This is a genomic window from Pantoea anthophila, from assembly GCF_026104315.1.
Classification (GTDB): Bacteria; Pseudomonadota; Gammaproteobacteria; order Enterobacterales; family Enterobacteriaceae; genus Pantoea; species Pantoea anthophila.
The window spans coordinates 2,807,852-3,730,597 of the sequence record NZ_CP110473.1; the positions used below are offsets into that span (position 1 = coordinate 2,807,852).

Here is a 922,746-nt window from a genome sequence, read left to right on the forward strand (position 1 = left end):
TCTCAACCATCGCCAGATCGCGCTCCAGGAACAGTGTCGCCAGACCCATAAAGATCTTGGTGAACTGGCCGACCAGCTTACCGGTCAGACCGAGTTTGAATGCCAGCTCGCGGCCCTGGTACGGCTGCGGACCGGTCAGCGGATCCAGCGCCATTTTGTGGATCAGATGCGGAGTCTCTTCCGCTACTTTTTCGATTTCCACGCCGCCTTCGGTTGAGGCCATGAAAATCACACGACGGGTAGCACGATCCACCACCGCACCCAGGTAGAGTTCCTGGTCGATGTCGGTCGCAGCTTCAACCAGAATCTGGTTAACCGGCTGGCCGTTCGCATCTGTCTGATAGGTCACCAGGCGTTTGCCCAGCCAGTTTTCAGCAAAAGCACGGATATCTTCTTTGCTGTTAACCACTTTCACACCGCCCGCTTTACCGCGGCCACCGGCATGAACCTGACATTTAACTACCCACGGGCCTGCGCCAATTTTAGAGGCTGCTTCTTCCGCTTCACGTGGTGTAGTACAGGCGTAACCCGTTGGTGCCGGCATGCCATACCGTGCAAACAGCTGTTTCGCCTGGTATTCGTGTAAGTTCATGATGTTCTATCCATTCAGGTCTGAAAAGAGTAATGAGGTTGGGCGCACGCGAAGGTGCGCCCGGTGAAAATCAGACATCCAGCAGCAGACGTGCTGGATCTTCCAGCATCTCTTTCACTGCAACCAGATAACCCACAGATTCACGGCCATCGATCAGGCGATGGTCGTAGGAGAGCGCCAGATACATCATTGGCAGCACCACAACCTGACCATTGACCGCCATCGGGCGATCTTTGATAGCGTGCATGCCCAGAATGGCGCTCTGCGGTGGGTTGATGATCGGCGTAGACATGAGTGAACCAAAGACGCCGCCGTTGGTGATGGTAAAGTTACCGCCGGTCAGATCCTCAACCGTCAGCTTACCGTCACGGCCTTTCACGGCCAGCTCTTTAATTTTCTTCTCGATGTCCGCCATGCTCAGCGCATCGACGTCACGCAGCACTGGCGTCACCAGACCGCGCGGCGTGGAGACCGCAATGCTGACGTCGAAGTAGTTGTGGTAAACCACATCTTCGCCATCGATAGAGGCGTTCACTTCCGGATAGCGTTTCAGCGCTTCAACCACCGCTTTCAGGTAGAAGGACATGAAGCCCAGACGCACACCGTGACGCTTCTCAAAAGCTTCACCATACTGCTTGCGCAGATCCATGATGGGCTTCATGTTGATTTCGTTGAAGGTGGTCAGCATCGCGGTGCTGTTTTTCGCTTCCAGCAGACGCTCAGCAACACGCTTACGCAGACGGGTCATCGGCACGCGTTTTTCGCTGCGATTTGCGATCGGCTGCGGCGCGGCTGCGGCTTCAGCGGCCGGTGCGGCAGCTTTAGTATCCTGCGGCTTGCTGGCAAGATGTTTTTCAACATCTTCACGGGTCAGACGTCCGCCCACACCGCTGCCTTTGATCTGCGAGGCATCCAGGTTGTGCTCAGCAATCAGACGGCGGATAGCCGGGCTGAGCGCATCGTTGCTCTCTTCTTCCAGCGACGCGGTCTGACGCTGAGCCGGAGTCGACTCTTTGCTTTCAGACTTCGCGCTGGTCTCTTTACCGGCGCTGTTGCCCTCTTTCAGGCGGCCCAGGATCTGGCGTGAAGTGACGGTGGCGCCCTCTTCTTCCAGCACGGCTTCCAGGATACCGTCAGCCGCCGCAGGCACTTCCAGCACCACTTTGTCGGTTTCGATTTCAACCAGCACTTCATCGCGAGTGACGGCATCGCCTGGTTTTTTGTGCCAGGTTGCCACTGAGGCATCGGCAACCGATTCAGGCAGGTCGGGAACGAGAATATCTACGCTACTCATTATCTTTCCTTTTAATTAATTAACGTTCAGCGCGTCATTAACCAGGTCTTGCTGCTGTTGTTGGTGTACGGACATGTAACCCACGGCCGGTGAGGCGGATGCCGGGCGGCCTGCATAACGTAAGGTCGCGCCAAACGGCACAACTTCACGGAAGTGATGCTGGCTGCAATACCAGGCGCCCTGATTCAGCGGCTCTTCCTGACACCAGACAAAATCCTGCACGTGAGAATACGCTTTTAATGCTTCCTGTACCGCCTGATGCGGGAAAGGATAGAGCTGCTCGATGCGCACGATGGCCACATCGGTCTGCTCGTTTTTACGACGCTGCTCCAGCAGGTCGTAATAGACTTTACCGGAACAGAGCACGACGCGTTTCACGCCCTGCGGATCGAGATCGTCAATTTCACCAATCGCCGGCTGGAAACTGCCGTTTGCCAGTTCATCCAGCGTTGAGATCGCCAGCGGATGACGCAGCAGTGATTTCGGTGACATCACAATCAGCGGACGACGCATACCGCGCAGCGCCTGACGACGCAGCATGTGGTAAACCTGCGCCGGGGTTGAAGGCACGCAGACCTGCATGTTCTGCTCAGCGCAGAGTTGCAGATAACGCTCCAGACGCGCAGAGGAGTGCTCTGGCCCCTGACCTTCATAGCCGTGCGGCAGCAGCATCACCAGACCACACATGCGGCCCCATTTCTGCTCACCGGAGCTGATGAACTGATCGATAACCACCTGTGCGCCGTTGGCGAAGTCACCAAACTGCGCTTCCCAGATGGTTAGGATGCGCGGTTCAGCCGTTGCGTAGCCATATTCAAAGGCCAGCACCGCCTCTTCGGACAGCACGGAGTCCCAGACTTTAAACTGGCCCTGACCACTGTGCACATGGTGCAGCGGGGTGTAGGTAGAGCCATTCGCCTGGTTATGAATAACAGCGTGACGGTGGAAGAAGGTGCCGCGACCGGTATCTTCGCCCGACAGGCGCACCGGAATGCCTTCATCGACCAGTGTGGCGTAGGCCAGGTTCTCTGCCCCGCCCCAGTCGAAGGCTTTTTCACCTTCGGCCATCAGGCGACGATCGTTGTAGATCTTGGCGACACGCGACTGAACTTCCACCTCTTCAGGCACCTGGCTGATACGCAGCGCCAGCTCCTTCAGTCGTTTCAGCTCAACCTGCGCCGGATAAGGCTCATCCCACTCATGGTTCAGGTAAGGCGACCAGGTAAAGGAGTGCAGGCTCATCGGACGCCATTCCGGCACCACACACTCGCCCGCATCCAGCGCGTCACGGTAAAGATTGACCATCTCGGTCGCATCTTCCTGCGTGGCAACGGCTTCACCTTCTAGACGGTCAGCGTAGATTTTGCGTGGCGTCGGGTGTTTTTTGATTTTCTGGTACATCAGCGGCTGGGTCGCACTTGGCTCATCCGCCTCGTTGTGACCATGACGGCGATAGCAGACCAGATCGATAAACACATCACGCTTAAAGGTGTTGCGGTAGTCGAGTGCCAGACGGGTAACAAAGGCCACCGCTTCCGGGTCGTCAGCGTTGACGTGGAAGATCGGCGCCAGCACCATTTTGCCGATGTCGGTGCAGTATGGCGTAGAGCGCGCATCTTTCGGGTTAGAGGTGGTAAAGCCCACCTGGTTGTTGATCACGATACGAACCGTGCCACCCACTTCATAACCGCGCGCCTGAGACATGTTCAGGGTTTCCTGAACCACGCCCTGACCAATGACGGCCGCATCACCGTGAATGGTGATCGGTAAGACTTTATTGCTGGCTGGCTCATCAAGGCGATCGAGACGGGCACGAACCGAGCCCATCACCACCGGGCTGACGATCTCCAGATGCGACGGGTTAAACGCCAGCGCCAGATGCACCAGGCCGCCTTCCGTTTCCACGTCAGAGGAGAAGCCCATGTGGTACTTCACGTCACCGGTGCCCAGATGCTCTTTGTGCTTACCGGCGAACTCGTCGAACAGATCCTGCGGCTTTTTACCCAGCACGTTGATCAGCACGTTGAGACGGCCGCGGTGCGCCATACCCAGCACCACTTCACGGGTTCCGCTCTTACCGGCATGACGGATCATTTCGCGCAGCATCGGAATCAGCGCGTCGCCACCTTCCAGCGAGAAGCGTTTCGCACCCGGGAATTTCGCTCCCAGATATTTCTCCAGCCCTTCTGCGGCGGTCAGCTCTTTCAGGAAACCTTTTTTCTCTTCGTTACTGAAGGCTGCACGGCCCGCCACGGACTCAAGACGCTGCTGGATCCAGCGTTTCTCATCGGTGTTGTTGATGTGCATATATTCCGCACCAATCGAGCCGCAGTAAGTCTGGGTCAGCGCCTCGAAGAGATCGGCCAGCTTCATGGTCTCTTTGCCGATGGCAAAAGAGCCGACGTTAAAGCTTTCCTGAAAATCGGCCTCGGTCAGATCGTGAAAAGCGGGATCAAGATCGGCCACCCGGTCCTGTTTCCACAGGCCAAGCGGATCGAGGTTGGCGTGCTGATGACCGCGAAAACGGAACGCGTTAATCAGCTGCAACACTTTCACTTGCTTGGAGTTGGTTTCCGGATCGGAGAGAGATGAGGTGTAACGAGATGCGTCTTTCGCCAGGCGACGGAAGTACTCACGTGTGGTGGAGTGAAACTGCTCAGGTTTCATTCCGGTGCCCGGTAACTGCTGGAACATCGAGCGCCACACTGCATCGACAGAGTCAGGATCGGTCAGGAAATCCTCATAGAGCTGCTCTATGTAAGACTGATTCGCGCCGGCCAGCCAGGAAGAGTCCAGCCAGGGTTTCATCGCGCTGTTCTGCATTGTGATCCCTTAAGCATTGCTATGCTTTTTTGAGGTTTCATTTGTTGCCGCTTTCGCGGTTTGCCGTAGTGAGTTCAGCGATACGAGCACTCTGCGCAGCGCGCGTGGCCCGTAAGGGAACCTTTGTAAACGTGGTCATCACCGCGCTTACAGAGGCTTCCGTAAAACACCGGGAACCTGAGGTTCCCGGCAAGTACACATCATGCACCGCGCTGCAGCAGCATCGACTTGATATGGCCGATGGCGCGCGTCGGGTTGAGCCCTTTCGGGCATACGCTCACACAGTTCATAATGCTGTGACAGCGGAATACGCTGAAAGCATCATTCAGATTGTCGAGGCGCGACTCGGTTTCAGTGTCGCGGCTGTCAATCAGGAAGCGGTATGCGGCCAGCAGACCGGCTGGACCAATAAACTTCTCCGGATTCCACCAGAATGACGGGCAGGAGGTTGAGCAGCAGGCACAGAGAATACATTCGTACAGGCCATCCAGATGTTCACGCTCATCCGGTGACTGCAGATGTTCACGTGCAGGCGGATTTTCCCCATTATTCAACAGGAAAGGCTTAATTTTCTCATATTGTGCATAAAACTGGCTCATGTCTACTACCAGGTCACGCACGACCGGTAAGCCCGGCAGCGGACGGATAACAATTTTCTGTTTTCCGTTGCCCAGTGCCGATACCGGCGTGATGCAGGCCAGACCGTTTTTACCGTTCATGTTGAGGCCGTCAGAGCCGCAGACACCTTCACGGCAGGAGCGACGGAAGGCCAGGGTCGGATCTTTCTCTTTCAGGCGGATCAGCGCATCCAGCAGCATCATGTCACGACCATCTTCCGATTCCAGCGTGTAATCCTGCATACGCGGTTTGTCGTCGACGTCTGGATTGTAGCGATAAATTGAAAACTCGAGTCTCATCGTCGTCTCCGGAATTAGTAGGTGCGCACTTTCGGCGGGAAGGCCGCGCGCAGTTTCGGCTGCATGTTCACCTCACGGCGCGTCATGCTTTCGGTTTCCGGGACATAAAGACTGTGGCACAGCCAGTTTTCATCATCACGATCCGGGAAGTCGAAGCGACTGTGCGCACCGCGGCTCTCGGTGCGGTAGTTAGCCGCGACCGCCGTGGCAAAGGCCGTCTCCATCAGGTTATCCAGCTCCAGGCACTCAATACGCTGGGTGTTGAAATCGGGTGAGCGGTCATCCAGACGCGCTGACTTCAGGCGCTGGCGAATCTCTTTCAGCTCTTCCAGACCCTGTGCCATCGCATCACCTTCACGGAAGACCGAGAAGTTGTTCTGCATGCAGCGTTGCAGCGCTTTGCGAATCTCAACCGGGTCTTCACCGGTGGTGTTGTTTTCCCAGCGGTTGAAACGCTCCATCGCCACGGCGATTTCATCTTCGGTCGCATCCCGCAGGTCGCCCTGCTCCTGGATGCTCTCCAGCAGATGCAGACCCGCCGCGCGGCCAAAGACCACCAGGTCCAGCAGGGAGTTACCACCCAGACGGTTGGCTCCGTGCACCGAAACACAGGCGATTTCGCCGACGGCGAACAGGCCAGGAATCACCACATCTTCGCCCTGCTCGTTCACGCGCAGCGCCTGACCGGTTACTTTGGTCGGAATGCCGCCCATCATGTAGTGGCAGGTCGGGATAACCGGGATAGGCTCTTTGATCGGATCGGCGTGAGCAAAGGTGCGCGACAGCTCCAGGATACCCGGCAGACGCGATTCCAGCACCTCTTTACCCAGATGATCGAGTTTCAGTTTGATGTGCGGGCCCCACGGACCGTCACAGCCGCGACCTTCACGGATTTCAATCATCATCGAACGCGCAACCACGTCGCGGCCCGCCAGGTCTTTGGCGTTTGGCGCATAACGCTCCATGAAGCGCTCGCCATGTTTGTTCAGCAGGTAGCCCCCTTCACCACGGCAGCCTTCCGTGACCAGCACACCCGCACCCGCGATGCCGGTTGGGTGGAACTGCCACATCTCCATATCCTGCACCGGCACGCCTGCGCGCAGCGCCATACCGACACCGTCACCGGTGTTGATGTGGGCGTTGGTGGTGGACTGATAGATACGGCCTGCACCGCCGGTCGCCAGAATGGTCGCCTTCGCTTTGAAGTAGACGGTTTCGCCGGTTTCGATGCAGATAGCGGTACAACCCACTACCGCGCCATCGGCGTTTTTCACCAGATCCAGCGCGTACCACTCCGAGAAGATGGTGGTTTTGTTTTTCAGGTTCTGCTGATAGAGCGTATGCAGCAGGGCGTGACCGGTACGGTCAGCGGCCGCCGCCGTACGTGCCGCCTGCTCGCCGCCGAAGTTTTTCGACTGACCACCAAACGGACGCTGATAAACACGGCCATCTTCCAGACGGGAGAATGGCAGGCCCATATGCTCCAGCTCCAGAATCGCTTCCGGGCCGGTTTTGCACATATATTCAATCGCGTCCTGGTCACCGATATAGTCGGAACCTTTGACGGTGTCGTACATATGCCATTCCCAGTTATCTTCGTGGGTATTACCCAGCGCAACGGTGATACCGCCCTGCGCAGATACCGTGTGGGAACGGGTCGGGAAAACTTTGGATAACAGGGCACAGCTCTGGCCGCCCTGGGAGATTTGCAGTGCGGCGCGCATTCCTGCGCCACCTGCGCCGATCACCACGGCATCAAACTCTCTGATTGGCAAACTCATTTACACACCCCACACCACAACAAAGCCATAAATCGCATACCACAACAGCGCCACGACAATCACAAACTGCAGCAACAAACGGGTTGGCAGCGATTTAACGTAGTCTGTTAACACCTGCCACATCCCGATCCAGCCGTGGATCAGAATGGAGAAGAGCGTCAGCAGCGTGAACACTTTGGTGAAGGCGGAGGCGAAGAAGCCACGCCACAGGTCATACGTCAGCGTGTCTGTCATCACCACGAAACCGAGGATGTAGACGATGTAGAGCGTAATGAGAATTGCAGTTGCGCGCAGCAGCAGCCAGTCCTGAATGCCGTTGCGACCCAATGCGGATGCATTGCTTACCATACGAGGACTCCCGCCAGAATTGCCAGCACGACAGTGATCACAAAAGTTATATGTGCTGAGCGCTTACCGACCTGCAGCGTTTCAGCCAGATAACCAAAATCCATCAACATATGACGAATCCCGCTCACCGCGTGATAGGCCAGCGCCGTTAAGATGCCCCACATGATAAACTTCGCGAAGAAGCCATCCATAATGGACGCAGCGTGCTGGAAACCTTCAGAAGAGGAGAGAGAGAGACCGAGTAGCCACAGCAGGATGCCAATGGCAACCAGGGTGATTACGCCGGAGACGCGGTGAAGAATGGATGATATTGCAGTAACGGGAAACCGGATCGTCGAGAGATCCAAGTTGACAGGTCTTTGTTTTTTCACGGTTTTGCCCACACAGCTCTTTTTTATTTTGCTTCCTCCGGACCTGAGGCGGAGTCTAATCACAACGCGTGGCAGACTTTAACCGTCACCAAACAAGCAACATCCAGTGTTAATTGACGCGGTAGTAAACGCTGGGTGGCTCCTGGTGTCAGGGTGTTCCGGAGACCTGCCTGGAGTATAGGAGGATCACATTCTGATTACAATTCCCCTACAAACTCTTTGGTATATTTTAGGTAGAACAGTGATCATACTCACGATTTTCACAATTGATACAATTTTAATTATCTGATTTGACAATAGTTCAACAATTCAGTTACAAACTAAGCCTGTAAATTCCTATGATGCACAAAAGTTATGGGGATACACTTTCCCCTAAGCGCAAGTTATGTAACATTGCGATAATGAGCATTAAAAAGCATCAGGTTATTGGTTACCAAGAAGTTATGTCCTGACCGGATCTTTAACAACCGCGATATGCAGCATGTCCATGGCTCACAGGTTCCCGCTGGGAACGCGCCGCTCACTCTGTACCCTGCACCGGCCTGATCGCCGCAGAGTGATACTGTGTTGTTTTGCCAACCGCAACATGAACGCGTTTCAGGTGTCTAAAGATCCTTACCTACATAAGGCGCTATGGAGACGAAAATGACAGATAAAAAAGTAACGCTAACCCTGCAAGATGGAACATCTATTGAACTGGACGTGCTGAAAGGCTCGCTGGGCCAGGATGTGGTTGATGTCCGCTCTCTGGGTGCAAGTGGCCTGTTCACCTTCGATCCCGGTTTCACTTCTACAGCGTCCTGCGAATCGCAAATCACCTTCATTGATGGTGACGAAGGTATCCTGCTGCACCGTGGTTTCCCTATTTCTGAGCTGGCGACCCACTCTAACTATCTGGAAGTGTGCTACATCCTGCTGAATGGCGAAGCGCCGGATCAGAAGCAGTTTGATGAGTTCCGCACCACCGTTACCCGTCATACGATGATTCATGAGCAGATTACCCGTCTGTTCCACGGCTTCCGTCGTGACTCGCATCCGATGGCGGTGATGTGCGGTGTGACCGGTGCACTGGCGGCTTTTTACCACGATTCGCTGGATGTAAACATTGAGCGCCACCGCGAAATCGCGGCATTCCGTCTGCTCTCCAAGATGCCGACCATGGCAGCGATGTGTTACAAATATTCCATCGGCCAGCCATTTGTTTATCCGCGCAACGACCTCTCCTATGCCGGTAACTTCCTGCACATGATGTTCGCTACGCCATGCGAAGAGTACAAAGTTAACCCGGTGCTGGAACGCGCCATGGACCGTATTCTGATTCTGCATGCTGACCATGAGCAGAACGCCTCTACCTCAACAGTACGTACCGCCGGTTCAAGTGGTGCGAACCCGTTTGCCTGTATCGCCGCCGGGATCGCCTCCCTGTGGGGACCGGCGCACGGCGGTGCAAACGAAGCGACACTGCGTATGCTGGAAGAGATCAGCAGCGTTGAGCACATTCCTGAGTTCGTTAAACGTGCCAAGGATAAGAATGACTCCTTCCGCTTGATGGGCTTTGGTCATCGCGTTTACAAAAACTACGATCCACGCGCGACCGTGATGCGTGATACCTGCCATGAAGTCCTGAATGAGCTGGGTATGAAAGATGACCTGCTGGAAGTGGCGATGGAGCTGGAACACATCGCGCTGAACGACCCGTACTTCATCGAGCGTAAGCTCTATCCTAACGTCGACTTCTACTCCGGTATTATTCTGAAAGCGATGGGGATTCCTTCCTCCATGTTTACGGTGATCTTCGCGATGGCCCGTACCGTTGGCTGGATTGCACACTGGAAAGAGATGCACGATGAAGGCATGAAGATTGCCCGTCCGCGTCAGCTGTACACCGGTTACACTGAGCGTGAATTCAGCTCTAAGCTGGAGAAGTAAGTTCGTGATGGCGGGGAGCGATCCCCGCCCCGGCCAGTTGAGAAGCCTGCATAGAGGTGAATCTGGCCGCCACGAATAAGTTCAATGCGCAGGTAACACGGTCAGAAGAGGAAAGCGTCCCGCGCCAGGGATGGCGCGGGCCGAGCATGTCAGGGATGACGGCTTTTGCGTCTTTCCGATCTGACCGTGTTTCCTGAGCAGGCTCGGTCTTATAGCAGCCTGTTTCTGCCCTCGCCCGCTTTTCACTTAATCCTCTCTCTACCTCTGACAGCCCGGACACCAGTAAAAAGGCCGCGATGAGAGCGTGCCCTTCTCTATGGTTGTGCCACAGCGCCGGCACGTCTTGCCCTGGCGGTGAAACACCTCAAACTGAAAGGCCGCTTCCTCATGATATTTCTTCATGGTTCCGCGCATCCGGTAGGCGTGACGCGGTACCGACAGCAGTGCTTCGCTGAATGCAGTCAGCTGATCGTCGCTCAGCTCCTGAGCCTTATGGTGAGGCAGCAGCTGTGCCAGCCAGAGGATTTCAGCGCGCAGGTAGTTGCCCAGCCCGGCCAGAAACGCCTGATCCAGCAGCAGCCCGCTGAACTGGCGTCGCCGGAAGCGGGGTGAGAGCAACCGTTCCCTGACCTCATCCACCGTCACACCGCTACTCAGCACATCCGGTCCGATACGATTCAGGAACGGGTGGGCCGCCAGCGTATCTGCGTTGAGCAGTTCAATGTCGGAGGCGCTGTAGAGCAGAATCGCTTTGCCCGCCGTCGCCAGCCGCACCCGCAGCTGACGTGTGGTGTTAAGTTCGGTGTCGGGTTTGACGATGCGCCAGACGCCGTAGAGCTGGTTGTGACTGTAGAGCGTCAGGCCATTGCTGAAGTGCGTCAGCAACGCCTTTCCGCGCGTCTCAATCGCCTGCACCTGCTCGCCAATCAGGGCCGGTTCGTAGGTTTTCAGCTGAGGAAATGCAAACCACGCCTCTGTCAGCGGCTGCCCCACAATCGCGAATTCAAGTTTATCCGCCACACGGCGGATTTCCGGTCCTTCAGGCATCCTTCATCCTCTTAATGGGTGGCTCCGCCCACCTGTTTTATGTCGTCACCGGTTTCCAGCGTCACCTGCACCGAAATTTCCAGCGCCCTGATAATCGTTGCGACCGCCATGCTCGGCACACCGGGATGCTGCGCCGCCTGCTCGGGCAGATAAGGGATATGGATAAAACCACCCCGCGCCGGGCGCTCCTGCTGCGCCAGCCAGTGCAGCAGGCCATACATCACCCGGTTGCAGGTAAAGGTGCCGGCGGTTTGTGAAACCGACGCGGGAATGCCCGCTTCGCGCACGGCCGCAACAATCGCTTTGATCGGCAGGCGGGAAAAGTAGGCTGCCGGGCCGCCCGCGACCACGGGCTCATCCACCGGCTGATGACCGGCGTTGTCCGGGATACGGGCGTCATCCACATTAATGCCGATGCGTTCAACACTGATATCGCTGCGGCCCCCCGCCTGCCCCACGGACAGAATGAGATCCGGTTTAACCTCATCCAGTGCCTGATAGAGCACCGTCAGCACATCGCGGAAGACGACAGGTAACTGGCGGATAACGATGGTGGCGTCACCGATCTGTTTGCCCTCCAGTGCGCGGACCGCTTCCCATGACGGGTTAATCGTTTCACCGCCAAAGGGTTCAAAGGCGGTCATCAGAACAGTTTTCATGCGGCCTCACAAAAACATCAGGAAATAGAGCAGGAAAATGTTAACAATTAACAGTAGCACACCGGTTGGAATCTGAGCCCTGATCACCGCGTTACGGTCCGGCAGTTCCAGCAGCGCGGCCGGGACGATATTGAAGTTGGCCGCCATCGGCGTCATCAGGGTGCCGCAGTAGCCGGAGAACATGCCAATCGCGGCCATCACCGCCGGATTACCACCGTGCTGCAGCACTAAGATCGGGATGCCGACGCCTGCGGTAATAATCGGAAACGCGGCAAAAGCGTTACCCATGATCATGGTCAACAGCGCCATCCCGACGGCATAAACGGTGACCGCGACAAAGCGGTTGTCTACCGCCAGCCAGGTCTCAGTCAGATGCGAAATCGCACCGCCCACGCCCGCACTGGTAAAGAGCAGTCCCAGGGTGGCGAGAATTTGCGGCAGAATAAAGGCCCAGCCAACCGAATCCAGCAGACGGCGGGTCTCCTGCATCGACTGCACCGGTGTTTCATGGGTCAGTTTTAACGCCACCAGCCAGCCGATCAGACAGCCCACCATCATGGAGAAGAGCGTCACCAGCGTGGCGTGGTTGCCGGGTCCGAAAACCGCATCCTGCAGACCGGGAATATGGTTAAACGCCAGCACACCGATCACAGTCACGACCGGGATCGCCAGCGCGGGCAGAAACAGTTTATTGCCCAGACGCCCTGCGCTGGCCTGCTTCTCTTCATCACTGCGCTGATGATAACGACCCAGCCGGACACCCCCGAAACCGGCGATCAATGCCATCACGACCACAATGACACCGATGGTGATGTGCAGCATTCGGGTGCCCGCGGCATCCGAGCCCATCAGGCTGCTCATCATCTGCGTCGTCCAGTCCCCCACCAGAAATACCAGGCCATACAACGCCCAGAAGAGTCCGGTGGTAAAACGGCGCGGATTTGCGCTGTCGCGCCAGGAGAGAATCGCGACCACCAGCAGAATAACGCCCGCCAGCCACATCAGATATTGTTGCTGGAACATTATTCACCTCTCCGGGCTTTCAGCGCCTGGTTGTTCAGCTGCTGCAGTTCCCGCGCCAGCTGACGATCCAGACGCATCAGACGCGCCGAGTGGATCAGAAAGGCGGCAAGCGCGGTCGGAATGCCCCATAACGCAATGTGCAGTGGTTCGGTCTGAATCCCGGCCGACTCCTGCATAAAGTTATGCATAAAGATAATCGCGCCAAATGCCACGAAGATATCCTCACCAAAGAAGAGGCCGACATTATCGGTGGCCGCAGACATGGCGCGCAGCCGGTAGCGCAGTTCAGGTGTGATCTCACCATAGCGGTTTTCCGTTGCCCCTTCTGCCATCGGGGCCAGCAACGGACGTACCATCTGCGGATGGCCACCCAGGCTGGTTAATCCCAGCGCGGCGGTGATTTCACGGACAAACAGATAGACGATCAGCAGACGTCCGGCGGTGGCCGTTTTTATCTGTGCGATCCACGCCTGTGCCCGCTCCTTCAGCCCGTGACGCTCCAGCAGGCCAATGACCGCCAGCGGCAGCAGCAGAATCAGCGGCAGATTACGGGTGTTCAGAAAACCCGCGCCGAGCTTTTCCAGAATGTCCGCCAGCGGCATCATCGCCGCCAGACCGGTGACGAATCCGGCGACGATCACGACCAGCACCGGATTGAAACGTAACACGAAGCCGATAACGATGGCGGCAATGCCCAGTAACGGCCAGAGATTGACTGCACTTTCCATGGTTTTTCCTCAGAGTTGAAAAACCCGGCATAAGCCGGGCTAAATGTTATTCAGGCGCTGGTAACCGCAATCTGCTGAGCGGCGAAGGCATCACGCAACCGCCGGGCAAACTGCAGCGCGTGTGCGCCGTCGCCATGTAAGCAGACGGTCTGCGCATTCACCGCGACCCATTCACCACTGATACTTCTGACTTTGCCCTGCCGGACCATCGTCAGCGTCTGATCAATGGCCTGCTGTTCATCCTCAATCAGTGCGCCCGGTTCGCTGCGCGGCACCAGTGCCCCGCTGCTCAGGTAACCCCGGTCAGCAAAAACCTCTTCCCGGGTGCGTAAGCCGTAGTGCGCCGCGGCGCGGATCGATTCGCTGCCAGCCAGCCCAGTCACGATCAGCTGGCTGTCAACCGCCCTGATGGCGCGGGCGATGGTGTCAGCCAGCACCGGATCGGCTGCGGCCTGGTTGTAGAGCATGCCGTGCGGTTTGACGTGGACCAGCCGCGCCCCTTCACTTTCCGCCAGGCTTTTCAGCGCGCCAATCTGGTAGATCATCTGGGCGTAAAGCGTCTCCGGCGGCAGCTGCATGGCGCGTCGGCCAAAGTTTTCCCGGTCGGGAAACGAGGGATGCGCGCCGATGGCCACGCCCGATGCCTGCGCCCAGCGCACCGACTGCAGCATGGTCTGCGCGTCACCCGCATGGAAGCCACAGGCGATGTTGGCAGAAGTGACCAGTTGCAGCAGTGCCTCATCGCTGGCGCAGCCCTCACCGAGATCGGCATTTAAATCAATCTTCATTAAGCCCCCACATCATCTGATCCAGTGCGCGTTGCTGATGCTGGCGCGCCAGCATCGCCTCCGGCAGGGTGCAGTGAATAAAGTGAACAGGTTCACCCAGACGGATTTGCGCCAGGTGATAGAGATCGGCTTCGATAACCGAGGCGATGCGTGGATAGCCACCGGTAGTCTGGGCATCCGCCATCAGCACGATGGGCTGTCCGCTGGGTGGCACCTGAATCACGCCAGGCATGACGCCGTGTGACAGCAGTTCACGCGGATTTTCACGACTGAGTTGCCGCCCCTCCAGCCGGTAGCCCATCCGGTTACTTTGCGGGCTGAGTTTCCAGGCGGTGCGCCAGAAGGCCTGCTGCGCGTCGCGGCTGAATTCGTGGTACTCCGGACCGGGCAGCGCACGAATCCGGTTGCCCCACAGCAGTTGCCGCACCCCGGCTTTGCGGTCGAACGTCCGGGTCGGTTTGCCCAGCGGCAGGCGATCGCCATCCTGCAAGATTCGCCCTTCGAAGCCGCCAAAACCCGCTTTGAGATCGGTGCTGAGCGAGCCGAGCATCTCCGGCAGATCAAAGCCGCCCTGCACCGCCAGATAGCTGCGCATGCCGCGCTTCGGCATTGCCAGCGAGAGTACCTGCCCTTTTTTTACTGCGGTGCGCCAGCCTGTCCAGACCGGCTGACCATCCAGCTCCGCCTGACAGCCCGCCCCCGTCAGCGCAAACCAGCCATTGCGGGTAAACTCCGCTTTAAACTGGCCCAGCACGATCTCCAGCACCGCGCTGTGGGGCGCATTGCCCACCAGCACGTTGGCAGTAAACATAGCGGGATAGTCGAGCACGCCGCCGGGGCTGATGCCATACTGCCGCCAGCCAGCGCGACCGGCATCCTGAATGGTGGTGGCCAGTCCGGCTCGCAGAATGTTTAACATACGCCCTCCTGTTGCGGCACAAAGCGCACGCGGTCGCCGGGACGCAGCAACACAGGCGGTTGCTGGCGCGGATCGAACAGCGCGGTGGAGGTATGTCCGATCAGCTGCCAGCCACCGGGCGAGGCCAGCGGATAGATGCCAGTCTGGCTGCCACCGATGCCGACCGATCCGGCGGGCACCGCGACTCTGGGTTCAGCACGGCGAGGCGTGTGCAGACGGGAATCGAGTCCGCCGAGATAGGGGAAACCGGGCTGGAAGCCGATAAAAAACACCACATATTCGCTGCTGCTGTGCAGCTCAACTACCTGACGGGGCGTCAGTCCGGCATGTTCCGCCACTACGGTCAGATCGGGGCCAGAGGAGCCGCCATAGATCACCGGGATCGACACCTCCCGCGACGCGGGAAATTCCGCCTCACTCTCCTCCCACCAGCGCTGAAGACGCTCTATCGCATCCAGCGCATTCTGCTGGGGATCGCGCAGGATCAGGGTGATGTTGTTCATGCCAGGGATCACTTCCTGCACGCTCTCATGATCGCGCAGCCGCTGATTGAGTCCCCAGATGCGTTGCTGGCTCTCCAGTGAAACCGGCGGTTCCAGCTCCAGCACGACAGCGCGTTCCCCTGATAAATAACACCGTGCTCGTTGCAACCGCTACCTCCCGCTCAGTTGAGATCGCGCCTGACCGTGCCGCCAAAAGCAGCGGTTCGGCCAGTGCCTTATCTACATAAAGCAAACAGTTATGCGAAAGTGACAGGAAGATGTCAATCAATAAGCTCCGCTGCAGGCGCGCAGCAGCGTGGGTTCTCATCGAAGAATAAGGGCCTGCGCAGGCGTGCAGCAGCAGGAATAGCGTCAGGAAATAAGGCCCTGCGCAGGTGCGCAGGACCGGGAAGGGCATCAGGCAGGGTTAGGAATATCGATGAAGGTTACGTCCAGATTGTGGTGCTGCGCCAGCCACTCGCCCAGCGCTTTTGCGCCGCCCCGCTCGGTAGCATGGTGCCCTGCGGCAAAGAAGTGCAGCCCCTGCTCACGCGCACTGTGGATGGTCTGTTCAGAAACTTCACCGGTAAGGTAAGCATCGACGCCTGCGGCCGCAGCCTGGTCGATAAAGCCCTGCCCGCCTCCGCTGCACCAGGCAACACGGCGAATCAGGGCCGGCGCGTTGTCACCGCAATGCAGCGGCTGGCGTCCCAGCCGCTCCCCGATTCGGCTGGCCAGCTGTTCGCCGGAGAGCGGCTCTGCCAGTTCGCCATGGAAAACGAGCGGCATCACTTCACCCCGGATCTCAATATCCAGCAGTTTTGCCAGCTGCGCGTTGTTGCCCAGTTCCGGGTGCGCATCAAGCGGCAGGTGCCAGCCGTAGAGATTGATATCATTCGCCAGCAGGGTCCGCAGACGGCGGCGCTTCATCCCTTTAATCGCGGCCGGTTCGCTTTTCCAGAAATAACCGTGATGGACGATTATCGCATCGGCCTCGCGGGCGACTGCCTCATCCAGCAATGCCTGACAGGCAGTGACACCGGTGATAACCCGCTTAACCTCACTGCGTCCCTCAACCTGTAAACCGTTGGGGGCATAATCGCTGAAGGTATGGCTGTTGAGATGCTGATTAATCAGCGCCTCCAGTTCGTAATGATTCATTCAGGCTCCTGCGAGGCCTCAGGCGGCGCTTTTGGCGCGCTCAAAGGCGTCTAATGTCTTTTTACGTGCGGCCTTATGATCCACGATTGGCGCCGGATAATCGAGTTTCTTATGATGCTTCTCCGCCCAGCGGTGCGGCTGGTGAATATCGCTGTCGGGGACATCGGCCAGTTCCGGCAGATAGTGGCGGATAAAATCGCCCTGCGGATCGAAGCGCTCGCCCTGGGTCGTCGGGTTAAAGATGCGGAAATAGGGTGCGGCGTCCGTCCCGGTTGACGCGGCCCACTGCCAGCCGCCATTGTTCGCCGCCAGATCGCCATCAATCAACTGCTGCATAAAATAGCGCTCCCCTTCGCGCCAGTCGATCAGCAGATCTTTCACCAGAAAGCTGGCGGTGATCATGCGTAACCGGTTATGCATCCAGCCCATCTCCTTCATCTGCCGCATCGCAGCGTCAACGATCGGAAAGCCCGTTTTTCCCGCTTTCCAGGCGTCGAAATGGGCCTCATTGCGCTGCCATTCCACCCGGTGCGTCCAGTCAACAAAGGGCTTATGGCGGCACAGGGAGGGATAGGCGACCAGCAGATGCCGGTAAAATTCACGCCAGATGAGTTCATTCAGCCAGGTAAATGCGCGGCTGTTGTCCAGCGCATCGGGATGTTCATGCAGGACACGATGCAGACACTGGCGGGGCGACAGCACGCCTGTTGCCAGATAAACCGACAGACGGCTGGTCGCATCCAGCGCAGGCAGATCGCGTTTATCGGGATAGTCCAGCACCGGCTGTTTAGCGAAGTGGCGCAGACGCTTCAGCGCCGCGGTTTCGCCTGGCGGAAAAAGATCCCGGTCAAACTCGCCTTTGGGGTAGTCAAATGCAGGAATCGCCTGGGTCTTCAGCGGTGCGCCTTCACGCGCTTTTGGCGCAGGGACGCACTCCGGCAACCCCTGCTGAAGACGTCGGACAAAGGCTTTGCTGAAGGGCGTGAACACCTTATACATGGAGCGGTCGCCGCTCTGTACGCTACCGGGTGCCAGCAGCAGGCTGTCATCAAATCCCTGACAGATAACCCCCGCTTTGTCGAGACGCTTTTCAGCTTCTGCATCACGCTGACGCTCATTGACCTCATACTGATAGTTATAGAAAAGCTGGTCGACCTTCTGCTTTTCACAAAACGCTGCCAGAGCATCAATGCTGTCGCTGAAGGCGTTACACGCCTGATAGTGCAGTCTGATGCCCCGCTCTGCCAGCGCATCCTGCACTTCCAGCAGGCTGGCGTGGATAAAGGCAGCCTGTTTAGGTGACATCTCATGCTGTTGCCACTGTTCCGGCGTCGCCAGGAAGAGCGCAATGACGTTCGCCTTGCTGTCGCGACAGGCGGCGTGCAGCGCCAGATTATCGTTGATGCGTAAATCGTTACGCAGCCAGACCAGATGGGTGGTCATACGCCTCCTGAATTACTGTCCGTAGCGTAAGCACAAGGCTTCGGGATAGGGGTCAAAATAACGTTGCTGAGCCAGCCACGGATGCGGGAACTCCGCCATGTAGTGCTTGAGGATGGTGATCGGCACCAGCAGCGGCTGCGTCCCCTGGCGATAGCGATCAATCAGCGTGGCCAGCTCCTGACGCTGTGGCGAGCTGAGCTGACGGCGGAAATAGCCCTGCACGTGCATCAGGACATTGGTGTGATTGCGGCGTGACGCGGGACGAGACATCAGCGCCATCATTCGGTTGCGGTATTCAAACGCAAAGGCGTCCAGCGAATCCCACTGGCTCATGGAAGCGACAAAAGGTCCCAGCTCGCGATATTTCTCCTGCGAGTGCGCCAGCATCATCAGCTTGTAACGGCTGTGGAAGGCGATCAGCCCGTGGCGGGTCAGTCCCTGTTGCCACATCTGATTAAACTCATGCAGCGCGCAGATGCGGCCGATAAAGTTTTCACGCAGCGCCGGATCGTGCAGGCGACCATCTTCTTCCAGCGGCAGCCAGGGCATTTCGCGCTGCAGAAATTCAGCGAAGATGCCGGTGCCGACTTTGCGGTTGTTGTTGGTGTCAGGTTCATAGACCCGTACACGCTCCATGCCACAGCTGGGGGATTTGGCGCACAGGATGTAGCCCGAAAGATGATGCAGCGATTTTACCCGCTCTGCTGACCAGTCACGCATCTGGCGGGTGACTTCTTCCCCGCCATCTTTGCTGAAGCAGAGGTGCAAGTCATCATCATCGCCCTGCTTCACCAGCCGTAATGCCGGACGCGGTGTAGGCAAACCGATTGCCATTTCAGGACAGATCGGCTCAAAACGGACAAAGGGCGTAAGATCCTGGGTCGCAAAAGTAAGACGCTTATGGCCACCATCAAACCTGACGCTATCGCCGAGCAGGCATGCACTGATTCCAACGGGGATTTTATTGCTCATACTTGTACAACCTCTGAAATCTTGTAGAGGTTTAAGTGTAGCGTAAAATGGTCAGGAAGACAGCGTTAAAGCAACAGGTTGCTCTCATTATTGTAGAAAAAAAGTAAAAAAAAGCCCGGTCTGCTGACCGGGCCTGTTTGCTGACAGGAGGCTTTACCAGAAGACGCCGCCTGCCGCTTCTGACTGGGCCAGCCAGACCGGTTTGGCGCTGGTTTTACACCAGATGCGGTGCAGATAGCTGTAGAAACGGGCGCGATCCTGGCGAAAAAGCATGACAGGAAGCGCCATAACGCCGAGAAGAACTACCAGCGTGCGGCGTGCAACAATTTTGTAGCGTGGATAAGCCTGATACATGGTTTTTCCTCCCGGCGAGCGAAACGGTGCGAATGTGATCTGTGTCTGACTTTACGCCAGATTGTGTAATTTTACTACTCGTCTGACCACTTAATTACCGCTATTTTTGCTGTTTAAGAATCAGCCTGTAATTAAGTTATACAAAGGTTATCGCAAGGTTATTGAAGAGTTGAAAGTGGCCGAACGATGAAGCCGCCGGACGGCAGCCAGAAATATTGATAAAGTAGCGCTTCGGCACCCCGTTAAGGCAGGTATTGCGTGACCACGGTTTTGATCGTTGAAGATGAAAAAGAGATCCGTCGCTTTGTCCGGCTCGCACTGGAGAGTGAAGCCCTTAAAGTTTTTGATGCAGATACGCTGCAGCGCGGACTGATTGAGGCGGCGACCCGTAAACCCGATCTGGTTATCTTGGATCTGGGCCTGCCGGATGGGGATGGCACCGATTTTATCCGCGATCTGCGCCAGTGGAGCGCCATGCCGGTGATTGTGTTATCCGCGCGCAGTGATGAGCAGGATAAGATCGCGGCACTGGATGCCGGTGCGGATGACTATCTGACCAAACCCTTTGGCATCGGCGAACTGATGGCGCGCGTGCGGGTTGCGCTGCGCCGTCATAGCAGCCAGCAGCCCGACGCCCGGGTTCATTTTGCCGATGTCAGTGTCGATTTTGCCGCACGACGGGTGCAGCGCGGCGACACTGAAGTTCACCTCACTCCTATTGAATTTCGCCTGCTGAGTATTCTGCTGAACAATGCCGGGAAGGTGCTGACACAGCGGCAACTGCTGAGCCAGGTCTGGGGACCGAATGCGGTGGAGCACAGCCACTATCTGCGTATCTATATGGGACATCTGCGTCAGAAGCTGGAAGCCAACCCGACACAGCCTGCCCATCTGCTGACAGAAACCGGCATCGGCTACCGTTTTATGCCATGAAAAAAGGCGCCAGAGGCGCCTGCAGAAAGCAGACAAAGCCCAGGTCGGATCAATCTGACCGCAATACTCAGGCTCAAGGCGCAGGGAACACGGACAGAAGAGGAAAGCGTCCCGCGCCAGGGATGGCGCGGGCCGAGCCTGTCATGGATGACGGCTTTTGCGTCTTTCCGATCTGTCCGTGTTCCCTGAGCTGCACGGCCTCACAGCAATGAGAACCGCGCCTTGTCACTTACTCTGAGGCACCCACGGCGCCTTTTCATTGCCCGACGGATCAGGCGTTTTTCAGCACTTCGCTGACAATCTCTACTGCTTCTTTCTCGATCTGCGCGCGGTGTTCTGCGCCCAGGAAGCTTTCACAGTAAATCTTGTAGGCGTCTTCAGTGCCTGACGGACGGGCCGCAAACCAGCCGTTCTCCGTCATCACTTTCAGACCGCCAATGGATGCGCCATTGCCCGGTGCTGCCGTCAGGCGAGCGGTGATCGGGTCACCTGCCAGCGTATCCGCGCTGACCATCTCAGGAGAGAGCTTCGACAGCGCCGCTTTCTGCGCGGAAGTCGCTGATGCCTGCAGACGGTTGTAGCTCGGCGCACCAAAGCGTGCAGCCAGCTCATCGTAATGCTGCTGAGGGTTTTTACCGGTCACGGCAGTAATCTCAGCCGCCAGCAGACACATGATGATGCCATCTTTGTCCGTTGACCACGGCGTACCATCGAAACGCAGGAATGAGGCACCCGCGCTCTCTTCGCCACCGAAGCCGAAGCTGCCGTCATACAGACCATCAACAAACCACTTGAAGCCGACCGGCACTTCCACCAGCTTGCGACCAATGTCATTAACCACACGGTCAATCATGGCGCTGGAAACCAGCGTTTTGCCGACGGCAACGTCCTGGCCCCACTGCGGACGATGCTGGAACAGGTAGTTAATCGCCACAGCCAGATAGTGGTTGGGATTCATCAGACCCGCCGGGGTCACAATGCCGTGACGGTCATAATCGGGATCGTTACCGAATGCCAGATCAAACTTGTCGCGGTAAGCCAGCAGGCCTGCCATGGCGCTTTCAGACGAGCAGTCCATGCGCACCACGCCATCTTTATCCAGATGCATAAAGCGGAAAGTCTGATCGACCGCGTCATTGACTAGCGTCAGATCCAGCTTGTAGTGTTCCGCAATGCGCTGCCAGTAGGCGATACCTGAACCACCAAGCGGATCAACGCCCAGCTTCAGGCCCGCTTTCTGGATAGCCGGGAAATCGATAATTTCGGCCAGGCCTTCAACGTAAGGCTGAATCAAATCTTTCTCGACCACATGACCGCTGGCCAGTGCCTGCTCCAGTGGCAGACGCTTAACCTCTTTCAGGCCATCTTTGATCAGCTGATTAGCGCGATCTTCCACCACTTTGGTGACGTTGGTATCAGCCGGTCCGCCATTCGGTGGGTTGTACTTGATGCCGCCATCTTCCGGTGGGTTATGGGACGGCGTAATCACGATGCCGTCAGCCAGCGGGCCACCCGATTTGTTGTGCTCAAGGATCGCATTTGAGATGGCAGGGGTCGGCGTATAGCCATTGTCCTGCTGCACAATCACGTCAACGCCATTCGCTGCCAGCACTTCCAGCACCGACAGGATTGCCGGCTCAGAGAGCGCGTGCGTATCTTTGCCGACGTAGCAAGGCCCGGTGATGCCGTTCTTTTTACGCTCTTCCGCAATCGCCTGTGCAATCGCCAGAATGTGCATCTCGTTGAAGCTTTGACGCCCTGCACTGCCGCGATGGCCAGAGGTGCCAAATTTCACCGCATGTTCCGGGTTCGCCACATCGGGCTGCAGGACATAATATTGTGACGTTAATTGTGCAACGTTAATCAAATCGCTCTGCTGGGCGGGTTGCCCGGCACGTGGGTGATTGGCCATCGGCGCTGCTCCCTGACGCTTAAGTTTTAGATGGTGCCGCAAACTTTTTCGGTGAGTTCCGCAGGGAACTGCATCGACAGCATGATGTGTTCGATCATGCTGCATTTACGGCCGGTATTGGTGTTGGTGATCACCCAGTACGGCGTGCCGGGCACATGCTTCGGCTTAGTATGGGTGCCATTCTGCAACAGCGTATGCTCATCACCTGCAAAGTAGACGCGGGTGCGGCCCTGCAGCGATGCAGTGGCCTCAGCAAAGGCTGCGGTATCAAGACGATAGAGCGTTGACAAAACGAGCATAAAGCGATTGACCGCCCGCTTCTGCTCCGCATATTCATCGGAGAGCAGCAGCTCACGCATCGCGCGCACACGGTCCTGCGGGCGCGAACCCACAGGCGCAGACGGCGCCTCTTTCGCTGCATCTTTTGAGGCAGGCTGAGCCGGCGAAGCGGGTGCCGTCTGACCGGCCGTAAACTTCAGCATACGACGCAGAATGTCAGATGCGCTTTCACCAATGTGCTGCGTGTGGCTGGCAATATAACGGTAGAGCTCTTCGTCAACTTCGATCGTTTTCATCTTATTCCGTACGGTTCTTTCTCATGACAGAACCACCTCTTTCCTGAAAAGCCCTGAGTATAGTCAGACAATTCAACGGATGTGCGGGTTCTAACATGAGGATTATAAAGTTAAATTCAGGCGGGTTGTTAGCAATCAAACGGTTTACGGGCAAAAGTCAGAATATGTCCTAATGCCGCCGGAACCGGCGCGCCTGAAAAGGTGAAACCATGATAACCTAAGCTCAGGTCTCAAACTTAAGAACTTTGCTATGATTTTGAACGCCCGTCTGCAAACTGAACAATCCCCTGCTGATTCTCTGCCCATCCTGCTTATTCACGGTCTGTTTGGCAGTCTGGATAACCTCGGCGTGCTGGCCCGTGGCCTGAAAGATGCCGGGCCGCTGCTGCAGGTGGATGTCCGTAACCATGGACTCTCGCCGCGATCGGAGGAGATGAACTACGCTGTAATGGCGCAGGATATGGTCGATACGCTGGATGCGCACGGCATCGATCGCGTCGCGGTCATCGGTCATTCGATGGGCGGTAAAATCGCCATGACCATGAGCGCGCTGGTGCCGGATCGCATTGAGCGGCTGGTGATGATCGATATCGCGCCGGTCGATTATCAGACCCGGCGTCACGACCTGATCTTTGCCGGTATTCGCGCCGTCTCAGAGGCGGGCGTGACGCTGCGCAGCGAGGCGGCCCGCATTATGCGGCCGGTGATTGAAGAAGAAGGGGTCATTCAGTTCCTGCTGAAGTCATTTCATGACGGGCAATGGCGCTTTAACGTGCCGGTGCTGTGGGATAACTACCCTACCCTTTCTGGCTGGCAGCCTGTTCCCGCCTGGCCTCATCCGGCTCTCTTTATCCGCGGCGGCGACTCCAGTTACCTGGATAACCGCTATCGCGATGCGTTACTTCAGCAGTTCCCGGCGGCGCAGGCCCACGTGATCGGCGGTGCGGGCCACTGGGTCCATGCTGAGAAGCCCGATGCCGTTTTGCGCAGTGTGCGGCGCTTTTTTGCGCTTTAAAAGCAAATAGATGGCAGTAAAGGTTTAGGATTGGCGTCCGGAGTAAGCGTGCAGTATGATGGCGCGCTAAAATTTTGCCGCAGGTCGATTTTTCTGCGGCAACGGCCAATAATTTATAATCTGCGCGGTGAGCGTCTGGCGCCCGCACCCATTCAGTTTTACTAAGCCATGGCAAAAGAACACACTGACCGCACGACGCTCGATCTGTTTGCTGATGAGCGCCGCCCGGGTCGCCCCAAAACCAGTCCGCTTTCGCGTGATGAACAGCTGCGCATTAATAAGCGCAATCAACTGAAACGTGACAAAGGGCGCGGACTGCGTCGTGTCGAACTGAAAATGAACAGTGAGGCCGTCGATGCACTCAATTCGCTGGCCGCGCAGCGTAATCTCAGCCGCAGCGAACTGATTGAACAGATGCTGCTGGCGCAGCTCAAACTGGATTGATGCGGGCAAATCGCACGCAGGAGCAAATGTCGAGGCTTTAACCGTTCCGCGGGTTTGTCTCGTCTGCTATTATTCGCAGAAATGTGCTGCGGCACACATCTCATTATCAGGATTTAAGAGGTTATTTTACTCATGGCACTCGTAGGCATCTTCTTTGGCAGCGATACCGGCAACACCGAAAACATTGCAAAAATGATCCAGAAACAGCTGGGTAAAGATGTTGCAGAAGTGCATGACATCGCGAAAAGTACAAAAGAAGACCTGGAAGCGTTTGATATCCTGCTGCTGGGCATCCCGACCTGGTACTACGGTGAAGCGCAGTGCGACTGGGATGACTTCTTCCCGACGCTGGAAGAGATCGATTTCAACGGCAAGCTGGTTGCCCTGTTTGGCTGTGGCGACCAGGAAGATTACGCTGAATATTTCTGTGATGCGATGGGCACAATCCGCGACATTATCGAGCCGCACGGCGCCGTTATCGTGGGTCACTGGCCAACAGAAGGCTACCATTTCGAAGCCTCAAAAGGTCTGGCTGATGAGACGCACTTCCTGGGCCTGGCCATTGACGAAGATCGTCAGCCTGAGCTGACCAGCCAGCGCGTCGATCAGTGGGTTAAGCAGATTTTTGATGAACTGCAGCTGAAAGAGATCATCGAAGCCTGATGCGCCCCGCCTCAATGTGAGCGCCAGCTCACATTGAGGCAATGGAATTTCCTATAGAAATAATAGCCACATTTTTTTAACTTTCTTCGTTTAATCTGTAGAATACCCGCATCGATCTTCCGCGTATTAGCTCAGGCGGTATGACGCAGTGATGTGCTGAAAAACCTCTGCCAGAATCCTCCCCGGCCCGGTGAAGCTTCCCCCATCGCCCATGATGATTCACGGCCCTCAGGTTTTCATTTCATCCCCTGAGCTCTATAATGAGACGCAAATGCGAATGAGCACAGATCGACATTCAAGGCGACAAGCCACAAAAGTGAATATTAGTAACAGGACAAAATCCGCATGACTGACAACAACACCGCATTAAAGAAGGCTGGCCTGAAAGTGACACTGCCCAGACTGAAAATTCTGGAAGTGCTTCAGGAACCTGAGTGCCATCACGTCAGCGCGGAAGATTTGTATAAACGCCTGATCGACATCGGCGAAGAGATTGGCCTGGCCACCGTTTACCGCGTGCTGAACCAGTTCGACGACGCCGGTATTGTGACCCGTCACAACTTTGAAGGCGGCAAATCCGTTTTCGAACTGACGCAGCAGCATCACCACGATCACCTGATCTGCCTGGACTGTGGCAAGGTTATCGAGTTCAGCGATGAATCCATCGAAACGCGTCAGCGTGAAATCGCGACCCGCCATGGCATCAAGCTGACCAACCACAGCCTCTATCTGTACGGACACTGTACGCTGGGCGACTGCCGTGAAGATGAGACCCTGCACGACCAGTAATCTGGCGGGCGGAAATAAAAAAACCGGTTACGTGACCGGTTTTTTTTCGTCTGTGCTCTGCTGAACCCTCAGGCCACCAGCGTCTCCTGCAGATAACGCCAGCGTGGATTCGAGCTGCTGCAATCCAGAATCGCCAGCGAAATACGGCTCTGGTTATTACCATTCAGCATCTGCATCTCACGATACTGCACGGTGATCTCATTTTCGTGATGAGAAAGGATGACGTGCTCACAGGTCGCAATTCGCATCCCTTCCCGCTGCCCCTGCAGCTGTCGGAACAGCTCTTCGACCGCGTTAAGATCGTACTCTTTACCTTTTGGCGTCACCATGCGGAAATCAGGATGGAAAAAGGACATCATCAGCTCAAAGCTGTCATCCGATCCGGCAGGCTGATTAAAAATACGTTCAATGAGCTGATGTAAAACGACGACACTGTGTTTGGCTTCCTGAGCGAGGACTGGCATTTTTTTTCCTTATATAACCCGCTTTGCTACCCCTTAGAGCGCATAGCCTACCTGAAAGCGGACAATTCACATCCTGAAATTGATTAATTTTTTTAAACTCAGATTTCTCTCACAAGGCAGTCCGGGCAGGATTTGCGTTAAGCCAGAATAAACGTCGGCAATTCTCAACACAGGGGCAATAAAAAAGGGCGATTAATCGCCCTTTTGTCATTTTATGAGGTCAGCCCTAAACGATTATTCGCCCGTTTTAGCCCAGGTATCGCGAAGCCCTACGGTGCGGTTAAACACCAGCTGCGTCGGTTTAGAGTAAACGCTGTCGGCGCAGAAATAGCCCTCACGCTCAAACTGGAACGGGGTGACCGCTTCCACATCGCGCAGGCTCGGTTCGACAAAGCCATTTTTGATGCTCAGTGAATCAGGGTTGATCACCGCCAGGAAATCTTCAGCCGCCGCCGGATTCGGTACGCTGAACAGCCGGTCATAGAGGCGGAACTCGGCAGGCTGCGCATGATCCACAGACACCCAGTGAATCACCCCCTTCACCTTGCGGCCATCGGCCGGATCTTTGCTCAGGGTATCCACATCGCTGGTGCAGTAGATGCAGGTAATGTTGCCCGCTTCATCTTTGGCTACCCGCTCTGCACGGATCACATAGGCGTTGCGCAGACGGACTTCTTTGCCCAGAACCAGACGCTTATATTGTTTGTTCGCCTCTTCGCGGAAATCTGCACGGTCAATCCAGATCTCACGGCTGAACGGCACTTCACGCGTGCCCATCTCCGGTTTACCCGGATGGTTAGGCATGGTGATGACCTCGTTGTGACCGGCGGGCAGGTTTTCGATCACCACTTTCAGGGGATCGAGTACTGCCATCGCGCGTGGCGCATTTTCGTTCAGATCATCACGGATGCAGGATTCCAGTGACGCCATCTCGACGATGTTATCCTGCTTGGTCACGCCAATACGACGGCAGAACTCACGGATAGAAGCCGCGGTGTAACCACGACGGCGCAGACCTGAAACGGTCAGCATACGTGGATCATCCCACCCTTCTACGTGCTTCTCGGTCACCAGCTGAGTGAGTTTGCGTTTTGACATCACCGCATACTCCAGATTCAGGCGCGAGAACTCATACTGGCGCGGATGAACCGGAATCGTGATGTTGTCCAGCACCCAGTCATAAAGACGGCGGTTGTCCTGGAACTCCAGCGTACAGAGCGAGTGCGTAATGCCTTCCAGCGCATCGGAAATGCAGTGGGTAAAGTCATACATCGGGTAGATGCACCACTTGTTGCCGGTCTGGTGATGTTCCGCAAACTTGATGCGGTAAAGCACCGGATCGCGCATAACGATGAAGTTCGAAGCCATATCGATTTTGGCGCGCAGACAGGCCGTGCCTTCCGCAAAGCCACCGTTTCGCATTTTTTCAAACAGCGCCAGGTTCTCTTCCACGCTGCGATCGCGATACGGGCTGTTTTTGCCCGGCTCTTTCAGGGTGCCACGATATTCGCGAATCTGATCCGGGCTCAGCTCATCAACGTAAGCCAGCCCTTTGGTAATCAGCTCAACGGCATAGTTGTAGAGCTGATCGAAATAGTCTGATGAGTAGCAGACTTCACCGCTCCACTCAAAACCCAGCCACTGGACGTCACGCTTGATGGATTCAACGAATTCCATATCCTCTTTAACAGGATTGGTATCGTCGAAACGCAGGTTGCATTGCCCCTGATAATCCTGGGCGATGCCAAAATTCAGACAGATCGATTTCGCATGACCAATGTGCAGATAGCCATTGGGCTCCGGCGGAAAACGGGTATGCACGCTGCTGTGCTTACCGCTCGCCAAATCTTCGTCAATGATCTGACGAATAAAGTTAGTTGGGCGGGCTTCAGCCTCACTCATCTCAAAAATCCTCAATACGAATAACGGGTGATTTGTACCACGAAGTAACGGAGTATGATCCACAAAGCGTCTGAGGGAAACAACCGTTTGTTAAGCCTTTAAAACAAAAAAGGCAGGAATCGCTTCCTGCCTGTGGGGTTCTGTTGCGGGGATTAGCCTTTCACTTCATACAGCGGAGTTTCACCTGCGACGACCGGACCGTGGGCCAGGCGTGTCAGACCCGCGAAATCTTCGCTATTGCTGACCACCACCGGACTCACCATCGAGCGGGCATTCGCGTTCAGGAATTCAAGATCCATCTCCAGCACCGGCTGACCGGCTACCACGCTGGCTCCCTCTTCCGCCAGTCGGGTAAAGCCTTTTCCGTCCAGCGCCACGGTATCGAGTCCCATGTGAACCACGATCTCGACACCGTTGTCGGTTTCCAGACAGAACGCATGATTGGTATTGAAGATTTTCACCAGCGTTCCGGCAATGGGTGCCACAACCCATTTGTCGCTGGGTTTGATGGCCAGCCCGTCGCCTACCGCTTTGCTGGCAAAGGCTTCATCCGGAACCGCATCCAGTGCCACGACCTCTCCCGTTACCGGTGCCAGCAGCGTCGCAATAACGCGCTTCTCGCTGTTCAGCACGGCCTGCGGTTTAACCTCCGGCTCTGCCGCTGGCGTCGTACCGGATGCAGCAGCCGCGACCGGGCCTTTAGCCAGCACTTTTTTCATGGCGGAGGCGATGCCTTCGGCCTGGGTGCCGACAATGATCTGCACGCTCTGTTTATTCAGACGGATAACGCCGGACGCGCCCAGACGCTTCGCCACGCTCTCGTTGACCTGAGCCGAATCGTTCACGTTCAGACGCAGACGGGTGATGCAGGCGTCAATGCTGGTCAGGTTAGCGGAGCCACCGACTGCACCGATGTAGCGACGTGCCAGGGATTCCGTGGCGCTTTCACCGTTATCACTGTTGTCCACGTTGACGTCATACCCATCGCTTTCATCACCGGCCACCGCCAGCTCGCGGCCAGGGGTCAACAGATTGAATTTTTTGATGGTGAAGCGGAAGACCACGTAATAGATAACGAAGAACACCAGCCCCTGCGGGATCAGCATGTACCAGTGGGTCGCCAGCGGGTTACGGGTGGAGAGGAACATATCCACCAGCCCGGCGCTGAAACCAAATCCGGCGATCCAGTGCATGCTTGCGGCGATGAAGACAGAAATACCGGTCAGTACGGCGTGGATCAGATAGAGCACCGGTGCCACGAACATGAAGGAGAACTCCAGCGGTTCGGTGATACCGGTAAAGAAGGCGGCAAACGCAGCGGCCAGCATGATACTGCCCACTTTGACGCGATTCTCAGGACGCGCGCAGTGATAGATAGCCAGCGCAGCACCAGGCAGACCAAACATCATGATCGGGAAGAAGCCCGCCTGATAGCGACCGGTAATGCCCACGGTGGCCGACCCATCCGCCAGTGATTGTGCACCGCCGAGGAATTTAGGAATGTCATTAATCCCGGCCACATCAAACCAGAACACGGAGTTCAGAGCGTGATGCAGACCGACCGGAATCAGCAGACGGTTAAAGAAGGCGTAAATACCGGCTCCGACCGAGCCAAGCTTCTGGATATGCTCGCCAAAGCCTACCAGACCATTGAACACCACCGGCCAGATATACATCAGGATAAAGGCGACGAAGATCATCAGGAACGAAACGAGAATCGGCACCAGCCGGCGTCCGCTGAAGAAAGAGAGCGCCTTAGGCAGTTCGACGTGGCTGAAGCGGTTATAGACTTCTGCCGAGAGAATACCGACCAGAATGCCGACAAACTGGTTTTCGATTTTGCCAAAGGCAGCAGGCACCTGAGCCAAAGGAATTTTCTGAATCATTGAGACAGCGGCTGGTGAGCAGAGCGTGGTGACCACCAGGAAGCCAACAAAGCCGGTGAGGGCCGCCGCGCCATCTTTGTCTTTCGACATGCCGTAGGCGATACCGATCGCAAACAGGACTGACATGTGCTCAATAATCGCCGCACCGGACTTGATCAGCAACGCCGCCAGCGCGTTATCTGCACCCCAGCTGACGGGATCGAGGTAGTACCCTACCCCCATAAGTATCGCTGCCGCTGGCAGGGTGGCAACCGGCACCATCAGTGCCCGCCCTACCTTCTGTAAATAACTTAACATGGACCTTCCCCCTATGAGCCTGACTTGTCGCTTTGCGCCGCTTAATGTTGTTATGTCAGCTGCAAAGTTCGTGAATACACTGCATGTCACGCAGCGAAGTGTAATGACAAATTAATTCGCCTCGCAAATTAAAACCCCGACATATGTGACTTTTATCACTAAAAAACATCGGGTCACACTGCAACATCTGGCTATGAATGCAAACTTATTTTATGATCCGAAATATTGAATTGCGCTCCGGCCGTGGCGAGAATAAAAAAATCTGTTCAGGCTGATGATTTACGCAACGGTTCAGCGATCCCCTTTCCATTTCAAATGAGGTGAAACATGAGACTGATTCCTTTAGCGACGCCAACCCAGGTCGGCAAATGGGCCGCCCGACATATCGTTAACCGCATTAACGCGTTTAACCCGACGGCGGAAAAACCTTTCGTTTTGGGTCTGCCTACCGGCGGCACGCCACTGGAGGCATACAAACACCTGATTGATATGCACAAAGCGGGCCAGGTCAGTTTTAAGCATGTTGTGACGTTCAATATGGATGAATATGTGGGCCTGCCAAAAGAGCATCCGGAGAGCTATCACAGCTTCATGTATCGTAATTTCTTCGATCACGTTGATATTCAACCGGAAAATATCAATCTGCTGAATGGTAATGCACCCGATATTGACGCAGAATGTCGTCAGTACGAAGAGAAAATTCGCGCGCTGGGTAAAATTCACCTGTTTATGGGGGGTGTCGGTAACGACGGCCATATCGCCTTTAACGAACCGGCTTCGTCGCTGGCTTCGCGAACCCGCATTAAAACCCTGACCCATGATACCCGCGTGGCGAACTCTCGCTTCTTCAACGGCGACGTTGACCAGGTGCCTAAATACGCGCTGACGGTCGGCGTCGGCACGCTGCTGGATGCAGAGGAAGTGATGATTCTGGTTACCGGCCATGTTAAAGCGCAGGCCCTGCAGGCGGCGGTTGAAGGCAACGTCAACCATATGTGGACCATCAGCTGCCTGCAGCTGCACGCAAAATCGGTGGTGGTGTGTGATGAGCCGGCCACCATGGAACTGAAAGTGAAAACCGTGAAATATTTCCGCGAAATGGAAGCGGAAAATATGAAAGGCGTGTAACAGAACATTGTCATGCCCTGCTGTTACGCTGCGTGACAGCAGGCCAGGACGGGAGAAGAGAGATGTACGCATTAGTCAACGGTCGCATCTACAGCGGTCATGAGATTCTGGATAACTACGCGGTCGTGGTTGACGGGACGCAGATTGCGCACGTCTGCCCGCGTGAAGCGGTTGCGGCGGATGTTGAATTGCGGGATGTGGCGGGTGCCATCATTGCGCCAGGCTTTATCGATCTCCAGCTTAACGGCTGTGGTGGCGTGCAGTTTAATGACGACATTGATGCGCTCAGCGTTGAAACGCTGGAGATCATGCAGCGCGCCAATGAGAAATCGGGCTGCACCAGCTTTTTACCGACGCTGATCACCAGCAGCGATGCCCTGATGAAGCGGGCCATCGAAACCATGCGCGCCTATCTGCAAAAACATCAGCATCAGGCGCTGGGTCTGCATCTGGAAGGCCCGTGGCTCAGCAAGGCGAAGAAAGGCACCCACGATCCGGCGCTGATTCGCCTGCCGGATGCGGCGATGGTGCAGTATCTGTGTGACAACGCCGATGTCATCACCAAAGTGACGCTGGCGCCGGAGAATGCCGGTCGCGAGGTGATTCGACAGCTGACTGACGCCGGAATCATTGTGTCTGCCGGTCACTCCAGTGCAACCTATGAAGAGGCGAAAGCGGGCTTCTCGGCTGGCGTGAGTTTTGCGACACACCTCTACAACGCGATGCCCGCCTTTGCCGGTCGTGAACCGGGGCTTATCGGTGCGCTGTTTGATTCGCCTGATGTATACTGCGGCATTATTGCGGATGGTTTACATGTACATTACGCTAACGTGCGCAATGCTAAACGCATAAAAGGCGACAAGCTGGTGCTGGTAACGGATGCCACCGCACCGGCGGGCGCGGCAATCAGTGAGTTTATTTTTGCTGGCAAAACAATCTATTATCGTGACGGGCTCTGTGTTGACGAAAACGGCACACTCAGTGGTTCAGCCCTGACGATGATTGAAGCGGTACAGAACAGCGTCGAGCATGTGGGTATCGCACTGGACGAAGCATTGCGCATGGCATCACTCTACCCGGCACGGGCGATGGGCGTGGAAAAACAGTTAGGCTCGATCGAAGCAGGAAAAATCGCGAACCTGACTGTGTTTACGCGCGACTTTAAAATCATTAAGACGTTTGTCAACGGAGACGACGTCCTGAGCGAGTAAGCACTGAATGACCACTGGCGGCCAGTCACAAATAGGAAATGTCGATCTAGTTAAGCAACTTAATAGCGCAGCGGTTTACCGGCTGATTGATCAACAGGGGCCGATATCGCGCATTCAGATTGCCGAACTTAGTCAGCTCGCCCCCGCCAGCGTCACGAAAATTACCCGCCAGTTGATTGAGCGCGGCCTGATCAAAGAGGTAGACCAGCAGGCGTCTACCGGTGGTCGCCGCGCTATCTCGATTATCACTGAAACCCGCCACTTCCAGACTATCGGCGTCCGGCTCGGCCGTCACGATGCCACCCTTACGCTGTTTGACCTCAGCGGCAAATCGCTGGCGCAGGAGGATTATGCGCTGCCGGAACGCACCCAGGAGACGCTGGAGCATGCGCTGTTTAATGCCATCAGCGGCTTCATCGAGCAGCACCAGCGTAAAATCCGCGAGCTGATCGCCATTTCCGTGATCCTGCCCGGCCTGGTCGACCCGATTAACGGCGTGATTCGCTATATGCCGCACATCGCTGTCAGCCACTGGCCGCTGGTCGCCAGCCTGAAGAAACGCTTTAACGTCACCAGTTTTGTGGGTCACGATATCCGCAGTCTGGCGCTGGCCGAGCACTACTTCGGTGCAAGCCGCGACTGTGCTGACTCAATTCTGGTGCGGTTACACCGGGGGACCGGTGCAGGCATTATCGCCAACGGCCATATTTTTCTCGGCAGTAACGGTAACGTCGGCGAGATCGGCCACATTCAGGTCGATCCGTTAGGCGAACGCTGCCACTGCGGTAATTTTGGCTGCCTGGAAACCATTGCTGCCAATGGCGCCATTGAAAACCGTGTGCGTCACCTGCTGAATCAGGGCTACCCCAGTGTGCTGACGCTGGAGGCGTGCCAGATGCCTCACATCTGCAAAGCGGCGAATCAGGGTGATGCCCTGGCCTGTGAAGTGATCGAGCACGTGGGGCGCTATCTCGGCAAAGCGATTGCCATCGCCATCAACCTGTTTAATCCACAAAAAGTGGTGCTGGCGGGAGAGATTACCGAAGCAGAAAAAGTGCTGCTGCCCGCGATTGAGGGCTGCATCAATACCCAGGCATTAGAGGCCTTCCGTAAGCATCTGCCGGTTGTTCGTTCGACACTGGATCATCGTTCTGCGATTGGTGCCTTTGCGCTGGCTAAACGTGCCATGCTTAACGGCATTCTGCTGCAACACCTTCTGGAAGATTAAGCTCACCCGCTGCTGTGGCGGGCCACACCGGATCTGACTATGACCATAAAAAGCGTAATTTGTGATATCGATGGCGTGCTGATGCACGACAACACGGCCGTTCCCGGCGCACAGGAATTTCTGCAGCGCATTCTGGCCAAAGAGATGCCGCTGGTGGTGCTGACCAACTACCCTTCGCAGACTGAGCAGGATCTGGCTAATCGTTTTGCCTCAGCAGGCGTTGAGGTGCCCGATTCCGTCTTCTACACCTCGGCAATGGCCACCGCGGACTTCCTGCGCCGTCAGGAGGGCAAAAAGGCGTATGTGATTGGTGAGGGGGCGCTGATTCATGAACTCTACAAAGCAGGCTTTACCATTACCGATGTGAATCCCGACTTTGTGATTGTCGGAGAGACCCGCTCCTTTAACTGGGACATGATGCATAAAGCGGCCTTCTTTGTTGCCAACGGCGCTCGCTTTATTGCCACCAATCCCGATACCCATGCGCGTGGGTTTATTCCCGCCTGTGGCGCACTCTGTGCGGGGATTGAGAAGATATCCGGCCGCAGCCCCTTTGTTGTGGGCAAACCAAGCCCTTACATCATGCGTGCCGCGCTGAACAAAATGCAGGCTCACTCCGAAGAGACGGTCATCGTCGGCGATAACCTGCGCACCGATATTCTGGCCGGTTTCCAGGCGGGTCTGGAGACGGTGCTGGTGCTCTCTGGCGTTTCCACCCTGAGCGATATTGACGCGATGCCGTTCCGCCCGGACTGGATCTATCCCTCTGTTGCCGATATTGACCTGTTCTGATTCAGTTTGCTTATGACGCATCCGGCTGAATTGTGATGCGTCTCCCCTTTTTCTCCGCTTTTAGCCCTTGTTTGCCGCCTGATTTTTGCTCAAAAAATGCATTTCATTGCGGATCCAACAACAAATAAGCCATTAAATTATCGTTTATTCAATTTTATCGTCATGTGATCAATATTTTTATCAGTAAATCACGATTCCTCTTGCATTGACGGCACCAAATAGCGCATTTTCTTATCTATCACGCAGCGTCAGGCTGCCGGACAAACCTAAAAGATAACATCGCCGTAAGGTGAGCTCAGGAGTCAGTTATGTGTTCAATTTTTGGTGTGCTGGATCTGAAAAGCGATCCTGTTGAGCTGCGCAAAAAGGCGCTGGAATGTTCACGCTTAATGCGTCATCGCGGCCCGGACTGGTCAGGCGTCTACGCTGATGACCATGCCATCCTGGCGCATGAACGTCTCTCAATTGTTGACGTTAACAACGGCGCACAGCCGCTGTACAACGCCGACCACACCCATGTCCTGGCAGTCAACGGCGAAATTTATAACCATCAGGCGCTGCGCGCGGAACTCAGCGATCGCTATGCGTTTCAGACCGGTTCTGACTGTGAAGTGATTCTGGCGCTCTATCAGGAGAAAGGGGTCGACTTCCTTGATGACCTGGAAGGCATGTTCGCCTTTATCCTCTACGACAGCGTCAAAAACACGTATCTGATTGGCCGTGACCATATCGGTATTATCCCGCTCTATATGGGTAACGATGAGCATGGCAACCTCTATGTCGCGTCAGAAATGAAAGCGCTGGTACCGGTCTGCCGTTCGATTAAAGAGTTTCCGCCGGGAAGCTACCTCTCCAGCACCGATGGCGAAATCCGTCGTTACTGGCAGCGTGACTGGATGGAATATAAAAACGTTGAGCACAACACCACCGATGCGGCCGGCCTGAAGCATGCGCTGGAAGAGTCTGTGAAAAGTCACCTGATGTCAGATGTGCCTTACGGTGTGCTGCTGTCGGGCGGTCTGGACTCCTCCATCATTTCCGCCGTGACCAAACGTTTTGCGGCAAAGCGTGTTGAAGACCAGGATAAAAGTGATGCGTGGTGGCCACAGCTTCACTCCTTTGCTGTCGGGCTGGAAGGCTCACCCGATCTGAAAGCGGCGAAAGCCGTGGCGGAACATCTGGGCACCGTGCACCATGAGATTCATTTCACCGTGCAGGAAGGTCTGGATGCGATTCGCGATGTGATTTATCACATTGAAACCTATGACGTCACCACCATCCGTGCCTCCACGCCGATGTACTTAATGTCGCGTAAAATCAAGGCAATGGGCATCAAGATGGTGCTGTCAGGCGAAGGCGCAGATGAAGTGTTCGGCGGCTACCTTTACTTCCATAAAGCCCCCAACGCTAAAGAGTTCCACGAAGAAAACGTGCGTAAACTGCAGGCCCTGCATATGTTCGACTGTGCCCGCGCCAACAAAGCGATGTCCGCCTGGGGCGTTGAGGCCCGCGTGCCGTTCCTGGATAAAAAATTCCTGGATGTGGCGATGCGTATCAACCCGGAAGATAAAATGTGTGGCAGCAACGGCAAAATGGAGAAGCACATTCTGCGTGAATGTTTCTCCTCCTACCTGCCGGAAAGCGTGGCGTGGCGTCAGAAAGAGCAGTTCTCAGATGGCGTCGGTTACAGCTGGATTGACTCGCTGAAAGAGGTGGCTGCGAAGCAAATCAGCGACCAGCAGCTGGCAACCGCTCACTTCCGCTTCCCGCACAACACGCCGGGGTCGAAGGAAGCCTATCTCTACCGTGAGATCTTTGAAGAGCTGTTCCCGCTGGCCAGCGCCGCGGAGTGTGTGCCAGGCGGTCCATCAGTAGCCTGTTCGTCAGCCAAAGCGATCGAGTGGGACGAGGCGTTTAAAAACATGAACGATCCATCAGGTCGTGCCGTTGGTGTGCATCAGTCAGCCTATCAATAAGCCGACTGAGCACGGTCAGAATGGGCCCGCTGCGGCCCATTTTTTTGACGATTAGCGTTGTATTCACTGAAAAATTGCCGAATAAACCGCCATGCTGGTTATAAGCCACGCAAACAGCCATAACCAGGCAAAAATCGGTAAAAAAATTGTTGACGCTGTCAGGTCAACTCCGCATAATGCGCCCCGCAACGCCGATGAAGGTAACGCGAAAAAAAGATGGCTACGTAGCTCAGCTGGTTAGAGCACAGCACTCATAATGCTGGGGTCACAGGTTCGATTCCCGTCGTAGCCACCATCTTTTTTTGCGGGAGTGGCGAAATTGGTAGACGCACCAGATTTAGGTTCTGGCGCCGCAAGGTGTGCGAGTTCAAGTCTCGCCTCCCGCACCATTTCATTATTCGGCAGCGTGGATGGGATATCGCCAAGCGGTAAGGCACCGGTTTTTGATACCGGCATTCCCTGGTTCGAATCCAGGTATCCCAGCCAATTTTGATGATTCTCGATGCTGAGAACGGACGAATGGGATATCGCCAAGCGGTAAGGCACCGGTTTTTGATACCGGCATTCCCTGGTTCGAATCCAGGTATCCCAGCCATCATTAAAATGCAGTACAATTTGGCTACGTAGCTCAGCTGGTTAGAGCACAGCACTCATAATGCTGGGGTCACAGGTTCGATTCCCGTCGTAGCCACCATATAATTGGGGTGTCGCCAAGCGGTAAGGCACTGGTTTCTGATACCAGCATTCCGGGGTTCGAATCCCTGCACCCCAGCCATACAAAGACAATTTGAAAAACACCATTATTGGGGTGTCGCCAAGCGGTAAGGCACTGGTTTCTGATACCAGCATTCCGGGGTTCGAATCCCTGCACCCCAGCCAAATTGCACAACAGGCCCGCTTTTGCGGGCTTTGTTGTTTTTGTCCTCTGCCTTTCTGACGGCTGACCCACCCTGCGGTGAGCCAGACCGCCTCTCTGTTACAATCCCAGCGCGTAGCGCAGCACCTGCCGCTTCAGTACCCCGGAATGTTCGGCGGCGATCAAACCGAGATTTCGTGCAAACCGCAGCGGAGCCAGCTGATTGCTGAAGGCGAAGTAGAAGAGATCCATCCCCCCCTGCATCAGCATGTTGTCGCGGCGGCGCTTGCGGTGATAACGCTGCAGCACCCGCTCAGAGGCCCACTCTTCCGCCGCATCGCGCGCGCTGACCAGCACATCAATCAACGCATCAATATCGCGATAGCCCAGATTAACGCCCTGCCCGGCCAGCGGATTGATGGTGTGCGCCGCATCGCCAACCAGCGCCAGCCCCGGCAGCACATACTGCGACGCGTGACGGCGCACCAGCGGGAAACTGCCCGCCGCGTGGGCTTTAAAACGTCCCAGCCGCGCCGGGAAGTGACTGGCAATCTCTTTTTCCAGCTGAGCCATCGGCATCGCCTGAAGCTGACGGACTCTTGCCGGTGCGTCATACCAGACCAGCGAGGCCCGGTTGTCATACAGCGGCAAAAAGGCGCGTGGCCCCTGAGGAGTGAAGTGCTGCCAGGTGGCATCGCCTGCCGGATGTTCACAGGTCACGCTGATCAGTAAACAGGACTGCGCATAGCTCCAGCCATGAATCCCGATGCCGGCCATCTGCCGCACCTGCGAATTGGCCCCATCGGCGCCGATCACCAGCCGGGTATGCAGGGTCACGCCATCGCTCAGGTCGACGCGCCAGCCGCCGTTTTCCGGCTGCAGATTTTCCAGCGTGGCCGGGCAGTAGCAGGTCACATCCCGCGACTGCATCTCTTCCCACAACGCGCGCTGAAGAACGCTGTTCTCGACCATGAAGCCCAGCTCCGGCAATCCCAGCGAGGCGGCATCGAAACTCACCTGCGCCGTCTGCCACTCCCAGGTTTCCAGCCTGCGATAAGGGGCGCTTCGCATCGCTTCTACCCGCGGCCAGACGCTGAGCTGCTTCAGTAACGCCACCGAGGAGGAACCGATCGCTGAAATGCGCAGATCGGGATCGCTGTCGGCATCAAAGGGGGCGGGTTCGGCGCGTTCAATGACCGCCACGCGGAAACGCTGCTGCGTCAGTCCGCAGGCCAGCGCAGCACCCACCATGCCTCCCCCGACAATCACCACATCAAACTGATTATCCTGCATTGCTTCTATCCTTCTCTTATTGCCGTCCGCCTGCGCAACACGGGTCTGAATACAGCAAAGTGTACCGGAAAACCGGATAGCTGACAGAAAAGCCCGCAGGCTGGTCACAACCGCATCAAAGCATTACAATACGCGCCCCGCACTTCACTGCACTGAATCAATGGCTAGCGCGATGACAAAAAAACTGCATATCAAAACCTGGGGATGTCAGATGAATGAGTATGATTCATCGAAGATGTCTGATCTGCTGAACAGTACGCACGGCTATACGCTGACCGAGGTCGCTGAAGAAGCGGATGTTCTGCTGCTTAACACCTGCTCTATCCGCGAAAAAGCGCAGGAGAAGGTTTTCCACCAGCTGGGGCGCTGGAGAAAGCTGAAAGAGCGTAACCCGGATGTGATCATTGGCGTGGGCGGCTGTGTGGCGTCACAGGAAGGTGATCATATTCGTCAGCGAGCGCCCTGTGTGGACATCGTATTTGGCCCGCAGACCCTGCACCGCCTGCCGGAGATGATCAACACCGTGCGCGGTAGTAAAAGCCCGGTGGTAGACATCAGCTTCCCGGAAATCGAAAAGTTTGACCGCCTGCCGGAACCCCGCGCAGAAGGTCCGACAGCCTTTGTCTCCATCATGGAAGGCTGCAACAAATATTGCACGTTCTGCGTGGTGCCTTACACCCGTGGTGAGGAAGTGAGCCGTCCGTGTGACGACATTCTGCTGGAGATTGCTCAGCTGGCGGCGCAGGGCGTGCGCGAAGTGAACCTGCTGGGTCAGAACGTCAATGCCTGGCGCGGTGCTTCCTTTGATGGCGACACCTGTACCTTCGCTGAGCTGCTGCGCCTGGTCGCCGCCATCGACGGTATTGACCGCATCCGCTTCACCACCAGCCACCCGATTGAGTTCACGGATGACATCATCGATGTCTACCGTGATACGCCGGAGCTGGTGAGCTTCCTCCATCTGCCGGTGCAGAGCGGCGCAGACCGCATTCTCACGCTGATGAAACGTGCCCACACGGCACTGGAATATAAAGCGATTATCCGCAAGCTGCGCGCGGCGCGTCCCGATATTGAGATCAGCTCTGACTTCATCATCGGTTTTCCGGGTGAAACCCAGCAGGATTTCGAGCAGACCATGAAGCTCATCGCCGACGTGAATTTCGATGTCAGCTTCAGCTTTGTCTACTCAGCCCGTCCCGGCACGCCCGCCGCTGACCTGCCGGATGATGTCAGCGAGGAGGAGAAGAAGCAGCGTCTGTGGATCCTGCAGGATCGCATCAACCAGCAGGCGCAGGCGATCAGTCGCCGCATGCTGGGCACCGTGCAGCGTATTCTGGTTGAAGGCATCTCCCGCAAGAACGTCATGGAAGTCTCTGGCCGCACCGAAAATAACCGCGTGGTCAACTTTGAAGGCTCACCTGAGATGATCGGCCGGTTTGTGGATGTTGAAATTGTCGATGTCTACACCAACTCCCTGCGCGGCAGGCTGGTGCGCACCGAAGATGAGATGGGCCTGCGCATGGCACAGAGCCCGGCGTCTGTGATTGCCCGCACCCGCAAAGAGAACGACATCGGCGTGGGTCTCTTCCAGCCGTGATACCGGCTTTATTGTGCGGCAGCGCGCTTCGCGCTGCCGCCAGTTTCACATTGCGACACTTGCTTTCTGAAGCTGTTGCCCAAATATCTCTCCTTAAGCTTGCGCCCAGGCGTTACGGCATAAATAATTTCGTTATGGTGCATCCGGTTAAGCTCAACGGTGCGTCAGACACACCCCATAACTGGCCCTGAGTGACCCAAAGGATTCGTTTGAATATCGAAACTCGTGAAATCGCCCTTGAACCGGCTGATAACCGTCGTCTGATGAGCCTGTGCGGGCCGTTCGATGACAATGTGAAACAGCTCGAGCGCCGACTGGGTATTGAGATCAATCGTCGCGACAACGTCTTTAAGCTGGTTGGACGCCCTCTGTGCGTCAATGCCGCCGCCGATATCCTGAAAACGCTCTATGTGGATACGGCACCCGTGCGCGGCGACATTCCGGATATCGAGCCGGACCAGATTCATCTCGCCATCAAAGAGAGCCGGGTGCTGGAGCAAACCGCCGACAGCGTGCCGGAGTACGGTAAAGCGGTCAACATCAAGACCAAACGTGGCGTTATCAAGCCGCGCACGCCGAACCAGGCGCAGTACATCGCAAATGTCCTCGACCACGATATCACCTTTGGTATCGGCCCGGCCGGTACCGGTAAAACCTATCTGGCCGTGGCCGCCGCGGTGGACGCGCTGGAGCGTCAGGAGATCCGTCGCATCATGCTGACCCGCCCGGCGGTAGAAGCGGGTGAAAAACTGGGCTTCCTGCCCGGCGATCTGAGCCAGAAAGTCGACCCCTATCTGCGTCCGCTCTACGATGCGCTGTTTGAAATGCTCGGTTTCGAGCGGGTTGAAAAGCTGATGGAGCGCAACGTCATTGAAGTGGCCCCGCTGGCCTACATGCGTGGTCGTACCCTGAACGATGCGTTTATCATTCTTGATGAGAGCCAGAACACCACCATCGAACAGATGAAGATGTTCCTGACGCGTATCGGCTTTAACTCCAAAGCGGTCATTACCGGCGACGTGACCCAGATTGACCTGCCGCGCCACGTTAAGTCCGGCCTGCGTCACGCCATTGAGGTGCTCTCTGATGTGGAGGAGATTAGCTTCAACTTCTTCCACAGCGAGGATGTGGTTCGCCATCCTGTCGTGGCCCGCATTGTCACCGCCTATGAAGCCTGGGAAGCGGCCGATCAGACCCGGCGTGACCAGCAGGCTGAAGAGCGCAAACGTGAAGCACTGGCGGCGCAGAGCGCAACCCAGGAGAGCAAATGAGCGAGGTGATTCTCGACCTGCAGGTCGCCTGTGAAAACAGCGCAGGGTTGCCGGATGAAAGCCAGTTTCATCGCTGGCTCTCGGCGGCGGTTGCCCCTTTTCAGCCCGACAGCGAAGTCACCGTCCGTCTGGTTGATGAAGCCGAAAGTCATGAGCTTAATCTGACTTATCGCGGTAAAGACAAGCCGACTAACGTGCTCTCCTTCCCGTTTGAAGCCCCGCCGGGTATTGAGCTGCCGCTGCTGGGCGATCTCATCATCTGCCGTCAGGTGGTTGAGCAGGAAGCGGCTGAACAGGGTAAAAGCGTGGAGGCGCACTGGGCCCACATGGTCGTGCACGGGACGCTGCATCTGCTGGGATATGACCATATTGATGACGACGAAGCCGATGAAATGGAAGGGCTGGAGACCGAGATAATGCTTGCTCTTGGGTATCCTGATCCGTACATTTCGGAGAAAGAAGACGCCTGAATCCCGCATTCAGGCTATCCGGCTGTCAGTGCATGTGGCTGACAGCCCCCATTCCTCACCAGAGAGATCTTTAAAAACCGCCATGAGCGACGACCATTCTCAAAACAGCGATGCACCCAGTAGTAAAAAGGGATTTTTCTCCCTGTTAATCAACCAGCTTTTTCACGGCGAACCCAAAAACCGTGATGAGCTACTGGAGCTGATCCGCGACTCGAACAACAAAGAGCTGATTGACCAGGACACCCGCGACATGCTCGAAGGGGTACTGGATATTGCGGAGCAGCGCGTGCGTGACATCATGATCCCGCGCTCGCAGATGATCACCCTGAAACGGAATCAGAGCCTTGAAGAGTGTCTGGATGTCATCATCGACTCCGCGCACTCCCGTTTCCCGGTGATCAGCGAAGATAAAGATCATGTGGAAGGTATCCTGATGGCGAAAGATTTACTGCCGTTTATGAGCAGCGAATCCGAACCTTTCAGCATTGAAAAAGTGCTGCGTCCTGCGGTGGTGGTGCCGGAAAGTAAGCGTGTGGATCGGATGCTGAAAGAGTTTCGCTCCCAGCGTTACCACATGGCGATCGTGATTGATGAGTTTGGCGGCGTCTCCGGCCTGGTGACCATTGAAGATATCCTGGAACTGATCGTCGGTGAGATTGAAGATGAGTATGACGACGAAGAAGATCGTGATATCCGTCAGCTCAACCGCCACACCTTCACGGTGCGCGCGCTGACCGCCATTGAAGATTTCAATGAAGTGTTTGGCACACAGTTCAGTGATGATGAAGTCGACACCATCGGGGGCCTGGTGATGCAGGGCTTCGGCCATCTGCCTGCACGTGGTGAAAGCATCGAGATTGAAGGTTACCAGTTCAAGGTGGCGATGGCGGACAGCCGACGCATCATCCAGGTTCATGTGACTATTCCGGAAAACGCGCCACAACCTCAACTGGAAGACGAATAAGTCTATGGCTTTCGCCTCACTTTACCCGCGTCAGCGGGTTCGCCTGCTGCTGGCTTTAATAACGGGTGCGTCTGGCACCCTCGCCTTCTCCCCCTACGATTTCTGGCCCGCCGCACTGCTGTCACTGTGCGGTTTACAGCTGCTGACCCTTAACCGTTCCACTCCGCAGGCCAGTGCCATCGGCTTTGTCTGGGGGCTGGGCCTGTTTGGCAGCGGCGTCAACTGGGTTTACGTCAGCATCGCCACCTTTGGCGGTATGCCCGGCCCGGTGAACGTGTTTATTGTGGCGCTGCTCGCCGCCTATCTGGCGCTCTATCCAGCCCTGTTTGCCGGTGTGCTGAACCGCCTGTGGCCCCGCACTTCACTGTGGCGGCTGGCGCTGGCCGCCCCGGCGCTGTGGCAGATCACCGAGTTTCTGCGCGGCTGGGTGCTGACCGGCTTTCCGTGGCTGCAGTTTGGTTACAGCCAGATCGACGGACCGCTGAAGGGTCTGGCACCGCTGGCGGGCGTTGAAACCCTGACCTTCCTGCTCATGGTTATCGCCGGGCTGCTGGCTTATGCCCTGCAGCAGCGCAATGTCAGAAGTCTGATCGCCGCGCTGCTGCTGCTGGCGCTGCCGTGGCCGTTGCGCTACCTCCAGTGGGTTGAGCCGATGCCCGAACGCACCGTCGAGGTGGCGCTGGTTCAGGGCAACATTCCGCAATCCATGAAGTGGGACCCGCAGCAGCTGCTCAACACGCTGCGCATTTACACCGGCCTCAGTCAGCCGCTGATGGGCAAAGCGCCGATCATTATCTGGCCGGAGTCAGCGATAACCGATCTGGAAAGCAACCAGCAGCCCTTCCTGCATTCGCTGGATGATGAGCTGCGTCAGCGCGGCAGTTCGCTGGTCACCGGTATTGTTGACTCCCGGCTGGAGCAGAACCGCTATCACGACTACAACACGGTCATCGTGCTGGGCGGCAAAGCGCCGTACAACTACTTCAGTGGCAACCGCTACCAGAAAAATCATCTGGTGCCGTTTGGTGAATTTGTGCCGCTGGCCGATCTGCTGCGTCCGCTGGCTCCGTTCTTCGATTTACCGATGTCCGCGTTCAGCCGGGGCAACTATCTCCAGCCGCAGCTCAGCGTGGCGGGATATCACCTTACCACGGCGATCTGTTATGAGATCGTGCTGGGTGAACAGGTGCGGGCCAACTTCCATCCCGATACGAACTTCCTGCTGACCGTTTCTAATGATGCCTGGTTTGGTCACTCGATCGGCCCATGGCAGCATTTCCAGATGGCGCGGATGCGGGCGCTGGAACTGGGTCGTCCGCTGTTACGCAGCACTAACAATGGCGTCACGGCCGTGGTGGATGCGAAAGGCGATGTGGCGTCAATTCTGCCGCAGTTCACCCGCGATGTCCTGACCAGCAAAGTCACCCCGACCCAGGGGGAAACGCCCTACGCGAAAGCGGGCGTCTGGCCGGTGTGGTCTCTGACGCTGCTGGCTGCGGTAATTGCCCTGCTGCGTCGCCGTCGATAACCGCCCTCTCTGACACACCCGACCCGCGCCGTCCATGGCGCGGGTCGCTTTCCGCTTCAGCCCCTGTTTCCTGCGCTTTCATCTGACGCTTTACTGCCAGATTCCTCCGGCTTTGGGCGTGTCAGCATTCTGAGGCTTCGTTTTTTATTTTTTTATTCCCGATATAACTCACTCTCCTGACCGCATACTCTGCTGCCTTTCTCGCTCTGAACCGCTTTCTGGCACGATGATTGCTAAATATTTCAGTGTTTTTCACAAACAGGCTGATTGCAGGCGCTGACAGCGAGCCGGTTGCACCAAAACCATCCGCACCGCTGCACCGTTACCGCGCAGCGCGGGATATTTGCCTTTTTTTGGTGCGTATCACCTCGCAAAACAGAAACTTTTTTGTTTCATTGCGTTAACAATCCGCTATGTTAGTGACTCTTCTGCGCCCGTTTTCAGCGCAGAAAGAGCCCGGACGCAGCAAAAAACAGACACAACATCATAATCAGCGCAGGTTATAGCCTGTGCCTTTTTCATACGAAGGAGTTGGAACATGCAACTACGCAAAGTGGCATTATCTCTTCTGCTGATCAGCGCAGCGGCGGGAGCGGCCCAGGCGGAAGATCTCAGCGGCACCCTGAAAAAGATCAATGACAATGGCGTTATTGTGGTCGGGCATCGCGAATCATCAGTTCCCTTTTCTTATTATGACAACCAGCAAAAAGTGGTGGGCTATTCACAGGCCTATTCCAACGCCATCGTGGACGCCATCAAAGCAAAACTGAATAAGCCGGATCTGCAGGTCAAGATGATCCCTATCACCTCTCAGAACCGTATTCCGCTGTTGCAGAACGGCACCTACGATTATGAGTGTGGCTCGACCACCAATAACCTTGAGCGCCAGAAACAGGCAGCCTTCTCTGACACCATTTTTGTCATCGGCACCCGTCTGCTGGTGAAGAAAGGTGGCCCAATCAAAGATTTTGCTGACCTGAAAGGCAAAACCGTCGTTGTGACCTCCGGCACCACCTCTGAAGTGCTGCTGCATAAACTCAATGACGAGCAGAAAATGGATATGCGCATCATCAGCGCAAAAGATCACGGCGACTCTTTCCGCACTCTGGAAACCGGTCGTGCCGTGGCCTTTATGATGGATGACGCACTGCTGGCTGGCGAACGCGCGAAAGCGAAAAAACCGGACAACTGGGAAATCTTAGGCACGCCGCAGTCCAAAGAGGCCTATGGCTGCATGCTGCGTAAAGATGATCCACAGTTCAAAGCCCTGGTGGATGAAACCATCGCTAAAGCCCAGACCTCCGGTCAGGCTGAAAAATGGTTCGACACCTGGTTTAAACAGCCGATTCCGCCTAAGAACCTGAACATGAACTTTGAACTGTCTGAAGACATGAAAGCACTGTTCAAGACGCCGAACGATAAAGCACTGAATTAACAACAAAATACCCAATGGATTTCAGGTTGCATTACGGTGGCCAGAGAGTGAATCCCGATGCGCTTACGCAGGTAAGTGATTCGCGTGAATCAACGAAGCCAGCAACATTGCAGCCTGAAAGACGGCGGGTATAACAAGGGCGGCCCGGCTGCCCTCTCGATTGCTGAAACCGCGGCATGGACAGACAGACTGACACGGGTCGTTCCCCTGCGTCAGAAGATAAAACGCCGTTCATCAATCTTCAGGGTAGCTTCGCTACCCTTTTTTTCCGGAGCTCGTTATGGGTATCGATTGGAACTGGGGCATCTTTCTCGAACAGGCCCCGTTCGGTAACACGACCTACCTTGGCTGGCTGTGGTCCGGTTTTCAGGTGACGATTGCCGTCTCCTGCTGTGCCTGGATTATTGCCTTCTTCGTGGGTTCATTTTTCGGCATTCTGCGCACCGTGCCTAATCGCCTGCTGGCCACCATTGGCACCTGCTATGTCGAACTGTTTCGTAACATCCCGCTGATCGTCCAGTTCTTCTTCTGGTATCTGGTCGCACCTGAACTGGTGGGCGAGAAGCTCGGCATGTGGTTTAAGTCGGAGCTGGATCCCAACATTCAGTTTTTCCTCTCCTCCATGATCTGTCTTGGCCTCTTTACCGCGGCCCGCGTCTGCGAGCAGGTCCGTGCTGCCATTCAGTCACTGCCGACCGGGCAGAAGAATGCGGGTCTGGCGATGGGATTAACCCTGCCGCAGACCTACCGCTATGTGCTCCTGCCGAATGCGTATCGCGTGATTGTCCCGCCGATGACGTCGGAAATGCTGAACCTGGTCAAGAACTCGGCTATCGCCTCCACCATTGGCCTGGTCGATATGGCCGCGCAGGCGGGCAAACTGCTCGACTATTCGGCCCACGCCTATGAGTCCTTTACCGCCATTACGCTCGCCTACGTCGCGATTAACCTGGTGATTATGTTGTTGATGAGTCTGGTCGAGCGCAAAGTCCGGCTGCCAGGCAATGCGGGAGGCAAGTAATGTACGAGTTTGACTGGAGTTCCATTGCTCCCAGCCTGCCCTATCTGCTCAACGGCCTGGTGATTACGTTTAAAATCACCCTGACCGCCGTGGTCTTCGGCATTCTGTGGGGCACCCTGCTGGCGGTAATGCGTTTGTCGAGCTTTAAGCCGATCAGCTGGTTCGCCAAAATTTATGTCAACCTGTTCCGCTCCGTGCCGCTGGTGATGGTGCTGCTCTGGTTCTATCTGGTGGTACCGAGTTTTCTGCAACAGGTGCTGGGCCTGTCGCCTAAAACCGATATCCGGCTGATTTCAGCCATGGTCGCTTTCTCGCTGTTTGAAGCGGCTTACTACTCTGAAATTATTCGCGCCGGCATCATCAGTATCTCACGCGGCCAGGGTAACGCCGCGCTGGCACTCGGCATGACGCCGTGGCAGTCGATGAGACTGATCATCCTGCCGCAGGCGTTTCGCGCCATGGTTCCGCTGTTACTGACTCAGGGTATCGTGCTGTTCCAGGATACCTCACTGGTCTATGTCTTAAGCCTGGCTGACTTCTTCCGCACCGCGTCCACCATTGGTGAGCGCGACGGGACCCAGGTGGAGATGGTTCTGTTTGCCGGTCTGGTCTACTTCGTGATCAGCCTGAGTGCATCGCTGTTGGTCAGCTATCTGAAAAGAAAAAGGACGGTTTAAATGATTAGCCTGAAAAATGTTTCTAAGTGGTATGGTCACTTTCAGGTGCTGACCGACTGCTCAACCGAGGTCAAAACCGGTGAAGTGGTGGTGGTGTGCGGGCCGTCCGGCTCCGGTAAATCGACGCTGATCAAAACGGTTAACGGACTTGAGCCGATCCAGCAGGGTGTGATTGCGGTGAATGGCACCGAGGTGAACAACAAAAAAACCAACCTGGCGCAGCTTCGCAGTCAGGTTGGCATGGTGTTTCAGCACTTCGAACTCTTCCCTCACCTGAGCATTATCAACAATCTGGTGCTGGCGCAGGTGAAAGTGCTGAAGCGCGACAAAGCGGCCGCGCGGGAGAAGGGGCTGAAACTGCTGAAGCGAGTGGGTCTGGCCGCGCATGCTGAGAAGTTTCCCGGTCAGCTTTCCGGGGGCCAGCAGCAGCGCGTGGCGATTGCGCGGGCACTCTGCATGGACCCCATCGCGATGCTGTTTGATGAGCCGACCTCCGCACTGGACCCGGAAATGATCAATGAGGTGCTGGATGTCATGGTCGAACTGGCCCAGGAGGGGATGACAATGATGGTGGTGACCCATGAGATGGGCTTCGCCCGCAAGGTAGCCAATCGCGTCATCTTTATGGATGAAGGGAAAATTATCGAAGACACCAATAAAGATGACTTCTTTAATAATCCGCAGTCTGACCGCGCCAAAGATTTCCTCGCCAAAATCCTGCACTAATCCCGGCCATTATGCGGGTCACCACCGGTGGCCCGCCTCACGCATGCGATGACGCTATCAGGGTTCAAAAGGCTGACGCTGAAACTGATCGTGGCCGCACTCCGGACAACGTGACAGCGTTTCAGGCGTGTAGATTGCCCGGGTAAACTGGCACTTTTCACACACCAGATTCCCCAGCCCTACCACTTCCCCGCTCTGATACACCCCATGATGATGCAGATCCTGGAAGACCTCGCGCCACTCCAGCTGACTCTTATCGGTAATATCTGCCAGCTCTTTCCAGACGCTCTCACGGATGATGCGCATAAAGAGCGAGTCCGCGACCGGTTCTTCGACGTCGCTATAGCTGCGCGCAAACTCTTCCAGATCGCGTCGGACCGCGCGCAGTACCTGATCAATCTCCTCTTCCGTCATATCGTTGCGCGCCAGCAGCTGGCTTCGCCGTCCGTCAATCAGCGCATCCGGGTTACGATCGCCCTGACGCAGACGGTCGGTCAGTACGGCTAACGACTCGCGATATTCCTGAGCCACTTTATTCATTTTGTTCTCCTTTTATGCAGACCCTCGCTGAATTAAGTTTAGTCGCAATGTTGCTTTTGCCGTGTCGTCTGTACAGGGAATTACAAAAGGGTGAAGGTTCTGACGCTTTCAGCAGAAATCGCGCCAGCAAAAGTGGGAAGTGTTGTTGATATGCGGCCTTATGGGTATGCTATGCGGATCTTAAAGCCAGAAAAATGTTATTCACAAAGGACCACAGGCAGCCATGCAAGAGCAATACCGCCCGGAAGAGATTGAATCCCGTGTGCAGCAACACTGGGATGAAAACGAAACGTTTAAAGTGACTGAGCAGGAAGGTAAAGAGAAATATTACTGCCTTTCAATGTTGCCCTATCCTTCTGGGCGCCTGCACATGGGCCACGTTCGTAACTACACCATCGGCGACGTAATCGCGCGTTATCAGCGTATGCTCGGCAAAAACGTACTCCAGCCGATTGGCTGGGATGCTTTCGGCCTGCCTGCAGAAGGCGCGGCGGTGAAGAACAACACCGCGCCGGCCCCGTGGACCTACGACAACATCGCCTACATGAAGAACCAGCTTAAACTGCTGGGCTTTGGCTATGACTGGAGCCGTGAACTGGCGACCTGCCAGCCTGAGTACTACCGCTGGGAACAGTGGTTCTTCACCAAACTCTATGAAAAAGGCCTGGTCTACAAAAAAACCTCGGCGGTGAACTGGTGCCCGAACGATCAGACCGTACTGGCTAACGAGCAGGTGATTGACGGCTGCTGCTGGCGCTGCGACACCAAAGTTGAGCGCAAAGAGATCCCGCAGTGGTTCATTAAAATCACCGATTATGCGGAAGAGCTGCTGAACGACCTGGATACGCTGGACGAGTGGCCTGAGCAGGTCAAAACCATGCAGCGTAACTGGATTGGTCGCTCAGAAGGCGTTGAAATCACCTTCGACGTGGCTGACAGCGAAGAGAAAGTCACTGTCTACACCACCCGCCCGGATACCTTTATCGGCGCCACCTATGTGGCCGTGGCTGCAGGCCATCCGCTAGCGACCCAGGCGTCGGTGAACAATCCGGCGCTGGCCGACTTTATCGCTGAATGCCGCAACACCAAAGTGGCTGAAGCCGATATGGCGACCATGGAGAAGAAAGGCATGGCGACCGGCCTCTCGGTTGTCCACCCGCTGACCGGCGAACACCTGCCTGTCTGGGTCGCTAACTTCGTTCTGATGGAATATGGCACGGGTGCCGTGATGGCGGTTCCGGCGCACGACCAGCGCGACTGGGAGTTTGCTACCAAATATGACCTGCCCATTAAGCCGGTTGTCCTTAACCTGGATGGCAGCATTCCTGACGTCAGCGCGGCGGCGATGACCGACAAAGGCGCCCTGTTCAACTCTGGCGAATTTAACAGCCTGGATCATGCGGCCGGTTTTAACGCCATCGCAGATACCCTGGCGGCCAAAGGCGTGGGCGTGCGTAAAGTGAACTACCGTCTGCGCGACTGGGGCGTTTCCCGTCAGCGCTACTGGGGTGCGCCTATCCCGATGGTCACGCTGGAAGATGGCACCGTAATGCCTGCACCAGAAGATCAGCTGCCGGTGATCCTGCCGGAAGATGTGGTGATGGATGGCATTACCAGCCCGATCAAAGCGGATCCGGAGTGGGCAAAAACTACAGTAAATGGCCAGCCTGCGCTGCGCGAAACCGATACCTTTGACACCTTCATGGAGTCCTCCTGGTACTACGCACGTTACACCTGTGCCGACTACAAAGAGGGTATGCTGGACCCGGCTGCTGCGAACTACTGGCTGCCGGTCGATCAGTATGTCGGCGGTATCGAGCACGCCATCATGCACCTGATGTATTTCCGCTTCTTCCACAAGCTGCTGCGTGATGCGGGCCTAGTGAACTCCAGCGAGCCGGCCAAACGCCTGCTGTGCCAGGGTATGGTGCTGGCTGATGCCTTCTACTACCTCGGCGACAACGGCGAACGCAACTGGGTTTCACCGGTTGACGTTGAGGTTGAGCGAGACGAGAAAGGCCGCATCGTGAAGGCCGTGGATAAGCAGGGTCGCGAGGTTATCTACGCGGGCATGAGCAAAATGTCGAAGTCGAAAAACAACGGCATCGACCCACAGCTGATGGTTGAGCGTTACGGCGCGGATACCGTGCGTCTGTTTATGATGTTTGCCTCACCGGCGGATATGACGCTGGAGTGGCAGGAGTCAGGCGTTGAAGGCGCAAACCGCTTCCTGAAGCGTGTCTGGAAACTGGTCTACGAGCACACCCAGCTGGGTGCGACCGTGGCACTGGATGTGGAGAGCCTGAACGATGAGCAGAAATCGCTGCGTCGCGACCTGCACAAAACCATCGCCAAAGTAGCCGATGATATCGGCCGTCGTCAGACCTTCAACACCGCTATCGCTGCGATTATGGAGCTGATGAATAAACTGGCCCGCGCGCCGCAGGAAAGCGAGCAGGATCGCGCCCTGATGCAGGAAGCGCTGCTGGCGGTCGTTCGTCTGCTCTATCCGTTTACCCCGCACGCCAGCTACGTTCTGTGGCAGACGCTGGGTGGCGAAGGCTCCATTGATGAAGCGATCTGGCCGGTTGCGGATGAAGCCGCTATGGTTGAAGATTCACTGCTGGTTGTGGTGCAGGTCAACGGCAAAGTGCGTGGCAAGATCACCGTCGCCGCCGATGCAACACAGGAACAGGTTCAGGCACGCGCTGCCCAGGAGCATCTGGTGGCGAAATACCTGGACGGTGTGACTATTCGTAAAGTCATTTATGTACCGGGCAAACTGCTTAACCTGGTCGTAGGTTAAGTTCAGGAGGAACTGTGCGACATCCGATTATCAGGCTGTTTGTCATGCTGGCGGTGGTCATTACCGCTGGCTGTGGTTTTCATCCGCGTGGCACCACACAGGTGCCCAGCGAACTGAAAACCCTGATTGTTTCAACCGGCGATCCTTATGGACCCCTTGCGCGTACTGTGCGTCAGCAGCTGCGTATCAACGATGTCACTATTGTTGAAGACACTAAACAGAACCGCACCGATATTCCGACGCTGCGTCTGGGTCCTGAGGTGTCGGGGCGTAACACCGCCTCGGTCTTTATCAGCGGCACCTCTGCTGAGTATCAGCTGGTCATGACGCTAACGGCGCAGGTCCTGTTGCCGGGCAAAGGCATCTATCCTATCAGCACCACGGTCTATCGTTCATTCTTCGATAACCCGAACGCGGCGCTGGCAAAAGATGCCGAGCAGGATCTGATTACGCAGGAGATGCGTCAGCGTGCGGCCGAACAGCTGATACGTAAGCTGCTGACCGTGCATGCCGCACAGATCAACAACAAAGAGACCTTACCGGCGTCCGTGATTCCGGTACCGGGCCAGGTTTCAAAGGAAGCGCCCACTTCCTCTGCCACCAGTCTGCAATGATCAGGATTTATCCTGAGCAACTCAGCGCGCAGCTCCGTGAGGGGCTGCGCGCCTGTTATTTATTAACCGGAAACGAACCGCTGCTGTTGCAGGAGAGTGCCGACGCCATTCGCGCCGCCGCAACCGCGCAGGGATTCCAGGAACATTTCAGTTTTACGCTGGATGCGCAGACCGACTGGGAAAGCCTGTTTGTCAGCTGCCAGTCACTGAGTCTGTTTGCCCAGCGTCAGACCCTCACGCTGCAATTCCCCGACAATGGCCCTAACGCCGCAATGGCCGAGCAGCTGGTTAAGCTGTCGCAGTTGCTGCACGCCGATATCCTGCTGGTCTGCCGGATGGCAAAGCTGACCCGTGCGCAGGAAAACAGCGCCTGGTTTAAAGCGCTGTCCGCCTCTGCGGTCATGGTGCCCTGCCAGACGCCAGAGCAGGCGCAACTGCCCCGCTGGGTGGTAAATCGGGCCAGAGCGCTGAAGCTGTCGGTGGATGACGCCGCCGTGCAGCTGCTCTGTTACTGCTACGAAGGCAATCTGCTGGCGCTTGCTCAGGCGCTGGAGCGGCTCTCACTGCAGTGGCCTGACGGCAAACTGACACTGCCGCGGGTGGAAGAGGCAGTCAGCGATGCAGCGCACTTCACCCCTTTCCACTGGGTGGATGCGTTACTGGCAGGCAAAAGCCGCCGCGCCCTGCATATCCTCCATCAGCTGGAGAAAGAGGAGAGCGAGGTGGTGATTCTGCTGCGTACGCTGCAGCGCGATATGCTGACACTGCTGCATCTGCAACGTCATCAGGCACAGCAGCCGTTGCGCACGCTGATGGATCAGCAGCGGATCTGGCAGAATCGCCGCGCGCTGTTCACCGAAGCGCTGCAGCGACTCGACGCTGCCCGTCTGCAACGCGCGATCCATCTGCTGAGTCAGATTGAGGTGACGCTGAAGCAGGATTATGGACAGCCGGTGTGGCCTCAGTTGCAGACGCTGACGCTGCTGCTCAGCAGCCGGGCTTTTCCGACGAGTTTTGCGCATGTCTGAGTTGCAGGCGCTGTTTGGCGGCACGTTCGATCCGATTCATTTCGGCCATCTGCGCCCGGTCGAAGCGCTGGCGCAGCAGACCGGTCTGCAGCGCGTGACGCTGCTGCCCAATAATGTCCCTCCCCATCGTCCGCAGCCGGAAGCCAGTGCGGCCCAGCGGGTCGACATGCTGCGCTGTGCCATCGCCGGTTTGCCGCTGTTTGATATTGATACCCGTGAGCTGGCGCGCGATACGCCCTCCTGGACCGTGACGACCCTGGAGGCCTGGCGCGCCGAACGCGGTGCCGCCCAGCCGCTGGGATTTATCATTGGTCAGGACTCCTTACTGAGCTTAGCCAGCTGGCATCGCTGGCAGGATCTGCTGTCACTCTGTCATCTGCTGGTGTGCCAGCGGCCGGGCTATGCCACGCGCTTTGAGGCGCCAGAGATGCAGCAGTGGCTCAATGAACACCTCGCCGGCGATATCCGGCAGCTGCACCAGCAGCCTGCGGGCCATATCTGGCTGGCAGACACGCCGCTGTATAACATTTCGGCAACCGAAATCCGCCGCCGCCGCCATCAGAACCTGCCCTGCGACGACCTGTTGCCCCCGGCGGTGATCGACTATATCGACCGCGAAGGCTTATATCGCGACTGATCCGGGCATGCTATACTGCGCCGCTTAATTTTCTGGCTGCACTTTCCGGGCTCGCAGCCGGCCCGATACCATCAGATTCAGAGGGGAACCTTTTGCAAGGTAAAGCACTCCAAGAGTTCGTTATTGATAAGATTGATGATCTCAAAGGTCAGGACATCGTGACCATCGACGTTCAGGGCAAATCCAGCATTACCGATTTCATGATCATCTGCACCGGCACCTCTACGCGTCATGTGACCTCGATCGCAGAGCACGTTGAGCAGGAGTCCCGTTTAGCTGGCCTGATGCCTTTAGGCATTGAAGGTAAAAGCGCGGCGGACTGGATCGTGGTTGATCTCGGTGATGTCATCGTGCACGTGATGCAGGAAGAGAGTCGCCAGCTGTATGAGCTGGAAAAACTCTGGGGCTAATCGGTGAAACTGCAACTTGTTGCCGTCGGCACGAAAATGCCCGACTGGGTGCAGACCGGTTTCATGGAGTATCTGCGCCGCTTCCCGAAGGATATGCCACTTGAGCTGACCGAAGTCACCGCGGGGAAACGCGGCAAAAATGCTGATATCAAACGCATTCTTGAAAAAGAGGGTGAAGCGATGTTAGCGGCGGTCGGCAAAGGAAATCGCATCGTTACGCTGGATATTCCCGGTCATCCGTGGGAAACCCCGCAGCTGGCGCAGCAGCTTGAACGCTGGAAACTGGATGGCCGCGATGTCAGCCTGCTGATTGGCGGGCCTGAAGGCCTGGCCCCCGCCTGCAAAGCGGCGGCAGAGCAGAGCTGGTCCCTGTCAGCATTGACGTTGCCCCATCCGCTGGTGCGCGTGCTGGTTGCGGAAAGTCTGTATCGAGCCTGGAGCATTACGGCAAATCATCCTTATCATCGTGAATGACCGATCAGCCCACAGCAGACATGACAAGTAGCGGATGAAATTACAAAGCAACGCCTTTCGCGATTACAGCGCCGAACAGAAACTCTTTGTCCGTCGGGCGTTTTTCGCCTTCGTCGGTATTTTGCTGCTCTCTTCAATCCTGGTGGTGAACCTTTACCATCTGCAGATCCTTCGCTTTGATGATTACAGTACCCGCTCCAACCAGAACCGCATAAAACTGGTGCCTGTCGCGCCCAGCCGCGGCATTATCTACGATCGTACCGGCACGCCGCTGGCGCTGAACCGCACCATCTATCAGGCTGAACTGGTGCCGGAAAAAGTCGATAACCTGCAACAGACGCTGGAGAATCTGCGCCCGATCCTGGAGCTGACGGATGAAGATCTGGAAAACTTCCAGAAAGAGCGTAAACGCTCGCGTCGTTTTACCTCCATTCCGGTGAAAACCGCACTGAATGAGGTGCAGGTCGCCCGCTTTGCGGTCAATCAGTACCGCTTCCCCGGCGTGGAAGTGAAAGGCTATCAGCGCCGCTACTACCCATACGGTTCCACGCTGACGCATGTGGTCGGCTACGTCTCCAAAATCAACGATCGTGATGTGGCCCGCCTCGATAAAGAGGGGATCTGGCCAAATTACGCCGCGACCCACGATATCGGTAAGCTGGGCATCGAAGCCTATTATGAAGATCTCCTGCACGGCAAAACCGGCTTTGAGGAGGTTGAGGTCAACAACCGTGGCCGGGTCATTCGTCAGCTGCATGAGGAGTCGCCTCAGGCGGGCCGTGATATCTATCTGACGATCGATCTCAAACTGCAGCAATATATTGAAACCCTGCTGGCGGGCAGTCGCGCCGCGGTGGTCGTCAGCGATCCGCGCACCGGCGAAATCCTCGCCATGGTTTCCACCCCCAGCTACGACGCCAACTTATTTGTCGACGGGATTTCCAGTAAGGATTACCGCGGCCTGCTGGAAGATGAAAACCGCCCGCTCTATAACCGCGCGATCCAGGCTGCCTACCCTCCCGCCTCTACGGTCAAACCCTATGTCGCCGTCTCCGCCATGAGTGCCGGGGTGATTAACCGCAACACCAGTGTTTTCGATCCTGGCTGGTGGCAGCTTCCCGGTTCCGAAAAGCGTTTCCGTGACTGGAAGAAATGGGGCCATGGTCGTCTCAACGTCACCAAAGCGCTGGAAGAGTCTGCCGATACCTTCTTCTATCAGGTCGCCTATGACATGGGTATTGACCGCCTCTCTGAATGGATGAACAAGTTTGGCTACGGCAGCCGGACCGGTATCGACCTGCCGCAGGAGAGCGCCGGCAATATGCCGACCCGTGACTGGAAGATGAGACGCTTCAAAAAGCCGTGGTATCAGGGTGACACCATTCCGGTGGGCATCGGCCAGGGCTACTGGACGGCCACGCCGCTGCAGATGAACAAAGCGATGATGATTCTGATTAACGATGGCATCATCCGTGTGCCGCATATCCTGCGCGCTACCCGTGAAGGCCGGACGCTGGTGCCCTATCGCCAGCCGCCTGCCGCGCCAATTGGCGATATCCATTCCGGCTACTGGGAAATCGCCAAAGATGGCATGTATGGCGTGGCAAACCGCCCTAACGGCACCGCGCACAAGAGCTTTGCGGATGCGCCCTACAAAATCGCCGCCAAGTCCGGTACGGCACAGGTCTTTGGCCTGAAAGAAAATGAAACCTATAACGCCCACAGAATTGCTGAACGATTACGCGACCATAAGTTAATGACCGCGTTTGCTCCCTATGACAAACCTCGGGTTGCCGTGACCATTATTCTGGAAAACGGTGGCGCCGGTCCGGCTGTCGGCACCGTCATGCGCCAGATTCTGGATCACATCATGTTAGGTGATAACAATACAGTCCTGCCGGACGCCGCCCCGGTGCCGCCCGGTTATGAAGGTGAATAAACATGTCGATGCAAGATAGTCCGCAGAAACGATCAATCTGGATGCGCATCCACATCGATCCGCTGTTTATGCTGATCATCCTCGGCCTGCTGACCTACAGCGCCGTGGTGATCTGGAGTGCCAGTGGTCAGGACCCGGGCATGATGGAGCGTAAACTGGGTCAGATCGCGATGGGTCTGGTGATCATGATTGTGCTGGCGCAGGTTCCACCGCGTGTCTATGAAGGCTGGGCACCTTACCTCTATATTGTCTGCGTGATCCTGCTGGTGGCGGTAGATGCCTTCGGTCAGATCAGTAAAGGCGCACAGCGCTGGCTCGATCTCGGCTTTGTCCGTTTTCAGCCCTCGGAGATTGCCAAGATCGCGGTGCCGCTGATGGTCGCACGCTTTATTAACCGTGACGTCTGCCCGCCGACGCTGAAAAATACCGGTATTGCGCTGGTGCTGATCTTCGTGCCTACCCTGCTGGTGGCCGCGCAGCCCGACCTCGGTACCTCCATCCTGATTGCCGCCTCGGGTTTGTTTGTGCTGTTCCTGTCAGGGATGAGCTGGAAACTGATTGGCGTGGCGGTGCTGCTGGTGGCCGCCTTTATCCCGATCCTGTGGTTTTTCCTGATGCACGACTATCAGCGCGATCGCGTCATGATGCTACTCGACCCGGAAACGGATCCGCTGGGTGCCGGCTATCACATCATTCAGTCGAAAATCGCCATTGGCTCGGGGGGACTGCGCGGCAAAGGCTGGCTGCAGGGCACCCAGTCTCAGCTGGAGTTTTTGCCGGAACGTCACACCGACTTTATCTTTGCGGTTCTGGCCGAAGAGTTAGGGCTGGTGGGCGTGCTGCTGCTGCTGACCCTTTATCTGCTGCTGATCATGCGCGGACTGGTGGTGGCCGCGCGGGCGCAGACCACCTTTGGCCGGGTCATGGCGGGCGGTTTAATGCTGATTTTATTCGTTTATGTTTTCGTTAACATTGGCATGGTTAGTGGTATCTTACCGGTAGTTGGCGTACCGCTGCCGCTGGTCAGTTATGGCGGCTCCGCGCTAATCGTGCTTATGGCGGGATTTGGCATTGTGATGTCGATCCACACTCACCGAAAAATGTTATCTAAAAGTGTCTAAGAGGCTGCAGATGCGTAAGGAATGGCTTGGCGTTGCACTGGCATCACTGGTTCTGGCGGCCTGTACCACGCCGGAACCCCAAAATACGGCGCCGCCGCAACCGGCATACAATGGACCGGTGGTAGAGATTCCGGGCGTTGAGCCACGTTATGAGCCGGTTAATCCGGGCACCAGCCAGGATTACAGCGTCAACGGCAAAAATTATCGCATCGTTAAAGATCCCTCCAACTTCAGTGAAGTCGGTCTGGCCACCTGGTACGGTGAAGAAGCGCAGGGCAACCGCACCGCCATCGGTGAAACCTACGATCCCGATGCGCTGACAGCGGCCCACCCTACCCTGCCGCTGCCGAGCTATGTGCGCGTCACCAATATCGCCAACGGTCGTCAGATTGTGGTGCGGGTGAACGATCGCGGTCCTTATACGCCGGGTCGTATTATCGATCTCTCACGCGCCGCCGGTGACCGCCTGAATATCTCGAACAATTCGCGGGTGCGGGTCGACTTTATCAAGGTCGCGCCTGACGGCTCACTCTCCGGCCCTGGCACCATCGGCACCGTCGTGGCGAAACAGAGTTACGCCCTGCCCGCCCGTCCGGACCTGAGTGGTGGCGCAGTCATGAATGGCGGCAGCGCAGCGGCTGCTCAGCCGCCAGCGCAGAATGTGGACGCTATCAGTAACAGCACGCTGCAGAGCAGTGACAGCATGGGTGCACCGGTGCAGAGCAGCGGCTTTCTTGGCGCGCCCCAGCCTTTAGCGAGCGGCGTGCTGGAAGGCAGTGAACCGCCCGCTGCCGCCAGCGCCGCACCGGCAGCGGTTGCTGCTCCCGCCGCCGCCAGCGCCGCGCCTGCGGCCAGCCGGGGAACCGCAGCGGGCTATGTCGTGCAGGTCGGCGCGCTGAACGATCCGGCGCGTGCACAGCAGATGATGAAAAGCCTGAGCCAGCGTTATGGTGTGCCCGGGAAAGTGGAAGACGCAGGCAACAATGTTTATCGCGTGCAGCTTGGCGGGTACGCTACCCGCGCCGAAGCCGCCGCGCTGCAACAGCGCCTGAGCAGTGAAGGCCAGACCGCTTCATTTATTACTAATACGCGTCGCTGATCCGTTTGTCAGACCGCTGCACGTTACGTCTGCTAACAACCCAATCATTTCACCCCATGCCAGCGCCCCTGGCATTGGGTATGATAAGTGACTTTTTTAAACCTCAAACTCACGGATGTTGTAGTCCTACACATGAACACGCTGAAATCCTCTCGTTTGCTGAAACGCCTGACAGTGGGATCACTGATCGCTTTCTCCCTCAGCCATGCTGCTATCGCTGATGACGTCAATCTCAAGACCATGATTCCGGGCGTACCGGACATTGATGCCGAAGCGTATGTCCTTATCGACTACAACTCGGGCAAAGTGCTGGCGGAGAAAAATGCCGATGCACGCCGCGATCCTGCCAGTCTGACCAAGATGATGACCAGCTACGTCATCGGTCAGGCCGTGAAAGCCGGTAAAATTCATCAGGACGATATGGTCACCATCGGTCAGGATGCCTGGGCCACCGGTAACCCGGTGTTTAAAGGCTCCTCGCTGATGTTCCTGAAGCCAGGCGACCGCGTACCGGTTTCTCAGCTGACCCGTGGGATTGTGCTGCAGTCCGGTAACGACGCCTGTGTAGCGATGGCTGACTATGTTGCCGGCAGCCAGGACGCGTTCGTTAATCTGATGAACAACTACGTCAAAGCACTTGGCCTGCAGAATACCCACTTCGGCACGGTGCATGGTCTGGACGCTGAAGGTCAGTACAGCTCCGCGCGCGACATGGCGCTGATCGGTCAGGCGCTGATCCGCGATGTGCCGGAAGAGTACGCCATCTATAAAGAGAAAGAGTTCACCTTCAACAATATCCGTCAGATGAACCGTAACGGTCTGCTGTGGGATACCAACCTGAATGTGGATGGGATCAAAACCGGTCACACCAATTCGGCAGGTTTTAACCTGGTGGCATCAGCGACAGAAGGCCAGATGCGCCTGATTTCTGCCGTGATGGGCGGGCACACCTTTAAAGGCCGTGAAACGGAGAGCAAGAAACTGCTGACCTGGGGCTTCCGTTTCTTTGAAACCGTCGCGCCGCTGAAAGCAGGTAAAGAGTTCGCCTCTGAGCCGGTCTGGTTCGGCGATAATGACCGCGTGCAGCTGGGTGTGGAAAAAGATGCCTACCTGACCATTCCACGTGGCCGTATGAAAGATCTGAAGGCAAGCTATGTGCTGAACAACACAGAACTGCATGCCCCGCTGAAGAAAAACCAGGTCGTCGGCAGCATCAACTTCCAGCTGGATGGCAAAACCATCGAACAGCGTCCGCTGGTGGTACTGAATGAAATTTCCGAAGGCGGTTTCTTTGGCCGTATCGTTGATTACATCAAGCTGATGTTCCATCACTGGTTCGGTTAAGCGTGACGGGTGATTGAAAAATCACCCTTCCGCCCCCATTACACGATATTATGATGCTCCCGCTCAGGCGGGAGCCTGTTTTTTATGCACCGGAGTCAATATGAAAACCAAACTGAATGAGCTGCTCGAATTTCCTACCCCGTTTACCTACAAAGTAATGGGTCTGGCGCAACCGGAGCTGGTTGATCAAGTGGTTGAAGTGGTGCAACGTCATGCGCCCGGCGACTACAGTCCTGAAGTTAAGCCGAGCAGCAAAGGCAACTATCACTCGGTTAACATCACCATCAACGCAACCCACATCGAACAGGTCGAGCGCCTGTACGAAGAGCTGGGCAAGATCGAAATTGTCCGGATGGTGCTGTAATTTACGGGTCGGCAAGGCGCCTGTGCCTGACGGTTTGCCGACATTATCCAGCGATTCTTCTTTAGCGGATTCTCGTTTTGTCAGTTGAAACCCTTCTCGTCCGTCAGTCCGGTCTGCGCGACTGGCAATCTGTCTCCGATGCCATGCACCACTACACCGACCAGCGCGATGAACAGAGTCGCGACGAAATCTGGCTGGTTGAACATCCGCCGGTCTTTACCCAGGGCCAGGCAGGAAAAGCGGAACATCTGCTGATGCCGGGAGAGATTCCGGTGGTGCAGAGCGACCGCGGTGGCCAGGTGACCTATCACGGTCCGGGACAGCAGGTGATGTATGTCCTGATCGATGTCAAACGCCGTAAGCTTGGCGTCCGCCAGCTGGTTACGATTCTGGAAGAGACGGTGATTGCCACCCTGGCGGAATCTGGCGTCAGCGCCCGCGCGCGTGCCGATGCCCCTGGCGTCTACGTGGGTGATGAAAAGATCTGCTCACTGGGATTACGCATCCGCAAAGGCTGCTCGTTTCACGGTCTTGCGCTGAATGTGGCGATGGATCTCTCCCCCTTTCTGCGGATTAACCCCTGCGGCTACGCCGGCATGAGCATGACCCAGTTAAGTCATTTCCGGCCGGGCGTTACGACAGAACAGGTTCGTTCGCCGCTGGTCAGCGCGTTTGCGCGGCTGGCCGGTTACGACCATGTTGAGTGGACCACGGATGATCTGCCGGTTCAGCCTTAGCGCTGAATGCGAATTTACAAATATGTAACTTTTCCGCGCTGACGGTGGCTGCTTCCCGGGCGCTGAGATGATATAATTTTTGCACTTTTTTCAAATAAAGTTGAAAGCACCCTTCCCGGTTTGAATGGGAACGCTTTCAAATCGCAATCCGACCGGAACCTGCTGATTTATGAGTAAACCAATTCAGATGGAACGCGGCGTCAAATATCGTGACGCAGACAAAATGGCGCTGATCCCGGTGAAAACCGTGGCTGTTGAACGGCAGGAGATGTTGCGTAAGCCGGAATGGATGAAAATCAAGCTGCCAGCTGACTCCAGTCGTATTCAGGGCATCAAAGCGGCGATGCGTAAAAATGGACTGCACTCGGTCTGTGAAGAGGCCTCCTGCCCTAACCTCGCCGAATGCTTTAACCACGGCACCGCCACCTTTATGATCCTGGGCGCAATCTGTACCCGCCGCTGTCCGTTCTGCGATGTGGCCCATGGGCGTCCCAACGCGCCTGATGCCGGTGAGCCCGCGAAGCTGGCGCAGACCATCGCCGACATGGGACTGCGTTACGTCGTGATCACCTCGGTTGACCGTGACGATTTGCGTGACGGTGGCGCTCAGCATTTTGCCGACTGCATCAGCGCGATTCGCGAAAAAAATCCGACGATCAAAATTGAGACGCTGGTGCCGGACTTCCGCGGCCGTATGGATCGCGCGCTGGAGATCCTCACCGCGACGCCACCGGATGTGTTCAACCACAACCTGGAAAACGTACCGCGCGTCTATCGTCAGGTTCGTCCAGGCGCTAACTACGAGTGGTCGCTGAAGCTGCTGGAGCGTTTCAAAGAAGCGCACCCGGATGTCCCGACCAAATCAGGTCTGATGGTGGGTCTGGGCGAAACGAATGCCGAAATCATTGAAGTGATGCGCGATCTGCGTCGCCACGGCGTCACCATGCTGACGCTGGGTCAGTATCTGCAGCCGAGCCGTCATCATCTGCCGGTTCAGCGTTACGTCAGCCCGGCCGAATTTGATGAGATGAAAGAAGAAGCGATGGCAATGGGCTTCACGCATGCGGCATGTGGTCCGTTTGTCCGCTCTTCCTATCATGCCGATATGCAGGCGAAAGGGATGGAAGTGAAGTAATTCCCGCTTTGCTGCTGCGTAAAAACAAAAAACCAGACTGCTGACAGTCTGGTTTTTTTATGTGTGCCTGAAATAAAAAGTAACAGTTATTTGCTGCAAATAACCGATTAATCTTTATGAACGACGCGTTCTGCAGGCACGTCTTCAGCCGTATTTCGGGTTGCACTGGTATCTTCATCTTTCATGGCTTTCTTGAAGCCCTTGATTGCGGAGCCCAGATCGCCACCCAGCGAGCGCAACTTGTTGGTACCAAAAAGCAGTACGATAAGCGCACCGATAATCAGCAGCTTGGCAATACTGATACCTTCCATATTTAACCTTTCAACTTTATCGAATAACGGTGACTGTTATTTACGCGCAGATTGCCTGTCACCACAAGCAGAATCTGTAACAGAGTAAGATCTGACACCTCTCCCGTCAGCGTATCCGCCTCAGGCTCTGTTTGTTTCACTCTCCGTCGAGTTCAGGCCGGGCAAAACGCCGGTTCTCCAGCACCGGCAGAACCTGACGGGCATAGGCAAGACGTTCGGGATCGAGGTCGGCAAACAGCAGTGCGGGTGCTTCCGCCGCGTTTGCTACCGCGACCCCCAACGGGTCCACCACCAGACTATTGCCGATATTGCGCGGACCACATTCGCCCGCCGCCACCATATAGCAGGTGTTTTCCAGCGCACGGGCGCGGGTCAGCAGTTCCCAGTGCATCTCTTTCAGCGGGCCTTTCACCCAGGCGGCAGGCAGCACCAGGACATCGGCACCGTCCAGCGCCAGCCGCCGCGCCATCTCCGGAAACCGCACGTCATAGCAGGTCATTAAGCCCATCTTCATACCGGCCACCTCAATCAGCGGAGGAATGACCTGGCCGGGATTGACCCGCTGCGACTCCTGCATCGTGAAAGCATCATAGAGATGCAGTTTTTCATAGACGGCGATGATCTCACCCTGTCGGAAGGCAACCAGCACGTTAAGCGCTTTCTGCGCGCCGTCGGGAACATGCAGACAGAGGATCGTCGTCAGGGCTCGCTCTTTGCTGGCTGCCAGCAGCTGGCTCAGGAAAGGGCCATCCAGCGGCTGCGCCGCTTTCAGCACGATATCGGGATCGGTAATGTCCCGCGCCAGCACGCCTTCCGGCAGGACCAGCAGATCGGCTCCCCCTTCCGCCGCCCGCTGCATCAGATCCAGACAGACAGCGGCGTTTTCCTGCCATTCACGACCAACAGCAAACTGCCCCAGAGCCACTCTCATCATTGTTCTTCTCCTGCTGTCGCCGTCAACAGCCTTCCGGTAACCCTGTCAGAGGGATTCGCACAGGCTGTCCCTGTTCACTGCCCTCATTGATCAACGCCGCGTCTGCGGTCGGGCTGAGGGAGCATCCTAACCTGAACGCACCGGAAAAGTCTGCCGGAGAGAGCCTGTCAGCTCAGGCGGGCTCCTGAAGGACGTGCGCAGGGCAACCGTTTCTGCTGCCTGTCTGCCACGGAGAGAGCAGAAAGCACTGACCACCGGACGGTCTCCTGCGGGAGGCTCACCCGCCGGCTGAAAATTAACTCGCCAGGGATTTGATATGATAACGGGGTGATTCGGCAAAGCCTTCACGGCCGTAGAAGAGATTCGCTTTCAGGCGCGACTGGTGGCAATGCACCTCCATGCGATCGCAGCCACGACGCGCCGCCAGCGCCTCAGCATGCTGAAGCAGCTGCTGCCCCATCCCTTTGCTGCGCTCGCCTTCGGCAATGCAGAAGTAGCTGATGCGGGCAAAGTCACCGGCCAGCGCCAGCTGTGGAATGAAATGGAGGGAAAGGAACCCCAGCACCTGGTTATCCTGTTCCGCTACTAAGAGTGCTTCACTGGGATCGCTGCATAACTGCGCCAGGCGCTGCTCAATAAAACCTTCGGTGCCGCCGTAGCCTAATTCGCTGAGCAACGCACTCAGCGCAAAACTGTCTTTTAACTCTGCCTGCCGTATATTCATCCTGCCTCCTCACCCACCGGGATCTGTCACTCTGTTATAACGCGTTGCCCGCAAAAAAGCGGCACTTCAGCTTGTTATAAATATGTTACGAGGATTTATTGTGAAGCGTCGCGCAGTTTGTGCGGCAGACGAGCCAGCAGCGCAGGATAGACAGGAGAAGGTGACGCGCAGATGACAGGCATAAAAAAACCCGCCATCAGGCGGGTTTTTAGAATTCTGACTGTTAACTTACAGGCTGATAACGTTAGCAGCAGATGGGCCTTTAGCACCGTCGGTGATTTCAAACTCAACGCGCTGACCTTCAGCCAGAGTTTTGAAGCCGTTGCTCTGGATTGCAGAGAAGTGTACGAATACATCTTTGCTGCCATCTTCAGGAGTAATGAAACCGAATCCTTTAGATTCATTAAACCACTTAACGTTACCTTTGATCTTAGACATCTATATTACCTTTACATGAAAAATGGACACTAAACTGTGTCGGCATCTAGTACAGCAATTGCGGAGGGATTTGTCCAGCACGATTTGATGAAAAAGTGATAAATATCGACTTTCTGTGCATCCATCACACTTTCCTGCTTTCCGACTTGCGAAATCGGTTTCAGCAGCTAGCGAACGCCTTTCCTCTTCTTCGCGCTAACACGCTGGAAAGTCATGCCTTTTTTGAATTTCAACTTAACAGGCGCTGTGGCTGAAAAAGAAAAATCTTATTGAGACCCGTTCCTGTTCTCTTTGACGAAATGGCGCGTAAAAACGCCCTTTTTTTTCTCTGCCGGGTCAGCCAGGCGTCTGACGCTGGTGCAATTTTCAGGCGGCTGAAAGCTATAACAGGATAAAAAATCACTTATTGCAAAAAAATTGCGATTAGTTCACCGCCAGTTCGCCTTTCTTTCCGACAAAATTGAGCCTGCCGTGCCGTTTATCCGCGCCAGGACAGGCCATCTGCGGGCGTTTTAGCCAATAGATGACAATCTTTGATCATGATCAATGAAGTGGTTTTTACAGGCCGGATTCGCATTTGGCAGCAAACATTCATGCTCATAAGACACTACTTTTCTCATCGCAGTCCGGAATAATATTGCATAGCAATAGATTAAGTCTGCTTAACCGGTCAGGGAACGCGATCAGCACAGTGTCAGTCCAAAGGAGGTCATACGCAGGATGGTGATGAAAATACGCTGTAGTCAGTGTGGAAGCGCCCGGTTCGTTTTTGCTGATTACAAAGAGGGCCAGCGCACCTTTCATGGTGCCTGTTGCGCATGCTGTCGAAAACAGCTGGGCTCGCGGGATCTACTGCCGAATACGCCAATGGACCCGATTACACAGTGTCTGTTGGCCAGCCAGAAAACGTTTCGGGCACCTGATTAGGTGCCCGCTGTCGCAGAATCTTTAACAGAAATCAGAAAATCAGTTTGAACACCCCTGTCAGGGTCAGTAAGCCCACGATAAAAATGATCGCGATAATCCACAGAATAATTTTCATTTCCTTTTCCCTCGCTGGTTAAACAGGTTTCCTGTAAGCAGTATAGTCAGAAAACCAGGCTCTGCCGCTTCACTAAGTCGTTAACCGGTTCCAGGTTCATCAACTTTTGCTTTTATTTGCATTCTGAGAGTGCGATCGCAACCCCATCTTTTACCCGCCCTCTTTCTTCGTTTTACAGACGACTCCTGGCTAAAATTCAGGCGGCAAGGCAGATCTCAATCTCAATAGTGAGGAGATTGACATGAGTTGTGAGGAGATCGTATGAGCACGATTAATACCAGTATGGGCCGCTACAGCCTTAAGGCTAAAAACAGCGGTAACCACATCAAAGGTTCTTTCGCCATCAACGATGAGGGCGGCACTCAGCTCACGATGCAGGAGTTTGAAGAGCACTACCTTGATGATGTGGTGAATAATGTCATCTATCCCGTCACTGGCGGCAACCGCGAAATTGCGCGTGCGCTTCGGGAACAGATGGTGAAAGCCGGTTTTGAAGCGCCTCATTAAGCGGGCAGCGTTAACTGTTATCACCCATGGGCCGCATAGCGCGGCCCTCTTTATGAGCACCATCCTCTTCAGAGAGCCAGCAGAGGGCCGCTGGCAGGCGGTGCCAGCGGCAGGGGATCAGATTACCCAGGAGAGCAGCAGACAGCCCACCAGGCCGCACACGGAGATAATGGTTTCCAGCGCCGACCAGGAGCGAATGGTCTCACCTATCGTCAGGTTGAAATACTCCTTGAACAGCCAGAAGCCAGGGTCGTTAACGTGAGAGAAGATGACGCTGCCGGACCCTACGGCGATTACCATCAGTTCCGGGCTGGCACCACTGGTGACAATCAGCGGGGCCACAATGCCACCTGCGGTAATCGCCGCCACCGTTGCCGAACCCAGCGCGATACGCAGCACCGCCGCAATAGACCAGGCCATAAAGATGGGTGACAGCTGAGTCGAGTGCATCATGCTGGCGATATATTTATCCACCCCGCTGTCGACCAGTACCTGCTTAAAGGCCCCGCCGCCACCGATGATCAGTAACATCATAGCGATGATTTTGATCGAGTCGGTCAGAGTATCCATTACCTGTTCCATTGAGCGGCCGCGGTTGAGGCCAAACGTGAAGATGGCAATCAGTACGGCAATCAGGGTGGCCATGACCGGGTCGCCAAAGAACTCGGCATACGGCAGCAGCACATGCCCTTTTGGCAACAGCATCTCTGCCACCGCACGCAGGGCCATCAGCACCACCGGCACCAGGGCCGTCCAGACGCTGACCCCAAAGCTGGGCATTTCTGCTTCGGTGAACGTTTTCGGGTTATAGAGTCCCTGCGGAATCGGTTTGTCGATGCCCTTCAGGAAGCGGGCGTAAACCGGACCCGCCAGAATCACCGTAGGAATACCCAGCAGGGTGCCAAACAGCAGCGTTTTGCCCATGTCAGCATTGAACAGCGTGGCGATGGCGGTCGGGCCGGGATGCGGTGGCAGAAAGCCATGCGTAACGGACAGTGCAGCCGCCATCGGCACGCCGACATAGAGCAGCGGCACGCGCGCCGACGCCGCCACGCTGAACACCAGCGGCAGCATCAGTACAAAGCCAACTTCATAGAACAGCGCAAATCCGACGATAAAACCGGTCAGCACCAGCGCCCACTGAATGTGCTTTGTGCCAAATTTTTCGATCAGCGTGGTCGCGATACGCTGCGCACCGCCGCAGTCGGCCAGCAGTTTACCCAGCATGGCACCAAAGCCCATGATCAGCGCGAGGCTGCCGAGCGTGCCGCCGACACCCGCTTTGATAGACGTAATCACTTTATTAACCGGCATGCCCTGCATCACGCCGACAGCCAGCGCCACCAGGATCAGCGCGATAAATCCATTAAGCTTAAAGCGAATCATCAGCAGCAGCAGTAACGCGACGCCGATCGCCACATAGAGTAATGGCATAGGTTTTCTCCACCTTGCGCACTGAATGGAATCCAGTGTCGGTTGTTATCATGGTCCCCTGAGGGCTGCAAAACAGTGCGCCTGTAAGAATTTTATACATCCGGACAAACGCTGTTACCGATAACATGTTAAGGGTAACATCCGCAGTAAAGCACCACCCCGCCGGGGTGAATTTCTGTTTTGCGAAGATGATCAACTTTTTACCGGGACGTTATCAGAAAGTTTGCCAGTGCCGGCGGCGCGCTTTTCGTTACACTCAGATTTTAGTGAAATGTAAAAAGGATGCGCTGGTGAGTGTGAACCTGAGTGAGCTTTACAGTAATCAACGAACCCTCTTTGGCCGCGGCAGCCTCGATAAACTGGTGCCGCTGCTGGCCGCCCGATCGCAGCCTACCCTGCTGTTTTGCGGGCAATCCTTTCTGCAGGGCACGGCGTATGAGCGGATTAAAGCTGACCTGAACGCGCAGATTATCGGCTATGAAATTGTCAGCCATGAAGCCTCTCCTGCTGAGATTGATGGCTGGGTGGCACGCTGGCGGGGTCATGTGGATCGGGTGGTGGCCATCGGCGGGGGCAGCGTGCTGGATGCGGCTAAAGCGTTCAGCGCGATGATGCAACATCCGTTGCCGACAGCCCGCTATCTGGAAAAGGTGGGCGACAGCACGGTTCAGCCAGTCACGTTACCGCTGATTGCCATTCCGACGACGGCCGGGACCGGCAGTGAAGTGACGCAGAATGCGGTGGTGACCGACCAACGCGATATTCAGATCAAAGCCTCACTGCGCCACCCGGTTTTTGTCCCGGAAGTGGCTATTCTCGATCCCGATCTGCTGAAGGGGGCACCTGACCACGTGCTGGCGACCTGCGGGATCGATGCCTTTACCCACCTGTTTGAAGCCTACCTCTCCGCGAAAGGTAATCTTTTCACTCAACAACTGGCCGTGACCGGCCTGCGTCAGTTTATCCAGGCCTGGCCGGCGCTGAACAGTGAAGAGAGTGCGGGCGATGCGGCAAGAGAGTCGATGATGATGGCATCGTGGCTGGGGGGAGTTGCGCTGAGCAGCGCCGGTCTGGGGGTCATCCACGGTATTGCAGGCGAACTTGGCGCAATAAAACCGTTTCACCACGGCGAAGTGTGCGGGCGGCTATTGTTCCCCTTCCTGGAGCTGCTGGCCGACAGCGATCATCCGCTGCAGCAGACACTGATGTCAGCGTTACATGGGCAGCTTTTCAGTGAAGCCACCGACTCACCCGCGCAGTTCCTCAAAACGTGGCTGCAGCAGCAGGCGATTGTGCCGTTCTGGCAGGAGGGGCCCACGCTGACGGGCGAAGAGGTGAAGTGGATTCTGGCGCGCGCCAACAGCAAAAATTCGCTGGTGAATTACAGCCGCGAACAGATGGAGACGATGATCGCCCAGGCCTGGCGCATCACGGCGTGAAGAGAGGCGGGCCAGATGACCCGCCCCTGCCCTTCCGAAAACAGCATCTGCCCGTTACGCGGGCAGGTTTCCGAATGGCCCCTCACCGGCCAGCATCTGCTCAATCACCTGCAGCACGCCCTCTTCGTTATTAGCAGGGGCAGCATAGCGTGCTGCCTGCTTCACCCGCTGTGGCGCGTTGGCCATGGCAAAACTGAAACCAGACTGCTTAAGCATCTCCAGATCGTTGCCGCCATCACCAAACGCCAGCACCTGGTCGTGTGTGATGCCCCAGCGCGTGGCGAGCAGATCCAGGCCATGCGCTTTATGATTGCCCGGCACAATCAGGTCAACGGAGCCGTGTCCGCTTGAGGTTGCGGCCACACGACCATGATGCAGCCGCTCGATATCCGCCATCAGCGGCTCGATAGCGTCGTCAGAGAGATTCAGTGCGAACTTGAACAACCGATCATGCTGCACCTCATCCAGATGCTGAATCGGCTTCAGGCGATGACAGTAGTGACGCATCTTTTTCAGCCAGCTCTCTTCCATGCCGTCAAAGTAGTACGCACTTTCGCGTCCACACAGCAGATAACGCAGGCCGGGATAGTTGCCGTTTTGCAGGGTGTTGATGACCGCTTCGACATCGCGGCGATCAAAGGCGCCGCAGAACAGCTCCTCATCACGGTCGATAATCCATGCGCCGTTTTCCGCCACAAAGGCGATATCGCTGGCGACCTCCGGAAAGAAGGATTTGAGCTGGTAGTACTGATTACCGCTGGCCACGACAAATTTGATGTCGCGGGCGGTGAGTTGCTGGTAGCAGGCGAGAAACCGGGATCGATTGTACTGCTTGTTGTCGTCCAGAAAAGTGCCATCCATATCAACCGCAACCATCTTAACCGTCGTCATCATGACTCCTTACACAGGGAGAATGTCAGTGTGGAGTCTCAGGATAGACGCTGGCGGCGCAAAACGGAAAGAAAGCGGGATGGCCGCCGCCATCCCGTGGGATCAATTCAGTGCGTTGTTCAGCAGCAGTGAGGTGATAATGCCGGTTGCCGCCGCAATCAGCACATAGTTGCCGTTGATGTCTGCCCAGTGTTCCCCCTGCGGAGGTTCAGGCAGTCCGCGCGCATCCCAGTCGTCAACGCGGTAACGGTCGTCACAATAGGCTCGCGGGATCGCATGGCCACGGCGAAACTCATGTCCCTGCCAGGCGAATGCGTCGCGCGGCTCATATCGCCCTCTGTCGTGACGGAAGCGTTCGTCATCATGACGCGCATGTTCAATCTCATGGCGTTCCCGCTCCTCATGACGATGGCGGTCGTCGCGGTCACGATCCGGATGCGGGCCGGGCCCCCACGCATCCGGGCCAGGGCCATCATTCTGATGCGGCACCGGCGGGCGATGCGGATCGCCGCGATCGTCTGCCAGCGTGGTCTGAGAAAAGAGCGTGCTGCATGTCAAAAGTGAAGCGATAAGCGTTAATGTTGTTTTTTTCATGGTACTGCCTCCGAAAATAACGGCTGTCAGGCACCGTTGATCGGCATCATGGCAATAATCCTGTATGGCAACATCTGTATAATTCTTAAAAACCGCCAATTTACAGACCATTACGCGTAATTATCACTTTCTTAACACTAGAGACCGCCCTGCCCGCTGGCTGATCGGCGCATCAGACAAAACGCCGATCGCCGCTGCCAGCGAAAACGTGTGTCAGGGTACGGAACCGCACCCTGACAGGGGACGGTTATGGCGTACTGAGGATAACGGGCGCGTCAGGTAATCCCGTAAAGTGCGTCACGATGTGGTGGTAATCCGCCGTGGGGTCGAGGTCACGGAACTGTTGCGGATAGAGATCTTTCGCCAGAATTTCCATCCCGATAATGTTGTAGGGATGATTGTAGAAGTGATGGTAAACGCCATAGACGCGCTGCTCTCTGACCGGGGCGATCTGTGCCAGCCCCGTGCGGCTCAGTAAGCGCTTAAAGGTCGCGGTCATCTCGGTCTGATTCGCGCCATAACCAAACGGCAGCACATTGCTGTTCGGCCGCTTTGAGCCGGTCATGATGTAGACATCCGGCTTCATGGCGATGATCTTCTCCAGTGAAACAAAGCCGGAACTACCGGGCAGCAGTGCAGAGCCAATATTTTTGCCGCCGACCGCCTCCACCAGCGCGCCCCAGCCGTTGTGTCCGTGGGTAAAGCAGCAGTTGTCGCTGTTACCGGCAATCGGCTCGACAAAAACCGTCGGCTTGTGCGGAACCTGGGCGATCTTCTCCTGAAGCGCCTGCCAGCGCTGCTGATAAAAATCGGCGTAGTCTTTTGCTTCAGCTTCACGGTTCAGCACCGTGCCGAGTACGCTCACGCTCTTCAGGGTGTTCTCTTTCGGATGCAGCTCATCATCGAGGAACAGTACCGGGATGTGCAGATTTTTCAGGGTGGCCAGCACGCCTGATTGTGTCAGCGCGGGTTTAGCACGCAGCTGCGCAATCATCAGATCGGGCTGCTTCGCCAGCACGCTCTCCAGGTTGACCTGGCCCTGATCGTTAAAGCCCATATCCACAATTGAGGTCGCCTGAGGCCAGCGCTGCTTCAGCAGATCCCAGGTCTGGGTGTCCTGCTTTTTCGGCAGATTGTTCCAGGCTACAACCCGCTGAAACGGATTCTGTCGATCCAGCAGTGCCAGCGTCATGACGTCGCGGCCATCCTGCAGAATCACATGCTGAGGCTCTTTCTGCAGCGTAATTTTCTGTCCATCCATATCGGTCACGGTGACCGGATAAGTGGTGGCCGCGCAGGCGGTCGACAGCAAAAGTGTGGTGGCAGCAGCCATCCCGATCTTCATGTTCATCCTGTCCTTTAAAGGAATAATAATTATTCGCGTTAACTCTACCATGTCACTCTGTAACAACTGTAACCATTGCTAACCAGATACTTCAGTCAGGCAGAAGACAGGGGATGAGCCGGATTCGGAAGTGCGGGAGGCATGTATGACAGGGAGAACGGCAGGCGCCTCCCGGAGGAGGCACCTGCCGTGGGCAGGATTACTTCACCAGCGAATAGAAAATAGCGGAGATGGCAATCACTCCGATCAGCACCACAAACAGGTTGCTGATTTTTCCGCTGTACTGACGCATCGCCGGGACTTTCTGAATGGCGTACATCGGCATCAGGAACAGGATAATGGCAATGACCGGCCCGCCCAGCGTCTCAATCATGCCGAGAATATTCGGGTCCAGCGTTGCCACCAGCCAGGTTGTCAGCAGCATAAAGAGTGACGTCAGGCGATTCAGTCTGGCTGGCGCGATCGCTTTACCGCGACTGCGCAGCGCTTTATTGACCATGCCGTTGAACCCTTCGCGCGCGCCAAGGTAGTGACCCAGGAACGATTTGGTGATCGCCACCACCGCGATCAGCGGGCCCAGCCAGGCAATCATCGGCACCTGAAAGTGGTTCGCCAGATAGGAGAGAATCGTGATGTTCTGCGCCTTGGCCGCATGCAGATCCTCAGGCGACAGGCTCAGCACGCAGCTGAAGACAAAGAACATCACTGTCACCACCATCATCAGGTGTGAGCAGGCCAGAATGCGCGAGCACTTTTTCTCAGCGGCGTCGCCATACTCTTCGCGCTTCGCCAGCGCAAAGGAGGAGATAATGGGAGAGTGGTTAAAGGAGAAGACCATCACCGGGATCGCCAGCCACAGCGTCATCCACAGGCTGCTGCCTGCGGGCTGAACGGTCAGCGTGGAGAGCGCCGCGCCGTGCCAGTGCGGGATCAGATAGCAGGCCATCAGCATCAGCACCGCGACAAAGGGGTAGACCAGCACGCTCATCGCTTTGACAATCATCTTCTCGCCAAAGCGCACAATGGTCATCAGCCCGACAATCAGCAGCAGCGACAGCAGCGCACGCGGCGGCGGCACCAGCCCCAGCTGATTCACCATCAGGCTCTCGACCGTATTGGTAATCGCAACGCTGTACATCAGCAGAATCGGGTAGATGGCGAAGAAATAGAGCAGCGTAATCAGCTTGCCCGCCCCGACGCCGAAATGCTCCTCAACAACCTCGGTGATATCACCGGCCGGGTTTTTGCCGGAGAGGACAAAGCGGGTCAGCGCGCGGTGCGCATAAAAGGTCAGTGGAAACGCCAGTATTGCCATAATGATCAGCGGGATGAGGCCGCCGACGCCCGCATTAATCGGCAGGAACAGGACGCCCGCGCCAATCGCAGTGCCGTATAAACCCAGCATCCACATGGTGTCGGTTTTACGCCATCCCGTATCGACGTCACTTTCAAGCGCGCCCAGCGTGCCAGTTTGCGTGGTTTTCATCAGATATTCCGTGTTAAAAGCGCCAGTACCCTGGACCGCTGAAAGAGGTGTCGTCCCCTGCTTTCCGGCCCGGTCGCAGCGGAACCTGCGCGCGTGATGCTGCCAACGCACATGCACAGGTAATCGTTTGCGTGCGCCACTTTTTACACTACCTGACGATAAAAGTTCAAGCCGCACCGATAAACGCGCACAGATTGCTGAAATAACCGTCAGGTTGTGCAGAGTGACTGCGGGGCAGATCATGCCATCTTTAAGGCCGCTTTACCGCACTAAAAAAGGTGATCCCTGTAACGGTTAAGCGTAACGGACTACGCTTTAACTCTGACGGGTCGCGAAGGTGGCGACGCAAACACGGGAGAAGAGAATGAAAATTGCCTGTCTGGGCTGGGGATCGTTAATCTGGAAAACCGGCGCGCTGCCGGTCGCCAGTGAGTGGCATCATGATGGTCCCGCCGTACCGGTGGAATTTGTGCGCATCAGTGATGGCGGTGAGCTCTCCACGGCGATCTGCCTGAATGCCAGTCCGGTGCCGGTGTGCTGGGCCTGGCTGAATACCGCTTCACTGGAGCGGGCCTGCCAGGCGCTGCGGCTTCGTGAGGCCATTCCGGACAACCGCGTCGATGGCGTCGGGATGATCACGGTGACAGATAACGCCACAGGCCCGCTGGCGGCGTGGGCGCAGGCCAGAGGGATTGAAGGTCTCATCTGGACTGATTTGCCCGCCCGCATGGCCGGTGTCGAAGGCCAGATACCGACGCTGAGTCAGGCGCGGCACTATCTGCAGCAGCTGAGCGGTGAAACGCGGGAACACGCTTTCCGCTACATTGAACAGGTGCCGGTGCAAATCGACACGGCCTATCGTCGCGCCTTTGCCGATCTGATGCGGTGGCAGCCCGATGCGCCCCTCGTCACGGTTGCTGACACCCGGACACCCCCTCCCTGCCAGCCCGGCTGAGACGGGGCTTTCTCCTGCACCGCTCTGCTTACTCTTCTGAGGGTGACTACACTTCACGCAGGTTGAGGCTCAGATATCGCAACACTTCCCCGCGAGTGGTCACGGCTCACGGTCTGACCGCCCTTCCCTTATCAGCAGGAGATGAACAGATGAAAGCATTAACCTACCACGGCCCGCATAAAGTCAGCGTGGATAACGTCCCCGATCCCGGCCTGGAGGCCGCAGATGACATCATTCTGCGTGTGACCGCCACGGCCATTTGTGGTTCAGACCTCCACCTCTATCGCGGCAAAATTCCCGGCACCGGCCACGGTGATATCTTTGGCCATGAGTTTATGGGCGAAGTGGTTGAGACAGGCAGTGCGGTCACGGCCGTCGCCAAAGGCGATCGGGTGGTCATCCCGTTCGTTATCGCCTGTGGCGACTGCTTTTTCTGTCTGCTTAATCAGTATGCCGCCTGCGAGAACACCAACAGCGGCCGGGGTGCCATCCTGAACCGCAAAAATATTACTCCGCCTGCCGCGCTGTTTGGCTTCAGCAAACTTTACGGTGGTGTGCCCGGCGGACAGGCTGAGTATGTCCGGGTGCCTAAAGCCAATACCGGCCCGTTCAAAGTGCCGCCGGTGCTGTCGGATGAGAAAGTGCTGTTCCTCTCCGATATCCTGCCGACCGCCTGGCAGGCGGTGAAAAATGCCGAGGTCAGACCCGGATCCAGCCTGGCTATTTTCGGTGCCGGGCCGGTGGGGCTGCTCAGCGCCGCCTGCGCCCGCCAGCAGGGGGCCGAACAGATCTACATGATCGACCACAACAGCTACCGCTTAAACTTTGCCCGTGAACGCTATGGCGTTATCCCGATTAACTTCGATGAAATTGATGACCCGGCAGGCTGGATCATCGAACAGAGCGCCGGCAATCGCGGGGTGGATGCGGTGATTGACGCCGTGGGCTTTGAGGCGAAAGGCAGCCTGACGGAAACCGTACTCAGCAACCTCAAACTGGAGGGCAGCAGCGGTAAAGCGTTGCGCCAGTGTATTGCGGCAGTGCGGCGTGGCGGTATCGTCAGCGTGCCGGGCGTTTATGCCGGTTTTATTCACGGCTTCCTGTTTGGTGACGCCTTCGACAAAGGGCTGACCTTTAAGATGGGGCAGACCCACGTTCACGCCTACCTGCCTGACCTGCTTAAGCTGATTGAGCAGGGCCACCTGACACCGGAAGAGATTGTGACCCATCATCTGCCACTGGAGGATGCGGCCCGCGGCTACGATATTTTCAACAAACGGGAAGAGGAGTGCCGCAAGGTGATTCTGGTGCCTGGCCTGTCACCCACGCAGGCCACCCTGTAACCTGCGGGTCTGACGCATTAAATTCAGCTCTCTGGTGCCCCGGCAGCGTGCTCTGCCGGGGCGTTATCTTAAAACGGCCTGCGTTGCAGAGTGCTCCGCCCCTCCCGTCCCTCCAGCAGATGTTCATCCGGCGCATCCGCCGTATCCACCTGGCTCCCCTGTTCCAGCAGTCGCGCACTGCGTGAATGGGGGTGACTTTCGCTAATCACCTGTTGTGAAAACGCGCCAAACGATAACAGTAAAAAAAGTAACCCACTGGCCAGCCTCACTTTCATACGCACACCTCTTTGATAACGGTGACGCTATGCTGCCCGAAGCGTTTTCATTTTCTGTCAGTAACAGGCAAAGTTATGTGGCAACCGGGAACAAGCTGCAACGCGTTTAGCTGCGGTTCAGGCTAGCCCGTCAGAACGGCGGATCTTCCCCCTCGTAGACCGTCCGTTTTCCTTCAGGAGGATGCTATTGAACATCAATCAGTTTAATCAGCCGGTCGGCGAGGCTCTGCCCGAGTGGCAGCCGGTTGCCAGACCACCCCGCGCACCACTGTCAGGTCAGCATTGCCTGCTTCTGCCGCTGAGTCTCGATCATGCGGAACCGCTGTTTCACGCGTTCATACAGGCAAAGGATGATCGCGACTGGACATGGCTGAGTGCAGAACGACCCACGTCACTATCACAGATGCAGCGCTGGATTGCGGATAAAGTAGCGGACGCGGCGCTGATACCCTTTTCAGTCTGTACGCTGGAGCAGCAGCCCTATGGTGTTGTCTGCTTCGCCAGCATTCAGCAGGAACATGGCACCATTGAAATTGGTCACGTGACATGGTCGCCGTTGATGCAGCGCACTGTTATCGGCAGCGAAGCGATTTTTCTGCTGCTGCAGCAGGCTTTTTCACTCGGCTATCGTCGGGTAGCGTGGCGCTGTGATTCAACGAACGTCGCGTCACGGCGGGCAGCAGAACGACTCGGGTTCCGCTTTGAGGGCCGCTTTCGCCAGGTCATGACACGTAAACAGCGCAACCGCGATACCGACTGGCTGTCGATTATCGATCGTGAATGGCCGGCCGTTCAGTGTGCCCTGAGTTCGTGGCTGAGTGCGGAAAATTTCACGGCCCAGGGTCTGCAAAAGCGACCGCTCAGTGCCTGCTTCGCCGACGTTAACCCGGGCGATGGGAAGGCTGAAAGCTGAGCTGACGCGAGCCATCAGTGCAACCGGCGCACGGTCAGCGCCACAGACCAGCGCTGGCGCTGGCAGCGCGGACAGACCGCCTGCTGCTCTGCCTCAATGGTCCGGGTCTGGCCGCAATGGGTGCAGGCATAAAGCCCGCTCGTCGGGACCGTGCTGTAATCCTGCCGGTGCGCGGGAGGCAGCACGCTTAACCCGGCGCGCATCGCATCGTCGTCATAGAAATAGAGGCTGAGCTGGCCATCGACCTCCACCAGCGCCAGGCGGATCTGCCCCAGATGTTCCACGCCGCTCTGCCGCAGTTCCATATAGAACTCATCTTCGGAAATATTCAGCCGATCCAGACTTTCCAGCACATACAGCCCGTCTTTAATCAGGGTAATCACATCCCCCTGAATCAGCCGTGAAAAGCGCGGACTGAGCGCCGTCAGCCAGGTGGTCAGACGGTAGAGCGACAGCAGAACCACAAACACCATAATGACCGGCAGCACCGGCACATCATCATAAAACGTCACGTCACCCGAGGCGGAACCCAGCGTCAGGATCACCACCAGTTCAAACAGAGACAGCTGACGCACGCCGCGCCGCCCGGAGACTTTGAGAAAGGTAAATACCACCAGATAAGCGATCAGGACACGCGCCACCACCTCAAACAAAAAGGTGGCGGGCTGATCGTTGAGCAAAAAACGGTGCCAGTCGAATGAGAACATAGTCTGCTAAACATCCTGTTTTAAAGGGGGCGTCTCTTCGCCGCCGCCGATTGATTGGCCCGCAGATCCAGGCCAGCGATACGTCAAGCTTGTCGCCTGTTCGCAAAAAGGCAAGCGAAGCTGTAAGCCTGAAGCGGGCGAGTCTGACCGTTCTGCAGGCTGCGGAAAAGGTTAACAAAGCTGAAAAAGGGACAGCCTCGCCTCACGCTGCGCTTATTTTGCTGGCGACTGAAACGGAAGCAGAAATTTCCTGTTTCTGGCTGGCTGCTTTTTGCCGCTGCGTTTTTTCTTTTTACTTCAATAATTTGCCAAGAAAATTACCCAGCCTATACTTTCCAGTAAGGCTTCCACCTCATCACTTAACATTCAGAGAAGCCACTCTTTTTCCTGCCGATAGCGCTGTCTGTGAAACCTGCTATCTCACTCGTCCATTTTGCAACAGGTGCTGATGCCTGCCATTCAGCGTCTGTGGCTTATGGCAGGGATCGCCCGTTCGTTGAGAGTGGCCCGACCGGCCAGTCTGCTTTGCATACCCATAACGCCCTGACCCGTTTCACGACGGCGCGTCAGCGGGAAGCGTGTTGCTTTTTTTCGGGAGATGCCATGACGCCTTTTTCCAGTTTCTGGCAGGCGGGTTATGAAGGGGCCGATCATATCAATCCTGCCGGTCTTGCGCTGTCGATGAACGATCTGAATCAGCATCAGAGCCGTGCAGCGGCGGATTATGCCGCCCTGGCCCCCTTTTCCCTTCGCACGGTGCGCGAAAGCGTGGGCTGGCGGCTGTGTGAACGCGATGGACGCTATGACTTCTCGACCGTCGCAGCGCGGATGGTGGCCGCACGTGAGCAGGGTATTCAGCTCAGCTGGACACTCTGTCACTACGGCTGGCCCGCTGACGTCACGCTGTTCAGTGATGACTTTGTCAGCCGGTTTGCCGCCTTCTGCGGCGCTCTGGCCCGCTTTCTCGCCCCCTGGTATTCGTCTGCGCCGGTCTATTCACCGATGAATGAGATCTCTTTCCTCAGCTGGGGCATCTCCGTCGGGGTTTTCCCCTGTGAGGCGATCCCTGAACCCGATCGGGCGGATGCCGCCAAGCGTCAGCTGGTGCGGGCTACGCTGGCGGCCTGTGATGCGATCTGGCAGGCGGATCCGCGCGCCCGCCTGTTGCACTGCGATCCGCTGATCCATATCGTGCCCGATCCCGCCGATCCCGATAGCGACGGGCTGGCACGCGCCCTGTGTGACACCCAGTACCAGGCGTGGGACATGCTGAGCGGCAGACGTCATCCGGAGCTGGGCGGCGCGCCCCGCTATCTCGATCTGGTGGGCGTCAACTATTACCACGACAACCAATGGGAGCAGGGTTCGAACCAGCGACTCTGGTGGCATCTGGGCGACAGCCGCCGCCTGCCGCTGCATCAGATGCTGCAGCAGGTCTGGCAGCGTTATCAGCGGCCGCTGCTGCTGGCAGAAACCAGCCATGTCGGCAGCGGACGCGGCGCCTGGATCGGCGAGATCGCCGCCCAGGTGGCGCAGGCGCAGCTGGCAGGCGTGGAGATGCTCGGCATCTGCCTCTATCCGATTCTCGATCGTCCCCTCTGGGAGGAGACCACCTTCTGGACCCGCAGCGGGTTATGGGATTTGGACCTGTCAGGGCCCGATCCTTACGCCCGCCAGTTACAGCAGCCTTATGCCGACGCCCTGCGCCAGGCGCAACGCTTTTTGCAGCACATCGTCCCTTCCTCATCCCTCTGTCAGGAGTCTGTCATGAACAAACCCGCTCTTATCGTTTTCAGTCATTTACGCTGGGGCTTTGTTTTCCAGCGCCCGCAGCAGCTTCTGACCCGTCTGGCACAGCACTATCGCGTGCTGTTCGTCGAGGAGCCGGTCTGGCAGGCGGGACCACCTGGCCTGCATCAGAGTTCGCCCGCAGCAAATATCACCGTGATCCAGCCGCATACCCACCACGACGCACCCGGTTTTCACGACAGCCAGATTGCCCCACTGCTGCTGCTGCTCGCCCCGCTGCTGGAGGAGGATGAGGAGCCGCTGATCTGGTTCTATACCCCCATGGCCCTGCCGCTGCTCACCCCTTTCAAACCCCGGCTGGTGATCTACGACTGCATGGATGAGCTCTCCGCCTTCCACAACGCCCCGTGCCAGCTGCAACAGCGCGAATCGGCGCTGATGACCCGCGCCGATCTGGTGTTCACCGGCGGCTCCAGCCTCTATGAAGCAAAGCGCGATAAACATCATCAGGTTTACTGCTTCCCCAGCAGCGTGGATGCCGTCCACTTTGAGCAGGCACGCGATCGCAGTAACCATCATCCGCTTCAGGATGCGATCCCGGCAAAGCGGCTTGGCTATTACGGCGTACTGGATGAGCGTATCGATCTGCCGCTGATTGCCGCGCTGGCGGACAGCCATCCGGAGTGGCAGATCATCATGGTCGGGCCGGTGGTGAAAATCGATCCCGCCAGCCTGCCGCAGCGCGACAACATTCACTGGCTCGGCCAGCAGCCCTATCAGGCGCTGCCGCAGTTCCTGGCGGGCTGGGATGTCTGCCTGATGCCTTTTGCCATTAACGCCTCGACGCGTTTCATCTCGCCCACCAAAGTGCTGGAATATATGGCGGCACAGCTGCCAATTGTCAGTACCGCCATCGTGGACGTGGCGCGACATTACGCTGAAGAAGTGGCGGTGACAGAGACCCCTGCCGCCTTTATTGCCGCCTGTGAAGAGGCGATGACCCTCAGTGCGGCTGAGCGACTGACGCTGGCGGGCCGCATGCAGGTAAGAGTGGACGCGACCTCCTGGGATCGCACGGCAGAACAGATACAGGCCCTGATCCAGCAGGCTCTGACGCATCCGCAGCCTGCCGGTGAACCGGTCACGCCAGCCAGTGCCCAGGCGAACGTGACGCCGTTAACCCCGGCGATGCTGGAAAGCGAAGCGGTGCCCTGCCTGATTGTCGGTGCCGGGCCAACCGGACTGAGCGCCGGTTATCACTATGGTGAAGGCGCGGTGCTGCTGGAGAAAAATGCCACGCCGGGCGGCTGGTGCCGCTCCATCGACGATCGGGGTTTTACCTTCGACTATGCCGGTCACATTATGTTTTCGCAGGACCCCTATGTCCTGCAGCTCTACGAGATGCTGCTCGGCGACAATCTGCACTGGCAGGCGCGTGAGGCCTGGGTCTGGAATGACGGCATCTATACCCGCTATCCCTTCCAGTCGGCACTGCACGGTCTGCCGGTTGAGGTCGTAAAAGAGTGCGTGCTGGGCGCCATTGAGGCGCGCTATGGCGAAACGGCCGCGCCCGCGGTGCCGCTGGATCGGGCGCGGGCGCGACGGGACTGCTGTGCCGATGGCGCGATAGCGGATGAGGGCAGCCTGGCCGGTGAAGTGGAAGGCGAAGAGGATTTTCAGCACTTTATCCTGCGCACCTGGGGGAAAGGGATCGCACGCCACTTTGCCCTGCCCTATAACCAGAAACTGTGGAAAGTGCCGCTGACTGAGATGGAGACCTCGTGGCTGGGCGGACGCGTACCGCTGCCCGACCTGGCGCAGATTATCGATGGCGCACTGCAGCCGCTGGCAAAACCGGTGGGGCCTAACGCCCGCTTCGGCTATCCGCTGCGCGGTGGCTTCCAGGCGCTGATGTCCGGCTTTCTGCCGCACCTGAAGTGCAAACTGGAAACGGATGCCACCCTGAGCCGGATTTATCCGCAGGCGCATGTCGCGCTGCTGGCGGATGGACGCCACTACCGCTATGAGCAGTTGATCAGCACCATGCCGCTGCCGGAACTGATTAAACTGATGGGCGATGAGGCGCCGGAGAATGTGCAGCGGGCGGCACAGCAGCTGCAGTTTGTCTCGGTGCGCTGCGTGAACCTGGGCATTGGCCGGGCTGACCTGACCGAAAAACACTGGATTTACTATCCGGGCGACACGCTGTTTCACCGCATCTTTGTGCAGGGCAATGCCAGCCCGCACTGCAATCCCCCCGGCGGGTTCGGCTTAACCTGTGAAATCACCTACAACGCCGCCCATCCGCTGCCGCTGGCGGGCGATGCGCTGATTGAACGCTGCCGTCAGGATTGCATCCGGGTCGGGATGATCAGCGAGAGCGATCCGCTGCTCTGCGCCTCAGAGGTCGATATGCCCTACGCCTACGTCATCTACGACCATGCGCGCAGTGCGAACGTGGCGCTGATCCGGCAGTGGCTGCTGACGCAGGATATCCATCTGTCAGGCCGCTACAGTGAGTGGGAATATTACAATTCCGACCACGCTTTCCTCGCCGGTAAGCGCGCCGCCGAAAATGTCCGGCTGCAGCATGTCAGCGAGCGGACACGCGGCTGACCCGACGCAGCCAGCTACGCAAGAGGCTGGCTGCACTTCGCGGCTTTCAGCGACTGCAACTGGCTGACGCGCCGCGCCACCTTCTGGCTGGCATTGTATTTTGCAATGCCATTACCCAGACCAAAATCGCCGACGAAGCCCAGCACGGTCAGGGCGTCAAACCGACCGGTCTGCTCAATATCGCTCTGTACGCCGTGCGCTTTCACCAGCTCCTGATCCAGCGCGCCACAACTGAGCATCGCCGTCTCTTCCGGCGTCACCGCCGTGGCCTGCGGATAGTGCTTGGTGGCACAGCCTGTCAGCGACAGCGCCAGCAGCGCCGCCAGAATTATCCTGTTATGCATTTTTCATCGCCCGATGTTCACCTCATTAACCGGGTTATCGGCAGATTCCGCCGCGATCATGAGTGACTGACCTACCAATAATGGTTGAAACCGCTACGCTAAGGTAGGATCCCGCGCGTGATGGTCAGTTGCCGTGCGTGACTGTCCGGGCGCGACGCCGTGAACGCACACTAGCAGTTCCTCGCTTCTGCCCTGAATTTCAACGCGTTAGCCTGCATGAAGCTGCCACCGGCAGCGTTTAAAGAGTAAAGCCTGATCGATATTCAGTGATGAGCGGTCAGTGCAAGCGAAGCCAGACACGGAAAATTCGTGCTTCGGGTTTATCAGAGTATGTCCCAGATGAGGTTTTTCCATGCGTTTTAAAGGATTGAACATCGGATTTTTCATTTTGATTCTGGCGATCGCCACGTTCGCCTTTTTTGAGGTGCTTTCGCCCTATTTCTCGCCGATTTTATGGGCGGCAATTCTGGCGGTCATTTTCCATCCGCTGAAAAGTTATCTGCGGGGCCGGCTGGGGGAACGCAATGGCCTGGCCGCACTGCTCACCCTGCTCTGCATCTGTCTGATTGTGTTTACGCCGCTGGCCATTATCGCCTCATCGCTGGTGGTCGAAACCAATGCGGTCTATCACAAGCTGCAGACCAACTCGGCGCAGTTCCCGGCGGTTTTCGCCGACCTGCTGCAGCATCTGCCGCGCTGGGCAAAACACTATCTGGCTGAAAATAATCTCGATACCGCCGGAGAGATTCAGCAGAAGCTCTCCTCGTTTGCCCTCAAGGGCGGCCAGTACCTGGCAGGCAGCGCATTCATCATCGGCAGGGGCACCTTCAGCTTTACCGTCGGTTTTGGCGTGATGCTCTATCTGCTGTTCTTCCTGCTGAAAGATGGCTCCTATCTGGTGCATCTGATCCTGGAAGCGCTGCCGCTTTCGACCTACGTCAAGCATCACCTGCTGGTGAAGTTTGCCGCGGTGGCGCGTGCGACGGTCAAAGGCACGGTTGTGGTCGGCATCGTGCAGGGTATTCTCGGCGGGCTGGCCTTCTGGTTCACCGGCATTGACGGCAGCCTGCTGTGGGGGGCGCTGATGGCGTTCCTCTCTCTGATCCCGGCCGTCGGCTCCGCCATTATCTGGGTGCCTGCAGCGGTCTTCTTCTTCGCCACCGGTGCCGTGTGGAAAGGCCTCTTCCTGGTCGGTTTCTTCGTGGTGATTGTGGGGCTGGTGGATAACATCCTGCGTCCGCTGCTGGTCGGTAAAGACACCAAAATGCCTGACTACCTGATCCTGATCGCCACGCTGGGCGGGATGGAGATTTATGGCATCAACGGTTTTGTCATCGGTCCGGTGATTGCGGCGCTGTTCATCGCCTGCTGGAACCTGCTCTCCGGTCGCGATAATCGCGAGAACATCGAAGTCATCGATGAAGAGGTGATCGAAGAGGGCAAGAAACAGTCTGAGACCGCCGCCGAGGCCGCGGCAGAAGCCGCCGCCGTTGCGGCCGAAGCAGCGGCTGACGCAGAGATGAAAGTCTCAGCCTTAGCGGCGGCAGAGAAAGAAAAAGCCGCCGCCAGCAAAGCCTGATTTTCTCTGGAAATAAAAAAACCCACCTTTCGGTGGGTTTTCAGAGGCTACAAAATTTAAGACCCGGTTAATATGGCAGCAATGAAAATGCGCAACGCGTCGGGAACAGGGTCAGAAGAGGAAAGCGTCCCGCGCCAGGGATGGTGCGGGCCGAGCGGCCATGGATGGCATAAGCGACTTTCCGATCTGCCCCTGCTCCCGGGGCAGGCTCAATATCAAAGCAATCTGCCCTGGCATTGCAGCCATAAAAAAACCCACCTTTCGGTGGGTTCTTTTTTATCTGAAATGGCAGCGAATCAGTTGGTCGCTTTGTTTTTCAGATCTTCAGCGCCCTGCTTGGTTTTATCCCAGCCTTTCTCGGCACCTTCTTTCGTTTTGTGCCAGCCCTTCTGGGTGCCTTCGCTGATTTTGCTGCCGGTGGTATGGCTCTTGCCTTCCGCCGCGTGCTCAGATTTCAGCTTCAGCTCTTCGCCCTGATTCTGCGCATGATGCAGTTTTTCTTTAGCGGTATCCGCGCCTTTGTGCGCTTCCGCAACGGTGTTATCGGTAGTGGTAGCAGCAAATACCGGCGAGGCCAGCAAAATAGCAGACAGTGCAATAATTGATTTCTTCATAATTCCCTCTGTATTCATTGTTGCCGTGTAGGTTTTAATCCTGGCATAGCGATTCCAGGAAAGATTTAAGAATAAACCAGGAATGAAAAAGGGCCAGTTTTCACCAGAAAATCCCCTCCGGGGCAGCCTGATCGTCCGCTACCAGAGCGCGAGCTGCGGATCGTCATCCGGCTTCGTCGTCTTTCTGTCCACCCGCGCTGGCGGTGCGGGACGCTGCATCTGATCGCTGATCCACTGCAATAGCACTGACACCACATAGGCCTGCTGCTCTGCGCTCAGGGGCTGCTGCTGAGCAATATTGTGCCATTTGCTCAGACAGCCGCGACAGCAGGTCGCGGTGGCATGCTGGGCGATAAACACCGGATGACCGCGCATCGGCGTCTGTTTGCCATCACGCGCGGGCCGGGCAGGCGCCAGCCGCTGTGCAACAAACTCTGCGGCATGCTCACGCAACACCGGCTCGCCTTTGCTCAGCGCATAATCATACTCCGCGCGCCCCAGTCGAAAGCGCTGGCGGAATGGCGAGCGCGCCAGGCGGGCAAAGAGATCGTCAGAAACCGTCATACTGCCCGCCCGTCACTCATATTTCCGGCCCGCCAGGTAGCGCACGCCCTGCGGCCCGAACGCCTCACGATGCAGCTCATTCGGCTGCAGGTGAAACGTCTCTCCAGGATGGTAAGTGGTCTCGCCCTGTTCTGTACTGATGGTGATATCACCACTGAGGATCAGGGCCAGTGCTTCGAAGGGATGGACATGATTGTCGAGCTCGGTGGCGGGCGCACGTTCCACCAGCAGTGGCTCGTCAAACCCTTCTCCGGCTAATCGTTTTCTGAATTCATCTTCTGTCATTGTCACTCCTCGATATGGAACCGACCCTGGTAGTGTAGACGATTTTTATCGCCATTTATGGCACGCCGGTGGTTACGTAAAGTAGCGCAAGCAGGGTTGTTCACCGCGCATACCGATGCTGTACTTTCCGCCTCATGCCAGCCATTTTGACATCAGGATGACGGAAAAATATGTCTCACCCTCTGAAAACCGCCCTGCTGCTGATCAATCCGCGTTCGCGTAAAGGCCGCGCGGCGGCCAGCCGGGCCAGGACGCTGCTGACTCAGGCGGGTATCAACCTGCTGCAACCGGCTGAGGAGGAGAGCCGCAGCTACTGCGAACTCATCGCGGCTTATGCCCATCGAATTGATGCGGTGATCGTTGGCGGGGGCGACGGCACGCTTAACGCCGCCGCGCCGGGCGTGATGCAGACCGGCCTGCCGCTGGGGATCCTGCCGCTGGGCACCGCCAACGACTTTGCCCGGACGCTCGGCATCCCCGCCACGCTGGAGCAGGCGGTGCAGATTATCACTGACGGGCAGCTGCGCGCAGTCGATCTGGGGGAGGTGAATCAGCATCTGTTCCTCAACGTCTCCAGCATCGGCTTTTCCGCCGAGCTGGCGCGCAATCTCACCGCAGAATCGAAAAAACGCTGGGGAGTCGGCGGTTATGCTCTGGCGGCGCTGCGGCTGCTGCGTCAGAGCCGTCCGTTCAGCGCCACCCTGATCCATGAGGAGCAGCGCACGCCCATCCGGACCGTTCAGGTTTCCGTGGGCAACGGCCGTTTTTATGGCGGAGGGATGACGGTCGAAGCGCGCGCCGCACCCGACGACGGGCTGCTGGACGTTTACAGCCTGGAGGTCCGGCACAGCTGGCAGCTGATTGCGCTGCTGCCCTTTCTGCGACGGGGTACGCAGGGTCGCTGGCGCAACGTGCGCACCTTCAGCACGACGGCGCTCACCATCGAAACGCGCCGCCCCCACTACATCAATGCAGACGGCGAGATTATCGGACAGACGCCCGCCCATTTCCGCCTGATCGCAGGGGCCATACAGGTTTATGCCCCTGCCGGTCCGACAGCGCAATAGCGGATGTCACATCGCGGGGTTAATGCTGAGTGCCGTTCTTTTCGGCGTCGTTGATCTGCGTGGTGAGGGTGCTGACCAGCTCTTTCGCCATCTCGAGGGTCAGGCCGAAAAACAGCGACTCCTGCGCCGATCGCGCGCGCGGGACCTGAGGATCGAGATAGCTGAACTGCAGCACCAGCGCGGCGTGCCCGCTTAACGGGCCGATGTGCCAGCCGGTGACCGGATAGAACGTAAAACGGTTAAAATCATTCACTATATACCTGACTTGTTAAGCATAACGCTGATTGAGTGTCAGGCCAGCTCAGAAAATAAAACACGGTTCGGTTACTCAGCCTGGCGCAGATCGGCTGAATAGCAAGCGAAGCGAGATTCACCCTGCCCGCCAGGCGTGGCATCCGCAGCCCGGCGAACCCTGCCGTCAGAGGCGGTCAGCTGTCCGCGCGGGGGATAACCGAAATATGTCCGTTGACCTCCAGCACGGCATATTTAATCTGATCAAACCGTTCCAGTCCCGGTCCGGAACGCGCCGCCTCCAGCACATCGTCAGGATCAATCCCGGTCATCTTCATGCGTTCGGTCAGCAGGTTGCCGTTTTCCACCAGAATCACCGGACCGCCATCGATTGCCTGCTCCACCACCGGAAAGCGGCTTTTCAGTTTTCCCAGTACGATGTCGATCGTCACCAGCGTGATAATCGTCAGCGCCGCGCCCGTCACCGAAAAATCATCGCCCAGCAGCGCCTGCTGCGTGGCTTCGCTGATAATCAGCAGCAGAATCAGATCGAAAGAGGTCATCTGCAACAGCGTGCGTCTGCCCGCAATTTTGAACACCACCATCAGAACCAGGTAGATCGCTGCAGCGCGTAAAACCGTTTCCATAAAGTGCCTCTGTCAGGGATAGATCCATTGGGTAAATCGGGCCGGTGCGTGATCATCGCCCTGAATCGTGACGTGAATCAGGCCCGCATCGCGTGGCTGCAGGCCGAGCCAGATTGCGTGATCCGCCCCGGTGTCACCGGTGGAAAAGGTCAGCCGCAGATCGCTGCCGATCGTCACGGCTTCCAGCGGCTGCGGCTGCAGCGTCTGGATCTGCAGATTATTCAGCGCGCCGCCGCCAATCGTAATCGTGAAGCGATCGCCGGCGGGTGCGTTGTAGCCAATCCGCATATCCATATTGCTTTCGGTCCGGCCGAACCGTTCATATTCAACCTGAAGTGTGCCGTCTGGCGACCGGCTATGACCCTCGCTCAGCACCCCTTTAGAAAAGAGGCCGCACGCCCCCAGAATCACCAGCAGAATTAACAGATACTCCCCTGCCCGCTGAATCAGCCATTCACGCCGTACCCAGCGAAGATCTTCTTTTATCGGGTAGTCCCGACTCACAATGCGATCTTTCTTCACTCTCATTCCCTCTGGTAAGCGTACCCGCTTCTGCAGCACGCTGCCTGAAGCATAGCGGACGGGCATTATTTCGCGCGTCGCTCAACCCAGAACGACCAGCTGTGGTAGAGCAGCGTGAGCGGCATCGCAATCACCGCTCCCACCAGCACAAAACCCTGCGTGACCGGCGAAACGGCGCTGTCGCTGAGCGTAAACTGATAGGGCACAAGCCACGGATAGAGGCCACACAATACGCCGCTAAAGAGTGCGCTAATCAGCATAAGCGTCAGAATGAGTTGCAGTAGCGGCCTGGCGCGCCACAAGGCCACCGGCAGGGCGATCCAGAGCAATACAATCGCGCCTGCTGCGATCCTGCCCGGCGGTCGCTGCCAGCTCTGCCGCCAGAGATCGGCATTGAGATAGAGGTCGGCCAGAAAAATAACCAGCGCCAGCAGCCACCACAGCCAGCTCAGTGCCGCCGCCAGCGGCTGTACCCGCTCACCAATGCGCCAGCCAATCCAGCAGCAGGCCATCAGCGAATTGATCGCCATCAGGCCCGCGCCGCTGAGCAGCGGCACCAGGCTCAGTCCATCCGGCAGGCCGGTCTGCGGCTGAGCGCTGATGATCATGCCGGCGCACCAGCCCTGAATAAAGGTCGCCAGCGCGGAGCTGCCCGCCATGAGGCGATCCAGCCAGCGACGCAGGCGGGGAGAACTCTGAGCGCGATACTCCAGTGCCATCGCCCGCACCAGCAGCGCCAGCAGCATGGCAAACAGTGGAACACTCAGCTGACTGAACAGCAGCGCATAGACCGGCGGAAACAGCGCCAGCAGCCCACCCGCCGCCAGCACCAGCCAGGTTTCATTCGCATCCCACACCGGCAGAATGCTGTGCGTCATCAGTTCACGCTGTTCATCATCGTGAAACCAGCAGAAAAGCATCCCCACGCCCAGATCCGTGCCATCCAGCAGCAGGTAGAGCAGCAGAGAGAGACAGATAATCAGCGCAGAGAGTTCGGCCATGTCACTCTCCTAATGGGGCGTTTTCAGCGCAATCACCACCGGTTCTCCCGATGGCATCTCACCTTTAACCCGGCGCAGCAGATAGCGTAAGCCGAGGGCGAAGGTCAGCGCATAGATCAGCAGCACCGCCACGAAGATGCCCAGCGTGCTGCTGAGTGACAGCGGCGAGACGCTTTGTGCGGTGCGTAACAGGCCATAGACTGTCCACGGCTGACGCCCGACTTCGGTCACGACCCAGCCTGACAGCAGGGCAATAAAGCCCGCCGGTGAGAGCCATGTCAGCCAGCGCAGAAAACGCCCCGACGTGGTCAGCCCTCCCCGCCAGCGCTGCAGATTCGCCGCCAGCGTGGTCGCCAGGATAATCACCCCCAGCCCCACCATCAGGCGAAAAGCGAAAAAGACCGGGAGCACCGGGGGGATGGCATCCGCGGGAAATTCGCTCAGGCTTTTAATGTGGCCGGAGAGGTTGTGGCGCAGATAGAGCGATCCGAGTGCGGGCAGAGTGACCTCCAGAACGTTGCGCTGCGCCTGCTGGTCCGGCAGCGCAAACAGCCGCAGAGGCTCCCCCTCCCCGGGGGCTGGCTGGTGCCAGCTGCCTTCCATCGCAGCCAGTTTAGCGGGCTGGTAGTCGCGGGTGTTTTCACCGTGCAGATCGCCGAGAACGATCTGCAGTGGCACCGCAAACAGCAGCAACGTCAGCGCGCTGTTGAGCATCAGCCGTGAAGCCGCCTCCCCACTGAAATAGCGGAGTCGCCACGCCGCCACACCCGCGATCATCACCGCCACGGCAATCAGGGACCCGACCACCATATGGCTGAAGCGCCACAGAAAGGAGGGTGCCTGCAAAAGCGACCGCCAGCTGTCCGCCAGAAAAACCCCGTTCGGATCGCGCGTAAAGCCGACCGGCGTCTGCATCCATGAGTTAGCAGCCAGAATCCAGAAGGCACTGAGCAGCGCGCCGAACGCCACCAGACAGGTCACGGCAAAATGCACGCCGGGCCGGATTTTATTGAAGCCGAACAGCATCACTCCGGTCAGGGCCGATTCGAGAAAAAACGCGACCAGCACCTCATAGAACATTAACGGCCCAATCACGCCGCCGGCCTGCTGTGAAAAGCGCGCCCAGTGCGTGCCGAACTGAAACTCCATGACGACGCCGGAGGCGGCACCTATCGCCACCGTCAGGGAAAAGAGCGTCAGCCAGAAGTGCAGCGCATCCCGTGCAGCCTGCTGCTTTCCCCACAGCCAGCGCGCCTCAAACCACACCAGAAAGGGGGCCAGTCCCAGCGTCAGCGCCGCCAGCGTAATATGCATGCCCATGGTCAGCGCAAACTGCGTCCGGGCAATTGCCAGCACCCAGTCGCTGTCATTCATGGCAGTATCGTCCCGAAGCCTCAGATCCGCCGGAGTGCGTGACGGATGAGGAGAGACACGCCGCCGCAAGCCGTTCTTTCATCTGAATCTCTCCTGATCTTATTGCCTCTCATCAGCGTCAGGCTTATTTCGCCAGACGGTAAGTCGCCTCTCGTTTTGTCAGTTTATCGTAGTGAAGAAATAAAAGTTCAGCCAGCATCGACCGGGAAAGAATAAAAGCACGTGCAGAACCACATTAATTGCCATCCGGTGAACAGCGATAAAAAAGATATTATCGCCCTATCGGATGCGCTGCGCTTAAATAACGAAAATAAGCATTAAGCGAGGCGGAGAATTAATTCGTCCGCCTCTGGATTGCCCTACAGCCAGCCGGAGCGACGCAGCCTGGCCCACAATCCGCCGCAGGCCAGCAACGTCAGCCCGACAGCCAGCGGATAGCCATAATGCGACTTCAGCTCCGGCATATGTTCGAAGTTCATGCCATACATGCTGAACACCACGGTCGGGATCACCAGGATGGCACCCCACCCCGCCAGCTTTTTCACCACCTCATTCTGCTGCACCGTCACCAGCGCCAGATTGACCTGCATGGCACTGGTGAGCATCTCGCGCATATCTTCCGCATCGGTCACCACATGGCGGGCGTGATCCTGCACGTCCCGGATATAGGCGCGCAGCGGGCGCGGGATCAGATCCTCATGCAGGTGAATAAGCTGGTTGCAGATCTCCTCCAGCGGCAGTGCCGCATTGCGCAGCTTCAGCAGCTGCCGCCGCACGGTATAGACCGCCTGTACCGATCGGCGGTCAAATTCGCTGGTGAAGAGATCGTTCTCCATCTGCCCGACGCGTTCGTTCAGCGAGGTGGAGAGTTCGGCATAACGGTCGACAATAAAATCGAGCAGGCAGTAGAGCGGATAACCCGGCCCCAGTTTCAGTAGCGCCGGATTTTCAGCCGCCCGTTCGCGCACCGGACTGTAGCTCTCCGAGGCACCGTGACGGATGCTGATCAGAAAATTTTTTCCGACAAAGAAATGGGTTTCGCCCAGTTCACAGCTGTCATCTTTCGCACGCACCGTTTTCACCACGATAAACAGCGACTCGCCATAATGTTCGATCTTGGGCCGCTGGTGCGCATTCAGCGCATCTTCAACGGCCAGTTCGTGGAGTCCGAACTCTTCCTTGATCTTTGCCATAAACGCCGCGTCTGGCTGCCACAGGCCGAGCCAGATAAACGCCTCCGGCTCTTTAATCACGTCGCTGATATCCTCAACGTCTATCTCTTCGCCCGCGCTTCCCGGACGATATACCCTGCTGCTTACGATCATCTTCTGTGTTCCCGTTGTGACAATAGAAGCAGCTTAGCCAATCCCGCGCCCGTAACCGGATAAAAACCGTAAGGATTTGCTGCAACAGCGTGTCGTCAGCGGGTTACCACTTCAGGCCTAATCCGGTGGAGAAGATCCCTTCGTTCAGGGTATCGGGAATGCCGCTGACCAGATTACGATGGTAGCCAACATGCAGGGTCGACCAGGAGGTCAGGCTGTAGCGCAGGCCAACTTCCGCATCCAGCATGAATACGCCGTCGTCATCCAGCGAATGACCGACATCACCGTTGCTGTAGAGCGTGACCGATTTGCCCAGCAGATAGCGCTGATAGTTCCAGCGCAGCGAGCCGCCAAAGTGGCGCTCCTCCCGGTCATCGCTGTAACCATACTCAAAGGCGCCACCCAGCAGGGAGAGTGAGAAGCTACTGAGTTCGGTGTCCCACAGCTGATAGCCGGGACCGGTGCCAATCAGTGCCTGGCGTGACAGATTCTCCACCCAGTCGCGCTTATAGGTGGCGCGGGCCTGCCAGAAGAACTGCTCCCGGAACAGATAGTCAACGGCGTAGCGCAGGCTGTAGTTGTCAGTGTTGACACTCGCGTTTTCCTGCTCGCGATTGTAGGTTGCGCCAATATCATGCCGCCATTTTCCCTGGTTCAGCTTGGTGTTGAGCGCAAAACTGTAGTCGTCCGTTTTGGTAGAGGCCTTTTTGACCTTCATACCGGCGTCGATGTTGCCGGTCCAGGCGAGCTGATCGCTGCGGACTTTGGCTTTCATAAACTCATCGATGCGCCTGACGGAGACCTGCTGCTCCTGCTCGTCGCGTTCCACCCAGACGTAGCCGGGGTCAGAGGAGGAGAGCCGCACCTGATAATGTTCACCGGTTTTTTTGTTTTCAACATTCACCGGATTGTCGCTGGCGAGGGTGCTGACCGCATTCCAGTCCAGCGTGACCGTGCCGGCGTAATGCGTCTCTATCGCCAGCTTGCCATCGCTCAGGTAACGGATGGTGCCGGTGAGCCGGTCGCCATTATTCAGCCAGACGGTATCCGCGGCGGCCTGCTGAGCCCATCCGGCGCAGCAGCTGATAACCAGCAGTGTGGTAAACGAGGTGGCACAGCGCATAGCTTTCCCTGAAAAGGCGTCGTCCTGCATGGACGACGCGTCACCGCAAATTCTGACCTGACAATTAAGCCGATTCCGCGACGATATGCAATGTGCCGCCCCGGTTATGACAGGTCGTGCAGCTCTTTACTGAGAGGAGGCCCCAGCCTGAAGTCGGAAAAACGGATCGCCAGCCCCTGTCGCTCCGGCGAGCAGCCCATCACGCCGACAAAACGCCGCGCCTGACCGGGCCAGGGACAGAGCCGCAACAGTGGCCAGGTCAGGCCGTCGGTGGAGTACTGGATTCGCAATGCCGCCTTTTCCAGCGTGGCGCGCATCCAGAACTGACGCGCATCACCGGGGAAAACACCGGTAGACCAGTCAGAAAACTCGCGCGTGACCACGCTGCCGATGGCAGGCTGGTCATCGTTAAACTCAATGCCTGCTTTAACCCAGTGCGTTTCACTGTCCTGAATAAACAGACCGGCCTGGTCATAAAGCTGGCTGAAGTCCGCCCTCACCTGCACCTGAACGGTAAAGTCGTGTTCCACCCAGAAGCCAAACGCATGGCCGCTGTGCCGTTCGAAGCCGTACCAGGTGCGCTGCCAGAAATCGCTGTTTAACGCGGTTTCAAACTGCAATGTTTCACCATCCAGACTGTGTACCGGCGGCTGATTAATCCAGACGCCGCCTTCGGCCGTTATTGAACTGACTGCTCTCATGGTCACTCCTTTCAGTAAGGTAAAACGCCTGCAGGCTGGCCTGCAGCGAGGTCATCGGTCTGATCATCATCGCCATCAGGGCCAGTCAGCTTAACTATTTCATTTTGTTAATCGCCTGGCTAAAACGGCATTTAACAGCCAGGCTTGTTTTGTCTGACGGCAACTGAACTCATTAAATATAAGGATTAAGCCACCATGGTAGATAAATCAGAAATTTTAGATCACGCTCAGGTTGTTGATGTTAACGGTGAACATGTCGGTATCGTCGACCATTTCGAAGGTGACGACAAAATTAAGCTGGCGAAAAGCGATCCGGAAGCGGGCGGCAAACACCACATTATTCCTTTCAGCTGGGTGAAAGAGGTTGACGATAATAAAGTCATCCTTTCTAAAGCCAAAGCTGACGTTGAAAGCGAGTGGCAGTCTGCATAATATCGTCGCCGTGGCACTCGCCACGGCGTATTTATTTCACGTACCTGTTTCTGCACCCTGCCCCGCCCGTTCTCTCTATCCCTTTAAATTTGTTACTGCATAAACTTTTCGCCAGTAATAAAACCTTTGTCCTTTACGAAGACAGGCTGATATTTTCCATTCGCGTTGTTGCGTAGCAGCCGAATAGCCCTTCGATGAGTGGATAGCGCCCGGCATCGGGCAGTTCAAAATGCCACCATTCAGTTGCAATGCCGGTAAAGCCGCCTCCCAGCATAATGGCATTGAGCACCAGCCGGTTACGCTGCGCCTGCACGGCTACCGCAGGATGATAAGGATGGGAGTGCTCGCTCATCTCATCAAAGCCGGTGCCCATATCCATTATCTCGCCACGCTCGTCGATCAGCGTCACATCCACCGCCGTGCCCCGGCTGTGATTAGAGCCGAGTGCCAGGGGAACAACATAGTCCGGATTCGGGCACGCCTGCCAGAGGATCGCCTGCGCTTCAGGAGGACGGTATGCGTCGAGAATGAGCAGCGTATAGCCCGCGACCTCTGCAATATCGATACTTTTCGCCAGCGCTTTCGCCGCATCTACGTGCAGCAGACAGCGCGCGTCGCGGTAGATTGGCTGCCCGGTGAGGTTGTCGGCGGTGGCATATTTGAGATCGATGGCCAACCGGGGAAAGGCGTCAGCGATGTCTGTCAGATGGTTATTTTCCATGGTGGTGAGTTCCCTGTTTAGAGGTTATAGGGCGACTCCTGCAGAGGCATGGTTACAAGCGTTCATCATGGCACTGCGGGACGAAGAAAAAGGTTGGATGCGTTAATCTATCAAACGGTATTCCATAATTATCTTCATTTCAGCATTTGAACTAGCGTATTTACAGCTTTAGTAGACGAAATCAGCGAGCGTAAATCCTCCTCTAAAAATGATTCACTTTATTCTATGAAATTACCTTTGACAGTTTAACTTCTATTAGCATGGTAAAAATATTGCAACCAGTACTGTATGTAAACACATGCTAATTATTAATTGGGATTGAATAAAATAACTGGAAGGATGTTGTAAAGCAATTGATGCCTTAAAAAATTCATGGATCCTGGCCAGGAGGATCTGGCAGGATTTCAGTACTCACCTCTAAGTGAGCATGAACTTTGATGCGGAATACGACTGCATGTGCATAATGAGCTTTTATAGAGTTAAAAAAAAACGTATAGTTACCAGCAAATGAAAAATCATGAGAACGATTAATGAACGAAATCAAGCCGTTAACTTCAATCAGAGGACTATTCGCGCTGTATGTAGCTATATATCATATATTCCCAAGAACGAACTCGTTTCTTGAAAATGGATATTTATCTGTTGATTTGTTTTTTGTACTGAGTGGATTCATAATGAGCTATGTCTATAGCACTAAATTTTCATGCACTCTAAAAACTAAAGATTACCTTTCATACCTTAGAGGCAGGATTGCCAGAACCTATCCTCTATATGCATTTTTGATAATTTTGATTTCATTCATCTACATCTTGAATGGAATTGAATTACCCAACACCAGTGATTACGTTATTCTTTTCTCATTCCTTCAATCAATATTTTATGTGAATAACAACCTAATCCCACACGCCTGGTCAATAGCGGTCGAATTCATTGCTTACATGCTATTTCCATTTGCCATCCTTCTAATTTATAAAGTACGAAATGTTATTTTCATTGCTTCGGCAATTACTTTAGGATTTACTGGCCTCTACCTCGCTTCATTCAAAGGTTACTGGGGCCCGTTAGATATTGTTAGTGGTAAATTTGCTATTATACGCTGCCTTAGCGATTATGCGTTAGGATTAGTGAGCTTTTTGATATATGTAAAAGCAAAGAGTTTGCTTAGCAAAAATAAGTTAGAGATTGCTCTGATCTCATCATTAGCATTAGCACTTCTACTACTCAGCTTTAGAGGTTACGATGTTATTATTGTAGCTTGTTTCGCAACTCTAATCCCGCTCTTGGCAGCGTCTCAAGGTATAACTTATAGATTCATGTCTTTATCTCCAATGGTTTACCTTGGGGAAATATCTTACTCAATTTATCTCATACACTATCCCCTCTGCCGAAAACTTTCTTTTATTCCTGCATGGATACAAAGTAAAACAGTATTATTTGACATAAATCATGTTGTATTAATATTAACAATTATTTTTTCAGTTCTCACCTATCATTTTATAGAAATTCCATGCAGGAATTTTATACGAGGCCAGCTCATAAAAAGCAGTACCAATGTTGCCTGAGCCAAAAAAACATGCAACAAAACCAGTATTGGAATGCTTATGAAATTAAAAAAGCAGAAGAAAAACCTCATCTTCTGCTTGATTTGAGAGATCAACCAGAGCGAATCCGCCTGGCGTTTCTATGCGGATCATTTGGCCTAATGCCTAATAAAGTGCAAATAGTATGTTAAGCTCGAATTGACTCTTAACGTAATCCTTTGCCAGTGACTAACATCCTATGAGACGGTCCAGCGTTATCGCCTGTATTAATACAGGTTTTATTTCGTAATCTCTCACCATCAGCAACTTTTCTCTGATAAATGCTGTATGGATAAATAGAAATAATGCTCGGTGGATTCGATCAGGATAAAAAGCTCACACTTTTGTAAAGCCACTGTTTGTACCAAATTTTTAGACTGGTGGCTTCGGTTGGCACCACTACGGCAAGCATCAGGAAGATGGGGGTCGATTCAAACACTGCGTGGCGCGCAGCACTGAAACGGGCTGGCATAGAAGATTTCCGATTCCATGACCTTCGGCATACGTGGGCAAGCTGGTTAATTCAGGCCGGAGTTCCGTTATCTGCACTTCAGGAAATGGGAGGCTGGGAAGGCATCGAAATGGTACAGCGATACGCTCACCTTGCACCTAACCACTTAACGGAGCATGCACAGCAAATTGATGCGATTTTTGGCAGTCGTGTCCCACATCTGTCCCATGTGGAAAATCTGGCAGTCGGAGGAAAGGGATAAATCATTGAATTTATTTGGTACGCCCTACAGGATTCGAACCTGTGACCTACGGCTTAGAAGGCCGGTGCTCTATCCAGCTGAGCTAAGGGCGCATGGAGATGGCACGGATTATACGTCGGGAAGCGGGTACGTCAACGTTTTTGCCGCTTCCCGGCAGCGAAGTGCTGCTGTAATGACCAATTGGCGTCAGTGACGCTTGCGCCATTCGCTGAGAGACACGAGTTTACTGCTGCCGGTGAATTCTCCTTCCAGCTCAATCCCTTGTGATGTGAAATGCGCATTGTATTGCTCACGAAGTGCGTGCAGCTCCCGGCTATCTGGCTCCAGCTGTCGCAGAAAGCCCAGCGCGAGCAGCAGCTGCTGGCGGCTGATAAGCGGTGGAAAACCGGCATGCCTGAGAATCGCATGCCAGCGCTGGCTGTTCTCCTCGCTGCCGTCAACAATCAACACCTGCCAGATCAGCAGTACCGCTGCACCATTATGCAGATGCGTTTCATTGTCGCTGCTGAGGTAGTCGGTAAACTCTTTCGCCGCCTCTTTGCCCATCATAGCGATCATCGATTCCACCTGTACCGGAGGCAGACGCAGCCGTTTGCTGAGCCGCTGGGCGGCGTGGCGTGAGCCAGCGGTGAGCAGATGAAATCCAGCGACAAATACCACCGCCAGCGTAGCAAGCATTATCCAAATCATGACTTCGTCCCCGGGTTGTCCTGCCGATATCATACGCATGCAGGCTGGCTCTCGTCGCGACGAAAAAGCGGGAAGGCACATACACGGCTGAAACTGTGACTGACAGCAGCCCGCGCTTCTGACAAAATAGCCCCCTTCCCCGATTCAACACAACACAGTGGATTTCCTCTCTGATGGCAGCAAAAATTATTGACGGTAAAACGATTGCGCAGCAGGTGCGCGTTGAGGTTGCGGAAAAAGTGAAGCAGCGCCTGGCGGCCGGAAAACGCGCCCCGGGCCTGGCTGTCGTGCTGGTGGGTGAAAACCCAGCCTCGCAAATCTATGTGGCCAGCAAACGCCGTGCCTGTGAAGAGGTCGGATTCCACTCGCGCTCTTACGATCTGCCCGCCACCACCCGCGAAGATGAGCTGCTGGCGCTGATCGACACGCTCAATCAGGATGATGACATCGATGGCATCCTGGTTCAGCTGCCGCTGCCAGCGGGCATCGATAACGTGAAGGTACTGGAGCGCATCACGCCTGATAAAGATGTCGATGGATTCCACCCTTACAACGTGGGTCGCCTGTGTCAGCGCGCGCCCACGCTGCGTCCCTGCACGCCGCGCGGTATCATCACGCTGCTGGAGCGCTACAACATCGACACCTACGGCCTGAATGCCGTGGTGGTCGGCGCGTCCAACATCGTCGGTCGCCCGATGAGCATGGAACTGCTGCTGGCGGGTTGCACCACAACCGTCACCCACCGTTTTACTAAAGATCTGCGTCACCACATTGAACACGCCGATCTGCTGGTGGTCGCGGTGGGCAAACCCAACTTTATTCCGGGTGACTGGATTAAACCCGGCGCGATTGTCATCGACGTGGGGATCAACCGTCTTGAGAGCGGCAAAGTGGTGGGCGACGTTGATTTTGAGAGCGCATCAGCACGCGCCTCCTACATCACGCCAGTGCCGGGCGGTGTGGGACCGATGACCGTCGCAACACTGATTCAAAACACGCTGCAGGCGTGTGAAGAGTTTCACGATAAAGAGGTAGATTAAATGGCAACGTTTTCACTGGGAAAATTCCCGCATGTCGATCTGTGTGACCTGCTGAAACTGGAAGGCTGGGTTCAGAGCGGCGCACAGGCGAAAGTCGTGATTGCCGACGGTGAAGTCAGGGTCGATGGGGCGGTGGAAACCCGTAAGCGCTGCAAAATCGTGGCCGGTCAGACCGTTGAATTCGCGGGTTACCGCATTACTGTGGTCGCGTAATCTTCAGGCGTCCCTGCGGGGACGCTGTTACAGCAACGCCTCTCCCCTGATCCTCGTCTCCCCTTCCCGCTGTTCCCATGCAATATGATTCACTGCCGTATGCGGCGCAATCAGCCTCAGGTTACGGACTGAACGGAAGCCACGGATCTCAATCTGCTCAATCGTCATAATAAAAAAGGGCGATTGCTCGCCCTCTCCGGTTTATTTTCGACGCCAGCTAGAACCCTGAGGCCCATCCTCGACAATCACGCCCAGCGCGTTCAGTTTGTCGCGAGCGATATCCGCTTCCGCCCAGGCTTTGGCCGCGCGCGCATCGGCTCGGGCTTTCACCCAATGCTCAATCTCAGCAACCTCTTCATCATTCACCTGCGCGCCGCTCTGCAGGAACAGCTCCGGATCCTGCTGCAGGATGCCCAGCACTTTGGCCAGCTCACGCAGCTTCGACGCCAGCCCATGCGCTGAGGCGCCCTCTTCGCTTTTCAGGCGGTTCACCTCACGTGCCATATCAAACAGCACCGAGTAGGCTTCCGGGGTATTGAAGTCATCATCCATTGCGCTGCGGAACCGCGCTTCAAACGCTTCACCGCCGCTGGCTGGCACGCTGCTGTCGGTATGGCGCAGCGCCGTATAGAGACGCTCCAGCGCCGCACGCGCCTGATTGAGGTTATCTTCGCCGTAGTTGAGCTGGCTGCGATAGTGACCGGACATCAGGAAGTAACGCACCGTCTCCGCGTCATAGTGCTTCAGCACATCACGTACGGTGAAGAAGTTGCCGAGTGACTTAGACATCTTCTCACGGTCAACCATCACCATGCCGGAGTGCATCCAGTAGTTAACGTACGGACCGTCATGGGCACAGCCCGACTGGGCGATTTCATTTTCATGGTGCGGGAACATCAAATCGGAGCCGCCGCCGTGAATATCGAAATGGCTGCCCAGCTGTTTGCAGTTCATGGCCGAGCACTCGATGTGCCAGCCAGGACGACCGTTGCCCCACGGTGATGACCAGGCCGGTTCATCCGCTTTAGACATCTTCCACAGCACGAAATCCATCGGGTTACGCTTCACGTCAGCGACTTCAACCCGTGCGCCTGCCTGCAGCTGTTCCAGATCCTGGCGCGACAGCGCGCCGTAGTCAGGATCGCTCAGCACATCAAACATCACGTCGCCGTTATCCGCCACATAGGCGTGACCACGGGCGATCAGCGTCTCCACCAGCGCAATGATTTCCGGGATGTGGCGGGTCGCACGCGGCTCCTGATCCGGCGGCAGAATCCCCAGCGCGGCGAAGTCATTGTGCATCTCGCCAATCATGCGGTTGGTCAGGGTTTCGATGCTCTCGCCGTTTTCATTGGCGCGTTTGATGATTTTGTCATCAATATCCGTAATGTTGCGCACATAATTGAGCTGATAACCCAGATAGCGCAGATAGCGCGCCACCACGTCAAACGCCACGAACGTCCGCCCATGACCAATGTGACAGAGGTCATACACCGTGATGCCGCAAACATACATGCCGATTTTCCCGGCATGAATGGGTTTGAATTCCTCTTTCTGTCGACTCAGGGTGTTATAAATCTTAAGCATTGAACGGTTCCGTTTTCGCGTGTGGTTGACACTTTTAAGTATCCAGACATTGTGCCGTATTTTTATCGCTCGCGCGACGCAAAGCAAGCCAACTGCGCCGTGCTGCTGACGCGTCATTGGAAATTATGATATAAGAACGGTCGACAAAAAGGGGGACGCCATCCGACAGAGCGACCCCGGCTACTGATCACAACCTTTACAGGACGACAAAAATGGTAACTTTCCAGACGAACCATGGCGATATCGTAATCAAAACCTTCGATGATAAAGCGCCAGCAACCGTACAGAACTTCCTGGATTACTGCCGTGAAGGTTTTTACGACAACACCATTTTTCACCGCGTAATCAACGGCTTTATGATTCAGGGCGGCGGCTTTGAGCCGGGCATGAAACAGAAAGCGACCAAAGACGAAATCAAAAACGAAGCGAACAACGGCCTGAAAAACACCAAAGGCACGCTGGCTATGGCTCGCACCTCTGCGCCGCACTCCGCGACGGCACAGTTTTTCATCAACGTGGCTGACAACGACTTCCTGAACTTCCGTGACGAAAGCGTTCAGGGCTGGGGCTACTGCGTATTCGCTGAAGTGGTTGAAGGCATGGATGTAGTCGAGAAGATCAAAGCGGTCTCTACCGGTCGCAGCGGCATGCATCAGGATGTACCGAAAGATGACGTCGTTATCCAGAAAGTGACCGTCAGCGAGTAATGTCGCGCACGCTGTTTATCGCAGATCTCCATCTGTGTCAGGAAGAACCGGCGATTACCGCCGGTTTTCTGCATTTTTTACAGCGCGAAGCGCCCTACTGCGACGCGCTCTATATTCTCGGCGATCTGTTTGAGGCCTGGATTGGCGACGACGATCCCAATCCTCTGCATCAGCAGGTGGCCAGCGCCCTGCGCGCCCTGCCGGTTCCGGTTTACTTTATTCACGGCAATCGCGACTTCCTGGTGGGCCGACGCTTCGCGCGCGCCAGCGGGATGACGCTGCTGCCCGAAGAACAGGTGCTGACGCTGTATGGCTATCGCCTGCTGATCATGCACGGCGATACGCTCTGTACCGATGACGCCGGTTATCTGCGCTTTCGCGCCAAAGTGCACAATCCGTGGATTCAGCGGCTGTTTCTGGCCCTGCCGTTGTGGGTCCGCAAACGCATTGCTGCCCGGATGCGCGCCGACAGTAAACAGGCTAATCAGCACAAATCACAGAGCATCATGGATGTGAATCAGGATGCGGTGGTCGCGACGATGCAGCGCCATCAGGTGCCGCTGCTGATCCACGGGCACACCCATCGTCCGGCGATCCATACGCTGCCCCTGCAGAGTGAGACGGCGCAACGCGCGGTACTCGGCGCCTGGCACAGCCGCGGCTCCATGATCCAGCTTGACGCTGCTGGCATTCAGCTTATCGATTTCGACTTTTAACCGGCGGGTAAATCCCCGACATCAGCCCGACGCAACCGTTTTCCTTGCGCCCTTCTCATGCTATTCTCTGTGCCCTTCAAAACCTGTCCGCCCGGCCAGGTCTGTTTGTTCATTCACAGGAGTTGACCGCATGTCATCCAACGCCCCGGCCCGCATCGCCATTGTCATGGGTTCCAGAAGTGACTGGGCCACCATGCAGTTCGCCGCTGAGATCCTTACCAGCCTGGACGTCCCATTTCATGTCGAAGTGGTCTCTGCGCACCGCACCCCGGATAAACTGTTCAGCTTCGCCGAATCGGCAGCCGAAAACGGTTTTCAGGTGATCATTGCCGGCGCAGGTGGCGCGGCACATCTGCCGGGTATGCTGGCGGCCAAAACCCTGGTGCCGGTACTGGGTGTACCGGTGCAGAGCGCGGCACTGAGCGGCGTGGATAGCCTCTACTCGATTGTTCAGATGCCGCGCGGTATTCCGGTCGGTACGCTGGCAATTGGCAAAGCGGGCGCAGCCAATGCCGCCCTGCTGGCGGCGCAGATTCTGGCCCTGCATGACGGCGCGCTGGGGTCACGTCTCGATCACTGGCGGCAGAGCCAGACCGATGAGGTGCTGAACCATCCCGATCCGCGGGTGGATGCATGAAGCCGGTCTGCGTTCTGGGCAACGGCCAGTTAGGCCGTATGCTGCGTCAGGCCGGTGAACCGCTGGGCATTGCGGTCTATCCGGTGGGTCTGGACGCCGATCCTGCCGCGCTTCCTATCGCCGACAGCGTGATCACCGCCGAAATCGAGCGCTGGCCGGAAACGGCGCTGACGCGGGAACTGGCCCGTCATCCGGCCTTTGTGAATCGCGATATTTTTCCACGTCTGGCCGACCGCCTGACGCAGAAACAGCTGCTGGATGAGCTGGGGCTCGCCACCGCGCCGTGGCAGTTGCTGGCGGATAAAAGCGAATGGCCGGAGGTGTTTAACTCGCTGGGCGAACTGGCCATTGTAAAACGCCGCACCGGGGGTTACGACGGGCGCGGTCAGTGGCGCCTGCGCGCCGGTGAGACGCACACCCTGCCGGAGGAGTGCTACGGTGATTGCATCGTTGAGCAGGGCATTAACTTTTCCGGTGAAGTCTCCCTGGTAGGCGCACGCGGCCACGATGGCAACGTTGTGTTCTATCCGCTGACGCATAACCTGCATCAGGACGGCATACTGCGCACCAGCGTAGCGCTGCCGCAGGCAGATCAGGCGCAGCAACAGCAGGCCGAGGCGATGCTGAGTGCGATCATGCAGGCGCTGAATTACGTGGGCGTGATGGCGATGGAGTGTTTTGTTACGCCTGCCGGACTGCTGATCAACGAGCTGGCCCCGCGTGTGCACAACAGCGGCCACTGGACGCAGAACGGCGCGTCAGTCAGCCAGTTTGAGCTGCATCTGCGTGCCATTCTTGGTCTGCCCCTGCCGCAGCCGGTGGTGTTTGCCCCGTCGGTGATGGTCAATCTGATCGGCACTGCGGTGAACCTCAGCTGGCTGCAGCAGCCGCTGGTGCATCTGCACTGGTATGACAAAGAGGTACGTCCGGGCCGTAAGGTGGGTCATCTCAATCTGACCGACAGCGATGCAGAACGGCTTAAGGCCGCGCTGGATGCGCTGGTACCGCAGTTACCGGAAGAGTACGCCAGCGGCATCGCCTGGGCCGTTGAAAAACTGTAGTTCCCCGTTACCCGCTTGCGGATGCGGTCCGGATGAAGCTTAAAGGCGGCCTGGTGCCGCCTTTAAGCCATTATCCCTTACGCCGCATCAAACTTCCTGAACAGCGCCTTTCCTTTCAGTAACCGGATCCCCAGCCAGCCGCCACACAGCGATAACAGCTGGGCACCGCACAACGGCAACGCCAGCCACAGTGTCCAGTCCGGCTGCCACGGGAAGTCGAAAATCTTACGCTGCAATCCCCACAGCGCCGCCTCCGCGCCTATGGCCGCCGCCACACCTGAAACCACCCCCAGCAGTGCAAACTCACACCACAGCGTGATGCGCAGCAGTCGCCTGCCGGCACCCAGCGTGCGATAGACCACCAGCTCCTGACGCCGCTGGCGCATACCGACCTGAATCTGCGCCAGCAGCAGCAGGATGCCGCAGGCGGTGACCAGCACCACCATAATCTCCAGCGCCTGACTGACCTGCGTCAGCACCTGACCGACCTGCCGCATGATGCCGCCGATATCCAGCAGGCTCAGCGTCGGAAAGGCCCGGTTAAGCGCGGCCAGCAGAGCGGGATCGGACGCCATGCGGAAGCTGGTGAGCCAGGTCTGAGGCTGGCTGTCGAGCGCCCCTGGTGGAAAGATAAAGAAGAAGTTTGGCTTCAGGCTCTCCCAGTCCACTTTGCGCAGACTGCTGATGCGGGCGCTGAAGGTCTGCGTATCGCCTTCAAATGTCAGGGTATCACCCAGCTTCAGGCCCAGCCTGTCCGCCAGTTCCACTTCCATCGATACTTCACCCGCGCCAGGCGGCCAGCTGCCGGCCACCAGCGGATTGTGATCCGGGCGCTCCGCCAGGGCCGTCAGGTTAAGTTCACGGTTGAGAGCGTTATCCCGTTCGGGGTCGGCAGGTTTGCCATTGAGCCCGGTGAGCCGCACCCGTGCAATCGGATAAAAGGTTTCGGGCCTGATCTGGTGCGACTGCAGGAAATCGCGCACCTGCGGCACCTGATCGGCCGTCATATTCAGCAGGAAGAAGTTCGGGCTGTCCGCCGGTAGCTGCTGCTGCCAGCGATCCAGCAGATCACCGCGCATCACCAGCAGCAGCGCCAGCAGCATAAACGAGAACGAAAAAGCCGCGAGCTGGCTCAGCGTCATGCCGGGCTGGCGCAACAACCGGTTGATAGCCAGCCGTAACGCCAGATTGCGTACCACCAGCCGGCGCAGCAGCAGCAGGGTTCCCCAGCCGAGCAGGGCCAGCAGTGCCGCCAGCACCACCACGCCTGCCAGCAGCGCCCAGAGCATTTTACTGCCGCCGACCAGCAGAGCGAGCAGCGCAACGACCACGCCGCTCATCAGCGGAATATAGATTTTCAGCGGCCAGAGGCTGGCGACCGCATCACGCCGCAGAACGCGGAGTGGCTGCGTCGCCAGCAGCAGCCGGTAGGGGCGCAGGCCGACCAGCAGCGAAATCACAAACAGCGATCCCACAGCCCAGATCCACGGCCAGAGGCTGGCGGCGGGTAAGCTGGCGGGCAGGACCGGTTTCAGCATCGCCATCAGCATCGCTTCCACGCCCTGCCCCACCAGGCCACCGGCTATCGCCGCCAGCAGCAGCACTGCCAGCCACTGACCGATAATCAGGCGCTGTAATGCGCCCTGCGCAGCGCCCAGGGTTTTCAGCACCGCCACCAGATCGTAGCGGCTGCGACAGTAGTGACTCATGGCGACCGCCACGGCGGCTATCGCCAGCATAAGCGTCAGCAGCGCCGAGAGCAGCAGAAACTGCTGCGCCCGCTGCATGGATCGCCCCAGCGCATCTTCGGAATTGTCGACGCTGATCCAGCGCTGGTCCGTTTTCAGCTGCGGTTCAATCCAGCGGTCATAGCGGGCCAGCGCTTCAGGATTACCCAGAAACTTATAGCGCCAGGTCAGGCGACTGCCGGGCTGAATTGCACCGGTTTTTGCGGCATCCGCCAGATTAATCAGCAGACGCGGCGCCATTTCAAAGGGGTTGAAGCCACCATCCGGCTCCTGGATCAGCTCCCCGGTTATCCGCAGCCGGGTGTCCCCCACGTCCAGCATATCGCCCACTTTCAGATTCAGCAGCGCCATCAGACGCGGCGCGGCCAGGGCGGTGCCCGCCTGCGGTTTCAGCCCTGGCGGGGCTGTCTGCAGCGTGCCAGCCATCGGATAGCGATCGTCTACCGCTTTCACGGCGGCGAGCTGAGGCGACTCACCGGCAAAGGTCATCGTCATAAAGGTCAGCTGACGGCTGACCGTCAGACCGCTCTGCTGCGCTTTCTCCAGCCAGGCTTCCGGTGCCGCATCTGTGCTGCGCAGCGTGCGGTCACCCGCCATAAAATCACGGCTCTGCTGATTCAGCCCTTTTTCCATCCGATCGCTGATCGATCCCAGTGCCAGCACGCAGGCTACCGCCAGCGTCAGGGCCAGCCAGACAATCAGCAGCGAGGGCGACCGCCACTCGCGCCAGAACCAGCGCCAGATCATTGCTCCTCCCACAATTTACCGTCACGCAGCCGGAGACGACGGTCGCAGCGCGCCGCCAGTTGCTCATCATGTGTCACCAGAATCAGGGTGGTGGCAAAGTCACGGTTAAGGGAAAAGAGCAGATCGGCGATGCGATCGCCGGTTTTGCGGTCGAGATTGCCGGTCGGCTCATCGGCAAACAGCAGACCCGGCCGCCCACTGAAGGCGCGTGCCAGCGCGACCCGTTGCTGTTCGCCGCCGGAAAGCTGAGCCGGCAGATGATGCAGACGTTCCCCCAGCCCCAGCAGCGTCAGAAGTTCACGTGCCTGTTCACGGCTCTGACGGTCACTGTCGCCACGCAGCAGCGAGGGCAGCTGCACGTTCTCCAGCGCGTTGAGGGTTGGCACCAGCATAAACGACTGAAAAACAAAGCCGACCTGCAGGGCGCGCAGGGCCGCTCGCTGCTCTTCGTTCATCTGGTGCAGCGGCTGCCCCAGCAGATGGACTTCGCCGCTGCTGCCATCATCCAGCCCGGCCAGAATGCCCAGCAGCGTTGACTTACCGGAACCTGACTCGCCTATCAGCGCAATGGTCTCGGCTGGTTTGACAACCAGCTCAACTCCGGTAAGGATGGTTAACTGATGCTCTCCCTGACCGACGGACTTAGTAAGATGATGAACTTCAACAATGTTTTCCGCTGGCATTATCCCTTCCTGTTATTGGTTCTTCTGCTGGTGTCGCGGTTTGCGGCTGCCGATACCCTGATGGTGCTGGGCGACAGCCTGAGTGCGGGCTATCGTATGTCCGCCACGGCCGCCTGGCCCAGCCTGCTTAACAAGCAGTGGCAGCAGCAGCCTGAAGTCATCAACGCCAGTATCAGCGGTGATACCTCCGCTCAGGGGCTGGCACGTCTGCCCGCGCTATTAAAACAGCATCAGCCGCAATGGGTGTTAATCGAATTGGGCGGTAACGATGGCCTGCGTGGTTTCCCGCCCGCGACCATTACGCAGACGCTGAGTAAAGTGATCGAAGATGTCAAAGCCGCCAATGCGAAACCGCTGCTGATGCAGATTCGCCTGCCGGCCAACTATGGTCGCCGCTACACCGAGGCGTTCAGCGGCATCTATCCGGGATTAGCGCAGCAACACAATATTCCGCTGGTGCCCTTCTTCATGGAGCAGGTCTATCTGAAACCTGAATGGATGCAGCAGGACGGCATCCACCCCAATCCCGATGCCCAGCCTTTTATCGCCCGGTTCATGGCGAAAGAGCTGGCCCCTTTAGTTAAGCAGCCGTAGCGCGACCGGATAGGCGAAAAGGGTAAAGAAATGCAAAAAACCATCCTGATTACAGGTTGTTCCAGTGGCATCGGCCTTGTCGCCGCACAGGATCTGCTGGCGCGCGGCTATCGGGTGATCGCCGCCTGTCGCAAAGCAGATGATGTCGCGCGCATGAGTTCGCTGGGCTTTACCGGACTTCAGCTGGATCTTGACGATCCGCAGAGCGTGGATCAGGCCGCAGACACGGTCATTGCACTCTGCGACAACCGTCTGTACGCGCTGTTTAACAACGCTGGCTTTGGCCTCTATGGCCCGCTTCGGACGCTGACCCGCCAGCAGCTGGAACAGCAGTTTTCCAGCAACTTTTTCGGTGTCCATCAGCTGACGCTGCGGCTGTTACCCGCGCTGCAGGCCAGCGGCGACGGACGCATTGTTAACACCAGTTCGGTGCTGGGACTGATCTCGACCCCCGGCCGCGGGGCGTATGCCGCCAGTAAATATGCACTGGAAGCCTGGAGCGATGCGCTGCGGCTGGAAGTACGCAGCAGCGGCATCCGGGTCAGCCTGATTGAGCCCGGCCCGATCCAGACCCGCTTTACCGACAACGTGACGCAGGGCGAACAGCACAATCCGGTGCGCAATCCCGGCATCGCGGCCCGCTTTACCCTGCCACCGGAAGCCATTCTGCCGAAACTTCGTCATGCACTCGAGAGTCAGCATCCTCGTTTACGCTATCCGGTGACCCTGGTCGCACACGTGATGAGCCTGCTGAAACGGTTGCTGCCTGGCTGGATGCTGGATCGCATTTTGCGCAGCCATTAATCAGCCGCAGGCATTAGCGCTTGAAGCCGGGCCCGTTGGCCCCATATTCTTAGAACACTTTTTGCAAAGAGACTTCTCCATGTCACCACATGCTTCGATCATCGACATCAACGAATCTAACCTGCAGCAGACCCTTGAGCAGTCGATGCAGCTGCCGGTGCTGTTCTACTTCTGGTCTGAGCGCAGCCAGCACTGTCAGGAACTGACGCCGCTGCTGGAGCGGCTGGCGCAGGAGTATGCGGGTCAGTTTATTCTCGCCCGACTCGATTGCGACAGAGAGCAGCGCGTGGCGGCGCAGTTTGGTCTGCGCTCTATCCCGACCGTCTACCTGTTCCAGGATGGTCAGCCGGTCGACGGCTTCCAGGGTCCGCAGCCGGAAGAGGCGATCCGCGCCCTGCTGGAAAAAGTCCTGCCGCGCGAAGAAGAGCTGAAAGCCCAGCAGGCGATGGCGCTGATGCAGGAAGGGAAATCGCTGGAAGCGCTGCCGCTGCTGAAAGAGGCGTGGCAGTTAAGCAAACAGTCCAGCGAAATCGGCTTCCTGCTGGCGGACGTACTGATTACGCTGAACCGCAGCGATGAAGCGGAAGCGGTGCTGAAAGTGGTGCCGTTGCAGGATCAGGATACCCGTTATCAGAGCCTGATGGCGCAGATCGATCTGCTGAAACAGGCGGCGGACACGCCGGAGATCCAGCAGCTGCAATCCCAGCTGGAAGCGGAGCCGGCTAACGCCGGGCTGGCTGCTAAACTTGCGTTACAGCTGCATCAGGTGGGCCGGAATGAAGAGGCGCTGGAACTGCTGTTCAGCTTCCTGAAATCCGATCTGAATGCAGCGGATGGCCAGGCGCGTAAAATGCTGCAGGAGATTCTGGCTGCGCTGGGCACCGGCGATGCACTTGCCGCGCGCTACCGTCGTCAGCTCTACTCCCTGCTTTACTGACCGGCAGACCCCGGGCCGAAGCGACTCGGCCCGTTATTCTGACAATGAGGAGGTTGTATGATAACAGTAATTCCTGCCCTGATTGTGCTGGCACTGGTGGCTGTCTGGGCGACAGTCAAGGTCGTGCCACAAGGTTTTCAATGGACGGTTGAACGTTTTGGCCGTTATACCCGCACCCTGCAACCCGGACTGAGCCTGGTGGTGCCGTTCATGGATCGTGTCGGTCGCAGGATCAACATGATGGAACAGGTGCTGGATATCCCCTCCCAGGAGATCATCTCCAAAGACAATGCTAACGTCACCATCGATGCGGTCTGCTTTATTCAGGTCGTTGATCCGGCGCGCGCCGCCTATGAGGTCAGCAATCTTGAGCAGGCAATTCTGAATCTCACCATGACTAACATGCGCACCGTGCTGGGCAGCATGGAGCTGGATGAAATGCTCTCTCAGCGCGACAGCATTAACACCCGCCTGCTGCACATTGTGGATGAAGCGACCAATCCGTGGGGCGTCAAGATTACCCGTATAGAGATCCGCGATGTCCGTCCACCGCAGGAGCTGGTTGGCGCGATGAATGCGCAGATGAAAGCGGAGCGCACCAAACGCGCTGATATCCTGACCGCTGAAGGGGTGCGTCAGGCGGCTATCCTGCGGGCTGAAGGGGATAAGCAGTCGCAAATCCTCAAGGCCGAAGGGGAACGGACCTCGGCCTTCCTGCAGGCTGAAGCGCGTGAACGTCAGGCAGAAGCGGAAGCCAACGCCACGAAAATGGTCTCTGAAGCGATCGCCGCGGGCGACATTCAGGCGATCAACTATTTCGTCGCGCAGAAATATACCGATGCACTGCAGAAAATCGGCGAAGGGAATAACAGCAAAGTGGTGATGATGCCGCTGGATGCCAGCAGCCTGCTCGGTTCGATTGCGGGCATCGGCGAACTGCTGAAAGAAACCCGCACTGAGTCGAAACGCTGATGCTGGTCGATATCATTGCGCACCCGCACTGGTTCTGGCTGACGCTGGGAGGATTACTGCTGGCGGCGGAGATGCTGGGCACCAGCGGTTATCTGCTCTGGATCGGGCTGGCGGCGGTGCTGGTCGGTGTCTTTGAATGGTTTGTTCCGCTCAGCTGGACGGCACAGGGGGCAACGTTTGCTGTGCTGACGCTGGTCTGCGTCTTCTTATGGTATCGCTGGATGCGGCACCGCGAAGCGCATCAGGCTCCGAATGCGCTGAATCAGCGGGGGCGTCAGATGATCGGATCGACGCTGACGCTGGATACCGCCTTGCAGAATCGTACCGGACACGTGCGCATCGGAGACAGCAGCTGGCGGGTGGAGGCCGATCGGGATCTGCCGGCGGGCACCCCGGTGATCGTGGTCGGCATTGAAGGCATTACGCTGCGTATTCAGCCACGCTGAGCGCAGCACCCGGCCAGATTGTTGATAATCGGGCATTCGGCGCTCTCGTCGCCCGGACAGGCATCTGCCAGTGCCAGCAGACGAGCTCGCATCGCGTGCAGCTCTTCAATGTGCGCGGCTATTTCTTCGGCTTTCTGCAGGGTTCGGGCTTTAACATCGGCACTGTGGCGCGAGGGATTATTAAACAGCGCCACCAGCTCACGGCACTCATCCAGCGTGAAACCCACCTGCCGCGCCTGACGTAACAGGTTCAGCTCATCAAGGTGGTGTCTGCTGTAGCTGCGGTAACCATTTTCACTGCGCACTGGCGGCGTGACCACCCCCTTCTCTTCATAAAAACGGATCGCCTTGCTGGTCAGCCCGGTCTTTTTCGCCACATCGCTGATGTTCATTTTCGTCCCCTTGACCTTCCCCTTGATGGAAGGTTTATGCTTAAGCATGAATCGAAACTGGCTTAACGGTCAAATATGTTCACCTGAGGAGCTGATTATGTCACATACCCTTTCCCTGGCCCTGGACGGCTTGTCCTGTGGACACTGCGTCAAACGCGTGAAAGAGGCACTGGAACAGCGCGACGACGTCGACCACGCAGAGGTCACGCTGCAGGAAGCCCAGGTTTCCGGTCATGCGGAGGCCGCTGCGCTGATCGCCACCGTGGAGCAGGCAGGCTATCACGCGACGCTGAAACCGGCGGACACCTTCCCAAAGTCTGAACCGTTGACAGCATCGGAGCCGCCGCCGGAGGCGCTGACAACGGATAATGCCTCGCATCCGGCAGAAAAAACCGCTCCCACTCATGTGCTGCTGATCGACGGGATGAGCTGCGCCAGCTGTGTCAGCCGGGTAGAAAAAGCACTGCAGCAGGTTGCCGGCGTCACTCAGGCGCGGGTCAATCTCGGTGAACGCAGCGCGCTGGTGCTGGGTGATGCTGATCCGCAGTCGCTGGTGGCCGCTGTCGATGCCGCAGGCTATGGCGCGCAGGTGGTTGATGATGAACAGGAGCGGCGCGAAAAGCAGCAGCAGAGCGCCCGCAGCGCGATGCGCCGCTTTAGCTGGCAGGCGGCTGTCGCGCTGGCCTTTGGCGTGCCCCTGATGATCTGGGGCATGGTGGGCGACAACATGATGCTCACCGACAGCAACCACACTCTCTGGCTGACGCTGGGCTGCCTGACCCTGCTGATCATGGTGCTTACCGGCAGCCATTTTTACCGCAGTGCCTGGCGCAGTCTGTGCAACGGCAGTGCCACCATGGATACGCTGGTGGCACTCGGCACCAGTGCGGCCTGGATCTACTCTTTCAGTGTGGTGCTCTGGCCGGGCTTCTTCCCGCCGCAGGCCCGCCATCTCTATTTTGAAGCCAGCGTCATGATTCTGGGCCTGATCAACCTGGGCCATGCCCTGGAGCAGCGCGCACGTCAGCGCTCGTCAGAAGCGCTGGAACGCCTGCTCGATCTGACCCCGGCTCAGGCGCGCCAGGTCGGCGAACAGGGTGACCAGCTGATACCGGTCAGCGCGGTGCAGCCCGGCATGCGTCTGCGTCTGGTCACTGGCGACCGGGTGCCGGTCGATGGCGACATTGCCAGCGGTGAAGGCTGGTTTGATGAGGCGATGCTGACCGGCGAAGCGGTGCCACAAAGTAAAAGCCCGGGTGCGGCGATTTTTGCCGGTACCCTGGTGCAGGATGGATCGGTGGAATTCGTCGCGAAAGCCACCGGCGAGCAGACGACCCTGTCGCGCATTATCCGGCTGGTGCGGCAGGCACAGAGCAGCAAACCCGACGTGGGCCGGCTGGCCGATCGCATCTCTGCCATCTTTGTGCCGGTGGTGGTGGTGATTGCGCTTCTCAGCGCTGCCGTGTGGTATCTGTTCGGGCCACAGCCGCAGATTGCCTACACGCTGGTGATTGCGACGACGGTGCTGATCATCGCCTGCCCCTGCGCACTGGGATTGGCGACGCCGATGTCGATCATTGCCGGTGTGGGTCGCGCCGCCGAGCTGGGCGTGCTGGTTCGTGACGCCGATGCGCTGCAACGCGCCAGCCAGATCGACACCCTGGTATTTGATAAAACCGGCACCCTGACCGCGGGTACGCCGCAGGTCAGCGATGTTCAGGCCTGGGGCACAGCCAGCCGGGAATCGGTGATCGCAGCGGCCGCCGCGCTGGAGTTTACCTCCGGGCATCCGCTGGCCAAAGCGATTGTGGCTGAAGCGAAACTGACACAGCCTCCTGCCGTTGCGCAATTTCGTACAATACGCGGCAAAGGTGTCAGCGGCATACTGGATGGCAGAACGCTGCTGCTGGGTAATGCGGCACTGATGCAGGAGAACGGCGTCGATTGCCGGATAGCGGAAGCAGAGATTGTGCGCCTGACGCAGCAGGGCGCTACCCCTGTGTTGCTGGCTGAACAGGGTGAGCTGGTCGGATTAATCGCGCTGCGAGACAGGCTGCGACCGGAAAGCCGGGCCGCCCTCCAGCGCCTGCATCAGCAGGGTTATCGTCTGATGATGCTGACCGGGGACCACGAAACGACCGCGCGCGCCATTGCTGCCGAAGCGGGCATTGACGAGGTCATTGCAGGCGTTCTGCCGGAAGGCAAAGCGGCAGCGATTACCCAGTTACAGCAGCAGGGGCATCGCGTGGCGATGGTCGGAGACGGTATCAATGACGCGCCCGCGCTGGTGCAGGCCGACGTGGGTATTGCCATGGGGGGCGGCAGTGATGTGGCTGTCGAAACCGCAGGGATTATCCTGATGCGCGCTGACCTTAACAGCGTGGCGGATGCGCTAGCCCTCTCATCGGCGACACTGCGCAATATCCGGCAGAACCTCTTCGGAGCCTTTGTTTATAACAGCATTGGTATTCCGGTGGCGGCAGGCGTGCTCTATCCGCTGACCGGCACGCTGCTCAGTCCGATTGTGGCCGGTGCGGCGATGGCGCTCTCCTCGATTACGGTGGTCAGCAATGCCAATCGCCTGCTGCGTTACCGGCCACCGCGCCCGTGATCGTCGTTCCGGCGCTGTTTTTCCCTCGCTGAAGTCGCTAGCATGGGGTTTTACATCGCAAAGGACCGGGAATGACAGGCAACCTCTGGCGCTCACTGCGCGGCTTTATCGGCCAGCTTTTCCCCGCCAGTTACCGCTGGCCGGCAATGGATGTCCGGCTTGGCGACCGTCAGCTGCATCTGGTTGGCAGCATCCACATGGGGACCCGCGACATGCAGCCGCTGCCCGCCCGCCTGTTGCGTCAGCTGCAGCAGGCTGATGCGCTGATCGTGGAAGCGGATATTACCCAGGGCGGCTCACCCTTTGATCACGCTGGCGATCGTCCTGCCCTCGCCTCCCGGCTCGATGACCAGGCGATGCAGAGGCTCAGCGCACTCTGTCAGGAGATGAGCCTGACACTGAGCCAGTTTAATCATCTGCCTGCGTGGCAGGTGGCGCTGATGTTACAGGCACAGCAGGCGCAGAGGCTGGGATTACGGCCAGATTACGGCATTGATTATCAGCTGTTGCAGGCCGCGAAAGGTCTGAACAAACCGGTGATTGAGCTGGAAGGCGCCGATGCGCAGATCGCCCTGCTGACCGCGCTGCCCGATGACGGTATGGCCCTGTTACAGGATACGCTGCTGCACTGGCACACCAATGCCCGGCTGCTGCAGATGATGGTGAGCTGGTGGCTCGATACGCCACCCCGTCAGCCAGATATTACCCTGCCCTCCACGTTCAGCCAGATGCTGAACGATACCCTGATCGGTCAGCGTAATGCGCAGTGGTGTAAAAGCCTGCAGAGTCTGGCGGCGGGCAACTATGTGGTGGCGGTGGGGGCGCTGCACCTCTATGGCGAAGATAACCTGCCTGAGATGCTGAAGAGGCCCTGAAAAAAAAGAGAGCCGATAAGATTATCGGCTCGTCAAAGAGGAATTTGTTTATGATTTTGGTTATCGCTCAGCAACCGAATTGCTGGCGCGCGGCCAATTTTCACTCAAAGAACAAAATTCCGCCACCTTTTTCCATCATTAAGCGTAATAAGATTTTTCTGAGTAAGGAACCCGTATGACGCCCGCCGTAAAATTGCTGGAAAAACAGAAGGTCAGTTTTACCCTGCATCCCTATGAGCATGACAGCAACGAAACCCATTTTGGTGACGAAGCGGTGCGCAAACTCAATCTGGATGCGCGCCAGGTCTATAAAACGCTGCTGGTCGCCCTTAACGGCGAGGCGAAGCAGCTGGCGGTGGCGATTACGCCGGTTTCGACGCAGCTGGATCTGAAGAAGGTGGCAAAGGCGCTGGGCGCAAAAAAAGCGGATATGGCCGACCCGCAGCTGGCACAGCGGGTCACCGGCTATCTGGTAGGGGGGATCAGCCCGCTGGGACAGAAAAAACGGCTGCCTACCGTCATCGATCACTCCGCCAGCGCGTTCAGCGCCATGTTTATCTCCGGCGGCAAACGGGGGCTGGATATCGAACTGGCACCCGGCGATCTTTCACGACTGCTGGATGCGCCGTTTGCGGATATTGCCCGCCACGATTAAACCCGTGGCTGAGCGCAGAGCTGGTCGATCATCCAGCGCCCCGCCGGACCGGGTGGCGTGCGGCGTGACCAGACCACCTCAACAGCGATATGCTGCGGCCAGCCCGGCAGCGACAGCTCTTTCAACACACCATGCCCGAATTGTTTCACCAGCCAGCGCGGCAGAATCGTCCAGCCAAATCCCTGTTCCGCCATCTCCAGCAGTAACAGATAGGTGGGCGCAGACCAGATACGCCCCATCGGTTTCGGCTGGTGCGCTTCAACCCAGGTGTTAAGTCGCAGATGCCGAACCGGCTCCAGCTGGCTTTCGCTGAGGATCTCCGCCTGTGCCAGCGGGTGATCGCGATGTAAAAAGATGGCCATCTGTGCTTCAACCTGCAGTCGCGCCACCGCGATATCCACCGGCAGATTGGGTTGCGCCCGCACGACGCCCAGATGAACCCGCCCGGCCTGCAGCAGGTCCAGCACATCCTCATCTTCCGCAATCATGCACTCCAGTTCCAGCTCCGGGTAGCGGGCATCAAGCTGTTTCAGCAGCTGTTCATGATGATCGGTTTGCCAGAAATCGGACATGGCAAAACTGAGCCGGGGCTCAACCCCCTGCGACAGGCGTATCGCCAGCGCATCCAGCCGTTCACTGGCGGCCAGAATCTGCTGAACCTGAGGCAGCACGCGGTGCCCCTGTTCCGTCAGGATGGGCTGACGACCGGCACGGTCAAACAGCGCAAAGCCGAGATCGTCTTCTAAACTGGCCACCGCTGCACTGATGGTGGACTGGCTTTTGCCCAGCGCGCGCGCAGCCGCAGAAAAGGAGCCGCTCGCCACCGTCTGCATAAAAGCCTCAAGGGATTCCGGGGAGTATCGCATTCGTTCCATCGCTTTTTCCGATAGGTGTTCATTTTATCTTAGCATTCTGCGATGGGAAAATGCGCCGCATGATTGAAGGAGAAAGCACAATGCGTACCCGCTCACTTAAAGAACGTATTCTTCATGCCGTCTGTTTTGAGACGCTGGCGATTCTGACCGTTTCGCCGCTGGCGGCCTGGGTGATGAATAAGCCGCTGTTTCAGATGGGATCGCTGGCGATTATGCTTTCAACCGCGGCGATGCTGTGGAACATGATCTACAACGCCGGGTTTGATCGGATCTATGCGCCGGGCGAGAAACGCGGGCCTGTCGTGCGTGCCGTTCATGCGCTGGGATTTGAAGGTGGCTTTATCCTGATCGGTCTGCCGATTGCCGCCCTGATGCTGGATATTACCTTGTGGCAGGCGTTTCTGGTGGAAGTGGCCTTTTTCCTCTTCTTCCTGCCGTTTACCCTCGCTTATAACTGGGGCTGGGACCAGCTGCGCGCCCGCTGGATCAGGCGTCGCCACTGCCGGGCATGAGAAAATCGGGAGGCGCAGACGCCTCCCGGTGCGTTCAATGCGTGCGGGCTGTTTCGTTCCCCCACGGCCAGATCCACGCCAGAATCATTTTCGGGTAGTTACGCTTACGCGCTTTTTCGGCCGCCTCATCCCGCGCCCGGATCTGCTCATCGGTCAGATGCACGATCTGGCCTTTGGGCTGATAGTCACTGGCTTTAAGCGGCGAATGGGCGTGAATCCACTCACGCAGTACCTGCGCATCCACCGCTCCGCTGTTGCGATAGCCCGCGTGGTTATCCAGACGCGGATAACCGTCGCCACCTGCCGCATTAAAGCTGTTGGTCGCCATACGATAGTGCTGCGTCTCCTGCAGCGGCTTGCCGTTGATCATGACGTCGCTGACCTGCTTTCCATCCGCGGTCAGGCTGATCCCGGCAAACTGGGCGTAGCCCCCCGTGTCCGGCTGAATATTGGCAACCACATCCAGATATTTTTTAATCTCCGCGCCGGTCAGGCTGACAGAGACCACCTGATTGCCAAACGGCTGAACCTGCAGCAGATCGCGCCAGCTGAGTTTGCCCGATTTCAGCGAGGTGCGAATGCCACCGCCGCTCATCACGGCAAAATCCGCCTGCGTGTGCGCCATCTGGGCGCGCAGAATCAGCTGGCCGAGGTTGGTCTGCTCAAAGCGAACCTGCTCTTTTTCACCGCTGAAGTCGCCGTCGGCGCTGCCGACATTGACGGTTAACTTCGCCTCCGCCCGCTTCTGGAACGGCATCAGCAGTTTCATCATCGCACTGTTTTTAGGGATCTCCTCCTGCCAGGTGAGCCAGGTTTCGCTGCCATCGGCATTTTTCACCCGGTGTTTAAGATTCACCGGCACCAGCTGATACGCCTCCAGCGTCACCTGACCGTTGCGGAAGGTAAAATCGCCGCGTCCGACATATCTGCCCCACTTGTCGGCCTGCATAATCCAGATGCCATTTTGCTTATCAGGCTGACATGGCTGGCCAGGCTGATAATTTTTCACGCTGACGTTCTCTTTTTCCATACAGACGGCGTCATGCGAATGACCGCCGACAATCAGATTGATTGTCCCGGCGGGCAGGCTGCGCGCCAGGGTGACATCGTCAATGCCGTTGCTGCCATGGTTGCCATCGTCATAGTGACCAAGATGGGTCAGCGCGATAATCACATCCGGCTTCTCTGTGGCGCGCAGTTCGGCCACCGCCTTCACGGCTTCAGCAATCGGATCGCGGAAGTCGGTATCTTTCAGTCCTTCAGGGTTAGCCAGCTTCGCCGTGTCAGGCGTAATCAGCCCGACAACCGCGATTTTCAGTCCGAGACGGTTAAAGACCGCCCAGGGTTTAAACATCCGCTGACCGGTGCTTTTCTGATAGACGTTGGCAGCCAGCAGCGGGAAGCGCGCCCACTTCTCCTGCTTGCGCAGCACCGCAATCGGCTTATCAAACTCATGATTGCCCAACGCCATGGCGTCATAACCAATCAGGTTCATCGCCCGAAAATCAGGTTCTGCATCCAGTTCGTCAGACTCCGGTACCCCGGTGTTCACATCCCCGGCGGAGAGGATCAGTGCGCCGCCGCCTCTGGCCTGCACGTCATAGCGCATCGTGTCCATCAGCGTTTTCTGTGCCGCCAGACCATATTCGCCCTGGTCATTGAACCAGAAATGGCCATGCTCATCGTTTGTGTGCAGCACGCTGAAGCGATAGCTGCGGTCGGCCTGGGCGGCCTGTGAAAACAGCGGAAACAGCGCCACCAGCAGCGCGACGCCCGCCCCTGTCCATTTTGAAAACACCACTGACATTCTCCTTAATTTTCCCCTGGCCCGAATTCCCGGCCGCATTGCCCCACTGTGTCGCACATTCTTCCGGCGAACTCAAGGCCAATGCGCATAACGCCAGCTGCACCGGTTCGCGCAATGCCGCCAGCAGAACCGGGGGCGGGCACCGTATCGCAGGCTCCCTGTCTGCCAGCGTCACCTTAACCGGCCGTTCGCTCTATTGTTAACTGATTGTTTACTCCTGCAAAAAGAGGGGCTGGCAGGTTTTAGCCGCTATGAGAGGCCATTTACCAGCTATTTGCGTCAGACTGCCGGTATTTCCTCACGATAATTTTTATTTATCCTGCTCTGGCTGAACCGCAAACTCAGCCAGTATTGCTGATAATGAACAGAAATGGCCTTCCGATTGTGTAATTGGCTTTTTTTCCGGTTTTTTTACGCTATTCCCGCAAATTGCTCAGCGGAAGGTGTGATTTTACATTAAACTCGTTTGTTACAAGCGGATACATTTGCATACAAGGAGACAGGCATGCATCACACCACCCCGTTGATCACTACCATTGTCGGAGCGCTGGTTCTGGCATTTCTCCTTGGGATGCTGGCGAATCGCCTGCGTATCTCCCCGCTGGTCGGTTACCTGATGGCCGGCGTGCTGGCCGGCCCCTTTACCCCCGGTTTCGTTGCCGATACCAACCTGGCCCCTGAACTGGCTGAACTCGGCGTTATCCTGCTGATGTTCGGTGTCGGCCTGCACTTCTCAATGAAAGATCTCATGTCGGTAAAGTCGATCGCCATTCCCGGTGCCATCGCGCAGATCGCCGTCGCGACCTTACTGGGAATGGGATTGTCCTGGACGCTGGGCTGGTCATGGATGACCGGCCTGGTCTTTGGCCTCTGCCTCTCTACCGCCAGTACCGTGGTGTTGCTGCGCGCGTTAGAGGAGCGACAGCTGATCGATAGCCAGCGCGGGCAGATTGCGATTGGCTGGCTGATTGTTGAAGATCTGGTAATGGTGCTGACGCTGGTGCTGCTGCCTGCGATTGCCGGCATGATGGAACAGGGCAACGCCAGCGCCGGCCTGCTGGCCTGGGATCTGCTGTGGACCATCGGCAAAGTGGCGGCCTTTATGGTGCTGATGATGGTCGTGGGACGCCGGGCTGTGCCCTGGATCCTCGCCCGCAGCGCGGCGACCGGTTCACGTGAACTCTTTACCCTGGCCGTGTTAGCCCTGGCGCTGGGTATCGCGTTTGGCGCGGTTGAATTTTTCGATGTCTCGTTTGCGCTGGGTGCGTTTTTCGCCGGTATGGTGCTCAACGAGTCCGAACTGAGCCACCGCGCGGCACGCGATACACTGCCGCTGCGCGATGCCTTTGCGGTGCTGTTCTTCGTCTCGGTGGGGATGCTGTTTGACCCTTCCATTCTGGTAACGCAGCCGCTGGCCGTGCTGGGTGCGCTGGTGATTATTGTGGTCGGCAAGTCAGTCGCCGCCTGGCTGCTGGTGTCACTGCTCGGCCATTCGCGTCGCACGGCGCTGACCATTTCGGTCAGTCTGGCGCAGATCGGTGAGTTCGCCTTTATCCTGGCGGGTCTGGGTATCTCACTCGGCCTGCTCAGCGATGAGGGGCGCAACCTGGTGCTGGCCGCCGCTATTCTGTCGATTATGCTCAACCCGATTCTGTTTACCCTGCTGGAGCGTTTTCTGGCGAAAACCGAAACCATGGAAGAGCAGACGCTGGAAGAGGCCATCGAAGAAGAGAAGCAGATTCCGGTCGATTTCTGCAATCACGCGGTGATTGTTGGTTATGGCCGGGTGGGCAGCCTGATTGGTCAGAAGCTGCTGGAGGCGAATGTGCCACTGGTGGTGGTTGAAAACTCCCGTCCGCGGGTCGAAGCGCTGCGCGAGCAGGGTATCAAAGCGGTGCTGGGCAACGCGGCCCGCGCTGAAACCATGGAACTGGCGCGCTTGGACTGCGCCCGCTGGCTGTTACTCACGATCCCGAATGGCTATGAGGCGGGTGAAGTGGTCACCGCCGCGCGTGAAAAACACCAGAACATTGAGATTATCGCCCGCGCCCACTACGACGATGAAGTGGAATACATCATGGAACGCGGTGCATCGCGCGTCGTGATGGGTGAGCGTGAGATCGCCAGCAGCATGTTGCAGATCCTGCAGGATGAGATGACGCAGGGCGAGGATTTACAGCCCTGTGATGTAGTGCGCTGATTGCTGCTCATAAAGGCCCTGCTGTTCAGAAGGGCCTTTTTTATATCCTGTCGCGACCCGCTTTACCGATCCCAGTAGGACTCTTCGAGGCTGTCCTCGCGTTCCGGCAGTCCGCGGGTTAAACGCGGCGAATGCTGGTTCAGCACCTGATAGCTGACACGGTTGGCGTACTTACACACCTGCGCCAGCGACGAGTAGGTCAGATAAGGACGCGCATGTTTACTGGAGTTGGGCACATTCAGACTGTGATAGGTGTTGGCGGTAATATCATGCAGTAACGCCGCCAGCGCCCCATCCCCCGCGCCGTTGGTGTTCATGATCTTCTCCGGGCCGCCCATATAAGGCGCGATATGCGAGAAGACACGCAGCGGCTGCTGGCAATCCTGCTGGCGCATTACCCGGCTGAACTCATACTGATTGAACTCCGCAATCGCGCCAGGCAGCAGCGGATGGTTGGTTTTGCGTTTGAACTCTTCCTCGGTGTACCCCGCCATATAGAGCCCGATTGGGCCAGCGGTACAGAGCACCAGATCCACCCACTCCAGCGCCATATCCGCGGCGAGCAGCGGATCGGACTCCCCGGTCAGTGCCAGCGCTTCCTCTTCATTCATCGCCACGATGCTGACATGGTCACGCAGGAAGTCACGCCAGAACTGAGGGTTGTCGCCAATCACATGTTTGGTGCCCAGCGTCAGCACCACCGGCACATGATGGCGTTTGGCATACTCAATCGCGCGCAGCGTCGCCTGCGGCATCGGCTCACCCTCGGCACAGCGCACCAGATAGGAGGTGAGAACCAGCGCCGAGGCCCCGGCAATTACGTCTTCCGGCACACTATCCGGATGAAGCTGATTCATCTGACCGGGGCTGATAGCAAAGGTGCGCTCGCCATGCTCGCCAATCAGCGTGAAGCAGCGACCGATCGCGCCATCCACCCCCTGAAGGAAGTTGAGATCTACCCGGCTTGAGGTGTTGCAGAGGTAGCGATAGGCGTAGCCGCCAATCTGGATGTTGTTACACATCACGCCCAGCAGGACCGAGCGATCATCGGCCAGCACCGAGAAGTTATGCAGCGTGTTACCGATGGTGCCACCGGCAAACTGATGGGTGATGAGCCCGTCACGCATCAGCTCGCTGTACAGCGCTTCCGCGACAGCATTGTCGATGACCAGTGAGTGCCCGGCACTCAGGCCGTATCGTGACAGAAAAGCGTCATCGACTTTTGCTTCGATATCCACCAGCGTCTGGTCGATACCCACCACCCAGCTGCCCGCATCAACGTCGGTCTGAGTCGGCTGTAACAGGGGATCGCGTGCGCTGACGGGAAAGTAGTGTTTAGATTTGCGTTTGCCGGGAAATTTCATCGGGAGTGCCGTCTGGAAAAACAGGCGGAGAATGATATCACACTCTCCGCCTCTGCTTTAACGACGTGCGTTGACCAGTTGCACCATCATGTCGATGTGCGCGTCATCGGCGTTCAGTGCGGGAATGTACTCAAACTTTTCGCCGCCGGCGTGCATGAAGATTTCGCAGTTTTCACCACTGATCTCCTCCAGCGTCTCCAGACAGTCTGACGAGAAGCCCGGGCTCATCACCTGAACATGTTTAATCCCCTTCGCAGGCAGGCTTTCCATCGTTTTGTCGGTGTAGGGCATCAGCCAGGGCTCACGGCCAAAACGCGACTGGAAGGTCATCATGTACTGATCCTCACGCAGACCGAGCGCTTTCACCAGGGCCGCTGTGGTATCCGCGCAGCGCTGCGGATAGTCATCACCTTCGTTGGCAAAGCGCTGCGGAATGCCGTGGAAGGATAACACCAGCAGATCGGGCTGGCCGTGCCGCGCAAAGGATTGCTCGACAGAGGCTTTCAGCGCGGCGATATAGGCCGGATGCTCGGCGTAGTCGCGGATAAACTGCACCTCAGGCAATGAGCGATACGCTCTGAAGACGCTGGTCAGGCCATCCCACACCGCCGCCACGGTGGAGCAGGAGAATTGCGGATAGAGCGGCAGCACAATCAGGCGGGTCACGCCCTGCGCCATCAGCTTATCCACGGCGCTTTTCAGGCTGGGATTGCCGTAGCTCATACCCAGTTCAACCGGCATATCGACGCGGGCCGCCAGGGCGTCGCGCTGACGCTGGCTATAGACCAGCAACGGCGATCCCCCTTCCATCCAGACCGAAGCGTAGAGCTTCGATACGCGTGGTGAGCGAAACGGCAGAATGACGGCATTGAGAACCGGCCACCAGAGCCAGCGCGGCGCATCGACCACGCGAGGATCGCTTAAAAACTGTTTCAGATAACGTTTAACAGCAGGTGTGGTAGGGGCGTCTGGCGTACCTAAATTAACCAGTAACACGCCGGGCTTATCTTGCCTCATTGGATTTCCTTGATAACAACGGGGATGCGTGAAAACAGGGAAATTGTAGCGGAATTAGTGGGAGGTAAAAGCAATTACTGCAAAAGGGGCCGGTAATCCCGGCCCCGGTGAGCTTAGCCCAGAATCTTAGCCAGCTCAGCACTCACTTCGGACACCTTACGGGTGCCGTCGATTTTGTGATAGGCGGTGTTGCCCGCTTCCGCTTCTTTGCTGTAGTAAGCAATCAGCGGCGCGGTCATCTCATGGTATTCCACCAGACGCTTACGCACGGTCTCTTCCTGATCGTCTTTGCGCGTGGTGAGCTCTTCACCGGTCACATCATCTTTGCCTTCCACTTTCGGTGGATTGAAGGTGACGTGATAGACGCGGCCTGACGGCGCATGCACGCGACGACCCACGATACGTTCGACGATCAGTTCGTCCGGTACAGCGAACTCCAGCACGTGATCAACAGTGATCCCGGCCTCTTTCATTGCATCCGCCTGAGGAATGGTGCGCGGGAAACCGTCCAGCAGGAAACCGTTTTTGCAATCTTCCTGGGTGATACGCTCTTTAACCAGCGCAATCACCAGCTCATCGGTCACCAGTTTGCCAGCATCCATGATGGCTTTCGCCTGGTTGCCCAACTCGCTGCCTGCTTTCACTGCTGCACGCAACATGTCGCCAGTGGAGATTTGCGGAATGCCGTACTTCTCCATGATGAATTGGGCCTGAGTCCCCTTACCTGCGCCCGGAGCTCCGAGCAGAATAATACGCATTGCGTAAATCCCCTTGCGAATCGCATTGATCTATCTTGAAGGCGAAGAACATACCATTATGACCCGCTCATCACAAGGAAGGGCGCGGATCGCTCAGGGCTACTTTACTGGCTTTATGGCGCGAAACCAGACCCGGCTGGTCTGCCTGACGCTTTTTCAGATTTCATGCCGGTGCCGAGCAAATACTGCAGCCGGCGGCTCAGATAATGGGTCATATTCACGCTTTTTTTACCGCTGCCGCGCACGTTGGCATTCAGCTGCAGCCGCGCCTGCTGCGGCCACTTCACCACGTCATCGGCGTCCGACAGCCTGGCGAACAGCGGTGCCGGGAGCGTAAAGCTGGCAAAGGGCAGACCGGGCTGATGGCTGGAGTTGAGCGACAGCGGCCCTGAAAGTGAAAGCGCATCGACGGTGGCGGCATTGTAAGGCCGCCACTGCGGATCGTTGAGGCGATGCAGCGCCTCGTCGATGGCGGGCAGCGTCAGCCCCTGTTCAAACAGACGCAGTTCACTGCGTACCAGGGTGCTGAAGTCGTGCGTTCTTAGCGCCACCAGCACCAGATCGCTGCAGATCTCCGCATGCCGATCCAGTCGGGTCACAAACAGACGGGCTTCGTCGATCAGTTTGTGATGCAGCACGCTGGCGAAACTCTCGCTCGCTTCCGTCACGCCGTGGCGCTGGCACTCCCGCAGCGGGCGCACCCGGCCATCCGGTAAGTCGACGTGCGGCACCAGCGTGATGTTACCGGCTATCAGGGGGATCGCGGGCAGAACGCTGAGTTCGGTAACCGGATAGTGTGAGGCGTAGCGGGTCTGATTGCGCGTCTGCTCCTGGCGCAGAAACAGCTGAGAGAGCAGCACCTGAGCCACATGCAGTGAGGGGGTAAAGAAGAGGTCAAACTGCTCAAGTTTATAATAACGTGACAGCGCCAGGCGCAACCGATGACGCGCCTCTTCAGACGTTTCAGAGGATAAAGGGCCGTTTGCCATGGCAGTCTCACTTGAATAATAGTGTGGCGTGAACGCAGGTGAAGCCAGGCGGAATAGCTGTGGAAAATCACAGATAAAAGGATGAGTCAACCCGCCAGAATTTGTCCTGTAGAGTAGGCCAATGCGGCTGGACTTTAAAATGATATAAATTGACAATCCCTGTTAGATTTTTGCACAGGGGATAAGGATGAACGGACTGCCGCCACTGAGAGCGCTGCACTATTTCCACCAGGCAGCCTTGCACAGCAGCTTCAGCGTGGCGGCTGAACATCTGCACGTCACGCACAGTGCCATCAGCCATCAGATTCGCCAGCTGGAGAGCTGGATGGGCAAACCGCTGTTTGTCCGCACTAATGGCCGCGTAAAGCTGACGGCACATGGCGACCGTCTGCTGCTGAGCTGTCAGCAGGCATTCAGTGAATTACGCAGCAGCTGTGAAAATATCCGCACCGGTCTGCTTCAGCAGATTCGCATCTCCTGTGCCCCCAGTTTTTTATCGCAATGGCTGATCCCCCGCATCTCCAGCTTCTATCAGCGCTATCCGGAGATTGAGGTTCACTTTCAGCCGCTGGCTCAGGTTCCTCAACTGCGCAGCGAGCATGTGGATGTGCTGATCCTCAGCCATAGCGAGTCACCTGAACCCGATATTGACGCGATGCTGGTGAGCGAGGATGAGATCGGACCGCTCTGCGCCCCGCATTTCGCTTCACAGCTGCGGGTGGGCGAAGATTTATCAGCAATGCCGTTGCTGCATGCGGATACCCGTCTCCACGCCTGGTCAGAGTGGGCCTCAAAGGCAGGGGTCAGCGGCCGTTTCAGCAGCGGTAAGCACTTTGAGACGCTGACGCTGGCTATTCAGGCGGCACGCAGTGGTCTGGGCGTGCTGATGGCGCCGCGTCTGCTGGTTCGGCGGGAGCTGGAGGAGGGATCGCTGATCGCCCCACTCGGCTTTGTCCCGACCGATCGGGCAACATGGATGATGACGAAGCAGAGTCGCCGTGACGACAGCGAGATCACCCTGTTTCGGGACTGGCTGCGGGATGCCGCACAGCCATAAAAAAAGCCGGTGATGATCACCGGCTTGATGTTGTTGACTCTGCTCTGAACTGCCCTGCTCTGGCCTGCTGTCAGATCGAGCCCGCACAGGGAACACGGTCAGGCAGACGACACCAGAGCTAAAGCGATGGGAGCATACGCCAGAAGCAAAGCATAGCGGGCCATGGATGGCCCGCGCTGAGCCCGCCAGGGATGGCGGCGTTTGCGTCTTTGCGGAGGGCGTATGCTCCCTGAGCCAGCGCTGCACAATCCGCGTCAGGCCATTAAAATCGCCGCCCCGTTAACGTTTAAGCCGTCAGCAGCTGATTCATGCGACGGATAAACTGGTTTGGATCGTCAAGGGTGCCGCGCTCAGCCAGCAGTGCCTGATCCAGCAGCAGCTCAACCCACTCACCGAAGCGTGCTTCATCCTGAGTATCGGCAACACGTTTCACCAGCGGGTGATCCGGGTTGATTTCGAACAGGTACTTCACTTCCGGCACCTCTTGTCCGGCCGCGGCAAACAGCTTCGCCATCTGCGTGGTCATCTCGTTGGCGTCGGTCGTGACAATGGCGGGTGTGTCGGTCAGACGGTGAGTCAGACGTACTTCTTTCACGCGTTCACCCAGCAGATTTTTCACCCGCTCAACAAACGGCTCCAGCGCTTTTTCCGCCTCTTTCTGCTCTTCGGTCTCTTCATCGGCCAGCTTGCTCAGCGACTCGTCCGCTTTGCTCACTGACTGGAAGGTTTTCCCGTCAAACTCGGTGAGGTAGCTCATCATCCATTCGTCGATGCGATCGGAGAGCAGCAGCACCTCAATGCCTTTTTTGCGGAACAGCTCCAGATGCGGGCTGCTCTTGGCAGCGGCATAGCTGTCAGCAGTGATGTAGTAAATCTTCTCCTGACCTTCCACCATGCGGCTGACGTAATCTTCCAGCGAAACGGTCTGTGCCGCGCCGTCGCTCTGGGTGGTCGCGAAACGCAGCAGCTTAGCAATCGCTTCCTGATTCGCGTGATCTTCTGCCGGGCCCTCTTTCAGCACCAGACCGAACTCTTTCCAGAAGGTCTGATACTTCTCACTGTCATCTTTCGCCAGTTTTTCCAGCATCTGCAGGGTACGTTTGGTCAGCGCACCGCGCAGGCTCTGCGTGACGCGGCTGTCCTGCAGGATCTCACGGGAGACGTTCAGCGGCAGATCGCTGGAGTCAATCAGGCCACGCACAAAGCGCAGGTAGTTCGGCATAAACTGCTCAGCGTCATCCATGATAAAGACGCGCTGTACATAGAGTTTCAGGCCATGCTTCTGATCGCGGTTCCACATATCGAACGGCGCACGCGCCGGAATGTAGAGCAGGCTGGTATATTCCTGCTTACCTTCCACCCGGTTGTGACTCCACGCGACCGGATCGCTGAAGTCGTGGGCGATGTGCTTGTAGAACTCGTTGTACTCTTCATCGCTGATATCAGATTTGTTGCGGGTCCACAGCGCCTGAGCTTTGTTGATCTTCTCCCAGTGCGTCGTGTCGCTCTCTTCATCTTTGCTTTCGATCTCAACCGGCAGCGCGATGTGATCGGAGTACTTGCTGATGATGTTGCGAACGCGCCAGACATCCAGGAACTCATCTTCGCCTTCACGCAGATGCAGGGTGATCTCGGTCCCGCGGTCGGCTTTCTCAATCTCCGCCAGGGTATATTCACCCTCGCCTGCTGACTCCCAGAAGACCCCTTCATCGGCTGAGGCGCCCGCGGCACGGGTGCGCACAGTCACTTTATCCGCCACGATAAAGGCGGAATAGAAGCCCACACCAAACTGACCGATCAGCTGGCTGTCTTTCGCCTGGTCAGAACCCAGGGATTCGAGGAAAGATTTGGTGCCTGATTTGGCGATAGTCCCGAGGTTCTCAATCACCTCATCACGACGCATACCGATACCGTTGTCGCTCAGCGTCAGGGTACGGTTGTCCTTATCAACAGAGAGACGAACGTGCAGCTCGCCATCACCTTCATACAGGCTGGAATCTGACAGGGCGCGGAAGCGCAGTTTGTCTGCCGCATCCGAGGCGTTGGAGATCAGCTCACGCAGGAAAATCTCTTTGTTTGAATAGAGAGAATGGATCATCAGGTGCAGAAGTTGTTTTACTTCCGACTGAAAGCCACGGGTCTCTTGTCCTTTCATGGTCATTGCTACCTCAACAAAACAGGTTGAACAAACGTTGAGGTTGATGTGGGGATGACGGGGGGATTTTCAAGCCGGTGTCTGTCACAACACCGGCAAGTGATTAAAATTTAAACTTCTGGCGACCCGCCAGTGAATGGGAGAGCGTGGTGCCATCGACCATCTCCAGCTCACCGCCCACCGGCACGCCGTGCGCGATTCGGCTGGCGCTGACGCCATACTGGCCACAGAGCTCCGCGATATAGTTCGCGGTCGCCTCACCTTCCACCGTCGGGTTGGTGGCGAGGATCACTTCCTGCAGGGTTTCACTCTCCAGACGCTGCTCCAGACGATCCAGACCGATGTCGGCCGGACCGATCCCGTCGAGCGGCGAGAGATGGCCCATCAGGACAAAGTAGCGACCGCCAAACTGGCCGGTCTGCTCAATGGCGTGGATATCCGCCGGGCTTTCCACCACGCAAATCTGACCGTTCTGCTGACGCCGTGGGTTGGCGCAGATCGTGCAGATTTCCTGCTCGGTGAAGGTGCGGCAATCGGCACAGTGACCAATTTCCGACATCGCCCGGGTCAGCGCCTGTGCCAGCCGCATGCCCCCGCTGCGATCGCGCTGCAGCAGCTGAAACGCCATGCGCTGAGCCGACTTCGGCCCCACGCCGGGCAGACAGCGCAGCGACTCCATCAATGATTCAAGCAGTGGGCTGGTTTGCATCAGAATGGCATCTTAAAGCCTGGCGGCAGCTGCATGCCTGAAGAGACAGAAGCCATCTTCTCTTTCTGGGTTTCGTCAATGCGACGTGCGGCATCGTTGAACGCTGCGGCAACCAGATCTTCCAGCATGTCTTTATCATCTTCCAGCAGGCTGGGATCGATTTCCACGCGACGGCAGTTGTGCGCGCCGTTAATGGTGACTTTTACCAGGCCAGCACCGGACTCACCGGTCACTTCAAGCGCGGCGATCTCTTCCTGAACTTTGGCCATTTTGTCCTGCATCTGCTGGGCCTGTTTCATCAGGTTGCCCAATCCGCCTTTACCACCAAACATAGTTTTCTCTCTCAGCTAAGGCTACAACGCTATCGTGACGATAGCAGCAGCGTGTTCAAACAGGTCGGATACTCTCCTCATCCAGATCGGCATCGAAAAATCGCTGTAGCGTCTGGATGTGGGTATCACAGGTGATCGACTGACGCGCCTGCGCCAGTTTCTCTTCGTAAATGGCCTGACGCCACTCCAGTGGCGTCAACACCGATGAATTATCGTCTTCAACTACCGAGAGTTCAACTCTCTGCCCGGCGTGCTGACTCAGCGCCTCGCTTAACACCTGCTGCGCCGACGCTGAATTAAGATGCCGCTGGCTGCTGCGCAGATGCAGGCAGACGCCGCTTTCGGTCACCTCTTTCCACGCGTTTAAGGCCAGCTGCTGAACCAGCTTCGGCAGCGGCAGGAGAGCGATTTCTGCGGCCCAGGGATCGCGCTGCTGCGCCTCTTCCGCCAGACGCGCCGCCAGCTCAGGGGTTTTCTCATGCTCCAGCGCAGAACGCAAGGCCTTTGGCGTCGCCACCGGCTCCGCCACTTCCTCCGTCTGATTTACCGCCTTCCAGCGGTACGCTTCCTCTTTTAACGGCGCGGCAGGCTCGCGATCGCGGATCCGCTGCTGACTGCGCTCGGTAACGGAAGCCAGCCGCTCCAGCGCGGAGTTGGCCGGCCGCGCACCTGGCGCCGCCGGCTCACTCTTTTTTGGTTTGTTCGCTCCCTGACGCAGCAACTGAGTGCGCGCCTGCAGGAGCTGGCTGGTGGAACTCGACAGCGCGCTGTCCGGTGCGACATCGGGCGGTGGCGAACGCGGTGGCTCCGCGTCGGGTGCCGCCATCTGTGGCTGCGCGGCAACCGGCTGCGGCGTTGCTGCTGGCTGCGGCTGTGGCTGCGGCTGTGCCGTCTGCGGCGGTGTCGCAGCGGCCGGTGACGGCGTGGCCGGTTGTCGGGCGGCTGGTGCCGCTGATGTCGATCCCGCAGCCGATCTTTGTGCCGGGGCCACTGGCGACATCTGCTCGGTTAATGCGGGACGCGCAATGGGTTCCGCCACGGCGGCTTTCGGATGAAACGCCAGTGCACGCAGCAGCGTCATCTCCACCCCCATGCGGCGGTCGGGCGCAATCGGCAGATCCTTGCGCCCCATCAGCAGGGTCTGATAGTAGAGCTGCAGATCGGCGGGCGGCACCACCCGGGCCAGTTCCCGCAAACGAAGCGCGCTGCTCTCGTCATCATCGTTGAGTGAGGCGGGCAGCAGTTGCACCATCGCAATCTGATGCAGCAGGCGCAGCATTTCTACCAGCAGCGCCTCCCACTCGACGCCGCGAGACGCCGCCTGACTCAGCAGGTTCATCACCTGCTGACCGTCACCCTCGACCAGCGCCTCCAGCAGCCCCAGCGGCTGCTCATCATCCAGCGTGCCAAGCATGACGCTGACCGTGCTGCTGGTCACCGCCCCCTGCCCCATGGCAATGGCCTGGTCAGTGAGGCTCAGCGCATCGCGCATACTGCCATCGGCAGCCCGTGCCAGGAGTTGCAGCGCACGGGTTTCACTCTCAATCTGTTCCTGCTTCAGGACATGCTCAAGCTGCTGACGGATTTGATCGACATCCAGCGCCTTGAGGTGAAACTGCAGACAGCGCGAAAGGATGGTCACCGGCAGTTTCTGCGGATCGGTCGTGGCCAGTAAAAACTTAACGTGTGAAGGCGGCTCTTCCAGCGTCTTTAACAGCGCATTGAAGCTGTGACGTGACAGCATGTGCACTTCATCGATCAGATAGACTTTGAAGCGGCCACGCGCCGGGGCGTACTGCACGTTGTCGAGCAGATCGCGGGTGTCTTCAACTTTGGTGCGTGATGCGGCGTCAATCTCGATCAGATCGACAAAGCGGCCCTGCTCGATTTCCCGGCAGTTGTCACACTGACCACAGGGTGTCGCGGTGATACCGGTTTCGCAGTTAAGGCCTTTGGCCAGCAGACGCGCAATGGTGGTTTTCCCGACGCCGCGGGTGCCGGAGAAGAGATAAGCATGATGGATGCGTCCCAGAGACAATCCATTCGCCAGCGCGGTCAGAACATGTTCCTGACCGACAACATCAGCAAAAGCCTGGGGACGCCATTTTCGCGCAAGTACCTGATAGCTCATGTGGATTCGACGAAGTTGGATGGAAAGATGAGCGCAGACGCTCTGCAACCCCTGTATAAGATTGCAGTAGTCTATCAGCTACGCTTTTGCCTGGCACTCGTTATCTTGACGCCAGGGGCGTGACGGCCTCGCGCGGGAGCAAGGCCGGAAGAGTGGCTTAGTGGCCGGGGAATTTAACCAGGCTGTAGCTCTCAACGCCCAGGGCAGTCAGACGCGATTCACCGGTCAGGTCGAACAGATTGATGATGAACGCCGCGTCTTTCACTTCACCGCCTGCACGACGAATCAGTTTCACTGTCGCTTCGATCGTGCCGCCGGTCGCCAGCAGGTCATCGACCACCAGCACCACGTCGCCAGGCTGAATGGCATCTTTATGCAGTTCCAGCTGATCGGTGCCGTACTCCAGCTCATAGGCTTCGCTGTAGGTTTCACGAGGCAGTTTGCCCGGCTTTCGCACCGGCACAAAACCGACGCCCAGGCCCAGCGCCACCGGTGCGCCAAACAGGAAACCGCGCGCTTCCGTGCCGACCACTTTGGTGATGCCTTTATTACGGTAACGCTCAACCAGCAGCGCAATCGACGCGGCATAGGCTTTGGGTTCTTCCAGCAGGCTGGTGACATCGCGGAACAGGATGCCTGGCTTAGGATAATCGGGGATGCTTTTGATGCTGTTTTTAATGAATTCAAGCTGCTGCGCAGTGTCGGTCATGATGATACGCCTGGTAAAAAATTCTGTTTCGCGCAGCTTCAAAAGCGCTAATACCTGGTAAAAGGCTCAGCGGAAGTTAATTCACAAAGGGAAGCCACGCACGAAGACGCCCAAATCTAAGCAAATGACCGGCTAATTGCAACTTTATCCGGGTGGCGGCGGTGCGTCCGCTGTTTCTGCCACCACCGGAATCCGCCACATAAACAGCAGCAGTGCGGCCAGCATGATCAGCAGCATGACGCGAACCCAGACCTGGTGCACCAGAAACAGGGAGAGGCTAAAGGTCGCCACGATCAGACAGATGGCACGCACTTTGGCACCCGGCGGCATGGCGCGATGCTGCTGCCAGTGGCGCAGATAGCGGCCAAAAGGCGATTTCCACAGCAGCCAGTGATGAAAGCGCGGCGATGAGCGGGCGAAACACCAGGCTGCCAGCAGCATGAATGGCGTGGTAGGTAATAAAGGTAATACAATGCCCAGCGTTCCCAGCACAATGGCCAGCCAGCCGAGGGTTAATAACAGAATGCGTTGCATAAATGCCGCCCAGCTCTTTCTTCATCTGCTTACGTTAGCACAGTTGAGCGTGCCGCGATGAGCGCGATCGCCATTCAGCAGCGGCTGCAGCAGCTTATTCTCACCCTGCGTGAGACCCTGGCACATCACCCTGACGGCGTCTGCCGTCTGCCACGTTTTGACAGCCAGCTGTTCCACACCAAAGGCACCCGGCTGGCGGATTATCTGCAGGAAGTGGAGCTGAATTTCGCCCGGCTGTGCGACAGCCGCCAGGATCTGGTTCGCAGTCGCTGGCTGGCGGAACGTCTGGTCGATCAGATTGCGGCTCTGCAACGTGAGGTGAGTACCCAGCAGTTGCGTCTGCGACGTGAACAGCCGGTGCAGGGACCCACCCCGACAAAATATCAGGAGTACCGTGAATTTGAACGGCGTCTGCTGGCGATGATCGATCAGCGTGAGCAGCGTCTGGCCCTGGCGGAAACCCTGATGATTCAGCAGCAGCTGAAGCAGGAGCTGGAAACGTTAGAGGGTCGGCTGGCTCGCTGCCGTCAGGCGATTCGCTCGGTGGAGTGGGCAGCCTCACTGCGCGGCAGCGAATAAAGCGCGGCGCGACAAAAGCGCTTCTATACTGGGTGTGATTCTGCGCGGAGAAGAACAATGGGCTTATTCACCTGGCTGTTATGCGGGCTGCTGCTGGGGTTGCTGAAACGTCTGCTGCTGCCGGGACGCCCTGGCGGGCTGGTGGCCACCCTGACACTGTCGATGATCGGCGCCCTGATTGGCGGCTATATTGCGACGTACTTTGAACTGGGTTCGCTGGCCACGGTGCACATCGGCGCGCTGGGGATGGCCATTGCAGGTGCGCTGCTGATGTTGCTGGTCGTGGCCCGATTACGTATATAGGAGAAGCGATGTCACTGGAAAATGCTCCTGACGACGTCAAACTGGCCGTCGATCTGATTCAGCTGCTGGAAGAGCATCAACTGCCGGTGGAGACGGTGCTCTCAGCGCTGGCCATGGTGCAGCGCGACTTCGAGAACAAACGCGATCGTCAGCCCGATTAATGGCGGGCGGTCAGCGTCGGGCTGAGGCACAGCATATCGATAAAGGCATTCACCAGCGTCGGTGCGTCGGCGGCTAAATCAAAGCTTTCTGGCGCGAACAGCCAGCTTTCCATCATGCCGTTGACATACCCACGCAGAATAATGGCGGCCTGCCGCGTGCTGAGCGTGCCCGGAAGCTGTTCCGCTTCAATACACTGACGCAGGACATCTTCGATTTTGTCGTAGCACTCCAGCAACAGGCTCTGCTGCATACTCTTCATCGCCGACATTTCGCCAACAAATTCGCATTTGTGGAAAATGATCTCCATCAAGGCGCGGCGCTGAGGATCCTTTGCTGTCGCTTCAAAGATATAGACCAGCATTGCACGCAACACAGAGAGTGGATCACCAGGGTATTTTGTCTGATACTCAAGTTCCACATCATCCAGACCGGCATCACAACGAAGCCATATTTCATGTAAGAGATCGGCTTTATTTTTGAAGTGCCAGTAGATTGCCCCGCGCGTCACACTGGCAGCGGTTGCAATATCGGCCAGAGACGTGGCTGAGACGCCCTGCTGCGAAAACAGAACAAGGGCGGCATCAAGAATTTGATGCCGCGTTTCAAGTGCTTGCGCTTTGGTTTTTCGTGCCATAGGGGGCTTTTTTTACAAACGGGTAAGTTTACATACATTTGTGAATGTATGTACCATAGCACGACCTGCGACTTGACACAGCAATGGGTTTTTCAGTTTGTGATCCATTGACCAATTGATATCGGACACTAGAGGTTTATTTATGAATAAAATCAGAGGATTATCGCCTCTGGCGGCCGTCCTGATGCTATCAGGCAGCTTTTTGTTAACAGGATGTGACAACAATAAATCCGAACAAGCCGCCCAGCAACCGCCAGAAGTGGGTGTCGTGACCCTGAAAACTGAACCCCTGAAAATTTCGACTGAACTTCCAGGCCGTACCTCAGCCTATCGCGTGGCTGAAGTACGTCCGCAGGTTTCCGGTATCATTCTCAAGCGTAACTTTATTGAAGGCAGTGATATCAAAGCCGGTCAGTCTCTCTATCAGATCGACCCGGCCACCTATCAGGCTGCTTATGACAGCGCGAAAGGCGATTTAACCCAGGCGCAGGCCAACGCCCGCATCGCTCAGCTGACCGTTAAGCGTTACAAGCCACTGCTCGGCACGAAATATATCAGTCAGCAGGATTACGACACGGCGGTTGCCACGGCTGCGCAGAATGACGCAGCGGTCCAGGTGGCAAAAGCTAACGTGGAAACGGCTCGCATTAATCTGGCCTACACCAAAGTCACCTCCCCTATCAGCGGCCGCATCGGCAAATCGTCAGTCACCGAGGGTGCGCTGGTTCAAAGCGCCCAGACCACCGCGCTGGCGACCGTGCAACAGCTTGACCCGATGTATGTCGATGTGACCCAGTCGAGCGAAGATTTCATGCGCTTACGTTCAGAGCTGGAGTCAGGTCAGCTGAAGCAGACCGATGGCAAAGCCAGCGTGACCCTGCTGATGCAGAACGGCAACACTTTTGCGCAGAAGGGAACACTGGAGTTCTCTGACGTCACCGTCGATGAGACCACCGGCTCCATCACCCTGCGTGCCATTGTCCCGAACCCGGACCATACCCTGTTACCGGGCATGTTTGTGCGCGCGCGTCTGGAGGAAGGGACCAATCCGAATGCGTTGCTGGTTCCACAGCAGGCGGTCACCCGCACGCCAACAGGCCAGGCGACGGTCATGGTGGTCGGCGCAGACAACAAAGTTGAATCGCGTCAGGTCACAACCTCACAGGCGATTGGCGACAAATGGTTAGTCACCGACGGCGTTAAAGCGGGTGAACGTGTGATCAGCACAGGTCTGCAGCGAGCCAAGCCGGGCGCACAGGTTACCCCACAAGAAGTCTCAGACGATGCGAAAGCGGCACCCGATTCTAAGCCGCAGTCTGACAAGTCATCGTCATAACAGGAGCCGTTGATTCATGGCTAAGTTCTTTATCGATCGCCCCATCTTTGCGTGGGTGCTCGCCATCATCATCATGCTGGCCGGTGCGCTGTCGATTCTCAAACTCCCGATCGAGCAATATCCCAATGTTGCGCCGCCGGCGATTGAGATTCAGGCCTCTTACCCTGGTGCGGATGCGAAAACGCTGCAGGACACGGTGACCCAGGTCATTGAGCAGAATATGAACGGTATCGATGGACTGATGTATATGTCCTCGAGCAGTGACTCATCCGGTACCCTGACCCTGACCATCTCCTTTGAGTCAGGCACGGATGCAGACATCGCGCAGGTTCAGGTGCAGAACAAACTGCAGCTGGCGATGCCACTGCTGCCGCAGGAAGTTCAGCAACAGGGGATTCAGGTTAAAAAATCCTCCAGCAGCTTCCTGATGGTCGCCGGCTTCATCAGCGACGATGACAATATGACTCAGAATGATATTTCTGATTATATTTCCTCGACCATTAAAGATCCGCTGAGCCGTACCAAAGGTGTCGGTGATACCCAGGTGTTTGGTGCGCAGTATGCGATGCGTATCTGGATGGACCCGCACAAGCTCAATAACTACAACCTGACGCCGGTTGACGTGATCAGCGCGCTGAACACGCAGAACGCCCAGGTTGCCGCCGGTCAGTTAGGCGGGACACCCCCGGTGCCGGGACAGCAGCTTAACGCCTCTATCATTGCGCAGACCCGCCTGACCTCGACCGATGAGTTCGGCAAAATCCTGCTGAAAGTGAATGAGGATGGTTCACAGGTTCGCCTGCGTGACGTGGCAAAAATCGAGCTCGGTGCAGAAAACTACGAGATCATTGCCCGTTATAACGGCCGGCCCGCGTCCGGTATCGGTATCAAACTGGCAACCGGCGCCAACGCCCTGGATACCGCGAATGCGGTGAAAGCGGAACTGGCGAAGATGCAGTCCACCTTCCCGGCCGGAATGAAAGTGGTTTATCCGTATGACACCACCCCATTCGTTAAGATCTCTATTTTCGAAGTGGTGAAAACGCTGGCTGAAGCCATCGTGCTGGTGTTCCTGGTCATGTACCTGTTCCTGCAGAACTTCCGCGCGACGCTGATTCCGACTATCGCCGTGCCGGTGGTGTTGCTCGGCACCTTCGCCATCATCAGCATTTTTGGCTACTCGATAAACACCCTGACGCTGTTCGGGATGGTGCTGGCTATCGGCCTGCTGGTGGATGACGCCATCGTGGTGGTGGAGAACGTTGAGCGCGTGATGCAGGAAGAGGGCTTGCCGCCAAAAGAGGCGACCAGGCGTTCTATGGAGCAGATTCAGGGTGCGCTGGTCGGTATCGCGCTGGTGCTGGCCGCGGTATTTATCCCGATGGCGTTCTTTGGTGGTTCGACCGGTGTGATTTACCGTCAGTTCTCGATCACCATTGTGTCAGCCATGGCGCTGTCGGTGCTGGTTGCCCTGATTCTGACCCCGGCACTCTGCGCCACCATACTGAAGCCGGTGAAAAAAGACGGTCACGGTAAAACGACCGGCTTCTTCGGCTGGTTTAACCGGATGTTCGACAAAAGTACCAATCACTACGTCGACAGCGTTGGCCACATCATTCGCAGCACCGGCCGTTATATGGTGATCTACCTGGTCATCGTGGTCGGCATGGCGTATCTGTTCATGCGTCTGCCCTCTTCATTCTTACCGGAAGAGGACCAGGGGTTACTGCTGGCTCAGGCGCAGCTGCCTGCGGGCGCTACGCAGGAACGCACCCAGAAAGTGCTGGATCAGGTCACCGACTACTTCCTGACGCAGGAGAAAGACACGGTTAAATCGGTGTTTACCGTTAACGGCTTCGGCTTTGCCGGTCGCGGACAGAACACCGGTATTGCTTTCGTCAGCCTCAAGCCGTGGGATGAGCGAACCAGCAGCGACATGAAGGTACCGGCGATTGCCGGGCGTGCGATGAAGGCGCTGGGTGCCATCAAAGATGCGATGGTCATCCCCTTCAACCTGCCAGCCATTATCGAACTGGGTAACGCCACCGGCTTCGACTTTGAGCTGATTGACCAGGCCAACCTGGGCCACGAAAAACTGACCGAAGCGCGTAATCAGCTGTTCGGCATGATTGCCCAGCATCCTGACACCCTGGTGGGTGTGCGTCCTAACGGTCTCGAAGATACGCCGCAGTACAAGCTGATCATCGATCAGGAGAAAGCACAGGCGCTGGGCGTATCGTTAAGCGATATCAACACCACGCTCGCGGCCTCCTGGGGTGGCTCCTACGTCAATGACTTCATCGACCGTGGTCGCGTGAAGAAAGTTTACGTCATGGGTAAAGCGGACTCCCGTATGCTGCCGGACGATATCGGCAAATGGTACGTGCGCAACAGCAACGGAACGATGGTGCCTTTCTCCGCCTTCTCGACGGCGAAGTGGCAGTATGGTTCACCGCGTCTTGAGCGTTACAACGGTCTGCCTGCGATGGAAATCCTGGGTCAGGCTGCGCCAGGTAAGAGCTCCGGTGCCGCCATGGATCTGATGGAGCAGCTGGCGGAGAAACTGCCTGCGGGTATCGGCTATGACTGGACGGGCATGTCTTACCAGGAACGTCTGTCGGGCAACCAGGCGCCTGCGCTCTATGCCATCTCGCTGATTGTGGTCTTCCTGTGTCTCGCCGCCCTGTATGAGAGCTGGTCGATTCCGTTCGCGGTTATGCTGGTGGTTCCGCTGGGGGTTATCGGTGCGCTGATCTTCACCACCCTGCGTGGCCTGAGTAACGACGTCTACTTTGTGGTGGGGTTACTGACAACCATTGGCCTCTCGGCGAAGAACGCCATCCTTATCGTCGAATTTGCTAAAGATTTGATGGATAAAGAGGGCAAAGGCCTGGTGGAATCGTCGCTGGAAGCCTGTCGTATGCGTCTGCGTCCGATCCTGATGACGTCACTGGCGTTTATTCTCGGGGTACTGCCGCTGGCGATCAGTACCGGTGCCGGTTCCGGTTCGCAGAACGCTGTAGGTACCGGCGTTATCGGCGGCATGGTTACCGCGACCGCGCTGGCTATCTTCTTTGTTCCGGTGTTCTTCGTGGTGGTTCGCCGCCGCTTCAGTAAGCACAAAGAGGAACCGCGCAGCGCTGAGCCGGTTGAGCACAACCAGACTCACTAAGCAGTAACACCTCTGAGGCCGCGCAAGCGGCCTTTTTTTTACCCTTCAGTTTCGCCCTCCTCTCCCCCTCGCCTTTCTGCCATCAGCTGACGTTGCATTCCGTTCCGCGGCGGCGCATAATATTGTTATATTATAACATTACATAGGTGTGCATTATGAAAGCAAATATCCATCCTCACTATCGCCCGGTGGTCTTCCATGACACCTCAGCTGACGTTTACTACAAGATCGGCTCGACCATTAAAACCGACCGCACCGTAGAGTTTGAAGGTGAAACGCTGCCCTACGTCACGCTGGATGTGTCGTCGGCTTCACACGTTTTCTACACCGGTAAACAGAAAGATTTCGCTAAAGAGGGCAGCACCGCGCGCTTTAACCAGCGCTTCGGACGCTTCCTGGGTCGTAAATAGAGGAGAGGGTCATGCAGGTATTAAGCTCGCTGCGTTCCGCAAAAAATCGCCATCGGGATTGCAGGGTGGTCCGTCGCAAGGGACGTATTTACGTCATCTGCAAAACGAATCCGCGCTTTAAAGCCGTACAGGGAAGAAAGAAGAAACGCTAGTGTGTGTCGTGATGACTGGCCGGGCTTGCCCGGCCTTTTTTATGCTTACTGCATGCTCTTCAGCATGGCGTTCACGTTGTGCTTAAAGGCAGCCTGATAGGTCGGTGCCGGACCAGAAGCCGGGGACAACGCTTCCGGATAGAGCTCACCGCCCGGCTCCGCTCCCGTAGCGCTGGCGATCTGTTTAACCAGACGCGGATCGGTCTGGTTCTCAATGAAATAGCGGGTGATGTGCTGCTGTTTCAGCTGAGTGATCAGATCACCGACGTTACTGGCACTCGCTTCCGCTTCGGTAGAGAACCCGACGGGCGCCAGGAACGTCACGCCATAGCGCTGGCCAAAGTAGCCAAAGGCATCATGGCTGGTCAGCACCTTCCGCTTCTCCACAGGAATTTTATCAAACGCCGTCTTTGCCCAGCTATCCAGCGCCTGTAACTGCTGAATGTAATTCTGTCCGCGCTGACGGATCGCCGCAGCATCCTCGGGGTCGGCTTTGACCAGCGCATTCATCACGTTGGTCGCATAGATCACGCCGTTCTGCATGCTGTTCCAGGCGTGCGGATCGGTGATGGTTTTGCCCTCCTCTTCCATGCTGCGTGTGGTGACACCCGCAGAGGCGACTACCGGCTGACCGTGATAACCGGAAGCGCTGACCAGGCGGTCCATCCACCCTTCCAGTCCCAGCCCGCTGACAAAGACCAGATCCGCTTTTGCCAGCGCCTGGCTGTCCTGCGGCGTCGGTTCAAACGTATGGGGATCGCCATTCGGCCCTACCAGACTTTTCACCTTCACATGATCACCTCCCACCTGGCTGACGATGTCTGCCAGCACGGTAAAGCTGGCGACAACGTCTACGGTTTTTGCCATCGCCAGCGGCGTGGCGAACAGCGCAGCGAGCGCCAGACTAACCGGTAATTTTTTCATAGATACCCCTTAAGATTAATGGCGGCGTAAAATTCCGCCGCACGGTCCTGTCAGAATCGAGAGAAAGAAGAGCATGGCGGCGCTCAGCACCACGGCGGGGCCGGCCGGCAGCGAGAAGTGCCAGGAGAGCATCAGGCCCGCCAGCGCAGAGAGGGTTGCCATGAAGATGGCGATGGCCAGCATCGCCGCAAGATGACGGCTCCAGAAACGGGCGCTGGCAGCGGGTAACATCATTAAACCCACCGACATCAGCGTGCCCAGCACCTGAAAGCCCGCGACCAGGTTCAGCACCACCAGCATTAAAAACAGGCCATGCACCAGCGGCGCGCTCCATTTCCCCTGCGCCCGCAGAAAGTCACCGTCAAAGGCATCGATGACCAGGGGGCGATAGATCACCGCCAGCATGATCAGCGTAAAGGCCGCGATGCCACCGACCAGCAACAGCGCCGCGTTGTCGACCGCCAGCAGCGAGCCAAACAGAACGTGCAGCAGATCCACGCTTGAGCCGCGCAGTGAAACCAGCGTGACGCCCAGCGCCAGTGATCCAAGGTAGAATCCGGCAAAACTGGCATCCTCTTTCAATGGCGTGTAGCGACTGACTGCGCCAGAGAGCAGCGCGACCGCCAGCCCGGCAATCAGGCCGCCGATACCCATGGCCACCAGGGAGAGGCCGGAGATCAGATAGCCAATGGCCGCACCCGGCAGCACCGCATGGGATAAGGCGTCACCAATCAGGCTCATACGACGCAGCGAGAGGAACACACCGAGTGGCGTGGCACTGACGGCGAGCGCCAGGCAGGCCACCAGCGCTCGCCGCATAAAGCCAAATTCGATAAAAGGCTGAATCAGGGTCACGAGGCTCGACTCCGTGCCAGGACATCGGACCGGAAGGTATCGCTGAGATGATGTTCATCCATCGACAGAACGTTACTGAAGTAACGCGCCACCAGCGGGCGGTCATGCAGCACCACCAGCAGAGTGGTACCTGCCTGCTGCTGCTGCTCCAGAATCGACATCAGCAGGGTAACCGTCTGGCTGTCTATGCCGTTAAAGGGTTCATCCAGCAGCCAGAGCGCGCTGCGCTGTAGCATCAGCCGGGCAAACAGGACGCGCTGAAGCTGCCCGCCCGAGAGGGTGGCCGGTTGCGCATCCGCATAATCGCTCATCTGAACCGCCTCCAGCGCCTGCCCGATTTCCCGCCGCAGTGACCGGTTAATGCCGCCAAACCAGCCGCAGCGTGGCCAGCAACCCATGGAAACCAGTTCGAAGACCGTCAGCGGAAAGCGGGTCTCAAGTTCGGTGCGCTGTGGCAGCCAGCCGATATCCCGGCGCGCCACCTGCAGTTCGCAGCGTCCGCTTACCGGCGGCAGTAAGCCCGCAATGGTTTTCAGCAGGGTCGATTTCCCGCTGCCGTTTGCACCGACCAGCGCAGTCATGGAGCCTGCTGCGAGCTGACCCGTGATCGCCGGGGTGACCCCCTCTCCCTGGTAGCCTGCACGCAGTGCGTTAAATCGGATCATGCGCTGATCCCCCAATATATCGCGACAGCCAGCAGCGCGATGATCAGCAGGGCGACGCTCAGCCGTCCGCCCAGCGACATAAGTAATCCACTCTGACGCATCAGCTCACCAATATGTTATAACATAACAATAAGAATACCGGATGCAGCCTGCGGTTCAAGAGCGGAATGTGTTTCAAAAGGTATCGGGAGTCCGTCGGCCCAGGGAGCGTTAAAGCCACACCCGCCGCACCGCTTTACTGGCAAAACTCAGAAAATGGCAGTTTTGTGCTTTACTGGCTTGCAAACCTGTTGCGTAAAACCAATGATAGGTTTATTAACGGTTAGGAGTAGACAAGATATGCTGTCACGGATTGAATGTGATATTGCGATGGGTGAAACAGACTGCGCAAAAATAGCTGAAGTTGTTCAGCGGAATATTCTCAAAATATCAGATTTGCTGACAGGGGATTTACGCTGGTACGCTCAGAATGCGCAGTTAGTACCAGACAGTTTAAAAATAGTTTCCGTTGAATACCTGGATCTGAATAGTTTTAAATTACTTTACGATTTTCAGTGGAATTTATTTAGTCCCTGTCAGGATCTGAATGAAACGGTGACCCAAACGGAGCGGGTAAACTTTTACATTAAGCCCGGTGCGCTTGAGTTTGATGTGATAGACAACCAGCAACCCTCTCCGGGTGATGAATTGTAATATTTAGTAATTGAGATGAGCAGAACTAATGGTTTTACACTATCTTTAACGTATCCCATTTAATAACCACCTGAAAGATCGCTTCCTGGCCGCTTTATCCGAACTCGCCGCCCTGCGGCAACTGTGCAAGCTATGGAGGGGAAAAAGATGGACGAATACTCACCAAAACGGCATGATATTGCCCAGCTGAAATACCTGTGTGAGAGCCTGTTTGACGACAGCATGGCAACATTGACTGACAGCCACCATGGCTGGGTAAATGATCCCACTTCTGAAAGCAATCTGCACCTGAACGATCTGATTGAACATATCGCTTCGTTCACCATGAATTACAAAATTAAACACGTTGAAGATGAAGCGCTGATTTCGCAAATCGATGAATATCTTGATGATACTTTTATGTTATTCAGTAACTACGGTATCAATAATCCTGATCTTCAGCGGTGGCAACGTTCAGCAAAACGCTTATTTAATCTGTTCACTGAAGAGTGCGCTTTTCTCCAGCAACCGAGCCATTCATTATAGTACAGACGTGAGAACGCTTTATTTATGAACAAAACACTGACAAAAACTGATTATTTGATGCGACTGCGTCGCTGTCGCTCCCTGGATACCCTGGAGCGGGTGATCGAAAAGAATAAGTATGAATTACCGGAAGATGAATTAGCGGTATTCTATTCGGCAGCTGACCATCGTCTGGCCGAGCTGACGATGAATAAGCTCTACGATAAAGTACCGGGTTCGGTCTGGAAGTTTGTCCGCTAATCTGCTCACCTGCATCTGACGGCATTGTCCCCACATTAAGTACCGGATATTCCTGCCTGCCGGCAAAGGATCGGCCCAGGCGGGTTTTGCCTGTCTGTCAGACTGGGGAAGAAGTTCAGGGGGGGAAAGTGGTGGGGGCCCTGCCAGCTACATCCCGGCACACGCATCACCTGCTACGGCTGCTTCCTTCCGGATCTGACCGAGTTCACAAGCTAGCATTGCGGGAGAACCAACAGGGCCCCCATTGACAAGCCCTCTTTACGAGAGCGGGGGCATTATCTGGGAAGGGGCTGGCAATTGCAAGCGTCGTCGGGACAACCGTTGTTTTCTTGAACAACCGCCGCGTTGATGCTTTCACCATGGCCTCTACATGATAAAGTTAACCCTCTTTTTCCTGACGAAATAAGCACATGAATCAGCCTGACACTTTCCAGCAACGCATCTGGCAAATTGTTGCCGCGATTCCATCCGGGTGCGTCACGACCTATGGCGATGTGGCACGACTGGCCGGTTCGCCGCGTGCGGCACGTCAGGTCGGCGGTGTGCTGAGCCGGTTACCCGAGGGAACCACCCTCCCCTGGCATCGTGTCGTCAATCGTCACGGCATGATTTCGCTTCAGGGCGACCAGCTGATACGACAGCGGGATGCACTGGAAGCAGAAGGGATTGTGGTGAGTGATGCCGGTGAGCTTAATCTTGAAACGTATCGCTGGCGATTCGATGGCTGAAAAACGGGGCGGCTCTGCCGCCCCGTTTGTACATTACAGACGGGTTGGTGCAGGCACCGCCGCAGAAGGCGTGACCTGAGTCGGTGATGTCGAAGGCACGGTGGTCGCTGCGCCTGGCTGGGTTGGCATCGCCATTGAAGGCACCGGTACCAGCAGCAGTTCAGCTTTGGTGCCGCCCTGATTGATGACCGGTTTTACGCTGTCAGTGACAAAGGCCAGCTTGCCGTCGATCGCGATGGCGGCGCTTAACAGAATGCGTGCATTTGGCTGGATGTCAGCCGGGTTAAACGGCAGCACAAACTGGAACGGCGCCTGTTTGCCTTCCGTCCGCACCACGCGTTGTGACAGCACTTTTGAAGGGGCGTCGGCAACAGACGCATCCGACAGCGTCACGGTTAATACCGCATCCGGCGGCAGCGCGATGCGCTGGCGAATAAAGACTGAACCGCTGACGTTAGGCTGCGCAATCGCCGCCGTCTGTCCGGCTACCGCAGAACCCAACGTTGGTGTTGGCACAGGTTTACTCTTGTCGGCACAGCCCGCAACAGCAACCGCCATAACTACCCCACTGAACACATGCCACAGTTTCATTGATGTCGTCTCCATTTGATCAAAATGATTGTCGGCAGCGAATCCTGCTTACAGCGTTTCACTCGCCGTATGTCCTTAATGTTGGCACAAAAATGAAATTTTGCCTGGCACAGGCAAAGCGGAAAGTCTGATTGACGTCAACTGGTCCGATCTTTCACACTGAGCAGGTCACTATATTGAGGAACGCGCCATGAGTCAGGCACTGCAAAATCTGCTGAATTTATTAAATCTGGAAAAACTGGAAGAAGGTTTATATCGCGGCCAGAGTGAAGATCTTGGCCTGCGCCAGGTGTTTGGCGGTCAGGTGGTGGGTCAGGCGCTCTATGCCGCAAAGCAAACCGTCGCGACCGATCGGACGATTCACTCCTTTCACAGCTACTTTCTGCGGCCCGGCGACAGCCAGAAAGCGATTATCTACGACGTCGAAACCCTGCGTGACGGCAAAAGTTTCAGCGCCCGTCGGGTCAGTGCAATACAGAATGGTCAGCCCATTTTTTATATGACTGCCTCATTCCAGTCACCGGAAAGTGGCTTTGAGCATCAGAATACGATGCCACAGGTGGCAGGACCGGAAAATCTGGTCACGGAACAGGCGATGGCGCAGAAGATGGCGCACATGCTGCCGGAAAAACTGCGGGAGATATTTATCGCGGAACGTCCGCTGGAGATCCGCCCGGTGCAGATTCACAATCCGCTGCGCGGGCATGTGGACAAGCCTGAGCGCCAGGTCTGGATCCGGGCCAACGGTCCGCTGCCTGACGATCTGCGCATCCATCAGTATCTGCTCGGCTATGCGTCGGATCTCAATTTCCTGCCGGTTGCGCTGCAGCCGCACGGCAAAGGATTTTTAGAGGCGGATATGCAGGTCGCCACGATCGATCACTCAATGTGGTTCCATCGTCCGTTCGACTTCAGCGAGTGGCTGCTCTACAGCGTGGTAAGTACTTCAGCGTCAGGTGCCAGGGGATTCGTACGGGGTGAGTTTTACAATCAGCAGGGGGTGCTGGTCGCCTCTACGGTGCAGGAAGGGGTGATGCGCCAGCGAAGCGAATAAAAAAAGGGGCGATAGCTCGCCCTTTTTCACTGCTTATACTCTCACGCATTACTGGTTGTAAGCGTTCTCGCCGTGGCTGTTAACATCCAGACCTTCGCGTTCGTGCTCTTCCGGTACGCGCAGACCGACAATCAGATCGGCCAGTTTAAAGCCGATGAAGGCCACCACGCCAGACCAGACGATTGTGACGCCGACGCTGAAGAGCTGAACCCAGACCTGATGGCCCATGGTCACACCCTGCGCATAACCGACGCCGCCCAGTGAAGAGGAGGCAAACACGCCCGTCAGGATACAGCCAACAATGCCGCAGACGCCGTGCACGCCGAACACATCGCAGGGGTCGTCCACACGCAGCCATTTCTTCAGAGAGGTCACACCCCACAGACCCGCCAGTCCGCCAACCAGACCGATAATCAGTGCACCGCCGACGCCAACATAACCACAGGCTGGGGTAATCGCGACCAGTCCGGCGATAAAGCCTGAACAGGCGCCCAGCAGAGAAGGCTTACCGCGCACCGCCCATTCGCCAAAGGTCCATGAGAGTACGGCACCCGCCGTTGCCACAACGGTGTTCAGGAACGCCAGTGCAGCAATTTCGTTTGCTGCTGAGGCAGAACCGGCGTTGAAGCCGAACCAGCCTACATAGAGGATCGCGGTGCCGGTGAAGACCATCGGCAGATTATGAGGTTTGAAAGCTTCTTTACCAAAGCCGGCACGTTTGCCAACCAGATACGCGCCCACCAGACCCGCTACCGCGGCGTTGATATGCACGACGGTACCGCCGGCGAAGTCCAGCGCGCCATCCTGCGCCAGGAAACCGCCTGCCCATACCATATGCGCGATAGGCAGGTAAGCCAGCGTCAGCCAGACACCGACGAAGATCAGTACGGCTGAGAAACGGATGCGTTCTGCAATGGCACCCACAATCAGGCCCACGGTGATGCAGGCAAATGAGGCCTGGAATGCAACGTGGATATACTGATAGAAGCTGCCCATTACCGCGGTCAGCTGGATATTCTTCAGCATGGCCCAGCCAAATCCGCCAAAGAAGGCGTTACCTTCGCTGAACGCCAGTGAATAGCCGTAGACCATCCACAGGACGCACACCAGCGAGAAAGTGACGGCCACCTGCGTCAGCATCGACAGCACGTTCTTACCGCGAATCAGACCGCCGTAAAACAGCGCAATCCCTGGAATTGACATAAACAGCACCAGCGCGGTGCAAATCATCATAAATGCGTTGTCAGCCTTGTCCGCAACGGCAGGCGCAGCCATCGCGAGCGATGGTAACAGTGCCAGGCTGGTCAGGCCCAGCTTAGTCAGAACTTTATTCATTTTTATTCCATCCCATCACAATACTGAGTCGTAATTACAGAGCGGCTTCGTCGGTCTCGCCGGTACGAATACGAATGACGCGCTGCAGTTCAGCCACGAAAATTTTACCGTCGCCAATTTTTCCGGTGTAAGCCGCTTTACTGATAACATCCACAACTTCGTCCAGCTGATCGTCGGCAATAGCGATATCAATTTTGACTTTCGGCAGGAAGTTCACGCTGTACTCTGCGCCCCGATAGAGCTCGGCGTGCCCCTTCTGGCGGCCAAACCCTTTCACTTCGGAGACGGTCAGTCCCTGAATGCCGATAGAGGACAAAGCTTCACGCACATCCTCCAGCTTGAATGGCTTAATTACGACGGTAACCAGCTTCATTGGATCCCCTCCAGCGAGTAAATAGGTAACGTTTACGGACACACAGGGAGATAAGCAAAGGCTGTGCCAGTTAGTAAAAGCGGTGATAATCAGTGGGTCAGGCGGGATGGAGCAAGGTGAGGCTCTGCAGTGGCTCTGAAAAGGGGGAAAAGGAGAAAGCCGGTCAGCGCATCGGGATGCACTCCTTTGGTGCTTCAGGCGTCAAAGGAGTGCATTTATACAGATTAGTCCGATAAAGCTGCGCAAAAAAGGTGCAGGTCAGGCTTCCGCGGTGGCAGGCACGCCCGACGCGAGATCATCCCCGGCCTGCTGAAGCTGATACATCTGCCAGTAGCGGCCCTGCATCGCCAGCAGTTGCTGGTGCGTGCCCTGCTCGACCACCCGGCCGCGATGGAGGACCAGGATTTTGTCGGCGTCGATAATGGTGGAGAGACGGTGAGCAATTACCACCAGCGTGCTGTGCTGACGCAGCCTGGCCAGCGTCTGCTGAATCGCCTGTTCCGTGCCGGAGTCAATATTAGCCGTGGCTTCATCCAGAATCAGTATCTGCGGCAGATCGACCAGCACCCGCGCCAGCGCCAGCAGCTGCTTCTGCCCGACAGACAGGTTATTCCCCTGCTCACCCAGCCGGGTGTGAATCCCCTCCGGCAGAGCCTGCGCCAGGGGCGCCAGCCGGACCTGTTCCAGCACCGTCCAGACCGCCTCTTCGCTGATATCACGGCCCAGCCGGACATTGGCCAGCAGCGTATCCGCCAGCACCACCGGGTCCTGCTGCACCATGGCGATCCCGTGTCGCAGCACGCTATGGCTCAGATGCCCAATCGGCCGGTCATCAATGCGGATTTCACCGCGCGTCACCGGGTAGTAGCCCATTAGCAGGTTTGCCAGCGTGCTTTTGCCGCTGCCGGTATGTCCGACCAGCGCCACAAATTCGCGTGGCGCCACCTCAAGATTAATGTCACTGAGTACATCGCGGTTTTCACGGTAGGCGAAGCTCAGATTGTTCAGCGAAATGCGGCCGGAAGCCAGCGGCTGCTGACTGTCGCCATACTGCTGCTGCGCGGCATCCATGAGTTCGAAGATGCGCTCACCGGAGACCACCGCCTGCTGCAACATCGACTGCTGTGTGGTCAGCTCAATCAGCGGCTCATTCAGGCGTCCCAGATAGGTGATGAAGGCATAAAGCACACCGACTTCAAAAACGCCGGGCACGGAGAAGCTGAACAGGACCAGCAGGCCGCACAGCACCATTGCGGAAAAGAGGCTCAGCAACGGGCGCAGCAGAAAGCCGTCGAGACGCAGTGTTTCCATCCGCGCCAGGTAGTGAGAGCGACTGGCCTCGCCCATCCGCTCGCCGAAGCGGGCCTGCTGACGAAACTGCTGGATCACGCTCATGCCGCTGATTACTTCGTTAAAGCCGTTGTTAATGTCGGCCAGATAACCGCGAACCCGGCGGGCAATCGGCGTGCTGAAGCGCTGATAGATCACCATCACCATCAGCACCAGCGGGAAGATCATCATCGCCACCAGCGCCATGCGCCAGTCAAGGCTGAACATCGCCACCATCATGGCCCCGACCAGCGCGGCACTGCGCAGCACGGTTGAGACCACCGTGACGTAGAGATCGCGGATCACTTCGGTGTCGTTGGTCACGCGTGAAATAATCTGACCGACCGGCTGGGTATCGAAGGCGCTCAGCGGCTGACAGAGCGCGGCATTCATCACATCGCTGCGTAACCGCTGCACCACGCCGATCGCCGCCCGGTTGAATAACAGCGCCTGCCAGTAGTGGAGCGCGGCGGCCAGTAGCTGAAGCAGAATGAAACTGACCAGCAGGCCGGCGACCAGCCCCCAGGGCATCTGATGTTTCGCCACCAGATTGTCGATAAAGTAGCTGACCAGCACCGGTCCGGTCACCTCAGCAGCGGCCGCGATCCAGAGCAGGCCGACGGCCAGCGACAGGGATTTACGCCAGGGCTTACCGTAGCTCAGCAGGCGCTTCAGGGTAGGCCACAAGCGGGCAGACTTAGCCATGCGGCACTCCTTTCTCATTTTCATCATCATCCAGTGCGGCTTCCAGCTGCTGATAACGGAACATATCCCGATACCAGCCGGGCGTTCCGCTCAGCGTATCGTGGTCGCCGCGCTGGGCGACGCTGCCCTGCTGCATCACCAGAATTTCACTGGCTTCCGTCAGCGCCGATAAGCGGTGCGCGCTGATAATCAGCGTGCGTCCCTCTCCCCAGATGCGCAGGTTATGCAGAATTTCATGTTCGGTTCGGCCATCCACCGCAGAAAGCGCGTCATCCAGAATCAGGATTTCGGCATTCAGCAGCAGAGCCCGGGCAATGGAAAGGCGCTGCTTCTGTCCCCCGGAGAGCATCACACCCCGCTCCCCGACTTCCGTTTCATAACCCTGTGGCAGACGCAGGATATCGTCATGCACGCAGGCGAGCCTGGCGGCCTGTTCGATCTCCTGCCGGGTCGCGCCCGGTTTCCCCAGCGCAATGTTACTGGCCACGCTGTCAGAGAAGAGGAACGGCGTCTGGCTGACCACCGCCAGGCGGCTGCGCCAGCTGTCGAGCCGCAGCTGCGGCAGCGGGATCTGGTGGTAGCGGATATCCCCCTGCTGAATGTCAAAGTGGCGCTGAATCAGGCTGAGCAGCGTGCTTTTGCCGCTGCCGGTCGGGCCGCACAGTCCCAGCATCTGACCGGGTTTCAGCTGAAAGCAGACATCGCTTAACACCGGCGCCGTGCTGGCCGGATAGTGAAAGGCTCGAATCGCCACCTGAAGCGTTCCGGGGTCAGGCGGCAGCGTTTTGTCACCATCTTCCACCGCCGGTGCTTCCGCCAGCAGCGCGCCGATGCGGCTCCACGCGGCGCTGCCGCGTTCGACAATATTAAACATCCAGGCCAGCGCCAGCATGGGCCAGATCATCAGGCCGAGATACATCACGAAGCTGGTGAGCTGACCCAGCGTCATCTGATCATGCCACACCAGCCAGCTGCCGCCGCCAATCGCCAGCAGGTTTGAAAAGCCGATGGCGATATAGATAGTGGGATCGAAACGGGCATCAACCCGCGCTACGCGCAGGTTTTTCTCACCGGTGTCGCGGGCGATAGCGGAAAACTGCTGTGACTGATGCTGCTCAAGCCCAAAGGCTTTGATCATGCGGATGCTGGTCAGGCTCTCCTGCGTCTGATCGTTAAGGCTGGAAAAGGCTGCCTGAGCCAGCTTAAAGCGATCGTGCAGTTGATTACCGTAACGATGGATGACGATCGCCATCACCGGCATCGGCACCAGCGAGAGCAGCGTCAGCTGCCAGCTGATCTGGGTACTCATCACCAGCAGCACGCCACAGCCCATAACCAGCGAGTCCACCAGCGTCAGCACCCCTTCCCCGGCAGCAAACACCACCCGATCCACGTCGTTGGTGGCGCGCGCAATCAGGTCACCCGTGCGATGGCGCAGATAAAATGCCGGTTGCTGACGACTTAGCTGACGATAAAAATCTTCACGCAGCTCGACCGCCAGCTGGTAGGAGGCGCCAAACAGCAGCACGCGCCAGACATAGCGCAGCAGATAGACCACGACCGCCGTTGCCAGCATGACCCCAATCCACATCATGATGCGACCGGTACTCATGGTGTCGCCTGTCACGCCGTCAACAATGATCCCCACCACATGCGGCGGCAGCAACTGCAGAACAGCAATAACAATCAGCAGGATGACCGCGCCCAGATAGCGTCGCCACTCCCGCAAAAAATACCAACTTAACTGACTGAATAATCGCACAGCGCTGTTCTCAATCTCAGGCCCCCAGAGGGGCAACGGGTAAAGCCGTGGTGTATTTAATCTCTTCCATGGCGAAGCTGGAGGTCACATCGATCAGGCCGGGCACGCCGTTGACTAATCGCTTATAGAAAGCATCATAGCTTTTCATATCGGCCACCTGAATGCGCAGCAGGTAGTCATACTCGCCTGCCATGCGGTAAAAGGCCATCACCTCCGGCATGCTATTGACCACCGAGACAAAGGCCTGATACCAGTCACGGCTGTGCTGCTGGGTTTTAACAAACATAAACGCCGTCAGTGACAGGCCTATTTTGTCACCGTCCAGTAACGCCACCCGCGCGCGAATAATGCCATCATCTTCCAGTTTTTTCAGTCGCTTCCAGCAGGGGGTGGTCGTGAGATTGACGGCATCTGCCAGCGCCTGCAGCGACAGCGTGCAGTCCTGCTGCAGCAGCGCAAGCAGCTTAAGGTCAGTTTTGTCTAACATTCGCGTCTCCGGGAGAATCATTTTCTCCATTAACGCGATTTTAGCGGTAATTTTGCAATCTCTTTTTCCTGCACGTGCCATAAAATAGCCGGACTGTTTATAACCGGATGACTGAGATGCAGACCTGCTGGATTCGCCACGCTATCAACGAAATTAACGCCGATTTTCAGCGATCGGCCGAGACGCATCTGATCCGTTTCGATCTGGCGGATTTTCCCGGCATCTGGTTCTACCTGAAAGATGAGAGTACCCATCCTAGCGGCAGCCTGAAGCATCGCCTGGCGCGCTCCCTGTTTCTTTATGGCCTCTCTAACGGCTGGATTAAACAGGATACGCCGATTATTGAAGCCTCGTCAGGCAGCACGGCTGTTTCTGAGGCCTACTTCGCACGGCTGCTGGGACTGCCCTTTATTGCGGTGATGCCAGCCAGTACAGCAAAACGGAAAATTGAGCAGATCGCCTTTTATGGCGGGCGGTGTCATTTTGTCGAGGATCCCTGCCAGCTCTACGCGGAATCTGAGCGGCTGGCGCGTGAACTGAACGGCCACTTTATGGATCAGTTTACCTATGCTGAGCGTGCAACCGACTGGCGCGGCAATAACAACATCGCGGAGAGCATTTTCCGTCAGATGCAGCATGAACCCTATCCGATCCCTCATACGGTGATTATGAGTGCGGGCACCGGCGGCACCTCCGCCACACTGGGGCGCTATATCCGCTATCAGGGACTCGAAACGAAACTGCTGGTGGTCGATCCCCAGCACTCGGTGTTTTTCGATTACTGGCAGCAGCGTGATGCCACCCTGACCAGCACCCGTGGCAGCCTGATCGAGGGGATTGGCCGTCCGCGGGTCGAGCCATCATTTATGCCCGATGTGATCGACGAAATGATCAAAGTGCCGGACGGCGCAACGCTGGCCGCGATGCTGAAACTGGAAAAGATTCTGGGACGCAAGCCGGGTGCCTCTACCGGCACCAACTTCTGGGGCATGATGCAGGTGGCGAAACGCTTACGGGCGGCAAATCAGTCGGGCGCGCTGGTCACGCTGTTATGTGACAGTGGTGAACGCTATCCTGACAGCTACTATCAGCCGGAATGGGTGGCAAAACATATCGGTGACATCACGCCGTGGCAGCGCGAGCTGGCGTAAAAAACCGGACTTCCTGTCCGGTTCACGGCAATCCTCAGCATTCGGGGGAATACGCGAGGTGGGGTGTCGCCAGCCAGTGATTTAAATAATGGGACACCGCCTGTGTCCCGCAATGCCCTAACACCGGCAGATGCGGAAGCGCCCTCTTTAACTGCGCCATCGCATTGCCCATGATGAAACCCTGCCCGGCCTGAGCCAGCATCTCGCGATCGTTCATCGCATCCCCGAACGCCATACACTCCGCCATGGTCAGGGAGAGGTGGTCACACAGCAGCGCCAGCGCGCTGCCCTTGTTGCAGTTTGCGGGCAACACTTCCAGACAATCCTCCGCAGAGAAACAGATGTTGACCTGATCGCCCAGCACGGCATCCAGCTGCGTTTTAAGCTGACACAGGTGCTGATGCCGATCGATGAAGCAGATTTTTGTTACCTGATGCGCGGGCAGCGTTTTAAGGTCGCACAGCTGATAGCCAAATCCGCTCATCTGATGCGCCACCAGCAGTTCAGGCTGCGGCCGGTCGGTAAACCAGCCCTGGTCGTTAAAGATGTGCATCGTGGCAGTCGTCTCCCAGTGACGATGGATCACCTCTTCGGCGACAGCAGAAGGCAGATCGCATCCAAACAGCCGCGTACCCTGCCGGTCATGTATGCGGGTGCCATTCCCCGTGATAAGCCAGGCGGGCAGAATCATTTTTTCCCGCAGAATCTGCATCTCCAGCAGATGGCGGCCCGTCGCCAGCGCGAGATGAAGACCCCGTGAATGTAACGCCTGAAGACTATCCAGTGTCTGCTGTCCCAGCTGGTGATCCGGCAACAGCAATGTGCCATCCATATCGAACGCGGCTAAACGCATCATGACTCTCCTCCTGCTGAAAAGATGAGTCCCACTATTGCCTGTTAATTACGGAACTAATAGTGAATACTTTTAAAAAATTGTTCCGGGTTTATGATGCGCGAACTTCACCGTATTCATCAGTTTCAGCGCCTGTGGCAGCAGAGTCAGGGGGCGCCTCAGCAGACCTGCGTGGCGGAGATGGCCCGTCACTGCATCTGCAGCGAGCGTCATCTCCGTACGCTGCTGTCACACTGGCAGCAGTCGGGCTGGCTCAGCTGGCGGGGTGAAGCGGGCCGGGGTAAGCAGGGCCAGGTCACTTTTCTGCGCACGCCTGAAGCGTTACGTCAGCAGCTGCTGCAACGGCAACTCGATAGCGGCGCGGCGGCAGACGCCTTGCAGCTGCTGGATCTGCCGCCGGAGCGGCTGATGACTCTGCTGCGCCCGATGATGGGGGGACAGTGGCAGAACGATACGCCGGTGCTGCGCATCCCCTACTATCGCCCGATGGAGAGCACAGCGCCGCATCAGATTACCGGTCGGGCTGAACAGCATCTGGTGCGCCAGATCTACTCCGGCCTGACCCGCTTTGAGCAGGATGCGCCGGTTGGCGATCTGGCTCATCACTGGCAGCACGATGAAACGGGATGTCACTGGCTATTCTGGTTACGGCCTCAGCTGAGGTGGCACAACGACGAGCCGGTTCAGGCGGAGCAACTGGTATCGCAGTTTCGTCAGCTGTTGCAGGAACCGCGCGTCGCACTGCTGCTGGCCGACGTGGAGAGCGTGGAAGCGCCGCATCCGCTGGCCCTGCGTTTTGTGCTGCGGCAACCTGATTTCTGGCTACCGCACCGGCTGGCACATCTGCTGTGCCTGCTGCCCCATCCCGATCATCCCGCCATCGGCAGCGGTCCGTGGAAACTGCGTCACTTCAGCCCTGAACTGGTCAGGATGGAGAGTCATGCGCAGTGGCATCTGCAGCGTCCGCTGTTGCAGGCGGTGGAGTACTGGATTACGCCACGGCTGTTCGACCCCCGCCTGGGCAGCAGCTGTCGTCATCCGGTGCAGATCGCCATCGGCGATGCCGCCGAGCTTAAGACGCTGCAACCGGTCAGCAACAGCATCAGTCTCGGTTTCTGCTATCTGCTCTGCCGCCCGCGTGACGGATTTACTGCCGAACAGGCGCGCAGCGTTTTCCATCTGATCCAGCAAAGCGGCATCGTCAGCCGGCTGCCTCTTGATGAAGGCTTAATTACGCCCAGCAACGAGCTGCTGCCTGGCTGGCCGGTGCTGCCGATCGAGGCGGTGCCTGGCCCCCTGCCCGCCACGCTGACACTCCACTATCAGCTGCCGGTTGAGCTGCATCAGATGGCGCAGGCGTTATGTGAATTACTGAGGCAGCATGGCTGTCACCTCCAGGTGTTTTTTCATCCGGTCAAAAGCTGGCAAACCATTCATCAGCTTGATGAGGCCGACCTGGTGATGGGCGATCGACTGATAGGCGATGCCCCGGTGTTTACACTGGCGACCTGGCTGGCACTGGATCCGCTGTGGCGGCCTCTGTTAGCGACCCCGCAGGGCAAAGCGGTACAGAGACAGCTGCTGGCTATCCAGCAGATTGCTGACGGTCAGGCCCGCTCCCGCGCGCTGCATCAGCTTTATCATCAGCTGATGGCGGACGGCATTCTGCTGCCGCTGTTCAACTATCGCTACCAAATCTACGCGCCGCCCGGCGTCGAAGGGATTGAACTCAATACGCTGGGCTGGTTCGATTTCAGCCGCGCATGGATTCCGCCGCCGATTGATCCGCCGTGCAGCTGTTCAGCGGCGGAATGAGGCATTACCATAAGCGCAAAATTACTTATCAGGGAAATGCCATGAAACGCGCTGTTGTTGTTTTCAGCGGTGGACAAGATTCCACAACCTGCCTGGTTCAGGCTTTAGCACTTTATGATGAGGTGCACTGCGTCACCTTCGATTACGGACAACGCCATCGGGAAGAGATTGAGGTGGCCCGGGAACTGGCTATCAGGCTGGGTGCGCGCGCACATAAAGTGCTGGATGTCACCATGCTGAACGAACTCGCCGTCAGCAGCCTGACGCGCGATAGCATTCCGGTACCCGCCTACAATCCTGACTCCACCGGATTACCGAGTACTTTTGTCCCGGGTCGCAATATTCTCTTTCTGACGCTGGCCTCGGTTTATGCCTATCAGGTAGAGGCCGAAGCGGTGATCACGGGCGTCTGCGAAACCGATTTTTCCGGCTATCCCGATTGCCGCGATGAGTTTGTTAAAGCCATGAACCAGGCGGTCACGCTTGGCATGGCGCGCTCTCTCCGCTTCGAGACGCCGCTGATGTGGCTTAATAAGGCGGAAACCTGGGCGCTGGCGGACTACTGGCAGCAACTGCCGCTGATTCGCGAAGAGACGCTGACCTGCTATAACGGCGTGAAAGGTGACGGCTGCGGTGAGTGTGCAGCCTGTCATTTACGGGCCAACGGCTTGCAGGGTTATCTCAGCGATCGTGCGGGCGTGATGGCCGCAATGAAAGCAAAGAGCGGCCTTAACTGAGGCCGACAGTGATGGCGGCAGCGATCGGGTTTGCCGCCTTTTTTCTCTCATGCCATCAGACGCATCAGTCGCTCCCGCAACGCCCCTTCCAGGGTGACCGCCTTCTGGGTGCGCAAATCGATGCAGACAAAGGTCAGCGCAGCATCGGCAACCACTGTTTCCTGGCCTGCCAGTAGCACCCGCTGTGCGATGACGCCACTCCTGCCATTTAACTGCGTAATCTCACTGTCGATGGTGAGTACGTCGCCCAGTACGGCCGGGCGACGGTAGTTGATGTTAATATTGACCACCACAAACGCCAGTTTCTGCTCCTGCAGCCAGTGGAATGCTTCAGCCTCTTCCAGCCATTGCCAGCGCGCCTCCTCAAGAAATTCAAGATAACGCGCATTGTTAACGTGCTGATAGACATCCAGATGGTAGCCGCGCACTTTTATCGTGGTCTGCATGGTCATGCTCTCCTGCTTTGGGTGAACTGGTTGGACCTGTTCACTTTAGCAGAGCCGCCGGTTCAGCGCGGGTTATGCATCACAGATGCGTACTGCCTCACAATTTCAGCCGGTCTGCATTACGTTCTATCAGCGCATTCCCGATCCCCGGCACTTCGCTGAGTTGCTGGATCGCGCTGAACGGTCCGTACTGTTCGCGATAGCTGACAATGGCCTGGGCCTTTTTCAGCCCCACGCCGTTCATCACGGCAGAGAGCTGTTCCGCCGTCGCATTGTTGATGCTGACCTGACCCGGCTGAGCAACGTCGCTGATCGCTTTTTCCGGCGCAGGCAATGCGTTCTGGCTGATGGACGTGCTGGCAGGATCGGGGGCCGCAGCGACGCTGCTGTGGCAGAACGCGCCGCCCAGCGCGAGTGAGAGATAGAGGGCAACGACTTCATGTTTAGCCATGCTGTGTTTCTCCTTGTGTGTAAACAGCAGCGACAGCGTGTCACGACGGTGCACAAGGCACAAAAGCGGGATTTCAGAAATGGAAAAGGCCGCGAATGCGGCCTTGGGTTATTACAGTGATTTCGCGGTTTCTGCGAGACTTACTGCATTTGTGCGGCTGCGCCGTACTTGATTTTTGCCTCTTTGCGCAGATTTTGCAGTAACGCTTCAAAGGTCAGCTGGGCATTGTTCTGCGTGACACCTTTGACCATTTCATCAATCTGCGCCTGTGGCATGGTGCCGGTTTTCACCTTATCCACTGCCACCAGCACCACGTTGCCCTGCATATCTTCGCTCACGCCCCATGATGGTTTGTTATCCGCAGGCTGAGGCAGATTAAAGGCAGCCTGTGCCACCGGATCCTGCACGTTGCGATCGACCGTTTTACTGGCGCTCAGCGTCAGGCCTGCTGCGGTCAGCGCATCCTGCTTACCGGCTTTAAGCGCATCCAGCAGTTTGTCCGCCTGGGCTTTCGCCTGCTGCGTCGCTTTATCATGCTTCAGCGTGTCAGTGATCTGCGCCTTAACCTGATCCAGCGGTTTTACCGCTTCCGGTTTGTGATCGCTGATACGCAGCACAAAGGCGCGGTCGCCATCCACTGTGATGATATCGGAGTTATTACCCGGCGCACCGTTCTGTCCCACCAGGCCACCGTTGAAGATAGCCTGCTTCACCGGATCAAAGTTGAGCGCGTCTGGCAGTGAATCCTGACTGAACCAGCCGGTCTCCTGCGCCTTCAGACCGGAAGCCTGCTCGGCACCCGCCAGTGACTCATTATCGTTGCTCGCCGCTTCGCTGACTTTCTGCTGCAGTTTGTAGAAGGCATCAACGCCCTTCTCCTGCTTCACTTTCGCGGCAATCGCGCTGTGAACGTCAGCCAGCGGCTTAACCTGCTCTGCCTGGATATCGTCAAGACGCACGACCAGGAAGCCCACTGACGATTTGATCACGCCCGACATCTGGCCTTTCTCTGTCAGGCCCGCATTTTTCAGCTCATCCGGTGTGGTAGACGGTTCCAGCCAGCCCATGTCGCCGCCCTTACGCGCGGAGATAGGGTCAATGGATTTGGCTTTTGCCACGTCCGCGAAAGAGGCGCCCGCTTTCAGCTGAGCCAGAACGGCATTAGCATCCGCTTCCGTTTTGGTCTGGATTACGCTGTAGCGGGTACGCTGTGGCTGCGTGTAGTCCGCTTTATGCTGATCGTACCAGGCCTGGATATCCGCCTCGCTGGCATCCTGCTGCATGCTGGCGGCATCCATCAGGATGTAGCTGACGCGGAACTGCTCTGGTGCCATAAAGCTGCTTTTATGCTGCTGATAATACTGGCTGATTTCGTCATCGGTGACGGTCTGTTTCGCCGCCAGCGCGTTCACATCCAGCGTCGCCTGACGGATATCACGCTGCTGTGACACCAGGTCCACCAGCCGGCTCGCTTCGCCTTTCAGCGTGAAGTCGGTATTGGCAACGGCATTGATCAGCTGTTGATTGGAGAGCTGTTTACGCAGCGCTTCAGCATACTGGTCAGCACTGAAACCCATGCTGCCGATCAGATTGAGGTATTTCGCATTATCGAATTTACCGTTGGTCTGGAAAGCCTGCTGGTTGAAGATAGCCTGTTTGACCTGATCGTCGCTGATGCTGAGATGGAGATCTTTGATATAGCTGTCAAGCAGCGCCCGGTCGATTAACTGAGACAGCGCCTGCTGACGCATCTGCTGCATGTAACCGTCGTTGCTGGCCAGCTGCGAGAACTGATCCCCCAGCATCTGCTGCTGACGGCTGCGTTCGCTGTTGAACGCCTGCTCCAGCTGCGCGCGGCTAATCTCCTGACCGTTTACTTTGGCCGCATAGTCGTTATTGCCGCCAATCAGATAGTTGCCAACGCCCGTCAGCACAAAGGAGAGGATAATCAGCCCCAAAATAATCTTGAGCACGACATGGTTCGACGCCGCGCGTAAATTGTCCATCATGGTATGGCAACACTCCGCTGTAGTGTGAATGTAAAGCCCGGTCGCCCTTCGCCTCTGGCTGGCGACTCACGCAACTGCTGGCTTAGCTGGCAGTCTCAATCCGGTCCAGGTCCATCTAACGGCCCGATTTTCACCGATTAAAACAAAAAAGGCACATCTCATTGATGTGCCCGTATGTTACATGAGAACGCGTTCATCGTCCTCTCATCCACTGAAGAAAATGCGTCAATGAATCTGTTCGTTATTCTTAATTGACTGCGTCTTTCAAGGCTTTACCGGCACGGAAACCTGGCACTTTACCGGCCGGGATCGTGATCTCTTTACCGGTTTGCGGGTTGCGGCCAGTACGCGCAGCACGGTCACGTACAGAGAAAGTACCGAAACCGACCAGAGCCACTTCATCACCGTCTTTCAGCGCATCGGAAACAGAGCCCATAAATGCATCTAAAACACGTCCCGCTGCCGCTTTAGAAATGTCAGCATCAGCAGCAATTTTGTCGATCAATTGTGACTTATTCACTCTCTTCATCCCCTCTTTTATTATTTCACATCGTACCCCGGCTTCCCGCCGGGTACGAACGCGCAGCAAGTTATATCAAGCCTGTGGAGCCGAAACAACGGAATTTCTCTGAGAACGTCATGCCGGCAGCCACCTAAATTAGCGGCACAAAAAAAAGCTGGCAAGCGTCAATTGCCTTGCCAGCTTCGCTTTTTAACGGTTTATGCCGCTAATCACTATTTTGCTGTTGCGACCTGCATACCGTATGGCGCATTTTCCAGTGCCAGATTCAGCACCTCTTCAATGCGTTTCACCGGATGAATCGCCAGATCGGCAATCACGTTCTGAGGAATATCTTCCAGATCACGCTTGTTGTCGTCCGGGATCAGTACGGTTTTGATGCCACCACGGTGTGCGGCCAGCAGTTTCTCTTTCAGGCCGCCAATCGGCAACACCTGACCACGCAGGGTGATCTCACCGGTCATCGCCACATCGGCGCGCACCGGGTTACCGGTCAGACAGGAGACCAGCGCGGTGCACATCGCGATACCGGCACTTGGGCCATCTTTTGGCGTCGCGCCTTCCGGAACGTGAACGTGAATATCACGTTTTTCGTAGAAGTCACCATTGATGCCCAGCTTCTCGGCACGGGCACGCACCACGGTCAGCGCAGCCTGAATCGACTCCTGCATCACTTCACCCAGCGACCCCGTATAAGTCAGCTTGCCTTTACCCGGCACACAGGCGGTTTCGATGGTCAGCAGATCGCCGCCCACTTCGGTCCACGCCAGTCCGGTCACCTGACCGACACGGTTTTCGCTGTCAGCACGGCCATAGTCGAAGCGCTGAACGCCCAGGAAATCCTTGAGGTTCTCGCCATCGATGGTGATGTGCTTTTTCGTCTTGTCCATCAGCAGTGACTTCACCGCTTTACGGCACAATTTCGACAGCTCACGCTCAAGGCTACGCACCCCGGCTTCGCGAGTGTAGTAGCGAATGATGCCGATGATGGCGCTGTCTTCAACCGTAATCTCCCTGGCTTTCAGGGCGTTACGCTCAATCTGCTTCGGCAGCAGATGCTGCTTAGCGATGTTCAGTTTTTCATCTTCGGTGTAACCCGACAGACGAATGACTTCCATACGGTCAAGCAATGGAGCCGGAATGTTCATGGAGTTTGACGTGGCCACGAACATCACATCGGAGAGGTCATAGTCGACTTCCAGGTAGTGATCGTTGAACGCAATGTTCTGTTCCGGATCGAGGACTTCCAGCAGCGCCGACGCCGGATCGCCACGCATGTCCGAGGACATCTTGTCGATTTCATCCAGCAGGAACAGCGGGTTTTTCACCCCGACTTTTGCCATTTTCTGAATGAGTTTACCCGGCATTGAGCCGATGTAAGTCCGACGGTGACCACGGATTTCCGCTTCGTCACGCACGCCACCCAGTGCCATACGCACATATTTACGTCCGGTCGCTTTGGCGATCGACTGACCGAGGGACGTTTTACCTACCCCTGGCGGTCCGACCAGGCAGAGAATCGGCCCTTTGATTTTGCTGACGCGACTCTGAACCGCAAGATACTCGAGAATACGATCCTTCACGCGCTCCAGGCCGTAGTGATCGGTATCCAGTGTCTCCTGCGCTTTACGCAGATCTTTTTTCACTTTGCTGCGCGCGTTCCACGGAACCTGCACCATCCAGTCGATGTAGCCACGCACCACGGTCGCTTCCGCCGACATCGGAGACATCATTTTCAGCTTCTGCAGCTCAGCTTCGGCTTTCTCACGCGCCTCTTCCGGCATTTTTGCCGCGTCAATTTTGCGTTTTAACGCTTCATATTCGTCCGGCGCGTCATCCATCTCGCCCAGCTCTTTCTGAATCGCCTTCATCTGCTCATTCAGATAGTACTCGCGCTGGCTCTTCTCCATCTGCTTTTTAACACGGTTGCGAATACGCTTCTCAACCTGCAGCAGATCGATTTCAGATTCCATCATCGCCATCAGATATTCCAGACGTTCGTTAACGTCGGACATCTCCAGCACAGACTGTTTGTCTGCCAGTTTCAGTGGCATATGTGCAGCAACGGTGTCGGCAAGGCGCGCCGCATCGTCAATATTGTTCAGTGAGGTCAGGACCTCAGGTGGGATCTTTTTATTCAGTTTGATGTAGCCTTCAAACTGGTTGATCGCCGTGCGCACCAGCACTTCCTGCTCGCGCTCTTCAATTTCCGGCGAAACCAGGTATTCAGCTTGTGCCACAAAATGGTCACCGTTATCGGCCAGCGTCGTGATATGGGCGCGCTGTAAACCTTCGACCAGAACTTTGACGGTTCCATCCGGCAGTTTCAGCATTTGCAACACTGATGCCACGGTCCCTACTGAAAAGAGATCGTTAATGCCAGGTTCATCCGTTGAAGCCTCTTTCTGTGCGACCAGCATGATTTTTTTATCATGATCCATTGCGGCTTCAAGGCACCGAATTGATTTTTCCCGGCCAACAAACAACGGAATTACCATGTGCGGATAAACCACCACGTCGCGCAGCGGCAACACGGGGATTTCAATGCGTTCAGAACGCTCAGGATTCATAGAGCTCTCTCTTTGTTTAATGTCCGCCAGGTGATGGGAACCGCATCAGGCAGGTATGCAGTTAAACCCACAGGTATCTGAGTATATGGGGATGATTGTCTGACATTCAACGTCACAGAGGCGAGAAAAGCAAAAGGGGAAACATTTTCCCCTTTTTTAAGATAACAATGTGGACGATCTGTTTAATTATTCGCCAGATGCCTGCGCTTCGTGCTTACCGTAAATCAGCATCGGTTCAGACTGACCGTCAATAACTGACTCATCAATCACTACTTTTTCGACGTCATCCATAGAAGGCAGGTCATACATCGTTTCCAGTAACGCACCTTCAACAATTGAACGCAGACCGCGTGCACCGGTTTTACGTGACATAGCTTTTTTCGCAATAGCGGTTAACGCCTCGTCACGGAACTCCAGCTCAACGCCTTCCAGGTTGAACAGCGCCTGGTACTGTTTGGTCAGGGCGTTCTTCGGCTCACGCAGAATCTGAATCAGGGCTTCTTCACTCAGCTCGCTCAGCGTCGCTACAACAGGCAGGCGGCCGATGAACTCAGGGATCAGACCAAATTTGATCAAATCTTCAGGTTCACACTGTGAAAGCAGTTCGCCTTCGCTGGCTTTCTGCGATTTCCCTTTCACGGTTGCGCCGAAGCCGATACCGGATCCGGTTTCAACACGCTGCGAAATCACTTTGTCCAGACCGGCGAATGCGCCGCCACAGATAAAGAGAATTTTAGAGGTATCAACCTGCAAAAATTCCTGCTGAGGATGCTTACGTCCGCCCTGCGGTGGAACCGCGGCTACAGTACCTTCAATCAGCTTCAGCAGCGCCTGCTGAACACCTTCGCCTGACACGTCACGGGTAATCGACGGGTTGTCAGACTTACGTGAAATTTTATCGATTTCATCGATGTAGACGATGCCGCGCTGCGCTTTCTGCACGTCATAGTCACACTTCTGCAGCAGCTTCTGGATGATGTTTTCGACATCTTCACCCACGTAACCCGCTTCAGTCAGCGTGGTGGCGTCAGCCATGGTGAACGGCACATCCAGCAGGCGCGCCAGCGTCTCAGCCAGCAGCGTTTTACCACTACCGGTCGGACCAATCAGCAGAATGTTACTTTTGCCCAGCTCAATACCGTTGCTGGTATCGCCATTGCGCAGACGTTTGTAGTGGTTGTAAACCGCAACCGCCAGCACTTTCTTCGCTCTCTCCTGACCGATGACATAATCATCAAGGTGATGGCGAATTTCATGTGGGGTTGGCAACGCACTGCGTTCACGATGCGGGGCAACTTCTTTGATCTCTTCGCGAATGATGTCGTTGCACAGGTCAACACACTCATCGCAGATATACACTGACGGCCCGGCAATCAGCTTTCGCACTTCATGCTGGCTTTTGCCGCAAAAAGAGCAGTACAGCAACTTTCCTGAACCGTCTTTGCGCTTATCTGTCATCAGTTAACCTCTTCTTGTTCTCAGGCCGTACCTGCGTACGGCGCAGGCCGTGCAGTGACGGCCGAAATTCATTCAACCCGTAATAGTACCGTTGTCCTGTTAACTATAGACCAGGGACAAGGGTAAGTCGGGTCTTATTGGCGATGCGTCAGAATTGAATCGACTAAGCCATACTCTACCGCTTCACTGGCAGAGAGGAAACGGTCACGCTCGGTGTCGCGCTCAATTTCTTCCAGCGATTTACCGGTGTGCTCAGCCATCAGCTCATTCATACGCTGTTTCACCTTCAGGATCTCGCGCGCATGGATTTCAATGTCTGACGCCTGGCCCTGATAGCCGCCCAGCGGCTGGTGGATCATGACGCGTGAGTTTGGCAGGCAGAAACGTTTACCTTTGGTCCCCGCGGTCAGCAGGAAAGCCCCCATGGAACAGGCCTGGCCCATACAGATGGTGCTGACGTCCGGCTTGATGAACTTCATGGTGTCGTAAATCGACATGCCAGCCGTGATCACGCCGCCCGGTGAGTTAATGTAGAGATAGATATCTTTTTCCGGGTTTTCCGCTTCCAGAAACAGCATCTGCGCGACGATCAGATTCGCCATATGGTCTTCGACCTGGCCGGTCAGGAAGATCACACGCTCTTTCAGCAGACGGGAGTAAATGTCGTAAGAACGCTCACCACGCGAAGTCTGTTCAACAACCATTGGCACCAGCGCATTGTGCGGTGCAGTATATTCACGATCGCCACTGTATGACATTACCGTCTCCTGGATAAATTTCATTGGCAACATTCTGTACCGATTCTACGAAAGACGCGCGGGAAACTCCACGCCACGTCTCTTTCCGACACCTTCAGGACGGTTAATCAGCCAGCCTCACTCTTCTTCCTGCATACTCCCTATATCTGGGGATAGTGCACGCCTGTTTCAAGCATAACAATCTTTTCCCTGTTCGCTAACCCGGAAAAAGCGATGCGTGAATAATTTGCTGGTTAATTAAGCAAATAGAGGGGAAGAATCGCGTGCTGCGCGTCAAAACAAAAAAGCCCGCGACTTTTCAGTCACGGGCTTAGCACATACCGTTAAAGGTCTGATCAGGCCTGAGCGGTCTGGTTCATCAGATCCTGGAAGTTGGTCTCTTTCTCGGTCACTTTCGCTTTCGCCAGGACCGCTTCAACCGCCTGCTCTTCCAGCGCAACGTTGCGCATGTTGTTCATCAGCTCGTTATTCTTACTGTAGAACTCGATCACTTCCTGCGGATCTTCATACGCAGAAGCCATCTCTTCGATCATGGTGTTAACGCGTGCTTCATCCGCTTTCAGCTCATGGGTACGAATCACTTCGCCCAGCAGCAGGCCGACAACAACACGGCGTTTCGCCTGCTCTTCGAACAGTTCGCGAGGCAGTTCCAGCGCCTGCTGCTCGTTGCCACCAAAACGCTGTGCAGCCTGACGACGCAGAACGTCGATTTCGCTATCAACCAGCGCAGCAGGAACGTCGATTTCGTTAGCCGCAACCAGACCGTCGATCGCCTGAGATTTGATGCGGTTACGGATAGCGCCTTTCAGCTCACGATCCATGTTCTTGCGGACTTCAGTGCGCAGACCGGCAACAGAACCATCTTCAACGCCGAAACGTTTGATGAACTCTTCAGTCAGTTCTGGCAGCTCGCGCGTTTCAACTTTCTTCAGCACGATCTCGAACTTCGCGTCTTTCCCTTTCAGGGTTTCTGCGTGGTAGTCGTCCGGGAATTTCACGTCAATGGTGAACGTCTCGCCCGCTTTGTGACCTACGATGCCTTCTTCAAAGCCTGGGATCATGCGGCCCTGGCCCATGGCCAGAACGAAATCAGAGGCTTTGCCGCCTTCGAACTCTTCGCCGTCAACGGAACCGTTGAAGTCGAGGGTCGCGCGATCTTCTGCACCGACCGCTGCGTCGCTTTCAATCCAGTTAGCCTGCTGCTTGCGCAGGGTATCCAGCATGGTGTCAACGTCAGCATCGGTAACTTCAACCAGAGGTTTTTCGACTTCGATGTTTTCCAGGCCTTTCAGCTCAACTTCCGGATACACTTCGAACTCAACCGCGTAGGTGAAATCCTGACCTTCTTTGTACTCGCCTGGCACGTAGTTAGGTGCGCCAGCCGGGTTGATTTTTTCTTTGATGATGGCGTCAACGAAGTTGCGCGTCATCAGCTCGCCCAGCACGTCCTGGCGGACAGAAGCGCCGTAACGCTGTGCGACGATGTTCATCGGCACTTTGCCTTTACGGAAACCATCGATGCGAACTTTCCTGGCAACGTCAACCAGTTCTTTTTTTACTGCGCTTTCGATGCTGTCAGCAGCGACAGTAATCGTAATGCGACGGCCCAGGCCCTGAGTGGTTTCTACAGAAACTTGCATCTTGTTACCTCAAAAAATCACGTGCTCGGTCAACTTCAGACACCACACATCGTGAAATGCGCCGTATCCAACAACCGGGACGGCTTCCGTGAAGAGAACCTGATCCCTGTTACCAGAAGCGTCCCGAAGACATTCCGGAAAAATAGACGCAGCATTATAGCGGCATCGCTGGAATGAGTCGAGGATGGTAACTCACCACTTTTCAGCAGCTTTGCTGCTTTTTTGAGCCAGGGATCGCGTTTTTCGCTAAATAAACGAAAAAACGGCCCGCAGGCCGTTTCAGAGAAGGGAGATCAGGCGAGGGTTCCGGCCCCACGACAGTTCGGCGAAGCCAGCACGGTATCCTGCAATCCTTCCCACTCTTTCAGTGTGTAGGTGTGCAGGGCTAAGGCATGGACGCTGCCGGCGAGTTCTGCCGCCAGTTCGCCATAAATCAGACGGTGACGCGCCAGAAAGCGCTGGCCTGCAAAGCAGTCGCTGACAATGACCACTTTGAAGTGACTTTCGGAACCGGCAGGCACATTATGCCGGTAACTTTCGTCATGCACTTCCAGATGAGCTGGCTGAAATGCCACACGCAGCTTTTCTTCTATTTGTTCGCGGATCATGGCTATTACTCCTCAATGGCGAGCGCGGTGCCCCATCTCATTCAATCTTAGTCGCTTTTACTGCGCTTACCCGTCAGCCGACACGAAATATTCGCTCAGGCGTCGGCCAGCTTCCGGCGCGCATCATAACGCAGCTGAAACGAACAGCAAACAGACCCGCCAGTGACCCCGCGCAAAACATCTTCAGAGACAATTTCCCCTGGCGCAGGGCTTTTTTCACTGCCGGGCAATGCTATGATGAACGCCATTTTTGCAAACCAACCCCCTGACACCAACGAGAAAAAGTATGTTGAAAAAACTGTTATTCCCCCTGTTGGCTGCGTTCATTTTAGCCGGCTGTGCAACCAGCAATAATACCCTCACCATTCAGCCTAAGATTGAGCTGCCACAGCGCGATCCAGGCCTGATGGCGGTCACCGTCAGCATCAACGGAGCCGATCAGCGTCAGGATCAGGCGCTGGCAAAAGTGAACCGTGACGGTCAGCTGGTGACCCTGACACCATCGCGCGACCTGCGTTTCCTGCTGCAGGAAGTGCTGGAGAAACAGATGACGGCACGTGGCTACATGGTGGGACCGAATGGCGCGGTCGATCTGCAGATCGTAGTGAACAACCTCTATGCTGACGTTACCCAGGGCAACGTGCGCTACAGCATCACCACCAAAGCGGATATCTCTATCATCGCTACCGCCAAAAACGGCAGCAAACAGGTTAAAAATTACCGCCAGACTTACAGCGTAGAAGGCGCGTTCAGCGCAACGAACCAGAAGATTACTAACGCGGTCAACGCCACCATGAGCGATGTCATCGCAGACATGGCACAGGACACCAGCGTCAACGACTTCATCAAACAGAACGCGCGTTAATTTCGCCTCTCCTCTGCCCGGCATGATGCCGGGCATCGTGTTTGTTACCGGCAGGATCCGCATGAACCATTATCTTCGCCTCTTCAGCCAGAAAAATGCCGCCGTACTGCTGCTGCTCGGTTTCGCCTCCGGCCTGCCGCTGGCCCTGACATCCGGCACGTTGCAGGCGTGGATGACAGTGGACAATGTCGATCTGAAAACCATCGGTTTCTTTTCGCTGGTCGGCCAGGCCTATGTCTTTAAGTTTCTCTGGTCGCCAATGATGGACCGCTACACGCCGCCGTTTCTGGGCCGGCGTCGCGGCTGGTTGCTGCTCAGCCAGCTGGCGCTGGTCGGGGGCATTGTGGCGATGGGTTTTCTGCAACCCAGCCGGGATCTGACCCTGATGGCGGCTCTGGCGGTGCTGATTGCCTTCTGCTCCGCCTCACAGGACATTGTCTTTGACGCCTGGAAAACCGATATTCTGCCGCCTGAAGAGCGCGGCAGCGGCGCGGCGATTACCGTGCTGGGTTACCGGCTGGCGATGCTGATTTCAGGCGGGCTGGCGCTGTGGCTGGCTGACCGTTATCTCGGCTGGCAGGCGACCTACTGGCTGATGGCGCTGATGATGGTGCCAGGCATTATCGCCACGCTGATGGCGAGCGAGCCGGACACCCATATTTCCACGCCCCACTCTCTGCGTCAGGCTGTTGTCGACCCGCTGAAAGATTTCTTTCAGCGCAATAACGCCTGGCTGCTGATTACCCTGATTATTCTCTACAAGCTGGGCGATGCTTTTGCCGCCTCACTGACCACCACCTTTCTGATTCGCGGCGTCGGCTTTAATGCTGGCGATGTCGGTCTGGTTAACAAGACGCTGGGCCTGCTGGCGACCATCATTGGTGCGCTCTATGGGGGTGTCGTCATGCAGCGCCTGAGTCTGTTCCGGGCCCTGATGATTTTCGGCCTGCTGCAGGCTGTCTCAAACTTCGGTTACTGGCTGCTGGCGGTGACGGATAAACAGCTGTGGAGCATGGCCAGCGCGGTCTTTGTGGAAAACCTCTGTGGCGGCATGGGCACCGCCGCCTTTGTGGCGCTGTTGATGACCCTCTGCAACAAATCGTTCTCCGCGACCCAGTTTGCCCTGCTGTCAGCGCTTTCTGCGGTGGGCCGGGTTTACGTCGGTCCGGCTGCGGGCTGGCTGGTAGAACTCTGGGGCTGGCCAGCCTTTTATGCCTTCACCGTCGTGGCGGGCGTGCCGGGTCTGTTGCTGCTGGCATTTTGCCGTCAGACGCTAAATCAGGTCGAGCAGAGTGGCAAATTCCTGACACGAAGCTACTATCCTCTTGGCTATCGCTGGACGAATCGTCTGTTTGCAGCAGGCTGTGGCGTGCTGGGACTCTGGCTGGTGGCGCTGGCGCTGGATGCGCTGGGGCTCACTGTGCTGGCTGCCCTGCTGTCACCCCTGTTTGGTACTGGCATGGTGCTCGCGTTGCTGGCCGTATTGTCGGGTCTGCTGCTCGACTACCGGGCACTGAAACGAGCGCCTGCCCTGCCCGCGTCAGATGCTTAAGTGAAATCGATGGGTTAACGGCTGCGGCTTATTTTTTTGTCAACGGACCAGGCCGCCGTCATTTATCATCGCCTGTTATTTTTTGAAAATAAGAATATGGCCTGAGGAGGGGGAGCGGAAATACTAAAAACCGGTGAGCAATTACTTTAGTTAAATTTCATCACATAAATGATGCAGACTTGTTAAATATTTGGGCGTTAAAAGTAAGGGTTATTCCTTTCCCTGATTTTTTTTCGGTTACTTCCATTGGTTTTTGTTATATTGGTGCCAACTGCTTGTCTGCGTTAACTATTTGTCACCTGACGCAACATCTGTGACACCCTTAGCAAAAGGTGTCAACACGCATCTGACACATCCTTAAGCTGGTTTACACTGCATAAACCTTCCCGTAAAATGCGCGCACACTTAAACGACAATAGAGCCCTTTGTCATTGAGGTCGTTAAATGAGACTCAGTAAATACAATAAAAGTTTGGGGATTTTGTCATTAATTGCAGGCACTTTATTAATGAGTGGCTGCGATAGTGCATTGTTAAATCCCAAAGGACAGATTGCACTGGAGCAACGTTCGCTGATACTGACTGCCTTTGGCCTGATGTTGATCGTCGTTATCCCCGCAGTCCTGATGGCCGTGGTGTTTGCCTGGAAATATCGGGCATCCAACACGAATGCGAAGTACAGCCCTAACTGGTCACACTCTAACAAAGTGGAAGCCGTGGTCTGGACCATTCCGATCCTGATCATTCTCTTCCTCAGCGTGCTGACCTGGAAATCGACCCATGCACTGGAGCCCAGCAAACCGCTGCAATCTGATGTAAAACCGGTTGAGATCGATGTGGTTGCACTGGACTGGAAATGGCTGTTTATTTACCCGGAACAGGGTATTGCAACCGTGAACCAGATTGCCTTCCCGGCAAACACGCCAGTGAACTTCAAAATCACGTCTAACTCCGTCATGAACTCTTTCTTCATTCCAACGCTCGGCAGCCAGATTTATGCGATGGCCGGTATGCAGACCAAGCTGCATCTGATTGCGAATGAGCCAGGGACTTTCGACGGTATCTCTGCGAACTTCAGTGGTCGCGGTTTCTCTGGCATGAAGTTCAAAGCCATTGCAACCAAAGACGATGCGGAATTCCAGCAGTGGGTAGCAAAAGTTAAAGCAGCACCTAACACGCTGACCACCATGGAAGATTTCGAGAAAGTTGCTGTACCAAGCGAAAACCACCCGGTGGAATATTTCTCTTCAGCGAATCCTGAACTGTTCAAGCAAGTTATCGCTAAGTTCATGACCAGCCACGGGAAGATGGACATGCCTGAACATGAAGGTATGGACATGAGTCACGCCGCTTCCGCGGGAGCCGAGGAATAATACGATGTTCGGAAAATTAACACTGGATGCAGTGCCGTACCATGAGCCGATTATCATGGTCACGGTCGCCGGTATCATTTTAGGTGGTCTGGCACTGATTGCTGCCATCACCTATTTTGGTAAATGGCAATATCTGTGGTCTGAATGGCTAACGTCTGTCGACCATAAAAAACTGGGTATCATGTACGTCATCATGGCATTCGTTATGCTGCTGCGTGGTTTTGCTGATGCGATCATGATGCGTACCCAACAGGTAATGGCTTCGGCCGGTGAAGCGGGCATTCTTCCACCGCATCACTACGACCAGATCTTTACGGCGCACGGCGTCATTATGATCTTCTTCGTGGCGATGCCTTTCGTGGTTGGCCTGATGAACATCGCCGTTCCGCTGCAGATTGGTGCACGTGACGTTGCGTTCCCGTTCCTGAACAACCTGAGCTTCTGGTTTACCGCGGTCGGTGTGATCCTGGTTAACCTGTCGCTGGGTGTGGGCGAGTTCGCGCAGACCGGCTGGCTGGCTTATCCGCCACTGTCCGGCGCGGAGTACAGTCCCGGCGTCGGGGTCGACTACTGGATCTGGAGTCTTCAGCTCTCCGGTATCGGTACGACCTTAACCGGTATTAACTTCTTCGTGACCATCCTGAAGATGCGTGCACCGGGCATGAGCCTGTTCAAAATGCCTGTCTTTACCTGGACTGCGCTGTGCACCAACGTCCTGATCATCGCTGCGTTCCCGGTTCTGACCGTGACCCTGGCGCTGTTGACCCTTGATCGTTATCTCGGCTTCCATTTCTTCACCAATGAAATGGGCGGGAACATGATGATGTACGTCAACCTGATCTGGGTCTGGGGTCATCCGGAAGTGTATATTCTGGTTCTGCCGGTCTTTGGTGTGTTCGCAGAAATTACCGCGACCTTCTCCAAAAAACGTCTGTTTGGCTACACCTCACTGGTGTGGGCGACCATCGCGATTACCGTGCTGTCGTTCATCGTCTGGCTCCACCACTTCTTCACCATGGGTGCGGGTGCGAACGTTAACGCCTTCTTCGGTATCATGACGATGATCATCGCGATTCCGACCGGGGTTAAAATCTTTAACTGGCTGTTCACCATGTACCAGGGTCGCATCCAGATGCACTCTGCGATGCTGTGGACCGTTGGCTTCCTAGTAACCTTCTCTGTAGGGGGTATGACCGGCGTACTGCTGGCCGTTCCGGGTGCTGACTTCATTCTGCACAACAGCCTGTTCCTGATTGCACACTTCCATAACGTTATCATCGGTGGTGTTGTCTTCGGTTGTATGGCGGGCGTGACCTACTGGTTCCCGAAAGCCTTTGGCTTTACCCTGAACGAAACCTGGGGCAAACGCGCCTTCTGGTTCTGGATCATCGGCTTCTTCGTTGCCTTTATGCCGCTGTACGCGCTGGGCTTCATGGGTATGACCCGTCGTCTGAGCCAGGATATCGATCCACAGTTCCACCCTCTGCTGGTGGTCGCTGCGGTCGGTGCAGGTCTGATTGCAATGGGTATCCTGTGTCAGCTGACCATGTTCTACGTTTCGGTCCGTGACCGTGACCAGAACCGTGATCTGACCGGTGACCCGTGGGGCGGTCGTACGCTGGAGTGGGCAACCTCTTCACCACCACCGTTCTATAACTTTGCTGTGATCCCGCATGTGCATGAGCGTGACGCTTTCTGGGAAATGAAAGAGAAAGGCGAAGCGTACAAGCAGCCGGAGTCGTATGAAGAGATTCATATGCCGAAAAACAGCGGTGCTGCACTGGTTATCTGTGCGTTCGCGACGGTAATGGGCTTCGCGCTGATCTGGCATATCTGGTGGCTGGCAGGTCTTTCATTCCTCGGCATGATCGTTACCTGGATCGTGAAGAGCTTCGACGAAGACGTGGATTACTACGTTCCGGTTGCTGAAGTTCAGAAGATTGAAAACCAGCACTTTGACGAAATCAGCAAAGCAGGTCTGAAATAATGTCAACTGAAACTCTGATTAAACATCACCACGACGCCCATGCGGAGCATGGGCATCACGATGCAGGAGCCAATAAAGTCTTTGGCTTCTGGATCTACCTGATGAGTGACTGCATTATCTTCGCAACCCTGTTTGCGACCTATGCCGTCATGGTCAACAACACTGCCGGTGGCCCGGCAGGTAAAGATATCTTTGAGCTGCCGTTTGTTCTGGTAGAAACCGCCCTGCTGCTGCTGAGCTCCATCACGTACGGCATGGCTGTTATCTCCATGAACAAGGAGCAAAAAGGTGCCGTTATCGGCTGGCTGGCGCTGACCTTCCTGTTTGGTCTGGGCTTCATCGGCATGGAAATCTATGAATTCCATCACCTGATTGCGGAAGGCTTTGGTCCGGATCGCAGTGGCTTCCTGTCTGGCTTCTTTACGCTGGTCGGTACCCACGGTCTGCACGTGACCTCGGGTCTGATCTGGATGCTGGTGCTGATGTTCCAGATTTCTAAACGTGGCCTGAACGCGACTAACCGCACCCGTATCATGTGTCTGAGCCTGTTCTGGCACTTCCTGGACGTGGTCTGGATTTGCGTCTTCACCGTTGTTTACCTGATGGGAGCCATGTAATGAGTCATTCTGTTAACGAACATGGCGCTTCACACGGTAGCGTGAAGTCCTACATGATCGGCTTCATCCTCTCTATCATCCTGACGGCGATCCCGTTCTGGATGGTCATGGATGGCAGTGCATCTCACGGTACTATCCTCGGTGTTGTTCTGGTCTGTGCGGTTATCCAGGTGCTGGTTCACCTGGTTTACTTCCTGCACTTAGACAGCAAATCTGAGGGTGGCTGGAACATGGTAGCCATTGTTTTCTCGGCCATCATCATCCTGATTGTCGTAGTAGGCTCACTGTGGATCATGTGGAACCTCAACTACAACATGATGCCTCACTAAAGAGTCACGCGTAATGTTTAAGCAATACCTGCAAGTTACAAAACCAGGAATTATTTTCGGGAATTTAATTTCTGTGATCGGCGGATTCCTGCTGGCCTCTAAAGGCAACACGGATTACGCCCTGTTTCTCATCACCCTGGTGGGCGTGTCACTGGTGGTTGCATCGGGTTGTGTTTTCAACAACGTGATCGACCGCGACATCGACATCAAGATGGAGAGAACCAGGAATCGGGTGCTGGTAAAAGGCCTTATCTCCGCGAAAGTAAGCCTGGTTTATGCCACTGTGCTGGGTATTGCTGGCTTTGCGTTGCTCTACTTCGGTGCAAATCCGCTGGCCATGTGGCTGGCGGTGATGGGCTTCGTGGTTTACGTGGGCATCTACAGCCTCTACATGAAGCGTCATTCCGTTTACGGTACGCTGATTGGCAGTCTGTCGGGTGCTGCACCGCCGGTTATCGGCTACTGTGCGGTATCCAATGAGTTTGATGCCGGTGCCTTAATCCTGCTGGCGATCTTCAGCCTGTGGCAGATGCCGCATTCGTACGCGATTGCCATCTTCCGCTTCAAAGATTACCAGGCGGCGAACATCCCGGTACTGCCGGTGGTGAAAGGGATCTCCGTAGCAAAAAATCATATTACGCTCTATATCCTGGCGTTTATGATTGCCACGCTGATGCTGACGCTGGGTGGCTATGCCGGCTACAAATATCTGGTGGTGGCCGCTGCGGTCAGCGTCTGGTGGCTGGGCATGGCGTTATCCGGTTATAAAACCGCTGACGATCGTGTCTGGGCGCGTAAACTGTTTGTCTTCTCAATCGTGACGATTACCGCGCTGAGCGTGATGATGTCGGTAGATTCGATGGCTCCGGCCTCGAAGGACCTGCTGACTTACGTCTGGTAACGGACACCGTAAGAGCATGAAAAGGGCGCGATTTTCGCGCCCTTTCTTTTTGTTACGACTGCTTAAAAACTATTGTTTTACCCGCCCTGCCCCGCCCCCTAGAATAAATGCAGCACATTAACAGAGGTTGGAATGAACGATAATAAAATGACTCCGGTGGAGCTGCGTGCCACATGGGGCCTCGGTACGGTCTTTTCCCTGCGCATGCTGGGAATGTTTATGGTCCTGCCGGTACTGACCACTTATGGCATGGCATTACAGGGCGCGAGTGAAACGCTGATCGGCCTGGCGATTGGTATCTATGGCCTGGCCCAGGCGATTTTTCAGATTCCTTTTGGTCTGCTTTCCGATCGCATCGGGCGAAAGCCGTTGATCGTGGGCGGACTGCTGCTGTTTGTTCTGGGTAGCGTTATTGCTGCCTGCACGGACTCTATCTGGGGCATTATTCTGGGCCGTGCATTGCAGGGCTCCGGCGCAATTGCCGCTGCCGTGATGGCGCTGCTCTCCGATTTGACGCGAGAACAGAACCGCACCAAAGCGATGGCCTTTATCGGCATCAGTTTTGGTGTCACCTTTGCGATTGCGATGGTCGTCGGTCCGGTCGTTACGCACGCGTTAGGGCTGCAGGCGCTGTTCTGGATGATTGCGATCCTGGCCTCGCTGGGTATCGTCATCACGCTGCTGGTGGTGCCATCCACCCCGCATCATGTGCTGAACCGTGAATCAGGCATGGTCAAAGGCAGCTTTCGTAAGGTGCTGGCAAATCCACGTCTGGTGAAGCTGAATATCGGTATTTTCTGTCTGCATATCCTGCTGATGTCGAGCTTTGTCGCCTTGCCGGGGCAGTTTGAGCAGGCGGGTTTCCCGGCTCCGGAACACTGGAAAGTCTATCTCTCGACCATGCTGATTGCCTTTGCGGGCGTGGTGCCGTTCATCATTTATGCCGAAGTGAAGCGTCGCATGAAGCGCGTCTTTGTGGGCTGCGTCGGGATGATCGTTATTGCCGAGATCGTGCTGTGGGGTGCGGAAGGCCATTTCTGGACGCTGGTCGTTGGGGTTCAGCTCTTCTTCTTCGCTTTCAATCTGATGGAAGCCATTCTCCCTTCGCTGATCAGTAAAGAGTCGCCTGCCGGTTACAAAGGAACGGCGATGGGCATTTACTCCACCAGCCAGTTCCTTGGCGTGGCCGTTGGCGGCAGCATGGGCGGCTGGGTGTTTGGTCATTTCGATGCACAGACCGTGTTTATGGTCGGCGCAATGGTGGCTGCGGCCTGGCTGTTTGTCAGTATGACGATGCAGGAACCTCCTTATGTGAGCAGCCTGCGCATTGTGCTGAGTGACGCGGCACTGGCTTTGCCGAATCTGGAGCAGCGCCTGAAAGCGCAGAAAGGGGTGAACTCCGTGTTTATCGTGCCGGAAGAGAAAAGTGCCTACATCAAAATCGACAGTAAAGTGACCAGCCGCCCTGAGCTGGAAGCGTTGCTGGGGAGTTGCTGATAAAAGGCCGGTTTGCCATGGTAGTGTTGAGATCGAGTTGGCTCAGGGAACAGGGTCAGATCGGAAAGTCGCAAAAGCCGCACCCTTCTTACAGATGACTCATAAATTCAAAGACTTAGGGAACCAGAACGTAATCATCCAGACGATATCCGGTTCGACAACAAAAAACCCGGCCTGAGCCGGGTTTTTCATAACTGCCTTCAGGCCAAAAAACAGCCTGCCCCGCTTAATCGCGGAAGTTTTTAAACTGGAATGGCTGCCCCAGATTGCTGCCGCGCACAATCGCCATTGCGCTCTGCAGATCATCGCGCGCTTTGCCGGTCACTCGTAACGCTTCCCCCTGAATCTGGGTCTGTACTTTCAGCTTACTGTCTTTGATCAGCTTCACCAGCTTCTTCGCTACGTCGCTCTCAATGCCCTTTTTCAGTTTGGCATCGACCGCCCAGCTTTTACCGCTGTGCTCAATCTCTTCCGGCACCTCTAAAGCACCGCCTTCAATCCCGCGCTTCAGTAACTTCTCACGCAAAATATCGACCAGCTGTTTAACCTGGAAATCAGACTCGCTGGTGATTTTAATGGTTTCATTCTTTTCGTTGAGCTCAAACTCGGCGCTCACGTTGCGGAAATCGAAGCGGGTAGACACCTCACGGTTGGCATTCTCCACCGCATTGCGAATTTCCTGCAGATCGACTTCTGAAACGATATCGAAAGATGGCATCTCTTCTTCTCCTGACGCTAAAGTGACATGCATAATACGCGTCTTACGGTGCTAAATAAAATCAGGCTGTGCACGACGCTATACTCATGGTGTGACAGTAAATAATAAATGGATAGCCCGCCAGCGGGAGGCAGTATGAAAATTACCGTGTTAGGGTGCGGTGCTCTGGGTCAGGTCTGGCTGACAGCGCTCGCCCGTCAGGGACACGAGGTGCAGGGATGGTTGCGGGTGCCGCAGCCCTATTGCTCGGCCAATGTCGTCGACCCGGAAGGCAACATAGCCAACCGCACCTTCATCGCTAACGATCCGCTGTTTCTGGCGGAAAGCCAGCTGCTGCTGGTTACGCTAAAAGCGCCACAGGTGTCGCCCGCCGTGAAAAATCTGGAAAGCGTTCTGCCGGAAAACTGCCCGGTGCTGCTGCTGCATAACGGCATGGGCACGCTGGAGGAGCTTAAAGGGTTAACTCAGCCGCTACTGCGCGGCGTCACGACGCACGCCGCGATGCGTGATGGCACCGTCATCAAACACATCGCCAGCGGCATCACCCACATCGGCCCCGGTAACCGTAAAAGCGCTGCTTACAGCGATCTGGCCGACATCCTGCACCATGCCCTGCCCGATGTCGCCTGGCATGACAACATCCGTGCGGCCTGCTGGCGCAAGCTGGCGGTGAACTGCGTGATCAACCCGCTCAGCGTGGAGTATGAGTGCCAGAACGGCGCGCTGCGTGCGTATCCGGAACAGATTGCGCAGTTATGCGAAGAGATCAGCTGGGTCATGGAGCGCGAAGGCCAGAACGTAGCCAGCGAAAGCCTGCAGGATATTATCTTCGACGTGATTGAAAGCACGGCGGCGAACACCTCTTCCATGCTGCAGGATATCCGCGCCCAGCGGCTCACCGAAATCGACTACATCAGCGGCTTTTTACTGCGCCGCGCCCGGACGCACGGCCTGGTGCTGTCGGAGAACACCCGTCTGTATGACATTGTAAAACGCAAGGAGTCCCATTATGACCGCGAACGCATCGGTGCTGGTTTGCCTGGCACATGGCAGTGAAGAGACCGAAGCCGTCACCACCATCGACCTGCTGGTTCGTGCCGGGCTGAACGTCGTCACCGCCAGCGTCGAAAGCGATGGCAGCCGGGAGATCGTCTGCTCACGCGGTGTCCGCCTGCTGGCTGACGCCCCGCTGGTCGAGGTCGCCGACAACGATTTCGCCGCCATTGTCCTGCCTGGTGGCCTGAAAGGCGCGGAGACCTTCCGTGACAGCCCGCTGCTGGTCGAAACGGTGCGTCAGTTTCATCTCAGCGATAAAATCGTTGCGGCGATTTGCGCGGCGGCAGGTACGGTGCTGGTTCCCCACGATCTGTTCCCTGTCGGAAACATGACCGGCTTTCCTGGCTTAAAAGAGACCATTCCGGCGGAGAAATGGATGGAGCGCCGCGTCGTCTGGGACCCGCGGGTAAAACTGCTCACCAGCCAGGCACCCGGCACGGCCATGGATTTTGCACTGAAGCTGATCGATCTACTGGTGGGAAAAGAAATGGCGCGCGACGTTGCCGCACAGCTGGTGCTGGCACCCGGCATTTATGACTATCAGGCGTGATCAGGCTCATCAGTCAGACCCCGACAGGGTCTGACTGACCGTAAGCCAGCACTACGGGCGGTAGACTTTCACGTTCTTAAAGCCCTGCTCATGCAGATAGAGGGCCTGCAGACGGCTCATCACGCCGCGATCGCAGTAAAGCAGCCAGGTGCGGTTCTGATCGAGATCGCCAAACTGCGTGCTGAGTTTGTAAAACGGTAGTGATTTCACCTCCGTGGCCTTCAGCTCAAGCGGATTCTCTTCCTGCTCGTCGATGGCGCGGATATCCAGCACCACGTCGTTTTCACTCAGCAGCGCGACGGTTTCAACTTCCACCACCTCCTCTTCTGTCTGCTCAGCGATGGTGCGGATATCGACATTGGTCGCCTCTTCCACCACGCGATCCAGAATCGTGAAGTCGAAATTCTGCTCTTCTGCCTCGATCTTCGCTTTCACCGCCTTCACTGTCGGGCTTTTGGAAATCACCCCACAATATTCCGGCATGGTACTGGCAAAATCTTCGGTGCCGATCTCCCGGGCGACTTTGATGATGTGCTCTTTGTCGTGAGAGATCAGCGGACGCAGAATCAGCGTATCGGAGGCGTTATCAATCAGACGCAGGTTGGTCAGCGTCTGGCTCGATACCTGCCCGACCGCTTCACCGGTGACCAGCGCCTGTACGCCGTAACGCTCAGCCACGCGGGAAGCGGCACGCACCATCATGCGCTTCAGCACCACGCCCATCTGACCGTCATCCACTTTTTCCAGGATCTCACCGACGACCGGCTCAAAATTGATCGCCACAAAACGCACCCGGTGCGAACGGCCAAAGCGGTTCCAGAGATAGTGCGCGACCTGACGGACGCCAATCTCATGGGCGGCGCCGCCAAGATTAAAGAAGCAGTAGTGTACGCGGCTGCCGCGGCGCAGCAGCATGTAGCTGGAGACGCCGGAGTCAAAGCCACCGGAAATCAGCGACAGCACATCTTCCTGTGTGCCGATTGGGAAACCGCCCAGCCCCTCATAGCGTGCGGTCACCAGCGTCAGCTGATTCTCGTCCACTTCGAGATTAACCGTTACCTCCGGGTTTTTAAGCTGCACACGGGCGCTTTCGATGTGCTGGTTCAGCCCGCCGCCCACATAGCGCTCCACATCCTGCGAACTGAAGCTATGCTTACCACGACGTTTAACCCGAACGCAGAAGCTCTTTCCTTCGAGGCTGTCGCGATACTGCGCTAAGGTCTGTTCGAAGATGTGATGAATATCGGTGTACTCGCGATCTTCAACCGCTAAAACGTGATGAATCCCCGGAATGCGCGTCAGCTCATCGGGAATAATGTCCCGCAGCGCGTCGTTTTTTGAGCGCACTTCAATGTGATCCCAGTAACGCACAACGGCGATGTCGTCGCTGACGGTTTTCAGGACGTTACGGATATTGCTGGCAAGAATCTTGATAAAGCGCAAACGCACCGACTGACTCTTGATGGTGATTTCAGGAAATAACTTGATGATAAACTTCATGGCGACACAGCTTCGTTGGGCAAATAAGTGCTAAAAGAGGCAGCACTTAGCTGGTAAAATCACAAAATTGCGGGCTGCAAGGCGCAACCGCATCCGAGGCGCGGGAGTATATCACCTTTGTCAGGTGACTGCTTCTTCATCAGCTGCCGCATTGATTATTTTGCTAATCATAGGGTCTCAGCTACCATGACCGATTGCGAGATAATGTCCCAACCGTGAGTCGACACGAAATATGCCGAAAAAAGCCGAACAGCCAGCCAGCTTCGAAACGTCATTGCAGCAGCTGGAGCAGATTGTCAGCCGTCTGGAAAGTGGTGAACTGCCGCTGGAAGAAGCCCTGAACGAGTTTGAGCGCGGCGTGCAGCTGGCGCGGACAGGCCAGCAGACGCTGCAGCAGGCTGAACAGCGTGTCCGTATTCTGCTGAACGATGATAAAAACGCCGACCTCACTGCTTTCACGCCGGAAAATGACTAATGGATTTTGTCCGATTACTCGACGCGTATCAGCAGCAGGTCAACGCCGCGCTGACGCGTTTTATAGCGCCACTTCCTTTTCAGAGTTCTCCTCTGGTTAATGCCATGCATTATGGGGCATTATTGGGTGGTAAACGCCTGCGCCCTTTTCTGGTCTACGCGACCGGTGAGATGCTCCGCGCCGACCCGGCGAGTCTGGATGCGCCCGCCGCCGCGGTTGAATGCATTCATGCGTACTCTCTGATTCATGACGATCTCCCTGCGATGGATGACGATGCACTGCGTCGCGGGCAGCCGACCTGTCACATTAAATATGGCGAAGATACGGCGATACTGGCAGGCGATGCCCTGCAGACGCTGGCCTTCTCAATTCTGACTGACGCAGCCATGCCGGGTGTCAGCGCGGAGTACCGGCTGCGGATGATCTCTGAACTGGCAAACGCCAGTGGCGTGGCCGGCATGTGTGGCGGTCAGGCGCTTGATCTGGCGGCAGAGGGTAAATCGGTGGATCTCAATCAGCTGGAGCAGATCCATCGCCACAAAACGGGCGCGCTGATCCGCTCAGCCGTCCGCTTAGGTGCTTTTACCGCAGGCGATGCGGGCCGTGAAGCCCTGCCGCTGCTCGACCGCTATGCTGAGGCTATCGGTCTCGCGTTTCAGGTGCAGGACGATATCCTGGACGTGGTGGGTGACACCGCCGTTATCGGAAAACGTCAGGGTGCCGATCAGCAACTGGGCAAAAGCACCTATCCTTCACTGTTAGGCTTAGAAAATGCCCGTGCCAAAGCGCGGGATTTGTATCAGGAAGCCCTTGATGCTCTGGAATTGCTCGCTGCGCACTCCTATAACACCACAGCACTGCAGGCGCTGGCGAGCTTCATAATTGAACGCGACAAATAACTTCCATAATGAGTCTCTGATGAGTTTTGATATTGCTAAATACCCGACACTGGCGCTGGCAAACACGGTTCAGGAGCTGCGTGCCCTGCCGAAAGAGAAGCTGCCTGCACTGTGTGATGAACTGCGTCAGTATCTGTTAGACAGCGTGAGCCGCTCCAGCGGCCATTTTGCATCGGGTCTGGGCGTCGTCGAACTGACTGTCGCGCTGCATTATGTCTACAACACCCCTTTTGATCATCTGGTGTGGGATGTCGGTCATCAGGCTTATCCGCATAAAATTCTGACCGGTCGCCGCGATCGCATCGGCACCATCCGTCAGAAAAACGGCGTGCATCCGTTCCCGTGGCGCGGCGAAAGTGAATATGACGTGCTGAGCGTCGGTCACTCGTCGACCTCCATCAGTGCCGGTCTGGGCATGGCCGCGGCGGCAGAACGCGAAGGTCAGGGTCGTCGCACCGCCTGTATTATCGGCGATGGGGCTATCACCGCAGGCATGGCGTTTGAAGCGATGAACCATGCCGGTGATATCAAACCGGACATGCTGGTGATCCTCAATGACAATGAGATGTCGATCTCCGAAAACGTCGGCGCGCTGAATAACCGTCTGGCGCAGATCCTGTCAGGTAAAACCTACGCGCGACTGCGTGAAGGCAGTAAGCGCGTACTGACTAACCTGCCCCCGATTAAAGAGCTGGTTAAGCGTACGGAAGAGCACCTCAAAGGCATGGTGGTGCCGGGAACGCTGTTTGAAGAGTTAGGCTTCAACTACATCGGTCCGGTTGATGGCCACGATGTCCTGACGCTGGTCAATACGCTGAGTAACATGCGCAACCTGAAAGGGCCGCAGTTCCTGCATATCATGACGAAGAAAGGTAAAGGCTACGCCCCGGCAGAGGAAGATCCGATTGCCTGGCACGCCGTCCCTAAATTCGATCCGGCCATCGGCGAACTGCCGAAAAGTGCCGAAGGTCTGCCGAGCTACTCTAAAATCTTCGGCAACTGGCTGTGCGAAATGGCCGCCGACGATCCGAAGCTGATGGCAATTACCCCGGCGATGCGTGAAGGCTCCGGCATGGTGGCCTTCTCTCGTGAGTTCCCGCAGCAATATTTTGATGTGGCGATCGCCGAGCAGCACGCGGTGACCTTCGCCGCCGGTATGGCGATTGGCGGTTATAAGCCGATTGTGGCCATCTATTCCACCTTCCTGCAGCGCGCCTACGATCAGCTGATCCATGACGTCGCTATCCAGAAACTGCCGGTCCTGTTTGCTATCGATCGCGGTGGTATTGTTGGCGCGGACGGTCAGACTCACCAGGGCGCATTTGATCTCGCCTATCTGCGCTGTGTGCCGGAGATGGTGATCATGACCCCCAGCGACGAAAATGAGTGCCGTCAGATGCTCTACACCGGCTATCACTATCAGGACGGGCCGAGCGCCGTGCGTTATCCGCGCGGCACCGGCGTTGGCACCCCACTGGCACCGCTACAGAGCCTGCCGCTGGGCAAAGCCGTGGTGAAACGTCAGGGTGAAGAACTGGCGATTCTGAACTTCGGTACGCTGCTGCCGGAAGCGGCCGCTGCGGCGGAAGCGCTGAATGCGACCCTGGTCGATATGCGCTTTGTGAAGCCGCTGGATGAGGCGCTGATTGCCGAACTGGCCGCCACCCACACGTCACTGATTACGCTGGAAGAAGGCGCAATCAAGGGCGGTGCAGGCAGCGGCGTCAATGAGTTCGTCATGGCGAAACGCCTGGCTGTGCCGGTTCTCAATATCGGCCTGCCCGATGAATTTATCCCGCAGGGCACACAGGAAGAAGTGCGCCATGACTACCTGCTGGACGCCGAAGGTATCCAGCAGCAGATCACCCGCTGGCTGGCGCAGTAACCTCTCCTCTCTGCGCTCCCTCCGGGGAGCGCAACGCCCTGCTATGCTGAAACCTTTGCACTTTCGCAGGAGCCTCCACCATGAAACTGATTCAACTGGGAACCACCGACCTTCAGGTTTCGCGCCTCTGTCTGGGCTGCATGACCTATGGCGAGCCGACGCGCGGCAACCACGCCTGGACGCTGCCTGAAGCGAGCAGCCGTCCGCTGATCCAGCAGGCGCTGAACGCAGGGATCAACTTCTTCGACACGGCCAACAGCTATTCGGACGGCAGCAGTGAAGAGATCCTGGGACGGGCGCTGAAAGATTTTGCGCGCCGTGAAGAGATTGTGGTCGCCACCAAAGTCTATTTCCCCCTGAGCAACCTCTCACAGGGTCTGTCGCGCAAAAATATCCTGCAATCCATTGATGACAGCCTGCAGCGCCTCGGCATGGAGTATGTCGATCTGCTGCAGATTCACCGCTGGGATTACGAGACGCCGCTGGAAGAGACGCTGGAAGCGCTGCATGATGTCGTACAGTCGGGCAAAGCGCGCTACATCGGGGCTTCATCCATGCACGCCAGCCAGTTTGCACAGGCGTTACAGATGCAGTCGCAACAGGGCTGGCATCGCTTTGTCAGCATGCAGGATCAGTACAACCTGATTCAGCGTGAAGAGGAGCGTGAAATGCATCCGCTCTGTCAGAAAGAGCAGATCGCCGTGCTGCCCTGGAGCCCGCTGGCGCGCGGTAAGCTGACCCGCCCCTGGGGTGAAAACACCGCTCGCTCCACCTCTGATCAGGTCATGGCGAAGCTCTATGCCACCACCGAAGAGAATGATGCCGCCATTGCGCAGCGTCTGGCACAGGTGGCGGAGAGCAAAGGCGTGACGCGGGCACAGGTCGCCCTGGCCTGGCTGCTGAGCAAACCTGCCGTCACGGCGCCAATCATCGGCGCGTCGCGTGCTGAGCAGTTTGCGGATCTGGTGAAGGCGGTGGATGTCACACTGAGTGACGACGAGATTACCCTGCTGGAAGAGGTCTATCAGCCGCATCAGGCGGTGGGATTCGAATAATGCTGTCAGATGACGCCCGGCAAGGGCGTCATCTTATCGCGGGTGAGCGGATCAGCCCGCCAGCCAGACCCCGATGCCATACAGCATGGCAGCCGAAATGACCCCGGCAATGATGTCATCGACCATAATGCCCATGCCACCGTGCACGTTGCGATCAAACCAGCGAATCGGCCAGGGTTTCCACATATCCAGAATACGGAACAGCACAAATCCCCCGAGCACCCACTGCCAGCTGTTGACCGGAATCGCCATCAGCGTAATCCACATGCCGATAAACTCATCCCAGACAATACTGCCATGATCGTGAACGCCCATATCTTTGGCGGTGCGATGACAGAGGTAAACGCCGACGCAGATGCCGACCAGCACGACCAGCGAATAGAGGTCCTGCGGCAGAAACGTCATCAGCCACCAGAACGGGATCGCCGCCAGCGATCCCATGGTGCCAGGCACCACCGGGCTTAACCCGCTGCCAAAACCGGTCGCCAGCAGATGCCAGGGATTGCTCATCCGCAGGCGGCCTTTGGCCACATCGTTATTTCGTATCAAAGTGATCAAATCCTTTATGGCGGAAGGTGGCGGGCTTGCCATTATCCAGCAGCGTTAAGCCTTCCGACTCCGGTGCTATCTGACCGATGCAGGTGTAGGGCACGCCCAGATGACCCAGCGCCACATCCAGCGCGCCGCGATTCACCTCCGGCACGGTGAAGCAGAGCTCATAATCCTCTCCCCCACTCAGCGCCCAACGCAGAACCTGCTCAGGGTCGAAATGGTCACGCAGCGCGCCAGAAAGCGGCAGAGCATCAAGATTAAGCCGTGCGCCACAGCCGCTGGCTTTCAGCACGTGACCGAGATCGGAAATCAGGCCGTCAGAGAGGTCTACCGCAGAGGAGGCCAGCGCACGCAGGGCCTGTCCCTGCAGAATGCGCGGCATGGGGCGCAGATGGCGTTTGATCAGCGCCTCATGCACCGCCGGATCGCTGATGCGGCAGTGATGCTGCAGAAGCGCCAGCCCCGCCGCGCTGTCACCCAGCGTGCCGGTCACGTAGATCCAGTCACCCGGCTTCGCGCCGGAGCGTTTCAGGGCCCGGCCCTGCGGCACCAGACCGTGAATCGCCAGCGTCAGGCTCAGCGGGCCGCGCGTGGTGTCACCGCCCACCAGCTGCATATCATAATACTCCAGCAGCTCAAACAGGCTCTCACTGAACGCCGACAGCCAGCTCTCATCGACCTGCGGCAGCGTCAGGGCCAGCGTCAGCCACGCGGGATCGGCGCCCATAGCGGCGAGGTCGCTGAGATTAACAGCCAGGGCTTTGTAGCCAAGATCGGCGGGATGGATATCCCGTAAGAAGTGCACACCGGCAACCAGGGTATCGGTGCTGATCGCCAGCGTCTGTTTTTCCGGCACGCTCAGTAACGCACAATCGTCACCGATGCCGAGTTCGACATCACGGCGGCTGCGTGTTCTGCGGTTGAAGTAGCGTGCGATGAGTTCAAATTCACCACAAGACATAATTACGTTCCGCTTAACCCTCTATGAAAAAAGGCCGGCAAGCCGGCCTTTTTGTTTATTTGCGATGGGGTCGAATCTGTGGACCGGCTTTATCCAGCACGCCGTTAACAAATTTATGACTGTCTTCAGCGCCGAAGACTTTCGCCAGCTCAATCCCTTCGTTGATGGCCACTTTATAGGGCACATCATCACGTTTGCTCAGCTCATACAGTGAGATGCGCAGGATCGCTTTTTCTACCTGGCCCAGCTCTTCAAGCTGACGCGACAGGTAGGGCTTCATCAGTCCATCCAGATACGCACTGTTGGTCGCCACACCGGACAGCAGTTCGCGGAAATAGGTAATGTCGACGTCTTTGACGTCCTGTTCCGCCAGAAACTGGTATTCCACATCGGCAATGTCGTTATTCGACAACTGCCAGGAGTAAAGCGCCTGAACAGCGCACTCACGGGCGCGACGACGAGCAGCAGGTTTCACAAAATTCCCCTTACAAAAATCAGGCTTTAATGGCTTTCAATACGTTGATCATTTCGAGCGCGGTCAGTGCGGCTTCCGCACCTTTGTTACCGGCTTTGGTACCGGCACGTTCAATGGCCTGCTCGATGCTTTCGGTTGTCAGTACGCCAAACGCGACAGGAATGTCGCTGTTAATGGCGACGCTGGCGATACCGGAGCTGGCTTCACCCGCCACATATTCGAAGTGGGCAGTGCCACCACGAATCACGGTGCCGAGGGCGATAATCGCATCATATTTGCCGGCGTTAGCCAGCGCGCGAGCTGCCAGAGGCAGTTCGTAGGCGCCGGGAACCCAGACTACGGTGATATTGTCATCTTTGACCTGGCCGATACGTTTCAGGGCATCAATTGCACCCTCCAGCAGGCTGTCATTAATGAAGTTGTTAAAACGCGCGATAACGATGGCAACACTGGCCTCAGGCGTTGCAACAGCAGCTTCGATAACTTTCATACTTATCCTTTCAGGGGTTTATTTAGCCCCGCGCAGGGGGGCGGATTCTATCATACTCTTCGGCGGCGTGCTCTCGCTTTTCCGCCCGTGTTATTGCGGCGTCAGGGTCAGGCGTAAATCGTCTCCGACCTGACGGACATCGCTGAAACGAAAGGCAGGCGCATCAGCCAGCTGACTGAGTCCGGGCAAGTGACACAGGCCGCGGCCTTCATCACCTAACAGCTTAGGTGCCACGTAGACGATCAGCTCATCAGCCAGTCCCGCCTGCAGCAGCGCACCCGCCAGCGTTGCGCCCGCTTCAACCCAGACGCTGTTGATCTGGCGCTGGCCCAGCAGCATCATCATCGCCACCAGATCCAGCTGATGCTCGCGCTGCGGAACGGCAATTTGCGTTACGCCTGCGGGCCAGCTCTGCTGATCCGGCTGATGGCGCATCAGCCAGGTTTCTCCCGGCTGCGTAATCAGGCGATGCCCGGACGTAACGCGATTCTGGCTGTCGATAATCACCCGCACCGGCTGACGCAGCTGCTGCTCATCCAGCAGCGCCTGGGTGTCCGCACTGAGTTCGGACCAGCGCACCGTCAGGGAGGGATCGTCCGCCAGCACGGTTGCGCTGCTGCTCAGGATAGCCGCACTTTGCGCCCGCAGACGCTGCACATCACGACGCGCAGCCGCAGAGGTAATCCACTGACTTTCGCCGCTGGCCATGGCGGTCCGGCCATCCAGCGACGCGCCCAGTTTAAGCTGAATCCAGGGAAACCCGGTGCGCATCCGCTTGAGGAAGCCGCGATTGAGTGCCTCCGCTTCCGGCATCATCAGACCGTGGCTGACCTCAATGCCCGCCTGCTGCAGGCGGTGCAGCCCGCGACCGGCGACCTGTGGATTCGGGTCCTGCATCGCGGCCACGACCCGCTTCACGCCGGCGGCGATCAGGGCATCACAGCAGGGAGGCGTACGGCCATGATGACTGCACGGCTCCAGCGTCACATAGGCGGTAGCACCGCGCGCTTTTTCGCCTGCCATACGCAGCGCGTGGACTTCCGCATGGGGTTCTCCGGCGCGCTGGTGCCACCCCTCCCCCACGACCTCACCATCGCGTACGATAACGCAGCCGACGTTGGGGTTGGGCATGGTGGTAAAACGGCCGCGTCGCGCCAGCTCCAGCGCGCGCGCCATATAGCGTTCATCCATACTTTAATCCTGTAAACGGGCGATCTCTTCGCCAAAATCCCGGATATCTTCAAAGCTGCGGTAAACCGAGGCGAAGCGGATGTAGGCCACCTTATCGAGTTTTTTCAGCTCATCCATCACCAGGTTGCCAATCAGCTTACTGGGGATCTCCCGTTCACCCGTGGCACGCAGCTGGGTTTTGATATGGTTCACGGCGCTTTCCACCGCGTCAGCGCTGACCGGACGCTTTTCCAGCGCCTTCATCATCCCGCTGGCCATTTTGTCTTCATTGAAGGGTTCGCGCACGTCATTGCTTTTCACCACGCGAGGCATCACCAGTTCTGCCACCTCAAAGGTGGTAAAGCGCTCATGGCACATCAGACACTGGCGGCGGCGGCGCACCGAAGAGCCTTCACTAACCAGACGAGAATCAATCACTTTGGTGTCCACAGCGGAGCAGAATGGGCAATGCATGACGTTTCCTGACGCGAGAGTGATGGGTCAGACAGTGTAGCGCGAACTGCGAATCAACAAAATCTCTTCGTGCCTTTCAGAGGATTCACCTCTCAGGATAAACGATGCTAAATTTCGTCTGCAGCAAAAGGGACTACGCTTTAAGGGCTGCAATTGAAATTTTCCACTAACACACTGGAGGTTGTATGGGTCTGTTTAACTTTGTGAAAGAAGCGGGTGAAAAATTGTGGGATGCCGTGCATGGCGGTGATGACCAGAATAAAAAGCTGCAGGAGCACATCAACAAACTCGGATTACCCGACAGCGACAAGGTTGATGTCAAAGTGAATGGCGATACCGTCACGGTGACCGGCGATGGCCTCTCTCAAGAGTTGAAAGAGAAGATTCTGATCGCAGCGGGCAACGTCGCGGGCATTACCAAAGTGGAAGACAAGGTTACCGTCACCGACAGCGCAGCGGAGTCCGAACTCTACACGGTGAAAAAAGGCGATACGCTGAGCGCCATCTCGAAACAGGTCTATGGCAACGCCAATGAGTACAATAAGATTTTCGAAGCGAATAAACCGATGCTGTCGCACCCTGATAAGATCTACCCTGGTCAGGTGTTACGCATTCCGAAATAACGGACAAGGATAACTTATGAACAGGATGGTTTGGGTTCCGGTGGCGCTCTCTCTGGTGACGCTGAGCGGGTGCAGCAGCACCGCCAGCACACCGCAGGTCAGAGAGCTGCATCAGGAAGTGAATCAGCTTAATCAGCAGATGCAGCACCTGACCTCGCAAGCCAGTGCGCTGGAGATTCAGGGACAGCTGAACAGCCAGTCGCAGCAGGGAGCATGGCTGCTGCCACAGGCCAATACGCCCGTGGCGTTGCAGACCCGGCTCGGTACGCTGCGGCTGACGCTGTCGCCCGTCACGGCTGAAGCGAGCGGCTCGCGGGCAACCCTCACGGTGCGTTCGATGGATGAACAGCCGTTGCCTGCGCTGAACGCCACGGTGATCTGGGGTGAGCTCGATCCCGCCAGCGGCAAGCCGCTCGGCAATGACACGCTGAGTCAGACCATCACCGTGCCTGCCTCCCTGCTGCCGCAGCATTCGGTCACCGTTCCGCTGCGCCTCAGCGGTCTGACACCGGAGCAGATCGGCTACGTCCGCGTGCATAACGTGACCGGTAACGTGCCGACCCAGACCCCACCTGCTGCACCGGCATTACCCTGACGGCCGGCGCAAAAAAACGGGCAGCCCCAGGGCTGCCCGTTTTCATTTCTGTCATGCGATTACGGCAGGATAGAAGGCTGATCTGCGCCCTCTTTCTCAACCTTCTGCACCAGCATATGTTCACGCTTCATGCCCAGCTTCAGCGCCAGCGCCGAAGAGACATAAATGGATGAAATCGTACCGATCGTCACACCAATCAGCATGGTCAGTGAGAAGCCTTTCAGCAGCGCACCACCAAAGATGAAGAGGATGAGGATCATCGCCAGTGTGGTCAGCGAGGTAATCAGCGTACGGCTTAAGGTCTGGGTCAGGGACACGTTGGTAATATCGTAAGCGCTGCCGCGACGGATCTTGCGGAAGTTTTCACGAATACGGTCAGAGACCACGATTTTATCGTTAAGCGAGTAGCCAATCACTGACATCAGTGAGGCAACAATCGTCAGGTCGATTTCAATACGGAACAGCGCCAGCAGACCGCAGGTGATGATGACGTCATGCGCCAGCGCCAGCACGGTGCCCAGTGCCAGACGCCACTCAAAGCGGAAACCGATATAGATCAGAATCGCAATCAGTGCAGACAACAGCGCCATCGCCCCCGCCTGCGCCAGGTCGCTGCCCACGCTCGGGCCTACGAACTCAATGCGCTTAACGGTCGCGTTCTGCTGGGTGGTCTGGTTAATCACCGACACCACTTTATTGCCTATTTCGGTGCCTGCCGGACCGGTAACCGGTGCCATACGCACCATGACGTCACGGCTGCTGCCAAAGTTCTGCACCAGCGGCTCGTCAAAGCCCGCTTTCACCAGATCGCTGCGCAGCGTGTCGAGGTCGGCAGGTTTTTCCAGCGCAATCTCAATCACGGTACCGCCGGTGAAATCGAGGCCCCAGTTAAAACCGCGCACGCCCACGATCGCAATCGCAGCGACGATCAGCAGTCCCGAAATGATGAAGGCCAGCGTATCCCAGCGCATAAAGTCGACGACTTTACGCCCGTGGTTCAACTGCTCAATGTTATATTCCTGTGCCACAACGCACTCCTCAGATAGACAGCTTGTTGATGCGTTTGCCACCGTAAACCAGGTTAACAATGGCACGGGTACCGATAATCGCGGTGAACATTGAGGTCGCGATACCGATAGCGGTGGTAATCGCAAAGCCTTTGATCGAACCGGTGCCGACCGCGTAAAGAATGATCACTTTGATCAGGGTGGTCACGTTCGCATCAACAATACTGGAGAAGGCGCCTTTGTAGCCCTCATGGATTGCCTGCTGAACCGAGCGCCCGTTGCGCAGCTCTTCTTTAATACGTTCGTTAATCAGTACGTTGGCATCAACTGCCACCGCCAGGGTTAACACGATACCGGCAATACCCGGCATGGTCAGGGTCGCGCCCGGCAGCAGGGACATGATGCCGACAATCAGCACCAGGTTTACCAGCAGCGCACTGGTCGCAATCAGACCAAACTTCTTGTAGAACACCACCATGAACAGGATCGACGCGAGCAGACCCCAGAGGCAGGCTTCCAGACCCTGAGTAATGTTTTGCTGACCCATGGTCGGTCCGATAGTGCGCTCTTCCACAATCTGGATTGGCGCAATCAACGCACCGGCACGCAGCAGCAGCGACAGCTGACGCGCTTCGTTCGGATTGTTGATACCGGTAATGCGGAAGCTGTTCCCCAGGCGAGACTGGATATTGGCGACGTTAATCACCTCTTCCTGCTTCACCAGAATGGAACGGCCATTGGCATCTTTCTTACCGCTGTCTTTGTACTCCACAAACAGGGTCGCCATCGGTTTACCGATGTTGTCCTTGGTGAAGTTCGACATGATGTTTCCGCCTGCGCCATCCAGTGAAATATTCACCTGAGGCTGGTTGTACTCATCCATGCTGGAGGTCGAGTCGGTGATGTGGTCACCGGTCAGAATCACCCGCTTGTAGAGTACGACCGGCTGGCCGTCACGCATCTTTTTGACTTCGGAGTCACCCGGCACACGCCCACTGGCGGCTGCGCTCGGATCTACGGTGGTGTTCACCAGACGGAATTCCAGGGTTGCGGTCGCACCCAGAATCTCTTTGGCGCGCGCCGTGTCCTGAATCCCTGGCAGTTCCACCACGATGCGATCGGAACCCTGACGCTGAACCAGCGGTTCCGCCACGCCCAGCTGGTTCACACGGTTACGCAGAATCGTGATGTTCTGCTGAACCGCATATTCACGCGCTTCGCTGAGACGGGCATCGCTCATGGTGGCACGCAGCGCATCGCTGCCGCTGCTGTTAATCACCAGATCCTGATGACGGGAAGAGAGCCAGGAAATCGCCGCATCGCGGCTGGCGGCGTCACGGAAACGAATTTCCACGCCGTAGTTCGCGATTTTATTGACGTTGGTATAGGGGATATTTTTGGCGCGCAGGTCGCTACGCAGCGTATCAGCATTCTGCTCCTGCAGTTTGCTGAGTGCGGTGTCCATGTCCACTTCCATCAGGAAGTGCACGCCGCCACGCAGGTCGAGACCGAGTTTCATCGGTTCTGCTGACAGCATGGTCAGCCAGCGGGGCGTGGCAGGCGCGAGGTTCAGCGCCACGACGTAGTCTTCACCCAGTGCTTTCATGATCGCTTCACGGGCGCGTAACTGCACATCCGTATTGGCGAAGCGCGCGGTAATCGCACCATTTTCCAGCGCAACAGATTTGCTCTGGATATTGTCCTGTTTTAATGCGGACTGAATCTGATCCAGCGTCTGCTCACTGGCGGCGCTTCCGCGCGCACCAGTGATTTGAACGGCCGGATCCTCACCATAGAGGTTGGGAAGCGCATAGAGCAGGCCGACGATAATCACGACGACCAGCATCACATACTTCCACAAAGGATAACGGTTTAACACGGCAGTTCCCTTAGGGAAGAAAGAATTACAGCGCCTTAATGGTGCCTTTAGGCAGCACGGCGGCAACGAAATCACGTTTAATGACCACTTCGTTGGTGTCATTCAGCGCGATAGCGACGTAGCCCGTGTCAGAGACTTTTGTGACGCGACCGACCAGGCCACCGCTGGTCAACACTTCATCGCCCTTTGAGATGGAATCCATCAGCTTCTTGTGCTCTTTCGCACGTTTCTGCTGCGGACGCAGGATCATGAAATAGAAAATCAGACCAAACACCACCAGCATGATCACCAGAGAATACGGACTTCCCTGAGACGGTGCGCCTGCTGCGGCCACGGCGTCAGAAATGAATAAGCTCATTAAATTTCCCTCATTGATGAATTGTCAGACGTTAAAGGCGGAACTTCTTTACCCGTCCGTTGGTAAAACTCAGTTACAAAGCGCTCTAATCTACCCTCTTCGATAGCCTGGCGTAAACCAGCCATCAGACGCTGGTAGTAGCGCAAATTGTGGATAGTATTCAGACGCGCGCCCAGTATTTCGTTACAACGGTCGAGATGATACAAGTAGGCCCGGCTATAATTGCGACAGGTGTAACAGTCACACTCCGCATCCAGTGGCGCCGTGTCATCTTTGTAGCGGGCGTTGCGGATCTTCACCACGCCCTCGGTCACAAACAGATGACCATTGCGCGCATTACGGGTTGGCATCACGCAGTCGAACATATCGACGCCGCGACGGACGCCCTCAACCAGATCTTCAGGTTTGCCAACGCCCATCAGATAACGGGGTTTATCCTGCGGAAGCTGCGGACAGACGTGCTCGAGAATACGGTGCATGTCCTGCTTAGGTTCACCCACCGCCAGGCCGCCCACAGCGTACCCATCAAAGCCAATCTCTACCAGACCTTTAACCGAGACATCTCGTAAATCTTCGTAAACCGAGCCCTGGATAATACCAAACAGCGCATTTTTGTTGCCGAGGCTGTCAAAACGGTCACGGCTGCGTCGCGCCCAGCGCAGCGACATCTCCATTGAGCGTTTGGCATAGTCCCAGTCCGCCGGATAAGGCGTACACTCATCGAAAATCATCACGATGTCGGAACCGAGGTCATACTGAATCTCCATCGATTTTTCCGGATCGAGGAAGATCGGATCGCCGTTGATCGGGTTACGGAAATGCACGCCCGCTTCGGTGATTTTACGGATGTCCCCCAGGCTGAAGACCTGGAAGCCACCGGAATCGGTCAGAATCGGCCCTTTCCACTGCATAAAGTCATGCAGATCGCCGTGCAGTTTCATGATCTCCTGACCCGGACGCAGCCAGAGATGGAAGGTATTCCCCAGAATGATCTGCGCGCCGGTATCCTGTACCTCTTCCGGCGTCATGCCTTTGACGGTGCCGTAGGTGCCAACGGGCATAAACGCCGGGGTTTCCACCACGCCGCGATCAAAAATCAGACGGCCACGGCGTGCGCGCCCGTCTGTGGTATCAAGTTCAAATTTCACAAAGCCTCCATCGGAGAAACAGTCCGATGCAGATAGCCTTCTGTCACGCAGAGCGCGATTCCGGCTATCGGTTGATAAATCAGTCGCCCACTTTTTCCAGCGGCGCCTGCGGATTTTTACTGATAAACATCGCGTCGCCATAACTGAAGAAACGATATTGCTCAGCCACGGCTGCGCGGTACGCGGCCATGGTGTGCTGATACCCGGCGAAGGCCGAGACCAGCATAATCAGGGTCGATTCAGGCAGATGGAAGTTGGTGATGAGCGCGTCGATCACCTGATACTCATAGCCCGGATAGATAAAAATCTGGGTGTCGTCGAAGAATGGCGCGATCAGGCCATCCTGGCTCGCTTTGGCTGCGCTCTCCAGCGACCGGACGGAGGTAGTGCCCACCGCAACCACCTTATTGCCGCGCGCCTTGCAGGCCAGCACCGCATCAACCACCTCCTGCGGTACTTCGGCATATTCCGCGTGCATGTGATGCTCTTCGATGGTTTCGACACGCACCGGCTGGAAGGTTCCCGCCCCGACATGCAGCGTCACAAACGCCATCTCAATGCCTTTCTCTTTCAGCGCCTGCAACAGCGGCTCATCAAAATGCAGACCGGCTGTGGGTGCCGCGACGGCCCCCGGGCGGGCGCTGTAGACGGTCTGATAAAGCTCGCGGTCAGCCTCTTCGTCCGGCCGATCGATATAGGGCGGCAGAGGCATATGGCCTACGCTGTTCAGGATATCGAGTACCGCGCGCTCATCATCAAATTCAATCTCAAACAGCGCATCGTGGCGGGCCACCATGGTCGCTTGCACGCTCTCATCTTCGCCCAGCAGCAGCGCTGCACCCGGCTTCGGCGCTTTTGAGGCGCGCACATGTGCCAGCACACGCTTGTCGTCGAGCATCCGCTCGACCAGCATCTCGATTTTGCCGCCGCTGGCTTTGCGGCCAAAGACGCGCGCCGGGATCACACGGGTATTGTTGAACACCAGCAGATCGCCTGGATTCAGCTTATCCAGCACGTCGGTAAAGACCCCGTGCGTCAGTGCGCCGCTGGGACCGTCGAGCGACAGCAGACGGCAGCCGCTGCGCTGCGCCTGGGGATAGTGAGCAATCAGGGATTCGGGCAATTCAAAAGCAAAATCGGCGACACGCATTGAAGTGTTCTTTCTCAGGCAAAAACAGGCGGCACAGTTTAGCGGAAAATCGACCAATTCTGAACAGCTGGCTGCGCAAAGGCAGTTCAGCCTATAATGCGGCATGAACTTTCTTGCTCATCTCCATCTGGCTCAGCTGGCCGACAGCTCCCTGCTCGGCAATCTAATGGCTGACTTTGTGCGGGGTAACCCGCACCAGCACTGGTCTGCGCCTGTCGCAGACGGCATTCTCATGCACCGGCGTCTTGACGTCATGACCGACACGCTGCCGGAAGTGCGCAGCGCCCGTCAGCTGTTCCGTGCTGAAACCTATCGCGTGGCCCCGATTACGCTGGACGTCATCTGGGACCATTTTCTGGCCCGTCACTGGCAGCAGTTCATGCCCGGCCAGACGCTGGCGCAGTTTTCTGCCGCCGCCGAGCGAGAAATCGTGCCGCACCTCGCGGAGACGCCGGTCGATTTTCAGGAACTTAACGCGGTGATGTGGCGCGAGCGCTGGTTTGAGCATTATGCCCAGCCCGCGCGGCTGGAGCGGGTCCTGCACGGCATGGCCAGCCGCCGTCCGCGTCTGGCGGCACTGCGCGACTCCTACCAGGATTTCACTGAACACTACGATCAGCTGGAAGCGCTGTTTTTTGTTTTTTATCCGCGTTTAATGGCGCTGGCGACCAGCCGCACCCTGTAAAACCCGATCCTCTGCTGCCGCGCCGGGCAGGCGCAGGCGCCTGCCCGCTGAAAAAGCCCGTCGTCCGCCCCTGCGCCATCTTGCCATTGCCCGCTAACTGCGGCTTAATGAAGCCTTTCTTAACAATAGTTACGTTAACAGCACAGCCAGACCGCCTGTTCAGGTGCGCCTTCCGTTCGTTATGGCACAAAATCATAAGAGGAAAAGATGTCATCCGCTTCGCAATCTGAAATTGACGCGCGTTACCGTTACGCCTGCGACATCGCCCGTGCGGCGGGCAGCCGGGCCCTGTCATGGTATCAGCAGCGTCAGACACTGGTGGTGGAACACAAAAGGGATTTACAGGATGTGGTGAGCGAGGCTGACCGCAACGTGGAAGCGCTGCTTAAAACATTAATCGCTGAACGTTTTCCTGACGATGCCGTCTATGGCGAAGAGAGCGGTGGCGAGGTTCAGGGCGCCCCCTTTGTCTGGGTCATCGATCCCATCGACGGCACCGCCTGCTTCGTCAACGGCCTGCCTAACTGGTGCGTGTCGCTGGCGGTGGTCTGCGAGGGCGAACCGGTGATCGGCGTGATCTGCGACCCTAATCATCAGGAGCTGTTTCATGCCCGCAAAAACCACGGGGCGTGGCTAAACGAAAGCCGCCTGCAGGTCCATGCGGCAAAGCGGCTTAACGAGGGACTGCTGGGTATCAGCAACTCCAGCCGCACCGGCGGCGAAAGCGTCTCGCGCCTCATCACCGGCCTGATTGAGCAGGGTGGCATGTTTATTCGGGTGGGATCCGGCGCGCTGACCAGCGCCTGGGCTGCTGCTGGACGCCTGATAGGCTATTACGAAGCGCACATGCATCCCTGGGATAGTCTGCCGGGTATTGTCCTGATGCACGAAGCGGGCGGTGTCACCAACGACTACCTGCGTAACGATGGGCTGAAAAATGGTAATCCGGTTCTGCTGGCCAATGCGGCCCTCTATCCACAGATTAAAGCGCTGACGGGTAATCCCGCTCTGGATGAGTAGATGATCCGGTTACGGCTGCGTCGGTGCGTGCTTATTCTCGCCGCTCTCTGTCTGCTGAGCACGACGTCACAGGCGGCTGAGTATCAGCTGGAGAAGGTGGTCGAGCTGAGCCGCCACGGCGTGCGGCCACCGACGCCGGGAAACCGCAAAGAGATTGAGGCGGCCAGTGAGCAATCCTGGACGGTGTGGACCACCGCCGATGGGGAGCTGACCGGACATGGCTACAGCGCGGTCGTGAATAAGGGGCGCTGGCAGGGCGATCACTATCGCCAGCTCGGCCTGCTGGCGGCGGGCTGCCCCGATGCGGCGCAGGTCTACGTGCGGGCCAGTCCGTTGCAGCGCACCCGCGCCACCGCGGCGGCACTGACTGACGGCGCCTTTCCCGGCTGCGGCGTGCCGGTGCATCACGTCGCGGGCGAGGTCGATCCCCTGTTTCAGAGCGACAAACTGCCGCTCACCCACATCGATCCCGCCCGGGCGCTGGCGGCTAAGCAGCAGAAGGCAGGCGATCTGGAACAGCGGCAAAAGCAGCTGCAACCGGCAATTCAGCAGCTCAGAGCGGCGGTCTGCCCGCCTGCGTCCCGCTGCACGTTCTTCGATCGCCCCTGGCAGTTCAGACAGACCCGCAACGGCGGCAGTTACGTTGAGGGGCTGAGCGCGATGGCCAGCATGGTGGAGACGCTGCGCCTGGGCTACAGCGAAAATCTGCCGTTCAATCAACTCGCCTGGGGACACATCACCTCGGCGGCGCAGATCACCTCGCTGCTGCCACTGCTGACCGCAAACTACGACCTCAGTAACGATATCCTCTATCTGGCCCAGCGGCGTGGCTCGATCCTCCTCAGCACAATGCTGCAGGCGATTGGTTCCGACACGTCGCCGACCCGCTGGTTAATTCTGGTGGCGCACGACACCAATATTGCCATGGTGCGCACGCTGATGGGCTTTGACTGGGCGTTGCCAGGCTATTCACGCGGGAATATTCCGCCGGGCGGCAGTCTGGTGCTGGAGCGCTGGCGCGACACGCGAAGCGGGGAACGTTTTTTGCAGATCTACTTTCAGGCGCAAAGCCTGGATGATCTCCGCCGGCTGCAGCCGGTTGATGAAAATCACCCGTTATTACATCAGGCGTGGCATCAGCCTGGCTGCAGGGATACCAGTGTGGGCCTGCTCTGCCCTTATCAATCCACGCTGACACAACTGCAGAAAAACATCGACAACAGCGCCACGCTGCCGGTTTCCGTTATATTGCCCTGAGTCTGTGGCTAATCATATTCAGGCCGCAACAAAAACGCGGTCTGAATAATGTTAATCCCTGTTAATTAGCGCTATTCCGCCCTTTTCTTAATTAAATCCGGCTGGCTTTCAGCGCCCCGCGTTTTGTTTTACGATAGCCCCGTCAATCATCCCTTTATACATTTTTTCCTGTAATATTTAGATTCTTTCGGCGACTGGTTTCGCCGTTTTTTATTGCCTTTTACCCTCCCCTTCTCTGGCCATTCAGGCCTGTCTGACGCCGTCTGCCGGGAAATACTTTTATTCTGCGCTGACTGCGCATCCTTTGAGAAATTAAGGCGGGAGGAAAAGAGAATGAAGGCGGGAGATTGCCGGTTCTGCTCCCCCGTGAATCGGGAGAGCAGAACGGAAGATTAGCGCGGCTTGCGCACCAGCTTATAGCCCAGCAGCAACAGCACAATCCACACCATACCCACGTAGAGTGAAATGCGGGTATCGGGGAAATAACCAATCAGGCCGATAATAAAGCAGAGGAAGGCGACGCCGACGCCAGCGGTCCAGCTGCCGCCCGGCAAGGCGAACAGCAGCTTACCGGCCGCCTCTTTGCCAATTTTGCGGCGGAACGCGATCTGCGACAGCAGAATCATAATCCAGACCCACACCGTAGCAAAGGTCGCCAGCGAGGCGATCACCAGGAAGACTTTCTCTGGCATCAGGTAGTTGAGATAGACCGCGATCAGCATGGCGAACATCATCACCACGACCGTCACCCACGGAATGCCGCGTGCGGAAACCTTCATGAAAACCTTCGGCGCATGTCCCTGCTGCGCCATGCCGTGCAGCATACGGCCCACGCCAAAGACATCGCTGTTAATCGCCGAAAGTGACGCGGTCAGCACCACGAAGTTGAGAATCGAGGCGGCCGCGGCGATCCCCAGATGCTGGAAGGTCAGCACAAACGGGCTGCCCGACGTTCCCACCTGGTTCCACGGGTAGATCGACATAATCACAAACAGCGTGCCGACATAAAAGACCAGAATGCGCCATGGCACCGAGTTGATCGCGCGCGGAATCGACTTCTCCGGCTCTTTCGCTTCCCCGGCGGTGATGCCGATGATTTCGATGCCACCGTAGGCGAACATCACCATCTGCAGCGACAGCAGCATGCCGACCACGCCGTGAGCGAAGAAGCCGCCGTTGGTCCATAGGTTGTGAATACCGGTTGGCTGCCCGCCGTTGCCAATCCCCCAGATAATCATGCCGAAACCGGCCAGAATCATCACGATAATGGTGGCGACCTTGAAGAAGGAGAACCAGAACTCCACCTCGCCAAACACCCTGACGCTCATCAGGTTAACCGCCCCGATGATCAGCACCACGCTCAGCACCCAGATCCAGTGCGGCACCTCCGGAAACCAGACGCCCATATAGATGCCAAACGCCGTCACATCGGCAATCGCCACAATCAGGATTTCAAAACAGTAGGTCCAGCCGGTGATGTATCCGGCCATCGGCCCCAGATAGTCCTGGGCGTAACGGGAGAAGGAGCTGGCCTGAGGATTATTGACCGACATCTCACCCAGCGCGCGCATGATGATGTAAGCCACTGCCCCGCCGATGATATAGGCGAGCAGCACGCTCGGCCCGGCCATTTTAATCGCGTCAGCGGAACCGTAAAAGAGCCCGGTGCCAATCGCCGATCCCAGCGCCATAAAGCGGATGTGGCGCGTGCTCAGTCCGCGTTTGAGCTTATTGGTTTCTTGCATAACAACCTGTACCTGTGAAATGAAAAAACCACGGGCAAGCCCGTGGTTAAAGAAAAAACCGTGCTGACTGTTACGAGTGAGCCGTCACCTGTTCAGGCCCTTTCACCCGGTCAACCACAGCGGCAATCAACAGCATCACCAGCGACGGCGGCAGCCAGGCGAGACCCTGGTCGGCCAGCGGCAGATGCTGGCTGAAAGCCGGCAGCAAATCTTTAAACCCGGTCGTTTTAATCGCATCGACAATACCAAACAGCAGGCTTACCAGCATTGCAGGCGCGATAATCCGGCTACTCTTGTTCCACCAGTTGAGGGTGAAACTCAGCACCACCAGCACGATACAGGGCGGATAGATCGCCGTCAGTACCGGGATGGAGATCTGAATCAGGTGGCTCAGGCCGAGATTCGACACCACCATAGAGAACAGACCCAGAATAAACACCAGCGTTTTATACGATAACGGCAGGTATTGCGCAAAAAATTCCGCACAGGCACAGGTCAGGCCCACCGCGGTCACCATGCAGGCGACGAAGATCAGAGCGGCCAGGAAGAAGCTGCCCATGTTGCCAAAGGTGTGCTGAACATAGGCGTGCAGAATCGCTGCGCCGTTAGCGTTTTGATCCACCAGCGCGCCGCTGCCCGCCCCCAGTTTAAACAGGCAGAGGTAGACCAGCGTCAGGCCCAGACCGGCAATCAGTCCTGCCAGTACGGTATAGCGGGTCAGCAGTGCAGCATTATCCACGCCACGCGAACGGGCGGCGTTAACAATCACGATGCCAAACACCAGCGCGCCCAGGGTATCCATGGTCAGGTAACCGTTGACGAAACCGCTGGAGAAGGCCGCACGCTGATAATCAGCCGTAGCCGTGATCGTCCCGCCTGCCGGCCACAACAGCGCGGCGACGCCCAGTATGGTCAGCGCAACGATTTTCAGGGGTGCCAGGAAGTGCCCTACCGTGTCGAGCAGCTTGCCGGGATAGAGCGACACGCCAATCACCAGCACAAAGTAGATCAGGCTGTAAATAAACAGCGGCAGCGCGCCTTCACCGGTCAGGGGGGCGATGCCCATCTCAAACGAGACCGTCGCCGTTCGCGGGGTGGCAAACAGCGGCCCGACCGCCAGATAGCAGACGGTGGCCAGCACGATGCCCGCCACCTTGCCGATCGGGCTGCTGAGCGCATCCACGCCACCGCCGACACGGGCCAGCGCGATCACGGTCATCACGGGCAGACCGACAGCGGTAAGCAGAAATCCGATAGCGGCAGTCCAGACGTGTTCGCCAGACTGAATACCCACCATAGGAGGGAAAATGATGTTGCCCGCGCCAACAAACAGGGCGAATGTCATAAAGCCCAGCGCGAGAATGTCCTTCGAAGTTAAACGATGTGTCATACGGCCTGTCACTGATGTTGCGGTGGAAGTTGGGTTTGTGTTGTCCCCCTCGCTGCATATAAGCCGCGACCTGACTGAGTGTCTCAGCGCATTATGCTCGTCGCAGGGAAAAGTGCAGGTGATTTGAGCTGCTTTTATTCTGTTCACAGAGGGATGGATCGACAACGGCGCTAAGTAAAACGTTTATAGCGGAGAAAGGCAATACGGGATCGGAAAACCAGAAGCTTATCCCGCCATTTTTTCAAATGACAGAGGATAGCGTTGATTTTTGGCACAGGCACACAAGATGATGTGCCTAAAAAACAGACAGACGGTGGGAAATATCCGCATAAACGCACCGGCAGATACACAAAAGGCGCGTTTTACGCGCCTGTCTGCACAACGTTACAGCCTTACCAGACCTGTTTCGCGATATCGACAACCAGTCGAATCTTCTGCCACTGCTCGGCTTCGCTGAGGCTGTTGCCCTCTTCGGTCGACGCAAAGCCGCACTGCGGACTGAGGCAGATCTGCTCCAGACTCACAAACTGCGCCGCCTCTTCCAGCCGGGATTTTACCTGCGCCGGATCTTCCAGCTCTCCCACTTTCGTGGTGATCAGCCCCAGCACCACCTGCTGATGACCGGGCTTGATGAAGCGCAGGGGCTCGAAGCCGCCGGAACGGGCATTGTCATACTCCAGGAAGAAAGCATCTACGTTGACGCTGCCGAACAGGATCTCAGCGACCGGTCCGTAACCGCCCTCTGAGATCCAGGTTGAGCGGAAATTACCGCGACAGACATGCAGACCCACGGTCAGATCGGCCGGTTTATCCTCCAGCGCTTTGTTCAGCACCCGGGCATAGGTCTGCGCCAGCTGCGCCGGATCGTCACCACGCGCCCGGATATCCCGCTTCTGATCTTCCGAGCAGAGGTAAGCCCAGACGGTGTCATCCAGCTGCAGATAGCGACAGCCCGCCGCGTAAAACGCCTGAATCGCCTGTTTGTAGGTCTGCGCCAGATCGTCGAAATAGTCCGCCAGATCGGGATAGACCTCCGCGTCGATCACTTTGCGACCGCCACGGAAGTGCAGCACGCTGGGGCTGGGAATGGTCATCTTCGGCACCGCATCACCGGCAATGCTCTGCAGGAAGCGGAAATGGTCCAGCATCGGATGATCGGCCGGAAAGCCGAGCTTGCTCACCACTTTCACACCGTGCGCTTTGGTCTGCACGCCATTGAACTGAATGCCCTGCTCCGCTTCATAGCTCTCGACGCCGTCCAGGCCGTAGAAGAAATCGAAGTGCCACCAGCCGCGACGAAACTCGCCGTCAGTCACGACTTTCAGGCCGTTCTCACGCTGCTTAGCCACCACATCACGGATGGCCTCATCTTCCACCTGACGCAGCGCTGCCGCATCAATCTCGCCGGCCGCAAACTGTTCGCGCGCCTGCTTAATCGCGGCGGGACGGAGGAAGCTGCCGACAGTATCGGCACGGAACGGGGCGGTTTCTCTTTGCATGATCACTCCTGTCTCTCCTGCCAATCATTGCGGCAGGAAATAATTACATTCTGATATAAATAGCCGTCTGGACGGCTATATGTCTGAATGCAGAGTGACATGAGTGGCTTCAGTCTGCAACTGAAGAAAATTCAGCGATGATGAAAAAAATTCAACTTAGAGGATTACTGCAGGGCTGAACGCGCCTGCGCCATCTGCGCGTCTGAGAGCGGCAGGTAGCCCGCCTCACTGACCCGACGCTGTCCCTGCGCGGAAAGCACCTGCTGCAGAAACGCGGCCACCAGCGGCGGCAGCGGTTTACCGGGCGCTTTATTGACATAGAGATAGAGCGGACGCGCCCAGGGATAGCGGCCACTGCGGATAGCCTCCGCATCCGGGGCAATCGCCTGCCCCTGATCGTTCATCACCGCCAGCATTTTGACGCCGCTGAGATGAAAGCCAAAACTGGCGTAGCCAATGCTGCGCGGGTTCCCGGCTACCGCCTGCACCACCGCAGCCGAGCCGGGAAACTCCGCTACGTCGCGGCGAAAATCGCCCTTGCAGAGCGCCTGCTGCTTGAAGAAACCCCAGGTGCCGGAGGCGGAATTGCGGCCATAGCGCTGAATCGGCCGTTTACGCCACTCAGCGCCCGTTAAGCCAAGATCGCCCCAGAACTGCGGCACGCTGTGTGCACCGCACAGGCGGGTCACAGAAAAGAGGGCATCAAGCTGCGAGGGCGCAATCTGTTGCAGCGGATTGCGCTGGTTGACCACGACGACCAGCGCATCCATGGCCACCGGCACCGCCAGCGGCGGGTAGCCGTAGCGCGCTTCAAACGCCTGGCGTTCATCCGCCTGCATCGGGCGGCTCATCGGGCCGAGTTGCGCCGCCCCCGCCGCCAGCGCGGTCGGGGCCGTAGAGGAGCCGGAGGCCTGCACCTGCACGTTAACGCCCGGAGCCTGACGGCTGAAATCCTCGCTCCAGAGGGTCATCAGATAGCCCAGCGTATCAGATCCGACACTGCTGAGATTGCCGGCGAGCGTGCCGGGCTGAGCCAGCGCCAGACCCGGCAGCAGCGTAATGAGGAAGAGAAGAAGCAGGCGCATGGCAGAGTTCCGGCAGCGGTTAATGAACGGCATTCTCCTGCATCACGCTGCTGACAATCAACCTTGCCGGCAGCGTAAAGGTAAAGCAGGTCTCCTTATGCGGCACGCTGGTGATATCGAGCCGCGCGTTGTGGTGGCTCAGGGCATGTTTCACAATCGCCAGCCCCAGTCCGCTGCCACCGGTGGCGCGTGAGCGCGCCTTGTCAACCCGGTAGAAGCGCTCGGTCAGCCGCGGGATGTGTTCCGGCGCGATCCCCGGCCCGTTGTCACAGACCCGGAAAATCGCGCCCTGTTTGCCGCGCAGCCAGCTGATATCGATCCGCGTGCCCTCTGGCGTGTGGTTCACCGCGTTGTAAACCAGATTGGAGATGGCGCTGCGCAGCTGTTCATCGTTGCCGAACACTTTCAGATGGGGATCGGTGTGGAAATGGATGTCGTGGCGGCCGCCGCTCAGCGTCGCGGCTTCATGCTGCAGCAGTTTCAGCATCACCGGCACATCGACCTTCTCTTTCAGGTCGATCGCCGGGGCCGCTTCGATGCGCGACAGCGTCAGCAGTTGCTTAACCAGGCTGTCCATGCGGCGCGTCTGCTCCGACATGGTGTGCAGCGCTTTGCTGCGCGAAGGTTCGCTCATCACTGAGTCGTTCATCATCTCCAGATAGCCCTGCAGCACCGTGAGCGGGGTGCGCAGCTCATGACTGACATTGGCAAAGAAGTTGCGGCGCGCCCCTTCCAGCTGATGCATCTGCGTCACATCGCGCGCCACCAGCAGCCACTGCCCTTCACTGTAGGGCATGACGCGAAATTCCATGTGCAGTTTATTGTTCAGCACCAGCGTCAGGGGTTTATCAAAATCGCGCTGGCGAAGATAGCGGGAGAATTCGGGGTAACGCAGCAGGTTGAGAATGTTCTGGCCATTGTCTTCCGGCCAGCGCAGGCCAAGGTGCTGCTGCGCCAGTCCGTTGCACCAGAAAATGGTGCCCTCTTCGGTGGTGAGGATCACCGCATCCGGCAGCGATTCGGCACCGCTGCGGAAACGCTTGATCAGATTGCCCAGTTCGCGCCGCCGCCGCCGGTTGCGCAGCTGCATCTGGTAAAGCCCATAGAAGAGCGGCTCCCAGCTGGCACGCCCGGCAGGGGGCGTCATGGTGCGGTCGAGCCACAGCCAGTGTGACAGCCGCATCAGATTATGAAAATGCCACAGCAGCACCAGCAGCACGCTCAGCAGCAGCCACCAGGCCAGCCCGCCAAACAGCAGGCCAGGCAGCAGCGCGGGCAGACAGGCCAGCAGCAGTTCTGTCAGTAATCTCTTCCAGGAGAGGCGTTCCAGCACGGTAAAGGCTCCGTTCAGTAGCGGGCAGAGAAACGATACCCTGTTCCGCGAACGGTTTGTACCATGCGATCGTGGCCGGAGATCTCCAGCGCTTTACGTAAACGGCGGATGTGGACATCAACGGTGCGATCTTCCACATACACATTGGTGCCCCAGACGTGGTTCAGCAGCTGTTCGCGGCTGTAAACGCGCTCCGGGTGCGTCATAAAGAAGTGCAGCAGCTTATATTCGGTCGGGCCCATCTCCAGTGGCGTGGTTTCGGACATCACGCGATGCGACGAGGGGTCCAGACTCAGCCCCTGCATCTCGATCACCTCTTCCACCGCCATTGGTGAAATACGGCGCATCACCGCTTTAATGCGCGCCATCAGCTCTTTAGGGGAAAAAGGCTTGGTAATGTAGTCATCCGCGCCCACTTCCAGCCCGCGCACCCGATCTTCCTCCTCGCCACGGGCGGTCAGCATCATGACCGGAATGTCGCGCGTCATCGCCTCACGCTTCAGGTGTTTGATAAACTGAATACCGCTGCCGCCCGGTAACATCCAGTCCAGCAGAATCAGATCGGGCCAGGGTTCGATCAGCCTGGCCACGGCGCTGTCATAATCTTCCGCCTCGATTGGCTGATAGTCGTTCTGCTCCAGAACAAAACACAACATTTCACGGATGGGGGCTTCATCCTCCACAACCAAAATGCGCTTAGCCATTATTTCTCCTGCTGATTATGACGGCTGTCACTGAGATTCGCGGCGCCATTATGCGTCAGATTTGTGACACTTTTATGAAAAACATAACCTGCCTGTAACCACATAGGTAATCAATTATGACAGTGCAGCGACTCTTTTTTGCTTTGGCCGCAGAGCCAGTATAATCGCCGGGCGAATCACAACGGCAGGGACTCATCATGCGCATTATTCACACTGCGGACTGGCATCTGGGGCAGTTCTTCTACAACAAAAGCCGGGCGGCCGAACATCAGGCGTTTCTCGACTGGCTGTTGATCCAGATTGAACAGCATCAGGTGGATGCGCTGATAATTGCGGGCGATCTGTTTGATACCGGCACGCCGCCCAGCTACGCGCGCGAAATGTTCAACCGTTTTGTGGTGGCGCTGCAGCCCAGCGGCTGTCAGCTGATTGTGCTGGCGGGCAACCACGACTCCGTGGCGACGCTGAATGAGTCGCGCGAGCTGCTCGCCTGTCTCAATACCCGGGTGATCGCCACCCCGCAGGACGATGATGTGCTGCTGCTCAACACCCGTCAGGGTGAACCAGGGGCGCTGCTCTGTGCGATTCCCTACCTGCGGCCGCGCGACATCCTGCGCAGCCGGGCGGGTCAGTCGGGACGTGACAAACAGACCTCGCTGCTGGAGGCGATCGCTCACCACTATCAGCAGCGTTTCGCCGCAGCACAGGCACTGGGCCATGCGCTGCCGGTGATCGCCACCGGTCACCTCACCACCGTCGGCGTCAGCCAGAGCGATTCGGTGCGTGACATCTATATCGGCACGCTGGACGCCTTCCCGGCCAGTGCCTTTCCCGCCGCCGACTATATTGCGCTGGGCCATATTCATCGCGCGCAGCGCGTCGCCGGCAGCGAGCATATCCGCTACAGCGGCTCACCGATCCCACTGAGTTTTGATGAGCTGAGCAGTGAAAAAAGCGTCTTCCTGCTGGAGCTGACGGCCAGCGGCCTGCAGGCGGTCACCCCGCTGGTGGTGCCGCAGACTCAGCCGATGCAGGCGCTGAAAGGATCGCTGGCGCAGATCGCTGAACAGTTAAACGCCTTCAGCGGGCAGCAGCCGGAGAAACTGATCTGGCTCGATATCGAAGTGACGACCCAGGAGTACCTCAGCGATCTGCAACGGCAGGTGGAAACGCTGACCGCCACGCTGCCCGTCGAGGTGCTGCTGTTGCGCCGCAGCCGTGAACAGCGGCAGCAGAGCCTGGCGCGGCTTGATAATGAAACCCTGAGCGAGCTGAAGGTGGAAGAGGTCTTCGCCCGCCGGCTGGCGCTGGATGAGGGCTTAGAGGCGGAGCAGATCGATCAGATGACCACCCTGTTTCGTCAGACGCTGGCCGCCATGGAAGAGACCCAATGAAGATCCTTACGCTACGTTTTAAAAATCTGAATGCCCTGCGCGGTGAATGGTTTATCGATTTCCGCGCCGAACCTTTTGCCAGCAACGGCCTGTTCGCCATTACCGGTGCCACCGGTGCCGGGAAAACCACCCTGCTGGATGCCATCTGCCTGGCGCTCTACCACCAGACGCCGCGCCTGGGCGCGATCTCCCAGAGCCAGAACCCGCTGATGACCCGCGACTGCGCGGAATGTCTGGCTGAGGTGGAGTTTGAGATTAAGGGTGAAGCCTGGCGCGCCTTCTGGAGTCAGAACCGCGCGCGCGGTGCCGCCGACGGCAAGCTGCAGGCCCCGCGCGTTGAGCTGGCACGCTGCGCCGACAACACCATCGTGGCCGATAAGGTGGGTGACAAGCTGAAGCTGACGGAAACCCTCTCCGGGCTCGATTTTGAACGCTTTACCCGCTCGATGATGCTCTCTCAGGGCCAGTTCGCCGCGTTTCTCAATGCCAGAGCCAGTGAACGCGCCGAACTTCTCGAAGAGCTGACCGGCACCGAAATCTACGGCCTGATCTCAGCCGCCATTTATGAGCGCCACAAAGAGGCGAAAACCCAGCTGGACCTGCTGCGCAGCCAGGCGGGCGCGATGACCCTGCTGGAGAGCGAGGCGCGCGAGGCGCTGCAACAGCAGCTGACCGGGCTGACCCAGGCGGAAGAGCAGCTCAGCAGCCACTATCAGCAGGCGCAGCAGCAACAGCAGTGGCAGCAACAGGCGCAGCAGCTGCAGCGGGAGAGTGAGCAGGCCGAGGCGGCGGTGCAGCAGGCCAGCGCGGCCTTACAGGCCGCTGAGCCAGATCGCCAGCGGCTGGCACGCAGTGAACCGGCTGAAAAACTGCGGGGCGCGCTGCAGCAGCGCGACGCCCTGCGTACCGAGCAGCAGCAGGTCTCGCATCGCTGTCAGCAGCTGACGGATCAGCAGCAGCAGGCGCAGAGCCAGCATCAGCAGCATCAGCAGCGCTATGCGGCCACCCAGCTTGCCCGCCAGCAGGCACAGCAGGAACAGCAGCAGCAGGAGACCCTGCTGACGGAACAGGTGTTGCCGCTGGATCAGCGCATCAGCGCCCTGCAGCAGCACAATGAGGAGCAGCAGCAGGAAAACGCCCGTCAGCAACAGCATCTTGATCAGACTCAGGCTACCCTGGCGGAGCAGACCCGTCAGGTGACCCGCCTGAAGCAGGCGATGGCTGAACAGCATCAGTTACGTGCGGAGTTGACCGATCTGGCGCACTGGGGGGCTTCGCTGCCGCTGTGGCAGGAGAATTTTGCCCTGCTGGCACAGCGTGAGGCGACGCTGGCGGGACTGACGCAACAGCGCAATCAGCAGCAGCAGCAGATCGCCACCCAGCAGGCGGAACAGCAGCAGCAGGCCCGACAGGCACTGCCGCGCCAGCAGGCGGAGCAACAGGCCCGCCAGGCGCTGTCGCAGGCGGAGCAAGCACTAACTTCGCTTCAGGAGCAGCATCCGCCTGCCGCACTGCGTCAGGCGTTAAGCCAGTTGCAGAGCAGCCGTCCGGCGCGTCAGCAACTGCTGCTGCTCTCAACGCAGTGGCAGCCGCTGCACCAGCAGCTGGACCAGCGCCAGCAAAGGCTACACGCGCTGGAAAAAGCGCATCAGCAGAGTGAAGCGGAATTGCAGACGCTGCGTGAGACGTGGAAACGCGAAAAACAGCAGCTGGACGATGTGGAAAAAATCTGCGCGCTGGAGCAGCAGATTGTCGATCTCAGCGACTACCGCGCCCGGCTCACCGCCGATCAGCCCTGCCCGCTGTGCGGCTCCTGCACCCATCCCGCCGTCGGAGCCTACAGCACACTGGAAGTCAGTGCTAACCAGCAGCGCCGGGCTGCGCTGCAACAAAAAACCGAGGCACTGCGCGAAGCGGGCACGGCAAAAAACGAACAGCTGAAGCAGTCTGCGGTACAGCAGCAGACGCTGCGCGAGGAAATCGCCGGGATGCAGCAACAGCTTGAGCAGCTTGAGCAGCAATGGCAGATTCTGAGCGGTGAGCTGGCACTTACTTTCCCGCTTGCCGATCGCGAGGCCTTAGCCACGTGGCAGCAGCAGCAAAGCGACCGTGAAAGTCAGCTTGAGCAGCAGCGACAGGCTCAGGAAGCCGCAAGCCAGGCCCTTCAGGCTGCGAAAGATCACCATCTTCAGCAGCTACAGGCCTGGCAGCAGCAGCAGCAGGCCGAACAGCTGGCGCAGCAGTCGCTGACCAGCCTGCTACAGGCGCTGGATGTGCTGCAACAGCGTCAGCAGCAGGAACAGCAGGCCTGGGAGCAGTTGCAGAGCCGTCTGGAGCAGCAGTTCAGCGCACACCATCTTGCCCTGCCCGCTGCCGCCGATCGCGCTGCGTGGCTGGCGGAGCAACAGCGGCGCTGGCAGCGCTGGCAGGAGAGTGAGCAGTTGCTTGCTAACCTGCAGCCACAGCTGTTGAAAGGGGAAACCCAGCTCACTGCCCTGCAGCAGCAGGCTGAACAGGAACAGCAGCAGCTCACGACTCGTCAGCAGCAGCAGCAGCAGAGCCAGGCGCAGCTCAGCGAAATGCGTCAGCAGCGTCTGGCGCTGTTTGGCGATCGCGAGGTCACCCTCGCCCGTCAGCAGCTGCAGGCCCGCGTTCAGCACGCCGATGAACAGCTGGCACAGCAGCTCACCGCCCTGCAACAGGCGCAGGCCGAGGTCAGTCGCCTGCAGGGTGAGCTGGCGGGGCTGGAAAATCAGCGTCAGACTCTCAGCAGCAAACTGGCAGAGGCGGAAAGCACACTGCAGCAGTCACTGGCGCGCGCCGGATTTGCCGATGAAGCCAGCCTGCGCGCGGCGCTGCTGGATGAGCAGAGTGCGCTGCAACTGCGCCAGCAGCTGCAGCAGCTCGATCAGCAGTACCAGCAGCAGCAGGCGCGACGGGCGGATCTGCGTCAGCGGCTCAGCGCCCATCAGCAGGCAAAGCCCGACGCGATGCCGGAATCTGCGGAAGCGCTGGCGCAGCAGCTGGAGCAGTTACGGCTGGCGCTGCGCGACAACGCCAGCCAGCAGGGTCAGATTCAGCAGCAGCTGCACAGCGACGCCAGCCTGCGTGCCCGGCAGCAGAGTCTGATGACACAGATAGAACAGGATGGGGTGGCGCTGGCGCAGTGGAGCCTGCTCAACGACCTGATCGGCTCCGCCAGCGGCGATAAATTCCGGCGTTTCGCCCAGGGCCTGACGCTGGATCATCTGGTCGCGCTCGCTAACCGTCAGCTCGACCGGCTACACGGCCGCTATCTGCTGCAGCGGCGGGCGCAGGATCAGCTGGAGCTGGATGTGGTTGACACCTGGCAGGCTGACGCCGCGCGCGATACCCGCACCCTGTCGGGCGGGGAGAGCTTCCTGGTCAGTCTGGCGCTGGCCCTGGCGTTATCCGATCTGGTGAGCCACAAAACGCGCATCGAATCGCTGTTTCTGGATGAAGGATTCGGCACGCTGGATGCCCAGACGCTCGACACCGCGCTGGATGCCCTGGATGCGCTCAACGCCAGCGGCAAAACCATCGGGGTGATCAGCCACGTTGAGGCGATGAAGGAGCGTATCCCGGTGCAGATTAAAGTGCGCAAGATGAACGGGCTGGGATACAGCCAGCTGGAGCTGCCCCAGGGATAACGGGCGCGTCAGCCGGGAGGTTAAGCGATGCGCGGCGCTGACATCCGGCGAGCCGTTATCCGCAGGCAGCACCAGAATCGAGGCGGGTTTGCTGGCATGGAAGGCACTGCCCGCCGTCAACCGGAAGAGTGCCGCAAAGGCCTGTGTTCTGCCTTTCTCATCCAAAACGTGAAAGAGAGATCGTCCGCACCGGGGCGGTAAATTCTGGTTCTGCTGACAGTCGGAGGAATGCCATAGCATTCAGCAGGCCGGTCTGTAGACTGTCGGCAGCAGACCGGAAGATCTTTAAGGGGAGATGGGCCAGTTAAATGAATTTGATTAATGTAATAAGGCGGATATTGCCGGGTGTGATTGTTGCCATCTCGCTCAGCGCCTGCCAGCAAGCTGTTATAAAGCAACGGGATAGCGTGGCAAACCTCTGTCAGCCGGAGAAAGATCCTGACAGCAAATCCTGTCACTGGACGCATCAAATGCAGCCGGTGCTGAACCGGGACTTCCGGGATGCAGCCCGTTATGCGGGCCAGCAATGTCTGGTACGGATGGAGTGGCAACGGAGTGAACGTTATGCGGTGACCCAGACCCAGGGTGATGAAGCGCTCTGCCTGCGCGCATGGCAGCTGGTGGCGCAGACCCGCGGCCTTCCGCCACCGCCGGAGCCTGGACAACCCGCGTGGTTCGGCTTTGCGCCGCGCGGTTAGCTGGCCAGTCCCTCCTGACGCCACTGACGCGGACTGATACCGAACCAGCGACGGAACGCGCGCGAAAAAGCACTGACTTCCGAGTAGCCCAGCAGCAGCGCCATTTCTGAAATCGGCAGCTGCTTCTGTTGCAGGTAGTGTGTCGCCATTTCGCAGCGCACCTGATCCACCAGCGCGGTGAAGCTGCTGCCCTCTTCGCGCAGCCGCCGCTGCAGTGACCAGCTCGACAGCCCCAGCTTATCCGCCACCTCTTCCAGCACCGGCTCCCCCTGCATCAGCGACAGATTGACCTGCGAACGCGCCTGCTCAATCATGCTCTGCTGCGACGTGCCACGATTAAGCCGCCGGATCGCATCCTGCATCACCGTCAGCAGGATCGGATCGCTCTCCGGCATGGCGCGCAGCAGATCGCGCTTCGGGATCACCAGTGAATTGAAGGGCTGATCGAACCAGACCGGCGCATCAAAGACTTTGCAGTGATCGTGCCACTGGCCGGGGCGCGGATGTTCAAAGTGCACTTCGCGCGGCGCCCAGTGTTTGCCCGCCACGTGGCGGATCAGATTCATAAACATGCCCAGCGTCAGCTCCGCATCCTGACGGCGCGACAGAATCGCCCCGTGGCGCACCTGATAGTCGAGCCGCCAGCACTCCCCCTTATCCACCAGACGCGTCAGCGTGTCGTGCTGATGCCAGGGAAACGCGTTGACCACATTGTGCAGCGCCTGTTCCAGCGTGGTGGAACAGAGACCGATGTAGCCAATCAGGCCTAATGACTGCGGTTTAAACTGCCTGCCGTAGTGCAAACCGAAGTTATCAGAACCGGAGTGTCGGGCCGCCTCTTCCAGTACCCGACAGTAGTTAACCAGCCCGAGGCTCAGCGTCGGGCTGGCAAGGCGCTCCGGATCGATGCCGCTGATACCGAAGATGCGGTCTGCGTCGCCGCCCTGAGTATGAATAAAGTCGCTCAGGCCAGTCGCTGCCGCAGCCAGTACGCCGTGATTGCCAGCTTCTGCGGCTGCCGAGCAGGCAGCAAACGCATCGGGCTTGATCAGTGTCGGATTCATGGTCGCCTCTGTGAGTAGAAAGGTGGATCACCCCTGTTACTGACAGCAATTTCCATACCAGTTTCCTGGAGCCAGGCGCAGGCGGCACGGGCGCAACCGCATCCCGCCTCCCGGCCGCCTCTTCCGCTGCGCCACCCGGCTGTCGGGCACTGTGGCGGCGCAGCGACGCCCGTCGCTGGTGCATCAGACCCCCACCGGCAGTCGCTCCCCTTCCAGATAACGGCGGCAGAGACGCACTGAATGGCTCGCCCACTCGGGTCCCAGACTGCGCGCCATTTCCGTTTCGGCATGCGAACCGACCCACGCGGTGAGCTGAATACGACGCTGAACCAGCAGCGCAGGCAGCATAGCCATCTCCGCATCGCTGATGTGCGCCACCTGCTCATAACCGCGGATCCAGTGATCGATCCACTCCGGGGCGCGCGGATGGTGCTCAACAAAACTGATCGCCGCCGCCAGATCGTGCAGATACCAGCCCAGCCCGCAGTCATCAAAGTCGATCACCCGCGTTTCCCCTTTGTGCAGCAGCAGGTTGGTCAGGCGAAGATCGGCGTGGATCAGGCCGTAACGATCCGATCCCTTCCCGAACTGCGCCATCGCCGCGCCCACCTGCGCAATCGCCTGTTCGACCACGCCGTGATCGGCAGGGTTGAGGTTTGGCGCATCCTGCCAGCGTCCCCAGTGACTCTCCGCGCTGGTCATGGTGTGGTGGTCCCAGATAATGCGCTGAAAGCCCGCTGGCTTTTGCCACTGCTTACTCTGCTGGTGCAGCCGGGCCGTGATCTGCCCCAGCTGCTGAAAGGCGCGGGGATCGACGTCGGTGGTCGGCATCTCGCCCTCGATCCAGTGAAACAGCACCACATAACGCTCGCTGCCATCCGGCAGCCGCAGCGTCAGCACCTGTTCGCCCTCTTTATCCGGCACCGCTTCCGGCACCATGATGCCGGTTTCACGCAGCGCATCGAGCCACTGCAGTTCACTGACGATATCCGCTTTCTGATGGTAATCGCCACGATGCAGCCGCAGCGCATAACGCTGCCCGGCCGCCCTGAGCAGAAATGTGGCGTTCTCCGATCGGCACAGCAGGCTGAGCTGACCCTGCAGCGGATCGGGATAACAGGCCAGCGCCTGCTGCGCCATCAGGGTGAGTTGGGAATCAGTCAGGTTGTCATATTGTTTCGCGCTCATCAGTCCGGCTCCTGGTCACTTGCGTCATTTCAGCATGCGTGGCCAGCGTGTGTGCTGCTTGACTTCAGAGGAGACAAAGTTGACCGCAGCGTACAACTGGCCCGGTTGTTGCGTGTGAGTTGACTCTGGAGAACAGAAGTCACTGCGCTGGCGTCAAGTCGTGGCGCGCAAGGCAGCGGCATCATCCTTCTACTGTAGCGTAATGGCGGTGTAACGCCGCATAAGACCAACAACGACGGGGATGGCAGTTATGACAAACAGACTCAAGCCCACGCTGGGCACCCTGCATCTGTGGGGGATTGCGGTTGGCCTGGTGATCTCAGGCGAATATTTTGGCTGGAGTTATGGCTGGGCGGTGGCGGGCACGCTGGGATTCCTGGTCACCACCGCGCTGATCGCCACGCTCTACACCTGTTTTATCTTCAGCTTCACCGAACTGACCACTGCGATCCCCCATGCGGGCGGGCCGTTTGCCTACAGTCGCCGCGCCTTTGGCGAAACCGGCGGGCTGATTGCCGGTCTGGCGACGCTGATTGAGTTTGTCTTTGCGCCACCGGCGATTGCCATGGCGATTGGGGCCTATCTCAACGTGCAGTATCCCGACCTCAACCCGAAAACCGCCGCCGTCGGCGCCTACCTGCTGTTTATGACGCTGAATATCCTCGGCGTAAAACTGGCCGCGATGTTCGAACTGGTGGTGACGGTGCTGGCGGTGATCGAACTGCTGGTGTTTATGGGCGTGGTCTCTCCCGGTTTCAGTCTGGCGAACTTCGCCGCACACGGCTGGGCCGGGAGCGACAGCTTCGGACTGCCCGCCTTCTCCGGCATTTTCGCCGCGATCCCTTTTGCCATCTGGTTTTTCCTCGCGATTGAAGGCGCGGCAATGGCGGCAGAAGAGGCAAAAGATCCCACCCGGACCATTCCCCGCGCCTACATCAGCGGCATTCTGACGCTGGTGGTGCTGGCGATTGGCGTGATGCTGATGGCGGGCGGTGCGGGCGACTGGCGCAAACTGGCTGACATTAACGATCCGCTGCCGCAGGCGATGAAAATGATCGTCGGGGAGCATTCAAACTGGATGCACATGCTGGTCTGGATCGGCCTGTTTGGCCTGATTGCCAGCTTTCACGGCATTATTCTCGGCTACTCACGGCAGTTCTTTGCGCTGGCCCGCGCGGGTTATCTGCCTCCTGCCCTGGCAAAACTGTCGCGTTTTCAGACCCCGCATCGCGCCATCCTTACCGGCGGCGTGCTGGGCATTGCGGCCATCTACAGCGATGGCGTGATCAATCTGCAGGGGATGACACTGACGGCGGCGATGATCACCATGGCGGTGTTTGGTGCCATCGTGATGTACATCATGAGCATGCTCAGCCTCTTCCGGCTGCGCCGTAGCGCGCCGGAGATGGCACGCAGTTTCCGTGCGCCGGGCTATCCGATTGTGCCGGGCATCGCCCTGCTGCTGTCGGTCATCTGCCTGCTGGCCATGCTGTGGTTCAACCCGGTGATTGGCGCGCTGTTTGTCGCCATTATGGTGGTGGGCTATCTCTATTTCCTCGCGACCAAAGCGCAGCGCGGACGCGCCCCGCAGGACAGTATGCTGGTGGGCGAGTAAACCGGCACAACAACGCTGACGGATCAACGGCTCAGCGCCTGGTACTTCAGGGGCTGAGCCGCCGCGGTCCGGCAAGCGCATGACAGAGCCAGCTCTCACCGGCATGCCGCATCAGCTCTGCAGCGGCCAGAGCCACGCCGCACCGCGCACGCCGCTGGAGTCGCCATGCTGCGCTTTCAGCACCGGCGTTTCACACTCGCCGCCAAACACCCACTTCTTCATCAGCAGCGGCACGGTCTGATAGAGGCGATCCACGTTGCTCATCCCGCCGCCCAGCACGATCACATCGGGATCGATCAGATTCACCACCTGCGCCAGCGATTTTGCCAGCCGCAGCTCATAACGGCTCATCGCCAGTTCGGCGATCGGATCCTGCTGCGCCAGCAGCGAGACGATTTCCGCCCCTTTGCGATGCATGCCGCTCAGCCGCTGATAGTCGATGCCAAAGCCGGTGCCAGAGACAAACGTCTCAATGCAGCCCTGCTGGCCGCAGTAGCAGGGCACTTCCTGGCGGTAGCGCAGCTCATCCTCATCCATCCAGGGCAGTGGATTGTGCCCCCACTCACCGGCATTGCCGTTGCCGCCAATGCGTGATTCACCGTTGATCGCCACGCCCGCTCCCGAGCCGGTGCCGATGATCACCGCAAACACCAGCGCCTGTCCGGCCCCGGCGCCGTCGATCGCTTCCGACACCGCCAGACAGTTGGCGTCGTTGGCGATACGCACTTCGCGGTTCAGCGCCTGTGCCAGATCTTTATCCAGCGGCTGACCGTTAAGCCAGGTGGAGTTAGCATTTTTTACCCGCCTGCTGTAAGGCGACAGTGAGCCAGGAATACCGATCCCGACCGTGCCGCTCTGGCCGGTTTTCTCTTCAGCCAGCGTCACCAGATCGACAATCGCCTGTACCGTCGCCTGATAGTCATCACGAGGGGTATTTACCCGGTGGCGGAACAGCGCCTGCCCTTCATCTGACAATGCAATCACTTCTGTCTTGGTGCCACCCAGATCGATACCTATGCGCACGGTTTATTCCTCATTATTCGTTCAGATGAGAGATACAGTAGAAGCCGCCAGCCGGAAAGGCAATGAAACCACTCCGATGTTTCGCTATCATGCGCGCTGACTCTAGCAGACTTGTGCGCCCGATCGCGCCACGGTAAGGAATCCCGATGTTGTGGTTTAAAAATATGATGGTTTATCGTCTGAATCGTGACATTCCGCTGTCCGCAGATGAGATGGAAAAACAGCTCGACGCCTTCACGTTTTCGCCGTGTGGCAGTCAGGATTTAAGCAAAACCGGCTGGGTCTCGCCGATGGGCAACCGCAGTGATGCGCTGACCCACGAGAACAACGGCCAGATCGTGATTTGCGCCCGTAAAGAAGAGAAAATTCTGCCCGCACCAGTGGTGAAACAGGCGCTGGAAGCCAAAATCGACAAGCTGGAATCTGAGCAGAGCCGCAAGCTGAAGAAGACTGAAAAAGATTCGCTGAAGGATGAAGTGCTGCACAGCCTGCTGCCGCGCGCCTTCAGCCGTTTCAGCCAGACTTACCTCTGGATCGACACGGTTAACAATCTGATTATGGTGGACTGTGCCAGCGCTAAGAAAGCGGAAGATACGCTGGCGCTGCTGCGTAAAAGTCTGGGTTCACTGCCGGTGGTGCCCCTGACGCTGGAAAGCCCGATTGAGCTGACGCTGACCGAATGGGTGCGCTCAGGCGATCTGCCGGCCGGTTTTGCACTGATGGATGAAGCGGAGCTGAAAGCGCTGCTGGAAGATGGCGGCGTCATCCGTTGTAAAAAGCAGGATCTGGTGTGCGATGAGATCGCCAACCACATTGAAGCGGGCAAGCTGGTGACCAAACTGGCGCTCGACTGGCAGGAGCGTATTCAGTTTGTGCTGGCCGATGATGGTTCAGTGAAACGTCTGAAGTTCAGCGACACGCTGCGCGACCAGAACGACGATATCGACCGCGAAGATTTTGCCCAGCGTTTTGATGCTGACTTTATTCTGATGACCAGCGAACTGGCCGCGCTGACCAGCAACCTGGTGGAAGCGCTCGGCGGCGAAGCCCAGCGTTAATCATCGGCAGGCAGCCCCATGCTGACAGGGGGTGTCTGACCATAAAAAAAGGGCCGCTAAGCGGCCCTTTTTTAATCTTTCAGGTAACGGCAGAGATAGGAGCTCGGCTCGCCCACCTGCAGATGAAATTCGCTGTGACCCGGCACGTTGAACACCGAACCCGCTTCAAACCATTTCCACTCCGTCTCACCCGGCAGTAACACCTTCAGCGAGCCGCTGACCACGGTCATCTCTTCCGGCTGACCGGTACCGAATGTGTATTCACCTTCAGCCATCACGCCCACGCTGGCACGGCCGGTGCTCGCACTGTCAAAACCGATAGATTTAACTTTTCCGTCAAAATACTCACTTACGTTGAGCATAATAGTCTCCAGAGCACATGTTGTGTGTCTGGCAGTGTAGAAGGGAACCCGCTGATCTGTCACGCGAAATCACAGGCGTTTGTGATCGCCTTCGTCAGGGAAGCAGCGCGGCCGCCAGCCGGGCCACCAGCTCATTAGAGAGGAGAACCGGCACGCCCAGCTGCTGCTGTAACGCAGCCCGATGCTGCTGGTGATACCCCATACAGTCCATTACCACCAGCGCCGCACCCTGCGCTTGCAGCGTGCATGCTGCACTGGCGAAGGTCGCCTGATCGCCCTCATAGGGGCTGGCAACCGCATAACAGGGGGTGACGGGCAGATGCTGCCACTTACCCGCCTGCTCGACAATCTGCTCCGTAACCGGCACCACGATCCCGATCTGCTGCTGCTGCACCATGGCGCCGATCAGCGGCGGGATAATACGGTCCGGCTCCAGCAGAAGCGCCTGTCGGGTGCGAAGCTGGCTGAATTCACCGGTGCAGAGCAGCAGGATGGTCTGATAGCCTGCAAGTTCCAGCGCGCTGATTTTGCGCTGCAATCCCTGCTCCACCTTTGACGCCGCCAGCCGCACCTGTTCGCCGCTTTGCAGCCGTGACACCAGCAACGCATCGCCTGCATCCGGCGCAAACTGCGCCTGGATCTCGGTGCTGCTCAGCCCATCCAGCAGTCCGGCGTGATCGGTCTGCGCATCCGGCAGATGCTGACGCAGCAGCGGCAGAATGTCGCTGCGTGGCGACTGACCGATGGTCAGCGTCACCAGGGAGGCCGTCATCTTAGTGGTTCCGGTGACGCAGATGCGCCAGGCTGCCATAGAGCGCGATCAGTCGCGCATATTCGTCGGCGTCGTAGAAGTGACAGGTTTCACGACCAAACTCCTTGGCGACCTCAATGGCAAACTTCGCGGCGGCCGCAATGTCCACTTCATGACTGGCCCCGGTTCCGCAGCCCGGCACCACCGACTCTGCCGTGATCGCCACGCCTACTACCGGGACATCGGTGGCGGTGGAAGGCTGCAGAATACTGTTGAGATGATAAATCCCGTTACCGTACGGCGTAATATCCTGAGTCGTGATCGGGAAGGTCACCGCCGGACGACCGCTGGTCATCTCCATGATGCGCAGCAGATCCTCCGACACCCGCAGGATGTAGCCCTCTTTTACCGTTGGCGACAGAGCAAAACCTTTGTGGTTGATGATGCGGTTGCCTTTGGTGGTGTCGATCGACAGAATCGCATCCACCCCCGCCACCACCTCATTGTCATTCATCGTGACATCATCAATCGGTGAATCCATAAAATCGACCGGCAGATGCGGCCGCGTGGGCGCATCGGGACAGATATGGGTGGTGATGATCACATCCCCCGTCAGCCTGTCGCCTTTACCCTGCATCTGCGCCAGCTTCAGCGCACAGGCGATCGCCGCGACGGCACCATCGGCATCGGACACCATCCCGATCCGGCCAGGGCGGGCACCGATGCCGCCAAGCCGGCCAATAATTCCCAGCGTTGGCGCACGGCCTCCCGCGGCTTTGCCCTGCACGCCCGGGATATCGATGCGCACAAAGTCGGTCCGGCCTTTGGGACCGGTCACCCGGTTGAAACGGGCCGTGATCTCCGGCCAGGGCGCAAACAGATCCACCACCTGCTGCCCGTCGATATGGGCGCTGTCCAGTAATTCAAAAACCGTCAGGGTCTGCTGCAAACTCATCGTTAATCCTTTTATTTCTTGCTGCTGCTGGCAAACAGCGAATGGAAGAAGCTGTAGAGGGCATCACCGGCAATAAACCCTGCCGCCATGACTTCCATAGGCGACCGGCCCCGCTCGCCCCAGACGCGAATAATGACGATGCGCAGGGCAATCCCGACCATCACAGCCCAGCCCGCCATCGCGTTGTTGATTAACAGACCGGTGGCCAGCAGCACGCCCAGCTGCCGTTTCGGTCCGCCGATCAGCTGAATCATCGCGCCAGGAATTGCCCACAGCAGCAGGTTTCCGGCAATACCCGGCTCCGCGCCCGCCTGAATAGTTTTGGCATAGACCCGCGCCACCGGCGGCAGCAGGTTATCGGTAAAGAACAGGGTGTGGGCGTACCAGACCAGCGGAATCGACACCACAAAGGCGATCATGGCGGCGATCAGCTGAATGCGCCGTCCCCACAGCTCCTGTTGCAGGTCGGCACCGTTGCCGCGCAGGATAAAGCCCGCCTTCAGGTCATAGCCCATATCGGCGAACGCCGGCCCGGTGGCGGCGGTAAAGCCGCACAGCAGACAGAGTGCCAGCGGCGGAAAGCCGAGCAGAATGCCGATAATCAGCGTAATCAGCGCCACGGCAAAGGCCGGGAACCAGCCGGAGTGCATCGCGGCAATCCCGACAATCAGTTCATGGGCAAAGGCAGCAAAGGCGGCGTAGAGGACAAACAGCAGCAGCATCGCGATGCCCATCTCACTCCACAGGCCGCCCGCCAGCGCCAGCAGCGCCGAAATCACGATGTAGCCCACGCTGCCGAAGCCCAGCGCCCGCTGCACCTCATTGCCGTTGCGGCTCACCCCCTGCGCATCATTTTTGCGACTGCGGATCACCATCATGACCTGAATCAGCGCTACCAGGCCGGCACCGACCATCACGCCATGTGGAATGTAGAGTGCATTGATATCAATACCGGCCACCGGCTGCGCGTAGGCCCGCAGCAGAAAACCGATGCCGAGCATCGACAGCGCCCAGATATTGCCGATAAACGCGGTGCCAAAGGCGGACATCGGGATCTTCAGCATCGCGCCGACAACGCCACCGACAATACCCGCCACCAGCAGCCAGGCCTGACGTCCCCCTTTATCCCCTGCTTTGATCGCTTCAGCCGCCGCCACGCCTGGAGGCCAGGCATTGCTGGCCGGAAAGACGCGGGTATCAAACAGACGATAGAGCAGCCAGGCATCAAGCAGCATTGCGGCACTGACGCCACAGAAGAGTGGCAGGACCAGCTGCGGCTCTCCCAGCGCCCAGGGCACCGCAATCGGCATCAGCAGGCTGTTGGCTGCCCCGAAGGTGGCTGAGGAGATAGCGGTCTGCGCCAGATTCTGGATTTCAATCGAACGATAGCGGCGGAAAGCCTGCAGCGGAATACGCGCCAGCAGCATGGCAAACAGCGCACCAATAATCGACGTGTTAGGCGTTACGCCAAGGGTGGTGATCAGCTGGATACCAATAATGGCACCCGCGATAGAAAGCAAAATTAAAACCAGTGCCACGCCAGCATGCCTGATCGGATTTACCCGTTCCATATGTCCCCGCCAGTCCTTGTCCAGAAGAAATAGAAGAATGTCTGCCCGCCTGCTGACGGGTTGACGCCGCTTGTCTTTTTTACGGTTCTGATGCGCGCAGGCGCTGCCCTCCTGCCAGGAACGTCACCCGGAATAGTGCACAAACACGCGAGAGGGACGCACACAGGCAGCCAGGCTGCTGCGTAAAGCATGGCGATCAGATTGAAAGAAAAAGGCCCGAAGGCCCTGGTTTTCCCTGGTGTGGCGAAAGTATTACGCCGATAAAATCGTGGTGACGTTACGCGCCAAACTTTTCGGCCATCTCTGTGGCCGTTGCGCGTAATGCGTCAAGGAGCGCGGGCGGGTATCCCGGTTCCGACTCCTGCGACAGAAACGACAGGCAGAGCGCGACCGTTTCGCCATGATGTTTGTTGTGTACGATGACTGACAGTGAACTGATGCCAGGCAGAGACTCATTCCGGGCCAGTGACCAGCCCTGCTGCCGGATTTCCGCCAGGCTGGCAAGAAGCGCCTTCGGGCTTTGCGGCGAGTTTGCCGGGCCAGCCTGCCAGTGGTCACGAAAACGCGCCAGCACCTCGTCATCGCTTAACTGCGCCAGCAGTACCCTGCCGGTTGAGGTGGCGTCAGCCGGCATCCGGCTGCCGGGTGGGGTGACCATCTGGGTAAAGTGACGGCCATGAAACATGCGCATCACTAATATTTCCCGGCCATCCAGCTTTGACACGTAGCCCATGCAGCCCGTTTTTGCGGCCAGCCTGACCATCGCGGCTGAGACGCTGTCCACCAGCGGTGCGGACAGATAGTGCCCGGCGGCGGCTAACAATACGCGGCCAATATGATAACCGCGCGTGTCGGCATCGCGCTCCAGCATCCCCTGACTTTCCATCGTGGCGAGCAGACGCGATACTGTGCTTTTGGGCAGGCCCAGCGCCTCAACCACCTCACTAAAGGAGAGACCGACATGCCCCTGCGTCACGCCCTTGTGCTGAAATAACCGGAGTACGGCGGCGGCATTTTCGAGTGTGGTCATGTCACGGGTTCCATTATATGGAACAAAGTTCCTCTGCAGTTCCGACGAAAATAAAACGTGACGCTGAATCGGTCAAGCGACAATTTTGACACCGGCAGGATCGGCAGCAGAGAAAATACGGCGATAAAATTGATTAGCGGGGCTTTATAGGGCGACGCCGGGAGTGCGCAGAACAGACGCCCGGACAAAAAGCCAGTCGCAGTAAATCTGCGTAAATTTTGCGTGTTAATTGACCGGATGCGGTCGGGGAAAGGGGAAACTTTATCGCGCAGGGGCGACAGAAAAGGATGTTGCCGGCTATGACAGGATGGAACAGGCTGGCGTCCCTGCCAGCAGCAACGAATTACTCTTTTTCGACGTCTTCGTAGCGCGCTTTGGCATCATGCGCTTCTTCTTCCGTTTCGTGCTCGCTGATTAAGGAATTTGGTTTAGGGTGGTCAGCACGTAACTCATAGGACGTGACTTTTTTACCCTCAGGACCCTTTTCTACAGGCACAACTTTCGCTTCACGTGGATACGGTGGTCTGGTCGGCATACTGTGTCCCTCTTCTCTCAATAACATTCCACAGGACAGGCCGCTGCCTGTCATGAGGTAAGTATAGACAACACCCACTGAAGCGGGATCAAAGCGGGAAAAATCTGAGGGTTAGCTGGCGCGCGCCAGGGAGAGGGAGAGCAGGATCTCCTCGACCACACGCTCGGGGGACTGCATGGCATTCACCTGATGATGGGCGGCGGCCTGATAGAGATGCGCGCGTTCGCGCAGGACATCGCTCATCTCATCGGCAATCGGACGGCCGGTTAAGGTCGGACGCTGGGCCGCCTCTGGTTCGCTTTGCAGCCGCTCTGCCAGCACCTCCGGAGAGGCGCTAAGCCAGATCACCTGTCCCTGCTCCCGCATAAAGCGGCAGTTCTCCTCGGCCAGAATCATGCCACCGCCGGTGGCTATCACGGTGCGCGGCGCCGTCACGGCCTGCAGTGATTCGGTTTCACGGGCGCGGAACCCCTCCCACCCTTCTGCCGCCACAATCTCGGCCACGCTGCGCTGCGTGCTGAGTTGCAGATGGTGATCGGTGTCGGTGAAGGCGTAGCCCAGCGCCTGCGACAACGCCACGCCGACTGTGGTTTTGCCGCAACCGCGAGCGCCAATCAAAAAGATGGGTAGTGACATCAGGGCCGTTCCTCCGCCTGACCGCGCGATGCGGCTGCATGGTTAGCTGATTAATGCGACGCATCATAACTGGAAATTATTATGGCCTCCACCTGTCAGGCAGGTTTTACGCACTTTACTGCCCTGAATGGCGATAAGTCTTATCTTTTCAAGGGGAAATGCATGCACGATTTGCGCATCAGGGTCTCCGCTGCCCGGCAGAAATGGCGAAAAAGCGGGGCAAAACGGGTCTGGCAATATTTGCTTACCGCCACAGATTTACTTTTCTCTCAGCCGCCCACATATACTGATCACCATCGCCACAGGAGAGTCATCATGCAACGCGAAGAACAACAACTGATCGAAGGGCTGTTCACCCGCCTGAAACAGGCCGAAAGCCAGACCGCGGCACGTGATGCCGCTGCCGAACAACTGATTAACCAGCACCTGCAGGCGCAGCCTGGCGCACCTTACTACATGGCGCAGGCGATCCTGATTCAGGAAGCGGCGCTGAAAAAACTCAATGAGCGGGTATCGGCGCTGGAAAGTCAGCTGGCACAGCAGCAGCAACAGCAGCCCGCGCAGAGCAGTGGCGGATTCCTGTCAGGACTGTTTGGCGGCGGTTCACGTCAGCAGCAGCCTGCTCAGCAACAGCAGCAACCGTCACCCTGGAACAGTGCGCCTCAGCAACCGGCTCAGCCGCAATATGCGCCAGCCCCTGCGTCACGCGGCACCGGCTTCCTCGGCGGCGCACTGCAGACGGCGGTGGGTGTCGCCGGTGGTGTGGTGATGGCCGATATGCTGACCAGCATGTTCCACCACTCACAGCCGGAAGAGATTGTGAACATCATCAATGAGCCACCGCTGCCGGAGGTGAACGATAATCTCAACACCTTTAACGGCGGCGATGACAACCTCAACACCTTCAACGAGGGTAATGACAACGCCTTCCTGGATCAGAACAGCGGCTGGGATAACAATTTTGCCGACAACGGCGACCTCAACGATTTTGGCGGCGACGACTACGACGACGACAGCTTCGTTTAACGTCAGCGTTTCTGCTGTCTGAGCCAGCTATCCAGTTCATTTGCAAACTGCTGGCGGTCACGCGGACTCATTGCCGCGGGGCCGCCGGTCTGCACACCGCTTGACCGCAGGGTATCCATAAAGTCGCGCATCGTCAGCCGTTCCCGTATCGTCGCCGGTGAGTAACGCTCGCCACGCGGATTCAGCGCCGCCGCCCCCTTCTCAATCACCTCGGCCGCCAGCGGAATATCGGCGGTAATCACCAGATCCCCTGGCTCAACACGTTTAACAATTTCATTGTCCGCGACATCAAACCCGGCAGGCACCTGCAGGGTGCGCAGATAGGGCGAAGGCGGCACACGCAGAAACTGGTTTGCCACAAAGGTGACCGTGGTGGCGGTGCGATCGGCCGCGCGGTACAGCACCTCTTTGATCACATTCGGACAGGCATCGGCATCGACCCAGATAGACATCATCACTCCTTACAGTCAGAGAAGTCTGCGATCTTGCCGGGTTCCCTTTAAATGGCAAATTTAATTTGCGGCACGCTTTTCAGGCTGCACGCGGCTGACTTGTTATTCGGGCTGACTGAAGTAAGCTAGCCGGAAGAAAACGCATAATGTCCTAAGGAGATGGCGATGCTGGCTAAGAAAATCGGGTTTATCGGCGGGGGAAATATGGCGAAAGCCATTATCGGCGGACTGGTCAACAGTGGCAAAATCGCCCCGTCTGATATTTTCGTTTATGACCGCAAAGCAGACACCAACCAGGCGCTGGCAGAGCAGTATGGCATCAACGCCGCAGAGAGTGCTGACGCGCTGGCGCGCGAGGTGGACATTCTGTTTGGCGCGGTCAAACCCAATGTCATCCTGAAAGTGTTAAAAGAGCTGGCTGGCAGCCTGAAGAAAGAGGTGCTGGTGGTGTCGATCGCGGCGGGTGTGACGCTTGATTCACTCTCTTCGGTGCTGGGTTATGACCGCAAAATTGTCCGGGCGATGCCTAATACCCCCTCGCTGGTGAGTGAAGGCATGACCTCGGTCACGCCTAATGCGCTGGTGGAGTCCGCAGAAACCGACGAAGTGGTCGCGATTTTTGAGAGCTTCGGCAAGGCGGCGGTGGTGGATGAGTATCTGATTCACTCGGTCGTGGGCGTCAGCGGGTCCGCCCCGGCCTACGTCTTCATGTTTATCGAAGCAATGGCGGATGCGGCTGTCGCTGGCGGCATGCCGCGCGCGCAGGCCTATCAGTTTGCCGCGCAGACGGTGAAAGGGGCGGCGCAGATGGTGCTGACCACCGGCAAACATCCGGCGGAGCTCAAAGATATGGTCTGCTCTCCCGGCGGCACCACCATTGAAGCGGTGAAGGTGCTGGAAGAGAAAGGGATGCGTTCGGCGGTGATTGAAGCGATGCAGCAGTGCATGGCGAAGTCAGAGAAACTGAGCCGCAGCTAGCAAGCCACGATGAGCAGGGCGGCCCGTCGGCCCGCCCTGCGTTCGGCCTACTCCATCGCTGCCTTGCAGTACGCCACGGCGTCGGCAAAGGTCATGGGTTGCTGCATCCGTTCCACCAGCTCAGCGGTCAGCGTATACATCCCGCACGAGCAGATCGCCGCCAGTTCACCCTGCTGTCCATAACACGCGATAAACTTTTTCTCCTCCAGCGAGCCGAGCAGCTGGAAATTATCCCACTCTCTGGCGTGGCCCAGATACTCATAACGGGTGCCATACTGGGTCGTCCAGAAAAAGGGCACACGTTCAAAGGCGACGTGCTGGTCCAGCATATTTCTGGCGACGGTCTGTCCCTGCTGATGCGCAACACGATAGTGCTCGATGCGCAGTGGCCCCTGCGCCGACGGATACGTCGCGATGTCACCCGCGACCCAGATGTTCTCAGCGACCTTCAGCTCTGCATCAGCCTGCAGGCTGCCATCCTCTGCCAGCGGCAGATCGTGGATAAAGTCGGTGGCCGGTTTCACGCCGGTGGCAAACAGGACGACGGTGGCGGGCAACTGCCGCCCCCCTTTAAGCTGCACACTGCTCACCTGCTGATCGCCCTGCAGGGATTCAATTTCGCCCTGCTCCCATTTCACGCCATTTTTCTGATGCAGCTGATAGAAATAGCGGCCAATCTGATCGCCAAACTGTTTCGCAAAGGGCAGCGTCTGGCGGGCAATCACCGTCACGTCAATATCACGGTTACGCAGCGCCGACGCCAGTTCGGTGCCGATAAAGCTGTTGCCGATAATCACAATTTTATGGCTGGCATCTACCGCCTGAAGCAGCTGGTCGGTCTGGGCTTTGCTGCGCAGCAGATGCACCCCCTCCAGATCGCTGCCGGGTATATCGGGACGAACAGGTGCCGCGCCGCTGGCGATCAGGAGTTTGTCGAAGGCGAGGCTTTCACCATCTTCAAAGATCAGCCGTTGCTGCTGAGCGTCAAGGCGGCTCACACTGGCCTGAATGCGCTCGACGTGATCCATCACATCCGCTTTCAGCAGCTGCGGTACCTCGCTGATATCCATCTTGCCTGATGGCACAAATTTGGTCAGTGCAGTGCGGTCGTAGGGTGCGTCCGCTTCCCGCTCCACCAGCACCAGACGCCCTTTATAGCCCTCATGCCGTAACCGCCACAGCGCAGCACTTCCCGCCGCGCCGCCACCCAGCACCACGAAAGCCGGTGCGTCTGCACCGCTGCCAATGGGCGCGGCGGGCGACATCGCCTCAGGATTGACCAGCACACGCCCCTCTTCAATCCGCAGCGGATACTGTTTGAGATCGGCCAGCGCCAGCGGTTCACACATTTTGCCGTCGGCCAGATTAAATGCGGCTTTGTGCCACGGGCAGACCAGCCGGTCGCCACAGATCGCGCCCTGCTCCAGCGGCGCGCCAGCATGCGGGCATTTCGCCTGGTAAGCACGAACGCTCTCCCCCTCGCGGATCAGTAACACTTCCACCTCACCCAGCGTTTTTTTAACCGGCTGACGCTGCGGCAGGTCTTTCAGATCGACGGTAAATTGATAGTTCACAACGTGGCTCCTTTGACTGTTCCGGTTGGGCGCCGCGCCGTCAGATCCTGCGCAGCGCAAATCCCCACAAACAGTAAGTGTGGCAAAGGAAATTAAAAGCCTGACGCGGAATGTTTGTCAGAAGCGTAACGGGCTGTTACAGCAGGGAATTTAAACGCAGGCCGGAAGGGAAACGGCCACCTGCGTGGCCGGGAGAAACATCAGCTTTTTTTCAGGCACTGGCTCATAAAGGTTTTACGTGCATCACCCGCCAGCTTTTTATCGCCAGCTTCGCCATTGCAGCTTTTCATTTTCATCTGCTGCGGAGACATCTGTGACAGCTTGCTCTCTTTTTTCAGGCATTCACTCATAAAGGATTTGCGCGCATCTCCCTTGAGATCCTGTGATTTGGCATGCTGGTTACAGATCGTCATTTTCTCCTGCTGCGGGGTCTTCTCCGCCGCATTTGCCAGCCCGCTGACCAGCAGGCCTGCCATCATCATTGCCAAAAAACCGACTTTCATCGTGTTATCTCCCATGTGGATGTGTTCTTTCTTATTCTGGCAGCGAATAAGCAAAGCGGAAAATGTTTCCGGTCAGCGTGATGGAAAGATCCCATTCCAGAGTGGGACTGTACTGCACGTTTAGCGCGGATCAACAAATCCGTGGCCTGGCCCGCCACCCGGCCCGCCCCAGCCCCCTCCACCGCCGCCGCCAGGAGGCGGGAAAAGACATCCGCTCAGGATAAAACCTAATGCCACAACAGCCGCCAGCTTAACGATTCGTTTCATATCAACCTCAGGGTGTAAAAATCGGGCTGAGTGTATGAAGCCATCAGCGGGGCTGACAAGTGAGATTTCTCTGCATCCTGCCGCTATTCATCTTTGCTGACCAGACTTAACATTTTACAGTCAGTAATCTGCTCTCTTCTCAACATCCCGACCGATTTGCAGACGAAACTATTTGTGCAAAACGGGAGGACGAACGCTTTACAGCCTGGCATTTTTTGCGCATTGTGAGCGCATTACATTTACAGGATACCGACATGACTCTCTCTCAGGCTGCTCTCAGCGACATCCTCTCCCGGCGCGACTGGGAAAACCCGGTAGTGACCTCGCTGCATCGGCTGGATGCCCACCCGCCCTTTGCCAGCTGGCGCGATGAAGCCGCTGCGCGTGATGACGCCCCGTCCGCCTCACTGCGCAGTCTCAACGGTGAGTGGGGATTCAGTTACTTTGCGCAGCCTGAAGCGATTCCCGCCAGCTGGTTACTGCAGGATCTGCCGGATGCCGGTACGCTTCCGGTGCCGGCCAACTGGCAGATGCACGGCTATGACGCGCCCATTTATACCAACGTGCAGTATCCGATCCCGGTCGATCCGCCGCGGGTACCGGCAGCAAACCCGACCGGATGTTACTCGCTCACATTCAGCATTGAAGCCGCCTGGCTGGAGACGGGACAGACGCGCATTATTTTTGACGGCGTTAACTCCGCTTTTCACCTCTGGTGCAACGGTCACTGGATTGGCTACTCCCAGGACAGTCGGCTGCCCGCTGAATTTGATCTGAGCGAGGTGCTGCGTCCCGGTAAAAACCGGCTGGCCGTGATGGTGCTGCGCTGGAGCGATGGCAGCTATCTGGAAGATCAGGACATGTGGCGCATGAGCGGTATTTTCCGCGACGTCACCCTGTTGCATAAACCCCGGGTTCATCTGGCTGACGTTCAGCTGGAAACCCGACTCAGCCCGGAATTTTGCCGTGCGGATCTGCGCGCGCAGGTGCGTGTCGCGCTGCCTTCCGCCGTTACCTCACGCTATCAGCTGCGTCTGACGCTGTGGCAGGGCGAGCAGCAGATTGCACAGTGTCAGCAGCCGCTGGGCAGCGCCATCATCGATGAACGCGGCCACTATCCCGAACGCGCCCTGCTCAGCCTGCCGGTGGAGCGGCCTGACCTGTGGAGCGCGGAGACGCCTCACCTCTACCGCGCCACGCTGGCCCTGCTGGATGAGCAGCAGCAGTTAATCGAGGTGGAAGCCTGGGATGTCGGTTTCCGCCAGGTCACCATCGACAATGGTCTGCTGTGCCTGAACGGCAAACCGCTGCTGATCCGCGGCACTAACCGTCACGAGCACCACCCTGAACGGGGTCAGGTAGTGGATGAGGCGATGATGCGCCGCGACATCATGCTGATGAAGCAGCACAATTTTAATGCGGTGCGCTGCTCGCACTACCCCAATCATCCGCTCTGGTACCGGCTGTGCGATCGGTACGGGCTTTATGTGGTGGATGAGGCCAACATTGAGACCCACGGCATGCAGCCCATGAACCGGCTCTCTGACGATCCGCGCTGGTTTGCCGCCTACAGCGAGCGGGTCACGCGCATGGTGCAGCGTGACCGTAACCACTGCTGCATTATTATCTGGTCGCTGGGCAACGAGTCCGGCCATGGCGCAACGCACGACGCGCTTTACCGCTGGGTGAAAAGCAGCGATCCGACCCGTCCGGTTCAGTATGAAGGCGGCGGTGCGGATACCGCCGCGACCGATATCATCTGCCCGATGTACGCCAGGGTGGATCAGGATCAGCCCTTCCCGGCGGTGCCGAAATGGTCACTGAAAAAGTGGATTGGACTGCCGGGCGAAACGCGCCCGCTGATCCTCTGTGAATATGCTCATGCGATGGGCAACAGCTTTGGCGGCTTTGCGAAATACTGGCAGGCTTTCCGTCAGTTTCCGCGCCTGCAGGGCGGCTTCGTCTGGGACTGGGTGGATCAGAGCCTGACCCGCTATGACGATCAGGGAGAGCCCTGGCAGGCCTATGGCGGCGACTTTGGCGATACACCCAACGATCGTCAGTTCTGTATGAACGGGCTGGTGTTTGCCGACCGTACACCTCATCCGGCGCTCTATGAGGCGCAGCGCGCCCAGCAGTTCTGGCAGTTCACGGTCGATCCCGACGATCCGCTGAGCTTTACGGTCAGCAGCGACTATCTGTTCCGCCACAGTGATAACGAAGTGTTGCGCTGGCGCATCGAGCAGGCCGGCCAGGTCGTGGCGCAGGGTGATATCCCGCTTGATATCCCCGCGCAGGGCCAGCAGCGGATCACCCTGCCCTCCCCGCCTCCGTTGCAGGGCGAATGCTGGCTGAATGTTGCCGTGCATCAGGTGCAGCCGACCCGCTGGAGCGAAGCTGGCTGGCGTGTCGCCTGGGATCAGTGGGCGCTCCCCTCCGCGCTGGCACTGCCTTCCCTGCCGGAAACCGGTGAGGCACCGCAGCTGCACGATAACGGCCGTGAGATTGTCGTCACCCACCGGCAGCAGCGCTGGCAATTTTCCCGTCACAGCGGCGAACTGGAACAGTGGTGGGTGGATGACGAGCCGACGCTGCTGACGCCGCTTCAGGCGTGCTTTATCCGCGCGCCGCTCGATAATGACATCGGCACCAGCGAAGCGGAACGGATCGATCCCAACGCCTGGTCGGAGCGCTGGAAAGCGGCAGGCTATGACCAGATGCAAAGCCAGCGGATAGCGATTGCGGCCGAAACGCTGACCCGGGCGGTGCAGATTGAGACGCTGCACAGCTGGCACGCCGGGGGTCAGCTCGCCTTTATCAGCCGGATACGTTTTCTGATCAATGCACAGGGGGAGCTGACGCTGCAGCTTTCCGTTGAGCAGTCCCGCGGTTTGCCACCGCCCGCGCGTATCGGGCTACGCTGCGCGCTGGCGACGATCCCGCAGCAGGTGAACTGGCTCGGCCTCGGCCCGCACGAAAACTACCCTGACCGCCAGCTGGCCGCACAGTTTTCCCGCTGGCAGTTACCGCTGGATCGGCTCTTTACGCCCTATGTTTTCCCGGGTGAGAACGGCCTGCGCGGCGGCACCCGTGAGCTTGATACCGGCAGCTGGCAGGTCAGCGGGAATTTCGCTTTCTCGCTAAGTCGCTTCAGTCTGGAGCAGCTGCGGGAGACGTCACACCGCCACCTCCTGCGCCCGGAAGCGGGCTGCTGGCTGCATCTGGATGCGTACCACATGGGCGTGGGCGGCGATGACTCCTGGAGTCCCAGCGTCAGTCCTGAGTTTCTGCTGACTCAGCAGCGCTGGCAGACGGAACTGACGATTTGCCAGCCGACGCGGGCAGCACGGTCTTCGGACGACGTTAAACGCGCTTCAGAAACAGCACATTAATCAGCACCACCACGGCGGTGGCAAAAAAAACCCAGCGGAAACCTGCCATCGCCGACACCGCCCCGCCCAGCAGCGGACCGGCAACGTTGCCGAGATACATAAACGACTGGTTGTAGCCAAAGATCCGCCCCGTAATGTTGTCGCGTGAATGGCGCACCAGCAGGGTCTGCACCGCAGGCATCATCGCACCATCGGCGAAACCCAGCAGAAAGCGCAGCACGCCCAGCTGCGTTGCGCTGGTCACAAAGGACATGGCGATAAACAGCAGCAGCGAGATCGCCATCGTCGCCAGCAGAATACGCTGTGTACCAATGCGATCGCCGAGTCGCCCCAGCCGGGGTGCGGCCAGCAGAGCAGACACGCCGGGCAGCGCGGCGATCACCCCGCTGAGAAACGCGATGTTCTCCGCATGGGGCGCCAGCTCCCGCACAAACAGCGTCAGGATGGGGTTAACCGACCCGTTACACATCTGAATCACCAGGGTGGTAAAGAACAGGCAGAGCACCAGTCTGGGGTTATCCAGCGAGCGGAACACCTCGCGTCCGCTGAGCTTCTCCTTTTTACTCACCGGGGTATAGCCGGTCTCTTTGATCAGGAAGAGTGTGACCAGAAAACTGACCAGCAGCAGAGCCGCGGTGACCATAAAGACCATGCGCAGCCCCATCCCATCAGCCAGCAGCCCGCCCAGCATCGGTCCCAGAATCACCCCGCCAATCTGGCCGGTGGAGACACAGCTCAGCGCCCAGCCGCTGCGTTCACGCGGCACCTGAGCGGCCACCAGCGCCATGGCGTTGGGGATATAGCCGGAGGTCAGCCCCATCAGGGCGCGCAGCAGCAGCAACTGCCAGGCTTCGGTGACGAAAGCCTGTAGCAGGATCACGATCCCCATGCCAGCAGCGGCGCGCAGCAGCATCAGTTTCCGCCCTTTGCGATCGGCGAGGCTGCCCCACAGTGGCGCAACGGCCGCTGAGATCACAAAGGTGATGCTGAACGTCAGTCCCGACCAGAGGCTGAGTGAGGTGCCGCCGGTGACGCCCAGCTGCTCAAGGTAGAGTGGCAGGAACGGAATAATCTGGCTGATCGCCAGTCCGGTAAAAAAACAGCCAAACCAGACCGAGATCAGGTTTATCTTCCAGGGTTCAATGATGCGTGGCATGGGCAGAGGATGTGAAGAGAAAGAGGGCTGAGTTTAACGCAAGCCCGCAGTGCTTGACCGCCAGAACATGGCAAAAACGGCAAGCGTCTTGATTCTGCGCAATTTACGCCGCCGGACAGGTCGCGGATCTGTCGCCTGCCGATCTTCATCCCCCCCTCAGCAGGATGGAAAAATATGTCATTGTGTTACTGACAACCGTTTGCTTCGCTTCTATGTTTAAAAAACCGCCAGCCACGGCGGTATGGCGATCGTTCCGATCGGTGTGACGCCCTCCGCAAACAACGGTGCAGACCGTCCGGCTATGCTGAGGCGAACCCGCGTATTGAGTCGATAAACGCCCCTGCACCCGGGTGTAAGGGAGAGGTCTGGGGTTTAGCGGAGGTGGGAAATGAGAGTGCAACCGAACAGCGCCAGCCGCGCTATCACCGACTATTTCAATGGCCCGAACTGGCGGACACCGCCCGAGTCCGATCTGCTGGCGGTGATTATGCGCGAGATGATGGAAGCGGGTCAGCCCGCCACCAATAAAGCGATAATTGCGCGGGTGATTGAGAAACTGGAAGTCGAAGGGGACGAAACGCAGCTGCAACGTTATCGTACCCTGCTGGCTCAGTTAATCGACGCGCCGCCCCGGGCCTGAAGCGCTGGCTTATTTCACCCAGCGCAGCTTATCCGCTTCGCTGATGCTGGCCCGCCCGCTGCTGCGCTGAAACAGGCAGAGTTCCCGTCCACGCTTATTGTTCATCTGACGCTGAGGATAGCGCCCCTCCAGCAACAGAGCGCTGTATCCTGTGCTGTCGTCATACTCAATCGGCTCGCCCAGCACCCTGACTTTGCTCAGGTGACTGGCGTTAATGCAGGCCTGGGTCATCACCTGACGGCTCTGTTGCCAGGCTTCGGCACTGGAGGCCTGCGCCGCTGCACTGCTGAGTAAGGCTACAGAGAGTAGCGCGCCTTTCATCCGTTTCATGTTCGCTCCTGTTACCGCCCGCAGGCGCTAAAAAAATTCCCGCCGGGGCGGGAATAAACAAGACGAGCATTGTCAATTGCGTGACGAGAAGCGCATCGAAATGCAGCGCCATTCTCGCCCGCCGTTATGACAAGGCTGTGACACCCAGGCCGTCAGCCGCAATAAACAGAGCTGATGTTGCCGTTTTTATCCGCCAGGAAGTTAAGCCGGTTGAGGTTAAAGTCCATGGTGACGGCAGAGTTATAAGGGATAGGACGCACCAGCTGATCGAAATGCTGTCCCTGCAGCGCGGTTAACGGTTTGCCGACATAGTGCTGAAACTGTGAGGCACCACAGCGATCATTCTCAGGATCCGGCTTCACGCTGGCCGTGTCAGAGTGGGAGGCGGATTGACAGGCGGTTAAGGCAAACAGACCCGCTACCAGCAGCCCTTTTCCATAAAATTTCACGTTTGATCTCCTGTTGGACGTGTAAAACCCTGTCCCCAAGAGTAGCAAAGCGTGCCGGCCAGGCTGAACTCTAAAAAAGTAAAGTTGTTACAGCCGCCGAAAACTGTAAGCGGTGGCGATCACAATTTAGGATTAATCGCACGCACTGCTTAAAAAAGAAACGCCCGGTGGCTACAATTTACTAAGATTATTCTTAGCTCTGGGAGTCCATAATGGAACTGATTATTTTTGTTGTCTGCGCCATGCTGATGACCGCCGTGGCGGTCAAAGTCCGTTAAGCGGACCCAGCCTGATTCTGCGCCGTTCTTTCCAGAAGCGTACTGAACGCAGCCAGCGGCATCGGACGACCGAGGAAGTAGCCTTGCCCCTCTTCGCACGAGAGCTGTTTTAACTGGTTCAGCTGCGCTTCTGTCTCAATCCCCTCTGCCGTAATGGTCAGCGCAAACGCGCGTGCCAGCGCAATAATGCCCGCTACCACTGACTGTGCCTGCTCCGACTCCGGAAAATCTTTCATCCATGAGCGATCGATCTTGAGGCCGTTAAAGGGGTAGGTTTTCAGGTAACCCAGCGCGGCATAACCGGTGCCGAAATCATCCACGGTTAACCTGACCCCCAGCGCCCGTAAGCCCTGCATCATCTCCAGCGCACGCTGCGGATGTTCAAAGGTGACATTCTCTGTGATCTCCAGCTCCAGGCGCGTTGCCGGCAGGCCGCTTCGGGCCAGTGCATCCGCCACCCGCTGCACCAGGTCGCTGGTGCGAAACTCCATCGGCGAGATATTCACCGAGACGTAGCGGTCGCCTCCCCACCCCAGTGCATCTTCACAGGCGCGCATCAGCACCCAGTCACTGATGGTGGCAATCAGTCCGCTCTCTTCCGCCAGCGGAATAAAGTGATCGGGTGTCATCCACTGATCCGGCGCAACCTGCCAGCGAAGCAACGCCTCGGCTCCCGCCAGCTGGCCGCTCAGCAGCTGATAGCGGGGCTGATAGTGCAGGCGAAATTCATTGTTCCTCAGCGCTTTCTCAATGCGGCGTGCCATTTCACGCTTATCCTCGCGCTGGCTGGCCATCTCGCTGGCATACCAGACCCACTGATTGCGCCCCGCTTCACGCGCTTCGGTGAGCGCGATGTCGGCCATACGCAGCAGCGTTTCCGGATGACTGGCATCCTGCGGGACGCAGGCAATGCCCATGCTGACCGTCAGATAGTGGACATGCTGGCCGGTGCTGATCGGCTGCTGAACCTCATGCACCAGCTGAGCACAGCGCTGATCGACCCGCTCGCGGTTCGTTTCACGCAGGACCAGCACAAACTCATCCCCGCCCAGTCGTGCCACCAGCTCCTGAGGCCCCGTGGCGCGCTTCAGACGCTGCGCGATCTGGCTCAGCACCTCATCGCCCGTCGCATGGCCCCAGGTTTCGTTGATCGGCCTGAACTGATCGAGGTCGAGCGTAATCAGCGTCAGCGGCACGATCCCTTCCGGCTGCTCAAGATGCTGTGTCAGAAACTCCTGCAGCTGTACGCGGTTCGACAGGCCGGTTAAGACGTCATGACGCGACAGGAACTGAATACGCGCCTCCGCTTCCATACTCTGCGTGATGTCTGAAACCGTGCCACGGAATCCGATACGCCGCGTGTCATGCCAGATTGTTTTCGCCACCAGCTGACCGATACGGCGGTTGCCCTGCGCCGACATAAACTGGCAGCGCAACGGCATCTGCTGCCCTTCCTCCTCCTGGCGCAGCAGCCAGGCGACCAGCGAATGGCTGGGATGGGTCAGCAGCTGATCGATGTGTCGCCCCAGCCAGTGTGACATGTCGTGGCCGGTGACATTTTCAAAGCGCGCGGACAGGTAGATCAGGCGGCCCTTCTCATCCGTCTCCCAGATCCAGTCTGACGCCGCCTCAGCGAGATCGCGAAACCGCGCTTCGCTGCTGGCCAGCTCCTGCTGGCTGATCGCCAGCATGGCGAAGCGCCGGTCTGAAAGGATCGCATTCGAAAGCGCATGGCGGCTGACGCGGCGGGTGATCAGACCAATGATGATCGCCATCAGCGTCAGCAGGGGCAGCAGAAACAGGATCAGGCCCATTCCCGGCATCTTTGGTGTCCAGCGCAGGACAATCGGTTCGCCGTGCGGCAACGGCTGCACCATGCGCGGCTCGCGTAGCGCATCCTCTTCACTGTCGGGCAGACGCAGCTCACGCACATCCAGCGAGGCGCCCAGCGCCTGAAGCTTGGCGGGGGTAAACAGATTCACAAACACCATCACGGATGGCGGCCCCGCCTTTGACGGCGTGTTATCCACTCTTCCGCTGCTGATAGGGGCGGCCACCACGATGGCGGGCAGATGATTGATCTCTGCATCCTGCGTCATGGCCCTGTTGTTCAGCTGACGCGCGGCCGCAATCAGGCCGGGCGTCTGCTGACCCAGCCACGCCTCCAGCGGCGTGTCCGTCAGCTGACCATCAATCACCGTGTAGGTGGTGTGACCTTTGCCATCCACCACGAACACGCCTTCATAGTGATACTCTTCATAAAGACCCGGACCAAAGTTCTCTTCGTCATACGCCCAGGCTTTGTTCACGCTGACGTGAAGATTACGCCACGCTTCGCCCCAGAAGGCATAATCCCGGATATCAGTGGCCATCGCCTCCTGACGACTCTTCCATGCCTGCTGCACCAGCAGCAGATCGTGCTCAGCCGATGTGCTGTTCTGCCGCTGGGCAATGGTCAGCACCATCACCATTGAGAGCAGCAGCACGCCAAACAGCAGCAGCGAAAGCGTACGCAGACTGCGGCGCGTAAAGCGCACAGTGCGGTCTTCAGCAGCCTGTCTGAATGGCGGTGAGGGCGGTGCCGGGGGGTTAAAATTCATTGAAAGTGCTCACTACACAACCAGGTTTTAGTCACGGGTCAGCCCTGTAATACGGGGGGCTGACCAGATAGTTTCCTCAGTTATCGGCCCGCCTGCTCCGGTGTTTAGTCTGCGGCAAAAATAAGCATGCAATATTGTCTCAAGGGCTGACTCGACAGCGATCAGGCGCATTGCTACTATGCGCTAACCTTCGCTGGCAGAGTCGCCTATGAACACCAATTCCGACAGAGTGACCCTGACGCTGTTCTACGTCGGCAGCTTTGTGGTTTATTACCTGGTTACCATGCTGATCACGCTGTTTCCCAACTACAGCGTGCTGCGCAATGACGGACTGCTGGTGCCGGTGCTCTGCCTGTTTGAATTTGCGGTCATCTACCCGCTGTATCGCTTCTACTGCCAGCGCCGCGCCGATCTGCCGCTGGGTGAACTCGGCATGCTGCAAACCCTGCTCTTTACCGGCGCGCTGTTTGTCCTGATGGCGGCCCAGATGCAGTTTATGCAGCCGGAAGGCTGGCTGGTGATGCAGGCCCAGCAGGGACGCAATTCGCTGCTGATTCTGCTGCTCACTGCCGTGCTGCTGGCCCCGGTGTTTGAAGAGGTGCTGTTCCGCGGATTCCTGTTGCAGGGCTTTCTGCTGTGGGCGCCGCGCAGCCGCTTCGCCTGTATGCTGCTGACCTCGCTGCTGTTTGCGGTGATGCACACGCAGTATGTTCACTGGCAGACCCTGATCGCCCTGACACTCTTTTCGCTGCTGCTCTGCTACGCCCGGCTGCGGAGTAACAGTCTTGCCCTGCCTATCTTTCTGCACACCCTGAATAACCTGATTGCGCTGCTGCCCGCCTGGTATTTCGCGGGCTGACGCCTCACCGCCTCTCTGCTGACGCACCGTTTTCCGGCCGTGTCGCGGGCCACCGCTCACACTGACAATGCTGCCCCGGCACGTTTGTCTATACTGGTGGATAAAAAGGGAAAAAAAACGTCACAGTCCGGACCAGCAGACCGTGTAAAGGAGAAGAGCGATGTTGATAGGATTTGTGTTGTTAGTGAGCGCGTGTGGATATGATGCCTGTGAGGCGTTACCCGTCTCGGAGCGTATCTATCCGACCAAAGCCGACTGTGAAACGATGGCGCACCGTATTCACAAAGTCAGACCGAACGTGGTCCTGCTTTGCGGTGAAGTTCATCGCTGATTCAGGGCCAGTCGCAATAAAGCCGCGCTGCAACATTGCAAGCTGGCGATTTAGCGTACAAAATATAAGCTGTTGTTCACCATTATCGTTGTGAATCCCATGAAAACATCACGTCCCCGTCGTCCTGCCGGACGCTGGGTTTACTATCTTTTGTATGATGGCATTCTGTGGCCCTGCCCTGTCCGCTGGGAGTGGGAGAGCAGTTATGGCGGCTGGCTGCCGTTTTACTACACGCCTACCTTTGAGTTTGTGGTGGGCGATCCGCGTAAGGCTCATCGCATTGCGCGCAGCGACGTGCGCGTCAGACGGCGCGAAGATGCCTTTGTCTGAGCGAAATCTACCGCCACGGCAGCCATGAGGCTGTCAGCAGGAAGTAAATCGCCTCCAGCACGATAATCACCATCAGTAAGATGCCCAGCGTGTGGCGACCTGTTCCCTTCATCGGTTCAGGCCCAAATCATCGCAGCCCGGCGTATCAGCAGCAGTGCACCACAGATGCATAACAGCACCAGCCCCCTCTTCCACTGTTTTCTGGCCGCCCGGACTCTCACCATCGCGGTTTCCTCTCTGTCAGAAAGCAAAGATGCGCCTGAAGGCGCATCTGTTTCGGTCAACAGCAGGACCGGTTGTGCATAGCGTCGCGCCAGGGTCGCCAGAGGGCGACCCGTTACCGGCATCAGTTATTCAGCGTGTAATCCAGTGTGATTTCCGCATTCAGTAACTGAGAAACCGGGCAGCCCGCCTTGGCATTGTTGATGATTTCATCAAACGCTGACTCATCAATGCCTGGCAGAGAGACGGTGCTGGTCAGCGCCACTTTGGTGATGGCAAAGCCGTCGCCTTTCTTGTCCAGCGACACATCGGCCGTGGTATCAATGCTTTCCGGCTTGTGACCCGCATTGCCCAGCATCAGCGACAGGGCCATGGAGAAACAGGCCGCGTGCGCTGCACCAATCAGCTCTTCCGGGTTGGTGCCTTTGCCGCCTTCAAAACGGGTGTTAAAGCCATAGGGCTGCTGGCTCAGTACGCCGCTCTCAGTGCTGACGGTGCCTTTGCCTTTGATATCGCCTTCCCAATGCGCCGAACCTTTCTTATGAATGGTCATCTCATTCCTCCTGTGGGTAAAGAAGCTAAGTATAGACAATGCATTCATTTTCGCAGGCTTAACTCACCGCGCGCGGACGGGGTGAGGCGCTCTGCGGAGCCAGCAGCGCCCCGGCCTGCACCAGCGAATCGCGCGTGATATCCGCGATGGACTTCGCGCCGGTCAGTGTCATGGCAACGCGCATCTCCTTCTCAATCAGGTTCAGCAGGTTTTCCACGCCGCGCTGACCGTGGGTCGCCAGCGCATAGATAAAGGCGCGTCCCAGCAGCACGCTGTCTGCGCCCAGCGCAATCATGCGCACCACATCCAGCCCGTTGCGGATACCGCTGTCTGCCAGAATGGCAAGATCCCCTTTGACGGCATCGGCAATCGCCGGTAACGCCCGCGCAGACGACAGCACACCATCCAGCTGACGGCCGCCGTGGTTAGACACCACAATCCCGTCGGCCCCGAAGCGCACCGCATCGCGCGCATCTTCCGGGTCCAGAATCCCTTTGATCACCATGGGCCCGTCCCAGAACTCACGGATCCACTCCAGATCGCGCCACGAGATAGAGGGATCGAAGTTGTTCGCCAGCCAGCCGATGTAATCTTCCAGTCCGGTCGGCTTGCCGAGATAGGCAGAGATATTGCCCAGATCGTGTGGACGTCCCTGCAGGCCGACATCCAGCGCCCACTGCGGATGCGTGACCGCCTGCCAGTAGCGCCGCAGCGCGGCGTGCTGGCCGCTCATGCCGGAGTGCGCATCGCGATAGCGGGCACCCGGCGTCGGCATATCGACGGTAAAGACCAGAGTCGAGCAGCCCGCGGCTTTGGCGCGCTCCAGGGCGTTGCGCATAAAGCCGCGGTCGCGCAGCACATAGAGCTGGAACCACATCGGGCGGTTAATCGCCGGTGCCACCTCTTCAATCGGGCAGACCGAAACCGTGGAGAGGGTAAACGGAATCCCTTTCAGGGCAGCCGCACGCGCCGCCTGCACCTCTCCCCGACGGGCATACATGCCACACAGTCCTACCGGCGCCAGCGCAACCGGCATCGACAGGGTTTCCTTAAACAGGGTCGTTTCCAGACTCAGTTCTGACATGTTCTTCAGAATCCGCTGGCGCAGCGCCACGTCCGACAAATCCTCCACATTGCGACGCAGGGTATGTTCTGCATAGGCTCCGCCGTCAAGATAGTGGAACAGGAACGGCGGCAGGATACGTTGCGCGGCGGCGCGATAGTCACTGGCAGCTGAGATAATCATCAGTCAGATTCCTTAGGGTTGCGTGTGTCGTTATCCGGTAAGCGGGTGATGCGCGCCTGACGCGCTTCATCTTCATGCAGGCTTTTCATGGTGGTGTGAACAAACCCCAGGTGCTGCATCGCCGCCTGCCGGGCGGCGTCGGCGTCGCCCGCGAGAATGGCGTCGAGCAGCGCCTGATGCTGTTCCGTGAGGCGGGCAAAAATCGCAGGCTGGGTATACATCCGCTGACGGCTCTGCATGACCGAGGATTGCAGCAGTTCAAAAAAGCCCCGCATGGTCTGCAGCAGCACCAGGTTGTGCGACGCCTCGGCAATCGCCAGATGGAAGCGCACATCGGCCTGGGCGGCGAGATCGGGATCGTCACTCTCCTTCAGCTTCAGCGTGGCATCAAAGGCGTATTGCAACCGCTCTCTGTCGGCGTCGGTGGCGCGTAGTGCCGCATGCCAGGCGGTGCTGGCCTCAATGGCGTGACGCGCCTCCAGAATGTCATAGCGGTAGTCGGGATCGTCATGCAGCAGCTGGCGAATCGGCTCCACGATGCGCTGTTCCGACCAGGGGGCCAGCTGCTGCCGGAGCCAGGTTCCGCCGCCGCGCCGGCTGATCAGCATCCCGCTGCTGATCAGCTGCTGAATCGCCTCACGCAGCGAGGAGCGTGAAACGCCGAGTTCAGCCGACAGCTGTCGCTCGGCGGGCAGGCGCATGCCTGGCTCAAGATGATGGTCGGTGATGTACGCCCGCAGGCGCGTCACCAGCGGGTCTGCCGGGTTTGTCATGGGATCATCCAGGGGAAAACGTAGGCCTGAAGCGTGGTAATGAGACCGACCATACAGGTGAAAATCAGGCTGTGTTTCACGGTAAAGCGGAACAGGTCGGACTCTCTGCCCACCAGCCCGACCGCCGCACAGGCGATGGCGATCGACTGCGGTGAGATCATCTTGCCGGTCACGCCGCCGGTGGTGTTGGCCGCCACCAGCAGGACATCGGAGACGCCAATCTGCTGCGCGGTGGTGGCCTGCAGGGCGGCGAAGAGCGCATTAGATGAGGTGTCCGATCCGGTCAGGAAGACGCCCAGCCAGCCCAGAAACGGCGAGAAGAAGGTAAACGCGTGACCGGTGTGCGCGAGGGCCAGCGCCAGCGTGGCGGAGAGGCCGGAGTAGTTGGAGATAAAGGCAAAGGCAAGCACCATCCCGATAGAGTAGATGGGCAGCGCCAGCTCCTTCAGCGTGGCCGCGAAGGTCTGCAATCCGGCCCTGGGTTTCATGCGCAGGAAGATCATCGCCGCAATCGCCGCGATCAGAATCGCGGTGCCGGTGGCGGAGATCAGATCGAGTTTATAGAGAGCCGGATAAGGCGTGGCGCTGCTGACCACCGGCGGCACCCGCGCCACCAGCCCATTCAGCAGCGGAACCGGTATGTTCAGCACCCACTCATAGAGCGCGCCGCCCTGGGTGAACAGCGCCTTGAACGGCGGAATACTCCAGAGCGTTACGGTGGCGGTGAGAAACAGGAACGGCATCCAGGCGCGAACGATCTGGCCCAGCCGGTACGTCTGCGGCGGCGTCAGGGCATCACCCTGCTTCGCCCCGGCATCAGCAAAGCGGAAGATGCGCACCGGCTTCCAGACCCGCAGAAACAGCGTCAGAGAGATCAGCGAGGCGAGCGACGAGATAATGTCAGGCAGCTCCGGCCCCAGAAAGTTGGAGCTGAGAAACTGGGCGACAGCAAAGGAACCGCCCGCCACCATGACTGCCGGCCAGGTCTCTTTTACCCCACGCCAGCCATCCATAATCGCCATAATCCAGAACAGCACAATCAGGGTCAGCAGCGGCAGCTGACGTCCGGCCATCTGGCCAATGGCGAAGCTATCCAGCCCGGTGACCTGCCCCGCCACGATAATCGGAATTCCCATCGCGCCAAAGGCGACCGGCGCGGTATTCACGATCAGGCAGAGCCCGGCGGCATAGAGCGGGTTGAATCCCAGCCCCACCAGCAGCGCGGCGGTAATCGCGACGGGTGCACCAAAGCCCGCCGCCCCTTCCAGAAAAGCGCCGAACGAGAAGCCGACAATCAGCATCTGCAGGCGCTGATCGGGCGTAATCGACAGGATAGAGGCGCGGATAATATCGAACTGGCCGGTTTTAACCGAAATTTTGTAGACGAAAACGGCGGCGACAATGATCCAGGCTATCGGCCACAGGCCGTAGAGAAAACCATACACCACGGCGGCCAGCGCCTGTGCCACCGGCATCCGATAGAGGAACAGCGCCACCAGCAGCGCCAGCACCACAGTCAGGGTGGCCGCCAGATAGCCCTTCATCTTAAGTTTAATCAGTGCAAAGAAGAAAAACAGAATCGGTATCAGTGCGACCAGGCTCGAAAGCCAGATGTTGCCCAGCGGATCGTAGTTTTGTTGCCAGATCTGCATGCCGTTATCTCCAGAGGAAAGATGAGGTGGAACACAGTCGCTGTGCTGCATTCCCTCAGCCCGCCGGATTGGTCAGACCACATCCGGCTTTCGCGGGCCTTATGGCTGGAGATAGTTAATGCATTGTTAACCTAAGGCAACAAAAGTTGCGCGATTTTTCTGGTTGTGTGAACCAGGGAAAAATATTGCGCCGATTGGTCTGACCAAAATCAGGGATTTTCTTCGGGAAAGGCGTGCGGATAACTGCGCGGATGGAAACGCAGATTCAGCGCAATCAGCAGCAGCGTAACCGCCGCCTGCAGAACCCACACGCTGGTGAAGTGGCCGGTAAGCGTGTGCAACTGCCCGGCGATAAACGGCATACTGCCCGCGATAATAAAGCCGACGCCCTGCATAAAGGCGACCAGCCGTGCACCCGCCTGCGGCTGCGCCAGATGATCCAGGGCCAGTACCAGCGCCAGCGGAAACGCCCCGCCCAGTCCTGCGCCCGCGATCCCCGCCCAGAGCCAGGGAGCCAGCTGCGGGGCAAACAGGAAGCCAAGCATGCCGCTGAGCTGCATCGCCAGCGTCAGCAGCAGCAGCGGACGGCGATCGCGCCCCCGCGCCAGCAGAGGCAGCAGCAGCGCCCCGGTCACCTGACAGCCGATCATCACGCCGAGCAGTGAGCCGCCCGCCTGCGCAGGCCAGCCGAGCTGGTGATAGAAGTCGGGCAGCCAGGCGACACAGATGGCGTAACCGCCGTTCACCAGGCCGAAACTCAGCGCCAGTGTCCAGGCGCGCGGTTTACGCCAGAGGGAAGGCAGCGCTGCCCTCTCCTGGCGGGCGACCGGTCTGCTGGCGATAAACAGCCAGAGCAGCATAGCCAGCACCACCGGCAGCGCCCAGCTGCTTAGCGCGCCCTGCCAGCCAAGCTGCCCGGTCAGCCACGGCGAGATTGCCGCACCGATGCCGCCGCCGCCCATCAGCGCCGCGGCCCACAGGCCGGTGACCCCGGCACTGCGCTGGCCAAAGCGCTGGCGGATCACTCCCGGCATCGCCATCTGCACGATGCCGATGCCCGCACCGCCCGGCAGGGTCGTCAGCACCAGTCCTCGCCCCTCCGTCACAAACAGCCGGCTCGCCAGGGCCAGCAGCAACAGCAGCAGCCCACCCAGCAGCAGTTTGCGCACGGAAAAGCGCTGCATCAGTGGCGCACTGACGAGGGCAATCGCGCCCATCATCATCATCGGCAGCGCTGGCAGCAGCGACGCCGCCAGCGGTGACAGGCCAATGCTCTGGCGTAACTGGCCGAGCAGCGGGCTGACGGAGGTCATCAGCGGCCGCATATTCAGCCCGGCCAGTACCAGTGCCGCCAGCAGCAGAACGTTATCTCTCTTCATCGGCAATCCATACGTTTAAAAGTTGTCAGCCTGACAGCAGCCGATACTATTGGGAAATGAAATATTACTCTGCCAGGTAGTGAAAAAATGAATCGTCAGCCGATGTTTACCCCGCAGCAGTTGCTCAGTTTTGTGGCCGTGTGCGAAACCACCAGCTTCACCCGGGCGGCCGACCGGGTGCACCTGTCGCAGTCCACCGTCAGCCAGCAGGTGCGGCGCCTTGAGGAGATGGTGGGAAAGGCACTGCTGGTTCGCTCCTCGCATCAGGTGCAGATTACCGAAGAGGGCGAGAAACTTTTGGGCTATGCCCGCCGGATTATTGCGCTGAACGGGGAAGCCCACGATGTCCTGAGCGATCAGTGGCGCGACGGCGTGCTGCGGCTGGGAGTGCCGGAAGATTTTGCCGCCCCCACCGCCGGTCTGCTGGCGCACTTCAGTCGCGCCCACCCTCAGCTGCGGCTGGATGTGATGAGCGGCATGCAGGTGGAGCTGAGGCGCGCCTGGCAGCGTGAAGAGCTGGATATCATGCTGATTAAGCAGCCCTATGGCGATCGTCCGCTGGCATCGCGGCCGGAACCGCTGCTGTGGCTCGACAGCGCGGAGTGGCCCTGCTTCGAACAGACGCCGGTGCCGCTGGTGTTGTTTCCCCAGCAGGGGCTTTATCGCGATGAGGTGTGTCAGACGCTCGATGCGCTGGGCCGAAGCTGGCGCATCAGTTACAGCAGCGCCAGTCTGGTGGCGCTGGCCGCCGCCAGTGCGCAGGGGCTGGGGCTGACGTTGCTGCCCGCCAGCTGTCGCCTGCCCGGACATCGGGTGCTGGGCCGTGAGCAGGGGCTGCCGGTGATTGATACTTTTGAACTGGCGCTGTTATGCCGTCATCCACAGGATCCGTTGCAGCGCGCGCTGGCGGAATCACTGGCGGCGTTTGGTCAGCTGCGCTGGCAGTGAAATATCGAATAGTCACCAGTGAGAAATAGCGCAGCAGGATAAGCCCGCCTTTGTCAGATTAACGGTCTGTTCACCTGACTGGAGTCTTTATGCCTGTTTCCTCTTCATCGAGCCGCCGTGACTTTCTCGGACAGGGTGTCCGCTGGACCGCCGCAGGCGGTCTGCTCGCTGCGGGTCTCGGCCCGGCCAGTGCCGCGACGACTTCCGCCCCTCCGTCTCCCATCCTGACACCCCCGCCCCGCTGCCTCAGCAGGATCACTATCTGCTGCGCAATGTGCGGCTGGAGGAGGGATTTATTCGCGAGGAGGATGAGATCGTCGCCACCCGCACCGGCCGTTACGATATCAGCGTGCGCGACGGCAGCATTGATCGACTGACGCCCGCCGGTCAGGGCGATACGACTCTGCCGTCATGGGATGCGCAGGATGCACTGCTGCTGCCCGCCACCCGGGATATGCACATCCACCTTGATAAGACCTTTTACGGCGGCCCTTGGCAGGCGCCCCGTCCCCATCAGGGCAAAACCATCATGGATATGATTGCCCGCGAGCAGGTGCTGATTCCGCAACTGCTGCCGCACTCACAGGCGCGCGCCGAAGCGTTAATCGCCCTGCTGAACGCCAAAGGCACCACCCGCGCCCGCAGCCACTGCAATATCGATCCGGTCAGCGGCCTGCAGAGTCTGGAACATCTGCAGGCGGCGCTGGCGCGGCACCCCGACTTTCACTGCGAGATCGTGGCGTTTCCACAGCACGGCCTGCTGCACTCGCAGGTCGATGGCCTGATGCGCGAGGCGATGCAGCACGGCGTCGCAAAGGTGGGCGGGCTGGACCCCACCAGCGTGGATGGCGCGATGGAGAAGTCACTGGATGCGATGTTCGGGATTGCACTCGATTATCAGCGCGGCGTTGATATCCATCTGCATGAAACCTCCCCGGCTGGCGTAGCCGCGATCCAGTACATGATCGACACCGTCGCCAGGAACCCGGCGCTGAAAGGCAATGTGACGCTGAGCCACGGTTTTGCGCTGGCGACGCTGGAGGGAAGCGCCCTGAACAAAATGATTGAAGGGCTGGCAGAGCAGCAGTTCAGCGTGGCCTCAACGCTTCCCCTCGGCAAACTGACTATGCCGATTCCGCAGCTGCAGGCGGCGGGCGTAAAAGTCATGACCGGCACCGACAGCGTTATCGATCACTGGTCACCCTTTGGCACCGGCAGCATGCTGGAAAAAGCGAATCTCTATGCCCAGCTCTATCGCGGCTCGGATGAGTTTTCGCTGTCGCGGGCGCTGGGGATTGCCACAGACGATCGGCTCCCGCTTTCGGCTCAGGGTGAGAGACAGTGGCCGCAACCGGGCGATGATGCGAGCATGATGCTGGTAGCCGCCAGCTGCTCCGCCGAAGCGGTGGCACGGATTTCACCGGTAGTCGCGACCTTCTCGCGCGGTAAACCCGTGTTTGCGCTTTCATCGGCCTGAAATCGCAGGGCGGATCGTGGGCGTTTAGCCTGCTTAGTCATAGCGGAGAGAGCGAGCCTGCTCAGGGACGCGACTGCCGAACTTAAAGCGAAGGGAGCATACGCCTGTAGCAAAGCATAGCGGGCCAGGGATGGCTCGCGCTGAGCCTGCCAGGGATGGCGGTTTTGCGTCTTTGCGGAGGGCGTATGCTCCCTGAAGCCTGCTCTAAGTGGAAGCTGAGTGGTATCGTGAAATGGATCGAGTCTGCTCAGGGAAGCCAGTCAGATTGGAAAGGCGCTTAAGCCAATCCCTGGCCGCTCGTCCCGCGCGATTACGCACCTCATCCATGAGGTGCGCCCGTAAACGGGCCAACGCATTGCGTTGTTCAAAAACGCTCCCGGCGTTTTTGTCCCTGGCGCGGGACGCTTTCCTCTTCTGACTGGCTTCCCTGCGCTTTAAATTTATTTATCGCTGATAGATTTCCGGTGCCCACGGTTTATCAGCAGCGACCTTCCTGAAACGGGAAGCTACTGCCGGACGTGAAGCGAAGGGAGCATACGCCTGTAGCAAAGCATAGCGGGCCAGGGATGGCCCGCGCTGAGCCTGCCAGGGATGGCGGTTTTGCGTCTTTGCGGAGGGCGTATGCTCCCTGAAGCCTGCTCTGAGTGGAAGCTGAGTGGTATCGTGAAATGGATCGAGCCTGCTCAGGGAAGCCAGTCAGATCGGAAAGGCGCTTAAGCCAATCCCTGGCCGCTCGGCCCGCGCGATTACGCACCTCATCCATGAGGTGCGCCCGTAAACGGGCCAACGCATTGCGTTGTTCAAAAACGCTCCCGGCGTTTTTGTCCCTGGCGCGGGACGCTTTCCTCTTCTGACTGGCTTCCCTGCGCTTTAAGCTTATTTATCGCTGATAGATTTCCGGTGCCCACGGTTTATTAGCAGCGACAGTCCTGAAACGGGAAGCGACTGCCGGACATAAAGCGAAGGGAGCATACGCCTGTAGCAAAGCATAGCGGGCCAGGGATGGCCCGCGCTGAGCCTGCCAGGGACGGCGGTTTTGCGTCTTTGCGGAGGGCGTATGCTCCCTGAAGCCTGCTCTGCGGCTGACACCTACCTGCTCAGGATTAACCAGCGACAGCTTCACTACCCAAAACTCTTCCCTGATACGCGCCGGAAACGACAGAGCCTCCACAGGGGAGGCTCTGCATTTACCTGAGCGGAGTGCGTGTTACGCGCTTTTGGCCCATTGTTGATTCGACATTAATTCCATTGCCAGCGCGTATAAGCGACGATCTTCCTGATCACAGGGCTCATCTTCCGCATAACACCCGATCATCGAAGCGATCTTATCCGCAGATAAGCTCTCTCCATGAACGTGAAGTGTCAGTACGGCGCGGCCTACTATTTTAAGCACATTTTCATGTGGTCCCTGGATGCTATTACTCAATGCAAATACCCTCTACCGGTCGTTGTACCAGGAATATGGCGCGCTAAATATAAAGCAATTAGCTCAGGATTTTTATCGGCACCAGGAGTGATATTTTTTAATGATTAATTCTATTACTGGAGTCGTGACAAAGGATTTATCTGATTAACAATGAAATAAATTTTTAAAAACGGCAGCTTATAAACCTATGACTGGCCTCATGAAATACCCTTTTTTGATTAGTCGCCTTCGACACCAGCCAATTAATTAAAAAAAACCACCATTTTCAGGCAAACTTCAGTCTATTCCTAAGCGATACGGCAGGGATAGATTCACCCTGCTAACCATCGAGGTTCCCGTTGCCGTCTGGCGTGCTTTCTGCCAGACTTGCCCCGCAATCATGCCCTACACTTTCAGCCTCAGAGGCCGCGCCCGTGACCGCTTTTTCTACCCTCAATTCGCTTCCCGACAGCCAGCTCGATAACCTGCGCGAGATGGGCTACACCAGCATGACGCCGGTCCAGGCCGCCACGCTGCCCGCCATTCTGCAGGGACGCGACGTGCGCGCGCAGGCAAAAACCGGCAGCGGTAAAACGGCTGCGTTTGGTATCGGCTTACTGCACCATATCGACAGCACCCGCTTTCAGACTCAGGCCCTGATCCTCTGTCCGACACGTGAACTGGCGGATCAGGTAGGCAACGTGCTGCGCCAGCTGGCACGCTTCACCCGCAACATCAAAGTCCTCACCCTGTGTGGCGGACAGCCGATGAGCGCACAGCGCGACTCCCTGGTGCATCCGCCGCATATCGTGGTCGGCACGCCAGGCCGTATCCTCGACCACATCCATCGTGAAAACCTCAAGCTCGACCAGCTCAACACGCTGGTGCTCGATGAGGCAGATCGGATGCTGGAGATGGGCTTCCTGAATGATATGGAAACGATCATTGAAGCCACTCCCGCGTCACGCCAGACCCTGCTCTTCTCCGCGACCTGGCCTGACGGCATCACGGCTATCAGCACCCGCTTCCAGCGCGACGCGCTCAGCGTGGTGACAGAAGATGTCAGCGAACTGCCCGCTATTGACCAGCAGTTCTTTGAAGCGAGCCACAATGAAAAACTGGGCTTACTGATTGCCCTGCTCAGCGATCATCAGCCCGCTTCCTGTGTGGTCTTCTGTAACACCAAACGTGAATGCGACGATGTTGCCGCGGCGCTCAACGCACGCGACATCAGCGCCCTGCCGCTGCATGGCGATCTCGAACAGCGCGACCGCGAACGCGTCCTGATCCGCTTCGCTAACGGCAGCGGTCGTGTCCTGGTTGCTACCGACGTCGCCGCACGCGGACTCGACATCAAATCACTGGCGATGGTCGTCAACTATCAGCTCGCCTGGGACCCTGAAGTCCACCTGCATCGCATCGGGCGCACGGCACGCGCCGGTGAGCATGGCGTTGCGGTCAGCCTGGTGGCACCCGATGAGATGGCTCGCGCCCATGCGCTGGAAGATTTCCTGCAGCAGAAACTGCCGTGGATCGCGGCCAGCACGCTGAAAAAAGGCAGCAGCAAACCGCTGCCTGCGGCCATGATGACGCTCTGCATTGATGGCGGTCGTAAAGCCAAGATTCGTCCGGGCGACATTCTGGGGGCACTGACCGGTGAGGCGGGGTATCGCGCGGAGCAGATTGGGAAGATTGTGCTGACGCCAACCCATGCCTACGTGGCCATTGAAGCCAGTCAGGCAAAAGGCGCGCTGGTGAAACTCAAGCAGGGCAAAATCAAAGGCAAAACCTGCCGGGCGATTCTGCTGAAGGATTGAAAAAACGGGCGAGGATAACCTCGCCCGTTTTTATTACGGCTCTTCGATTTGGGTCACGTGCAGCGTGGTCTTATCCCCTTTCCCCTGCACCTTGCCGCTGACCCGCACTTTGTCTTCCGCAGTGTAGGTCTTACCATCAAAGGTTTTCTTCGGCGCGATAATCGGTAACGTCCCGGTGTTGTCGCGGAACTGATAACGTTCACCCTGCTCTTTCTTCACGATGTAGCCTTCCAGCGTCACGTAACCGCCCTGACGGAAGTCGCGGATCTGATCGATATGCGTCTGACCGGTATCTTCAGAGCCTTTATAGCCCGCATCCTGCTTGTGCTGTGGCGGTGGCGTTTCGCCCGCTTTGTATCCACCCTCTTCCGCTGCAACGCCCGCGCTCACCATCACCAGCAATGACGCTAAAATCACTTTTTTCATTTCACACTCCTTTATTGGAAAGGTGTCCATGTTGAATCTTCAGGGTTAAGCCTGGCACATTAATTGGCGATCGTTTTATTTCACCCTTCTCTTCTCACCTTTTTCCGTTTGCTGCCGATAACCTTTACACACCCTATTTCACCAGCTGCGTTAACGCAGAGGCAACCATGGATAATTTTCAAAAAGAGATTGATGAAAGAGCGAACCTCGCGTTATCGAACAAGTTTGAGCTGCTGCTTTTTCGCTTAGGTTCCGATCAGCTGAAAGGCAAGTCCGAGCTGTTTGGCATTAACGTCTTCAAGCTGCGTGAAATTGTGCCGATGCCGGCCATCACCAAAGCCGCTGGCATGCGGTCACCGCTGCTGGGGATGGCGAGCATTCGGGGTCAGTTCATTCCGGTCATCGACCTGCCTGCCGTGGCCGGTTGTGTGCCGGAAACCGGCCTTAACCTGCTGCTGGTGACCGAGTATGCCCGCAACACTCAGGCGTTTGCCGTTGAGTCCGTTGAGAACATCGTGCGTCTCGACTGGAGTCAGGTTCACACCGCGGAAGCGGGTATCGGCGGTCGCAACATCACCAGTATCGCCTGTCTGGACAGTGACAAGCAGAGCAATGAGCTGGCGATGGTGCTGGACGTTGAGCAAATCCTGTATGACATCATTCCGTCGGTGCGCGGCGTTGAGCCGGAAGCGGCGCGACCACGCACGTTCAACTATCGCCCCGGCGCCGTTGCGATTGTGGCAGAGGATTCCAAAGTGGCGCGTCAGCTGCTGGAACAGGGCCTGAAGAGTATGGGCATCCCGGCGCTGATGTATAACACCGGCCTGGAAGCCTGGGAAAAAATTAAGCAGATGAGCCAGGACGCGCAGGCAGCAGGCGAGTCAATCCATGACAAAATTGCTCTGGTGCTGACCGATCTGGAGATGCCGGAAATGGATGGCTTTACGCTGACCCGCAACATCAAGCGTGACCCGATTCTGAAGTATCTGCCGGTGGTGATTCACTCCTCCCTCTCCGGCAGCGCCAACGAAGATCACGTGCGTAAAGTCGGTGCCGATGGCTACGTGGCGAAGTTTGAGCTGAACGAACTGTCAGACGTGATTTTCAACGTTCTCGACGCGGCCCGCTAAGCGAATGCGGGCACATTCGCCCGCGTTTACGGCTCACCTGACAAGGAACCGACTATGCACATTGAAACCTTACCCGTTACCCCTGCTCGCCAGAAGCTGCTGCGTGGCCGTTTACGCCAGCTGGCATGGATTACCGCCGTTACCCTGAGCCTCGCATTCTGGGCTGGCCTCTACTTTTTGATTTTCTGACGTTTAAGCCATTGCTTAAACCGGGCTGTCAGCGTTTCTGCTGACAGCCCTTTTTTTTGTCTTAATTTCGCCGCTCAATCATTGTTCATTTTTTCTGATGCTTAGACCCGATTATTTATTCACGCAACGTTATTACTTAAAAAATATTAAAGGTACATCTGCGCACTCCGATAACTGTATGCGCGAGACCCCCTTTTTGTCTGCGGTCCTGGCCTCAGGCATCAGCAAGGCACTGCGCACAACGGCAAGGCACCTGATTGTTGATAACTCATTGATTAATATTAAGACGGGAAGAGATTATGTTCATTATCAGTAATATGAAGGTGGGAATACGGCTCGCTGCAGCCTTTGGTATTATTGTCACGCTGCTGATCGTCATCGGCGTAACCTCGATAACGAGGATTAACAGTATTAATACGGCGATCGCCTCGATCGTTGACGATCGTTATGTGAAGGTCCGGCTGGCCTTTGATGTGCGCGACGGCGTTAACGATCAGATTAAATATCTGCGCGGCATGGTGATCGACACGCTGCACCCGGAAAAGAATGCGAAACGCTTTGGTCAGCTGGAAGAGGCGACACAACGCACTAACAACGCCATGAAGAAGATCGAGGCCATTCAGGTCACGCCAGTGGGTAAGAAAAAGATCGCCGGTCTTCTCGCGTCATCGCTGGCCTTCGAAAAGGTGAAAGCCGAGCTGATGGCGCTGGTACAGGCGGGTAATTTTGATGCTGCCAGCACCTATGTGCTGCAATCCATGACCGCCACACAGAATAAATTCCTGCAGGACGCCATCAATTTTGCCAACTCCCAGGACTCGCAGCTGCGCAGTGAGGGTCAGGGCATTATGGATAATGGCCAGTCGGCTATTACGGTCACGCTGATTTTCTCCGCCCTGGCGATTCTGGCTTCGATTGTGCTGGGCTACTTCCTGACCCGCTCTATCGTGCGTCCGCTGGTGGCGGCGGTTGACGTGGCTGAACGTGTTGCCGCAGGCGATCTGAGTTCGCAGATGCAGGTCACCTCGCGTGATGAGACCGGCATTCTGATGCAGGCGCTGCAGCGAATGAACGACAACCTGCTCTCTATTGTGACCGAAGTGCGCACCGGCTCCGACACGATCGCGGTGGCCTCGAATCAGATCTCCAGCGGCAACCTCGATCTCTCTACCCGTACCGAACAGCAGGCCAGCTCGCTGGAGGAGACCGCGTCGGCCATGGAGCAGATGACCTCGACGGTGAAGCACAACGCCGATAATGCGCGTGAAGCCAATCATCTGGTGTCGGCAACCTCCAGCGTGGCGCGTGAAGGCGGCGTGGTGATGGAGCAGGTGATTGAGAAAATGGAAGCGATCGCCCTCTCCTCACGGAAAATTGTCGATATCATCAGCGTTATCGACTCCATCGCTTTCCAGACGAACATTCTCTCTCTGAACGCGGCGGTTGAAGCGGCACGTGCGGGCGAGCAGGGTCGCGGTTTTGCGGTGGTTGCGACGGAAGTGCGCAATCTGGCGCAGCGTTCAGCGTCAGCGGCAAAAGAGATCAAAGTGCTGATTGAGGACTCTGTCGCGAAAGTCGATGAGGGCAGCAAGCTGGTTACGCATGCGGGCTCTACCATCGGGGAGGTGGTGAACAGCGTGCAGAGCGTGGCGAACATCATGAGCGAAATCACTATCGCCAGCAGCGAACAGAGCAGCGGCATCAGTGAAATCAACCAGGCGATAACCCAGATGGAAGCGGTGACCCAGCAGAACGCCGCGCTGGTACAGGAAGCCTCAGCCGCGTCTCAGGCGCTGCAGGATCAGGCAGAGCGGATGGCACAGGCCATGAGCGTGTTTAACACCGGTAAACTCTCCCTGCAGCCGGTAGTGCGGTAACGCCCGAAGCGGCCTGCTGCGGCGGGCCTGTTTCCGGGTCGGGCAACAGCAGAAACAAAAAAGGCTGCCAGAGGCAGCCTTTTATTACTGTAAATGCAACAACGCTATATGGCTCACTAGCCTGTCAGAGTGCGCGAGGCTGGCTCTGAATCGCAATCCTTGCCGTGTTCACCTGAACAACAACAGATTTGCAGAAAATGCATTTCGCTCCATGCGGGTTGGCTCTTGTGACATCAAAATGTGATGTACGAAACTGTGAGCCATGACAGTGTGGACATTTAAAAGTAATTTTCAGTCCTTAGAGACCAACAACGTTCGCAGCAGCTGGGCCTTTAGCGCCATTTTCTACTGTGAATTCAACTTGCTGACCTTCGTCTAATGAACGGAAATCGGTGCCCTGGATTGCAGAGAAGTGTACGAATACATCTTTGCTGCCGTCCTGAGGAGAGATGAAACCGAAGCCTTTCTCTGCGTTAAACCATTTAACGGTACCGCGAATTTTGTTAGACATGCTTAAATCCTTAATATATCGAGCCTTCCGGCATAATGGCCTGAGAACAGATTTTAATCAGAACGTAAGAGAAGACTCAAAAAGAAGGGATGTCTCGCGACAAACTTAGAGATGAGAACTGCTTTGGTTACTTACTTTGATAGTGTCTGTTAATCAAACCGACGATTCATTAAGCCACACTTAACCAGGTGGCGCAAGCCGCAATTGAAATTAATCTCAAATTGTGCGGCCGCCCGTTTCAGTGGGCCGGCATGCGGGGAAACGTCTCAGCGATGCGTCCCGCATGCCACTCTTCTGCTCTGTCTGCCAGCGTGACTCAGGGTGTCAGATCGCCATTCATCTCGCTCAGCAGGCTATTGCGCATCCCACCCTCATCAATTGGATCGAGGTTAAGCCAGGTCAGCGTCTGACGCCGGCTTTTCTCATCATAATCGGAGTAGACGCCATGAATATCGCCCTTCTCCGGCGAGTAGAGGATGGCAATCGTCTGCGCCGGGCAGTTGTGTGGCTTACATCCCGACAGCGCCTGATACTTCACCCCCTTAATGGTGACCTCCGTGGCCGGGGTACTGGTGCCGCCCTGCTTAACCCATGCCGCAAAAGCGTGCCCCGCGATGAGCTTGTGATACGCCTGGCCGGTCTGTTTGTTCTGGATAAAATCATACAGATAGGTTGGGGCCGCGGCACTCGCGAACAGCGGAACGGCAGCCAGCACCGCCGCGATAACACCTCTTTTCATCCTCTTTTTCTCCTCATATCTGGGTTTTATCTGCGCTGACCATGACCTTATCGGTTTTACTGCGCGCTGTCAGTATCGCCGGGGTGCCGTTACGGTTTCTGACGGCCGATCAAAAAAGGGCGAGGCCGGAGCCTCGCCCAAAACATGCCGATCATCAATCGTAGTAAGGGACCTTGCGGTCAACGCCGTTGATATTGATCAGCACAAACCCCGTTGGCGCGGTCTTGTTGGCGGGTGTTCCCGCTGCGGTAGCGAGTGTAACCACGCCTTTTTCGTTGGCCCCGATGCCCGCCAGTCCGTTGTGCATGCCGAAGCGTGCCGCGGGTTTCAGGGAGCCGACTTTGGTGACGTCTGTCACCACGGACATGTCGGACTGGAACAGCGAACAAGAGCCGGTGTCGAAACGGGTCGGCCCGGTGGTCTTCAGGTTGAACATCGTCTCGCCGCTGTTGGCTTTCAGCTTGACCCAGATAACGGCATAGGTGGTCCCTACCCGGCCATAGCGGATGTCCAGCACCGACGGCTGCCCCATGTGGTACGCATCGGCCCAGACCGTCTCCAGACGCTGCAGGTTGATCAGCGTCTTACCCGTACCGACGACGTTAACCGGCGAACCGGCGGTGCCGGAGGGCGTGGTGGCGTCCGCTTTCCCGATTAACTCCATCACCCACTGCTGGTTAGGCGCCGGGAAATAGAGCTGACCCAGCCGATACCAGTTATCGGTGTCGGTGTTGTTCACCACTTTATAGCCGCTGTAATAGCCAGCACGCAGCGAACCGGTCAGGAAGGAGCCGTAGTTTTCATCCCGACGATAGCCATATTCAAAGGTCGACAGCCACTTATTGCCGGCCACGTCATTGGTGATTTTCGCCCCGGCCTGCAGGTTGATATGACGCATCAGGACGCGCGCATTGTTGAGATTGAGCGGCGTGCCGCAATCTTCAATGTTGAGCGTATCGATGGTCCAGCCGCCGTCCGACAGATCCCCCGGGTTGGTGGTGTGCTCAATCCAGACGTTGCGCATGATCCCCTGGGTCACGCGCGGCATATAGAGCGTGGCGTCGCCATAGCCCGACTGGAAGTTGGCGTTGCACAACTCAATCGCAGTTGAGTGGTCCCAGTTCCCCTTCGGTGTGTTTGACCAGCCAACATCAAACACGCGTGAGAAGGTGCTTGAGCTGTAGACCTGATCAAACTTACTGTCGAGCGTATCCTGCAGCTTAAACACGGTCCCGCCGGTGCTTTGCGCCTTGAAGCAGTAGATATTGACGATCTGGCCGCCCACAATCGTGTTTTCAAAGAACGGCTGAACGTTGCTGCACTGCTCTGGCGTGACGGTGACTTTGGCAGTGGTGTCGACGGTTCCGGCATTAGCCTGTCCATGCCAGCAGATGCCTTTGATGACGATCCGGCGCGCATTAACCTTAAACACCGTGTTGGCGCTTTTGTCGGAAATGATGGTGGTACGCGGTGACGATCCGAGATCGCTGTCATCACCCTGGATACCAAAAAACGCCGTCTCCGTCGCGCTGAGATCGATGGGTGAAATCAGGAAGCGGCCACCCGGAAAACGCACCGGCAGCGATTTCACGTAGGTGTTATAGCTCTGAGTCCATGCAAGCATCCGCATAAAGGCGTCGGTATCATCGGTGACACCATCCCCTTTCGCGCCGAAGTGCAGGATATTCACTTCAGTGGGATCGTTGATGGTGCGCTTCCAGTAGAAACCGTTCCCCACCGCCACCGTGCCCCCATCATCCTTCAGCGGGGTGGTGCTGAGGAAGCCGACAAAATCAGCGCCGCCACGGAAGCTGGAATCTTTGTCGTAATAACGTTTCAGGCTCGCCACTTCACCTGATTTTGGTGGGACTGTGGTACGCAGTTCAGCAAAAGAGTTAACTTCGATCATAGAATCCTCCTCAGGATTATTGGGATATCGCGCTGACCATCAGCGCACTACTTCGCCGCAGCCGGATGGCCGCAAAGGGTGTCCCACATGTCGTTGTGGGTGTTGATGGCGCGCACCGTACGAACGTCCATTTTTTGCGCGTCATCGCCGTAGGTATAAAGAGGGGAAAAAAGAACGCAGGCAGAGTCGGTGATCGCCACCGGCTCAGGGTTTGTGGTATTTCGACTGCTGCAGCTTGTCGCGAGCAGCAGCGTCATCAAGGCTGTGGTTATCAGTCGCCACACGGTTAGCCTCCTCGCGGTTATGTTGTTGCTGTTGCGCCACCGCAGTCACGCGGGCCGCCTCCTGTTGCGCGTTATCGACGTCGTTCCGCGCTTTTTGCTGCACTTTGCCCACTTTCCTGCCACCAAAATAAGTGGCTCCCAGGGCCGCAATAACGGCGGCCAGCGCGGCAAGCCAGTGCCAGCCGCCTCCCAGTAATGTCGTAATCAGCGTCATGGCTGCGTTCCTCCGGCCTTCTGCTTCTCAATCAGCAGGTTTTTCTGACGAACAAACTGGGCGATGACGCCCATCGCCACCATGAAGGCGCCGACCAGCCCCAGATAGTTGTGCGGCAGAATCGTTTTGACGTCCTCCGGCAGCACGCTCCAGGCATCAACGGCGGCAGAAGGAAAGGATTGCGCCCAGGCGCTGAGCATCGATCCCAGCGACGCCAGCCAGACTGACCAGGTTCTGAAGAGCAGGCGGGCGTGCGAGACAAACTGGAGAGTGGTGAAACGCTGCAACAGCAGCAGGATGATGATCGCCGTCAGCACGGCGACCAGAAACATGAGCCATCTCATAGTAACCCCCTGTAAACCGCATAGGTTCCGCTGCGCATCATCTCGGCGTGACGTCTGGCCCGGCCCGGTGTCTGACGGGCCCACAGGCTGTTCATCATCGCGTCAGCCGCCTCATCAAACTTCTCAGCCACAATGGCGCTGAGCATGTTTTTAAACTGCATGACCCCGTCGACGCCCAGCTGATACGCCATGCTCAGCAACACATCGGTGCGGGCGTCATTGCACTTTGCCAGCGCGTTACGCAGCAGTTCCCGGCTCTGCATCTCCTGAATTTTGTTTTCGAGAATGCACTGCTTCCAGACATCCCCGACGCGCCGTGGCACCCGGAACGCATAGTTGTTCAGCGAGGCGCCCTTGGGTCCGATGCGGATGCCACCGGCCACCGTGGGGAACCCCAGCGTGTCGAGGTAAGGCGCGTCGACATACCCTTCTTCAAAGTTCAGTACTGCGATTATCTGGCTCATAACGACTCCTCAATGACGGGTTAAACCCATTCAGCCCTGTGAACAGAAATACATAACGCCCACTGATCATTACCCTGTCCGGCGCAGCAGAATGCCCTGCTCACCCTGCAGCAAAACTGAACAGTAATTCAGCAGATTACGCCCAGCGAAAGCTGGAGAACGCAAAGCGTTATCCGGAACGAAAAGGTGTGTTTTTTTGCGCTTCAGCTCACGGCGTAGAGATGGACGTGAGGCAGACAGCAGTTGTCGAAAGCGGGAGTCTCTTTGCTGATGATGCGGGGTGCAGTAATCGCGCGATCCACGCGCGGGATAACCTGACGCTGGCAGATTTGTTCTGCGCGCCGCAGGGCAGGTGTTTCAGCTGGAGAGTTCAGGGCCTGGTCGATACTCTGTTTCAGGCTGCTGAGAGGTTGGCGCCGCCGATGGCGACGAGTACGTGCGTTGCCCACAAAAACGCTTTTGCCATAGTGAATTATCGCCATAACTCCTCCTGTGAATGAGTCTTTGGCGATGGGGTGGCAGGCGCGAGCTTTCGGCGAACCGAACGGGCCCGAATGTCGCGATTCACGATCGCACGCTCGCCCCCCGGCTGCGTGAGCAGCCAGGTGGAAAGTAAGCGAAGGGGAAATAAACGGCATCTGACGACGCTGCATTTTGCGCATCCACCCCATCCCAAAGTTCACTGACTTTTGGGTGGTATGATTCGCGCTTGTGCAGCGCCTCAATTGTTTAAGAGCGGCTCATCCCTGAAAGAACGGCGTTGTTCATCCATATCCAAATTATTAACAGGTTCTTATGCATTATCAAACACTGTTGGTTAATTTTTTATTTACCGCTGGTTAAATTTATGAATTTATGCCGATTATTTTTTTGCGGCCCGCCTGAGAAACGCCTTAAAGGCGGGCTCAGCCGAGGATTTGATACTGTCGCGCCTGGCTCATGATCACTTTTGCCAGAACCTTCAGGCTGGTGACGTCATCATGATTGAGATACCAGGTCTCATAACGTTTATTGTCTGAAATCACAGCAATTTTCTTATGCTGAAGTTGCAGACGCTTGAGGTAGAGCTGCTCGTCAAGGGTAAAGATGTAGATGCCGTCGCCATCAAACATCCGCACGCTGATATCGACAAACAGCTGATCGCGCGGCGCAAAGGTGTCCGCCATCGAGTCGCTGTTAATCGCGATTAACCGGATGTTTTCCGCCGGGCGACCGTTGAACAGCACCCGCGCCTCATCCGGACCATATTCGATCGCCTGGATGGTTTCGACAAACTCGTCCCGCGCGGGCAGGCCCGCCGCGCTGCGCTGACCAATGTCCAGACTGTCCACCCGGAACACATTTTTCCGGGCGGCAAACGTGTTCAGCGTCACCGGCTCTGCGGGTTGATCCATCCCATACTGCAGCCACTCCACCCGGACGCCCAGCAGCTCGCTGAGCGCCAGTAAGTTGCCATCATCAGGCACTGACTGTGCGTTAAACCACTTCCACACTCCCGGCGTTGAAATTTTACAGCCCTGCTTCTGCAGGGCGCTGGCAACCTGTTTGTTCCGTCCATGTCCGGCAATGCCGGCACTCTCACAGGCCGCTATCAGCCTGGCGGTGAAAGCTTGTTTTGTACTTTCTTTTTTAACCATTAGTTAATAATCAGCCATAGAAGAGATACTGGATGTTATTTTCATTATTGCTACCAGTTCATTTTATATTACCGCTCGTTTACTACCTAACCGCTTTATCAAGCGTTCCTGATTATCATTATCCGCTTCAGCCTGCGACGGGACAAAAAATATTGCCTCAGGCCGCATAGCGCCTTGTGTTTCAGGAATGTTCCGTAAGAAATTGCGTGAAATTCAGCCAGCAATCTGGCCTGCGATGAAGTGACCGGAACGGAATTGAAACTGAAGCGCAGAAAATCCTATCTTTCACTGGCCCGAAAAAGAGACGCTAAAAAAAACGGGAGCCTGTGAAAGACTCCCGTTTTGTTAAAAATTATCGCAATTATGAGCGGAGCGTATCGTCGCCCCAGGCTATCCATTTATAGGTGGTCAGCGCCTCTAATCCCATCGGACCGCGCGCATGCAGTTTCTGCGTACTCACCGCCACTTCAGCTCCCAGACCGAACTGCCCGCCATCGGTGAAGCGGGTGCTGGCGTTGACATAGACGGCTGACGAGTCAACCTGGCGTACAAAGCGCATTGCCTTGCGGGTATCACGGGTCAGAATGGCATCCGAGTGCTGCGTGCCGTGCGTGCGAATGTGATCAATCGCCTCATCCATATTCGCCACTAACCGGACGTTGAGATCCAGCGACAGCCACTCGTCGTCATACTGCTGCGGATTGACCAGCGAGACCGATGCCGGCCCCTGCTGCAGCTGCGTCAGCACGTTGCTGTCAGCATGCAGCGCGATCGCCTCCTGCGCCATACGCGCGCTGAAAGCGGACAGGAAACGATCGGCCATAGCCTGATCCACCAGCAGGGTCTCCAGCGAGTTACAGGCGCTGGGACGCTGTTTCTTGGCGTTGACGATCAGATCAAGCGCCGGTTCGATCGCCATCGTCTCATCAATGTAGATATGGCAGACGCCGATGCCGCCGGTGATCACCGGAATGGTGGAGTTTTCCCGGCACAGCTTGTGCAGGCCAGCTCCGCCGCGCGGGATCAGCATATCGACGTAGCGATCCAGCTTCAGCAGCTGATTCACCAGTTCACGATCGGGGTTCTCAATGGCCTGGACAATTGCCGCCGGTAGCCCGTGCTGTTGCAGCGCCTTCTGGATCACCCGCACGGTGGCCGCATTGGTGCGCCAGGTCTCTTTTCCGCCGCGCAGAATCGCGGCGTTACCGGTTTTCAGGCAGAGGCTGGCAACATCCACGGTGACGTTTGGCCGCGCCTCATAAATCACGGCCACCACACCCAGCGGCACACGACGACGTTCGATGCGCAACCCGCTGTCGAGCTGCCCGCCATCAATGAGCTGGCCGACCGGATCGGCGAGCTGGCAGACTTTGCGCACATCGCTGGCAATGCTGCTCAGCCGCTCCGGATTGAGCGTCAGCCGATCCATCAGCGCGGCGCTCATGCCATTCTGACGCGCATCGGCTAAGTCCAGCGCGTTAGCCGCCAGAATCTCAGCGCTTTCCGCCTCCAGATAGTCGGCAATGGTCATCAGCACCTGGTTCTTCTCTGCCGTCGACAGATCGGCCACGGTATACGCTGCGGCACGCGCCGCTTTTCCCATCTCTTCAAGCATTGTCCGCTCCTTAACTGACGATCATGTCGTCGCGGTGAACCGCCACCGGGCCATATTCATAACCCAGAATGTCGCTGATCTGCTGGCTGTGATGCCCGGCGATCATCCGCATTGCGTCGCTGTTGTAGCGTGAAACCCCATGGGCGATGTCCCTGCCCTGCAGGCTGCGAATGCGGATCACTTCACCGCGCGAGAAATTTCCCTGGATGGCGCGGATCCCTTTCGGCAGCAGCGAGCTGCCGCGTTCGATAATGGCCGCCAGCGCACCATCATCGACGGTCAGCTCACCGGCCGGGGGTGCCCCGAAAATCCAGCGCTTGCGGTTTTCCAGCGGCGATTGCTGCGCATGGAAGCGCGTGCCCACCGGTTTCCCCTCAATCACATCACTGATCACGCCGGTGCGGCTGCCTGACGCGATGATGACGTCGATGCCGGCGCGGCAGGCCACATCCGCGGCCTGAAGCTTGGTTGACATTCCACCGGTGCCCAGCCCGGAGACGCTGCCGCCCGCTAAGGAACGTAACGCGTCATCAATCACATGGACATCACTGATCAGCTCAGCGTCGGGGTTATTGCGCGGATCGGCGGTGAACAGTCCCTGCTGATCGGTCAGCAGCAGCAGCTTGTCGGCCCCGCCAAGCATCGCCGCCAGCGCCGAGAGATTGTCGTTGTCGCCCACTTTGATTTCCGCGGTGGCGACGGCGTCGTTCTCGTTGATGACCGGCACAATGTGGTTGTCCAGCAGCGCACGCAGCGTGTCGCGGGCATTGAGGAAGCGTTCGCGATCTTCCATGTCGGCGCGGGTCAGAAGCATCTGGCCGATATGGATACCGTAGATAGAGAAAAGCTGTTCCCACAGCTGAATCAGACGGCTCTGCCCCACCGCAGCCAGCAGCTGCTTTGAGGCGATGGTCGGCGGCAGTTCGGGGTAGCCCAGATGTTCGCGTCCGGCGGCCATTGCGCCGGAGGTGACGATCACAATGCGGTGGCCTGCGGCGTGCTGCTGCGCACACTGCCGAACCAGTTCCACCATGTGCGCCCGATTTAACCGGCGCGATCCGCCGGTAAGAACGCTGGTACCCAACTTGACCACTAAGGTCTGACTGCCACTCATATTTCCTGCCGTAGTGAAAAATTTTTACGAAAGGACGTTTTAACAGGAGTCGATAAGGAAGCCAACAGCCAGCGGGGGAAAAGCACGAAATTAGGCGGACAGGGGCGTAGACCAAAAGTTCACCGTTAACAAGAAATCAGGAAAAGCGTCATAAAAAGTTCATCTCTGACGGGTAAAAAGTCGGTGCTTTACAAAAACTTTCATTTTTTTACGGCGTTCACACGGCGCTCACATTGGGATTGATAGCAAATGAAGAAAAGCACACTGGCCATGCTCCTCTCTACGCTGATGCTGGCTTCTGCCGCGCAGGCTGCCGAAATCTATAACAAAGATGGCAACAAGCTGGACCTATACGGCAAAGTGAAAGCGGAACATTACTTCAGCGATAACGCCAGCGCAGATGGTGACAAGTCCTATACCCGTATCGGCTTTAAAGGTCAGACACAGATTAATGACCTGATGACCGGTTATGGTCAGTGGGAATATCAGTACAACGTCAATAATTCCGAAGGCAGCGACGCCAACAATGGCAATAAAACCCGCCTCGGTTTTGCCGGTCTGAAATTTTCGCAGTACGGTTCGGTGGACTATGGCCGCAACTACGGTGTGCTGTATGACGTTGAGGCCTGGACCGACGTATTCCCGGAATTTGGCGGTGACGGCACGGCCCGTTCAGATAACTTCATGACTCAGCGCGCCACCGGCGTCGCCACTTACCGTAATAACAACTTCTTTGGTCTGGTGGATGGACTGAAATTTGCGCTGCAGTATCAGGGCAAAAACGACGCCACCAGCGCCAACAGCCGCACCGATATTAACCGTCAGAACGGCGACGGTTACGGCGCCTCACTGGGCTATGCGCTGGGTGATAGCGGCGTGAGCCTGATGAGTGCCATCACCTCCTCTGACCGTACCAACCAGCAGCAGGCGCGCGCCTATGGCGGCGGTGACCGTGCCGACTCCTGGGGCGCAGGCGTGAAGTATGATGCCAACAGCGTCTACCTGGCGGCGATCTACACCGACACCCGCAACATGACGCCCATCAGCGGCACCAACCGCAACACGGGTGCCTCCGTTGCGGGCGCAGCCAACAAAGCGCAGAACATCGAACTGGTGGCGCAGTATCAGTTCGATTTCGGCCTGCGTCCGTCTATTGGCTATGTGCAGACCAAAGGCAAAGATATCGAAAACGGTATCGGCGATGTGGATCTGGTGAAATATATCGACGTCGGTGCGACCTATTACTTCAACAAAAATATGTCGGCCTTCGTGGATTACAAAATCAACCAGCTGGATGATGACAACGCGCTGTCGCTCAACAACGATGACATCGTCGCGGTGGGGATGACTTACCAGTTCTGATGTGGCGGTTGTGGCGCCGGGAGGCGGCACGCCGATCACAGCATAAAAAAAGGGCGAGTTTTCACTCGCCCTTTTGTTGTTAATCAATCTGACTCAGGCTGCGGTGAGATCGAGCCCGCTCAGGGAACCGGGTCAGAACGGAAAGTCGCTTAAGCCAATCCCTGGCCGCTCGGCCCGCGCCGTCCCTGGCGCGGGACGCTTTCCTTTTCTGACCCGGTTCCCTGCGCATCAGGTTTCGTTATCGCGGCCAGTTTCACTCTGCTTCAGGCTTCTCAGCACGCTGACGACGAGGTCAGGCCGCCCTTTTCCGCTGACTCAGGCGCTCAGCTTCACCGGTTTCTCATCGAAGTCGCTGGCCGGAATAAGGTCCAGATCTAACTCCTTCAGCATCGCCTTCAGACGGGTATGGAAGTTACGTAAGGTCTCCTCCACGCGCGCCGTGTTCTCTTTGCCCTTGATGGTTGCCACCGACCAGTCACCCTCTTTATCGAACAGGCCGATGTGGTAGACATAGGTAAAGTGGTCAGCCTGCGCTTCCAGTTCCATCCACCAGCCCCAGAACTCACGCAGTTCCGGTGCGGGTTTCACATTAACGCAGGCAGCCAGGCAGTCGAAGAAGAAACGGGTTTCGCCACATTTCCCATCGCGAATATAAGGTCCAAGCTCGGTAAAACGCTTAAGCAGGCGACTGCGGGGATGACCACTTGGTAACGTCATGCTGATTCTCCATTGGTTTTGACCGCTATACAGCCCTGATTTCCGGGCAGCCCGGAAAAATTCCGCTACTAGTTGTAGCAAACAGTGAAAATTTTGCCAGTTACCTTTTTAAACGCTTCTCCAGCCAGTCGCAAATCTCATTCAGCGCTTTGTCGAAACTGGCCATCACCGGCTTCACCGGAATCAGCAGGGCTTTCCCGTCCGATGAGGAGCGGGCGATCAGCCTGCTCTCCTCCTCCGGGCTGAAGAGGTCGTTTTGCCAGTAGCCCGAAAGCATCGGCGTGGGCGTGCGACGTCCCAGCAGTCCCTGAGTTTTCAGCGAATAGCGATTGAGTTCGGTGCGCAGTGCGCTGTCAGAGGCGGTGGCCATGCCGAGACGGCTCGCCAGCATGTCCATGTACATATCCGGGATCTTATCCTGCAGCGCCGTCTGCGTCAGCAGCGCGTGTACAATCGGCCCCAGACAGGCAACGCCCCGCAGCCGCTGCGATTCAAGATAGGCCAGCCGAACGGCCACGTTGGCACCAAAGCGGTAACCAAACGCCGCCACACGCGTATGATCGACCCAGGGCACAGTGGTCAGTTCACGCAGCACCTGCTGATGCAGGAAGCTGGTGTCCTGATTCAGCGTCCATTTCACCGAGTTACCCACGGATGGCACATCAATGGTCAGCATCGCGATGCCGCGAGGCGCCAGATAATCATGGAAAAGACGGTAATGATCGCTCTGTAACGAGTCGAGCGCGCCGCAGAACAGCACGGTGGGATAAGGGGCTTCGACGCCCGGCGGCATGTGCAGAAAGCCGGTGACCGGGCTGCCGCCCGCGATGGCGAAGGTCAGGGTCTTAAGTTCACCGGGCAGGCGCTGCGTCGCCTCTTCATAGGCGCGATTGGCCAGCGTCTGTGCCTGATCGGCCAGCTCATCCCCTTTTATGTAGGGATAGGCGGCGACGCTGTAAAGGTGCGCCGCATGTAGCCAGAAGTCGCCTGCCTCACTGTCGTCGCCAGATTCCAGCGCCTTCTGCTGCCAGATCCCCGCCTGTCTGCACCACTCGAAATGCCAGTTGCCGCTGCGAAAACCGATCACCGTATCGAGCAGCGTCTCATCGGTATGCTCAACCTTGCTGATGGCGATACGGGCCAGCACTTCGCTGATCTCCTGCGGCGTCAGGCCGCGCCATGTCCACATCAGCTTATTCAGCATCCGATACCAGCCCCGCTGGCTCTCTCCGTCCAGCGTGGAGTGCACATCCGGGGTGGCATGATGCTGACGACGCACCAGGGAAGAGGTTTCAGGATGTTTGAAGCGGGGTTTGAACAGCTCCTCGCTAAGGTTTTTGCTCGTCATTCTCACTTCTCCTGCAACAGAAACGGCGATGGCTAAGTGTACTGTACGGCAATTCGGGGTGCGAGGCTCAGAAAGCACAACGCCCGGAAAACCGGGCGTTGTGACGTGAGGATATCGCAATCAGCTTTTTACAATCGGCGGGATGTAGACCACGCCCATATCCCACGGCTGCTCGATCCAGGTATCCTGCGGGATATCGACGATGTAATCGTCAACCAGCGAGCGACCTGCCGGTTTTGCGAAAATGGTGCAGAAACGCGCTTTCGGGTACATCTCACGAATCGCCTGCGCCGTTCCGCCGGTGTCCACCAGGTCATCGATCACGATGAAGCCTTCACCGTCGCCTTCTGCGCGCTTCAGCACTTTCATTTCACGCTGATGATCGTGGTCATAGCTGGAGATGCAGACGGTATCGACATAGCGGATACCCAGTTCACGTGCCAGCAGCGAAGCCGGTACCAGACCGCCACGGCTCACCGCGATGATGCCTTTCCACTGTTCAACAGGCAGCAGACGCTGGGCGAGTTTACGGGCATGAATCTGAAGCATGTCCCAGGTGACGACGTATTTTTCGCTCATAGAATAGAAATCCCAGCCAACCGAAGTGGCTTAAAAATGTGCAACGGGGAAAAGGTTGCGCGAGATTATAAGGAGTTGACGCGCTAAAAACCAGCACCCGCGCGCTGGTTGCGGCTTTTTAGCGCGTCCGGGAGCGCACCCGGTGAAAAACAGTGATATTCTCGGGCCTGGCTCGTCAGATTCTCTGACGGCGATTTTTCACTGGAAACTCGCGATGTCCGGCCTCGCCGGTACACTGACACAGGAGACCTGTCGTGTCTGAATTGTCTCAACTCTCTCCACAGCCGCTGTGGGATATTTTCGCTAAGATCTGCTCTATTCCTCACCCCTCTTTTCACGAAGAAGCGCTGGCGAGCTACATCACCGGCTGGGCTAAAGAGCAGGGCTTCTGGTGTGAGCGCGATCAGGTCGGCAACATCCTGATTCGCAAGCCCGCCACCGCTGGCATGGAAAACCGGACCCCGGTCGCGCTGCAGGCGCACCTCGATATGGTGCCGCAGAAGAATAACGACACCGTGCATGACTTTACCAAAGACCCGATTCAGCCGTGGATTGATGGCGAGTGGGTCAAAGCGCGCGGCACGACGCTGGGTGCTGATAACGGCATCGGAATGGCCTCAGCGCTGGCGGTGCTGGCTGACAACAGCCTGACGCACGGCCCGCTGGAAGTGCTGCTGACCATGACCGAAGAGACCGGCATGGATGGCGCATTCGGTCTTCAGCCCAACTGGCTGCAGGCCGAAATCCTGATCAACACCGACTCTGAAGAGGAAGGTGAGATCTACATGGGCTGCGCGGGCGGTATCGACTTCGTCTCCTCCCTGCCGCTGACCCGTGAGGCCGTGCCTGCTGAGTTCCAGACCCTGAAGCTGACGCTGAAAGGGCTGCGTGGCGGTCACTCCGGCGCCGATATTCACATGGGCCTCGGCAACGCCAACAAGCTGCTGGCGCGCTTCCTGGCGGCCCACGCGGCTGAACTGGATCTGCGTCTGCTGACCTTCACCGGCGGCACACTGCGCAACGCCATTCCGCGTGAAGCCTTTGCGACCGTTGCGGTTGAAAGTCACAAAGCGGATGCGCTGAAATCGGCGGCGGCGCAGTTCCTGAGCGCCATCCAGAACGAGCACGGTATCAAAGAGCCGAACATCGCCCTGGTCACCGAGCCGCTGGCGCATCAGGGTGCCGCCCTGAGCGCTGACAGCCGCGATCGCTTCCTGAACCTGCTGAACAGCACGCCAAACGGCGTGATCCGCAATTCAGACGTGGCGAAAGGCGTGGTTGAGACGTCACTGAATATCGGTGTGGTGACGATGGAAGAGGATCACGCCGAGATCAACTGCCTGATCCGCTCGCTGATCGACACGGGCCGCGATTATGTGGTGCAGATGCTGACCTCGCTGGGCCAGCTGGCCGGTGCGCAGACCAAAGCGAAAGGCGGCTATCCTGGCTGGCAGCCGGATGCGGACTCCGCCATCATGGCGCTGACCCGTCAGACCTACATCGCCCTGTTCGACAAGACGCCGAACATTCAGGTGATCCATGCCGGTCTGGAGTGTGGTCTGTTCAAGAAGCCTTACCCGAACATGGATATGGTGTCGATTGGGCCGACCATCACCGGGCCGCACTCGCCTGATGAGCAGGTGCATATTGAAAGCGTTGGCCTTTACTGGAAACTGCTGACCACCCTGCTGAATGTGGTGCCAGAAAAGTAATCCGGTCGTCAGAAAAATGAACCAGGCTCCGGCCTGGTTTTTTTATGCCTGCCACTTTCCCCCAGCATAATTCGCTGCCTTCTTTTCGTTTTCCCCCGCTATTCCGCCACGTTCCCGCGCTTCGCTGGTTATAGCCGCCATTATGTCCGGATGTCTGGATGGCTAATAAGATTTCGTGCTAGCTTATGCGCTTTCGGCTGTTGCCGCGCCTGAAGGTTCAGGAAAAAATGCGGCCACTCATTCTTCAGGAGAGTCATCACATGCCAGGGTTAAACTGCCTTGAGATGCGTAACATCTCCATCGCTTTTGGCGGGTTTGCCGCGCTATCGTCGGTGGATTTCCGCAGTGAAGGCCATTCGGTTCATGCGCTCACCGGTGCGAACGGAGCGGGCAAATCCACGCTGATGGCGATCCTGTCCGGCGCGCACAGCCACTACAGCGGCGAGATCCTGCTTGATGGCCAGCCGGTCTCCATTCGCACACCGCGCGAGGCTAAGCAGCTGGGCATTCATCTGGTTCAGCAGGAAGTGGATGTGGCGCTGGTGCCGCAGCTCAGCGTGGCGGAAAACATCCTGCTGGACCGTCTGGCCGAGCCGGGTCACCGCTATCGCTGGGGAGAGATCCGCCGTCAGGCGCGGGCGCTGCTGGCTCAGCTCGATGTGGCGCTGGATGTTAACCGGCTGGTGGAGCGCTGCACGCTGGCGGAAAAGCAGCAGATTCTGTTAGCGCGGGCGCTGTCGCACCACTGCCGCTTCCTGATACTGGACGAACCCACCGCCCCGCTGGACCAGCATGAAAGTGAGCGACTGTTTGCCGTGGTGCGTCGCCTGCAGGCCAGCGGCATCGGCGTGGTCTTTATCTCTCACCGCATCCATGAACTGAAAGCCATCTGTGATCGTCTGACGGTGCTGCGCGACGGCCGCCTGATTGAAACCGGCCCGATGGCCGCGCTGAGCGGAGAGCAGATTGTTGAGAAGATGCTGGGTCATCAGCTGACCGACATCTTCCCGCCGCGTCGTCCACAGCAGGCGCAGCCGCTGCTGCTGGCGGTGGAGGGACTTCACGATGCGCAGCGGCTGCAGGCTATCTCGCTGCGCCTGCATAAAGGGGAGATTCTGGGCATTGCCGGCCTGGCCGGCGCGGGGAAAACCGAACTCTGCAAAGCCCTGTTCGGCGCCACACAAAGTCGCGTCAGCCGGGGTGAACTGCACGGTCAGCCGTGGCAGCCCCGCTCGCCGCACGATTCGGTCAGCCGTCGCATGGCGCTGGTGCCGGAGGAGCGGCGCAAAGAGGGGATCTTTATTGATGAGTCGGTCGCGATGAACCTCAGCGTCAGCGCGGATGACAGCTTTTCGCGCTGGAGCCTGTTTGGTCATCGCCAGGCGTGGCGCTGGGCCGAGCAGATTATCCGGCAGCTGCAGGTGCGCACCACCGGTCCGGCTCAGACGCTGCGCCGCCTGTCGGGCGGCAATCAGCAGAAAGTGGCGATCGGCAAATGGCTGCGCAATAACGCCGACGTGCTGATTTTCGATGAGCCGACCAAAGGCGTCGATATCAAAGCCAAAACCGAACTGTTTACCCTCATCGACAGCCTGGCGCGGGAAGGGAAAGGGATTATCTACGCGTCGGGTGAATTTTCTGAACTGGTCGGCTTATGCGACCGGATTTGCGTGCTCTGGGATGGACGCATTGTGGCTGAACTGGCTGCAGACGACGTCACCGAAGAGACGCTTTTGCTCTATTCCACCGGAGGAACCCCTGCGTGAGCAGCAAAGAGACCCATCTGAAACTGACCGCCACCCCGTGGCATCACCAGCTATTCGACTTTCTCTATAAATGGGGCATGCTGCTCACGGTGGTGATCCTGATCGCCGCTTTTGGGCTGGCTTCCGACAGCTTCCTTGAACCCAATAACATCATCAACATTCTGCGTTCGATTGCGATTGTGACGGTCATTGCCGTTGGCGTCTCTATTTCCCTGACCGTCGGCGGCTTTGATCTGTCGGTCGGCTCGACCGCCTCGCTGGCTAACGCGCTGGTGATTTCGCTGTTTGTCTGGTACGGCTTTGGCACTACCACCGCGATTCTGATCACCCTGGCGCTCTGCACGCTGGTCGGGCTGTTCAACGCCTTCCTGATTGTGATCCTGCGCATCCCCGACATGCTGGCGACGCTGGCGACGCTGTTCGTGATTCAGGGGGTGGCAATGACCTACAGCTTTGGCGGGTCGATCACCGAGAACATGGTGCTGCCGAGCGGTGATATGGCGGAAGGCACCATTCCGGCGGCGTTTGGCCTGCTCGGTCAGGTGCCGACCATTGTCATCATCATGCTGGTGGTGACCGTCGCGGCACAGCTGGCGCTCTCCCTGACCAAACATGGTCGCCGGATGTATGCGCTGGGCGGCAATCCGGAAGCGGCGCGCCTCTCCGGCATCCGCACCACCCGCTACCGGGTACTGGCTTACGTCATCGCCTCCCTGCTGGCGGGCCTGGGCGGCATTCTGCTCGCCTCGCGCATCGGTTCATCCCAGGTCAATGCCGGCAGCGGCTACCTGATGGACGCGGTCGCGGCGGCATGGATAGGCTTCTCACTGGCGGGCTCCGGCAAGCCAAATGCGCTCGGCACGCTGGTCGGCGCGGTGATCCTGGGCGTGCTGCAGAACGGCCTGGTCATGCTCTCTGTGCCCTACTACGCCATGGACATCATCAAAGGGCTGGTGCTGGCTTTAGCACTGGCGATCACCTATATCCAGCGCCGCTGAGGCGCGTCTACCGGAGTTGATAACAATGCAAAAAATAACGCTCTCGCTGCTGGCCCTGAGCCTGCTGAACGCCAGCGCCGCCTTCGCGGAGACCGTCACCCCGGTGCCTGCGGCCATCGCGGGTCATGACGGCCCCATCCGCATTGCGGTGATCCGCAATCTCGGCTCCGATGACAACACCACCCAGTTTGTTGCCGGTGCTATTCAGCAGGGTCGCCAGCTTGGCTTTAAGGTCAGCACCTTCCTCAGCAACGGCGACGACGCGCGCTTCCAGGATTTCGTTAATCAGGCGATCAGCCAGAAGTATGACGGCATCGTGCTGTCGCACGGTAAGGCACCCTACGCCAGCGGGCTGGTGAAGCGGATTGCCGATGCGGGCATCAAACTGTCGGTGTTTGATACCCCGGTGGAGAGCCCGATTCCCGGCGTCACCGTTACCGCTCAGGATGATGCCTCGCTGGCGCAGCTGTCGCTGGGCCAGCTGATCAACGATTTCCACGGCAAGGCGAATATCGTCAAGCTGTGGGTCGCCGGTTTCCCGCCGATGGAGCGCCGTCAGGTGGTGTATGAAAAACTGCTGAAAGAGAATCCGGGCATTCATCAGCTGGAGTCGATTGGGGCCGTTTCAACTGACGTGCAGGGCGACACCGCCAACAAGATTGGTGCGATTCTGGCGAAATACCCGAAAGGCAAAATCGACGCGATCTGGGGAGCCTGGGATGCGTTCAGCCAGGGGGCTTACAAGGCGCTGCAGGAGAATGGCCGGACCCAGATCAAGCTCTATAGCATCGATGTCTCGAACCAGGATTTGCAGCTGATGCGTGAGAAAAACAGCCCGTGGGTGCAGACGGTGGCGGTCGATCCTAAAACCATTGGCGCGGTCAATATGCGGCTGGTGGCGAAGAAGATTGCCGGTGAAGAGACACCAGCGACGTATCAGTTTAAAGCGGCGTCAATCTCTCAGCAGCAGCTGAACAGCCAGCCTGGCGCGGTGAACGTCGCCTCGCTGAACAAAATCATTCCGGGCTGGGGCAGCAATGAGGATTTTGTCGCGCCGTGGTTTGCCACCCTGGCCGCGAAATATAAGAAGTAATCTGGCGTCAGCCCTGCCGGAGGGTGAGGCTGACTTATAAACCCAGCAGGAGCTGACGTTCCAGCTGGGGATCCACCATCGTCACGTGCAGTCCCACCAGCCGCACACCGCGCCCGGCGCGGCGCTCATCCCAGGTCTTGCGGGCGATGGCGATCATGTCCTCTTTATTCAGCACCGGCCAGATATGCTCCTGGGTGGTCTGCTGAAAATCACTGAACTTCAGTTTGACGCCCTGACGCGCCACCTGTCTGTCGGGTCGGATCTGCGTCAGCCGGCGGTCGAGTTCGGCATAGAGAAAATCGATGATCTCCAGGCAGGCCTCCCAGTCGCTGATATCTTCCGCCAGCGTACGTTCGACCCCCAGCGATTTACGCTCGCGCTCAACGATCACGCCCCGCTCATCAATGCCGTGGCTGCGCTCCCACACCACCCGGCCAAACTTGCCAAAGCGCTTCAGCAGCTGGGCTAAATCGGCCTTCTGCACGTCGCCACAGGTCACCAGCCCCATCTCTTCGAGCTTCTTTGCGGAGACTTTGCCTACGCCGGGGATCTTCGCCAGTGGCAGCGTCAGTAAAAAGTCAGGCATCTCTGCCGGGGTGATAACACACTGCCCGTCCGGCTTATTCAGGTCGGAGGCGATCTTGGCCAGAAACTTGATCGGGGCGATGCCGGCCGAGGCGGTCAGCCCGGTTTCACGGTAAATCGTGGCGCGGATCGCCTGCGCCATCAGCGTGGCCGAGCCGTGGCAGTGCGGGCTGTCGGTCACATCCAGATAGGCTTCATCCAGCGAGAGCGGTTCAATCAGCGGGGTGTAACGGGAAAAGATTTCGCGGATCTGCGCGGAGGCTTCCTTATAGGCGTCGAAACGGCCTGGCAGAAGGCGCAGATGCGGGCATAGCTTCAGGGCCATGCCGGTCGGCATTGCGCTGCGCACGCCAAATTTGCGGGCCGGATAGTTGGCGGTGCTGATGACCCCGCGACGTTCGCGGCTGCCACCGATGGCGATCGGGATGTCGCGCAGCTGGGGATTGTCACGCATCTCCACTGCGGCATAGAAACAGTCCATATCGACATGAATGATTTTACGCATACCCCCCTCCGGCACTGGATAAGTATACAGCTGACAGGGGTAACTGCAATATTTGTTGCCCGGGCGAATAAAGTTTACAAATTTCTGGCCGAATAACCTTCAGTAAATCGCGAATTTGGCCGACGCCGTCTTGCTAAAAAAACAGACAATGTTTAATGTTGCGCTGCGGTAGCGGATAGTTCCGATAATGCCAACAAAGACGCAAAATTTGTGTCATGTTCTCTTCACCTCAAGGTATACACAGCATGGGCAAAATCGCACTCCTGTTTGCGATGATTTTACTGCCAGCCCTCAGCATGGCAATGACACCCGAACCCGTTCAGTCAGCGGCACCGGTCAGCAAAGAATTAAAGAAGCAGTTACTCGGCACGCCGGTCTACATCCAGATCTTCAAGGAAGAACGCACGCTCGAACTCTACGGCAAAATCGGTAACGAATATCGCCTGCTGGATACCTACCGCATCTGCAACTTTTCTGGCGGCCTCGGCCCGAAACGCCGTGAAGGCGATTTCAAAAGCCCGGAAGGTTTTTACAACGTGAAGCTGAATCAGCTGAAGCCCGACAGTCGCTTTTATCGCGCCATCAACATCGGCTTCCCGAATCAGTACGATCGCAATCAGGGCTACAGCGGTAACTACCTGATGATCCATGGCGACTGTAAGTCGATTGGCTGCTATGCCATGACCAACGCCTATATGGATGAGATTTTTACCTATGTGAATGCCGCGCTGCGAAACGGCCAGCAGGATGTCAGCATCAGCATCTATCCGTTCCGCATGACCGACAGCAACATGCAGCGTCACCGCTACTCCACCTATGCCAGCTTCTGGCAGCAGCTGCAGCCGGGATACGCTTACTTTGCGAAGTATCACCAGCCGCCGATGGTCAATGTCGCCAGCGGGAAATATGTGATGAACAGCAGCCCGGCACCGGTTTTAGCCAGTCCCGAAGCCGCTTCCCGTTCATTCCTGGCGCTCTCCAAGGCAGAATAACGCCCATTCACCTGGCGCAATCCGCTGCCAGGTTTCATTGGCCGTCAGAGGCTGCGTTGCAATCACCGTCACCACGTCATGCGGCGTGGTGTGCTGCTGAAAATCAACTTCCACATCCTGATCGAGCAGCTGTGCCCGGCCAAACGGGGCGCGACGGGTGATCCAGAAAAGGTTGGTCGAGCAGAAGGCCATCAGATAACGTCCGTCTGACAGCAGCATGTTAAATACCCCCTTCTGCCGCAGCGCGGTGGCCAGCTCGCCAATGAAGCGGAACACCGCTGGCCAGTTGCCCGGCGTGCGCGGATAGCGTGTCGCCAGCTGATGCAGGATCCAGCAGAACGCCTTTTCACTGTCCGTTTCCCCCACCGGCCGGAATGTGCCGGTCTCCAGCTGCTTATAGCCCTTCAGCTGCCCGTTGTGCGCGTAGGTCCAGTTGCGGCCCCACAGCTCGCGGGTGAACGGATGGGTATTCTCCAGCGACACCTGCCCGCGATTTGCCTGACGGATGTGCGCCACCACCGAATGCGACTTGATCGGGTATTCCTGCACCAGACGCGCAATCGGAGAGTTAAAACTCGGCAGCGGATCTTTAAACGTACGGCAGCCTTTATCTTCGTAAAAGGTAATGCCCCAGCCATCTTTGTGAGGCCCGGTTCCCCCGCCCCGCTGAACCAGTCCGGTAAAGCTGAAACAGATATCCGTGGGAACATTGGCGCTCATCCCGAGCAATTCGCACATAGCCACCGCCTCTGATTAAGCGGCCCCCCGTCAGACAGGAGGCCAGCGCAGTTACTTCACCATCTCTTTTTCGACCAGCAGCATCAGGATGTGGATCACCTTGATGTGAATCTCCTGAATGCGATCGGCATAACCAAAGTGTGGCACCCGGATCTCAATATCGGCACTGCCTGCCATCTTACCGCCATCTTTGCCGGTCAGGGTGATCACTTTCATCCCCTGCGCACGGGCGGCTTCAACCGCTTTAATGATATTGGCAGAGTTGCCCGACGTTGAGAGGCCCAGCAGCACGTCGCCCGGACGCCCCACCGCTTCCACATAGCGTGAGAAGACGTAGTCGTAGCCAAAGTCATTACTGACACAGGAGAGATGGCTGACGTCAGAGATGGCAATCGCCGGATAGCCAGGACGATTTTCACGATAGCGGCCGGTCAGCTCTTCGGCGAAATGCATCGCATCACAATGGGAGCCGCCGTTACCGCAGGAAAGCACCTTGCCACCCGCCTTGAAGCTGTCAGCCAGCAGGACCGCAGCACGTTGGATCGCATGAATATTGGCGTCATCGCTGAGGAATTTATTCAGCGTATCAGCAGCTTCATTAAGCTCAGAGCGGATGATGTCCTGGTACATAGGGATGTCCTTTATAAGAAGAGGTTAATCGCAGCAAGTTTAACGGAATGGCCGGTCAGCGCAAAGCTTCATGCCACGCCTGACCCGGCGGTAGCGATGTGGATTCCGACACCGGTTGTCGAATAAAACGGCAAAAATCCGTTTTTGTGAGGCAGGTTGTAATTGCGATGTAAACAAATTGATAAATCCGCCCGGCTGCTCTAAACCTCTCTACATAACAGGTCAGACCTCTTACTACTTGCGGAGTGGTTCACTATGATGGTTGTTTCGATACTTGCCACGGTGGCGCTGATTGGCGCCCTCTTCTATCACCGCCTGTCACTGCGGACCGCCAGCGCGATCCTGCTGCTGTGGACCGCCGCGATGGCGGTCGCGCATCTCTGGACGCCGTGGCTCCTGCTGCCGCTGGCGATCCTGCTGCTGCCGTTCAACCTGCCGTCGCTGCGTCGCAGACTCTTTTCACAGCCGATGTTAAAGCGCTTCCAGCAGGTGATGCCGCCGATGTCCCGCACCGAGAAAGAAGCGATTGATGCGGGCACCACCTGGTGGGAAGGCGATCTGTTTCAGGGCAAGCCGGACTGGCAGAAGCTGCATAACTACCCGCAGCCACGCCTGACGCCGGAAGAGCAGGCTTTCCTTGACGGCCCGGTTGAAGAGGCGTGCCGCCTGGCGAACGATTTCCGGATTACCCATGAGATGGCTGACCTGCCGCCGGAACTCTGGGCCTACCTGAAAGAGCATCGTTTCTTCGCGATGATCATTAAAAAAGAGTATGGCGGACTGGCCTTCTCCGCCTATGCGCAGGCCTGTGTTCTGCAGAAACTGGCGGGCGTCTCCGGGATTCTGGCGATCACGGTGGGTGTACCTAATTCACTGGGTCCGGGCGAACTGCTGCAGCATTACGGTACCGAAGCGCAGAAAAATCACTATCTGCCGCGACTGGCGCGCGGTGAAGAGATCCCCTGCTTTGCGCTGACCAGTCCGGAAGCGGGGTCAGATGCGGGTGCGATCCCGGATACCGGTGTGGTCTGCATGGGTGAGTGGCAGGGTGAGCAGGTGCTGGGCATGCGGCTGACCTGGAACAAGCGTTACATCACTCTGGCCCCGATCGCGACTGTGCTCGGCCTGGCCTTTAAACTGACCGACCCGGATCATCTGCTGGGCGATAACGCCAGCCCGGGCATCACCTGTGCCCTGATCCCGACCAGCACGCCGGGCGTGGAGATTGGTCATCGCCACTTCCCGCTCAACGTGCCGTTCCAGAACGGGCCGACGCGCGGCAAGGATATCTTTGTGCCGATTGACTTCATCATCGGTGGCCCGGAAATGGCCGGACAGGGCTGGCGGATGCTGGTGGAGTGTCTGTCGGTGGGCCGTGGCATTACGCTGCCCTCCAACTCAACCGGCAGCCTTAAGAGTGTGGCGCTGGCAACCGGCGCTTACGCGCACATCCGTCGTCAGTTCCGGCTCTCTATCGGTAAGATGGAAGGGATTGAAGAGCCGCTGGCGCGCATTGCCGGTAACGCCTATGTGATGGACGCCGCGGCCACGCTGATAACCGCCGGGATTATGCAGGGTGAAAAACCGGCGGTGCTGTCAGCAATTGTGAAATATCACTGCACCCACCGCGGCCAGCGCGCCATTATTGACGCCATGGACATTGCAGGCGGCAAAGGCATTATGCTGGGTAACAGTAACTTCCTGGCACGCGCCTATCAGGGTGCCCCCATCGCCATCACGGTGGAAGGCGCGAATATCCTGACCCGCAGCATGATTATCTTTGGTCAGGGAGCGATCCGCTGCCATCCGTATGTTCTGCAGGAGATGGCCGCCGCCGCCAGCAACGATGTTAATGCCTTTGATGATGCCCTGTTCAGTCACATCGGTCACGTCGGCAGCAGCACCGTGCGCAGCCTATGGCTGGGATTCACCGCCGGACGCACCAGTGCCAGCCCGACCCGCGATGCCACCCGTCGCTACTATCAGCATCTGAACCGCATCAGTGCCAACCTGGCGTTGCTCTCAGATGTATCAATGGCGGTACTGGGCGGCAGTCTGAAACGCCGCGAGCGCATCTCGGCGCGCCTGGGCGATGTGCTGAGCCAGCTCTATCTTGCCTCAGCCACCCTGAAACGCTATGACGATGAAGGCCGTAATGAAGCCGATCTGCCGCTGGTTCACTGGGGCGTGCAGGATGCCCTGCATCAGGCGGAGGTCGCGATGGACGATCTGCTGCGCAACTTCCCGAACCGGCTGGTCGCGGGTGCCTTACGCATGGCTATCTTTGCGGGCGGACATCACTGCCCTGCCCCATCTGATCGTCTGGATCACCAGCTGGCAAAACTGCTGCAACAGCCGTCAGCGACCCGCAGCCGTCTGGGCCGGGGCATCTATCTGACGCCGGGCGAGAATAACCCCGCCGGTCAGATGGAACAGGCGCTGCAGGAGGTGATGGCAGCCGAAGTGATTTATGACCGCCTGTGCAAACAGACAAAGCAGCATCTCTCCTTCACCCGTCTGGATGCGCTGGCGAAGCGTGCGCTGGAGCAGGGCTGGATCGATGCGAAGGAAGCAGAGGTGTTGCAGCGTGCTGAAGCCAGCCGTCTGCGCTCCATCAACGTGGATGAGTTTGAGGCAGATGCACTGGCGGTGCCGGTGGCGGAGAAAGCGCCTCAGCCTGCGTCGCGCACCAGCGAGGCGGCGTAGCGTTCAGGCCGGTGTGATGGCCGCACCGGGTGCTGAACTTATGCTTCCTGAGCCAGCTCTGTTTTAAAGGCCGACATCATGTCGGCCTTTTTTATCCCGCCTGGCGGATGCGGGCAATCAGCGCATCCACATCTTCCACGTGATCGGCAGCCAGAATCAGCGTACGTCCTAAATTAATCGCGTTACCAATGCAGTCTGTGCGCATCGCCGGATCGGCAATCAGCTTCATATCCGCCACGTGGGACATCCCCACCGTGCGCCGAATCAGTTCGGTGCCGCAGTAACCGATGGTGTCAGCCCAGACCTTGCGCAGAAACGCCGCCGCATAGCCGGGCCAGGACAACGCCTCATCGCGGGTTTTCTCTGCCGCCAGCGCCAGAAAATACGAAGCAAACGTCGACCAGAGACGATGGACATCACTCAGCCGCTGCTCGCGCGCATCGGCTGCCTCACGCGGAGCCAGCAGCCCCGGCAGCGCGCAGTAGTTAATCAGCAGGTTGCCAATCGCCGTTCCGACATCAAACCCAATCGGGCCAAAGTAACCGAACTCCGCATCAATTGCCTTCAGGCTGCCGTCAGCCACGAAAATCGAGCCGCTATGAATATCGCCATGCAGCAGCGCTTCGGCATGCGCAAAAAAGCGATGCTTCAGCCCGCCGACGGCAATGCGCAGCGCATCGTCGTTGCGCAGGCTGGCCACCAGCGGCTCAAGCGCATCAGGGTAGCTGTTACGCTCATGATCGGTGTAGGGATCGTTAAAGAAGAGATCTTCAGTGATTTCACACATTTCCGGATTAATGAAACGCGCCACTTCCGCCTTTTTCTGATGCGGATGCAGAACGAAATCGGAGGTATGAAACAGGGTCTGTGCCAGATAAACGCCTAACTGCGCTGCGGCTTCCGGGTAGTAAGCGCCCTTCACCAGCTCGCCGCGCCAGATACGGTGGCTGGAGAGATCCTCCATCACCATCACCGCCAGCTCCGCATCATAATGCGTCACCTGCACCGTATGCTGCGGACAATATTTATAGTGCTCGACCAGGGTCTGCGCTTCCAGCCTCGCCCGATCCAGCGTCAGCGGCCAGGACTCCCCGACGCAACGCACATAGGGCAATGCCTGCTTGACCACCACCCGGCTCCGGCCCTGATCGTCATAAACTTTGAACACCAGATTAAGGTTGCCATCACCAATCTCTTCAGCGCTGCAGAGCGCGGCAGGATCGTCCACGCCGCCAAATTGCCGGGCATACTCAACAGCATCAGCAGCAGTAAAGGTACGGTATTGCGACATTGCCTGTTCCTCATCAATCGAAGGCGGATAACCCAGGTGTAATAAGCCGTTCAGACGTCTATACATCCGTTCAGCATGTTGGCACAATACGCATCATTAACGCAACATGGATTTCACCCACAATGCAGACACTTAAAACCACCAGCTTACAGGTTCGTGACAATCAGCTCTGGATTCTGGATCAGCAGGCGCTGCCGCAGCAAAAGAACTGGCTGCCCGCACACAGCGTCACGCAGCTGATTGACCATATTCATGCGCTGCGGGTGCGCGGTGCGCCGCTGATTGGCCTCTCTGCCTCACTGCTGCTGGCGCTGCTGGCTGAACAGGGGCAGACCCGCGCTGAACTGGCACAGGCGCTGGAACATCTGCGTGCCGCCCGGCCAACCGCCGTTAATCTGATGAACAATCTTGACCGGATGAAAGTGGCGCTGGCCCAGCCGGCGTTTGTCACTGCGCTGACGGACGAAGCCTGGCGGCTGGTGCAGGAGGATAAACAGCTCTGTGATGCGATTGCTGAAGCCGGTTGCACGCGGATCAAACCGGGCAGCCAGCTGCTCACCCACTGCAATACCGGCGGGCTGGCCACCGCGGGCGTGGGCACCGCGCTGGGCGTGATTGCCCGTGCGCATCAGCAGGGGTGGATCAAAAATGTCTGGGTGGATGAAACCCGACCGCTGTTGCAGGGCGGCCGGTTAACCGCGTGGGAGCTGGGCGAACTGGCGATCCCCTATACCCTGATCACCGATTCCATGGCCGCCAGCCTGATGGCGCGCGGCGAGGTGGATGCGGTCTGGGTCGGTGCCGACCGCATTGCCGCCAACGGTGACGTGGCCAATAAAATCGGCACCTACAGCCTGGCGGTGCTGGCCCACTATCACCAGATTCCGTTCTACGTCGCGGCTCCCCATACTACGCTGGATCGTCACTGCCCGGATGGCGCCGCCATCCCGATAGAGCAGCGCGCCGCCAGCGAAGTCACGGGCGTGGCGGGCAGTTTTGGCAGCGTGCAGTGGGCACCGGAAACGGCCAGGGTCTTCAATCCGGCGTTCGATGTGACGCCAGCCGCCCTGATCAGCGGCTGGATACTCGACACGGGGGTGGTCACGCCTGACCAGGTGCAGAGCGGCATCTTCCAGCCGCAGTAAGCGATATCAGGGGTTTGCGGCAGCGCAGAGGCTCACCGCAAACCCCTTTCCGGCCGTGGGCCGATCAGGCCAGACGCGGATAGGCATCGGCGATTTTATCGCCGGTGAAGTGCGCCACCCAGCCTTCCTGGTTGTCGAAAATACGGATCGCCGTGAAGTGCGGTGACGATCCCATATCAAACCAGTGGGGCGTGCCCGCAGGCACCGAGATCAGATCGTTCTTTTCGCAGAGGATCTGCAGGATCTCACCGTCAAGATGCAGACAGAACAGCCCGGCCCCCTCGACAAAGAAACGCACCTCATCTTCGCCGTGCGTATGCTCGGAAAGAAACTTCTCACGCAGCACCGTTTTCTGCGGATTATCGGCGCGCATACTGATCACGTCCCAGCTCTGATAGCCCTTCTCAGCCACCAGCCGATCAATCGCATGCTGATAGGCCTTAATGACCGTTTCCGCATCCGGGTTCTCACCCAGATCGCGATCGGCTTCCCAGCGTTCAAAACGCACCCCTTTCGCGTTCAGGCGTTCCCGAATCGCCTCTGCTTCGGTACTGTGCCAGACCGGCTGGCTCGCTTCGCGGTCAGTAAAAATCGTCAGTGCGCTCATGCTAAATCGACTCCGGGTTAATCTGGGAAAAATCGGTCACCTGACGATGACGGCTCTCGCTGTCCGCCTCGCCACGCAGTAACTGTATCGTCTGCCAGCCCGCCTCCGCGGCGGCATCCAGCTCCTGACGAATATCAGAGAGGAACAGCAGCTGCTCCGCTGGCTGCCCGATCTCAGCGGCGATCGTGCGATAGGCTGTCACCTCGCGTTTGGCGCCGACGTGCGTATCAAAGTAGCCGCTGAAGATGTCAGTAATATCACCTTCGTCGCTGTAGCCAAATAACAATTTCTGCGCCGCAACCGAACCGGAGGAATATACATAGAGTTCAATGCCCTGCGCCTGCCAGCGGCGTAACGCAGGTAGCACATCGGGATAGAGATGGCCGGTAAAACTGCCATTAAGATAGCCATCACGCCAGATCATGCCCTGCAGCGCTTTCAGCCCGGTGGATTTGCGATCCTGATCCATAAAATCGGACAGGATCGCGATGACCGCTGCCAGATCGGCCTGCGGCTGCCCCGCTTCTTCCCGCACCGACTGCAGCGCCGCCGCGACCTCTGGCTGATGCTGATGCTCTCGCAGAAAGTCCGCCAGATGCTGACGGGCATAGGGGAACAGGATGTTGTGCACAAAGCGAATATCGCTGGTGGTGCCTTCAATATCAGTAACAATGGCGCGGATCATGCTTTCTCCAGCAGGCGACGTTGACGTTCACATTCAAATAAAAATTCCAGACCTTCCAGATGGCGGCGCGCTTCGCTGACATCTTCGCCCCAGCAGGTCAGGCCGTGGCCGCGCAGCAGGAAGCCGTAACGCAGCGGAAAGCGGGCGGCGTAATCTTCAATCTCTGACGCCAGCGCCACGATATCCTGACTGTTGTCGAACACGGGGATCGCCACCGTCTCCAGATGGGTATGCTGACCGCTTAGCGATTTTTGCATCTCATACCCGTGCAGCAGCAGCGCCGCGCCCTGCTCCACCCGCGACAGCACCGTGGCATTGACCGTATGGGTGTGCAGCACGGCGCCCGCTTCAGGAAAGAGGCGATAGATCAGCGTGTGCAGGCCGGTTTCTGCCGAGGGCTTACGACCCGACAGCGACTGGCTGGTGGCGATATCGACCTCGATAAAGTCATCACGCGTCAGCGTGCCCTTATCTTTGCCCGATTCGCTCAGCAGGCAGACATGCCCGTCGCGGCGAACCGACATATTCCCGCCGGTGGCCGGAGCCCAGCCTTTCATGCCTATCCAGTGACAGGCGGCAACCAGCTGATCTAACGGATGACTCTGCGACATAAAGGTTCCTTGCGGTGAAAGGTGATACCACGTAAGCAGGCGCTGCCAGCGCCGCTGTTGCGCGAAGCATAAAGCAGTTAAAGGCGAAATGATCCGTGTGTCAGCAAGGCGGCAAGCGTGCTTATCCCGGGGAGCTTACATGAGTAAGTGACCCGGGTAAGCAAGCGCGGCCAACGCCGCTGACGCGCGGAGCATAAAGCATTTAGACGTCTAAGCGTCTTGATTGCCAAATACTACCATCCTGTTTATAGTGGCACAAACCCCGGGTGACCCCGCTTCTCTCTTCGCGCTTAAGGCCTGACATCATGACGCAGCACAACCTGATCCCCGAGAGCAAACTTCCGGCGCTCGGCACCACTATTTTCAGCCAGATGAGTGCGCTGGCGCAGCAGCATAATGCCATCAACCTCTCTCAGGGCTTCCCCGATTTCAGCGGCCCGGACTATCTGCAGCAGCGGCTCGCCTATCACGTCAGCCAGGGCGCGAACCAGTACGCGCCGATGACCGGGGCGCTGCCGCTGCGTCAGGCGATCGCGGAGAAAACCGCGCGGCTTTATGACTATCAGCCTGATGTGGAAACGGAGATTACGGTGACGGCGGGCGCTACCGAAGCGCTCTATGCGGCGATTACCGCGCTGGTGCGTCCGGGCGATGAGGTGATCTGCTTTGATCCCAGCTACGACAGCTATGCCCCGGCGGTCACGCTCTCGGGCGGCGTCATGAAACGCATTGCCCTGCAGCCGCCCGCCTTCCGGCCAGACTGGCAGGCGTTTGCCGGGCTGCTGAGTGATAAAACCCGGCTGGTTATCCTGAACACCCCGCACAACCCGTCAGCCACCGTCTGGCAGCAGCAGGATTTTGCCGCGCTGTGGCAGGCGATTGCTGCGCGACCGGTCTACGTGCTGAGCGATGAAGTTTACGAGCATATCTGTTTTGATGAAGCGGGCCACGCCAGCGTGCTTGCCCATCCTGACCTGCGTCAGCGCGCCATCGCGGTGTCGTCGTTTGGCAAAACCTTTCACATGACCGGCTGGAAGGTGGGCTACTGCATTGCCCCGACGGCGATCAGCGCTGAACTGCGTAAGGTGCATCAGTATCTGACCTTCTCGGTCAATACCCCGGCGCAGCTGGCAATTGCCGATATGCTGCGTGAGCATCCGGAACACTATCAGGCCCTGCCCGCCTTCTATCGCGACCGCCGCGATCGGCTGGCGAATGCACTGCGTCACAGCCGCTTCAGGGTTTTACCGTGCCAGGGCACCTACTTTTTGCTGGTGGATTACAGCGCGATCTCCGATCTGGATGATGTCAGTTTCTGCCAGTGGCTGACCCGCGAAGTGGGCGTCGCCGCGATTCCTCTGTCGGTGTTCTGCGCCGATCCCTTTCCTCATAAACTGATCCGCCTCTGTTTTGCTAAACAGCCGGCGACGTTAGATGCTGCCGCGGAGCGCTTATGTCAGCTTTAAAAATCACGCTTTTGCAGGAGACGCTGAGCTGGATGGATGGCGAAGCCAACCTGCGCCATTTTGACGAACAGCTGGCCGGACTCACCGGACGCGATCTGATTATCCTGCCCGAGATGTTTACCACCGGCTTTGCGATGGAGGCTGCGAAAAGCTCGCTGCCGCAGGCGCGGGTGGTGGAGTGGCTGCATCAGCATGCCCGCCGCAGCGATGCGCTGGTGGGCGGCAGCGCGGCGATCCAGACCGAAAACGGCGCGGTGAACCGTTTCCTGCTGGTGGAGCCGGATGGCACGCTGCACCAGTATGACAAGCGGCATCTGTTTCGCATGGCGGATGAACATCACCACTATCAGCCCGGCGAAGCGCGTCAGGTGGTGGCATGGCGCGGCTGGCGCATCCTGCCACAGATCTGTTACGACCTGCGCTTCCCGGTCTTCTCCCGCAACCGCAACGACTACGATCTGGCGCTCTATGTCGCCAACTGGCCAGCGCCTCGCGCCTTACACTGGCAGGCGCTGCTGTTAGCGCGGGCGATTGAGAATCAGGCGTATGTCGCAGGCTGCAACCGCGTCGGCAGTGATGGCAATCAGCATCACTACAGCGGCGACAGCCAGATTATTTCGCCGCAGGGCGAGATTCTGAGTGCGGCGGAGCCACATCAGCGCGCCCGCCTGGATGCGACGCTGTCGCTGGAGGCGCTGCACGCTTACCGCGAACGCTTCCCGGCCTGGCAGGATGCGGATCGCTTTTCGCTGTAAACGGGCGGCTCAGCTGCCGCGGTAGGTTGACCAGGACCAGGGGGAAATCAGAAACGGCAGATGGAAATGGCTGCCCGCCTCGGCAATCATGAAATCGATCTGCGCGCTGACGTAGAGCGCATCCCGACCGGCGGCAGCAAAATAGTCGCCGATTTCAGCGGTCAGGCGGTAGTGCCCCGGCGTCAGCGGCTCCGGGGTCAGATCTTTCAGTCGTCCGTCGCTGTCCGTTTCACCCTGAGAGACGGGAAACCACCCCTCCGGGCTGTTCTGCTCCAGCGAGATGGCTACCCCACTGGCCGGTCTTCCCAGCGCCGTGTCGAGAATATGCGTGGTAACGGTACTCATTGAATCGTCTCCCTGAGGCGTAACAGTGTGATTTCACGCAGCTGATCCAGCGCCTCCTGCTGTTCAGCCTGATCGTCATTCTGCAGCCGGCGCTGCAACGCTGCCAGCATCTCCTCGCCGCTGCGCCCTTTCGCGCGAATCAGAAAGACCCGGCCAAAGCGCGCCTCATAGGCCTGATTACCCTGCTGCATCGCCTGTTGCAGGGCATGATCGGCCTGCTGCATGGCGGACTGCTCGCCGCGCGACAGCGTCGCCTCTTTGTCTGCGCCCCGCGCGCGTTCGCCGATGCGCGGATGCGCCGACAGCGCCGCGGCCAGATCGGGCTGCTGCCACTGGCGGGCCAGCGTGTCGGCGCGGATCAGCAGCGCGTCTGTGGTGGCAAACGGACGAGCGGCCACCAGCGACTGCTGCCAGTGCGGGATCGCCACACAATGCCGGATAGCCGCCAGCGCCTCGTCGGTCGGCAGCTGATTAAACGTCGTTAATTCCATTTTCAGCTCCGTCCGGCGATCAGCGTGACCGCCTGCAGATAGGCCTGCAGCGCCGGTGCCACATCCTGCACCGCGACAGACTCGGCCGGATGATGGCTGATGCCGCGATGGTTTCGCACAAACAGCATACCGACCGGCCAGCGTTCAGCAATGGCGATGGCGTCATGTCCGGCTCCGCTTGGCAGCGACAGGCTGCGCCCCTGCACCGTTTCGACCGCATGGCTCAGCGCCTGCTGCAGCGCCGAGTCACAGGCGGTGGCCCCGATGCGATAAAATTCGTTCGACGTAAACTGCACTCCACGCCGCAGCGCAATCGCTTCGGCCTGGGTTAACAGCGTGAAGAGCAGGGTCTCCAGCGGATGATCGAGCGGACCGCGCACATCCAGCGACAGCGACACCTCGCCAGGGATGACATTCACCGCCCCCGGAGCACAGCTGAGGGTGCCGACGGTGGCGACCAGCTGCGGATCCTGCTCACGGGTGGTCTGCTCAATAAACACCATCCACTCGGCGGCTGCGGCCAGCGCATCTTTGCGGTGGGTCATCGGCACCGTGCCGGCATGGCCCGCTTCACCGGTAAAACGGCAGTGAAGACGACGTGCCCCATTGATCGCCGTGACCACGCCCAGCGCCAGATCCTCCTGCTCCAGGCAGGGGCCCTGCTCAATGTGCAGTTCAAGATAGCCGACGATATCCTCTATCCGTCGGGCCGCCGCGCCGATTTGCGCACTGTCGAGCCCGACATCCGCCATCGCCTGCGCCACGGTAATGCCGTTGCCATCGGGATGGGTCACCCAGCTTTGCGGCCAGCTGCCGGTAATACCGCGGCTGCCAAGCAGCGTGATGCCAAAGCGGGTTCCCTCTTCATCACCGAAACCGATCACCTCTATCGCCAGCGGCAGACGGCACTGGTGCTCATGAAGCCACTGTACGGTTTCGATGGCGCTGAGCACGCCCAGCATTCCGTCGTAGCGACCGGCGTTACGTACCGTGTCGAGATGCGAACCGAGCAGCAGCGCGGGCGCCCCTGCTTCAGCTGCCTCGTAGCGGCCACAGATATTGCCGACTTCATCCTGCCAGACCGTCATCCCCGCCGCCTGCATCCACACCCCTACGCAGGCGTTGGCGCGCAGATGTTCCGGCGACAGATAGACGCGGGTCAGGCCCTCCGTCGTTTCGCTAATCGCTGCCAGCGCATCACAGCGCGCCATGACGCGCTGTGCAGCAGCGAGGGCTTCGCTGGCGCTCATCATCATGCCTGGCTCCCGTAGTGATCCCAGGCGGCCTGAGCTCCCGCGCCCTGCGGCGTGCGATACCCCAGGTGAGTCAGCACCGTTTCCAGCGCGGCCAGCGTCTGCAGCACGCAATCTTTACGCGCGTTGTAGCCCATGGTGCCGATGCGCCAGACCTTGCCATGCAGTGGGCCAAACGAGGTGCCGATCTCAATGCCGAAATCCTCCAGCATCAGCTTGCGCACCTGGTCGCCGTTTACGCCTGACGGGATCATCACGCCCAGCACGTTGTTCATTTTGTTTTTCAGGTCGCCGAAGGTTTCCAGCCCCATTCCCTGAATCCCCTTCAGCATCGCTTCACCATGCAGTTTGTGACGGGCGATGCCGTTGTCCAGCCCCTCCTGCAGGATCAGGCGGGCACATTCGCGCGCGCCAAACAGCGCGCTGGTCGCTTCGGTATGGTGATTGAGTCGCTCCGGCCCCCAGTAATCCATGATCATGCCGAGATCGAAATAGTTGGAGTAGATCATCTCCTCCTCGCCATCCTGATGCGCCTCGGTGCGGATCCCCTGCTCCACGCATTTACGTTTGCGGATCACCGCGGCCATCTCTGCGCTCAGGGTGATCGGCGAGGTGCCGGAAGGCCCGCCCAGACATTTCTGCATCCCCGCCGAGACGGCATCCAGTCCCCAGGCATCCGTTTCCAGCGCGTTACCCGCCAGCGACGCGGTAGCATCGGTGTAGAACAGCACGCCATACTGCTTACAGATGGCACCCAGCTGCGCCAGCGGCTGCAGCATGGTGGTGGAGGTGTCGCCCTGCACCGTGAGCAGCAGGCGTGGCCGCACTTTTTTAATCGCCTCTTCAATCTGATCGGGGGTAAAGACCTCGCCCCACGGCACTTCGATGGTGTGGACGTCTGCCCGGCAGCGGCGGGCGATCTCGCACAGCAGATGGCCGAAGCGGCCAAACACCGGCACCAGCACCTTATCACCAGGCCGGATAGCGGAGAGCAGAATCGCTTCGATACCGGCGCGGGAGGTGCCATCAACCAGCAGCGTCCAGCGGTTTTCGGTGCGAAATACGCCGCGATAGAGCGCCATCACTTCGTTCATGTAGTGGGTCATCGCGGGGTCGTACTGCCCCAGCAGCTGACTCGACATGGCGCGCAGCACGCGCGGATCGGCGTTGATCGGGCCGGGTCCCATCAGCAGACGCTGTGGCGGATTGATTTGCGGGTAATGATTGATATCCATGCGGGTTTCCTTTTTTAAGACTCAGAGACGCACTGAAGAGATAAACTGCTTCAGCTCCGGCGATTGCGGCTGCGCAAACAGCGTTTTACTGTCGCCCTGCTCCCAGACGCGCCCCTGATGCATAAAGACCACTCGATCGCCCACGTCGCGGGCGAAATTCATTTCATGCGTGACGAGGATCAGCGTCATGCCTTCCGCTGCCAGCTGCTCCAGCACTTTCAGGACTTCGCCCACCAGTTCGGGATCCAGCGCAGAGGTGATCTCATCACAGAGTAAAACTTTGGGCGTCATCGCCAGCGCACGGGCGATCGCCACGCGCTGCTGCTGGCCGCCCGAGAGGCTGGCAGGGTAATAGTTAAGGCGCTCGCCCAGCCCCACCTTCTCCAGCATCTGCGTCGCCAGCGCCCGGCATTCAGCGTCGCTTTTCTTCAGCACGCGGCGCGGTGCCAGCATGACGTTTTCCAGCGCCGTCATGTGCGGGAAGAGGTTGAAGTTCTGAAACACCATGCCAATCGAGCGGCTGATTTCACGCGCCTGCGAGTCACGACTGGTGATGGTCATGCCGCCGAGCTTGATGCTGCCCTCCTGATAGCCCTCCAGCCCGTTCATACAGCGCAGCAGCGTGCTTTTGCCCGATCCGCTGCGACCGATGATCGAGATCACCTCTCCCATGTCGATATCCAGATCCACGCCTTTCAACACATGGTTGTCGCCGTAATATTTTTGCACCTGATTAATGGTGATGAGCGGCATTGAATTTTTTCTCCAGATACTGGCTGTAGCGAGACAGCGGATAACACATCAGGAAGTAGCCCAGCGCCACCAGCCCGAAAACTTTAAACGGCTGGTAGGTCACGTTGTTCAGAATCGTGCCCGCCTTGGTCAGCTCGATAAACCCGATAATCGACGCCAGCGCGGTGCCCTTGATAACCTGTACGGCAAAACCTACCGTCGGGGCGATGCCGATGCGGATCGCCTGCGGTGCAACCACCCGCCACAGCGTCTGACCAAAGGTCAGGCCGAGGCAGCGTGACGCTTCCCACTGCCCTTTCGGCAGGGCGCGGATGCTGCCGTACCAGATATCCACCAGAAAGGCGCTGGTGTAGAAGGTCAGCGCCAGCGAGGCGGCCGTCCAGGGTGCCACATCAATGCCAAATAAGCCGACGCCAAAAAAGGCCAGAAACAGCTGCATCAGCAGCGGGGTTCCCTGAAACAGCGCGGTGTAACCCCGTATCGCACGCGTCAGCCATTTGCGCTGCAGCAGACGCAGCAGCAGCAGAGGCAGCGTCACCAGGGTTCCGCCGACAAAGGCTACCAGCGACAGTAACAGGGTCCAGCGCGCCGCCAGCAGCAGGTTGCGCACGATGTCCCAGTCGGTAAAGGTCGTCATCATGAGGGCTGCACTCCAAACCATTTACGGCCTATCGCCAGCAGCAGATGGCGCATCGCAATCGACAACGCCAGGTAGATCAGCGTGGTCACCAGATAAACCTCAAAGCTCAGAAACGTACGCGACTGGATCAGGTTGGCGGCGAAGGTCAGCTCCTCGTAGGAGACCTGCGACACCACCGACGACCCCAGCATCACGATAATGCACTGGCTCACCAGCGCCGGATAAATCCGCTGCAGCGCAGGAGGTAACACCACCCGCAGAAAGGTCTGGCTGCGGGTCAATCCCAGCACCCGCCCCGCTTCCCACTGCCCTTTCGGGGTCACCTGGATGCCGGCACGGATGATTTCGGTGCTGTAAGCGCCCAGGTTGATCAGCATCGCCAGTAGCGCCGCCTCACCGGCGGTGAGTTTCAGCCCCAGATTCGGCAGACCGAAAACGATAAAGAACAGCTGCACCACAAATGGCGTATTACGGATCAGCTCGACATAGAGGCCCCAGAGGCGGCTCAGCCAGCCCGGTTTACCGCTGCGCAGCGCCGCGCCTGCGATGCCAATCGCCACCCCACCGGTGGTCGCCAGCAGCGTCAGCTGAATGGTGACCCAGAGGCCGGAAAGCAGCTCCGGCCAGTAGGGCCACAACGCGGGAAAGTTAAGTTGCCCGGTCATGAATCTGTCCTCATGCGCCCAGGCTGGCGGGCAGTGGCGCTTTCAGCCACTCTTCGGACAGCTTGTTCAGGGTGCCATCTTTAATCCCCTGCTCAATCAGCGCATTCACCTTCGCCTTCAGCGCAGGCTCATCTTTCTTCAGACCGATAAAGCAGGGCGAATCTTTCAGCATAAACTGAGCGACCGGCGCTTTTTCCGGATTCTGGCGGGCAATGGCGGCGACCACCAGGTTGCCGGTGGCGACATACTGCACCTGGCCGGAGAGATACGCCGATAAGGTGGTGTTGTTATCTTCGTAACGTTTCACCTGCGCATCTTTCGGTACCACTTCGCTCAGCACCATATCTTCCACCGCGCCGCGGGTAACGCCAATCGACTTGCCGCTCAGCGCGCTGGCCGCTTTGATCTCGTCACCTTTCGGTCCGAAGACGCCCAGGAAGAACGGCGCATAGGCGCGGGTAAAGTCGATCACTTTTTCACGCTCCGCATTTTTACCCATGCTGGAGATCACCAGATCGACCTTGTCGGTTTGCAGATAAGGCACCCGGTTGGCGCTGCTGACCGGCACCAGCTGCAACTTAAGTTTCATCTGCTTCGCCAGGTATTTCGCCATGTCGATGTCATACCCCTGCGGCTGCAGATCGGTACCCACCGAGCCAAACGGCGGGAAATCCTGCGGAACGGCCACGCGGATCACACCGCGCTTCTGAATGTCCTGCAGTTGATCGGCCAGTGCGCTTCCCGCCTGTGCCATCAGTAATGCCGCTGTTGCAACCGCCATTAAAACTTTTTTCATTATGCACCCCGGTGAAATGTGATGAAACAAAAGATTCTTTAACAGGCAATTTGCAACTAATGTGCCAACAAGGGCAGCGGCTGAAAAAGGGTTAAGCGGCAAAGAGTTCACTGAAAAAGGGGCGTAACCGGGGAGGATTACGCCGCGGGCGGGCGTGTGCTGAAATGGGGCAAAGCACCAAAATGGTGCCTGTTAACGGTGCTCCAGCTCGTCGAACTGCTGGTAGAGATCGGCGATCTGATGAATACGCTGCCGCCCCTGCGCCAGCATTTCATGCAGCAGCGCATTGGCAATCAGGTTAATCAGACTCATGGCCGAGCCGTAGCTGTCGAAGGCGGAAACGCTGTCGAGCGGCGTGCAGAGCTGCCAGCGTGCCAGCGCAGTGACCGTCTGCGCCTGCGGCTCACACAGCGCCAGCAGCGGTATTCCGGCCGCCTGAAGCTGCTGCATCAGCGGACGGATGATGCGGGGGCGGCGGCGAAACGCCATCACCACCACCATATCCTCCGGGGTGATATCCACCAGCTCCTCTGCCAGCGTCTGGCCTGGCTGCGGCAGGATAAAGACCTGCGAGCGCGCCTGCACCAGCTGCTGTCGCAGATGCAGCGCCACCGGATAGGCGTTGCGCATGCCGATGATAAAGACGCGCTTCGCCTGCGCCAGCTGCTGGATCACATCGTTAAACTGACGGGCATCCAGGCTGTTGACCCACTGTGTCAGGTTCGCCATCTCCTGCTTGTAGTGGCGCGCCAGCAGCGTGTTGCCCTGCACTGCATCCCGGTTATCGGTCAGCGGCATGCCGCTCTGACGCAGGATGCGCAGCTCATCGCGCATATCCTTGTATTTCTCATATCCCAGACGCTTAAACAGCCTGCTGACCGTGGCTTTCGACACGCCGCTGAGCCGCGCCAGCTCGGCGCTGTTGTAGCTGATCAGATCATCGAAGTGGTCAAACACGAAGTCGGCAATGCGCTGCTCCTGCGGCGAGAGCTGGGGATAGTGACTCCGGAGTCGTTCATCAAGCTGTTTCATATCGCACCCTGTAACTTTTGTTTCAGCAGAAGCTAGCACAATTTACGCCAGGTTAACCGGCACAATGTCAGCTCAGGCTAAAAACTGGAACAGCTCTTGCTTTGCTATCGGTTCTGTTACCCGAAGAACGAGAAAAAGATGATTCAGAGTAATATGGCGCCGATGGGCATGGCGGTGACGCCGCACCATCTGGCGAGTGAGAGCGCGCTGGCGGTGCTGCGTGACGGCGGCAACGCCATCGAAGCGATGGTGGCGGCAGCCGCGACTATCGCCGTGGTCTACCCGCACATGAATGGGCTGGGCGGGGATGGGTTCTGGCTGATCCTGCCACCCGGCGGCGATCCCGTCGCTATCGACGCCAGCGGTGCCGCCGGTTCGCTGGCGCATCCGGATTTCTATGCCGGTCACCCCAGAATCCCTCATCGCGGGCCGAAAGCGGCGCTGACCGTCGCCGGTACGGTCAGCGGCTGGCAGGAGGCGCTGACCCTCGCCGCTGAATCCGGCAGCCCGCTGCTGCCGCTGGCGCGTCTGCTGCGCGATGCGATTCGCTACGCCGCGGACGGTATTCCGGTCACCGCCTCTCAGACCGCCGCCACGACGAACTTCCGCAGTGAGTTACAGCATCAGCCCGGCTTCAGCGCCACCTTTATGCCTGATGGCGAGGTGCCGCAGCCTGGCAGCCGTTTTACCCAGCCTGCGCTGGCACAGACACTGAGCCAGCTTACCGAACAGGGGCTGGACAGCTTCTACAGCGGCCCGCTGGCGCACCATATGGCTGATGAAATGGCCACGCTTGGCATGCCGGTCACCCTGGCCGATCTGCAGCAGCATCGCGCCCGTCGTACCACGCCCCTGCACCTCGCTCACAGCGAAGGCGACATCTGGAATATCGCCCCGCCGACCCAGGGCCTCGTCTCGCTGGCGATCCTTGGCATTACCGATCGCCTGGAGATGGCCGGGGCTGACGAGGCGCAGACGGTGCACCGCATCGTGGAAGCCACCAAAAAAGCCTTTGCGCTGCGCGACCGGCACATTACCGATCCGCGTCACGTCACCGAAGATGTGCAGGCGCTGCTGGCTGACGACGCCCTCGCCACCCTCGCCAGCCAGATCAAAGATGGCGAGGCGGCAAACTGGGGCAGCGGCCGCGGGCCGGGCGATACGGTCTGGATGGGTGTGATGGACAGCAGCGGGCTTGCCGTCTCCTTTATTCAGAGCATCTATCACGAGTTTGGCAGCGGGGTCGTCCTGCCCGGCACCGGCATCACCTGGCAGAACCGGGGAGCCGCGTTCAGCCTCGATCCTGACCATCTGCTGGCGCTGGCACCCGGCAAACAGCCCTTCCATACCCTGAACCCCGCCGCCGCACGGCTGAAAGATGGCCGGACGCTGGTTTATGGCGCGATGGGCGGAGATGGTCAGCCGCAGACCCAGGCAGCGATCTTTACCCGCCATGTGATTCAGGGGTTGCCGCTGCAGCAGGCGGTCAGTGCACCGCGCTGGCTGCTGGGGCGTACCTGGGGCCAGTCATCAGACTCGCTGAAGCTGGAAGGCCGTATTGCCGACGCAACCGTCGCACAGCTGCGCCAGTGGGGGCACGAGGTAGAACGCCTGCCGGACTTCAGCGAATCCGTGGGTCATGCGGGTGCCATTGTGCGTCACTGCAACGGCATGTTTGAAGGCGCGAGCGATCCGCGCAGTAACGGCAGCGCCGCCGGTTTTTAAACAGGAGTGAATCATGAATGAACATGAGTGGGCCAGCTACATCGGCCATATGGAGCAGATCCTGCAACTGACGCTGGACGATCCCCGCCGCGCCGAGCTGCTAATCCAGCTGTCGCGTATCGCGGAGATGGCCGCACCACTGATGGCGTTTCCGCTTGATGACCGGCTGGAAGTGGCGGGAGTGTATCAGGCATGAAAACAGGTGACGTTTCGATTCAGACGCTGCAGCAGGCAATCCGCCAGGGTGAGATCAGCGCTCGCGAGGTGGCCGAACAGACGCTGCAGGCGATTGAGCAGCACAACCCGGCGCTGAATGCCTGGACGGAAATCACCGGGCCACGCATGTTGAAAGAAGCCAGCGCGGTTGATGCGCAGCGGCAGCGCGGTGAGCCCCTGCCCCCGCTGGCGGGCATTCCCTATGCGGTGAAGAACCTGTTTGATGTGGCGGGTCACAGCACGCTGGCAGGCGCCAGGCTGTTCAGCGACCGCCCCGCGGCGCAGGCGGATGCCTTCGCCATCGGCAAACTGCGCCACGCTGGCGCGCTGCTGTCAGGCATGCTGAACATGGATGCCTACGCCTATGGTTTCACCACCGAGAACAGCCATTACGGCCCGACCCGTAACCCACGCGATTTAAGCCGCGTCGCGGGCGGCTCGTCCGGGGGGTCGGCCGCCGCCGTGGCCGCCGGACTGGTTCACTTTTCGCTGGGCACCGATACCAACGGCTCAATCCGGGTGCCCGCGTCGCTGTGCGGCATTTTTGGCCTGAAACCCACTTTTGGCCGGCTGTCACGCAGCGGCAGCCACCCCTTTGTTGCCAGCCTCGATCATATCGGTCCGCTGGCCCGGCGGGTGGAAGACCTGGCGCTGGTTTATGACCTGCTGCAGGGCGCAGACCCCGCAGATGCGTTTCAGGCCGTCCGGCCGCCAGAGGCCACGTTGCCCGGCCTGTCGCAGGGCAGTGAAGGGCTGCGATGTGGCGTGCTGGGCGGTTTTTTTGCCCGCTGGTGCGATGAGGACGCCCGCGCGGCGGTGGCTACAGTCGCAGCCGCGCTGGAGGCGCAGGAGGAGGTGGTGATGCCGGAGGCGGAGCTGGCGCGTTCGGCAGCCTTTATCATGACCGCCGCCGAGGGGGGGAATCACTATCTGCCTGCCCTGCGTCAGAAGCCTGAGGTGTTTGAACCTAACTCACGCGAGCGTCTGCTGGCCGGCGCGATGATGCCCGGCGCCTGGTATGTGCAGGCCCAGCGCTTTCGTCGTCATTTCCAGCAGCAGGTGCTGCCGCTGTTTGATCGCTTCGATGTGCTGATCGCCCCGGCAACCCCCTGCAGCGCGATCACCATCGGTCAGCAGACGCTGTCAATTCAGGGTGAATCGCTGCCCGCCAAAGCGAGCATGGGCATGCTGACGCAGCCCATCTCCTTCCTGGGACTGCCGGTCTGTACCGTTCCGCTGGCGACCCGAAGCGGCCTGCCGATTGGGTTACAGCTTATCGCCCGCCCGTTTAATGAAGCGGCGGCATTACGTGCCGCCTGGACACTGGAACAACGCGGCATCACCCTGCCGCAAATCACGATGGCAGGAGCCTGATGAACAGAGAGATTAATTTACCGCAGGTGGTCAGCGAGGTGACGGCGCAGTTCTGGCGTTACGAAAAGGCGCTGGTGAGCAATGACGTGGCTGAACTGGATGCGCTTTTCTGGCACGACCCGCGCACCGTGCGACTCGGGGCCGGTGAAAACCTGTATGGCATCGATGAGATTCGCGCCTTCCGGGCTGCACGCCCCGCTGCGGGCCTCGACCGGACGCTGCGGAATACGGTGATCACCACCTTTGGCGAGGATTATGCGGTCTGCAGCACCGAATTTACCCGTGCCGGCAGTGATAAAACCGGCCGTCAGCAGCAGACCTGGATTCGCATGCCGCACGGCTGGTGCATTGTGGCAGCCCAGGTCAGTCTGATGAGCTGATTATCGCCGGTGCGTCGCCTGACCCGAGGGAGGCGACGCACCGGAACCGGCTTAGGGTGCCGGGTGTGTCGCGATCCAGTGATCGGCGATCTGCTGGCGGGTACAGATCCAGACGTCGTCATGCTGCTGAATGTGGTCGAGGAAATTCTGCAGCGCACGGAATTTGCCCGGACGCCCCAGCAGGCGACAGTGCATCCCGATCGACATCATCTTCGGCGCGGTCTCGCCCTCTTCATATAGCACATCGAAGCTGTCACGCAGGTAGGTGAAGAACTGCTCGGCGGTGTTAAATCCCTGCGGCGAGGCAAAGCGCATGTCATTGCACTCCAGGGTGTAGGGAATAATCAGGTGCGGCTTAACCGTGCCATCCTGACAGGTCACCTGCGTCCAGAACGGCAGGTCGTCGCCATAGTAGTCGCTGTCGTAGCTGAAGCCGCCCTGCTCCACCACCAGCCGGCGCGTGTTCGGGCTGTCACGTCCGGTATACCAGCCGGTTGGGGCTTTCCCAAACAGATCGGTCAGCACATCCACCGCCTGCTGCATATGCTGACGTTCGGTTTTCGCATCCACGCCCTGATAGTGGAGCCAGCGCCAGCCGTGACTGACCACATCGTAGTCCGCCTGTTTAATCGCTTCGACAACCTCCGGGTGACGCGCCAGCGCCATTGCCACGCCAAACACGGTCAGCGGCAGACCGCGCTTCTGAAATTCATTGTGGATGCGCCAGAAACCGGCGCGCGAGCCGTACTCATAGAGTGACTCCATCGACATATGACGGTCGGCATAGCTGGCGGCACCGATGATGTCGGAGAGGAACTGCTCGGAGCCGGCGTCACCGTGCAGCACGCTGTTCTCCGCCCCCTCTTCGTAATTCAGGACAAACTGCACCGCCACCCGGGCGTTGTTGGGCCAGGCGGCGTGCGGCGGATGAGCACCATAACCGATCAAATCGCGCGGATAGTTTTTGTTAAAGCTGTACTCTTTCTTCTCTGCAGCGTCAGTCATTACTCGCTTCCTGTCTTCTGTCTGGAAAGTTCCGTTAGTTTAGATGCTGAAACGCACCTGAGAGAGGTTTCTGCAAAGGCCAGGCCAGATCGCCATGTTTGCTGGTGCCAAAGCCAAGCGCCACCAGCGACTCCACCATTTTTACGGCCGCGCCGACGCCATCAATCACCGGCAGACCCAGCTCCTGCGTCAGGGAGGCGGCCAGCGTCGCCATGCCGCCACAGCCGAGCACAATCGCGCCGCTGCCATCTTCCCGTTTGGCCTGGAGGCAACGCTCACGCACTTTTTCCTGCGCCAGTCCGCTGCCATCCTCCAGCGCCAGCACCGGCAGATCGATGGCATGCAGCGCGGCACAGTGATGAGTAAAGCCATACTGCTGCAGAAGATGACGGGCAATCACCAGCGTGCGCGGCAGCGTGGTGACAATCGAAAAGCGCGTCGCCAGCAGGGTGGCGGTGTGCATCGCCGCTTCTGCGATACCGATGACCGGCCCGCTGGCCAGCTCGCGCGCCGCCAGTAACCCCGGGTCACCAAAACAGGCAATCACATGTCCGCTGACGCCCTGTTCCCGACCCAGCCTGACCTGCTCCAGCACCCCGATGGCCGCGATCGCCTCATCAAAATGCCCTTCAATGGAAGGCACGCCCTGCGAGGGTGAAACGGCCAGAATGTCGGTGCCGGGTGCGGCAACCGCACGGGCAGCCTGAGCGATGGTTTCGGTCATCGCCAGGCTGGTATTGGGGTTAATGACCTGAATCAGGCTCATGAGGCCGCTCCTTTGCCCGTGGCAAACAGTCGTGAAAAGTCGGGCAGCGTTTCACCGCTGCGCTCAAAGTGCAGGCTGGAAACAATATGCTCAAAATGGTGCTGCAGCGCCTCAGTCAGTGGCTGCAGCGCACGTGCCCGTAACAGGGTCAGCAGATGCGTGTGGTCGTCACAGCGGCAGCCGCGCTGCCACGGCGCGCCATAGGCGGCAATCACCAGCGACGAGCGCTGCGTCAGGCTGGTCACCATGCCGGTGAGCACCTGATTGCCGGAAATCGCCTGCAGCTGGATATGAAAGGCTGCCGAAAGCCGGATGGCTGCCGGGCCATCATGCGCGGCGTGGGCCTTATTCTCCTGTGCGATAAGCTGTTCCAGCGCCACCAGATGCGGGGGCTGCAGATGGGCCAGCACGGCGTGCAGATTGGCGCACTCCATTAAACTGCGGGTGGCGAAGATCTCCCGCGCCTCTTCAACGCCAGGAGTGGCGACCTGCGCACCACGTTTGGGCGTCAGGGTGACCATTTGCACCGCCGCAAGGCGCTGCAGTACTTTGCGAATGCCGGTGCGGCTTACTCCAAACACGCCGGAGAGCGCCTCTTCCGGCAGTTTACTGCCCGGCGGCAGCTGATGCTCCACAATGGCGGTCATCAGCGCCTGGTAGATCCCTTCATCTTTATCCTGCGTTCTGGCGGCGTCTCGCTGGCCTGTTTTACTTGTCATTACCTGCTCCGGAAGCTCTCTGTACGCCACATATCGTATACGTGAACAGCAAATATTGTATACAGGAAAAGAAATCTGGCCTGAATCCTGCAATACCCCTTTACCAGATTATTCATTTCACTCTCGGGTAGAGGAGCAGGTTTCATGCCAAATCATTCCACGGTGGCCAGCACGGCCTCTGACGCTAACGCCAGTTACAGCCCACGTCTCTGTAACGACGATCTGGCGCCCACCCGCGACCAGAACTGGTCGTGGTACAACATTTTTTCGTTCTGGATGTCAGATGTCCACAGCATGGGCGGCTATGTGGTGGCGGCCAGCTTCTTCACGCTGGGATTAGCCAGCTGGCAGGTGCTGCTCTGCCTGCTGGCCGGGATCTGCATCGTGCAGATCTGTGCCAATCTGGTGGCAAAACCGAGCCAGATGGCAGGCGTTCCCTATGCGGTGATCTGCCGTCAGGCGTTTGGCGTGTTTGGCGCGAATATTCCGGCGGTCATCCGCGGGCTGATCGCGTTTGCCTGGTATGGCATCCAGACCTATCTGGCGGCGAACGCGCTGATGCTGGTTCTGCTGAAGTTCGCCCCGTCACTGAACTCAATGACCGAGCCACACTGGCTTGGCCTGTCGCTGCTGGGCTGGTGCTGCTTTGGCGTGATGTGGCTGCTGCAGGCGATGGTCTTCTGGCATGGCATGAGCGCCATTAAACGGTTTATCGATGTAGCGGGTCCGGCTGTCTATGTAGTGATGGTGGCGCTGGCGGGATGGATTGTATACAAGACCGGCTTTGATGGGATCTCTTTTACCCTCGCCAGTAAATCACTTACCCCGGGCGAGCAGACGTGGCAGATGATTACCGCAACGGCGCTGGTCGTCTCCTACTTCTCCGGGCCACTGCTGAATTTCGGTGACTTCTCCCGCTACGGCAAAAGCATGTCAGAGATCCGTCGTGGCAACCGCTGGGGCCTGCCGTTTAACTTCCTGCTCTTTTCCGTGGTGACAGTGGTCATCGTGTCGGGCACTCAGTCGCTGTTTGGTAAAATGATCACCGATCCGATCGAGACCGTGAGCATGGTCGGCAACGACCTGGCGGTGGCGATTGGGCTGCTGACAATGATTACCGCCACTATCGGCATCAACATTGTGGCCAACTTCGTTTCCCCCGCCTTCGACTTCTCTAACTGTTCACCGCAGAAAATCAGCTTCCGCACCGGCGGGATGATCGCCGCGGTAGGCTCGGTGCTGTTAACGCCGTGGAACCTGTTCCAGTCGCCTGAACTGATTCACTACACCCTGGATGTCCTGGGCTCCTTTATCGGTCCGCTGTTCGGCATTCTGCTGGCCGATTTCTACCTGATCAAACGCGGACGTATCTCGGTCGACGACCTGTTTAACGCCACGCCAGCGGGCCGGTACTGGTATCGCGGCGGGTTTAACCCTAAAGCGATTGCCGCGCTGCTTCCGTCGGTGGCCATCTGCCTGGTGATCAGCTTTATCCCTTCCCTGCATCAGGTGGCGAACTTCAGCTGGTTTATCGGCGCCGGTCTGGCGGCAGGCTGCTACCGCTTTATCGCCCGTGAAGAGCGGGAAGCGGCAGACAGTGCGCGCTGGCAGGGTGAGGTCGTGGCGCAGAAAGAGTAACCCGCCAAGGAATCGCAGACAGCAAAAAGCCGATTCATTTCTGAATCGGCTTTTTTAAAGAGATTGGCGGAACGGACGGGGCTCGAACCCGCGACCCCCTGCGTGACAGGCAGGTATTCTAACCAACTGAACTACCGCTCCGCGCTTTGTTCCCCGTCGAGAACGAGGCGCATAGTAATGGCAGGCCGTTGCGGCGTCAACGCTTTTTCCTGACGACGCGATCGTTTGCCGTTTTTTTCAGCTCGCCGTTGATTTTATCCACAAATTTCCATCATTCAGCCGCGCCACAGGCAGCTGCCGCCCTTTTTCATGACCAGATCCAGACGTGACTCATGGGCAACGATCTCCTCGTCGCTGGCCGTCACCACGCGCAGTGCCGAGGCGGGACGTACGATGCGCTGAATGCTCTCGCCCTGCGCCTGACGGGCGCTTTCACTTTCGGATAAAAACGACAGTGAGGTCTGCCCGCCGGTCATGGTCAGGAACACGTCCGCCAGGATCTCGGCATCGAGCAGTGCGCCGTGCAGCGTTCGCTTGCTGTTATCTATCTCATAACGCGAGCAGAGCGCATCCAGGCTGTTACGCTTGCCGGGAAACATGCGCCGCGCCAGCGCCAGGCTGTCGGTCACTTTGCAGAAGGTTTCGGTTTTCTCAATGCCGCGATTCAGCTTTGAGAACTCGTAATCCATAAAGCCGATATCGAACGGCGCGTTATGGATCACCAGCTCGGCGCCGCGGATATAGTCGAGAAACTCATCCGCAATCTCGCTGAACATCGGTTTGTCGGCAAGGAACTCATCTGCAATCCCGTGAACGCCGAAGGCTTCCGGATCGACCAGCCGATCGGGCTTCAGGTACATATGGAAATTGTTACCGGTCAGGCGACGGTTAATCACCTCGACCGCACCAATCTCAATGATGCGGTGCCCCTCATAATGGACCCCGATCATGTTCATGCCGGTGGTTTCAGTATCGAGTACGATCTGGCGGTTATTTGCAGTGCTCATAAGACCCGTTTTATGTCAGACTTGACGTTTTTGAGAGGAAGTCTACCAGAGATGCGCAAACAGGTAGAAATATTCACCGATGGATCCTGTCTTGGAAATCCCGGTCCCGGCGGTTACGGGGCGATTTTACGTTATGGCCAGCATGAGAAAACCTTCAGCGCGGGCTATCGCCTCACCACCAATAACCGGATGGAACTGATGGCGGCCATTATTTCGCTTGAAGCGCTGACGCAGCCCTGCGATGTGGTGCTCAGTACCGACAGCCAGTATGTGCGTCAGGGAATTACCAGCTGGATCCATAACTGGAAAAAACGCGGCTGGAAAACCGCGGATAAAAAACCGGTGAAGAACGTCGACCTCTGGCAGCGTCTCGACCAGGCCCTCAGCACCCACAAGATTCAGTGGGAGTGGGTCAAAGGCCACGCGGGACATCCCGAGAATGAGCGCTGCGACGTGCTGGCCCGCAGCGCGGCGGAAAATCCCGCCTTTGAAGATATCGGTTACAAGAGCGAGTCCTGATCGTCTGCCTGCCGGAACTGGCGGGTAGCATTGACGGTCTGGCGGATCTGGCTGGGGCTCATGCTCTTCTTCGCCCGTGTCGGCAGCAGCGGGAAGGTGCGTTTACGTGCCACGACAATATTCAGGCACCCCAGCGCCGGTAAGTGGGCGCTGATCAGTTTTCCCCCCTGCCGATGCCACGGCACCACCTGAAACCGGGTGCGGTAAACCACCTCATAGTTCAGCAGGCTCAGCCAGTCGAGCAGACGCATCTGGCTGAACATCCGTCCGCTCCAGGGCGCCTTACGGCCTAACCCCGGAATCATTTTCGTGACCCCGAGCAGGCTGAAGGGATTGAAGCCGCTGATAATCATCCAGCCGTCGTCAATGAGTACCCTGTCCACTTCCCGCAACACCCGATGCGGGTCCTGGCTCCAGGCCAGCGTATGCGCCAGCAGACAGGCATCAATCGACTTCGACTCAAAGGGAAGCTGCAGGGGGTCAGCCAGCACCTGTAACAGCTCGCCCTCGCTGCCCACGTTGACCTGATGTGAAATAGCACAGTGTTCGGTGTTGATTTCTGCGCTGAGGTTGCCAAGCTTAAGCATATGAAAGCCATAAAGCTTTCCGAGGTAAGGCTGAAGCTGCTGGGTCAGCGCGTCGCGGAAATAGTCTCCCCACGGCATATCGCGCCACGATAGCGGAGCGTTCAGAATCTGGCGTGTTTTCGCGGGCTTCATGCTTTACGCTCTTCCTTATTCCTACGACCTGCTAGAGGTGATGATGAATCTTACCAGTATTCCTGCGTTGCAGGACAACTACATATGGACGCTGAATAATGATGAAGGTCAGTGTCTGATTGTCGATCCCGGTGAAGCTCAGCCGGTATTAGAAAAAATGGCCTCTAACGGCTGGCAGCCGGTGGCGATTCTGTTAACTCATCACCACAACGACCATACGGGTGGGGTGAAAACGCTGTGTGAGCATTTCCCGGCGCTCGAAGTTTACGGCCCGCAGGAAACGGTCGCCAAAGGGGCCAGAACGGTGGTCAGCGAGGGCGATCAGGTGACGGTGCTCGGCCTGACGTTCGAGGTGATTCATACCCCTGGTCACACTTTAGGACATATCTCATATTACAGCTCGCCTTATCTTTTCTGTGGCGACACACTCTTTTCGGGTGGCTGCGGACGTCTTTTCGAAGGCACCGCAGAGCAGATGTATGAATCCTTTCAAAAGCTTAATCAGCTTCCGGATGACACGCTGGTCTGCTGCGCGCATGAATATACTTTATCTAACCTGAAGTTTGCTGCGGCTATTCTGCCCCATGACCCGCAAATAATGGCCGAATATCAGAAAATTAAGGACTTACGCGCCGAAAATGGCATTAGTCTGCCCACAAAACTGGGGCACGAACGGTCAATAAATTTATTTCTCCGCACGCAAGATATTGATTTGCAAAGGGCGTTAAACGTTAACGTGAATGATGAACCGGTATGGCACACATTTGCCGTTCTACGCGAGAAGAAAGACGCTTTTTGATTTTTCGGGTTGTGTTGTGAAAAGTCGTCACGTATAGTTGCTCGTCTTTTAAGCGAACTATTGACACACACATGAAGGCTAAAGCGATCTTACTCGCCTCAGTCTTGCTGGTAGGATGTCAGGCGTCGAGGAACGATGCCAATATCCCCGAACAGCATGCACAGAGCCTGTCTTCAGCTGGTCAAGGTGAAAATGGAAAGTACGGAGACGAGTTTTTGTCGCCGCGATGGCAGGAAGATGGAACTGGCCTCGCAGCAGACGCAGATCTCTGGAGTTTCATTAGTGACGAGTTGAAGATGGGGATTCCGGAAAACCCGGCAATCCGCGAACAAAAAAGTAAATTTTTAAAAAATAAGAGCTATCTCCACGATGTAACATTACGGGCAGAGCCGTACATGTACTGGATAGTCGAGCAGATACAGAAACGTAAAATGCCGATGGAACTGGTACTGCTACCCATAGTGGAGAGCGCTTTTGACCCTCGCGCAACCTCATCCGCCAATGCCGCTGGTATCTGGCAGATAGTTGCCTCAACGGGTCGAAATTATGGACTGAAACAGAACCAGTATTACGATGGGCGACGGGATGTTGTCGCATCCACACGGGTTGCGCTGGATATGATGCAGCGTCTTAACACCATGTTTGACGGTGACTGGTTATTAACCATTGCCGCATATAACAGTGGTGAGGGACGTGTACTCAAAGCGATAAAACAGAATAAGGCGCGCGGTAAGCCGACTGACTTCTGGCACTTATCGCTGCCACGCGAAACCACGGTGTATGTGCCGAAAATGTTAGCTCTGAGTGAACTGCTCAAACATAACAAGCGTTACGGTATCAAACTGCCGACACCCAACGAAAGTCGTGCACTGGCACGGGTGGAAGTGGGTCAGCAGATACAGCTGACGCAGGCTGCCGAAATGGCAGGTATGTCGCTCACGAAACTGAAGAGTTTCAATACCGGCTACAAAGGCGGTGCAACCGCGCCAAACGGCCCGCACTATATTATGGTGCCGAAGTCGAACGTCGCCAGACTGCGTAACTCACTGGCGTCCGGTGACATCGCAGCGGTACAGCCAACTCAGCTTGCTAAAGCGAGTGCGAGCGGCGGGTACAAGGTGCGACGGGGTGATACGCTCTCGGGTATCGCCGCGAAGCTTGGCGTTAGCGTCTCCACACTGAAGCAGGATAATAACCTGCGCGGTGCCGATATCCGACCGGGTCAGACGCTGACTATCGGTTCGAATGGCACCCGACTGGCTGATAACGGCAATAGCATCACCTATCGTGTTCGTAAGGGTGATTCTCTTGACAGTATTGCACGGCATCACGGCGTCAATATCAAAGACGTGATGCGCTGGAACAGTGTGCTGGACAGCGCGAAAGATATTCAGCCCGGCGATAATTTAACGCTGTTTGTGAATAATAACGCGACACCTGATACCTGATACGTTGAAAAGGCTGACAATTGTCAGCCTTTTTCTTTTATTCATCCGCAGCCCTCTACGCTGTACCCTCGCTTTACTCTTTTCTGTCTGCCCCGGACTCCCGTCCTGAACTGAACTCCACCAGTAAAGGATTATGGTCGGAAGCCCGCGTCACCAGCACTGAGGCCTCACTCACCCTGAGATCGCGATAAAAGACAAAATCCAGCGGGCGACCAAACGCTTTACGGCGGTGGTCGGCAGTGAACATCACCTCTTCCAGCTTCATGCGCTGGGCAAAGCGGTAGAGCGCGTTAATGCGCTGACGGCTCCAGGCATTAAAGTCCCCGGCCATGATCACCGGACCGCGATGATGCATAATCTGCTCCCCTATCGGGCCCAGCTGTTTGCTGTAGACGTCGACGCCCAGGCTGAAGTTAACCGCGTGGATATTCACGACCATCAGCATTTCACCGGTGGGCAGAGGATAGGCCGTGACCAGCGCCGATTTAGCCAGCCTCAGCAGCGGCTCACGCTCACGCAGCGGGCAGCAGTAGACCGGATGGGCAGAAGCGAGCGTCATCACGCCAGAGGGGTGCTGAGGCAGCACAAAGGCGGGAACCTGATCGGCAGCCAGATAATTACTCGTCGCAAACCGTACCAGCTCCGGCGTCGTCTGCGCCTCCTGAAGTAAAACCAGGTGCGCGTCCTTACCAAACCCCTCCAGCACCGACATCCAGTCTGCACGCTGCTGCTTGAAGATGTTCCACACCAGAACCTTAAGATTCGGGTGCGCGGGCAAGGGAGCGCCGGGTGGCAGTGCCTGACCGAGATGGAGCATCGCACCCGGTGGAAAGATCTGTTCCACAGGTTGTCCCGCCACATATCGCATTGCATAAGTTTTTTTGCGCACTTTCCCGCCTGGCTGATGATTCAAAAACAGATAACACCTGTCTGTTATAGGGATTTTAGACCGGGGTTTCAATGGATGCAGGTCAATGTCAGAATTCAGCACCCTTTTCCAGAATAAAACAGCGCCTTTGCAGACGTTGAACAAAACGCGGGGAGGCATGATTCGTGCGGTCATTGCTGACCAGACTTCTATACTGGAACCACAGCACTATCGGCCACCGCGTCGCGCCATCGCCACGTCCGTGCAGGGAGGTTAAATGAAGGCATCTTCTGACGAACTGAAAGTGTTTGTCAGCGTAGTAGAAAGCGGAAGTTTCAGTCGCGCTGCTGAACAGCTGCAGATGGCGAACTCAGCCGTCAGCAGAACGATTAAAAAGCTGGAGAACAAGCTGGGCATCGCCCTGCTCACCCGCACCACCCGGCAGCTGGCACTGACGCAGGAGGGAGAGCGTTATTTCCGTCATGTTCAGCGCTTTTTGCAGGAGATGACGACGGCGGAGAGCGACCTGATTGAGAGCCTGCAGGAGCCAAAAGGCCTTTTGCGCGTTGATGCCGCGACGCCGGTAATTCTGCATTTGCTGATGCCGATGATAAAGCCTTTCCGTGCCCGCTATCCAGGGGTGAGGCTTTCGTTAATCTCCTCGGAAAGTTTTATCAATCTCATTGAGCGAAAAGTGGATATCGCTATCCGCGCCGGTAATCTGACTGATTCTACCCTGCGCGCCCGTCTGCTGTTTAACAGCTTTCGTAAACTGGTTGCGTCGCCCGCCTATCTTCGGGAGCATGGCGTGCCGCACACCGTGGCTGAGCTTGATCGTCATCACTGCCTGGGCTTTGAGGACTCGCCCCGGCTTAATCGCTGGCCCGTCGCCCGTGACAGCGGTGAGCTCTATGATATCGACTGGGCTTTATCCTCCAACAGCGGAGAGACGATTAAACAGCTCTGTCTCACAGGTAATGGTATCGCCTGTCTGTCGGAATATATGATCGATCGTGAAATTGCGGAGGGAACGCTGGTTGAAGTGCTGGCAGATCAACGCCTGCCGGTCGAGATGCCGTTCAATGCGGTTTATTACAGTGATACTGGCGTCAGCCAGCGTGTGCGCGCTTTTATTGACTTCCTCAGCGAGTGGAGTGCTGAACAACCGTGGCGCATCTGAGATGCGCCCAGGTCCGGTGAGGATGCCTGCGTTCAGGGAGGGCTTTCCGGGCAGTATTTGCTGCAATGGAAAAATCCCTGACCGTTAAGTCAGGGCTTTCCAATTAAGTGGCGGAACGGACGGGGCTCGAACCCGCGACCCCCTGCGTGACAGGCAGGTATTCTAACCAACTGAACTACCGCTCCACCGGTTCTTTCACAGCTGTCAGCGGATGGCTGATAGCTGTCTGTTCCTGTTGTTTTCCTTGTCAGGGGAAAAGGAACTAATTTGATGCCTGGCAGTTCCCTACTCTCGCATGGGGAGGCCCCACACTACCATCGGCGCTACGGCGTTTCACTTCTGAGTTCGGCATGGGGTCAGGTGGGACCACCGCGCTAAAGCCGCCAGGCAAATCTTGGTGCACGAAACGAAAAAATCTTCGCTTCTGCTTATTCTTTATCCGTCACAAACTGAAAATCGTGTCTCTCAAAAAACGCCTCTGGCGTTGTAAGGTTAAGCCTCACGGGTCATTAGTACCGGTTAGCTCAACGCATCGCTGCGCTTACACACCCGGCCTATCAACGTCGTCGTCTTCAACGTCCCTTCAGGACCCTCAAGGGGTCAGGGAGAACTCATCTCGGGGCAAGTTTCGTGCTTAGATGCTTTCAGCACTTATCTTTTCCGCACTTAGCTACCGGGCAGTGCCATTGGCATGACAACCCGAACACCAGTGGTGCGTTCACTCCGGTCCTCTCGTACTAGGAGCAACCCCCCTCAATTCTCCAGCGCCCACGGCGAGATAGGGACCGAACTGTCTCACGACGTTCTAAACCCAGCTCGCGTACCACTTTAAACGGCGAACAGCCGTACCCTTGGGACCTACTTCAGCCCCAGGATGTGATGAGCCGACATCGAGGTGCCAAACACCGCCGTCGATATGAACTCTTGGGCGGTATCAGCCTGTTATCCCCGGAGTACCTTTTATCCGTTGAGCGATGGCCCTTCCATTCAGAACCACCGGATCACTATGACCTGCTTTCGCACCTGCTCGAGCCGTCACTCTCGCAGTCAAGCCAGCTTATGCCATTGCACTAACCTCACGATGTCCGACCGTGATTAGCTGACCTTCGTGCTCCTCCGTTACTCTTTGGGAGGAGACCGCCCCAGTCAAACTACCCACCAGACACTGTCCGCACCCCGGATCACGGGGCCACGTTAGAACATCAAACATTAAAGGGTGGTATTTCAAGGATGGCTCCACGCAGACTGGCGTCCGCGCTTCAAAGCCTCCCACCTATCCTACACATCAAGGCTCAATGTTCAGTGTCAAGCTGTAGTAAAGGTTCACGGGGTCTTTCCGTCTTGCCGCGGGTACACTGCATCTTCACAGCGAGTTCAATTTCACTGAGTCTCGGGTGGAGACAGCCTGGCCATCATTACGCCATTCGTGCAGGTCGGAACTTACCCGACAAGGAATTTCGCTACCTTAGGACCGTTATAGTTACGGCCGCCGTTTACCGGGGCTTCGATCAAGAGCTTCTCCTTACGGATAACCCCATCAATTAACCTTCCGGCACCGGGCAGGCGTCACACCGTATACGTCCACTTTCGTGTTTGCACAGTGCTGTGTTTTTAATAAACAGTTGCAGCCAGCTGGTATCTTCGACTGGCTTCAGCTCCGGGAGCAAGTCCCTTCACCTACGCGCCAGCGTGCCTTCTCCCGAAGTTACGGCACCATTTTGCCTAGTTCCTTCACCCGAGTTCTCTCAAGCGCCTTGGTATTCTCTACCTGACCACCTGTGTCGGTTTGGGGTACGATTCTGTGTTACCTGATGCTTAGAGGCTTTTCCCGGAAGCAGGGCATTTATCACTTCAGCACCGTAGTGCCTCGTCGTCACGCCTCAGCGTTAAAAGAGTCCGGATTTACCTGGACCCTCCGCCTACACGCTTAAACCGGGACAACCGTCGCCCGGCTGATATAGCCTTCTCCGTCCCCCTTCGCAGTAACACCGAGTACAGGAATATTAACCTGTTTCCCATCGACTACGCCTTTCGGCCTCGCCTTAGGGGTCGACTCACCCTGCTCCGATTAACGTTGAACAGGAACCCTTGGTCTTCCGGCGAGCGGGCTTTTCACCCGCTTTATCGTTACTTATGTCAGCATTCGCACTTCTGATACCTCCAGCATGCCTCACAGCACACCTTCGACGGCTTACAGAACGCTCCCCTACCCAACAACACATAGTGTCGCTGCCGCAGCTTCGGTGCATGGTTTAGCCCCGTTACATCTTCCGCGCAGGCCGACTCGACCAGTGAGCTATTACGCTTTCTTTAAATGATGGCTGCTTCTAAGCCAACATCCTGGCTGTCTGTGCCTTCCCACATCGTTTCCCACTTAACCATGACTTTGGGACCTTAGCTGGCGGTCTGGGTTGTTTCCCTCTTCACGACGGACGTTAGCACCCGCCGTGTGTCTCCCGTGATAACATTCTCCGGTATTCGCAGTTTGCATCGGGTTGGTAAGCCGGGATGGCCCCCTAGCCGAAACAGTGCTCTACCCCCGGAGATGAGTTCACGAGGCGCTACCTAAATAGCTTTCGGGGAGAACCAGCTATCTCCCGGTTTGATTGGCCTTTCACCCCCAGCCACAGGTCATCCGCTAATTTTTCAACATTAGTCGGTTCGGTCCTCCAGTTAGTGTTACCCAACCTTCAACCTGCCCATGGCTGAGATCACCGGGTTTCGGGTCTATACCCTGCAACTTAACGCCCAGTTAAGACTCGGTTTCCCTGCGGCTCCCCTATACGGTTAACCTTGCTACAGAATATAAGTCGCTGACCCATTATACAAAAGGTACGCAGTCACACCACAAGGGTGCTCCCACTGCTTGTACGTACACGGTTTCAGGTTCTGTTTCACTCCCCTCGCCGGGGTTCTTTTCGCCTTTCCCTCACGGTACTGGTTCACTATCGGTCAGTCAGGAGTATTTAGCCTTGGAGGATGGTCCCCCCATATTCAGACAGGATACCACGTGTCCCGCCTTACTCATCGAGCTCACAGCGCGTGTGCTTTTGTGTACGGGAGTATCACCCTGTACCCTGCGACTTTCCAGACGCTTCCACTAACACACATGCTGATTCAGGCTCTGGGCTGCTCCCCGTTCGCTCGCCGCTACTGGGGGAATCTCGGTTGATTTCTTTTCCTCGGGGTACTTAGATGTTTCAGTTCCCCGGTTCGCCTTGCAGCACTATGTATTCATGCTGCAATGATGCACTGAGTGCACCGGGTTTCCCCCATTCGGACATCGACGGCTGTAGCGGTTCATATCACCTTACCGTCGCTTTACGCAGATTAGCACGTCCTTCATCGCCTCTGACTGCCAGGGCATCCACCGTGTACGCTTAGTCGCTTAACCTCACAACCCACAGGCGTTTTCACGCTGCAGACTGTAAGCATTTGAGAGACTCGGACATGTCGTCATTTCATTCTTATTACGGAGAATGAACGCGCCATGTCGTTTCAATTTTCAGCTTGTTCCGGATTGTTAAAGAGCATAATACGTCACAGCACACCGTCGCCGGTACGCTCTGAGGTATTTCAGAAAAATACAGCAAGTATGGTGGAGCTAAGCGGGATCGAACCGCTGACCTCCTGCGTGCAAGGCAGGCGCTCTCCCAGCTGAGCTATAGCCCCATACAGTTACTGCAGAGACCACTACTACCACTCAACCGAGTTACATTCTTCATGAGAAGGATGCAATTTCTTTTCAGGCAAGGCATGCGGAAGGGACGTTTACTCAGGTAAACGACCGCGCGCATAACGCAGCATGAGAAGAAATTTGGTAGGCCTGAGTGGACTTGAACCACCGACCTCACCCTTATCAGGGGTGCGCTCTAACCACCTGAGCTACAAGCCTGTAGAGGTTTTTTCTGCTCGTGACTTTTTATCAGACAATCTGTGTGAGCACTGCGCGGGAAGGTATCTTCAGGTAAGGAGGTGATCCAACCGCAGGTTCCCCTACGGTTACCTTGTTACGACTTCACCCCAGTCATGAATCACAAAGTGGTAAGCGCCCTCCCGAAGGTTAAGCTACCTACTTCTTTTGCAACCCACTCCCATGGTGTGACGGGCGGTGTGTACAAGGCCCGGGAACGTATTCACCGTGGCATTCTGATCCACGATTACTAGCGATTCCGACTTCACGGAGTCGAGTTGCAGACTCCGATCCGGACTACGACGCACTTTGTGAGGTCCGCTTGCTCTCGCGAGGTCGCTTCTCTTTGTATGCGCCATTGTAGCACGTGTGTAGCCCTACTCGTAAGGGCCATGATGACTTGACGTCATCCCCACCTTCCTCCGGTTTATCACCGGCAGTCTCCTTTGAGTTCCCGACCGAATCGCTGGCAACAAAGGATAAGGGTTGCGCTCGTTGCGGGACTTAACCCAACATTTCACAACACGAGCTGACGACAGCCATGCAGCACCTGTCTCAGAGTTCCCGAAGGCACCAAAGCATCTCTGCTAAGTTCTCTGGATGTCAAGAGTAGGTAAGGTTCTTCGCGTTGCATCGAATTAAACCACATGCTCCACCGCTTGTGCGGGCCCCCGTCAATTCATTTGAGTTTTAACCTTGCGGCCGTACTCCCCAGGCGGTCGACTTAACGCGTTAGCTCCGGAAGCCACTCCTCAAGGGAACAACCTCCAAGTCGACATCGTTTACGGCGTGGACTACCAGGGTATCTAATCCTGTTTGCTCCCCACGCTTTCGCACCTGAGCGTCAGTCTTCGTCCAGGGGGCCGCCTTCGCCACCGGTATTCCTCCAGATCTCTACGCATTTCACCGCTACACGGAATTCTACCCCCTCTACGAGACTCAAGCCTGCCAGTTTCAAATGCAGTTCCCAGGTTAAGCCCGGGGATTTCACATCTGACTTAACAGACCGCCTGCGTGCGCTTTACGCCCAGTAATTCCGATTAACGCTTGCACCCTCCGTATTACCGCGGCTGCTGGCACGGAGTTAGCCGGTGCTTCTTCTGCGGGTAACGTCAATCGGCGAGGTTATTAACCTCACCGCCTTCCTCCCCGCTGAAAGTACTTTACAACCCGAAGGCCTTCTTCATACACGCGGCATGGCTGCATCAGGCTTGCGCCCATTGTGCAATATTCCCCACTGCTGCCTCCCGTAGGAGTCTGGACCGTGTCTCAGTTCCAGTGTGGCTGGTCATCCTCTCAGACCAGCTAGGGATCGTCGCCTAGGTGGGCCATTACCCCGCCTACTAGCTAATCCCATCTGGGTTCATCCGATAGTGAGAGGCCCGAAGGTCCCCCTCTTTGGTCTTGCGACGTTATGCGGTATTAGCCACCGTTTCCAGTGGTTATCCCCCTCTATCGGGCAGATCCCCAGACATTACTCACCCGTCCGCCACTCGTCACCCAAGGAGCAAGCTCCTCTGTGCTACCGTCCGACTTGCATGTGTTAGGCCTGCCGCCAGCGTTCAATCTGAGCCATGATCAAACTCTTCAATTTAAAGTTTGATTTGCTGAAACGAGTTCAGCGGTGCTCATCTGTAAAACGTCATAATGAATTTCATTATGTGTTCACTCGTGAGGCTTTGATATTTTTGTGCGTCCAAAGACGCTGATATCAATCCTGCGAGTGCCCACACAGATTGTCTGATAAATTGTTAAAGAGCAGTGCGAACAGTGCGTTAGCGTCCTGTCGCGAGGTGGCGTATATTACGCTTTCCTCCTTCAGAGTCAACCTCTTTTTTCAGAAGTTTTTCTCCGGCGGCTCAGTCTCCTGAACCTTCAACCCGTTTCCCGTTGCCGGTGTGCCGTGTCGATGGAGGCGCATTATAGGGAGCGGTTCAGATAGCGCAAGTGCAAATTAAGACTTTTTTTCCGTTCGTCTGAAATTTGCACAAAAGCGCCCTTTTATGCCTGTTTAATGCGCGCTGGCAGTGCAGCCAGGCTATCGATGACCCAGTCAGCGGCGGCTTCCCCTTCAGCGGTCACCGGTTTACCGCTACGCACCAGAACTTTGGTACCGACACCGGCAGCCTGCCCTGCCAGCATATCCTCCAGCTTGTCACCCACCATATAAGAAGCTGCCATATCAATATTCAGCTCTTGCTGAGCCATCACGAGCATACCCGGCTGAGGTTTACGGCAGTCGCACGCCTGACGATACTCTGCAACGGCGGCGTCGGGGTGGTGCGGGCAGAAATAGATGCCGTCCAGATCAACGTCGCGATCGGCCAGCGACCAGTCCATCCATTCGGTGAGCTGCATAAAGGTGTCTTCAGTAAACATACCGCGCGCGATGCCAGACTGATTGGTCACGACCACCAGCGCATACCCCATCGCCTTCAGTTGCTGCAGCGCTTCAATGGTGCCGTCAATAAACTGAAAGTTATCGATCTCATGGACATAGCCATTATCGACATTAAGGGTGCCATCACGATCAAGAAAAATAGCGGGGACTTTATTCGCCACGTAGAAACTCCTGCTGTAAAAATTGCCGATCAGTATCGCATGATTGCTGTGAAAGGGAGAATGTCAGATTGAATCACTTCCATTGATTCAGACGTCTGGATGCCTTACCATCCATCCAGCTTTTACCCTTAATAAAAGCAACGAGGCTTCCCACACCACGGACAACGCAACACGATAATAAATAACCTAATGATTAAACTCGAAAATATCACCAAAGTGTTCCAGCAGGGTACGCGCACCATTTCGGCGTTGAAGGACGTCAGCCTGCACGTGCCTGCCGGACAGATTTATGGCGTTATCGGTGCTTCCGGTGCCGGTAAAAGTACGCTGATTCGGTGCGTTAACCTGCTGGAACGTCCGACATCAGGCCGTGTGCTGGTCGACGGTGCTGACCTGACCGCACTCAGCGAACGTCAGCTGACTCAGGCCCGTCGTCAGATTGGCATGATCTTCCAGCACTTCAACCTGATGACCTCCCGGACCGTCGCGGGCAATGTCTCCCTGCCGCTGGAGCTGGGAAATCTCTCCCGTGAACAGATCAACGCTCGCGTCACAGAACTGCTGGAACTGGTGGGATTAGCCGATAAGCACGATGCCTGGCCTGCGAACCTGTCGGGTGGACAGAAGCAGCGCGTTGCGATTGCCCGTGCGCTGGCCAGCAATCCAAAAGTGCTGCTGTGTGATGAAGCCACCAGCGCTCTGGACCCGGCGACAACCCGTTCTATTCTGGAGCTGCTGAAGGACATTAACCGCCGGCTTGGCCTGACGATTCTGCTCATCACCCATGAAATGGATGTGGTGAAGCGTATCTGCGACCAGGTGGCTGTCATCAGTCAGGGTGAGCTGATTGAGAAAGATAGCGTCAGTGAGGTCTTCTCGCATCCTAAGACGCCGCTGGCTCAGCAGTTCATTCAGTCTACCCTGCATCTGGATATCCCGGATGATTATCAGCAGCGCCTGTCAGCCACTGCCGCTGAGAACAGCGTGCCCTTGCTGCGACTGGAATTTACCGGCAAATCGGTTGACGCGCCGCTGCTTTCCGAAGCCGCACGGCGTTATAACGTGAATAACAACATTATCAGTGCGCAGATGGATTACGCCGGCGGCGTGAAGTTTGGCATTATGCTGGCCGAAATGCACGGCACTGAAAGCGATACCCGCGAGGCGATAGCCTGGCTGCAGGAGAATCATGTGAAAGTAGAGGTGCTGGGTTATGTCTGAAGCGATGATGTGGTTGCTGGGACGGGGCGTGTGGGAAACGCTGATGATGACCTTTGTCTCCGGCTTTTTTGGTTTTGTACTGGGTCTGCCAGTCGGCGTTCTGCTTTATGTCACCCGTCCGGGACAGATTCTGCAGAATCAGGGGCTCTATCGCGTGCTCTCCGCGCTGGTGAATATCTTCCGCTCCATTCCGTTCATTATCTTACTGGTCTGGATGATTCCTTTTACCCGCGTGATTGTCGGCACCTCCATCGGACTGCAGGCGGCAATCGTCCCGCTGACCGTTGGCGCCGCCCCCTTTATCGCCCGTATGGTGGAAAATGCCCTGCTGGAACTGCCTACCGGCCTGATTGAAGCGTCACGTGCCATGGGTGCCACGCCGATGCAGATCGTTCGCAAGGTGCTGCTGCCGGAAGCGATGCCGGGTCTGGTGAACGCCGCGACGATCACCCTGATTACCCTGGTAGGTTACTCTGCCATGGGCGGCGCGGTCGGTGCCGGTGGTCTGGGTCAGATCGGTTATCAGTATGGTTATATCGGATATAACGCCACCGTGATGAATACGGTATTGGTGTTGTTAGTGGTTTTGGTGTATCTCATTCAGTTCTGTGGCGACCGCATCGTACGTGCTGTGTCCCATAAGTAAGCCAGCAATATCACATTATTAAGGAAAGGATATGTCTTTCAAATTCAAAAAAATTGCCGCTGTGGGTGCACTGATTGGCGCGATTGCGCTGGCAGGATGCGATCAAAAAGAGAAAGATGCGAACCACATCAAAGTGGGCGTGATTGTCGGCGCTGAACAGCAGGTTGCTGAAGCCGCGCAGAAAGTCGCGAAAGAGAAGTATGGTCTGGACGTTGAGCTGGTTACCTTCAACGATTACGTTCTGCCGAATGAGGCACTGAGCAAAGGCGATATCGACGTTAACGCCTTCCAGCACAAACCTTATCTGGATCAGCAGATCAAAGATCGCGGCTACAAACTGGTTTCCGTCGGTAACTCTTTCGTTTACCCGATTGCGGGCTACTCGAAAAAGATCAAATCGCTGGATGAGTTGCAGGATGGCGCTCAGATCGCGATTCCAAACGATCCGACTAACCTGGGACGTTCGCTGCTGCTGCTGCAGAAAGCCGGCCTGATTAAACTGAAAGAGGGCACAGGCCTGCTGCCAACCTCGCTGGATATCACTGAGAATCCAAAGCATCTGAAAATTGTTGAGCTGGAAGCGCCACAGCTGCCCCGCTCACTGGACGATCAGCAGATCGCCCTGGCGGTCATCAATACCACCTATGCCAGCCAGATCGGCCTGACCCCGACTAAAGATGGGATTTTCGTCGAAGATAAAGATTCACCTTATGTGAACCTGATTGTCGCGCGCGAAGATAACAAAGATGCGGAAAACGTGAAGAAGTTCGTTCAGGCTTACCAGTCTGACGAAGTTAACGAAGCCGCCAACAAAGTCTTTAACGGCGGTGCAGTTAAAGGCTGGTAAGTCAGCCGACATTCTCCCCAGGGGCGGCGCTATGCCGCCCTTTCTGTTACAGCCTGCCCTGCCCGACTTGTTATTTATTCCTGTCCTTGTTTCAATAACGCCACTTTTGGAAACCTGAGGATGTTGCCATGCGTTTTTTACCGCTCGGCTTGTTAGCATTGATGCTGACAGGGTGTGTTCATGAGTATCACCCGATAACCAGCGCACCGTCCAGGCCGCAGCACTCCACTGAACCGACCCGCAAACCCGCTGCCCGCCCCGCACCAGTTAAGCTCTACACGGATGCCGCCGATCTGGTCAGCAAACCGTTCCGCGATCTGGGTGAAGTCTCTGCTGAGGATTGCCAGATCAGCAATCAGAACTCGCCCGCTAACATCGCCACGGCCCGTAAACGTCTGCAGATCCGGGCGTCACAGATGAAAGCCAATGCGGTGCTGCTGCACAAGTGTGAAATTGTGACGGGTACGCCAGGGTGCTACCGTCAGGCAGTGTGTCAGGGCTCGGCATTGAAAGTCAGCAATCAATGAGTGAATTCACCTTTGCGCAGATTGGGGTCATCCGCTCGCCGTGGAAAGAGAAGTTTGCCGTGCCGCGTCAGCCAGGGCTGGTGCAGGATGGCGGCGGAGAACTGCACCTGCTGCCCCCGTACAATCAGCCGGAAGCGGTTCGCGGACTGGAAGCGTTCAGTCACCTCTGGCTGCTGTTTGTCTTTCATCAGACGATGGCAGGCGGCTGGCGTCCCACGGTTCGCCCTCCCCGACTGGGCGGCAATGCGCGCATGGGTGTCTTTGCAACCCGTTCAACGTTTCGTCCCAACCCGATTGGCATGTCGCTGGTCGAGCTGAAAGAGATCAGGCTTGAGAAGCAGCAGGTGATCCTGCAGCTTGGCAGTCTGGATCTGGTCGATGGCACCCCCATCGTGGATATCAAACCCTATCTGCCTTTTGCCGAAGCGCTGCCCGAAGCCCGGGCGGGATTTGCCCAGGCAGCACCGGCGGCCACGATGCCGGTGCGCTTCTCCGCGCTGGCGCAGGTGCAGCTGCAACAGCATGCCCGCTATCCCCATCTGGCGCGTTTTATCCGTGACGTGCTGGCGCAGGATCCCCGTCCCGCTTACCGTCAGGGCCAGGCAGAGGAGCGGGAATATGCGGCCTGGCTGATGGATTTTAATGTACGCTGGCGCATTGACGATGCCGGGACAGAAGTGATCGCTATCGACCCGCGTTAAAACCCGCTTTTGAGCCAGTGATCTCACTGGTACACTAGCCGCCAGCAAATTTCTGTCTGTGACTTTCCGATCAATTGGAACCGTAATCAATGCGTACTACTCAATATCTGCTCTCTACTCAGAAAGAGACGCCTTCCGACGCCGAAGTGATCAGCCACCAGCTGATGCTGCGCGCCGGTATGATCCGCAAACTGGCTTCTGGCTTGTACACCTGGTTGCCGACCGGGGTTCGCGTGCTGAAAAAAGTCGAAAATATCGTGCGCGAAGAGATGAACAACGCGGGTGCGGTTGAGATTTTAATGCCGGTCGTGCAGCCTGCCGACCTGTGGCAGGAGAGCGGTCGCTGGGAGGAGTATGGCCCGGAGCTGTTACGTATTGCCGACCGCCACGAACGTCCGTTTGTGCTGGGCCCGACGCATGAAGAGGTGGTCACCGACCTGATCCGTAATGAGCTGAGCTCTTATAAGCAGCTGCCACTGAACCTCTATCAGATCCAGACCAAATTCCGTGACGAAGTGCGTCCGCGCTTTGGCGTGATGCGTTCGCGCGAATTCACCATGAAAGATGCCTACTCTTTCCACGTGTCGCAGGAATCGCTGCAGGAAACCTATGATGCGATGTACCGCGCCTACAGCCAGATCTTCAGCCGTATGGGCCTGGATTTCCGTGCCGTACAGGCCGACACCGGCTCTATTGGTGGCAGTGCATCACACGAGTTCCAGGTGCTGGCCCAGAGCGGTGAAGACGATGTGATCTTCTCAACCGATTCTGATTACGCCGCCAACATCGAGCTGGCCGAAGCCGTCGCACCAGCCGGTGAACGCGCTGCGCCGTCGCAGGCGATGCAGCTGGTTGAGACGCCAGACGCAAAAACCATCGCGGAGCTGGTTGAGCAATTTGGTGTGCCGGTTGAGAAAACCGTGAAAACGCTGATTGTTAAAGGGGCGGAAGAGAGCGGTCATGCGCTGGTTGCCCTGCTGGTTCGTGGCGATCATCAGCTGAACGAAATCAAAGCAGAGAAGTCAGCTATCGTGGCGTCACCGCTGGTCTTCGCGACTGAAGAAGAGATTCGCGCGGCAGTGGGTGCAGGTCCGGGTTCAATCGGGCCGGTCGGCCTGCAGATGCCGATCATCGCAGACCGTACCGTCGCGAAGATGAGTGACTTCAGCGCCGGTGCTAACGTCGATGGTAAGCACTACTTCGGCATTAACTGGGAGCGCGATCTGCCGCTGGCCACCGTTGCGGATATCCGTAACGTGGTTGAAGGCGATCTGAGCCCGGATGGCAAAGGCACACTGCAGATTAAGCGCGGCATCGAAGTGGGTCACATTTTCCAGCTCGGCACGAAATATTCGGACGCGCTGAAAGCCTCTGTTCAGGGCGAAGATGGCCGCAACCAGATAATGAGCATGGGCTGCTACGGTATCGGCATCACCCGTGTTGTCGCTGCGGCGATCGAGCAGAACCATGACGAGCGCGGCATCATCTGGCCGGCGGCACTGGCTCCATTTGAGGTCGCGATTCTGCCCATGAATATGCAGAAATCCTTCCGGGTGAAAGAGCTGGCGGAAGAGCTGTATGCCACGCTGCGCGCGAAAGGCGTCGACGTGATTCTGGATGACCGTAAAGAGCGTCCGGGCGTGATGTTCGCTGATATGGAACTGATCGGTGTGCCACACACCATTGTCATTGGCGATCGCAATCTCGATAATCAGGAGATTGAGTACAAATCACGTCGTGCCGGTGAGAAGCAGATGATTAAGCAGGATGAGATCGTCGATTTCCTGCTGAAGGCGCTGAATAAGTAAGTTCTCAGCGCGGGCTGGAACTCTTCGCGGCCCGCCCCTGAAGCTATAAGCACTCAAACGCCCCGCCTGCGGGGCGTTTTTTATTGCACTCTGCCGCGCATCGCTTTGGTACTGCTGCGGCGCGCTTTTCCTTCCAGTCGTCGCTCTTTTGACGCGCGGGTCGGCCGCGTGGCGCGACGCACTTTTTCGACCGTGCTCAGTTCGCGGATCAGATTGAGCAGCCGTTGCAGCGCGGCTTCGCGATTCATCTCCTGACTGCGGTACTCCTGCGCCTTGATCACCACGACGCCTTCAGCAGTGATCAGATGATGGCTGGCGGTAAGCAGTCGCTCTTTATAGAAGGCAGGCAGTGAAGAGGCGGCAATGTCAAAACGCAGATGGATAGCCGTGCTGGCTTTATTGACATGTTGCCCACCCGCTCCCTGAGCGCGTATCGCCGTCAGCTCAATCTCACTGTTCGGGATCTCAACCGAACGGGACAGCATAATCATCGCTCTCCTCTCCCCTGCTTCATGACCTTTACCTCTGATAACCTGTTCATCAACTTAACCTTTTGTGCGATCCCGCGTTGCGCGGCAGCCAGCGGAATCTGTCACTTTAGCAGTGTTTTACGTGCTGTTCCTGCTTTACACAGGCTGATTTCCTGTAAATGGCTATGGTATAGTCGCCAGTTAATCAGAGTATCTACGCTCTGCCGAGGAGGATCATGTGCAAAATTATTGTGAGTTAGTTCGCCGCAAATATGCCGAAATCGGTAGCGGAGATTTAGGTTACATACCGGATGCGATTGGCTGCGCATTGAAGGCACTTGATGATATTGCCGCAAATAGTGAGCTAAACTCTTCTGTCAGGGAACAGGCGGCCTACGCCGCTGCTAACTTATTGGTGAGCGACTATGTTGATTAATGAAGCGTACCACCCCATCAATTGCGATGATTACGATAACCTGGAACTCGCCTGTCAGAAAAACTGGATGCTGTCACTGGACATGAAAGATGGCGAGCAGCTGAAGGCAAAGGCGAAAGAGATTTTTTCACGTAAGAACGTGGAATATCTGGCTATCGATCTCTCCGGTGAACATCGCGAGTTACGTCTCGACCACATCGCCAGCTTTACCCATCCCGAGCTGGGCACGGTGGTTGTCAGCGCAGAGTAATTCACTCCTTCCGGGCGGGACATCCCCGCCCCTGTCACACTCAGGGCTGCAGCGAACTGTAATACGCCGCCAGATCCGCCATATCGTCATCACTTAATCCCGCAACAAACGCCTTCATGACCTCAGCCTGACCCCCGCTGCGCTCGCCCTTTTTATAAGCCTGCAGCGCATGTTCAAGATACGGGGCGTGCTGCCCGGCCAGACTGGGATAAAGCGGCACGGTCGCCTTGCCTTCCGCGCCATGACAAGCCATACAGCTGCCCGCTTTCTCTGCGCCACGCTGCGCATCGCCGGCGGCCCAGGCCGGTAATACAGCGGCCATCAGGGCGCCGATCAGCCACGTTTTCATTGTTCAGCTCCTGTGCAGGCGGCCCTGTCCCAGACAATCTGCCAGCCCTGCTCATCGCATGCCGCACCCTCCCGGGTGATAAAAAGATCCGGAACACAGACCAGCGTCTGATTATAAAAAATTAGCGGCAGCCGCTCGCGCTGCCATGGAGGAATATGCAGTGCCTGCCAGAGCTTCTTCATCTCCCGTCCCCCTTCCCGCCCCACCAGATGCACCTGGCCCTGCGCGTGAAATCGCACGCTGACCTGCTCGTCGGGCTGCGGATGGCGCAACAGGCTCTGCGTCTGGCTGGCACGCAGCGTGCCGAGGCTTTGCGGCAGCGTCAGCGGCTGGCAGCGATCGGGCCACGCCAGCACCGTGTCGCGTAGCGAACTGCGCACCGGCAGCCAGTAGAGCTGCTGCCGGTATCGCCGCAGTTCCGCCTGACCGAATCGCAGACGAGGCTGCGCATCCTCACGACTCGCCATCACCTCATTGCGGATGCGCTGCAGCGCGTCGCGGGAGGGCATCGCTCCGCCCTGTCCGGCGATCCAGCGACGCAGTAAGGCGTTAGCGCGCGGCTCACTCATCGTCATCAGCGGCGGAAAGTGCAGACTGCCATCCGGCTGGACGCGCTCAGCCAGCTCTCCGGCAAGAAGTTCATCCAGCAGCTGCTCCTGCTCACTGCACAGGGCTGCGCTTCGGGCGGTCGCCTCGGCAAAGTGAGGCCAGCGCTGAGAGAGTTCAGGCAGCAGCCGCTGACGCAGAAAGTTACGGTCGTAGCGCAGATCCTGATTACTCTCGTCTTCGATCCACACCAGCTGATGGGCATGAGCATAGGCTTCAAGCGACTGTCGCGACTGATTAAGCAGAGGACGTAACAGCCGATGGGAACCCAGCCTGCGCACTGCGGGCATGGCCGCCAGCCCAGCCGGACCGCTGCCGCGCTTCAGCGCCAGCATAAAGGTTTCACACTGATCATCGAGATGCTGCGCCGTCAGTAGTTGTTCGTCCGGCTGCAGCGCCGCGCCCAGCGCCTGATAACGGGCGGTGCGTGCCGCCGCTTCAATGCCCTTTTCACTGCCGTCAACGGTGACGTGCAGCACGTCACACGTCAGCTGCCACTGTTCGCATATCGCCTGGCAGTGGGCCGCCCAGCGGTCAGCATTCGGGCTGAGTCCGTGGTGAACATGCAGCGCCCGCAGGCGCGCCTGAGGATGCTGCTGCTGCCAGTCGCGAAGCTGATGCAGCAGCACGGTGGAGTCAAGTCCGCCGCTGAACGCGACCACCAGGGCAGCGTCCGGTTGCAGCAGTGAGTCAAAAGCGGGCAAAGACATCGCAGAATCCAGAATATCGGGCCACTGAATGTCGCCCGCCGAGCGCGCTAGTTTACGCCTGATAGAGCTCCAGCGGCAAACCATCCGGGTCGGCAAAGAAAGTACAGGCTTTACCGGTGAGTTCATCAATCCGAATCGGCTCGCAGATCACACCTTTCTCAGCCAGCGTCGCCACCGCTGCGGCCACATCCGGCACGGTAAAGGCCAGATGGCGCAGGCCGCACGCCTCGGGATGACTGACCCGTGCAGGGGGTTCGGGAAAAGAGAAAAGCTCAATGGTATAGCGATCCCCTAACGCGAGATCGCCTTTCCAGGAGTCGCGCGCTTCGCGGTAAACTTCGCCCATCAGTCGAAAGCCCAGCACATCGCAATAGAAGGCTTTGCTGCGCGGATAGTCAGAGGCGATGATGGCGATGTGGTGAATAGCGTTTAACTGCAACATGTTGAATATCCTGATTCGGGCAGGATACCTGAGTCAGGCATCCCGCCGCTGGTAAGATTTAAAAGCTTAGGCCGGGTCGTTTTTCAGCACGCGCACACGGTATTCACCCTCTTCCGTCAGGCTGGCACCGTGAATGTCGGTTTCAAACCCCGGATAGTGCCGGCCAATGCTGCACAGCATCAGCAGGAAATCGAGCACCGCGCGACTCTTCTCTGTGATCATCTCTCCCGGCATCACCAGGGGAACGCCCGGCGGATAGGGCAGGATCATGTTGGCCGAAACCCGACCGACCAGCTCACTGATATCCACCGTTTCGATGTTGCCCTTCACCTGCTGCTGAAACGCCTGATGCGGTGTCATCTTCATTTCAGGCAGCACGTCGAATGCCTGCAGCATCAGACGCGGCAGATCGTGATGGCGGATCAGCTGATGGATCCCCTGTGCCAGGGTCTGAATGCGCATATTGCGATAGAAGTCGGGATCCTCTGCGTAGAGATCCGGCAGCATGTTTTTCACCCGCAGATTCAGATCGTAGGCGCGTTTAAATTCGGTCAGCCCGCGCAGCACGCTCATCGCCTTGGTTTTATCGATGCCGATACTGAACAGGAACAGCAAATTATAGGGGCCGGTTTTCTCCACCACGATGCCGCGCTCATCCAGAAACTTCGCCACCAGCGCCGCCGGGATCCCCTCTTCCGCCATCTCCCCCAGCTCGCTCATGCCCGGCGTCAGGATTGTCACCTTGATCGGATCGAGATACATGTGATCGCGATCGGCCTGCGTGAATCCATGCCACGCTTCGTCGCCCGGCTGGATCGGCCAGCACTGCGCTTCGTCAACCTGTTCCGGCTGCCAGATGTCAAAGAACCAGCTGTCAGACTCTTCACGCAGCCGCTGGATCTCACGGCGGAAATGAAGCGCGCGTTCGACCGAGCGATTGATCAAACGCTTACCCGGATTGCCGCGCAGCATGGCGGCAGCGGTTTCAATAGAGGAGACGATAGCGTAGTTAGGCGAGGTGGTGGTGTGCATCATGTAGGCTTCGTTAAACGTCTGCTCGTCGTAGTCGCCTTTAATGTGGATCATGGATGCCTGAGAGAACGCCGCCAGCAGTTTATGGGTCGACTGCGTTTCATAGACTACCTTGCCCGGAATGCGGTCTCCGCTCATGCCACTTTTGCCCGCGTAAATCGGGTGGAAATTGGTGTAAGGCACCCAGGCGGAGTCGAAATGAATCGACGGCACAGCCAGCGTCTCTTTGATGTACTGGGTGTTGTAGAGCAGCCCGTCATAGGTGGAGTTAGTAATGACCGCATGCACCGGCCAGGTGGCTCTGTCAGTCGATGCCACTTTATGCGCTATCGCGTCGCGGGAGAACTCCTGCTTCGGGATGCCGCCGAGGATCCCCAGCGCATTGCGGGTCGGCTTCAGCCAGATCGGGATCAGATCGCTCATCATCAGCAGATGGGTCAGCGATTTGTGGCAGTTGCGATCGATCAGCACGGTGCTGCCCGCCGGAGCGGCATACATCCCGACAATTTTATTCGAGGTCGAGGTGCCGTTGGTCACCATGTAACTCTGCTCAGCGCCGAAGGTGCGCGCGATATACTCTTCCGCTTCCAGGTGCGGCCCGGTATGGTCAAGCAGCGAACCCAGCTCGGTCACCGAAATCGAGATGTCTGATTTCAGGGTGTTGGCCCCGAAGAAATCGTAGAACAGACAGCCGACCGGGCTCTTCTGAAACGCGGTGCCCGCCATGTGGCCCGGCGTGCAGAAGGTGTACTTGCCCTCTTTCACATAGGTGAACAGCGCTTTGGTCAGCGGCGGCGTGATGTGGTCAAGATAGTCATCCGTATATTGCCGGATGTGCAGCGCGATATCCTCGGCGGCATTCAGCGCATACTCAAAAAAGTGCAGCGGCATACGCATCTCATTGATGCTGATATCCATCTGCGAGTGGGTATTGATAAAGGCATACAGAGGCAGGTATTCGTTTAGCTGATTAATCTCTCCGCACAGTTCGGGGCTGTTGTGCGCATCCCAGTCGAAGATAACGCCGCTGATACGCGGGTTGTGTTCGATCAGTTTCAGCAGATCGTCACTGTTTTTCGGGTAAAGCAGCTGGAAGCCCTGCAGATTTAACGCCGCGTCGAGTTCGCGTAACGGTTCATCTTTGTAAAACACGCCGTGCGCGCCCATGATCGCCAGAATATTCAATGCCTGTCTCCCTGATTGTGGTGGAACCGGTCAAGCATAACCGCTAACCCCCATAAGGTGTAGCGAGGCGGTGCCAGGAGGAAACTGAAAGCGGCGAGTGAGCATGGGGAGGGAAAGTGCAGACATAAAAAAAGCGGACCGGAGTCCGCTTTTATGGAAGTGCACTTATCAGGCGTAGCCGTAGCTCATCAGGCGCTGATAACGACGATCCAGCAGCTCTTCAGTGCTTAACCCATCGAGTTCGGCCAGATCGGCCAGCAGCTGCTGCTTCAGAGACTGCGCCATATCGACCGGACGGCGATGCGCGCCACCCAGCGGCTCCGGGATTACGGAGTCAATCAGCTTCAGCTCTTTCAGACGGTGAGCGGTAATGCCCATCGCTTCCGCAGCCAGCGGCGCTTTATCTGCACTTTTCCACAGAATAGAGGCACAGCCTTCCGGCGAGATAACGGAATAGGTGCTGTACTGCAGCATATTCACTTTATCGCCCACGCCGATGGCCAGTGCACCACCTGAACCGCCTTCACCGATGACCGTACAGATGACCGGTACTTTCAGGCCAGACATTTCACGCAGGTTACGCGCAATCGCTTCAGACTGCCCGCGCTCTTCCGCGCCCACGCCCGGATAAGCACCCGGGGTGTCGATGAAGGTGATGACAGGCATTTTGAAGCGCTCAGCCATCTCCATCAGGCGCAGCGCTTTGCGATAGCCTTCCGGTGCTGGCATGCCGAAGTTACGGCGAATTTTCTCTTTGGTTTCACGGCCTTTCTGGTGCCCGATGATCATCACCGGACGTCCATCCAGACGCGCAATACCGCCAACAATCGCTTTGTCATCCGCATAAGCACGGTCGCCCGCCAGCTCATCGAAATCGTCGAACGCGTTGCGGACGTAGTCAAAGGTATAAGGACGCAAAGGATGGCGCGCCAGTTGAGCGATCTGCCATGCGCCTAAATCGGCGAAGATTTTACGGGTCAGCTCAACGCTCTTCTCGCGCAGGCGCTGAACTTCTTCATCCAGATTAACGTGTTTATCATCCTGACGACCAATTGAAGTCAGCGAATCAATCTTCGCTTCGAGTTCTGCAATTGGCTGTTCAAAATCCAGGTAATTAAGACTCATAATGTTCCTGTTCTAGTCAAACTCCAGTTCCACCTGCTCCGATCCAATCAACGAGCGCAGATCGTTAAGTAAACGATCGCTGGGCGAAATTCGCCACGCTGCCCCAAAGCGCAGCTTCGCTCGCGCGTCGGCTCTCTGATAGTAGAGATGCACCGGAATCGTCCCTGATCGATGAGGTTCCAGGGACTGACGGAGTCGGTTTAATAGCTGGTCATCAATTTGCCTGTCCGTCAGCGAGATAGCAAGTCCGCGCGCGTATTTTTCGCGAGCTTCGTCGATGTCCATAACTTCACGAGCGGTCATTTTAAGGCCACCACTGAAGTCATCAAAGCTGACCTGTCCACTGACGATCAGGATTCGGTCTTTCTCCAGCAGCTGCTGGTATTTATCTAACGCATCGGTAAATAACATCACCTCAAGACGACCAGAACGATCGTCCAGAGTACAGATACCAATTCGGTTGCCGCGTTTGGTGACCATTACCCGTGCAGCGATCACCAGACCGGCCGCCACGGTAATTTTCCCCCGGTCGGTTGGATGCATATCTTTCAGCCGCACCCCGCCAACGTAACGCTCAATTTCTTTCAGATACTGATTAATCGGGTGCCCGGTCAGGTAGAGCCCCAGGGTTTCCCGTTCGCCATCCAGCTGCACCTGCTCCGGCCATCGCGTGACGCTGGCGTACGATTTCTCCACCTGCTCCGGCTCGTCCGCCAGCACGCCAAACATATCTGCCTGGCCAATCGCCTCCGCCTTCGCGTGCTGATCGGCCGCTTTTAACGCGTCACCGAGCGCACTCATCAGCGCGGCGCGATGCGGCCCCAGGCGATCGAAGGCCCCGGACATGATCAGTTTTTCCATCACCCGACGGTTGATCTTTTTGGTGTCGGTTCGGGCGCAGAGATCAAACAGCTCGCGGAAGTAACCGCCTTCGTTTCGGGCGTCAATGATCGCTTCGATCGGGCCTTCACCGACCCCTTTTATCGCACCGATACCGTAAACAATTTCACCTGCGTCATTCACATGGAAGGGATAGAGGCCGGAGTTGATATCGGGCGGCAGCACCTTCAGTCCCATCCGCCAGCACTCATCGACCAGGCCTACCACCTTCTCGGTGTTATCCATATCGGCGGTCATTACCGCGGCCATAAACTCTGCCGGATAGTGCGCTTTCAGCCATAGCGTCTGGTAAGAGACCAGTGCGTAAGCCGCAGAGTGTGACTTGTTAAAGCCATAGCCTGCAAATTTTTCTACCAGATCGAAGATCTTCATCGACAGTTCGCCGTCGATGCCCATGCTTTCAGCACCGTCACGGAAAACGGAACGCTGCTTGGCCATCTCTTCCGGTTTCTTTTTCCCCATGGCGCGACGCAGCATATCTGCGCCACCCAGGGTGTAACCGGAGAGAACCTGGGCGATCTGCATCACCTGTTCCTGATAAAGAATGATGCCGTATGTCGGCTCCAGCACCGGTTTCAGACTCTCGTGCTGCCACTGGATATCGGGATAGGAGATCGCTTCACGACCATGCTTACGGTCGATGAAGTTATCCACCATGCCGGACTGAAGCGGCCCCGGACGGAACAGCGCCACCAGTGCGATCATATCTTCAAAGCAGTCGGGCTTCAGACGCTTGATCAGATCCTTCATGCCGCGCGATTCAAGCTGGAATACCGCGGTGGTTTCCGAGCGCTGCAGCATATCGAAGCTTTTCTTGTCATCCAGCGGGATAGAGGCGATGTCGATCGGCTCCAGCCCCTGCTTTTCCCGGCGCGGGTTAATCATCTTCAGCGCCCAGTCGATGATGGTCAGCGTTCTCAGCCCCAGGAAGTCGAACTTCACCAGGCCGGCATATTCCACATCATTTTTATCGAACTGGGTCACCGGGAACTGGCCGTGCTCATCGCAGTAGAGCGGCGCAAAATCGGTGATCTTCGTTGGCGCGATGACCACGCCACCGGCATGTTTACCGGCGTTACGCGTGACCCCTTCCAGCTTACGCGCCATGTCGATCAGCGCTTTGACCTCTTCATCCGCCTCATACATGGCCGGCAGCTGCGGTTCAGCAATAAAGGCTTTTTCCAGCGTCATGCCGGGATCGGGCGGGATCAGTTTGGAAATGCGGTCCACGAAACCGTAGGGATGACCCAGCACGCGGCCAACGTCACGAATAACCGCTTTCGCCGCCATGGTGCCGAAAGTGATGATCTGTGAAACCGCTTCGCGCCCGTACATGTCCGCGACGTGTTCAATCACCTGGTCACGCTTCTCCATGCAGAAATCGACGTCAAAGTCGGGCATTGAGACACGTTCCGGGTTCAGGAAACGTTCGAACAGGAGGTCAAACTCCAGCGGATCGATATCGGTAATTTTCAGCGCATAGGCCACCAGCGAGCCGGCACCGGAACCACGACCCGGCCCGACCGGCACGCCATTATCCTTGGACCACTGGATGAACTCCATCACGATCAGGAAGTAGCCCGGGAAGCCCATCTGGTTGATCACGTTGAGTTCAACCTCCAGACGCTCATCATATTCCGGGCGTTTCTGCAGCCGCTCAGCTTCGTCCGGGAACAGGAACACCAGACGCTCTTCCAGCCCCTCGCGGGATTTCGCGACCAGATAATCTTCCGTGGTCATATCACCGGTCGGGAACTGCGGCAGGAAGTATTCGCCCAGCCGGACCGTGACGTTACAACGCTTAGCAATCTCTACGCTGTTTTCCAGCGCTTCCGGGATGTCCGAGAAGAGCTCGCACATCTCCGCTTCGCTGCGCATATATTGCTGAGGACTGTAGTTGCGCGGACGCTTGGGGTCATCCAGCGTATAGCCGTCATGGGTGGCCACGCGGATTTCATGCGCGTCGAAATCCTCTTCATTGATAAAGCAGACTTCGTTGGTCGCGACCACCGGAATGCCTTCGGCAATCGCCAGCTCCACAGCCGCGTGCAGGTAGCTCTCTTCATCCGGCCGGCCGGTGCGGATCAGTTCCAGATAGTATCTGTCAGGGAAATGCTGCTGATAAAAAGAGAGGCACTGTGAAACCAGCGCGCTGTTTCCGCGCAGCAGGCTGCGGCCGACATCTCCGCGGCGTCCGCCTGACAGCAGGATTAACCCTTCCTGCAATTCCATCAGCCAGTCGCGATCGATAATCGGCCCGTCCACGCCATAGCCACGCTGATAGGCGCGGGAGATCAGCAGCGTCAGGTTCTGATAGCCGGTATTGTTCGCCGCCAGCACGGTCAGCTGCGTGAGTTCATCCCCCATCAGCTCGCTGGCAACCTTAAAATCGGCACCAATAACCGGTTTTATCCCTGCGCCGTGCGCCCCGCCGTAGAATTTCACCAGGCCACACAGGTTAGTGAAGTCGGTGATCGCAATCGCGGGCATGCCGAGCGCAGCCGCCTTTTTGATCAGCGGCCCGGTTTTCGCCAGGCCATCAACCATCGAATAGTCACTGTGGACGCGCAGATGTATAAAACGGGGTTCAGCCATATCAGTTTCCGGTTAAAACAGCGTCAGGCTATTAAAGCGTATGGGGCTGGCTGGCGGCCAGTACGTCCGCATCGATCAGCGCGTTGCGGACAGGAGCAAAACTGCGACGGTGGTGCGGGGTCGCGCCATATTGCGTCAGCTTTTCCATGTGCAGCGCTGTCGGATAGCCTTTGTGCTGTGCAAAGCCATATTGCGGGAACAGCAGATCGAGTTCAGCCATTTCACGGTCGCGGGAGACCTTGGCAATGATAGAAGCGGCGCTGATCTCAGCGACCAGACTGTCCCCTTTGACTACCGCCTGCGACGGCATCGGCAGCGCCGGGCAGCGATTACCGTCGATCAGCACATAGTCAGGCTGAATGCAGAGGCCAGCAACCGCACGCTGCATCGCCAGCATAGTCGCATGCAGGATATTCAGCTGGTCAATCTCTTCCGGTTCTGCCCGGCCCAGGCTCCACGCCAGCGCCTTCTCTTTGATTTCGTCAAACAGGGCCAGCCGGCGTTTTTCCGACAGCTTCTTCGAGTCCGCCAGCCCGGTAATCGGGTTGGCCGGATCGAGGATCACCGCCGCCGTAACGACCGCGCCAACCAGCGGGCCGCGCCCGACTTCGTCCACACCGGCAATCAGCGTGGCGGCAGGATAGATAAAATCAGGCATTCACCAGCTCCAGTACCGCATCCGCCGCCTGTTCATCGGCGTTCCAGCGGATCTGTTGATGTAATTCATTGAACGTCTGCAGCAGGGTTTCGCGCTCAGGCCCGGCATGCAATAGCGGATCTAACGCCGCGGCCAGGGCTTCGGGCTGACACTCATCCTGCAGTAACTCTTTCACCAGTTCCCGCCCTGCCAGCAGGTTGGGCAGCGAAACGTAGGGGGTCTTCACCAGCCGTTTTGCCAGCCAGAAGGTCGCCGGTTTCATACGATACCCCACCACCATCGGGCATTTTGCCAGCATGCACTCCAGCGCAGCAGTGCCCGATGCCAGAAGTGCGGCATCGCTCGCGATCATCGCCTCGCGTCCCTGACCATCCAGCAGATGTACAGGAAGGTCGGGAGCCGTTTCGGCTTTTATCTTCTCAAACTGTTCGCGCCGGCGGGCGTTAACCAGCGGAACGACGATTTCCAGCGCCGGATAGTGACGGCGCAGTAACCGGGCCGTTTTGAGAAAATCGGCGCTGAGCATGTCAACTTCTGCGCCACGACTGCCGGGCAGCAGGGCCAGACAGAGCGCATCATCGGCAATCCCCAGGTGACGACGCGCAGCCTGTTTGTCAGGGTGCAGCGGCATCGCATCCGCCATGGTGTGACCGATAAAACGGCAGGGAACATTAAAGCGATCGTAGAACGCTTTTTCAAACGGCAGGAAGGCCAGCACCAGATTGGTGTTACGACCAATCTTGAAGACGCGCTTCTGACGCCATGCCCAGACAGAGGGACTGACGTAGTGAATGGTACGGATACCGGCGCGTTTCAGGTTGCCTTCCAGCGTAATATTGAAGTCAGGCGCATCGATCCCGACAAACACATCGGGCTGGAGTTCGGTAAAGCGCCGGGTGAGATCGCGGCGGATCGTCAGCAGACGGCGCAGACGTCCCAGCACCTCCACAATACCCATGACCGCCAGCTCTTCCATCTCATACCAGGCTTCACACCCTTCCGCCTGCATCAGCGGACCGGCTACGCCGACAAAACGCGCGTCGGGATGGCGCGCTTTCAGGGCTCGAATCAGACCTGCACCAAGAATATCGCCGGAGGTTTCTCCGGCGACCAGGGCAATCGTTAGAGGACGCGCTGACATGAATTAACGAATTAATCCACGGGTTGAACGGGCAAAGAAATCGTAGAAAGGCTGCACTTCGCTATGCTGCTGCGCAAGCGCTTCAATCTCCGGCTTCACTTCCTCCAGCGTTCTGCCGCTGCGATAGAGCAACTTGTAGGCGTTACGGATCGCGTGCAACGACTCTTTGCTGAAGCCGCGACGCTTGAGGCCTTCAATGTTGATCCCGAACGGCGTGGCATGGTTGCCCTGCGCAATAACGTAAGGCGGCACATCCTGCGCCACGCCGGAACAGCCACCCACCATCACATGCGCACCAATAGTGCACCACTGATGCACCGCTGTCATGCCGCCAATAATGGCGAAATCATCGACCGTGACGTGACCACCCAGGGTCGCGTTATTGGCGAAGATACAGCGGTTGCCGATGACGCAGTCATGCGCAATATGAACGTTGACCATCAGCAGATTATCGCTGCCCACCGTGGTGACATGGCCACCCTGAGTGGTGCCGCGATGAATCGTCACGCTTTCACGGATGCGGTTGCGATCGCCGATTTCAACCCGTGTTGGCTCACCGGCATATTTCAGATCCTGGTTCACTTCGCCGATAGAGGCGAACTGATAGATCTGGTTATCTTTACCGATACGCGTGTGGCCGTTCACCACAGCATGTGACTTCAGTACCGTTCCTTCACCGATCTCCACATTCGCGCCAATAAAGCAAAACGGGCCAATGTGAACGCGGGCGCCGATAACCGCGCCCTCTTCGATGACAGAACTGGGATGGATAGTGGCGGTTGGATCAATCACGAATTATGCCTCCCGGCTGCGGGCACACATCATGGTCGCTTCACAAACGATTTTACCGTCGACAGTCGCCACGCCTTTGAAGCGGGTCAGACCACGGCGGGTTTTCTCGAAAGTGACTTCCATGATCATCTGGTCGCCTGGTACCACAGGGCGCTTGAAGCGGGCGTTGTCGATACCGGCAAAATAATAGAGTTCACCTGGCTCCAGTTTACCTACGCTTTTAAACGCCAGAATACCGGTGGCCTGCGCCATCGCTTCCAGGATAAGAACGCCAGGAAAAATCGGTTTACCAGGGAAATGCCCCTGGAAAAACGGTTCGTTAACAGAAACGTTCTTCACTGCACGCAGGTATTTGTGCTCTTCAAATTCCAGCACGCGGTCTACCAGCAGAAACGGATAGCGGTGCGGCAGCAGCTCTAAAATCTCTTCAATTTTCAGAGTATGAGTTTCAGTAGTCAAAATACTCTTCCTGTCCTAAAAATCTGATGACATCAATAACACGGCCTGCACAGATCAAAATGATCTTCCGCAGGCCGCAAATAGGTTCTGTGGCGCCGGGCTTCCCTGCTTAACATTTTTATTATGAAAGCCGGTCAGTTTTGGGATGGCGGTCAGTCGTCTTTGCCGACCTTGCGCTCGATGGCTTTTAAGCGTTTGCTCATGTCATCGATGTTCATCACCAGCGCTGCAGTTTTGCGCCAGGTTTTGTTGGGTTGCAGCGGAATGCCTGAGGAATAGACGCCAGGCTCTGTGATAGGACGCATGACCATGCCCATACCGGTCACGGTGACTTTGTCACAGATTTCCATATGGCCGTTAATGACGCTGGCACCGCCAATCATACAGTAACGTCCAATTTTCAAACTACCCGCCATGATCACACCGCCTGCAACCGCAGTATTGTCGCCAATAACTACGTTGTGAGCGATCTGGCACTGGTTGTCTATGATAACACCATTGCCTATCAGAGTGTTATCCAGCGCACCGCGATCGATGGTAGTGCAGGCACCAATTTCCACCCGATCGCCGATAATTACCGCGCCTAACTGCGGGATTTTCACCCAGTTACCGCGATCGTTGGCATAGCCGAAGCCATCAGAACCGATGACGGTGCCTGACTGAATCAGACAATCCTGGCCGATCTGAATCTCATGATAAACGGAGACGTTGGCCCAGAGACGGGTGCCACGACCGATGCGGGTTTTTTTGCCCACAAAGCAGCCTGCGCCGATCACCACGTTGTCGCCCAGCTCCACATCCGCTTCGATGACGGCGTTAGCGCCAATCGCGACGTTGTTGCCGAGTCGGGCTGAAGGGTCGATCACCGCACTGGGCGCGATATTCTGCGCGGGCTGGGGGGTGGTATCGAGTATCTGTGCCATACGCGCATAGGTCAGGTAGGGATTTTTCACCACCAGCGCTGCCGTATTGCACCACTCCAGATCCGCTTCCGTCAGCACCACGGCTGAAGCCTTTATCAGGGCGAGTTGCTCGCGGTAACGGCTGTTTGCAAGAAATGTGATTTGGCCAGTTGTGGCGGATTGCATAGAAGCAATGCCGGAGATGACGATATCGCCATCTCCGTGCAATTCTGCATCCAACTGCTGGGCTAAATCAGCCAGTCGAATAGATGCCATGAATTATTTAACCTGTTTCAGCACGTCAGCAGTAATGTCTTTTGCGTTTGATGCATAAGCCACCGCGTTCGCGTCGATCACGACATCGTAACCATCGCTGTCAGCGACTTTCTTCACGGCGTCCTGAATGCGGCTCAGCAGCTTGTTACGCTCTTCCATCTGACGACGGCGGTTATCCTGCTCAAAGGCCTGGGCTTTTGAAGAGAAAGCTTCACGCTGAGACATAACATCTTTTTCCATGCGGCTGCGTTCGCTGGCCTTCATGGTAGAGCCGTCACGCTGTAAACGCTGCATTTTGGTTTGCAGATCGCGTTCCTGGCTCTGCAGCTCAGTTGCACGGCCTTTGAACTCATTTTCCAGCTGTTTAGCAACAGTCGCACGTTGCGGTAACTGTTGGAAAATGCTGGACACGTTTACCACTGCAATTTTGTCAGCAGCCTGAACACCAGCGGAAACCGCTAAAGCAAGACCCAGACCTGCGGCACACAACAACTTTTTCACTATAAACTCCTTACCATCAACGTTTGTGTCAGCGACACAGTGTTTGCCCCGGAACAGCCTGCGCTGTCCGGCAGCAAGACTTCAGCTATGCATCCATGCTCAGATCATTACCAGGTTTTACCAATGTTAAACTGGAACTGCTCTGACTTGTCTCCATCCACTTTCTTTATCGGCTGGGCGTAAGAGAACACCAGCGGGCCGAGCGGTGACATCCACTGCAGCGCAACACCGCTTGAAACGCGGATATTGTTAGGATCGCTGTAGTCCGGAATGCCCGCTGCACGAGTTTCGGCCGTGTTTTCCCAGTGGGTATCCCATGCGGTACCGGTATCGACAAACACCGAGGTACGTACCGAGTTGGCATACTTCTCGCTCAGGAACGGCGTTGGCGTGATCAGCTCCAGGCTGGCAATCGCCATGGCGTTTCCGCCGACCGCATCGTCAGACTTACAGATGCCATCCGGATCGGCCAGGCGGCAATTCGACGAGTTGTTATTGTAGTAGGCAGCCTTCGGACCAATGGTATTGGACTGGAAGCCACGAACGGTACTGGAACCACCGGCGTAGAAGTTCTCATAGAACGGCATCTCTTTGCCGCCGAGACCATCGCCGTAACCCACACGGCCACGACCCAACAGCACCCAGGTGTGATCCTGGTTAATCGGCACATACTGCTGGGTGTCCAGCGTGGCCTTGTAGAAGCTGTTGTCTGAGCCAGGAATCGTCACCTTACCGTTCAGGTTGGTGCGGTTACCCGCCGTCGGGAAGAAGCCACGGTCCAGCGTGTTGTAGGTCCAGCCGTAGTTGAAGGTGAAGTCATCAGCAGAGAATTCGCCTTTATCGTCCAGCTGCTGCGGCTTGCCGACTGAATCCAGATAACGCCACATCGCCACCTGCGGCTGCATGTTGGAGAGGTCGTTGTGGACATAGCCCAGACCGACACGCAGGGTGTTGTTTTCGTTAACCGGGAAGCCCAGCGTGCCATCCAGACCATAGCTCTTGTTGGTATAGTCAGAGAGGTCGGCATTGTCCGCTTTAAAGTCGTTATAGAACAGACGACCACCCAGACTCACCCCATCCACGGTGAAGTAAGGGTCAGTCAGCGAGAACTCGGCATAGGTCTGGTAGTCATTTTTGGTGCCGCTGATGCCGACGGTATTACCGGTGCCCAGCCAGTTATCCTGCGTGACCCCGACCTGGAAACTTACGCCACTCTCGGTGCCATAACCGACGCCGAAGTTGAAGGTCCCGGTGTTGCGCTCTTTAACCTTGTAGACCACATCCACCTGATCCGGTGAACCCGGCACGCGCTGGGTATCCACATCGACGTTTTCAAAGTAACCGGTGCGGTTCAGACGCTCTTTGCCCTGCTCGACCAGGTCGCTGCCCAGCCAGGCCCCTTCCATCTGACGCATTTCACGACGCAGCACCGCATCTTTTGAGGTGTCGTTACCTTCAAAGCGAACATGACGCACGTAGTAGCGGTTACCGGCATCGACGTTGATGTGCAGTTTGACGGTCTTATCAGCATCGTTGATTTCAGGCTGTGTCACGACGCGCGGATAGGCGTAGCCGTAGCGGCCCAGCAGTTTCTTGATGTCATCTTCCATCTTGGTGACTTTGGCGCCGTTATAGAGCTCGCCTGCCGGAATTTTGGTCAGATGTTCAATCTCTGCTGAGTGGCCTGCCATGCTGCCATTCACGATCACGCCGGCGATTTTGTACTGATCGCCTTCAGTGATGTTGACCGTGATGTAGATGCCTTTTTTATCCGGCGTCAGGCTGACCTGGGTCGAATCGATATTAAAGCGGGCATAGCCGCGATCCAGATAGAAGCTGCGCAGGGTTTCGAGGTCACCGGCCAGTTTCTGTTTCTGGTATTTACGGTCGCCGACCACGTTCCACCATGGCACTTCATCGCGCAGCTGGAAGCGGGAGATCAGTTCATCAGAACTGAACGCCTTGTTACCGACGATGTTGATCTGCTGAATTTTGGCAGAGACACCCTCCGTAAAGACCAGCTTCAGATCGACACGGTTACGCGGCAGTGGCGTGACCACCGCTTTCACGTTGGCCGTATATTTACCGACGCTGTAGTAGAAATCCTCCAGGCCCTTTTCGATAGAAGAGAGCGTGGTGCGGTCAAGCGCTTCGCCGACACGCACACCGGAGGCTTCCAGATTCTGTTTCAGCTGATCCTCTTTCACCGCTTTGTTACCGGTGAAGGTAATGCTGGCAATGGTAGGACGTTCTTTGACCTGGACAATCAGCGTTGTACCGTCTCGCAGGACCTGAACATCCTCAAAGTTGCCAGTCGCGAACAGTGAGCGAATGGTGTTTCTGACATCATCGTCATTCACCGTATCGCCAACCCGAACTGGCATGCTCAGCAGAGCCGCGCCGACGGCGACTCGCTGCAGCCCTTCGAAATGAATATCCTTCACCACGAAATCGTCTGCACCGTAAACGGTGGCGCTGCTAAACAGCAGCGACGCTATGAGCAACTTTTTCATCGCCATCGTTATTATGCGTTTTCCTAACACATCCCCTGAATGTTCGCGTTCCAGCGGTTACAAACGGGAGAAATCATTGAAAAGTGCAAGCCCCATTAACAGCACCAGCAAAATCGAACCGATGCGATAACTAAAGTCCTGAACTCGCTCGGACACCGGTCCACCTTTGATCTTTTCGATCGCCAGGAAGAGCAGATGCCCACCATCTAAAACCGGCAATGGGAACAGGTTGATGATGCCCAGGTTGACGCTGATCAGCGCCAGGAACATCAGGTAGTAAATCAACCCATACTCTGCTGACAACCCTGCACCCTGCGCAATCGAGATTGGCCCGCTCAGGTTGTTCAGCTTCACATCACCCGTGATTAACTTGCCCAGCATAGAAACGGTAAGCTTCATCAGCTGCCAGGTTTTTACACTGGCCTCACCGATAGCCGCAAACGCGCCATACTGTCTTACCGTTCTGTACTCTTCCGGCAGCGGGACAATACGCGGGATAACACCCGCAAATCCTTCGCCTTTGCTGCCCGATCTGGCTTCTGGCGTCATGGTCAGCGTAATTGCATCACCGCCGCGATCCACCTCAAGCGCCATGCTTTTGCCCGGGTTATCCCGGACCTGCGTGACAAAAGTCTGCCACTGCGATAATGGCTGACCATCGACTTTAACGATCCTGTCGCCAGCTTGCAAACCGGCTTCACTGGCTGGCGAGTTCGCCTGCACTTCTGCCAGCGTGGTCTCAATCTGCGGACCACGTGGCCGGATGCCCAGCGCGACAACCGGATCCTGCTTGTCTGGCTCAAACTGCCAGTTACGCAAATCCAGCTGTTTCTCCTGGGTCGCGTCCTCGCCAAATCGTGCCACCGTCAGGGTTGTGCTGCTGTCGCCGATTTTACCCACCAGCGCCATACGCACAGCATCCCAGTCAGGCGTTTCGATACCGTCAACCGCCTTAAGTTCCATACCGGGTGCAATTTGCGCTTCCGCCGCGACCGAACCGTTTAAAATTTCACCGATTACCGGGCGCACACCCGGCACGCCGTGAATAAACACAACCCAGTAGGCAAAGATGGCAAAGAGGAAGTTAGCGACAGGACCCGCCGCAATGATGGAAGCGCGCTGCCAGACGGCTTTGTTGTTGAAAGCCTGATGACGCAGTTCGGCGGGCACGCTCTCGACACGCTCGTCGAGCATTTTCACGTAGCCGCCAAGGGGAATCAGCGCGATGACAAACTCGGTGCCCTGGCGGTCACGACGCCGCCAGAGTGATTTACCGAAACCGATGGAAAAGCGTTCAACTTTGACGCCGCAGCGACGGGCGACCCAGAAATGGCCAAATTCATGGACGGTAATCAGCACGCCCAGCGCAACGATAAAGGCGACAAAACTCCAGATTATGCTCAACATCTTTGCCTGTCCTTAAAGGGTGCGAAACACCAGCAGCAATAAACAGGCAAACACCGGCACTGCCGCAGTCAGACTATCAATGCGATCCAGAATCCCGCCGTGACCGGGGATCAGATTACCGCTGTCTTTGATGCCCGCTTCGCGTTTGAACATACTTTCGGTGAGATCACCCAGCACCGACGCCAGGGTCGCAATCACCGCGCAGACCACCAGCGTGCCAGCTGACACCGTCAGAGGGGCCAGCGTTGCGAACAGCAGCGCAATCAGCGCGGAAGAGACCAGACCGCCCAGAAAACCTTCCCAGGTTTTACCCGGTGAGACCTTTGGCGCCAGCTTGTGTTTGCCGAACATCTTGCCAAACATGTAGGCCCCTGAATCCGCGCCCCACACCAGCAGCATGACAAACAGCAGCCACCAGGCCCCGGCAAAGTGATCGGTTTCATAGTGATACTGGCGCAGCGCCATCATGCCCCAGAAAAAAGGCACCAGGGTTAAGAGACCAAACAGCAGGCGAAGCGGACGTGAATGGCGCCAGAAGGCGGCCGAAGCGGGATAGGAGAGAACCAGCAGCAGCGCAACGACCCACCACACCAGCGACGCCCAGAGCGATGTCGCCACCTGCGGCAGATGTACATCATGCTGATAAGGAGGCAGGGTAAACTGCATCAGGGCCAGTAAGAGACCACAAAGAACCGCCAGCCAGACGCGCTGCTGACGGGATGCCATCCCTGCCAGCTGACCCCATTCCCAGGCGGCCAGCATACAGATAATGATGGTGGTAATTGCGAAACCCACAGGTGGTAACCAGAACAGTGCAGCTATTACCAGCGGAATTAAAATTAACGCGGTAATCAGACGAGACTTCAGCAAAGGTTACCCCCAGATTGCTCAGGCGCCGCCTGGTGCAGCGCCGCCAAAACGACGCTCCCGCAGAGAGAATGCATTCAGTGCACCTTCAAAAACGTGTTCATCGAAATCCGGCCAGAGCACATCGGTAAAATAGAATTCAGCATAGGCAATCTGCCACAGCAGGAAGTTGCTAATCCGATGCTCTCCCCCGGTCCTTATCACTAAATCCACTGGCGCCAGCTCCTGCATACAGAGCTGCGACGTCAGGCTCTCTTCGGTAATCTGGTCAGGACGCAGTAAGCCTTCCTGAACCTGTTCAGCCAGTTTTTTCACGCCTTCGATAATATCCCAACGGCCGCCATAGTTGGCAGCAATGTTGAGCGTCAGGCCACTATTATTTGCAGTCAGCGTCTCAGAACGGCGAATACGTTCCTGAATACGCGGGCTGAAACGGCTGGTATCGCCAATGACGCGTAACCGGACGTTGTGTTTGTGCAGGCTCTTCACTTCACTGTCGAGTGCCCAGACAAACAGTTCCATTAACGCGGTGACTTCCTGCGCCGGACGGCTCCAGTTTTCACTGCTGAAGGCGTAAAGCGTCAGGGCTTCGAGATTGTTGCTGACAGCAAAGCTGACGGCACGACGTACCGATTTGACGCCCGCTTTGTGGCCTGAAATGCGCAATTTTCCCTGATTTTTGGCCCAGCGACCGTTGCCATCCATGATGATAGCGACGTGGCGCGGACCGTTTCCCTGCTGGTCATCAGTGTTGTTGTGATTGTTAGACGACATAACGCTTAACCAATTCCTTTCATCAGAAATGCTGTGGTTTCTGAATACATTGCGCCCGATTCAAATCCCGACAGATTCTCAGTGTCGGGCCACACCGAATTCGGTGACAGACCGTGAAACGCGAGCCAGCGACTATACCATTTTCACCTGAAGCGAACAAATGGCCTCATATCGATCGGCGTCACGACGTGAAGCGCGACAACATTTCTGTTGCCCGCGCGCGCGCAGAGCGATCGATTTCAAGGACAGCGTCCACCGAATCCGGTTCCGCACACACCTGTGCCGCCAGCACCGCACTGTTCAGCGCAGCGATGTCGGTAAAGCGGATCTGGTGATTCAGGAAAGCCGCAACGGCAACCTCGTTGGCTGCATTGAGCGTGGTGGTGGCCGCCTGCCCTGCTTCGCAGGCATCAATGGCCAGCTTCAGACAGGGGTAGCGATTAAAGTCAGGTTCAGCAAACGTCAGCGCCGACATGCGGGTGAAATCCAGCGGCGTCACGCCTGCATTGATGCGCGAAGGCCAGGCCATGCTGTGAGCAATGGGCGTACGCATATCCGGTGAACCTAACTGAGCCAGCACGCTGCCATCGCAGTATCGCACCATGGAGTGAATCACCGACTGCGGGTGGAGTATCACTTCCATCTGCGCTGCGCTGGCGTTGAACAACCAACGGGCTTCAATGTACTCAAGACCTTTATTCATCATGGTGGCCGAGTCGACAGAGATTTTTCTCCCCATCGACCAGTTCGGATGAGCACAGGCCTGATCGGGCGACATGGCGCTGAGATCGGCTAAATCTGTGTCACGAAAAGGACCACCTGATCCCGTAAGGATAATCGACTCGATGCCATTATCCCGCAGGTCAGCGTAACCTAAATGATGCTGGATGGTAGCCGGTAAACTCTGAAAAATGGCGTTATGCTCGCTGTCGACCGGTAGTAACTGTGCGTGATGATGACGCACGGCCTCCATAAACAAACGGCCGCAGGTGACAAGGGACTCTTTGTTCGCCAGCAGCACGGTTTTTCCGGCACGGATGGCTGCCAGCGTCGGCAGCAGGCCGGAGGCGCCAACAATCGCCGCCATCACCTGATCCACTTCATCCAGCGCGGCCAGCTCACAGGCTGCCTGAACGCCGGAGAGCACTTCAGTATTGACCCTGATTGCTCTCAGTCGCTCACGCAACGCAGCAGCGGAGGCTTCGTCTGCCATGCAGGCGTAGCGCGGGGTAAAGGCTGCACACTGTTCGGCCATCAGCGCCACGTTATGACCGGCCACCAGTGCTGTAATCTGATAGAGCGCCGGATTGGCGCGAACCACCGCCAGCGTGCTGGTGCCGATTGAGCCGGTTGATCCCAGCAGAGTTAATCGCTTCATGAAGCTATCCGTGTGAAGTCAGCGTGCACAGAGGCACAATGTAAAACGCCGCCAGATGTCGCATTCATACGAATACCTCTCTGTACGGCGTTTTTTCCGGCAGCGATGGGATTAGAAATCCATCAGCTCCGTCTCTTTTTCTGACAGTGCAGCATCCACTTTCTTGATGTAAGCATCCGTCATTTTCTGGATTTCATCCTGCGCACGACGTTCGTCGTCTTCGCTGATCTCTTTATCTTTCAGCAGCGCTTTGATTTTATCGTTGGCATCGCGACGGACGTTACGTACCGACACGCGGCCCTGCTCGGCTTCGCCGCGCACGATTTTAATCAGATCTTTACGACGCTCTTCGGTCAGCGCAGGCAGCGGAACACGGATGTCGCTGCCGGCTGAACTTGGGTTCAGACCGAGATCGGACTTCATGATCGCTTTTTCAACTGCCGCACTCAGGGTGCGATCAAACACGTTGATTTTCAGCGTGCGTGAGTCTTCCACAGTGACGGAAGCCAGCTGACGCAGTGGCGTCGGCGTGCCGTAATATTCGACGACGATGCCGTCAAGCAGCGAAGGGGAAGCACGACCCGTGCGCACTTTGCTGATGGTGTTTTTGAATGCTTCAACGCATTTTTCCATGCGCGTGTCAGCATCTTTTTTGATGTCGTTAATCACGTTGAAACCCTTGGATTCGGTTTGACCTGGCCAGTTCCGGCCTGGCCGGAAGCGGGATCGATAATCATCGATAATCCTGACTGGTGCGCGATGCGTCATCATCGCGCTGACAGAATATACCTTATTTTATCTCGCCTCGGGTATTAATGCGTAATCAGGGTGCCTTCTTTTTCACCCATCACTACGCGACGCAGCGCGCCTGGCTTATTCATGTTGAAAACACGGATAGGCAGTTTGTGGTCACGCGCCAGGGTAAAGGCCGCAAGATCCATCACTTTCAGCTCCTGATCCAGCACTTCAGTATAGGTCAGTTGCTCATACAGGGTCGCATCCGGGTTTTTCACCGGATCGGCGGAATAGACGCCATCCACTTTGGTCGCTTTCAGGACCACATCCGCTTCGATCTCAATGCCGCGCAGGCAGGCCGCAGAATCGGTAGTGAAGAACGGATTGCCGGTACCAGCGGAGAAGATCACCACGCGGTTGTTACGCAGCAGGCTGATCGCTTCTGCCCAGCTGTAGTTATCGCAGACGCCATTCAGTGGAATCGCTGACATCAGGCGGGCATTCACATAGGCGCGGTGCAGCGCATCACGCATCGCCAGGCCGTTCATTACGGTAGCCAGCATACCCATGTGGTCACCCACAACGCGGTTCATCCCGGCCTGCGCCAGGCCCGCTCCGCGGAACAGGTTACCCCCGCCGATCACAACGCCAACCTGGATGCCCAGCTCAACCAGCTCTTTTACCTCTTGTGCCATACGGTCCAGCACACTCGCGTCGATACCAAAACCTTCAGCGCCTTGCAGGGCTTCGCCGCTGAGTTTAAGCAGGATACGTTGATAAACAGGTTTTGCGTTGGTCGCCATGGTCAGTTCTTCCTGGAAGATAGGGTGTAAAGGAGAAGTAAATTGTGATCGATCATCCGCTTACCGCAATGAAATTGCTATTGGGATGAAACTGAAAATGTGTCTGTTGCGGTTCACAGACAAAAAAGAACCGCCATCTGGCGGTTCTTTCAGAGCATTAAGACTGCTTGGACATGGCTGCAACTTCTGCAGCGAAGTCAGACTCAACTTTCTCGATGCCTTCGCCCACTTCGAAGCGGATGAAGTTGATGACGTCAGCGCCCTGCTCTTTCAGAGCCTGGCCAACGGTTTTGCTTGGGTCGATAACGAAAGCCTGACCAGTCAGAGAAACTTCGCCGGTGAATTTCTTCATGCGGCCTTCAACCATCTTCTCTGCGATCTCTTTTGGCTTGCCAGACTGCATCGCGATGTCCAGCTGAACCTGGTACTCTTTCTCAACCACGTCAGCAGAAACGTCTTCTGGCTTAACGAATTCAGGCTTGCTTGCCGCAACGTGCATAGCGATCTGTTTGATCAGATCTTCGTTAGCGCCTTTCGCTGAAACCAGTACGCCGATACGTGCGCCGTGCAGGTAGCTGCCCAGCTCTGCACCTTCCAGGATTGCGACGCGACGGATGTTGATGTTCTCACCGATTTTAGCAACCAGTGCAACGCGCTCTTCTTCGAACTGCGCTTTCAGAACTTCTACATCGGTTACGCGATCGGCTGCAGCCGCGTCCAGAACTTTGTCTGCGAATGCCTGGAAACCGCCATCTTTTGCGACGAAGTCAGTCTGGCAGTTTACTTCCAGAATCACGCCGTAGTCGCCAACGATCTTGGTTTTGATCACGCCATCAGCCGCAACGTTACCTGCTTTTTTCGCTGCTTTGATTGCGCCAGACTTACGCATGTTCTCAATCGCCAGCTCAATGTCGCCGTTCGCTTCGGTCAGCGCTTTTTTGCAGTCCATCATGCCAGCGCCAGTACGCTCGCGCAGTTCTTTTACCAATGCAGCGGTAATGTCAGCCATTCCAGAATCCTCGGTTCGTGCCTGAGTACATGTGCACCAGCAGACACTTATTTGCGGAAAATTTACTCTGTCCCGCCGTCCGATAGGGGGCGTTACAGACTTAGATAAAATAAAGGGGCCAGTACAGGCCCCTTACAGATCACATCTGAATACTAAGGGCTCTTATGCAGAGCAAACCTTATTAAGCGTTTTCTAAAGACGCTTCTTCAGCTTGCTCAGCCAGATCCTGAGAACGGCCTTCGCGAACGGTGGTCGCAACGGCATTCAGGTACAGGCTTACAGCACGGATTGCGTCGTCGTTACCTGGGATAACGAAATCAACGCCATCTGGATCAGAGTTGGTATCAACGATAGCAAATACCGGGATACCCAGGTTATTTGCTTCTTTGATTGCGATGTGTTCGTGGTCAGCATCAACAACAAACAGCGCGTCTGGCAGACCGCCCATGTCTTTGATACCGCCCAGGCTGTTTTCCAGCTTGGCCAGCTCACGCGCACGCATCAGCGCTTCTTTTTTGGTCAGTTTGTCGAAAGTACCATCCTGAGACTGAGTCTCCAGATCTTTCAGACGCTTGATTGACTGACGCACGGTTTTCCAGTTAGTCAGCATGCCACCTAACCAGCGGTGGTTTACGAAGAACTGGTCGCAGCTCAGTGCAGACTCTTTTACCGCTTCAGCAGCAGCGCGCTTGGTACCTACGATCAGGATCTTACCTTTACGGGAAGCGATCTTGTTCAGTTCAGCCAGAGCTTCGTTGAACATAGGAACGGTTTTTTCCAGGTTGATGATGTGAACCTTGTTACGTGCACCAAAAATGAATGGCTTCATTTTTGGGTTCCAGTAACGGGTCTGGTGACCGAAGTGAACACCAGCCTGGAGCATGTCGCGCATGGAAACAGTTGCCATGATTACCTCTGAAATTTGATTTGGGGTTGGGCCTCCATGTATCCCATACGACCGACCTCTTTCAAGGCACCCCGGCGTATGTGTCGATACATGTGTGTTTTATTACACATAATGAGAGTTATGCGTTTCCTGTTGACCAAAACGGCCATACAGAGAATCGTCGGCGCGCTTTATACCACAAACCGCCGGGGGACGCCAATAAATGATCGCTGACGGAAGCCAGCGCGTTCTCTATTTGGCAGCCCATTTTCTGGCTGCTAACATGACAGCACAGAACTTATTATTGTCGAAAATTTCGACAAATGCGGATTAATTTAATGCCAATTTCAATCAAAACAGCTGAAGAAATCGAAAAAATGCGCGTCGCGGGCCGCCTGGCCGCCGAAGTGCTGGAGATGATCGAACCGCACGTTAAACCGGGTGTGACCACCGGTGAACTGGACCGCATCTGCCATGATCACATTACCCAAAAGCAGCAGGCTGTCTCTGCCTGCCTCGGCTATCACGGCTTTCCAAAGTCGGTCTGCATTTCGGTGAACGAAGTGGTGTGCCACGGTATCCCGAGCGACGATCGTCCGTTAAAGGATGGCGATATCGTCAACATTGACGTCACCGTGATCAAAGATGAGTACCACGGCGATACCTCGAAGATGTTTATTGTCGGCAAACCGACCATTCAGGGCGAGCGCCTCTGCCGCGTGACCCAGGAGAGCCTCTATCTTTCACTGCGTCTGATCAAGCCAGGCATCCGTCTGCGCGAGCTGGGCCGGGCTATCCAGAAGTATGTAGAAGCGAATGACTTCTCCGTGGTGCGCGAATATTGCGGTCACGGCATCGGTAAAGGGTTCCACGAAGAGCCGCAGGTGCTGCATTACGATGCGGATGACAGCGGCGTCGTGCTGCAGGCGGGCATGACCTTTACCGTTGAACCGATGGTCAATGCCGGCGATTACCGCATCCGCACCATGAAAGATGGCTGGACGGTAAAAACCAAAGATCGCAGCTTGTCCGCGCAGTATGAGCATACTATTGTGGTGACAGAAAACGGCTGCGAGATTTTAACCCTGCGCAAAGACGACACGCTGCCTGCTGTGCTCGTCGCCGAGGGGTAATTCCCCGGATAGAGATCAAGCCGGCCATGTGCCGGCTTTTTTTTGGCTAAAAAAGAGAAGAGCAGCATGAGCGTGAGCCTGTCGGAAGAGGTAAAAAACGGTCTGGTCGATTCACCGGCCGAATGGGGTGACGATCAGCTGACGCGCGAGCTGCTGAAGCCGCGGCTGGAGCAGTTCCAGCAGCATCTGGCTGCAGCGTTCGACGCCGGTGAAGCCGTGGAACAGCTGATTGATGCCCGCACGCTGTTTATCGATCGGCTGCTGCGCCGCCTGTGGCGCTTCTTTGGCTTCGATGCGATGCCCGCCATCGCGCTGGTGGCCGTGGGCGGCTATGGGCGGGCCGAACTCCACCCGCTCTCCGACATCGATGTACTGATCCTCAGCCGTCAGCCGCTGGATGAGCAGGCGGCGCAGCGCACCAGCGAACTGCTGACCCTGATGTGGGATCTCCGGCTGGAAGTGGGCCACAGCGTGCGCACGCTGGAGGAGTGTCTGCTTGAGGGATTATCTGACCTCACCGTCGCCACCAATCTGATTGAGTCACGCATGCTGACCGGCGACGTGGCGCTGTTCCTGGAGTTGCAGAAGAACGTCTTCAGCGACGGCTTCTGGCCCTCATCCCGCTTTTTTGCCGCCAAAATCGAAGAGCAGCAGGAGCGCCACAAACGTTATCACGGCACCAGCTACAACCTTGAGCCGGATATTAAAAGCAGCCCCGGCGGCCTGCGTGACATTCATACGCTGCAATGGGTCGCCCGACGCCATTTCGGTGCCACCACGCTGGATGAGATGGTCGGCTTTGGCTTTCTCACTGAGGCAGAGCGCAGCGAACTCAACGAATGCCAGGCGTTTCTCTGGCGCATCCGCTTTGCGCTGCACCTCTCCCTGCCCCGCTACGATAACCGCCTGCTGTTTGATCGCCAGCTCAGCGTGGCGCAGCGCCTGAACTATCAGGGCGAAGGCAACGAGCCGGTCGAGCGGATGATGAAGGATTTCTACCGGGGTACGCGACGCATCGGTGAACTGAACCAGATGCTGTTACAGCTGTTTGATGAGGCGATTCTGGCGCTCTCCACCAATGAGAAGCCCAGACCTGTCGATGACGATTTTCAGCTGCGTGGCGACCTGATCGACCTGCGTGATGAAACGCTGTTCACCCGTGAGCCGCAGGCGATCCTGCGCATGTTCTACGTCATGGTGCGCAACGAGAACATCAAAGGCATCTACTCCACCACCCTGCGTCACCTGCGCCATGCCCGCCGCCATCTGAAACAGCCGCTGTGTCAGATCCCGGAGGCGCGCCGCACGTTTATGTCGATTCTGCGCCACCCTGGCGCGGTCAGCCGGGCGCTGGTGCCGATGCATCGCCACAGCGTGCTGTGGGCCTATACGCCGCTGTGGGGCCATATTGTCGGCCAGATGCAGTTTGATCTGTTCCACGCCTACACCGTGGATGAGCACACCATTCGCGTCCTGCAGAAGCTGGAGAGCTTTGCCAGCGAGTCCACCCGTCCGCAGCATCCGCTGTGCGTCGAGCTGTGGCCGCGCCTGCCTCAGCAGGAGCTGCTGCTGATGGCCGCGCTGCTGCATGACATCGCCAAGGGGCGCGGCGGTGACCACTCGATTCTCGGCGCACAGGACGCGCTCGACTTCGCGGAAATGCACGGCCTCAACTCGCGGGAAACACAGCTGGTGGCCTGGCTGGTGCGCCATCATCTATTGATGTCTGTCACCGCTCAGCGGCGCGATATTCAGGACCCGACGGTCATCCAGCAGTTCGCGGAGGTGATGCAGAACGAAAACCGGCTGCGCTATCTGGTCTGCCTGACGGTGGCCGATATCTGCGCCACCAACGAGAGTCTCTGGAACAGCTGGAAGCAGAGCCTGCTGCGCGAACTCTTTTTCGCCACGGAGAAGCAGCTGCGTCGTGGCATGGAGAACAGTCCGGATCTGCGCGAGCGGGTGCGCCATCATCGTCTGCAGGCGCTGGCGCTGCTGCGGATGGACAATATAGATGAGGAGCGCCTGCATCAGATCTGGAACCGCTGCCGCGCTGACTACTTCCTGCGCCATACGCCAAATCAGATCGCCTGGCATGCCCGCCATCTGCTGGTGCATGACCTGAAGAAGCCGCTGGTGCTGGTCAGCCCGCAGGCCACGCGCGGCGGAACGGAGATTTTTATCTGGAGTCCCGATCGCCCCCACCTGTTTGCCGCTGTCGCCGGTGAACTGGACCGCCGCAATCTCAGCGTCCACGACGCCCAGATCTTCACCAGCCGCGACGGTATGGCCATGGATACCTTTATTGTGCTGGAACCCGATGGCAGTCCGCTCTCCCCGGATCGCCATCCGATGATTATTCAGGCGCTGGAGCAGGCGATAACCCAGTCGCAGTGGGTGCCGCCGCGCACCCGCCGACCGTCAGCCAAACTCCGGCACTTCAGTGTGGACACCGAGGTCAATTTCCTGCCGACCCACACCGACCGGCGCAGCTATCTGGAACTGGTGGCGCTGGACCAGCCGGGTCTGCTGGCCCGGGTTGGTGAAGTCTTTGCCGATCTCGGCGTTTCACTGCACGGCGCACGCATCAGCACCATCGGCGAACGGGTCGAAGATCTCTTTATTCTGGCCAACAGTGAGCGGCAGGCGCTGGACGAAGAAATGCGCAAAGCATTGCAACAACGGTTGACAGAGGCCCTTAATCCAAACGATAAAGTGTGACCAGACACGATTTATCATCCTCTATTTTTATTTGTGCCGGGAGAGTGCCCGGCATTGCACATGACCGATCAGGAAAAAAATATGCAACAGTTACAGAGCGTTATCGAATCCGCCTTTGAACGTCGCGCGGACATTACTCCCGTCAGCGTTGACAGCGAAACCCGTGATGCCATCAACCAGGTGATCGCCCTGCTGGACAGCGGCGAACTGCGCGTTTCTGAAAAGATCGACGGCGAGTGGGTAACGCATCAGTGGCTGAAAAAAGCAGTGCTGCTCTCTTTCCGCATCAACGACAATCAGGTCATGGAAGGGGCAGAAACCCGTTTTTACGACAAAGTCCCGATGAAGTTTGCTGGCTGGGATGAGGCGCGTTTTAAAGCCGCCGGTTTCCGCGTGGTGCCGCCTGCGGCAGTGCGTCAGGGTGCGTTCATTGCCCGTAACACGGTGCTGATGCCCTCTTATGTCAATATCGGCGCTTTCGTGGATGAAGGCACCATGGTGGATACCTGGGCGACCGTCGGCTCCTGTGCGCAGATCGGCAAAAACGTTCACCTCTCAGGTGGCGTGGGAATCGGTGGCGTGCTGGAACCGCTGCAGGCAAACCCGACCATTATCGAAGACAACTGCTTCATTGGCGCACGCTCTGAAATCGTTGAAGGCGTGATTGTTGAAGAAGGCTCCGTGATCTCAATGGGCGTCTATATCGGTCAGAGCACCAAAATTTATGACCGCGAAACCGGCGAAGTGCATTACGGCCGCGTTCCTGCCGGTTCGGTCGTCGTTTCCGGTAACCTGCCGTCTAAAGATGGCAGCTACAGCCTCTACTGTGCGGTGATCGTGAAGAAAGTTGACGCGAAAACCCTGAGCAAAACCGGTATCAACGAACTGCTGCGCACCATCGACTGATGTCAGTGACGGGCTGGAAACCAGCCCGTCATCTTTTCTTTACAGCCATTCCAAATCAACCTGATTCGCGCCGCGAAGGAACGGGTGCGTTTAGATTTCATCCAGGTCATAATCCGCGCCAGTTAAATCCTGTCGCGCAATGTTCATCCCGCTGATTTATGTCTACAGTTGTCTGACGTCATGAACAAGACTGCGCGCTTCTCACTTTTGATGGAAAAAACGCCATGTATGACAATCTGAAAAGCTTAGGAATCAGTAATCCGGACGACATCGATCGCTACAGCCTGCGTCAGGAAGCGAATAACGACATTCTGAAAATCTACTTCCGCAAAGATAAAGGTGAATTTTTCGCGAAAAGCGTCAAATTCAAATATCCGCGTCAGCGCAAAACCGTCGTGGCCGATCACGCGACCCAGGGCTATAAAGAAGTTCAGGAGATCAGCCCGAATCTGCGTTATGTCATCGACGAACTGGACCAGATTTGCCAGCGTGACCAGGTTGAAGTGGATCTGAAACGCAAAATTCTGGATGACCTGCGTCATCTGGAAAGCGTGGTTTCTCACAAAATCAGTGAGATTGAATCGGACCTGGAAAAATTAACCCGTAACGGTCGTTAATTCCCTGCCCGATCGGAAAGGCCAGCACTGCTGGCCTTTTTTATGCCCGCTGTTTGCGTGTTATCCCTGCTCATCCAGCTGCAGCGCCACATAGAGCAGCAGCCTGTCATCAAACTGCCCCAGGTTAAGCCCGGTCAGTTCAGAAATCCGGTTCAGCCGGTACTCCAGCGTGTTGCGATGGATAAACAGCGCGCGCGCAGTGGCGCCCGGCTGCACGTTGTGGGTAAACCAGGCCATCAGCGTACGACGCAGCAGGCCGTTGTTATCCATGCTTTTAAGCTTTGCCAGTGGCCGCGCCAGCTCATTCGCCTGCCAGCCGCCTCGCAGGCTGTCGAGCAGCACCGGCAGCACCAGATCCTGATAGAAGTAGCTGCGTAATCCCGGCATCCGCTGCTTGCCGACCATCATGGTGGTGCGGGCAGTGCGATAGGAGCGCGCAATGCTGCCAGGCCCGGTAAAAACATTGCCGAGTGCAATACGCATCCGCAGATGCCCACGCTCTTTCATCCGCTGCAGCAACTGCTCGATGCGGCGGCGATGATCCTCCTGATCGTGGCGTCCATGCGCATTCAGGGCGGGTTTCAGCACCACCATTTCGGTCAGCGAAACAATGGCGATCAGATTATCGCGCTCCGGCGTGGTTAGCAGTGTCTGCAGCTGCTGCAACTCTGACATGGCGCTGTCCACGCCGAGCTGGCCGCTGTCCACCTCGATGACAGCGGCAACGCGAGGCTGATTGAGGTCGATGCCGAGCCGCTGCGCCCACTCGGTCAGCTGCGGCGACAGCGTGTCACTGCGGATCAGATTCAGCACCAGCTCTTCACGCAGACGGCTATCCTGGGCCAGCATGTGCAGCAGCCGCGCCTGCTCCAGCATCATCTCTGCCGCCATACAGACCAGCTCGCCATAATGACGCAGCGACAGCGGTTCGCCGGTCAGGCCAATTACACCCGCAATATCGCCATCCAGGCGCAGCGGCAGGTTGATGCCTGGCCGCACGCCGTGCAAATGTTTAGCCACGGCGTCATCAATGTCCACCACGCGTCCCTGAGAGAGCACCAGCAGTGCGCCTTCGTGCAACTCTCCAACGCGTTCAGGATCGCCGCTGCCAATGATGCGGCCCCGCGCGTCCATCACGTTGACATTGCTGTCGATAATTCTCATGGTGCGCGCCACGATATCCTGCGCCAGCCGGGCATCAAGGTGATAGGCAGCCATCCATTACTCCTGAAAAAATAGGGGAGCAACAGAATACGCAGGCGTCGCACGCGGAGCATTGTGCAATTGCACAGAGGCGGGCGCTGATTTCCCGGATTTGCGGTCACTATCACACTCTGCCACGGCGGAGAGCGGGCATAAAAAAGGCGGACCGCAGTCCGCCTGAGAGGTTATTACGCGTCGCTTACTGCATCAGCAGATAGAGCGTATTGTCGCCACGCTTCACGTTCAGCGCCAGAACCGATGGTTTGGTGTCGAGGACTTTACGCAGCTCGCCCAGGTTGGTCACCACCTGCTGGTTAACGCCCTGAATCACGTCGCCCTTCTTCAGGCCGATACGCGCCGCGGCACTGCCCGGTTTGACGTTATCCACCCGCACACCTTTGGCACCCGCTTCGATGTTGCTGAGATCGGCGCCTTCAATGCCGGTGTAGATGGTCGCAGACTGAACTTTCGCCTGGCTGCTCTGCTGCAGCTGGACAGAGACGTCGAGCGGCTTGCCGTCACGCAGCAGGCCCAGCTTCAGCGTAGTGCCCACCGGCAGTGAGCCCACTTCCGCACGTAACGAGGCAAAGCTGCTGAGCGGTTTGCCGTTCATGGAGACGATCACGTCACCGGCTTTGATCCCCGCTTTGGCGGCAGCTGAGTCCGGCAGCACCTGGCTGACAAAGGCACCGCGCTGCGCGTCCACCTTCATCGCTTTAGCCAGCTCGGAGTTCAGCTCTGTCCCCTGCACGCCCAGCTCACCCCGTTTCACCTGACCAAACTCCACCATCTGCGCCGTCAGGTTTTTCACCATGTTGCTGGGGATAGCAAAGCCGATACCAATGTTGCCGCCATCCGGTGCCAGAATCGCGGTGTTAATTCCGATCAGCTCACCGTTGAGGTTAACCAGCGCGCCGCCGGAGTTACCCCGGTTAATCGCCGCATCGGTCTGAATAAAGTTCTCATAATTTTCCACGTTCAGGCCGCTGCGTCCCAGCGCAGAGACGATACCTGACGTCACGGTTTCACCCAGTCCGTAAGGGTTACCGATGGCCACGGTGTAGTCACCCACACGCAGGCTGTCAGAGTCGGCGATTTTCACAGCGGTCAGGTTTTTGGCGTCCTGCAACTGCACCAGCGCAATATCGGAGCTCGGATCTTTGCCAATGACTTTGGCGTCATAGCGACGGCCATCGCTCAGCTGCACCTGAATTTTGGTGGCGTTGTTCACCACGTGGTTGTTGGTGACCACATAGCCTTTTTCGGCGTTAATGATGACGCCCGATCCCAGCGCGCGGAATTTCTCCTGCTGGGTATCCGGGCCTGGCGCTCCGCCGTTACCGCCTGCTCCACCGTCCTGGCACATTGGTGAGCCCTGGAACGGCGAGCCGTCCTGGCAGAAAGGCGAATTGTCGCCAAAGAATTGCTGAAACTGTTGTGGCATGCGGGGAGTTTTAACCGTGGTGGTGCCCTCGACGCTGATACTGACCACAGACGGCATGACCTTCTCCAGCATTGGAGCCAGACTTGGCAGTTGCTGGCTATCTGAAGAGGCCGTTTGCGCAGCAGAAACAGTAACAGGGGCGAGCGCCATGCTCAGGCTTAACGCCAGCGCACTTAATACTAAGGTCTTTTTTTTCATTTTTCATTTCTCTGTAAGATTACTGTTCAGACCATTGCTGTGGTCGAAAGGTGAGATAAATGTTTTAGCGCGAAGTTCCTTAAAAAGTTTCAGGCAAAAGTAAAAATTTATTCGCGCTCTTTACAATTGGCGGCTTATTCTACGGCCATCAGCCGCCGGTACTCATCCCAGGCATAGAGATCGGTCATGCCGCTGATATAATCCTGAATAAGGCGGAAGCGATAATAACGCTCCCACAACAGCCGCTGATATTTATGCTCCACCACCAGGTTACGCATCTTATGTAAATACGCTTTGCGGTGTTTACCGGAGAGCTTATGGAAAAGCCGGGTTTCGATGGGATGCTTACGCAGGAAATCTTCATTTATCAGCGTGGTAAAGGCTTCGTAATTGAGGCGCATCAGCGGCTGATAGATCTCCAGCAGGCCCCTGATGACCCGGTAACCCTGCAGTTCCAGCTGTTCCACTTCAGAATGGTTAAAGACCTGCTGACGGGCGACGGTCTTAAACAGCTGCAGCAAACGCCCCTCTTCACCCTCATCTTCCAGCAGCGCATGGTTGAAACTACCGTCGAATATGGCAGGCAGATTATCAACAAAACGCTTGACCGCATAGCTGACCAATACACTCTGAACATTTACGCGTAATGACATAAAAAATTGATCGCTGCGGCTGCGGCGTTTTTTATTACAGGCTTCACGCCAGGCTTCGCCAATCGTCCGGCTGAAAGCGTCATTATTTTTAACCGGCCCCCAGGCTTTATTGAGAAATTCATACAAACTCTCAACATTGAAGATATCTTTTTCTACAGCGTCGTCCAAATCGGCAATACAATAGGAGATATCATCCGCGGCTTCCATTATATAGGTGAGCGGAAAGCGGTGGTGCTCTTTCATATTGGTGGCAGCACGCAGCTCGGTAATATAATCCTGTTCAGAGAGATAAAAACCCGGTTTCTTCATCAATACGCTAAATTCGGCGGGTTTTTCACCCTGCCACCAGGCGGGGGCCGTATATTTCAGGATGCAGGCAACCTGAGAATAGCTGAGATTGAGTTGCAGCAGCGTATGCACCATGCGAATGGCCTGGGCGTTGCCTTCAAAATGGCAGAGATCCTGGCGGATGGTGGCGTTGAGCTGATCAAAAGCCTGACGCTGCGCCTCCCCCTCCACACCGGCCACCAGCGGATCGACCAGTTCGGCAGGCAGATTTTCTTCAAACCAGTCGTTGATCGCCGCCTCGCCAAAGTGGCCAAACGGCGGATTGCCGACGTCGTGCAGCAGACACGCCATCTCTATCAGGCTTTCAAACGCCCCCTCTAACTCATCCAGACCATACTGCGCCAGCCCGCCCTGCATCTTCAGCGTCTGCAGGATCTCTTTGGTGATGTAGCGGCCGGTCTGCTGGACCTCCAGCGAGTGCGTTAAGCGGGAGCGGACGGCGGCGTTGCGCTCCAGCGGGAACACCTGGGTTTTCTGCTGCAGGCGACGGATAGCGGCGGAGTTGATAATCCGCCCGCGGTCGCTCTCAAAATGGCGGGTAATGTAATATTCGCCTTCCGGATCTTTTCGACTGGTATAAGGGCGCGAGAAGCTGATCTTCTTCCTGAAATTGATCGCCGACATGGATTACCCCTTATTTTTTCGTGAATTAATCCCCTGAATGCCATGCTAAACTATGCCCTAATTTTTCATTTTTTACATTAGCGGGACTCACTATGAAAGCAGGCATTATTGGCGCGATGGAGCAGGAAGTCACACTGCTGCGCGACAAAATTGAAAACCGTCAAACGCTGTCGCTGGCGGGTTGTGAAATTTATACCGGCACCCTGCAGGGCGTTGAGGTGGCACTGCTGAAATCGGGCATTGGTAAAACCTCTGCCGCGCTGGGTACCACGCTGCTGCTGCAACTCTGCAAGCCTGACGTCGTGATCAACACCGGCTCTGCGGGTGGATTAGCGCCGTCGCTCAGCGTGGGCGATATCGTGGTCTCTGAAGAAGTGCGTTATCACGATGCGGACGTCACGGCCTTTGGCTACGAGCCGGGTCAGATGGCGGGTTGTCCGGCCGCGTTCGTGGCAGACAGCACCCTCATCGCCGCAGCGGAAGCCTGCATTAAACAGCTTGATCTGAATGCCGTGCGCGGCCTGGTGGTCAGCGGAGATGCCTTTATCAACGGCGCCGAACCGCTGGCGCGCATTCGCAGTCAGTTCCCGCAGGCGATTGCGGTTGAGATGGAAGCGACCGCCATCGGTCACGTCTGCCATCAGTTCCAGGTGCCATTTGTGGTGGTGCGGGCCATCTCTGACGTGGCCGACAAAGCGTCGCACCTCAGTTTTGATGAGTTCCTCAGCGTGGCAGCAAAGCAATCTTCACTGATGGTGGAGAACCTGCTGGCGCATCTGGCGCGTGGCTAAAACCCTGCTCTTCTGCTGGCTGCTGCTGTTGAGCGGCAGCCTGCTGGCTTCCCCACCCCGCGTTATTACCCTTGCTCCCCATCTCACCGAGCTCGCCTTTGCCGCCGGGATCACCCCGATTGCGGTCAGCGCCTGGTCCGACTTTCCGCCACAGGCAAAACAGATTGAACAGGTTGCCGACTGGCAGGGCATCAGAACAGAACGGATCCTGCAGCTTAAACCCGATCTGGTTCTGGCCTGGCGGGGCGGCAATCCGCAGCGGCAGATCGCCCAGTTACAGCAGCTCGGTGTACCGGTTAAGTGGATCGATCCGCGGACGCTGGATGAGATGATCGCGGCGCTGGCCGATCTGGGTCACTGGAGCCCCAGGCCGGAGCAGGCGGCCCGCGCGGCCCGGCAGTTACATCAGCAGGCAACGGCGCTGCGCCAGCGCTATACTCACCTGGCTGCGGTTCCGCTTTTTTTGCAGTTTGGCCAGCAACCGCTGTTCACCGCCGCCAGAGAGACGATGCAGAATGAGATGGTTACCCTCTGCGGGGGCAGGAATATCTTTGCTGACAGCCGCGTCAGCTGGCCGCAGGTGAGCCGCGAGCAGGTTCTGATGCGCCATCCTCAGGCGATAGTGACGGGCGGCGATGCGCAGCAGGCGGAGAATATCCGGACATTCTGGCAGCCGCAGCTCAGGGTGCCGGTGATCGCCATCAACGAGGACTGGCTTAGCCGCCCTGGCCCGCGACTGCTGCTGGCGGCGCAGCAACTCTGTGCGGCCCTGCATCCCGATCGATAAATCAGCGAATTGATTAAAGCCGCCGCACTTTTTGCCGTTAATCAATAACAGAGACGGGCGAGCCACGTATGCTCGCCCTCCTTTTAGCGCCCCGGCGCCTTTTAAACACCAGGAACTTCATATGACCAGAGCACTGCTGCTGGCCATAGGGCTGACGATCGCCGGATCTGCCTGTGCGGGATCGATCACTGGCTCTATAGGCGCCAGGCTTGTCATCTATTCACGCTGTGAAATTAACACGGCACGTGGTCAGCCCGCACCGCAGGTTGACTGTGGCAGACAGGCCAGTGCGCAGCCGCGCATTACAGAGAGCCAGAGCCGGACAGAGGGAAGTCAGAAGCAGGGAATCCGTCTGGTAACGGTAGAGTGGTAAACGAGGCCGTCAGATTGACGGCCTGCATCATCAGATACTGAAAGAGGAGCCACAGCCACAGGTGGTTTTCGCATTCGGGTTGGTCACGATGAAGCGCGAACCTTCCAGCCCTTCGGTGTAATCCACCGATCCACCCACCAGATATTGCAGGCTCATCGGGTCAACCACCAGCGAGACGCCCTGCTTTTCAATCGTCATGTCGCCATCGTTCAGCTGGTCATCAAAGGTGAAGCCATACTGGAAACCGCTGCAACCGCCACCGGTGATATAGACACGCAGTTTCAGCGCCGGGTTCTCTTCATCGGCAATGAGGTTCTTGACCTTGTTAGCTGCGGCGTCGGTAAACTGCAACGGCAGTGCTACTACTTCATCACTCATGTTTTACTCCGCTAAACGTCCAGGTCAGAAAACGACCTTAATTACGCTATTATCAGTCAGCACCTCAGCGCAATCAAGCTCTGCCCTTCGCACTCTGTGCCGCTTTCCCCTCTGTAAGGGGCGCTGCGGGTGAAACCACCTTTCGCCGGCTGCCCCTCTTCCGTAGAATGGCACCCTATTTTTCTGAACCGCTGGAGCCGAAAATGAGTAAGTCCGAACAACTGTTTGCCGAGGCACAACGCCTGATCCCGGGTGGCGTAAACTCGCCAGTACGCGCATTTACCGGTGTGGGCGGCGTTCCGCTGTTTATCGATCACGCTGACGGAGCCTGTCTCTATGACGCCGATGGCAAAGCCTATATCGATTATGTCGGCTCATGGGGCCCGATGGTACTGGGTCACAACAACGCGGCGATCCGCGATGCGGTGATCGAAGCGGCCGGGCGTGGCCTGAGCTTTGGCGCACCGACCGGCATGGAAGTGACCATGGCGCAGCTGGTGTGCGATCTGGTGCCGAGCATGGAGATGGTGCGGATGGTGAACTCCGGCACCGAAGCGACCATGAGCGCTATCCGTCTGGCGCGTGGCTTTACCGGCCGCGACAAAATCATCAAGTTTGAAGGCTGCTATCACGGCCACGCCGATCATCTGCTGGTGAAAGCGGGTTCCGGTGCACTGACCCTCGGTCAGCCAAACTCGCCGGGTGTCCCGGCCGATTTCGCCAAACATACCCTGACCTGCACCTTTAACGACCTCGACTCGGTGCGCAGCGCGTTTGAGCAATACCCTGAGGCGATTGCCGCCATTATCGTTGAGCCGGTCGCGGGCAACATGAACTGCATTCCGCCACAGCCTGAGTTTCTGCCGGGCCTGCGCGCCCTGTGCGACGAGTTTGGTGCGCTGCTGATTATTGACGAAGTGATGACCGGTTTCCGCGTTGCGCTGGGCGGCGCGCAGGCTCACTACAATGTCCGTCCCGATCTTACCTGCCTGGGTAAAATCATCGGTGGCGGTATGCCGGTGGGCGCATTCGGTGGCCGTCGCGAAGTGATGGCGGCGCTGGCCCCGACCGGTCCGGTTTATCAGGCGGGTACGCTCTCCGGTAACCCGATCGCGATGGCGGCGGGCTACGCCTGTCTGACTCAGCTTGCACAGCCGGGCACCCATGAGAAACTGGATGCGCTGACCCGTCAGCTGGCTGAAGGTCTGCGTGACGCGGCGAAAGAGCATAATATCCCGCTGGTGGTGAACCACGTTGGCGGCATGTTCGGCTTTTTCTTCACCGACGCTGACAGCGTGACCTGTTACGCGGACGTGACCCGTTGCGATGTGGAGCGCTTTAAAACCTTCTTCCACCTGATGCTGGAGGAAGGCGTTTACTTTGCTCCATCGGCTTATGAAGCGGGCTTTATGTCGCTGGCACACAGCGAAGTGGATATTCAGCACACCATCGATGCCGCGCGTCGTTGTTTCGCGAAGCTGTAACAGGCTGCAGTAGAGATGCAGATCGGCAGTAGAATCCGATGCAGGATCTCACAGCAACACGAAACTCAATGCGCAGGGAACACAGGCAGAGGAGGAAAGCGTCCCGCGCCAGGGATGGCGCGGGCCGAGCGTGTCAGGGATGACGGCTTTTGCGCCTTTCCGATCTGACTGTGTTCCCTGCGCAGGCTCGGTCTGACAGCGAGTCGGACCAGATTTTGTCAATACTCTCAGACCGGCGGCGGCGCTGGTCTTATTAAACTGAACGCCTGAGCAGCCAGATAAAGTAAGGCGCGCCCAAAAACGTCGCCATCAGCCCGGCTGGGATCTGATCCGGAAAGGCCAGCATCCGCCCGCACCAGTCCGCCAGCACCATTAACCCCGCTCCCAGCAATCCTGACAGCACCATCTGCGGCAGAGCCCGCCGGAAGCCCAGCATCCGCGCCATATGCGGAGCCATCAGCCCGACAAAGCTCAGCGGACCGATAGTCAGCGTCGCGCTGGCAGTCAGCGCGGCCGCCAGCAGCAGCAGACTCAGCCGCACCGGTGTTAATGCGATGCCGGCCGAGCGCGCAGTGACACTGCCCAGCGGCAGCAGGGTCAGCCAGCGACTGGCGAGCGGCGCCAGCGCGACCAGCACCAGCGCGCAGAGCGCGCTCTGCATCGCCTGACGGCCGCTGATGTTATAGGTCGAGCCGGAGATCCAGCTCAGCAGGTCGCCCATGCGCGGATCGCCACTGGCCAGCAGCAGCATCAGCAGCGTGACAAAGGCGCTGTTCAGCGCCATACCTGCCAGCAGCATCCGCTCCGGCGAGAATCCCCCCCGGCTGGCGACCAGCATAATCACCAGCAGCGTCAGCGCCGCCCCCAGCGCACCGGCAGGCAGCAGCCACGCCAGTGCATCTCCCGGCACGAGAAACATCATGACGACCACACCACAGGCAGCACCGGAACTGATGCCCAGCACTTCCGGGCTGGCCATCGGATTGCCGGTCAGCCGCTGGATCAGGCTGCCCGCCACGCCCAGCATCAGGCCGGTCACCAGCGCAGCCAGCACCCGCGGCGCACGCCATGGCAGCAGTGAATGCAGCATCTCACCCGCTGACCAGCTCCAGCCCTGCGCATCCCGTCCCCCGGCCAGGCCGACCCAGGCCAGCAGGGCCAGCACGGCGATGCCGATCAGCGCCCAGCGCAGCAGGTTCTGCCGCTCGGCGGGCACGTTATCACCCTGATTCAGGGCGGGCGGCACGGAACCGGTTCGCAGACGCGGCAGCAGCCACAGCAGGATGGGCACGCCCAGCAGCGCGGTGGCTGTACCGGTCGGAATATCACGCCAGTGCGTGCTGAGCCACAGCACGCCGCTGTCCGCCAGCCAGAGCAGTAGCGCGCCCGTCAGGGGAGCCAGCACCATCCGGGTGATTAGCCGTCTTCCCCCCAGCAGCTTCGCCAGCAGAGGAGCGAACAGCCCGATAAAACCGATGACCCCGGCCACATTCACCAGCTGGGCACTGAGCAGGATGGCCAGTGCAAGACCGCCAATGCGCGCCACAGAGAGCGCGAGGCCCAGATTCTTCGCCACACTATCATCCAGCCCCATCAGCGTCAGCGGACGCAGCAGCGCCAGGGCCAGCACAAAGGCCAGCAGCAGGCGCGGCCAGAGTTGCTGCACATTGTCCCAGCTCATCTGATTCAGTGCGCCGGTGCTCCACAGAAACATGTTCTGCAGCTGATCGTGATTGAAGATAGCGAAGATTTGATTGACCGAGCCGCTGTAGAGGCTCAGCACCAGGCCGGCCAGAATCAGCGTGACCGGCGACAGACGCTTGCCCCAGGCCACACCCAGCACCAGCGCCCCCACCAGCACCGCGCCGCTGAGCGCGGCAAACTGCTGGGTCAGCGCGCCGCCGGGCAGATGCCAGAGCGTCGCTACGGTGATCCCAAGCTGCGCCCCGGACGAGACGCCCAGCGTGGTCGGCTCCGCCAGCGGATTGCGCAGGATCTGCTGAAACAGCAGACCGGCCAGCCCCAGTCCGGCACCGACCAGCAGCGCCAGTACGGTGCGCGGCAGCAGGCTGTAGTGAAACACCATCTGCGACAGGTTATCGACAGCCGGTGACCAGAGCGCCTGCGCCCAGTCGGCGGGCGGCAGGGCCTGTTGCAGATTGACCAGCGTCAGGCTGAGCGCCAGCAGAAACAGCAGGCTAAGCAGCAGGAGAGGAAACAGGGCATGGCGCATCATTGCGTCTCCAGCGCGCGTTCCAGCACGCGAACAAAGTGCAGCGCCGAGAGCGTCGCACCGTAATACCAGACCGCCGGAACGCGCTGAAAACGTCCGGCGCGCACAAACGGCAGCGACTGCCACAGCGGACTGCGCATCAGCTGTGCCATATCGGCATCGTTGTCGTGATCGAAGCAGATTGCCTGCACATCCCCGGCCTGCGCCAGCTGTTCGATGCCAACCACCGCGCTGCCCCAGAAGTTGGTTTCGCCCTGCCAGCCATTTTTCAGGCCCAGCAGCGCCATCACTTCCAGAAACAGACTGTTTTTGCCGAAGGTGATGGCATGACGGCTGTCGAGCAGCGACATCAGCAGGAGGGTGCGTCCGGCATAGGGTGCCAGACGCTGACGCGCTGCCGCCAGCTGAGCGTCGACCTCGCGCAGATGCTGCTCCGCCCGCTCGCTGACTCCAAGCCGTGCAGCCAGCTGGCGCAGCGATGCCCGGGCGGCGGTCAGGGGTTTGCCGTCGCCGCTTTGCAGGTCAAAGCCCATGATCGGCGCGATGCGCATCAGTTTTTCTTTCGAGGGGCCGTAGCCGTTGGAGCAGAGGATCAGCGACGGCTGCATCTGCACCATTAGCTCAAGATTGGGTTCCGTGCGCAGACCGACATCCGTCACGCCCGCCGGCAGCGGCGGCTCCCCGACCCAGATGTTGTAGTTATGCAGATCGGCCACGCCGTAAGGTGTGATACCCAGCGCCATCAGCAATTCGGTGGGTAACCACTCCAGCGCGATAATCCGGCCAGGGTTCGGCGTCGCGGCACGCAGGGGAAGCGCACAAAAGAGTGGCGAGGCCGCCAGTGCCAGCATCAGGCGGCGGCGAGAAAGATCGGGCATCATCCTTTCCTTAACAGACAAAACTGACCGGTGCGCCACCCTGCGGGTGCGGTAAAATCCCCATCGGGATGTCATAAATCGCACCCAGCACCTCAGCCTGCATAATGGCCTCTGCGTCACCTTCGGCAATCATTGTTCCCTGACGCAGCGCCACCAGATGATCGCAATAGCGTGCTGCCATATTGATATCATGCAGCACCGCAATCACGGTCAAGCCGCGCTGCTCACTGAGATTTTTGATCAGCGCCAGCACCTCAACCTGATGAGCAATATCCAGCGCCGAGGTGGGTTCATCGAGCAGCAGGCAGCGGCTGTTCTGCGCCACCATCATGGCCAGCCAGGCGCGCTGGCGTTCACCGCCCGACAGGCTGTCCACCAGCCGACCGGCAAAGGGTTTAAGCCCCACCTGCGTAATCGCATCCTCCACCCGGTCGCGATCTTCCTGACCAAAGCGGCCCAGCGCGCCGTGCCAGGGATAGCGGCCAATCGCCACCAGCTCACGAACCGTCATGCCTTCGGCTGCCGGTAACTGCTGCGGCAGATAGGCGACCTGACGGGCAAAGGCTTTACTGTTCCAGCGCCCGACCGGCTGCTGATTCAGACGAACCTCGCCGTGGCTGGCACCATGATGACGACCCAGCATTTTCAACAGCGTCGACTTACCTGAACCGTTGTGACCAATCAGCGCAGTCATTTTGCCTGGTGGAAAAGTCAGTGAAAGTGGCTGGAGGAGGGTTCGGCCCGGGACCTCAAAGCTGGCGTTATCCAGCGTAAAGGTGGCCTCTTCTGCGTGCGGATACGGCATGATAATCCCTGTGAACGGGCGCCGCAGCGCCCGGTTAAATCAGAATCTGAAGGTGGCGGTACCGACAATCTGGCGCTCTGCACCCCAGTAGCAGGCGTATTCACGGTAGCAACTGGCGACATACTCGCGGTTGAACAGGTTGTTGACGTTAACGCCCACCGACGAGCCTGGCAATCCGAAACGGCCCAGATCATATTTCAGCGCCGCATCCACCGTGGTGTAACCGGCAACCTTAAAGTTCTGGTTCTGCTCAGAGCCAGTGCTGTAAAGCCCCTGACTTTCGCCCACATACCGTACCCCAGCGCCGAGCGTCACACCTGACAGCGCGGTTTCGTGGAAGGTGTAGTCGCTCCAGAGTGAGGCCATATGCTTCGGCACCTGCACCGGCGTTTTGCCTTTCAGCAGGGTGTCTTCGGTATATTCCGCATCGGTGTAGGTATAAGAGGCGGTCAGGTTGACGTTGGCATTCAGCGCCGCTTTGGCTTCCAGCTCAACGCCGCGCGAACGGATCTCACCGCTCTGCACGCTGAAAAGAACATTACCGGGTTCGGCTGTCAGGTTTTTGGTTTTGGTCAGCTGATAAACCGCCGCCGTCACCACGACCGGACGATCTTTCGGCACATATTTCACGCCTGCTTCATATTGCTTAGCGCGCGCCGGATCGAAAGGCTGACCGTCAGACGTTGTGCCTGCCGTTGGTATGAACGATTCGCTGTAGCTGAAATAAGGCGCGATCCCGTTATCAAATACGTAATTAAGGCCACCACGCCAGGTAAACGCCTGATCATGATTTTTAACCTCCGTATCCCCATTACGATTCAGCGCTGATGTCATTGCATAATCGTAACGGCCACCCAGGGTCAGTACCCAGCGATTCCACTCCATCTGATCCTGCGTATACAGGCCTGTCTGCTCCTGTTTATTCAGGTACTGATAAGGGAATGGGGTGCCGATATTCGCATCATTACCGTACTGCGGATTAATGGCATTCAGTGGCGCAGCGCTACCAAAAGCTGCATCAATGTCATTGCGCGTCCGCTGATAATCCACACCCAGCAGCAGCGTATGATCCACCAGGCCGGTGGCAAATTTCGCCTGCGCCTGCGTATCCACGGCAAACTGATTCAGCTTCTCGCTGGAGGCTGCTGACCCACGGGTGATCTCCTGCGTCGCGGCGTTGAAACCATTGCCATAAATACTGCGGTAGTCGGTACGCAGATCGGCGTAGCGCAGGTTCTGACGCAGCGTCCAGGTGTCGTCGACGCTGTGCTCGGCGCTGTAGCCCACCATTTTGGTGGTGCGGGAGATCTTGTTGCTCTGCTCGCCTTCATCGAAGTTGGTCGGCAGCTTATATTCACGGCCATCCGCGCGGGTGATCGGCACGATCGTGCCCTGCCGCGGCAGCCAGCCGTAATAGCCGGTTTCCGGCTCGTTCTGGAAATAGGTCAGCAGGTCAACGCGGGTCCGCTCATCGGGACGCCAGCTGAATGCGGGCGCGATGGTGTAGCGCTTCTCTTTGTTCATCGCCTGCTGCGCATCCTGACTGCGCGCCTGCCCGGTCAGTCGATAGCTGTATACACCGTCATCATCCAGCGCGCCGCCAAAATCAAAGCCGGTGGAGAAGAGATTGTCGTTACCCATCTGGAACTGAACTTCACGCAGGGTCTCCTGCGTCGGACGCTTACTCACCAGCGCGACCACGCCACCAGGGTTACTTTTGCCGTAGAGCACCGACACCGGACCGCGCAGCAGCTCGGCACGCTCCAGGAAGTAAGGGTCGAGGGCAAACTCCGAGTAGTTATCCCCCTGCAGTTTCAGGCCATCCAGATACTGGTTGGTGTTGGTTTCGCTGAAGCCGCGGATCGACAACGCATCAATCACGTCTGAGCTGCCCCGGTTGCCGGTCAGCACGCCAGGCGTGTAGTTAAACGCTCCTTTGACGCTGGTCACGTTGCGCATCTCCATCTCTTCGCGGGTCACCACGGAGACGGACTGCGGATTTTTTTCGATTGGGGTATCGGTTTTGGTGCTGGTAGCGCTGCGCTTCGCGGCGATCGTCGGCGCCGGGCCCCAGGGGCTTTCGGCTTCGACCCCACTGCCGCCTTCTGCCGAGACGACCATCGTCTCCGTCTGCGCGGCATACAGCGAGGTGCTCAGGCTGAGTGAAATCATGACGCCCAGAAGCGGTCGGGAAAATGTTTTTTTGGTGTTGTCGGCAAAACGCGTTCGCGCATTCATAAAAGTGTCTCTTAAAATAGGCTCAGGCGAGCGAATCGAAACGATAATGATTATTATAACGGATTAGATAATATGCGAACTGCAGCGGGCACTGCAAGAACAAATCCCAGCGTTGACGCCGTTTGCGGGGCGATTGAAGAGTAATAAAAGACCACAAAAAAAGGGCGCCGAAGCGCCCTTTTTAACCCATCTGGCCGATTTATTTGCCAAACATATCTTTTATCCACCCTGCTACGCCGTCGCTCTCTTTCTGCTCCTGCGGTTGCTGGGTCGGCTGCTGCTGTTGCTGCTGTTGCTGCTGCTGATCGAACAGCTGTTGCTGCTGCTGAACCTGTTGCTGCTGTTGCTGACACAGCGCATTCGGATCCAGCGCCCAGACCGGCAGCGCGCGCCAGGTACTGCTGCCCGTGCCGCAGACAAAGTTACCGGCAGAGTCGATGTTCATCAGCGAGACATCTTCCGGCGGCGTCAGCTGCAGCGGCATCGGCGCCTGATTATCGAGGTAGCGACGGTAGATCTGCATCGCACCGCTGGCACCGTAGAGTTTGGTCGGCTGGTTGTTGTCGCGTCCCACCCAGGTGATCGCCACTTCTTTGCCATCAATACCGGCAAACCAGCTGTCGATCAGATCGTTGGTGGTCCCGGTTTTCCCGGCCAGATGCGCATTCGGGAAACGCGCGCCCAGCGCACGGGCGGTGCCATGATCGGCGACCTGCTGCAGGGTATAGAGCGTCAGATAGGCGGCCTGAGCCGGTTCCACGCGCTGCGCCTGCGGATAGCTCTGATAGAGCACGCTGCCATCTTCGGCGATCACCGACCGCACCGCCGACAGCTCAGCGCGGTTACCGCCGCTGGCAATCGACTGGAACGCCTGCGCTACTTCAACCGGCGTCAGGTTCAGTGCACCCAGCAGCATGGCAGGCACCGGATTGAGCTGATCCTTCGCCACGCCCAGCTTCGTCCAGGTGTCCACCACCGCATCCAGCCCCAGCGTCATACCGAGGTTCACCGTCGGCACGTTCATGGAGTTGGTGAGCGCATCCACCAGCATCACTTTGCCGCTGAAGCGACGATCGTCGTTCATCGGTTTCCAGAGGCTGCCGTTGGGCTGCTTCAGCGCAATCGGCTCATCAGCGATCCAGCTGTTGAGGCGGTAGCTGTTAGGCTGGCTCAGCGCGGTCAGATAGGTCGCCGGCTTCGCCAGTGAGCCAATCGAACGGCGCGCCTGCAGCGCACGGTTGTACCCGGCGTACTGCGGATCGGCACCGCCGACCATGGCGCGCACTTCACCACTGAAGCGGTCAACCACCACCATCGCCGTTTCCAGATCCTTCAGGCCGCGCTGTTTTTTCAGCGTCGGAATCCCGTCAACCACCGCTTTTTCCGCCGCATCCTGCGACACCGGGTCCAGCGTGGTGAAGATTTTCACGCCGGAGAGATCTTTGATCTTATCGCCCAGTTTCGCCTGCAGTTCGTTACGCACCATCTGCATAAAGGCAGGCTGTGGCGTGATCACCCCCCCTTTCGGCTGCACGCCCAGCGGACGCGCCGACAGCATGTCATACAGCTCCTGGTCGATTACCTTCTGCTGCTGCAGCAGGCGCAGCACCAGGTTGCGTCGCTCCAGCGCCAGTTTCGGGTTACGCCATGGGTTATAGAGCGAGGCGCCTTTTACCATGCCGACCAGCATCGCCTGCTGATCCAGACTCAGCTCATCGACCGGACGGCCAAAGTAGTAGAGGCTCGCCAGCGGGAAACCGCGGATCTGATCGCTGCCCGCCTGGCCGAGATAGACTTCGTTCAGGTAGAGCTCCAGGATGCGATCTTTGCTGTAGCGCGCATCCATGATCACCGCCATATAGGCTTCACGCGCTTTTCGCCACAGCGAACGCTCGTTGGTGAGGAACAGGTTCTTCACCAGCTGCTGCGTCAGCGTACTGCCGCCCTGCACCGCTTTGCCGGCGGTGATGTTCGCCAGGAAGGCACGGCCAATCGAGTAAGGGCTGATGCCGTCATGCTCATAGAAATGGCGATCTTCGGTGGCAATCAGCGTATCGACCAGCAGATCCGGGAAGCCGGCGCGGGGCACGAAGAGTCGCTGTTCGCCATTTGGCGACTGCAGCATGGTGATCAGCCGGGGATCGAGGCGGAAGAAGCCAAAATCGCGACCGGTTTCGAGGTTTTTAATCTCGCTCAGCTCATCCTTGCTGAAGCTCATGCGTGCATGGATCTGCCCCTCTTTACTGTCGGGGAAATCAAACGGACGACGCAGCAGCTCGATTGTGTTGCCCTTCACCGAAAACTCGCCGGGACGGGTAATGCGCGACACTTCGCGATACTGGGTGCCTTCCAGCAGGGCGACCATTTCACTTTTGTTGTAGGCCATGCCCGGTTCCAGGCTGACCATGCGGCCATAGACGGTGGCGGGCAGTTGCCACACTTTACCGTCGATACGGCTGCGAATTTCCGAGTCGAGGTAGATGCCCCACGCGGCCATAACCACCACAAACACCAGGAACAGTTTAATTACCCATCCCAGCCAACGGCGTTTGCCGCGCGGCGGTTTTCCACCTTTACCTTTACGTGGCACCGGCGCTTCCTCCTCGTCATCATTAAAATCGTCCTGGTCGATATCCTGTTCGATATCCCTGCGTCGTCCCCGCCCCGCACTGCTGCGCGGCGGCAACGCTTTACCTTTGCGCCCTATTGGTTCGCGATCGTTCCCAGACATTACTTTTCTTCTCCAGGCAGTGCTTACGGCAGCGCCGCTACTCTAACTGCTTTCTCGCATAACGCATGGCAGAACCCTCTGAATTCGATCCAGTGGACTCAACCCTGCGGGGACATTTTTTTGGTTCGCCTTGTTGGCAAGGCGGTAGCCGGATCGTCGGGCCAGAGGTGTTTCGGATAACGTCCCTTCATCTCTTTCCTGACCTCCGGCCAGGCACCGCGCCAGAACGCCGCCAGATCGCGGGTGATCTGCAACGGCCGCTGGGCGGGCGATAACAGCTCCAGCACCAGCGGAATGCGTCCTTCCGCTACGGTGGGGTTCTGCGCTTCACCAAACATCTCCTGAATCCGTACCGCCAGCGCGGGCGGCTTCTCCGCATCGTAGCGAATCGGCAGCCGGCTTCCGGTCGGCACAGTGTAATGAGTTGGCAGCGCACTATCCAGCCGCTGACGTTGTGACCATGTGAGTAAATGTAAGAGTGCGGAGGTCAGGTTTACCGCCTGCAGGCTGCGGAGATCGCGCACTGTGGTCATCTGCGGCAGCAGCCACTCCGGCAGACGTTCAAGCAGTGCCGCATCATCGACGACAGGCCAGCCCTCTTCCGGCAGCCACTGCGCCGCACACTGGATACGCACCCGTAGCTGCTCTGCCTCTGGCGTCCAGCCGAGCACGGACAGCCCCTTTTCCGCAATCCAGCGCAGCATCGCCGCGTGCAGCACCGCCGGTTCCGGCTTTGCCATCGGCTGCGTCCGGAGTATCAGTGCGCCAATCTGCTCACGCTTCAGGGCGCGCAGCGTGCCCTTCTCTTCATCCCACTCAACCTCGGTGCGGCGCTCAACCAGGGCGGGCCGCTGCTGGCATAGCGCCTCAATGTCGACCGGCAGAGCCAGCAGCATCCGGGCATCCGGCGCGGCGCTGCTCTGTAACAGGGCAGGCGCGATCAGCCATTCATGACGCGTCAGGCCATCCTGCTCATCCAGCCTGGCCCCCAGCCCGTTGGCGAGCTGATAGCGGCCGCTCTGGTCGCGTCGCCGCGCCAGCCGATCGCCAAACCCCACCGCCAGCAAGCCAGCGAAACGATCCTCATCGACCCGTCCGCCTCGCACCTTCAGTCGCTGCTGCCACTGCTGCGCCCGCCGCTGCCACTGAGCCTGAGGCCGGTGCAGTGCATCGCGCAGATCGGCGCTGCCGCTGCGGGGTGGCTCTTCCAGAATCGCCACCAGCAGTGCGGCGCTGGCGACCGCATCCGCCTCGTCGCCCGCCGCACAGAGCATCGCCGCCAGGCGCGGATCGCTGCCCAGCTGTGCCATGCGCCGCCCCAGGGTATTCAGCAGGCCATGGTCATCCAGTGCCCCCAGACGGGTTAACTGCTGCCGGGCCGTCGCCAGGTTTTTCGCCGGTGGCTGATCCAGCCACTGCAGCTGTTGCGGCTGGGTGCAGCCCCACTGCAGCAGATCCAGCCACAGCGAGGAGAGATCGCTGTTCATGATCTCCGGCTCGCTCTGCGCGGCCGCGCGGGCGGCCTGCTCCTGCGGCAGTAAATGCAGGCAGATCCCCGGCATCAGACGCCCGGCGCGGCCCGCACGCTGGATCATAGACGCCTGGCTGATGCGCTGGGTCTGCAGACGCGTCACGCCACTGCGGGCATCGAACAGGGCGCTGCGTTCCAGTGCGCTGTCGACCACCAGCCGGATCCCATCAATGGTCAGACTGGTTTCGGCAATATTGGTGGCGAGCACCACTTTGCGGCGTCCGGCCGCGGCGGGCTGAATTGCCCGGCGCTGTGCCGCCAGCGGCAGCGCACCGTAGAGCGGCGTCAGATCCACGTCGTCGCTGATGCGCGCCTCCAGTTCACGCTTCACCCGTTCGATCTCCGCCACGCCCGGCAGAAACAGCAGCAGCGAACCGCTCTCCTCCCGCAGCAGCTGGGCGACTTCACGCGCTACCGCCTCTTCGAAACGCACCGTCTGGTTCAGCGACGCATAACGCCGCTCCACCGGAAAGCTGCGTCCTTCAGAGACGATCAGCGGGGCGTCGGGCAGCAGCGCCGCCAGCCGGGCATTGTCCAGCGTGGCGGACATCAGCAGGATTCTGAGGTCATCGCGCAGCCCCTGCTGCACATCAAGCAGCAGCGCCAGCGCCAGATCGGCCTGCAGGCTGCGCTCGTGAAACTCATCCAGGATCACCAGCGACACGCCCTCCAGCATCGGGTCGTGCTGAAGCATGCGCGTCAGCATGCCTTCGGTCACCACTTCCAGTCGCGTCTCTGGCCCGACGCAGCTTTCGCCGCGCATGCGGAATCCTACCGTCGCCCCCGGCTGCTCGCCGAGCTGCTCCGCCAGCCGTTGCGCTACGTTGCGCGCCGCCAGCCGCCGTGGTTCCAGCATAATGATTCGCCCCGGCAGCGCCGCCTGCTGTAATAGCTGCAGCGGCAGCCAGGTCGATTTGCCCGCCCCCGTCGGTGCGGCCAGCAGGATTTGAGGGGCGTGGCTCAGCGCCGCCAGAATGTCAGGCAGCACCGCGCTGACCGGTAAATCGCTCACAGCAAACTCCGCTTCTGCCTGTGCTAAGATGGCGCGCATTGTAGCATCCATCCGTGATATTTGCCGGAGAGCGCCATGGCGACACAACGCTTATTTTTTGCCATCAGCCTGCCTGACGCGATGCAGCAACAGCTGGTGCGCTGGCGGGCCGACACCTTCCCTGCAGAGGCGGGCCAGCCGGTGGCCGCCGCCAGCCTGCACCTGACGCTGGCGTTTCTCGGCGAGGTCGCGCCGGAGACCTCCCGGCGCCTGCAGACGCTGGCATCGCGTATTGATCAGCCCGTCTTCGATCTCGAGCTGAATGATGCCGGTCACTGGCCCCGCCCCGGCGTGGTCTGGCTCGGCTGCCAGCGCGCCCCACGCGGTCTGTTACAGCTCGCCAGCCTGCTGCGTGCCCAGGCTGCCCGGCACGGCTGCCACCAGAGCCCGCAGCCGTTTCATCCGCACATTACGCTGTTACGCCAGGCGACACAGCCCGTGGCGCTGCCGCCGCGCGGCTTTCACTGGCGTTTTCATGTCCCGGCGTTTTCGCTGTTTGCCTCGGAGTACAGCCGGGGCCGTACCCGTTATCGCACCCTGGCCAGCTGGCCGTTACGCTCTCAGGATCCCCATGCACTTCTCTCCTCCTCTTAAGCCCGCCCGCCTGATCGCCCGCTACAAGCGCTTCCTGGCCGATGTCGTGACGCCCGAGGGCGAGCAGCTGACGATTCACTGCGCCAACACCGGCGCCATGACCGGCTGCGCCACCCCAGGCGATCGGGTCTGGTACTCCACCTCCGGCAGCCTGACGCGGAAATACCCGCATAGCTGGGAGCTGACCGAGACGCAGGCGGGAGAGTGGATCTGCGTCAATACGCTGCGTGCGAATCAACTGGTAGCCGAAGCGCTGGACCAGAACCGGATAGCGGAACTGACCGGTTATGCCCAGCGTCAGGCGGAAGTCAGATATGGCAGTGAAAAAAGCAGAATTGATTTCCTGCTCAGAGCAGAGGGCCGACGCAACTGCTATATTGAGGTGAAATCCGTAACCCTTTTACATGAAGGTAAAGGTTATTTTCCGGATGCGGTGACGATTCGAGGACAGAAACACCTGCGCGAACTGGCGACGGTTGCGGCAGAGGGTCATCGGGCCGTTTTGTTGTTTGCCGTTCTGCACTCGGGGATTGAGGACGTTTCCCCGGCACGCCACATTGATGCGGCGTATGCAGAACAACTGGCTCAGGCGCAGCGAGAGGGTGTAGAGGTTTTCGCGTATCAGGCAGACTTATCTGCGGCGGGAATAGTTCTTAAAACGCCGGTTAACGTAACCTTGTAATATCTTTTGCAATTTTATGTGGTAAGAATGCTCAGAATCGGGGGCCAACTACGCTGTTCCTCACAGGCTTGTCAAGGTGTGTTCACGAAGAATTGCCAACCCTGACTGCTTCTGTTATTTATAGCGGCCTGTTTTTTTCCCCAATGGGGGATCGATGTACCCCGCAGATGTCAAATGCAGGCTGGCAGCAACGCCCCTGCGAGACGCAAGTCGAAGGGTATAGTGCGTGTTATCCAGGAGAAGCAACATGCAAGAAGGTCAAAACCGTAAAACATCGTCCCTGAGTATTCTCGCTATCGCCGGCGTCGAACCTTACCAGGTGAAACCGGGCGAAGAGTATATGAACGACGCGCAGCTGACCCATTTTCGCAAGATTCTGGAAGCCTGGCGTAATCAATTGCGGGACGAAGTCGATCGTACCGTATCGCACATGCAGGATGAAGCTGCTAACTTCCCGGACCCGGTAGACCGTGCCGCGCAGGAAGAGGAGTTCAGCCTGGAGCTGCGTAACCGCGATCGCGAACGTAAACTGATTAAAAAGATCGAGAAGACGCTGAAGAAAGTTGAAGATGACGACTTCGGCTATTGCGATTCCTGTGGCGTAGAGATCGGTATCCGCCGTCTCGAAGCGCGTCCTACCGCCGATCTCTGCATCGACTGTAAGACCTTAGCAGAAATTCGTGAGAAACAAATGGCCGGCTGATGCCGCGTCCAGCCTGTTGCCACGCAGCGGTACACCTGTTGTCCTGTCCGCTGCGTGGTCACTTCTGAAACCTATGTCATCCTCCTGTATCGGTCGCTTCGCCCCCTCCCCCTCTGGTGAACTCCATTTCGGCTCGCTGATTGCTGCGCTGGGCAGTTACCTGAGCGCGCGTGCGCAGAACGGGCTCTGGCGGGTGCGGATTGAAGATATCGACCCGCCACGCGAAGTGCCGGGGGCTGCAGATCGTATCCTGCATCAGCTGGCGCTCTATGGACTGGAGTGGGATGGTGAGGTGCTGTGGCAGTCGCAGCGTCATGAAGCCTACCGGGAGGCGCTGGCCTGGCTGCAGCAGCATCGTCAGAGCTATTTCTGCACCTGCCCGCGGCGCCGCATTCAGGAGATTGGCGGTTTCTATGATGGCTACTGCCGCGATCGGCATCGCGGGCCGGAGAATGCTGCGCTGCGTTTACGTCAGCATGCCCCGGTTTTTGCCTTTGAGGATCGGCTGCGTGGTCACGTTGAGGCGGACAGGGGGCTGGCAGAGGAAGATTTTATTATTCACCGGCGCGACGGGCTGTTTGCCTATAACCTGGCGGTGGTGGTTGACGATCACTTTCAGGGGATTACTGAAGTGGTGCGCGGCGCCGATCTCATTGAGCCGACCGTGCGGCAGATTGCGCTTTATCAGCAGTTCGGCTGGACGGTGCCCGCCTGGCTGCACCTGCCGCTGGCGCTTAATCACGACGGTAATAAGCTGTCGAAGCAGAATCATGCGCCGTCGCTGCCGGATGGCGACGCCCGGCCGCTGTTAGTGGCGGCGTTGCGCTTTCTCGGACAGCCTGTTTCACCCGGCTGGCAGGACTTAACGCAGGACAAACTGCTGTCTGATGCGGTGTCGCAGTGGAATATCGCTTTGATGCCGCAGGAGAACGCCCTGAAACCGGATGCATAGACAACAGCATTCTCAAACGGTTCTCAACAGGCTATGATTAGCCGCTGATTTTACCTACACCCTTTTTATGCCACTGTCGAGGTGTCCCATTTTTACCCGAGTAGCTAATTTTTGCCGGAAAGTCCTGAAGCGTGATGAAGAGGAAGCCCCAGCAGAGGTTGAACCAGAGCGTCTTATGACCATCATTCCTCGTGAAAGCCATACCATCTCACGTAAAGACATCAGCGAAAATGCCCTCAAAGTGCTCTATCGCCTCAATAAAGCCGGTTATGAAGCCTATCTGGTAGGCGGTGGCGTGCGCGATTTGCTACTGGGGCAAAAACCGAAAGATTTCGACGTGACGACCAACGCCACACCTGAGCAGATGCGCAAGCTGTTCCGCAACTGCCGTCTGGTCGGTCGCCGTTTCCGTCTGGCACACGTGATGTTTGGCCCGGAAGTGATCGAAGTTGCCACCTTCCGTGGACATCATCAGGCGGAAGAGATGGCCGAGGATCGCAACAGTTCGCAGCGCGCCCAGAGCGGCATGCTGCTGCGCGACAACATTTTCGGTTCGATTGAAGATGATGCTCAGCGCCGCGATCTCACCATCAACAGCCTCTACTACAGCGTGGCGGATTTCACCGTGCGTGACTACGTGGGCGGCATCAGCGATCTGGAACAGGGCATCATCCGCCTGATTGGCGATCCGGAAACCCGTTACCGCGAAGACCCGGTCCGCATGCTGCGCGTGGCGCGCTTTGCTGCGAAGCTTAATATGCGCATTGCGCCGGAAACGGCAGAGCCGATCCCGCGTCTGGCCTCGCTGCTGCGTGATATTCCACCGGCTCGCCTGTTTGAAGAGTCGCTGAAGCTGCTTCAGGCGGGCTACGGCTACAGCACCTATCTGAAGCTCTGTGAATATCAGCTGTTCCAGCCGCTGTTCCCGACGCTGGCGCGCAACTTCACGGAAAACAGCGACAGCCACATGGAGCGCATGCTGGCGCAGGTGCTGAAAAACACCGATAACCGCATTCAGAATGATATGCGCGTGAATCCGGCGTTTCTGTTTGCCGCGATGTTCTGGTATCCGCAGCTGGAAGCGGCAGAGCGCATTGCGCAGGAAAGTGGCCTGACCTACTTTGAAGCCTTTGCGATGGCGATGAATGATACGCTGGATGAAGCCTGCCGTGCGCTGGCGATTCCGAAGCGCATCACCTCGCTGATCCGCGATATCTGGCTGCTGCAGCTACGTATGTCGCGCCGTCACGGTAAACGCGCCTGGAAACTGATGGAGCATCCGAAATTCCGCGCCGCTTACGATCTGCTGGCGCTGCGGGCGGAAGTGGAAAATAACCCGGAACTGCTGCGTCTGAGCCAGTGGTGGGGCGAATTCCAGGTCGCCGCGCCGCCGCAGCAGAAAAACATGCTGAACAACCTCGGCGACGATCCGGTGCCGCGCCATAAATCGCGTCGTCCGCGCCGCCGTTCTTCCGCGCCGCGTCGTGACAACCAGAACGCCTCATGACCCGGGTTTACCTGGCATTAGGCAGTAACCTGGCCGATCCGCTGCATCAGGTTGATGCAGCACTTCGCGCCCTGGATGCTTTGCCGCAGACGCAGCGCATTGTCACCTCACCCTTCTACCGCACGCCACCCTATGGCCCGCCTGATCAGCCCGACTTCCTGAATGCCGCCGTGGCGCTGGAGACCGATCTCAGCGCCGAAGCGCTGCTGGACCACACCCAGCGGATTGAGCAGGAGCATGGCCGGGTGCGTAAGGCGGAACGCTGGGGACCGCGTACGCTGGATATCGATCTGATGCTGTTCGGCGAGGCGGTGATCAACAGTGAACGGCTGACGGTGCCGCACTATGACCTGCTGAATCGGGCGTTTATGCTGGTGCCGCTGCTGGCGATTGCGCCGGATGTTCGCCTGCCGGATGGCCGTGCGCTCAGCACGATTCTGGCCACGCTCGACAGCCGCAGCATCACCCTGTGGCCGCGCTGAGCAGACAAACACAACTCTCTGATTCCGCTCTCTGACGCTATCCAGTAAACTGCGCCCATCAGAATTCCTGAGTTGAGAGCGCCATGAAACCCACCACGATTTCACATCTGCGTCAGGCGAAAGCCAGCGGTAAAAAATTCGCGACGCTGACCGCCTACGATTTCAGTTTTGCCCGCCTGTTTGCCGATGAAGGTATTCAGGTGCTGCTGGTTGGCGATTCGTTAGGTATGACGATTCAGGGGCATGACTCAACGCTGCCGGTGACGGTCAGCGACATCGCCTATCACACCGCCGCCGTGCGCCGTGGCGCGCCGCAGGCGCTGCTGCTCGCTGACCTGCCCTTCATGAGCTATGCCACGCCGGCACAGACCTTTGACAACGCTGCGCAGCTGATGCGCGCCGGAGCCAACATGGTCAAACTGGAAGGCGGCAGCTGGCTGGCTGAAACCGTCCGGATGCTGACCGAACGCGCCGTGCCGGTGTGCGGTCACCTGGGGCTGACGCCGCAGTCGGTCAATATCTTTGGCGGTTATAAAGTCCAGGGGCGTGATGAAGCGGGAGCCGAGCAGCTGCTGGCCGACGCGCTGGCGCTGGAAGCCGCGGGCGCACAGCTGATGGTGCTGGAGTGCGTGCCGGTCTCGCTGGCCCAGCGGATCACCGCCGCCCTCACTATTCCGGTGATCGGCATTGGTGCCGGTAACGTCACCGATGGACAGATTCTGGTGATGCATGACGCCCTGGGCGTGACCGGCGGGCACATCCCTAAATTTGCCAAAAATTTCCTGGCGGAGAGCGGCGATGTTCGCGCGGCGATTCGCCACTATATCGCTGAAGTTGAAGCCGGCACCTACCCGGCGGCCGAGCACAGTTTCCAGTAATTCGGGAGAGTCACCGTGTTGATCATTGAAACGCTGCTGATGCTGCGCCAGGAAGTCCGTCGCTGGCGTCAGCAGGGTAAACGTATTGCGCTGGTGCCTACCATGGGCAACCTGCATGAAGGGCATCTGACGCTGGTGGATGAGGCGCGGGCGCGCGGCGACATCGTGATTGTGTCGATCTTCGTGAATCCGATGCAGTTTGACCGGGCAGACGACCTGGCTCGCTATCCGCGCACGCTGCAGGAGGATTGCGAAAAGCTGAACCGCCATCAGGTGGATGTCGTCTTTGCCCCCTCGCCGGCTGAAGTCTATCCGCAGGGCGCGCAGAATCAGACCTTTGTTGAGGTGCCGGTGCTCTCCTCTCTGCTGGAGGGCGCGACCCGTCCGGGCCATTTTCGCGGCGTGGCCACTATCGTCAGCAAACTCTTTAATCTGGTGCAGCCCGACATTGCCTGTTTCGGTGAAAAGGATTTTCAGCAGCTGGCTATCATTCGTAAGATGGTGGCCGATATGGGCTTCGACATTGAAATTGTCGGCGTGCCTACCGTACGGGCTGCGGATGGTCTGGCGCTGAGTTCGCGCAACGGCTACCTGACGGCCGATGAGCGTCAGCTGGCCCCGGTGCTGAGCCAGGTGATGCGTCAGATGGCGACGCGGCTGGAAAACGGCGAGCGCCATGTTGAAGAGATTATCGAGGCGGCCAGTGAGGCGCTGGTCGCGCAGGGATTGCGTCCTGATGGCCTGGCGATCTGCGATGCGGAAACGCTGCAGCCGCTGACGGTGGACAGCCAGCGCGCTGTCGTGCTGATGGCCGCCTGGCTGGGCAATGCCCGCCTGATTGACAACCAAACCGTTGACCTGACGCTGTAAGCTCACCCGCTACAGATTACTTTATTTCTCTGACAAGGTTTCTGGCTATGATTCGCACTGTTCTGCAAGGCAAATTACACCGCGTGAAAGTGACGCAGGCGGACCTCAATTACGAAGGTTCCTGCGCAATCGATCAGGATTTCCTGGATGCTTCCGGCATTCTGCAATATGAAGCGATCGATATTTATAACGTCACCAACGGTCAGCGTTTTTCCACCTATGCTATCGCGGCTGAGCGTGGCTCAAAGATCATTTCGGTGAATGGTGCGGCCGCCCGCTGCGCCTGCCAGGGCGATATTTTAATTATCTGCTCCTATGTGCAGGTTGAAGATGCGGAAGCGCGTCAGTGGCAGCCTAAGGTCGCCTATTTTGAGGGTGACAACCAGATGAAGCGTCTGGCAAAAGCGCTGCCAGTACAGATCGCCTGATAAAAAAGGGCCGCCCGTGATACGACCGGCCCTTTTTCTTTGCGGTTATTTCCGTTAAACCGGTTTGGCCGCCAGCGGCTTCGACGGTTTTTTCATCGTAAAGAGGAAATTAAACCAGCCACGCTTTCTCATCAGACAGAGCGTCCAGGGTAACGCCAGCGCCACCAGGAAAGCCGAAATAAACTTCAGATCGTTAACCCAGGCGGACGGGCTTTCAAATTTCACAATCTTGCTGAAGAACTGAATCGCCAGATAATGCGACAGGTAAAAGACGATAGAATTAACGCCGATATAATAAACCAGTTCAGACTTCAGCTTCAGCGCAATCCAGACAAAGAACGGAACCGACAGCAGTGCCAGCGGTGACAGTAATGCCTGCGAATGACGATCCAGCACAAAAATATTCAGGCAGGAGAGCAGCGCAAAACTGGCCACCGAAATGAGCAGGGTCGGACCGTGCTGCACTTTCTCCGCGATATCCACCTGCTTTCTCACCACGTAATCGCCCAGATAGAAGAAAACAAACAGATAAAGGGATTTATTAATGTGGCTGTTATCGAAACTGGCAAACACGCCGTCCGGGTCAATGGCTGGCAGTGCCCAGCTCAGCGCCATACAGATGCCGAACACCAGCAGGAACGGCAGATGGCGGGCAAAGATAATCACAATAAAGAAGATAAACAGCGAATGCAGGAACCAGGTCATATCGCCGCCACCGGTCAGGTGAGAGAGAATAATATTCATCGGCGATTGCGGCGTATTGGCCATTGAGCTGAACAGAATTTTCAGCCCGCCATAAACTGCCACCCAGACCACGAACGGATAGAGAATACTGCGCACCTTGTTATTAAAAAAAGGACCCAGGCCTTTTCTTAATCCGGCATCGACAAATAAGCCCGACACAAAAAACATCAGCCCCAGCCTTACCGGTGCCAGCATCTCATTTAGCAGGCTGCTGAAGGCGGTAAAATGACCGGCATTGTTATGGACAGCGATAGTACTGTGCAAAAAAATGATTGCGAGAATACTCAATCCCCGCAGATTGTCGATCCACGTTATACGATTCATCTTTTCCTGCCTTTGATTAAAAACTGGCCCTGAATGTGCGACCATTCTTCTTATTACAGACACTCCATTCCCGCCCTTTCGTCCCTGAGCAGAGGAATAACCTTATTCGGCGGTATTCTGATCACTCGCGCTGAAATAAACAACAGTCGGGGCTTAAGGCTAATCTTAAAAAAAATTTAACAGTGGAGAATCATTAAGATAGAAACCGGTTCCACTTTAATATCAGATAATGCTTAGGGTTATTTTTTATCAGGAGGGTGAAAAAGGCGGCTATTTCCCGCAATCGCGTGAAAAAAGAGAGGCGGAACAGAAGAAAGGATCGTTTTTTAAGGCCAGTGACAACCGGAAAAGGCGGCTATTTTTTATCCACAATAAAAAAGCCACGCGCGTTTCGCTGCGTGGCTTCGGTAAAGGTTTCGTCAGGTGCGTAATCCGCGTCCGCGCTGAATCAGCGCATAGACCAGCCCGTAAAAGACCAGAATAAACGCGATCAATACCGAAAGCGTAAAGGCCAGCGGCACGTCATTAATGCCCAGGAAGCCATAGCGGAACCCGCTGATCATATAGACGATGGGGTTCAGCTTCGAAACGGCCTGCCAGAATGGCGGCAGCAGACTCAGCGAATAGAACACGCCACCCAGATAGGTCAGCGGCGTCAGCACAAAGGTCGGGATCAGGCTGATATCGTCAAAGGTCCGGGCAAACACGGCGTTCAGCAGACCGGCCAGTGAAAACAGAATCGCGGTCAGCAGCAGCGTCACCGCCACCATCGTCCAGGAGTGAACGTGAAACGGCACGAAGAAGAGCGAAATGGCCGTGACCAGAACCCCGACGCAGACGCCACGCGCCACGCCGCCGCCAACATACCCCGCAATAATGATGTGGGTTGGCACCGGCGCGACCAGCAGCTCTTCAATGTTGCGCTGGAATTTGGCACTGAAGAATGAGGATGCGACGTTAGCATAGGCGTTGGTAATGACCGCCATCATGATCAATCCCGGCACGATAAACTGCATATAGCTGAAGCCGTGCATCTCACCAATGCGTGACCCGATCAGGTTACCGAAGATGATGAAATAGAGCGTCATGGTGATTACCGGCGGCACCAGCGTCTGGATCCAGATGCGGGCAAAACGGTTAATCTCTTTGGCCCAGATACTTTTCAGCGCCACCCAGTACAAATGTGTCATGCTTTTGCTCCTGTTTTTCCCTGCGTCGTCAGGCCAACGAACAGCTCTTCCAGACGGTTCGCTTTATTTCGCATACTCAGTACCTGCACCCCCTGCGCACTCAGCTGGCTGAAGACGCTGTTCAGCCCCTGCTCACGCAGTACTTCCACCTCCAGCGTGGAGGTATCCGTCAGGCGATACTGGAATCCTTCCAGCGCGGGCAGCGGACTGCGCGGCGCCAGATCGAGGATAAAGGTTTCTGATTTCAGCTTGGACAGCAGCCCTTTCATCGAGGTGTTTTCCACCAGCTCACCGCTCTGGATGATGCCGATGTTGCGGCACAGCATCTCCGCCTCTTCCAGATAGTGGGTGGTGAGAATGATGGTGGTGCCTTTGGCATTGAGATCTTTCAGGAACCCCCACATTGAGCGCCGCAGTTCGATATCGACCCCCGCCGTCGGCTCATCCAGAATCAGCAGTTTAGGCTCATGCATCAGCGCGCGGGCAATCATCAGACGGCGTTTCATCCCGCCGGAGAGCATGCGTGCCCGTTCACTGCGTTTTCCCCACAGATCGAGCTGTTTCAGGTACTTCTCCGCCCGCTGATTGGCCTCACGCCGTCCGACGCCGTAGTAACCCGCCTGGTTAACGACGATCTGCATCACCGTCTCAAACGGGTTAAAGTTAAACTCCTGTGGCACCAGGCCGAGCTGGCGCTTGGCATTCACCACATCTTTTTGCAGGTCGTAGCCAAACACCCGCACGCTGCCGCCGGACTTATTGACCAGCGAACTGATAATCCCGATGGTGGTGGATTTACCGGCACCGTTTGGCCCCAGCAGCGCATAAAAGTCACCCGCTTCAACGTTAAGATCGATGCCCTTCAGCGCCTGTACGCCGCCGGGATAGGTCTTGGTCAGCTGAGAAAGTTCCAGTGCATATGTCATTCTGCATCCATACCCTGTTTTGGTGGCATCGTAATGCCGTTTAAATTTAGTCAGCCCTGGCATATAGTACGCGCGCGCACCTTGCGCAGTAACCGGTCGCTCAACGCCATGACAGACATTAACACCCTGATCAGTAACAACCGCGAATGGTCAAAATTACTGATTGAAGAAGATCCCGGCTTTTTTGAGCGGCTCGCCCAGGCACAAAAACCGCGCTTCCTGTGGATCGGCTGCTCAGACAGTCGTGTTCCTGCCGAACGCCTGACCGGACTGGAACCGGGCGAACTCTTTGTTCACCGCAACGTCGCCAATCTGGTGATCCACACCGATCTGAACTGTCTGTCCGTGGTGCAGTACGCTATTGAAGTGCTGGAAGTTGAACACGTCATCGTGTGCGGCCACTACGGCTGCGGCGGCGTGCAGGCCGCGATGGATAACCCGGAGCTGGGGTTGATCGACAACTGGCTGCTGCACATCCGCGACCTCTGGTACAAGCATAGCGTGTTGCTGGGGGAACTCCCGCCGGATAAGCGCCTGGACAAACTGTGTGAAATCAACGTGATTGAACAGGTCTATAACCTGGGACACTCGACCGTAGTGCAATCTGCCTGGAAACGCGGGCAGAAAGTCTCACTGCACGGCTGGGTTTACGGCATTCAGGACGGCTGCCTGCGTAACCTTGATGTCACGGCAGACAGTCGGGAGATCCTGGAACAGCGCTACCGCAACGGCATCGCCAGTCTGCAGATGAAGGTCGAAGCCTGAACCGATCGCGGCGCAAAACGCGACATAGCCTACACCAGTCGGAGGGTGCAGGCCTTGGAAGAATGTGCGGTTATGCGCTGTCAGGATTCCAGCGGCACCACTTTGCCGATGTAAGGCAGATGGCGATAGTGCTGGGCGTAGTCGATACCAAAGCCCACCACAAATTCATCGGGAATGGCGAAGCCGACATACTCAACGTTAACCTCGACTTCGCGGCGTTCAGGCTTATCCAGCAGGGTGCAGATCGCCAGTGATTTTGGCTGACGCAGCTGCAGGATCTCCCGCACTTTGCTCAGGGTGTTGCCGGAGTCAATGATATCTTCGACGATCAGCACATCCTTGCCGCGAATGTCCTCGTCCAGATCTTTCAGGATTTTCACATCACGTGAGCTGGACATGCCGCTGCCGTAACTGGAGGCGGTCATAAAATCGACTTCATGCGGTACCTCAATGGCGCGACACAGGTCAGCCATGAACATGAATGAGCCGCGCAGCAGCCCCACCAGCACCATATCGCTGCCGCTGTCGCGGTAGTGATCGGTAATCTCTTTGCCCAGTTCAGCGATGCGCGTGGCGATTGCCTGTTCAGGGATCATCACTTCAACAGTGTGTTTCATTGCGTTCAGCCCGGTTACGTCAGAAAAGCCCCGAAGTCTATCACAGACGCCGCCGCGTCGGCTGCGCCGCAGCGCAGGCAAACGATTACGTCGCGAAAATTGTTCACGGTCGTCTGCGGCTGGCTCAAATGCGCATTACCTTAGAACATTACGGCATTTACCAGCATGATTCGCTGCATGGTAGCCTTTATCCAACATATCGTTACCCTACTCGCGCCGCAGGCCGGAGATCACAATGACTTCACCTTCAAGCAAGAAAACGCATATCGGCGACAGGCCGCTGCACCCTGAAACGCAGATGCTGAACTATGGCTACGATCCCCGCCTGTCAGAAGGCGCGGTGAAGCCGCCAGTCTTTCTGACCTCCACCTTTGTCTTCGACAGCGCCGAAGAGGGACGCGATTTTTTCGATTACGTCTCCGGCCGGCGCGAGCCGCCAGAGGGCAAATCGGGCGGGCTGGTCTACTCCCGCTTTAACCACCCTAACAGCGAAATCGTGGAGGATCGGCTGGCCGTCTATGAGCAGGCGGAGAGCTGTTCGCTCTTCTCCTCCGGCATGGCCGCCATCGCCACCACCCTGCTGACCTTTGCCCGTCCCGGCGAAGTGATCCTGCACTCCCAGCCGCTGTATGGCGGCACCGAAACCCTGCTCAGCAAGACGCTGCACAATCTGGAGATTGGCGCAGTCGGCTTCAGCGACGGCAATGATGAGGCCAGAGTACGTGAGGCGGCACAGCAGGCGATGGCGCAGGGCCGCGTGGCGATCATCCTGATTGAAACCCCGGCGAATCCCACTAACAGCCTGGTCAACATTCGTCTGATGGCGCGTATCGCTGATGAGATTGACCAGCAGCAGGGTTCGCGCCCCATTATCGCCTGCGACAACACGCTGCTCGGCCCGCTGTTCCAGCAGCCGCTGACTCTGGGCGCGGATCTCTCGCTCTACTCGCTGACTAAATATGTGGGGGGACATTCGGACCTGATTGCGGGGGCGGCGATGGGCAGCAAAGCACTGATGGCAAAAGTGCGCGCCCTGCGCAGCGCCATCGGCACCCAGCTGGACCCGCACTCAAGCTGGATGCTCAGCCGATCGCTGGAAACGCTGTCGCTGCGCATGGAAAAGGCCTGGCAGAATGCGGAAGCCGTGGCGGCGTTTCTGCGCGATCACCCGAAAGTGGCGAAGCTGCACTGGCTGCCCTATCTCGACGCGGAGAGCGCCGAGGGCAAAACGTATCGCGAGCAGTGCAGCGGCGCCGGTTCGACCTTCTCGTTCGATATCGTAGGCGGCCAGCCTGCGGCGTTCCGTTTCCTCAACGCGCTGTCGCTGTTCAAGCAGGCGGTGAGCCTGGGCGGCACCGAGTCGCTGGCCAGCCATCCGGGCAGCACCACCCACTCCGGCGTGCCGCAGGCGGTGCGTCAGCGGATCGGTATCACTGACGCCACGGTGCGGCTGTCGATTGGCATTGAGAACGCGGGCGACCTGATTGAAGATGTGAAGCTGGCGCTGGAGCAGGCGTAATCAGCTCACGGTAAAGCCCAGCATCATGCCGGTATCTTCATGCTCCAGCAGATGACAGTGGGCCATATAAGCGTGTTCGGCGGCGGCGACATAGTTGAAGCGCACCAGCACCTCACTGCGCCAGCCGTCGACATTGACCATATCTTTCCAGCCCTGGCGATGGGGCGCTGGCGGTTTGCCATTCTCAGAGAGAATGCGGAACTGGGTGCCGTGAATATGAAACGGATGCAGCATCGCATCGCCTTCGCCGGAGATCGTCCACTTCTCATAGTCGCCCAGCTTCACCGCAAACGACGGTTTCGTCATATCAAACGCCTGACCGTTGATTTTATTGCCGTTTCGGAAATCATAACCCGCTGGCTGCGCCATACCCGCCATACCGTGCATGCTGTGATCCATCGGCGCGGCGGATGAGCCGTGCGCCTGCGCCATCGCCGGATGGTCGCCCGTCTCCCCGGCTTTTCCCTGCCTCTGCGGCATCGCGTGATGCCCGCCTTTGCCCATTGCTTTCTCGCCATAGCGCTGCATCAGCGCCTGCATCCCCTGCTGGTCCAGCTGCGGGTCCATCATCAGCTGCAGCCAGCGGGTGTGCAGCCCCTCTGTCGCGGGCAGAGCGGGCAGCGTCGCCAGCCGATCCGGCAGCGTGGCACTGGCCATCACCCGCAGCGGCAGGATCTGCACCAGCGGCAGCGGCTGATCGAATGGCGGCAACGTCATCCCCATCTGATCGGTGGGCAGCGTCACCAGATCAAAGGCTTTGCCGTCGGAGGTGTCGATCATCACCTCAAAGCGCTCGCCCGGCAGGATCGGCAGCGCCTCGACGCTGACCGGCTCCGCCAGCAGACCGCCGTCGCTGGCGATCACATAGAGAGGGCGTTTATCACTGGCGGCAACGTGCAGCGACCGGGCATTACAGCCGTTGAGCAGGCGCAGACGCAGCCAGCCGCGCGGCACCGCATGCTGCGGATAGTGCGCCCCGTTAGTCAGCATCATGTCACCAAACCAGCCTACCGCCGCGCGCATCACGTCGAGCTGATAGTCGATATGGCGGCCATCCTGAGTCAGCTGCTTATCCTGAAAAATCAGCGGCACATCATCCACGCCCCACTGCACAGGCAGCCGCAGTGTGCCGCTCTCTTTATCTTCCAGCAGGATCAGGCCCGCCAGCCCCTGCGCCACCTGATGCCCGGTTTTGCCGTGCAGATGAGGGTGATACCAGCAGGTTGCGGCGGGCTGATCGGGCGTGAAGGAGACCTGACGCGAGCCGCCGGGGGCTATCGCCGCCTGGGGTCCGCCATCCACCGCGCCAGGGATTTCCAGCCCGTGCCAGTGCAGCGTGGTCGCTTCGCTGAGCCGGTTATGAATGTTCACCGTCACCGGCTGGCCGCGCTGTAGCCGCAGTACCGGCCCCAGCAGGCTGCCGTTGTAGCCCCAGGTCGGCACCGCTTTGCCGTTCCACAGCGTGCTCCCCTGCATGGCGGTGAGGCTGTATGTGCCTCTGGCGTCGGGTTCCAGCAAAGAGGGAATCGGCAGCAGCGGACGGGGTGCCGCCATCAGCGAACGGCTCCAGAGCGGTAACGCTCCGGCTGCACTCAGTGCGGCGGTGAGTTTCAGGAAGTGGCGACGTTGCATGGTGATCATCCTTGTGGCATCAGAGCGCACAGCCTAAACCCTGACCTTATGGGAAGGTCAAGCGCTACCCGTGAGAATCTGACGAAAAAAGGCGGCGCAGCGGCTCACCACGGCAAATTAATCGAAAACCTGAGAGCAACTGTGCTAACGTCATTAACAATATCCATTGAAGAGAACGACTATGAAGCAAAGCATCAAGATCCTGCTGCTGACGGGACTCCTTGGCTTCTCCTCCACCAGTTTTGCCCTGAGTGAATCCGAAGCGGAAGATCTGGCGGATCTCACGGCGGTTTTCGTCTATCTGAAAAATGATTGTGGCTATCAGGATCTTCCGGACGCGCAGATTCGCAAAGCGCTGGTCTTTTTTGCTCAGCAGAACCGCTGGGATTTAAGCAACTACAGCAACTACAACATGAAAGCGCTGGGCGAAGAGAGCTATCGCGACCTCAGCGGCATCGCCATCACCAACGACAAAAAGTGCAAGTCTCTGGCCCGCGATTCACTGAGCCTGCTGGCTTACGTCAGGTAACGCCCCCGCCCTCTGCTGCCGGACATTTGACCGTGCAACCACGGTCAGTGTTAGCTATGATGTGCCGCCCATCTTCATGGCGACATCAGAGGAGAGCACCATGGCCCACAATGAAACGTGGCATGAAACCCTTCATGCCGGTTTTGGCCAGTATTTTACGGTAGACAAAGAGCTGTACCGTGAAAAAACTGCGCATCAGGATTTAATCATTTTCGAAAATGCCGCGATGGGTCGCGTCATGGCGCTGGACGGTGTGGTTCAGACGACCGAGCGTGACGAATTTATCTATCATGAAATGATGACTCACGTTCCCCTGCTGGCGCACGGCGCCGCGAAGAGCGTGCTGATCATTGGCGGTGGTGACGGTGCGATGCTGCGTGAAGTGTCGCGTCATTCCCAGATCGAAAAGATTACCATGGTGGAGATCGATGCGGGCGTCGTGACCTTTTGCCGCCAGTACCTGCCTAACCACAGCGCAGGCGCCTACGACGATCCGCGCTTTACGCTGGTGATCGATGACGGGGTAAACTTCGTCAATCAGACGCAGGAAAAATTCGATGTGATCATCTCCGACTGTACCGATCCGATTGGTCCGGGTGAGAGTCTGTTCACCTCTGAATTTTATGCCGGCTGCAAAGCGGCCCTTAATGAAAATGGCATCTTTGTGGCACAGAATGGCGTCTGCTTCCTGCAGCAGGATGAGGCGGTGAACAGCCATCGCAAGCTGGGTCACTACTTTGCGGATGTCAGCTTCTATCAGGCCGCGATCCCGACCTACTACGGCGGCATCATGACGTTTGCCTGGGCGAGCGACAATCCGGCGCTGCGCCACCTGGATACCGCCACGCTACAGGCGCGTTTCGAGGCCGCTGGCCTGGCCTGTCGTTACTACACGCCAGCCATCCATACCGGCAGCTTTGCCCTGCCACAATATCTGTTGAATGCGCTGTCTGCCGCGTGCTGACAGCACATTTCTAAGGGGGTGAATGAAATTGCAAAAGCTAAAACTACATGGCTTCAACAACCTGACGAAAAGCCTGAGTTTTTGTATTTACGATATCTGCTATGCGAATACTGAAGCTGAACGCGATGGGTACATCGCCTATATCGATGAACAATATAACGCGAATCGCCTGACGGAGATCCTGACCGAGACCTGCTCCATCATCGGTGCCAACGTGCTGAACATCGCGCGTCAGGATTATGAGCCGCAGGGAGCCAGCGTCACGATTCTGGTCAGCGAAGAGCCGATCGATCCAAAAGATATCGATAACTCAGAACATCCGGGTCCCCTGCCCAACTCGGTGGTGGCCCATCTGGATAAGAGCCATATCTGCGTGCACACCTACCCGGAGAGCCACCCTGAAGGCGGACTCTGCACGTTCCGCGCGGATATTGAAGTCTCAACCTGTGGCGTGATCTCACCGCTGAAAGCGCTGAACTACCTGATCCACCAGCTGGAGTCAGACATCGTCACCGTCGATTACCGTGTACGCGGCTTTACCCGTGACGTGAAAGGGATGAAGCACTTTATCGACCACGAGATTAATTCGATTCAGAACTTCATGTCTGAAGATATGAAGGCGATGTATGACATGGTGGATGTGAACGTCTATCAGGAAAACATCTTCCACACCAAGATGTTGCTGAAAGAGTTTGAGCTGAAGCACTACCTGTTTAACACCCGTCCGGAAGATCTCAGCCCGCAGGAGCACAAACGCATCACCGACCTGCTGTGGAAAGAGATGCGTGAGATCTACTACGGCAGAAACATCCCTTCTGTTGGTCTGAAGACGCTGTAATCACCCGGCGCGCAGCGTTACCGGCGGTAACCTGCGCGTACTGTCTCTCAGGCTGTCAGCGCGAGCGCAATGCCGCGCTCGCGCAGCGTGCGGCAGACCACGTCCTCTAAACCGCTGTCTGTAACCACGTCGGTCAGCTCATCCAGCGGTGCCGCGCAGAACAGCGACCAGGAACCATATTTGCTGCTGTCCGCCAGCAGAACCCGGCGAGCCGCATTGGCCAGCAGGTCATGTTTCAGCCCCGCTTTCTCCTCGGTCGGCGTGGTGATGCCGCGCTCCAGGCTCCAGGAGTTACAGCTGACGAAGGCGATATCGGGATTGATGCTGCGCAGCAACCGGCGTCCATGTTCCCCCACGCAGGACTGACTGGAGTCATCAATCCGTCCGCCGATAATCGTCACCTCAATCTGCTTAAATTCCGACAGGAACAGCGCAATGTGCAGATCGGCCGTGATCACCCGCAGCGGCAGATGCGTCAGCTGACGCGCCAGTTCCAGCATGGTGGTGCCGGCATCCAGCACGATGGCATCGCCTGCCCGGACAAAGCTGGCGGCGCACTCCGCAATGGCCTGCTTCTCCGCCAGGTGACGCTGCATCTTCTCCAGGGTGGTCGGCTGGGCGGGAATAAACCGATTCAGGGTGACACCACCGTGACTGCGGCTGATCACGCCCTCTTTATCCAGCTTGATCAAATCACGGCGAATCGTGGCGGGTGAGGCGGAGATCGCACTGACCAGTTGCTCAACAGTCACCAGATTATGGCTTTTCAGATAATCCATAATCTGGTCAAGACGGCTCTGTCCCTTCATATTTCCCTATGCGAGCTGCATCGCGAGTTTGATGGAGATCGCCATGCTCTCAGACTTCGCTTTACCTGTCCAGGCGATATCAAAGGCGGTGCCGTGGTCCGCAGAGGTGCGGATAAACGGCAGGCCGGCGGTAATGTTGACGCCGTCATAGAAGCCCAGCAGCTTCAGCGGGATATGCCCCTGATCGTGGTACATCGCGACCACCATGTCATAGTGCCCCTCCTGGCATTGCAGGAACACCGTGTCCGGCGGGCACGGCCCGGCGACATCAATCCCCTGCGCTTTCATCGCCTGAATGGCAGGTGCAACGGTGGTGATCTCCTCATCGCCAAACAGCCCGTTCTCTCCGGCATGGGGATTGACGCCCGCCACGGCGATGCGCGGAGCCTGATAACCGACGCGCCGCAGGAAAGTGTCCGCCATACCAATGACCGTTTTAATGCGCGGCTGGTTCAGCGTGTCGAGGAACTTACGCAGGGCAATGTGAGTGGTGACGTGAATCACCTTCAGCTTATCGGTGTAGAGCACCATGGCGTAATCCCGGGTGTCAGTGAGGTGGGCCAGCAGCTCCGTATGCCCCGGGTAGAGATGGCCGGCCGCATGCATCGCCTCTTTGTTCAGCGGCGCGGTGGCAATCGCCTGCACGTCGCCCGCCAGCGCCAGCGCCGTAGCACGTTTCACACAGCGCCACGCCAGATCGCCCGCCTCTTTCTGCACCACGCCAGGTTTCAGCGCGTCGGGGTCAGCCAGCGGCTCGTCAATCACGTTGATGATGCCCGGAGCAAAGCGTGCATCCTGCACCCGGTCAAGAACCCGCAGCTCGGCCTGGGGCGTAATGTTCATCGCCAGAATGCGGCGCAGCGTACTGGCGCAGCCAATCACTACGGCAGGAATGCCATTCAGCTCACCTTCAGAGAGCGATTTAATGATGATTTCCGGACTGATGCCCGCCGGGTCGCCCATGGTGATCGCAATAATTTTACTCACTCGACTTCTCCTCAATAAAATCAATGGCTGCTACCAGGGTGTTTTCATCACCAAAGCCACCCGCTTTGGTCATCACCGGCAGAGTAAATTCACTGTTAAGCAGAACCCCGTGCGGCACACAGCCCGCCACCAGACCCTGAATGGTAAAGCCGCTGGCACCCAGTGCCCGGGCGACGGCCATCGCCACATCCCCTCCCGACAGATAGAGCGCATGCGGCTGCGCAGTGCGGCAGAGCCGGTAGGTGATCTCGCCGAGAAACTGACAGATCGCCTCCCCCAGCTGCTGGCGCGTCATGCTGAAGTGCTGACAGAGCTGCGCAATCTCGTGCCGCTGCGCCTCGTGCTGGCAGGTGGTGATCACCGTATGGCGACCGGCCCGCAGTGCCGCAGCCGCCTCGTCGATCCAGCGATCCCGATCGGGCCAGGCGGGCTGCCGGAACAGCTGCCGGATATCGACATCCACTCTCGCTGCGTCACGCTGGCTGAGCAGCGTGGCAACCTGCTGCTGCCCGCTCTCGCTCATCGATCCCACCACCGCCAGCACCGGCCGGGGAAGCCGTACCCGGAGCGCGGCGCCCAGCGCATCGCTTAATCCGGCGGCACCGACCAGCAGCGGCGTCTCGCGCAGCCGCGCAGCCGCGGCGATCAGTCGCGCCAGGTCCGCCCCGGTTTCAGCATCCACCACGACGATGCCGTGCGCCGCCGCCAGCACCGCATCAAGCCGGTCGCTGCGCAGCGTGGCAAGATCGAGCACGCTGCCGGCGATCTGCATCTGTTCAAGAACGCTGGCGCTGGCGATCGGGGTTTTCGGATCGCTGGCAAATTCGGTGTCCGTGAGCAGACGCTGATGGACCCGGACGTGACCTCCGCACGTGGTGCGGCCCAGTCGGGGCACCGCCGGTGCAACCAGCGCCAGCGTTTTCGCACTGGCCTTCAGTGCCGCCGCCGTTTCAGCGCCGATATTGCCGCGCAGCGTGGAGTCGATCTTTTTGAACAGCCAGCCGTGCTGAAACTGCGCCGCGAAGTGCCGCACCGCCTGCGTAACGCGCTCTGCCGCCTGGGTGGCGCTGATCGCCCGACTCTCCGTGCTGACGACCAGCACATCTGCCGTCTCTGGCAACGCGCCCTGGGTGTCGAACAGCACCTGAACGCCTGCGCCGGCCTGCGCCAGTCCGCTTCCCGCATCGTTGGCACCGGTAAAGTCATCGGCGATGACCAGTACCGGCGTTTTCCATAATGATGAGCCCATCCTCACTCCTGTCAGGCGATTGCCGTTGCCATTGATTATATTCAATCATAATTGATTATATGTGAGCAACTTCAAATTAATCGAAATCGATATGCCCTATAAAATGAGCCATACAGAGTGACTGACCTCGCATTGAGATGAGCAAAGTTAATCATCTGCTCAGACGCGATCGATATAAGGGTATGAAATGAACATTAACAGCACGGTGATCAGCGGCTATCAGGCGTTAAACGACATGCGCTATCTGCTGGAGGGGGTTTCATCCGCGGTAGTGGTAACTGACCGGAACATTGAAGCGATTCCGGCGGTGCAGGCGCTGCTGGGGCAACTCCGGGAGCAGATCCCCCACATCAGCGTGGTGAACAGTGTTCCCCCCGAGCCGAGCCAGCATGATGTGGCCGCCCTTCTTGCCGCACTCACGTCGCGCAGGGCTGACATGGTGATCGGTATCGGCGGTGGCAGCGTGCTGGATGTGGCAAAGCTGCTGTCGGTGCTGTGCGTGGATGCGGCCCCGTCGCTGGAAGCCCTGCTGGCGGGGGAGAAACCGCAGCACCGCACCCGCTCCATGCTGATTCCGACCACTGCGGGTACCGGCTCAGAAGCCACGCCCAATGCGATTCTGGCGATCCCGGAGAAGGAGACCAAAGTCGGCATTATTTCCCCGATCATGCTGCCCGATGTCGTCGCGCTGGTGCCGGAACTCACCACCAGCATGCCCGCACACATCGCCTCCTCAACCGGTATTGATGCCCTCTGCCACCTGATCGAGTGCTTTACCGCCTGCGTCGCCAATCCGGTCAGCGATAACTATGCGCTGATCGGGATGAAGAAGCTGTTCGCCAATCTCGAAACCACCCTGCGGGAGCCGGAGAATCTGCAGGCACGACTGGAGATGTTGTGGGCCTCTTATTATGGCGGCGCGTCGATTGCCCATGCCGGCACGCATCTGGTGCACGCCCTCTCCTACCCGCTCGGCGGCAAATATCATCTGCCGCACGGCGTGGCGAATGCCATTCTGCTGGCCCCCTGCATGCGCTTTGTCCGTCCGGCGGCGGTGAGTAAGTTCGCTCAGGCCTATGACCTGCTGCCCGACGCTGACCGCCGATTAAGTGATGAAGCGAAATCCCATGCGCTGGTCGACTACTTCACCGCACTGGTGGCGCGTCTGCAGCTGCCTGCCAGTCTGGAAGCGCTGGGCATCGGCCCGGATCACCTGCCCTATCTGGTGGAAGCCGCGCTCGACGTGCAGCGCCTGATGAAAAATGTCCCGATGGCGGTCACCGCTGACGATGTGCGCGCGGTCTATCTGACCCTGTTTCCTTCCTGCCAGGCGTAATGAGGATTGTCATGAATAAGAAAATAAGCGGCGTACTGACCGCCATCGTCACCACTTTCGATCGTGACGGCGCTTTTGATCCGGTGAGACAGCGTGAGCAGGTCAGACGACAGCTCCGGGCCGGTAACGGCATCTTCTGCGGCGGCACCAACGGCGAATTCTTTGTGCTGAACGAGCAGGAAAAGCTCGCCGTCACCGCCACCTGCGTGGATGAAGTCAGCGGCCGCGCGGCGGTAGTAGCGCACATCGGCGAAATCTCGACGCGTGAAACGATCCGGCTGGGCACACAGATCGCCCGCCTGGGCGTGGATGCCGTCTCTGCGATCACCCCCTGGTTTGTGCCGCTGAAACAGCAGGAGCTGATCGATCACTACCGGCGCGTGGCTGACGCGCTGACGGTGCCGCTGTTCCTCTACAACATCCCGGCGCGCACCGGCAATACGCTGCAGCCGGAAACGGTGCGCACGCTGGCCGCCCATCCCAACATCATCGGCATCAAAGATTCGGCGGGCAGTTATGACAGCCTGCGCGGCTTCCTGCAGGCCACCGCCGACTGTGACGGTTTTGATGTGCTGAATGGCCCCGACTCGCTGATCCATCAGGGGTTTGTTGAGGGCTGCTCCGCCGCCATTTCCGGGCTGGCCAACGTGGCCCCGGAGGCGATTAACGCTATCTGGGCGCGCTTCGCTGCCGGCGATATTGCCGGTTCGCAGCAGGCTCAGGAGAACGTCACCGGTCTGCGCACGGCGCTCTACAGCATCGGTTTCTCACCGGCCGCCGTGAAAAAAGCGGTCAGCCTGCTGGGCTTCGAGGTGGGTGAAAGCCGCTATGCGGTGCAGTTCAGCGCCGAAGAGCAGCAGCAGATCCGTCAGATCGTCACCCACTACCTGCAATAAACGCCATCGCCTTTGTCTCCTACCGGTCAGATGAGAACGAACCTGATGGTCGCCATCTGCCAGCACAATCGAGGTTATGATGAACGCATTTTCAACTGAGAGCACCTTACTGATCGTAGGCATGGTGGTCGCCTATATCCTGTTCACCACCTGGCTGACCTGGCGGCTGCGCAGTAAAAGCAGCGGTGACTTTATGGAAGGCTCCCGCGCCATGCCCGCCTTTATCGTCGGCATCATGCTGATGTCGGAATATATCGGGGCAAAATCCACGATCGGCACTGCGCAGGCCGCCTTTGAAAATGGCTTCGCCGCTTCCTGGTCAGTGATCGGCGCGGCGATTGGCTTCCCGCTGTTTGGTCTGATCCTGGTGAAGCGCATCTACAACACCGGTAAGATCACCATCTCCGGAGCGATCGCCGAAAAATATGGCAGTTCGACCAAAAACATCATTTCGCTGATCATGATCTATGCGCTGCTGCTGGTGAACGTCGGCAACTACATCAGCGGCGCGGCGGCGATCTCTACCGTGCTGAAGATCGACCTGACCCAGGCGGCCTTTATTACCGCGGTGGTGAGTACCTTCTACTTCGCGTTTGGCGGCATGAAAGGGGTGGCCTGGGTGACGCTGCTGCACAGCGCCATTAAGTACATCGGGATCCTGATTATCCTCTACGTGGCGCTGAAGATGACCGGCGGCGTGGCCCCGATGATCGAGAAAATGCCCGCCTTCTACTGGACGTGGGATGGTCACGTCGGGGCCAGTACCATTGTGGCCTGGCTGATCGGAACCGTGGGCTCGATCTTCTGCACCCAGTTTGTGATCCAGGCGATCTCCTCGACCAAAGATGTCAAATCCGCTAAGCGTGCCACGTGGGTCGCCTTCTTCTTCTGCCTGCCTATCGGCCTGGCGATGGCACTGATCGGCGTGGCGGCGAAGTTTGCTCATCCCGACATCAAGAGCCTCTATGCCCTGCCGGTGTTTTTGCAGGATATGTCCCCTTGGCTGGCTGGCATCGTGACGACCTCGCTGGTGGCATCGATTTTCGTCAGCGTCGGCACCGTGGCGCTGGCGATCGCCTCGCTGGTGGTGAAAGATTTTTATGTCCCTTACCGTCACCCTACGCCAGAGCGCGAGTTCAAAGTGACGCGCTGGTTCTCGATTGCCATCGGCTTCTTTCCGCTGCTGTTTGTGCTGTTCTTCCCGGAAGTGCTGAAGCTCTCCTTCTTTACCCGCGCGATTCGCCTGTCGATCACCGTCGTGGCGATCATGGCGTTCTATCTGCCGTGGTTTAAAAGCACACGCGGCGCCAACGCCGGTCTGATTGGTTCCTGTCTGGTCACCTCCGTCTGGTTCCTGATGGGGAATCCGTTTGGCATCGATAATATGTATGTGGCGCTGGCCACGCCGGCGATCATTATGGTGATTGACCGCTGCATCCCGTCACGCCAGTCTCAGCCTCAACCGCAACGCAATGCACAAAAGAGTGGAGCCTAATATGACTCAGGAAACCGTCACCGCCGAACGCACCGGCCAGCTTGCGCCGCATCCGCAGGATAGCGCGCAGCAGGTTGCGATGCTGCCCTCCTCCTGCCCGCAAAACCATGCGGCTAACCTGCTGCCGCTGCCGGATGGCGATCTGCTCTGCGTCTGGTTTGGCGGCACCCAGGAGGGGATCGCCGATATCTCTGTCTGGTGTTCACGGCTGCAGAACGGCAGCGATCGCTGGAGTGAGGCGCAGAAACTCTCTGAGGATCCGACGCGGTCCGAGCAGAATCCGGTGCTGTTCCTCGATCCCGATCAGGTCCTGTGGCTGCTCTGGACGGCGCAGAAGTCCGGTAATCAGGACACCGCCATCGTGCGCTATCGTCAGTCTCACGATCTGGGCCGGAGCTGGGGCGCGATCGACACCCTGCTGGATAAGCCTGGCACCTTTATTCGTCAGCCGATCGTGGTGCTGCCGAATGGTAACTGGCTGCTGCCGGTCTTTTACTGCCTGACGCCGCCCGGTGAAAAATGGGTGGGTAACTATGATGTCAGCGCCGTGAAGATCTCGGAGGATAAAGGCTGGAGCTGGCGCGATGTCAGCGTGCCTGACAGCACCGGCTGCGTCCATATGAACGTCACCCTGCTGGAGGATGGCTCGCTGCTGGCGCTCTACCGCAGTCGCTGGGCCGATCACATCTACCAGAGCCGCTCGTTTGATCAGGGTGAGAGCTGGAGTGCACCCGAAGCGCTGTCGCTGCCAAATAACAACTCCTCTATTCAGGTCACGACGCTGCGCAACGGTCATCTGGCGCTGGTGTTTAACGCCATGAGCGCTGAAGGTGCCAGCGAACGTCGCCTGTCGCTCTATGACGAAATTGAAGATGATGAAGAGGACGGTGAGGTGGCGGTTGCCGCCGGACCGGTGGTACACAGCGGCCGTACCGCCTTCTGGGGTGCGCCCCGTGCGCCCATGACGCTGGCGATCTCAACAGATGGCGGCAAAAGCTGGCCGCTGCAGCGCAACCTGGACGAAGGCGATGGCTACTGTATGACCAATAACTCGCAGCAGAAGTTAAACCGTGAGTTCTCCTATCCCAGCATCAAAGAGGGTCTGCATGGCGAACTGCATATCGCCTATACCTGGTATCGTCAGGCGATCAAATATGTGCGGATTGAGGAGTCATGGGTGCAGGGAGGTGACGCGTGAATGAACGGATGGCGCTGGTGACCGGTGCCAGCTCCGGCATCGGTCAGGCGATTTGTGACCGCTTACTGAGTGACGGCTGGCAGGTGATCGGCCTGAGCCGTTCGGCGGTCTGCCGCACAGAACCGGGCTGGCAGAGTCATCAGATCGATATCAGTGACAGCGCTGCCCTGCAGGCGCTGCTGGAGCAACTGCCTGTGCCGCAGGCGGTGATCCATGCCGCGGGTATGATGCAGGCCGCGCCGCTGGGGGAACTGGATTTGGCGGCCAGCGCCCGTCTGTGGCAGCTGCACGTGGCCGCTGCGGAACAGCTGGCGAACCATTTTGCACCGCGGATGGCGGCAGGCGGGAGAGTGCTGCTGCTGGGCAGCCGTACGTCAGGCGGTGCCGCAGGCCGCAGTCAGTACGTGGCGACCAAATCAGCGATGATCGGCATGGTGCGCAGCTGGGCGGCAGAACTGGCTCCGCGTGGCATTACCGCCAATATCGTGGCCCCCGGTGCGACCGAAACACCGATGCTGAACCAGCCGGGCCGCGCCAGTTCACCGCCGCGCCTGCCGCCAATAGGCCGCTATATTCAGCCGCAGGAAGTGGCCGATCTGGTGGCGTTCCTGCTCTCTCCCTCAGCAGCGGCAATCACCGGGCAGCAACTGGTGATCTGCGGTGGCGCCTCGCTGAGCTAAGCTGCCCCTGGCGCCGGGCGGTTTCACATCCCGGCCAGACGTGAAGCGCCACCTGAGGCGATCGTCCGGCATTTAACGCCGGACGGGATTGCCATACTGGTTAACAAACTGGCGGTACGCGGCGATGACCAGCAGAAAATCTTCAATGCCGCAGAATGAGAGGCTCTCTTCGTCATAGTAGTTCATCCCCTCCTCCATGCCGTCATCTTCCAGCGCCAGCAGGTTGGCGCGAATCATCACCTCCTCCTCATCAACCAGGATGGTGTATTCGCTGCCGATGCGCTGCCACTGTCGCACGCTGCCTTTGACGTCTTCGATAGCGGCTTCGACTTCATCCAGCAGACCCGGATCGTTTTTCACCTCTTCGTTGAACCAGTGGCCGACCGCTTCATGATCCATCGACATGCGGACCTTAATCTGTCCGGTCACATCGCGTAAAAATTCATATTCCATCGCCCGTTCCTCTCAACGTCGTCGCGTCACTCAATGAGTGTCACGGCTGGCTTTGCAGCATAATGTGACACGTCGCGCATTATTACAGGCTGTCAGGCGAAATCCAGCTTTTGATCGTGCCGGTGACCGGCGCGAAGACGAAAAAAAGGGGCGAATCATCGCCCCTTATGCATGCTTACAAGGTGAAGGATCAGACTGCGGTCTGGAAAATCACGCCTTCCGCTTTGTCGGTGTACTGCGCCAGCTGGTCGAAGTTGAGATAGCGATAGGTGTCGCTGGCCGTTTTATCGACCTGCGCCATAAATTGCTGATACTCATCAGGCGTGGGCAGCCGGCCCAGCAGTGATGCAACGGCAGCCAGCTCGGCAGACGCCAGATAGACGTTAGCGCCGGTACCGAGACGGTTCGGGAAGTTACGGGTCGAGGTGGAAACCACTGTCGAACCGTCTGCCACACGTGCCTGGTTACCCATGCAGAGTGAACAGCCCGGGATCTCGATACGCGCACCGCTTTTACCGAAGACGCTGTAGTAGCCCTCTTCAGTCAGCTGTGCGGCATCCATCTTGGTTGGCGGCGCCACCCACAGACGGGTTGGCAGCTGACCTTTGTGGCTGTCCAGCAGCTTACCGGCAGCACGGAAGTGACCGATGTTGGTCATGCACGAGCCGATAAACACTTCGTCGATCTTCTCGCCCTGAACGTCCGAGAGCAGACGGGCATCGTCAGGATCGTTAGGGGCACAGAGGATCGGCTCTTTGATATCAGCCAGATCGATCTCGATCACGGCGGCGTATTCCGCATCCGCATCGGCTTCCAGCAGCTGAGGATCGGCCAGCCATTTCTCCATGCTCTCCACGCGACGCTCCAGCGTACGACGATCGCCGTAACCTTCTGCGATCATCCACTTCAGCAGCACGATGTTGGAGTTGAGATATTCGATGATTGGCGCTTTATCCAGCTTAATGGTACAGCCCGCCGCAGAACGCTCTGCTGACGCATCGGACAGTTCAAACGCCTGCTCAACTTTCAGATCCGGCAGACCTTCAATCTCCAGGATGCGGCCAGAGAAGATGTTTTTCTTACCTTTCTTCTCAACGGTCAGCAGGCCCTGTTTGATGGCATAAAGCGGAATGGCGTGAACCAGATCGCGCAGGGTAATACCGGGTTCCATCTTGCCTTTGAAGCGCACCAGGACCGATTCCGGCATATCGAGCGGCATGACGCCCGTTGCCGCGGCAAACGCCACCAGGCCCGAACCGGCCGGGAAAGAGATGCCGATAGGGAAACGGGTATGGGAGTCGCCGCCGGTTCCTACGGTATCCGGCAGCAGCATACGGTTCAGCCAGCTGTGAATAATGCCGTCACCCGGACGCAGTGAGACACCGCCACGGTTCATGATGAAGTCTGGCAGCGTGTGGTGCGTGTTCACATCGACCGGCTTAGGATAGGCGGCGGTGTGGCAGAAGGACTGCATCACCAGATCGGTAGAGAAGCCCAGGCAAGCCAGATCTTTCAGCTCGTCACGGGTCATCGGACCGGTGGTATCCTGCGAGCCCACGGAGGTCATCTTCGGTTCGCAATACGCGCCCGGACGCACACCGGTCACGCCACAGGCGCGGCCGACCATTTTCTGCGCCAGTGAGAAGCCACGGGTGCTCTCCGCAACATCTTTCGCCTGACGGAATACGGTGCTGTGCGGCAGACCCAGCGACTCGCGCGCTTTGGTGGTCAGGCCACGGCCGATGATCAGCGGAATACGGCCACCGGCGCGCACTTCATCAATCAGCACTTCGGTTTTCAGTTCGAAGCTGGCCAGCAGGTCGTTGGTTTCGTGGTTACGCACTTCACCTTTGTAGGGGTAGATGTCGATCACATCGCCCATGTTCAGGTCGTTGACGTCCACTTCAATCGGCAGTGCGCCCGCATCTTCCATGGTGTTGAAGAAGATAGGCGCAATCTTGCTGCCCAGCACCACGCCGCCGCCTTTTTTGTTTGGCACGTTCGGGATGTCGTCGCCCATGAACCACAGCACCGAGTTGGTGGCGGATTTACGGGATGAGCCGGTTCCGACCACGTCACCGACGTAAGCCAGCGGATAGCCTTTGGCCTGCAGCGCTTCGATCTGTTTGATCGGGCCGATATTGCCCGGCTCATCCGGCTCAATGCCTTCGCGGGCATTTTTCAGCATCGCCAGAGCGTGCAGCGGGATGTCAGGACGTGACCAGGCATCCGGGGCCGGAGAGAGGTCGTCGGTGTTGGTTTCGCCCGTTACCTTGAATACCGTGACCGTGATCTTTTCGGCCAGCTCAGGACGTGACAGATACCATTCCGCATCGGCCCAGGATTGCATGACCTGCTTCGCGTATTCATTGCCCGCTTTGGCTTTCTCTTCGACATCATAGAAGTTGTCGAACATCAGCAGGGTGTGTGAAAGGGCTTTGGCCGCGATGGGGGCCAGTCGGCTGTCGTCCAGCGCCTCGATCAACGGATGAATGTTATAACCGCCCTGCATGGTACCGAGCAGTTCGACCGCTTTTTCAGGAGAGATCAGAGGAGAGGTTGCTTCGCCTTTGGCAACAGCCGCCAGGAAACCGGCTTTGACATACGCCGCTTCATCGACGCCAGGTGGGACTCGGTTGACCAGTAAATCGGTCAGAAATTCTTCTTCACCCGCAGGTGGATTTTTCAGCAGTTCAACCAGCGCGGCCATCTGGGAAGCCTCTAAAGGCTTAGGAACAATTCCCTGGGCAGCACGCTCGGCAACGTGCTTACGGTATTCTTCTAGCACGACGTTATCCTCGCTCTCATTATGTAGGGCTTTCCGACCACCTTGCTCACTTATGGAGAACAACCTTCCCTTTTCTTGTCCAGGTTGAGGTGCCCGGTTTCGCGGAGGGCAGAATAGCAGGATTTCGTCTGTTTGTTAATCTGTTTACAAAAATACAACATAATCGACTACGCCCATTCTGCCCGTCCGGTTCGCCGTCTGCGCGGGCTGACTGTGCGTAAACGGACAGTCCCGAGCGTACCGCATGCCGGGGAAATTAGCCCCGGAAAATGTCAGGTTTATCGCGGTTTAAGAGAAGTATCAGGGCCGAATCGATAACGGGCAGGAATAGAAAGGTGCGGTTTGCAGGACTGGCCATCGATGCCACCGGCCAGACACAGCGGCGCAGAAGAGGCCCTGAAGACCTCTTCTGCCTGCTATCAGTTTTTCAGATTTTCCGGGAAGTCAGCGGGGAGCTGATCGGGCGGGCAGTCGATCACGCTTTCGTTATTTTCGCCCACATCGCGGATTACGGTCAGCGTCGCGAACTCGTCAATGACTTCGGTTGGGTAAGCCGGACCTGCTTCGCGGAAGGCAGCCATCTCTTCCAGATGGTCATTCTGGAAACAGACGGTTTTTTCCGGATTATTCATTACCCAGCGCGGGAAGAAGATGGTGCCGTGGAAGATTTTATCCGCCAGGTTGACGGCCAGGCTGACATCGGTGCCGGTAGGTTCAGTCCAGGAAACTTTATAGACATCCTGCGCCAGACGGACGACATAGACATGCTGATTTTTAACCCAGCGATTACCCACCATGCCGCTGTGGATGCGATAGTCGATCGTGCTGGCATTTTTGATGTAGAGCTCGTAATTCCAGCCGTTGTCGTAGGTGTAAACCAGGTGTTTGCCAACGATGCCTGACAGATCATGTTTATCAAAAGTGCTCATGGTCAATTCCTCATTTATTTGCCTTGAGGAGATTATTACGCGTTACAGATGAGATGAATAACGCTATTTTTAGCACTGAATAATCCAATTTTTCGATGAGTTACCATGTATAAAACGACACTGGAACAGTGGGCGCTGCTCGACGCGGTGGTGAATGAAGGGAGCTTTGCGCTGGCTGCAGAAAAGCATCATCGCAGCCAGTCTTCACTGAGCTATCAGCTTAGCCTGCTTCAGCAGCGGCTGGGTCTGACTCTGCTGCAACAGGAGGGGCGTCGCGCCGTCCTCACTGCCGAAGGACATCAGCTACTGGCTCAGGTTCGTCCATTGCTGGAGGGATTCAGCGCGCTTGAAGCTAAGGCGCATGCACTGCAGCGGGGTGAACGTTCGCGCATCGATCTGATGGTGGACGCGACGCTGCCTAAACCTCTGCTGTTTGATGTGCTGCAGACCTTTCAGCAGCACTACCCCCATGTCCGCATCTGGTTCAGCGAAATTGTTCGCAGCGAAACGCCGGAAAGGCTGGCTGAGCAGCAGGCTGACCTCTGGCTGGTCGCGCAATATGGCGATGCCCCTGTTGCCGGCGAGAGCCTGATGAGCGTCGATTTCGTGGCCGTTGCCCATCGGGATCACCCCCTGCACAGTGAACCCGCCCCGCTGAGTGCCGCCACGCTGGCTCGCTGGCCCTGCATCACCATCCTGGATCGGCAGCAACAGCAGCAATCCGAGGTCAGTGGCGATCAGGCGGAGAACTGGTCCTTCACGACGCTCTCCGCCGCGATTGAAGCAGTCCAGCATCAGCTGGGCTATGGCTGGTTACCGGAACAGAATATCGCCGGGCTGCTGAAGAGCGGTGAACTGCGCCCCCTGCCGCTGTTGCAGGGCCGCCGACGCAGCAGTTCGCTGGTGATGTATATCAATGAAGAGAGGCTGCCCGGCAACAGCGCCATTGCGGCCCTGGCGCAGATGTTTGTGGAGCGGGTGGCGGTATGGGGAGCGCGTCGCTGAGCGCTAAGGAGGCTGAGTTTGTTTCCGTTGACGCGGGGAACATGCAAAAAAACGTATTCCAAAGATGAAGCTGCGGTTTATCCCCCTAAAGCGTGGAACACCAGCGCAGAACGCTATCTATAGCAAAACGATGGCTTCAGTTGCTGGCCGGACGCTTACGAACTCATTAATAGCAGGAAGGTTAGCAACTACCATTGCGCAGCGTAGCTCGTTCCTTGTTGCGGTCAGAGGTGGTCTGATTGGTAATGCCCTGCTTATTGGTGGCATGACAGAGAGATGTATCTATACCTCTGAAAAGCTGCAAAAGAGCAATCCTGAAGTCTATAACGCATTACGCGTGAGGAACTATGATTTACTCTACTTCCTACTTGAGCCAGCTCTGAACCCGTTCTTAGAAGCTCTCAATGTGAAGCGAACGCAAGGGCAACCGGCTTTTGAACGGATCATTGAAATGGTAGAGAAGGAGGTAAACGCTAATGCGAGATAATGGGCCTGCTAAGCGGAGCTTAGGTAAACGCATCATGTATAGCCTTATAGAGGTGTCAGGTGCGATCATAGGCGGGTTACTGCTACTTCTGTGCTGCTACTGGTTCTTTCACTATGAAACCTGGCATGAGCGGCTGATGGCGATTGGTCTGTCTATCGGAGTTGTCTATCTGATAGGTAAGGTCTTACCTGAACGGCCAAATCAGTAAGCCTCTCATGGGGCCATACTCAGTTTTATCAGCTCAGACTTCATCTGAAAGTTACCCGTTATTTATACAGGTATTTATCAGAGTACATTTGGATTGAATTCTTCTCAGCCCAGAGGCTTTTTCCATCAGGTAATATTTCCATAAGCGTCCGGACAGGGCACATTTTCCCCTGATGAGTTCGCTGATTATTAAGTGAGCCAGCCAGTCATCAAGATCAGATTGTAATGTGTCGGGTTCACCATACCGCTTTTGCGGAACGCCATCTTCCTGCAATATCGTCATGTGGAAGCGCATCGCAGATGCCGTTAGTCTGTGGTGACATCGCTTTGGTCTTCGCATAATCCAGACCAAAAAAAAGCCTCCATATTGGAGGCTTTTTCGTCAGCAGCGGAAACTTACTTCTTCTTCGCTTTCGCGTTAGGCAGATCGGTGATGCTGCCTTCGAAGATTTCTGCTGCCAGACCGACTGACTCATGCAGGGTCGGGTGAGCATGGATGGTCAGCGCGATATCTTCCGCATCACAACCCATCTCAATCGCCAGACCGATTTCGCCTAACAGCTCGCCGCCGTTAGTGCCGACAATCGCGCCACCGATGACACGGTGCGTCTCTTTATCGAAAATCAGTTTGGTCATACCGTCTGCACAATCTGAAGCGATAGCACGGCCAGAGGCAGCCCACGGGAAGGTGGAAGTCTCGTAGCTGATGCCCTTCTCTTTCGCTTCTTTCTCGGTCAGACCGACCCAGGCAACTTCTGGCTCAGTATAGGCAATGGATGGGATCACTTTCGGGTCGAAGTAGTGCTTCAGACCGGAGATCACTTCCGCCGCAACGTGGCCTTCGTGCACGCCTTTGTGCGCCAGCATTGGCTGACCGACGATGTCGCCGATAGCATAGATGTGTGGCACGTTGGTACGCATCTGCTTGTCGACGCGGATAAAGCCGCGATCGTCTACTTCCACGCCCGCTTTACCGGCATCCAGACCTTTACCGTTCGGCACACGACCGATAGCCACCAGCACGGCGTCATAACGCTGCGCTTCACCCGGTGCCTTTTTGCCTTCCATTGAAACGTAAATGCCATCGTCTTTTGCTTCAACGGCGGTCACTTTGGTTTCCAGCATCAGGTTGAACTTCTTGCTAATTTTCTTGGTAAAGACTTTGACGACATCTTTATCCGCAGCCGGGATAACCTGGTCAAACATCTCAACCACATCGATCTCTGAACCCAGCGCATGATACACCGTCGCCATTTCCAGACCGATGATACCGCCGCCCATGACCAGCAGACGCTTCGGCACTTCTTTCAGTTCCAGCGCATCGGTTGAATCCCAGACGCGGGGATCGTCATGAGGAATGAAAGGCAGTTCGATTGGGCGTGAACCCGCAGCGATGATGGCGTTATCGAAGTTGATGGTGGTCGCGCCGCCTTCACCTTCCACCACCAGGGTGTTAGCACCGGTGAATTTGCCGAGGCCATTAACCACTTTGACTTTACGACCTTTTGCCATTCCTGACAGGCCGCCAGTCAGCTGGTTAATCACCTTCTCTTTCCAGCTGCGAATCTTGTTGATATCAGTAGAGGGCTGACCAAACACAATGCCGTGCTCTTCAAGGGCTTTCGCCTCTTCGATCACTTTGGCAACGTGCAGCAGCGCTTTAGAGGGGATACAACCGACGTTCAGACACACACCGCCAAGGGTGCTGTAACGCTCTACCAGTACGGTTTCCAGACCTAAATCCGCACAACGGAAGGCTGCAGAGTAACCTGCAGGACCTGCCCCAAGTACCACGACCTGGGTTTTAATCTCTGTACTCATCATGACCTCTTATTTGATATCCGGCGGGTCAGACGTTCTTATAATGCCCTTGTTCCACCGGGACTTTCACCGCAAGAGTTTACAGAATTGTTAACAAACTGCCAACCGTGACGCGACGAAACGTTAAAGGAAGGCCGGCATCCGCCGGCCTTCTTCACATTTACATAACTAAACGACGTATGTCTGAGAGCATATTGCCAATAATGGTGATGAATCTTGCACCATCAGCTCCGTCGATCACGCGGTGGTCGAAGGAGAGAGAGATTGGCATCATCAGACGCGGCGCAAACTCTTTACCGTTCCACACCGGCTCCATCGCCGATTTAGACACACCCAGGATAGCCACTTCCGGCGCGTTAACAATCGGCGCGAAGTGCGTGGTTCCCAGGCCGCCCAGGCTGGAGATGGTGAAGCATCCGCCCTGCATGTCGCCCGCGGTCAGCTTACCGTCACGCGCCTTCTTCGACACCGCCATCAGCTCACGCGACAGCTCGGTAATGCCCTTTTTGTTCACGTCTTTGAAGACCGGAACCACCAGGCCATTTGGCGTATCGACCGCCACACCGATGTTGATGTATTTCTTCAGCGTCAGCTTCTGCGCATCTTCGGAAAGCGAGCTGTTGAAGCGTGGCATCTGCTCAAGCGCGGCAGCGACAGCTTTCATGATGAACACCACCGGGGTGTACTTCACATCCAGCTTACGCTTCTCTGCTTCGGCATTCTGCTGCTTACGGAACGCTTCCAGATCGGTGATATCGGTTTTGTCGAAATGCGTAACGTGCGGGATCATCACCCAGTTACGGCTCAGGTTCGCACCCGAAATTTTCTGGATACGACCCAGTTCGACTTCTTCGACTTCGCCAAACTTGCTGAAGTCCACTTTCGGCCATGGCAGCATGCCTGGCAGGCCGCCACCGCTTGCCGCAGCCGGTGCCGCTTCAGCGCGTTTCACCGCCTCTTTCACGTAAGTCTGCACGTCTTCTTTCAGAATGCGACCTTTACGGCCGGTGCCTTTGACTTTCGCCAGGTTCACACCGAACTCACGCGCCAGGCGACGGATCACCGGGGTAGCGTGAACGTACGCATCGTTCTCGGCAAACTCACCTTTGCTGTCCGCTTTGGCTGCCGGAGCAGGCGCCGCAGATTTAGCTTCTGGTTTCGCAGCCGGGGCCGGTGCGGCTTCCTGCTTCGCTGCCGCCGGGGCCGGTGCGGCACCTTCGACTTCAAACACCATGATCAGTGATCCGGTGCTGACTTTGTCGCCGGTCGCCACTTTCAGCTCTTTGACGGTACCCGCGAATGGCGCAGGCACTTCCATTGACGCTTTATCGCCTTCCACCACAATCAGTGACTGCTCAGCGTCAACTTTGTCGCCCACTTTCACGAGGATCTCGGTGACTTCTACTTCATCACCGCCGATGTCCGGGACGTTAACCTCTTTTGCGCCTGCCGCTGCGGCGGGTGCCGATGCCGCTTCTTCTTTCAGTTCTGGCTTCGCGTCAGCGGCCGGTGCAGCCCCTTCCGCTTCAAAGACCATGATGGCAGAACCGGTGCTGACTTTATCGCCGGTCGCAATGGTGATCTCTTTAACCACACCCGCGAACGGAGCCGGCACTTCCATTGACGCTTTATCACCTTCCACCACAATCAGTGACTGTTCGGCTTCAACTTTATCGCCAACCTTCACCAGAATCTCAGTGACTTCAACTTCGTCACCGCCGATATCCGGCACAGCCACTTCTTTGCTGGCGGTGGCGGCTGCCGCGGCGGGTGCAGGTGCCGCATCCGCTTTCTTCTCTTCGGCGGCGGCAGGTGCCGCTTCTGCGGCCCCTTCTGCGTCAAACACCATGATCAGCGAGCCGGTTTCTACTTTGTCACCGGTGGCGATTTTGATCTCTTTCACTACGCCAGCCTGCGGGGAAGGCACTTCCATTGAGGCTTTGTCGCCTTCCACGGTGATCAGCGACTGCTCGGCTTCCACCTTGTCGCCAACTTTCACCAGAATCTCGGTGACTTCAACTTCGTCAGACCCGATATCCGGTACCTTAATTTCGATAGCCATTACTCTCTTACCTCTTAAGCCAGACGCGGGTTAACTTTATCGGCATCGATGTTGAATTTGGTAATGGCTTCCGCCACCACTTTCTTCTCGATCTCGCCGCGTTTAGCCAGCTCACCCAGTGCAGCAACCACCACATAAGATGCATCAACTTCAAAGTGATGACGCAGATTCTCACGGCTGTCAGAGCGACCAAAGCCATCGGTACCCAGCACGCGGTAATCGCTGGCTGGAACATAGCTGCGAACCTGTTCAGCGAACAGTTTCATATAGTCGGTTGAGGCAACTGCTGGCGCGTCATTCATCACCTGAGCGATGTAAGGCACGCGTGCTTCTTCTGTCGGATGCAGCATGTTCCAGCGCTCACAATCCTGGCCATCACGCGCCAGTTCGGTGAACGAGGTGACGCTGTAGACATCAGAGCCGATACCGTAATCTTTCGCCAGGATCTGTGCCGCTTCACGTACGTGACGCAGGATAGAACCTGAGCCCAGCAGCTGCACTTTGCCTTTGCTGCCTTCTACCGTTTCCAGCTTGTAGATACCCTTACGGATACCCTCTTCCGCACCCTGCGGCATGGCTGGCATATGGTAGTTTTCGTTCAGCGTGGTGATGTAGTAGTAGATATTCTCCTGCGCTTCGCCATACATACGCACCAGACCATCATGCATGATGACAGCCACTTCATAGGCGTAAGACGGGTCGTAAGAGATACAGTTCGGGATGGTCAGCGACTGAATATGGCTGTGGCCATCTTCATGCTGCAGGCCTTCGCCGTTCAGCGTGGTACGACCGGAGGTTCCGCCGACCAGGAAGCCGCGCGCCTGCTGGTCACCCGCCAGCCACATCAGATCGCCGATACGCTGGAAGCCGAACATCGAATAATAGATGTAGAACGGGATCATCGGCAGGTTGTTGGTGCTGTAAGAGGTCGCCGCTGCCAGCCAGGATGAACCTGCGCCCAGCTCGTTGATCCCTTCCTGCAGAATCTGGCCTTTCTCATCTTCTTTGTAGTAAGCAACCTGCTCACGGTCCTGCGGAGTGTACTGCTGGCCGTTCGGGCTGTAGATACCAATCTGACGGAACAGACCTTCCATACCGAAGGTACGCGCTTCATCCGCGAGGATCGGAACCAGACGATCTTTGATCGACTTGTTCTTCAGCATCACGTTCAGGGCACGAACGAAGGCGATGGTGGTGGAGATCTCTTTGTTCTGCTCTTCCAGCAGCGCACCGAACTCTTCCAGCGCTGGCATTTCCAGCTTCTCGGTGAACTTCGGCTGACGCGTTGGCAGGTAGCCACCCAGCTTCTCACGCTGACCGTGCAGGTAAGTGTGCTCTTCTGAGCCTTTTTCGAAGGTCACGTACGGCAGTTCTTCGATTTTATCGTCAGCAACCGGCACGTTGAAGCGATCACGGATATAGCGCACGCCATCCATGTTCATCTTCTTCACCTGGTGAGCAATGTTTTTGCCTTCCGCGGTGTCGCCCATACCATAACCTTTGATGGTATGCGCCAGGATCAGCACCGGCTTGCCTTTGGTGTCCTGCGCTTTTTTCAGTGCCGCGTAGATTTTCTTCGGATCGTGGCCGCCACGGTTCAGTGCCCAGATTTCATCATCGGACATGTCTTTAACCAGCGCGGCGGTTTCCGGATATTTACCAAAGAAGTGCTCACGCACATAGGCGCCATCACGGGATTTAAAGGTCTGGTAGTCGCCGTCGACAGTTTCGTTCATCAGCTGAATCAGCTTGCCGCTGGTATCTTTGCGCAGCAGCTCATCCCAGCGACCGCCCCAGATGACTTTGATCACTTCCCAGCCAGCACCGGCAAAGATGCCTTCCAGCTCGTTGATGATCTTGCCATTACCGGTGACCGGGCCATCCAGACGCTGCAGGTTGCAGTTGATGATGAAGACCAGGTTATCCAGTTTTTCACGGGTCGCGATGGTGATCGCACCTTTGGATTCTGGCTCATCCATCTCACCATCACCCAGGAAGGCGTAGACGGTCTGAGCAGAGGTATCTTTCAGGCCACGGTGTTCCAGATATTTCAGGAACTTCGCCTGATAGATCGCTGACAATGGACCCAGACCCATAGAAACGGTCGGGAACTGCCAGAACTCCGGCATTAATTTCGGGTGCGGATAAGAAGAGAGACCTTTACCGTCAACTTCCTGACGGAAGTTGTTCATCTGCTCTTCGGTCAGGCGACCTTCAAGGAACGCACGGGCATAGATGCCCGGAGAGATGTGGCCCTGGAAATAGACCAGATCGCCGCCATCTTTGTCATTACGCGCGCGGAAGAAGTGGTTGAAGCACACTTCATAAATGGTCGCAGAAGACTGGAAGGAGGACATATGGCCGCCGAGTTCCAGATCTTTCTTCGATGCGCGCAGCACCGACATGATGGCGTTCCAGCGGATAGCGGAACGGATACGACGTTCAAGAGAGGTGTTGCCCGGATAGTCGGGTTCATCTTCAACGGCAATAGAGTTGATGTAGTTGCTGATAGCAGACGATCCTGCAGCAACGTTCACGCCGCCTTTGCGGGCTGCACCCAGTACCTGATCGATCAGATACTGTGCACGTTCAACACCTTCTTCACGGATGACCGATTCGATCGCCTGTAGCCAGTCACGAGTTTCAATCGGATCCACGTCATTGTGTAAACGTTCTGACATGGGTGTGTTCCTTATCTGTGTCTAATACGTTGAATAATCGGGAGCCTGTCAAAGCACAAGCAGGCAGGCTCGTCGCACATGTCCGTACGATCTTTGTCGCACGTTATTCCTTACGTTGCTGTAAACGACGCAGGGAGCGTTCTCGACGGCTCTGCTCCCGACTTCTGTCCAGCAAGATTTCCTCTATGAACGCCAGGTGACGGTGTGAAGCCTCGCGCGCTTTTTCTGGCTCACGGGCCACAATCGCCTCAAAGATTCTGGCGCGGTGACCGCTCACTTTTGCCAGCATTTCCCGGCGAGAGTAGAGCAATTCGAAATTCTGACGGACGTTTTGTTCCAGCATAGGGCCCATTGAGCGTAGCAAATGCAAAAGCACCACATTATGGGCCGCTTCTGTGACAGCGATCTGATACTGCATCACGGCGTCCGCTTCGGCGTCTAAATCGCCGCTGTCCTGCGCCTGCTGGATGTACACATGGCAGTCGCGAATGCGCAGCAGATCTTCTTCTGTGCCGCGCAGCGCTGCGTAATAGGCGGCGATGCCCTCTAAGGCATGACGCGTTTCCAGCAGGTCAAACTGTGATTCCGGATGGTCTGCGAGAAGCTCAACGAGTGGATCACTCAGGCTTTGCCAGAGATGCTCCTGTACGAATGTTCCGCCGCCCTGACGGCGCAGCAACAATCCTTTCGCTTCTAAGCGCTGGATCGCTTCGCGGAGAGACGGACGTGAGACATCGAATTGTTTGGCGAGTTCGCGCTCAGGGAGCAGCTTCTCTCCCGGACGCAGTGTCCCTTCCATAATCAGGGATTCGAGCTGTTGCTCGATAGCATCTGAGAGCTTGGGTTGGCGAATCTTACTGTAAGCCATCATCCCTTCTTATTAAGCCAGTCGTCCGGAGTAAATTGGTAATACCAATTGTACAGAGGTGGCGGTAAAGTAACAAAGTATTCACCTTGTGTCTATATGGTGTCTGTGACATTCCCCTGCCTCTGAAGCCCGCCCTGACGCTAACTTGCGGTTAAAAAAATGAAAAATTCGCGTTAGGCTGAATGTTAAATAAATTCACTTTTACCAAACCTTACACCTGCTTAGCCCCGAAGCGCAGCGGCATCCATAAGTGAAAGCTATTCGTCATGAACCGCATTTCATGGCAGAAATTTCTCTGGCCTGACGTGACCGGGACGACGTTTTTTCAGTCAACTCTCAGCACGAAAGGCGAAAGCAGGTGCAAAGCGATTCGCTTATCACTATTCTTGTCGCCAGGGTAGCGCATGGCAGCACTCAGCACGCCAGATACCGTAAAATAATCAATACGTTAATGTAACTACTTCCTTACAGCGAACCGCGCTGGGAACGAAGAATAAAAACATCACGAGGTTTGTATGGAACAACAGCAAGGCGAGGCGCTGAAACGTGGTCTTAAGAACCGCCATATTCAGCTCATCGCGCTGGGTGGAGCAGTAGGAACCGGCCTGTTTCTGGGCAGCGCATCGGTCATCGAATCCGCCGGTCCGGCCGTTATTCTGGGCTATGCCATTGCCGGTTTTATTGCCTTTTTAATCATGCGCCAGCTGGGCGAGATGGTCGTTGAGGAGCCGGTTGCCGGCAGCTTCAGCCACTTCGCCTATAAATACTGGGGCAACTTTGCCGGCTTCGCCTCGGGCTGGAACTACTGGGTACTTTACGTGCTGGTCGCCATGGCAGAGCTCACTGCCGTCGGCAAATATATTCAGTTCTGGTGGCCCGACTTTCCAACCTGGGCCTCGGCAGCCATCTTCTTCGTCATGATTAACGCCATCAACCTGACCAACGTGAAAGTCTTTGGTGAGATGGAGTTCTGGTTCGCCATTATTAAAGTGGTGGCGGTCATTGGCATGATCCTGTTCGGCGGCTGGCTGCTCTTCAGCGGCAACGGCGGCCCGCAGGCGACGGTGCGTAACCTCTGGGAACAGGGCGGCTTTTTCCCGCACGGCATTGGCGGTCTGGTGACGGTCATGGCGATCATCATGTTCTCATTCGGTGGGCTGGAGCTGGTGGGGATCACCGCCGCTGAAGCCGATAATCCGGAAGTCAGCATCCCGAAAGCGACCAACCAGGTGCTGTGGCGCATCCTGATTTTCTACATTGGTTCACTGGCGGTGCTGCTGTCACTGATGCCGTGGAGCCGTGTCACCTCTGAAGTCAGCCCGTTTGTCTTTATCTTCCACGAGCTGGGCGATGCCATGGTGGCGAATGCGCTGAACGTGGTGATCCTGACGGCCGCTCTGTCGGTCTACAACAGCTGCGTTTACTGCAACAGCCGTATGCTGTTTGGTCTGGCTCAGCAGGGCAACGCGCCCAAATCGCTGCTGAAAGTTGACCGTCGCGGCGTTCCGGTCTTAACCATTCTGGTTTCTGCGGTCGCCACGGCGCTCTGCGTGCTGATCAACTACCTGATGCCCGGTGAAGCGTTCGGCCTGCTGATGTCACTGGTGGTCTCTGCACTGGTCATCAACTGGGCGATGATCAGCCTGGCGCACCTTAAGTTCCGTCGTAAGAAAGATCAGCAGGGCGTGACCACCCGCTTCAAAGCGCTGCTCTATCCGGCCGGTAACTGGATTTGCCTGATCTTCCTGGCGGCAATTCTGGTGCTGATGGCAACCACGCCGGGCATGGCCATCTCTGTCTGGCTGATCCCGGTCTGGCTGGTGATACTGGCGCTGGGTTACTTTATTAAGAACCAGACGCAGAAAGTCTGATCCCTTCTCTTATCCGGTGCGCCTGCTCAGGCGCACCGGCCACTTTCGTTCTGTTACTATTTTTATTGCTGACGGGTAGTGATAATTTTTTCCTGCTTCTCACCCAATAAAGGAAAAAATAACTATGCGTGAACTCGCACCTTCAGAAATTATGGCCGTCAGCGGATGTGGCCTGATTCAGGATATCACCACCGCCGTCGGCCAGCAGGCCGGTTCGCTTTTGGGCAGCGTGATGGGTTCCCTGATACCGATTCCCTTTCTCAACGGCGTGATCTCCTCGGTGGCCAGTACGCTTTTCAGCACCATTGGTGGCTGGATTGGCAGTCTTCTCGGTGGCCTCGTTGAAGGGCAGAATAACAGCGCAGCTTAACGATTCTCTGCCGCCCTGCCCCGCTTAATGTGATGTGAACGGGCCCGCGCCTGCGTGCCAGTTCACATTTTTTTGCGCCCGCCCGTTTTGTCCATCTCTGTGACTCAATACTGCCACGCCGTGAGTGACTTAAGCGCTGATAATCATTAGCTTCATGGTTTGCAGGAGAAGCACAATGAAGCCCGCGGCACTCACATTCAAAGAAAAACTGGGTTATGGCATGGGCGATGCCGGATGCAACATGATTGGCGGTGCCATCATGCTATTCCTCAACTACTTCTATACCGACGTGTTCGGCCTGGCTCCGGCGCTGGTGGGCACGCTGCTGCTCTCGGTCAGGGTGCTGGATGCGGTCACCGACCCGATTATGGGCGCGATTGCCGATCGCACCCAGAGTCGCTGGGGCCGTTTTCGTCCCTGGCTGCTGTGGGTTTCCGTTCCCTACGTGCTGTTCAGCGTGCTGATGTTCACCACGCCAGACTGGACCTATCACAACAAGGTGATCTGGGCATTTGTCACCTACTTCCTGATGTCACTGACCTACACCGCCATTAATATTCCTTACTGTTCACTGGGCGGCGTGATTACCAGCGATCCCGGCGAGCGCGTCTCCTGCCAGTCCTACCGCTTTGTTATGGTGGGCATCGCCACGCTGACCCTCTCCCTGTCACTGCTGCCGATGGCGGAGTGGTTTGGCGGCGCGGATAAGGCGCGCGGCTATCAGATGGCGATGGCGGTGCTGGCCACCATTGGTCTGGCGATGTTTCTGTTCTGCTTTGCCACGGTACGTGAACGCATCCGCCCTGCCGTTCCCAGCAATGATGACCTGAAAAAAGATCTGCGTGACGTCTGGAAGAATGACCAGTGGGTCCGGATCCTGCTGCTCACCTTCTGCAACGTCTGTCCCGGCTTCATTCGCATGGCGGCGACCATGTACTACGTAACCTGGGTCATGGGTCAGTCAACGCACTTCGCCACCTTGTTTATCAGCCTGGGGGTAATCGGCATGATGGTGGGCAGCACGCTGGCGAAAGTGCTCACCGACCGCTGGTGCAAACTCAAAGTCTTTTTCTGGACCAATATCGCGCTGGCCCTTTTTTCCAGCGGCTTTTACTGGATCGATCCGCACGCCACCCTGATGGTCGTGGTGGCTTATTTTGTGCTGAATATTCTGCATCAGATCCCCTCCCCCCTGCACTGGTCGCTGATGGCCGATGTGGATGACTACGGCGAATGGAAAACCGGTAAACGCATTACCGGCATCAGCTTCTCCGGCAACCTCTTTTTCCTCAAGGTGGGTCTGGCTGTCGCGGGGGCGATGGTCGGTTTTCTGCTCTCAATGTATGGCTACAACGCGGGCGCAAAACAGCAGTCAGCCGAGGCGATTAACGGCATCATGCTGCTGTTTACCGTTATTCCGGGCGTCGGCTACCTGATCACCGCCGGCGTAGTACGGCTGATGAAGGTTGACCGCAAAATGATGCTCACCATCCAGCAGGATCTGGCGCTGCGTCGCGAAAACTTCCACGACTTACACACTGTTCATCTGCACAACCGTGCTGCCACGCCAACCGGAGATGTAAAATGAGCCCAACCTGGCCGAATCCTTTTATTGAGCAGCGCGCTGACCCGTTTATTCTGCGCCATGAACAGCACTACTATTTTGTCGCCTCAGTACCGGAATATGACCGGCTGGAGATTCGCCGCGCCACCACGCTGGCTGACCTGCGCAGCGCAGAACCGGTGGTGGTCTGGCACAAGCCGGAGAGCGGCCCCTGCAGCGAACTCATCTGGGCACCTGAGCTGCACTATATCGACGGGCTGTGGGTGATCTATTTCGCGGCGGCACCGACGCGCGACATTAAAGAGGGATTATTCCAGCATCGGATGTACGCACTGGTGTGCGAGGCCGGCGACCCGCTGCAGGGCGAATGGCAGCCCTGCCGGCGCGTCTTCAGCCAGCTTGACAGCTTTTCACTGGATGCCACCCACTTCGTGCATCAGGGTAAAAACTGGTATCTCTGGGCACAGAAAGATCCCGCCATTCCCGGTAACTCCAACCTCTATCTGGCGGAGCTGCTTAATCCCTGGACGCTGAAAGGCACGCCGGTAATGCTGAGCCGGCCTGAATATGAGTGGGAGTGTGCAGGATTTAGCGTGAATGAAGGACCGGCGGTCATTCGTCATGGTGACAGGCTGTTTGTTACCTACTCCGCCAGCGCCACCGATGAGAATTACTGCCTGGGCATGCTGTCGATTGCCGCAGAGGCGGACCCGCTCGATGTGACCGCATGGCAGAAATCGGCGCGGCCGGTGTTTGTGTCCAGCTGGGACAATCATCAGTATGGGCCGGGACACAACAGTTTTACGCAGGATGAGTCGGGGCAGGACGTGCTGGTCTACCATGCGCGAAACTACACGGAGATTGAGGGCGATCCGTTATGGGACCCGAACCGCCATACCCGACTGAAATATTTCAGCTGGCGCAGCGATGGCACGCCCGATTTTGGCGTGCCCCCTGCTGATCACACCAGCGTGCCATAAATCGTCAGCAGCGCTACGGCCACCACCAGCACCAGTGAGGTCCGTTTCGCCAACGCCACGGCCACCCGTGGCGTTTCAACTTTATCCGTGTGCGGATCGCGGGACAGCGAGAACTGCGCCAGGGTGGTCAGCACCTGATACTGAGAACGGTGACGATCGGTCAGTGAGACAAACCAGGCGGGCAGCGCCTTTTCACCGTGGCCCAGCAGAGCGTAAGCCACCCCCGCCAGCCGGACCGGTATCCAGTCGAGCAGATGCAGAATACCGTCGACCCCCGATTGCGCCCGCGCCATCGGTGTGCCGTGCTTTGCCAGCCAGCCCTGCCAGGCTCGCAGGAAGGCGTAACCCACCAGCAGCACCGGTCCCCAGGGACCTCCTACCACCAGCCAGAACATCGGTGCCAGATAGAAACGGAAGTTTATCCAGATCAGCGCATTCTGCAGCTCGCGCAGAAATTCGCGTTCGCTGCACTCCACAGGCACACCATGAATCAGCGTCAGCTCCGCCGCCATCGCCTGATGCGCCGCATCGTCGTCATGACTGGCCGCCTTCAGATAGTGATGGTAGTGCTGCCGCACTGAACCGGCCCCGATACAGAGCAGCCCGACCACAATCCAGAACAGCAATAGCACCACGCCAAACAGTACGCCTTTCAGCGTCACCAGCACCAGTGCCGTCAGCGCCATCGCCAGCGCGGTCATCAGCAGCGTCCGCAACATGGAGAAGTGGCGGCGATGGCGAAAAATCGGCTCCAGCCGGTGTTCGAGCTGCCAGTGCTCGCCCAGTTTAAACAGGCGCTCCCAGCCCAGAACCAACAACAAGGTAAACAACGTCATACTGACCCCGCAAAAATCAGGATTTTTGCTGCGTTAACAGCTCTCTGTAGTACTCCCAGTCAAAAGCAGGACCAGGATCGGTTTTGCGCGCCGGAGCGATGTCGCTATGCCCGGTAATACGTGCAGGCGTGACCGGATAGTGCTGCAGCAGCAACTGCGTAACCTGCTGCAAAGCCCGATATTGCGCCCCGGTATAAGGCTCGCTGTCAGTTCCTTCCAGTTCGATGCCAATAGAGAAATCATTGCAGTTTTCCCGGCCCTCAAACTGCGAAACCCCCGCATGCCAGGCGCGCTTATCAAAGGGGACATACTGCACAATCTCGCCGTCACGGCGAATCAGGCAGTGTGCCGCCACTTTCAGTGCCGCGATATCGGCAAAATAGGGATGCGCATCCGGCGGAAGCGTGCCGGTGAACAGCTTATCGATCCACGGTCCGCCAAACTCTCCCGGCGGCAGGCTGATATTGTGAATCACCAGCAGCGACGGCGCCTCATTGTCAGGTCGTTCATTGCAATGTAATGAGGGCACCTGACGTACGCCGGTCAGCCAGCCCTGTTTGATTTTCATACCGGATTTCCTTGTTCTGCCTGGCTGAGAATAGCATGAATAATAAAGGATTCTTGCCCCTTAGTGTGTCGGCAGCGTGACATTATCTGATTTCTTGTTAAGGATACTAAACAAAATACGGTTTATGGCTGGCACCGCGTGGCAGTTCAGGCTATTGTGACCGCCTCAGACATCCCCTTTTCTGGAGTGTAAGCCTATGTCTTCTCGTGGTTATGATCCCGACAGCCGCCGTCAGGCGCTGATTAAACGCATTGAAAGTGACATCCCGGATGCCGTTGCGCTGGCGTTAAAGGAGGATCTCGGTGGAGAGATCGACGCCGACCGCGATATCACCGCACAGCTGTTACCGGCCGATACCCAGGCCCATGCGCAGGTCATCACCCGCGAAGCCGGTGTTTTCTGTGGTAAACGCTGGGTCGAAGAGGTGTTTATTCAGCTGGGCGCGCACGCCACCCTGAACTGGCACGTCAGTGATGGCGATCCGATCAAGGCTGACCAGCTGCTGTTTGAAATTGAAGGCCCGGCCCGCCTGCTGCTGACCGCCGAGCGGACGGCGCTCAATTTTGTGCAGACGCTCTCCGGCGTGGCGACCGAAGTCAGCCGCTATGTTGCGCTGCTGGCAGGCAGCCAGACCCAGCTGCTGGACACGCGCAAAACCCTGCCCGGCCTGCGGACGGCGCTGAAATATGCCGTGCTCTGCGGTGGCGGCAGCAATCACCGGCTCGGCCTCTCTGACGCCTATCTGATCAAAGAGAATCATATTATCGCCAGCGGGTCGATTGCTCAGGCGGTGGAAAGAGCGCAGTGGTTACAGCCGGACGTGCCGGTTGAAGTTGAGGTGGAATCGCTGGAGGAGTTACGCCAGGCGCTGGAGGCCGCCGCTGACATTGTCATGCTGGATAACTTCAGCCTGGAGGAGATGCGGGCCGCCGTCGAACTGAATCAGGGGCGGACGCTGCTGGAAGTTTCCGGCAACGTTACCGAAGCCACCCTGCCGCAGATCGCCCTGACCGGCGTGGACTACGTTTCGGTTGGCGCACTGACCAAACATGTCCGGGCGCTGGATCTCTCGATGCGTTTTCAGCAAAAGTAAACCGCAGCGGCACGGTCAGTGCCGCAGCCTCTGTCCGCGCATTCTGCTGACCCGCCCGCGCGGCCACACATTTTGCGACCTCGCTTACAGCGCCATTGCTACTGCGCTGTAACGACGCACATTCTTTCGGTGATCCTTTCCAGCCTGAAAACTCGCCACTGTTTTTCACCGCCCCCGCTTTCTACCCTGTCGCCTTCTTAATCAGGAGACGATGGAATGAACTATCAACGTGGATTTACGCTGGTTGAACTGATGATTGTGGTCGGCATTGTGGCGATTCTGAGTGCCATTGGCCTGCCCGCCTATCAAAACTATCTGCAGCGCGCCGCGCTCACCGACATGCTGCAAACGATGGTGCCCTATAAAACCGCCGTCGAACTCTGTGCCATGGAGCGCGGCGGCCCGACGCAGTGTCAGGCCGGACAGGCTGGTATCCCCGCTGCGAAAGGATCGCGCTACGTTTCGGCACTGAGCGTCACTAACGGGGTGATTACGCTGACCGGCCAGGAGAGTCTGAATGGCCTGAGCGTTGAAATGGTGCCGATTCATGATGCCACGGATGGCAGCATCAGCTGGCAGCGCAGCTGCACCAGCAGCAACAACAATCTGCGCGACAATTGCCTGGAACAGTTCCGCTTTGCGGATAAAGGGGCCAGCAATGAATCCGCCTGACGACGCAATAACAGCACTCTGCCAGCGCTATCGCGCGCTGATTTTGCAGCATGATGCCGATCGGTTACGCGTTGCCGTGGCGGAGAGCGTTCCGCCCGGCCTCTCTGAAGCGCTTCACTTTGCCAGTCAGTGTCAGATTGACATTGAATGCTGGCCTCAGGCCCGCCTGGATCAACGTCAGCATGCCGACACGGGGCGGGTCGCGCGCGAAGAGACACCCGCTGAATCGGCGATTGAAGCCGCCGAGCTGATTCTGCGTCAGGCGCTGGAACGTCGCGCCTCGGATGTGCATATCGAACCCGGCGCTGAGGGGATGCGGGTGCGGCTGCGCATTGACGGTGTCCTTCACCCGCTCTCTTCCCTGCCTGTGACGCAGCCTGCGGCGCTGCTGGCGCGCCTGAAAATCCTCGGCGGACTGGATATTGCCGAACGCCGGTTGCCCCAGGATGGTCAGTTCAGTCTGGCGATCGCCGGTCAGTCAGCCTCCTTTCGTCTGGCAACGTTACCCGTGTATGGCGGTGAAAAAGCGGTCATCCGGCTGTTGCAGAGTGAAAGCGCGGCGCTGTCACTGGATAAGCTCGGCCTCCCTCCTGCGCAGCTGCGCCTCTTCACGGCGGCGCTGGCCCAGCCGCAGGGGCTGATACTGGTCACCGGGCCGACCGGCAGCGGCAAGACATTTACCCTCTACAGTGGACTCAGCGCCCTGAACCGGCCGGAAAAAAACCTGTGTAGCGTGGAAGATCCGATTGAAATCCCGCTGTCCGGCATTAATCAGACGCAGATCCATAACCGCAAGGGGCTGGATTTTAACCGTGTGCTGCGGGCGTTACTGAGACAGGATCCGGACGTCATTATGGTCGGAGAGATCCGCGATGCCGAAACGGCAGAGATTGCAGTGAAGGCAGCGCAGACCGGCCATCTGGTGCTTTCAACCCTGCACACCAACTCCACCGCCGAGACGCTGACGCGGCTGCGGCAGATGGGCATCCCCGGTTATCTGCTGGGCCCGGCGCTGAAGCTGATCGTGGCTCAGCGTTTGGTCCGGCGCCTCTGCCCCCATTGCCGTCAGCCAGCCCAGGCGGTGGCGCACTACCCTGCAGAAATCTGGCCCGGCACGCTGCAAACCTGGCGGGCACCCGGTTGCGATCACTGTTTCTCCGGCTACTTTGGCCGGCTGGCGCTGTTTGAACTGCTGCCGATCAATGCCAGGCTACAGAATGCCATTGCTGCTGAGATGCCGCTGGATAATCTGCTCACGCTGGCAAAACAGCAGGGATTGCGCACCCTGCTGGTTTCCGGTCTGGAAGCCGTAAGTCGGGGCGACACCTCGCTGGAAGAGATGCAGCGGGTCATCGGGCTGGACGATGGCTGATGCAGCGCTGTTCCGCTGGCAGGCGGTAGATAGCCAGGGGCAGTTGCGCAGTGGTCAGCTGCTGGCGGTTGACAGTGAAACTCTGCTGCGGGTGCTGGCGCAGCGCGACCTGCTGCCCGTGAGCTGGAAGCGGGAAAAGGGCTGGCGTCAGTCGGAATGGAAGTGGCAGCAGAAGAGCGATCTGATACGCCAGCTGGCCACCCTACTCAAAGCCGGTCTGCCGCTGGCAGAGAGTCTGGCGTTACTGGCTGAGGGGCATCCGCATGCAGGCTGGAGGGCATTGTTGCTCGCCCTGCATTATCGGGTGCTCAGCGGCGCCCCTTTTTCTCAGGCATTACGTGAATGGCCACAGATTTTTCCGGCGCTCTATCCGGCACTGATGGAGGTGGGTGAACTGACCGGTCAGCTCGATGTCTGCTGCGATGAGCTGGCCCGTCAGCAGATCCGGCAACAGCAGTTAGGTCAGCAGGTGGTGAAAGCGTTGCGTTATCCGCTGTTCATCCTGCTGGTGGCTCTCGCTGTCACCTGCGGCATGCTGCTGTTTGTGCTGCCTGAGTTCGTTGCCGTCTATGACGCCTTTGACGCGCCCCTGCCCGCCTTTACGGCAGCGGTGATGCAGCTATCAGCCCAGCTTCAGGCATGGGGAGGCGTCCTCGCTTTCGGCGTAACGCTGATACTGGCGATTGTGTTTCAGTTGCGACGGCGCTCTGCGGAGTGGCAGCGCCGCGAACAGGCGCTTTTGCTGCGCCTCCCCCTGCTTGCCGGATTATGGCAGGGGATGCAGCTGACACAGATCTATACCATCCTGACGCTGACGCAGCGTGCCGGGTTGACCCTGTTGCAGGGACTGGCCGCCGCAGAAGTGACGCTCTCTGCCCTGCTCTGGCGGGAGGCCATGGCCGCCCTCCAGCAGCACATTGCTCAGGGTCATCCCCTGCATCAGGCATTGATGCATCACTCGCTGTTCACGCCGTTATGTGGTCAGCTGATTCGGGTCGGCGAAGAGGCGGGGGCACTGGATGTGATGCTGGCGCGTCTGGCGGAGTGGCACGAGGCAGAGACCCGCAAACGTGCTGATACCCTGGCGGCGTCGCTGGAGCCGATCATGATGGTGGTCATTGGCGCTATCGTCGGCTCGCTGGTGGTAGCGATGTATCTGCCCGTATTCGGTCTGGGTGATGCGATGCATTAAGGGGCGCCGGATGCGCCCCGGACGATTACCGGTTGAATACGCGGTTTTCCTGCTCATTGACCCGGATGAAGGTCGTGCGCTTGGTCAGCTCTTTCAGACGCTCAGCCCCGACGTAGGTGCAGGCGGACCGCAAACCTCCCAGAATATCCCGTGCAGTATCAGCCACCGGGCCACGTAGTGGCAGCTTCACCGTTTTAACTTCGGCGGCCCGATACTGGGCGACACCGCCGACATGACGTTTCATCGCCGATTCAGAACTCATGCCGTAAAACAGCATGAAGCTTTCGCCATTTTCTTCGACGACCTGCCCTTCACACTCATCGTGTGCCGCCAGCATGCCTCCCAGCATCACAAAGTCCGCTCCGCCACCAAAAGCTTTCGCAATATCGCCTGGCACCGAACAGCCGCCATCACTGACAATCTGTCCACTTAAGCCATGGGCCGCATCGGCACATTCAATGACGGCAGAAAGCTGCGGATAGCCCACGCCGGTTTTCACCCGGGTCGTGCAAACTGACCCCGGACCGATGCCAACCTTAACGATATCCGCGCCCGACAGAATCAGCTCTTCCACCATCTCCCCTGTCACCACATTACCGGCACAGATGGTTTTCGCCGGGAACATCTCACGAGCGCGCTGCAGAAAATCAACAAAATGCTGCGAGTAACCGTTGGCCACGTCGATGCAGATAAACTGCAGATCGTCGGACAGCGCCATAATGGCGACCAGCTTGTTCAGATCGTTTTCAGAGGTGCCGGTTGACACCATCACATGCTTCAGAACCGTGGCGGGGACGCGCTGAATAAACGCCCGCCACTCCTCCACGCTGTAGTGCTTGTGAACGGCGGTGAGAATATCAAAACTGGCCAGCGCCTCAGCCATTAAAAAGGTGCCGACGGTATCCATGTTGGCCGCGATAATCGGGATGCCGCTCCAGCTCAGGCGGGAGTGCCGGAAGGTGAAGCTGCGTTCCAGCTCGACCTGCGAGCGGCTTTGCAGCGTGGAGCGTTTGGGCCGGATTAAGACATCTTTAAAGCCCAGTTTCAGATCTTCTTCAATACGCATAAACAGTGTCCTGGTAGGTGGCAACAACTCGCCGTTCGCGAAATAAGCACGGTTCCAGTGACGTTATATTACGCGCCTCTGGCGACGCGACAAGACTGCGAATTTCACTTTATTTACGCTACAATCCGTAAAATTTATTGCTGCTCTACTGGTGTGATCTGTCGCTCATTTTTGCGTTTTTTATTCAGATCATTACCCTGAACCTATGTCCATATGAGAAGCCAGGTGAGAAACATGCCCTATACCGTCGCGCTCACAGGAGGAATCGGCAGTGGTAAAAGCACGATAGCCGGAGCCTTTGCTGCGCTTGGTGTGGAAATTATTGATGCTGACCTGATCGCACGCGAAGTGGTCGAGCCGGGCACTCCCGCTCTGCAGGCCATTGAGGCGCGCTTCGGCGCATCGATCGTGACCGGACAGGGAACGCTTGACCGTGCCCGCCTGCGCGAAATTATTTTTCAGCAGCCCGAACAGAAAAGCTGGTTAAACGCGCTGCTGCACCCGCTGATTAACGCCCGGACGCGACAGCTGATCGCCCAGGCGGCCTCACCTTATGTGCTCTGGGTGGTACCACTACTGGTAGAAAATCAGTTACAGCACCAGGCTGATCGGGTGCTGGTCGTGGATGCTGATGAGGAGACGCAGTTAGCCCGTACCCGACAGCGCGATGGGCTCTCCCTGGAGCAGGCGCAACGTATTCTTTCCGCGCAGGCGACGCGCCAGCAGCGCCTCGCCTGTGCCGACGATATTATTGATAACAGTGGCGAGCCCGATGACGCCTTGCCACAGGTTGCCGGACTTCACCAGCGCTACCTCCGGCTGGCGGCAACGAAACAGGATTAATAACATGAGCACACCCGTTCTGTTTGAACACCCACTGAATGAAAAAATGCGGACCTGGCTACGGGTTGAGTTTTTAATTAATCAGTTAGACGAAACGACCCCGCTGGATAAAACCGTCAATGCACTGACCTTTTTCCGCCTCACTGGCGAGTTGCTCGACATTTTCGAGCGGGGCGATATTCGCACAGAGCTGCTGAAAGAGCTGGAGCGTCAGCAGCAGAAATTACGCGCCTGGGCGGATGTGCCGGGTGTCGATATGACGCGGGTTGATGCCCTGAGCGATAAACTCAAAAGTCAGTCAACCCGGTTGATGAATGCACCACGGATGGGGCAGCAACTCCGCGAGGATCGTCTCATTGCCCTGGTTCGCCAGCGTCTGAGCATTCCTGGCGGCTGCTGCAGTTTTGATTTGCCGGGTCTGCACATCTGGCTGCATCTGCCACAGGAAGTCCGCGATGCGCAGGTTGAAGCCTGGATGCAGACCCTGGAGCCACTCCATCATGCCCTGGCGATGGTACTGGATTTGATCCGCCAGTCGGGTTCGTTCCATACGCAGACCAGCCTCAATGGCTTTTATCAGGATAATGCCGAGGATGCCGATCTGCTGCGACTGCAGCTGTCGCTGGACGATGCGCTCTATCCACAGGTGTCCGGCCACAAAAGCCGCTACGCCATTCGTTTTATGCCGCTGGACAGCGAGCGCGGCGAAGTGCCCGCCCGCCTTAACTTCCAGCTGGCCTGTTGTTAGAGGTAACTATGCAGCAAGAAGTCATGACCGTCTCCTGTCCGCAGTGCGGCAAAAAGGTGATCTGGGATGAACTCAGCCCGTTTCGGCCGTTTTGCAGTAAGCGCTGTCAGCTAATCGATTTAGGGGAATGGGCTGCCGAAGAGAAACGCATTCCCAGCAGCGATGATATGAACGACAGTGAAAACTGGAGCGAAGAAGATCGCTGACAGAAGGATGGGGCGCACTGCCCCATCCGCTCAGAGCTCGCCGGCGACCAGACGCGCAATCAGCTGATGATTCGCGGCCGGAAATTCGTCGGCGACCAGCGCCTGCTGATCAACCCAGCGCTGCGGCTGTCCCTCTTTACCCCACGGCTCTCCCTTCCAGCCTTCGACCAGAAAGAAATGCAGCGTCACGCGCAGATCGTCATAGGTGTGGTCGGCATGACCAATCGGACGCGCATCGGTCACTTCAATACCGGTTTCTTCGTGGAGTTCTCTGACGAGCCCCTCTTCCGCGCTTTCGCCCGCTTCAATCTTACCGCCGGGAAACTCCCATTTGTTCGCCATGTAAGACGTTGACGCGCGCTGGGCAAGGAAAATTTGTTTACTGGCATTGCGAATGATGCCAACCGCAACCTGCAGGTGCTTCATGGAAACTGTCCGGTCGTAATGAGTGAGGGCTGATTTTAGAACATGCTATAGCGGAAGTTAACCGCTTTACGTCTGCTCTGGCGAGATGGGCCGCGGGCATAAAAAAAGGAGCCAGCGGCTCCTTTTTCATCAGCATTGCGTATCAGGCGATACGGCCATGACACTGCTTGTATTTCTTACCGGAACCACATGGGCAGGGATCGTTGCGGCCGACTTTACGTTCACCGCTCTGCTCTGCCGCCGGTTCTGCCAGCGCATCCTCTTCTACGTGGCTCAGCTGCTGCTGCTGCGCCAGACGCTCGGCTTCTTCACGACGCTGCTGCTCCATCGCTTCAACCTCTTCAGGCATACGCACCTGAACCTTGCTCAGGGTACTGATCACTTCATACTTCAGTGATTCCAGCATCGCAGCGAACATGGCGAAGGATTCGCGCTTGTACTCCTGCTTCGGATCTTTCTGCGCATAGCCACGCAGATGGATGCCCTGACGCAGATAGTCCATCGCAGCCAGATGCTCTTTCCACAGCGAATCCAGCGTCTGGAGCATCACGCCTTTTTCGAAGTTACGCATCATCTCGGCACCGACGATCTCTTCTTTGGCAGCATAGCTCTCGGTCGCGTGGGTCATGATGCGCTCACGCAGCACTTCTTCGTGCAGATCCGGCTCTTTATCCAGCCATTCCGCAATCGGCAGGTTAAGATCGAAGTCGGCGCGCAGACGCTCTTCCAGCCCTGGCACGTCCCACATCTCCTCCAGTGACTGCGGCGGAATGTAGGTATCGATGGTCGCTTTGTAGACATCGTGGCGAATGCTGTTAATGGTTTCGCTCACATCAGAGACATCCAGCAGCTCATTACGCTGGCTGTAGATAGCGCGACGCTGATCGTTTGCCACATCATCATATTCCAGCAGCTGCTTACGAATATCGAAGTTACGGCTTTCAACTTTGCGCTGAGCATTGGCGATCGCTTTGGTCACCCATGGATGCTCAATCGCCTCGCCAGGCTTCATGCCCAGTTTACGCATCATATTCGACACGCGATCGGAGGCAAAAATACGCATCAGCGCATCTTCCATTGAGAGGTAGAAGCGTGAGGAACCGGCATCACCCTGACGACCTGCGCGACCACGCAGCTGGTTGTCGATACGGCGGGACTCATGACGCTCGGTACCGACGATGTGCAAACCCCCTGATGCCAGAACCGCATCGTGACGAACCTTCCAGGCCGCTTTGATCTCTTCGATCTGCGCTTCGGTCGGATTCTCCAGCGCCGCCACATCGGCATGCCAGCTGCCGCCCAGCATAATGTCTGTACCACGACCCGCCATGTTGGTGGCGATCGTTACCGCACCCGGCTGACCCGCCTGCGCCACGATATCCGCTTCGCGGGCGTGGAACTTGGCGTTCAGAACGTTGTGTTTGATACCCGCACGGGTCAGTTCGTTAGAGACCACTTCTGATTTTTCAATCGAGATCGTCCCCACCAGCACCGGCTGACCGTTAGCAGTACGCTCACGGATATCTTCGATAATAGCGTCGATCTTCTCTTTCTCGGTCATGTAGACCAGGTCAGCCAGATCTTTACGTACCATCGGACGGTTGGTCGGCACCACGATAGTGTCGAGTTTATAGATGGAGCTGAATTCGAACGCTTCAGTGTCTGCGGTACCGGTCATACCGGCCAGCTTCTCGTAGATACGGAAGTAGTTCTGGAAAGTGATAGAGGCCAGCGTCTGGTTCTCGTTCTGAATCTCTACCCCTTCTTTGGCTTCAATCGCCTGATGCAGACCATCGGACCAGCGACGACCCTGCATGGTACGGCCGGTGTGTTCATCAACAATCACGACCTCGCCATCTTTGACGATATAGTCCACGTCGCGGGTGAAGAGCGCATGAGCACGCAGCGCCGCCGTAACGTGATGCATCAGCATGATGTTGGTCGGTGAATAGAGTGACTCACCCGCTTCCATGATGCCCTGGCTGACCAGCAGCTCTTCCACCTTAACCAGACCGCGCTCGGACATGTGAGCCTGACGCGCTTTCTCATCGACCCAGAAGTCACCTTCACCCTGATGAGTTTCGTTATCTTCCTTATCCTGACGAACCAGATGAGGGATGATTTTGTTCACTTTGGTGTAGAGGTCAGAACTGTCTTCTGCCGGACCGGAGATAATCAGCGGCGTACGCGCTTCATCGATCAGGATGGAGTCGACCTCATCCACCAGCGCGTAGTGCAGTTTACGCTGTACGCGCTCTTCCGGGCTGAAAGCCATATTGTCGCGCAGGTAGTCGAAGCCATACTCGTTGTTGGTGCCGTAGGTAATGTCTGCAGCGTAGGCTTCGCGCTTCGCTACCGCAGGCAGGCCCGACATGTTGATACCAATGCTCAGGCCAAGGAACTCGAACAGGGGACGGTTGTTTTCCGCATCGCGCTGAGCCAGATAGTCATTGACGGTCACCACGTGAACGCCCTTGCCGGAGAGTGCGTTCAGGTAGGCTGGCAGGGTCGCGGTCAGGGTTTTACCTTCACCGGTGCGCATCTCAGCGATGCAGCGGTCGTTCAGCACCATGCCGCCGATCAGCTGAACGTCGAAGTGACGCATGCCAAACACACGTTTACTGGCTTCACGCACCGTCGCAAAGGCTTCAGGAATCAGGCTCTCCAGCGATTCACCTTTTTTCAGGCGCTCGCGGAACTCGTCCGTTTTGGCTTTCAGTTCATCATCAGAGAGCTTCTCGAAATCAGGCTCCATCTTGTTGATGACATCTACCACTTTGCGCATGCGGCGCAGCGTACGATCGTTGCTGCTGCCAAAAACCTTGGTCAATATTTTGCTTAACATAATCAATAGTTTCTCAATTCAGCCGGCGCTTGCCGGACTGCGAAATCTTAACAGAGTGAATAAAACCAAAAATATTAGCAGAACAATCGGGCAGGTCCGGCGCGAATGCCATGCACGCTGGCATGCCACTCAACCCATGAGCGGGTGAAAAGCGGGGGTGCCGTCATCAGCTGCGGGGCGGTATGCCGCGCAGAATGAGACGTCAGTAAGTTATGCAGTGAATCAATCAGCGCCAGCTTTTGTGCCGCCAGCGGTAAAATCTGTGGCTCCGCCTGGGCCTGTGGCGCCAGCGTGAACGAAAGATGACGGATAACCGTACGGATGGCGTGCTGATGCCAGTAATCCACGCTGAAGCTGGGACGGCGGGACGCTTCCTGAAGCCGTATCAGGTGGTCAAAACGTGCGGCACTGCCCAGAAAAAGGCTGCTGGCCGGAGATTCTGAAGAGGTGCTGAGTTCTGAGTTTTGCGCACAGGCTGGCAGGCCAAAGCTGGCCGCGACCATCCCTAACAGGAGATGGGGCCAGAAATAGCGTCTACCCAATTGTCGCCAGCGCTGAAGAATCCCGATCACACCCTTTCCATTGCGCATGCTCCTGCGCCTTTGTTTTCGTTCAACCGCCGCATGCTGCAACGGATTTCGGCCTGTAAAAGCGCCACAGATAGTATCATTAATGTGGGGCATCCACACCTGAGATTAAAGTGGCGGTGTGAGAAAAGGCGAGCGATTGTTCAGCAATTCAGCAGAACAGACAAGGTGTTACGAGAGAGGTCACACTATTGCGATGGAGAAGATGGGGGCAATAAAAAACGGCTGGCGCCGCTGACCGGAGAGGGTGTCAGCATAACCAGCCGTTTCGCGTTCCGGGGTAATTAAGCCAGAACCAGATTCGGTGCTTTGAATGCCAGCGGCAGTTCAGCTTCGTCTTCGAAGGTTGCCCATTCCCAGGCTTCCTGCTTAGCCAGAACCGCTTGCAGCAGCTTGTTGTTCAGTGCGTGGCCTGATTTGAATGCAGTAAATGCACCAATGATGTTGTGACCACACATAAACAGGTCGCCGATAGCGTCCAGCATTTTGTGACGGACAAACTCGTCTTCAAAACGCAGGCCTTCTTCATTCAGTACGCGGAAATCATCCAGACCTATCGCACAATCTAAGCTACCGCCCAGGCACAGGCCTTTAGACTGCAGATATTCGATTTCACGCATAAAGCCAAATGTACGCGCCCGGCTGATCTGACGAACAAAGGCATCAGCAGAGAAGTTCATCGCATAACGCTGTGAGCTGGAATCGATAGCCGGGTGTTTGAAGTCGATGGTGAAATCAAGCGAGAAACCGTTGTACGGTTTGATCTCGGCCCATTTATCACCCTCTTCCACACGCACGGTCTGCTTAACGCGCACAAATTTCTTCGCGCTGTTGAGCTGCTCGATACCCGCATCCATCAGCAGATAGATAAACGGTGCTGCGCTGCCATCCATGATCGGGATTTCCGGAGCATCGACTTCAACAATAATGTTATCGATACCCAGACCGGCCAGGGCGGCATTGAGGTGTTCGACCGTTGAAATACGCACGCCGTCATCATTCACCAGGCAGGTACTCAGCATGGTGTCGCGCACGTATTTTGCATCAGCCGGAAAATCTACCGGTGGATTCAAGTCGGTGCGACGATAGATGACCCCGGTGTTAGCCGACGCAGGGCGTAATGTCAGGGTGACTTTTTTGCCGGTATGCAAACCGACACCCGTCGCCTGAACAATACGTTTTAATGTCCTTTGTTTGATCATCGCATTATCTCGCAATATTACCTTTCCGACCGCCAGTATACTTTACCAGCGGGCAGACACTTTAGCACAAAGAGCGGAGAACCCCAATTATAGGGTTAATCCTAATCGGCCTGCTTGCGTAAAAAGGCCGGAATATCAAGATAGTCGGGCTCTTTGTTCGACTGCGCAGCCTGGTCGTTAACCACTTTAGCAGCGGGTTTCTGCTCCTGCGGCAGCGGTGACATACCGTGCTGCTGATAGCGATGATCCATCACAGGCTGGCTGGCTGGCTTGTTAGTGACCAGCGTAATTTCCGGACGCTTGTCCATGCCGATACCGGTTGCCACCACGGTGACGCGCAGTTCGTCGTTCATTTCCGGATCCAGCGAGGTGCCGATAACCACGGTTGCGTTGTCAGAAGCGAAGGCGCGGATGGTGTTACCCACGGTTTCGAACTCATCCAGACGCAGATCGAAGCCTGCCGTAATGTTGACCAGCACGCCACGTGCACCAGACAGGTCGATATCTTCCAGCAGTGGGCTGGAGATTGCCATTTCAGCCGCTTCTTCCGCACGATCTTCACCGCACGCAACGCCTGAACCCATCATCGCATAACCCATTTCAGACATGACGGTACGCACGTCAGCAAAGTCGACGTTCATCAGGCCCGGACGGGTGATCAGCTCGGCAATACCCTGGACTGCACCTTTCAGCACGTCGTTGGCTGCGCCAAACGCATCCAGCAGGGAGATTCCGCGACCCAGCACTTTCAGCAGCTTGTCGTTAGGAATGGTGATCAGTGAATCGACATGTTTAGAGAGTTCAGCGATCCCCTGCTCGGCAAACGCCATGCGTTTTTTGCCTTCGAAGTTGAACGGCTTGGTGACCACGGCCACCGTCAGGATGCCTAAATCCTTTGCCACTTCAGCCACGACAGGCGCTGCACCGGTACCGGTACCGCCGCCCATGCCGGCTGCGATGAACACCATGTCTGCCCCTTCCAGCGCAGAACGCAGTGCTTCGCGATCTTCTTCTGCAGAGTTACGGCCCACTTCCGGGTTCGCACCCGCACCCAGACCTTTGGTAATGTTATTACCGATCTGGATCGTCTGGCCGACCGCTGTTTTACGCAGCGCCTGAGCGTCGGTATTCACAGCAAAGAATTCCACACCTTCGATACGCTCGCGTACCATGTGCTCTACGGCGTTACCGCCGCCGCCACCGACGCCGATGACTTTAATCACCGCGTCGTTGGTTAATTCCATAGGTTCAAACATGATTTCTCTCCGTTATGTGCCTGTCGCCTGGAGATCACTAAAGAAAACAGCATGATCTCCTTTCACAAAAATTAAAACTCTTTTTTTAACCAACTGTTAAAACGCTTGAACCAGTTACCTACTGAGACACGCTTTTCGGTCTCTGCATCACCGTTCATGTGCGACTCTTTGCCATAGTGCAGCAGTCCCACCGCGGTCGAGTAGTACGATTCCTGCGCATAATCAGTCAGGCCAGTAATATTCAGCGGCTGTCCGATACGCACCTGCGTATGGAATACGCGTTGCGCACAGGCCGCCAGTCCTTCAATTTGCGCGGCGCCACCGGTCAGGACAATGCCTGCGGCTAAGTGGTGCTTCACGCCCTGCTGACGCAGTTGTTCCTGTAACTGCAGAATCTCGTCGTTGACCAGATTCAAAAGTTCGGTATAACGCGGCTCAATCACCTCTGCCAGCGTCTGACGCTGCAGGCTGCGCGGTGGACGTCCGCCCACGCTTGGCACTTCAACGTTCTCATCTTTGCCGACAATCGATCCCAGCGCACAGCCATGGCGCACTTTAATCGCCTCCGCATCGGTTGGCGGTGTGCCAAACGCATAGGCGATATCGCTGGTGACGACGTTGCCCGCATACGGAATAACCTTAGTGTGCCGTAAAGCGCCGCCGGTATATACGGCAATGTCCATTGTACCGCCACCAATGTCGACAACACACACGCCTAGCTCACGTTCGTCTTCCGTTAAAACGGCAAAACTGGAGGCGAGACCGGCAAAAATCAGCTGATCGACTTTCAGCCCGCACCGCTCAACGGCTTTCACGATGTTCTTCGCCATGTCGTTGTGACAGGTGATCAGGTGCACTTTCGCCTGCATACGCACGCCGGAAAGGCCGACCGGGTTCTTAATCCCTTCCTGATAGTCGATGGCATATTCCTGAGGAATCACGTGCAGGATGCGATGCTCATCACGCACACGCACCGATTTGGCGGTATGCACGACGTTCTCCACATCATCCTGAGTCACTTCCTCTTCCGAAATCGGAACCATCCCGATTTCGTTCTGACAACTGATATGTTTGCCCGATAAAGCAAGGTAGACAGAGGAGATCTGGCAATCTGCCATCAGCTCAGCCTGGTCGATGGCACGCTGAACGCATTTCACCACCGACTCAAGGTCGTTTACGCCACCTTTATCCATACCGCGGGAGGGACAGCTGCCCACCCCAATAATGTTGACCATACCATCGGGCAGAATTTCCCCAACCAGGGCGGCGACCTTCGCAGTGCCGATTTCGAGTCCAACTACCAGTTTTCTGTCCGTTGCCTTGATCATTGTTGTTTAGCCTGTGCCTGGTTCTGTTGCTGATTACTGTCCTGTGGCTCCATCACAACCGGTGTCCAGCCAACAGAAGCGCCCGAGTCGTATCGCAAATCCACGTAGCTGATACGTTTGCTCTCGTTCTGACCTTGCTGTTCCAGCACCGGGTAGAGCTCAATAAAGCGATTCAGTCGTTTCATGGTGTCGCTGCGGCCCAGCTCGATACGAACATCATCGCTGGTGACCAGCTGCCATGAACGCCGGGCCGTCATCGACGCCACCTTCAGAGTAAACTTCCGGGCTTTCAGCACATCATCCATGCTGTGATAGCCCGCCAGGACCTCTTTCTCACTCCCTTCAGGTCCGTACAGCATTGGCAACGTCTCTTTACCAATGTGGCTGGCAGGCACACTGAAGGAAACCCCATCAGCATCCACCATATGCACATCGTTCCAGCGCGCCACTGGCGTGTACTCCACCAGATGAATCTTCAGCTCGTCCGGCCACTGTTTACGCACGCTGACCTGCTTGATCCACGGCAGCCGCTCGATCTGCTGCTGCAGGATGTCGACATTCTGCGACATAAAGGTGCCTGGTGGGCCAAGCGACAGGATCGCCTGGCGGATATCATCGTGCGTGGTGTAGTGCGTCTGCCCCGTTACCACCAGTCTGGATAACGGCAACCGGGACGCATCATTCATCCACTTCAGCACCACCAGCCCGCCGGAAATCATAATCCCGATGACAATCAGCAGGAAAACAATACCGAACAGTCGGGCTCCGTTACTGCGCCCGGTGCGAGTACGCTCCTGCGGTTCACGGTTTCGAACTCTCATCGCCGCCTGTGACATATCAGTCGGCCAGCTCCAGAATATGGGCAACCAGCTGCGGGAAACGCATACCCGCCTGTTTCGCCGCCATCGGAACCAGACTGTGGCTGGTCATGCCCGGTGAGGTGTTGGCTTCCAGCAGCTGAAAGTTCCCCTCTCCGTCGGTCATCACATCAACCCGTCCCCAGCCACGGCATCCCAGCGCACGCCAGGCTGCCAGCACCAGCTGCTGCAATTCTGCTTCCCGTTCGGCACTTAAATCGGCCGGACAGAGATACTGAGTATCGTCAGAAATGTATTTAGCTTCATAGTCATAGAACTCACTGGCGCTCTTAATTTCAATGGCAGGCAGAATACGATCGCCCACAATCGCGACGGTATACTCCGCGCCGCTGAGAAACGCCTCGACCAGCACGTCATTGTCGTGCTTAAACGCCAGTTCCAGTGCAGCAGGCAGCGCGCTCAGATCGTTGACCCGGCTGATGCCCACGCTGGAGCCTTCACAGGCTGGCTTAACAAACAGTGGCAGGCCAAGCGCCGCAATCGCCGCGTCGCTCTCGGCATCCAGCCCGGCATCAAACTGCTGACGTGTCAGCCAGACAAAGCGTCCTGAAGGTAAGCCGCGCCCCTGCCACAGCAGTTTGGTGCGCAGCTTGTCCATGGTGACGGCTGAGGCCATCACGCCGCTGCCCGTGTAGGGCAGTTGCAGAAACTCCAGCACCGCCTGCAGCGAGCCATCTTCGCCACCCCGGCCATGCAGAGCGATAAAGGCTTTGGTAAAGCCCTGCTCTTTCAGCGTGAGAACCGAAACATCACGGGTATCGATGCCATGTGCATCAATGCCCATTTCCCGTAATCCGGCTAACACAGCCTGACCCGAGTTAAGCGACACCTCACGCTCTGCCGAGGTACCGCCCATTAATACGGCAACTTTATCCGCCATGACGATCCTCCGCTTTCTGCTCCGGCTGGAGCTTCGCGTCAGCCAGCTTGCGGGCAACCTTACCGACGTTACCGGCCCCCTGCACCAGAATCAGATCGTTGCCTGACAGCAGCGGTGCCAGCATCTCCGGCAGCGCGTCATGTTCCGGCACCAGAATCGGATCCACTTTGCCCCGGTTGCGAATCGCACGGCAGAGCGAACGGCTGTCTGCGCCCGGAATGGCCGTCTCACCGGCAGAGTAGACATCCAGCATCAGCAGGACATCGACATGTGACAGCACGTTGGCGAAATCATCGAAGAGATCGCGGGTTCGGCTGAAACGGTGCGGCTGAAATACCATGACCAGTTTTTTATCCGGCCAGCCTGCACGCGCCGCTTTGATCGTCGCCTCAACTTCAGTCGGGTGATGACCATAGTCATCCACCAGCATTGCGCTGCCCGGCTGCCCGTTTACCGGTTCGGTCGGGAACTCACCCAGCAGATCAAAGCGACGGCCCGTGCCCTGGAAGCTCTCCAGCGCAGCCAGAATGGCGTTGTCTTCAATGCCCTCTTCACTGGCGACGGCAACCGCGGCGGCCGCATTCAGCGCATTGTGGCGGCCCGGTGCGTTCAGCGTAATCTGCAGCGGCGCTTTATCCTGACGGATCAGGGTGAAATGTCCCTGCGCACCACTCTGCTCATAATTCTCAATGCGCAGGTCAGCGTCATCACTGAAACCGTAGGTGGTAATGTGCCGTCCTACACGTGGGATCAGATCGCGGATCACCGCATCATCCACGCACATCACTGCGCGACCGTAAAACGGCAGGTTGTGCAGGAAGTTAATAAAGGTCTGCTTCAGGTTCTCAAAATCGCCCTGATAAGTGTCCATGTGGTCCGCTTCGATGTTGGTCACAATCGCCACCATCGGCTGCAGATGCAGGAACGACGCGTCACTCTCATCCGCTTCGGCAATCAGATAGCGGCTGTTGCCCAGACGGGCATGGGTGCCTGCTGCTTTAACCAGTCCGCCGTTCACAAAGGTCGGATCCAGCCCGGCTTCCGCATAAATGCTTGAGACCATCGCCGTGGTGGTGGTTTTGCCATGGGTGCCCGCAACGGCGATGCCGTGACGGAATCGCATCAGCTCCGCCAGCATCTCCGCGCGGCGGATGACCGGAATGCGCTGTTCACGCGCCGCCACCAGTTCAGGGTTGTCCTGCGAGACCGCGCTGGAAACCACCACCACGCTGGCATCGTTCACGTTTTCAGGGCGATGGTTAAAATAGATGGTCGCACCCAGCGCTATCAGGTTCTGCGTCACCGGGTTAGGGGCCAGATCTGAACCGCTGATATGGTAGCCTTCATTTGCTAACACTTCGGCAATACCGCCCATGCCAGCACCACCGATGCCGACAAAGTGGATGTGCCGGACGCGACGCATCTCGGGCACGATAGAACGCAGTTTTGCCAATTGTTGTGTATTCATCGCTCTCAATTACCTGCTCTTTCAGTTTGTACCCGGCCCGGGTACAGGTCAGACACGCTGACCGGAATGATTACTTTGCGGCGCGAGCCACTTCCTGTGCGACCCGATCGGTCGCATCGGGGATCGCCACCTGACGGGCCTGCTCAGCCATCGTCAACAGGGTTGCGCGATCCCAGTGGCGTAGCAGATCCGCTACGGCCTCCGCAGTAAACTGCGGCTGCTCAAAAATTCTGGCGGCGCCCGCTTTTTCCAGCGGCAGCGCGTTCCAGTACTGCTGGCGATCCTTGTGCTGAAACGGCACGAAAATCGCCGGTAAACCGGCGGCAGCGACTTCACTCACGGTTAACGCCCCGGAGCGGCAGACCACCACATCGGCCCAGGCATAGGCCGCCGCCATATCATCGATAAACTCGGTGACCCTGTGCTGCGTCTGACCCGCCTGCTGATAGGCTTTCTCAGTTTCGGGCAGCGCCCCTTTACCGGTCTGATGCCACAGGGTGATCTCATCACCCACCAGCGCCGCAATCTGCGGCAGCGTCTGGTTCAGTATCCGTGCGCCCTGACTGCCGCCAATCACCAGCACCCGGATCGGGCCCGACCGGTCGGCCAGCCGTTGTGCCGGCAGAGGCAGCGCCAGCACATCCGTACGCACCGGATTGCCCACTACATCGGCAGCAGGAAAAGCCCCCGGAAACGCCTGCAGCACTTTGGTGGCAATTTTCGCCAGCCATTTGTTAGTCAGTCCGGCAATCCCGTTCTGCTCATGCAGTACCACCGGAATGCCGCAACTCCAGGCCGCCAGGCCACCGGGACCGGAAACGTAGCCGCCCATGCCCAGCACAACATCGGGCTGCCAGGCTTTCATAATGCGGCGCGCCTGACGCCATGCATTGAAGATGCGTATGGGCGCCAGCAGCAGCGCTTTCAGGCCTTTACCACGCAGTCCGCTGATGCGGATAAAGTCGATCTCAATGCCGTGCTTCGGCACCAGATCGGCCTCCATGCGGTCGGCGGTGCCTAACCAGCGAACCTGCCAGCCCTGTTCCATCAGATGATGGGCGACAGCCAGACCGGGAAAAACATGTCCGCCGGTTCCGCCTGCCATCACCATCAATCGCTTACCGCTCATCGACCACCTCGGGTAAACGCCTGCGCTTTCGCCAGGCGCGTTTCATAATCTATGCGTAATAAAAAGACGATGGCGGTCGACATAATGATCAGACTCGAACCACCGTAACTGATCAGCGGCAAGGTCAGGCCTTTAGTCGGTAACATACCGGCTGCAGCCCCAACGTTAACCAGCGCCTGGAAGCTGAACCAGACGCCAATTGAACAGGCTAAAAAGCCGGAAAAACGCTGATCCAGCTCCAGCGCACGTCGGCCAATTGACATCGCACGAAAAGCGACGAAGAATACCATTAAAAGTGCCAATACCACACCGATGTAACCGAGTTCTTCCCCTATGATGGCGAAAATAAAGTCGGTGTGCGCTTCCGGCAGATATTCCAGCTTTTGCACGGAGTTACCGAGCCCCTGTCCCCAGAACTCACCGCGGCCAAAGGCCATCAGCGACTGGGTCAGCTGGTAGCCACTCCCAAACGGATCTTCCCAGGGATTCCAGAACGACGTCACGCGGCGCATACGGTAGGGTTCTGCAATGATAAGCAGGATCACCGCAAAGATACCGGAGCCGATGATCGCCATGAACTGCCACAGCTTGGCCCCCGCCAGGAAGAGCATCGCCAGCGTCGTAACAAACAGCACCACCACCGTTCCCAGGTCGGGCTGCGCCAGCAGTAACACCGCCAGTACGACCATGACGCCCATCGGTTTACAGAAGCCCCAGAAGTTATTACGCACCTCTTCCACTTTGCGCACCAGGTAGCTGGCGAGATAGCAGAACAGGGAGAGCTTCGACAGCTCCGCAGGCTGGATACGCAGCGGACCCAGCGCAATCCAGCGCGATGCACCGTTAACCGAGCTGCCGACCACCAGAACAATCAGCAGCATCACGATCGTGACCATCAGCATCACGTTGCTGTAGCGCTGCCAGAAATCCATTGGCACCCGCAGCGTAACCAGCGCCATGCCCAGCGCCAGCGCAATGTAGAAGGCGTCACGCTTGGCAAAGTAAAAGAGATCGTCATTCAGACGCTGACCGACAGGCATAGAGGCCGAGGTCACCATCACAAAACCAATCACTGCCAGACCGAGCGTCAGCCATAACAGCGTGCGGTCATAGAGCACCAGTGAAGTGTCATCACTTTCACGCGATCCCATGACCCAATCTTTCAGGCGTCCTGAGAAATAGTGAGCCAGTCCGGCGCCAGGAATACGCATCAGCTCAGCTCCTTCGCCAGCTGCGCGAACTGATCGCCGCGCTGCTCAAAGTTACGGAACTGGTCAAGGCTGGCACAGGCGGGCGACAGCAGAACCATATCGCCGGATTTAACCTGAGGCGCGATCTGCTCCATTGCCTGACGCATCGTCTCCGTGCGTACGGCGATCTCAGGACGCAGCGCCGCCAGCGCATCACCGTCGCGGCCAAAACAGTAGAGACGCACATTGTCACCCTGCAGCCAGGGGATCAGCGGCGTAAAGTCGGCTGATTTGCCATCGCCGCCCATCAGCAGCCATAACGTGCCGTTCACCTGCAGACCATTCAGTGCCGCTTCGGTGCTGCCAACATTGGTGGCTTTAGAGTCGTTAATCCAGCGCACGCCCTGATGCTCATGCACCAGCTGGAAGCGATGTGCCAGACCGTTAAAATGCGTTAAAGCGGCCAGGCTGGAGGCGCGTGGCAACCCTACGGCATCAGCCAGGGCCAGCGCCGCCAGTGCATTGGTGTAGTTGTGCTGGCCGGTCATTTTCATTTCAGCGGTGTTCAGCACCTTCTCACCCTTCACCCGCAGCCAGATACTGCCCTGCTGCTTGTTAAGGTGATAGTCACCGAAATCGATGCCAAAGCTGACACAACGGGTGTCCGCCCCGCGAACCGGCATCGTCAGGGCGTCATCGGCGTTAACGATGCAGGTCTGCGCATTCTCGTAAACCCGCAGTTTGGCGGCACGATACTGCTGCATCCCCAGCGGATAGCGATCCATATGATCTTCGCTGACGTTCAGCACGGTTGCCGCCGCGGCTTTCAGGCTGTGCGTAGTCTCAAGCTGAAAACTGGAGAGCTCCAGCACGTAGAGCTGCGCCGGAGACTGTAACAGGCTCAGTGCGGGCAGGCCGATGTTGCCGCCCACACCCACCTGCCAGCCTGCGGCTTTGGCCATCTCGCCCACCAGCGTCGTCACCGTGCTTTTGCCGTTGGAACCGGTAATCGCCACGACAGGCGCCTGCGCCTCGCGGCAAAACAGCTCGATGTCGCCAACGATTTCGATGCCGGCATCTGCTGCTTCGCTGAGAAGCGGATGCGCCAGCGCGATGCCCGGACTGGCAACAATCAGATCGGAGGTCAGCAGCCAGTCGCCGTTAAGACCGCCCAGATGGCGTTCAACCTGCCCGGGCAATTTATCCAGCCCCGGCGGCGAGACACGGGTATCCATCACGCGAGGCGTTACGCCCTGCGCCAGAAAGAAATCAACACAGGAGAGCCCGGTCAGGCCCAGCCCGATGATGACGACTTTTCTACCCCGATAGTCAGCCATGATTAACGCACCTTCAGCGTGGCCAGGCCAATCAGCACCAGCATTAGCGAAATAATCCAGAAGCGCACAATCACGCGCGGTTCCGGCCAGCCTTTCAGTTCATAGTGGTGATGGATCGGCGCCATGCGGAAAATACGCTGACCGCGCAGCTTGAACGATCCCACCTGCAGGATCACCGACAGCGTCTCAACCACAAACACGCCGCCCATGATCACCAGTAAAAATTCCTGACGCAGTAACACCGCGATGGTTCCCAGCGCGCCGCCCAGTGCCAGCGAGCCCACATCCCCCATAAAGACCTGTGCCGGGTAGGTGTTGAACCATAGAAAGCCCAGCCCTGCCCCGACGATAGCGGTGCAGACAATCACCAGTTCACCGGCATGACGCAGGTAAGGGATATGCAGATATTCTGCGAATTTCACGTTACCCGTTGCCCAGGCAACCAGCGCGAAGCCGGCCGCTACAAAGACGGTCGGCATAATAGCCAGACCATCCAGGCCATCGGTCAGGTTGACCGCATTACCCGTTCCGACAATCACAAAGTAGGCCAGCAGCACATAAAAGAGGCCGAGCTGCGGCATGATGTCTTTGAAAAATGGCACCACCAGCTGGGTCGCCGGCGTATCTTTGCCTGCCGCATACAGCGCGAACGCCACGCCCAGTGAAATCACCGACATCCAGAAATATTTCCAGCGGGCGATGAGTCCCTTCGTGTCTTTACGTACGACTTTGCGGTAATCGTCGACAAAGCCGATGATGCCAAAGCCGATTAACACCACCAGCACACACCAGACATACGGATTCGACGGATAGGCCCACATCAGCACCGAAATGGTGATGGAGGTCAGGATCATGATGCCGCCCATGGTCGGCGTGCCGCGCTTGCTGAAGTGAGACTCCGGGCCGTCGTTGCGGACAACCTGACCGATCTGTAACTTCTGCAGCCAGGCGATCAGGCGCGGTCCCATCCAGAGCGAGATAAATAACGCGGTCAGCAGGCTGACAATGGCGCGAAACGTCAGATAGGAAAAGACGTTAAAACCGGAATATAAAGCGACCAGATGCTCGGCCAGCCAAACTAACATGTTCCTTTCTCCTGTAAGCTCTGTACTACCTGCTCCATGGCGGCACTACGCGAACCTTTTATCAAGACAGTAATTTCTGAGTGTTCGGACAACAGCTGGCGTAAACGTTCAGTCAGCGCCGTCTTATCGCTGAAATGTTCGCCAGCTTTGCTGCTTTCGCTGATGAAATGGCTGAATCTGCCGGTCGTCAGCACGCGATCAATGCCTGCGTCACGTGCCGCCTCGCCGACTTCGCGGTGACACTGTTCGGTCTCGTCGCCCAGCTCGGCCATATCCCCCGCCACCAGCACCCGATAGCCCGGCATCTCGGACAGAACCTGAACCGCTGCGGTCATTGAACCGACGTTAGCGTTGTAGCTGTCATCCAGCAGCAGCTGCTGCGCAGAGAGGCGCACCGGGAACAGACGGCCAGGCACCGACTGCAGGCTTTTCAGCCCCTGCTGAACGGCGCTCAGCGGCACGTCCACTGACAGGGCCAGCGCCGCAGCGGCCAGGGCATTAGCGATGTTATGGCGACCCGGCAGCGGCAGAACGATCTCCACTTCGCCACGCGGAGTCACCATGACAAAATGGGTGCCGTCCTGAGCAATGCGGATATCGCGGGCGGAGAAGTCGCACCCTGCCGCCTGCGGTGCAAAGCGCCACACGGTTTTATCCTGCAGATTCGCCTGCCACTTTGGCCAGTCATTGCTCTCGGCATTCAGAATCGCAATGCCGTGCGGCGGTAAGCCCTGAAAAATTTCGCCTTTGGCTTTGGCAACGCCCGCCAGTGAACCAAAGCCTTCCAGATGTGCTGCCGCCAGGTTGTTAACCAGCGCGCTCTCCGGCCGAACCAGATCGGTGGTATAGGCGATTTCGCCCTGATGATTCGCGCCCAGCTCGATCACCGCATACTGATGTTCAGGTGTCAGGCGCAGCAGCGTCATCGGGACGCCATAGTCGTTATTGAGATTACCGGCGGTATAGAGCGTTTCACCACACTGACGCAGAATCGCCGCGGTCATCTCTTTCACCGAGGTTTTCCCGGAAGAGCCGGTCAGCGCCACGACGCGGGCGGTCGACTGCTGGCGAACCCAGGCCCCCAGTCTGCCAAAGGCGAGACGGGTATCCTCAACGACCACCTGCGGTACAGCGACAGGTAAATGCTGACTGACCAGCAGCGCCTGTGCGCCATTCGCAATCGCATCGCCGACAAAGTCATGCGCATCAAAACGCTCACCCACCAGCGCGACAAACAGGCTGCCAGCCGTCACCTTGCGGGTATCTGTGGTGACCTCGTTCAGAGTGAGGTCGCTGCCGTAAAGCGTGCCGCCGGTGATCTGTGCCAGGGTCTGTAATGAAACCGGAATCATGCTGTGCCTCCCAGCAGAGCCGCGACCGTTGCACGGTCGGAGTAATCAAGCCGGTGTGTACCGATAATCTGATAATCTTCGTGGCCCTTGCCCGCGACCAGCACGATGTCGTCAGGCTGCGCCTGCATAATGGTGTTAGTCACCGCCTGCGCACGACCGGAGACCACACGGGCGCGGCCCGGGTCCAGCAAACCGGTCAGAATATCGTTGACGATGGCCTGCGGATCTTCGCTGCGCGGGTTGTCATCGGTAATCACCACCACATCGGCAAACTGCTCGGCAATCGCCCCCATTAACGGGCGTTTCCCTTTGTCACGATCGCCACCGCAGCCAAACAGGCACCACAGTTTTCCTGTGCAGTGCAGGCGTGCCGCTTCCAGCGCTTTTTCCAGCGCGTCTGGCGTGTGAGCGTAATCGACCACGACCGTGGGTTTACCTGCGGCACTGAACACTTCCATACGCCCGTTGACCGGCTGTAACCGGGGGGCGGCGTCGATCAGCGTCGCCAGCGGATAGTCGAGCGCCAGCAGGGTCGCCAGCGCCAGCATCAGATTGCTGACATTGAATGCGCCCATCAGCGGGCTGGCAATGTCGCCATTGCCCCAGCTGGAGCTGAAACGGATATGGGCGCCGTTGTCGTGGTACTCCACCGCGTCGGCTTTCAGCCAGCGGCCATGGCAACCCGGCTGGAGGTTATTCTCCATAGTGACCGCGACCGCATCCGGTAAGCGCGCGAGCCAGCGACGCCCCACTTCATCATCCGCGTTGAGGATCGCCTGACCGACCTGATGCTCAGAGAAGAGCAGCCATTTGGCGGACTCGTAGCTCTCCATGTCACCGTGATAGTCGAGGTGGTCGCGGCTGAGATTAGTGAAGACCGCAGCGGCAAACGGCAGCGCCGCGACGCGATGCTGAACCAGCCCGTGTGAAGAAACTTCCATAGCGGTCAGGGTCGCCCCTTTTTCAGCCAGATCGTGCAGCAGATGCTGTACGTCTACCGCAGAGCCGGTAGTATTTTCGGCGGCTGCCAGCTGGCCTACCAGGCCGTTGCCGACCGTGCCCATAACCGCGCTGGTTTCACCCAGCAGCATTGCCCACTGCGCCAGTAACTGCGTGGTGGTGGTTTTGCCGTTGGTGCCGGTCACGCCGATCAGCTTCTGTTTTTCACCTGGCTGCTGGTAAAAGCGTCCGGCTAATGCCGAAAGACGCTGATGCAGCTGCGCCAGATAGATAACCGGCACGCCGTGCATTTCACGGATTTCACCATCGGCGGCTTCGCCTTCGGCTTCCGCCACAACGGCAGCGACGCCCTGCGCAATCGCCTGCGGGATAAAGCGGCGTCCATCAACCTGATGGCCTGAAACAGCGACAAACAGATCGCCAGACGCCGCAAGGCGGCTGTCCAGGGTCATGTCACGCAGTGGGCGCGCCGGCGCGCCTGGCACCCAGGGGCCGAGTAAGTCGCGCAGGTTACGATCTGTCACTTGATTCCTCACTTCTGTTAGTCACCAGCTCGTTTCTGTCATTGGTCGGTAACGCATCCGGTTCAATGTTCATGGTGCGCAGTACGCCGCCCATGATGGCACCAAACACCGGAGCAGAAACCGCACCACCATAATATTTGCCGGCCTGGGGATCGTTGATCACCACCACCAGCGCGAACCGAGGATGACTGGCAGGTGCAACACCTGCGGTATAGGCGATGTATTTGTTGACGTAGCGACCATCCGGCCCGACTTTTTTCGCCGTACCGGTTTTTATCGCAATGCGATAGCCCTTGATGGCCGCTTTGACACCGCCGCCACCAGGCAGCGCCACGCTTTCCATCATATGCATCACGGTTTTCACCAGCGATTCATCGAAAACGCGCTCTCCCGCGACGGGCGGGTCGACTTTGGTAATCGACAGCGGGCGATTAATGCCATAGCTGCCAATGGTTGCGTAGACTCGCGCTAACTGTAACGGCGTTACCATTAGCCCGTAGCCGAAAGAGAAGGTGGCCCTCTCTATGTCAGACCACCGTTGTTTTTTAGGGTATAAGCCACTGCTTTCCCCGACCAGCCCCAAATTGGTCGGTTTGCCCAGTCCAAAACGCGAGTAAGTTTCTACCAGCGCTGAGGAGGGCATCGCTAACGCCAGACGTGAAACCCCGACGTTACTCGACTTCTGCAGAACCCCTGTCAGGGTCAATTCGTTGTAGCGCGCCACATCTTTGATCTCATGACCATTGACGCGGTACGGCACAGTATTCAGAACGCTGTTCTCTCTGACCACGCCGCGTTGCAGCGCCGTCATCACCACCATCGGCTTCACGGTTGAGCCAGGCTCGAAAATGTCGGTGATGGCGCGGTTGCGCATCAGATCTTTGGAGGTATTACTGAGATTGTTCGGGTTGTAAGCCGGGCTGTTAGCCATCGCCAGCACTTCACCGGTGTTCACATCCACCAGCACCGCCGTGCCCGACTCCGCTTTGTTGAACGCCACGGCGTTATTCAGTTCGCGGTAAACCAGCGCCTGCAGACGTTCATCAATGCTCAGGGTCAGGTTGTGGGCCGCCCGGCTGTCGACGGAAGAGATATCTTCGATGACCCGACCGTAACGGTCTTTACGCACTGTTCGTTCGCCCGGCGCACCGGTCAGCCACTTATCAAAGCTCTTCTCGATGCCTTCAATGCCCTGTCCGTCGATATTGGTAAAACCAATCAGATGGGAGGTGACCTGCCCGGCAGGATAGTAGCGGCGCGACTCTTCGCGCAGATGAATACCGGGAAGTTTGAGTTTTTTAACGTACTCGCCGATAGCCGGATTGACCTGGCGCGCCAGATAGACGAAGCGGCCTTTCGGGTTGGCGTTAACACGCGCCGCCAGCTGATCCAGCGGAATCGAAAGCGCATCGGAGAGCGCCTTCCAGCGGCTGTCCAGTGTGACGCCGCCGCCGGCGTGGAGCTCTTTGGGATCGGCCCAGATGGCATTTACCGGGACACTGACGGCGAGCGGGCGTCCGGCTCGATCGCTGATCATCCCGCGCGACGTCGGCACCGCCTGCACGCGTAGCGAGCGAAGATCGCCCTCTTTGACCAGCTTGCCTGGATTGATCACCTGCAGCCAGGCAACGCGTGACAGCAGTCCCCCCAGCGCCAGCAAAATACAGCCGCACAGCAACGCAAAACGCCAGCTTACAAAGCTGGCCTTATCTTCCGGTTTCTTTAACTTCAGCGTTCTGCCTGTACCGCTCATTCGCTATCTGAGGTCCTTATTTCTGCACCACGATATTTTCTTGTGAAGGATCAACGTGCTGCAGCTGCAGCTTCTCGGTGGCGATGCGTTCGACACGACTGTGATCGCCCAGCGCATTCTCTTCCAGAATCAGGTTGCGCCATTCGATATCCAGCGCGTCGCGCTCCAGTACCAGCTGTTCACGCTGTGCGGTTAACAGTCGGGTTTTATGGGTGGTGGTGACCACCAGCACGGCAGAAACCACCACAGCGATCAGCAACAGCACCGGGATCTTGCCCTTTCGCAGCAGATCCCCGCCGATGACGGCGGGCAGACTGTGACGCTCATTACCGATCATGCGTCGGTTTTCTCCGCAATACGTAATACCGAACTGCGCGCGCGCGGGTTCTCAGAAACTTCGGCATCGCCCGGCGACATTTTGCCGAGTAATTTCAGTTCACGACCGCCCAGGGCACGCAGCTGATGTTCCGTCATTGGCAGCCCGGCTGGGACCTGCGGCCCGCGACTCTGATCGCGCATAAAGCGTTTCACCAGCCGATCTTCCAGCGAGTGGAAGCTGATCACCGAAAGGCGCCCTTGTGGTGCCAGCACCTCAACTGCCCCTTTCAGCGCAATATCGATCTCTTCCAGTTCACTGTTAATCCAGATACGGATCGCCTGGAAACTGCGCGTCGCCGGATGCTTGAACTTATCTTTAACCGGCGTGGCAACGGCGATCACCTCAGCCAGCTCCCGTGTCCGGGTCATCGGCGCTTCGCGATTGCGCTCAACAATGGCGCGGGCGATACGTTTGGCGAACCGCTCTTCACCGTAGGTTTTCAGCACGAAAGCGATGTCTGCCTCTTCCGCCTGCAGTAACCACTCGGCGGCGGAGTGACCGCGCGAAGGATCCATACGCATATCCAGCGGTCCGTCACGCATAAACGAGAAGCCGCGCTCTGCGTCATCCAGCTGCGGTGAGGAAACCCCCAGATCCAGCAGGATGCCGTCAATTTTTCCGACCAAATCCCGCTCAGAGACATACTCTGCCAGGGCGGAAAAAGGGCCATGAATAATAGAGAAGCGGGGATCGGTAATCTCAGCGGCAGCGGCGATAGCTTGAGGGTCGCGATCGATGGCGATCAGTTGTCCCTTCTCTCCCAGTTGCGAAAGAATCAGACGTGAATGACCACCACGACCAAACGTGCCGTCGATGTAGATACCGTCTTCCCTGATATTGAGGCCGTTAACCGCCTCATCCAACAGCACGGTGGTATGTTTGAAATTTTCCTGCATAGCTATAGCGACAAGTCCTGCAACCGCTCAGATAAAGGCTCCTGAGCTGACTGTTCTGCGTCAATATCGTCCCTGACCTGTTGATACCAGGTCTGTTCATCCCACAGCTCAAACTTGTTGAACTGTCCGACCAGCATCACTTCTTTGGTTAATTTTGCGTGCTGCCGAAGCGTATTCGCCAGCAGCAGGCGTCCTGCATTATCCATCTGACATTCACTGGCATGTCCCAGCAACAGACGCTGCACACGGCGCTCAAGTGGATTCATACTGGATAAGCGGGCGAGCTTTTTTTCAATGATTTCCCATTCGGGCAGGGTATAAAGCAACAGGCATGGCTGGTGGAGGTCGATGGTACAGACCATCTGCCCCTGAGATTCCCCGATCAGCAAATCGCGATATCGCGTGGGTACGGCAAGCCGCCCTTTACTGTCGAGATTGACTAACGTTGCTCCGCGGAACATGCCAGTCTCTCCCCCTGGTCACCCGTTTGCACCACTTTATCCCACTTTTTACCACGAAACGAGTTTAAGGATTCGATGAAATCCTTGTCAAGCCGGAGCGGCAGTTGAATATCACTATTTACAGAGCGCCGAATTAATGGCTGCCGACGCCCTGATCGAATAAAAAGAGAAAGAAAAAATTAAACCAATGAATACCTGAATAAAAAAAGCGGGCGCGGAAAAAACGATTAAAAATGAAACAGCGTCACACGCTGAATATTTCTCGTGGTTTCTGAGACAGCGGCGGCATTTTAGGGGATTTCCGAAAGAAAGCCCAGCGGCTCAGGCCGGACAGGAAGGCGGCATTTGTTGAAGTTGTAAGCAGATAATAAAAATAACCCTTTCTGCTTTGTTAGAATTGATGAGCAGAATTTACGCTTTTTTACGTCGACCTGTTTATTTAATCAGTAATTCGGAAAAAATAAACGTGGCGGGCAGCGTAATACTGCCCTTCACTCATTTAACTCTTCGGCTTAATTGTCCGCGACGATATAAATTACGGCGGATACGGGTTAAACCGGGTTTAGGTTTTCTTGGCTCATCCAGCGAGGCTAAAACTAATTCCAGTACCCGTTCGGCGACGTCACGATGGCGTTGTCCTACGGCCAGCACCGGGCACTCAAGAAAGTCCAGTAATTCGTGGTCGCCAAAGGTGGCAATCGCCAGCTCGGTAGGCAGCCGGCCGTCTCGTTTCAGCGTGACATCCATGACGCCCTGCAGCAGCCCGAAAGAGGTGGTAAAAAGCGCCTCCGGCATCGGATGCTCTTCAAGATAACGCTCAAACAGCGCGGCGGCAGCGGTGCGTTCAAAGCTGTTGCAATAAATGTAATCTATCGGCCGCGGGTCATCTTTCCACGCATCACGGAATCCCATCTCACGCAGGAAGCTCACTGACAGCTCAGGCAGGGCGCCGAGGAACAGCACGTTTTTGACCTCAAGCTGACGCAGTTCAGCCGCCAGCGTATGGGCATCGTCCTGGTCGGCACCCACGACGCTGGTGAAATGTTCACGATCCAGCGCACGGTCTAACGCAATGATTGGCAGCGGATCGTTGACCCAGCGCTGATAAAAGGGATGCTCAGGCGGTAACGAGGTGGAGACGATGATCGCGTCGACCTGACGCTGTAGCAGATGCTCAATGCAGCGCATCTCGTTATCAGGCTGATCTTCTGAGCAGGCGATCAGCAGCTGATAGCCTCGCTGACGCGCCTGTCGTTCAAGATAATTTGCAATACGGGTGTAACTGGTATTCTCCAGATCGGGAATCACCAGCCCAATAGAGCGCGTTCGCCCGGCACGCAGCCCGGCGGCCACCGCATTGGGGTGATAATTATGTTCACGCACGACCGCCATCACTTTCTCAACGGTTTTGTCGCTGACACGATACTGCCGCGCTTTACCATTGATCACATAACTGGCCGTGGTGCGCGACACGCCTGCCAAACGCGCAATTTCATCCAGCTTCACGATAACCCCACCATCAAATCCGCTTTTACGGCAGAAATAGCCGCAGTTAAGCTATGGATAACTCATGGCTATCATCTAACAGCAGAAAAGTGCGCGGAGCAACCGCTTTTCTGAATGTAACCAGCCTGGCGCATAAAAAATAAAAAAACCCGGCATTTCGCCGGGTTAGGTGAGGTTCGATGGTGACGCAGCGTGATTAACGCATGATGCGATCGCCGCGTGATACGCCCACAATACCGGAGCGGGCCACTTCAACGATTTCGGCAACCTCACGCACGGAATTGAGAAACGCGTCCAGTTTGTCACTGGTGCCTGCCAGCTGAACCGTGTACAGCGTAGGCGTTACATCAATGATTTGACCGCGGAAGATCTCAGCGTTGCGCTTCACCTCTTCACGGCCATAGCCACTCGCCTGGATCTTCACCAGCATGATTTCGCGCTCTACGTAGGCACCCTGCCCCAGTTCGGTCACGCGCAGCACATCCACCAGCTTGTGCAGCTGCTTTTCGATCTGCTCCAGCACCTTCTGGTCGCCTACCGTCTGAATGGTCATCCGCGACAGGGTGGGATCGTCGGTAGGCGCAACGGTCAGGCTTTCGATGTTGTAGCCGCGCTGCGAAAAGAGACCGACGACACGGGATAATGCGCCAGATTCGTTCTCCAGCAGAACTGATAAAATGCGACGCATAGTTATGTCCTCTCCGTTTTGCTTAACCACATCTCATCCATGCTGCCGCCGCGAATCTGCATCGGGTAAACATGTTCGCTACCGTCCACGGCAACATCTACAAACACCAGACGCCCCTGTGCCAGTTTCTCCAGCGCCAGCGTCAGCTTCTCTTCCAGTTCAGCCGGATGCTCAATGGCGATCCCGACGTGGCCGTAGGCTTCAGCCAGACGCACAAAGTCAGGCAGTGACTCCATATAGGACTGCGAGTGGCGACCGGAGTAGATCATATCCTGCCACTGTTTCACCATGCCCAGAACCCGGTTATTCAGGCTCAGTACCAGCACCGGCAGATTGTACTGCAGTGCGGTTGAGAGCTCCTGAATGTTCATCTGGATACTGCCATCGCCCGTCACGCAGATAACGGTTTCGTCCGGCAGAGCCATCTTGACACCCAGCGCAGCGGGCAGGCCAAAGCCCATCGTGCCCAGCCCCCCGGAGTTGATCCAGCGACGCGGTTTATCAAACGGGTAATAGAGCGCAGCAAACATCTGATGCTGGCCCACATCGGACGTGACGTAGGCGTCGCCGTGGGTCAGACGGCTGATGGTTTCAATGACGGCCTGCGGCTTGATTTTGTCGCTGGTCCGATCAAACTCCAGGCACTGACGACTGCGCCAGCCCTCAATCGCGCTCCACCACGCCTGCAGACTCTCAGAGCGCGGCTCGCTGTCGTTTTGCGCCAGCAGCTCCAGCATCTGCTGCAGCACCTGCTTCGCATCACCCACGATCGGGATATCCGCCGCTACCGTTTTGGAGATAGAGGTCGGGTCGATATCAATGTGCATGATGGTGGCGTTGGGGCAATACTTCGCCAGATTATTGGTGGTGCGGTCGTCAAAGCGAACGCCGATACCAAAAATCAGATCGGTGTTGTGCATCGTCATGTTGGCTTCATAGGTGCCGTGCATGCCAAGCATCCCGACGCACTGACGATGCGTCCCAGGAAACGCGCCCAGTCCCATCAGCGACGTGGTGACCGGAATGTTCAGGCTTTCGGCCAGCTGTAACAGTTCTGCTTCACAGCCCGCGGTGATGGCACCGCCACCGGCATAAATCACCGGCTGTTTTGCGGCCAGCAGTGTCGTCAGCGCACGCTTAATCTGACCTTTATGGCCCTGGATGGTCGGATTGTAGGAGCGCATGCTGACAGCGTCCGGCCAGTGATAAGGGAGCTTATTGGCCGGGTTGAGAATATCTTTCGGCAGATCGATAACCACCGGTCCCGGACGTCCGCTGGCGGCAAGCCAGAACGCCTTTTTCAGCACGGTGGGGATCTCTTCGGTGCTTTTCACCAGAAAACTGTGCTTCACCACCGGCCGTGAAATGCCGACCATGTCGCACTCCTGAAAGGCATCATAGCCAATCAGCGAGGTAGGCACCTGGCCCGACAGAATCACCAGCGGAATAGAGTCCATATAGGCGGTGGCGATCCCGGTGATCGCATTGGTCGCGCCGGGGCCGGAAGTGACCAGCACGACCCCGACTTCACCCGTGGCGCGTGCGAGGCCGTCAGCCATATGCACCGCAGCCTGCTCATGGCGTACCAGAATGTGATCGATACCCCCGACGGTTTGCAGCGCATCATAGATATCTAATACCGCGCCACCCGGATAACCGAATACCTGCTTAACGCCCTGATCGATTAACGAACGGACGACCATTTCGGCTCCTGACAACATCTCCATCTTCTGCCTCCAGGCTTCAGGACCGGGCGCCATGAATAGGGCCTTTTGCACATATCGCGTCACGCCGGTGCCTGCTCTGCCAATCAAAATCTTATGTTTATGCACGACAGCGGAAACCTGTGCCGCTGTCCGGTTACAGAGAAATCTGTCGAGTTCATTGTTCTGAGAGTAGGTCGATTACCATAACCGCACTTCAGCGGGCAGGCAAACCGCAAAGCCGTGTAAATTAAATGGCAGGGACGTAAAGGCTCTGCCCGATAAGAATTGGCTGCGCGGATTAAACTAATTACGCCGCAGAACCGCAGAGGAAAATGCTGACTAAGAAATTATTTTTAGCGTGATCTAAGAAATAACGAAAACTTATTGTGTCCTGCCCCAGCCCACAATCGCCCCACCTTTTTATTTTCTGGGTTAATTAACCAGAAAATCGCTAAAGCGCATACGATTATGCTAAGCAAGCGGACATAAATTCTGCGTCACGCCTGAGAGGCGCAAAAATAAAAACATTAAATTTCAGATAGATAAAAGAATCCTTACGCTACAACAGCGTGCTTATCCTGCCTGACCGGCGCGGCACTCACTTCAGCGCTATTCATTACGCTGTCAGGCCGTAAAATAACAGACGATCTTCCTTTTACACGGTGGAGAATAACCCCGCACAGAAGGTTGACATCCCTGAGTGATTGCAGTACCAATATAGGCAGCACAACAATTTATAAGGTTTGAATCCATGTTTCGTTTTGCTCGCCTTCTCGGTCTACTACTAAACGCATACAGCTTGCGCGGTAGACTTGTGGGCGGAATCAAACACTGATTCAAACCTGCTGAAAGTTAAAAACCCGCGCCTGTCGCGGGTTTTTTTATGCTCGTTGCCAGGCCAGAAAATGCAAAAGGATGAATACGATGAGTCAGCAAGTCATTATTTTCGATACCACTCTGCGCGACGGTGAGCAGGCATTACAGGCCAGCCTGAGTGTGAAAGAAAAATTGCAGATTGCATTAGCGCTGGAGCGTATGGGCGTGGATGTCATGGAAGTGGGGTTCCCGGTCTCCTCACCTGGCGATTTTGAATCCGTACAGACCATCGCGCGCACCATTAAAAATAGTCGGGTCTGCGGTCTGGCCCGCTGTGTGGAGAAGGATATTGATGCGGCGTACGAATCACTGCGCGTTGCCGAAGCCTTCCGTATTCATACCTTCATTGCCACCTCACCGATGCATATCGCCACCAAACTGCGCAGCACGCTGCCCGAGGTGATTGAGCGCGCGGTTCACATGGTGAAACGTGCCCGCAACTACACCAATGACGTTGAATTCTCCTGTGAAGATGGCGGCCGTACCCCGATTGATGACCTGTGCCGGATGGTTGAAGCCGCAATTAATGCCGGTGCAAACACCATCAATATCCCGGACACCGTGGGTTATACCCTGCCAGGCGAATATGCTCACATCATCAGCCAGTTGATCAACCGCGTGCCTAACATCGACAAAGCGATTCTCTCTGTCCATACGCACGATGACCTGGGTATGGCGACCGGTAACGCCCTGGCGGCTGTCCAGGCGGGTGCACGTCAGGTTGAAGGCACGCTGAATGGTCTGGGTGAACGTGCCGGTAACTGTGCGCTGGAAGAGGTGATCATGGCGATCAAAACCCGCCAGCAGATCATGAATGTGCACACCAACATCAATCATCAGGAGATCTACCGCACCAGCCAGATGGTGAGCCAGATCTGCAATATGCCTATCCCGGCGAACAAGGCGGTGGTCGGCTCCAACGCCTTCGCCCACTCCTCCGGTATTCATCAGGATGGCGTGCTGAAGAATCGCGAAAACTATGAAATCCTGACGCCGGAGTCGATCGGCTTACACAAGATTCAGCTGAACCTGACCTCACGTTCTGGCCGCGCGGCGGTAAAACATCGTATGGAAGAGATGGGCTATGCAGAGCAGGATTACAATCTGGATGCCCTGTATGACGCCTTCCTGAAACTGGCTGACAAAAAAGGTCAGGTGTTCGACTACGACCTGGAAGCGCTGGCCTTCATCAATAAACAGAATGAAGAGCCGGAGCATTTTCAGCTGCATGAATTTAACGTTCAGACCGGTTCCGGCATCACCGCTACCGCCTCTGTCAAGCTGGGCTGCGGCGATGATGCCAAAGCGGATGCGGCCACCGGCAACGGCCCGGTTGACGCGGTCTATCAGGCCATTAACCGTATTACTCAGTTCGACGCGGAGTTGGTTAACTACAAACTGACCGCCAAAGGCCACGGCGAAAACGCGCTGGGTCAGGTCGACATTGTGGTGAGCTACAACGGCCGTAAGTTCCACGGCGTCGGTCTGGCGACCGATATCGTGGAATCGTCTGCCAAAGCGATGGTGAATGCGCTGAACAATATCTGGCGTGCCCGCCAGGTTGAACAGGAATTGCAACGCAAATTTAAAGATCAGAAGGAAACCGTATAACTATGTCCAGCTCTTCTCATATCGCAGTTTTACCCGGTGACGGCATTGGCCCGGAAGTGATGGCACAGGCAATGAAAGTGCTGGACGCCATTCGTCAGCGCTTTGATATGCAGATTACCACTCAGGAATATGCGGTCGGCGGCATCGCTATCGATCAGCACGGCGAACCCCTGCCTCCTGCGACCGTGGCGGGCTGCGAGCAGGCGGATGCGATCCTGTTTGGTTCGGTTGGCGGACCGAAGTGGGAACATTTGCCACCGGCCTCACAGCCGGAACGCGGTGCTCTGCTGCCCCTGCGCAAACACTTCAGACTGTTCAGTAACCTGCGCCCGGCGGCACTCTACAGCGGTCTGGAAGCTTTCTGCCCGCTGCGCGCCGACATCGCGGCGAAAGGCTTCGATATCCTGTGCGTGCGTGAACTGACCGGCGGCATCTATTTTGGTCAGCCTAAAGGACGCGAAGGCAGCGGCCCGGAAGAGCGGGCATTCGATACGGAGGTTTACCACCGCTTCGAGATCGAGCGCATCGCCCGTATCGCGTTTGAGTCTGCGCGTAAACGCCGCAATAAAGTGACCTCAGTAGATAAAGCCAACGTCCTGCAGACCTCAGTCATGTGGCGTGAAATCGTTAATGAGGTCGCTAAAGAGTATCCGGACGTACAGCTGAGCCACATCTATATCGACAATGCCACCATGCAGTTGATCAAAGATCCGTCACAGTTTGACGTGCTGCTCTGCTCCAACCTGTTCGGCGACATTCTCTCTGATGAGTGCGCCATGATCACCGGTTCGATGGGGATGCTGCCTTCCGCCAGCCTGAATGAAGCGGGCTTTGGCCTGTTTGAACCGGCAGGCGGCTCCGCACCGGATATCGCTGGACAGAATATTGCTAACCCGGTCGCGCAGATCCTGTCGCTGTCCCTGCTGTTACGCTACAGCCTGAATGCCGATGAGGCTGCCGACAGTATCGAACGCGCCATCAGTCGTGCGCTGGAACAGGGCTACCGCACTAAAGATTTAGCCGGTGATGGCCCAGCGGTCAGCACAGATGAGATGGGCAGCATCATTGCCCGCTTTATCGCCGAGGAAAAATAAAAAAATGAAAACCTTATACCAGAAGTTATTTGATGCACATGTCGTCCACGAAGCGCCGAATGAAACGCCATTACTCTATATCGATCGCCACCTGATCCATGAAGTCACCTCGCCACAGGCTTTTGATGGTCTGCGCGCGCATGGACGCAAGGTGCGTCAGCCGGGCAAAACCTTTGCCACCATGGACCACAACGTCTCTACTCAGACCAAAGACATCAATGCGTCGGGCGAGATGGCGCGAATTCAGATGCAGGAGCTGATGAAGAACTGCGCTGAATTTGGCGTACAGCTCTATGACCTGAACCACCCGTATCAGGGAATTGTGCACGTTATCGGCCCTGAGCAGGGCATGACGCTGCCAGGCATGACCATCGTGTGCGGTGACTCGCACACGGCGACGCACGGAGCCTTCGGCTCACTGGCCTTTGGTATCGGCACCTCCGAAGTAGAGCATGTGTTTGCCACCCAGACCCTGAAGCAGGGCCGGGCGAAAACCATGAAAATTGAGGTGTTGGGCCAGGCTTCAACCGGCATTACGGCAAAAGATATTGTCCTGGCGATCATCGGCAAAACCGGCAGCGCAGGCGGAACCGGCTATGTGGTTGAGTTCTGCGGTCCGGCCATTCAGGCGCTGAGCATGGAAGGTCGTATGACGCTGTGCAACATGGCGATTGAAATGGGCGCGAAAGCGGGCCTGGTGGCACCGGACGAGACCACCTTCAGCTACCTGAAAGGCCGCCAGTTCTCCCCACAGGGTGAGAAGTGGGAGCAGGCTGTAGAGTACTGGCGCACACTGAAGTCAGATGAAGGCGCGACCTATGATGCGGTGGTCACGCTGCATGCAGAAGAGATTGCGCCACAGGTCACCTGGGGCACCAACCCGGGTCAGGTGATCGCCGTTGATCAGGTGATCCCGAACCCGGCCTCATTCGCCGATCCGGTGGAGCGCGCCTCAGCGGAAAAAGCGCTGGCGTATATGAATCTGCAGCCGGGCATCCGACTGACCGACGTCGCGATTGATAAAGTCTTTATCGGCTCCTGCACCAACTCACGCATTGAGGATCTGCGTGCCGCCGCCGCTATCGCCAAAGGCCGCAAAGTTGCGCCGGGTGTGGTTGCGATGGTGGTGCCCGGTTCCGGTCCGGTAAAAGCACAGGCGGAAGCGGAAGGTCTGGATAAAATCTTCCTGGAAGCGGGCTTTGAGTGGCGTCTGCCAGGCTGCTCCATGTGTCTGGCGATGAATAATGACCGCCTCAACCCCGGCGAGCGTTGCGCGTCAACCAGCAACCGTAACTTTGAAGGTCGTCAGGGCCGCGGTGGACGAACCCATCTGGTCAGCCCGGCAATGGCCGCAGCGGCAGCCGTCACCGGCCACTTTGCCGACATCCGTGAACTGACGACAGGAGCATAAGTCATGGCGAATAAATTTACTCAGCACACCGGCATCGTTGCGCCGCTGGACGCCGCAAACGTCGATACCGACGCGATCATCCCTAAGCAGTTTTTGCAGAAGGTGACCCGCACCGGTTTTGGTCAGCACCTGTTCCATGACTGGCGCTTTGAAGATGACGCTGGCACGGTCCCTACCCCCAGCTTTGTGCTGAACAAGCCAGAGTTTAAAGGCACCAGCATTCTGCTGGCGCGCGAGAACTTTGGCTGTGGCTCCTCTCGTGAACACGCTCCGTGGGCGCTGACCGATTTCGGTTTTCACGTGGTGATTGCGCCAAGCTTCGCCGATATCTTCTACGGCAACAGCTTCAACAATCAGCTGCTGCCGGTGAAGTTAAGCGAAGAGGAAGTGGATGAGCTGTTCCGGCTGGTTGCGGCTCAGCCAGGCATCAGCTTTACGGTCGATCTGGAAGCTCAGACGGTGACCGCAGGCGATAAAGTCTACCCGTTTGAACTCGACAGCTTCCGTCGCCACTGCATGATCAACGGCCTCGACAGCATCGGTCTGACCCTGCAGCATGAAGCGTCAATTTCGCAGTATGAGCAGAATCAACCCGCCTTCCTGCGCTGATTGCGTTAAGACAGGGCTAATCTGACAGCAACAATTTAGCTTAACGCGCAGGGAACACGGTCAGAGGAGGAAAGCGTCCCGCGCCAGGGACAAAAACGTCGGGAGCGTTTTTGAACAACGCAATGCGTTGGCCCGTTTACGGGCGCACCTCATGGATGAGGTGCGTAATCGCGCGGGCCGAGCGGCCAGGGATTGGCTTAAGCGCCTTTCCGATCTGACCGTGTTCCCTGAGCAGGCTCGCTATCACAGCGACCGGTCCAGATTCCTCAATAGTTAAAAAAAGGGCGACATCCTGTCGCCCTTCTTCTTTATACGTCGCGCACCCGTGCCGACATCACCAGCGCCACAATCGCCAGCCCGAATGCCAGCCAGTAGACCGCCTCATGTCCCAGCCGCTCGCTCAGCGTACCCTGAATCACCCCGGCCAGAATCATGCCGGTTGAGATGGAGTTGGTGAACAGGGTGGTTGCGGCGCCAGGCCGTCCCGGCATCAGATCCTGGAACCACAACATCCCAATCCCGGCAATAATCCCGACAAACACCGCATTAAACAGCTGCAATACCATCAGTGACGTGCGGGAGTTAAACAGCACCAGCCCCAGATAAAACAGGACTCCGGCGGCCACCGCCACCAGCATTAACCGGCGCTTGCCCATGCGGCGGGCGTAATGCCCGGCCAGCAGCATCACCGGGATCTCCAGCCCGGCGGCCGTGCCCATCAGCAGACCCGCCAGCTTTTCCGGCAGGCCAAGCGTCGTACTGATATAGAGCGGCATATCAATGATATACATGGTATTGCAGGTCCACATCACCACCGAGGCGATAAACAGCAGGCGCACATCCCGGTCGCGCCAGCCGTTTAGCGGCAGACCGCCGCTTTGCAGCAGCGGCTGCGCACGGGGCACTGACGGCAGGGTAAACCAGACCAGCAGGATACAGATCAGAAACAGCGCGGCGGCCACCATAAACAGCGTGACAAAACCATAGTTCAGCGCCAGCGCAAATGAGAGCGGCGGCCCGATGACCCACGCCAGCGACAGCTGCGCGCGCATCACCGAACTGAACATGACCGCTTCACGCGCCGACTGATCGGCATATTCCCGTGCCAGCGCAAAGAGCTGAGGCATCGAAACGCTGGCGAGCGCCGACAGCAGCACACCCAGCGTAATCAGCGTCAGGTAGTGGCGACTGAAGGCAAACAGCAGCGCATTAACCAGCGCCATCAGGCAGCAGAACAGAATGATATTACGGCGGTCCCCCACGCTGTCCGAACGCTTCGCCACCAGCATGCTCACCAGGATACCGGCCACCGCATTGATGGTAAAAAACAGTCCGACCCAGAAAGGGCGGGCCTGCACTTCGCGCGTCAGAAACAGGCTCAGCGTCGGTGCCTGCAATGCGCCCGCCACGCCCAGCATGAACGAGGCGACCATAAAAGCGAGGTAAACCGGATTGATGCGGCGCTGCCGCGTTAACAGCGATTTCATAGCGAAATCCCTTAGAGGCTAAACAGAGAGGAAAAAAAGAAGGGTAGACCATACCGCGCACGATGAAAAAAGCCAGCAGAGATCCTCTGCTGGCGGTGTAAATGCACCCTACTCAGAAAAGCACTCCGCTGAACAGCGAAGTCAGGGTTGAACGCCATTCCAGACTGAATGCCTCCCGCTCTTCCCATAGCGCAAAGTTTGCTCTTAAAATGAGGCAGAAAAAACAGAGCGCTTTTCAGCAGGAGTTCCTCTTTTATGTCCTCGTCCCGTCTGAAGCAGCAATTCATTCGCCTGTGGCAGAGCTGCCAGGGCCAGTCGCAGGCCATTACGCTCAGCGAACTGGCTGACCTGCTGCACTGCTCGCGCCGCCACATGCGCAATCTGCTCAACCGGATGCAGGCGGCAGGCTGGCTGGTCTGGCAGGCAGAAGCGGGACGCGGCAGGCGGTCACATCTGACGTTCTGCTATACCGGGCTGGCTTTACAGCAGCAGCGTGCCGAAGATCTGCTGGAGCAGGATCGCATCGATCAGCTGGTCCAGCTGGTGGGCGATAAGGATCAGGTGCGGCAGATGATCAGTGCGCATCTCGGCCGCAGTTTCCGGCAGGGCAAGCATATCCTGCGGGTGCTCTACTATCGTCCCCTGCTCAATCTGCTGCCTGGCTCGCCGCTGCGGCGCTCTGAAACGCACATCGCCCGACAGATTTTTAATGGGCTGACGCGGATAAATGAGGAAAACGGGGAAATCGAGCCCGATATTGCGCATCACTGGCAGCAGACCTCCCCGCTTCACTGGCGCTTCTTTCTGCGTCCGGCCATTCGTTTTCATCACGGTCGGGAGCTGGAGATGGCGGATGTCATCGCCACCCTGGAGCGTCAGCGCCCTCATCCGCTCTTTTCCCACATTGCGGAGATCTCCTCACCCGCCCCCTGGACGCTGGATGTGCATCTGAGCCAGCCCGACGACGGCCTGCCCTGGCTGCTGGGCAGCGTCAGCGCGATGATCCTGCCGCGCGAGTGGCCGACGATTCAGGATTTTGCCCGCCAGCCAATCGGCACCGGCCCCTATCGGGTGATCCGCAATCATGAGAGCCAGCTGAAGATTGAAGCCTTTGATGATTACTTTGGCTTTCGCGCCCTGATCGATGATGTCTCTATCTGGGTGCTGCCCGACATCAGCGATGAGCTGGTCTATGCCGGTGTGCGCCTGCAGGGGGACGCTGCGGATGAGATTCAGGAGGAGAGCCGCCTTGAAGAGGGCTGCTACTATCTGCTGTTTGACCAGCGTTCAGAGCAGGGCCGCAATGAGGCAGTCAGGCGCTGGGTCAGTTATCTCTTTAACCCTATCGCCCTGCTCAACCACGCGGGCGTCGGCTATCAGCGATACTGGTTTCCGGCTTATGGCCTGCTGCCGCGCTGGCACCACCGCCGGGACCTGACCCCGGTCGAAAAGCCGCCCGGCCTGACCCATCTGACGCTGACCTGGTACAGTCAGCACGTGGAGCATGAGGGCATCGCCAATGCGCTGCGTCCCCTGCTGGCCCAACAGGGCGTCACGCTGGAAACCCGTGAGATCAGTTATGAAAGCTGGTATCAGGGCGACGCGGAGAGTGATATCTGGCTCGGCAGCGTCAACTTTACCCTGCCGCTGAACTGGTCGCTGTTCGCCCAGCTGTATGAGATCCCGCTGCTGCATCACTGCCTGCCGATTGACTGGCACAGTGACGCGGCCCGCTGGCGCGAGAAAACGCTGCCGCTGGCCGAGTGGAGCAAACAGCTGGTTGAAGAGGCGGGCCTGCATCCGCTGTTTCATCACTGGCTATTGCTTGAGGGCCAGCGCAGCATGCGTGGCGTGCGGATGAATACCCTGGGCTGGTTTGATTTTAAATCGGCCTGGTTTGCGCCGCCGGCACTGTGACGCTTTCGCCACGGCGCTGAAATGACTAGAATGTGACGTTCTCAACGGGGTGCCGCCTGCCACCAGCAAGCAGCTGAGAGAGACCCGTCGAACCTGATTCGGTTAATACCGACGTAGGGATTTGAGAGGCCGTTGTGCTCAGATCCTTTGCGACTCATCCCCTATTCTCCTGAAGGAGCGCAAAGTGTTAAACAAAGTTCTGCCGGTATTGCTGTTACTCTCCGCCCCCGTTCTGGCGGCTAAACCGGTCCTCACGGTCTACACCTACGACTCCTTCTCTGCCGACTGGGGCCCTGGCCCGGCGGTAAAAAAAGCCTTTGAGGCGCAGTGCAACTGTGAGCTGAAATTCGTCACGCTGGAAGATGGCGTCTCGCTGCTGAACCGCGTGCGGATGGAAGGCAAAAACAGCAAAGCGGATCTGGTGCTGGGGCTGGATAACAATCTGGTGCAGGCGGCGCAGAAAACCGGTCTGTTTGCTGAAAGTCAGGTCGACACCGCAAAACTTACCCTGCCTGGCGGCTGGCACGACACCACCTTTGTGCCGTTTGACTATGGCTACTTCGCCTTTGTCTATGACAAAACCCGGCTGAAAAACCCGCCCAGGAGCCTGAAAGAGCTGGTCGACAGCCCGGAAAAGTGGCGGGTGATCTACGAAGATCCCCGCACCAGTACCCCCGGCTTAGGCCTGCTGCTGTGGATGCAGAAGGTCTACGGCGACCAGGCTCCGCAGGCGTGGCAGAAGCTGGCGCAGAAAACCGTAACGGTGACCAAAGGCTGGAGCGAAGCCTATGGCCTGTTCCTGAAGGGCGAAGGCGATCTGGTGCTGAGTTACACCACCTCTCCGGCTTACCACATCATCGAAGAGAAAAAAGAGAACTACGCCGCCGCCCCGTTTGCCGAAGGACACTATCTGCAGGTGGAAGTGGCCGCACAGTTAGCCAGCAGTAAACAGCCTGCGCTGGCACAGCAGTTCATGCAGTTTATGGTCTCGCCTGCGTTCCAGCGCACCATTCCCACCGGCAACTGGATGTACCCGGTGATCGATACGCCGCTGCCTGCCGGTTTTGCCAGCCTGACGGTGCCGTCCACCGCCCTGCAGTTCTCGCCTGAAGAGGTGGCTACACAGCGTTCAGGCTGGATCAGCCAGTGGCAACGCGCCGTCAGCCGCTGATGCCGCGCTGGCTGATCCCCGGCTCGCTCGCCACGCTGCTGCTAACCGGCGTGGCGCTGCTGGCCTTTGGCGCACTCTGGATGGCCGCGCCAGGCCTGGAGTGGCGCAGCGTGCTGCAGGATGCGTATCTGCGGCACGTAATCGGCTTCTCTTTCGGTCAGGCGCTGCTCTCCGCCCTGCTCTCCCTGCTGCCTGCGGTGCCGCTGGCGCGGGCGCTCTATCGACGCCGTTTTCCCGGCCGCCAGCTGCTGCTGCGTCTCTGTGCCATGACCCTGGTCCTGCCGGTACTGGTGGCGGTGTTTGGTCTGTTAACCGTCTATGGCCGCGTTGGCTGGCTGGCGCAACTCTGTCAGCTGCTGGGCATCGGTTATCACTTCTCACCCTATGGTCTGCCGGGCATTTTGCTGGCGCACGTCTTCTTTAATCTGCCGCTGGCGACGCGTCTGATGCTGCAGGCGCTGGAGAGCATTCCGGCCGAGCAGCGTCAGCTCGCCGCGCAGCTCGACCTGCGCGGCTGGCACCATTTTCGCCTGCTGGAGTGGCCGTGGCTGCGGCGTCAGTTGCTGCCGACCGGCGCGCTGATCTTTATGCTCTGCTTTGCCAGCTTTGCCACCGTGCTGTCACTGGGGGGCGGGCCGCAGGCTACCACGCTCGAACTGGCGATTTTCCAGGCGCTGAGTTATGACTACGATCCGGGCCGTGCCGCGCTGCTGGCGCTGATTCAGCTCGGCTGCTGCCTGACGCTGGTGCTGCTCAGCCAGCGCTTCAGTAAGGCGATCCCCGCCGGCACCCGTCAGCTGAAGGGCTGGCGCGATCCGCAGGATTCGTGGGGCGCACAGCTCAGCGATGCGCTGCTCATCCTGCTGGCGTTGCTCCTGCTACTGCCTCCGCTGGCGGCGGTGATTGTGGAGGGTCTGCATGGCGGAGTGCGCGGTGCGCTGGCTCAGCCTGCTCTCTGGCGGGCAACCCTGACCTCATTACGCATCGCCACCGGGGCCGGATTAATCTGCGTGGTGCTGACCATGATGCTGCTCTGGAGCAGCCGCGAGCTGCGTCTGCGCCAGCATCTGGCGGCGGCCACGCTTATCGACACCAGCGGAATGCTGATTCTGGCGATGCCGGGCATTGTGCTCGCCACCGGCTTTTTCCTGCTGTTCAACGCCACCATCGGCCTCCCCGACTCCGCCGAAGGGCTGGTGATGTTTACCAATGCGCTGATTGCCATTCCCTATGCGCTGAAAGTGCTGGAAAACCCGATGCGCGACACCGCAGAGCGTTACGGCAGACTCTGCCATTCACTGGATATTCAGGGCTGGAACCGGCTGCGGCTGATCGAGTTGCGGGCGCTGAAACGTCCGCTGGCCCAGGCGCTGGCCTTTGCCTGCGTGCTGTCGATTGGTGATTTTGGCGTGGTGGCGCTGTTTGGCAGCGCCGACTTCCGCACGCTGCCGTTCTATCTCTATCAGCAGATAGGCGCCTATCGTGGCGCTGATGGTGCGGTCACCGCCCTGCTGCTGCTGCTGCTCTGCTTATTGCTGTTCACGCTAATGGAAAAATTACCGGGCCGCCATGCTGACTCTTGATAACCTTACCTATCTCTACCAGCATCTGCCGATGCGCTTCAGCTTCAGGGCCACACGCGGTGAACGCATCGCGATTCTCGGCCCCAGCGGCGCGGGTAAAAGCACCCTGCTGAGCCTGATTGCCGGTTTTCTGCCGGTGAATCAGGGCACCCTGCTGATTGACGGTCAGGAGCACACCCACACTGTCCCGGCCCGACGACCGGTCTCCATGCTGTTTCAGGAGAACAACCTGTTTCCGCACCTCAGCGTGCAGCAGAACATGGCGCTGGGGCTGCACCCGGGGCTACGACTCAGCGCGGAACAGCAGCGGCAGCTGACTGCGCTGGCTGAACAGGTGGGATTAGGCGATCTGCTGTCACGCCTGCCAGGCGAACTGTCGGGCGGCCAGCGCCAGCGCGTGGCGCTGGCCCGTTGCCTGTTGCGTGACCGTCCGGTACTGCTGCTGGATGAGCCCTTTTCCGCGCTGGACCCCGCCCTGCGCGGCGAAATGCTTCAGCTGGTGCGTTCGGTGTGTGAGGCGCGCAGCATCACGCTGCTGATGGTGTCACACAGTCTGGAAGATGCGCAGCAGATCGCGCCGCGCAGCGTGGTCATTGTGGATGGCCGGGTTTACTGGGATGGCGAAACCCGACAGCTGCTGTCGGGCGACACGCGGGAGGCCGACGTACTCGGCATCCCGCGTCGTTAGCGGCTCAGGCGATGAAAACCTGCCACAGCAGATGGCGGAAAACCGGCATCATCGGATGGAACTGGATCGCGACAAACGCCGCCACGGCGATCGCCAGCCCCAGCGGGCCAGCCCAGCGCAGGCGCGCCGGGGGCAGCCAGGCGGTGGCCCAGTCACGGCTTTTGCCACTGCGCCACCAGCGCCAGCCTAACCAGCCGCCAAGCCAGATCAGCAGCGCTGCGCCGAGTAACAGCCATTTAAAGCTGCCGCCCTGCGCCGCTTTTGGCACGTCAATCGCCACCCCGGCCAGAATGCCGGGCAGCAGATAGATCGGTGGCCAGAGAAGACAGCCGATGAGATTAGGCGGCAGAAATTTACGTACCGGCAGCTCCAGCATACCGGCCGCCAGCGGGATTAGCGGCCGCGTGGGGCCGACAAAACGTCCGACCAGGATGGTAAACATACTGTGCTGATGCAGGGCATGCTCGGTTTTATCCAGCAGGCCTTTGTACTTTTGCAGATACTTCCAGCGGTGCAGCGGCCCCTGGAATTTCCAGCCGATACCGTAGGAAACCCAGTCACCGATCAGGCAGCCCGCAAAGCCCGCCGCCCAGGCAGGATAAAGGCCAAGCTCGCCACTGCCGACCAGCGCGCCCAGGCTGGCCATCATCACCGTACCTGGCAGCAACAGCCCGACCAGCGCCAGCGACTCCAGAAACGTCACCAGCGCAACGGCAAACAGCGCCCACTCCAGGGACTGCGTAATCAGTTGTTGAATCCAGGCTTCCATAGTGGTCCTTAGTCAAAGCAGAAGGCTGGATTGTCCAGAGCCAGCCACACAGCGTCAAGGCAAGAATTGTAGGACAATGTTGACAAATCGTGGCGACAGGAACTGTATAAATACCCATGATATACTCAGGTTGTTTACTTATCCCTGAAACACGGCGTCCGGAGAACATCTGACTATGCCCCGCGCAGGTTTTCTGCTCACCCGCCACTGGCGCGACAGCCCGAATGGCACCGAAATTATCCTCTGGCTCGCCACCGATGCGGGCGCGCAGCGCGTGGTGCTGCCTGTGCAGGAGTCTGTCGCTTTTGTGCCTGCGGAATATCAGGCGCAGATCAGCGAGCTGCAGAGAGAGGAACGCCAGCTGCGTATCCAGCCGCTGGCGCTGAAAGATTTTCGTCACCGTCCGGTGCTGGGCCTCTACTGCCAGCAGCATCGTCAGCTGCAGCGCATCGAAAAACGGCTGCGCGAACAGGGGATTCCGATCTACGAGGCAGATATCCGCCCGCCGGAACGCTATCTGATGGAGCGCTTTATTACCGCCCCCGTCTGGTTTGATGGCGAGCAGCAGGGCGACACGCTGGTCAACGCGCGGCTTAAGCCCCACCCCGACTATCGTCCGCCGCTGAAATGGGTCTCGCTGGATATTGAAACCACCCAGCATGGCGAGCTCTACTGCATCGGGCTGGAGGGCTGCGGTCAGCGCCAGGTCTACATGCTCGGCCCGGCTAACGGCGATGCCAGCACGCTGGATTTCGACCTGATCTATCTCGACAGCCGGCCACAGCTGCTGGAAGCCCTGAACCAGTGGTTTGCAGAGCATGACCCGGATGTCCTGATTGGCTGGAACGTGGTGCAGTTTGACCTGCGGGTGCTGCAGAAACATGCCGACCGCTACGGCATTCCGCTGCGTCTTGGCCGCCAGCAGACGGCGCTGGAGTGGCGGGAACATGGCTTCAAGCCAGGCGTTTTTTTCGCGCAGGCCAGCGGCCGCCTGATCATTGATGGCATCGACGCACTGAAGTCGGCGTTCTGGGATTTTCCGTCGTTCAGCCTGGAGTCGGTGTCGCAGCAGCTGCTGGGTGAAGGCAAAGCGATCGACAATCCGTGGCAGCGCATGGAGGAGATCAACTGGCGGTTTGCCAACGATAAACCGGCGCTGGCGCGCTACAACCTGAAAGATTGCGAACTGGTGACGCGCATCTTCCACAAAACGGCGATCATGCCGTTTCTGCTGGAGCGCGCGGCGGTCAATGGTCTGGCCGTGGACCGCCATGGCGGTTCGGTGGCGGCGTTCAGTCACCTCTATATTCCGCGCATGCACCGTGTCGGGTTTGTCGCGCCCAATATGGGTGAGGTGGCCCCGGAAGCGAGCCCGGGCGGTTATGTCATGGATTCGCGTCCCGGTCTCTACGACTCGGTGCTGGTGCTGGATTACAAAAGCCTCTATCCGTCGATTATCCGCACCTTCCTGATCGATCCGGTGGGCCTGGTGGAGGGTCTGGCCCATCCTGATGATGCGGATTCGGTTGCCGGTTTCCGGGAAGCGCGCTTCTCTCGCCACACCCACTGCCTGCCGGCGATGGTTGAACAGATCTGGCTGGGGCGCGAAGCGGCGAAAAAACAGAACAATCAGCCGCTGTCACAGGCACTGAAGATCATCATGAACGCCTTTTACGGTGTGCTGGGCACCAGTGCCTGCCGCTTCTTTGATCCGCGACTCGCCTCCTCAATTACCCTGCGCGGTCACGCCATCATGCAGCAGACCCGCGCGCTGATTGAAGCGGAAGGCTACGACGTCATCTATGGTGACACCGACTCCACCTTTGTCTGGCTGAAGTCGGCCCACGATGAGAAGCAGGCCGCTGCCATTGGTCATCAGCTGGTGCAGAAAGTGAATGCCTGGTGGCGCGATCACCTGCAGCAGACGCTGGGACTGACCAGCGCACTGGAACTGGAGTATGAAAACCACTTCTGCCGTTTTCTGATGCCGACCATTCGCGGCGCGGAACAGGGCAGCAAGAAACGCTACGCCGGACTGATTCGTGACGCCGACGGTGCGCGCATGGTCTTTAAGGGACTGGAGTCGGTGCGAACCGACTGGACGCCGCTGGCCAAAACATTTCAGCAGCAGCTCTACCACCGTATTTTCCACCGCGAGCCGTGGCAGGATTACATCCGGGAGACCGTGGCGCAGCTGCTGGCGGGCGAGCTGGACGATCAGCTGATTTACAAAAAGCGCCTGCGGCGTCCGCTGAAGGAGTATGAACGAAATGTGCCCCCGCACGTGCGCGCCGCCCGGCTGGCTGATGAGCAGAATCGCAAACTGAACCGGCCACTGCAGTATCAGAACGGCGGCCGGATTCGTTACGTCATGGCTACGGCTGGCCCCGAACCGCTGGAGGCGCGCAGTACGCCGCTCGACTATGACCACTATGTGACGAAGCAGCTGCAGCCGGTGGCAGAGGGGATCCTGCCCTTTGTCGGAGGAGATTTTGCTACACTGATTACGGGGCAGCTGGGGCTTTTTTGACAGGTGACGAATGCCCTGCCATCCAGTACCATAGCGCCCTTCCTGAAACTCACCGCTCTTATGCACGCTCCAGACCTTGTTGTCTGGCGGTAACGCTATTGCCTGAGATTCGGGAACACCTCTAAAAACGTTAAAATTCGAGCTAAAAATATATGGTTTTTACATTAGGTCAGCGCTGGATTAGTGATACGGAAAGTGAACTGGGACTGGGCACCGTGGTGGCGATCGATACCCGCATGATCACCCTGCTGTTTCCGGCCACGGGGGAAAACCGCCTCTACGCCCGCAACGATTCGCCGGTTACCCGCGTCATCTTTAACCCGGGTGATACCATCACCAGTCACGAAGGCTGGCAGATGCGCGTCGATGAAGTCCGCAACGAAAATGACCTGATGACCTATATCGGTACCCGACTGGATACTGAAGAAAGCGATGTGATCCTGCGTGAAGTGATGCTCGACAGCAAGCTGGTGTTCAGTAAGCCGCAGGATCGTCTGTTTGCCGGTCAGCTCGACCGTATGGACCGCTTTGCCCTGCGCTTCCGCGCACGCAAATACCAGAGTGAGCAGTACCGTCTGCCGATCAGCGGGTTACGCGGCATGCGCACCAACCTGATCCCTCATCAGCTGCATATCGCACACGATGTGGGTCGTCGCCACGCGCCACGCGTACTGCTGGCCGATGAAGTGGGCCTGGGTAAAACCATTGAAGCCGGGATGATCATTCAGCAGCAGCTGCTGGCGGGTCGTGCCGAGCGGGTACTCATCGTGGTGCCTGAAACCTTACAGCATCAGTGGCTGGTCGAGATGCTGCGCCGCTTTAACCTGCGTTTCGCCCTGTTTGATGATGACCGCTACACCGAAGCGCAGCACGACAGCGATAACCCGTTTGAAACGGAACAGCTGATCATCTGTTCGCTCGACTTTGTTCGCCGTAACAAACAGCGCCTTGAACTGCTGGCCGATGCCGAATGGGATCTGCTGGTGGTGGATGAAGCGCACCACCTGGCATGGTCCGAAGGCGAACCCAGCCGTGAATATCTGGTCATCGAAAAACTGGCTGAGAAAACGGCCGGGGTGCTGCTGCTGACGGCGACGCCGGAACAGCTCGGCATGGAGAGTCACTTTGCCCGTCTGCGTCTGCTCGATCCGGACCGTTTCCACGATTTTGCTGCCTTTGTTGAAGAGCAGCAGCATTTCCGTCCGATTGCCGATGCGGTAACAGCGCTCCTGGCTGACCAGGCGATCTCCCAGGAAGAGATGAACCGGATCAACGATCTGGTGGGCGAAGAAGATATCGAGCCGCTGCTGCAGGTCGCCAACAGCGATCGTGAGGGCAAGCTGGAGGCGCGTCAGGAGCTGATCGCCATGCTGATGGATCGCCACGGCACCAGCCGCGTCCTGTTCCGCAACACCCGTAACGGTGTAAAAGGTTTCCCGAAACGCGAACTGCATCAGATCCGTCTGCCGCTGCCTGCGCAGTATCAGACGGCCATCAAAGTCTCCGGCATTATGGGCACGCGCAAAAGCGCCGAGGAGCGGGCGCGTGACCTGCTCTACCCGGAGCAGATTTATCAGGAATTTGAAGGCGACAGCGGCACCTGGTGGAACTTCGATCCGCGCGTGGAATGGCTGATGGGCTATCTCACCAGCAACCGTAAAGAGAAAGTGCTGGTCATCTGCGCCAAAGCGGCCACGGCGCTGCAGCTGGAGCAGGTGCTGCGCGAGCGCGAAGGCATCCGGGCGGCGGTGTTCCACGAAGGCCTGTCGATCATTGAGCGTGACCGGGCTGCCGCGTGGTTTGCCTCGGAAGAGAACGGCGCGCAGGTGCTGCTCTGCTCTGAAATCGGTTCTGAAGGCCGTAACTTCCAGTTTGCCAGCCGCCTGGTGATGTTCGACCTGCCCTTTAACCCGGATCTGCTGGAGCAGCGTATCGGCCGTCTGGACCGTATTGGTCAGGCGCACGATATTCAGATTCTGGTGCCGTGGCTGGAGCAGACCGCTCAGGCGGTGCTGCTGCGCTGGTATCATGAAGGTCTGGACGCGTTCGAGCACACCTGCCCGACCGGTCGTACCATCTACGACAGCGTGCATCAGCAGCTGATCGGCTATTTAGCCGCGCCGGAAAACAGTGAAGGCTTTGACAGCTTTATCGCGGAGTGCCGTAAACAGCACGAGGCGCTGAAATCGCAGCTGGAACAGGGCCGCGATCGTCTGCTGGAGCTGAACTCTAACGGCGGCGAATCGGCTCAGCTGCTGGCGAACGCCATCAGCGAGCAGGATAACGACACCGGTCTGGTGAACTTCGCGCTGAACCTGTTTGATATTGTCGGTATTAATCAGGAAGACCGCAGCGATAACCTGATTGTGCTGACCCCTTCTGACCACATGCTGGTGCCCGATTTCCCTGGCCTGCCGGAAGATGGCTGCACCATCACCTTCAGCCGCGATCAGGCGCTCTCCCGTGAGGATACCCAGTTTATCACCTGGGAACATCCGCTGATCCGTAACGGCCTGGATCTGATCCTGTCGGGTGACACCGGCAGCTCCGCGCTGTCACTGTTGAAGAACAAGGCGCTGCCGGTGGGCACGCTGCTGGTTGAGCTGATCTATGTGGTGGAAGCGCAGGCACCGAAGCATCTGCAGCTGACCCGCTTCCTGCCACCGACGCCTATCCGTCTGCTGCTCGATCGCAACGGCACCAACCTGGCCGGAAAAGTGGAGTTCGAAAGCTTTAACCGCCAGCTGAATGCGGTTAACCGCCACACCGCCAGCAAACTGGTCAATGCGGTGCAGCAGGATGTGCATGCAATCCTTACCCAGGGTGAAGAGAGCGTGGTCAGCGAGGCACGTGCGGTGATTGAAGCGGCGCGGGCCGAGGCGAATGAAAAGCTGGGCGCAGAGCTTTCCCGTCTCAACGCGCTGAAAGCGGTGAACCCGAACATCCGTGAAGATGAGATCGAGGCGCTGGAAAGCAACCGTGAACAGGTGCTGGAAAGCCTGGATCAGGCCAACTGGCGTCTCGACGCGCTGCGCCTGATTGTGGTGACTCACCAGTAAGCTCAGGGGCCTTCCGGCCCCTTATTTTTGGAAAGCCCTATGGAACCTTACAATCCACCGCGTGAACCCTGGCTGCACATCCTTTATCAGGATGCGCATATCATGGTGGTGAATAAACCCAGCGGTCTGCTCTCGGTACCCGGTCGGCTGGATGAGCACAAAGATAGCGTGATGACGCGGATACAGCGTGATTTTCCGCAGGCGGAATCGGTTCACCGGCTGGATATGGCGACCAGTGGTGTGATGGTCGTCGCCCTGACCAAGGCGGCTGAGCGTGAGCTGAAACGGCAGTTTCGCGAGCGGGAACCCGCCAAGACCTACGTGGCCTGCATCTGGGGTCATCCGGAGAAGGAGGAGGGACTGGTTGATCTGCCGCTGATTTGCGACTGGCCTAATCGTCCGAAGCAGATGGTCTGCTTCGAGAACGGCAAAGCCGCGCAGACGGAGTATCAGGTGCTGGAATATCGTGCGGATAACAGTGCGCGCGTTTCGCTGAAGCCGATTACCGGCCGCTCGCACCAGCTGCGGGTGCATATGCTGGCCCTGGGCCATCCGATTCTGGGCGACAACTTCTATGCCCATCCGGACGCCAGGGCGATGGCACCGCGCCTGCTGCTGCACGCGGAGTCACTGACTATCACCCATCCGGCATTCGGTAATGCCATGACCTTTCGTCAGCCCGCCGATTTTTAAAGGGGGCAGTACGCCTGGCCGCCTCCTTCAGAGAGGCGAAGAAAGGCGCGATTACTTAAAGCCTTTTTCTTTGCGAATCAGATCGTACGCCGCCTGAATTTCCTGCGCCTTCTGCTTCGCCATCTCCATCATCTCTGGCGGCAGCCCCTTCGCCACCAGCTTGTCGGGATGATGCTCGCTCATCAGCTTGCGGTATGCGCGCTTGATGGTGGTGGCGTCATCGCTGCTCTTCACACCCAGCACGCTGCAGGCATCTTCCAGCGTTGGTCCACGTTGCGCCTGCTGAAAGCCACCACTGCCACTGCGCTGTCCGCCGCCGAACTGCTGGCCGCCTTCCATCATGCGCAGGAACTGATCGAACTGAACGCGTGAAATGCCCAGCTCCTCGGCGATGACATAGAGCACCTGCCGCTCATTGGGATGCAGGGAACCGTCGGCAAAGGCAGCCTGAATCTGAATTTCCAGGAACATGCGAATCAGATCGAACCGGCCAAAACAGGCGCTGCGCAGCTCCCGCAGTTTGCTGCGTAACGGGTAATCTGCCTGCTTGCCTTCGCGAAATGCGCGCTGGGCGGCGGTGCGCGAGTCACCGTGCAGTTGCATCCGCTCCATAAGCAGCGACGCAATCTGAATATCCGCTTCGGTAACGCGCCCTTTTGACTTGGTCAGATGGCCCATGACCTGAAAGGTGGTGCTGAAAAACAGCGTCTGTCGGGTCTGATTATTTGAGAAGTAAGCCTTACCTTGCGCGCCGCGCACTTTGTCAAACATATGGCCAATGATCAAACCGATCACAATACCCCAGAAGCCTGCGCCGGAAAGTAATCCCAGCGCCAGACCCACAACTTTTCCCCAGTAGCGCATAAACTCCTCAATTCGCCATGCTTGCGGCTGAAAATTGCATTATCATACCTGTCATTTATCTCAGCGCCTAACGGCAACGCTGACTGACCAGGATTAACACTGGCGCAACGCCGGGCAGTAAGTTAGTCTCTGACCCGATTGTCGGCATGATGCCAGTTTTCATGGAATTCTCGATACCGCGTATGAAAAAACATATACCTACCCTGCTGGCCACACTGATCGGCGCAGCCATTAGCCAGCAAGCCGTTGCCGACGATCTGATGTCGCAGTGTATGTTAGGCGTGCCGAGTTACAACCGCCCGCTGGTGAATGGCGATACCAATCAGCTGCCTGTCACCATTCACTCCGACGCTGCCAAAGGGAACTATCCCGATGATGCGGTCTTCACAGGCAATGTGAATATTGAGCAGGGCAACAGCCGTATGCAGGCCGATGAAGTTCAGCTTCATCAGCGTCAGCAGGAGGGCCAGACCACGCCGGTTCGTACCGTCGATGCCCTGGGTAATGTGCATTACGACGATAACCAGGTCATCCTGAAAGGTCCGAAAGCCTGGTCAAATCTGAACAGTAAAGATACCAACGTCTGGAACGGTCAGTACCAGATGGTGGATCGTCAGGGTCGCGGCACCGCCGATCAGATGAAACTGCGCGGTGATAACCGCTACACCATTCTGGAAAATGGCACCTTTACCTCCTGTCTGCCTGGCTCCAACAGCTGGAGCGTGGTCGGTTCCGAAGTGATTCAGGACCGCGAAGAGGAAGTGGCCGAGATCTGGAACGCCCGCTTTAAACTCGGTTCCGTTCCGGTGTTCTACAGTCCCTATCTGCAGTTGCCGATTGGCGACCGTCGTCGCTCCGGCTTCCTGATCCCGAATGCTAAATATGGCAGCAACAACGGCTTTGAGTTCATCCTGCCCTACTACTGGAACATCGCGCCGCAGGCCGATGCCACTATTACGCCGCACTACATCAGCAAGCGCGGCATGAAGTTTGAGAATGAATTCCGTTATCTGACAGAGCTGGGCGCAGGTCTGATGGAGTTCGACTACCTCGGCTCAGACAAGCAGTACGACAAAGATAAAGCGCTGCGCGGCATCGCCGAAGATGACAGCTCCGATCGCTGGCTGTTCTACTGGCGTCATGCGGGTGTCTACGATCAGCACTGGCGCTTTAACGCGGACTACACCAAAGTCAGCGATAAGTACTACTTCAACGACCTCGACTCGAAGTACTACAGCTCGACCGACAACTACGCCACGCAGAAATTCAGTATTGGCTACGCGGACACCAACTGGGATGCGACGCTCTCCACCAAAGATTTCCAGGTGTTCGGCGACAACAGCAGCAACAACGTCTATCGCGCCATGCCGCAGCTGGACGTCAATCTCTATCAGAATGACATCGGTCCGTTTGATGGCCGGATCTATGCGCAGGCGGTGAAATTCACTAACGTCAGCGATCGCTATCCTGAAGCGACCCGTTTGCACGTTGAGCCAACGCTGAACCTGCCGCTGTCTAACGGCTGGGCCAGCCTGGATACCGAAGCGAAATTCCTGGCAACCCACTACCAGCAGACCAATGTTGATTACTACAACAACAACTTTGCGAATCGCAACGGCAAAAGTGGCGATCTGGATGAGTCGGTAAACCGCACCCTGCCGCAGTTTAAAGTCGATGGCCGTCTGGTCTTTGACCGCGATATGGACTCCGCTGCGGGCTACACCCAGACGCTGGAGCCGCGGGTGCAGTACCTCTATATCCCGTACCGCAATCAGAGCAATATCTACCCGTACGATTCAACGTTGCTGCAGACCGACTACACCGGCCTGTTCCGCGACCGCACCTACAGCGGCCTGGATCGTATCGCCTCGGCTAACGAAGTGGCCACCGGTGTCACCACACGCATTTATGATGCCGATCTGGTTGAACGTTTTAACGTTTCTGTAGGTCAAATCTACTCGTTTACCCCTTCTCGTACTGGTGTGAATCAAACCAGTAAAGAAGATGATACCGGCAGCCTGATCTGGGCTGGCGATACATACTGGAAAATCAGCGATCGCTGGGGCGTCCGGGGTGGGTTGCAGTATGACACCAAACTCGACAACGTTTCCCAGGGCAATACCGTACTGGAATATCGTCGTGATGCCGATCGCATGGTGCAGCTGAGCTACCGTTACAGCAGCCCGGAATATGTCGCAACCGCGCTGAACGACAGCAGCCTGGTGACCAATCCTATCTTCAAAAATGGGATTTCACAGGTGGGCACCACGGCCAGCTGGCCGATTGCGGATGCATGGTCCGTGGTAGGCGCGTACTACTACGATACCCGCAACAGCCGTCCGGCTTCGCAGCTGGTAGGCCTGCAATACAGCTCATGCTGTTATGCCATTCGGGTCGGTTACGAACGCAAAATTAACGGTTGGGAAAACGACGACAGTAAATATGACAACCAAATCTCATTCAACATTGAGCTGCGTGGTCTGAGCTCCAACTATGGCTTAGGCACCAACGATATGCTGCGTCAGGGGATTATCCCTTACCAGCCCGCTTTCTGATGTTGTGATGTTTGACAGGCAATCCCGCAGTGCGGAACCAACAATGGATAAAGTATGAAGAACTGGAGAATGCTGATTCTTGGTGTGGCAATCAGTGCCAACACCGCGTTCGCAGCACCACAAGTCGTTGATAAAGTTGCCGCCGTGGTCAATAACGGCGTGGTTCTTGAGAGTGACGTGGACGGCATGATGGGCACGGTGAAATCTCAGGCCCGGCAGGCAGGTCAGCAGTTGCCAGATGATAAAACGCTGCGCCACCAGATTCTGGAACGCCAGATCATGGACAACATTATTCTGCAGATGGGTGAAAAAGCGGGGATCCAGATCAGCGATGAGCAGCTGGACCAGGCGATTAAGAACATCGCCGCACAGAACCGCATGACGCTGGATCAGCTGCGCAGTCGTCTGGCTTATGACGGCATGAACTATGGCGTCTATCGCTCACAGATCCGCAAAGAGATGATGATTGCCGAAGTCCGCAACAATGAAGTGCGTCGTCGCGTGACCATCCTGCCGCAGGAAGTGGATACGCTTTCAACCCAGATTGCCGCCCAGAACAGCCAGGGAACCGAGCTGAACATCAGCCACATTCTGCTGCCGCTGCCGGAAAACCCGACGCAACAGCAGGTCGATGAGCAGGAAACGCTGGCGAAACAGCTGGTTGGCGAACTGAAAAATGGTGCGGATTTCGGCAAGATGGCCGTGACCTACTCCGCCGACTCGCAGGCGCTGAAAGGCGGCAACATGGGCTGGGGTAAAATCGAAGAGTTACCGACCCTGTTTGCCCAGGCGCTGGCAACGGCGAAAAAAGGCGACATCGTCGGGCCGGTGCGTTCAGGTGTGGGCTTCCATATCCTGAAGGTGAACGACCTGCGTGGCGAAAGTAAGAACGTCTCGGTCACTGAGGTGCACGCTCGTCATATTCTGCTGAAACCATCGCCGATTCTCACTGACGATCAGGCCAGGGCGCAGCTGGAACAGATCGCGGCCGATATCCGCAGCGGAAAAACCACCTTTGCCGCCGCGGCCAAACAGTACTCTGACGACCCGGGATCGGCGAATCAGGGTGGCGATCTCGGCTGGACCTCTCCGGAAGTCTTTGATCCCGCCTTCCGCGATGCGCTGCTGCGTCTGCAGAAAGGCCAGACCAGCCAGCCGGTGCACTCCTCTTTCGGCTGGCATCTGATTCAGCTGCTGGATACCCGCCAGGTGGATAAAACCGACGCGGCCCAGAAAGAGCGCGCTTATCGCATGCTGTTTAACCGTAAATTTGCTGAAGAAGCGCAGACCTGGATGCAGGAACAGCGCGCCAGTGCTTATGTGAAGATTCTGGATGGCAATGCACAGTAACCAGCGTGTGGTGATCACTCCCGGCGAGCCCGCCGGGATTGGTCCCGATCTCACCGTTCAGCTGGCTCAGCACGCCTGGCCGGTGGAACTCGTCGTCTGCGCCTCCCCTGCCCTGTTGCAGCAGCGGGCAGCGCAGCTCGGCCTGCCGCTGACCCTGCGTCACTACCAGCCTGAGGCGGACCCCGTGCCGCAGCAGGCGGGGACGCTGACCATTCTGCCGATTGAGACGGCACAGCCGGTCACACCAGGCGAACTCTGTGTCGCTAACGGTGACTATGTGCTGGCCACGCTGGCCCGCGCCTGTGACGGCTGTCTGCAGGGTGAATTTGCGGCGCTGATTACCGGTCCGGTGCACAAAGGCGTGATTAACGATGCCGGTATCGCCTTTACCGGCCATACCGAATTCTTCGCCGACCGCGCAGGCGGTCATCGCGTGGTGATGATGCTGGCAACCGAAGCGCTGCGTGTGGCACTGGCCACCACGCATCTGCCGCTGAAAGAGGTGCCTGCGGCGGTCACCCGCGAATGCCTGCATGAAGTGATCACCATTCTTCATCGTGATCTGCAGCAGAAGTTCGCCATTGCCGAGCCGCATATCTATGTCTGTGGTCTTAACCCCCACGCCGGTGAAGGCGGTCATATGGGACGGGAAGAGATCGAGACGATTACGCCGGCCCTCAATGAACTGCGTCAGCAGGGCATTAAACTGACCGGCCCGCTGCCTGCGGATACACTGTTCCAGCCCAAATATCTGCAAAACGCCGATGCGGTGCTGGCGATGTATCACGACCAGGGCCTGCCGGTACTGAAGTTTCAGGGGTTTGGCCGCGCGGTAAATATTACCCTGGGCCTGCCCTTTATCCGGACCTCCGTTGACCACGGCACCGCGCTTGAACTCGCCGGGCTGGGTCAGGCGGAACCGGGCAGCTTTATCACGGCGCTTAACCTCGCCATCACTATGATCAAGAGCAGTAATGAATAATCGCGTCCATCAGGGGCACTACGCCCGTAAACGTTTCGGGCAGAACTTCCTGAACGATCAGTACATTATCGACAGCATTGTCTCCGCCATTCATCCCCAGCGCGATGAAGCGCTGGTAGAGATCGGCCCTGGCCTCGGCGCCTTAACCGAGCCGGTGGGCGAACGCCTCGATAGCTTAACGGTGGTGGAGCTGGACCGCGATCTCGCGGCGCGTCTGCAAACGCATCCGTTCCTTGGCCCGAAACTGACCATCTTCCAGCAGGATGCCATGACCTTCGACTTTGCCGCGCTGGCACACGAGAGAGGCCAGCCGCTGCGGGTATTTGGTAACCTGCCTTACAATATTTCGACCCCGCTGATGTTCCACCTTTTCAGCTATACTGGTTCGATCAAAGATATGCACTTCATGCTGCAGAAAGAGGTGGTTAACCGTCTGGTTGCGGGCCCGGGCAGCAAAGCGTATGGTCGCCTGACGGTGATGGCGCAATATTACTGCCAGGTTATTCCGGTGCTGGAAGTGCCGCCACACGCCTTCACGCCGCCACCGAAAGTGGACTCGGCTGTCGTGCGTCTGGTGCCGTTTGCCGAGCCACCGCATCCGGTCAGCGACGTGCGTATCCTGAGCCGTATCACGACAGAAGCCTTTGGTCAGCGCCGTAAAACATTGCGCAACAGCCTGAACCACATGGTGGCGGCAGGTGCGCTGGAAGAGTTATCCATTGATCCTGGTCTGCGTGCTGAAAACGTCTCGGTCGCGCAATATTGTCAGCTGGCTAACTGGCTGGCGACGCATCAGGGAAAATCGCAGGAGTAAGTCATGAGTGAAACGGCCCGCGTCTCCGTTCATGTGCAAAGCCAGTACGTCGCCTCCCAGTCCTCGCCGGATGAGGATCGCTACGTCTTCGCCTATACCATTACGATACGCAATCTGGGCCGTTCCGCCGTGCAGCTGCTGGGGCGTTACTGGCTGATTACCAACGGTAACGGCCGCGAAACAGAAGTTCAGGGTGAAGGCGTGGTCGGTGAGCAGCCGCTTATCCCGCCGGGCAACGAATTTCAGTACACCAGTGGTGCTGTTATCGAAACGCCGATGGGCACCATGCAGGGACACTACGTGATGGTCGACGATCAGGGCGACACCTTTCACGTTGAAATCCCGGTGTTCCGCCTCGCCATCCAGACGCACATTCACTGATTTTCACGCCTTTTGCCCGATACGTCGGGCACATTCCCGATGGATAAAACGTTATGAGCACATACCTGATTGGCGACGTCCATGGTTGCTACGATGAATTACGTGCCTTGCTGCAGCAGGTCGATTTCAATCCCGAGCATGACACGCTGTGGCTGACCGGTGACCTGGTGGCGCGCGGTCCCGGCTCACTGGAGGTCCTGCGCTATGTGAAGTCACTGGGCGACGCCGTGCGCCTGGTGCTGGGCAACCACGATTTACATCTGCTGGCGGTCTATGCCGGAATCAGCCGTAACAAGCCTAAAGATCGCCTCACCACCCTGCTGGAAGCGGACGATGCTGATGAGCTGATCAACTGGCTGCGCCGGCAGCCGCTGCTGCAGGTGGATGAAGAGAAAAAACTGGTCATGGGACACGCCGGTATCACGCCTCAGTGGGATATCGACACCGCGAAAAAATGTGCGCGGGAAGTGGAAGCGGTGCTCGCCAGCGACAGTTATCCGCTGTTCCTGGATGCGATGTATGGCGATATGCCAAATAACTGGAGCGAAGATCTGACCGGCCTGGCCCGGCTGCGCTTCAGCACCAATGCCTTTACCCGTATGCGCTACTGCTTCCCCAATGGTCAGCTGGACATGATCTGCAAAGATGCCCCGGAGTCGGCGCTGCCACCGCTGAAGCCCTGGTTCAACATCGACGGACCGGTCGCCCGGGACTACACCATCGTTTTCGGTCACTGGGCTTCACTGGAAGGCAAAGGCACGCCAGAGGGAATTATCGGCCTGGATACCGGCTGCTGCTGGGGCGGCACGCTGACCCTGCTGCACTGGGAAGAGCAGCGCTATGTGGTTCAGCCCTCTAACCGCGAAAAAGCACTCGACTCCAGCGAAAGTCTGGCGCCTCCGGCGCTATAACCCCGAGGCTGGCCTGGCGGCCAGCCTGCTGTTTTATGCGCCGATAATGCCGCCATCCTCCCGGGTGATCATGATCACCGACGAGCGCGGGCGCGGACTGTTGTCAGGAAAATGTGAATCCCCCTCTTCGCCAGGGTGCTGCACGTTCACGAACAGCGTTCTGTAGTCAGGCGTGAAGGTAATGCCGGTCAGCTCGCAGGATTTAGGGCCGACCATAAACCGGCGAATCTCGCCGCTGTCCGGGTCTCCTGCCAGCATCTGATTATTCCCCTGCCCCTGATAATCCTCTTTGTTGCTGTATTTACCATCGGTAAGGATCCAGAGCCGCCCCTGCGCATCAAACCCCAGGCCATCCGGGCTGTTAAAGGTGTTTTCAGCAGTGATGTTCGGTGTGCCACGATAGATGCCTTCGGGATGGGCAATCGGGTTGCCGCATAACGCGTAGATGTCCCAGGCAAACGACGTGGCCGTGGCATCGCCCTTCTCATCCCAGCGGATAATCTGGCCGTAGATATTTTTAGGGCGCGGGTTGGCGGCATTAACCGGCATCCCCTCATTGCCACGCTTGTTGTTATTGGTCAGCGTACAGTAGGCGCGGCCATCATGCGGGTTAACGGCGATCCATTCCGGCCGGTCCATCCGCGTGGCGTTAACCACATCGGCAGCAGCACGCGCATTGATCAGGACATCGGCCTGGCTATGAAATCCCTTCTCAGCAGTGAGTCCATTTTCCCCCCACTTCAGTGCCAGCCAGCGACCGCTGCCTTTCAGGGGTGTGCCCTGTTCATCGCCGTTAAACTGCGCCACATAGAGCGTGCCCCGATCGAGCAGTCCGTGATTCGCTTTCGCATCGTCCGGGTTAACCTTGTCGTCCGAGACATATTTATAAATGTACTCGCCACGCTCATCGTCGCCCATGTAGACCACCAGCTGGCCGGTTTTAGCAACCGTCACCGCAGCATTCTCATGCTTGAAACGTCCCAGCGCGGTTCGTTTGACCGGCACCGATTGGGGATCGAAGGGATCGATTTCGACTATCCAGCCGTGGCGGTTAAATTCGTTAGGATTTTTTGCGATATCGAAGCGGGGATCAAAATCGGACCAGTTTCGCTCCGGCTCGGCGGCGTTCAGGGTGTAGCGCTTCTGCTGGGCGGTCGGTGTAAAATGCGCGTCATGCGTGCCAAAGTAGGTGTCGTAGTTCTCTTCGCAGGTCAGATAAGTGCCCCAGGGCGTTTTACCGTTGGCGCAGTTACCAAAGGTGCCGAGAACCTGCAGGCCCTGAGGATCGGCGGCGGTCTGCAGCGCTTTGTCGCCTGCGGCCGGACCGGAAAAACGCATCGGGGTATTGGCGGTAATGCGGCGGTTGTAATCTGAAGGACGGACAACCTGCCAGCGATTGCCTTCGCCGCGTTTAATCTCAACGACAGAAACGCCGTGCGCCGCCTGTGATTTCTTCACATCCTCCAGGCTGGTCGCTTTGCTGCCGCCATGGGCGAACAGCGTCGGCTCATTCACATACTCATTGTTGATTGCCATCACGCCACGATGCTCATCAATGGCGAAGAAGCTCATCCCATCATTGTTGTCACCGAACTGCTTTTCCTGATCCTCCGCGCTGTTGTTGCCATGCGGATCGAACTCAGCCGCGCCATTAACCAGCGGATCGCCCCAGGAGATCAGCACTTCAGCGCGATAGCCTGGCGCTACAACAATCTCATCCGCGGTCGAAGCGGCAATCGCCTGAAAGCCCAGCAGCGGGCTGCCGGCGGGTTTTTCCTGCGCCAGTGCGCCGGAGGAGAAAGTCAGGCCGCCGCTGAGAAAGCCGGTCAGCCCAAGTGCGCCGGAACCGGCAAGGAACTTACGTCGCTGCGAATCGGGCAGGCGGTCTGTGCTTAACGCGGAGAGTTCGATCTTCATCAGTGATTGCTTCCTTTGTGTCGGTCCCGGAAAAGAAGCAATGCTAATGAATAAAGATGACAGCCAGGTTACAGGCGGGTGGGCAAGGAATCAGCGACGGCGATCCAGGATCTCAAAGCAGTAGCTGTGGGAGTTATGCTCATCAGCGTCGTGGAACTCGCTGAACGTTGACTGCCACTCATCCGGCTCGTAATCCGGGAACTGCGTGTCGCCTTCTACTTCTGCATCGATGTGAGTCAGATAGAGACGATCGGCACGCTTCAGCATCTGCTCATAAACGCGTCCGCCACCGATCACCATGATCTCTTCGGCTTCACCGGCAGCCTGAAGCGCCTCATCCAGCGAAGTGACCCAGGTGACGCCTTCGGCGGTGCCGGGCTGGCTGCTGACCACGATATTCAGTCGGCCAGGCAGAGGGCGACCAATGGATTCAAAGGTCAGCCGGCCCATAATCACCGGTTTTTTCAGGGTGTTACGCTTGAACCACGCCAGATCTGCAGGCAGGTCCCACGGCATGGCGTTCTCCATTCCAATAATGCGATCTGCTGCTAATGCCGCGATAAGACTAATCATGTTAACTACTCACAGGAAAAAAATTGGCGCCATGATACGAGAAGGTGAAACTTTCGTCGATAGGGGGGAAGGTCTAATTGCGTAAAGCTTTTTATGATGTCGCATTTCACTGCCTGCGCAGCGTTTTTCACCGCGAAATCGCGTCTGTTAGCCGCAGCTCGCCAGTAATCTGACGCCGGCTGGCACAAAACCGGGCGAATAAGAAAACGGCTCCCGCAGGAGCCGTCGGGGTTATCAGAAGTCGTAGCGCAGACGCACCAGATTCATATCACCCAGGTTATCGGTGCTGGAGGTAAAGACATGTTCGTAATCGACACGGAAACCGTAGTCGAGGAACAGCGTCACACCCAGACCGTTGTCGATGCGCTGATAATCACGGCCGGTCGCATATTCAATGCGATCGCCCATAACATACGGCTGCACCGCTTTCAGGCCATACTGCGCCACCGGAATTTTATAACCGGCAAAGTATTCCACGCCCCATGCATCGCCAGCAAAGTAGTCATGCACATCTTTGCGTTTGGTGGTCATGAAGTTCTGATACCAGCCGCCGCCCGCTGACAGCGTCCAGTTGCCCGGGGTCCAGCTCAGCGCGGTGCCATAAATGTTCTGGTCGTAATCGCCGCTGTCGCCATTGTTCGGGTTACGCATCGCCGCGCGGGTGTAGTTCCACGCCGTGCCCCAGCTCAGATCGTCGGTAATGTGATAATCCACACCCAGCGAACCGCCGCCTTTGCGCTTGTAGCGCAGGCCGTTGCCTGGCAGGAACTCATTATCGTCGAACAGATAAGAGGCGTAGAGATCCAGATCGCCGAAGGTGTTTTTATACTTCAGCTGCTTACGCGAACGGTAAGAGCCATCGTAGTCGCCATTGATCCCGTTGCCTGGTGCCTGACCGATCATGTCGTAGTCCCAGATATCGGTCTTGGCCCCTACGGTATCGTAGTAAACGCTGTTCTGCTGACCAAAGGTCAGCTGGCCCCAGGTCTTGCTTTTCAGACCGGTGTAGAGCTGGCGGCGCGTGGTGTTATTCGCACCGTCGGCATAATGACGATCCCAGCTGAATACCGCCGGAATATTCACGCCCAGCTCGTAGTAGCTGATCCAGCTGACGTCGTCGAACAGGTAGTAATCCGCGCCGAAACGGAAACGGGTGCCGCCATCGAATCCGTCACGCTTGTACGATTTGTCATCCACGCCGGTCTGGTGATTGACCTGAGCACGGATGCTGCCGCCAAAGGTAAAGGTGAGGCGGCTAAGGGGATCGCCAGCCTGTGGGTCCTGTTTTAACAGGGTGATTTCCGCCTGGCTGGCGAAAGGAAGAATAGCCATCAGTGCAGCCACTGCACTCAGAGAAAAAGTACGCATTTTCATTTTTATAGGTGTCCTTGCACGCTCCGGTGATGAGCGGCAGGCATATTACTGGCGAAAAATCCGGACAGGAAGTGTTTATCTTATAAATTTGTGCGAAGGGGGCTGATTCGCACCTATAGCTAAAAAACTAAGTCAAATCAGTAACTTTAAGGCAAATCCTTTGCTTTACGCGAGCCTGATTTTCAGATTATCGCCAGGTGAGAGGCAAAAAAAACGGCTCCCGCACGAGCCCTTCAGACAGCTGACAAATTCAAATTCTGGGGGTACCGCAACGTATCAGCACAACGCGCAGGGAGCACGGACAGAGTAGGAAAGCGTCCCGCGCCATAGACGGCGCGGGCCGGGCGGCCAGGGACTGGCCTGAGCGACTTTCCGATCTGCCCGTGTTCCCTTCGCAGGCGCGATCTCACCGCTGATATGGCCAGAATATAAAAAAAAACGGCTCCCGCAGGAGCCGCTTTTCACACTACCTCGACTTACATCGCCTTAATCTGCGCGTGCATCTCCTGAACGGAGATGACCTGCTCCGTCGGGTCAGCATTCAGCGCCATCGCAGTGGCGAAACCGCCATTCAGCGTGGTGTCATAGTGCACTTTATACTGCAGAGCACTGCGGCGAATCAGCTTCGAATCTTCAATCGCCTGACGTCCTGCCGTGGTATTGACGATATAGCTATATTCGCCATTCTTCAGACGGTCCTGAATGTGCGGACGACCTTCATGCACCTTGTTCACCAGGCGTGGGTTAATTCCCGCCTCGCCCAGCACAACCGCCGTGCCGTGTGTCGCATCCAGCTCGAAACCAAACTTCTGCAGCTTGGCAGCCAGGTCGACGATACGTTTCTTGTCGCCTTCACGCACCGACAGCAGTGCACGGCCCGACTTCTTCATGTTGCTCTGTGCGCCCAGCATCGCTTTAGAGAAGGCCTCAGCAAAGGTGCGGCCCACGCCCATGACTTCACCGGTTGAACGCATTTCCGGTCCAAGAATCGGGTCAACGCCCTGGAACTTGTTGAATGGCAGTACGACCTCTTTTACGGAGTAGTAAGGTGGAATCACCTCTTCGGTGACGCCCTGCTCTGCCAGCGTTTTGCCTGCCATCACGCGTGCGGCCACTTTCGCCAGCGGCACACCGGTCGCTTTCGAGACGAACGGCACGGTACGCGCGGCGCGCGGGTTAACTTCGATCAGGTAGACTTCGTTGTCTTTGACCGCGAACTGGACGTTCATCAGGCCGCGAACGTTCAGCTCAAACGCCAGCTTCTCAACCTGCTGACGCATCACATTCTGAATCTCCTGATTCAGGGTGTAGGCCGGCAGTGAACAGGCGGAGTCACCGGAGTGAACGCCAGCCTGCTCGATATGTTCCATGATGCCGCCAATCAGCACCCGCTCACCGTCGCAGATCGCATCCACATCGACTTCGACCGCATCATCCAGGAAGCGATCCAGCAGCACCGGCGCATCGTTAGAGACGGAGACCGCTGTCTGGAAGTAGCGCTTGAGGTCGGTTTCGTCGTAGACGATCTCCATGGCACGGCCGCCCAGAACATAAGAAGGACGCACCACCAGCGGATAGCCCAGGCAAGCGGCTTTCTCAACGGCCTGCTCCAGCGTTGCGACCGTGGCATTGGCTGGCTGTTTCAGGCTCAGACGATCGACAGCCTGCTGGAAACGTTCACGGTCTTCAGCACGGTCAATAGAGTCCGGGCTGGTGCCGATAACCGGCACACCTGCCGCTTCCAGCGCACGCGCCAGCTTCAGCGGGGTCTGACCGCCATACTGCACGATCACGCCTTTAGGCTGCTCGATACGGACGATTTCCAGCACATCTTCCAGCGTCACCGGCTCAAAGTAGAGACGGTCGGAGGTGTCATAATCGGTCGACACCGTTTCCGGGTTACAGTTGACCATAATGGTCTGGTAACCATCTTCACGCAGCGCCAGCGCGGCGTGAACACAGCAGTAGTCGAACTCAATACCCTGACCGATACGGTTTGGCCCACCGCCCAGAATCATGATCTTATCGCGATCTGTCGCCGGGTTGGCTTCGCACTCCTCTTCATAGGTGGAGTACATGTAAGCGGTATCGGTGGCGAACTCGGCGGCGCAGGTATCCACACGCTTATAGACCGGGTGCAGGTTAAACTGCTGACGCAGCTTGCGAATTTCGCTCTCAGCCACGCCTGCCAGCGCCGCCAGCCTGGCGTCGGCAAAGCCTTTACGCTTCAGCGCACGCAGGAAGGTCGCATCCAGGCTGTTTACCCCTTCACGAGCCACCTGGTCTTCCAGCCGGATCAGCTCTTCAATCTGCACCAGGAACCAGCGGTCAATGTTGGTGAGATTGAAGACGCCATCGACCGACATCCCGGCGCGGAATGCGTCAGCGATATACCAGATACGGTCTGAACCGGCATCTTTCAGCTCGCGGCGGATGCGGGTCAGGGCTTCCGGGTCGTCCAGATGCACTTTCGGGTCGAAGCCATGCGCGCCCACTTCCAGGCCGCGCAGCGCTTTCTGTACGGACTCCTGGAATGTGCGGCCAATCGCCATCACCTCACCGACCGATTTCATCTGGGTGGTCAGGCGGTCGTTGGCACCGGCAAATTTTTCGAAGTTGAAGCGTGGAATTTTGGTGACCACATAGTCAATCGACGGCTCAAATGAGGCGGGCGTTAAACCACCGGTGATGTCATTCATCAGCTCATCGAGAGTAAAGCCGACCGCCAGCTTGGCCGCAACTTTCGCAATCGGGAAGCCGGTCGCTTTTGAAGCCAGCGCAGAGGAGCGAGACACGCGCGGGTTCATCTCGATAACAATCAGGCGACCATCTTTCGGGTTCACCGAGAACTGGACGTTAGAGCCACCGGTTTCCACACCGATTTCACGCAGGACCGCCAGCGAGGCGTTACGCATGATCTGATACTCTTTATCCGTCAGCGTCTGAGCGGGAGCGACCGTGATGGAGTCACCGGTGTGAATCCCCATCGCATCGAAGTTTTCAATCGAGCAGACGATGATGCAGTTGTCGTTTTTATCGCGAACCACTTCCATCTCATACTCTTTCCAGCCAATCAGCGACTCATCAATCAGCAGCTCATTGGTTGGTGAAAGGTCGAGACCCCGTTCACAAATCTCTTCAAACTCTTCGCGGTTATAGGCGATGCCGCCACCGGTGCCGCCCATGGTAAAGGAGGGACGGATGATGCAGGGGAAACCGACATCTTCCGCCACGGCCAGCGCTTCTTCCATGGTGTGTGCGATACCGGAACGGGCGGTGTCCAGCCCGATGCTTTTCATCGCGACGTCAAAGCGACGACGATCTTCTGCTTTATCAATGGCGTCTGCAGTCGCACCAATCATGGTCACGCCAAACTCTTCCAGCACGCCCTGACGCTCAAGCTCCAGTGCGCAGTTCAGCGCAGTCTGGCCGCCCATGGTCGGCAGTACGGCATCCGGACGCTCTTTTTCGATGATTTTGCGCACCACTTCCCAGTGAATGGGCTCGATATAGGTGGCATCGGCCATCTCAGGGTCGGTCATGATGGTCGCCGGGTTGGAGTTCACCAGGATGACCCGGTAACCCTCTTCACGCAGCGCTTTACACGCCTGCGCACCGGAATAGTCAAATTCACAGGCCTGACCGATCACAATCGGACCGGCACCAAGAATCAGGATTGATTTTATGTCTGTACGTTTTGGCATGAATTAGCTCCTGATTACTTCGCTTGCAGACGGAAGGCGTCAATCAATTCAATAAAGTGGTCAAACAGCGGCGCAGCATCACCCGGTCCCGGGCTGGCTTCCGGGTGTCCCTGGAAGCTGAAGGCTGGCTTGTCAGTGCGGTGAATGCCCTGCACCGTTTTATCGAACAGCGAAATGTGGGTGACACGCAGGTTCGCGGGCAGATCGTTCTCATCGACGGCAAAACCGTGGTTCTGGGCGGTGATCATCACGCGATTATTGTCGAGATCCTTCACCGGATGGTTGCCGCCATGATGGCCAAGCTTCATCTTCACGGTCCGGGCTCCGCTGGCCAGCGCCAGCAGCTGATGACCCAGGCAGATACCGAACACCGGAATCTCGGTTTTCAGAAAGGCCTGAATCGCGCTGATGGCATAGTCACATGGCTCCGGGTCACCCGGGCCGTTGGAGAGGAAAATGCCATCCGGATTCATCTTCAGCACCTCTTCCGCCGGTGTCTGAGCCGGTACGACGGTCAGACGGCAGCCGCGGTCAACCAGCATACGCAGAATGTTGCGCTTGGCACCGTAATCGTAAGCCACCACATGATAAGGCAGGGATTCCGCTGAGGATTGTTCCGGCAGGCCACTGCCCAGCGTCCAGCTGCCCTGCTGCCAGCTGTAGGTTTCCGTCGTGCAGACCTCTTTCGCCAGATCCATCCCTTTCAGCCCGGGGAACGCCTGGGCTTTCTGCAGCGCCAGCGCGGCATCCGGATTATCACCGGCGATAATGCAGCCATTCTGAGCGCCTTTCTCACGCAGCAGACGCGTCAGCTTGCGGGTATCGATATCAGCAATGGCCACAATGTTGTTGCGCTGCAGGTAAGCGGAGAGTCCCTCTTCGCTTCGGAAGTTGCTGGCAATCAACGGCAGATCGCGGATGACCAGGCCCTGAGCATGAATCTGGCTTGATTCTTCATCAGCGGCGTTGGCACCGACATTACCGATATGGGGATAAGTGAGAGTAACGATTTGGCGGGAATAGGAAGGATCAGTGAGGATTTCTTGATAACCGGTCATTGAGGTGTTGAAAACGACTTCCCCCACTGCCGACCCCGTTGCCCCGATGGCCCGACCGTGGAATTGGGTTCCGTCTTCCAGAACCAGGATTGCTGACTTAATCAAAACATCCTCCAGGGAATAAACAGTCATGATATCTGCATATTAATTCAAAATAGCCGCCTGAATCAATGCAAAAACCGCCTGAATTGTCGATTTTTGGCAAATTGCGCGCATTCTAATGATCACCCTGGGGCTTGTCTACCCTGAGGCCCGTTTTTTTCATCTTTATCTGACTTATGAGGCCAGAAACGGGCTTAAGCGGTAAAAACAGGAGAAAACCCGGCCGAATAATCGTTTGCCAGGCAGTAAAAATAAGAACGCGAGGCTGTCAGGCTGATTTTTTTGACCAAATGGTCAAAAATGGCATCTTAACGGAGATAAAACGCGCGAAAAGTGATAAAAACAGATGTCTTAATCTTTTTTGACATCAGGGCGAGGATTTCAGACAAAATTAAGGGCAATAAAAATATTGCCCTTTTCCAATCAATTGGTTAACGATTGAAATAACCACATCACGATGGTTCACAACACGCACAACATCACAGATCCAGCACATCCCGCATATCAAACAGGCCTGCTTTCTTCTCTTTCAACCATAATGCCGACTTAACCGCACCTTTTGCGAAGGTCATACGGCTTGAGGCCTTGTGGGTTATCTCAACCCGTTCGCCGATATCCGCAAACATTGCCGTATGCTCACCGACGATGTCCCCGGCGCGCACTGTGGCAAAACCAATTGTCTGAGGCTGACGTTCGCCGGTGTGTCCTTCACGCGTATAGACCGCGTGCTCATCCAGTTTCCACTGCATCGCATCGGCAATCGCTTCACCCATCGCCAGTGCGGTGCCCGATGGCGCATCCACTTTGTGGCGATGGTGCGCTTCAGTAATCTCAATATCCGCATACTCTCCCATCACGCTGGCGGCTTTCTCCAGCAGCTTCAGCACCAGGTTAACGCCCACACTGAAGTTTGCGGCGAACACAATGGCGATATCTTCTGAGGCGGCGCGAATAGCTGCTTTGCCTGCGTCATCGAACCCTGTGGTGCCGATCACCATCGCTTTGCCGTGCTCACGGCAGATCGCCATATACTCCAGCGTGCCTTCCGGACGGGTAAAGTCGATCAGCACATCAAAGTCATCAATCACTGCACGTAAATCGTCAGCAATCAGGATGCCGTTTCTGCCGATGCCCGCTAACTCTCCGGCGTCGCTGCCGGTCAGCGATGAACCCGGACGGGCGAGCGCAGCACCCAGCTCCACGCCTTCAGCCTGCTGTGTCGCCTCAATCAGATTACGGCCCATACGGCCCGGCGCGCCCACAACGGCAATGCGGATATTCTTCATATTTATTCATTCCTAAAACAAAACTATGCATCCAAAGCGTCATCAGGTTAACGACGAGTTAACAGTCACGCCACTATTAATCAGGGATAATAAGAATTTTATGCCAGCCGCCTGCGATTATCAGTAAAAGCAATCGCCATGGCAAAAGATGGGCTTTTCATCGGCCGATAAAAACAAAAAAGGCCGAACAGAGTCGGCCTTTTTATCAGGATTAACGTGCGGTTACTGCACGTTGCGCACCTCGACGCGCAGCTCTTTTGGCACTTCAAAGACGATGTTCTCTTCACGGCCAATCAGCTCGATCGCGGCTTCGCCGCCCAGCTCACGCAGTCGCTGAATCACCTGCTGCACCAGAATATCGGGCGCTGAGGCACCGGCGGTGACACCGATACAGGCCACGCCTTTGACCCACTCTTCCTGAATATCATCAGCAGAGTCGATCAGCTTCGCCAGCTTACCGGCGCGCTGCGCCAGTTCAGCCAGACGGTTCGAGTTGGAGGAGTTCTTCGACCCCACCACCAGTACCACCTCGGCATCTTTCGCCAGGGTGCGAACCGCTTCCTGGCGGTTGGTTGTGGCATAGCAGATATCATCTTTACGCGGCCCGATAATCGCCGGGAAGCGCTGACGCAGAGCATCGATGATGTCTGACGTATCATCCACTGACAGCGTGGTCTGCGTCATGAAGCTCAGGTTGTTTTCATCCTTTACCGTCAGCCGGAAAACATCTTCCGGTGACTCGACCAGATACATCCCGCCATTGGGGTTGTTGTACTGCCCCATGGTGCCTTCCACTTCCGGATGACCCGCATGACCGATCAGTATTGCCTCAACGCCTTTACGGCTGGCGCGTGCCACTTCCATATGCACTTTTGTCACCAGCGGACAGGTTGCATCAAACAACATGGTCAGATTGCGCGCTTTGGCTTCTGCACGCACCGCCTGCGAAACACCGTGCGCAGAGAAGATCAGAATCGCGTTATCCGGCACTTCACTGATCTCTTCGATGAAGATCGCCCCGCGCTCACGCAGGCTGTTGACCACGTAACGGTTATGCACCACTTCGTGACGCACGTAGATAGGCGCGCCATACATCTCCAGCGCGCGCTCAACGATACTGATGGCGCGATCAACGCCGGCGCAGAAACCGCGCGGATTAGCTAACAGGATTTGCATCGTTCGCCTCCAGTGCCGGATCGATCTCCAGCACCTCTACATCAAACTGAATACGATGACCTGCCAGCGGATGGTTAAAATCCACGGTGATCGAGTCACCGGAGACTTCACGGATCACGCCTGGCATTTCACTGCCGCCCATGCCGCTGAACAGCATGATGGCCCCCACTTCCGGTTCACCGGCATCGATAAAGTCACGACGCGAGAAATACTGGATCAGGTCAGGGCTGACGCCACCAAATGCCTCTTCCGGCGCCAGAGTGAACTGTTTAGTTTCACCCGCTTTCAGCCCCAGCAGTGCCTCCTCCAGTGCCGCAGAGAGGCTGCCATCACCGAGACGGAACAGCGCAGGCTTACCGTTTGCACGGGTCGATTCCGCCGTCGAGCCATCTTCCAGCTTCAGCGTAAAATGCACCAACACCGCGCTGTCGCGCTGTACGGACTCAGTCATCACTTACCCTTTCTGTTTAGCCTGTTTGCCGTTCGGGCTGAAAAAGCCCTCCAGCACCACCAATGCGGCACCAATACAGATGCCGCAGTCAGCGATATTAAATGTAGCGAAGTGCCAGTTACCGACATAAAAATCGATAAAATCGACCACAAAGCCATGCCAGGAGCGATCAAATAAATTGCCTATCGCACCGCCGATAATCAGGGCATACGCGATGTTTGAAATCTTCTGGCTGGCCTGATTGCGATACATCATCAGCACCAGTGAAACCACGATCGCCAGCGCAATACCGGCAAAGAACCAGCGCTGCCAGCCGCCTTTGTCCGCCAGGAAACTGAACGCCGCGCCATAGTTATGCGCATAGAACAGGTTCAGATAAGGCATCAGCGGCTGCGTTTCATGCAGCATCATGTTGTTCATCACCCACTGCTTACTGGCGAAGTCGACAACGATGACCACCAGCACCAGCCACAGCCAGCGCAATCCGGTTGAGAGAATAGGTTTACGCATCAGGCAAATTCACGCTGTTCACCGTCACCGGCTACGTTAGTGTAACAACGACCACAGACCGCAGCGTGCTCCGGATTCTGGCCGACGTCGGTAGTGTAATGCCAGCAGCGCTGACATTTCTCGCCTTCCGCCTTGTGCAGCGCAATTTTCAGACCTTTCAGCAGTTCGCTCTGCTGCGCTTCATCGTTTGCCAGCGCGTAATCAGCTACCTGGGCACCCGAGGTCAGCAGCACAAAGCGCAGCTCGTTGCCCAGCGCCTGCAGCTTAGCGGCCAGCTCCGCATCGGCATAGAGCGTCACGGTGGCTTCCAGTGCGCCACCGATACGTTTGTCGGCACGCGCCTGCTCGATGACCTTGTTAACTTCGCCACGCACTTTCAGCAGCTCAGCCCAGTAGGCATCGTTCAGGGCTTCATCTTCCGCTAGGCCAAACAGACCCTGATACCACTCTTCGGTGAAGACATACTGCGCGCGTTCGCCAGGCAGATAGCCCCAGATCTCATCCGCGGTAAAGGACATGATCGGCGCCATCCAGCGCACCAGCGCTTCAACGATGTGCCACAGCGCGGTCTGACAGCTACGACGCGCCAGGCTGTCGCCCTTCGCGGTGTACTGGCGATCTTTGATGATGTCGAGATAGAAGCTGCCCATCTCAACAGAACAGAACTGCATCAGGCGCTGGATCACTTCATGGAAATCGTAGTTCTCATAAGAGGCGACGATATCGGCCTGCGCCGCCTGCGCACGTCCCACGGCCCAGCGATCCACCACGACCATCTCTTCCGGTTTCACCAGGTCGGTGGCCGGATTGAAGCCGTTAAGGTTCGCCAGCAGGAAACGGGCGGTGTTACGGATACGGCGATAGGCATCGGCGGAACGCTTCAGGATCTCATCGGAGACCGCCATTTCACCCGAATAGTCGGTTGATGCCACCCACAGGCGCAGAATGTCAGCACCCAGCTTGTTCATCACATCCTGCGGCGACACGGTGTTGCCGATCGATTTCGACATTTTGCGGCCCTGACCATCCACGGTGAAACCGTGTGTCAGTACCTGACGATAAGGCGCTTTGCCTTTCATCGCGGTGCCGATCATCAGCGAGGACATAAACCAGCCGCGATGCTGATCGGACCCTTCCAGATAGAGGTCCGGCGCCTGTCCTTCGAATTCCGGACGGGCATCCACGACGGAATAGCTGGTTGACCCGGAGTCGAACCAGACATCCAGAGTATCCGGAACCTTGACGTAATGATCGGCGTCATCGCCCATCAGCTCGCGCGGATCGAGATCCCACCAGGCCTGAATACCATCCTGCTCAACACGCTGTGCCACTTTCTCCATCAGTGCCAGGGTATCCGGGTGCAGCTCTTCGCTCTCTTTATGAACGAACAGCGCCATCGGCACGCCCCAGGTACGCTGACGAGAGATACACCAGTCCGGACGGTTCGCCACCATCGATTCAATACGCGCCTGACCCCAGTCCGGGATCCACTGCACGCCTTTGATCTCTTTCAGCGACTGCGCACGCAGGCCTTTCTGATCCATGCTGATGAACCACTGTGGCGTGGCACGGAAGATGATAGGCGTTTTGTGACGCCAGCAGTGCGGATAGCTGTGCAGCAGTTTTTCAACGTGCAGCAGCGCCTGCTTCTCTTTCAGCAGCTCAACGATCATATCGTTGGCTTTAAAGACGTTAACCCCATCCAGCGTCGGGTAAGTGCCTGGCAGATACGCGCCATCTGGCCCGACCGGGTTAGCGGTTTCGATGCCATATTTCTGGCCGATCACATAGTCATCCGGGCCGTGGCCGGGTGCCGTATGGACCGCACCGGTACCGGCGTCCAGCGTGACGTGTTCGCCCAGCACCACTTTCGACTGAATCTGCTCAAGGAACGGATGCTGGAACAGCTGCAGCTCCAGCGCGGCACCTTTGCATTCGCCCAGCACCTGCCATTCGCTGACACCGGCACGCTTCATGACGCTTTCCACCAGCTCTTTTGCCAGGATCAGGGCACGGCCCTCGATCTGGATCAGCTGATAGTCAAATTCCGGATGCAGAGAGATGGCGCGGTTAGCGGGCAGCGTCCACGGAGTGGTGGTCCAGATAACCAGTGAAATCGGGCCGTTGACCGCGGTGACGCCGAACGCCTGACGCACAGCGTCGGCATCGACGGCGTTGAACATCACATCAATCGACGGTGAGGTCTTGTCGTAATATTCCACTTCCGCTTCGGCCAGGGCAGAACGGCAATCCAGGCACCAGTGCACCGGCTTCGCGCCCTTGTGCAGGTGACCGTTGCCGATGATTTTACCCAGCGCACGGATGATGTTGGCTTCCGTGTTGAAGTCCATGGTCAGGTAAGGACGATCCCAGTCGCCCAGTACGCCCAGACGGATAAAGTCTGCTTTCTGGCCTTCAACCTGTTCTGCCGCATATTTGCGGCACGCTTCGCGGAATTCTGCCGCCGTGACTTTCTCGCCCGGCTTGCCGATCATCTGCTCAACTTTATGCTCGATAGGCAGACCGTGACAGTCCCAGCCCGGCACATAGGGCGCGTCATAGCCCGCCATGCCTTTCGACTTAACGATAATGTCTTTCAGAATCTTGTTAACTGAGTGACCGATATGAATGCTGCCGTTCGCATAAGGAGGGCCATCATGCAGGATAAAGGTTTTTTTCCCCTTTTTGGCTTCGCGGATAACGCCATACAGGTTGTCGGCATACCAGCGTTGCAACATTCCCGGTTCGCGTTTGGCCAGATCGCCACGCATCGGGAATCCCGTTTCCGGCAAATTCAGGGTAGATTTATAGTCACTCATCAGATTCTCGATTCCGTTTTTCGCTCAGGTTAAAGCAGCCCAAAGAACTGCCGGGCCGTTACCACATCATTCGCAATTTGTTCTTTCAACGCCTCCAGTGAGGCAAAGCGCTGCTCGTTTCGTATTTTCTGTTTCAGCACCACATCAATGTGACGACCATAAAGATTGATATTGATGTCGAGCAGGTGAACTTCAAGCTGCTGGCGTAAACCTTTTACCGTCGGACGGGTGCCGATATTCGCCACGCCCGGCAGCGGCTCCGGCGTCAGCCCTTCCACTTCCACCGCATAGACCCCTTTCACCGGCGACACGCTGCGGCGTAAAGGCAGGTTGGCGGTTGGGAAGCCCAGCGTGCGTCCCAGTGCATCACCGTGCACGACGCGGCCGGAAATCGTGAAAGGATGGCCTAACAACGACTGCGCCAGCGCTAAATCATCGGCGGCCAGCGCCTGACGCACGGCGGTGCTGCTGATGCGCTTTCCGCCCTCACAGAAGGTTTCGGTACTGATAACCTCGAAGCCATACTCCACACCGGCTTTCTGCAATAACCGGAAATCCCCCTGGCGACCGGCGCCAAAGCGGAAATCATCGCCCACCGCAAGGTATCTGACGTCGAGCTTTTCAACCAGCAGGTCGCTGATAAAACGCTGGGCGGATAACGCCGCAAAGCGACGGTCAAACCGCACGCAGAGCACCTTATCGACGCCGGCTTCAGCCAGGTAGCGCAGTTTTTCACGCAGGCGCGTCAGGCGAGCCGGGGCTTTATCGCCAGCAAACAGCTCCAGCGGCTGTGGTTCAAAGACCATGACCACCACCGGCAGATTACGTTTGCGTCCCTCTTCACACAGCCGGGCCATCAGTGCCTGGTGCCCGCGGTGTACGCCATCGAAATTACCAATGGTCAGAACGCAGCCGCGATGCTGCTCGTTAAGATTATGAATACCGCGGATAAACTTCATGGCTGACCCAAACCGGTGGAAATCGGCGGATTATACCCTTGAAACCGGTTCAGGTTAACCCGTCAGCACGCCTTTCATGCTTAACGCGCTGCATTTCCTGTTACAGAAGCACGTGTTGAGAATTTTGTCGCGAAATACTGTATTCAGGAAGGCGAAGCTGGTAGAATCTTGCGCCATCAAATACGTAACCGAGTGCTGCTCATAGAGCGACGCTTATTTGCACAAATCCATTGACAAAATCAGGTTGGAAGGGCATAGTCCTCGGCCTTTGATTTGTCTCTATAGAACACATTTGGGAGTTGGACCTTGGCTAATATCAAATCAGCTAAGAAACGCGCCGTAACATCTGAGAAACGCCGTAAGCATAACGCTAGCCGCCGCTCTATGATGCGTACCTTCGTTAAGAAAGTATACGCGGCGATCGCTTCAGGCGACAAAGCTGCTGCGCAGAACGCATTCAATGAAATGCAACCAATCGTGGACCGTCAGGCTGCTAAAGGTCTGATCCACAAAAACAAAGCTGCACGTTATAAAGCAAACCTGACTGCACAGATCAACAAACTGGCTTAATCGCCTGTTGTTTATCGCTTTGTTGAAAGAACCGGCGCTTACGCCGGTTTTTTTTCGCCTGTCATTTGCCGCACCGCCATTCCCCGTGAGGGTGATGCAGGGCGAAAAAAGGAGGCTTTCGCCTCCCCTCTCTTAACGCAGCCTGACCCGTAACAGGCTATATCCCAATACGGCGGAGAGCAGAGAACCGGTCAGAATTCCCAGCTTAGAGAACGTCACCAGCTGCTCATGGGCGGCATCAAAGGCCAGTGAACTGATAAATATCGACATCGTGAAGCCGATACCGCACAGCACGCCGATCGCCATGATATCGCGGATGGTGGTGCCGCCAGGCAATACCGCCAGCCGCAATCTGACGGCCAGCCAGCAGAAGAGCGTAATGCCCAGGGGTTTGCCGATTAACAGGCCAAAGATGATGCCTGCCGGTTCCGGTGACAGGATATCGCCCAGCGTAATACCGGCGAGTGAAATACCGGCATTGGCAAAGGCAAACAGCGGCAGAATCAGCCAGTTCACCCACGGCATCAGGCCGTGCGCCAGATGCTCTGCTGGCGAGTGCCCCTCTCTCTTCTCCAGCGGCACAAAGAAGCCCACGATAACGCCTGCCAGCGTTGCATGAACACCCGACTTAAGGACGGCGGTCCAGAGCACAATGCCCACCAGAATGTAGATCGAGATTTTGCGGACGTTGAAGTAATTCAGCAGGGCCAGCACCACAATCGCCGCTGCCGCCACGCCCAGAGAGAGCATCGACAGGCCGCTGGTATAGAACAGGGCGATAATCACAATCGCCCCCAGATCATCGATAATCGCCAGCGCCATCAGAAACACTTTCAGCGCAGCAGGAACCCGGCTGCCGAGCAGGGCCAGCACCCCCAGTGCAAACGCGATATCCGTTGCCGTGGGAATCGCCCAGCCGTTGCGGGCAATCTCATCACCGTGGTTGAAAGCCAGAAAGATCAGGGCGGGCAGCGCCATGCCTCCCAGGGCTGCGATAACCGGAAAGATTGCCTTCTCCCGGCTTGCGAGTTCACCGACCCTCAGCTCGCGCTTCACTTCCAGCCCAATCAGCAGGAAAAACAGCGCCATCAGCGCATCGTTTATCCATAACAGCAGATTTTTGCTGATATCCAGCGCACCAAAGCGGATCTGGACAGGCTCATTCAGTAACGCCTGATAGCCTTCGGCCGTCGCAGCGGTATTGGCGAGGATCATGGCCGCCACGGCTGCCAGGATTAATATCATGCCGTTACTGGCATCACTTTCAATGAAGCTCCTGAGGAGGTTTCTGAGTTTCCGAGGCTTATTCAACGTTTATCTTCCTGATCGGCGAGTGAAAGTGAATAAGTGTAACGACTCATATCGCCCGTTAACAGCAGCTTGTGCCCGGCGTTGTCGCTCGCGTTGACCGGAACATCCGCAGGCCCGGCTACGCTGCGGAGCAGTTGGTGTGCAGCATCCCTGATCAGAGGCCAAAAAAAACGGAGCCCAGGGCTCCGTTTTATCTTTCCCGGTTTATCGGGTCAGGTCGTCAAAGAATTTTTTCACACCGTCGAAAAAGCTCTTGGAGCGCGGGCTGTTGTGCTCGCCGCTCGGACCGCCAAAACTCTCTTCCAGTTCACGCAGCAGCGATTTCTGTTTCTCGTTCAGGCTGACCGGTGTTTCCACCACGACGCGACACAACAGGTCACCAACCGCACCACCGCGGACAGATTTCACGCCGCGTCCGCGCATGCGGAACAGCTTGCCGGTCTGGGTCTCTGACGGCACTTTCAGCTTCACGCGTCCATCCAGCGTCGGCACTTCAATCTCACCGCCCAGCGCCGCCATCGCAAAGTTAATCGGCACTTCGCAGTAGAGGTTATTCTCTTCACGTTCGAAAATCGGGTGTTTCTTCACCGAGACCTGAACATAGAGATCGCCCGCTGGCGCGCCCTGCTCGCCCGCTTCGCCTTCTCCGCTCAGACGGATACGATCGCCGGTGTCGACCCCGGCCGGGATTTTCACTGACAGCGTTTTCGACTTCTCAACGCGACCGTGACCGTGACAGGCGTTGCACGGATCTTTAATCACCGAGCCGCGACCGTGACAGGTCGGACAGGCCTGCTGAACGGTGAAGAAGCCCTGGCGCATCTGCACCTGGCCTGCACCGTGACAGGTCGAACAGGTTTGTGGCTGCGTGCCTGGTTTCGCGCCGCTGCCGTGGCAGACATCACACTCTTCCAGCGTTGGAATGCGGATCTCTTTGGTCACGCCGCGTACCGCTTCTTCCAGCGTCAGCTCCATGTTGTAGCGTAAATCGGCGCCGCGGGATGCGCGCTGACGGCGTCCACCACCAAAGATGTCACCGAATACGTCGCCAAAGATATCGCTGAAGTCTGCACCGCCGCCACCAAAGCCGCCGCCGCCGAATCCACCGCCACCCATGCCGCCCTGTTCAAAAGCTGCATGACCATATTGATCGTAGGCCGCACGCTTCTGCGCATCGGTCAGGATTTCGTACGCTTCTTTAGCCTCTTTGAATTTGGCTTCGGCTTCTTTATCTCCGGGATTACGATCCGGGTGAAATTTCATTGCCAGGCGTTTGTACGCCTTTTTGATTTCACGCTCGTCCGCGGATTTGGCGACGCCTAAAATCTCGTAGTAATCACTCTTCGCCATGTTTATTTAGCCCTTAACATGATCGCACGGGCGTGGAGAGATCTCCGACGCCCGTGCTGGTTTCAACGACTGTCAGGCCAGCCGTCGCGCCCGGTCAGGGGCAATTATTTCTTGTTGTCTTTTACTTCTTCGAATTCAGCATCGACAACGTCGTCATCTTTCTTCGCTGACGCATCACCGGCATCGGCTGCACCTGCCTGAGACTGCTGTGCGGCTTCCATCAGTTTGCCGGACACTTCCATCAGCGCCTGCATTTTGGCGTCGATTTCCGCTTTGTCTTCGCCTTTCAGCGCAGTTTCCAGCGCGGCCAGTGCGGCTTCGATTGGCGCTTTGTCGTCTGCTGACAGTTTGTCGCCGGCTTCTTCCAGCTGCTTACGCGTGCTGTGGGCAATCTGATCGCCCTGGTTGCGCGTCTGTACCAGCTCTTCGAACTTACGGTCAGCTTCTGCGTTCGCTTCCGCATCACGCACCATTTTTTCGATCTCTTCGTCGTTCAGACCGGAAGAGGCTTTGATGGTGATTTTCTGCTCTTTACCGCTGTTCTTATCTTTCGCCGACACATGCAGGATACCATCCGCATCGATGTCGAAGGTGACTTCGATCTGCGGCATACCGCGAGGCGCAGCCTGGATACCGTCAAGGTTGAACTGGCCCAGTGACTTGTTGTCATTGGCGCGCTTACGCTCACCCTGCAGCACGTGAATGGTCACGGCTGACTGGTTATCTTCAGCAGTCGAGAAGACCTGGCTGTGCTTGGTCGGGATGGTGGTGTTTTTGCTGATCAGCGACGTCATCACGCCACCCATGGTTTCGATACCCAGTGACAGCGGGGTTACGTCCAGCAGCAGCACGTCTTTCACGTCGCCACCCAGTACACCACCCTGAACCGCAGCACCGACAGCAACGGCTTCGTCCGGGTTCACATCTTTACGTGGCTCTTTACCAAAGAACTCGGTGACTTTCGCCTGAACCAGTGGCATACGGGTCTGACCACCGACCAGGATAACGTCGTTGATGTCAGAAACCGACAGGCCCGCATCCTGCAGCGCAACTTTCAGTGGCGCGATTGAGCGTGCAACCAGATCTTCAACCAGTGACTCCAGTTTAGAACGGGTCACTTTGATGTTCAGGTGCTTAGGACCGGTCGCATCTGCAGTGATGTACGGCAGGTTAACGTCGGTCTGCTGAGCGGAAGAGAGCTCGATTTTCGCTTTCTCTGCGGCTTCTTTCAGACGCTGCATCGCCAGAGGATCGTTGTGCAGATCGATGCCCTGATCTTTCTTAAATTCAGCTACCAGATAGTTAATCAGACGGCTGTCGAAGTCTTCACCACCCAGGTGGGTATCACCGTTGGTTGCCAGAACTTCAAAGGTTTTTTCGCCATCAACTTCGTCGATCTCGATGATGGAGATATCGAAGGTACCACCACCCAGGTCATACACGGCGATGGTGCGGTTACCCTGACCTTTGTCCAGGCCGTAGGCCAGTGCAGCAGCGGTTGGTTCGTTAATGATACGCTTAACTTCCAGACCCGCGATGCGGCCTGCATCTTTGGTCGCCTGGCGCTGTGCATCGTTAAAGTATGCCGGAACGGTGATCACCGCTTCGGTCACTGGCTCACCGAGGTAATCTTCGGCGGTCTTTTTCATTTTCTTCAGCACTTCAGCTGAAATCTGCGGCGGTGCCATTTTCTGGCCTTTCACTTCCAGCCAGGCGTCGCCGTTGTCAGCGCTGGCGATTTTGTACGGCATGATTTTAATATCACGCTGAACTTCTTCGTCCTGGAAGCGACGACCGATCAGACGCTTAATTGCGAACAGGGTATTCTGCGGGTTGGTCACTGCCTGACGTTTAGCCGGTTGACCGACCAGAATTTCGCCATCCTGTGTGTACGCAATAATTGAAGGCGTGGTGCGATCGCCCTCGGCATTTTCCAGCACGCGTGCTTTGGTGCCATCCATGATCGCAACACAAGAGTTGGTTGTACCCAGGTCAATACCAATAATCTTACCCATCTAAACATCTCCCACTTAAATTCGTTGCCAATTTGGGTTGTGAACCTTTTATGTGGGCGGGTTGTTTGCATTCAACCTGCCAGCACATGCTTTTTTTCCAACGTTCACAACGCTCGATGAGAAGTAAATGGGGCCGCTTCGATGCGCATCAAGGGTTAAACCAAAAAAAATTTTCACCTCTGGCCCGGTCGGGATCAAAGAACCCAGGCAGAACGCTGAATATGATGCGCCGCTCCGCTCGATGGAGTGAAGCGGAGCGCTTTTTATCATCAACGTTTACTGACCGCCGAGGAACTATGGCAAATTCAACACTGGCCAACCCTGCCCCGCTGGGATTAATGGGATTTGGCATGACAACGGTTTTACTCAACCTGCACAACGCGGGCCTGTTCACGATGGACGTCGCGATTCTGGCCATGGGGATTTTTTATGGTGGGATTGCGCAGGTGCTGGCAGGCCTGCTGGAGTTTAGAAAGAATAACACCTTTGGGCTGACGGCCTTTACCTCTTACGGGATGTTCTGGTTAAGCTTTGTGGCGATTCTGCTGCTGCCGGAAATGGGCCTCGCGAACGCCCCCGACGAACGATTTCTGGGGGCCTGGCTGCTTCTGTGGGGCATCTTCACGCTGTTTATGTTTGTCGGCACGCTGAAAGGTGCGCGGATGCTGCAGTTTGTTTTCGCCACGCTCACGCTGCTGTTTCTGCTGCTGGCCGTAGCGCATCTGATGCATCTGCCTGCGCTGGTCACCACGGCAGGCTGGGTTGGCCTTCTCTGCGGCGCCAGCGCCTGCTATCTGGCCATGGGGGAAGTGCTGAACGAAACCTTTGGCCGTACCGTTCTGCCGACGGGCGAGAAGCCGCATCAATCATAATAAGACGCGGAGTCAGGCTCCGCGTCATTTCACTACAGCGAATTAACCCTCTGATGCAGTTCTGGCTCGTGGCTGATATCACGCCGCAGCCAGATCCCCGTCACCAGTCCCACCAGCGCCAGTGCCATCACATACCAGCATGGGGCCATCACCGACACATTCATCAGCAGCGACACAAAAATCGGTGTCAGGCCGCCGAAAATCGCATAGGCGAGATTGTAGGAGAAGGAGATACCGGTAAAACGGACTTCCGCCGGAAAGGCACGCACCATCACGAACGGCACGGCGCCCACGGTGCCAACGCTGAGGCCGGCCAGTCCATACAGCAGGAAGAGCTGCTGCGGATAGAGTGCAGTCAGATGATAAAACTGCCAGCAGCAGATCGCCAGCAGCAGGCTGCCGACACACAGCGTACGGCTGGCACCGAAGCGATCGGCCGCCAGGCCGGCAATAATACAGCCGAAGCAGAGCATGACGGTGGCCAGGCTGTTGGCCTGCAACGTCAGCGCAGGCGCAATGCCCAGCTGTTTTTGCAGCCAGACCGGGGACATCAGGATCACCACCACGATGCAGGCGGAGAGCAGCCAGGTCAGCAGCATGGAAATGACGACCGATTTTTTATGTTCAGCCAGCACTGTTTTCAGCGGCAGCTTACTGGAGAGCGCTTTACGCTGCTGCATCTCCACAAACACCGGCGTCTCATGCAGCCAGCGGCGCAGCACCATCGCGCCCAGCCCGAACAGGCCGCCGAGGAAGAACGGAATGCGCCAGCCGCCATCATGAATTGCCTGGGGTGAGAGTGAGGTATTGATCAGCGTTGCCACCAGCGACCCCAGTAAAATCCCGATGGTCAGCCCGGCCGTCAGTGTGCCACAGGCGATACCGATGCGTTTATAGGGCACATGCTCAGCGACAAACACCCAGGCTCCCGGCACCTCGCCACCAATCGCCGCCCCCTGCAGCATCCGCATCAGCAGCATCAGTAACGGTGCGGCAACGCCGATAGTCTGCCAGGTGGGGAGCGCGCCCATCATCAATGTCGGCAGCGCCATCAGCATAATGCTCAGGCTGAACATCTTCTTACGCCCCACTTTATCGCCAAAGTGGGCCATCACGATGCCGCCCAGCGGACGTGCCAGATAGCCGGCGGCAAAAATGGCAAAGGTCTGCAGCTGGCGCAGCCACTCGGGAATATCGGCGGGGAAAAAGAGTTCGCCAATGACAGTGGCGAAGAAGACAAAAATGATGAAGTCGTAAAATTCCAGCGCGCCGCCCAGTGCGGCCAGCGCCAGGGTTCTGTAATCCTTACCGGTCAGACGCTGCGTAGAGGTCAGGTTCATAATAGTCCAGAGGCAAAAGATCGGGTTGTAAAGTTCTGATTACTATACCGTCAATCTTTTGCCACACCAGCCGGGCTATAGCTTATGCCTGAAATGGACAATATTTAGTTATTTATCTCACGTATCGCGCTTTTAGGCCGAAATGCTGCTACCACGTCGCGATGGGTTTCGACATACGGCCCTTCCAGTAGCTGTAAACAATAAGGTACAGAGGCAAAAATGCCGTGGACTTTGACGTTGCCCTGCTCATCTTTCAGCCCCTCCAGCGTCTCCCTGATCGACTTTGGCTGACCAGGCAGATTGAGAATCAGTGACTGCTTACGGATCACGCCAACCTGACGCGACAGAATCGCGGTCGGCACAAACTGCAGGCTGATCTGGCGCATCTGCTCACCGAATCCGGGCATCTCCCGATCGGCGACGGCTAAGGTGGCGTCGGGAGTGACGTCGCGCCGGGCCGGGCCGGTGCCGCCAGTGGTCAGCACCAGATGGCAAAAGCGTTCATCGACCAGCTCGCAAATCGCCTGCTCAATCATCGGCTGCTCGTCCGGCACCAGTCGGGACTCCATTTCGAACGGGCTGCTGATGGCCGTGCTGAGCCAGCTCTCCAGCGCGGGAATCCCCTGATCCTGATAGATGCCGTTCGCGGCGCGATCGGAAACCGAGATCAGGCCAATGCGTAATGTATTCATGGTTAGCTTCGCTGTGAATGACCGCGGTGCGGTGGAATAAAAGGGGAATAGCCGAAAGGATAATACAAAGTGAAAGGGTCGGAAAAGGGAAAACCGTGACGGCCTGCGCCGTCACGATCGGAGGATTACAGCAGTTCTGCCAGCATCTTCTCAAGTTTGCCCTGATCAACGGCAAAGTTGCGGATGCCTTCTGCCAGCTTCGCCACCGCCATCGGATCCTGGTTGTGCTGCCACAGGAACTCAGACTCGGTCATGCGGGCCGGACGCGCTTTCACTTCACCGCTGTAGCTCAGTTTACGCTCCAGGGTTCCTTCGCTCTCGGCCAGCTCTTTCAGCAGCGCAGGCGAAATGGTCAGACGGTCACAGCCAGCCAGCTCGATGATTTCGCCGGTGTTACGGAAGCTGGCGCCCATCACGACGGTTTCATAGCCGTGCTGCTTGTAGTAGTTATAGATTTCAGAAACAGAAACCACGCCGGGATCTTCGTGTGCTGCGTACTCTTTTTTGTCGGTGTTGGCTTTGTACCAGTCGAGAATACGACCCACAAACGGAGAGATCAGGAAAACGCCCGCTTCGGCACAGGCACGCGCCTGAGCGAAGGAGAACAGCAGCGTCAGGTTACAGTTGATGCCCTCTTTTTCCAGCTGCTCCGCGGCGCGGATACCCTGCCAGGTTGAGGCCAGTTTGATCAGGATGCGGTCATTGCTGATACCGGCATCGTTGTAGAGTTTGATCAGACTACGGGCTTTATTGATGCTGCCTTCGGTGTCGTAAGAGAGACGCGCATCCACTTCGGTCGAAATACGGCCCGGGATCAGTTTGAGAATTTCCAGACCAATGTTTACGGCCAGCTTGTCAGAAACCAGCTGCAGCTGCTCATCTTTATCGCTGCTCTGCTCACGCGCCCAGCCGATCGCTTCATCGATCAGTTTACGGTATTCAGGGATTTGCGCGGCGTTAAGAATCAGAGAAGGGTTAGTCGTGGCATCCTGCGGCTGATACAGCTTCATGGCTGCGATATCACCGGTGTCGGCAACGACGGTGGTGAGCTGACGCAGGGAGGTAAGTTTGTCCGTCATGTTCTTTTCTCTTAGTTAACTGTCAGTGTGAAAAAAGGCTGTTGCGATAATATCACGCGCCAACGGTGGCGCAAGGTCAGGGAATGCCGTTTACGATAGCGCGAACAAATAGGTGTGATTCGTCATTCTTTGCGGCTTTTTTGCTACACTGCGGAGCCTGATAAGCCGCCAATATCCTGTTAAAGCAGGCATTAAACGAGGAAGCAACTATGTTGATGGTGATCTCTCCCGCCAAGACGCTGGATTATGACAGCCCGCTGGCGACAACCCGCTATACCCAGCCTGCGCTGTTAGAAAAGTCACAACAGCTGATTGAGATTGCGCGTGACCTGTCACCGGCCAGCATCGCCTCGTTAATGGGCATCAGCGACAAACTGGCGCACCTGAATGCCGAGCGGTTTAACAGCTGGCAGCCCGACTTCTCGCCGCAGAATGCCCGCCAGGCGATTCTGGCGTTTAAAGGCGATGTTTATACCGGTTTGCAGGCGGAGACGTTCAGCGATCAGGATTTCGATTTTGCCCAGCAGCACCTGCGTATGCTGTCTGGCCTGTATGGCGTGCTGCGCCCACTCGATCTTATGCAGCCTTACCGGCTGGAGATGGGCATTCGGCTGGCGAATCCGGCAGGTAAAGACCTCTATACCTTCTGGGGTGACCTCATCACCGAAACGCTGAACGCCGCGCTGGCGGAACAGGGCGACAACGTCCTGATCAACCTCGCCTCAGATGAATATTTCCGGGCGGTCAGACCGAAAGCGCTACAGGCGCAGATGATTAAGCCGGTGTTCCTGGATGAGAAAAATGGCAGCTACAAAGTCATCAGCTTCTACGCCAAAAAGGCGCGCGGCCTGATGAGTCGCTATGTGATTCAGGAGCGCCTGACAAAGCCGGAGCAGCTTAAGGCGTTTGATCTGGAAGGCTACCGTTTTGATGCAGTCAGCAGCAGCGAAAGCGAGCTGGTGTTCAAGCGCGCGGAGCAGTAGCCCCGCGCGTCTTCTCTTTCCCGCAGCCGGGAAAGATTATTTCAGCAGGAATGCCCGCAGCGCGGCAAAGTCCGCCTGCATCTGGTGCGACAGCAGCGGGAGTTCCGCACGCTCCGCCAGCTCCGGCGGCAGCGTCAGGGTCTGCTCAAGGATCGCTTCCACGCTTTCACGGAATTTGGCCGGATGGGCGGTGCCAAGGAACAGGCCATACTCGCCCTCCTGCAGCTGATCGCGCAGCAGACGCCAGGCGATGGCGGCGTGGGGCTCAGAAATGTAGCCAATCTCAGCCAGTTCACGCATGGCGGCACGGGTGGTTTCGTCAGAGACCGCACCGCAGGCCAGGTCGGTCAGCCGCCAGGTTTTACGGCGGAACAGCTCTTCCACACGCGGCCAGTTGTTCGGCTGGCTGACATCCATCGCATTCGACAGGGTCGCGACCGTCTGGTTAGGCTGCCACTCGCCGTTTCCGAGGAAGCGCGGCACCGTGTCATTGGCGTTAGTGGCGGCGATAAAGCGCTTGATCGGCAGCCCCAGTGATTTCGCCAGCAGACCCGCCGTTAAATCCCCGAAGTTGCCGCTTGGTACGGAAACCACCAGCTGATTGCGTTTTTCCTGCGGCAGCTGCGCCACCGCTTCAAAGTAGTAGCAGATCTGCGCCAGCAGGCGGCTGATGTTGATGGAGTTCGCTGAGTTCAGGCCAATCGTCTTTTTCAGCACTTCATCATCGAACGCCTGCTTGACCAGCGCCTGACAGGCATCGAAATCGCCGTCGATGGCGATAGTTTCGATGTTGCCGCCCAGCGTACAGAAGAGTTTCTCCTGCAACGGGCTGATCTTGCCCTGTGGATAGAGGATCACCACACGCACATTCTCCATGCCGTAGAAGGCGTGGGCCACGGCCGCACCGGTATCACCGGAGGTCGCGGTCAGAATCGTGATCTGCTCGTCTGAACCGGAAACATAGGAGAGCATCTGCGCCATAAAACGGCCGCCGAAATCTTTAAACGCCAGCGTCGGGCCGTGGAACAGCTCCAGACAGGCCACATCTTCACTGACCGCTTTGACCGGTGCCGGAAACGCAAACGCGGCTTTAACACGCTCATGCAGCTGTTCGGCCGGGATCTCATCACCAATATAAGCCGACAGAATTTTGCTGCTGCGGCTGACAAAATCCATCTCCAGCATCGCGTCGATGTCTGTCAGTTCAAACTCCGGCAGTTCCAGCGGAAAGAACAGACCCTGCTGTGATCCCAGACCCTGTTTCACCGCCTGGGCGAAGCTGACCTGCTCGTTGTGATCCTTAAGATTGTAGAGTTTCATGCGTTATCCCAATTGTCGTGCGCCAGCCGTGTCGAGACGGCAGATATGGACGAAGCCTTCATCGTTCTGCAGATAGTGCTGGCTCAGCCAGTCAGCCATCCGCTGTGCCGTTTCCATCTGATTGCAAACGGCGAAAAGTGTCGGACCAGAGCCTGAGATACCGCACGCCAGTGCGCCGATATCGTTGGCCGCCTGTCGCGCCTCGGCGAAGCCCGGCAGCAGTCTGGTGCGATAAGGTTCAGCAATGACATCCTGCATAAGTTTAGCGGCCAGCAGCGGCTGACGCGTGTGGCAGGCGTGAATGAAGCCCGCCAGCAGGCGGCCATGCTTGATGCACTCCTCTTTGCGGTACTGCGCCGGTAAAATCGCGCGCGCTTCGGCGGTCGAGACTTTAATGCCCGGATAGGCCATGACCCACAGCCAGTCATCAAAGCCGGGCACGGCCTGACTGATAATCTCATTCTCCTGCAGCATCAGCTGAATGCCCCCGAGGAAGCAGGGCGCTACGTTATCGTAATGAACGCTGCCGGAGATGCGCCCTTCCAGCTCGCCCATCAGCGTCAGCAGGGTGCTGTCATCAAGGGGCTTACCGCAGAATTCATTCATCGCGACCAGACCGGCCACCACCGAGCAGGCGCTGGAGCCCAGCCCGGAGCCGATGGGCATGTTCTTCTCCAGCGTCATCGCCACCGGAATCTCTTTGCCTACCGCCTCGCAGAAGCGCTGCCAGCACTGATAAACGATGTTCTCTTTAGGATCGGCGGGCAGCTTACTGACAAAACGTCCGGCGTTGGTCAGTGAAAAGTGCTCTGCCGCCTCCACGGAGACGCAGTCACCCAGCAGGGAACCGTCCACCGGCGAAACCGCCGCGCCCAGCACATCGAAGCCGACGCTGACGTTACCAATCGAGGCCGGTGCGTAAATTTTTACCATTTTTAAACTCCCAACTTCCATGACAGCGTGCGCAGCAGGTCGGCAAAGACACCGGCCGCTGTCACATCATTTCCTGCACCGTACCCGCGCAGCACCATCGGGATCGGCTGATAGTAGCGGCTGTAAAATGCCAGCGCATTCTCGCCATTTTTCACCTTAAAGAGCGGATCGTTGCTGTCTACGGCGTCAATTCTGACTTTGCAGATGCCGCCCTCTTCGATCACGCCGACATAGCGCAACACTTTACCCGCATCACGCGCCTGCGCAACCCGCGCGGCAAAGGCGTTGTCCAGCTCGGGCAGGCGCTGCATAAACTGCTCAACGTCTGCAATGTCGGTCAGGCTGGCGGGCAGCAGCGGCTCAATCTCAATATCCGTCAGCTCCAGCTGATGACCCGCTTCACGCGCCAGGATCAGCAGCTTACGCGCCACGTCTGTGCCGGCGAGATCGTCACGCGGATCGGGTTCGGTAAAGCCCATCTCCCGCGCCATCTGAGTCGCCTGAGACAGGGAGACGCCTTCATCCAGCTTGCCGAAGATAAAGGAGAGCGAGCCAGACAGAATGCCGGAGAAGCGCAGCAGCTCATCACCCGCATTCATCAGGTTCTGCAGATTTTCGATCACCGGCAGACCGGCACCGACGTTAGTATCATAAAGGAATTTGCGGCGCGATTTGGCTGCGGCGGCACGCATCTGCTGGTAGTAGTTCCAGGATGAGGTGTTAGCCTTTTTGTTCGGCGTCACCACGTGGAAACCTTCGCTGAGAAAATCGGCATACTGATCGGCGACCGCCTGGCTGGAGGTACAGTCCACAATCACCGGATTAAGCAGATGATACTCTTTGACCAGCCGGGTCAGGCGCGCCAGATTGAAAGGCTCTTTGGCTTCGCTTAATGCCGCTTCCCAGTGGCTCAGATCGATGCCGTGAACATTCGTTAACAGCGCATGCGAGTTGGCGATGCCGCAGACCCGCAGGTCGATATGCTTCTGCTTCAGCCACGCCTGCTGGCGATGTAACTGATCCAGCAGCGCACCGCCGACGCCGCCGACGCCCACCACAAAGACTTCGATAACCTGATCGGTGGCGAACAGCATCTGATGCACCACGCGCACCCCGGTGATCACTTCATCGTTGTTAACCACGACGGAGATGGAACGTTCAGAGGAGCCCTGCGCAATCGCCACGATATTGATGTTGGCGCGCGCCAGCGCCGAGAAGAATTTGGCTGAGATGCCGCGCAGGGTGCGCATGCCATCGCCCACCACCGAGATCACCGCCAGATTTTCAATGATATCCAGCGGGTCCAGCAGGCCATCTTTCAGCTCCAGATAGAACTCCTCTTCCAGCACCTGACGCGCCCGCGCCAGCTCGCTCTGCGGCACGCAGAAACTGATACTGTATTCAGACGAGGATTGGGTGATCAGCACCACGGAAATGCCGGTGCGCGACATCGCCGCAAACACCCTGGCCGCCATTCCGACCATCCCTTTCATGCCGGGACCGGAGACGTTAACCATCGCCATGTTATTCAGGTTGGTGATGCCTTTCACCGGATTCTCATCCTGCTCGCCTTCTGCCCCAATCAGGGTGCCGGGCGCCTGCGGATTGGCGGTGTTTTTGATCAGGCACGGGATCTGGAACTGTGCGATAGGCGCAATGGTGCGGGGATGCAGCACCTTGGCGCCGAAATAGGAGAGCTCCATCGCTTCCTGATAGGACATCGATTTCAGCAGGCGCGCATCCGGCACCTGACGCGGATCGCAGGTATAGACGCCATCGACATCGGTCCAGATTTCACAGCAGTCGGCGCGCAGACAGGCTGCCAGTACGGCCGCCGAGTAGTCTGAGCCATTACGGCCCAGCACCACCAGCTCACCACGCTCGTTGCCGGCGGTAAAGCCCGCCATCAGGATCATATTCTGCGGCGGGATCTGGCTGGCTTCGATGCGACGGGTCGATTCGGCGATGTCGACGGTGGACTCCAGGTAGTGACCGACAGCGAGCAGCTTCTCTACCGGATCGATCACGCTGACCTCATGACCGCGTGCCTGCAGCAGCGCTTCCATAATGGCAATCGAGAGTTTTTCACCGCGGCAGATGATCGCCGCATTGACGCTGTCCGGGCACTGCCCCAGCAGGCTGATGCCGTGCAGCACCTGCTTCAGCTGCGCAAACTCCAGGTCCACGCGGGTTTTCAGCCGCTCATATTCAAAGCCAGGCTGTGACTCAGCGAGCCCCTGCAGCAGCTCGCTGAAGATGCGCTCAGCGTCGCTGATATTCGGCAAAGCGTCCTGACCACTGATGGTTTTTTCAATCATCGCCACCAGGTGGTTAGTGATCTTTGCTGGCGCAGAGAGCACGGTTGCAACCTGTCCTTGTTGCGCATTACTTTCCAGAATGTCAGCGACGCGAAGAAACCGTTCCGCATTCGCTACCGAGGTCCCGCCGAATTTCAGCACTCGCATGATATAAACTCTCCTGAATTTAAGCCGAAAAAAAAGCCCGCACTGGTTAGGTGCGGGCTTTTTTTCTGTTTTTCCTGTATGCGTCAGCCCGCACCGTTACCTGTGGTAATGGTGATGGTAATAATTGTGGTGTTCAGGCTGATTTTACGCATTGAGATTTTTTTCTGTCTGTCTTTGTCTGTCCGTCTGGCATCCAGAAGTAAAGCAAAGCGCACATTAAGTCAACCCGATTTGTCCGGCGGGCCCGTTTCCCTGACTGCGCAGAGCCACCGGCGAAATCGTAAAACGCTCTTTGATCGTTTGCGATGCTGAACTTCTCTGCGATCTGTTACTGCAAAATCAGATTTTCGCCGAGGATTAATCTGCGAGTTTTTTTTCAATATCGTGCAGCAGACGATGCAGCATCGCCGTGTCGCGCTGTTCCAGCAGCCCCACCCGCTGATCGATCCAGTCAGAGAGTTTCTCATCATCACTCACCTCCAGCTGCGCCAGCAGCTGATGCAAGCGCTGCCGCAGCGCCTGCAACTGCTGCCCGTCTGCGGCGGCGGTAAGCGGAGCCTCAACCTGATTCAGCTTCGACAACTGATAGCAGTAGACCATCACCGCCTGGCCGAGATTGAGTGACGGATAGTCATTCGCCATCGGGATGCCGGTCAGCAGATCGACCTGCTCCAGCTCCTCATTGGTCAGCCCGCTGTCTTCGCGGCCAAATACCAGCGCCATACTCTTTACCCACTGACGCTTCTCCAGCAGCTGTGTTTCAACCTGCTCTGGCGTGGCGTAGTAGCGAAACTTTGCCCGGCTGCGCGCAGTGGTGGCGACGGAGAAGTCGATGTCAGCTAATGCGTCAGCCAGCGTTGCAAACGTCTGGACGTTATCGAGGATCTCACCCGCGCCATGCGCGACCCGGCGCGCGGCCGGGTCCTGCCAGGCGTCGCTGGCGACAATGCGCAGCTGGCTGAAGCCCATGGTTTTCATGGCGCGCGCCGCAGCGCCGATATTTTCTGGCCGCGCGGGCGAGACGAGAATCAGGGGGAAGAGCATATTTATTCCATTGGTCCATTTACATAACGCCATATTAACATGACTGTTCAGGATTCAGCGGGCGGAAGCGAATAAGAAAAGCGGTGATTAACATTGTTAAAACCGGTTAAAAAAAGCGATCCGAATCTTTTTACCGGCGAAGCGGCCTTTATTAAAGAAACCACTATTAATACATTTAAGTTCAACAGGATAGAATGTGATTACCAGTGGGTTTCATTTTGGAACCGAAGCGTGAAAAATGTAATGAAAATGATGCTTTTTGTGAGCTAAACGGGCAATCTACGAGAAGTTTTTCACAAAAGTGTTAACGTGCTACAATTGCATTTGATATAAGTCAACGAAGCGTTGTTTTTATGCTTATCGGTTGTAGTTGGTGCTGTTAGGTTGCTGTTAATGCAGTTAGGATATGCGCCATTATCATTCTCGCCTGGGGCATGCAATTTTCATCCTGACTGGCTGAGCTAATACTGTTGTTGACGTTGATAGATGGCTTATCAAAATATGATTTCGTACAACGGTTCAGCGCGGCCCGCTGCTCTCGATGATGGAGAACGCCATACCGCTGTACGCCCTGTTTTCAATTTGTTGGCAAATTTTAGGTAGCTAAACATGCAGACCCCGCACATTCTTATCGTTGAAGACGAACTGGTCACGCGTAACACCCTCAAGAGCATCTTCGAGGCAGAAGGTTATGTGGTGTATGAGGCGACTGATGGTGCAGAAATGCATCAGGTGCTGACCGACAATGACGTTAACCTGGTGATCATGGACATCAACCTGCCGGGTAAAAACGGCCTGCTGCTGGCCCGTGAACTGCGCGAACAGGCCAATGTCGCCCTGATGTTCCTGACCGGCCGTGACAACGAAGTTGATAAAATTCTCGGTCTGGAAATTGGCGCTGACGACTACATCACCAAACCGTTCAATCCGCGTGAGCTGACGATTCGTGCCCGTAATCTGCTGTCGCGCACCATGAATCTCGCCATGCCGGGCGAAGAGCGCCGTCAGGTTGAGAGTTACAAATTCAATGGCTGGGAGCTGGATATCAACAGCCGCTCACTGATCAACCCGAACGGCGAGCACTATAAACTGCCACGCAGTGAGTTCCGCGCCATGCTGCACTTCTGCGAAAATCCGGGCAAGATTCAGACCCGTGCCGATCTGCTGAAAAAAATGACCGGCCGTGACCTTAAGCCGCACGACCGCACCGTGGATGTGACCATCCGTCGTATTCGTAAGCATTTCGAATCGACGCCGGACACGCCTGAAATCATCGCCACCATCCATGGTGAAGGTTACCGCTTCTGCGGCGACCTGCATGAGTAAGCTGCGGTAAGCCTGAAAAAAACGCCCCTGCGGGCGTTTTTTTTATGTTCAGTGCCACGGCATAATCGGCACGGCGCTGATCGCATTCTTCGGTGAACCATCGACGACCTTATCGGAGTAGGTCAGATAGACCAGGGCGTTACGCTTTTTATCGAAGAAGCGCACCACCTGCAGCTTTTTGAAGATCAGCGAGGTACGCTGGCGGAAGACCACCTCCCCCTCCGCTTTGCCCTGCGCGATTTTCTCACTCAGCTCCACTGGCCCAATCTGCTGGCACGAAATCGCCGCATCGGAGGTATCCTCAGCCAGCCCCAGCCCGCCTTTAATCCCACCGGTCTTCGCCCGGCTGATATAGCAGGTTACATTTTTAACATCCGGATCGTCGAAGGCTTCAACGACAATCTTGTGGTCAGGCCCGAATATCTTAAACACCGTGTCGACAGAGCCGATCTGTTCGGCGAGCAGCGGGCTGGAAAAGGTCAGTGCGGTCAGCGCAGCGAGGATAAGACGAGGTCTTGTCATGGGGTTACCATTGCAAATTGAATAGATGAACATGTAATGTACTGTCAATCGATATAATGACAAAACCAAAACGGGTTATGCCCGCACTGATTTAGCACAATCTTCCCCGGAAAACGGCCCACGTCTTTTGAGCAATGAGTGCTAATATTCTTCGATGCATTTAGCTGCACCACCAGAGTATGAGGATGTTTTATGGACCAAGCCGGTATCATTCGCGATTTGCTTGTCTGGCTGGAGAGCCATCTGGATCAACCCCTTTCACTGGACAACGTTGCCCAGAAAGCCGGTTACTCTAAATGGCACTTACAAAGGATGTTTAAAGACGTGACCGGACATGCGATCGGCGCCTATATCCGGGCGCGTCGCCTGTCTAAAGCGGCGGTGGCGCTGCGCCTGACCAGCCGTCCGATTCTGGACATCGCACTGCAGTATCGCTTTGATTCACAACAGACTTTTACCCGCGCCTTCAAGAAGCAGTTTGCGCAGACGCCGGCCTGGTATCGTCGCGCTTCCGACTGGAATTCCTTCGGTATTCGTCCCCCTATCCGTCTGGACAATGAGACGCAGCCGGAACCGACCTTCGTCACCCTGCCGGAAACGGTGCTGGTGGGTCAGACCCAGAACTACACCTGTATTCTGGAGCAGATTTCCAGCTACCGTGACGAGATGCGGATTCACTTCTGGAAGCAGTTCCTGCTGGAAACGGATACCGTGCCGCCGGTGCTGTATGGCCTGCATCAGGTGCGCGCCAGCCAGGAAAAAGATGACGAGCAGGAGATCCTCTACACCACAGCGGTGCCGGCTGACAGCGCGGGCAGCCTGCACTCCGGTCAGAACGTCATTCTGGAAGCGGGCGATTATGTGCAGTTCACCTACACCGGCCCGCGCGTCAACCTGCAGGAGTTCATCCTGCTGCTCTACGGCACCTGCATGCCGACGCTGGGGCTGACCCGCCGTCAGGGGCAGGATATTGAACGCTTTTATACCCACGGCGGTAAAAAGCGTGCCGAGCCGCCGACAGAGATCCGTTGCGAATATCTGATTCCGATTCGCCGCCAGACCCCGGTCAGCTGATATTCAGGCTGCCGTCCTCACGACGGCGGCCTGCAGACCTTCAGCGCTGCAGCTCGTCGAGTGCGGGCGCATCCAGATGGGAGATATCGCCCGCCATCTCCACAATCCACCCTTCGGCCAGCCAGGCGCTCTGCTGATAATCGACCCGCGAGAGCGAGCAGTTTCGCAGACGCAGCCGGCGTTCCGCCCAGGCAGGCAGACCGAGAATGGTGCTGACCAGCGATCCCAGCGCCATACCGTGACTGACCAGCAGCGGACGGCTCCCGGCCGGCAGGTCGAGACAGGCATTCAGCGCGGCGTGCATGCGCGCTGCCAGTTCGGACATGGACTCCCCTTCCGGGATGCGCCCGCCTTCGGTGCCGTTCACCAGCGTGGCACGCCACTGCTCTTCTGCGGCGGTTAAGCCATCCAGCGGACGCTTCTCCAGCACGCCCATATTGAGTTCCCGCAGGCGCGGATCGAGCGTCACCGTGCAACCACAGGCATCCGCGATAATCTCCGCGGTGCGGCGCGTGCGGCCGAGATCGCTGGTGATAACGTGGGTAATACCCAGATGTTTCACGCGTTCACTCACCTGATGCGCCTGCTGTTCACCTTTTTCCGTCAGCGGACTGTCGGACTGCCCCTGAATGCGACGTTCCGCATTCCAAACCGTTTCACCGTGACGAACAAGATAGACCTGTAACATAGTAGTTTCCGTTATACTGCGACCAGAATCGCCTTAGAGCCTGTCTGTAGCCTGATGGGCCAGGCGCTTAACCATCTGAGGGTTCAATTAATTATGTACCATGTTGTCGCAGCCACCACCAATCCAGCGAAGATTCACGCGATTGCGCAGGCATTCAACGACGTTTTCGGAGAGGGATCCTGCCATATTGAAGGGGTCGGGGTCGATAGTGGTGTTGCCGCCCAGCCGCTGAGCCACCTCGAAACACGAACGGGCGCACGTCAGCGCGTAATGAATGCCCGTCAGGTGCGGCCTGAAGCGTCATTCTGGGTGGCGATTGAGGCGGGGATCGAAGAGGACAGCGCCTTTGCCTGTATCGTGATAGAGAATCAGAAGCAGCGCGGCGAATCGCGGTCAGCCAGCTTCACGCTGCCGCCAGCGGTGCTGGCGGGTCTGCGCGAAGGGCGGGAGCTGGGCGAAGAGATGGCGCGGTTAACCGGCATTGAAAATATCAAACATCAGGGCGGGGCTATCGGGGCGTTCACGCAGGGCCTGCTCAGCCGCGCCAGCGTCTATCATCAGGCCCTGATTCTGGCGCTCTGCCCGTTTGTTCATCCGCTCTATCAGTCGTAATTACTCGCCGTCCAGATGCGCCTGCAGCCAGCGTTTCAGCTCCGGCGGCGCCTCTTTCAGACTGTTAGAGCCACGGGTGATGGTGGCGATACCCACGCCAAGTTCGTTTTTCAGCTCGCGCTGGCTCATCTCCCCCTTCATCAACTCTTCGATAATCCGCAGTCGTGTGCCAAACGCTTCCCGCTCATCCGCCGTCATCATCAGTTGCATCAGGGGCAGCGCGTGACCATCGGCAAAGGCCTGCTGCATCAGCCTGACAAAGCGCTGCCAGCTATCGTCGGCCGGAGGGGTTTCGGCTGAAGGGGAATGAGAATGGGTCATGAAGAGGCTTCCGTACTCGCTAAAGAGTACGGAAGCTTAGCACAGCTAGTAACGGCGATTCCACTCACCATCTGACAGGATTTTGTCAGGCTTGCCCATGAAGTGACGATAGTAGGCGTCATAGGCCAGCACGTTCTTCACGTAACCGCGCGTTTCAGAGAACGGAATGGTCTCGATAAACGCCACGGCGTCGAGATTACCTGCACTGGTTTTCAGCCAGCTTCGCACCCGGCCCGGACCGGCATTGTATGCCGCAGAGGCGAAAATCCGGTTCTGGTCAAACTGCTGGTAGACATACTCCAGATACTGGGTACCAATCTGAATATTGGTTTCCGGATCGAGCAGCTGACTGCTGTTGCTGTAGCCGGGGATGTCATACATCTTCACGGTGTGCGCCGCGGTGGCAGGCATGATCTGCATCAGACCACTCGCCCCGACCGGCGAGCGCGCTTTCGGGTTCCAGGCACTCTCCTGACGCGAAATCGCCATCGCATAGCTTGGCGGAATCTGCTTCACCTGGGTGTTGCGCTCGTAAACGCTCTGCCACGCCAGCGGGAACCGCTCTTTCAGACTGTCCCACATTTTGGCCGTGATCGTGGCCTGCACGCTGAGATCCCACCAGTCCTGCTCATTGGCGTAGCGCGCCAGCATCTGCTGCTGCGTATGTGTGCGGCTGCCGATCAGATTGCTCCACTCGCTGCGCGCCAGGTTATCCAGCCCCCAGTACATCAGTTCACGGACGCGCGCCAGCTCGGGGCCCTGCACCGTAGCACTGTCAGGCTTCGGTGCTTCATCAATCTGCAGCGGATAATCCACCCCCAGACGCTGAGCGGCCACCATCGGATAGAAGCCACGCGCCTGCATCAGTTTACGCAGGATCTCTTCCGCTTCCTCTTTGCGATCTTTCTCAAACAGCAGGTCAGCCTGCCAGTACTGCCACTCATCCTTCTCTTTGGCCTCCACCGGCAGACGGGCGATCCATGTGTTCAGACCGCGCCGATCGTGCTGCGACAGCGCCAGCCGCACCCGGCGTTCCACCAGCGCGGTGGACTCACTGTTCATCACCACCGCATCGCGCCAGCGTGCCTGTTCAGCGGTCAGATCGCTGCCCATCATGCGCCAGACCACGATCTCTTTCAGCGCCTGCTCATCTTCCGGCCCCATTTTCTGCGCCCGGACCAGAATCGGGATCAGGCTGCGGGCGTTTTCCATATCCTGCCGCGCCACGCGGGTAAAGGCGTAAATCGTCGCCTGGCGGGTAAAGTCGGTGGGTCCGACGGCGCTGGCGAAGGTGCTGACCGTCAGCGGGTCCTGCTGCAGCGCCTGCACCGCGTCAGACATGGTCTGATAATCTGCCGGCAGGGTTTTCGCCAGATAGCTCACCAGGCTGTCGTTACCCGCCTTCATCGCCAGACGGATACGCTCCAGGATTGTGATAGGTGAAAGCTGACCCGATGACTGCCAGACCGAGAAGAGCTTATCGCAGTCGGCAGGCAGCGCAGTGCCGCGCAGCCAGATCTGCTTCGCGCCATCAAACGCGGCCTGCTGCTGACCCGTGGCCCATTTGGCGTAGTACCAGTTGCAGCGCGCCTGCACCGGTTTCGGTTCGGTCGGGCTGAAATTCAGCACGCCCTGCCAGTCCTGCCGGTAAGCCAGCACATTGATAAAGCGGGTGCTGAGCGAGCGCGCAGGCGGCAGCGTGGGATACTGGCGAATAAAATTCTGTACGGCCAGGGCGGTCTCCTGATCGAGATCCTGTGCCAGCAGGCGATATTGCAGATAAGGATAGAGCGGATAATCCTGAAGCGTGGGCAACAGCTGCTCCACGGTAGCCATCTGATTGCTGTCCCACGCCTGTTTAATTTGTTGATAACGTTGCCGTTGTTGATCAAGCGAATCGGCCCATGCGCTGCTGGCCGTACCGACCAGGCAGATCCCTATCATCCAGTTACGCCACTTCACCACGTAAATCTCCTCTGTTGCTGGGCGCCGGCGAGTTGCCAGGCAGTCTTCATGCTAACCAGGGCATCAGACTCTTGCCATGTTCTTCACAATATTTACGCACGCGACGGTTAAACGCACCGTCATCGTTCAGCCTGCGCGCCGTCATTGTGCAAATAATCATCAGAAAAACTTATCACCTGTCACTTTAAGGCGTTGAATCATCAGCTTAAAAAAGTGGCACACCCTTTGCTCTGTTGAATTCCATCTTGTATACCAGCTGGAATCCTTCTTATGACTTCGACCACTGGCCTGACACTGCACGCCTGGCAACAACGCTACCAGCAGGCGCCACATCAGATTAGCGCATTGCTAAGCGCTCACCTTGCCGCCCTGGATCCCCAGGATAATGCCTGGATCATGCTGGCGACCCCGGATCAGCTGGCGGCTCAGATTGAACCGCTGCTGGCTCACTATCAGCGCGATCCCGCATCGCTGCCTCTGTTCGGCGTGCCGTTCGCGGTCAAGGACAATATCGATGTGGCAGGCTGGCCCACCAGCGCCGCCTGCCCCGCCTTTACCTATACCGCCAGCGAGGACGCGGTAGCGGTAGCCAGACTGAAAGCGGCCGGGGCCGTGGTCATTGGTAAAACCAACCTCGATCAGTTTGCCACCGGTCTGGTCGGCACCCGCTCACCTTTTGGCGCGGTCAGTAACACCTTTGATCCCGATTATGTCAGCGGCGGCTCCAGCTCCGGCTCGGCCTCGGTGCTGGCGCGCGGACTGGTCGCCTTTTCCCTGGGCACCGATACCGCCGGTTCGGGCCGCGTCCCGGCCGGTTTCAACAATATCGTTGGCCTGAAGCCGACCAAAGGCTGGTTCTCTGCGCGCGGCGTCGTGCCCGCCTGCCGCCTCAATGACACGATTTCCGTGTTCGCCCTGACGGCAGAAGATGCCTGGAGCGTCGCCAGCGTGATCGGGGGCTACGATGCCGGCGACGCCTATTCGCGCGTGAATCCGCGCACCGCCCCCGCCAGCCTGCCGGTTCGCCCCCGCTTTGCCGTTCCTGACACGCCGGAGTTTTTCGATGATGCCGCCGCTGAAGCCGCCTGGGATCGGGCGCTGGAGGCCCTGCAGGCGAGTGGCGCGACGCTGCACCCCATCGACTTCACGCCGTTCCGGCAGCTGGCAGAGCAGCTCTACTACGGTGCCTGGGTTGCTGAGCGCACCGTGGCGGTAGGCGGGATGCTCGATCGCCCCACCGATATGGACCCGGTGGTGCATGAGATCGTCGCCAGCGGCCTGAAATACAGCGCCGTCGATGCCTACAAAGCGGAGTATCTGCGGGCCGGGCTGACGCGCCAGATTCAGCAGACCCTGGCGCAGTTCGACGCACTGGTGGTGCCGACCTCACCCACCATTCATACCCTCGCAGAGATGAAGCAGGAGCCGATTCACTACAACTCACAGTTTGGCACCTACACCAACTTTACCAACCTCGCTGACCTCGCCGCGCTGGCGCTGCCTGCGCCGTTCCGCAATGACGATCTCCCGGCGGGTATCACGCTGATTGCGCCCGCCTGGCACGACCGGGCGCTGGCTGAATTTGGCATCCGCTGGCAGCGCCAGCTGGCGCTGCCGCTGGGGGCAACTGGCCTGCCCTGCCCGCCGCCCGTCGCTCTCCCCGTCTCCCCCGATCATGTCCGGCTGGCTGTGGTGGGGGCACACCTCACCGGCATGCCGCTGAATTTCCAGCTCACCGAGCGCAGGGCGGTATGGGTGGAAGAGACAAAGACCGCCCCTCACTACCGCCTGTTCGCCCTGCTGGACGGGGCGATTAAAAAGCCCGGCCTGATGCGGGACGAACAGGGTGCCGCCATCACGGTGGAGCTGTGGGACATTCCGCTGGCACGCTTCGGCGAATTTGTGGCGGAGATCCCCGCCCCGCTGGGTATCGGCAGCCTGACGCTGGCGGATGGGCGGATCGTCAAAGGCTTTATCTGCGAAGGCGCTGCGCTGAACAGCGCGCTGGAAATCACCGAATCGGGCGGCTGGCGTAACTGGCTGACCTCACAGGGGAGTCACTGATCATGTTCACCACCGTACTGATTGCCAACCGGGGCGAGATTGCCTGCCGCGCCATTCGCACCCTGAAGCGTTTGGGCGTCAAAAGTGTCGCGGTCTACTCTGACGCGGATCGCAACGCGCAGCACGTTAAGCAGGCGGACAGCGCCATCGCCCTCGGCGGCGACAAAGCCAGTGACTCCTACCTGCGCATCGACAAAATTCTGGCGGCGGCGCAGCAGAGCGGCGCACAGGCGATCTGGCCGGGCTACGGTTTTCTGTCAGAAAGCCAGGCCTTTGCCGAAGCCTGTGAGGCGGCGGGCATCGCCTTTGTCGGCCCGACCGCGCAGCAGATTGGCGAGTTCGGCCTGAAGCACCGCGCGCGTGAGCTGGCGGCCAGTGCAGGCGTACCGATGACGCCAGGCACCCCGCTGCTCGCCTCGCTGGAGGAGGCGATTCAGGCTGCCGACGAGATTGGCTACCCGGTGATGCTGAAAAGCACCGCCGGTGGGGGTGGCATTGGCCTGACGCGCTGCGCCGACGCCGACGCACTCGCCAGCGCCTGGGAGAGCGTGCGCCGCCTTGGTGAGCAGTTCTTCAGTGATGCAGGCGTGTTTCTGGAGCGCTGCATCGATCGCGCCCGCCATATTGAGGTGCAGATTTTTGGTGACGGTAACGGCACCGTCGTCGCACTGGGTGAACGCGACTGCTCCCTGCAGCGCCGCAATCAGAAGGTGGTGGAAGAGACGCCCGCGCCCGGCCTTTCGCAGGAGACGCGCGACGCCCTGCTCGCCTCAGCGGTGCGGCTGGGCGAACAGGTGAACTACCGCAGCGCAGGTACCGTGGAGTACATCTACGACGTCAGCCAGCAGGCGTTCTATTTCCTTGAAGTGAACACCCGCCTGCAGGTTGAACATCCGGTCACCGAATGCGTCACCGGGCTCGACCTGGTGGCGTGCATGCTGCAGGTGGCGGCGGGTGATCCGGTGGAGTGGTCACGCCTGCAGCAGCCGCCTCAGGGCGCGGCGATCGAGGTGCGGCTTTACGCGGAAGATCCCCTGAAAAACTTCCAGCCCAGCCCTGGCCTGTTAACCGCGGTGAGCTTTCCTGACGGCGTGCGTGTCGACAGCGGCGTCGAAACCGGCAGTGAAGTCTCCAGCTTTTATGACCCGATGATCGCCAAGCTGATTGTGCATGCCGACAACCGTGAAGCGGCGCTGGAAAAACTGCATCACGCGCTGGATGCGACCCAGCTGTACGGTATCGCCACCAACCTCGACTATCTGCGCCAGATTACCACCAGCGAGGCGTTTCGCAGCGGCAACGTCTGGACGCGCTATCTCGACAGCGTGGTGCCTGCCGCCACCGTGGTGGAGGTGCTGCAGCCCGGCACCTTCAGTTCGGTGCAGGACTACCCCGGCCGCCTCGGCTACTGGGACATCGGGGTGCCGCCTTCCGGCCCGATGGATGACTTTGCGTTCCGGCTGGCTAACCGCATCGTCGGAAACCATGAGGCGGCGGCGGGGCTGGAGTTCACCCTGCAGGGCCCCACCCTGCGCTTCCACTGCGATGCGATGGTGGCGCTGACTGGCGCAGAATGTGACGCGCAGCTTGATGGCGAAGCGGTCAGTTACTGGCAGCCGCTGACGGTGAAAGCGGGACAGACGCTGACGATGGGACGCGCCCGCCAGGGCTGCCGCAGCTATCTGGCGGTGCGCAACGGCTTTGACGTGCCGGAATATCTGGGCAGCCGCAGCACCTTTTCGCTGGGCCAGTTTGGCGGTCACGCCGGACGCACCCTGCGCGTCGCCGACATGCTGCCAGTCTCACAGCCTGCGCGCGCCGCCTGCACCACACCGGCCCCGACTGGCGCGCCGCAGCCGCTTGATGCGTCGCTGATTCCGCACTACGGCAGTGAATGGCGTATCGGTGTGCTCTACGGTCCGCACGGCGCACCAGACTTTTTCACCCAGGCCGCCATCGACGAGTTCTTTGCCAGCGACTGGCAGGTGCACTACAACTCTAACCGCCTCGGCGTGCGGCTGGTCGGCCCGAAACCGACCTGGACCCGCGCCAACGGCGGTGAGGCGGGCCTGCATCCCTCCAACGTTCACGATTGTGAATATGCCATCGGTGCGGTCAACTTCACCGGCGACTTCCCGGTGATCCTGACGCACGACGGCCCGAGCCTCGGCGGCTTTGTCTGTCCGGTAACCATCGCCAGAGCCGAGTTGTGGAAAGTGGGCCAGGTCAAACCCGGCGACACCATCCGCTTCCATCCAATCAGCGCGGAGGAGGCGCTGGCGCGGGAAAACGCGCAGCGTCATCTGATTGAGACACTGCGCCCGGAACATCCCCCGGCCTTTGCCGTGCCGTCGCTGGCCGAAACCGCTCACGGCTCCGCCACGATTCTCGCCGCCCTCGACGCCACCGACACCACCCCGAAAGTGGTCTATCGCCAGGCGGGCGACAAATATGTGCTGATTGAATATGGCGACAACGTGCTGGATCTGGCGCTGCGTCTGCGCGTGCATCTGCTGATGAATGCGCTGACGGCGCAGGCAGAACCCGGCGTCGAGGAGCTGTCGCCGGGCGTGCGCTCGCTGCAGGTGCGCTACGACAGCCGCATCATTAATCAGTCCGCCCTGATGACGCTGCTGCTGGCGCTGGAGGCGACGCTGGGCGATGTCAGCACGCTGAAGGTGCCCTCCCGCGTGGTGTGGATGCCGATGGCCTTTGAGGACAGCGCCACGCTCGGTGCCGTCAGCCGTTATGAGGAGACGGTTCGCGCCAGCGCCCCCTGGCTGCCGAACAACGTGGACTTTATCCAGCGTATTAATGGCTTAAGCAGCCGGGAGGAGGTGCGCGCGACCCTGTTTGACGCCAGCTATCTGGTGCTGGGGCTGGGTGACGTCTATCTTGGCGCGCCCTGCGCTGTGCCGGTCGATCCACGCCATCGTCTGCTGAGTTCCAAATACAGTCCGGCGCGCACCTTTACCGCCGAAGGCACCGTCGGCATCGGCGGCATGTATATGTGTATCTACGGTATGGACTCGCCTGGCGGCTATCAGCTGGTGGGCCGGACGCTGCCGATCTGGAACACTTTCCTGAAAAATCCGCAGTTCGCGCCCGACGCGCCGTGGCTGCTGCGCTTCTTCGATCAGGTGCGCTTTTATCCCGTCAGTGAAGAGGAGCTGACCCGGCTGCGCGAAGATTTTCGCGAAGGTCGTGGCAGCCTGCGCATCGAAGAGACGCAGTTCGATTTTGCCGCCCACCAGCAGTTCCTCACCGATCACGCCGCTGAGATCGCGGCGTTCCGCCAGCGCCAGGCCGCCGCTTTTGAACAGGAGGTGCAGCTATGGGCGCAGGAAGAGCAGAGCGCGCCGCAGGCTGAGGAGGCGCTGGCCAGCGTCAGCGAGGAGCAGGAAAACGGCGTGGCGGTGCAGGCTGACCTCAATGGCAATATCTGGAAAGTGCTGGTGCAGCCGGGCGACGCGGTCAGCGCCGGTCAGACCCTGATCATCGTGGAAGCGATGAAGATGGAGCTGGCGATTGTCGCCCCGCAGGCCGGTCGGGTCACGCGTATCGCCTGCCAGGCGGGCCGCCCGGTCAGCCCGGGCGATAACCTGCTGTGGCTGGAATAAGGAGCAGCAATGACAAGGCAACCTCAATCCCCAAAAGCGCGCCCGGAGGCGCTGGCAGAGCGGGTCTATCAGGCGCTCAAGGCTGATATCTTCGCCTTTCGCCTGATGCCGGGTGACCGCTTCAGTGAAAGCGAAATCGCCGGACGGCTGGCGGTAAGCCGCACACCGGTGCGTCAGGCGCTGTTCCGGCTGGAGCGCGAAGGTTTTGTGGAAGTGTGGTTCCGCAGCGGCTGGCAGATCCGAAATTTTGATTTCGCCTGGTTTGAATCGCTTTATGACCTGCGCACCGTGCTGGAGTGCGAGGCGGTAAAACGCCTCTGCGCCCTGCCCGCCCCGCAGTGTACAGCCCTGTTAGCGGAGCTGAACCAGTTCTGGTGTGAAGCAGAGGCGCTCACCGAGGGGCTGGTGGTTTCGCAGCACGATGAGGCGTTTCACATGACGCTGGTGGCAGCGGCGGGCAACCCGGAGATGGCCCGCATCCATGCCGAACTCACGGAGAAGATCCGCATTATCCGGCGGCTCGACTTCACCCGCGACGACCGTATCTGCGCGACCTATCAGGAACATGCAGAGATTTTACAGGCGATTTTTCAGCAACAGACCACCGACGCGCAACGCATGCTGACCGACCATATTGCCGTCAGCAAGGCGGAAGTCAGGAAGATCACGTTGCATCGCCTGCAGCAGGCCCGGCTCCAGACCATCGAATAACACAACAACCACTCAGGGGTTCAGATGATGAAAAGACGTTCGTTGATCAAAGCTTTTGCGCTCTCCGCCACCGTTGTCAGCATGGGATTTGCCTGGAGTGCGCAGGCGGCTGACACCATCAAAGTGGGGATCATGCATTCCCTCTCCGGCACCATGGCGATTTCTGAAACGCCGCTGAAAGATGTGGCGCTGATGACGATCGATGAGATCAATGCCAAAGGGGGCGTGCTGGGGAAAAAGCTGGAGCCGGTGGTGGTAGACCCCGCCTCTAACTGGCCGCTGTTTGCCGAGAAGGCGCGGCAGCTGCTGACGCAGGATAAAGCGGCGGTGGTGTTTGGCTGCTGGACCTCAGTGTCACGCAAATCGGTGCTGCCGGTATTTGAAGAGCTGAACGGCCTGCTCTTCTATCCGGTGCAGTATGAAGGCGAAGAGATGTCGCCTAACGTCTTCTACACCGGTGCGGCGCCAAACCAGCAGGCGATCCCGGCGGTGGAGTATCTGATGAGCGAAGATGGCGGCAGTGCTAAACGCTTCTTCCTGCTGGGCACCGACTATGTCTATCCACGCACCACCAACAAGATCCTGCGCGCCTTCCTGCACAGCAAAGGCGTGGCGGACAAGGATATCGAAGAGGTCTATACGCCGTTTGGTTACAGCGACTACCAGACCATCGTGTCGAATATCAAAAAGTTTGCGGCTGGCGGCAAAACTGCGGTGGTCTCGACCATCAACGGCGACTCCAACGTGCCGTTCTACAAAGAGCTGGCCAACCAGGGGATCAAAGCCACCGACATTCCGGTGGTCGCCTTCTCGGTGGGTGAAGAGGAGCTGCGCGGCATTGATACCAAACCGCTGGTCGGCCAGTTAGCCGCCTGGAACTACTTCGAGTCGATCGACAACCCGACCAACGCGAAGTTTGTCGCGGACTACCGCGCCTACGCCAAAGCGCACAATCTGCCGAACGCCGCCACTGTGGTCACCAACGACCCGATGGAAGCGACCTATGTGGGCATCCATATGTGGGCCCAGGCGGTGGAAAAAGCGGGCACCACCGATGTCGACAAAGTGCGGGCCGCGATGGCCGGTCAGACCTTTAACGCCCCGGATGGCTTTACCCTGACCATGGACAAAACCAATCACCATCTGCACAAGCCGGTGATGATTGGCGAAGTGGAAGAGAACGGCCAGTTCAGCGTGGTGTGGCAGACCGACAAGCCGGTGCGCGCACAGCCGTGGAGCCCGTACATTGCCGGTAACGACAAAAAGCCCGATTACCCGGTAAAAACCGCGCAGTAAGCGCGCGGCAGACAGGCAGCGTCCATCGCTGCGAAGCGGCAGCACGGCTGTTTAATCCACCGTGCTGCCTCCCCCTGACGAGGCTCTCTTTATGACTCTATGCCGCTGCTTATTCAGCCTGCTGCTGCTGATGCCGCTGCTGGCCAGCGCCGGACCGGCGGCTGACTTTGCCGCCGCCAGCCGCAGCCAGCAGGCCACCCTGCTGCAGCAATGGGCCGCCGCGCCGGACAGCCAGCGCCTGCCGCTGCTGGAAGCGCTGCACGCCGAAACGGTCGTCATCGACCAGAACAAACAGCCCTTCAGCCAGCAGGGTACACAGCTGACACCGCTGGAGGGTGCGGCCCGGCCCGCCGGTAACCTGAAAAAACTCTTTATGAACAACCGGCTGCGCGTGCTGGTCAACAATGCGCTGGCCGCCCACCAGCTGGTGAGCAGTGATGCCGCGCTGCGCCTGCGTGCCGCGCAGCAGCTGCAGAATGGGGGGGTTGCCGACCAGCTGCCGCTGCTGACGCAGCGCCTCGCCGCCGAGCAGGATAGCCGGGTTCATGCTGCCTTAGCGCTGGCGCTGGCCAACCTGCAACTGGCAGACAGCAATCCGATGGTGCGCCTGCGTGCGGTCAATCTGCTGGGCGAGTCCAGCGATCCTGACACCCAGGCCAGCCTGCAACGCCTGACTCAGCCCGCAAATGAACCGGATGCCACGGTGCGGGCTGCGGCGGCGGACAGCCTGCAACAGATTCAGCAGCGGCTGCGGTGGGGCGATCTGCTGGGTCAGGCTTTCAGCGGCCTGTCGCTGGGATCGATCCTGCTGCTGGCCGCGCTGGGTCTGGCAATCACCTATGGCCTGCTCGGGGTGATCAATATGGCACACGGCGAAATGCTGATGCTCGGCGCGTACGCTACCTGGTGGGTACAGAGCCTGTTTCAGCAGTTTGCGCCGCACTACCTGGCCTGGTATCCGCTGCTGGCGCTGCCGGTCGCCTTCCTGGTCACCGCCGCCGTCGGTATGGCGCTGGAGCGCACGGTGATCCGCCATCTTTATGGCCGCCCCCTGGAGACGCTGCTCGCCACCTGGGGGATCAGCCTGATGCTGATTCAGCTGGTGCGGGTGCTGTTCGGGGCACAAAACCTGGAGGTAGCGAATCCATCGTGGCTGTCAGGAGGATTGCAGGTGCTGCCTAATCTGGTGCTGCCGTGGAACCGCATCGCGGTGATCCTGTTCGTGGTATTTGTGCTGGCGCTCACCTGGCTGCTGCTGAACCGCACCCGCCTGGGCATGAACGTGCGCGCCGTGACGCAGAATCGCGCCATGGCGGAGTGCTGCGGCGTGCCGACCGGCCGCGTCGATATGCTGGCGTTCGGACTCGGCTCCGGCATTGCCGGGCTGGGCGGCGTGGCGCTGTCGCAGCTGGGCAACGTCGGCCCGGAACTGGGCCAGGGCTATATCATCGACTCGTTTCTGGTGGTGGTGCTGGGTGGCGTCGGCCAGCTGGCGGGCACCGTGGTCGCCGCCTTCAGTCTGGGCATTCTGAACAAAGTGCTGGAGCCGCAGATTGGCGCGGTCCTGGGCAAGATCCTGATTCTGGTGCTCATCGTGCTGTTTATTCAGAAACGTCCACAGGGGCTGTTTGCGGTGAAAGGAAGGGTGACTGACTGATGACGCAACCTATCACGCTTCGCGTGGCGCGCACCGCCCCACGCGTGACCCTTACCCTGGGCCTGGTCATCACCCTGGCGCTGCTGGTGATGCCGTTTCTGGCGCTGCTGCCCGCCACACATCCGCTGGCGATCTCCACCTACACCCTGACGCTGGTCGGCAAAATCCTCTGCTATGCGGTGGTCGCCGTTGCGCTGGATCTGGTGTGGGGCTACGCCGGCCTGCTGTCGCTGGGCCACGGCCTCTTTTTTGCCCTGGGCGGCTACGCCATGGGCATGTACCTGATGCGCCAGGCCGCCGGGGAAGGCTTGCCCGCCTTTATGTCCTTTCTCTCCTGGCGTGAGCTGCCCTGGTTCTGGGCTGGCACCAACTCCTTCGCGTGGGCGCTCTGTCTCAGCATGCTGGTGCCGGGCCTGCTGGCGCTGCTGTTTGGCTTCTTCGCCTTTCGCTCAAAAATCAAAGGCGTCTACTTTTCGATTATGACGCAGGCGCTGACCTACGCGGGCATGCTGCTCTTCTTCCGTAACGAAACCGGTTTTGGCGGCAACAATGGCTTTACCGGCTTTACTACCCTGCTCGGCTTTTCGGTCACGGCGACCCCGACCCGTATCGGACTGTTTGTCGCCACGGTGCTGCTGCTGCTGCTGAGCCTGGCGATCGGCTTCGCCCTGGCGCGCAGCAAATTCGGCCGGGTGCTGACCGCCGTGCGGGATGCGGAGAACCGCCTGACTTTCTGCGGTTACGATCCGCGCGGCTTCAAGCTGTTTGTCTGGACACTCTCTGCGGTGCTGTGCGGTCTGTCCGGGGCGCTCTATGTGCCGCAGGTCGGCATCATCAACCCTGGCGAGATGTCCCCCGCCAACTCGATCGAAGCGGCGATCTGGGTGGCGCTGGGCGGACGCGGCACGCTGATTGGCCCGCTGCTGGGCGCAGCGATCGTTAACGGCGCGCGCAGCTTCTTCACCGTCGCCTTCCCGGAATACTGGCTCTTTTTCCTGGGCCTGATGTTTATCCTGGTCACGCTGTTTCTGCCGCACGGCGTGATTGGCCTGCTGCGCCGGAGAAAAAAATGAGTGATGCCCTGTTTACCCAACCCCAGTTAGCGGATCGCCACCGGGTGCAGCGCGATCCGGTGCTGCAGCTCGATAAGATCAGCGTCTCCTTTGAAGGCTTCCGGGCGCTGACCGATCTCTCGCTGCAGATCGGCGTCGGTGAGCTGCGCTGCGTGATCGGCCCCAACGGCGCGGGCAAAACCACGCTGATGGATGTGATCACCGGCAAAACCCGGCCGGATGCAGGCCGGGTGATCTACGACCAGGACAGCGATCTGACCCGTCTGTCTCCGGTGGCGATCGCCCGCGCCGGGATTGGCCGTAAGTTCCAGAAACCCACGGTTTTCGAAGCGCTGACCGTGTTCGAGAATCTTGAGATCGCCCTCAGGGCCGACAAATCGGTGTGGGCCTGCCTGCGCGCCCGCCTCAACAGCGAGCAGCGCGACCGGATTGATGAGGTGCTGAAGCTGCTGCGGCTGGGCGGCGAGCGCCAGCGCCGGGCGGGCCTGCTGTCGCACGGTCAGAAGCAGTTTCTGGAGATTGGCATGCTGCTGGTGCAGGAACCGCATCTGCTGCTGCTGGATGAACCGGCGGCGGGCATGACCGATGCGGAAACGGCCTACACTGCCGAACTGTTTCGCAGCCTGGCGGGGAAACACTCGCTGATGGTAGTGGAGCACGACATGGGCTTTGTGGAGACCATCGCCGACCACGTTACGGTGCTGCATCAGGGACAGGTGCTGGCGGAGGGATCGCTGCGCGAGGTGCAGGCCAATGAGCAGGTTATCGACGTTTATCTGGGGCGCTGAGATGTTACAGGTTACTGAACTGAATCAATATTATGGCGGCAGTCACATCCTGCGCGGCCTCTCGTTTGAGGTCAGGATTGGCGAAATCACCTGCCTGCTGGGGCGCAACGGCGTGGGAAAAACCACGCTGCTGAAGTGCCTGATGGGCCTGATCCCGGCGAAGTCGGGGGAGATTCACTGGCAGCAGCAGCGGATGAATGGCCGCAAACCGCATCAGCGGGTGCAGGCTGGCATCGCCTATGTGCCGCAGGGGCGGGAAATTTTTCCGCGCCTGACGGTGGAGGAGAATCTGCTGATGGGCCTGTCACGCTTTCCGGCGGCAGAGGCACGGGCCGTCCCGGAGGAGATCTATCAGCTCTTCCCGGTGCTGCAGGCGATGAAGTCACGCCGGGGCGGCGACCTCTCTGGCGGCCAGCAGCAGCAGCTGGCGATCGGCCGGGCGCTGGCCTGTCGGCCGCAGCTGCTGATCCTGGATGAGCCGACCGAAGGGATCCAGCCATCGGTGATCAAAGAGATCGGCGCAGTGATCCGCCAGCTGGCGCAGCGAGGCGATATGGCGATCCTGCTGGTTGAGCAGTTTTATGACTTCGCGGCCGAACTGGCGGACAGCTATCTGGTGATGTCCCGCGGTGAAATTGTGCAGCGAGGCCGCGGCGACGCCATGGAGGCAGAAGGCGTGCGCGGCCTGGTGGCGATTTAACGCCCGGCTTACAGTAAGCCGGTCTCCACTGAGCAGTGGCGCGATTCCCCCGGGCGCCAGAGGTTTGCGGCCCTCACAGATTGCGGGTAAGATTGAGTGCCAGCCTGGCGGATGAGACGCAACTCATTCAAATCTGTGAGGTTTGTCGCGTATCGACGCCGATTCCGGCGTCCTTCCTCCGCACTGCAGGATAGGGAACAGAAAGATGACCATGGAAACCCGGCGCGATGAACGCATCCAGAAACTGACGCAGGCGCTCAAACGCACCGACAAACTCCATCTGAAAGATGCGGCCCGGCTGCTGGGCGTCTCTGAGATGACGGTTCGCCGCGATCTGACCGAGCCGGGCTCCAGCGTAGTGCTGCTGGGCGGTTATATCGTCAGCGATCCCAAAAGTCATGCCGGTCACTATTTTGTCAGCGACCAGCACGGGCAGAACGCCGCCAGAAAGCAGCGGCTGGCTCAGGTGGCCGCCAGCCTGGTCAGCGAGAACGACACGGTCTTTTTTGACTGTGGCACCACCCTGCCCTATATCATTGATGCCCTCCCCGACACGCTCTCTTTTACCGCCATCTGCTGCGCCATGAACACGTTTCTGGCTCTGAAAGAGAAACCGGCCTGTCACGTGATCCTGAGCGGCGGGGAGTTTCATGCCGACAATGCGCTCTTTACGCCGGTGGGTGTGCACACCCTTCTCGACGATCTCTGCCCGACGCTCGCCTTTATCTCTGCGGCCGGGATCGACAAAGATCAGGGCGCAACCTGCTACAACACCAACGAGCTGACGATGAAACATCACGCCATGCTGCGCGCCCGGCAGTCGGTGCTGGTGGCGGACAGCAGCAAATATGGCAAAGTGCTGCCCGCCCGCATCGGCGACCTGCAGCGCTTCGATCTGCTGGTCAGCGACAGTGCCCCCGATCAGGCCCTGCAGACCTGGCTGACGCAGCAGGCTATTCCCCTGCGTCTGCCCTGAGGCCGGAGGCCAGCCGGTCTCTGCCCGCCTTTTCATATGGCTCGCCGGTGAGCCGGACAAATCAGCGTCTTATGTCTGACCGCCCCCGGCCCGCGAATATTCGCCGCCCCCCGGCTGGGATTAAGGGGTGAAAAAGGCTAAACTTCGACATCATTCCAACGACCAACAGACCCAGAGGCTCAAACCAACGTGGCTCAATTCGTCTATAGCATGCATCGCGTCGGCAAAGTGGTTCCGCCGAAGCGACATATTCTGAAGAACATCTCGCTCAGCTTCTTCCCTGGCGCCAAAATCGGCGTACTCGGCCTGAATGGCGCGGGTAAATCGACCCTGCTGCGCATCATGGCCGGCATCGATAAAGATATCGAAGGGGAAGCGCGTCCGCAGCCAGGCATCAAGATTGGCTACCTGCCGCAGGAGCCGCAGCTCAACCCTGAACACACCGTGCGTGAGTCGATTGAAGAAGCGCTGTCGGAAGTGGTTGGCGCACTGAAACGCCTTGATGAAGTTTACGCACTCTACGCTGAAGAGGATGCTGATTTCGACAAGCTGGCCGCTGAGCAGGGTCGTCTGGAAGAGATTATCCAGGCGCACGACGGCCACAACCTGAATACCCAGCTGGAACGTGCAGCCGATGCGCTGCGTCTGCCAGACTGGGATGCGAAAGTCGCGACCCTTTCCGGTGGTGAACGTCGCCGTGTTGCCCTCTGCCGCCTGCTGCTGGAAAAACCAGACATGCTGCTGCTGGACGAACCGACTAACCACCTGGATGCGGAATCTGTCGCCTGGCTGGAACGCTTCCTGCACGACTTCGAAGGCACAGTCGTCGCCATTACGCATGACCGTTACTTCCTGGATAACGTGGCAGGCTGGATCCTGGAGCTGGACCGTGGCGAAGGCATTCCATGGGAAGGCAACTACTCCTCCTGGCTGGAGCAGAAAGATGCGCGTCTGGCGCAGGAAGCCTCTTCTGAAGCTGCCCGTCGCAAGTCGATTGAGAAAGAGCTGGAGTGGGTTCGCAAAGGACCAAAAGGCCAGCAGTCTAAAGGCAAAGCCCGTCTGGCACGCTTTGAAGAGCTGAACAATACCGACTACCAGAAGCGTAACGAAACCAACGAACTGTTCATTCCGCCAGGTGCCCGTCTGGGTGACAAAGTGCTGGAAGTCAGCAACCTGCGTAAGTCCTATGGCGACCGTGTACTGATTGACGATCTCTCCTTCTCCGTGCCGAAAGGCGCGATTGTCGGGATTATCGGTCCGAACGGCGCGGGTAAATCGACGCTGTTCCGCATGATGTCCGGTCAGGAACAGCCTGATTCCGGCAGCATCGTGCTGGGCGACACCGTCAAGCTGGCCGCCGTGGATCAGTTCCGCGACAGCATGGACAACTCGAAAACCGTGTGGGAAGAAGTTTCCGGCGGTCAGGATATTATGCGCATCGGTAACACCGAGATGCCAAGCCGCGCCTATGTCGGACGCTTTAACTTTAAAGGCGTCGATCAGGGCAAACGCGTGGGCGAACTCTCAGGCGGTGAGCGTGGTCGTCTGCACCTTGCGAAGCTGCTGCAGGTTGGCGGCAACATGCTGCTGCTCGATGAACCGACGAACGACCTGGATATCGAAACCCTGCGCGCACTGGAAAACGCCCTGCTGGAGTTCCCGGGCTGTGCCATGGTCATCTCGCATGACCGCTGGTTCCTGGACCGTATCGCCACCCATATTCTGGATTATCAGGATGAGGGCAAAATTGAATTCTTCGAAGGTAACTTTACCGAATACGAAGAGTACAAGAAGCGTACCCTCGGCGCAGATGCGCTGGAGCCGAAGCGCATCAAGTACAAGCGTATGACGAAGTAAAGATATAAACGGGCGGCAGCGATGCCGCCTTTTTTTTGGCTCAGTCAGCGATAAAAATCCCTGAACACCGGGGATTGCAGCGCGAACTCGATAAAGCGAGCCAGCGCCGGAGAGTGCAGTTTGCGCCCCGGATAGACCAGCCAGAGTTCATTCCCTTCAATCTCCCATTCCGGCAGGACGGGCACCAGACGCGGGTCCGCCATCGCGCCATCGGTCAGAAAGTGCGGCAGCAGCGTGATACCGGCATCCCCCAGCGCGCATTCACGCGCGTAGAGCAGATTGTCGGTGAGGTGGCCTGGCGGCAGCAGCCAGCGGTAGAACTCATCATCGCGCTGCAATACCCACTCATTCCAGGCGCGATGGGCAATACAGCGGTGCGCAGAGAGTTGCTGCGGATGAACCAGCGGCGGATGCTGATCGAGATAGCCCTGCGAGGCGACCAGCAATCGCGGACAGTTACCGATCCGGCGGCCAATCAGCGACGACTCGTGCGGCTGACCGGTGCGCAGCGCCACATCGAATCCCTCCTGCACCAGATCGCGCATCTCGTCGGAGATCGACACATCCAGCGTCACATCGGGGTAGAGGCGTAAAAATGCCGCGTTACAGCGTGCCAGCAGCGTCGCGCCGATCCCTGCCGGGCTGGTGATGCGCAGACGACCGCTGGGATTTTCACGCAGGCTGGCGATCGCCTGATCCGCGCGTTCACTCGCCTGCATCATCTCCTGACAATGCAGCAGATAGCGCTCACCGGCAAAGGTCAGATTGAGCTGGCGGGTTGTGCGGTTCAGCAACCGAATCCCTACCCGCTGCTCCAGCTGGCTGATGCGCTGACTGACGCTCGATTTCGGCAGTCCCGCCCGCTCTGCCGCGCCGGTAAAGCTGCCGCACTCCGCCACCAGCGCAAAGAGCGCCATATCCTGCCACTGCCGGAAGGCCATTGTTCACCTCAGACGAACACTCTATGAAAGATTGTCCATCTTATCACCGCTAAAAGCAGGTTCTACACTTAAAGCCTGTTCCAGATCGTGACGCCAGTCTGCCACGGGCAGCGCATCACCCGCCGGGCGGCCTCTTCACCGGCTGGCGTGCACTGCCCAGGGCCAGAATGGCAACTGACACTCTCCAGGCTTTGAGCCTGACTTAACAGGAAAATGCTATGTCTATTCGCGCTATCGCTATTAATCCGGAAAGTCCTGAAAACTTCACAGAAATCTTCCCTGAAACCCCGACGCCCGGTGAGTATGACCTGCGGGTCAGCGTCAAGGCCGCCTCGGTCAACCCGGTCGACACCAAAGTCCACAAAGGGGCGATCAAAAATGGCTTACAGGTGCCGCGTGTTCTCGGCTGGGATGCCAGCGGCGTCGTGCTGGAAGTCGGCAGCAAAGTCAGCAACTTTAAACCTGGCGATGAGGTCTTTTACGCTGGCGACCTGACCCGTCCTGGCAGTAACAGCACAGAGCAGCTGGTGGATGCGCGCATCACCGGACACAAGCCCGAAAGCCTGGACTGGGCGCAGTCGGCGGCCATTCCCCTGACGGCGCTGACCGCCTGGGAAGGCCTGTTTGAGCGGCTGAACCTGGAGACGGCAACCGAAGATCAGACGCTGCTGATCGTCGGCGGCGCTGGCGGTGTCGGATCGCTGGCGATCCCGCTGGCGAAGCTGCGCAGCAAGGTTCAGATCATCGCCACCGCCTCCCGCGAGGACTCTGCGCAGTGGTGCCGCGATCGGGGCGCTGACAAGGTGATCAACTACAAAGATATGATCGGTGAGCTGGAGAAAGAAGGCATTAAACAGGTGGACTACATCTTCTGCCTGAATGATACCGACGGTCACTGGGAGACGATGGCAAAACTGATCGCCCCGCAGGGCCATATCTGCACCATCGTGGAAAATGAGCATCCGCTGTCGATGGATCAGCTGAAGCTGAAGAGTGCCGCTCTGCACTTCGAGCTGATGTACACCCGCAGCATGTTTAAAACGCCCGATATGGCGCGCCAGGGCGAGATTCTGGATGCCGTTTCGGCACTGCTGGATGAAGGTAAACTGCAGACCACACTGAGCGAGACGCTGCACGGTTTAAGCGTTGAGACCTTAACCGCTGCCCATCAGCGTGTGCTGGAAGGTCACATGCGCGGCAAAGTGGTTATGGTCTATTAATCCGGCTGTTCTGCGGCGGCGGTGAAAAGCAACAGCCGCCGCGCTGAGGATGTATGTATGACGTAGCCCGGTGCAGACCGGGCTATGACAGACCTTACGGCTGAACGTTCTTCTCGCCCAGTACCCCTTTGACCAGTTCAATACAGCGCAGGAAACGGGTGTCGTAGTCATCTTCCTGGACATGGACGAAGTCGATGTTGTTTTCCCGCAGCATCGTGACCAGCATGGACTGAAACTCCCGCCGATCCACCGAGCTGCCCAGGCTGCGTAAGCCATCCGCTACCCAGGGCACATTGTTCTCCAGCAGAATCACCAGATCAAAGCGATACTCATCGATCAGCGCCTGCACAAACGGATGCTCACGCCCTTCATACTTCAGACAGAATGCCTGAGTGGTCACGAAATCAGTGTCGATGAACGCCACTTTATTGGCATATTTCACCGCAAAATCGATGTACTGCGCCTGTCCCAGCGCGATCTTGTCGTAATCAGAATATTGCAGCGCCATTTCGTCACCGCCCAGATGGGAAAAGACATAGTCGCGGCCATATTCCCAGGCACTGGTGGTGTTGAAGATGTTGGCGAGTTTGTTCACCAGCGTCGATTTACCGCTCGACTCGCCGCCGAGGATCGCCACGGTGCGCACAAAGAAGGGTTTAACTTCTGTCGGGATGTATTCCCAGAAGCGGAACGGATCCTGACGGATCTGCCCGCCGCTGATGCTCATAAAGGATCGGTTGGGATCGACCAGCACGGTCTGAATGCCCAGGTGCTGCTGATACATCTCCGCATCCGGCGCTTCGCTGGTGTAGATGCAGTCCGCAGCAATGCCGTGCTCGCTGAGGAAAGCGCTGACGCCCTCACTCCAGACATCCCAGCCGTGCGGATAGGGTTCAATCCCCTCCTCGTTGAAGGCGTGAATGCGGATGTTTTTCTGGTACTTAAAGGTCTGCAGCAGCCAGCGCAGGCGATCGCTGACCGTCGGCTGCTGGGACATGGCGCTGTTCTCAAACAGCTCCCGATCGCGCGGCTCATCGTAGCCCATGATGATGTGCAGCTCATCCACCTGACTGCAGGCGCGCTGGATCAAATAGATATGGCCGGTGTGCAGCGGATAGAACTTACCGAATACCACGCCCACCCTTTTATCACGGCGCGGAAATTCCAGCCCCAGAAAGCGGTGCAGCGCTTCCAGCTTCTGCGCGCTGGGGCTTTTGATTTTGGCATTGAGCAACTGGCTCAGATAGCCTTTGGTCATGCCGCTGGCGTCAGCGACCTGTTGCAGCGTGTGCCCCTGCTGGCGAATGGCCGTTTTCAGATACTCAAACGACGACATGTCGTGCCTCCTGCATCAATGCGGTTAAGGTGGGTGCCGCCTGCCCGTGGTTTTTCCGGGCAGGCGTCAGGCGCGTTACAGATCGTCCAGAATCGCCAGCGCATCGGCCAGCTTTTTCGCGCTGAAAACCTGCATCCCGGCAATCGGTTTTTTCGGCGCATTTCCTGCCGGAACGATGGCACGTTTGAAGCCGTGCTTCGCCGCTTCCGAGATGCGCTCCTGACCGCTGGGCACCGGGCGGATTTCACCGGCCAGCCCCACTTCGCCGAAGATCACCAGATCCTGCGGCAGCGGACGATCGCGCAGGCTCGACACCATCGACAGCATCAGCGCCAGATCGGCGCTGGTTTCGGTGACTTTGACGCCGCCCACGACGTTGACGAACACATCCTGATCCGCCATCTGCAATCCGCCGTGACGGTGCAGCACCGCCAGCAGTATGGCCAGGCGGTTCTGCTCCAGCCCGACCGCGACGCGACGCGGGTTGCCCATCATTGAGTGATCGACCAGCGCCTGAATCTCCACCAGCAGCGGCCGCGTTCCCTCCCAGAGCACCATAACCGAGCTGCCTGAGGTTATCTCTTCCCCGCGCGACAGGAAGATCGCTGACGGGTTGCTGACTTCGCGCATGCCCTGTTCGGTCATGGCAAACACCCCCAGCTCATTGACCGCACCGAAGCGGTTTTTATGACTGCGCAGGGTGCGGAAGCGGGAGTCGGCATCGCCATCCAGCAGCACCGAACAGTCGATGCAGTGCTCCAGCACTTTCGGACCGGCCAGCGAGCCATCTTTCGTGACGTGTCCCACCATGATGATCGCCACGCCGCGCGTTTTGGCGAAGCGTGTCAGGTAGGCGGCGGTTTCCCGCACCTGGGCGACGCTGCCCGGCGAGGACTGGATCTCCGCCATGTGCATCACCTGGATCGAGTCGATCACCATCAGCTGCGGCTGCTCCTGCTCGGCGATCAGGCAGATCTGCTCAATGCTGGTTTCCGACAGCATGTTCACATTTTCGGTGGGCAATCCCAGACGATGAGCGCGCATCGCCACCTGTTGCAGGGACTCTTCGCCGGTGACGTACAGGGTTTTCATCCCTTCCGACAACCGGCACATCACCTGCAGCAGCAGCGTGGATTTACCCGCGCCGGGGCTGCCGCCAATCAGAATCGCACTGCCCGGCACCACGCCGCCGCCCAGCACCCGATCAAACTCTTTAAAGGTGGTGGAGAAGCGCGGGAGTGCCTCCAGGCTGATTTCTGACAGTTTCTGCACCCGGCTGGTGCCGGCGCTGCCGGCATAGCCGCTCAGGCGCTCGTTGCGCGCAGCCGCGGGTGAGGCGGCAATGCGCACCTCGGTGATGGTGTTCCAGGCGTGACAGGCGCTGCACTGCCCCTGCCAGCGTGGGTAATCTGCGCCGCATTCGTTACAGACAAATGCGCGTTTTGCCGCTTTGGCCAAATCAATTCCTCAGTTAACGCTCTTCGTGGATCAGGCTGCCGGTCAGGATGCAGAACACCCCCATGAGATCGGCATGGCGAATGGTGACCGCAGTCTGCTCATTCACCTTAGGTTTAGCATGGAACGCAATGCCCAGCGCGGAGGCTTTGATCATCAGCAGGTCATTGGCTCCGTCGCCAATCGCGACCGTCTGTTCCGGCGCGATATCAAAACGCTGCGCCAGCTTCTTCAGCGTATCGGCTTTATATTGTGCGTCGACAATCGGACCCAGCACGTTGCCGGTCAGTTTGCCGTCGCGAATTTCCAGTTCGTTGGCGACTACGGCCGACAGATGCAGCTTATCGCGCAGGTATTCGGCGTAGTAGGTGAAGCCGCCGGAGGCGATAGCCACCTGCCAGCCCAGCGCCTGCAGCTTCTGCGTCAGGGTGGTTAAGCCCGGCATTAAAGGCAGCTCATCACGCACCTGTTTCAGAATATTGGCGTCTGCGCCCTGCAGGGTAGCGACGCGCTGACGCAGGCTGGCGCTGAAGTCGAGTTCACCGCGCATCGCGCGCTCTGTCACTTCTGCTACCTGCTCTCCGCTGCCTGCCAGTTTAGCGATCTCGTCGATACATTCGATCTGAATCGCGGTGGAGTCCATATCCATCACCAGCAGACCGGGGGTCTTGAGGTAGGGGATTTTGCCCAGCGGCGCCACGTCCAGCCCGGCATCGTGCGCCAGTTTAGTCGCAAACGGCGTCAGCGAGCCTGCCAGGCGGATCACCTGATACTCATCGACGTTCCAGGCGCTGACAATCACCATCGCTGCACCCAGCTGATGCTGATAATCGGTCAGCCGTTGCTTATCCAGCCCGCGGCCATACAGCAGCCAGCCGGTGCGGCCAGCGCGATAATCCAGCGGCATCACTTCATCACCGCTAAGAGAAAGGGGCAAACCCGGCCAGAAAGAGACATCGGCGGGAAGATCGCACCAGGTTAAACGATTTGGCATCAGAGCTCCTGTAGGGACAACAAAACCACGCAAGAGGCTACCCTGTCTGCGTCGCTTCTGGCAACATAATCTCCAGGCTTTCTGTTGTGACATGACCCGGATGAGTAATGGCTAAAACCGCGCTGAAATTTCGCTTACATCGTACCGTGATCGTTCTCATCTCGATGACGCTGCTGGTCGCCCTGATGCAGGGCGTCTCCTGGTTCAGTACCGGTCATCAGATGGCGCGTTCTGAACAGGTCGAAGAGCTGGCTCATACGCTGACCAGCCAGGTGGCGTTCAGCCTTAAGCCGTTGATGGACAACAGTGAAAACAACCGTAATCAGATAGAAGCGATTCTGAATCAGATGACGGCGAACAGCCGCATTCTGGATGCGTCGGTGTATGACGGCGACGGCAGCCTGGTGGCGCACAGCGGAGAAAACATCAACGTGCGCGACAGGCTCGCTCTCGACGGGCAGCGTGCAGGCAGCTATTTCAACCACCAGATTGTGCAGCCCCTGGCCGGAAACGATGGCCCGCTGGGCTTTCTGCGCGTGACGCTGGACACCCATGTGCTGGTCACCGACTCACATCAGGTCGACAACACCACCAATATTCTGCGCCTGATGATGCTGCTGGCGCTGGCCATCGGCATCATTCTCTCCCGTACCCTGCTGCGCCACCGCCGTACCCGCTGGCAGCAGTCACCGTTCCTGCTCACCGCCAGCACGCCGGTGCAGGAGGATCGGGATGAAGATGACCCGAAGAAAGAGTAATGTCCGGCTCTGCTGAGAGGATAAAACGAGAAAGGCCCGCTGTGCGGGCCTTTTTTATACTGCCGGGCAAACCAAATCCGGCTTAGCCTGACCGCAACGAATAAGCTAAACGCGCAGGGAACAGGGGCAGAGGAGGAAAGCGTCCCGCGCCAGGGACAAAAACGTCGGGAGCGTTTTTGAACAACGCAGAGCGTTGGCCCGGCTACGGGCGCACCTCAGGGATGAGGTGCGTAATTGCGCGGGCCGAGCGGCCACGGATGGCTTAAGCGACTTTCCGATCTGACCCTGTTCCCTTCGCCGGCTCGGTCTCACCGCTGTCCCGTGCTGAGTTTGTGAAAAACGAGAAAGGCCCGCTCTGCGGGCCTTTTTTATGGGAACGTTGCGGATTTGCGAGATAGCTTCCCTTAGCCGATCAGCAGCGCTTCCAGCTCAGCCAGCGATTTGACCTGCCAGGTCGGTTTGATATGTTCCGGCAGCGGCCGGGTGCCATGATCGAGCCAGCAGGTTTTCACCCCGGCATTCATGCCGCCGAGAATATCGGATTCCGGCGTATCCCCGACCATCAGCACCCGCTGACGATCCGGATTGCCCATCAGGTTCAGCGCATAATCAAAAATCTCCACCGCCGGTTTTGGCACGCCGACCTGCTCAGAGATCACCAGCGCCGAAAAGTAGTCGCGGAAACCGGTGCGCTCCAGGCGCGTCTGCTGCAGCGCGGTAAAGCCGTTGGTGATGATGCCCATCTTTACCCGACCGTGCAGCTGCTTCATCAGGCTCACCGCGCCTGGCAGTGGCGTACAGATCTCGCCCATGGCGGTCAGGAAGCCGCTGTTGAGGATCTCCGGCGCGACGCTGAGCTTTTCGCTCCAGTGATTGAAACGCTGGGTCTGTAGCTGCAACGCGGTAATCGTGCCGTTCTGATAATCAACCCAGAGCGGCTTGTTAACCGCCTGATAGTCGCTGTAATCCTGGTCGGAGAACTGCACGTCATAACCGGCGAACAGCCGCTGCAAACCGGCATAAGCATCGAAATGAAAAAGGGTATCGTCCGCATCAAACAGGATGCAATCCCACTGTTCTGACATTAAAGCTCCTTAGCACCGCTACAGCGTCAGCGCCATCATCAGGGCATCTTCACGCCCGCTGGCGGTGGGATAGTAGTTGGAACGACGGCTCACCTGGTTGAATCCCATCTGCTCATAAAGCGCAATGGCGGGCAGATTGGATGCCCGGACTTCGAGCCACAGCGTCAGCACATCGCGTTTTATTAACTCGTCGATCAGATGCTGCAACAGCTGACGGCCAAATCCCCGGCGCTGCCAGGCGGGATCGACCGCGATGTTAAACAGCGACGCTTCATCCAGCACCACCTGGGTAATGGCAAAGGCGGCCATTTTTCCTTCGGCATCCAGCCGTAAATTGAGGAAGCGCTCGCCCTGATTGCTGGCAAACGTCTGTTCACTCCAGGGAAACGCGTGACTGCGACGCTCGATGGCAAAGGCCTCGGCCCGATCGTCAGGGGTGAGTAAAGAGATGGCTGTCATGGTTACACATCTGTTGCCAGAGCGCGCGTCTGGCGACGCCGCTGCTGATCAGTTCATTGAAAGCGGCGCTGGTCAGTGCCACGCCATTAAAAGTCTGTGCACTCTCAACCCCAAGCAGCCAGCCGGCGCAGTTCAGCGTTTCCGGCAGCATCTGGAGTTGATCCGGCGTCACGGTCATCACCTGGACGGGTTGAAGATTGAGCGTCTGCAGCACGTCGCGCATCAGCGGTTCATCCAGCCCGGGGGGCACGTCAGCGACAATGATTAACTGCGTGTCCGGCGCCAGCGTGACGGCAATTTCGCCCTGAAGCACGCGCGGGCGGCGCAGTTGATACTGCGTAATTCCCATTTGCTGTAAAAGCCAGTCGCGCCTGGACGTCATGGTGTTACCTGTTGGCTGCCTGAATGCGACGCTATGCTAGCAAACCCATCGAACATGCGCCAACAAACCACTATAATCCCCGCTCAGATCTTACAGGAGCTCTACATGTCTGCTTTTACCCCGGCCAGCGAAGTCATTCTGCGCCACAGTGATGAATTTACCGCCCGCCACGTTTTATTTGCTGGCGATTTGCAGGATGACCTGCCCGCTCAGCTGGAAACCGCCTCGTCGCGCGTGCACACCCAGCAATATCATCACTGGCAAAACCTGAGCCGCCGTATGGGCGAACAGGCGCGTTATGGACTGGTTGCGCAGGCGGAAGATGTGCAGGGCTGCGATACGCTGGTCTACTTCTGGACCAAAAATAAGCCGGAAGTGCAGTTCCAGCTGCAGAATCTGCTGTCGCTGCTGCCGGTGGGCTGCGACGTGTTCGTGGTCGGTGAAAACCGCAGCGGCGTTCGCAGTGCAGAAGGCATGCTGGAGTCCTGGGTAACGCTGGAGAAGATCGACAGCGCGCGCCGCTGTGGTCTCTATCACGGTCGCCTCGACGCACAGCCTGACTTTGATGCCGGCGCCTTTGGTCATCAGTATCAGATGGATGACCTGACGATTCACACCCTGCCTGGCGTCTTCAGCCGCGATGGTCTGGACAGCGGCAGTGCCCTGCTGCTCTCCACCTTTACGCCACACACTAAAGGAAAAGTGCTGGATATGGGTTGTGGCGCGGGCGTCATTGCCGCCTCACTGCACGCCCGTTCGCCTAAAGTACGCCTGTGGCTGTGTGACGTTCACGCGGCGGCGATTGAAGCGAGTAAGGCGACGCTGGCCGCCAACGGCATTGAGGGCGAGGTCTTCCCCAGCAACGTCTTCTCTGACGTCACCGGACGTTTCGACATGATTATTTCTAACCCGCCGTTCCATGAAGGCACGCAGACCAGCCTCGATGCGGCACAGGCGTTAATCCGTGGCGCGGTGAAGCATCTGAACACCGGCGGTGAACTGCGTATCGTTGCCAATGCCTTCCTGCCCTATCCACAGGCGCTGGATGAGGCGTTCGGCAGCCATGAAGTGATCGCACAGACTGGCCGCTTTAAGGTTTACCGTGCCGTCTATGGTCGCGGTGCGAAAACCCGTTAATCCTTTTTTCCGCTGCTGACCGCGTTGCCGGGCTGAAAATGTTGCTTTTTAGAGCGATCGTTTCAGCCCGACGAAATAGTTGTTGACGCAAAGAGTAAAATCTCTAGAATGCGCCTCCGTGGTTGTAACATTCTCAGGGTGTTACGGGTATGCGAAGGTGGCGGAATTGGTAGACGCGCTAGCTTCAGGTGTTAGTGTCTTAACGGACGTGAGGGTTCAAGTCCCTCTCTTCGCACCAAAATCACATGTTTCATATCGCGAGCACTGCGCGAAGGTGGCGGAATTGGTAGACGCGCTAGCTTCAGGTGTTAGTGTCTTAACGGACGTGAGGGTTCAAGTCCCTCTCTTCGCACCATTGCGGTGATATGAAAAGACAACAAGATGCGAAGGTGGCGGAATTGGTAGACGCGCTAGCTTCAGGTGTTAGTGTCTTAACGGACGTGAGGGTTCAAGTCCCTCTCTTCGCACCAACGTTGTCATCCTCCGGCTTTATTCATGTTTCCTTCCTGTTCTGACCGTTTCTTTGCCATTTCAGGCTCGCCTTCTGATTTTTACACCTTTTCTGTTACGTCAGCATGACGCCCCTGCACTGTTGCTAATTCAGATGAAAATTCACGGAAACCGCCGCCAGTCCGGTCGCTAATGCCAGGCAGGATGGCAGCAGCAGATAGTGACGCAGGCGCTGATGAAAGAGCATCACCACCGTCAGCAACAGCGCAACGATCATCACCATTCGCCACTGACTGAATCCCGGCTCCCACAGGGCAAACAGCGGCAGCGCTATGCACGGCAGCAGAACCCCCCACGCACTATCCAGTTTTTTGCCCAGTGCCCAGCTGATTCCCCACAGGCCGCAGGCCGCTACGATCGCTATCCCCATGACGCCAACCTCAAATGATAAGCATTCCCATTATCATATGACAGTTTTTCCCGTTCTGCAGCCTGTTTTTGGCTGGCCCGGCGCTGAAGATGACAGATCATCTGGAAAATGCTAGATTGCGGCCGATAACACCTTTAATAACAGCACTAGCAATATTTGCTCATGGTCCTGCAGACCCCTCCTTTCTGCTGGCTTGCGCTTTGGTATTTCAGGGTCGTCACGAGTATTTATAATGAAATTACAATCATATGAAGAACTGAAGCAGAGTAAATACCGGCTTTCAGTGATGCTTTTCCTGTTTTTAAATATCGCCGTTTCCCTCTTTTATCTGCTGCCAATAATGAGCACGGAAAAAAGTGAGACGACGCTGCCGGTTATGTGTGTCGCCGCCTTCAGCTCCCTCACGTTAATTGCCCATTTAATCTGGCCCAAAGTTAAACTCCCCCTGTTAAATCCTGTTGCGCTGCTATTAGGGATCTTCTGGGCCTGGCATATTAATTATCGTTTCCATCTGGTGTTCTATTTTGATGGTGGCTTTCTGATTATCAGCCTGATCAGCGTGTTATTTATCAGCGCCATCGCCCTGAGCGATTATCTGGTGGCTTTCTGTCTGCACGTCGCCCCGCCCGTTCTGACCGTATTGCTGCTCGACAATGGTCAGCATCTGCCGCTTATTCTGCTGACCATCTCCCTGCCGCTGATCGGTTTTTCATTGCAGCACCTGATGCGCCGCCGGGCCGACAACTTTACCCTGCGTCTGATGCATCAGCTTTATGAAGAGAAAGAGACCTTCAGCGACCTCAGCATGCTCGATCCGCTGACCGGGCTGTATAACCGCCGAGGCCTGAAGAACCGGCTCGACAATATCCTGGAAAACCACGCCGGCAGCCACTTTGTGCTGTTGCTGGATATCGATCACTTCAAGGCCTACAACGACAATTATGGTCATGCGATGGGCGATCAGGCGCTGGCGCGGGTCTCTGTGGCGATCCGTGATGCGGTGCGTTCGCGCGATGTCGTTACCCGCTATGGCGGTGAAGAGTTCCTGGTGCTGATGACCAACGTGAACAGCTCCATTGCGATGAAGCTGGCAGAGCGCATCCGTCAGTATGTGGTGGATTTAGAGATCCCCCATCTGTTCAATGAGACTGTGTCAACGCACGTCACTATCAGCGCGGGGATTGCGCCGATTTACGACAACGAGTTCGACCAGGCCGTCGCCAATGCTGACAGTGCCCTCTATGTCGCGAAGAACCAGGGCCGGAATACCATTCTCGCCTGGGAAGATTTACCCAGAGAGGCGCCTCACACCGCAGAAGAGCCCGTATAACCCGCTGATAACCGGCGTCTGCCCCTGTTGATCTGACCGATCTGTCGCGGTCATCGCCGGGCTGATTACTCCTCTCCTCCCCTGTTGTTTTTACCGCCAGCAACCGCACGCTTTTACGCCGCTTGTAGAGTTAATCAATAACGATTATCATTTGCTTTCTTATCTACACTTTTCGCGAGTCGTCATGGCAACCGCTTCAGCTCAGGAACAGCGTTTCAGCGCTCAGTCGATGATCTTCCGGCAGAATGACCGTCCACTGGCGGAAAGTCTGTATGAACGGCTGCAACAGCAGCGCAGCTATCTGCTGGATTCGACCAGGCTCAGCCAGTCAGCCCCGCGTGATGCGCAGATCCTTGCCGTCTGGTCACACGCTGACACCTTCGCCCCGCTTATCCGCCGCTACAGTGACTATCTCTATCGCGATCATCCCGATGCGGTGCGTGAAGCGAAACCCGTGCTCTCACTCTGGGCGCAGTGGTATTTCGGTCTGCTGATCCCGCCGCTGCTGATGGCCCTGCTGCAGGAGTCCCGCGCGCTCGACTGCTCGCCTGAACACATTCGTGTCGGTTTTCATGAGCATGGCCATCCGGCCACCTTCTGGATTGATGTGCAGGAGGATGAAGAGGCGCGCTATCTCAATCCTCTGCAGCGCATCGACCGCCTGATTCAGCAGCATCTCATCCCGGCCGTGAATGGCATTACGCAGCATGGTGACATCAATGCCCGCCTGATCTGGAACAACATGGGGTTCACCTTCCAGTGGTTCCTGGGTGAGCTGAAAAGCCAGATAGATGAGACGCTGGTCCTGCAGCTGGAACAGGCGCTGTTCTTTAACCAGCGGCTGCTGGATGGCAGCGACAATCCCCTCTATCGCACCATGATCCCGCGTGACGGTGAACTGGTGCGGCGCAGCTGTTGCCAGCGCTATCGCATTCCCGATGTTCAGCAATGCGGCAACTGCACCCTGAGCAGCAGCTAAACAGACCCGATTCCCGCGAATTCTCCGTTTATCCCGTTTACAGGCACAGAGGCTTGTGGCAATTTTTACGCCTTCGATCAGCCTGGAGAGAAAGATGAGTCTGGAGTCTGTGCGCCAGTTCTTCGCCGAACACGCCCCTGAAATTGAAATTATTGAACTGGCAGAGAGCACCGCAACGGTCGGGATGGCCGCTCGCGCCCACGGCGTGACGCCAGGCGAAATAGCAAAAACCCTGTCGCTGAAAGTGAAAAACGAGGTGGTGCTGATCGTGACGCGAGGCGATGCCCGGCTGGACAATCGCAAGCTGAAAGCGGCGCTGGGCGCGAAAGCGCGCATGCTGAGCGTTGACGAGGTGATTAACTGGACCGGCCACCCGGTGGGTGGCGTCTGTCCTTTCGGTCTGGAAAATCCGCTGACCGTCTACTGTGATGTTTCACTGCGCAGTTTTGAAGAAGTCTTACCTGCCGCTGGCGCCATCCATAGCGCCGTCCGCATTTCGCCGCAGCAGATGGCTGAACTGACGAATGCCCGCTGGATTGATGTCTGCGAAGCGATCTGACCCTTTACCTCTGCTCAGCTAATCAGGCGTCTGAAAGCCTGCTCAAGGATCGATAACAGCAGCGTGTTATCGACGCGATGCAGGACATGCACCGAGGCGCCGCACTGCTCGGGCACACCGACAGAGAGCCGGAGCGGCTGCCGATAACGCCAGCTTTTGCCGCGCGTGGCACCGGGACGCAGCTCAATGTCGACCCGGTAATCGATTCCTGAGGCGACACGCTGATTCAGCAGCCAGGCGACCACCAGCGCATCGTGGATCCAGCATCCCGCCAGCTGACGGGTCTGCATCGAATAGTCGATCCACGGGCGCAGCGTGTCGCGCACAAAGTCGGCCAGCGGATGATCAACGGCGGTCAGCCGGGTCAGATCCTGCTGGGTCAGCAGCGTCTGCGTGGTGACATCCATCGGCACCAGCGTTACCGCAGCACCACTGTGCAGCACCTGGTGCGCCGCTTCCGGGTCCAGGCCGAAGTTGGTGTCTTTGATATAGTCATCCAGCGCAAAGACGCCTCCCATGACCACAATCTCTGCCACCGATTCGGCCATCGCGGGATAGCGCTGCATCGCCAGCGCCACGTTCGTCAGCGGGCCAATCGCCACCAGCGTAATCTCGCCCGGATTGTCGCAAATCAGCCTGCCGATAGCGTCAGCCGCGTCAAATCCATCCGCGGTGACATCGGCTGGCTGACGGACATCCTGCCAGAGATCGGCCAGCGCCAGCTGATTAACCCGGTTGTCGAGCGTCTCGCGCCACGGCGCCGGATCTTCCTGCAGCGCCTGTGTCGCCCCCTGCACCACCGGAATGGAGAGTCCCAGCCGGGCAATCAGATCTTTCGCCACGCGCGCGCCCACCTCACTCGGCGTATTGCCCGCCACGGTGGTGATTAATTCCAGCGACAGGCCGGGTGAGGCTAAGGCCAGCGCAATCGCCAGGCCATCATCGGTGTTGGCACCTGCAATCCCATTACCGGGATCGCAATCAATAATGATTCTTTTCATCTTCTTATTCGTTAACTCTGAGATTGCGGCGTGCAGCCGCAGGATTCACCGATTTCAAGATAGTGTGGAAACTCCTTTAACTGGGCTTCGCTCTGCCCCTCTTTCAGCATGTGGATCGCCGCACGCGCCATCTCGCGCAGTGGCTGACGCACGGTCGTTAATGTCGGGACATGAAACGATGACTGATTGGTCCCGTTGAAGCAGACCAGCGCGACATCCTGTGGCACCCGGATCTGATGCTCCGAAAAGGCCCGCACTGCGCCAATCGCCTGACCTTCGTTGCTGGTGAACAGCGCGCGGGGCACACAGCCACGGGCGATCATCGTCTGCACCGCTTCATATCCCCCCTGCGGGGTGTAGCTGGCGGGAAACATCAGCGATTCATCAATCGGCAGGCCGCGCTCCTGCATGGCATCGCGCCAGCCCTGAATACGATCCTGCGCATTAAGCATATCGACCGGACCGGTGATGATGCCGACCTGCTGATAGCCGTGGCTCAGCAGATGTGCCGTGACCTGCCAGGCCGCCTGGCGCTCATTGACGCGCAGCATGTTCACGCCCGGCTGAGGTTCCACCCGTTCCAGCATCACCAGGGGCGTGCCGCTCGCTTTAATCAGGTCAATGTAAGGATGGCGATCGACGCTGTTATAAAACAGGCCATCGACCTGCCGGTTGAGCAGCCCCTGAATAAGCTCCAGTTCGCGCCGGCGATCGTCACCGGCATCGCCCAGCAGCATGACATGACCGTGATTCATCGATTCCTGCAACAGCACGTGTGCCATGGAGGCGACAAACGGATTGCCGATGTTCGGCACGACCAGACCAAAGGTTTTGGTGTTGCCGGACGCCAGCGCCCGTGCAGCCGCATTGGGCCGGTAACCGGTCGCTTTAATCGCCTCCAGCACCCGCTGCCGGGTCGCCTCGGCGACCGGACGCGGCCCGTTGTTAATGACATAACTGACAACTGCCACTGAGGTGCCTGCCGCTTTCGCCACTTCACTGCGGGTCACTTTTCCCGTTAACGACTTAGGCACATCACTTTCCTCCCTAAAAAAACAGGCCGCTTTACACGGCCTGCTGCTTATTTCGTTTTGCCCTGTCAGATGGCGTCATCAGGCAGATTGAGATCCCGCCCTCGCGTCTCAGGCGCAACAAAGGTGGTAAAGAATCCAATCGCGGCCATCGCCGAGAAGTAGACCGCAATCGGCCACCAGTGTCCGGTATAAGAGAGCATAGCAGCCGCAATCAGCGGTGCCGTGCCGCCGGAGAGAATCGAACCCAGCTCCTTCGCTACCGCCATTTTGGTGTAGCGATGATGCACGCCGAACATCTCCACGCCCCAGGCGGCCTGCACACCAAAAATACCCAGCGACGCCAGCCCCATGCCCACCACAATCACCGGAATGACCAGCATCGGTTCACGCGTATCCAGCAGCGTAAAAGCGGGCCAGGCGTAGAGCATCAGCAGCAGACAGAAGACGCGATAAACGATCCGGCGGCCAAAACGGTCAGAGAGCCAGCCCGCAAAAGGGATGATCAGGAAACCCAGCAGCGACGCAAGGAACACCGCCGTGGTCGGAACCGACTTATCCACCAGCAGAACCTTCGCGACATAGCCGACGATGAAGCCCTGCGACAGATAGGAGGGACCGTTTTCACCGATGCGCAGCCCCACCATCGTCCAGAAGGCGCGGGTGCGCTGGAAGAACGGCCGCGTATCCTTCACCGGCGGGGTCGCCAGCACTCCGGCGCGCGCCGCCTCCATCTCCGCTTTTCTGCGCTCAAAAACCGGGGTTTCCCGCAGATGACGCCGGATCCACAATGCCACCAGCGCTATAAGCGCACTGCTGAGAAAAGGAATACGCCAGCCCCACGCCAGCAGGCTCTGCTGATCCATCTGCACCACCAGCAGCCAGACCAGCGACGCCAGCAGTGTGCCGCTGTTAGAGCCCAGCGCGATAACGGAAGCGACCAGCCCGCGACGCTCTGCGGGCGCATACTCGCCCAGCATGACCGTACCACCAGAGAGCTCTGCACCCGCGCCGAACCCCTGCGTGAAGCGCAGCAGGACCAGACAGGCGGGTGCCCAGACGCCAATCGTGGCATAGCTGGGAATTAAGCCGATAAAGGTGGTGGAGGCCCCCATCAGAATGATGGTGGTGATCATGACCGCCTTTCGCCCTTTGCGGTCGCCGAGCCAGCCGAAGAAAAGTGCGCCGATAGGCCGGGCAACGAAGCCGACTGACCAGGTGGCAAAGCTGGAGAGCAGCGCCATGGCCGGTGTCGATTCGGGAAAGAAGACATCGCCGAAGATGATACCGGCAGCCAGACCATAGAGCGCGAAATCCGCGTACTCCATCGCCGTTCCGAGCCAGCATGAGAATGTGGCGCGCCAGAAATCTTTGCGGCCTGAGGGGGTGTTAAACCGCGCATCGGCGGCTGAAGTGGATGACAGTGATGCCTGCTGCTTAACGGAATTGTGTGCCGTCATAACCCTATCCCTGAATGCGTATGCAGATCGATAAACGCCCGTCCATGGGTCGATTCCCTGATAAAAGCGGAATTCCCCGGTGGCGACGTTCAGTTGACTAACCATGATGAAAGGTTAAAGGATTCCCTGGTGTTGGAATCATCTGCCTCGCCCGCTTTCGCCGATCTTTTTTAACCGGTCACTTAAACTGAGCGAATGTAACTTAACAATCGATGGAGCCGACTGTGCATCGAGCACCGTGAGCAATCACTGGGGACCTAGTGTATCTACGCGCGTAGATAAATCAAGCGATCCCGACGCAAAATGTTAGTCAGACTTCACTATCACAGTGCGTCACCATGGTTTTTTATCGCAAATTCAGCCAGTTAACAGCGCCTCACTTTGCACAAAAAAAAGTCATCCCTCACGTTAAGTCAGCACTTTCTCTAATCATTAAGCGTAAAAAACAGGCGGGGCTGCTTTCATCGGGCTCTGTTGTCGCACAGCTCTGTGACCGCAGGATGACACTCAGGCTCAGGCTGAAAAATCGCTGCGCGCGCAAATAATGCGTTACCCTGAAAAAAAGGCCAGGCAGAGAATGTATGACCATTATTCTGATGCGACACGGTAAACCCGATCATCAGGCCGCAGGCCGTCTGAGCGTGCAGGCGCTGGCAGACTGGTGCGAAGCCTACGATCGGTCACAGGTCAGTGACGGACCGCCCCCGCGCACTGTCCACATTGCCCGTCAGGCGGCGGTTGTTGTCTGCAGTCCCCTGCCCCGCGCGCAGTCCTCCCTGAGTCAGCTTGGTCTGCAGCCGCATGAGGTGAATGCTCTGTTCAGTGAAGTTGCCGTGCCGATGCTGCGAATGGGCGCGATGCAGCTGCCGATCCTCTGCTGGCTGGCGCTGCTGCGGCTGCTCTGGTTCTGCGGATATGCGGGTGATGCGGAGTCGCTGCCTCATGCGCGCCAGCGCGCCGCGGCGGCCGCAGAAAAGTTAATCGGGTACTCCGCTCAGGGCACCGTGCTGCTGCTGGGCCACGGCATCATGAATAAGATGATTGCCCGGGAATTACGTAAACGGGGCTGGCAGGCGGAGAAGCATGCCAGCAGCCGCCACTGGAGTTCCGCGATCTATCATCGCCCGTTTATCTGATCGAGCGAAAAATAGCCCAGCACTTCACACCCCGTTCCCACACGCGGCGTGGCAATCACTTTACGCTGCCCCAGATCGATCACGCTCAGCGTGCCATCATCCTGATTGGCAATCAGCAGCTGCTTTTTGTCGGGGGTAAAACAGCCATCCATCGGCATGTTACCCACCGCGATGTCACCCAGCGGATTCAGCAAATCGTCAAACAGCGTGACCAGGGGTTCCTGATCCCCTATTGCCACCAGCTGTTCGCCATCGTCGCTGAAGCGCACCACCTGGCAGGGCTGCTGATGGCCCGGCAGCGTCAGGCGCTGACGGATGCGGTGGCTTTGCCGATCGATCACATAGAGCAGCGGCGCGTCAGCCGCGCTGGCGACCAGATAAGGGTGTTTCGGTGAGGCCGCGATACCGGCAATCGGGCCAGGCAGCAGAATGGTGTCGATGACCCGCCCTTCCGCCTCACACAGATCCACCACCGTGATGGTGGCATCCTCTTCATTATCGGTGAAGAGCTTGCGGCCGCTGGGAGAGAGCGTCAGTCGATGCGCATTGTGCGAAGGGATCGGAATAACTTTTTCGACCTTATCACTCTGTGGATCGATCACCGCCACGGCGGCGCTCTCCTCACAGCAGAGGTAGACTTTACCGTCGCGCCCCAGCTGACCGCTGTGGGGTGCCCGCAGCGGCGAGAGATCGATAAAGCCGCTGATCGTCCGACGCGCTAAATCAATGACCGCCACTTTATGACCCGGATGGGGATTGTCGCCATGCACGCCGTCGCCATAGACCGGCACATAGGCTTTACCCCAGGGGGCCAGCATCAGGAGTTCATGCGGGCGCGGTGGAAAGGCGTTCAGTTCCCGCTCAACCGCGAACGTCTCCGGATTAAGAAACAGGACGCGATTGCCCCGCTTATCGACCGCCAGCAAACCCCATGATTCACTCTGCATGTGCGCTCCTTTCTCAGTAAGTTCTTCTTAAGCGTAGACAATGCGCTTCAGGCTGTCTGATTCGGCGGATTGATGAGCCGGGCTTACGTCACACATTAAGCGCAATCACGCCCGCTCCCGCATTCCCGTAAGCATCCTGCTCTCGCGATTCAGATATTCCTGAATAACGGCGCGTGCCGGGATGAAATAAATGATTAATTATGGCCATACCTTTATTTTTATTTCATGCCCGGCCTGATTCCGTTTTATCCTAAAGTCAAAAAAAGGCATAGCTAATCAGTAAATAATGTTTTATTAAAAAGGTGCAGTGCAATTCCAGATAGCCGTGAGGAAACTACCGCGCGCTCAGGCACTGCGTCGCCACCAGGGAAACCCTTTCAATAATTCCCGCACGCATCGGGGTTGCAGCCAGTCTGTAATGCCGCCTGTTTCCGCCCCATGCGAACAGGCAGAGTCTGCACTATGACGGGAAAATAAAAATAACAGGTATATCATGACTGCACATCGCCAACGTCCAGCGCATAAAATCTGGCGCAACTGGAAAAGAATATCGTTCAGCAGCCAGATGTTATGGAATAAAAAACAGCAAAGACTCTGTCAGGCGCCGGAATATGATCCGGGTCAGGAAGATAATGTCGTTTTAATCGCTCAGCAGAAAGATCTGCCGGAGATTCCAAAGATTGTCTGGATGGTCTGGCATAATGAACAGCTGCCTGCCTCGATGGCGCTCAATATCAGCAAAATACGACGGGATAATCCCGATCACCAGGTTTATCTGGTGACACAGCGCACCCTGTCGCAATGGCTGCCCGACCTCCGCTTTATCTCGGCCGATCTGACGCTGGCGCATAAAAGTGAGATCATCCGGCTGGAACTGCTTCACCGTTACGGCGGCATCGGCATTGACTGCAGCACCCTGCTGTTCGAGGATCTCGCCTGGGTGCATCGCGTTCACGAGGCGCGGTCTCTGGATCTGATCGGCTACTACCGTGAGCAGTCAACGCTGAACCTGCTTGCGCCGGTCATTGAAAGCTGGTTTCTGGCCGCCCCGGCGCAGAACCCTTTTATCCGTGAATGGCTGAAACAGCTGGCGCCGGTTAAAAATGTCGGCATCCGCAACTATTTTCATGAGCTGCAGAAGCGCGATGACTTTCCGCTGCTTGTGCAGAATATGGATAATCCGTCCCGTCATCTGCTCTCACTGGCGCAGCAGGTGGCGATGCGTGAATACCGGCGGGCCAATCTCTATCTGCGTAAAGGTGAAGCCAGCGCCTGGTATTATCAGCGCCTGCACGCCGACAGCAGCAGCGCCTTTGCGCAGTCAGTGCTGTTTCAGCAGCGCCCCCAGACGCCGCCACCGATTATTAAGTTAACCGGCAATGAGCGGCTGCATCTCGACTTCAATCTGCGCATCGGCCTCTATAACCGCAGCAGCCTGATTGGGGAGATGATGCATACCCGTTCACCGGGACTGGCACTGCCCTCAGTGGTTAAAGCGGGCGCGTAACCAGTGTGTAAAGGTGGTGACCGCGCGCGGCACCTGTGCCGCCCAGGGTCGCACGATCCACAGGCGGGCGGCAAAAGCGCCGACCGGCTGCCACTCCGGCAACACCCGCTGTAACGATCCCGCTGACAGCGCCTCATGGGCGCTGAAGTCGGGCAGCATGGCAATGCCCAGACCCTGCAGGGCCGCATCGCGGATCGATTCACTGTTGTTGGTGGCAAAACTGCCCTGAATCTGCACCTGAACCGTTTCGCTCTCCCCCGGCGCGACAAACCGCCAGCGCGGTGACTCGACGCCGCGCGGGTAGTAAAGGCAGTTGTGCTGCGCCAGCACCTGCGGACTCTCCGGCACGCCCTGCGCCCTGAGATAGGCTGGTGAGGCCACCAGCACGGTCTGCGTGTCGCACAGTGGCAGCGCCACGTGCGTTTCCGGCAGCGTGTCACAGTGGCGAATCGCCAGATCAAACCCCTCGCTGCTCAGCGAGACAAGGCGATCCGTCACATCCAGCTGCAGGCGTACCTGCGGATAGTCACGCAGAAACTCGCCGATAAGCGGCACCAGTTGCTGGCGGGCAAACGCCACGGGTGCGGTGATGCGCACCAGACCCCGCACCGGCCCGGCGGTATCCCGCACGCTGAAAAAACTCTGTTCGATGCGGGCAAAAGGCTCGCGCAGCTCCTCCACCAGCTTCTCACCGGCGGAGGTAAGCCGCACGCTGCGCGTGGTGCGCTGCACCAGCATCAGACCCGCTCTCTCCTCCAGCTCTTTGATCTTCTGGCTCATCGCCGCTTTGCTGACATCCAGCCGCGCTGCCGCGCGGGTGAAACTGCCCTGCTCTGCCAGTACCGTCAGCCAGTGCAGATGCTCCCACAGGGTGTCTGTCTTCATCTCTTTCATCAGCATTGTTCACAATAATGAATAATCATTTCAGGCTACGCGCTTTTTCCCGCCGGATAAAGCCGTCACCATAGGCCTCTTATTTCTCAGGAGAAACCGCTATGCCACTGCTGCAATTTGATGTTATTGAGGGTCGTTCAGAATCTGAGCTGCGTACATTACTGGATGCCGCGCACCGGGCCGTGCTGACCGCCTTTAACGTGCCGGAACGGGATCGCTATCAGATTGTTCATGAAAACAAACGCTATCAGATGGTGTTTCAGGACACCGGGCTGGGATTCAGCCGCAGCGATAATCTGGTGATGGTGCGGGTCTTTACCAGTCCGCGCAGCAGCGAACAGAAACAGCGGTTTATGGCGGAGCTGGCGCGCGAACTGCGTGAGCATTGTGGCGTGCAGGGCAACGATCTGATGATCAGCTTTATCACCAATGACAAAGGCGACTGGAGTTTTGCCGACGGCGAAGCGCAGTATCTGACCGGCAAACTCTGAAAAGCGGCCCGGACGCCTGCTCTGCTGACGGTGCGCGCCAGCCACCGTCACGTCTGCTGAACGCCCGGCAGGCACGACACAAAATCCCTCTGCGCTTCCTCGCACAAATCCGCCGGATATGTTGCAGCCCGATGACAGCCAATATAGATTGTCGAAAAACCATCCCCCGACGATGGCCGGTTGCGTGACGCCCCGCGCCCCCCTGCAGAGAGAGGATTTCCCGTTGTCCGAATTTGTGTCAGTCGTGCTGTTTCTGGCTGCTATTGCTATCTATTCCTGTAAAGCCGGGCGTAACACATTCTGGTTTATGCTTGTTCTTGTTCTGCTGGTGATATTTGTGGTGCTGAACGCCACCCTTTACGCCAGTAACTATTTCACCGGCGACGGCATTAATGATGCGGTGATCTATACCCTGACTAACAGCCTGACCGGCGCGGGCGTCAGTAAATATGTGGTGCCGGCCATCGGGCTGATCATCGTGCTGTTTCTGCTGTTCTGCCTGCTCTCCTGGGTGCTGCGGCGGCGTAAACGTCCCCATCATCTGGGCTGGTCGCTGCTGGCGGCCGCCTGCGCGATCGGCTCGGTGCAGACTACCCCCGCCTTTCGTCAGGTCGCGACGCTGATCGTGTCGCATACCCAGCTGGCCGATTCTGACTTCGACACCTTCTACAAAGTGCCGCGTAACCGCATTGAACAGCCGCGCCTCAACGTGGTTTATATCTATGGCGAGAGTTTAGAGCGCACCTATTTTGATCCGATTGCCTTCCCCGGCCTGGCACCTGAGCTGAGCCGTCAGAAAGAGCAGAGTATCGATTTCAGCCAGACCGAACAGCTGCCGGGCACCGATTACACGATTGCGGGCATGGTCGCCTCACAGTGCGGCATTCCGCTGTTTGCCCCGTTTGACGGCAATGCGTCGGCGTCACTCTCCAGCTTCTATCCGCAGAATGTCTGTCTGGGCGACATCCTGAAAAACTCCGGCTATGAAAACTGGTTTATTCAGGGTGCCGACCTGCGTTTTGCCGGTAAGGATGTCTTCCTGAAATCGCACGGCTTCGATCCTGCCAACCTCTATGGTTCGCAGGAGCTGAAAAGCCGCGTCGCCGATCCCAGCTACCGCAATAACTGGGGCTATTATGACGACACGGTGCTCGACGAAGTCTTTGAGAAGTATCAGGCGCTCTCCCAGGCCGGTAAACCTTTTGCGCTGTTTACGCTGACGGTCGACACTCACCATCCTGACGGATTTATCTCGCGCAGCTGTCAGCGCCGAAGCTACAGCATTGAGGGGAAACCAAACCAGTCCTTCAGCGCGGTCGCCTGTTCACAGGAGCACGTCGCGCGGCTGATCGATCGCATCAAAGCGTCACCGTGGTTTAAAAATACCGTAATCGTGGTGAGTTCCGATCATCTGGCGATGAACAACACCGCGCATCCCTGGCTGATCAAACAGCCGCGTCGCAATCTCTTTATGGTGATCCGCGGGGATAAACCGCAGGCGGAGCTACTGGAGGCAAAGCGCAGCACGCTGGATAATGGCGCTACGCTGCTGGATATTCTCGGCGGCGATAATGCGATAGGTCTGGGCCGCAGCAGCCTCTCTTCGCTGTCGCTCTCAACGCAGTTTGACGATATGAAGAGCAAGGTCATGAGCTGGAAGCCCGATATTATCCAGCTCTGGAACTTCCCGAATAAGATGGAGAACTTCACCGTCGATCAGACGAAGAATAGCTTCAGCTTCTCCGGGACCACTTTTAAGCTGCCGATTCTGTTCCGCATCAGCGACAAACACGTTGAGCCGATGCCGGAAGGGGAATATTCGGCACCGCTGCGCTATCAGCTGGCCGATTTCGCGGCAGCCGATAAATTCGTCTGGGTCGATCGCTGTTTTAAAATGGCGCGACTCTGGCAGCCGTCGCTGGCCCTCTCCGGCGATCTCTGTGTGGCGATGGGGCAAACCGGCGGCACACCGTCCGTTACCCACATCGACAAACCGCAATGGAAAGGCCGGGTGCAGTTCCCGGACGGGCCGATCAGCGATGCACGTTATCAGCAAAATCTGGCGCAGATCCGTATCGAAGATAACAATATCCGCTACAGCGCTGACAGCTTCCGGCTTGATATCCCCGGCGCGCCGCTGAGTGTGAAAAGCTTCAGCGGCATCTCACGTCCGGAGAGCTGGGGGCGCTGGTCAAATGCCAATCTCGCGCCTGAGGTGCATATCGACTACGTCGATGCCCTGCCCGCGAAGTTCGATCTGGTGATCACGGCGCGGGCTTACGGCGCGAATGTGCACCGGCCGATTCCGGTTCGCGTGGGCACTCAACAGCAGCTGCTGTCGCTGGGCGAAGCGATCTCGACCCATACGCTGCATTTTGAGAACCCGGACGCCAGCCACCAGCTGGTGATTGCCCCGCCTGAACCTCAGCTGAGCAACACCGGCAATATCACGGGGCAGGACCCGCGCAAACTGGGCATTGGCATGGTCGAACTTAAAATCGTGCCCCAGCCTTAATCCCCTCTTTTCTCTTCAGGCCTCTGCGTTTTAGCAGAGGCCTCTTACTTTGTCGCCACCGCTTCAGGGCCTGCCGCGCAGCGCTTCCAGCTTCTCACGCTGCTGACCATCGGCGGTAAAATTCTCCTCCGCCAGCCAGCGCTGCACCCCCCTTTTCACCTGCGGCCACTCGCGATCGATTATCGAAAACCAGCTGGTGTCGCGTGAGCGACCTTTGTAAACAATGGCCTGCCGGAAATCACCTTCATACTGAAAACCGAGGCGTGCCGCGGCTCTGCGAGAAGGCGCATTGCAGCTGTCGCATTTCCACTCATACCGGCGGTAACCCAGGGTGTCAAAGGCGTACTGCATCAGCAGGAAATGCGCCTCTGTTGCCATACGCGTCTGCTTCAGACGGGGCGAAAAAGCGACATGACCGACTTCCATCACCCCATGTTCAGGCTGGATACGCATTAACGACAGGCTGCCCACCGCCTCTCCGGTGGCGAGGTCGATCACGGCGAAATGCAGCGGGTCGCGGCTGGCCTCCAGTTGCCGGATATAATCCTGCCACGCCTGGGGATCATCGAACGGCCCCATAAACATATAGGTCCAGTCGCGCCCATCTTCCGCCAGCGCCCAGGCGTCAGACAGGGCCTCTCCATGCCGCGCGGCGCTGAAGGGCTCCAGCCGACACGACTGACCGGTGAAAACCTGATGTTGTGGCAGAGGACGCGGCTGCCAGTCTGGCAAAGGCTGGCCGACCGGCTGACCATAGTGATTAAGGTGTTGTGACATATCGCCTCCCGGCTGCAGATAATGTCAGCAGAGTGCCACGTTCCCGGCCGCTTAAAAAGCCTGCCCCTCAGGCAACATCCCGGATCCCTTGCCCGCAAACAGTCTGACGCGCCGGGCTGCTCTTCAGCAGGCCGGCGCAGCAATCGAGTGGCGGATCATCAGATGGGCGTCGAAGCGCGGCACGGGGCCGGGGGCCTCACCGCGGATGGCGGCGATCAGACGTCGTGCGGCTTCACGGCCCATTTCATAGACCGGCTGCGCAATGACCGTCAGCGGTGGCGTCACAATCTCACTCCACGGGAAATTGTCATACATCACAAAAGAGAGATCGACCGGGATACGCAGTCCGCGCTGCGTCACTTCGCGCAGCAGCCACATGGCGACCACGCTGTCTGACGCCACCAGCGCGGTGGGCGGCTGCGGACGCTGCCACAGCGCCGCGACGATACGGCTAATCGATGCCTCGTCCAGCGCGTTCACCTGCACCAGCGATGGATCAAACGGCACGCCTGCGTCAGCAAAGGCCTGCATCATGCCGCCCACGCGCTGGGCAACCGGCGTCAGGCCAAAATCGTCTGGCGTGCTGTAGTCAGTGGTCAGCGCCATGCTGGTGATATAGGCGATATGGCGGTGCCCCGCGGCCAGCAACCGGGCCGTGACGTCTGCGGCCACGTCGGTAAATTCACAGCAGACCGCGTCCACATCAAGACCGGTTACCGCGCGATCGAACAGCGTCAGCGCTCTGCCCTCTTCCTGCACCTGTATCAGATGCGCGTTCTGTTCCAGGGCTGAACAGCAGGGCGCAACGATAATGCCATCGACCCGCTTTTCCAGCATCACCCGCACCGCATCCTGCTCCGCCTGCAGCTTTTCATCACTGTTGCTCAGCAGCAGATGGTAACCCGCCGTGCGCGCCACGTCCGCCATGCCACGCAGGGCCAGACCAAAGTGAGGATTCTCAATATCGCCGACAATCACCCCGATAGTATTGGAGCGGCCGGTGTTCATACTGCGCGCCAGCGCATTGAGCCGGTAGCCCAGCGCGGAGGCGGCGCTGTTGACCCGCTCCTGCACCTCATCGCTGACCGCGCCATAGCCACCCAGCGCGCGCGCCGCCTGGGCTTTGGAAACATTTGCTGCGCGCGCCACATCTGCCACGGTCGGCGCTTTGGATCGTCTGTTCTGGCTGGTCATAATTATTTCGAATCACAGGTTGATGACAGGAATATTGACGCCGAAAAAAGGCTGTGCTTAAACTCATTGTAACTCCTTGAGACCGGTCTCACAATGTTTCTGTCTTAAGGTGCCACCTGCGTTGAGACCGATCTCAATCAGAATTACTGGCTCAACAGTCTCTGATGTTTAAACCTGCAAAAACGGATGAGCTATGAAATCGCAAATCACACTGGGCAAACTGCTCGGCACCGCACTCGCACTCTGTTCACTGTCGTTCTCTGTGCTGGCCGCCAGCAACAACAATCCCTATGGGCTGATCGAACCGGGTCAGCTTCGCATCGCCAGCGTCGGCGACTCAAAGCCTTACACCTTCACCGACGCCAGCGGTCAGTTCACCGGCTTCGACGTCGAATTTTTCAGAAATGTCGCCCACCGCATGGGCATCGATAAGGTCGATTTTATTGGTCAGGACTTCTCGGCCATCATGCCCGCGGTCGCCAACGGTCAGTACGATGCGGCGGTGGCGGCGATTGGCATCACCCCGGCGCGGGAAAAAACGGTCGATTTTTCCACTGGCTATCTGGCCGGGTTCCTCACCGTTCTGACCCGTCATGACAGCGGCGTGAAAGATGTCGCCACGCTGGCCAAGCACCGGCTCGGCGTGGTTCAGGGCACGCTCCAGGAGAACTATGCCGTGGACCACTTCCCGCAGACCGATCTGGTGCGCTTCCCGGATAACAACAGCGCGGTCTCTGCCCTCAACAACGGCACGCTCGACGCCGTTTTCCTCGACTACGAGGCGGCCAAAAGCTACGCCGAACGCTTTAAGCTGGTCTCTGCCGCCGATATCCCCTCTTTTGATGCACCGGCGGGCATTGCCATTGCCAAAGGTAAACCCGCCTTCAAGGCCGCGCTGGATAACGCCATCAAGGCTGCGATGCAGGATGGCACCTGGCAACGGCTTTATCAGAAGTGGTTCCCCGGATCGCCGATGCCAAAACAGTATCTGCCTGGCGGTCAGTAAAGAGGTGGACGTTTACGTCCTGAGTTAACCGGGGGATGCCCCGCTCTGCAAGGAGACGGCGATGGAGCTGCTCACGATTCTTTCCCGCACCTTCTTTGATTTTTCATCAATGAGGGAAGTACTGCCGCAGATGCTGACCACCGGGCTGGTCAACACGGTGATTATCTCACTGGCGGCGACGCTGCTCGGCACGCTGTTTGGCCTGCTGCTGGCGCTGATGGGCATTTCGCCCTCGCGCTGGCTGCGGGTGCCTGCCCGGCTCTATACCGATCTGTTTCGCGGTCTGCCTTCCATTCTGACCATTCTGCTGATTGGTCAGGGTCTGGCGCGCTTCAGCTATCAGCTGTTCGGCCCGACACCCTATCCGCTGGGGATCTTCGCCCTCAGCCTGATCGCCAGCGCCTATATGGGCGAGATTTTTCGCGCCGGTATCCAGAGCGTGGAACGCGGCCAGCTGGAAGCGTGCCGTGCGCTGGGGATGAGCTATGGCCGGGCCATGCGACGGGTCATCATCCCACAGGGGATCCGTCGCGTGCTGCCCGCCATCGTTAACCAGTTCATCGCCATCATCAAGGATTCGTCGCTGGTCTATCTGCTCGGCCTGATGACGCAGCAGCGTGAGCTGTTTCGCGTGGGTCAGGATGCGGCGGTGCTGACCGGCAACCTGTCGCCCCTGATGCTGGCAGGACTCTTCTATCTGATGATCACGGTGCCGCTGACGCACATGGTCAACTATGTCGATGTGCGCTACCGCACCGGACGCCGTCGTCTGACGGCCCCGCAAAGCGGTCTGAAAGAGGTGGATGAGGTCAGACCGTCCGGCGGCGCCGTTCTGGTCACTCACCCCCGGATGGGAGGCAACCATGAATAATCTGAATGGCGCGAGCTGGCGCGGCGCCAGCCTGGAGCTGCGCAATCTGACCCTCGCCTATGGCCCGATTGAAGTGCTGCGTAAGGTCTCACTGCAGGTGGCTCCCGGCACCACCACCTGCATTATCGGGCCATCGGGATCGGGTAAATCGACCCTGCTGCGCGGTATCAACCGGCTGCACGAACCGCAGTCGGGGGATGTTTTGCTGGCCGATCGCTCCGTGCTGCGCGACAAGCCTGATGCGCTGCGGCTGCGGATTGGCATGGTGTTTCAGCACTTCAATCTCTTCCCCGATCACACTGCGCTGGAGAACGTCGCCCTCGCCCCCTGGTGTGTCAAAGGCCTGCCCAAGGTGCAGGCGATGGCGATTGCGCGTCAGCGGCTGGAAGAGGTCGGTCTGGGTCAGCGCGCCGATCACCGGCCGCGCGATCTCTCCGGCGGGCAGCAGCAGCGGGTCGCGATAGCCCGGGCGCTGGCAATGGACCCGGAGGTGATGCTGTTCGACGAGGCCACCTCCGCGCTTGACCCCGAACTGGTGAAAGGGGTCCTGACGCTGATGGCGGATCTCTGTCGTCGCGGCATGACGATGGTGGTGGTGACACATGAAATGGGCTTTGCGCGCAAAGTGGCGGATCAGGTGGTGTTTATGGACGAAGGCGAGATTGTGGAAGCCGGGCCGCCAGACGCCATTTTTGACGCGCCGCAGTCGACGCGCCTGCAACGTTTTCTCTCTGAAGTGCTGTAACTGAGCAAGGAACCTGACAATGGCGGTAAAAACTGAAATGAAGGTGGTGGTACTGGGCGGCGGCGTGCTGGGCGTTTCGACGGCGCTGGAGCTGACAAAACGCGGGGCGGCGGTGACGCTGGTGACCGAGGCGGAGGTCTGTTCCGGCGCGTCGGGACGTTCACTCTCCTGGCTCAATTCGGCGGGTGAGCGCTCCCGGCCCTATCATGCGCTGCGCATGGCGGGCATCGATCGCTATCGCACGCTGTTTGCGCAGCACCCTGACCTCGACTGGCTGCGTTTTGATGGCGGACTTTGCTGGTTCAGCAACGATGCGGCCGGGACGCAGGCGCGACACGCCTATGAGAAGGCGCACGGCTACGACTCTCAGCTCATGAGTGCCGATAACGTAGCGCTGGCGGATGCGACGGTCGATCCCGATGCGCTGCCGTCGCAGGCGATCTTTAATCCGGGTGAAGGCTGGGTCAGCCTGCCGCACCTGGTGGATTATCTGCTGAACCAGTTCCGGTCACGCGGCGGCGAAGTGATCGAACACGCCGGTAAAGCCGCCGTGATCACCGACCAGGGCCGGGCCTGCGGCATCCGCAGCAACAAGGGGGAGATGCGGGCGGATGCGGTAGTGGTCGCCTGCGGCCCCTGGACTCCGGAGGTGGTCGCCCCGCTGGGCGTGACGATCCCCAATGGTTCGCCGGTCTCGATGCTGGTGATCACGGAACCGGCCGGGCATCAGCTGAAAGCAGTGCTCAACACCCCGCGCGCCGCCATCAGACCGAATCCCGGCAACCGCTACGCGCTGGATCATGACTGGTATGAGGCGGATATCCAGCCGCTGGCCGACGGCGATTACCATATTGATGAACATGTTGTGGCCACGCTGGCCGCGGAGGCGAGCCGGCTATTACGCGGCGACGAGCCGCTCAGCGTGCAGAGCTGGAAGATTGGCCTGAAGCCGATTCCGGGCGATGGTGATCCGGTGCTGGGTGAACTGCAGAAGGTGCCGGGCTGTTATGTGGCCTTCACCCATTCGGGTGCCACGCTGGCGCTGATTGTCGGCGAGCTGCTGGCGGAGGAGATCGTGACCGGTGAGAAGCATCCGATGCTGGCCAGCTTTGGGGCTGAGCGCTTCAGCTAAAAAAAAGCCGGTCATCACGACCGGCTGATTATTTTAGCCACGGAAGAAGATATCACCCGATTTCCCCATGACGATTTTGCCGGTGTCATTGGTAATCAGGATGTAGTTGGCGTTGATGTAGGCCCAGTGGGTGTTCTCCTGCGGGGCCGGCAGATTGCGTTTCTGCCACTCAACGATGGTGTAGGTTTTATCCGTGTACTTCTCTGGCACCGTGTCACCGATGTTGTACTGTTTGTAGTCGATGATGATGGTGCTGAGATCGTAATTCGGGCGCGCACTGTTGGCCGTTGACGGCGTGGTAGGCGTCGTCGGCGTAATGCCATCGTTAGACGGTGAGCTGGTCGGTGCCTGGCTCTGCGCGGCACCGTTGTCCGGCTGGGCGCTGCCTGCACCAGACTGCGGCTGGGCATCCGGGTTAGCGGGCTGGATCTGCGGCGGAGGCGGAACGCTGTCGGTTGCTTCGCCAGCCGCCTGAACAGCAGGGATCAGGCTCAGTGAGCCAACCAGTAATCCCATTGATAAAAGTACACGTTGAGTCCTGCGCATAATGATTTCCACGTTGAATTTTGACAGTCAGGCTAAATTTATCGCACTTCAGTTCCGGCGCGATGACGCTATGTGCCAGGCAACACAGCGCAATTCACTTTATGGCGCCCTGGTCAGCGGTAACGGATCGCTGTGCGACCACTTTATCCTGAGTTGCGAGATCGACCAACAGCGCAATGCCTAAATAGTTACTCCAGTTAAAACCGTTCTGCAGCACCACAATCGCGTTACCGTGACCTTTATCGTAGCCGATAAAACTCGCGTACCCGCCGATGTAGCCCACCTGATAGGTGATCGGCTGCCCTTCTGTTGTCTCGGTGATCCAGGCGATATTCTGCGTTTGTGCGCCCTGCCGGTACCAGGCACGGTTCACCGCCGCAAACGCCCTGTCCCGTTCTGCATCACCGGTGGCCGTAAGGTGCGCGCGCAGGTAGCGACTCAGATCGCGCGCGCTGCTGTAAAGGCTGGCCGCCGCCACCATGTTGCCGTGAAAATGCCAGTCAGGCGTCTGCGCCCCACGGCGGATAAATTTCGGCTGATCGCCGGCGTGGCCCAGCGCGCGCCACGGAAAGCCCGCCAGCGTTTCCGGCTCAAAACTGCTCTGATCCATCTTTAACGGGGCGAAGATAAGCCGGGACGCCAGCGTCTGGATATCCTGATGAAAGCGCTCGCGCAGAATGAAGCCCAGCAGCGCATAGCCGAGATTGGAGTAGCAAGGCCTGCGAACCGCCGGAGCAGAGAAATCCGCCAGGTAACTCAGCACGCTATCGCTGTCCAGATTGCCGTAGAAGTTCTCGCCCGTGCCGAGATAGCGGATGAACTGGTGCAACATCGGCAGATCCATGTCCTGCCGCGGCAGACCGGAGGTATGCGTCACCAGCTGCAGCAGCGTGATGCGGCGTGCGTCACGACTCAGCGGCACGCCCGCGGGCAGCAGATCGGCCAGCGTGTCGCTCCAGTGCAGTTTGCCCTGATCCACCAGCTGGATAATCACCTCGGCCGTCACGCCCTTACTCAGCGATCCCAGCGCAAACAGGGTGTCCGGGGTCACCGGATAGCGATGCACCCGGTCGGTGACGCCAAATGAATAGTAGTGCGTTGGCTCGTCATGATGGATGACGGCAATGCTGATGCCGGGAACCTGCTTCTGCTGCATGTAGTGCTGCACGATGTCATCGACATTTTCGTTGAAGGTGGCATGCGTCAGGTAGACACGATCGCTGACCGGGGCGGAGGTTTGCGACAGGGTGCCACAGCCGGTCAGCAGAACGATCGCCGCCGGGATCCCGCAGGGTCTGCCGATCCGCTGAGCGACCAGAGCCAGCCGTCGGAGGCAGAGCGCAGCGATCCGGCTGCCAGAAAATTCCTTTTTCATAAAGTAATCATTTAGTTAAGTAGAGTTATCGCGCAGCAGGCTGGCCGTAGCGCAAAAAGGTACCATAAAGTGCGGCGGGCTATCGCCTGCACAATGGGGTAAAAGGGGGGTTAAACGCAGGTTAACCCTGCTGATGCCGGACAGCGTTAGCTGTGTTGCTGCCCGCAAGGGTGTACACTGCTGCGGTTTTAAGGCTCAACGCCGCGCTGAAATTTAGATATGCCCGGGAGGCAACCGCATGAAAGAAGGCCCACTGACCGAAAAAGAGCTGCAATGGCTGGAAGATATGCTGGAAAAGTATGGCAGCGAAGCGTCGATTCTCGATGTCTCCGAACTTGATGGTCTGCTGACGGCGATCCTCTCCGGTCCCGTAACCGTGGAACCCAGCCAGTGGCTGGTGGCCCTGTGGGGTGGCGAGAAACAGATTCCGAAATGGAGCAACGAGCGCGAAATGACGCGCTTTATGTCGCTTTGCTTCCAGCATATGAATGACGTGGCGGACCGCTTAGCGGAATTCCCGGAGCAGTTCGAACCGCTGTTTGGCATCCGGGAGATGGAAGGACTGGAGTTTACCGTGGTGGAAGAGTGGTGCTTCGGCTATATGCGTGGCGTCGCACTGACCGACTGGTCGGCGCTGCCCGCGGATCTGCAGCCTGCGCTGGACGCTATCGCCCTGCATGGCACCGAAGAGAACCTCGAAAAGCTCGACGCCATGACACCGGAAGAGATGGAAGCCAGCATCGAAGCTATCCGCCCCGCTGCGCTGGCGCTGCACGATCACTGGATCTCGCAGCCCGAGGCGGTGCCGGTGCCGCAACAGCCGGTGACCGTCGATAAGCAGCCTGGCCGCAACGATCCCTGCCCGTGCGGCAGCGGCAAAAAATATAAGCAGTGCTGTCTGCATTGATCGAACGGAGTGCGTTCTGATCGGCCGGGTGGGGTTCTGCCCGGCCGATTTAATCTGCCGATCGCCAGCGATCTGACCGCTGTCACCCCGCCCGCCCCCGCAATCCTGTAGAGTGGTCACGACTTGAACAGCTTCACGCTTATCGCTAAGGTAAGCGCGATTTTACCTGCCAGGAAACGCCATGATTACCCTCGCGCTGATTGACGATCACCTTATCGTCCGCTCCGGTTTTGCCCAGTTGCTCGCCCTGGAACCTGATTTTCAGGTGGTGGCGGAGTTCGGCTCCGGCCGTGAGGCGCTGGCAGGGTTACCGGGCCGGGGCGTCCAGGTCTGCATCTGCGATATTTCCATGCCAGACCTCTCCGGGCTGGCGTTACTGAGCCAGCTTCCGGCGGGGCTGGCCACGATCATGCTCTCTGTACACGACAGCCCGGCACTGGTTGAACAGGCGCTGAATGCCGGTGCGCGTGGTTTTCTCTCCAAACGCTGTCGCCCCGATGAGCTGATCGCGGCGGTGCGCACCGTCTCCACCGGTGGCTGTTATCTGACGCCAGAGATTGCGGTTAAACTGGCCGCCGGACGTCAGGACCCGCTGACCCGTCGCGAACGTGAGGTCGCAGAGAGGCTCTCTCAGGGCATGGCGGTCAAAGAGATCGCGGCTGAACTCGGCCTGTCACCAAAAACCGTGCATGTCCATCGCGCCAACCTGATGGAGAAGCTCGGCGTCAGCAACGATGTGGAGCTGGCGCGCCGCATGTTTGATGGCTGGCAATGAGCCCTCTCTTCTCCCGGCTGATCTCAGTGGTCGCCAGCTTCTTCCTCTTCTCGACAGCCTGGTTCTGCCTGTGGAGTATCAGCCTGCACCTGGTTGAACGCCCGGAGCTGGCGGTGCTGCTCTTCCCGTTTGGCCTGCGTCTGGGGCTGATGCTGCAATGCCCGCGCAGTTACTGGCCGGTGCTGCTGGCGGCTGAGTGGGTCATGCTGCTCTGGCTGGCGAAGGCCGTTTCCCTGGCGCATCTGCCGCTGTTGATGGCGGGCGGCGTGCTGACGCTGCTGCCGGTGGCGCTGATCTCCCGTTTCCGCCACCAGCGTGACTGGCGCACGCTGCTGAGCCAGGGCGCGGCGCTGATCGCCGCAGCGCTGCTGCAGTCTCTGCCCTGGGCCGGTCAGGCGGAGATGCTCAACACCCTGCTGCTGACGCTGACCGGCGGCCTGACGCTGGCCCCGACCTGCCTGGTCTTCTGGCACTACCTCACCCGAACCCGCTGGCAGCCGCTGGGTCCGTCGCTGATTTCGCAGCCGGTCAACTGGCGCGCCCGGCATCTTGTCTGGTATCTGCTGCTGTTTGTCATCAGCCTCTGGTTGCAGCTTGGCCTGCCTGCAGAGCTGTCACGCTTTACCCCTTTCTGTCTGGCGCTGCCCATCATTGCGCTGGCCTGGCACTACGGCTGGCAGGGCGCACTGATTGCCACGCTGATGAATGCCATCGCGCTGATCGCCAGCCAGACCTGGCATGATCATCCCGTCGATCTGCTGCTCTCCCTGCTGGCCCAGAGCCTGACCGGGCTGCTGCTGGGTGCCGGTATCCAGCGGCTGCGCGAGCTGAACCACTCCCTGCAGAGTGAGCTGGCGCGCAACCGGCGCCTGGCGGAACGCCTGGTGGAGACGGAGGAGAGCGTGCGTCAGGAAGTGGCGCGTGAGCTGCACGATGATATCGGGCAGACGATCACGGCGATCCGCACACAGGCGGGCATTGTGCAGCGCGTGGCGCCGGACAACAGCCGGGTGATCCAGAGTGGCGTCCACATTGAACAACTCTCACTGGGCGTTTATGACGCGGTACGGCGACTGCTGGGGCGTCTGCGGCCGCGGCAGCTGGATGACCTTTCGCTGGAGCAGGCGATCCGTTCTCTGATGCGGGAGATGGAGCTGGAAGATGCCGGCATCGTCAGTCATCTTCACTGGCGCATTGATGAGACGCTGCTGAGTGAAGCGCAGCGCGTCACGCTGTTTCGCATCTGCCAGGAGGCGCTGAACAACGTTGTTAAACATGCCAGCGCCAGCGCCGTGATACTCAAAGGCTGGCAGCAGGGTGATCGCCTGCTGCTGGTGATTGAAGATGATGGCTGCGGTCTGCCGCCAGGTTCCGGTCAGCAGCGTTTTGGGCTGGTCGGGATGCGCGAACGCGTCACCGCGCTGGGCGGATCGCTGACCCTCTCCTGCACCCATGGAACCCGCGTCAGCGTCCATCTGCCGCTGCGGGCTGTCTGAGGAACTGCCGTGTTTACCTTTCTGAAAACGCCTCCTGACGCGGCGCCGCTGCAGGATAAACGTGAGATTGACAGCCGCTATCGCTACTGGCGCCGCCACATCATGGCGACCATCTGGATCGGCTATGCGCTGTTCTACTTTACCCGCAAGAGCTTCAACGCGGCAGCGCCGGAAGTGATCGCCAGCGGTGTCATGCTGCGAACCGATATCGGCCTGCTGGCGACGCTGTTTTACATCACCTACGGCCTGTCGAAGTTTTTCTCCGGCATCGTCAGCGACCGCTCTGATGCGCGCTACTTCATGGGGCTGGGCCTGATCGCCACGGGCGTGGTCAATATCCTGTTTGGCTTCTCCACCTCGCTGTGGGCCTTTGCGCTGCTCTGGACCCTCAACGCCTTTTTCCAGGGCTGGGGAGCGCCGGTCTGCGCCCGCCTGCTGACCAGCTGGTATTCGCGTAACGAACGGGGCGGCTGGTGGGCCCTCTGGAACACCGCTCACAACGTGGGCGGCGCGCTCATCCCGATCATTATCGGCGCGGTGGCGCTGCAGTATGGCTGGCGAACCGGGATGATGATTGCGGGCAGTCTGGCGATCCTTGCCGGGCTGTTTCTCTGCTGGCGTCTGCGCGACCGGCCTCAGACCGTGGGCCTGCCTGCCGTGGGCGACTGGCGACAGGATGAGATGGAGATGGCGCAGCAGCAGGAAGGTGCGGGCCTGAGCCGCCAGGCGATCCTGACGCGCTACGTGCTGCTCAACCCCTACATCTGGCTGCTGTCACTCTGCTACGTGCTGGTCTATGTCGTCCGTGCCGCGCTTAATGACTGGGGCAACCTCTACATTTCGGAGACGCTGGACGTCGACCTGGTGACGGCGAACTCCGCCATTACGCTGTTCGAACTGGGTGGCGTGATGGGCGCACTGGTGGCCGGCTGGGGATCGGACAGGCTGTTTAACGGCAATCGTGGCCCGATGAACCTGATTTTCGCCGCCGGCATTCTGCTTTCCGTGGGTTCACTCTGGCTGATGCCCTTTACCAGCTATGTGATGCAGGCAGCCTGCTTCTTCACGACCGGATTCTTTGTCTTCGGCCCGCAGATGCTGATCGGCATGGCGGCGGCGGAGTGTTCACACAAAGACGCGGCGGGTGCGGCAACCGGCTTTGTCGGCCTGTTTGCCTACCTTGGCGCGTCGCTCTCCGGCTGGCCGCTGGCGTGGGTGATCGACATCTGGCACTGGAGCGGCTTCTTTGCAGTGATTGCCACGGCTGCGGGGATCTCTGCCCTGCTGCTGCTGCCGTTTCTGAATGCGCAGGCGCCGCGCCCTCAGCCTGAAGCGTGATACGCCTCTCTTTTTTGCCCTGAGTCGGGCAAAACTAAGACATTTTCCTGGTTTCGCCTGGACGCTGTCTCAGGCCGGTCTGGTCAGCGGTTTTTACAATGCCAGCCATTCGCTGCCGATGGCAGTTTTCCAACCAGGAGAATCCCCTTCCATGCTGGCCTTCCTCAAACAGGTGCGCAGACCCACGCTGGATCTGCCAATCGAACTGCGGCGCAAGATGTGGTTCAAGCCCTTTATGCAGTCCTATCTGGTGGTCTTTATCGGCTACCTGACCATGTATCTGATCCGCAAAAACTTCAATATCGCGCAGAACGATATGATCACCACCTACGGGCTGAGCATGACCCAGCTGGGGATGATTGGTCTGGGCTTTTCCATCACCTATGGCGTCGGGAAAACCCTGGTCTCCTATTATGCGGACGGTAAAAACACCAAGCAGTTTCTGCCGTTTATGCTGATCCTTTCGGCCATCTGTATGCTGGGGTTCAGCGCCAGCATGGGCAGCGGTTCGATCAGCCTGTTCCTGATGATCGCGTTTTACGCCCTGAGCGGCTTCTTCCAGAGCACCGGCGGCTCCTGTAGCTACTCCACCATCACCAAATGGACACCGCGCCGTAAGCGAGGCTCCTACCTTGGCATGTGGAACATCTCTCACAACCTCGGCGGAGCCGGTGCCGCGGGCGTCGCACTGTTTGGTGCCAATGTGCTGTTCGACGGTCACGTGGTCGGAATGTTTATCTTCCCGTCGATCATCGCGCTGATTGTCGGCTTTATCGGCCTGCGCTACGGCAGCGACTCGCCAGAGTCCTATGGTCTGGGCAAAGCCGAAGAGCTGTTCGGCGAGGAGCTGAGCGAAGAGGATAAAGAGGCCGAAGATGAGTCGATGACCAAATGGCAGATCTTTGTTGAATACGTACTGAAGAATAAGGTGATCTGGCTGCTCTGCTTCGCCAACATCTTCCTCTATGTGGTGCGCATCGGTATCGATCAGTGGTCAACGGTTTATGCTTTTCAGGAACTGAAGCTCTCAAAAGAGATCGCGATTCAGGGCTTTACCCTGTTTGAAGCGGGTGCGCTGGTGGGGACGCTGCTGTGGGGCTGGTTATCCGATCTGGCCAATGGCCGTCGTGCGCTGGTGGCCTGCGTCGCGTTAGCGCTGATTATCGCCACGCTGGGGATCTATCAGCATGCCAGCAACCAGTATGTCTATCTGGCTTCGCTGTTTGCGCTGGGCTTCCTGGTGTTTGGCCCGCAGTTACTGATCGGCGTGGCCGCCGTGGGCTTCGTCCCGAAAAAAGCGATTAGCGCCGCCGACGGCATTAAAGGCACCTTCGCCTACCTGATTGGCGACAGCTTTGCCAAGCTGGGCCTGGGCATGATCGCAGACGGCACCCCGATCTTCGGCCTGACCGGCTGGGCAGGTACCTTTGCCGCACTCGATACCGCCGCTATCGCCTGTATCTGTCTGATGGCGATGGTCGCCGTAATGGAGGAGCGCAAGATTCGCCGCGAGAAGCGACTGCAGCGGCTGAAGATGGCGTAAAGATGTTATCGGGCCCGGCGGATGCCGGGCTTTTTCGGCGTTCGTGCACAGCGTTTAAATAGTGACAATAACCGGTCAGTGAGCAGTCATATAACCTTCTCTCACAAGTCTGCTTTATTTTGTCATCCGCTAAAGAATAAAGCTTCAGCCATGTCCCCCTGCATACCACCAGCAGTAACCTGACATCTTTAGTCATTGCATCACACCCCAATCAGCCTTCTCCCTGACCGTTCATCTCGTCTCTGTTATTCCAGAACCCGCTGTCAGGTGGTCAGCCAGCCCCCCGGGTTGTGGCCATGTTTTAATATTTACAGGGTCTGGTGCCTTTGCTTAGATGATAACTCCCAAAGGCGAATAACTGATTAAGCGGAACCTGAAGATGATGAAGGCGCTGACAGAACGGCAACTAACCATTATGCGACAGCTTATTTCTCATAACAGTTATGTGAGCCTGCGCGCTATTTCAGAAAAAACGGCCATCACGCCAAGAACGTTACGTCGCGACATTGCCGATATTAATGAAAAACTCGCTGACCAGGGGATCACCCTGAGCGGTAAAAGTGGGAGAGGCATCACAATTAAATTTGCTGACGCCACATCCGAAATAGCGGCCCGACGGATTTTTTCTGCAGAGGTGGACGATTTCAGCAGTAACGTCAGAATGCTGAAAATAGCCTCCGATCTGTTAATGCTCTCACCCCGAAGTTCGTCAATCAGTGAGCTGGCCGATAAATATTTTATCAGCCGCGCATCAATAGTGAATGATTTAAAAACATTAGATGCCTGGTTACATCAATTTAATTTAACCTTATTAAAAAGTCGTACCGGCACCAGCATTAAAGGCAGTGACCAGAATATTCGCCTGGCGATGAAAGCGCTGGTCTTAAAATCGATCTACAACCGTCAGGACATGATGGAGAGCCGCCTGGATGAAAGCACGCTGCAGGAGCTTTCAGAGAAGTTTGGTCAGCAGGCTGTCCATTTCACCCTGCAGCTCATCAATTTTATTGAACAGCAGCTGCACTATACGATAAGCGATCCTTACTACATCAATCTGTTCACCCACGTTCTGGTGCTGATTCACCGCAGCCACTCACCGATGCACAGCCCGGACGCCCGCGCCGTGGTCATGAACCGGGTCAGCGATCCGCACGCCTGGCAGGTTTCACTGGCGGTCATAGAGCGTATCGAGACGGCTTACAACACGCTACTGGTCGCCGAGGAGGCGCACTCCATCTATCAGTATCTGGTGTCGTCCGGTAAAGCGGGCGGCGATGCCGATCTGCACGATGACGCGCTGATTTCAGAACGGGAAACCCGCTTTGCCGCGGCGCTGATCGACCGGGTGGCGCAGCGGATCAACATCGCCATCACCACCGATCCGAAGCTGCAGGCTTCGCTGACTTCACACATCAAGCCGATGCTGAACCGCCTCAGATATCACATCCGGATTAAAAATCCGCTGCTGCACGATATCCAGACCGAACTGGGCACCGTGTTCGCCGCTGTCAAAGCGGTGATCCGGGAGCTGACGCAGGAGTATCAGCTGGATGAAATCAGTGACGATGAGGTGGCCTATCTCACCGTGCATATTCAGGCGGCCATCGAAAACAGCATTAAGGTAAAGCGGGTGCTGCTGGTCTGCTCCAGCGGCCTGGGTACCTCGCAGCTGCTTTACGGACGGATCCTGCGCGCCTTTCCTGACTGGCAGATTATCGACATTGTGCCCGGTAAAAATATCGCGGACTCCCTGAAGCGACAGGCGTGCGACGTGGTGATCTCGACTATCCGGCTGGAACCGCTGGAAAAGCCGGTGGTGTATGTCTCCGCTCTCTTTTCGGCGAAAGATATCGCCAGGGTTACCGAATGTCTGGTATCGAACTCAATTAATTAATGATGGAGAAATAAAATGACGACAGCCGTGGCGATTAATGAAGTGCTTAAAGAAGAGTGCATTATTCTCGATGTCGATTGCCAGACCAAAGAGCAGATTATTTCTCAGCTGACCGACCTGCTCTGCCAGACAGGAGCGGTCACGGATAAAGCCGCTTTTCTGAGAGATGTTTATCTGCGCGAAGAGTTAGGCTCAACCGGATTTGAAAATCATATTGCTATTCCGCACGGTAAATCGGCTGCCGTCGTTAAAACCCGGATTGCCGTCGGACGCCTGCGCCAGGATATTCCCTGGGAGACCATCGACGGCACCCGGGTGCGGCTGGTGATCCTCTTCGCGGTTAAAGAGTCCGATAAAGATGTCGGCCATATAAAAATGCTCGCCAGAATATCCATTGCCCTCGGTGACGAAGAGGTGGTTGAACAATTACTGAATACAGAGCATCGCGAAGAGATGTTTCATTTACTCCTGTCCCGCTCGGGAGCCTGAATAACAGGGAGAACGTGAAAAAATAAAACAGTAAGGAGGTTTTCAGACAGTCGCCATTCATCCGTCGTTAAAAAGATAAAAATAAAATCGTTTCCTTTTACCGGAGAACGTTTATGAACATTATTGCCATTACCGCCTGTCCTACAGGTGTTGCCCACACCTACCTTGCCGAAAGTAATTTAAAAAAAGCGGCGAAAAAACTGGGGCTGAATGTATTAGTGGAAACCCAGGGTGCCATAGAAAGCGAATATATTCTCAGCGACGACGATATTCATCAGGCTGATGTCGTATTGATTGCCGCAGATAAAAAAGTCGAGATGGCACGTTTTCAGCACAAAAACGTGATTGAAGTGCCCGTCACCCGTGCGGCGAAAGATGCGGAAGGTCTGTTAAGCGCCATCGTCAACGGCGAGCTGGCACCGAAGCTGGTCGAATCTGCGTCACTGACCGGCGCTGCTGAACCGGCTTCCGCGGTCAGAGAGGCGTCGGCTTCCCGCTCCTGGGCGTCGGAGATTTATGTCCACCTCATCACCGGTGTAAACCTGATGATCCCGTTTGTGGTGGCGGGCGGCATTCTGATCGCGCTGAGTTTTTCCTTCGGGATTACGGCGGCCACACCAGGGGACGCACATTTCAGCCCGATAGCGAAGATGCTTTCTGACATCGGCGGCGGCTCCGCCTTTGCCCTGATGCTGCCGATTCTTGCGCTGGGCATCAGCCAGTCGATCAGCGGCAAAGCAGGCATCGTGGCGGGGGCCGTGGGCGGGATGATGGCGATCCAAACCGGCTCCGGCTTTCTCGGTGCGCTGATTGCCGGCTTCCTGGCGGGCTATATCACGCTGCTCATCAACAACCATATCCACCTGCCCAAAGCGGTCGCCGGGCTGAAGCCCATTTTAATCGTGCCGCTGCTGAGCGTGCTGCTGACCGGCGCACTGATGGTGCTGCTGATTGGTGAGCCGATCAAGATGCTGCTCGGCTGGCTGACCGCCTTCCTCAGTTCGCTGGGTAACACCAATGCGGCCATTCTGGGCCTGCTGTTCGGCATGATGGTGGCCTTTGATATGGGCGGCCCGCTGAACAAAACCGTCTGTATGTTTGCGATTGGCCTGATGTCGAGCGGCATTTATGGCCCGATTGCCGCCTGTATGGCGGCGGGCATGGTGCCGCCGCTGGGCATCGCACTGGCGACTACCCTCTTCGGCCGCAAGTTTACCGAGCAGGAGCGGGAAACCGGCAAGGTGACCTACATCCTCGGCCTCTCCTTCATTACCGAAGGCGCGATCCCGTACGCGGTCGCCGATCCGCTGCGCGTTATCCCGGCGATTGTCGCGGGCTCCGGCTTAGCGGGCGCGCTGTCGATGATGCTGGGCTGCGCGTCACGCGCTCCGCATGGCGGCATCTTCGTCATCTTCATTCCTAACGTGATCAGCAACGTCATGGGTTATCTGTTTGCGATTGCCGCAGGCAGTCTGCTGACGGCGCTGATCCTGTTGTTCCTGAAAAAAGATATCTCTCTTCCTGCAAAACAAGGATAAAACCTATGCTTTACAACATGAAAGACCTGCTCAGCGTGGCCCGTCAGCATCAGTTTGGCGTGGGTGCGTTTAACATCGCCAGCGCTGAGTTTGGACGCGTCGCGGTTGAGACAGCCGAGCGACTGGATTCACCGCTGATTCTGGAGATCCACCCTGATGAGATGGCGTTTACCGGCCCGGAGTTCATCGGCTATCTGCGGACGCTGGCGATTCAGGCGCGGGTGCCGGTGGTGATCCATCTGGACCATGGCCGCACGCTGGAAGAGGTGATGAAAGCGATTTACGCCGGTTTTACCTCAGTGATGATGGATGCCTCCTCGCACCCTTTTGAGCAGAACATTGCGCTGACGAAGAAGATTGTGGAGATCGCCCACGCGGTGAATGTCTCCGTGGAAGCGGAGCTGGGCACCATCGGGGTGGCAGAAGGCAGCGGCGAAGGCGGCAGTAATGAGATTCTCTATACCGATCCGCAGCAGGCTGAGACCTTTGTGCGCGAGACCGGCACCGACACACTGGCGGTCGCTATCGGCACTTCGCACGGCCTCTACCCTAAAGGCAAGCAGCCGAAGCTGGATATCGAGCGTCTGCAGCAGATCCGGAAGGTGGTGGATATCCCGCTGGTGCTGCATGGCGGTTCGGGTAATAAAGACAGCGAGGTGGCGGAGTCGATTCGTTATGGCGTCGGTAAGATCAACATCTCCAGCGATATGAAGAAGGCGTTTTTTGTGGCGCTGGAGCAGGAGCTGAAACAGGGCGGACACGAACCCAATGCGCTGTTTGTAAAACCGATGCAGGCGGCGGGTGAAGTCGTCGCGGCGAAGATGGCGCTGTTCAGTTCGGTGGGGAAAGCGGCGCTGTACCGGTAAGGGTTTTGTGGTGGATGGCTGGGATGAGGTTTAGTTACTCTGCGGCTGAAACGTCAGCGGGCGGCGCGGAGAGAATAGCGCAGCGTTTATCCAGTATCGACTCAACGGACGCCCGATTGCCCTTATCCCAGCCGCGCCGGGTAGTTAGCAGGATAAACCCTTTTTGTCCCGAGAACGTCGTCGGGATGAGCGCCACGCCAGACTCCGCCAGCTGCGGCGGGGAGAGATGGAAATGGCGTGCCACGGAGGAGACAGGATAGATACCCATCGCCGTCGGCTGCATGACGCGACGGGCATAGTAGGTGTGATTCAGCAAACGATCGGGTAAGGGTCGCCAGTCATCATCAATAAAGGGGCGCTCGGCCTGAAGCTGGCGATAGACATCCTCCCGCAGGCAGGTCAGATGAACATGTAGTTGATTCTGGCTGCGGCCATAAGCGGAATTGAGCGCCATGCCGAGCCGATCTTCAGGCACGGTAGCCCCATAGGCCGCCATCAGACGATAGCGCATTAACCAGGCGTAGCCGAAATAATCGGGACGCCCGGGGCGAGATAGCGCAATGCTCTCGATGCCTGACATCGCCACCGTGGGCACCAGAATAAAGTGCAGCCTGTGGCGGGGATTCTGGATGATGCTGTAGCCCTGAGTGTTGTCCTGCGGCAGATAGATTTGCTGGCAGGGTGCCGGATCGCGTCGGTAGTGATAGTTATTCATGCAGAGGTCACGCGTGACCGTCCACAGCGCGTCAGAGCGGGCGCATCCTGTGAGCAGCAGCGCGATGACCAGCGACAGAGGCCGGCATCGCCACAACAATTTTTTGTTCAGGCGTCTCAATTATTCAGAACCCTGGTCAGCTCAATCTCGTGGGTTATGGGGTTGAAGTAAAGATAGAACAGATCCCCGTCCAGCTGATCGGGCTTCGCCCATATTTCCTTCTCCCCCAGACTGCGTTTTTGCTTCACGTATCCCAGCTTTTCGAGATAAGCGTGGAGCGCAGCCGTATCTGTAGCCCCTTATTCTTTTGGATAAGAAAATTCAGCGGTGACTAAATGCGATCCTGATTTATCAGACTGAACATCATAAGCGAAGTAGTAACGTTCTCCCGCTGTGAACTTAAAGCCGAATAGAGGCAGGCACTCACCTTTTGGAACATAAACAGGCTTTTCATCAAAAATCTTATGGAGGGAGTCGCTTTTTTCGCTGTTGATTTGAATGGCAGTGATCCTTTCTGGTGGTGCCAGTGGCGACACGACACAAACCTGATTATCTTTCAGAAATGCCGTCGCAGATTCACGCTCCACCATTCGATCGCCCGGCCCAGGGCATCCCGTTAAGAGAAATAGAGCTCCCAGCCACATTCTGTTTTTCATGTTTACCGCTCCTTCCCTGTTACGATTTTCTGATAAAGAAAAATGTTGCTACATGAGCCCAGTTCATGGATGAAAATAAAGCTATTCGTGATAAAAACAGTGTGCTGGCTACCATGATGGTTTTACTCATCAGAAAAATCATCTCTTATTAACTCTCTTCTCAATCACTCTGATGATGATCTGATAACCGATGAGCGTTACTACTGTACAGATGATTAATAGCGCCACCCCCACAAAACCCTCAATATCACGTTGATTGAATAACTTTGCTGACGCTGTCCAAAACTGCTGCTCTCCCTCTGTCGAGGGATCTGACGGCCTTGCAATAAGAAAAGTAATGACAAACAAGGACACTGCGATAAGGATTCTAAACCCCGCCGGGACACGTTTTGCTTCCATTTAAAACCACCTCAATTGTTCCATAAGAGATTAGTCCATTAGGTAAATTTACTTGTGGTGTAGAGAGTAATGCTTGCTGAATCTCAATGAAATCAATTTTGTGTCGCTTAGCGATCACCCAAAACTTCCCCTTTCTTAGGCTAAGGGGTAGGCTTAAATTTTGTTCAACATCGGTCAGTTTAAAATCGATGCGCGACGATGGCGCTAAAGGGACATTATGCTTCATCACTATCAGGCAAAGTCACTGGACAATATCTATCTTGAGGACATTCCCCACATAATCCACCCGGACTATGCGGCACGAGATCTAGCGGATACCACCCTGCCAAACCGGAACATCCAGGAATGGAATTTACCTCAGGGCTACAGCCATTTTGTCAGCCGGTATCACCAGTTTCACTGGCAACGCCCCTGGATGTCATACCGTGACACACGGGACGACATCAAATCCGGAAAGGTTGTTCTGCTGAAAACAAATATGAGCGGCAATGCCTTAGTGGGTGTACTAACCCCCTCCGGCAACCTTAGAAATGATCTGCCCTTGTTCCTTCACTCCCACCTCAGCTATCTCATATCAAAGCAACTAAAACGCCCGGTGTACTACGTTCACCCATCAGCGCCCGTACAACATGCTCAAGCAGCAAAAACCATTAACAGCAAATCAGCGGGCAGGCTTTTGGCCGCGGGAGGCGTTTATAACGGCAACATAGATGGATTCAGAAAGACTGCAGAGCAACTCGGCGGGGATGCGCCAGCGGGTTACAATCAGGTAATGGATAACAAAGGCCTGCTGATTGCAGGTGCATCTCTTGCCGCCGGGCTGACAATGGGAAGAATGCGTTTTCCTGAAATAGAGGAACTTGAGCATTTTGGGGCCAGAGGAGCTGCCTCAGGAAGAGAGTTTGATCCTGAAAAAGCTGGAGGGCCGATTGAAAACCTGACAACGGATGGCGTTAATATAACTCATGAAGGGATCGCAACCGTTGAGAAACATATATCTCGTTTCGACCACGACCCGGCAAATGACGTAATGATAGGCAGGCTGAAAAACATCGCAAAAGGAGAAATGCCTCCTGAGCAAGTGGATTTGAACTACTACACTCATGAATGTCGGGAATATCAGCGTTACTGTAACCTGGGATGGGAAGCAGGTGAACCAGACGGTGTTGCAGGTTATGATATGTGGAACAATGCCCATACGGCAACGCTGGAAGATTTTAAACTCAAAGACGGTGATTTATTCCACCCGGATGCACTGAAATGAAGATAACGAATACCGAATTTACTGTATTGAAAGTCATGGCAGAAAAAGACATAGACTGGACATGGATGATACTGGATCGCACTCTTGCTACAAGGGGTATTCCAGGGTTTAGCAATGTTGCTAATATAGTAACCAACCTGATGAATGAGGGGATGGTCGATGCTGTTTATAACGAAAGCTCATCGAGGCCACGTTATCGCGTATCAGAACAAGGCCATCAGTTGTTGGAACAAATGACCGGGGATACAAGGCATTTCGATTAAGAAACTTACTGCTGGCGCGTTAACTTTGTATCAAAGCGGAATAATTCCTAAACCAGTGATGGTTTTTTTCAGGCAGGTAATATGGCACTGGCCTGTAAGGAAAGAAACTTGGTCAACAGCGAATAGAGCTGGGCAACGGATGGCTGGTGGAAGTGATCGCGTTCTAATAGTTTACCGCTCCCGATGCGATATCGGGAGCGGCTTCTTATTCAGACCACTTTCTGTTTACCAGATATAACCTGAATAAACTCCTGTACCTGCATTTGTTTCCGCGCCGACAGTTTGCACACCTGCCGCAGAGACTGCATCAGTTCGCTCTCCTGTAGCGCGGTGAGCACAATACAACCTTCCATTACCTTTACATCTACTGCTGTACCCGTAGCAAAACCGGCTGCTTCCAGCCATTGCCCTTTCATGGTGATGGCGGGCATTCTGCTGTAATCCGGATAGCGACTCGCGTAGCTAACAGTTAATTTACGGTTATTTGCCGGGGAGACTTCTGGTTCAGACGGTTGTGCAATAGAATGGGCGTCAGTCATGATTACTATTCTCCGTAAATAGTAGTTGTGATTAGCGGCGCGGATGTGTTGCAGCACATCCGCACCGCGCTAAATGCCTGTATATATCATCAGTAAATAGGCGGAAAGTCCAGGCTAAAATAGACCAATTGTAAAATCATTTAAATATAAACACTAAGGTGCATATGGCATAAAATAATAAGAATCGCACCAGCAAGCCACGCAAAAAAAAATTTTAAGCGAGGCTATTTGCCTTTATTGACTGCCCGTCCGGCTTTAATTTTTACAGCAACGCGGCGGTGCTGTTAGGAGCTTGTCAGGCTTCAAATATTTTTCATCGATGAATTAGCAAAGTAAAAGCTATAAGTCACCATTATTTATTTTATCGCTAAAAACAAAACTACGTCCTTTTTAAAACGTTCTCAAAATCTGTAATATTCAAGTCAGGAGTAGCGCAGAGCATATCCCTGGCTAATACACGTCGGCGCTGCAGTAGGTCATTCAGAGTTTCTTCAAAAGTAATGATTTCAGAGTCCCTTACTGTCGGGTAATAGACATATACGTCTTTGGTTTGCCCAATTCGGTACGCCCGGTCCGTTGCCTGATCTTCTTTGGCTGGATTCCAGCAGCGAGTGAAATGAATAACATGATTGGCTTTCTGGACGTTAACGCCGAACCCGACAGCAACCGTAGAGAGAATAATTATCCCAAACCCAGGCTGAGCCTGAAAATCATCAATCAGGCGCTGGCGGCTGTTTTGGCTTTGACTTTTAGTACTAGTATCACCGTTGATAATGACAGGGCGGAAACCAAACTTTTGATGGATAGCATGTTGAAGTTCGCGCTGTAAATCTCGAAGCTCCGTAAAAATAATGACCTTATCTTTCGTGGCGCTTTTTATTTCTGCGAGTATTTTCAGCAGCCAATTAAGCTTGGGTGAGTTATCACGAAAACGTGGCTCTGGATTAACTACTGCAGGGTGTGCACAAATGAGTTTCAGTCGGTGTAACAAACCTAACATACCGGTTCCGGCCTGCTGCATCCCTTCGCTCAGGGCTTGCTGCTGTTGCCAGTTTGCAACAGACGAAAGATAGAGCTGCTTTTGCACGCCAGACAACGTCAATTGTTTGCAGCTTTCCACTTCAATTTTCTGCGGTAAATCACGCGCAACCTCTTCTTTAGTGCGGCGTAAAGTCTGAGGTTCTATCAGCGCTCGCAGGCTTTCCAGCCGTTCCGTATCACGGCCATCTTCGTTCTCGATGGGGTGAACGTAATGTTTGCCAAATTCATTTAGTGCCCCTAACAATCCCGGCTGGGCAAAATCAAATAAGCTCCACAGGTCGACAAGTGTGTTTTCGACTGGCGTTCCTGTGCATGCCACTTTAAACCTGGCTTGTACCGCGTTGGCCGCATGTGTGATTAACGCAGCTGGGTTTTTTATTTTTTGTGCCTCGTCGCACACCATAATGGACCACGGCTGGCGTGCCAGAGAAAACTCCTGATCGCGAAGCGTTTCGTAGGTCGTCAGGATGATTTTTGCCTCACCTTGCCAGCCAGGTTTAAGCAGGTTTTTGATTCCCTGAGATTGCAGATGAGCAGGTATAGCCTGTTTGGGATATTTCACCGCTTTAATGGTCTCACCATACAATTTCAATACCGGTATTCCTGCGGTATAGAAAAAATTGTCCAGTTCACGTTCCCAGTTATCCAGAAGAGAGACAGGAGCAACAATGAGACTCGGTGGTTCTTGCGGAAATTTTTCAATGAACCATACCAGGAAACTCAGAATTTGCAGCGTTTTCCCAAGCCCCATATCATCCGCCAGCAGGCAACCTGCTGTTTCCTCAGGCGAACGAAGGAAGAGTTGCTGGAGCCAGGCTAAGCCTTCACGCTGATGGTCTTTGAGCCGGATATGCTCTTTAAGGCTCAGAGGAATTTCAGGTTCTGAATGACGCGCATTGAGAAGTGAACTGCGGCGTTGTTTGATGTAGGCAGCTTCTTCAATATTCTGTTCAATTTTAAGTACGGCTCGGGAAGTTTTATCTGCAAAATTGGCTTGAGATTCATTTGCAGTGCTTTGCTGTTTTTCCCAGTTCTTACTGAGGGTTTTAGCAGTATCTAACGGTAATTGGCTGTCATTCCATGGTGCGGTGATATGCGTTTCACCAGCGGCTTCTGCCAGAGTAATTCTCTGCTGTAGTTCATCAAAATGGTGACGATTTTCAGGTTGCCAGCCAGACAGTGTTTCGACTGAAAACGCGGACAAATCGATGTCATCAGGAAGCCAGTTTTCACTCTGCGCTTTGGTCAGCCAGGGAGAAGAGATTTTTTCAAATTCACCGATGCCAATTACACGATCGCCATACTTCGCAATATCCAGCACATCGCTAAATTCTTTTCCTTCAATTTCTTGCTGCCAGCGAGTCAGAAGTGCCTGGCAATCGAGCCACTGCTGTTCAGTGAACTGACTTAATTCCAGCTCGTAACCATGCCATGAACCTGCAGGCATCTGTGCCGCGAAGCTGATACCCAGAGCCTGAATAAATTTATCCAGCTCCCATGGGGCGGAGCAGAGGAATGACACATCCGGTTGTGGTATTGGCGAGATAGGCTCCAGAACTAAAGTTATATCCTCTATTTTGTGCTCATCACTTAGGCGAGGCTGAAGCCTGAAATGATGAAAGAAAATCCTGGCATCAAACAGCGCCTTTTCATGTTCTTCGGGGGCAATAACACTGGCGGCATCTTCACCAAGAAAGGTATAAGGGTTACGAACAAAGGAAAGCGCTTCACTTCCGGCCACTCGACGGCCCGGGATCGAGTGTATTGAATTCAGGACTTCTTTCACTTCGGGAGGGACGATGACGTGGCTGAGTTCGCCATTCTTGCCAGGGATACGATAGCTATCGTGAACCTGCGAATTCTTATCAAAACTGCCCAGCCAGTTAGCTGGCTGGTCCTCGAAATGAGGCTCAATTTCGATAACCGATATATCGGCAACCGTTGCTTTACGCAGACGTAATGACAATGAAGTTGGTTTGACGACATGGGTTTTTTCTAAATAATCATCAAATTTTGCGGCTGCTTGCTTCGCACATTTGCGGATAGCGGCCCATCCCAACTGGTTAGTAGTTTCACCAGGAGTCTGATTCTGCTGTGCACTAAGTTGTTCTGTTGTCTGTATGAGTGCCCAGTTTTCCGGCGATAACAGGTATTGCTGATTTCCATAGGTTAAAATGGCACCGGTACGACTAAAACGGATCGGCTTGCGGGCCGGAAGCGTGGCCCATTCAGCAATCCAGACGCGAAAATCGCTATCGCTTAATGCACCTCGTGAACTCAGGCTTGCGCGTAAAGGCAGTATATGAGGTATACCGATAAGCGGCAGGCTGCTGGCATGTTCCTCATCCTTCAGCAGGCGATACAGCGCGTCCCAACTCAACAACCATCGGTCTGTAAGTGATATCAGATAGTCTTCTTCAGCCAGTTGTTCAAGCCAGGATGCCAGCGCCCAAAGCTGCGAATCATCAACCAGCGATAGCGGAAAGCTGAGTCCGTTTTCTTCAACCTGGTATTGATTTTTTAAGTGGCGTTCTATCTGATGACGGTTTCCCGCCAGCTTACTTAACAGACGTTTCAGCATTATTTTATCCAGTAACGATGCGGTTCTTTAGCCAGGGGCGCAAAGCCTAGCCGTAACAGCTCTCTTTCTATAGTGTCGTCAGGCAACTTGAGCTGTATGGACAGCACTCCGCCTTTTTGTCGATTATCGCTGACGATACATGAACTATTTTCAGCCAGATGCTGTATTGCTGTATCACGCAACGGGTTGATAATTTTGATGTCAGAAATAGAAGCGGGAGAGGATGCTTTTTTATCGACAAACTTGACGGGTTCTTCTGCCATCCACCGAATGCCCAACTTGCGTAGCTCATCGTCGTATTTCAACATCCAGCCGGTTATCCGGACTTTGTTATATCCTTCAGCACGAGGTGCATGGGGCAGCCTGAGCGCGCAGCGTCCCTGATCTTTTAAATGAATATTGATATCAAGGGTGCTTGATTCAGGATTAAACGGCGAGTGACCAATTCGATAGGCATACATTGCATTGCCTGTCCCGGAAAACTCAACGAACAGATAGTCGTTGATCTGCATAATCATGGCGTTATCAAAGCTGCGTCCGCCTCGTAAGTAACTCAAACGTCCTTTATTTTCTTCACGGAATTTCATGAAATCGCTGCCACGATCTTGCCAGGCATCAGGTCCCATGACGATACGGGTAAATCCCATCTGGTTGGCGAAGCGCAGCCAATAGTGCAATCGTGCCTGATCAACATCGCCATTACCCCGCAGCAGTTCAAAGAAATGCATCAAATCTTGTTTAGCCAGCCAGCCCCGGACCATCGCAGCCACGGGCTCAGAGACATACTGATGCCATTTATTCTGCTGGCTTTTTAGTTGCGGGTTATCCCAATACTCCAGCGCGGCCTGCTTCAAAGCTGAATGAGCCTGATCGCGATAGATAGAATGATAATAGCGAGTCAGAGTTGCCGTGATGATGTCATCCCTAAAACGTACCCACTGTGCAGCCAGACCTAACAACCAGCTAATTTTGTCCAAAAACTGGGGATCGTCGAGCGTGTCCAGTTGCGCTAGAAGCACCGTGAAAATACGTTTCCACAACCAACTGCTATCAGGGATTTGCGCGATTTTTTCTAATGATGAAAGTGAATTATTCTCCCCCGCAAGTAACTGTCTGGAGATCATGCCTCCCGCCTGAGGGGTAAAAATATCCTGATAAAACTCAATGGTTTTCATCCACGATTTTTCTCGTCGTATAGCTGCTTTCACCACCAGGTAACCCTGAGCTATATGACTACGCAGTATGCACCAGTGTGGATTTGTCTCAGGCGATGGGTTCTGGTAAGCAAAATAGCTTGAACAGAGTGCGGCCCAGTCTCGGCGTTTCAGGGTTTTAGTTTCAAGCCGCTTTTTGATTGCATTGTTTACTTCAGGAAAAAATGCATCATCCTCAAGCAGTATTGGCCGATCGGGATATGTTGGGTCATTATCGGCGAGTCCATAAAAAACCATCCGCCACTCTCGCTCTGTAAGTTCTTGCGCAAGGCGAAGGCGACGCAGGGCCGCCAGTCGTATTTCTTGCGGCGGCGAAGGGATTTTATCTGCCTTATCAAAACGCTTTTCCATGTCGAGAGCAGCAGAGGCCAGGACGTGAAAATCATTATGCAGATAATGGTTATCCCGTTGTCCTGAAGAGAGTCTTGAGGCAATGCGTTGAGAAAGAGAACTTAGTGCAGGCATCATAATGGCATTACCAGCTGGCAAACTTCTTTATTAACCACCGAAGGAAAATCTAACTCTTTGAGTCCATCACGTTTATCCTTAAGCCCAAAGAACTGCATGCGTAACTCAACACGGCGGCTGGCTTCCTTGCTCTCTTTCGCATTATTAAACGAAACGCCACCTGCCAGAAAAAGCTTACGAATCTGGATTTGCTGCTCTGTAGAAATGCTGTTTTGCAAAGGACTGCGGCTATCAAGCAAACTGCACATAACCCACTCAGAGCGCTGAAGGGAAAGATGTAAGTTGTAAAGATACGAACCATCGGTATCGGTAAACCCTTCAATAACGATCTGCTTAAACCACTTCCTGCCTTCTTCGCTTTCAGCTGCATCAAGCACCAAGGGGACGACATCCTGTAACGCTTTTTGTCCTTCAGCGTTAAGGAAAAACCGGTTGTGGTCGAAACGACCTGCCTCGCCGAAGCTGATACGGTTATCATGGCAGTCAACCACGATGGTTTTGTTTACATTTCGGGCATGAAGCTCCAGGCGCTCACATAATCTGGCGATATCCTGTCCCCTGACTTTTTCCCCTTCTTCCGCGCGCTGAATACGCTGTGTGACAGAACTCAATGACGCTACCATGACCACCAAAAATAATACCATCATGGCCGTCATCAAATCGGCATAGGAGATCCAGAAGGGTTTCTCAGCTTCATCGCTGCGGCGTTTTTTAACGCCAAATGCATGTCCAAACATCAGCTGTCACCCCTTAGGCACGAACGCGTGACAGAACATCATCAAGCTCGCTGACGCTCTCTCCAATCTGTTCAACAGAACCCGCGAGCAGATTAGAAGCCTTCGCCATTTCCACGTCCAGTTTGCCCAGCGTTTTATCAAGGCTGCGTAAAACACCTTCAGAGAAGTCTTCGAAACCTTTTCCGAGTACGCCACTGACATTTTCCATAAAAGCTTGTGCTTCACGATTGTAGCCCTGAAGACGCTCACCATGTAGCTGAAGATCGGCGATGAATTTGTTGCGGGTGGTTTGTTCAGACTGCGTGTTTGCGGCGAGCAGCTCCAGCATGGCAATGGATTTGCTGATGGCTTCCCGGTTGTTACGATAATCAGCCACAACGGAAGTGAGTTCGCTGGTGGCAAGGGAGAGCGATGAGCCGGCCGATTGCGTTTTATTCAACACGTCAGCGGTAAGGTGGTTTGCTTCCGACACCCGATCACCTGCATGTTCAAAGCGTTCGGCAGCCAGACGCATTTTGTCTGCGCCATTTTGCATATCCTGAATTTGTCGGTTGGTTTGTTCTGCGAGTAAGCGAAGTGTTTCTGTCGTTCCCTGATGCTGGCTGGCAACAGTGTCGATCAGTTGTTTGATCTGATCGTCTACCTCACTCATCACACGCTGTGTCTGTTCATGCAGTGACTGCTGATTGGCTTGCTGAGTCGCTGAAATTTGCTGCTGACCCTTATCAATCTGCCCAAACAGGCTACCCAGTTGTTCACTAAGCGACTCGACAGAGGCTGCCATTTTTTCCATTGTGGCGCTTTGCCCCTGCTGCACTGAATTCTGAATGGCTTCAATAAAAGCGGTCATATGTTCTGCCTGGGCTTTTTCTCGCGCCTCGCTATCAGCGAACATTTTTTCCAGTTGGCGAGCCATTCGCTCACCGGCACCTTCACCTTCCGCGCCAATTTTAGCCACCGAGGCCTGAAGGCTGGTGAGCATGTCATTCAGGCCAGCCTGCATAGCCTGCTGGCCAGATTTCATCTCTGATAACAGTTGCTCGATGAGCTGCGCGCTGCCCTGGCGGGAATCATCGCTCACCTGACGCATGTCCTGTAATAACGTGGCGAAACCGGTTTGCATTGTTTGAATAGCGCCAACAGTCTGCCCCATCATGTCATTCAGATTTGTAAACTGCTGTCCAAAGGTGGTATCAAGTTTCGCCATAAATGCAGTCAGCACATCCTGCAGCATATTCTGCACCATGCCGCTTTGGTCGCCGCTGGCGGTCTGAACTGCACCCGCGATTTTTTCCAATGGTGACTTCAGACTATTTTCAATTGCACCACTCACCTGGTCGGCAAACTGTGCACCCGATTCGCGATAGGTGTTACTTAATGTATTCGCCAGTCGTTCATTTTCAATTTTCTGGCTTTCGGCCAGACTCAGTAACATATCGCGTAAATCGGTAACCAGACTCTCTTTCAATTGGCGTGCCTGAGTTGCGCTTTCACTACTGGATTTCACCAGCGAGGCAAGGTACTCCTCGCCCACACCGCTGTCATAGAGAGAATCCAGGGCCGCAGTGAATTTTTCCAGATACTTGTAGCATTTAGCGATAGATAGCTTTTCCAGCCAGGTGACCAGAATGGAAGCAAAAATAGCAAATGCCGAACCCAGAAAGGCATATAGCACATCGTGCAGCAGATTATTGACGCTACTAGTGACCTGCTCAGGTGTAGTGGGATCGAAATGGTTGAGCCCAATCATTAGTCCGTAAAAGGTGCCGATAATTCCCACGCCTGTCAGAATACCGGGCAGATGTTTAAAGAACTCAGTGTTTAGCGGAATATCAACCAGTTGTTGTTCTGAGAAAAAACTTGCGCTTGGTGCTGTAGCGCGAACTCGAACAATTTTTTCTTCTCCGTTCTCAAGTTCACGCTGTGGGTGCAATGATTCTTCAAACTCGTTCCACGCATGCCTGAGTTCTGGCCGCTGAAACAGGCTTTGCAGATAAGCTATCTGAACCTCTGGCTCGCTTTTTTCAATGCTGTTGATTAATCGTGTGTATTTTTTCAGGCTACTAATAATTCTGATGGCTCTGACTAAATAAAAGAAAATAAAACATATGACGGCAAAGGTAACGAGGCCGATGACTGTGACAGGTACCTTATGGGGTTCCACAGATGTAAGTGTCACTAAAAGGGAATTAAGCCAGGACATTGTTTTACCCGTTAAAATATTATCCATAATAAGAGTAACTATCAGCAATTAAATCAATAAGCCGTTGATTGATATGCAGTAGTTTTTAGTGTGTCTCTAGGCTAACCCTGAATAGCTCCTGTCGTTCAAGAAATGAACGGCATAAGAGGGACAAGCAGGCGAGACGATGAGCTAGTTTCCTATTTTTTACCCGGCAAAAGCAAATTTCTTCACGCGGTGTCGTTTGTAATCGCTCACGTTCCGGGTATCATTTTGCGAACTGCATTCCAAATCTGCATTTGTAATAAGCGTGACTGCTTTTCACTACGATCTACCCCCGAGGATTTCATGAACAACCCTGAACGACAGTTTCTTACTGAGCTGGATAACAAATTCTGGAAGGCGGCCGACAAGCTGCGCGCCAATATGGATGCCGCCAACTACAAGCATGTGGTACTGGGGCTCATCTTCCTGAAGTATGTTTCCGATGCCTTTGAGGCCCGCCAGCAAGAGCTGATGACCCTGTTCCGAGATGTCGGTAATCCTGACAACATCTACGCTATGTCGCGTGATGATTACGACTCTGATGAAGAGTATGCCCAGGCTATCCGGGACGAGCTGGAAGTTGAAGATTACTACACCGAGAAAAATGTCTTCTGGGTACCGAAAGCTGCGCGCTGGGAAACACTGAAAAACAAAGCCATGCTGCCGACCGGCACGGTGTTATGGGTGGATGAAACGACCGGGCAGGAGATCAAGCTGCGTTCTGTTTCCTGGCTGGTGGACAATGCGCTGGATGAAATTGAAAAAACCAACCCGAAATTAAAAGGCATTCTGAACCGCATCAGCCAGTACCAACTAGGCAACGAAGTGCTGACCGGACTGATTAACACCTTCTCTGATGCTAACTTCAGCAACCCGGAATACAACGGTGAGAAACTCAATTTAAAAAGCAAAGATATTCTCGGCCACGTTTACGAATATTTTCTCGGGCAGTTTGCGCTGGCGGAAGGCAAACAGGGGGGCCAGTACTATACCCCTAAAAGTATCGTGACCCTGATTGTCGAAATGCTGCAACCCTACAACGGGCGCGTGTATGACCCGGCGATGGGTTCTGGCGGGTTCTTCGTCTCCAGCGACCGCTTTATTGAAGAGCATGCCGGCGAGAAACACTACAACGCCGCCGAGCAGAAGCGCAATATTTCCGTTTACGGCCAGGAGTCCAATCCAACCACCTGGAAGCTGGCGGCGATGAACATGGCGATCCGTGGCATCGACTTTAACTTCGGCAATAAAAACGCCGACACCTTACTGGACGATCAACACCCAGATCTGCGTGCCGACTTCGTGATGGCTAACCCACCGTTCAACATGAAAGAGTGGTGGAGTGCGAAGCTGGAAAACGACGTGCGCTGGAAGTACGGCACACCACCGCAGGGCAACGCCAACTTTGCGTGGATGCAGCATATGATCCACCACCTGGCACCAAAAGGCTCGATGGCGCTGCTGCTGGCCAACGGTTCGATGAGCTCCAATAGTAATACGGAAGGTGATATACGCCGTCAAATTATCGAGGCTGATTTGGTTGAATGTATGGTAGCTTTGCCGGGTCAACTCTTCACTAACACTCAGATTCCCGCCTGTATTTGGCTTCTGACTAAGGACAAATCAGGCGGTAACGGTAAGGCGCATCGTAAAAGTGAAGTGCTGTTTATTGATGCTCGCCAGATTGGGTTTATGAAAGATCGCGTACTACGTGACTTTTCGACGGATGATATACGCAAGATTACCGATGCTTTTCATGCCTGGCAGAAAGATAAAGATTATGAAGATGAGGCCGGTTTCTGTTTTGCAGCCACACTAGACGATATAAAGAAAAACGATTTTGTCTTGACTCCAGGACGCTATGTTGGTGCGGTTGAACAAGATGAAGATGATGAGCCATTTGCGGAAAAGATGGAACGATTAACTGTGCAGCTAAAAGAACAATTAGAAGATAGCGCCAAACTGGAAGCACAAATTAAAGCAAATTTAGTGGGACTTGGTTATGAGATCTAATCTAACTTATTCTCTTAATGAAATTGCAGAGATTTATGATGGTCCTCATGCAACGCCCAAGAAACTAGAGAAAGGGAATGCAATTTTTTTAAGTATCTCCTCTATAGAGAATGGCAGGTTGAACCTGGAAAAATCATCCTTCATATCCGACGACGATTTTGCTAAATGGACGCGTAGAGTGACACCTCAAGCTGGAGACGTCGTTTTTTCTTATGAAACAAAAATTGGCGAGGCATCAATTATTCCTGAAGGGCTACGGTGCTGTTTAGGTAGGCGTATGGGATTACTAAGAGCCAAAAAAAATAAGGTATTACCTCAGTATTTGCTCTATGCTTATTTATCCCCAGCATTTCAGGATGTAATTAGAGAAAAAACGATCCACGGTAGTACTACTGATCGTCTCTCAATCAAAGAGATGCCTTCTTTCAAGATTGAACTACCTGATATACATACACAAAAAAAAGCAATTAAAATTTTAAGTGCAATTGATAATAAGTTATCTAAAAATACTGAAATAAATCAGACCTTAGAACAAATGGCGAAAGCATTGTTCAAAAGCTGGTTTGTTGATTTTGAACCTGTAAAAGCCAAAATGGCAGTGCTGGAAGCGGGCGGTTCGCAGGAAAACGCGACCTTTGCGGCGATGACGGTGATTTCCGGGAAGGATGCCGATGCGGTGGTGGGGTTTGAGCGTGAACATCCTGAGCAATATGCTGAGTTAAAAGCTACAGCAGAGCTGTTTCCGTCCGCGATGCACGAAAGTGAGTTGGGGGAGATTCCGGAGGGGTGGCGCGTTGTTGATTTATCAAACGTAGCGTCATTGAACACAGAATCATGGTCGAAAAAAAAGTCTCCTGAGTCTGTTAGTTACGTAGACTTAGCAAATACTAAATGGGGTGTTATTAATTCTACAGAAACGTATCAATTTTCAGACGCGCCAAGTAGAGCAAAAAGAATATTAAAGCCGCACGATACCATCGTTGGTACAGTTCGGCCAGGTAATGGATCCTATGCTTATATAAGTAAAACAGGATTAACCGGAAGCACTGGGTTTGCTGTATTGACCCCGAAGGATAAAATCTTTAGTGAGTATGTTTATCTCTGCGTTACATCAAATGAGAGCATTGAGCGTCTGTCCCATTTAGCTGATGGAGGCGCTTATCCAGCAGTGAATGCAGATGTTGTTCTTTCCACACAGTGTGTGCTGCCCGTCGAACGAGAAAAAATAGAGGCTTTACTAAAAATGTTCAGTTCAAGAACTGAAGTATTTTTCTCGTATCGAGCAAATAACTTAGACCAGAATGAGGTGCTCTCGAGTATACGAGACACCCTACTCCCCAAAATCCTCTCTGGCGAAATCACCCTGCCAGAAGCCGAGCAGGCAATAAGCGAGGTGGAAAATGTATAAAGTTGATACGCCCACTAACAGCCTGCATTCTCTACAGGAAGTCTCCTTCAGCAGTTTGGGTTATACCGAGCGGGGCAATCTGCAGGAATGGCTGGCACAAAACCCTCAGGCGCTAACTCGCGATAATGACGATGAGCTGCTGATTATACAAAAAGAGTTCGCCGGGTTTGACGACACCAAAGAGCGCCTTGACCTGCTGGCTATCGATAAAAAAGGAAACCTAGTGATCATCGAGAATAAGCTCGATGACTCCGGGCGCGATGTTGTCTGGCAAGCGCTCAAATACGCCGGCTATTGTGCCAATCTGCGCAAAGAGCAGATTCTGCAGATCTTCCAGCTTTATCTGGATAAATATGAGCCAGAGGAAAATCGTCCGGCGGCAGAAGTGCTTGCTGAATTCCTCGAATATGAAACGCTGGATGAAGTTTTAATCAACCAGAGCCGCACTCAGCGAATCATCATGGTCGCCGCCAGCTTTCGTAAAGAGGTGACCAACACCGCTCTGTGGCTGATGCAGTTTGGTCTGCGTGTACAGTGCTTTAAGGTTAAACCCTATAAATTTAATGACGATGTATTCGTTGATATCCGCCAGGTGATTCCCACGCCGGAGGCTGAATCTTACATGATCGGCATGGCGCAAAAAGAGGCGGAAGAACAATCCGTCAGCGGCGGGGTGAAACCCGTTCAACTGATGCGAAAAGCTTTCTGGACAAGGATGCTGGAGCGGCTCAAATCCAGCACCTGTAATTTATATAACAATATCAGCCCATCCACCGATCATTGGCTTAGTGCAGGTTCTGGTATTAGCGCCGTATCCTATAGCCTGATTTTTAGTAAAAAAGAGATTCGGGTTGAGCTGTGGATTGCCAAAGCCTCTGCAGAGAGCAATACCTTTGCTTTTAACTGGCTGCATGAACGCAAAGAGCCAATTGAAAACGCGTTTGGTCATGCGCTTAAGTGGGAACCTCTGCCAGGTAAAAAATCCTGTCGCATTTCCTATGCCATCCCGGCGGTCAGCCTTGACGAAGCCAATTGGCCTGAGATGCTCGACTGGCTGCTGGTAAACCTGATGGCGTTTGAAAAAGCATTCGCTCCCTTTATTGCTCCACTGAACATGGCGCTCAAAGAGATTTCAAACGCGCCGGAAGAAATGGAAGACACTGAGACAGAGGAAGCCTGATGCTGAGTGAAGACGATTTAGAACAACAAAGCCTGCAATGGTTTGCTGAACTTGGCTGGGAAGTACTGCACGGACCGGATATTGCGCCTGATGGCAATAATCCGCTGCGTGCTTCCTTTCACGATGTGTTTTTACGTCCGGTGTTACTGGAGCAGTTACAAAAAATTAATCCACATCTTCCGGTTACCGTGCTGGATGAAGTAATACTGCGTATCGCTCATGCGCAAAGTCCGGATCTGGTCGTCAGTAACAAAGCGTTTCACCACTTGCTTCTCGACGGCGTACCGGTGCAGTACAAGCAGGATGATAAAGTTATCCACGATAAAGCATTGCTGATGGACTTTAACCTGCCGAAGAATAACCGCTTTACGGTTGTCAATCAGGTTGCTATCCAGGGAACGAAGCAGGTACGTCGCCCGGATGTCATCAGTTATATCAACGGCCTGCCAGTAGCGGTAATCGAGTTAAAAAGTCCAGTTGATGCCAATGCTGATATCTGGGCAGCATTCAATCAGCTACAGACCTACAAAAACGAACTCAGCGACCTGTTTATCTGCAACGAAGCACTGTTGGTCAGCGACGGCTATAACGCCCGTATCGGCTCTCTTACCGCGAACGAAGAGCGCTTCCTGCCGTGGAAAACGCTAACCAATGAAGACGACAAGCCGCTGTTTGAGTGGCAACTTGAAACTGTGGTTAAAGGATTCTTTAACCGTGAATTACTGCTCGACTACATTCGTTATTTCATCCTGTTTGAAAACGATGGTAAACGGCTGATTAAAAAGATTGCCGCTTATCATCAGTTCCACGCCGTTCGTGAAGCGGTGGCAGCGACAATTGTGGCCTCTACTGGTAAACACTTGACGCTACGCAGCAACATCACGCCAGGCAGTAAAAAAGCGGGCGTAGTCTGGCATACGCAAGGTTCCGGTAAAAGCATTTCGATGTGCTGCTACGCTGGTAAGCTGCTGCAACAGGCGGAAATGAATAACCCGACCATCGTGGTGGTGACCGACCGTAACGATCTCGATGGGCAGCTTTATGCTACGTTTTGCCATGCACAGGACTTGCTAAAGCAGCAACCACTTCAGGCGAACGATCGCGACCAGCTCCGTGAGATGCTTAATGCCCGCGAATCTGGCGGAATTATTTTTACTACCGTGCAAAAGTTTGCTCCGCTGGACGGCGAACAAACTCATCCGGCGCTCAATCTACGCGGTAATATCGTCGTCATTTCCGATGAAGCGCACCGCAGCCAGTATGGCCTTAACGCCACACTGAATCGGGAAACGGGCGCTTATAAGTATGGTTACGCTAAACATATGCGTAATGCGTTACCCAATGCATCGTTTATGGGCTTTACCGGAACACCGGTATCTTCCGAAGATAAAGACACCCGCGCAGTGTTTGGTGATTACGTCTCTATTTACGATATTCAGGATGCTGTGGAAGATGGCGCAACCGTGCCTATCTACTATGAATCACGTCTGGCAAAACTTGACCTCAACCATGAAGAGCTGGAAACACTGTCTAATCAGGTGGATGAGCTGGTCGAAGATGAAGAGACCGATCAGAAAGAGAAAACCAAAGGCGACTGGAGCCGCCTGGAAAAACTGGTAGGCTCTGAACCGCGCATTAATCAGGTTGCTGCCGATTTAGTTCAGCATTTTGAGGCCCGTAACGCAACGATGAATGGCAAAGCAATGATTGTTGCCATGAGCCGTGATATCTGCGTGAAGCTGTATGATGCGCTGGTGGACCTACGCCCGGAATGGCACAGCGATGATGTTGAGAAGGGTGAAATCAAAATCATCATGACCGGCTCAGCTTCCGATAAAGTAAATCTCCAGCCTCACATCTATAATAAGCAGACTAAAAAACGCCTTGAAGCACGGTTTAAAGATCTTAACGATCCGCTAAAGTTGGTGATTGTGCGCGATATGTGGCTTACCGGGTTTGATGCACCATGCTGTCATACCATGTATATCGACAAGCCGATGCGCGGGCATAACCTGATGCAGGCCATTGCACGCGTCAACCGCGTCTTTAAGGATAAACCAGGCGGTTTGGTGGTGGATTACATCGGTATCGCCAATGAACTAAAACAGGCATTGAAAACCTATACCGATTCTAAAGGCAAGGGACAGACGACTGTCGATGCCCGTGAAGCTTTCGCTATTCTGCTGGAAAAGCTGGATGTAATTCATGGGATGTTTGCTAAAACACCCACCGCTGCCGGGTTTGATTACACCGGTTTTGCAGAGATACCCCAACGATTTTTACTCAAAGCCGCAGACTACGTGCTGGGTCTCGATGACGGTAAAAAGCGCTTCTTTGATGTTGTACTGGCAATGAACAAAGCATGGTCACTATGTAGCACACTGGATGAAGCTCAATCTTTACAGAAAGAGATGGCATTTTTGTCTGCGGTGAAAGTGGCAATAATCAAGCTGACAACAACTGACAAGAAATTCAGTCAGTCAGAGAAAAATACGCTACTCGGTAAAATTCTCGATAACGCTATCGTTGCGAACGGTGTGGATGATGTTTTTGCACTGGCAGGTCTGGAAAAACCAAATATCGGATTGTTGTCAGACGAGTTTTTGGAAGAAGTGCGTGAAATGCCGCAGCGCAATCTGGCAGTGGAACTGTTGGAGAAACTGCTAAATGACGGCATTCATGCCCGTACTAAAAACAACGTAGTGCAGGAGAAGAAATACTCAGATCGCCTGAAAGCCGTGCTGCTCAAATACAATAACCGCGCCATAGAAACTGCTCAGGTCATTGAAGAACTGATCCAGATGGCAAAAGAGTTTCAGGAAGCAATGGCGCGTGATGAGTCGCTGGGGCTAAACCCGGACGAAATCGCCTTCTACGATGCATTGGCGGAAAACGAGAGCGCAGTGCGAGAACTGGGTGATGATGTTCTTAAGAAACTGGCTATCGAGGTCACGTTGAAACTTCGTAAATCAACGACCGTTGACTGGCAGGTTCGGGAAAGCGTACGGGCGAGATTACGGATTCTGGTGCGTCAGACGCTGCGTAAGTACAAGTACCCACCTGACAAAACACCCTATGCCGTTGAACTGATACTGAAACAGGCGGAAATGGTGTCTAATAGTTGGACTAATTGATCGGTGCTATTTAATTCAATATGGGGACAAAATGAAGGTAAGTGATTTTATTTTTCAATTCAAAATAAATCATTTTTCGCGAGATGAAGCACTATGTCGCATACGAATATTTGCTAATAACAATACCCTATTCGCTTTATTAACGGATTTAGGTGATAAAAGCGGTCCAACCAGTGTAACTAACTCTGTAGAAAATATCCGCGAGCAGTTAATTGAAAAGGGATTTATAGATGGAAAGACAGTTATCATTGAGCATTATGAAAAGCTTTATTCAGGGTATGGTACTTTTGATTTAGTTACCTTCGGTAGAAACAATTCTCCGGAATGGAAAAAAACAACACTAAAAAAAACACAAGAACTTCTTGATTGCTCTCACGAAGAATTACTTGACTACACACTAAAAAACGAGAGGCTCTTTAGGCAAGTTGAAAAACTTTATCATGCCATTTGTCCTTTTACAAAAAAAACTTATGTCGAAGATAGTAATGTAATCATTAAAAGACTCAAATTAGCGGAAAACTCCATAACAAAAAAAGAGATTTTAGAGTTCATTCAATCAACCCCTACTGAACGTGAACTGGCTAATTTTTTAAAACGAGACTTATCTTTTTTTGCAAAATATTATGCTCACCCAGAAGAGGAATACATTATTATACCAGAACTAGGCATTGCTAACGGTTTTGTCGATTATGTTCTTCTTTCAGGTCGTTCACGAATGGATGTTACCTTTATAGAAATAAAAGGTGCAAATTTCAACCTTATGAACCAATCTGGTTACGGTAATTTTTCTCAGAAAACAAATGAGGCAATACAGCAAGTAAGAGACAGGATAACTAACGTTTATAGAGACTACTCTAAATATAGGATTTACTTTCATGAAATTAGAGAAAAAATCGAGAATAAAACTTACTCCAAAAGTTCGTTAATTGGTCCCAGAGGTAAGTTGTGCGTCGATCCAGACAAAGATATAAATATCAGAAGTGTTGTGATTGCTGGTCGTTCTATCAATGATCTTGAAGAAAGTAGGCAGCGCCATAATATAGCAATCACTTCTTCCCCACCTATAAGTTTAGAAAGCTGGGATAGTTTAATAAATAAATATTAGGCTGCCTGCTTCGGATGGAATTATCACTTACAATGGTAATTGATAGACATGATAACAGAACCAGAATTGATAAATCTTTCAAGCCTGAGGGGATTTATTTAGGTCGTCTAAAAAATATTTTATTGAAAATAAAATGCTATAAAGAGAATGTCGCTGAAATGTCAGAAAAAAAAGCCGCCCTTAAGCGACTTAAATTTGCATACTTGGTGCCGAAGGCCGGACTCGAACCTAACTCTCCATAACATGCTGTTCTTGCGTGCCGATTCGTTTCAAAGACGGAAATTGTAGGATCTCTAAGTCAGAGAAGCTACAACAAACAGTTGGTTTCGATTCAGTAATAATATTAGAAGCCCAAGTAGCCAAATCGTTATTTTGCATTAGCGCAAAATATGTCTAAAAAGTGATAAATGTCATTAAACTGAGCGGGACTTTGGCTCACAAATCTTAAACGCAACTGCGTTCATATTGCGGAAGGAATGCAGAATAATTCCCCACTAATTTTTACATTATATAACTTGTTGATATGTATTTACTTCTACGGAAAATAGATTAACTTTACTAGAAGGAAACGCCACCGTAAGGCATACGTAACGCACCTGCATTTTAATGTTTCATTGACTCCTTTAGAAGCTAAGCGCTGATGAAATGAGGGGCCTATCCGTGTCAAATGAATACTGTTAAATCATAGTGAATTAGAATTCTTAGCCTTACACTTGGGCTACTTTTTCAGTTTGTCCCACCGCACTGCGGATACGATCCCCCAATTGCCATTAGGATTAGGCCTACGCCATTTTGCCGTCTCCATACTACGGAGATACTCAAGCGCTTCGGAAAAGGTGCCAAAACGCTTCTGAGCCGCTTTATCACCTACGCCAAACGAACCATCGCGACTGCTCGCAAGTCCAGGATTAAAGCACGAGCCATCGGCTGCGTATGGAACCAACAGTTCCAAGTCATTATCTTCAGATGAGTCAGACGCTAACAACTGCCACGGCTCAACACTGAGAGCGTTAGCCAGCACCTCGATCGCATCCAGAGACGCATTAGAACCGCCGCGTTCAATGCGGCTCATATAGCTACGTGCGAACCCACACCGATCAGCAAACGCTTCCTGGCTCATTCCGGTGGCTATACGTAGTGCCTTTACTCTTAGTCCAAACAAAGTTCGAAGGGCCTTTTTCATCCTCATGAATTTGCTCAGATGTCCACCAAAGAGCCACGCTCCAATAGTGACATTTTGAATCAAAGCATTATCATGCGGTGAAAACCACCACGTGAGTGGATTCTAAGGGATAACAACATGTCACAAACACTGATTATTAAGTCCTGTTTTCCAGCCAAGCCTTTAATGGCCATTATGCTAATTGCTGCGTCGTCTGCAGCTTGTGCAGCGGAAAGCATTGATCAACTAGCAACTCGCATTGGGATGGATCACTTTCGGGAGGCGATTAAGAAGGGCGACCGCAACGCCTTTAAAACCCTGCCAGCAAAAGGCTACAAAAACGGCTTCTCCGGGTTACTGCTTAAAACGAATACCTACATTAATCCTGCATACAGCTTTGCTGATTGCGATACAGACACTATTATTACCTCGTTGCAAGAACATAAAAGGTTTCCCGGTTGCCGCATCTCTTTAAAGCTAGCGACAAAAGACGCAGACGGCAGTTATCACGACAATGGAATCCGCGTTGAATACGGTATTGCCATCGGATCTAAAAAGTTTATCGCCAACAATTCAATGTGGGCCCAACATGCCATCAGCGGTGATAAGGTGCTGGAAGGTGCTGTCCACCCCGATAAAAAAAATAATCATAAAGATCGAACATGCATGGGTATGGCTCAATTTACCGCAAACGTAACTGAAGACCGAAACGGTGGAATGACCAAAGGGGAGTATTATCAGCGTCTCGATAATATGAATGGCAAGCCAGAAGTCACACCCCAGATGATCGCACTCTACAAGACTTTCATTGATTATGTGTATGAACATCCGAAACAGGACGCCCAAGTTTTATCGTCATTCATTTACACTACCTGTATGAATAATTTTTGATTCTCGGCTTTTTTTAAGATCTAGATATGACGACTCTCCGTTCCATCCAATGTAACTTGAATGCAATACTCAGCAAGAGACTGATTTATGGATTTATCTAGCAACTCTCGAGAGATGACAGCATGAATTATATTCGTTAGGAGTAGGCTCAGGGTAGAACTCAAATTTTCAAACTATGCAGTAGCAGTTAATGGAGTATTATTTATATGTTACCACAATCAGCGGATTTACTTATTTAGTTGATTGAGTATGTCTAACGTAGGGAATAATGTTCAGCTTCTTGGTTGACCCAGATTTGAAGACTATGCTCTAATAAACTAAGGTATATCATAGGCCATTAAATATTTCACATACATTAAATGGCCTATAAATACCTAGATAATGATATTTAGATAGAATGAGATGAACTATATACATTAATAGAAAGGGTTTTATCATGACATATACGCAGCTTTCAGATAGTTCTTTCTGGTCAGCGTTACAACAAAGAAAAGATCTTGAAAAATATGGGAATCTAAACTGCGCATTATATGCGATAGAGTTACATAACAATATAGACAGCATTGAGCTGATAGCCCCCGACATAATAACTGAAGGAGGAGATGATGAAAATATAGACATATTAATGACCGATAGGGAAAGCAAACAAATATATCTAATTCAATCTTATCAATCTACTATATTCAGACCTCAAGGAGCTAAACCATCTAAGGCTCAAGAAACCGCCTATGCAGAAACCGCTTTACTTTCCGCTGACATAGAGAATATACCTCTTAGAATAAGGGATCAGGTAAAAGATGCAAGGGATGCATTACGAAATAATGAAATTGAGAAAATAAATGTATGGTTCGTTCATAACTGCCCTGAAACAGCAGAGTGTGAGAAACCTCTCCATTCGATTGGCCGCTCGATCATGGATAAATTAAAACAAATTTATCATATAGATAGCATGAGAGTAAGTTCCAAACAAATGGGCTTGAATTCACTTGATGAACTATACAACTCTCAGCACAGTCCGATTTTGATATCAGATAAAATATCGTTAACCGGGATGCATGGCTTCTATCAAAATTCAAATGAAAATTGGGCTTCTTTTTCTACCTTAGTTCCTGGTAAGTTTATTAAAGAGCTATATAATAGTTATGGTGAAGATAAGTTATTCAGCGCTAATGTGAGATCTTATTTAGGTAGTAATAAAAAAGACCTTTCAATTAACAATGAAATACAAAATACCGCTATAGCACACCCAGAGAATTTCTTTGTATTTAACAACGGCATTACCGCATTAGTCCATGATTTTGAAATGGATTTTATCGAAGAATCCAAAACTCTCGGTCAAATTAAAAGTGTTACAGGTATTTCTATTGTTAATGGAGCCCAAACCACCGGCAGCATATCAAACTTAGGGAAAGAACCAGATGATGCTTTAAGAGTTGCGATTAGGTTTATAAAAGTAAACAATTCAGAGCTAATCAATGAAATAACGCTTGCTAATAACTCACAAAATAAGGTCTTGCGCTCAGACTTTCGTTCCAGTGATTCCATACAAAAAAGGTTAAGAAAGGACTTTGAGAAAAATAAAGAAGCTTTATATACTGGTGGCCTTCGTCAAGTATTAACACCTGCTCAAAAAAGAATTTTATTACCTACGGATACAGTCGCACAAATCCTGATCGCTTTTCATGCTCATCCTACAAGCGCATATCATCGGAAAAAAGACATTTGGGATGATGAAGACCTCTATAAAAAAGCTTTTGATGATACAATCACAGTAGGTCATATTATCTTCGTTTATTCACTAAATGAAGCAATAAGCCAGATAAAGTCTGATTTCAACGAACAATTTAGGCATAATCAACTTCCTGAAATAGATACCATCAAACATAAGTTACTGACTCAACCAGGAGTATCATTATTGCTAATCCATGCTATAGCCAGCATATTGGAAATAATATTAGGCTCAGCCATCCCCAATAAATACACATTATCCTTCAAAGAGGGAGTCAACAGAGAAAATGCTAAAAAACTATGGTTTCCGGTAATAAAAAGAGTATTAACTAGATCTGCGATACTGGAACCAGCAACGGAAGGAAGGTTATCCAAAAGCAAAGAAATATCAGAAATAATATCTCGTTTCCAGAGTGACATGGATATGTATCGAGATGATTTTAAAGAACTACTTCCTGAATTCATCGCAAAAATCCATTATTAGTTTTTAATTCAGCCCTCACACGAGGGCTTTTACTCTTCAAGATTAATCTTCTTTCCTTTGATAACTTTCAATACTAACTAAATTGTTATCAAACTAATAATGCAGCTATAGTCCCTCTGGAAACGCCATATTCCCGCGCTAACGCGCTAACACTAATCCCATTATTCTTTTTCTCGATAATAGCCCTACGTGCTTCAGGGGCGATTTTCGACGGTCTACCCAACTTCTTGCCTTCGGCTTTTGCTCGTGACAGCCCCGCCTGAGTGCGTTCAATTAAAAGATCGCGCTCCATCTCTGCTACCGCAGCAAGCATCGACAACAGGAGCTTACCCGCAGCGGAGGTGAGATTAGTTGTGCCAAGCTGGTGGACGATAACCTTGATATTACGGTCAGCCAATGCCCTAGCCGTCTGAAGAATATCAATAGCATCACGACCAAGGCGGTCAAGCTTAGAAACCACCAGCGTTTCCCCATCCCGGATTTTGTTCAACAGCTCAGAGAATGCTTGACGTTGCATAGCTGGAATCTTCCCGCTCACAATATCTGCAAACCAAAAGTCGAACGCCCACCCGGCTTGTTCAAGTTCTAGCCGTTGGTTCTCAGCATCCTGCTGCGATGTAGAAACACGCCCGTAGCCAAAAGTTGCCATTACTATCTCCTCATCCAACCCCTGCCAGAAAACGGTGTCAACTTAGGATGGTCTGCCAGAAAAGCCAAGGCTAATTTTCCAACAGTGTGAAAGAATGAGATTGGAGGATGCCGATAACCGGTCATTTGTTGGCACCCATCTATCACCCAGTGCGGACAGTAACTTTCAAATTTTTCATATATGGAATTAAATCTAAAAACGTCCCATTAACATTCATAGAGGCTTGAGTCAACATCTGAAAAAGCCATAACAAGCTTCCTCGCTGCGCAGTTACGGCCACCCATTTATTTTTTGGTGCCTTCTGCCGAGTTGCATCATTCAAGAATCCGATCGGAAAATTATCGAATGTAACAAAGCCTCTATCCAGTAAAAAGACTCCATCAATCGATTCACTTGGAATGTGGACCCTCTGTTCTCCTAGAGGTAAATCTTTCCCAGTGATACCTAATTGATTCTCTATTTCAATGATCCAATTAAGAACCGTATCCATCTGTTGAGGCCCATCATAGGCGACAATAAAGTTGAGAATGGCAGGAGGGATATAACCACTACTGAAAGAGAAGTTTTCATTTTTTTTAAGCCTCTTCGCCTGATAGGCAGCAGTAATAGCTTGCTCCATACCTGCTTTATCAAGGGTAGACTTAACTTCTATTGTTGCGATCACTGACTCTACGAGAAAGCCACTCACACCACCACCAAAATCGAGCTTAGGAAGGTTGCGTTTATAAATCACAATATCAAACTGTCGTCGTGGCGAGTTTGGTGAGGATTCACTATCGATTATTTCGCCTGTTCCAATTGCAAGTGTTGAAGGTAAGTGAGCCTCTAAAAATTCCCTAATGAAAGCTTCTCTCGGAGTTCCTTTGTGCAAAGAGTGACCAGCATTTGCCGGAATTTTTGAAGTGGCAAGAAGTTGCTCTTCCACTGCCGACATATGTGCTAATAACATTGAGCCACCTGTTAACCTATTGTATTAATGTTAATCAATTAAACGGCAAGCCAAACCCGACTACGGTGTTGACGATCAATTATACCGATACTGAAGCTATGCGTTCTTCGATATGAGTCTCGTGCGTTCATAATAGGAACGCAATTGCATGATATTTAATACTTTTATTTAATTAAGTTCTATGTTAATTTGTTCATTACACCTACTTCATGCGGTAAACCGGTCCGGGCAGGTGGAGTATTACCGCTGTATAGCGGAAAACGTCAGGATGGGAACTCTGCGTAACGTTGATTGTGGTAGGTAGGGCGCGTAAGCGTTTGGTGCAGCCAGGCAGAGGGTGAAAGTAGCTATCGGCGGATTCTTGAATAGCTACCTTTGCGCATAATGCATCTTTCAAGAAAGGTCGTCACACCACGAGGAAGACTTGTTCTTCATCTGGCGAGGGAACCGAGCAACCTACAGGCTATCTTCTTAGATGGCCTTAGGGTTGATATGCCCGGCTTCCCCCACGAGGAAGGTCTAAACACTTAAAACACTCTGCTTGTTTGTGTCAAACCTTCCTACAAGAAGTCACTCTGACGTTCGCTCTCCCCTCCCATGCAAACAAGCCAGAATTTATAAACGTATTTCCGGTATGAATGCAGCTGGAAAAATTGTTGCGCCAAAAAGTGGATGTCCTAGGTTTGCCAGCCTCATTCTCAGGCATTGCGTCCGAAAATTTCCACGGCGGCAGGCTTCTCCTTATAGAGGCAAACAGTCTCAGAAGTTAAGCTGTGCGGCCAAGCTAAAGCTCACCCAAATTTTTCATTGATTGCTCGATCTATACGAGGCATTTTTTAAGACAGGGGTAAACTCGGCTTCGCCAGCCGCTCTATGAGAGCGCCGGAAATTCTGCAATATAGTTTCCACCACCTATGATAAAAACGCGCCTGAGGGCTTCCTGGCGCGTTTAAGAATAGCTCGATCAGATAGTTTCAGTCTGTTTGTTTGCCACGTTTCCGTCGAAGCGCATCTCTAACAGCATCTAGTCCATCATAAATATTGAACTTTGCTATCTCAGGCAACGGAAAATCAATTTTCTCGACGACTTCAATCATATGAATCGGTTTAAGGTCTTTGCTATATCGCACTTCCGTTTCCGTTTCGCCGCGCACATGCCCAACTAATTGCGCACGTAATTCCGGGCTAACGCCTTTCTCCTTTAGTAACGTTGAAACTGAGTGGCGGAAAGAATGGAAAGATTTGGTTCTGTTCCTCTCAACATTCAATCTACGCGCCAGTAGTGATTCATTGAACCATGCAGAAACTGGCCTGCCATAGCCTTTAGTTTTATGCGGCTTAAGCTCGGGGAACAGGCGAGCATACCCGGCATTTTTTAAGGCGTTAACGTAGTCGATGAAACCGAGATTAATCAGCGAGGAGTGAATCGGAATCTTGCGGCGAGCATTAGCATTTTTTAATTTCTTTCCGCTTTCGCTATCGCTTTCGAGGTTCAGGTAATAAACATCATCTTCCGCGAGTATGTCATCTAGAAGTAACTGCGCGATCTCATTAACTCGCGCCCCCGTCAGTAGCCCCAACAAAGGTGCCCAATAGTGAAACGGGCAATATTGATGGAATCGCCCGTGCGCGTTACGTTCTCCTGTTCCAGCCAGAAACCACGGTAGCGAAAAAATCGCCTTAACTTCAATAGGTTCAAACACGTCAGTGTGATCTTGGTCTCGCTCGTCTTTATCATCGCGCGGAAAAAAATTTTCGCATGGCGATTTCAGTAGCTTGCCATCAGCAACAGCCCACTTCATTGCACCATAAAGGCCGTTGATATACTTCCTGACGGACTCCTCAGTCATCAACTTATCGCCGCATTCCGCCGCCTTAGTGATTAACTCATCCAGTGTTTTCACCCCATATTTAGCTTTCGCTAGATTCCGGTTTGCGGGGATCGTGCGTAGTTTGCTCTCATAAGCTCGGAGGAAATCGCGATCAAAGTCTTTCAACTGAATGTCGCCCATCGCTTCAATCATAAAGGTGAAGTAGTTACGGATATCGTTAATTGCGGACTCCGAGACTTTACCCTTGAGCCGATGCTTTACATACTCTGAACATAACCATGACAGGCTCTTAGTGTAATACTTTCGATGAACATACTCGTTAACGATAACGGGGGATGGAGTAGCAAGAGGCGCAGCGGTGTGAACGCTAATAGCTGGTGGTGTGGTCTTAGCCAGCCAATCAAGACGGAGACTTTCTGCATGAACTTTATTGATTAACAGCGTATCGGGTTTTATTAACGGGCAATTGGAGGTGAAAAACCAACCGCCTTTAGCTTCGCTTCCAGCAGTTTTAAACACCGAGGCTTCTGAATGCCCGTCGCTGACGATGTTACGTAAATGCGCCAAGGGAGCAATGAGTTGCAGATAACCTTTAACAACCCCTTCTATACCCTGCGCTTCGACATAGTTAAGCACGTAGCTGCCATCGAGAGGGTCTAACTCGACCTCAGATAAAGTCTCAACATAAAAGCCAGCCTGCCCCGTCGCTAGCCAAAACATGGGCAGATTGCGGTTCATCACCGCCTGAATTAACTGAGTAACGGGCAGCTCGATTGACTGAGCAAAGTTAGAAAGCGAGATCATGCCCTCTCCGGCAAGCAGCGGGGCGCAGTCATTTAAAGATCGGTAATCCAATTGTTCATACTCTTGTAAGGTCTGATACCAGACCGCCAACAGGAGCACGGACTTCTGCTTTGCTTCATGAAGGTCATGAGTGCCTGTTGAAGTGTGAATCTCACACTGTCCTGCGTATCGACGAAAACGTTGGGGAACGCTGATGCGGACAACATAAATGCCGCTGGTTCGACGATAGAGTTTATATCGCTGAGACATCGCCTCGTATAGCCTTTTGTAGTAGGGCTACGCAATTACAAGCGAAAAAATAGGAAAAGTTATTTAAAAAACAACTAATTAGATGAGTCTTGGTGCCGAAGGCCGGACTCGAACCGGCACACCTTTCGATGGTTGATTTTGAATCAACTGCGTCTACCGATTTCGCCACTTCGGCACTGAAGGGATGCGGAAAACGTTGGGGATTATACCGTTACCCCCTGTTTCCGCAACCCTTATCCGCAGGCTAAGGTACAACTGCTGAAAAAACCATCTTTTCAGATTTCATGTTCATCAGATGGCAGCCTTGCTGACGCCGACTACTCCCCCTCGCCCGCTCTGCAGCGGTTCCTCCTGCGCTCATGGTGGCCTGTCGTAACCAAAGCGCTAACCCGAAACAGGCTTCACATCCGCTACCAGCGTGGGCAGATCCCAGGTGCCGCCCGCATGGATATAGCGGCACATCCCGGTCCCACCGTCATAGCTTCTGCGGAAAGCCTGACCATCCCATACCCAGCTTTCCTGGTTCATGCAGTCGCCGATTCCCCGGCCTTTCTGCACGCTGGTGATCTCGCCCTTGTCGTAATCCGATCCGGACACGGTTACCAGCACCGGCTGGCCTTTTAGCTGATTATCGATCACCCAGTAGCCATAGCCTTCGTTGTAAGCGGCTCGCCAGCAGAGCGCCGAAAGCAAGGCATGTGTCTCATCCAGTGGCGTAAGGGTGAGTCCGTCGGTTTCCGGATCGCTGTTTTCGGCAGGTGAGTACAGGCTGTCGCACGTGTCATCGTCATTGCGATTGACGGTTGAAAGCAGTCGGGTTTTCAGCGCGTCGATTTCCGCATCGGTCAGCAAACGGGGTTCGCCGCTGACGGTTTTTGCTGCCTGGATGACCGGTGCGGGCACAGCCTTAGCCACGCTGCTCTCCGGCTTATTGCCCTTTTTGGTGAGCGCACCGGGCGTGCCGATCCGGCCCTGCACGTCGTCCGCTTTCACCAGCACGGCATAGGCGCCTTCGCCGGAAAGCAGGAAAGGCTTTGTGCCGCCTTTAAATTCAACTTTACCGTTGCCTTTGACGGCGCTGATGACCGCAGAAGTCTGACTGGCCGACATGCGCCAGTTGTCATCGGCCGCCACCAGATCGCCGGCTGATTTCCCGTCGATCCACAGCGTCAGATTTTCCGCCGGTTCACTGTCATCTTCGGTGTCGCCCAGCGTCACCTCTCCCACCGTCTCTGTTCCGGGTCCGGCGGCACGGGTGAGCAGGATGGAGCCGGACGGGTCCTCTTCTTTGCCATAACCCGCAATACGGCAGGTCAGCGTATTATCACAGGCGACTTCCCAGTCTTTGTGTTCAAAGGTGGTGCCGCTCTGGCTGGCCTGAGCAGACAGGGAGAGCATCGCCAGAACGAACAGCATCGGTTTACGGTTCACTTTATTCCCTCATGTTTTACGTCAGATATCAGCGTGGGTATCACTCTGTCACCGAGGGAACGTGGAAACCAGCAGCCATCGTTGATTTCCACCAGGCTTTGACGAAACGCCCTGCCATCCCAGACCCACTCTTCTTTAAACACGCAGCTGCCGGCACTGCTTGCCAGCGAAACGTTGGTGATTACCCCCTTTTCCCAGGTCTGTGCGTCGGTGGTGACGGCCACCGGCTTCGCTTTGCGTTGCGGGTCGGTAACCCAGAAGCCGTATCCCTGGTTATAGGCTGCGCCCCAGCACTGGGTGGAGAGCAACGTGTGCGTGGCATCCAGTGGCGTGGCGGTAATATCACCGCTGATAATATGGTCGTTGACGTCCTTCTCTCCGACTGCGGTCAGATAATCACATTCCTGATCCGGGGTTAACGCGCCCAGCAACTGCGGCCTGAGCGCTGCCGCCTCTTCTTTTGTCAGAACAGAGGGCTGGGAGTGACTGATCTGTCCCGCCTGGATAACCGGAACAGCTACGGCTTTCGCGACGCCCTTTTCGGGCCTGTCGCCTTTTTTCACCCAGGCACCCGGCGTGTTGATGCGGCCCTGCACGTCATCCACTTTCAGCAGGGCTGCATAGGCGCCATCACCGGAAAGCTGAAGGGTCTCATTATCCCCTCTGAACTGCACCGTGCCGCGGCCTTTGATAGCCTGAATCAGCTCCAGCGACTGCGCATCTGACAACCACCAGCGATGCGCTTTCTGCGTTGCATCACCCACACGCTGGCCGTTGATCCAGAGCGTGAGCGTTGTTACGGGCTGCTGATTTTTATCATCCTCCGGCAGCATGATTTCGCCAGAGGTGGCGGTATCCGCGCCCGCTGCACGCGTCAGCAACACGCCGCCCAGATTCTCTTCTGTGGTTTGCCCGCCGACACGGCAGGTTAAGGTGTTATCGCAGGCTACTGACCACGCCTTGTGATTAAAAGATACGCCGCTTTCCTGGGCGATAACCGGGGTGGCAAGCGCTGCCACTAGCATTACCCGCTTCTGAATAACCGTCACGCTGCTTCCTGTTCCCTGAATGTGAGGTGAGTGAAATGACAATCTGCTGCTAAGCAGAGGGCGTCCCTGCGGATGAGCCCGGCAACAGCGGCTATCATAATCTCTTTATGACCTTTTAACGCCTTTTTATCCCTGAAAGCGCGCCCTGCTCCTCCGGCCCCTTACGGTTTACATTTACCTGTGTTTGTTATCTGATCCTGTTACGTGAATTTTCGAGCTGCCTCGCAAAACAGGAACCTGCATGCGCTTTTACCAGGCCGATCCCCGCCTTGAAAACTACTGGCGCGGCGTTATTCTCTTTGGCAAAAATGTCGCCTCCTATAAGTTTGCCCTGGCCCACGCGCTCTATGATCTGAAGCAGCCAGACAGCGATCTGATTACGCTGGAGGCACTGGCCGTGCCCTTTACGCGTCATTTATGTGCTCACCTGCGGGATGCGCCAAAACAAATCACCAGCAAAAGCAGCGGGTTTCTGGAGGCGTGCAGGCAATTCAATGCGGGCGACATCACCGAAGATCAGCTGATTGCCATTACCGTGAAGCGCGGCTTTGCGAATGTCATTGATGCCTTTCATAACGTGAATTACGCGGAGATCGACAAACGTTTCTTTCTGGATGAACGGCGCAGCCATAAAGGCATCCGGCTGACGGATAACTTTTATCAGCTGACGGAAAATGAACAGTTTGCCAGTCTGGTCGCGGAAACAGAGGCCAGATGGCGGCTGGTTGAAGAAGCCTGGGCGATGAACGTTTCACATAACCTGATTGCGGTTGATTATGACGATAACGACAAGATGCTTTTCAGCCGTCAGAGTGGTCGCCGCGTCACCATTACCAGCTGTCGCAGCAGCCTGAATGGCTACCAGAAAGGCCGGTGCTTTTATTGCTTCCGGCCAATTGGCGTGACGGGCGGTGAGGAGAACCTGGCTGATGTCGATCACTTCCTGCCGCTGATGCTCAGCGAAGAGATCGGCAACCTCAACGGCGTCTGGAATCTGGTGCTGGCCTGCCAGACCTGTAATCGCGGTGCTCAGGGTAAGTTTGCACGTATTCCCTCAATCACGCTGCTGCAGCGCCTGAACGATCGAAACGAATACTTTATTAACAGCCACCTGCCACTGCGGGAAACGTTAATCCGCCAGACCGGCGAAACGCCCCAACAGCGGCACGGCTTTCTGCAGACAAACTGGAACAGGGCAAAATTTGCTCTGCTGCATGAGTGGCAGCCAGCGGCACAGGGAGACAGCCTGTTTTGAGCAATGAAGAGTATTACCAGGAGCACGCTCAGCGGTTTTTTCGCGATACAGCAAACGTGGATATGTCGGCACTTTACCGGCCTTTTATCAGGGAATTGCCGCCCGGCGCACGCATTCTGGATGCAGGCTGCGGTTCAGGGCGTGACGTCAAAGCCTTTAGTGATATGGGCTTTGTCGTCGAAGCCTTTGATGCTTCCGCCGAACTGGTCGCGCTGGCCCGCCAGTTTTCCGGGAACGCGGTGGTGCAGAAGCGTTTTCAGGAGGTTGATGCGGTTGAAACATACGACGGGATCTGGTGCTGCGCCTCCCTGCTACATATCTCCGAAGCGGAACTGCCTGGCGTCATGACAAAGCTGGCCATCGCGCTGAAACCAGGCGGCGTCTGGTATCTTTCGTTCAAATATGGCCGCGGCGAGCGGGAAAAGGATGGCCGCAGATTTACAGATATGGATATGGCCGGGTTACAGAAACTGATTGATGGCGTTAATATTCGCGGCGCTCAGACGCTGGCGGAAAATAAGCCGCTGACGACAGCAGAAGCGGGCGCCAGGGAGAACAGGTTCGCTCTTGAGACAGCACACCTCTGGCAGACCGGTGATTTACGTGCCGGCCGGGGCAATGAGATCTGGCTGAATGCGATTCTCAGGAAGACGCTAAGCTGACCTCTCTGCCTCTCAGGCGAGGTTCCAATCCCACAAAAAAGCCAACCTCGCGGTTGGCTTCTTCGTGCATGCTCAGCATCGGGCATTGCCCTCAGCGCCTGTTGTCAGGGTTGGCGCCTCAGTGCGAATGGTCGTAATCACGATGATGCAGCTTGTTTTCAACCTTATCCTTCACTTCGCTGGCTTTCTCGCTCACCTTCTCCGTCAGGCTCTCTTTGTGGTCGCGGTTCTGCACGCCGGGTGAGGCCGTGCCTGCGGTTGCCGGTTTGCCTCGTGCCGCTGAACCCGGCAGTTCGCTATCCAGACCGCCGCGAGCGTGGTCGATATCCACTTCCTGACGACGCACCGTATCATTGATAGTCTCGGTGCGGTCACTGCCATCGGTTCGCACCACCACTTCTTCTTTCACATGGGCCGTTTTGTTGATCACCGGCTGCTCATGGGTCTCTGCCACTTCGACGGTTTTCTCGGACCAGTCCACCTCTCCGGCCAGCGCAGGTTCATTCACCGAGCGGCGGAAGATGTCAGCGTGCTGCTCATGCAGCGAAATCTCTTCAGAGACGGTATCGGTCACCGTATAACGGCGTACACGGGTCGAGCCTTCGCTGACCAGACGTTTGCCCACTTCAATCTGCTCTTCGGCCAGACGCAGAATATCGGCCTCGCTCTCATCACCGGTCAGCGAGGTGCGTCGCGGCTCTACCTGACGGTCTTTGGTCTCACCGGCAAACTGCTTACCGGCCGTCGGGTTAACGCCCGGCGTGGTCGTGCCGTTATCCAGGGTGCTCTGCATACGTGACGGGACATCCACCGAGTCATGTGAATGGAGAATCGTCATGGCGCGTGCCAGCTTCTCCTCTTCGGTGCGCAGCGTCAGAACCACGCCGCCTTTATCCATCGCCCGGGTATAGACATCCGCCTGATCTTTATCGACGGTATGGCCAAACAGGCGCTGCCAGAGGCTCGGATGGCGGACTGACTGCCCTTCCTGCTCTAAACGCTCTCCACTGATAAGACTGATGTCCCGATCGGAAAAGCCTGCTTTCACGAGATTTCTTTTCGCGGCCTCTGCCTGATTTGCAGAATCGAACAGTGTTACGATTTTTTCCTGTGCCATGATAGGTTCCTCTCTGTTAGCGGGTTTGATCATCATCTCTCTCAACGTTCACCTGCTGCTCCCGTCGGGTCACCACTTCCTGAAAAGGAACGTGTTCCTGCACTTTTCGGATGTGGATTTCCTCTTTAAGCACCAGTTTTCTGACGATTTGAATTTCTTCTTCAACTACCGGGACAATCAGTACACCGTTTTCTTCCCTGATCTCGGGCATCGTCTCTACGGGTTGTGCTTTTGCTACATGCTCAACCTCAACCTTTTCCCGGTTAAGCAGTGTACTGATGACCTCGTCATGCTCGGTTGTGGAACGGGTAACCCGGACATGTCCATCCACAATCTTTTGCTTCGTCAGGGCTATTTTCTCTTCAGCGAGTTTAAGCGCGACTTCTGCAGAGTTATTGTGTTCTGGCTGCCCAGCCATATTGATTCTCCCGTTAAGATTAAATATCTGCCACAACTGCCTGACACAGTGATTAAGCATGAACACTCTCGCTGATTTCGCAAGCCGGAATAATAAAATTCACGGCGAATGAAATTTATATTCAGCCCCCTCAATTAACATCAAGCCAAATAAACCCTCAGTTTTTACCGCTGCGCTAAAAATATAAAAACCTGTAAAAACAAAAACCTGAAAAGAACTAGTTTCACTGGTAAATAGTTACCTGTCGGCAGGTTGCATCAGGATTTATGCCGATAAAAAGGCCAAGAAAATTAGCGGTAACCAGGAATATTCCTGCCATAACGGGCGAGAATATTAAATAATGTTTCAGCGCCAGATCTTTATTTACACAGCCATCATGCTGCTCCGGAAAATAACCCAGACCGCGCTTTACTCCATTATTTAGCGCCATGATTACAGAAGAGTCTTAAAGTCGAATTAAATAAAAAAGTTCAGGAACTTTCTGCGCCTTTGCCTCTCTTAGCAAAACTGAATACGCAGATACCGAGGTTGAGATGAAACAGGCACAACGCAGTGTGTGGGGATGGGGACTGGCCGCGCTTCTGGTCGCAGGCAGTGCATCAGCAGCAAGCTGGCAGGATCAGCTGAGCAGTGCAGCGTCGCAGCTCAGCCAGCAGAATAGCGGTAACACCACCAGCACCACGCAGCAGAATGGCGGGCTGTCGCTCTCCTCCATTACCAGCATGCTGGGCGGCGGCGATAAAGCGGTCAGCGCCAGTAGCATGACGAACGCGGCCGGCGTGATGCAGTATTGTGCCGAGCACAACGTGGTGAAAAACAATGTGCAGTCGGTGAAAGATCAGGTGCTGAGCAAGCTGGGCCTGACCACGCCCGCCGCGCAACAGCAGCAGACAGACTACACCCAGGGCCTGGCAGGCCTGCTGAACACCGGTAACGGTCAGCAGCTTAATCTGCAGAGCCTGAGCAACTCGCCAATGGGTGAGAAACTCAAAACCAAAGCCTGCGACGTGGTCCTGAAGCAGGGTAAAAACTTTATCTCCTGATCCCCTCTCTGCCTCCCTCTCCTCGCGGTTCAGCGGGGAGCGGTAAACTCCCCCGTGCTGTGATGCCTGACATTCCCTTAACCTGGGGTTGAGCGCTATAGTGTTGTTTTGGTTTCTACAGGACAGCACGCATGAAAGGCATCAACATCGCACTTTACTTCGACCCCGATCAGATCCAGGCCTGCGTCCACCAGCAGGACGGCAGCTATCTCAGCAAAAAATTCGAGTATGACGATGGCGTGATTGAAGAGATCTATCAGTGGCTGGATCAGTACGAACCCAACCGCACGCATATCTGTCTGATAGAAAACGAAACCGCCGAACTGCTGGCCGATGAGCTGGTCGACAGCGGCTATCGCGTTCACCAGGTCACCATGCACCAGCTGCTGAGCTGGTTCGCAGCTGAACCCCCTGCTTCCCCTGACGGCACGCCAATGCGCGCCATGCTGCGCTTCCTGGAGGAGGAGCATCCGCGCGAATATGAATCCCGCACGCCGCAGACCGAAGCGCTGATGGAGATGTTCGACGAGCTGGACGCGCTGGAAATGGTCGATGACGGCGACGACGAAGACGCCCTGCCGGGCGATCTGCTGCGCGCCATGAAGAAGCATAAAATCACCGCCAGCGCCGCGGCCCAGCGACTGCTGCCGGAAGTCAACGAGCGCATCCGCGAACACCTGATGCAGTATCCCGAACTGATGACGCCTGAAATCCTGCAGGACTTCTTCCCCGAGTTGCTGGAAGCGCTGGAGCGCCCGAAACATTAATCAGGGGGATCTGACATGCTGGAGCTGATCAAAGCGGTAAGCCTGGGGCTGGTCGTGCTGCTGCCGCTGGCGAATCCGCTCACCACCGTGGCGCTGTTTTTAGGGCTGGCGGGTGACATGAACTTCCAGGAGCGCAACCGTCAGGCGCGGCAGGCGTCTCTCTACGTGTTCGCTATCATGCTGGTGGCGTGGTACGCGGGCAATGCGGTGCTGAACACCTTTGGCATCTCGATTCCCGGCCTGCGTATCGCCGGTGGACTCATTGTCGCCTTTATCGGTTTCCGGATGCTCTTTCCGGCGAAGCCTGCCAGCCATTCGGTGGAAGCAAAGCAGAAACTGGATGAGCTGGACGAGGCCAAAGAGCCGGTGAACATCGCCTTTGTGCCGCTGGCGATGCCGAGCACGGCCGGGCCGGGAACCATTGCGATGATCATCTCTTCCGCCTCGACGGTGAAAAGCGGCGTCGATTTTCCCGCCTGGGTGCTGAGCGTCGCGCCGGTGCTGACCTTCCTGCTGGTGAGTCTGATTTTGTGGGTCTCGCTGCGCAGCTCCGGAGCGATCATGAAGCTGGTCGGCAAGAGCGGCATTGAGGCGATCTCGCGCCTGATGGGATTTTTACTGGTCTGCATGGGCGTGCAGTTTGTGATTAACGGCGTGCTGGAAGTGGCGCGCACCTTCCACTGATCCGGGCGTTCCCCTCTCCAGACCGGCAGAGGGGAAGCCCTTCTTCGTTACTTCAGCGTTTTCCGCACCTCAGCCACCTGATCTTTACTTACGGCTGGCGCGCTGTTGCTCCAGCCCTGACGAATAAAGGTCGCCAGCTGCGCCACTTCATCATCACTCAGCCGTCTGGCAAAGCCAGGCATCGCCAGTTTTGACGGGGCCTTAGCGACAGAGGGTTGCTGCGCGCCCGCCAGGATCGTATGGATCAGACCCGTAGGGTCGCTGGCGTTGACGATCGTCGCCTGATCCAGTTCCGGGAAGACGCCCGGCGCGCCTTTGCCGGTCACGAAGTGACAGGCACCGCAGTTATCCAGATAGAGACGCTCACCTTCGCTGAGGTTTTTCGCCGCGGTAAGTTTCGCTTCCGTTGCCTGCTGCGCCTGCACGTTATACGCCTGCAGGGGCGGATTGCCGCCCAGAAACTTCAGGTAAGCGGCGATGGCGTTGAGATCGGCATCGGTCATGTGCGAACTGCTGTGCTCAATCACAGAGGTCATCTCGCCGCCCACCGCCGCCTTATCGTTACGCCCGGTCTGCAGGTAATCCACGATCTCCTGCTGGCTCCAGTGCGGCAGGCCACGCAGCGACGGCACTGCCCAGTGGTTCAGGCTGCCACCTGCCAGGAATTGTTCGTCACCGCTGTCGAGGGCTTTTTCGTTCATGCCCAGGCCGCGCGGCGTATGGCAGCTGCCGCAGTGACCTAGGCTCTCCACGATATAGGCACCGCGGTTAACCTCGGCTGATGCGCCACCGATTGGCCGGAACGGCTTATCGGACGCGAACGCCCAGTTCCAGAAACGCATGCCCCAGCGCTGGCTGAACGGGAAGCTCAGATCGGTTTCGGGTGGCTGTTCTGCGCTCGGCTGCACGCCTTTCATAAAGTAGACGTAGAGCGCGTGGATATCGGCATCGCTGATTCTGGCGTAGTCGGGATAAGGCATCGCCGGATAGAGACGGGAGCCGTCCGGCAGGATGCCTTTACGCACCGCGTCAGCAAACTGCTGCTCACTGTAGTTACCGATGCCGTGTTGCTTATCGGGCGTGATATTGGTGGAGAAGATGGTGCCGAGGTTCGAGGCAATCGCCAGTCCGCCCGCATAGTCAGGCTTGCCCGGCAGCGAGTGGCACGCCATGCAGTCACCGAGCCGGGAGAGGTATTCGCCCTGCCTGATCAGTTGTGCCTCATCGTCGGCGTGCACCGGCAGCGCAGAGAGGCTGCCCAGCAGCAGCGCGCTGCTGGCGATAAAAGAGTTAAGTTTCAGCTTATTCATGCGCTTATGCCTGTACCAGTGGGCCGGGATTTTTCAGGTAGTGATCTTTGATCGCCTGTGCGGCCATCAGGGTAATCGCACCGATGGTGTCGGTCGGGTTCGCCTGGAAGTTCTGCGGGAAGGCGTTGCCGCCCGGCACAAAGACGTTATGCACATCCCAGCTCTGCAGGTATTTATTCAGCGCCGAGGTTTTCGGGTTATCGCCCATCACCGCCCCGCCCACGTTGTGGGTCGAGACATATTTGGTGATATCGAAATCCGCGCCCATCGGCAGGAAGCTCATGCTCATGCTGTCGGGGTTCAGCTCTTTAGCGATATTGCCGACGATCCCTTTCAGATGCTGCTGCAGCCTCAGCTCATTCTCTTTCCAGTTGAAGGTCATACGCAGCAGCGGCAGCCCGCGGTGATCGTTGTAGTTCGGATCGAGATCCAGATAGATATCGCGGTAGGACTGACAGGTGGTGGTAATGCTGATCTTCATCGAATGACCGTACCACTCCTCCAGGCCCTCCTTGTAGCCCATGCCCCAGGAGGGCGTGCCTTTTGGCAGCGCGGTGCTGATGGGCGTGCCGGTCGCCTGTGAGCTGTGGATCTTCGCGCCGCCCAGGAAGCCCAGTCCGGGACCATCGAAGTTGCCTGGCGAGATATCGTTAAACATCTGCCCGGTCGCGCCTGCGGTGGCGTAGGGGTTAAAGTTTTTATCTTTGAAGAACAGGGTCGCGCCACCGTTCGACAGGAAGGCGTAGTTACGGCCGACCACGCCCTCTTCGGTTATCGGGTTGTAAGGCTTGCCGATGCCGGAGAGAAGCATCAGCCGCACGTTGTAGAGCTGGAAGCTGCTCAGCACGACGATTTTCGCCGGCTGGAAGCACTCATTGCCCTGCGCATCGATGTAGATCACCCCTTTGGCGGTTTTCTTATCATCGTTCAGCACCACCTTAATCACTTCCGCGTTCACTTCATAAGAGAAGTTCGGCATGCGCTTCAGCGCGTCCATCACCGCCGTCTGCGGCGACGCTTTGGAGTAGTTCAGGCAGGGATATTTGCTGCAGTAGCCGCAGTAGTTGCAGGGGGCGATTTGGTTGCCGTAGGGATTTTTCCACGCCCGCGAGACACAGGCCGACGGGTTCGGGAACGGGTGATAACCCAGTTTTTGCGCCGCCTCTTTGAACATGACATTGTTCAGCGTGTCTTCCAGCGCCGGCAGCGGATAAGGTTCAGAACGTGGCCCTTCAAACGGATCGCCGCCCGGCAGGATTTTGCCGCGCAGGTTGCCGGTGTTGCCCGACTGGCCGCAGATCAGCTCGAATTTGTAGTAGTAAGGCTCGATCTCTTCCCAGCTGAAGGGGAAGTCCATCACCCGCATATCTTCCTGCAGAATGCCGGGCTTGTACGCCTCGTCGACATAGGTTTTGAGCTTGATATCGGTCGGAGTGGGACGGATCAGTACCGCCGTCCAGTGCATGCCTGCGCCGCCGACGCCGGTGCCCGGCGCAAATGCCCCCCATTTACGGGTAGGCAGTGCGGTCTGGCTGCTGTTGTAGCGCACGGTGACCGCCACTTCCGCCGGGGTGGCGAACACTTTGTTGCGCACCGCATAGGCATATTCATCTGCCGGTTTCGGATAGGCGAACTCGTCATAATCGCGATCGCCGCCGCGCTCCAGGGCGCGCACCTCCAGTCCTGCCAGCGCCAGCTCAATACTCATCAGTGAGCCTGCCCAGCCGAGGCCGCAGACCACGACGTCGACTTCTTTTTTAGTAACCTGTGCCATGATAATCCTGTTTACCTGATGTGGAAGCGCCTCAGGCGCGTTCACCTTTGATGCTGACCGGGCCGAGCGGATAAGGCACGTTGTGCTGTTTCACCCACTCGGTGAAGCTGGCACGCGCGCCGGGGAAACCGATGGCGATCCAGGCTTTCATCCCTTTATTGCCGCCATACATCGGGTCGGCCAGATAGCCATGTTTGGTATCGGAAAGCAGCTGGCTGAAGAAATGTGACGGTCTGAGATCGGCTTCGCCCAGCGCGGCAAAGTCGATCTGGTTTTTATTCACCTGCGTCAGCACCGCATCCTTCTCCTCCAGCGTCAGCGCAGCAAACGCTTTCTGATGGGTGTCATGGCACCACTGATTGAGCAGCTTTATGCCGGTCTGGTAGATCTGCTGGGGACGGAACGGGATCTGATAGCCCAGCGTCGCGGGAGCCTGGGTGTTGAAAGGCCCCTGCAGGTAGATCTCACTGCCGAAGGCTTCGCTGTGCAGCTGCTGATCGATAAAGATCGGCACATTGGTTTCCAGCGCGCCCGGCGCTTTGCCTTTGCCGCCTGCCGGGATAAGACGATCGGTGGCCGCCAGGATGAACTGCCACTCGTCGGCACTGAAAAAGATCGGCCTGTAATCGGCTAACTCGGGGGCGGCCATCTCTGCCGCCTGTGCCGCCGTGATGCCCTTTAACACCAGCTCACTTAATGGCAGCGCCAGCAGTGAACCGAGCAAAAATTTACGCCTGGTGGTGGGTTTTTCTAAAAGCATATCCGCACGACTCTCATCTGCTGAATACCCCTCTTAATCGCTGATGACGCTGAAAGGCGATGCGCAGAGGGGTATTCCCCGCCGGTATTCACGCACACGGCACAGACGACGGCAGAACGGTTAAGGGCGGGTAGAATTATCTATCGGTGACAAAGGAAATATATCGGTTAAAGACCTGGCAATCTTAGGGATATAAATGTGTCTGAATGTAAATTTAAATTTTACGCGCTGTCACAGCCGAAAACGGTTATCAGAGGGCACCGGCTCAGCGGGCAGAAAAAAGCATTACCGGAAGGGGTAACACCGGGAAAAAGCGATAAAAATCGGTTAATTAGCCATTACCCGGCAGCTATGTGGCGGGATATTTTCATACTGTCATTATCACGCTCATCGATCGTTAAAAAAGATTACGCTTCCCTGTTCGCTGCCTTTTCTGCACGCCACGCTTTAAACAGGCCGCTTTTTTCAGGTGGTCAGTTACAGATAACAGGCTTTTGCTTCGGTGAGCAGGAATAATATTTCCGGAGCGAAAAGAGTCTTAAAGAAATAATCACAATCCGCCATTATATTCGCCTTTCTGTCCGTCTGAACCTGACGCGAATATTTGTGCAAAGCTCAGAACAAACCGGCATTTTGAGATTATCGGGTGCCCGCTAGAGTAGAGCCATTACCGACTCAGGATAACCCTCTATGCGAAAAACGCTTTTGTCCCTGTTAACGGCGCTGACTCTGGTTCATTCCGCACACGCTGCCACCCCCGCCGATACGCTGGTGGTGGCCGTTCCGCTGGATGGCATCATCAGTTTTGACCCGGCGGAAAGTTTCGAAACGGTCAGCAACAGCAGCCTGCGCAATATCTACCAGATGCTGCTGGAGCCGGATCATCACAATCCACAGCAGCTCTCCCCGCTGGCCGCGACCCGCTGGCAGGCGGGCAAAACACCGCACAGTCTGGTATTTGATCTTAATCCCCAGGCCCGCTTCGCCAGCGGTAATCCGCTGACCGCTCAGGATGTGGTGTTCTCCTTAACCCGCGCGGTGAAGCTGAATAAAGCACCCTCTTTTATTCTGGGCGAGTTTGGCTGGACGCCAGAAAATATCGACCAGCAGTTCACGGTGATCAGCGACCACCAGCTTGAGCTGCGCTGGCCGGCGGAGATTGGCCGCGACCTGGCGCTGCGCCTGCTGACCGCGCCGGTCGCCTCGATTGTTGACAGCAGGCTGGTCCGGCAGCACGCCAGTAACAATGACTACGGCAACGGCTGGCTGAAGGTGCACTCGGCAGGCAGCGCCGCCTACGCCATCAGGCAGTTTGTGCCGCTGCAGGCGCTGGTTCTGGAGGCCAATCCCTACAGCACCCAAAAACCGCATCTGAAGCGCGTTCTGCTGAAAGGGGTGGCCGATCCGGGCAGCCGCCGGCTGCTGATCCAGCAGGGAGACGTGGATGTCGCCTACCAGCTCGGCCCGGACCAGATCGCCGCGCTGAAGAACACGGCGGGGGTGCGCGTCGAGGCCTTCCCGTCGAGCCTGGTTTACTACCTCGGCTTTAACACCCAAAGTCCGCAACAACCGGCGCTGGGCAATCCGGCGCTGTGGCAGGCAGCGCGCTGGCTGGTGGACTATGAGAGCCTGGCGAACCAGCTGCTGAAAGGTCAGTACCGTATTCACCAGAGCTTCCTGCCGGACGGATTTGACGGCACCCTGAATACCACGCCGTTCCACTACGATCTGAAAAAGGCACAGGAAATTCTGCAGAAAGGCGGCATTAAACCGGGCACGCATATCGCGCTGACGGTGGTCAATCAGCCGCCTTACATCGACGTGGCGCAGGCGCTGCAGGCGAGCTTCGCTAAAGCCGATGTGCAGCTCGATCTTCAGCCGGTGGCGGAATCTGAGCTGTGGAGCAAAATGCGCAGCCGTGACTTCCAGGCGATCTTCTCTTACTGGGGCGCGGACTATATCGATCCCAACACCAACGCCAGCGCCTTTGCTTATAACGTGCCCGGCGGCGGCAAAACCCTGGCCTGGCGCGTCGGCTGGACGATCCCTGAACTCAGCGCGCAGACCCGCGCCGCCGCCGGGGAGAGTGACGCCGCAAAACGTCGCGGCCTTTACACGGCCCTGCAGACCCGCGTCCAGCAGGATTCGCCGTTTGTTCTGCTGCTGCAGGGCGCAACCCAGGTCGCCGTGCGCAGCAACCTGAAGAGCCTGCAGCAGGGTATCGGCGTCAGCCTGCTCAATTTTGAAGAGGTGCAGAAGTAGAAAACCTGGCAGGGATGGCAGCCTGCCTGAAATGACGCCAGTAAAAGCGAGGCCGTTGCAGGACAGCGCAACGGCCTCGCTTTTGACGAATTGTTCTCCTCTTCCCTGCCCTTCGCTTGCTATCCTTCAGGCATAACCCGTTGCCCGAGAGAGGAAAATCATGACATCTCCGCTACTGATTGCCCGGACGCCTGACGTCGAACTCCATCTGTTACCGCAAATGGCGAACCGCCACGGCTTAATCACCGGCGCAACCGGCACCGGTAAAACCGTCACGCTGCAGAAGCTGGCCGAATCCTTCTCCGCCAGCGGCGTGCCGGTCTTTATGGCCGACGTGAAAGGCGATTTAACCGGCGTGGCGATGGCCGGTCAGTCCGGCGAAAAGCTTCAGGAGAGACTGGCGAAGATCGGCGTCACCGACTGGCAACCGCAGAGCAATCCGGTGGTGCTGTGGGATATCTTTGGTGAGAAAGGCCATCCGGTGCGGGCAACCGTCTCCGATCTCGGCCCGCTGCTGCTGGCGCGCCTGCTGAACCTTAATGAGGTGCAGAGCGGCGTTCTGCAGATTATCTTCCGCATCGCCGATGATCAGGGCCTGCTGCTGCTGGACTTCAAAGATCTGCGCGCCATGACCCAGTACATCGGTGACAACGCGAAGAGCTTCCAGACCCAGTATGGCAATATCAACAGCGCCTCGATCGGCGCGATTCAGCGCGGTCTGCTGACGCTGGAGCAACAGGGTGCAGAGCACTTCTTTGGCGAACCGATGCTGGATATCGCCGACTGGATGCGCGTCGACAGCAGCGGTAAAGGCGTCATTAACATCCTCTCTGCTGAAAAGCTCTACCAGATGCCGAAACTCTATGCCACCAGCCTGCTGTGGCTGCTGTCAGAGCTGTATGAGCATCTGCCGGAAGCGGGCGATCTGGATAAGCCTAAGCTGGTCTTCTTCTTTGATGAGGCGCACCTGCTGTTTACCGACGCGCCGCCGGTGCTGCTGGAGAAGATCAAACAGGTGATGCGCCTGATCCGCTCCAAAGGGGTCGGCGTCTGGTTTGTGACCCAGAACCCGGCGGATATCCCGGATCGGGTGCTGGGCCAGCTTGGCAACCGCGTACAGCACGCCCTGCGCGCCTTCACCCCCAAAGATCAGAAGGCGGTGAAAACCGCCGCAGAGACGCTGCGCGCCAATCCGGCTTTTGACAGCGCAGAGGCCATTCAGGCACTCGGCACCGGCGAAGCACTCATCTCCTTCCTGGATGCCAAAGGCAGTCCGTCGGTCGTCGAGCGCGCCATGGTGATTGCGCCTGGTTCACGCATGGGGCCGGTGACAGGCGATGAGCGCAACGGTCTGATCAACCATTCGCCGCTGTATGGCAAATATGACACGGACATCGATCGGGAATCGGCTTATGAACGGCTGCAACAGGGCGTGCAGGCCGCCAGTGACAAGGCCAATGCGCCTGCAGCCAAAGGCAACGCGGTAGCGGTCGATGACGGGATTCTGGGGGGATTAAAAGAGATCCTGTTTGGCAGCACCGGTCCGCGCGGCGGCAAGCGGGATGGTGTGGTGCAGACCATGGCGAAGAGCGCCGGGCGTCAGATTACTCACCAGATCATTCGCGGCGTGCTGGGCAGCCTGTTTGGCGGTCGTCGCCGCTAAAGGTGGGTGGCAGCCGGGCTGCCACCTTAACGCTACTGATGTTTCCAGTGGGTGGAGACCGGGTTGGTGACACTGTTCTTTTCCTGCGTGTAGGTACCGTTCTGCTGGGCAATCGCTTCGCCGGTATCGACAATCGCGTTCTGGATAAACACGTTCTGCTTATCGCCGCGCACAAAGGTAAGCTGATGGAAGGCGGTCTTGTTACCCCAGTCGCTGGAGGGCAGCGAGATAAAGCGCACCGTGAAGGTCTCATCATCGAAACTGCCCTGCATCACGTAGACGCCGTAATGGTTTTCACCCTGCGAGATGATTTTATAGGTGCCGTTGTCGTAGTAATAAATTTCGGCATCGGGAAAGGGTTTTTTGTCGTACATTTTACGGTAATGCAGGACCTGCTTAATGGTGGGCTTGCCGAAGCTGACGGTCAGATTTTTTCCATCGGCAGAGGTGGTCAGCCCTTCTGCATGCGCGCCGATACCACTCATTAACATCAACAGACTGGCGGTTGCCGTTGCGATTGCTTTCACGTGAATTCTCCTGGTCTGGTTCCATGGATAGGGTGTGTCAACGTAAGGAGACTGCCTCCGGAATGTACACCGCCGTAACTGTTTATCAGAGTGGTAATTTTTAAGGTGATTAGTTTTTAGGAACAGTCTGGTCAGCGCCTCGCCCGTCCGGTTAAGACCGCATTAATCCGTGCCAGACTTAACTGCGCTTTTCGACCGGGAGAGGAGAACGTTGACCTGTTAAGCAGGCAAACTGCTAAGATCAGGATATGGATAAACAACGCGAACTCAAACGGACCAAACGCCTGGCGCTCTCGCTGCTGCTGCTGGCCGCCCTCACCTTTGTCGTCACACTGTTTCTGCCGCCCAACTTTTACGTCAGCGGCATCAAAGCCATAGCGGAAGCCGCGATGGTCGGCGCACTGGCCGACTGGTTTGCGGTGGTGGCGCTGTTTCGCCGCGTGCCGGTGCCGTTTATTGCCCGCCATACGGCCATTATTCCGCGCAATAAAGATCGCATCGGTGAGAATCTGGGGCGCTTTGTGCAGGAGAAGTTTCTGGATACCGATTCGCTGCTGAATCTGATCCGCCGCTACGATCCCTCCACCCTGCTGGCGCAGTGGCTCAATGCGCCAGGTAACGCCGACCGCGTGGGCCGCCATCTGCTGCAGGTGATGCGCGGCTTCCTGGATCTGACCGATGACACCCGCATCCAGACCTTTATGCGTCGTGCGGTGCATCGCGCTATCGACAAAGTCGATCTCAGCCAGACCAGTGCCCTGGTGCTGGAGAGCCTGACGAAGAACAATCGTCACCAGGCGCTGCTGGATGCGGCAATCGACCAGTTGCTGAAGCTGCTGCACAAACCCACCACCCGGGAATTTATCGCTAACCAGCTGGTGCGCTGGCTGAAGCGCGAGCATCCCATCAAGGCGAAAATGCTGCCGACCGAGTGGCTGGGCGAGCACAGCGCAGAACTGGTGGCGAACGCGGTGGATTCCCTGCTGGATGATGTGGCGCTGGATCAGGGCCATGAACTGCGGCTGGGCTTTAACCGGGCGGTTGAGAAGCTCATCGTGAAGCTGCAGAGCGACCCGGAAATGGCGGCCCGCGCCGACGAGATCAAAGGCTGGCTGAAAGAGGATGCCTCCTTTAACCGCTATATCGGCGAGCTCTGGAATGATATGCGCAGCTGGCTCAAGGCAGATTTCAGCAGCGAAGAGTCGCGCGTGCAGGCGAAAATAGGCGATGCGGCACGCTGGCTGGGCGAAACCCTGGCCGCCGACCCGGCGCTGCGCGACTCAATGAATCAGCACCTGGAGCAGGCCGCCCGCAGCGTCGCGCCGGAGTTTGCCCGCTTCCTGACGCGCCATATCAGCGACACGGTGAAAAGCTGGGATGCACGGGATATGTCGCAGCAGATAGAGCTGAACATCGGTAAGGATCTGCAGTTTATCCGCATCAACGGGACGCTGGTGGGCGGCACCATCGGGCTGATCCTCTACCTGCTGTCGCAGCTTCCCGCCGTGCTGCCGGTGGTGAAAGGCTGGCTGGGCTGACGTACCCAAAAAACCTCGCCTCCCTGCGGGGTTTTTTGTTCTCTGCGTCAGGCAATAAAGGGCGGTTATGGCTGCTCCAGCGCAGGCTGCGCGACCGCCATAAACGCTTTTACCCTCTCCCGATCCACATCGTTCCACCAGACGCCATCGACTTTGAGCGCACTGGCCACGATCACGGCCTGCGTGCGCGCCAGAATCTGGCAGACGTTGGCGGGCGTCACGCCCGACCCCACCAGCAGCGGTAAGGTGGTGGCAGCGCGGATCTCGTCGATTTCCTCCAGCGTGGCGCTGTCGCCGGTGCGTTGTCCGGTGGCGATAACCGCATCCGCTTCGAAGAAGTCGACATCGCGGGTCAGTTCCCGAATGGAGCGATCGGCCACTATCGCGTGGCTGCCGTGTTTAACATGGCTGTCGGCGAATACCCGGATATGTTCGGCCCGCAGCTGGCTACGGTAGCGCAGCGCTTTCGCGGCAGCCCCTTCAATAAAGCCTTCGTTGGCGATATAAGCATTCGCCCACTGATTGACGCGGATAAAATCCGCCCCGCCCGCCAGCGCGGTGGCAAAGGCAGGCAGCGCGGCATTCGCCAGCACGTTAATGCCCAGCGGCACGCCGAAACGCTCCCGCACTTTTTCCGTAATCACCGCCATCAGCGCCGGCGTTTCCGGGCCAATATCCTCAGGTTTTGAAAAAGGAATATCGCCATGATTTTCCACAATCAGGCCGTGAACCCCGCCAGCAATATAATTTTCCGCATCGCGTAATGCGCGATCAATTATCGCGCTGACAGGTTTGCCCCGATATTTTGGCGAACCCGGGAAGGGGTCACAGTGAATGACGCCAATAACCGCTTTAGGGCGTGAAAATATCGCTTGTATTGCATCAATTTTTCCTGCTGATATAGCAACCATCGCTTCTTTATCCTGTTCGGGAAAACACTATGCGTGTTTATGTGGCTGGAAATATTACTGTCGATGAAACCTGGTCTGTTACCGATATTCCGGCTAAGGGCGCCTCTGTTCACGGTTATCAGCGATCGCAGGATATCGGCGGAAAAGGCGCGAATCAGGCGATAGTGTTATCCCGTTGCGGCATTGAAACCTGTTTAATTGCCGCGACCGGTCACGACCGCAAAGGAAAATGGATCCGTCAGCAGCTCATGAACGAGCCCGTGACGTTACTGCCCACGCAGCCCATGACCGCGTTGAGCGACACCTCGCTTATTCTGCACAGCGCCGATGGCGATAACGCCATTATTACCAGTACATCGGCGGCAGATGCGCTGGATATCACTACGCTTAGCCACCATCTGGCCAGCGCGCGTCCCGGCGATCTGCTGGTGCAGCAGGGCAATTTCTCGCCTGAAAAAACCCATGCGCTGTTCAGCCTGGCCAAATCCTGCGGCCTGATAACCGTATTTAACCCCTCACCCGTGCACGCCGCTTTTGCCTCATGCTGGTCACTGGTCGATATCGCCGTGGTCAATCAGCACGAAGCGCAGCAGCTGCAGCCCCGCGCAGTGAAAACGTTAGTGACCACACTGGGCAGTGCGGGCGCCTGGCTGACGCAGGGCGACCAGCGAACGTTTTGTCCGGCGCAACCCGTTAATGCCACAGATACCACCGGCGCAGGCGATACCTTTCTTGCCGTGATGCTGGCTTCCGCGATCCGGCGTGGAGGGGAAATCGATGCTTTAGCACTGACGCATGCCAGTCAGGCTGCGGCGCTGACTGTCAGCCGTCATGGGACACGTCAGGCCTTCCCCACCGCAGAGGAACTCGCCGCGCTGCTCCAGTCAGGCGGCGAGCCAGCGGTTATTTAAACATTGCGCGATAACTGTCCACGTTGGCTTTGGTCACCACCGTGGCCGGAACCAGAATGGTTTTCGACACGGTTTTGCCTGCGGTTATCGCGTTCAGGGCTTTTACCGCCTCTTCACCCATCTTTTTCGGATCCTGTTGCAGGACAGCCGTGACATAACCGCCATCAATCCCGCTGATGGCTTTGGATGTCAGATCCCAGCCAAAGACTTTGATCTCTTTCTGGCGGCCCTGGTTTTCCACCGCCGCAATCGCGCCCAGCAGTGCCGGCTCGCCGGTCGCGTAGATAGCGGTTAAATCCGGGTTACCGGTGATCAGGTTTTCTGCCGCCGTCATCGCCGTATCCTGCACGTTCTGGCCATCAACCACATCCGCGACGGTGATGCCCGGATTGCTTTTGATGGTTTCTTCAAACCCCTTCTGACGCTGGTTCTGTACGGCCGAATTCAGCGCACCCACAATGCCCAGTCGCGCTTTGCCGCCCATATTTTTCGCCACGTAGTCGACAAAATAGTGACCAATAATTTTGCCGCCTTCCAGGTTATCCACGCCCACCTGTGCCGCCTGTGGGCCCGCCGGTAATACCGCATCAATCGCTATAACCGGTATTCTGGCGGCGGCCGCTTCTTTAATCGCTGGCATAATGCCGTTGACGTCAATCGCGTCCACCATAATGCCCTTCACACCCTGCTGAATATAGGTTTCAATGGCGTCGTTTTGAGACACTGGATTATCGTTGGCGTTAAAGATCACTAAATTTTTACCGCTGGCTTTCGCTGCTTCCTGGGCGCCATTATTCATCTGATTAAAAAACAGGGCCTGCTGATTGATCTGAACCAGCGCATAAGTGGGGGCGGCTTTTGCCAGTGAAAATAATGAACCCGCAGACAGTAAGCCGGTTGCCAGCGCAACAGCACGCAGTTTTCTGGTGTTAAATGCCATCATCTTAAAATTCCTCGTCGGGAATGAGCGATAACCAGTTGATCTCCGCATTAAAATGCAGAGGGAATAGTGTTGGCGGGCAAATATCGTCTGAATGGCTGCTTCAGCCAGAACCTGAATAATCGACTTTCTGCACACCGTCCATTATGGTGCACGTGTGAAAGGAATTAATCGGGTTTGGGAGTGACTCCCGGGCCGTGCGGTAAACTGCCTTTAACATTCGCTTCTGGCTAAATTTTGTCAAGCGATTATTTTATCGTCAGCGGGCATGGAAAAACTGTCTCCGCTGCGCGCAACTGTGTTACTGATAGCCGATTCCGGGCAAGATGGCAGGTGATATGAGTAAAAAACGGGTGCTGTTATCGGATGTGGCAGCGCTGGCCGGACTCTCTAAAGCGACCGTATCCCGCTATATGAATCAAAGCATTATGCTGCCGCAGGAGACGATTGATCGCATTGAAGCGGCGATTCGTCAGCTGGATTATCGCGGTAACAGCCTGGCGCGTCGCCTGAGCAAGGGCGGCAGCGAAACCCTGGGACTGGTGCTGCCCGATATTACCAATCCCTTCTTTGCCGAACTGGCAGATGCCGCCGAAGAAGCCGCCTCTGCCCATGGCTACAGCCTGGTCCTCTGTATTACCCGCAACCATCCGGACAAAGAGAGTCAGTTTATTCGCTGGCTGGATACCTGCCAGGTGGATGGCCTGCTGTTTACCACCAACCATCCTGATAACGGTCTGTTACGCAAAGAGATTAACCGCCACCAGCGCATCGTGCTGCTGGATGAGGACATCCCTGGCAGCGTCGTGCCCAAAGTGTTTGCCGACAACGTTCAGGGTGGACGGATGGCTACCGAAAATCTGATTGCTGCGGGTCATCGGGATATCGCCTTTGTCGGCGGCCCGGCGGAACTGATGAGTGTACGCGAACGCTACCAGGGGTTCTGCACCGCAATGGAGCAGGCTGGCCTGCGTGTCCCGCCCGAATGGGTGATGTACGGCGAATACCAGCGTGAGTTCGGTAAACAGGCGCTGGAACAGCTGTTCAGCCGCGCAGAGCGCCCCACCGCCGTCTTTGCCGCCAGCGATTTTCTGGTACTGGGATTGATGGATGGCCTGCGCGCGCGTGGGCTCAGTGCGCCCGACGCGCTGTCCCTGGTGGGCTTTGATGACGCCACCTATGCTGACTTCACCCAGCCCCGTATATCCACCATCCGCCAGCCCGCACGCGAACTGGGCCGCACGGCCGTAGAGATCATGTTGCGTATCCTGAATGATGACCTCCCCGTCCCCGCCGAAACCCGTCTGCAGGTTGAATGGGTGGCGCGCGACTCGATACGGATCCGTTAACCACGATCCAGAATGGCGCAAAAGCGCACAATAGTGGCGCAAAAAGTGAGCGCCTTTATTTTGCCGGTTTCTGTTCAGTAAACCGGTTTACCAGAAGTCAAACGGCAAATGTGCTGTATTACAGTGAGTTAGATCCTAAGTGCCACGCCGGGTCACAGACTGGCACGGAAGCTGCACTGTCTCACCCGGCAAACAAATATCGTGTAGCGTGTTGTTCTGTGTGTTGTGACAAAGGGTTTATCCTGCAGGTAAACCGGTTTATAAGGGCGTAAACCGTGCCGGATAGCCCCTTTTTACATGCAGAGTAACGGTCCCGTTAGTGGTGATGGGAGTAATCATATGCAGCAGGCACACACTGCCCTGACACGGGTAGAGATGGTGAATATTACCAAGACCTATGGCGCGATCCGGTCTCTGCAGGGCGTCAACCTGCAACTGGCTCCGGGTGAAGTGCTGGGTCTGGTGGGCGACAACGGCGCGGGAAAATCCACGCTGACCAAGGTGCTGTCAGGTGCGGTCGTCCCGACCAGCGGCACGATTCGTATTGATGGTGAAGAGCAGCATTTCTCTACTCCGGCGGATTCGCGCCGCTGCCATATCGAGATGGTGTATCAGGACCTGTCGCTGTGCGACACCGTCGATGTGGCAGGCAACCTGTTTATGGGACGTGAACCGATGAAGTCCATTTTCGGCATCCCGTTTCTGGACGAAGAAAAAATGCACACTGACGCGCGGGAAATGCTGAAAGGCCTGGGGATTTCTATCCCGGATACCCGGCTGCTGGTGCGCAACTTATCCGGCGGGCAGCGCCAGGCGATTGCCATTGCACGCGCTGCCGCCTTCGATCCCAAGGTACTGATTATGGATGAACCCACCGCCGCGCTGGCCGTCGCCGAAGTGGAGGCGGTGCTGGAGCTGATCCGCCGGGTGTCGGCACGGGGCGTGAGCGTCATCCTGATCACCCATCGCTTACAGGATCTCTTCCTGGTGTGCGATCGCATCATGGTGATGTACGAGGGCACCAATGTGGCGGAGCGCCGCGTGGCCGAAACGGATCTGACCGAGATCGTTAATTTGATCGTGGGTGAGAAGTTTGTCGCCCGCTCGGTCGCCGCGCACTGAGCGAGGTAACAGGATGACTATTATGAATCTGAGCAGTTCCCGTATGACACAGCACTCGCTGCCGCGTCGTCTGCTGCACAACCACTCTGGCGTGGTGAGCATCGCGCTGTTTTTCGTGTTCTGCTGCGTGGTCTTTTCCCTGATCACCGGCAACTTCCTCAGCAGTGCTAACTGGCTGAATATCATTCGCCAGAGCGCGCCGCTGCTGATTGTCGCCACGGCGATGACGCTGGTGATCACCACGGGCGGGATCGATCTTTCCGTAGGATCGACGCTGGCGCTGGTCGGCGCCCTCTCCGCTATCGCGCTGAATAACTGGGGCCTGCCCTGGCCGGTGGTGTTGCTGGGCGGCTTGCTGCTGGGCGCGCTGGTGGGGGCCATTAACGGCTTCTTTATCGCTTACGAAGGCATTCCGGCCTTTATCGTCACGCTGGCGACGCTGGCGGTGGTGCGCGGCGTGGCACTGCTGATTACCCAGGGCTACTCCATTCCCATCCCTGCCGACAGCCCGTTCGCTTTAATGGGCCGCGCCTGGGTACTGGGCGTGCCGATGCCCGCACTGATTGGCATCGTGGCGCTGATCGTCGGCCATATCGCGCTGAATCATATGCGCTTTGGTCGCTATGTCACGGCGATTGGCGCGAATGCGGAAGGCGCGCGCCGGAGCGGCATTAACACCAAAGCCATAACCATGAAGGTCTACATCCTTAGCGGTATGGCGGCGGCGCTGGCGGGCATGATCATCACCGCGCGTCTGGGCAGCGGCTCCTCTAACCAGGGCGAAGGCTTCGAGTTGCAGGTGATCGCGGCGGTGGTGCTGGGCAGTACCAGTCTGTTTGGCGGCTTCGGAACCGTTATCGGCACGCTGCTCGGCGCGCTGTCGATTGCCATCATCCAGAACGGCCTGATTCTGTCGCATATCTCCCCGTTTTACACGCAGATCGCCACCGGTACGATTATTCTGCTGGCCATCTGGCTCAACACCCGCATTCTCAACCCGACGCGATCGGCGGCGAAAGGATAGCTGATGAAACACTCTATTTTTCGTCATCCCGATCCGCTGCCGCTGGGCAGCAACAGCGGCTATGTGATGACCGTCCTTGGCCCGCTGCCGGTGAGTAAGATGGGCGTGACGCTGATGCACGAGCACATTCTGCTGGATGCCTCCGGCAAGTGGGTACCGCCCTGCTGCTGTGGCGAGCGTCATCTGGCGGAAATGCCGGTCAGCATCGAAAACCTGGGCGAGCTGTCGCTTAATCCGCTGATCAGCCGCGATAACTGTCAGCTGTTTGATGTGGATCTGGCGATTGAAGAGCTGATGAAGTTCCGGGCACTGGGCGGCGAGACGGTGGTGGATCCCACCAATATCGGCATTGGCCGTGACCCGAAAGCGCTGCAGCGCATCGCGCGCCTGACCGGGCTGAACATCATCATGAGCACCGGGCTGTATCTGGAGCCCTCACATCCCGACTGGGTCAAATCGATCAGCATTGACGCGCTCTCTGACAGGCTGATTTATGACCTGGGCGGCAGAGAGGAGAAACCCGAGGTGCTGGCTGGCCTGATCGGCGAAATCGGTGTGTCCAGCCGCTTTACCCCTGACGAGGAGAAATCCCTGCGGGCGGCGGGCCGCGCCAGTGCCGCGACACGCGTGCCGGTTGAGGTGCATCTGCCCGGCTGGGAGCGCTTAGGCCATCGGGTGCTGGATATCCTGGAAGAAGAAGGCGCTGACCTGCGTCATGTGGTGCTGTGCCACATGAACCCCAGCTTTGCCGATAAGCGCTACCAGCGCGATCTGGCACAGCGCGGCGCCTTTCTGGAATATGACATGATCGGCATGAGCTATTACTACGCCGATGAGACCGCGCAGTCACCGTCCGATGAGGAGAATGCCCGCGCCATTCGCGAGCTGATCGATGACGGCTTTATCGAGCAGATTTTGCTGTCGCAGGACGTGTTCCTGAAAACCATGCTGACCCGCTACGGCGGTCACGGCTATGGCTACATCCTTAAACATTTTGTCCCGCGCCTGAAACGCCATGGCGTCAGCGGCGAACAACTTGAAACCTTACTGATTGCTAACCCACAGCGCGTTTTTGGTGGGTAAGGGAGAACCTGAATGCAGAAGAAAATTTTACTGGTCGGCGAGTCCTGGACCAGCACGTCTGTTCACGTCAAAGGCTTCGATCAGTTTGCCACCGCCACCTGGCATAATGGCGCGACCGACTTTATGGCGGCGCTGGCCGACAGCGATTATGCCATCACCTACATGCCCGCCCATGCTGCCGCCACCGACTTTCCGTTAACCCCGGACGGGCTTCAGCAGTGGGATGCGATCATTCTGTCCGACATCGGCGCCAATACGTTGCTGCTGCACCCGGATACCTGGCTGAAGAGCCAGCGCACGGCAAATCGCCTGACGCTGATCCACGACTATGTGGCGGCGGGCGGCGCGCTGATGATGATTGGCGGCTACTTCAGTTTTCAGGGTATCAATGGCGGCGCGCGCTATCGCAACACGGCGGTCGAGAAAGTCCTGCCGGTGCGCTGCCTGGCCTGGGATGACCGCATCGAAACGCCAGAAGGCGTTTATCCCTGCGTGACCGAATCTCACGCGCTGTTCGCCGGTATGCCAGACGACTGGCCATGGCTACTGGGCTATAACGAAGTGGAGATGCACCCGGAAGGTAAACTGCTGGCGACCATCGCCGGCACCTCACATCCGCTGCTGGCGGTGCGCGAGTATCAGCAGGGTCGCTCACTGGTCTGGACCAGCGATATGTCTGCCCACTGGCTGCCGCAGGAATTTGCTCAGTGGCCGGGTTACCGCCAGCTGTGGATCAACTGCCTGGACTGGTTAACGGTGCGCGGATGATGAGCCAGAGCCAGACGCTGGCGCAGCAGCTGTTGCGCTTTGACACCATTAATCCCCCGGGCAACGAAGCGGCCTGCATGCACTTTCTGGCAGAGTGGCTGGCGGAACGGGGCTTTGAGGTCACCCTGTCCCCCTTCGGTGAAAATCGCCTGAACCTGATTGCCCGCCTTCCTGGCCGTCAGCCCGGCCCGCAGCTGGCGTTTACCGGCCATCTGGATACGGTCCCGCTCGGCAATGCTGACTGGCAGTTCGATCCGTTTGGTGAAGTCGTGGGTGACCGGCTTTACGGTCGCGGTTCGAGTGACATGAAGGCCGCCGTCGCGGCTTTTGCTGTGGCCTGCGTGACGCATCAGCAGGCGATTCAGCAGGGCTCCGGCGTTGTACTGGTGATCACCGGCGGGGAGGAGACGGGCTGTGACGGCGCGCGGGCGCTGATTGCTGCCGCTGACCTGCCCGATGTCGGCGCATTGATTGTCGGCGAGCCCACCGCCAACTATCCGGTTATCGGCCATAAAGGCGCACTCTGGCTACGCTGTGAAACGCGCGGGAAAACGGCCCATGGCGCGATGCCGGAACTGGGCATTAATGCCATTTATCTGGCGGCGGAGGCTCTGGGCAGGATCCAGCACTTCTCGCCTGGCGCGCCACATCCGCTGATGAAGCAGCCGACCGTTAACGTCGGACGCATTTCAGGCGGCCTGAACATTAACTCTGTGCCCGATCGCACCCAATTTGATGTGGATATCCGCAGCGCACCCAATCTGCAGCACGCCACCATCCGACAGCAACTGATAACCTTACTGGGAGAGAGCGTAACGGTGACGACGCTGGTGGATCTGCCGGCCGTGCTGAGCGAAGAGAATCAGGCCTGGATTCATTCCGTTTATCAGCATTGTCAGGCGTTACATGACGCTCCGCTGACGCCGCGCATTGTGCCCTACTTTACTGATGCGTCACTGTTGTTGCCCGCACTGGGTACGCCGCCCTGCATTATCCTCGGTCCCGGCGAGCCATCCATGGCACACCAGACCGATGAATACTGCCTGCTGAGCCGGTTAGCGGAAGCGGAGCTGTTGTATGGTGCGTTGATTAACGACTGGATGAAATCATAGAGGGGTGCCTCAGACGGCCGGGCGAATAAAGGGGCGCACGGCGCCCGCCATAAAAAAGGCCGCCCTGAGAGGCGGCCTTTTTTCATTCACGGTGCTTAGCGCCGCTTAATCAGCATAAATATACTGATCGCAAAGAACGCAAAGCTTGGCAGGATCGCCCCCAGCACCGGCGGCAGTCCGTAAACCAGACTCAGCGGGCCGAAAATCTGATCCAGCACGTAGAACAGGAAGCCGAAGCTGATACCGGTCACGACCCGTACCCCCATCGACACGCTGCGCAGCGGACCGAAAATAAACGACAGCGCCATCAGCATCATCACCGCCACCGACAGCGGCTGGAAAATCTTGCTCCACATATTCAGCCGGTAACGTCCTGACTCCTGGCCGCTCTGCTTCAGATACTTACTGTAATTATACAGACCGCGAATCGATAACGCATCCGGGTCGAGCGCCACCACGCCCAGCTTGTCGGGCGTCAGATTGGTTTTCCACTCGCCGCTCAGACTCTGTGAGCCGGTGATCTGCTTCGGATCGGTCAGGTTCGACTCATCGACCTGTGACAGTATCCAGCGCTTTTTGTCTTTATCCCAGGTCGCCGTCGCCGCATAACGCACGCTCTGTAAACGGCGCTGATCGGTAAAGTTATAGATGCTGACACCGTCAATCTCATTGTCGCCTTTAATGCGCTCAATAAAGATGAAGTTGTTGCCATCCTTCGCCCAAAGACCATTCTGCGTCGACACCAGTGCGCCGCCGTAAAGCTGCTGCGCCCGGTAGTTACGCGCCATCTGCTCACCTGACGGCGCCACAAATTCCCCGATCGCCATGGTCAGCAGCACCAGCGGAATCGCCGTTTTCATCACCGACAGCGCCACCTGCATGCGGGTAAAGCCCGCCGCCTGCATCACCACCAGCTCACTGCGCTGCGCCAGCGCGCCCAGTCCCAGCAGAGCACCCAGCAGGGCCGCCATCGGGAAGAAAATCTCAATATCTTTGGGCACGCTCAGCAGGGTGTAATAGCCGGCGCTCAGCGCGCTGTAGCTCCCCTGCCCGGTCTTACGCAGCTGATCGACGAACTTGATAATGCCGGAAAGCGACACCAGCATGAACAGCGTCAGCATTATCGTATTGAAAATCGTTTTACCGATATAACGGTCAAGAACGCGAAACATCAGACTGACCCTCCGCGTGTAAAGCGGGCGCGAACCCGACGCATCGGCACCGTATCCCACAGGTTAAGCACTATCGCCAGCAGCAGATAGCTGATATTCACCACCCACATCCACACACCCGGATCGAGGCGGCCTTTTGCTCCGCTCGACTTCAGCGAACTCTGCAGCAGGAAGAAGATCAGATAGAGCAGCATCGCAGGCAGCATCGACAGCACGCGTCCCTGACGGGGGTTCACCACGCTGAGCGGCACCACCATCAGCGCCATCACCAGCACTGCGAACACCAGCGTCAGACGCCAGTGCAGCTCAGCCTTAAACTCAGGCGTGTTGTTGCTGAACAGGCCGGTAAAGCTCGACTGCTCTGCATCATTCGGATCGAGCGTCGCCGCCTTATAACCCACAATCGCCTGATAGTTGGTGAAGTCGGTAATGCGGAAGTCACGCAGCAGGGCCGTGCCCTCAAAACGGGTGCCCTTATCCAGCGTTACCACCTGAGAACCATCTTTGCGCTGCTCCATGTGGCCGCTGTCGGCCAGCACTACTGACGGACGCGCATTGCCTTTAGGCCGCAGCTGCGCCAGGAAAACGTTACCGAACTGGTTGCCCTTTACATCCTCGACAAACAGCACGGCGCTGCCGTCGCTGGAGGTCTGGAACTGGCCAGCGGCCATCGCCGCGGCTCCCGGGTTCGCTTTGGCATTTTGCGTTACCTCATCCTGATAGCGGGATGACCAGGGGCCGAGCCAGATAACGTTCACCGCCGCCACCAGCGAGGTAAAGAGCATCAATACCATCGCCGCTTTAACCAGCACGGCCTTACTCAGGCCGCAGGCGTGCATCACGGTAATTTCACTTTCCGTGTAAAGCCGTCCCAGCGTCATCAGGATCGCCAGAAACAGACTTAAGGGCAGTATAAGTTGTGCCATTTCAGGCACGCCGAGTCCTAACAGTGTCAGAACCAGGTTTGTCGGCACTTCGCCATCCACCGCGGCTCCCAGGATCCTGACTAACTTCTGGCAAAAGAAGATGAGTAGCAGGATAAACAGGATAGCCAGCTGGCTTTTGAGCGTTTCCCGAACCAGATATCTAATGATGATCACGCTTAGTACGCCTGTGAAAACTTGTCTTTTTGCAGGAAAATCGCTAGTTTCAACGCTTATCAGCCATTTTTCTTCATCAATGGCCGTCGTCGTAGCTAAAATTGTATGAAAAACGCGTCCGGGTGGTGAAAAAACAACATCTTGTCACCCTGATTCATTATGACCTCCAGCGGCAGAATGTCATGCTGCGACAATGAATAAATGGGTCATGAGCGCGCTACATTCTAGCGGCAGCAGCGGCCGTTGTCTTTAAGATTCAGGAGAGTGCATGGAGTTCAGTGTAAAAAGCGGAAGCCCGGAAAAACAACGCAGTGCCTGCATTGTCGTTGGCGTTTTCGAACCGCGTCGTCTGTCACCGATTGCCGAACAGCTGGATAAAATCAGTGACGGTTACATCAGTGCCCTGCTGCGCCGCGGCGAGCTGGAAGGAAAAGTGGGCCAGACACTGCTGCTGCATCATGTGCCAAATATCCTGTCTGAGCGTATTCTGCTGATTGGCTGCGGGAAAGAGCGTGAACTGGACGAACGCCAGTACAAGCAGGTCATTCAGAAAACCATCAATACGCTGAACGACACCGGCTCCATGGAGGCGGTCTGCTTCCTGACCGAGTTGCATGTCAAAGGACGCAATACCTACTGGAAAGTGCGTCAGGCGGTGGAAACCTCAAAAGAGGCGCTCTACAACTTTGATCAGCTGAAGAGCAACAAAGCCGAGCCACGTCGTCCGCTGCGCAAACTGGTGTTCAACGTGCCGACCCGTCGCGAGCTGACCAGCGGCGAGCGGGCGATCCAGCACGGGCTGGCGGTTGCCGCCGGTATGAAAGCGGCGAAAGATCTTGGCAACATGCCGCCTAACATCTGTAACGCCGCCTATCTGGCGTCACAGGCGCGCCAGCTGGCCGATGCCTTCAGCAAAAATGTGACTACCCGCGTGATCGGCGAACAGCAGATGAAAGAGCTGGGCATGAACGCCTATCTCGCCGTCGGCGCCGGCTCGCAGAATGAGTCGCTGATGTCGGTCATTGAATACAAAGGCAATCCGGACGCTGAAGCGCGCCCGATTGTGCTGGTGGGTAAAGGGCTGACCTTTGACTCCGGCGGCATCTCCATCAAGCCTGCCGACAGCATGGATGAGATGAAGTATGACATGTGCGGCGCCGCCGCGGTCTATGGCGTCATGCGTATGGTGGCCGAGCTGAACCTGCCGCTGAACGTGGTCGGCGTGCTGGCGGGCTGTGAAAACATGCCGGATGGCCGTTCGATGCGTCCCGGTGACGTGCTGACCACCATGTCAGGCCAGACGGTCGAAGTGCTGAACACTGACGCCGAAGGCCGTCTGGTACTCTGTGATGCACTGACTTACGTCGAGCGTTTCGACCCGGAAGTGGTGATCGACGTCGCGACGCTGACCGGTGCCTGCGTAATTGCGCTGGGCCATCACATCAGCGGCCTGCTGTCGAACCACAATCCGCTGGCGCATGAACTGATCAGCGCGTCCGAGCAGTCCGGCGATCGCGCCTGGCGTCTGCCGATGGCGGATGAGTTCCAGGAGCAGCTGGAGTCCAACTTTGCCGATATGGGCAACATTGGAGGCCGTCCGGGCGGCGCGATCACCGCCGCCTGCTTCCTGGCGCGTTTCGCCCGCAAATATAACTGGGCGCACCTGGATATCGCCGGAACCGCCTGGCGCTCCGGCAAGGCCAAAGGCGCCACCGGTCGTCCGGTGCCGATGCTGTCACAGTTCCTGTTGAATCGGGCAGGATTGAACGGCGACGATTAAGCGCCCTCTTTTCTGACAGCAAGGGCGGATCTGATTCCGCCCTTGATCTTCTGATGAGCAAACCGATGAAAAACGCAACCTTCTACGTGCTGGAAACCGATGCCACCCAGGATGGCCTGAGCGCTGTTGAAGCGCTGGTGTGCAATCTGGCGGAAACACGCTGGCGGGCCGGAAAGCGGGTGCTGATTGCCTGCGAAGATGAACAGCAAGCCATTCGTCTCGACGAAGCGCTGTGGCAACGACCGGCCAATGCCTTCGTGCCGCACAACCTGGCGGGTGAAGGCCCGCGCTACGGGGCGCCGGTTGAGCTGGCCTGGCCACAGCGTCGCGGCAGTTCACCGCGCGACCTGCTGATTAGCCTGCTGCCCCACTTCGCAGATTTTGCTACTGCTTTCCATGAAGTGATAGACTTCGTTCCTTACGAAGACGCTCTCAAACAACTCGCGCGCGACCGCTACAAAGCGTATCGCAGCGTGGGTTTCCAATTGAATACGGCAGCGCCACCACAGCCGCAAACGACATAGCAGAAATGGAAAAGACATATAACCCGCAAGATATCGAGCAGCCGCTTTACGAGCACTGGGAAAAGCAGGGCTACTTCAAACCGAATGGCGACACCAGCCAGGAAAGCTTTTGCATCATGATCCCGCCGCCGAACGTCACCGGTAGCTTGCACATGGGTCACGCCTTCCAGCAAACCATCATGGACACCATGATCCGTTACCAGCGCATGCAGGGCAAAAACACCCTGTGGCAGGCGGGCACGGACCACGCGGGCATCGCCACGCAGATGGTGGTTGAGCGCAAGATTGCGGCTGAAGAGGGCAAAACGCGCCAGGATTATGGCCGCGATGCGTTCATCGAAAAAATCTGGGAGTGGAAAGCGGAATCCGGCGGCACCATTACTCGCCAGATGCGTCGCCTCGGTAACTCCGTTGACTGGGAGCGCGAGCGCTTCACGATGGACGAAGGCCTCTCCAACGCCGTTAAAGAGGTGTTTGTTCGCCTCTACAAAGAGAACCTGATCTACCGTGGCAAACGCCTGGTGAACTGGGACCCGAAACTGCGCACCGCAATCTCCGATCTGGAAGTGGAAAACCGCGAGAGCAAAGGCTCGATGTGGCATATCCGCTATCCGCTGGCGGATGGCGCTAAAACCGCCGACGGCAAAGATTATCTGGTCGTCGCCACCACCCGTCCGGAAACCCTGCTGGGCGACACCGGCGTGGCCGTGAACCCGGAAGATCCGCGCTATAAAGATCTGATCGGCAAATTCGTGATGCTGCCGCTGGTTGGCCGCCTGATCCCGATCGTCGGCGACGAACACGCGGACATGGAAAAAGGCACCGGCTGCGTCAAAATCACTCCGGCTCATGACTTCAACGACTACGAAGTCGGCCGTCGTCATCGCTTACCGATGATCAACATCCTGACCTTTGACGGCGATATCCGCGACCGCGCTCAGGTGTATGACACCAACGGCGAAGCCAGCGATGTCTGCTCCGACGACATCCCGGCCGCCTTCCAGGGCATGGAACGCTTTGCCGCGCGTAAAGCGATTGTCGCCGCGGTGGATGAACTGGGCCTGCTGGATGAGATCAAACCCCACGACCTGACCGTTCCTTACGGTGACCGTGGCGGCGTGGTGATTGAACCGATGCTGACCGACCAGTGGTATGTGCGTACCGCCCCGCTGGCGAAAGTGGCGGTTGAAGCCGTTGAGAACGGTGATATCCAGTTCGTGCCGAAGCAGTACGAAAACATGTACTTCTCCTGGATGCGCGATATTCAGGACTGGTGTATTTCCCGTCAGCTGTGGTGGGGTCACCGCATTCCGGCGTGGTATGACAACGACGGCAACGTCTACGTCGGCCGCACTGAAGACGAAGTGCGCGCGGAAAACAACCTGGCCGCCGATGTGGCGCTGCGTCAGGATGATGACGTGCTGGACACCTGGTTCTCCTCAGGCCTGTGGACCTTCTCTACCCTGGGCTGGCCGGAGAACACCGAAGCGCTGCGCACCTTCCATCCGACCAGCGTGCTGGTCAGCGGCTTCGACATTATCTTCTTCTGGATTGCCCGCATGATCATGCTGACCATGCACTTCATCAAAGATGAAAATGGCAAACCGCAGGTGCCGTTTAAAACCGTCTACATGACCGGTCTGATCCGTGATGAAGAGGGTCAGAAGATGTCAAAATCCAAGGGCAACGTGATTGACCCGCTGGATATGGTTGATGGCATCTCGCTGGAAGCGCTGCTGGAAAAACGTACCGGCAACATGATGCAGCCGCAGCTGGCCGAGAAGATCCGCAAACGTACCGAGAAGCAGTTCCCGAACGGCATCGAGCCATCAGGCACCGATGCGCTGCGCTTTACGCTGGCGGCACTGGCCTCAACCGGTCGCGACATCAACTGGGACATGAAGCGCCTGGAAGGGTATCGCAACTTCTGTAACAAGCTCTGGAACGCCAGCCGCTTTGTGCTGATGAACACCGAAGAGCAGGATTGCGGACAGAATGGCGGCGAGATGACGCTGTCGCTGGCGGATCGCTGGATCCTGACCGAGTTCAACCACACGGTGAAAGCCTACCGTGAAGCGCTGGATACCTATCGCTTCGATATCGCGGCGAACATCCTGTATGACTTCACCTGGAACCAGTTCTGTGACTGGTATCTGGAGCTGACCAAGCCGGTCATGAACAGTGGCAGTGAAGCGGAGCTGCGCGGCACCCGTCACACGCTGGTTCACGTACTGGAAGCGCTGCTGCGCCTGGCGCACCCGATCATTCCGTTTATCACGGAAACCATCTGGCAGCGCGTGAAAGGCCTGAAAAACATCAGCGATGACACCATCATGCTGCAGCCGTTCCCGCAGTTTGATGCCGCGAAGGAAGATGCGGAAGCGAAAGCCGATATCGAGTGGATGAAGCAGGCGATCGTTGCCGTGCGTAATATCCGTGCGGAGATGAACATTGCGCCGAGCAAGCCGCTGGATGTGCTGCTGCGTGACTGTTCACCGGCTGCCCAGCGCCGCGTTGAAGAGAACCGTAACTTCCTGTCACGCCTGGCGCGTCTGGAAAGCCTGACCATTCTGCCGGCAGGCGAGAAAGGTCCGGTCTCGGTCACTAAAATTGTGGAAGGCGCAGAGCTGCTGATCCCGATGGCGGATCTGGTCGACAAAACCGCTGAGCTGGAGCGTCTGGCAAAAGAGCTGGTTAAGCTGGATGTGGAAATCGAGAAGATCGAGACCAAGCTGGCGAACGAAGGCTTTGTTTCACGCGCGCCGGAAGCCGTAGTGGCGAAAGAGCGCGAGCGCGTGGCAGACCTGCAACAATCAAAAGCAAAACTGATTGAACAGCAGGCGGTCATTGCGGCACTCTGATTAACAGTTTGCTCTGAAAAAACCCCGCGCTCTTGCGCGGGGTTTTTTATGGGTGAATGAGCCAGAAATAGGGTTATCCCGATTCAGACTAAAAAATAGCGCCAGTTTCCCTGCGCCATCTGCACTGCCTGTTTGCGAATTAACGTCATGGCAGCAATATTCAGATCAGTAAATTCAGAGTAATGGTATCGGCAAAAGGCGTTACGTGTTAGTTAAATAAGAAAGAAAAAGATCGGTGTCAATCTGTCAATAACCCGCCGCCATCGGTTTTATTCAGGCTGCATCGTATTATTCAGATGCGTAACAGCCGCGTTTAAAACCGTCATACATCTCTCTTTCCAGTACCCCCCGGAGTTGGATTTACTGAGCGCAGCCGTGCTTTTCGCAACATAAAGCGATACCTCATCCGGCGCTGGCTCAATAAATGGCACACCACAAATGGCATCAACATTTTCTTCATTGAGAAACATCAATACCTTTGCAGGGTTTGCAGGCAGGGCATAGGCCATAGCGATGTTTAAACCTTCCTGAAAAGAGGTTTGCCCTAAGAAAGGCGAACGAGTAAGAACCGGGTAGAGTCTTATCCAGTAAGCGCGTCCTTCTGAAAGATAGGCCGTTATCTGTTCATAATCTTTTTCAGAAAGTTGAGTGCTGTCGTTACTGCCCGATGCCGTCAGGACTTTGTCTGCTAAAACTTCCTCTGAGGATTTAATCTCCGCTGATGAACACATCAAAGAGAATAAAGCAATTGCCACAACAAATGGCCATTTCATTTCATAGCTTCCTTTTTTCAAAATATTATTTTTATCGCTTTTTGAAGCGTTCAACTTACCGAAGCAAAGCCAGATAGCGTTGATTTGCAACAACGAATAAAGACAGATCTCAATACAAAGACAGCCTTATTTTCAGAAATGCGAGAAGAACGCACTTTTATTCATAAGGCGGGTAATCATTAAAATTAAAAAGAATTCCTGCATCGTAGTCAGAAATGTAAATGGCATTAAAAGCGTCTGAGGATTATCAGTAATATTGCTTTTAGATGACGATAATGTTACTTCTGGTAAATGTCTAACCGATTCGCATAACCCAACCCCAACATGATTCCTGACTCTCAACACCTCCAGGTGCGGCCGATTACTGCCGCCGATAATCCGCATATCGCTCATGTCATCCGCGTTGTTTCGGCGGAATTTGGCCTGACGGCTGACAAGGGCTATACCGTCTCCGATCCCCAGCTCGACCAGCTGTTTGAGCTCTACAGTGCCGATCAGAGCGCCTACTGGATTGTTGAGTATCAGGGCAAGGTGGTGGGCGGCGGAGGTGTGGCGCCTCTCGCCTGCAGTGCGCCAGACATCTGCGAACTGCAGAAAATGTACTTCCTGCCCGTGGTGCGCGGCCAGGGCCTGGCGCGCGAGCTGGCACTGCGGGCGATGGATCATGCACGCAGCCACGGCTTCCGTCGCTGCTACCTTGAAACCACCGCCAGCCTCACCCGCGCCATCAGACTCTATGAGTCGCTGGGCTTTGCGCACATCGAGGGCGCGATGGGCTGCACCGGCCATGTGGATTGCGAAGTGCGCATGCTGAAGACCTTATAAGCCGCGCTCCACGTAACGCATATCGTTGATGGACTCGATTTTGAACTGCCCATTATCGGTGTAGCGCAGCAGCGTCACGCTGGCATTCTTAAGCTGCTCGCGTAACGAAGTATCGCCCAGCGCCTGCAGCAGCGTGGTGATAGCCATACCGTGACTGACCACCAGCACATTGCCTCCGCCCTGCTGCTGCGCCTGCTTCGCGATTGCCGTAATACTCTCCACCATGCGCTTAGCTACCTGCTGATAGGTTTCGGCCTGGCCGGAGGATTTAATCCCAGGCAGCGATGGCGTGCCTGCGGCTTCCGCCTCATGAATCGCATCGATCATCCTGTCCATCTGAATTTTACCGGCGTTGAATGCCTCCAGCAGCGCCGTGTCGGAGGGATAACCCGCCTGAAGGGCGGCAGCGGTAATCAGATTTTTATCCAGATCGCCTTCATAAAGGCCAAATCCCACCTCGCGCAGCCCTTTCATCTCCTTCAGCACAGGCGGATTTTTCCAGTTCTTCATCACCAGCTGCGCGGTTTCTCTCGCCCGACCCGAATCGCTGGACCAGGCCGCGACGAAGGGCAACGGCTGCAACCCCCGCCCCAGTTGCTCTGCAACCGCGGCGCCGGAAGCGGTCAGCGGCGTATCGGCCCATCCCTGGGCGCGATGCACCGTGTTAAACATGGTCTTGCCATGCCGGGTCACATAGAGCATCACATCCGCGGCCCAGGCGGAGCCGGCAGTGCTGACGGAGATGAGGGCAATTAACATCAGGGTTTTCAGTTTCGTTTTCATTTTACTCTCCGGGTTAAAAAAGATTGAATTTATATTGAATGACCACTTCGGCGGATAAACTGCGGGAGCGCTGAACTTTTCCCTGACTATTCAGGCGCGGAGTCTCTTTACTGTTTTTATATGACCAGCCATAACCGGTCAGCGTAAACAGCGTCAGATGTTTAAAGGAGGGATGCTGATTACTGAACTGATTAATTAATGAAACCTCGCCAGTTCGTACAAGATTATTACGATAATGGAACTGACCATAATTAAGCTGTATTCCACTGCTGATCCCCTTTGTGATTTCATACTGACTCAGAGAGACCAGCGCCAGCTCTCTGTCACGCATATAATCTTTGCCCGCGGAGGTCAGTGAAGTGAAACGTCCCCGGGTATTTTTAGTCAGGGGTCGGGCATAATATCCCACCGCCTGCTTTTTAGGGGCGGAGGTCCAGCCAGCAGCCAGCCTCTGCGTCCAGGCGCCCTGCTTCCAGATGACCTCCCCGACATAGTGCCATGCCTGGTGATCAAAGGTTCTTTTGCTGGCGGGCATACTTTTATACTTTTCCAGCGCCTGGCTGCCATAGATCTGCGAAGCCAGTGACCAGTGTGGCGAGAGGGAATAGCCTGCCTCTATGACATGGCGGCGCTGATAGCGTTCGGCCTCACCAAACGCATAGGCCAGCGCGTGACCGCTATCTTTGTAGCTCAGCGCCGCGGTGTAAATGGCGTCGATTTTTTGCCGGGCCTGGGTTTGCAGCGCCAGCGTTTTACCCGAGTCGTGCCGTATGGCTTTGTTAACCATGGCAAGATCCAGCCGGGCATTCTGCCACGTCACTGCACCGCTGTAGCCGGCATAGCTGTTGCGCGACAGGCGATCCGTGGTCGTCAGCACACCGATATTTTTCAGTTCCTGCCAGCCCGCCTTTCCCTCGAACCGCAGCGCGCGGTTGCCGAGCTTCAGCTTAAGATAGCGCTGACTGAACTTGCTGAAGCCGTGCGCATCCCGCTTTTCCATGTTCCCGCCGCTATCATAGAGCAGACCACGCGTGGAGAAGTAGTCGCTGGCGCCCAGGCGTACGGCGCGGGTGTAGGTCGCATCAAACCCGAGCAGGTCCCACTGATAACCGGAACGAAAATCGAACGTCGCGGCCTGGCCCCAGGCGTTGTGAACCGCAGTGGGCTGCGCTTCGTTCTCCTTGAGATACTTCCAGTGGTTGCGCAGTCTGAGATCGAGCGCAGCGTCACGCCATAATCCGGAGGAGGTCTGAATGCCAGACGCATTAACATTTCCCCAGCAAAGGGTCAAAAATAGCGAAACAAATAACAGAGAATAACGTTTTCCTTTCATTATGAAGTCCTTCACCTGGCGATATTAAAAATCCGTCACCCCATGACAATAAGGGTGACCTGGTGCCGTTAACCCATAAAAAAACCCGACCCACTGCCCTCTGTTAAAAAGGGCAGCGAGTCGGGTTTTGCTTAAAAAAATAACAATCCCGCACTGACTCCGGGACTATATTTATTTAAGGGCGGAAAGTCAGCGTAAAAAAGCCGTTATGTGATAGGTGGCACAAAATATCTTTGTCTGCCAGCGTGATTTAAAATAAAGCGTTACACAGCGCGTTATTTAAAACAGCGCCACGCAGGAAATATAAACGCGATCACCCAATCAGAAAAAGAGACACCCCGATCAGGGTGCCCTCAGGGATTCACCAGGCGGGTACGCCGCTGTGAAAACGCAGCTCCGTGTCCGGCTCGCTAATCAGCTTCGCCTCGACCCGGCCAATCGCCTGCACCCGTGGCGCGATATCTTTTGCCGCGATCTGCGCAGCCAGCGTCAGGTAATCCTGATAGTGGCGCGCCTCGGAGCGGAGAAGCGACAGATAGAACTTCGCCAGCTCATCATCCAGCCAGGGAGCCAGACTGGCAAAACGTTCGCAGGATCGCGCCTCAATGTAAGCGCCGCAAATCAGCTTATCCACCAGCGTTTCCGGCTCATGGGTGATCACCTCACGCAGCAGAGATTTTGCATAGCGGCTGGAGGTGATCTTCTGATAGACCAGTCCGCGTGACTGCATAATCTCCCACACCTGATAGAAGTGATGCAGCTCCTCTTTAATCAGCAGCACCATCTTTTCCACCAGCTCATCGGCCCAGGGCAGCGCATTGCGCACGATGATGCGTTTGGTCAGATTTTTATGGGCATTGATAAAGTCGCTGTCGCCATCTTCGCGGAAGATGAAGTCTTCATAGGGCTTCAGCCAGGCGAGAATCGCCTCGCCGCTCGGCTTGTCGGCCACATACTTACGGATTAACCACACCGCGGTCTGCGCGGCTTTCAGTTCGCACACCAGATGGTCGGTCAGCAGCAGGGTCAGGTTTTCCGGCTTGCGCGCCTCATCAATCCAGGCTTGCGGCGTGCGGCAGTGCAGAAACTGACAGATCGGTTCGAGTAGCGGTGCGTAATTCATGATGTCAGAACAGAGCAGGAGAAGGTAAGAGGCGGAGAGGGCTCCGCCCGGGCGACTTAGTGGCGAACACCATCATCATCTTCATCGTCGATAGCGTCGTCATCTTCCTCTTCGGCATCGGGATCTTCGAAATAGGTGCCCCAGCCGTCATAATCGACGTTGTATTTACCGACCAGGTTAACCAGCTGCTCAACCTGCACATCGATCAGTTCCGCTTTCAGCGCCGATTCGCTGAGGATGTCAACGCACATGACGGTCGTGCCATCTTCCAGCTCCAGCTCTTCCGGCTCGGTCACTTCATAACCCAGCTTAAAGGCGTCAACGGCCGCTTTTTCCAGCGAATCAAAATTATTGCATGAGAGATGGTGCTCGATGGTATAGAGCGCATCGGGATCGCTGCCATCCTCCAGCAGTTCTTCGATAATCTGCCGCGTCTCTTCACGCTGCTCTTCCAGCAATGCTTCATATGCCATAACGATGTTCCTCTCTGAGTTCGGCAATAAACCGCTATTTTCCCACACTGCCTGTCGCGCCACTACACAAAACGACAAGTTTATTGGCACCCGCTCTTGAAAATGCATATTCATACGGTTAGATTGAATTTTAATTCACTTTAATGATTACCGGAGTGTTGTATGAGTCAGCTGTATCAGCGCCATTTCCTCAGGCTTCTGGATTTTACCCCCGCCGAAATGGATCACCTGCTTACCCTTTCCGCTGAATTAAAGCAGGCGAAAAAAAGCGCCAGCGAAGTGCAGTACCTGAAAGGCAAAAACATCGCGCTCATCTTCGAAAAAGACTCGACCCGTACCCGATGCTCTTTCGAAGTTGCCGCTTACGATCAGGGTGCTAACGTCACTTATCTCGGCCCGAGTGGCAGCCAGATCGGCCATAAAGAGTCGATGCGCGACACGGCGCGGGTGCTGGGCCGGATGTACGATGGCATCCAGTATCGCGGTTACGGTCAGGCGCTGGTTGAAACGCTGGCGGAACATGCCGGTGTGCCGGTCTGGAACGGCCTGACAGACGAATTTCACCCGACCCAGCTGCTGGCCGACCTGCTGACCATGCAGGAGCACCTGCCGGGCAAAAAACTCAGCGACATGACGCTGGTCTATGTCGGTGACGCACGCAACAACATGGGTAACACCATGCTGGAAGCGGCGGCGCTGACCGGACTGGATCTGCGCCTGGTGGCCCCGGAAAGCTGCTGGCCCGAGGCGCAACTGGTGGCTGAGTGCCGTGAGGTCGCCCGTCAGACCGGCGGTACCATCACCCTCACCGACAATATTGCCGACGGCGTCAAAGGCGCAGACTTCATCTACACCGATGTCTGGGTGTCGATGGGCGAAGCCAAAGAGGTCTGGGCAGAGCGTATCGCCCTGCTGCGTGACTATCAGGTTAACCGGGCGATGCTCGATCTGACCGGCAACCCGCAGGTGAAATTCCTGCACTGCCTGCCCGCTTTCCATGACGATCAGACCACGCTGGGTCAGCAGATGGCGGAACAGTACGATCTGCCTAACGGCATGGAGGTGAGCAACGAGGTGTTTGAGTCGGCACACAGCATTGTCTTCGACCAGGCCGAGAACCGGATGCACACCATCAAAGCGGTGATGGTGGCCACGCTGGGCCAGCGCTGATCGTCCGGCGACAGGCGGGCTGACGCCACAGGTTGTCGCCCACCTGCCGCCCCGGCCCTCTCCGCAGCGCAAACGTTTTCCCTTGCTGCGCCACCGCGAACGGGTATAATGCGCCCCAATTTGCCGGAGGAAATATGCGACAGCACAGCGGACAATTTGACGCGCCATCACGCCTGACCGCAGGCGGTGCTGCTGTTTCTTTCGGTCATCGACCCGATCATAAAAAAGCCCCTTAAGCAGGGGCTTTTTTTTGTCCGCAATCCGGCCGCGCAGAGGAGAGAGTTATGGCTAACCCGCTATACCGCAAGCACATCATTTCAATTAACGACCTCAGTCGTGAAGAGCTGGAGCTGGCGCTGCACACCGCCGCTCAGCTGAAAGCCCATCCGCAGCCGGAACTGCTGAAGCACAAGGTGATTGCCAGCTGCTTCTTTGAGGCCTCGACCCGCACCCGCCTGTCGTTTGAAACCGCGATTCACCGTCTGGGGGCGTCAGCGGTGGGCTTTGCTGACGGCAGCAACACGTCACTGGGCAAAAAAGGCGAAACCCTGGCCGACACCATTTCCGTCATCGGCACCTATGTGGATGCGATTGTGATGCGTCATCCGCAGGAGGGCGCGGCGCGGCTGGCGACGGAGTTTTCCGGCGGCATCCCGATTCTGAACGCCGGTGACGGGGCCAACCAGCATCCGACCCAGACCCTGCTCGACCTCTTCACCATCCAGGAGACCCAGAGCCGCCTGAATAACCTGAACGTGGCGATGGTGGGGGATCTGAAATATGGCCGCACCGTGCACTCCCTGACCCAGGCGCTGGCGAAGTTTGATGGCAACCGCTTCTTCTTTATCGCGCCCGATGCGCTGGCGATGCCCGCCTATATCACCGACATGCTGGACGAGAAAAGTATCCCCTGGTCACGTCACGACAGCTTTGAAGAGGTCATGCCGCAGCTCGATATTCTTTACATGACGCGGGTGCAGAAAGAGCGGCTCGATCCGTCTGAATATGCCAACGTCAAAGCGCAGTTCATCCTCCGCGCCGGCGATCTCGCTACGGCACGGAACAACATGAAAGTGCTGCACCCGCTGCCGCGCATCGACGAAATCACCACCGATGTCGACAGCACCCCTTACGCCTGGTATTTCCAGCAGGCGGGTAACGGCATCTATGCACGCCAGGCTCTGCTGGCACTGGTTTTAAACAGCGAACTCGCCCTGTAAGGAGATCTCATCATGACTCAGGACAACAAATTGCAGGTTGAAGCGATCAAACGCGGCACGGTCATCGACCACATTCCGGCACAGATCGGCTTTAAGCTGCTCTCTCTGTTCCGGCTGACCGAAACCGACCAGCGCATCACCATCGGCCTGAATCTGCCGTCGGGCGAGATGGGCCGCAAAGATCTGATCAAGATTGAAAACACCTTTCTCACCGACGATCAGATCAATCAGCTGGCGGTCTATGCGCCCGATGCCACGGTTAACCGCATCGACGACTATGAAGTGGTGGCCAAGATCGCCCCGACGCTGCCGGATCGCATCGAGCGGGTGCTGACCTGTCCCAACAGCAACTGCATCAGCCGCAGCGAGCCGGTCTTCTCCAGTTTTGCCGTGAAGCAGCGCGCCGACGATGTGCATCTCAAATGCAAATATTGCGAAAAAGAGTTCGCCCGCCACGTGGTGCTGGGTCACTGGTAATCGCCCTGCCCGACCTTATAATGGGCAACACCGGCGGCACCGCCGCCTGACGACATAATTAAAGGAGCCATGATGTCCCGTGAAATCAGTACTGAGAAAGCCCCTGCCGCGATCGGTCCCTATGTTCAGGGTGTTGATCTGGGCAGCATGATCATCACCTCAGGTCAGATCCCGGTCGATCCGGTGACCGGCCAGGTGGCGGATGACATTGCCGCACAGGCGCGTCAGTCGCTGGAGAATGTGAAGGCGATTGTGGAAGCGGCGGGCCTGAAGGTGGGCGATATCGTGAAAACCACGGTGTTCGTGAAGGACCTGAATGATTTTGCCACGGTCAACGCCACCTACGAGGCGTTTTTCACCGAGCATGACGCACACTTCCCGGCGCGTTCCTGTGTCGAAGTGGCGCGTCTGCCAAAAGATGTGAAGATTGAAATCGAAGCGATCGCGGTCCGTCGCTGATTCGTTCGTCCGCCTCTCTCCGCCGCGCAGGCCGGAGAGAGGCGGTGACGCGCTTAACGCTTAGCCGGTCGCCACAGCCACAGTACGGCTATCGCCAGCGCAAACAGCACGCCAAACCCGACGCCCGTTGCGACAGCAGGCGCACCCGCCTTTATCGCCAGCGTATAGAGCCCCAGCATCACCAGCATCGCGCTGTTCTCACCGAGATTCTGCACCGCAATCGCGTTGCCGGAACCGACGCTCTCTTTGCCCCGCGCCTGCAGCAGCGCGTTCAGCGGCACCACAAAGAAACCGCCCAGCGCGCCAATCAGCATCAGCAGGAGATAGGCGCTGACCAGCGAATGCTGCAGCGAGAAGACGACGACCATCACGCCAATCAGGACGCCCGCGGGCATGCAGCGGCGCACCGTCTCCAGCGTCACCAGCTTCGCCGCCGCCGCCGCTCCCAGCACAATTCCGATCGCCACCATCGCATTCAGGGTGGTGGGAGTGGTGTTGTCGCTGATGCCCAGCGCCACCGGCACCCACAGCACCAGCAGGAAACGCAATGTCACGCCAGCGCCCCAGAAGAGGCTGGTGCCGAGCAGCGAGAAGCGCGTCTCTGCGTCGCGCCACAGCAGCCCAACGGCATCGAAAAAGCGGCGCACCATGACGCCCGGCCGCCAGCTCTGGCCTGGCCGCGCCGCCTGCAGTTTCGGGATAAAGAGGTTCGCGGCGACCGCAATGCCGTAGGTGAGCGCACAGATCCCCAGCGCCGCCAGCAGATGCCAGTCCGCCAGCATTCCGCCCGCCACCGAGCCGAGCAGAATGGCGGCGATGGTCGAGCCCTCCATCAGCCCGTTGGCTTTCACCAGCTTCTCGCCGTGGGTAATCTCACCCAGGATGCCATATTTGGCCGGGGAGTAGGCGGCCGCCCCCGCGCCGACCAGGGTATAGCCGATGAACGGATTGAAGCCGAAGCAGATGGTCAGCGCCCCAAGCAGCTTCAGGCTGTTGGCGAGCATCATCACCCGCCCTTTTGCCATGCTGTCCGCCACCTGACCGACAAAAGGCGCCAGCAGAATGTAGGCCGCGACAAAGAGCATCTGCAGGATCGGCTGGCTCCAGTCGGGATAGAACTGGCTTTTCAGCAGCGCCAGCGTGGCAAACAGCAGCGCGTTATCGCCGAAGGCGGAAAAGAACTGGGCGACAATCACGGCGATCATGCCGCGTGACATCAACGGTGCAGTGCGATCAGGGCTCATGTCTGCTCCTCTTCCGCCATCTTTTTCAGCGTCACATAGTCAGGTTTGCCGCTGCCGAGCTGCGGCAGCTGTTTCACCACCCGGATGTCGCGCGGCAGCGCCAGATCCGGCGCGCCCAGCTCGCGTGCCGCTTTCTGCAGCGTGTCGCGCGCCAGTTCAGCGTCGGTGGTGAAGAGCACCAGCGCTTCGCCGCGCTGCCCATCGGGACGCAGTGAGGCGGCGTGCTGTTTGTCCGGCGACGCCTTCAGGGCGATCTGCTCGACGATCTCCAGCGACACCATCTCACCGGCAATCTTGGCAAAGCGTTTGGCACGGCCCTGAATCTGGCAGAAGCCGCCTTCATCGAAGCTGACGATATCGCCGGTGTCATACCAGCCCGCTTCCCTATTGCCTTCGCCATCGTCAGCGACCGGTGCTTCCAGTACGCCAGGATTTTCGACCCGCAGATAGCCCTTCATCACGTTTGGCCCGCGCAGCTGCAGCCGTCCGCCGTTCTCGATGCCCGGCACCGACATCAGCCGTGAATCCATGCCCGGCAGAATCCGTCCGACGGTGTGCGCCTTCGTCGCCATCGGCACGTTGATGGCGACCACCGGCGCACACTCGGTGACGCCATAGCCTTCAAGGATGCGGATACCGTACTTCTCCATATAGAGCTGGCGGGTGTTCTCCTGCAGCTTCTCGGCCCCCGCCACCACATAGCGCAGGCGGGCAAAATCGTACGGCGCGGCAAAGCGCGCATAGTTGCCCAGGAAGGTGGAGGTGCCAAACAGCACGGTGCAGTTGCGGTCATAGACCAGCTCCGGCACGATGCGATAGTGCAGCGGGCTGGGGTAGAGAAAGACCTGCGCACCGGTCATCAGCGGCGTAAACAGGCCGACGGTCAGGCCAAAGGCATGAAACAGCGGCAGCGCCGACATAAAGCGATCGCGCGGCGTGAAGTCCGCCACGGTGCGGATCTGTTCGACGTTCGCCAGCAGGCTTTTATGCGAATGCACCACCCCTTTGGGATTGCCCTCCGAGCCGGAGGTAAACAGCACCATCGCGGCATCTTCCGGCTGCTGCGGCAGCTGGGCGCGGCGCGGCATCAGCAGGTGCGCGACGATCCAGAGTTTATCTTTCGCGGTCACCGTCTCTTTCAGATCTTCCAGATAGATCCACTGCACCTCACCGAGCCCCTGCGGCAGATGCCACAGGTTGCCTTTCTCCAGGAACTGCCGTGAGGTGAAGACCGTTTTAATCTGCGCGGCGGTCAGCGCCGCCCGCATACCGTTCACGCCTGCGGTGTAGTTAAGCATCGCCGGAACGCGACCACGCAGTGAGGCACCGAAAATCGCTGCGGCCGTCACGGTGGTATTCGGCAGCAGCAGCCCGACCACTTCACGCGGCTGACTGTAGCGATCCAGAATCCGGCCCACGCCCAGCGACTTTTTCAGCAGTCCGTTGTAGCTGTCAGGTTTGAAACTGACATCTTCGATGCAGCGCTTAAACGCGCCGTAGCGGGTCCGGGCGGAGAGCAGCGCCTCAAACAGAGTTTCACGCGGACGCACCGCCATGCGCGCTTCCATCATGATATGGTGCAGATGCTCCCCGGCCAGCATACGCCGGTCGCGCGCCCGTTTCGCCTCCGGCATCGGAATGCGCGTGGCGGGCAGCACAGAGAGGGTGATGCGCGGGAACAGGCGGCGTTTGAACACGCCCGCCAGGCGACCAAACGGCGTGAACTCTGCGCCTTCAATCCGCATCGGCACCACGTTTGCACCCGAGCGGGCCGCGACAAAGCCCGCCCCGCTGTAGATCTTCATCAGCGAGCCGGTGACGGTAATCCGCCCTTCCGGGAAGATCACCACCGGACGGCCACTGTCGATCAGCCGCACCAGCTGCTTCAGCGCCATCGGCCGGGTCGGGTCCAGCGGCACAAAGTCGATAAACGGCCTGACCAGGCGCATAAACCAGCTTTCGCCGATGGTCGAGTAGATGGCGAAGACCGGTCTGACCGGCAAAAATAGCGCCAGCAATATGCCGTCGAGAAACGACATATGGTTCGGCGTGATCAATACCTTCTGTTTATGCAGTTCGGCGACGTCGCCACGCAGTTCGACCCGCCATAACAGGCGGAAGATGAGGCGCAAGAGTGTGAAAACCATGCCGGCTCCTTAGCATCGGGGAAAAATAGGCCCTCACGATGCAGGATTTGAGGCAGTTCGACAACAGAATTATCGCCACACCGACACCGCATCAGGGTGCCTGCCAGCCACCGCCAAGGGCGGCCCACTGCGTGTCTGACCATATCCGTCAGAGGCACGCCGGACAGGCAAAAAAAACCCACGCTTCTGCGTGGGTTGGTGTAATAACAGGGTCTCACCGCCGAAGCGGTGTTGTTTTCACACCCATCAATACCTCTGGGATCGCTATCGTCGCACTGATTTGCCCTGCGGTGACAGCGTGAAAACGCAACCGAATTCGGGGAAGTGCAACGAGGTGTGAAAATTAGCCATCCCGCGCTTACACTCTGATTTGTCTAGGATTTATCTGAAGAACCGGTGACCGGCTTGCTGTAGATTGCGTCCGGCGCGATGTTCATGTGCTTCAGCACCGGCCCCATGATGTTGCCGAACACCGGAGCGGCCACCGAGCCACCGAAGTGATCGCCCGCCGTCGGATGGTTAATCATCACCACCAGCGCCACTTCAGGATGACTGGCGGGCGCGAGACCGGCGGTGTAGTTGACGTAGCCGCCATCATATTTGCCGCTGGTGCCCATCTTTTCCGCCGTACCGGTTTTGGTTGCCAGCCGGTAGCCCGGCACCGCCGCCTTCACCCCGGTGCCGCCCGGCAGCACGTCGCTCTCCAGCATATGCACCACCTCTTTGACCGTTTCCGGATTCGCGACCTGCTTGCCCAGAACCGGCGGCGTCACGCGGGTGATCGACAGCGGACGGTAGACGCCATAGGAGCCGAGCGTGGCATATTCACGGGCAATCTGCAGCGGCGTGACGCGCAGACCATACCCGAACGAGAAGGTGGCGCGTTCGATATCGGCCCAGCGGGCGCGATGCAGCGGGAAGTAGCCCACGCTTTCGCCGGTCAGGCCTAAGCCGGTTGGTTTACCCAGTCCGAACGCATGGTAGGTGTTGACCAGCGCTTCGGCGGGCATCGCCAGCGCCATATGCGAGACGCCGATGTCACTCGACTTCTGCAGGATGCCGGTCATGGTCAGGCGCGGCCAGTGGCCGACGTCGCGGATCAGGTGCCCGTTAACCCGATAAGGCGTGGTGTCGATCACCGAGTCGGGCCGCACCAGATGGCGCTCCAGCGCCTCCATGACCACTAACGGCTTGACGGTCGACCCCGGTTCGTAGCTGTCGTTGATAGCCGAGTTACGCATCTGCGCCGGCGTGGCCCCTTCATAGTTGTTGGGGTTGAACGACGGATAGGAGGCCATCGCCAGAATCTCGCCGGTGTCGATCTTCACCAGCACGGCGGCACCAGAATCCGCCTTGTTGAGCAGCACGCCGTCGCGCAGTTTGCTGTAGAGGGTGTACTGATCGTATTTGTCGATGCTGAGCTGCACCGTTGGCGGCTGCGTTGGCGGCTGATAGTTAATCATCGAGATAATGTTGCCCGCCGCATCCTGGCGATAGACCTCTTTGCCCGGCTCGCCCTGCAGCACCTTATCAAAGCCTTTTTCCAGCCCGTTCAGACCGACGTTATCGGCCCCGACGATGCCAATGAGCGGCGCAGAGGCTTCGCTCATCGGATAGAAGCGGCTGTCATCATAGACTTCGCTGATCCCCTTCAGCTTCAGCTCTTTAATATCTTTGGCGATCCCCAGTTCGATTTTGCGCCCCAGGTAGAGAAAGCGGCGTTTCGGGTTGGCGGTGATTTGCGCGGCCAGCACTTCGGGACGGGTATTCAGCGCCGCGGCAAGGTAGGCCCATTTGGCACTGGTAAAATCGGGGTTACTCTCCAGTACGCGCTGCGGATCGGCGATCACATCGCGCGACGGCACGCTGAGCGCCAGGGCTTCGCCGTTACGATCCAGCAGGGTGCCGCGACTGGTAGGCAGCGTGACGGTTCGCAGCGATCGCTGATCCGCTTCGTGCTCCAGCATCGGCTGATTCAGGAACTGCAGGTCCGCGACGCGCGCCAGCAGCACCACCAGACAGGTCATCACACCCAGGCAGATCAGCCGGAATCGGAAAGGGTTAAAGGGGGCTTTTATCTGGTCTTTTCCCAGTAGTTTTTTAATCCGGGGCATGGCGTTCCGCTGCGCAAAATAAAGAAAAGGGGCTAAGCCAGCAGTTATAAAGAAAGCGCGGTCCGGATAACAGGAAAACTGTGTATCAGTTCGTTATCGGACACCGGTTGGCGGCAAAAAAAAACCTGCGCATCTGCGCAGGTTGGTGTAATCAAGAAAATCTATTGATGTTCACCCATCAATACCTCTGGGACCCTGACTGTAGCAAGGGCGATTGATCGGCTGCCATCACTCAAACGCAACAGTTACCGGCAAAATGTAACCAGCCATGAGATCTTTACGCTATTCTGCAATCCTGATGTTTTTTGATTTCCACCAGGCAACTCATGGCGTTTGGCCCCTGGGTCAGCGACGAGGTACCGATGTCGAGCGTAAGGACGTTAGGGTTCCCTGCGCGATCGTAAGGCTGCCACGCCTGGCCGAAGCCGGGATCGAACCAGGCCCCGGTGGCGATGATCACCACGCCCGGCGTAACCCCGTCGGTGATCTGCACACCCGCGAGCATTACCCCGCGAGCGTTGCTCACCTCGATCTCATCGCCCTCTGCCAGCCCGCGTGCCGCCGCATCCTGCGGATGCATGTAAAGCGTTTCGTGGCCGGCGGTTTTATTCCTCTGCACCGTATCGGTGGCGTCCAGCTGACTGTGCAGCCGGTCGGCAGGCTGAATGGAGATCATGTGCAGCGGATAGTCGCGACTGACCGGCGATCCCAGCCACTCCTGCGGCTCACGCCACTCCGGATGCCCGGCGAAATCGTCCAGCTGATAATCCGCAATGGTCTGGCTGAAAAGCTCGATTTTGCCGCTGGCCGTTTTAATCGGATTCGCCTGCGGATCGGCACGGAAATCCTCCATAAACTGATAAGGCTTGCCGCCTTCGGGAATTTCCACAAATCCGCGCTGCCAGAACTCATCAAATTCCGGAAAATCGATCCCTTTACGCTGATGTGCCGTGGCGCACTGCTGATAGAGATGCGCAATCCACTGCATCTCGTTGCGCCCTTCGGTGAAAGTGTCGCGGTAGCCCAGGCGCTCCGCCAGGTCAGCAAAGATATCGAAGTCGTTACGCGCCTGATGCTGCGGTTTAATCGCCTGATGCATTGCCAGCACAAAGCGGTCGCGTGAAGAGCCGCCGATGTCGTTGCGCTCCAGCGTGGTGGTCGCGGGCAGGACGATATCCGCCATCCGGGCGGCAGGCGTCCAGACGATATCCTGCACCACCACCGTATCGGGCCGCTGCCAGCCCGCCACCAGCCGGTTCAGCTGCTGATGATGATGGAAAGGATTGCCGCCCGCCCAGTGCACCATGTGAATGTCGGGATAGTGCAGCGTCTCGCCCTGAAAACGGTAAGGCTGACCGGGATTGAGCAGCATATCGCTGATCCGGGCCACCGGAATCGACAGCCCGGCGGGGTTAGGACCGGTGCTCATCATCGGGGCAGGCCCCTCCTGACGCGGGTTACCGACGCTGTTCATCGAGCCGTGACCAAATGAGAAACCGGCCCCCGGCAGACCCGGCTGACCGAGCATCGACGACAGCGCAATCATCATCCAGTAAGGCTGCTCGCCGCGATGGGCGCGCTGAACCGAATAGGAGCAGGTCATAAAGCTGCGCTTGCCGATCAGCTGCTGCGCCAGCTGCACAATACGATCGGCCGGAATGCCGGTAATGCGGCTGGCCCAGCCGGCGGTTTTCGCCACGCCATCCGTCTCGCCCAGCAGATAGGCACGCAGCTGCGGCCAGCCGGTGCAGTGACTGGCGAGAAACGCCTCATCCACTGCGCCACGCTGGTTGATCTCATACCCCAGCGCCAGCATCAGTGCCACGTCGGTATTAGGGCGAATCGGAATCCACTCGGCGTTTACAAATTCCGGGCAGTCATCGCGCATCGGACTGATGTTAATCACCGGCGTGCCTCTGGCCGCCAGCTGCTGCAGCGCCGGTTTCAGGCTGTGCTGCCCCGCTCCGCCGGAGGCGACCTGAGCGTTTTTCAGCGCCAGTCCCCCGAACGCGACAAAAATCTCAGCATGTTCGACCACCTGCGGCCATTCGGTCACGCGGCCGGTCAGTGGCATGTAGGTGCCAATCACATAGGGCAGGAAGAACTGCGCGGCTCCCCAGCTGTAGTTGCCCTGCTGATCGACGCCGCCGCCGCCCTGAAAATAGAAGCGGCGCACCAGGGTGCGGGCGTGGTTAACGCGACCGGCCGATGACCAGCCGTAGGAACCGTTGAAAATGCCTGAGGCACCGTAGCGCTCACGGACGCGGCGATTCTCTTCCGCCACCAGGTCCAGCGCGGTCTCCCAGTCAACGGCAACAAAGTCTTCGCGGCCACGCAGCGTGCGGTCGCTGTTTTCGCGTGACTTCAGCCACGAGCGCCGCACCATCGGCTGACGGATGCGTTTGTCGGAATAGACCAGTTCTGGAATGGTGTGGATCATCGGTGACGGATCGGCATCGGCGAAGAAAGGTTCGCAGCCCGTCAGGCGATCGTTTTCAGTGACGGCGGTAAAGGCGCCCCAGTGCGCCAGGTGTGGCACTTTGGTTTTCATCGTTGTTTTTCACGGTAGCCAGGGGGGAGAGGGAGCATAACATGGGGCGGCCTCTCAGCAGAAGATGTGCCTGCGGGTCCGATTTTGCCCCTTTTTGCGACGACGCTGGCATTCTGTCGGGTTGATGTGTCTGCCCTTTTCCGTAACACTGATGCGATGTGTAAACGTTTTCCCCCGGACAGGTCAACGCATGGCTACCATAAAGGATGTTGCGCGACTGGCTGGCGTTTCTGTCGCCACAGTCTCCCGTGTAATCAATAATTCTCCCAAAGCCAGCGACAGCTCCCGACAGGCCGTAGGCCAGGCGATGGAGCAGCTTCAGTATCACCCGAATGCCAACGCACGCGCGCTGGCGCAGCAATCGACCGAAACGCTGGGTCTGATTGTGGGCGACGTCTCCGACCCCTTTTTTGGCGCCATGGTGAAAGCCGTGGATGAGGTCGCAGGCGACACCGGTAACTTTCTGCTGATTGGTAACGGTTACCATAATGAGCAAAAAGAGCGGCAGGCAATTGAACAGCTGATGCGCCACCGCTGTGCGGCGCTGGTGGTTCACGCCAAGAAAATTCCCGATGCGGAGCTGGAAGTGCTGATGAAGCAGGTGCCCGGTATGGTGCTGCTGAACCGGCTGATAAAAGGCTTTGAAAAGCGCTGTATTGCGCTCGACGACCGCTACGGCGCCTGGCTGGCGACCCGTCATCTCATCCAGCTTGGCCACCAGAATATCGCTTTTATCTGTTCGACCCACACCATCTCTGATGCCGAAGATCGCCTGCAGGGCTACTACGATGCGCTGAAGGAGCATGGCCTGCCCTGCAGCGATCGGCTGGTCACCTGGGGCGAACCGGATGAGGTGGGCGGTGAGCAGGCGATGACAGAACTGTTAGGGCGCGGCAGGAACTTTACCGCCGTCGCCTGCTACAACGACTCCATGGCGGCAGGCGCGCTGGCGGTGCTGAGCGACAACGGCGTGCGCGTGCCGGAAGAGATGTCGCTGATTGGCTTCGATGATGTGCTGGTGTCGCGCTATGTGCGTCCGCGCCTCACTACCGTGCGCTATCCGATTGTCACCATGGCGCAGCAGGCGGCTCAGCTGGCGCTGGCGCTGGCCAACGACCAGCCGCTGCCGGAAGTCACCCATATGTTCAGCCCGACGCTGGTGCGCCGCCATTCGGTAAGCGGCCCGGCCTGACGTCACGGCGGCGGGTCCGGCGCATCCGCGCTCCCCGCCGCTCCCCCGCACCAGACGGTAACCTGCCCTCTCTTTTTATACCCGCCAGCACGATCCACTATGTAGAGCCTTCTTTGTTTCAGGTCAAAACCGCGCGCATTAATTTCCGGAAATCACTACATGTAGGGAATAGAATTCACGGAACCCCAATATGTGGTTCATGGAGAGAAAAATGGCGACGGTGGTAATCAAACGTGATGGGTGCCGGACAGGCTTCGATGCGCAGCGTATTGAGCATGCGGTGTTGGCGGCGGCACGGGCCGTAAAGGTCGATGACAGCGCCTGGTGCGCGCAGGTCGCTGAGCGCGTCGCGGCGCAGCTGGCCAATCGTCCGGAAGTGGAGATCGGTGAGATTCAGTGCGCAGTCGAAGAGACGCTGATGGCAGGCCCCTGGCCGCAACTGGCTCGCGCCTATATTGAATACCGTCACGATCGCGATGTGGCCCGCGATCGGCAGAGCCAGTTGCATCACGCCATTCGCGGGCTGGTCGATCAGACCAACGCCGCGCTGCTGAATGAGAATGCCAACAAAGACAGCAAAGTGATCCCGACGCAGCGCGACCTGCTGGCCGGGATCGTGGCGAAGCACTATGCGCAGCAGCAGATCCTGCCGCGCGATGTGGTGCTGGCGCACGAGCGCGGCGAGATCCACTATCACGATCTCGACTACTCCCCCTTCTTCCCGATGTTCAACTGCATGCTGATCGATCTCAAAGGCATGCTGACCAACGGTTTCAAAATGGGCAATGCCGAGATCGAGCCGCCCAAATCGATCGCCACCGCCACCGCCGTGACGGCCCAGATCATCGCGCAGGTCGCCAGCCACATTTACGGCGGCACCACCATCAATCGCATCGATGAGGTGCTGGCACCGTTTGTTAAGCAGAGCTATGCCCGGCATCTGGCGATCGCGGAACAGTGGCAGATCCCACAGGCAGAAGCGTATGCGCGCCAGCGCACCGACAAAGAGTGCTATGACGCCTTTCAGTCGCTGGAGTATGAGGTGAATACCCTGCACACCGCCAACGGACAGACTCCGTTTGTCACCTTTGGTTTTGGTCTGGGAACGGACTGGGCAGCCCGCCTGATCCAGCAGTCGATTCTGGGCAACCGCCTGGCCGGACTCGGTAAAAACCGTAAAACCGCCGTCTTTCCCAAACTGGTGTTCACCATTCGCGAAGGCGTTAACCGGCGTGCAGGCGACGTTAACTATGACATCAAACAGCTGGCGCTGGAGTGTGCCAGCAAGCGGATGTATCCCGACATCCTCAACTACGATCAGGTGGTGAAAGTCACCGGCTCGTTTAAAACCCCGATGGGCTGCCGCAGTTTTCTTGGCGTCTACGAAGAGAACGGCGAACAGATCCATGAGGGCCGTAACAATATCGGGGTGATCAGCCTCAATCTGCCGCGCATCGCGCTGGAAGCGGGCGGCGATGAAGCGCGCTTCTGGCAACTGCTGGATGCGCGTCTGCTGCTGGCGAAGCGGGCGCTGATGACGCGGGTGGCGCGGCTGGAGAAAACCAAAGCGCGCGTGGCCCCCATCCTCTACATGGAAGGGGCCTGCGGTGTCCGGCTCAACGCCGATGATGAGGTGGGGCCGATTTTCCGCAATGGCCGCGCCTCCCTGTCGCTGGGCTACATCGGCCTGCATGAAACCCTGAATGCCCTCAGCGGCGGCCAGAAGCACCCCTATGATGACGCGGCGCTGCGCGCCAAAGGGGTGGAGATCATCGCCTATCTGCGCGCTGCCACCGATCGCTGGAAAGCCGAAACCCATTACGGCTTCAGCCTCTACAGCACGCCGAGCGAGAATCTCTGTGACCGCTTCTGCCGTCTGGACGCGGCGCAGTTTGGTCTGGTGGCGGGTGTGACGGACAAGGGCTACTACACCAACAGCTTCCATCTCGACGTTGAGAAGAAGGTGAATCCCTACGATAAAATCGACTTCGAAGCCCCCTATCCACCGCTGGCGAATGGCGGATTCATCTGTTACGGCGAATACCCGAACGTGCAGCACAACCTCAGGGCGCTGGAGGATGTCTGGGACTACAGCTACGACCGCGTGCCCTATTACGGCACCAATACCCCGATTGATGAGTGCTACGACTGCGGCTTCAACGGCGAGTTTACCTGCACCAGCCGCGGCTTTACCTGTCCGCAGTGCGGCAATCACGATCCGGCGCGCGTCTCCGTCACCCGGCGGGTCTGCGGCTATCTCGGCAGCCCGGATGCGCGGCCCTTTAACGCCGGAAAACAGCAGGAAGTGCAGCGCCGGGTGAAACATCTGGCAGAAGGACCGCTGGGATGATGCATATCCATCGCTACTACGATGTGGATATCGTTAATGGCCCCGGCACCCGCTGCACGCTGTTTGTCGCCGGTTGTGAACATCAGTGTCGCGGCTGCTACAACCAGAGTACCTGGCGAACCGACTCGGGCGTGCCTTTCACGCTGGCGATGGAGGAGCAGCTGCTGGCGGATTTGCAGGACACGCGCATTCCACGTCAGGGATTGTCGCTGAGCGGCGGCGATCCGCTGCATCCGCACAACGTGCCACACATTCGCCGTCTGGTGAAGCGGGTGCGCCAGAGCTGTCCCGGTAAAGATATCTGGCTCTGGACCGGTTACCGGATGCAGGAGCTGAATGCCGCGCAGCGCGCCGTGCTGATCTATCTCGACGTGCTGATAGATGGCCGTTTTGTCGAAGAGGAGAAGGATGCCTCGCTGCCCTGGCGCGGCAGCCGCAATCAGATCCTCTGGCAGTTACGCTGAGTGACGCGGGATGTCGCCCGACTCAATGATAGTGACGCTTTCGCCCGCCGGCGTGAACGCCTGCTGATGCAGACAGCGGGCCACGTCACGTGCGCTCACCGCCCGCCAGTGACCCGGCAGCAGAGAAAAGAGCGGGGCCATCAGGCGTTCCCCCGGACGCGTCTGCGCCCGATCGCCCAGCAGTAACGAAGGCCGTACCAGCGTCAGGTGCGGCCAGCCCTGATGGCGCAATGCGTTTTCCATTTCGCCTTTCACGCGACTGTACAGGAAAGGTGAGTGACGGCTGGCACCGTGGGCACTCACCACCAGCATCTGTTTTGCCCCCAGCCGCAGTCCGCTCAATCCGCTGTCCACCACCAGGGTGTAATCGACGTGAATAAACGCCGCTTTGCTGCCCGCCTGCCGGCGCGTGGTGCCCAGACAGCAGAACACCGTATCCAGCGAAGAGTGCAACGGCCCGAGTACATCGGTCAGGTCGGCCTCCACCGGGTTGACGACCTTACGCAGGACAGGCAGCGGACGACGGGTTGGCGCGATGATCTCATCGACGCGCGGATCCTCAATCAGTAAGCGCAGCAGATGCGACCCGACTAAGCCGGTGGCTCCGGTCAGTAATACGCGATTCATCTCAGATTCATCCTTATTTCACTGCTGACAGCTTAAAAGATAGCTGATCTTAACGGTCTGGCTTGCGTTCTCGCCCATAGCGGCCAGGCTTAAATCCTGATCCGGAAAGCGCGCCTCGCGCTCCACTGCTTTAAGGAGGAAACAAAATGAGCAAGAAAGTTGCGGTTTTGATTACCGATGAATTTGAAGACTCAGAATTTACGTCACCTGCTGAGGTCTACAAACGCGCCGGGTTTGAGGTAGTGACCATTGAGAACCAGGCCGGAAATGTCGTAAAAGGCAAAAAAGGCGAAGCCGAAGTGACCATCGATCGCAGCATTGACGACGTCAGCCCGGCTGAGTTTGATGCGCTGCTGCTGCCAGGCGGTCACTCGCCGGATTCGCTGCGTGGCGATGACCGCTTTGTCGCCTTCACCAAAGAGTTTGTTGCCAGCGGCAAGCCTATCTTTGCTATCTGTCACGGACCCCAGTTGCTGATCAGCGCCAACGGCGTGCGTGGTCGCAAGATGACCACCGTAAAAGCCGTTGCCATCGACCTGATCAACGCCGGTGCCGACTTCCATGATAAGGAAGTAGTGGTTGACGGCGATAAGCTGGTGACCAGCCGCACCCCGGCCGATTTACCTGCCTTCAATCGCGAATCTCTGCGTATCCTCGAAGCGCTGTAAATCCGTTGCGCCCTTTTCGCTGAAAAGGGCGTTTCAGCTTTCCCGCAGCCAGCTGATCTTCTTACCAAATCCCAGCGCATTGTCGGTCATCTTCACCTCATCAAGCTGAATCTCCCACAGCGGTGCTGAGACTTTGCGCGACACCGGAAACCGTTTCTGATAGGCGGCTCTGGCGGCCTTCTCCGTTTCCTCCTCCAGCCGCACAATCCGGCCACGATACTGCACCCCTTTTATCAGCAGCACGCTTCTGGGCTGACCATTGACGGTGCCCGCGACCTGCGGATTCTTCAGCATTAACGCCCCGTGACGGGTGTCGGGCTCGGTCATAATCCAGAACACCATGCGCGCTTCATCGAAGACGTAGTAGCAGTTGGCGCACCAGAGTTGATCGTCGGCGGCAGAGCAGAGAGAAAGCACATGTTGCTTTCGGAGATAGCGAACCAGATGGGCGTGATCGGACAAGGTAAACTCCTGGCGATGCACCGGAGCGTGAAGCGCGCTACACTGCCCGGCACCTTTTTTTTGGGAAATGATTGCGATGAGTCAGCAGTGGCAACTCTACATCGTCCGTACGGCGAAAGGGAGCCTGTACACCGGCATCACCACGGATGTGATGCGCCGGTTTGATCAGCACCAGACCGGACGCGGCGCCCGCGCGTTGCGCGGCAAAGGTCCACTGGCGCTGGTGTTTCACTGTGATGCAGGTGACCGTGCCAGCGCCTCCAGACTGGAGTATCAGGTCAAGCAGCTGACCCGTCAGCAGAAACTCCAGTTAGTGGCGGGTCAGCCGGTCAGCCTGGAGAGCTGGCTGGGTATTACAGCAGGCGATTAAAGGGCTCGGCGAAGTCGATCTCTCCGTCTGCGCCCTCAAACGCCGTCTCTGCCAGGCGATAGACCTGGAACGTCGCCTCGCTGTCCGGCCAGCGGCTGTGCAGGCCGACGCGGGCTGCCGGTTCAAAGCCAAAGCGGCTGAAGAATGCCGGATCGCCCAGCACGACCACCGCGCTGTAACCGAACTCGTTGAGGGTATCCAGTCCTTCATAAATCAGTTTGCTGGCAATGCCCTGCCCGCGCAGCGTCTCATCCACCGCCAGCGGGGCCAGTGCCACCCAGCCACGATCTTCACCTTTAACGCTGACCGGACTGAATGCAGCATAACCCAGCACCTGTCCCTCATCGTCAGTGGCGACCACGCCTAAGGTTAACAGGCCATCTTCGCGCAGCGACTGCGTCAGTTCCGCCTCGGCGGGCGACGTGAAACAGCGTCTGAGCAGCGTGTCGATGCCTGCGGCATCCACGCCAATTTCGCTACGGATCAACATAGGGCACCTGCGCGTGCCTGTCCGGCCTTCGCGTCCTGTTTCATCCCGGCGTCGACAAAGGCCGCCATCTGCTGAATTGCCGTGCGTAACGCGGTGGGCATAGCCTCGGGTTCAATAGCATCCATTACGTTCTTCACCTCAAGTCCCAGCTCAGTGTCCCCTTCAATCACCAGACGGCGTTGAAAGAAGAGCATGTCGGGATCTGCTTTACGTGCTGCCACCAGCAACAAATCATTGGCATTGCCCCGAAACCAGACATCCGCTTCGGACTGTTGCAATACCACCAGCCGGCCGTCCTGCAGCGTGGTAATCCATTGCAGATTGAGATCGGCAATCCCGATACCCAGCAGGCGACCTTCCAGAAAGTCTAACTCACCTTCAGCTAAAGCATGACGAAATTGCCAGTTTAAGAGTTGTTGCAGAAGCCGCTTCTTGACCGGGAATGGGGTAAGCGCTGCGGGTAAGCCTAAGATTTCCGGAGCCTTTTTTACAAAATGGGCATGAATCCGCTTTAACACTTGTGTCCCTCCCTTCAGAAAATTTTACGTATATTGCCATATCCGTTTCGACACACCTCATCCGGGATCAATAAAAATCGCGCTCCCGGGAGGAAAAAAAAGCCGCACCGGTGGGGAGGAACGGAAAATTCACTGCCCCAAATCAATACGCCTCCCGGCGCAGATGCCTAGACTCGACGCCCATCTGCATGTTGAGAGGAACACCTATGGAACTGCTCTGCCCGGCAGGCAACCTGCCCGCAGTGCGCACCGCCGTCGAGAATGGCGCGGATGCGGTCTATGTGGGGCTGAAAGATGACACCAACGCCCGCCACTTCGCGGGCCTGAACTTCACCGACAAAAAGCTGGCCGAAGCGGCTCGCTATCTGCATCAGCATCGCCGCAAACTGCATGTGGCAATCAATACCTTCGCCCATCCGGACGGCATGGGACGCTGGCAGCGGGCTATTGATGTGGCGGCGCAGAACGGGGCCGACGCGCTGATCCTCGCCGATATCGCCACGCTGGAGTATGCGGCGACGCACTATCCCCAGGTGGAGCGCCATCTCTCCGTGCAGGCGTCAGCCACCAATCTGGAGGCGATTCGCTTTTATCATCGCCACTTTAACCTGCAGCGTGTGGTGCTGCCGCGGGTGCTCTCTCTGCATCAGGTAAAGCAGCTGGCGCGCAGCACGCCGGTGCCGCTGGAGGTGTTCGCGTTTGGCAGCCTGTGCATTATGGCGGAAGGCCGCTGCTACCTCTCCTCGTGGCTGACCGGTGAGTCGCCTAACAGCGCCGGTGCCTGTTCTCCGGCGAAATTTGTGCGCTGGCAGCAGACGCCGCAGGGTATGGAATCCCGCCTGAACGAAGTGCTGATCGATCGCTACGCGGCGGACGAAAGCGCGGGGTACCCGACCCTGTGCAAAGGACGCTACGAGGTCAGCGGCCAGCGTTATCACGTGCTGGAAGAGCCCACCAGCCTGAACACGCTGGAGTTGCTGCCGGAGCTGCTGCGGGCCGGGGTCGCCTCGGTCAAGATCGAGGGTCGCCAGCGCAGCCCCGCCTATGTTGCTGATGTCGCGCGCGTCTGGCGTCAGGCGATCGACCGCTGTCAGGCCCAGCCGGAACAGTTTGAGGTGGCGCCCCGGTGGATGCAGACGCTGGGGGATCTCTCTGAAGGCACGCAAACCACGCTGGGTGCTTATCACCGTGAATGGCAATAAGGAGTCATGATGCAATATGCCGTCGGGCCGGTGCTCTGGTACTGGCCAACCCCCACGCTGGAGGAGTTTTACCAGCAGGCTGCCCGCAGTAGCGCGGAGATTATTTACCTCGGCGAAGCGGTGTGCAGTAAACGCCGCGCGACGCCTTATGGCCGCTGGATGGAGATGGCCCGTGACGTCGCGGCCAGCGGCAAACAGGTCGTGCTGAGCACCCTGGCGCTGCTGCAGTCCCCCTCTGAACTGAAAGAGCTGCAGCGTTATGTCGAAAACGGCGAGTTCCTGATTGAAGCGAATGATATCGGCACGGTTAACATGGCCGCTGAGCGCCACCTGCCCTTTGTGGCAGGCCCGACGCTGAACGTCTACAACGCTGACACCCTGCAACTGCTGGTCAGGGAGGGGATGACGCGCTGGTGTATGCCGGTCGAGATGTCACGCGACTGGCTGCTGCAGCTGCTGGAACAGTGCGAAACGCGCGGTATCCGGCAGCAGTTTGAGGTGGAGGTGATGGGCTACGGTCATCTGCCGCTGGCGCTCTCGGCGCGCTGCTTTACCGCCCGCTCGGAAAACCGCGCGAAGGATGATTGCGAAACCTGCTGCATCAACTATCCGACAGGCCGCCGCGTCAGCTCGCAGGAGGGGCAGCCGGTGTTCGTGCTCAACGGCATTCAGACCATGAGCGGCTACTGTTACAACCTGGGGAACGATCTGGCGGGGATGCGGGAGTGGGTCGACTGCGTCCGGCTCTCTCCGCAGGACAGCACCACGCTGGCAGAGATAGATCGTTTCCGGGCCAATGAGAATGGTCAGGCTCCGTTAATGGTCGCGAAAGGCTGCGATTGCAATGGTTACTGGCGCAAACTGGCGGGTATGACGCTGGCATCCTGAGTAAAAGCACATACCGGCTATATTCCTGCTGAGGTTAGCAGTTTTAATATAAGGAATGATGCGTAATACTAAATGATGCAGACTTTAATGCCTGCGCCATACAACGGGAGTAGTCATGTCTGATAAAAAACCTCTTCGCCTGTCCGTGCTGGATCTCGCGCCGATCCCTCAGGGTGCGACCGCGCGGGATGCGTTCCACAATTCGCTGGCGCTGGCGCGTCAGGCTGAAAAACTGGGCTACCAACGCTACTGGCTGGCTGAACATCACAACATGACGGGGATTGCCAGTGCTGCGACGTCGGTGCTGATCGGCTATCTGGCGGCCAATACCGAGACGCTGCAGCTGGGATCGGGCGGCATTATGCTGCCTAACCATGCGCCGCTGGTGATTGCCGAGCAGTTTGGCACACTGGCTTCTCTCTATCCCGGCCGTATCGATCTCGGCCTGGGTCGTGCGCCCGGCTCTGACCAGCGTACGATGATGGCGCTGCGTCGTCATCAGGCCAGCATGCACGCCGACACCTTTCCTGAAGATGTGGCTGAACTGATTAACTGGTTTGATGCGGAAGCGGATGCACAGCCGCCGGTGCAACCGGTTCCGGGCCTCGGCCTGAAGATCCCGGTCTGGCTGCTCGGCTCCAGCCTCTACAGTGCGCAACTGTCAGCCCGAATGGGTCTGCCGTTTGCCTTTGCCTCACATTTTGCGCCGGATCAGCTGTTCCAGGCGCTGCACGTCTACCGCGAAAACTTCCAGCCCTCGGCGCGACTCGACAAGCCGTATGCCATGGTCTGCATCAACGTGGTCGCCGCTGACAGCGAGCGTGAGGCACGCTTCCTGTTTACCTCGCAGCAGCAGCAGTTTATTAACCTGCGCCGCGGCAAACCGGGCCCGTTACCGGCGCCGGTTGAGAACATGGATAACCTCTGGTCACCGTCAGAGCAGTATGGGGTTCAGCAGGCGCTCAGCATGTCGCTGGTCGGCGATGGGGATAAGGTGCGTCACGGGCTGGCGTCACTGATGCGTGAAACCCAGGCGGATGAGATCATGGTCAACGGCCAGATTTTTGACTCCGCGGCGCGCCTGCGCTCCTTCGCCATTGCGATGGAGGCCGCCAAAAGCCTGTAGTCAGTTCTGCGGTGGGGGCGCAGTTTCCGCGCTCACCGCCAGCTGACGACTGTCCCTGGCCGGGGATTGCCCATAAAGGCGGCGATACTCCCGGCTGAACTGTGACGCACTCTGATACCCTACCCGATAGCCTGCCGTCCCGGCATCCAGCTTTTCCACCATCATCAGCCGTCGCGCCTCATTCAGCCGCAGCTGTTTCTGATACTGCATCGGCGTCATTGCCGTGACCGCTTTGAAGTGATGATGCAGCGAAGAGATACTCATGCCGACACTGCTGGCGAGCTGGTCAATCTTCAGCGGCTGATGAAAATTCTCCCGCAGCCAGCGGGCCGCCTGCGCCACCCGGTTACCCGGCCGCTCAGCCAGCGCCATATTCAGAATGCGCGACCCTTCCGGTCCGGTCAGCAGCCGATAGAAAATCTCCTGCTCGATCAGCGGGGCGAGCGCCGGGATATCCTCAGGATGGTCAAGCAGCCGCACCAGCCGCGTTACCGCTTCCACCAGCCACGGCGACATCTTATGCACGGTGATGCCGCGTTCGTTGCGGGCCATAGCGGGTGACAGCGTCGGGGGAAACTGGTCGAGGTAGCGCATCAGCCGGGATTCATTGATGGCGATGCCAATCCCCAGGTTAGGTTTTTCCGGCGTGGCGACCGTGACGCAGGCGCGCACCGGCATATCCAGCGTCACCAGCAGCAGATCGCCCGGGCCATAATGCAGCACCTCATCACCGATGTGCAGCGCCTTGCCGCCCTGTGCGACCAGCGCGAAACTGGCCCATTGGGCAAAGTGCGCGGGCTTTGTCGGTGCAGAGCTGCGCCCAAAGAACAGGTAGTCAATGGCACTCGCGTGCCGTCCATCCTCCGGCGCATGCCGCGCAATCAACCGGGCCAGCGCCTGCCACGTATCATTCTCTGTCACCAGGTCATCTCCCTTCATCATCTCAGCCGATATTACCTGAGCCGGTGCGCCATGCCTGTGTCGCAGCGACACTTTTGCAGGATCGGGCAAAAAGCTTGCAGGATTGCGCTACCCGGATGGGTCACCGGCGCGCATAGTCTGTCAACGCAATCATTACGGCGGAGATCAGGATAATGAAGGCACTACAGAATAAAATCGCGCTGGTAACGGGAGCATCAAAAGGCATTGGTGCTGCTATCGCCATCGCCTTTGCGACGGCGGGCGCACGGGTAATCGTCAATTATCAACAGGACGAGGTGGGTGCGGCTGACGTGGTCAGCGACATTCTTGCCCTGGGCAGTGACGCGGTGGCGGTGCAGGCGGATATCTCTGTGCAGCAGGACGTGGAGCGGCTGTTTGCAACCACCGTCGCCTGTTTCGGCGCGCCAGATATTGTGGTGAATAACGCGGGCCGCTTTCATCACGGCGCTTTTGAGGCGCTGACCCAGGAGGAGATGCAGCAGCAGATCAACGTTAACCTGCTTGGCACGCTGCTAGTCTGTCAGCAGGCAATTCATCACTTTCCTGCCCACGGCGGTACCCTTATCAACCTCAGCGCCCTGAGCAGCCAGAACAGCACGCCGGGTTCCGTGCTCTGGGCGGCGACCAAGGGCGCGGTGGATACGCTGACACAGGGGCTGGCGCGCGAACTGGGTGCCAGAAACATTCGGGTTAACGCCCTGGCACCGGGAATGATTCTGACAGAGGGATTGCTGGCGGCGAAGAGGATGAGCCCGCAGCTTAAAGCGCAACTGCTGGCCGCCACGCCGCTGGGGCGTTTTGGTCTGCCGGAGGATGTGGCACAGGTGGCGCTGTTTCTGGCCTCGGAGGAGTCCGCCTGGGTCAGCGGCGAGCGCGTCATCATCAGCGGCGGAGCCTGATCGGCATAAAAAAAGGGAAGCCAGTGGCTTCCCTTTTTGTTACGACATGCGGTCGTTATGCGTCACGACGACGTGGTGCGGCTGCGCCATCTTCACGACGTGGACCACGGCCGCCTTCGCGGTTAAAGCTGCGACCGCCTTCACGACCACCGTCACGGCGCTCAGAAGAGAAGCGACGGCCACCTTCACGGTTGCCAGCGCCTGGGCCATTGCGACGATCGCCACCGGCCGGACGACGGTCACCACGACCTTCGTTTGGCTGAGCATCACCCAGTAACTGCATATTCATCGGCTTGTTCAGAATACGTGTACGGGTGAAGTGCTGCAGCACATCGCCTGGCATGCCTTTCGGCAGCTCGATAGTCGAGTGGTTACCGAACAGCTTGATGTTACCGATGTAACGGCTGCTGATGTCGCCTTCGTTAGCGATCGCGCCAACGATGTGACGAACTTCAACACCATCATCGCGACCCACTTCGATGCGGTAGAGCTGCATCTCGCCAACGTCACGACGTTCGCGACGTGGACGGTCGCCATCGCGGCTGTCACGTGGACCACGCGCTTCGCGGCTGTCACGACGGCCATCACGATCGTCACGATCGCGGTATTCACGACGTGGCGGACGTGGCGCTTCCGGTGGCAGAATCAGAGGACGTTCGCCCTGTGCCATCTTCAGCAGTGCCGCGGCCAGCGTTTCCAGATCCAGTTCGTCTTCTGGCTGCATCTTAGTCAGCAGAGCACGGTACTGATCCAGATCGCTGCTTTCCAGCTGCTGCTGAACTTTCGCGGCAAACTTCGCCAGACGACGCTGACCCAGCAGTTCTGCGTTTGGCAGTTCAACTTCCGGAATAGTCAGCTTCATTGTACGTTCGATGTTGCGCAGCAGACGACGCTCGCGGTTCTCGACGAACAGCAGCGCGCGGCCAGCACGACCGGCACGACCGGTACGGCCGATACGGTGAACGTAAGATTCTGCATCCATCGGGATGTCGTAGTTAACAACCAGGCTGATACGCTCAACGTCCAGGCCACGGGCCGCAACGTCAGTCGCAATCAGGATGTCGAGACGACCATCTTTCAGGCGCTCCAGCGTCTGCTCACGCAGTGCCTGGTTCATGTCACCGTTCAGCGCGGCGCTGTTGTAGCCACTGCGCTCCAGCGCTTCTGCAACTTCCAGGGTCGCGTTTTTGGTACGTACGAAGATAATCGCCGCATCAAAATCTTCCGCTTCCAGGAAGCGAACCAGTGCGTCAGTTTTACGACCGTAAGCGGTCCAGTAGCTCTGGCTGATGTCAGGACGCGTGGTCAGGCTTGACTGAATACGCACTTCCTGTGGATCTTTCATGAAGCGTTTCGTGATGCGACGAATCGCTTCTGGCATGGTGGCAGAGAACAGAGCGGTCTGATGACCTTCCGGGATCTGCGCCATGATGGTTTCAACGTCTTCGATGAAGCCCATACGCAGCATTTCGTCCGCTTCGTCCAGCACCAGGCCGCGCAGGTTAGAAAGGTCTAACGTGCCGCGTTTCAGGTGGTCCAGCAGACGGCCAGGCGTACCCACAACAACCTGTGGTCCCTGACGCAGTGCACGCAGCTGCACGTCATAACGCTGGCCGCCGTACAGGGCAACCACGTTCAGGCCACGCATGTGTTTAGAGAATTCGGTGACAGCTTCAGCAACCTGAACCGCCAGCTCGCGGGTCGGTGCCAGCACCAGGATCTGAGGTGCTTTTACAGAAGGGTCAATGTTGTTTAACAGCGGCAGAGAGAACGCCGCAGTTTTACCACTCCCGGTCTGCGCCATACCTAACACGTCACGGCCCGCCAGCAGGTGAGGAATACACTCAGCCTGGATTGGGGAAGGCTTTACGTAGCCCATGCCATTCAGTGATTCAAGGATGTCGGCGTTCAGGCCAAGGTCAGCAAAAGTGGTTTGAATATCAGTCATGTAGTACACGTGCCTCTTAGATTGCGGCGGCCAGTCTACATAACTCGTCGTGAAAACTTTCAGTCATTTTCATCAAAAAGTGTGAACCGGCTCAAATTAGAAGTTTTGACGAACAGAAAAGCCCTCATCCCTGAAGATGATGACTTTACAGGTGTTACGGGCAAATTTAGTTCGTCAGCTATTGCTGGTCAGATTCTGATAAATCGTCTTGTGCCTGGCCGAGTTGCGCCAGTTCCAACAATGCGTATCGGTGTTCAACAAAGTTATTGACGTTGTTGGCCACCGCCAGTTTGAACAACGCTTTCGCGTCGTCCTTCTCCCCCAGACTTAGGTAGTACTTACCTAAATAGAAGTTGGTTTCACTGAGATGTTCAGCGAGCGAGGTGTTATCCGTTGCGTCCGCCTTGAGACTTTCCATCAACGTTTTCTCGTTGATATCTCCAAGGTAGAACTCGACAATATTCCATCCCCATTGGTCTCTGACCGCTTTGTCATGACGCTGTTGAAGCGCGACTTTTGCCTTATCGGCATCCATCTCGCGTTCAGCCAGATAGAGCCACAGACTGCGGAAAGGATCGTTAGGATCGTCTTGATAAAACGCCAGCAGATCATCTTGCGCTAACTTGTATCGACCGCCGTAATAGAGGGCGATACCACGGTTTAAATGCGCATAGTTGTAAGTTGGATCAAGCTCAAGTACAGAATCGAACGCTTCATAGGCGGCATCAAAGTTGCCCGCCTGCGTTAAATATATGCCTAAGTAGTTAAACACTTCAGGCATATCTGGTCTTATAGACAGCGCTTGCGAAAAATCGTTCCGCGCTAATGCCCGCAGACCTAAACTATCATACAACACTCCGCGCTCATATAACAGCTGTGCGCGTTCATCATCGGTGAGAGCGCGACTGGCAAGTATTTGTTCCATGCGCGCCAGTATCACTTCCTGCTGCAGTGTGGGCTGTAACGGCACTGCAAGAACTTCGTTCTTACGCCAATTGGAGTTGCTGCATCCTGCCAGCGTTAAAGCTGTCGCAACAAAACACCAGCGCAGAAAAGGCTTCATTTCCCACTCCCGAATACAAACATTGGGATAACCATCCTGTCATCCGCCTGCTGTGCACAAGGATTCCCGCCCTCGCGATGACACAAACGCCCCTCTCTGCCAGGCAAAGAGGGGCAAATCAGCAACGACTTATTCAGCGGCAGGTGTGGTCACCGCTGCAGCTTCTTCAGCCTGCGGCTTAGATTCTGTCGCTTCTTTGATGCTCAGACGTACGCGGCCCTGGCGATCGACTTCCATCACCTTCACCGGCACTTCCTGACCCATCTGCAGATAGTCAGTCACTTTCTCAACGCGCTTATCGGCGATTTGCGAAATGTGAACCAGACCTTCTTTACCACCGCCGATGGCGACGAAGGCACCGAAGTCAACGATACGGGTCACTTTACCACTGTAAATGCGGCCCACTTCGATCTCTGCGGTAATCTCTTCGATACGACGGATCGCTTCTTTCGCTTTCAGACCATCGGTCGCAGCGATTTTCACAGTGCCGTCATCTTCGATTTCGATCGTTGTGCCGGTCTCTTCGGTCAGTGCACGGATCACTGAGCCGCCTTTACCAATCACATCTTTGATCTTGTCAGAGCTGATCTTGATGGTGTAAATGCGCGGTGCGAATTCAGAAATCTCAGTACGTGGCGTGCTGATAGCCTGTTCCATAACGCCCAGGATGTGCAGACGCGCACCCTTAGCCTGGTTCAGCGCTTCCTGCATGATTTCACGCGTGATGCCTTCGATTTTGATGTCCATCTGCAGCGCGGTGATACCTTCACGGCTACCGGCTACTTTGAAGTCCATGTCGCCCAGGTGATCTTCGTCGCCCAGGATGTCAGACAGAACCACAAACTTCTCATCTTCTTTCACCAGACCCATTGCAATACCTGCAACAGCGGCTTTGATTGGCACACCCGCGTCCATCAGCGCCAGTGAGGCACCGCAGACAGAGGCCATTGAAGAGGAGCCGTTAGATTCGGTGATTTCAGACACCACACGCACGGTGTAAGGGAAATCTTCCGCCTTTGGCATAACCGCTAACACACCGCGTTTCGCCAGACGACCGTGACCAATTTCACGACGCTTCGGCGAACCGACCATGCCGGTTTCACCGACAGAGTACGGAGGGAAGTTGTAGTGGAATAGGAAGCTGTCAGTGCGCTCGCCCATCAGCTCATCCAGGTTCTGCGCATCGCGGGTGGTACCCAGCGTTGCTGTTACCAGCGCCTGCGTCTCACCACGGGTGAACAGGGATGAACCGTGAGTACGTGGCAGCACGCCAGTACGCACGTCCAGACCACGGATCATATCCTTTTCGCGGCCATCGATACGCGGCTCGCCGTTCAGGATACGGGTACGAACAACGTTCTTTTCCAGGCTATGGACGATGTCGCTGATTTCAGCGCTATCCAGCGTCTCATCTTCAGCCAGCAGCGCTGCAATGGTTTCGTCTTTGATGACGCCAACCTGCGTGTAACGCTCCTGCTTGTCGGTGATGCGGTAAGCATCGCTGATGCGCGCTTCTGCCAGTGCAGCAACGCGTGAAATCAGTGGGGTGTTGGCGGCTTCTGGCTGCCAGTCCCAGCGTGGTTTGCCCGCTTCAGCAACCAGCGCATTGATGTTTTCAATTACCACCTGCTGCTGATCGTGGCCAAAGACCACGGCGCCCAGCATCTGCTCTTCTGACAGGATCTCAGCTTCAGATTCCACCATCAGAACGGCATTCTGCGTACCGGCAACCACCAGGTCCAGACGAGACTGTTTCAGCTCATCTGCTGTCGGGTTCAGAACGTATTGATCGTTGATGTAACCAACACGCGCAGAACCGATTGGGCCATTGAACGGCAGACCCGAGAGTGACAGCGCGGCAGAAGCACCGATCATAGCAACGATGTCAGGATGAACCTGTGGGTTTACAGAAACCACGGTCGCAATGACCTGAACTTCGTTAACGAAACCTTCCGGGAACAGCGGACGAATCGGGCGGTCAATCAGACGCGCAATCAGCGTTTCGCCTTCGCTTGGGCGGCCTTCACGACGGAAGAAGCTGCCTGGGATACGACCAGCAGCGTAGGTACGCTCCTGATAGTTCACGGTCAGTGGGAAGAAGTCCTGACCGGGTTTAGTTTTTTTCTGGCCGACGACAGTGACGAACACCGCGGTATCGTCCATGCTCACCATAACAGCAGCAGTCGCCTGGCGCGCCATCATGCCGGTTTCCAGCGTGACGGTATGTTGACCATATTGGAATTTGCGTACGATCGGATTCAGCAAAATCAAAGTCCTTAACTTCGGGGCAAGGCTATCTGTAGCCCGCCATTGATTACCAATCTCCAGCTGCATCCTCGCGACTAATGACAACCCTCGACCGCCCCTGCGGTAAAGCCTCTCATTAGCCGCGCGAAATTCTGCAAACTAAAGATCACACTAAGCAACAATACATCAGTTTGGCCCGGATTGCTGCCGATTGCTCAAAAAAAGGGGCCATAAAGGCCCCCTTTTCATGAAACTCGCACAAATCTGATCGTCTGCTGCACGCCGCGTTAATCGCTGCATGACGCCCTGACGACCCGATTTTTCAGACTTAGCGACGCAGACCGAGGCTTTCGATCAGGCTGCTGTAGCGCGCAACGTCTTTACGCTTCAGGTAGTCCAGCAGCTTACGACGCTGAGATACCATGCGCAGCAGACCGCGACGGCTGTGGTGGTCTTTTTTGTGCTCAGAGAAGTGACCCTGCAGATGGGTGATCTGCGCGGTCAGCAGGGCAACCTGAACTTCAGTTGAACCGCTGTCGTTAGCACCACGGCCATATTTAGCAACGATCTCTGCTTTAGCTTCTACGCTTAGAGACATAATAAACTCCGGTATAAAATGAATGTATGGGTGCCGATCTCTAATTCAGCATCCCGCTTTTAAAGCCGCGCTATTCTACTCTGCGCCCGATAGCAACGCAAATGCCCCATCAGCGAAAAGTGAAGGCGCGACTTAATCCTGATACTCCACCACTAAGCGACGGGGTGCCAGACGGCCATCGTCGGCAATTTCAGCCATCCCGATGAACTTACGCGCCTCACCTTCGGACACCCTGACCAGCCCCTGCGCGGGCGCCTGACTGGCCTGAACCGGCTGACCCTGGCGGAAAAACGCAGCCACGGCAGGCGGGATGTTCACTTCCGGGAAATCGGACGCAGGACTGTCCATTGGCAACAGCAGCGGATCGAGCTGCGTTTCCAGAGGAATGCCGGCTTCTGTCGCTTCCGCCAGCAGGGTGTTGAGCTGTTCCAGCGTCACCATCCTTTCATACGGATAACGGGCAACCTGAACGCGACGCAGCATGATGACATGCGCTCCGCATCCCAGCTTCTCACCGAGATCGTCGATAATGCTGCGGATATAGGTGCCTTTCGAGCAGTGAATTTCCAGCTCCAGCTCGTTATCCTGCCAGCGAATAAACTGCAGTTCGTAGACCGTGATTGGACGCGGTTCACGCGCAATCTCAATGCCCTGACGCGCATATTCATACAGGGGACGTCCCTGATGCTTTAGCGCCGAAAACATTGAGGGCACCTGCAGAGTCTCACCGCGGAAGCTCTCCAGCGCGCTGTCGAGGTCGGCCTGACTAAAGGTGACCGGACGCGTCTGAACGAGGTTGCCATCGGCATCTGACGTGTCGGTCCGCTCACCCAGCCGCGCAATGACGCGGTAGCGCTTGTCGGAATCCAGCAGATACTGTGAAAACTTGGTCGCTTCACCCAGGCAGATCGGCAGCATGCCGGTTGCCAGCGGGTCAAGCGCGCCGGTATGGCCTGCGCGGTTAGCGTTAAAGATCCGCTTCACCTTCTGCAGGACATCGTTCGACGAGACGCCTTGAGGCTTATCCAGCAGCAACACGCCATGGACGTCGCGGCCGCGACGACGCGGACGACTCATTACGCCTCCTCGTCATCGCCGGTGGCGTCAGAGCCACGGCGCTCGGCATCGTTTTTCACGACGCTTGTGACGAGATTGGACATGCGCATCCCTTCAACCAGGGAGTTGTCGTAGAAGAACGTCAGCTCCGGCACGATACGCAGACGCATCGCTTTACCCAGCAGAATGCGGATGTAGCCTGACGCTTCTTTCAGCGCTTTCAGACCCTGTTTTACCGCGTCCTCATCCTGGTCATTCAGGAAAGTGACGAACACTTTTGCGTAGGCGAGATCGCGTGACACTTCAACGCCTGACACGGTGACCATCATGCCCAGACGCGGATCTTTGATCTCACGCTGCAGGATCATCGCAATCTCTTTTTGCAGCTCTTGTGATACGCGCTGCGGGCGACCAAATTCTTTCGCCATCATTATTTCTCCCAAATAATTCGGGAGGCCAGAGGCCTCCCAAATTGCAACACATCAGCAGTCGATTACTCGATGGTGCGTTTAATTTCGATGATTTCAAACACTTCGATCATATCGCCAACGCGAACGTCGTTGTAGTTCTTCACGCCGATACCGCACTCCATGCCGTTACGCACTTCGTTAACGTCATCTTTAAAGCGACGCAGGGATTCCAGCTCGCCTTCGTAAATCACCACGTTATCACGCAGGACACGGATTGGGTTGTGACGCTTGATGTTACCTTCCGTCACCATACAACCGGCAATCGCGCCAAACTTCGGTGATTTGAACACGTCGCGGACCGCAGCCAGACCAATGATCTGCTGTTTGTACTCTGGTGCCAGCATGCCGCTCATCGCCGCTTTTACTTCGTCAATCAGGTTATAGATGACGGAGTAGTAGCGCAGATCCAGGCTTTCTGCGTCAATGACGCGACGCGCAGAGGCATCGGCACGCACGTTGAAGCCCAGGATGATGGCGTTAGAGGCAGCCGCCAGGGTTGCATCGGTCTCGGTGATCCCGCCCACGCCTGAACCAACAATCTTCACCTTCACTTCGTCGGTAGAGAGTTTCTGCAGGGAGTCGGAGATCGCTTCCACAGAACCCTGAACGTCCGCTTTCAGTACGATGTTCAGTTCAGACACTTCGCCTTCGGTCATGTTGGCAAACATGTTCTCAAGCTTAGATTTCTGCTGGCGAGCCAGTTTAACTTCGCGGAATTTGCCCTGACGATAGAGCGCCACTTCACGTGCTTTCTTCTCGTCACGTACCACAGTCGCTTCATCACCCGCAGCCGGCACGCCGGAGAGGCCCAGAATCTCAACCGGGATAGACGGACCCGCTTCCATGACTTCACGACCCAGTTCATCGCGCATTGCACGAACACGGCCATATTCGAAGCCACACAGGACGATGTCGCCTTTGTTCAGCGTACCTTCACGAACCAGCACGGTTGCAACCGGACCGCGACCTTTGTCGAGGAACGATTCGATAACCACGCCGCTCGCCATGCCGGCACGGATAGCCGTCAGCTCCAGGACTTCCGCCTGCAGCAGGATAGCGTTAAGCAGGTCATCAATGCCGGTACCCGCTTTCGCAGAGACATTAACGAACATGTTTTCGCCGCCCCACTCTTCCGGAATGATTCCGTACTGGGTCAGTTCGTTTTTAACGCGATCCGGATCCGCTTCTGGCTTATCGCACTTGTTCACCGCAACCACAACCGGCACTTTGGCCGCTTTGGCGTGCTGAATAGCTTCGATGGTCTGAGGCATCACGCCATCGTCTGCGGCAACGACCAGGATAACGATATCGGTCGCCTGCGCACCACGTGCACGCATCGCGGTAAACGCGGCGTGGCCCGGGGTGTCCAGGAAGGTGATCATACCGTTGTCAGTTTCAACGTGGTAAGCACCGATGTGCTGAGTAATGCCGCCCGCTTCGCCAGAGGCGATTTTGGTCGAGCGGATATAGTCCAGCAGTGAGGTTTTACCGTGGTCAACGTGACCCATGATGGTAACCACCGGCGCGCGAGCTTCCTGCGCGGCATCGGTGTCACGATCGTCCATTACCGCCTCTTCCAGCTCGTTTTCACGACGCAGGGTCACTTTGTGGCCCATCTCTTCTGCGACGAGCTGTGCGGTTTCCTGGTCGATGACCTGGTTAATGGTCGCCATCGCGCCCATCTTCATCATCGCTTTAATGACCAGAGAACCTTTCACCGCCATTTTGTTCGCCAGTTCGGCTACGGTGATGGTTTCGCCAATCACAACATCGCGGTTCACGGCCTGAGCGGGTTTGTTGAAGCCCTGCTGCAGTGCGCTTGGTTTACGATGTTTGCCACCTTTACCGCCACGAACCTGTGCACGCGCTTCTTCGCGGTCAGTTTTCGCTTCGGAATGTTTGTTGCCTTTTTTCGCCGGACGCGTTGCTTTCGCCGTGGTACGCGCACGCGCACGGCCAGCTTCTACCTGACGGTCGTTTTCATCTTCCGCCTGACGGGCATGGGTTGAAGTGGTGACGTGATAGTCGCCTTTATCCTCTTCTTCCGGCTTTTCCCACTCGGCTGATTTCTCTTCAGCCAGACGGCGGGCTTCTTCGGCTACGAGGCGGGCCGCCTCTTCGAGCTTACGGCGAGCTTCTTCTTCCGCTTTACGCTTCAGTTCAGCTGCTTCAGCTTCGCGACGGGCTTTGTCAGACTGCGCAGCCCTGGTCACTTCGTCGGTAGGTTGATTTGTCACTTTGTCATTTTCCGCTGCTGCACGTTTGGCCTTCTCAGCGGCTTCGCGCCTGGCTTTATCTTCGGCTTCACGTTGCGCTTTCTGTTCAGCTTCGCGACGGGCTTTCTCTTCAGCCTCGCGTTGCGCCTGCTCTTCCGCTTCACGCTGCGCCTCGGCTTCAGCTTCTGCCTGAGCTTGCTCAGCCTCTGCATCACCCTTCACATAGGTACGCTTTTTGCGGACTTCAATTTGCACCGATTTACTTTTACCCCCGGTGCCTGGAATATTCAAGGTGCTGCGCGTTTTACGCTGCAGCGTCAGCTTAGCTGAACCGACCTGGCCGTGTTCACGGTTCAGATGAGATAGTAAGGTTTCTTTCTCTTGCTGGGTCACGGCGTCATTTTCAGACTTAGGGATCCCCGCATCAGCAAATTGCTGTACCAGGCGATCGACCGGAGTCTGAATTTCTGCGGCCAGCGATTTTACGGTTACATCTGTCATGCTGTTCCTTCCTGTTATTACGCGTCATCGCCGAACCAGCAGATATTACGTGCGGCCATAATCAGCGCGCCGGCTTGTTCATCAGACAGGCCTTCAATATCCGTCAGATCGTCAACACCTTGCTCAGCGAGATCTTCCAGCGTGCAAACGCCTTTCGACGCCAGGCGGAACGCCAGCGCACGATCGAGACCTTCAAGGTTCAGCAGGTCCTCAGCAGGATCCTGATTACCAAGGCTCTCTTCTTTCGCCAGTGCCAGGGTGGTTAACGCATTTTTTGCTCGTTCACGCAGGGCTTCAATGGTCTCTTCGTCGAGGCCGTCGACTTCCAGCAGCTCGTTGATAGGCACATAGGCCAGCTCTTCCAGCGAGGAGAAGCCCTCTTCCACCAGTACGGTGGCGAACTCTTCGTCGATGTCGAGATGTTTCGTGAACATATCGATCGCTGCATGCGCTTCAGCCTGATGCTTAGCCTGCAGATCATCGACGGTCATCACGTTCAGCTCCCAGCCACTCAGCTGTGATGCCAGACGCACGTTTTGGCCGTTACGGCCGATCGCCTGAGCCAGATTGCCAGCTTCGACGGCGATATCCATGGTGTGGTTATCTTCATCAACCACGATTGACGCCACATCGGCCGGGGCCATGGCGTTGATAACAAACTGCGCCGGGTTATCGTCCCAGAGCACGATATCGATACGCTCGCCGCCCAGTTCGCTGGAAACAGCCTGAACACGCGCGCCGCGCATGCCCACACAGGCACCCACCGGATCGATACGTTTGTCGTTGGTTTTGACTGCAATTTTCGCACGCGAACCCGGATCGCGGGCAGCGGCTTTAATTTCAATCAGTTCTTCGCCAATTTCTGGCACCTCAATGCGGAACAGTTCGATCAGCATTTCCGGTTTGGAACGCGTTACGAACAGCTGCGCGCCACGCGCTTCCGGGCGAACGGAGTAGAGCACGCCACGGATACGGTCGCCTGGACGGAAGTTTTCACGCGGCAGCATGTCTTCGCGCAGAATGACCGCTTCAGCATTGTTGCCTAAGTCGAGGGAGATGTTGTCGCGGTTAACTTTCTTCACCACGCCCGTGATAATTTCGCCTTCCTGCTCACGGAACTGATCAACCACCATTGCGCGCTCAGCTTCGCGCACTTTCTGCACGATAACCTGCTTAGCGGTCTGGGTGGTGATACGGTCAAAGGTGACCGATTCAATCTGATCTTCGACATAATCGCCCAGATTGAATGCTTCATCTTCGAAGCGGGCCGCATCCAGCGTGATCTCGCGCGTCGGCTGAGTCACCTCTTCTACGATTTCCCAGCGGCGGAAAGTATCGAAGTCGCCACTGCGGCGATCAATGCTGACGCGTACCTCAATTTCCTGCTCATACTTTTTCTTGGTCGCAGTCGCCAGCGCGCTCTCCAGCGCTTCGAAGATTTTCTCACGCGGCAGGGCTTTTTCGTTAGAAACGGCTTCTACAACAGCTAAGATCTCTTTGTTCATCCTGGTTAGCCTCAATCCGGACTTTTAAAAGTGGGGGACCAGGTTCGCTTTCTGAATATTACTCAGCGCGAACACTACATCGTTACCCTCAACATGCACCGTGATCATCTCGCCATCAACTGACTTGATGATTCCCTGCCATTTACGGCGGTTCTGAACGGCCATACGCAGCACCAGAGTCACTTCCTCACCCATAAAGCGGGTGTAGTGTTCTGCGGTAAACAGAGGACGATCGAGTCCCGGTGAAGAGACTTCAAGGTTGTAAGGCACGGTAATGGGATCTTCTACATCCATTACGGCGCTTACCTGGTGGCTGACATCGGCGCAATCATCGACATTGATGCCATCTTCACTATCAATATAGATGCGCAGAATAGATGTGCGACTACGAACGAATTCAATACCAACCAGTTCGTAACCCAGCGCTTCTACCGGAGCCGATACCAACTCTGTCAATTTTTGCTCTAATGTGGACAAGCCCACCCCCAAGACATAAAAAAAGGGCCTATAGCCCAGTATTACGATTCGCTAATAACAAAAAACCCCGAATATTCGGGGCTTTTAGTCACTGGACCCTGTCTGCCGCAATGCGGCCCGGACTCCATCCAAAGAATTTTCTTTCAAAAATCAGCCGTGAATGCGTCCGTCGATGCACACAGTATATTTGAAAAATAACTCAAAGGGAAAGTGGTTGCGGGGGCCGGATTTGAACCGACGACCTTCGGGTTATGAGCCCGACGAGCTACCAGGCTGCTCCACCCCGCGTCCGAAAACGTGGCGAATATTACGCCAGACCTGCATAAAATGCAAGTGATACTACGATTTGGTACCGAGGACGGGACTTGAACCCGTAAGCCCAATCGGGCACTACCACCTCAAGGTAGCGTGTCTACCAATTCCACCACCACGGCACTACACTGACCACAACGATGCGTTGTGTTGACGACCTTACTTAGGAATATCGCTGCCCGGAGTAACCGGTTGAGCTGGCTTTTCAGTCTGTTGAGAAGACTGCGCCGGCGCAGAAAGATTTTCCCACTCGCTTCCTTTCGAGGCTTTATTGCTGTTCAGATTACCCAGAACCAGGCTGATGATGAAGAACAGAGCCGCTAAGATGCCAGTTGTGCGCGTCAGGAAGTTACCTGAACCCGAAGAACCAAACACCGTACCGGATGCGCCTGCACCGAATGAGGCTCCCATATCAGCGCCTTTGCCTTGCTGCAGCATGATCATACCTACGAGGGCGATCGCTACAATAAGGAAAACAACTAAAAGAGCTTCGTACATATTCAACCTGTTCCTTGCACGATAATCGTACAGTTAAAGCTTCAGCCAGTATTGATGGGGAGTCTCGTCATCACCCATCAGAAGCGGGTGTGAATACTAACCAAAGGCGCATAGCTCTGCAAGTGCAATTTTCACCACCTAAACTGATTGCAGAAAAAAGCGCCATCCCGGTGATTTTACAGGCAGTTCCGCCTGCTGCGAACTGCCTGCAGGCGTTTTAAACCGCCTTGACCTGCTCGGCGATCAGATTAGCCAGCTCTGTTACCTTCGCCTCATCCTCGCCCTCAACCATCACCCGAATCAACGGCTCAGTGCCTGACTTACGCAGTAACACGCGTCCGCGCCCCGCCAGGGCTTTTTCCGCCTCTGCCGTTGCGGCTTTGACCGCCTCGCTTTGCAGCGGATCGTGCTCACCGGCAAAGCGGACGTTAACCAGCACCTGTGGCAGCATCTTCATGCCGCTGCAGAGGTCGTGCAGGCTCATGTGGTTACGCACCATCGCAGTAAGTACTTGCAAACTTGCAACGATACCGTCTCCGGTGGTGGTTTTATCCAGCAGGATAACGTGACCGGAGTTCTCCGCGCCGAGACGCCAGCCCTTCTCCTGCATCTTCTCCAGCACATAGCGGTCGCCCACTTTGGCGCGGGTAAACGGGATGCCGAGCTGCTTCAGTGCCAGCTCCAGGCCCATATTACTCATCAGGGTGCCCACCACGCCACCGCGCAACTGACCCTGACGCAGGGCTTCACGCGCGATGATATAGAGGATCTGGTCACCGTCGACTTTGTCACCCAGATGGTCAATCATCATGATGCGATCGCCGTCGCCATCATAGGCCAGGCCGATATCCGCCTTCTCTGCCAGAACACGCTGCTGCAGCAGTTTGAGATCGGTCGCCCCACACTCTTTGTTGATGTTCATGCCGTCCGGCTGAATACCGATGGCAATCACGGTCGCCCCCAGCTCACGCAGCACGTTCGGCGCGATGTGGTAGGTGGCTCCGTTGGCACAGTCGACCACAATTTTCAGGCCATTCAGGTTGAGTTCGCTGGGGAAAGTGCCCTTACAGAATTCGATGTAACGTCCCGCGGCATCGACGATGCGGCTGGCACGGCCTAACTGCGCAGACTCCACGCAGGTAATCGGCTTCTCCATCTCCAGCTCAATCGCTTCCTCGACATCATCCGGCAGCTTTGTCCCTTCGGAAGAGAAGAACTTAATGCCGTTGTCATCAAACGGGTTGTGCGAGGCAGAGATCACAATGCCCGCCTCGGCGCGGAAGGTGCGGGTCAGGTAGGCAATGGCAGGGGTCGGCATCGGGCCGGTAAAGGCCGCCGTCAGGCCCGCCGCGGCGAGCCCCGCTTCCAGCGCTGATTCCAGCATGTAGCCTGAGATACGCGTATCTTTTCCGATGATGATCTTCTTTGAACCGTGGCGTGCCAGCACTTTCCCGGCGGCCCAGCCCAGCTTCAGGACGAAATCGGGGGTAATAGGGGCTTCACCGACTTTGCCGCGAATGCCATCTGTACCGAAATATTTGCGATTACTCATGTTTATCCTTTTGCTCTTCGGGTCGCTTCGACCACGCGCATTGCTTCAGCCGTCTCTTTCACATCATGCACGCGAATAATCTGCGCGCCCTGCATGGCTGCAATCACCGCGCAACTCAGGCTGCCGGTTAAACGCTGTGACGGGCCGACATTTAACAGCTGGCCAATCATTGATTTACGCGACATTCCCACCAGCAGCGGCAGACCGAAGTGGTGAAAATCGCCCAGATGGGCCAGCAGTTCATAATTGTGGCTGAGATTCTTACCGAAACCGAAGCCCGGGTCGAGTATCAGCCGTTCTTTTTTGATACCCGCCGCTTCACAGCGCGCAATCTGCTGAGCGAAGTAAGTGTCCACTTCGCTTAAAATGTTGTCGTAAGCGGGAGCTTGCTGCATGGTGCGGGGTTCGCCCTGCATATGCATCAGACAGACGGGCAGATCGGTCGCCGCGGCCGCCTCCAGCGCGCCGGGTTCAGAGAGCGAACGCACGTCATTAATGATGTGAGCACCCACTCGCGCGGCTTCGCGGATAACCTCTGCTTTAGAGGTGTCCACGGAAATCCAGACTTCGAACCGCTGGGCAATGGCATCAATGACGGGAATGACACGCTCCAGCTCCTCTTCCACACTCACCTCATCCGCGCCCGGACGGGTGGATTCCCCGCCGACATCGATAATGGTGGCACCTGCGTTGACCATCTCATTAGTATGAGTCAGTGCATCGACCAGCGCGTTATGTTTACCCCCGTCAGAAAAAGAGTCCGGCGTGACATTCAGAATGCCCATCACATGAGGAAAAGATAAATCGAGATGGGAATCACGGGCGAACAACTTCATGGCGGAAACTCCTTACGGGTCACTATCCGGATGTAAAAAACCCCGGACCAGCCGGGGTTTTGTCTGACGAGATAACGTCTTATTTATTGTACTGCTCTGACATGGTGTTGCCTGGGTTTGGCGTACGCGGTTCATCGACCGGACGCGGCGCCTTCGGCGTACCGTTGCTGTCTGAGTTGCTGCCGGGATCTTCCCAGCCCGCTGGCGGACGCACTTCGCGGCGCGCCATCAGGTCATCGATCTGCGGTGCGTCGATGGTTTCATACTTCATTAGCGCGTCTTTCATTGCGTGAAGGATGTCCATGTTCTCACCCAGGATGCGACGGGCACGCTGGTAGTTGCTGTCGATCAGGTGCTTCACTTCCTGGTCGATGATACGGGCCGTTTCATCAGACATGTGTTTCGCTTTGGCAACAGAACGGCCAAGGAACACTTCACCCTCTTCTTCTGCATAGAGCAGCGGACCCAGTTTGTCCGAGAAGCCCCACTGCGTGACCATGTTGCGTGCCAGGTTGGTCGCGACTTTAATGTCGTTCGACGCACCGGTAGAAACATGTTCTGCACCGTAGATGATCTCTTCTGCCAGACGACCGCCGTACAGGGTCGAGATCTGGCTTTCCAGTTTCTGACGGCTGGCGCTGATCGCGTCGCCTTCAGGCAGGAAGAAGGTCACACCCAGCGCACGGCCGCGTGGAATAATCGTCACTTTGTGCACCGGATCGTGCTCTGGCACCAGGCGACCGATGATCGCGTGGCCCGCTTCGTGATACGCCGTCGACTCTTTCTGCGATTCGGTCATAACCATAGAGCGACGTTCCGCACCCATCATGATCTTGTCTTTGGCTTTTTCGAACTCAACCATCGACACCACACGCTTGTTGGAACGGGCTGCAAACAGTGCGGCTTCGTTGACCAGGTTAGCAAGGTCAGCACCGGAGAAGCCAGGCGTACCCCGCGCAATGATGGCGGCATCGATATCGGTTGCCAGCGGCACACGACGCATATGCACTTTCAGAATCTGCTCACGACCACGGACATCAGGCAGACCCACCACAACCTGGCGGTCAAAACGACCTGGACGCAGCAGCGCCGGGTCCAGTACGTCAGGACGGTTCGTCGCGGCGATAACGATGATACCTTCGTTACCTTCGAAACCATCCATCTCCACCAGCATCTGGTTCAGCGTCTGTTCACGTTCATCATGACCTCCGCCTAAACCGGCACCACGCTGACGACCGACGGCGTCGATCTCATCAATAAAGATGATGCAGGGCGCGGCTTTTTTGGCCTGTTCGAACATGTCGCGCACGCGGGATGCACCGACACCGACAAACATTTCCACAAAGTCAGAACCGGAGATGGTAAAGAATGGCACCTTCGCTTCACCGGCAATCGCTTTTGCCAGCAGGGTTTTACCGGTTCCCGGTGGCCCCACCATCAGCACGCCTTTAGGAATTTTACCGCCCAGCTTCTGGAAACGGCTCGGCTCACGCAGGTACTCAACCAGCTCACCCACTTCTTCTTTCGCTTCATCACAACCGGCTACGTCAGCAAAAGTGGTTTTAATCTGGTCTTCCGTCAGCATGCGGGCTTTGCTTTTGCCGAAGGACATCGCGCCCTTACCGCCGCCGCCCTGCATCTGACGCATAAAGAAGATCCACACACCGATCAGCAGCAGCATCGGGAACCACGAAATGAAGATGGAAGCCAGCAGGCTCGGCTCTTCCGGCGGTTCGCCAACCACTTTGACGTTTTTGGTCAAGAGGTTATCGAGCAACTTAGGATCGTTGACAGGAATGTAGGTGGTGTATTTATTGCTGTCTTTTTTAATAACGTTAATTTCACGCCCGTTAATACGTGCCTCGCGGACCTGATCCTGGTTCACTTCCGACAGGAAGGTTGAATAATCAACCCGACGGCCATTCGACTCGCTGGGCCCAAAGCTCTGGAATACTGACATCAGCACGACCGCGATGACTAACCAGAGAATCAGGTTTTTCGCCATGTCACTCAAGGGATTAACCTCATATTACAACGGTGTTAACAGATAGCGTAGGGTACTATAGATCCTGCATACATGGAATCGCAGCTCAGCTGCGGACAACTCCAGCAATTTGGTTATAGTTTGCGCCCAGTCGCCACAATGTACACTTCACGTGAACGTGACCGTGAAGCGTCCGGCTTACGAATTTTCACTTTCGTAAACAGGGAGCGAATTTCCCGCAGGTATTCATCGAAGCCATCTCCCTGAAACACTTTCACTACAAAACTTCCGCCGGGTGCCAGGATATCCCGACACATCTCCAGCGCCAGCTCGACCAAATACATCGACCGGGGAATATCTACGGCAGGTGTACCACTCATATTCGGCGCCATATCGGACATGACAACCTGAACTTTCTCTTCGCCAACGCGCTCAAGCAGCGCATTGATCACCGATTCTTCACGAAAATCGCCCTGAAGGAAATCGACACCGACTATCGGATCCATTGGCAGGATATCACAGGCAATGATGCGCCCTTTGTTCCCGATTTGCTGTACAACATACTGCGACCAGCCACCGGGTGCAGCACCCAGATCTACCACGGTCATACCGGGTTTGAAAAGCTTGTCACCCTGTTGTATTTCATCAAGTTTAAACCAGGCACGCGAACGCAACCCTTTTTTCTGCGCCTGAAGTACATATTTATCGCTAAAGTGTTCCTGAAGCCAGCGGCTCGAGCTGGCCGAACGCTTTTTACCCGTCATAATATTTCCAGTTAAATCGTCATCGTAGCGATAAACCTGCACGCAGTGGGTTGCGCCGATTTGGTGATATACCCGAGATGGCGGTAGAATGAACCGTTTTCAATCCCTGAGTAAGTAAAAAACTACGATGAATCTAAGTACCAAACAAAAACAGCACCTCAAGGGCCTCGCCCATCCGCTCAAGCCGGTCGTTATGCTGGGTGGCAATGGCCTGACTGAAGGCGTGCTGGCCGAAATCGAGCAGGCTCTGTCGCATCACGAACTGATCAAGGTGAAAATCGCCTCGGAAGATCGTGAAACGAAACAGCTGATCGTTGACGCTATCGTGCGTGAGACCGGTGCCAGCAACGTACAGGTGATCGGCAAAACGCTGGTGCTGTATCGCCCCTCTAAGGAGAGCAAAATTTCTCTGCCACGCTAAGTGGGCAAAGAAAGTGCCATGCTCCCACCTCAGATAAAAGGCCGCATTGCGGCCTTTTTCCTTTCTTTACATTGTGCTTTAGCGCTTTTCAAAGCGTAGCAACACTTTAAAGGTATTCCACCTTCAGGATCTCATACTCAACGTCGCCGCCTGGGGTTTTAATGATGGCGACATCATCCGCCTCTTTACCCACCAGGCCACGCGCCATTGGCGAATTGACAGAAATCAGATTTTGCTTAAAGTCCGCCTCGTCATCGCCGACGATGCGATAAGTCGCCTCTTCGTCGGTTTCGATATTCAGTACGGTTACCGTTGCGCCAAAGATCACGCGTCCGGTTTTAGGCATCTGCGTTACGTCGATAACCTGCGCATTAGAGAGTTTGGCTTCAATCTCCTGAATGCGGCCTTCGCAGAACCCCTGCTCTTCACGCGCAGCGTGATATTCCGCGTTCTCTTTTAAATCGCCATGTTCGCGTGCTTCAGCGATAGAGGCGATAATGCGCGGGCGCTTCACGGTTTTCAGCTCGTTCAGCTCTTCGCGCAATCTTTCAGCGCCTCTCAACGTCATCGGAATCTGATTCATTTAAGCTCCTCGCCATCTTTCCTGTTTAACGGTGTCATCCTGACTGGTGACTGCAGAAAAAAGCGTTCTGCGGCGCATTAGCCCGTTTTTTGCAAATAAAAGAATCCTGACCCGGAGATGCTTCCAGGCCAGAAAAGAGTTTTGCAATTTGATACGTATTTTACCCCAGAGTTCCCTGCGGGTCATCGTTTACTTTGCACCGCCCAGCGACGTAGTATTGACGCCCTCACCTGCCAGTTACCGCGAGATTATGCGATTTTCACGACTTGTTACCGGATTAAGCTGCGCATTTATGCTGCAGGCACACGCAGCGCCAGTTGATGAATACATGCAGTACCTGCCAGACGGCGCCAATCTGGCGCTGATGGTGCAGAAAGTGGGCGCATCAACCCCGATCATCGATTACCACGGCAAACAGATGGCCCTGCCCGCCAGTACCATGAAAGTGGTGACGGCGCTCGCGGCGTTGCTGGAACTGGGCGGCGATTACCGTTTTCAGACCACCTTTGAGACCCGAGGCTCTATCGTGGATGGCACGCTGAACGGCGATTTAGTCGCCCGTTTCGCCGGCGATCCCACCTTAAGCCGCCAGGATCTGCGCAATATGGTGGCGGCGATAAAGAAGCAGGGCATTAACCATATCAAAGGCAACCTGGTGATTGATACCTCCGTGTTTGCCAGTCACGACATGGCTCCGGGCTGGCCGTGGAACGATATGACCCAGTGCTTCAGCGCCCCGCCAGGGGCCGCCATTGTGGATAAGAACTGCTTCTCGGTGTCGCTCTACAGCGCCAGTTCGCCGGGAGAAAACGCGTTTGTCCGCATCGCCTCCTACTATCCGGCACACATGTACAGTCAGGTTCGCACCCTGGGCCGCAACAGCGGCGAAGGGCAATATTGCGAACTGGATGTGGTTCCGGGTGAACTGAACCGTTATACCCTGACCGGCTGTATGCGTCAGCGTGCAGAGCCGCTGCCGCTGGCCTTTGCCGTGCAGGATGGCGCGGCCTGGGCGGGCGAGATCCTCAAGGCGGAACTGCGCGCGTCAGAGATAGACTACAGTGGCCATCTTGTTCGTCAGACACAGGTCACCGAGCCGGGCACCGTGCTCGCCTCCACCCAGTCTGCGCCGCTGCATACCCTGCTGCACACCATGCTGAAGAAGTCAGACAACATGATTGCTGATACGGTGTTCCGCACCATCGGCCACCACTACTTCAATGTGCCTGGCACGTTCCGCGCCGGTCAGGATGCCGTGCGCCGCATCCTGAAAGCCAAAGCCAACATCGATATGGGCAACAGCATTCAGGTGGATGGTTCCGGTCTGTCACGCCATGACCTGATCTCGCCGCAGACCATGATGCAGGTTTTGCAATTCATTGCGAAGAATGACAATACGCTGGATTACATTTCGATGCTGCCGCTGGCGGGTTATGACGGCACGCTGCAGTATCGCGGCGGGCTGCATGAAGCGGGACTGGATGGCAAAGTCTCGGCGAAAACCGGTTCCCTGCAGGGGGTCTATAACCTGGCGGGCTTTATCACCACCTCCAGCGGTGCGCGGGTTGCCTTTGTCCAGTTCCTCTCCGGCTATGCGGTTCCGCCGGAAGATCAGCGTACCCGCCGTATTCCGCTGGTGCGTTTTGAGAGCCGGCTCTACCGCGATATCAATCAGAACAACTGATCCGCGCGTAACAAAAAACGCAGCGGGTCATCGACCTGCTGCGTTTTAATCGTCTTCTCCGGACGGCGTTGCGACAGCCTCTCCCCCGTTCAGTCACGGCGGCCAGCCTTCTCCCGACCCGGTTATCACTGCATCAATCAGAAGCGGGTGTTCACACTCATGTACCAGGTGCGGCCCGACTCATTGAAGGTATTGGCCCCTGCCCCATAGAGGTAAGCGCCGGTTCGCGTATTACCCGTGGTCTGTGCATTGCCCTCACGGAAGTGACGCTTGTCGAACAGGTTATCGACGCCTGCGGTGACGCTGACAGAGGCGTTAATGTCATAGGTGCCACTCATGCCGAGCACCGAATAGGGGCTGACCTGATCGGTTGCACTGCCGGTGACGGCGTTACCTTTATAGTCATACTTCTTCGGGACCTGCTTGCCATACCAGGTCAGGGTGGTCTGCAGGGAGAGATCCGCCATCGCCTGCCAGCTCAGCGTAGAGTTGAGCGTATATTCCGGAATCACTGACAGGCGGTCCCCGGTCTCTTTGTTCTTACTCTGCAGCATGTAAGTGAAGTTGTTGTTCCACGTCACGCTGTCGGAGAAGGGAACGTTGATCGTGCCTTCCACGCCTTCGACCAGGGCTTTCGGCACGTTTTCCCATTTGTAGATGTCCGTTTTGCCGTTAGAGGCGGTGCCGGTCGGCACCCTGCCCGCGTCGATCTTGTTGCGGTAGTCGTTACGGAACCAGGTCAGTCCGGCCTGATAGCCGTCACGCTTCCACTCCAGCCCAATCTCCTTGTTGATGCTGTTTTCTGCTTTCAGATCATCATTCCCCATCAGGTAGCAGGCTCCGGTACTGGCGGCGCAGCCCTGGCCGTTACTGTAGAGCAGATAGTTGGGGTTGGTCTGATAGAGGCTCGGCGCTTTATAAGCACGGGCGATACCCATTTTCAGGGTCAGCTCATCGCCCAGCCCCTGAGACAGGTTGAGCGACGGACTCCAGTTATCGCCCACGATCGAGTGATGATCAAAACGCACTCCCGGCGTCAGCATGGTGCTGTCGGTCAGCTCAATGTTGTCTTCGGCAAACAGCGAGAAAATCTCCGCCTGAGAATAGGGAGAGCGGCCGGTGGTGGCGATCCCCGGAATGGAACCGTAACTGGCAGCCTGCGTGGTTGACGACGGATCTTTCATCCGCTGCTGATTCCACTCGGTGCCAAAGGTCGCCGTCTGATTCACCAGCCACTCAAACGGCACGCTGATCTCACTGTGCAGCAGCAGATCATCCAGCTGGATGGTGTTGAAATGGCTGTCGGAGAAGATGCCCTCCGTCCCGCCCGCCAGCCCCTCGTTCAGCCGGGAGTTGCGGGTATTCTCATACTGCGCATACGTATTGGTACTGACACCATTGTCCCAGGCACCGGTCCACCTGACAGAGACGTTCTGCCGATAGAGCCGGTTAGTCTCATCACCATATTTGCTTTTCACCAGGTCACTGGTGTTGGTGTTCTGCGTATCCCCGGCGTAGAGGTTGCCCTGACGGCTGAAACCGGCCCCCACTTCCAGCGCCTGCATCGGCGCAAAGGCCCAGCGCAGCAGACCATGAATGTCTTTGTTGACCGCGCCTTCCCGGCCTGCCGGATACGATCCGGCGTAGCTTCCGGTACGGGCGGCGGCGTGCCCTTCATTGATGTCATACGCATCTGCCTGCGTTTTTGCCAGCCCGCCATAGAGGCGGAAGCTGACATCATCCCCCAGCGGCCCCTCAAGGCTGAAGTTAGTGCGTCGGGAGGCCCCCTCATCCTTATGCTCCGGCACGTTGTAGTAGGCGCTCCACGAGCCGTGCCACTGATGATCCATCTCTTTTCGGGTAATGATGTTCACCACGCCGCCCGCCGCCCCGTTACCGTAACGGGCCGCTGCCGGGCCGCGGATCACCTCGATGTGATCGATGATCTCTGGCGGCACCCAGTTGCTGTCGCCGCGCGTGTCACGCTCGGCACGCCAGCCCAGCCGGACGGCATTACGGCTGGTCACCGGCAGACCATCAATCAGGATCAGGGTATTTTCCGGGCCCATGCCGCGGATATCAATCTGACGATTGTTGCCGCGCTGACCGCTGGTGGAGTTACCGGTCAGATTGACGCCCGGCATGGTGCGGATGATTTCGGCGACATCGCGCGCCGGCGGGTGCTTTTTGATTTCGTCGGCGGTAATGGTCGAGACACCCGGCGCCTGCAGCGTCTGCTCGGCGGCGGTCACCATCATGGTGCTGTCGTTAAGGCTGTCTGACGCGGTGTTGTTAAGCGCCGGGTCGCTGCTGCTGGCCGCCACGGCACCGGCAGAGATGAGAGAGGCGGTGAAACCCAGTTCAATCATAATGGCCAGTGAAAGCCGCGATAACTTTTTCATTTTTCTGTTCCTGGACGACCAGCAGGGATGCCACTGCCAGCGCGCCGGTAAAAAGGTAATGTCCCTGATCCCCTTCCTGCCCGGCTGATTTCAGCACCGCGAGACACCCCGCTGAAAGCCGGTGCGGCAGAGAAAATGCACACACGCCCTGACGAGCGGAAACACCCTATTGCAAATGCAAATAATTATCAATACTATTATTTATATCATTTATGGCACAGATTTCGTCTGTTCGAACGATGGCGCGTATGACCTGGTTAAACGAAGAAACCGGCAGTGAACGCTGGTGGCAACAGCAGCAGCAGCGGGGGATTCCGCTGATTGAACCGGGTGACGCGGGCACCTGTCAGGTCACCTTTTTCTGGCGCGATCCGCAGGGCGACACACAGAGATCGGACACCCGCCGCGTCTGGATCAACATTACCGGCGTGACCGATCATCATCATGCCGCCGCCCCTGTTTCACTCTCTCCGTTGCCCCACACCGATGTCTGGTGGTGGCAAACCACCCTGCCCGCTGACTGGCGTGGCAGCTACTTTCTCATCCCGGATACGCAGGCCGAGCCGTTTACCGGCCAGAGCAATGTGCAGGCGTTACGGCAATGGTGGGGGCAGAAATTTCCGCAGGCGCAAAACGATCCGCTCAATCCGCTGCGAGGCTGGGCGGGCGGACGCGGCATGTCACACTCGCCGCTGCACCTGCCTCATGCGCCCGACCAGCAGGTCTGGCGGGCGGTCGATGAAGGCCGTGCCGCCACGATACCGCTGCAACACTTTCTGTGGCGCAGCAAACGGCTGGGAAACCAGCGTCAGATCTGGATCGGTGTAACCGGCGAGGCCGATGCTGGCGCGCGTCCGCTGGCACTGCTGCTGGATGGACAGTTCTGGGCGCACAGCATGCCGGTTGCCGGTCCGCTTCAGCAGCTCACCGCGGCAGGCGAACTGCCCCCGGCGGTCTATGTCATGATCGACATCATCGATCGTGAACACCGCACGCGCGAGCTGACCTGCAACCCTGACTTCTGGCTGGCCGTTCAGCATGAGCTGCTGCCGCAGGTTGCGCAGCAGGCGCCCTGCCGTATCGACAGCGACCGCACGCTGGTGATCGGCCAGAGTTTTGGCGGCCTCGCTGCCGCTTACGCCACGCTGACCTGGCCCGACACCTTTGCCGGTGCCGTCAGCCTTTCCGGCTCTTTCTGGTGGCCCGGGCGCGACGATCCCAGCGGCTGGCTGCCGCAGCAGTTACAGCAGGGCCTGCTGCAGGCACCGCCACGGCGCTTTTATCTGGAAGCGGGTCGGCGCGAGCGGCTGATTCTGGCCGCAAATCAGCAGTTCCAGCGCGATCTGACCGATGCCGGACATCAGGTCAGCTATCACCCGGTTGAAGGCGGTCACGATGCACTCTGCTGGCGCGGCGGGCTGCTGACCGGCCTGAAAACCCTGTGGCCATCATCCTCATTCGCTTAACGTCCGCCGCCTGCCCGCCACTGCAGGGTGCCACGGGCAGAATCGGGGCGTCAGCGCGCCCCGCGATGGTGGTCAGGAGACTGATATGCAACAACCTCACCCTTTTGACGACCCGCAGCAGGCGTGTCTGGTACTGAAGAACGATCGGCAGCAATACAGCTTATGGCCCACCTTTTGTGCGATCCCGGCCGGGTGGCAGCCGGTATGGGGCCCCGCGCCACAGGCACACTGCCTGACGTGGCTGAATGAACACTGGCGCGATATCCGCCCCGTCACCGCAGAAGCCAGCCGGAGCGATCATGTCTGAACTCTCCATGGCACCACAGAAAACGCTGCCGCTGGTGGCTGCCCAGCCCGGTATCTGGATCGCTGACCAGCTCTCGCCCTATAGCAATGCCTACGCCGTGGCACATTTTGTGGAACTGCGGGGCGCACTGGACAGCGCGCTGCTCTCCCGCGCTATCGTGGCGGGTATGCAGGAGGCGGACACCCTGAATATGGCCTTTGGCGAGCGGGACGGCGAGCCGCTGCAGTGGCCTGTCGCGCAGCATTTCCGCTTACCCGAGGTGATCGATCTGCGCGGCGCCGCCGATCCGCACGCCGCCGCGCGGGCGCGGATGCAGGAGGATTTGTCGGGCGATCTGCGGGTGCTGAGCGGTTCGCCGCTCTGCCACCACAGCCTGCTGCGACTGGGTGAGGAGCAGTGGTACTGGTATCAGCGCTACCATCATCTGGTGGTGGATGGTTTCAGCTTTACCGCCCTGACCCGCCGTATCGCCGATCTCTACAGCGCCTGGCAGTGCGGCGACACGCCGCCGCCGACGCCGTTTGTGCCGTTCAGCGAGGTGGTTGAGGAGTATCAGCGCTATCAGCAATCGGCAGCCTGGCAGCGCGACCGCCACTTCTGGCTGGAGAAAGGCGCAGCGTTACCTGCCCCCGCCTCCCTCTCCCCGCTGCCGCTGGCCGGTCAGCACGCCAGCACGGATCTGCGGCGTCACAGCATCACGGTGGATCGAAGCGCCTTTCAGAAGCTGCTTGAGCACACCGGCCAGCAGAACCTCAGCGCGGCAGATACGGCCGTGGCGCTGGTGGCGCTGTGGCTGGCGCGTCTGACCGGTCAGAACGATTTTTCCGCCGGTTTCATCTTTATGCGCCGCATCGGCTCGGCGGCGCTCTGCGCCACCGGTCCGGTGATCAACGTGCTGCCTCTGGCAGTGCATTACGATCCGGCCCAGCCGCTGGCAGCTCTGGCGGCCCGGCTGGCGGGTGAAGTCAGAAAAATGCGTCGTCATCAGCGCTATGACGCAGAGCAGGTGCAGCGCGATCTGGGTCGTCACGGCGACAGCGATCCGCTTTACGGGCCGGTGATTAACCTGAAGATGTTCGACTACCAGCTCGATTTCGCCGGTACAGCGGGCATCACCCATCAGTTGGCATCAGGCCCGGTTCGCGATCTGGAGATGGCTATCTATCTGAACGATCAGGGCGACCTGACGCTGACGCTGCTGGCAAACGCGCAGCGTTACAGTGACGCCCTGTTGCAGCAGCATGCCCGCCGTTTTGATCGGCTGCTCTCCCAGCTCGCCAGCCAGCCCGCGCGTGCCTGTGGCGAGCTGGATATGCTGATGCCGGACGAGCACCGGCAGCTGGCGGCGATCAATCAGACCGCCGTGACGCTTCCCCCGGCCACGCTGAGCAGCCTGCTGCTGCGTCAGGCTGAACGAACGCCGCAGGCGCCGGCGCTGGCCGATGCGTCGCATCAGCTCAGCTATCAGCAGATGCAGCAGCAGGTCGCCGCGCTGGGACAGCAGCTGATCGCCCGGGGTGTGGCGCGGGGAGATATTGTCGCCGTGGCGCTGCCGCGCTCCGTGTTTTTATCGCTGGCGCTGCAGGCGATCGTCAGCGTGGGGGCCACCTGGCTGCCGCTCGACACCGGGTATCCCGACGACCGATTAAAAATGATGCTGGCAGACGCCACGCCGAAAGCGCTGATCACCCGCCGTGAACTGGCTGACCGGCTGGCGGCGCTCTCGCCGGTCACACCGCTGTTTTACGACACGCTGTTAACCCCCGCTGAGGCGATGCCGTCGCAGGTGCCCTCCCCGCAGGATGGCGCATACCTCATCTACACCTCCGGCTCAACCGGGCGGCCAAAGGGCGTGCTGGTCAGTCACGCCGCGATCGTCAACCGCCTGCTATGGATGCAGGATCGCTATCCGCTGGGTCAGGATGATGTAGTGTTACAGAAGACGCCGGGCAGCTTTGATGTCTCCGTCTGGGAGTTCTTCTGGCCCCTGATCGCCGGTGCGCAGTTGGTGATGGCGCCGCCCGATGCGCACCGCGACCCGGAGGCGCTGAGGCAGCTGTTTGCCCGCTACCGCGTGACCACCACCCACTTTGTTCCGTCGATGCTGGCCGCCTTTGTCGCTGCGCTGCAGGACGAGGCGGCGGCAGCCTGCTGCGCCACCCTGCGTCGGGTCTTCTGCAGCGGTGAAGCACTGCCCGCCGCGCTGTCGCGTCAGTGGCAGACGCTGACCGGGGTGCCGCTGCATAACCTCTATGGCCCGACCGAAGCGGCGGTGGATGTCAGCTACTATCCGGCCTCCGGCGCAGAGCTGGCCGCCGTTGAAGGCGCCAGCGTACCGATTGGCTTCCCGGTCTGGAACACCGGCCTGCGGATCCTGGATGCCCGTCTGCAGCCGGTGCCGCCGGGCATTGCCGGCGATCTCTGGCTGACCGGCGTCCAGCTGGCGCACGGCTATCTGGATCGTCCCGACCTCACGGCCAGCCGCTTTGTGGCCGATCCCTGGGGTGACGGCACCCGGATGTACCGCACCGGCGACGTGGCACGCTGGCTGCCGGATGGCGCAGTGGAGTATCTGGGCCGCAGTGACGATCAGCTTAAAATTCGCGGACAGCGCATTGAGCTGAATGAGATCGATCTGGCGATGGCCGCCCTGCCGGGCATTGAGCAGGCGGTGACGCATGCGGCCGTGCTGGGCGGCGGCGATCAGCAGGGTGATGCCCGACAGCTGGTCGGTTATGTCGTCGCCAATGAGACGATTGACGCGGACGTCCTTCGCCAGCGGCTGGCCACCCGGCTGCCCGCACACATGGTGCCGGTGGCGATTGTTCAGCTGGCGAGCCTGCCGCTCAGCAGCAACGGCAAGCTCGATCGTAAAGCCCTGCCGCTGCCACAGACCCAGGCCAGAATCGCCGGGCGCGCGCCCTGCCCCGGACTGGAAAGCACGCTGGCTCAGGCGTTTGCTTCGCTGCTGGAGCGCGAGTCGGTCAGCGCACAGGATGACTTTTTCTTGCTGGGAGGGCATTCGCTGCTGGCGATGCGTCTGGCGGCGCAGCTGCGCCGGACGCTGGATCAGCCGGTGTCGGTGGGGCAGATTATGGTGGCCCCTACGGTGGAACAGCTGGCGGCTCTGCTCAGCGGCCCCTCTGCCGGGGCGGCCCGCGCCGGGTTTGAGACGGTATTGCCGCTGCGGCGCAGCACGGGCCCGACGCTGTTCTGTTTCCATCCCGCCTCAGGTTTTGCCTGGCAGTTCAGTGCATTAACGCGTTATCTGGACCCGCGCTGGTCGCTGCTGGGCATTCAGTCACCCGACCTCACCAGCCCGCTCAGCCAGGCGCAGCATCTTGATGCGGTGTGTGATGCCCATCTGGCGACGGTACGACAGCAGCAGCCTCAGGGGCCTTACTATTTCCTGGGCTACTCGCTGGGCGGCACGCTGGCACAGGGAATTGCCGCGCGGCTGGAAGCGGAAGGCGAAACCGTTGCCTTCCTCGGGCTGCTCGACACCTGGCCGCCGGAAACGCAAAACTGGGATGCACGGCGCGGCGAGAACGTGCTGGATCCGGCGGTGCTGGAGGAGGTTAACCGCGAGCGCGAGCAGTTTATCGCGACGCAGCGTCAGCAGGCGGGTGAAGGTATGGAGGCGCTGTTCACCACCATTGAGCGCAATTACGCCCGTTCCGTGCGGCTGCTGGCCACGGCGCGCAGTGCCCGTTTCAGCGGACAGGCGACGCTGTTTCTGGCGCAACAGACGCAGCAGCCCGGTCAGGATGCACGTCGCGCCTGGGCACCTTACCTCGGCGGGCTGACAATCTGGCCGCTGGACTGTGCCCATGTAGAGATCGTCTCACCCCGCATGTTTGAACAGATCGGTCCCCGCCTGCAGCAGATACTGGCGTCGCTGAATCCGTAGCCGCCTTCTCCTGCGGAGAGGGTGCCGGTCAGCCTCTTCCGCACGGCACAATCATCGGGGTGCCGGCTACCGGATCGCGGATGATGACGCAGCGCAGGCCGTAGATCGCTTCAATCAGCGCTGGCGTCACAATCTCCGCCGGTTTCCCTTCAGCGATGATTTTTCCGTCACGCATCGCAATCAGGTGGCTGGCGTAACGGCACGCCTGATTAAGATCGTGCAGCACCACCACCAGCGTGCGGCCATGCTGCTGATTGAGGTCCTGCATCAGCTCCAGCAGCTCAATCTGATGTGTAATATCCAGCCAGGTGGTGGGTTCATCGAGCAGCAGTAACGGGGTTTCCTGCGCCAGCACCATCGCGATCCAGACCCGCTGCCGCTGACCGCCAGAGAGCGTATCCACTGGCTGGGCGGCCAGATCGGCCACCCCGGTGGCCTGCATCGCCTGCTGCACCGCCGCCTCATCTTCCTGTCGCCAGCGTCCGAACAGCGTCTGGTGCGGATAACGTCCGCGTGCCACCAGTTCACTGACGCTGATGCCCGCGGGCGCACTGGAACTTTGCGGCAGCAGCCCCAGCCGCCGCGCCACCTCTTTGGTGGCATAACGGGCGATCGTCTGACCATCCAGCAGCACCTCGCCCTGCAGCGGCGTCACCAGCCGGCTCAGGGTGCGCAGCAGCGTCGATTTCCCGCAGGCGTTAGGCCCGATGATGACGGTCAGTTCACCGTCGGGGATCGCGACCGAGAGATGCTCCGCCACGATCTTTTTGTCGTAACCCAGCGTCAGCGCCTTACCCTGCAAACGTGTTTTCTCTCTCACTGGCGTCGCGCCTCCCGTATCAGCAGAGCAATCAGATAGAGTCCGCCCAGGCTGACGGTAATGACACCGACCGGCAGCTGATAAGGCAGGAAAAGGTGCTGTGCGGCGTAGTCTGCGGCGATTAACAGCAGCGCACCGCACAGCGCAGCCAGCGGCAGTGCGCCTTTGACTCCCCCGCAGAGACGCCGTGCAATCTGCGGCGCCAGCAGCGCAATAAAAGAGAGAGGCCCGGCCAGCGCGGTTGAGGCCGCGGTCAGGATCACGCCTGTCAGCATCAGCATGACGCGGCTGCGTTCCACCGGAACCCCTAAGGCGCAGGCGGTGTCATCACCCATCTCCAGCAGACGCATGCGCCGGGCCAGCATTCCCGTCGCCAGCAGCGCCAGCAGCAGCACAACCGTCACGGGAAGCGTCTTCGCCCAGGTGATGCCGTTAAGTGAACCGGCGCTCCAGAGCCCGGCGCTCAGTGCCGCCTCCAGGGAGGCGCTGATAATCAGCCAGCTGTTGAGCGCCATCAGCAGCGCCCGCACGCTGATGCCGACGATAATCAGACGAAAGGTCTCCACGCCGTTGCGCCAGCTGAACAGCCAGACCACCGCCGCTGTAAGCAGCCCACCCGCCAGTGCGGCCAGCGTCAGGCCCGCCATGTTTTGCTGAAACAGCACCAGCGCGACCAGCACCCCGCTGTATGCCCCGGTGTTGAAACCGAGAATATCGGGGCTGCCCAGCGGGTTACGCAGCAGTGACTGAAAAATCGCGCCACTGACGCCCAGCGCGGCCCCCAGCAGCAGCGCCATCGTGACGCGCGGCAGCCGCCACTCCAGCACAATCAGCTGAACATTGCGCGCCGCCTCCCCGCTGAAGAGCGTCCACAACTGCTGCGCCGAGAGGGAGGGGGTGCCGCGTGTCAGCCCCATAAACGCCAGGATGCCGCAGGCCACCAGCAGTAAAAGCGCATTGATTATGATGCGTTTCATTACAGCCCTCTTCCCGGCCGGCGGCGAACCAGCGCAATCAGCATCGGCGCACCGAGAATGGCGGTCACAATCGACACGCGCAGCTCGCCCGGCACCAGCAGCCGTCCCAGGATGTCGGCGGCCAGCAGCAGGCAGGGGGTCATCACAAGGGTTCCCGGCAGCAGCCAGCGATGGTCGTTGCCCAGCAGCCAGCGTGCCAGGTGTGGCGTCATTAAGCCGACAAAGGCGATGGGGCCGACGGCGGCCGTCGCCGCGCCGCTCAGCAGCGCAATCGCCAGCAGGCCCGTCAGCTGCGTTCGCACCACGCGGGTGCCCAGTGCGGTCGCCATATCACCGCCCATGCTCAGGCTGTTCAGTGAACGTGCCAGCAACAGTGCCAGCCCGCTGCCGACAGCGACGGCCGGCAAGGTGGCGCGCAGAATGGCGAAACTGCGGATATCCAGCGAGCCGCTGTGCCAGAAACGCAGGTGATCGTAGATATCAGGGTTGAGCAGCGACAGCCCGGACGTTAATCCCTCCAGCACCGCACCCAGCGCTACCCCCGCCAGGGTCAGGCGCACCGGACTGACCCGACCGCCGCCCACGGCGCCGGTCAGCGCCACCAGCAGAGAGGCCAGCAGTGCACCGGCAAAGGCGAAGCCCAGCCAGTCAGCCGGGGAGTCTGCGCCGGTCAGGGCGATCCCCAGTACGACCGCAAAACCCGCACCGGCGTTAACCCCCAGAATGCCGGGATCGGCCAGAGGATTTCGCGTCAGGCTCTGCATCAGCGCACCCGCCAGTCCCAGGCTGCATCCGGCCAGCACCCCCGCCAGGGTGCGCGGCAGCCGGGCGTCACGCACGATGACACAATCGACGCGGGTGCAGTCGGTGAACAGGGCCTGAGTGACCTCATGGAGGGGAATGGATTTGGCGCCCAGCATCAGACTGAGCGCGAAAAGTAGCAACAGCAGCATCCCTGAACCTGCTATTGCGCGACATTGACGCATAACGTTTAAGCCTTCACCAGAAAAGTCACAGAGAAACCCATGCGATTAAGCGACCGATAAGCCTCATCATTTCTGCAGGTTATCCCGTCTCTCAGACGCCACGACCGTTAACAAACAGCGTCTCCAGCCGCGTCAGCAGATTGCTGGCGCTGTAGTAGTCGAGGCGGAAGCTATCCAGCCCCAGTGCATAGACCGCCCTGCTTTTTACTGCCGGGGTCTGCGCCAGGAAAGGGTTGCTCATCACCTGTGCAGTGGTGTTGTCGTCGGCGGCAAACAGCAGGTAAGTCTGACCATTCAGGCCTGCCGCCAGATTTTCACCTGACAGCTGAAGAATATCTTTGCGCGTTCCCATACTGTGACCAGCGTGAAGGCTGGCGGGCGGCGTCGCCAGCGTGAAGCCCAGCTGCTGCAGTAACCTGGCCTGCGCTGACGCTGCCGTCCACAGGTTCACGGCCCGCCCGTCCCCGTTCCAGACCATCGCGGAAACCGGCTGCGGCGGCAGCGTCAGCTTCGCCTTCAGCGCCTTTTCGCGTGCCTCAAAAGCGTTTATCCGTGCGGCCGCATCCGCCTCATGCCCCGTCGCCTTGCCCAGCAGCGTCACCAGCTGCTGCCAGCTTTTATCGTCATAATTGACCACCAGCACCGGCGCAATCGCCGCAAGCTGATCGACCAGCCTGATGGCTGAATCGTTACCGGTGGCGCTGACCACAATCAGATCCGGCGCTTCGGCAGCAATCGCTTCTGCACGGGGTTCGCCAATGTAGAGACGCTTCACGCCGCGCTGTTTCGCCACCGCGCCCCACTGCCGGAAATAGCCCTGCTCATCCGCCAGGCGACTGCCGGGGGCGGTGGCCCCGCTGGCGACCACCGGCGCATTAATGGCCAGCAGCGATCCGGTCAGGGTCACGCTGGTTGAGACGATTCGGGTCGGTGCCTGCGTCAGGATAAGATCGCCACTGGCTCCGGTAATGGTGCGCGGCCAGCCCGTCCCGGCCACCGCGCTGACACTGAGCAGGCTGCTCAGAAAAAACAGCACGATCGCCCTGCTAACCCTCTGTTTATTCATACGTTCTTTTCCACACTCGTTCAGATAAGGTCGGCGGCTGTTTATGCTGATCTGACCCGGAGCAGCAGCCGAAGCGCCGCATATGGATTGACAGATCCGGCCAATCCACGTAGCTTAACGCCTAATAATACAAATGATAATCATTATTAGTTATCTTATCATTTCCGGGTGAAAAGTATGGCCGAATCACGCGCATTTGAACATCCCCTGTTGCACGATTTTGCGGCACTCTGCCAGGGTTTCCTGTTTACCTCTCCCTGGCAAAGCCTCACCACACAGGGCTGCTTTACGACGCTGACCACGCCAGTCAGACAGGGTGAACAGCTGACAGGGGATTTTCAGCAGCAGCTTCAGCACCACTTTACCTCGGCCAGAAAGCAGGGCATTGCGCACCCCATCGTGGCAGGTGCCATCCCCTTTGACGTGGCGCAGCCCGCCGCGCTGTTTATCCCGGAGTCCTGGCAGCGCTTTAACCGTGACGATCTGATCGCCCGGGCCTCACTGGCAGACGCCGATCTGCCCGTGATTCGTCGCCGTACGGCGTTGCCGGATCAGGCGCGCTTTACCGAGATGGTGGCGCAGGCAGTTGCCGCCACGCGCCGGGGCGACCTGGAGAAAGTGGTGCTGTCGCGGCTGATGGAGATCGTGGCTGAACAGCCGGTTGATACGGCTGCTCTGATGCAGCGCATCGTGGTGCAGAATCCCGGCAGCTATCACTTTCATCTGCCCCTGCCCGGCGGCGGCGCGCTGGTAGGAGCCAGCCCGGAACTACTGATTCGAAAACAGGGTCGCCTGTTCAGCTCCTGTCCCCTGGCCGGCTCGGCCGCACGCAGCCGCGATCCGCAACGCGATCGGGCCTCCGGCGCCAGCCTGATGCAGTCGGCGAAGGATCGTCATGAACATCAGCTGGTGACAGATGCGATGCGCGCCACCCTGCAGCCGCGCAGCCGTTTGCTGTCGGTGCCTGAAACACCCTCTCTGCTGACCACGGCCACCCTCTGGCATCTCGCCACGCAGATCCGTGGCGAAGTGCTGGACGAGCGCGAAAATGCACTCTCCCTCGCCTGCCTGCTGCATCCGACGCCGGCGCTCAGCGGCTTTCCGCATCAGCGTGCGCAGGCCCTGATCCAGCGCCTTGAGCCGTTTGAGCGTCAGCTGTTTGGCGGCATCGTCGGCTGGTGTGACGACCGGGGCAATGGCGAATGGGTCGTCACCATTCGCTGCGGCACGGTGAAGGGGTCGCGGGTACGGCTGTTTGCCGGTGCGGGCATCGTGACGGACTCACAACCTGAAGCAGAGTGGCGTGAAACCGGCGTCAAACTCGACACCCTGCTTCGCGCTTTTGGATTGCAATAAAGGAACCTGCATGACGATCTCCTATAGCCGCTGGCCGGACGACCTGGCCGCCCGTTACCGTGAAAAAGGCTACTGGCTCGACCTGCCGATGACCGACATACTGGATCGCCACCGCGACAACGATAGCGTGGCAGTGATTGAGGATGACAGGCGGTTGACCTACCGCCAGCTGGCGGCACTGAGTGACAACCTGGCGGCGGCGTTACAGCGGCGTGGCCTGAAACGGGGTGATACGGCGCTGGTGCAGCTGGGCAACGTGGCCGAATTTTACCTGACGCTGTTTGCCCTGTTTAAACTCGGTGTTGCGCCGGTGAATGCCCTGTTCAGCCATCAGCGCACCGAACTGACCGCCTACGCCAGCCAGATTTCGCCCCGCCTGGTGATTGCTGACCGCACGCATCCGCTGTTTGCCGATGACGCTTTTATTGCGCAGCTCCGCCACGATCACCCCTCACTGCAGCAGGTGATCCTGCGCCATGCCTCACCGCCGGAACAGAGCCTTGAAGCGCTGCTGGCCGAACCGGCCGGTGCGTTTATGGCCACGCCGACCGCGGGCGACGAGGTAGCCTTTTTCCAGCTCTCTGGCGGCAGTACCGGCACGCCAAAACTGATTCCGCGCACCCACAACGATTACTACTACAGCATCCGTGAAAGTGACACGATCTGTGGCGTCACTGCCGATACCCGCTATCTCATCGCCCTGCCCGCCGCCCACAACTTCCCGCTGAGTTCGCCGGGCGCGCTGGGCGTCTTTTACGCAGGGGGACAGGTTATTTTGGCCGCCGATCCCAGTGCGACAGCCTGCTTTCCCCTGATTGAAAAACATCAGGTGACCGATACCGGCCTGGTTCCGCCTGCCGCCAGCCTCTGGCTGCTGGCACTTCAGGAATCGGACAGCAAGGCGGCACTGGCCTCCCTGCAGCGCATGCAGGTGGGGGGCGCTAAGCTGGGCGAAACGCTGGCTGCACGCATACAGCATGAGATCGGCTGCACCCTGCAGCAGGTCTTTGGCATGGCCGAAGGACTGGTGAACTACACCCGACTGGATGATGATCCGCAGACCATCCTCACCACACAGGGACGCCCGCTCTCCCCGGATGATGAGGTCTGGGTTGCCGACGAGCAGGGTCATCCTCTGCCCGTGGGGGCCACCGGTCGTCTGATGACGCGCGGCCCCTACACCTTTCGCGGCTACTACAACAGTCCGGAACACAACGCCGCCAGTTTCGACGAACGGGGCTTTTACTGTTCCGGTGACCTGGTTGAGATCACCCCTGACGGCAACCTTATCGTGCAGGGTCGGGAGAAAGATCAGATCAACCGGGGTGGCGAGAAGATCGCCGCGGAAGAGATCGAAAACCTGCTGCAGCAACACGCCGACGTGATCCACGCGGCACTGGTCTCCATGAGCGATCCGCTGCTGGGTGAAAAAAGCTGCGCGTTTATCGTCACCCGTCAGCCGGTAAAACCGGCGGCGCTGCGGCGCCACCTGCGTGAACTGGGCGTCGCAGAATTTAAGCTTCCCGACCGCATTACCTGCGTAGATGCCCTGCCACTGACCCCGGTCGGCAAGGTCGATAAAAAACGTCTGCGCCAGCATCTTGCCGATCAACACGCGTAAGCCCGATCTGTCCGGAGAATTTTTATGACTATTCCACAACTGACCTCCTATCCACTGCCCGCCGCCACCGAGTTGCCGAATAACCGGGTGAAATGGGCGCTGGAGCCGGGCCGGGCCGCCCTGCTCATCCACGATATGCAGCGCTATTTTCTCAGCTTCTGGGGAGAGAACAGCCCGCTGATTGAGCAGGTCGTCGGCAATATTGCCCGCCTGCGTCGCTACTGCAAAGCGCAGGGTATTCCGGTGTTTTACACCGCCCAGCCGACGGCGCAGAGCGATGCGGATCGCGCCCTGCTCAACGATATGTGGGGACCGGGCCTGAATAAGCATCCCGACCAGCAGAGGATCGTGGCGGCGCTGGCCCCCGACGAGGACGACCAGGTGCTGACTAAGTGGCGCTACAGCGCCTTTCATCGCTCCCCGCTGGAGGCGATCCTGAAGGAGATGGGCCGCGATCAGCTGATTATCACGGGCGTCTATGCCCATATCGGCTGCCTGACCACCGCCACGGATGCCTTTATGCGTGATATCCAGCCGTTTATGGTGGCCGATGCGCTGGCTGATTTCAGCCGCGAGGAGCATATGATGGCGCTGACTTACACCGCCGGCCGCAGCGGAAAAGTGGTGATGACGGCTGATATGATGCCGGTCCCTCTCAGCAAAGCGGATCTGCGCGCGCTCGTCCTGCCGCTGCTGGAGGATGATGAGGTGCCGGAGGATGATGAAAACCTGATCGATTATGGTCTGGATTCGGTGCGCGTCATGGCGCTGGCGGCACGCTGGCGTCAGGTTCACCGGGATATCGACTTTGTTACGCTGGCGAAAAATCCGAGCATCGATGGCTGGTGGGCGTTGCTGTCGCGGGAGCTCACTCAATGAGCCACACCTTCGACTTCAGCGGTCGCGTTGTCTGGGTAACCGGAGCCGGTCAGGGCATTGGTTATCAGAGTGCGCTGGCCTTTCATCGGGCAGGCGCGCGGGTGGAAGCCTTTGACCTGCAGTTTGCGCAGCAGGATTATCCGTTTCGCTGTCATCGCCTGGATGTGGCCGATCCGGATCAGGTAGAAACGATCTGTCAGCGCGTGCTGGCAACGCAACCGCGCATTGATGTGCTGGTCAACGCGGCGGGCATTTTGCGCGTCGGCGCCACTGATGCGCTCTCCTTCGCTGACTGGCAGGCGTGCCTGAACGTCAACGCGGGCGGCACCTTTAACCTGTTTCAGCAGACACTGCCGCGCTTTCGCCAGCAGCGCGCCGGGGCCATCGTCACCGTGGCGTCTAACGCGGCGCACGCGCCGCGAATCGGCATGTCGGCCTACGGCGCATCGAAAGCGGCACTGCGCAGTCTCTGTCTGACCGTGGGGCTGGAAATGGCCCCTTTTGGCGTTCGCTGTAATATCGTTTCACCCGGCTCCACCGACACCGCGATGCAGCGCAGCCTGTGGCAGACCCCCGGTGGCGAGCAGGAAATGATCGCCGGTTTTCCGGATCAGTTTAAGCTGGGGATCCCGCTGGGCAAGATCGCGCAGCCGCAGGAAATTGCGGCCACCGTGCTGTTTCTCGCATCAGACCTGGCCAGCCATGTGACCCTGCAGGATATCGTGGTCGACGGCGGCGCAACCCTGGGAGCCTGAAAATGGCTGCGATCTGGAAACGATCCTTCGATCTTCCCACCCTGAATGCACTGGGCGAGCAGTCGCTGGTCGCCCATCTCGGGATCGTCTTTACCGTGATAGGCGAGGATTACCTGGAAGCGACGATGCCGGTGGATGCGCGCACGCACCAGCCATTTGGCCTGCTGCATGGCGGGGCCTCCGTGGTACTAGCGGAGTCGATGGGCTCAATGGCCGGGTATATGGCGGTGGAAGAAGGCAGCAGCGTGGTGGGTGTCGAAGTCAATGCCAGCCATCTGCGTGCGGTGTCAGCCGGGACAGTGCGGGGGATCTGTCGCCCCCTGCATCTGGGCAGACGCAGTCAGAGCTGGCAGATCGAAATCCGTAACGGCCGGGATCAGTTGTGCTGCAGTGCGCGACTCAGCGTGGCTGTGATGAGCAGCTGAAAAAAAGCCCCCCTTTCGATTGGAAAGAGGGGCTTTGCCGGTCAGCCTGTGGCCGCGTCGTGGTTAGCGCTGATAGATAATTTCGACGCCTTCGTCGTCTTCATCATCCCAGTCGTCATCCCACTCTTCATCTTCCACTTCTGTCGCATTTTCAAGGGTTTCTTTGTGGTAATCGTCCCACATGAACTCCACTTTCTCCGGCTGCTTCTCTTCAAGCTCGGCTTCTTTCGGGTTGGCGTTAATGAAGCTCATCACATCCCAGCAGAGTTCGTTGACGCCGGTACGGCTGGCGGCAGAGATCAGGTAATACTTATCTTCCCAGCCCAGCGCCTCAGCGACCGCTTTAGCACGTGCCTGCGCTTCTTCTTCACCAATCAGGTCCACTTTGTTGAAGACCAGCCAGCGCGGTTTGTTGAACAGCTTCTCGCTGTACTTTTCCAGTTCGCCAAGAATGATGCGGGCATTTTCAACCGGATCGCTTTCATCGATCGGATCGATGTCGATCAGGTGCAGCAACACGCGGCAGCGCTCCAGGTGCTTCAGGAAGCGGATCCCGAGACCGGCACCCTCAGCGGCGCCTTCAATCAGGCCGGGAATATCGGCCACGACAAAGCTCTGCTCGCTGTCCATACGTACCACGCCCAGGCTTGGCACCAGGGTGGTAAACGGATAGTCCGCCACTTTTGGCTTGGCGGCTGACACGGCGCGAATAAAGGTGGATTTACCGGCATTCGGTAAGCCCAGCATGCCGACGTCCGCCAGCAGCATCAGCTCAAGCTGCAGGTCGCGCTTCTCACCCGGGGTTCCCATGGTTTTCTGGCGCGGGCTGCGGTTTACTGACGATTTAAAACGGGTGTTGCCCAGGCCATGCCAGCCGCCTTTGCCGACCATCAGTTTCTGGCCGTGACGCGTCATGTCGCCTAAGGTCTCGCCGGTTCCCTGGTCGATAACCCGTGTGCCGACCGGAACTTTGATTTCGATATCTTTACCGCGTTTACCGGTACAGTCGCGGCTCTGGCCATTCTGCCCGCGTTCAGCGCGGAACGATTTCTCGAAACGATAATCGATAAGGGTATTGAGGTTTTCATCGGCGATCAGATAAACGTCGCCGCCGTCACCGCCATCACCCCCGTCAGGGCCGCCTTTCGGGATATATTTTTCGCGGCGGAAGCTGACGCATCCATTACCGCCATCACCCGCGACGACCAGAATTGTCGCTTCATCAACAAACTTCATTTTCAATCTCCGTCACACAATCGCCTGCAGCACTCTGCAGACGGGTCCGCCAGGGTCTTCTGCGCTGACCAGCGGCGGATAAATCAGGACTGGCTGTCGCCAGTGTGTACATAAAGTGTACAGCAAACTTCAGTGAGGCGTCGCTTTTACCGCGACAGAGCGCAGAATGTAAAAAGCCCCGCAGGAGCTGCGGGGCCTTTAATTCGTGCGTTCAGACGATAAACGTCTGCGTCACGACAACCTTACTCAGCAACGATGCTGATGTATTTACGGTTGTTCGGACCTTTAACTTCGAATTTTACTTTGCCGTCTGCGGTAGCGAACAGGGTGTGGTCACGACCACAACCTACGTTGCTGCCTGCGTGGAATTTGGTGCCACGCTGACGAACGATGATGCTACCTGCCAGAACAGATTCACCACCAAAACGCTTAACACCCAGACGTTTTGCATTGGAGTCACGACCATTTCGAGTCGAACCACCAGCCTTTTTATGTGCCATTTGTCAGATCTCCTCTTACGCCGTGATACCAGTGATTTTCACATCAGTGAACCACTGGCGATGGCCAGCCTGCTTACGGTAGTGCTTACGACGACGAAACTTAACGATCTTAATTTTCTCGCCACGACCGTGAGCAACAACTTCTGCCTTGATCATACCGCCTGAAACCAGTGGCGCGCCGATTTTCACGTCTTCGCCATTAGCAATCATCAGAACCTGGTCAAACTCGATGGTTTCACCGGTTGCGATGTCCAGCTTTTCCAGGCGAACGGTCTGACCTTCGCTTACTCGGTGTTGTTTACCACCACTTTGGAAAACCGCGTACATATAAAACTCCGCTTCTGCGCTTGCCTTTTAGTTCATCAGGCGGCGCGCTAAATATTCACAATAGGGCGCGAATTCTACGCAAAACTCCAGAAGAAGACAAGAGCACTTTGCACACTCTTGCAGAAAAAAAACACAGGCTGAACGCAACCGTTTCTCAGGCTGAAAATTCAAGTACAATCAGTAACAGATTACCTGAACGCTGGCTGGGTAAAAGCACTTACCATGGCAGAGATAACGAGTCATAGCTGAAAAGACGAATGAACTTAGAACAGATCAACGAATTAACCGCACAGGATATGGCTGCCGTTAACCAGACCATCCTCGACCAGCTGAATTCAGATGTCTCGCTCATCAACCAGTTGGGCTACTACATCATCAGTGGTGGGGGTAAGCGTATCCGTCCCATGATTGCCGTGCTCTCCGCACGCGCCATGGGCTACAAGGGCGATCTGCACGTGACCAATGCGGCGCTGATCGAATTTATCCACACCGCCACGCTGCTGCATGACGATGTCGTGGATGAATCCGATATGCGTCGTGGCAAAGCGACCGCGAACGCGGCGTTTGGCAATGCGGCAAGCGTGCTGGTCGGGGATTTTATTTACACCCGCGCCTTCCAGATGATGACCAGCATGGGGTCGCTGCGTATCCTGGCGCTGATGTCAGAAGCGGTCAACGTGATCGCTGAGGGCGAAGTCCTGCAGCTGATGAACGTGAACGATCCTGACATCACCGAAGAGAGCTACATGCGCGTGATTTACAGCAAGACCGCGCGCCTGTTTGAAGCCGCGTCGCAGGCTTCTGCGATCCTGGCTGACGCCACGCCGGAAGAGGAGAAAGCGCTGCAGGATTATGGACGCTATCTGGGCACGGCTTTCCAGTTAATCGACGATTTACTGGATTACAGTGCGGACGGAGAGACGCTGGGTAAAAACACCGGCGACGACCTGAGCGAAGGAAAACCGACGCTGCCGCTGCTGCATGCAATGCAGAACGGCTCACCTGAGCAGGCGAAGATGATCCGCGAAGCCATTGAGCAGGGTAATGGCCGCCATCTGCTGGAACCGGTACTGGAAGCGATGCACCAGTGTGGTTCGCTGGAGTGGACCCGCACCCGCGCCGAACAGGAAGCGGACAAGGCGATTGCCGCTCTGCGCATTCTGCCTGAATCACCCTGGCGCAGTGCGCTGGAGTCGCTGGCGCATATGTCAGTTCAGCGCGATTTCTGATTCCCTACGGAGCCTCCCCGGCTCCGTTTCTCCTCCCCGCTCTCACTTCTTTATGTTCGCTCATTGCTGTTGCATGCCTTTTGCGGGCTGTCACACAGACCCGACGCTGACGCCAAATATTACTGGAAATTAATGGAAACTATTTGCTATAAAAAACGCTTACTTTCCAGATAACAGTAAAAAGGTAAGCCAACGTCCCGGTGGACGACACAAAGACAAGGAGAACGGGTTATGCAAAAAAGGATGGAAGACTGGCACCCGGCTGACATTATCGCAGCCCTGCACAAACGCGGTACGACGCTGGCCGCACTGTCACGCTCGGCCGGCCTCAGCTCATCAACACTCGCGAATGCGCTGACGCGCCCTTGGCCAAAAGGCGAATGGCTGATCGCCGAGGCGATCGAGGTGCATCCCAGCGAGATCTGGCCCAGCCGCTACTACGATCCTGACACGCACCGCCTGCTGGATCGCAAAAAACGTATCCGGATCCCCGCCGATCTTTCCGGCACGCCCTGAGATCGACAGGCGAAAAAAAACCAGCCCCGCAAAGGGCTGGTTCTTTCAGCGCATACCTGAGATTACTCTTCGCTGACGCGCTCGATATTCGCACCCATCGCTTTCAGCTTATCTTCAATATGCTCATAGCCACGATCGATGTGATAAATGCGATCGACGAATGTCGTGCCTTCCGCGATACAGCCAGCCAGAACCAGGCTGGCAGAAGCGCGCAAATCGGTCGCCATCACCTGCGCACCGGACAGGGTTTCCACCCCGTGACAGATCGCGGTGTTGCTCTCAATCTCCGCATGGCCGCCCATACGAATCAGTTCCGGGATGTGCATGAAACGGTTTTCGAAAATGGTTTCGGTAATCACGCCGGTGCCTTCCGCCACCATATTCAGCAGGGTGAACTGCGCCTGCATATCGGTCGGGAAACCCGGGTGTGGCGCGGTGCGCACATTGACCGCTTTAGGGCGTTTGCCGTGCATATCGAGACTGATCCAGTCTTCGCCGGTTTCGATATCGGCACCGGCATCACGCAGCTTAGAGAGAACCGCATCCATCGTATCGGGCTGAGCCTTGTGGCACATCACTTTGCCGCCTGAAATGGCGGCTGCCACCAGGAAGGTGCCGGCTTCGATGCGGTCCGGCAGAACGCGGTAAACACCGCCGCCCAGACGCTCGACGCCTTCGATGGTGATCTTGTCGGTGCCTGCGCCGCTGATGCGGGCACCCAGCGTGTTAAGGAAGTTGGCGGTATCGACAATTTCCGGCTCCCGCGCCGCATTCTCAATCACGGTGGTGCCGGTCGCCAGGGTTGCCGCACTCATGATAGTGACGGTTGCGCCGACGCTGATCTTGTCCATGACAATCAGCGCGCCCTTCAGGCGGCCGTTGACGGACGCCTTGACGTAGCCCTCTTCCAGCTTAATCTCGGCACCCAGCTGTTCCAGGCCGGTGATATGCAGGTCAACCGGACGCGCACCAATCGCGCAGCCGCCCGGCAGCGAAACCTGACCCTGACCAAAACGCGCCACCAGCGGGCCCAGCGCCCAGATGGAGGCACGCATGGTTTTCACCAGATCGTAAGGCGCACAAAATACATCGACCGCGCTGGCATCGACATGCACAGAACCGTTGCGCTCCACCTTCGCACCCAGCTGGCTCAGCAGCTTCATGGTGGTATCAATGTCGCGCAGCTTTGGCACATTCTGGATCTCTACCGGCTCTTCAGCCAGCAGGGCAGCAAACAGAATAGGTAGCGCGGCGTTCTTCGCCCCGGAAATGGTTACTTCACCACTTAAGCGGGTGGGGCCTTGCACACGAAATTTGTCCATTAACACGGCTCTCAATTAACTAGCTAAAGATGGGACTCGCTTACCACGAGTGCACCACGCTGAGGGATCAGAAACCGTTGAGTTTACGGTCGCGTGCCCATTCAGCGGGAGTATAGGTTTTGATAGAGACAGCATGAATGCGGTTGTCCGCGATGTATTCCATCAGCGGCGCGTAGACAGCCTGCTGTTTTTTCACGCGGCTCAGCTCGCCAAACAGTTCGCCTACGGCGATCACCTGGAAATGGCTGCCATCGTTGCTCATCACATGCACTTCGTCTAAAGGCAGCGCTGCCATCAGCACGGCCTGAATTTCACTGTTTTCCATTGTGCTTAACTTCACTTAATAATAATAAGGCTGACATAGTAGAGGAAAGCGGCTGACTCTTAAATACGCAAAAGCCCCTGTTGAAAACAGGGGCTTAGCATAACAAGCGGAAATCAGGCGCTTTTATCCGCAGAAACAATAATCTGTTGCAGATTGTAAAGCGTAATCAGCGACTGCAGTTTGTCGCTGATACCGGCAAAGCGCGGGGTGCTCCCCTGCGCCCGTGCAATTTCCCGCAGGTGCACCAGCAGAGCGAGGCCGGAAGAGTCAACCCGGTTCAGCGCCGCGACGTCGATCGTCTCGACGCCGCGAATCAGCGTTTCACGCTGCTGCCAGAGGCCCATCAGGGTGTCGCGATCCAGCTCGCCTTTCAGTAATAGCGTGCTGGCTTCGCGCTCCCAGCGTAACGATTCGTGCATTATTGTTGTTTATCCAGCGTGATTGGCTGTGACGCAGACGATTTGAGCTGCGCCGTCAGACCATCAATACCTTTGGTCCGTAACAGATCGCTCCACTCATTCTGCTTGGTGGTGATCATGCTGACGCCTTCGGCAATCATGTCATAAGCCTGCCAGTTACCAGTCTGGCTGTTTTTACGCCACTGAAAGTCGAGGCGAACCGGCGGACGGCCATTAGGATCGATGATAGTGACGCGAATCGCCACAATTTTGGCGTCGCCAAGCGGCTGCTCAGGCTGGATCTGATAGCTCTGGCCGTTATAGAGGGCCAGTGCCTGACCATAAGCCTGGGCCAGATAGTCGCCAAAAGCGCTGAAGTAAGCTTCGCGCTGGGCCGGTGTTGAGTCACGATAGTAGCGACCCAGCACTAATGCGCCCGCATATTTGATCTGCACGTAAGGCAGCAGTTCCTGGCGCACAATCTGACGCAGGTAGTTGGGATCCTGCTTGATTTTTGGCTGCTCATTTTTCAGACGGCTGAAGGTCTTTTGCGCCGCTTCGTTCATCAGCTTGTAGGGATTGCTCTGGTCGGCTGCCGTTGCCGTCAGCGGGACCGCAACCACCAGCATGGCAATCATCAGTAAACGTTTAAACATGGTATGCCCTCTTCTTTAAGGTTGAGCCGGTTCCGCAGGCGCGGCACTGCTGCCATCCTGCGCATCCTTGCCCTCATTTTTTTGTTTGTTATCGCCGCTCTTGTAAAGGAACTGACCGATCAGATCTTCAAGCACCATCGCCGATTTGGTGTCGCGCAGCGTATCGCCATCTTTCAGCATCGCCGAACCGAGCTCAGGGTCGTCAAAGCCTAAGTTAAGCGCCAGGAACTGCTCACCCAGCAGACCCTGGGTGCGAATTGCCAGCGAACTGGTATCTGAAATTTTATTCGCGTACTGATCGCTGATCTCCATCGTGACGCGCGGCAGCAGGGTCTTCGGTTCAAGCTCGATATCCGTCACCCGGCCAATCACTACGCCGCCGATTTTGACCGGCGAACTGGCTTTGAGGCCGCCAATGTTGTCAAAGGTCGCGTAGAGTTTCCACGTCGGCTCCGTGCCCATCGACTTCAGGTCGGCGACGCGCAGACAGAGGAACAGCGCGGCGATCAGCGCCATAATCATAAAAATGCCAACCCAGATTTCGCTTTTTTTGCTTTGCATTGCATCAATTCCCAAACATCAGTGCTGTCAGCACAAAATCCAACCCGAGTACCGCCAGAGAGGCGTGTACGACGGTACGCGTTGTCGCGCGACTGATCCCTTCGGAAGTGGGAATCGCGTCATAGCCATTAAAAAGAGCAATCCAGGTCACCGTCACGGCAAAGACGGCACTTTTGATCAGACAGTTCACCACGTCGGTGCGGAAATCGACCGCGTTCTGCATCGCCGACCAGAAGAAGCCGGGATCGATCCCCTTCCAGCTCACCCCCACCAGCGCACCGCCCGCGATCCCGACCGCCGTAAAGATGAGTGCCAGCAACGGCATGCTGATGAAGCCCGCCCAGAAACGGGGCGACACCACCCGGCGTAACGGATCGACCGCCATCATCTCCATACTGGAGAGCTGCTCGGTGGCTTTCATCAGGCCGATTTCCGCCGTCAGCGCCGAGCCCGCCCGGCCGGCAAACAGCAGTGCGGTGACCACCGGTCCCAGCTCTCGCAGCAGCGACAGGGCCACCAGCATACCCAGACTGGTTTCGGCGCCATAGGTGGTCAGCACCAGATAGCCCTGCAGCCCGAGAACCATGCCAATGAAGAGACCCGATACCACAATAATCAGGAGCGACAGCACGCCAACGCTGTAGAGCTGTTTGATCAGTAGCGGTGTGTGTCTGCGAAACGCCGGTTTTCCTACCAGCGCGTGAAACAGCATTAATCCTGCGCGTCCAAAACTGGCGCACGTTTCAATTCCCTGACGACCAAACGACGCCAGCGCCTTCAAGACCATCTGTTTAGTTACTCCGTGAGCCGGTTAAATCAGCGAGATAATCGCCGGCAGGAAACCGGAATGGAACCGGACCATCCGCATCGCCATCAATAAACTGGCGCACGCGCGGGTCGTTATTCTCTCGCAGTTCCGGCGTGGTGCCGTGTGCGATAATTTTTTGTCCGGCCACAATATAGGCATAGTCCGCAATGCTCAGTACTTCCGGTACGTCATGCGAGACCACGATGCAGGTCAGGCCCAGCGCATGGTTCAGTTCATCAATGAGTTTGACCAGCACGCCCATGGTAATCGGATCCTGACCGACGAAAGGCTCATCAAACATGATGAGTTCCGGCTCCAGCGCAATAGCGCGCGCCAGAGCCACACGTCGCGCCATCCCGCCTGACAGCTCTGCGGGCTTCAGCTGGGCCGCACCCCGCAGGCCCACCGCCTCCAGCTTCATCAGCACCGTGCTGTGCAGCAGCGGCTCAGGCAGTCGCGTATGTTCACGCAGCGGCCACGCAACGTTTTCATAAACCGTTAAGTCTGTAAACAGCGCACCGGACTGGAACAGCATGCTCATCTTTTTACGCGCTTCATACAGTCTGGCGCGTGATAATGACGGAATGTTTTCGCCACGGAAAAAAATCTCGCCGCGGGTCGGCTGAAGTTGCCCCCCAATCAAGCGTAGCAGGGTGGTTTTTCCGATCCCCGATGGCCCCATAATCGCGGTCACTTTGCCTTTCGGCACGGTCAGCGAGATGTCATCAAAGATGGTGCGATCTCCGCGCGAAAAACTCACGCCACGAACCTCAACCAGATTCGTTTGCTGCTGGGTCATTATTACCTCTTGTAAGGATCGGGCGTAAACATGGGGTACGATGGTAGCCTGTTCAGTCCTGATTCACGATAGCTTTACAGAAACTTATCGCTAAGATTTGGCGAAAATGGTCATTAAATTTACTTTTGCCCCTGAGGCGGTCAAAATCAGCGCCTGTCTCGCCAAACAGAATTTTAAACCGGCCGGGAACGCATTGCCGGCCTGAGTTTTTACGCAAGGATTTTTCATGTTCGTAGCTTCTGCACTGTTGATTATCGGTTTGCTTTTACTGGCTTATGGTGCCGATCGTCTGGTGTTTAGCGCCTCAATATTATGCCGCTCTCTGGGCATTCCGCCGCTGATTATCGGCATGACCGTGGTCAGCATCGGCACCTCGCTGCCGGAGATGATCCTCTCCTTTTCGGCAGCGCAGCATGGCCAGATGGATCTCGCTGTGGGCACCGCCCTCGGCTCGAATATTACGAACATTTTACTGATTCTGGGTGCCGCTGCGCTTATGCACCCGCTGAGTGTGCATTCTAATCTGATTCGCCGCGAACTGCCGCTGATGTTGCTGGTCACCCTGCTCAGCGGTTTTATGCTGTTTGACAATCAGCTTAGTCGACTGGATGGAATTGGCCTGATCGCGATTGCCGCGATTTATCTTCTGGTGGTGATTCGCATCGCGCGCAAGGCCGAACGGGACAATAACGACACCCTGACCCGCGAGCAGCTGGCCGAGCTGCCCCGTGAGGAGAGCGGCAACACGGTGGCCTTTCTCTGGCTCGCCGTTGCGCTGATCATCCTGCCGATGTCGACACGCATGGTGATCGACAACGCCACGGCCTTTGCCGACTACTTTGGCGTCAGTGAGCTGGTGATGGGCCTGACGCTGATTGCCGTGGGCACCAGCCTGCCTGAGCTGGCAACGGTCATCGCCGGTGCACTGAAAGGCGAAGATGATATCGCGATCGGTAATCTGGTCGGCGCCAACATTTATAATATTGCCATCGTGCTTGGCCTGCCGGCGCTGATCCACCCCGGCAGCATTGACTATCACGCTTTCGCCCGCGACTACTGGGTGATGCTCGGCGTGAGTGCGCTCTTTGCCCTGCTCTGCCTGCTACGGCGTCGCCGTGTTGGCCGGACGGCAGGCCTGATTTTACTCTGTGGTTTCTTCGTCTGGGTGACGCTGCTGTGGATGCAGCCGGCGTTCATGGACGGCTAACAAGGACAGACTCACTATGTCACATCAGCAACCAACAGCATTCGACTTCCAGCAGGTGGGAAAAACCGTCCTGCGCATTGAGCGTGAAGGGCTGGAACAGCTCGATCAATATATCAATGAGGATTTTGCCCGCGCCTGCTCCCTGATCTATGCCTGCCAGGGTAAGGTGGTGGTGATGGGCATGGGGAAGTCAGGTCACGTCGGCAAGAAAATGGCGGCGACCTTTGCCAGCACCGGCACGCCTGCCTTTTTTGTGCATCCGGGCGAAGCCAGCCACGGCGATCTGGGCATGGTGAGCAAAAATGATGTCGTCATCGCCATCTCTAACAGCGGGGAGTCGAACGAGATTCTCGCCCTGATTCCGGTGCTGAAGCGCCAGCACATTACGCTGATCTGCATGACCGGACGGCCTGACAGCGCGATGGGACGGGCTGCCGACGTGCATCTCTGCGTCCACGTTCCTCAGGAAGCCTGCCCGCTGGGCCTGGCCCCGACCAGCAGTACCACCGCCACGCTGGTGATGGGTGATGCTCTGGCGGTTTCGCTGCTGGAAGCGCGGGGATTTACAGCCGAGGATTTCGCCCTCTCCCACCCCGGCGGTGCGCTGGGCCGCAAACTGCTGCTGCATGTGGCCGATATCATGCACAGTGGCGATGCGCTGCCGCATGTCACCCGTGACGCCTCACTGCGCGATGCGCTGCTGGAGATTACCCGCAAAAACCTCGGTCTGACGGTGATCGTTGACGACCTGATGAAAATCCAAGGGATTTTTACTGATGGTGACCTGCGCCGCATCTTTGATATGGGCATCGATTTTCAGCGTGCCACCATCGGGGAAGTGATGACGCCAGGGGGCATCCGCGTCCGGCCAAACATGCTGGCGGTGGATGCCCTGAACCTGATGCAGACCAAAAACATTACGTCGATTCTGGTGGCCGATGACGACCATCTGCTCGGTGTGGTACATATGCATGACATGCTGCGCGCTGGCGTAGTCTGAACAGGAAGAGAAAATGCAACAGGCAACTCCCCCGATTGACACCTGCTACGGCCCGGTCAGTGCTGTGGTTATGGCGCGCGCCAGTCGCATTCGTCTGCTGATCTGCGACGTGGACGGCGTGATGTCCGACGGGGTGATCTACATGGGAAATAACGGCGAAGAGCTTAAGGCGTTCAACGTGCGGGATGGCTATGGCGTGCGCTGCCTGCTGACCTCAGATGTGGAAGTGGCTATTATTACCGGCCGCAATGCCCGTCTGATGGAAGATCGCTGCAAAACGCTCGGCATCCGTCATCTTTATCAGGGACAATCGGATAAGCTTTTGGCCTATCGCGAACTTCTGGATAAACTGTCTCTTTCCGACGACCAGGTCGCCTATATCGGCGATGACCTGATCGACTGGCCGGTCATGGCGAAGGTGGGATTCAGCGTGGCGGTGGCGGATGCACATCCCATCCTGTTGCCGCGCGCAGACTATGTTACCCGTATCGCCGGTGGACGCGGTGCGGTTCGTGAAGTCTGCGATCTGATCTTAATGGCGCAGAACAAATTTGAGGATGCCAAAGGGCAATCAGTATGAGTAAAAGCAGGCGTTGGATAACGCTGATTCTGACCTTGATTGCACTGGTTTTGATCGGCTGGAATCTTACCAATAAGGATGACGATGGGATGCCCGTCGGGACAGACAGTCAGTCTCCGACCTACACCAGTGCGGATTCGCACACGGTGGTTTATAACCCGCAGGGCGCGCTGTCCTATAAACTGGTCTCAGACAAAGTGACCTATTTCTCGGATGACGAACTGAGCTGGTTCGAGCATCCGGTGATGACCACCTATGATGAGAACAAAATCCCGACCTGGACGTTACGCGCGGATAAGGCAAAGCTCACTAAAGATCGTATGCTTTATCTTTATGGCCATGTTGAGCTCAACACGCTGACGCAGGATTCTCAGCTGGAGCGGATCAAAACAGATAACGCGCAGATCAATCTGGTGACCCAGGACGTTACCTCGGATGACCAGGTGACATTGTATGGCCGCAGCTTTAACTCCACCGGCATGAAAATGCGCGGCAATTTACGGACAAAAAACGCCGAGTTAATCGAGAAGGTCAAAACCTCTTATGAAATTCAAAATGAACAAAAATAGCCTGAAGCTTTTACTGGCCAGCGTGCTGCTGGCGACCAGCGTTCCAGCGCTGGCCCTGACCGGTGACTCGGACAAACCCGTTAATATTGACTCGCAGAATCAGGCGCTGGATTTACAGGGCAATGTCGCGACCTTTACCGGCAACGTCATTGTGACGCAGGGCACCATCAAAATTACGGCAGATAAAGTCGTGGTCACCCGTCCGGGCGGCGACAGTAAGAAAACCATCGTCGATGCCTACGGTAATCCTGCCACCTTCTATCAGATGCAGGACAGCGGCAAACCGGTTCAGGGCCATGCCGCAAAACTGCATTACGAACTGGCTAACGATTTCGTTGAACTGACCGGCAATGCGTTTATTGAGCAGCAGGACAGCAATATCAAAGGCGATCGCATTACCTACCTGGTGAAAGAGCAGAAGATGCAGGCTTTCAGCCAGGGCCAGAACAAGCGCGTCACTACCGTACTGGTGCCGTCGCAACTTCAGGATAAAGCGTCGTCCAACAGCGAGAAGAAGAGTAACTGATAGCTATGGCCACATTAATCGCAGAAAACCTGGCGAAGGCCTATAAAGGCCGTCGCGTGGTAGAAGATGTCAGTCTGCAGGTGAAATCCGGCGAGATTGTCGGCCTGCTGGGCCCGAACGGTGCCGGTAAAACCACCACGTTCTACATGGTGGTCGGCATCGTGCCGCGTGACGCGGGCCGTATCGTGATTGACGATGAAGACATCAGCATCCTGCCGCTGCATGCGCGTGCGCGTCGTGGCATCGGCTATCTGCCGCAGGAGGCTTCCATTTTCCGTCGCCTCAGCGTTTACGATAACCTGATGGCGGTGCTGCAGATCCGTGACGATCTGACCGAAGAGCAACGCCAGGATCGCGCCCGCGAGCTGATGGAAGAGTTCCACATTGAGCACCTGCGCGACAGCATGGGCCAGGCCCTCTCCGGCGGCGAACGCCGCCGTGTTGAGATCGCGCGTGCGCTGGCCGCCAATCCTAAGTTCATTCTGCTGGATGAGCCTTTTGCCGGTGTTGACCCTATCTCCGTTATCGACATTAAGAAGATCATTGAGCATCTGCGTGACAGCGGCCTCGGCGTACTGATTACCGACCATAACGTGCGTGAAACGTTAGCGGTCTGTGAGCGGGCCTATATCGTCAGCCAGGGCCACCTGATCGCGCACGGCACACCCAATGAAATTCTTGCGGATGAGCAGGTTAAGCGGGTTTATTTGGGTGAAGAGTTCAGACTCTGATAAGGTGTCGTTAAGACCGCTATTTACCTGGGAACTATCATCCTGTCTATGAAGCAAGGCTTACAACTCAGGTTCAGCCAACAGCTGGCAATGACTCCCCAACTGCAGCAGGCGATTCGTCTGCTGCAGCTCTCTACGCTTGAACTCCAGCAGGAGCTACAGCTGGCGCTGGAAAGTAATCCCCTGCTTGAGCAGACGGACCCGCACGACGAGATTGACTCCCGGGACGCTGCAGAAGCGGAGGCGCTGGATACCCGCGAAGCGCTTGAGCAAAAAGAGATGCCCGATGAACTGCCGCTGGATGCCACCTGGGATGAGATCTACACCGCTGGCACACCTTCCGGCACCGGAACGGACTATCAGGATGATGAGCTACCGGTCTACCAGGGTGAAACGACGCAGTCCCTGCAGGATTATCTGATGTGGCAGGTCGGCCTGACGCCGTTCAGTGATACCGATCGCGCGATTGCGACCTCTATCGTCGATGCTATCGATGACACCGGATATCTCACCGTTTCGCTTGAGGAGATCCTCGACAGTATCGGCAATGACGAGCTGGAGGTGGATGAGGTTGAAGCGGTGCTGAAACGCATCCAGCGCTTTGACCCGATTGGCGTGGGTGCGCGCGATCTGCGCGACTGCCTGCTGGTTCAGCTGTCACAATATGCGCCCGACACGCCCATGCTGGCCGAAGCACGTCTGATTGTCAGTGAGCATCTCGACCTGCTGGCCAACCACGACTTCCGTAGCCTGATGCGGGTAACGCGCCTCAAAGAAGAGGTGCTGAAAGAGGCGATGCTGCTGATTCAGTCGCTGGACCCGCGTCCCGGCCAGTCGATCAACACCGGCGAACCGGAATATGTGATTCCCGATGTGCTGGTGCGCAAGGTTGGCAGCCGCTGGACGGTTGAACTCAACGCCGACAGCCTGCCCCGCCTGAAGATCAATCAGCACTATGCGGCGATGGGCGGCACCACGCGTAACGACAGCGACACGCAGTTTATTCGCAGCAACCTGCAGGAAGCACGCTGGCTGATTAAGAGTCTGGAAAGCCGCAATGATACACTGCTGAAAGTGACGCGCTGTATCGTTGAGCAGCAGCAGGCGTTTTTCGAGCAGGGGGAAGAGTTTATGCGCCCGATGGTCCTGGCTGATATCGCTCAGGCCGTTGAGATGCACGAATCAACTATCTCCCGCGTGACCACGCAGAAGTATCTGCACAGTCCGCGCGGTATTTTTGAACTGAAGTACTTTTTCTCCAGCCACGTCAACACGGAAGGGGGCGGCGAAGCCTCCTCTACCGCGATTCGTGCGCTGGTGAAAAAATTAATTTCGGCGGAAAATCCAGCCAAACCCTTGAGCGACAGTAAACTGACCTCCATGTTGTCCGATCAGGGGATCATGGTGGCACGGCGTACCGTCGCAAAATATCGTGAGTCTTTATCCATCCCGCCATCGAACCAGCGTAAACAGCTGGTTTGACAGAAATGAGAAGGAAGACCTATGCAGCTGAACCTGACCGGGCAACACGTTGAAATTACGCCACCACTGCGTGAATTCGTCAGTGCTAAATTTGCCAAACTGGAACACTATTTTGAGCACATCAATCAGGTCTATATTGTCCTGAAAGTTGAGAAAGTCATGCAGGTGGCTGACGCAACACTCCACGTTAACGGTGGCGAGCTGCACGCCACGTCGGAAGCGGAAGATATGTACGCGGCGATTGACGGGCTGATCGACAAGCTCGCCCGTCAGCTGACTAAACATAAAGATAAACTGAAAAAACACTAACCTTCATGCTGGCTACGCGCGCCTGGCGCACTGAGCCGACAGGATGGGGCGGATAATCCGCCCCGTTTTGTCATCTGGCAGGCGTCATTTTCCGTCACGTCAGAAGACGCCGGCGGTGAATGGCCTGGTGAACCCGCAAGTGAAACGATAATGAACAACGATCTTACACTGGAATTGAGCACGGTGCTTTCGCCTGACTGCACACGCAGTGGCGTACACTGCCAGAGCAAAAAACGTGCGCTGGAAATCATCAGCGAACTGGCCGCTAAGCAGCTCAACCTGCCGCACCAGACGCTTTTCGAAGCGATCCTGACGCGTGAGCGTATGGGCAGTACCGGTATCGGCAACGGGATAGCGATCCCGCACGGCAAGCTGGAGGAGGATACGCTGCGCGCGGTCGGGGTCTTTATCAGCCTCGAACAGCCGATTGCGTTTGATGCCGTCGATAACCAGCCGGTCGATCTGCTGTTTGCCTTACTGGTTCCGGCTGACCAGTGCAAAACACACCTGCACACCCTTTCACTGGTGGCAAAGCGTCTGGCCGATAAAACGGTCTGCCGCCGGCTGCGCGCTGCGCAGAGTGATGAAGAGCTTTATGCCATTATTACGGAAAACCAGACAGAGCTGTAACGCGTCTTTACCGGCCGGGTGCCGGTTTTAAAACGGGAGAGAAGGTCATGGTGCTGATGATCGTTAGCGGTCGTTCAGGCTCGGGGAAGTCAGTGGCACTCCGTGCGCTGGAGGATATGGGGTTCTACTGTGTTGATAACCTGCCGGTGGTGCTGCTGCCGGAGTTAGCGAACTCACTGGCAGAGCGGAATATTTCGGCGGCGGTCAGCATCGACGTGCGCAATATGCCTGAATCCCCCGAAATTTTTGAAACCGCACTGAATAATCTGCCCGACTCCTTTTCACCTCAGCTGCTGTTTCTCGACGCCGACCGCAACACGCTGATTCGCCGCTACAGCGATACGCGTCGTCTGCACCCCCTCTCCAGCAAAAATCTGTCGCTGGAGAGTGCCATTGATGAAGAGAGCGATCTGCTGGAGCCGCTGCGTTCGCGCGCCGATCTGATCATTGATACGTCAGAGATGTCGGTGCATGAACTGGCCGAGATGCTGCGCACCCGCCTGCTGGGCAAGCGTGAACGCGAGCTGACCATGGTATTTGAATCCTTTGGTTTCAAACATGGCATCCCTATCGACGCGGACTACGTGTTTGACGTGCGCTTTCTGCCCAATCCCCACTGGGATCCGAAACTGCGCCCGATGACCGGCCTCGATCGCCCGGTCGCGGCCTTCCTCGACCGCCACACGGAAGTGCATAATTTTATCTACCAGACACGCAGCTATCTTGAACTCTGGCTGCCGATGCTGGAGACCAACAACCGTAGCTATCTTACCGTGGCGATTGGCTGTACCGGCGGTAAACACCGCTCAGTCTATATCGCCGAGCAGCTGGCGGACTATTTCCGCTCGCGTGGTAAGAATGTACAGTCACGCCATCGCACGCTGGAAAAGCGCAAATCATGACCGTCAGACAAACTGTAGAAATCAAAAATAAGCTGGGCATGCATGCCCGTCCGGCGATGAAGCTGTTTGAGCTGGTGCAGAGCTTCGATGCCGAAGTGTTACTGCGCAACGAGGCAGGCACCGAAGCCGAGGCCAGCAGCGTGATCGCCCTGCTGATGCTCGACTCGGCAAAAGGGGGACACATTGAGATTGAAGCCAGCGGGCCGGAAGAGGTCCCGGCGCTGGCTGCGGTCATTGAGTTGTTTGAAGCGGGCTTTGATGAAGAGTAAGGTCAGTTAAGCTGATTACGCTGTAAAAAGCCCTCTCCGCCCAGCTGACGCATCTGGCGCAGTATCCACTGCTGCCGCGACCTGACATAGCCTGAAGGCGCGGCGGCACGGTAACGAATCGGATTCGGCAGTACCGCCGCCAGCAAAGCAGCATCGGCCGCAGTAAGCCGGCTGGCAGGTTTGTGGAAATAGTGCTGTGATGCGGCCTCCACACCAAAGATGCCCGGCCCGAACTCCGCGATATTGAGATAGACGGTCAGAATACGCCGCTTCGTCCAGACCGTCTCAATCCCCACCGTCAGACCCGCTTCCAGCCCCTTACGGACCCAGCTGCGACCATCCCAGAGAAAGAGATTCTTCGCGGTCTGTTGTGACAGCGTGGACGCTCCGCGCATCCGGCTGTCGCTGTTATCCAGTACCGATTCAATCGCCGCCACATCAAAGCCCCAGTGGGTGGGAAACTTTTGATCTTCAGAAGCGATAACGGCCAGCCCCATCCACGGCGAGATCTCATCATGTCCGACCCAGTCTGAATGCGCCACATAACTGAAATCACCGCGCAACCACGCCCCCACCTGTCGCTCCACCATCACTGCGGAGAAGGGCACCGGTAAAAACGAAAAGAGTAAAATGCCGGCCAGCCACACGCCCAGCCAGACCAGCAGGAGACGGCCGGCAATCCGTCTGATACGCTGTCCGGCGCTTCCTTTATGCTTGTTCATGCAATCTTCCCATACCTGTTTCAGACGTTAATCAATTACTCATGTAATCACTGCCAGAAAAATCGCCTTTTTGCGATTTTCGGTGAAAATGAACGGCGCGTTTCCAGACTTCATGCACCTATTTTGCATCAACATGCGGCAACAGATCGAAATAGTTCAAGGACTTCCGAAAAAAGGAATCGGTTCCATTCATTGCCACTGCTTAGCATCTTTCCAGATAAACACTTAATAATGGGTAATAAACGCCGCCTTAAATCATTCATCAACCTTAACTGTTATTTTTTTCTGTTGTCGTAATGGTTCAACTCTTAACCAGAACTATTCTTATAACGTCTAAATAAACAGCAGCGGCCAGCGTAAATCCTGTCATAAATGACCCGGTTTTCGATCCCTGCCCCGCAACCCGGCAGACGCAGAAAAGTACAAAGGTTGAGATTCATTTCTGCCATTCCGAATCGTTTTGGATGATTCGGTTCATTTCAGGCTGCCGGCTTGCAATATCAGCGCGTTACACTGACTGTCAGGGCAAATGAACCTGCCGGTTCGCTTTTACGCTGTCCGGTCTTCGCGACACGGCGCAGCCGCGTTAAAAGTACACGAAAACCGGCAAATCTGGTTAAAATAGCAGCAACGCAACGCGGAAATTGATTCCTTGCTTGACTGTGTTGCCAAATTAATGTTTTCTGTGTTTAAACGCTGCTCAACATCACACATTTTAATGAATCTTGTCACATGAGAAGATGAATTTGCTAAGGTGATGACAGTGTTAACCAATACCCTGCGGCTGCATTAATTATTCAAATCATAGCGGCCGCAACATTTTCCCTGGTGTTGGCGCAGTATTCGCGCACCCCGGCCTCGGCTGGGGTCATTTTTTTCTGCCGTTTCACTTCTCCTGTCCGGCAACCCAGTCGCGCAGAACCTTCACATCGTGTCGCCACTCATGTTTCAGCTCTTCAATCCATTCAACCACGTTGTCCCACCACGCCGGCAGCTCCGGACTCTGGATCTGTTTCGCCAGCATCTGTAAACGCTGCAGCCCGACGGACCCGGCCGCGCCTTTGATTTTGTGCCCCTCTTCCGCAATTCCTTTCTGGTCGCGCGCCATCAGATTCGATTCCAGTACCGCAAGATAGTCCGGCATCATCTTCTCAAACATCGTCAGGCTCTGCGTAATCAGCCCCGGGCCCACCAGCTCGATATACTGTTCGAGCATGGCGACATCCAGCAACATCCGGGTTTTGTCATCGCTGACGGCGGGCGTTTCATCCTCCGTTTCTGCCTGATAGTCCCAGTACTTTTTGATCATTGCGGTCAGGGCAGGCACGGCCAGCGGTTTACTGAGCACATCATCCATCCCGGCGTCGAAATACTCTTTTTTATCTTTCAGCACGTTGGCCGTGAGCGCCACCAGCGGAGGCAGATGCGCGCCCTGATACTGCTGGCGAATCGCACGGGAGACATCCAGCCCGGTCATATCGGGCAGCTGAATATCCAGCAGCACCAGATCGAACTCAAGCGGGTCAAACATCGCCAGAGCCTCGCTGCCGGTCATGGCGACCTCCACGCTGCATCCCAGCTTCTCCAGAACGGAGCGCGCCACAATCACATTCAGTTCAATATCCTCAACCAGCAGCACATGCAGCGCAGGCAGAGGCAGGCTGTCGTCGACGCCTTCGTCAATCACTTCTTCTGCGATGCGTGGTGCTTTAATTTCGACGGTGAAGCATGAGCCCTGGCCGGGCGCACTCTGTACGCGGATATCTCCCCCCATCGCCTGGGCCAGTCGACGTGAAACCGCCAGCCCGATGCCGGTTCCGGTCGCCGGTTTCCCGCCATGCTGATCTTTAACCTGATAGTACATCGCAAAAATCTTGTCCTGCTCCTCCTGGCGGATACCCATGCCGGAGTCCTGCACCTCAAAGCGCAGTGTTTCATCCTGCTCATACGCGACGCGCACCACGATCTCGCCCTGCTGGGTGAACTTCACGGCGTTACCAATCAGGTTCCAGAGAATCTGACGCAGACGCGTTCCGTCGGTGGAGATCATGTGAGGCAGCGGCAGTTGCGGCGCGAGCACAAACTTCAGCCCTTTTGGCTGCGCCAGCAGGCCGGAGAGATTCTCTAAATCGGCGAGGAAACCGGTGAAGTCGAGCGGCTGATTATCCAGCTGAACTTTACGACGCTCGATTTTGTCCACCTCAATCACATCGTTGAAGATGTTGCCCAGCGTAATGGCCGAGACGTGGATGGTTTTCAGGTATTTCAGCTGTTCCTGGTTCAGATCGGTATCCAGCAGGATGCGGCTCAGGCCGACAATGCCATTAAGCGGCGTACGCAGCTCGTGGCTGATGGTTGAGATAAAGGTGGTCTTTTCCCGGCTGGCGTTCTCTAACGCGTCCTGATAGCGCTTACGCTCGGTGATATCGCGGCCAAAGCCCATCAGCCCGCTGCGTTTGCCGACACGATCGTAATAGGGCACCTTGCGGATCTCAAAACAGGCTTTGCGCCCGTCAGGATATTGCAGCCACTGCTCATAGGTCAGGGAGACGTTATGGCGGAACACTTTTTCGTCCGTTTCCAGCACCTTGGTTGCGGCTTCATCATCGTAGATATCGCGTGGCGTCAGGCCAATCAGCTGCTTTTCGCTTTTGCCGGTCAGCAGCTCCATGGCGCGGTTGCAGCCGGAGAACTGCTTGTCGATATTGCGATAGAACACCAGGTCAGGTGACGCATCCAGGAAGGAGCGCAGGAAGGATGATTGCTGCTCCAGCTCAATCTGGGCCTGTTCGCGGCGGGTGACCTCTTCGCGCAGCTTGTCCATCACCTGTTCGCGCGCCAGCTCCGCTTTTTTACGATCGCTGATCTCCTGATTCAGCTGGGTGATGGTTTCCTTCATCTGCTGATTGAGTTCCAGGTCGCGGGTGCGCATCTCTTCCAGCTTATCCACCAGCCTTGCCAGCCGCTGCCGCGACTCCTCAAGCTGATCGACCACCACCGACAGAAAATAGACGGCCCAGGGCGTAATCAGCAGGCCAAAGAAGACCGAGCGCACCACATCGATACTCTCGACGTGCCCCCGCAATACCATCGTGACCGCCATCTGGACAATCATCGCCAGCACCACCAGCGCAGAGGCCAGCAGCAGCGAGAACCTGACCAGGCCAAGTTTGACCATTAAATCGACATAGTACTGCGCCAGCAGACGAATCTGTTTCATAACGACTCCCTGGAAAAGAAACAGCCCCATGATAGCGCAGTTAGCCTGCGGACGTCGCAGCACGTCACGCGAAGATGAGGGATTGAATGCGCTTTTATGGTGCATCCGCCCTGCCGTTCGGCGACGTTTGGCACAAACCGGTTAAATCCCTTGACTGATTGTGCCAAATGAATAATCTGTAAGGCCGCCTGTGAATCACAGATTTCACCCGACGGCCTTTTTTCAATATCCTGGCAGCGTCCTGTTGCGCAGGCCCTCTCCTTTATATGAATACTCATTCAACTTTAATGCTGTTTTAAGCATTCTCTGCCTGATTAATTTTTCTTATAACCAACCGCTGTTTCATTCAAATAGGCCGACATAAGAAAAACAGATACATGCTATGTATCAGGGGTGCCGGACAGCATTTAATGCTGCCAGACACCCTGTCACCAGCATGGTGCAGAGATATGACGCCTGCACTACAGTGAGTCAGTTCACATTTATCGGCCGATCACCAGGTGGCAGAGTGAGACATTTTAAACCATAAAAATCAATACTTTCATATATTTATACGAGAAAAGCGCCTGATAAGCCCGCCTGGCCGCCCTATTTGACCTGATTACGCTTTCCCGATAAGTTGGAAATCCGCTGAAAGCTTTCCTGACGGGCCATTGTCTCGGCATATCTATGCAACAAGAAGACTCCCGCGTGGTTTAAGTCATCTCCTTTACGAGACCGGAAATCGAAGAGCAGCTCAATAAAGGACGTTTTACGGATGTCTGGAGAGAAATGCTCAGGGCTATGACGCGCGCTCGACAGAGCATGGCGATGAAAATGAAGCTGCGCCTCAGTTGCGCCCAGACCCTGAAACAGTGCAGGTAATGTCAAAGCAGTTTAAGGAGACCCTCAATGTCCACTAAAAAACCTCAATCCTATGGCTTGTATGATCCGACAGCAGGCAGTGACAGCTGTGGTGTAGGTTTCATTACGCGTAAGGACGGCGAGCAGACCCATGAGATTCTGCAGATGGCGCACAGCGCCCTGTGCACAGTGCCGCACCGCGGCGGTATGTCAGCAGAAGGTGTCGGCGATGGCGCAGGCGTCAACGTTGACCTTTCACTGCATTTCTTCCGCAAGATTACCGGCCAGCCACTCGAAGCGGGTCGCTTTGGCGTCGGCAACTTCTTTGTGCCGAAAGATGCTGAGCTGCGCGCGAATGCCGAACGTCTGGTGGATGAGACCCTCAGCAGTTTCGGCCTGCCGGTGATCATGAAGCGCGACATGCCGCTCGACAGCAGCGTGACGCGTCCGGCTGCCATTCAGTTTCAGTTACCGATTCTGCAGTGGATCTTCACTGCGCCTCAGGACGTGGCCGATCAGAACGACTTCGAACAACGTATCTACCGCGCCCTGTTAACTATCGAAGCACGCGCCTTTACCGAAAGCGAGTTTGGCGGTCTCTATCCGCTGTCGCTGTCGTCGCGCACGCAGGTATTTAAAGCGCGCCTGAACTCCAATGAAGTGATTCCTTACTTCAAAGATCTGACCGATCCCGATCATCAGGTCCGCGGGCTCTTTTTCCACACCCGTTTCTCGACCAACACCGATCCGCATACCACTATGGCGCAGCCGTTCCGCCTGATGGCGCACAACGGCGAGCTGAACACGGATCGTAAAAACCGCATCGCCGAATCGGCCCTGGCACTGGCACGCGGCAAAAAGATCGTGCGGCCTAAAGGGCAGTCCGACAGTTCGCGTCTGGATCAGAGTATCCACAGCCGTCTGATGGAAGATAATCTCGATCTGATCACCGCTGTGGTTTCCATGATGCCGCCCGCCTGGGAAAACGACAGCTCGCTGTCAACCGAGGTGCGCGACATGCTGGAGTATTTCTCTCTGTATGAAGAGAAGAACGACGGCCCTGCCGCCTTAATCTTTGGCAATGGCGAAGTCATTGGCGCACGCCTTGACCGTCTGGGCCTGCGCCCGCTGCGCTCGGTCGAAACCGCAGACTATATCGGTGCGATGTCCGAAGCGGGCCAGATCGCCTTTCCTCCTGAAAGCGTCCTGCGTCGTGGTCGTATCGAAGCGGGCGGCATGCTCTACTTCGATCACCGTGAAAAACGCAGCTACACCACGCTGCAGGCGCTGGAAAAACTGGCTGCCGAGAAAGATTACTCCGCCCTGCTGCGTGAAGCGCGCGTCGGCCTGGACGATCTGCCGGAGATCCCGGCTGAGCAACAGGGTTCACCGCTGCGCTATCGCGGCGATCTGAAAACCTATCAGCGCTTTGTCGCCTACTACTACAACCAGGAAAGCTTCAAGTTCATGATGGACCCGATGCTTAACACCGGCGCAGAGAAGATCTCCGCAATGGGTTACGGCAACGCCATCAACGGCTTATCCGATCATGAAGGCGGCATGGCGCACTACTTCTCTCAGCGCTTTGCGCAGGTTACCAACCCGCCGCTGGACTCTATCCGCGAAGTAGATGGCATGACGCTGCGTGTGGCGCTGGGGGCGAAACCGCACCTGGGCCGCAGCAAAGGCCGTCAGATTGTGGTGCCGACACCAATTCTCAGCCATCTCGATATGCTGCGTTTGCGTGAGCAGACCGTTGCCCCTTACGCCCGCTTCGAGATGCTCTATGAGCCGGTCATCGGCAAAGATCTGCTGAGCACGACCGCCAACGCGAACGCCCTGGAAAAAGCGATTGATGACCTGGCGCAGCAGGTGGTGGATTTTGCCCGGACGCAGGGCGGCATTGCCGTTCTGACCGACCGCCACATCTCCTCGAAGCACGCCGCGATCCCGATGCTGCTGGTGGTTTCCGCCATCAACCAGCGTCTGGTGCAGGAAGGTCTGCGCCTTGATGTGTCACTGGTGGTGGAAAGCGGCCAGAGCATCTCCTCGCACCACATTGCCGCGACGCTGGGCTTCGGCGCATCAGCAATCTATCCGCTGGGCGTACAGATGCGCGCAGAGGAGAAATTTGGTGAGGGTGAAGAAGGCAATAAAGCCTTTAAGCGCTATGCCAAAGCTGCGGAAAAAGCCCTGATGAAAACCATGGGCAAAGTGGGCCTCTGTACCGTAGAAAGCTACAGCAGCGGCGAGTTCTTTGAGCCTAACTTCCTCAACACCGATGACCCGGTGCTGAAAAAGTACTTCCCGAATATCAAAACGCCGGTGGGTGGCGCAGGCTTCGCGGCTATCGCGCAGATGGCCGTTGACTGGCATCAGAGTGCACTGAAGATTCAGGGTGAGTCGGACGTACCGTTGCTGGGTCTGTTTAAAGAGCGCGCAGAGGGTGCCGGTCACTCCTACGGCACGATTGCCGTACGCACCTTTATCGATATGACCGAAGAGCCGATTCGCTTCGCTGATAAAGCGCGCGAAGAGGATAACTTTATCCGTCTGATGACGCTGGCAAAACTGGATAACGCTTTTGGTATCAAGCCAGAAACCTTTAAAGACAGCAGCTTCGAGCGTATTCCGGATGAGGTGATCAACAACTTCGCGATCACGGCCGACTATCGTCAGTTCTCCAGCCTGATGTATGAGGAGCGTAAGCGTCGCCCGGCGGCCCTGCGTGACATCCTGACATTCCCGGCCGATCTGACCCATATCGACAGCGAAGCGGAGTTCCGCCGCAAACTGGGACGCTACTCACTGACCAACAACGGCTTTGCCATTCGTGGTCTGGTGTGTGAAGCGGTGGATGGCAGCCTGAATCACTTTATGCTGCGTCTGACCGATGCGATCGAAGGCCTGAAGCCAGAGAACGAGCGCCTGCAGAATCTCTCTAACGCCCTGAAGTTCCGCTTCGGCGACGATATCGAGAGCAGCGAGGTGGTGACCGGCGGTCTGAAAATAACCGCTTACGGTAAAGCGGCAGACTACCTGTCACGTATTTTCACCACTCTGCCCTCCCTGCCACTGAGCGACGTGCAGCCAGCGTGCGAAATCACCCGCACCTTTGCCTCTGGTGCGATGAGTCACGGTGCGCTGGTCGCCCCCGCGCATGAAGCGGTGGCGCACGGCACCAACATGGTCGGCGGCATGAGTAACTGCGGTGAAGGCGGCGAGCACTACTCCCGTCACGGCACCATCCGTGCCTCACGCATCAAGCAGCTGGCGTCCGGCCGTTTTGGCGTCTGGGCTGCCTATCTGGCGGACCCGATGCTGGAAGAGCTGGAAATCAAGATTGGTCAGGGTGCGAAGCCTGGCGAAGGCGGCCAGCTACCGGCGGCAAAAGTCACGGTTGAGATTGCGGCAGCGCGTGGCGGTACGCCAGGCGTCGAGCTGGTCTCGCCGCCGCCGCATCACGACACCTACTCCATCGAAGATCTGGCGCAGCTGATCCACGACTGTAAAGCCGCGCGGGTGCGCGTGATCGTCAAACTGGTCTCCTCAGAAGGGATCGGCACCATCGCGGTCGGCGTGGCCAAAGCGGGCGCAGACGTCATTAACGTGGCGGGTAACACCGGCGGTACCGGCGCTGCGTCGGTGACCAGCCTGAAATACACCGGACGCGTGGCGGAAATCGGCATCGCTGAAGTTCATCAGGCGCTCTGCGCCAACGGCCTGCGTGAGAAAGTGCAGCTGCGCTGCTCGGGCGCGCAGCAGACCGGCAGCGACGTGGTGAAATCCGCGCTGCTGGGCGGCGACAGCTTCGAATTCGGTACCACTGCGCTGATGATGCTGAAGTGCGTGATGGCGAAAAACTGTAACGTCAAATGCCCGGCGGGTCTGACGACCAACGCCGAAGCCTTTGATGGCGATCCGCGTCAGCTGGCGCAGTATTTCCTCAACGTCGCCCATGAAGTGCGTGAGATCCTGGCGCGTATGGGCCTGCGTTCCCTGCGTGAAGCGCGCGGCCGGGCCGACCTGCTGCACCTGATGGATCACCCGCTGGAAGTGGGCAAGCTCGACTTACGCGCCATGCTCACCGTGGTGCCGGAGCTGAAGATCGAGAAGCCGGTCTATCTGGAGAAAGATTTTGAGCTGGATGATGGCTGGGTTGAGCAGCTGAAATCAGCGCTGGTCGATCAGGGCAATAGCGACGTCGCACTGGGCAACGGCATCGTGCTGAACAACCGCAACAAAAGTGTGGGGGGCCAGCTGGCGATCGACATTGAACGCATGCTGAACCATCAGCTGAGTGCGGCGCAGCTGCAGGCGAAGCCTGCGGTTCTGAGCGATGACCGCGGTCGCCATTATCTGGCCCCTGCGACCGTAAAAATTTCAACCACCGGTTCAGCCGGTCAGTCATTTGGCGCCTTCTGCAACGATGGCATGCAGCTGACCCACTACGGCACCTGTAACGACGGCGTCGGCAAGGGACAGTGTGGCGGAGAGCTGTTTATCATGTCGCCGGGCGGCGGCGCGCAGGATGGCGATGGTAACGTGCTGATCGGTAACTTTGCGCTGTTTGGCGCGACCGGTGGACGCCTGTTCGTGCAGGGCCAGGCCGGTGACCGCTTCGCGGTGCGTAACTCCGGTGCCACAGCCGTGGTCGAAGGCGTAGGAGATTTCTGCTGCGAATATATGACCAATGGTGCCATCCTCAACCTGGGCACCTTCGGTAAAGGCTTTGGTAACGGCATGAGCGGCGGCTTCGCCTATCAGTATGACCCGTATGGAACGCTCGCCAGCCATGCAGCCGGTGATTCAGTGCGCTTCGGCTCAATTGCCGATCAGGATGAGATGGCGCAGGTGCATAAGCAGGCCGTGCTGACCATGCTGAACTGGCATCTGGAGGCCACAAACTCACCGCGTGCTGCCTGGCTGCTGGAGAACTGGGAAACGGAGTGTCACCACTTTGTCTATGTGATGCCGCGCTCACTGCTGCTCTATCAGGATGGCGGTGAGATCCTGAAAGCCAGAAGCCGTAAAGATCTGCTCGAAGAGCTGTCGACCGCGCTGGCCGGCCATCAGGTTGCGAAGTTCAAAGCGGCCTGGCGTCAGGGCAAGACCATTGCTGACGGTGCGGTACCCGCCTACGGCGCGACCGATACGCTGGAGATGTTTGTTCTGCTTAACAACTACACCGTTCTGAGCTTTGCTCAGCAGCTGGCCCTGAGTAAATTACCGAAAGGGACAGCGGTTGAAGATCCGGCGGTAGAAAAAGCCGTGCGTAATCTGCTGATGACGGAGGACTTTTCGCTGATCAGCAAACTGCAGCGCCATGCCCGTTCCGCCATCGAAGCGTATAACGATGACGAACTGGCCAGTCTGATTGGTTCCAAACGCATGTCAGATTACAAAGCGGCGCTGACGCAGCGCAACATCCGCTCCATGGACAGCCTGGCCACCTATGGCTGGATCATGTATCAGGATGCCTGTAACCGGGAAGTGCTGGGCCACCTGCCTGATTTTGAAGAGCTGTTTGCACGTGCGGCCTTGCCTGAAATCGCCGCGGCGGTGGGCAAACTCTCCTGACAGTCATATTGTTCAGGCTGAACTGAATGTTATTCATTGATCATTGCCCGGAGTCGTCGTTGTACCGGACAGATGCAGAACCGCTCTCCCCAGCCGCACACCGCGGTGCGGGAAAGCGGAACCGCTTAAACCGGCCAGCGTTACTGATGACGGGGAAGAACGGGATTGAGTAAAAGTACCCATGAAAATTCCTTATATTCCAGAAGATGCACCTTTTAATGGCGATCAGAAATACTGGCTGGCTGGCTTTCTCGCGGGTCTTCACTCCCGTCTGCTGGTATTAGAAGACAAGCAGCAACCCGCTGCGGGCACAGGTGCAGCCGCGACCACGCAACTGCACATTCTCTACGGCTCACAGACCGGCAATGCCGAAGCGCTGGCGCAGACCGCTGCGAAATCGGCCCGTGCTAAAGGGCTGGTGCCGGTGGTTCAGGCGCTGGGCGATGTCGACCTCGACGTCTTTGCCACCATGCGCCATGTGCTGATCGTCACCTCAACCTACGGCGAAGGCGAGATGCCGGATAACGCGCAGCTCTTCTGGGATGCGATCTCTGCCAGTACCGCACCGCGCCTGGAGCAGATGCATTTTGCCGTGCTGGCAATCGGTGATACCGGCTATGACGGCTTCTGTCAGGCGGGCAAGTTCATCGATATGCGCCTTGAGCAGCTGGGAGCAAAACGCGTGGTGGATCGCATCGACTGCGATATCGACTATGAAGAGCCATCCAGCGAGTGGCTGAACAGCTCCATGCCTCAGTTTGCGGCCAGCGCCGGCAGCAGCGGCACCGTGCTGGAGAGCGCGCCTGAAGCACCGGTCATCCCGGGCAGCAACAAATCGAACCCTTACGCCGCGGCGCTGATCACCAACAAGCGCCTCTCTGGCGAGCAGTCTGCCAAAGATATCCGACATTTTGAGTTTGACCTGACCGACAGCGGCCTGAAGTATGAAGCGGGTGATGCGCTCGGCGTCATTCCGGTCAACGAGCCATCGCTGGTCAGCCTGCTGCTGACCCAGCTTAATGCCGACTACGAGACGCCGGTGCCCGGCTTTGACCGCAGCCTCGGCGACCTGCTGACCTACCAGTTTGAGATCTCTGAACCGTCGCGCAAGCTCATCGAATGGGTCGGGCAGAACACCACCAACCAGGAGCTGCGTCATGTGTTACAGCACGACGACAAAGATGCGCTGGGTGTCTGGCTGTGGGGCAAAGATAGCCTTGACCTGCTGCAGCTTGACCTGACGCGCACGCTGGCGGTGCCTGAGTTTGTTGCCCTGCTGCGTCCGCTGCAGCATCGCGCTTACTCGATCTCCTCCAGCTCCAAAGCCCATCCGAATCAGGTGCACCTGACCGTTGCTTCCGTGCGCTATCACAGCGGCGGCCGTAACCGTGGTGGCGTCTGCTCAACCTACCTGGCTGAGCGCGTACGTCGTGGCGAAAAGCCAGCCATCTTTATTTCGCCGAACAAAGCGTTCCGCGTCCCAGCCAATAACAGCGCTCCGCTGATCATGGTGGGACCTGGCACCGGCATCGCGCCCTTCCGGGCTTTCCTGCAGGAGCGTCAGGCAACCGGCGCGCAGGGCAAAAACTGGCTGTTCTTCGGCGATCAGCATCAGGAACATGACTTTATCTATCAGGATGAACTGCTCGCCTGGCGGGATAATGGCTTGCTGACGCGGCTTGACCTGGCGTTCTCCCGCGATCAGGAGAAGAAGATCTACGTGCAGAGCCGGATGCTTGAGCAGGGTGCAGAGCTCTATGCCTGGCTGCAGGAAGGCGCTTACTTCTATGTCTGTGGCGATGCATCACGCATGGCGAAGGATGTGGATAATGCGCTGTATGAAGTGGTTCGCCAGTTCGGTGGCCTCTCCAGCGAGCGCGCAGCGGACTATGTCGACCAGCTGAAGAAAGAGAAGCGTTACCTGCGCGACGTCTATTGATAGCGAAGGTGTGATAAAAAATCCGGTTTGCGCAGGCAGCCAGATTTTTTTATGGCTGACAGGCAAAAAAATACCCGCCGGAGAGGCGGGTATCTGTTTTAAGAATGCTGCGGTTATTTCACGACGCGCAGTGAAGGTCGTCCACCCCGCGGCGGTGGATCGTCATCAGGCGGTGTCTCATCATCGCTGGCATCGTCGGGACGATCGCCATCAATCACGGACATCATAGTCTCTTCCTGACCTTCTGACGCCTCCTGAATATCCAGCTCGTAAGCCGGTTCCGGTTCAAACATCGTTCCGGCACCGTTTTCCCGGGCATAGATTGCCAGAATTGCCGCCATCGGCACGTTAACCTGACGAGGAACACCCCCAAAGCGGGCGTTAAACGACACCTGGTCATTCGCCAGATCGAGGTTACCGACAGCACGGGGCGCGATGTTCAGGACAATCTGACCATCACGCGCGTACTCCAGCGGCACCTGAACACCTGGCTGATTGATGTCGACCACCAGATGCGGCGTCAGCTGGTTGTCGAGCAACCAGTCATAGAAGGCGCGCAGCAGATAGGGACGACGTGCAGTAAGTTGCGACATTTCCATACGTTAAGCCCGTGCTTGCAGGCGCATTTCACGTTCAGCTTCAGTTAATGAAGCGAGGAAAGAGTCACGCTCAAATACGCGGTTCATGTAACCTTTCAGCTCTTTTGAACCAGAGCCGATCAAATCGATGCCCATTGAAGGCAGACGCCATAACAGCGGTGCCAGGTAGCAATCCACCAGGCTGAACTCTTCGCTCATGAAGTAAGGCGTGCGGCCAAACAGCGGCGCGATCGCCAGCAGCTCTTCACGCAGCTGTTTGCGTGCGGCTTCGGCTTCCTGACCGCTGCTGTTCTCAACCTTCCTCATCAGGCTGTACCAGTCCTGCTCGATGCGGTGCATCATCAGGCGGCTGTCACCACGGGCAACCGGATAAACCGGCATCAGTGGCGGATGCGGGAAGCGCTCATCTAAATATTCCATGATGATGCGGGATTCATACAGCGTCAGCTCACGATCTACCAGTGTCGGTACTGTGCGATACGGATTGAGGTCAATCAGATCCTGCGGCAGGTTATCCATTTCGACCTGCTCGATCTCTACGCTGACACCCTTCTCCGCCAGAACGATACGTACCTGATGGCTGAAAATGTCAGTAGGACCAGAAAACAGCGTCATTACCGAACGTTTGTTGGCAGCGACAGCCATGAAAACCTCCAAGTTTGTTCACAAAAAGATACTGCGAATAGCCAACCACACGGCGACTCACTTGCTTGTCGAACTCGCACGCAACCTGGTCAGCTGCGCCGTAAAACTGACGCCCCGACAGCGGGAAGGCGCATAACGCACCGGCCTGCGGGCGCAAAGTGACACAGAGTTTACCAGATTTTAGGCTGCTTGTGGGCGTGGAATGAATCTTTGCAGGTAAATTGAGCGCGGGCTTACGGTTTTCCCCGTTATCAGACGGGAAGGCAGAAAATAAAAAACCCGCCGAAGCGGGTTTTTTGAGCCAATTGCCGCAGCCGGAGCTGCAAACAATTAACGCTTGGAGAACTGAGGACGACGACGTGCTTTACGCAGGCCGACTTTCTTACGTTCAACCTGACGCGCGTCACGCGTTACGAAGCCAGCTTTACGCAGCTCGCCACGCAGTGATTCGTCGTATTCCATCAGAGCGCGGGTGATACCGTGACGGATCGCACCAGCCTGACCAGAAATACCGCCACCTTTAACAGTGACGTACAGATCGAATTTACCAACCAGATCCAGCAGTTCCAGCGGCTGACGAACGACCATGCGGGCAGTTTCGCGACCGAAGTACTGTTCCAGAGAACGTTGGTTAATTACGATGTTACCGCTACCCGGCTTAATGAATACGCGAGCGGTAGAGCTTTTGCGGCGACCAGTGCCGTAGTTTTGAGTTTCAGCCATTGCCTTTAATCCCGATTAAATGTCAAGAACTTGCGGTTGCTGTGCCGCATGGGTGTGCTCGTTGCCTGCGTAAACTTTCAGCTTACGGTACATAGCACGACCCAGCGGGCCCTTCGGCAGCATGCCTTTAACCGCGATCTCAATCACACGCTCAGGACGGCGAGCAATCATCTCTTCAAAGGTCGCCTGTTTGATACCACCGATGTGGCCGGTGTGGTGATAGTAGATCTTGTCAGTACGCTTGTTGCCGGTAACAGCAATTTTTTCTGCGTTCAGAACGATGATGTAATCACCCGTATCAACGTGCGGAGTGTATTCCGCTTTATGCTTACCACGCAGACGGCGCGCCAGTTCAGTCGCCAGGCGACCCAAAGTTTTGCCCGTTGCGTCAACTACAAACCAGTCACGTTGGACGGTTTCTGGTTTAGCTGTAAAAGTTTTCATCGAAAAGCTTACCCAAATTAAGTTACACGTTGGTGAAATCCCAAACGCTTAAGTAAACGAATGAGGCTCACACGACCATTTTGACCAGCAAGCCACCCCTTCGGATAGAGTTACTGGAACACAGAGGATTTGGGAAAAAAATCCTTTGCTGTAACGTGGGGTCGCAAGATTATAGAGAAGTCGATTGCAAAAATCGAACCCTATTTCGGTATTTATCCTGATTATTCTCACGGCAGATGCGGCAGGCGCAGATACTCTTCGCTCTGCATCTCCTGAAGCCGCGATAAACAGCGCTGGTATTCAAACTTCAGCCGCGTCCCCTGATAGATCTCGGTCAGCGAGGTTTCTGCGGCCACGACCAGCTTCACGTGACGCTCATAAAATTCGTCAACCAGGGCCAGGAAACGGCGCGCCTGATCTTCGGTTTTGTAGATCATTACCGGCACGTCATAGAGCAGCACGCTGTGAAAACGGCGGGAAAGCGCGATGTAGTCATGCTGGCTGCGCCCTTCCCCGCAAAGCGTCGTGAAGTTGATGGCCAGCACGCCGTCGCTGACGCCCAGCGTCGGCATCTGGCGATGGTTGATTTCCAGCACCGGCGCCTCCTCCGGCTGGCTGCCCGACAGCGCCTTAAACATGCGCGCCATCTCCGTGTGAGTGGCCTCGTTGAGCGGATAGTTCCACAGATGCGCCGAGGTCAGTGTCCGCAGCCGGTAGTCGATGCCGGCATCCACATTCATCACATCACAGTGCCGTTTTATCTGCTCAATAGCCGGCAGAAAACGCGCGCGCTGCAGGCCGTTGCGGTAGAGGTCATCCGGCGGAATGTTCGAGGTTGCCACCAGGGCGATGCCGCGCTCAAACAGCGCTTCCATCAGCGTGCCCAGCAGCATCGCGTCGGTGATATCGGAGACAAAAAATTCATCGAAACAGAGGATGTCAGTTTCCGCTTTGAATTTGTCCGCGATAATCAGCAGCGGGTCGCTCTGCCCCTGCAGTTGCGTCAGTTCTTCATGCACCCGCAGCATGAAACGGTGGAAGTGCAGGCGCAGTTTGCGTTCGCCAGGAATAGACTGAAAAAAGAGATCCATGACCCAGGTTTTGCCGCGCCCGACGCCGCCCCACATGTAGAGTCCGCGAACAGGCTGGGGCGCCGCATTTTTCTCTTTACCGATCAATTTCGACAGGCGACCCAGCAGGCCGGATGAGGCGGGCGCGGCAGCCTGTTGCCGGGCAACCAGCGCCTGCTGCAGGGCGTCTAAACGGGTAATCGCTTCACGTTGTACGTCATCGGGCCTGAATTCGCCCTGCGACAGCGCCTGCTCATAACGTGCAAGCGGAGATGAGGTTTGCATTGTTGTTTCAAAGTCCCTGAATAGTGTCTGATTCATACCACGGTTGCTGAAAAAAAGGCCGTTCTACACTAAGCCATGCTGCTCCGGAGTTCCACATCCATAAGATTAACGGGTATAGTGACTATTATTGAAATGGTGCAACGCCCTACGGAACAATGGAAAAAACACGGGAGTCATTATGACCTGGGAATACGGGCTAATTGGTTTAGTGGTAGGTATTATTGTCGGCGCAGTCGCCATGCGTTTCGGCAACAAAAAGCTGCGTGAGCAGCGCAGCATGCAGTATGAACTGGAAAAATCGAAGGCCGAGCTGGCCGATTACCGCGAAGAGCTGACTAACCACTTCGCACAGAGCGCCGAGCTGCTGGACAACATGGCGCGTGACTATCGTCAGCTTTATCAGCATATGGCGAAAGGCTCTAACGATCTGCTGCCGAATCTGCCGGGTCAGCAGAATCCTTTTGCCTATCAGCTGACTGAAGCGGAAGCTGACAACGACCAGGTGCCGGTGCAGATGCCGCGCGACTACTCTGAAGGCGCATCCGGTTTACTGCGTGGCGAGCGCCCTGCCCGCGACTAATCTTTTTGGGGCGCAGCCTGTCTGCGCCCGCTGTTTTTGCGAACCCTGACCACAAACGACTGTCACACTCATTAAATCCTCCCACTTTGCAGCGAGAGCGTTGTAGCAATGAAAAAACAAGCACGCCTGTTTAGCGCATTAGCCTTGAGTATCGGGATGAGCCTTGCCGCCGCGCCAGACGCGATGGCAACGCTGCCAGCACAAATTGCGGGCCAGCCGCTGCCGAGCCTGGCACCGATGCTGGAAAAAGTGTTGCCTGCCGTGGTCAGCGTTCACGTGGAAGGCACCGATTCCGGCGAACAGGCTCAGGATATCCCTGAGCCTCTGAAACGTTTTTTCGGTCAGATGCCTGGCGGGAATAATCAGCCACAGCCGTTTGAAGGGTTGGGCTCGGGCGTGATCATTGATGCCGCGAAAGGCTACGTGCTGACCAACAATCATGTGGTGAACGGTGCCGACAAGATCAACGTGCAGCTTGGCGATGGCAGTGAGTATGAAGCCAAACTGATCGGTCATGATGAGCAGACCGATATCGCCCTGATTCAGATCCAGGGCGCGAAAAACCTCACGCAGATTAAAGTGGCGGACTCCGACCAGCTGAAAGTGGGTGATTTTGCGGTCGCAATCGGGAACCCGTTTGGTCTGGGCCAGACGGCGACCTCCGGTATCATCTCTGCGCTGGGCCGCAGCGGCCTTAACCTGGAGGGGCTGGAAAACTTTATTCAGACCGATGCCGCGATTAACCGCGGCAACTCCGGCGGTGCGCTGGTCAACCTGAACGGCGAGCTGATTGGGATCAACACCGCCATCCTGGCCTCCAGCGGCGGCAATATCGGCATCGGCTTTGCGATCCCGAGCGATATGGCGATGAACCTCGCGCAGCAGCTGATCAAATTTGGCGAAGTGAAGCGCGGTCAGCTGGGTATTAAAGGCACCGAAATGACAGCCGACATGGCGAAGGCATTCAATGTCGACGTGCAGCGTGGCGCCTTCGTTTCGGAAGTGTTACCGCAGTCTGCCGCACAGAAGGCGGGCATCAAGTCCGGCGACATCATTACCTCAATCAACGACAAGCCGATTACCAGCTTCGCTGAGTTGCGGGTAAAGGTAGGCACGACCCCACCAGGCGAACAGGTTAAGCTTGGCCTGCTGCGCGAAGGCAAACCGGTGACGGTCACCGTTACGCTGGAGCAGAGCGCTCAGACCACCGCCAGCGCCCAGCTGATGTCTCCGGCCCTGCAGGGTGCCACCCTGAGTGATGGACAGACCAAAACCGGCGACAAAGGCGTGAAGGTCGACACCATCGAAAAAGGGACACCGGCTGAACAGGTTGGCCTGCAGAAAGATGATGTGATCATCGGCGTAAACCGCAACCGGGTTCAGACCCTGGCTGAGATGCGCAAGATACTGGAAGGCAAACCGCCGGTTCTGGCACTGAACGTGGTGCGCGGCGATGAAAGTATCTATCTGTTGTTGAGATAAACCTCGCATTATGGCGGACACAAGCGCGTGTGTGTCCGCCGCTCTCATGTTATTCTGCCCAGCGATCTCCCCTGGCGTGATTTAACACCATGTTTCTTAAACTTTTGCGTGCCGTAGTGCTGGGCCTGATTGTGGCGGGTATTCTACTCGCAGCACTGCCTGCACTGCGTATGGGCAGCGACGCCCTCTATAACCACGACGATATCAACGACGAAACGCCCTTCAGCTTCAATCAGGGGGTGCGCCGCGCCGTGCCTGCCGTTGTAAACGTTTATAACCGGAGCGCCCACGGCAACAACAACCGTGGCATCACCACCCTGGGCTCGGGGGTGATTATGAATGCCAAAGGCTACATCCTGACCAACAAGCACGTCATCAATAATGCCGATCAGATTATCGTGGCATTGCAGGATGGCCGCTTCTTTGAGGCTACGCTGGTCGGTTCCGACGGCATGACCGATCTTGCCGTGCTGAAAATCACCGCCTCCGGCCTGCCTGTCATCCCGATCAATCCCAATCGCCAGGCGCATATCGGCGATGTCGTGATGGCGATAGGCAACCCCTATAACCTGGGGCAGACGGTGACGCAGGGCATTATCAGCGCCACGGGCCGGGTTGGACTGAGTTCATCAGGCCGCCAGAACTTCCTGCAGACCGATGCGTCGATCAATCAGGGTAACTCCGGTGGCGCGCTGATTAACTCGCTTGGCGAGCTGATGGGCATCAACACCCTGACCTTTGATAAAAGTAACGATGGCGAAACGCCGGAAGGCATTGGTTTCGCCATCCCCACCGTTTTAGCCTCGAAGATCATGGATAAGCTGATTCGTGATGGTCGGGTGATCCGCGGCTATATCGGTATTACCGGTCGTGAGCTGCCGCCGCTGCATGGACAGGGCAGCAATCTGGATCGGGTTCAGGGCATTATCGTCAGCGTGGTGACGCCGGATGGACCGGCGGACAAGGCCGGAATTCAGGCCAACGATGTACTGCTCAGCGTAAACGGTAAGCCAGCCATCTCGGCGCAGGAGACCATGGATCAGGTGGCAGAGATTCGTCCCGGTTCCGTGATTGATGTGCAGGTGCTGCGCAACGATCAGAAACTGACGCTGCCGGTCACCATTCAGGAATTTCCTGATAACAGTGGTTAGCTGAAACAGGTGCCCGGTCAGGGGTGGCCCGGCTGATCGCAAAGAAGGCCGCCATCCCTGGCGGTCGGCCTCGCCATCCTGGCTCGGACGCTTTGCTCTTCATCCGGGCCACCCCTTCCCCTCTGCTCCGTCATCGTCTGTGAGCCACGGACTAGCAGCGATCAACCGGAAAGGCGATCACCTCACTCAGTGACTCTGCTTTTAACGCCAGCATAATCAGCCGATCGATACCCAGCGCGACCCCGGAACAGGCGGGCATACCGTGCGCCAGCGCATCCAGCAGATAAGTATCAATAGGATGGACCGGCAGACCGCGCGCCGCACGGCGACGGTTATCCTGCTCAAACCGCTGACGCTGCTCGCGGCTGTCGGTCAGCTCACGGAAACCGTTCGCCAGCTCAATGCCTTTGTAATAGACCTCAAAACGTTCAGCTACGCGGTGATCTTCGGTGCTGATCTCCGCCAGTGCCGCCTGACTGGCCGGGAAATGATAAACGAAGCAGGGTTTGTCCTGGCCGATCTTCGGCTCCACGCCCAGCATAAACAGCAGCATCAGCAGCGTATCGCGATCTTCTTCTGCACGCGCCAGCTCGCCTTCGCCCAGCTTCTCTGCCGCTTCACGCAGCTGCGCTTTATCTGCCGACAGCGGATCCAGATCCAGGTGGCGGATAAAGGCCTGCTGATAGGAGAGCGACTCTGCGCTGTCACACTCCAGCACCTGCTGCAGCAGATCGTCCACCTCATTCATCAGGCGGTACATGTCGTAGTGCGGCCGGTACCACTCCAGCATGGTGAATTCCGGATTATGATGACGTCCCGCCTCTTCATTGCGGAAACTGCGCCCCATCTGATAGATCGGACCACTGCCCGCTGCCAGCAGGCGTTTCATATGATATTCCGGGCTGGTCATCAGCCAGAGATCGCGCCCCTGCGACGCACCAGGCCCGACAAAACGCGTCTGGAAAGGCACCAGATGGATATCGGTAATAGTGGCCTGGCTCATCGCTGGCGTATCCACTTCCAGTACGCCACGATCGGCAAAGAAACGACGCACTTCCGCTAAAATCGCGGCGCGTTTTAACAAATTGGCGATGGATGCGCTTGGTTGCCAGCTTGCCGTTTCGCTCATGGTGATGACTCCTGATACAAATAAGGGGTGGAAGTCTACCTGCAATGCCTGCGGCAAACAATCTCATGCCGGCGATGCCAAAAACAGCGCTTCGGCTTCTATACTTAAGCAGTTAAATCACAAAGGAATCCCGCTATGTCTTTATGGAAAACCCTTGTCGCCAGCCTCAGCGCTTTTCTCTCCGTTGCCTGTAGCACCACGCCACCCAAAAACGTCACGGTTGTTGAGAACTTTGACAGCCAGCGCTATCTCGGCCAGTGGTATGAGATTGCCCGCCTCAATCATCCGTTTGAACGCGGTCTGGAGCAGGTCACGGCTAACTACAGCCCGCGTGAAGATGGCGGCCTGAAAGTGATCAATCGTGGCTATAACGTGAAAAAACAGCGCTGGCAGGAGAGCGTCGGTAAGGCCTACTTCACCGGTGAGCCGCAGCGCGCCGCCCTGAAAGTCTCGTTCTTTGGCCCCTTCTACGGCGGCTACAACGTTATCGCCCTGGATCCCGACTACCGCTATGCTCTGGTGTGTGGCCCGAATCGCCACTACCTGTGGATACTGTCGCGCACACCGCAGCTGGAGCCGGGCGTCAAAGAGAAGCTGATTGATCAGGCGCGCCGGGATGGCTTCCCGGTTGATGAGTTAATCTGGGTGAAACAGAAATAGTGCAGAGGGAATAAGCCGGTACAAAACCGTTTTCGTACCGGCTGTAATAACAGGTTACTTCGTGCTGTTCTGAATCGCCTGGCCACCCGCTTCGACGTCTTCACCCACGCCACGCGTGGTGTTGCAAGCCGTCAGCAGTGAAGAGAGCACCAGTACAGAGAAGATCGCGGCAATACTTTTCTTTAACATGACAATGTCCTTTTTGATGGATGTAAAGTACAGCGCTTTAAGCATAGCCGGATTTCCGGCGGATGCTGCCGCGGAACTTTAAAAAGGAGAAGCCGTTAAGGTCATTTTGCCGCACGCGAAATGGCACCACCTAAGTGGGAGACATCTTCGCCAAAACCGTGGAATGTGTTGCAGGCACTTAATGCAGAGGAGACCAGCAACGCGAATGCGATTAATTTTGCCAGCTTTTTCATTTTTTCTCTCAGACAAGAAAAAGGCGCATCCGGAGATGCGCCTGCGAATCTTACTTCACGCGTGACACGTATTCGCCAGAGCGGGTGTCAACTTTCACCACTTCGCCTTCCTGAACGAACAGTGGCACTTTTACAACCGCGCCGGTAGAGAGCTTGGCAGGTTTACCGCCGGTACCGGCAGTGTCACCTTTCAGGCCTGGATCGGTTTCCACGATTTCAGCTTCGATAAAGTTCGGTGGCTGAACGGCGATAGGACGACCATTCCACAGCGTAACGATACATTCTGCGTTGTCCTGCAGCCATTTCGCTGCTTCGCCCACAGTCTTCTCTTCAACCGGGAACTGCTCAAAGCTTTCCTGGTGCATGAAGTGGTAGAACTCACCGTCGTTGTACAGGTAGCTCAGGTTGGTATCCATTACGTCTGCGCCTTCGGCGGAGTCGGTGGATTTAAAAGTTTTCTCAACGCGAGAACCCGTCAGCAGGCGACGCATTTTAACGCGTGCGAATGCCTGACCTTTACCCGGTTTAACGAACTCACTGGATTCGATGGCATACGGCTCGCCTTCGAACATGATTTTAAGACCGGGACGGAAATCGTTGCTAGAATAAGTCGCCATGAAGGCCCTCTACGAAAATTGATACTGGTACTAAGCCAAAAAAATGGCACACATTGTAACCCTAAAAATACCTTCCAGAGAAGATTGGTTGCAGCAACTTGCTGATGTTGTCACTGAACCTGATGAATTACTGCGTATTTTAGCCCTGGAACAGCATCCTGAGCTGGCCGCTGGCGCGGATGCGCGGCGGCTTTTCGCCCTGCGCGTTCCGCATGCCTTCATCAGCCGGATGAAAAAAGGCGATGCGCACGACCCGTTGCTGCTTCAGGTTCTGACGCAGCGTCAGGAATTCATCGATACGCCTGGTTATAGCACCGATCCGCTCGATGAACAAAGTAACGCGGTGCCCGGACTGCTGCATAAATACCGCAACCGGGCGTTATTGCTGGTCAAAGGCGGCTGTGCGGTCAACTGCCGCTACTGCTTCCGCCGTCACTTCCCCTATCAGGATAATCCCGGTAATAAGCGAAGCTGGCAGGCGGCGCTGGACTATATCGCCGATCATCCGGAACTGGATGAGATTATCTTCTCCGGCGGCGATCCATTAATGGCGAAAGATCATGAGCTCGCGTGGCTGATTGCCGCGCTGGAAAAGATCCCGCACCTGAAGCGGTTGCGCATCCACAGTCGTTTACCGGTGGTGATTCCGGCACGCATTACCGATCAGCTCTGTGAGATGCTTCGCACGACCCGCCTGCAGGTGGTGATGGTGACGCACATCAACCATGCGCAGGAGATTGATGATGCGCTGCGTGAGGCGATGAGCAGCCTGAAGCGGGCCGGTGTCACCCTGCTGAATCAGAGCGTGCTGCTGCGGGGCGTGAACGATAATGCGCAGACGCTGGCCACTCTGAGCAATGCCCTGTTTGATGCGGGCATTCTGCCCTACTATCTGCATGTGCTGGATAAGGTGCAGGGTGCCGCACATTTCTTTGTGTCTGACGATGAGGCGCGCCAGCTGGTGCGGGCATTACTGTCACAGGTTTCCGGCTATCTGGTGCCGAAACTGGCGCGGGAAATTGGCGGAGAGCCGAGTAAAACGCCGCTGGATTTACAGCTGCGTCAGGAATAAAAACGGCCAGCATAAGGCTGGCCGCTGAGATTCGCTGTACTACCTATGCCACATTATGGGCACTTGTAGACCTGACCGGTCATTTTGCTGTCCAGAGGCGCGAACGCAGACAGCAGATTCTGCGTCGGGCTGGTGGCACCATAAATCACGTTGCCGCCCATCTCCGCGGCGCGATTGCGCAGATCATTGGCTGCACCGCGCAGTGCGCTGGTTTCGCCGCCTGCACCGCTCAGCCAGTTGCTCTGTGAGCCGGTTAGGTTGCCCAGAAGCTGGCAGGAACTGGCAGGCTGCTGATCGGTAAACGTCACGCGCTCGCCTGCTGAAGAGAGTTGCGTAGAGCTGCTGCAGCCCGCCAGCAATAACACGCCAGCCGTCAGTCCGGGCAAGAGGTTAATCCGCATTGTAATCCCCATTTATTATCATCAGAGTCGGGTGGCAGCGTAGCAGAAAAAAAGCACTTTTTTCTGCACATTCATTGCCTTAATCCCGTTATATCCCCTCAATATTTCATGTTACGTCTCGGCGACGCTGCCTGCCTGAAGAATGAACTGAACATCAGTGAATTCAGCCGGACAACTGCAGACAGCGTGCAGACAACGGGAAATATCAGGAGGAAAGACGTACGATTGCGCCACTACTTATACTATTTTCCTGCCCAAAAGAAAAACCCCCGGCCGTTTCCGGTCGGGGGTTCTTTTGTGACTCAGGCAGTCAACGGCAATTACATCATGCCGCCCATACCGCCCATGCCACCCATACCGCCAGCGCCAGCGCCTAAATCAGGTGCGTCGCCTTTTGGCAGGTCAGTAACCATGCACTCGGTAGTGATCATCAGACCCGCAACAGAGGCCGCGTACTGCAGCGCAGAACGGGTCACTTTAGTTGGGTCCAGGATACCGAAGTCGATCATGTTGCCGTACTCTTCAGTCTGCGCGTTGTAACCGTAGTTACCGTCGCCCGCTTTCACGTTGTTCGCCACAACAGAAGGCTCTTCACCGGCGTTAGAGACGATCTGACGCAGTGGTGCTTCCATCGCGCGCAGCGCAACTTTGATACCGACGTTCTGGTCTTCGTTCTGACCACGCAGCTCTGACAGCTGTGCTGCAACGCGAACCAGCGCCACACCACCACCTGCAACCACGCCTTCTTCGACAGCAGCACGGGTTGCGTGCAGTGCATCTTCAACGCGCGCTTTCTTCTCTTTCATTTCAACTTCAGTGGCTGCGCCCACTTTCAGAACGGCTACGCCGCCTGCCAGTTTCGCGACGCGCTCCTGCAGTTTTTCTTTGTCGTAGTCAGAGGTCGCTTCTTCGATCTGCTGACGAATCTGGGTAACACGGCCCTGAATGGTGGTCTCTTCACCCACACCGTCGATGATGGTGGTGGTGTCTTTGTTGATCACAACACGTTTTGCCTGACCCAGATCTTCCAGCGCAGCTTTTTCCAGCTCCATACCGATCTCTTCAGAGATGACGGTACCGCCGGTCAGGATAGCGATATCCTGCAGCATGGCTTTACGACGGTCACCGAAGCCTGGTGCTTTAACCGCAGCCACTTTAACGATGCCGCGCATGGTGTTGACCACCAGCGTTGCCAGGGCTTCGCCTTCAACATCTTCCGCGATGATCAGCAGAGGTTTACCGGCTTTCGCAACGGCTTCCAGCACGGGCAGCATTTCACGGATGTTAGAGATTTTCTTGTCAGCCAGCAGGATGAACGGCGATTCCAGTTCAACCGCACCGGTTTCTGGCTTGTTGATGAAGTACGGTGACAGGTAGCCGCGATCAAACTGCATACCTTCAACCACATCCAGCTCGTCCTGCAGGCCGGTGCCTTCTTCAACGGTGATCACGCCTTCTTTACCCACTTTCTCCATCGCCTGAGCAATCAGCTGGCCCACGGTTTCATCGGAGTTAGCAGAGATAGTACCTACCTGCGCAATCGCTTTAGAGTCTGAGCAAGGTACAGACAGCGCTTTCAGTTTCTCAACGGCAGACACAACGGCCTGGTCGATACCGCGCTTCAGGTCCATCGGGTTCATACCCGCGGCAACGGCTTTCAGACCTTCGGTGATGATAGCCTGCGCCAGTACGGTCGCGGTGGTGGTGCCGTCGCCTGCAGCGTCGTTCGCTTTAGAGGCCACTTCTTTCACCATCTGCGCGCCCATATTTTCGAACTTGTCTTCCAGTTCGATTTCACGCGCAACGGACACGCCATCTTTAGTGATGGTCGGTGCACCAAAAGATTTATCCAGAACCACGTTACGGCCTTTCGGGCCCAGGGTAACTTTTACTGCATCTGCCAGTACGTTCACGCCACGCAGCATTTTTACGCGAGCGTCATTACCGAATTTTACGTCTTTAGCTGCCATTTCAATTGTCCCTTAAATTCGTTTCGTTCAGTGAGTTACGCGAAAAAATTACGCTTCGACAATCGCCAGAATGTCGCTTTCAGAGATGATCAGCACTTCTTCGTTGTCGATCTTTTCGGTTTTAGCGCCGTAACCTTCGTTGAAAATCACCACGTCGCCAACCTTCACGTCCAGCGGCTTAACGTCGCCACTCTCAAGGATGCGGCCATTGCCGACAGCCAGAACTTCACCACGGGTAGATTTACCGGCTGCAGAACCGGTCAGCACGATGCCGCCAGCTGATTTAGCTTCAACTTCTTTACGCTTGACGATGACGCGATCGTGCAATGGACGAATTTTCATGTGATAGCTCTCCTTTGAGAAGTCCAATCATTCAGTTTTGGGGTTGAACACCGGGCTGCATGGCTTCCGGCCTCGTGACCTGTGAGATAGGGCCATCCCCACCCGCTTTCAAGGGGGCGAACAACAAATTTTTTCTATGGAAGCCATAAGTGATGTTTTTTTAAACAGATGACGGCGCAAATAAAAAACGCAACCCGGAGGTTGCGCTTTCAGTGGTGACAATGGCGGTTAACGATCCTGGTGATCGTCGTGATGCTCAAGGCGATCGCTGTTTTTACGCTCAAACTCGCCGTCCATCGTGTAGCCGCTGTCCGGTCCGGCTCCCGGCCCGCGCCAGACGCGCAGATGGGGCATCAGCTTTAGCGTCAGATGCTTCTGAACCGGGGGCAGCAGCAGCAGCAGGCCCAGCAGATCGGTAAAGAAGCCCGGCAGCAGCAGCAGGAAACCGGCGATGATCAGCGAGACGCTTTTGATCATCTCCGTGGCCGGGCTTTCGTTACGCGCCAGCTTCTCCTGCATCAGCATGAAGTTTTTCATGCCCTGATTTTTTACCAGCGAAACCCCGATGCAGGAGGTGAACACCACCAGCAGCATGGTCAGCAGCACGCCCATGACGTGCGCGACCTGGATGAACAGTGAAATCTCAATCCAGGCCAGAACAAAAAAGACTAATAACGGTATCCAGCGCACCGTACTCTCCTGTAAGTAGAGGCTGAACGGCAGCGTGCCGGTCAGCAGAAAGCGTTCATCCTGAGGAGGATAAGAAAAGAGATGGGCACCCGCGCCGCCCTTTTCAACCGATCCTGTCAAATTTATCCTGCGGGGTTAATTTTGTAACCAACTTCACATATCGTTAACCCGGCAGCAGCATTAGCGATCTGCATGCGTGCTTTTCCCGGGCATCAGAATATGATCGCACACGCCTCTATGAAGACGGATAATATGTCGGCACGGGCACACCACGACAAAATAAACCCATCCTTTGTGATGGTTAGCGGCAACAACAAGAAGGTTATCATGGCGAACAACATTCGTATCGAAGAAGACCTGTTAGGTATGCGCGAAGTTCCGGCGGATGCCTATTATGGCGTCCATACTCTGCGTGCGATTGAAAATTTTTATATCAGCAACAGCAAAATTAGTGACATACCTGAATTTGTCCGCGGTATGGTGATGGTAAAAAAAGCAGCAGCGATGGCTAACAAAGAGCTGCAGACCATCCCGCGTAACATTGCCGATACCATCATTCAGGCCTGCGACGAAGTGCTGAACAAGGGCCGCTGTATGGATCAGTTCCCCGTGGATGTCTATCAGGGCGGCGCCGGGACCTCGGTCAACATGAACACCAATGAGGTGCTGGCAAACATCGGTCTTGAGCTGATGGGCCACCAGAAAGGGGAATACCAGTATCTCAACCCCAACGACCATGTAAACAAGTGCCAGTCGACCAACGACGCCTACCCGACTGGTTTCCGCATCGCGGTTTACAGTTCGCTGCTGAAACTGCTTGATGGCATCAGCCAGTTGTCTGAAGGCTTCCAGCGCAAAGCCGATGAATTCCAGACCATCCTGAAAATGGGTCGAACCCAGCTGCAGGATGCGGTGCCGATGACTCTGGGGCAGGAGTTTCACGCCTTCAGCGTGCTGCTGAACGAAGAGACCAAAAGCATTCTGCGCACCGCCGAACTGCTGCTGGAGGTTAACCTTGGCGCGACCGCCATCGGTACCCGTCTTAACACGCCGGATGGCTATCAGCATCTGGCCGTGCAGCGTCTGGCGGAAGTCAGCAACCTGCCGGTTATTCCGGCGGAAGATCTGATTGAAGCGACCTCCGACTGCGGCGCCTATGTGATGGTTCACTCGTCGCTGAAACGTCTGGCGGTGAAGCTCTCTAAAATCTGTAACGACCTGCGCCTGCTCTCCTCGGGTCCGCGCGCCGGCCTGAATGAAATCAACCTGCCTGAGCTGCAGGCGGGCTCCTCCATCATGCCGGCCAAAGTGAACCCGGTGGTGCCGGAAGTGGTTAACCAGGTCTGCTTCAAGGTGATTGGCAACGACACCACCGTGACCATGGCTTCTGAAGCGGGTCAGCTGCAGCTTAACGTCATGGAGCCGGTCATTGGCCAGGCGCTGTTTGAGTCGATCAGCATCCTGACCAACGCCTGCTACAACCTGCTGGAGAAGTGCGTCAACGGCATCACCGCTAACCGCGCGGTGTGCGAAGCCTACGTCTTCAACTCAATTGGCATCGTGACCTACCTCAACCCCTACATCGGCCACCACAACGGCGACATCGTCGGCAAAATCTGTGCCGAAACCGGGAAAAGTGTGCGTGAGGTGGTGCTGGAGCGCGGCCTGCTGACGGAGAGTGAGCTGGACGATATCTTCTCGGTGCAGAACCTGATGTATCCGGTTTATAAAGCAAAACGCTACACCGATGAAAACGAGCAGTAGGGTTTAACCCACGCGGGTTAACCAAAGGCACACCGCGATCAACATGGTGTGCCTTTTTTTTTGGTACACAGCATTCCCGGAGTTCACCGGTTAACTTTGCAGGAGTGATTCATGTTTGTGGTTGAGCTGCTTGTCGTCCTGATGGCGATCTGGCTGGGCGCACGTCTTGGCGGCATTGGTATCGGATTCGCCGGCGGGATGGGGGTACTGATCCTGACGCTGGGCTTTGGCATGGCACCCGGCGCTATCCCGTTCGACGTGATAGAGATCATCATGGCGGTGATCGCCGCCATCGCGGCGATGCAGGTGGCGGGCGGCATGGACTATCTGGTGAGCCTGGCGGAACGCCTGCTGCGCCGACATCCGCGCCACGTCACACTGCTGGCCCCGCTGGTAACCTACCTGATGACGCTGCTGGCAGGCACCGGCCACACCGCTTTCTCGACGCTGCCGGTGATCGCGGAAGTGGCCAAAGAGCAGGGCGTGCGCCCTTCCCGTCCGCTGTCGATTGCGGTGGTGGCGTCGCAGATCGCGATTACCGCCTCTCCCATCTCCGCCGCCGTGGTCTTTTTTGCCACGCTGCTGGAACCGCGCGGCGTCAGCTACATCACGCTGCTGGCGATTGCGATCCCCGCCACGATGGTGGGCCTCTTCCTGGCCGCGCTGGTCACTAACTTCCTCGGCAAAGAGCTTAAAGATGATGAGGTTTATCAGGCGCGTCTCGCCAAAGGGGAAGTTACCCTGCGGGGTGCCAGCGTCTACCAGCCGAAGCCGGGGGCGAAACGCTCGGTGCTGCTGTTTCTGACGGGTATTATTGCCGTGGTGCTCTATGCCACCGCCACCAGCGCCAGCGTCGGGCTGATCGCCGATCCGCCGCTGCCACGCAACGAAGCGATTGTGGTGTTTATGCTGACTATCGCTACGCTGATCAGCCTGACCTGCAAGCTCGACACCAGCGAGATCCTCAGCGCCAGCACCTTTAAATCCGGCATGAGCGCCTGTATCTGCGTGATGGGTGTCGCCTGGCTGGGCGACACCTTTGTCAAAGCGCATCTGGCAGAGATTCAGACGCTGGCGGGCGACACGCTGAAAACCTATCCGTGGATGCTGGCGCTGGTGCTCTTCTTTGCCTCCATGCTGCTCTACTCACAGGCGGCGACCACCAAGGCACTGATGCCGGCCGCCCTGCTGCTGGGTGTCACCCCGCTCACCGCGATTGCTTCCTTTGCGGCGGTATCGGCACTGTTTGTGCTGCCCACCTACCCCACACTGCTGGCCGCCGTTGAGATGGACGATACCGGCTCCACCCGGATTGGTAAGTTTGTGTTCAACCACGCCTTTATCATTCCCGGCGTTATCGCTATCGCGCTGTCGGTGCTTTCCGGCTTCATCTTTGGCGGACTGCTCTTGTAGCGCCGCCATCGTGTTATGAAGGGAGCGTGCTATCATCGGCGCTCTTTTCATCACACAGGAGTCACAGGATGAATGCCGTCGTTATCCTCTGTACTGCCCCCGATCAGGCCACGGCGCAACAGCTTGCGACCCTGGCGCTGGAAGCCAGGCTGGCGGCCTGCGTGACCCTGCTGCCCGGCGCGACCTCCTGCTATCTCTGGCAGGGCCGGATTGAGCAGAGCAGTGAAGTGCAGATGCTGCTGAAGTGCGACAGCAATCACCAGCAGGCGCTGTGCGATCTGCTTAAAGCCGCGCACCCTTACGACGTGCCCGAACTGCTGGCACTGCCGGTTCAACATGGAGACAGTGAATACTTGTCATGGCTGCACGCATCTCTCGCTTAATAACGCTTCTGCTGACGCTGTTTGTCTGTCTGCAGGCGCACGCTTCCCTCTTTTCCAGTCCGGCGACCGGCCGCTTTGTGCCCGTCGACCAGGCCTTTACGTTTGATTTCGACCAGCAGGGCGCGCAGCTCAATCTGCACTGGAAAGTGAAGTCAGGCTATTACCTCTATCGCCAGCAGATTCACATCACGCCACAGAATGCGACCCTCGCGCCGCTGACGCTGCCTGCCGGCGAGCCGCATGAAGATGAATTTTTCGGCAAGAGTGAGATCTATCCGCAGGATCTGACGCTGCCGGTGACGCTGCAACAGGCAGGCCCCGGTGCCACGCTCAGCGTGACTTATCAGGGCTGTGCGGCTGCCGGCTTCTGCTACCCGCCGGAGACGCGATCCGTGCCGCTGAATGCGGTAGCCACAGACAGCCGGCCAGCGCCCGCCAGCCCTAAGCCTGAGGTTCAGCCCGCCTCCGCCAGCCCGCTGCCCTTTTCGCCACTGTGGGCGTTGCTGATCGGCATCGGCGTCGCCTTTACGCCCTGCGTGCTGCCGATGTACCCGCTGATCGCCGGCATTATCCTGGGCGGCCAGCGCCATTATTCGCTGGGACGCCTGTTTGCCCTGGCAATGGTCTACGTGCAGGGGATGGCGCTGACCTACACGCTGCTGGGCGTGGTGGTCGCCGCAGCCGGTCTGCGTTTCCAGGCCGCCCTGCAGCATCCCTGGGTGCTCATCACGCTCTCGCTGCTGTTTATCGTGCTGGCTCTCTCCATGTTTGGCCTGTTTACGCTGCAACTGCCCGCCAGTCTGCAAACCCGCCTGACCCTGTGGAGCAATCGCCAGCGGGGCGGATCGCTGCCCGGCGTCTTCCTGATGGGAGCGCTGGCGGGATTGATCTGCTCGCCCTGCACTACGGCTCCGCTCAGCGCCATTCTGCTCTACATCGCGCAGAGCGGAAATCTGTGGGCCGGTGCCGGCACGCTGTGGCTCTATGCCGTCGGGATGGGGCTGCCACTGATCGCCGTGACCCTGTTTGGTAACCGCCTGCTGCCGAAAAGCGGCCCGTGGATGCAGACCGTCAAGGAGGGCTTCGGGTTTGTCATCCTGGCGCTGCCGGTGTTCCTGCTGGAGCGCATCGTGGGCGAGGCCTGGGGATGGCGGCTCTGGAGTCTGCTTGGCGTGGCGTTCTTTGGCTGGGCGTTCAGCCTCAGCCTGCGTGCCAGCAGCGGAAAGTGGCGCGTGGTGCAGATTGTCATGCTGACCGCTGCGCTGATCAGTGCGCGACCCTTGCAGGACTGGGCCTTTGGCGATCCGGCCACGCAGCAGGCGGTAACCCCTCTGCCGTTCCAGACCCTTCAGACGCCGCAGCAGCTCGACAGTGCGCTGCAGCAGGCCCGCGGTCGCATCACGATGGTCGATCTCTATGCTGACTGGTGCGTCGCCTGTAAAGAGTTTGAAAAATATACCTTCAGTGACCGCGCCGTGCGCGATAGCCTGCGTCAGGTGCAGCTAATGCAGGCCAACGTCACCGACAACAACGCCCGCGACAACGCACTGTTACAGCATCTTCAGGTGCTGGGCTTACCCACAATTCTGTTCTTTGATGCGCAGGGCCGCGAAATCCCCGGTTCGCGTATCACCGGGTTTCTGGATGCCGCTGACTTCCGCGCGCATTTGCAGAAACTTACCCCGTAAACAACACTGGAGTCAGGTCATTGCCCGGTAAAACAGCCGGGCCTGCATACCAGAGGAGAGTCACTTGCAGCGTGAACAGATACTCGAGCATGCATTGAATGTGCTTGAACAGAACGGCCTCGCCGCCACCCTCTCATTGGAAAACCTGGCGGGTTCCGGATTACCTTCAGAGCAGCTCCGGCTGTTCTGGCCCGACCGCGACGCCCTGCTCTACGATGCGCTGCGCTATCACGGGCAGCAGATTGAAACCTGGCGTCGCCAGATCCTGCTGGATGGGTCGCTGTCGGCAGATCAGAAACTGATGGCACGCTACGAAGTCCTGAGTGAACAGGTCAGCAAAGGGCGTTTTCCGGGCTGCCTGTTTATCGCCGCCTGCAGCTTCTACCCGCAGCCCGATCAGCCCATTCACCAGCTGGCCGAGCAGCAGAAACGCGGCTCCTGGCAGTTTACTCATGAGATTCTGGTGGAACAGGGTCTGGATAACCCCAGCATGGTCGCCGACCAGATGGAGCTGATTCTTGAGGGCTGCCTGAGCAAGCTGCTGGTGAAGCGCAACGTGCAGGATGTCGCCACCGCTCAGCGCCTGGCGGAAGATGTTTACAACATCGCACTGTGCCGCAAAAACGGGGCGCTGGCCTGAGGTTTTACCCCTTTTGACTGAAAAGCAGGCAATCAGTCACCTTTTCCGGGGTTTTTTAGTGAAAGCCGTTGACGGCCTGCGGCCTTTACGGTTTAATGCGCCCCGTTGCCCGAATAGCTCAGTCGGTAGAGCAGGGGATTGAAAATCCCCGTGTCCCTGGTTCGATTCCGGGTTCGGGCACCATATTTAAAGAACCCGCCTCTGGCGGGTTTTTGCTTTTCAGAGCGAACCCGTTATCGAAGGTTCAATAGACTCGCCACTTCCTGTGGCTCGCCCATCCCCTTCAATTCACGCTTCGTCAGGCCCACTCAGCGTCTGACTGCCGATGTTCGTAAAATAGTTCCCCTGAACCAGTTCGCTGCTGACAAAATCCACAAATGCTCTGACCTTCGAGGATAAATGGCGGTTAGAAGGCCAGATTAGCGACATCGATCCTAATGGCAGCATGTATTCAGTCAGTAAAGGGACGAGTAATTCTTTTTCAAATGCTTCTTCAGCAACATAGACCGGCAGATGAGCTACGCCTGATCCATCAATGGCTGCCCGCAACCCAGCGTGAGTATTGTTGAATATAAGATCCCTGGGAAGGTCCAGGTTTTCAAAATCGGCAGAGAAAGCCCAACTGGCGATTCGACCACTTGAGGGATATTTGAAATGTATGCAGCGATGGTGGACCAGATCAGCAGGGTTCAAAGGGATGCCATGCGTTTTTAGATACTCTCTGCTGGCACAGACGACAAAATACTGCTCTCCCAGCTTTCTGCTCACAAGGCGGTTATCTGCCAGCTCACCACTTCTCACCGCGACATCTATTCCTTCCGCAATCAGATCCACCACGCGATCTTCAAAATCGATATCAAGCTGTATATCAGGGTACTTTTCAATAAAACGTGGAAGTATGGGCATCAAAAGGGAATGCCCGAAAATTTGCGGCACGCTGATATGTAATCTGCCGCAGGGCGTGATGCGCGTTTCGGCAATCAGAGCTCTGGCATCGCGAATCTCATTCAGGATGAACTTACACCGTTCATAGAAGACATTCCCTTCTTCAGTCAGACCGATGCTGCGCGTTGTCCGATGAAAAAGCCTTACCCCGAGTTCGTCTTCAAGTTTCGCCACGCTCTTTGCAATCGCTGAAGAAGAGATGCCTGACACCCTTGCCGCTGCAACATAGCTGCCCAGTTCAGCTGTATAAACAAACGCCCTGAGACCTCGCAGACTCTCCATCCCCCCTCCAATTGTGGAATTTTTTTCCTTAGTGTAAGTACCTTTACTTATATTTACAATGATGTCACTGCATTTTAGTCTTGATGAAAATGAATTGTTAAATTACCTGAAAGGCACTGTCGCTTGTCAAATTTTCAAAATAGTAAGAGTACCTCCCCGGCTTTATTAATTCCGTTAATAAACCGGATGAAACTCTTTTTATAACCTTCAAAAAACTGAAAGCTTGACTGTTATTTTTTGGTCAAAGGAAACCCTTATATGGAGAAGCATCGTGAGTGAATTAGTACATACCCTTTCGCCTGAAACTGTTATTGACAATGGATTGGTTATCTATTTTGCTGGTTCAATCAGAGCCGGACGGGATGATGTTCCTGTTTACGCGAAACTGATTAATAAGCTCAAGGGCTACGGTAAAGTTATTACCGAACACGTGGGTGATTACAGTTTATCTGATGGTGGTCAGTCTTTCCTGGGTGACAAATTTATTCATGACCGTGATTTGCACTGGCTGCGCCATTCCCAGGTAGTTGTCGCTGAAGTCACAACTCCAAGTCTGGGAGTAGGTTATGAAATTGCGACGGCAATCAGCTGGCGTATTCCTGTTATCACGCTCTACAGAAAAAATGAAAAAAACGTTTCAGCCATGATATCTGGCAGTGATGGATGTCGCCATTATGATTATCAGCAGGTTGAAGATGCCTTTCAGATTATCGAAAGTGAAATGGCGAAGTTAGGTTATGAGGTCGCCCATGAATCGTAATATTACGCATGCGCTGGTTAATACCGTAAATAACATCATGATGAATGGTAACGATGTTGGCTCACGCGATCAGGAGCAACGGGAAGTTCTCTCTACATTAACCAAAATCAGCCATCCCACAGAGCGATTCCTGGTATTACCCCACAGAAATAATAACGTCTTTGCGCAGGTTGCAGAAACGATGTGGGTACTCGCTGGACGGGATGATCTGCACTTCCTTAAACATTATCTTCCTCGCGCAGAAGACTATTCCGATGACTCACTGACCTGGCGAGCAGCCTACGGACCCCGGTTACGCAAATGGAAAGGGAAAGTAGACCAGTTGCAGGGAGTAGTGAATCGCCTTAGAGAAGATCCGCTGACAAAACGTGCAGTAATGAATATCTTTGATCCTGAAACGGATTATCAGGAAACAAAAGATGTTCCCTGTAATAACTGGCTGCACTTCATCCAGCGAGGCGGTTATCTTGATTTACATGTTACTGTCCGCGCGAATGATGCCATCTGGGGATTCAGCGGCATTAATTTTTTTGAGTGGAGCGTTTTACACGAAATTATTGCTAATACGCTTGGGTGGAAAGTCGGAAAGTTATCCTGGTATGTAGGCACATTCCATATCTATAACCGTCATTACTCGACTGCAGAGAAAATCAGCAGCATGAAGAACCCGGTAAGCATGTACGAATGCCAGATTAACCCGACCAAAATAACCACGTGTGCAGAAAATATTGATGAAGTGTTGGCAATGGTTTTTCAGGCTGAAGAGGCTTCACGAAACGGCAACTTTAAAAATTCGTCTGAGATCGAGAAGAATATAGCCGATCCTTTTTTCAGAAAGGCCGCGACCTTGTTGAAAATTTATAATGCGCTGCAGCTAAATGTCGATCGGGACATTATCAATAATTACCTCAAAGAGCTGGGCAATAGTGATTTCCACATTGCCGCACTTGAATATCTGAGCAGGAAATGGAAATCCCAGGAAACATTGGCAGCAGTCAGCACAATTTCAGATGAATTTTATCAGGCATTTACCTCAATGAAGAACCCGGTAAATAGCATTCTAATCACTTAGTTTTAAAGGTCTCTGCGTGAAAACTACATTAAAAATTTCAGTGCCAAACCTAAAACGTTCCAGACTATTTGTTGCATCGACAATATTAAATGCAACGGGTGGTGGATTGATCATGGCGTTTATGATGATCTACTTTGACAGAACGACAACGCTTACGCTCTCAATAATAGGCGTAGCTATTGCCACAGGCCGTGCCCTTTCCTCTTTAGTACCTGTCCTGATAGGAAGGTTACTGGACAGACTCGGTCCTAAAAAACTGTCGATATGGGGCGATTTTATCAGCGGCGCGGGTTTTGTCATGTGTCTTTTCGCCAGAGACCCTTTTACCATAATGCTGACGCAGTTTTTTACCCAGGCAGGATCTCATATTTTCTGGACGAGCAACCGAGGGCTGGTTTCACTGGCTTCAGGTGGGAAAGGGACTCAAACCTGGTTCGGACTTATTGCGTCTATCAGGAATATTGGTCTGGGACTGGGCACCATCTTTACTTCACTGGCTTTTTCTGTTGATTCTGACAGCAGTCTGCATTTTATTGTTATTGCGTCGGCATCACTTTACTTTCTATCCTGCCTGGCACTTTTGATGTGGCATCCTGTAGCCGTGCAGACGGTAAAGAATAGCCACAAAAAAGCAGAAAGTCATAATATTAGAAAAGTGTTGAGCGATCCCAGCTATCGCCAGCTTCTGATTGTCAACTTTGGCTTAGTCATTGCTGCAATGGTTATTCCGCTCGTAATTGTTATTTATGCAACCAAACAACTTGGCCTTCCTGCTTTTTTCTCAGGCGGACTGGTCATTTTAAACACGGCCATCGTGGCGCTAATCAGCACCCATATTGCATCATGGACAAAAGAGAACGATCCCGTCCAGAACATAAAACACGCTTATTACCTGAATATTCTTTCATTCATTATTTTCTGGTGTGCCAGCATAACTTTAAATAACCAGATAGTTACTGGTGGGCTGTTAATTGTTGCGATGCTTATTTACAGCCTTGCAGAAATGTTATCTACGCCGTCGGTTAATATGCTAAGTATAAAACTAGCCCCGGAAGTAAATAATGGAAATTACATGGCTGCCTTTCAGATGACCTGGTCGGCAGGAATGACGTTGTCTCCGGCAATTTTTGGCTGGCTGCTGGATATGAATACGCATTCCACCTGGATAGTCCTGCTCTTACTGACCGCAGTCACTTTTAGTCTGGGATTCAAAAATTTAAAAGGAGGAGTTAATGAATACAACTATTAATGGAAATAAAAGCATACTGGTTATTGAGCCGATCGGTATGGGAGGAGAGCTGCTTCTTAAGGCAATACGCGCACTGGGTTATCATTCAGTCGTCGCCACAACAGAAGAAGTCTATGACTCCATGCTGCAAGAAGTCTCAGGCATGATTGATGACCTCATTTTTCTGGACTTTTCAGTGCGCCAGCTGGCCATTGAGACGCTGGTCAGCGAAGCGAAGAAGAAAGGCGTTTCCGGGGTAGTTGTCGCCTGGGAGTTCCTGACAGATATCGCAGCAGAAGTCGCACAAAGGCTCGATCTTTGCGGTCCGGATGCCTCGCTTTCCAGAGCCAGAAGAAACAAATATGACATGTACCGCACGCTGTCGAAGGCAGAGTGTCCGTTACCGGCACTGCTGGCGGTATTAACCGACAAGGATGATGTGCATCAACTTCCTCTGGAAGAGCTGGCGTTTCCTCTGGTGGTCAAACCGGCTGAAAATGCAGCCTCCTTTGGCGTTTCAGTGCTGATGGAGTGCAACGAGTTTCCTCAGGCATGTAAAGACGCATCACAATGGACACATGAATATCCACACGGTATTCCTTTCAGCAAAGAAATTCTGGTTCAGGAATATATTCCTGGACAGGAGTTTAGTGTTGAAGGCCTTTCCGTCTCAGGTCGATATGCGCCCTGGGGTGTGACAATGAAGTTCACCACGCCCGGCAAAGCTCGTGCAGAAACCGGACACATTTTCCCGGCGCCTGTTCCTGACGCCTTACGCGATGAGATTCTGAACGTTGCCACTCAGGCGGTTATTGCCCTGGGCATCACGAATGGCATAAGCCATACCGAAATCAAATTAGACAAAGAAGGAAAGCCACGCGTTATTGAGAGCTGTTCACGGCCAGCAGGTGACTATATTCCTCGCCTTGTCGCCCTTTCCACCGATCAGGACCCGCTTGAAATCTATGCCCGCCAGGCTGTCGGTATGCTGGATAGTGACTTTAAACCTGCCGCGCCTAAACGCTATTGTGCCATTCAGTTTGTCCGGCCTGACGCCGAAGGCGTTTTAAAGCAGCTTGAAATTCCTTCCAGGCTGGAAAATGCATCCGTCATTGAAACCCGCTCTACCGTTAGTGAAAATTCACCGGTAAAACCGGGCTCAACAAATATTGAACGTCTGGGATGGGCCATTTTTACCGCTGATTCTGAGCAGTCAATACTTTTGGCTATGGATGAATTTTCACAAAGCACCAGGGTCTCTATCGTATGAGTGATTTTCCCGTACTCTGCATCCGCTCGCTGGATATAAGCCAGGCATCACCTTTTCTCGAAATGGCATGGGAAACGATCAAAAGCAGGCACAGTGATTCAAGACTGCTGCTCAAAGATCAGCCTCACTTTTCGTCTCCGATGGGGCCTGATGCCGCAATTGACGATGCCCAAAGTGAGCGTCAACCGGCTTACGTCAGCCATGTTATTTCCTGGTCTATTCCCAATGAAAGGACCATTGAAGACATCACTTTGTCAGAAGGCGTCAGCGCGGTCCCTGGCCCAATTAATGCTGTCTATAAGCTCGCCGATAAAAGAGCAACCAAAATGCTTTTTGAGCAATTCGCCCTTCCTACGCCGCGCTGGGAACTTCTGGACCGAGAATTTACACATGGCGAGCTTTTAAAACCGGGCTGCAGAGACAAACTTGAGCAGGAACTGGTCAGCCATATTGCTTTTCCCGTCATTCTGAAACCTCTGTGGGATTGTATGGGGCATGGTATTGAGATAATCAGTAACAAAGACCAGCTGATCAAGACGCTGAGTCAGAATCAGCGCAAGAATATTTTAATTGAGTCCTTTATTGATGGTGCGCTTGGTTGCATAGAAATTGCTGGTACGCCGGGGAATTACTTTTTCCAGCCTCCCTGTTATACCGGCCAGAGTTCACTGGGAGTTCGCTCTGATTTTGATACGATACGCGTCTGTCATCCTGGTCTTTTCAGCAAACAGTTAACCGGTGAGGTCCAGACAAAACTGATTCTCCTATTAAATCACCTGGGGTTCAATGGTGTCTGCTGCGTCGATTTTATTGTTACGGAAAACAGCCTTTATCTTCTGGAAATTAACCCACGTATTAGCGGAATCAGTTGCCTGAGCTCAGCAGCAAGCGGCATCAATTCATTTGAGTCAACGTACCTTATTTCTTCGGGTCAATGGCAGGCACCGCTTCCTTATCAAAGTCGTCAGGGAGCCGCTCTGCAACTGGGCGGGAAATATGCAGATGAAATCAGTTCTGTTATTCGCGACGAAGGCAATAACGTCACAGTTTACCGTGACAACATCATTACGGTAGACGGAAAAGACTCACGAAATATGATTGCCGGCGGAACGATCAGCAGCATTGAGAATGTGTTGCAGTCTGTTCAGCATAGCTCGCTTAGCTTTATCGCTTCAACGCTACGCATAGCTTAGTCCCGCACAGTATTGCCTGACGTAATCAGGAGCAGGTCTGCCTGGCGTCCCGCTTTACAGGCTGATACATCCGGGATAAAAAGTTGATAATGTCGTGTGGATGCAATTATCTGGTCAGGATGTTTTTTGTCCTGCCTGTTACGGCCCTTTTCAACGGGTGATAATTAAAATGTCAGCGGTAGTGCGGTGTACTCGCAGATGACGCCGCTTTCCTCAACCCGTCTCTGGCGGGTTGAGGTTTTGTTTATCACGCCCTTATCCTTCCACCCACACCGCCCCGGCATCTGCCGATTTCACGCACTGCGCGACCCAGCGCACGCCGGTTAACCCGGCATGCACATCGGGATACCAGAAATCCTGCAGGAAAGCGGTGTCGCGGCGATCGGTGGCGTCCATCGCCAGCGCGAAGCGGCGATAGAGATTTGACCAGGCCTCAAACAGCCCCTCCGGATGCCCGCCGCCGATGCGATCCTCTTCCAGCGCGCGCGGGGTGAGATAGCCCATGCCACGCTCCAGAATCCGCACCGGCTCGCCCTGCACTTCATAGCGCAGCTGGTTGGGCTGCTCATCCCACCACTCCAGGCTGGCTTTCGCGCCAACGACGCGAATCTTCTGCCCGTGCATGGAACCGGCATTGACCGCCGAGGCCCAGAGCGTGCCGACCGCGCCGTTGTCATACTCCATCATCACAAAAGCGTTATCCTCCAGCGGCGCGCGCGAGGCAACAAAGCTCTGGCGCGCACAGAGCAGCCGCGTCATCTTCAGCTGCGGCAGCATGGTTTCGGCGATAAACAGCGGATGCGTGGCCAGATCGCCTAATACATAGCTCGGCCCGACAAAACGCGGGTCTACCCGCCAGCGGGTACTTTCACTCTGCAGCTCCACCGCCTCATTATGGAAACCGTGAGCAAACTGCATGTTCACAATGCGAATCTCGCCCAGCGCCCCTGCCGCGATCATCTCTCTGGCCTGATGGATCAGCTGATGTCCGGCGTAGCCGTAGGTGACGCCAACAATCTTCTGCTTCTCCCGGCTGAGCTGCTCGAGCTCATCGGCCTCATCGACCGTAAAACAGAGCGGCTTCTCACACACCACATGCAGTCCGGCATTCAGCGCTGCCCGACAGATGGCAAAGTGGGTGTTGTTTGGCGTGGCGATGGACACCGCTTCAATCCCCTCTTCCCGCGCAGCCTCGCCGGCGAAGAGGCTGGCGTAATCGGGATAGCAGCGATCGGGCGCCACGCCCAGCGCCTGACCAAACTCGCGTCCGCGCCCGGCATCAATATCGAATGCGCCCGCCAGCAGCGTGAAGTTACCGTCACGCTGCGCCGCCGAACGGTGGATGTAGCCGATCTGGCTGGTGCCGCCGCCGCCGATCATCCCCCAGCGCAGTGAGCGATTAGCCGCTTTTTTTCCGTTAATCATGCTGTTGCCCTCAGAATCCTGTTGATCGGAGATAGTCCAGGCTGGCTTTCACATCGCGCAGGCTGGTGTCGGCATGGCGTGGGTCACGCTCCTGTTCAATGGTGATCCAGCCGCGGTAATGGCGTTCCCTCAGCAGCGCATGCACGGCCGGATAGTCGATTGCGCCCTGGCCCAGCGGGCACATGACGCCCTCCGCGCAGGCGGTGAAGAAGTCGACTCCGCGCGTGATGGCGTCCTGCCAGACCCGCAGATTCACATCTTTAAAATGGAGATAGTCGATGCGCGTCCAGTACTTTTGCAGCGCCGCCACCGGGTCCATCCCGGCGTAACAGAGGTGGCCGGTATCCAGGCACAGCCCCGCGACCTGATGCGGAATATCCCTGACCAGCTGCGCCAGCTCATCGGCGAATTCGATGCAGCCACCCGCGTGCGGATGGATCACCGGCCGCACGCCATACTCCCGCCAGGCAATGTCGCTCAGAATGGTGATGTGCTGCATCATGCGCTGCCACGCATCTGCGGAGAGCCGGGGGGCCTTCTCTGACTGACCGGCATATTTCGCCCGTTCCGGATTGCCGAAGTCGATAATCACCAGATAGGGCGCGCTGGCTCCCGGGGTTTTCGCTGCTGTCGGGACACGGGCGAGCGTGCGGCAGAGGTTGTGGGTCAGCGTCACCAGCGTGGGGAAATGAGCCTCACTGACCAGATCGTCAAAGATCGTGCCCGCCACCAGCGAAAGCTGATGCGCATCGAGTTGCCGGGTCAGCTCAGCCGGATCGGTGGGCAGGTAGCCCCACGGCCCCAGTTCGATGGCCGGATAGCCCGCCTGCGCGGCCTCGGTCAGGACTTTCTGCCAGGGTGGCAGCCAGGGATTGGCGGGATCGTCCACGCCCCAGCTACAGGGCGCATTAGCAATGTGAAAGGTCATCGTGTCTGCCTCTGCAGTAAGAACTGCCGGCAGTATCAAACAAACGTTTCATCTCAGACAACGATGAAAGTTTCATTTTTTGATAGAGATCGCTTTTAAAAATTGCATTAAATGATAGATTTCTATCATTAAAAAGCTAACACCTTATTTCTACAGGTTTTCCCGCGTCACAATCTCAAAGGGCACGGTAATCTGCGCAAAGTGATCCCGCGGCTCCAGCCGCCCGTTCAGACAGGCCGAGACCACCGCTTCGGCCATCGCCTCAATACGATGGCGCAGCATCAGCGTGATGGTGCCGTCAATCAGCGCCAGCTCGTCGCCGGGCAGCGGGCCGTGGCACACCAGGTCGATCTGCGTGCGTCCGCTCTCACGCAGCGCCTGCACCACGCCCTCAATGCCGCCGCAGGGGGCATAAATCATGACCAGATCGTCATGACTCTCCAGCAGCGCCCGGGTGGCCTGGTAGCCCCCCTCTGCCGTCTCGTGCGTTTTCAGCGGCTCCAGCACGCGCTGGCTGATGCCCGACTCCCGCAGGGAGGAGCGAAAACTGATTTCGCTGCTCTCCTGACAGGTAAAGCGATGGTCGCCGATCAGCACGCCGACACACCCTGGCCGGTGCAGCAGGTGGCGGGCCATCCAGGCGGCAGTGCGGCCCGCCTTCTGGCTGTCGATGCCGATAAAGCCTGCATGTTCGCAGGCGGAGAAGTCGGAGAACAGGGCGTAAACCCGCACGCCGAGCCGCGAAACATCCTGAATCGCGTGACGAATCAGCGGATGATCCAGCGCCACCAGCGCGATCACGTCGCAGCACTGCGCCAGCTGCCGCACTGAACGGGCAACCGCCTCCACGTCATGAATATCATGCCAGCAGAAGACCGGTTCACTGCCTGCAGGCTGCTGCTGTTCCGCCTGCTGTTTCAGCGCTTCGCCCAGCTGCTGATAGAGCGAATAGCGCGCGGGCAGCAGGATAAAGCCAAAGCGTAACGCCTGCGCGGCGGGCGACGCGATATGCTGGCTGTGGGCCTGTGTCAGCTGATAGCCCAGCGATCTGGCGGCCGCCATCACCTTCTGCTCTGTGGCGCTGCGCACCGGTGCGCGACGGTTCAGCACCCGATCCACCGTGGCTACCCCCACGCCCGCCGCCTGGGCAACGGCGGTCATCGTCACTTTTGGCATCCTGTTTCTCCCTCTTCACGCTCTGTTGTGGTGACTGACGGTAACACTCTATCCCGGCACGCTCTTTTTCTCTCATTTATTTGATAGAAAACCTCACTCAAAGTTGATCGCTTTCGCAAAAATGAAACATCCATTTCTTTCTGCGTTCTCTTTAAAACAGTCATTTGCTAAAACCGGTGAAAGGCTTGTGCGAAAGCGGCGCGCAGACAGGCGTCCTCTTCACTCAGGAACCGTTCCTTCAACCTTGCCGGAGCAGAGAGATGAAAATCGCTTTTGATGTGGATGTGATTAAAGAGCTGGGCATCACCCGTATGGTTCATCAGGTCGCCGACTGGGGATATCAATATATCGAACAGTCGCCGCATCCACAGATCAACCCGTTTTATAAACATCCCAAAGCCAGCCGCGAAATCATCACCGAATATAAAAATGCGCTGCGTGCGACTGGCCTGGCGATCTCCTCGTTTATCGTCGTCTATCGCTGGTCCGGCCCGGATGAGCTGCGTCGTCAGGCGGCGGTGAAGAACTGGAAGCGGATGATTGAGATCGCGGTTGAGATGGGAGTACCGGTGATCAATACCGAACTCTCCGGCACACCAAACGAGCCGGAAATCTGCGAAGAGATGTTCTATCGCTCGATGGAGGAGCTGCTGCCGATCCTCGAACGAGAAGGAATACGCGTCGAAATTCAGGCGCATCCGTGGGATTTCTGCGAAGAGAACAACGAAACCGTGGATATCGTAAAGTCGTTCCGCAGCGATAACGTGAAGTATATCTACAGTGCGCCGCACACCTTCTTCTATGACAAAGGCAAAGGCGATGTGAAACCGATGCTGGAGTACGCCGGAGACGACCTCTCCCATATGCTGATTGCCGACACCATGAACCACACCCGCCACTGCCGCTACATCGTCAATCCGCCAGGCGTCGATGCCACTATTCATCAGCACGTCGGTGTTGGTGAAGGTGAGGTCGATTTCGACACTCTCTTCCAGACCCTGCGCGACACCGGCTTTGCCACACGCCGTTACAAAGTTGGCGGAGAGCCGATCATCGCGGCCTCGCTGTTTGGCTACCCGGAAAAGATGTCAGTTCAGGCCATTGAAACCCGCGAACGGATTGAGCGCGAACTGCTCTGATCCCCGCAGCCATGCAGCCCGGCAGTGATCCTCCGGGGCGATAACCGCCCCGCTTTTCCTTTTTCCACCTTCCCGGCCTCCCTGACATCAACGGGTTGCCGCGCGTCCTCACGCAGCCAGCAGAGTTAAACCGCCTTTTCAGCACCTGCTACACTCCAGACAAACATCACACCACGAGGCGAACGTTTATTATGTCGGAAAATGCATATCAGCCTGCAACAGTCTGGAACTGGGATCCTGAAGCCAAAGGCAACGGCGCGAAAACTAATCGTCCGTTCGCGGGTCCTACACATGAAAAAGCGCTGCCGGTCGGTAAACACCCTTTACAGCTCTACTCACTCGGCACGCCGAACGGTCAGAAAGTGACGATCCTGCTGGAAGAGCTGCTGGCGCTGAACGTTAACGACGCAGAATATGATGCCTGGCTGATCCGTATTGGCGACGGGGATCAGTTCTCCAGCGGGTTTGTGGACGTGAATCCGAACTCAAAAATCCCGGCGCTGAGCGATCACTCCGTCACCCCGCCGCTGCGGGTGTTCGAGTCGGGCAATATCCTGCTTTACCTGGCGGAAAAGTATGGCTACTTCCTGCCAAAAGATATCGCCGGCCGCACTGAAACCCTGAACTGGCTCTTCTGGCTGCAGGGCTCTGCGCCTTACCTCGGTGGCGGTTTTGGTCATTTCTATCACTATGCGCCGGAAAAAATTGAGTACGCCATCAACCGCTTCACGCTGGAAGCGAAGCGTCAGCTCGACGTGCTGGATCGCCAGCTGGCGGATCATCGCTATCTGGCCGGTGAGGATTACACCATCGCTGACATCGCCACCTGGCCGTGGTACGGCAACATGGTGCTGAATGACCAGTATGGCGCGGCGGAATTCCTGGATGTGCAGTCCTATAAAAATGTGGTGCGCTGGGCGAAAGAGATCGCGCAGCGTCCCGCTGTTATTCGTGGCCGCAAGGTCAATCGTGTCATGGGCGACCCGGCCGATCAGCTGCATGAGCGTCATGATGCTGCTGACTTCGATACCCAGACCCAGGATAAAAAAGCGTAAGGAGCTAACCTGTGAGTGCATACGTCGTATTTATTCGTGATAACACCCTGAACCAGGACGAAATGAACACCTATTCTGAGAAAGCGGGCCAGGCACGCGGCGATCATCCGATCAATCCGCTCGCCTTTTATGGCGCGCTGGAAACGCTGGAAGGTCCGGAAGCGGAAGGCGTGGTGATTCTGGAATTCCCGACCCGCGAAGCAGCGCACGCCTGGTATGACAGCCCGGAATACCAGGCTGCCAAAGCGCACCGTCTGAAAGGGGCGAACTATCGCGTGGTGCTGGTGCAGGGCATCGACAAATAACACGCAGGGCGGCAGCGATGCCGCCTTTTTTACGCCTCCACCTTCTGCAGCGTCTGCTGCAGAAACGCCACGAACGCCGTCACGCGTGCCGGAAGCTGACGCTGCGCCTGCCAGACCGCAAAAATGTCGCCATCGGGTGCCTGCCATTCAGGCAACACCGGCAGCAGATCCCCCGCCGCGAGGCTGTGCTGCGCATCCCACCAGGAACGCAGCAGAATGCCATGCCCATCCATCGCCAGCCGCATCGCCACTTCGCCATCGTTGGTCATCAGGCTGCCGCGCACCTTCTGGCTGATGCTCTGCTCACCGCGGGTCAGTCGCCACAGGGTAAAATCGCTGTCGTGCTGACGCAGTAAAATGCAGTTGTGTTCCGCCAGCTCGCTGACCGTCGCAGGCAGGCCGTGCCGGGCAGCATAAGCGGGTGAACAGCAGAGAATACGCGGATTGGTTCGCAGCTTACGCGCCACCAGCCGCGAGTCGGGCGGCTCACCGACGCGAATATCGATATCGATGTGCGCATCGAGAAAATTCAGCGGCTGGCTGCTGAGGTGCAGAGACAGCGCAAGCTGCGGATGCAGCGCGGCAAAGGCGGAGACGCACGGCGCGATATGGCGACGGCCAAACCCGAATGAAGCGTTGATATTCAGCGAGCCGCGCAGCTGAGCGGTTTCACCGCTGACCGCCTCTTCCAGCGCCACCAGCTGATCCAGCAGCGGGCGGGCACCAGCCAGATAACGGTGGCCTTCCGGCGTCAGCTCCAGCCGTCGCGTGGTGCGGCGCAGCAGCTGCACGCCCAGACGCTGCTCCAGCTGGCTCAGACGTTTGCTGACGGCCGCCAGCGACAGGCCCAGCTCACGTGCCGCTGCGGTCAGGCTCTCCAGCCCGGCCAGGCGAACAAAGAAGGCCAGGTCATCGGTGGAGGTGCGGGATTCTCTACTTTTATTCAACACTGGTTTGCGCTTCAGACTCATTATTTCCCCGGAAGCGACAGTTATACTGCGGTCACAATTCGAACATCAACCAGAAAGGTGCCCTGTGACTGAGAAAATCCATCGTATTGCCGTGATCCCCGGCGACGGTATCGGTAAAGAAGTGATGCCGGAAGGCGTCCGCGTGATGAATGCCGCCGCCGAAAAATTTAACATTCCGCTGCGCTGGGAGTGGTTTGATTACGCCAGCGCTGAGTACTGGCAGCAGCACGGCAAAATGCTGCCTGACGACTGGTTCCCGCAGCTGAAAACCTTCGATGCCATCTACTTTGGCGCCGTCGGCTGGCCGGAGGTGGTGCCTGACCACGTCTCCCTGTGGGGGTCGCTGTTACAGTTCCGCCGCGAGTTCGACCAGTACGTCAACCTGCGTCCGGTGCGCCTGATGCCCGGCGTCAAAGCGCCGCTGGCCAATCGCCAGCCGGGCGATATCGACTTCTATGTGGTGCGCGAAAACACCGAGGGCGAGTACTCCAGCGTGGGGGGCACCATGTTCCCCGGCACCGATCGTGAAGTGGTGATTCAGGAGACGGTGATGACGCGCACCGGCGTCGATCGCATTCTGAAGTTTGCCTATCAGCTGGCGCAGAGCCGGCCGAAGAAACATCTGACCTCGGCCACCAAATCCAACGGCATCGCCATCACCATGCCTTACTGGGACAGCCGTGTCGACGCGATGTCCGGCCAGTTTCCGGAGGTTCGCGTCGATAAGTATCACATTGATATTCTCACCGCCAACTTCGTGCTGCACCCGGACTGGTTCGATGTGGTCGTCGCCAGCAACCTGTTTGGCGATATCCTCTCTGACCTTGGCCCGGCCTGTACCGGCACCATCGGCATTGCCCCCTCCGCCAACATCAACCCGGAGGGTCTCTTTCCCAGCCTGTTTGAGCCGGTTCATGGCTCCGCGCCCGACATCGCCGGTAAAGGCATTGCCAATCCCATCGGCCAGATCTGGTGCGGCGCGATGATGCTGGAGCATCTCGGCTACAAGGCGGCAGGCGAAGCGGTTCTGGACGCCATTGAACGCACGCTGGCGGCGGGTGAGCACCTGACGCGTGACCTCGGTGGCTGCGCCAGTACAGAAGAGCTGGGGGCGGCCATCGCCGCCGCACTGTAAGTGAATCACGCTGCCGCCCGCCCCCGGCGGCAGCCCTCTCACCACCGCGCCGTTTATTCCGGTAACCGGACGACCATCGCCGGATGCCACCCTGCGGGTAAGGGATCCGGCCGCACGATGTTCAGGTTATGCAGGTGCAGGTTCTCTACGCCGCGCGCAAACAGCCCCGGCAGCCCGCCGGGATAGGGCTCAACCCCAAATGCTTCTCCGGATGCCGGGTCAACCCGGTAGGCGTTATCCAGGCCCATGCCGGTCGGGGCGTCCGGGTTGCAGGGCGGCCGTACGTCGTAGTGCCCCTGGGGCAATGACGCCACCGCCTGCTGCATCTGGATCTGGCTGATAACCACATCGCGTATCCAGCCCGGTTCTGCCGCATGCAGGTTAATCGCCCCCTCGGCCACGCCGGTTATGGTACTGAACTGCACCTGCTCCACGACGCCGGGTGTGATGGCGGGATCGCGGCGGCGTACCGAAATATGCAGCGGATCGGCTTTGCCCCAGTGACAGGGCGGCGCGTGGTGACAGGCAAACGTCAGATTGCTGAACAGCAGACGCCGCATGGCGCCGCCGTCGCGCGACAGAATGCCAATCCCCCGGTTCGAATCAAAAATGGTGCAGCCGGTTACCGTGACATCTTCCACATCGTCCCAGGTTTCGGTGCCAATCTTCAGGGCGCAGCTGTAGCTGCGCAGCAGGCAGTTGGTGATCATAATCTGCCGCGCCGGCCGCCGCAGTGCGGCAGGTTTATGGGTGGTTTTGATACAGATGGCATCGTCGGCGGCGCTGAAATAGCTGTTGCTGACAAACACCGCTTCGCAGCTGTCGATATCCAGCGCATCGGTGTTGGGCATCGTCATGGCGTTGTCGATGGTGAGGTGATCGATATGCACATGGCGGCAGCTCACCAGATGGACCGTCCACATCGGTGCCTGGACCAGCGTAAAGCCGGTCAGCGTCACCTGCTCACAATCTTCAAACACAATCAGGCGTGGCCGGTCAGCGTGCGGCAGGCGATAGCCCTGCGCATCCCGCTCAGCGGCAAACCAGGCGTCACCCTCACCATCAATGCGGCCGGTGCCGCTGAGGGTGATATTGCGCTGGCCCAGCGCATAGAGCAGCACGTTGTGGGATTTCTCCGCGCAGCTCAGCGCCTGCACCGCCTGATAGTCAGCCAGCTGCTGGCTGGCGATCAGCACCGCACCCGCGTCGAGATGCAGCTCAATGTCTGAGGGCAGATTCAGGCAGCCGCTGCGATAGCGTCCGGCAGGCAGTGTCAGACGGCCGCCGCCGGCCGCCGCAATCTGGTCAAGGGCGCGCTGCAGCACCGCGGTGTCCGGGGTTTCGCCGTCGGCGGCAGGATGAAAATCAGCAAGGGAAAGGTGCATGGTGCGTCTCCCGCAGGTTTGAGGAGGAAAAATTGCAGCACGAAACGGCGCAGCAAACCTTTGTCTGGCCGCCAGTTCGCCGTTTCGTGCGGGCTGTCACAGATTACTTCACGGCCCCTTCCGTCACGCCGCTGATAAATTTGCGCTGGAAAATCAGGAACACCAGAATCAGCGGCATGATCACAATCATCGCCCCCGCCATCAGCACCGGAATGTCGATGGTATTTTTATTCTGGAAAAACATCATGCCAATCGGCAGCGTCCGCAGCTCATCTTTGTTCACCAGAATCAGCGGGATCAGGAACTCATTCCAGGTCCAGATAAACAGCAGCAGCCCTAGCGTGGAGAGAGTCGGCCAGATAGCGGGCACCAGAATGCCCCACAGGATTTTGACCCGCGACGCGCCATCCATCACCGCCGCCTCCACCAGCTCTTTCGGCACCTGCTGAAAGGCGCTGGCAATCATCAGCGTGGTAAAGGGCAGCGACAGGGCAATCTGCGGCAGGATCAGCGCCAGATAGGTGTTGGTCAGCCCCATCCAGCGCAGCTCGTGATAGAGCGGAATGATAAAGGCCTCACTCGGCAGCACCATACCCAGCGCCAGCATCGCGGCTATCACCTTTTTGCCGGGGATCTTCAGCCAGGCAAAGCCAAATCCGGCCAGAATACCCAGCAGCACGCTGAACAGCACCACCGGGATCACCACCAGCACAGAGTTAAGGAAGTAGACGCTGAAGTGTCCCTGCTGCCACGCGGTCAGGTAATTTTTAAAATTAAGCGAGGCGGGCAGCGTAAAGACGCCCTGAAACAGCTCCATCTGGGTTTTGAATGAGGTCATCAGCGCCATCAGAAACGGCAGAATCGTCATCAGCGCCACGATCCAGATCAGCGCGCGTGAAATGACCGGCGTGCTTCGCATCAGTAACGCTCCCTTAAGGCCAGATGGATCAGGTAGTTAATCCCCAGAACAATGATCATACTGAACACCGCCACTGACGAGGCATAGCCAAAGTAGTGCAGATCAAAGCCCTGCTTATACATAAAGATGTTGGTGACCATGGTGGAGGTGCCCGGCCCGCCCTGGGTCATGACATAGACCAGGTCGAAGGCTTTGAGACTGGCGATCACCGTCAGCAGCAGGGCAATCCGCAGCTCGGGTCGCAGACCCGGCAGCGTGATGCGCATAAACTTCTGACGGCGCGACGACCCATCCAGGTCGGCCGCCTCCAGCAGGGAGGGGTCCATACGCTGCAGGCCCGCCATAAACAGCACCAGACAGAAGCCGAAGAAGTACCAGGTGGCGACCAGACCGACCGCGGGCAGCGCCCAGGTAAAATCGCCCAGCCACGACAGGGCCAGCTGCGGCAGACCGACGGCGCGCAGTATCTGATCGATCGGGCCAAACGCCGGGTTATAGAGCCAGCGCCACACGACCCCCAGCACGGCCATCGGCATGATGTAGGGCAGGAAAAAGAGAATGCGCAGCACGCTGCGTTCCTTGTTGTTGCGCGTCTCATAGAGAAAACTGCACAGCAGCAGGCCAACGCCGATAGGCAACAGGGTATAGAACAGCATCAGGATGGCGTTATTGCCCAGCGCAATCCAGAAGACGGGATCGCTGAACATCCGCATATAGTTACTGATGCCGCTGAACACCGGCAGTGAGGTGCCGTCCCATTCGGTAAAACTGATGCCCAGCGAGGCCAGCAGCGGAAAGAGCAGAAATACCGCATAGACCAGCACCGCAGGCAGCACATAGAGAAAATTACGCCAGCCGCTTAAATTCAACATAACCCTACTCGTGACTCAGAACAGTGCTCAGGCCCGGCGCTTCGCCGGGCCTCCGGCTTAGTGTTTCAGGGTTTTCAGGTAACGCTGATAGTTGTTATCAAAGTTGACCACCATCTGATCGGCAGTCTGACGGCCCGCCAGCAGCAGCTGGACATTCTGATTCAGCTCGGCATTCATGGTCGGGGTCGCCCAGTCCACGTAATGACCTAAACCGTCATACTCATTGAGCGTCAGCCAGACCTGATACGCTTCGGCCAGCAGCGGATTGTCCGCCGGCATCGTGGCCGCTTTGTTAGTACTGGCGGGCAGGAAACCGACCTTCAGCCAGCGGTTCGCCATGGCATCAGAGACCATATAGTTGATGAACTTCGCCGCACCCTCCTGCTGATCTTTGCCTTTGGCGGTGCTGGTGATGGAGAACGCCAGATCGGTGCCCCCCACCATCAGCGGCTGCTTCACACCTTCACCGGCAGGCATCGCCGCGAAGTGAATATCTTTGTTGTCTTTGAACTGGCCGAGGTACCAGGTGCCACTGACCAGAAACGCCGCCTGACCGTTCTGGAACAGGGTGGCGGCATCGTCATGGCCAATGCCCTGGAAGCCGGGGAAGAAGTAGCCTTTGTCGGTCCAGCTCTTCATCATGGTGGCGGCGTTGACCAGCTTGCTGTCCCTGAAGGTGCCGCCCACATCGTAAATCAGGTTATCCAGCGTCTTGCGGTCACGGCTCTCGATCTGGGCCTGCCACAGGGTGCTGAGCAGCTGCTGGCCCATGTTGCCGTCCAGCAGCCCCAGCATCATCGGCGCGGTGCCCTGCGCTTTGAGCTTCGCCATGGCGCTTTCCAGCTCTGCCAGCGTTTTCGGCACCGGAATGCCCGCTTTATCCAGCAGCGCTTTGTTGTAATAGAGTCCGACCATCTCCCCCAGGCTGGCGATGCCGTAGAGTTTGCCACTGCCAAATTCACCGCTGTCTGACCAGCGGTTACGTTTCAGAATCGAGTCCGGAAAACGGGTCGTCCAGCCATAGCTGGCTGCGTAGCTGTCGAGCGGCAGCAGCAGCTTATCTTTAACCAGCGAGCCCATATCCCCGCCGCCCTGGTTGACCTGCGCAATCTGCGGACCGTCACCGGCGGTCAGCGCCAGCTTAAGCGGGATGCGGGTATCTTCAAAGGAGTGCACCGAGCGGTTGATAACAATGCCGGGATTCTGCTGAGAGAACTCTTTGATCCCCTCATCCACCGCGGCGGTCTGCTGCGGATAGTTGTAGATATCCCACTCATTGAGGGTCACGGCGGCGTGGGCGGCCTGCGAGACGCTGCCTGCCAGCAGGCCCGCTGCCAGCAGCCGACCCACATTGCGAATTCGGAACGAACGAACGGAGGAAACAGACATTATGCTCACCTTCTTCAGACCAGAATCGGCATCCCTGCATCTCACCGCCTGACATCCTGCAGGCTGAAGCCGCACACAAACACACTGATTCATACTTACTTTAATAAAAAAATAAAGTCAAACAACCTGCCGCGGGAATTGCAACGCTGTGAGCGCGCGCAAATAAACAGCAATTCGGCGTGAATATCAGCACATCACGCTGGTCTGACGCCTGTTAACCGCGGCGGCAGCGTGCCCCGCGCGCTTTTTACAGCAGGAGATCGCCAGGCTATAATGACAAAATAACACCCTGATAAACCATACGAAAATCCTATCACGCTCACACTTTTCTCTTTTTACCGGCGCCGCATCTGCCGCCAGCCGCCGCCCTGCGGGCGTGCTGGCGATCACAGTTGTGCATCATGACGCAGTGAAAGATTGATTAACCGTCAGCGTTAGTGCGATAAGGGAATTATTCTATCTTGAAAACTAAGTCCACATTCATTAACGTAACTTTATCCTGTGGATCTGTTTACTCCCTGACCGTTTCACTCACTCATGAGAATTCACCATGGCGAATCAAGGTGTCATTCGTCCGGCCACGCCGGCGGACTTCCCGGCGCTCTACCGTATCTGCCTGGAAACAGCGGATGCCGGTGGCGATGCCCGCGCGCTCTACTCCGATCCCGACTATCCCGGCCAGCGTTTTGCCGTGCCCTACGCGCGGTTTGCGCCTGACTTCGCCTTTGTGCTGGAGCGTGACGGTGAGGTGCAGGGTTACGTTGTGGCCGTGCCTGACACCCGCGCGTTTGAGGATCAGCTCGACGCCGAATGGTGGCCGCAACTGCAGGAGAAATATCGCGACCGCAGCGCCAGCGCCCCGCTCGACAGTAAAGTGCTCGACGCCATCCGCCAGCCCGATCAGGCCGCGGAGACGCTGGTGACCCGCTGGCCCGCGCATCTGCATATCAACCTGCTGCCTGCCGCCCAGAAAGGGGGCTGGGGCCGCCGGATGATTGAGCATGAGCTGGCGGCGCTGCGGGCCGCCGGGGTCAGCGGTGTCCATCTTGGCGTCAGCCTGCAGAACGAGCAGGTGTGCGCCTTCTATACGCGTATGGGGTTCACCCCTATCCTGCGCAGTAATGCCATCTACATGGGCCAGTTACTCTGAGTGAGGTAGCCGATGACCAGCCTGCGCTTGCAGAATGTGAAGAAGTCGTATGAGCACGTCAATGTCATTCATGGCATCGATCTGACGATCAACAGCGGCGAATTTGTGGTGTTTGTCGGCCCTTCCGGCTGCGGCAAATCGACGCTGTTACGGATGATCGCCGGGCTGGAGGAGATCAGCAGCGGTCAGCTGCTGATTGAGGGGCAGGATATGACGCAGCAGCCCGCCACCGAGCGCGGCATCGCGATGGTGTTTCAATCCTATGCGCTCTACCCCAACATGACGGTGCGCGGCAATCTGGCCTATCCGCTGGAGGTCATGAAAAAGTCGAAAGCGGAGATCAACCAGGCTATTGCGCAGACGGCAGCACGGCTGCACCTGACGGAACTGCTCGACCGCCTGCCGCGTGCGCTTTCTGGCGGACAGCGGCAGCGCGTGGCGATTGGCCGCGCCATCATTCGTCATCCGCGTATTTTCCTGTTCGATGAACCGCTCTCCAACCTGGATGCCGAACTGCGTCTGCAGATGCGGATCGAGATCGCCCGCCTGCACGCCTCACTCGGTAACACCATGATTTATGTCACCCACGATCAGCTGGAGGCAATGACCCTGGCTGACCGCATCGTGGTGCTGCGTCAGGGCAGGATTGAACAGGTCGGCGCGCCGCTGACGCTCTATCACGACCCGGATAATCTGTTTGTCGCCGGGTTTATCGGATCGCCGAAGATGAACTTTCTGCGCGCCGAAATCAGCGCGACGGGCGAAGGTGAAGTGCAGCTGCGGGTGCCGGAGCTGAAGATTGAGGGGCTGGTCATGCCCCTTGCGGCTGCCTGCCGCGAGGGCCAGACCGTCACACTGGGCATCCGTCCCGAGCATTTCCAGCCTGCCGCGCAGACGCCGGACGCCCTGCGTTTTCACGGCGAGCTGGCCTATGGCGAGATGCTGGGTCACACCAACTATCTCTACCTGGATATCGGACGTGAACAGATGCTGGTGGTGGAAGAGCGTGAGGCCACCCCGCGCGATCTCGGTGCGCAGGTGGAACTGGGCATCTCTGCCGCGCACTGCCTGCTGTTTGATGAGCAGGGTCTGCGCCTGCGCTAGGAGAAGCGCGGAAACAAAAACGGGCGCTTAGCGCCCGTTTTTATTCGAGTGTTAACTCAGGTGACCGGCTCTTCGTCGGCCTGGGCTGCCAGCAGATCGAGCAAGCGGTTAACGGCAAATCCCGCCGCGCCCAGCGCCCACATCCGGTTCGATTCCGTCAGAAACTGCAGCGGCGTCATCTGTGGCGTCAGTTTCAGCCGGTAGGCCTGGAAACTCTGGGTGATGTGATCGAGCAGAATGCGTGACGCCATGTGCGGCTCCATCGCCAGATAGACCACATCCGGATCGTAGGCCACCGACAGGTTCGCCAGCGAAATGCCCAGTTCACGTCCCGCCTCTTCCAGCGCCGCCAGCACCTCTGGCGTGGGCCGCTGATCCAGCGCCTGCAGCGTCACGCCCTCCGCATCCTGCTCCGCCACCCGCTGCAGAATGGCGCGCGAGGAGGCGACATCTTCCAGCAGGCGCAGCGAACCGTCGCCCACCAGCCCGTTACCAATCTCGCCCGCCTTGCCGTGACGACCGCGATAGAGCTGACGATTAAGGATGATCCCCGCGCCAATCCCTTTGCCGTAGGTGGCGATCACCGCCGACTGCGCATTGCCGAGCTGACCAAACACCAGCGCGGCCATGGCCATGGCGTTGGCGTCGTTTTCGATAAAGACCGGCAGCGAGAAGCGCTCTTCAAGCAGGCGCGCAATCGGAACGTTATCCCAGCCCAGCACCTTGGAGCGGATGCAATAGCCGTTTTCAGCATCGACCAGCCCCGACAGCGCCAGACCAATGGCCCCCACCCGCTTCTCCTCCACGCCGCGCAGAAATTTCGCCAGCGCATCGCCAAGCTGGCGCGGCGTCAGCGTGCCTTTTGGCATCTGCTGTTCACCCAGCAGATTGCCGCTGAGATCGGTCATGACGATCAGGTTGCGTTCCGCATTGAGCTGAATCCCAATCACGCTGGCGCGGTCGGGGTTGAGCCCCAGCAGGGTTTTTGGCCGTCCCATCGACACGCGACGCAGCCCCAGCTCCTGCACAATCTCCTGCGTCAGCAGGCGGTTGGTTGCCTGTGAGACGGTCGACATGCTCAGTCCGCTGCGAACTTTCAGATCTGACTGGCTGATTGGCGCATTTTCGACAATCAACCGCAGAATGCGCGCGGTTACGTTGGGAGCGGTCATAGATTCCTCGGGTTATCGGGCTGAGGCAGCTCAGCCCGCTTGAGATCGGTAATCGGCAGGCGTCAGCTGCTGCGCCAGGGTCAGCGCCCCGCTCAGGGCATCGCCCTGCGGCACCACCAGCCGGGCCTGAATATCTTCTTCCAGCCAGCGCTGAATCGGTGCGGCCACGCCGCCCATCAGCGCCACCGGCCCGCTGCTCACGGCGATCAGGCGTCGCACCATCAGGCCGATATCGGCGGCGGTCTGTTGCAGCAGCTCCCGAGCGTGGCTGTCACCCGCGTCGGCGGCTGCAAAAATCTGTGGCACCACGCGGGCCCAGTCAGCAGGCACCGCCGTGCGCGTCCAGAGCAGCATGGTTTCCGGGCTGTCGCCGAACTGCGCCATCAGCTGGCGGGTCAGGGAGCCGTGCGGAATGATCGACTCATGCGCCAGCAGCGCCAGACGCAGCGCGCGACGGCCCAGCTCCGCCCCCGATCCCTGATCGGAGAGGGCAAAGCCCCAGCCGCCAAGCAGCGTAAAGCGTTCGCCATCCCAGGCGGCGCCCTGACTGCCGGTGCCGATGATAAAGACCGCCCCAGGCTCGCCACCGTGCGCGCCCGCGCAGGCGATCTCCACATCGCTGACCACCTGCAACGCCGCGCAGGCGGGCTGCCAGCTTGCGAGGCGCGCCTGCACTGAGGCGACGTTAGCGCCGGCCAGCCCCGCCACCAGCGCGGTCTGTGCCAGCGCCTCTGCGGTGAGTCCCGCCTGGATAAATACCTGTTCAGTCAGCTGCCCGACACAGGTCAGGGCCGCATCATAATCTGACCAGACATTGGCGGGTCCACCGGTGCTTTCTGCCAGCAGGCGGCCCTGCCGATCGGTTAAGCGCGCGCGACACTGCGTTCCGCCGCCATCGATGCCAAGAAGATAGTGTGGTTGCACGCGCTTCCTTCCCTGATTAAGGGTTATAGCCATAATGAGCGAACGATAGGATAAAAAAACTTAAATCGCAATAACAAATAAATATGGTAAAAACATCCTGATTATTTTTCCTTAATTTACATAAATATAACAAAAACACACCCCGCAAAACGTGCAGTGCGATGTTGACATTACTTTTTCTGCCGTAATAAGTTGATGGTCAGATTATCAGCAGCCGCGCCCGACCGCTGGCGGGCTTTGCATCATCCGATCTCAGGAGCAGGGGTTTACCATGAAAGTAGGCATTATCGGTCTCGGCTTTCGTCTGTCCCACGTCATGAAAGAGTTCAGCAAAGCTGACGACAGCTTTTCCGTCGTGGGCTATTACGATCCGGCCCCCGCCGGATTGCCGAATCTGCACAGCTTTGGTATTGCGCCCGGCCAGGCTTTTGCGTCTGTGGACGCCCTGCTGGCTCACGGCGGAATGGATGTGGTGCTGGTGGGTTCACCCAACTTTCTGCATCTGGAGCATGTGGGTCAGGCGCTGGCGGCAGGCTATACCGTCTTTACCGAAAAGCCGGTGGTAATTAATGAAGAGCAGACCATGGCGATGGCAAAGCTGGTGCGTCAGTATGGCGAGGCGCGCATTCTGGTCGGGCTGGTGCTGCGCTATTCACCGCTTTATCACGATCTGCTGGCTGCGCGCGATGCGGGCCAGCTGGGCGAAATCACCTCAATTGAGGCAACCGAACACATCAAGCCTTATCACGGTGCCTTCTTCCAGCGCGACTGGCGACGGCTGGAGAAGTTTGCCGGTCCCTATATTCTGGAGAAGTGCTGCCACGACATCGACCTCTATCAGGGCCTGCTGCAGCGGCGTCCGACTCACGTCGCCAGCTTTGGTGGCCGGAAATCCTTTACCCCGGCTCATGCCCCGCAGGGGGCGATCACCCCTGAGTCGGAGCTCTATCACGTCAAACCCAGCGGCTGGTCCAGCACAGATGCGGTCTTCGACAGCGATGCTGACATTGTCGACTACCAGACCGCGCTGATTGAGTATGAGGGGGGAGCCACCCTCGCCTTCCACGCCAACCTGAACGTGCCGGATGAGTTCCGCCGTTTCTGCGTCATGGGCACTGACGGCATGGCGGAAGGCGACTTTGTGCGTAACTACTTCCGGGTGCACAACGCCCGCAGCGGTGAGAAAGAGGTCGATACCGCCTACAGCGGCAACGCTTATGATGGCCATTACGGCGCGGATGCGCTGATGGCTGAAGAGATCGTCAAACATATTAAACAGGGAACACCGCTGAAAGTCTCAGTGGTGGACGCGCTGGAAGCGGGCCTCACCGCCATCAAAATCGATGAGGCACGCAAAACCCGCAGCGTAGTGGACATGCGTGAAAGCTGGCTGACATTTGACGCCAACCTGGGAAAATCCGGGGCCTGACGGCCCCAGCCTCAGGGGCGGCCTCCCCCGCCGTCCCCGGCTTGTTACTGGCTCTCTGACTGGTACTCTGCTGAACTGGCCTTCGGGCCAGTTACTTCTCAGGTGACAGGCATTATTCCCCTTCAGGCCTGCCGCCTTATGTCAGCAACAGACGCAAGAAAACGCCTTTAAATGGCCTCTTCCGGTATGAGAATAATCGACAGGGTGTTGCTCACGCAGGCTGCAGAGCAACGATTGAACCCATGTTGATGAGCGGTAGTCGCTGCTGCCTGCTGGTCAGGCGTTTTGCGTGGCCTATTTCCGATCTTCTTTAGATGAAATCATCCAGGCTAACCCGTAAAGAACCAGTCCAGCGAGAAAAACGAGCAAGGGGGCGAGTACGCGCATAATCCCTTCATTCGCAAAGATGGCAATGAACATGCCCGGCACTACGGCGCTGATCACAACCGCCCCTGATAACTCAGAAATGACTTTTCTGATGACTCTAAAGATTCTCGATTGCACTCAGAAATTGCTCCGTTTTCAGAGGGGTTTTATCAAGCGTAAAAAGATTCACTACCCTCAGCAACCGATATGGCGGGCGACTTTGCGGAAGACGCAGGCTCCCTGAAGCCTGCGCGGGATGTGCCTGCAGCGACCTTCCTGAAACGGGAAGCGGCTGCCGGATGTGAAGCGAAGGGAGCATATGTCTGTAGCAAAGCATAGCGGGCCACGGATGGCCCGCGCTGAGCCTGCCAGGGAGGGCGTTTTTGCGTCTTTGCGGAGGACATATGCTCCCTGAAGCCTGCGCTCAGGTTACCCGCGATAACCTTCCTGAGCCTGATCCGGGCATCACAAGCGCATACAGCTGCCCTGGGTCAGACCGCATCCCCCTCATTCTCCAGCTTCTGCCGCCGCCGCAGATGCGGAAACAACTTCATCCACAGGGCCACCACCACCAGCGTACCGATCCCTCCAATCGCCGCCGCCGGGGCTGCGCCCATCCATGCTGCCAGCATCCCCGACTCAAACTCACCCAGCTGATTCGACGTATTGATGAAAATGGCGTTCACTGCATTCACCCGCCCGCGCATCGCATCCGGCGTATCCAGCTGCACCAGCGCACCGCGAATCACCATACTGACCATATCGAAACCGCCCAGCGCACACAGCGCGAGCAGCGACAGCCACAGCTGTGTCGAGAGCGCGAACACCAGCGTGGCAACACCAAAGCCCGCCACCGAACCAAACATAATCATCCCGACATGCTTATCCAGCTTATGCCGGCTCAGCCAGATGCCGACCAGCAGCGCCCCCACAGAGGGCGCGCCCCGCAGCATCCCCAATCCCCACGGCCCGGTATGCAGAATATCTTTGGCAAAAATGGGCAGCAGCGCGGTCGCGCCACCCAGCAGGACGGCAAAGAGATCGAGCGAAATCACGCCCAGCACATCTTTGCGTTCGCGGATAAAGTGAATCCCGGCAAACAGATTCTTCATGTTCATCGGCAGGCGCGGCTGCAACGGGCGCTCATAGCGCAGCAGACTCACCAGCGTCAGCGAAATCAGATAAAACAGCGCAGACACGCCATACACCACATGCGGTCCCGCGACATAAAGCAGCCCGCCCAGCGTCGGTCCGACGATAACCGCCGCCTCGCCGCCCACCGAGTTCATCGCCATCGCCCGCGCCAGAATCGCGGGCGGCACCAGCGACGGCAGCATTGAGGACATCGAAGGCCACTCCAGCGCTTTCGCCACCGCAATCATAAATACCAGACCCCAGAGCGTAACCCGATCGGCGGTAGAGAATAAGGTAAGCACCACTAATGCCAGCAGCGCAGCAAATTCCACCAGTTGACCGAACAGCACGATACGCCGCCGGTCATACTGATCCGCCAGATGCCCTGCAGGCAGCGCCAGCAACACCGACGGCAGAAACTGCATTAAGCCGATCATCCCTAACGCCATCGCGCTGTCGGTCAGCGCATAGATCTGCCAGCTGATCGCCACCGAAAACATCTGAAAACCAAACGATGAACAGGTTCGGGCCAGCCAGAAGGCGACGAATGCCCGATGTCGCCACAGCGGCTCTTCCGCTGCCGATGCCATAAATCCCATGTCTTATCCCAAATTTGATGAGCCGTCCCGCGTCGTTGCGCGGTGTTATTTGTGCGGTCGATGAGGAACGTCAGATAACAGAGCGGATGAAGTATAATCGCGATGATTTCCCCTCTGCTGCTCCCGGCGATAAATCGCCTTCCTGTCCATGCCGGGCCTGAAAAATCTCTCCTGATTATTACCAGCCTATTGGTCCCGACTATTGAATATATTCCACGTCATCATCAGACGCCAAAGGAATTATTGCTTCTGTGCCGAAGCGTTTATTTACGCTCCGCGACAATAAAAGGATGATTTGGATTAAGCAGATGATCTATATTTATTCACGCGTTTGGAAAATGCGACCGTTTATATGATTGATTATCAATAAATCCTTTTTTATTGCACGCCAAAGAGATAATGAAAAACAGTTTATATAACCCTTATGTTACTGAACCTATCCATCACGTTACGCGTAATGTCACGGGCATTTGCTATAGCGTGCCATATCTTCAGCAAAATCAGGACAGCCGCAATATACTTAATACAAACAACATTATTTCATTACACAACCAAATCGCTACTGAAGCAGCATTAATGATTGTCCCGGTAGAAGACTTTCGGCTGCAGGGAATGATTGCGGTTCCGGATGCTTATTCTCATTTACAGGATGGGCGAATCAGAATTGGTATTAATTATACCAGTTTAGCCGCACACCACGCCTCACTGCTTGAATTAACAGAGAAATTTGATTTCTGGCTTTATGATTTTGCTCCGCCCGGTGCAGACTGGCGACTGCTGGAATCCTTTCCTTTTTCCGGGATTGTTTTAACCGAAGCGTTCTTTAATGACAATTATGAAAAGTTTACCTTTCCTTTTTTCATGGCGACATTCCGTGAGAAAGGGGCCGAGGTGATCGTGCGAAGTCATACGCCGCCTTTAAGCGCTGAACAGTTTGCTGAGATAAATATTAGCGGCTGGCAACAGCAACGCTCGGACGGCGACCTGATTAGCTGCTGAACCACAAATCCTGCCCTCCGGCGTTAAGGGCACACGGCGGTGCGCTTAACGTCCATTAATCCCCCATAAAATGTCGCATTACTTCATTTGTTAAGCGCTTTGAGCTAAAAAAATCAAACCTTGATCTAATTTTGCTATAACATTTAACACAAAGGGAGCGTCTGTCTTAGCGGAAGAGATTCTCAAGAACACCCTTAATCATTTGTACTTGATAACTGGAAACAGCCTATCTGGTTGTTTTCGTATGTTTTATGGCAACAAAACGAGGTCGATATCATGGGGAAAAACTCCTCATCGTTTAGCGTAATTCGTTTCCTGACGATACTGTTCGCAGTACTGACGGGCGCGTTTATGCTGATTGGCGGTGGCTGGTTAGCCGCTATTGGTGGTTCCTGGTATTACGTTTTCGGCGGTGTGGTTATGCTCATCACCGCTTATCTGCTTTCCCGCCGTAAAAGCACCGCGCTGGTTCTCTATGCGCTGCTGCTGATCGGCACCCTGATCTGGGGCGTGTGGGAAGTCGGGACGGACTTCTGGGCGCTGGCGCCACGCACCGATGTGCTGGTGATTTTTGGTGTCTGGCTGATCCTGCCGTTTGTCTATCGCAGCGTTAACGCCGGTAGCAAAGCAGCACTGGGTACCATGGCTGTGGCGCTGATTGCCAGTGCGGCCGTGCTGGCCTACGCGGTATTCAACGATCCGCAGGTCATTAACGGTTCTGTGCCGGAAACCGCTGACAATGCGCAGCAGGCTGCACCGCTGAGCAACATCCCGGATGCTGACTGGCCCGCTTATGCGCGCGATCAGCAGGGAACCCGTTTCTCGCCGCTGAAGCAGATTAACCACGAGAACGTGAAAGAGTTGCAGGTTGCCTGGCAGTTCCAGACCGGCGACATGAAAACCCCTAACGATCCGGGCGAAATCACCGACGAAGTGACCCCGATTAAAATCCGCGACACCCTTTACCTCTGTTCGCCACACCAGATCCTGTTTGCGCTGGATGCGGCTACAGGTAAACAGAAGTGGAAGTTTGATCCGGCCATGAAGGTGAATCCGACCTTCCAGCACGTGACCTGCCGCGGCGTCTCCTACCACGAAGTGCCGGCAGCCGCTGATGCAGCAAACAGCCAGCCTGCGCTCTGCTCACGTCGTATCTATTTACCGGTTAACGATGGTCGTCTGTTTGCACTGGACGCCGAAACCGGCGAACGCTGCCCGACATTTGGCGTTAACGGCGAGCTGGATCTGCAGCACAAACAGCCTGTCACCACGCCGGGTCAGTATGAGCCGACCTCACCGCCGATCATTACCAACACCACCATCATCATGGCGGGTGCAGTCACCGATAACTACTCAACCCGCGAGCCTTCCGGCGTGATTCGTGGCTTTGATGTGAATACCGGTAAACTGCTGTGGGTCTTTGATCCGGGTGCTAAAGATCCGAATGCCATCCCGGCTGATGAACACACCTTTACCCTGAATTCACCGAACTCATGGGCACCGGCGGTTTACGATCCGAAACTGGATACCGTTTACCTGCCAATGGGCGTGAGCACACCGGACATCTGGGGCGGTAACCGCACACCAGAGCAGGAGCGTTACGCGAGCAGCGTGCTGGCGCTGAACGCCACCACCGGTAAGCTGGTCTGGTCTTATCAGACGGTGCATCACGACCTGTGGGATATGGATCTGCCGTCGCAGCCGACTCTGGCTGACATCACCGATAAAGATGGCAACACCGTCCCGGTGATCTACGCACCGGCTAAAACCGGTAACATCTTCGTTCTGGATCGCCGCACCGGCAAGCCAGTGGTTCCGGCGCCAGAAACGCCAGTGCCACAGGGTGCCGCGAAAGGCGACCACGTTGCCGCCACGCAGCCCTACTCTGAGCTGACCTTCCGTCCGAAACAGAACCTCACGGACAAGGACATGTGGGGCGCGACGATGTTTGACCAGCTGGTGTGCCGCGTTATCTTCAAGCGTCTGCGCTATGAAGGTCCGTTCACGCCGCCATCTGAGCAGGGTACGCTGGTGTTCCCGGGCAACCTGGGTATGTTCGAATGGGGCGGTATCGCGGTCGATCCACATCGTCAGATTGCGATTGCTAACCCGATGGCGCTGCCGTTTGTCTCGAAACTGGTTCCACGCGGTCCGGGCAACCCGATTGAGCCGCCGAAAGGCGCAGAGGGTGGTTCAGGGACTGAAACCGGTATTCAGCCGCAGTATGGCGTGCCGTTTGGCGTCGAACTGAATCCGTTCCTCTCTCCGTTTGGTCTGCCATGCAAACAGCCTGCCTGGGGTTATATCTCCGCGGTGGATCTGAAGACCAACGACGTCGTGTGGAAACAGCGTATCGGTACCGTTCGTGACAGCTCACCGGTTCCGCTGCCGTTCAAAATGGGTATGCCGATGCTGGGTGGTCCAATCACCACCGCAGGTAAGGTATTCTTCATTGGTGCGACCGCCGATAACTACCTGCGCGCGTTCAGCACCGACACCGGCGAACTGCTGTGGCAGGCACGTCTGCCAGCAGGCGGCCAGGCGACCCCGATGACCTATGAAGTGAATGGCAAGCAGTACGTTGTCATCGCAGCAGGCGGTCACGGTTCGTTTGGTACCAAGCTGGGCGACTATGTGATTGCCTACGCACTGCCAGACCAGAAGTAATTCCTGCTTCGGTCAGTAACAAAAGGCGGACTCGGGTCCGCCTTTTTTGATCGCGTTACTTTTTCATTTCGCGCCAGTTGAGCCATGCGCAGAAGAGCATCACCGCGCAGGTCGCCAGAAATACCGGCCGCATCCCGAACGTCCCGCCGACCACTCCACCGAACAGCGGACCGCTGACCTGACCCACATATTGTGCCGAAGTGGAATAACCGAGCATCCGTCCGACCTGCGAGCCCGGTACGTTATGACGGATAATCGCCGTGATGCATGGCATCAGGCCGCCCAGCGCCATCCCCATCAGAAAGCGCAGCAGCACCAGCTGCCAGGCCACCGTGATAAACGCCTGCGGGATCAGCAGCACGCCGCTCAGCAGTAATCCCCCTGTCAGAACCCGCCAGTGTCCGACGCGATCGGCCAGGCGACCGAGCCGCGGTGCTGCCAGCACCGTGCCCAGCGCGGCGGCGGACATCACGATTCCGGCCATCAGGGTGATCTGATGTTCACCCTGAACAAACTCGCCGACGTAGAGCGTAATAATCGGTTCAATCGACATGCTGGCAAAAATCAGCAACATGCCGGAAAGCCACATCAGCCGCACCAGGCGGTGATTGACCGGCGGCTCTGCCGGCATCGGTGAAGGACGATCGCGGGCGGTGATGCAGGCTCGCGGCTGCTCTCTGAGTAAAAAGGTGGTGGCGAGGAAAGCGAGAAAAATCACCGCGCCGGTCAGCCAGAAGGTCTGCCGGATGCCAATCAGCGGCGGCAGCAGGCCACCCAGCAGCGGCCCAACCACGTTGCCGGCCATAATGCCGGAGGAGAGGACGCCCAGCGCCCAGCCTGTCTGCGCTTTGGGCGTCTGCGCCGCCACCAGAATGGTCGACCCCGACGCGTAGCCACCCAGCAGCCCCGCCAGCAGACGCAGCGCCACCAGCTGCCACGGCGCCGTCGCCATACCAATCAGCGACATCGCAATCGCCATGCCGAGGCTGGCCCGAATCAGCATCAGCTTGCGACCGTAACGATCAGCCAGCCGGCCCCACAGCGGTGCCGTCAGCGCGGCACTGAAAAAGGTCGCCCCATAGGCCAGGCCGGACCAGCGCGCAATGGCGGCGGGCTGCTCAACGCCAAGCTGCTGAACATAGAGCGGCAGAAAAGGCAGCAGCAGCGTCATCGCCACGATAGTGGTAAAAGATCCGACGACGCAGACCGCTAAATTACGTTTCCAGTGGTGAAACGCTGCCGTTTCGGGTGAATGTTGCATAGCCATATCCCTTGAGTGATCAGGGATACAGGCTAACCAGGGCGGCGGATTAACAACAGTGACGCCGCGATAGTTACTCTGTGGCGATGATTGTTGTCAGCTGGCAACAATCAGCCTGTGCTCAGCGCCGCAACCAGCGCATCGCTCAGCAGCGTGACGGGCGACGCCGTTTCCGGGATGTCGTGCAGCAGCAGATAGCTTTGCAGACGATCCATCTGCCACTCCGGCAACAGCTGCTGAATATCACCCCGCCCGACCGCCTCCTGTGCCATGTAGGCGGGCAGATAGGCGATACCGCTGCCGGCCAGGGCCGCATTCAGCAGCGCCATGCTGTTATTGGCGCGAAAGCGACTGCGTACATCCAGCGCCAGTCGCTGCTTATCGCGGCGGAACGGCAGCGCAGCGGTGTGGGCCGGGCCATGAAACAGCAGAAGGTCGTGACGCGGCAGCATCCCGGGGTGAGTGATGGCCGGACGCTGTGCCAGATAAGCAGGCGCGGCATAGAGCCCCCAGTCGATATCACTCAGCAGCCGGAAATTGCCCTGACGCGGTGCCCGGGATCGGATCACAATCGCCAGATCATCCTGATCGTCCAGCCGATCCTGGCTGCGATCGGTGAGATCGAGATCGACGTTGATATGCAGATGGCGGCGCAGAAAGCGATTAACGACAGGCACTACGCACTGACAGCCGAACGTGACGGGCGCCTGCAGCCTGACATGACCGGCGGCCTGTTGATGCAGCTGCTGAACGAACGCCTCGGCGCGCTGTGCTTCCGCCAGCATCCGGACACAATAGGGGTAGTACGCCTGCCCCAGCTCGGTCAGCGCCAGCCGCCGGGTGGTGCGCTGCAGCAGCCGGATACCGAGCCTGAGTTCCAGCCGGGCGATCTCCCGGCTGACATGCGACTTGGACCAGCCCAGTGCGCGGGCGGCCTCGCTGAAACTCTGTAACTCCACCACCCGTGCGAATACCAGCATGGCGGTTAAATTCGCGCCATTTTCCATGTTTCCCGACTCCGACAGTAAGGGGATGCAGGCAACAAACTAGCATGTTCAGGCGGGGGGACTGTGGCGAGGAGGCAAAAAAAACAGGGCGATAACAGGCGAAGCGAGGGTAATGCGCGGAGTGACCTTTCCGTCTGCCTGCCGTGACGGAAAGGCCTTGTCAGGCATCAGCTGGCCATCGCCAGCGGGAACAGCAGTCGATCCGGCTCGACGCGACGCTGGCGGCGCAACTGGCCCGGCGTCACCATAAAGTAATTTTTGAAGGTCCGGGTGTAGGCCTGCTGGGTATCAAAGCCGTAGTTCATCGCCACCTGCAGAATCGCTTCGTTGCTGCTCAGCAGCGTGAGCGCCGACTCAGTCAGGCGACGCTGGCGGATATATTCTGCCAGGGAAAAGCCGGTGTGCTGGCGAAACAGGCGTTGAAGATGCCAGCGCGAATAGCCTGAGCGGCGCGCCACCTCATCCAGATGCAGATCGTGTCCTAAGTTGTTCTCTATCCAGTCCAGCAGACTCCGAATAAACTCGCGCTGATTCATGGTTCCTCCTGTTCAAGCTGATGTGCAGTGGAACCACTCTACCCGCTAAAATTTATCCCTTAATTAGCAGAAAATTAGCGCAGAATTAGCAAGGGGTGAAACGGAGGTGAGAGGGTGCGGCCAGACATGAGTCAGTGCACAAAGCAGCCAGCGCGGCGACAGCGGGAAGTGTGAAGGCGGATAATTCTGGCCTAACAATTGATGAGTAAACTCTCTCCCATCTTTGCAGAGGAGATCAGCCATGCGCGTGTTACTGGTTGAAGATGATGAAATGATCGGCGCAAACCTGCAGCAGGCACTGGAGGGCGCGGGCTGGTCGGTGGACTGGGTGCGCGATGGCGTCTTTGCCCACAATGCCTGGAGCGAAGGTGGCTACAGCTGCGTGCTGCTCGATCTCGGCTTACCCCGCGATGACGGGTTACAGGTGCTGCGCCGGGCGCGCGGGCGCGGCGACTCCACGCCCGTGCTGATTCTGACTGCCCGCGACACGGTGGCGCAGCGCATTCAGGGGCTCGACAGCGGCGCTGACGACTACCTGCTTAAACCATTCGACCTCCAGGAAGTGATGGCCCGGATGCGCGCCATTACCCGACGCCGCCACGGCGCGGCAGATTCGGTGCTGGGCAGCGGGGATGTTCAGCTGGATATGATGACCCGCGAAGTGCTCTACAAGGGGCAGCGCGAGCAGCTGACCGCGCGCGAGTATGCCCTGCTCTACGCCCTGCTGGAGCGGCCCGGTGCCATTCTGTCGCGCGAGCAGCTGGAAAACCGCATCTATGGCTGGGGCGATGAAGTCAGCAGCAATGCGGTGGATGTCCTGATTCACGGCATGCGCCGCAAGCTGGATAACGACGTGATCCGCAACGTGCGTGGCCTGGGCTGGCGGGTTCCGGCCATATGAAACCCTTCACCTTTATGCGCTCGCTGCGTAATAAACTGCTCTCTACGCTGCTGATTATTCATCTGCTGATGATTGGCGGTGTCACCTGGTATTTCTTCAGCTGCTACGGCGATATGGTCGGCACCATGAAGGACGATCAGCTGGCAAAAATCGCGGACGCCTGGTCCACCAATAAGCAGATGCCCGCCCTGATGCCGATGCTGATTGCGCCGGATAAAGCGAAAAGCGCGTTTGTGGTTCAGCTGTGGGACGATCGCGGACAGCTGCGTGCCAGCTCCTGGCCGGAGCTGGCGGCCCCGTTACAGAACCAGCGGGGTTACCGCGACGTGCATGTCGGCCAGTGCCGCGACTGTGAATGGCGGATCTACACCCGGCCCGGTTTGCCCGGCAGCGCGATCAAAACCATTCAGGTCATGCACAACCTCAGCTACATGAAGTCCACGATGGTCAAGCGGGCGCTGGCGGCGATTATCCCGATGATCCTGATGATGCCGCTGTCGCTGCTGGTGATCTGGCTGGTGGTACGCAAGATCACCCGCGATCTGCAGGTGGCTTCGCGTCAGATCGCGGCGCAGGAGACCCATCATCCGCACAACGTCTCGCCGGAGGGGCTGCCGGACGAGATCCTGCCGCTGGTGGCTGCCTACAATTCGTTGCTGAGTAAACTGCGCGAGGCCTGGTCCTCTCAGCGTCAGTTCCTGGAGGACGCCGCCCATGAGCTGCGCACCCCGGTAACGGCGGTGACCTTACAGCTGGAGAATCTGCGCCAGCATATCCAGCCGGGCGAAGCGAGCCGGCAGTTCAGCCAGCTGGAAGCGGGCGTCACGCGCACCCGTCATCTGGTCACACAGCTACTCAATGTGTCGCGCCAGGATGACCAGAGTGTGGTCGCCAGCGTCGAGCATATTGACCTGGAAGATCTGCTCAAGGAGAGCATTGAGCAGCTGATGGTGGTGGCAGACAAGCGCGGCATCGATATCGGCTTTAACGGCTCTGCCCAGTATCGTCTGCAGGCCAGTCGTTCTGAGCTGCGCAGCCTGTTTGACAACCTGATTGGTAACGCCATGTTGCACACGCCGGAAGGGAGTCTGGTCGATGTGCTGCTGCATCGGGTCGCGGGCAAAACGGTGGTCGATATTGTCGATAACGGGCCAGGCATGCCGGAATCCTTTATCGAGCGCGCATTTGATCGTTTTACCCGCTCGCCTGACGTGAAAGCCCAGGGCAGCGGGCTGGGATTATCCATCGTGCGTAACGTCGCTCAGAAACATCAGATTCACGTCGCCCTTTCCAACTGTCTGACCCCACAGGGTGCGATCTGTGGTTTACAGGTTCGCGTCACTTTTCCCTGATCCCGCCTTTTTGATCACGAACCAGACAACGTAAACGGTTGCCTGGTTCCGTTCGATCATGGTCTTAATTGTGAAGTGCATCACATTTTAGTTGAATTGTAATGCAACACTTTTTGACAAACGTGAGCAAAATCTATTTTCTATCGATCTGTTACAGGCACGCTACGCGGGCTGAACAACCGGCTGTTTTTTGCTGACATCCTCATTCCCTCCAGGGACCGATTTCTCTCTGACTGCGTCTGCTGTGCGGCGGTCAAAAGCATGTGGCTGATGATAATGAAATATAAAACGTTGATAGCAGGTGCCGTGCTGGCATGTTCACTGAGTGGTGCTGCGCAGGCCGCAGAAAGCGATCCGCAGTATCTCTCTGACTGGTGGCATCAGAGCGTTAACGTGGTAGGCAGCTACCACACCCGTTTCGGACCGCAGTTCAACAACGACGTCTATCTGGAATATGAAGCGTTTGCGAAAAAAGAGTGGTTCGACTTTTACGGCTATCTCGACGTACCTAATTTCTTCGGCGTCGGCAACAGCAACGCCAACGGCGTATTCGACCACGGTTCCCCGATGTTCATGGAAATTGAGCCGCGCTTCTCGATCGACAAGCTGACCGGCACCAGCCTGGCGTTTGGTCCGTTCAAAGAGTGGTATTTTGCTAACAACTACATCTACGATATGGGCCGCAACAGCGACAGCCGCCAGAACACCTGGTATATGGGTCTCGGCACCGATATCGATACGCACAGCGATGTCGGCCTGTCGCTGAACGTCTATGCCAAATATCAGTGGGAAAACTACGGTGCGGCGAACGAGAACAGCTGGGATGGCTATCGCTTCAAAGTGAAATACTTCGTCCCGATCACGACGCTGTGGGGCGGTAATCTGGGCTATGTCGGCTTCACTAACTTCGACTGGGGTTCCGATCTGCGCGATAAAGGCGGCGCATCACGCACCAGCAACTCCATCGCCTCCAGCCACATTCTGTCACTGGGCTACGATCACTGGCACTTCTCTGCGGTGGCGCGTTATTTCCACAACGGCGGACAGTGGGCAGATGGTCAGGAAGTTAACTTCGGCAACGGGCCGTTTGAGCTGAAATCGACCGGCTGGGGTTACTACCTGGTGGCGGGTTACAACTTCTGATGTAAAGCGGCGGCGCTTTATCGCGTCGCCGCCTTGTGTTTCTGCTGGTAAGACGTCACGTCCTGTGACGTCCGTCAGCCGCTTAATCCTGCGACTTCTCCACATTGATGCGCCACGGAATGTTGAACTTATCGATAAACATGGCGAAGCCGTTCGACCAGAAAGTCTCCTGCCACTCCGTTGTCACCTTGCCGCCTGCCGACAGTTTTTCAAACCACGCTTTACCCTCTTCGACATCGGTGGTGGAAAGGCTGACCGCATAACCGGCATGTTCCGACGCCGGTGGCTGATCGGTGTTACCGTCGCTGAGCATCAGCTCGCCGTCGCCAATACGCAGTTGCGCATGCATGATCTTCTCGGGTGGCTGCGGCGCTGCGGACTGATCGCCAACCTGCTCTCCCTGATCCGGCATATCACCAAACTTCATTTTCGCGAGCAACTCGCCCCCGGTCGCCTGCAGGTAAAAGTCGATAGCCTCTTCACAACGGCCATAGAGAAACAGATAAGGACTGACTTGCATCTTCACCTCTATATTGTCGGTTGGATTTTTACAGTACCCTAAGAGTGTAGACGATCGACTTTACTCGCTGATTTTACTGACAATAACGGCGAAACAGCTGCGCCATATAGCTGCTCATGGGCGTCAGCGCGGTCTCCTTACGCTGAATCAGATAAAAAATCGCTTTCGGCAGGGGTTCGTCAAGCGTCAGCGCCACCAGCGACCGTCCCAGAACCGGATCGTCAATCACATCGGCTGACAGAATGCTGATGAAATCGCTTTGCGCCACCAGGCTGGTACAGGCCATAAAGGTTTCGCAGGTCACCACGATTTTGGGTGCCATGCCGCGCTCGCCAAAGAGGTCGTGCAACAGGCGGTAATAGCTGCCTTTCGGCGTCGGCATGGTCCAGTCCGCCTGCTGCAACGCCGCCAGTGAACGGGCTTTTTCCAGCGGATGGCCTTTGCGAACCACCACCTTATATTCCCGCTCCATCACGCGCTCATACATCAGCTCCTGATCGAGATGACTCTGGTCATAAGTATTGATGGTGAAATCGAGCGTTCCCTGACGCAGCTCATGCACCATCGACACCAGCTGGCCTTCGACGATGCGCACCTTGACCAGCGGATATTCCCGATGAAACTGGTTGATCACCTGCGGCATAACGGTACGCGCCACGCTGCTGCCGATGCCGATATTCACCTGCCCCCCGCCCCGCCCCAGCCGCTGCTGGATATCCTCTTCGGCGACCCGCAGCTCCGCCAGCACCAGGCTGGCATGACGGAAAAAGTTATCACCGATATCGGTCAACACGACGCCCTGCTGGCGGCGGATAAACAGCTTTGCCCCCAGCTCACGCTCCAGTTCCTGAATCGCTTTGGTCAGCGCCGGTTGCGACAGCCCCGAAACACGGCTTGCCGCACGGATACTGCCCTGCCGCGCCACGTCAACAAACGCACGCAGTTGATGAAGCTTGAGATTAGCGGACATAACTTCTGTGATAACCGTTGTTTATCAGTCACAAGATATTCGCATCTTATGCCCGGCAATTCCATTGTGTAGATTCGAAGCAGTGCATAAAAAACCAACAACGAGGACAGAGCCGATGAAAACCCTTTCCGACCACGTCAGTGCAAGGCTGCCGCAGCTTCAGCAGTGGCGTCGTGACTTCCATCACTACGCCGAATCGGGCTGGCTGGAGTTTCGCACCGCCACGCTGGTCGCTGAAGAGCTGCATCAGCTCGGTTATCAGCTAAAGCTGGGGCGTGAAGTGATCGACGCAGAGGCGCGGATGGGCCTGCCCGACGCCGCCGTGCTGAAACAGCAGGAGGCGCGGGCGTTACAACAGGGCGCGCTGCCGCAGTGGATCAGCCACTTTTCCGGCGGATTCTGCGGCATCGTGGCGACGCTGGAAACCGGCCGTCCTGGCCCGGTGATGGGCTTCCGCGTGGATATGGACGCACTGGATCTCAATGAGAGCCAGGCCAGCGATCATCTGCCGCAGCGGGAAGGGTTCGCCTCCTGCAATGCGGGCATGATGCACGCCTGCGGTCATGATGGCCACACCACCATCGGGCTGGGGCTTGCCTCAGTGCTGATGGCGATGAAAGAGCGGCTCAGCGGCACCATCAAACTGATTTTTCAGCCTGCTGAAGAGGGTGTACGCGGCGCGAAAGCGATGGTAGCGGCGGGCGTGGTCGATGATGTGGATCGCTTCACGGCGATTCACATTGGCACCGGCGTGCCGGCGGGCGAAGTGGTGTGCGGCAGCGACAGCTTTCTCGCCACCACCAAGCTGGATGTCCACTTCACCGGCGTCGGCGCCCATGCGGGTGGCCGCCCGGAAGAGGGACGCAATGCCCTGCTGGCGGCGGCTCAGGCGACGCTGGCCCTGCATGGCCTGGCCCAGCACAGCGGCGGCGTGGCGCGGGTGAATGTCGGCGTGCTGCAGGCCGGAACTGGCCGTAACGTGGTCGCCGACTGCGCCCTGCTGAAGGTCGAAACCCGCGGCATCACCAATCAGGTTAACGACGATATTTATCAGCAGGCGCTGCGGGTGATTGCCGGTGCGGCGGCGATGTATGGTGTTAAGCAGCAGGTGACGCTGATGGGTGCGGCGCGCAGCTGCACCCCGACGCAGCCATGGGTCGACTTCATTCACCAGCAGGCAGACGCGCTCGGTATCTTTGATTCCGTGGTCGATCGCAAAGCGCAGGCGGCAGGATCAGAAGATGCGACCTATATGATGGAGCGGGTCAGGCAGCGTGGCGGCCAGGCCTCATACGTCATTTTCGGCTGTGACCTGGCGGCGGGCCACCATAATGCCCGATTCGACTTTGATGAGCAGGTCATGCCGGACGCCATCACGCTGCTGGCGACGCTGGCGCTCAATCAGGCGCAGTATGGTGAAACACGATGATGGAAGCCTTTATTGCCGACTATATCGACCGCCATCAGCACCGTTTCAGCACGCTCAGCGACGCCATCTGGGATACGCCGGAAACCCGCTTTGCCGAAACCCGCTCCTCGGCCCTGCTGGCCGACGCGCTGGCCGAAACCGGGTTCATCGTGGAGCGCGGCGTGGGCGGCATTGACACCGCCTTTATCGCCAGCGCCGGCAGCGGCAAACCGGTGATCGCCATCCTCGGGGAGTTTGATGCGCTGGCCGGTCTCAGCCAGCAGGCCGGATGCGTCCGGCCAGAACCGCTGGAGGTGAACGGCAACGGACACGGCTGCGGCCACAACCTGCTCGGCACCGCCGGCGTGGCGGCGGCCTGTGCGGTTAAAGCCTGGATGGAGCAGCATCACGCTGGCGGAACCGTGCGTTTTTATGGCTGCCCTGGCGAAGAAGGGGGATCGGGTAAGACCTTTATGGTGCGTGAGGGCCTGTTTGACGATGTGGATGCCGCCGTGACCTGGCATCCGGAAGGTTTCAGCGGCATGTTCAATTTGCGCACGCTCGCCAATATTCAGGCCGCGTTCAGCTTCAAAGGGATCGCGGCTCATGCCGCTAACTCTCCCCATCTGGGCCGCAGCGCACTGGATGCCGTCACGCTGATGAATACCGGGGCCAACTTTCTGCGCGAGCACATCGAACAGGAGGCACGTCTGCACTACGCCATCACCAACAGCGGCGGCGTCTCGCCAAATGTGGTGCAGGCCGATGCGGAGGTGCTCTACCTGATCCGCGCGCCATCGCTGCCACAGGCGCAGGCGATCTATCAGCGGGTGATCAATATTGCCCGGGGTGCCGCCCTGATGACGGACACGACCCTGACCGTGCGTTTTGACAAAGCCTGCTCTGACTATGTGCCTAATCGCGCCCTGGAAGCGGTCATGGAGCGCTATTTGCATCACTTTGGTTTGCCGGACTATAGCGACGAAGAGCGCGCGTTCGCGGCTGAACTGCGTGCCACTCTGACCGATGACGATCTGCGTAATGCCCGCCTGAACGCCGCCCGTATCGGTGGCGAAGCCGGTCACGCCTGGGCTGAGCAACTGGGGGAGAGGCTGTTTATGGATCAGGTCGCGCCCTATGCCGTCACCCGCGACCTGCTCTATGGCTCCACCGATGTCGGCGATGTCAGCTGGGTCACGCCGACGGCACAGTGCTTTGCGCCCTGCTTTACCTTCGGCACGCCGCTGCACACCTGGCAACTGGTGGCGCAGGGCCGCACCACGATCGCGCATAAGGGCATGTTGCTGGCGGGCAAAGTGATGGCGGCGACGGTGACCACGCTGCTGCAGGATGAGCAGGCGCTGGCGGAATGCCAGGCCGAATTTCAGAAGGCACGCGCCGGGCAGCCCTATCACTGCCCGATCCCTGCGGGGATCACACCCACAAAACTGGCCGGATGAGCCAGCGGCCGCGTCGCTGACGCGGACCAGAATAAAAAGAGTGCAAACACTTCCCTGATTCTGCGGGGCCGGAACTGAACTCACCGCCTGTCGCCTGTCGCGATCGGCGTCAGTCCGCGCCGCCATCGATAAGGGGGTCACAAGACGACAAGAAGAGAACCCATACCATGGAAGCAACCTCCGAGAACCGTAGTCCTGGCCGGCTCTTCAGCTGGATCGAGCGCGCAGGCAATAAAGTGCCTAACCCGTTTTTACTGTTTGTCTATCTGATTGTGGTACTGATGGTCGCAACCGCCATTATCAGTGCGCTGGATCTGGCGGTGAAGAACCCCGGTAATGGCGAAATCGTCCGGGTCAATAACCTGCTGAGCGTCGCGGGTCTGCAGTGGATCCTGCCCAACATCATCAAAAACTTCAGCAGCTTTACCCCGCTGGGGTCGATTCTGGCGCTGGTCATTGGTGCCGGGCTGGCGGAAAAGGTCGGCCTGCTGCAGTCGCTGATGGTTAAGATGGCGTCACGCGTCAGCCGCCGTTACGCCAGCTACATGGTGCTGTTCATCGCCTTTTTCAGCCATATCTCCTCGGATGCAGCGCTGGTGGTGATGCCGCCGCTGGGTGCGCTGATCTTTCTGGCGGTGGGCCGTCATCCGGTCGCGGGCCTGCTGGCCGCCATCGCCGGTGTCGCCTCGGGTTTTACCGCTAACCTGCTGATCGTCACCACCGATGTGCTACTTTCAGGTATCAGCACTGAAGCCGCTAAAGCGGTCAGCGATACGGTGCATGTCAGCGTCATCGATAACTGGTTCTTTATGGCCACCTCGGTGATTGTGCTGACGATTGTGGGTGCGTTACTGACCGACAAATTTGTTGAGCCGCGCCTGCCGCAGTGGCAGGGCAACGGCGAAAAGCTGGCGGCGCTGACGCCGCTGGAGAACCGCGGCCTGCGTGCCGCCGGGATCGCCGCGCTGCTGTTTATCGCCGTGATGGCGCTGCTGGTTGTGCCGGAACATGCGCCGCTGCGCAATCCCGCCAGCGGTGCCATCATCCCCTCCCCGTTTATTCAGGGCATTGTGCCGATCATCATTCTGTTCTTCTTTGTGGTGGCGATTGCCTACGGTGTCGCCACCCGGCAGATCCGCCGTCCGGATGATATCCCGCAGCTGCTGGTCGATCCGATGAAAGGCATGGCGGGTTTTATCGTGATGGTCTTTCCGCTGTCGCAGTTCGTGGCGTTCTTTAACTGGAGCAACATGGGCAAATTCATGGCGATAGGACTGACCGACGTGCTGGAGAGCGCAGGCGTCAGCGGCGCGCCCGCATTTCTCGGCCTGATGTTTCTGTCGGCATTTCTCTGCATGTTTATCGCCAGCGGCTCAGCCATCTGGTCGATTCTGGCGCCGGTGTTCGTGCCGATGTTTATGCTGCTCGGCTTCCATCCCGCCTTTGCCCAGATGATTTTCCGCATCGCCGATTCGGCGGTGCTGCCGCTGGCACCGATGTCGCCCTTTCTGCCGCTGTTCCTCGCCTTTTTGCAGCGATACCAGAAGGATGCGCAGCTGGGCACCTACTATGTGCTGATCTTCCCCTATCCGCTGGTGTTCTTTATCAGCTGGATCGCCCTGCTGGTCGCCTGGTACTGGCTGGGGCTGCCGATTGGACCGGGCGTCTGGCCGCAACTGCCTTAAGGCACCGTGCCACGGATGGCAAAACCTGCAACGTAAGTTGCTAAATCGTCAGCAACGCCCCTCTCGGCAACGGCAGATGAATTGATTATTCTGCTATTTCTTCGCCTGCTAACGGTTGACGTTCTGAATAACCGCCTGCGGGTGTTTCCCATACTGCCTGAGGTTGACGCTGATATGACCACTCACTCCACCCGCCTGCCGCCGACGCACGCGTCATCGGCGACCCGCAACAGCGTAGCCGGGCGCATTGATGCGCTGCCCGCGTCCGCTGGCTTATGGCGCTTTATCACCCTGCTGGCGCTGGGCGGCTTTTTTGAACTTTACGACCTGTTTGAAACCGGCTATATCAGCACCGGCCTGCTGGCGGCGGGCGTCTTTCACACCGGTGAGGCGGGTGTGCTCGGCTTCTCCGATCAGGCTGCGTTTGCCTCAGCCACCTTTCTCGGCCTCTTTTTCGGCGCCAGCCTGCTGGCCCCCTACGCTGACCGATTTGGCCGCCGCCTGACCTTTATGTGTGCGCTGCTCTGGTATGGGCTCTTTTCCCTGCTGATGGCCTTTCAGCAGAGCGCGGAGATGATCATTCTGTTCCGCTTTCTGGTGGGGATCGGACTGGGCGTCGAGCTGGTGACCATTGATACCTATCTGTCGGAATGGGTGCCGAGCCACCTGCGCAGCCGCGCCTTTGCTTACGCCTTTTTCGTGCAGTTTTTATCGGTGCCTGCCGTCGCGCTGATGTCGTGGTGGCTGGTGCCGCAGACCGTGTTCGGCCTGGAAGGCTGGCGCTGGGTCGTGATCGCAGGCGCGCTCTGTTCACTGGTGATCTGGCTGGTGCGCAGAAATCTGCCGGAATCGGCACGCTGGCTGGCGCAGCAGGGGCGCTATCAGGCGGCACATGAGGTGTTATCGGCGATGGAGCAGCGCTGCGGCATTCCGGCCGGGCCCGCAATCCTGCCCGATGACGCGGCTGCACGGCTGCCCAAACGCGGGCGCTTTCGTGAAATCTGGGCTCCCGCTTATCGCCAGCGCACCCTGATGCTGGTGGTGATGAACTTTTTCCAGGCGATCGGCTTTTTTGGCTTTGGTAACTGGCTGCCTGCGCTGCTGTCAGGCCGCGGTGCCACGGTGACGCACAGTCTGCTCTATGCCTTCTTTATCACGCTGGCCTATCCGCTGGGATCGCTGATCTGCAGCCGCTATGCCGACAAGCTGGAGAATAAGTGGCAGATTGTACTGTCATCGCTGATGACGGTGGTATTCGGCACGCTGTTCGCCTTCCAGACGCAGCCGGTGCTGCTGATCCTCTGCGGCTTCCTGATTACCTGGTCTAACGCCTGGCTGACTTTCAGCTTCCACGCCTATCAGACCGAGATTTTCCCGACCCACATCCGGGCGCGGGCAGTCGGCTTCTGCTACTCCTTCAGCCGCCTCTCTACGGTATTCAGCAGTATTTTAATCGGGGTGATCCTGCAATACGCCGGCACGCCGGGCGTGATTACGTTCATCGTGCTGAGCATGCTGATGGTGATGCTGTCGGTAGGGATTTACGGGCCGAAAACCCGCGGGATCGATCTGGAGAATATTTAAAAGAAAAGGCCGTCATCCTGATGATGGCGGCCTTTTTACGGGTTATTTGCCTTCCAGCACCCGGATGTCTGCACTGCCCAGACGATCCTTCTCATCTTTACGCAGCGACGCGACCTGTTTCGCGGTCACCGGTTCTGACGCCTTATTACCCCAGCTGTTACGCACGAAGTTCACCACATCGGCAACCTGCTGATCGTTCAGCCGCCAGCCAAATGCCGGCATGGTAATGGTCGATGGCGCACCGTTCACGCCAGGCAGTTGCCCGCCCACCAGCACGATGTGAATCAGCGAGGTTGGATCGTCCGCCAGTACCACCGGGTTGCCGCGCAGCGCCGGATAAAAACGCTTATAGCCGCTGCCATCGGTTTTATGGCATGCCGCACAGCTGTCGACATAGGCCGCCGCGCCGGTCTGGCTGTCATCGCCGCGCCAGAGTGCTTTGGCGGTGGCATCATCCACGCTGAAGGCCGCCTGATGCGGATCTTTCGCGCCCAGTGACTTCAGATAGCGCGCAATCGCGGTGATATCGGCTTCACTCAGGTGCTGCAGGCTGTGTTCCACCACATCGGTCATTCCACCAAACGCGGCAGTCTGATCGTTACGGCCATAACGCAGGAACTGACGCAGGTCATCTTCGCTCAAGCGCCCCAGCCCATCGCGGTTATCACCACGCAGGTTGCTGGCCGTCCAGCCGTCAATCGGCGCGCTGCTGCCCGCCAGATAGTCGTTGCCTTCGGCGTTGGTCAGCACCTTCTCCTGCATGGTGAAACTGCGCGGCGTGTGACAGGCACCGCAGTGGCCCAGCCCCTCAACCAGATAGCGACCGCGCGCCAGCACCGGATCTTCCTGAGCGGCAGGCTGGAACGCTTTCACATCGGGCGCAAAAATTCCGCGCCAGATCGCCAGCGGCCAGCGCATCGACAGCGGCCACGGAATGTCGCTGTCGCGATTTGGCTGCTTCACCGCCGTCACGCCATGCATGAAGTAGGCGTAAAGCGCCTTCATATCCTCATCGCTGACGACCGCGTAAGAGGGATAAGGCATGGCGGGATAGAGGGTATCGCCATTTTTCGCCACGCCATGACGCACCGCTTTCTGGAAGTCGTCGTAGCTGTACTCACCAATACCGGTCGTGCGATCGGGGGTAATGTTGGTGGAGTAGATGGTGCCAATCGGGGTGGCCATCGGCAGACCACCGGCAAAGGTCGCGCCGCCTTTGCTGGTGTGACAGGCCACACAGTCACCGGCGCGCGCCAGATACTCTCCCCGCTTAACCAGATTGTCCTGGCTCTCATCCGCCAGCGCGGCAAAGGTCAGGGTGCCCAGAATCAGGGCCAGAATGCCATTTTTCATCGCCATGTTCCTTATGCCTGCACCAGTGGGCCGGGGTTCTTCAGGTAGTTTTCGCGAATCGCTTTAGCTGACCAGTAGGTCAGCGCCGCCACCATGCCGGTCGGGTTGTAGCCCAGTCCCTGCGGGAAGGCAGAGGCGCCTGGCACAAACACATTCGGCACGTCCCAGCTTTGCAGATAGCGGTTAACCGCACTGGTTTTCGGATCGTCGCCCATGATCGCACCGCCACTGATGTGGGTGGTCTGATACACCGTGGAGTCAAAATGGGTGCCCGGCTTTTTCGCGCCACCCAGAATCATCTTCGGATTCATCGCTTCAGCGATATTGCGCATTTTTCCGACCATAAACTGCGCCATTTTGATGTCGTTCTCCTGCCAGTCAAAGGTCATGCGCAGCAGTGGCTGCCCATAAGCATCTTTGTAGTTGGGATCGAGATCGAGATAGTTAGCGCGGTAGGACTGATGCGCGCCGTGCGCATCCATCGACAGGTGATGGGTATAAGTATCCGCCACCGCCGCTTTCCATTTGCTGCCCCAGTCTGGCGTACCGGCAGGCACTGGCATGCCGGAGATCGGCTTGGTCCCCGCCTGGTTGACCCAGAATGGCGACCCGCCCACAAAGCCCAGCGGTCCGTGGTCGAAGTTATCGGCGTTGAAATCATCAACCGCAACGCCCGCGCCACCTGCGCCGATAAACGGGTTAGTGGTGGTGTTTTTATCAAACAGCGCCTTCAGGGTAGAGAGGTTCTGATAGGCGAAGTTGCGGCCGACGGTGCCTTCGTTGGTAATCGGGTTGTAAGGCTTGCCGATGCCTGACAGCAGCATCAGATGCACGTTGTGGAACTGGAAGGCGGAGAGGATCACCAGGTCAGCGGGCTGCACCTGCTCGCGCCCCTGCCCGTCCACATAGGTCACGCCGGTTGCGCGCGTTTTGTCATCGCTGAGATTGACCCGCAGGACATACGAGTTGTTACGCAGTTCAAACTTTGGCTCCTGGCGCAGTGCTGGCAGGATGTTCACGTTAGGTGACGCTTTGGAATACATGTAGCAGGCGTAGCCGCTGCAGTATCCGCAGAAGTTACACGGCCCCATCTGCGCGCCATAGGTGTTGGTATAGGGCCCGGAGGTGTTGGCGGAAGGCAGATCGTAAGGATGATAGCCGACCGACTCCGCCGCCTGCGCAAACAGCTGCGCCGAGTAGGTACGCTTCTGTGCGGGCAGCGGGAAGTTATCTGAACGATCGGGCGCAAACGGGTTACCGCCTTTATCTTTGCCGACCACCTTGCCCTTGATACTCCAGGCGCTGCCTGAGGTGCCAAAGACTTTTTCCGCCTTGTCGAAGAACGGCTCCAGCTCATCGTAACTGACGCCAAAATCCTGAATCGTCATGCCTTCCGGGATGAAATTCTTGCCGTAACGCTCTTCATAATGGCTGCGCATCCGCAGTTCAATCGGATCCACGCGGAAGTGGACGCCTGACCAGTGCAGGCCCGCGCCGCCGGTGCCGGTGCCGGGCAGGAATGCCGCCAGCTGACGATAAGGCACCGCCGTCTGCGAAGCATCATGACGGATGGTCACTGTGCTTTTAGAGAGATCCTGGAACAGCTTTTTGCGGATGTTATAGGTCAGCTCATCAATGGACTGCGGATAAGAGCCGTCGGGATAGGTGTCGCGATGCGGCCCACGCTCCAGCGCCAGCACATTCAGGCCCGCTTCGGTCAGCTCTTTCGCCATGATGGCACCGGCCCAGCCGAAGCCAACAATCACCGCATCCACTTTTTTCATTTCGTTTGCCATGCTTAACTTCTCTCCCCGCGAATCGATACTGACGGGAACGGATAACGTTCACCGCGCTCTACCCAGTCCATAAAGTCGGCGCGTGCGCCAGGGAAGTTGATCAGCTTCCAGCCGACCATTCCCTGATTTCCGCCGTGGACAGGATCGCTGAAGAAGCCTTCGCGGGTGTTCTGCAGCAGAAAGGCAAAGAAGGTTTTAGCGGGCAGCTGGCTGAATTCGGCGCTGCCACTCTCCATCGCCTGCAATAGCGCATCCTGCTGCTCCGCGCTGAGCTGAGCGAACACCTTACCGTGCTGCTGTTTGCTGTAGTGGTCGGCATCGGCCAGACCGAGACGGTAGATCTGCTGCGGCACCAGCGGCAGCTGATAGCCCAGCTCTTTCGGCAGATCGGGATTAAACGGCCCCTGCATATACCAGTTCGATCCGGTGGCATAGGGTGTATTCATCTGGCGGTCGATGAACTCTGGCACGCCCGCTTCCACTGCGCCAGGCCCGCGTTCATCGCTGGGGATCAGGCGCGCCACGGCGGCGGTGATAAAGGCATACTCTTCGGCGGTAAACCAGGAGGGCTGATAATCGCGCGCCTTCTGCGGTGCAGCCGGCGTTTCAGCCGCCTGTGCGGTCAGCGGCAGGGAGAGAGCCCCCATCGCTGTGGACCCTACCGCCATTGCAGGCGCCAGGGTGATTGTCTTCAGCAAAAAATCCCTGCGTGAATGACCCTTTTTTTGTTCTGACATGACATTGCCTCATTCCCGCGCTGGATGGCGGTATGAAAAAATAGGTGGTTGCGTTGTAGTGGTTTTTATCAGCAGATACCTGCCCTGATGCCGGTTTGTTACCGGTAACAAGCCGCCATATTGTAACACTGCTATTCACAAAGATTTAGTTCCGCGAAACAAAACCGCACAATTTCATTAACATTCATCCCTGCCCTGTCATGAGCAGAAACAACAGACTACAGACAGCAAGCAACCAAAACGTTATAAAAGACCATACACAACAGCGGAGTGCCTATGTTTAAGTCTTTTTTTCCGCGGCCAGCGCTGTTTTTCAGCTCAGCGGCCGTCTGGAGTTTAGTCGCTATTTTTGCCTGGTTTGGTTTTGCTGAGCAGTTGCCCGGCATGTGGTCCATGTTCGAAACCGCCATTAAAGCGCCCCTGCCGACGACCGCAGCGCGTTTTATCGCGGCGAGTCAGATCTGGTTCTATCTCTATTACTGGATAATGGTCGCCATTTTTGCCGTGGCGTGGCGGGTGATCGACTCTCATCCGTGGCAACGCTGGTCAGTCTGGGGATCGGCACTGATCATCTTTGTCACCTGGTTTGGTGTCCAGGTCGGGGTCGCCATCAACGCCTGGTATGGCCCGTTTTACGATCTGATCCAGAAAGCGCTGACAAAAGCGGGATCGGTGCAGATTGCTGAGTTTTACCACCAGGTTGTGGCTTTTCTCGGCATCGCATTAATCGCGGTGGTGATTGGCGTACTCAATTCGTTCTTTATCAGCCACTGGGTTTTCCGCTGGCGTACCGCCATGAATAACTATTACATGCACAACTGGCAGCGGCTGCGCCATGTTGAAGGTGCCGCACAGCGTGTTCAGGAAGACACCATGCGCTTTGCGACCACGCTGGAAAACTGGGGCGTCAGTTTTATTCAGGCGATCATGACGCTGGTGGCATTTTTGCCGGTACTGGTGGCGCTCTCCCATCACGTTAAAGATATTCCGTTCCTCGGTAATATCCCTTACGCGCTGGTGATTGCCGCGGTGCTCTGGTCGGTGTTTGGTACAGGTTTACTGGCGCTGGTCGGGATTAAACTGCCTGGGCTGGAGTTCCGCAACCAGCGGGTCGAAGCCGCCTACCGTAAAGAGCTGGTCTACGGCGAAGATAATGCCGATCGCGCCGGGCCACAGACGGTGCAGGAGCTGTTCAGTCGGGTGCGGGTTAACTACTTCCGTCTCTACTTTCACTATCTCTACTTCAACATCACCCGCATTCTCTATCTGCAGGTCGATAACGTGTTTGGTCTGTTCCTGCTGTTTCCTTCGATTGTGGCGGGCACCATCACGCTGGGCTTACTCAATCAGATCACTAACGTATTTGATCAGGTGCGCGGCTCGTTCCAGTATCTGATCGCCTCCTGGTCGACGCTGATTGAACTGATGTCCATCTACAAACGTCTGCGCAGCTTCGAGCAGATTCTGGATGATGTGCCGCACGACGAGATGATGCGCGAAGCGTCAGAGGATGTGTAGCGCACAGGCGCTTTATTGACGTGAAAAAGCCACTCTGACAAGTGGCTTTTTTTATTCAAAGATCAAAAGCAATTCTTTTTCCTGTCGGCAGTCTGACATCAATACTTATCTCGCCTCCCAGAGCTGTAACGTAACGCTTCAGCGTAGAAAGGCGTGGATCGTTGTCAGCCTGCTCCATTCTGGCAATGGTTGGCTGCTTCACCCCCATGGCTCGCGCCATCTCTGTCTGGGATAGGTTAAGTTCTTCCCGCAACATGTTCAGGGCAATAACCTGCCGCATTTCGTCCACTTTTTCGGCAATACGCTCACGACTTTCCGGGCTTTGCTTTGCCATCAGCTCTTTTAAATTAGCCATTTTCCCCTCTTTTCAGGTGTTTGCGGAATTCAGCATCTGCCAGTTTGATCATCTCTTTATAGAATCTTTTTTCTTTAACCCCGGTTTTATCGCCAGCACATAACACAATGCCACGGCGAGCAGGATCAAACGCGAAGAAGGCCCGAATCGGATTGCCCTGATGCTGCACTCTTAATTCTTTCATATTTGGAAAGTCAGAGTCGTCTACCGTATCAGCATACGGCCTTCCTAACTGAGGACCATACTCGGAAAGGATAATCATCGCGGCGAGCATATCCTCCTTCAGCGCCTCAGTCTGGGTCTCAAACCACTCGTCAAAGAGATGGGTTGTATCGATATCCCACATCGCAACATCCTTATAGCGAATAAGCTATAAATCATACTATAGCTTATTCGCTATAAGGGCAAGTGTTGCCCCATAACCGCGACATGTCCTGGCCAAAAGCGTGCTTTTCAATACAAAAAGCCACCCGTGAGAGTGGCTTTTCCGGTGACACAGCGCGGCGGTAAAACTCTTTACCTCCCCGCGCAGAGAGCGTTCCTTACAGAGTAATGCGCATCACGCTATCAGGATTCGCTGGCGGCGCCTTGCGCGAGCCTGGCTGCTTCACGCTGACATAAAGCACGTTGCCATCCGCTGAGAGCGCCAGACTGTTCGGCAGGGCCGGCGTTTTTACGGTACGTTTAACCTGATAGGTGCGGGCGTCGATGATGCTGACCTCGCCCGCTTTGCGATGGGTGACATAGAGCTCATCGCGATCCGGATTGAACAGTACCGCCAGCGATTCCGGAACGGCAATCCGCTGTATGACCTGCTGACTACGCAGATCAACCACCAGCACCTGAGCCTGCTTTGAATCACTCAGGAAGGCACGCTGACCGCGCGTATCCAGCGCAATGTTCAGGAAGAAGTGCGCTTTATCGCCATCAATCTTCTGTTTTTTCTCAACGGCATTGGTGCGCGCGTTAATGGTCACCAGCTCGCCATCCGCATTGGTGACGTACACCTTCTGCGCGGCTGAATCCACTGCCAGGCCGGTGCCCATTTTGCCGGTGTTCGGGATCGTGCTGATCAGTTTCAGCGAACTGCCATCCACGACCCAGACCACGCTCTGCGGCCCCAGCCCGGTGATATAGACGCGGTCAGTTTTCACATCCACGGCCACCTGACGCGGCTGCAACGGACGCACGGTTTCGCTGCGCTTGCGGCCATCCAGCACCCGCGTGTTGAGGACGTTGCCACTGCTGGCATCAATCGCGGTCACTGAACCGTCAAGCGTATTTCCGATATAGAGCACGTTCGTTTGCGGGTTGAGCGCCGCGCCAAACGATCTCAGCGGCGTGGCGATCGACTTCTGCACCGCCAGCGTCGCGGGATCGAGACGAAACACGGTGCCGCCCTCGCCGCTGCTGTTTTGTGCTGTCGCCACGAACAGCGCCTTCTCCTTCGGGCTGACGGCCAGTTCATAGACCCCTTTGCCCACCGCCTGATTCAGATCTTCTGCCTGCACGGCCAGCCATCCTGACGCAGAAAACAGGGCCGTAGCCAGTAACAGCGGACGCAGCGTCCGGCGCGTATTGGTATTCGCTTTCATAACTTCTCCAGAGTGAATTCACCGCAGACGCAGTGAAATGAAAGCCCGACATTGCAACCAGAAACAGCTGACCAGCAGCCTGAGAGAATCTTGTTTTTGAGAATAATAATTATTTCGGAAGGAAAGGGACAGGATTATTCGCGCAGAAACGCCGCCAGGACGCCCGGAGGCGTCCTGTCAGCATGGGAGGGCAGAGAGATTATTTCAGCAGTTCAGCGGTCATGTGCACGCCGTTGTTGGTGTAAGCTTCAGTGATTTTATATGAAGCACCAGCTTCCTGAGCCTGCGCAGCAATTTTCGCTTCAGCACCGTCCAGTGTAGAGTCGATGGCGGTCACAGATTGCGCGAAGCTGGCGAATGGCAGAACAGAAAGCGCGATAACAGCTGCAAAAGTTTTGATAGATTTCATGGTCAATTCCTCGGTTGATTTTTATCAGGTAAGGCGTGCTGCCTTGTTGATAGAAATAATAGTCCGGAAGTTGATCAGGAAAAAGCGGAGGGTTTTGCTTATCTCTTTCAGAAAAACTGAATATAAAAAGCACGCATCGTGCAGTTATCGCTCAAAAGGTTAATCACCCGCCCATGAAAGCAAAGGCAGCATAATCCGCTGCCTGCAGAAGATTAACCGTGGTGCCGGACCCGGCTGAAGATGGTCAGTGCAGCCAGCAGCATCAGTACCCCGCTGGCAACAAATACGCCGCCAGCGCCGCGCAGATCGAACATCCAGCCGCCCGCCGCCGCGCCGACAGTTATCGCCAGCTGAATCGTGGCGACCAGCAGACCACCGCCCGATTCTGCATCATCCGGCACCGCACGCGAAATCCAGGTTGACCAGCCGGTTGGCATCGAACCAAACGCCATGCCCCAGATTGCCACGCCCGCTCCCACTATCCAGCTGACCCCGCCAAAAGTCACCAGCAGCAGCGCGGTCAGGCTCATCAGCAGCGCCATCCCGCTCAGCGTCAGCGACACGCTGCGGGTCACCAGAAAACCGGCCAGCGAGGTGCCAAAGAAGTTCGCCACACCAAAGGCCAGCAGCGCCAGCGACAGCTGATTAAGGTTGAACTGCGCCACACCTTCCAGGAAAGGGCGCAGATAGGTAAAGAAGGCGAAGTGGCCGGTGAACATCATGATCACGGCCAGCATGCCCCAGCGCATCACGCCGTTCCGCAGCAGGGTCAGTACGCCGCCGCTGCGGGCTTTGTTCTCTGCCGGCATGGCGGGCAGGGTAAAGAACTGCCACAGCAGCGCCACCGCGCCCAGCCCGGCGGTCAGCATAAAGATGTTGCGCCAGCCCACCAGGCCACCGAGGTAGCTGCCAAGCGGCGTGGCGATAATCGTCGCCAGCGAGATCCCACTGAAGACGATGGAGAGCGCCCGCGGCACCTGATCGACGGGCACCAGACGCATGGTGATGGCGGTTGAGAGCGTCCAGAAGCCACCTATCGCCATCCCCAGCAACACGCGCGCCAGCAATATCACCGTCAGATCGCCGGCAAACGCCACCATCAGCGCCGAGGCGATCAGCAGCAGTGAGAACACCAGCATCACGATGCGGCGGTCGATACGCCGCGTGACGCTGCCGGTCACCAGGCTGGTAAACAGCGCCACCAGGGCGGTAATGGTGACGGTCTGTCCCGCCTGCCCTTCTGAAACGCCGAGGCTGTGCGCCATGGGCGTCAGCAGACTCACGGGTAAAAATTCGGCGGTAATCAGGCTGAACACCCCAAACGCCATAGCAAAAACTGCGCCCCACGCGGGGTGGGTCGGCGAGGAAACCTCATCAGCCACTTCGGTTGTCAGACTCATGCTGCTTCTCCGGAAGATAAAAAAGTGTGAGAGAGCATAGAGTGAGGCGTCAGGACGATCTATGATGCTTACACCTTCATTTTTGATAATTCGTCTGGAATCGCATGAGCCACTATGGAGACCTGACCAGCGAGCTGTTGATGGGGATGCGCCTTTATGGCGTCAACTATCAGCGTATCGCCGTAAGCGCACCGTTCGGGCTGCGCTTCGATCACGCACCGGGCCGGGCGCAGTTTCACTTTGTCGGCCGCGGCTCACTGCTGGTGCGCAGCGCCTCCGGTGAGGTGTTTCCGCTTCACAGCGGCGATGCGCTGCTGGTACCGCACGGTAAACCGCACAGCCTGATCTCCGGCGAGGAGGTGGCCTGTCTGTGTGTGAAAAATATGACGAGCAAGCCGATCTGCGACAGCGTCTGCGCCATCGCCGCCCCGGAGGATGCCGGTGAGGATGAGCACAGCGTGCTGCTGTTCAGCGCCTGTATGGCATTTGAACTGGGCGGCATGCAGCCGCTGATCAATACCATGCCGGATGTGATGCTGGTGAGTACCCTGCTGTCGCAGTATCCGGAGATTCAGCCGATCCTGGCGGCGATGGAACGGGAGTCGCGCACCCGGCAGGCGGGATTTGCCGGTATTCTGTCGCGTCTGGCCGACGTGGTTGCCGCGCTGATTGTGCGCGGCTGGGTGGAGAACGGCTGCGGCCAGCAGAGCGGGCTGGTGCAGGCGATGCGCGATCCGCGGCTGAGTCAGGCGATTGCCGCCATGCACCGGGAGCCGGGCGAAAACTGGACGGTCGCACGGCTGGCCAGCGTGGCGGGCTGTTCGCGTTCGGTGTTTGCCGGCCGTTTTCTCAACGCCACCGGCATGACGCCGTTACGTTATCTGACCGAACTGCGGATGCGGCTGGCGGTGCAGCGGATTGTGAACAATGGCGAAGCGGTGGAAGCCGTGGCTTACCATCTCGGCTACGGTTCGATTGCAGCGTTCAGCCGCGCCTTTAAACGCATCGTCGGTCAGTCGCCAGGCGCGCTCCGAGCCGGACGCGAAGGCACGCAGGCGCTGACCGCCTCATCTGCCGCTTAGCGGAATACGCTGATCGCCTCCACCAGACGGTTTGCCTGATGGGTCATGCGGCCCGACGCCTCGGCGCTTTCCGATACGCGCGCGGCGTTCTGATGGGTAATGTCATCAAGATCTTCCACCGCTGAACTCACCTCACTGAGTGCGGTGGCCTGCTCGGCGGTGGCGGCACTGATCTGGGCAATCAGTGCCGTGACATTCTGCACCTGCGATACGATATCCTGCATGGTCCGGCCTGCCGCGCTGGCGTGTTCATTGCCCGATTTGACCCGGCCAGCGCTGGTTTCGACCAGCATTTTAATCTCACTGGCCGCTTTGGCGCTGCGCTGCGCCAGACTGCGCACCTCGCCCGCTACCACCGCAAAGCCTTTGCCCTGTTCACCGGCCCGTGCCGCTTCCACGGCCGCGTTCAGCGCCAGGATGTTGGTCTGGAAGGCAATACCGTCGATCACGCTGGTAATATTGGCGATTCGCTTCGAGCTGTCGGCAATTTCGCCCATCATCTCCATCATCTCGCTCATCACCTCACCGCCTTTGCTGGCCGCACTGCTGGTGTCGGCAGAAAGGGTATTTACCTCATGCGCGGTTTCCGTATTGCTCTTCACCGTCGCGGTCATTTCGTTCATGGTGGCCGCCGTCTGCTGCACGTTGGCGGCCGCCTGCTCGGTGCGACGACTCAGTTCGTTATTGCTGCGGGCGATAGCGTCGCTGGCGCTTAAAACGTTGATCGCCTGGCCGCTGACATCATCCACCAGCCAGCGGAACATCAGGCCGAGCTGGCCGATGGCGCGTAGCGTCACGCCCACCTCATCCACGCGATCCATCTGCTCAACCTGATGGCTGGCTCCGGTCGCCACGCGCAGGGCCTGCTGACACATCCGCTCGATCGGGCGGGAGATCTGCTGCTCCAGCCACAGGCTGCTGAGTGTCAGCAGAGCGGCCATACCGGCAGCAAAACCGGCCAGGGCCGCCGGTGTCATACCCAGCGCCCAGGTACCCGCCACCGACAGGGGCAGCAGCGCCAGCAGGGTGCTGCGGATCCGCCAGCGCAGTGGCAGCGTCTTCAGCAATGAGGCGGGACGGCCCCAGCCGCTGCGCACCAGCAGGCCTTTGTGAAAACGTCGCCCTCTGGCGCGGCCTTCACGAAAATCCTGATAGAGCGCTTCGCTCTGACGCACCTCTTCCGCGGTGGGTTTAGTGCGCACCGACATATAACCCTGCACTTTGCCGTCGCGCACCACCGGAATGGCATTGGCCCGCACCCAGTAGTGATCGCCATTTTTACGGCGGTTCTTGACCAGCGCGGTCCAGGGCTCGCCCTGCTTCAGCGTCGCCCACATATCAGCAAAGGCTTCCGGCGGCATGTCGGGATGGCGCACCATATTGTGCGGCTGGCCGTTGATCTCGTCGGCGGTAAATCCGCTCGCTTCGATGAAGGCGTCGTTGGCGTAGGTGATGTGGCTGTTGAGATCTGTGGTGGACATCAGTGTCGCATGATCGTCGAACAGATATTCACGCTGAGAGACAGGCTGGTTGTTACGCATCAAAAATCCTTGAAGACCCACCTTCTGCCCGCAACAGCTTAACTGTCAGCGGGAAAACGGTGGGCTGAGAGATAACGATTACCTTTTTTTATGTTTTCGGCATGCTTCTGTACTCTCTTTAGCGTTTCTGTTAAATTTCTGCCGCGAAAAAAGCCACTTTGCAGCGGCTTTCACATTTTTGGGTGATTATTCATCCGTTAGCCGGATTTCAGAATTCCGGCAGCCCGTCAGCTGAGGTCAACATTTCGGGTGCCGAACCACCAGGTCAGCAGAAACCCGCCGGTCCAGGCGACCATAAGCCCGGCCAGATAGACCGCCATCCCGGCGAAGATCCCCTGTCCGGACGTCATCAGCGGCAGCGTGACCAGACCGGATGGCCCGAATACCGTATTCATCCCCACCGGTAATCCCAGCCACGCCACCAGTCCGATAAAGAAACCGCCCAGCGCTCCGCCCCCACAGGCGGTGATGAAGGGCTTGAGGCGCGGCAAGGTGACGCCGTAGATCAGAGGTTCACCGACACCCAGCAGGCCCGGCACAATGGCACCTTTGATCTGCGCCCGCAGCAGTGCCCCCTTCTCCGCTTTGCACCACAGCGCCAGTGCTGCACCGACCTGCCCGGCCCCCGCCATTGCCAGAATCGGAAACAGGGAGTTAAAGCCCTGGCTTTCCATCAGTGCAAAGTAGACCGGAATAAAGCCCTGATGGATGCCGAACATCACCGCAATCAGGAACAGCCCGGCCAGCAGAGCACAGCCAAAGGGATTATTGTTGAGATGGATGAACAGCCAGGACATCCCTCTGAACAGTTCACCGCCCAGCGGCATGATGAGCAGATAGGTGATGGCGCCGGTGATCACCAGCGTAAACAGCGAAGTGAGGATCATATCGAGGTTATCGGGAATGATGCGGCGCAGCTGTTTCTCAATCCATGCCCCGATAATCGTCGCCATCAGCACCCCGATAATGTTGCCGCGCGGATCGATGCTGAGGCCAAAGAAGCTCTCCATCCCGCTGTAGTAACCCGTGGTGGCAGTGGGCACATAGCCCAGCACAAACAGCGAGGCGATGATGGCACCGTTGACGCCGCTGCCGCCAAAGGCTTTCTGCGCGTTGTAGCCAATCAGGATGCTGAGAAAGGTGAACAGCCCTTTGCCGAACACTTTCATGTACGCCACGGTGTGCAGCAGCCAGGGCGCATGGTCGCCGGGCGCATTAAGGTGGAGGCTTTGCTCAATCAGCGTGGCAAAACCGAGCAGCAGGCCCGCGCCGATAAAGCCCGGAATCAGCGGGGTAAAAATGGTGGCAAAACGCGACAGAAACTGGTGAACGCCGTGGGTCTGTTTCGCCCTGAGCTGCTGCTTCTGCTCCGCCGCCCGCTGCGCCAGATCCGCCGTCTGCTGGTGGTGAGGTGGCGAGATATCCTCCTGTGACAGCAGGCGCTGCATCCCTTCTGCGGCGGTCTGCGCTTTCCCCGGACCGAGGACAATCTGAAGCTGCGCCTCGCTGTTGATGACGCCCAGCACGCCCGGCAGGCTTTTCAGGCGTGCCAGATCGGCCTGCCCGGCCTGATTGAGCGTCAGCCGCAGCCGCGTCATGCAGTGGCCGCAGGCTGCGATATTGCGCGCCCCGCCGACCGCCTGCAGGATATCGCGCAGCAGTGCTACGGTGATGCTGGCCATCAGCGTGCTCCCGCTGCCTGCAGAGCCTGACGGATAAAGCCCTGATGCTGGCTGAGCAGCGCTTTTGCCTCATCGGCGTCCAGTCCGGCCAGCACCATGAGGATGGCCGTTTTGCAGTGTCCGCCGCAGGCGGTGAGCGCGGCGCGGGCCGTGGCGTCATCGCAATCCGTGGCCTGCATGACGATGTTGACCTGGCGCTGCACCAGCTTCTGATTCGTGGCTTCCACATCCACCATGAGATTGCCGTAGACCTTTCCGCTGCGGATCATCGCGCCGGTGGTAAGCATGTTGAGCACCAGTTTCTGCGCCGTGCCCGCTTTCATGCGGGAAGAGCCGGTGACAATCTCCGGGCCGACCACCGGGGTGAGCGCAATCGCGGCAACCTGTGCCATAGCGCTGTCCGGATTACAGGTGAGCGCCACGGTGGTCGCGCCAAGTTTGTTCGCGTAAGCCAGCGCACCCAGCACGTAGGGTGTGCGACCGCTGGCGGCGATACCGACCAGGATATCGTGGCGGCTGAAGTGGATATCTTTCAGATCCTGCGCGCCCTGCTCCCGGTTATCTTCGGCGTTTTCAACCGCCTGCAGGATGGCGGTATGGCCACCGGCGATCAGGCCGATAACCTGTTCGCGGGGGGTGCCAAAGGTGGGCGGGCATTCGCTGGCGTCCAGAATACCGAGCCGTCCGGAGGTGCCTGCGCCGCAGTAGATCAGTCGTCCACCGGCCCGGAAGGCGGCGCAGATGGCGTCAACGGCGGCAGCGATCTGCGGCAGGATAGCCTCAACCGCCAGCGCGACCTTTTTATCTTCATCATTAATGATGCGCAGCATCGCTTCGGTGGAGAGTTCGTCAATGTTCTGGCTGGCCGGGTTGCGGCCTTCGGTAATCATCTGGCTGAGGTCGAGTTTCATGGCGGGCTCCGCAAAAGGAATAAATTATTCAAACCGAAAAACATTATAAAGAATGATTAATTCGCTGGGGGAGATCTTTTTTCACTGGATGTGAGTGGCGTCGTTGTCAAACCGGAGCCGGTCAGAAAAGGTTCACCTGATCGTAAAGACGCATTCGTCATCCATGACGCTCGGCCCACGCCGTCCCTGGCGTGGGACGCTTTACTCGTCAGGTGAACATTTTCTTCCCTCAGGCTGTTTTACTGCTGTTTGAAAAGAAGTTTTAGCCGGACATCTGCCCTATCGACCCGGTATGAACTAAGCCACATAAAAAAAGGGCCCAACTTTCGTTGAGCCCTTTCTGCGTGAACGACGATGATCAGCCTGCGGTCTGCGTCCGCAGCTGCAGCTCGTACGCCTTCGCCTGTTCTGCATCGAACTGGTTTTCCCAGCGGGAAATCACCAGCACCGCCAGCGCGTTACCGACCACGTTCAGCGCGGTACGCGCCATGTCCATGATGCGGTCAACACCAGCGATAAACGCCAGGCCTTCCAGCGGAATGCCGACGCTGCCCAGGGTGGCCAGCAGCACCACGAACGACACGCCCGGCACGCCGGCGATCCCTTTCGAGGTCACCATCAGCGTCAGCACCAGCACAATCTCGTCGGTCAGTGACAGGTCAATGCCATAGAGCTGCGCGATAAAGATGGCCGCGATGCTCTGATAAAGCGTTGAACCATCGAGATTAAATGAATAGCCGGTCGGCACCACAAAGCTGGTGATCGCTTTCGGCGCGCCGTAGGCTTCCATCTTTTCCATGATGCGTGGCAGTACGGTTTCCGAACTGGAGGTGGAGTAAGAGAGGATCAGCTCATCTTTCAGGATACGCATCAGGGTGGTGATCCGCAGCTTGCAGAGACGCGCCACGCCGCCCAGTACCACGAAGGCGAAGAAGAGAATCGCCACATAAACCAGCAGCACCAGCTTGGCCAGCGGCCAGAGCGAGGCAAAGCCGAAGTTGGCAATCGTCACCGCAATCAGCGCAAACACCCCTACCGGCGCATAGCGCATGATCATGTTCGTGACTTTAAACATCGTTTCAGAGATGCCACGGAACAGGTTCACCAGCGGATCGCGCTGTTCTGACGGCAGAGACGAGAGGCCTAAGCCAAACAGCACCGAGAAAAAGATAATCGGCAGCATGTCGCCCTTCACCATTGAGGCGAAGATGTTCTGCGGGATCAGCGACAGAATGGTGGCAACCAGGCTGTGCGGACCGCCCTGCACCTCTGCCGTTGTCGCTTCATATTTAGAGATGTCCACCGTTGCCAGCGTTGACATATCGATGCCGGTGCCGGGTTGAAATACGTTGGCCAGCGTAATACCGACCACAATGGCAAGGGTGGTGATCACTTCAAAGTAGAGAATCGTTTTGACGCCGATGCGTCCCAGCTTCTTTGCATCACCGACGCCGGCAATGCCGACCACCAGGGATGAAATCACAATCGGTACCACAATCATCTTGATGAGATGAATGAAGATATCGCCTGCCGGACTGAGAATGTTGGTGACTAACCATTCACGATTGTCTGGCTGATTATGCAACACAGCGCCCACAATGATACCAAGCACAAGGGCTGTCAGAATCTGCCAGGCCAGGCTGATTTTAAAACCTTTCATAACGTGTCATTTCCTCAGTCAAAACCCGTTTTTTCTCTGCTGCGAAGGTGCAGAAGACGATACACACAGGGAGTGAGCAAAAAGCCCGGTAAATTAGAGGGTGTCTTGAAACAGCGCCTCGTATGAAAATCTGACGATTCCCATACCCATTTTCAGACGCGGTCTGAGTTGATACCTGCAGAACAGGGGCGAGATAAGTACCATTTTCACTGTGGTAAATGCAACCCCTGGCGGATCCGATTAAAAGTTCACCACCTGAGTAGCATAAAGTGCTGCTGACGCTGAAAAACCCTAACCTGCTGTTATGAAAAGTATTACTTCGATGAATTTACGCATAGCTATGCAGGAGCGGTTAAAAAGGCTCCCGGCGCGTTTGCTTGCTTTTTATTCAGGGTGAGTGTCAAAAGGTCATGCCTGTCGCCCTTATCCCCGTCGGCTTATCCAGCAGAAATATCGGGATAGCCTCCCGCTCAGGCGGCGAAGAAATATCCCGTGATCTGTGGCGCAAAAAAGAAACAAAGGCTCAGGGCAGGCTTCAATTAACTATTGATTGACATATCATTAACATCTTCAAGGAGATCCGCCATGAGCCAAAACCACAAACATCCTGTTCCAGAGAACATTGCAGCGAATGCCCTGATCACAGCAGAACAGTATCAGGCGATGTATCAGCACTCTGTCGACGACCCGGACAGTTTCTGGGGCGAACAGGGCAAAATCCTTGACTGGATTAAGCCCTACAGCACCGTGAAAAACTGCTCGTTTGCACCGGGTAACATCAGCATTCGCTGGTACGAAGATGGCACGCTGAACCTGGCGGCAAACTGCCTTGACCGTCATCTCGCCACGCGCGGCGACCACCCGGCCATTATCTGGGAAGGCGACGACGCCAGCGAGAGCAAAACCCTGACCTTCCGCCAGCTGCATGCTGAAGTCTGTCGCTTCGCCAACGTGCTGGAGCTGCTGGAGGTGAAAAAAGGCGATGTGGTAGCGATCTATATGCCGATGGTGCCGGAAGCGGCTGTGGCGATGCTGGCCTGTGCGCGTATCGGGGCCGTTCACTCGGTGATTTTTGGCGGCTTCTCACCGGAGGCGGTGGCGGGCCGTATCGTCGACTCCAGTGCCTCGCTGGTGATCACAGCAGATGAAGGGATCCGCGCCGGCCGCAGCATCCCGCTGAAGAAAAATGTCGATGACGCATTAAAAAATCCTGCCGTCACCAGCGTGAAGAACGTGGTGGTCTTCCGGCGCACCGGTAAAGAGGTAGGCTGGGTGGAAGGCCGCGATCGGTGGTGGCATGACCTGATGCAGAACGCCAGCACCAACCACTCCCCAGCCGAAGTGGGTGCAGAAGATCCGCTGTTTATCCTCTATACCTCCGGCTCCACCGGTAAACCCAAAGGGGTACTGCACACCACGGGCGGCTATCTGGTCTATGCGGCGACCACCTTTAAGTTTGTCTTTGATTACCATCAGGATGATATCTACTGGTGCACCGCCGATGTCGGCTGGGTCACCGGTCACAGCTATCTGGTCTATGGCCCGCTGGCCTGTGGCGCAACCACGCTGATGTTTGAAGGGGTGCCGAACTGGCCCACACCGAGCCGCATGGCGGAAGTGGTCGATAAACATAAAGTGACCCTGCTCTACACCGCGCCCACGGCTATCCGTGCGCTGATGGCGGAAGGCGATAAGGCGATAGCGAACACTGACCGCAGCACGCTGCGCATCATGGGTTCGGTCGGCGAGCCGATCAACCCGGAAGCCTGGGAGTGGTACTATCAGAAAATCGGCAACAGCCGCTGCCCGATTGTGGACACCTGGTGGCAGACCGAAACCGGCGGCTTCATGATCACCCCGCTGCCGGGTGCAACCGAGCTGAAAGCCGGTTCCGCCACCCGGCCGTTCTTCGGGGTGCAGCCCGCGCTGGTAGACAATGAAGGTCAGCCTCAGGAAGGTGCCTGCGAAGGCAACCTGGTGATCACGGAATCCTGGCCCGGACAGGCGCGAACGCTCTTTGGCGATCACGACCGTTTCGAGCAGACCTATTTTTCCACCTTTAAAAATGCCTACTTCAGTGGTGACGGTGCCCGTCGCGATGAGGATGGCTACTACTGGATCACCGGCCGCGTTGATGACGTACTCAATGTCTCCGGTCACCGGCTCGGCACCGCCGAAATTGAGTCGGCGCTGGTGTCGCACCCGAAAATTGCCGAAGCCGCGGTGGTGGGCATTCCGCACAGCATCAAAGGTCAGGCGATTTATGCCTATATCACGCTGAATCACGGCGAGGAGCCGTCACCGGAGCTTTACACCGAAGTCCGCCAGTGGGTACGCAAAGAGATCGGCCCGATAGCCACGCCGGATGTGCTGCACTGGACGGACTCTCTGCCGAAAACCCGCTCCGGCAAAATCATGCGCCGTATTCTGCGCAAAATTGCCACCGGCGACACCAGCAATCTGGGTGACACCTCCACGCTCGCCGATCCTGGCGTCGTAGAAAAACTGCTTGAGGAGAAACAGTCCATCAACATGCCTTAAGCGCACGCTGTCCGGCGGGAAGATCGCTTCCCGCCACCCTCGCCCCACGCAGTCTGTTTCGGTAGTCACAAATATTATAACCAGCTGAATCCGCGTCCTGACGCGAGGTTCTCCCCTGCAAGACCTCTGGAGAAAATGTGATGAATGACGCCCTTTCGAGTCAGGATGCAATCAATCAACAGATTGAACGTAATCCCCGTTTTCATGAGCTAGTCCGTAAACGCCAGGCGTTCGCGACGCTGCTGTCGCTGATTATGCTGGTGCTCTATGTCGGTTTTATTCTGCTGATTGCGTTCGCGCCCGGCTGGCTCGGTACGCCGCTGCACGCCGGCACCAACGTGACCCGCGGTATCCCGATTGGTGTCGGGCTGATTGTGGTCTCCTTTCTGCTGACCGGCGTCTATGTCTGGCGCGCCAACGGGGAGTTTGACCGTTTAACCAAAGCGATCCTCAGCGAGGTGAAATCATGACCCGACTCACCTTATGGCTGCTGGCCCTGATGCTGCCTTTCTCCGCGCTGGCCGCCGATGCGATAACCGGTGCCGTGCAGCGTCAGGCAACCAACTATCAGGCGATCATCATGTTTATGATTTTCGTCGGGGCCACGCTGGGGATTACTTACTGGGCCTCCAGACGAACCCGTTCACGCAATGACTACTACACCGCGGGTGGCAATATCACCGGCTTCCAGAACGGTCTGGCGATGGCGGGTGACTTTATGTCCGCGGCGTCGTTCCTGGGCATTTCGGCGCTGGTTTACACCTCCGGTTATGACGGGCTGATCTACTCGCTCGGCTTCCTGGTCGGCTGGCCGATGATTCTGTTTTTGATCGCCGAACGGCTGCGTAACCTGGGTCGCTATACCTTTGCGGATGTCGCCTCCTATCGTCTTAAGCAGATGCCGATCCGCATCCTTTCCGCCTGCGGTTCGCTGGTGGTGGTGGCGCTCTACCTGATTGCACAGATGGTGGGGGCCGGGAAGCTGATCCAGCTGCTGTTTGGTCTTAACTACCATGTGGCGGTGATTCTGGTCGGCATTCTGATGGTGATGTATGTGCTGTTTGGCGGCATGCTCGCCACCACCTGGGTGCAGATCATCAAAGCGGTGCTGCTGCTGTTTGGCGCCACCTTTATGGCGGTAATGGTCATGAAGGCGACCGGTTTCAGCTTTAATACGCTCTTCACCGAAGCGATGGCGGTCCATCCCAAAGGCGCCGCGATTATGCAGCCTGGCGGACTGGTCAAAGATCCCATTTCGGCGCTGTCACTGGGCTTAGGGCTGATGTTTGGTACGGCTGGCCTGCCACACATTCTGATGCGCTTCTTCACCGTGGCCGATGCCAAAGAAGCGCGGAAAAGCGTCTTCTGGGCCACCGGCTTCATGGGTTACTTTTACTTCCTGACCTTCATTATCGGCTTTGGGGCCATTCTGCTGGTCGGCGCGAATCCGGCGTTTAAAGATGCGGCGGGTGCGCTGATAGGCGGTAACAACATGGCGGCGGTGCACCTGGCGAATGCGGTGGGCGGCAGCACCTTCCTCGGCTTTATCTCTGCGGTCGCTTTTGCCACGATTCTGGCGGTGGTGGCGGGCTTAACCCTGGCAGGCGCGTCGGCGGTGTCGCACGATCTCTATGCCAGCGTTTACCGTAAAGGTCAGGCCAGCGAAAAGGATGAACTGCGGGTCTCTAAAATCACCGTGCTGGCGCTGGGCGTGGTGGCGATTGCGCTGGGTATTCTGTTTGAGAAGCAGAACATCGCCTTTATGGTCGGGCTGGCCTTCTCCATTGCGGCCAGCTGTAATTTCCCGATCATCCTGCTGTCGATGTACTGGTCAAAACTCACCACGCGCGGCGCGATGGTGGGCGGCTGGCTCGGTCTGCTGACCGCGGTGATCCTGATGATCCTCGGCCCGACGGTGTGGGTGCAGGTGCTGGGCAACGCCACACCGATCTTCCCGTATGAGTATCCGGCGCTGTTCTCGATGATCGTGGCCTTTGTGGGCATCTGGATCTTCTCGATCACCGACCATTCGCCGCAGGGTGCAGAGGAGCGTTCGCGCTTCCGGGCGCAGTTCATTCGCTCGCAGACCGGCACCGGTATTGAGCAGGGTAAAGCGCACTGATTGCCCTCTGAAACGGGCAGAAACAGGCCATAAAAAAAGGGCGGCTCAATCAGCCGCCCTTTTCTTTCATGTCGCGCATCAGAAACGCAGTGAAGCCCCGACATAAGGACCATCGACCAGCACGTTATCTTTGCGTCCATCTTTGTTGTTCAGCTCGATGTACTGATAACCCACGCGCAGGTTAAGCAGTGAGACCGGCGTGAAGCTCAGGCCGCCCGCCGCTTCCTGATAGCTGTCCAGCTGATCGGTGAAGGACTCCGGCGCATAGTAATATTCGCCATACAGGCCCCACATGCTGTTCAGGCTGTAGTGTGCTGCACCACCCAGCGCCACCGCAAATCCATCTTTTCCATCTTCAGGATGGGTGAAGATCGCTTTTGCGGTCGGCGCCAGACGCAGCGGCCCGAAATCGACGTTGTAACCCAGACCGGCACCGTAGGTGCTGCCGTCATGGTCGCTACGCAGCCAGTTACCCTTCAGAAACAGCCCCGGCGTGGTGGTGCCCAGACCCAGATTCAGGTTGGTGTTGTGTTCACTGACATCAACACTGCCTTCGATTGCCTGAGCGGCACCGCTCAGTAAAACCAGCCCGAGGGCGCTCCCGGTAACAAGTTGCTTAAACATGATTCCACTCCATGAAAGGACAATTAATTCGGCCGCAAGGTTAACAGCCTGAAAAACGGAGACAACATTATCCGGAAAACTTTACGTAAAAATACGTGTCGCGGTCAGGAGAGTCGCCTGCGCAGAGCAGTGTAGACTATATCGTCCACATCAGGTGTCCAATCAGCGGAGCCAGAACCACGGTCACCACGCCAGAAAGCATCATCACCAGGCTGGCGACAACCCCCTCCTGCTGCCCAAGCTGATAAGCACGTGCCGTTCCGGCGCCGTGCGATGCTGCGCCCAGTCCCGCGCCTTTCGCTACGCCCTGCTTAATGGCAATGCGAAGAAACAGGACGTCACCCACCGCCATGCCAAACACGCCGGTGATCACCACAAACAGCGCCACCAGATCGGGCTGTCCGCCAATCGGCCCCGCGGCGGCCAGCGCAAAGGGGGTGGTGATGGAGCGAACGGCGAGGCTGCGCTGAATCGACTCCGGTAACGTCAGCAGCCGCGCCAGCCAGACGGAACTGCAGACGGCCACCAGTGTGGCGGTCACGACGCCCGCGCTCAGCGACAGCCAGTGACGCTTAATAATCGCCACGTTCTCATACACCGGCACGGCGAAGGCCAGCGTAGCGGGCCCCAGCAGCCACAGCAGCCAGTGGTTTTCAGCGATGTAATCCTGCCAGCTGATGTGCGTCAGCAGCAGCAGCGCCACCAGCACCAGCGGCGTCATAACCAGTGGCATCAGCAGCAGCGTCCGCCAGCGCCGGTAGAGCCGTTTATTCAGCGCATAGACCAGCAGGGTCACCGCCACACAGAGCAGGCTGAGCAGAATATCACGCATGGGGGCCCTGCTTACGCGCGGCACGCGCGACTTCATACTGATAAAGCCGATCCACGACCCAGGCGGTAGAAGCCAGCACCAGCAGGGTACTGACGCCGATCACCACGCAGATGCGCCAGCCGTCGACCCGCAGCAGATCGCCATAGTTGACCACCGCAACCACGGCCGGAATGAAGAACAGCAGCATCTCGGCCAGCAGCCAGCGTGACCCCGCTTTCACCCAGTTGAGCGGCACGACGCGCGTCACGATCAATGCCAGCAGCAGCAGCATGCCGACGATGTTGGCAGGCAACGGCAGATGCAGCCACGTCACCAGCCGGTCGCAGGCGATAAACAGACCGATATAGAACCCCAGCTGCAGCGGCAGACTCAGCCATTGCGCTGCGCGGTGACTGCGTGGTGTGAGTGCTAACGCCATACCCTTCTCTCCCGATTAAATTCACCGCACCAGTATAAATCGCCGACAGAAGGTGAAAAAAATGAATTAAAATTATCGTAATCATGCCTGAAAGGAATAGTTATGGATGTCCGTGCCCTGCGTTACTTTACTGAAGTGGTTCGCCAGCAGAGCTTTACCCGAGCGGCACAGAAACTGTTTGTGACGCAGCCGACCATCAGCAAAATGCTGCGCCAGCTGGAGGAGGAGCTGGGCTGTACGCTGCTTCTGCGTGATGGCCGTCGCCTGCATCTTACCGACAGCGGACAGGCGGTCTATCAGCGCGGGCTGGCGATCCTGCAGGAGTTTCATCAGCTGGAAGCGGAGATCGGTGACATCAACGAGCTGAAAACCGGTGAGCTGCGGCTCGGCATTCCACCGATGGTCGGGATGCAGATAGCCGGATCGATCTCCGCGTTTCGCCGCCGCTATCCGGGTGTGGCGCTGAAAATTTCGGAGTTTGGCGGGCTGACCGTCCAGCAGGCGGTGCTGGCGGGCACTCTGGACATCGCACTGACCGCCCTGCCGGTTGACGCCGGGCTGCCGCTGAACACTCTGCCCCTGATGCACCATCCGCTCTGCGTGCTGCTGCCCCGGCATCCGGCGTGGCTTGGCCGCCAGCAGATTGGACTGGCTGAACTGGCGCAGCATCCGCTGCTGATTTTCAACGAGGAGTTTTCGCTGAACCGTCAGCTGATGCAGGCGTTTCAGCGGCTCAGTCTGACGCCGACCATAGCGGTGCGCAGCGGCCAGTGGGACTTTCTGGCGGCGATGGTGCAGGCGGAAATGGGGCTGGCGATTCTGCCGGAACCGATCTGTCAGCGGCTGGATAAGCACTCTTTATTGTGGCTGCCGCTGGAGTCGGAGCTGAAGTGGAGTCTGGGTCTGATCTGGCGGGAAGGCAGTTATCTGTCGCGCAGTGCGCAGGCGTGGATAGCATGCTGTCGCGAGCACTGGCCGGATCAGCCGCCGCGTCTGTCGGTGTAGCAGGCGGGCGCGCCGCGTTATCGCAGACGCGCCCGTTGCGGATTACTCCTCTTTTTCGATCAGCAGCGCTTCCAGCAGGTCCAGGTCGTGCAGTAATTTCTGCATCGTCTCATTGGAGATCTGCTGAGTGGCGCGCAGATGATAGACCTCGGCGCGTTCGGCGCGCAGCCCGGTCAGGCGGAAGCGACGCTCCAGGTTTTCAGCGAACAGCGCATGTTCGAGGTCGTTCTTCCCTTCGGCGCGACGACGTAAGTTGCCGATCACCCGCAGGCTCACCTCTTTCAGCAGCTCCGGATCGATATTCTCTTCCGACTCCTTCTCCAGCCGCTCTTCCATTTTGTGCAGGCTCTCAATCGCGGCTCCTGCCATGACCGCACGGGCGTTCTGCAGTTCGCGGCGATGCGCACCCTTGTCGATGGTATCAATGCCGCGCAGCAGAATCGGCAGGATCACCACGCCCACCAGCAGCGAGAACAGAATCACCCCGGTTGCAATAAACACCAGCTCATAACGCGCCGGGAAGGGTTCCCCATTGCTCAGGAACAGGGGAATTGAGAGCACACCCGCCAGGGTAATCGCACCGCGGACACCGGCAAAAGAGGCGATCAGCAGTTCGCGCAGCGAGTAGTTGGAGAACTCCAGCGGCTTCTTCTTCAGCAGGCGTTTGCTGAAGCGCTGCATAATCCACAGCCAGCCAAAACGCACCAGCATCAGCGCCAGATAGACCAGCGCGATATCAGCGAACAGCATCCAGAGTTCGACGTTAGGATCGGCCTGCGCCTGGTCAACCGAGGTCTGCAGAATGTCCGGTAACTGCAGGCCAAGCATCAGGAAGACCATGCCGTTAAAGACAAACTCCAGCATCTGCCAGACGCTGTTGGCGCGCAGACGCATCGCCAGCGGAGCCTGACGGATAATGCCGGAGCGGGTGATGGTCATACCGGCCGCCACGGCTGCCAGGATGCCTGACACACCCAGATGTTCGGCAATCAGGTAAGAGGCGAACGGCAGCAGCAGCAGCAGAACGGTCTGGGTCGCCGGGTCGTCACCGCTCCAGCGACTGAGCAGGCGCAGCGATTTCCCGTAGAGCCAGCAGACCGCCACACCCGCCACCAGACCACCGACGGCGACTTTCAGGAATTCAATGCTCGCGCCGCCCCAGGTAAAGACCATGGTGCCCATGGCGACAGCCACGGCAAACTTCAGCGACACCAGGCCCGACGCGTCGTTCATCAGTGCTTCACCCTGCACGATCGACATAATCTTTTTGGGAATGCGGCCTTCACCGACGATGCCGGAGAGCGCCACGGCGTCGGTGGGCGACAGTACCGCCGCCAGTGCAAAAGCGGGGATCAGCGGGATACCTGGCACCATCCAGTAGATGAGATAGCCGATACCAATTACGGTAATCAGCACCAGTGCCAGCGCTAAGCCGATAATTTCACGACCGTGATGCAGGAACTCACTGATCGGCGTCTTCCAGCCATCCGCGAACAGCAGCGGCGGGATGAACAGCACCAGAAACAGCTCCGGGTCAAAGTCGACATGCAGACCAAACGTCGGCCAGGCCAGCAGCGCACCTGCGGCGATCTGGACAAGGGGTAACGGGATCTGAAAAGGGAGAATGCGGGCCGCGACGCCGGAGAGCGACACGACCAGCGTCATGATGAGAATAGTAAAAAAGATTTCCATGCTTTCCTTAGGCGTCGTTTCTTTCAGTCATTGGTTAAGCGATAAAGTGTAAAACAAACGGCGATGAAGGGTGTCAGCTACGCGTGCGACGAGGAGGAAAAAAGTGAAAAATTCCGGACGCATTGTTACACGTCCGGTTCAGCAGTCAGATCGCCCAGCCTCCGGCATAAAACGCCACCAGCGCAACGGCAATCACGACGGTGCCGACGTTGAGCCTGCGCCACTCGCCCGCGAAAAGGCGGCCCACCACCAGGCTGGCAAACCCAATCATGATGCCGGTCACGATGTTGCAGGTGAGCACGATGATCACCGCCGTTAACAGACCCGACATCGCATCGACAAAATCAGCGAAGTCGATTTTTGCCACGTTGCTCAGCATCAGCAGACCCACATACATCAGGGCAGGTGCCGTGGCGTATGCCGGTACCAGGTAAGCCAGCGGCGACATAAACAGAATGGCCAGGAACAGCAGGCCGACCACAATGGCGGTCAGACCCGTTTTGCCGCCCGCCGCCGTTCCCGCCGCCGACTCGATATAGACCGCCGCCGGCGACGCGCCGACCAGACCGGCGAACAGGCTGCTGACAGAGTCCGAGGTCAGGGCACGGCCGCCATTGATGATCTGGCCCTGCTTATCCAGCAGATTAGCTTGCCCGGCCACGGCGCGAATGGTGCCGGTGGCATCAAAGACCGCCGTCATGACCAGTGCCAGCACGCTCGGCAGCACCACCGGCTGCAGGGCACCCATGATATCGAGGCTGAACAGCAGCGACTGTCCCTGCGCATCTCGCAGGTCAGGCAGCGCAAACAGCCCGTGATACGTCACCGCCGGGTCAAAGATCAGTCCCAGCAGTGAAATAGCGATAATCGTCAGCAGGATGCCGCCCGGCACCCGGCGCTTCTCCAGCCCGATAATCGCCGCCAGACCCAGCAGGGTCATCATCACCGGAAAGGTGGTGAAGTGGCCCAGGGCGACCGGCAGGCCGGGAGCCGGATTTTTAACGACCAGGCCCACGCCATCCGCCGCAATCAGCAGCAGAAACAGACCAATTCCGACGCCGGTGCCGTGCGCCACCCCCATCGGCAGGTTGCGCAGGATCCACGCACGGATACCGGTGACGGAGATCAGCGTAAAGAGCAGGCCCATCAGGAACACCGCACCCAGCGCGACCGGCACGCTGATGTGCTGACCCAGCACCAGGCTGAATGCGGTAAAGGCGGTTAACGAGATCGCGCAGCCAATCGCCATCGGCAGATTGGCCCATAAGCCCATCAGGATAGAACCAAAGCTGGCGACCAGACAGGTGGCGACAAAGACGGCCGTCGGGGAGAAACCGGCTTTGCCCAGCATCCCCGGCACGACGATTACGGAGTAAACCATCGCCAGAAAGGTGGTGAGTCCGGCCAGAATTTCCTGACGCACGCTGCTGCCTCGCGCCGAGATCGAGAACCAGGCGTCCAGTTTTCCACTGGCCGGGCGTGATTCAGTTGACATAATTGAGCCTCAAAAATTTTTGTTGTGTGGATCGCTCTGCGGCCATCGCTGTCCCTGGAATAAGCGGGTAGACGGTAACCCTGACCGGATGGACCCGGCAGGCAAACGTTTACCTTGCCGCAGAGTGTGGGTCGCTCAAGGCGGCCGGATAAAAAGGCAGGCGATTATCCGGCGTTTGGCGGCACAGTTTCAACTGTCAGAGGGAGATTGTTCAGCATAAAGATCCGCGGTTCGCGGCGAAAAAGCGTGCAGCCGGGATCAGTGCAACGCGCTGACGCATTGAAGTTAAAGCGGTTTCTGGCGGACATGGCACCGGCATAGCTGTGAAGAGAGACGGCTCGCCGGGCGAAAAAGAGGATCAGCCTGGCAGCGAAAGCTCGCCGCCCTGAGCGATCGCGCGCTGCCAGGCGGCGCGCTGCTGCACGGTCTCTAACCATTTCCGGGTGGCGGGCATCTGATCCAGCCCGGCGCGCTGCGCCAGTGCCAGCAGTGGAAAGCTCATCTGGACATCGGCTATGGAGAAGCGCTCACCGGCAAACCAGGGGTTAGCTGCCAGATGCTGTTCAATCATCTTCATGTGCGGCTTTAGCTGTTTATCCAGATACGCCTTCTGCACCCCTTTCCCGAATGCCGCCCCGACCGGACGCAGCAGCCACGGCACCGGGGCTTTGCCCATCTGCCCGAAGATCAGCTTCATCACCAGCAGCGGCATCAGCGATCCCTCGGCATAGTGCAGCCAGTAGCGGCACTGCAGACGTGACGCCTCATCACTGATTTTCAGCCGGAAGGTGTGATCGTAGTTCTCTTCCAGGTATTCCAGGATGGCTCCCGACTCGGCCACAACCCGGTTGCCGTCGGTAATCACCGGCGATTTCCCCAGCGGATGCACCTTTTTCAGCGCCTCCGGGGCCAGCATCGTCGGTTCGCGTTGATAGCGTTTAATCTGGTACGGCACTTCCAGCTCTTCCAGCAGCCACAATACGCGTTGCGAGCGCGATTGCTCAAGATGGTGAACGGTGATCATCATGATTCCCTGTGTTTTGACCTCTCTTCAGTATAGACGTCACTCCACATCCGGATGTTTATCATCCTGTTCCGGGTCCAGCAGCACCGCACCCGACCCCTGCTCGCCCAGCCGGTCTCCGGGATTACGCAGCGGGCAGTCGCGCATCGACAGGCAGCCGCAGCCGATACATCCATCCAGATCGTTGCGCAGGCGGGTCAGGGTTTCGATGCGCTTATCCAGCTCTTCGCGCCAGTGCCGGGTCAGCGCATCCCATTCCGGTGTCGACATCCGTTTGTCAGCCGGGATGTGATCGAGACTGTCGCTGACCGTCGCCAGCGGAATACCGATGCGCTGAGCAATCTTGATAATCGCCACGCGTCGCAGCACGTCACGACTGTATCGCCGCTGATTGCCGCTGTTACGCGTGCTGAAAATCAGCCCTTTGCTTTCATAAAAGTGCAGTGCCGACACCGCCACACCACTACGGCGCGCCACCTCACCCGGTGTTAACACCGGTTTGGGATAGTTGCGTTCTTTTTTCATCAGGCCCTTTACCTCAAGTTAACTTGAGGAATTATACTCCTTCTCTATCAAAACGACGAAACTCCCTATATCACTTATTAAGCACCAGAAGGATGAGGCCATGATGCAAGAAGAGATCATTCATTCCCTGACGCACTGGATTGACCAGAACCTCGACAAGAGTCTGTCGATCGATGAAGTTGCCGCTAAATCGGGTTATTCAAAATGGCACCTGCAGCGTATGTTCCGTACCGTGACGAAACAGACGCTGGGTGGCTATATTCGTGAGCGTCGCCTGACCCTGGCAGCAGAAGCGCTGTCGCAGACACAGCGCCCGGTTTTTGATATCGCAATGCAATATGGCTACGACTCGCAGCAGACCTTCTCCCGCGTGTTTCGCCGCCAGTTTTCGCAGACGCCAACCGCCTACCGGCATACCATGCGACGTCAGGCGATTCAGCGCCCTCGCCTGCTGAGCTTTGGCTGCAACGACGGCATTGGCAGCTATACCCAGCGCACCACCGGTGAGTGCTGTCCGGTTCGCTGACCGGCAGATGCGCCTGCAACAGGCGCATCTGACTGAATTTCCCGCATTTCCTCCCCTGCCGTTCATTTTTCCCCCGCTCCAGCTGCCATACCAGAGTCAAATTTTGTTCAAAATTTAAAATCGGGTGATATAATGTGACCCAAGTCACACTTTGAACCTGGTTTGACGGCGAAAAAGCCCCTCCTGACACGCTTTTCTGCCGCCGGTGATGTCCGCGAATTGTCAGGAATCCTTACTGATATTGAGGTCCACCGATGGCCACGTTAACCGCCAGTTTTCTTGTTATGCGCTGGGAGTTGCTGAGCGCAGTTCTGATGTTTTTTGCCAGTACCCTGAAAACCCGACTGCGTCAGGATAGCCGTCATGTGATGGCGTTTATGTGTGGCGGGATTGGTTTAGGTGTGACCTGCTGGTTTGTGACGGGGCTGATGGGCATCACCCTGAGCATGGAAAACGTGCATAACTTTCTGGAAATCTCAAAGCATGCGTTTATCGATGTGATGAGCCAGGCACCTGCTGACTGGCCGATGCCCTGATCGATTGCGATAATCCCCAATCGACAGGCATAAAAAACCCCGCTGCGCGGGGTTTTTTATATTGCTGTGTGTTTAAATTTTCTTCAACATGGCAGGGATATTCACATCCTGCACTGTAACGCCCGGGCTCTGCGTTCCGCGGCGGTCCTGAATCCACATATCTCCCATCATCTGATTTAAACCGCGATCCAGTCCGGTGACCAGTCCTGCACCCGGGGTGAAGGTCAGCTCACCAAAGTAGATCCGCTCGTCATGGATATACCAGTCCACGCGCACATAGTCGAAATCACTGGCCAGCTTCTTGCTCAGTTCGAGCGCATGTTCCAGTGACGGCATGATCGGTGAGACATCCAGCCCGGTGTCACGAATCTTGTGATACGCCTCCTGGAGGTTGTTCACGTAGAAATTCATCGACAGCAGCGGCTGGCAGCGGTTGTAGATCACCTGCAGCACATATTCAAACCGGCCATCACGCTTGTTGAACATATGGAACTTGTAATCGATCGGCGCGCTTTTGCCATCACCAATGTACTTCTCCACCAGAATACGTGGCTTGATGTAGCGATAGTGAATCTCACGCGCTTCGTTGGCGAAGTCGGTCTTCAGCCAGCGATAGCAGTCATGAATGATCTGCTGCTTGCGCAGGGCATCCGGCTCTTCCAGCAGGATCTCTACCATGTTGGAGGCGTGGTTCGGTTTAATCACCGTCCCCTTCCAGCAGGGTAAGCTGTTCAGCGTGGTCGGGTCAGTGGTTTCGTGTACCAGCGGGATCAGGTACTCATCACCGATTTTCTCAGCAATGAATTCGCGCACCGAGTACTTATCTGACAGGCGACCGTAGTTCTGGTAATCGCCGAAGATAAACTTACGGTACAGCACCTTCTCGTTGAACACTTTTGGCTGACGCAGATTGGGCAGTTTTCTGAACTTGTGGAAGTAGTAGATGCGATCCTGATAAGCCCAGGGCATCTTCTTAATAAAATACTGCACACTTCTTCTGAGTTCTTCTTTCAACTTGAGCATATCTGACCTCATTTGTAGGTTTTGTAGTTGAGTGAGGAAACCTGAATCTTTTGAATGACGCCGTTTTTAAAGAAGTAATTCATTACGGTCAGGGACAAAAGTTCTGAAAGGAAAACGCTCCACGCGGCCCCCATGATGCCGTGACCCTGGATCAACCACCAGGAGAGCGGCAAACTGATGACCATCAGACAGACGATTTTCCTCAGCAGGTAATTGAATCCTCCCTCTTTAACCATGTAGCGATAGGCTACGGTCCCCATTGCCGAAAAGCTGGTGGCTATCGACAGCAACGTAATGAGACTTCCTGACTGTGTGTATTCCGGCCCGTACAACGCGATGATGATCCGCTCGCCGAAGAGCGAGATGATCAGCAGCATCAGCAGTGAAACCGCCATAACATAGCCATTGAGCCGGGCGGCAAGCTTAATGGCGACCTCGCCGCGCTCCCTGAAAATTTCAGTGAAGCAGGAGGTGATGAGCGCCACCGGGATAAAAATCCAGGAGGCGGAAATGGTATTCGCCGCTGCAAACAGGCCGAGGTCGCGCGCCGGCGCGGTGCCTGCCAGAAACATCTGCGCCGCTTTCACCTGCACAGAGATGAAGATGCTGGAGATGGCCAGTGGCAGACCGGCATACATCAGATAACGCACATAGGTGGTACGCTTTTCGCGCGGCGGCATCTGGTCCTGATGATCCTGATAGAAGTTGTGACGCTTAATCAGGTAAGGCACCAGGGTCACCGACACAATGGAGAGCGTCAGCCAGAGCGGATTGAGGCGCAGCCAGGCGATGGTAAAGCTGATGCCAAAACTCAGCAGCATGCCTGTCGCATTGGCAACGGTATTCAGGCGCGAGGCCAGCCGCGCATTGTTGTAGACGCTGAACGTGTCCTGGGTGACAAAAACGGACGCCACAAATGAGGCCAGTGCAAATGCCAGAAAATTTTCCTGCATGTTGTACCAGACCCAGATTAAGACTGGCACCGAAGTGACCAGTAACAACACCATCCGCAGCGTCCGGGCGATGCTCATCAGACGCAGGCCTTTTGAGGCATTTTTGCTGACACGCTTAAACAGAATGGTTTCGGTGCCAAAGATGGCAACGGTTTGCACCATTGCAAATAGTGAGGTTGAAAACGCCATCTGGCCAAACACCGTTGGGCCAAAGGATTTTGCCACGTAAGACGTCACAAAAATGACGCCAAATACGGAGATGATCTTTTCAGACATCATCCAGGCGGCATTAGACATTACGCTCAATTTCATCGACTCTTCCTTAGTATTACTCAACTACAACCGCTTCGGTACAACATCCCTGTAACGAATTAATAAGCGCGCAGTAGGCCTGGCGAAAATGTAAGACTTCAGACCAGGCTGGTCCGAAAATTGAGAAGTTGATCATAATCCGGAGAGTGAATTCAGGATAATTCTTATTATATCTGGCGCGAATCACTTCAAATGGAAACGATTTCAGGCTGAAAATAACCCAACCTTAAACGGCCATAACCCCCCTATTATTCGGGTCGGTCAGGCTAAATATCCGGTTTACGTTTAATTTTTCCGTATTCGGGATGCGATGAATTTATAACAAAAATCCGCCTCCAGGAAGGCGCGGCCTGCGGATAAGAATAAAATAAGATTTATCCCATGATGATATTTATTCTAAATATCTTAATTTAGGCTTCGCTATTCCATTGGCGCACTTTAATACTGCATTAATAGAATCTAACAGTGCCAGAAATTATTAAAGTCATTCTCATCCATTAATCGATAAGAAAGGTAAGAGCATTTATGAGAAAGTCACGATACAGCGAAGATCAAATCACAAATGCCATTAAAGCTTCTGAATCGGGCGTGAAAGTCAGAGAGATTTGTGAAGAGTTAGGCATCTCTGAAGCCACGTTCTACAGCTGGAAGAAGAAGTTTTCTGGGTTGTCTTCGGAAGAAGGCAGAAAAATCAAGGAGCTGGAAGAAAAACTGCAGAATGCGACGCGCGAGCTGCAGACCCTCAACTCGGATAAAGAGATGCTGCAGAGCGTGCTTAAGCACTTCTTTACCACGAATGAAAAGCGTCAGGCTGTAGACTTCCTGCAGACCACGTTTGACATCGGCACCCGCCGCAGCTGCCGCCTGCTGGATATCAGCCGCAGCGTTTACCATTATCCGTCAGGCACGGAGAACCGATAACCCCCATGCTACCGCGCTTACCAGACTTAACGCTGAGATTTGTTCTTACCAGAAGAGATGAAGATCATTTAACAGGACAATTGCGGCACCCCTTTCCGCTCCATTTATAACTAATGAATGGCTTCACGGCTAAGCTTCTTTTTTTGCGGTAAAATTGATTCACAACAGCAAAAGTCTCGCATTCTACGCCGATTTTTCCCCTCCCAATCTCGTTTTAGCGGGATTGGGCCTCCTTTTTTTTTGTTAAGTGCTGCTAAACCCCACTACCAAAGCGTCTGGATAACATTAAGACGCTTTAAACTTAGAACGAAAAATAATCACACTTCTTTTAAGTTAATCCTGGCCCTAACCCAAACTTTTTGCGGTTACGCTTTAATTCCTTTGCGTGCCTTTTCCGCAATAGTTTCTCCAGGATTAATCCGGCATAAATAGTTTATTGCTCCTTATCACTAACGTTATGTGGCTATCTTTTCACTCTCTTCATTGCGCATCATTGATGCCACAGATTAATCTTTAATTAAAAACGCAGCGGCGGAATTTTCTTACTCATTGAATGTGGAATGAAGTTAATAGTGGTTTTTAGCGGGCATAACTCAGGGTCACAATCCAATAAAATGCGGCGGAGAAAAGCGTAACGTCCATAATGCTGCGCTTTTTTTCCTGATTTATGGGCGCTATCTGTGCAGGAAATTGCATCCCGGCGGTAAACGATCCGCCTTCAGCGGGTGAAAAGTGCCGTTTTTTTGCTGACCGGGGGTGGATGGCAGGGGTTAACACGACGAGATTTTCCCCCTTCGCATCGCATGAAATCGATTTCGCGGCAAAAATCTGTCGGACAGAGTACAAATCGGGATAGGGTTTTGTCTTAAAAAGCCGGGCAAAGCGGGCTTCGCACGGCCAGTTTATTCCAGAGATCGGTGTGGGTTATCCGCTGAGGGCAACCACCCGCGGCTGTGGTTTGATACGCATTGCCCACAGTACGCCAGCCATCAGACAGGCAATGCCGATAACGGTGAGCAGGGGTGGCCAGCGTTGATGCCAGAGAAAAGTCCATAGCAGACCGAACAGGATCTCAAAAACAATCAGCGGCCCCATCAGTACCGTGGGCAGACGCTGGCTGGCTGCGTTCCAGCACAGGCTGCCGAGCCAGGAGCAGAGCAGGCCAATCGCCAGCATCAGAGAGATAAACACTGACGGATGTGGCCCGAACGGCAGCGGGAAATCAGGCTGTTGCCAGGCGATCTGAACGCTGACCAGCGCATACAGGGTCAACGCCATCGGCAGCGTCACCAGCCCCTGCGCCGTCGCCCAGGTCGAGGGTCGCAGTGCGGGATGAGTGCGCAGCCAGCGGGCATTGCGCAGCGGATACCAGGTCCAGCAGACCACCGCCAGCAGTGCCAGCACGATGCCGGTCAGGTAACGACTAAGATCCAGCGTTGCGCCCTGGCTCCGCAACTCCGCTGCATTGACGCAGAGCAACCCGGCCGCCATCATCACCAGCGCCGGAAAAAGCCGCCGCCAGGGCAGACGTCCTTCAAGATGGCCGTAACAGAGATTGGCGGTAACGGCGATCACCACCGGCAGTGTGCCGATAATCATGGTGGAGACCGGCGCGCCGGTGCGCTGAATGGCATTGGCCAGAAACGCATAATAGAAGAGGTTACCCACCAGCGAGAGTTTCACTGCCTCGCGCCAGTCAGCCCGCCCCAGCAGGCGCAGCCGGCGGCGATCGTGCCAGGCCAGCGGCAGCGCAATCAGCCCGAACGCCACATAACGTCCCGCCGACTGCAGTGCACCAGGGTAGTCAGGCACCAGCAGCGGCCCGACAAAGATCAGCCCCCACATCAGCCCCGCGGTAATGGCAAACATAACACCAGCAAACATGACTTTTTCCCATATAACTTTTTTTCACAGTGTGGCGGGAGTGAAGGGGGAAGGCTTGTAGCAGATTGCGGTTGTGTCAGGGCTGGCGCACCTGTTTCTGATAGCGGCCAGGCGTAATGCCATAGCGGTTAGCAAAGGCGCGGGTCAGATGAGCCTGATCGGTTAACCCGACGGCCGCTGCGACACTGGCAGCGGCTTCGCCCTGTGCCAGTCGCTGTTTGGCATCATAGAGGCGGAAAGCCATCAGCATCTGATGCGGCGTGACGTGATAGTGCTGGCGGAAAGCGCGTAAGAAGTGCCACGGCGACAGCGAGGCCAGCGCCGCCAGCTCCTCCAGCCGCACCGGTTCCGCCAGATTTGCCCGCAGAAAATCACGCACCTGATCAAAGCGATGCCCTCCCTCGGGCCTGCCCGGTGACGACATCCGCGCCAGCGGGCGAATCTGCAACAGCAGTTCGGAAAGCAGACTCTGGCGCGCCAGTCCGGACTCCGCCTGCCAGAGTGCGGCCAGCGTGCGGGAGAGCGGCTGCGCGATGCGCGGATCGGTCAGCAGCGCCTCGTTAAACCACCAGCCGCGATCGCCGGTCAGTTCATCCATCAGCTGCGGCTGAATGTAGATCATCTGATAGCGCCAGCCCTCGTCACAGGCTGACTCACCGGTATGCAGCTCATCCGGATTCATGGTCACCAGCGAGTTCACCGGCGCGGTATATTCGGTGCCGCGATAGCGAAAACGCTGCGCACCCGCCTCAATCGTGCCAATGCCAAAGGCTTCATGGGTATGGGGTTCAAAAGCGTAGCGGGAGATGTGAGCCTGATAGAGTTCCACACCGGGCAACGCGGCCGGTTGCTGAAACTGTGCGCGGTCTTTTTCACAGGGAAAAACAGCCGGAACACCTTCCACTTCTCTCTCCTTATTTATCCGATGTCGGATTAGCATGCCTGCGACCGGGGGGAAAATGCAAAAGATTGCTATCCGCCGCGCCGCAGGTAACACTGTTTTTTTCTCATTCTGAGGGAGTCAGCATGGCACAGCGAGTCGTCATCGTCATTGATATGCAGAACGGCGTGTTCAGCACACCACGTTTCGATAAGGCAGGCCGGGTTGACCGGATCAACCGGCTGACCGGGCGTGCCGATATCGTCCTCTTTATTCAGCATCGTGAAGGCACGATGTGCGAGGGCAACCCCAGCTTTGATCTGCTGCCGGAACTGGTTCAGCCTGCGGGCGCGCATTACGTGACGAAAACGGCCTGCGACAGCTTCTGGCAGACAGAGCTGGCCGCGCTGTTAAAGCGTCTGGAGGTGGAGGCGTTTGTGGTGTGCGGCTGTGCGACCGACTACTGTCTGGATACCACGATTAAAACAGGGGCCAGTGCGGGCTATGCGATTACCGTGGCGGCGGATGCGCACACCACCGCCGATCGCCGCTGGGTCGGGGCCGAAGCGCTGATTAATCAGCACAACGAGGTGTGGGCCTCGCTGCTGATCCCTGGCAACGTGCCGCGCGTGCTGAGCACGGATGCCGTGCTGGCGGAATGGTCATAGCCCCGGTCAGCCGGGGCCGCGCATAAAAAAGCCCGCATAGCGGGCTTTTTAAACGCGTCAGGCCAGATGAATCAGAACGGAATATCGTCGTCAAAATCCATTGGCGGTTCGTTGTTGTTGCTGGCAGGCGCACTCTGCGGCTGCTGCGGACGGGACTGCGCGCCGCCGCTGAACTGATTGTTGTTGCCCTGCGGCTGCTGCGGCTGGCCCCAGCCATTGTTGTTGCCACCACCCTGCGCGCCTGCACCGGCATTACCGCCCTGCTGACGGCCGCCCAGCATCTGCATGGTGCCGCCGACGTTAACCACGACTTCAGTGGTGTAACGTTCCTGGCCACCCTGATCCTGCCATTTACGGGTGCGCAGCTGACCTTCGATGTAAACCTGAGAGCCTTTACGCAGATATTCACCCGCGACTTCAGCCAGTTTGCCAAACAGCACCACACGGTGCCACTCGGTGATCTCTTTGTTTTCACCGGTCTGCTTATCACGCCAGCTCTCCGACGTAGCCAGCGTAATGTTGGCAACAGCGCCACCATTTGGCATATAACGTACTTCCGGATCCTGACCCAGATTCCCGACAAGAATCACTTTGTTAACGCCACGACTGGCCATGTTGCTGTCTCCCGATGAGTTAATGCATTCAGTCTAATCCATCAATTCTAACACGTCCTGCTCACTGTTTCCCACTTTCGAGCCGCGTTCCGGTTTTAATCCTTCGCACGTCCGGACCACAGAGTACTGGATATTTATTCAGTCTATTTTTTGTGCCATAATGACACGTTTATTCTGGCCGTGTCGGCAAGGCGCGGTGAGTGCTGCTAATCCGGGAAAGGTGAATGGATAAGATCGAAGTTCGTGGTGCCCGCACCCATAATTTGAAAAACATTAACCTGACCATCCCACGCGACAAACTCATTGTGGTGACCGGCCTGTCAGGCTCCGGTAAATCCTCACTGGCGTTTGATACGCTGTATGCGGAAGGTCAGCGCCGCTATGTGGAGTCGCTCTCTGCGTATGCGCGCCAGTTTCTTTCGTTAATGGAGAAGCCGGACGTCGATCATATCGAAGGTCTGTCGCCCGCCATCTCTATTGAACAGAAATCCACCTCGCATAACCCGCGCTCGACGGTGGGAACCATCACCGAGATCCACGACTACCTGCGTCTGCTGTTTGCCCGCGTGGGCGAACCGCGCTGCCCGGACCACAACGTACCGCTGGCGGCGCAGACCGTGAGCCAGATGGTCGATCAGGTTCTGGCTCAGCCGGAAGGCCGCCGTCTGATGCTGCTGGCACCGGTGGTGAAAGACCGCAAGGGTGAGCACACCAAAACGCTGGAAAATCTGGCGACGCAGGGCTACATCCGCGCGCGTATCGACGGCGAAGTGTGCGACCTGTCTGACCCGCCGAAACTGGAGCTGCAGAAGAAGCACACCATCGAAGTGGTGATTGACCGCTTTAAAGTGCGTGACGATCTGGCGACGCGTCTGGCCGAGTCCTTTGAGACAACCCTGGAGCTCTCAGGCGGCACGGCGATCGTGGCAGACATGGATGACAGCGAGGCCGAAGAGCTGCTCTTCTCCGCGAACTTCGCCTGCCCGATTTGTGGTTACAGCATGAGTGAGCTGGAGCCGCGCCTGTTCTCCTTTAACAACCCGGCAGGCGCCTGTCCGACCTGCGATGGCCTGGGCGTACAGCAATATTTCGATCCGGATCGCGTGGTGCAGAACCCTGAGCTCTCTCTGGCAGGTGGCGCAATCCGTGGCTGGGATCGCCGCAACTTTTACTATTTCCAGATGCTGCGTTCGCTGGCGGACCATCTCAGTTTTGATATTGAAGCGCCGTTCGGCAGCCTGCCCGACAACGTGCAGAAAGTGATCCTGTACGGCTCTGGCAAAGAGAGCATCGAATTTAAGTACATCAACGACCGTGGCGACACCTCGGTTCGCCGTCATCCGTTTGAAGGCGTGCTCAACAACATGGAGCGTCGCTACAAAGAGACCGAATCCTCAGCGGTGCGCGAAGAGCTGGCGAAGTTCATCAGCAACCGCGCCTGTGCGAGCTGTGAAGGCACCCGTCTGCGTCGCGAAGCGCGCCATGTCTTTGTCGAAGATACCACGCTGCCGACCATCTCTGAGATGAGCATCGGTCACGCGATGTCCTTCTTTGAAAATCTGAAGCTCAGCGGCCAGCGTGCGCAGATCGCCGAAAAGGTGCTGAAAGAGATTAGCGATCGCCTGAGCTTCCTGGTGAACGTCGGCCTGAACTACCTGTCGATGTCACGTTCCGCTGAAACCCTTTCCGGTGGTGAGGCGCAGCGTATCCGTCTGGCGAGCCAGATCGGTGCCGGTCTGGTGGGCGTCATGTATGTGCTGGACGAGCCGTCAATCGGCCTGCATCAGCGCGATAACGAGCGTCTGCTCGGCACCCTGATCCACCTGCGCGATCTCGGTAACACCGTGATTGTGGTTGAGCACGATGAAGATGCGATTCGTGCCGCCGACCACGTGATCGACATTGGTCCGGGTGCAGGCGTGCATGGCGGCCAGGTAGTGGCAGAAGGCACCGTGGATGAGATCATGGCGCAGGAAGCGTCCCTGACGGGCCAGTTCCTGAGCGGCAAGCGTGAAATCGCCGTGCCGGAGGCGCGGGTGAAGGGCGATCCATCGAAGGTGCTGAAGATTACCGGCGCGCGCGGCAATAACCTCAAGGATGTCACGCTGACGCTGCCGGTGGGTCTGTTCACCTGCATCACCGGTGTCTCCGGCTCCGGTAAATCGACCCTGATTAACGATACGCTGTTCCCGATTGCGCAGCGGGCGCTGAACGGTGCCACCATCGCAGAGCCAGCCCCTTACCGCGACGTGGCGGGACTGGAGCACTTCGACAAAGTCATCGACATCGACCAGAGTCCGATTGGCCGCACGCCGCGCTCCAACCCGGCGACCTACACCGGCATCTTCACCCCGGTGCGTGAACTCTTTGCTGGCGTGCCGGAAGCGCGGTCACGCGGTTACACGCCGGGTCGTTTCAGCTTTAACGTGCGCGGCGGACGCTGTGAAGCCTGTCAGGGCGATGGCGTGCTGAAAGTCGAAATGCACTTCCTGCCGGACATCTATGTGCCGTGCGATCAGTGCAAAGGCAAACGCTATAACCGTGAAACGCTGGAAGTGAAGTACAAAGGCAAGAGCATTCACGAGGTGCTGGAGATGACCATCGAAGAGGCGCGTGAGTTCTTTGATGCGGTTCCGGCGCTGGCGCGTAAGTTGCAGACGCTGATGGATGTGGGTCTCTCCTACATTCGTCTCGGCCAGTCCGCCACCACCCTCTCCGGTGGTGAAGCTCAGCGCGTGAAGCTGGCACGTGAACTGTCGAAGCGTGGCACCGGTCAGACGCTCTACATTCTTGATGAGCCGACCACCGGCCTGCACTTTGCCGATATTCAGCAGCTGCTGGAGGTCCTGCATCAGCTGCGCGACCAGGGCAACACGATCGTGGTGATTGAGCACAACCTCGACGTGGTGAAAACCGCTGACTGGATTGTCGACCTTGGCCCGGAAGGCGGCAGCGGCGGCGGCGAAATCCTGATTGCCGGCACGCCGGAGACCGTGGCGGAGTGTGAGAAATCGCATACCGCGCGCTTCCTGAAGCCCCTGTTACAGAAGTAATGATGCCAGGCCCGCCCCGTGCGGGCCTGCTTATTTCTGCTGCCGGTTCAGCCAGAAAAATGCAGAATCAGGCAAGATTCAGACATGTATAGGCATATACGCCTTTCCCCACGCTGACTATCCTTAAGCGGTTCCTCTTTGGCACGCCCCTGGCGTCGCCCTGTTTTTTGCAGCACCACTGCGCTGCTGCACTTCATCAGAAAACACTCACGACACATCGAAACTGGAGACACCATGAATATTACGCATGCGTATGCTGCTCAGGATGCAAAATCCAAACTGGCACCGTTCGATTATAAGCCGCGTGAGCTGCGCGCCCATGACGTTCAGCTTGAGGTGCTGTTCTGTGGCGTCTGCCACTCAGACCTGCATCAGGCCCGCAATGAGTGGAAAAACACGATTTTCCCTGTGGTTCCGGGGCATGAAATTGTGGGTCGCGTCACCGCGGTGGGCCCACATACGCAGAAATACAAAGTCGGCGATCTGGTTGGCGTAGGCTGCATGGTGGATTCGTGCCGCAGTTGCCCGAGCTGTCAGCAGGGGCTGGAGCAATATTGTGAAAACGGTTTTGTCGGCACCTACAACGGTGAAGACCGCGAGACCGGTGCGATCACCTACGGCGGCTACTCAACGGCGATGGTTGTGGATGAGAGCTTTGTGCTGCGCATTCCGGAAAACCTGGATCTGGCGGGCGTCGCGCCGCTGCTGTGTGCCGGTATCACGACCTACTCGCCGCTGCGCCACTGGAATGTCGGCCCCGGCAAAAAAGTCGGTATCGTAGGCCTGGGTGGCCTGGGGCACATGGGCGTGAAAATTGCTCACGCAATGGGTGCGCATGTGGTGCTGTTCACCACCTCGCCATCCAAAATCGAGGATGGCAAACGCCTGGGCGCCGATGAGGTGGTGATCTCCAAAGATCCAGAGCAGATGGCGCAGCACGCCAACAGCTTCGACTTTATCCTGAACACCGTTGCCGCTCAGCACGACCTTAACCCCTTCATCACCCTGCTGAAGCTGGATGGCAATATGACGCTGGTCGGCGCACCTGAGCACGATCACCCGGCTCCGCAGGTGTTTAACCTGATCTTCAAACGTCGCAGCATCGCCGGTTCACTGATTGGCGGTATCGCAGAAACGCAGGAGATGCTCGATTTCTGTGGCGAGCACGGCATCACCTCGGACATCGAACTGATCGCGATGGATCAGATCAACGAAGCCTATGAGCGCATGCTGAAAAGCGATGTGAAATATCGCTTTGTTATCGATATCAACACCCTGCGCGAGCAGTCGGCTGCCTGATCGGGTCGCCTGCACCCTCCTGCTCAGGCAGGAGGGTGTTAAAGCGCGGCCTGGCGCGCGGCGTCAACCTGCTGGAAGGAGGCATCGACCAGATAGTAGATCTGCGAATCCTTCAGCGACCCATCCAGGAACAGCGTGCTCCAGTGTGATTTATTCAGATGCTCGCTGGGAATAATGTCGCTATGCTCTTCGCGCAGCAGCTCTGCCAGTGCAGGCGTCGATTTCAGCGAAACCGCAGGCCGCCCTTTTACCTCATGTACCATCGCAAACAGCACGCCGTTGCTTTTAATCTGCGTGGCCTTCCAGTCACTGTGGACGCTCTGCTCTGCGCCCGGCTTGCTCATGCAATAGGTCAGTAAGTCTGAGTGATTCATCACGATTCCCCTTGTAAAGTGGCGACAATCCGCCTGGCACCGCCCTCAATGCGATGCTCGCCCAGCCAGATACCCTGCCAGGTCCCCAGAACCAGGCGTCCCCGCTGAACCGGCAGCAAGAGCGACACGCCCAGGGTCGAGGATTTAATGTGCGCCGGCATGTCATCACGTCCTTCGTAGTCGTGCTGATAAGGCGCATTCTCCGGCACGTGCCGCAGGAAATGCTGCTCCATATCGCTGCGCACCGTCGGATCGCAATTTTCATTTAAGGTTAATGACGCCGACGTATGCTGCAACAGCAGATGCAGCAGACCGGTTTTGATATCACGCAATCCGGAGAGCGAGTCGGTGATCTCATCGGTGATGAGATGAAAGCCGCGCGGCTTCGCGCTCAGCGTAATAGTCTGTTGATGCCACATAGCTTATTCCTGAAACGGTTACCCCGTTTAAGTGTGCAGCATGTCGCCGAAAGGTAAACCCTGAGCCATAAAAAAACCGCCAGCGCGAGGCGGGCGGTTTGTTCACAGCAGACGTGCCGTTACATCACCGCGGCAAAGGCTTCCGCCACCTGATGCACATTTTTGCTGTTCAGACCGGCCACACACATGCGGCCACTGCCCACCAGGTAGATGCCGAACTCATTGCGCAGGCGGTCAACCTGCTGCACGCTCAGGCCGGTGTAGCTGAACATGCCGCGTTGCTTCAGCAGGTAGTCGAAATTTTTGCCCGGCAGTGCCGTGCTCAGCACCCCGACCAGTGATTCGCGCATCGCGAGAATGCGCAGACGCATCGTCTCCACTTCGTCCAGCCAGCTCGCTTTCAGCGCGTCGTCGTTGAGGACGCGGGCCACGACCTGCGCACCGAAATTCGGCGGGCTGGAGTAGTTGCGACGAACGGTCGCTTTCAGCTGGCCCAGCACGCGCGCTGACTCTTCGGCGCTGTCACAGACGACAGAGAGCCCGCCTACGCGCTCGCCATAGAGCGAGAAGATTTTAGAGAAAGAGTTGCTGACCAGTGCCGGCAGGCCCGCAGCCGCGACGGCGCGCAGCGCATAAGCATCCTGCTGCATGCCTTCACCAAAGCCCTGATAGGCGATATCCAGGAAAGGAATCAGCTGCTGTGCTTTCAGTACCTCAATGGTCTCATCCCACTGTGCATTGGTCAGGTCAGCGCCGGTCGGGTTATGGCAGCAGGGATGCAGTAACACGATGCTCTGCGCTGGCAGCGTTTTCAGGGTATGGATAAAGGCATCAAAACGCACACCGTGGGTTTCGGCGTCATACCAGGGGTAGCTCTTCACCTCAAAACCTGCGCCATTAAAAATCGCGATATGGTTTTCCCAGGTGGGATCGCTGACCCAGACGGCCGACTGCGGGAAGTAACGCTTAAGGAAGTCTGCCCCGACTTTCAGCGCACCCGATCCCCCCAGCGTCTGAATCGAGGCGATACGACCCGCCTGCAGCACCGGATGGTCGGCACCAAACAGCAGCGGCGCGATCGCGTTGCGGTAGCTGTTCAGGCCTTCCATGGGCAGATAGAGCGATGCCTGCTTTGGCTCGGCATTGAGCTGCTCTTCAGCAGCCGCTACGGCCTTCAGCTGCGGGATAATGTTCTGCTCGTCGTAGTAAAGCCCGATGCTCAGGTTAACTTTGTGTTCGCGCGGATCTTGTTTAAAGGCTTCCATCAACGACAGAATCGGATCGCCCGCATAGGCATCAACGTTTTGAAACACGGTGTAGGTCTCCATGATTGGTCCAGAGGTAAAGAGGGCTAAACCCGATAGCGTCCCGGACGGTGGTTCATTGCAATAATCAGATTGAGGATCACGGCTCCTGCAATGGAGGCCAGCAGGATGGGGCCACTGACCACAAACAGGGACGCCAGCACGACGCAGGTGTCAACCGCCATCTGCAGTTTACCCGCGCGGATCCCAACGCGATCCTGTAGCCACAGCGCCAGAATATTGATGCCGCCCAGGCTCGCCTTATGACGAAACAACACTATAAACCCGATCCCCATGATGACGTTACCGAACAGTGTCGCATAGAACGGATTGAGATCGGAAAAGTGAACGAACAGCGGGTGCAGCTGCGTAAACAGCGACACCAGCCCGACGGCACAGAAGGTTTTCAGGGTAAATTCCCAGCCCATGCGTTTTACCGCCAGCCAGTAAAACGGCAGGTTGATCAGGAAAAATGCGCTGCCAAAGGAGAGCGGAGAGAGGTAGCTCAGCAGAAAGGCAATACCGGCAGTGCCGCCCGTAAGGGCACCCGCCTGTTTCAGCATAATGACGCCGAACGAAACCATCAGGGTGCCCAGCACCATCGCCAGCGCATCTTCAATACGTGAATGCGGGACGCGGGAGGGTTCTGCGATGTTATCCATGGGGGGTTGTCTCAGTGCAAATGATGCGGTTGCAATGCAAAAAACGCACCATTGCCGCAGCCTCATTCGGCTGCTGGCCGGAGGCTGGTGATATCCCGTTGATATCTAAGGGGCTTTATAACAGGATTTCGTGCATACCTTCCGGTCAAAACCGTCACTCCATGCGCGAAATCCCGTTACGATGCGTATTCTTTGCGTTTATGGTCGCCAGTCTGCACCAAAAACGCACAGCACGCACCTTTTTAGCGCGTTTTGCTCGCAGGCAACATCATCAGGCCATTCTCTTTCATGCGCCCCAGCACCACGGAGGTTTTGACGTGGGACACGCTCTGATGGCCCGCCACTAACTGGCTGATAAGTGCACTGAGGGAGTTAAGATCGGCCACCGCCACTTTAAGCAGATAGTCAGCGTCACCGGTGGTTTTGTAGGCGTCGACAATCGCCTCTTCCTGCTCCACCATGCGGTGAAAGCTCTCCACATATTCGGTGGTGTGGTTGATTAAACGTACCTCTATCAGCCCCACCATCCCCAGCCCGATGGCATCGGGCGAGAGCCGGGCGTGATAACCCAGAATCAGATTGGCCTGTTCCAGATTGATGCGGCGGCGGGAACATTGCGAGGCGGAGAGGCCAACCAGGTCGCTGAGTTCCTGGTTAGTAAGACGGCCGTTAGCTTGTAATAAAGTCAGGATTTTCAGGTCGTAATCGTCTACGTGAGTCATTCCGTTTCCACAGCGTGAGAGGCGTCGCTTTGTTACAGATAACCCGATAACCGGAGAGGTTGTCCAACACTATTTTCTGATGATGGGAGCTGTCATGCACAGATCGTGCATGACAGCACAAAGCGCAGATTATTCGTCGTCGTATTGCGGGCCGGCGTAGTTGTCGAAGCGTGACCACTGACCGTTAAACGTCAGCCGCACCGTACCGATTGGACCGTTACGCTGTTTACCCAGGATGATCTCGGCGATCCCTTTGAGATCGCTGTTCTCGTGATAGACCTCGTCACGATAGATGAACATGATCAAATCCGCATCCTGCTCGATCGATCCCGATTCACGCAGATCCGAGTTAACCGGACGCTTATCGGCACGCTGCTCCAGTGAGCGGTTAAGCTGCGACAGCGCGACCACCGGCACATTAAGCTCTTTGGCCAGCGCCTTGAGCGAGCGGGAGATCTCCGCAATCTCCAGCGTTCGGTTGTCCGACAGCGACGGCACGCGCATCAGCTGCAGGTAGTCGATCATGATCAGGCTCAATCCGCCGTTTTCACGGTAGATACGCCGGGCGCGCGAACGCACTTCAGTGGGGGTCAGGCCGGAAGAGTCATCGATGTACATATTCTTCTTCTCCAGCAGGATACCCATGGTGCCGGAGATACGGGCCCAGTCCTCATCATCGAGCTGGCCGGTTCGGATGCGGGTCTGGTCGACGCGGGAAAGCGAGGCCAGCATACGCATCATGATCTGCTCGCTGGGCATCTCCAGACTGAAAATCAGCACCGGCTTATCCTGCAGCATCGCGGCGTTTTCACACAGGTTCATCGCAAAGGTGGTTTTACCCATCGAAGGACGGGCGGCGACGATGATCAGGTCTGAACCCTGCAGGCCAGCGGTCTTTTTATTCAGATCCTGATAGCCGGTGTCGACGCCGGTGACGCCATCGTGCGGGGTCTGATAGAGCGACTCAATACGGGAGACGGTCGATTCCAGAATCTGCTCGATGTTTTTCGGCCCGGCATCTTTATCTGCGCGCGCTTCGGCAATCTTGAAGACGTTCGATTCCGCAAAGTCGAGCAGCTCTTCGCTGTTCCGCCCCTGCGGATCATAACCGGCATCGGCGATCTCGTTGGCAACGGAGATCATCTCGCGTACGACCGCACGTTCGCGCACGATATCGGCATAGGCGCCGATGTTCGCTGCACTCGGGGTGTTTTTCGCCAGCTCAGCCAGGTAGGCGAACCCCCCCGCCATCTCCAGTTCGCCACGGGTTTCCAGTGACTCGGAGAGCGTAATCAGGTCAATGGGTTTGCTGTTTTCCAGCAACCGCTGCATCTCTGAAAAAATCAGCCGGTGCGAGCGGTTGAAAAAATCATTCGCGACGACGCGCTCAGAGACGTTATCCCAGCGCTCGTTATCCAGCATTAACCCACCGAGCACCGACTGCTCCGCTTCCAGCGAATGCGGGGGCATTTTCACGCCAGCCAGCTGGCGATCCTGCGTTTCGTTCGATTTGTTGGTGGGTTTATTTCCTGCCATAGTGAATGCATTACCGATCTTCTGTGGGGACGCGCAAGTATACCTTAGTTGGGGTGCGTGCCTCACCCTCATGATGAAACAATCACAGGAGTCAGAATGGCAAAGCGTATTCAGTTCAGCGCGCACGGCGGACCGGAAGTGTTAACGTGGACGGATTTTGACCCGGCTGACCCGGCTGAACATGAAGTGCAGGTGGAACACCGCGCGATCGGGATTAATTACATCGACACCTATGTGCGCAGCGGCCTCTATCCGGTGGCGGCGTTTCCTTCGGGGCTGGGTACGGAAGCCGCAGGCGTGGTGTCGCGGGTGGGCCGCGGCGTCACCCTGTTTAAACCCGGCGATCGCGTGGTCTACTGCCTGGCGTCAATGGGGGCCTACAGCGAACTTCATAACGTGGCCGAAGATCGCCTGATGCATCTCCCGGAGGCGATCAGCTTTGAACAGGGTGCCGCCAGCTATCTGAAAGGGCTGACCACGCAGTATCTGCTGCGGCAGACCTATAAAATCAGCGCCGGCGAGACCTTCCTGTTTCATGCCGCCGCAGGCGGCGTCGGTTTAATCGCCTGTCAGTGGGCAAAAGCACTGGGCGCACACCTGATTGGCACGGTCGGCTCTGCGGAAAAAGCAACCATCGCCAGAAACGCCGGGGCCTGGGCGACCATCAACTATCGTGAAGAGAATATTGCCGCGCGCGTCAGCGAGCTGACCGACGGGAAAAAAGTGGGTGTGGTGTATGACTCTGTCGGCAAAGATACCTGGGAAGCGTCGCTGGATTCCCTGCGCCGTCACGGGCTGATGGTCAGTTTCGGTAACGCGTCCGGGCCGGTAACCGGCATCGACCTCGGCATTCTGAATAAGAAAGGCTCGCTGTTTGTTACCCGCCCTTCGCTGTTTGGCTACATCACCAACCGCCAGGAGCTGGAAACGGCCAGCGCCGAACTCTTCTCGCTGCTGGCAAGCGGCGCAATCAGGGTGGAGGTACCGGAGCAGCAGAAGTTTGCGCTGAAAGAGGCCAGCAAAGCGCATCAGATTCTGGAGAGCCGTGCCACGCAGGGTTCCTGCCTGCTGATCCCCTGACCGGACAAACAAAAAGGGCTTCCCGCAGGAAGCCCTTCTCTTTTTTATTTTTTGTTCGCGCTGGTGTAGGGACAGCGGCGATGAATTTCTGTCGCGTCGATGGCACATCGCGTTGACAAAAGCCATCCTGCCAGAAAACATAAGTAAAAAATATGTTTAATTGCAGATTGCGGCTTTGCAATCTCTCACTCTGTGATCACTCCCGCAATTATCGCCAGCTTTTCCGGTCTAACCTGTTGATCTTACGTCTTAGCTTACGTCGTGCCCGCGCCTCGCTGTCGCCAAAGAAGGCGCGATGCAGCCAGACCGCGATCACGGCCAGCACCAGCCACGGTAACACTTTGATAACAAGTGCAAACAACCCGCCGACAAACATCACCAGGGTGGCGACCACCAGTGCTGCCAGCACGCCCAGCAGCGACACGCCGGTCAGCAACAGCATCAGGAAAAACCCCAATACAAATAAAATTTCCACGTCAGGACTCCTTTAACCACTTTCATACCAGGACAGTTACAAAAAGCGTGCCAACAGGTAACCCATTGAATAGTCGTGGTTTTCGGGAAGGGAGTGTGAGATAACCTGGTGAAAAAGACCAGATGATGGCGTAAAAAAAACCAGCCCGAAGGCTGGTTTTCTGCGACGTGAGCGGATCAGGCTTCCTGTGGAATCTTATCCGCCACCAGCGCCAGCGCCGCTTCCAGAACGCGGACATCCGCCCCCGGCTTATGCGCATTTTCACTCAGATGGCGTCGCCACTGGCGTGCGCCCGGAATGCCCTGGAAGAGTCCCAGCATATGGCGCGTGACGTGGCCCAGATAGGTGCCCTTCGCCAGTTCCGCTTCAATATAGGGATACATGGCGCGTACCACCTCAACCGGGTTAGCCGCCGGATGCTGACGCCCGAACAGCTGCTGGTCGACCTGCGCCAGAATGCCGGGGTTCTGATAGGCTTCGCGGCCCATCATCACGCCGTCAAGATGCTCCAGATGCGCCTGTGCCTCTTCCAGCGTTTTCACGCCGCCATTGAGCGCAATCGTCAGATGCGGGAAATCGCGCTTCAGCTGGTAGACGCGGGGATAATCCAGCGGGGGGATTTCGCGGTTCTCTTTGGGGCTGAGGCCGGAGAGCCAGGCTTTGCGCGCATGGATGATAAATGTCTCGCACTCGCCGCGGCCCGCCACCGTGCCGATAAAGTCGGTCAGGAAGGCATAGCTGTCCAGCTCATCAATCCCGATACGGGTTTTCACCGTGACCGGAATCGACACCACGTCGCGCATCGCTTTCACGGCATCTGCGACCAGAGTGGCTTCGGCCATCAGGCACGCACCGAAACGGCCATTCTGCACCCGATCAGAGGGACAGCCGACGTTCAGGTTGATCTCATCGTAGCCGCGCTGCTCCGCCAGCTTCGCGCACTGCGCCAGCGCCGCCGGATCGCTTCCGCCCAGCTGCAATGCAACCGGGTGTTCAGCGTCACTGTAAGCCAGATAATCCCCTTTGCCATGAATGATCGCGCCGGTCGTCACCATTTCGGTGTAGAGCAGGGTGTCGCCGGTCAGCTGACGATGAAAATAGCGACAGTGCCGATCGGTCCAGTCGAGCATAGGGGCGATGGAGAAGCGTTGCGAAGAAAAAGTAGCCATGTAGCGCAGACAATCCGGTAATTAAGGGTGATGGAATTCTGTGCAAGGATAACACAAGGGCGGGCGATAGTGCATCGCCCGCCCCCGGAGAGCCGGAATAACCCGCTTAGAAGTTAAAGCCCAGCTGCATCATCGCGCCCCAGGTATTGTTAGCACCGACGGAGCCAGCCAGATCCAGATGGACAGCTTTGTTAAACGGTGACAGACCAAAACCTGCCGTGGCCACATTTTCGTCGTTAGACCGCATGTCCGCCCGATAACCCGCGCGCAGCTGCAGCCAGTCAAGTACGCGGTACTCCGCACCCACTGCCGCATACTGGCTGTTATCCTGAGTTTTGAAGCGTTTGGTTTCCGTGAGATCCACATCGCCGGTCACGGTAAACGGACCTTTATCCCAGGACAGGCCGGTGGTGACCAGCGGGCGAATCTGGTAGGTGTCGCGGAACCCGTTAACCTCCCGGGTCTGCAGATCGCGTGAAACCAGGTTCTGTCCGGTCACCCCCAGCGTCCAGTTTTCAGCAAAGGTGGTCGCCAGACCGGCATCAACGTTAAAGCCGGTGTCGGTGCTGCGATACTGACTGTTGTTGATGTCATTTTTGTCGTAGTTATAGATGCTCGCAGTGTAGTTATAGAGCCAGGTTTTCTGCACTTTTGGCGTCACGCCCACCGACACCGGCTGACCGGCGACAGTGAACTCATGCGCCACCGCCACACCATAATCGGTAACCAGCGCCGCTAAGCCGTTCGCACTGGAGCGAAGGTTATTCTGATCGCCCGGAAGAGGAATCGCCCCGTTTTCTATACTACGCAGATAGTTAATATCACTCTGGACCACGTTGGCGCGGACGTGTGCCGTTCCGTAGGCTTTGGCGATAAAGGCGAAAGGCAGCGTTTCATTGGGGATCGTAACAGCTATGGCCGCACCCGCACTGCCGTCGGCTTTGTTACCGCGCAAATCGCTGAGCTTATCTGCCACATCGCCTGAGGCCGCACGCAGTTCAGAGTTAGCACGGAAGAAATCCGCTGGTGTGAGGTTACCCAGCACCGTGCGGTAACGATCCACGGTGTCGGTAATATCATCGACTTTATCGATCAGCTTATCTTTGTCCGTTACCTGAATGCCTGCTGAAGGAATAATAATGCTGACATTATCGTCAGATTTAGCACGCGTCATTAATGCCGGGTTCGCCAGCACTGCAGAGCCATAAACAGAAGATGCCACGCCGGTGCCGCCCATGGCGTCATTACGTGCATCATACCAGGTCCCTGCCGCCATGGCGGAAGAAGAAAGGAAAAGCGCGGTCGCTGCAGCGGAACAGATCAGCGCTGAGCGTTGAGCGGATTTTTTCACCATTTGCCTGCCATCACCTGAGAAAGTGTCGTTGATACATTCAACAACTGAATAGTTTGTCAGCCCTATTGTGAACCCTGGCTAACGCGTTATTGCTGTGAATTCAAAGGAAACAGTGTCTTAATTCAAAGGATTGGACGTTTTACGACCAGAATTAGCGTGTAATTATTAAAAGCGGACCGGCTAATTTCAAATAATGTCAGACTTTTATTAAGTCTTTCTGAACATTACTTCTTAACTCAGTGAGATGCAAAGCAAAAGGACAAAAAATTCTGCTCCGGTTGATTTACAGGTGGATCGGTTTTTTCGTCAGATTTGAGATAGAGAGGAGCGAAAATTCCACAGGCGCTGTTTTTTCAGGCTAATTGTGCTGTTTTAACAGACAGAAACGCGCTTCAGCACCCTGACAGGTTATGTGATAAAATAACATCACTTATTCAGCGGAGAATTTTCATGACTACCATGACGTCGCAGCAAATTTTGATTCAGGCCGAAAAAATGTGCCTGCAACGTGGTGTGCGTCTGACTTCGCAGCGCGCTGAAGTGTTGCGTCTGATGGCGGAACAGCCGGGCTCAATCAGTGCCTACGACCTGCTGGATCAGCTCCGAATCAGCGAACCTCAGGCCAAACCTCCCACGGTTTATCGTGCGCTCGACTTCCTGCTGGAGCAGGGTTTTGTGCATCGGGTGGAGTCCAACAACAGCTACGTGATGTGTCACCATTTCGAGGCGCCGGCTCATACGTCAGTCATGCTGGTCTGTGACCGCTGCGCCGCCGTCACCGAGAAGCAGGCGCATGGCGTGGAAAAGATTATCGCCACGCTGGCGGGTGAAGCGCAGTTTGCCCTGCGTCACAGTGTGATCGAAGCCCATGGCTTATGCGAAAACTGCGCGGAAGCAGACGCCTGCACGCAGCACGAAAACTGCGGACATGACCATCAGGATGAGGGTAAAAAGCGCGGACGACGGGGATAAGCGGCGGAACAATCACTATCGGACAAGAAACGATCTGCCTGCTCAGGCCGCAAACCAGCTGTGCTGACGCCAGTGCCTGCGCCAGATGAGCCACAGTGAGAGGCCGCGCAGCGCCAGGAAAACCGTTACCGCTAGCCATAAACCGTGATTGCCCAGCACCGGCACGCTCAGCAGCGTCAGAAAATAGCCTGCGGCTGCCACTACCATGCTGTTACGCATCTCACGTCCGCGCGTTGCGCCGATAAACATCCCATCCAGCAGATAACACCAGACGCCGATCAGCGGCATGATCACCTGCCAGACCAGATAGCGGTCGGCCGCCTGCTGCACTGTCTGCAGAGAGGTCAGCAGCATCACGATTTGCGGGCCGGTAAAGGCATAAACCAGCGAGAAGAAGAGCGCCACCGCCGCCGCCTGTCGGCAGGCAGAGTGCCAGACGCGCAGCAGTTTGCTGCCATCTTTTGCGCCATGCGCTTCGCCTGCAAACGCTTCGACGGCATAGGCAAAACCATCGAGCGCGTAGGCGGTAAAGGTAATGAACATCAGTAATACGGCATTCACCGCGACCACCTCCGGCCCCAGCCTGGCGCCCAGCACGGTCAGCGAGGCGAAACAGAGCTGCAGCATAAGAGAGCGCAGCATAATGTCCCGGTTGAGGCGCAGCAGCCGGGCGCTGTCACCGCGCCAGCTCTGTTTCAGCAGGCTGAACGGAATGCCGCGCAGCTTCAGAACCCGCCAGACCATCATGCCACCGACGCCCAGCGTGATATATTCCGCCAGTGCCGTGGCGGTGGCTGCCCCCGCAACGCCCCAGTGCAGCCCCATGACCAGCCAGAGGTCGAGCACGATATTCACCAGGTTCCCCACCACCAGCAGGATCACCGGCGCACGCGCATACTGCACGCCCAGCAGCCAGCCCAGAATCACCAGGTTCGCCAGCGTGGCAGGCGCACTGAGCCAGCGGATCTGAATAAACAGTCCGGCCTGTGCCAGTACCAGAGGATCGCCGCCAACCAGATGGGTGGCCAGCTGAATAATGGGGTAACGCAGCGCGACAAACAGCAGACCTGCCAGCAACGCCATGATCAGCGGCTGGACCAGGGCGCGTGCCAGCGCCGCTTTGTCGCCTGCCCCGAAGGCCTGTGCCGTCAGGCCCGTGGTGCTCATGCGAAGGAAAAGCAGCAGCATAAAGAGGAAGCTGGTGACGGTCGTCCCGACCGCGACCCCGCCAAGATAGACGGGGCTGTCGAGATGACCAATCACTGCCGTATCGACCACGCCCAGTAAGGGAACGGTGATATTTGACAGGATCATGGGCAGCGCGAGCCGCCAGAGATTTTTATCGGTTGCCGTGATAAAGCGCATTCGCCATTCCGTGCTCAGTGTCGCTGCGCAGAGGCGGCAGCGACAAAATCAGGGCAGACAGAATAGCACCAGAAAAGGCGAATGCACGCAGGCGTCAGAATCAGAGCCATTCGCCGTTGCGTACGACACCCACGGCCAGACCTTCCACGGTCAGCGACTGGGCGCGCGTATCGACAACAATCGGGTCGAAGTCGCTGTTTTCAGGCAGCAGATGCACGATAGCACCCTGCTTTTTCCAGCGTTTCACCGTCACTTCATCGTCAATGCGGGCCACCACGACCTGGCCATTGCGCACATCCTGCGTTTTATGCACCGCGAGCAGGTCGCCGTCCATAATCCCGATATCTTTCATCGACATTCCGCTGACGCGCAGCAGGAAATCCGCCGAAGGTTTGAACAGGCCCGGATCGACTTTGTAATGCGTCTCGATATGTTCCTGCGCCATGATGGGCTCACCGGCAGCAACCCGGCCAATCAGCGGTATGCCTTCTGAGGCTTCTTCTTCCATTAACAGACGGATGCCGCGCGATGCGCCGGAGACAATCTCAATGACGCCTTTGCGCGCCAGCGCTTTCAGATGCTCTTCTGCCGCGTTTGGCGAACGGAAACCCAGCTGCGCGGCAATCTCGGCACGCGTAGGCGGCATGCCTGTTGAAGTAATATGGTCGCGAATCAGGTCATAGACCTGCTGCTGCCTGCTGGTTAATGCTTTCATCCCGCCCCCTGGTTGTTTATACAGTCGCTGTGAGTATATACAGGTATTGGCGAAATGAAAACCGATTGTCAGGGAAAACGCGGCCTGAGCCGCGTTATGGAAGGTTTATCGCAAATGTGTCCAGAGCAGCGCGATCCAGACAAACAGGGCCAGTAAGATAGCCAGCAGTACCGCTGCCGAACCCATATCTTTTGCCCGGCCCGCCAGCGGATGATGCTCCTGCCCGATGCGATCGACCACCGCTTCAATGGCGCTATTGAGGATTTCGACGATGACCACCAGCACCACCGACCCAATCATAAGGATGCGCGAGATCACATCAACGTCCAGCCAGCACGCGATAATGATCGCCGCCAGCGCAGCCAGGGCTTCCTGACGAAACGCCGCTTCATGTTGCCACGCGGCACGCAGCCCCTGCCAGGAGTAACCGGCGGCTTTTACTATTCTGATAAGTCCGGTGGCATTATTTGCCATGTGTGGGAACCCTTTTATCGGATTGACGTCAATGTCTGGGCTGCGTGCATTTGGCACCACCACAGATCTTCGCTGCACTTTCTGGTATGCTTGCGGCGCTTTGCTAACAAGAGGCTTCATGTTGTCTATGTCAGGTTGGCGTAAACTTTATTATAAATTGCTTAATTTACCACTCTCGTTTCTGGTAAAGAGTAAGGCCATTCCGGCCGATCCCGTGTCTGAACATGGTCTGGATCCGACCCGACCTATTATGTATGTTTTGCCTTACGATTCGAAGGCTGACTTACTGACTTTGCGCGCGCAGTGTCTGCGGCATCATCTGCCCGATCCGCTCTCTCCACTGGAGATTGATGGTTCCCTGCTGCCTCGCCACGTCTTTATCCACGATGGCCCGCGCGTCTTCCCCTATTTTGTACCCAGCGTGGAATCGGTGAAAATTTTCCACGATTACCTGGACCTGCATCGCAATAATCCCACGCTGGATATTCAGATGCTGCCCGTCACCGTGATGTTTGGCCGCGCACCGGGACGTGAAGTCCAGGGCGAAGCCACACCACACCTGCGGGTGCTGAACGGCGTGCAGAAGTTCTTTGCGGTCATCTGGCATGGGCGCGACAGCTTTGTCCGCTTCTCGCCGACCGTGTCGCTGCGGCGTATGGCCACGGAACATGGGACAGATAAGTCGATCGCGCAGAAGCTGGCCCGCGTCGCGCGTATCCATTTTGCCCGTCAGCGGCTGGCTGCGATTGGCCCGCGTTTACCGGCCCGTCAGGATCTGTTTAATCGCCTGCTGCAATCCAAAGCGATTGAAAAAGCAGTAGAAGATGAGGCGCGCAGCAAAAAAATCTCCCATGAGAAAGCGCAGCAGAATGCCGTCGAGATGATGGAAGAGATTGCGGCGAACTTCTCCTATGAAGCGATTCGCGTCACTGACCGGGTGATGGGCTGGCTCTGGAGCCGTCTCTATCAGGGCATCAACGTTAATGGCGGCGAAAAAGTGCGCCAGCTGGCGCAGGATGGTCATGAGATTGTCTACGTGCCCTGCCACCGCAGCCACATGGATTATCTGCTGCTCTCCTACGTGCTCTATCATCAGGGCCTGGTGCCGCCGCACATCGCAGCAGGCATCAACCTCAACTTCTGGCCAGCCGGTCCGATCTTCCGTCGTCTGGGCGCCTTCTTTATCCGTCGCACCTTTAAAGGCAACAAGCTGTATGCCACGGTATTCCGCGAATACCTCGGTGAGCTGTTCACCCGGGGTTACTCGGTTGAGTACTTTGTCGAAGGTGGCCGTTCACGCACGGGCCGTCTGCTGGACCCGAAAACCGGCACGTTAGCCATGACGCTGCAGGCGATGCTGCGCGGCGGCAATCGTCCCATCACGCTGGTGCCGATCTACATCGGATATGAGCATGTGATGGAAGTGGGTACTTACGCCAAAGAGCTGCGCGGCGCGGCAAAAGAGAAAGAGGGCTTCATGCAGATGGTGCGTGGCCTGCGTAAGCTGCGCAATCTCGGTCAGGGTTACGTTAACTTTGGCGAACCGCTGCCGCTGGTTAACTATCTCAACAAGCGCGTGCCGGAATGGCGTGACTCGATCGATCCGATTGAGCCACAGCGTCCTGGCTGGCTGACCCCGACCGTGAACGATATTGCGGCTCGCGTGATGGTGCGGATCAATGAAGCCGGCGCGGCTAACGCCATGAACCTCTGTGTTACGGCCCTGCTTGCCTCACGTCAGCGCTCACTTACCCGCGAACAGTTGATTGAACAGCTGGAGTGCTATACCCAGTTGCTGCGCAATGTGCCTTACTCGCCGAATGCGACCCTGCCCGATCTCTCTGCGGAAGCGCTGCTGGATCACGCCCTGGGCATGAACAAGTTTGAGAGTGAAAAGGACAGCATTGGCGACATCATCATTCTGCCGCGTGAGCAGGCGGTGCTGATGACCTATTACCGCAACAACATTCATCACATGCTGGTGATGCCATCGCTGATTGCCGCCATTGTTCAGCAACACCAGACGCTGAGCGAAGCGGAACTGCTGCGTCAGGTCAGCCTGATCTATCCGATGCTGAAGAGCGAGCTCTTCCTGCGCTGGGAGAGGGATGAGCTGCCGCAACTGCTGACTGAACTGAGTCAGGAGCTGGCGCGTCAGGGTCTGATTACGCTTGAGGCCGGTGAACTGCGCTTTACCGCAGCGCGCTATCGCACGCTGCAACTGCTGGCCGCCGGTGTGCGTGAAACGCTGCAGCGTTATGCCATTACCTTCTCGATTCTCAGCGCCAAGCCGACGATTAACCGCGGCACGCTGGAGAAAGAGAGCCGGACGCTGGCACAACGTCTCTCCGTGCTGCACGGTATCAACGCCCCGGAGTTCTTCGACAAAGCGGTCTTTACCTCACTGGTACTGACGCTGCGTGATGAAGGCTATATCAGTGACAGCGGAGATGCGGATGTGGCGCAGACCCAGGCCACCTGGCACATCCTGGCTGACCTGGTGACCAGCGATGTCCGGATGACCATTGAAACGGCTGTCGCGCACGACTGATACCCGCGTAAAGCAAAAAAGGCGACCTCAGGGTCGCCTTTTTTATGTCGCACAGGGCTGTCTGGCAGGCTTCTTACAGCAACGAAGAACCTGACGCGCAGGGGACAGGGACAGAAGAGGAAAGCGTCCCGCGCCAGGGAAGGCGCGGGCCGAGCCGTCATGGATGACAGCTTTTGCGTCTTTCCGATCTGGCCCTGTCCCCTGCGCAGGCGCGGTCTTCCCGCTATGACAGGCTGCCTTTCCAGTCAGAACAGCTGAGTGAACGGCGGCGTATTCATTAAAATGCCGAGGAACAGCACCATCCCGACATAGTTGTTATTGAGGAAAGCCTGGAAACAGGGCTGACGTTCGCGCCCGGCTATCAGCTTCTGCTGATAAACAAACAGGGCGGCAGCCAGCAGCAGCGTCCAGTAGAAGGCGCTGTTCAGGTGCAGCATCGTCCCCACCGACGCCATCAGCAGCAGGGTCGCCAGTTGCAGCAGACCAATAATCAGCTTGTCGAAGCGACCAAATAAAATGGCGGTCGACTTCACCCCAATCTTCAGGTCATCGTCCCTGTCCACCATCGCATACTGCGTATCGTAAGCAACCGTCCAGCAGATGTTGGCAATGAACACCAGCCAGCAGACCAGAGGTAAGGACTCACTAACTGCACACCAGGCCATGGGGATCGCCCAGCCAAATGCGGCCCCCAGTACGACCTGCGGCAGATGGGTATAGCGCTTCATAAAGGGATAGACCCAGGCCAGCGCCAGCCCCACCACGGAAAGCATGATGGTCATCAGGTTCATGGTCAGCACCAGCGCAAAAGCCACCAGCCCCAGAATCACAAACAGCAGCTTCGCTTCTCTGGCACTCACCGCGCCGCTGGCCAGCGGCCGATGTCGGGTGCGCTCAACGTGACCATCCACTTTGCGATCGGCATAGTCATTGATGACACAACCCGCCGCCCGCATCACAAAGACCCCGGCCACAAACACCACCAGCACCGGTAACGGCGGCATCGCCATGTCAGCCAGCCAGAGTGCCCAGAGCGTGGGCCACATCAGCAGCAGCGTGCCGATCGGTTTATCAATGCGCATCAGGCGGCTGTAGTCCCGCCATTTATTCATACTTAAGCTCTTTTCCACTACAAAATCCTCAGACCAGATCGCGATAGAGCGGCGATGCCGGTAAAAACAGTTCAGTCAGCAGCAGCGGCTTGCCGGAGAGGCGCAGACGCGACCGCCGTCCCCACAATGCATCAATCTGTCCGGGTTCAATAAAATCGCGGGTCAGCGTCGAAGAGGAGAAAAGATAGCGGCCCAGAGGACGGGTACCCAGCTGCTGCAGCATCGCTTCAGGTCCGTTGAGCGTGCTTTCCGGCACCAGGGTGCGACCCGCCAGCCAGGGCTGATCGTCGCCGAACAGCAGCACTTCACGCAGCCAGAAGCGTTCATCATCCGGCAACAGGGCGCGTTCCTCGCCCAACTCGCTGGCGTCGATAAAGCCTTCGCGCAATGGCTGAACCGTCACCCGCTGACAATGCTGTTCAAAACGGCGCGTCATTGAATCCTCTTCCATCAGCCAGTCGAGCAACGGCGGCGCAAGGGCTGCCTGCGATGGAGAAAGCCAGTTGAGCGCACCTAATAAGCTGAGCGCGTCTTGAGACATAGCACCACTCCCGGTAATTTTGAGGTCGGTAGTTTAGCGCAGAGACGCGATGCGAACACCTGCCGTCGCACCAGACGGCAGGTGAATTATTCGCGTTTCAGCCGGTTGCTGTTTGCCAGCCACAGCGTAATGACCAGCATCAGTATCGCCGCCGAGTAGCAGAGCGTATCGAAGGGATTTTTGTGGTCGACAATAATCAGGCGGATGATCGCCGTAATGCCGATGTAGACAAAATAGCGCAGCGGAAAGTGATAGCCGGACTGAAAGTACTTCACAATCAGGGCAATAAATTCGAAGTAGAGGAAATAGATCACGATTCCCTCAATCAGCAGATAGGAAGAGGCCTGCTCGCCGGTATTAAACAGCACGTTTGCCAGATGGATCGTCTCTTTGCCTAAAAAGACGATCAGGATGATCGCCAGACTCAGCAGGCCCACATTCAGCACCCATTGCAGTGCTGTTGCAAGGTGGCGGGCCAAAGGATTTTTGTCACTCATGTTGCGCCTTAAAATGGAGTTATCAGCGCGCATCATCATGCGCGAGTGTGATGTAAATCACAATAACTCCTCAGGCTTCGACATCCACACAGAGTGCATCATAGCGCCAGTATTCACAGTCGCAGTCGATCACCGCTTTTTGCTGATTGCGGTTGATGCGGGTGATCAGCAGGCCGGGGCTGCCGGTCGCCACATTCAGCGCAGGTGCGGCAACGTCCGGCAGCGGGCCGGGCAGAATGGTAAAGCGTGCGCCACCGTAACGAATACCGTAGCGCTGGTCATAGAGGTCGGTCAGGGAGCGCGTCAGATCTTCCTCCAGCAGGCCAGGGAAAAAGTGCGGATTCAGGTAGTGTTCCACATAGAGTACCGCGCGCCCATCAATGCGCCGCAGACGGCGGATGCAGTAGACCACCGAGCCGGAGGCCAGACCCAGTGCTGTCGCCACGGCGTCCTGCGCGGCTACCTCGCCAGCCGCAATAACCTCCGTCGTCGCCCGCCGCCCCTGCTCCGTCGCCATCGCATGAAAGTGGCTGTGGTGCAGCGGGTTGTAGACCAGCCGCGGCGGCGCGATAAACCAGCCCCGACGCAGCTCACGGTAGATCATCCCCTGCGCTTCCAGCTTGCCCAGCGCTTCACGCAGCGTGATCCGCGTGGTGCTGAAAGCCTCGCTCAGGGCGCGTTCCGCCGGCAACCGCCCGCTCTGAAACTCGCCATCCCGGATACGGCTCAGCAGTGCACTGGCGATCGCCTCCGCCGTTTTGAGTGCGATTGACTCCACAACAGTAGCCTCATTCTGGTGCGACTCCGCACTATAACTGTTCAGGTTAACGCGCCTGTGACGGGCGGATGACCCGGGTCTGCTGCCTTTCTTCCCCCGTATCGCGCGGTTCTGTCATAAATCGTTCATATACAGGGGCTACATTGGCTCGGTTCTTGCTGGACTAGACCAGTCAGGCCCCTCAACTTACACCCGGAGCAACTGAGATGAAAGCGTTTATCGCCTCTGTAGTAGCCAGTGCTGTAGTGCTTACCCTGCCCGTCGCGCAGGCCGCCGATAACGACCTCGCCGCGCTGGAAAAAGCGGCGCGCAGTGAAGGCCAGGTCAACAGCGTCGGGATGCCGGACAGCTGGGCCAACTGGAAGGAGACCTGGAGCGATCTCAACAGCAAATATGGCCTTAAGCACAGCGACACCGATATGTCATCGGCGCAGGAGCTGGCGAAATTTGATGCGGAGAAAGATAACGCCAGCGCTGACATCGGCGACGTCGGCGCGGCCTTTGGCCCCATCGCCGTGGCGAAAGGGCTGACGCAACCGTATAAACCGACCCACTGGGATCAGATCCCGGCCTGGGCCAAAGATAAAGAGGGTCACTGGGCGCTGGCCTATACCGGCACCATCGCTTTCCTGATCGACAAGCAGCAGGTTAAAGATATCCCCCACAGCTGGGCCGATCTGAAAAAAGGTAAGTATGTGGTTACTATCGGTGATGTCGGCGTGGCAGCTCAGGCAGCCAACGGTGTACTGGCGGCAAACTACGCATTAGGCGGCGACGAGAAGAACCTGAAACCGGCGCTGGCATTCTTTGCTGACCTGGCAAAACAGGGGCGTCTTGGCGTGACCGATCCGGTGATCGCCAACATCGAAAAAGGGGAAGTGCAGATGGCGGTGGTGTGGGACTTTAACGCCCTTAACTACCGTGACCAGATTGATAAAAGCCGCTACGAAGTGGTGATCCCCTCTGACGGTTCTGTGACTTCCGGTTACACCACCCTCATCAACAAATATGCGAAACATCCTGCCGCGGCAAAACTGACGCGCGAATATATCTTCTCAGACCAGGGTCAGATTAACCTGGCGAAGGGCTATGCCCGTCCGATTCGTGCCGAGCATCTGACGCTGCCTGCGGATGTTCAGGCTCGCCTGCTGCCGCAGTCAGAGTATAAAAATGCCCGTCCGGTTAAAGATCAGGCCGCCTGGGATAAATCGTCAAAAATGCTGCCGCGCCTGTGGCAGGAAAACGTCATCATCAACATGCAGCAGTAACCTGCGGCGGGGAGAGGAAATGAAGACTATCCTGGTGGTGCTGGATGGGCTGAGCAATCAGGTCGCACAACATGCAATGGGTTATCTGCATGCCGAATGTTCGCAGGGCAACGGCTTTTACTACCGTCTGACCTGTGAACTGCCCTCGCTGTCGCGGCCGCTTTATGAGTGCATCCTGACCGGCGTCCCGCCGGTCAGAAGCGGCATTATTCACAATGGCGTCAGCCGGTTAAGTCGCGAGCGCAGCATCTTTCACTTTGCCCGTGCGGCGGGCCTGACCACCGCGGCGGCGGCCTACCACTGGGTGAGTGAACTTTATAACCGCACCCCGTTTGTTCCGGCGCGCGATCGTCATACGGACGCGCCGGAACTGCCGATTCAGTATGGTCATTTTTACTCTGACGACAGCTATCCCGATTCGCATCTGTTTGAAGACGCAGAGAGCCTGCGGCTGCGTCACGATCCCGACTTCCTGCTGATCCACCCGATGAACATCGACGACGCCGGTCATAAATCGGGACTCTCCTCACCGCAGTACCGCAACCGGGCGCGCATCGCCGACGGCCTGCTGTCGCTGTGGATGCCGCTGTGGCTGGCCGAGGGCTATCAGGTGATGGTGACCGCCGATCACGGTATGAATGACGATCGCTCCCATGGCGGCATTCTGCCTGAGGAGACCACGGTGCCGCTGTTTGTCTTTGGCCGGGCCTTCTCGCTGCAGCCTGATCTGGCACCGCAGCAGACCGATCTGTGCGGCACCCTGTGCGAACTGCTTGAGGTGCCGCATGACAAACCGGTCTGCCGCGGGCTGCTGGCGGAGCCACAGAGATGAGAAGAAAAGGCTTTGCCCTGCTGCTGCTGCTGCCGTTTGCCCTGTTCTGGGTCGCCTTTCAGCTGGCACCGCTGCTGTGGATCGCCATCAACAGCTTCTGGAGTGAGATGAACAGCCAGTGGGGCTGGGATAACTATCACGACATCCTGACCTCGCCCTTTTATCAGCAGGCGTTTCGTTTTTCGCTCGATATTTCGCTCTGGTCAAGCGTCTATGGATTAGTGATTGCGCTGGTTACCGGCTACTCCCTGCATCAGCTCGGCGGCGGGCGACTGCAGCGTTTCCTGCTCTCCTTTACCAACATGACCAGCAATTTTGCCGGTGTCCCGCTCGCCTTCGCCTTTGTGATCCTGCTGGGGCTGAACGGCTGTCTGACGCTGCTGCTGCGTCACTACGGGCTGATTGAGAGCTTCCGGCTCTTTTCGCGCAACGGCATGGTGCTGGTCTACACCTGGTTCCAGATCCCGCTGGGCGTGCTGCTGCTCTACCCGGCGTTCGACGGACTGAAGAAAGAGTGGCAGGAGTCAGCGGCTCTGCTGGGGGCCAGCCGCTGGCACTACGGGTGGCACATCGCCCTGCCGATTCTGTTTCCGGCGCTGCTTGGCACCTTTGTCATTCTGCTGGCGAACGCGCTGGGGGCGTACGCCACCATTTATGCCCTGACTACCGGAAACTTTAACGTGGTGCCGGTGCGCATCGCCGCGCTGGTCTCCGGGGATATCTCGCTGGACCCCAACACCGGCAGCGCGCTGGCGATGCTGCTGGTGGCGATTATGGCGCTGATCACCCTGGTGCAGCAGTATCTGGTGCGCCGCAGCTATCTCAACGCGAAACAGCCCTGAAGGAGCCGTCATGTCATCTGCTGAGCGCCTGTATCACCGGATAATGGTGGGGGTACTTTTTCTCCTGCTGGCCCTGCCGCTGGCGGCCACGCTGCTCTACGCGATCGCCTCTGACTGGAGTAATACCATTCTGCCGCAGGGCTATAGCCTGAAGTGGTTCATCCAGCTCTGGAGTGACCCGCGTTTTCTGACGGCACTGGGCCATTCCCTGCTGATTTGCTTTGGTGCGCTGCTCTTCTCGCTGCTGCTGGTGCTGCCTGCCATGTTTGTAATCGCTTACTACTATCCACGGCTGGATGCGGTGATGAACATTCTGATCCTGATGCCCTTTGCCGTACCGCCGGTGGTCTCATCAGTGGGTTTGCTGCAGCTCTACTCTTCCTCCCCGCTGATGCTGACCGGCACACCGTGGATACTGATTGGCTGTTATTTCACCATCGCGCTGCCCTTTATCTATCGGGCGCTGGCGAACAATATGCAGGCCATCAACCTGAAAGAGCTGATCGACGCCGCGCAGCTGCTGGGTGCCAGCACCTGGCAGGCGGCACTCTGGGTGGTGCTGCCCAACCTGCGCAAAGGGATGCTGATTGCGGTTCTGCTCTCCTTCTCCTTTCTGATTGGCGAATTTGTCTTTGCTAACCTGCTGGTCGGCAACCGCTATGAAACCCTGCAGGTCTATCTCTACAACATGCGCAACGGCAGCGGTCACTTCACCAGCGCGCTGGTGATCTCCTATTTCTTTGTGGTGCTGCTGGTCACCTGGCTGGCTAACGCCCTGAATCCCGAACGAGGCTGAGTATGAGTTATCTTGAGGTCAGATCGCTGAATAAACGCTATGGACCCACCCCCATTTTCGAGGAGATCGATTTCAGCGCGGCAGAAGGTGAGTTTGTTACCCTGCTCGGCCCCAGCGGCTGCGGTAAATCGACGCTGCTGCGCTGTCTGGCCGGTTTAACCGGCGTCGACAGCGGCGAAATCCGGCTGGCGGGTCAGGATATTGTGCCGCTGGCGCCGCAGAAGCGCGCCATCGGTATGGTGTTCCAGAGCTACGCACTCTTTCCCAACATGACGGTAGAGAAAAACGTCGCGTTTGGCCTGAAGATGCAGAAGCTGCCCGACGCAGAGATCCGCCAGCGGGTGCCGGAGGTGCTGGAGCTGGTGGAACTCAGCGACTATGCGCGCCGTTATCCGCATCAGCTGTCGGGCGGGCAGTGTCAGCGCGTGGCTCTGGCGCGTTCGCTGGTGACGCGTCCGCATCTGCTGCTGCTGGATGAGCCACTGTCGGCGCTGGATGCGCGAATCCGTCGCCATCTGCGCGATCAAATCCGCCGCATCCAGCGCGAGCTGAACCTCACGACCCTTTTCGTCACCCACGATCAGGAGGAGGCGCTGACGCTCTCCGATCGTATTGTGCTGATGAACCGGGGTAAAATCGTGCAGAACGGCGATGCCGAAGCGCTCTACACCCAGCCGGCTGACCTCTTCGCCGCCGGGTTTATCGGTAACTACAACCTGCTCAGCGCTGAGCAGGCGACGCGGCTGACCGGCCAGCCTTTTCACAGCCAGGTAGCGATTCGTCCGGAATCGATGCAGTTCACGGCGCAGGGCCAGGGCATTCCTGCGGTCATCCTCAGCCACAGCCTGCTGGGCAACGTCATCCGCTACCGTATCCGGGCGCAGGATGTGGAACTTTCGGTGGATGTGCTTAACCGATCGGCGGCGGATTTGCATCCCGCTGGCAGTCAGATTGGTCTACAATTAGCGATGTCGACTTTGCGCCAGGTGGCTTAAAACACAGGAAAAAATCAGGCAAAGCACGGCAATCCCTTTTCACAGATTGCTCTCTCCGTCAGGCTGGCAGTCTGTGCTTTAAGCCTGACTCTGGAGGATCAACCCCCCGTGTTAACTCTGCTTAATTTACTCTCCGCTGTGGCCCTGCTGGTCTGGGGCACGCATATCGTCCGCACCGGCATCATGCGGGTTTACGGCGCCGATCTGCGCCGCGTCCTCAGCCGCAGCATAGAAAAGAAACCGATGGCCTTTCTGGCGGGCATTGGTGTGACCACGCTGGTGCAGAGCAGCAATGCCACCACCCTGCTGGTCACCTCCTTTGTGGCGCAGAACCTGGTCAGCCTGACCCCCGCGCTGGTAGTGATTCTGGGGGCGGATGTCGGCACCGCGATCATGGCGCGTATCCTGACGTTTGATCTCTCCTGGCTCTCGCCGCTGTTTATCTTTTTTGGCGTGGTCTTCTTTCTCAGCCGTAAGCAGACCCGAGCCGGACAGCTAGGCCGGGCCAGCATCGGACTGGGTCTGATCCTGCTGGCACTGCAGCTGATTGTTGAAGCCGCCCGCCCGATTACCCAGGCCGCCGGGGTCCAGGTGCTCTTCTCCAGCCTGACCGGCGATGTGATGCTCGATGCCCTGCTGGGCGCGGTCTTCGCCATTATCAGTTACTCCAGCCTGGCTGCGGTGCTGATCACCGCCACGCTGACCGCCACCGGGGTGATCTCTTTTAAGGTGGCGCTCTGTCTGGTGATTGGTGCCAACCTGGGCAGCGGCCTGCTGGCCCTGATCAACGCCAGCGGCTCCAATGCGGCGGGCAAGCGTGTGGCGCTCGGCAGCCTGCTGTTTAAGCTGATCGGCTGCGTGGTGATCCTGCCCTTTGTCGATATCGTGGCGACATGGCTGGATAAGCTGCCGGTGAACGATGAGGAGCTGGTGATCTTCTTCCACGTCTTCTACAACCTGGTTCGCTGCGTGGCGATGGTGCCCTTTGCTGACCTGATGGCGCGCCTCTGCCGTCGTCTCATCGCCGACGATGTGGACACCACTCTGCAGCTGAAACCGAAGCATCTGGACCGCAGCGCGCTGGATACCCCGGCGCTCGCCCTGGTGAATGCCGCCCGCGAGGCGCTGCGCATGGGCGACGTGCTGGAGCAGATGCTGGAGGCGTTTAATAAGGTGATGCATGGGGAATCGCGCGAGGAGCGCACGGTGCGGCGGCTGGATGATGATGTCGATGTGCTCTACACCGCCATCAAACTCTATCTGGCGCGGATGCCGAAAGAGGATCTGCCGGAAGAGGATTCGCGACGCTGGGGGGAAATCATTGAGATGTCGCTCAATCTGGAGCAGGCCGGCGACATCATTGAACGGATGAGCGGCGATGTGGCGGATAAGTCGCTGGCGGCGGGCCGCGCCTTCTCAGCCGAGGGACTGAAAGAGCTGGAAGGCCTGCAGGAGCTGCTGATTAGCAATCTCAGAATGAGTCTGTCGGTGTTTCTGTCGCACGATGTCACCAGTGCCAAACGGCTGCGCCGCGCGAAACATCGTTTCCGTCTGATGATTCGCCGCTACTCGCACGCGCACGTTGACCGCCTGCATCAGCAGAACGTGCAGAGTATTGAGACCAGTTCGCTGCACCTCGGTTTGCTCGGTGACATGAAGCGTCTCAACTCACTGTTCTGCAGCGTCGCCTATACCGTGCTGGAGCAGCCCGACGATGAGCGTGATTATGAATAAGCGCGCAGAGGAGGGAAACCTCTGCGCGCCATCGGTGTTACGGCTTCTTGATCGGCTTTCCGGACCAGTAGCCCGCCAGCAGTGAACCTGACAGGTTGTGCCACACCGAGAACAGCGCGCCCGGCAGGGCCGCCAGCGGCGAGAAGTAGAGCTTGCCCAGCGTCGCCGCCAGACCGGAGTTCTGCATCCCGACCTCCAGCGCCAGCGTGCGGCAGGTTGACTCATCAAAGCCAAACAGCTTGCCTCCCCAGTAACCGCCCAGCAGACCAATGGCGTTATGCAGGATCACAGCGGCGATCACCATCAGGCCCACCGATCCGATAAAGCTCTGACTGCCCGCCACAACTGCGCTGATGATCAGCAGAATACAGATCATTGAAAACGCAGGCAGCCAGGGCTCGACCCGGCGAACCACGCTGTTCATGCTGTGATGAATGATCAGCCCGAGGCTGATCGGGATCACCACGATTTTCACGATGCTCAGCAGCATCCCCACCACATCCACCTGAATATGGGTGTCCACATAAAAGCGGGTCAGCAGCGGCGTGGCGAATACGCCCACCAGCGCCGAGACGGAGGAGATCGTGACCGACAGCGCTACATCCCCCTTCGCCAGATAGATCATCACGTTGCTGGCAGTGCCGCTGGCGACGCTGCCGACCAGAATCATCCCCGCGGCGAGATCGGGCGGCATATGGAACAGTTTTGCCAGCGTCCAGGCGGCTAACGGCATCACCAGATAGTGCAGAAAGGTACCGGCAATCACGGGTGCGGGGCGGGTCAGCACGCGTTTAAAATCGTCAATATTGAGCGTCACGCCCATGCCAAACATGATCAGCATCAGCAGATACGTGACCCACGGCCCGATGCCAAGAAACGTTCCGGGTGAGTAATACGCGGCGACAGATAACAGCACGGCCCAGAGCGGGAACAGGCGGGTTAAAGTGGCGAGCATGGCCAGACTTCCTTATAAGAGTGTTGTGTTTTATGCAGAGTTGCCCCTGAAGCACGCCATACAGGAACGACTGCTGACGCGGGCGGGATCATAACATTTCGTTATCACGACGTAAGGCGAAGATGCGGCGGGGCGGGAAAATGCGGATCGACTGCTGCCGATCCGCTGCAAATCGACGAAATTACGCTGCTTTATCCTCTAAACTGCGGTAGATCACACCACCCACCACACCACCGATAACCGGCATCAGCCAGAACATCCACAGTTGTGAGAGTGCCCAGTCCCCCTGGAACAGGGCCACTGCCGTGCTGCGAGCCGGGTTGACCGAGGTGTTGGTCACCGGAATCGTCACCAGATGAATCAGGGTTAACGCCAGGCCAATCGCGATCGGCGCAAAGCCTTTCGGTGCGCGTTCGCTGGTCGCCCCCATGATGACGATCAGGAAGATGGCGGTCATCACGACTTCGCTGATCATGCCCGCCTGCAGGCTGAAGCCGCCCGGCGAATGCGCGCCGTAGCCGTTCGCCGCGAAGCCGCTGGCGGCGGCACTGAACTCGCCTCTGCCGCTGGCGATCAGCCAGAGCACCGCGCCAGCCGCAATGCCACCCGCCAGCTGCGCGAGGATGTAAGGGATAGCCTGCGCCGCGGGAAAACGTCCGCCTGCTACCAGGCCCAGGGTGACCGCCGGGTTAAAATGACCGCCTGAAATGTGTCCGACCGCATAGGCCATGACCAGCACGCTCAACCCGAACGCCAGCGCCACGCCCAGAAAGCCAATGCCCAGCTGCGGAAACGCGGCAGACAGCACGGCACTCCCGCAACCGCCCGCCACCAGCACAAAGGTGCCCAGCGCTTCTGCGATTAACCTTTTCATGATATTTCCTGTGATTGGGTGAATGGATTTTGCGGCGGGATTATAAAACTGCGCAGACGGATCGCAACGCAAGTGCATGAAATGGCGGGATAAAATGGTTGCCATTTGGCAACAGGGAATAATAACCCTTTGTAAAAAGGGGATTTATCCGGGATGAGGTAACGCGGGGGAAAACCGGCCAGGGTGACCCGGCCGGACGCTTTCTCAGGCCGCGCTGAGGCGGCCTGAGAAAACAGAGAGGCTTACTCGAACAGATTGCGGTGCAGCGTACGCACCACGCTTTCTGCATCGTTGCCCGGCACCAGGAAGCAGAGGTTGTAGCTGCTGGCACCGTAGCAAATCATGCGCAGGTTGAACGGGTCGAGCACACCAAACACCTCTTTGCCAACGCCGCAGGCTTTAGAGAGCTGGTTGCCGATAATCGCCACCAGCGCCAGATCTTCTTCTACTTCTACCCGGCAGAGCGACGAGAGTTCCGTCAGCAGCGCCTGGGTCAGCAGGCTGGCACTGGTAGAGGTGGAGCCGGTGGTGTCGAGCGTCAGCGCCACGCTCACTTCCGAGGTGGTGATCAGATCGACCGAGACGTTGTGGCGCGCCAGAATGTTGAACAGTTCGGCGAGGAAACCAAACGTATGCAGCATGTTCAGGCTGTGCAGCGTTAACAGCGTCTGCTTACGGCGCAACGCCAGCGCCCGGAACAGCGGCGGGTTGCGGGTTTCGTTGCAGACGCGGGTTCCTCCCGCGGCCGGATCCTTGCTGGAGCCGACAAAGACCGGGATACCGCGGCGTACGGCGGGCAGCAGCGTGGCCGGATGCAGGACTTTCGCGCCAAACGTCGCCATTTCAGCGGCTTCTTCAAAGGTGATTTCATCAATACGCTTCGCGGTCGGCACCACGCGCGGATCGGTGGTGTAGATACCCGGCACATCGGTCCAGATATCCACGCGCGCCGCGTGAAGGGCTTCGCCGAGCAGCGCTGCGGTGTAATCACTGCCGCCACGGCCTAACGTGGTGGTGCGCCCTTCACTTTCACTGCCGATGAAGCCCTGGGTCACAACCAGCGCCTGCGCGATGCGCGGCTGCAGCTGCTCCGTCGCCTGCGTTGCCAGCACGTCGACGTCCGGTACAGCCCGGCCAAAGCGATCGTCGGTGCGCAGCACTTTGCGAACGTCAAACCACTCCGCATTGACCTGGCGTTCACGCAGAATTTCAACAAACAGCAGGGAGGACATGAGCTCGCCGTGACTGACCAGTTCATCGGTCAGGGCACTTGAGGTGGCCAGCGAAGCGGCTTCGGAGAGCATACTGATATTGTCGATCATCCGATCGATTTCATCGCGGATCACATCCGGACGCTGCAGACGATCCACAATGGCATACTGGATACGGCGGATATCATCAAGCAGAACGGCACGCTGGGCAGCGGGCTGGCCTTCAGCCAGCGAAACCAGCAGATTGGTGATGCCCGCCGAGGCGGAAAGCACCACCAGACGGGTGCTGGCATCCTGCAGCACCACATCAGCGCTGCGATTCATCGCTTCAAAATCAGCGACGCTGGTGCCGCCAAATTTTGCCACAATCAGTGTTTGAGACATGTAGTAGAACCTCGTGTCAGGTTATCTTGTTCCCGCCATTGAGAAAGGGGTCGGGAAACATTCTTTCAGCCAGGCACAAGGAAAGAGCAGAAACGGGCAGACCAGATCGGGTAGACGAGTCACCCAGAAGCGCCCCACCTTGCGAAACGTCGACTGCACGTTTCTGGTGACAACCCAGAGGATTCAGCCCCTGTAGCCGACAGGCAACACACCGCGTGCTGACCCACCTCGGCGTCGCTCCCCATCATGTGTTTTCGCCGGATACGGTTCCTCCAACACACTGCCTGGGCGACGCGCCTCTTCTGGCTTGCGCACAGGTGCGCAAGTAGGCGCATACATTTAGCCTTTTCTGGCCCTGCTGTCAATGTCAGCATGGCTGGCGCGCCGCATCAGAAAACAAATCTGCCTGCGCCACAGCGTCTAGAGTGCTGGGTGGGTTCAGTCCGACGCGCCCTTTTTTCTGCGAAGCTTAATGGGTTCAGTCGTTGCATTCATTCCTGATTCGGCACAACGTTTTGTATGGCCTTTCGCGTCACACTCGGTCGGACGTTGTCACTGCCCTCTCCGGCTGTTCGCGCCAGTGAATGCTGGCGACAGGATGCGGGCTTTCCGCTCCCCTGCCCGGAGCGCGCTGACAAAATTTTTCCTTTCAGTTACAACTGTGGTCATACTGAAACGCTAAACGGGGTCGATGTGACCCGATGGGATGACGGTTCTTTTTATCAACAAGAGTGTTGCCATGAAAAATATCAATCCGACACAAACCGCAGCCTGGAAAGCGCTGCAACAGCATTTTGAGCAGATGAAATCGGTGGAAATTGCCGATCTGTTTGCTGAGGATGCCGATCGTTTTGCCAAATTCTCTGCCACCTTTGATGATCAGATGCTGGTGGATTTCTCCAAAAACCGCATCACCCAGGAAACCCTCGATAAGTTACAGGCTCTGGCGAGAGAGACCGATCTCAGCGGTGCCATTAAGTCTATGTTCTCGGGTGAGAAGATTAACCGGACCGAAGATCGTGCGGTGCTGCACGTCGCGCTGCGTAACCGCAGCAACACCCCGATTCTGGTGGATGGCAAAGATGTGATGCCGGAAGTGAACGCGGTGCTGGATAAGATGAAAGGCTTCTCCGAGCGTATCATCAGCGGCGAGTGGAAAGGCTATACCGGTAAAGCGATTACGGACGTGGTAAACATCGGTATCGGCGGCTCCGACCTCGGCCCGTTCATGGTGACTGAGGCGCTGCGCCCGTATAAAAACCACCTGAACATGCACTTTGTTTCTAACGTTGACGGCACCCACATCGCCGAAACGCTGAAAGATCTCAGCCCGGAAACCACCCTGTTCCTGGTCGCATCGAAGACCTTTACCACGCAGGAAACCATGACCAACGCCCACAGTGCGCGTGACTGGTTCCTGAAAACGGCTGGCGATCAGCAGCACGTGGCGAAACACTTTGCGGCGCTCTCCACCAACGCCAAAGCGGTGGGCGAGTTTGGCATCGACACCAACAACATGTTTGAATTCTGGGACTGGGTAGGCGGTCGCTATTCGCTCTGGTCTGCCATCGGCCTGTCGATCATTCTCTCTATCGGTTTCGATAACTTCGAGCAGCTGCTGAGCGGCGCGCACGCTATGGATCAGCACTTCGCCTCGACGCCTGCTGAACAGAACCTGCCGGTGCTGCTGGCGCTGATTGGTATCTGGTACAACAACTTCTTTGGTGCCGAAACCGAAGCGATCCTGCCTTACGACCAGTACATGCACCGCTTTGCGGCCTATTTCCAGCAGGGAAATATGGAGTCAAACGGCAAGTATGTGGATCGCGACGGTCACCCGGTGGACTACCAGACCGGTCCTATTATCTGGGGCGAACCGGGCACCAACGGTCAGCATGCGTTCTATCAGCTGATCCATCAGGGAACCAAGCTGGTGCCGTGCGACTTTATTGCACCCGCCATCAGCCATAATGCCCTCGCCAACCACCATCCGAAGCTGCTTTCCAACTTCTTTGCGCAGACCGAAGCGCTGGCCTTTGGTAAGTCACGCGACGTGGTGGAGAAAGAGTTTACGGATGCCGGTAAATCTGCAGAGTCCGTGGCCCATATCGTGCCGTTCAAAGTCTTTGAAGGTAACCGCCCGACCAACTCTATCCTGCTGCGTGAGATTACCCCATTCAGCCTGGGTGCGCTGATTGCCCTGTATGAACATAAAATCTTCACTCAGGGTGCCATCCTGAATATCTTCACCTTCGATCAGTGGGGTGTGGAATTAGGGAAGCAACTGGCGAACCGCATTCTGCCGGAACTGGAAAATGATGAACAGATTACCAGTCATGACAGTTCCACTAATGCCTTAATTAATCGCTATAAGTCCTGGCGTTAATCGGCTTTAAATTAATCAGGCGGCACATTTGCCGCCTTTTTTTGTCTCTGTTTACGCCCTGTCTGGCGCTTTATGGATACACAGACCGTCACTGGCGCGGGAAAATTCCGAAAGTCACCTAAGACAATTCTGAACATTGCCGGATCATACCCGCCAATACCCAGTATAAAATGGACCTGAAAAGTGTCGTTACCCTGGGTTAACCCTTGATTCATAATCCTATTTAATTTTAGCAATCCTGAGTAAATTCTGATTATTCTTATTCCGTACCAGATATTAATAAAAGAGAACATTACGCTTTGCAATTCTTTAACCCGCAGCGAAATATCTGGCATCAGGCCGAAATACTCCGATATAAAAGGCGGTTATCTCCAATCCGACTGATTAAATCACGCCATCACCTCCCCCGCAGCCCTGGTTTTTATAGCGCTGAACTCTGATATTTTGTTGCCCTATAATGAACGCGCCCGCAATGGGACTGCCTGTCGCTCTGGTCATAGCTTGTCTGTATAGCCAGGGTCGTCAGGCGGAGATCCTTCATTCACTCAATGCAGGAAACGTTGTTATGAAAAAAACTATGGTTGCCGGTGCAGCCCTGATCCTCGTTGCCGCCTCATCCAGCGCCTTTGCCGCGCCGGAAGAAGCGGGTTCCGCAGCTGGCGCGCAGGCGGGAGCAATCTCGTCCGGCACGTCGACCGCTGTCGGTATCGGTGCGCTGGGCGCGCTGGTCGGGATCGGGATCGCCGCTTCTGGCGGTGGTGACGGTGCAAATACCGGTACAACAACCACAACCACGACGAGCACAACTCGTTGATGGAAACCCGAAACGCGTCTGATTGCTGACCGGTGACTCACGGGCAACGCTGACGTTTCAGCGACGCCACACAGTCCGCCGTTTTGCCGCCAGACGTAACGGGCAGAGCACCTTTAAACATAACCACACGTCTGTGTGGTTATTTTTACTTTGGCATGACTTATCAGGGACACACAGTGCGCCAACTTCCTCTGCTGCTCGCTTGCCTGCTGCTGCAGGCCTGTACACAAACGCAAAAAGGTCTTGAACAGACCCTGCTGCTCGCGGTTAACGGTCCTGACGACGTCACCGTAACCGATCAACAGGTCAACAATCTGCCCTACGCCAGTCTCTATGCCCGGCTGAATGAGGGACCGCGTATTTTCGTGGTGCTGGGCTACAACGAGAATGGTCAGCAGAAATGGGTGACTCAGGATCAGGCGATGCTGGTCACACAGCATGGGCGCCTGGTAAAAACCCTGGGCTTACCGGATAACCTGCTGAGCGTCAGCAATCTGCAGCAGGACCCGCTGGCTGCCCCCCTTCACCTCAGCAATGGCGCAGGCTGGACCCGCATCGTGCAGTGGACCGAACAGGGCAAGGTTCGCGGCGCGACCGTGCGTTCCACCTTTGCGCGCGGCACCGATGAAGTCCTGACCCTCGCGGGCAACCGCATTCCCTGCCGCGTCTGGCATGAGCAGGTGAGCATCGACAGCAGTAACCGCACGTGGGAAAACACCTTCTGGATCGATAACAGCAGCGGCGATGTGGTGCAGGCCCATCAGATGCTGGCGGCAGATGCCTTCCCTGTAGACACCACTATTCTGAAGCCGGCGAAATCATGAAAAAAATAACATTTTTGCTGGCCGGGCTGAGCCTGCTCAGCAGCGCAGGCGCGCAGGCGACGGCGCAGGTGATTGTCCACGCACCGCATAATGGCGGTCAGGCTGAACTGAGCCAGATTGCCGATCTCGCCCAGCTGGTGACGCTTCCTCCGCTGCAGGCGAACACGGACTGGCGTCGTACTTTTATTGCCGAGCGCGGTGCCAGCGCCGTGGCACAGCAGCACTATCAGCAGACGCTGGGCGAGCTGCGCGCGTGGCGTGCCGACAGCAGTGGCGACCGGGCGGCGGCCATTGATGAGGTGATCCGCCAGCTGAGTGCGATCAGGGTAACAGGCCGCCAGTTTACCTCGCTCGACCCGGACTGGATCCGTCTGCATCCGGCAGACAACCGTCGTCTGGAAGGCAGCTATGACCTCTGGCTGCAAACCCCGTCCGATTCCGTGCTGCTGCTCGGCGCGCTGAGTGGGGCAGGCAAAGTGAGCTGGCAACCGGGAAAATCCGTACGTGACTATCTTGCGGAGCATTCGTTACTTTCCGGGGCAGAACGCAATTTTGTTACGGTGATTGCCCCGTCGGGTGCCACGCAGCAGGTGCCGGTAGCGTACTGGAATCATCGCCATGTGGAAGTGGAGCCAGGCAGCATTATCTGGCTCGGCTTTTCATCGTGGAGCCTGCCAGGCGCCTATGAAGATCTCAACGATCGCCTCCTCTCCGTACTGACTCACCGGATACCAGACTGATGAAAAAACGTTATCTCTTCAGCCTGCTGGCTGTTTCCGTGGCGGCAGCCTGTCAGGCGCAGGCTGACACCTGGCCTGCGCCGGTGGGACCTTCACAATCTGATTTTGGCGGCGTGGGCCTGATGCAGGTGCCGACCGCGCGCATGGCCAGAGAGGGGGAGTTCAGCCTCAATGCCCGCGACAACGATCAGTATCGCTACTACTCCGCATCGCTGCAGCTCTTCCCGTGGCTGGAGACGACCGTGCGTTACACCGACGTGCGTACCCGCCAGTACAGTGCGGTCTCTGAATTCAGCGGCACGCAGAGCTATAAAGATAAAGCCTTCGACCTGAAACTGCGTCTGTGGCAGGAAGGATTCTGGCTGCCGGAAGTGGCGGTCGGCACCCGCGATCTCGGCGGCACGGGCCTGTTCGACAGCGAATATCTGGTGGCGACCAAGGCCTGGGGGCCGTTCGACTTTACGTTCGGTATCGGCTGGGGCTATCTCGGCAACAGCGGCACGGTGAAGAACCCCTTCTGTTCCTACAGCGACAGCTACTGTCAGCGTCCACGGGTCGGCGAAGCGGGTTCCATCAACGGCTCGCAGATGTTCCACGGTCCGACGGCGCTGTTTGGCGGTATTGAGTATCAGACCCCCTGGCAGCCGCTGCGCCTTAAAATGGAGTATGAGGGGAACGACTATCAGAATGACTTTGCTGGCCGTCTGGAGCAGCGCAGCAAGCTGAACGTCGGGGCGATTTACCGTGTGACCGACTGGGCGGATATCAACGCCAGCTACGAACGCGGCAACACTTTTATGTTTGGTGTTACCCTGCGCACGAACTTTAACGATCTGCGCCAGGCGCACATCGACAGCGAGAAGCCCGCCTACAATCCGCAGCCGCAGCCGCGTCTGCTAGAGCCGACCGTGGTGGGGAATCAGCTTACCGACCTGAAATATAACGCCGGTCTCGATGGCCCGCGTATTCAGACACAGGGGCATACGCTCTATGTCTCCGGTGAGCAGACCAAATATCGCGATACCCGCGAAGGCGTCGATCGTGCTAACCGCATCATCATGAATCATCTGCCGGACGGCATCGACACCATCAATGTCACCGAGTCGCGCTTCAATATGCCGCAGGTCACCACGGAAACGCAGGTCGCCAGCCTGCGTAACGATCTGCAAGGCTATCCGCTGGGCCATGAGCAGCCGCTGCAGCAGACGCGCAAAGATCCGGTCGATCCGGGCACTACTGAGCAGGGGATGTTTATCCGCAAAGATCGCCTGAATTACAGCCTGTCACCGGTGCTGAATCAGTCGGTAGGCGGCCCGGAGAGTTTCTACATGTATCAGGTCGGCGTGATGGGTAACGTCGATTACTGGCTGACCGACCACCTGCTGGTGGGGGGCAGTCTGTTCGGCAACCTCGCCAACAACTACGATAAGTTCAACTATAACGGCGCACCGGCCGACTCATCGCTGCCGCGCGTACGTACCCACATCCGCGACTACGTCGAGAATAACGTCTACGTTAACGATCTGCAGGCCAACTATATGGGCCACCTTGGTAACGGCTTCTATGGTCAGGTCTACGGCGGTTATCTGGAGACGATGTATGGCGGCGTGGGCGGCGAGGTGCTCTATCGTCCGGTTGATGCGAACTGGGCGGTGGGCGTCGATGCCAACTACGTCCGGCAGCGTGACTGGGACAACATGATGCAGTTCAACCGCTATAAAGCCTCAACCGGCAACCTGACCGGCTACTGGCGTCCGTGGTTTATGCAGGATGTGCTGGTGAAAGCCAGCGTCGGTCAGTATCTGGCGAAAGATAAAGGCGTGACGGTTGATGTGTCCAAGCGCTTTGACAGCGGCGTGATGGTGGGAGTGTATGCCACGAAAACCAACGTCTCTTCGGAAGAGTATGGCGAGGGTGACTTCACCAAAGGCTTCTATATCTCCGTGCCGATGGATCTGTTCACCGTGACGCCAACACGCGGTCGCGCGCAGGTTAACTGGGTGCCGCTGACGCGCGATGGCGGTCAGATGCTGGGTCGTAAATACCAGCTGTATGATCTGACGTCCGATCGCGACGCGCGCTTTAACTAAGCAGAGGCGGCCTCGTTCAGACGGCGGCCGGACGTAAAGCGATGGGAGCATACGCCTGAAGCAAAGCATAGCGGGCCAGGGATGGCCCGCGCTGAGCCTGCCATGGATGGCGTTAAGGCGACTTTGCGCAAGGCGTATGCTCCCTGAGCCTGCTCTGCGGTAAGCGGGTGCACGCACAGGGAACCCGGTCAGATCGGAAAGGCGCTAATGCCAATCCCTGGCCGCTCGGCCCGCGCCGTCCCTGGCGCGGGACGCTTTCCTCTTCTGACCGGGTTCCCTGCGCATTGAGCTCATTCATTGCAGTAAGATTCACCCGGATTTAAATTTCCAGCTGTCTGAAGCGGCCTCCCGGCCGCTTTTTTACTCCTCGTCGTAGCCAAGATGCGGTGCCAGCCAGCGTTCCACTTCGCTGACCGACATGCCTTTGCGTGCCGCATAATCCTCCACCTGGTCACGCTGGATCTGCGCCACGGCGAAATATCGACTGTCAGGATGGCTGAAGTACCAGCCAGCGACGGCGGCGCCCGGCCACATGGCATAGGATTCGGTGAGCGTCATGCCGATCTGTTCTTCCACCCCCAGCAGCGTCCAGATGGCCGCTTTTTCGGTGTGATCCGGGCAGGCCGGATAGCCTGGCGCCGGTCGTATCCCCTGATAACGCTCGCGAATCAGCTCGTCATTGCTGAGATTTTCATTGGGGGCGAAGCCCCAGATCACCTTACGCACCCGCTCATGCAGATATTCGGCAAACGCCTCCGCCAGACGGTCCGCCAGCGCCTTCACCATAATCTTGTTGTAGTCGTCATGCTGCAGGTCATATGCCGCCGCCAGCGCATCCTCTTCCAGCCCGCCGGTCACCGCGAAAGCGCCAAGATAATCCGCTTTTCCCGCTGATTTGGGTGCCACGAAATCGGCCAGGCAGTAGTTTGCAAAGTCGGTTTTCTCTGTCTGCTGACGTAAGTGATGACTCACACACAAAACTTCATCGCGCCGCTCATCGCTATAGAGATGGATATCGTCACCGACCCGGTTAGCCGGGAAAATACCGACCACGCCCCGCGGTGTCAGCAGCGACTGCTCACTTAATCTGTCGAGCATCGCACTGGCATCGGCAAACAGACGCTGTGCCTCTTCACCCACCACCTCATCGTCCAGAATGCGGGGATATTTGCCCGCCAGCGACCAGGTCATAAAGAACGGCGTCCAGTCGATATAGTGGCGCAGCGTGTCGATACTGGCCTCAACCTGACTGACGCCAGGGCGATGTGGCACCGGTGGCGTGTAGTTTTCCCACGCGGTCAGGCTGGCGTTATCGCGCGCTGCCTGCAGCGACACCGGCGGCGTGCGCGGTTTTTTGCGTGCGTGCTGGATGCGCACGGTTTCATACTCCCGTCGGGTCCGGGCAATAAAATCGGCTTTCAGCGTGTCGGAGAGCAGCGATGACACCACGCCGACGGTGCGTGAAGCGTTCTGCACGTAAACCGTCGGACCGCTGTAGTGCTGCTCGATTTTGACGGCGGTATGCGCCTTTGAGGTAGTCGCGCCGCCTATCAGCAGCGGCAGCGTAAAGCCCTGACGCTCCATCTCCTTCGCCATGTTAACCATCTCATCCAGCGACGGCGTGATCAGGCCCGACAAGCCGATGATATCCGCATCGACTTCCCGCGCGGTTTTCAGGATCTTCTCCCCTGGCACCATCACGCCCAGGTCGATAATTTCGTAGTTATTGCACTGCAGCACCACGCCAACAATATTCTTTCCGATGTCATGCACATCCCCTTTCACCGTGGCCAGCACGATTTTGCCGTTGCTGCGCCCGGCCTCTTTACTGGCCTCGATAAAGGGTTCCAGATACGCCACTGCCTGTTTCATGACGCGTGCCGATTTCACCACCTGCGGCAAAAACATTTTGCCTTCGCCGAACAGGTCGCCGACCACACTCATGCCCGCCATCAGCGGCCCTTCAATAACCTCTATCGGGCGGGACACCTGCTGGCGCGCCTCTTCGGTATCCTGCTCAATAAACTCCGTTATTCCTTTAACCAGCGAATATTCCAGCCGCTTAGCTACCGCCCAGCCGCGCCACTCCGCCAGCTGTTTCTCCTGCGCGCCGTCACTTTTGCCGCCACGGTACGTTTCCGCCAGCGCCAGCAGCCGCTCGGTGCCCTCTTCGCGCCGGTTGAGGATCACATCTTCGACGGCATCACGCAGTTCAGCGGGCAGATCGTCATAGATAGCCAGCTGGCCAGCGTTGACAATCCCCATCCCCATGCCGTTGCGGATAGCGTGATAGAGGAACACGGCGTGGATCGCTTCGCGAACCGGTTCGTTGCCGCGAAAAGAAAATGAGACGTTGGAGACGCCGCCCGAGATCATCGCATGGGGCAGTTCACGCCGGATATCTTCGCACGCCCCGATAAAGTCCATCGCGTAGTTGTTGTGCTCCTCTATGCCGGTCGCCACGGCAAAGATATTGGGGTCAAAGATGATATCTTCCGGCGGGAAACCGACTTCCTGTGTGAGGATCTGATAAGCCCGGCGGCAGATCGCGATCTTACGGGCGCGGGTATCCGCCTGCCCCACTTCATCAAAGGCCATCACCACCATGGCAGCGCCGTAGCGCCGCACCTGACGGGCATGATGGATAAAGGCCGCCTCGCCCTCCTTCATCGAAATCGAGTTAACGATCCCTTTGCCCTGAATGCACTGTAACCCTTTTTCAATCACTGCCCATTTCGAAGAGTCGATCATCACCGGCACGCGGGCGATATCGGGTTCGCCCGCAATCAGATTCAGAAAACGCACCATCGCTGCTTCAGCGTCGAGCATCCCTTCGTCCATATTGATGTCGATAATCTGCGCGCCGCTCTGCACCTGCTGCAACGCGACGTCCAGCGCCTCGTGATATTTCTCTTCTTTAATCAGTCTTTTAAATTTTGCCGAGCCTGTGACGTTGGTGCGCTCCCCGACGTTCACAAACAGTGATTCGGCGCTGATGTTAAGCGGCTCCAGACCGGAGAGACGACAGGCCACCGGAATAGCCGGTGGCTTCCGCGGTGCGACGCCTTCAACAGCGGCGGCCATGGCGGCAATATGCTGCGGCGTCGTGCCACAGCAGCCGCCAATAATATTCAGGAAGCCGGCACGGGCCCATTCCCCCATCTGCCGGGCCATCACTTCCGCATCAAGATCATATTCGCCAAACGCATTGGGCAGACCCGCGTTGGGGTGCGCGCTGACGTAGCCCTCAGCGATGCGCGACAGCTCCGCCACATACTGACGCAGCTCATCCGGGCCGAGCGCACAGTTCAGGCCAAAAGAGAGGGGTTCTGCATGACGCAGAGCGTTATAAAAGGCTTCGGTGGTCTGGCCGGAGAGCGTCCGCCCGGAGGCATCCGTAATCGTCCCGGAGATCATCAGCGGCAGCGTCACGCCCAGCGCCTCCATCTCGCTCTGCACCGCATAGACCGCGGCTTTCGCATTCAGCGTGTCGAACACTGTTTCAATCATGATGAGGTCAACACCGCCCTCCACCAGCGCGCGGGTCGACTCCCGGTATGCGTCCACCAGCTGACTGAAGGTGACGTTGCGGAAGGCGGGATCGTTTACATCGGGCGAGATAGAGCAGGTGCGGTTAGTCGGGCCCAGCACGCCCGCCACAAAGCGCGGGCGATCCGGCGTTTTCGCCGTCCACGCATCGGCGCAGGATCGTGCCAGCCGGGCCGCTTCACGGTTGATTTCTGCCGAGAGGCTTTCCATGCGGTAATCTGCCATCGCAATCGACGTGGCATTGAAGGTGTTGGTTTCGAGGATGTCAGCGCCTGCGGCCAGATAGGCGTCGTGGATCTCGCGGATCACCGCCGGCTGACTCAGCACCAGCAGATCGTTGTTGCCTTTGAGATCGCAGGACCACTCGGCGAAGCGGCTGCCGCGAAAATCCGCCTCTTCCAGCCGGTAGCGCTGGATCATGGTGCCCATGGCACCGTCCAGCACCATAATGCGTTGTGCGAGCTGCTGATATAACGCGTCGATTTTCGTGCTCACCGTTGCCCCACTCACGTCAGTCTGCTGGCGAAAAAGCCTGTTTTTCATTCTGGCACAAGCTTAACTGGCGACAAAGTCACCTTATGCGGGACGGATAACGATCGCGGGCTGAGAGGTCTGACCAGAAAAGCAGCGTTTGCAAACGTCACGATTAAAACGAAAATGATTTCCACAATGCAAAAGAGGAGTTTCCCATGGCAACGCCGGTTCCCGCTAAGCGCGGCAAAAAACCCCGTAGCACACCTGTCGCCGCACCAGCGGGCGGTCAGGTCCAGTCGCTGACGCGCGGCCTGACCCTGCTGGAGCTGATTGCCGATTCACACGGCAGCGTGGCGCTGACCGAACTGGCCCAGCAGGCGGGCCTGCCAAACTCCACCACCCATCGCCTGCTCAGCACCATGCAGCAGCAGGGTTTTGTCCGTCAGGTGGGCGACCTGGGTCTGTGGACTATCGGCGCACACGCCTTTGTGGTCGGCAGCAGTTTTCTGCAAAGCCGTAACCTGCTGGCGCTGGTGCACCCGGTGCTGCGCAGGCTGATGGAGCAATCCGGCGAGACGGTCAATCTGGCGGTGCTGGATCTCAGCGATCATCAGGCCGTGATCATCGATCAGGTGCAGTGTACGCAGCTGATGCGGATGTCTGCGCCGATTGGCGGCAAGCTGCCGATGCACGCCTCCGGTGCCGGCAAAGCGTTCCTGGCACATCTGGGCGATGAGCAGGTCACGGCGCTGTTGCATCAGAAGGGCTTGCACTACTACACTGCGAAGACGCTCATGTCGCCGCAGAGCCTGAAGGAGAATCTGGCGCAGGTGCGCAAAGCGGGCTTTTCCTTTGACGATGAAGAACATGCGCTGGGTCTGCGCTGTGTCGCCGCCCCCATCTATGACGAACATGGCGACGCCTTTGCGGCGCTCTCCATCTCCGGCCCGATTGCCCGCATGACGGATGACCGCATTACTGAACTCGGCGCGCTGGTCATCCGCGAGGCGCGACAGGTTACGCTGGCGTACAGCGGTCGTTAACGGTTTCTGCCGCGTAGCAGACGCTGAAACGCTGTGTCTGCCGCCAGGCAATCACCTCTTCCACATGGCCCTGAGCGATGCGCTGCTGCTGAGCGCGCCACCAGCCGGGGTCAAAAAGTTCCGGATGCAGTTGCAGCAGCAAGGCGCCGGTCGCGGCTTCGCTGCATAACGCATAGCGGAAAGTCTCCGGAAACACATCGTCCGGTCCGACGCTGTACCAGGGCTCTGCGCTGAGTTCATCTTCCTCATAACGCGCGCGCGGCACCTCCCGGAAGTTCAGTTCGAGCATCGGGCGGATCTCATCGTAGTCATAAAAAATGACCCGGCCATGGCGGGTGATGCCAAAGTTTTTAAACAGCATATCGCCGGGAAAGATATTGGCGGCCGCCAGCTGCCGGATGGCGTTGCCATACTCCTCGATTGCATGATGCCGCTCTGCCGCGCTGGCCTGCGCCAGATAGAGATTAAGCGGCTGCATCCGTCGCTCCAGCCACAGATGACGAATAATCAGACGGTCGCCCTGGATCTCCACTTTTTCTGCCGCACAGGCGTTCAGCTCAGCCAGCAGCGCCGGTGAGAAGCGCGCCAGCGGCAGCGCAAACTGCTCAAACTCCTGCGTATCGGCCATACGTCCCACGCGATCATGCTCTTTGACCTGCTGATAACAGGCGCGCACCTGCGCTTCCGTCACCTCTTTCTGTGGCGCGAAGCGATCCTTAATCACCTTAAACACCCGATCAAACCCCGGCAGCGTGAAAACCAGCATCACCATGCCGCGCACGCCAGGCGCGATCTCAAAGGCCGCATCACTCTCTGCCAGCGCCTGAAGATATTCACGGTAGCTTTCCGTTTTGCCATGTTTCTGGCAGCCAATCGCCCTGTACCGTTCCGCCAGGGTTTTGCCTGGCAGAATCGGTTGCAGCCAGGCGACCAGCGCAGCAGGCACCGGGGCATAGACCATAAAACAGGCGCGGGCGAACCCAAAGACAATGCTGGCGTCATTCACATCGGTGAGACAGGTGTCTATCCAGAGTTCGCCGGCGTCAGTGCGCTGAATCGGCAGCAGACAGGGAGCGATGCCTTCCGGCAGATGCAGGCGCGCCACCAGCCACGCGGTTTTGTTGCGATAAAAAAGCTCACTGCTGACCTCAAGCCAGCCCTGATCCAGACCGGCAAAGTGCGACGTCAGGTGACGGACAATCCAGCCGACATCCCGGGCGCGATGCTGCCACGGCAGGGTCAGTGGTAAATCGGCCAGAGCCTGATCCACCACGGCCCGCCAGCCTCTGTCCGGCAGATAACGTCGCGACAGGGGCCGCAAAGGGGTGACCGGCGTAGCCTGGGATTGAGAGCTGAAGATAAACAGGCGCTCCGGCTGCAGATCGGCATGGCCATGTAACCGGCAGTAGACGGAGTTAAAAAAGCTTTCGGCAATCTCATGCCGCGGGTAGCCGGGAAGCAGGCTCTGATAGTGTTCCTTGATCCGCAGCCAGAATGCCTGATCCCAGTCTGCCGCGCCGTTCAGCACCCGCAGCTGGTCAGCAACCAGAGAGACATGATGGTCGTAGAGGTGGATGCGAGCCTTCATGGCGTGCTGCACCGCCTGCCACTCCGCCTGTTCAAACCGCTGCTGCGCCCCGGCGGTGATATCCAGAAAGCGGCCATACTGCGCATCTGAACCCTGCAGAATCGTGAGGGCGATTAAAGATTCACGTGGCGGCATAATCAGCTCCGGCAAAGGCCCGCCCGCAGCATGCGGGCGGGAGATCCGTCAGGAAAGCGCGTCAGAACTGATGCTCTTCGGTCGAACCGGTCAGCGCCGTGACCGACGATTTACCGCCCTGAATGGTGGTGGTGACCTGATCGAAATAGCCGGTGCCCACCTCCTGCTGATGCGACGAGAAGCTGTAACCGCGATCGCGCGCCGCAAACTCAGGTTGCTGAACCTTTTCAACATAGTGACGCATCCCTTCGCCCTGAGCATAGGCATGGGCCAGATCAAACATGTTGAACCACATGCTGTGGATGCCTGCCAGCGTGATGAACTGGAAGCGATAACCCATGTCGCTGAGCGACTGCTGGAACGTCGCGATGGTGCTGTCGTCGAGATTCTTCTTCCAGTTGAACGACGGCGAACAGTTGTAGGCCAGCAGCTTACCGGGAAAGCGCGCATGGATGGCGTCGGCAAAGCGCTGCGCCATCGTCAGGTCCGGCGTCGAGGTTTCACACCACAGGATGTCAGCATAGGGTGCATAGGCCAGACCGCGACTGATCGCCTGTTCAATCCCCGCATGGGTGCGAAAGAACCCTTCTGCCGTCCGGTCGCCCCGGATAAAGGGACGGTCATATTCATCGCAGTCTGAAGTGATCAGGTCAGCGGCATCGGCATCGGTGCGGGCCAGCAGCAGGGTGGGCACCCCCATCACATCGGCGGCCAGCCGCGCCGCCACCAGTTTCTGAATCGCCTCCTGGGTCGGCACCAGCACCTTACCGCCCATATGGCCGCATTTTTTCACCGCAGCCAGCTGATCCTCGAAGTGAACCGCCGCGGCACCCGCCTTAATCATCGCCTTCATCAGTTCGAATGCGTTCAGCACGCCGCCAAAACCCGCTTCCGCATCGGCAACAATCGGCAGAAAGAAATCGGTGTACCGGCTGTCACCCGCTTCGATACCCGCGGACCACTGAATCTGATCGGCACGCTGAAAGGTCTGATTGATGCGCGTCACGACCTCCGGCACTGAGTTGACCGGATAGAGCGACTGGTCGGGATACATCTGCCCGGCAACGTTGGCATCTGCCGCCACCTGCCAGCCAGAGAGATAGATCGCTTCAATGCCCGCTTTCGCCTGCTGGAGCGCCTGACCGCCGCTCAGCGCGCCCAGACTGTTGATGTAGCCCTTCTTTGCCTTGCCGTTCAGCAGTGCCCAGAGTTTCTCTGCACCGCGCTCCGCCAGCGTACAGGCGGGTTGTAATGAGCCGCGCAGATTAACCACCTCTGCTGCGCTGTACGGGCGGGTAATCCCCTGCCAGCGTGCGGTCTGCCAATCCTGTTCAAGTTGCTCGATTTGTTGAGTGCGTGTCATGGCAATAGCTCCTCTGTTCAGGGGATCAGGCGGTAGCCTGGCAGGGTAAGAAAGGAAACCAGTTCGCGTTCGGTGGTGATCTGCGCCATCAGCTGCGCCGCGTCGTGGTAGCGACCGCCGCTGAAACGGGATTCACCCAGCGTGTTTTGCAGCAGATGCAGCTCTTCGTTCAGCCAGCGCAGAAACAGTTCAGCGGTGACCGGCTGGCCGCTGTCCAGGATTTGCTGGTGGCGAATCCACTGCCAGATAGAGGTGCGCGCAATCTCCGCCGTAGCGGCATCCTCCATCAGTCCATCAATCGGCACACAGCCGTTACCGCTAATCCAGGCCTCAAGGTATTGCAGCGCGACGCGGATGTTGGCACGCATACCCGCCTCGGTGCGTTGCCCTTCACAGGGCGCAAGTAACTGCTCTGCCGTGATCGGGGCGTCCGCTTCACGCATGACATGCAGCTGATTGGGCCGATCGCCGAGAGTGGCATTGAAGACGGCCATCGCACTCTCTGCCAGGCCAGGATGCGCTATCCAGGTGCCGTCGTGCCCATTGCCCGCCTCACGCTGCTTATCTTCCGTTACGCGTTGCAATACCCAGGCATTGCGCACCGGATCTTTATGGGGAATGAGGGCCGACATCCCACCCATCGCAAATGCTCCCCGGCGATGACAGGTTTTAATCAGCAGTCGCGAATAGGCATCCAGGAATGGCTGCGACATGGTCACCGATTGGCGATCCGGCAATATCCGATCCGGATGCTGTTGCAGGGTTTTGATGTAGCTGAAGATGTAATCCCAGCGACCGCAGTTCAGGCCGACGATATGATCGCGCAGATTCCACAGGATCTCATCCATCTGGAAGACCGCAGGCAGGGTCTCGATCAGCACTGTCGCTTTGATCGTTCCGCGCGGCAGATCGAACTGATCCTCGCTGAAACGAAAGATCTCACGCCACCAGGCGACCTCCTGCCAGCTTTCGGTTTTCGGCAGATAGAAGTAAGGGCCGCTGCCTTTCGCCAGTAAAGCGCGAACGTTGTGGAAAAAGTAGAGAGCGAAATCGAACAGGCCGCCCGGAATCGCCTTACCCTGCCATCTGACATGTTTTTCTGACAGATGCAGACCGCGCACCCGGCACATCAGCACCGCCGGATGGGCGTTTAACTGATAGATTTTTCCCTTGTCGCTGGTGTAACTCAGCGTTCCCTGCACCGCCTCGCGCAGCGTCAGCTGACCGTCAATCAGTTTTGACCACGCCGGGGAAAGCGAATCCTCAAAGTCAGCCATAAAGACGTTCACGTCAGCATTCAGCGCGTTGATCACCATCTTCCGATCGGGTGGACCAGTGATCTCCACCCGGCGATCCGCTAAATCGGCCGGAATGGATCGAATATGCCATTCACTTTCTCTTATGGAAGCGGTTTCCATATCGAAGTCTGGCAGCGTGCCCTGGTCATAGCGTTGTTGTCGCCGCTGACGGTCGAGTAACAGTGCTTCGCGTTGCGGCGCAAAGCGTGTCACCAGAGCCGCTAAAAACGAGATGGCTTCAGGGGTAAACAGGCTCTCTGCTGCCTGGTTCAGGGGCTGGCTGAAGGTCAGGGTATGGCTGATCACGGAATCTGTCATGCTGGCGCTCTCCTGTATTCAAAAGATCGAATGCAGCGGATCCACTCGCTGTTTGTTTTGTGAGCTACAGATCCAGAGCATAAGCATTTATTTTCTTAAATCAAAAACTATTTCCATTTTTGCATTTAAACGGCGATATCTCTCTGTTTCATAACGGATTAAAGTTTCATCTTTTAAAGGAATGCTTTTCATCTGGCTTTTTGCAGGCGAAAAAAAACCGTGCTGCCATCGGCTAACACGGTTCAGTTGAAGATTAAGCGGGACTATTCCAGCGTCGGATTCATGTGACGCAGATCGAACGGCGTGATCTGATAGACGTAGTAGTTGAGCCAGTTCGAAAACAGCAGATTACCGTGGCTGCGCCAGGTGGCGCGCGGTGGCAGCACCGGATTATTCTGCGGGAAATAGTTATACGGAATCTCCGGTTTCACGCCCGCCTCATAATCGCGATGATACTCACCGGCCAGGGTCAGGGCATCATACTCCGGGTGACCGGTAACAAAGACCAGTCGCTTGTCCCTGCTCGCCATCAGATACGCACCGGTTTGTTCCGATTCAGCAAACAGCTCAAGATCGGTGTAATCGGTGATCAGCTGGGTAGGAAAATCAGCATAGCGTGAGTGCGGAGCCAGGAAATTATCATCAAAACCCCGGGTCAGTAACGCGTGCGGATGCAGTATCTGATGCTCATAGACGCCAGACAGTTTGTTCTGTCGGGTTTGTTTCGGAATACCATACAGAATATTCAGCGCAGCCTGCACCGCCCAGCAGACAAACAGAGTCGAGGTAACATGCTCGTTTGCCCAGTGCAGCACGCGCTGAATCTGTGGCCAGTAAGCGACATCGTTAAAATCAACCAGTCCGAGTGGCGCACCTGTCACGATTAAGCCATCGTAGTTGTCGTGCTGAATATCTTCGAAATTGCAGTAGAAGTTGTTGAGGTGCTCGCTGGGGGTGTTGCGCGACTCCCGGCTGTCGATACGCAGCAACTGAATATCGATCTGTAAGGGTGAGTTGGACAGCAGACGCAGAAACTGATTCTCCGTTTCGATCTTCTTCGGCATCAGATTCAGTACCAGCACTTTAAGCGGACGGATCTCCTGAACACTGGCGCGCGATGATGTCATGACAAAGACATTTTCATCACGCAAAAAATTTACTGCCGGTAATTCGTCGGGAACCCTGATTGGCATAACCTGCTCACCTCATACAACCGTATAAACGTTTAGACATCTGGATGCCCAACATTAGCCTGATTGGGGTGAGTTGTCGAGGTTTCATGCAGAAAATGAAAATGTTTCAGCTTAGACTGGCAAACAGCAGACGTAAAAAAGCCCCGCACGTCAGTGCGGGGCTTCTTCACTTGTATAATGCCTGGCAGTTCCCTACTCTCGCATGGGGAGGCCCCACACTACCATCGGCGCTACGGCGTTTCACTTCTGAGTTCGGCATGGGGTCAGGTGGGACCACCGCGCTAAAGCCGCCAGGCAAATCTTGGTGCACGAAACGAAAAATTCTTCGCTTCTGCTTATTCTTTATCCGTCACAAACTGAAAATCATGTCTCTCACAAAACGCCTCTGGCGTTGTAAGGTTAAGCCTCACGGGTCATTAGTACCGGTTAGCTCAACGCATCGCTGCGCTTACACACCCGGCCTATCAACGTCGTCGTCTTCAACGTCCCTTCAGGACCCTCAAGGGGTCAGGGAGAACTCATCTCGGGGCAAGTTTCGTGCTTAGATGCTTTCAGCACTTATCTTTTCCGCACTTAGCTACCGGGCAGTGCCATTGGCATGACAACCCGAACACCAGTGGTGCGTTCACTCCGGTCCTCTCGTACTAGGAGCAACCCCCCTCAATTCTCCAGCGCCCACGGCAGATAGGGACCGAACTGTCTCACGACGTTCTAAACCCAGCTCGCGTACCACTTTAAACGGCGAACAGCCGTACCCTTGGGACCTACTTCAGCCCCAGGATGTGATGAGCCGACATCGAGGTGCCAAACACCGCCGTCGATATGAACTCTTGGGCGGTATCAGCCTGTTATCCCCGGAGTACCTTTTATCCGTTGAGCGATGGCCCTTCCATTCAGAACCACCGGATCACTATGACCTGCTTTCGCACCTGCTCGAGCCGTCACTCTCGCAGTCAAGCCAGCTTATGCCATTGCACTAACCTCACGATGTCCGACCGTGATTAGCTGACCTTCGTGCTCCTCCGTTACTCTTTGGGAGGAGACCGCCCCAGTCAAACTACCCACCAGACACTGTCCGCACCCCGGATCACGGGGCCACGTTAGAACATCAAACATTAAAGGGTGGTATTTCAAGGATGGCTCCACGCAGACTGGCGTCCGCGCTTCAAAGCCTCCCACCTATCCTACACATCAAGGCTCAATGTTCAGTGTCAAGCTGTAGTAAAGGTTCACGGGGTCTTTCCGTCTTGCCGCGGGTACACTGCATCTTCACAGCGAGTTCAATTTCACTGAGTCTCGGGTGGAGACAGCCTGGCCATCATTACGCCATTCGTGCAGGTCGGAACTTACCCGACAAGGAATTTCGCTACCTTAGGACCGTTATAGTTACGGCCGCCGTTTACCGGGGCTTCGATCAAGAGCTTCTCCTTACGGATAACCCCATCAATTAACCTTCCGGCACCGGGCAGGCGTCACACCGTATACGTCCACTTTCGTGTTTGCACAGTGCTGTGTTTTTAATAAACAGTTGCAGCCAGCTGGTATCTTCGACTGGCTTCAGCTCCGGGAGCAAGTCCCTTCACCTACGCGCCAGCGTGCCTTCTCCCGAAGTTACGGCACCATTTTGCCTAGTTCCTTCACCCGAGTTCTCTCAAGCGCCTTGGTATTCTCTACCTGACCACCTGTGTCGGTTTGGGGTACGATTCTGTGTTACCTGATGCTTAGAGGCTTTTCCTGGAAGCAGGGCATTTATCACTTCAGCACCGTAGTGCCTCGTCGTCACGCCTCAGCGTTAAAAGAGTCCGGATTTACCTGGACCCTCCGCCTACACGCTTAAACCGGGACAACCGTCGCCCGGCTGATATAGCCTTCTCCGTCCCCCCTTCGCAGTAACACCGAGTACAGGAATATTAACCTGTTTCCCATCGACTACGCCTTTCGGCCTCGCCTTAGGGGTCGACTCACCCTGCTCCGATTAACGTTGAACAGGAACCCTTGGTCTTCCGGCGAGCGGGCTTTTCACCCGCTTTATCGTTACTTATGTCAGCATTCGCACTTCTGATACCTCCAGCATGCCTCACAGCACACCTTCGACGGCTTACAGAACGCTCCCCTACCCAACAACACATAGTGTCGCTGCCGCAGCTTCGGTGCATGGTTTAGCCCCGTTACATCTTCCGCGCAGGCCGACTCGACCAGTGAGCTATTACGCTTTCTTTAAATGATGGCTGCTTCTAAGCCAACATCCTGGCTGTCTGTGCCTTCCCACATCGTTTCCCACTTAACCATGACTTTGGGACCTTAGCTGGCGGTCTGGGTTGTTTCCCTCTTCACGACGGACGTTAGCACCCGCCGTGTGTCTCCCGTGATAACATTCTCCGGTATTCGCAGTTTGCATCGGGTTGGTAAGCCGGGATGGCCCCCTAGCCGAAACAGTGCTCTACCCCCGGAGATGAGTTCACGAGGCGCTACCTAAATAGCTTTCGGGGAGAACCAGCTATCTCCCGGTTTGATTGGCCTTTCACCCCCAGCCACAGGTCATCCGCTAATTTTTCAACATTAGTCGGTTCGGTCCTCCAGTTAGTGTTACCCAACCTTCAACCTGCCCATGGCTAGATCACCGGGTTTCGGGTCTATACCCTGCAACTTAACGCCCAGTTAAGACTCGGTTTCCCTGCGGCTCCCCTATACGGTTAACCTTGCTACAGAATATAAGTCGCTGACCCATTATACAAAGGTACGCAGTCACACCACAAGGGTGCTCCCACTGCTTGTACGTACACGGTTTCAGGTTCTGTTTCACTCCCCTCGCCGGGGTTCTTTTCGCCTTTCCCTCACGGTACTGGTTCACTATCGGTCAGTCAGGAGTATTTAGCCTTGGAGGATGGTCCCCCCATATTCAGACAGGATACCACGTGTCCCGCCTTACTCATCGAGCTCACAGCGCGTGTGCTTTTGTGTACGGGAGTATCACCCTGTACCCTGCGACTTTCCAGACGCTTCCACTAACACACATGCTGATTCAGGCTCTGGGCTGCTCCCCGTTCGCTCGCCGCTACTGGGGGAATCTCGGTTGATTTCTTTTCCTCGGGGTACTTAGATGTTTCAGTTCCCCCGGTTCGCCTTGCAGCACTATGTATTCATGCTGCAATGATGCACTGAGTGCACCGGGTTTCCCCATTCGGACATCGACGGCTGTAGCGGTTCATATCACCTTACCGTCGCTTTACGCAGATTAGCACGTCCTTCATCGCCTCTGACTGCCAGGGCATCCACCGTGTACGCTTAGTCGCTTAACCTCACAACCCACAGGCGTTTTCAACGCTGCAGACTGTAAGCATTTGAGAGACTCGGACATGTCGCCATTTCATTCTTATTACGGAGAATGAACGCGCCATGTCGTTTCAATTTTCAGCTTGTTCCGGATTGTTAAAGAGCAATATCTTAAACATGACTCGTAAGTCATCTTTAAGATATGTGGGCAACATCTTTCACCTGTCACCGAGCATGGCGTCCCCTAGGGGATTCGAACCCCTGTTACCGCCGTGAAAGGGCGGTGTCCTGGGCCTCTAGACGAAGGGGACATTTAAGTCTGTCTTCGCAAGACGCTTTGCTCATTACTTTTTTATCAGACAATCTGTGTGAGCACTGCGCGGGAAGGTATCTTCAGGTAAGGAGGTGATCCAACCGCAGGTTCCCCTACGGTTACCTTGTTACGACTTCACCCCAGTCATGAATCACAAAGTGGTAAGCGCCCTCCCGAAGGTTAAGCTACCTACTTCTTTTGCAACCCACTCCCATGGTGTGACGGGCGGTGTGTACAAGGCCCGGGAACGTATTCACCGTGGCATTCTGATCCACGATTACTAGCGATTCCGACTTCACGGAGTCGAGTTGCAGACTCCGATCCGGACTACGACGCACTTTGTGAGGTCCGCTTGCTCTCGCGAGGTCGCTTCTCTTTGTATGCGCCATTGTAGCACGTGTGTAGCCCTACTCGTAAGGGCCATGATGACTTGACGTCATCCCCACCTTCCTCCGGTTTATCACCGGCAGTCTCCTTTGAGTTCCCGACCGAATCGCTGGCAACAAAGGATAAGGGTTGCGCTCGTTGCGGGACTTAACCCAACATTTCACAACACGAGCTGACGACAGCCATGCAGCACCTGTCTCAGAGTTCCCGAAGGCACCAAAGCATCTCTGCTAAGTTCTCTGGATGTCAAGAGTAGGTAAGGTTCTTCGCGTTGCATCGAATTAAACCACATGCTCCACCGCTTGTGCGGGCCCCCGTCAATTCATTTGAGTTTTAACCTTGCGGCCGTACTCCCCAGGCGGTCGACTTAACGCGTTAGCTCCGGAAGCCACTCCTCAAGGGAACAACCTCCAAGTCGACATCGTTTACGGCGTGGACTACCAGGGTATCTAATCCTGTTTGCTCCCCACGCTTTCGCACCTGAGCGTCAGTCTTCGTCCAGGGGGCCGCCTTCGCCACCGGTATTCCTCCAGATCTCTACGCATTTCACCGCTACACGGAATTCTACCCCCTCTACGAGACTCAAGCCTGCCAGTTTCAAATGCAGTTCCCGGGTTAAGCCCGGGGATTTCACATCTGACTTAACAGACCGCCTGCGTGCGCTTTACGCCCAGTAATTCCGATTAACGCTTGCACCCTCCGTATTACCGCGGCTGCTGGCACGGAGTTAGCCGGTGCTTCTTCTGCGGGTAACGTCAATCGGCGAGGTTATTAACCTCACCGCCTTCCTCCCCGCTGAAAGTACTTTACAACCCGAAGGCCTTCTTCATACACGCGGCATGGCTGCATCAGGCTTGCGCCCATTGTGCAATATTCCCCACTGCTGCCTCCCGTAGGAGTCTGGACCGTGTCTCAGTTCCAGTGTGGCTGGTCATCCTCTCAGACCAGCTAGGGATCGTCGCCTAGGTGGGCCATTACCCCGCCTACTAGCTAATCCCATCTGGGTTCATCCGATAGTGAGAGGCCCGAAGGTCCCCCTCTTTGGTCTTGCGACGTTATGCGGTATTAGCCACCGTTTCCAGTGGTTATCCCCCTCTATCGGGCAGATCCCCAGACATTACTCACCCGTCCGCCACTCGTCACCCGAGGAGCAAGCTCCTCTGTGCTACCGTCCGACTTGCATGTGTTAGGCCTGCCGCCAGCGTTCAATCTGAGCCATGATCAAACTCTTCAATTTAAAGTTTGATTTGCTGAAACGAGTTCAGCGGTGCTCATCTGTAAAACGTCATAATGAATTTCATTATGTGTTCACTCGTGAGGCTTTGATATTTTTGTGCGCCCTAAGGCGCTGATATCAATCCTGCGAGTGCCCACACAGATTGTCTGATAAATTGTTAAAGAGCAGTGCGAACAGTGCGTTAGCGTCCTGTCGCGAGGTGGCGTATATTACGCTTTCCTCCTTCAGAGTCAACCTCTTTTTTCAGAAGCTTTTCTCCGGCGGCTCAGTCTCCTGAACCTCTCAACACCGCATTCCGTAAGCCGTTGTGCCGTGTCGATGGAGGCGCATTATAGGGAGTTGTCAGACAGGCGCAACCCATAAATTGCAGAAAAAAGCGCGTTCGCTGCATTCCACAGCAAAAGTCGCTGTTATACGCAGTTACACACAGCGTTATCCACATTCACCGGGCCTGGCAAATTTAGGCGAGCATCACGCAAACGTTTTCGCTACAATGCCGGGCAATATGACGGACTCCCCTTTTAGGGGCGTTACCTGAGGTTTTTGATCTTTCCTTCTTATATAGAAGAGAAAACCGCTGTAAAACCTGATGTAACGCTCTTCTATACGCGAAACAAAGCCAAGGGATAAACCACCATGCAACAACCTCGTCCTGTACGCCGCGCCTTGCTCAGTGTCTCTGACAAAGCCGGCATCCTCGAATTTGCTCAGGCGCTCTCCAGTCGCGGTGTCGAACTGCTCTCCACAGGTGGAACCGCTCGCCTGCTGGCGGATGCGGGTCTGGCTGTCACAGAAGTCTCTGATTACACCGGTTTCCCGGAAATGATGGATGGACGCGTCAAAACCCTGCATCCGAAAGTGCATGGCGGCATTCTGGGTCGTCGCGGCCAGGATGATGCCATCATGGCGCAGCATGACATCAGCCCTATCGACATGGTGGTCGTTAATCTCTATCCCTTTGCCCAGACCGTTGCCCGTGAAGGATGCTCACTGGAAGACGCAGTAGAAAACATTGATATCGGCGGCCCGACCATGGTGCGCTCTGCCGCCAAGAACCATAAAGATGTGGCCATCGTGGTCAGCAGCGGCGACTACGACGCCATCATTGCTGAAATGGATGCCCACCAGAACGGCCTGACGCTCGACACCCGTTTCGATCTGGCGATCAAAGCGTTTGAACACACCGCCGCTTACGACGGTATGATCGCGAACTACTTTGGTAGTCTGGTGCCCGCCTATCACGGTGAACGCAATCAGCCTGCAGGTCGCTTCCCGCGTACCCTGAATCTGAACTTCATCAAGAAGCAGGATATGCGTTACGGCGAAAACAGCCACCAGCAGGCGGCCTTCTATATAGAAGAGCAGGTTGCTGAAGCCTCGGTTGCCACCGCGCAACAGGTTCAGGGCAAAGCGCTCTCCTATAACAATATCGCTGACACGGATGCTGCACTCGAGTGTGTCAAAGAGTTCAGTGACCCCGCCTGCGTCATTGTTAAACATGCTAACCCTTGTGGCGTTGCGACCGGCGACGACCTGCTGTCAGCCTATGACCGTGCTTACCAGACCGACCCTACCTCTGCGTTCGGGGGCATCATCGCCTTTAACCGCGAGCTGGATGAAGCGACAGCACAGGCCATTATCAGCCGCCAGTTCGTTGAGGTGATCATCGCGCCCGCCGTTTCCGAGGCCGCGCTGAAGATTACCGCCACGAAACAGAATGTCCGTGTCCTGATCTGCGGCCAGTGGCAGAACCGCACGGCAGCGCTCGATTTCAAACGCGTCAACGGAGGCCTGCTGGTTCAGGATCGCGATCTCGGTATGGTCGATGCCAGCCAGCTGCGCGTGGTCAGCAAGCGTCAGCCATCGGAGCAGGAGCTGCGTGATGCCCTCTTCTGCTGGAAGGTCGCGAAGTTTGTTAAATCCAACGCCATTGTCTATGCGCGTGACGGGATGACGATCGGGATTGGTGCCGGCCAGATGAGCCGCGTCTACTCCGCTAAAATTGCTGGTATCAAAGCGGGCGATGAAGGACTGGAAGTGAAAGGTTCTGCCATGGCGTCAGATGCGTTCTTCCCCTTCCGCGACGGTATTGATGCAGCCGCTGCGGTGGGCGTGAGCTGTGTGATTCAGCCTGGCGGCTCTATCCGCGATGAAGAGGTGATTGCGGCGGCGGATGAGCACGGCATTGCCATGATCTTTACCGATATGCGCCACTTCCGTCATTAATCGTTCCGGAGAGTAACAGATGAAAATTTTAGTGATTGGTAATGGCGGACGTGAACACGCGCTGGCCTGGAAAGCGACACAGTCGCCGCTGGCAGAAACCGTCTTTGTTGCGCCAGGTAACGCCGGTACGGCATTAGAGCCTGCGCTGCAGAATGTCGCAATCAGTGCGACCGATATCCCTGCCCTGCTGGATTTTGCCCAGCGCGAGAAGATCGATCTGACCATTGTCGGACCGGAAGCACCGCTGGTCATTGGCGTGGTGGATGCATTCCGTCAGGCTGGGTTGACTATTTTTGGCCCGACTCAGGCTGCCGCACAGCTGGAAGGCTCAAAAGCTTTTACCAAAGACTTCCTGGCGCGCCATCAGATCCCCAGCGCGGCATACCAGAACTTTACCGAGGTCGAGCCGGCTCTCGCTTATCTGCGTGAGAAAGGCGCGCCTATCGTCATTAAAGCTGACGGCCTGGCCGCCGGTAAAGGCGTCATTGTGGCGATGACGCTGCAGGAAGCAGAAGAAGCCGTTCAGGATATGCTGGCCGGTAATGCCTTTGGCGACGCCGGACACCGCATTGTGATCGAAGAGTTTCTGGATGGCGAAGAAGCCAGCTTTATTGTGATGGTCGACGGCGAGCATGTGCTGCCAATGGCCACCAGCCAGGATCATAAACGCGTAGGCGATGGCGATACCGGTCCGAACACCGGCGGAATGGGTGCCTACTCCCCGGCGCCGGTCGTCACCGATGAGATCCACCAGCGCGTCATGGATCAGGTTATCTGGCCGACGGTGCGCGGCATGGCTGCTGAAGGCAACGTTTACACCGGTTTTCTCTACGCCGGTCTGATGATCGATCGCACCGGGCAGCCGAAAGTGATCGAATTCAACTGCCGCTTCGGCGATCCGGAAACCCAGCCGATCATGCTGCGCCTGCAGTCGGATCTGGTCGATCTTTGCCTGGCCGCCTGCGAGGGTAAACTGGATCAGAAAACGTCCCAGTGGGATCCGCGTCCTGCGCTCGGTGTGGTACTGGCGGCGGGCGGTTATCCGGGTGACTACAGTCAGGGTGATCAGATCCACGGTCTGCCACTGGAAGAGGTTGCGGACGGCAAGGTCTTTCACGCCGGAACCCGGCTGGAAGAGGATCGGGTGCTGACCAGCGGTGGCCGCGTGCTGTGCGTTACCGCACTGGGTGAGGATGTCGCTGCGGCACAGAAGCGGGCTTATGCGCTGACACAGCCCATCTCGTGGCAGGGCAGCTTCTGCCGCCGCGATATTGGCTATCGCGCCATTAATCGCAAATAAGTTCAGGGGGCACCGGGTGCCCCCTTTTTATTTTTACATATCATCTTCTGTCGGCTGCTGCGCGCACTCATCCTGCTGACTGATCCGTAACAGCTGAATGCCTTCCGGCGCGTCCAGCCATGACACCATCAGCGGTGCCGGGGCGCTGCGCTGCTGCTGTGTCAGTATCCGCAGGGCATCAGCATCAAAAGCGGGTCTGACCTGCTGACCTTCACAACTCTCCAGCAGATTATTGCCCAGCCAGTGTCCCTGCCTCAGGAATACCCGACCGCTTAACAGCGCATCACTCAGGTTACGCATCCGCTGAGCGTCAAACTTATAGAGTTCCACCGCATCAGCACTCACGGCTTCACGCCGGTCTGACAGCTGACGCTGCATAAAGTTGAGGCCGCCCGCCTGGTCAAAGCGCAGGGTGACATCATCAGGCTGCTTCCCTTTTACCTGGCGCTGAACGCTGATCAGCGCCTCTTCCAGCCAGACATAATCGGTCACCTCGCCCTCACCGCCACTGAACGGCGTGTAGATCGTACGAATATGGACAGACTGGTGATCGCTGTTTTTACGCCAGATGCGCACAACACCACGATCGGCAAGATAGCCACTGGCAGAAAAGGGGGGAATATCCGGAACAGAGCTGCAGCTAAACAGAAACAGGGAAAGAAACAGAACAGCTAAACGCTGAAACAGCGGGGTCATGATGGCTGGCCTCTTAAACAAAAGGGGCGAAACGCCCCCTGTTTTAAAGCTTAACCGCAGTGCGACGTCTTACTTAACGGCGTCTTTCAGCGCTTTACCAGACACGAATGCCGGTACGTTTGCTGCAGCGATTTTGATCTCTTTGCCAGTCTGCGGGTTACGACCGGTACGCTCAGCGCGGTGGTTCACTTTAAAAGTACCAAAACCAACCAGTTGTACAGCATCACCATCTTTCAGAGACTCAGTGATCGCAGCCAGAGTAGATTCCAGCGCTGCCTTAGCCTGGGTTTTAGACAGGTCAGCTTTTTCTGCGATCACATCAATCAGTTGAGTCTTGTTCATAAGTTATCCTTAAAGTGTATTTATCGCTTGCTAAGCAACGAGTGCGAGGGAAAAGCCATATTCTGGCACTCTTCTGCCTGCACGCACCGATAGCCACAATTTTCAGCCCCCCAAATGTAGACCAGAGAGGGGGCCAATGTGAAGCCTCCAGGCGCGCTAATTCGGGCCTGAAGTCACGTTTTATCGCCTTACTGCTGGAAATTTATACCGATGTTACTTATTCCCGCTTCACGCAGGTCAGATCGCAGACCTTTAATCAATTCAAGGTCGCGCTCTTCACACTCCGCCAGCAGGCGGAAAATCTCCCACTGGAGGTCCCACTCATCGATGATAGCCGGGTTTTCACGCAGCTCCTCATCGGTCATTTCGCGTCCAGCCTGTGTCATTTCCAGCATGGCAACCGTCGTAATGGATGTCCTGCTGACTTCAATCGCATGCTCCAGCGTTTCACCACTCAGCTGGGCATGTAACACTTCGCTCAGGGCCACGCAGGCATCAATAGCCGGATAGACGCCATAGACCTCAAACGCATCGCCATCGGGAATGGCAGCCTCGAGCTTTTCCAGCTGGCTGTCGAAGTTAATCTTCGCATCTTTGACCGTCAGGTTTTCCCAGATCAGATCAAGGATGCGGCGATAGAGTGCCGGATCGGCAAATTCAGTCTGCTCGCAGAATGCGCGATAGTTGGGGTACATACGCTCGCACAGGCAGGCCATAAACGTCAGATGCTGCCAGCTTTCCAGCTTCGCCAGACGCAGATGAACGGGATTTTGTAACATAAAGGTGGCTCTTATTCGTTTCGCTGGCCGCAGTGTAACTGCAAAAGCGCAGCACAAACAGTGTTAAAGCGCGTTTTGCCAGCGCTGGAAAGCGGAACGGTTCGACGCCACTGCATCGGCCCAGCGGGTGGGTTCCGGCAAACGGTAACCGCGCGTACAGTTTTCGACCCACTGCAGCGCAGTATCCAGGCTGACACGGTGGCCGGTGGCGACGAACAGCGGGTTGCAGCGTTGCTTGCTGCGCCATACCCAGCCAATCTGCTCACCTTTGTCGATCAGCGGCTGGCGGCTGCCCGGTTGCGCATCCAGATCGGCAAAACGACCACACAGCCGGCTTTTCGCGACCCCGATAGTAGGCACATCCACCAGCAGACCAAAATGCGAGGCAACGCCGAGCCGTCTGGGATGCGAAATCCCGTGTCCATCCACAAACAGCAGGTCCGGCTTCTGCTCCAGCATCTCCCAGGCGGCCATCAGGGCCGGATATTCCCGGAAGGAGAGAAAGCCCGGGATATAGGGCATCGTCGTCTCAATACGCGCGATGCGATGCTCCACCAGCCGAAGCGATGGGTACTCCAGGATTACCATCGCTGCGCGTGTGATCGTGCCTTCCTGCTCAAAACCTACGTCGGCCCCGCCGATATAGCGAGGCGGTAACACATCAAAATCATCGTCACGCACCACGTCAGCGGCGCGTTGTAACTGCTCAGCGCGAAGTGCGGCAATATCCATGATTACTCCTGATGCCAGGGACGTGATAAACGATGCACAGCATCAACAAAGACACCGGCATTTTCCGGTGGCACATCCAGATGAATGCCGTGCCCCAGATTAAAGACATGGCCGGTGCCGGAACCAAAGCGCTCCAGAATACCGGCCACTTCCTGCTCAATACGCTCAGGTGCCGCATAGAGCATAGAGGGGTCCATATTACCCTGCAGCGCAACTTTATCGCCCACGCGACGGCGCGCATCGTCAATGTCGGTGGTCCAGTCGAGACCCAGCGCATCACAGCCGGTGGCGGCCATCGCTTCCAGCCACTGTCCACCGCCTTTGGTGAACAGCGTCACCGGCACGCGGCGGCCATCATTTTCACGCAGCAGGCCATCAACAATTTTGTGCATGTAGTGAAGGGAGAACTCGCGGTAGTCACGGCCGGTCAGCACGCCGCCCCAGGTATCGAAGACCATCACCGACTGGGCACCTGCGCGAATCTGCGCATTGAGATAGAGAATGACGCTGTCAGCCAGCTTATCCAGCATCGCATGCAGCGTAGCAGGCTCGGCATACATCATCTTTTTGATTCGGGTAAACGCTTTGCTGCTGCCGCCTTCCACCATGTAGGTGGCCAGCGTCCATGGACTGCCGGAGAAGCCGATCAGCGGCACCTCACCATTCAGATTGCGGCGGATGGTGCGAACCGCGTTCATCACATAGCCCAGCTCCATCTCCGGATCGGGCACCGGCAAGCGATCAACGTCAGCGCGGCAGGTTACAGGGTTTGAGAAACGCGGGCCTTCGCCGGTTTCAAAATAGAGTCCCAGTCCCATCGCATCCGGAATCGTCAGGATGTCACTGAAGAGGATGGCGGCATCCAGCGGAAAACGACGCAGCGGCTGCAGGGTGACTTCACAGGCCAGCTCGGCGTTTTTACACAGCGACATAAAATCACCCGCCTGGGCGCGTGTCGCTTTGTACTCCGGCAAATAGCGCCCGGCTTGTCGCATCATCCATACCGGCGTGACATCCACCGGCTGACGTAACAGGGCACGCAAATAACGATCGTTCTTCAGTTCACTCATCTCAACACTCTCTCAATAACAGGCGTGTAGTGTAGCACTTTCACACTTCAGCGCGGCACAGGGCGACAGTATCTTCAATCAGGCGGCGTGCCACGGTGCCGGGTGGAGGCAGCAGGGGAAGGTCATCAAAACGGAACCAGGCCGCATCCAGCAGCTCTTTGCCATCATGCTGCAGATCGCCGCTGTCATACTCCGCCATGAAGGCGGTCATCAGGGATTGCGGAAAGGGCCACGGCTGAGAGGTCACATAGCGCACGTTTTTGACGCGGATGTTGCTCTCCTCCATCACTTCGCGGGCAACGGCCTGCTCCAGCGTCTCACCGACCTCCACAAAGCCGGCCAGCACGGTATAGACCTTGTTGCGATGGCGGGCATGATTTGCCAGCAGGATTTCATCACCACGACGGATGGCCACGATAATGCAGGGGGCGATTTGCGGATAGTAACGCTCACGGCAATGACTGCACAGGCAGGCAAATTCATGCCTGCTGTGATGCATTTCATGGCCGCAGTAGCCGCACCAGCGATGAGAGCGGTAAAACTCCGCCAGCTGCACACCCCGCCCCGCCAGCTGAAACAGTCCGACGTCCTGATCGATCAACTGCCGCACGGAGAACATATCGGCAGAGCGTGACGCACAAATCAGCCAGACATTTTCGCCCTGCCACTCTCCGATAAGGCGTGCTTTACTGCCAGTCAGACCAAAATTTTCGGCGTTTCCGTGGGGTAAATCACCTTGTGGCAACCAAAGTTTCTGTTCATGGCTGACAATCCACCATCCAGCGTCTACGCTTGAGATTTCGCATTGCATTTATTTCGTCATCCTTAGCGTCAAATCGTACGCTGAAGCCCTGATGTTAAGTGTGTTGATAAACAACTATAACTCACATGGAGTCAGATATGCTTAACCAGTTAAACGTCCTGGCTGAACGCGTAGGTGGCAGTAATGAGCTGGTCGATTCCTGGCTCGAAGCCCGTCGCCAGCTGCTGGTGACCTATTATCATCTGGTCGGCCTGAAGCCCAACAAAGAAGCCCTGACCCGTCTCGATGAGCAGGCGCTGGACAACTTCTGTCACAGCCTGGTCGATTATCTTTCGGCCGGTCACTTCAGTATCTATGAACGTGTTATCAGTGAAATGAACGGTGACAGCCCGATGATTGCGGCTGCGCAGATCTATCCGCCACTGGAAGCCAACACCGAGCGGCTGATGCAGCTCTATGATGGTCACCTGCAACAGGCGATAGACGATGAAAACTGCATGACTTTCCAGCAGGCGCTTTCAGAAGTGGGCGAAGTGCTGGAGTCGCGCTTCACGCTGGAAGATAAGCTGATCCAGCTGGCATGGGATAATCAGCTGGCTACCCCGCCGGTTGCCAATGACAGTCAGATTGCCCGTCCCGCTTAACCGGTATCACCACCAAAAGGGTTGAGATTATCCACTCGCCCTTTTATGCTGAAGAGGTTCCGAGGCCACTACGCCGACGAACCTTTTTTGTTTTTTGCTGTGAAAAACACGATTTTTACGCCCGATCTGCCGGTCAGATTAGGGCGTAAAAAGCGCTTCTTGTCGGAGTGCCCAGCCGGGCTGAGACCGTTAATTCGGGATCCGCGGAACCTGATCAGGTTAGAACCTGCGAAGGGAACAAGAGTAAATTTTTACGGTATGCCAGCATTCTTATGCTGCCGATACCGCTACTCCTTCCGAACTCCGGACAAGCATCGTTCCCCCTGAACAGGAAGATTGCTATGTCTGACCCAAAAATGACCCGTCGTGAACAGCGTGCCCAGGCGCAGGAATTTATCGATTCGCTGCAAAGCGGCAGTGCATTTCCCCAGTCCCGTCGCATCTGGATAACCGGCAGCCGTGACGATATTCGCGTTCCGATGCGCGAGATCACGCTAAGCCCGACCCACACCGGTGGCAGCAAAGCCCAGCCGACCTATGAGCCAAACGAAGCGGTGCCGGTTTACGACACGGCAGGTGCCTATGGCGATCCCGCGGCACAGATCGATGTTCATCGCGGCCTGGAAAAACTGCGCGCCCGCTGGATAGCGGAACGCGATGACAGCGAATACCTGCCACAAAACAGTTCCGGCTACACCCAGCAACGGCTGGCTGATGAGGGGCTGGACCATCTGCGCTTCGATAACTTACCGACGCCGCGCCGGGCCTGTGCAGGCCGCCGCGTCACCCAGCTGCATTATGCCCGCCAGGGGATCATCACCCCGGAAATGGAGTTTATTGCGCTGCGGGAAAATATGGGCCGTGAACGGATTCGCAGTGAAGTGCTGCTGCAACAGCATCCGGGCCACAGTTTTGGTGCGCATCTGCCAGCCAGTATCACGCCGGAGTTTGTGCGGCAGGAGGTGGCAGCCGGACGGGCTATCATCCCTGCCAATATCAATCACCCGGAATCGGAGCCGATGATCATCGGCCGTAACTTTCTGGTTAAGGTGAATGCCAATATCGGTAACTCGGCGGTCACCTCCTCCATCGAAGAGGAAGTGGAAAAACTGGTCTGGTCGACGCGCTGGGGGGCCGATACGGTGATGGATCTCTCTACCGGCCGCTATATTCATGAAACGCGCGAGTGGATTCTGCGGAACAGCCCGGTCCCCATCGGCACCGTGCCGATCTATCAGGCGCTGGAAAAAGTGAACGGCGTGGCCGAGGCGCTGAACTGGGACGTTTTCCGCGACACGCTGCTTGAGCAGGCGGAACAGGGGGTGGATTACTTCACGATACACGCTGGCGTCCTGCTGCGTTATGTCCCGATGACGGCGAAGCGGCTGACCGGGATCGTGTCGCGCGGCGGATCGATCATGGCGAAATGGTGTCTGTCGCATCATCAGGAGAACTTCCTTTATCAGCATTTCCGGGAGATTTGTGAAATCTGCGCCGCTTACGATGTGTCGCTGTCGCTGGGCGATGGTCTGCGGCCGGGTTCGATTCAGGATGCGAACGATGAAGCGCAGTTCGCTGAGCTGCGTACCCTGGGCGAACTGACCCGTATTGCCTGGGAATATGATGTGCAGGTGATGATTGAAGGGCCGGGCCATGTGCCGATGCATATGATCCGCCGCAACATGACCGAACAGCTCGACCTGTGCGATGAGGCCCCCTTCTACACCCTCGGCCCGCTGACCACCGACATCGCACCGGGCTATGACCACTTTACCTCCGGAATCGGGGCCGCCATGATTGGCTGGTTTGGCTGCGCCATGCTCTGTTACGTCACACCTAAAGAGCATCTGGGGCTGCCGAACAAAGAGGATGTCAAACAGGGGCTGATCACCTACAAAATCGCGGCACATGCTGCCGACCTGGCTAAAGGCCATCCCGCTGCGCAGATCCGCGATAACGCCATGTCCAAAGCGCGCTTTGAATTCCGCTGGGAAGATCAGTTCAACCTGGCCCTGGACCCTCTCACCGCCCGCGCCATGCATGATGAAACCCTGCCGCAGGAGTCAGGCAAAGTGGCCCATTTCTGTTCAATGTGCGGCCCTAAATTCTGCTCAATGAAGATTTCTCAGGAGGTGCGTGAGTTTGCGGCACGCCAGGATAGCCGCGCTGAACCAGTGGAAGTGGGCATGGCCCGGATGTCAGAGCATTTCCGCAGCCGCGGGGGTGAGCTTTATCACTCTGCCGATGTTATTGAGGAGGAGTAACCATGTCTGCCTTTCCTGCTACCGCCCCGCGCCTGGGGCTCTATCCGGTGGTTGACAGCCCCGCCTGGATTGAACGCCTGCTGACAGCGGGCGTGCGCACATTGCAGCTGCGCATCAAAGATCAGCCTGATGAGATTGCCGAACCCGCGATTGCTCAGGCGATAGCGCTGGGCAAACGCTACGATGCGCGCCTGTTTATCAATGATTACTGGGAGCTGGCGATCAGACATGACGCCTATGGTGTGCATCTGGGTCAGGAAGATCTGGATGTTGCCGATCTCGCCCGGATTCGCCAGGCAGGATTGCGGCTCGGGATCTCCACCCATGATGATACCGAGCTGGATCGCGCCCTGGCGATCCAGCCCTCTTACATTGCACTGGGACATATCTTCCCGACGCAGACCAAAGCGATGCCCTCTGCGCCTCAGGGCGTGGAACAACTGAAGCGGCACCTGGCACGCCTGACGCACATCCCCACCGTGGCGATTGGCGGTATCTCGATTGCCCGGGCACCGGAAGTCCTGGCAACCGGCGTGGGCAGCATTGCTGTGGTAAGTGCGATTACCCGGGCAGATGACTGGCGTGAAGCCACGCGCACCCTGCTGGCGCTGGCAGAGCCTCACGGATAGCGATTTCCGGAACCTGTCCCGCATCCTGGCGGCAAATACGGTAACGTCCACCACTTTCCGGGAAAGCGGCGCGCAGAAGCAGAGGCTGAGGGTGGCACCTCCTGAACCGGTACTTTAACGTGGCCGTCGTCAGGTGAAGGTTATCTGACCAGGGCCGGTTCCCTCCTCTTGCCGGCCCTGCTTCCTCTTCGGTTTAAGCGACATCGGGAGCGGAAGCAGGCGTCTCATGCTGACAGGAGAGCATGGCGCGTTCCACAGCCGCCCCCAGCCGTGCCAGCGCCTGTTCCGTCTGATCGGTGATGGGCAGCGCAAAGTTCAGACGCAGACAGTTGCGATATTTCCCCGATGCTGAAAAGAGTGAGCCGACGGCAATCTGGATTTTTGACTCGCGCAGTTCGCGGTTAAGCCGGACGGCGTCAAACGCTTCAGGAAGTTCTATCCACATCATAAAACCGCCCTGAGGACGAGAGACGCAGATACCGCAGGGAAAGTAGTGGCGCACCCAGCAGCTGAAAGTTTCATAGTTGTGGTGATAGATCTGCCGCATCCGGCGCAGATGAGGCTGATAATGCCCCTGGCGGATAAACTCGGAAACGGCATGCTGAGGCTGCGTAGCCGTAGAGCCTGTGACGATATATTTCATGTGCAGCACGCGGTCGCGATAACGGCCAGGTGCCACCCAGCCAACCCGCAGACCAGGCGCCAGCGTTTTTGAAAAGGAGCTGCAGAGCAGAACCCGGCCATCCATATCGAGCGCCTTAATGGCGGGCGGACGGGGATATTCCCAGGCTAACTCACCATAAACGTCATCTTCGATGATGGCCGCATCAAAACGCTGCGCCAGCGCCAGTAACGCCCGTTTGCGTGCCTCAGGCATGATAAAGCCGAGCGGATTATTGCAGTTCGGAACAACGATGACCGCTTTAATGGGCCACTGGTCAAAAGCCAGTTCCAGCGCCTCAAGACTGATGCCGGTTATCGCATCGGTCGGAATCTCAATGGCCCGGATGCCAAAGCCACGCAGGGTTTGCATGATACCGTGAAAAGAGGGCGACTCGACGGCGATGATATCGCCCGGTTCACAGACCGCCCGCACGGCTACCGATAAGGCTTCATGGCAGCCGGTCGTGATAACAATATCATCGGCGGTAAGCTGACAGCCGCTATCGATCGCCAGCCGGGCAACCTGTTTCCGCAGCGCGAGGACGCCATAGAGGGTGTCATAATTCAGCAGGCCAGACTCCTGCTTCTGAGCCTGACGGCTGAAGGCTTTCCACAGCGGCTTCAGGGTCGGCTGGGTCAGATCGGGCATGCCGCTGCCCAGTTGCAGTACGTCATCTTCCAGCCGGCTGTTGAGCAGCTCCAGCACCGCGTCCCACTGCGTCACCTCAACAGGCCGCTGCACGGGACGGGTCAGCGCAGGTACCGGCGGCGTGGCTTTGTGCGACGCCACAAAATAGCCGGAGCGCGACTGCGGGATAATCATCTGCTTCTCTTCCAGCAGGCGATAAGCCTGCTGCACCGTGCTGATACTCACCCCATGTTCCGCACTCAGGCTGCGCACAGAGGGCAGACGCTCCCCGCTGCGAAACAAGCCCTGTTCGATACGCTGTGCCAGCAACGTGGCCAGATGTTCATAGCGGGTCATTGTATCCTCTCCTGCCAGCGTGATGATGAGCGACCAGTACAGTCTGGCTTCTTTTTTACCATTCAGATCGCGATCTCTTCAATCTGTATGTTAATAAAAGGTGATTTTTGAGTCTGTATCATACAGGTGTATCCCCGGAAAATAGTGCTCAGGCCAATCATTGAGGAAACTATCATGGGATATGATGAAAATCGCGCCGCTAAGCCTTTTGCCGTTACGCCTTACCTTCTGCTCCGTTATCTCTGGCGCAGCTTCAGACGCTGGCAGCTGCGGCGCGAAACGCGCGCTATTCTGTCGAGACTTAGTGACAGTCAGCTGAAAGATATCGGCATCGACCGCAATGACTGGAATGGCTGAATCAGAGACAAAAAAAACCCTGCCGAAGCAGGGTTTTTATCAGGCGAAGGACGATTAATCGTCTTTGCTGCCGCCTAGGCCGGCGTTCAGCAGTTCAGCCAGACTGGCTGAGGCTTCATCCGCAGTCACCTGCGGTGCAGCCGGAACTTCACCCGCCGCTTTACGGCGCATACGATCCTGATGGTATGCATAACCGGTACCGGCCGGGATCAGACGACCCACGATGACGTTCTCTTTCAGGCCGCGCAGTTCATCACGCTTGCCTGCTACTGCTGCTTCGGTCAGGACACGGGTCGTTTCCTGGAACGATGCGGCAGAGATGAACGATTCGGTTGCCAGTGACGCTTTGGTAATACCCAGCAGGTCACGTACGAAGGTTGCGCCAACTTTTCCGTTCGCTTCCAGATCACGGTTAGAGATCTTGATGCGAGAGAATTCAGCCTGCTCACCTTCCAGGAAGTCGGTGCTTCCTGCGCTCACGATGGTCGCTTTACGCAGCATCTGACGAACGATGACTTCGATGTGCTTATCGTTAATCTTAACGCCCTGCAGACGATAAACTTCCTGCACTTCGTTAGTGATGTAACGGGTCACCGCATGCACACCACGCAAGCGCAGGATGTCATGTGGAGACTCTGGGCCATCGGAAACCACGTCACCGCGCTCAACACGTTCGCCTTCGAACACGTTCAGCTGACGCCATTTCGGAATCATCTCTTCGTATGGCTCACTGCCATCCAGCGGCGTGATGACCAGACGACGTTTACCTTTGGTCTCTTTACCGAAGGAGATGATACCGCTGATCTCAGCCAGGATAGCCGGCTCTTTCGGACGACGCGCTTCGAACAGGTCAGCAACGCGTGGCAGACCACCGGTAATATCCTTGGTACCGCCAGATTCCTGCGGAACACGCGCCAGCGTGTCACCGGCACTGATCTTAACGCCATCTTCCAGCTGAACAATCGCTTTACCCGGCAGGAAGTACTGAGCAGGCATATCAGTGCCTGGGATCAGAACGTCGTTGCCGCTGGCATCAACAATTTTCAGCGCAGGACGCAGATCTTTACCGCCTGACGTACGTTCAGCACTGTCCAGCACCACCAGCGAAGAAAGACCGGTCAGGTCATCTGTCTGACGGGTAATGGTCTGGCCGTCAATCATGTCGGTGAAGCGAATGAAACCGCCTACTTCGGTGATAACTGGCATGGTATGCGGATCCCAGTTTGCTACGGTTTCGCCCGCTGCAACCTGCTCACCATCACCTTTCGCCATGGTAGAACCGTAAGGAACTTTATAGCTCTCTTTGGTACGACCAAATTCATCGATCATTTTCAGTTCGACGTTACGCGAGGTGATCACCAGCTTACCTGCCGAGTTCGTTACCGACTTGGCGTTGGTCAGCTTGATGGTACCTTTGTTCTTCACCTGAATGCTGGATTCAGCAGCCGCACGTGATGCCGCACCACCGATGTGGAACGTACGCATCGTCAGCTGTGTACCCGGCTCACCGATGGACTGTGCCGCGATAACACCGATCGCTTCACCTTTGTTGATGATGTGACCACGTGCCAGGTCGCGACCATAGCAATGCGCACACACACCAAAGTCAGTTTCACAACCTACGACCGAACGCACTTTCAGGCTGTCGACTGAGTTCAGTTCCAGCACGTCACACCAGTGCTCATCGAGCAGGGTGTTACGTGGAACCAGAATGTCAGCCGAGCCCGGCTTCAGAACGTCTTCCGCAGTCACACGACCCAGAACGCGTTCGCGCAGTGGCTCTTTCACGTCGCCACCTTCGATGACCGGGGTCATCATGATGCCTTCGTGCGTTCCACAGTCATCTTCGGTCACAACCAGATCCTGGGCAACGTCAACCAGACGACGCGTCAGATAACCGGAGTTCGCGGTTTTCAGTGCAGTATCCGCAAGACCTTTACGCGCACCGTGGGTTGAGATGAAGTACTGGAGTACGTTCAGACCTTCACGGAAGTTCGCGGTAATCGGCGTCTCGATGATGGAGCCATCTGGCTTCGCCATCAGACCACGCATACCGGCCAGCTGACGAATCTGTGCAGCAGAACCACGCGCACCGGAGTCGGCCATCATAAAGATGCTGTTAAAGGAAACCTGTTTCTCTTCTTCGCCGTCACGGTTAATCACGGTTTCGGTAGAGAGGTTTTCCATCATCGCCTTGGCAACACGTTCGTTGGCTGCGGCCCAGATATCGATGACTTTGTTATAACGTTCACCCGCGGTAACCAGACCAGACTGGAACTGTTCCTGGATCTCAGCCACTTCCGCTTCCGCTTCGGTGATGATTTCCACTTTCTTCTCTGGAATAACCATGTCGTCGATACCGACTGACGCGCCTGAACGGGCTGCGTAGGCGAAACCGGTGTACATGGTCTGGTCAGCAAAGATAACGGTCGGCTTCAGCCCCAGAATGCGGTAACAGGTGTTCAGCATTTTGGAGATCGCTTTTTTACCCAGCGCCTGGTTCACGATGGAGTAAGGCAGACCTTTCGGCACGATCATCCACAGAATGGCACGGCCAATCGTGGTGTCGATCAGGCTGGTTTTAGCGACCCACTCATCCTGCTCATTTTTCTCGTGTTCGGTGATACGCACCTTAACGCGAGCGTGCAGTGAGGCCAGGCCAGCGCGATAAATACGCTCAGCTTCTTTCGGACCAGTCAGTACCATGCCTTCGCCTTTGGCGTTAACACAGTCACGGGTCATGTAGTACAGACCCAGTACAACGTCCTGAGAAGGAACGATGATTGGCTCGCCGTTCGCAGGTGACAGGATGTTGTTGGTAGACATCATCAGCGCACGCGCTTCCAGCTGGGCTTCCAGCGTCAGCGGAACGTGAACAGCCATCTGGTCACCATCGAAGTCGGCGTTATACGCCGCACAAACCAGCGGGTGCAGCTGGATAGCTTTACCTTCGATCAGAACCGGTTCAAAGGCCTGAATACCCAGACGGTGCAGCGTAGGCGCACGGTTCAGCAGAACCGGGTGCTCACGGATCACTTCGTCGAGGATATCCCAGACAACCGCTTCTTCGCGCTCAACCATTTTCTTCGCGGCTTTGATGGTGGTGGCCAGGCCACGCAGTTCCAGCTTGCCGTAAATAAACGGTTTGAACAGTTCGAGTGCCATTTTCTTCGGCAGACCGCACTGATGCAGACGCAGGTATGGACCCACGGTGATAACCGAACGACCGGAGTAGTCGACACGTTTACCCAGCAGGTTCTGACGGAAACGACCCTGCTTACCTTTGATCATGTCAGCCAGCGATTTCAGCGGACGCTTGTTGGAACCGGTGATCGCACGACCGCGACGACCGTTATCCAGCAGTGCATCGACTGCTTCCTGCAGCATACGCTTTTCGTTGCGCACGATGATATCTGGCGCAGCCAGATCCAGCAGGCGCTTCAGACGGTTGTTACGGTTGATCACGCGACGATAAAGATCGTTCAGATCTGACGTAGCAAAACGTCCGCCATCCAGCGGAACCAGCGGACGCAGATCCGGTGGCAGAACAGGCAGCACGGTCAGGATCATCCACTCTGGCTTGTTACCAGACTGAACGAACGCTTCCAGCAGCTTGATACGCTTGGTCAGCTTTTTACGCTTGGTTTCAGAGTTGGTTTCGTTCAGCTCTTCACGCAGCTGCTCGCACTCCTGGTCCAGATCCATGTTTTTCAACAGGGCCTGGATCGCTTCGGCGCCCATTTTGGCGTCGAACTCGTCACCGAACTCTTCCAGTGCGTCAAGGTACTGCTCTTCAGTCAGGATCTGACGCTTCTCGAGGTTGGTCATGCCACCTTCGATTACCACGTAAGATTCAAAGTAGAGCACGCGCTCGATGTCACGCAGTGGCATATCCAGCAGCAAGCCGATACGCGATGGCAGTGACTTCAGGAACCAGATGTGCGCAGTCGGCGACGCCAGTTCGATGTGGCCCATACGCTCACGGCGTACTTTAGTCTGGGTCACTTCAACGCCGCACTTCTCACAAATCACACCACGGTGTTTCAGACGCTTGTACTTACCGCACAGGCACTCATAGTCTTTTACCGGCCCGAAGATACGGGCACAGAACAGACCATCGCGCTCTGGCTTAAAAGTACGGTAGTTAATGGTTTCTGGCTTTTTCACTTCACCAAAAGACCAGGAACGGATCATGTCTGGCGAAGCCAGCGCAATTTTGATCGCATCAAACTCTTCGGTCTTAGTTTGCGCTTTCAGAAACTTAAGTAAGTCTTTCACGGATTAGCTCCCGTCGGAGTGAGACTCAGGGGGCGTCCAACCGAAATTGAACGCCCCGTAACCAGTACAATTGCGAGCGCTTAAACCCTGCGCTTTCAGGCGGCGGCGAACCACAGCCTGAAATGGGGGTTACTCGTCTTCCAGCTCGATGTTGATACCCAGCGAGCGAATCTCTTTCAACAGTACGTTGAAGGATTCCGGCATGCCCGGTTCCATCTGATGGTTGCCGTCAACGATGTTTTTATACATCTTGGTACGGCCGTTGACGTCATCAGACTTAACGGTAAGCATTTCCTGCAGGGTATACGCGGCACCGTATGCTTCCAGTGCCCATACTTCCATCTCACCAAAGCGCTGACCACCGAACTGCGCCTTACCACCCAGCGGCTGCTGAGTAACCAGGCTGTAGGAACCGGTAGAACGTGCATGCATCTTGTCATCAACCAGGTGGTTAAGTTTCAGCATGTACATGTAGCCAACGGTTACCTGACGTTCGAACTGTTCACCGGTGCGGCCGTCAAACAGGGTAATCTGACCGGAAGAAGGCAGACCGCCGAGCTGTAACAGCTCTTTGATTTCGCTCTCTTTCGCGCCATCAAACACCGGCGTTGCGATTGGCATACCTTTTTTCAGGTTCTCTGCCAGGCGCAGCACTTCGTCGTCGGAGAAGGTGTTCAGGTCAACTTTCTGACGCAGATCGCTTCCCAGGTCATAGGCACGCTGGATGAATTCGCGCAGTTTCGCGACTTCTTCCTGCTTCTTCAGCATGGCGTTGATTTTCTCACCAATGCCCTTCGCTGCCATCCCCAGGTGTGTCTCAAGGATCTGACCGATGTTCATACGCGATGGTACGCCCAGCGGGTTCAGTACGATGTCGACCGGCGTACCGTTCTCATCGTAAGGCATGTCTTCGATTGGGTTGATCTTAGAGATAACACCTTTGTTACCGTGACGACCTGCCATCTTATCACCAGGCTGGATCTGACGTTTAACGGCCAGATAAACCTTAACGATTTTCAGCACGCCCGGTGCCAGATCGTCGCCCTGGGTGATCTTACGGCGCTTGCCTTCGAGTTTTTTCTCAAACTCGTGCTTCAGTTCGTCGTACTGCTCTGCCAGCTGCTCCAGCTGATTTTGTCTGGCTTCATCAGTCAGACCCAGCTCCAGCCAGCGCTCGCGCGGCAGCTTGTCCAGCTTGTCAGCTTCAACGCCACCTGCGATCAGGACGCTCTGGATACGGCTGAACAGGCCCGCTTCCAGGATCTGCAGCTCTTCAGACAGGTCTTTCTTAGCCTGCTTCAGCTGCATCTCTTCGATTTCGAGCGCACGTTTGTCTTTTTCCACGCCATCGCGGGTAAAGACCTGAACGTCGATCACGGTACCTGACACGCCATTCGGCACGCGCAGTGATGAATCTTTTACGTCAGAGGCTTTTTCACCGAAGATCGCACGCAGCAGCTTCTCTTCTGGCGTCAGCTGGGTTTCACCTTTCGGGGTAACCTTACCAACCAGAATGTCACCACCGGTCACTTCAGCACCGATGTAGACGATGCCTGACTCATCCAGTTTAGAGAGTGCAGCTTCACCCACGTTCGGGATATCAGCGGTAATCTCTTCCGGCCCCAGTTTGGTGTCACGCGACACGCAAGCCAGTTCCTGGATGTGGATGGTGGTAAAGCGATCTTCCTGAACCACGCGCTCGGAGACCAGGATGGAGTCTTCGAAGTTGTAACCGTTCCACGGCATGAACGCGACACGCATGTTCTGGCCCAGCGCGAGTTCACCCAGATCGGTGGACGGGCCATCTGCCAGCACGTCACCGCGCTCAACCGGCTCACCCAGAGAGACACATGGCATCTGGTTGATGCAGGTGTTCTGGTTTGAACGGGTATATTTGGTCAGGTTATAGATGTCGATACCGGCTTCGCCCGCGTACATCTCATCTTCGTTAACTTTGATAACGATACGTGATGCATCAACATACTGAACGGTACCACCACGTTTGGCGACGGCAGTAACACCGGAGTCAACGGCAACAGCACGTTCCATACCGGTACCAACCAGCGGCTTATCTGCACGCAGAGTCGGAACGGCCTGACGTTGCATGTTCGCACCCATCAGAGCACGGTTGGCGTCATCGTGTTCCAGGAACGGGATCAGGGATGCACCGACAGAAACCACCTGCTGGGTGGAAACGTCCATGTAGTCAACCTGATCGCGGCTGAACAGACTCGATTCGCCTTTGCTACGGCAGGTGACCAGGTCATCAACAAACGCGCCGTTTTCATCGAGCGGGGCGTTCGCCTGAGCGATAACGTAGTTACCCTCTTCAATAGCAGAGAGGTAGTGGATCTCGTCAGAAACCAGACCGTCGATAACACGACGATAAGGCGTCTCAAGGAAACCATACTCGTTGGTCTGTGCATAAACAGACAAGGAGTTGATCAGACCGATGTTCGGACCTTCAGGGGTTTCGATTGGGCAGACACGACCGTAGTGCGTTGGGTGTACGTCACGCACTTCGAAGCCGGCACGCTCACGCGTCAAACCACCCGGGCCAAGTGCAGAGATACGACGTTTGTGCGTAATCTCTGACAGCGGGTTGTTCTGATCCATAAACTGTGAAAGCTGGCTTGAACCGAAGAACTCTTTCACCGCAGCCGAAATCGGCTTCGCGTTGATCATGTCCTGTGGCATCAGCGTATCGAGGTCGCCCAGAGAGAGACGCTCTTTAACCGCACGCTCAACACGCACCAGGCCGACACGGAACTGGTTCTCAGCCATTTCACCGACTGAACGAATACGACGGTTGCCGAGGTGGTCGATATCGTCCACTTCGCCTTTACCGTTACGGATGTCGATCAGTTTTTTCATCACTTCGATGATGTCTTCTTTGCTCAGGATACCTGAACCTTCGATTTCATCACGCAGCAGTGAACGGTTGAACTTCATGCGGCCGACGGCAGAGAGATCGTAACGATCTTCAGAGAAGAACAGGTTCTCGAACAGGTTCTCTGCAGCTTCACGCGTTGGCGGCTCACCAGGACGCATCATGCGGTAGATCTCAACCAGTGCGCTCAGGCGATCGCTGGTTGGGTCAACACGCAGGGTCTCAGACATATATGGACCGTGGTCCAGATCGTTGGTGAACAGCGTTTCGATGCGTTTGTGACCCGACTGGCTCAGTTTGGCCAGCAGATCCAGTGACAGCTCCATGTTCGCTGCAACAATCAGCTCACCGGTGCTCTCATCGATGTAGTCTTTAGCAACCACTTTGCCCGCGATATATTCAACCGGAACTTCGATGTGCTGAATGCCATCTTTTTCCAGCTGACGAATATGACGCGCAGTAATGCGGCGACCTTTTTCGACGTAGACGGTGCCGTTCGCTTCGATATCGAAGGTCGCGGTTTCACCGCGCAGGCGCTCAGGCACCAGCTCCATCTGCAGCTTGTTGTCGCGAATTTCAAACACCACTTTCTCAAAGAAGAGATCGAGGATCTGAGGTGTTGTGAACTGCAACGCACGCAGGATGATAGTGGCCGGCAGCTTACGACGACGGTCAATACGGACAAACAGGTTATCTTTCGGGTCAAACTCAAAGTCGAGCCATGAACCGCGGTAAGGGATGATACGTGCGTTATAAAGCACTTTACCCGAAGAGTGGGTTTTACCCTTATCGCTATCAAAGAACACGCCAGGACTACGGTGCAGCTGAGAAACGATAACGCGCTCGGTACCGTTAATAACAAAGGTACCGTTGTCGGTCATGAGCGGAATTTCGCCCATGTAGACTTCTTGTTCTTTAATGTCTTTTACGGTGCCTTCTGGCGCTTCGCGCTCATAGATCACCAGACGCAGTTTCACGCGCAGCGGTGCCGAATAGGTCACGCCACGGATCTGACACTCTTTCACGTCAAAGACAGGTTCGCCCAGGCGATAGCTCACATACTGCAACTCAGAGTTGCCGCTGTAGCTCGCAATAGGGAATACAGAGCGGAATGCAGCTTCCAGCCCGTACTGACCTTCTGGATCTTGCTCGATAAACTTCTGGAACGAGTCGAGCTGGATGGAAAGGAGATAAGGTATGTCCAGTACTTGTGGACGTTTACCAAAATCCTTACGAATACGTTTTTTCTCGGTATAGGAGTAAACCATAGGGTTCCTCAGCTAGCTGACAAGTCGACCCACGCTGTCCGTCCTGACAGGACAGTTCATGCAACACGATTTTGTTTGATTCACTGGCTGCGCGGCAGCAGTGCAATACCTCTTTCTATCACGCTTAAATCATTTCATCGCTTTTGTGAAGGCAGGGAACCCGCACAGGAAAGCGGTATATTAAGTCGTCGATAGAGAAAGATATTGAAGAGTAGCAATGGACAAACAGTGTGAAACCCCATTGAGACCCTGTAGCGCAAAAAGGCTGGTGACCAAAAAGTCACCAGCCATCAGTCTGAAACTACTCAGACTGCAACCCGAAGGTTGTCTTACTTAACTTCAACTTCAGCGCCAGCTTCTTTCAGAGCAGCTTCAAGTGCAGCTGCGTCATCTTTGCTGATGCCTTCTTTGATTACGCCAGTTGCTTCAACCAGGTCTTTGGCTTCTTTCAGGCCCAGACCAGTTGCAGTACGTACGGCTTTGATGACTGCTACTTTGTTCGCGCCAACAGCTTTCAGTACGACGTCGAATTCAGTTTTTTCTTCAACAGCTTCAGCCGGGCCCGCAGCAACAGCTACAGCAGCAGCAGCAGAAACGCCGAATTTTTCTTCCATAGCAGAAACCAGCTCAACAACTTCCATTACGGACATCGCTGCAACAGCTTCCAGAATTTGGTCTTTAGTGATAGACATGACAATTGTTCCTAAGAATCAGAAAAAGTTTATACGTAAGCAGGTACGAAGAAAAGAAAAGGGCCTTAAGCCGCTTCTTTTGCATCGCGTACAGCAGCCAGAGTGCGGACCAGTTTGCCGGCAGCGGCTTCTTTCATGGTCGACATCAGACGTGCCAGTGCTTCTTCGTAGGTCGGCAGAGTTGCCAGACGGTCAATATTGGCCGCCGTGATCAGCTCACCTTCAAAGGCTGCAGCTTTGACCTCAAATTTTGCATTCGCTTTCGCGAAATCTTTGAACAGACGAGCAGCAGCGCCCGGGTGTTCCATAGAATATGCAATCAGGGTCGGACCAACAAACGTGTCTTTCAGGCACTCAAACTGAGTTCCTTCAACGACGCGGCGCAGCAGGGTGTTACGAACAACACGCATGTAAACGCCAGCTTCACGACCTGCTTTACGCAGTTCGGTCATTTTATCAACGGTAACGCCACGGGAATCCGCAACAACCGCTGAAAGCGCACCTTTGGCTACTTCGCTGACTTCAGCAACAATTGCTTGTTTGTCTTGAAGATTTAATGCCATTAGCTTTTGCTCCTGGATTTGACCGGGAAAGGATTTCCCCGGAACTCACTTCACTTACTCACCCAAAAGGGGAAATAAGCGCTCGAACACGGTGAGCAGAATCCAGCTAAGAAAAAATTCTTTTGGTTCTGTCACCGTCTACGCAGGGTATTAAGCGGACTATCCGGAGATAGACAGCTCCTGCGGTCTTGGACGGAGGCCAGGATAAGGCCTGGCTCCAACCTAAATTCTGTGTGACGCAGCAGAATCAGAGGGAAAGGCGTTAAACGCCGCTGTCGCATCTGACTCTCTGGTGTCCTGTTCTGCTAATAACAGAACAACGGGCGTAAGATTCTAGGTGAATTTTTCGCCCGTTTCAAGCAGCAATTAGTTTGCTGTTGCGTTCAGACCAGCCTGGTCAACGGCAACGCCGGCGCCCATGGTGGTTGAAAGGCTGACTTTCTTGATGTACACGCCTTTCGCCTGAGATGGTTTCGCTTTTTTCAGCGCAACCAGCAGAGATTCCAGGTTTTCTTTCAGTTTGTCAGCGTCAAAGTCCACTTTACCGATGGTAGTGTGGATGATGCCGTTTTTGTCGTTACGATAACGAACCTGACCTGCTTTAGCGTTCTTAACCGCTTCAGCAACGTTAGGGGTTACAGTACCGACTTTCGGGTTTGGCATCAGGCCGCGTGGACCCAGAATCTGGCCCAGCTGGCCAACAACGCGCATTGCATCCGGAGAAGCAATAACAACGTCAAAATTCATTTCGCCTTTCTTGATCTGCTCAGCCAGGTCTTCCATACCAACCAGCTCTGCGCCAGCAGCTTTTGCCGCTTCAGCGTTTGCGCCCTGGGTGAAGACAGCAACACGTACTGAACGACCAGTACCGTGTGGCAGAACGGTCGCGCCGCGTACGTTCTGATCAGATTTACGTGCATCGATGCCGAGGTTGACAGCAACGTCAACGCTTTCAACGAACTTGGCAGTCGCCAGTTCTTTCAGCAGAGCAACAGCTTCAGCAATGTCATACTGCTTGGTCGCGTCAACTTTGTCGCGAATTACGGTCATGCGCTTGGTCAGCTTAGCCATTTCTTAGTCCTCTACTACCAGGCCCATGGAACGAGCAGTACCTTCGATTGAGCGAGTCATCGCTTCAACGTCAGAACCAGTCATGTCCGCAGCTTTGGTTTCTGCGATTTCACGTACCTGAGCACGGGTCACTTTACCGACTTTATCTTTGTTCGGCTTACCAGAACCAGACTTGATGCCCGCTGCTTTTTTCAGCAGTACGGCAGCCGGAGGGGTTTTGGTGATAAAGGTAAATGAACGGTCGCTGTATACAGTGATAACAACAGGAGTCGGCAGACCTTTTTCCAGAGATTCGGTCTTCGCGTTGAACGCTTTGCAGAATTCCATGATGTTAACACCCTGCTGACCCAGAGCTGGACCAACCGGTGGACTTGGGTTCGCCATACCAGCTGCAACCTGCAGCTTGACGTAGGCTTGGACTTTCTTAGCCATGATATTTCCTCAATTGGGTTATAGCGCCTTTAAAAGGCTCCCCGTGATAACGATTTATACGCCGTTGCCAGCGCATAAAAACAAAAGGCGCGAAATTGTAGTTAAATTTCGCGCCTGCTGCAACAGCTAAATTGTGAGCGGAAAGAGGTTAACCTTTCTCCACCTGACCGAAGTCGAGTTCAACCGGTGTTGCACGTCCGAAGATGGAGACAGAAACCGTCAGGCGGCTCTTCTCGTAATCCACATCCTCAACCACACCGTTAAAGTCAGCAAACGGACCGTCGTTAACGCGAACCATTTCGCCTGGTTCAAACAGCGTTTTCGGACGAGGCTTGTCGCCGACCTGCTGCAGACGGTTCATGATCGCATCAACTTCTTTATCGCTGATAGGTGCCGGACGGTCAGATGTGCCGCCGATGAAACCCATCACGCGCGGGACGCTGCGCACCAGGTGCCAGCTGGCGTCATTCATCACCATCTGAACCAGTACATATCCCGGGAAAAACTTGCGCTCGCTCTTACGACGCTGGCCACCACGAATTTCAACGACTTCTTCAGTCGGAACCATGACGTCGCCAAACAGCTCTTCCATGTTGTGCAATTTGATATGCTCGCGCAGCGACTGTGCTACGCGGCCTTCAAAACCGGAAAACGCCTGTACGACGTACCAGCGTTTCTTTGGAGCTTCAGACATCTCAGAACCTCAGGCCAGTGATAAACGATACCAGACGGACCAGAATACCATCCAGCCCCCACAAAATCAGTGACATCACGGCGGTAACCGCGGCAACGATTAACGTGGTGTGCAGCGTTTCCTGGCGGGTTGGCCAGATAACCTTACGCATTTCTGTTCTTGCTTCACGAGCAAAAGCCACGGTCGCTTTGCCTTTGGTCGTTAAAAGCGCAATGCCGCCAGCCGCTGCGATCAGTACAACTACGGCTAACGCACGCAGTGGCAGTGACACATCACGATAGAGGTAGTTACCTACAATCGCTGCAAGCAGCAGTAATACGACTACTACCCACTTTACCGCTTCCAGGCCACGCCCGCTCCCTTGAGCTTCGGTATTCGCACTCATAAACCAACCTGCCACAATAATTCAGAAACTATTCTGCCCCGCAGTGCGAGGCGTCCAAACCGAATGAGCTTTTGGGGCGTAACTCGGTATCCAACGCCGCATGACAGAGCCTGTCTCAGCAATGATTATGATCGAAAATCACTGATGAGCCAGGTTCTATGAAACAGCGTGCAAAAAGGGCATCAAATGATGCCCTTTCCGTGTGCATTGCGTCAAACGTTATCGGTAATTATGCGATAACTTTAGCAACAACACCCGCGCCAACGGTACGGCCACCTTCGCGGATTGCGAAGCGCAGACCTTCGTCCATTGCGATTGGGTGGATCAGGGTAACAACCATTTTGATGTTGTCGCCTGGCATTACCATTTCAACGCCTTCTGGCAGCTCTACTGAACCGGTCACGTCAGTGGTACGGAAGTAGAACTGTGGACGGTAGCCCTTGAAGAACGGAGTATGGCGGCCACCTTCGTCTTTAGACAGAACGTAAACTTCTGACTCGAACTGGGTGTGTGGCTTGATGGTGCCTGGCTTAGCCAGAACCTGACCACGCTGGATGTCTTCACGCTTGATACCGCGCAGCAGAACACCACAGTTTTCGCCTGCCTGACCCTGGTCCAGCAGCTTACGGAACATCTCAACACCGGTACAGGTTGATTTCGCAGTATCTTTGATACCTACGATTTCAACTTCGTCGCCGACTTTAACGATGCCGCGCTCAACACGACCGGTAACAACGGTACCACGGCCAGAGATTGAGAATACGTCTTCGATTGGCAGCAGGAACGGCATGTCGATCGCACGAACCGGATCCGGGATGTAGTTGTCCAGGTGCTCAGCCAGCTCGATGATTTTCGCTTCCCACTCAGCTTCGCCTTCCAGCGCTTTCAGAGCAGAACCACGAACGATTGGAGTGTCGTCGCCTGGGAAGTCGTACTGTGACAGCAGGTCACGTACTTCCATCTCAACCAGTTCCAGCAGCTCTTCATCATCAACCATGTCACACTTGTTCAGGAACACGATGATGTAAGGAACGCCAACCTGACGACCCAGCAGGATGTGCTCACGGGTCTGTGGCATCGGGCCATCAGTCGCAGCAACAACCAGGATCGCGCCGTCCATCTGCGCAGCACCGGTGATCATGTTTTTCACATAGTCGGCGTGGCCTGGGCAGTCAACGTGAGCGTAGTGACGTGAAGCAGTCTCATACTCAACGTGTGCGGTGTTGATGGTAATACCGCGGGCTTTTTCTTCAGGGGTGCTGTCGATCTGGTCGAATGCACGCGCCTGGCCGCCGTTGGTTTTAGCCAGTACGGTAGTGATTGCTGCAGTCAGGGTGGTTTTACCGTGGTCAACGTGACCGATGGTGCCCACGTTTACGTGCAGTTTGTTACGTTGAAATTGCTCTTTAGCCATCGCTAGTCCCTCTAAGACACGGATATATCAATGATATCATCACATTAACCAGGCAATGCCTGACTGCAAGGAAGTTACAGAGAAAATCAGGAGGGAGATTAAAGGAAGTGGTGCTGATACCCAGAGTCGAACTGGGGACCTCACCCTTACCAAGGGTGCGCTCTACCAACTGAGCCATATCAGCACATCTGGAGCGGGCAGCGGGAATCGAACCCGCATCATCAGCTTGGAAGGCTGAGGTAATAGCCATTATACGATGCCCGCATCCTGGAACTCGGCTACCTGTTCTTTCTGTAGCTTGCAGATAACAGAGAATGCCTCTGCTACCTACTGTCCGTCAGCGAAGCTGACCGACGTTGACTTCGCTAACGCTCAGTCTGAATTCAGGGTGAGAAGTGACTCACCTGACAGATAAACAGGCCGTTTATCTGAACCCAACCGCGAGGTCGGGATGGTGGTGGGAGAAGGATTCGAACCTTCGAAGTCTGTGACGGCAGATTTACAGTCTGCTCCCTTTGGCCGCTCGGGAATCCCACCTACTTGATTGGTGCCGGCTACCGGAATCGAACTGGTGACCTACTGATTACAAGTCAGTTGCTCTACCAACTGAGCTAAGCCGGCATCAAGTGACGCGCATTCTAGGAAGGTCGGCGTTCGGATGCAACTAAAAAATCGCATATTTTTTTCTATCGCTTACTATTTGTGCAAATCATCGCAATTTAGTGGTTTTCTGCGGAATATTTGTCCAGCTAGGCCCTTTTTTCTCGACTTTACTCTGGCTCCACTCACCCCCTGCCCCTCTTTTTACGATGCCTGCCCCCAGCGTTCTTACGCCGGTTATTTCGCTTATTCCTGAAAAAAGATCCCGCCCATGCGCTGACTGACGCTTTTTTCGTCACGTCAGGATGATTTTGGGTTAGAGGCTAAGCTCACAGGCCGTTATTTCCTGCAGGCAATATCCCTTTTCTTCAACAGCACCCGGCAGAAGGGTCCGGATGGTGTGCTTATTGAGGGGATATCGCATTCGCTTCCTTACAGGTCTTAATGCGTGGCACTGGCACCGGGACAGGTAACAAGTGTGTTACGCACTATGGGCGGGAAGAAGCCTGTAACGGCTTTACAGGCTCATTGACTGTTATAAAGTCGTTAATGGCTTGGGTAATGGCGCATTTTGTGGCTATACCGACGAAAGCGAGATCACAGTTATCTTTTTACTTCTGTTAAAAGCCATACTGGTGATACCCTCCAGCCCATTGTTCTCACTGATAAACCAGCGATTCGTGATTCAAATCACCTGCGTTGTCCTGCTTATCGGATAACACACCGGTGATAGCAATGAATTTGCGGTCAGATGCATGCTTATGGATAAAACGACTCCCCTGACAACGCCTTACTTAGAATTCACTCGTGAGCAGTGGGCGGCATTACGTGATTCCGTTCCTATGACGCTATCAGAGGAAGAGATTGCGCAGCTGAAAGGCATCAACGAGGACCTCTCTCTGGAAGAGGTGGCAGAAATTTACCTGCCTCTTTCGCGCCTGCTTAATTTCTATATCAGTTCAAATGTGCGTCGGCAGGCTGTACTGGAGCAGTTTCTGGGCACCAATGGGCAGAAGATCCCTTACATCATCAGTATTGCGGGTAGCGTTGCCGTCGGTAAAAGCACGACAGCACGTGTATTGCAGGCATTGCTCAGCCGCTGGCCTGAACATCGCAAGGTGGAATTAATCACCACGGATGGCTTCCTGCATCCTAATGCCGTGCTCAAAGAGCGTGGCTTAATGAAGAAGAAAGGATTCCCGCAATCCTACGATATGCACCGGCTGGTCAATTTCGTCTCAGATTTAAAGTCAGGTGCCAGTCAGGTTACCGCTCCGGTCTATTCGCATCTGATTTACGACGTTATCCCTGATGGCGACAAAGTCATACAGCAGCCGGATATTGTGATTCTTGAGGGGCTCAACGTCTTACAGAGCGGTATGGACTATCCCCATGACCCCCATCACGTCTTTGTTTCTGACTTCGTCGATTTCTCAATCTATGTCGATGCAGAAGAAGATCTTCTGCAAAGCTGGTACATCAATCGCTTCCTGAAATTCCGCCAGGGTGCCTTTACCGACCCCGACTCCTACTTCCATCACTATGCCCAGCTCTCCGAGGCGGAAGCCGTTGAGATAGCGGGTAACCTGTGGAAAGAGATTAACTGGCTTAATCTGCAGGAAAATATTCTGCCGACACGAGAGAGAGCCAGCCTGATTATGACGAAAAGCGGCGATCACGCTGTTGATAAAGTCCGTCTGCGTAAATAACGCCAGTGATAAAAAAGCCTGCATTCATGCAGGCTTTTTTTATTCAGACAGGACGTAACGATATCTCTCCGCCAACCCATGCCTTTATTTCGCCATCCTGTTCCAGTAACAGCCCCCCCTGGCTGTCAACACCGCGCGCAATACCGTGCACTTCGCGTTCACCGATGAGCAACTTAACAGGCCGGTTGATGAAGTTGTCCAGCGCGGCCCAGCGTGCCACAAAGGGCGCTAATCCCTCCTGCTCAAAGAGTGGCAGTGCCTCGCGCAGACGATTGATCAGACGAGCTGCCAGCTCATTGCGATTCACCGTGACTCCGGCTTCCTGCAGGTTAATCCAGCCCTGATTAATCTGGGAGGCATCAGCGGTTCGCATTGCCAGATTAATACCTGCACCGATCACAATCTGCGCAGCATCGCCCGTTTTCCCGGTCAGTTCAACCAGGATACCCGCCAGTTTGCGATCGTTGAGATAGATGTCATTCGGCCATTTTACCCTGACCTCATCTGCGCCCAGTGAGCGTAATGTCTCCGCCATGATGATACCAATGACCAGGCTGAGGCCCATCGCCGCTGCGGGGCCCTGTTCCAGGCGCCAGTACATCGACATATAGAGGTTAGCGCCAAATGGAGAGAACCACTGACGGCCCCGGCGACCCCGCCCCGCCTGCTGATATTCAGCAATACAGGCAGCACCAGATGGCATGTCATGCATGCGCTCCAGCAGGTACTGATTCGTTGAGTCAATCACCGGTATCACCGAGACATTGCCCTGCTCAACCTGCGCGAGAATCGCCTGCTCATCCAGTAGCTGGATTGGCGCAGGCAGACTGTAGCCTTTACCGGTGACGGTATAGACATCAAGTCCCCAGCTTTTCAGTGTCTGGATATGCTTGTTGATGGCAGCCCGGCTCATTCCCAGCGTCTCACCCAGCTGCTCGCCAGAGTGAAACTCACCGTCAGACAAAATATCGACCAGCTTTAACGGGACATTGTGGTCTTTCATGCGATCACCTCGACGGCATTGCATTCACCCTGTGCCTGAATAAACCGGACTTCAGGTTCAAGCCAGACATCAAACCTCTCCCCTACCCGGGCGCGTACCGCTCTGGCCAGCGCCACGATGTCGGCAGGCAGGGCATTGTCAGCATTGATCAGCACCAGAGCCTGCTGCTGATGAACGGCTGCGCCCCCGATGCGATAGCCTTTAAGCTGGCACTGATCGATAAGCCAGCCTGCTGCCAGCTTCGTTTCACCCTCTGGCATCAGATAGTGCGGCATGGCGGGGAACCGGGCCAGCAGAGCGCTGCACTGCGCCTGCGTCACCACCGGATTTTTAAAAAAGCTGCCGACATTTCCGGTGACTTTCGGATCCGGTAACTTACTCTGACGCATCTGACACACAGCGTGATAGACATCCCAGGCACTGGCGATGGCCGGATTCAGTGTTTTCAGATCGCCATAGGTCAGGACAGGCTGCCATTGCTTAGGCAGGCATAGTCCGACTGCGACGATGACATAGCCTGACTGATAGCGGTGTTTGAAAATGCTGTCGCGATAGCCAAACTCACAGGCTTCACGATCCAGACGTTCTGTTTCGCCACTGTGCAGATTAAGCACATCCACATATTCGCAGACATCTTTTAACTCCACGCCGTAAGCACCAATATTCTGAATCGGTGCCGAGCCGGTCATGCCCGGGATCAGCGCCAGATTTTCCAGTCCGGCGATCCCTTTTTCCAGGGTACTTTTGACCAGCTCATGCCAGTTCTCACCGGCTCCGACATGCAGTTTCCAGCTCTCATATTCATCCTGAATGGTGATGCCTTTAATGCGGTTCAGTACCACGGTTCCGGCAAAATCATCCAGAAAGAGGACATTGCTGCCTTCACCGAGCACAAGGAAAGGCGTTTGATCCTGCTGGCTGGCCTGCCATGCAGCCAGAATGGCGGCAGGCGTCTCAGCGACGATGCGTTTTTGTGTGTGTACTGCAAGCCCAAGTGTATTGTCGGCTTTTAAGGAGGGATGCTGGCTGGACATTTGACGGCCTTAACTGAGTTATCTGGCCGTAGTTTACCGTATCGGAGATGTGTTCTCAGGCAGTTTTCGGGGTCCGAAGGCGGTTTTTCACGATCGGCAGACGTAAAAAAGCCCCGCACGTCAGTGCGGGGCTTCTTCACTTGTATAATGCCTGGCAGTTCCCTACTCTCGCATGGGGAGGCCCCACACTACCATCGGCGCTACGGCGTTTCACTTCTGAGTTCGGCATGGGGTCAGGTGGGACCACCGCGCTAAAGCCGCCAGGCAAATCTGTTTTCCGCGCCGCCACAGGGGCCGCGCAGACGTATCCGTCACAGGCTGAAAATCATGTCTCTCAAAAACGCCTCTGGCGTTGTAAGGTTAAGCCTCACGGGTCATTAGTACCGGTTAGCTCAACGCATCGCTGCGCTTACACACCCGGCCTATCAACGTCGTCGTCTTCAACGTCCCTTCAGGACTCTCTGGGAGTCAGGGAGAACTCATCTCGGGGCAAGTTTCGTGCTTAGATGCTTTCAGCACTTATCTTTTCCGCACTTAGCTACCGGGCAGTGCCATTGGCATGACAACCCGAACACCAGTGGTGCGTTCACTCCGGTCCTCTCGTACTAGGAGCAACCCCCCTCAATTCTCCAGCGCCCACGGCAGATAGGGACCGAACTGTCTCACGACGTTCTAAACCCAGCTCGCGTACCACTTTAAACGGCGAACAGCCGTACCCTTGGGACCTACTTCAGCCCCAGGATGTGATGAGCCGACATCGAGGTGCCAAACACCGCCGTCGATATGAACTCTTGGGCGGTATCAGCCTGTTATCCCCGGAGTACCTTTTATCCGTTGAGCGATGGCCCTTCCATTCAGAACCACCGGATCACTATGACCTGCTTTCGCACCTGCTCGAGCCGTCACTCTCGCAGTCAAGCCAGCTTATGCCATTGCACTAACCTCACGATGTCCGACCGTGATTAGCTGACCTTCGTGCTCCTCCGTTACTCTTTGGGAGGAGACCGCCCCAGTCAAACTACCCACCAGACACTGTCCGCACCCCGGATCACGGGGCCACGTTAGAACATCAAACATTAAAGGGTGGTATTTCAAGGATGGCTCCACGCAGACTGGCGTCCGCGCTTCAAAGCCTCCCACCTATCCTACACATCAAGGCTCAATGTTCAGTGTCAAGCTGTAGTAAAGGTTCACGGGGTCTTTCCGTCTTGCCGCGGGTACACTGCATCTTCACAGCGAGTTCAATTTCACTGAGTCTCGGGTGGAGACAGCCTGGCCATCATTACGCCATTCGTGCAGGTCGGAACTTACCCGACAAGGAATTTCGCTACCTTAGGACCGTTATAGTTACGGCCGCCGTTTACCGGGGCTTCGATCAAGAGCTTCTCCTTACGGATAACCCCATCAATTAACCTTCCGGCACCGGGCAGGCGTCACACCGTATACGTCCACTTTCGTGTTTGCACAGTGCTGTGTTTTTAATAAACAGTTGCAGCCAGCTGGTATCTTCGACTGGCTTCAGCTCCGGGAGCAAGTCCCTTCACCTACGCGCCAGCGTGCCTTCTCCCGAAGTTACGGCACCATTTTGCCTAGTTCCTTCACCCGAGTTCTCTCAAGCGCCTTGGTATTCTCTACCTGACCACCTGTGTCGGTTTGGGGTACGATTCTGTGTTACCTGATGCTTAGAGGCTTTTCCTGGAAGCAGGGCATTTATCACTTCAGCACCGTAGTGCCTCGTCGTCACGCCTCAGCGTTAAAAGAGTCCGGATTTACCTGGACCCTCCGCCTACACGCTTAAACCGGGACAACCGTCGCCCGGCTGATATAGCCTTCTCCGTCCCCCCTTCGCAGTAACACCGAGTACAGGAATATTAACCTGTTTCCCATCGACTACGCCTTTCGGCCTCGCCTTAGGGGTCGACTCACCCTGCTCCGATTAACGTTGAACAGGAACCCTTGGTCTTCCGGCGAGCGGGCTTTTCACCCGCTTTATCGTTACTTATGTCAGCATTCGCACTTCTGATACCTCCAGCATGCCTCACGACACACCTTCGACGGCTTACAGAACGCTCCCCTACCCAACAACACATAGTGTCGCTGCCGCAGCTTCGGTGCATGGTTTAGCCCCGTTACATCTTCCGCGCAGGCCGACTCGACCAGTGAGCTATTACGCTTTCTTTAAATGATGGCTGCTTCTAAGCCAACATCCTGGCTGTCTGTGCCTTCCCACATCGTTTCCCACTTAACCATGACTTTGGGACCTTAGCTGGCGGTCTGGGTTGTTTCCCTCTTCACGACGGACGTTAGCACCCGCCGTGTGTCTCCCGTGATAACATTCTCCGGTATTCGCAGTTTGCATCGGGTTGGTAAGCCGGGATGGCCCCCTAGCCGAAACAGTGCTCTACCCCCGGAGATGAGTTCACGAGGCGCTACCTAAATAGCTTTCGGGGAGAACCAGCTATCTCCCGGTTTGATTGGCCTTTCACCCCCAGCCACAGGTCATCCGCTAATTTTTCAACATTAGTCGGTTCGGTCCTCCAGTTAGTGTTACCCAACCTTCAACCTGCCCATGGCTAGATCACCGGGTTTCGGGTCTATACCCTGCAACTTAACGCCCAGTTAAGACTCGGTTTCCCTGCGGCTCCCCTATACGGTTAACCTTGCTACAGAATATAAGTCGCTGACCCATTATACAAAAGGTACGCAGTCACACCACGAAGGTGCTCCCACTGCTTGTACGTACACGGTTTCAGGTTCTGTTTCACTCCCCTCGCCGGGGTTCTTTTCGCCTTTCCCTCACGGTACTGGTTCACTATCGGTCAGTCAGGAGTATTTAGCCTTGGAGGATGGTCCCCCCATATTCAGACAGGATACCACGTGTCCCGCCTTACTCATCGAGCTCACAGCGCGTGTGCTTTTGTGTACGGGAGTATCACCCTGTACCCTGCGACTTTCCAGACGCTTCCACTAACACACATGCTGATTCAGGCTCTGGGCTGCTCCCCGTTCGCTCGCCGCTACTGGGGGAATCTCGGTTGATTTCTTTTCCTCGGGGTACTTAGATGTTTCAGTTCCCCCGGTTCGCCTTGCAGCACTATGTATTCATGCTGCAATGATGCACTGAGTGCACCGGGTTTCCCCATTCGGACATCGACGGCTGTAGCGGTTCATATCACCTTACCGTCGCTTTACGCAGATTAGCACGTCCTTCATCGCCTCTGACTGCCAGGGCATCCACCGTGTACGCTTAGTCGCTTAACCTCACAACCCACAGGCGTTTTCACGCTGCAGACTGTAAGCATTTGAGAGACTCGGACATGTCGTCATTTCATTCTTATTACGGAGAATGAACGCGCCATGTCGTTTCAATTTTCAGCTTGTTCCGGATTGTTAAAGAGCATAATACGTCACAGCACACCGTCGCC

At 57.1% G+C, this 922,746-nt stretch carries 819 protein-coding genes, 24 tRNA genes, 8 rRNA genes, 1 other RNA gene, 5 pseudogenes, 3 riboswitches and 2 other annotated features (1 of these 862 running past the window's edge); of the genes and pseudogenes, 380 read left to right on the forward strand and 477 right to left on the reverse strand.

Going from position 1 to position 922,746, the window contains the following annotated elements; genetic code table 11:
• The 7 genes from sucC to sdhC all read right to left on the reverse strand — a co-directional run.
• Positions 1–592: the 5' portion of an ADP-forming succinate--CoA ligase subunit beta gene (gene sucC, locus OJ965_RS15605; RefSeq protein ID WP_009091408.1), read on the reverse strand. Its footprint begins 575 nt before the window's first position; only the first 592 of its 1,167 coding nucleotides appear in the window; its start codon is at positions 590–592; its stop codon lies beyond the left edge, outside the window.
• 70 nt (positions 593–662) lie between these two features.
• Positions 663–1,886: a 2-oxoglutarate dehydrogenase complex dihydrolipoyllysine-residue succinyltransferase gene (gene odhB, locus OJ965_RS15610; RefSeq protein WP_009091410.1), complete on the reverse strand. Its 1,224-nt coding sequence runs from the start codon at positions 1,884–1,886 to the stop codon at positions 663–665.
• Positions 1,887–1,901: 15 nt separating this feature from the next.
• The gene (gene sucA, locus OJ965_RS15615) at positions 1,902–4,709 is read right to left on the reverse strand and encodes a 2-oxoglutarate dehydrogenase E1 component (RefSeq protein WP_009091412.1); all 2,808 of its coding nucleotides are present in this window, start codon (positions 4,707–4,709) and stop codon (positions 1,902–1,904) included.
• A gap of 200 nt (positions 4,710–4,909) precedes the next feature.
• A complete protein-coding gene (locus tag OJ965_RS15620) occupies positions 4,910–5,626 on the reverse strand; it encodes a succinate dehydrogenase iron-sulfur subunit (RefSeq protein ID WP_009091413.1) in 717 nt (238 codons plus the stop codon).
• Positions 5,627–5,640: 14 nt separating this feature from the next.
• The gene (gene sdhA / locus OJ965_RS15625; protein WP_009091415.1) at positions 5,641–7,407 is read right to left on the reverse strand and encodes a succinate dehydrogenase flavoprotein subunit; all 1,767 of its coding nucleotides are present in this window, start codon (positions 7,405–7,407) and stop codon (positions 5,641–5,643) included.
• Positions 7,408–7,755 carry a succinate dehydrogenase membrane anchor subunit gene (gene sdhD / locus OJ965_RS15630; RefSeq protein WP_009091417.1) on the reverse strand — a complete coding sequence of 116 codons (348 nt, stop codon included), beginning with the start codon at positions 7,753–7,755 and terminating at the stop codon, positions 7,408–7,410.
• Positions 7,749–8,138: a succinate dehydrogenase cytochrome b556 subunit gene (sdhC, locus tag OJ965_RS15635; RefSeq protein ID WP_265136921.1), complete on the reverse strand. Its 390-nt coding sequence runs from the start codon at positions 8,136–8,138 to the stop codon at positions 7,749–7,751. The genes sdhD and sdhC overlap by 7 nt, the downstream gene beginning before the upstream one ends.
• Positions 8,139–8,771: 633 nt before the next feature.
• Here sdhC and OJ965_RS15640 point away from each other — a divergent pair.
• Positions 8,772–10,055 carry a citrate synthase gene (locus OJ965_RS15640; RefSeq protein WP_009091420.1) on the forward strand — a complete coding sequence of 428 codons (1,284 nt, stop codon included), beginning with the start codon at positions 8,772–8,774 and terminating at the stop codon, positions 10,053–10,055.
• Positions 10,056–10,313: 258 nt separating this feature from the next.
• On the opposite strand, the gene nei is transcribed toward OJ965_RS15640, so the two are convergent.
• From nei to OJ965_RS15695, 11 genes are all read right to left on the reverse strand, one after another.
• Positions 10,314–11,102: an endonuclease VIII gene (nei, locus tag OJ965_RS15645; RefSeq protein ID WP_265136924.1), complete on the reverse strand. Its 789-nt coding sequence runs from the start codon at positions 11,100–11,102 to the stop codon at positions 10,314–10,316.
• 11 nt (positions 11,103–11,113) lie between these two features.
• Positions 11,114–11,761: a pyroglutamyl-peptidase I gene (gene pcp, locus OJ965_RS15650; RefSeq protein ID WP_265136926.1), complete on the reverse strand. Its 648-nt coding sequence runs from the start codon at positions 11,759–11,761 to the stop codon at positions 11,114–11,116.
• A gap of 6 nt (positions 11,762–11,767) precedes the next feature.
• Positions 11,768–12,787, reverse strand: coding sequence for a DUF979 domain-containing protein (locus tag OJ965_RS15655; protein WP_265139281.1), 1,020 nt, complete (start codon positions 12,785–12,787; stop codon positions 11,768–11,770).
• Positions 12,784–13,512, reverse strand: coding sequence for a DUF969 domain-containing protein (locus OJ965_RS15660; protein ID WP_265136928.1), 729 nt, complete (start codon positions 13,510–13,512; stop codon positions 12,784–12,786). Before OJ965_RS15660 ends, OJ965_RS15655 begins: the two co-directional genes overlap by 4 nt.
• 50 nt (positions 13,513–13,562) lie before the next feature.
• Complete coding sequence (gene pxpA / locus OJ965_RS15665; protein ID WP_009091428.1) at positions 13,563–14,300, reverse strand: 5-oxoprolinase subunit PxpA; 738 nt, start codon at positions 14,298–14,300, stop codon at positions 13,563–13,565.
• Complete coding sequence (pxpC, locus tag OJ965_RS15670; RefSeq protein ID WP_265136929.1) at positions 14,290–15,219, reverse strand: 5-oxoprolinase subunit PxpC; 930 nt, start codon at positions 15,217–15,219, stop codon at positions 14,290–14,292. Before pxpC ends, pxpA begins: the two co-directional genes overlap by 11 nt.
• The gene (gene pxpB, locus OJ965_RS15675; RefSeq protein WP_111208935.1) at positions 15,213–15,869 is read right to left on the reverse strand and encodes a 5-oxoprolinase subunit PxpB; all 657 of its coding nucleotides are present in this window, start codon (positions 15,867–15,869) and stop codon (positions 15,213–15,215) included. Before pxpB ends, pxpC begins: the two co-directional genes overlap by 7 nt.
• A gap of 249 nt (positions 15,870–16,118) precedes the next feature.
• Positions 16,119–16,862, reverse strand: coding sequence for a type 2 GTP cyclohydrolase I (locus OJ965_RS15680; protein ID WP_265136932.1), 744 nt, complete (start codon positions 16,860–16,862; stop codon positions 16,119–16,121).
• An 18-nt stretch (positions 16,863–16,880) separates the two neighbouring features.
• Positions 16,881–18,305, reverse strand: a complete 1,425-nt coding sequence (gene phrB / locus OJ965_RS15685; protein WP_265136934.1) for a deoxyribodipyrimidine photo-lyase — start codon at positions 18,303–18,305, stop codon at positions 16,881–16,883.
• A 12-nt stretch (positions 18,306–18,317) separates the two neighbouring features.
• The gene (locus OJ965_RS15690) at positions 18,318–19,277 is read right to left on the reverse strand and encodes a YbgA family protein (protein WP_009091437.1); all 960 of its coding nucleotides are present in this window, start codon (positions 19,275–19,277) and stop codon (positions 18,318–18,320) included.
• A gap of 153 nt (positions 19,278–19,430) precedes the next feature.
• On the reverse strand, positions 19,431–19,631 hold the full coding sequence (locus tag OJ965_RS15695) for a YbfA family protein (RefSeq protein ID WP_265136936.1): 201 nt from the start codon (positions 19,629–19,631) through the stop codon (positions 19,431–19,433).
• A 258-nt stretch (positions 19,632–19,889) separates the two neighbouring features.
• On the opposite strand from OJ965_RS15695, the gene kdpE reads away from it, so the two are divergent.
• Positions 19,890–20,564 carry a two-component system response regulator KdpE gene (kdpE, locus tag OJ965_RS15700; protein ID WP_140028221.1) on the forward strand — a complete coding sequence of 225 codons (675 nt, stop codon included), beginning with the start codon at positions 19,890–19,892 and terminating at the stop codon, positions 20,562–20,564.
• A gap of 271 nt (positions 20,565–20,835) precedes the next feature.
• Here kdpE and pgm read toward each other — a convergent pair whose 3' ends face one another.
• Together pgm and seqA are read right to left on the reverse strand one after the other, a co-directional pair.
• Positions 20,836–22,476 (reverse strand): phosphoglucomutase (alpha-D-glucose-1,6-bisphosphate-dependent), encoded by a 1,641-nt coding sequence (pgm, locus tag OJ965_RS15705; RefSeq protein WP_009091443.1) that lies wholly within the window; start codon positions 22,474–22,476, stop codon positions 20,836–20,838.
• 26 nt (positions 22,477–22,502) lie between these two features.
• The gene (gene seqA / locus OJ965_RS15710) at positions 22,503–23,051 is read right to left on the reverse strand and encodes a replication initiation negative regulator SeqA (protein ID WP_009091446.1); all 549 of its coding nucleotides are present in this window, start codon (positions 23,049–23,051) and stop codon (positions 22,503–22,505) included.
• Between the two features lie 250 nt (positions 23,052–23,301).
• Here seqA and ybfF point away from each other — a divergent pair, with 250 nt between their 5' ends.
• The 4 genes from ybfF (at position 23,302) to fur (ending at position 25,962) form a co-directional block, all read left to right on the forward strand.
• Positions 23,302–24,066: an esterase gene (gene ybfF, locus OJ965_RS15715; protein ID WP_009091448.1), complete on the forward strand. Its 765-nt coding sequence runs from the start codon at positions 23,302–23,304 to the stop codon at positions 24,064–24,066.
• A 168-nt stretch (positions 24,067–24,234) separates the two neighbouring features.
• Entirely contained in the window at positions 24,235–24,510 is a 276-nt protein-coding gene (gene ybfE / locus OJ965_RS15720) for a LexA regulated protein (protein WP_009091450.1), read from the forward strand.
• Between the two features lie 132 nt (positions 24,511–24,642).
• Complete coding sequence (gene fldA, locus OJ965_RS15725) at positions 24,643–25,173, forward strand: flavodoxin FldA (RefSeq protein WP_009091452.1); 531 nt, start codon at positions 24,643–24,645, stop codon at positions 25,171–25,173.
• A 345-nt stretch (positions 25,174–25,518) separates the two neighbouring features.
• A complete protein-coding gene (gene fur, locus OJ965_RS15730; protein ID WP_009091454.1) occupies positions 25,519–25,962 on the forward strand; it encodes a ferric iron uptake transcriptional regulator in 444 nt (147 codons plus the stop codon).
• Positions 25,963–26,030: 68 nt separating this feature from the next.
• Here fur and OJ965_RS15735 read toward each other — a convergent pair whose 3' ends face one another.
• The 3 genes from OJ965_RS15735 to nagE form a co-directional block, all read right to left on the reverse strand.
• Positions 26,031–26,426 (reverse strand): hypothetical protein, encoded by a 396-nt coding sequence (locus OJ965_RS15735; RefSeq protein WP_009091456.1) that lies wholly within the window; start codon positions 26,424–26,426, stop codon positions 26,031–26,033.
• Positions 26,427–26,660: 234 nt separating this feature from the next.
• Positions 26,661–28,328 (reverse strand): glutamine--tRNA ligase, encoded by a 1,668-nt coding sequence (glnS, locus tag OJ965_RS15740; protein WP_265136954.1) that lies wholly within the window; start codon positions 28,326–28,328, stop codon positions 26,661–26,663.
• 152 nt (positions 28,329–28,480) lie between these two features.
• On the reverse strand, positions 28,481–30,511 hold the full coding sequence (nagE, locus tag OJ965_RS15745) for an N-acetylglucosamine-specific PTS transporter subunit IIBC (protein ID WP_265136956.1): 2,031 nt from the start codon (positions 30,509–30,511) through the stop codon (positions 28,481–28,483).
• 327 nt (positions 30,512–30,838) lie between these two features.
• On the opposite strand from nagE, the gene nagB reads away from it, so the two are divergent.
• The 12 genes from nagB to OJ965_RS15805 all read left to right on the forward strand — a co-directional run bounded on the left by nagB (position 30,839) and on the right by OJ965_RS15805 (position 37,725).
• On the forward strand, positions 30,839–31,639 hold the full coding sequence (gene nagB / locus OJ965_RS15750) for a glucosamine-6-phosphate deaminase (protein ID WP_009091462.1): 801 nt from the start codon (positions 30,839–30,841) through the stop codon (positions 31,637–31,639).
• 62 nt (positions 31,640–31,701) lie between these two features.
• The gene (gene nagA / locus OJ965_RS15755; RefSeq protein ID WP_046101418.1) at positions 31,702–32,850 is read left to right on the forward strand and encodes an N-acetylglucosamine-6-phosphate deacetylase; all 1,149 of its coding nucleotides are present in this window, start codon (positions 31,702–31,704) and stop codon (positions 32,848–32,850) included.
• A gap of 7 nt (positions 32,851–32,857) precedes the next feature.
• The gene (gene nagC, locus OJ965_RS15760) at positions 32,858–34,078 is read left to right on the forward strand and encodes a DNA-binding transcriptional regulator NagC (RefSeq protein ID WP_046101417.1); all 1,221 of its coding nucleotides are present in this window, start codon (positions 32,858–32,860) and stop codon (positions 34,076–34,078) included.
• Between the two features lie 39 nt (positions 34,079–34,117).
• On the forward strand, positions 34,118–34,870 hold the full coding sequence (locus OJ965_RS15765) for an HAD-IIA family hydrolase (protein WP_009091467.1): 753 nt from the start codon (positions 34,118–34,120) through the stop codon (positions 34,868–34,870).
• A gap of 308 nt (positions 34,871–35,178) precedes the next feature.
• Positions 35,179–36,846 carry an asparagine synthase B gene (gene asnB / locus OJ965_RS15770; RefSeq protein ID WP_009091468.1) on the forward strand — a complete coding sequence of 556 codons (1,668 nt, stop codon included), beginning with the start codon at positions 35,179–35,181 and terminating at the stop codon, positions 36,844–36,846.
• 218 nt (positions 36,847–37,064) lie between these two features.
• Positions 37,065–37,141, forward strand: a tRNA-Met gene (locus OJ965_RS15775).
• A 9-nt stretch (positions 37,142–37,150) separates the two neighbouring features.
• Positions 37,151–37,235, forward strand: a tRNA-Leu gene (locus OJ965_RS15780).
• Positions 37,236–37,257: 22 nt separating this feature from the next.
• Positions 37,258–37,332 (forward strand) — tRNA-Gln (locus OJ965_RS15785).
• A gap of 34 nt (positions 37,333–37,366) precedes the next feature.
• Positions 37,367–37,441: transfer RNA gene (locus tag OJ965_RS15790), tRNA-Gln, on the forward strand.
• Positions 37,442–37,463: 22 nt separating this feature from the next.
• Positions 37,464–37,540, forward strand: a tRNA-Met gene (locus tag OJ965_RS15795).
• Between the two features lie 6 nt (positions 37,541–37,546).
• A tRNA-Gln gene (locus tag OJ965_RS15800) sits at positions 37,547–37,621 on the forward strand.
• Positions 37,622–37,650: 29 nt separating this feature from the next.
• Positions 37,651–37,725: transfer RNA gene (locus OJ965_RS15805), tRNA-Gln, on the forward strand.
• 97 nt (positions 37,726–37,822) lie between these two features.
• On the opposite strand, the gene ubiF is transcribed toward OJ965_RS15805, so the two are convergent.
• Positions 37,823–38,995, reverse strand: coding sequence for a 3-demethoxyubiquinol 3-hydroxylase (gene ubiF, locus OJ965_RS15810; RefSeq protein WP_046101415.1), 1,173 nt, complete (start codon positions 38,993–38,995; stop codon positions 37,823–37,825).
• Between the two features lie 172 nt (positions 38,996–39,167).
• Here ubiF and miaB point away from each other — a divergent pair, with 172 nt between their 5' ends.
• The 9 genes from miaB (at position 39,168) to OJ965_RS15855 (ending at position 48,684) form a co-directional block, all read left to right on the forward strand.
• A complete protein-coding gene (gene miaB, locus OJ965_RS15815) occupies positions 39,168–40,592 on the forward strand; it encodes a tRNA (N6-isopentenyl adenosine(37)-C2)-methylthiotransferase MiaB (RefSeq protein WP_009091472.1) in 1,425 nt (474 codons plus the stop codon).
• Positions 40,593–40,801: 209 nt separating this feature from the next.
• Positions 40,802–41,863 carry a PhoH family protein gene (locus tag OJ965_RS15820; protein WP_009091474.1) on the forward strand — a complete coding sequence of 354 codons (1,062 nt, stop codon included), beginning with the start codon at positions 40,802–40,804 and terminating at the stop codon, positions 41,861–41,863.
• Positions 41,860–42,333: an rRNA maturation RNase YbeY gene (gene ybeY, locus OJ965_RS15825; RefSeq protein WP_058956316.1), complete on the forward strand. Its 474-nt coding sequence runs from the start codon at positions 41,860–41,862 to the stop codon at positions 42,331–42,333. The genes OJ965_RS15820 and ybeY overlap by 4 nt, the downstream gene beginning before the upstream one ends.
• Positions 42,334–42,415: 82 nt before the next feature.
• On the forward strand, positions 42,416–43,297 hold the full coding sequence (gene corC, locus OJ965_RS15830; protein ID WP_009091478.1) for a CNNM family magnesium/cobalt transport protein CorC: 882 nt from the start codon (positions 42,416–42,418) through the stop codon (positions 43,295–43,297).
• A 4-nt stretch (positions 43,298–43,301) separates the two neighbouring features.
• Positions 43,302–44,825 (forward strand): apolipoprotein N-acyltransferase, encoded by a 1,524-nt coding sequence (lnt, locus tag OJ965_RS15835; protein ID WP_265136961.1) that lies wholly within the window; start codon positions 43,302–43,304, stop codon positions 44,823–44,825.
• Between the two features lie 538 nt (positions 44,826–45,363).
• On the forward strand, positions 45,364–46,260 hold the full coding sequence (locus tag OJ965_RS15840; RefSeq protein ID WP_009091482.1) for an amino acid ABC transporter substrate-binding protein: 897 nt from the start codon (positions 45,364–45,366) through the stop codon (positions 46,258–46,260).
• Between the two features lie 280 nt (positions 46,261–46,540).
• Positions 46,541–47,281, forward strand: coding sequence for an amino acid ABC transporter permease (locus tag OJ965_RS15845; protein ID WP_009091484.1), 741 nt, complete (start codon positions 46,541–46,543; stop codon positions 47,279–47,281).
• Positions 47,281–47,958, forward strand: coding sequence for a glutamate/aspartate ABC transporter permease GltK (gene gltK, locus OJ965_RS15850; protein ID WP_009091486.1), 678 nt, complete (start codon positions 47,281–47,283; stop codon positions 47,956–47,958). Before OJ965_RS15845 ends, gltK begins: the two co-directional genes overlap by 1 nt.
• The gene (locus OJ965_RS15855) at positions 47,959–48,684 is read left to right on the forward strand and encodes an amino acid ABC transporter ATP-binding protein (RefSeq protein WP_009091487.1); all 726 of its coding nucleotides are present in this window, start codon (positions 47,959–47,961) and stop codon (positions 48,682–48,684) included. It abuts the gene before it with no gap.
• Between the two features lie 57 nt (positions 48,685–48,741).
• On the opposite strand, the gene OJ965_RS15860 is transcribed toward OJ965_RS15855, so the two are convergent.
• Entirely contained in the window at positions 48,742–49,224 is a 483-nt protein-coding gene (locus OJ965_RS15860) for a zinc ribbon-containing protein (RefSeq protein WP_046101412.1), read from the reverse strand.
• 223 nt (positions 49,225–49,447) lie between these two features.
• Between OJ965_RS15860 and leuS the strand changes: the two genes are divergently transcribed.
• The 13 genes from leuS to lipA all read left to right on the forward strand — a co-directional run bounded on the left by leuS (position 49,448) and on the right by lipA (position 62,932).
• Positions 49,448–52,030, forward strand: coding sequence for a leucine--tRNA ligase (gene leuS, locus OJ965_RS15865; RefSeq protein WP_265136966.1), 2,583 nt, complete (start codon positions 49,448–49,450; stop codon positions 52,028–52,030).
• 14 nt (positions 52,031–52,044) lie between these two features.
• Positions 52,045–52,644, forward strand: coding sequence for an LPS assembly lipoprotein LptE (gene lptE, locus OJ965_RS15870; RefSeq protein ID WP_009091493.1), 600 nt, complete (start codon positions 52,045–52,047; stop codon positions 52,642–52,644).
• The gene (holA, locus tag OJ965_RS15875; RefSeq protein WP_009091495.1) at positions 52,641–53,672 is read left to right on the forward strand and encodes a DNA polymerase III subunit delta; all 1,032 of its coding nucleotides are present in this window, start codon (positions 52,641–52,643) and stop codon (positions 53,670–53,672) included. The genes lptE and holA overlap by 4 nt, the downstream gene beginning before the upstream one ends.
• The gene (nadD, locus tag OJ965_RS15880) at positions 53,665–54,309 is read left to right on the forward strand and encodes a nicotinate-nucleotide adenylyltransferase (RefSeq protein ID WP_009091497.1); all 645 of its coding nucleotides are present in this window, start codon (positions 53,665–53,667) and stop codon (positions 54,307–54,309) included. Before holA ends, nadD begins: the two co-directional genes overlap by 8 nt.
• 92 nt (positions 54,310–54,401) lie before the next feature.
• A complete protein-coding gene (gene rsfS, locus OJ965_RS15885; RefSeq protein ID WP_009091499.1) occupies positions 54,402–54,719 on the forward strand; it encodes a ribosome silencing factor in 318 nt (105 codons plus the stop codon).
• Between the two features lie 3 nt (positions 54,720–54,722).
• Entirely contained in the window at positions 54,723–55,193 is a 471-nt protein-coding gene (gene rlmH / locus OJ965_RS15890; RefSeq protein ID WP_009091501.1) for a 23S rRNA (pseudouridine(1915)-N(3))-methyltransferase RlmH, read from the forward strand.
• A gap of 34 nt (positions 55,194–55,227) precedes the next feature.
• Positions 55,228–57,132, forward strand: a complete 1,905-nt coding sequence (gene mrdA / locus OJ965_RS15895; protein WP_009091503.1) for a peptidoglycan DD-transpeptidase MrdA — start codon at positions 55,228–55,230, stop codon at positions 57,130–57,132.
• 8 nt (positions 57,133–57,140) lie between these two features.
• On the forward strand, positions 57,141–58,253 hold the full coding sequence (gene mrdB / locus OJ965_RS15900; RefSeq protein WP_033736585.1) for a peptidoglycan glycosyltransferase MrdB: 1,113 nt from the start codon (positions 57,141–57,143) through the stop codon (positions 58,251–58,253).
• 10 nt (positions 58,254–58,263) lie between these two features.
• Positions 58,264–59,352 (forward strand): endolytic peptidoglycan transglycosylase RlpA, encoded by a 1,089-nt coding sequence (gene rlpA, locus OJ965_RS15905; protein WP_140028216.1) that lies wholly within the window; start codon positions 58,264–58,266, stop codon positions 59,350–59,352.
• A 132-nt stretch (positions 59,353–59,484) separates the two neighbouring features.
• A complete protein-coding gene (gene dacA / locus OJ965_RS15910; protein ID WP_009091510.1) occupies positions 59,485–60,696 on the forward strand; it encodes a D-alanyl-D-alanine carboxypeptidase DacA in 1,212 nt (403 codons plus the stop codon).
• Between the two features lie 100 nt (positions 60,697–60,796).
• Positions 60,797–61,060, forward strand: a complete 264-nt coding sequence (gene ybeD, locus OJ965_RS15915; protein ID WP_009091513.1) for a DUF493 family protein YbeD — start codon at positions 60,797–60,799, stop codon at positions 61,058–61,060.
• A 77-nt stretch (positions 61,061–61,137) separates the two neighbouring features.
• Entirely contained in the window at positions 61,138–61,797 is a 660-nt protein-coding gene (gene lipB, locus OJ965_RS15920) for a lipoyl(octanoyl) transferase LipB (protein ID WP_058956321.1), read from the forward strand.
• Between the two features lie 169 nt (positions 61,798–61,966).
• A complete protein-coding gene (gene lipA / locus OJ965_RS15925; protein WP_009091517.1) occupies positions 61,967–62,932 on the forward strand; it encodes a lipoyl synthase in 966 nt (321 codons plus the stop codon).
• Between the two features lie 107 nt (positions 62,933–63,039).
• On the opposite strand, the gene tatE is transcribed toward lipA, so the two are convergent.
• The 5 genes from tatE to OJ965_RS21370 form a co-directional block, all read right to left on the reverse strand.
• Entirely contained in the window at positions 63,040–63,243 is a 204-nt protein-coding gene (gene tatE / locus OJ965_RS15930; protein WP_009091518.1) for a twin-arginine translocase subunit TatE, read from the reverse strand.
• A gap of 136 nt (positions 63,244–63,379) precedes the next feature.
• A complete protein-coding gene (locus OJ965_RS15935) occupies positions 63,380–64,174 on the reverse strand; it encodes a deaminated glutathione amidase (protein ID WP_265139282.1) in 795 nt (264 codons plus the stop codon).
• 298 nt (positions 64,175–64,472) lie between these two features.
• The gene (locus tag OJ965_RS15940; protein WP_009091522.1) at positions 64,473–64,901 is read right to left on the reverse strand and encodes a GNAT family N-acetyltransferase; all 429 of its coding nucleotides are present in this window, start codon (positions 64,899–64,901) and stop codon (positions 64,473–64,475) included.
• Positions 64,902–65,129: 228 nt separating this feature from the next.
• Positions 65,130–65,339, reverse strand: a complete 210-nt coding sequence (gene cspE, locus OJ965_RS15945; protein ID WP_006118399.1) for a transcription antiterminator/RNA stability regulator CspE — start codon at positions 65,337–65,339, stop codon at positions 65,130–65,132.
• Positions 65,340–66,297: 958 nt separating this feature from the next.
• Positions 66,298–66,381 carry a small membrane protein YohP gene (locus OJ965_RS21370; protein WP_019105993.1) on the reverse strand — a complete coding sequence of 28 codons (84 nt, stop codon included), beginning with the start codon at positions 66,379–66,381 and terminating at the stop codon, positions 66,298–66,300.
• A 261-nt stretch (positions 66,382–66,642) separates the two neighbouring features.
• Between OJ965_RS21370 and OJ965_RS15950 the strand changes: the two genes are divergently transcribed.
• A complete protein-coding gene (locus OJ965_RS15950) occupies positions 66,643–66,888 on the forward strand; it encodes a hypothetical protein (RefSeq protein WP_009091526.1) in 246 nt (81 codons plus the stop codon).
• 117 nt (positions 66,889–67,005) lie between these two features.
• On the opposite strand, the gene gntT is transcribed toward OJ965_RS15950, so the two are convergent.
• Positions 67,006–68,322 (reverse strand): gluconate transporter, encoded by a 1,317-nt coding sequence (gntT, locus tag OJ965_RS15955; RefSeq protein ID WP_009091528.1) that lies wholly within the window; start codon positions 68,320–68,322, stop codon positions 67,006–67,008.
• Positions 68,323–68,612: 290 nt separating this feature from the next.
• Here gntT and OJ965_RS15960 point away from each other — a divergent pair, with 290 nt between their 5' ends.
• A complete protein-coding gene (locus OJ965_RS15960) occupies positions 68,613–69,761 on the forward strand; it encodes an iron-containing alcohol dehydrogenase (RefSeq protein ID WP_265137034.1) in 1,149 nt (382 codons plus the stop codon).
• A 54-nt stretch (positions 69,762–69,815) separates the two neighbouring features.
• On the opposite strand, the gene OJ965_RS15965 is transcribed toward OJ965_RS15960, so the two are convergent.
• The 4 genes from OJ965_RS15965 to OJ965_RS15980 all read right to left on the reverse strand — a co-directional run bounded on the left by OJ965_RS15965 (position 69,816) and on the right by OJ965_RS15980 (position 74,077).
• Positions 69,816–70,652 (reverse strand): Cof-type HAD-IIB family hydrolase, encoded by an 837-nt coding sequence (locus tag OJ965_RS15965; protein WP_058956322.1) that lies wholly within the window; start codon positions 70,650–70,652, stop codon positions 69,816–69,818.
• 102 nt (positions 70,653–70,754) lie between these two features.
• The gene (locus tag OJ965_RS15970) at positions 70,755–71,246 is read right to left on the reverse strand and encodes an RcnB family protein (protein WP_046101405.1); all 492 of its coding nucleotides are present in this window, start codon (positions 71,244–71,246) and stop codon (positions 70,755–70,757) included.
• A gap of 247 nt (positions 71,247–71,493) precedes the next feature.
• On the reverse strand, positions 71,494–72,591 hold the full coding sequence (locus OJ965_RS15975; RefSeq protein ID WP_265139283.1) for an ABC transporter substrate-binding protein: 1,098 nt from the start codon (positions 72,589–72,591) through the stop codon (positions 71,494–71,496).
• A 199-nt stretch (positions 72,592–72,790) separates the two neighbouring features.
• On the reverse strand, positions 72,791–74,077 hold the full coding sequence (locus tag OJ965_RS15980; RefSeq protein ID WP_265137037.1) for an HAAAP family serine/threonine permease: 1,287 nt from the start codon (positions 74,075–74,077) through the stop codon (positions 72,791–72,793).
• 364 nt (positions 74,078–74,441) lie between these two features.
• On the opposite strand from OJ965_RS15980, the gene OJ965_RS15985 reads away from it, so the two are divergent.
• Complete coding sequence (locus OJ965_RS15985; RefSeq protein WP_265137039.1) at positions 74,442–75,032, forward strand: hypothetical protein; 591 nt, start codon at positions 74,442–74,444, stop codon at positions 75,030–75,032.
• Positions 75,033–75,181: 149 nt separating this feature from the next.
• Positions 75,182–76,375, forward strand: coding sequence for a zinc-dependent alcohol dehydrogenase (locus OJ965_RS15990; protein ID WP_046101401.1), 1,194 nt, complete (start codon positions 75,182–75,184; stop codon positions 76,373–76,375).
• Positions 76,376–76,443: 68 nt separating this feature from the next.
• Here OJ965_RS15990 and OJ965_RS15995 read toward each other — a convergent pair whose 3' ends face one another.
• Positions 76,444–76,650 carry a hypothetical protein gene (locus tag OJ965_RS15995; protein WP_265137041.1) on the reverse strand — a complete coding sequence of 69 codons (207 nt, stop codon included), beginning with the start codon at positions 76,648–76,650 and terminating at the stop codon, positions 76,444–76,446.
• Positions 76,651–76,837: 187 nt separating this feature from the next.
• Between OJ965_RS15995 and OJ965_RS16000 the strand changes: the two genes are divergently transcribed.
• Positions 76,838–77,563 carry a GNAT family N-acetyltransferase gene (locus tag OJ965_RS16000; RefSeq protein WP_265137043.1) on the forward strand — a complete coding sequence of 242 codons (726 nt, stop codon included), beginning with the start codon at positions 76,838–76,840 and terminating at the stop codon, positions 77,561–77,563.
• A gap of 14 nt (positions 77,564–77,577) precedes the next feature.
• On the opposite strand, the gene OJ965_RS16005 is transcribed toward OJ965_RS16000, so the two are convergent.
• Positions 77,578–78,270, reverse strand: a complete 693-nt coding sequence (locus OJ965_RS16005) for a DUF421 domain-containing protein (protein ID WP_046101399.1) — start codon at positions 78,268–78,270, stop codon at positions 77,578–77,580.
• A 603-nt stretch (positions 78,271–78,873) separates the two neighbouring features.
• On the opposite strand from OJ965_RS16005, the gene OJ965_RS16010 reads away from it, so the two are divergent.
• Positions 78,874–82,635 carry an NAD(P)-binding protein gene (locus OJ965_RS16010; protein ID WP_265137047.1) on the forward strand — a complete coding sequence of 1,254 codons (3,762 nt, stop codon included), beginning with the start codon at positions 78,874–78,876 and terminating at the stop codon, positions 82,633–82,635.
• A 14-nt stretch (positions 82,636–82,649) separates the two neighbouring features.
• Here OJ965_RS16010 and OJ965_RS16015 read toward each other — a convergent pair whose 3' ends face one another.
• Complete coding sequence (locus tag OJ965_RS16015; protein ID WP_009091543.1) at positions 82,650–82,979, reverse strand: hypothetical protein; 330 nt, start codon at positions 82,977–82,979, stop codon at positions 82,650–82,652.
• A gap of 352 nt (positions 82,980–83,331) precedes the next feature.
• Here OJ965_RS16015 and OJ965_RS16020 point away from each other — a divergent pair, with 352 nt between their 5' ends.
• Positions 83,332–84,558: an AI-2E family transporter gene (locus OJ965_RS16020; RefSeq protein ID WP_009091545.1), complete on the forward strand. Its 1,227-nt coding sequence runs from the start codon at positions 83,332–83,334 to the stop codon at positions 84,556–84,558.
• Between the two features lie 296 nt (positions 84,559–84,854).
• Here OJ965_RS16020 and OJ965_RS16025 read toward each other — a convergent pair whose 3' ends face one another.
• The 3 genes from OJ965_RS16025 to OJ965_RS16035 all read right to left on the reverse strand — a co-directional run bounded on the left by OJ965_RS16025 (position 84,855) and on the right by OJ965_RS16035 (position 86,021).
• Positions 84,855–85,172, reverse strand: coding sequence for a hypothetical protein (locus tag OJ965_RS16025; RefSeq protein WP_033736382.1), 318 nt, complete (start codon positions 85,170–85,172; stop codon positions 84,855–84,857).
• A 138-nt stretch (positions 85,173–85,310) separates the two neighbouring features.
• A complete protein-coding gene (locus tag OJ965_RS16030) occupies positions 85,311–85,736 on the reverse strand; it encodes a DUF4186 domain-containing protein (protein ID WP_009091547.1) in 426 nt (141 codons plus the stop codon).
• Between the two features lie 12 nt (positions 85,737–85,748).
• Entirely contained in the window at positions 85,749–86,021 is a 273-nt protein-coding gene (locus tag OJ965_RS16035) for a cupin domain-containing protein (RefSeq protein WP_009091548.1), read from the reverse strand.
• Between the two features lie 170 nt (positions 86,022–86,191).
• Here OJ965_RS16035 and OJ965_RS16040 point away from each other — a divergent pair, with 170 nt between their 5' ends.
• Positions 86,192–87,088 (forward strand): lipid kinase, encoded by an 897-nt coding sequence (locus OJ965_RS16040; RefSeq protein WP_265137053.1) that lies wholly within the window; start codon positions 86,192–86,194, stop codon positions 87,086–87,088.
• Positions 87,089–87,107: 19 nt separating this feature from the next.
• Here OJ965_RS16040 and OJ965_RS16045 read toward each other — a convergent pair whose 3' ends face one another.
• The 8 genes from OJ965_RS16045 to OJ965_RS16080 form a co-directional block, all read right to left on the reverse strand.
• Positions 87,108–87,341, reverse strand: a complete 234-nt coding sequence (locus tag OJ965_RS16045) for a hypothetical protein (RefSeq protein WP_154927982.1) — start codon at positions 87,339–87,341, stop codon at positions 87,108–87,110.
• Positions 87,342–87,516: 175 nt separating this feature from the next.
• On the reverse strand, positions 87,517–87,966 hold the full coding sequence (locus OJ965_RS16050) for a DUF421 domain-containing protein (protein WP_009091550.1): 450 nt from the start codon (positions 87,964–87,966) through the stop codon (positions 87,517–87,519).
• 12 nt (positions 87,967–87,978) lie between these two features.
• Positions 87,979–88,488, reverse strand: a complete 510-nt coding sequence (locus OJ965_RS16055; RefSeq protein WP_230200808.1) for a hypothetical protein — start codon at positions 88,486–88,488, stop codon at positions 87,979–87,981.
• Between the two features lie 65 nt (positions 88,489–88,553).
• The gene (locus OJ965_RS16060) at positions 88,554–89,489 is read right to left on the reverse strand and encodes a cytochrome d ubiquinol oxidase subunit II (protein WP_058956333.1); all 936 of its coding nucleotides are present in this window, start codon (positions 89,487–89,489) and stop codon (positions 88,554–88,556) included.
• 9 nt (positions 89,490–89,498) lie between these two features.
• Positions 89,499–90,863, reverse strand: a complete 1,365-nt coding sequence (locus OJ965_RS16065) for a cytochrome ubiquinol oxidase subunit I (RefSeq protein ID WP_154927985.1) — start codon at positions 90,861–90,863, stop codon at positions 89,499–89,501.
• A 359-nt stretch (positions 90,864–91,222) separates the two neighbouring features.
• A complete protein-coding gene (locus OJ965_RS16070; protein ID WP_058956335.1) occupies positions 91,223–92,188 on the reverse strand; it encodes a magnesium and cobalt transport protein CorA in 966 nt (321 codons plus the stop codon).
• A gap of 103 nt (positions 92,189–92,291) precedes the next feature.
• Complete coding sequence (locus tag OJ965_RS16075; protein ID WP_058956336.1) at positions 92,292–93,311, reverse strand: DUF481 domain-containing protein; 1,020 nt, start codon at positions 93,309–93,311, stop codon at positions 92,292–92,294.
• A gap of 104 nt (positions 93,312–93,415) precedes the next feature.
• Complete coding sequence (locus OJ965_RS16080; RefSeq protein ID WP_111207359.1) at positions 93,416–94,012, reverse strand: DUF1349 domain-containing protein; 597 nt, start codon at positions 94,010–94,012, stop codon at positions 93,416–93,418.
• A gap of 195 nt (positions 94,013–94,207) precedes the next feature.
• On the opposite strand from OJ965_RS16080, the gene OJ965_RS16085 reads away from it, so the two are divergent.
• Positions 94,208–94,444, forward strand: coding sequence for a DUF2171 domain-containing protein (locus OJ965_RS16085; protein ID WP_003854080.1), 237 nt, complete (start codon positions 94,208–94,210; stop codon positions 94,442–94,444).
• Between the two features lie 133 nt (positions 94,445–94,577).
• Here OJ965_RS16085 and ddpX read toward each other — a convergent pair whose 3' ends face one another.
• The gene (gene ddpX, locus OJ965_RS16090; RefSeq protein ID WP_265137072.1) at positions 94,578–95,165 is read right to left on the reverse strand and encodes a D-alanyl-D-alanine dipeptidase; all 588 of its coding nucleotides are present in this window, start codon (positions 95,163–95,165) and stop codon (positions 94,578–94,580) included.
• A gap of 530 nt (positions 95,166–95,695) precedes the next feature.
• Here ddpX and OJ965_RS16095 point away from each other — a divergent pair.
• Entirely contained in the window at positions 95,696–96,727 is a 1,032-nt protein-coding gene (locus tag OJ965_RS16095) for an acyltransferase family protein (protein ID WP_265137074.1), read from the forward strand.
• 428 nt (positions 96,728–97,155) lie between these two features.
• A pseudogene (locus OJ965_RS16100) lies at positions 97,156–97,458 on the forward strand (site-specific integrase); the annotation flags it as partial.
• A 15-nt stretch (positions 97,459–97,473) separates the two neighbouring features.
• Here the strand turns inward: OJ965_RS16100 and OJ965_RS16105 are convergent.
• Positions 97,474–97,550 (reverse strand) — tRNA-Arg (locus tag OJ965_RS16105).
• Positions 97,551–97,644: 94 nt separating this feature from the next.
• Positions 97,645–98,148: a DUF1198 family protein gene (locus OJ965_RS16110; protein WP_265137076.1), complete on the reverse strand. Its 504-nt coding sequence runs from the start codon at positions 98,146–98,148 to the stop codon at positions 97,645–97,647.
• 173 nt (positions 98,149–98,321) lie between these two features.
• On the opposite strand from OJ965_RS16110, the gene folD reads away from it, so the two are divergent.
• Entirely contained in the window at positions 98,322–99,188 is an 867-nt protein-coding gene (gene folD / locus OJ965_RS16115) for a bifunctional methylenetetrahydrofolate dehydrogenase/methenyltetrahydrofolate cyclohydrolase FolD (protein ID WP_009091578.1), read from the forward strand.
• Positions 99,189–99,401, forward strand: a complete 213-nt coding sequence (gene ybcJ, locus OJ965_RS16120; RefSeq protein WP_046101383.1) for a ribosome-associated protein YbcJ — start codon at positions 99,189–99,191, stop codon at positions 99,399–99,401.
• Positions 99,402–99,602: 201 nt separating this feature from the next.
• On the opposite strand, the gene cysS is transcribed toward ybcJ, so the two are convergent.
• Positions 99,603–100,988: a cysteine--tRNA ligase gene (gene cysS, locus OJ965_RS16125; protein ID WP_265137081.1), complete on the reverse strand. Its 1,386-nt coding sequence runs from the start codon at positions 100,986–100,988 to the stop codon at positions 99,603–99,605.
• 212 nt (positions 100,989–101,200) lie between these two features.
• Here cysS and ppiB point away from each other — a divergent pair, with 212 nt between their 5' ends.
• The 4 genes from ppiB to purK all read left to right on the forward strand — a co-directional run bounded on the left by ppiB (position 101,201) and on the right by purK (position 104,109).
• Positions 101,201–101,695 (forward strand): peptidylprolyl isomerase B, encoded by a 495-nt coding sequence (gene ppiB, locus OJ965_RS16130; protein WP_009091583.1) that lies wholly within the window; start codon positions 101,201–101,203, stop codon positions 101,693–101,695.
• Positions 101,695–102,411: a UDP-2,3-diacylglucosamine diphosphatase gene (lpxH, locus tag OJ965_RS16135; RefSeq protein WP_265137084.1), complete on the forward strand. Its 717-nt coding sequence runs from the start codon at positions 101,695–101,697 to the stop codon at positions 102,409–102,411. Before ppiB ends, lpxH begins: the two co-directional genes overlap by 1 nt.
• A gap of 130 nt (positions 102,412–102,541) precedes the next feature.
• The gene (gene purE, locus OJ965_RS16140; protein ID WP_150029380.1) at positions 102,542–103,048 is read left to right on the forward strand and encodes a 5-(carboxyamino)imidazole ribonucleotide mutase; all 507 of its coding nucleotides are present in this window, start codon (positions 102,542–102,544) and stop codon (positions 103,046–103,048) included.
• Positions 103,045–104,109 carry a 5-(carboxyamino)imidazole ribonucleotide synthase gene (gene purK, locus OJ965_RS16145; RefSeq protein ID WP_265137087.1) on the forward strand — a complete coding sequence of 355 codons (1,065 nt, stop codon included), beginning with the start codon at positions 103,045–103,047 and terminating at the stop codon, positions 104,107–104,109. Before purE ends, purK begins: the two co-directional genes overlap by 4 nt.
• A gap of 77 nt (positions 104,110–104,186) precedes the next feature.
• Here purK and ybbP read toward each other — a convergent pair whose 3' ends face one another.
• On the reverse strand, positions 104,187–106,604 hold the full coding sequence (gene ybbP / locus OJ965_RS16150) for a putative ABC transporter permease subunit YbbP (protein ID WP_265137089.1): 2,418 nt from the start codon (positions 106,602–106,604) through the stop codon (positions 104,187–104,189).
• The gene (ybbA, locus tag OJ965_RS16155) at positions 106,601–107,287 is read right to left on the reverse strand and encodes a putative ABC transporter ATP-binding protein YbbA (RefSeq protein ID WP_265137090.1); all 687 of its coding nucleotides are present in this window, start codon (positions 107,285–107,287) and stop codon (positions 106,601–106,603) included. The genes ybbP and ybbA overlap by 4 nt, the downstream gene beginning before the upstream one ends.
• Here ybbA and tesA point away from each other — a divergent pair.
• The 5 genes from tesA (at position 107,255) to OJ965_RS16180 (ending at position 111,040) form a co-directional block, all read left to right on the forward strand.
• Positions 107,255–107,881, forward strand: a complete 627-nt coding sequence (tesA, locus tag OJ965_RS16160) for a multifunctional acyl-CoA thioesterase I/protease I/lysophospholipase L1 (protein ID WP_140028190.1) — start codon at positions 107,255–107,257, stop codon at positions 107,879–107,881. The two genes, ybbA and tesA, sit on opposite strands and share 33 nt — an antisense overlap.
• Positions 107,882–107,911: 30 nt before the next feature.
• Entirely contained in the window at positions 107,912–108,685 is a 774-nt protein-coding gene (locus OJ965_RS16165) for an SDR family oxidoreductase (RefSeq protein WP_046101375.1), read from the forward strand.
• A 79-nt stretch (positions 108,686–108,764) separates the two neighbouring features.
• On the forward strand, positions 108,765–109,622 hold the full coding sequence (locus OJ965_RS16170) for a co-chaperone YbbN (protein ID WP_265137091.1): 858 nt from the start codon (positions 108,765–108,767) through the stop codon (positions 109,620–109,622).
• Between the two features lie 57 nt (positions 109,623–109,679).
• Positions 109,680–110,594 carry an SPFH domain-containing protein gene (locus tag OJ965_RS16175; protein WP_009091604.1) on the forward strand — a complete coding sequence of 305 codons (915 nt, stop codon included), beginning with the start codon at positions 109,680–109,682 and terminating at the stop codon, positions 110,592–110,594.
• Positions 110,594–111,040 (forward strand): NfeD family protein, encoded by a 447-nt coding sequence (locus tag OJ965_RS16180; protein ID WP_058956351.1) that lies wholly within the window; start codon positions 110,594–110,596, stop codon positions 111,038–111,040. Before OJ965_RS16175 ends, OJ965_RS16180 begins: the two co-directional genes overlap by 1 nt.
• On the opposite strand, the gene cueR is transcribed toward OJ965_RS16180, so the two are convergent.
• A complete protein-coding gene (gene cueR / locus OJ965_RS16185) occupies positions 111,028–111,432 on the reverse strand; it encodes a Cu(I)-responsive transcriptional regulator (protein ID WP_265137095.1) in 405 nt (134 codons plus the stop codon). The two genes, OJ965_RS16180 and cueR, sit on opposite strands and share 13 nt — an antisense overlap.
• 97 nt (positions 111,433–111,529) lie before the next feature.
• On the opposite strand from cueR, the gene copA reads away from it, so the two are divergent.
• From copA to ybaK, 3 genes are all read left to right on the forward strand, one after another.
• Positions 111,530–114,043, forward strand: coding sequence for a copper-exporting P-type ATPase CopA (gene copA / locus OJ965_RS16190; RefSeq protein ID WP_265137097.1), 2,514 nt, complete (start codon positions 111,530–111,532; stop codon positions 114,041–114,043).
• A 71-nt stretch (positions 114,044–114,114) separates the two neighbouring features.
• Positions 114,115–114,918: a TraB/GumN family protein gene (locus OJ965_RS16195; protein WP_265137099.1), complete on the forward strand. Its 804-nt coding sequence runs from the start codon at positions 114,115–114,117 to the stop codon at positions 114,916–114,918.
• A gap of 175 nt (positions 114,919–115,093) precedes the next feature.
• Complete coding sequence (gene ybaK, locus OJ965_RS16200; RefSeq protein WP_111207342.1) at positions 115,094–115,573, forward strand: Cys-tRNA(Pro)/Cys-tRNA(Cys) deacylase YbaK; 480 nt, start codon at positions 115,094–115,096, stop codon at positions 115,571–115,573.
• On the opposite strand, the gene OJ965_RS16205 is transcribed toward ybaK, so the two are convergent.
• Positions 115,570–116,439, reverse strand: a complete 870-nt coding sequence (locus OJ965_RS16205) for a LysR family transcriptional regulator (protein ID WP_009091617.1) — start codon at positions 116,437–116,439, stop codon at positions 115,570–115,572. The two genes, ybaK and OJ965_RS16205, sit on opposite strands and share 4 nt — an antisense overlap.
• A gap of 89 nt (positions 116,440–116,528) precedes the next feature.
• Here OJ965_RS16205 and OJ965_RS16210 point away from each other — a divergent pair, with 89 nt between their 5' ends.
• A complete protein-coding gene (locus OJ965_RS16210) occupies positions 116,529–116,960 on the forward strand; it encodes a multidrug/biocide efflux PACE transporter (RefSeq protein ID WP_009091619.1) in 432 nt (143 codons plus the stop codon).
• 34 nt (positions 116,961–116,994) lie between these two features.
• Here the strand turns inward: OJ965_RS16210 and ushA are convergent, their stop codons facing one another.
• The gene (gene ushA, locus OJ965_RS16215) at positions 116,995–118,767 is read right to left on the reverse strand and encodes a bifunctional UDP-sugar hydrolase/5'-nucleotidase UshA (protein WP_265137102.1); all 1,773 of its coding nucleotides are present in this window, start codon (positions 118,765–118,767) and stop codon (positions 116,995–116,997) included.
• Between the two features lie 505 nt (positions 118,768–119,272).
• Between ushA and ybaL the strand changes: the two genes are divergently transcribed.
• Positions 119,273–120,967, forward strand: a complete 1,695-nt coding sequence (gene ybaL / locus OJ965_RS16220; RefSeq protein ID WP_009091623.1) for a YbaL family putative K(+) efflux transporter — start codon at positions 119,273–119,275, stop codon at positions 120,965–120,967.
• 62 nt (positions 120,968–121,029) lie between these two features.
• On the opposite strand, the gene OJ965_RS16225 is transcribed toward ybaL, so the two are convergent.
• The 4 genes from OJ965_RS16225 to OJ965_RS16240 all read right to left on the reverse strand — a co-directional run bounded on the left by OJ965_RS16225 (position 121,030) and on the right by OJ965_RS16240 (position 125,095).
• On the reverse strand, positions 121,030–122,331 hold the full coding sequence (locus OJ965_RS16225) for an inosine/guanosine kinase (protein ID WP_009091626.1): 1,302 nt from the start codon (positions 122,329–122,331) through the stop codon (positions 121,030–121,032).
• Positions 122,332–122,388: 57 nt separating this feature from the next.
• On the reverse strand, positions 122,389–123,348 hold the full coding sequence (gene hemH, locus OJ965_RS16230; RefSeq protein WP_058956355.1) for a ferrochelatase: 960 nt from the start codon (positions 123,346–123,348) through the stop codon (positions 122,389–122,391).
• Positions 123,349–123,461: 113 nt separating this feature from the next.
• On the reverse strand, positions 123,462–124,106 hold the full coding sequence (gene adk, locus OJ965_RS16235) for an adenylate kinase (protein ID WP_009091630.1): 645 nt from the start codon (positions 124,104–124,106) through the stop codon (positions 123,462–123,464).
• A gap of 113 nt (positions 124,107–124,219) precedes the next feature.
• A complete protein-coding gene (locus OJ965_RS16240) occupies positions 124,220–125,095 on the reverse strand; it encodes a DUF6024 family protein (RefSeq protein ID WP_009091632.1) in 876 nt (291 codons plus the stop codon).
• A gap of 187 nt (positions 125,096–125,282) precedes the next feature.
• Between OJ965_RS16240 and OJ965_RS16245 the strand changes: the two genes are divergently transcribed.
• Positions 125,283–126,152: a LysR substrate-binding domain-containing protein gene (locus OJ965_RS16245; RefSeq protein WP_009091634.1), complete on the forward strand. Its 870-nt coding sequence runs from the start codon at positions 125,283–125,285 to the stop codon at positions 126,150–126,152.
• 286 nt (positions 126,153–126,438) lie between these two features.
• Here OJ965_RS16245 and htpG read toward each other — a convergent pair whose 3' ends face one another.
• From htpG to OJ965_RS16275, 6 genes are all read right to left on the reverse strand, one after another.
• The gene (gene htpG, locus OJ965_RS16250) at positions 126,439–128,313 is read right to left on the reverse strand and encodes a molecular chaperone HtpG (protein ID WP_033736390.1); all 1,875 of its coding nucleotides are present in this window, start codon (positions 128,311–128,313) and stop codon (positions 126,439–126,441) included.
• 97 nt (positions 128,314–128,410) lie between these two features.
• The gene (recR, locus tag OJ965_RS16255; RefSeq protein ID WP_046101370.1) at positions 128,411–129,016 is read right to left on the reverse strand and encodes a recombination mediator RecR; all 606 of its coding nucleotides are present in this window, start codon (positions 129,014–129,016) and stop codon (positions 128,411–128,413) included.
• Positions 129,016–129,348, reverse strand: a complete 333-nt coding sequence (locus tag OJ965_RS16260; RefSeq protein ID WP_009091641.1) for a YbaB/EbfC family nucleoid-associated protein — start codon at positions 129,346–129,348, stop codon at positions 129,016–129,018. Before OJ965_RS16260 ends, recR begins: the two co-directional genes overlap by 1 nt.
• Positions 129,349–129,403: 55 nt before the next feature.
• Positions 129,404–131,479: a DNA polymerase III subunit gamma/tau gene (gene dnaX / locus OJ965_RS16265; protein WP_265137110.1), complete on the reverse strand. Its 2,076-nt coding sequence runs from the start codon at positions 131,477–131,479 to the stop codon at positions 129,404–129,406.
• Positions 130,001–130,062: a sequence feature (DnaX frameshifting element), on the reverse strand. Its footprint overlaps the gene before it by 62 nt.
• 157 nt (positions 131,480–131,636) lie before the next feature.
• On the reverse strand, positions 131,637–132,188 hold the full coding sequence (gene apt / locus OJ965_RS16270) for an adenine phosphoribosyltransferase (protein WP_150029370.1): 552 nt from the start codon (positions 132,186–132,188) through the stop codon (positions 131,637–131,639).
• 144 nt (positions 132,189–132,332) lie between these two features.
• Positions 132,333–132,722: a DUF454 family protein gene (locus OJ965_RS16275; protein WP_009091649.1), complete on the reverse strand. Its 390-nt coding sequence runs from the start codon at positions 132,720–132,722 to the stop codon at positions 132,333–132,335.
• A gap of 57 nt (positions 132,723–132,779) precedes the next feature.
• Between OJ965_RS16275 and priC the strand changes: the two genes are divergently transcribed.
• Genes priC through rsmS form a run of 3 tightly spaced genes read left to right on the forward strand, consistent with a single transcriptional unit; the run spans position 132,780 to position 133,765 of the window.
• Positions 132,780–133,301 (forward strand): primosomal replication protein, encoded by a 522-nt coding sequence (priC, locus tag OJ965_RS16280; protein ID WP_265137112.1) that lies wholly within the window; start codon positions 132,780–132,782, stop codon positions 133,299–133,301.
• Between the two features lie 57 nt (positions 133,302–133,358).
• Positions 133,359–133,604: a GlsB/YeaQ/YmgE family stress response membrane protein gene (locus OJ965_RS16285; RefSeq protein WP_046101367.1), complete on the forward strand. Its 246-nt coding sequence runs from the start codon at positions 133,359–133,361 to the stop codon at positions 133,602–133,604.
• Between the two features lie 8 nt (positions 133,605–133,612).
• Positions 133,613–133,765, forward strand: a complete 153-nt coding sequence (rsmS, locus tag OJ965_RS16290) for a pleiotropic regulatory protein RsmS (RefSeq protein WP_009091656.1) — start codon at positions 133,613–133,615, stop codon at positions 133,763–133,765.
• Here rsmS and acrR read toward each other — a convergent pair.
• On the reverse strand, positions 133,762–134,400 hold the full coding sequence (gene acrR, locus OJ965_RS16295; protein WP_009091658.1) for a multidrug efflux transporter transcriptional repressor AcrR: 639 nt from the start codon (positions 134,398–134,400) through the stop codon (positions 133,762–133,764). The two genes, rsmS and acrR, sit on opposite strands and share 4 nt — an antisense overlap.
• Before the next feature lie 142 nt (positions 134,401–134,542).
• Here acrR and OJ965_RS16300 point away from each other — a divergent pair, with 142 nt between their 5' ends.
• From OJ965_RS16300 to ykgO, 4 genes are all read left to right on the forward strand, one after another.
• The gene (locus tag OJ965_RS16300) at positions 134,543–135,736 is read left to right on the forward strand and encodes an efflux RND transporter periplasmic adaptor subunit (protein WP_009091659.1); all 1,194 of its coding nucleotides are present in this window, start codon (positions 134,543–134,545) and stop codon (positions 135,734–135,736) included.
• A 16-nt stretch (positions 135,737–135,752) separates the two neighbouring features.
• Complete coding sequence (locus OJ965_RS16305; RefSeq protein WP_150029368.1) at positions 135,753–138,908, forward strand: efflux RND transporter permease subunit; 3,156 nt, start codon at positions 135,753–135,755, stop codon at positions 138,906–138,908.
• Positions 138,909–139,063: 155 nt separating this feature from the next.
• Entirely contained in the window at positions 139,064–139,318 is a 255-nt protein-coding gene (locus OJ965_RS16310) for a type B 50S ribosomal protein L31 (RefSeq protein WP_009091662.1), read from the forward strand.
• 11 nt (positions 139,319–139,329) lie between these two features.
• Positions 139,330–139,470, forward strand: coding sequence for a type B 50S ribosomal protein L36 (ykgO, locus tag OJ965_RS16315; protein ID WP_009091664.1), 141 nt, complete (start codon positions 139,330–139,332; stop codon positions 139,468–139,470).
• Between the two features lie 45 nt (positions 139,471–139,515).
• On the opposite strand, the gene OJ965_RS16320 is transcribed toward ykgO, so the two are convergent.
• Genes OJ965_RS16320 through OJ965_RS16330 form a run of 3 tightly spaced genes read right to left on the reverse strand, consistent with a single transcriptional unit; the run spans position 139,516 to position 141,914 of the window.
• Positions 139,516–140,394: a metal ABC transporter substrate-binding protein gene (locus tag OJ965_RS16320; protein WP_150029367.1), complete on the reverse strand. Its 879-nt coding sequence runs from the start codon at positions 140,392–140,394 to the stop codon at positions 139,516–139,518.
• Between the two features lie 15 nt (positions 140,395–140,409).
• The gene (locus OJ965_RS16325) at positions 140,410–141,249 is read right to left on the reverse strand and encodes a metal ABC transporter permease (RefSeq protein ID WP_009091667.1); all 840 of its coding nucleotides are present in this window, start codon (positions 141,247–141,249) and stop codon (positions 140,410–140,412) included.
• Positions 141,246–141,914 carry a metal ABC transporter ATP-binding protein gene (locus OJ965_RS16330; RefSeq protein ID WP_167431160.1) on the reverse strand — a complete coding sequence of 223 codons (669 nt, stop codon included), beginning with the start codon at positions 141,912–141,914 and terminating at the stop codon, positions 141,246–141,248. Before OJ965_RS16330 ends, OJ965_RS16325 begins: the two co-directional genes overlap by 4 nt.
• Before the next feature lie 339 nt (positions 141,915–142,253).
• Between OJ965_RS16330 and OJ965_RS16335 the strand changes: the two genes are divergently transcribed.
• The 3 genes from OJ965_RS16335 to OJ965_RS16345 all read left to right on the forward strand — a co-directional run bounded on the left by OJ965_RS16335 (position 142,254) and on the right by OJ965_RS16345 (position 143,372).
• A complete protein-coding gene (locus OJ965_RS16335) occupies positions 142,254–142,607 on the forward strand; it encodes a hypothetical protein (RefSeq protein ID WP_009091670.1) in 354 nt (117 codons plus the stop codon).
• Positions 142,608–142,754: 147 nt separating this feature from the next.
• The gene (gene tomB, locus OJ965_RS16340; RefSeq protein ID WP_046101364.1) at positions 142,755–143,132 is read left to right on the forward strand and encodes an Hha toxicity modulator TomB; all 378 of its coding nucleotides are present in this window, start codon (positions 142,755–142,757) and stop codon (positions 143,130–143,132) included.
• Positions 143,133–143,156: 24 nt separating this feature from the next.
• Positions 143,157–143,372, forward strand: a complete 216-nt coding sequence (locus OJ965_RS16345) for an HHA domain-containing protein (RefSeq protein ID WP_003850458.1) — start codon at positions 143,157–143,159, stop codon at positions 143,370–143,372.
• Between the two features lie 138 nt (positions 143,373–143,510).
• On the opposite strand, the gene ffs is transcribed toward OJ965_RS16345, so the two are convergent.
• An RNA gene (gene ffs / locus OJ965_RS16350) (signal recognition particle sRNA small type) lies at positions 143,511–143,607 on the reverse strand.
• Between the two features lie 175 nt (positions 143,608–143,782).
• On the opposite strand from ffs, the gene OJ965_RS16355 reads away from it, so the two are divergent.
• Positions 143,783–144,100, forward strand: a complete 318-nt coding sequence (locus OJ965_RS16355) for an MGMT family protein (RefSeq protein ID WP_058956360.1) — start codon at positions 143,783–143,785, stop codon at positions 144,098–144,100.
• 33 nt (positions 144,101–144,133) lie between these two features.
• On the opposite strand, the gene OJ965_RS16360 is transcribed toward OJ965_RS16355, so the two are convergent.
• Complete coding sequence (locus OJ965_RS16360; protein ID WP_058956361.1) at positions 144,134–144,691, reverse strand: YbaY family lipoprotein; 558 nt, start codon at positions 144,689–144,691, stop codon at positions 144,134–144,136.
• A gap of 190 nt (positions 144,692–144,881) precedes the next feature.
• Here OJ965_RS16360 and tesB point away from each other — a divergent pair, with 190 nt between their 5' ends.
• A complete protein-coding gene (gene tesB / locus OJ965_RS16365; RefSeq protein WP_058956362.1) occupies positions 144,882–145,745 on the forward strand; it encodes an acyl-CoA thioesterase II in 864 nt (287 codons plus the stop codon).
• A 48-nt stretch (positions 145,746–145,793) separates the two neighbouring features.
• Here the strand turns inward: tesB and amtB are convergent, their stop codons facing one another.
• The 5 genes from amtB to OJ965_RS16390 form a co-directional block, all read right to left on the reverse strand.
• On the reverse strand, positions 145,794–147,080 hold the full coding sequence (gene amtB / locus OJ965_RS16370; RefSeq protein ID WP_009091680.1) for an ammonium transporter AmtB: 1,287 nt from the start codon (positions 147,078–147,080) through the stop codon (positions 145,794–145,796).
• A gap of 34 nt (positions 147,081–147,114) precedes the next feature.
• Complete coding sequence (glnK, locus tag OJ965_RS16375; protein ID WP_003850469.1) at positions 147,115–147,453, reverse strand: P-II family nitrogen regulator; 339 nt, start codon at positions 147,451–147,453, stop codon at positions 147,115–147,117.
• Positions 147,454–147,711: 258 nt separating this feature from the next.
• On the reverse strand, positions 147,712–149,487 hold the full coding sequence (locus OJ965_RS16380; protein WP_265137152.1) for a SmdB family multidrug efflux ABC transporter permease/ATP-binding protein: 1,776 nt from the start codon (positions 149,485–149,487) through the stop codon (positions 147,712–147,714).
• Positions 149,480–151,249, reverse strand: a complete 1,770-nt coding sequence (locus OJ965_RS16385; RefSeq protein ID WP_265137153.1) for a SmdA family multidrug ABC transporter permease/ATP-binding protein — start codon at positions 151,247–151,249, stop codon at positions 149,480–149,482. Before OJ965_RS16385 ends, OJ965_RS16380 begins: the two co-directional genes overlap by 8 nt.
• 16 nt (positions 151,250–151,265) lie before the next feature.
• Positions 151,266–151,736 (reverse strand): Lrp/AsnC family transcriptional regulator, encoded by a 471-nt coding sequence (locus OJ965_RS16390; protein ID WP_154928011.1) that lies wholly within the window; start codon positions 151,734–151,736, stop codon positions 151,266–151,268.
• 116 nt (positions 151,737–151,852) lie between these two features.
• Here OJ965_RS16390 and OJ965_RS16395 point away from each other — a divergent pair, with 116 nt between their 5' ends.
• A complete protein-coding gene (locus tag OJ965_RS16395; protein ID WP_009091687.1) occupies positions 151,853–152,887 on the forward strand; it encodes a PLP-dependent cysteine synthase family protein in 1,035 nt (344 codons plus the stop codon).
• Positions 152,888–152,921: 34 nt separating this feature from the next.
• Here the strand turns inward: OJ965_RS16395 and cof are convergent, their stop codons facing one another.
• Positions 152,922–153,743 carry an HMP-PP phosphatase gene (cof, locus tag OJ965_RS16400; protein ID WP_265137154.1) on the reverse strand — a complete coding sequence of 274 codons (822 nt, stop codon included), beginning with the start codon at positions 153,741–153,743 and terminating at the stop codon, positions 152,922–152,924.
• Positions 153,744–153,836: 93 nt separating this feature from the next.
• Between cof and OJ965_RS16405 the strand changes: the two genes are divergently transcribed.
• Together OJ965_RS16405 and queC are read left to right on the forward strand one after the other, a co-directional pair.
• The gene (locus OJ965_RS16405) at positions 153,837–155,555 is read left to right on the forward strand and encodes an SgrR family transcriptional regulator (protein ID WP_265139284.1); all 1,719 of its coding nucleotides are present in this window, start codon (positions 153,837–153,839) and stop codon (positions 155,553–155,555) included.
• A gap of 41 nt (positions 155,556–155,596) precedes the next feature.
• Positions 155,597–156,292: a 7-cyano-7-deazaguanine synthase QueC gene (queC, locus tag OJ965_RS16410; protein WP_265137155.1), complete on the forward strand. Its 696-nt coding sequence runs from the start codon at positions 155,597–155,599 to the stop codon at positions 156,290–156,292.
• Positions 156,293–156,339: 47 nt separating this feature from the next.
• On the opposite strand, the gene OJ965_RS16415 is transcribed toward queC, so the two are convergent.
• The 9 genes from OJ965_RS16415 to bolA all read right to left on the reverse strand — a co-directional run bounded on the left by OJ965_RS16415 (position 156,340) and on the right by bolA (position 166,752).
• On the reverse strand, positions 156,340–156,738 hold the full coding sequence (locus OJ965_RS16415) for an acyl-CoA thioesterase (RefSeq protein WP_009091695.1): 399 nt from the start codon (positions 156,736–156,738) through the stop codon (positions 156,340–156,342).
• Positions 156,739–156,835: 97 nt separating this feature from the next.
• A complete protein-coding gene (locus OJ965_RS16420) occupies positions 156,836–157,189 on the reverse strand; it encodes a helix-hairpin-helix domain-containing protein (protein WP_167431166.1) in 354 nt (117 codons plus the stop codon).
• A 140-nt stretch (positions 157,190–157,329) separates the two neighbouring features.
• Positions 157,330–159,198, reverse strand: coding sequence for a peptidylprolyl isomerase (gene ppiD / locus OJ965_RS16425; RefSeq protein WP_046101356.1), 1,869 nt, complete (start codon positions 159,196–159,198; stop codon positions 157,330–157,332).
• Between the two features lie 247 nt (positions 159,199–159,445).
• On the reverse strand, positions 159,446–159,718 hold the full coding sequence (gene hupB, locus OJ965_RS16430; protein ID WP_009091701.1) for a nucleoid-associated protein HU-beta: 273 nt from the start codon (positions 159,716–159,718) through the stop codon (positions 159,446–159,448).
• A gap of 215 nt (positions 159,719–159,933) precedes the next feature.
• Positions 159,934–162,288, reverse strand: coding sequence for an endopeptidase La (lon, locus tag OJ965_RS16435; protein WP_265137156.1), 2,355 nt, complete (start codon positions 162,286–162,288; stop codon positions 159,934–159,936).
• A 186-nt stretch (positions 162,289–162,474) separates the two neighbouring features.
• A complete protein-coding gene (clpX, locus tag OJ965_RS16440; protein ID WP_009091705.1) occupies positions 162,475–163,746 on the reverse strand; it encodes an ATP-dependent protease ATP-binding subunit ClpX in 1,272 nt (423 codons plus the stop codon).
• 134 nt (positions 163,747–163,880) lie between these two features.
• Positions 163,881–164,504: an ATP-dependent Clp endopeptidase proteolytic subunit ClpP gene (clpP, locus tag OJ965_RS16445; protein WP_009091707.1), complete on the reverse strand. Its 624-nt coding sequence runs from the start codon at positions 164,502–164,504 to the stop codon at positions 163,881–163,883.
• A gap of 335 nt (positions 164,505–164,839) precedes the next feature.
• Positions 164,840–166,144, reverse strand: a complete 1,305-nt coding sequence (tig, locus tag OJ965_RS16450; RefSeq protein ID WP_265137157.1) for a trigger factor — start codon at positions 166,142–166,144, stop codon at positions 164,840–164,842.
• Between the two features lie 293 nt (positions 166,145–166,437).
• Complete coding sequence (gene bolA, locus OJ965_RS16455) at positions 166,438–166,752, reverse strand: transcriptional regulator BolA (protein ID WP_008924895.1); 315 nt, start codon at positions 166,750–166,752, stop codon at positions 166,438–166,440.
• A gap of 286 nt (positions 166,753–167,038) precedes the next feature.
• Between bolA and OJ965_RS16460 the strand changes: the two genes are divergently transcribed.
• The 8 genes from OJ965_RS16460 to OJ965_RS16495 all read left to right on the forward strand — a co-directional run bounded on the left by OJ965_RS16460 (position 167,039) and on the right by OJ965_RS16495 (position 175,871).
• Positions 167,039–167,617, forward strand: coding sequence for a lipoprotein (locus OJ965_RS16460; protein WP_009091711.1), 579 nt, complete (start codon positions 167,039–167,041; stop codon positions 167,615–167,617).
• A 61-nt stretch (positions 167,618–167,678) separates the two neighbouring features.
• Complete coding sequence (gene ampG, locus OJ965_RS16465; protein ID WP_265137158.1) at positions 167,679–169,169, forward strand: muropeptide MFS transporter AmpG; 1,491 nt, start codon at positions 167,679–167,681, stop codon at positions 169,167–169,169.
• A gap of 444 nt (positions 169,170–169,613) precedes the next feature.
• A complete protein-coding gene (gene cyoA, locus OJ965_RS16470) occupies positions 169,614–170,540 on the forward strand; it encodes a cytochrome o ubiquinol oxidase subunit II (RefSeq protein ID WP_046101354.1) in 927 nt (308 codons plus the stop codon).
• Positions 170,541–170,544: 4 nt separating this feature from the next.
• Complete coding sequence (gene cyoB, locus OJ965_RS16475) at positions 170,545–172,527, forward strand: cytochrome o ubiquinol oxidase subunit I (protein ID WP_009091717.1); 1,983 nt, start codon at positions 170,545–170,547, stop codon at positions 172,525–172,527.
• Positions 172,527–173,144 carry a cytochrome o ubiquinol oxidase subunit III gene (locus tag OJ965_RS16480; RefSeq protein WP_009091720.1) on the forward strand — a complete coding sequence of 206 codons (618 nt, stop codon included), beginning with the start codon at positions 172,527–172,529 and terminating at the stop codon, positions 173,142–173,144. The genes cyoB and OJ965_RS16480 overlap by 1 nt, the downstream gene beginning before the upstream one ends.
• Positions 173,144–173,473, forward strand: a complete 330-nt coding sequence (locus OJ965_RS16485) for a cytochrome o ubiquinol oxidase subunit IV (protein ID WP_008924889.1) — start codon at positions 173,144–173,146, stop codon at positions 173,471–173,473. The genes OJ965_RS16480 and OJ965_RS16485 overlap by 1 nt, the downstream gene beginning before the upstream one ends.
• A 13-nt stretch (positions 173,474–173,486) precedes the next feature.
• The gene (cyoE, locus tag OJ965_RS16490; protein WP_009091722.1) at positions 173,487–174,374 is read left to right on the forward strand and encodes a heme o synthase; all 888 of its coding nucleotides are present in this window, start codon (positions 173,487–173,489) and stop codon (positions 174,372–174,374) included.
• A 132-nt stretch (positions 174,375–174,506) separates the two neighbouring features.
• Entirely contained in the window at positions 174,507–175,871 is a 1,365-nt protein-coding gene (locus OJ965_RS16495; protein WP_009091724.1) for an MFS transporter, read from the forward strand.
• 226 nt (positions 175,872–176,097) lie between these two features.
• Here OJ965_RS16495 and OJ965_RS16500 read toward each other — a convergent pair whose 3' ends face one another.
• A complete protein-coding gene (locus OJ965_RS16500) occupies positions 176,098–176,589 on the reverse strand; it encodes a YajQ family cyclic di-GMP-binding protein (protein WP_009091726.1) in 492 nt (163 codons plus the stop codon).
• A 135-nt stretch (positions 176,590–176,724) separates the two neighbouring features.
• On the opposite strand from OJ965_RS16500, the gene panE reads away from it, so the two are divergent.
• Together panE and yajL are read left to right on the forward strand one after the other, a co-directional pair.
• Positions 176,725–177,645 carry a 2-dehydropantoate 2-reductase gene (panE, locus tag OJ965_RS16505; protein ID WP_009091728.1) on the forward strand — a complete coding sequence of 307 codons (921 nt, stop codon included), beginning with the start codon at positions 176,725–176,727 and terminating at the stop codon, positions 177,643–177,645.
• The gene (gene yajL / locus OJ965_RS16510) at positions 177,599–178,195 is read left to right on the forward strand and encodes a protein deglycase YajL (protein ID WP_009091730.1); all 597 of its coding nucleotides are present in this window, start codon (positions 177,599–177,601) and stop codon (positions 178,193–178,195) included. The genes panE and yajL overlap by 47 nt, the downstream gene beginning before the upstream one ends.
• A gap of 51 nt (positions 178,196–178,246) precedes the next feature.
• Here yajL and thiI read toward each other — a convergent pair whose 3' ends face one another.
• A complete protein-coding gene (gene thiI, locus OJ965_RS16515) occupies positions 178,247–179,695 on the reverse strand; it encodes a tRNA uracil 4-sulfurtransferase ThiI (protein ID WP_009091733.1) in 1,449 nt (482 codons plus the stop codon).
• 232 nt (positions 179,696–179,927) lie between these two features.
• Here thiI and xseB point away from each other — a divergent pair, with 232 nt between their 5' ends.
• From xseB to OJ965_RS16535, 4 genes are all read left to right on the forward strand, one after another.
• On the forward strand, positions 179,928–180,170 hold the full coding sequence (xseB, locus tag OJ965_RS16520; protein WP_009091735.1) for an exodeoxyribonuclease VII small subunit: 243 nt from the start codon (positions 179,928–179,930) through the stop codon (positions 180,168–180,170).
• Positions 180,170–181,069, forward strand: a complete 900-nt coding sequence (gene ispA / locus OJ965_RS16525) for a (2E,6E)-farnesyl diphosphate synthase (protein WP_058956369.1) — start codon at positions 180,170–180,172, stop codon at positions 181,067–181,069. The genes xseB and ispA overlap by 1 nt, the downstream gene beginning before the upstream one ends.
• 19 nt (positions 181,070–181,088) lie before the next feature.
• Entirely contained in the window at positions 181,089–182,954 is a 1,866-nt protein-coding gene (dxs, locus tag OJ965_RS16530; protein ID WP_265137159.1) for a 1-deoxy-D-xylulose-5-phosphate synthase, read from the forward strand.
• Positions 182,955–183,034: 80 nt separating this feature from the next.
• Entirely contained in the window at positions 183,035–184,009 is a 975-nt protein-coding gene (locus OJ965_RS16535) for an aldo/keto reductase (protein WP_009091739.1), read from the forward strand.
• A 51-nt stretch (positions 184,010–184,060) separates the two neighbouring features.
• Here OJ965_RS16535 and pgpA read toward each other — a convergent pair whose 3' ends face one another.
• The 6 genes from pgpA to nrdR all read right to left on the reverse strand — a co-directional run bounded on the left by pgpA (position 184,061) and on the right by nrdR (position 188,131).
• Positions 184,061–184,600 carry a phosphatidylglycerophosphatase A gene (gene pgpA / locus OJ965_RS16540; protein WP_072052699.1) on the reverse strand — a complete coding sequence of 180 codons (540 nt, stop codon included), beginning with the start codon at positions 184,598–184,600 and terminating at the stop codon, positions 184,061–184,063.
• Positions 184,545–185,522, reverse strand: a complete 978-nt coding sequence (gene thiL, locus OJ965_RS16545; protein ID WP_046101351.1) for a thiamine-phosphate kinase — start codon at positions 185,520–185,522, stop codon at positions 184,545–184,547. Before thiL ends, pgpA begins: the two co-directional genes overlap by 56 nt.
• A 55-nt stretch (positions 185,523–185,577) precedes the next feature.
• Complete coding sequence (nusB, locus tag OJ965_RS16550; protein WP_009091744.1) at positions 185,578–185,997, reverse strand: transcription antitermination factor NusB; 420 nt, start codon at positions 185,995–185,997, stop codon at positions 185,578–185,580.
• Between the two features lie 19 nt (positions 185,998–186,016).
• The gene (gene ribH, locus OJ965_RS16555) at positions 186,017–186,487 is read right to left on the reverse strand and encodes a 6,7-dimethyl-8-ribityllumazine synthase (RefSeq protein WP_009091746.1); all 471 of its coding nucleotides are present in this window, start codon (positions 186,485–186,487) and stop codon (positions 186,017–186,019) included.
• Positions 186,488–186,577: 90 nt separating this feature from the next.
• Positions 186,578–187,678: a bifunctional diaminohydroxyphosphoribosylaminopyrimidine deaminase/5-amino-6-(5-phosphoribosylamino)uracil reductase RibD gene (ribD, locus tag OJ965_RS16560; RefSeq protein WP_058956372.1), complete on the reverse strand. Its 1,101-nt coding sequence runs from the start codon at positions 187,676–187,678 to the stop codon at positions 186,578–186,580.
• Positions 187,679–187,681: 3 nt separating this feature from the next.
• Positions 187,682–188,131, reverse strand: coding sequence for a transcriptional regulator NrdR (gene nrdR, locus OJ965_RS16565; RefSeq protein ID WP_009091750.1), 450 nt, complete (start codon positions 188,129–188,131; stop codon positions 187,682–187,684).
• Between the two features lie 185 nt (positions 188,132–188,316).
• On the opposite strand from nrdR, the gene lysM reads away from it, so the two are divergent.
• Both lysM and OJ965_RS16575 read left to right on the forward strand, forming a co-directional pair.
• The gene (gene lysM / locus OJ965_RS16570; RefSeq protein WP_009091752.1) at positions 188,317–188,754 is read left to right on the forward strand and encodes a peptidoglycan-binding protein LysM; all 438 of its coding nucleotides are present in this window, start codon (positions 188,317–188,319) and stop codon (positions 188,752–188,754) included.
• Between the two features lie 16 nt (positions 188,755–188,770).
• Entirely contained in the window at positions 188,771–189,349 is a 579-nt protein-coding gene (locus OJ965_RS16575; protein WP_140028167.1) for a SadB/YajI family lipoprotein, read from the forward strand.
• A 59-nt stretch (positions 189,350–189,408) separates the two neighbouring features.
• Here OJ965_RS16575 and secF read toward each other — a convergent pair whose 3' ends face one another.
• From secF to queA, 5 genes are all read right to left on the reverse strand, one after another.
• Positions 189,409–190,377, reverse strand: a complete 969-nt coding sequence (gene secF / locus OJ965_RS16580; RefSeq protein WP_009091756.1) for a protein translocase subunit SecF — start codon at positions 190,375–190,377, stop codon at positions 189,409–189,411.
• 10 nt (positions 190,378–190,387) lie between these two features.
• Positions 190,388–192,235: a protein translocase subunit SecD gene (gene secD, locus OJ965_RS16585; RefSeq protein ID WP_009091758.1), complete on the reverse strand. Its 1,848-nt coding sequence runs from the start codon at positions 192,233–192,235 to the stop codon at positions 190,388–190,390.
• 25 nt (positions 192,236–192,260) lie between these two features.
• Positions 192,261–192,593, reverse strand: coding sequence for a preprotein translocase subunit YajC (yajC, locus tag OJ965_RS16590; RefSeq protein WP_009091760.1), 333 nt, complete (start codon positions 192,591–192,593; stop codon positions 192,261–192,263).
• A complete protein-coding gene (gene tgt, locus OJ965_RS16595; protein WP_009091761.1) occupies positions 192,593–193,741 on the reverse strand; it encodes a tRNA guanosine(34) transglycosylase Tgt in 1,149 nt (382 codons plus the stop codon). Before tgt ends, yajC begins: the two co-directional genes overlap by 1 nt.
• 79 nt (positions 193,742–193,820) lie before the next feature.
• A complete protein-coding gene (gene queA / locus OJ965_RS16600; RefSeq protein ID WP_265137160.1) occupies positions 193,821–194,891 on the reverse strand; it encodes a tRNA preQ1(34) S-adenosylmethionine ribosyltransferase-isomerase QueA in 1,071 nt (356 codons plus the stop codon).
• Between the two features lie 103 nt (positions 194,892–194,994).
• Between queA and OJ965_RS16605 the strand changes: the two genes are divergently transcribed.
• The 3 genes from OJ965_RS16605 to OJ965_RS16615 all read left to right on the forward strand — a co-directional run bounded on the left by OJ965_RS16605 (position 194,995) and on the right by OJ965_RS16615 (position 197,853).
• Positions 194,995–195,576: an acyl carrier protein phosphodiesterase gene (locus OJ965_RS16605; RefSeq protein ID WP_111208103.1), complete on the forward strand. Its 582-nt coding sequence runs from the start codon at positions 194,995–194,997 to the stop codon at positions 195,574–195,576.
• 207 nt (positions 195,577–195,783) lie between these two features.
• Positions 195,784–196,596, forward strand: coding sequence for an inositol monophosphatase family protein (locus OJ965_RS16610; RefSeq protein ID WP_265137161.1), 813 nt, complete (start codon positions 195,784–195,786; stop codon positions 196,594–196,596).
• Positions 196,597–197,853 carry a histidine-type phosphatase gene (locus OJ965_RS16615; protein ID WP_265137162.1) on the forward strand — a complete coding sequence of 419 codons (1,257 nt, stop codon included), beginning with the start codon at positions 196,597–196,599 and terminating at the stop codon, positions 197,851–197,853.
• Between the two features lie 392 nt (positions 197,854–198,245).
• Here OJ965_RS16615 and proY read toward each other — a convergent pair whose 3' ends face one another.
• From proY to phoB, 6 genes are all read right to left on the reverse strand, one after another.
• Positions 198,246–199,598, reverse strand: a complete 1,353-nt coding sequence (gene proY / locus OJ965_RS16620) for a proline-specific permease ProY (protein ID WP_009091770.1) — start codon at positions 199,596–199,598, stop codon at positions 198,246–198,248.
• 70 nt (positions 199,599–199,668) lie between these two features.
• Positions 199,669–200,988 carry a branched-chain amino acid transporter carrier protein BrnQ gene (gene brnQ, locus OJ965_RS16625; protein ID WP_009091772.1) on the reverse strand — a complete coding sequence of 440 codons (1,320 nt, stop codon included), beginning with the start codon at positions 200,986–200,988 and terminating at the stop codon, positions 199,669–199,671.
• Positions 200,989–201,380: 392 nt separating this feature from the next.
• Positions 201,381–202,487 carry a cobalamin-independent methionine synthase II family protein gene (locus tag OJ965_RS16630; protein WP_046101345.1) on the reverse strand — a complete coding sequence of 369 codons (1,107 nt, stop codon included), beginning with the start codon at positions 202,485–202,487 and terminating at the stop codon, positions 201,381–201,383.
• A 164-nt stretch (positions 202,488–202,651) separates the two neighbouring features.
• The gene (locus tag OJ965_RS16635) at positions 202,652–203,572 is read right to left on the reverse strand and encodes a PstS family phosphate ABC transporter substrate-binding protein (protein ID WP_265137163.1); all 921 of its coding nucleotides are present in this window, start codon (positions 203,570–203,572) and stop codon (positions 202,652–202,654) included.
• Between the two features lie 19 nt (positions 203,573–203,591).
• Entirely contained in the window at positions 203,592–204,905 is a 1,314-nt protein-coding gene (gene phoR, locus OJ965_RS16640; RefSeq protein ID WP_009091779.1) for a phosphate regulon sensor histidine kinase PhoR, read from the reverse strand.
• 14 nt (positions 204,906–204,919) lie between these two features.
• A complete protein-coding gene (gene phoB / locus OJ965_RS16645) occupies positions 204,920–205,609 on the reverse strand; it encodes a phosphate response regulator transcription factor PhoB (RefSeq protein WP_009091780.1) in 690 nt (229 codons plus the stop codon).
• A 197-nt stretch (positions 205,610–205,806) separates the two neighbouring features.
• On the opposite strand from phoB, the gene sbcD reads away from it, so the two are divergent.
• Positions 205,807–207,003 carry an exonuclease subunit SbcD gene (gene sbcD, locus OJ965_RS16650; protein ID WP_154928026.1) on the forward strand — a complete coding sequence of 399 codons (1,197 nt, stop codon included), beginning with the start codon at positions 205,807–205,809 and terminating at the stop codon, positions 207,001–207,003.
• Positions 207,000–210,674, forward strand: a complete 3,675-nt coding sequence (locus OJ965_RS16655) for an AAA family ATPase (protein ID WP_265137164.1) — start codon at positions 207,000–207,002, stop codon at positions 210,672–210,674. Before sbcD ends, OJ965_RS16655 begins: the two co-directional genes overlap by 4 nt.
• Here OJ965_RS16655 and OJ965_RS16660 read toward each other — a convergent pair.
• Positions 210,669–210,782, reverse strand: a pseudogene (locus tag OJ965_RS16660) (GNA1162 family protein); the annotation flags it as partial. The gene OJ965_RS16655 and the pseudogene OJ965_RS16660 sit on opposite strands and share 6 nt — an antisense overlap.
• 200 nt (positions 210,783–210,982) lie before the next feature.
• On the opposite strand from OJ965_RS16660, the gene OJ965_RS16665 reads away from it, so the two are divergent.
• Positions 210,983–211,372, forward strand: coding sequence for a cell envelope integrity TolA C-terminal domain-containing protein (locus tag OJ965_RS16665; protein ID WP_265137165.1), 390 nt, complete (start codon positions 210,983–210,985; stop codon positions 211,370–211,372).
• Here the strand turns inward: OJ965_RS16665 and qhpR are convergent.
• Both qhpR and OJ965_RS16675 read right to left on the reverse strand, forming a co-directional pair.
• The gene (gene qhpR, locus OJ965_RS16670; RefSeq protein ID WP_046101340.1) at positions 211,369–212,436 is read right to left on the reverse strand and encodes an AraC-like transcriptional regulator QhpR; all 1,068 of its coding nucleotides are present in this window, start codon (positions 212,434–212,436) and stop codon (positions 211,369–211,371) included. The two genes, OJ965_RS16665 and qhpR, sit on opposite strands and share 4 nt — an antisense overlap.
• A gap of 183 nt (positions 212,437–212,619) precedes the next feature.
• Positions 212,620–213,624 carry a phosphotransferase enzyme family protein gene (locus tag OJ965_RS16675; RefSeq protein ID WP_009091791.1) on the reverse strand — a complete coding sequence of 335 codons (1,005 nt, stop codon included), beginning with the start codon at positions 213,622–213,624 and terminating at the stop codon, positions 212,620–212,622.
• 250 nt (positions 213,625–213,874) lie between these two features.
• On the opposite strand from OJ965_RS16675, the gene eat reads away from it, so the two are divergent.
• Positions 213,875–215,239, forward strand: coding sequence for an ethanolamine permease (eat, locus tag OJ965_RS16680; RefSeq protein WP_058956377.1), 1,365 nt, complete (start codon positions 213,875–213,877; stop codon positions 215,237–215,239).
• Positions 215,240–215,350: 111 nt separating this feature from the next.
• On the opposite strand, the gene mak is transcribed toward eat, so the two are convergent.
• A complete protein-coding gene (mak, locus tag OJ965_RS16685; protein WP_009091795.1) occupies positions 215,351–216,262 on the reverse strand; it encodes a fructokinase in 912 nt (303 codons plus the stop codon).
• A gap of 146 nt (positions 216,263–216,408) precedes the next feature.
• Between mak and rdgC the strand changes: the two genes are divergently transcribed.
• On the forward strand, positions 216,409–217,320 hold the full coding sequence (rdgC, locus tag OJ965_RS16690) for a recombination-associated protein RdgC (RefSeq protein ID WP_009091797.1): 912 nt from the start codon (positions 216,409–216,411) through the stop codon (positions 217,318–217,320).
• A gap of 71 nt (positions 217,321–217,391) precedes the next feature.
• Here rdgC and ppnP read toward each other — a convergent pair whose 3' ends face one another.
• The 7 genes from ppnP to aroL all read right to left on the reverse strand — a co-directional run bounded on the left by ppnP (position 217,392) and on the right by aroL (position 223,160).
• Complete coding sequence (gene ppnP / locus OJ965_RS16695; protein WP_009091800.1) at positions 217,392–217,682, reverse strand: pyrimidine/purine nucleoside phosphorylase; 291 nt, start codon at positions 217,680–217,682, stop codon at positions 217,392–217,394.
• 94 nt (positions 217,683–217,776) lie between these two features.
• Entirely contained in the window at positions 217,777–218,454 is a 678-nt protein-coding gene (locus OJ965_RS16700) for an AroM family protein (protein ID WP_009091802.1), read from the reverse strand.
• A 1-nt stretch (position 218,455) separates the two neighbouring features.
• Positions 218,456–219,388, reverse strand: a complete 933-nt coding sequence (locus tag OJ965_RS16705; RefSeq protein WP_009091804.1) for a DUF1177 domain-containing protein — start codon at positions 219,386–219,388, stop codon at positions 218,456–218,458.
• 11 nt (positions 219,389–219,399) lie between these two features.
• Positions 219,400–220,959, reverse strand: a complete 1,560-nt coding sequence (locus tag OJ965_RS16710; RefSeq protein ID WP_058956379.1) for an OPT/YSL family transporter — start codon at positions 220,957–220,959, stop codon at positions 219,400–219,402.
• A gap of 277 nt (positions 220,960–221,236) precedes the next feature.
• On the reverse strand, positions 221,237–221,989 hold the full coding sequence (locus tag OJ965_RS16715) for an IclR family transcriptional regulator (RefSeq protein WP_265137166.1): 753 nt from the start codon (positions 221,987–221,989) through the stop codon (positions 221,237–221,239).
• Between the two features lie 343 nt (positions 221,990–222,332).
• Complete coding sequence (locus OJ965_RS16720; RefSeq protein WP_009091809.1) at positions 222,333–222,524, reverse strand: YaiA family protein; 192 nt, start codon at positions 222,522–222,524, stop codon at positions 222,333–222,335.
• Positions 222,525–222,635: 111 nt separating this feature from the next.
• Positions 222,636–223,160, reverse strand: coding sequence for a shikimate kinase AroL (gene aroL / locus OJ965_RS16725; protein ID WP_009091811.1), 525 nt, complete (start codon positions 223,158–223,160; stop codon positions 222,636–222,638).
• Positions 223,161–223,475: 315 nt separating this feature from the next.
• On the opposite strand from aroL, the gene OJ965_RS16730 reads away from it, so the two are divergent.
• On the forward strand, positions 223,476–224,186 hold the full coding sequence (locus tag OJ965_RS16730) for a DUF2076 domain-containing protein (RefSeq protein ID WP_009091814.1): 711 nt from the start codon (positions 223,476–223,478) through the stop codon (positions 224,184–224,186).
• A gap of 2 nt (positions 224,187–224,188) precedes the next feature.
• On the opposite strand, the gene OJ965_RS16735 is transcribed toward OJ965_RS16730, so the two are convergent.
• Positions 224,189–224,638 (reverse strand): YaiI/YqxD family protein, encoded by a 450-nt coding sequence (locus OJ965_RS16735; protein WP_009091816.1) that lies wholly within the window; start codon positions 224,636–224,638, stop codon positions 224,189–224,191.
• 165 nt (positions 224,639–224,803) lie between these two features.
• Between OJ965_RS16735 and proC the strand changes: the two genes are divergently transcribed.
• A complete protein-coding gene (proC, locus tag OJ965_RS16740) occupies positions 224,804–225,616 on the forward strand; it encodes a pyrroline-5-carboxylate reductase (protein WP_265137167.1) in 813 nt (270 codons plus the stop codon).
• A gap of 47 nt (positions 225,617–225,663) precedes the next feature.
• Here the strand turns inward: proC and OJ965_RS16745 are convergent, their stop codons facing one another.
• From OJ965_RS16745 to OJ965_RS16755, 3 genes are all read right to left on the reverse strand, one after another.
• Positions 225,664–227,190, reverse strand: coding sequence for an FAD-dependent oxidoreductase (locus OJ965_RS16745; RefSeq protein WP_265137168.1), 1,527 nt, complete (start codon positions 227,188–227,190; stop codon positions 225,664–225,666).
• 200 nt (positions 227,191–227,390) lie between these two features.
• Positions 227,391–227,693: a PsiF family protein gene (locus tag OJ965_RS16750; RefSeq protein WP_033736600.1), complete on the reverse strand. Its 303-nt coding sequence runs from the start codon at positions 227,691–227,693 to the stop codon at positions 227,391–227,393.
• Positions 227,694–227,813: 120 nt separating this feature from the next.
• Positions 227,814–227,960: a hypothetical protein gene (locus tag OJ965_RS16755; RefSeq protein WP_162836530.1), complete on the reverse strand. Its 147-nt coding sequence runs from the start codon at positions 227,958–227,960 to the stop codon at positions 227,814–227,816.
• 254 nt (positions 227,961–228,214) lie between these two features.
• On the opposite strand from OJ965_RS16755, the gene OJ965_RS16760 reads away from it, so the two are divergent.
• Complete coding sequence (locus OJ965_RS16760; RefSeq protein ID WP_265137169.1) at positions 228,215–231,352, forward strand: beta-galactosidase; 3,138 nt, start codon at positions 228,215–228,217, stop codon at positions 231,350–231,352.
• Here the strand turns inward: OJ965_RS16760 and OJ965_RS16765 are convergent.
• Complete coding sequence (locus tag OJ965_RS16765; protein ID WP_265139285.1) at positions 231,324–232,496, reverse strand: multidrug efflux MFS transporter; 1,173 nt, start codon at positions 232,494–232,496, stop codon at positions 231,324–231,326. The genes OJ965_RS16760 and OJ965_RS16765 overlap by 29 nt on opposite strands.
• A 400-nt stretch (positions 232,497–232,896) precedes the next feature.
• Here OJ965_RS16765 and OJ965_RS16770 point away from each other — a divergent pair, with 400 nt between their 5' ends.
• Entirely contained in the window at positions 232,897–233,148 is a 252-nt protein-coding gene (locus OJ965_RS16770) for a biofilm development regulator YmgB/AriR family protein (RefSeq protein WP_009091829.1), read from the forward strand.
• 9 nt (positions 233,149–233,157) lie between these two features.
• Here OJ965_RS16770 and OJ965_RS16775 read toward each other — a convergent pair whose 3' ends face one another.
• The 3 genes from OJ965_RS16775 to OJ965_RS16785 all read right to left on the reverse strand — a co-directional run bounded on the left by OJ965_RS16775 (position 233,158) and on the right by OJ965_RS16785 (position 236,805).
• A complete protein-coding gene (locus OJ965_RS16775) occupies positions 233,158–233,478 on the reverse strand; it encodes a hypothetical protein (RefSeq protein ID WP_046101327.1) in 321 nt (106 codons plus the stop codon).
• Between the two features lie 152 nt (positions 233,479–233,630).
• The gene (locus OJ965_RS16780; RefSeq protein ID WP_009091832.1) at positions 233,631–233,927 is read right to left on the reverse strand and encodes an I78 family peptidase inhibitor; all 297 of its coding nucleotides are present in this window, start codon (positions 233,925–233,927) and stop codon (positions 233,631–233,633) included.
• Between the two features lie 274 nt (positions 233,928–234,201).
• A complete protein-coding gene (locus OJ965_RS16785; protein ID WP_009091833.1) occupies positions 234,202–236,805 on the reverse strand; it encodes a bifunctional diguanylate cyclase/phosphodiesterase in 2,604 nt (867 codons plus the stop codon).
• Positions 236,806–237,013: 208 nt separating this feature from the next.
• Here OJ965_RS16785 and OJ965_RS16790 point away from each other — a divergent pair, with 208 nt between their 5' ends.
• The 3 genes from OJ965_RS16790 to OJ965_RS16800 all read left to right on the forward strand — a co-directional run bounded on the left by OJ965_RS16790 (position 237,014) and on the right by OJ965_RS16800 (position 238,325).
• On the forward strand, positions 237,014–237,664 hold the full coding sequence (locus OJ965_RS16790) for a CPBP family intramembrane glutamic endopeptidase (protein WP_009091835.1): 651 nt from the start codon (positions 237,014–237,016) through the stop codon (positions 237,662–237,664).
• 160 nt (positions 237,665–237,824) lie between these two features.
• The gene (locus tag OJ965_RS16795) at positions 237,825–237,995 is read left to right on the forward strand and encodes a hypothetical protein (protein WP_009091837.1); all 171 of its coding nucleotides are present in this window, start codon (positions 237,825–237,827) and stop codon (positions 237,993–237,995) included.
• 99 nt (positions 237,996–238,094) lie between these two features.
• Positions 238,095–238,325 (forward strand): hypothetical protein, encoded by a 231-nt coding sequence (locus OJ965_RS16800; protein WP_046102016.1) that lies wholly within the window; start codon positions 238,095–238,097, stop codon positions 238,323–238,325.
• A gap of 116 nt (positions 238,326–238,441) precedes the next feature.
• On the opposite strand, the gene yniD is transcribed toward OJ965_RS16800, so the two are convergent.
• From yniD to OJ965_RS16830, 6 genes are all read right to left on the reverse strand, one after another.
• Positions 238,442–238,672 carry a small membrane protein YniD gene (gene yniD / locus OJ965_RS21340; protein ID WP_420874789.1) on the reverse strand — a complete coding sequence of 77 codons (231 nt, stop codon included), beginning with the start codon at positions 238,670–238,672 and terminating at the stop codon, positions 238,442–238,444.
• Entirely contained in the window at positions 238,672–239,100 is a 429-nt protein-coding gene (locus OJ965_RS16810; protein WP_009091842.1) for an OsmC family protein, read from the reverse strand. The genes yniD and OJ965_RS16810 overlap by 1 nt, the downstream gene beginning before the upstream one ends.
• Before the next feature lie 58 nt (positions 239,101–239,158).
• Positions 239,159–240,346, reverse strand: a complete 1,188-nt coding sequence (lldD, locus tag OJ965_RS16815) for an FMN-dependent L-lactate dehydrogenase LldD (protein ID WP_265137171.1) — start codon at positions 240,344–240,346, stop codon at positions 239,159–239,161.
• Complete coding sequence (gene lldR / locus OJ965_RS16820; RefSeq protein WP_154928038.1) at positions 240,346–241,119, reverse strand: transcriptional regulator LldR; 774 nt, start codon at positions 241,117–241,119, stop codon at positions 240,346–240,348. The genes lldD and lldR overlap by 1 nt, the downstream gene beginning before the upstream one ends.
• Complete coding sequence (lldP, locus tag OJ965_RS16825) at positions 241,116–242,771, reverse strand: L-lactate permease (protein WP_150029336.1); 1,656 nt, start codon at positions 242,769–242,771, stop codon at positions 241,116–241,118. The genes lldR and lldP overlap by 4 nt, the downstream gene beginning before the upstream one ends.
• Positions 242,772–242,980: 209 nt before the next feature.
• Positions 242,981–244,150: a cyanate transporter gene (locus OJ965_RS16830; RefSeq protein WP_265137172.1), complete on the reverse strand. Its 1,170-nt coding sequence runs from the start codon at positions 244,148–244,150 to the stop codon at positions 242,981–242,983.
• Positions 244,151–244,237: 87 nt separating this feature from the next.
• On the opposite strand from OJ965_RS16830, the gene OJ965_RS16835 reads away from it, so the two are divergent.
• From OJ965_RS16835 to dbpA, 3 genes and pseudogenes are all read left to right on the forward strand, one after another.
• A complete protein-coding gene (locus tag OJ965_RS16835; protein ID WP_265137173.1) occupies positions 244,238–245,098 on the forward strand; it encodes a LysR family transcriptional regulator in 861 nt (286 codons plus the stop codon).
• 89 nt (positions 245,099–245,187) lie between these two features.
• Positions 245,188–246,575 (forward strand): annotated as a pseudogene (locus tag OJ965_RS16840) (amidohydrolase).
• 1,839 nt (positions 246,576–248,414) lie between these two features.
• On the forward strand, positions 248,415–249,797 hold the full coding sequence (gene dbpA / locus OJ965_RS16845) for an ATP-dependent RNA helicase DbpA (protein ID WP_046101317.1): 1,383 nt from the start codon (positions 248,415–248,417) through the stop codon (positions 249,795–249,797).
• Positions 249,798–249,830: 33 nt separating this feature from the next.
• Here dbpA and OJ965_RS16850 read toward each other — a convergent pair whose 3' ends face one another.
• A complete protein-coding gene (locus OJ965_RS16850) occupies positions 249,831–250,223 on the reverse strand; it encodes a YgiW/YdeI family stress tolerance OB fold protein (RefSeq protein WP_009091859.1) in 393 nt (130 codons plus the stop codon).
• A gap of 167 nt (positions 250,224–250,390) precedes the next feature.
• Between OJ965_RS16850 and OJ965_RS16855 the strand changes: the two genes are divergently transcribed.
• The 3 genes from OJ965_RS16855 (at position 250,391) to OJ965_RS16865 (ending at position 253,419) form a co-directional block, all read left to right on the forward strand.
• Positions 250,391–251,353 carry a chemotaxis protein gene (locus OJ965_RS16855; protein ID WP_009091860.1) on the forward strand — a complete coding sequence of 321 codons (963 nt, stop codon included), beginning with the start codon at positions 250,391–250,393 and terminating at the stop codon, positions 251,351–251,353.
• A gap of 54 nt (positions 251,354–251,407) precedes the next feature.
• Entirely contained in the window at positions 251,408–251,542 is a 135-nt protein-coding gene (locus OJ965_RS16860; RefSeq protein WP_255348909.1) for a hypothetical protein, read from the forward strand.
• A gap of 299 nt (positions 251,543–251,841) precedes the next feature.
• Positions 251,842–253,419: a methyl-accepting chemotaxis protein gene (locus OJ965_RS16865; protein ID WP_265137174.1), complete on the forward strand. Its 1,578-nt coding sequence runs from the start codon at positions 251,842–251,844 to the stop codon at positions 253,417–253,419.
• A 124-nt stretch (positions 253,420–253,543) separates the two neighbouring features.
• Here the strand turns inward: OJ965_RS16865 and ymcF are convergent, their stop codons facing one another.
• The 11 genes from ymcF to proB all read right to left on the reverse strand — a co-directional run bounded on the left by ymcF (position 253,544) and on the right by proB (position 262,250).
• Positions 253,544–253,714, reverse strand: a complete 171-nt coding sequence (gene ymcF, locus OJ965_RS16870; RefSeq protein ID WP_140028666.1) for a cold shock small protein YmcF — start codon at positions 253,712–253,714, stop codon at positions 253,544–253,546.
• Positions 253,715–253,717: 3 nt separating this feature from the next.
• Positions 253,718–253,930, reverse strand: coding sequence for a transcription antiterminator/RNA stability regulator CspE (gene cspE, locus OJ965_RS16875; protein ID WP_009091867.1), 213 nt, complete (start codon positions 253,928–253,930; stop codon positions 253,718–253,720).
• 316 nt (positions 253,931–254,246) lie between these two features.
• Complete coding sequence (locus tag OJ965_RS16880; protein ID WP_265137175.1) at positions 254,247–254,669, reverse strand: Ivy family c-type lysozyme inhibitor; 423 nt, start codon at positions 254,667–254,669, stop codon at positions 254,247–254,249.
• 154 nt (positions 254,670–254,823) lie between these two features.
• Complete coding sequence (locus OJ965_RS16885) at positions 254,824–256,578, reverse strand: glycosyl hydrolase family 28-related protein (protein WP_046101314.1); 1,755 nt, start codon at positions 256,576–256,578, stop codon at positions 254,824–254,826.
• A 204-nt stretch (positions 256,579–256,782) separates the two neighbouring features.
• Positions 256,783–257,076, reverse strand: coding sequence for a hypothetical protein (locus tag OJ965_RS16890; protein WP_009091873.1), 294 nt, complete (start codon positions 257,074–257,076; stop codon positions 256,783–256,785).
• Complete coding sequence (locus OJ965_RS16895) at positions 257,073–257,420, reverse strand: DUF7940 domain-containing protein (RefSeq protein WP_009091875.1); 348 nt, start codon at positions 257,418–257,420, stop codon at positions 257,073–257,075. The genes OJ965_RS16890 and OJ965_RS16895 overlap by 4 nt, the downstream gene beginning before the upstream one ends.
• Positions 257,417–257,884 (reverse strand): glycoside hydrolase family protein, encoded by a 468-nt coding sequence (locus tag OJ965_RS16900; protein ID WP_009091877.1) that lies wholly within the window; start codon positions 257,882–257,884, stop codon positions 257,417–257,419. Before OJ965_RS16900 ends, OJ965_RS16895 begins: the two co-directional genes overlap by 4 nt.
• A gap of 203 nt (positions 257,885–258,087) precedes the next feature.
• A complete protein-coding gene (locus OJ965_RS16905) occupies positions 258,088–258,366 on the reverse strand; it encodes a transcriptional antitermination N peptide (protein WP_058956390.1) in 279 nt (92 codons plus the stop codon).
• Positions 258,367–258,789: 423 nt separating this feature from the next.
• Entirely contained in the window at positions 258,790–259,521 is a 732-nt protein-coding gene (locus OJ965_RS16910; RefSeq protein WP_009091882.1) for a S24 family peptidase, read from the reverse strand.
• A gap of 361 nt (positions 259,522–259,882) precedes the next feature.
• Complete coding sequence (gene proA / locus OJ965_RS16915) at positions 259,883–261,136, reverse strand: glutamate-5-semialdehyde dehydrogenase (protein ID WP_265137176.1); 1,254 nt, start codon at positions 261,134–261,136, stop codon at positions 259,883–259,885.
• A 10-nt stretch (positions 261,137–261,146) separates the two neighbouring features.
• Entirely contained in the window at positions 261,147–262,250 is a 1,104-nt protein-coding gene (gene proB, locus OJ965_RS16920; RefSeq protein ID WP_009091886.1) for a glutamate 5-kinase, read from the reverse strand.
• A gap of 249 nt (positions 262,251–262,499) precedes the next feature.
• Here proB and ompC point away from each other — a divergent pair, with 249 nt between their 5' ends.
• Complete coding sequence (gene ompC / locus OJ965_RS16925; protein ID WP_009091888.1) at positions 262,500–263,612, forward strand: porin OmpC; 1,113 nt, start codon at positions 262,500–262,502, stop codon at positions 263,610–263,612.
• Between the two features lie 315 nt (positions 263,613–263,927).
• Here the strand turns inward: ompC and crl are convergent, their stop codons facing one another.
• The 3 genes from crl to gpt all read right to left on the reverse strand — a co-directional run bounded on the left by crl (position 263,928) and on the right by gpt (position 266,256).
• Entirely contained in the window at positions 263,928–264,329 is a 402-nt protein-coding gene (crl, locus tag OJ965_RS16930) for a sigma factor-binding protein Crl (RefSeq protein ID WP_009091890.1), read from the reverse strand.
• A 100-nt stretch (positions 264,330–264,429) separates the two neighbouring features.
• Positions 264,430–265,677 carry an esterase FrsA gene (gene frsA, locus OJ965_RS16935; protein ID WP_265137177.1) on the reverse strand — a complete coding sequence of 416 codons (1,248 nt, stop codon included), beginning with the start codon at positions 265,675–265,677 and terminating at the stop codon, positions 264,430–264,432.
• A gap of 120 nt (positions 265,678–265,797) precedes the next feature.
• Positions 265,798–266,256 carry a xanthine phosphoribosyltransferase gene (gene gpt / locus OJ965_RS16940; protein WP_009091894.1) on the reverse strand — a complete coding sequence of 153 codons (459 nt, stop codon included), beginning with the start codon at positions 266,254–266,256 and terminating at the stop codon, positions 265,798–265,800.
• Between the two features lie 254 nt (positions 266,257–266,510).
• On the opposite strand from gpt, the gene pepD reads away from it, so the two are divergent.
• The 4 genes from pepD (at position 266,511) to OJ965_RS16960 (ending at position 271,825) form a co-directional block, all read left to right on the forward strand.
• A complete protein-coding gene (gene pepD / locus OJ965_RS16945; RefSeq protein ID WP_009091896.1) occupies positions 266,511–267,968 on the forward strand; it encodes a beta-Ala-His dipeptidase in 1,458 nt (485 codons plus the stop codon).
• A gap of 260 nt (positions 267,969–268,228) precedes the next feature.
• Positions 268,229–269,734, forward strand: a complete 1,506-nt coding sequence (locus tag OJ965_RS16950; protein ID WP_265137178.1) for a sugar ABC transporter ATP-binding protein — start codon at positions 268,229–268,231, stop codon at positions 269,732–269,734.
• Positions 269,731–270,732, forward strand: coding sequence for an ABC transporter permease (locus OJ965_RS16955; protein WP_009091899.1), 1,002 nt, complete (start codon positions 269,731–269,733; stop codon positions 270,730–270,732). The genes OJ965_RS16950 and OJ965_RS16955 overlap by 4 nt, the downstream gene beginning before the upstream one ends.
• 25 nt (positions 270,733–270,757) lie before the next feature.
• The gene (locus OJ965_RS16960; RefSeq protein WP_265137179.1) at positions 270,758–271,825 is read left to right on the forward strand and encodes a sugar ABC transporter substrate-binding protein; all 1,068 of its coding nucleotides are present in this window, start codon (positions 270,758–270,760) and stop codon (positions 271,823–271,825) included.
• 34 nt (positions 271,826–271,859) lie between these two features.
• Here OJ965_RS16960 and dinB read toward each other — a convergent pair whose 3' ends face one another.
• The gene (gene dinB / locus OJ965_RS16965; protein ID WP_058956394.1) at positions 271,860–272,915 is read right to left on the reverse strand and encodes a DNA polymerase IV; all 1,056 of its coding nucleotides are present in this window, start codon (positions 272,913–272,915) and stop codon (positions 271,860–271,862) included.
• 245 nt (positions 272,916–273,160) lie between these two features.
• Between dinB and dpaA the strand changes: the two genes are divergently transcribed.
• On the forward strand, positions 273,161–273,907 hold the full coding sequence (gene dpaA / locus OJ965_RS16970; RefSeq protein ID WP_046101303.1) for a peptidoglycan meso-diaminopimelic acid protein amidase: 747 nt from the start codon (positions 273,161–273,163) through the stop codon (positions 273,905–273,907).
• Here the strand turns inward: dpaA and OJ965_RS16975 are convergent.
• Positions 273,878–274,645, reverse strand: coding sequence for a class II glutamine amidotransferase (locus OJ965_RS16975; RefSeq protein WP_009091903.1), 768 nt, complete (start codon positions 274,643–274,645; stop codon positions 273,878–273,880). The genes dpaA and OJ965_RS16975 overlap by 30 nt on opposite strands.
• 51 nt (positions 274,646–274,696) lie before the next feature.
• A complete protein-coding gene (gene lpcA / locus OJ965_RS16980) occupies positions 274,697–275,275 on the reverse strand; it encodes a D-sedoheptulose 7-phosphate isomerase (protein ID WP_009091904.1) in 579 nt (192 codons plus the stop codon).
• A 255-nt stretch (positions 275,276–275,530) separates the two neighbouring features.
• Here lpcA and fadE point away from each other — a divergent pair, with 255 nt between their 5' ends.
• Complete coding sequence (gene fadE / locus OJ965_RS16985; protein ID WP_265137180.1) at positions 275,531–277,981, forward strand: acyl-CoA dehydrogenase FadE; 2,451 nt, start codon at positions 275,531–275,533, stop codon at positions 277,979–277,981.
• 91 nt (positions 277,982–278,072) lie between these two features.
• Here the strand turns inward: fadE and mtnK are convergent, their stop codons facing one another.
• Positions 278,073–279,272 carry an S-methyl-5-thioribose kinase gene (gene mtnK, locus OJ965_RS16990; protein WP_265137181.1) on the reverse strand — a complete coding sequence of 400 codons (1,200 nt, stop codon included), beginning with the start codon at positions 279,270–279,272 and terminating at the stop codon, positions 278,073–278,075.
• A gap of 122 nt (positions 279,273–279,394) precedes the next feature.
• Here mtnK and mtnA point away from each other — a divergent pair, with 122 nt between their 5' ends.
• A complete protein-coding gene (gene mtnA, locus OJ965_RS16995; RefSeq protein ID WP_265137182.1) occupies positions 279,395–280,417 on the forward strand; it encodes an S-methyl-5-thioribose-1-phosphate isomerase in 1,023 nt (340 codons plus the stop codon).
• 64 nt (positions 280,418–280,481) lie between these two features.
• Here the strand turns inward: mtnA and OJ965_RS17000 are convergent, their stop codons facing one another.
• Genes OJ965_RS17000 through OJ965_RS17010 form a run of 3 tightly spaced genes read right to left on the reverse strand, consistent with a single transcriptional unit; the run spans position 280,482 to position 282,320 of the window.
• Positions 280,482–281,024, reverse strand: a complete 543-nt coding sequence (locus tag OJ965_RS17000) for a 1,2-dihydroxy-3-keto-5-methylthiopentene dioxygenase (protein WP_009091908.1) — start codon at positions 281,022–281,024, stop codon at positions 280,482–280,484.
• A 1-nt stretch (position 281,025) separates the two neighbouring features.
• Positions 281,026–281,709, reverse strand: coding sequence for an acireductone synthase (mtnC, locus tag OJ965_RS17005; protein ID WP_009091909.1), 684 nt, complete (start codon positions 281,707–281,709; stop codon positions 281,026–281,028).
• A complete protein-coding gene (locus OJ965_RS17010) occupies positions 281,706–282,320 on the reverse strand; it encodes a methylthioribulose 1-phosphate dehydratase (protein WP_150029321.1) in 615 nt (204 codons plus the stop codon). The genes mtnC and OJ965_RS17010 overlap by 4 nt, the downstream gene beginning before the upstream one ends.
• Positions 282,321–282,625: 305 nt before the next feature.
• Here OJ965_RS17010 and OJ965_RS17015 point away from each other — a divergent pair, with 305 nt between their 5' ends.
• Together OJ965_RS17015 and OJ965_RS17020 are read left to right on the forward strand one after the other, a co-directional pair.
• Positions 282,626–283,786, forward strand: a complete 1,161-nt coding sequence (locus tag OJ965_RS17015; RefSeq protein ID WP_265137183.1) for a pyridoxal phosphate-dependent aminotransferase — start codon at positions 282,626–282,628, stop codon at positions 283,784–283,786.
• Positions 283,774–284,541, forward strand: coding sequence for an amidohydrolase (locus OJ965_RS17020; RefSeq protein WP_167431205.1), 768 nt, complete (start codon positions 283,774–283,776; stop codon positions 284,539–284,541). The genes OJ965_RS17015 and OJ965_RS17020 overlap by 13 nt, the downstream gene beginning before the upstream one ends.
• Before the next feature lie 9 nt (positions 284,542–284,550).
• On the opposite strand, the gene uraH is transcribed toward OJ965_RS17020, so the two are convergent.
• The 9 genes from uraH to hpxU all read right to left on the reverse strand — a co-directional run bounded on the left by uraH (position 284,551) and on the right by hpxU (position 291,751).
• Positions 284,551–284,886 carry a hydroxyisourate hydrolase gene (uraH, locus tag OJ965_RS17025; RefSeq protein WP_265137184.1) on the reverse strand — a complete coding sequence of 112 codons (336 nt, stop codon included), beginning with the start codon at positions 284,884–284,886 and terminating at the stop codon, positions 284,551–284,553.
• Positions 284,883–285,377 carry a 2-oxo-4-hydroxy-4-carboxy-5-ureidoimidazoline decarboxylase gene (uraD, locus tag OJ965_RS17030; RefSeq protein ID WP_265137185.1) on the reverse strand — a complete coding sequence of 165 codons (495 nt, stop codon included), beginning with the start codon at positions 285,375–285,377 and terminating at the stop codon, positions 284,883–284,885. The genes uraH and uraD overlap by 4 nt, the downstream gene beginning before the upstream one ends.
• Before the next feature lie 2 nt (positions 285,378–285,379).
• The gene (gene hpxK, locus OJ965_RS17035; protein ID WP_265137186.1) at positions 285,380–286,633 is read right to left on the reverse strand and encodes an allantoate amidohydrolase; all 1,254 of its coding nucleotides are present in this window, start codon (positions 286,631–286,633) and stop codon (positions 285,380–285,382) included.
• The gene (locus OJ965_RS17040) at positions 286,630–287,865 is read right to left on the reverse strand and encodes a pyridoxal-phosphate-dependent aminotransferase family protein (protein WP_009091916.1); all 1,236 of its coding nucleotides are present in this window, start codon (positions 287,863–287,865) and stop codon (positions 286,630–286,632) included. Before OJ965_RS17040 ends, hpxK begins: the two co-directional genes overlap by 4 nt.
• 21 nt (positions 287,866–287,886) lie before the next feature.
• Positions 287,887–288,618, reverse strand: a complete 732-nt coding sequence (locus OJ965_RS17045; RefSeq protein WP_009091918.1) for an amino acid ABC transporter ATP-binding protein — start codon at positions 288,616–288,618, stop codon at positions 287,887–287,889.
• Positions 288,599–289,255 (reverse strand): amino acid ABC transporter permease, encoded by a 657-nt coding sequence (locus OJ965_RS17050; RefSeq protein ID WP_009091919.1) that lies wholly within the window; start codon positions 289,253–289,255, stop codon positions 288,599–288,601. The genes OJ965_RS17045 and OJ965_RS17050 overlap by 20 nt, the downstream gene beginning before the upstream one ends.
• The gene (locus OJ965_RS17055; RefSeq protein WP_009091920.1) at positions 289,255–289,923 is read right to left on the reverse strand and encodes an amino acid ABC transporter permease; all 669 of its coding nucleotides are present in this window, start codon (positions 289,921–289,923) and stop codon (positions 289,255–289,257) included. Before OJ965_RS17055 ends, OJ965_RS17050 begins: the two co-directional genes overlap by 1 nt.
• Before the next feature lie 10 nt (positions 289,924–289,933).
• A complete protein-coding gene (locus OJ965_RS17060) occupies positions 289,934–290,719 on the reverse strand; it encodes a transporter substrate-binding domain-containing protein (protein WP_265137187.1) in 786 nt (261 codons plus the stop codon).
• A gap of 192 nt (positions 290,720–290,911) precedes the next feature.
• Entirely contained in the window at positions 290,912–291,751 is an 840-nt protein-coding gene (gene hpxU, locus OJ965_RS17065) for a MurR/RpiR family transcriptional regulator HpxU (protein ID WP_046101295.1), read from the reverse strand.
• A gap of 138 nt (positions 291,752–291,889) precedes the next feature.
• On the opposite strand from hpxU, the gene OJ965_RS17070 reads away from it, so the two are divergent.
• Genes OJ965_RS17070 through hpxZ form a run of 4 tightly spaced genes read left to right on the forward strand, consistent with a single transcriptional unit; the run spans position 291,890 to position 295,446 of the window.
• Positions 291,890–293,476, forward strand: a complete 1,587-nt coding sequence (locus OJ965_RS17070; protein WP_265137188.1) for a gamma-glutamyltransferase family protein — start codon at positions 291,890–291,892, stop codon at positions 293,474–293,476.
• 13 nt (positions 293,477–293,489) lie between these two features.
• Entirely contained in the window at positions 293,490–293,672 is a 183-nt protein-coding gene (gene hpxX, locus OJ965_RS17075) for an oxalurate catabolism protein HpxX (protein WP_009091925.1), read from the forward strand.
• On the forward strand, positions 293,669–295,066 hold the full coding sequence (locus OJ965_RS17080) for an AtzE family amidohydrolase (protein ID WP_265137189.1): 1,398 nt from the start codon (positions 293,669–293,671) through the stop codon (positions 295,064–295,066). The genes hpxX and OJ965_RS17080 overlap by 4 nt, the downstream gene beginning before the upstream one ends.
• Positions 295,066–295,446, forward strand: coding sequence for an oxalurate catabolism protein HpxZ (gene hpxZ, locus OJ965_RS17085; RefSeq protein WP_265137190.1), 381 nt, complete (start codon positions 295,066–295,068; stop codon positions 295,444–295,446). The genes OJ965_RS17080 and hpxZ overlap by 1 nt, the downstream gene beginning before the upstream one ends.
• Before the next feature lie 51 nt (positions 295,447–295,497).
• On the opposite strand, the gene puuE is transcribed toward hpxZ, so the two are convergent.
• Genes puuE through OJ965_RS17100 form a run of 3 tightly spaced genes read right to left on the reverse strand, consistent with a single transcriptional unit; the run spans position 295,498 to position 297,936 of the window.
• Positions 295,498–296,451 (reverse strand): allantoinase PuuE, encoded by a 954-nt coding sequence (gene puuE, locus OJ965_RS17090; RefSeq protein WP_009091930.1) that lies wholly within the window; start codon positions 296,449–296,451, stop codon positions 295,498–295,500.
• A 34-nt stretch (positions 296,452–296,485) separates the two neighbouring features.
• Positions 296,486–297,217, reverse strand: a complete 732-nt coding sequence (hpxA, locus tag OJ965_RS17095) for an allantoin racemase (RefSeq protein WP_009091932.1) — start codon at positions 297,215–297,217, stop codon at positions 296,486–296,488.
• On the reverse strand, positions 297,214–297,936 hold the full coding sequence (locus OJ965_RS17100; protein ID WP_265137191.1) for a GntR family transcriptional regulator: 723 nt from the start codon (positions 297,934–297,936) through the stop codon (positions 297,214–297,216). The genes hpxA and OJ965_RS17100 overlap by 4 nt, the downstream gene beginning before the upstream one ends.
• 144 nt (positions 297,937–298,080) lie before the next feature.
• On the opposite strand from OJ965_RS17100, the gene OJ965_RS17105 reads away from it, so the two are divergent.
• On the forward strand, positions 298,081–299,574 hold the full coding sequence (locus tag OJ965_RS17105; RefSeq protein ID WP_265137192.1) for an NCS1 family nucleobase:cation symporter-1: 1,494 nt from the start codon (positions 298,081–298,083) through the stop codon (positions 299,572–299,574).
• Positions 299,575–299,638: 64 nt separating this feature from the next.
• On the opposite strand, the gene OJ965_RS17110 is transcribed toward OJ965_RS17105, so the two are convergent.
• Both OJ965_RS17110 and dnaQ read right to left on the reverse strand, forming a co-directional pair.
• Positions 299,639–299,715 (reverse strand) — tRNA-Asp (locus OJ965_RS17110).
• A 134-nt stretch (positions 299,716–299,849) separates the two neighbouring features.
• Positions 299,850–300,581, reverse strand: coding sequence for a DNA polymerase III subunit epsilon (gene dnaQ / locus OJ965_RS17115; protein WP_009091938.1), 732 nt, complete (start codon positions 300,579–300,581; stop codon positions 299,850–299,852).
• 51 nt (positions 300,582–300,632) lie between these two features.
• Here dnaQ and rnhA point away from each other — a divergent pair, with 51 nt between their 5' ends.
• Entirely contained in the window at positions 300,633–301,100 is a 468-nt protein-coding gene (gene rnhA, locus OJ965_RS17120) for a ribonuclease HI (RefSeq protein ID WP_009091940.1), read from the forward strand.
• Here rnhA and OJ965_RS17125 read toward each other — a convergent pair.
• Positions 301,082–301,819 carry a class I SAM-dependent methyltransferase gene (locus OJ965_RS17125; protein ID WP_046101290.1) on the reverse strand — a complete coding sequence of 246 codons (738 nt, stop codon included), beginning with the start codon at positions 301,817–301,819 and terminating at the stop codon, positions 301,082–301,084. The two genes, rnhA and OJ965_RS17125, sit on opposite strands and share 19 nt — an antisense overlap.
• A gap of 43 nt (positions 301,820–301,862) precedes the next feature.
• Here OJ965_RS17125 and gloB point away from each other — a divergent pair, with 43 nt between their 5' ends.
• Entirely contained in the window at positions 301,863–302,618 is a 756-nt protein-coding gene (gene gloB, locus OJ965_RS17130; RefSeq protein ID WP_265139286.1) for a hydroxyacylglutathione hydrolase, read from the forward strand.
• 71 nt (positions 302,619–302,689) lie between these two features.
• The gene (gene mltD / locus OJ965_RS17135) at positions 302,690–304,066 is read left to right on the forward strand and encodes a murein transglycosylase D (RefSeq protein WP_033736400.1); all 1,377 of its coding nucleotides are present in this window, start codon (positions 302,690–302,692) and stop codon (positions 304,064–304,066) included.
• A gap of 73 nt (positions 304,067–304,139) precedes the next feature.
• Here the strand turns inward: mltD and OJ965_RS17140 are convergent, their stop codons facing one another.
• Positions 304,140–304,955, reverse strand: a complete 816-nt coding sequence (locus OJ965_RS17140; RefSeq protein ID WP_033736606.1) for an endonuclease/exonuclease/phosphatase family protein — start codon at positions 304,953–304,955, stop codon at positions 304,140–304,142.
• Between the two features lie 256 nt (positions 304,956–305,211).
• Here OJ965_RS17140 and yafC point away from each other — a divergent pair, with 256 nt between their 5' ends.
• Positions 305,212–306,114 (forward strand): DNA-binding transcriptional regulator YafC, encoded by a 903-nt coding sequence (gene yafC, locus OJ965_RS17145; RefSeq protein WP_009091951.1) that lies wholly within the window; start codon positions 305,212–305,214, stop codon positions 306,112–306,114.
• 108 nt (positions 306,115–306,222) lie between these two features.
• Here yafC and OJ965_RS17150 read toward each other — a convergent pair.
• The 7 genes from OJ965_RS17150 to gmhB form a co-directional block, all read right to left on the reverse strand.
• Positions 306,223–306,299, reverse strand: a tRNA-Asp gene (locus tag OJ965_RS17150).
• A gap of 87 nt (positions 306,300–306,386) precedes the next feature.
• Positions 306,387–306,502, reverse strand: a 5S ribosomal RNA gene (gene rrf, locus OJ965_RS17155).
• Positions 306,503–306,602: 100 nt separating this feature from the next.
• A 23S ribosomal RNA gene (locus tag OJ965_RS17160) occupies positions 306,603–309,508 on the reverse strand.
• 202 nt (positions 309,509–309,710) lie between these two features.
• Positions 309,711–309,786 (reverse strand) — tRNA-Ala (locus tag OJ965_RS17165).
• Positions 309,787–309,932: 146 nt separating this feature from the next.
• A tRNA-Ile gene (locus OJ965_RS17170) sits at positions 309,933–310,009 on the reverse strand.
• A 73-nt stretch (positions 310,010–310,082) separates the two neighbouring features.
• A 16S ribosomal RNA gene (locus OJ965_RS17175) occupies positions 310,083–311,621 on the reverse strand.
• The 16S, 23S and 5S rRNA genes sit together here with 3 tRNA genes alongside, the layout of an rRNA operon.
• Before the next feature lie 407 nt (positions 311,622–312,028).
• A complete protein-coding gene (gmhB, locus tag OJ965_RS17180; RefSeq protein WP_009091953.1) occupies positions 312,029–312,589 on the reverse strand; it encodes a D-glycero-beta-D-manno-heptose 1,7-bisphosphate 7-phosphatase in 561 nt (186 codons plus the stop codon).
• A gap of 189 nt (positions 312,590–312,778) precedes the next feature.
• Here gmhB and metN point away from each other — a divergent pair, with 189 nt between their 5' ends.
• The 6 genes from metN (at position 312,779) to proS (ending at position 318,339) form a co-directional block, all read left to right on the forward strand.
• The gene (gene metN / locus OJ965_RS17185; RefSeq protein WP_111208494.1) at positions 312,779–313,810 is read left to right on the forward strand and encodes a methionine ABC transporter ATP-binding protein MetN; all 1,032 of its coding nucleotides are present in this window, start codon (positions 312,779–312,781) and stop codon (positions 313,808–313,810) included.
• Positions 313,803–314,456, forward strand: a complete 654-nt coding sequence (locus OJ965_RS17190) for a methionine ABC transporter permease MetI (protein ID WP_009091958.1) — start codon at positions 313,803–313,805, stop codon at positions 314,454–314,456. The genes metN and OJ965_RS17190 overlap by 8 nt, the downstream gene beginning before the upstream one ends.
• 31 nt (positions 314,457–314,487) lie before the next feature.
• Entirely contained in the window at positions 314,488–315,303 is an 816-nt protein-coding gene (locus OJ965_RS17195) for a MetQ/NlpA family lipoprotein (RefSeq protein ID WP_009091959.1), read from the forward strand.
• A 128-nt stretch (positions 315,304–315,431) separates the two neighbouring features.
• Positions 315,432–315,830 carry an Rcs stress response system protein RcsF gene (rcsF, locus tag OJ965_RS17200; RefSeq protein ID WP_009091960.1) on the forward strand — a complete coding sequence of 133 codons (399 nt, stop codon included), beginning with the start codon at positions 315,432–315,434 and terminating at the stop codon, positions 315,828–315,830.
• Entirely contained in the window at positions 315,827–316,531 is a 705-nt protein-coding gene (gene tsaA / locus OJ965_RS17205; protein ID WP_046101271.1) for a tRNA (N6-threonylcarbamoyladenosine(37)-N6)-methyltransferase TrmO, read from the forward strand. The genes rcsF and tsaA overlap by 4 nt, the downstream gene beginning before the upstream one ends.
• A gap of 89 nt (positions 316,532–316,620) precedes the next feature.
• Positions 316,621–318,339: a proline--tRNA ligase gene (gene proS / locus OJ965_RS17210; RefSeq protein ID WP_167429110.1), complete on the forward strand. Its 1,719-nt coding sequence runs from the start codon at positions 316,621–316,623 to the stop codon at positions 318,337–318,339.
• An 80-nt stretch (positions 318,340–318,419) separates the two neighbouring features.
• On the opposite strand, the gene arfB is transcribed toward proS, so the two are convergent.
• Positions 318,420–318,830, reverse strand: a complete 411-nt coding sequence (arfB, locus tag OJ965_RS17215) for an alternative ribosome rescue aminoacyl-tRNA hydrolase ArfB (protein ID WP_046101269.1) — start codon at positions 318,828–318,830, stop codon at positions 318,420–318,422.
• Between the two features lie 217 nt (positions 318,831–319,047).
• Here arfB and OJ965_RS17220 point away from each other — a divergent pair, with 217 nt between their 5' ends.
• Positions 319,048–319,245, forward strand: a complete 198-nt coding sequence (locus tag OJ965_RS17220; protein WP_009091964.1) for a YaeP family protein — start codon at positions 319,048–319,050, stop codon at positions 319,243–319,245.
• Positions 319,235–319,495, forward strand: a complete 261-nt coding sequence (gene rof / locus OJ965_RS17225; RefSeq protein WP_009091965.1) for a Rho-binding antiterminator — start codon at positions 319,235–319,237, stop codon at positions 319,493–319,495. Before OJ965_RS17220 ends, rof begins: the two co-directional genes overlap by 11 nt.
• 40 nt (positions 319,496–319,535) lie before the next feature.
• Here rof and OJ965_RS17230 read toward each other — a convergent pair whose 3' ends face one another.
• From OJ965_RS17230 to rpsB, 21 genes are all read right to left on the reverse strand, one after another.
• Entirely contained in the window at positions 319,536–319,844 is a 309-nt protein-coding gene (locus OJ965_RS17230) for a c-type cytochrome (RefSeq protein WP_046101267.1), read from the reverse strand.
• A complete protein-coding gene (gene tilS / locus OJ965_RS17235; protein ID WP_154928380.1) occupies positions 319,841–321,160 on the reverse strand; it encodes a tRNA lysidine(34) synthetase TilS in 1,320 nt (439 codons plus the stop codon). Before tilS ends, OJ965_RS17230 begins: the two co-directional genes overlap by 4 nt.
• 52 nt (positions 321,161–321,212) lie before the next feature.
• Complete coding sequence (locus tag OJ965_RS17240; RefSeq protein WP_009091968.1) at positions 321,213–321,602, reverse strand: VOC family protein; 390 nt, start codon at positions 321,600–321,602, stop codon at positions 321,213–321,215.
• A 66-nt stretch (positions 321,603–321,668) separates the two neighbouring features.
• The gene (locus OJ965_RS17245) at positions 321,669–323,819 is read right to left on the reverse strand and encodes a lysine decarboxylase LdcC (protein ID WP_154928384.1); all 2,151 of its coding nucleotides are present in this window, start codon (positions 323,817–323,819) and stop codon (positions 321,669–321,671) included.
• A 168-nt stretch (positions 323,820–323,987) separates the two neighbouring features.
• Entirely contained in the window at positions 323,988–324,944 is a 957-nt protein-coding gene (accA, locus tag OJ965_RS17250; RefSeq protein ID WP_009091971.1) for an acetyl-CoA carboxylase carboxyl transferase subunit alpha, read from the reverse strand.
• A gap of 12 nt (positions 324,945–324,956) precedes the next feature.
• Positions 324,957–328,439 (reverse strand): DNA polymerase III subunit alpha, encoded by a 3,483-nt coding sequence (dnaE, locus tag OJ965_RS17255; RefSeq protein WP_265137193.1) that lies wholly within the window; start codon positions 328,437–328,439, stop codon positions 324,957–324,959.
• A gap of 31 nt (positions 328,440–328,470) precedes the next feature.
• Positions 328,471–329,097: a ribonuclease HII gene (gene rnhB, locus OJ965_RS17260; protein WP_046101263.1), complete on the reverse strand. Its 627-nt coding sequence runs from the start codon at positions 329,095–329,097 to the stop codon at positions 328,471–328,473.
• On the reverse strand, positions 329,090–330,238 hold the full coding sequence (gene lpxB, locus OJ965_RS17265) for a lipid-A-disaccharide synthase (RefSeq protein ID WP_046101262.1): 1,149 nt from the start codon (positions 330,236–330,238) through the stop codon (positions 329,090–329,092). The genes rnhB and lpxB overlap by 8 nt, the downstream gene beginning before the upstream one ends.
• A gap of 3 nt (positions 330,239–330,241) precedes the next feature.
• Positions 330,242–331,030, reverse strand: coding sequence for an acyl-ACP--UDP-N-acetylglucosamine O-acyltransferase (lpxA, locus tag OJ965_RS17270; RefSeq protein WP_265137194.1), 789 nt, complete (start codon positions 331,028–331,030; stop codon positions 330,242–330,244).
• A 3-nt stretch (positions 331,031–331,033) separates the two neighbouring features.
• Complete coding sequence (fabZ, locus tag OJ965_RS17275; protein ID WP_009091980.1) at positions 331,034–331,489, reverse strand: 3-hydroxyacyl-ACP dehydratase FabZ; 456 nt, start codon at positions 331,487–331,489, stop codon at positions 331,034–331,036.
• A gap of 152 nt (positions 331,490–331,641) precedes the next feature.
• A complete protein-coding gene (lpxD, locus tag OJ965_RS17280; protein WP_058958057.1) occupies positions 331,642–332,667 on the reverse strand; it encodes a UDP-3-O-(3-hydroxymyristoyl)glucosamine N-acyltransferase in 1,026 nt (341 codons plus the stop codon).
• Between the two features lie 3 nt (positions 332,668–332,670).
• Positions 332,671–333,168 (reverse strand): molecular chaperone Skp, encoded by a 498-nt coding sequence (gene skp, locus OJ965_RS17285; RefSeq protein WP_003852644.1) that lies wholly within the window; start codon positions 333,166–333,168, stop codon positions 332,671–332,673.
• 107 nt (positions 333,169–333,275) lie between these two features.
• Complete coding sequence (gene bamA / locus OJ965_RS17290) at positions 333,276–335,687, reverse strand: outer membrane protein assembly factor BamA (RefSeq protein ID WP_009091984.1); 2,412 nt, start codon at positions 335,685–335,687, stop codon at positions 333,276–333,278.
• Between the two features lie 51 nt (positions 335,688–335,738).
• Positions 335,739–337,088, reverse strand: a complete 1,350-nt coding sequence (gene rseP, locus OJ965_RS17295) for a sigma E protease regulator RseP (RefSeq protein WP_009091986.1) — start codon at positions 337,086–337,088, stop codon at positions 335,739–335,741.
• 12 nt (positions 337,089–337,100) lie between these two features.
• Positions 337,101–337,958 carry a phosphatidate cytidylyltransferase gene (cdsA, locus tag OJ965_RS17300; RefSeq protein WP_009091988.1) on the reverse strand — a complete coding sequence of 286 codons (858 nt, stop codon included), beginning with the start codon at positions 337,956–337,958 and terminating at the stop codon, positions 337,101–337,103.
• An 18-nt stretch (positions 337,959–337,976) separates the two neighbouring features.
• Positions 337,977–338,729 carry a (2E,6E)-farnesyl-diphosphate-specific ditrans,polycis-undecaprenyl-diphosphate synthase gene (ispU, locus tag OJ965_RS17305; protein WP_009091989.1) on the reverse strand — a complete coding sequence of 251 codons (753 nt, stop codon included), beginning with the start codon at positions 338,727–338,729 and terminating at the stop codon, positions 337,977–337,979.
• Positions 338,730–338,910: 181 nt separating this feature from the next.
• Positions 338,911–340,107 carry a 1-deoxy-D-xylulose-5-phosphate reductoisomerase gene (ispC, locus tag OJ965_RS17310; RefSeq protein WP_265137195.1) on the reverse strand — a complete coding sequence of 399 codons (1,197 nt, stop codon included), beginning with the start codon at positions 340,105–340,107 and terminating at the stop codon, positions 338,911–338,913.
• Between the two features lie 111 nt (positions 340,108–340,218).
• Positions 340,219–340,776 (reverse strand): ribosome recycling factor, encoded by a 558-nt coding sequence (gene frr, locus OJ965_RS17315; protein ID WP_009091992.1) that lies wholly within the window; start codon positions 340,774–340,776, stop codon positions 340,219–340,221.
• A 143-nt stretch (positions 340,777–340,919) separates the two neighbouring features.
• Entirely contained in the window at positions 340,920–341,645 is a 726-nt protein-coding gene (gene pyrH / locus OJ965_RS17320) for a UMP kinase (protein WP_009091994.1), read from the reverse strand.
• A 157-nt stretch (positions 341,646–341,802) separates the two neighbouring features.
• Complete coding sequence (tsf, locus tag OJ965_RS17325) at positions 341,803–342,654, reverse strand: translation elongation factor Ts (RefSeq protein WP_009091996.1); 852 nt, start codon at positions 342,652–342,654, stop codon at positions 341,803–341,805.
• Positions 342,655–342,835: 181 nt separating this feature from the next.
• Positions 342,836–343,561, reverse strand: coding sequence for a 30S ribosomal protein S2 (gene rpsB / locus OJ965_RS17330; protein ID WP_009091997.1), 726 nt, complete (start codon positions 343,559–343,561; stop codon positions 342,836–342,838).
• A 317-nt stretch (positions 343,562–343,878) separates the two neighbouring features.
• On the opposite strand from rpsB, the gene map reads away from it, so the two are divergent.
• The 4 genes from map to OJ965_RS17350 all read left to right on the forward strand — a co-directional run bounded on the left by map (position 343,879) and on the right by OJ965_RS17350 (position 348,917).
• Positions 343,879–344,673, forward strand: a complete 795-nt coding sequence (gene map / locus OJ965_RS17335) for a type I methionyl aminopeptidase (protein WP_009091999.1) — start codon at positions 343,879–343,881, stop codon at positions 344,671–344,673.
• Positions 344,674–344,739: 66 nt separating this feature from the next.
• Positions 344,740–347,394: a bifunctional uridylyltransferase/uridylyl-removing protein GlnD gene (gene glnD, locus OJ965_RS17340; protein ID WP_150028609.1), complete on the forward strand. Its 2,655-nt coding sequence runs from the start codon at positions 344,740–344,742 to the stop codon at positions 347,392–347,394.
• A gap of 81 nt (positions 347,395–347,475) precedes the next feature.
• Positions 347,476–348,300, forward strand: coding sequence for a 2,3,4,5-tetrahydropyridine-2,6-dicarboxylate N-succinyltransferase (dapD, locus tag OJ965_RS17345; RefSeq protein WP_009092003.1), 825 nt, complete (start codon positions 347,476–347,478; stop codon positions 348,298–348,300).
• Positions 348,301–348,524: 224 nt separating this feature from the next.
• Positions 348,525–348,917, forward strand: a complete 393-nt coding sequence (locus OJ965_RS17350; protein ID WP_009092005.1) for a DUF3461 family protein — start codon at positions 348,525–348,527, stop codon at positions 348,915–348,917.
• Between the two features lie 60 nt (positions 348,918–348,977).
• Here OJ965_RS17350 and OJ965_RS17355 read toward each other — a convergent pair whose 3' ends face one another.
• From OJ965_RS17355 to dgt, 3 genes are all read right to left on the reverse strand, one after another.
• Complete coding sequence (locus OJ965_RS17355) at positions 348,978–350,135, reverse strand: CdaR family transcriptional regulator (RefSeq protein ID WP_009092007.1); 1,158 nt, start codon at positions 350,133–350,135, stop codon at positions 348,978–348,980.
• Positions 350,136–350,319: 184 nt separating this feature from the next.
• A complete protein-coding gene (gene degP, locus OJ965_RS17360; RefSeq protein ID WP_009092009.1) occupies positions 350,320–351,762 on the reverse strand; it encodes a serine endoprotease DegP in 1,443 nt (480 codons plus the stop codon).
• A 134-nt stretch (positions 351,763–351,896) separates the two neighbouring features.
• The gene (gene dgt / locus OJ965_RS17365) at positions 351,897–353,387 is read right to left on the reverse strand and encodes a dGTPase (protein WP_058958053.1); all 1,491 of its coding nucleotides are present in this window, start codon (positions 353,385–353,387) and stop codon (positions 351,897–351,899) included.
• 92 nt (positions 353,388–353,479) lie between these two features.
• On the opposite strand from dgt, the gene mtnN reads away from it, so the two are divergent.
• The 3 genes from mtnN (at position 353,480) to OJ965_RS17380 (ending at position 355,338) form a co-directional block, all read left to right on the forward strand.
• The gene (mtnN, locus tag OJ965_RS17370; protein ID WP_046101257.1) at positions 353,480–354,178 is read left to right on the forward strand and encodes a 5'-methylthioadenosine/S-adenosylhomocysteine nucleosidase; all 699 of its coding nucleotides are present in this window, start codon (positions 353,480–353,482) and stop codon (positions 354,176–354,178) included.
• Entirely contained in the window at positions 354,171–354,965 is a 795-nt protein-coding gene (gene btuF / locus OJ965_RS17375) for a vitamin B12 ABC transporter substrate-binding protein BtuF (protein ID WP_154928392.1), read from the forward strand. Before mtnN ends, btuF begins: the two co-directional genes overlap by 8 nt.
• A gap of 121 nt (positions 354,966–355,086) precedes the next feature.
• The gene (locus OJ965_RS17380) at positions 355,087–355,338 is read left to right on the forward strand and encodes a hypothetical protein (protein WP_009092016.1); all 252 of its coding nucleotides are present in this window, start codon (positions 355,087–355,089) and stop codon (positions 355,336–355,338) included.
• Positions 355,339–355,368: 30 nt separating this feature from the next.
• On the opposite strand, the gene erpA is transcribed toward OJ965_RS17380, so the two are convergent.
• Entirely contained in the window at positions 355,369–355,716 is a 348-nt protein-coding gene (erpA, locus tag OJ965_RS17385) for an iron-sulfur cluster insertion protein ErpA (RefSeq protein WP_009092018.1), read from the reverse strand.
• Between the two features lie 203 nt (positions 355,717–355,919).
• Here erpA and hemL point away from each other — a divergent pair, with 203 nt between their 5' ends.
• On the forward strand, positions 355,920–357,200 hold the full coding sequence (gene hemL / locus OJ965_RS17390) for a glutamate-1-semialdehyde 2,1-aminomutase (RefSeq protein ID WP_265137196.1): 1,281 nt from the start codon (positions 355,920–355,922) through the stop codon (positions 357,198–357,200).
• Between the two features lie 253 nt (positions 357,201–357,453).
• On the opposite strand, the gene fhuB is transcribed toward hemL, so the two are convergent.
• The 6 genes from fhuB to hrpB form a co-directional block, all read right to left on the reverse strand.
• Entirely contained in the window at positions 357,454–359,433 is a 1,980-nt protein-coding gene (gene fhuB / locus OJ965_RS17395) for a Fe(3+)-hydroxamate ABC transporter permease FhuB (protein WP_046101289.1), read from the reverse strand.
• On the reverse strand, positions 359,433–360,311 hold the full coding sequence (gene fhuD / locus OJ965_RS17400) for a Fe(3+)-hydroxamate ABC transporter substrate-binding protein FhuD (protein ID WP_265139287.1): 879 nt from the start codon (positions 360,309–360,311) through the stop codon (positions 359,433–359,435). Before fhuD ends, fhuB begins: the two co-directional genes overlap by 1 nt.
• A 10-nt stretch (positions 360,312–360,321) precedes the next feature.
• Positions 360,322–361,116 carry a Fe3+-hydroxamate ABC transporter ATP-binding protein FhuC gene (gene fhuC, locus OJ965_RS17405; RefSeq protein WP_265137197.1) on the reverse strand — a complete coding sequence of 265 codons (795 nt, stop codon included), beginning with the start codon at positions 361,114–361,116 and terminating at the stop codon, positions 360,322–360,324.
• A gap of 39 nt (positions 361,117–361,155) precedes the next feature.
• Positions 361,156–363,354, reverse strand: a complete 2,199-nt coding sequence (gene fhuA, locus OJ965_RS17410; protein ID WP_265137198.1) for a ferrichrome porin FhuA — start codon at positions 363,352–363,354, stop codon at positions 361,156–361,158.
• Between the two features lie 199 nt (positions 363,355–363,553).
• Positions 363,554–366,085 carry a bifunctional glycosyl transferase/transpeptidase gene (mrcB, locus tag OJ965_RS17415; RefSeq protein WP_009092030.1) on the reverse strand — a complete coding sequence of 844 codons (2,532 nt, stop codon included), beginning with the start codon at positions 366,083–366,085 and terminating at the stop codon, positions 363,554–363,556.
• A gap of 98 nt (positions 366,086–366,183) precedes the next feature.
• A complete protein-coding gene (gene hrpB, locus OJ965_RS17420) occupies positions 366,184–368,667 on the reverse strand; it encodes an ATP-dependent helicase HrpB (protein ID WP_265137199.1) in 2,484 nt (827 codons plus the stop codon).
• A gap of 36 nt (positions 368,668–368,703) precedes the next feature.
• Here hrpB and thpR point away from each other — a divergent pair, with 36 nt between their 5' ends.
• The 9 genes from thpR (at position 368,704) to panD (ending at position 375,763) form a co-directional block, all read left to right on the forward strand.
• Positions 368,704–369,261, forward strand: coding sequence for an RNA 2',3'-cyclic phosphodiesterase (gene thpR / locus OJ965_RS17425; protein WP_265137200.1), 558 nt, complete (start codon positions 368,704–368,706; stop codon positions 369,259–369,261).
• A complete protein-coding gene (gene sfsA / locus OJ965_RS17430) occupies positions 369,239–369,943 on the forward strand; it encodes a DNA/RNA nuclease SfsA (RefSeq protein ID WP_058957914.1) in 705 nt (234 codons plus the stop codon). Before thpR ends, sfsA begins: the two co-directional genes overlap by 23 nt.
• Before the next feature lie 247 nt (positions 369,944–370,190).
• Positions 370,191–370,646, forward strand: a complete 456-nt coding sequence (gene dksA / locus OJ965_RS17435; protein ID WP_008925615.1) for an RNA polymerase-binding protein DksA — start codon at positions 370,191–370,193, stop codon at positions 370,644–370,646.
• Positions 370,647–370,719: 73 nt separating this feature from the next.
• Positions 370,720–371,598: a tRNA glutamyl-Q(34) synthetase GluQRS gene (gene gluQRS / locus OJ965_RS17440; RefSeq protein WP_265137201.1), complete on the forward strand. Its 879-nt coding sequence runs from the start codon at positions 370,720–370,722 to the stop codon at positions 371,596–371,598.
• A gap of 88 nt (positions 371,599–371,686) precedes the next feature.
• Positions 371,687–373,105: a polynucleotide adenylyltransferase PcnB gene (gene pcnB / locus OJ965_RS17445; RefSeq protein ID WP_208971008.1), complete on the forward strand. Its 1,419-nt coding sequence runs from the start codon at positions 371,687–371,689 to the stop codon at positions 373,103–373,105.
• Complete coding sequence (gene folK, locus OJ965_RS17450) at positions 373,102–373,587, forward strand: 2-amino-4-hydroxy-6-hydroxymethyldihydropteridine diphosphokinase (protein WP_265137202.1); 486 nt, start codon at positions 373,102–373,104, stop codon at positions 373,585–373,587. The genes pcnB and folK overlap by 4 nt, the downstream gene beginning before the upstream one ends.
• Positions 373,588–373,670: 83 nt before the next feature.
• Positions 373,671–374,465 carry a 3-methyl-2-oxobutanoate hydroxymethyltransferase gene (panB, locus tag OJ965_RS17455; RefSeq protein ID WP_009092046.1) on the forward strand — a complete coding sequence of 265 codons (795 nt, stop codon included), beginning with the start codon at positions 373,671–373,673 and terminating at the stop codon, positions 374,463–374,465.
• Between the two features lie 15 nt (positions 374,466–374,480).
• On the forward strand, positions 374,481–375,335 hold the full coding sequence (gene panC, locus OJ965_RS17460) for a pantoate--beta-alanine ligase (protein ID WP_046101244.1): 855 nt from the start codon (positions 374,481–374,483) through the stop codon (positions 375,333–375,335).
• A 47-nt stretch (positions 375,336–375,382) separates the two neighbouring features.
• Positions 375,383–375,763, forward strand: coding sequence for an aspartate 1-decarboxylase (panD, locus tag OJ965_RS17465; RefSeq protein ID WP_009092050.1), 381 nt, complete (start codon positions 375,383–375,385; stop codon positions 375,761–375,763).
• A 54-nt stretch (positions 375,764–375,817) separates the two neighbouring features.
• On the opposite strand, the gene OJ965_RS17470 is transcribed toward panD, so the two are convergent.
• The 3 genes from OJ965_RS17470 to OJ965_RS17480 all read right to left on the reverse strand — a co-directional run bounded on the left by OJ965_RS17470 (position 375,818) and on the right by OJ965_RS17480 (position 378,947).
• On the reverse strand, positions 375,818–376,831 hold the full coding sequence (locus OJ965_RS17470) for an acyltransferase family protein (RefSeq protein WP_009092052.1): 1,014 nt from the start codon (positions 376,829–376,831) through the stop codon (positions 375,818–375,820).
• 419 nt (positions 376,832–377,250) lie between these two features.
• Positions 377,251–378,021 (reverse strand): ABC transporter permease, encoded by a 771-nt coding sequence (locus OJ965_RS17475; protein WP_009092055.1) that lies wholly within the window; start codon positions 378,019–378,021, stop codon positions 377,251–377,253.
• Positions 378,018–378,947 carry an ABC transporter ATP-binding protein gene (locus tag OJ965_RS17480; protein ID WP_009092057.1) on the reverse strand — a complete coding sequence of 310 codons (930 nt, stop codon included), beginning with the start codon at positions 378,945–378,947 and terminating at the stop codon, positions 378,018–378,020. The genes OJ965_RS17475 and OJ965_RS17480 overlap by 4 nt, the downstream gene beginning before the upstream one ends.
• A 108-nt stretch (positions 378,948–379,055) precedes the next feature.
• Between OJ965_RS17480 and can the strand changes: the two genes are divergently transcribed.
• Positions 379,056–379,712, forward strand: a complete 657-nt coding sequence (gene can / locus OJ965_RS17485) for a carbonate dehydratase (RefSeq protein ID WP_033736612.1) — start codon at positions 379,056–379,058, stop codon at positions 379,710–379,712.
• An 80-nt stretch (positions 379,713–379,792) separates the two neighbouring features.
• Here the strand turns inward: can and hpt are convergent, their stop codons facing one another.
• A complete protein-coding gene (gene hpt, locus OJ965_RS17490) occupies positions 379,793–380,329 on the reverse strand; it encodes a hypoxanthine phosphoribosyltransferase (protein ID WP_009092060.1) in 537 nt (178 codons plus the stop codon).
• Between the two features lie 235 nt (positions 380,330–380,564).
• On the opposite strand from hpt, the gene OJ965_RS17495 reads away from it, so the two are divergent.
• Positions 380,565–381,848, forward strand: coding sequence for a cystathionine gamma-synthase family protein (locus OJ965_RS17495; RefSeq protein WP_009092062.1), 1,284 nt, complete (start codon positions 380,565–380,567; stop codon positions 381,846–381,848).
• Here the strand turns inward: OJ965_RS17495 and cueO are convergent, their stop codons facing one another.
• Positions 381,849–383,480, reverse strand: a complete 1,632-nt coding sequence (gene cueO, locus OJ965_RS17500) for a multicopper oxidase CueO (protein ID WP_265137203.1) — start codon at positions 383,478–383,480, stop codon at positions 381,849–381,851.
• Between the two features lie 181 nt (positions 383,481–383,661).
• Here cueO and OJ965_RS17505 point away from each other — a divergent pair, with 181 nt between their 5' ends.
• The 3 genes from OJ965_RS17505 to speD all read left to right on the forward strand — a co-directional run bounded on the left by OJ965_RS17505 (position 383,662) and on the right by speD (position 385,811).
• On the forward strand, positions 383,662–384,009 hold the full coding sequence (locus OJ965_RS17505; RefSeq protein WP_009092068.1) for a YacC family pilotin-like protein: 348 nt from the start codon (positions 383,662–383,664) through the stop codon (positions 384,007–384,009).
• A gap of 100 nt (positions 384,010–384,109) precedes the next feature.
• On the forward strand, positions 384,110–384,973 hold the full coding sequence (gene speE / locus OJ965_RS17510) for a polyamine aminopropyltransferase (protein ID WP_046101240.1): 864 nt from the start codon (positions 384,110–384,112) through the stop codon (positions 384,971–384,973).
• Positions 384,974–384,995: 22 nt separating this feature from the next.
• Entirely contained in the window at positions 384,996–385,811 is an 816-nt protein-coding gene (gene speD, locus OJ965_RS17515; protein ID WP_009092072.1) for an adenosylmethionine decarboxylase, read from the forward strand.
• Positions 385,812–385,858: 47 nt separating this feature from the next.
• On the opposite strand, the gene OJ965_RS17520 is transcribed toward speD, so the two are convergent.
• Genes OJ965_RS17520 through dtnK form a run of 3 tightly spaced genes read right to left on the reverse strand, consistent with a single transcriptional unit; the run spans position 385,859 to position 388,856 of the window.
• Positions 385,859–386,620, reverse strand: coding sequence for a DeoR/GlpR family DNA-binding transcription regulator (locus tag OJ965_RS17520; RefSeq protein ID WP_265137204.1), 762 nt, complete (start codon positions 386,618–386,620; stop codon positions 385,859–385,861).
• Between the two features lie 6 nt (positions 386,621–386,626).
• A complete protein-coding gene (locus OJ965_RS17525; protein ID WP_009092077.1) occupies positions 386,627–387,607 on the reverse strand; it encodes a D-threonate 4-phosphate dehydrogenase in 981 nt (326 codons plus the stop codon).
• A complete protein-coding gene (gene dtnK / locus OJ965_RS17530) occupies positions 387,600–388,856 on the reverse strand; it encodes a D-threonate kinase (protein ID WP_265137205.1) in 1,257 nt (418 codons plus the stop codon). Before dtnK ends, OJ965_RS17525 begins: the two co-directional genes overlap by 8 nt.
• Positions 388,857–389,043: 187 nt before the next feature.
• Between dtnK and OJ965_RS17535 the strand changes: the two genes are divergently transcribed.
• The 5 genes from OJ965_RS17535 to OJ965_RS17555 all read left to right on the forward strand — a co-directional run bounded on the left by OJ965_RS17535 (position 389,044) and on the right by OJ965_RS17555 (position 394,461).
• Positions 389,044–390,192 carry an iron-containing alcohol dehydrogenase gene (locus OJ965_RS17535; RefSeq protein ID WP_167432174.1) on the forward strand — a complete coding sequence of 383 codons (1,149 nt, stop codon included), beginning with the start codon at positions 389,044–389,046 and terminating at the stop codon, positions 390,190–390,192.
• 11 nt (positions 390,193–390,203) lie between these two features.
• Positions 390,204–391,088 carry a dihydrodipicolinate synthase family protein gene (locus OJ965_RS17540; RefSeq protein ID WP_154928413.1) on the forward strand — a complete coding sequence of 295 codons (885 nt, stop codon included), beginning with the start codon at positions 390,204–390,206 and terminating at the stop codon, positions 391,086–391,088.
• Between the two features lie 79 nt (positions 391,089–391,167).
• Positions 391,168–392,583: a sodium:solute symporter family protein gene (locus OJ965_RS17545; protein ID WP_009092082.1), complete on the forward strand. Its 1,416-nt coding sequence runs from the start codon at positions 391,168–391,170 to the stop codon at positions 392,581–392,583.
• Between the two features lies 1 nt (position 392,584).
• The gene (locus OJ965_RS17550) at positions 392,585–393,781 is read left to right on the forward strand and encodes a sialidase family protein (protein WP_265137206.1); all 1,197 of its coding nucleotides are present in this window, start codon (positions 392,585–392,587) and stop codon (positions 393,779–393,781) included.
• 8 nt (positions 393,782–393,789) lie between these two features.
• Entirely contained in the window at positions 393,790–394,461 is a 672-nt protein-coding gene (locus tag OJ965_RS17555; RefSeq protein ID WP_265139288.1) for an SDR family NAD(P)-dependent oxidoreductase, read from the forward strand.
• Positions 394,462–394,533: 72 nt separating this feature from the next.
• Here the strand turns inward: OJ965_RS17555 and yacL are convergent, their stop codons facing one another.
• The 3 genes from yacL to OJ965_RS17570 all read right to left on the reverse strand — a co-directional run bounded on the left by yacL (position 394,534) and on the right by OJ965_RS17570 (position 398,631).
• Positions 394,534–394,914: a protein YacL gene (yacL, locus tag OJ965_RS17560; RefSeq protein ID WP_009092085.1), complete on the reverse strand. Its 381-nt coding sequence runs from the start codon at positions 394,912–394,914 to the stop codon at positions 394,534–394,536.
• Between the two features lie 190 nt (positions 394,915–395,104).
• Positions 395,105–397,702: a bifunctional aconitate hydratase 2/2-methylisocitrate dehydratase gene (acnB, locus tag OJ965_RS17565; protein WP_111208287.1), complete on the reverse strand. Its 2,598-nt coding sequence runs from the start codon at positions 397,700–397,702 to the stop codon at positions 395,105–395,107.
• A gap of 419 nt (positions 397,703–398,121) precedes the next feature.
• Complete coding sequence (locus OJ965_RS17570) at positions 398,122–398,631, reverse strand: phenolic acid decarboxylase (protein WP_009092087.1); 510 nt, start codon at positions 398,629–398,631, stop codon at positions 398,122–398,124.
• Between the two features lie 105 nt (positions 398,632–398,736).
• Between OJ965_RS17570 and OJ965_RS17575 the strand changes: the two genes are divergently transcribed.
• Both OJ965_RS17575 and OJ965_RS17580 read left to right on the forward strand, forming a co-directional pair.
• The gene (locus OJ965_RS17575) at positions 398,737–399,636 is read left to right on the forward strand and encodes a LysR family transcriptional regulator (protein WP_265137207.1); all 900 of its coding nucleotides are present in this window, start codon (positions 398,737–398,739) and stop codon (positions 399,634–399,636) included.
• A 106-nt stretch (positions 399,637–399,742) separates the two neighbouring features.
• Positions 399,743–400,123: pseudogene (locus tag OJ965_RS17580) on the forward strand (hypothetical protein); the annotation flags it as partial.
• A 266-nt stretch (positions 400,124–400,389) separates the two neighbouring features.
• Here the strand turns inward: OJ965_RS17580 and OJ965_RS17585 are convergent.
• From OJ965_RS17585 to pdhR, 5 genes and pseudogenes are all read right to left on the reverse strand, one after another.
• A pseudogene (locus OJ965_RS17585) lies at positions 400,390–400,677 on the reverse strand (integrase core domain-containing protein); the annotation flags it as partial.
• Between the two features lie 49 nt (positions 400,678–400,726).
• Positions 400,727–402,151, reverse strand: coding sequence for a dihydrolipoyl dehydrogenase (lpdA, locus tag OJ965_RS17590; RefSeq protein ID WP_046101230.1), 1,425 nt, complete (start codon positions 402,149–402,151; stop codon positions 400,727–400,729).
• A gap of 160 nt (positions 402,152–402,311) precedes the next feature.
• Entirely contained in the window at positions 402,312–404,213 is a 1,902-nt protein-coding gene (gene aceF, locus OJ965_RS17595) for a pyruvate dehydrogenase complex dihydrolipoyllysine-residue acetyltransferase (protein WP_150028625.1), read from the reverse strand.
• 14 nt (positions 404,214–404,227) lie between these two features.
• Positions 404,228–406,894 carry a pyruvate dehydrogenase (acetyl-transferring), homodimeric type gene (aceE, locus tag OJ965_RS17600; RefSeq protein WP_265137208.1) on the reverse strand — a complete coding sequence of 889 codons (2,667 nt, stop codon included), beginning with the start codon at positions 406,892–406,894 and terminating at the stop codon, positions 404,228–404,230.
• A gap of 103 nt (positions 406,895–406,997) precedes the next feature.
• Positions 406,998–407,762 carry a pyruvate dehydrogenase complex transcriptional repressor PdhR gene (pdhR, locus tag OJ965_RS17605; protein ID WP_265139289.1) on the reverse strand — a complete coding sequence of 255 codons (765 nt, stop codon included), beginning with the start codon at positions 407,760–407,762 and terminating at the stop codon, positions 406,998–407,000.
• 515 nt (positions 407,763–408,277) lie between these two features.
• On the opposite strand from pdhR, the gene aroP reads away from it, so the two are divergent.
• The 4 genes from aroP (at position 408,278) to OJ965_RS17625 (ending at position 412,547) form a co-directional block, all read left to right on the forward strand.
• Positions 408,278–409,633 (forward strand): aromatic amino acid transporter AroP, encoded by a 1,356-nt coding sequence (gene aroP, locus OJ965_RS17610; protein ID WP_009092097.1) that lies wholly within the window; start codon positions 408,278–408,280, stop codon positions 409,631–409,633.
• Positions 409,634–409,757: 124 nt separating this feature from the next.
• Entirely contained in the window at positions 409,758–410,003 is a 246-nt protein-coding gene (locus tag OJ965_RS17615; protein ID WP_009092098.1) for a hypothetical protein, read from the forward strand.
• Positions 410,004–410,178: 175 nt separating this feature from the next.
• Positions 410,179–411,591, forward strand: a complete 1,413-nt coding sequence (locus OJ965_RS17620) for a glycoside-pentoside-hexuronide (GPH):cation symporter (protein ID WP_265137209.1) — start codon at positions 410,179–410,181, stop codon at positions 411,589–411,591.
• Positions 411,588–412,547 carry a glycoside hydrolase family 43 protein gene (locus tag OJ965_RS17625; RefSeq protein ID WP_140028864.1) on the forward strand — a complete coding sequence of 320 codons (960 nt, stop codon included), beginning with the start codon at positions 411,588–411,590 and terminating at the stop codon, positions 412,545–412,547. Before OJ965_RS17620 ends, OJ965_RS17625 begins: the two co-directional genes overlap by 4 nt.
• On the opposite strand, the gene ampE is transcribed toward OJ965_RS17625, so the two are convergent.
• Together ampE and ampD are read right to left on the reverse strand one after the other, a co-directional pair.
• Positions 412,529–413,383 carry a beta-lactamase regulator AmpE gene (gene ampE, locus OJ965_RS17630; RefSeq protein WP_140028863.1) on the reverse strand — a complete coding sequence of 285 codons (855 nt, stop codon included), beginning with the start codon at positions 413,381–413,383 and terminating at the stop codon, positions 412,529–412,531. The genes OJ965_RS17625 and ampE overlap by 19 nt on opposite strands.
• Before the next feature lie 16 nt (positions 413,384–413,399).
• The gene (ampD, locus tag OJ965_RS17635; protein ID WP_009092102.1) at positions 413,400–413,951 is read right to left on the reverse strand and encodes a 1,6-anhydro-N-acetylmuramyl-L-alanine amidase AmpD; all 552 of its coding nucleotides are present in this window, start codon (positions 413,949–413,951) and stop codon (positions 413,400–413,402) included.
• Between the two features lie 196 nt (positions 413,952–414,147).
• On the opposite strand from ampD, the gene nadC reads away from it, so the two are divergent.
• The 4 genes from nadC (at position 414,148) to hofC (ending at position 418,280) form a co-directional block, all read left to right on the forward strand.
• Complete coding sequence (gene nadC, locus OJ965_RS17640; protein WP_140028862.1) at positions 414,148–415,044, forward strand: carboxylating nicotinate-nucleotide diphosphorylase; 897 nt, start codon at positions 414,148–414,150, stop codon at positions 415,042–415,044.
• Between the two features lie 216 nt (positions 415,045–415,260).
• The gene (gene ppdD / locus OJ965_RS17645) at positions 415,261–415,716 is read left to right on the forward strand and encodes a prepilin peptidase-dependent pilin (RefSeq protein WP_265137210.1); all 456 of its coding nucleotides are present in this window, start codon (positions 415,261–415,263) and stop codon (positions 415,714–415,716) included.
• Positions 415,703–417,088: a type II secretion system protein GspE gene (gene gspE / locus OJ965_RS17650; protein ID WP_265137211.1), complete on the forward strand. Its 1,386-nt coding sequence runs from the start codon at positions 415,703–415,705 to the stop codon at positions 417,086–417,088. Before ppdD ends, gspE begins: the two co-directional genes overlap by 14 nt.
• Complete coding sequence (hofC, locus tag OJ965_RS17655; protein WP_265137212.1) at positions 417,081–418,280, forward strand: protein transport protein HofC; 1,200 nt, start codon at positions 417,081–417,083, stop codon at positions 418,278–418,280. Before gspE ends, hofC begins: the two co-directional genes overlap by 8 nt.
• Positions 418,281–418,305: 25 nt before the next feature.
• Here the strand turns inward: hofC and OJ965_RS17660 are convergent, their stop codons facing one another.
• Complete coding sequence (locus tag OJ965_RS17660; protein WP_265137213.1) at positions 418,306–419,346, reverse strand: GMP reductase; 1,041 nt, start codon at positions 419,344–419,346, stop codon at positions 418,306–418,308.
• 234 nt (positions 419,347–419,580) lie between these two features.
• Between OJ965_RS17660 and coaE the strand changes: the two genes are divergently transcribed.
• Genes coaE through yacG form a run of 3 tightly spaced genes read left to right on the forward strand, consistent with a single transcriptional unit; the run spans position 419,581 to position 421,143 of the window.
• Positions 419,581–420,189 (forward strand): dephospho-CoA kinase, encoded by a 609-nt coding sequence (coaE, locus tag OJ965_RS17665; protein WP_265137214.1) that lies wholly within the window; start codon positions 419,581–419,583, stop codon positions 420,187–420,189.
• Between the two features lie 4 nt (positions 420,190–420,193).
• A complete protein-coding gene (zapD, locus tag OJ965_RS17670; protein WP_009092116.1) occupies positions 420,194–420,937 on the forward strand; it encodes a cell division protein ZapD in 744 nt (247 codons plus the stop codon).
• A gap of 8 nt (positions 420,938–420,945) precedes the next feature.
• Positions 420,946–421,143, forward strand: coding sequence for a DNA gyrase inhibitor YacG (gene yacG / locus OJ965_RS17675; RefSeq protein ID WP_154928437.1), 198 nt, complete (start codon positions 420,946–420,948; stop codon positions 421,141–421,143).
• A 30-nt stretch (positions 421,144–421,173) separates the two neighbouring features.
• Here the strand turns inward: yacG and mutT are convergent, their stop codons facing one another.
• The 22 genes from mutT to ilvI all read right to left on the reverse strand — a co-directional run bounded on the left by mutT (position 421,174) and on the right by ilvI (position 447,000).
• Positions 421,174–421,569, reverse strand: a complete 396-nt coding sequence (gene mutT, locus OJ965_RS17680) for an 8-oxo-dGTP diphosphatase MutT (protein WP_009092119.1) — start codon at positions 421,567–421,569, stop codon at positions 421,174–421,176.
• A 142-nt stretch (positions 421,570–421,711) separates the two neighbouring features.
• Complete coding sequence (secA, locus tag OJ965_RS17685) at positions 421,712–424,414, reverse strand: preprotein translocase subunit SecA (RefSeq protein WP_009092121.1); 2,703 nt, start codon at positions 424,412–424,414, stop codon at positions 421,712–421,714.
• Between the two features lie 74 nt (positions 424,415–424,488).
• The gene (gene secM / locus OJ965_RS17690; RefSeq protein ID WP_265139290.1) at positions 424,489–424,986 is read right to left on the reverse strand and encodes a secA translation cis-regulator SecM; all 498 of its coding nucleotides are present in this window, start codon (positions 424,984–424,986) and stop codon (positions 424,489–424,491) included.
• Positions 424,987–425,285: 299 nt separating this feature from the next.
• Positions 425,286–426,203 carry a UDP-3-O-acyl-N-acetylglucosamine deacetylase gene (gene lpxC, locus OJ965_RS17695; RefSeq protein WP_009092125.1) on the reverse strand — a complete coding sequence of 306 codons (918 nt, stop codon included), beginning with the start codon at positions 426,201–426,203 and terminating at the stop codon, positions 425,286–425,288.
• Between the two features lie 101 nt (positions 426,204–426,304).
• Entirely contained in the window at positions 426,305–427,459 is a 1,155-nt protein-coding gene (ftsZ, locus tag OJ965_RS17700) for a cell division protein FtsZ (RefSeq protein ID WP_009092127.1), read from the reverse strand.
• A gap of 71 nt (positions 427,460–427,530) precedes the next feature.
• Positions 427,531–428,787, reverse strand: a complete 1,257-nt coding sequence (gene ftsA / locus OJ965_RS17705; protein ID WP_009092129.1) for a cell division protein FtsA — start codon at positions 428,785–428,787, stop codon at positions 427,531–427,533.
• Positions 428,784–429,623, reverse strand: coding sequence for a cell division protein FtsQ (gene ftsQ / locus OJ965_RS17710; RefSeq protein WP_009092131.1), 840 nt, complete (start codon positions 429,621–429,623; stop codon positions 428,784–428,786). Before ftsQ ends, ftsA begins: the two co-directional genes overlap by 4 nt.
• Position 429,624: 1 nt before the next feature.
• Positions 429,625–430,545: a D-alanine--D-alanine ligase gene (locus OJ965_RS17715; RefSeq protein WP_167429144.1), complete on the reverse strand. Its 921-nt coding sequence runs from the start codon at positions 430,543–430,545 to the stop codon at positions 429,625–429,627.
• Positions 430,535–432,013: a UDP-N-acetylmuramate--L-alanine ligase gene (gene murC, locus OJ965_RS17720; RefSeq protein WP_009092134.1), complete on the reverse strand. Its 1,479-nt coding sequence runs from the start codon at positions 432,011–432,013 to the stop codon at positions 430,535–430,537. Before murC ends, OJ965_RS17715 begins: the two co-directional genes overlap by 11 nt.
• Before the next feature lie 70 nt (positions 432,014–432,083).
• The gene (gene murG, locus OJ965_RS17725; RefSeq protein WP_265137215.1) at positions 432,084–433,142 is read right to left on the reverse strand and encodes an undecaprenyldiphospho-muramoylpentapeptide beta-N-acetylglucosaminyltransferase; all 1,059 of its coding nucleotides are present in this window, start codon (positions 433,140–433,142) and stop codon (positions 432,084–432,086) included.
• Entirely contained in the window at positions 433,139–434,353 is a 1,215-nt protein-coding gene (gene ftsW, locus OJ965_RS17730) for a cell division protein FtsW (protein WP_150028635.1), read from the reverse strand. Before ftsW ends, murG begins: the two co-directional genes overlap by 4 nt.
• Positions 434,353–435,669, reverse strand: a complete 1,317-nt coding sequence (murD, locus tag OJ965_RS17735; RefSeq protein ID WP_009092140.1) for a UDP-N-acetylmuramoyl-L-alanine--D-glutamate ligase — start codon at positions 435,667–435,669, stop codon at positions 434,353–434,355. Before murD ends, ftsW begins: the two co-directional genes overlap by 1 nt.
• A gap of 2 nt (positions 435,670–435,671) precedes the next feature.
• The gene (gene mraY / locus OJ965_RS17740) at positions 435,672–436,754 is read right to left on the reverse strand and encodes a phospho-N-acetylmuramoyl-pentapeptide-transferase (RefSeq protein ID WP_009092141.1); all 1,083 of its coding nucleotides are present in this window, start codon (positions 436,752–436,754) and stop codon (positions 435,672–435,674) included.
• A complete protein-coding gene (murF, locus tag OJ965_RS17745) occupies positions 436,748–438,106 on the reverse strand; it encodes a UDP-N-acetylmuramoyl-tripeptide--D-alanyl-D-alanine ligase (RefSeq protein WP_265137216.1) in 1,359 nt (452 codons plus the stop codon). Before murF ends, mraY begins: the two co-directional genes overlap by 7 nt.
• Positions 438,103–439,590 (reverse strand): UDP-N-acetylmuramoyl-L-alanyl-D-glutamate--2,6-diaminopimelate ligase, encoded by a 1,488-nt coding sequence (gene murE, locus OJ965_RS17750; RefSeq protein ID WP_046101208.1) that lies wholly within the window; start codon positions 439,588–439,590, stop codon positions 438,103–438,105. Before murE ends, murF begins: the two co-directional genes overlap by 4 nt.
• Complete coding sequence (locus tag OJ965_RS17755; protein ID WP_009092146.1) at positions 439,577–441,343, reverse strand: peptidoglycan glycosyltransferase FtsI; 1,767 nt, start codon at positions 441,341–441,343, stop codon at positions 439,577–439,579. The genes murE and OJ965_RS17755 overlap by 14 nt, the downstream gene beginning before the upstream one ends.
• A 16-nt stretch (positions 441,344–441,359) precedes the next feature.
• Positions 441,360–441,680 carry a cell division protein FtsL gene (gene ftsL, locus OJ965_RS17760; RefSeq protein WP_003854764.1) on the reverse strand — a complete coding sequence of 107 codons (321 nt, stop codon included), beginning with the start codon at positions 441,678–441,680 and terminating at the stop codon, positions 441,360–441,362.
• Complete coding sequence (gene rsmH, locus OJ965_RS17765) at positions 441,677–442,618, reverse strand: 16S rRNA (cytosine(1402)-N(4))-methyltransferase RsmH (protein WP_009092147.1); 942 nt, start codon at positions 442,616–442,618, stop codon at positions 441,677–441,679. Before rsmH ends, ftsL begins: the two co-directional genes overlap by 4 nt.
• Positions 442,619–442,620: 2 nt before the next feature.
• Positions 442,621–443,079, reverse strand: a complete 459-nt coding sequence (gene mraZ / locus OJ965_RS17770; protein WP_009092149.1) for a division/cell wall cluster transcriptional repressor MraZ — start codon at positions 443,077–443,079, stop codon at positions 442,621–442,623.
• Positions 443,080–443,574: 495 nt separating this feature from the next.
• The gene (gene cra / locus OJ965_RS17775; RefSeq protein WP_009092150.1) at positions 443,575–444,585 is read right to left on the reverse strand and encodes a catabolite repressor/activator; all 1,011 of its coding nucleotides are present in this window, start codon (positions 444,583–444,585) and stop codon (positions 443,575–443,577) included.
• Between the two features lie 196 nt (positions 444,586–444,781).
• Positions 444,782–445,273 carry an acetolactate synthase small subunit gene (gene ilvN / locus OJ965_RS17780; RefSeq protein ID WP_009092152.1) on the reverse strand — a complete coding sequence of 164 codons (492 nt, stop codon included), beginning with the start codon at positions 445,271–445,273 and terminating at the stop codon, positions 444,782–444,784.
• Positions 445,274–445,275: 2 nt separating this feature from the next.
• Positions 445,276–447,000, reverse strand: coding sequence for an acetolactate synthase 3 large subunit (gene ilvI / locus OJ965_RS17785; RefSeq protein ID WP_009092154.1), 1,725 nt, complete (start codon positions 446,998–447,000; stop codon positions 445,276–445,278).
• Between the two features lie 730 nt (positions 447,001–447,730).
• On the opposite strand from ilvI, the gene leuL reads away from it, so the two are divergent.
• From leuL to leuD, 5 genes are all read left to right on the forward strand, one after another.
• Positions 447,731–447,814: a leu operon leader peptide gene (gene leuL / locus OJ965_RS21345; RefSeq protein WP_111208305.1), complete on the forward strand. Its 84-nt coding sequence runs from the start codon at positions 447,731–447,733 to the stop codon at positions 447,812–447,814.
• Between the two features lie 89 nt (positions 447,815–447,903).
• Positions 447,904–449,466 carry a 2-isopropylmalate synthase gene (gene leuA, locus OJ965_RS17790; protein ID WP_046101207.1) on the forward strand — a complete coding sequence of 521 codons (1,563 nt, stop codon included), beginning with the start codon at positions 447,904–447,906 and terminating at the stop codon, positions 449,464–449,466.
• A 2-nt stretch (positions 449,467–449,468) separates the two neighbouring features.
• Positions 449,469–450,560, forward strand: coding sequence for a 3-isopropylmalate dehydrogenase (gene leuB / locus OJ965_RS17795; RefSeq protein WP_009092158.1), 1,092 nt, complete (start codon positions 449,469–449,471; stop codon positions 450,558–450,560).
• Positions 450,561–450,564: 4 nt separating this feature from the next.
• Positions 450,565–451,971, forward strand: a complete 1,407-nt coding sequence (leuC, locus tag OJ965_RS17800) for a 3-isopropylmalate dehydratase large subunit (RefSeq protein ID WP_009092161.1) — start codon at positions 450,565–450,567, stop codon at positions 451,969–451,971.
• Between the two features lie 3 nt (positions 451,972–451,974).
• Entirely contained in the window at positions 451,975–452,580 is a 606-nt protein-coding gene (gene leuD / locus OJ965_RS17805; RefSeq protein WP_009092163.1) for a 3-isopropylmalate dehydratase small subunit, read from the forward strand.
• Between the two features lie 308 nt (positions 452,581–452,888).
• On the opposite strand, the gene OJ965_RS17810 is transcribed toward leuD, so the two are convergent.
• On the reverse strand, positions 452,889–454,067 hold the full coding sequence (locus tag OJ965_RS17810) for an MFS transporter (RefSeq protein WP_265137231.1): 1,179 nt from the start codon (positions 454,065–454,067) through the stop codon (positions 452,889–452,891).
• 255 nt (positions 454,068–454,322) lie between these two features.
• Between OJ965_RS17810 and sgrR the strand changes: the two genes are divergently transcribed.
• From sgrR to thiQ, 4 genes are all read left to right on the forward strand, one after another.
• A complete protein-coding gene (gene sgrR, locus OJ965_RS17815) occupies positions 454,323–455,984 on the forward strand; it encodes an HTH-type transcriptional regulator SgrR (protein ID WP_140028854.1) in 1,662 nt (553 codons plus the stop codon).
• A 35-nt stretch (positions 455,985–456,019) separates the two neighbouring features.
• A riboswitch (TPP riboswitch) is annotated at positions 456,020–456,122 on the forward strand.
• Between the two features lie 46 nt (positions 456,123–456,168).
• Entirely contained in the window at positions 456,169–457,155 is a 987-nt protein-coding gene (gene thiB / locus OJ965_RS17820; protein ID WP_058957740.1) for a thiamine ABC transporter substrate binding subunit, read from the forward strand.
• Positions 457,131–458,738 (forward strand): thiamine/thiamine pyrophosphate ABC transporter permease ThiP, encoded by a 1,608-nt coding sequence (gene thiP, locus OJ965_RS17825; protein WP_265137232.1) that lies wholly within the window; start codon positions 457,131–457,133, stop codon positions 458,736–458,738. Before thiB ends, thiP begins: the two co-directional genes overlap by 25 nt.
• Positions 458,725–459,426: a thiamine ABC transporter ATP-binding protein ThiQ gene (gene thiQ, locus OJ965_RS17830; RefSeq protein WP_009092175.1), complete on the forward strand. Its 702-nt coding sequence runs from the start codon at positions 458,725–458,727 to the stop codon at positions 459,424–459,426. Before thiP ends, thiQ begins: the two co-directional genes overlap by 14 nt.
• 4 nt (positions 459,427–459,430) lie before the next feature.
• On the opposite strand, the gene OJ965_RS17835 is transcribed toward thiQ, so the two are convergent.
• A complete protein-coding gene (locus tag OJ965_RS17835) occupies positions 459,431–460,195 on the reverse strand; it encodes a DedA family protein (protein WP_009092177.1) in 765 nt (254 codons plus the stop codon).
• A 169-nt stretch (positions 460,196–460,364) separates the two neighbouring features.
• On the opposite strand from OJ965_RS17835, the gene polB reads away from it, so the two are divergent.
• The 3 genes from polB to rluA all read left to right on the forward strand — a co-directional run bounded on the left by polB (position 460,365) and on the right by rluA (position 466,477).
• Positions 460,365–462,725 (forward strand): DNA polymerase II, encoded by a 2,361-nt coding sequence (polB, locus tag OJ965_RS17840; RefSeq protein WP_154928447.1) that lies wholly within the window; start codon positions 460,365–460,367, stop codon positions 462,723–462,725.
• Positions 462,726–462,877: 152 nt separating this feature from the next.
• Positions 462,878–465,784, forward strand: a complete 2,907-nt coding sequence (gene rapA / locus OJ965_RS17845) for an RNA polymerase-associated protein RapA (RefSeq protein WP_265137233.1) — start codon at positions 462,878–462,880, stop codon at positions 465,782–465,784.
• A 39-nt stretch (positions 465,785–465,823) separates the two neighbouring features.
• Positions 465,824–466,477 (forward strand): bifunctional tRNA pseudouridine(32) synthase/23S rRNA pseudouridine(746) synthase RluA, encoded by a 654-nt coding sequence (rluA, locus tag OJ965_RS17850; RefSeq protein ID WP_265137234.1) that lies wholly within the window; start codon positions 465,824–465,826, stop codon positions 466,475–466,477.
• 51 nt (positions 466,478–466,528) lie between these two features.
• Here the strand turns inward: rluA and djlA are convergent, their stop codons facing one another.
• Positions 466,529–467,341: a co-chaperone DjlA gene (gene djlA / locus OJ965_RS17855; RefSeq protein ID WP_111208316.1), complete on the reverse strand. Its 813-nt coding sequence runs from the start codon at positions 467,339–467,341 to the stop codon at positions 466,529–466,531.
• Positions 467,342–467,523: 182 nt separating this feature from the next.
• Between djlA and lptD the strand changes: the two genes are divergently transcribed.
• From lptD to apaH, 6 genes are read left to right on the forward strand one after another with little or no spacing between them, the layout of a single operon-like run.
• Entirely contained in the window at positions 467,524–469,896 is a 2,373-nt protein-coding gene (gene lptD, locus OJ965_RS17860) for an LPS assembly protein LptD (protein ID WP_058957743.1), read from the forward strand.
• A gap of 54 nt (positions 469,897–469,950) precedes the next feature.
• Positions 469,951–471,246: a peptidylprolyl isomerase SurA gene (gene surA / locus OJ965_RS17865; protein ID WP_009092189.1), complete on the forward strand. Its 1,296-nt coding sequence runs from the start codon at positions 469,951–469,953 to the stop codon at positions 471,244–471,246.
• Entirely contained in the window at positions 471,236–472,228 is a 993-nt protein-coding gene (gene pdxA, locus OJ965_RS17870) for a 4-hydroxythreonine-4-phosphate dehydrogenase PdxA (protein WP_009092191.1), read from the forward strand. Before surA ends, pdxA begins: the two co-directional genes overlap by 11 nt.
• A complete protein-coding gene (gene rsmA, locus OJ965_RS17875) occupies positions 472,221–473,042 on the forward strand; it encodes a 16S rRNA (adenine(1518)-N(6)/adenine(1519)-N(6))-dimethyltransferase RsmA (protein ID WP_265137235.1) in 822 nt (273 codons plus the stop codon). The genes pdxA and rsmA overlap by 8 nt, the downstream gene beginning before the upstream one ends.
• A 3-nt stretch (positions 473,043–473,045) precedes the next feature.
• Positions 473,046–473,423, forward strand: a complete 378-nt coding sequence (apaG, locus tag OJ965_RS17880; protein ID WP_009092195.1) for a Co2+/Mg2+ efflux protein ApaG — start codon at positions 473,046–473,048, stop codon at positions 473,421–473,423.
• Between the two features lie 53 nt (positions 473,424–473,476).
• Positions 473,477–474,334 carry a bis(5'-nucleosyl)-tetraphosphatase (symmetrical) ApaH gene (gene apaH, locus OJ965_RS17885; RefSeq protein WP_265137236.1) on the forward strand — a complete coding sequence of 286 codons (858 nt, stop codon included), beginning with the start codon at positions 473,477–473,479 and terminating at the stop codon, positions 474,332–474,334.
• Between the two features lie 33 nt (positions 474,335–474,367).
• Here apaH and OJ965_RS17890 read toward each other — a convergent pair whose 3' ends face one another.
• The 11 genes from OJ965_RS17890 to ribF form a co-directional block, all read right to left on the reverse strand.
• On the reverse strand, positions 474,368–476,251 hold the full coding sequence (locus OJ965_RS17890) for a PhoX family protein (protein WP_265137237.1): 1,884 nt from the start codon (positions 476,249–476,251) through the stop codon (positions 474,368–474,370).
• A gap of 90 nt (positions 476,252–476,341) precedes the next feature.
• Positions 476,342–476,824, reverse strand: coding sequence for a type 3 dihydrofolate reductase (folA, locus tag OJ965_RS17895; protein ID WP_046101196.1), 483 nt, complete (start codon positions 476,822–476,824; stop codon positions 476,342–476,344).
• 234 nt (positions 476,825–477,058) lie between these two features.
• A complete protein-coding gene (locus tag OJ965_RS17900) occupies positions 477,059–478,192 on the reverse strand; it encodes a porin (protein WP_369974601.1) in 1,134 nt (377 codons plus the stop codon).
• A gap of 482 nt (positions 478,193–478,674) precedes the next feature.
• Positions 478,675–481,902 (reverse strand): carbamoyl-phosphate synthase large subunit, encoded by a 3,228-nt coding sequence (carB, locus tag OJ965_RS17905; protein WP_265137238.1) that lies wholly within the window; start codon positions 481,900–481,902, stop codon positions 478,675–478,677.
• 14 nt (positions 481,903–481,916) lie between these two features.
• On the reverse strand, positions 481,917–483,065 hold the full coding sequence (gene carA / locus OJ965_RS17910) for a glutamine-hydrolyzing carbamoyl-phosphate synthase small subunit (RefSeq protein ID WP_058957748.1): 1,149 nt from the start codon (positions 483,063–483,065) through the stop codon (positions 481,917–481,919).
• Positions 483,066–483,541: 476 nt separating this feature from the next.
• Positions 483,542–484,348 carry a 4-hydroxy-tetrahydrodipicolinate reductase gene (gene dapB / locus OJ965_RS17915; RefSeq protein ID WP_009092207.1) on the reverse strand — a complete coding sequence of 269 codons (807 nt, stop codon included), beginning with the start codon at positions 484,346–484,348 and terminating at the stop codon, positions 483,542–483,544.
• A 222-nt stretch (positions 484,349–484,570) separates the two neighbouring features.
• Positions 484,571–485,524, reverse strand: coding sequence for a 4-hydroxy-3-methylbut-2-enyl diphosphate reductase (ispH, locus tag OJ965_RS17920; protein ID WP_010253724.1), 954 nt, complete (start codon positions 485,522–485,524; stop codon positions 484,571–484,573).
• A complete protein-coding gene (fkpB, locus tag OJ965_RS17925; protein ID WP_009092210.1) occupies positions 485,505–485,975 on the reverse strand; it encodes an FKBP-type peptidyl-prolyl cis-trans isomerase in 471 nt (156 codons plus the stop codon). Before fkpB ends, ispH begins: the two co-directional genes overlap by 20 nt.
• A 3-nt stretch (positions 485,976–485,978) precedes the next feature.
• Complete coding sequence (lspA, locus tag OJ965_RS17930) at positions 485,979–486,485, reverse strand: signal peptidase II (RefSeq protein ID WP_009092212.1); 507 nt, start codon at positions 486,483–486,485, stop codon at positions 485,979–485,981.
• Positions 486,485–489,304, reverse strand: a complete 2,820-nt coding sequence (gene ileS / locus OJ965_RS17935; protein WP_046101192.1) for an isoleucine--tRNA ligase — start codon at positions 489,302–489,304, stop codon at positions 486,485–486,487. Before ileS ends, lspA begins: the two co-directional genes overlap by 1 nt.
• A 29-nt stretch (positions 489,305–489,333) precedes the next feature.
• On the reverse strand, positions 489,334–490,263 hold the full coding sequence (ribF, locus tag OJ965_RS17940; protein WP_009092217.1) for a bifunctional riboflavin kinase/FAD synthetase: 930 nt from the start codon (positions 490,261–490,263) through the stop codon (positions 489,334–489,336).
• Positions 490,264–490,569: 306 nt separating this feature from the next.
• On the opposite strand from ribF, the gene rpsT reads away from it, so the two are divergent.
• The gene (gene rpsT, locus OJ965_RS17945; protein ID WP_006117633.1) at positions 490,570–490,833 is read left to right on the forward strand and encodes a 30S ribosomal protein S20; all 264 of its coding nucleotides are present in this window, start codon (positions 490,570–490,572) and stop codon (positions 490,831–490,833) included.
• Between the two features lie 132 nt (positions 490,834–490,965).
• Here the strand turns inward: rpsT and nhaA are convergent, their stop codons facing one another.
• The 3 genes from nhaA to dnaK all read right to left on the reverse strand — a co-directional run bounded on the left by nhaA (position 490,966) and on the right by dnaK (position 495,509).
• Entirely contained in the window at positions 490,966–492,144 is a 1,179-nt protein-coding gene (nhaA, locus tag OJ965_RS17950; RefSeq protein ID WP_033736405.1) for a Na+/H+ antiporter NhaA, read from the reverse strand.
• 204 nt (positions 492,145–492,348) lie between these two features.
• Positions 492,349–493,494: a molecular chaperone DnaJ gene (dnaJ, locus tag OJ965_RS17955; RefSeq protein WP_009092225.1), complete on the reverse strand. Its 1,146-nt coding sequence runs from the start codon at positions 493,492–493,494 to the stop codon at positions 492,349–492,351.
• A 104-nt stretch (positions 493,495–493,598) separates the two neighbouring features.
• Positions 493,599–495,509, reverse strand: a complete 1,911-nt coding sequence (gene dnaK, locus OJ965_RS17960; protein ID WP_009092227.1) for a molecular chaperone DnaK — start codon at positions 495,507–495,509, stop codon at positions 493,599–493,601.
• Between the two features lie 296 nt (positions 495,510–495,805).
• On the opposite strand from dnaK, the gene satP reads away from it, so the two are divergent.
• A complete protein-coding gene (gene satP, locus OJ965_RS17965) occupies positions 495,806–496,381 on the forward strand; it encodes an acetate uptake transporter (protein ID WP_265137246.1) in 576 nt (191 codons plus the stop codon).
• Positions 496,382–496,413: 32 nt separating this feature from the next.
• On the opposite strand, the gene OJ965_RS17970 is transcribed toward satP, so the two are convergent.
• The 3 genes from OJ965_RS17970 to tal all read right to left on the reverse strand — a co-directional run bounded on the left by OJ965_RS17970 (position 496,414) and on the right by tal (position 499,492).
• On the reverse strand, positions 496,414–497,721 hold the full coding sequence (locus OJ965_RS17970; RefSeq protein ID WP_265137247.1) for an MFS transporter: 1,308 nt from the start codon (positions 497,719–497,721) through the stop codon (positions 496,414–496,416).
• A gap of 104 nt (positions 497,722–497,825) precedes the next feature.
• Positions 497,826–498,413, reverse strand: a complete 588-nt coding sequence (gene mog / locus OJ965_RS17975) for a molybdopterin adenylyltransferase (RefSeq protein ID WP_009092232.1) — start codon at positions 498,411–498,413, stop codon at positions 497,826–497,828.
• A gap of 125 nt (positions 498,414–498,538) precedes the next feature.
• Positions 498,539–499,492, reverse strand: coding sequence for a transaldolase (gene tal / locus OJ965_RS17980; protein WP_009092233.1), 954 nt, complete (start codon positions 499,490–499,492; stop codon positions 498,539–498,541).
• A gap of 209 nt (positions 499,493–499,701) precedes the next feature.
• Here tal and yaaA point away from each other — a divergent pair, with 209 nt between their 5' ends.
• Positions 499,702–500,475, forward strand: coding sequence for a peroxide stress protein YaaA (gene yaaA / locus OJ965_RS17985; protein WP_009092234.1), 774 nt, complete (start codon positions 499,702–499,704; stop codon positions 500,473–500,475).
• A gap of 36 nt (positions 500,476–500,511) precedes the next feature.
• Here yaaA and thrC read toward each other — a convergent pair whose 3' ends face one another.
• The 5 genes from thrC to OJ965_RS18010 form a co-directional block, all read right to left on the reverse strand.
• Complete coding sequence (gene thrC, locus OJ965_RS17990; RefSeq protein WP_009092235.1) at positions 500,512–501,795, reverse strand: threonine synthase; 1,284 nt, start codon at positions 501,793–501,795, stop codon at positions 500,512–500,514.
• A gap of 3 nt (positions 501,796–501,798) precedes the next feature.
• Positions 501,799–502,728, reverse strand: a complete 930-nt coding sequence (gene thrB, locus OJ965_RS17995; RefSeq protein ID WP_009092236.1) for a homoserine kinase — start codon at positions 502,726–502,728, stop codon at positions 501,799–501,801.
• Positions 502,729–502,730: 2 nt separating this feature from the next.
• Entirely contained in the window at positions 502,731–505,193 is a 2,463-nt protein-coding gene (gene thrA / locus OJ965_RS18000; RefSeq protein WP_265137249.1) for a bifunctional aspartate kinase/homoserine dehydrogenase I, read from the reverse strand.
• Positions 505,194–505,219: 26 nt separating this feature from the next.
• Positions 505,220–505,338: a sequence feature (Thr leader region), on the reverse strand.
• Positions 505,277–505,345: a thr operon leader peptide gene (gene thrL / locus OJ965_RS18005; protein WP_111209051.1), complete on the reverse strand. Its 69-nt coding sequence runs from the start codon at positions 505,343–505,345 to the stop codon at positions 505,277–505,279. (Overlaps the previous feature by 62 nt.)
• Positions 505,346–505,550: 205 nt before the next feature.
• A complete protein-coding gene (locus OJ965_RS18010) occupies positions 505,551–506,237 on the reverse strand; it encodes a tRNA/rRNA methyltransferase (RefSeq protein WP_009092238.1) in 687 nt (228 codons plus the stop codon).
• 609 nt (positions 506,238–506,846) lie between these two features.
• On the opposite strand from OJ965_RS18010, the gene arcA reads away from it, so the two are divergent.
• Positions 506,847–507,563: a two-component system response regulator ArcA gene (arcA, locus tag OJ965_RS18015; RefSeq protein ID WP_009092239.1), complete on the forward strand. Its 717-nt coding sequence runs from the start codon at positions 506,847–506,849 to the stop codon at positions 507,561–507,563.
• 48 nt (positions 507,564–507,611) lie between these two features.
• On the opposite strand, the gene creA is transcribed toward arcA, so the two are convergent.
• On the reverse strand, positions 507,612–508,085 hold the full coding sequence (creA, locus tag OJ965_RS18020; protein ID WP_009092240.1) for a protein CreA: 474 nt from the start codon (positions 508,083–508,085) through the stop codon (positions 507,612–507,614).
• A gap of 192 nt (positions 508,086–508,277) precedes the next feature.
• Here creA and robA point away from each other — a divergent pair, with 192 nt between their 5' ends.
• On the forward strand, positions 508,278–509,159 hold the full coding sequence (robA, locus tag OJ965_RS18025; protein ID WP_009092241.1) for an MDR efflux pump AcrAB transcriptional activator RobA: 882 nt from the start codon (positions 508,278–508,280) through the stop codon (positions 509,157–509,159).
• Positions 509,160–509,199: 40 nt separating this feature from the next.
• Here the strand turns inward: robA and gpmB are convergent, their stop codons facing one another.
• Positions 509,200–509,847, reverse strand: coding sequence for a 2,3-diphosphoglycerate-dependent phosphoglycerate mutase GpmB (gene gpmB, locus OJ965_RS18030; protein WP_046101183.1), 648 nt, complete (start codon positions 509,845–509,847; stop codon positions 509,200–509,202).
• A gap of 93 nt (positions 509,848–509,940) precedes the next feature.
• On the opposite strand from gpmB, the gene yjjX reads away from it, so the two are divergent.
• Positions 509,941–510,459 (forward strand): inosine/xanthosine triphosphatase, encoded by a 519-nt coding sequence (gene yjjX / locus OJ965_RS18035; protein WP_265137252.1) that lies wholly within the window; start codon positions 509,941–509,943, stop codon positions 510,457–510,459.
• Here yjjX and trpR read toward each other — a convergent pair whose 3' ends face one another.
• Both trpR and sltY read right to left on the reverse strand, forming a co-directional pair.
• Positions 510,460–510,780: a trp operon repressor gene (gene trpR, locus OJ965_RS18040; protein ID WP_058957753.1), complete on the reverse strand. Its 321-nt coding sequence runs from the start codon at positions 510,778–510,780 to the stop codon at positions 510,460–510,462.
• Between the two features lie 45 nt (positions 510,781–510,825).
• On the reverse strand, positions 510,826–512,745 hold the full coding sequence (gene sltY / locus OJ965_RS18045; RefSeq protein ID WP_009092246.1) for a murein transglycosylase: 1,920 nt from the start codon (positions 512,743–512,745) through the stop codon (positions 510,826–510,828).
• Between the two features lie 270 nt (positions 512,746–513,015).
• On the opposite strand from sltY, the gene atzF reads away from it, so the two are divergent.
• From atzF to ettA, 10 genes are all read left to right on the forward strand, one after another.
• Entirely contained in the window at positions 513,016–514,809 is a 1,794-nt protein-coding gene (gene atzF, locus OJ965_RS18050; RefSeq protein WP_046101181.1) for an allophanate hydrolase, read from the forward strand.
• A gap of 2 nt (positions 514,810–514,811) precedes the next feature.
• Positions 514,812–518,429 (forward strand): urea carboxylase, encoded by a 3,618-nt coding sequence (gene uca / locus OJ965_RS18055; RefSeq protein ID WP_265137255.1) that lies wholly within the window; start codon positions 514,812–514,814, stop codon positions 518,427–518,429.
• Between the two features lie 9 nt (positions 518,430–518,438).
• A complete protein-coding gene (locus OJ965_RS18060; RefSeq protein WP_154928474.1) occupies positions 518,439–519,140 on the forward strand; it encodes a GntR family transcriptional regulator in 702 nt (233 codons plus the stop codon).
• 27 nt (positions 519,141–519,167) lie between these two features.
• Positions 519,168–520,436, forward strand: coding sequence for an urea ABC transporter substrate-binding protein (urtA, locus tag OJ965_RS18065; protein WP_046101286.1), 1,269 nt, complete (start codon positions 519,168–519,170; stop codon positions 520,434–520,436).
• A gap of 91 nt (positions 520,437–520,527) precedes the next feature.
• A complete protein-coding gene (gene urtB, locus OJ965_RS18070) occupies positions 520,528–522,093 on the forward strand; it encodes an urea ABC transporter permease subunit UrtB (RefSeq protein ID WP_265137257.1) in 1,566 nt (521 codons plus the stop codon).
• On the forward strand, positions 522,093–523,166 hold the full coding sequence (urtC, locus tag OJ965_RS18075) for an urea ABC transporter permease subunit UrtC (protein WP_265137259.1): 1,074 nt from the start codon (positions 522,093–522,095) through the stop codon (positions 523,164–523,166). The genes urtB and urtC overlap by 1 nt, the downstream gene beginning before the upstream one ends.
• A complete protein-coding gene (gene urtD, locus OJ965_RS18080; RefSeq protein ID WP_009092253.1) occupies positions 523,163–523,954 on the forward strand; it encodes an urea ABC transporter ATP-binding protein UrtD in 792 nt (263 codons plus the stop codon). The genes urtC and urtD overlap by 4 nt, the downstream gene beginning before the upstream one ends.
• Before the next feature lies 1 nt (position 523,955).
• Entirely contained in the window at positions 523,956–524,654 is a 699-nt protein-coding gene (gene urtE / locus OJ965_RS18085) for an urea ABC transporter ATP-binding subunit UrtE (RefSeq protein ID WP_009092254.1), read from the forward strand.
• A 211-nt stretch (positions 524,655–524,865) separates the two neighbouring features.
• Entirely contained in the window at positions 524,866–525,630 is a 765-nt protein-coding gene (gene deoR, locus OJ965_RS18090) for a DNA-binding transcriptional repressor DeoR (RefSeq protein ID WP_009092255.1), read from the forward strand.
• A 189-nt stretch (positions 525,631–525,819) separates the two neighbouring features.
• A complete protein-coding gene (gene ettA / locus OJ965_RS18095; protein WP_072215507.1) occupies positions 525,820–527,487 on the forward strand; it encodes an energy-dependent translational throttle protein EttA in 1,668 nt (555 codons plus the stop codon).
• 44 nt (positions 527,488–527,531) lie between these two features.
• Here the strand turns inward: ettA and OJ965_RS18100 are convergent, their stop codons facing one another.
• Positions 527,532–528,428 (reverse strand): LysR family transcriptional regulator, encoded by an 897-nt coding sequence (locus OJ965_RS18100; RefSeq protein ID WP_058957759.1) that lies wholly within the window; start codon positions 528,426–528,428, stop codon positions 527,532–527,534.
• A 218-nt stretch (positions 528,429–528,646) separates the two neighbouring features.
• Between OJ965_RS18100 and OJ965_RS18105 the strand changes: the two genes are divergently transcribed.
• Positions 528,647–529,648 carry a zinc-binding alcohol dehydrogenase family protein gene (locus OJ965_RS18105; protein WP_009092259.1) on the forward strand — a complete coding sequence of 334 codons (1,002 nt, stop codon included), beginning with the start codon at positions 528,647–528,649 and terminating at the stop codon, positions 529,646–529,648.
• 94 nt (positions 529,649–529,742) lie between these two features.
• Here the strand turns inward: OJ965_RS18105 and nadR are convergent, their stop codons facing one another.
• From nadR to serB, 3 genes are all read right to left on the reverse strand, one after another.
• Positions 529,743–530,984 carry a multifunctional transcriptional regulator/nicotinamide-nucleotide adenylyltransferase/ribosylnicotinamide kinase NadR gene (gene nadR, locus OJ965_RS18110; protein WP_009092260.1) on the reverse strand — a complete coding sequence of 414 codons (1,242 nt, stop codon included), beginning with the start codon at positions 530,982–530,984 and terminating at the stop codon, positions 529,743–529,745.
• Positions 530,985–531,059: 75 nt separating this feature from the next.
• Positions 531,060–532,442, reverse strand: coding sequence for a DNA repair protein RadA (gene radA / locus OJ965_RS18115; RefSeq protein ID WP_009092261.1), 1,383 nt, complete (start codon positions 532,440–532,442; stop codon positions 531,060–531,062).
• Positions 532,443–532,455: 13 nt separating this feature from the next.
• Positions 532,456–533,433 carry a phosphoserine phosphatase gene (serB, locus tag OJ965_RS18120; protein ID WP_265137267.1) on the reverse strand — a complete coding sequence of 326 codons (978 nt, stop codon included), beginning with the start codon at positions 533,431–533,433 and terminating at the stop codon, positions 532,456–532,458.
• Between the two features lie 107 nt (positions 533,434–533,540).
• On the opposite strand from serB, the gene OJ965_RS18125 reads away from it, so the two are divergent.
• Positions 533,541–534,191: a YtjB family periplasmic protein gene (locus OJ965_RS18125; protein WP_009092263.1), complete on the forward strand. Its 651-nt coding sequence runs from the start codon at positions 533,541–533,543 to the stop codon at positions 534,189–534,191.
• 404 nt (positions 534,192–534,595) lie between these two features.
• Here OJ965_RS18125 and yjjG read toward each other — a convergent pair whose 3' ends face one another.
• From yjjG to OJ965_RS18140, 3 genes are read right to left on the reverse strand one after another with little or no spacing between them, the layout of a single operon-like run.
• The gene (yjjG, locus tag OJ965_RS18130; protein WP_009092264.1) at positions 534,596–535,276 is read right to left on the reverse strand and encodes a pyrimidine 5'-nucleotidase; all 681 of its coding nucleotides are present in this window, start codon (positions 535,274–535,276) and stop codon (positions 534,596–534,598) included.
• A gap of 18 nt (positions 535,277–535,294) precedes the next feature.
• The gene (gene rimI, locus OJ965_RS18135; protein ID WP_009092266.1) at positions 535,295–535,735 is read right to left on the reverse strand and encodes a ribosomal protein S18-alanine N-acetyltransferase; all 441 of its coding nucleotides are present in this window, start codon (positions 535,733–535,735) and stop codon (positions 535,295–535,297) included.
• Positions 535,707–536,117: a DNA polymerase III subunit psi gene (locus tag OJ965_RS18140; RefSeq protein ID WP_265137272.1), complete on the reverse strand. Its 411-nt coding sequence runs from the start codon at positions 536,115–536,117 to the stop codon at positions 535,707–535,709. Before OJ965_RS18140 ends, rimI begins: the two co-directional genes overlap by 29 nt.
• Positions 536,118–536,222: 105 nt before the next feature.
• Here OJ965_RS18140 and rsmC point away from each other — a divergent pair, with 105 nt between their 5' ends.
• The 4 genes from rsmC (at position 536,223) to OJ965_RS18160 (ending at position 537,724) form a co-directional block, all read left to right on the forward strand.
• Positions 536,223–537,254, forward strand: coding sequence for a 16S rRNA (guanine(1207)-N(2))-methyltransferase RsmC (gene rsmC, locus OJ965_RS18145; RefSeq protein ID WP_058957763.1), 1,032 nt, complete (start codon positions 536,223–536,225; stop codon positions 537,252–537,254).
• Positions 537,255–537,405: 151 nt separating this feature from the next.
• Positions 537,406–537,492: transfer RNA gene (locus OJ965_RS18150), tRNA-Leu, on the forward strand.
• 30 nt (positions 537,493–537,522) lie between these two features.
• Positions 537,523–537,609: transfer RNA gene (locus tag OJ965_RS18155), tRNA-Leu, on the forward strand.
• A 28-nt stretch (positions 537,610–537,637) separates the two neighbouring features.
• Positions 537,638–537,724, forward strand: a tRNA-Leu gene (locus tag OJ965_RS18160).
• A gap of 125 nt (positions 537,725–537,849) precedes the next feature.
• Here OJ965_RS18160 and OJ965_RS18165 read toward each other — a convergent pair.
• Positions 537,850–538,134 carry a DUF1435 domain-containing protein gene (locus OJ965_RS18165; protein ID WP_111207685.1) on the reverse strand — a complete coding sequence of 95 codons (285 nt, stop codon included), beginning with the start codon at positions 538,132–538,134 and terminating at the stop codon, positions 537,850–537,852.
• Positions 538,135–538,366: 232 nt separating this feature from the next.
• On the opposite strand from OJ965_RS18165, the gene OJ965_RS18170 reads away from it, so the two are divergent.
• The 3 genes from OJ965_RS18170 to OJ965_RS18180 all read left to right on the forward strand — a co-directional run bounded on the left by OJ965_RS18170 (position 538,367) and on the right by OJ965_RS18180 (position 541,002).
• Entirely contained in the window at positions 538,367–539,464 is a 1,098-nt protein-coding gene (locus OJ965_RS18170) for a GGDEF domain-containing protein (RefSeq protein WP_046101167.1), read from the forward strand.
• A 184-nt stretch (positions 539,465–539,648) separates the two neighbouring features.
• Positions 539,649–540,443: a siderophore-iron reductase FhuF gene (gene fhuF / locus OJ965_RS18175; protein ID WP_265137276.1), complete on the forward strand. Its 795-nt coding sequence runs from the start codon at positions 539,649–539,651 to the stop codon at positions 540,441–540,443.
• A gap of 94 nt (positions 540,444–540,537) precedes the next feature.
• Entirely contained in the window at positions 540,538–541,002 is a 465-nt protein-coding gene (locus OJ965_RS18180) for a YbaK/EbsC family protein (RefSeq protein WP_046101165.1), read from the forward strand.
• Between the two features lie 14 nt (positions 541,003–541,016).
• Here OJ965_RS18180 and OJ965_RS18185 read toward each other — a convergent pair whose 3' ends face one another.
• The 3 genes from OJ965_RS18185 to OJ965_RS18195 form a co-directional block, all read right to left on the reverse strand.
• The gene (locus OJ965_RS18185; RefSeq protein WP_046101164.1) at positions 541,017–542,003 is read right to left on the reverse strand and encodes a nucleoside hydrolase; all 987 of its coding nucleotides are present in this window, start codon (positions 542,001–542,003) and stop codon (positions 541,017–541,019) included.
• An 11-nt stretch (positions 542,004–542,014) separates the two neighbouring features.
• Positions 542,015–543,037, reverse strand: coding sequence for a LacI family DNA-binding transcriptional regulator (locus OJ965_RS18190; protein ID WP_009092276.1), 1,023 nt, complete (start codon positions 543,035–543,037; stop codon positions 542,015–542,017).
• Between the two features lie 65 nt (positions 543,038–543,102).
• Positions 543,103–544,494 (reverse strand): MFS transporter, encoded by a 1,392-nt coding sequence (locus OJ965_RS18195; RefSeq protein ID WP_009092278.1) that lies wholly within the window; start codon positions 544,492–544,494, stop codon positions 543,103–543,105.
• A 581-nt stretch (positions 544,495–545,075) separates the two neighbouring features.
• Here OJ965_RS18195 and OJ965_RS18200 point away from each other — a divergent pair.
• Positions 545,076–545,630: a histidine phosphatase family protein gene (locus OJ965_RS18200; RefSeq protein WP_009092279.1), complete on the forward strand. Its 555-nt coding sequence runs from the start codon at positions 545,076–545,078 to the stop codon at positions 545,628–545,630.
• Here the strand turns inward: OJ965_RS18200 and OJ965_RS18205 are convergent.
• Positions 545,612–546,577 carry a beta-propeller fold lactonase family protein gene (locus tag OJ965_RS18205; RefSeq protein ID WP_265137278.1) on the reverse strand — a complete coding sequence of 322 codons (966 nt, stop codon included), beginning with the start codon at positions 546,575–546,577 and terminating at the stop codon, positions 545,612–545,614. The genes OJ965_RS18200 and OJ965_RS18205 overlap by 19 nt on opposite strands.
• 493 nt (positions 546,578–547,070) lie before the next feature.
• Here OJ965_RS18205 and OJ965_RS18210 point away from each other — a divergent pair, with 493 nt between their 5' ends.
• Positions 547,071–548,084: a capsular polysaccharide synthesis protein gene (locus OJ965_RS18210; protein ID WP_058958265.1), complete on the forward strand. Its 1,014-nt coding sequence runs from the start codon at positions 547,071–547,073 to the stop codon at positions 548,082–548,084.
• Here OJ965_RS18210 and OJ965_RS18215 read toward each other — a convergent pair.
• Positions 548,061–548,978: a LysR family transcriptional regulator gene (locus OJ965_RS18215; protein WP_265137280.1), complete on the reverse strand. Its 918-nt coding sequence runs from the start codon at positions 548,976–548,978 to the stop codon at positions 548,061–548,063. The two genes, OJ965_RS18210 and OJ965_RS18215, sit on opposite strands and share 24 nt — an antisense overlap.
• 101 nt (positions 548,979–549,079) lie before the next feature.
• On the opposite strand from OJ965_RS18215, the gene OJ965_RS18220 reads away from it, so the two are divergent.
• Together OJ965_RS18220 and opgB are read left to right on the forward strand one after the other, a co-directional pair.
• Positions 549,080–549,469 carry a tautomerase family protein gene (locus OJ965_RS18220; protein WP_009092284.1) on the forward strand — a complete coding sequence of 130 codons (390 nt, stop codon included), beginning with the start codon at positions 549,080–549,082 and terminating at the stop codon, positions 549,467–549,469.
• Positions 549,470–549,692: 223 nt separating this feature from the next.
• Complete coding sequence (opgB, locus tag OJ965_RS18225) at positions 549,693–551,984, forward strand: phosphatidylglycerol--membrane-oligosaccharide glycerophosphotransferase (protein WP_265137281.1); 2,292 nt, start codon at positions 549,693–549,695, stop codon at positions 551,982–551,984.
• 63 nt (positions 551,985–552,047) lie between these two features.
• Here the strand turns inward: opgB and OJ965_RS18230 are convergent, their stop codons facing one another.
• Both OJ965_RS18230 and OJ965_RS18235 read right to left on the reverse strand, forming a co-directional pair.
• A complete protein-coding gene (locus OJ965_RS18230) occupies positions 552,048–552,761 on the reverse strand; it encodes a GNAT family N-acetyltransferase (RefSeq protein ID WP_265137283.1) in 714 nt (237 codons plus the stop codon).
• 123 nt (positions 552,762–552,884) lie between these two features.
• Positions 552,885–553,955 (reverse strand): LacI family DNA-binding transcriptional regulator, encoded by a 1,071-nt coding sequence (locus tag OJ965_RS18235; protein ID WP_265137285.1) that lies wholly within the window; start codon positions 553,953–553,955, stop codon positions 552,885–552,887.
• A gap of 193 nt (positions 553,956–554,148) precedes the next feature.
• Between OJ965_RS18235 and OJ965_RS18240 the strand changes: the two genes are divergently transcribed.
• From OJ965_RS18240 to OJ965_RS18255, 4 genes are all read left to right on the forward strand, one after another.
• Complete coding sequence (locus tag OJ965_RS18240) at positions 554,149–554,961, forward strand: ABC transporter substrate-binding protein (RefSeq protein ID WP_265137287.1); 813 nt, start codon at positions 554,149–554,151, stop codon at positions 554,959–554,961.
• A 61-nt stretch (positions 554,962–555,022) separates the two neighbouring features.
• Entirely contained in the window at positions 555,023–555,832 is an 810-nt protein-coding gene (locus OJ965_RS18245; protein ID WP_009092289.1) for an amino acid ABC transporter permease, read from the forward strand.
• Positions 555,825–556,577 carry an amino acid ABC transporter ATP-binding protein gene (locus OJ965_RS18250; protein ID WP_265137290.1) on the forward strand — a complete coding sequence of 251 codons (753 nt, stop codon included), beginning with the start codon at positions 555,825–555,827 and terminating at the stop codon, positions 556,575–556,577. The genes OJ965_RS18245 and OJ965_RS18250 overlap by 8 nt, the downstream gene beginning before the upstream one ends.
• A 19-nt stretch (positions 556,578–556,596) precedes the next feature.
• Positions 556,597–557,709, forward strand: a complete 1,113-nt coding sequence (locus OJ965_RS18255) for an NAD(P)/FAD-dependent oxidoreductase (protein ID WP_265137291.1) — start codon at positions 556,597–556,599, stop codon at positions 557,707–557,709.
• Between the two features lie 33 nt (positions 557,710–557,742).
• Here OJ965_RS18255 and OJ965_RS18260 read toward each other — a convergent pair whose 3' ends face one another.
• On the reverse strand, positions 557,743–558,255 hold the full coding sequence (locus tag OJ965_RS18260; protein ID WP_033736413.1) for an RcnB family protein: 513 nt from the start codon (positions 558,253–558,255) through the stop codon (positions 557,743–557,745).
• Positions 558,256–558,349: 94 nt separating this feature from the next.
• Positions 558,350–559,630 (reverse strand): serine hydrolase domain-containing protein, encoded by a 1,281-nt coding sequence (locus OJ965_RS18265; RefSeq protein WP_265137293.1) that lies wholly within the window; start codon positions 559,628–559,630, stop codon positions 558,350–558,352.
• Positions 559,631–559,868: 238 nt separating this feature from the next.
• On the opposite strand from OJ965_RS18265, the gene OJ965_RS18270 reads away from it, so the two are divergent.
• The 9 genes from OJ965_RS18270 to OJ965_RS18310 all read left to right on the forward strand — a co-directional run bounded on the left by OJ965_RS18270 (position 559,869) and on the right by OJ965_RS18310 (position 570,476).
• Positions 559,869–560,537 carry a YecA/YgfB family protein gene (locus OJ965_RS18270; RefSeq protein WP_046101153.1) on the forward strand — a complete coding sequence of 223 codons (669 nt, stop codon included), beginning with the start codon at positions 559,869–559,871 and terminating at the stop codon, positions 560,535–560,537.
• Positions 560,538–560,718: 181 nt separating this feature from the next.
• A complete protein-coding gene (gene uhpA, locus OJ965_RS18275; RefSeq protein ID WP_140028820.1) occupies positions 560,719–561,312 on the forward strand; it encodes a response regulator transcription factor UhpA in 594 nt (197 codons plus the stop codon).
• Positions 561,309–562,808, forward strand: coding sequence for a signal transduction histidine-protein kinase/phosphatase UhpB (gene uhpB / locus OJ965_RS18280; protein WP_154928504.1), 1,500 nt, complete (start codon positions 561,309–561,311; stop codon positions 562,806–562,808). Before uhpA ends, uhpB begins: the two co-directional genes overlap by 4 nt.
• A gap of 9 nt (positions 562,809–562,817) precedes the next feature.
• Entirely contained in the window at positions 562,818–564,146 is a 1,329-nt protein-coding gene (gene uhpC / locus OJ965_RS18285) for an MFS transporter (protein ID WP_154928506.1), read from the forward strand.
• 151 nt (positions 564,147–564,297) lie between these two features.
• Positions 564,298–565,689, forward strand: coding sequence for a hexose-6-phosphate:phosphate antiporter (gene uhpT, locus OJ965_RS18290; protein WP_009092301.1), 1,392 nt, complete (start codon positions 564,298–564,300; stop codon positions 565,687–565,689).
• A 382-nt stretch (positions 565,690–566,071) separates the two neighbouring features.
• Positions 566,072–567,583, forward strand: a complete 1,512-nt coding sequence (locus OJ965_RS18295; RefSeq protein WP_261766114.1) for a BglG family transcription antiterminator — start codon at positions 566,072–566,074, stop codon at positions 567,581–567,583.
• 15 nt (positions 567,584–567,598) lie between these two features.
• Complete coding sequence (locus OJ965_RS18300) at positions 567,599–568,072, forward strand: PTS sugar transporter subunit IIA (protein ID WP_052722456.1); 474 nt, start codon at positions 567,599–567,601, stop codon at positions 568,070–568,072.
• 113 nt (positions 568,073–568,185) lie between these two features.
• A complete protein-coding gene (locus tag OJ965_RS18305; RefSeq protein ID WP_265137294.1) occupies positions 568,186–569,610 on the forward strand; it encodes a PTS fructose transporter subunit IIC in 1,425 nt (474 codons plus the stop codon).
• Positions 569,611–569,615: 5 nt separating this feature from the next.
• Positions 569,616–570,476 (forward strand): ketose-bisphosphate aldolase, encoded by an 861-nt coding sequence (locus OJ965_RS18310; protein WP_009092306.1) that lies wholly within the window; start codon positions 569,616–569,618, stop codon positions 570,474–570,476.
• Positions 570,477–570,510: 34 nt separating this feature from the next.
• On the opposite strand, the gene OJ965_RS18315 is transcribed toward OJ965_RS18310, so the two are convergent.
• The 3 genes from OJ965_RS18315 to OJ965_RS18325 all read right to left on the reverse strand — a co-directional run bounded on the left by OJ965_RS18315 (position 570,511) and on the right by OJ965_RS18325 (position 572,246).
• Positions 570,511–571,287, reverse strand: a complete 777-nt coding sequence (locus tag OJ965_RS18315; RefSeq protein ID WP_265139291.1) for a CDP-diacylglycerol diphosphatase — start codon at positions 571,285–571,287, stop codon at positions 570,511–570,513.
• Between the two features lie 203 nt (positions 571,288–571,490).
• A complete protein-coding gene (locus OJ965_RS18320; protein WP_265137295.1) occupies positions 571,491–571,847 on the reverse strand; it encodes a putative T6SS immunity periplasmic lipoprotein in 357 nt (118 codons plus the stop codon).
• 138 nt (positions 571,848–571,985) lie between these two features.
• Positions 571,986–572,246 (reverse strand): hypothetical protein, encoded by a 261-nt coding sequence (locus OJ965_RS18325; RefSeq protein WP_265137297.1) that lies wholly within the window; start codon positions 572,244–572,246, stop codon positions 571,986–571,988.
• 217 nt (positions 572,247–572,463) lie between these two features.
• Between OJ965_RS18325 and OJ965_RS18330 the strand changes: the two genes are divergently transcribed.
• Positions 572,464–573,510, forward strand: a complete 1,047-nt coding sequence (locus OJ965_RS18330) for a hypothetical protein (RefSeq protein ID WP_265137299.1) — start codon at positions 572,464–572,466, stop codon at positions 573,508–573,510.
• Positions 573,507–573,773 (forward strand): MarR family transcriptional regulator, encoded by a 267-nt coding sequence (locus tag OJ965_RS18335; protein WP_265137300.1) that lies wholly within the window; start codon positions 573,507–573,509, stop codon positions 573,771–573,773. Before OJ965_RS18330 ends, OJ965_RS18335 begins: the two co-directional genes overlap by 4 nt.
• 209 nt (positions 573,774–573,982) lie before the next feature.
• Here OJ965_RS18335 and symE read toward each other — a convergent pair whose 3' ends face one another.
• The 5 genes from symE to zorA1 form a co-directional block, all read right to left on the reverse strand.
• Positions 573,983–574,312 (reverse strand): endoribonuclease SymE, encoded by a 330-nt coding sequence (symE, locus tag OJ965_RS18340; protein ID WP_265137301.1) that lies wholly within the window; start codon positions 574,310–574,312, stop codon positions 573,983–573,985.
• A gap of 379 nt (positions 574,313–574,691) precedes the next feature.
• The gene (gene zorD / locus OJ965_RS18345; protein ID WP_265137302.1) at positions 574,692–577,934 is read right to left on the reverse strand and encodes a type I Zorya anti-phage system protein ZorD; all 3,243 of its coding nucleotides are present in this window, start codon (positions 577,932–577,934) and stop codon (positions 574,692–574,694) included.
• Positions 577,934–579,616: a type I Zorya anti-phage system protein ZorC gene (zorC, locus tag OJ965_RS18350; protein WP_265137303.1), complete on the reverse strand. Its 1,683-nt coding sequence runs from the start codon at positions 579,614–579,616 to the stop codon at positions 577,934–577,936. Before zorC ends, zorD begins: the two co-directional genes overlap by 1 nt.
• Positions 579,613–580,353, reverse strand: coding sequence for a type I Zorya anti-phage system protein ZorB1 (zorB1, locus tag OJ965_RS18355; RefSeq protein ID WP_265137304.1), 741 nt, complete (start codon positions 580,351–580,353; stop codon positions 579,613–579,615). Before zorB1 ends, zorC begins: the two co-directional genes overlap by 4 nt.
• Positions 580,354–580,366: 13 nt before the next feature.
• On the reverse strand, positions 580,367–582,556 hold the full coding sequence (gene zorA1, locus OJ965_RS18360; protein WP_265139292.1) for a type I Zorya anti-phage system protein ZorA1: 2,190 nt from the start codon (positions 582,554–582,556) through the stop codon (positions 580,367–580,369).
• Positions 582,557–582,883: 327 nt separating this feature from the next.
• On the opposite strand from zorA1, the gene OJ965_RS18365 reads away from it, so the two are divergent.
• Genes OJ965_RS18365 through OJ965_RS18385 form a run of 5 tightly spaced genes read left to right on the forward strand, consistent with a single transcriptional unit; the run spans position 582,884 to position 591,420 of the window.
• Positions 582,884–584,593, forward strand: a complete 1,710-nt coding sequence (locus tag OJ965_RS18365; RefSeq protein ID WP_265137305.1) for a class I SAM-dependent DNA methyltransferase — start codon at positions 582,884–582,886, stop codon at positions 584,591–584,593.
• Positions 584,583–586,001, forward strand: coding sequence for a restriction endonuclease subunit S (locus OJ965_RS18370; RefSeq protein WP_265137307.1), 1,419 nt, complete (start codon positions 584,583–584,585; stop codon positions 585,999–586,001). Before OJ965_RS18365 ends, OJ965_RS18370 begins: the two co-directional genes overlap by 11 nt.
• Positions 585,994–587,181, forward strand: coding sequence for a DUF4268 domain-containing protein (locus OJ965_RS18375; protein ID WP_265137308.1), 1,188 nt, complete (start codon positions 585,994–585,996; stop codon positions 587,179–587,181). Before OJ965_RS18370 ends, OJ965_RS18375 begins: the two co-directional genes overlap by 8 nt.
• Entirely contained in the window at positions 587,181–590,315 is a 3,135-nt protein-coding gene (locus OJ965_RS18380) for a type I restriction endonuclease subunit R (RefSeq protein WP_265137309.1), read from the forward strand. Before OJ965_RS18375 ends, OJ965_RS18380 begins: the two co-directional genes overlap by 1 nt.
• Positions 590,316–590,346: 31 nt before the next feature.
• Positions 590,347–591,420 (forward strand): DUF4263 domain-containing protein, encoded by a 1,074-nt coding sequence (locus OJ965_RS18385; protein ID WP_265137310.1) that lies wholly within the window; start codon positions 590,347–590,349, stop codon positions 591,418–591,420.
• Positions 591,421–592,138: 718 nt separating this feature from the next.
• On the opposite strand, the gene OJ965_RS18390 is transcribed toward OJ965_RS18385, so the two are convergent.
• The gene (locus OJ965_RS18390) at positions 592,139–592,603 is read right to left on the reverse strand and encodes a helix-turn-helix domain-containing protein (protein ID WP_265139293.1); all 465 of its coding nucleotides are present in this window, start codon (positions 592,601–592,603) and stop codon (positions 592,139–592,141) included.
• A gap of 117 nt (positions 592,604–592,720) precedes the next feature.
• On the opposite strand from OJ965_RS18390, the gene OJ965_RS18395 reads away from it, so the two are divergent.
• Positions 592,721–593,473: a hypothetical protein gene (locus OJ965_RS18395; protein WP_265137311.1), complete on the forward strand. Its 753-nt coding sequence runs from the start codon at positions 592,721–592,723 to the stop codon at positions 593,471–593,473.
• A 436-nt stretch (positions 593,474–593,909) separates the two neighbouring features.
• Complete coding sequence (locus OJ965_RS18400; RefSeq protein ID WP_265137313.1) at positions 593,910–595,685, forward strand: AIPR family protein; 1,776 nt, start codon at positions 593,910–593,912, stop codon at positions 595,683–595,685.
• Between the two features lie 88 nt (positions 595,686–595,773).
• Here OJ965_RS18400 and OJ965_RS18405 read toward each other — a convergent pair whose 3' ends face one another.
• From OJ965_RS18405 to OJ965_RS18430, 6 genes are all read right to left on the reverse strand, one after another.
• Positions 595,774–596,334, reverse strand: coding sequence for a recombinase family protein (locus tag OJ965_RS18405; protein ID WP_265137315.1), 561 nt, complete (start codon positions 596,332–596,334; stop codon positions 595,774–595,776).
• A gap of 142 nt (positions 596,335–596,476) precedes the next feature.
• The gene (locus tag OJ965_RS18410) at positions 596,477–597,283 is read right to left on the reverse strand and encodes a DUF6602 domain-containing protein (protein WP_265137317.1); all 807 of its coding nucleotides are present in this window, start codon (positions 597,281–597,283) and stop codon (positions 596,477–596,479) included.
• A 974-nt stretch (positions 597,284–598,257) separates the two neighbouring features.
• Positions 598,258–600,168 carry a site-specific integrase gene (locus OJ965_RS18415; RefSeq protein ID WP_265137319.1) on the reverse strand — a complete coding sequence of 637 codons (1,911 nt, stop codon included), beginning with the start codon at positions 600,166–600,168 and terminating at the stop codon, positions 598,258–598,260.
• 90 nt (positions 600,169–600,258) lie between these two features.
• Positions 600,259–600,343, reverse strand: a tRNA-Leu gene (locus OJ965_RS18420).
• 209 nt (positions 600,344–600,552) lie between these two features.
• Positions 600,553–601,584, reverse strand: coding sequence for a DUF1176 domain-containing protein (locus OJ965_RS18425; RefSeq protein ID WP_265139294.1), 1,032 nt, complete (start codon positions 601,582–601,584; stop codon positions 600,553–600,555).
• A gap of 11 nt (positions 601,585–601,595) precedes the next feature.
• Positions 601,596–602,624: a DUF1176 domain-containing protein gene (locus OJ965_RS18430; protein ID WP_265137321.1), complete on the reverse strand. Its 1,029-nt coding sequence runs from the start codon at positions 602,622–602,624 to the stop codon at positions 601,596–601,598.
• Positions 602,625–602,889: 265 nt separating this feature from the next.
• Between OJ965_RS18430 and OJ965_RS18435 the strand changes: the two genes are divergently transcribed.
• On the forward strand, positions 602,890–603,903 hold the full coding sequence (locus OJ965_RS18435; protein WP_058957594.1) for an HNH endonuclease family protein: 1,014 nt from the start codon (positions 602,890–602,892) through the stop codon (positions 603,901–603,903).
• Complete coding sequence (locus OJ965_RS18440) at positions 603,900–604,565, forward strand: class I SAM-dependent methyltransferase (RefSeq protein ID WP_265137325.1); 666 nt, start codon at positions 603,900–603,902, stop codon at positions 604,563–604,565. Before OJ965_RS18435 ends, OJ965_RS18440 begins: the two co-directional genes overlap by 4 nt.
• 118 nt (positions 604,566–604,683) lie before the next feature.
• Here the strand turns inward: OJ965_RS18440 and OJ965_RS18445 are convergent, their stop codons facing one another.
• Positions 604,684–605,682: a YsnF/AvaK domain-containing protein gene (locus tag OJ965_RS18445; RefSeq protein WP_265137327.1), complete on the reverse strand. Its 999-nt coding sequence runs from the start codon at positions 605,680–605,682 to the stop codon at positions 604,684–604,686.
• A gap of 16 nt (positions 605,683–605,698) precedes the next feature.
• A complete protein-coding gene (locus OJ965_RS18450) occupies positions 605,699–606,100 on the reverse strand; it encodes a YsnF/AvaK domain-containing protein (protein WP_265137329.1) in 402 nt (133 codons plus the stop codon).
• 533 nt (positions 606,101–606,633) lie between these two features.
• Here OJ965_RS18450 and OJ965_RS18455 point away from each other — a divergent pair.
• The 3 genes from OJ965_RS18455 (at position 606,634) to OJ965_RS18465 (ending at position 608,594) form a co-directional block, all read left to right on the forward strand.
• Complete coding sequence (locus tag OJ965_RS18455; protein WP_265137331.1) at positions 606,634–607,143, forward strand: YjjA family protein; 510 nt, start codon at positions 606,634–606,636, stop codon at positions 607,141–607,143.
• 131 nt (positions 607,144–607,274) lie between these two features.
• The gene (locus OJ965_RS18460; protein ID WP_046101128.1) at positions 607,275–607,910 is read left to right on the forward strand and encodes a hypothetical protein; all 636 of its coding nucleotides are present in this window, start codon (positions 607,275–607,277) and stop codon (positions 607,908–607,910) included.
• A 15-nt stretch (positions 607,911–607,925) separates the two neighbouring features.
• A complete protein-coding gene (locus OJ965_RS18465; protein ID WP_009092333.1) occupies positions 607,926–608,594 on the forward strand; it encodes a MarC family NAAT transporter in 669 nt (222 codons plus the stop codon).
• A gap of 47 nt (positions 608,595–608,641) precedes the next feature.
• Here OJ965_RS18465 and OJ965_RS18470 read toward each other — a convergent pair whose 3' ends face one another.
• Genes OJ965_RS18470 through OJ965_RS18480 form a run of 3 tightly spaced genes read right to left on the reverse strand, consistent with a single transcriptional unit; the run spans position 608,642 to position 612,438 of the window.
• Positions 608,642–609,904: a c-type cytochrome gene (locus OJ965_RS18470; protein ID WP_265137334.1), complete on the reverse strand. Its 1,263-nt coding sequence runs from the start codon at positions 609,902–609,904 to the stop codon at positions 608,642–608,644.
• Positions 609,905–609,908: 4 nt separating this feature from the next.
• Complete coding sequence (locus OJ965_RS18475; RefSeq protein WP_058957598.1) at positions 609,909–611,678, reverse strand: GMC family oxidoreductase; 1,770 nt, start codon at positions 611,676–611,678, stop codon at positions 609,909–609,911.
• Between the two features lie 31 nt (positions 611,679–611,709).
• Positions 611,710–612,438: a gluconate 2-dehydrogenase subunit 3 family protein gene (locus OJ965_RS18480; RefSeq protein WP_046101124.1), complete on the reverse strand. Its 729-nt coding sequence runs from the start codon at positions 612,436–612,438 to the stop codon at positions 611,710–611,712.
• Between the two features lie 198 nt (positions 612,439–612,636).
• Between OJ965_RS18480 and OJ965_RS18485 the strand changes: the two genes are divergently transcribed.
• From OJ965_RS18485 to OJ965_RS18495, 3 genes are all read left to right on the forward strand, one after another.
• Complete coding sequence (locus OJ965_RS18485) at positions 612,637–612,954, forward strand: hypothetical protein (protein WP_265137337.1); 318 nt, start codon at positions 612,637–612,639, stop codon at positions 612,952–612,954.
• A gap of 174 nt (positions 612,955–613,128) precedes the next feature.
• Positions 613,129–614,700 carry an ABC transporter substrate-binding protein gene (locus OJ965_RS18490; protein ID WP_265137339.1) on the forward strand — a complete coding sequence of 524 codons (1,572 nt, stop codon included), beginning with the start codon at positions 613,129–613,131 and terminating at the stop codon, positions 614,698–614,700.
• Positions 614,701–614,860: 160 nt separating this feature from the next.
• Positions 614,861–616,363, forward strand: coding sequence for a helicase HerA-like C-terminal domain-containing protein (locus OJ965_RS18495; RefSeq protein WP_265137341.1), 1,503 nt, complete (start codon positions 614,861–614,863; stop codon positions 616,361–616,363).
• 32 nt (positions 616,364–616,395) lie between these two features.
• Here the strand turns inward: OJ965_RS18495 and OJ965_RS18500 are convergent, their stop codons facing one another.
• Positions 616,396–616,890, reverse strand: a complete 495-nt coding sequence (locus tag OJ965_RS18500; protein ID WP_140028791.1) for a hypothetical protein — start codon at positions 616,888–616,890, stop codon at positions 616,396–616,398.
• Between the two features lie 248 nt (positions 616,891–617,138).
• On the opposite strand from OJ965_RS18500, the gene OJ965_RS18505 reads away from it, so the two are divergent.
• Positions 617,139–618,428, forward strand: coding sequence for a DUF445 domain-containing protein (locus tag OJ965_RS18505; protein ID WP_265137342.1), 1,290 nt, complete (start codon positions 617,139–617,141; stop codon positions 618,426–618,428).
• Positions 618,429–618,493: 65 nt separating this feature from the next.
• Here OJ965_RS18505 and OJ965_RS18510 read toward each other — a convergent pair whose 3' ends face one another.
• Positions 618,494–619,339, reverse strand: a complete 846-nt coding sequence (locus OJ965_RS18510) for a BtpA family protein (protein WP_058957603.1) — start codon at positions 619,337–619,339, stop codon at positions 618,494–618,496.
• A gap of 29 nt (positions 619,340–619,368) precedes the next feature.
• Here OJ965_RS18510 and OJ965_RS18515 point away from each other — a divergent pair, with 29 nt between their 5' ends.
• Positions 619,369–620,250, forward strand: coding sequence for a ribokinase (locus tag OJ965_RS18515; RefSeq protein ID WP_265137343.1), 882 nt, complete (start codon positions 619,369–619,371; stop codon positions 620,248–620,250).
• Here OJ965_RS18515 and OJ965_RS18520 read toward each other — a convergent pair.
• Positions 620,243–621,193: an ABC transporter substrate-binding protein gene (locus OJ965_RS18520; protein WP_150028702.1), complete on the reverse strand. Its 951-nt coding sequence runs from the start codon at positions 621,191–621,193 to the stop codon at positions 620,243–620,245. The genes OJ965_RS18515 and OJ965_RS18520 overlap by 8 nt on opposite strands.
• Before the next feature lie 323 nt (positions 621,194–621,516).
• On the opposite strand from OJ965_RS18520, the gene OJ965_RS18525 reads away from it, so the two are divergent.
• The 6 genes from OJ965_RS18525 (at position 621,517) to OJ965_RS18550 (ending at position 627,648) form a co-directional block, all read left to right on the forward strand.
• The gene (locus OJ965_RS18525) at positions 621,517–622,539 is read left to right on the forward strand and encodes a LacI family DNA-binding transcriptional regulator (protein ID WP_111207644.1); all 1,023 of its coding nucleotides are present in this window, start codon (positions 621,517–621,519) and stop codon (positions 622,537–622,539) included.
• Positions 622,540–622,914: 375 nt separating this feature from the next.
• Positions 622,915–623,661 (forward strand): ATP-binding cassette domain-containing protein, encoded by a 747-nt coding sequence (locus OJ965_RS18530; RefSeq protein WP_186806395.1) that lies wholly within the window; start codon positions 622,915–622,917, stop codon positions 623,659–623,661.
• Between the two features lie 22 nt (positions 623,662–623,683).
• The gene (locus tag OJ965_RS18535; protein WP_186806390.1) at positions 623,684–624,685 is read left to right on the forward strand and encodes an ABC transporter permease; all 1,002 of its coding nucleotides are present in this window, start codon (positions 623,684–623,686) and stop codon (positions 624,683–624,685) included.
• Positions 624,686–624,688: 3 nt separating this feature from the next.
• Entirely contained in the window at positions 624,689–625,768 is a 1,080-nt protein-coding gene (locus OJ965_RS18540) for a phosphotriesterase family protein (RefSeq protein ID WP_154928564.1), read from the forward strand.
• Positions 625,769–625,780: 12 nt separating this feature from the next.
• Positions 625,781–626,536, forward strand: a complete 756-nt coding sequence (locus OJ965_RS18545) for a glutamine amidotransferase (RefSeq protein WP_140028786.1) — start codon at positions 625,781–625,783, stop codon at positions 626,534–626,536.
• On the forward strand, positions 626,536–627,648 hold the full coding sequence (locus tag OJ965_RS18550; protein WP_265139295.1) for a M20 family metallopeptidase: 1,113 nt from the start codon (positions 626,536–626,538) through the stop codon (positions 627,646–627,648). Before OJ965_RS18545 ends, OJ965_RS18550 begins: the two co-directional genes overlap by 1 nt.
• A 95-nt stretch (positions 627,649–627,743) precedes the next feature.
• On the opposite strand, the gene lptG is transcribed toward OJ965_RS18550, so the two are convergent.
• Both lptG and lptF read right to left on the reverse strand, forming a co-directional pair.
• Positions 627,744–628,820, reverse strand: coding sequence for an LPS export ABC transporter permease LptG (gene lptG, locus OJ965_RS18555; protein WP_265137348.1), 1,077 nt, complete (start codon positions 628,818–628,820; stop codon positions 627,744–627,746).
• Positions 628,820–629,920: an LPS export ABC transporter permease LptF gene (lptF, locus tag OJ965_RS18560; RefSeq protein ID WP_058957610.1), complete on the reverse strand. Its 1,101-nt coding sequence runs from the start codon at positions 629,918–629,920 to the stop codon at positions 628,820–628,822. Before lptF ends, lptG begins: the two co-directional genes overlap by 1 nt.
• Positions 629,921–630,188: 268 nt before the next feature.
• Between lptF and pepA the strand changes: the two genes are divergently transcribed.
• The 3 genes from pepA to OJ965_RS18575 all read left to right on the forward strand — a co-directional run bounded on the left by pepA (position 630,189) and on the right by OJ965_RS18575 (position 635,085).
• The gene (gene pepA, locus OJ965_RS18565) at positions 630,189–631,700 is read left to right on the forward strand and encodes a leucyl aminopeptidase (protein ID WP_009092357.1); all 1,512 of its coding nucleotides are present in this window, start codon (positions 630,189–630,191) and stop codon (positions 631,698–631,700) included.
• A gap of 65 nt (positions 631,701–631,765) precedes the next feature.
• Positions 631,766–632,224 (forward strand): DNA polymerase III subunit chi, encoded by a 459-nt coding sequence (locus OJ965_RS18570; RefSeq protein ID WP_009092358.1) that lies wholly within the window; start codon positions 631,766–631,768, stop codon positions 632,222–632,224.
• Between the two features lie 5 nt (positions 632,225–632,229).
• The gene (locus OJ965_RS18575; protein WP_046101111.1) at positions 632,230–635,085 is read left to right on the forward strand and encodes a valine--tRNA ligase; all 2,856 of its coding nucleotides are present in this window, start codon (positions 632,230–632,232) and stop codon (positions 635,083–635,085) included.
• A 269-nt stretch (positions 635,086–635,354) separates the two neighbouring features.
• Here the strand turns inward: OJ965_RS18575 and OJ965_RS18580 are convergent, their stop codons facing one another.
• Positions 635,355–635,951: a hypothetical protein gene (locus tag OJ965_RS18580; protein ID WP_265137353.1), complete on the reverse strand. Its 597-nt coding sequence runs from the start codon at positions 635,949–635,951 to the stop codon at positions 635,355–635,357.
• 231 nt (positions 635,952–636,182) lie between these two features.
• On the opposite strand from OJ965_RS18580, the gene OJ965_RS18585 reads away from it, so the two are divergent.
• A complete protein-coding gene (locus tag OJ965_RS18585) occupies positions 636,183–636,683 on the forward strand; it encodes a GNAT family N-acetyltransferase (protein WP_140028783.1) in 501 nt (166 codons plus the stop codon).
• On the opposite strand, the gene OJ965_RS18590 is transcribed toward OJ965_RS18585, so the two are convergent.
• The 4 genes from OJ965_RS18590 to rraB form a co-directional block, all read right to left on the reverse strand.
• The gene (locus OJ965_RS18590) at positions 636,678–637,466 is read right to left on the reverse strand and encodes a histidine phosphatase family protein (protein WP_111207638.1); all 789 of its coding nucleotides are present in this window, start codon (positions 637,464–637,466) and stop codon (positions 636,678–636,680) included. The genes OJ965_RS18585 and OJ965_RS18590 overlap by 6 nt on opposite strands.
• 13 nt (positions 637,467–637,479) lie before the next feature.
• The gene (locus OJ965_RS18595) at positions 637,480–638,799 is read right to left on the reverse strand and encodes an OprD family porin (protein WP_265137354.1); all 1,320 of its coding nucleotides are present in this window, start codon (positions 638,797–638,799) and stop codon (positions 637,480–637,482) included.
• Between the two features lie 361 nt (positions 638,800–639,160).
• Positions 639,161–639,922, reverse strand: a complete 762-nt coding sequence (gene miaE / locus OJ965_RS18600; protein ID WP_009092364.1) for a tRNA isopentenyl-2-thiomethyl-A-37 hydroxylase MiaE — start codon at positions 639,920–639,922, stop codon at positions 639,161–639,163.
• Positions 639,923–639,978: 56 nt separating this feature from the next.
• On the reverse strand, positions 639,979–640,395 hold the full coding sequence (rraB, locus tag OJ965_RS18605; RefSeq protein ID WP_009092365.1) for a ribonuclease E inhibitor RraB: 417 nt from the start codon (positions 640,393–640,395) through the stop codon (positions 639,979–639,981).
• Between the two features lie 162 nt (positions 640,396–640,557).
• Here rraB and argF point away from each other — a divergent pair, with 162 nt between their 5' ends.
• The 4 genes from argF to ridA all read left to right on the forward strand — a co-directional run bounded on the left by argF (position 640,558) and on the right by ridA (position 643,721).
• Complete coding sequence (gene argF, locus OJ965_RS18610; RefSeq protein ID WP_046101107.1) at positions 640,558–641,565, forward strand: ornithine carbamoyltransferase; 1,008 nt, start codon at positions 640,558–640,560, stop codon at positions 641,563–641,565.
• Between the two features lie 284 nt (positions 641,566–641,849).
• Positions 641,850–642,785, forward strand: coding sequence for an aspartate carbamoyltransferase (pyrB, locus tag OJ965_RS18615; protein WP_265137355.1), 936 nt, complete (start codon positions 641,850–641,852; stop codon positions 642,783–642,785).
• Between the two features lie 12 nt (positions 642,786–642,797).
• Complete coding sequence (gene pyrI, locus OJ965_RS18620) at positions 642,798–643,262, forward strand: aspartate carbamoyltransferase regulatory subunit (protein WP_009092371.1); 465 nt, start codon at positions 642,798–642,800, stop codon at positions 643,260–643,262.
• A 72-nt stretch (positions 643,263–643,334) separates the two neighbouring features.
• Complete coding sequence (ridA, locus tag OJ965_RS18625) at positions 643,335–643,721, forward strand: 2-iminobutanoate/2-iminopropanoate deaminase (protein WP_058957616.1); 387 nt, start codon at positions 643,335–643,337, stop codon at positions 643,719–643,721.
• Positions 643,722–643,774: 53 nt separating this feature from the next.
• Here ridA and lplT read toward each other — a convergent pair whose 3' ends face one another.
• From lplT to OJ965_RS18645, 4 genes are all read right to left on the reverse strand, one after another.
• Positions 643,775–644,965 (reverse strand): lysophospholipid transporter LplT, encoded by a 1,191-nt coding sequence (lplT, locus tag OJ965_RS18630; RefSeq protein ID WP_009092375.1) that lies wholly within the window; start codon positions 644,963–644,965, stop codon positions 643,775–643,777.
• The gene (gene aas / locus OJ965_RS18635) at positions 644,962–647,112 is read right to left on the reverse strand and encodes a bifunctional acyl-ACP--phospholipid O-acyltransferase/long-chain-fatty-acid--ACP ligase (RefSeq protein ID WP_265137357.1); all 2,151 of its coding nucleotides are present in this window, start codon (positions 647,110–647,112) and stop codon (positions 644,962–644,964) included. Before aas ends, lplT begins: the two co-directional genes overlap by 4 nt.
• Positions 647,113–647,486: 374 nt before the next feature.
• Positions 647,487–649,226, reverse strand: coding sequence for a penicillin-binding transpeptidase domain-containing protein (locus OJ965_RS18640; RefSeq protein WP_265137359.1), 1,740 nt, complete (start codon positions 649,224–649,226; stop codon positions 647,487–647,489).
• Positions 649,227–649,503: 277 nt separating this feature from the next.
• On the reverse strand, positions 649,504–651,777 hold the full coding sequence (locus tag OJ965_RS18645) for a molybdopterin guanine dinucleotide-containing S/N-oxide reductase (protein ID WP_167428873.1): 2,274 nt from the start codon (positions 651,775–651,777) through the stop codon (positions 649,504–649,506).
• A 190-nt stretch (positions 651,778–651,967) separates the two neighbouring features.
• Between OJ965_RS18645 and galR the strand changes: the two genes are divergently transcribed.
• From galR to nrdG, 3 genes are all read left to right on the forward strand, one after another.
• Entirely contained in the window at positions 651,968–652,969 is a 1,002-nt protein-coding gene (galR, locus tag OJ965_RS18650; protein ID WP_009092386.1) for an HTH-type transcriptional regulator GalR, read from the forward strand.
• Positions 652,970–653,180: 211 nt separating this feature from the next.
• Entirely contained in the window at positions 653,181–655,319 is a 2,139-nt protein-coding gene (gene nrdD / locus OJ965_RS18655) for an anaerobic ribonucleoside-triphosphate reductase (RefSeq protein ID WP_265137364.1), read from the forward strand.
• The gene (gene nrdG, locus OJ965_RS18660) at positions 655,316–655,783 is read left to right on the forward strand and encodes an anaerobic ribonucleoside-triphosphate reductase-activating protein (RefSeq protein WP_046101097.1); all 468 of its coding nucleotides are present in this window, start codon (positions 655,316–655,318) and stop codon (positions 655,781–655,783) included. Before nrdD ends, nrdG begins: the two co-directional genes overlap by 4 nt.
• Here nrdG and OJ965_RS18665 read toward each other — a convergent pair.
• Entirely contained in the window at positions 655,775–656,410 is a 636-nt protein-coding gene (locus OJ965_RS18665; protein WP_009092389.1) for an NAD(P)H-binding protein, read from the reverse strand. The genes nrdG and OJ965_RS18665 overlap by 9 nt on opposite strands.
• Positions 656,411–656,556: 146 nt before the next feature.
• Between OJ965_RS18665 and OJ965_RS18670 the strand changes: the two genes are divergently transcribed.
• Positions 656,557–657,078, forward strand: a complete 522-nt coding sequence (locus OJ965_RS18670) for a type 1 glutamine amidotransferase domain-containing protein (protein ID WP_009092391.1) — start codon at positions 656,557–656,559, stop codon at positions 657,076–657,078.
• Between the two features lie 33 nt (positions 657,079–657,111).
• Here the strand turns inward: OJ965_RS18670 and OJ965_RS18675 are convergent, their stop codons facing one another.
• Positions 657,112–657,540, reverse strand: coding sequence for a YhbP family protein (locus tag OJ965_RS18675; RefSeq protein WP_265137366.1), 429 nt, complete (start codon positions 657,538–657,540; stop codon positions 657,112–657,114).
• A 76-nt stretch (positions 657,541–657,616) separates the two neighbouring features.
• Between OJ965_RS18675 and OJ965_RS18680 the strand changes: the two genes are divergently transcribed.
• Positions 657,617–657,910: a GIY-YIG nuclease family protein gene (locus tag OJ965_RS18680; RefSeq protein ID WP_009092393.1), complete on the forward strand. Its 294-nt coding sequence runs from the start codon at positions 657,617–657,619 to the stop codon at positions 657,908–657,910.
• Here OJ965_RS18680 and OJ965_RS18685 read toward each other — a convergent pair.
• Positions 657,894–658,400 (reverse strand): GNAT family N-acetyltransferase, encoded by a 507-nt coding sequence (locus OJ965_RS18685; protein WP_009092394.1) that lies wholly within the window; start codon positions 658,398–658,400, stop codon positions 657,894–657,896. The genes OJ965_RS18680 and OJ965_RS18685 overlap by 17 nt on opposite strands.
• Positions 658,394–658,918, reverse strand: coding sequence for a ubiquinone anaerobic biosynthesis accessory factor UbiT (ubiT, locus tag OJ965_RS18690; protein ID WP_009092395.1), 525 nt, complete (start codon positions 658,916–658,918; stop codon positions 658,394–658,396). Before ubiT ends, OJ965_RS18685 begins: the two co-directional genes overlap by 7 nt.
• A 206-nt stretch (positions 658,919–659,124) precedes the next feature.
• Here ubiT and ubiU point away from each other — a divergent pair, with 206 nt between their 5' ends.
• From ubiU to OJ965_RS18705, 3 genes are all read left to right on the forward strand, one after another.
• A complete protein-coding gene (ubiU, locus tag OJ965_RS18695; RefSeq protein ID WP_058957627.1) occupies positions 659,125–660,120 on the forward strand; it encodes a ubiquinone anaerobic biosynthesis protein UbiU in 996 nt (331 codons plus the stop codon).
• Positions 660,121–660,129: 9 nt separating this feature from the next.
• Positions 660,130–661,008 (forward strand): U32 family peptidase, encoded by an 879-nt coding sequence (locus OJ965_RS18700; protein ID WP_046101093.1) that lies wholly within the window; start codon positions 660,130–660,132, stop codon positions 661,006–661,008.
• Between the two features lie 115 nt (positions 661,009–661,123).
• A complete protein-coding gene (locus OJ965_RS18705) occupies positions 661,124–662,134 on the forward strand; it encodes a luciferase-like monooxygenase (RefSeq protein ID WP_058957629.1) in 1,011 nt (336 codons plus the stop codon).
• Here the strand turns inward: OJ965_RS18705 and OJ965_RS18710 are convergent, their stop codons facing one another.
• Entirely contained in the window at positions 662,135–663,055 is a 921-nt protein-coding gene (locus OJ965_RS18710; protein WP_186806396.1) for an AraC family transcriptional regulator, read from the reverse strand.
• 173 nt (positions 663,056–663,228) lie between these two features.
• Here OJ965_RS18710 and OJ965_RS18715 point away from each other — a divergent pair, with 173 nt between their 5' ends.
• Positions 663,229–663,975 (forward strand): SDR family NAD(P)-dependent oxidoreductase, encoded by a 747-nt coding sequence (locus tag OJ965_RS18715; RefSeq protein WP_111207625.1) that lies wholly within the window; start codon positions 663,229–663,231, stop codon positions 663,973–663,975.
• 55 nt (positions 663,976–664,030) lie between these two features.
• On the opposite strand, the gene OJ965_RS18720 is transcribed toward OJ965_RS18715, so the two are convergent.
• From OJ965_RS18720 to rlmE, 17 genes are all read right to left on the reverse strand, one after another.
• On the reverse strand, positions 664,031–665,923 hold the full coding sequence (locus OJ965_RS18720) for a DEAD/DEAH family ATP-dependent RNA helicase (RefSeq protein ID WP_009092402.1): 1,893 nt from the start codon (positions 665,921–665,923) through the stop codon (positions 664,031–664,033).
• 16 nt (positions 665,924–665,939) lie between these two features.
• Positions 665,940–665,996: a protein YrbN gene (gene yrbN, locus OJ965_RS21350; protein ID WP_098053093.1), complete on the reverse strand. Its 57-nt coding sequence runs from the start codon at positions 665,994–665,996 to the stop codon at positions 665,940–665,942.
• A gap of 105 nt (positions 665,997–666,101) precedes the next feature.
• Positions 666,102–666,986 carry a lipoprotein NlpI gene (gene nlpI, locus OJ965_RS18725; protein WP_009092404.1) on the reverse strand — a complete coding sequence of 295 codons (885 nt, stop codon included), beginning with the start codon at positions 666,984–666,986 and terminating at the stop codon, positions 666,102–666,104.
• A 129-nt stretch (positions 666,987–667,115) separates the two neighbouring features.
• Positions 667,116–669,251: a polyribonucleotide nucleotidyltransferase gene (gene pnp / locus OJ965_RS18730; RefSeq protein ID WP_058957631.1), complete on the reverse strand. Its 2,136-nt coding sequence runs from the start codon at positions 669,249–669,251 to the stop codon at positions 667,116–667,118.
• 310 nt (positions 669,252–669,561) lie between these two features.
• Positions 669,562–669,831 (reverse strand): 30S ribosomal protein S15, encoded by a 270-nt coding sequence (gene rpsO, locus OJ965_RS18735; RefSeq protein WP_003851063.1) that lies wholly within the window; start codon positions 669,829–669,831, stop codon positions 669,562–669,564.
• A gap of 132 nt (positions 669,832–669,963) precedes the next feature.
• On the reverse strand, positions 669,964–670,908 hold the full coding sequence (gene truB / locus OJ965_RS18740) for a tRNA pseudouridine(55) synthase TruB (RefSeq protein WP_058957632.1): 945 nt from the start codon (positions 670,906–670,908) through the stop codon (positions 669,964–669,966).
• Positions 670,908–671,315 carry a 30S ribosome-binding factor RbfA gene (rbfA, locus tag OJ965_RS18745; RefSeq protein ID WP_009092407.1) on the reverse strand — a complete coding sequence of 136 codons (408 nt, stop codon included), beginning with the start codon at positions 671,313–671,315 and terminating at the stop codon, positions 670,908–670,910. The genes truB and rbfA overlap by 1 nt, the downstream gene beginning before the upstream one ends.
• 65 nt (positions 671,316–671,380) lie before the next feature.
• The gene (infB, locus tag OJ965_RS18750; protein WP_009092409.1) at positions 671,381–674,074 is read right to left on the reverse strand and encodes a translation initiation factor IF-2; all 2,694 of its coding nucleotides are present in this window, start codon (positions 674,072–674,074) and stop codon (positions 671,381–671,383) included.
• A 17-nt stretch (positions 674,075–674,091) separates the two neighbouring features.
• Positions 674,092–675,579, reverse strand: a complete 1,488-nt coding sequence (nusA, locus tag OJ965_RS18755) for a transcription termination factor NusA (RefSeq protein WP_009092410.1) — start codon at positions 675,577–675,579, stop codon at positions 674,092–674,094.
• 24 nt (positions 675,580–675,603) lie between these two features.
• The gene (gene rimP, locus OJ965_RS18760; RefSeq protein WP_009092411.1) at positions 675,604–676,056 is read right to left on the reverse strand and encodes a ribosome maturation factor RimP; all 453 of its coding nucleotides are present in this window, start codon (positions 676,054–676,056) and stop codon (positions 675,604–675,606) included.
• 211 nt (positions 676,057–676,267) lie between these two features.
• Positions 676,268–676,344, reverse strand: a tRNA-Met gene (locus OJ965_RS18765).
• 59 nt (positions 676,345–676,403) lie between these two features.
• Positions 676,404–676,490 (reverse strand) — tRNA-Leu (locus OJ965_RS18770).
• A gap of 37 nt (positions 676,491–676,527) precedes the next feature.
• Entirely contained in the window at positions 676,528–676,866 is a 339-nt protein-coding gene (gene secG / locus OJ965_RS18775) for a preprotein translocase subunit SecG (RefSeq protein WP_009092412.1), read from the reverse strand.
• A 217-nt stretch (positions 676,867–677,083) separates the two neighbouring features.
• The gene (glmM, locus tag OJ965_RS18780) at positions 677,084–678,418 is read right to left on the reverse strand and encodes a phosphoglucosamine mutase (protein ID WP_265137380.1); all 1,335 of its coding nucleotides are present in this window, start codon (positions 678,416–678,418) and stop codon (positions 677,084–677,086) included.
• 2 nt (positions 678,419–678,420) lie between these two features.
• Positions 678,421–679,254, reverse strand: a complete 834-nt coding sequence (gene folP, locus OJ965_RS18785; protein WP_009092417.1) for a dihydropteroate synthase — start codon at positions 679,252–679,254, stop codon at positions 678,421–678,423.
• Between the two features lie 79 nt (positions 679,255–679,333).
• Positions 679,334–681,259 carry an ATP-dependent zinc metalloprotease FtsH gene (ftsH, locus tag OJ965_RS18790; RefSeq protein ID WP_009092418.1) on the reverse strand — a complete coding sequence of 642 codons (1,926 nt, stop codon included), beginning with the start codon at positions 681,257–681,259 and terminating at the stop codon, positions 679,334–679,336.
• Positions 681,260–681,372: 113 nt separating this feature from the next.
• On the reverse strand, positions 681,373–682,002 hold the full coding sequence (rlmE, locus tag OJ965_RS18795; RefSeq protein ID WP_009092419.1) for a 23S rRNA (uridine(2552)-2'-O)-methyltransferase RlmE: 630 nt from the start codon (positions 682,000–682,002) through the stop codon (positions 681,373–681,375).
• A 127-nt stretch (positions 682,003–682,129) separates the two neighbouring features.
• Between rlmE and yhbY the strand changes: the two genes are divergently transcribed.
• Positions 682,130–682,423 carry a ribosome assembly RNA-binding protein YhbY gene (yhbY, locus tag OJ965_RS18800; protein ID WP_009092420.1) on the forward strand — a complete coding sequence of 98 codons (294 nt, stop codon included), beginning with the start codon at positions 682,130–682,132 and terminating at the stop codon, positions 682,421–682,423.
• A gap of 106 nt (positions 682,424–682,529) precedes the next feature.
• Here yhbY and greA read toward each other — a convergent pair whose 3' ends face one another.
• Positions 682,530–683,006 (reverse strand): transcription elongation factor GreA, encoded by a 477-nt coding sequence (greA, locus tag OJ965_RS18805; protein ID WP_009092422.1) that lies wholly within the window; start codon positions 683,004–683,006, stop codon positions 682,530–682,532.
• Positions 683,007–683,256: 250 nt separating this feature from the next.
• Here greA and dacB point away from each other — a divergent pair, with 250 nt between their 5' ends.
• A complete protein-coding gene (gene dacB, locus OJ965_RS18810) occupies positions 683,257–684,690 on the forward strand; it encodes a serine-type D-Ala-D-Ala carboxypeptidase (RefSeq protein ID WP_009092423.1) in 1,434 nt (477 codons plus the stop codon).
• A 137-nt stretch (positions 684,691–684,827) separates the two neighbouring features.
• Here dacB and OJ965_RS18815 read toward each other — a convergent pair whose 3' ends face one another.
• Positions 684,828–687,092 carry a TonB-dependent siderophore receptor gene (locus OJ965_RS18815; RefSeq protein WP_265137384.1) on the reverse strand — a complete coding sequence of 755 codons (2,265 nt, stop codon included), beginning with the start codon at positions 687,090–687,092 and terminating at the stop codon, positions 684,828–684,830.
• A gap of 239 nt (positions 687,093–687,331) precedes the next feature.
• On the opposite strand from OJ965_RS18815, the gene fes reads away from it, so the two are divergent.
• The 3 genes from fes (at position 687,332) to OJ965_RS18830 (ending at position 692,775) form a co-directional block, all read left to right on the forward strand.
• Complete coding sequence (gene fes, locus OJ965_RS18820) at positions 687,332–688,558, forward strand: enterochelin esterase (RefSeq protein WP_265137386.1); 1,227 nt, start codon at positions 687,332–687,334, stop codon at positions 688,556–688,558.
• An 85-nt stretch (positions 688,559–688,643) separates the two neighbouring features.
• Complete coding sequence (locus OJ965_RS18825) at positions 688,644–688,865, forward strand: MbtH family protein (RefSeq protein WP_265137388.1); 222 nt, start codon at positions 688,644–688,646, stop codon at positions 688,863–688,865.
• Complete coding sequence (locus OJ965_RS18830) at positions 688,858–692,775, forward strand: enterobactin synthase subunit F (protein WP_265137390.1); 3,918 nt, start codon at positions 688,858–688,860, stop codon at positions 692,773–692,775. Before OJ965_RS18825 ends, OJ965_RS18830 begins: the two co-directional genes overlap by 8 nt.
• 28 nt (positions 692,776–692,803) lie before the next feature.
• Here OJ965_RS18830 and OJ965_RS18835 read toward each other — a convergent pair whose 3' ends face one another.
• From OJ965_RS18835 to fepB, 4 genes are all read right to left on the reverse strand, one after another.
• A complete protein-coding gene (locus OJ965_RS18835) occupies positions 692,804–693,595 on the reverse strand; it encodes an ATP-binding cassette domain-containing protein (protein ID WP_150028719.1) in 792 nt (263 codons plus the stop codon).
• Positions 693,592–694,572 carry an iron-enterobactin ABC transporter permease gene (fepG, locus tag OJ965_RS18840; protein ID WP_046101084.1) on the reverse strand — a complete coding sequence of 327 codons (981 nt, stop codon included), beginning with the start codon at positions 694,570–694,572 and terminating at the stop codon, positions 693,592–693,594. Before fepG ends, OJ965_RS18835 begins: the two co-directional genes overlap by 4 nt.
• Positions 694,572–695,558, reverse strand: a complete 987-nt coding sequence (gene fepD, locus OJ965_RS18845; RefSeq protein ID WP_265137393.1) for a Fe(3+)-siderophore ABC transporter permease — start codon at positions 695,556–695,558, stop codon at positions 694,572–694,574. The genes fepG and fepD overlap by 1 nt, the downstream gene beginning before the upstream one ends.
• Before the next feature lie 91 nt (positions 695,559–695,649).
• Positions 695,650–696,624: a Fe2+-enterobactin ABC transporter substrate-binding protein gene (fepB, locus tag OJ965_RS18850; RefSeq protein WP_265137394.1), complete on the reverse strand. Its 975-nt coding sequence runs from the start codon at positions 696,622–696,624 to the stop codon at positions 695,650–695,652.
• Positions 696,625–696,801: 177 nt separating this feature from the next.
• On the opposite strand from fepB, the gene OJ965_RS18855 reads away from it, so the two are divergent.
• Genes OJ965_RS18855 through OJ965_RS18875 form a run of 5 tightly spaced genes read left to right on the forward strand, consistent with a single transcriptional unit; the run spans position 696,802 to position 701,660 of the window.
• The gene (locus OJ965_RS18855; RefSeq protein WP_265137395.1) at positions 696,802–697,980 is read left to right on the forward strand and encodes an isochorismate synthase; all 1,179 of its coding nucleotides are present in this window, start codon (positions 696,802–696,804) and stop codon (positions 697,978–697,980) included.
• A 10-nt stretch (positions 697,981–697,990) separates the two neighbouring features.
• On the forward strand, positions 697,991–699,601 hold the full coding sequence (locus OJ965_RS18860; RefSeq protein ID WP_265137396.1) for a (2,3-dihydroxybenzoyl)adenylate synthase: 1,611 nt from the start codon (positions 697,991–697,993) through the stop codon (positions 699,599–699,601).
• A 24-nt stretch (positions 699,602–699,625) separates the two neighbouring features.
• The gene (locus OJ965_RS18865) at positions 699,626–700,480 is read left to right on the forward strand and encodes an isochorismatase family protein (RefSeq protein ID WP_046101079.1); all 855 of its coding nucleotides are present in this window, start codon (positions 699,626–699,628) and stop codon (positions 700,478–700,480) included.
• Positions 700,477–701,235, forward strand: a complete 759-nt coding sequence (gene dhbA, locus OJ965_RS18870; RefSeq protein WP_265137397.1) for a 2,3-dihydro-2,3-dihydroxybenzoate dehydrogenase — start codon at positions 700,477–700,479, stop codon at positions 701,233–701,235. Before OJ965_RS18865 ends, dhbA begins: the two co-directional genes overlap by 4 nt.
• Before the next feature lie 2 nt (positions 701,236–701,237).
• Positions 701,238–701,660, forward strand: coding sequence for a hotdog fold thioesterase (locus tag OJ965_RS18875; protein ID WP_111208260.1), 423 nt, complete (start codon positions 701,238–701,240; stop codon positions 701,658–701,660).
• A 63-nt stretch (positions 701,661–701,723) separates the two neighbouring features.
• Here the strand turns inward: OJ965_RS18875 and cgtA are convergent, their stop codons facing one another.
• The 3 genes from cgtA to rplU all read right to left on the reverse strand — a co-directional run bounded on the left by cgtA (position 701,724) and on the right by rplU (position 703,723).
• Positions 701,724–702,896: an Obg family GTPase CgtA gene (gene cgtA / locus OJ965_RS18880; RefSeq protein WP_009092447.1), complete on the reverse strand. Its 1,173-nt coding sequence runs from the start codon at positions 702,894–702,896 to the stop codon at positions 701,724–701,726.
• 242 nt (positions 702,897–703,138) lie between these two features.
• A complete protein-coding gene (gene rpmA, locus OJ965_RS18885; protein ID WP_009092448.1) occupies positions 703,139–703,396 on the reverse strand; it encodes a 50S ribosomal protein L27 in 258 nt (85 codons plus the stop codon).
• 15 nt (positions 703,397–703,411) lie between these two features.
• Positions 703,412–703,723 (reverse strand): 50S ribosomal protein L21, encoded by a 312-nt coding sequence (gene rplU / locus OJ965_RS18890; RefSeq protein WP_008925416.1) that lies wholly within the window; start codon positions 703,721–703,723, stop codon positions 703,412–703,414.
• 257 nt (positions 703,724–703,980) lie between these two features.
• Between rplU and ispB the strand changes: the two genes are divergently transcribed.
• Positions 703,981–704,952: an octaprenyl diphosphate synthase gene (ispB, locus tag OJ965_RS18895; RefSeq protein WP_009092450.1), complete on the forward strand. Its 972-nt coding sequence runs from the start codon at positions 703,981–703,983 to the stop codon at positions 704,950–704,952.
• Positions 704,953–705,183: 231 nt separating this feature from the next.
• Entirely contained in the window at positions 705,184–705,468 is a 285-nt protein-coding gene (locus OJ965_RS18900; RefSeq protein ID WP_033736431.1) for a helix-turn-helix domain-containing protein, read from the forward strand.
• 62 nt (positions 705,469–705,530) lie between these two features.
• Here OJ965_RS18900 and murA read toward each other — a convergent pair whose 3' ends face one another.
• From murA to mlaF, 7 genes are all read right to left on the reverse strand, one after another.
• The gene (gene murA, locus OJ965_RS18905) at positions 705,531–706,790 is read right to left on the reverse strand and encodes a UDP-N-acetylglucosamine 1-carboxyvinyltransferase (RefSeq protein WP_009092454.1); all 1,260 of its coding nucleotides are present in this window, start codon (positions 706,788–706,790) and stop codon (positions 705,531–705,533) included.
• A 67-nt stretch (positions 706,791–706,857) separates the two neighbouring features.
• Positions 706,858–707,115 carry a BolA family iron metabolism protein IbaG gene (ibaG, locus tag OJ965_RS18910; protein WP_009092456.1) on the reverse strand — a complete coding sequence of 86 codons (258 nt, stop codon included), beginning with the start codon at positions 707,113–707,115 and terminating at the stop codon, positions 706,858–706,860.
• A gap of 113 nt (positions 707,116–707,228) precedes the next feature.
• Positions 707,229–707,534, reverse strand: coding sequence for a lipid asymmetry maintenance protein MlaB (gene mlaB, locus OJ965_RS18915; protein WP_046101075.1), 306 nt, complete (start codon positions 707,532–707,534; stop codon positions 707,229–707,231).
• A complete protein-coding gene (mlaC, locus tag OJ965_RS18920; RefSeq protein ID WP_009092458.1) occupies positions 707,534–708,169 on the reverse strand; it encodes a phospholipid-binding protein MlaC in 636 nt (211 codons plus the stop codon). Before mlaC ends, mlaB begins: the two co-directional genes overlap by 1 nt.
• 15 nt (positions 708,170–708,184) lie before the next feature.
• Positions 708,185–708,730: an outer membrane lipid asymmetry maintenance protein MlaD gene (gene mlaD, locus OJ965_RS18925; RefSeq protein WP_009092459.1), complete on the reverse strand. Its 546-nt coding sequence runs from the start codon at positions 708,728–708,730 to the stop codon at positions 708,185–708,187.
• 4 nt (positions 708,731–708,734) lie between these two features.
• Complete coding sequence (mlaE, locus tag OJ965_RS18930) at positions 708,735–709,517, reverse strand: lipid asymmetry maintenance ABC transporter permease subunit MlaE (protein ID WP_009092460.1); 783 nt, start codon at positions 709,515–709,517, stop codon at positions 708,735–708,737.
• 4 nt (positions 709,518–709,521) lie between these two features.
• Positions 709,522–710,337 carry a phospholipid ABC transporter ATP-binding protein MlaF gene (gene mlaF / locus OJ965_RS18935; RefSeq protein ID WP_046101074.1) on the reverse strand — a complete coding sequence of 272 codons (816 nt, stop codon included), beginning with the start codon at positions 710,335–710,337 and terminating at the stop codon, positions 709,522–709,524.
• 226 nt (positions 710,338–710,563) lie between these two features.
• Here mlaF and OJ965_RS18940 point away from each other — a divergent pair, with 226 nt between their 5' ends.
• From OJ965_RS18940 to npr, 11 genes are all read left to right on the forward strand, one after another.
• Complete coding sequence (locus tag OJ965_RS18940) at positions 710,564–711,544, forward strand: calcium/sodium antiporter (protein WP_009092462.1); 981 nt, start codon at positions 710,564–710,566, stop codon at positions 711,542–711,544.
• 16 nt (positions 711,545–711,560) lie between these two features.
• Entirely contained in the window at positions 711,561–712,544 is a 984-nt protein-coding gene (gene kdsD / locus OJ965_RS18945; protein ID WP_265137437.1) for an arabinose-5-phosphate isomerase KdsD, read from the forward strand.
• Positions 712,545–712,557: 13 nt separating this feature from the next.
• Positions 712,558–713,124: a 3-deoxy-manno-octulosonate-8-phosphatase KdsC gene (gene kdsC, locus OJ965_RS18950; protein WP_265137439.1), complete on the forward strand. Its 567-nt coding sequence runs from the start codon at positions 712,558–712,560 to the stop codon at positions 713,122–713,124.
• A complete protein-coding gene (gene lptC / locus OJ965_RS18955) occupies positions 713,121–713,693 on the forward strand; it encodes an LPS export ABC transporter periplasmic protein LptC (protein ID WP_009092465.1) in 573 nt (190 codons plus the stop codon). Before kdsC ends, lptC begins: the two co-directional genes overlap by 4 nt.
• Positions 713,668–714,219 carry a lipopolysaccharide ABC transporter substrate-binding protein LptA gene (gene lptA / locus OJ965_RS18960; protein ID WP_033736432.1) on the forward strand — a complete coding sequence of 184 codons (552 nt, stop codon included), beginning with the start codon at positions 713,668–713,670 and terminating at the stop codon, positions 714,217–714,219. Before lptC ends, lptA begins: the two co-directional genes overlap by 26 nt.
• A gap of 5 nt (positions 714,220–714,224) precedes the next feature.
• On the forward strand, positions 714,225–714,950 hold the full coding sequence (lptB, locus tag OJ965_RS18965; RefSeq protein WP_009092467.1) for an LPS export ABC transporter ATP-binding protein: 726 nt from the start codon (positions 714,225–714,227) through the stop codon (positions 714,948–714,950).
• Positions 714,951–714,998: 48 nt separating this feature from the next.
• Complete coding sequence (rpoN, locus tag OJ965_RS18970; RefSeq protein WP_265137441.1) at positions 714,999–716,432, forward strand: RNA polymerase factor sigma-54; 1,434 nt, start codon at positions 714,999–715,001, stop codon at positions 716,430–716,432.
• A 21-nt stretch (positions 716,433–716,453) separates the two neighbouring features.
• Positions 716,454–716,741, forward strand: a complete 288-nt coding sequence (hpf, locus tag OJ965_RS18975; RefSeq protein WP_009092471.1) for a ribosome hibernation promoting factor — start codon at positions 716,454–716,456, stop codon at positions 716,739–716,741.
• A gap of 150 nt (positions 716,742–716,891) precedes the next feature.
• Positions 716,892–717,371, forward strand: a complete 480-nt coding sequence (gene ptsN / locus OJ965_RS18980; protein ID WP_009092473.1) for a PTS IIA-like nitrogen regulatory protein PtsN — start codon at positions 716,892–716,894, stop codon at positions 717,369–717,371.
• A 47-nt stretch (positions 717,372–717,418) separates the two neighbouring features.
• A complete protein-coding gene (gene rapZ / locus OJ965_RS18985; protein ID WP_003851114.1) occupies positions 717,419–718,273 on the forward strand; it encodes an RNase adapter RapZ in 855 nt (284 codons plus the stop codon).
• Positions 718,270–718,542: a PTS phosphocarrier protein NPr gene (gene npr / locus OJ965_RS18990; protein ID WP_009092474.1), complete on the forward strand. Its 273-nt coding sequence runs from the start codon at positions 718,270–718,272 to the stop codon at positions 718,540–718,542. Before rapZ ends, npr begins: the two co-directional genes overlap by 4 nt.
• A 2-nt stretch (positions 718,543–718,544) precedes the next feature.
• Here the strand turns inward: npr and mtgA are convergent, their stop codons facing one another.
• Entirely contained in the window at positions 718,545–719,264 is a 720-nt protein-coding gene (mtgA, locus tag OJ965_RS18995) for a monofunctional biosynthetic peptidoglycan transglycosylase (RefSeq protein WP_265137442.1), read from the reverse strand.
• Between the two features lie 886 nt (positions 719,265–720,150).
• A complete protein-coding gene (arcB, locus tag OJ965_RS19000; RefSeq protein ID WP_265137443.1) occupies positions 720,151–722,484 on the reverse strand; it encodes an aerobic respiration two-component sensor histidine kinase ArcB in 2,334 nt (777 codons plus the stop codon).
• 891 nt (positions 722,485–723,375) lie between these two features.
• On the opposite strand from arcB, the gene OJ965_RS19005 reads away from it, so the two are divergent.
• Both OJ965_RS19005 and OJ965_RS19010 read left to right on the forward strand, forming a co-directional pair.
• Positions 723,376–728,907, forward strand: coding sequence for a glutamate synthase-related protein (locus OJ965_RS19005; protein ID WP_265137444.1), 5,532 nt, complete (start codon positions 723,376–723,378; stop codon positions 728,905–728,907).
• Between the two features lie 181 nt (positions 728,908–729,088).
• Positions 729,089–730,846, forward strand: a complete 1,758-nt coding sequence (locus OJ965_RS19010; RefSeq protein WP_009092478.1) for a sulfite reductase subunit alpha — start codon at positions 729,089–729,091, stop codon at positions 730,844–730,846.
• Between the two features lie 113 nt (positions 730,847–730,959).
• Here the strand turns inward: OJ965_RS19010 and sspB are convergent, their stop codons facing one another.
• The 5 genes from sspB to zapE all read right to left on the reverse strand — a co-directional run bounded on the left by sspB (position 730,960) and on the right by zapE (position 734,612).
• Entirely contained in the window at positions 730,960–731,445 is a 486-nt protein-coding gene (gene sspB / locus OJ965_RS19015) for a ClpXP protease specificity-enhancing factor (RefSeq protein WP_009092479.1), read from the reverse strand.
• Positions 731,446–731,448: 3 nt separating this feature from the next.
• Positions 731,449–732,090 (reverse strand): stringent starvation protein SspA, encoded by a 642-nt coding sequence (gene sspA / locus OJ965_RS19020; protein WP_009092481.1) that lies wholly within the window; start codon positions 732,088–732,090, stop codon positions 731,449–731,451.
• Positions 732,091–732,420: 330 nt separating this feature from the next.
• Positions 732,421–732,813 (reverse strand): 30S ribosomal protein S9, encoded by a 393-nt coding sequence (gene rpsI / locus OJ965_RS19025; RefSeq protein WP_008925401.1) that lies wholly within the window; start codon positions 732,811–732,813, stop codon positions 732,421–732,423.
• 15 nt (positions 732,814–732,828) lie between these two features.
• The gene (gene rplM / locus OJ965_RS19030) at positions 732,829–733,257 is read right to left on the reverse strand and encodes a 50S ribosomal protein L13 (protein ID WP_009092483.1); all 429 of its coding nucleotides are present in this window, start codon (positions 733,255–733,257) and stop codon (positions 732,829–732,831) included.
• Between the two features lie 227 nt (positions 733,258–733,484).
• Positions 733,485–734,612 carry a cell division protein ZapE gene (gene zapE, locus OJ965_RS19035; RefSeq protein ID WP_111208267.1) on the reverse strand — a complete coding sequence of 376 codons (1,128 nt, stop codon included), beginning with the start codon at positions 734,610–734,612 and terminating at the stop codon, positions 733,485–733,487.
• A gap of 178 nt (positions 734,613–734,790) precedes the next feature.
• On the opposite strand from zapE, the gene zapG reads away from it, so the two are divergent.
• The 3 genes from zapG to degS all read left to right on the forward strand — a co-directional run bounded on the left by zapG (position 734,791) and on the right by degS (position 737,825).
• On the forward strand, positions 734,791–735,192 hold the full coding sequence (gene zapG / locus OJ965_RS19040; RefSeq protein WP_009092485.1) for a Z-ring associated protein ZapG: 402 nt from the start codon (positions 734,791–734,793) through the stop codon (positions 735,190–735,192).
• 108 nt (positions 735,193–735,300) lie between these two features.
• Positions 735,301–736,674: a serine endoprotease DegQ gene (gene degQ / locus OJ965_RS19045; RefSeq protein ID WP_009092486.1), complete on the forward strand. Its 1,374-nt coding sequence runs from the start codon at positions 735,301–735,303 to the stop codon at positions 736,672–736,674.
• 89 nt (positions 736,675–736,763) lie between these two features.
• Positions 736,764–737,825, forward strand: coding sequence for an outer membrane-stress sensor serine endopeptidase DegS (degS, locus tag OJ965_RS19050; RefSeq protein ID WP_046101068.1), 1,062 nt, complete (start codon positions 736,764–736,766; stop codon positions 737,823–737,825).
• Between the two features lie 151 nt (positions 737,826–737,976).
• Here the strand turns inward: degS and epmA are convergent, their stop codons facing one another.
• Positions 737,977–738,954, reverse strand: a complete 978-nt coding sequence (epmA, locus tag OJ965_RS19055) for an elongation factor P--(R)-beta-lysine ligase (protein ID WP_009092488.1) — start codon at positions 738,952–738,954, stop codon at positions 737,977–737,979.
• A 135-nt stretch (positions 738,955–739,089) separates the two neighbouring features.
• On the opposite strand from epmA, the gene OJ965_RS19060 reads away from it, so the two are divergent.
• On the forward strand, positions 739,090–739,614 hold the full coding sequence (locus OJ965_RS19060) for a lipocalin family protein (protein WP_265137453.1): 525 nt from the start codon (positions 739,090–739,092) through the stop codon (positions 739,612–739,614).
• Between the two features lie 54 nt (positions 739,615–739,668).
• Here OJ965_RS19060 and OJ965_RS19065 read toward each other — a convergent pair whose 3' ends face one another.
• The 3 genes from OJ965_RS19065 to efp form a co-directional block, all read right to left on the reverse strand.
• A complete protein-coding gene (locus OJ965_RS19065; protein ID WP_003848302.1) occupies positions 739,669–739,803 on the reverse strand; it encodes an entericidin A/B family lipoprotein in 135 nt (44 codons plus the stop codon).
• Between the two features lie 101 nt (positions 739,804–739,904).
• The gene (locus OJ965_RS19070) at positions 739,905–740,036 is read right to left on the reverse strand and encodes an entericidin A/B family lipoprotein (RefSeq protein ID WP_009092493.1); all 132 of its coding nucleotides are present in this window, start codon (positions 740,034–740,036) and stop codon (positions 739,905–739,907) included.
• 50 nt (positions 740,037–740,086) lie between these two features.
• Positions 740,087–740,653 (reverse strand): elongation factor P, encoded by a 567-nt coding sequence (gene efp / locus OJ965_RS19075; RefSeq protein ID WP_009092495.1) that lies wholly within the window; start codon positions 740,651–740,653, stop codon positions 740,087–740,089.
• A gap of 43 nt (positions 740,654–740,696) precedes the next feature.
• Between efp and epmB the strand changes: the two genes are divergently transcribed.
• Positions 740,697–741,725, forward strand: a complete 1,029-nt coding sequence (gene epmB / locus OJ965_RS19080) for an EF-P beta-lysylation protein EpmB (RefSeq protein ID WP_154928611.1) — start codon at positions 740,697–740,699, stop codon at positions 741,723–741,725.
• 53 nt (positions 741,726–741,778) lie between these two features.
• Here epmB and OJ965_RS19085 read toward each other — a convergent pair whose 3' ends face one another.
• The 4 genes from OJ965_RS19085 to OJ965_RS19100 form a co-directional block, all read right to left on the reverse strand.
• Positions 741,779–742,126, reverse strand: coding sequence for a DUF4156 domain-containing protein (locus OJ965_RS19085; RefSeq protein ID WP_009092500.1), 348 nt, complete (start codon positions 742,124–742,126; stop codon positions 741,779–741,781).
• Between the two features lie 320 nt (positions 742,127–742,446).
• Positions 742,447–744,096: a chaperonin GroEL gene (gene groL, locus OJ965_RS19090; RefSeq protein WP_009092501.1), complete on the reverse strand. Its 1,650-nt coding sequence runs from the start codon at positions 744,094–744,096 to the stop codon at positions 742,447–742,449.
• A 48-nt stretch (positions 744,097–744,144) separates the two neighbouring features.
• Positions 744,145–744,438: a co-chaperone GroES gene (locus OJ965_RS19095; protein WP_009092502.1), complete on the reverse strand. Its 294-nt coding sequence runs from the start codon at positions 744,436–744,438 to the stop codon at positions 744,145–744,147.
• Between the two features lie 228 nt (positions 744,439–744,666).
• Positions 744,667–745,128, reverse strand: coding sequence for an FxsA family protein (locus OJ965_RS19100; RefSeq protein WP_181161912.1), 462 nt, complete (start codon positions 745,126–745,128; stop codon positions 744,667–744,669).
• Positions 745,129–745,455: 327 nt separating this feature from the next.
• Here OJ965_RS19100 and aspA point away from each other — a divergent pair, with 327 nt between their 5' ends.
• From aspA to OJ965_RS19130, 6 genes are all read left to right on the forward strand, one after another.
• Complete coding sequence (gene aspA / locus OJ965_RS19105) at positions 745,456–746,892, forward strand: aspartate ammonia-lyase (protein WP_009092504.1); 1,437 nt, start codon at positions 745,456–745,458, stop codon at positions 746,890–746,892.
• A 111-nt stretch (positions 746,893–747,003) separates the two neighbouring features.
• Positions 747,004–748,305: an anaerobic C4-dicarboxylate transporter gene (locus tag OJ965_RS19110; RefSeq protein ID WP_009092505.1), complete on the forward strand. Its 1,302-nt coding sequence runs from the start codon at positions 747,004–747,006 to the stop codon at positions 748,303–748,305.
• Between the two features lie 68 nt (positions 748,306–748,373).
• On the forward strand, positions 748,374–748,688 hold the full coding sequence (gene cutA / locus OJ965_RS19115; RefSeq protein WP_265137468.1) for a divalent cation tolerance protein CutA: 315 nt from the start codon (positions 748,374–748,376) through the stop codon (positions 748,686–748,688).
• On the forward strand, positions 748,664–750,376 hold the full coding sequence (locus OJ965_RS19120; protein WP_265137470.1) for a protein-disulfide reductase DsbD: 1,713 nt from the start codon (positions 748,664–748,666) through the stop codon (positions 750,374–750,376). The genes cutA and OJ965_RS19120 overlap by 25 nt, the downstream gene beginning before the upstream one ends.
• 64 nt (positions 750,377–750,440) lie before the next feature.
• Positions 750,441–751,016, forward strand: a complete 576-nt coding sequence (gene dicD, locus OJ965_RS19125; protein WP_009092508.1) for a division control transcriptional repressor DicD — start codon at positions 750,441–750,443, stop codon at positions 751,014–751,016.
• Between the two features lie 107 nt (positions 751,017–751,123).
• Positions 751,124–751,199 (forward strand) — tRNA-Phe (locus OJ965_RS19130).
• Between the two features lie 105 nt (positions 751,200–751,304).
• On the opposite strand, the gene OJ965_RS19135 is transcribed toward OJ965_RS19130, so the two are convergent.
• The gene (locus OJ965_RS19135; protein ID WP_140028745.1) at positions 751,305–752,243 is read right to left on the reverse strand and encodes a LysR family transcriptional regulator; all 939 of its coding nucleotides are present in this window, start codon (positions 752,241–752,243) and stop codon (positions 751,305–751,307) included.
• A gap of 271 nt (positions 752,244–752,514) precedes the next feature.
• On the opposite strand from OJ965_RS19135, the gene OJ965_RS19140 reads away from it, so the two are divergent.
• From OJ965_RS19140 to OJ965_RS19160, 5 genes are read left to right on the forward strand one after another with little or no spacing between them, the layout of a single operon-like run.
• Positions 752,515–753,003 carry a nucleoside 2-deoxyribosyltransferase gene (locus OJ965_RS19140; protein ID WP_161731759.1) on the forward strand — a complete coding sequence of 163 codons (489 nt, stop codon included), beginning with the start codon at positions 752,515–752,517 and terminating at the stop codon, positions 753,001–753,003.
• Positions 752,993–754,075 carry a thymidylate synthase gene (locus tag OJ965_RS19145; RefSeq protein WP_265137476.1) on the forward strand — a complete coding sequence of 361 codons (1,083 nt, stop codon included), beginning with the start codon at positions 752,993–752,995 and terminating at the stop codon, positions 754,073–754,075. Before OJ965_RS19140 ends, OJ965_RS19145 begins: the two co-directional genes overlap by 11 nt.
• Before the next feature lie 16 nt (positions 754,076–754,091).
• A complete protein-coding gene (locus OJ965_RS19150; protein ID WP_140922731.1) occupies positions 754,092–755,324 on the forward strand; it encodes an MFS transporter in 1,233 nt (410 codons plus the stop codon).
• Entirely contained in the window at positions 755,308–756,573 is a 1,266-nt protein-coding gene (locus OJ965_RS19155; protein WP_265137480.1) for an ATP-grasp domain-containing protein, read from the forward strand. Before OJ965_RS19150 ends, OJ965_RS19155 begins: the two co-directional genes overlap by 17 nt.
• The gene (locus OJ965_RS19160) at positions 756,570–757,766 is read left to right on the forward strand and encodes an ATP-binding protein (RefSeq protein ID WP_140028740.1); all 1,197 of its coding nucleotides are present in this window, start codon (positions 756,570–756,572) and stop codon (positions 757,764–757,766) included. The genes OJ965_RS19155 and OJ965_RS19160 overlap by 4 nt, the downstream gene beginning before the upstream one ends.
• Positions 757,767–758,021: 255 nt before the next feature.
• On the opposite strand, the gene OJ965_RS19165 is transcribed toward OJ965_RS19160, so the two are convergent.
• The 3 genes from OJ965_RS19165 to OJ965_RS19175 all read right to left on the reverse strand — a co-directional run bounded on the left by OJ965_RS19165 (position 758,022) and on the right by OJ965_RS19175 (position 761,295).
• Positions 758,022–759,191 carry a Gfo/Idh/MocA family protein gene (locus tag OJ965_RS19165; protein ID WP_140922736.1) on the reverse strand — a complete coding sequence of 390 codons (1,170 nt, stop codon included), beginning with the start codon at positions 759,189–759,191 and terminating at the stop codon, positions 758,022–758,024.
• Between the two features lie 10 nt (positions 759,192–759,201).
• Positions 759,202–760,119 carry a sugar phosphate isomerase/epimerase gene (locus tag OJ965_RS19170; protein WP_265137483.1) on the reverse strand — a complete coding sequence of 306 codons (918 nt, stop codon included), beginning with the start codon at positions 760,117–760,119 and terminating at the stop codon, positions 759,202–759,204.
• A gap of 150 nt (positions 760,120–760,269) precedes the next feature.
• Positions 760,270–761,295, reverse strand: coding sequence for a LacI family DNA-binding transcriptional regulator (locus OJ965_RS19175; protein WP_265137485.1), 1,026 nt, complete (start codon positions 761,293–761,295; stop codon positions 760,270–760,272).
• A gap of 260 nt (positions 761,296–761,555) precedes the next feature.
• On the opposite strand from OJ965_RS19175, the gene OJ965_RS19180 reads away from it, so the two are divergent.
• The 3 genes from OJ965_RS19180 to OJ965_RS19190 all read left to right on the forward strand — a co-directional run bounded on the left by OJ965_RS19180 (position 761,556) and on the right by OJ965_RS19190 (position 763,794).
• Entirely contained in the window at positions 761,556–762,434 is an 879-nt protein-coding gene (locus OJ965_RS19180) for a sugar phosphate isomerase/epimerase family protein (protein WP_009092524.1), read from the forward strand.
• Positions 762,435–762,625: 191 nt separating this feature from the next.
• Complete coding sequence (gene yghU / locus OJ965_RS19185; RefSeq protein ID WP_009092525.1) at positions 762,626–763,489, forward strand: glutathione-dependent disulfide-bond oxidoreductase; 864 nt, start codon at positions 762,626–762,628, stop codon at positions 763,487–763,489.
• Between the two features lie 11 nt (positions 763,490–763,500).
• On the forward strand, positions 763,501–763,794 hold the full coding sequence (locus OJ965_RS19190; RefSeq protein ID WP_009092527.1) for a DUF1330 domain-containing protein: 294 nt from the start codon (positions 763,501–763,503) through the stop codon (positions 763,792–763,794).
• A gap of 29 nt (positions 763,795–763,823) precedes the next feature.
• On the opposite strand, the gene OJ965_RS19195 is transcribed toward OJ965_RS19190, so the two are convergent.
• Positions 763,824–764,765 carry a LysR family transcriptional regulator gene (locus tag OJ965_RS19195; protein WP_009092528.1) on the reverse strand — a complete coding sequence of 314 codons (942 nt, stop codon included), beginning with the start codon at positions 764,763–764,765 and terminating at the stop codon, positions 763,824–763,826.
• A 64-nt stretch (positions 764,766–764,829) separates the two neighbouring features.
• On the opposite strand from OJ965_RS19195, the gene OJ965_RS19200 reads away from it, so the two are divergent.
• A complete protein-coding gene (locus tag OJ965_RS19200; RefSeq protein ID WP_009092530.1) occupies positions 764,830–765,900 on the forward strand; it encodes a tartrate dehydrogenase in 1,071 nt (356 codons plus the stop codon).
• A gap of 53 nt (positions 765,901–765,953) precedes the next feature.
• On the opposite strand, the gene OJ965_RS19205 is transcribed toward OJ965_RS19200, so the two are convergent.
• The 4 genes from OJ965_RS19205 to OJ965_RS19220 all read right to left on the reverse strand — a co-directional run bounded on the left by OJ965_RS19205 (position 765,954) and on the right by OJ965_RS19220 (position 770,465).
• The gene (locus OJ965_RS19205; RefSeq protein WP_265137492.1) at positions 765,954–767,285 is read right to left on the reverse strand and encodes a glycoside hydrolase family 28 protein; all 1,332 of its coding nucleotides are present in this window, start codon (positions 767,283–767,285) and stop codon (positions 765,954–765,956) included.
• 103 nt (positions 767,286–767,388) lie between these two features.
• Positions 767,389–768,204: a carbohydrate ABC transporter permease gene (locus tag OJ965_RS19210; protein WP_009092533.1), complete on the reverse strand. Its 816-nt coding sequence runs from the start codon at positions 768,202–768,204 to the stop codon at positions 767,389–767,391.
• On the reverse strand, positions 768,204–769,076 hold the full coding sequence (locus OJ965_RS19215; RefSeq protein ID WP_009092534.1) for a carbohydrate ABC transporter permease: 873 nt from the start codon (positions 769,074–769,076) through the stop codon (positions 768,204–768,206). The genes OJ965_RS19210 and OJ965_RS19215 overlap by 1 nt, the downstream gene beginning before the upstream one ends.
• A 57-nt stretch (positions 769,077–769,133) precedes the next feature.
• Positions 769,134–770,465 carry an extracellular solute-binding protein gene (locus OJ965_RS19220; protein ID WP_046101049.1) on the reverse strand — a complete coding sequence of 444 codons (1,332 nt, stop codon included), beginning with the start codon at positions 770,463–770,465 and terminating at the stop codon, positions 769,134–769,136.
• A gap of 550 nt (positions 770,466–771,015) precedes the next feature.
• On the opposite strand from OJ965_RS19220, the gene OJ965_RS19225 reads away from it, so the two are divergent.
• Together OJ965_RS19225 and OJ965_RS19230 are read left to right on the forward strand one after the other, a co-directional pair.
• Positions 771,016–771,615, forward strand: coding sequence for a GNAT family N-acetyltransferase (locus tag OJ965_RS19225; protein ID WP_111208280.1), 600 nt, complete (start codon positions 771,016–771,018; stop codon positions 771,613–771,615).
• 12 nt (positions 771,616–771,627) lie between these two features.
• Complete coding sequence (locus tag OJ965_RS19230) at positions 771,628–772,719, forward strand: ABC transporter ATP-binding protein (protein ID WP_046101047.1); 1,092 nt, start codon at positions 771,628–771,630, stop codon at positions 772,717–772,719.
• Positions 772,720–772,775: 56 nt separating this feature from the next.
• On the opposite strand, the gene OJ965_RS19235 is transcribed toward OJ965_RS19230, so the two are convergent.
• Together OJ965_RS19235 and OJ965_RS19240 are read right to left on the reverse strand one after the other, a co-directional pair.
• Positions 772,776–773,891 (reverse strand): ROK family transcriptional regulator, encoded by a 1,116-nt coding sequence (locus OJ965_RS19235; RefSeq protein ID WP_009092538.1) that lies wholly within the window; start codon positions 773,889–773,891, stop codon positions 772,776–772,778.
• A gap of 30 nt (positions 773,892–773,921) precedes the next feature.
• Positions 773,922–774,815: a glucosamine kinase nucleotide-binding domain-containing protein gene (locus OJ965_RS19240; RefSeq protein ID WP_058957019.1), complete on the reverse strand. Its 894-nt coding sequence runs from the start codon at positions 774,813–774,815 to the stop codon at positions 773,922–773,924.
• Positions 774,816–775,086: 271 nt separating this feature from the next.
• Between OJ965_RS19240 and OJ965_RS19245 the strand changes: the two genes are divergently transcribed.
• The gene (locus OJ965_RS19245) at positions 775,087–776,244 is read left to right on the forward strand and encodes a Gfo/Idh/MocA family protein (RefSeq protein WP_154928630.1); all 1,158 of its coding nucleotides are present in this window, start codon (positions 775,087–775,089) and stop codon (positions 776,242–776,244) included.
• 857 nt (positions 776,245–777,101) lie between these two features.
• Here OJ965_RS19245 and OJ965_RS19250 read toward each other — a convergent pair.
• Entirely contained in the window at positions 777,102–778,343 is a 1,242-nt protein-coding gene (locus tag OJ965_RS19250; protein ID WP_033736437.1) for an MFS transporter, read from the reverse strand.
• A gap of 399 nt (positions 778,344–778,742) precedes the next feature.
• Here OJ965_RS19250 and OJ965_RS19255 point away from each other — a divergent pair, with 399 nt between their 5' ends.
• Positions 778,743–779,342: a hypothetical protein gene (locus OJ965_RS19255; protein WP_033736438.1), complete on the forward strand. Its 600-nt coding sequence runs from the start codon at positions 778,743–778,745 to the stop codon at positions 779,340–779,342.
• Positions 779,343–779,618: 276 nt separating this feature from the next.
• Positions 779,619–782,009, forward strand: coding sequence for a glucose/quinate/shikimate family membrane-bound PQQ-dependent dehydrogenase (locus OJ965_RS19260; RefSeq protein ID WP_009092543.1), 2,391 nt, complete (start codon positions 779,619–779,621; stop codon positions 782,007–782,009).
• Between the two features lie 55 nt (positions 782,010–782,064).
• Here the strand turns inward: OJ965_RS19260 and OJ965_RS19265 are convergent, their stop codons facing one another.
• From OJ965_RS19265 to OJ965_RS19275, 3 genes are all read right to left on the reverse strand, one after another.
• Positions 782,065–783,270 carry an MFS transporter gene (locus tag OJ965_RS19265; RefSeq protein ID WP_265137501.1) on the reverse strand — a complete coding sequence of 402 codons (1,206 nt, stop codon included), beginning with the start codon at positions 783,268–783,270 and terminating at the stop codon, positions 782,065–782,067.
• Positions 783,271–783,380: 110 nt separating this feature from the next.
• Entirely contained in the window at positions 783,381–784,277 is an 897-nt protein-coding gene (locus OJ965_RS19270; RefSeq protein WP_265137502.1) for a LysR family transcriptional regulator, read from the reverse strand.
• Between the two features lie 167 nt (positions 784,278–784,444).
• Positions 784,445–784,813: a helix-turn-helix domain-containing protein gene (locus OJ965_RS19275; RefSeq protein WP_009092546.1), complete on the reverse strand. Its 369-nt coding sequence runs from the start codon at positions 784,811–784,813 to the stop codon at positions 784,445–784,447.
• A 241-nt stretch (positions 784,814–785,054) separates the two neighbouring features.
• On the opposite strand from OJ965_RS19275, the gene OJ965_RS19280 reads away from it, so the two are divergent.
• From OJ965_RS19280 to OJ965_RS19290, 3 genes are all read left to right on the forward strand, one after another.
• The gene (locus tag OJ965_RS19280) at positions 785,055–785,714 is read left to right on the forward strand and encodes a response regulator (protein WP_009092548.1); all 660 of its coding nucleotides are present in this window, start codon (positions 785,055–785,057) and stop codon (positions 785,712–785,714) included.
• On the forward strand, positions 785,711–787,066 hold the full coding sequence (locus OJ965_RS19285) for a sensor histidine kinase (RefSeq protein WP_009092550.1): 1,356 nt from the start codon (positions 785,711–785,713) through the stop codon (positions 787,064–787,066). The genes OJ965_RS19280 and OJ965_RS19285 overlap by 4 nt, the downstream gene beginning before the upstream one ends.
• 276 nt (positions 787,067–787,342) lie before the next feature.
• Positions 787,343–788,209 carry a nucleoside-specific channel-forming protein Tsx gene (locus OJ965_RS19290; RefSeq protein ID WP_150028751.1) on the forward strand — a complete coding sequence of 289 codons (867 nt, stop codon included), beginning with the start codon at positions 787,343–787,345 and terminating at the stop codon, positions 788,207–788,209.
• Positions 788,210–788,291: 82 nt separating this feature from the next.
• Here the strand turns inward: OJ965_RS19290 and yjdN are convergent, their stop codons facing one another.
• Positions 788,292–788,729 (reverse strand): VOC family metalloprotein YjdN, encoded by a 438-nt coding sequence (yjdN, locus tag OJ965_RS19295; RefSeq protein WP_009092553.1) that lies wholly within the window; start codon positions 788,727–788,729, stop codon positions 788,292–788,294.
• A 73-nt stretch (positions 788,730–788,802) separates the two neighbouring features.
• A complete protein-coding gene (locus OJ965_RS19300) occupies positions 788,803–789,699 on the reverse strand; it encodes a LysR family transcriptional regulator (protein ID WP_009092555.1) in 897 nt (298 codons plus the stop codon).
• Positions 789,700–789,814: 115 nt separating this feature from the next.
• Between OJ965_RS19300 and OJ965_RS19305 the strand changes: the two genes are divergently transcribed.
• The 4 genes from OJ965_RS19305 to OJ965_RS19320 all read left to right on the forward strand — a co-directional run bounded on the left by OJ965_RS19305 (position 789,815) and on the right by OJ965_RS19320 (position 795,836).
• The gene (locus OJ965_RS19305) at positions 789,815–791,128 is read left to right on the forward strand and encodes an amidohydrolase (protein ID WP_265137508.1); all 1,314 of its coding nucleotides are present in this window, start codon (positions 789,815–789,817) and stop codon (positions 791,126–791,128) included.
• Positions 791,125–792,567, forward strand: coding sequence for a M20 family metallopeptidase (locus OJ965_RS19310; protein WP_265137509.1), 1,443 nt, complete (start codon positions 791,125–791,127; stop codon positions 792,565–792,567). Before OJ965_RS19305 ends, OJ965_RS19310 begins: the two co-directional genes overlap by 4 nt.
• A gap of 167 nt (positions 792,568–792,734) precedes the next feature.
• On the forward strand, positions 792,735–794,252 hold the full coding sequence (gene abgT, locus OJ965_RS19315; RefSeq protein ID WP_046101038.1) for a p-aminobenzoyl-glutamate transporter: 1,518 nt from the start codon (positions 792,735–792,737) through the stop codon (positions 794,250–794,252).
• 174 nt (positions 794,253–794,426) lie between these two features.
• Positions 794,427–795,836, forward strand: coding sequence for an MFS transporter (locus tag OJ965_RS19320; protein WP_265137510.1), 1,410 nt, complete (start codon positions 794,427–794,429; stop codon positions 795,834–795,836).
• A 42-nt stretch (positions 795,837–795,878) separates the two neighbouring features.
• Here the strand turns inward: OJ965_RS19320 and OJ965_RS19325 are convergent, their stop codons facing one another.
• Genes OJ965_RS19325 through OJ965_RS19335 form a run of 3 tightly spaced genes read right to left on the reverse strand, consistent with a single transcriptional unit; the run spans position 795,879 to position 799,722 of the window.
• The gene (locus tag OJ965_RS19325; protein WP_265137511.1) at positions 795,879–797,189 is read right to left on the reverse strand and encodes a c-type cytochrome; all 1,311 of its coding nucleotides are present in this window, start codon (positions 797,187–797,189) and stop codon (positions 795,879–795,881) included.
• A gap of 11 nt (positions 797,190–797,200) precedes the next feature.
• Complete coding sequence (locus OJ965_RS19330; protein ID WP_046101035.1) at positions 797,201–798,985, reverse strand: GMC family oxidoreductase; 1,785 nt, start codon at positions 798,983–798,985, stop codon at positions 797,201–797,203.
• Between the two features lie 2 nt (positions 798,986–798,987).
• A complete protein-coding gene (locus OJ965_RS19335) occupies positions 798,988–799,722 on the reverse strand; it encodes a gluconate 2-dehydrogenase subunit 3 family protein (RefSeq protein ID WP_009092567.1) in 735 nt (244 codons plus the stop codon).
• A gap of 276 nt (positions 799,723–799,998) precedes the next feature.
• On the opposite strand from OJ965_RS19335, the gene sbmA reads away from it, so the two are divergent.
• A complete protein-coding gene (gene sbmA, locus OJ965_RS19340) occupies positions 799,999–801,240 on the forward strand; it encodes a peptide antibiotic transporter SbmA (RefSeq protein WP_154928641.1) in 1,242 nt (413 codons plus the stop codon).
• Positions 801,241–801,295: 55 nt separating this feature from the next.
• Here sbmA and OJ965_RS19345 read toward each other — a convergent pair whose 3' ends face one another.
• The 5 genes from OJ965_RS19345 to OJ965_RS19365 form a co-directional block, all read right to left on the reverse strand.
• Complete coding sequence (locus OJ965_RS19345; protein WP_009092569.1) at positions 801,296–801,595, reverse strand: helix-turn-helix domain-containing protein; 300 nt, start codon at positions 801,593–801,595, stop codon at positions 801,296–801,298.
• Complete coding sequence (locus OJ965_RS19350; RefSeq protein WP_046101034.1) at positions 801,588–801,941, reverse strand: type II toxin-antitoxin system RelE/ParE family toxin; 354 nt, start codon at positions 801,939–801,941, stop codon at positions 801,588–801,590. Before OJ965_RS19350 ends, OJ965_RS19345 begins: the two co-directional genes overlap by 8 nt.
• 196 nt (positions 801,942–802,137) lie before the next feature.
• Positions 802,138–803,190 carry a 7-bladed beta-propeller protein YncE gene (gene yncE / locus OJ965_RS19355; RefSeq protein WP_265137512.1) on the reverse strand — a complete coding sequence of 351 codons (1,053 nt, stop codon included), beginning with the start codon at positions 803,188–803,190 and terminating at the stop codon, positions 802,138–802,140.
• 199 nt (positions 803,191–803,389) lie between these two features.
• Positions 803,390–803,599 carry a YdgH/BhsA/McbA family protein gene (locus OJ965_RS19360; protein ID WP_009092571.1) on the reverse strand — a complete coding sequence of 70 codons (210 nt, stop codon included), beginning with the start codon at positions 803,597–803,599 and terminating at the stop codon, positions 803,390–803,392.
• A 212-nt stretch (positions 803,600–803,811) separates the two neighbouring features.
• Positions 803,812–804,999: an MFS transporter gene (locus OJ965_RS19365; RefSeq protein ID WP_265137513.1), complete on the reverse strand. Its 1,188-nt coding sequence runs from the start codon at positions 804,997–804,999 to the stop codon at positions 803,812–803,814.
• Positions 805,000–805,103: 104 nt separating this feature from the next.
• Between OJ965_RS19365 and OJ965_RS19370 the strand changes: the two genes are divergently transcribed.
• Entirely contained in the window at positions 805,104–806,081 is a 978-nt protein-coding gene (locus OJ965_RS19370; protein ID WP_009092573.1) for an AraC family transcriptional regulator, read from the forward strand.
• Here the strand turns inward: OJ965_RS19370 and OJ965_RS19375 are convergent.
• The 4 genes from OJ965_RS19375 to gltP all read right to left on the reverse strand — a co-directional run bounded on the left by OJ965_RS19375 (position 806,078) and on the right by gltP (position 811,875).
• On the reverse strand, positions 806,078–807,622 hold the full coding sequence (locus OJ965_RS19375) for a methyl-accepting chemotaxis protein (protein ID WP_154928646.1): 1,545 nt from the start codon (positions 807,620–807,622) through the stop codon (positions 806,078–806,080). The genes OJ965_RS19370 and OJ965_RS19375 overlap by 4 nt on opposite strands.
• A gap of 227 nt (positions 807,623–807,849) precedes the next feature.
• Positions 807,850–809,304, reverse strand: a complete 1,455-nt coding sequence (murP, locus tag OJ965_RS19380; RefSeq protein WP_265137514.1) for a PTS N-acetylmuramic acid transporter subunit IIBC — start codon at positions 809,302–809,304, stop codon at positions 807,850–807,852.
• Positions 809,304–810,215, reverse strand: coding sequence for an N-acetylmuramic acid 6-phosphate etherase (gene murQ / locus OJ965_RS19385; protein WP_265137515.1), 912 nt, complete (start codon positions 810,213–810,215; stop codon positions 809,304–809,306). Before murQ ends, murP begins: the two co-directional genes overlap by 1 nt.
• Before the next feature lie 358 nt (positions 810,216–810,573).
• Complete coding sequence (gene gltP / locus OJ965_RS19390; RefSeq protein ID WP_009092578.1) at positions 810,574–811,875, reverse strand: glutamate/aspartate:proton symporter GltP; 1,302 nt, start codon at positions 811,873–811,875, stop codon at positions 810,574–810,576.
• Between the two features lie 585 nt (positions 811,876–812,460).
• On the opposite strand from gltP, the gene acs reads away from it, so the two are divergent.
• From acs to OJ965_RS19405, 3 genes are all read left to right on the forward strand, one after another.
• Complete coding sequence (acs, locus tag OJ965_RS19395; protein WP_009092579.1) at positions 812,461–814,416, forward strand: acetate--CoA ligase; 1,956 nt, start codon at positions 812,461–812,463, stop codon at positions 814,414–814,416.
• A gap of 140 nt (positions 814,417–814,556) precedes the next feature.
• Complete coding sequence (locus OJ965_RS19400) at positions 814,557–814,886, forward strand: DUF485 domain-containing protein (RefSeq protein WP_009092580.1); 330 nt, start codon at positions 814,557–814,559, stop codon at positions 814,884–814,886.
• Positions 814,883–816,538: a cation acetate symporter gene (locus tag OJ965_RS19405; RefSeq protein WP_009092581.1), complete on the forward strand. Its 1,656-nt coding sequence runs from the start codon at positions 814,883–814,885 to the stop codon at positions 816,536–816,538. The genes OJ965_RS19400 and OJ965_RS19405 overlap by 4 nt, the downstream gene beginning before the upstream one ends.
• A 78-nt stretch (positions 816,539–816,616) precedes the next feature.
• On the opposite strand, the gene OJ965_RS19410 is transcribed toward OJ965_RS19405, so the two are convergent.
• The 3 genes from OJ965_RS19410 to OJ965_RS19420 all read right to left on the reverse strand — a co-directional run bounded on the left by OJ965_RS19410 (position 816,617) and on the right by OJ965_RS19420 (position 818,412).
• Positions 816,617–817,162, reverse strand: coding sequence for a YfaZ family outer membrane protein (locus OJ965_RS19410; protein ID WP_009092582.1), 546 nt, complete (start codon positions 817,160–817,162; stop codon positions 816,617–816,619).
• A gap of 136 nt (positions 817,163–817,298) precedes the next feature.
• Positions 817,299–817,994, reverse strand: a complete 696-nt coding sequence (locus tag OJ965_RS19415; protein WP_046101024.1) for an LrgB family protein — start codon at positions 817,992–817,994, stop codon at positions 817,299–817,301.
• Positions 817,987–818,412: a CidA/LrgA family protein gene (locus OJ965_RS19420; RefSeq protein ID WP_046101023.1), complete on the reverse strand. Its 426-nt coding sequence runs from the start codon at positions 818,410–818,412 to the stop codon at positions 817,987–817,989. Before OJ965_RS19420 ends, OJ965_RS19415 begins: the two co-directional genes overlap by 8 nt.
• Positions 818,413–818,514: 102 nt before the next feature.
• On the opposite strand from OJ965_RS19420, the gene OJ965_RS19425 reads away from it, so the two are divergent.
• Entirely contained in the window at positions 818,515–819,417 is a 903-nt protein-coding gene (locus OJ965_RS19425) for a LysR family transcriptional regulator (RefSeq protein WP_009092585.1), read from the forward strand.
• 42 nt (positions 819,418–819,459) lie between these two features.
• Here OJ965_RS19425 and OJ965_RS19430 read toward each other — a convergent pair whose 3' ends face one another.
• The 4 genes from OJ965_RS19430 to soxR all read right to left on the reverse strand — a co-directional run bounded on the left by OJ965_RS19430 (position 819,460) and on the right by soxR (position 824,153).
• Positions 819,460–821,109: a Na+/H+ antiporter gene (locus OJ965_RS19430; protein WP_009092586.1), complete on the reverse strand. Its 1,650-nt coding sequence runs from the start codon at positions 821,107–821,109 to the stop codon at positions 819,460–819,462.
• 145 nt (positions 821,110–821,254) lie between these two features.
• A complete protein-coding gene (locus tag OJ965_RS19435; RefSeq protein WP_058957003.1) occupies positions 821,255–822,604 on the reverse strand; it encodes an NCS2 family permease in 1,350 nt (449 codons plus the stop codon).
• Between the two features lie 358 nt (positions 822,605–822,962).
• Positions 822,963–823,628, reverse strand: a complete 666-nt coding sequence (locus OJ965_RS19440) for a glutathione S-transferase family protein (RefSeq protein ID WP_167428935.1) — start codon at positions 823,626–823,628, stop codon at positions 822,963–822,965.
• A 39-nt stretch (positions 823,629–823,667) separates the two neighbouring features.
• The gene (gene soxR / locus OJ965_RS19445) at positions 823,668–824,153 is read right to left on the reverse strand and encodes a redox-sensitive transcriptional activator SoxR (protein WP_009092590.1); all 486 of its coding nucleotides are present in this window, start codon (positions 824,151–824,153) and stop codon (positions 823,668–823,670) included.
• Between the two features lie 100 nt (positions 824,154–824,253).
• Here soxR and soxS point away from each other — a divergent pair, with 100 nt between their 5' ends.
• Both soxS and OJ965_RS19455 read left to right on the forward strand, forming a co-directional pair.
• Positions 824,254–824,679 carry a superoxide response transcriptional regulator SoxS gene (gene soxS / locus OJ965_RS19450; RefSeq protein WP_009092591.1) on the forward strand — a complete coding sequence of 142 codons (426 nt, stop codon included), beginning with the start codon at positions 824,254–824,256 and terminating at the stop codon, positions 824,677–824,679.
• A gap of 254 nt (positions 824,680–824,933) precedes the next feature.
• Positions 824,934–825,215 (forward strand): YjcB family protein, encoded by a 282-nt coding sequence (locus OJ965_RS19455; RefSeq protein ID WP_009092592.1) that lies wholly within the window; start codon positions 824,934–824,936, stop codon positions 825,213–825,215.
• A 72-nt stretch (positions 825,216–825,287) separates the two neighbouring features.
• On the opposite strand, the gene OJ965_RS19460 is transcribed toward OJ965_RS19455, so the two are convergent.
• Positions 825,288–826,238: an ATP-grasp fold amidoligase family protein gene (locus OJ965_RS19460; RefSeq protein WP_033736441.1), complete on the reverse strand. Its 951-nt coding sequence runs from the start codon at positions 826,236–826,238 to the stop codon at positions 825,288–825,290.
• Between the two features lie 8 nt (positions 826,239–826,246).
• Positions 826,247–827,503 carry an oligosaccharide flippase family protein gene (locus OJ965_RS19465; RefSeq protein ID WP_033736443.1) on the reverse strand — a complete coding sequence of 419 codons (1,257 nt, stop codon included), beginning with the start codon at positions 827,501–827,503 and terminating at the stop codon, positions 826,247–826,249.
• A gap of 525 nt (positions 827,504–828,028) precedes the next feature.
• Between OJ965_RS19465 and OJ965_RS19470 the strand changes: the two genes are divergently transcribed.
• A complete protein-coding gene (locus OJ965_RS19470) occupies positions 828,029–828,424 on the forward strand; it encodes a transposase (protein ID WP_009092595.1) in 396 nt (131 codons plus the stop codon).
• 924 nt (positions 828,425–829,348) lie between these two features.
• Here the strand turns inward: OJ965_RS19470 and OJ965_RS19475 are convergent.
• Positions 829,349–830,308, reverse strand: a complete 960-nt coding sequence (locus OJ965_RS19475) for a DMT family transporter (RefSeq protein ID WP_265137516.1) — start codon at positions 830,306–830,308, stop codon at positions 829,349–829,351.
• A 76-nt stretch (positions 830,309–830,384) separates the two neighbouring features.
• Positions 830,385–831,212, reverse strand: coding sequence for an AraC family transcriptional regulator (locus OJ965_RS19480; protein ID WP_009092597.1), 828 nt, complete (start codon positions 831,210–831,212; stop codon positions 830,385–830,387).
• Between the two features lie 122 nt (positions 831,213–831,334).
• Between OJ965_RS19480 and OJ965_RS19485 the strand changes: the two genes are divergently transcribed.
• Positions 831,335–831,856, forward strand: a complete 522-nt coding sequence (locus tag OJ965_RS19485) for an isochorismatase family protein (protein WP_154928661.1) — start codon at positions 831,335–831,337, stop codon at positions 831,854–831,856.
• A gap of 71 nt (positions 831,857–831,927) precedes the next feature.
• Here the strand turns inward: OJ965_RS19485 and ssb1 are convergent, their stop codons facing one another.
• Positions 831,928–832,470: a single-stranded DNA-binding protein SSB1 gene (gene ssb1, locus OJ965_RS19490; protein ID WP_009092599.1), complete on the reverse strand. Its 543-nt coding sequence runs from the start codon at positions 832,468–832,470 to the stop codon at positions 831,928–831,930.
• Between the two features lie 224 nt (positions 832,471–832,694).
• Between ssb1 and uvrA the strand changes: the two genes are divergently transcribed.
• Together uvrA and OJ965_RS19500 are read left to right on the forward strand one after the other, a co-directional pair.
• Positions 832,695–835,523 (forward strand): excinuclease ABC subunit UvrA, encoded by a 2,829-nt coding sequence (gene uvrA / locus OJ965_RS19495; protein ID WP_046101018.1) that lies wholly within the window; start codon positions 832,695–832,697, stop codon positions 835,521–835,523.
• Positions 835,524–835,757: 234 nt separating this feature from the next.
• Entirely contained in the window at positions 835,758–836,822 is a 1,065-nt protein-coding gene (locus OJ965_RS19500) for an NAD(P)-dependent alcohol dehydrogenase (RefSeq protein ID WP_265137517.1), read from the forward strand.
• A gap of 38 nt (positions 836,823–836,860) precedes the next feature.
• On the opposite strand, the gene OJ965_RS19505 is transcribed toward OJ965_RS19500, so the two are convergent.
• The 6 genes from OJ965_RS19505 to dnaB form a co-directional block, all read right to left on the reverse strand.
• Positions 836,861–837,196: an MmcQ/YjbR family DNA-binding protein gene (locus OJ965_RS19505; protein ID WP_009092602.1), complete on the reverse strand. Its 336-nt coding sequence runs from the start codon at positions 837,194–837,196 to the stop codon at positions 836,861–836,863.
• Complete coding sequence (locus tag OJ965_RS19510) at positions 837,196–837,615, reverse strand: secondary thiamine-phosphate synthase enzyme YjbQ (RefSeq protein WP_009092603.1); 420 nt, start codon at positions 837,613–837,615, stop codon at positions 837,196–837,198. Before OJ965_RS19510 ends, OJ965_RS19505 begins: the two co-directional genes overlap by 1 nt.
• 119 nt (positions 837,616–837,734) lie before the next feature.
• The gene (locus tag OJ965_RS19515) at positions 837,735–838,928 is read right to left on the reverse strand and encodes an amino acid aminotransferase (RefSeq protein ID WP_009092604.1); all 1,194 of its coding nucleotides are present in this window, start codon (positions 838,926–838,928) and stop codon (positions 837,735–837,737) included.
• Between the two features lie 38 nt (positions 838,929–838,966).
• On the reverse strand, positions 838,967–839,581 hold the full coding sequence (locus OJ965_RS19520; protein ID WP_009092605.1) for a YitT family protein: 615 nt from the start codon (positions 839,579–839,581) through the stop codon (positions 838,967–838,969).
• A 242-nt stretch (positions 839,582–839,823) separates the two neighbouring features.
• On the reverse strand, positions 839,824–840,303 hold the full coding sequence (locus tag OJ965_RS19525) for an Lrp/AsnC family transcriptional regulator (protein WP_111208872.1): 480 nt from the start codon (positions 840,301–840,303) through the stop codon (positions 839,824–839,826).
• A 129-nt stretch (positions 840,304–840,432) separates the two neighbouring features.
• Entirely contained in the window at positions 840,433–841,839 is a 1,407-nt protein-coding gene (dnaB, locus tag OJ965_RS19530; RefSeq protein ID WP_009092607.1) for a replicative DNA helicase, read from the reverse strand.
• Positions 841,840–841,935: 96 nt separating this feature from the next.
• Here dnaB and OJ965_RS19535 point away from each other — a divergent pair, with 96 nt between their 5' ends.
• A complete protein-coding gene (locus OJ965_RS19535; protein ID WP_009092608.1) occupies positions 841,936–842,919 on the forward strand; it encodes a quinone oxidoreductase in 984 nt (327 codons plus the stop codon).
• A 208-nt stretch (positions 842,920–843,127) separates the two neighbouring features.
• Here OJ965_RS19535 and pspG read toward each other — a convergent pair whose 3' ends face one another.
• The 3 genes from pspG to OJ965_RS19550 all read right to left on the reverse strand — a co-directional run bounded on the left by pspG (position 843,128) and on the right by OJ965_RS19550 (position 845,917).
• Entirely contained in the window at positions 843,128–843,394 is a 267-nt protein-coding gene (pspG, locus tag OJ965_RS19540) for an envelope stress response protein PspG (protein ID WP_009092609.1), read from the reverse strand.
• A gap of 176 nt (positions 843,395–843,570) precedes the next feature.
• Positions 843,571–844,563, reverse strand: a complete 993-nt coding sequence (gene dusA, locus OJ965_RS19545) for a tRNA dihydrouridine(20/20a) synthase DusA (protein WP_009092610.1) — start codon at positions 844,561–844,563, stop codon at positions 843,571–843,573.
• A gap of 106 nt (positions 844,564–844,669) precedes the next feature.
• On the reverse strand, positions 844,670–845,917 hold the full coding sequence (locus tag OJ965_RS19550) for a conjugal transfer protein TraF (RefSeq protein WP_140922788.1): 1,248 nt from the start codon (positions 845,915–845,917) through the stop codon (positions 844,670–844,672).
• Positions 845,918–846,367: 450 nt separating this feature from the next.
• Between OJ965_RS19550 and zur the strand changes: the two genes are divergently transcribed.
• Complete coding sequence (zur, locus tag OJ965_RS19555) at positions 846,368–846,889, forward strand: zinc uptake transcriptional repressor Zur (RefSeq protein ID WP_265137522.1); 522 nt, start codon at positions 846,368–846,370, stop codon at positions 846,887–846,889.
• A 42-nt stretch (positions 846,890–846,931) separates the two neighbouring features.
• On the opposite strand, the gene dinF is transcribed toward zur, so the two are convergent.
• From dinF to OJ965_RS19570, 3 genes are all read right to left on the reverse strand, one after another.
• Complete coding sequence (dinF, locus tag OJ965_RS19560; RefSeq protein ID WP_265137524.1) at positions 846,932–848,254, reverse strand: MATE family efflux transporter DinF; 1,323 nt, start codon at positions 848,252–848,254, stop codon at positions 846,932–846,934.
• 100 nt (positions 848,255–848,354) lie between these two features.
• Positions 848,355–848,969: a transcriptional repressor LexA gene (gene lexA / locus OJ965_RS19565; protein WP_009092614.1), complete on the reverse strand. Its 615-nt coding sequence runs from the start codon at positions 848,967–848,969 to the stop codon at positions 848,355–848,357.
• Between the two features lie 105 nt (positions 848,970–849,074).
• Positions 849,075–849,443 carry a diacylglycerol kinase gene (locus OJ965_RS19570; protein WP_009092615.1) on the reverse strand — a complete coding sequence of 123 codons (369 nt, stop codon included), beginning with the start codon at positions 849,441–849,443 and terminating at the stop codon, positions 849,075–849,077.
• Positions 849,444–849,570: 127 nt separating this feature from the next.
• Between OJ965_RS19570 and plsB the strand changes: the two genes are divergently transcribed.
• The gene (gene plsB, locus OJ965_RS19575) at positions 849,571–851,994 is read left to right on the forward strand and encodes a glycerol-3-phosphate 1-O-acyltransferase PlsB (protein ID WP_154928693.1); all 2,424 of its coding nucleotides are present in this window, start codon (positions 849,571–849,573) and stop codon (positions 851,992–851,994) included.
• A gap of 245 nt (positions 851,995–852,239) precedes the next feature.
• Here the strand turns inward: plsB and ubiA are convergent, their stop codons facing one another.
• From ubiA to OJ965_RS19595, 4 genes are all read right to left on the reverse strand, one after another.
• Positions 852,240–853,106: a 4-hydroxybenzoate octaprenyltransferase gene (gene ubiA / locus OJ965_RS19580; protein ID WP_009092617.1), complete on the reverse strand. Its 867-nt coding sequence runs from the start codon at positions 853,104–853,106 to the stop codon at positions 852,240–852,242.
• A gap of 28 nt (positions 853,107–853,134) precedes the next feature.
• Entirely contained in the window at positions 853,135–853,647 is a 513-nt protein-coding gene (ubiC, locus tag OJ965_RS19585; RefSeq protein ID WP_058956993.1) for a chorismate lyase, read from the reverse strand.
• 86 nt (positions 853,648–853,733) lie between these two features.
• Complete coding sequence (gene psiE, locus OJ965_RS19590; RefSeq protein ID WP_009092619.1) at positions 853,734–854,144, reverse strand: phosphate-starvation-inducible protein PsiE; 411 nt, start codon at positions 854,142–854,144, stop codon at positions 853,734–853,736.
• 70 nt (positions 854,145–854,214) lie between these two features.
• Positions 854,215–854,922: a UTRA domain-containing protein gene (locus OJ965_RS19595; RefSeq protein WP_265137528.1), complete on the reverse strand. Its 708-nt coding sequence runs from the start codon at positions 854,920–854,922 to the stop codon at positions 854,215–854,217.
• 206 nt (positions 854,923–855,128) lie between these two features.
• Between OJ965_RS19595 and OJ965_RS19600 the strand changes: the two genes are divergently transcribed.
• The 6 genes from OJ965_RS19600 to OJ965_RS19625 all read left to right on the forward strand — a co-directional run bounded on the left by OJ965_RS19600 (position 855,129) and on the right by OJ965_RS19625 (position 861,389).
• Positions 855,129–856,190, forward strand: a complete 1,062-nt coding sequence (locus tag OJ965_RS19600; RefSeq protein ID WP_009092621.1) for an ABC transporter substrate-binding protein — start codon at positions 855,129–855,131, stop codon at positions 856,188–856,190.
• 19 nt (positions 856,191–856,209) lie between these two features.
• A complete protein-coding gene (locus OJ965_RS19605) occupies positions 856,210–857,022 on the forward strand; it encodes an alkaline phosphatase family protein (RefSeq protein WP_111208879.1) in 813 nt (270 codons plus the stop codon).
• Positions 857,019–857,864, forward strand: coding sequence for an ABC transporter permease (locus OJ965_RS19610; RefSeq protein WP_009092623.1), 846 nt, complete (start codon positions 857,019–857,021; stop codon positions 857,862–857,864). The genes OJ965_RS19605 and OJ965_RS19610 overlap by 4 nt, the downstream gene beginning before the upstream one ends.
• A 10-nt stretch (positions 857,865–857,874) precedes the next feature.
• Entirely contained in the window at positions 857,875–858,660 is a 786-nt protein-coding gene (locus tag OJ965_RS19615; protein ID WP_111208881.1) for an ABC transporter permease, read from the forward strand.
• Positions 858,661–858,662: 2 nt separating this feature from the next.
• Entirely contained in the window at positions 858,663–859,655 is a 993-nt protein-coding gene (locus tag OJ965_RS19620; RefSeq protein ID WP_265137531.1) for an ABC transporter ATP-binding protein, read from the forward strand.
• A 108-nt stretch (positions 859,656–859,763) separates the two neighbouring features.
• On the forward strand, positions 859,764–861,389 hold the full coding sequence (locus OJ965_RS19625) for a Na/Pi cotransporter family protein (RefSeq protein WP_111208883.1): 1,626 nt from the start codon (positions 859,764–859,766) through the stop codon (positions 861,387–861,389).
• A 37-nt stretch (positions 861,390–861,426) separates the two neighbouring features.
• On the opposite strand, the gene panS is transcribed toward OJ965_RS19625, so the two are convergent.
• The 3 genes from panS to lysC form a co-directional block, all read right to left on the reverse strand.
• Positions 861,427–862,344, reverse strand: a complete 918-nt coding sequence (gene panS / locus OJ965_RS19630) for a ketopantoate/pantoate/pantothenate transporter PanS (protein ID WP_265137533.1) — start codon at positions 862,342–862,344, stop codon at positions 861,427–861,429.
• A gap of 181 nt (positions 862,345–862,525) precedes the next feature.
• Positions 862,526–863,218 carry an aquaporin Z gene (aqpZ, locus tag OJ965_RS19635; protein ID WP_167428919.1) on the reverse strand — a complete coding sequence of 231 codons (693 nt, stop codon included), beginning with the start codon at positions 863,216–863,218 and terminating at the stop codon, positions 862,526–862,528.
• A 242-nt stretch (positions 863,219–863,460) separates the two neighbouring features.
• Positions 863,461–864,813 carry a lysine-sensitive aspartokinase 3 gene (gene lysC, locus OJ965_RS19640; protein WP_167428920.1) on the reverse strand — a complete coding sequence of 451 codons (1,353 nt, stop codon included), beginning with the start codon at positions 864,811–864,813 and terminating at the stop codon, positions 863,461–863,463.
• A 119-nt stretch (positions 864,814–864,932) separates the two neighbouring features.
• A riboswitch (Lysine riboswitch) is annotated at positions 864,933–865,123 on the reverse strand.
• Positions 865,124–865,552: 429 nt separating this feature from the next.
• Between lysC and pgi the strand changes: the two genes are divergently transcribed.
• From pgi to OJ965_RS19665, 5 genes are all read left to right on the forward strand, one after another.
• A complete protein-coding gene (gene pgi, locus OJ965_RS19645; RefSeq protein WP_265137537.1) occupies positions 865,553–867,199 on the forward strand; it encodes a glucose-6-phosphate isomerase in 1,647 nt (548 codons plus the stop codon).
• Positions 867,200–867,764: 565 nt separating this feature from the next.
• Positions 867,765–868,013, forward strand: a complete 249-nt coding sequence (gene yjbE / locus OJ965_RS19650) for an exopolysaccharide production protein YjbE (protein WP_009092634.1) — start codon at positions 867,765–867,767, stop codon at positions 868,011–868,013.
• Positions 868,014–868,189: 176 nt separating this feature from the next.
• On the forward strand, positions 868,190–868,837 hold the full coding sequence (locus tag OJ965_RS19655) for a YjbF family lipoprotein (RefSeq protein WP_009092635.1): 648 nt from the start codon (positions 868,190–868,192) through the stop codon (positions 868,835–868,837).
• Positions 868,834–869,577, forward strand: a complete 744-nt coding sequence (locus OJ965_RS19660; protein WP_111208886.1) for a capsule biosynthesis GfcC family protein — start codon at positions 868,834–868,836, stop codon at positions 869,575–869,577. The genes OJ965_RS19655 and OJ965_RS19660 overlap by 4 nt, the downstream gene beginning before the upstream one ends.
• Positions 869,577–871,667, forward strand: a complete 2,091-nt coding sequence (locus OJ965_RS19665) for a YjbH domain-containing protein (protein WP_265137540.1) — start codon at positions 869,577–869,579, stop codon at positions 871,665–871,667. The genes OJ965_RS19660 and OJ965_RS19665 overlap by 1 nt, the downstream gene beginning before the upstream one ends.
• A gap of 360 nt (positions 871,668–872,027) precedes the next feature.
• Here the strand turns inward: OJ965_RS19665 and metH are convergent, their stop codons facing one another.
• On the reverse strand, positions 872,028–875,711 hold the full coding sequence (metH, locus tag OJ965_RS19670) for a methionine synthase (protein ID WP_265139296.1): 3,684 nt from the start codon (positions 875,709–875,711) through the stop codon (positions 872,028–872,030).
• Positions 875,712–875,905: 194 nt separating this feature from the next.
• Here metH and iclR point away from each other — a divergent pair, with 194 nt between their 5' ends.
• Positions 875,906–876,733: a glyoxylate bypass operon transcriptional repressor IclR gene (iclR, locus tag OJ965_RS19675; RefSeq protein WP_046100998.1), complete on the forward strand. Its 828-nt coding sequence runs from the start codon at positions 875,906–875,908 to the stop codon at positions 876,731–876,733.
• Here iclR and aceK read toward each other — a convergent pair.
• The 8 genes from aceK to OJ965_RS19715 form a co-directional block, all read right to left on the reverse strand.
• Complete coding sequence (gene aceK, locus OJ965_RS19680; RefSeq protein WP_154928667.1) at positions 876,708–878,456, reverse strand: bifunctional isocitrate dehydrogenase kinase/phosphatase; 1,749 nt, start codon at positions 878,454–878,456, stop codon at positions 876,708–876,710. The two genes, iclR and aceK, sit on opposite strands and share 26 nt — an antisense overlap.
• A gap of 61 nt (positions 878,457–878,517) precedes the next feature.
• Positions 878,518–879,819, reverse strand: a complete 1,302-nt coding sequence (gene aceA, locus OJ965_RS19685; RefSeq protein WP_154928669.1) for an isocitrate lyase — start codon at positions 879,817–879,819, stop codon at positions 878,518–878,520.
• 17 nt (positions 879,820–879,836) lie between these two features.
• Positions 879,837–881,435 (reverse strand): malate synthase A, encoded by a 1,599-nt coding sequence (gene aceB / locus OJ965_RS19690; protein ID WP_265137542.1) that lies wholly within the window; start codon positions 881,433–881,435, stop codon positions 879,837–879,839.
• 263 nt (positions 881,436–881,698) lie between these two features.
• Positions 881,699–882,628, reverse strand: coding sequence for a homoserine O-acetyltransferase MetA (gene metA / locus OJ965_RS19695; RefSeq protein ID WP_154928673.1), 930 nt, complete (start codon positions 882,626–882,628; stop codon positions 881,699–881,701).
• A 179-nt stretch (positions 882,629–882,807) separates the two neighbouring features.
• A 5S ribosomal RNA gene (rrf, locus tag OJ965_RS19700) occupies positions 882,808–882,923 on the reverse strand.
• 100 nt (positions 882,924–883,023) lie between these two features.
• Positions 883,024–885,927, reverse strand: a 23S ribosomal RNA gene (locus tag OJ965_RS19705).
• 209 nt (positions 885,928–886,136) lie between these two features.
• A tRNA-Glu gene (locus tag OJ965_RS19710) sits at positions 886,137–886,212 on the reverse strand.
• A gap of 87 nt (positions 886,213–886,299) precedes the next feature.
• A 16S ribosomal RNA gene (locus OJ965_RS19715) occupies positions 886,300–887,838 on the reverse strand.
• Positions 887,839–888,474: 636 nt separating this feature from the next.
• Between OJ965_RS19715 and purH the strand changes: the two genes are divergently transcribed.
• Both purH and purD read left to right on the forward strand, forming a co-directional pair.
• On the forward strand, positions 888,475–890,064 hold the full coding sequence (gene purH / locus OJ965_RS19720) for a bifunctional phosphoribosylaminoimidazolecarboxamide formyltransferase/IMP cyclohydrolase (protein WP_046100994.1): 1,590 nt from the start codon (positions 888,475–888,477) through the stop codon (positions 890,062–890,064).
• Positions 890,065–890,083: 19 nt separating this feature from the next.
• Positions 890,084–891,364 carry a phosphoribosylamine--glycine ligase gene (gene purD, locus OJ965_RS19725; RefSeq protein WP_265137547.1) on the forward strand — a complete coding sequence of 427 codons (1,281 nt, stop codon included), beginning with the start codon at positions 890,084–890,086 and terminating at the stop codon, positions 891,362–891,364.
• A gap of 33 nt (positions 891,365–891,397) precedes the next feature.
• Here the strand turns inward: purD and OJ965_RS19730 are convergent, their stop codons facing one another.
• The 6 genes from OJ965_RS19730 to nudC form a co-directional block, all read right to left on the reverse strand.
• On the reverse strand, positions 891,398–892,060 hold the full coding sequence (locus tag OJ965_RS19730; RefSeq protein WP_009092647.1) for a DUF1481 domain-containing protein: 663 nt from the start codon (positions 892,058–892,060) through the stop codon (positions 891,398–891,400).
• Positions 892,061–892,129: 69 nt separating this feature from the next.
• A complete protein-coding gene (gene hupA, locus OJ965_RS19735) occupies positions 892,130–892,402 on the reverse strand; it encodes a nucleoid-associated protein HU-alpha (RefSeq protein ID WP_003850136.1) in 273 nt (90 codons plus the stop codon).
• 188 nt (positions 892,403–892,590) lie between these two features.
• On the reverse strand, positions 892,591–893,181 hold the full coding sequence (locus OJ965_RS19740; RefSeq protein ID WP_009092648.1) for a YjaG family protein: 591 nt from the start codon (positions 893,179–893,181) through the stop codon (positions 892,591–892,593).
• Between the two features lie 63 nt (positions 893,182–893,244).
• Complete coding sequence (gene nfi, locus OJ965_RS19745) at positions 893,245–893,913, reverse strand: deoxyribonuclease V (protein ID WP_009092649.1); 669 nt, start codon at positions 893,911–893,913, stop codon at positions 893,245–893,247.
• 2 nt (positions 893,914–893,915) lie between these two features.
• Positions 893,916–894,983, reverse strand: coding sequence for a uroporphyrinogen decarboxylase (gene hemE, locus OJ965_RS19750; RefSeq protein ID WP_009092650.1), 1,068 nt, complete (start codon positions 894,981–894,983; stop codon positions 893,916–893,918).
• A gap of 40 nt (positions 894,984–895,023) precedes the next feature.
• On the reverse strand, positions 895,024–895,794 hold the full coding sequence (gene nudC / locus OJ965_RS19755) for an NAD(+) diphosphatase (protein ID WP_009092651.1): 771 nt from the start codon (positions 895,792–895,794) through the stop codon (positions 895,024–895,026).
• 89 nt (positions 895,795–895,883) lie between these two features.
• Between nudC and OJ965_RS19760 the strand changes: the two genes are divergently transcribed.
• From OJ965_RS19760 to thiE, 3 genes are all read left to right on the forward strand, one after another.
• Positions 895,884–896,390, forward strand: coding sequence for an Rsd/AlgQ family anti-sigma factor (locus OJ965_RS19760; protein WP_009092652.1), 507 nt, complete (start codon positions 895,884–895,886; stop codon positions 896,388–896,390).
• Between the two features lie 153 nt (positions 896,391–896,543).
• Positions 896,544–896,644, forward strand: a riboswitch (TPP riboswitch).
• A gap of 87 nt (positions 896,645–896,731) precedes the next feature.
• Positions 896,732–898,654 carry a phosphomethylpyrimidine synthase ThiC gene (thiC, locus tag OJ965_RS19765; RefSeq protein WP_276558945.1) on the forward strand — a complete coding sequence of 641 codons (1,923 nt, stop codon included), beginning with the start codon at positions 896,732–896,734 and terminating at the stop codon, positions 898,652–898,654.
• A gap of 2 nt (positions 898,655–898,656) precedes the next feature.
• Positions 898,657–899,283, forward strand: coding sequence for a thiamine phosphate synthase (thiE, locus tag OJ965_RS19770; protein ID WP_058958345.1), 627 nt, complete (start codon positions 898,657–898,659; stop codon positions 899,281–899,283).
• A 193-nt stretch (positions 899,284–899,476) separates the two neighbouring features.
• Here the strand turns inward: thiE and OJ965_RS19775 are convergent, their stop codons facing one another.
• Positions 899,477–900,931 (reverse strand): aminotransferase-like domain-containing protein, encoded by a 1,455-nt coding sequence (locus OJ965_RS19775; RefSeq protein ID WP_265137562.1) that lies wholly within the window; start codon positions 900,929–900,931, stop codon positions 899,477–899,479.
• 174 nt (positions 900,932–901,105) lie between these two features.
• Here OJ965_RS19775 and OJ965_RS19780 point away from each other — a divergent pair, with 174 nt between their 5' ends.
• Positions 901,106–901,288: a DUF1127 domain-containing protein gene (locus OJ965_RS19780; protein ID WP_009092656.1), complete on the forward strand. Its 183-nt coding sequence runs from the start codon at positions 901,106–901,108 to the stop codon at positions 901,286–901,288.
• 54 nt (positions 901,289–901,342) lie between these two features.
• Here OJ965_RS19780 and rpoC read toward each other — a convergent pair whose 3' ends face one another.
• The 13 genes from rpoC to OJ965_RS19845 form a co-directional block, all read right to left on the reverse strand.
• Positions 901,343–905,566 carry a DNA-directed RNA polymerase subunit beta' gene (gene rpoC, locus OJ965_RS19785; protein ID WP_009092657.1) on the reverse strand — a complete coding sequence of 1,408 codons (4,224 nt, stop codon included), beginning with the start codon at positions 905,564–905,566 and terminating at the stop codon, positions 901,343–901,345.
• Between the two features lie 129 nt (positions 905,567–905,695).
• A complete protein-coding gene (gene rpoB, locus OJ965_RS19790; RefSeq protein ID WP_046100987.1) occupies positions 905,696–909,724 on the reverse strand; it encodes a DNA-directed RNA polymerase subunit beta in 4,029 nt (1,342 codons plus the stop codon).
• Positions 909,725–910,053: 329 nt separating this feature from the next.
• Positions 910,054–910,416, reverse strand: a complete 363-nt coding sequence (gene rplL / locus OJ965_RS19795; RefSeq protein ID WP_009092660.1) for a 50S ribosomal protein L7/L12 — start codon at positions 910,414–910,416, stop codon at positions 910,054–910,056.
• A gap of 65 nt (positions 910,417–910,481) precedes the next feature.
• Complete coding sequence (gene rplJ / locus OJ965_RS19800) at positions 910,482–910,979, reverse strand: 50S ribosomal protein L10 (protein ID WP_003848098.1); 498 nt, start codon at positions 910,977–910,979, stop codon at positions 910,482–910,484.
• Between the two features lie 366 nt (positions 910,980–911,345).
• Entirely contained in the window at positions 911,346–912,050 is a 705-nt protein-coding gene (gene rplA / locus OJ965_RS19805) for a 50S ribosomal protein L1 (RefSeq protein WP_009092662.1), read from the reverse strand.
• Positions 912,051–912,053: 3 nt separating this feature from the next.
• The gene (gene rplK / locus OJ965_RS19810) at positions 912,054–912,482 is read right to left on the reverse strand and encodes a 50S ribosomal protein L11 (RefSeq protein WP_006121495.1); all 429 of its coding nucleotides are present in this window, start codon (positions 912,480–912,482) and stop codon (positions 912,054–912,056) included.
• Positions 912,483–912,630: 148 nt separating this feature from the next.
• Positions 912,631–913,176, reverse strand: a complete 546-nt coding sequence (nusG, locus tag OJ965_RS19815; RefSeq protein WP_003848088.1) for a transcription termination/antitermination protein NusG — start codon at positions 913,174–913,176, stop codon at positions 912,631–912,633.
• Position 913,177: 1 nt separating this feature from the next.
• Positions 913,178–913,561, reverse strand: coding sequence for a preprotein translocase subunit SecE (gene secE, locus OJ965_RS19820; protein ID WP_008927141.1), 384 nt, complete (start codon positions 913,559–913,561; stop codon positions 913,178–913,180).
• Positions 913,562–913,790: 229 nt separating this feature from the next.
• Positions 913,791–914,975, reverse strand: a complete 1,185-nt coding sequence (gene tuf / locus OJ965_RS19825) for an elongation factor Tu (RefSeq protein WP_167429651.1) — start codon at positions 914,973–914,975, stop codon at positions 913,791–913,793.
• A 108-nt stretch (positions 914,976–915,083) separates the two neighbouring features.
• Positions 915,084–915,159 (reverse strand) — tRNA-Thr (locus OJ965_RS19830).
• Positions 915,160–915,164: 5 nt separating this feature from the next.
• Positions 915,165–915,239: transfer RNA gene (locus OJ965_RS19835), tRNA-Gly, on the reverse strand.
• A gap of 188 nt (positions 915,240–915,427) precedes the next feature.
• Positions 915,428–915,512, reverse strand: a tRNA-Tyr gene (locus tag OJ965_RS19840).
• An 8-nt stretch (positions 915,513–915,520) separates the two neighbouring features.
• Positions 915,521–915,596, reverse strand: a tRNA-Thr gene (locus OJ965_RS19845).
• Between the two features lie 740 nt (positions 915,597–916,336).
• Here OJ965_RS19845 and coaA point away from each other — a divergent pair.
• Positions 916,337–917,284 carry a type I pantothenate kinase gene (gene coaA, locus OJ965_RS19850; RefSeq protein ID WP_009092666.1) on the forward strand — a complete coding sequence of 316 codons (948 nt, stop codon included), beginning with the start codon at positions 916,337–916,339 and terminating at the stop codon, positions 917,282–917,284.
• A gap of 43 nt (positions 917,285–917,327) precedes the next feature.
• On the opposite strand, the gene birA is transcribed toward coaA, so the two are convergent.
• The 4 genes from birA to OJ965_RS19870 form a co-directional block, all read right to left on the reverse strand.
• Positions 917,328–918,287, reverse strand: coding sequence for a bifunctional biotin--[acetyl-CoA-carboxylase] ligase/biotin operon repressor BirA (gene birA, locus OJ965_RS19855; protein ID WP_046100986.1), 960 nt, complete (start codon positions 918,285–918,287; stop codon positions 917,328–917,330).
• The gene (murB, locus tag OJ965_RS19860) at positions 918,284–919,321 is read right to left on the reverse strand and encodes a UDP-N-acetylmuramate dehydrogenase (RefSeq protein ID WP_265137570.1); all 1,038 of its coding nucleotides are present in this window, start codon (positions 919,319–919,321) and stop codon (positions 918,284–918,286) included. Before murB ends, birA begins: the two co-directional genes overlap by 4 nt.
• Positions 919,322–919,470: 149 nt before the next feature.
• Positions 919,471–919,586: ribosomal RNA gene (gene rrf / locus OJ965_RS19865) — 5S ribosomal RNA — on the reverse strand.
• 91 nt (positions 919,587–919,677) lie between these two features.
• Positions 919,678–922,582: ribosomal RNA gene (locus OJ965_RS19870) — 23S ribosomal RNA — on the reverse strand.
• Positions 922,583–922,746 lie beyond the last annotated feature (164 nt).

Coding starts and splice junctions, on each gene's coding strand:
- odhB (WP_009091410.1), bottom strand. CDS start 1,886: ATGAGTAGCGTAGATATTCTCGTTCCCGACCTGCCTGAATCGGTTGCC.
- sucA (WP_009091412.1), bottom strand. CDS start 4,709: ATGCAGAACAGCGCGATGAAACCCTGGCTGGACTCTTCCTGGCTGGCC.
- OJ965_RS15620 (WP_009091413.1), bottom strand. CDS start 5,626: ATGAGACTCGAGTTTTCAATTTATCGCTACAATCCAGACGTCGACGAC.
- sdhA (WP_009091415.1), bottom strand. CDS start 7,407: ATGAGTTTGCCAATCAGAGAGTTTGATGCCGTGGTGATCGGCGCAGGT.
- sdhD (WP_009091417.1), bottom strand. CDS start 7,755: ATGGTAAGCAATGCATCCGCATTGGGTCGCAACGGCATTCAGGACTGG.
- OJ965_RS15640 (WP_009091420.1), top strand. CDS start 8,772: ATGACAGATAAAAAAGTAACGCTAACCCTGCAAGATGGAACATCTATT.
- nei (WP_265136924.1), bottom strand. CDS start 11,102: ATGCCTGAAGGACCGGAAATCCGCCGTGTGGCGGATAAACTTGAATTC.
- pcp (WP_265136926.1), bottom strand. CDS start 11,761: ATGAAAACTGTTCTGATGACCGCCTTTGAACCCTTTGGCGGTGAAACG.
- OJ965_RS15660 (WP_265136928.1), bottom strand. CDS start 13,512: ATGGAAAGTGCAGTCAATCTCTGGCCGTTACTGGGCATTGCCGCCATC.
- pxpA (WP_009091428.1), bottom strand. CDS start 14,300: ATGAAGATTGATTTAAATGCCGATCTCGGTGAGGGCTGCGCCAGCGAT.
- pxpC (WP_265136929.1), bottom strand. CDS start 15,219: ATGTTAAACATTCTGCGAGCCGGACTGGCCACCACCATTCAGGATGCC.
- OJ965_RS15680 (WP_265136932.1), bottom strand. CDS start 16,862: ATGAATCATTACGAACTGGAGGCGCTGATTAATCAGCATCTCAACAGC.
- phrB (WP_265136934.1), bottom strand. CDS start 18,305: ATGACCACCCATCTGGTCTGGCTGCGTAACGATTTACGCATCAACGAT.
- OJ965_RS15690 (WP_009091437.1), bottom strand. CDS start 19,277: ATGAGCAATAAAATCCCCGTTGGAATCAGTGCATGCCTGCTCGGCGAT.
- OJ965_RS15695 (WP_265136936.1), bottom strand. CDS start 19,631: ATGTATCAGGCTTATCCACGCTACAAAATTGTTGCACGCCGCACGCTG.
- pgm (WP_009091443.1), bottom strand. CDS start 22,476: ATGGCCAATCACCCACGTGCCGGGCAACCCGCCCAGCAGAGCGATTTG.
- seqA (WP_009091446.1), bottom strand. CDS start 23,051: ATGAAAACGATCGAAGTTGACGAAGAGCTCTACCGTTATATTGCCAGC.
- ybfF (WP_009091448.1), top strand. CDS start 23,302: ATGATTTTGAACGCCCGTCTGCAAACTGAACAATCCCCTGCTGATTCT.
- ybfE (WP_009091450.1), top strand. CDS start 24,235: ATGGCAAAAGAACACACTGACCGCACGACGCTCGATCTGTTTGCTGAT.
- fldA (WP_009091452.1), top strand. CDS start 24,643: ATGGCACTCGTAGGCATCTTCTTTGGCAGCGATACCGGCAACACCGAA.
- fur (WP_009091454.1), top strand. CDS start 25,519: ATGACTGACAACAACACCGCATTAAAGAAGGCTGGCCTGAAAGTGACA.
- OJ965_RS15735 (WP_009091456.1), bottom strand. CDS start 26,426: ATGCCAGTCCTCGCTCAGGAAGCCAAACACAGTGTCGTCGTTTTACAT.
- glnS (WP_265136954.1), bottom strand. CDS start 28,328: ATGAGTGAGGCTGAAGCCCGCCCAACTAACTTTATTCGTCAGATCATT.
- nagE (WP_265136956.1), bottom strand. CDS start 30,511: ATGTTAAGTTATTTACAGAAGGTAGGGCGGGCACTGATGGTGCCGGTT.
- nagB (WP_009091462.1), top strand. CDS start 30,839: ATGAGACTGATTCCTTTAGCGACGCCAACCCAGGTCGGCAAATGGGCC.
- nagA (WP_046101418.1), top strand. CDS start 31,702: ATGTACGCATTAGTCAACGGTCGCATCTACAGCGGTCATGAGATTCTG.
- nagC (WP_046101417.1), top strand. CDS start 32,858: ATGACCACTGGCGGCCAGTCACAAATAGGAAATGTCGATCTAGTTAAG.
- OJ965_RS15765 (WP_009091467.1), top strand. CDS start 34,118: ATGACCATAAAAAGCGTAATTTGTGATATCGATGGCGTGCTGATGCAC.
- asnB (WP_009091468.1), top strand. CDS start 35,179: ATGTGTTCAATTTTTGGTGTGCTGGATCTGAAAAGCGATCCTGTTGAG.
- ubiF (WP_046101415.1), bottom strand. CDS start 38,995: ATGCAGGATAATCAGTTTGATGTGGTGATTGTCGGGGGAGGCATGGTG.
- miaB (WP_009091472.1), top strand. CDS start 39,168: ATGACAAAAAAACTGCATATCAAAACCTGGGGATGTCAGATGAATGAG.
- ybeY (WP_058956316.1), top strand. CDS start 41,860: ATGAGCGAGGTGATTCTCGACCTGCAGGTCGCCTGTGAAAACAGCGCA.
- corC (WP_009091478.1), top strand. CDS start 42,416: ATGAGCGACGACCATTCTCAAAACAGCGATGCACCCAGTAGTAAAAAG.
- lnt (WP_265136961.1), top strand. CDS start 43,302: ATGGCTTTCGCCTCACTTTACCCGCGTCAGCGGGTTCGCCTGCTGCTG.
- OJ965_RS15840 (WP_009091482.1), top strand. CDS start 45,364: ATGCAACTACGCAAAGTGGCATTATCTCTTCTGCTGATCAGCGCAGCG.
- OJ965_RS15845 (WP_009091484.1), top strand. CDS start 46,541: ATGGGTATCGATTGGAACTGGGGCATCTTTCTCGAACAGGCCCCGTTC.
- gltK (WP_009091486.1), top strand. CDS start 47,281: ATGTACGAGTTTGACTGGAGTTCCATTGCTCCCAGCCTGCCCTATCTG.
- OJ965_RS15855 (WP_009091487.1), top strand. CDS start 47,959: ATGATTAGCCTGAAAAATGTTTCTAAGTGGTATGGTCACTTTCAGGTG.
- OJ965_RS15860 (WP_046101412.1), bottom strand. CDS start 49,224: ATGAATAAAGTGGCTCAGGAATATCGCGAGTCGTTAGCCGTACTGACC.
- leuS (WP_265136966.1), top strand. CDS start 49,448: ATGCAAGAGCAATACCGCCCGGAAGAGATTGAATCCCGTGTGCAGCAA.
- holA (WP_009091495.1), top strand. CDS start 52,641: ATGATCAGGATTTATCCTGAGCAACTCAGCGCGCAGCTCCGTGAGGGG.
- nadD (WP_009091497.1), top strand. CDS start 53,665: ATGTCTGAGTTGCAGGCGCTGTTTGGCGGCACGTTCGATCCGATTCAT.
- mrdA (WP_009091503.1), top strand. CDS start 55,228: ATGAAATTACAAAGCAACGCCTTTCGCGATTACAGCGCCGAACAGAAA.
- mrdB (WP_033736585.1), top strand. CDS start 57,141: ATGCAAGATAGTCCGCAGAAACGATCAATCTGGATGCGCATCCACATC.
- rlpA (WP_140028216.1), top strand. CDS start 58,264: ATGCGTAAGGAATGGCTTGGCGTTGCACTGGCATCACTGGTTCTGGCG.
- dacA (WP_009091510.1), top strand. CDS start 59,485: ATGAACACGCTGAAATCCTCTCGTTTGCTGAAACGCCTGACAGTGGGA.
- ybeD (WP_009091513.1), top strand. CDS start 60,797: ATGAAAACCAAACTGAATGAGCTGCTCGAATTTCCTACCCCGTTTACC.
- lipA (WP_009091517.1), top strand. CDS start 61,967: ATGAGTAAACCAATTCAGATGGAACGCGGCGTCAAATATCGTGACGCA.
- tatE (WP_009091518.1), bottom strand. CDS start 63,243: ATGGAAGGTATCAGTATTGCCAAGCTGCTGATTATCGGTGCGCTTATC.
- OJ965_RS15935 (WP_265139282.1), bottom strand. CDS start 64,174: ATGAGAGTGGCTCTGGGGCAGTTTGCTGTTGGTCGTGAATGGCAGGAA.
- OJ965_RS15940 (WP_009091522.1), bottom strand. CDS start 64,901: ATGAATATACGGCAGGCAGAGTTAAAAGACAGTTTTGCGCTGAGTGCG.
- cspE (WP_006118399.1), bottom strand. CDS start 65,339: ATGTCTAAGATCAAAGGTAACGTTAAGTGGTTTAATGAATCTAAAGGA.
- OJ965_RS21370 (WP_019105993.1), bottom strand. CDS start 66,381: ATGAAAATTATTCTGTGGATTATCGCGATCATTTTTATCGTGGGCTTA.
- OJ965_RS15950 (WP_009091526.1), top strand. CDS start 66,643: ATGAGCACGATTAATACCAGTATGGGCCGCTACAGCCTTAAGGCTAAA.
- gntT (WP_009091528.1), bottom strand. CDS start 68,322: ATGCCATTACTCTATGTGGCGATCGGCGTCGCGTTACTGCTGCTGCTG.
- OJ965_RS15965 (WP_058956322.1), bottom strand. CDS start 70,652: ATGACGACGGTTAAGATGGTTGCGGTTGATATGGATGGCACTTTTCTG.
- OJ965_RS15970 (WP_046101405.1), bottom strand. CDS start 71,246: ATGAAAAAAACAACATTAACGCTTATCGCTTCACTTTTGACATGCAGC.
- OJ965_RS15975 (WP_265139283.1), bottom strand. CDS start 72,591: ATGAAGATCGGGATGGCTGCTGCCACCACACTTTTGCTGTCGACCGCC.
- OJ965_RS15980 (WP_265137037.1), bottom strand. CDS start 74,077: ATGAAAACCACGCAAACTGGCACGCTGGGCGCGCTTGAAAGTGACGTC.
- OJ965_RS15985 (WP_265137039.1), top strand. CDS start 74,442: ATGAAAATTGCCTGTCTGGGCTGGGGATCGTTAATCTGGAAAACCGGC.
- OJ965_RS15990 (WP_046101401.1), top strand. CDS start 75,182: ATGAAAGCATTAACCTACCACGGCCCGCATAAAGTCAGCGTGGATAAC.
- OJ965_RS15995 (WP_265137041.1), bottom strand. CDS start 76,650: ATGAAAGTGAGGCTGGCCAGTGGGTTACTTTTTTTACTGTTATCGTTT.
- OJ965_RS16005 (WP_046101399.1), bottom strand. CDS start 78,270: ATGTTCTCATTCGACTGGCACCGTTTTTTGCTCAACGATCAGCCCGCC.
- OJ965_RS16010 (WP_265137047.1), top strand. CDS start 78,874: ATGACGCCTTTTTCCAGTTTCTGGCAGGCGGGTTATGAAGGGGCCGAT.
- OJ965_RS16015 (WP_009091543.1), bottom strand. CDS start 82,979: ATGCATAACAGGATAATTCTGGCGGCGCTGCTGGCGCTGTCGCTGACA.
- OJ965_RS16020 (WP_009091545.1), top strand. CDS start 83,332: ATGCGTTTTAAAGGATTGAACATCGGATTTTTCATTTTGATTCTGGCG.
- OJ965_RS16025 (WP_033736382.1), bottom strand. CDS start 85,172: ATGAAGAAATCAATTATTGCACTGTCTGCTATTTTGCTGGCCTCGCCG.
- OJ965_RS16030 (WP_009091547.1), bottom strand. CDS start 85,736: ATGACGGTTTCTGACGATCTCTTTGCCCGCCTGGCGCGCTCGCCATTC.
- OJ965_RS16035 (WP_009091548.1), bottom strand. CDS start 86,021: ATGACAGAAGATGAATTCAGAAAACGATTAGCCGGAGAAGGGTTTGAC.
- OJ965_RS16040 (WP_265137053.1), top strand. CDS start 86,192: ATGTCTCACCCTCTGAAAACCGCCCTGCTGCTGATCAATCCGCGTTCG.
- OJ965_RS16050 (WP_009091550.1), bottom strand. CDS start 87,966: ATGGAAACGGTTTTACGCGCTGCAGCGATCTACCTGGTTCTGATGGTG.
- OJ965_RS16060 (WP_058956333.1), bottom strand. CDS start 89,489: ATGGCCGAACTCTCTGCGCTGATTATCTGTCTCTCTCTGCTGCTCTAC.
- OJ965_RS16065 (WP_154927985.1), bottom strand. CDS start 90,863: ATGAATGACAGCGACTGGGTGCTGGCAATTGCCCGGACGCAGTTTGCG.
- OJ965_RS16070 (WP_058956335.1), bottom strand. CDS start 92,188: ATGATCGTAAGCAGCAGGGTATATCGTCCGGGAAGCGCGGGCGAAGAG.
- OJ965_RS16075 (WP_058956336.1), bottom strand. CDS start 93,311: ATGCGCTGTGCCACCTCGTTTACCACACTGCTGGTTATCAGCTGCTGC.
- OJ965_RS16080 (WP_111207359.1), bottom strand. CDS start 94,012: ATGAGAGCAGTCAGTTCAATAACGGCCGAAGGCGGCGTCTGGATTAAT.
- OJ965_RS16085 (WP_003854080.1), top strand. CDS start 94,208: ATGGTAGATAAATCAGAAATTTTAGATCACGCTCAGGTTGTTGATGTT.
- ddpX (WP_265137072.1), bottom strand. CDS start 95,165: ATGGAAAATAACCATCTGACAGACATCGCTGACGCCTTTCCCCGGTTG.
- OJ965_RS16095 (WP_265137074.1), top strand. CDS start 95,696: ATGAACGAAATCAAGCCGTTAACTTCAATCAGAGGACTATTCGCGCTG.
- OJ965_RS16110 (WP_265137076.1), bottom strand. CDS start 98,148: ATGATTTGGATAATGCTTGCTACGCTGGCGGTGGTATTTGTCGCTGGA.
- folD (WP_009091578.1), top strand. CDS start 98,322: ATGGCAGCAAAAATTATTGACGGTAAAACGATTGCGCAGCAGGTGCGC.
- ybcJ (WP_046101383.1), top strand. CDS start 99,189: ATGGCAACGTTTTCACTGGGAAAATTCCCGCATGTCGATCTGTGTGAC.
- cysS (WP_265137081.1), bottom strand. CDS start 100,988: ATGCTTAAGATTTATAACACCCTGAGTCGACAGAAAGAGGAATTCAAA.
- ppiB (WP_009091583.1), top strand. CDS start 101,201: ATGGTAACTTTCCAGACGAACCATGGCGATATCGTAATCAAAACCTTC.
- lpxH (WP_265137084.1), top strand. CDS start 101,695: ATGTCGCGCACGCTGTTTATCGCAGATCTCCATCTGTGTCAGGAAGAA.
- purE (WP_150029380.1), top strand. CDS start 102,542: ATGTCATCCAACGCCCCGGCCCGCATCGCCATTGTCATGGGTTCCAGA.
- purK (WP_265137087.1), top strand. CDS start 103,045: ATGAAGCCGGTCTGCGTTCTGGGCAACGGCCAGTTAGGCCGTATGCTG.
- ybbP (WP_265137089.1), bottom strand. CDS start 106,604: ATGATCTGGCGCTGGTTCTGGCGCGAGTGGCGGTCGCCCTCGCTGCTG.
- tesA (WP_140028190.1), top strand. CDS start 107,255: ATGATGAACTTCAACAATGTTTTCCGCTGGCATTATCCCTTCCTGTTA.
- ybbA (WP_265137090.1), bottom strand. CDS start 107,287: ATGCCAGCGGAAAACATTGTTGAAGTTCATCATCTTACTAAGTCCGTC.
- OJ965_RS16165 (WP_046101375.1), top strand. CDS start 107,912: ATGCAAAAAACCATCCTGATTACAGGTTGTTCCAGTGGCATCGGCCTT.
- OJ965_RS16170 (WP_265137091.1), top strand. CDS start 108,765: ATGTCACCACATGCTTCGATCATCGACATCAACGAATCTAACCTGCAG.
- OJ965_RS16175 (WP_009091604.1), top strand. CDS start 109,680: ATGATAACAGTAATTCCTGCCCTGATTGTGCTGGCACTGGTGGCTGTC.
- OJ965_RS16180 (WP_058956351.1), top strand. CDS start 110,594: ATGCTGGTCGATATCATTGCGCACCCGCACTGGTTCTGGCTGACGCTG.
- cueR (WP_265137095.1), bottom strand. CDS start 111,432: ATGAACATCAGCGATGTGGCGAAAAAGACCGGGCTGACCAGCAAGGCG.
- copA (WP_265137097.1), top strand. CDS start 111,530: ATGTCACATACCCTTTCCCTGGCCCTGGACGGCTTGTCCTGTGGACAC.
- OJ965_RS16195 (WP_265137099.1), top strand. CDS start 114,115: ATGACAGGCAACCTCTGGCGCTCACTGCGCGGCTTTATCGGCCAGCTT.
- ybaK (WP_111207342.1), top strand. CDS start 115,094: ATGACGCCCGCCGTAAAATTGCTGGAAAAACAGAAGGTCAGTTTTACC.
- OJ965_RS16205 (WP_009091617.1), bottom strand. CDS start 116,439: ATGCGATACTCCCCGGAATCCCTTGAGGCTTTTATGCAGACGGTGGCG.
- OJ965_RS16210 (WP_009091619.1), top strand. CDS start 116,529: ATGCGTACCCGCTCACTTAAAGAACGTATTCTTCATGCCGTCTGTTTT.
- ushA (WP_265137102.1), bottom strand. CDS start 118,767: ATGTCAGTGGTGTTTTCAAAATGGACAGGGGCGGGCGTCGCGCTGCTG.
- ybaL (WP_009091623.1), top strand. CDS start 119,273: ATGCATCACACCACCCCGTTGATCACTACCATTGTCGGAGCGCTGGTT.
- OJ965_RS16225 (WP_009091626.1), bottom strand. CDS start 122,331: ATGAAATTTCCCGGCAAACGCAAATCTAAACACTACTTTCCCGTCAGC.
- hemH (WP_058956355.1), bottom strand. CDS start 123,348: ATGAGGCAAGATAAGCCCGGCGTGTTACTGGTTAATTTAGGTACGCCA.
- adk (WP_009091630.1), bottom strand. CDS start 124,106: ATGCGTATTATTCTGCTCGGAGCTCCGGGCGCAGGTAAGGGGACTCAG.
- OJ965_RS16240 (WP_009091632.1), bottom strand. CDS start 125,095: ATGGCAAACGGCCCTTTATCCTCTGAAACGTCTGAAGAGGCGCGTCAT.
- OJ965_RS16245 (WP_009091634.1), top strand. CDS start 125,283: ATGAACGGACTGCCGCCACTGAGAGCGCTGCACTATTTCCACCAGGCA.
- htpG (WP_033736390.1), bottom strand. CDS start 128,313: ATGACCATGAAAGGACAAGAGACCCGTGGCTTTCAGTCGGAAGTAAAA.
- recR (WP_046101370.1), bottom strand. CDS start 129,016: ATGCAAACCAGCCCACTGCTTGAATCATTGATGGAGTCGCTGCGCTGT.
- OJ965_RS16260 (WP_009091641.1), bottom strand. CDS start 129,348: ATGTTTGGTGGTAAAGGCGGATTGGGCAACCTGATGAAACAGGCCCAG.
- dnaX (WP_265137110.1), bottom strand. CDS start 131,479: ATGAGCTATCAGGTACTTGCGCGAAAATGGCGTCCCCAGGCTTTTGCT.
- apt (WP_150029370.1), bottom strand. CDS start 132,188: ATGACCGACACTGCGCAGCAGCTTGAATTCATTAAAAACAGCATCAAA.
- OJ965_RS16275 (WP_009091649.1), bottom strand. CDS start 132,722: ATGCAACGCATTCTGTTATTAACCCTCGGCTGGCTGGCCATTGTGCTG.
- priC (WP_265137112.1), top strand. CDS start 132,780: ATGAGCGCGATCGCCATTCAGCAGCGGCTGCAGCAGCTTATTCTCACC.
- OJ965_RS16285 (WP_046101367.1), top strand. CDS start 133,359: ATGGGCTTATTCACCTGGCTGTTATGCGGGCTGCTGCTGGGGTTGCTG.
- rsmS (WP_009091656.1), top strand. CDS start 133,613: ATGTCACTGGAAAATGCTCCTGACGACGTCAAACTGGCCGTCGATCTG.
- acrR (WP_009091658.1), bottom strand. CDS start 134,400: ATGGCACGAAAAACCAAAGCGCAAGCACTTGAAACGCGGCATCAAATT.
- OJ965_RS16300 (WP_009091659.1), top strand. CDS start 134,543: ATGAATAAAATCAGAGGATTATCGCCTCTGGCGGCCGTCCTGATGCTA.
- OJ965_RS16305 (WP_150029368.1), top strand. CDS start 135,753: ATGGCTAAGTTCTTTATCGATCGCCCCATCTTTGCGTGGGTGCTCGCC.
- OJ965_RS16310 (WP_009091662.1), top strand. CDS start 139,064: ATGAAAGCAAATATCCATCCTCACTATCGCCCGGTGGTCTTCCATGAC.
- ykgO (WP_009091664.1), top strand. CDS start 139,330: ATGCAGGTATTAAGCTCGCTGCGTTCCGCAAAAAATCGCCATCGGGAT.
- OJ965_RS16320 (WP_150029367.1), bottom strand. CDS start 140,394: ATGAAAAAATTACCGGTTAGTCTGGCGCTCGCTGCGCTGTTCGCCACG.
- OJ965_RS16330 (WP_167431160.1), bottom strand. CDS start 141,914: ATGATCCGATTTAACGCACTGCGTGCAGGCTACCAGGGAGAGGGGGTC.
- OJ965_RS16335 (WP_009091670.1), top strand. CDS start 142,254: ATGCTGTCACGGATTGAATGTGATATTGCGATGGGTGAAACAGACTGC.
- tomB (WP_046101364.1), top strand. CDS start 142,755: ATGGACGAATACTCACCAAAACGGCATGATATTGCCCAGCTGAAATAC.
- OJ965_RS16345 (WP_003850458.1), top strand. CDS start 143,157: ATGAACAAAACACTGACAAAAACTGATTATTTGATGCGACTGCGTCGC.
- OJ965_RS16355 (WP_058956360.1), top strand. CDS start 143,783: ATGAATCAGCCTGACACTTTCCAGCAACGCATCTGGCAAATTGTTGCC.
- OJ965_RS16360 (WP_058956361.1), bottom strand. CDS start 144,691: ATGAAACTGTGGCATGTGTTCAGTGGGGTAGTTATGGCGGTTGCTGTT.
- tesB (WP_058956362.1), top strand. CDS start 144,882: ATGAGTCAGGCACTGCAAAATCTGCTGAATTTATTAAATCTGGAAAAA.
- amtB (WP_009091680.1), bottom strand. CDS start 147,080: ATGAATAAAGTTCTGACTAAGCTGGGCCTGACCAGCCTGGCACTGTTA.
- glnK (WP_003850469.1), bottom strand. CDS start 147,453: ATGAAGCTGGTTACCGTCGTAATTAAGCCATTCAAGCTGGAGGATGTG.
- OJ965_RS16380 (WP_265137152.1), bottom strand. CDS start 149,487: ATGGCTAAGTCTGCCCGCTTGTGGCCTACCCTGAAGCGCCTGCTGAGC.
- OJ965_RS16390 (WP_154928011.1), bottom strand. CDS start 151,736: ATGTTAGACAAAACTGACCTTAAGCTGCTTGCGCTGCTGCAGCAGGAC.
- OJ965_RS16395 (WP_009091687.1), top strand. CDS start 151,853: ATGCAGACCTGCTGGATTCGCCACGCTATCAACGAAATTAACGCCGAT.
- cof (WP_265137154.1), bottom strand. CDS start 153,743: ATGATGCGTTTAGCCGCGTTCGATATGGATGGCACATTGCTGTTGCCG.
- OJ965_RS16405 (WP_265139284.1), top strand. CDS start 153,837: ATGCGCGAACTTCACCGTATTCATCAGTTTCAGCGCCTGTGGCAGCAG.
- queC (WP_265137155.1), top strand. CDS start 155,597: ATGAAACGCGCTGTTGTTGTTTTCAGCGGTGGACAAGATTCCACAACC.
- OJ965_RS16415 (WP_009091695.1), bottom strand. CDS start 156,738: ATGCAGACCACGATAAAAGTGCGCGGCTACCATCTGGATGTCTATCAG.
- OJ965_RS16420 (WP_167431166.1), bottom strand. CDS start 157,189: ATGGCTAAACATGAAGTCGTTGCCCTCTATCTCTCACTCGCGCTGGGC.
- ppiD (WP_046101356.1), bottom strand. CDS start 159,198: ATGATGGACAATTTACGCGCGGCGTCGAACCATGTCGTGCTCAAGATT.
- lon (WP_265137156.1), bottom strand. CDS start 162,288: ATGAATCCTGAGCGTTCTGAACGCATTGAAATCCCCGTGTTGCCGCTG.
- clpX (WP_009091705.1), bottom strand. CDS start 163,746: ATGACAGATAAGCGCAAAGACGGTTCAGGAAAGTTGCTGTACTGCTCT.
- clpP (WP_009091707.1), bottom strand. CDS start 164,504: ATGTCATACAGTGGCGATCGTGAATATACTGCACCGCACAATGCGCTG.
- tig (WP_265137157.1), bottom strand. CDS start 166,144: ATGCAAGTTTCTGTAGAAACCACTCAGGGCCTGGGCCGTCGCATTACG.
- bolA (WP_008924895.1), bottom strand. CDS start 166,752: ATGATCCGCGAACAAATAGAAGAAAAGCTGCGTGTGGCATTTCAGCCA.
- OJ965_RS16460 (WP_009091711.1), top strand. CDS start 167,039: ATGTTGAAAAAACTGTTATTCCCCCTGTTGGCTGCGTTCATTTTAGCC.
- ampG (WP_265137158.1), top strand. CDS start 167,679: ATGAACCATTATCTTCGCCTCTTCAGCCAGAAAAATGCCGCCGTACTG.
- cyoA (WP_046101354.1), top strand. CDS start 169,614: ATGAGACTCAGTAAATACAATAAAAGTTTGGGGATTTTGTCATTAATT.
- cyoB (WP_009091717.1), top strand. CDS start 170,545: ATGTTCGGAAAATTAACACTGGATGCAGTGCCGTACCATGAGCCGATT.
- OJ965_RS16480 (WP_009091720.1), top strand. CDS start 172,527: ATGTCAACTGAAACTCTGATTAAACATCACCACGACGCCCATGCGGAG.
- OJ965_RS16485 (WP_008924889.1), top strand. CDS start 173,144: ATGAGTCATTCTGTTAACGAACATGGCGCTTCACACGGTAGCGTGAAG.
- cyoE (WP_009091722.1), top strand. CDS start 173,487: ATGTTTAAGCAATACCTGCAAGTTACAAAACCAGGAATTATTTTCGGG.
- OJ965_RS16495 (WP_009091724.1), top strand. CDS start 174,507: ATGAACGATAATAAAATGACTCCGGTGGAGCTGCGTGCCACATGGGGC.
- OJ965_RS16500 (WP_009091726.1), bottom strand. CDS start 176,589: ATGCCATCTTTCGATATCGTTTCAGAAGTCGATCTGCAGGAAATTCGC.
- panE (WP_009091728.1), top strand. CDS start 176,725: ATGAAAATTACCGTGTTAGGGTGCGGTGCTCTGGGTCAGGTCTGGCTG.
- yajL (WP_009091730.1), top strand. CDS start 177,599: ATGACCGCGAACGCATCGGTGCTGGTTTGCCTGGCACATGGCAGTGAA.
- thiI (WP_009091733.1), bottom strand. CDS start 179,695: ATGAAGTTTATCATCAAGTTATTTCCTGAAATCACCATCAAGAGTCAG.
- xseB (WP_009091735.1), top strand. CDS start 179,928: ATGCCGAAAAAAGCCGAACAGCCAGCCAGCTTCGAAACGTCATTGCAG.
- ispA (WP_058956369.1), top strand. CDS start 180,170: ATGGATTTTGTCCGATTACTCGACGCGTATCAGCAGCAGGTCAACGCC.
- dxs (WP_265137159.1), top strand. CDS start 181,089: ATGAGTTTTGATATTGCTAAATACCCGACACTGGCGCTGGCAAACACG.
- OJ965_RS16535 (WP_009091739.1), top strand. CDS start 183,035: ATGAAACTGATTCAACTGGGAACCACCGACCTTCAGGTTTCGCGCCTC.
- pgpA (WP_072052699.1), bottom strand. CDS start 184,600: ATGGCAAGCCCGCCACCTTCCGCCATAAAGGATTTGATCACTTTGATA.
- thiL (WP_046101351.1), bottom strand. CDS start 185,522: ATGTCTTGTGGTGAATTTGAACTCATCGCACGCTACTTCAACCGCAGA.
- ribH (WP_009091746.1), bottom strand. CDS start 186,487: ATGAAAGTTATCGAAGCTGCTGTTGCAACGCCTGAGGCCAGTGTTGCC.
- ribD (WP_058956372.1), bottom strand. CDS start 187,678: ATGGATGAACGCTATATGGCGCGCGCGCTGGAGCTGGCGCGACGCGGC.
- nrdR (WP_009091750.1), bottom strand. CDS start 188,131: ATGCATTGCCCATTCTGCTCCGCTGTGGACACCAAAGTGATTGATTCT.
- lysM (WP_009091752.1), top strand. CDS start 188,317: ATGGGTCTGTTTAACTTTGTGAAAGAAGCGGGTGAAAAATTGTGGGAT.
- OJ965_RS16575 (WP_140028167.1), top strand. CDS start 188,771: ATGAACAGGATGGTTTGGGTTCCGGTGGCGCTCTCTCTGGTGACGCTG.
- yajC (WP_009091760.1), bottom strand. CDS start 192,593: ATGAGCTTATTCATTTCTGACGCCGTGGCCGCAGCAGGCGCACCGTCT.
- queA (WP_265137160.1), bottom strand. CDS start 194,891: ATGCGTGTCGCCGATTTTGCTTTTGAATTGCCCGAATCCCTGATTGCT.
- OJ965_RS16605 (WP_111208103.1), top strand. CDS start 194,995: ATGAACTTTCTTGCTCATCTCCATCTGGCTCAGCTGGCCGACAGCTCC.
- OJ965_RS16610 (WP_265137161.1), top strand. CDS start 195,784: ATGTCATCCGCTTCGCAATCTGAAATTGACGCGCGTTACCGTTACGCC.
- OJ965_RS16615 (WP_265137162.1), top strand. CDS start 196,597: ATGATCCGGTTACGGCTGCGTCGGTGCGTGCTTATTCTCGCCGCTCTC.
- proY (WP_009091770.1), bottom strand. CDS start 199,598: ATGCAAGAAACCAATAAGCTCAAACGCGGACTGAGCACGCGCCACATC.
- brnQ (WP_009091772.1), bottom strand. CDS start 200,988: ATGACACATCGTTTAACTTCGAAGGACATTCTCGCGCTGGGCTTTATG.
- OJ965_RS16630 (WP_046101345.1), bottom strand. CDS start 202,487: ATGCAAAGAGAAACCGCCCCGTTCCGTGCCGATACTGTCGGCAGCTTC.
- OJ965_RS16635 (WP_265137163.1), bottom strand. CDS start 203,572: ATGCGCCTGCTTCTTCTCTTCCTCATTACGCTGCTGCCGGGTCTGGCG.
- phoB (WP_009091780.1), bottom strand. CDS start 205,609: ATGGCTAAGCGCATTTTGGTTGTGGAGGATGAAGCCCCCATCCGTGAA.
- sbcD (WP_154928026.1), top strand. CDS start 205,807: ATGCGCATTATTCACACTGCGGACTGGCATCTGGGGCAGTTCTTCTAC.
- OJ965_RS16655 (WP_265137164.1), top strand. CDS start 207,000: ATGAAGATCCTTACGCTACGTTTTAAAAATCTGAATGCCCTGCGCGGT.
- OJ965_RS16665 (WP_265137165.1), top strand. CDS start 210,983: ATGAATTTGATTAATGTAATAAGGCGGATATTGCCGGGTGTGATTGTT.
- qhpR (WP_046101340.1), bottom strand. CDS start 212,436: ATGAATCCGACACTGATCAAGCCCGATGCGTTTGCTGCCTGCTCGGCA.
- OJ965_RS16675 (WP_009091791.1), bottom strand. CDS start 213,624: ATGAGCGCGAAACAATATGACAACCTGACTGATTCCCAACTCACCCTG.
- eat (WP_058956377.1), top strand. CDS start 213,875: ATGACAAACAGACTCAAGCCCACGCTGGGCACCCTGCATCTGTGGGGG.
- rdgC (WP_009091797.1), top strand. CDS start 216,409: ATGTTGTGGTTTAAAAATATGATGGTTTATCGTCTGAATCGTGACATT.
- ppnP (WP_009091800.1), bottom strand. CDS start 217,682: ATGCTCAACGTAAGTGAGTATTTTGACGGAAAAGTTAAATCTATCGGT.
- OJ965_RS16700 (WP_009091802.1), bottom strand. CDS start 218,454: ATGACGGCCTCCCTGGTGACGCTGACCATCGGTCAGTCGCCACGCAGC.
- OJ965_RS16705 (WP_009091804.1), bottom strand. CDS start 219,388: ATGAGTTTGCAGCAGACCCTGACGGTTTTTGAATTACTGGACAGCGCC.
- OJ965_RS16710 (WP_058956379.1), bottom strand. CDS start 220,959: ATGGAACGGGTAAATCCGATCAGGCATGCTGGCGTGGCACTGGTTTTA.
- OJ965_RS16715 (WP_265137166.1), bottom strand. CDS start 221,989: ATGACCACACTCGAAAATGCCGCCGCCGTACTCCGGTTATTTCAGCAC.
- OJ965_RS16720 (WP_009091809.1), bottom strand. CDS start 222,524: ATGCCGACCAGACCACCGTATCCACGTGAAGCGAAAGTTGTGCCTGTA.
- aroL (WP_009091811.1), bottom strand. CDS start 223,160: ATGTCACTACCCATCTTTTTGATTGGCGCTCGCGGTTGCGGCAAAACC.
- OJ965_RS16730 (WP_009091814.1), top strand. CDS start 223,476: ATGCAACGCGAAGAACAACAACTGATCGAAGGGCTGTTCACCCGCCTG.
- OJ965_RS16735 (WP_009091816.1), bottom strand. CDS start 224,638: ATGTCTATCTGGGTCGATGCCGATGCCTGTCCGAATGTGATCAAAGAG.
- proC (WP_265137167.1), top strand. CDS start 224,804: ATGCTGGCTAAGAAAATCGGGTTTATCGGCGGGGGAAATATGGCGAAA.
- OJ965_RS16750 (WP_033736600.1), bottom strand. CDS start 227,693: ATGAAAGTCGGTTTTTTGGCAATGATGATGGCAGGCCTGCTGGTCAGC.
- OJ965_RS16755 (WP_162836530.1), bottom strand. CDS start 227,960: ATGAAACGAATCGTTAAGCTGGCGGCTGTTGTGGCATTAGGTTTTATC.
- OJ965_RS16760 (WP_265137169.1), top strand. CDS start 228,215: ATGACTCTCTCTCAGGCTGCTCTCAGCGACATCCTCTCCCGGCGCGAC.
- OJ965_RS16770 (WP_009091829.1), top strand. CDS start 232,897: ATGAGAGTGCAACCGAACAGCGCCAGCCGCGCTATCACCGACTATTTC.
- OJ965_RS16775 (WP_046101327.1), bottom strand. CDS start 233,478: ATGAAACGGATGAAAGGCGCGCTACTCTCTGTAGCCTTACTCAGCAGT.
- OJ965_RS16785 (WP_009091833.1), bottom strand. CDS start 236,805: ATGAATTTTAACCCCCCGGCACCGCCCTCACCGCCATTCAGACAGGCT.
- OJ965_RS16790 (WP_009091835.1), top strand. CDS start 237,014: ATGAACACCAATTCCGACAGAGTGACCCTGACGCTGTTCTACGTCGGC.
- OJ965_RS16795 (WP_009091837.1), top strand. CDS start 237,825: ATGTTGATAGGATTTGTGTTGTTAGTGAGCGCGTGTGGATATGATGCC.
- OJ965_RS16800 (WP_046102016.1), top strand. CDS start 238,095: ATGAAAACATCACGTCCCCGTCGTCCTGCCGGACGCTGGGTTTACTAT.
- yniD (WP_420874789.1), bottom strand. CDS start 238,672: ATGCCGGTAACGGGTCGCCCTCTGGCGACCCTGGCGCGACGCTATGCA.
- OJ965_RS16810 (WP_009091842.1), bottom strand. CDS start 239,100: ATGACCATTCATAAGAAAGGTTCGGCGCATTGGGAAGGCGATATCAAA.
- lldD (WP_265137171.1), bottom strand. CDS start 240,346: ATGATTATCTCAGCTGCCAGTGACTATCGCGCCGCCGCGCAACGTATC.
- lldR (WP_154928038.1), bottom strand. CDS start 241,119: ATGACAAACCCGGCAGACCCGCTGGTGACGCGCCTGCGGGCGTACATC.
- lldP (WP_150029336.1), bottom strand. CDS start 242,771: ATGCAGATCTGGCAACAAAACTACGATCCGCTGGGCAACATCTGGCTT.
- OJ965_RS16830 (WP_265137172.1), bottom strand. CDS start 244,150: ATGAAGAGAGATAACGTTCTGCTGCTGGCGGCACTGGTACTGGCCGGG.
- OJ965_RS16835 (WP_265137173.1), top strand. CDS start 244,238: ATGAATCGTCAGCCGATGTTTACCCCGCAGCAGTTGCTCAGTTTTGTG.
- OJ965_RS16850 (WP_009091859.1), bottom strand. CDS start 250,223: ATGAAAAAAGTGATTTTAGCGTCATTGCTGGTGATGGTGAGCGCGGGC.
- OJ965_RS16855 (WP_009091860.1), top strand. CDS start 250,391: ATGGATAATTTTCAAAAAGAGATTGATGAAAGAGCGAACCTCGCGTTA.
- OJ965_RS16860 (WP_255348909.1), top strand. CDS start 251,408: ATGCACATTGAAACCTTACCCGTTACCCCTGCTCGCCAGAAGCTGCTG.
- OJ965_RS16865 (WP_265137174.1), top strand. CDS start 251,842: ATGTTCATTATCAGTAATATGAAGGTGGGAATACGGCTCGCTGCAGCC.
- cspE (WP_009091867.1), bottom strand. CDS start 253,930: ATGTCTAACAAAATTCGCGGTACCGTTAAATGGTTTAACGCAGAGAAA.
- OJ965_RS16880 (WP_265137175.1), bottom strand. CDS start 254,669: ATGAAAAGAGGTGTTATCGCGGCGGTGCTGGCTGCCGTTCCGCTGTTC.
- OJ965_RS16885 (WP_046101314.1), bottom strand. CDS start 256,578: ATGATCGAAGTTAACTCTTTTGCTGAACTGCGTACCACAGTCCCACCA.
- OJ965_RS16890 (WP_009091873.1), bottom strand. CDS start 257,076: ATGACGCTGATTACGACATTACTGGGAGGCGGCTGGCACTGGCTTGCC.
- OJ965_RS16895 (WP_009091875.1), bottom strand. CDS start 257,420: ATGAGATGGCTCATGTTTCTGGTCGCCGTGCTGACGGCGATCATCATC.
- OJ965_RS16900 (WP_009091877.1), bottom strand. CDS start 257,884: ATGAGCCAGATAATCGCAGTACTGAACTTTGAAGAAGGGTATGTCGAC.
- OJ965_RS16905 (WP_058956390.1), bottom strand. CDS start 258,366: ATGGCGATAATTCACTATGGCAAAAGCGTTTTTGTGGGCAACGCACGT.
- OJ965_RS16910 (WP_009091882.1), bottom strand. CDS start 259,521: ATGGTTAAAAAAGAAAGTACAAAACAAGCTTTCACCGCCAGGCTGATA.
- proA (WP_265137176.1), bottom strand. CDS start 261,136: ATGCTTGAAGAGATGGGAAAAGCGGCGCGTGCCGCAGCGTATACCGTG.
- proB (WP_009091886.1), bottom strand. CDS start 262,250: ATGAGTGGCAGTCAGACCTTAGTGGTCAAGTTGGGTACCAGCGTTCTT.
- ompC (WP_009091888.1), top strand. CDS start 262,500: ATGAAGAAAAGCACACTGGCCATGCTCCTCTCTACGCTGATGCTGGCT.
- crl (WP_009091890.1), bottom strand. CDS start 264,329: ATGACGTTACCAAGTGGTCATCCCCGCAGTCGCCTGCTTAAGCGTTTT.
- frsA (WP_265137177.1), bottom strand. CDS start 265,677: ATGACGAGCAAAAACCTTAGCGAGGAGCTGTTCAAACCCCGCTTCAAA.
- gpt (WP_009091894.1), bottom strand. CDS start 266,256: ATGAGCGAAAAATACGTCGTCACCTGGGACATGCTTCAGATTCATGCC.
- OJ965_RS16950 (WP_265137178.1), top strand. CDS start 268,229: ATGCCAGGGTTAAACTGCCTTGAGATGCGTAACATCTCCATCGCTTTT.
- OJ965_RS16960 (WP_265137179.1), top strand. CDS start 270,758: ATGCAAAAAATAACGCTCTCGCTGCTGGCCCTGAGCCTGCTGAACGCC.
- dinB (WP_058956394.1), bottom strand. CDS start 272,915: ATGCGTAAAATCATTCATGTCGATATGGACTGTTTCTATGCCGCAGTG.
- dpaA (WP_046101303.1), top strand. CDS start 273,161: ATGGGCAAAATCGCACTCCTGTTTGCGATGATTTTACTGCCAGCCCTC.
- OJ965_RS16975 (WP_009091903.1), bottom strand. CDS start 274,645: ATGTGCGAATTGCTCGGGATGAGCGCCAATGTTCCCACGGATATCTGT.
- lpcA (WP_009091904.1), bottom strand. CDS start 275,275: ATGTACCAGGACATCATCCGCTCTGAGCTTAATGAAGCTGCTGATACG.
- fadE (WP_265137180.1), top strand. CDS start 275,531: ATGATGGTTGTTTCGATACTTGCCACGGTGGCGCTGATTGGCGCCCTC.
- mtnK (WP_265137181.1), bottom strand. CDS start 279,272: ATGTCGCAATACCGTACCTTTACTGCTGCTGATGCTGTTGAGTATGCC.
- mtnA (WP_265137182.1), top strand. CDS start 279,395: ATGCAGACACTTAAAACCACCAGCTTACAGGTTCGTGACAATCAGCTC.
- OJ965_RS17000 (WP_009091908.1), bottom strand. CDS start 281,024: ATGAGCGCACTGACGATTTTTACTGACCGCGAAGCGAGCCAGCCGGTC.
- mtnC (WP_009091909.1), bottom strand. CDS start 281,709: ATGATCCGCGCCATTGTTACTGATATTGAAGGCACCACCAGCGATATT.
- OJ965_RS17010 (WP_150029321.1), bottom strand. CDS start 282,320: ATGTCGCAGAGTCATCCGTTAGATCAGCTGGTTGCCGCCTGTCACTGG.
- OJ965_RS17015 (WP_265137183.1), top strand. CDS start 282,626: ATGACGCAGCACAACCTGATCCCCGAGAGCAAACTTCCGGCGCTCGGC.
- OJ965_RS17020 (WP_167431205.1), top strand. CDS start 283,774: ATGTCAGCTTTAAAAATCACGCTTTTGCAGGAGACGCTGAGCTGGATG.
- uraH (WP_265137184.1), bottom strand. CDS start 284,886: ATGAGTACCGTTACCACGCATATTCTCGACACGGCGCTGGGAAGACCG.
- uraD (WP_265137185.1), bottom strand. CDS start 285,377: ATGGAATTAACGACGTTTAATCAGCTGCCGACCGACGAGGCGCTGGCG.
- hpxK (WP_265137186.1), bottom strand. CDS start 286,633: ATGATGATGAGCGCCAGCGAAGCCCTCGCTGCTGCACAGCGCGTCATG.
- OJ965_RS17040 (WP_009091916.1), bottom strand. CDS start 287,865: ATGGATATCAATCATTACCCGCAAATCAATCCGCCACAGCGTCTGCTG.
- OJ965_RS17045 (WP_009091918.1), bottom strand. CDS start 288,618: ATGCCGCTCATCACCATTAATCAGGTGCAAAAATATTACGGCGACAAC.
- OJ965_RS17050 (WP_009091919.1), bottom strand. CDS start 289,255: ATGACGACCTTTACCGACTGGGACATCGTGCGCAACCTGCTGCTGGCG.
- OJ965_RS17055 (WP_009091920.1), bottom strand. CDS start 289,923: ATGACCGGGCAACTTAACTTTCCCGCGTTGTGGCCCTACTGGCCGGAG.
- OJ965_RS17060 (WP_265137187.1), bottom strand. CDS start 290,719: ATGAAAAAAGTTTTAATGGCGGTTGCAACAGCGGCATTACTGATGGCA.
- hpxU (WP_046101295.1), bottom strand. CDS start 291,751: ATGAAACAGCTTGATGAACGACTCCGGAGTCACTATCCCCAGCTCTCG.
- OJ965_RS17070 (WP_265137188.1), top strand. CDS start 291,890: ATGATTCAGAGTAATATGGCGCCGATGGGCATGGCGGTGACGCCGCAC.
- hpxX (WP_009091925.1), top strand. CDS start 293,490: ATGAATGAACATGAGTGGGCCAGCTACATCGGCCATATGGAGCAGATC.
- OJ965_RS17080 (WP_265137189.1), top strand. CDS start 293,669: ATGAAAACAGGTGACGTTTCGATTCAGACGCTGCAGCAGGCAATCCGC.
- hpxZ (WP_265137190.1), top strand. CDS start 295,066: ATGAACAGAGAGATTAATTTACCGCAGGTGGTCAGCGAGGTGACGGCG.
- puuE (WP_009091930.1), bottom strand. CDS start 296,451: ATGACTGACGCTGCAGAGAAGAAAGAGTACAGCTTTAACAAAAACTAT.
- hpxA (WP_009091932.1), bottom strand. CDS start 297,217: ATGAGCCTGATTCAGGTCATTAACCCCAATACCAGCCTGGCGATGACC.
- OJ965_RS17100 (WP_265137191.1), bottom strand. CDS start 297,936: ATGACAAGTAAAACAGGCCAGCGAGACGCCGCCAGAACGCAGGATAAA.
- OJ965_RS17105 (WP_265137192.1), top strand. CDS start 298,081: ATGCCAAATCATTCCACGGTGGCCAGCACGGCCTCTGACGCTAACGCC.
- dnaQ (WP_009091938.1), bottom strand. CDS start 300,581: ATGAGCACTGCAAATAACCGCCAGATCGTACTCGATACTGAAACCACC.
- rnhA (WP_009091940.1), top strand. CDS start 300,633: ATGCGCAAACAGGTAGAAATATTCACCGATGGATCCTGTCTTGGAAAT.
- OJ965_RS17125 (WP_046101290.1), bottom strand. CDS start 301,819: ATGAAGCCCGCGAAAACACGCCAGATTCTGAACGCTCCGCTATCGTGG.
- gloB (WP_265139286.1), top strand. CDS start 301,863: ATGAATCTTACCAGTATTCCTGCGTTGCAGGACAACTACATATGGACG.
- mltD (WP_033736400.1), top strand. CDS start 302,690: ATGAAGGCTAAAGCGATCTTACTCGCCTCAGTCTTGCTGGTAGGATGT.
- yafC (WP_009091951.1), top strand. CDS start 305,212: ATGAAGGCATCTTCTGACGAACTGAAAGTGTTTGTCAGCGTAGTAGAA.
- metN (WP_111208494.1), top strand. CDS start 312,779: ATGATTAAACTCGAAAATATCACCAAAGTGTTCCAGCAGGGTACGCGC.
- OJ965_RS17190 (WP_009091958.1), top strand. CDS start 313,803: ATGTCTGAAGCGATGATGTGGTTGCTGGGACGGGGCGTGTGGGAAACG.
- OJ965_RS17195 (WP_009091959.1), top strand. CDS start 314,488: ATGTCTTTCAAATTCAAAAAAATTGCCGCTGTGGGTGCACTGATTGGC.
- rcsF (WP_009091960.1), top strand. CDS start 315,432: ATGCGTTTTTTACCGCTCGGCTTGTTAGCATTGATGCTGACAGGGTGT.
- tsaA (WP_046101271.1), top strand. CDS start 315,827: ATGAGTGAATTCACCTTTGCGCAGATTGGGGTCATCCGCTCGCCGTGG.
- proS (WP_167429110.1), top strand. CDS start 316,621: ATGCGTACTACTCAATATCTGCTCTCTACTCAGAAAGAGACGCCTTCC.
- arfB (WP_046101269.1), bottom strand. CDS start 318,830: ATGATTATGCTGTCCCGTTCGGTTGAGATCCCGAACAGTGAGATTGAG.
- rof (WP_009091965.1), top strand. CDS start 319,235: ATGTTGATTAATGAAGCGTACCACCCCATCAATTGCGATGATTACGAT.
- OJ965_RS17230 (WP_046101267.1), bottom strand. CDS start 319,844: ATGAAAACGTGGCTGATCGGCGCCCTGATGGCCGCTGTATTACCGGCC.
- tilS (WP_154928380.1), bottom strand. CDS start 321,160: ATGTCTTTGCCCGCTTTTGACTCACTGCTGCAACCGGACGCTGCCCTG.
- OJ965_RS17240 (WP_009091968.1), bottom strand. CDS start 321,602: ATGTTGCAGTTAAACGCTATTCACCACATCGCCATCATCGCCTCTGAC.
- accA (WP_009091971.1), bottom strand. CDS start 324,944: ATGAGTCTTAATTACCTGGATTTTGAACAGCCAATTGCAGAACTCGAA.
- dnaE (WP_265137193.1), bottom strand. CDS start 328,439: ATGGCTGAACCCCGTTTTATACATCTGCGCGTCCACAGTGACTATTCG.
- rnhB (WP_046101263.1), bottom strand. CDS start 329,097: ATGCCTGATTTTATCTATCCTGCCGCCACGCTGATTGCCGGTGTGGAC.
- lpxB (WP_046101262.1), bottom strand. CDS start 330,238: ATGTCAGCGCGTCCTCTAACGATTGCCCTGGTCGCCGGAGAAACCTCC.
- lpxD (WP_058958057.1), bottom strand. CDS start 332,667: ATGGCATCTATTCGACTGGCTGATTTAGCCCAGCAGTTGGATGCAGAA.
- bamA (WP_009091984.1), bottom strand. CDS start 335,687: ATGGCGATGAAAAAGTTGCTCATAGCGTCGCTGCTGTTTAGCAGCGCC.
- rseP (WP_009091986.1), bottom strand. CDS start 337,088: ATGTTGAGCATAATCTGGAGTTTTGTCGCCTTTATCGTTGCGCTGGGC.
- ispU (WP_009091989.1), bottom strand. CDS start 338,729: ATGTCGTCTAACAATCACAACAACACTGATGACCAGCAGGGAAACGGT.
- ispC (WP_265137195.1), bottom strand. CDS start 340,107: ATGAAGCGATTAACTCTGCTGGGATCAACCGGCTCAATCGGCACCAGC.
- pyrH (WP_009091994.1), bottom strand. CDS start 341,645: ATGGCGACCAACGCAAAACCTGTTTATCAACGTATCCTGCTTAAACTC.
- tsf (WP_009091996.1), bottom strand. CDS start 342,654: ATGGCTGACATTACCGCTGCATTGGTAAAAGAACTGCGCGAGCGTACT.
- rpsB (WP_009091997.1), bottom strand. CDS start 343,561: ATGGCAACTGTTTCCATGCGCGACATGCTCCAGGCTGGTGTTCACTTC.
- map (WP_009091999.1), top strand. CDS start 343,879: ATGCCAATTTCAATCAAAACAGCTGAAGAAATCGAAAAAATGCGCGTC.
- glnD (WP_150028609.1), top strand. CDS start 344,740: ATGAGCGTGAGCCTGTCGGAAGAGGTAAAAAACGGTCTGGTCGATTCA.
- dapD (WP_009092003.1), top strand. CDS start 347,476: ATGCAACAGTTACAGAGCGTTATCGAATCCGCCTTTGAACGTCGCGCG.
- OJ965_RS17350 (WP_009092005.1), top strand. CDS start 348,525: ATGTATGACAATCTGAAAAGCTTAGGAATCAGTAATCCGGACGACATC.
- OJ965_RS17355 (WP_009092007.1), bottom strand. CDS start 350,135: ATGGCTGCCTATCACCTTGATGCCCGGCTGGCGCAGGATATCGTGGCG.
- degP (WP_009092009.1), bottom strand. CDS start 351,762: ATGAAAAAAAAGACCTTAGTATTAAGTGCGCTGGCGTTAAGCCTGAGC.
- dgt (WP_058958053.1), bottom strand. CDS start 353,387: ATGTCGGCGATCAATTTCAGGAAGAAGATCAGCTTCTCGCGCCCTTAT.
- mtnN (WP_046101257.1), top strand. CDS start 353,480: ATGAAAGCAGGCATTATTGGCGCGATGGAGCAGGAAGTCACACTGCTG.
- OJ965_RS17380 (WP_009092016.1), top strand. CDS start 355,087: ATGACCAGAGCACTGCTGCTGGCCATAGGGCTGACGATCGCCGGATCT.
- erpA (WP_009092018.1), bottom strand. CDS start 355,716: ATGAGTGATGAAGTAGTAGCACTGCCGTTGCAGTTTACCGACGCCGCA.
- hemL (WP_265137196.1), top strand. CDS start 355,920: ATGAGTAAGTCCGAACAACTGTTTGCCGAGGCACAACGCCTGATCCCG.
- fhuB (WP_046101289.1), bottom strand. CDS start 359,433: ATGCGCCATGCCCTGTTTCCTCTCCTGCTGCTTAGCCTGCTGTTTCTG.
- fhuD (WP_265139287.1), bottom strand. CDS start 360,311: ATGCCCGATCTTTCTCGCCGCCGCCTGATGCTGGCACTGGCGGCCTCG.
- fhuC (WP_265137197.1), bottom strand. CDS start 361,116: ATGCCGTATCCGCACGCAGAAGAGGCCACCTTTACGCTGGATAACGCC.
- fhuA (WP_265137198.1), bottom strand. CDS start 363,354: ATGAATGCGCGAACGCGTTTTGCCGACAACACCAAAAAAACATTTTCC.
- mrcB (WP_009092030.1), bottom strand. CDS start 366,085: ATGTCTGGGAACGATCGCGAACCAATAGGGCGCAAAGGTAAAGCGTTG.
- hrpB (WP_265137199.1), bottom strand. CDS start 368,667: ATGCGCGCCATCTTAGCACAGGCAGAAGCGGAGTTTGCTGTGAGCGAT.
- thpR (WP_265137200.1), top strand. CDS start 368,704: ATGGCGACACAACGCTTATTTTTTGCCATCAGCCTGCCTGACGCGATG.
- sfsA (WP_058957914.1), top strand. CDS start 369,239: ATGCACTTCTCTCCTCCTCTTAAGCCCGCCCGCCTGATCGCCCGCTAC.
- dksA (WP_008925615.1), top strand. CDS start 370,191: ATGCAAGAAGGTCAAAACCGTAAAACATCGTCCCTGAGTATTCTCGCT.
- gluQRS (WP_265137201.1), top strand. CDS start 370,720: ATGTCATCCTCCTGTATCGGTCGCTTCGCCCCCTCCCCCTCTGGTGAA.
- folK (WP_265137202.1), top strand. CDS start 373,102: ATGACCCGGGTTTACCTGGCATTAGGCAGTAACCTGGCCGATCCGCTG.
- panB (WP_009092046.1), top strand. CDS start 373,671: ATGAAACCCACCACGATTTCACATCTGCGTCAGGCGAAAGCCAGCGGT.
- panD (WP_009092050.1), top strand. CDS start 375,383: ATGATTCGCACTGTTCTGCAAGGCAAATTACACCGCGTGAAAGTGACG.
- OJ965_RS17470 (WP_009092052.1), bottom strand. CDS start 376,831: ATGAATCGTATAACGTGGATCGACAATCTGCGGGGATTGAGTATTCTC.
- OJ965_RS17475 (WP_009092055.1), bottom strand. CDS start 378,021: ATGACACATTTGTACTGGGTGGCGCTGAAAAGTATCTGGGCCAAAGAG.
- OJ965_RS17480 (WP_009092057.1), bottom strand. CDS start 378,947: ATGACATATGCACTGGAACTTTCTCAGCTGACCAAGACCTATCCCGGC.
- can (WP_033736612.1), top strand. CDS start 379,056: ATGACAGACATTAACACCCTGATCAGTAACAACCGCGAATGGTCAAAA.
- hpt (WP_009092060.1), bottom strand. CDS start 380,329: ATGAAACACACTGTTGAAGTGATGATCCCTGAACAGGCAATCGCCACG.
- OJ965_RS17495 (WP_009092062.1), top strand. CDS start 380,565: ATGACTTCACCTTCAAGCAAGAAAACGCATATCGGCGACAGGCCGCTG.
- cueO (WP_265137203.1), bottom strand. CDS start 383,480: ATGCAACGTCGCCACTTCCTGAAACTCACCGCCGCACTGAGTGCAGCC.
- OJ965_RS17505 (WP_009092068.1), top strand. CDS start 383,662: ATGAAGCAAAGCATCAAGATCCTGCTGCTGACGGGACTCCTTGGCTTC.
- speE (WP_046101240.1), top strand. CDS start 384,110: ATGGCCCACAATGAAACGTGGCATGAAACCCTTCATGCCGGTTTTGGC.
- speD (WP_009092072.1), top strand. CDS start 384,996: ATGAAATTGCAAAAGCTAAAACTACATGGCTTCAACAACCTGACGAAA.
- OJ965_RS17520 (WP_265137204.1), bottom strand. CDS start 386,620: ATGAAGGGACAGAGCCGTCTTGACCAGATTATGGATTATCTGAAAAGC.
- dtnK (WP_265137205.1), bottom strand. CDS start 388,856: ATGGGCTCATCATTATGGAAAACGCCGGTACTGGTCATCGCCGATGAC.
- OJ965_RS17535 (WP_167432174.1), top strand. CDS start 389,044: ATGAACATTAACAGCACGGTGATCAGCGGCTATCAGGCGTTAAACGAC.
- OJ965_RS17540 (WP_154928413.1), top strand. CDS start 390,204: ATGAATAAGAAAATAAGCGGCGTACTGACCGCCATCGTCACCACTTTC.
- OJ965_RS17545 (WP_009092082.1), top strand. CDS start 391,168: ATGAACGCATTTTCAACTGAGAGCACCTTACTGATCGTAGGCATGGTG.
- OJ965_RS17550 (WP_265137206.1), top strand. CDS start 392,585: ATGACTCAGGAAACCGTCACCGCCGAACGCACCGGCCAGCTTGCGCCG.
- OJ965_RS17555 (WP_265139288.1), top strand. CDS start 393,790: ATGGCGCTGGTGACCGGTGCCAGCTCCGGCATCGGTCAGGCGATTTGT.
- yacL (WP_009092085.1), bottom strand. CDS start 394,914: ATGGAATATGAATTTTTACGCGATGTGACCGGACAGATTAAGGTCCGC.
- OJ965_RS17570 (WP_009092087.1), bottom strand. CDS start 398,631: ATGAGCACTTTTGATAAACATGATCTGTCAGGCATCGTTGGCAAACAC.
- OJ965_RS17575 (WP_265137207.1), top strand. CDS start 398,737: ATGTATAAAACGACACTGGAACAGTGGGCGCTGCTCGACGCGGTGGTG.
- lpdA (WP_046101230.1), bottom strand. CDS start 402,151: ATGAGTACAGAGATTAAAACCCAGGTCGTGGTACTTGGGGCAGGTCCT.
- aceF (WP_150028625.1), bottom strand. CDS start 404,213: ATGGCTATCGAAATTAAGGTACCGGATATCGGGTCTGACGAAGTTGAA.
- aceE (WP_265137208.1), bottom strand. CDS start 406,894: ATGTCAGAACGTTTACACAATGACGTGGATCCGATTGAAACTCGTGAC.
- pdhR (WP_265139289.1), bottom strand. CDS start 407,762: ATGGCTTACAGTAAGATTCGCCAACCCAAGCTCTCAGATGCTATCGAG.
- aroP (WP_009092097.1), top strand. CDS start 408,278: ATGGAACAACAGCAAGGCGAGGCGCTGAAACGTGGTCTTAAGAACCGC.
- OJ965_RS17615 (WP_009092098.1), top strand. CDS start 409,758: ATGCGTGAACTCGCACCTTCAGAAATTATGGCCGTCAGCGGATGTGGC.
- OJ965_RS17620 (WP_265137209.1), top strand. CDS start 410,179: ATGAAGCCCGCGGCACTCACATTCAAAGAAAAACTGGGTTATGGCATG.
- OJ965_RS17625 (WP_140028864.1), top strand. CDS start 411,588: ATGAGCCCAACCTGGCCGAATCCTTTTATTGAGCAGCGCGCTGACCCG.
- ampE (WP_140028863.1), bottom strand. CDS start 413,383: ATGACGTTGTTTACCTTGTTGTTGGTTCTGGGCTGGGAGCGCCTGTTT.
- ampD (WP_009092102.1), bottom strand. CDS start 413,951: ATGAAAATCAAACAGGGCTGGCTGACCGGCGTACGTCAGGTGCCCTCA.
- nadC (WP_140028862.1), top strand. CDS start 414,148: ATGTCTTCTCGTGGTTATGATCCCGACAGCCGCCGTCAGGCGCTGATT.
- ppdD (WP_265137210.1), top strand. CDS start 415,261: ATGAACTATCAACGTGGATTTACGCTGGTTGAACTGATGATTGTGGTC.
- gspE (WP_265137211.1), top strand. CDS start 415,703: ATGAATCCGCCTGACGACGCAATAACAGCACTCTGCCAGCGCTATCGC.
- hofC (WP_265137212.1), top strand. CDS start 417,081: ATGGCTGATGCAGCGCTGTTCCGCTGGCAGGCGGTAGATAGCCAGGGG.
- OJ965_RS17660 (WP_265137213.1), bottom strand. CDS start 419,346: ATGCGTATTGAAGAAGATCTGAAACTGGGCTTTAAAGATGTCTTAATC.
- coaE (WP_265137214.1), top strand. CDS start 419,581: ATGCCCTATACCGTCGCGCTCACAGGAGGAATCGGCAGTGGTAAAAGC.
- zapD (WP_009092116.1), top strand. CDS start 420,194: ATGAGCACACCCGTTCTGTTTGAACACCCACTGAATGAAAAAATGCGG.
- yacG (WP_154928437.1), top strand. CDS start 420,946: ATGCAGCAAGAAGTCATGACCGTCTCCTGTCCGCAGTGCGGCAAAAAG.
- mutT (WP_009092119.1), bottom strand. CDS start 421,569: ATGAAGCACCTGCAGGTTGCGGTTGGCATCATTCGCAATGCCAGTAAA.
- secA (WP_009092121.1), bottom strand. CDS start 424,414: ATGTTAAGCAAAATATTGACCAAGGTTTTTGGCAGCAGCAACGATCGT.
- lpxC (WP_009092125.1), bottom strand. CDS start 426,203: ATGATCAAACAAAGGACATTAAAACGTATTGTTCAGGCGACGGGTGTC.
- ftsZ (WP_009092127.1), bottom strand. CDS start 427,459: ATGTTTGAACCTATGGAATTAACCAACGACGCGGTGATTAAAGTCATC.
- ftsA (WP_009092129.1), bottom strand. CDS start 428,787: ATGATCAAGGCAACGGACAGAAAACTGGTAGTTGGACTCGAAATCGGC.
- ftsQ (WP_009092131.1), bottom strand. CDS start 429,623: ATGTCACAGGCGGCGATGAGAGTTCGAAACCGTGAACCGCAGGAGCGT.
- OJ965_RS17715 (WP_167429144.1), bottom strand. CDS start 430,545: ATGGCGGATAAAGTTGCCGTATTAATGGGCGGTACCTCGGCAGAGCGT.
- murC (WP_009092134.1), bottom strand. CDS start 432,013: ATGAATACACAACAATTGGCAAAACTGCGTTCTATCGTGCCCGAGATG.
- murG (WP_265137215.1), bottom strand. CDS start 433,142: ATGAGCGGTAAGCGATTGATGGTGATGGCAGGCGGAACCGGCGGACAT.
- ftsW (WP_150028635.1), bottom strand. CDS start 434,353: ATGCGTATTCCTGGCGCCGGACTGGCTCACTATTTCTCAGGACGCCTG.
- murD (WP_009092140.1), bottom strand. CDS start 435,669: ATGGCTGACTATCGGGGTAGAAAAGTCGTCATCATCGGGCTGGGCCTG.
- mraY (WP_009092141.1), bottom strand. CDS start 436,754: ATGTTAGTTTGGCTGGCCGAGCATCTGGTCGCTTTATATTCCGGTTTT.
- murF (WP_265137216.1), bottom strand. CDS start 438,106: ATGATTCCGGTTTCATTACAGACCCTGGCACAGATCACCGGCGGCACG.
- OJ965_RS17755 (WP_009092146.1), bottom strand. CDS start 441,343: ATGAGCGGTACAGGCAGAACGCTGAAGTTAAAGAAACCGGAAGATAAG.
- ftsL (WP_003854764.1), bottom strand. CDS start 441,680: ATGATCGGTAATGAGCGTCACAGTCTGCCCGCCGTCATCGGCGGGGAT.
- rsmH (WP_009092147.1), bottom strand. CDS start 442,618: ATGCAGGAAAATTTCAAACATACCACCGTGCTGTTGGATGAGGCGGTT.
- mraZ (WP_009092149.1), bottom strand. CDS start 443,079: ATGTTCCGCGGAGCAACGTTAGTCAATCTCGACAGTAAAGGGCGGCTT.
- ilvN (WP_009092152.1), bottom strand. CDS start 445,273: ATGCGTCGCATTTTATCAGTTCTGCTGGAGAACGAATCTGGCGCATTA.
- ilvI (WP_009092154.1), bottom strand. CDS start 447,000: ATGGAGATGTTGTCAGGAGCCGAAATGGTCGTCCGTTCGTTAATCGAT.
- leuL (WP_111208305.1), top strand. CDS start 447,731: ATGTTTCGTTTTGCTCGCCTTCTCGGTCTACTACTAAACGCATACAGC.
- leuA (WP_046101207.1), top strand. CDS start 447,904: ATGAGTCAGCAAGTCATTATTTTCGATACCACTCTGCGCGACGGTGAG.
- leuB (WP_009092158.1), top strand. CDS start 449,469: ATGTCCAGCTCTTCTCATATCGCAGTTTTACCCGGTGACGGCATTGGC.
- leuC (WP_009092161.1), top strand. CDS start 450,565: ATGAAAACCTTATACCAGAAGTTATTTGATGCACATGTCGTCCACGAA.
- leuD (WP_009092163.1), top strand. CDS start 451,975: ATGGCGAATAAATTTACTCAGCACACCGGCATCGTTGCGCCGCTGGAC.
- OJ965_RS17810 (WP_265137231.1), bottom strand. CDS start 454,067: ATGAAATCGCTGTTAACGCGGCAGCGCCGCATCAATCCGGTTTACCTC.
- sgrR (WP_140028854.1), top strand. CDS start 454,323: ATGTCCTCGTCCCGTCTGAAGCAGCAATTCATTCGCCTGTGGCAGAGC.
- thiQ (WP_009092175.1), top strand. CDS start 458,725: ATGCTGACTCTTGATAACCTTACCTATCTCTACCAGCATCTGCCGATG.
- OJ965_RS17835 (WP_009092177.1), bottom strand. CDS start 460,195: ATGGAAGCCTGGATTCAACAACTGATTACGCAGTCCCTGGAGTGGGCG.
- rapA (WP_265137233.1), top strand. CDS start 462,878: ATGGTTTTTACATTAGGTCAGCGCTGGATTAGTGATACGGAAAGTGAA.
- rluA (WP_265137234.1), top strand. CDS start 465,824: ATGGAACCTTACAATCCACCGCGTGAACCCTGGCTGCACATCCTTTAT.
- djlA (WP_111208316.1), bottom strand. CDS start 467,341: ATGCGCTACTGGGGAAAAGTTGTGGGTCTGGCGCTGGGATTACTTTCC.
- lptD (WP_058957743.1), top strand. CDS start 467,524: ATGAAAAAACATATACCTACCCTGCTGGCCACACTGATCGGCGCAGCC.
- surA (WP_009092189.1), top strand. CDS start 469,951: ATGAAGAACTGGAGAATGCTGATTCTTGGTGTGGCAATCAGTGCCAAC.
- pdxA (WP_009092191.1), top strand. CDS start 471,236: ATGCACAGTAACCAGCGTGTGGTGATCACTCCCGGCGAGCCCGCCGGG.
- rsmA (WP_265137235.1), top strand. CDS start 472,221: ATGAATAATCGCGTCCATCAGGGGCACTACGCCCGTAAACGTTTCGGG.
- apaG (WP_009092195.1), top strand. CDS start 473,046: ATGAGTGAAACGGCCCGCGTCTCCGTTCATGTGCAAAGCCAGTACGTC.
- apaH (WP_265137236.1), top strand. CDS start 473,477: ATGAGCACATACCTGATTGGCGACGTCCATGGTTGCTACGATGAATTA.
- OJ965_RS17890 (WP_265137237.1), bottom strand. CDS start 476,251: ATGAAGATCGAACTCTCCGCGTTAAGCACAGACCGCCTGCCCGATTCG.
- folA (WP_046101196.1), bottom strand. CDS start 476,824: ATGATTAGTCTTATCGCGGCATTAGCAGCAGATCGCATTATTGGAATG.
- OJ965_RS17900 (WP_369974601.1), bottom strand. CDS start 478,192: ATGCGTACTTTTTCTCTGAGTGCAGTGGCTGCACTGATGGCTATTCTT.
- carB (WP_265137238.1), bottom strand. CDS start 481,902: ATGCCAAAACGTACAGACATAAAATCAATCCTGATTCTTGGTGCCGGT.
- dapB (WP_009092207.1), bottom strand. CDS start 484,348: ATGAAGAATATCCGCATTGCCGTTGTGGGCGCGCCGGGCCGTATGGGC.
- ispH (WP_010253724.1), bottom strand. CDS start 485,524: ATGCAAATCCTGTTAGCTAATCCGCGCGGTTTCTGCGCCGGCGTTGAT.
- fkpB (WP_009092210.1), bottom strand. CDS start 485,975: ATGACTGAGTCCGTACAGCGCGACAGCGCGGTGTTGGTGCATTTTACG.
- lspA (WP_009092212.1), bottom strand. CDS start 486,485: ATGCGTAAACCTATTCTCTCAACCGGATTGCGCTGGCTGTGGCTGGTG.
- ileS (WP_046101192.1), bottom strand. CDS start 489,304: ATGAGTGACTATAAATCTACCCTGAATTTGCCGGAAACGGGATTCCCG.
- ribF (WP_009092217.1), bottom strand. CDS start 490,263: ATGAAGTTTATCCGCGGTATTCATAATCTTAACGAGCAGCATCGCGGC.
- dnaJ (WP_009092225.1), bottom strand. CDS start 493,494: ATGGCGAAGAGTGATTACTACGAGATTTTAGGCGTCGCCAAATCCGCG.
- dnaK (WP_009092227.1), bottom strand. CDS start 495,509: ATGGGTAAGATTATTGGTATTGACCTGGGTACAACCAACTCTTGTGTT.
- satP (WP_265137246.1), top strand. CDS start 495,806: ATGGCAAATTCAACACTGGCCAACCCTGCCCCGCTGGGATTAATGGGA.
- OJ965_RS17970 (WP_265137247.1), bottom strand. CDS start 497,721: ATGAACCTGACCTCTACGCAGCGTCTGACCGGTAAGGATTACAGAACC.
- mog (WP_009092232.1), bottom strand. CDS start 498,413: ATGAATACATTACGCATTGGCCTGATCTCGGTTTCCGATCGCGCCGCG.
- tal (WP_009092233.1), bottom strand. CDS start 499,492: ATGACGGACAAACTTACCTCCCTGCGTCAGCTCACCACCGTCGTTGCC.
- yaaA (WP_009092234.1), top strand. CDS start 499,702: ATGTTGATGGTGATCTCTCCCGCCAAGACGCTGGATTATGACAGCCCG.
- thrC (WP_009092235.1), bottom strand. CDS start 501,795: ATGAAACTCTACAATCTTAAGGATCACAACGAGCAGGTCAGCTTCGCC.
- thrB (WP_009092236.1), bottom strand. CDS start 502,728: ATGGTAAAAATTTACGCACCGGCCTCGATTGGTAACGTCAGCGTCGGC.
- thrA (WP_265137249.1), bottom strand. CDS start 505,193: ATGCGAGTGCTGAAATTCGGCGGGACCTCGGTAGCGAATGCGGAACGG.
- OJ965_RS18010 (WP_009092238.1), bottom strand. CDS start 506,237: ATGCTCTTCCCCCTGATTCTCGTCTCGCCCGCGCGGCCAGAAAATATC.
- arcA (WP_009092239.1), top strand. CDS start 506,847: ATGCAGACCCCGCACATTCTTATCGTTGAAGACGAACTGGTCACGCGT.
- creA (WP_009092240.1), bottom strand. CDS start 508,085: ATGACAAGACCTCGTCTTATCCTCGCTGCGCTGACCGCACTGACCTTT.
- robA (WP_009092241.1), top strand. CDS start 508,278: ATGGACCAAGCCGGTATCATTCGCGATTTGCTTGTCTGGCTGGAGAGC.
- gpmB (WP_046101183.1), bottom strand. CDS start 509,847: ATGTTACAGGTCTATCTTGTTCGTCACGGTGAAACGGTTTGGAATGCG.
- yjjX (WP_265137252.1), top strand. CDS start 509,941: ATGTACCATGTTGTCGCAGCCACCACCAATCCAGCGAAGATTCACGCG.
- trpR (WP_058957753.1), bottom strand. CDS start 510,780: ATGACCCATTCTCATTCCCCTTCAGCCGAAACCCCTCCGGCCGACGAT.
- atzF (WP_046101181.1), top strand. CDS start 513,016: ATGACTTCGACCACTGGCCTGACACTGCACGCCTGGCAACAACGCTAC.
- uca (WP_265137255.1), top strand. CDS start 514,812: ATGTTCACCACCGTACTGATTGCCAACCGGGGCGAGATTGCCTGCCGC.
- OJ965_RS18060 (WP_154928474.1), top strand. CDS start 518,439: ATGACAAGGCAACCTCAATCCCCAAAAGCGCGCCCGGAGGCGCTGGCA.
- urtA (WP_046101286.1), top strand. CDS start 519,168: ATGAAAAGACGTTCGTTGATCAAAGCTTTTGCGCTCTCCGCCACCGTT.
- urtB (WP_265137257.1), top strand. CDS start 520,528: ATGACTCTATGCCGCTGCTTATTCAGCCTGCTGCTGCTGATGCCGCTG.
- urtC (WP_265137259.1), top strand. CDS start 522,093: ATGACGCAACCTATCACGCTTCGCGTGGCGCGCACCGCCCCACGCGTG.
- urtD (WP_009092253.1), top strand. CDS start 523,163: ATGAGTGATGCCCTGTTTACCCAACCCCAGTTAGCGGATCGCCACCGG.
- urtE (WP_009092254.1), top strand. CDS start 523,956: ATGTTACAGGTTACTGAACTGAATCAATATTATGGCGGCAGTCACATC.
- deoR (WP_009092255.1), top strand. CDS start 524,866: ATGGAAACCCGGCGCGATGAACGCATCCAGAAACTGACGCAGGCGCTC.
- OJ965_RS18100 (WP_058957759.1), bottom strand. CDS start 528,428: ATGGCCTTCCGGCAGTGGCAGGATATGGCGCTCTTTGCGCTGGTGGCG.
- OJ965_RS18105 (WP_009092259.1), top strand. CDS start 528,647: ATGTCTATTCGCGCTATCGCTATTAATCCGGAAAGTCCTGAAAACTTC.
- nadR (WP_009092260.1), bottom strand. CDS start 530,984: ATGTCGTCGTTTGAGTATCTGAAAACGGCCATTCGCCAGCAGGGGCAC.
- serB (WP_265137267.1), bottom strand. CDS start 533,433: ATGCCAAATCGTTTAACCTGGTGCGATCTTCCCGCCGATGTCTCTTTC.
- OJ965_RS18125 (WP_009092263.1), top strand. CDS start 533,541: ATGGCTAAAACCGCGCTGAAATTTCGCTTACATCGTACCGTGATCGTT.
- yjjG (WP_009092264.1), bottom strand. CDS start 535,276: ATGTCAGAACAGTGGGATTGCATCCTGTTTGATGCGGACGATACCCTT.
- rimI (WP_009092266.1), bottom strand. CDS start 535,735: ATGACAGCCATCTCTTTACTCACCCCTGACGATCGGGCCGAGGCCTTT.
- OJ965_RS18140 (WP_265137272.1), bottom strand. CDS start 536,117: ATGACGTCCAGGCGCGACTGGCTTTTACAGCAAATGGGAATTACGCAG.
- rsmC (WP_058957763.1), top strand. CDS start 536,223: ATGTCTGCTTTTACCCCGGCCAGCGAAGTCATTCTGCGCCACAGTGAT.
- OJ965_RS18165 (WP_111207685.1), bottom strand. CDS start 538,134: ATGGGGATAGCGATCGTAGCGGCCTGCGGCCTGTGGGGAATCAGCTGG.
- OJ965_RS18170 (WP_046101167.1), top strand. CDS start 538,367: ATGAAATTACAATCATATGAAGAACTGAAGCAGAGTAAATACCGGCTT.
- fhuF (WP_265137276.1), top strand. CDS start 539,649: ATGGCAACCGCTTCAGCTCAGGAACAGCGTTTCAGCGCTCAGTCGATG.
- OJ965_RS18180 (WP_046101165.1), top strand. CDS start 540,538: ATGAGTCTGGAGTCTGTGCGCCAGTTCTTCGCCGAACACGCCCCTGAA.
- OJ965_RS18185 (WP_046101164.1), bottom strand. CDS start 542,003: ATGAAAAGAATCATTATTGATTGCGATCCCGGTAATGGGATTGCAGGT.
- OJ965_RS18195 (WP_009092278.1), bottom strand. CDS start 544,494: ATGACGGCACACAATTCCGTTAAGCAGCAGGCATCACTGTCATCCACT.
- OJ965_RS18200 (WP_009092279.1), top strand. CDS start 545,076: ATGACCATTATTCTGATGCGACACGGTAAACCCGATCATCAGGCCGCA.
- OJ965_RS18205 (WP_265137278.1), bottom strand. CDS start 546,577: ATGCAGAGTGAATCATGGGGTTTGCTGGCGGTCGATAAGCGGGGCAAT.
- OJ965_RS18210 (WP_058958265.1), top strand. CDS start 547,071: ATGACTGCACATCGCCAACGTCCAGCGCATAAAATCTGGCGCAACTGG.
- OJ965_RS18215 (WP_265137280.1), bottom strand. CDS start 548,978: ATGAAAGAGATGAAGACAGACACCCTGTGGGAGCATCTGCACTGGCTG.
- OJ965_RS18220 (WP_009092284.1), top strand. CDS start 549,080: ATGCCACTGCTGCAATTTGATGTTATTGAGGGTCGTTCAGAATCTGAG.
- OJ965_RS18230 (WP_265137283.1), bottom strand. CDS start 552,761: ATGTCACAACACCTTAATCACTATGGTCAGCCGGTCGGCCAGCCTTTG.
- OJ965_RS18235 (WP_265137285.1), bottom strand. CDS start 553,955: ATGACCAGCCAGAACAGACGATCCAAAGCGCCGACCGTGGCAGATGTG.
- OJ965_RS18240 (WP_265137287.1), top strand. CDS start 554,149: ATGAAATCGCAAATCACACTGGGCAAACTGCTCGGCACCGCACTCGCA.
- OJ965_RS18245 (WP_009092289.1), top strand. CDS start 555,023: ATGGAGCTGCTCACGATTCTTTCCCGCACCTTCTTTGATTTTTCATCA.
- OJ965_RS18250 (WP_265137290.1), top strand. CDS start 555,825: ATGAATAATCTGAATGGCGCGAGCTGGCGCGGCGCCAGCCTGGAGCTG.
- OJ965_RS18255 (WP_265137291.1), top strand. CDS start 556,597: ATGGCGGTAAAAACTGAAATGAAGGTGGTGGTACTGGGCGGCGGCGTG.
- OJ965_RS18260 (WP_033736413.1), bottom strand. CDS start 558,255: ATGCGCAGGACTCAACGTGTACTTTTATCAATGGGATTACTGGTTGGC.
- OJ965_RS18265 (WP_265137293.1), bottom strand. CDS start 559,630: ATGAAAAAGGAATTTTCTGGCAGCCGGATCGCTGCGCTCTGCCTCCGA.
- OJ965_RS18270 (WP_046101153.1), top strand. CDS start 559,869: ATGAAAGAAGGCCCACTGACCGAAAAAGAGCTGCAATGGCTGGAAGAT.
- uhpA (WP_140028820.1), top strand. CDS start 560,719: ATGATTACCCTCGCGCTGATTGACGATCACCTTATCGTCCGCTCCGGT.
- uhpB (WP_154928504.1), top strand. CDS start 561,309: ATGAGCCCTCTCTTCTCCCGGCTGATCTCAGTGGTCGCCAGCTTCTTC.
- uhpT (WP_009092301.1), top strand. CDS start 564,298: ATGCTGGCCTTCCTCAAACAGGTGCGCAGACCCACGCTGGATCTGCCA.
- OJ965_RS18295 (WP_261766114.1), top strand. CDS start 566,072: ATGAAGGCGCTGACAGAACGGCAACTAACCATTATGCGACAGCTTATT.
- OJ965_RS18300 (WP_052722456.1), top strand. CDS start 567,599: ATGACGACAGCCGTGGCGATTAATGAAGTGCTTAAAGAAGAGTGCATT.
- OJ965_RS18305 (WP_265137294.1), top strand. CDS start 568,186: ATGAACATTATTGCCATTACCGCCTGTCCTACAGGTGTTGCCCACACC.
- OJ965_RS18310 (WP_009092306.1), top strand. CDS start 569,616: ATGCTTTACAACATGAAAGACCTGCTCAGCGTGGCCCGTCAGCATCAG.
- OJ965_RS18320 (WP_265137295.1), bottom strand. CDS start 571,847: ATGAAAAACAGAATGTGGCTGGGAGCTCTATTTCTCTTAACGGGATGC.
- OJ965_RS18325 (WP_265137297.1), bottom strand. CDS start 572,246: ATGGAAGCAAAACGTGTCCCGGCGGGGTTTAGAATCCTTATCGCAGTG.
- OJ965_RS18330 (WP_265137299.1), top strand. CDS start 572,464: ATGCTTCATCACTATCAGGCAAAGTCACTGGACAATATCTATCTTGAG.
- OJ965_RS18335 (WP_265137300.1), top strand. CDS start 573,507: ATGAAGATAACGAATACCGAATTTACTGTATTGAAAGTCATGGCAGAA.
- symE (WP_265137301.1), bottom strand. CDS start 574,312: ATGACTGACGCCCATTCTATTGCACAACCGTCTGAACCAGAAGTCTCC.
- zorD (WP_265137302.1), bottom strand. CDS start 577,934: ATGCTGAAACGTCTGTTAAGTAAGCTGGCGGGAAACCGTCATCAGATA.
- zorC (WP_265137303.1), bottom strand. CDS start 579,616: ATGATGCCTGCACTAAGTTCTCTTTCTCAACGCATTGCCTCAAGACTC.
- zorB1 (WP_265137304.1), bottom strand. CDS start 580,353: ATGTTTGGACATGCATTTGGCGTTAAAAAACGCCGCAGCGATGAAGCT.
- zorA1 (WP_265139292.1), bottom strand. CDS start 582,556: ATGTCCTGGCTTAATTCCCTTTTAGTGACACTTACATCTGTGGAACCC.
- OJ965_RS18365 (WP_265137305.1), top strand. CDS start 582,884: ATGAACAACCCTGAACGACAGTTTCTTACTGAGCTGGATAACAAATTC.
- OJ965_RS18370 (WP_265137307.1), top strand. CDS start 584,583: ATGAGATCTAATCTAACTTATTCTCTTAATGAAATTGCAGAGATTTAT.
- OJ965_RS18375 (WP_265137308.1), top strand. CDS start 585,994: ATGTATAAAGTTGATACGCCCACTAACAGCCTGCATTCTCTACAGGAA.
- OJ965_RS18380 (WP_265137309.1), top strand. CDS start 587,181: ATGCTGAGTGAAGACGATTTAGAACAACAAAGCCTGCAATGGTTTGCT.
- OJ965_RS18385 (WP_265137310.1), top strand. CDS start 590,347: ATGAAGGTAAGTGATTTTATTTTTCAATTCAAAATAAATCATTTTTCG.
- OJ965_RS18390 (WP_265139293.1), bottom strand. CDS start 592,603: ATGAAAAAGGCCCTTCGAACTTTGTTTGGACTAAGAGTAAAGGCACTA.
- OJ965_RS18395 (WP_265137311.1), top strand. CDS start 592,721: ATGTCACAAACACTGATTATTAAGTCCTGTTTTCCAGCCAAGCCTTTA.
- OJ965_RS18400 (WP_265137313.1), top strand. CDS start 593,910: ATGACATATACGCAGCTTTCAGATAGTTCTTTCTGGTCAGCGTTACAA.
- OJ965_RS18405 (WP_265137315.1), bottom strand. CDS start 596,334: ATGGCAACTTTTGGCTACGGGCGTGTTTCTACATCGCAGCAGGATGCT.
- OJ965_RS18410 (WP_265137317.1), bottom strand. CDS start 597,283: ATGTTATTAGCACATATGTCGGCAGTGGAAGAGCAACTTCTTGCCACT.
- OJ965_RS18415 (WP_265137319.1), bottom strand. CDS start 600,168: ATGTCTCAGCGATATAAACTCTATCGTCGAACCAGCGGCATTTATGTT.
- OJ965_RS18425 (WP_265139294.1), bottom strand. CDS start 601,584: ATGCTGTTCGTTCTGGCGATGCTCTCCCTGTCTGCTCAGGCCAGCCAG.
- OJ965_RS18430 (WP_265137321.1), bottom strand. CDS start 602,624: ATGCTAGTGGCAGCGCTTGCCACCCCGGTTATCGCCCAGGAAAGCGGC.
- OJ965_RS18435 (WP_058957594.1), top strand. CDS start 602,890: ATGCGCTTTTACCAGGCCGATCCCCGCCTTGAAAACTACTGGCGCGGC.
- OJ965_RS18445 (WP_265137327.1), bottom strand. CDS start 605,682: ATGGCACAGGAAAAAATCGTAACACTGTTCGATTCTGCAAATCAGGCA.
- OJ965_RS18450 (WP_265137329.1), bottom strand. CDS start 606,100: ATGGCTGGGCAGCCAGAACACAATAACTCTGCAGAAGTCGCGCTTAAA.
- OJ965_RS18455 (WP_265137331.1), top strand. CDS start 606,634: ATGAAACAGGCACAACGCAGTGTGTGGGGATGGGGACTGGCCGCGCTT.
- OJ965_RS18460 (WP_046101128.1), top strand. CDS start 607,275: ATGAAAGGCATCAACATCGCACTTTACTTCGACCCCGATCAGATCCAG.
- OJ965_RS18465 (WP_009092333.1), top strand. CDS start 607,926: ATGCTGGAGCTGATCAAAGCGGTAAGCCTGGGGCTGGTCGTGCTGCTG.
- OJ965_RS18470 (WP_265137334.1), bottom strand. CDS start 609,904: ATGAATAAGCTGAAACTTAACTCTTTTATCGCCAGCAGCGCGCTGCTG.
- OJ965_RS18475 (WP_058957598.1), bottom strand. CDS start 611,678: ATGGCACAGGTTACTAAAAAAGAAGTCGACGTCGTGGTCTGCGGCCTC.
- OJ965_RS18480 (WP_046101124.1), bottom strand. CDS start 612,438: ATGCTTTTAGAAAAACCCACCACCAGGCGTAAATTTTTGCTCGGTTCA.
- OJ965_RS18490 (WP_265137339.1), top strand. CDS start 613,129: ATGCGAAAAACGCTTTTGTCCCTGTTAACGGCGCTGACTCTGGTTCAT.
- OJ965_RS18495 (WP_265137341.1), top strand. CDS start 614,861: ATGACATCTCCGCTACTGATTGCCCGGACGCCTGACGTCGAACTCCAT.
- OJ965_RS18505 (WP_265137342.1), top strand. CDS start 617,139: ATGGATAAACAACGCGAACTCAAACGGACCAAACGCCTGGCGCTCTCG.
- OJ965_RS18510 (WP_058957603.1), bottom strand. CDS start 619,339: ATGGTTGCTATATCAGCAGGAAAAATTGATGCAATACAAGCGATATTT.
- OJ965_RS18515 (WP_265137343.1), top strand. CDS start 619,369: ATGCGTGTTTATGTGGCTGGAAATATTACTGTCGATGAAACCTGGTCT.
- OJ965_RS18520 (WP_150028702.1), bottom strand. CDS start 621,193: ATGATGGCATTTAACACCAGAAAACTGCGTGCTGTTGCGCTGGCAACC.
- OJ965_RS18525 (WP_111207644.1), top strand. CDS start 621,517: ATGGCAGGTGATATGAGTAAAAAACGGGTGCTGTTATCGGATGTGGCA.
- OJ965_RS18530 (WP_186806395.1), top strand. CDS start 622,915: ATGGTGAATATTACCAAGACCTATGGCGCGATCCGGTCTCTGCAGGGC.
- OJ965_RS18535 (WP_186806390.1), top strand. CDS start 623,684: ATGAATCTGAGCAGTTCCCGTATGACACAGCACTCGCTGCCGCGTCGT.
- OJ965_RS18540 (WP_154928564.1), top strand. CDS start 624,689: ATGAAACACTCTATTTTTCGTCATCCCGATCCGCTGCCGCTGGGCAGC.
- OJ965_RS18545 (WP_140028786.1), top strand. CDS start 625,781: ATGCAGAAGAAAATTTTACTGGTCGGCGAGTCCTGGACCAGCACGTCT.
- OJ965_RS18550 (WP_265139295.1), top strand. CDS start 626,536: ATGAGCCAGAGCCAGACGCTGGCGCAGCAGCTGTTGCGCTTTGACACC.
- lptG (WP_265137348.1), bottom strand. CDS start 628,820: ATGTTTCGCGTTCTTGACCGTTATATCGGTAAAACGATTTTCAATACG.
- pepA (WP_009092357.1), top strand. CDS start 630,189: ATGGAGTTCAGTGTAAAAAGCGGAAGCCCGGAAAAACAACGCAGTGCC.
- OJ965_RS18570 (WP_009092358.1), top strand. CDS start 631,766: ATGAAAAACGCAACCTTCTACGTGCTGGAAACCGATGCCACCCAGGAT.
- OJ965_RS18575 (WP_046101111.1), top strand. CDS start 632,230: ATGGAAAAGACATATAACCCGCAAGATATCGAGCAGCCGCTTTACGAG.
- OJ965_RS18585 (WP_140028783.1), top strand. CDS start 636,183: ATGATTCCTGACTCTCAACACCTCCAGGTGCGGCCGATTACTGCCGCC.
- OJ965_RS18590 (WP_111207638.1), bottom strand. CDS start 637,466: ATGAAAACGAAACTGAAAACCCTGATGTTAATTGCCCTCATCTCCGTC.
- OJ965_RS18595 (WP_265137354.1), bottom strand. CDS start 638,799: ATGAAAGGAAAACGTTATTCTCTGTTATTTGTTTCGCTATTTTTGACC.
- miaE (WP_009092364.1), bottom strand. CDS start 639,922: ATGAATTACGCACCGCTACTCGAACCGATCTGTCAGTTTCTGCACTGC.
- rraB (WP_009092365.1), bottom strand. CDS start 640,395: ATGGCATATGAAGCATTGCTGGAAGAGCAGCGTGAAGAGACGCGGCAG.
- argF (WP_046101107.1), top strand. CDS start 640,558: ATGAGTCAGCTGTATCAGCGCCATTTCCTCAGGCTTCTGGATTTTACC.
- pyrB (WP_265137355.1), top strand. CDS start 641,850: ATGGCTAACCCGCTATACCGCAAGCACATCATTTCAATTAACGACCTC.
- pyrI (WP_009092371.1), top strand. CDS start 642,798: ATGACTCAGGACAACAAATTGCAGGTTGAAGCGATCAAACGCGGCACG.
- ridA (WP_058957616.1), top strand. CDS start 643,335: ATGTCCCGTGAAATCAGTACTGAGAAAGCCCCTGCCGCGATCGGTCCC.
- lplT (WP_009092375.1), bottom strand. CDS start 644,965: ATGAGCCCTGATCGCACTGCACCGTTGATGTCACGCGGCATGATCGCC.
- aas (WP_265137357.1), bottom strand. CDS start 647,112: ATGGTTTTCACACTCTTGCGCCTCATCTTCCGCCTGTTATGGCGGGTC.
- OJ965_RS18640 (WP_265137359.1), bottom strand. CDS start 649,226: ATGCCCCGGATTAAAAAACTACTGGGAAAAGACCAGATAAAAGCCCCC.
- OJ965_RS18645 (WP_167428873.1), bottom strand. CDS start 651,777: ATGAAAACCAAAGTGCCACACCTGGCGCACTGGGGCGCCTTTACCGCC.
- galR (WP_009092386.1), top strand. CDS start 651,968: ATGGCTACCATAAAGGATGTTGCGCGACTGGCTGGCGTTTCTGTCGCC.
- nrdD (WP_265137364.1), top strand. CDS start 653,181: ATGGCGACGGTGGTAATCAAACGTGATGGGTGCCGGACAGGCTTCGAT.
- nrdG (WP_046101097.1), top strand. CDS start 655,316: ATGATGCATATCCATCGCTACTACGATGTGGATATCGTTAATGGCCCC.
- OJ965_RS18665 (WP_009092389.1), bottom strand. CDS start 656,410: ATGAATCGCGTATTACTGACCGGAGCCACCGGCTTAGTCGGGTCGCAT.
- OJ965_RS18670 (WP_009092391.1), top strand. CDS start 656,557: ATGAGCAAGAAAGTTGCGGTTTTGATTACCGATGAATTTGAAGACTCA.
- OJ965_RS18680 (WP_009092393.1), top strand. CDS start 657,617: ATGAGTCAGCAGTGGCAACTCTACATCGTCCGTACGGCGAAAGGGAGC.
- OJ965_RS18685 (WP_009092394.1), bottom strand. CDS start 658,400: ATGTTGATCCGTAGCGAAATTGGCGTGGATGCCGCAGGCATCGACACG.
- ubiU (WP_058957627.1), top strand. CDS start 659,125: ATGGAACTGCTCTGCCCGGCAGGCAACCTGCCCGCAGTGCGCACCGCC.
- OJ965_RS18700 (WP_046101093.1), top strand. CDS start 660,130: ATGCAATATGCCGTCGGGCCGGTGCTCTGGTACTGGCCAACCCCCACG.
- OJ965_RS18705 (WP_058957629.1), top strand. CDS start 661,124: ATGTCTGATAAAAAACCTCTTCGCCTGTCCGTGCTGGATCTCGCGCCG.
- OJ965_RS18715 (WP_111207625.1), top strand. CDS start 663,229: ATGAAGGCACTACAGAATAAAATCGCGCTGGTAACGGGAGCATCAAAA.
- OJ965_RS18720 (WP_009092402.1), bottom strand. CDS start 665,923: ATGACTGATATTCAAACCACTTTTGCTGACCTTGGCCTGAACGCCGAC.
- nlpI (WP_009092404.1), bottom strand. CDS start 666,986: ATGAAGCCTTTTCTGCGCTGGTGTTTTGTTGCGACAGCTTTAACGCTG.
- rpsO (WP_003851063.1), bottom strand. CDS start 669,831: ATGTCTCTAAGCGTAGAAGCTAAAGCAGAGATCGTTGCTAAATATGGC.
- truB (WP_058957632.1), bottom strand. CDS start 670,908: ATGAGTCGTCCGCGTCGTCGCGGCCGCGACGTCCATGGCGTGTTGCTG.
- rbfA (WP_009092407.1), bottom strand. CDS start 671,315: ATGGCGAAAGAATTTGGTCGCCCGCAGCGCGTATCACAAGAGCTGCAA.
- infB (WP_009092409.1), bottom strand. CDS start 674,074: ATGACAGATGTAACCGTAAAATCGCTGGCCGCAGAAATTCAGACTCCG.
- nusA (WP_009092410.1), bottom strand. CDS start 675,579: ATGAACAAAGAGATCTTAGCTGTTGTAGAAGCCGTTTCTAACGAAAAA.
- secG (WP_009092412.1), bottom strand. CDS start 676,866: ATGTACGAAGCTCTTTTAGTTGTTTTCCTTATTGTAGCGATCGCCCTC.
- glmM (WP_265137380.1), bottom strand. CDS start 678,418: ATGAGTAATCGCAAATATTTCGGTACAGATGGCATTCGCGGCAAAGTC.
- folP (WP_009092417.1), bottom strand. CDS start 679,254: ATGAAGTTGTTCGCCCGTGATTCCCATCTCGATTTATCTTTTCCTCAT.
- ftsH (WP_009092418.1), bottom strand. CDS start 681,259: ATGGCGAAAAACCTGATTCTCTGGTTAGTCATCGCGGTCGTGCTGATG.
- rlmE (WP_009092419.1), bottom strand. CDS start 682,002: ATGACGGGTAAAAAGCGTTCGGCCAGCTCGAGCCGCTGGCTTCAGGAA.
- yhbY (WP_009092420.1), top strand. CDS start 682,130: ATGAATCTAAGTACCAAACAAAAACAGCACCTCAAGGGCCTCGCCCAT.
- greA (WP_009092422.1), bottom strand. CDS start 683,006: ATGAATCAGATTCCGATGACGTTGAGAGGCGCTGAAAGATTGCGCGAA.
- dacB (WP_009092423.1), top strand. CDS start 683,257: ATGCGATTTTCACGACTTGTTACCGGATTAAGCTGCGCATTTATGCTG.
- OJ965_RS18815 (WP_265137384.1), bottom strand. CDS start 687,092: ATGAAAAAGTTATCGCGGCTTTCACTGGCCATTATGATTGAACTGGGT.
- fes (WP_265137386.1), top strand. CDS start 687,332: ATGGCGCGTATGACCTGGTTAAACGAAGAAACCGGCAGTGAACGCTGG.
- OJ965_RS18825 (WP_265137388.1), top strand. CDS start 688,644: ATGCAACAACCTCACCCTTTTGACGACCCGCAGCAGGCGTGTCTGGTA.
- OJ965_RS18830 (WP_265137390.1), top strand. CDS start 688,858: ATGTCTGAACTCTCCATGGCACCACAGAAAACGCTGCCGCTGGTGGCT.
- fepG (WP_046101084.1), bottom strand. CDS start 694,572: ATGAAACGCATCATAATCAATGCGCTTTTACTGCTGGTGGCCTGCGGC.
- fepD (WP_265137393.1), bottom strand. CDS start 695,558: ATGCGTCAATGTCGCGCAATAGCAGGTTCAGGGATGCTGCTGTTGCTA.
- fepB (WP_265137394.1), bottom strand. CDS start 696,624: ATGAATAAACAGAGGGTTAGCAGGGCGATCGTGCTGTTTTTTCTGAGC.
- OJ965_RS18855 (WP_265137395.1), top strand. CDS start 696,802: ATGGCCGAATCACGCGCATTTGAACATCCCCTGTTGCACGATTTTGCG.
- OJ965_RS18860 (WP_265137396.1), top strand. CDS start 697,991: ATGACGATCTCCTATAGCCGCTGGCCGGACGACCTGGCCGCCCGTTAC.
- OJ965_RS18865 (WP_046101079.1), top strand. CDS start 699,626: ATGACTATTCCACAACTGACCTCCTATCCACTGCCCGCCGCCACCGAG.
- dhbA (WP_265137397.1), top strand. CDS start 700,477: ATGAGCCACACCTTCGACTTCAGCGGTCGCGTTGTCTGGGTAACCGGA.
- OJ965_RS18875 (WP_111208260.1), top strand. CDS start 701,238: ATGGCTGCGATCTGGAAACGATCCTTCGATCTTCCCACCCTGAATGCA.
- cgtA (WP_009092447.1), bottom strand. CDS start 702,896: ATGAAGTTTGTTGATGAAGCGACAATTCTGGTCGTCGCGGGTGATGGC.
- rpmA (WP_009092448.1), bottom strand. CDS start 703,396: ATGGCACATAAAAAGGCTGGTGGTTCGACTCGAAATGGTCGTGACTCC.
- rplU (WP_008925416.1), bottom strand. CDS start 703,723: ATGTACGCGGTTTTCCAAAGTGGTGGTAAACAACACCGAGTAAGCGAA.
- ispB (WP_009092450.1), top strand. CDS start 703,981: ATGAACTTAGAACAGATCAACGAATTAACCGCACAGGATATGGCTGCC.
- OJ965_RS18900 (WP_033736431.1), top strand. CDS start 705,184: ATGCAAAAAAGGATGGAAGACTGGCACCCGGCTGACATTATCGCAGCC.
- murA (WP_009092454.1), bottom strand. CDS start 706,790: ATGGACAAATTTCGTGTGCAAGGCCCCACCCGCTTAAGTGGTGAAGTA.
- ibaG (WP_009092456.1), bottom strand. CDS start 707,115: ATGGAAAACAGTGAAATTCAGGCCGTGCTGATGGCAGCGCTGCCTTTA.
- mlaB (WP_046101075.1), bottom strand. CDS start 707,534: ATGCACGAATCGTTACGCTGGGAGCGCGAAGCCAGCACGCTATTACTG.
- mlaC (WP_009092458.1), bottom strand. CDS start 708,169: ATGTTTAAACGTTTACTGATGATTGCCATGCTGGTGGTTGCGGTCCCG.
- mlaD (WP_009092459.1), bottom strand. CDS start 708,730: ATGCAAAGCAAAAAAAGCGAAATCTGGGTTGGCATTTTTATGATTATG.
- mlaE (WP_009092460.1), bottom strand. CDS start 709,517: ATGGTCTTGAAGGCGCTGGCGTCGTTTGGTCGTCAGGGAATTGAAACG.
- mlaF (WP_046101074.1), bottom strand. CDS start 710,337: ATGACCCAGCAGCAAACGAATCTGGTTGAGGTTCGTGGCGTGAGTTTT.
- OJ965_RS18940 (WP_009092462.1), top strand. CDS start 710,564: ATGTTCGTAGCTTCTGCACTGTTGATTATCGGTTTGCTTTTACTGGCT.
- kdsD (WP_265137437.1), top strand. CDS start 711,561: ATGTCACATCAGCAACCAACAGCATTCGACTTCCAGCAGGTGGGAAAA.
- kdsC (WP_265137439.1), top strand. CDS start 712,558: ATGCAACAGGCAACTCCCCCGATTGACACCTGCTACGGCCCGGTCAGT.
- lptC (WP_009092465.1), top strand. CDS start 713,121: ATGAGTAAAAGCAGGCGTTGGATAACGCTGATTCTGACCTTGATTGCA.
- lptA (WP_033736432.1), top strand. CDS start 713,668: ATGAAATTCAAAATGAACAAAAATAGCCTGAAGCTTTTACTGGCCAGC.
- lptB (WP_009092467.1), top strand. CDS start 714,225: ATGGCCACATTAATCGCAGAAAACCTGGCGAAGGCCTATAAAGGCCGT.
- rpoN (WP_265137441.1), top strand. CDS start 714,999: ATGAAGCAAGGCTTACAACTCAGGTTCAGCCAACAGCTGGCAATGACT.
- hpf (WP_009092471.1), top strand. CDS start 716,454: ATGCAGCTGAACCTGACCGGGCAACACGTTGAAATTACGCCACCACTG.
- ptsN (WP_009092473.1), top strand. CDS start 716,892: ATGAACAACGATCTTACACTGGAATTGAGCACGGTGCTTTCGCCTGAC.
- rapZ (WP_003851114.1), top strand. CDS start 717,419: ATGGTGCTGATGATCGTTAGCGGTCGTTCAGGCTCGGGGAAGTCAGTG.
- npr (WP_009092474.1), top strand. CDS start 718,270: ATGACCGTCAGACAAACTGTAGAAATCAAAAATAAGCTGGGCATGCAT.
- mtgA (WP_265137442.1), bottom strand. CDS start 719,264: ATGAACAAGCATAAAGGAAGCGCCGGACAGCGTATCAGACGGATTGCC.
- arcB (WP_265137443.1), bottom strand. CDS start 722,484: ATGAAACAGATTCGTCTGCTGGCGCAGTACTATGTCGATTTAATGGTC.
- OJ965_RS19005 (WP_265137444.1), top strand. CDS start 723,376: ATGTCCACTAAAAAACCTCAATCCTATGGCTTGTATGATCCGACAGCA.
- OJ965_RS19010 (WP_009092478.1), top strand. CDS start 729,089: ATGAAAATTCCTTATATTCCAGAAGATGCACCTTTTAATGGCGATCAG.
- sspB (WP_009092479.1), bottom strand. CDS start 731,445: ATGGAAATGTCGCAACTTACTGCACGTCGTCCCTATCTGCTGCGCGCC.
- sspA (WP_009092481.1), bottom strand. CDS start 732,090: ATGGCTGTCGCTGCCAACAAACGTTCGGTAATGACGCTGTTTTCTGGT.
- rpsI (WP_008925401.1), bottom strand. CDS start 732,813: ATGGCTGAAACTCAAAACTACGGCACTGGTCGCCGCAAAAGCTCTACC.
- rplM (WP_009092483.1), bottom strand. CDS start 733,257: ATGAAAACTTTTACAGCTAAACCAGAAACCGTCCAACGTGACTGGTTT.
- zapE (WP_111208267.1), bottom strand. CDS start 734,612: ATGCAAACCTCATCTCCGCTTGCACGTTATGAGCAGGCGCTGTCGCAG.
- zapG (WP_009092485.1), top strand. CDS start 734,791: ATGACCTGGGAATACGGGCTAATTGGTTTAGTGGTAGGTATTATTGTC.
- degQ (WP_009092486.1), top strand. CDS start 735,301: ATGAAAAAACAAGCACGCCTGTTTAGCGCATTAGCCTTGAGTATCGGG.
- degS (WP_046101068.1), top strand. CDS start 736,764: ATGTTTCTTAAACTTTTGCGTGCCGTAGTGCTGGGCCTGATTGTGGCG.
- epmA (WP_009092488.1), bottom strand. CDS start 738,954: ATGAGCGAAACGGCAAGCTGGCAACCAAGCGCATCCATCGCCAATTTG.
- OJ965_RS19060 (WP_265137453.1), top strand. CDS start 739,090: ATGTCTTTATGGAAAACCCTTGTCGCCAGCCTCAGCGCTTTTCTCTCC.
- OJ965_RS19065 (WP_003848302.1), bottom strand. CDS start 739,803: ATGTTAAAGAAAAGTATTGCCGCGATCTTCTCTGTACTGGTGCTCTCT.
- OJ965_RS19070 (WP_009092493.1), bottom strand. CDS start 740,036: ATGAAAAAGCTGGCAAAATTAATCGCATTCGCGTTGCTGGTCTCCTCT.
- efp (WP_009092495.1), bottom strand. CDS start 740,653: ATGGCGACTTATTCTAGCAACGATTTCCGTCCCGGTCTTAAAATCATG.
- epmB (WP_154928611.1), top strand. CDS start 740,697: ATGGCACACATTGTAACCCTAAAAATACCTTCCAGAGAAGATTGGTTG.
- OJ965_RS19085 (WP_009092500.1), bottom strand. CDS start 742,126: ATGCGGATTAACCTCTTGCCCGGACTGACGGCTGGCGTGTTATTGCTG.
- groL (WP_009092501.1), bottom strand. CDS start 744,096: ATGGCAGCTAAAGACGTAAAATTCGGTAATGACGCTCGCGTAAAAATG.
- OJ965_RS19095 (WP_009092502.1), bottom strand. CDS start 744,438: ATGAAAATTCGTCCATTGCACGATCGCGTCATCGTCAAGCGTAAAGAA.
- aspA (WP_009092504.1), top strand. CDS start 745,456: ATGGCGAACAACATTCGTATCGAAGAAGACCTGTTAGGTATGCGCGAA.
- OJ965_RS19110 (WP_009092505.1), top strand. CDS start 747,004: ATGTTTGTGGTTGAGCTGCTTGTCGTCCTGATGGCGATCTGGCTGGGC.
- cutA (WP_265137468.1), top strand. CDS start 748,374: ATGAATGCCGTCGTTATCCTCTGTACTGCCCCCGATCAGGCCACGGCG.
- OJ965_RS19120 (WP_265137470.1), top strand. CDS start 748,664: ATGGCTGCACGCATCTCTCGCTTAATAACGCTTCTGCTGACGCTGTTT.
- OJ965_RS19135 (WP_140028745.1), bottom strand. CDS start 752,243: ATGGAGAGTCTGCGAGGTCTCAGGGCGTTTGTTTATACAGCTGAACTG.
- OJ965_RS19145 (WP_265137476.1), top strand. CDS start 752,993: ATGAATCGTAATATTACGCATGCGCTGGTTAATACCGTAAATAACATC.
- OJ965_RS19155 (WP_265137480.1), top strand. CDS start 755,308: ATGAATACAACTATTAATGGAAATAAAAGCATACTGGTTATTGAGCCG.
- OJ965_RS19160 (WP_140028740.1), top strand. CDS start 756,570: ATGAGTGATTTTCCCGTACTCTGCATCCGCTCGCTGGATATAAGCCAG.
- OJ965_RS19165 (WP_140922736.1), bottom strand. CDS start 759,191: ATGATTAACGGAAAAAAAGCGGCTAATCGCTCACTGCGCTGGGGGATG.
- OJ965_RS19170 (WP_265137483.1), bottom strand. CDS start 760,119: ATGACCTTTCACATTGCTAATGCGCCCTGTAGCTGGGGCGTGGACGAT.
- OJ965_RS19175 (WP_265137485.1), bottom strand. CDS start 761,295: ATGCCAAAAGTGACGATGACCGCCGTTGCCCAGGCGGCGGGCGTGGGG.
- OJ965_RS19180 (WP_009092524.1), top strand. CDS start 761,556: ATGAAAATCGCTTTTGATGTGGATGTGATTAAAGAGCTGGGCATCACC.
- yghU (WP_009092525.1), top strand. CDS start 762,626: ATGTCGGAAAATGCATATCAGCCTGCAACAGTCTGGAACTGGGATCCT.
- OJ965_RS19195 (WP_009092528.1), bottom strand. CDS start 764,765: ATGAGTCTGAAGCGCAAACCAGTGTTGAATAAAAGTAGAGAATCCCGC.
- OJ965_RS19205 (WP_265137492.1), bottom strand. CDS start 767,285: ATGCACCTTTCCCTTGCTGATTTTCATCCTGCCGCCGACGGCGAAACC.
- OJ965_RS19210 (WP_009092533.1), bottom strand. CDS start 768,204: ATGCGAAGCACGCCGGTCATTTCACGCGCGCTGATCTGGATCGTGGCG.
- OJ965_RS19215 (WP_009092534.1), bottom strand. CDS start 769,076: ATGTTGAATTTAAGCGGCTGGCGTAATTTTCTCTATGTGCTGCCTGCG.
- OJ965_RS19220 (WP_046101049.1), bottom strand. CDS start 770,465: ATGTCTGTTTCCTCCGTTCGTTCGTTCCGAATTCGCAATGTGGGTCGG.
- OJ965_RS19225 (WP_111208280.1), top strand. CDS start 771,016: ATGGCGAATCAAGGTGTCATTCGTCCGGCCACGCCGGCGGACTTCCCG.
- OJ965_RS19230 (WP_046101047.1), top strand. CDS start 771,628: ATGACCAGCCTGCGCTTGCAGAATGTGAAGAAGTCGTATGAGCACGTC.
- OJ965_RS19235 (WP_009092538.1), bottom strand. CDS start 773,891: ATGACCGCTCCCAACGTAACCGCGCGCATTCTGCGGTTGATTGTCGAA.
- OJ965_RS19245 (WP_154928630.1), top strand. CDS start 775,087: ATGAAAGTAGGCATTATCGGTCTCGGCTTTCGTCTGTCCCACGTCATG.
- OJ965_RS19250 (WP_033736437.1), bottom strand. CDS start 778,343: ATGGGATTTATGGCATCGGCAGCGGAAGAGCCGCTGTGGCGACATCGG.
- OJ965_RS19255 (WP_033736438.1), top strand. CDS start 778,743: ATGAAAAACAGTTTATATAACCCTTATGTTACTGAACCTATCCATCAC.
- OJ965_RS19260 (WP_009092543.1), top strand. CDS start 779,619: ATGGGGAAAAACTCCTCATCGTTTAGCGTAATTCGTTTCCTGACGATA.
- OJ965_RS19265 (WP_265137501.1), bottom strand. CDS start 783,270: ATGCAACATTCACCCGAAACGGCAGCGTTTCACCACTGGAAACGTAAT.
- OJ965_RS19270 (WP_265137502.1), bottom strand. CDS start 784,277: ATGGAAAATGGCGCGAATTTAACCGCCATGCTGGTATTCGCACGGGTG.
- OJ965_RS19275 (WP_009092546.1), bottom strand. CDS start 784,813: ATGAATCAGCGCGAGTTTATTCGGAGTCTGCTGGACTGGATAGAGAAC.
- OJ965_RS19280 (WP_009092548.1), top strand. CDS start 785,055: ATGCGCGTGTTACTGGTTGAAGATGATGAAATGATCGGCGCAAACCTG.
- OJ965_RS19285 (WP_009092550.1), top strand. CDS start 785,711: ATGAAACCCTTCACCTTTATGCGCTCGCTGCGTAATAAACTGCTCTCT.
- OJ965_RS19290 (WP_150028751.1), top strand. CDS start 787,343: ATGAAATATAAAACGTTGATAGCAGGTGCCGTGCTGGCATGTTCACTG.
- yjdN (WP_009092553.1), bottom strand. CDS start 788,729: ATGCAAGTCAGTCCTTATCTGTTTCTCTATGGCCGTTGTGAAGAGGCT.
- OJ965_RS19300 (WP_009092555.1), bottom strand. CDS start 789,699: ATGTCCGCTAATCTCAAGCTTCATCAACTGCGTGCGTTTGTTGACGTG.
- OJ965_RS19305 (WP_265137508.1), top strand. CDS start 789,815: ATGAAAACCCTTTCCGACCACGTCAGTGCAAGGCTGCCGCAGCTTCAG.
- OJ965_RS19310 (WP_265137509.1), top strand. CDS start 791,125: ATGATGGAAGCCTTTATTGCCGACTATATCGACCGCCATCAGCACCGT.
- abgT (WP_046101038.1), top strand. CDS start 792,735: ATGGAAGCAACCTCCGAGAACCGTAGTCCTGGCCGGCTCTTCAGCTGG.
- OJ965_RS19320 (WP_265137510.1), top strand. CDS start 794,427: ATGACCACTCACTCCACCCGCCTGCCGCCGACGCACGCGTCATCGGCG.
- OJ965_RS19325 (WP_265137511.1), bottom strand. CDS start 797,189: ATGAAAAATGGCATTCTGGCCCTGATTCTGGGCACCCTGACCTTTGCC.
- OJ965_RS19330 (WP_046101035.1), bottom strand. CDS start 798,985: ATGGCAAACGAAATGAAAAAAGTGGATGCGGTGATTGTTGGCTTCGGC.
- OJ965_RS19335 (WP_009092567.1), bottom strand. CDS start 799,722: ATGTCAGAACAAAAAAAGGGTCATTCACGCAGGGATTTTTTGCTGAAG.
- sbmA (WP_154928641.1), top strand. CDS start 799,999: ATGTTTAAGTCTTTTTTTCCGCGGCCAGCGCTGTTTTTCAGCTCAGCG.
- OJ965_RS19345 (WP_009092569.1), bottom strand. CDS start 801,595: ATGGCTAATTTAAAAGAGCTGATGGCAAAGCAAAGCCCGGAAAGTCGT.
- OJ965_RS19350 (WP_046101034.1), bottom strand. CDS start 801,941: ATGTGGGATATCGATACAACCCATCTCTTTGACGAGTGGTTTGAGACC.
- yncE (WP_265137512.1), bottom strand. CDS start 803,190: ATGAAAGCGAATACCAATACGCGCCGGACGCTGCGTCCGCTGTTACTG.
- OJ965_RS19360 (WP_009092571.1), bottom strand. CDS start 803,599: ATGAAATCTATCAAAACTTTTGCAGCTGTTATCGCGCTTTCTGTTCTG.
- OJ965_RS19365 (WP_265137513.1), bottom strand. CDS start 804,999: ATGAGTCTGACAACCGAAGTGGCTGATGAGGTTTCCTCGCCGACCCAC.
- OJ965_RS19370 (WP_009092573.1), top strand. CDS start 805,104: ATGAGCCACTATGGAGACCTGACCAGCGAGCTGTTGATGGGGATGCGC.
- OJ965_RS19375 (WP_154928646.1), bottom strand. CDS start 807,622: ATGCGTAACAACCAGCCTGTCTCTCAGCGTGAATATCTGTTCGACGAT.
- murP (WP_265137514.1), bottom strand. CDS start 809,304: ATGGCCAGCATCACCGTAGCACTGCTGCGCGATATCCTGCAGGCGGTC.
- murQ (WP_265137515.1), bottom strand. CDS start 810,215: ATGAAACTCGACCTCAGCCAGATGATTACCGAAGGCCGCAACCCGGCC.
- gltP (WP_009092578.1), bottom strand. CDS start 811,875: ATGAAAGGTTTTAAAATCAGCCTGGCCTGGCAGATTCTGACAGCCCTT.
- acs (WP_009092579.1), top strand. CDS start 812,461: ATGAGCCAAAACCACAAACATCCTGTTCCAGAGAACATTGCAGCGAAT.
- OJ965_RS19400 (WP_009092580.1), top strand. CDS start 814,557: ATGAATGACGCCCTTTCGAGTCAGGATGCAATCAATCAACAGATTGAA.
- OJ965_RS19405 (WP_009092581.1), top strand. CDS start 814,883: ATGACCCGACTCACCTTATGGCTGCTGGCCCTGATGCTGCCTTTCTCC.
- OJ965_RS19410 (WP_009092582.1), bottom strand. CDS start 817,162: ATGTTTAAGCAACTTGTTACCGGGAGCGCCCTCGGGCTGGTTTTACTG.
- OJ965_RS19415 (WP_046101024.1), bottom strand. CDS start 817,994: ATGCGTGATATTCTGCTCAGCCTGCTCTGTGTGGCGGTGACCCTGCTG.
- OJ965_RS19420 (WP_046101023.1), bottom strand. CDS start 818,412: ATGGCGTTAGCACTCACACCACGCAGTCACCGCGCAGCGCAATGGCTG.
- OJ965_RS19425 (WP_009092585.1), top strand. CDS start 818,515: ATGGATGTCCGTGCCCTGCGTTACTTTACTGAAGTGGTTCGCCAGCAG.
- OJ965_RS19430 (WP_009092586.1), bottom strand. CDS start 821,109: ATGGAAATCTTTTTTACTATTCTCATCATGACGCTGGTCGTGTCGCTC.
- OJ965_RS19435 (WP_058957003.1), bottom strand. CDS start 822,604: ATGTCAACTGAATCACGCCCGGCCAGTGGAAAACTGGACGCCTGGTTC.
- OJ965_RS19440 (WP_167428935.1), bottom strand. CDS start 823,628: ATGATCACCGTTCACCATCTTGAGCAATCGCGCTCGCAACGCGTATTG.
- soxR (WP_009092590.1), bottom strand. CDS start 824,153: ATGAAAAAAGAACGCAACTATCCCAAACCGGTGTTAACACCGGGTGAG.
- soxS (WP_009092591.1), top strand. CDS start 824,254: ATGATGCAAGAAGAGATCATTCATTCCCTGACGCACTGGATTGACCAG.
- OJ965_RS19455 (WP_009092592.1), top strand. CDS start 824,934: ATGGCCACGTTAACCGCCAGTTTTCTTGTTATGCGCTGGGAGTTGCTG.
- OJ965_RS19460 (WP_033736441.1), bottom strand. CDS start 826,238: ATGCTCAAGTTGAAAGAAGAACTCAGAAGAAGTGTGCAGTATTTTATT.
- OJ965_RS19465 (WP_033736443.1), bottom strand. CDS start 827,503: ATGAAATTGAGCGTAATGTCTAATGCCGCCTGGATGATGTCTGAAAAG.
- OJ965_RS19470 (WP_009092595.1), top strand. CDS start 828,029: ATGAGAAAGTCACGATACAGCGAAGATCAAATCACAAATGCCATTAAA.
- OJ965_RS19475 (WP_265137516.1), bottom strand. CDS start 830,308: ATGTTTGCTGGTGTTATGTTTGCCATTACCGCGGGGCTGATGTGGGGG.
- OJ965_RS19485 (WP_154928661.1), top strand. CDS start 831,335: ATGGCACAGCGAGTCGTCATCGTCATTGATATGCAGAACGGCGTGTTC.
- ssb1 (WP_009092599.1), bottom strand. CDS start 832,470: ATGGCCAGTCGTGGCGTTAACAAAGTGATTCTTGTCGGGAATCTGGGT.
- uvrA (WP_046101018.1), top strand. CDS start 832,695: ATGGATAAGATCGAAGTTCGTGGTGCCCGCACCCATAATTTGAAAAAC.
- OJ965_RS19500 (WP_265137517.1), top strand. CDS start 835,758: ATGAATATTACGCATGCGTATGCTGCTCAGGATGCAAAATCCAAACTG.
- OJ965_RS19505 (WP_009092602.1), bottom strand. CDS start 837,196: ATGAATCACTCAGACTTACTGACCTATTGCATGAGCAAGCCGGGCGCA.
- OJ965_RS19510 (WP_009092603.1), bottom strand. CDS start 837,615: ATGTGGCATCAACAGACTATTACGCTGAGCGCGAAGCCGCGCGGCTTT.
- OJ965_RS19520 (WP_009092605.1), bottom strand. CDS start 839,581: ATGGATAACATCGCAGAACCCTCCCGCGTCCCGCATTCACGTATTGAA.
- OJ965_RS19525 (WP_111208872.1), bottom strand. CDS start 840,303: ATGACTCACGTAGACGATTACGACCTGAAAATCCTGACTTTATTACAA.
- dnaB (WP_009092607.1), bottom strand. CDS start 841,839: ATGGCAGGAAATAAACCCACCAACAAATCGAACGAAACGCAGGATCGC.
- OJ965_RS19535 (WP_009092608.1), top strand. CDS start 841,936: ATGGCAAAGCGTATTCAGTTCAGCGCGCACGGCGGACCGGAAGTGTTA.
- dusA (WP_009092610.1), bottom strand. CDS start 844,563: ATGGCTACTTTTTCTTCGCAACGCTTCTCCATCGCCCCTATGCTCGAC.
- OJ965_RS19550 (WP_140922788.1), bottom strand. CDS start 845,917: ATGGTGAAAAAATCCGCTCAACGCTCAGCGCTGATCTGTTCCGCTGCA.
- zur (WP_265137522.1), top strand. CDS start 846,368: ATGACTACCATGACGTCGCAGCAAATTTTGATTCAGGCCGAAAAAATG.
- dinF (WP_265137524.1), bottom strand. CDS start 848,254: ATGCGCTTTATCACGGCAACCGATAAAAATCTCTGGCGGCTCGCGCTG.
- lexA (WP_009092614.1), bottom strand. CDS start 848,969: ATGAAAGCATTAACCAGCAGGCAGCAGCAGGTCTATGACCTGATTCGC.
- OJ965_RS19570 (WP_009092615.1), bottom strand. CDS start 849,443: ATGGCAAATAATGCCACCGGACTTATCAGAATAGTAAAAGCCGCCGGT.
- plsB (WP_154928693.1), top strand. CDS start 849,571: ATGTCAGGTTGGCGTAAACTTTATTATAAATTGCTTAATTTACCACTC.
- ubiA (WP_009092617.1), bottom strand. CDS start 853,106: ATGAATAAATGGCGGGACTACAGCCGCCTGATGCGCATTGATAAACCG.
- ubiC (WP_058956993.1), bottom strand. CDS start 853,647: ATGTCTCAAGACGCGCTCAGCTTATTAGGTGCGCTCAACTGGCTTTCT.
- psiE (WP_009092619.1), bottom strand. CDS start 854,144: ATGAGTGACAAAAATCCTTTGGCCCGCCACCTTGCAACAGCACTGCAA.
- OJ965_RS19600 (WP_009092621.1), top strand. CDS start 855,129: ATGAAAGCGTTTATCGCCTCTGTAGTAGCCAGTGCTGTAGTGCTTACC.
- OJ965_RS19605 (WP_111208879.1), top strand. CDS start 856,210: ATGAAGACTATCCTGGTGGTGCTGGATGGGCTGAGCAATCAGGTCGCA.
- OJ965_RS19610 (WP_009092623.1), top strand. CDS start 857,019: ATGAGAAGAAAAGGCTTTGCCCTGCTGCTGCTGCTGCCGTTTGCCCTG.
- OJ965_RS19615 (WP_111208881.1), top strand. CDS start 857,875: ATGTCATCTGCTGAGCGCCTGTATCACCGGATAATGGTGGGGGTACTT.
- OJ965_RS19620 (WP_265137531.1), top strand. CDS start 858,663: ATGAGTTATCTTGAGGTCAGATCGCTGAATAAACGCTATGGACCCACC.
- panS (WP_265137533.1), bottom strand. CDS start 862,344: ATGCTCGCCACTTTAACCCGCCTGTTCCCGCTCTGGGCCGTGCTGTTA.
- aqpZ (WP_167428919.1), bottom strand. CDS start 863,218: ATGAAAAGGTTAATCGCAGAAGCGCTGGGCACCTTTGTGCTGGTGGCG.
- lysC (WP_167428920.1), bottom strand. CDS start 864,813: ATGTCTCAAACACTGATTGTGGCAAAATTTGGCGGCACCAGCGTCGCT.
- pgi (WP_265137537.1), top strand. CDS start 865,553: ATGAAAAATATCAATCCGACACAAACCGCAGCCTGGAAAGCGCTGCAA.
- yjbE (WP_009092634.1), top strand. CDS start 867,765: ATGAAAAAAACTATGGTTGCCGGTGCAGCCCTGATCCTCGTTGCCGCC.
- OJ965_RS19660 (WP_111208886.1), top strand. CDS start 868,834: ATGAAAAAAATAACATTTTTGCTGGCCGGGCTGAGCCTGCTCAGCAGC.
- OJ965_RS19665 (WP_265137540.1), top strand. CDS start 869,577: ATGAAAAAACGTTATCTCTTCAGCCTGCTGGCTGTTTCCGTGGCGGCA.
- iclR (WP_046100998.1), top strand. CDS start 875,906: ATGGCAACGCCGGTTCCCGCTAAGCGCGGCAAAAAACCCCGTAGCACA.
- aceK (WP_154928667.1), bottom strand. CDS start 878,456: ATGCCGCCACGTGAATCTTTAATCGCCCTCACGATTCTGCAGGGTTCA.
- aceA (WP_154928669.1), bottom strand. CDS start 879,819: ATGACACGCACTCAACAAATCGAGCAACTTGAACAGGATTGGCAGACC.
- aceB (WP_265137542.1), bottom strand. CDS start 881,435: ATGACAGATTCCGTGATCAGCCATACCCTGACCTTCAGCCAGCCCCTG.
- metA (WP_154928673.1), bottom strand. CDS start 882,628: ATGCCAATCAGGGTTCCCGACGAATTACCGGCAGTAAATTTTTTGCGT.
- purH (WP_046100994.1), top strand. CDS start 888,475: ATGCAACAACCTCGTCCTGTACGCCGCGCCTTGCTCAGTGTCTCTGAC.
- purD (WP_265137547.1), top strand. CDS start 890,084: ATGAAAATTTTAGTGATTGGTAATGGCGGACGTGAACACGCGCTGGCC.
- OJ965_RS19730 (WP_009092647.1), bottom strand. CDS start 892,060: ATGACCCCGCTGTTTCAGCGTTTAGCTGTTCTGTTTCTTTCCCTGTTT.
- hupA (WP_003850136.1), bottom strand. CDS start 892,402: ATGAACAAGACTCAACTGATTGATGTGATCGCAGAAAAAGCTGACCTG.
- OJ965_RS19740 (WP_009092648.1), bottom strand. CDS start 893,181: ATGTTACAAAATCCCGTTCATCTGCGTCTGGCGAAGCTGGAAAGCTGG.
- nfi (WP_009092649.1), bottom strand. CDS start 893,913: ATGGATATTGCCGCACTTCGCGCTGAGCAGTTACAACGCGCCGCTGAC.
- hemE (WP_009092650.1), bottom strand. CDS start 894,983: ATGAGTGAACTGAAGAACGATCGTTATTTGCGTGCCCTGTTACGTCAG.
- nudC (WP_009092651.1), bottom strand. CDS start 895,794: ATGCAATGCGAAATCTCAAGCGTAGACGCTGGATGGTGGATTGTCAGC.
- OJ965_RS19760 (WP_009092652.1), top strand. CDS start 895,884: ATGCTTAACCAGTTAAACGTCCTGGCTGAACGCGTAGGTGGCAGTAAT.
- thiC (WP_276558945.1), top strand. CDS start 896,732: ATGTCTGACCCAAAAATGACCCGTCGTGAACAGCGTGCCCAGGCGCAG.
- thiE (WP_058958345.1), top strand. CDS start 898,657: ATGTCTGCCTTTCCTGCTACCGCCCCGCGCCTGGGGCTCTATCCGGTG.
- OJ965_RS19775 (WP_265137562.1), bottom strand. CDS start 900,931: ATGACCCGCTATGAACATCTGGCCACGTTGCTGGCACAGCGTATCGAA.
- OJ965_RS19780 (WP_009092656.1), top strand. CDS start 901,106: ATGGGATATGATGAAAATCGCGCCGCTAAGCCTTTTGCCGTTACGCCT.
- rpoB (WP_046100987.1), bottom strand. CDS start 909,724: ATGGTTTACTCCTATACCGAGAAAAAACGTATTCGTAAGGATTTTGGT.
- rplL (WP_009092660.1), bottom strand. CDS start 910,416: ATGTCTATCACTAAAGACCAAATTCTGGAAGCTGTTGCAGCGATGTCC.
- rplJ (WP_003848098.1), bottom strand. CDS start 910,979: ATGGCATTAAATCTTCAAGACAAACAAGCAATTGTTGCTGAAGTCAGC.
- rplA (WP_009092662.1), bottom strand. CDS start 912,050: ATGGCTAAGCTGACCAAGCGCATGACCGTAATTCGCGACAAAGTTGAC.
- rplK (WP_006121495.1), bottom strand. CDS start 912,482: ATGGCTAAGAAAGTCCAAGCCTACGTCAAGCTGCAGGTTGCAGCTGGT.
- nusG (WP_003848088.1), bottom strand. CDS start 913,176: ATGTCTGAAGCTCCAAAGAAACGCTGGTACGTCGTACAGGCGTTTTCC.
- secE (WP_008927141.1), bottom strand. CDS start 913,561: ATGAGTGCGAATACCGAAGCTCAAGGGAGCGGGCGTGGCCTGGAAGCG.
- tuf (WP_167429651.1), bottom strand. CDS start 914,975: ATGGCTAAAGAGCAATTTCAACGTAACAAACTGCACGTAAACGTGGGC.
- coaA (WP_009092666.1), top strand. CDS start 916,337: ATGGATAAAACGACTCCCCTGACAACGCCTTACTTAGAATTCACTCGT.
- birA (WP_046100986.1), bottom strand. CDS start 918,287: ATGAAAGACCACAATGTCCCGTTAAAGCTGGTCGATATTTTGTCTGAC.
- murB (WP_265137570.1), bottom strand. CDS start 919,321: ATGTCCAGCCAGCATCCCTCCTTAAAAGCCGACAATACACTTGGGCTT.